We start from the raw sequence: 894805 nt of genomic DNA on the forward strand, positions 1-894805 counted from the left end.
CGATGTCCAGCAGGACCCCACGCGTGATGATCCCGTTCGCCGCCGCCGTGACGGCCGCCCACGCCGATCCCGTTGCGGCGTCGACCAACGAGTGCGACCGCCCGTTGTACATCGTGCCGTCCCAGAAAATGTGGCACGGCGAGTCGACGTGGGTGAGGGTGTTGCCGTGGAACGTGATGCCGAGCCGCTCGGACGAAAAGCCCCAGCGCCGGTCGTTGCGGAACCCGGGCGCCGGCATGCTCTCGGCGCCCGGCATGTCGGCGGCGCACGGGCAGGTCGTCGTCGACCGCTCCATGTCTTCCGGTACGGCAACCTCCCACGCGCACGACACGCTCCTGCCGTGGCGCACCGCCCGCGCCGCCGCCAGCCGGACGTCGTCGGTGATGTGGTTCAGCGTGCCGAGCTCGTCGTCGTCGCCCCACCGTCCCCAGTTCGACAGTGTGCTGAAGTACCCGAGCACGTCGTCCTGTGTGGGCATCGGCCGCCCTGCCGTCATCCCAGCATCGACTCCTCCGGTCACGTGGTTCGAGGCACCAAGGTCGGCTGAACTGGCATGAGATCAGATCAGCGGGCCGAGCCAGGATACAGATAAGTCGGCTCTGCGCGTGTCTGATCTGGTGAGTTTCTTGGAGCAGGTGTCGGTGGCGCCGAGAGCGAGGAAGTGGGCTTTGCGTTCGTAGCGGTGCTTGCCGAGTGTTTCGCCGCCACAGTCCGGCCTCGGTCCACTCGGTGAACATTCTAGATCTTCCACTGTGCGAATCGCAGCGGTTACCCGGAACGTTTGAGGCGATGCGGCGGGGTGCGGTGGATCCGTATCGGGCGTCGAAGGTGGCCGACCAGACCTCGGTCCTCACCGACGACCAGGCCCGGGAGGTGGATGCCCTGGTGGCAGGGAAGATCGCCACGCGGGATGCCACGTCGGTGCGCCGTCTGGTGAACAGGACCGTCGCCCGCGTCGATCCGGACGGGTATGCGCGGCGCTGTGAGGAGCGGAGGCGGGGGCGCAGTGTTCAGCTGTGCCATGAGGACGACGGGATGGCCACGCTGTACGCCTACCTCCCCGCCGGGATCGCCGCCACGATCTACACCCGGGTCGATCGTGTCGCCCGGCGGCTGCGCAGCAGGGGCGAGGAGCGCACGCTGGACGAACTGCGGGCGGACGTGTTCTCCGACCTGTGCCTTGGTGTCGCGCGGCCGGTGGAGCCGCCGCGGGCGGAAGTGTTCGTGTATCTGGATTTCCTGACCTGGACCGGGCTGCGTAACGAATCCGCCGAACTGGCCGGACACGGACCCATCCCCGCAGACCTGGCACGGGAGATCGCCGCGAATGCCACGATCCGGAGGGTCATCACCGACCCCATGACCGGCACCCCGATCGACGTCGGGCGCCACCGCTATCGGCCGTCTGCCGCCACCAAAGACCTGGTCCAGGTAGGCGACCGGGAATGCCGGGTGCCGGGGTGTCACCGGCCGGTCCAGGCCTGCGACCTCGACCACGTCGACCCCTGGGCCCAGGGCGGCGGCACGGACAGCGGAAATCTCTGCGGCCTGTGCCGGAGAGACCATCGGCTCAAGGACGAACCCGGCTGGCATCATCGCATGAGCGAAACCGGCGTTCTGGAGATCACCACCCCGGCCGGTCGCACCTACCGCAGCCAACCCGAACCCCTCACCACCGCCGCCTGAGCCTCTCCGGTCACCCCGGGCCGAAGCCGGTCATGTTCACTCGCCCAACGAGACATGTTCTGAATCGCGGCCTGAATCCGCGTCCACACATGCGGGAACATTCCACATCGATCACGACCCCTCGTCCAGATAGGACATGAACGGTGGCCGATCGCGCTCGCGTCCGCCGTGCGCCTACCGCTTCCGGACGGCGTAGGTCAGGTGCGTCACCCTCGGGGAGGGCTCGGCGCGGACGGGTTCCAGGACCATGCGGCCCGCATCCACGCCCTCGAACAGGCGGATTCCGGTGCCGAACAGCACGGGCGACAGCGCGATCGAGAACTCGTCGATCAGGCCGGCGTTCACGTACTCCAGGATCGTCGCGCCGCCACCCGAGATGCGGACGTCGCGGTCGCCGGCGGCCTCGCGGGCCTGGTCGAGCGCGGACTCGATGCCGTCGTTGACGAAGTGGAAGGTGGTCCCACCCGGCCGCTCCCAGGGATCGCGCTTCTCGTGCGTCAGCACGAAGACCGGCGTGTGGAACGGCGCCTCCTCCGGCCACGCCTGCTCGCCGAGGTCGAACATGCGCTTGCCCATCACGCTCGCGCCGGTGCGCTCGAACGTCTCCCGCACGATGTCGTTGTCGCGCCCCTCCTCGCCGCCCTCGCCGAGCTTCAGGTTCTCCCGGAAGTACCGCTGCGGGAAGATCCACTGCTGCAGTTCCATCCACTGCGCCCTCCAGCGCTGCGAGTCCGGGTCGTCCGTACGCTCCTCGGGCGCGATGAACCCGTCCAGCGACATCGACACGCTGAAGAACACCTTTCCGGCCATCAGCCTTCCGCTCCCTTCCGAACGATCTCGATGACGTAGGAAGCCAGGTTGTTCAGGGTCTGCTGGCCGCCCTCGATCGCGTGGTACTTCTCGGCCGCCTCGTCGCGCAGTTCCTTGGTGGGGAACACCGTGCGCATCTCGATCCGGGTCGCCGCACCGTCGGGCTCGAACGTCAGGACCGACTCGAAGGCGTTCGGGTCGCCGTGGGACTCACCGTGCAGCAGCGCGATCCGCTCCGGCGGGGCGATCTCGGTCCAGGAGATCCACTCGCTGTAGTCCGTCCCGTCCGGTCCGTGCATCACGAAGTCCCATTCCCCGCCGACGCGGAACTCGAACGACTGCGTGGTCGTGGTGAACCCGTCCGGCCCCCACCATCGCGCCAGGTGCCGGACCTCGGTGAACGCCTCGAACACCAGCTCCCTCGGGGCGTCGATGACCCGGGTGATGACGATCTCCCGGTCGGCCGTCGCGGACTGTGCCGCTGCTCCTGGTCTCGTCGCTTTCATCAGCTACTCCTCCTGCCTTGCCTGCTTGAGGTCCTGCACGTATGCGTCCAGCCGGTCGAAGCTCTCGTTCCAGAACCGCTCGAACCCGCCGGTCCACTCGTGGACCGCGCGCAATCCGCGGGCGTCAAGGCCGTACAGCCGCTGCTTGCCCGCCTTGCGGTCCCGCACCAACCCGACCTCCCGGAGCACCCGCAGGTGTTTGGACGCCCGCGGCTGGGCCATCCCGAGCTCCTGGGCCAACTCGGTCACCGGCCACTCGCCCGCCCGCAACAGCACCAGGATCTCCCGGCGCTGCGGCTCGGCGATCGCGTTGAAGACGTCCGATGTCGTCGCTGCTCGTGCCACGACCGCCATCATATGCCCATATCGGCATGCGTCAACCCGGCGGGGGCCATCCGCCGTCTTCTTTGGACGATCGCAAATGTGTCGAGGGCCGCGGGGTCGATCGTGCGCCGATGAGTTCGGGCGGCGCGCGAGGTCTACCTGACGTCTGATCGGGAAGGAGAGGCTTGTGCCGGTGAGTGAGCGCATGGTCGTGATCAACGGAGCGCAGAGTTGCGTGGAGGTGCGGGGCAGGGTGGACGATCCGAGCGTGCTGCTCGTCGGGTCGTCGATGTTGAGCTGGCCCGACGAGTTGTGCGAGCGGCTGGTGGCCGGAGGGCGACGGGTGATCCGTTACGACGTCCGCGACACCGGCCGCTCGGAGTCGTATCCGCCCGGCAAGCCTGGTTACTCCCTCGCGGACCTCGTTGACGACGCGGTCGGCGTGCTCGATGTGACCGCGACCGGGCGTGCGCACGTCGCGGGGATGTCGACCGGCGGCTGGATCGCCCAGTTGCTCGCCCTCGGCCATCCCGAGCGGGTCGCCACACTCACGCTGTTCGCCAGCCGGCCGAACGCGCCCGGCCCGGTCGACGACGACCTGCCCGGACACCACGACGCGGTCATGGAGGTGATCAGGAACACCCCGGAACCAGACTGGTCGGACAGGCGAGCCGTGGTCGATCGCCTCGTGCTGCAGGCCAGGACGTTCGCCGGGGCGGGCGCGTTCGACGAGGCTTGCGCTCGTGCGTACGCCGAGGCCGTTTTCGCCCGCACCACCAACGTCAAGTGTGCGACGAGCAACATCGCCTTCGCCGACCATGGCCCGCGCTGGCGCGAGCGGCTCGGCGAGATCACCGCGCCGACACTGGTGCTGCACGGCGAGGACGACCCGTTCTTCCCGATCGGCAACGGTGAGGCGCTCGCCGCCGAGATCCCCAACGCTCGTCTCGTCCGGCTTGATCGTGTCGGGCACGGGCTCCCGGCCCACGCCGTCACGGCCGTCGCGGAGGACCTGCTCGCGCACACAGCGAGCTGATCCGGCTTCCGGTCCGGCGGGCGGCCAGAGCGGATCGCAGGTATCGATCCGTCCGTCCGTGGCGGGCAGGTGTGGGGTCCCCGGGTGTTCGGACTTTGTGGTGAACCCCGGCTCGAACCGGTGTGGGAAGCGCTAGCCGACACCGAACTGGCGGCGCGCCTGTGGGCCGCCAGCGTCGATCTCACCGGCGTCAACCCCTTCGCATCGGCACGAGGCTGACTTCGCGGACTCCTGTCTGGTGGGTCGCTTCCATGCTGGGTGCAGGCGCTGCCCGCGCGGGGTAGGGAGCCTCAAGTAGGGTTCGGTGACGTGGACGACGGATGGGATTTCGACGAAGCCGCGGACTGGGAGTACGAAGACCAGGTTGGCCCGTCGAACCCAGTCGCACAGGTTCATCGACGATCTGGAGACCAACGCGCAGCGCATAATCTACGCCGCCGCGACTGTGTCCGAGATCGACCAGGCAAACGCCGACGGGTTCGACCGCGAACTCTCCGCGCCATCGGCGCCGGGCTCGTCATCGCTGCCGTCGCAGGCTATTTCGGCGTCACAGCCTTCTGGGACCACCACTTTCACAAGGGTGCGGCGACCGACCGCTGCGTATCCACCATCCGCACCGACCTTCAGTCGGAACTGGGCATCGCCGGGCTACCCGCACCACGCGACGCCGATATCGCCGCGCAGGCCGACTTCACCGGGGTCGATGCGCACAAGACGATCATCACCGAAGAGGCGGCCGGTGCGCTGCTGCGCAAGGGCACCTCGGCCGCGGCCGTGCTGGCCGTGTGGGAGGTCACCGGAAACGTGACCCTCGCGAATCTCCCCGCACGATCCGGCCTCGTCGGCAGTGACAACACGTTCGGCTGCACCGCAATGGTTTTCACGGACGGTTCGGTTGTGACGCTGGGTGATTCGGTGCGGGACCGGACCCGCGGCCCGTAGCGTCCGGCCGGAACCATTCGCACGTGCACTCAGTCCATCTGTGGAGGACGAACCTCAGTCGGTGGGCGTGAAGGCGACGGCGCGCAGCCTGATCACGGCGTCGCGGGCGGACGGGTCGGCCGGATCGAGGGGGATGCCCATCATCGGTGCCAGGTGCCGCCAGGCGCGGGGGTGCCGGTCGCGGTAGCCGCGCAGGATGCGCACCGTTTCGTCGAGTTCGAGGAGGCGGTGGCCGGGGTGTGCCCAGCGTTGCCGCCCGAGCCTGAGTTCGAGGGCGGGAGTGGCGGTGATGTTGCGGTACCAGTCGCTGCTTTCGCCCCAGGCGGAGACGACCACCGCTTCCGGCCGCACTGGGTCGTAGGCGACGACTTCCAGGACGGTTTCGCGCCGCAGTCCGGATTTGCGTCCTTTGTGGACGAGGTAGAGCAGCCGGTGCCCGAACAGGGCGCCGAGTCCGTTCCGGTAGAGCGCGATGGGGGCGCGGAAGAAGGCGCGGAGGAGCCCGCGGGGCGCGTGGTCGACGAGTCTCATCCTTGCTCCTGGCCGCGGAGCGCGGTGAGGATCGACTGGTGGGTGATCCAGCCGGTGAGGGTGCGGGTTTCGGGGTCGAGGACGGGGAGGCCGGTGCCTTGGGCGCCGGTGAGGGCGTCGAGTGCTTCGTTGACGGTTGATTCGCCAGTGAGCAGGGGTGGGAGCTCGGCGAGGTCGCCGACGGTGCGCGCGTCCGCTTGGTCGTTGCTGAGGGTTTCGGCCACGGCTTGGGCGGTGACGCAGCCCTGGTAGTCGCCGCCGGGGCCGAGGACGGGGAGGATGCCGTGGCCGGACAGGGCCAGGGCGCGGGCGGCGGTTTCGAGGCCGGTGTCGTGGCCGAGGGGCTGGGGGAGCGGTTCGAGGGCGGCTGCGGCGGGCAGGCGGGCGGCTCGGCGGGCTTGCGGGTGCTGGGTGAGGTCGACGCCGCGGCGGGTGAGTTTGAGGGTGTAGATGGTGTCGCGGGAGAGGGCCTTCCCGGTGAGGGTGGCGACCACGATCGCGGTGAGCATCGGCAGGATGATGGTGTACTGGCCGGTGAGTTCGAACAGGATGACCACGGCGGTGATGGGGGCGCGGGCGGCGCTGGCGAAGGCGGCGCCCATGCCGATCAGTCCGTACACGCCCGGGGACGCGGTCAGGCCGGGCAGGGCGGTGTGCGCGGCGATGCCGAAGGCGGTGCCGCCCATGGCGCCGATGAACAGCGAGGGCGCGAACACGCCGCCGGAGCCGCCGATGCCGATGGTCAGGCTGGTGGCGAGGATCTTCCCGGCGAGCAGGAGGAGCAGGAAGCCGAGGACGTAGCGGCCCTGGACGGCGTTCTGCAGGACGGGGTAGCCGACGCCGTACATCTCGGGCAGCAGCAGGAGGAGTCCGCCGAGGAGGAGCCCGCCGGCGGCGGGGCGCAGCCACTCGGGCCCGCGCCAGAGCCAGTCGCAGGCGTCCTCGACGAGGTAGAGCACGCGGGTGAACAGCACGCCGCAGGAACCGACGACGATGCCGAGCGCGACGAAGAGCAGGTATTCGACGGGATTGCGCAGCGCGAACGGGGGCAGGCTGAGGAAGGCGGCGTTGCCGAACACCGCCCGTCCGACCACGCTGGCGGTGACGCTGGAGAGCACCACCGCGCCGAAGGATTCGGCGGCGAAGTCCCGCAGGATCAGTTCCATCGCGAAGAACGGCCCGGCCAGCGGGGCGTTGAAGGTGGCCGCGATGCCCCCGGCAGCGCCGCAGGCGACCAGGACGCGCAACCGCCACTCGGGCAGCCGGGCGAGCCGCCCGAGGGTGGAGCCGAGTGCGGAGCCGATCTGCACGATCGGTCCTTCACGCCCCACCGAGCCGCCCGAGCCGATGGTCATCGCCGAGGCGAGCGCCTTGACCACGGTGACCTGGGCGGGGATGCGGCCACCCCGTTCGGCCACCGCGTACATCACCTCCGGCACCCCGTGGCCCCGGGCCTCCGGGGCGAAGCGATGCACCAGCGGGCCGTAGACGAGCCCGGCCAGTACCGGCGTGATCAGCAGGAACCACGGGCCGAGCGCGGGCAGCCAGGGGTGGGCCTGCCCGCCCGCGGCCGCGTAGTCGGCGTGCCCGGAGAACAGGCGGGTGAACGCCGTGATCAACCAGCGGAACGCGACCGCGCCCAGCCCCGAACCCGCCCCGATCGCCACCGAGAGCACCAGCAGACCGGTCGGGCTTTCCCGCAGCCACCGGGCCAGTGGCTGGTGCCGGGGTACGGGGACGGAGGCGGTTGCGGCGGGCTGGGTGCGGTTCTGGGCCACAGTCACTATTGCAGTATGCAACACTTGCGCACAGCACATGTTCCGGGATGGGGTAAAACAGTGCTATGTCCCCACGTCGTCCACCGCGTACCGTTGTGACCTCCGGCCCGGCCACGTCGTCCACCGCCGAGCCTGCCCCGGACGACGTGGATGTCATGACCGACGCCGTGCTCACCGCCTCACGGCTGCTGGTCGCGGTGTCGGCCCGCTCGATCGCGTCGGTGGACGAGTCGATCACGATCCCGCAGTTCCGGCTGCTGGTCGTGCTGGAAAGCCGGGGGCCGCTGAAGCTGACCACGCTGGCCGAGTACCTCGCGGTCAACCCCTCCACTGCCACGCGCATGGTCGACCGGCTCGTGGCCGCCGACCTGGTCAGCCGGGAGGCCAACCCCGCCTCGCGACGTGAACTCGTCGTGTCGCTCACCGAAACCGGGGCGGCCGTCGTGGCCGAGGTGACCCAGCGGCGGCGCGCGGAGATCACCCGCATCGTCGCCCGCATGCCCGTGAGCACCCGCCGTGGGCTGGTGCGCGCGCTCACCGCGTTCACCGAGGCCGGGGACGAGCCCTCCCTCCGCGACGGCACCGACACCCTGTGGGTGTGATCCGAATGACGCTCGTCGACCGGCTGTCCGAGGCCGGTGGCGTCCAGGCCGGAGTTCGGCTTCGCGGAAAGGCCGTCAGCGGGGGCGTCCGGGCTCCTTTCCCGCGTGGTGGATCCCGGTGTGGCCGGACTCCGCGCCGTGCGAGAAGGTGGCGGATTCGGTGCCGTGCTGGGGTTTGTCCTGGCCCCGTAGCCGGGGCAAGGCACGGCGGAGGTCGTCGAGCAGCAGGTCGGCCATGTCGTGGGTGAAGCCGTTGCGCACGACGATCCGCAGCACGGCGAGGTCTTCGCGGTGGCGGGGGAAGGTGTAGGCGGGCACGAGCCAACCGTGTTCGCGCAGGGCCGCGGAGACGTCGAAGACGGAGTAGCCGGTCTCGCCCTCGGCGAGGGTGAAGGCGAAAACCGGGAGTTGCCTGCCGTCGGTGAGCAGCCGGAAGGCGCCGAGTCCGGCGATGCGGTCGGCCAGTTCCGAGGCCACCTCGCGGCAGTACCGCTGCACGCGCCGGTACCCGTCGTGCCCCAGGCGGATGAAGTTGAAGTACTGGGCGGCGACCTGGGCGCCGGGGCGGGAGAAGTTGAGGGCGAAGGTGGGCATCTCGCCGCCGAGGTAGTTGACGTGGAACACGAGGTCGTCGGGCAGTGCGTCGCCGTCGCGCCACACCACCCAGCCGACACCGGGATACACGAGCCCGTACTTGTGCCCGGAGGTGTTGATGGAGGCCACGCGGGGCAGCCGGAAGTCCCACTCCAGGTCTGGGTCGCAGAAGGGGGCGATCATGCCGCCCGAGGCGCCGTCGACGTGGACGGGGATGTTCCAGCCGCGTTCGGCCTGCAACCGGTCAAGCGCGGCGCAGATGTCGGCCACCGGTTCGTAACTGCCGTCGAAGGTGGATCCGAGCACGGCGACCACGCCGATGGTGTTCTCGTCGCAGTACTTCACCGCTTCCTCGGCGGTGAGGTGGAAGCGGTCGCCGTCCATCGGCACCAGCCGGGCCTCGACGTCCCAGTAGTTGGCGAACTTTTCCCAGCACACCTGCACGTTGATGCCCATGACGAGATTCGGCCGGGCCCCGTTCCGCCCCTCCTCGGGGCGGCTGTGCTGCCAGCGCCGCTTGAGAGCCAGACCGGCCAGCATGCACGCCTCGCTCGAACCGGTGGTCGAGCAGCCGGTGGGGTGGTCGGGGTCGGTGGCGTGCCACAGGTCGGCGAGCATCCGCACGCACCGCTGCTCGAGCTCGGCGGTACGCGGGTACTCGTCCTTGTCGATCATGTTCTTGTCGAAGCACTCGGCCATCAGGGTCCGTGCCTCTTCCGACATCCAGGTTGTGACGAAGGTGGCGAGGTTGAGCCGGGCGTTGCCGTCGAGCATCAGTTCGTCGTGCACGATCTGGTAGGCGGTCGCCGCATCCAGTTCACCCTCCGGGAGCCGGTCGCGGGGGATGCGCACGGGTTCGCGGGTGAAGACGGGGTTGACCCCGAGCTCCTTGCGGCCGGTGCGCTCCGGGCCGGACGAGTGGGCCAGTGGCATGGCGGCGCTCCTTTTCGGCAGTGGTCGTGGCGGGTCATTGGCCGGATTGCGACGCCTTCGCGTGGGCCCCGAGATCGTCGAGGGTGAGCTGGTGGCGGGGTGGCTGGTCGAGGATCATCCGGTGGGTGAGGGTCAGGTCCGGTCCGACGTGCAGCAGTTCGCCGGAGCGCAGGTTGTGCCAGCCGGGGTCTTCGTCCATCCGCTCGCTCGCCACCACGGCGGCGGGGTGCCGGGCCAGTGCGCCGGAACGAGCGCGGATGCGCCCGGCGGGGCTGGCGTGGTCGAGGTGGCGGTCGCCGTGGGTGCCACCGGCGGTGCGCTGGAGCACGAACAGGTCGTGTGTTGCGGGGTAGCGCAGGGCCCAGAGCTCGGTGGGCGTGGTCAGGACGAGGTTGATGGCGTAAAGGGGCAGGTGTCCGGCGACCCAGCGGCCGGCGGTGGTGATGCCGGCGGTGATGTCGCCGTCGTGCCGGTCGATGTGGCGGGTGATGAGGGCGAAGAACCGCTCCGAATCGGTGTCGCCGCACACCAGGTCCCGGTACTCGCCGAGTTCACTGTCCAATGTGGTCAGATCACCGATGACTCCGTTGTGTGCGAAGATCCGGCCGTGCTGGGTGAACGGGTGGGTGTTGCGCGGGTCCAGTCCGCCGGTGGAGGCGTAGCGGACGTGTGCGACGAACGTGGCGGATTCCCGTTCTTTGGCCTCTTCGGCGAAGCTTCGGTCCTGGTAGGCGGCCAGCGGTTGTTTCTCCACCAGTGCGGTCCCGTCCGCGCGGAAGGTGCCGAGCCCGGTGCCGTCCGGTTCGCGGCGGCTTTGCCGCGCGAGGCTGTCCGGCGCCTCCAGCAGCCAGAACGTCGCACTCACGCGCTCTGGACTTGCGGACAAACCGAACAAGCGGCACATCGCCGACCTCCTGGCTTCGGGGGGAACTCCCACTCCACCTACCACGGCCGGACGGGACCAAACGAGTTGGCGAAAAGACTCGCGGTGGTTTCACGAGGAGTCACACCGGACACCCGGGAGACATGAGCATGAGGGGTTTCATCCGCGAGTTCCCGACGGTCCACCTCGTGATCGGCGTGGCTGGTAACGTCATCTTCTTCGTCGGGAGCGTTCTGTTCCTGTGGTCGTGGGCCGAGCAGTCCGCGATCTGGCTGTTCATCATCGGCTCGTTCGGCATGATGCTGGGCGCGATCGGCCAGGCGGTCTACATCCACGAACGCCACCGCCTGAACGGGGCGCCGGGGGAGTGGCGCGCCCGGGAGACGGTGCCGCAATGAGGAAACCCCTGGCTGTTCGCCGTGTTGCCGCTATCCGGATGTCGCGACGCCGCGGGGCCTCGGCAACGCCCTGCACCTGCCGAGGCGGACGGTTCACCAGATGGTTCGTCTACTGTGGATACTGCCGGCCGGCCGACGGCAGCGCACAAGCTACGGTGCCGTCGGGTCAGCCGCTCTCGCCGCTTGCTCGTGCAGCCGGGCAAGCACCTGCTCCTGTCGGGGGCCGACCGGTTGTTCCGCGATCTCGTCGAGGCGCCGCACGATTCGCTCCAGCCCGGGGCAATCGTGCACGCCCCTGCCCTTGAGTCCGGCACCGTCGATCCGGTTCGGGAACGGGGCCAGTGCGGGATGGTCGCTGGTGAGCGGTTCGCCGGCGCGGCGCGGAAGGATCGCCTGCCCGAGAGGGTCGGGCATGCAGGGTTCGAGCAGGATCACGGTGTCGTCGGTGCGCCCTTGGGCGACCAGTTCGGCGAGTTCGCTGGACAGCGCGGGCGTCAGCTCGTCGGCCCAGACGACAATCTGGCCGGCGGCCGCGATCAGCGTGCACACGGTCTGGAACCACGTCGCGCCTGGCAGGTAGAGCCGGTTGCTCGCGACGAACTTGCCGGCGTACCGGTCGACCTCCAGGTGACCGGCGGTGGTGCTGGCAACCTGGATCAGCGGCACCATGGTGTCGAGATCGGCGAGCACGGACTCCGCATCCCGGTAACTGATCACCGTCGTGTGATCGGCTGGGTCCTCGTCCAGCATGAACTCGGCCGAGGTGATGCCGGATCGCTCGGTCATCTCGAAGTTCCGCAGCAAAAGCACGTATGGTTGGCCTGCGCACACCCAGGATCGCAGAGTCCCGGCCGATCGCGTGTGCACGCGACGGGCCTGTTCCACGATCACGTCCTCCGTGCGGCTGTCCGGGTACCAGTAGCGCTCTCGTCGCAGGTAGCCCAGCTGGAATTCGGGCTCGGCGAACGCGATTCGGTCCAGGACGCGGTCGGCGTACCGTGCGATCGCCACCCAGCGGTCCAGATCCTCATCCAGTCCGGGCGGTGTGTCGCCGAGCCTTTCGACAGTCTCGGCGAACGCGCGCCGGGCCGCGGGCTCGTCGCCGAACTGGAGGGCGAGCAGCGCCGAGTTGACGAGCGCCTGGGCGACGCGGCTCTGCAACTCCGGGTCCGTGGTTCGCTGCCAGCGCTGCGCGATCTCGGCCCATATCTCGTCGACGTGGGCTCGGCGGGTGTCCCAGGGTGTGCCCGCCGCGCCGCGCAGCAGCGCGATCTGCACGAGCGCCCGGCAGACCGCCCTCTCGAGCTCGACGGATGCGCTCGTACCGGCGCGGTCGACAGCCTCCCGCAGCACCCGCTGGGCGGCGGAGCTGTGTTCCGGGCTGTCGACCGCAAGGTGCACGCAGTCATCGGTCAAGCCCATGATCACCCGCCAGGCGAGGCGGGGGTCGGAGTGGCCGGCGTAGTGCTGCGCGAGCCAGCCGAGCACGAGGAACGCGTCGTCGAACAGGCCTCGGAGGCCGATCCCCATCCCGATCTCGAACAGGGCGAACGAGTGGTCGTTGTCGCTGCTCTCCGCCGCGACCTCGCCGAACAGCCACGCTCGGAACAAGCGGTCGCCCTCGTCCGCCGATACGCCACGCCGGAACTCCTGCCAGTGAGCGAGTACGCCGTCGATCACCGCGTCCCGGCTGAACCCCGCAGCCGCCCAAGGATCCCCCATGGCATCGACTGTGCCACGGGGCCAAGGGCAGGCACAACGGCGTTGCTGGACCACCTCGGTCACCTTGTCGAGGCTGTCCTGCACATCGGACAGCCGTGCAGCAGTGCCGGAATCAGCCTGGCGGGCCGGAAACACCGATCAGGGAACAGATCCCGGGATCAGTGGTTTTATGGCTGCGAGCGGGAGGAACGCATTGGCGGCTGCTGCTTCCACTGTTTGCCAGTCGTCGTCGTTGAGCAGTTGAGTGATGACCAAGGGCGGCAGGGCGGGGTGGCCCGCAGCGTGTGGCCTTGCCCGTTTGTCGGATAGGCAAGCGAGCAGTGCTGAGGCGGTCGCGTTGGGGTGTCGGGCGATTGCGCGGAAAGCTTTTCGTGCCGCTGGCTCGTGCCGGACCAGATCGTGCAGTAGTGCCGGCGAGGCATCCGGGTTCATGGCCACGGCGGCGAGGACCTTTACTCCGTGCCTTTCGATCATGGTGCGCAGATGGGCTTCGTGCAGGCCCGGGTGCGGCGCGATGGACTTGGCTACTTTGGCGTCGGGGTCGGCGGCAAGCGTTTCCCTGACCTTCGCCGGGAGGTCACGCCGTTGGGCCAGGAGCATCCGTATCACCGGATTTGGTGAGGCGGCCAGTTCCTGGACTTCGACGGGGGAGGCGGCGGCGATCCGCGGAAGCAGGGTCGGGCCGATTTTGGTGGTGCGGGCCAGGTCGTTGAGTACGTCGAGCGGGACGTTCGGATTGTGGGCGAGTCTGCGCTGGACGTCATGGCCCTGGTCGTGGGCCAGCACGCGGATCAGGGTGTCGTCGATCGCGGGGTTCTCGGCGAGTTCGCTGCGGACACCGGGGATCGGATCCTCGGCGAGTCGCCGGTGGATTGCCGGTGGCAGGTCGAGCCGGGCGGCGAGTTGTTGGCGCAGCAACATCGAGGGATGGTCGGCGAAGGCGATTACGGCCGCTGCGGGCGAAGCCGGATTTCGCAGGGCTCGGTGGTGCATTTCCGTGACGGTGGATTCGTGGGAACCGTGACAGGCGGCACCCGGCCGCAGAGTACAGTCGGTACGCGGGCAGTGCGGATCGTGCACGAACGGGATTTCCTCGCGGTCGCAGACCAGGCACCTGGTCGCAGCCAGAAGTCCTTCGCCCGTGAGCAGTGCAGCCAGCACGGCTGGGGGCGTCGCCTCGTTGAGAGCCGCCGCGCTGCGCACCTCGGCATGCGGATGCTCGGCAAGCCGCGCGGCAATTACTGCCGATGTCGTCCACAACGCGAGTTCCGCGACAACCCGAGGGTCGGGGTCGGCAGCGAGCACGTCCACCACATCGGCGGCAAGACCAGGACAGCCGGCCAGCGTCAGCCTGTGCTCGACGACGGCATCCGTCGCGAGCTCGCGTGCCCACGCAGGGTTACCAGCTCCCTTCGCGAGCAGGGCAAGCGCAGCGCGCGGCTGTTTCGCAGGATCAACCACGTCCGTGGTGAGCAGCCCAGCGACGACAAGCCGCGCCACGGTCGCCGGGCGCCGGGCGGCGAGCGCGACAGCCTGCGTCACGCTCAGATCCACGCGATCCGCGAGTGCGATGGCCATCTCCTCATCCGCGATCTCGATCAGCCGATCGACCAGCTCTGACGGCAGGGCCGGATTGGCGGCGATCCCGTACAGGACATGGTTCACGCGAACACCCTGGCTATGACCCTTCGGGACTGTTGTCGTGGAGAGTTCGTGGTTTGCACGACCACCGGCGCGAGAAAGGCGTATAACGATGTATTCAACGGCTCACGCTGCCGCGCAATGGAATCCCCGGGCAGGGCAGTACAGGGTTGTCGCCGAACAGGCGACCAGCGCGCCGGCCGCTCGCCGCAACCCAGCAGCACGTTTTGACTGGACCTTCGCCCCTGCTCGGCGTCCCGTTTGATGCAGAGAGACTTGTCAGGTCAACTGGTCTACCTCCGCTGATTCGGGTCTGTCGTCGAGAAGAGTCGCGAGACGATCGCGCAGCGCGGTGATCTCGATCAGGTGCCGTTCGAGGGTGGCGAGCCGGGCGCGGGTGGTGGCGATGGCGGTGGCGCAGCGTGGGGAGGCAGGGCCGTTGCCGGCGAGCCGATCGGGCACTGGTTCGTCGAGCAGCGTGACGAAGGTGGCCAGGTCGGTCAGGGTGAAACCGGTCGCCTGCAACAGTTGGATACTGCGTATGCGGTGCAGTTCCCGCTGGCCGTAGTCGCGATACCCGGCTGTGGTGCGGGGCGGGTCGAGCAGGCCATGCTGTTCATACCAGCGCAGCGCGCGAGCGGTGGTCCCGGTGGCCCGGGCGGCTTCAGTGATCCGCATTGTCCAAGTGCACCACAACGGTGCCGCGGGTGCGTCCGGCGAACAAGTCCAAGAGGGCACCGACAGCGGCGTCCAAGCCGTCGACGCGGTGCTCGGCCGGCACGATCTGCCCATCGGCCAGCCAGTTCGCGAGCTGAGTGGGCCAGGCCGCGACCAGGTCGGGATGGTCTGCCGGGGTGAACCCGGCCAGGGTCAGGCGCTTGCCGATCACGCTCATGAGGTCCAGTTCCACGCCGCCGTGCCCGTCGCCGAACTGGGAGGCGAGTGCGCCGCAGAGCGCGAAGCGGGCCCGCGGGCGGGCAATGCTGATCGCCGCCTGGAGTTGCGTACCGCCCACGGTGTCGAAGACTACGTCCAGCCCGTCCGGCGCGGCCGCGCTCAGCGCGGCAGGGAGGCCGGGGTCGCGGTAGTCGAGCACCTGGTCGTAGCCGAGGGTGCGCTCGGCCCACGCCGCCTTCTCCGGGGAGCCGGCGGTGCCGATCACCCGGGCGGCACCCAGCAGGCGGGCGATCTGCCCGGCCAGTGACCCCACCGAGCCGGCGGCGCCGGTGACCAGCACCGTGTCGCCTGCCCGGACACCGCCGACCGCCGCCAGCCCGACGTAGGCCACCGGACCTGGCAGCAGGTGCGCCACGGGATCGGACAGCACCGTTTCGTCGATCGGGGTGAATCCGGATGCGGGCCCCCAGGACAGGTCCCGCCAGCCGGCCTGGTGCCGCACCCGCTGCCCGGGCCGCAGGGCGGGGCTGGCCGAGTCGATCACTTCGCCGACCGCCGGTCCGAACAGCGCGGCGTCGACCGGATAGGGCGGCAGTGGGGCGCTCGTGCCCAGGATCAGGCCGCGCATCACCGCGCCCAGCCCGAGATGGGTGTTACGCACCAGCACCTCGCCCTCAGCCAGTTCCGGAACTGGCACGGACGCAACGGTGAAGTCGGCCGGGGCCGGGTCGGTGGCGGGGCGACGGGTCAAGTGAACCTGGCGAGACAGGGAAGGAAGAGGCACGAGACGAGACGTTAAGGGCTGACGTGCCCGTCAAGGTCAAGCCCTTCAGACGTTTTGTCGCGGCGTATCCGAGATGCCGATGCAATCTGCCCGTGCCGCTGTTGGCGGGAACGAGACGCTAGGCCGCGGAGTTCGAGCAGCGCCGCTGAATACGCAGCAGCCACTGATGAAAGCTCATCGACAGTCCGCTGCTGAACAGACGGCTGAAGGTTCGTTTGCTCGAGCCGGTTCCGCGCCCCAAGCTCCGCCCCTGCGTTGACCATCGGGGGCGAGCTGACCAGGATAGTTCGCTGGATGCTGTCCGGATCGCCGGACGACAACCCGAGCAGGGTCGCCGCGGAGTGGGCCGGTGATCCGCGCGGGCCTGGTCGACGAGATCGTCGTGCACACCGCGCCCGTGCTGCTGGGCAAGGCCGACTGGCGGTGGACGAGCGAGTCGAACTGGAGCCCGTACACCTCGGCAGTACTGGGCCGATGGCCGACCTGCACTACCGCGTAATGAGGGACCTGCAGGTCGGCTGAGGAAAGCGCTTTTCCAACGGCGGCGGACGTGTCACCATCGATGGCCGGTACCGGTGACACCGGCAGGAGGCGACGATGCCCGTCCGATCCCGATCGGCCCGCCTGGTCCTGGGCGTGGCGCTGGCCACGCTCGTGACCGGTTCGGTCCCCGCGTACGGCACAACCGCCACCACGAGCGCGCCACGCGTATTCCGGGTGGGGACCTGGAACGGGATCGCTGGTGACCAGCCGAGCATCGAGGCCGCGGTCGCCGCAGCCGGACCGGGGGACTGGATTCTCGTCGGCCCCGGCGACTACCACCCGCGGATGGACTACGCCGACCCCCAGCGGAGCCCGAACGCCCCGGCCGGCGTGCTGATCACCACGCCGGGCCTGCACCTGCGGGGCATGGACCGCACCGGCGTGGTGATCGACGGAACCAGACCGGGGGCGGCTCCCTGTTCGCCGGACCCCGCAGACCAGGACTACGGGATTCCGGACGCCGCGGGCAAACCGAGCGGCCGCAACGGAGTCGAAGCCCTGCTGACCAGCGGCGTCACCTTCGACAACTTCACCGTCTGCAACTTCCTCTCGGGCAGCGCGGACAGCGGGAACGAGATCTGGTGGAACGGCGGGGACGACTCCGGCAGGATCGGCCTTGGCGCCTGGTGGGGCAGCTTCCTCTCCGCGACGTCGACGTTCTACGACCCCGGGCACCCGGAAAGCGCCGCCCAGTACGGCCTCTTCGTGTCCAATTCGGACGGCCCGGGTTCGATGACCGATACCTACGCCAGCAACTTCAGCGACTCCGGTTACTACATCGGCGCGTGCGGCGACTGCAACGCCGTGATCGACCGGGGACACGCGGAGTTCAACGCGCTGGGCTACTCGGGCACGAATTCCGGCGGGCATCTGCTCGTGCAGAACTCCGAGTTCGACGACAACAAGGATGGGTTCGACACCAACAGCCAGAACAGCGCGGACCCGCCGAGCCCGCAGGACGGCACCTGCCCGAACGGGGAAACCGGGCCCACCGGAACCCGTTCCTGCTGGGTGTTCCGGAACAACTACGTGCACGACAACAACAATCCCGACGTGCCGGGCGTGGGCGTCGCCGGTTCCGGGCCCGTCGGCACCGGGATCTCCCTGGCGGGCGCGCGCAACGACACGGTGGTGCACAACCGGTTCGTCAACAACGGTTCGTGGGCGGTGCTGACCACGGTGTTTCCGGACACCGCGCCCGCTTCCGCGAGCAACGTGCCGGACTGCCACGGCGGCGTGTTGGGCGGCAGCGCGTTCGGTGTCACCGTCCCGTGCCTGTACGACGTGTGGGGCAACGAGATCGCGGACAACACCTTCACCGGCAACGGCGGGTTCGGCAACCCCACCAACGGCGACCTCGCCGATCTCTCCCTGCCGCCCGCCGAGTCGCCCGGCGCGCCGGGCGACTGCTTCCACGGCAACACCGGAACCAATGGCGTGCCCGCGACGAGTTGGCCGCTGACGCTGCAGATCACGCAGGGCACCTGCGGCTGGCCGGTGTATCCGGACCCGGGGTCGGACGCGGTGCTCGCCGCCGAGGTCGGCTGCGCCACGCAGGCGTTGTTCCCCTGCCCGCCTAACCTGCCCGCGGCCGCCTACCCGCGGCGCGGCACGGTGGTCATGCCCGCGCTGCCTCGTCAGCCGACGATGGCGGACCCCTGCGCCGGGGTGCCCGTGAGCAACCCGTGGTGCCCGGACGCGCTCCCGGCCGCTTCGGCAGCCGGGAGCCCGCGCGGGATCGCGGACCGGTATCCGGCCGCGGTGTTCATCGCCGCAGGTCCCAACCCCAGAGGCGCCAGCCGTCGCCGCCGCGGCAGGGGTGGACCCCGGTGACCAGGCCGAGGTCTACGGCTTCTGGTCGCGAAACCGGCTGATCGGGGCCGACCGCGCGGTTCAGCGCCGGCGGCACAGAATATCGAGGGTCGTACCGAAGGTCGCGTTGAAACCGTCGTTGTAATCCCTGTTGTATTCGTTCTCCCTGGAACGGTGCCGTCGCGGAGGGTATCGATGCCTGTTGAGGCAGCCGGCCTGTCGGGCCGCCCTTACGGCTTCTTGCCTGCCTGCGACAGAGCCGTCTCGATAACCTTGTGTGCGCGGTCCTGGCGCGCCCCGGCGGCTGCAGATAGGCGGCCGTCACCACGGAATGTTGATCCGCCGCCACTGTCTGGGGGGCCGCCGCCGGTGCGAGCGACAGGGCCGCCGCCACGGCGAGCGGACCGGTGAGCAGTGTCATACCTCGTTTCGTGCGCATAACTGCACCTTTTCCAACCGGCGGTCACGGACACTCGGGCAGGCGGCACGGCGACGCGTCGTAGGGCACGGTTCGGACAGGTCTCGAGTTCGTCGTGGATACCTATTGCCGCCGGGTTCGTCTCCGCCGAGAGCGCAGTTTCTGCCAGGCGATGCCGAGGCCGATCGCGAGCAGGCCGGCGGGCGCGGCGAGCCATGGCCAGAGGGTGGTGCTGCCCGCGGGGGGAGCGGACGCGGCCGATGGCTGGGACAGCGGTGGTGCCGGGGCGGGTGCAGCGGTGGCCGTCGCGGAATCGTCGCGGGGAAGCAGGGGATTGGTGGTGTCGGTGGGAGGTGGTGCGTTCAGGGCGGCGACCGGGTTGATGGTGCCGTAGCCGAGTCGGTCGTCGATCCTGCTGCCGCCGCTGGAGGCGGTGGTGATCATGGTGCGGATGACCTGGCCGGCGGTCCAGCCGGGGTGGATGCTGAGGAGCAGGGCGGCTTCGGCGGCGGTCAGCGGTGCGCTGAAGGAGGTGCCGGACAGGGTCAGTTCGGGCGGGTTGGAGTAGACCAGCGGGATGTCGACCGCGGGGGCGGCGACGGTGATGTGCGGTCCCGATTCGGAGCCGGGCCAGGCCTGGCCGTGCTGGTCGCTACCGGCCACGGCGACGACTCCCGGGCAGCCGGCCGGAAACTTCCGTTCACTGGCGCCACTTCCCGAATTGCCCGCGCTGGCCACGACGATCACCTGGTGGTCCTGCGCGTAGCGAACCGCGTCGAGCAGACCGGCGGGCTCGTCGCGGTAAGCGAGGGAGATGCTGACCACGCGGGCCCCGTGGTCGACTGCGTAACGCAGTGAGTCGGGTAGGTACGAGGCGGTCTGCAGGTGCAGTCCGAGGATCTTGGCGTCCGGCGCGAGGCCCTGCTCGCCCTGGGCGCCACCGCCGTGACCGGCGATCAACAGGGCCGCCCAGGTGGCGTGGAACTGGCCCTGCGATCCGCCGTCCGGACGCAGGGTGGTGGAGTCGAGGTCGGCGTACCCGCTGTCGACGACCGAGCCCGCCAACTCGGGCCGGCCGGGGTCGAGCCCGGTCTCGTCGATGACGGCAACCGTGACGCCCGTGCCGGTGGAGTGGGTCCACGCCCCGGTCGCGTCCAAGTGGGCCGCGTCCAGGAACCACTCCCGGCCGGGCAGCGGGTCCGCCCACCCCGGCACCGGCGCGTGGATCGACGCCGTGAGCAGGAATGCCGCGAGCACAGCGGTCACCCGCCATACCCGTCTGCCAGGACGATGGTCGCTGCCGCCGGCCGGCGAAGAAGTGGTCATGGCGGTTGGATGCCCGACACGGCGGTCGCGTTCCGGCGCCGGCCTCTCTTCCTGGTGTCCGCCGGTTTTCAGACGTGTAGTGGCACGGCGGGGTAGACGGTGCGATCGAGGAGGCCGAACTCTTCCAGGCGCCGCAACGTCTGGGTCAGCACTTTCGGGCTGATTCCTTGCAGGTGCCGTTGGAGCTCACCGAAACGCTGGGGGCCGTCTTCGGTCAGGCATACGGTAGTCATGACAAGCCCCTCACCTGGATGCTTCCCGTTGGGAAGTTCTAGCCCTTGCGGGTAACTATATCCCTGGAGATACGTTTCGCGTGTCACGGGGAAGACAGTTCCGGTCTTTCCGGGCAGCTGAATCCAGGGAGAGAAACCAGTGTCCGACACAACGATGCGCGCCGTCCTGCAACACAGCATCGGCGGCCCCGACGTGCTGTCGGTGGAGCAAGTACCGCGCCCCGAACCGCTGCCGACCGAAGTCCGGGTCAAGGTGCACGCGGCCGGTATCAACCCGGTGGACTGGAAGACCCGGGCCGGGGCCGGAATGGCGGGCGTGCTCGGCGAGCCACCGTTCATCCCCCAGGCCCACACCCGCGGCGAATCCAACCACACCCACGGCAAACTCGTCCTCCACGTCGCCTCCTGAACCCCAGCCGCAAGAAGTATCAAGGAGTATCAGATGTTCTACGAAATCCGCCGCTACCAGATCCAGCCGGGGCGCCGCGATGAATGGGTCCGCTACATGGAGGACACCGTCATCCCGTTCCAGGTGGAAAAGGGAATGTCGGTCACGGCGTCGTTCGTGGACGAAGAGGACCCGGACGGCTACGTGTGGATCCGCCGGTTCGAGGACGAACAGGAGCGGACCGCGCTTTATGCCAACGTCTACCAGAGCGACCGCTGGCGGGACGAGTTGGACCCCAAGGTGAAGAGCTTCGTGCTCGCCGACCAGATCAAGGTGACCAGGGTCGTACCCACATCGAAGTCCGCACTGCGATGAGTTCCGCGAAGTTGACCGAGAGAGGGAAAATGTCATTGACCGAGCACACCCCGGCGAAAACGCACAACGCGCCATCGATCAGCCGCGCCGCCGCCGTCGCGCTGATCGAGGCCGTGCGCAAGGAAGCCACCGAGGCCGGCATCGACGTCGCCACGGCGATCACCGACGCCGGTGGTCATCTGGTGGCTTTCGAACGCGCCGACCGGACCCCGTTCCTCGCCGCCGAGGTCGCGGTCGACAAGGCGTGGACCGCGGCATCATTCCGGCTCTCGACGCACACCTGGAACTCCCTCGTCGCCGATCCGCACGTGGCACCGTTGGCCCAGCACCCGCGACTGATGGCGGTGGGCGGCGGATTCCCGCTGTTCGACAACGGCGTGTGCGTGGGAGGTCTGGGCATCTCCGGCGGGACCGCCGAGCAGGATGAGAACGTGGCACGCGCGGCCTTGAAGGCAGAGGGATTCCGCATTCCCGATTGAGGGAACAGCTCGCGGCTGCCGCTCTGTGGAGCGCGGGCTCTGGTGGAGCGGCACGGTGACATTGCTGCCGAGTTTTCGAAGTGGGGCAGCCGAGGTCGACTCCGTGGAAGCGGCGACCTGAGGCGTCGCGCTTGCTGGAGGTGCTCAAGGTGCCCGGCCGGGGTTACGAGGCGGTGGTGGGGGAGCCGCAGTGGGCGTTGAACGGCAACCGTCCGCTCGGCCACGGCGGCGCAGGCCAAGGTCGAGGGGGCTATCTCGGCGGCCGACCTCCCTGCGGCTACCGGCTTGCTGATGTCGGGCCGCATCCGATCGCACTCCACCAGGCCCCGGCGAGCATCGGCGTTCATGTGGGCTCCGGAGGTCTTCCCCGACGAGCAGGAGATCGCCGACCGGCGGTGGGCTGGGTGACGACCAGGGTGCCGGGTGGGTGCCGGTCTCACAGCCAAGCGGGATCGCATTGCACGGTGGTGGGGTCGAGGGTGGCGAGCAGGTCGAGCTGGGGCTGGGTGCGGGGGAGTTCGTATCGGTAGAAGTAGCGCGCGGTGTGTCGCTTGCCCTGCCGTAGGTGGTCTTCGCCGGTGCCGGCCGCCAGGAACTGCTCGAGCCAGATCCAGGCCAGCACGATGTGACCGGTTGCCTCGAGGTAGAGCGAGGCGTTCGCCAGTCTCAGGGTCGCGTCCGGTTCCGTGTTGACCTGCCGGGTGACTTCCATCAGTCGGTGCAGGTGGACGTCCAGTTGGTGGCCGAGGTCGGCCGCTTCACCGTCTGCTGCGGCCGCCTTGTCCACGGTGGACCGGATCAGCGATTCGAGTTCCCGGAGCGCGGCGCCGCCTGCGATCGTGGTCTTGCGGCCGAGCAGGTCGATGCCCTGGATGCCGTGGGTTCCTTCGTGGATCGGGTTGAGGCGGTTGTCGCGGTAGTGCTGCTCGACGTCGTACTCGCGGGTGTAGCCGTAGCCGCCGTGGATCTGGATGGCGAGGTCGTTCGCCTGCAGACACCACTGTGCCGGCCAGCTCTTCGCGATCGGGGTGAGGAGGTCCAGGAGCAGGGTGAGCCGGTCGCGCTCCTCGGCGGTTGCCGCGGTGCGCTGCTCGTCGATCATTTTGCCGCAGAAGAGGATCAGCGCGAGTGAACCCTCTACAGAGGACTTTTGCGCGAGCAGCATCCGGCGCACGTCCGCGTGCTCGGCCAACGGCACCTGCGGCGACTCCGGATCCTTCGCACTCGGTGCCCTGCCCTGAGTCCTGGTGCGGGCGTAGTCGAGTGACTTCAGGTATCCGGTGTACCCCAGTGCGGTCGCGCCCGCCCCTACGCCGACTCGGGCCTCGTTCATCATGCGGAACATGTAGGTGAGCCCTCGGTGCGGCTCGCCGACGAGGTAGCCCACGGCTCCCGCGCGCCCGCCGGGCAGGTGCATTCCCTCGCCGAAGTTCAGGACCGTGTTGGTGGTGCCCCGGTAGCCCATCTTGTGGTTGAGCCCGGCGAGGACGACATCGTTGCGGTCGCCTGCCGTGCCGTTGTCCTCGACCAGGTACTTGGGCACCACGAACAGGGAGATGCCCTTGACCCCGGCCGGGCCGCCAGGGATCTTTGCCAGCACGAGGTGGACGATGTTCTCGCCGAGGTCATGCTCGCCCGCCGAGATCCACATCTTGTTGCCGAAGATCCGGTAGGTCCCGTCCGCCTGCGGTTCCGCCCGCGTGGTGATGTCGGCCAGTGAGGAGCCGGCCTGGGGCTCGGAGAGGCACATCGTGCCGTGGAAACGGCCCTCGAACATCGGGCGCACGAACTTGTCGACCTGTTCCGGCGAGCCGTGCTCGAGCAGGAGCCCGGCATTGGCGATCGTGAGCATCGCGTAGCTCCAGGTCGCGATGTTCGCCGCGGCGAACCAGGCGGCACAGGCGGATTGCACCACCTGGGGCAGTTGGAGACCGCCGACCTCGGCATCGGCGGTGGCCGCCAGGACCCCGGTCTCGGCGAGGGCGTCGAGCGCCACCTTGACCTCGGGGTTGAGCCGGACCCTCCCGTCGACGAGCACGGGTTCGTGCGTGTCGTTCTTCTTGTTGTGCGGTGCGAACAGCTTCTCGGCAAGGTCGGCGCACACGTCGAGGACCGCGTCGAACGTCTCCCGGGAGTGGTCCGCGAAGCGCGGGCGGGAGGTCAGCGCCTGCACGTCGAGCCAGTCGTAGAGCAGGAAGTCGATGTCGTTGCGGGACAGCAGCAAGGATTGCGGGGACATGGGTGCTCCTGGGGATCGAGACGGTGAGGGCCTGGTCAGAGGGGCAGACCGAAGCGGGCCCCGGTCACCACCACGCTGCGTGCGGTGAAGTCGAAGGTGAGGTTCCCGGTCATGAGCACTCCCTGGGGTTACTGACTGATTAGTAAGTATCAGGCCTCCTCGTCCGCGAGCAAGGGGTGGTGGTGAAATGGAGACCCGGAGCACGGCGAGGGACGGGGCGTATGACGATCGAGACCGAGGTGGCGCGAGCCGCGGAGGCCGGCCAGGAGATCCTCCGCGCCCAGGATTCCTGGACCGATCTTCCGCCCACCGCACGCTCGATCGTCCGCTCGGCCCTGGATTCCTTCGCGGACCGCGGCTTCAACGCGACGACTCTTAAACACATCGCCGCGGGAACCGGTCTGAGCACCGCCGCGCTCTACGTCCACTTCGGCTCGAAGGACGAGTTGTTCTTCGAGATCAGCCGACGAGGACACGAAAGCGCGTTCGCGATCGTCGAAGCCGCTTCGATGCTGAGCCCAGCGCAACACGCCTTCCGGACGCTGGTGTACACATTCGCCCGCTGGCATGCCGAGCAGCGGACGACGGCCCGTGTCGTCCAGTACGAACTGCACGCGCTCTCCGGCAAGCACGCGGAGACCGTCGCCGGAATCCGCCGGGCCACCGAGCAGGTGGTTCGTGACGTCATCACCAGGGCGTCCGGGCCGGGCGCGCCGGAGGACCCCGAGTTGCGCGGGGTCAGCGCGGCGATCCTCTCCCTGGGAATCGATGTCGCGCGCTGGTTCGTTCCCGGAGCGCCTTACACCCCGGACGAGATCGGGCGGCTCTATTGCAGACTGGCGACCCGGCTGTTGCGGCCTGACGTGTTCTGAGCCAGGGGGAAGCGGGTGCGTGCGGGATCCGTGCTCTTGGGGCGCGGTGGTCGGCCTCGTCCTGAGTGGAGCACCCGAGTCATGGTGACCCACTCTCGCATGACGAGCGGATTTGGCCGTACCGGAAACGCGGCACGGCCAAATCCACGTCTGTAGACCGAAAAACGCACGTCAACCACCACCGTGGCTTGAACAGCTCAGCCGTGCAGGCGGCGACTGAGGAAGTTGTGCCAGGTCTGCTCGAACGAACGGGCCAGGGCCGACTTGGCCGCGAAGCGGTCCCAGGCGTGGAACGCGCGGGCGTAGAGGTGCAGGTCGACCGGGACGCCGGCGGCGGTCAGCCGTCGGGCGAAGTCGATGCCCTCGTCCCGTAGCAGATCGAGCTGGGCGACGGCGACGAAGGTGTCCGGCAGATCGGTGAGGTCGGTGGCCCGGCCGGGGGCGGAGTACGGGTGCACGTCCTCCGCGCCGAGCCGGTCGCCCAGGACCGCGGCCCAGGCGAGCCGGATGTCTGGGCGGGCGAAGACGACCTCGGCGACGGTCTCGAAACTCGATGGCGTCTCGAGGCGGTCGTCGAGCATCGGGTAAAGCAGGGACAGCGAGCACGGTCGTGGTGCGTGCCGGTCGCGCACCATGAGCGCGGTGGCCGCGGCAGGAGCTCCGCCGCCACTGGCGCCGGCTAGTCCGATCCGATTGGGATCGATCCGATACTCGGCGGCGTGCTCGGCGAGGTGGGTGTAGGCGAGGTAGCCGTCCTCGGCGGCGCCGGGAGCCGGGGTCTCCGGAGCGAGCCGGTAGACCACGGCGGCCAGGGCGCAGTCGAGGTCCAGGGCGAGTGCGGTGTGGTACGCGTCGTCGTCGCGGGCGTTGTCGCCGAGGACCTGGGCGCCGGCGTGGAACCAGACCAGGGCCGGGAGGGTTTGCTCGGCGCCGACCGGGCGGTACAGGACCACTTCGAGTTCGGTCCGGTCGTCCCGGGGGATGCGCAGGGTCTCGATCGTGACCCGGGGGTCCGACGGGGTCGCGGGCAGGTGGGCACGTGCCGCGCGCAGTTGCGCGCGCAGGCCCGGGATGTCGGAGAGTTCGAGCAGGGTGCCGTTCGCGGCCTTGGGCATCGCGGCGAACGCGGCGGCGAGTTCAGGGTCGAGCGCGTCGGTGGTTCCAGGCATTGTAAGTCCTTTCAGAACAGGGAGGGCTGGCCGCTGCCGGCGGTGATGCCGCCGTCGACGGGCAGGATGGTGCCGGTGATGAAACGGGCGTCGTCTGAGGCCAGGAAGCTGACCGCGGCGGCGACATCAGCCGGGGTGCTGAAACCGGGGAGCGCCCGGCGCCGGTTGAAGCGTTCGATCATGTCGGCGTACTTCGTCGCCAGTTCTTCGGGCCCGGTCAGTGACGGGGCGACAGCGTTCACCCGGATGCCGAACTGGCCGAGATCGAAGGCGAGCCCGCGGGTGAAGTTCACGACCGCGCCCTTGGCCGCGTTGTAGGCGGTGAGCCGGCGGTCGCCGCCGAGGCCGGAGGCCGAGGCGATCTGGACGATGCTGCCGCGACTCTCCTTCAAGTACGGCAGCGCCGCCTGCGCGCCAAAGAAGCAACTGTCGACGTCGGTGCCCATGACCAGCCGCCAGTCCGCCAGCGTGGTCTCCGCGAACTCCCTGCCCAAGCCGACACCGGCGTTGGACACCAGGACATCGATGCCGCCGAACCGGGCCACGCCGGCGTCGATCATCGCCTGTACGTCGTCCTGGCTGGTGACGTCGGTGGCGACCGGGAGCGCGCGGTGGGGACCGATCTCCGCCGCGAGGGCCTCCAGCCGGTCCTTGCGCCGCGCGGCGAGGACGAGGTTGGCCCCTTCGGCGGCGAACCGCCGGGCGATGCCGTCGCCGATGCCGGAACTGGCGCCGGTGACCACGACCGTCTTGCCGGTGAAACGCTGTTCCATGATGGCCTTCTTTGTGTCAGTATCTGACACTCATTTGTGTCATAAACTGACAGTACGACAAGTCAGTGGCTGACGCAAAGCGGTGTCAGTTGCTGACACTTGTGATAGGGTCAAGGCCGTGCCACGAAACCGGGACGAAGTGCGGCTGCGGCTGCAGGAGGCCGCGCTTGAGCTGTATCTGGAGCGTGGCTACGACAAGACCACGACCGGGGACATCGCCGCCCGCGCCGGCGTCACCGAACGGACCTTCTTCCGTCACTTCGCCGACAAGCGTGAGGTCTTCTTCGACGGCGAGGCCGAGCTGCGCGAGCTGCTGACCGGCGCGGTCGCGGCGGTGCCGGCCGGTACCAAGCCGCTGCCCACGCTGCGGGCCGCGTTCCACGAGACCGTGCCGCTGATCGAACGCAACCTCCCGGTCACGCAGCGGCGGGCGCCGGTCATCGTCGCCACGCCGGCTCTGAAGGAGCGGGCGCTGGCCAAGAGCGCAGCACTGGTCGCCGCGCTCACCGACGCTCTGCGGGCCCGGGGCGTCGCCGAGCCGCTCGCGGCCCTGTGTGCCCAGGTGGGCATGGACACCTACTCGATCGCCATCCGCCGGTGGGGCGCCGATCGTAGCGAAGACCTGCGCACCCACCTCGACCGCGCCTTCACCGATCTGCGGCTCGCCGCGAACGCCTTGAAGTGACCGGCGAAGAGATCAGTTCTGTATGAGCGGCGTCTCGGCGCTGACGGTGATCCCTAAAACAGATCATCAAGGTGCGTGATCGGCAATGAGCAACCTCCGGCTACAGCCAGGGGTCTGGGCCTGCTCTCGGACACTGACGAGTTGCTTAAGCAGGGGCTATTCGTCCCCGATCCGGCGCACCACGACCTCGTTGCGGGCTAACGCGAACGGCGTCGGGTACCACGAGACCTGTCGTTCGGAGACTAGGCACCGCGGATCTTCGAGCAGCGGTTATCGGAGACCAGTGGCAGGTTTCTGGCGTATTCCCTTGTGGAGATGGTTCACCGGTTCGCGGCCGGCTCGAGCTTTGCCGGTGGCCGCGCGGTCAGTCGACGAGTAGCCACGGCGACGCCTGTCAGGCACAGCAAACCGCCGACCAGCGCGAGCGGCGCGGGAATTTCACCGAGCAGCACCCAGGACAGCAGCACGACGAGCGCGGGGACCGCGTAGGTGGCCGCGGCGAGCCGGCCGACGGTCGTTCGGGATAGGGCGTATCCCCACGTCAGGAACGCCACCGCGGTCGGGAAGACCCCGAGGTAGGCGGTTCCGGCGATCGCCGGTCCGGTCGCGGTGGCAAGTTCGGTGATCAGCGACGGCAGAAACGGCAGCAGTGCGACTGTCCCGGCAACGGTGCCGAGCCAGGTGACGGTCAGCGCGTCGACTCTGGCCAGCAGCCGCTTCTGCGCGACGGCAGCACTGGCGTAGAGCAGCGCGGCAAGCAGGCCGAGCAGCACACCGGAAAGGTCCGCGCCGCCGCCGGCCGCGGTGGTCGTCGCAATGAGCACGACGCCGGCGAACGCGATCGCCATCCCGGCCAGCAACCTGGCTGGGAAGCCCTCTCCGAGCAGCAGCCCGGCCAGCACGGCGACCACCACTGGCGCCACGTTCACCAACATCGCGGCGGTGCCGGCGTCGAGATGCCTCTCGGCGGCGTTGAGCGACAGGTTGTAGAGCCCGAACCAGGCCACACCCCACAGCGCGATCGCTCCGAGTATTCGGCCCCGTGGCAACGGCGCCGTGGCGGGGCCGCGCCGGGCCCGCGCGACCAGCACAATCACGGTCAGGGTCAGCGACCCGACCAGCATCCTGCCCAGTGCCAGCGGGCCGGGCGACAGGTCGTGTCCGACGGCCCGGATACCGATGAACGCCGAAGCCCAGAGAACGACGGTCGTCGATGCGGCCGCTAGCGGCAGGAGCTGCCGGGAGATCGTCATGATGCCAGGCTGCGCCACACAATCGTTCAGCACCAGCGATTTTTACTACTGCACGATTCAGTCAAGCTGTATGGTCTTCTGGTGCTCGACGTTCACCGCCTGCGTGTCTTCCGCTCGGTCGTCGCCAGTCAATCGGTGCAGGCGGCCGCGGCGAACCTGGGCTATACCCCGTCCGCGGTGAGCCAGCACATCACCGCGCTGCAACGCGAGACCGGGCTGGTGCTGTTCGAGCGGGCCGGCCGCGGGCTGCGCGCGACCGCGGCCGGGCTGGTGCTGGCCGAGCAGGCCGACGGAATCCTGAACCGGCTCGGTGAGGCCGAGGTCGTCGTCGCGGACTTGCGGGCTGGGCGGACCGGGTCGCTGTCACTGTCCTACTTCGCCTCGGCTGGCGGCGCATGGCTGCCCCGGGTCGTCCGCCGGCTCACTGGCGAGTTCCCCAGGGTCCGGCTGGACCTCGCGCTGCGCGAATGGCTGCCCGACGACCCGGCTGAGCGGTCCGACCTGCAAATCGCCGTTGAACGCCCGGACTACGAGGCCTGGCCCGGGTTCACTGCGCACCACTTACTCGACGACCCCTACGTTGCGGTGCTCCCGGAGAACCATCCGCTGGCCGCGCGGGACGAGATCGAACTGGCCGAGCTCAGCTCCGAACGGTGGGTGGACAACGACTTCGCCCGCGGCTGGTGCCGGCGCAACCTGCTCGAGGCGTGCACAGCGGCGGGATTCCGGCCGCCGTTCCACGTCGAGGCGCACGACTACCCGACCGCGCTCGCGTTTGTCGCCGCGGGGATCGGGATCACCGTGCTGCCGCAGCTCGGGACCACCCACCTCCCCGCCGGGACACGCGTTGTGCCCCTCGTCCGGCCGGTGCCGGTGCGGTCGATCCTGGCCGTGGTGCGCGACGCCGTCGCGCACACGCCGCCCGCCCTCGCCGCGCTGGAGGAAATGCGGGCGATCGCCAGTGGAAACACATCCGGCGAAGGTCCGGACAACCACGCATTCACCGTCGGGCGCCCGAGACGCTAGCGTTGAAGTACGAAGAGCACCTGCACGGTGTCGCTCTGCTTGACGCCGGCATTCCCGGAATCACCCTCCCAGACGCCATCCCCGCGGATCCCGACCGGGCCTGGAAGACCTGGCACTTCGCGTTCCACCTGGTGCCCGATCTTCCCGAGAAACTGCTCGCTGGTCGCGAGCGTGACTACGTCGACTGGTTCCTGAAGGTCAAAGCGCTGTCCCCGAACACGTTCGACAGTGCCGAGATCGACCATTACGCCGCCGCTGTCGCGGCCGAGGGTGGTCTCCGGGCGTCTCTCGCCTACTACCGCGATGCCGCGGAATCGGCGCGTACGAATCATGACGCTCTTGGACGACAGCACTTGACCGTCCCGGTCCTGGGAATCTCCAGTTCCCATGGCTCGATCCCCGACATGGCCGCTTCAATCCGCCCCTGGGCAGACAACGCGACAGGCGTTGTCATCCCTCATGCCGGACACTTCATTCCTGAAGAGCAGCCCGACGCAGTTGTAAACGCGCTGACCGTGTTCATCGATCACGGCCGTTGGTGACCGTCGAAGTCGGTGGGCCTGTGCCTGCACCGGGTGGTTCTGCACGCACCTTCCCTCGCGGGGAGATCGGCTCGGCGAGCGAGTGCGCGAAATGAGCCAGTGCGTGGTGGAAACGCGGATCCCGCCGCCCGCGACTCGGCGGCCAGCGATTCCTCGCATTCCGCGGACAACGTGTGCCGACGGTACCGGATCCGATCTTCGCCGGCCTTCGGCGAGGAGGAACAACCGGCCGCAGGCGCGGCCGAACGCGCGGAACGCGAACTACTTCGTCGTCCATCGCTCCGGAGATGTGCGCGCCGATGCGGGCGCGGAATTCGAAGCGGGTCGGAGGCCGTCCATGAGGAGGTTCAGCAGGCGGCCGGCCTTGGCTTCCTGCTCGGGCCGGGGGGCCACGGTGAAGATGCCGATGAGGGAGGCGGCGATGTCTTCGGCGGTGACGTCGGAGCGGAGGTCGCCCGCCGCGCGGCCGGCGTCGAGAATCGTGGTGATGGCCGCCAGTAGCTCTTTCCGGGTCTGTGCATGGGCGATCTCGCCCGACTCGATCATCGCGAGCAGCGTGTCGAGCATGCCGTTCTTGGTCGCGATCCAGTCCCCGAACAAGTCCATCCAGCGCCGCATCGCCGCGGCCGGGGGCAGCCCGCCGAGCAGTTCACGGGCGCCGGTCGTCAGCCGCACGACCTGGTCCCGGTAGACCGCATCGACCAGCGACTCGCGGGTCGGGAAGTGCCGGTAGAGCGTGGCGATGCCGACCCCGGCCTCGCGGGCGATGGCCCGCATCGACGGCTCGGCGTCAGCCGACACGAACATGCGAGTCGCCACCGCGAGCAACTGGTCGCGGTTACGGGTTGCGTCCGCCCGTGGCGCGCGCATCTCCACTTCAGTCAAAACGGATCACGCTCCGGTTGTGTTAGGGTCGTCCCTGTAAACGGAGCATAGTCCGTTTCGCCGCGTTCCCTCAGCCAAGGAGACAGGCGTACATGCAGCAACAGAGCGATCACCCGTCGACGGGCCGGAGCAGGTCGGTCCGGCTCGATTCGTTCGGCGGCCCCGAAAACCTGGACCTCCGTGAGATTCCCGCTCCGCAAGCAGGCCCGGGACAGGTCCGTGTACGGGTCACCGCGGCCGGTCTGAACCCGATGGACTGGATCATGACCGCCGACGCGGACACCGCTGCCCGGTTCGGCTTGAGCCTCCCGGCCGGGTTCGGGACCGACTACGCGGGAGTGGTCGACCAGGTCGGTGCCGGGGTGTCCGGCTTCGCCCCTGGCGACCGGGTGTTCGGAGGCGCCCTGTCCCGCGCGGTCGCCGACTTCGTGGTGATCGACGCGGCCGGGGGGATCGCGGCGAACGAGGCCCATCACACCCCCGACGGCGTCGACGACCGCACCGCCGCCACCCTCGCGATCGCCGGCCGCACGGCATCCGCCGCCCTCGCCGTGGTCGCCCCCGGCCCGGACGACACGGTGCTGATCGGCGGCGCGGCGGGCGGGGTCGGGGTGTTCGCTGTTCAGCTGGCCGGGATCGCGGGAGCGCGCGTGATCGGGACGGGATCGGCGGGATCGGCCGATTTCCTGCGCGATCTCGGAGCCGAGCCGGTCGTCTACGGCGACGGCCTGGCCGACCGGGTCCGAGCCCTCGCTCCCGGTGGTGTGACCGCCGCCATCGACCTGCACGGGACGGAGACAGTGCACACCGCACGGGAACTCGGCGTCCCGGACGGCCGCATCTGCACCATCGCCGCGCAAGTTGACGGAGTGTCGGCGGCCAATGGCGCGAACGCCGCTGTCGGCGCCCTGGACGAGATCGCCCGCCTGGTCGCGGCGGGCCGGCTTCGGGTGCCTATCGCGGCAAGTTTCCCGGTCGAGCAGATCCGCCGCGCGGCCGAGCTCCAGGCCGGCCGGCACGTGCACGGCAAGGTCGTCATCGACCTCTAGAGCAAGGCCGTCGCGACGAGGAAGGCGATGTCGCCGGCACCGATCTGGCGGGGACGGCCTCTCCCCAACCGAGGAGTTGATCTACGCTGCAGCGCGCTGCGCCCGCGCCCGGGAGAGCGCTCCGACGATCTCGTCGACCTTGGTCTTGGCGTCGCCGAAGAGCATCTGGGAGTTGTCCCGGAAGAAGAGCGGGTTCTGCACGCCGGCGTAGCCGGTGGCCATGGAGCGTTTGAAGACGACAACGTCCTTGGCTTCCCACACCCGGAGCACCGGCATGCCGGCGATGGGGCTGCCGGGGTCTTCGGCCGCGGCTGGGTTGACGGTGTCGTTGGCGCCGATGACCAGGACGACGTCGGTTTCGGCCAGTTCGTCGTTGATCTCGTCCATCTCCAGCACGATGTCGTACGGCACCTTCGCTTCGGCCAGCAGCACGTTCATATGCCCGGGGAGGCGCCCGGCGACGGGGTGGATTCCGAAGCGGACGTCGGCACCGCGCTCGCGTAGGAGGCGGGTGAGTTCGGCGACCGGGTACTGCGCCTGGGCGACGGCCATGCCGTAGCCCGGCGTGATGACCACGCGTGACGCGGAGGCCAGCAGTTCGGCGGTCTCCTCGGCCGAGATCTCGCGGTGCTCACCGTGCTCGGTGTCGTCGGTGGTCTTGGCCTCGATGCCGAAGCCCCCGGCGATGACCGAGGCGAAGGACCGGTTCATCGCTTTGCACATGATGTAGGACAGGTAGGCGCCCGAGGAGCCGACCAGCGCGCCCGTGACGATCAGCAGGTCGTTGTCGAGCAGGAAGCCCGAGGCCGCCGCGGCCCAGCCGGAGTAGCTGTTGAGCATCGAGACCACGACCGGCATGTCGCCGCCGCCGATGGAGGCGACCAGGTGCCAGCCCAGCGCCAGGGCGACCAGCGTGATCAGGGCGAGGACGATCGTGCCCGTGCTGTCGGTCCTGTCGTGGGAGACGACGATGTAGACCACGCTCAGCACGGCGAAGACGACGAGCGCGCCGACGTTGATGAGGTTCTTGCCCGGCAGCATGAGCGGGGCGCTCTTGATCTTCGCCGACAGCTTGAGGTTGGCCACGATCGAGCCGGTGAAGGTGACCGCGCCGATGAAGATGCCGATGGCGATCTCGGCGTTGTGGATGTTCCACAGCGAGCTCGGCGACTCGGCTGGCTCGCCGGCCAGCAGGCTTTCGCGGTGGCCGACCCAGCCGATCAGCACGGCGGCCAGGCCGACGAAGGAGTGCAGCAGGGCGATCAGTTCGGGCATGCCGGTCATCTGGACGATCCGGGCACGCCACAGGCCGATCGCACCACCGACCGTGACGGCGACGAACATCAGGACGATGCCCGGCGTGCTGTTGCCGCCGGCCCGGTCGTGGCCGGTGCCGATGACGTAGACGATCGTGGCGAGAAGGGCGACGCCCATGCCGGCGACGCCGTAGGTCCAGCCGTGTCTGGCACTTTCGTGCCTGGACAGTCCGGCGAGGCTGAGGATGAAGAGCAGCGCGGCGATGACGTACGCCGCGGTGGCCATGGCGGAGACGGTCATGTCGTCAGTTCCCTCTGCTGAACATGGCAAGCATGCGGCGTGTCACCGCGAAGCCACCGAAGATGTTGATGGAGGCGAGCAGGACGGCGACGGCGCCGAGCGACTGCATGAGGTGGTCGGGGTGCCACACCTTCAGCAGCGCACCCACGACGACGACGCCGGAAATGGCGTTGGTGACGCTCATCAGCGGGGTGTGCAGGGCGTGGTGGACCTTGCCGATCACGTAGTAGCCGATGACGATCGCGAGCATCAGCACGGTGAAGTGCTGCGGCAGCGGGGCCGGGGCGAAGGCGACGACCAGGCCGAAGGCGAGGATGCCGACCAGACTCAGGCCGAGCTTGGTGACGGCGCTCATGGGCGACTTCTCCGCCTTGGCGGGTACGTCGGCTGCCGGCCCCGTTTTGCCGGCGGCGGGCGCCGCCGAGACCTGCACGGGCGGCGGTGGCCACAGCTTCTCACCGTCCCTGACCACGGTGATGCCGCGCTGTACGACGTCGTCGAGGTCGAGGACGAACTTCCCGTCCTTGCCCGGGGTGAGCAGCTTCATCAGGTTGACCAGGTTGGTCCCGTACAGCTGCGACGCCTGGGTGGGCAGGCGGCCGGCGAGGTCGGTGTAACCGAGGATGATCACGCCGTTGCCGGTGACGATCCGCTGCCCGGGGACGCTGCCCTCGACGTTGCCGCCCGTGCCGGCGGCCATGTCGACGATCACCGAGCCCGGCTTCATGCTCGCCACGTCGGCGGCCGTGAACAGCCGCGGCGCCGGGCGCCCCGGGATCAGCGCGGTGGTGATGACGATGTCGACGTCCGCGGCCTGGCCGGAGTAGAGCTTCGCGGCGGCCTCGTTGTAGAGGTCCGAGGTGGCCTTCGCGTAGCCGTCGGACGACTGCTGGGTCTCCTCCTGGACCACCACCGGGAGGTACTCGCCGCCCAGCGACTTCACCTGGTCGGCCACCTCCGGGCGCGGGTCGGTCGCGCGCACGATCGCACCCAGCGACGAGGCCGCACCGATCGCGGCCAGGCCGGCCACACCCGCCCCCGCGACGAGCACCTTCGCCGGCGGTACCTTGCCCGCGGCGGTCACCTGGCCGGTGAAGAAGCGGCCGAACTCGTGGGCCGCCTCGACCACCGCGCGGTAGCCGGCGATGTTGGCCATGGACGAGAGCACGTCGAGCGACTGGGCGCGGCTGATGCGCGGCACGGCGTCCATCGCCAGCACCGTGATCGGCCGCGCCGCGAGTGCGTCGACCAGCTGGGGGTTGAGGGCCGGCGCGAGTGTGGAGACCAGTGTGGCGCCGTCCTTCGGCTTGCCCACCTCGCCCGGTGACGGGCCGTTGACCCGGAAGACGATGTCGGCGCCCCACGCCTCCTCGCCCGTGCCGATCCGTGCCCCGGCCTCCACGTACGACTCATCGGCGAAGGCGGAGAGCGTCCCGGCCCCTGCCTCGATCACCACGTCGTACCCGAGCCCTGTCAGCTGCTTGACGGTCGCCGGTGTCGCGGCGACGCGCGTTTCCCCTGCGGGCTCGCAAGGGACTCCAATGCGCATGGGAGTACTCCAATTTCGTTTCGGATGCGCCTCCGAGCCGGGAGCGGTGTGGCAATCGGCTCGGAGGCGCCGGTGGGTTTCCGGAGAGGAGGCCCGCCGTCAGACCCGCGTGTTACGAGGCAGCCGGCGTTGCCGGGGCCTTGGCGAGGTGCCGGGCGAGGTAGTTGTTCCAGGCGTGCCGTAAGCTCTCCGCGAGCTGGGACTGCGGGGCGAACAGGTCGAAGGCGTGGTAGGCGCCGGGGTAGAGGTGCAGCTCGACGGGGACGCCGTGGGTACGCAGGCGCGCGGCGTAGTCGAGGTTCTCGTCGCGGAAGACGTCGAGTTCACCGACGCCGATGAAGGTCGGAGGCAGGCCGGCGAGGTCGGCCGCCCGGGAGGCGGCGCAGTAGGGCGTGACGTCCTCGGTGCCGACGCGGTCGCCGAGGATCGCCTGCCAGGCAAGGAGGTTGGTCGCGCGGTCCCAGATGCCGATGTCGGTGATCTCCCGGCTCGAGTCGGTCGTGTTGCGGTCGTCGAGCATCGGGTACATCAGCAGCTGGAACAGGGGGGTCACTGCGCCGCGGTCGCGGATCAGAAGGGCGGTGGCGGCGGCGATGCCTCCGCCTCCGCTCTGGCCGGCCAGGCCGATCCGGGTGGAGTCCAGGCCGAGATCGGTGGCGTGGTCGCTGATCCACCGGTAGGCGGTGTATCCGTCCTCGGCGGCGCCGGGCGCGGGGGTTTCCGGGGCTAGGCGGTAGTCGACGGCGGCGACGGCGCAGCCGAGTACCGCGGACAGCTGCTTGAGCCAGGGGGCGTCCTGGGCGGCGGAGCCGAGCACCTGCCCACCGCCGTGGAACCACATGATGACCGGCAGCGCCCCGGGCGCGTTCTGCGGACGCAGCAGGAGGACCGGGACCTCGGGGGCTCCGTCGCGCGGCACGTGGATCTCGTGGGCGGTGACGGTGGGCTCGTCGGGGATGGTGTCGGCGATGGATTCGGCGAGCGCGTTGACGGCTTGGCGGGTGGCGGGGACGTCGGTCAGGTCGAAGAGGCCGTTCGGGCCGATCGGCATGGCCTGGAGTGCTGTGGCGAGCTCGCTGTCGATCGCGGGACGGGGGCGGGGCATGGTTCTTCCTTACTGGGATGGGGTTTTGGTGACCAGCCGGGCAGCGCCTGGGTGTGGCGCTCAGAGTTGGGGGCGGGCTCAGTGTGTGGTGGCCGGGGCGCCGAAGTAGTGGCCTTGGGCGAGGTCGTCGAGGAGGCCGGGCTGGAAGGGCTTCCAACCGAGGAGGCTCTGGGTCAGCGTGCTCGAGGACGGGTTGTCGGCCGTGACGTGGCCGCTGAGGAAGCCGAAATGGGCTTCGGCCTGCGTCGCCGGAATGCTGACCACGGGCAGGTTCAGCCCGCGGCCGATGCCCTCGGCGATCTGGCGGAAGGTGATTCCCCCGTCGTCGACGGCGTGCAGCCGTGACCCGGCCGGCGCGGATTCCAGCGCCAGCCGGTACAGGCGTGCCGCGTCGAGCGTGTGCACGGCGGGCCAGCGGTTGGCCCCGTCGCCGACATAAGCGGAGACGCCCTTCGAGCGGGCGATGGAGATCAGGGTCGGGATGAAGCCGTTGTGGTCCAGCGTGCTGTGCACGGTCGGAGCAAGCCGGACGACGGACGAGCGGATGCCGCGTTCCGCGAGTGCGACCACCGCGTTCTCGGCGTCGATCCGCGGTCCTGCGTCGATCACGTCGGCTTCCGTGGCGGCGTCTTCCAGCCCCGCGGAGGCGAACAGCATGGTTCCCGACGTGGTCACCAAAGGCTTGCCGGTGCCGGCGAGCGCGTTGCCGAGCGTGTCGATGGCGCGCAGGTCCGCTGTGACCGCGCTGTCGAAGTCGCCGGCGAACATGGCGTCGTGCTTGAAGGCCAGATGGATGACGCCGTCGGCTGCGGCGGCGGCCGCGGCGAGGCTGCCGAGATCGTCGAGGTCGCCTCGGTGCACCTCGGCACCGGCAGCCGTCAATGCGGCGGCGGACTTGTCCGAGCGGGCCAGCCCGACGACCTGGTGTCCCGCTTCGAGGAGTTCGGGAACGACGGCGGAGCCGACGTGGCCAGAGGCTCCGGTGACGAATACGCGCATGGTGTGTTCCTTCTGCTGCGGGCTTCCCGCCGGGGGCGAGAAGCTTGATGTCAGTTCGTGACATCACCGTAGCACTCATGTCGGTCTCTGTCATCACTCTGATGTCAGATTCTGTCATCGCGGCTGGGGATGAGCTACTGGACACCGAGACCCGGAATCCTTCGGCCGCTCGCCGAAGGGGCCAGCCATCGTCCACGGCACAACGGGCCAGGCGCTGCCGGCCGGAGTCGGCGAGGCGTTGTGGTGTGCCGTGAGGACCTCCGTGGCGTGGTGCAGATTGTGGTGATCCACACCAAACCCGGAGGTCCTCCCTTAAACCGAGATCATCCGACTGCGCGTCGCCACTCAGGTCGCTACGGCTAGATCGCCGTTCGTCCTCCGTCGACCGCGACCACCGCGCCCGTCATGTAGCTCGCCTGGTCGCTCGCGACGAAGGCGATCACCTCCGCGACCTCGGTGGGGTCGGAGACTCGACCCAATGCGGTGGTCCTGCCCATGCCGCCCACTTCCGGACCCAGGGCGGCAACCGTCTTGGCTGTCGTCATCGGCCCCGGCGCCACCGCGTTGACGCGGATCCCGGCGGGTGCCCATTCCGCGGCCCAATTGCGAGTCAGCGACTCCAGTGTGAATGAACTTCACAGGCAAGACGGCGCTCGTCACCGGGTCCGGTTCCGTCGGAGGACTCGGCCACGTCACGGCCGGGCTGATCGCGGCCAGGGGCGGAAACCTGGTGCTCACGGGACGCGACGCGCGGGCGGGGGAATCAGCGCTGCGGGAGATCGTGGACGCAACGTACATGAAGTTGATGTCATCATGTGACATCAACTATCGTGAGGTGGTGAGCCGCTGGGAACCCGACGCGTCCGGTCGCATGGTCGCCGCCGCCCTGGACCTCTATGAGACACAGGGGTACGAATCGACGACCATCGCGGACATCGCGGCGCGTGCCGGCGTCACGGAGAGGACCTTCTTCCGGCACTTCTCGGACAAGCGCGAAGTGCTTTTCGCGGGCGCCGAAGACCTCGGAACGCGTGTCCTCGACGAGATCGCCGTCATGGACGAAGCGCCTCCGCTGGACATGGCGACGGCCGCGTACGTGAGAGCCGCGATCCGGTTCGAATCACGCCGCGACTTTCTCTCGCGGCGCGCGCGGGTGATCGCCGGAAATCCGAACCTTCGTGAGCGCGAGCTGCTGAAGATGTCCTCGCTCAGCGCGGCGCTGAGCAGCGGAATGGTGGCTCGCGGTGTGCCGGCGAACACTGCGGCCATCGCGGCGGAGTGTGCCACCGTCGCGTTCGTGATCGCGTTCGATCGGTGGCTGACCGACCCGGGCGACACGGGACTGGCCCAGCTGATCGTGGGCGTGGCGACGGAACTCAAGTCCGTCGCTGCGAACTCGAGTCCAGAGCACGCAGCCCGGAACTCGAACCCCGGCTCCGCCGAGCAGGAGTCGGCTGCTGCGGCCCACTGAGCCGGCGGCGCTCGTTCGTGCGCCGGAGCCCCGCTCGAACCCCTCGGGAAATACTGTGGGCGCCCGATTTCGTGGTGAAGCGGGCGGCGTCGTCCACGGCGGAGGTCACTGCCGCCGGGGACCCGTCCGCCGCCGTAACCGCCTTGGCCGGGGGCCGGAACTCGCGGACAACACCCATGAGAAAAGTGGTTTTTGCTGTAACGGCAAAGAAAATAGGCTGTTGCCCGATTCTTTTCGTACATTACGGGCGTGACCGACGATCAAGCGAACGGGAATGAGCTCATGGGCCTGCTGACGCCGATGACGGCGGCGAACACCCCCGTTCACGACGTCGCCAACCGGTTCGTGCAGACGTACAGCCTGACGCAAGTCGACCCCGGATTCGACGAGTTGTTCGCCGAGACCGTGGAGGTCTGGCACAGTTTCGACCCCGAGACGATGTCGCTGCCCGGTGGCGAGCTCGCGGGCGCGATGCTGCGGATGCTACGCGCGACCAAGGAAATGGTCCGTGGCCACTCCGACCGGATCTGGTCCCTCAGGGTCGACCGGGACGGTTTCGCGATGGCAGCAACCGCCTCGGGCGACTTGGAGGACGGCACCCCGGTGCACATCTCCCGTTGCCTGCTGGTGACTGTGCACGATGGCCACATCACCCGCATCGACGAGTTCGGTGACCAGCGGCAGCGCACGGCGCTCGACAAGGCCCTCCGCGCGGCCGGCAGATTCCGCAGCTAGACCACCAACCCGAACACACCCCGGCAAGGACTCAAAATGGACGTTTTCCTCACCGGCGCGAGCGGCTATATCGGCGGAGCCGTCGCCAAGCGCCTTATCCGCGAAGGGCACACCGTGCGCGGGTTGACCCGCACCCCCGGAGTTGTCGATGCCCTCGCCGCCGCCGGCATCGAACCGGTCGTCGGCGACCTCGACGACGCCGCCCTACTCGAGCGAGAAGCAAGGCGGGCGGACGCGGTCATCAACACCGCACACAGTGATCACCGCGGCGCCGTTGACACCTTCATCGGTGCGCTGCGCGGCTCGGGCAAGATCCTGGTCCACACCAGCGGAACCAGCGTCATCGGCGATGACGCCCAGGGGCAAAGCGCCTCAACGACTGTCTTCGACGACGCCGTGCCCTTCAGTCCGGGGAACCACGAGATCCGGCGGGCCCGGCACGCCATCGATACCACTGTCGTCGATGCTGGTGGGCGCGGGCTGCGCACGGTCGTGCTGTGCAACTCGCTGATCTACGGCAACGGCACGGGCCCCCGCCCGCAGACCGTGCTCATCCCACCGTTGGTCACCCAGGCCCTCAGCAGTGGAACCGTCCGCGTGGTCGGACGCGGCCTCAACCGGTGGTCGACCGTGCATCTCGACGACATGGCCGACCTTTACCACCTGGCTCTCACCATGCCCGCGGCCACAGGGTTCTACTTCGTGGAGGGTGGTGAGGACATCTCGTTCGCCGAGATCGGGCAGGCGATCGCCCGGCGGCTGGGGCTCGGGCCAGCCGAACCGTGGGATCTGGACGCCGCCGCGGCCGTGTGGGGGGAAGGATTCGCCCGCTACGCGCTCGGCGCCAACAGCCGCGTGTATGCCACCCGGGCACGTGCACTCGGCTGGCGCCCCTCGCGTCCCTCCGTCACCAACTGGATCGAGCACGACATGCCCTTGCCGTGATCCAGGGAAAAGCGAGTGCGTCGGATCCGATGTGGACAAAAGCACCGGCCTGGTCTCGATCATCTGGTTCTGCGGCATTTCCGGAGGGCACGGAAGGCGCCGCGCATCCGCGCTGTGACACCAGTCTGAACTGGGTGAAACCCCGGACCGGGCACCTTCGGTATCGTCGCCTTCGGGAGACCGAGGGCAGGGGTGCCGCAGGATGGGGTTGTTCGGACGCGAAACCGAACTGAAGCGCCTGACCGAGCTCGTGGACGGGCCGGGGGAGTGCAGCGGGATCCTCCTGACCGGGGAACCGGGCATCGGGAAGTCCGCGCTCGTCACCGCGGCCGTGTCCGCGGCCTCGCTCGCCGGACTGCGCGTCCTGACCATCACCGGTGTGGAAGCCGAGCAGAACCTCGCCTACGCCGGGCTGCACCAGCTGCTCTACCCCGTCCGGGCCGGCGTGGACGCGCTGCCGGCGCCGCAGCGGGCCGCCTTGCGGACCGCGCTCGGCCTCGCCGACGGCGACGAGCCGAGCACCTACCTCGTCGGCCTGGCGGCCCTGACCCTGCTCACCGAGGAGGCCGCGGACAGGCCGCTGCTGCTCGTCGTGGAGGACGCGCAGTGGCTGGACCGGGCGAGCGTGGACGTGCTGGCGTTCGTGGCCCGCCGGATCGAGTCCGAGCCCGTCGCGCTGATCGCGACCCTTCGCGACGGCGAACGCTGTTCGCTGCGGGACGCCGGGTTGTTGCCGATGCCCGTCGGGCGGCTGTCCGATGAGGATGCCGCCGGCCTGCTGGACTCGGTCGCCCCGGGTCTGGCCGCACCTGCGCGCGAGCGGGTGCTCGCGGAGGCGGCGGGCAACCCGCTCGCGCTGGCCGAACTACCCGCCGCCGTGGCCGATCTGGCGGTGCTCGACCCGGTACTGCCGCTGAGTCACCGGCTCGAACGCGCTTTCACCGCCCGGGTCGCCGGCCTGCCGTCCGCGACCCGCGCCGCGCTGCTGGTCGCGGCGCTCAACCAGAGCGACTCGCTCGCCGAAACCCTGTCCGCCACCGGTTGGGTCCGGCAGGACCCGGTCGATGTGGAGGTCCTGGCGCCGGCCGTGTCGGCCGGGCTGGCCGAGGTGTCCGCGGGAGCGGTGACCTTCCGGCACCCGCTCATGCGCTCGGCGATCCCGGCGGCGTCCACACCCACCGAGCGCAGGCGCGCGCACCTGGCGCTCGCCGCGACACTGGCCGGGCACCCGGACCGGCGCGCCTGGCACCAGGCCGCCGCGACCACGACCGCCGACGAGGCCGTGGCCGAGGAACTGGACCGGGTTGCCGAACGGGCCCGGCGCAAAGGTGCCGCCCCCGCGGCGGTCGCCGCCCTGGAGCAGGCGGCCCGGCTCAGCGAACTGCCGGAGCGGCGCGGGCTGCGCCTGCTGCGCGCCGCCGAGCTGGCCACCGACTGCGGCCGCCGCGACACCGTGGAACGCCTGGTTCGCGAGGCGCAGGCCCTCGACCTGACCTCCCGCCAGCGCGCCGCCGCGGCGTGGCTGCTCAGCACGTTCGAAGACGGGGTCCGCGAGGACACCACGCGCGTCGCGGAGCTGGGCGAGCTGGCCGAGTGGGTAGCCCGTGACGGGCACACCGAGGTGGCGGCGCGGATCCTGTGGAGCACCGCCATGCGCTGCTTCTGGTCCGAACCCGGTCCGGAGACCCGCCGCGCGCTGCTGGCCGTGTCCGACCGGCTGCCACTGCCCGACGACGACCCGCGCAAGGTCGCGATCGCCGCGTACGTCGTCCCGTTCGAGCGCGGCGAGACCGTCCTCGCCGGGTTGCGCGCCCTGGCTCGTACCGCGGGGACGGACTCCGCGGTCGACCGCTACCTGGGCAGCGCGGCCATGCAGGTCGGTGCGTTCGACCTGGCTGCCCGGTTCGCGGCCGCGGCCGTGCCCGGTCTGCGCGCACAGGGCCTGCTCGGGTTGCTGCCCCGGGCACTGGCCGTGCAGGCGTGGAGCGTGACCCGGCTCGGGGACCTGCCCACCGCGGTGCCGATCGCGGCCGAGGCCGCCAAGCTCGCCCAGGAGACGCATCAGCCGTTCATGTTCGGCCTCGCCAAGGCCGTCCAGGCGGAGATCGCGGCACTGCGCGGCGACCACGAGCAGGCCACGGCGCTGGCGGACGAGGCGGAGCGGGCCGGGCTCGCGGCGGGCGCCCGGCCCGTCCTGGCCACCGTCCAGCTCACCCGCGGGCTCACCGCGCTGAGCGAAGGCCGCTTCGACGACGCGTTCGCCGAACTGCGACGGATCCTCGATCCGGCCGACCCTGCCTACCAGCTGGCCCTGCGCGCCTACTGCCTCGCCGAACTGACCGAAGCGGCGGTGCGATCCGGGCACACCGAGACGATGCGGAAGATCCTGGCGGACATGGAGCCGCTGGGGACTACGTCCCCGTCCCCGGCGCTCCACATCGGACTGCGCTACGCCCGCGCCGCGCTCGCGTCCACCGAGGACGCCGAAGAGCTGTTCCTCGAGGCGCTGCGGGCGGATTTGACCGGCTGGCCCGCCGAACGCGGGCGGGTACACCTGGCGTTCGGTGAATGGCTGCGGCGGCAGCGGCGGGTCGTGGAGTCGCGGACGCACCTGCGCACCGCGCGGGAGACGTTCGACGCGCTCGGCATGACGTCCTGGGGGGAGCGGGCGCGGCGCGAGCTGCGCAGCGCGGGGGAGTCGAGCCCCAACCGGGGCCCGGACGCGCGGGCGAAGCTGACCCCGCACGAGCTGAGCATCGCCCAGCTCGCGGCTGAGGGACTGACCAACCGGGAAATCGGGCAGCGGCTGTACTTGTCGCACCGCACGGTCGGCACGCACCTGCACCGGATCTTCCCGAAACTGGGCGTCAGCTCCCGCGCCGACCTGGCCGGGATGCTCGCGAACCTGGAGTGACGTACACCGGCAGCGTCATCCGACGGGCGCGGAAACCCGCGCGAGGTACCTAGCGTCAGCGACGTCAACCGGGTACCTCGCACGGGAGTGTTTCAGATGATTAGCAGGAGATTGTTCGGGCAGACGATCGCGGCGGGTGTGGCGGCGACGTCGCTGGCCGCCTGTTCGCCGAAGCCGGGCGCGGAACCGGTCGTGACGGCCCCGACCGGTGCGGACCTGCGCGCGGGCTCCGGCAAGAACACCTCGCTCGGGCAGGTCAAGCAAATCACCGCCGGGGTGGTCGACATGGGCTACTTCGAGTTCGGGCCCGCGACCGGTCAGCCGGTGGTGCTGCTGCACGGCTGGCCCTACGACCCGTACAGCTACGCCGACGTCGCGCCGCTGCTGGCCGCCCAGGGATACCGGGTGATCGTGCCGTTCCTGCGTGGGTACGGCAGCACCACGTTCCGGTCCCCGCAGACTGTGCGCAACGGGCAGCAGTCGGCCATCGCGCTCGACGTGATCGCGCTCCTGGATGCGCTCAAGATCGACAAGGCCGTCTTCGGCGGGTACGACTGGGGTTCGCGCACCGCCGCCATCATCGCCGTGCTGTGGCCGGAGCGGGTGAAGGCGCTGGTCGCGGTGAGCGGCTACCTGATCGTCAACCTGACCGCGAACCAGCAGCCGCTGGCCCCCGCGGCCGAGCTGGGCTGGTGGTACCAGTACTACTTCGCGACCGAGCGGGGTGTGCTGGGCTACACGCGCAACCGCCACGACTTCACCAAGCTGATCTGGAAGAACGCCTCGCCCGCGTGGAACTTCGACGATGCCACCTTCGACCGCAGCGCAGCGGCGTTCGACAACCCCGACCACGTGGCGATCGTGGTGCACAACTACCGGTGGCGGCTGAGCCTCGCGCCGGGCGAGCCGCAGTACGACTCCTACGAGCAGAAGCTGCAGGCCGCGCCGCCCATCGCGGTCCCCGCGATCACGATCGGCAGCGACTTCGACGGCGCGGCGGCCAATGGCGTGGCCTACCGCGGCAAGTTCACCGGCAAGTACGCGCACCGGGTGTTCACCGGCATCGGTCACAACGTGCCGCAGGAGGCGCCGGTACCCTTCACACAGGCGATCGTGGACGTCGACCACTTCTGAGCCGTGCGCGGCGGAGGGCGCCCGGCAGAAGAACACGGCGGACAGCTGAACGGTTCGGTGGCCGCATCTTTCGTTGAAGAAGGTTATTGCCCCCTATTCAGAGCGTGTCTCACGTGGCGCTGTGAAGGTGCTGCTCCTTGCGCCGTGTCTCACGGTGCGTCGCTATGCTCGCCGCGTGGGCGAGATCGTGGTGGTGCGTGATGGCTTTGGGCCCGAGGTCCTGCTTGTGCATGGCGGTGCTGGCCCGCGGACGACGTGGGGCGCTTTGGCTCCGCTGGCCGATCGGTGGACGCTGGCATATGTCCATCGCCGTGGCTATCCGCCGAGTCCACCACCGCAGGAGTGTCAGGACTTCGAGGTGGACGCCCTGGACTTGGCGCCGCTGCTCGTCGGCCGCCCGCACGTTGTCGCCCACTCCTACGGCGCCCTCGGGGCGTTGATCGCGGCCGCCGCCGCGCCAGGCAGCGTGCGCTCGCTTACCCTGATCGAGCCGCCGCTCCACTACCTTGTCCCTGACGATCCCGAGGTGGCGCGGCTCGAGCGCATCGGCGATGCGGTCCTCACCCACGGGATGGACATGGACCCGGCCGAGTTGCGCGAGTTCCTCCATCTCGCGGGCGCGCCCGTCGGTGACGGCCCGCTCCCCGAGAACGTGGTCGCCGGCGTTCGGCGGGCGCAGGGTGGTCGGCCGACCAGGGAGGCGCACCCACAGCTCGACGCGATCCGTGGCGCCGGCGTCCCAGTGCTCGTCGCGTCCGGAGACCACGCGGCCGCGCTCGAGCGGATCTGCGACGCTCTGGCGGATGTGCTCGGTGGCGAGCGCAGCGTGCATCCGGGCGCTGGTCACTTCGTCGCCGCAGCACCGGGCTTCGCCGAACAGCTTGAGGCCTTCCTACGCAAGAGCGTCACGTGGCAAGCTTCTTCCAGCAGGTGAGCGTGGCGGCGAGGGTGAGGAACGCGGCGAACAGGTTGGCCGAGCGTTCGTAGCGGACGGTGAGCCGGCGGTAGCCGAAGATCCAGGCGATCGTGCGCTCGATCTTCCAACGGTGCCGGCCGAGCCGCTCGCTGGATTCGATGCCGCGGCGCGCGATGCGCGGCGTGACACCGCGGCGGCGCAGCCAGGCGCGCAGTTCAGCCGAGTCGTATCCCTTGTCCGCGCGGGCCTTGTACGGTCGGCGGCGGCGCGGTCCGCGCCGGGAGCGGATCAGCGGCAAGGCCATGAACAAAGGCTTGAACGCCTCGATGTCGGCGGTGTTGGCCGCCGAGACACCGACCACTAGCGGCAGCCCGGCGGCGTCGGACAGCACGTGGAGTTTGCTGCCTCTCTTGGCCCGATCGACCGGATTGGGGCGGCCGGTCAGCGATCCCCCTTTTTTTCGCCCGGACGGCGGCGGCGTCCACGATCGCCGCAGCCCAGTCGATCTGCCCCTTGGCTCCGAGCTCGTCCAGCACTGCCCGGTGCAGCCGGGGCCACAGCCCGGCCCGGATCCAGGCGGTGAACCGGCGATGCGCCGTGGCCGGTGAGACACCGAACTCGGCCGGCAGGTGCCGCCAGGCACACCCGCTGGTCAGCACGTACACGATCGCGGTGAACACCGCCCGATCCTCGACCGGCCTGGTCCCGCCACCCTGGCGGCGCGGGGTGAACTGCGGAATCAACGAGGCGGTCAGTTCCCACAACTCGTCCGGAACCAACCTCAACGCCAGATCTCAGGTCGCGGGTCTGTGTCTCAACCCTTCCGGATGCCCGATCGATACGATCGCGACCGTGGAGCTGATCGCGAAATCAAGGTCGTAGCCTCCGACCCGGCTTGGCCGCAGAGATTCGCCGATGAGTGCCCGCTGATCGGCGCAGCGCTTGGCGTCAAGGCAGTACGCGTCGACGATGTCAGTTCGACCTCGATCCCGGAAGCCGGTGCAGAATTCGAGCGGGTTAGCGGCCGAACAGTGACTTCAACTGCTCGGGAACGCGCCCGTCCTGGATATGAATTTGGGCCGCGTGTGACAGCGTGAGTCGGGGCACCAGGCAAGGGTGGCTCTCACAGTACCTGTATCACCAGGGTCTCCCAGACGTCCAAAACGCCTGTCAACCTGGTCGAGTAGGCGCCCGAACGAAAGCGCCGACAACACTCCATGGGCACGCACTGCAGCTTTACCCCCATCAGTTCAATTCGGCTGCCCCGAATGCGCGACCGTGTCGGCGCGTTCTTCCACGACAGAAGGGACGGAGACCAATGGCGGACAACCAATTCACCACTCATGCAGAACTTTTCGATCTGAGTGGGAAGTATGCCCTTGTCACCGGCGGCACCAGGGGCATTGGGATGATGATAGCGCGCGGCCTTCTGCAGGCGGGCGCCCGCGTCGTCATCAGTTCACGCACAGCAGACACGTGCGCGGAGGCACAGCATCTACTGTCCGAATTCGGCGACGTTCAAGCAATCCCCGCCGACCTGTCCAGGCACGACGAGTGTCAGCGCCTCGCTGATCTTGTCAAGGTGGACTCGGACCGCCTGGACATCCTCGTCAACAACGCGGGGGCGATGTGGCGCGAGCCGCTAGAGACGTTCCCGGACGAGGCCTGGGACGCAGTGATCGACCTCAACCTCAAGTCGCCGTTCTGGCTGGTGCAGGCGCTGCTGCCCGCACTTCGCAGGGCGGGCACCGCCGATGATCCCGCGCGGATCATCAACATCGGCAGTATCGCCGCCATCCACGTCGCCCAGGCGCCCAACTACTCGTACGCCAGCAGTAAAGCGGCACTCCATCAGCTCACCAGAGTGCTCGCCAGAGAACTGGGCCCACAGCACGTCACGGTGAACGCGGTAGCACCGGGACCGTTCCCGTCGCAGATGATGGCGTCCACGCTCGATGCCATCGGCGACACGATCGCCGAGAAGGCCCCTCTGCGCCGGCTCGGCCGCGGCGACGACATGGCAGGCATCGCCGTGTTCCTCGCTAGCCGGGCCGGAGCCTACCTCACGGGCACCATCATCGCGGTAGACGGCGGCATCGCGACGACCGCATCGGGTACCCCCTAGGCGTCGGCGCGAGGCTTTGCCGGCGGCCGACGGTCCCTCGTGAACACCTCCAAGTCGGGTCCCCAATGCGGTCGTCGGGGTACCCGCAGTACCTCCCTTGGACTGCGGGACGGGCTTACCGTGAGGGCATGGCCACGATGGATCTACGCGCCGACATCCGGGAGTTTCTCAGCTCGCGTCGCGCCCGCATCGCGCCCGAGCAAGCGGGCCTGCCCGCTTACGGCGGCAATCGTCGGGTCAAAGGCCTGCGTCGCGAGGAGGTAGCGCTACTGGCGGGGGTATCGGTCGACTACTACGTGCGCATGGAGCGCGGCAGCCTCGCCGGTGCCTCCGACGGCGTGCTCGACGCGTTGGCCTCTGCCTTGCAACTCGACGAGGCCGAGCGCGACCACCTGTTCCACCTCGCGCGCCAATCCGGGGCTCCCAGCGGTCCACGCCGGCGCAGGCCTGCCGTGAAGGTGCGCTCGACACTGCGGCAGGTGCTCGACGCCATCTCCGACGCGCCGGCCTGGATCTGCAACGGACGTTACGACGTGCTCGCCATGAATGAACTCGCCCGCGCGCTGTTCTCACCGGTGCTGGCCGACCCGCGACGGCCCGCGAACACAGCGCGGTTCGTCTATCTGGCTCCCGAGGCGGCCAGGGACTTCTTCGTCGACTACGACCAGGTCGCCGGTGACGTGGCCGCGAAGCTGCGCATGGAAGCCGGCCGCAACCCGCACGACGAGGAGCTGATCGCCCTGGTCGGCGAGCTGTCGACGCGCAGTGAGCTGTTCCGGCAACGGTGGGCATCTCAGGACGTGCGGCTGCACCGGTCCGGACGCAAGCGCATGCACCATCCGATCGTGGGCCGGCTCGACCTGGACGTCGAGACCCTGGGACTGCCCGCCGAACCCGGCCTGCACCTGACCGTCTACACCGCACCCGCGGGCACGCCGACCGCGGACAACCTGGCGCTCCTGGCGTCGTGGGCGGCCACCCAGCAGACGCTGCCGACCGAGTTCGACGCACGCAACGGGTAGTCCACCCCCGTCAACTGCGCTGGTCAGCGGACCATGGCGTGAGGCGGTGTCATGTACAAGACCGTGAGCAGGACGATGCGCCGGGCGCGACAGTTACCGCGCCGGCTCCTTGTACCGACAACGGCGCGACGTGTCGTAACAGCGACCCTATGGCACGTCAGGCCACACGCGATCTCAACAAGTTCTGACAGCCGGGATTACCAATACCGGACAGCGTGGCCGAAACCCCGTCCACGACCTGCAGGTAGGTCGGCAGGTAGACCAGCAAGCCGAACATCGCGACGTTGGCGATGAACCCGATGAGCGAGGCGATCACGACGGTCCGCGAGGTGAGCGTCAACAGTGGCAGCACCGGCGCCGCGACTCGCCGTTCGACAGGGATCACCAGTGCGATCAGCACCAGGCGGTGGGCAACGAGCTGTTCGCTCCGCCGATCTCGTCGCTGCACCTGATCACCAGTTGTGCTCGGCCAGCCGGGCGGCCCGCAGGTTCAGGTAGCGCTGCTGTGGGATGCTGCTGGTGCGCTGTGCGGCGGTCTGGTAGCACTCGCGCGCGGCCACGCGGTCACCGGTCAGTTCCAGCAGGTGCGCCCGGGCCGCGTGCCATCGGTGGTCTGCCGCGATCCGCCCGTCGCCGGCCAGCGTGCCGAGCAGGTCCAGCCCGGCATCGGGTCCTTTGACCATGGCCACCGCGACCGCGTGGTTGAGGGCGACCACCGGGTTGTCCGACATCCGCAGCAGCACCTCGTAGAGCGCGACGATCTGCGGCCAGTCCGTCTCGTCGGCACTGGGCGCCTCGTCGTGGATCGCGGCGATGGCCGCCTGGAGTTGGTAGGGCCCGGTCGTGCCATGGGGCAGCGCGTGGGTGATCAGCCCGATACCCTCGGCGATCTGCCCAGTGTGCCAGCGGCTCCGGTCCTGTTCGGCCATCGGGATCAGCACGCCGTCCTTGCCGATGCGCGCCGGGCGCCGCGCGTCGGTGAGCAGCATCAGCGCCAGCAGCCCGGTCACCTCGCTGTCCTCCGGCAGCAACCGGTGCATCAGCCGGGTCAGCCGGATCGCCTCGGTGGACAGTTCCACCCGCACCAGGTTCGCGCCGGAGGTGCTGGCGTAGCCCTCGTTGAAGATCAGATACAACACGTGCAGCACGGCGGCCAGCCGGCCGGCCCGTTCGGCCTCGGCGGGCATGCGGAACGGTATGCCGCTGGCCTTGATCCGCTGTTTGGCGCGGCTGATCCGCCGGGTCATGGTGGCTTCGGGCACCAGGAACGCGCGGGCCACCTCGGCGGTGGTCAGACCGCCGACCACGCGCAGGGTGAGCGCGATCTGCGACGCGGGCGACAGCGCGGGATGACAGCACAGGAACAGCAAGATCAGCGTGTCGTCCGAGTCGGTGGCCGGCCGGTCGGCGGGCGGTGCGAACCAGTCGGACGGCAGTGTCCAAGTGGCTACCGTGTCCTCCCGCCGCTGCCGGGCCTGCTCGTTGCGCAGAAGGTCGACCAGACGCCGGGACGCGACCGTAATCAGCCAGCCGCGCGGATTGGCCGGCGTGCTCTCGCCGGTCCACTGGGTCGCGGCCGCGAGCAGCGCCTCCTGCACCGCGTCCTCGGCCAGGTCGAAATGCCCGTAACGGCGGACGATCGAGCCGAGGACCTGCGGCGCCAGCTCACGCAACAGGTCCTCGACCTCGGTGCCGGACATGGACCGATCACGGTTCCAGGTCGGCGCGCGACTCGGCAATCGGCCGGACGTCCGCGTAGGCCCGCGCGGCCACGTGCGCCGGACCGGGTGTGCGGCTGAGCCGGGAGGCGATCTCGGTTGCCCGGTCGAAGCTCTCACACTCGACGATCCAGTACCCGGCCAGGACCTCCTGGGTCTCCGCGTACGGCCCGTCGGTCACCACCGGCTCCCCGTCCGGCCCATTGCTGATCCGCCTGGTGTGCACCGGCGCGTCCAGGGCCCGGGTTTCCACCAGCTCACCGGACTCGACCAGTTCCTGGTTGAACTTCTCCATGAACTCGCCCATCGCCGCGAAGTCCTCGGCCGTCCAGGCCGGGCCGCCGGTGGCCTTGCCGGCCATGGCGTCGTAGTCCTGCTGGGAGCCGTAAGCCAGGATCATGTACTTCATGGTGGTCTCCTTGTCCGTGCGGACACCGCCGTGGTGTCCGTGCACCAGAGATGTCGAAGCCGCAGGCTCGGACCGGACACGACCTGAGCATAGTCGGCTGTCTCTCATGGTCGTGGCCGTTGGCGTCGTCGTCTCGGTGTCATCGCTTGCGCGGGCCGGGGTCGGCGTGCTTGCCGTTTGAGGCCGCGACCAGCAGCATCTGGCACTTCGAGGGCGCCACCGTGGCGAAGGATGCTTCCGGTTTTCGTCCGTGATGGGCCGTGCGATGTGCGCTTGTGTGCCTTCAGGACGGCGGAAACAGGAGTCCTGTGATCATGTCCTGGAAGAGCGTGGCGATCTCGTCGTCGGAGATCACTCCGGGATCGGTGAGGATCATCCGGCCGAAATGCTCGGCGGAGGCGAGCACCATGTGCGCGATCCAGCGGTGCCGTTCGGCCGTTTTGACGCCAATCTCGTGCCCGCCGCCCATGAACCGGGCCATGGCGCCGCGAATCGCCTGGCGGCCCTGCTCGATCCGTTCGAGTACCTCCGTCGGCGTCTGCGGGCCGGCAAGCAGGACGGGCGCCCAGATCCGGGGGTTTTCGCGTACCGCCTGCGCCCATCCGCGGGCGATGTCGGCGATGATCTGCGGTGAGTTCAGGCGCCCGGGGTCTGCCGGGAAGGCCGCGAGGATCTGTGTGAGGGCCTCGGCCTGGGTGTGGTCGATGAGCGCGGTCAGGAGGTCGGCGAGGTTGGCGTACACGCCGTAGACGACGGGCTTGGTGACTCCGGCCTCGGCGGCGATCGCCTCGATGGTGAGACCGGCGTAGCCGTCACGCCCAATCAGCGCGAGAGCCGCGTCGAGCAGTTGCTGCCGGCGTTGCTCGACGGGCATCCGGGCTGCGTACGTCCGCCTCTGCCGTCCCTTCCCTTGCGCCACGGGCACAGCGTAGCCGGACCACTTGACAATTACTACGTCACCGTAGCAATTTACTACGTGGCGGTAGTAAATAGGTTCACCGCCGCGGCTCAAGCTCGTTCCCGGCACGCGCGCGCTTTGGAGGCACTGAGATCATGAAGCCGAAAGCATGGTGGCCCGGGCTCCCCGTCATCACACTCGCGCTGAGCGCGATGGTGCCGGTCGCGGGATCCGCCGCCCCTGCACAGGCCGCGTCCCCGCCCGCAGCCGGTACGACGACGTGGAAGCCGAGGCCCGAACAGTGGCACAAGACGGTGACCGTCAAGGATCTGGCGATCCCGATGAGCGACGGGACCATCCTGCGCGGCGACCTCACGTTCCCGGCGACCGCGGACGGCAAGGCGGTGACGCAGAAGCTGCCCGTGCTGGTGACGATCACGCCGTACAACAAGTCGCTGCCGATCGGCACCAACGGCGGCACCCTCCTGGGCGCCGACGTGCCTGCCGACTACTTCGTGGACCGGGGCTACGCGGAGCTCTGGGTCGATGCGCGGGGCACGGGCAGTTCCGAGGGCCGATGGTCCGCGTTCAGCGAGCGGGAGAGCCGGGACGCCGGTGAGGTCGTGGCCTGGGCGCACAGGCAGCCGTGGAGCGACGGCGACGTGGGCATGCAGGGTGGTTCATACCTCGGTATCGAGCAGCTGTTCGCCGCCGAGCAGCAGCCGCCCGGACTGAAGGCGATCTTCCCGACGGTGCCGAGCGCCGACCCCTACCGCGATGTCGCCGCCGCAGGTGGGGAACTGGACGCAGCTTTCCTGCCCCAGTGGTTCCTGCTCGTCTCCGGGACCGGGGCGATCCCGCCCGCGTTCAGCCTCAGGGAGCCGCAGTCGGCTTTGACGATGGCCGTCGACCACCTCGCCGCCGGCGTCGGCGGCACCCTGCCGGAAGTCCTGTCGGGAGCGCTGGGCGGTGATGTGGCGTACGACGGGCCGTACTGGGCGGAGCGCAAGCCGATCACGCACATCGACAAGGTGAGGGTGCCGACGTTCATCGTCGGCGGCGAGTACGACATCTTCCAGCGCGGCGAGCCCCTGCTGTTCGAAGGGATCCAGCGCGCCGGGACACCGGTGAAGTTCATCGACGGACCGTGGGACCACCTGCAGGCCGGGTCGGGCAAGGAGATCGGCGGCGCTGGTTACGGGTCGCTGGCCGAGCTCGAACTGCGCTGGTTCGACCACTGGATCAAGGGGATGGACACCGGCCTGGACCAGATCGCGCCGGTGACCTACTACGAGCAGGGCACCGGCCGGTGGGTGCGGACGGACCAGTGGATCGCGAGCGACCTGTCCGCGCAGTCCTTCCAGCTCTCCGGTTCCTCGGCCACCGCGGTCAAGTCCGGTGGCCTGACCGCGGGCGCCGCGGCCGCGGGGAAGTCGATACTTCAGCCGCTCCCGGCCAGCGGCCTGTGCACGCGCTCGACCGACCAGTGGACCGGCGGCCTGCCGTCCGTGGTGCTCAAGGATTTGCCGTGCTGGAACGACAATCGGCTGAACGACGCCAGCGGGCTCGCCTTCGACTCCGCACCCGTCACCAGGACGCTGCGGTTCCAGGGGCCGATCAACGCACGCCTGTACGTCTCGACCACCTCAGGCGACGGCCTGCTGTCCTTGGCACTCGAGGACGTCGCGCCCGACGGCAGTGTTCACCGGATCACCGGTGGCTGGCAGAGCGTTTCTCAGCGGGCACTGGACAAGGCGAAGTCGCGGTACCTGGACGGGAAGCTGATCCAGCCCTGGCACCCGTTCCTGAAATCGACGAAGGAGGCCCTGCCGCCGGGCACGATCGCGCCGGTGGACGTGGAGATCTTCCCGACGGGTGCGGCCATCCAGCCCGGTCATCGGCTGCGCCTGGCCGTCGAGGGCTTCGACATACCTCACCTGGCCCCGCTGCCGGACGCCGGTGTACAGGCGCTCGGGCCGATGATGATCTACACCGGCGGCGACTACCCGTCGTCGGTGACGATGCCTGTGCGCTGAGCCGCGGCGGCCAAGCGCCGGATGTGCCGCGCAGCGAAATCGTCGCCCTGCCGGAAACCTTCGTTGCCGAAACACGAAGAGAGGCTTGTCATCTCCAAATCGCGCCGATTCTTCGCAACGTGCCACCGAGCCCGGTGGCCCCGAATGGGGGCAGCTAACACCCGGGACTACCCGCCTTTCCGTAAGCAAGCAGTTCGGCGAACGCCGTGGCCATCGGCAATCCGGTTTCCGTCTCCAGCCAGCCCCATTGCCCGTTCGGGTTCAGCTCCAGCCAGTGCGGTTCGCCGTTCTGGTCGAGAGCAAGGTCGAAGGAACCGGAAACGAGGCCGAAGTGACCGAGATAGTCCCGCAATGTCTGGCTGAGGCGGTCCGGCAGGTCCACCACGCGGTAGGAGAGCGCCGAGTAGTCTTTGCGCCAGTCCAGGAGGCCGGATTCGATCCGCACCGCGAAGACCTGCTCTCCCACGATCAGCACCCTGAGGTCAGCGGTTTTGTCCACCCGGGCCTGGAACAGGTGAGGTGCTGCGCCGACGGTCTCGTCCAGGTCGTCGACTGTCACCGGCTCGGCCCACGTCGTCATCCTGACTCCGTCCCGTTCGTAGGGGGTCCAGCGGAGCGTCTTGAAGATCACCTCTCGGTGGGCGGTGATGAACTCCCTCGCCTCGTTCAGGTCGTTGGTCACCAAAGTCGGGGGCACACGGAGTCCGAGACGTGCCGCCGCAGCGAGTTGAGCCACCTTGTAGTCGGCGGCGGCGATGCGCGAGGGATGGTTCACCCACAGCGGGCCGTCAAGGGCATACAGCGTGCCGCCCAAGCCGTGGCGCACCTGTGCCGCTGCGAACCGTGCATCGGCGTCGTCGAGGTGCGTGAACTCGGGCCAGCGAGGGCGGCGCCAGTACACCGAGCGCACCGCACCGAGTTCGGAGGTTCTGGACGGGGTGCGCAGGTGCCCGGTTAGCTGGGGCAGGAGGTCGCCGAACCGGGCCGTCACCGTCAGGCCGTTGCCGATGTCGGCGGGGTCGAACCTGGTCACCGGGCAGCCGATCCGGTTGAGTTCGGAGATCACCATGTCTGCGGTGACGTCGGCTGCCTCGGTGGCCACCAGTACCGATCGCTCCTGCGCCCTGGGCATCAGTCGGAGTACTCGTCCGAATTGAAATCGCTGTTGGAATCGCTGTCGCCGGAGTCGTCGCTGTCGCTGGAGTCGACCATGCCGGTGGACGTGGACGTGTACGTGGATGTGGATGTCGACGTGGAGTCACTCGTGGGCTGCCGGGTACGCTGCATGTTCACTATCCGCCCCGACGCGTCGCGGAACACGCCAAGTTGTGTGGCCGGGTCGATGTCCACCGCGGTGAACGGCACCTGCACCGTGAGCGGGTAGGGGCCCATCCTGGTGGCTCCCCACGGACGGCCAGGCATTCCGGTAGCTCCGTTGTCCATCTCGTCTTGCTCCTTTTCAGTGAGCATGAGTGGTGTACCTTCGATGATGGCCCAGAAGTTCTCGGGCCGAAAGAGCGCCTGTAGGTAGGCCGCGGAAGCGCGTTGTTGCGGATGCTCTGCCTAGCTGATCACTGATGCGTCGGCGAGAGTTGTCGATGAGCGGCATACCGGGGCTGTGCCGAGCTGGCCGGCGGCGACCGTCGACCGGCGCTACCGCTCGTCGAGGACTTGGTGGAGCCGGAAGCGGGTGTCAGCGTCCTCGATGGTGGGCTTCGCTTCTGGCAGGAGTCCGGGGGAGCGACCGGGACCGGCCCTTCACCGTCGGCGCCGCAGGCGTCCTTCCACGCGATGGCCGGGCCCGGGTTCTCGCCCGTCACCAACCAAAGACGTGGCGCCATGCGGAATCCCGGCGGCCCGCAACTGGTGTGTGTCTTGCGTTGCTGAACATTATGCGGGGAACCATCCCGGGAGCATCAACCGAGATCTCGTCGCGGCCGATGGGCGGATCGACCGCGACGTCGCGACGAAACTGGCGCGGCAATTCCAGGAGGAGGTCCCTGCACGTGGGTGGCTACCACCGGGTTGTGCCCTATGACGGCTCGCTGGCCGCGTGCCCGGCACGTGGCCTTGCCTCACCGGCCGCTCGCCCGGCTGAGCGCCTGGTATTGACGACGCCGCCACATCATGGACCAGGCCACTTACGGGCGGCCGCCCGGGGCGTAGGACGGTGCCGCACGCGTTCCCGGGTCAGGTGGATTCCGGCATGTTGTCGTGCTGGGCCGGCAGCGTCACCACGAACCGCGCGCCGGGCTCGGCGTTCTGGTAGGTCATCGTCCCGCCGTGCGCCTTGACCAGTTCCCCCACGATCCACAGGCCCAGCCCGACGGAACCGGTGGAACGGTGCGTGTCGCCCCCGGGAAAGCGCTGGAACAGTTCGGGGACCAGCTCCGGCGGCACGCTGGAACCGAAGTCGCGGACCTCGATCCGCACGTCCGGCCCGGCGGGTTCCGCGGTGATGTGCACCGGCGGCCCGGCGTGCTGCAACGAGTTCGCCGCCAGGTTGAACACGATCTGCTCGAACCGTTCGGGGTCCACTTCGGCGGTCAGTTCCGGGTCGGCGTAGAGCACGATGTGACCTTCGGCGAGGTCGGCCACCGCGTTCTCGATCTCGGTTCGCAGCCGGACCTTCCTGAGATCCAGCCTGAGACCGCCCTTGCTGTCGATGCGGTCCATGTCGAGCAGGCCCGTGGCGAGCTGCTTGATCCGGTGTACCTGGCGCTGCGCGGTGATACCCACCGTGCGGCGCTGGTCGCTGGGCGTGTCCTCGTCGATGAGCAGTTCCAGTGCCACCTCCAGTGCGCTGAGCGGAGAGCGCACGTCGTGGGCCAGTGTCGCGGCGAGCGTGGCCCGCCACGCGTTGGAGCGGCGCAGCATCGACTGCACCCGCTCGATGTGGGACACCTGCTGTCCGACGAGCAGAGCCACCGCGACCAGCACGGGGATCATCACGAACACGCTCTGCACTACGACGCTGGGCCGGTGGGCCACGATCAGCGGGGCGACATAGGCCGCGGTGGCCAGCGGCGTGAGGGCCCAGGTCGCCCACGCCGGGAAGTGCAGGCCCAGCCACACGAAACCGAGCAACAGGAACGGCACGGTCGACCCGACGTAGCTGCCCATCGCCCAGGTTGCCAGTCCCATCATGGCGAACGCGGGAAGCGCGAGCGCCACCGGCGCGCACGGAGGCCATCGCCGCCAGGGCAGGAACCAGGCCAGCGGACCGAAGGCCAGGTCGACGAGAGCCACGATCAGCATTGCCTGGGCACTGGTGGCGAACAGCGGAATGGCGAGCAGCGCGCCCAGCCCGGAGAAGACGAACAGCACAGCGGCCTGGCGGGCGGCCGAGATCACCCCGGCGCCCCAGAGCTGGGGATCGTAACGTCTCCGCGTCTTTTCGATCGTGTTGCCGGACAATCCCCCTCCTCCGTTAATCCGATGTGGACGAGGCGTCCCATGCGGGCACGGTGACCGCGAACAAAGCTCCGTCCCTATGAGCTTCATAGTGCACCTCATCCCGTGTCCCCGCGTCGTGCCTTGACATCGGACGGGCAACGGGCAACTATGGAAACTATGGAAACCAATTCAGTTTCCTCAGTGTCTGACCAGCGGCGGGCCGATCTGATCCTCGATGCGGCCGGCCAGCTGTTTCTCGCGCCCGGTCCGGGGCGGGTGAGCATGGACGATCTGGCCCGTGACCTGGGGATGGCCAAGAAGACGATCTACCGGCACTTCCCTGACAAGCACAGTCTGATGACGGCCGTGCTCGACCGGCAGTTCGGCGCGATCGAGCGCACCTTGGTCGCGGCGGCCGAGAAAGCCCGCGACAAGCCGTTCGGTGAGCAGGTACGACAGTTCCTGATCGCGGCGTGCGCTGAACTCGGGCGGATCGGCGCGGCCCAACTCGCGAGCGGGCGCGGTGACGCGGTCCTGCGCCGGCACGTGGAACAACGCATCGACGCCGTGGTCTACCAGCGGCTCGACGCCCTGTTCCGGGACGGGCACCGGCGCGGCCTGCTGTCCGCGCCGCCCGAACTGCTCGGCGAGATCACTCGCGGCGCCGTGGAGCGACTGCTCAACTCGCAACTGCCGCGCGAACTCAACTGCACCGCGGCCGATCTTCTCCGCGCGACCGTCGACACCGTCCTCTACGGGGCGATCCGCCCCGGAAGTGCCACACCCCAGGAGCCCGGTGACGTCGGCATTGAGGGTGGCGAGAAGCCCGAGAAGCCACAGTGAGCAGAAGTCGAGCAGGGAGATGCGCTGCTATGGATGTCTATGAGGCCGTCACGAGCCGACGGGCGGTGCGCGGATTCACCGACCAGCAGGTTCCGAGAGAGGTGCTGGAGCGTGTGCTGTCCGCCGCGGCATGGTCGCCGTCCGGATCGAACCTCCAGCCATGGCATGCCTACGTGCTGACCGGCGAGCCGCTGGCCGAGCTCAAGAAGCGGGCCAGTGAGCGCGCGGCCGCCGGTGACCCCTGGGACGAGCCGGAATACCAGATGTACCCGTCGGAGCTGAAGTCGCCGTACCGCGAACGCCGTTCCGATTTCGGCGAGAAGCGCTACGGCTCACTGGGTATTTCGCGTGACGACTGGGACGCGCGGCGCAGGGCCGCCACCGAGAATTGGGCATGTTTCGGCGCGCCCGCCGCCCTGTTCTGCTACATCGACCGTGAAATGGGCCGGCCCCAATGGTCCGACGTCGGCATGTATCTGCAAACCGTCATGCTGCTGCTGCGGGCCGAAGGGCTGCACAGTTGCGCGCAGATGGCGTGGTCTGTCTATCGCAGAACCGTCGCGGAGGTCCTGTCCCCGCCGGACGGGCTCGTTCTCTACTGCGGCATGGCGATCGGGTACGAGGACGTCACGGTCGGCTACGCCCGCACGGGCCGGGTACCACTGGATGAAACGGTCACGTTCGTCGAGGGGTGGCACGGCACTCGCACACCCTGTCGCCCCGGTCATCAGGGCGTCGAACCGAACAACAACAACAACCAGAGGGACATCTCATGAGAATCTCCGTCATCGGTACCGGACTCATCGGCTCCCAGGTGATCCAGCGGCTCACCGCGGCCGGACACGACGCGACCGGGCACTCTCGCGCGACCGGCCTCGACCTGATCACCGGCGACGGGCTCGACGACGCCGTCCGCGGCACCGAGGTCGTCGTGAACGTGACCAACTCGCCGACGTTCGACGACGCCTCCGTCGACTTCTTCCGCACCACCGTGACCAACTTGCTGGCCGCCGCGCAGACGGCGGACGTCGGGCACATCGTGACGCTGTCGATCGTCGGCGTCGACCAGGTGCCCGATCTTGCCTACTACCGGGCCAAGACCCTGCAGGAGGATCTGGTCAAGGCCGGGCCGATCCCGTACTCGATCGTGCGAGCCACCCAGTTCATGGAGTTCATCGCGCCGACCATGGACTGGACCACCGACGGCGATGTCGTGCGCCTGCCCGCCACTCCGATCCAGCCGATCAGCTCCGCCGAGGTCGCCGCCGAGGTCGCCGAGGTCGCCGCCGGCACTCCGCTTCGGGGCGTCCGCAACATCGGCGGCCCCGACGTCTTCACGCTCGACGAACTGGGCCGGATCACCCTCGAGGCCACTGGCGACCACCGTCACGTCGTCACCGACAACACGGCGGGCCTGTTCGCCGCGGTCAAGGGCGATGAGCTGATCGCACCCGACGGCGCCCGCCTGGCCGGCACCCACTACCGCGACTGGCTGCGCTCGCACTGACCCGCCGTCAGCGGCGATATCCCGCTCGGCGACCGGATCACGCCGACCAGGCCAGGAACACCGCCGACCGGACCCGTCGCGCGGACGCGGAGCGGCTGGCCGAGCAGTAGTCCCAGGCGATGCGCGACGCGCAGGACGCCAAGCAGGCGCAGGGACGAGGAGGGGGCGTGCACCGGACGTACCGGCGTGGCGGGTCGGGTCACGGGCGGGTGGCCCGGTAGCAGGCCAGGTAGCGAATCTTGCGGAACTCCTCCCGAGCGCCTTTCGTGCTGTAGCCCCACATGTGGGCGTCCGCGTGTACGCCGAGGTGCCGGAACTGGTCCACCGCCTCGTCGCCCCGGCCGAGTTCGACCAGTGCCCTGGCCGCGTAGGCCCGGGCGGTCCTGGTTCCCGGGTGGTTATGGCCTGCGCCGTCGAGCCAGGGCAGCAGCCGGTCCAGCGCGCGGACGACCCGCTCCTCCCGCCACACCGACTCCCCGGCACCGGCGAACTCCGCCTCGTGCGCGGCGATCAGTGGCAGCACGGCCAGCTTCGGGTGTTTCGGCGCGGCTTCCTCGGCGAAGGCCCACATCAGCTCGTGCGAGCCGAACCACTTCTTGCACCAGTACTGCAAGGCAGAGGTATGCGCCGTGTGGTTCAGTGGGTCGCGGGTGAGTACTTGCTCCCACACGTCTCGGAAGGCCTCGTTGTCGAACTGCCGGCCGCGAGCAACGGTCAACATCGTCACCCACGGCGTCGGGTCTGCGGGGGCCAGTTCGGCGGCGGCGAGGGCGGCGGGCCGGGCATCGCCGAGCACGCGGAAAAACCCGTCGAACTGCTCCCGGCTGACGTTCTCCGCCTGCAGGCCGCTACGGATTTGCCAGGCCAGGCGGACGAGACTCTCGGCGTGGACGATTGCCGGATCCGGGTCGCCGGGCCGGGTCGCCTGCCAGGCGCGCAGACCCGAGTCGTCGTTCGCGGCGGCATCACCGAGCACGCCGACGACGTAGGCGCGGCGGTCCCAGTCGGTGCCGACCGCGGCGAGCAGTTGCGCTGCCGGCCGGCTGTCACCGGCCGCGAACGCGTCGCGGGCGTCGACGACCTCGGGCTCGGGGACGTAGTCCGCGGAGGTGACCTCCTCGTCCGATGGCAGGCCGAAGAGCGCCACGTCCGGCATCTCGATCTTCGACTTCTCCAGCTGGCGCTTCTTCTTTTTTGTCGGTGGCAGATAGTGCCCGATTTGTTCGGGCGTCAGCGTCTTGACGTAGTCCTCAATGCTCATCCCGCGCTCCCTGGCTGCCCTGGCCAGCGCGATGGCGCCGTTGCGGCGCTTGGAGTCGAAGAGTAATCCCAGAATTCCCATGACGAGTTCTCCTGCTCAGGAACGGACCGGAACGGGGTCGGTGGGCCGGTAGCCGGGGGCGATGCCGGCGTGCGCGAACAGGTCGCGAAGCGGCTTGGTGTCCGGCCGCCCGGCGGTGGCGGCGTCGAGTGCCGAGCCCAGCGCGTTGTGGTACGGCTCCTCCAGCACGAACTCCGCCGGGCCGGACCAGGACAGCAGCCAGCGCGCCACGCCGGCGTCGGCGAATGCCACTCTGGCCACAATGGATAGTCGCGTGCGGACGGACCCGGCAAGGAGCTCCCGCCGAGCGCGTGGGCCGGCGCCTGGCGGGAACGTCAGGTCGGGGTCGGCCAATGGCTCGAACTGCGCGGCGTCGAGCAACGCCAGCGCCTCGCCCACGGTGCGGCCGCCAAGAATCTTTGCCGCGGCCTCGGCGACGTCGTGCCGGGAACCTAGATACACCAGAGTCTGCCAGTCCGTGCGCCGCTTCATTTGGGCCTGGTCGGACAGGCCGGTGAGCAGCGCCGCGTCGAGCGTCTCGAAGGAGTGGCGCAGGATCTCGCTCGCCGGCCGCTCGCCGCCCGGCCGCGGGGGTGCGACGGGAGCGGACTCGAGGAGCCTGATCCGCTCGAGCGTCGCCGGGTGCGAGTCGTAGCGCGACGTCTTGCCGTCGGGCGGGTTGCGGCGCACCTCGTCGATCTCCATCGACCGTATCGGATCGGCCAGAAGCGCCCGGTAGCCTTCGGCGAGGCGCGCCGGCAGATACCCGGCCGCCCAGCCGATCATGGCGTAGGTGTTCAGGAAAAACCGCCACGCGACGTCGAGTGCCTCGATCTCGCGCAGCGCGCCGACGGCCGCGGCGGTGCCCCCGACGCGCGCGGCGGCCGCGTCCGCGGCCAGTTCCTGGGTGCGGCAGACGCGCATGGACACGGTGAAGTACAACTTGGCGTAGCCCTGGAACCCGCCGCGCAGGATCCTGGCGAACGTGTTCCCGTCTGCGAGGCCGGTCACCACGTGGGCGATCGCCTGACGGCCGCGGTAGGTCGCGCCGGAGAACCGGGTGTCGCGGTTGCTGTAGTGTGCGAACTCGTGGCCGAGCACGGCGCACAACTGGTCCTGGCGCAGCCCCGCGAACAGTTGCGCACCGATGTACAGCCGGCGTCGGGACACGCGCAGGCCGAGCCAGCGGGTGCGCTCGTGTACGGCCGCGTTGACCTGGGGGATGATCCGGATCTCGTCCGGTGGCCGGGTGCCGACTTCGTCGGCGATCTTTCGGACGAGAGCCCACAGTTCGGGCTGGTCCTCGGGTGTCAACGCCAGGCCCGGATCCGCGTCACCACGGCTCTGTTCGATGGTGAGCAGCGCTCTTATCAGGACGACGAGAGCTGGAACGGCGACGATGCCGACCCGCAGCGCCGCCACCGGCCCTTCCCGAAGCGCATACAGTTCGATGGCGACGATGGCGGCGATGACAAGCAAGACCAGTAAAGGGAATCCGGCGAGCAGCGCGACCGCGAGCCACGCACGGAACGAGTTGTTCATGGAACTACTGAAACCTCCAGTGAGCGCCCGTGGGGGCCGAACGCACATCGTGCCGTATATCGGTACGGAGCAAGATATCGATTGAGTCACGCCATGGGCGTGTCGTAGCAGTCGGCTGGGACGTCCGCGTGACTCAGAACGACTCCGATGCTGACGCCGAGCTGGCGGCGGCCCGCCGACTGGCCGAGGCGCGGACCCCTCGGTGATCGATGCGCTGCTGGCCGATACGAAGGCCACGAAACCCCGATCGACGGCGCCGGGGATTGCTGCGGGGAGGTGCGGTGGTCGTCGCCGGGTGTCGAATGTGAGATCGGCAAGCGATCGGCGGCGTGACCGCAGGCACGGTGTGGCACTTCACGATTCCGCGGCCGAGCGTTAGGGCAGACGACGTGGCGCGCTTCGCCGACAACTACAGGTCAAGGGCGATACGGATCGAACGGGTCGGAGGTGGCGGTCACCGCCGCGGTGGCCAGCTTCGTAAGGAACTCCTCAAAGCTTTCCGCGATCTTTCGCAGGCCCGTCGCCATCGGAGATTCCGGGATATACGTGCCGTTGTCCAACGCGGTCGGCGGCATCACGTACATGCCTGGCTCCGCGGTCCAGTCAGCGGGCCCGATGAAGTAGCCGTTCCACAGGTCAGGCAGGGATATCTGCTCGACCGCGCGGAAGAACGCGAGCACCTCTCCGGGCACCCGGTTGCCGAACTCCTCGGTCAATCGGGCCAGGCCGTGCCCATTCGTCCTGATTTGTCGCATCGATCCTATCCGCGCAGGCAGATGATGAAGGGCACCTACATTGCCCATCCTGTCACCGGGCGCGGTTGAGTGCGGCCATGACAGACGTGTCGAGACTCTGTCACCCGGTCGGGTATGGTTTCAACCAAATCAGTGCAACGTTTGTGATTGTGTTGCACCGATGCCACAGATATCGATACGGTGCACGGCGTGGCGGATGTGGAAGGCGGCGCAACGAAGCTCGCCCGGGAACTGGGCGGTACGGACTCGACGGAGAAGCCAGGACCGCTGACCGCGTTCGCGCTCGCCCGCCGGCTGGTGCTGACCGGCCAGCGGGTGGACATGAAGAACCTGGCCGCCGAACTCGGGGTCGACCGGGCGACGTTGTTCCGCTGGGTCGGCAACCGCGACCAGCTTCTCGTCGAAATCCTCTGGTCCACGGCGGAACCCACGTGGCGGCACGCGGTGCACCGCGCGGACGGTACCAACGCCGCACGCGTGGTCGCGGCCATCGACGGGTTCGTGCGGGATGTCATCAACGCGGAATTCTTCGTCGTGCTCCTGCGGCGCGAACCCGAACGGACACTGCGGTTGCTCACCACCAAGGCGGGGGAGTTCCAGCGGCGGCTTTGTGCACGCATCGCCCGGTTGCTGACCGACGAGCAGGAAACCAACGGCCTGACTCTGCCGTTGCCCGTGCGCGACATGGCGTATCTGCTGGTGCGGATCGCGGAGTCGTTCATCTATTCGGATCTGATCATCGGTGAGACCCCGGACGCGGCGCGTGCCAAGGCCGCGGTGGGCGTCCTGCTCGGTGTACCGCAACCCGGATCGTCCTGATCCGCCCCGAAAGTCCCAACGAAGCACGGACTCGTACTCCGTTTAAGAATTCGAGAAGGGGAGCAACGATGCGCCTTTCACCTGCCCTGGCCGCTGTGGCGGCCTTGATCGTCGCGTGCGCGTCGAGTGTGGCCGCGGCTCCCGCCGCCACCGCGGCCACGACGCCGGCCGCGCTGGCCTTCGCGCCGATCGACCGGCCGGGGCCGGCGCTGTCGGTGCCCGCCGAACAGTTGGCCAAGAGCGTTACCTGCACGGCCAGTGCAAGGAACGCCACCCGCGAAGTCGTGTTGTTCGTGCCCGGCACCACGGTCACGCCACGAGAGGACTTCGGGTGGAGCTGGTTTCCGGCGTTGGACAAGCTGAACTGGCCGTATTGCTCCGTGACCGAGCCGGACAACGCGATGAGTGACGCCCAGATCTCCGCCGAGTATGTGGTCCACGCCATCCGGTACGTTCACCAGCTCAGCGGACGCAAGGTCGACATCATCGGCCACAGCCAGGGTGGCACGGAACCCCGTTTCGCGTTGCGGTTCTGGCCCGATCTGCGGTCCATCGTGGACGACTACATCGCGTTGGGCGCCACCAACCACGGCAGTGTCGTCGTGGACGCGATGTGTCCGCCCGTGGCCGGTTGCGCGCCGGCGCTGTGGCAGCAAACCTACAACTCGCACTACATCCAGGCGATGAACTCGGTCCAGGAAACCTTTCCCGGGATTTCCTACACCGACATCTACACCCGCACCGACGAGTTCGTGCAGCCCAACCTCGACGATCACGGTACGACCAGCCTCCACGGTGGCGGCGGTGCCATCACCAACGTCGCGATCCAGGATGTGTGCCCACTCGACCTCGCCAGTGAACACCTCGCCGTCGGTATCTACGACCCGACCGCCTACGCCATCGCCATGGACGCGCTGACGCATGCCGGACCGGCCGACCCGGCCCGGGTCTCCCGCGCCGCCTGTGCGCAACTGTTCATGACCGGCGTCGATCCGGTCACCTTCGCCACCGACTACGCCTCCTCGGCCGCCGTGGTGGCGAAAGAGCTCGCCCTCCACCCGCACGTGGCCGCCGAACCGCCGTTGGCCTCCTACGTGTACGCCGACAACAGCTGAAGCCGCCGGGTGCCCGGCGAAGCCGCCCTCCGGGTTGCTTCGCCGGAAGCGCCGTTCCTTATCCTGCGATGCGGAGATCCGGAAAGTGTTGTGCTCGACCAACGCGATCGAATCCCTGAATGCTCGGTACCGGCGAGCGGTCCGCGCGCGAGGGTATTTCCCCATCGAGCAGGCCGCCCTCAAATGCCTGTACCTTGTGACCCACAGCCTGGACCCGGCCGGGGCCGGGCGTACCCGATGGACGATGCGCTGGAAGCCCGTCTGAACGCGCTCGCTGTGTACCGGTGCATCCGTGACCGGCTGCTGGACGACTTCGAAGTCGAACCTGGGGAAGAGCTGCGGCGAACGCGGATGGCGATTCTGGCCGGCGACACCGGGTACCTCGGCTTCGGTTGACAGCGGGTCGTGCGGCGTGCCCGCGACGGCCGCGCGCCGGAGCGCGGGCGGGACAGTGGTCGTCGTGTCGGGTTGGTTCCGACCACGGCGCTGTCGTCACTGAGACGACGTGCGGCATTGTCTTCACGGTGGCGGCGAGTCGTTGCGCTGCTTGGTCGTTGACATCGTCGAGAAGAACCACCGTCAGCCGCACGGGACCCGAGGACGCCGGCGTCGGGCTCACGAAACCATCGGGACTGTGCTGTGAGGTCAGGACCACGATCGTGGTGGCCACTGCGATCACCACGGCGATCGCGCCACCGATCAACCATGGCAGCGTGGAACGTCGGGCCGGTGGTGGCCGGTGGCCGTGATACTGCGCAGGAATCGAGGGGGTGGTCCGCACCGCCGGTGACGGATTGGGGGGTGGCGCTGTGGGTGGCCAGGCTTCGCGCGCGGGCGGCGTGTACTCGGTCGTCTCACGCTCGGAGGAGCCTCGATGGTCAACCATGATCGCGAAGCCTGGCGACCCAACGATGAAGATTTCATGACACCGGCACTGGCGAGGCCGATCGCCACACCAGTCACCCGACGACTCATCACCGGTAGCTCCTCGGCTATCCCGTGATCAGGCGGCGAACTCAGCGGCGGCTGGCGACCACGGTGTGGAACACCGGAGGTTGCGGCAGCTGGTATCTCGACGGCGGCCGCAACACCAACAACTGGCCCGGGTCCATGCTCGAATACCGGTTGAGCACCCTGCGGTTCCGGCACCAGGACTACCTGACCAGACCTGCCGCCGGAAACCGCTCCGCGGTCCGGCCGGTCCCGTGAGGGACTCCCTCCTGATGACCCGGGTGCAGGACGATCACCTCGCCGTTCTGGTGGGTGGCACGCAGGTCTGGCCCGCGCAGGGCTGGCATGACCGGTTCGGCCTGTCGCTTGATGCCACCGACACCGGTTTCGGGCACAGCGCCGGGCAGGTGGCCACGGTGCGGGCGCCGGCGCGGCTGCTCACCGCCGAGCTGGTCGCCGCGGCAAGTCGGCTGCTGGAGCGGCTGGACGACGAGGAAGCGCTTTCCCTGCGCGGTGTCGCGCGCGAGGCGGGTATCGCGCCACAGAGCGTCTACCTGCACTTCGACGACCGGAAAGCCTTGCTGGACGCGGTGTTCGAAGCCCGGTTCGCCGACCTGCTCGCCGAACTGGAGGCGGCGGCAGAGCCGGAGACGGAGCCGCGCGCCCGCCTCCGCGCGCTGTGTCACGCCTACTGCCGGTACGGCCTGGCTCATCCCGGTCACTACCGCGTGCCGTTCCGCACCCCGGGCAGACTGGCCTGGGAGCCGCACGAACTGAAGGGCATGCCCACGCTGCGGCTGCTCGCCGATGCCGTGGAGGCGTGCCGGCCCGGCGAGGACCCTTTCCCCGTCACGGTCTGCCTGTGGGCATCACTGCACGGCCTGGTCACGCTCCGCCAGGACAGGTCCGGTTTCCCCTGGCCCGCCCTCGACGACCTGCTCGAGACGGTCGTCGCCGCCTACTGTGCCGGTGGATACCAAACCGGCCGAAAGTAAGCAGCTTGTGCAGGTCATCGTGCGTATCGCGGTCGGCTGGTATACGGGGCTGCCCGGCGTCACCTCGCCGCACGCGGATAGATGAGGATCTTCTCGCCGCCGGCGGTGTAGGTGCCGAAGACCGCGACGGCCCTGCCCAGCCGGTCGGGAATCCGGGTGTTCGCGGGTAGGGCCGCCGGTTCACCGCTGGGCAGGGACACCGCCGCCGGTGCCTGGTCGCGCCCTGCCTGTCCGTAGGCGGTGCCGTCGTCCTCGACCGTGGAAAAGTGGATCTGCTTGCGGGAAGCGGTTTCCTGGAAGCAGAACCCCTGTTTGCGGTCCAGGTCGAAGCCGGTGAGGTCGGCGGTCAGGAAGCGGCCGCCGGGCGAGGAGACCGGTTCGACGTCCACCGGGTCGTCGGCCTCGTGCCACTGGCAGGTCACCGCCGCGACCACCTGCCCGGTCCGTCCATCGTGCAGCGCCCAGACGCGAGCGGCCGAGGTGCCATCCTTGACCGGCCACGCGGCGAGGACCAGATCACCGGTGATCGCGACGACCTCGGCCGTGTCGTGACCCTCCTGGGCCGACGCCCCGGGAGGCACGACGTCGCCGCTGAACCAGCCGCCGGTGATCCAGAACGCGGAGTATCCCTGGACGAGCGGCCCTGCCGAGGTGAGGCCTTCGACAGTGTTCCGCTTGTTGCAGGTGCCCACGAGAAGGACGCACGGTCTCGGCGCGTCGAGCGCGGGATCGGCCACCGGATACCGGGTCTCCTGGCCGTCGGAGACATCCACCACCGTCACCGTGTTGCCGCTGGCGGCGAGCAGCACGCCGTTGTCCTGCACGGTGAACTTCGCCTTGCCGCCCGGGAAGGTGAGAATGTGCAGGGGAGTGACCTCACTACCCGCCGAGGCGGTGTCGAACACGAAGGCGCGGGAGACGGTGGTGGCCTTGTCCACACCGTTGCCGCCTTCGGTCGCCATCGCGGTGAGGATCGCGTACTCCTTGCCGTCCTTGCGGGTCAGCGACAGCGAGCCGAAACCTTCCTCGATGCCGACCGGCGCCGAGGCCCAGGCGATCCGGCCCGTGCGCGCGTCACGGGCCTCGACGTGAGAGGACTTCGTGGTGCTGGCACGGAACAGCACCAGCCGGGAATCCGCGGTGACGACAGGGGAGTCGTAGCCGCTGTCACCTTCTCGCACCAGCCAGCCGGCGGTGTTGTCGAACGCGGCGGGCAGCGGCTCCCGTGGCGCGGTCTCCACTCCCTCGGCGGCCGGCCGCCCCGGCTGCGAAGGCGACTGCGGCGTGGCCCCCTGCCCGCTGCAGCCGGTGAGTGCCACGGCCAGCGTCGTGGCCACGGCGATTCCCAGTGACTTCCGCACAGTACGCTCCTGTTGATCGTTTCCGGCTAGGTGAGACTCCCGGGAGCGCCGAACGGTTCCCACGGCCTTGCGGCGGCCGAGTGATCCAGGTCGCTCTGGTTCCCCGTAGACTCCGCACGTTTCGAGCAGCCCGGACCTGAGGAGTCGACGTAGTGGGTGTGCCTGCCGTCGAGTTGATCGCCGGTGAAGGCCGGTCCGGGGTCGCGCCTCGCCGCCGGCGGGGACCCCGGCCCAGTACGCCGCGCTCGGCACCCTCACCGGCGGTCGGCCGGCTCATGCGGACGGCGAGATCGGCGCGATCGCCTACTTCTGCGACTGCGCCGTCGTGGACAGCTTCTCCGACCGCGCGGAACTCCTGCCTACCATCGACACCATCATCGGCCAGGCCGACCCGGCCGGACGCGCGCTGCTGAAACTCAACTACCACTTCCTGGACCGCGGCGCCCGGGCGCGACCGCGACTGAAACCCGTGCCGGGCAGTTCCGCCTGCAGCAGTTTCGGTGACGCCGTGAAACCGTGCCGTTCAGGCGGTGAACCTCCGCACGAACTCGTCGCGCCCGGCGGCGGGCAGGCCATCGCGTTCGGCCACCCATCGCCACCGCAGGCCGGCGACGGGTTCGAACTCGGCAGGACAGGCGGGGCGGACCTCGATTCCTGGCATGGAGGCAAGATAGGGCCGGAGTGGCACTTCTGGGCCCAGAGCGGTCACGCGGCGAGGACCGTGCGAGTGCCGACGACGCCGGGGACGCGACGAGAGCGACTTGAAGGGATTGGGCGACCTGGCCGAGGTTGTAGCCGTGCCGCGGGACACGGCGCCGTACGAGACGGAGTCACTTCAGAGGTCGGTTGCGGTTCTGCGTGACACGTGTTCGAGGTGATGCGACGTGGCCATGGCAACCCACTTGGGCACTGACCCGGCGGTTCGCCCGCCGCGGCGCCGGCACCGCATGAACTCGTGATCTCCCCACGAGTAATCCGGCCCCGCGAAATCGTCCCGCTCGACAAGCTCCTCGGCCAGATCCGCGAAAAGCTCGGCCGGTACGTCACCTGTCTCCAGCCTGCGCCGCAAGATCACAATTTTTTGCGGAACCGTGTAACAGAGGAATGGGAAGGGACTGCGGCCTCCCTTCCCGGCGATTGGCGGCTTGGGATGTGTTACTCCGTAGTCGCCGTAGCGGATTTCAGGCGTGCTGTGGCGCACTTCGCGCCACAAGGAGACCTCCGTACGGTTGTGCTCGATTGTGGTGTAGGTGGTTCGAATCGCCGGGATCGATCCGGCCAGCAGCGTGGTCGACCCAGGGCCGAGCAGACCCGACAGAACCGCGGCTGATCTTGTTACGGCACGGACATGGTGGGTGTGTACGGCTTCGACGAATCCGGCGTCGAGTATCGCGTGGACCTGCCCGGTCTGGGCACTGGTCAGCCGCATGATGCGCCGGGTGTGCTCTGCCAGGTCTTGTTCCGGCATCCATGGGCTGTGTACCCGGATCGCCACGTCCCGGCTCTTGTGCTCCAGCAGGAGTCGTACGCGGCGCAGATCGTCGTCGGACGCGGTGACCGGGACGACGGGTATCAGGCCAGGCAGTTCGGACGCGAAGAGCCCGTGTGCCTCCAGGAGCGCGGACTCGATGATGGTGTCCAGGTACTCGAACACTCCTCCAGGTCGCTGGGCGAGTGGGCTGGCAGGTGTCAGCCAAGTCGTGTCAAGCCACAATGTTCGCCCGAACTCCGCGAGGCGCACCGCGGCCCGGGCGAGGGCGGGGAGAAGCTTTCCTGCGGGTTTGACCGAATCGAGCAGTTCGATCATCAGTCTCACTTGCGCGTCACTGCCCGAGCGGAGATTACAGAGAGCGCCAAGCTCTCCGAGTTTGCACTTCAGCACCACCAGTGGTCGAACGGAGTGCATCCCGCCTTCCTCCCCATGGACGGCGACCTCGGCCCACGATCCCAGTGTCGGGCACGGCCGAGCCGTGCGCTGCCCGCCGGACAGGTGGTGGACACCGTTGCAGCTGAGCCTTTGGTGTCACTCAAGGTGATTTTGTTCGGCCTGGCGTACTTCCGGGGCCGTGATGGTGCCGAGTCGGACCTCATCGCGGAAGATCGCCGGCCTGAGTGACGGGCGGTCCTCGAGAGCAAAGCGGCCAGCACGCCGGTCAGCCGGAGATCAAATCAAGAATGGCGTCAGTGTAGCGTCCGCGTCATTGTTTCCCTGGTGCCGCGCGCAGCGCCCGCCACCGGTCGCGACTGCGCATCGCTTCCCGCTCTTCTGAATGACACCGCATTGCATTTCGGGGTTGTGCACATGGCATAGCCCCGATGGGCCGGCATCGACGGCGCATTGCCCGCCGGCGCGAGTAGTGGCCCGGCAACGCTGCCGTGCGGGAGCATTGCCTCCGATGGGCGGGGTTGGCCGGTGCACGGGCGTGGTTTCCCCCATCGCCAGGCGTGCTTCGCGGCAGCCGCGGGCGGCCAGCCGGTCCGCTCGCTCGTTTTCCGGGTGTCCGGCATGTCCTTTCACCCAATGCCATTCGACTTGGTGAGGCGCTATGGCGCTGTCGAGCCGCTGCCACAGGTCGACGTTCTTGACCGGCTTCTTGGCACTGGTTTGCCAGCCATTCCTCTTCCACTGCGACAGCCACGATGTGACACCGTTCTTCACGTAAATGCTGTCGGTGTAGACCTGTACGGCCGAGGGACGCTTCAGGCTTTCCAGCGCCCGGATAGGAGCCATGAGTTCCATCCGGTTGTTGGTTGTCATTTCGGGCTCGCTGCCGTACAGGTCCTTCTCGTGCCGGCCGTATCTCAGTACGGCACCCCAGCCGCCCGGTCCGGGGTTCGGCTCACAGGCGCCATCGGTGTAGATCTCCACGACTGGTCCGGTTGTCACAGGCTGAACATATCCTGGCGTCACCTGTCGCCGGCGCGAAGTGCTGTTCACGGGTGCCGCGTATTGCTGGTTAGCACTACAGCGGCCGCGTCACCGGCGACCCAGCTCCGCCCTCATCGAGCGTATCCCAGCGGAGAAGGACGTCGACGGGCTGACGAGGTCCAGCGCGGGGCTGCTCGCGCGCGGCGAGCCGGAGCATGGCCCGTGCGCCTGCCATTGAGCAGCGAAGGGAAATCTCAGGCCAGTGCCGCCGAGGCATTCGGTGACCCGGATGAGTAGAGCGACAGGTGTTTGCCGAGAATGTCGGCCAGTTGCTGGACCTGGCGGACCCGGTCCTCCCGATAGGTGATGACGGTGTCCCAGTACAGGCACAGCGTGCCGCACCGGGTGTCGCCGGCGCGCACCGGCATGCCCATCCAGCCGTGGAATCCCTCGGAGACAACGAGATCGGTCACCGACCGGAACAGCGGATCGGTCTGGGCGTCGGCGACGAAGACGTGCTGGTTGTGCTTGACGATGTTGGGCAGCACGACCCCCTCGACCTGGCCCTTGGCGCTGATTTCCTCGACATAGCGCGAAGACAGACCCCGCCAGCGCATCATCGACGGCCGCGGGGACGGTACCGGGTCGTCGGGCCACACTTCGCCCGTGGCCAGGTGGACCCGGTCGGAGCCCAGTGACGCGGTGGCCACATCGCAGGCGAGGTCAAGCAGTCCGGACAGCCCCTTGGCCTTCGACGCCTGCTCGTCGAACTGCTCGAAGTGGTCCTGCAGGGTAGCGGCGCCATGGGTGATCGTCTCGACGACATGCGTTGAGAGCGACTCCTGGATCCCGGCCCCCTGCTCGATGTGGCGGACGTAGAACTCGAGGGCGTCGCTGTCGGACACGGACGACGCGTGGACGATCAGTTCGTAGGCGCTGGTGGTCAGGTGCACCTCGTCCACCTCGGGCATCGACGCCAATCGGTCGGCGACGACGAACTGCTGCCCCGACTCGACCCGCACCAGCGAGGCAGCCAGGATGTCCGTCCCGCGGTGCTCGCCAACATGGCGACGGCCCTCGACATCATTTACGTCCGGCCCTCCGCCGCCGCCTTCACGGCGGCGGGAACGGCCTCGCGCCGAGATCAGCCCGACTTCAGCGATGCCGGTCGAACTCGACGACCTGCTGGAAGGTCGGCCGGTTCTGCCAGTCGATGTCCGGCTGCCCGACGATGCCGATCCCGCGGAAGGCGATGGCGTCGTACTGCGGCATCGTCTGCTTGGCGGCCACCGTGTCCGGCGTGCTGGTCCAACTCGCGGCGTCGGTGGACCCGCCGTTGGCGGAGACGAGCGTGCGGTAGGTGTCCGCCAGGGCCCGGTCGATCGCCGCGGGGCAGTCCGCCGGGCCGGAGCCGCAGATCCTCGACAGCACGCCGGAGCCGAACGGCGTGCCGACCGGGGCGTTGCGAAGCTGCCGCAGCACCTTGACGAGGTAGCTCTCGTAGCCGCCGTCGTAGGCGCTGCCCAGGTGCGCACCGCCACTGTTGGGCGTGTTCACCCACTGCATGGGCAGCACCGAGTAGCCGGCGGCCGAGGCTCCGCCGGTGGAGCCGACTCCCGTGACGCCGCCCGCGGCGAGGAGGGGATCGAACAGCGCGCGAATCAACTTCGTCTGCAGCACGTCCATGATGGCGACGGCAGCGTGGTCGGCGTACTGGGTGTCTCCCGGCGCGGCCTTGCGGCGATGGTCGCCGGTGGCGTTCCAGCCGGCGAGCACGTCGAGCATCTGCCGCACGCCGGCCGGCTCGGCGTGCCCGGCAAGGTAGGGCAGCAGCTCCGGCAGGGTGGTCAGGCCGTCGAGATCCTGGCTGGCGGCGGTTTCCATGGCCTGGACCAGGTTCGTGCGGGTGAGAAGGCCGGCGTGGGCGTCGAGCTGGGCCTGGATCTGGGCGTCGAGCATCCGCACCCGGTAGACGGGCCCGTAGCCGTACTGGCTGTCGGCGGCCGAGAACTGCGGTGCAGGCTTGTTGTTCCAGCTGGTGAGGACACCCGATGGCGGGTCGATGGCGTGCGGGTGCTGGGCGGCCGGGAGGAAGCCCTGCCATTCGGCGTCGCCGGTGCCCCAGGTGGGCAGGTCGGGGTCCGCACCGGCGTGCCGGACCGGGTCGAGTCCCGAGTTGTAGTAGGCGATGTCGCGGCTGTCGGCGTAGAACCAGTTGAACGTGTAGCCGATCTGGGCCGCCCCGGTCATCCACGACTGCGCGTCGTGGGTGAGGGCGGGTTCGCCCCAGCGGAGGAAACCGACCACCGAGTCGACCTCGTGGCCGTAGGTGGAGCGCTGGTCGACCACGGCGACGGGTGCACCGCCGTCCGCGGTGGTCCAGCCCTGCACGATGCCGTGCCCGGTGAGGTAGATGTCGTGGGTGATCACGGCGGGCGCGCCGACGCCACCCGGTTTGGGCACGGCGGTCTCGGTGAACGTCTCGTGGGTCATGGGCAGGCACTGGCCGTTGAACTCGTAGTACTTCCCGGTCGGCGCGGGGGCCGCGCCGGTCGGGTCGCAGATGCGTTCGAGCCTCTGGTCGGTCAGGTCCGATCCGGCTGAGGTCGCCGACCAGGCGAAGTCCTGGCCCCGGCCGAGTTCCACCAGACCGGTCCCGGGGAACGAGGCTCCTTCGGCGTCGTAGTCCGGCGAGTGCAGGTCCTCCTGCACGAGGATGCCCGGCGCGAAGTAGGACACCTGCGGGCCGAACACGGCGATGGGATGCCCGTCCCCGGAGTGCTGAGCGGAGACCAGCAGCGCGTTGCTCATGTGCTGCGGCATGGCGAGCAGGTTCGCCACGACAGCGGTGGCGGCCTGGCTGGCGGTGACGAGGTCGCAGCCGGGGGTGGTGCCGGTCGGGCCGCCGGTCAGCGGTTTCCCGGCGTCGTCGGGCATCGCGGTCAGCGCCGGGGCGAGCGGGCCGGGAATCTCGTACGGGAACGCGGTGTCCACAGTGGTCGGGGCGTCGGCATCGTTGCGCTGCCTGAGGTCGGTGAACGCCTGCCTGCCCGGCGCGGGGCCGAGCTGCCCCTGCAAGTACTGGAGCAACGCGGCGTTGTGCACCTCGGACCCGCCACCGTCGCCGAAGATGCCGCCGATCAGAGAGGTGACGTAGACCACGTCCGCGACCGACCAGGGTCGCGGCGGTTGCAGGGCCGCGGCGTAGTCGGCAGGGAGCGCACCCGGGTCGGTCGCCGTCCGTGCCACGTAGGCGTTGACGCCGTCCACATAGGAGTACATCATCTGCCGGGCGAGGGTGCCCTGGGCGCCGAACTCCGCGGGCAGAGCGTCCACCTGGGCCTGGGCCTGTGCGGGCGTGTAGGGCGCGAGCAGCAGCTGGTCGTGGTCCATCTGCTCGTCGGCGCAAGACGGGCCGAGGAACTCCGAGAGCCTGCCCTCGCCGTAGTGCCGCAGCACGTCCATCAGGAACAGCCGGTCCTCGGCCTGCGCGTAGCCCGCGCCGAAGGCCAATGCCCCGTCGTTGTCGCCGTAGATGTGCGGGATGTCGCGCGTGTCGCGGTAGATCACGACCGGTTGCCCGGGGGAGGGGTGCTCGGTGCGGGTGATGGAGCCGGGCGCGATCCCGAACGACTCGTCGCCGTAGTACGCCCCAAGGCCCGCATCGGTGAGTGAGGGCGCGCCGTACAGCAGCCCGGCATACGGTCCGAGCTGATCGTTGCTGTGGGGCGGGCGCTGCCCGGTCAGTTCGAACTGCGCGAGCTGCGTGAGATTGACCAGACCGTTCTCGCCAGGAGGGTCGATGCTCATGACCCGGCCGTCGGCGTAGTCGTGGGCCCGGTAGGTGGGCGGTGTGGCGGTGGCGGCGGCGGGCGCGGCGGAGGCCACCAGCACCAGGGCGGTCGACGCGAGGATCGACGAGGGGCGTTTGAAGACAGCGCTTACGCAATTCATGCGGGTGTCCTAGCTGTCGGTGCGGCACAGCGGGATGGGAGACCCGGCACCCAGGATGTCCTTCGCTGGACCACTCGTCACGGCCGAACGCGAACCCGAGTCGGGTTCTTTCTGTTTGTACCTCGGTGCCGCGGCAGGGGCAAGGGATGCGGTGGAAGAAGCGGGTCCCGGGGGCCGCGGAGTGCCCGTTCAGCGGATCGCCCGAAATCATTCTGGCGTTGGGTACGCCGGTCCTGGTTGCTCGCCTTCTCATCTGTCACGGTCGACTCAGCCCCCGAAGCGTCAGCACATCGGCCTCCAGGTGTCGGGTCAGTTCGGGTAACCCGCGGGGGTGCCGCCGGTCTGCACGGCGTAACGGGTGGCACTGCCGGAACCGCCGAGCGATGGGCTGTCCATGGTGTAGGCGATGTGGGCGAACCCGTGATGCCGCCATCGCAGATGACTCCCTGGTGTACCGGCACAATCTGGCTGGTCGACCAGCCACTCGAGCCGCCCTGCCCCGTCTGAGCAAAGTAGACAGACCAGGTGCGCGTGTCGGTGGTGCCGGGCTGCACCGTGTCCGATGTGCCGTAGTAGACCAGGTCGACCCCGTTGCTGGTGGCCATCAGCAACGGCATCACGGCGGCCTTGGTGACACTCACCGGGCCGGAGCAGTCCCAGCTGTCCCCGTGGTCGGCGGTCACAAGGTGGCGCGGTGACGGACGAGAGTGTGCGCGGGCGAGAGCTTCGCCGAGGACAAGTGGGGCGACCCGGACGAGGACCAGTACGACAGCGACCATCCACGGACTGCTGCTCGACCTGCTTGCCTCCGGTGATCGGGAACGGGTCCAGGCCGCGGCGGAAAACTTCCCTGATCAGCGGGTGCAGAGGAAGCTCGAGGCGCTGTTCGGATCGCCGGCGCGATAGCGAGGCCAGTCCGGATATTCGCAGAGCGGACGAGTGCGGTCGTGGTTCGCGTCGGCCACGATCGGGTTCGCGGGTGGCTGTCCTTTTTCGACCCAGCGCTCGAGTGCGGTGAGCGAGTCCCAGCTGGCAGCGAACGCCGGCGTGCCGAAGTTCGCGTGGTTCGACCCAGGCACGACGTAGTAACGCAGGAACGCACGGGTCGGCCCGGGGCCCAACACGTCGCGCACTCGTTGGTAGTAATCGCTCGTCGAGCGGGGAGAAACCAGCTCGTCCGCGGCGCCGTGGAGCAGGATCAGTTTGCCGCCGGCGCGGGCGAACGGGCCGAGATCCGCGTTGTTGCGATCCTCGATCGTGGACAAGTAACTGATCCGGCCGAGCCATTGCCCGGGATCCAGGGGATTTACCTCGAGAGAGTTGTACCGGGGGTCGTGGGTCAGGAAGTACTTGACCCATTGATCCCAGTACTGCATCCCGTAGCCGCTCGTCACCGGCATGGGATCGGCCGGCGCGGAGCTGCCGAATCCGAGGAACGGGGTCCTCATGTCCGCGCCCGAGAGGAACGGGAAGCCGGGGTATCCGGTCTCGCCGCTGGCGATCCGGTACGGCCACCGGAACGCGGAGGACATGGCGGTCACGGCCGTGATCTGAGGGTCCGACAGACAGGCCGGACCGGCATCGGCACCGCCGGGGCAGCGAAGCGTGTGAGGATCGAAGTGACAGCCACCCGGGTTCGAGATGACCTTGTCCCTGAGGCCGTCCACGCCGTCGCATGCGTCCATGACGCTGTTGTAGAGGAGTGTCTGCTTTTCGGCTCCGGGGAAAGCGTCGGGGCGGGACAGGACGTGCGCCAGGTACCCCAGGTCGAGGATTTCGCTGAGGTTGTTCCAGGCGGGATAGGCGGAGATCACGCCATCGAACGCGGTGGGCCATCGTTGGGCGACGTCAAGGGCTTCGCGGCCGCCTGTGGAGCCTCCGGCGAAGTAGACCTCGGCCGGTTTCGTTCCGTAGGCGTGCCGGATGAGGAACAGGCTCGCGTCGCGCGTCTTCTTGAGTGCGTCACCGGCTGCGAAGTTGTTCAGTGCCTCGTCGTTCAGCCCGAATGAGCCGTCCAACGACGGAGGGGCGGCCGGGCTCTGCTGGTGGCCGGAGTCGCTGGCGAACGTCGCGTATCGCCGGGCCAACGGCGCCGGTTGGCCGGTGGGGCCGAACGGCACATTCTCCGTCAGGTCGGGAATGGTGCCGTTGTAGCCGCCGCCCCCGAACATCATCGCCTTGCGATTCCAGTCGTAAGGCAGGTCCACGCGCATCCTGATGTCGGGCGCGGCGGGATCGACGGGAAAGATGTCGGCGTCGACCTGGCAGTACCGGATCGTCTCACCACTGACGAGGCTGGTCATGACCGCGGTCGACTCGACGCGGCCGCCGGTTGTCGGCAGGCTCATGACGGATGCCGGGATCTCCAGGCGATCCAGCCCGGCGCACCCCGGCACCCTCGCCGAGTAGTCGGCCTCGGTCGTGGCCGTCGCGATGGCGGAATCGGGTGCGAGGAATCGGGTCGTGCCTGTCACCAGAACCATGGCCGCCAGCACGGCGAGCCGACGAGCCCTTGTGCCCCTTGCCGGTGTTCTGCTCACGCTGGCCTCTTTTCTGAGTCGCGTCGGCATGAAATGGCGCTCGGCAACGACCTCTCAGCGGTAGAGGTGCGTACCCGGAACGGCGTGCGGTTCGTCGCGGACCTTTGCGGGGTTCGTCTCGGGCAGGAACCAGGCGCTGACGACGGTGATCAGCCCCATGACCATGATGTAGGCGGCGACCGGCATGGTGCTCCCGGTCTTCGCGATGAGTGCCGTCATGAGGAACGGCGTGCCGCCGCTGACGATGATCGCGGAGAGCTGGTAGGCCAGCGAAGCGCCCGAGTAGCGAACGCTGGGGGCGAAGAGTTCGCCGAGGAAGCTCGCGATCGGGCCATAGGTGAGGCATTGGCACACGAAACCCACCACCACCGCGACGAAGATCAGCGGCAGCGACGCGGTGTTGACGAGCCCGAAGTAGGGGAAGGCCCAGACGGCGACGCCAAGGCCACCGATGAGGATCAGCGGCCGGCGGCCCACCTTGTCCGACAGGTGGCCGGACCAAGGGATGGTCACGAGCATCGCCACGGAACTGATCAGCACGACCGCGAGCAGCGAGTTGCGATTCAGTCCGAGAGAACCGGTGCCATAGCTCAAGAGTCCGGAGATGCTGACGTAGAAAAGGCTGTTGGTGGCCGAGAGGAGGCCGCAGCCGAGAAGGATGGTTCCCCACTTGTCGCGCACGACCTGGGCGAGCGGAGCCCGGACGACCCTGCTCTCCGACCGCGACGCCTCCCGCTGCAGCTCGCGGAATTCCGGTGTGTCCTCCACTTTGGCCTGGATGTAGACGACCACCGCGAACATCACGACGCTGACCAGGAAGGGGATCCGCCAGCCCCAGCTGAGGAAGGCGTCGTTCGGCATCAGGCCACTGGCGGCCACGAAGATCAGGTTCGAGATGATCACGGCGACGGGGACGCTGGTCTGTCCGAAGGTTCCGGCGAAGCCGCGCCGCTTCGGGCCGGCGGACTCGGTGAGCAGGAGCACGATCCCGCCCCACTGGCCCCCGGCCGCGAGCCCCTGTACGAAGCGCAGCGTCACCAGCAGTGCCGGGGCCAGTGCGCCGACGGCCGCCGCGCTGGGCAGGCAGCCGATCAGGAAGGTCGCGGCCCCCATGAGCGCCAAGCAGCTGACGACGACCGGTTTGCGTCCGTATTTGTCACCGAGGTGTCCGGCGAGCACCCCGCCGATCGGACGTGCCACGAAGCCCGCCCAGAACGTGCTGAAGGCAAGGAGGGTTCCCGTCAGAGCCGAGGCGTGCGGAAAGAACACATGGGGGAACACCAGCGCGGCCGCCGTGCCGTAAAGGAAGAAGTCATACCACTCGATCGAACTTCCGATGAGCCCCGCGGCCAGCAGCTTGCGGAAGGCTCGGCGTCGAATTGCGGACAGGCCGGCGTCAACCTGGTCGGAGTGCCCTTCGGGTTGGGTGAGCGATGTCGCCATACATGCCGCCTTCATCGATAGCGCGGGCAAGTGATGACGGTCATGTTATGGCGCGGTTACGCTGGGGCTGAGGTGTGGACCATCCACACCTCCCAGCGATCCGGTGGGTTCTTCTCCCACCCGATGCCGAGGAGGGATGGCACTGTGGCCAGCGACCCCGGTGGCGAGGTGGAGTCGTACTCGCTGGTGCGCCGACAGCGCGAACTGGCGTCGTTGTACGCGACTGCCAAGTCGCTCACCGCGCTGGGTGAGCTCGACGAGGTACTGCAGTCGATCGTCCACCACGCCCACGATCTGATCGGTACGGACTTCACCTACCTCTCGCTCGTCGGCCCGGACGGGAGACTGTCGGCAAGAGCGTCCGAGGGAACGATCTCCGCCTCTTTCCTCGCGGCGGCGATACCGGCAGGAGTGGGGCTCGGTGGCAAGGTGCTGGCCTCCCGGAGCCCGCACTGGGTGCGCAACTACGCCGCCGCGACCCGTATCGAACACGATCCGGACTTCGACCGCCTGGTCACTACCGAGGCCCTGGTCGCGCTTCTCGGTGTGCCACTGGTCATACGCGGTGAAGCGGTGGGCGCCTTGTTCGCCGCCGACCGCTCCGAGCGATCCTTCCGGGCCGACGAGATCGCGCTGCTCACCGCGTTCGCCGATCACGCGGCGATCGCCCTCGACAATGCCCGTCTCTACGAGGCGAGCCGGAATGCCTTGCAGGAGCTGCGGATCGCCTACCGGAGGATCGAGGAACACATGGCGGTCATGGAGCGAGCGCAAGCGATCCACGAGGCACTGACCGGTGCGGTACTGGGGGGCGGGACACCGGGCGATGTGGCGCAACTTCTCGCCGACCAACTGGGCGGAAGCTTCACCATCCTCGACCGGACCGATGGCGCTCTCGTCCGCCGAGACTCGGCGTCGAGCCCGTGCCACAGTCCAGCGGAGATCGACCTGGCCGGTGCCGTCAAGAGTGCGCGCCGCTCGGGCCGCTGCACGACCTCGGTCGACAGTGCCGGCGTCGCCCGCACTGTGGCTTCGATCCAGGCAGGCGACAGTTACCTCGGGGCACTGGTGTGGAGTCGAAAGGCGGTCGCCGAGCACGGTGCCCCCGACGACATGGATTTGCGCACCGTCGAGCGGGCCACCCACATCCTGGGGCTGCTCATCCTCAAGGAGCGGGCCGTCGCCGAGGCGGGCGAGCGATTGAGCGGAGAGCTCCTGACCGAGCTCATGGTCGGCAGCCCGGGGATCAGCCCCGCGCACCGCGCCCGCACCCGGGCCCGCAACATCGACGCCGACCGCCTGGATCTGGTCCTGGTCGCGGATTCCCCCACGGTGTCGTCGACCGACCTCACGCGCCACCTGCACGACATCGCCCGAGACTGCTCGGGACTGGCCGGCGAACACCTGGGCAGTGCCACCATGATCCTCCACAGCGTCGACGTCGACCGGACCGTCGAGGAGATCCACCACCGACTGCGCCGCATGCTGGGCGGCCCCGTCGTCGTCGTCGGAGAGCGGGCGGTCAAGCACGACTGGTCACGTGCCTTTTCTCTGGCCAGCCGCTGCGGCGCGGTGATGCGAGCGATCGGACACACCGATCTGGGCGCCACGACCGCCCGGTACGCCCTCTACGCCATGATCTTCGATACCGAACGCGCCGGCGAGCTCGACCGTTTCATCGCCGGCTCCATCGGCTCACTACTCGACTACGACCAGCGACGTGGCACCAACCTTGTTGACACCCTCGGTGCCTACTACCTCCATCACGGCAACGTGGCGGCGACGGCCCGGGCGTTGCACGTGCACGTCAACACACTGCTCAAACGACTGGACCGCGCCGCCAACGTCCTCGGCCTCGACTGGCGCCGCGAGAACGACCTGGAACTTCAACTCGGCCTTCGGCTTCACCAGCTCAGAGCGAGCGTTACCGCCCTTTCGTGAGGCACCGCGCCGAGCGTTTCTCTCTTGTCTGGGACCGGCGAATGGAATTCGGCTCACGCACCACGCGTCGAGGCCCGCAGGCGCTCTTCGACAGCTTGCCGGTGGGCCCTATCCGGAGCGGACGGCTCGCCCGGATCCGGATGTGCTGTGAGCGGTTACCGGCCGTCCGATCCCGATCGGCTCGCCTGGTCCTGGGGGTATCGCCGGTGAGGGCTTGCGGCACGTGGCGCCGCCGAAGGTCTGGTGGTGAAGTACGAGGGTGACAACGGACCGGTCGTCCTTGGTCGAAACCTGTCGTCGCTGGAGATCTCCGAACCCGAACGCTTCCGCGAGATCCAGACAAAACCCCGCCACGCATTAGACACGCGTAGGTGTCTGGACCAGAGGCCATGCTCGCTTCCACGTTGGATCTGGCCGCCCTGGTGGTGTCAGCGACCTGGCTGGTGCGCTCCTATCGTGGTGGAGGTCGGGGTGCGGCCGCGACAACTGGTCGGCCATCGCGATGACCTGGACCGACCACAGCGCTTCGGGCCCGGTAAGAACAAGAAACTCGCCGGGGCCGAGGTCTCTCCCGCTGATACCGCTGAGTGGACACCGGCCCGCCCGACTCAATTGGCGCGGTCTCGGACGCGGCGTTGAGCGACCGGCTTGGGAGGATCGTGGTGAATTTTTCGATGTCGGGTAATCATGGTCGATTCCGTGGGAAGCGTCGGCCGGAGGCTGACGTCGCGCGGTCAGGAAGGAATGGGGATGGATCTCCGATCGTTTATAGCGGGGCTGCCCAAGGCGGAGTTGCACATGCACCTGGAGGGCTCCGTGGAGCCTGACATGATGTTCGAGTTGGCTAAGCGCAATGGCATCGACCTACCGTGGCAGTCACCCGAGCAGTTGCGCGCCGCATACGAGTTCGACGATTTGCGGTCCTTTTTGAACCTCTATTACCAGGGCTGCGGGGTCTTACAACATGAGCGGGACTTCTACGACGTCACGTCCGCCTATCTCAGGCGGGCACGGGCCGAAAACGTGGTGCACGCCGAGGTATTCCTGGGGCCGCAGACCTTCGTCGAGCGCGGTGTTGCTGTGGCGGAGGTCTTGAACGGGATCCTGTCGGCGATCGATGAGGCTCGCAGTGATCTCGACATGACCGCCGGGCTGCTCGTGAGTGCACAACGTCATCGCACCCAGCGTGACGCCTTCGAGCTCCTGGACGCCGTGCAGCCGTGGGCCGAACGGATTCTGGGCTTCGGGCTCGGCGGCGCGGAGGTCGGCAACCCGCCCGTGAAATTCGCCGCGTTCTTCGCCGAGTGCCGGCGGCAGGGATTTCACGTGACCGCGCACGCCGGTGAGGAAGGGCCCGCGGCGTATGTCCGCGAGGCGCTGCAGACCCTCGGTGTCGAACGGATCGACCACGGCACGGCATCTGTCGATGATCCGACCCTGATGGCCGAACTCGCCACGCAGCAAACCCCACTGACTGTGTGCCCGATCTCGAACCTGAAGCTGAAGGTCGTACCGTCGCTGGCGGCGCACCCGTTGTCGGAAATGTTGCAGGCCGGACTCCGGGTGACGGTCAATTCGGACGACCCATCCTATTTCGGAAGTTATGTCAACGAGAACTTCTGGCGCTGCCACGACGAGATGGGACTGACGAAAAATGACCTGGTGACCATGGCGCGGAGCAGCTTTCTTGGTTCGTTCCTGCCGGCCGACGAAGCGATCCGCCATGTGCAGTCGGTGGATACCTACGCCGCAGCCGCCGGGTAAGCATCCACCGACCAGTGCCGACTTCACCAGCGTCGCTGCCGATCCCGCCGGGCAGGTGGCACCCGCGTGTCGCGATGGCCGGCTGCGGGTTCCGGCAGCCGGGAAACCCGCGCTTCGCGCCATGCCGCTGATCAGGATGTAGAAGGTGGCGTTGACGACGAAGAACGCGCCTGCGGCCTGGAGGATCTCCCGCCAGTAGTGGCGGATGGCCCGAAGCAGAGGAGCCTTGCGCAGACCGGCCTCGCGCTTCGACTGCACGGACTGCTGCCGTAGCTCAGGGAACACGGGGGTGTCTTCGATCTTGAGCTGCACGTAGCCGCCGATCAGGACGAGGATCAGGCCGGCTAGGAAGGGGATGCGCCAGCCCCGGCTGGTGAACTGCTCCCCGCTCGGACGGGGGCGGGGCCAACACGAACGGCGGTGACTGTGATGCGCTGCTGGTGGTGTTCGGCCGGTCAGGAGGGCCGGTCGATGAGGGGCACTGCTGTTTTCCGAGGTGTGCCGAACCAGCCGGAAAGCGCTTCTCGCAGCGCGGGCGCGGCAGTGTCGGCGGGTTCGCCGGTGGTTGCGGCCCAGGCTATGTGGGCGTCCGGGCGGATCAGGAGTGCGTCGGCTGGTCGATGATCGGTTTCGGCGATGTGGATGTCGATGCGATGCTGCCAGTGGCGGGCGGTCTCGCGGAGGTCCGGGCGACTGGCGAGGTCGAGGAGGATGGGCCGTGCGGCGCGCATGAGTTCCGCGACGGTAGTGGTGCCCTGGTCGGTGCGCAGGGTGAGGTCGGGTGCGAAGACGCCGGTCAGGGCGTGGTGGTTGGGGTTGGGTAACGGGTAGCGGATGTCGGTGCCGGCGATCAGGGCTGCCATGCGGCGCAATGGCTGCTCGTCGGCGAGCAGTTCCAGGAAGAGTTCCCGGAGCGCTTCGGCGGCTGGGTCGTGTCCGCGCCGCAGTGCCACCTGAGCTTGAGTCTGGACCATTGCACGCTCGCCTGCGAAGTGGCGTTCGTTGTGATAGGTGTCGAGCAGGCCGGTCGGCGCCCAGCCGTGGATGGCTGCGGCCAGCTTCCAGGCGAGGTTGACCGCGTCGAGCATGCCGGCGTTGATGCCGATGCCCGTGGCGGGAAACTGGTGAGCCGCGTCGCCGGCCAGCAGGATCCGCCCATCGCGGTACCGCTGCGCCTGCCGAGCCTGAAACTGGTAGCGCGACAGCCGAATCGGTTCTCCCAAGGGGAGATTCACGCCGAGCACGCGGCGGATGCTGTCCTGCAGCTCGGTCAGGCTCATCGGCGCGTCATCATCGACGTCGGCGGGCCCGTCTTCGGTTGTTTGAATGAGCAGAACCCCGGAGGTGAGCCGTCCGAGCGCGAACACACCGCGGTCTGTCCGGGTGAAACCCCCACGGATCCTACCCAGCCCGGGGACGTCGAGATCGCCGTCGCCGAGCACGGTCACCGAGTCGGGCACGGTGACCTGGCCCAGCCGGTTGACCTCTGGACAGGTGGTACCAGGGAACGGGATGCCGGCCATGTCGCGGACCCGGCTGCGCCCGCCGTCGCATCCCACCAGGTATTGGGCGGTCATCTGGTACGGCCCGTCCGGGCCGCGCATGTCAGCGGTCACCGTGGTGTCGTCCTGGTTCACCCCGAGCACCTCTTGTCCGCGGCGGATGTCGGCGCCGAGCTCGCCGGCGCGTTCGTCGAGCAGGCGTTCCAGCAGCGGTTGCGCGAGCCCCAGCGCCCGCAACGGCGGGTCTGCCAGGTGTGTGAGGTCCACATGTAGACCGCCGAACGGGAACCCGGGAGCGGGGTGGCTGCGGCCGGTGCTGGCCGCCTCCAACCGGTCCAGCAGGCCCCGGTAGCGCAGCAGTTCCAGGATCTGCCCGGAAAAGCCGTTGGCCTTCGGGGTCTCTCGCAGCCGCGGCTGCCGCTCCAGCACCAGCGGCCGCGCTCCAGCGAGACGTAGTTCACCGGCCAGCATCAGGCCGGTCGGACCGGCGCCCACGACGATCACGTCGACGTCCATCACCGGCCGGTCCCCACGTGGTCTTCCGCCTCGTTTCCGGTCGATCCGGCCGGCGATGACAACACACGCACTTCGCTACTCCCAATTCCGCAGTTCCTGGACACGGCCGAGGATTCTCCGGCACGCCCTGGGCCTTGCCGCAAGCCCCCCAGCGTGCTATATGTTCAAAATGGAAGGAAGTAGGTACTCCTTCCCCATTATCGTCCACTGTGGGCGGACCACCCCCTCGCGAAGCGGCGGCGCGCCGCGTACAGCGGTACCGTCGCCCCAAGGGGATCTCCCATAAGCCTGCGGACGCGGCCGCGGAACGAGAAGTTCTCCACCCTCTTCAGCAAGCCTGGCTCGAACGTCCGCTCATACTTGAGCGGCAATTCAGAGCAACGCCCGCTCGGGGGATTTCCGCATGTTCGCCGACATTCAGGAACTGCGGTGGGTCTGCTTCGTCCTTGGCAAGGCTGCGACCGGCGCCGAGGCCGCCGGTGAGAGAGCATCGCATCGCCTGCCCACGTGGCCAGATCACTCGGCCCTGGACCTGGACCGCCTTCCGACGGCGAGGAGCTGCTGGGAGCTTCGGCATATCGCCAGGGACAGGGATGTTCTGGTTGTCAAGGGTTGGGAGGAACTCCCGTTTCCTCCGAGCCCCCTGTTGAGCGGCGTTGGATCGGACGCCGAACGGACAGTCAGCGGAACAGGCGGAAGAACCCGCGTACCTGCTTGACCAGCGACTCCGGCTGCTCCAGCGCGGCGAAGTGGCCACCATGCGGCAGTTCCTCGAACCAGCGCAGGTCGGTGAACCGCAACTCGGCCTCCCGCCGCGACGGGCGGGTTATGTCGCGCGGGTAGACCGACAGCCCGGATGGCGCGGTCACCTTGTCTCGGAAGCTGGTGAAGCTCTCCCAGTACAGGCGCGCCGACGACGTGGCCGACGCGGTGAACCAATAGACCGAGATCTCGTCGAGGATCGTCTGCCGCGACAACGCGTCCTCGGGATGGCCGTCGTTGTCCGTCCACGCCCAGAACTTCTCGGCGATCCAGGCGGCCTGCCCCGCCGGGGAGTCGGTGAGGCCGTAGCCGAGCGTCTGCGGCCGGGTCGCCTGGATCGCCGAGTACCCCCGGCCGGTGCGCTGCATCTGCTTCTCGGCTTCGAGGTTCGCCAGTTCCGCGGGCGTCGGGTCGTCGAACGTGCCCGCCGCCACGGACCCCATGTTCAGGTGCACGCCGGCGACCCGCTCGGGTGCCACCTCGCCCAGCGCGCCGGACACCGCCGAACCCCAGTCACCGCCCTGCGCGCCGTACCGTTCGTAACCCAGCGAAACCATCAAGGTGTCCCAGGCGCGCGCGGTGCGAGTGATGCCCCACCCGGTCGTCGACGGCTTGTCGCTCCAGCCGTACCCGGGCAACGACGGCGCGACCACGTGGAACGCGTCCGCCGGGTCACCACCGTGCGCGCGCGGGTCGGTCAGCGGGCCGAGGACCTCCAGGAACTCAAGCACCGAACCCGGCCACCCGTGCGTGAGCACCAGCGGGAACGCATCCGGCTCCGGTGAACGGACGTGCAGGAAGTGGATGCCCAGCCCGTCGATCGTGTCGCGGTACTGCGGGAACACGTTCAGCCGCTCGGCGAACCCGAAGTCGTAGTCCTCGGCCCAGCTGCGGCAAAGCTCCTGCGCATACGCCAGCGGCAAACCCTGTGACCAGTCGTCCACCGGCTCGCGCTCGGGCCACCGTGTCCGTCGCAATCGTTCACGCAGGTCCGCGATCTCGGCTTCGGTGACGCTGACCTCGAATGGCTCGGCGGTCATGGCAAGGCTCCTTACTGGTCAAGGCGTTATCGGATCAGATGCAGGTGGACCGTCACCGCGGGCTCCCACGCGTGGCGTCGGGTTCGGGGCGGCGGTCGGTGGTAGGGCGCCGGGTCAGGCTGAGGACGAGTCCGGCCAGGGGGAGTGCCGCGAGCACGGCGAGGGCCACCGGCACCGGCACGATGCCGGACAGACCCGCGACAGTGGCCGGACCGATCCCGCCACCCAGGGCGTTCATGAAGTTGAGCAGGCCCTGTGCGCTGTCGCGGTCGTCCGCGGCGACCAGGTCCGGCGCGAGGCTCACCAGTACGGCTTGGGCGCCGGCGAACCCGCACACGGTCAACGCCGTGCCGACGACAATTGGGATCGGCCCGGTGAAGATCGCGACCACGAGAACGCCGACGACGGTGAGTGCCGCAAGCCCGGCTGACACCTGCCAGCCGGTGAACCGGTCGGTCAGGGTGCCGACCAGCCGCCCGGCCACCACCGAGCAGGCGGCAGCCGGGACCAAGAGCACGCCGGCCTCCAGGGGGCCACCGCCCGTGGCCTGCTCGATCAGGGACGGGGCGCGGAACAGCACCCCGTAGTAGCCGGCGAAGACGGTCCCGCCGATGAGCCCGGCCGCCAGGAAGCCGCGGGATGCGATCACCCGCCGAGGCACGAACCCGTCGGGCGTGCTTCGCACGCGCCACCACAGTCCCACGGCGGCGAGCGCCCCGGCGGCAGCCACGACGAGCGTGACCGGAGCGGGCAGGCCGACCGAGTGTGCCTGCAGCAACGTGATCAAGGAGCCGGCGAGTACCGACAGCACGGCCGCGCCGACGATATCGAGTCGCCCGGTCGAGCCGTTTCGCTCGCCGCTACCGCTTCGCGTCAGCGCACGCCTGCTCGGTAATGCGGCCAGCAGGAGGGGCAGCGCGAGGACGGGGATCGCGAGCACGGCACGCCACCCGAGCCATGCGGTCACCGCCCCGCCCAACAGTGTCCCGCACCCCGACGCCGTCGCGCTGGCGGCCGCGATGATTCCCAGGGCGCGGATCCGTTGCCGCACGGGAAGGGCGGTGGCAGCGGCAAAGACGGCGATCACGGTCGCGCCCGCCCCGGCGCCGCCGATCAGTCGGCCGACGATCACGCCGGACAGTGTCGGCCCGGCTCCGGCGAGCGCGGAGCCCGCGGCGAGCGCCACGACCCCGGCGACGAGGACCTGGAAGGGGCTCCAGCGGACCAGCAGCCGACCTGCGACCGGCATCGCGAGCGCGGAGGTCAGCGACCACGCGGCGAGAATCCATGCGGTGGCCCCGAACGGCACCGCGAGTGCGTGGCCGATGGCCGACAGGGCCACTGACGGGGCTCCCAGTGCCACGTACATCGGCAGCACCAGCATCCCCAAAGTCAGCCCCAGCCGACGCCCGTCCGGGGCGTGGTTCGATCCGCCGCCGAGGGCCCCTCTGGACGGGATCGTCCGCGGCATCGTCGTCTCCTCCCCAGTATGTTGTGACACGTGAAAGCTACTATGGATGTCACATTAAGGAACGGTGGGGAGACACGTCAAATGCTTGATGCGTGTTACACCGCGTCGGCGGTCCAGACGGCCGTCGATCTCGCCAACACCTTGAGGCCGATCAAGGGAGAGGACGCGCTCGAGACTGTGGCGCAGCTCCGGGACTTCCTTGACGACCATTGCCCGGCCGGACCGGCCGAGCTTCCGGGTTCGGCCGCGGATCAAGAGACCGGTCCACGGCGGCGTCTCACCCGCGCCGACCTGGCGGAGGTCCGCACGTTGCGCGAGACGGTGCGTGCCGTGTTCGAACAAGCGAACACCGACGCGGTCGGAGCTGCGGCCCTGATCAATGGCGGTCTGCGTGACAGCCGCGCCACCCCGGTGCTGTGCCACGATCACGAGCGCTGGTGGACCGAGGTCACCTCCGACACCGACCGCTGCTCGGCGCACCTGGCCGCGACGACGCTCAGCGCACTGGCCTCCGTGATCGCCACGCTCGGTCCGGCTCGTCTCGGCGTATGTGCCGGGCCGAACTGCCGGGCGACTTACGTGGACCTCTCGCGCAACGGCTCGAAGCAGTACTGCACCCGAACCTGCGCACACCGGGCCAGCGTCGCGGCCTACCGGAGCCGGCACAGCCCGCGCTGAGTGTCGGCGCATGACCCTGTCAGGTCGGCTCCGGGGTTTCGTCCGAGCCGGTGATCGGAGGCCGGGCGTGCGGATCGCAGCGGATCTCGGCCAGGCAGGGCCAGCCGCTGTCGCAGACCGAGGTCAGCCAAGACGCAACGTTCCGCGTATTGGAACGTGACGGACCGGCGTACCCGATTTGCTGGCAGCGTCAGTTCTCGGCCCACGCTGCCCCGTGGTCAGGACCAGAACGCGATGCCGCCCAACTCGTCAAAGACGGCCTGGCTGCGTGATCGAACCCGAAGCCGACGAGAAAGGTGAGGCCGACGACGACCATGATCACCGTTACGGCCTGAACGAGGGCAGCCCCGTCCAAAACCTGATTGCGTCGCCATAGCTGCGCGTTGTGTCATCGAGTACTACCTGCTTCGCTGCGTGGGCGTCCGTGGGTGTCTCGGGCGGGGATTCCGTGTTCGCGGAGCTTGTTGAGCACGGTGGTGTGGTTGACGTTGAGGTGGTCGCCGACTCGCGCCAGCGACCAGCCGAGGTTGTAGAGGTGGATGGCGTGGTCGACCTGGTCGGGTGAGAGGCCGCGGCGGTGCATCGGCACGCCGTGCCGGTAGAGGATGTTGCTGACGGTGCGCCGTTCGATGCCGAACCCAGGCCCTGGTCGACGGGCTGGGCAGCATCCCCAGCTTGGTCTACGCCGTCGACCTGCGCCTTCCCTGGTACTCCAGCCGGAGAACGAGATCTTGATGCCTGGTTCGCAGGAGCCTTCTGGAGTGCGTGTTTGGACGGCGCAGCGGAAGCCGGCGTCGCGCTTGCCGCTTTCAGCGGATGCCGTTGGCCGGTGTCGAACGAGTGTCTGTGCCTTGTCTGATCAGGAGGACGAGTCGCTCCGCTTGAGAGGCGTCCGCGGCGGTCAGTGCGATCCCGTTGGCCAGGGCGAGTAGTTCCGATGCGCTGAGGTCGGCGCGGACAGCACCGGCGCTTTGCGCCCGGGTCAGCAGTGCGGACGCGGCTGTGTGCATCGAGTGGTGCCAGCGGTCGAACAGTGCGGAGCGCTGACCTGTGCGGTCATCGGTGATCGACAACGCCAGTTCCCGCTTGGCCGCCACGTGTGCGATGAAATCCTGAAGCCAGCCGAAGAGGGCGTCGCCTGGAAGGTCCTCGGCCAGCAGGGACTGGCTCCGGGAGCAGAGTTCGGCCACTTCCTCGGAGTAGACGGCGATGATCAGTTCGCGGCGCGTCGGGAAGTGCCGGTACATCGTGGCGTTGCCGACGCCGGCCCGGCGGGCGATGTCGTCGAGCGGGGCGTCGACGCCGTGGTCGTGGAAGACGTCCCTGGCCGCGGAGACGAGCAGGTCGTAGTTGCGCTGAGCGTCCGCGCGGCGACGACGCTGGGGTTGCGGACGCGGCGCAGGTCCGGCGCTCTGCGACGGCATGACCCTCCCTTGTTAATCGGGGACTTCCCCGGTTACGGTAGCCGAACACGACAACCGGGGAGCCCCCCACTTCCGGCTCACCCATCCCACCAGAGGAGATTCCGCATGCCGCAGGGAGCAGAAGACACCGCGCACCCAGGACCGGGAGAGATTCACCGGCGCGTCGTCGAGAGCTACGCGCAGATCCTGGAAGGACAGCTCGAAGACGCCCTGGAACTGATCGACCCCGAGGTCGTCGACCACCGGGGAGGCAGCCAAGGCGATCACCGGGGGCGCGACGCCTGGCGACAGAAGTGGGAAAGGATGAGTGCGGGCAGCACGTTCCACGACGTCTCGGTGACGATCGAGCAGAACGTCGTCTCCGGCGACACCTCCGTCAACCGCTACACCAGCCGGGGCACCCACACCGACTCGGGCCGACGCTACGAGGTCTTGAGCATGGACATGGTCCGCGTCCGCAACGGCCGGATCATCGAGCACTGGGCCCTGCGTGACGCCGACGCGATGCGCGACCAGTTGGGCCTGTGAAGGAACCTCTCGCGTCCGGCGTCGGAAGGGCGTGGAGACGGTCGGCGTCCAGCGCCAGTACCCGATCTCGGGGTGAACGCGGAGACGTTGCGGACCTGGATCCGGATCAATGATGGACGGCGGGCCGGGCCGGGTACCGAACCCGGCGCAGCCCCCGTGGCAGCGCCGGCGTCCGGCACGCTGGAGAGCAGAATGCCGCGCTGCGTAAGCGGGTCCGTGAGTTGGAGGAGGAACACGAGATCTTGCGCAAGGCGGCCAAGTATTTCGCCGGGGAGACGCGCTGGTGAACCGCTTCCAGTTCGTCGCTGACCACCAGTGCCGGTACGGCGTGAAGCGGTTGTGTCAGGTTATCGGCCTCGCCCGGTCCAGCTTCTACCACTGGAAAGCCACCGCAGCCGAGCGAGAAGCCCGCCGTTGTGCCGGCGATCGGCTGGCGGCCCGCATTCGGGTGGTGCACCGGAAATCGAGCGGCACCTACGGCGTCGTGCGCATCACCGCCGAACTGGGCGAGGCCGGGCACCTGGTCAACCACAAGCGGGTCGCCCGCATCATGCGCGGCATCGGGCTGTCCGGGCTGCGGCGGCGACGCCGACACCGCACCACGATCGACGACCCCGCCGCGGCCGAGGCCCCGGATCTGATCGGTCGGGACTTCACCGCCTAGGTACCGAACACCCGCTATGCCGGCGACATCACCTACCTGCCGATCGCCGACGGCACGTTCCATCCGCCGTGCCCTATCCGACGCGATCCAGGTCGGCGACCGGTGGCACATCTGGCACAACCTCGGCGAAGCCGCCACGACCGGCCGGCGATCTCCCCACGGCGCCTGGCCCGTTACCTTCTCACACGCCCAGACCGGCTCAAAGACCACCAGCGGGAACGGCTCGACGCCGCGGTGGCCGCGTGCCCGAGATGACAGCGCTGGCTGACCTCGTCAGCGACTTCGCCGCCCTGCTCACCCCCGCCGCCGGCAACGATATACACCTCACCGGCTGGATCGACCAGGCCCGGGCCGAGGATCTGCACCATCTGCACGCGTTCACTCGCGGGCTCGAACTCGACCGCCACGCCGTGGATGCCGCCCTCACTTACCCATTCCACAATGGACGAACCGAAGGTGTAAACACCAAGACGAAGCTCCTTAAGCGGCAGATGTACGGACGCGCAGCTTTCACCCTCCTACGCCACCGCATCCTGCTCGGCTGAACTACACGGCGTCACCACCGGAAGCGGGCCAGAGCCGTTACCGCGACAGTTCCCTCATGAGGCCTCCCGCTCACCAGGCCAGGAAACCAACGTCATCGCTGGGCTGACGATGCCGATCTCGTTCCCGTCCTTGCTACTGCAGACCGCCGTCGCGGGGGAGCGGCCTCCCGGTGAGCGGGATCGGGTGAGGCAGCGCTCGGGATCGCCGACCACATCGCGGTGCTCGACGTCGGCCGCGTCGTGCTGTCCGCGCGCGCCGCTGAGGTCGAGGACCTGGATGCGGTGCGGGAAGCCTATTTCGGCCGCATCGACGGTGTGGCGGCGACGCCGGATTGAGGCGTGCGGTTCGCGTCCGTTGCGGGTTGCCGTGAAGGGTCCCTTCACAGTCGTATTGGCTGTGAAGGGGCCCTTCACGGATGTGTGTGGCATCGTCCACTGTGGATAGCCGGAGCGGCCGCGAATTGCCTCTAGCTAACCAAGCAAGTGCTTGGTAGTGTCCTGCCTTGTGACGAGAGACTTGGGCTTGGACGGTGCCGTGGTCCTGGTGACCGGAGGCGTGCGCGGAGTGGGCGCCGGGATCACCCGGACATTCCTCGACCACGGCGCCGTGGTGGTCACCTGTGCCCGACACGAGCCGGAGGCCGACGTCACCGCGAGCGGTCGCACGGCCGGGTTCCTGTCGTGCGACGTGCGCGACCCGGACCAGGTGGCCGCGCTGATGGACCGTGTCGTGGCCGAGTACGGGCGGCTGGCGTCGTGGTGAACAATGCCGGCGGCAGCCCCTACGTCCCGGCGGCGGAGGGGTCGCCACGGTTTCACGAGAAGATCCTGAACCTGAACCTGCTGGCGCCGCTGCTCGTCGCCCAGCACGCCAACGCCGTGATGCAGCGGCAGGACGGCGGCGGGGCGATCGTGATGGTGTCCAGTGTCAGTGCCACCCGCCCGTCACCCGGCACGGCCGCCTGCGGGGCGGCGAAGGCCGGTCTGAACAACCTCACCGCGTCCCTCGCGGTGGAGTGGGCCCCGAAGGTCCGGGTCAACGCGCTCACCGTGGGCCTTGGTCCGAACCGAACAGGCAAACCTGCACTACGGCAGCGAGGCGGCGGTGGCCGCGGTCGGCAGGACCGTGCGACTGGGCCGGCTGGCCGAGCCGGAGGAGGTCGGGCACTGTGCCACGTTTCTCGCCTCGGGACTGGCGTCCTGCGTGTCGGGGGCCACGCTGCTCGTGCACGGCGGTGGTGAAATCCCCGCCTTCCTAAGTGTGGCCGATGTGAATCAGAAGGAGAATTCGTGACCGGACTGTGCAAGGACCGGGTCGTGATCGTCACCGGCGCCGGCCGGGGAATCGGGCGCAGCCACGCGCTCGCGTTCGCGGCGGAGGGCGCCCGGGTGGTGGTCAACGACGTCGGCGTCGCGCTTGACGGCTCGGCAACCGGGGAAGGGCCGGCCGCCCAGGTGGTGGCCGAGATCGAAAAGCGTGGGGGCGTCGCCGTCGCGAACACCGACGACGTCGCGGACTTCGGGGGCGCTCACAACCTCGTGAGCACCGCGCTGGAGTCTTTCGGCCGCCTGGACGTGCTGGTGAACAACGCGGGTTTCGTGCGGGACCGGATGCTGGTGAACCTCGGCGAGGACGAGTGGGACGCGGTGATCCGCGTGCACCTCAAGGGACATTTCGCCCCGCTGCGGTCGGCGGCCGAGTACTGGCGTGCCGAAGCCAAGGCGGGACGGGTGCCGAGCGCGCGGGTGATCAACACCAGCTCGGGCGCGGGCCTGCTGGGCAGCGTGGGGCAGGGCAACTACTCGGCGGCCAAGGCCGGGATAGCGGGGCTGACGCTCGTGGCGGCCGCGGAACTGGGCCGGTACGGGGTCACGGTGAACGCGATCGCCCCGTCCGCGCGGACCCGGATGACCGAGGAGGTGTTCGCGGAGTCGATGGCGAGACCGGACTCGGGGTTCGACGCGATGGCTCCGGAGAACATCTCGCCACTCGTGGTCTGGCTCGGCAGCACCGAGTCGGCCGGGGTGACCGGGCGGGTGTTCGAAGTGGAGGGAGGCAAGGTGTCGCTGGCGCAGGGATGGCGGCATGGGCCGCCGGTGGACAAGGGCGCGCGGTGGGAGCCGGGCGAGCTGGGGCCGGTCGTGGAGAAGCTGATCGCCGGGGCCGTCGAGCCCGAACCCGTGTACGGAGCGAACTGATGCCGATCACAGTGAAGCGCGCCGAGGACCATATCGAGGTAGTCACCGTCGACTTCCCGCCGGTGAACGCCCTGCCGGTGCAGGGCTGGTTCGACCTCGCCACCGCGATCCGGCGGGCCGGTGAGGACCCTGACGTGCACGTGGTGGTGTTGCGCGCGGAGGGTCGCGGTTTCAACGCCGGTGTCGACATCAAGGAGATTCAGCGCGACAGCGGGTATGCCGCGCTGGTCGGCGCGAACCGGGGCTGCCACGCGGCGTTCGGGGCGGTCTACGACTGCGCGGTGCCCGTGGTGACGGCGGTGCACGGGTTCTGCCTCGGCGGTGGCATCGGGCTCGTGGGCAACTCCGACGTCGTGATCGCCTCGGCGGACGCGACGTTCGGGGTGCCCGAGGTGGAGCGCGGCGCGCTGGGCGCGGCGACCCACCTGGCCCGCCTGGTGCCGCAGCACCTGATGCGCACCCTGTACTTCACCGCGCGCACCATCACCGCCGCCGAACTGCACACCTACGGCTCGGTCTACCAGGTGGTGCCGCGCGAGGAACTCGACGAGGCCGCGCTGGAGGTGGCGCGGGACATCGCGGCGAAGGACACCCGGGTGATCCGCGCCGCCAAGGAAGCACTCAACGGCATCGACACCCAGCACGTGCACCGCAGCTACCGGTTCGAGCAGGGTTTCACCTTCGAACTCAACCTCCTCGGCGCCTCGGACGAGGCCCGCGAGGCATTCCTGAGGGACAAAGAAAAAGGCGATGATTGACAAGCGGATGACCGCCGACGAGGTGGCGGCCGAGATCAGCGACGGGATGACGATCGGGATCGGGGGGGGGGCTCGCGGCGCAAGCCGATGGCCGTGGTCCGTGCCCTGCTTCGGAGCCCGGTGAAGGACCTGACGGTGGTGTCCTACGGCGGCCCGGACGTCGGGCTGCTGTGCGCGGCCGGGAAGGTCCGCCGGGTCGTGTTCGGGTTCGTGACCCTCGACTCGATCGCTTTCGACCCCTGGTTCGGGCGGGCCAGGGAGACCGGGGCGATCGAGGTGACCGAGTATGACGAAGGCATGTTCTGTGTCGCGCTGCGGGCGGCGGCGGAGCGCCTGCCGTTCCGGCCGATACGCGCCGCCGGTCTCGGTTCCGATGTGCCCCGGCTCAACCCGCAACTGCGGACGGTGCGCTCACCCTATGACGACGGCGAAGACCTGCTCGCGGTTCCCGCCCTGAATTTGGACGTGGCGCTGGTGTACCTCAACCGCGCCGATGCCCGGGCAACGCCCAGTACCTGGGGCCCGATCCGTACTTCGACGACCTGTACTGCCTGGCCGCCAAGAAGCGGTTCGTCTCGGTGGAGAAGATCGTCGGCACCGGCGAGCTCACCGAGAGCGGCCCTCTCCAGTCGCTGTTGCTGAACCGCTCGATGGTGGAGGGTGTGGTGGAAGCGCCACGCGACGCGCACTTCACCAGCGCGGTGCCCGACTACGGCCGGGACGAGCGGTTCCAGCGCCACTATGCGGCCTGCGCCAAGGATCTAAGACGCCACCCCGCCACGGACGCCGAGGGCAGGTTCCTGCCTCCGGGCAAGGACTTCATCGCCGAAGGACACCTCGCGGTGACCGGTTCCCTGCCGACCAACACCCACGGCGGTCAGATCGGTGAGGCCTACCTCCACGGCAGGCGCAGACCCGGCGGCGGGCTGACGCTCAGCGCAACATCGACGCCTTGATCGAGGCCGCGCGGACGGTCTTCGATACCGCCGAACCAGCCCGAGAACGTCCGCAACGTCCTCGTGACAGCCGGAGTCGGGGTTCCGACCAGTGCCCTGATCCTCGCCTCGGAGGTCTGAAAACGGGTGCCATTGCCAAGCTGAAGAACGTTCCAAGGTGGAATGTTTCCGGCCGGTCTCACCCGGCGGGCTGGCCGAGGTGCCGCACGAGCCGGACGCCTTCCGCGATGCCGTTGGTGGGTCGATGCCCCAGCGAAACAGATCACCGACCTGGCCGGTGTCGGTGTCGGCACCCTGTACCGGCACTTCCCGCAACGCTCGGACCTGGTCAAGGCCGTCGTACAGTCGGGAATCGACGCGGTCGCCGGCGCCGGAACCAGGTTGAGCGAAACTCGCGGGAGCGCGTCGGGCCGGCGAGGTACTCGGCCTTCGGCGTCGATGTCCGGGCAAGCTGGAGTCGCTTCGACTCGAATCCCGCTGCGGCCAGGTGGGCGAGCTGGCGCATCTGGAGAACGCGGCGAACTCGTGGTCGGCGATCGTTCTTCTCATCCTGCCCTACCGTCTACGCGGCACGAGTCCGGCCTCGAAGGCGATGATCGCCAGGTGGACGCGGTCCCGAGCCTCGAGCTTGGCGAACAGGCGCGCGACATGAGTCTTCGCCGTCGCCGCGCTGATCACCAACCGCTCGGCTATCTCAGTGTTCGACAGGCCCTGTCCGACCAGTGCCAGCACCTCGCGCTCCCGGTCGGTGATCTCCGCGATGAGACCTGAGTCCGCGGCGGGCTCGGTGTCCGGTTCGGGGGCCGCGGGGCCGGAGGTTCCGGCGAAGTCCGCGATCAGCCGTCGGGTCACGCTCGGTGCGATCAACGCGTCGCCGGCCGCCACCACGCGGATCGCGTCCAGGATCGCGTTCAGGGCCATGCTCTTGAGCAGGAATCCGCTGGCCCCGGCGCGCAGTGCGCCGTAGACGTACTCGTCGTCGTCGAAGGTCGTCAGCACCAGCACCTTGGGCGGGTCCGGCTCGGCGGTCGCCTGCCGGGTCGCCTCGATCCCGTCCATGCCCGGCATCCGGATGTCCATCACCACCACGTCCGGCCGCAGCTCACGCACCAGACGCATCGCCTCGCGGCCGTCGCCGGCCTCGCCGACCACCTCCAGATCGTCGGTGTCGCCGATCAGGATCGCGAGCCCGACCAGCATCAGCGGCTGGTCGTCGACCAGCAGCACCCGCACGCTCATGCCGGGAGCCTCGCTGCCACCCGGAATCCGCCCTCCGGACGTCGGCCGGCGCTGAACTGGCCGGACAGCAACGTCACCCGCTCGCGCATGCCGAGCAGGCCGAAGCCGCTCCCGCCGGGCGCCGTCGAGCGCTTGGGACGGCCCGGCCCGCCGAGACCGTCGTCCCCGTCGTCCACCACCTCGATCGTCACTCCCTCCGGCTCGTATCCGATCGCGACCCGGCACGTCCGCGCCCCGGAATGCCGCACCACGTTCGTCAGCGACTCCTGGATGATCCGGAACGCCGACAGTTCGATCTCCGGCGGCAGTGGACACCGCTCGCCCTGCCAGGTCACGTGGACCCGCACCCCGGCGTCGGCCGTGCGTTCGGCGAGTTGCGGGACGTCGGCCAGGCTGCTGGCCGGCGCCAGCGGAGCGGCCTGCGGCATGGCGTCGTCCGGTTCGGCGTGGCGGAGCGCCCCGAGCATGCGCTGCAGCTCGAGCAGCGTCTGGCGGCTGGTGGTCTCGATGCCGGTCAGCGCCTGCCGCGCCTGCTGGGGCTTGGTGTCCACGACCCGCGCCGCCGCTCCCGACAGCACCGTGATGATCCCGATGCTGTGCGCGACGCTGTCGTGCAGTTCGCGGGCGATCCGCAGCCGCTCGGTGATGACGGTGCGGGCCGCGGTCTGCTCGTGCAGGGCTTCGAGGTATTCACGGCGTTTGCGATACACCCCCCCGAAGACCCACGCGACCGCGAACCACAACGCGTACTGCCCGGCCCACTGGGCCGCGTCGCCGACGTTCTCCCCGGGGTAGACGTCGATGTTGTTGACGAACGCGGCCGCGACGGCCGCGACGGAGCCGACGGCGGCAGCCTTCGGCCGCCGGACGGCGAGGTGCCCGCCCAAGACGACGAGCACGACGAACACGACCTCGGACCGCACGCCGAAGATGTAGCCGAGGACCGATTCGCCCAGGATCGCCGCGAAGACCACCGCCGGCAGACGGCGCATCAGCAGAACCGGAAGGGCGAGCACGACGCACAGACCTATCGTCTGGACGGGCCCGAGGCTGGGAAACCGGAACAGGCCGTCGTGGTCCGGAACCCGAGCGATCGTCCAGCAAAGCATCACCGCGTAGAAGCAGGCGGTGGCCAACACCATGGCCTGTGACATCAGCCAGGTCACGCGCTTCGATGTCGAGAGACGCTGGAGAAGCTCTTCCATATGGAGATCGTATTCAGTGGCGCCGGCTCCGCGCGTCGCCCCGGGGATGTACGCGCCGGTACACCCCCGGGCCGACGGCCTGGGGAACGGTGACATCCACCGGCCGACGCGACGGAGAGCATTCTGTTCGTAGGTTCGTGACCATGACGAACGCACCGATGATCGATCTTCGCGACACGACGAAGAAATGCGACGGCGGCCCGCCCGCGCTGGCCGGTGTGGCCTTGTCCACGACGATGCGGATGATCCTGGGCCCGGACGCGCCCGATTCCGGCGCCCCTTTCGCCGATGGACGCCCCCGAACCAGGCTTTGCGACCCGCTCAAGCAGGTCTGGGCGCCAGTGGATGCCACCGCAACGAACCCGTCGCTCGGGCGCCCCGCACCTCACGTCCTGGCCGCAAGTAGCCTGGCATCACTGCGCTCTGGACCAGCGAGGTGCTGGCCGCTTCTGGCCTGTCCGGCATCGTGCGCCGCCATGTTGGCGGGTTCTCCCCGGGCATGAAGCAGGGCCCGGAAAGCGGCGCTGACCACGTGCGCTGGTCGGCGGTGCCGGACAGACCCGGTATCCGTAGCCCGCGACGTCTCGGCAGGGCCTTCGCCACCGCGGGCCTGATTATGATCCCGTGGGTTCTCTATCTGTCGATGTCCTTGCCGATGAAGGCGATGGATAGTCACTGGGCCCTGGGCTGGGTCGGTCTGGACAGTTGCGAGGCACTGACCTTGTTCGCCACCGGTCGATTCCTGAAGCGGGCGGATAACCGCTGCACGCTAACCGCCACAGCGGCCGCTGCGCTTCTCCTGACAGACGCCTGGTTCGACGTTACCGCGGCGGCACCCGGGGGCGCGCTGACTATCGCGATCGTGATGGCAGCTTGCGTGGAAATTCCCATCGCCATCGTGTGCACCGTCTTGGCCTTGCGACTGATCCGCCACCCATTCCCACAGTTCGAAACCGCTGAACAGGAATCACTGTGAACGCCAATATCAGTCGGATGCCGAACCGTATCTACCCAACACGCGACACCAAGATCGCGGCGGCGGTGCGCCCACAACTCATCCGGCACCACAGCCGCCCGTTTCCCCGGGCACCGCTCATTGTCAGCGGACCGTGCCGAACCGTACGGTAGGGCCTTGTTGATCATTCTGGGGAGGAGCGCCCGATGACTGCGCGATGGAACCGCCGCTCGATCCTGCGCGGCGTCGCCGGGGCGGCCGGGCTGGCGGCGACGGGCGGGCTGGCACCGTCCGCCGCCGCGGCGGTGAACCTGTCCCCGTTGCTGTTCCATTCGCCGCAGGTGCGGCCGTTCCGCGATCCACTGCCGCCGCTGCCGGTGTGGTCCGGCTCGTCGTTCACGCTCGACGCGGCCGTGGGCACCCACCGCTTCCACAGCGAACTCGACCCCTCGCCGGCCTTCGGCTACGGCGGGCGCGGCTACCTCGGCCCCGTGCTGGAAACGCACAGCGGCACCGAAACCACGGTCACCTTCCGAAACACGCTCTCCCGCCACGTGTTCGCCAAGGACATCGACACCACCCTGCACGGCGTCTCGGCGGCGGACGCGACCGCCCCGCGCGGTGTGCTGCACCTGCACGGCGGTGTCACCCCGCCCGCCTTCGACGGGCACCCGGAGGCGACGATCCGCCCCGGCGAACAGGTCACGTACCGGTTCCCGGGCGGGCAGGAGGCCACCGCGCTGTGGTACCACGACCACGCCATGGGCATCACCCGGCTCAACGTCTATGCCGGGCTCGCCTCCCTGTACCTGCTGCGGGACCGCTGGGACACCGGTGAGCCCGGCAACCCGCTCGGCCTGCCCGCGGGGGAGTTCGAGATTCCCTTGGTGCTGCAGGAAAAGGTCTTCACCGCCGACGGCGCGCAAAGCGTGCGCACCACTCCTCTGGTGCCGGAGGGCAGCTGGGAGGGCGGCGGAGTCGGCGACACCGGCCTGGTGAACGGCGTGGTGTGGCCGGAGGTGGCGGTGGCGCGCGGGCTGTACCGCCTCCGGGTGCTCAACGCCTCGTCGTTCAGTGTGGCGAACCTGTTCTTCGCCAACCGCATGCGGTTCTGGGTGATCGGCACCGACGGCGGGCTGCTCGACGCGCCGGTCGCCACCACGGCGATCCGGCTCGCCCCGGCCGAACGGGCCGACCTGCTGGTGGACTTCGGGGCGCTCGCCCCGGGCGAGACGGTGGTGCTGTGCAACGACGAACCGGTGCCCGGCCAGGCAGCGATCCTCGGCGAGGTGACCATGCCCTACTTCTGCCGGTTCCGCGCGGGCAGCGCCCCGGGTTTCCAGGGCGCCGTGCCGTCCACGCTGCGCGGAGGGCCGGGGCAGCCGCCGCGCCTGCCGCCGCTGCCGGTGCCGGACCACGTCCGCGACGTCACCATCAGCCAGCCGTTCGAGCTCCGCTTCCCGCCTTCGGTGATGACATTGAACAACCTGATGTTCGACAGCGGGGACCTGGAACTGCCGCGGCAGGGGACGGTCGAGCAGTGGAACCTCATCGACGTCACCCCCGATCCGCACCCGATCCACCTCCACCTGGTGAACTTCCGGGTGCTGGGCCGCCAGTCCTTCGACCGCACCGCTTACCGGTTGCGCTATCCGCAGCCTCCGGTGGGCACTAAGTGGGCGCCGTCCGCGGACGCCTTCGTCACCGGGCCGATGCGGCCGGCCGAGCCGTGGGAGGCGGGCTGGAAGGACACCGTGCGGACCGACGGCGGCACCGTCACCCGGATCCTCGTCCGGTTCCCGACGGCGGGCGAACTGGGGTTCGACCCCGACGCGATCTTCACCGCGCCCTCGGGTGCGGAGCTGCGGGGCTATGTGTGGCACTGCCATCTGCTCGACCACGAGGACCACGACATGATGCTCCGCTTCCGTACCCCGGCCTGACGGTTGCCGCCGTCCTTCCGGAGGGGAGGCGACCGTCGGTTCCTGGCCCACCGGGCCGATTCCTCAGCCCGCACGGATGCCGGAGAGGAACGTTTCGCAGAAGACGTCGGCGATCTCGGAGGGCGGCAGCGGGCCGTCCTTGCGCAGCCAGACGTAGGAGTAGTTGAACATGCCCATGATTCCCTTGAGCACCACCGGTTCCGGCACCGGTTTGAACACCCCGGAGGCCACGCCCGCGGTGAGCGTGCGCCACCAGACCCGCTCGTAGCTGTGTCTCAGCTCGAGCATCTCCCGCCTGCGCTCGCCGGTGAGCGCGGTGAAGTCGCGGTAGTGCACCGTCCACTCCAGAACGTGCTCCGCGACGTTGTCCAGCAGGGTCCGGGCGAGTTCCCGAAAACGCTCTTCCGGCCCGGCCACCCGCTCCTCGATGGCCTGGGCCGCCTCGACCATCAGCCGCAGCGGGGCGGTGCTGATCTCGAACAGCACCGCCTCCTTGCTGCCGATGTGGTGGTACAGCGCGCCGCGCCGCAGCCCGACCGCCTCCTCCAGTTGCGCGATGCCGGTTCCGTGATATCCGTGCTCGGCGAACAACTCCGCGGCCGCGCGCAGGATGCGGGCCTTCCAGGCGGACTCGCGCACCTAACCGGCCCGCCCGGTGAACCCGCGTTCGGCCAGCCAGGTGGTGATCACCCCGGTCGCCTCGGCGAGTTTCGGCCGCTGGCCTGGCCCGGCGTAGTAGTGCGTCGCGCCGTGCACCACGTACATCGTCTTGTCCGGATGGCCCACCGCCTCGAACAGCCGCTCGGTGTGGCTCGGCGTGCACGCGTCGTCCGCGCTGTTGCCGATGACCAGCGCGGGGACCTCGAGATCGGCCGCGCACCGCACGCCGTCGCCGTTGGCGTCGTCGTAGCTCCACTGGGAAAGCCAGCTGCGCAGGGTGGTGAACCGGGCAAGGCCGACCGGCCCGTTGTTGACCACTCGCGGGTCTCCCAGGTAGCACCGGCCGGGTGCGCGGTCGTTCGGGTCGACCGCCGGGTCGAGCCACCGCGGGTCGGCCATCGTGCCGTGCACGACGAACCCCCGTTCCTCCTGCTCCCGGCCCGAGGCACGCAGATCGGCCAGCCGCTGCCTGACGGTCGCGGTGATCCGCCGGTTCCGCGCGATCTGCGCGGCGCGGTAGCGGGCGAGGAACTCCTCGGTGTAGGGCGGCTGGTTCGGGTTCTTCGGGTCGTACAGGTCCAGTTCCGGATCGCGCACGTCCGGGTCCGACTCGTCCAGCACGGCCGCGTCCAGCCACTCGGTCATCGTGCCGTGCCTGCTGACGTGCGCGGCCAGCAGCATCACCGCGTCCGCCGGGATCAGCCCGCACCGGGTCAGATCCGGCGGGTCGCCTGCGGGGGTCGCGGTGATCGTCGGATGCTGCGCCTGCTGCTGGTAGAACAGTGACAGCGCGCCGCCGCCGCTCCAGCCGCCCAGGACCACCTTCCGGTAGCCGAGCCGGTCCCGGGCGTCGGCCACGCAGGCGCCCAGATCCTGCACCACCTTCTCCATGATCAGCGCGCTGTCCACGCCCCGGTAGCGGCTCCCGCAGTAGATGACGTGATGCCCGGCGCGCGCCAGGCCGGTCATCATCGGCAGATAGGCACCGCCGCCGATGGGATGCATGAACACCAGCACGGTGTCCGATTCGACGTCGCGGGGACGCAGCAGATAGCTTTCCAGCGCGACGGTTTCGCCTACCCCGCCGTAGGTGTCGCGATAGGACGAATCGTCCTCGAACACCACGAGGTAGGGGATCCGGTCGTAGGGATGGTTCACGCCTGGACCCCCGCCGCGGCCAGCACCGCGGCGCTGGGCAGCAGCCTGCGCCGGGTGTCGATGGCGATGACCTTCCAGTCCATCCGGTCGAACCGGTCGAACAGTTCCCGCGCCCGCTCCCGGGCCCGTTCCGGCGCGCCGTGGTGGACCCCCTGCGGCGCGTGCGAGAGCAGTCCCCGCGGCAGGTCGGCGCCGAACAGGCTCCCGCCGTGGAAGAAGGCGATTTCGTCGTAGTCGACGTTGCGGTGGTACCAGGGCACCCGTTCCGTGCCCGGCACGCTTTCCGCGGGCCGTGGCAGGAAGTGCATCACGGCGACGCCCGCCGCCTGCAGGAACAGGTGCACCGTCGGCGGCAGGTGCGTGCTCGCCGAGGTGTGCACGTCATAGTCGTCGAGGTTGAAGGTGAACGGGAAGTTGTCCCCGCGCCACCCTTCCACGTCGCACGGATCGTGCGGGTAGAAGATCGAGGTGTGCCCGCCGGAATACCGCAGGCGGACCTCGTACTCCTCCCGGCCGTCGCCTTCGACGACCGAGGGTTCGGGAACGACCACGAGCGCGCTGTCGAACGGGAAATGGCGGCCGTTGACCCCGGGTTCGGGCACCCGGAACTCCTCCACCGCCTCGGTGATCAGCACATGCGTGTCCGGGCCGTCCGGAATCTGGCGGTAGGTGGTGGCTTTCGGCAGGTACACGTAGTCGCCGGGCCGGTAGGCGAGCGGGCCGAACTCGGTGACGAAGGTGCCGGTGCCGCGGTGCACGAAATGCAGTTCGTCGTGGTCGATGTTGCGCACGTAGTGCGGCGGGGCGGCGGCGCGCATGCTCAGCGAGATGCGGCAGTCCGCGTTGTGGAACAACAGCAGCGGCTCGCCCGACGGATCGTCGCGGTCGGGCGGGGTGAGCGCGGTGGTGGCCAGGTTCAACCCGGCCAGCGGGCCCTGCCCGCGGAACCGGGTGGGGTCGTGGCGGTGGTAGAGGTAGCTGGTCCGGCCGGTGAACCCGGCACGGCCGAGTTCGTCCTCTTTCAGGCCGTCGAGATCGGCGTGACCACGCCGGGGCGTGGTCCCTTTGCGCAGTTGGACGAAGGATTCCATCGCGTCTCCCGTACTGGGCGGCGGTGCCCGGGATCGGTGAGCGGAAAAAGCCGGGAAGGGCTGGGAAGCCCGAGAAACCGGGATCGTTGTACCGTTCGGTCGGTACGATGCAAGCACAGCGGGACCGTCCCTGTACAGCCTGAATCGATACCCATGCGCGGGCGGACCCTGGCCACGGCTTCCGTCCCGGCCGCCGGACCGGCCCGGTCGAGGGTCGCGGTGGCGCGACGAAAACGCAAGCCGGACAAGCAGAAAGAGGACACGCATCCTGCTCGCCGCCTTCCGTCACGCGCTCGCCGGGTGGGCCGCGTCCACGGCGCAGCCGAGCAAAGCGGCGCTCGCGGCCCGGGTCGGTGACGCCATCGACGCGATTCCGGGCGCCCTCACGTTGACCACGACGGCGCGGGCCTAGGCGGGAGCGGGAATGGTGAAGCGGGCCAAGAACAGCTCCTGCGACGCTGAGCCCGCCGTCGGTGCTGTGCTGGCCGGGCGCGGCGCGCGCTGGCCGGCCGGATGGCGGAGCTGGGACGGCGGGGCCTGCTCCACGTCACCGACCCGGAGGTGTCGGCGCAGCATTTCATGGCGCTGATCACCGGCGGCACCGTGTCGCGTGCGGAGTTCAGCGCGAAGGCGCTGGAGACCGAGATCGACCGGTTCGCGCGCGCACCGGGGTCCACGCTTTCCTGTACGGCTACCTGCCGCGGCGCGGGTAAGCGCCTGGAGATGCGTTCCGGTTACTTGGATTCGATCCGCCCGAGCGCTTCGGCCTGTGCGTCCAGGGTCTTTCGTGCTGCCCGCCAGCTGGAATCCTCAATGCCGAGGGCGTGGCGGAGGTAGGCCCAGCTGAGGTGCTGGATCAGGGCGACCCGTTCCGGATGCTCGTCGGTGGTCTCGGTGACTTGGTGGCCGGAGATCCCGCCGAGGAAGTGTTCGGCGCCGAAGAGGGTGAGCAGGGATTTGGGGCCGGGGCTCAGGAAATACGGATCCGTCATCCAGTCCGGTCCCCGCAGGGTCAGCGGGGACCGGTCCCGGTCTCCGGCGACCACGAGGGCCGGTGTGGTCATGGTGGCGAAGCTCGGGTTGCGCAGCCAGGGCAGGTTTTCGGCCGCGAACGGCGTCAGGTCGGCTCCGCCGCTTCCAGCGGTTGCCAGCAGCACGCCCGCCTTGATTCGCGGGTCGGACAGGTCTTCCGCCTGCCCGGTTTCCGGGTCGGAGACGCGCAGGCCCAGCAGCACGCCCGCGGTCTGGCCGCCGAAGGAGTGGCCCGCGGTGGCGATGCGGCTCCGGTCGGGGCGTCCGGCCAGGCCTGGCACGGCGGCTTCCAGGACATCGAGTTGATCGAGGATGCGCTTGGCGTCCTCGACGCGGAAACGCCAGAGCCGCGGTGCGCGGGGATCGTCCTTGGCCAGGCTGGTCGTCTTGGAGTCCAGGTGGGTGGGCTGAACGACCACGAACCCGTGGGCCGCCCAGAAGTCGGCCAGCGGGGCGTAGGCGTCCATGGACGAGCCGAAGCCGTGGGAGAACACGATGATCGGCAGGCCGTGTCCGGTCACCGGTGCGGAAACCTTCACCTGCAGGTCTTCGCCACGGCCGGGTGCGGGGAGCGCGATCGGCTTCACCGAAAGGATCCGGGTCGGTGCGGGCATGGCGAATCCGGTCATGGCGAGTGGGGCTCCCTTGTGCGAGGTGGCTGTCCGGCGCCGGATGTGGCACCCTGAAGAACCGGGACGTTGTCCCGTTTGACGATACGGGACAACGTCCCGGTTAGCCAGTGAAGGGGGAGGTGCGGTGAACGGCGGCGATCCGGATGCGGCAGGTGTAGCACAGCCCAAGCGGGCGGATGCGCGACGCAACGAAGAGGCGCTGCTCGGTGCGGCGGCCGCGGTCTTCGTCTCCTCGGGGGTGGAAGCGCCGATTCGCGAGATCGCGGCGAAGGCGGGTGTGGGGACGGCGACGATCTACCGTCACTTCCCGACCCGCGCGGACCTGATCGTCGCCGTTTACCGGCACCAGGTCGAAGAACTCGCCGCGGCGGGCCCCGAGTTGCTGGCGGCCGGTCCCACTCCCTACGCGGCACTGGAGCGGTGGTTCGACCTCTTCGTCGGCTTCGTGGTCACCAAACAGGGACTGGCCGCCGTACTGCAGTCGGACGACCCCTGCTACGACCCCCTCCACGCCTACTTCCTGGACCGGCTGGAGCCGGTCTGCGCCCGCCTGCTCGAAGCGGCCGCCGGCTCGGGCGAGATCCACTCCGGTCAGGATCCCTACGAGCTCATGCGCGGCGTCGGCGGCCTCTGCGCCGGCGCACGCACCGGCCGCCGCTACGACGCGCGGCGACTCGTCCGGCTCCTCGTCGCGGGACTGCGCCGGCCGAGGTGAGCGTCAGGCGAGCCGCGAAACTTGGGTTTCAGTACGATCCGGCCGAAGGCCTCGCCCGCGTCCATCGTCCGGTGCGCCCGCACGGCCTGGTCCAAGGGCAGCACTTCGTGAACCACCGGCCGTAGCTCGCCGCGAGCCGGCATTCTCCCAAAGGCGTGGTCGGGGAGGGGACCACCGTGATTCCACCTCCGCCACGCGGGAACCGTCAACGCTGCCCCATTCCCCGAACCCTTTCTTATTTTCGGTCAGAACGAAAATAAGCCGGTTCCCGGCGCGGCCGGATGGTGGGAACCGGGTCCACCTGCTCTGCGCGGTCCCGTGCGGTGGGGCGGCTGGTCAGATTGCGGCCAGGGGTGGGGAAGCGGCTCGGCCAGCCGCACCAGGGGCGTGCCATCGAAGCGGTAGCCGACTCCCCGCACCGTGGCGACCGAGTCCGCGAGCACGGGAAGTTTGAGCCGCAGCTTGCGGATGTGGACATCGGTGGTCCGGGCGGGCCCTGACGGCGGAAGATCGCACACGCGCCGCATCAGCGTCGACCGGTCACAGGTTCGCCCGGCGTTGCGGCACAGGAAGACGGAGAGCCACCGCGTCATCGCAACTCCAAATTGGACCAGGATGGGAAAGGGGCTGGGGGCTCAGGGTACGGCGGTGCGTCGAAGAGGGGAACGGCGTCTCAGCATGTGACGGCGGCTCCCGCCGCGCCCAGGAAGACGTCCAGGGCCGTTTCGACACAGCGCTGGGCAGGCCTGCTCTCGGCGATGAGGAGGTTCCCGGTGACCGTGACCTCCGGAGCCACCGGGATGGCATGCACCCGGGCGGAGAGCGCTCGGGGGATCAGGTCCGCGGGCAGGATGGACCAGCTGCGTGGATCGGTGCCGAGTTCGATGAGGGTGTTCTCGATCGTGCCCGTGGGCCTGCCGAACCGGGGCCGCAACCCGGCCTCGTGGAGCGCGGTGATCACCGCGTCGTGGAGCGGGGCGTCACAGTCGCGGGAGGGGATGCGCAGCGGGCAGGCTTCCAGCTCGGCGAGGCCGATCACGTCGCGGGTGGCGGCCGGGTGGTGGGCGGACAGCAGGACGCGCAGTGGTTCGGACCAGGCGGGCACGATCCGCAGGCCCGCGGCCGAGACCTGACCGCGGGCGAGGGCCAGGTCGAGTTCACCGTTGCGCAGTGCCTCGATGCGCGCACCGACAGGGAGTTCGACGAGCACCACCTCGAACGAGGGGTTGTGCTCACGCAAGGCGTCGATACCGCGTTCCAGCCGGTGGCCGAGGCCCGGGGTGGTGCCGATCCGCACCCGGTGCCCTGGCTTGTTCGCGGCGGTACGGACCCGTTCCGCCGCGGCGAGGGCTTCGCGGGCCGAGCCCAGCACGCGGCGCCCGGCCTCGGTGAGGCGGACGGTGCGCGGGGACCGGTCCAGCAGCCGCACTCCCAGTTCCCGTTCGAGCCGGGCGATCTGCTGGCTGACCGCGGGCTGCACGATGCCGAGCCGTTCGGCGGCGCGCCCGAAATGCAGTTCCTCGGCGACTGTGACGAAGTACCGAAGCGCGCGCAGCTCCATGGGCTCATCCTTCCACCTGCGGCGATCACCCGATCTTATGGCAGCGCGGGGAAGGTGGATCTGGTTGCCGGAGCTTTGCCGCGGTGAGCTTGCGGCATGCGCATCGGAACTCACCTCATCGCCGCGGGCGATGTCCGCCAGATCGAGACGGACGCGGCGGCCACGGCCGCCCGCGGCCTGGACAGCGTCTGGACCAGCCAGCAGCCCGGCGGCTGGGACCCTTTGGCCGTGCTGACCGGCATCGGCGACGGGCCCGGCGAACTCGGCACCGCGGTAGTTCCCACCTATCCGCGTCATCCGGTGGCGCTGGCGACCCAAGCGCTGACGGTGCAGGCCATGACCGGCGGCAGGCTCACCCTCGGGATCGGGCCGAGCCACGCCGTCGCCATCACCGCGCAGTTCGGCATTCCCTACCGCTCACCGGCCCGCCACACGCGGGAATACCTCGAAGTCCTGCGCCCGCTTCTGAGGGGCGAGTACGTGCAGTACTCGGGTGACTTCTTCACCGTGGACACCCAGCTGGAGGTCAACGCCCCGGAACCGCCCGTGCTGATCTCCGCGCTGCGACCGCGCATGCTGGAGGTGGCACGAGACCTGGCCGACGGCACCATCGCCATCTGGATCCGGCCCGAAACCGTGTCCGGCTACCTCGTTCCCCGCCTGCGCGAGGGCCAGCGGGTGGCCGTGATGGTGAAGGTGGCGATCACCACCGACCCGGCCGCGGCGCGTGAGACCGTCGCCAGGGACTTCGCGATGGTCGGTGACTTGCCCGCCTACCGCGCCCTGCTCGACCGCGGTGGGCTGTCGGGGCCCGCCGACACCCTTATCGCGGGCAGCGAAACCACCGTGGCCCGGGAATTGGAACGGTTCGCCGACGCCGGGGTGACCGACCTCATCGTCAATCCCTTCGGCACACCGCGCGACCGCGCCCGGGTCCTCGTCCTCCTCGCCGAGATTCGTACTTGAGCGCTTCCCGACGCCGTCCACCCAGAGCCACGGCGGTTCGGTTGCCTTGATGCAGCGGTCGCGGGTTGACCATCGGAGGCATTTCCACCACGTGTGTGTCCCCACGGCGCTTCTGGGGCGGAGTTTAGAGTGTCGGGTCCCGGCGATTCGGCCGCGGCACCTGGTACACGTGCCGTGTTGGTGATGGCCTGACGATTCTGCCCTTGACGTCATCCCCCGACGAGTCCAGCCAGTTCGACAGGCCACCGAGCCCCTGGAAGGCGGCTTCCGCGCCGTGGCCCTGCCACCCGGACTGTTCCCTCGACACTGCCTGCCCGATCGTGCCGGTCAGCTCTTTGAAAAGGTTGCCCAGGTCATTGACGACCTGGCCCCTGTTCATCGACGTCTTCGGCGCTGGCCCCGTCATGAACCTGCCTTCGGTGGTGTCGAACCAGGTCAGCGACCCCACCTCGGCCTCCCGGCCCGGCCGGGTGCGGGTGCCGGGCTCGTGGATCGAGCAGGTGATGAGCCCGGCCCGCACGACCGGTGCGGCGAAGAATCGCTCGGCGGCGCGGGGGCCGTTCGACGGCGCGTGCGGGGGTGCGTCGATGCCACCGAAGAACTCCCCGTCCGGGTCCGGCGCCGGGCGGTGGCGCGCGGAGTTGCCGCCTTCGACGTAGGTCACGGGTGGGCCGTAGAGGGGTTCCCAGTGCGGGAGAAAGCGCACCATCTCGTCGATCACCTGGGTCGGGCGTAGCTCTTCGAAGGACAGCAGGGTGCCCTCTTGGTTGGTGAGAACCCCGGTCCGGCCGCGCCAGCCGCCGCGATACAGGAACTGGCCGCCACCCTCGACGACGTTCGCGACCTGGGTGAGCACGACCTCGGGGTTGGCCCAGACGTGCAGCAGGTCCTCGAGGTCCGCGCGCAGGCTGCCGCTGCGGGAAAGCCACCCGTCCCGCCGGAGCCGCGCAAGGACGTTGTCGCGTTGCGCGGCACGTTCGGCGTCGCTCCCGCTTGTGTACGGGATCTCGTAGGGGTGGATCGGGCGGCCCAGCCCGAGATCCTCACACAGGATGTCCAACTCGGTCAGATCAGCGCGCTGCGCGACGGTGTGGTCGAACTGGCCGGGGAACGCATGCACGCACACCTCGACGGCGCCCGGCGCGCGATGCTCGCCACCCTGGTGGACGACTCATGAGCGCGTCTTCCGTCGCCGCACGACGCAAGAGGAGACCGTAACGTAGACTCGAATCCACTGACTGGCCCGACGTTACGGGAGGCACCAACCTTGGCGCAGCGAGCCGATGACAGGGGCGGAAAGCGGGTGCGTTCCGCTCGTGATGCCGGGCTGCCGTCGCGTCGCGAGCAGCGCAAGAACGAGACGCGTGACCGCCTGCTCTCGTCGGCGCGTCAGTTGTTCGTGAGCAAAGGCTACGACGAAACAAGCTACGACGAGATCGCGCGAACCGCCGGTGTCGCTCGGCAGACCGCGTTCAACCACTTCCCCCGCAAGGAGGATTTCGTCGCGGCCTGGGTGGCGCAGCGCCGGATCGAACTGCACGAGGCCATGGGCCCCTCCGGTGAGGCGGGCGGCGCTGGCGAGTCGTCGGCTTCGTCCCGGCTGCTCGTTGTCATGCGCGTCATGGCCGACATCTACGAGCGGCGCCGGGAAGAGGGTCGCGTCTTCATGAACGCGTGGGTGCGACTCGGCGGCCCCATCCTGGACGAGCCCGTCGCCGCGCACATGTTTGCGGCCGTCATCAGTAGCGGGCAGCGGGCGGGCGAGTTCGTCGCCGATGTCGATGCGGAAGCTGCCGGTGAAGTGATTCGTGCGATCTACTTCGACGCGCTCTGGCGCTGGGCCGACCCCGCGCATGAGCCGACAAAGAACGCTCTGTTCGAGAACCTGTTGACACGCATGCAACTCGTGCTGACCGGTCTGTGCACCGACGGAGACCGCCGGCACGTTCGCGACGCCGTCAACCTCGTGCGTTCTCTCGAAGTGGTGCGGGGGCAGGGGGCGGTGTCGTGAGCCGACGGTCGTAGAACTGGTCCCAGTACGCGAGTTGGGTGTGCTCGGGGATGTCGTCGAGACCGCACCCGTCTGCCCGCAAGATCATCGCCGAGGGGTGTGCGCTGTCGAACTCGGGCCATGCCGGCAGGTCGGCAGCATCGGGGCGCCCGTGCCGGGCGAAATACGCCCAGGCGGATCTGACCGTGGCTCCCAGTCGTACGTCGCTCGAAGTCCAGTTCCAGTGACCGGGATCGGCCGCGCCGCCGAAGGTGGAGAACAGTGAGGCACCGTGGAACGCGCCCAGGGGCCTGGGCAGTATCTGTTCGTGGTAGTGGCCGGGCGGGACGGGCGGAGGCTGCGCGAAACGGTAGTAGTAGACCGGGTGACCGGCACCATGGTGCAGGTTGGCCCATCGCCAATTCTGCCAGGTGAACAGCCGGTGGCCGGCGGACCGCAGTCCTGCTGCGACGGCTTGTTCGTCGGTTTCCGCGGGGTAGAGGTCCAAAAACGCGGCGCTCGACGCAAAATGTTCGGCTTTGGCCTGGCTGCGGAAGGTCGCCAAGTCTCTCGGGTAGTTGAATACCGCGAGGTCCTCGTCGACGGCCGAGCCGACAAGCAGCGGAACCGGGGCTTGTGCGCCGGCCGCGAACACCGTGTGCGGGGCCGCGGTGAGCAGCGTCCCGTCGATGATGGGTCGCGCCGCATCGAAGATCCCTGTGGTCGCACCGGGACGAGGCAGGCTGGCGGCACGTAGGGCCTGCGCGTTCATCCGACGAAGCTCATCCAGGCGCGCCGTTCCGGCCGCCGACGACCATGCACGGCCACTGTCGACCGCTGATGCGAGGTCCTGCCACGCGTCGCCCACGCCCGTGGTGGCCGCGACCGGGCCGAACGCGCCACCGCTCTCGGCGATGGCGCGGTGGAACAGACCGCGGGCGGCGGGAGCCGCCATCAGCAGCGCGACGCTCGACGCTCCGGACGAGACGCCACAGATCGTGACGCAGCGGGGATCTCCGCCGAAGCCGGTGATGTTGTCGCGCACCCAGCGCAGCGCGGCGATCTGGTCGTGCAGCCCGTAGTTGCCAGCCGTTCCCGCGCCCTCATCGGTCAACTCCGGATGCGCGAGAAAACCCGTCCTGGACAGTCGGTGGTTGAGCGTGACCAGGACGACGCCCTCCTGCGCCCATCGCCGGCCGTCGAACAGTGGTGACGACCCGGATCCGAACTGGTAGGCGCCGAGGTGGAACCAGACCATGACAGGCCGGGCGGGGGCGTCCGTGTCCAGCGGAGCCCACACGTTGAGGTACAGGCAGTCCTCACTCTGCCGCTGCCCTCCATCGGCGAACAGCGAGGTGTCAGCCGGTGGGTTCTGTATCGCGATCGGTCCGAACTCGGAGGCGTCGCGCACGCTGGCCCACGCCGCGGGCGGCTCCGGCGGGCGCCATCGCAGATCCCCAATCGGGGGCGCGGCATAAGGGATCCCTCGGAAGATGCGCACACCTTCGCCGGAATCGATCTCACCGCGTACCGCGCCGTACGTGGTTTCGACTACCGCGGCCACGTTCGCCTCCTGAAATCGAGGTGCAGCCGAGTCATGTGGTCAGATAGCAGGCGCGGGCCGTCCCGCCGAGCACAGCCTCGCGCTCGGCGAGAGTGAGGCCGGACAACGCTTCCAGGGTCGCGGCGAACGTGTCGTGGTAGCCGGCCGCGACGAGAGCCACGGGCCAGTTGCTCGCGTACATCGTTCGCGCCGGACCGAAAGTCGCGAAGACGTGCTCCGCGTACCTGGCGACGTCCGCCGCCTCGGCACGCCGGACGACCGTGCCCCAGCCGGAGAACTTGACGAACACGCCCGGCAGAGCGGCCAGCCGCGTCATGGCGAGGCGCCACAGACGCTGGGCAGTGGCGTCCTGGTCGATCGGCGGACGACCCAGGTGGTTGATCACGTAGCGACCGTTCGGCACAGCCTCGATGAGCGGTGGCAGAAGCGGCAACTCGGTATGGTCATTGACGAACAGGTCGATCGTCAGCCCTCGGTCGGCGAGCACGCGGAAGGAACCGGCCACCCCCGGATCGGCCAGAATCTCGCCGTCCGGCCGCCATCGGTGGAGTGTGCGCACGCCCACCAGTTTGCCGCCGTTGATCGACGCAAGGTCCTTCTCGGTCGCACCCGGTGAGCTCATGCCGACCCACCCGACGACTCCGATGATCGACTGCTGGCTCTCGGCCAGCTCCAGGAGCAGCCGCGTCTCCTCCGTGTCGGTTCCGGCCTGCACGAGTACCAGTTCGGCGACGCCCGCGTCGTCCAGTTCGGCACGAAGACGAGACCAGCCGAAATCGTCCCGCACGGAGTCCCAGGACACGGGTCGCTCGGCCAGCCACGCCATCCAGGGCTGGTGCCGGTACCACACGTGGACATGGGTATCGACGATGAGGGGCCGCGAGGTCAGGTCGGGCGGAGGCCCGCCGCGGCATCGGCTGGCCCCGGTCGGCGACCGCTCCGCATCGTTGCCCGGCGTCATCTCCCGCACCTCCTAGCGAACTTGTTTATGTACTGTAGTACATCATCGATCGGATGGCGCGGGCAGCTTCGTAACCTTTCTGCCTCGGGGGAAGGCGTTGACACCTGGCTCACGCAAGCTACTGTCCTACTAACTGGACTGAAGTACATGTTCAACGATCGAGTCGCCGAGTAAGCCATCCGAACGACAAAGAGGTCGAGATCGATGAAAGCAGCCCCCGGCTCCCAGGCCACCCCGGAGAGTCAGGACAGTGCGGACACCCGGGAATGGTCACAGCCCGGTCGCCAGGAGTTGCGGCGCCATTGGCCGTTGCTGCTGGCGGCGCTACTCGGCATTTCCGTCGGCGTAGCGGCGATCCCAGGAAACGGCCTGGCTATCTTCCTCCGGGCGATGCAACAGGACCTCGGCTGGTCGCGCGCCCAGATCTCCCTGGGAGGCACCATCGTCCTGCTTGTCGTCGCGGGAGTCTCCCCGCTGCTGGGCTGGGTGAGTGACCGGATCCGCATGATCTGGATCGTCGTAGGCGGTCTGGCGGGACTGTCGGTTTCACTCCTGCTCTTCAGCCGGCTGAGCAGCAACGTCGGCGTCTACTACGCCGGGTGCGCGCTGCTGGGCATCGCGGCGTCGGGATCGGCGACCGTCGCCTACGCACGAGCGGTGAGCGCTGCCTTCGTACGCACTCGGGGGTTCGCCCTCGGTCTCTCCACCATCGGGACAGGTATAGCCGCGTTCGTGCTCCCCGAGGTACTGGCGCCCTACGCGGCAAGGACCGGATGGCGTACCGGATTCGTCGTACTGGGAATCACGGTCGCGGTCGGGGCGGTGATCGTCGCGGCGCTGTTGTCCCGGTCGCCGGTGGCGACCCGTCCGCCGCGCACCATCCGGCTCGCCGAGGTTACCGATTCCCGGTCCGGCCTTACCCTGCGGGAGGCGTTGCTGGGCCGCACCTTCTGGACACTGGCGGTGTGCTTCTTCATGGTGCTGTTCGCCATGGCCGGCCTGCAGCTGCACCTCCTGTCCTATCTCCAGGACGCCAAAGTCGGTGTGGCGAGTGCAGGGAAGATCGCAAGCCTGGCAGGTATCGGAGTGATCGTCTTCCGCCCGCTCGGCGGCTGGTTCTTCGACCGCTTCCACGCCCCGCGCACCGCTTCCCTGATCCTGGTGATCGCCACGGCCTGTGTCCTCGCTGTCGTCGTGTTCGGGGCCGGTGCCGCCCCGCTCGCAGCGCTCGCGATCGGGCTGGCTACCGGTGCCGAGTTCGACCTCATCGGCTACCTCTCAGCCCGGTACTTCGGCCAACGTGCTTACGGCCGCATCTATGGCTTGTTCTACTTGGTGGCCACCGTCGGCGCGGCCCTTTCGGGCGTCTTCTACGGCGCGGTCCAAGATGCGGCGGGCTCCTACCTACCCGCGTTGTGCACCACGGCGGGTCTCCTCCTCATGACGGCACTTCTGTTGCTGACGCTTCCTCGCTATCCGTCCGACTGGAGTTGATGGTGCGTCTTGTTACCTACATCCCGACCTCGTCCGCGCGCTCCGAAGCCCGCCTTGGTGTGTTGACGGGTTCGACGGTAATCGACCCGATGCGGGTGCTGCATGCCGAGAAGTACTTGAATTCCGGAGAAGCAGCGCTCGTTCGCGCGCCCGAGGTGCCGACCGAAATGGTGGCATTCTTCGAGGGCGGCGCCGCGGTCCGGGGGCTGGCCGAGCGAGCCTCGGAAGTGGCCGCGCGGGCAGCCGAGCACGGTGACGTGCTGATCGACGCGGACGGGCGCCGGGCGGTCTTCGACCTGCACGAGGTCGAACTACTCGCGCCGGTGCCGCGGCCGCGTCGGATCCGCGACTACCTCACCTACTCCGACCACGCAACGGGTTCCGGACTGAGCGTCCCAGCTGCTTTCCGGGCCATGCCCATCTGCTACCAGTGCAACGTCGAAACCGTCATCGGGCCGGAGGAACCGTTGCTCTGGCCCTCCTACACCGCTCAACTCGACTTCGAGCTCGAACTCGGCTTCTTCACATCAGGCGGCGGACGCGACTTGACGCCGGCAGAGGCCGCGAATCGGATCGCGGGTGTGACGATCTTCAACGACGTCAGCGCCCGCGACATCCAGTTCTATGAGATGACCATGGGCATCGGGCCCTCCAAGGGGAAGGACTTCTGCAACGTGATGGGCCCGTGCGTGCTGACCATGGACGAAGTGGACGAGTGGTCCGTGGAGATGACAGCGAGCGTCAACGGTGAGCTCTGGAGCTCAGGCACGACCCGCCACCGTCAGTTCTCCTTCGCTGAAGTACTGGCCTGGGCTTCGCTCGACGAGACGGTCCACCCCGGCGAGTTCTTCGCTGTCGGGACGGTGGGCGGAGGCTGCGGCCTGGAACTCGACCGATGGATTCAACCCGGCGACGTCGTCTCGCTCGAGGCCAGCGGTATCGGAATCCTGCGCAACCCGGTCGCTCCTCGCGCGAACCCTCCCGCCGGGTCGGGCCTGTCCACCTATCGAGGCGCTCCGGAGGTTCATCGCCGCCATGACAGTTGAGACCACCGCCGCACTTGTCGCCGCCGCGCCGACGGGGGCAATCTTCTCGGTCTTCGAGGAGAACGACCGTGTTGTCCGCATCACCTACGGCGAGCAACTCGCCCGGCTACGTGCCACCGCGGCGGCACTCGCGGACCTTGGCGTTCGCCGCGGCGACCGGGTGCACGTCAGCCTCGCCAACGGCCAGGAGTTCCTGGATGTCTGGTTCGCGACTGCCTACTTGGGAGCCGTTCTGGTGCCCACGAACCCACGTTCGTCGGTGGTGGAGTTCCGCCACGTGCTGGCCGACGCGGCTCCGGCGGTCACGATCGCGAGTGAGGACAACGCCGACGTCCTGCATGCGGCCGGCGCGTCCGACCCGGTCATCGTCGGTGCCGGGCACCATGCTCGAAATCTCGCGGCAGGCGGCGGCTCCGTACCCGAGGCCCCGGTCTCCCTCAGCGACCCGGCCGCCATCTTGTACACCTCCGGTACCACCAGCCGCCCCAAAGGCGTCATCGTCACTCACGCCAACTATCTCGCCGTCGGCCGCGCGGTCGCCAAGCACCTCTCCATCACGGCGGACGACCGCTGGTTCATCGCGCTGCCGCTGTTCCACGCCAACGCGCAGTACTACTGCACCATGTCAGCGCTGGTCCGAGGCGCTTCGGTAGCGGTGGCCGAACGATTCTCCGCATCACGATGGGGAATCCAGGCCGCACATCTCGGCGCGACCTTGGGCAGCCTCTTCGCCGCACCGATCCGCATGATCCTGTCTCGGCCCGCAGCCGCGGGCGAGGCCGGGCTGCGCGCCGTCCTCTTCGCCCAGAATCTCTCCAGCACGGCGGCCGCCGAATTCGAGAACCGGTTCAGCACAAGGCTCGTGCAACTCTATGGGATGACCGAGACCGTCCTGCCGCCGACCATCAACCCCGACTCGTCCGAGCGCAGGTGGGACAGCATCGGCCCGGTGCAAGCCGACGTCGACCTCGTTCTCGCGGACGGCGACGGAAACCCGGTTCCGGACGGCCAGATCGGCGAGATCATGGTCCGCGGCACGCTCGGCGGGACCATTGCGGCCGGGTACTGGCGTAATCCGCAGGCGACAGCGGAGACGTTCGATGACGGCGTGCTGCGCACCGGTGATCTGGCCTGGCGGGCCGTGGATGGGTTCCTCTACTTCGCTGATCGCGCCAAGGACATGATCAAACGATCGGGCGAGAACATCTCGGCGAGTGAGGTGGAGGGCGTCGCGGCGACCCACCCGGCAGTTGCGGAATGTGCGGTGGTGGGCATTCCGGATCCGGTCTACGACGAGGCCGTAATGCTCGCCGTGGTGCTCCGAGCGGGATTCGCAGCGGGCGTCGAGGAAGAGATCCGGAGGTGGTGCCGCGAACGGTTGGCGACCTACAAGGTCCCCACGGTGGTCAAGTTCGTGGACGACCTCCCGCGAACGAGCGTGGGGAAGATCCGAAAGGCGGAGTTACGGACGATGTACGAGGCTGATCAGCAGGGTTAGCAGTGGGTCGCCGGGAGGTTCAAGGGAGCAGCGCTCCCCGGAGGCTTTCTGCCACACGCGCTCGCGATCGATCTTCGGTGGAGGTACCGCCTTGTTTCGCTGGCTCGGGAAGCCGCCGTGGAGGTGTTCGGCGCTGCCCGAACGCCGGGGCGGCGGGTGCTCGTGCGCGTGAACGACATCGCCACGGAGACCGGGCGCGGCGACGTGTTCGCGCTGAGCTCACGAAAGATCGAGGCTAGATGTATCACCGGTAGGCCGGTGGCGACATCGTCGTTCTTCCCGCCGATTTTCCGAAATCGGCGGGCAGGATAACGCTGTCGCCACCGGCCGCCAACGGTTCTGGCGTTTGGCCGGCAGATGCGCCGGTGCGCCAGGAGATGTCGCACTTTCGCGATACCTCACCGGCGCACCCGTGGATCATTGAACTCGCCCCGGCGTCCGGCGGTCAGCCGGTCGAGGTTGCCGGGAGGCTGCGCCAATCGCCGTGATCGTCGCCGTACACCACGTTGAGCGTGTCGCGTACGTCGCCCTTGAAGTTCTGCGGATCGAGCTCGCGATAGACCAGACTGATGTTCTGGTAGGTGCGCGAGAGGTGCGGCCAGTCGCCCCAGCGGCTGAGGTCTAACTCGCGGTAGGCCTCCCGCGGTGACTTACCCTGCTGATATGCCGTCTTCGCGTAGTCGAGGACGAACGCCAGGTAATCGCGGATCGGGACAATCCCTTCTGGGCCGATGATCGGTCCGTGGCCAGGCACGATCGTGCGCGGTTCGAGCCCGAGGATGCGATCGCAGGCCTGGACACAGCGGGAGAGGGGACCGCCCCACATGATGGGTGTGGATGCGGTGAACAACAGGTCTCCGCTGTAGAGCACGCCGGCGCCGGGCACCCAGACGATGGTGTCTCCGGAGGTGTGAGCAGGCCCGAATTCGCGCAGCTCTACTGAGATCTTGCCGACATCCAACGGCAACTGCCCGGTGTAGGTCTGGTTCGGATGGACCGGCCGCCATCCGTCGTAGGCGAAGACGGCCAATCGCCAGCGCATGAATTCGGCGAAAGCACTGTCGCCCTGGGCGTAGGCGTCGATCTTCGACGGGTCGAGCCAGTGGCCACGAATGTCCGCCAGTGTCGCCTCCGACGCGATGATGGTCGCACCGTCGAACAACTGGTTGCCGTTCCAGTGATCCCCGTCCCCGTGGGTGTTGACCACAACGTCGACGCTCGGCGCCCCCGACATCGACTGGATCGCGCTGTGGAAAGCACTGGCCATCGGCATGTCGTTCTGCGTGTCGACGACGAGACCCTGGCCTCCGTCAACGATCAGGCCGGAGTTGGCGAAGCCCCAGCAACCTGGCGGCTGGAGCCAGGCATAGCACCCACCACCGAGATCCTGCAGGTGCCGGCCGGCGGCGCCGGCCGTCATCGGGGAGCCCCGGCGAAGCAAGCGCGAAGTTCGGCGATGAACAGATCGGGTACTTCCAACATGGCGAAATGACCACCCCGTGGGAGAGCGTTCCAATGGCGCAGGTCCACGAACCGTGCGGCTGTCCATGCCCTGGGCAACTTCATCAGGTCGTGCGGGAACACCGAAACCCCGGCCGGCACCGTGACAGGTGTCGTCATGTCCATTCGCCCGTGACTTTCCCAGTACAGCCGGGCTGACGACGTTGCGGTCGCGGTGAACCAATACACCGAGACGGTGTCGAGCAGACGGTGGAGTGGCACCGCGCTCTCCAGTCCGCCTTCGTTGTCGGTGAATTCGTAGTACTTTTCCGCTATCCAGGCCAGTTGCCCGACTGGTGAATCCGTCAGGCCGTAGCCCAGTGTCTGGGGCTTCGTCGCCTGTTCGAGAGCGTATCCGGTTCCTTTGGCGACGAATTTCTCGCGCTGGGCGATCCAGTCTCGCTCGAGACCGGTCAACTCGCTGTCGGGAAATCCGTCCGGACGAGGAGCCCACGGCACGGTCGTGTGCATCATGGCGACCCGTTCCGGATGCCGGAGGGCCAGGGTCGTCGTTATCTGAGCTCCCCAGTCCCCGCCTTGGGCGAGGAATCGCTGGTAACCGAGCCGGCTCATCAACTCCGCCCACGCATCGGCGATCCGCTCGAGGTTCCAGCCGGGCTCGGTGGGCTTACCCGAGAAGCCGTATCCTGGCAGCGAGGGAATCACCAGGTGAAAGGCCGGTTGGTCGGCCGGTGGGTTGCTCAAGCCGTCGACGACGTCGAGAGCTTCCACTACCGAGCCCGGCCAGCCGTGGGTGATCAGTAGCGGTCGCGCGTCGGGACGCGGCGAGTGGACGTGGAGGAAATGAATGCCGACGCCGTCGATGCGGGTGATCCACTGGCCCCGGTCGTTCAGTTCGGACTCGACGGTCCGCCAGTCGTATTTCTCTGCCCAAATCTGGCGGAGGCGCGTGGTTTCCTCCAAGGGTATGCCTTGCGACCAGTCGTCGACCACCTCTTTCTCCGGCATCCTGGCACGAGCGAGGCGCTCTTTCAGGTCCTGGATGGCCTCATCGGAGATGTGCAGATGGAACGGCCTGATCTCGGTTTCCGCTTGGTTTTCGGTGTAGTCGGTTGTCATGTGGTACCTCAGCCCGTGACCGGTCGGATCGGCAGGAGCGTGCCCGAAAGGTGTTGCGCGGCGTTGCTGCACAGGAACGCCACGAATGCCACGATGTCTTCCGGTTGGCCGATGCGGCCGCCGGGGTAGGCGGACGCGACTCGCTCGATGTACTCATCGCTCGCGATTGCCCGCATTCCGGGCGTGTCGGTGAGTCCGGGCGCTAATGCGACAGTGCGGATACCTTTGTCCGCCAGTTCCCGGTGGACGACGTTCGACAGGAGGGTCAGCCCCGCCTTGCTTGTGCCGTAGGCCGCCTGCCCGGGGTTGGCCTGCACGCCGATCATGCTGCTGATGTAGACGATCCGGCCGCCGCCGTCGCGGATCATCAGGGGTGCGAAGTGCTTGGTGGTCAGGAAGCAGCCGATCAGATTGACGTCGATCACCCGCCGGAACAGTTCCACGTCCAGATCGACCACCGGTGTCATCGCGGGCATGATGGCCGCATTGTTGACGAGCCCGTCAACCTGGCCCCACTGCTGGTCGACCGCGGTCGCAGCGTCCCGCACCTGATTCTCGTCGGATACGTCGACGCACAAAGTGAGAACGCGTTCGGGTGCGGTGATCGACCGCAATGCCGCGTCGGCCTCGTCAGCTTCGTCCTTGTCCGAGGTCAGCACCGCGACGCGCGCACCCTCGCGCGCGAGCCCGAGCGCCAGTGCCCGGCCGAGACCTCGGCCGGCGCCGGTGACGACGATGACCTTGTCTCCAATGTCGTACTCCATGAGCTGCCTTCCTGTGGCTGCGATGCGCCAGGTTGCCATCAGTTTGTGTGACGACTATATTTCTGTACTGGAGTCTAGTCAAATAGAGTGGAGAACCGATGACGATCAACGAGTCCGTCCTGCAGCGCGTCGCTGACGAGCTCGCCATCCGTCGTACGCTCGCGCGCCTTTCGCGGGCCCAGGACAACGGGGACCGCGAGGCCTACAAGACTTGCTTTACAGGCCGGGTGCTTCTCACCAAGTCGGTCGTCATCCCCGACTGGCAGCCGCGCGAACTCCCCATCGACGAGCTCGCCGACCTCTACTTCGCTCAGGTGGGCAAGTTCAAGTTCGCGCACCACCTGGTGTCGAACCACGTGATCGACATCGACGGCGATGAGGCTACCTGTCTTGCCGACCTGTATTGCGTGTTCGCCGAAGGCGACGGTGAGGGGCTGCGCTCGTCCAGTCTCGGTGGGCGGTACGACCTCAAGCTGCGCCGGGTTGACGGGGAATGGCTGATCAGCGAGCGCTCGATCGTGGAGTTGTACGCGATCGATTCCGGAGATGTCGCCCGGACGCTGGTTTGACCCGAGGTCCGCGCGAGGCGCCGACGGCCCGGGGCTCTCCGGGCCGTCGGGGTTCGTCGGTGAATCCGCGAGTCAGGCGGCTTCCGCCAGCCACTCCTTGGCATCAGTGGTGATCGCCGTCGCCTGGGGGGAGTCGAGCGTGCTCGGCATTGGGTCCGGCGCGGAACGAGCGGCGAACTGCGGATATACGAGGTGCCGTGCGCTGGTCGGACACTTGGCGGGTAGGTCGTCACGCAGTTCGAGCTTGGCGTCGCGGCGCACGGGATCGAATCGATCCTGGATGTAGCGGGGGAGGCGATCGAGTACACGCCAGCTTCCGTCTTCCAGCACGATCCGGTCGAGGTACTGGACCAAGTCGGAGGCGTCGACTTCGACGTCGTGCAGCGTTGTGCGGAGCATGAGAACACTTTGGGTTTCAACGAGAGCGCGGGCTCCGTTGAGCCGAATCCGGCTGGGGCCGGTGAAGTGGTTCGAGAGGCGGCCCTGACGGCGGCAGTTCCTTAATGAAGTTGAGGAACTCGTCGGCGGTGAACCCCGCGTAGTTCGTCGTCTTCCGGCCGTCGGCGGCGAACATCGCGCGCAGCGTCGCCGATTCGCCGTTGCCCCGGCTGAACACCCAGTCGTCGAGAAGCCGCTGAATCTCCAGGCGGACGGGCACAAACCTCATCGGCAGGAAATTTGTCCATCGGTTCTCCGATAACTATACTTGAATCCAGGTAAGATGCAAGCTGCCGATGCCCAGTGGGAACGTTCAAGCGGGACTGTAAGACGAGCGGCTCTGGCCCAGGCGAACTGTCGGCCTACCGCGACGCGAAAGAAGCGGTCAACGCAGCGCTGGAGAAACGGAAGCCGGTTTACCGTGGCGACTGACAGCGATGGCCTTCGCTCCTTCGGCCTGGAGTCCACCCACCTGCAGGCGCTGCACGCGTTGCTGAGCGAACTCAGTGTCACCGCGGCGGCGGCGCGTCTGGGACGCACCCAGCCGACGTTGTCGAAATCGTTGCGGCGACTGCGCCGGCACTTCGGCGACCCGTTGCTGGAACGGGCAGGCAACTCCTACCGGCTGACCGCGTTCGCGGAGCGGTTGCGTCCCCTGGCCGAGGCCGCGGCCGCCGCCGTCGACCGGACCTTCGCCGCGGAAACGAGCTTTTCGCCGGAAACATCGACCCGGACTTTCACCATCGTTTCGTCCGATCACGGGATCGCCACGGCGGGGACCGGGTTCTTCCTCCGGGTCCGCCGCCTCGCGCCGGGCGTGCGCCTTCGCTTCATTCCGGTCACCGCCGAACTGCTGGAGCACGAGGACGCGTACCTGCGGACCGTCGACGGTGTCCTGCTGCCGCATGGCTACCTCGGCCTCGCGTCCTCTATGGACGTCCACACGGACCGGTGGGTTTGCGTGGTCTCCGCGGACAACCAGCTCGTGGGCGACAGGCTGACCAGAGGAGATCTGGAACGGCTGCCCTGGATCGCCACCTTCGCGGACCAGGCCAGCCGCCCACCCGCCTGGCGGCAGCTGGAGTTGCTCGGCATCGTCCCGCGGGTGGTCGCGGTCGCGGAGTCCTTCCTCGTCGTGCCCCGGCTCGTTCGCGGCTCGGACGCGATCGGGGTCGTGCCCGGCCGGGTCGCGGCGGCCGAAGGCGCCGGGATCCGGGTGCTGGAGTTCCCCTTCGAGATGGTGCCGCTGACAGAGGCGTTCTGGTGGCATCCGGTGCACGACGACGACCCGGGGCATCGGTGGCTGCGCGGCGTTCTGGGCGAGCAGCGGGTATAGCTCCGGGGAATGTGGCCCATGCGCGATATGCCGTACCTTCCTGGCCGGAGGCAGTGCAGTGTGGAGGGTGCAGCCTTCCCGCTACTCCCGAATGGAGCGCCCTCTCGTGGATCAGCCGCTGCTGGTCGACGTCGATCGCCGGACGGCCGCGATGACGGACGCCAGGGTCGACGTTCAGGTCGTCTCCGCCACCCCCACCCAGTACCACCACTGGGTCACCGATCCAGGGGCGGCCCGCGAGCTTGCCCGCCTCACCCACGAAGCCGTCGCCGGACACTGCGGCCGTCGCCCTGACCGGCTTACCGGCCTCGGGGTGGTGCCCCAGCAATTTCCGTCGCTGGGCGGCGAAACGCGTGACGGCAAGTCCCTGGCCCGCGGACTGGCCCGAGGCTGGGCGATCGCGATGGTGCTGTACGGGGTGGTCGCCCTGTCGGTCTTCCGTGCCGTGCCGTGGTATGCCGTGCACCCGCTGGTGGCCGGCGGACACCAGGACGCGGCGTCGATCCCGGCCATCGTCGCGGTGCTGGCGCCACGCGCGCTGACCATCGTGTTCGACCTGTTCGTGGTCGTGGTGGCCGGCAAGACCGTGGCGCCGCTGATGGTCGACTGCTCGCGCATCATGTACGCCTGGAGCGAGGACCGCCTGTTGCCCGCCGCGTGTGGCCGCACCAGTACCCGCCAGGTGCCGATCATCCCGGTCCTGGTCACGTCTGGGCTCGCGCTGGTGTTCCTCGTCGAGGAAGCCACGGCTGGGTTCCAGGTCGGCGTCGCCCTACGGTCGCTGACCTTCATGCTCGTCATCGGCATCGTCGGCCTGGGCTGGCTGGGGTTGCGCCTGCGCCGCCCGCACCGCGTGCCGGACTGGGCCCGCGACCTCGTCCAGCGGCGGGAGCTACTGTTCGCAGCCCCGGCCGCGGTGGTGGTCGCTGTCGTCCTGACGGTCACCGGCTTCGTCCAGACCGGCACGCCGCTGCTGCTGCAGCCCGGCAGCCAGGCGCTGATCACGCTCGTCGTCGTGGCGCTGCTGTGGGGACTGGCCCAGCGCCGCGTCCGCGATACCGGCGCGGCGCTGGGCCCGGGGGACGACCAGGCCACCACCGGCGAGGCACGCCTTGAAGCCACACTGACCGTCCGCGAAGAACGGAGCTGACCTTCGATGCCCCCACAGGCCCGCGTTGTGACCGTTTTCGCCGCCGGACCGGGCGGCGGCAATCCCGCGCCGATCGTGCTCGACGCGGCACGACTGTCCGATGTCGACATGCAGGCCGTCGCCCGTGCGCACGGCCACGAAAGCGGTTTCGTGTCACCGGCACCCGCCGGTTCGGGATGTGCCTACACTTTCCGTTTCTGGGTGCCCAACCACGAAATGTCCATGTGCGGGCACGCGACCGTCGGTGCGGTGTGGTTGCTCGACCGGCTCGGCCGGATTTCCGGTGACGAGGTGTCGATCTGGACGCGTAGCGGCGTCGTGGACGCGCGGCTGACGGGCACGGGGGAGGACCGGAGGGTGGAGATCTCGCAGCCGCCGGGCCAGGTGGTTCCCGTCTGCGCCGACGCCATGCCCGCGGTGCTCGACGCACTCGGGATCACCAGTGCGGACCTTGCGCCATTGCCCGTGCAGAACGCCCGCACGAGCCGGATCAAGACACTCGTGCCCGTCGCGGGCGTGGCGGTACTCGACCGGCTGACGCCGCGCTTCGACCGCGTGGCGGAACTTAAGAGAGAGTGGGGGCGAATCCGAATGAGTGCCGGTCCGCCGCCACTGTTCGGCAGTAACGGAGCCGGTCTCTTCCAGGCGTTTGGTGATGGTCTCCAGACGATCGAGAAGCGACTCGACAAACTCGCAGGGTGCTGGTGGTTCTGGCATGTTGTCGCATCGACAGCGGCTGAGTTCTGTGAGTTCGGCGGGCAGTGGGCAAGGCGGATGCGGGGGCACCCGAAGGTCCAATCCGCTGATCAGCTGACTGCCTCGAGGTGTTCGGGGGCGCCCTCCGTCCAGGGCCGGGCCGAGATCGATGCTGGCACGATCAGCGCGAGCGAGACGACGAGGCAGAGCCCGAGCAGAGCGCTGCCCGCCGTCAACGCCGCGCTGACGCGTTCGGCGAGTCGTAGTGCCGTATCGCGAGTGCCATCCGCCGCCGAGCTCGCCACGGCGACCAGGATGCCCAGGCCGAGTGACATGCCGAGTTGGTGGAAGGTGTTGACCAGGCCGGACGCCGCCCCGGCGTCCTTGGCGGTGGCGCCTGCGATACCGGCGGAAGTGAGCGGGGCAAAGGCCAGTCCCTGCCCGGCCCCGACCAGCGCCATGGGTAGGGCGACGGCCGTGAGGTAGGAACTGTCGGCGGTGACGCGACTCAACCAGGTCATGCCCGCGAGAGTCAGGGCTATGCCGACGCAGAGGGATGCGGTGTTGCCGAGACGGCGGGTAACGCGCGGGATGGCCGTGGCGACGACGAAGTTCACCACGGTCATCGGGAAGAACGCGACACCGGCCTGCAGCGGGTTGAAGCCGAGTACTCCTTGGAGGAACTGGGTGGTGAAGTAGAAGAATCCGATCATCGCGCCCACGTAGAGCAGGCGCGCCAGGTAGGCGCCGGTCCGCATGCGGCTGGCGAACAGCCGTGGTGGCATGATCGGTTGCTCGGCGCGCCACTCGTTGGCGGCCAGTCCTACCAGGAAGACGATGCCGATGATCAGTGAGGTGATGGTCACCGGGGATTCCCATCCGGCACTGGCCGAGTCCACGGTACCGAAGACGAGCGCGCCGACCCCGAGGGTCGCGGCGACAGCGCCGATCAGGTCGAACCGTCCCCGTGCGTATTCGGTCTCGGGGACGAATCGTGGCGCCAGTGCGATCATCGCGATGCCGATCGGGACGTTGAGGTAGAACCCGGCGCGCCAGGAGATCCAGTGGGCGAGAGCGCCGCCGATCACCAGGCCGAGGCTGGCACCGATACCGGCGGTGGCGCCGTACCACGAGACGGCTCGGGTCCGTTCGCGTCCTTCCGGGAAGCTCGCGGTCAGGAGGGACAGCGACGACGGTGCGACGATGGCGGCGCCGATGCCCTGGACGGCGCGGGTCGTGATCAGCCACCACCCGGTGGGCGCAAGTCCGATGAGCAGCGACGCGGCGCAGAAGACAGACAGGCCGAAAACGAAGACGCGGCGGCGGCCGAGGATGTCGCCCGCACGCGCACCGAGCAGAAGCAGGCCGCCGAACACGAGGGTGTAGGCGTCCTGCACCCAGGCCAGTTCCGTGGTGGACAGATGGAGGTCGCTCTGCAGGCTCGGCAGCGCGGTGAAGATGACCGAGTTGTCAAGCAGGATCATGAAGTAGCTGACGAGGATGATCGCCAGGATCGCCGTCGGACGTGCCACGGGCTTGGCGGGTGTCTGGATCACGTGTCCCCTTGATCGGTGACGGGACGGACGCCGGGGGTGGATCGGCACCCCCGGCGCGTCTGCTAAGGACGGACGAGGACTTTCAGCGCTTCGCGCTGGTCCATCGCCCGGTAGCCGTCGGGCACTTCGTCGAGCCCGACCGTGCGGTCGAAGACCTTGCCCGGCTCGACTGTGCCGTCGAGCACGGCGGGCAACAGTTCCTCGATGTAGGCGCGGACCGGGGCGGGGCCTCCAGTGAGGGTGATGTTCGGTCCGAACAGGCTGCCGAACCCGACGGCCGCTTCCTCGTACTGGGGCACTCCGACGCGGCTGATCACGCCGCCCGGGCGAACGATGCCGACCGCCTGCTCGTACGCGGGCATGTGCCCGACCGCCTCGAGGACCTTCGGCACACCGTGCCCGCCGGTGAGCTCGCGCACCCTGGCGATGCCTTCGTCGCCGCGTTCGGGCACCACGTCGGTCGCACCGAATTCGACGCCGAGGTTGGTGCGCACCTTGTGGCGTCCCATGAGAATGATCCGCTCGGCGCCCAGTTGCTTTGCCGACAGCACGGCGAGCAGGCCGACGGCGCCGTCGCCGATCACCGCGACGGTGTCGCCTGCCGTGACGTTCGCCCGCTTCGCGGCGTGGTAGCCGGTTCCGTACACATCGGACAGGGTCAGTAATGATGGCAGCAGGGCGGAGTCCTCCGTGGCTGGTGCCTTCACCAGTGTGCCGTCGGCCAGCGGTACCCGGATCGCCTCGGCCTGACCACCGCCGATCCCGCCCGCGGCCCAGAAACCGCCGTGCAGGCACGAAGTCTGCAGGCCTTCCCGGCAGAACTCGCAGGTGCCGTCCGACCATGCGAACGGGGCGATGACGAAGTCGCCCGTGCGGATTGTCGCGACGCTGGTGCCGATGTCCTCGACGACGCCGATGAACTCATGGCCCATCGGAGTGCCCCCTGGGGTGTCCGGCAAGTTGTGGTAGGGGTGCAGGTCGGAGCCGCAGATGCAGGACCGCACGATCCGCACGAGTGCGTCGGTCGGCTCCCGCAGCACGGGGTCGGGGATTTGTTCGATCCGCACGTCGCCGGCCCCGAACATGAACGCTGCGCGCATGAAATCCGTGTCTCCTTCGTTCTTGCGGATGGAATCATCGGGCGCACTGCGCTGTGTCCCACGTCCAGAGAACCGGATTCGCGGTGGGCGCGGGAGTGCCTGTCGTTCGGGGCACTGGCAGTACCTCCCACGGCCATGCCTGGAGGTGTGTGAGCCCAGCCGGGGCTGCTGCGGGGTCGCCGGGGTGTCAGACTGGAGACATGACCGCTGACCAGCGCGGCAGCGCCGGTGGCGCGGAACTCGGCTGTTTCCTGCGGGCGCGCCGTGCTGCCGTGACCCCGGACCGTGCCGGGATCGCCGTGGGGCCGGGTCTGCGCCGCACCCCGGGCTTGCGCCGCGAGGAACTGGCCGCCCTGGCCGGAGTGAGTATCGATTACTACATCCGGCTGGAACGTGGCAAGGAGGTGCACCCCAGCCCGGCCGTCGTCGAGTCACTCGGCCGTGCCCTGCAACTCGACGAGCATGAGCAGGCACATTTGCGTGAGCTCGCGGCCCGTGCCGCGCGCCCTGTCGCGGGAGGGCAGCCCGCGCCCACCCGCACCGTGCCGCCGGGGGCGCAGTCGATGCTGGAGAGCCTGCGGCCGAACCCGGCGTACGTGCTCAGCCGGGCCAGTGACCTGTTGGCCGCCAACCCCAGTGGCCTTCGCCTGCTCAACGGGATGGCCGACTGGCCGGCCGGCAGGCGCAACACCATCCGGCATCTGTTCCTCCATCCGGCCGCGCGTGGCCTGTACCGGGACTGGAACGAGCTGACCTCTGGCTGCGTCGCTCGCCTGCGTACGCTGGCCGGGATCGAGCCGGACGCGCCCGACGTCACGGGACTGATCGAGGAGCTTCTGGGCGAGAGCAAGGAGTTCGCCCATCTCTGGGACCGATACGAGGTTCGGGGTACGACTCACGGCCACAAGGCCTTCCGGCACCCCGAGGTCGGCGACCTCACCCTGGGCTACCAGTCGATGCGCCTGGACGGCACCCCCGGCCAGCGGCTGATCAGCTACTTCGCCGAACCTGGCACGCGGGACCATGACGCGGTGGTCCTGCTGGACGTGACCGCCGCCGAGCACGCGGCCACCGCCGCCGACCGGCTCGGCTGACACCCCGTGACATCCTGCTGCCAGATTGATTCGGCACCTGTCGACCAGTTCGCTGGGTTTGGACGGGGAAGAATGACGGCGGAAGCCGCGGCGCGCGGTAACTTGCCTACGCGGGCAGCAGGCCGAGAACCCTGACCTGGTGTCTGGCTTTCTTGCCTTGATATCCGTATACTCCGCGCGCAGTGCGGCCGTCTCCCCGTCGTCAGTAACCTGATTTCGAGCCGTAGTAGGTGGGTTTGCGGGGGGTGTAGTGCTCCTCGAGCGCAGCGACCTCCTTATCGGTCAGGTCGACGTCGAGCGCGGCGGCCGCATCGGTGAGGTGGCGGGGTTTCGTCGCGCCGACGATCGGAGCCGCCACGACGGGATTGCGCAGTACCCACGCCAGCGCGACCTGCGCCATGGGGATGCCTCGGTCCTTCGCGATGCGCTCCACCGTGTCCACGGTGCCCTGGTCGCTATCGAGGTACAGCGGAGTGCCGGACGCGTCGGTGGTCGGGTTGAGATGTCCTCGTGTGGTGCTCTTGTCGCCCCACGGCCGGGTTACGAGCCCGGCGGCCAGCGGTGACCAGGGGATGCTGGACACGCCCTGGTCCGACAGGAGTGGGAACATCTCCCGCTCCTCCTCACGCGCTACGAGGTTGTATTGATCCTGCATCGAGATGAATTTCGTCCAGCCGTGCAGTTCCGCGGTGTACTGCATCTTGGAGAACTGCCAGGCCCACATCGAGGAAGCACCGAGATAGCGGACTTTCCCGGACTTCACCACGTCGTGCAGAGCTTCCATCGTCTCCTCGACCGGAGTGTCCGGATCGAAGCGGTGAATCTGGTAGAGGTCGATCCAGTCGGTGTCGAGCCTGCGAAGCGAGGCGTCGACCTGTTCGAACACCGCGCGCCGCGACAGGCCCTTCCCGCCTGGACCGGGCCCCATCGGCGCGAACAGCTTGGTCGCGAGAACGACTTGGTCGCGGCGCGTGTATCGGTTCACGGCCTGACCCGTGATCTCCTCCGACGTGCCACGGCCGTAGATGTTGGCCGTGTCCCAGAAGGTGATGCCGAGTTCCACGGCTTGGCGAAAGATCGGCTCCGCCGCGTCGGCGTCGAGTGCCCAGCCGCGCCCGTCGCCCGCCTTTCCGAAGCTCATTGCATCCCAGAACGATCCGGCTGACTTCGAGACCAGATGTGCCAAGTCGTGTGTAGTCCATATCCGAATTCAACGCTTCGTTCCGGGTTGCTGGGAGGGTCTGTGACAACCCCTTTCCGGGGGCGTTCCCACGTCGCTGCTCGGCCGGTAAGGGGGCTCTGGCATTACCCCGAACGATGGGCCCTCCCATCGTGCGCGCGGCGAAGGTTTCCTCGAAGGTGAGAGACGAGGAGGAAGACCCATGCGAGCGACCGTGATGTACGCCGCGGGCGACGTCCAGGTAAAGGACGTGCCCGACCCGGTGCTGCGCGAGCCGACGGATGTCCTCGTGCGCGTGGTGCGGGCCAGCATCTGCGGGAACGGTGTGTGGCCCTACGCCTCCATGTCGCGTTCGGAGCAGGGACGGCGCATGGGGCACGAGTTCCCGGGGGTGGTCGGGGAGACCGGCGCCGACGTGGCCGGTGTGACGGCCGGAGATCCGGTGATCGCGCCGTTCCTGTGGGCCGACAACACCGGTCAGTTCTGCCGGGAAGGCCCGCAGAGCGCGGTGACGGTCGTCGGCGGCGGGACGGTCGGGCTGTTGGCGGTGCTGGCCGCCCAGCGGTTCGGTGCCAAGCGCATCCGCTGAAAGGCCGAGGCCAGCCCGGCCGGGTATTCGACCGCATCGTCGGGCTGGATGAGATGCCCGATGGCTACCGCGCCACGGCCGGACGCACCGCGCTAAAGATCCTAGTCCGTCCTTGATTGGAGAACGCTGTGCAACACGTCAAACTCGGCGACCTCGAGGTGTCCCGGATCGGTCTGGGCACCATGGGCATGTCCTTCGCCTACACCGGGGCCGGCTCTGACGAGGCCGAGTCCATCCGTACCATCCACCGTGCGCTGGATCTCGGGGTCACGTTCCTGGACACAGCCGAGGTCTACGGGCCATATGCCAACGAGGAGTTGGTCGGCAGGGCGCTCCGGGGCCGCCGGGACCAGGTGGTGGTGGCGACCAAGTTCGGCATGATCTCGCACACCGGCCGCGGTCAGGGGGAGCTGGACTCCAGTCCCGCCAACATTCGCCTGGCCGTGGAGGGCTCGCTGCGGCGGCTGGGCACCGACCACATCGACCTGTACTACCAGCACCGGGTCGATCCTGGCACGCCGATCGAAGACACCGTCGGGGCGCTGGCCGAGCTGGTCCGGCAGGGCAAGATCCGCCACCTCGGCCTCTCCGAGGCGTGGGTGAGCACCATCCGCCGCGCCCACGCGGTGCACCCGATCAGCGCCTTGCAGTCGGAGTACTCGCTGTGGACCCGGGACCCCGAGGACGAGGTGCTGCCGCTGCTGCGGGAGCTCGGCATCGGATTCGTGCCCTACTCCCCGCTGGGTCACGGGTTCCTGACGGGCACGGTCCGCTCGAACGACTGGTTCGACGCGAGCGACTTCCGTGCCACCAACCCCCGGTTCACCGGGGAGAACTTCGAGCGCAACCTGCGCCTGGCCGACGAGGTGGCGGCCGTGGCCGCCGAAGCCGGTGTCACGCCCGCTCAGGTCGCGCTCGCGTGGCTGCTCACCAAGGGCGACAACATCGCGCCCATTCCCGGCACGAGACGGGTCGCACGGGTCGAGGAGAACGTCGCCGCCGACGCGGTGGAACTCACTGTGGAGCAGATCCAGCGGCTCGACAATCTTCCGCCGGCCGCGGGATATCACCACAACGAGGTTCAGACACGGATGCTCGAGCGCAAGTAGGGCGCGGACTGTCCAAAGACGATCAAAAGAACGGCGAGGAGAATCGTGGAAAAACTGCGCAAGCAGCCGAGCACAAAGGGCCCGGCGGAGCTGTTCACCGGAGACGTCTGGTTCGACGTCATCTGCCGTGGCGAGGAGCCGTCCCGGATGCGGGTCAACACGGTGCGGTTCGCACCGTGCGCGCGTACGGCATGGCATGCGCACGCGGTCGGGCAGACGCTGCACGTCACCGAGGGTGTCGGGCTGGTGCAGTCGCGTGGTGGGCAGATCGTGGTCATGCGGCCCGGCGATACCGTTCACACACCGCCGGGGGAGTGGCACTGGCACGGGGCGGCGCCCGACCATTTCATGACCCACCTCGCGATGTGGGAGGGACCGGGCGAAGGTAGCGAGACCGAATGGGGCGAGCACGTCACCGACGAGGAATATCTCGCTTCGAAGAGCCTGCTGGACTGAGCACGAGGAGGCGCATCATGGCCACGTGGAGCACCGGCGAACTCGCCGGCATCGACCGCGCGTACCAAATCGAGATCACCTCGCTCCGGCGGGACGGCAGTCTGCGTTCCTTCCGGATCATCTGGGGTGTGTGCGTTGACGGGGACTACTATGTCCGCTCGGTCAACGGACCCACCGCCGCGTGGTATCGCGGAACTCGTACCCGGCACGAAGGCCGTATCCTCGCCGATGGGGCGGAGAAGGACGTTTCGTTTGTGGACATCGACGACGACGCCCTCAACGATCGCATCGACGAGGCGTATGCCCTGAAGTACGGCCGTGGCACGGAGCCGGTCAGGCGCATCACCAGCGCCGCGGCGCGGGCGACGACGATGCGGGTCGTGCCGCGCTGACTGGACCTCAGGCGCGCCGGCTCAGCCGGCTGTGGCGGCGTGCCTGAAGATCACGCTGGTGAGCTGTGCCGTTTGGTCACGAGTTTCTCCTGGCTGGCAGCCCAGGAGGCAAGCAGTTTGAGGCCGTCCGCGGTCGGACTGTCCGCGGGGGCGGTGTAGATGTTGAGCTGCAGTCCGGGCTCCGAGGGGAGTTCCATGGCCTCGAAGTCGAGGTCGAGCTGGCCGACCGCGGGGTGGCGAAGTCGCTTCCGGCCGGACCGGTGGAAGCGGACGTCCTGGGAGGCCCACCGTTGCCGGAACAACTCCGAGCGGGTGGACAGCTCGCCGACGAGCGCGATCAGCTCTTGGTCGTGCGGGTTGCGGCCCGCCTCCAGTCGCAGCATCGCGGCCGCGTCCCGGGCGATCTGGTCATAGTCGATGAAGAACTCCTCGGCCGGCCCGGGGTGGAGGTAGACGAACCGGGTGGTGTTCGCCGGCCGCCGTGGGTCGGCGAACACCGGTGAGTAGAGCGCGCGGGCGAGTTGGTTCATCGCGAGCATGTCGTGGCGTCCGTTGCGGATCCATGCGGGGGCGTCGGTGATCGCGTCGAGGACCTGCTGCAGCACGGGACGGACGGTCGAGGGTGCATTCCGCCTGCGACGGCTGCCACGCGCTCCCGATTCGCGGGCGAGGGCGAAGAGGTGGTCGCGCTCGGCCTCGTCCAGTTGCAACGCCGAAGCCAGTGCGTCCAGCACACCCTCGGACGCTCCGGCCAGACTGCCCCGCTCCATGCGGACGTAGTAGTCCACGGAGACGCCGGCGAGCATCGCCACTTCCTCCCGCCGCAGCCCCTTGACCCGGCGCTTGCCGCCGTAGGCGGGCAGCCCTGCCTGTTCCGGTGCGATGCGCGCCCGCCGCGAGCTGAGGAACTCGCGGATCTCGCTGCGCAGGTCCATCGTGCCCATACCTCCACGGTAGACACGCCGAGATCGGGGTGGGAGGCACTGCCGGTACCCCGAACTTTGTCCGGTGTCTGCCGACCGGGGATGGGGATGACGGGCGGCCTTGGCAAGAGACTGCCGGAGGCGAACCGCGCCGCGGAGGACGGTGCGCCGCCGCCAGGATCGGGTACTCTCTGGGCAGCGCAATCGGCGGCCTGATCCTCACCGCGGGCACCGGCCCCGGCCACCTCTTCCCCGACGACGGCGCCTACACCACCGCGGCGCTGGTCGGCATCGGCGCCATGGCGATCACGACGCTGACAAGCCTTGCTCTCGCCCGCCGACGCCCGTCCGAGTCCAACCTGTAAGTCAGATGCACTCATCCCGACACTGGAGGTTCCATGCCCAAGGGCTACTGGGTCAGCGTCTACCGCACCATTTCAGACCCTGAGAAGCTGGCTGCTTACAACAAGTTGGCCGGTCCGGCCGTCCGGGCTGCGGGCGGGCGGACCCTCGTCCGTGGCGGTCGGGTCGTGGCGCATGACGCCGGGATCGCCGAGCGCACCGTCCTGGTCGAGTTCGACAGCTTCGAGCAGGCCGTCGCGGCGCACGAGAGTGCGGCCTACCAGGAGGCGCTGGTCGCCCTCTCCGACGGCGTCGAGCGCGACTTCCGCATCGTCGAAGGCATCGACTGACCGAGGCCAGCCGGATCTGGCCGTTGAGGAACGTTGGTCAGCAGCAAGGCCACTACGGTCGTGGAGTTACCACATTCTCCGGGGACGCCCGGCCTGAACCGGCAGGGGGCGTGACATCGGGCGCTGCCGAGGTCGGGTATCCCCGTGAGCGGGCATGGCGCTCAGTTCCCGATGGCCGGTTCGAAGTCCGCCAGCGACTTGCGGAAGTCCTCCGGTCCGTACAGGTAGACGCCCGGGCCTGTCTCGGTGTCCGCCCCGCTGAGCCAGTCGAATGCCTCCCATACCGCCTCGTCCTCGACCAAGCCCGCCTCCTCGCCTGATCCACGGCGTGGCCCAGTCCGAAGCCTGACCAGGGGTCGGCTTTCCGCTGGCGAGGCCGGCCAGAACTCCGCGGACCTCCTCGTGGGTCGGCTCCGGACGGTCCCCTTCATCGATCGTCATGCGTCAATCCTGTTCCCCTCGGCGTCGCGCCACCACTTGCCCGTGTAGTTTCCGTCAGCGTCGAAGGTGTAGTGCACCTTGGGGCCTCCGTTGGGATTGTGGGGGCGCACCTGCCGGATGCGGCCGTCGTGGTCGAGCGTCTCCTGCCACATGCGGCTCCGTCCGGGGTTGCGGGTCTGCGCCAGGCCAACGAACAGGTGGATGAAGGTCACGGCTGGACCGTCCACCTCGCCACCGACGACTGTAACGGCACCGCCAAGCGTGCTGTCACCGCCGGGGGCACGGTCCTCGAAGCTCCGCACGAGGTCGGAGACCTCGGGCACGCAGTCCTCGCGGTGGATCCCGTTGGCGCGCGGTTCGGGCTCTGGCAGGCGCGGGCGCACCCGGGCTGCCGACTGGTGAACGAGCCCGGCACGCTGGTACGCAACGACCTCGTGACGGCGGGGGCGAGTTCCGCGCGGGCCTTCTACACCGCCGTCTTCGACTTCACCTTGGACGGCAACGAGGACCTTCCTGGTAGGGATTTCACCTTCCTGCGTCGGCCGGACGGCCACGAAATCGGGGGGATCCTCGGCTTGGCCGACGCGCCCGTCTCCGCTTGGGCGACCACCTTCGAAGTAGCCGACACCGACGCGACCGTGGCACGGGTCAGGGGCGCTGGTGGCACCTTCTCCACCCCGGAGGAAACTCCGTACGGCCGGTTGGCCACCGTCACCGACCCGTTCGGAACGAAGTTCTCCGTGATCGCACGCCCCTGATTCGCGGTAGGACCGCGGCTTGCCGGTGCGAGCCTTCGGGGACGTAGCTGAACGCGCCCGCGAGCGGGCCGGTGGACAGCAACACGAGCCCGGTGACGATCAGAGCAGCATGGTTTCGAGGTGAGTGACGGCGGTGATGGCGCCGTAGCCGAGCAGGTGCAGCAGGCAGTGGTCGGGGTACCCGTTGGCGCGCCAGAGGGTGACGTCCTCGTTGGTGATCTGGCTCGGCGCGAGCGCGGCCAGAATCGCCAGGGCGGCGGCGGGCCGGTCGTCGGGGTCGAGCGGAGCGAGGGATTCCGCCAGCCAGGCGCGGTCGTCGAGCAGGCCTCGGTGCTGGGTGATCGTGTCGCGGACGACCTTGCCGGCGGGCTCGGACAGCAGTCCCTGGCTCCGGCTTGCCGCGGTCCGCAGCGCCACGTACGCGGGGCCGACCGGGCTGTCGCCCGCCCATGCCGGGATTCCCTCGCAGGGGAGCGGGTCGAGGAGGCGGAGGCTGTCGCCGGGGGTGCGTTGCCGGCGTATGGCGCGGGCGATCGGGGCACCGTCGAAGGTGGCTGGTTCGCCCTCCTGCATGCTGCCCGGCAGCAGGTCACCGTTCAGCAGCGCGAGCACGATCCGGTTGATGAAGTGCAGTGCGAGCGCGGTCCCGACGTACTCGGGCGCCTCTGTTGCGGGAAAGGGGGGTGTACCGCCGGATCGCGCCCACCGGGCGAGCGCGGCGAGTTCCGGTTCGGCCGGCGTGGCTCCGCGTTCGAGCGCGTCGGCGAGATGCCCGCCGCCGGCCAACCGCAGGAACACGAGGTGCCCGGCGGTGTCGTAGGCGCACCGGTTGGTTTGGGAGACGGAGACGGTCACGATTTCCTTACGCCATCGTGGAACCGTGCCGGCCACGAGGGACTCGCGCAGCAGCGCCCAACCGGAGACGAGCAGTTCGGGTGCGGGCGAGAGCATCATGACCGCCGGGCCGATGGTGCTGAACTCGGTGTTGACCTGGTCGTAGACGGCGGCCACCTGCCCGGTGGCGTCCTCGGGCCGGACGGGTGTGACGTGCTGGAACAGCGGGGGCATTCGGAAAGTTCCTTTCGGCCGGGGGGAGTGGCGGTCATCGCGCATGTTCTTCGGCGAATACCGCGTGGCATCCCTTGCTGCAGAAGGGAATTCGCGTGCCGTTGTGCTCCACGGTCGCGGCGGCGTGCTCGAAGGGCACGGTCATGCCGCACACCGGGTCCAGTCCGGAGCCGGGCGGCAGATCGGCGGCCGGGCGCGGCGATTCCCGGTGCGGTTTGGTGATGATCTTGAGTAGATCGGTCGCGGTCAGCGCCTGCCCCATCGATCCGATGGCGCCGTCGGGCAGACCGGTCACGTGGATCCACGAGACAGGTTGCTCGTAGAGCCGTGCGGGGTTCTCGTCGATGTCGGCGAGCACCTTCGTGAATGCCGTGACAAGGTGGGAAGCCATCTCCTCCCGCCAGCTCTCCGGCACGGCGACGCGGATGAGGTAGGGCGGCAGGGCGTCCTCCTGGAGCGGCTGCCCGGCCACGTACCAGTCGTCGGCTTCGCGGAACAGCACGTGGCACAGGGACCGTCCGGCATCGATCACCGCCTCGGGGGCCTCGCTGTCCCCGGCCCGCATCACGTCGGTCACCAGTCGCGTGCCGAGCACCCGTCGCTGGGCTCCGGTCAGCTTGCCCTTCGGGGTGAACACCTCGATGATCATCATGCGCAGTCATCCCCTCTGTCTTGTGTGGAATCTTCTTGCGTGATCCTGACCGGTGCGGGGCACGCGGCGCGTCGGACGAGCGGAGACATTTCGGCTACTTCGCCGGCGGTAGGCCGGCTACTCCCGAGGGAGAACGTGCTGGTCGCCACCGGCGGCCAGGGTTCGGGCATGGGGATGGACCGGGCGCTCTGACGGCGGACTATCGATTGCGGGTGACGGCGATGGTGCATACGAGCGCGATGGCGACCAAACTGCCGGAGAGGGCCAGGGTCGGGAAGTTCGTGGCAGCGACGACGAGACCTGAAGCCATTCCGCCGACGGCGCCGGCGACCGCGATGGCGACGTCGACCAGGCCCTGGGTTTTGGCCCGGGTGGCCAGTGGGACGGCGTCGGTGATGATCGCGCTGCCGCTGATGAGGCCGAAGTTCCAGCCCAGACCCAGCAACGCGAGGGCCACCGAGAGCGGGACGACGGAGTCGGCGGGGGCGATCGCGGCGACGATTCCGGCCGCCAGCAGGACCAGTCCGGAGGCGGTGGCGATCGTGAGGCGGCCACAGCGGTCGACGAGCCGGCCGGTCAGGGGCGAGGGCAGGTACATCGCACCGATGTGGATGGCGATGACGAGACCGGAAGCCGCGGTACCGTGGCCGTGGTCGTGCATGTGAACGGGCGTCATCGTCATGATCGCGACCATGACCAACTGGGTGAGCACCATGACCAGCGCACCGGTCAGGACGCCGCCGCGGCGCACGCGCGGCTGGTCGCCGGCACCGCCCGGTTGCGTGGCCGCCGCGGCGGTGCGGTCGGCTTCCATGACGCGAGCCAGTAGCAGTGGATCGGGGCGCAGCCAGATGGTCAGGACCAGGGCGGCGGTCGCATAGGCCACGCCGGCAAGCAGGAACGGCCCGGCGAGGTAGGGGATTCCCAGGGTGCGGGCGAGGCCGCCGGTGGGTGCGGCGAGGTTGGGCCCGACCACACCCCCCAGGGTGGTGGCGACCAGAACGGTGGATACCGCACGGGCGCGGTGCACGGGGGCGGCCAGGTCGGCTCCGGCGTAGCGGGCTTGCAGGTTGGTGGCCGTGCCGGCGCCGTAGACGAACAGCGCGAGGAAGAGCAGGACGGGGTTGCCGACGACAGCGGCGGCGATGACGCCGACGCTGCCGACGGCACCGGTCAGGTACCCGGCGGCAAGGCCGGGCCTGCGGCCCCGGTTTTGCGACACGCGGCCGACGACGACGGCCGCCACCGCGGAACCGGCAGTGCCCAGGGCGCTGGGGAGGCCGGCGAGGCTGGTGGAGCTGAGCATGTCCCGCGCCAGCAGGGCGCCGACCGCGACCCCGGCCGCCAGGCCGGCGCCGCTGAGGACCTGGGCGGCGACCAGGACGGCCAGGGTGCGGCGCTGCACCTGGGAGCGCGTGGGGTGCCCCGTCGGGGCGGGCACGGAAGTCGTCACGGGAGCTCTTTCGGTAGGTGGGACCTGGGCGGAAGCAACCGGCCGGTTCGCCTCAGCCCAGGTCCAGGCGGTCGGCCAGCCCCGCGGCGGTGAACGCCGCCACCAGGTCGGCACGGCCTTCGGTGAAATGGGCCCAGCCGTCGCAGTGGACGGGAACCACCCGGCGAGCGCCGAGGATCGCGGCGGCCTCGGCCGCCTGGGCACTGTCCAGGACGATGAGCTCGCCGTCGAAGAGACCCGGGAAACGGGGAGCCCCGGCGAACAGGACGGCGGTGTCCACCGGGCCGAAGCGCTCGGCGATCTCCTCGACCACGTCGAGCGAGGCGTTGTCGCCGCTGACGTAGACCGTGGGCAGGCCCTCGCCGGTCAGGACGAATCCGACGACCTGTCCGGTGACCGGTTCGACCTCCTCGCGCGTACCTGGTCCGTGGATGGCGGGCACGCCCGTCACGGTGATGGTGCCGCCGCCGGGGCGGTCCAGCTCGATCGACTCCCAGTCGGCCATCCCTCTGGCCCCGCTGCCCAGCCGCCGCCCGCCCCCCGGTGTGGTGAGGGTGAGTGGGACGTGGGCGAGCAGAGCACGGCCCGAGTCGTCGAGGTTGTCGGGGTGCTCGTCGTGGGACAGCAGGACCACGTCGACGAGGCCGAGGTTGGCGGGTGCGACAGAGGAGTGCGCGGTCTTGGTCAGGATCGGAGGACCCGATCGCTGGTGGTCGTCAGGGGCGTAGTAGTCGCCCGGAGCGTCAAAGGTCGGGTCGGTGAGAAATCTCAGCCCACCGTATTCGAAGAGCACAGTCGGACCGCCGAGGACGCGGACGGGAAACCACTCGTCGGTTGTGTCGGCAGAAGCCACGAAGAATCTCCTCACGGATGAGTCCATAGTTATCCGTGAAGTGACGCTACAGGCTCCTCATGGATAGGCACAAGCCGTACCATGAGAACGATGAGCGAGACCACGACCGGCGAGTCCGTGCTGCCGCCCGCGCCAGGGGCGGAGCAGTACCTTGCCCTCGCCTTCGTCAACACCACCATCGCGCTGCCGGGTGGGCAGTTCGTCGATCTCATCGGCACCCCTGCGGCGACGGGTCGGTGGCTCGTGGAACACGGCCTCGCGCCGGCCGGGGTCGACGTGCAGGAGATGTGCGCGGCGCGCCTGCGCTCGCTGCGCGAACACGTCAGGGCGTTGCTCTCCGCCCGCGTCGCCGGGCTCCCCGCCTCGCCCGTGGCGCTGTCCGCCGTCAACGACGCCCTGAGCGGAGTGCCCGCCACCGCGCTGCTGTACTGGGACGAGAGGGACGGCCCCTATCGCGTGGTCCCGTGCCCCACCAACGAGATTCTCGAACACGCTCTGGCGATCCTCGCGGTCAACGCGGCCGACCTCCTCACCGGTCCTGACGCCGAACGCCTCATTAGTTGTGAATCCACTCCTTGCAACCGTTACCTGCTGCGCCACGGCCGCCGCCACTGGTGCTCCACCCGCTGCGGCGATCGAGCCCGTGCCGCTCGCGCCTACACCCGCCGCACCCACCCCGGGACCTCCGGCTGACAGGGGTGCCCGCGGTGTCGGGCGAGAGCACCGTCCAACAGTTCTGGCTCAACACGCTGCTCGCGGGGTAGCAGTACGGTGATCGGCGTGACGGGGCGCGAGCACGATCAGGACGTGGACGGTGAGGGCCGACAGGCTTGCGAGACACAGCCATCGGACGGTGGGGCGCCAAAGGTGCGGATCGACTGGAGGCTGGATCGCCGGGACATCGATGACGGCGGCATCGACGGGCCGCCTCTGACGTACCAGGGCGTGCCGTTTACCGGCGAGGTGGTGGAGGCCATCGGTGATCAGTTGCTCTGGCAGGACTTCTATGTCGACGGCTACCAGCACGGACTGGCCCGACAGTGGTGGGCCGACGGGCCGTTGATGGCCGAGGGCCTCATGGTCTGGGGTCATTGCCGCGGTGTGTTCCGGTCCTGGAACCACGATGGCACCCTGGCCAAGGAACAGGTCTTCGACGATGCGGAAGAGCTGATCGAAGTGCGTGAGGATTTCGGCCCGGCCCGTCCCGACGCACTGCCCAGGTCCTGCCCGCAGTGCGGGCTGGACCTGGTGCAGGAGATCACTCGTCATGCGGCCCACGGGGGCCAAGAAGGCACCGACGAATGGTGGAGGTGCCCCGGTTGCGGGTTCCTGGGACGTCCTGATCTCGGGGGTCGCCCGATCCTGCACCCCTTCGTGCGCCCGACCGGCGAAGACGGGGATTGCGTTTTCTGCGGCGGGGAGGAGTGCAACCGGGCGAGCGAGACGTTCGTCCGGGACGGGTGGCTGTGCGGGTGGGTCGTCTGCATGGCCTGCGGCCGGGAGAACGTACGCCGGATCAAGCGCGTCCGGTAAACGACTCTCAGCGTCATCGGCCGTCACCGATCTCATGACACGGACTGGCCAAGGATCTCGGTGACCGCTCACGCGGCGAGCCGCGCTGTGGGATGCCGTATGGGCGTGAGGATCCACTTTCGAACAGGTCATAGCGGCCTCTGACCCAGTTTGGGGTAGTAGGTCAGCTGGTACGGCGACAGCTCGGAGACGGCCAGCTGACCCGCGCCCCGGCAGATGGGGCAGACGTGTTTCCCGCCGCATTGGAGGCAGTTGCCGCGCCCGTGGGGCTCGCTGGGCACCCAGCCGCGTCCGCCGCACTCGTGGCAGGCGCCGAGGCCGTCGCACTCATAGCAGAGCACGAAGCCGGACGTCAGGGTCTCGGGCGTTCGGACCGGCTCCGGCCACTGGAACTCCTCCAGTTCGCGCAGGGCCAGGGCGGGGGTCGACCCGGTGTAGAGCACGGACGAACTGCGGTCGCTCGTGCGGATTTCGATGCGAGTACCGCTGGAATGCCGGGCGGTGAGGACGTACGTGCGCTTCGTGCCGTCGATCTCCTCTTCCGGCCCGGCGATGTTCCAGCCGGCCGGGTCGAACAGGCTGGCTGCCCTGGAGGCGACGTGGGCGGCGCCGACCCCTTCGGGGCGATCCCCACGGAACACGGCCGAGTAGCTGTAGCGCAAAGGCTCGTGCCAGTCGGCGACGCCCGGCCAGTCGAGGAAGAGGAGGCCGAGGTCGGCACCCGGGGTCAGGTCGTTGATCAGCTCGACGAGCTGCGCACGCAGGGAACGCCCGAGCCGGTCCAACTCCTCACGCGCCCCAGGTATTTCTCCCACGGGAGGCCCCCTTCTCTCGCCTGATTACCGGCATCCTATGCGAGTGAGAACGGTGGAAACGCAGGCAGCCGCACGTACTCAGCTGCTACGGCACTTCACGGAGACGCTCTGTGCGCTGCCCCCGGAAGTGTCGCTGGCGCTACGGCACCCGGACCTGCCCCACGCGGTCCTGCACGGCGGGGTTGTCCTGTCCGGGGACCTGAACCATCCCGACGGGTGGGCCACCTTCGACATCAGGTACTGGATACTGGGAACCACGCCGAACACATGCGACCGGTACTTCGACCTGGTGACAGGGGCGTGGCGCGAGTGGGGCTGGGCGAGCAGGGACGAAGGGGATGCCCGTATACGCATGGGTTGGGCCGACACCCCCGCCGGGTACGGCTTCGCCCTCACGCGGAGTGTGAACGGCTACCTGAGCATGGCCGGCTCGACACCGCTGTTCCTGCGGGACTCGGTCGTAGGGGAACCGATGCCGACGCGGATTGCTTGGCGGAACGGGGAGGCGGTGTCCTCTTTGTAGTCGGGCTCGCGGAGTGAGTGGTGCGCATCGTGAAGTGGCGGGTCACGAACCTGGTGCGCGTCGGTGTCGGCATGCTCGCGCTGGTTATGGGTGAATGAACCGCCCCGGTTGAACGAACCGCTGTAAGCCCAGTGCCGGGCTCGGGGAAGTCGACGTGAAACCGGCCCAGCCCGCTCGTCAGAACGTTGCGGCGGTGAGCGCGGATACCGCGCCCACCGCCGCAACGCCGGTCTTCGCCGCACCATCGTGCGCCGGTGAACGCAGTGCGGCAGAAGATGACCCGTCAAGGGCGGGCCGGATCTGCCGGTGCCGTTCGCATCGAGCGGTTGAGCAGGCCTCCCGCGCAGAGCGCGGCCAGCGCGAACGCCACGGCTTCGTAGGCCATCGCGTGCCACAGCGCGTCTCCGGCGTTCCCGGCGGGCACGGAGTAGGCCATCCCCGCGAACGTGACGCCCAGCGTCCCGCCCAGTTGCTGTGCGGTCGGGAGCAGTCCCGAGACCGAGGTGGCGGCCTCGGGGCGTGCCCTGGCGAGGACCTGGGTGAACGCCGAAGCGGTGAACACCCCGAAACCGATTCCGCCCAGGCACAGGGCGAGCCACAACACCCAGGGCGGGTTCTGCCCGCTGAGGGCCGCCGCGACGGCGAGGGACACCAATCCCATCGTGACGGCCGACCCGGCGAGGGCGCAGGTGCTCCAACTCCTGCGGAGGCTGTTCGCGATGCCGCTGCCGGCCAGGGCACCCACGGCGTACGGGGTGATCGTCAATCCTGTCCGGAGTGGACTCCAGCCCTGTGCGCCCTGCAGATGCATCGACAGCAGCAGGGTGAAGGACGGTACTCCGGCGTTGAAGACGAGGACCGTCGCAAGGCCCCACCTCGTCGCCGGATCGGCCAGAGTGGACGGATGCACGAGTGGGTCGGCCACCCTGTTCTGGGAAACCATGAACCCGGCGAGCAGCGCCAGTGCCACGGCCATGCTCACCCACGTCCACATCGGCCAGCCGGCGTCCCGCCCCGCCGTCAGGGGCAGCACCAGCAGGGCCAAGCCCAGCAGGCTCAGGCTCGCGCCGACCGGGTCGACGCGCTTTGCCGCACGTCGCGCCCGGTGGGACGGCAGCAACGGCGACAGCAGGAGGGCGGCGACCCCGACGGGTACGGTCAGCAGCATCGCGGCCCGCCAGCCCAGCCCCAGCGGGTTGAGCTGGATCAGCACCCCACCGAGCACCGGGCCGGCCAGCGAGGCCGCCGCCATGGTCGCCCCGTAGGCACTCAGCGCGGCGGGCTGGCGGCTCGCGGGCAGCGCCGTCTGAATGATCGACAGGATCTGCGGTGCCATGAGGCCGCTGCCGATGCCTTGCACCAGGCGGCCCGCGACCAGAAGCCAGGCTTCGGGTGCCGCGGCCGCGAGGATCGAGGCGATGGTGAACAGGGCCATCCCGGCCACGAACATCCGCCGGTAGCCGTACCGGTCGCCCAGCCGGGCCGAGACGATCAGCGAGCAGGCGTAGGTGAGGGTGTACCCGGCGAGGACGAGCTGGCTCGCGCCTGCCCCGGCGCCGAGATCCCGCCGCACGTCGACCACGGCCACCTGCATGACCGTCACGCTGAACAGCTGGACGAAGGTGCCGGACAGAATGATCGGCAGGAGGAGCCTGGAAGCCGGAGAACGCGGGGGTGTCATCGGACCGGTCGCTGCAACGACACCGTGGCCAGCAGCGTCGCGAGCTCCTCGGGCCGGGTCGCGAAGGGCGAGTGGCCGCCGCGCAGGGAACGGACCTGGAACGGCAGGTCCGGTGTCAGCCGGTCGGCCTCGGAGATCATCAGGTCCTGGGTGACGAGGGGTAGCGCCAGGTCGTCGGTCAGCCGGATGAACGTGCGGGCGATCCGCCCCCAGCGTTCGGGCGAGAGCGGCACCGGCGTGGTGAAGCTCGAGAACGGGTGATCCGGGTGCAGGAACTGGCGCCAGGAATCGGAAGCAGCCGGGGGGAGGTCGTTCAGGAAGGCCCGGCGGATGAGGTCGATGTCGGCCTGGTCGGGCGAGAGCGGGTTGATCCGGAAGGCGCCCAGCTCGGCCGGGTCGCCGAGGGGCGGGACCTGTACCGCACCGGCGTTCTCCTCCGCGTCGATGTAGTCGGAGAACCGGGGGCGGCCTGCCGGGACGAACGACGACAGGTACACGAGGTGGTCGAGCAGCTCGGGCGCCCGCTCGGCGGCCACCGAGGCCGGGGCGCCTCCGGCGCTGTGGGCGACCAGAACCACGTTGCGGTACCGGGTGCGGGCCGCCACGAGCGCGTCCAGCACGACATCGGTGAGGTGGTCCATCGTGATCTCGCTCAGTGCCGACTTCTCACTCGCGAGCCCAGGCTGTCCGGTGCGGAAATAACCGGTCGGATGCGGTGCGCCGAACCCGGCCCCGGGGAGGTCGATCGCGATGGTGGCGAGACCGTGGCGCGCCAGGGCGCGTTGCGTGGCCGCCCAGTGCAGCGCGGAATGCCAGGCGCCGTGGACGAGCAGGACGACGGTTTCGGGTGCGGACGGACGGGTCATGTCGGGGCCCTTCTGCCAGTGGTGATCGGTGGACCACTCCAGATCACCCTGGTCGCCCCGTTTCATCCAGGGAAATATCTCACGGGCACTCCCGCGATATCCTGGACGTATCGTTGGGCTCATGGAAGCCCGTCACCTTCGCTACGCGCTCGCCCTCGCCGAGCACCAGCATTTCGGCCGCGCGGCCACGTCGCTGGGCATCGCCCAGCCGCCGTTGTCGACCCAGATCGCCGCACTCGAGCGGGAAGTCGGCGAGCGGTTGTTCGACCGCACTTCGCGGGGCGTTTTCCCGACGGCGGCCGGTGAGGCCTTTCTCGCCCGGGCGCGCACCGCGCTCGCCGAGATGAACCGTGCCCGGATCGACGCGGGCCGGGCGGCGCGCGGGGAGACTGGGCGGCTGCGGCTCGGGTTCATCGGATCCGCGCTGCTCGACCCCTTGCCGGGGGTGATCGGCCGGTTCCGCCGGACCCATCCCGAAGTCCGGCTTTCCCTGCAGGAACTGGACAGTTCGGCAGCGTCGGCTGCCCTCCTCGCCGGTGAGCTCGACGTCGCAGTCGGCCGGGGCAGCCCCCGTGGTGCCGGCGTCGAGGACCTGGTCAGCGTGCCGATCGGGGAGGATCATCTGGTGGCGGTGGTCTCCGTGGTCCATCCCTTTGCCGGGCGCCCGTCCGTCGCCGCCGCGCAGCTGGCCGGTGAGCCGCTCGTGGTCAGCCCGGACGCGGCGAACTCCTACCTGAGACGGTTGTTCGGCGCGGACCCGGCCGTCCTCGACGGGGCCGCGTTGGCGCGCGACATCCACACGATCGCCGGGCTGGCGGCGTGTTGCGCCGGGGTCGGCCTCGGCCCGAACCGGATGCGGATGATCGCTCGCAAGGACATCTGGTTCTGCGACGTCGAACCCCGGTTCCGGCTGCCGGACCTGCAGATGTCTTTCCGGGTGACCGATTCCTCGCCGGTTCTCACGGCGTTTCTTTCGGTGGTGCGCCGGAACTGCGCGAGCGTCGGCACCCGGCTCGACGCACTGCTCGCCCGGCACCCGGCTGCCACTGAGCGGCAACCGGGGCTTGGCGCGTCGTGAGCGGTGCGTCCACTGTGGTTCGTGAATGCCGGAAATCCAAGGGAGAAACATGTTTTCAGGCAGACGTGAGTCGGTGAGTCTTGACGACGTCGAGCTGGCTTACCGCGTGGTCGGTGAAGGGCCGGAACTGGTCGTCCTCCTCCACGGCTGGCCCCAGACGGGCGAGTGCTGGCGCCGTGTCGTGGAGCCGCTCAGCCGCGGCCGCACCGTCGTGGCCCCCGATCTGCGGGGCTACGGCGTCTCCGGCCTGGCGCGGTCGGGGGCCTACGACAAACGCTCCACCGCGTCCGACCTCGGCGGCCTGATCCCGGCACCGGGGGTTCGAGTCGGCGGTGGTGATCGGTCACGACCGTGGCGCGCGCGTCGCGCACCGCTGGGCGCTCGACCGCCCCTGGGAGGTCGATGCGCTGGTGCTGCTCGACATCCTGCCGACCAGGGTGGTCATGAACTCGTTCGACCGCGACTCGGCGAGTGCGATGTGGCACTGGTTCTTCCACCGCAATCCGGAACTGGCGGAGAAACTGGTCTCCGGAAACGTCGAGTCCTACCTCGGTCACTTCTTCGCGCGCGTGCGCGAATCCGGCGCCGTCGACCAGAAAACCTTCCGGCACTACGTCGCCGCGTTCAGCGATCCGGACCGCCTGCGGGCGTCCTTTGAGGACTATCGGACCGGTTTCTCGGTGGATCTCGACCTCGATGAGGCGGATCACGCCCGGGGGCTACGGGTGCGGTCGCCGCTGCTCGTGCTGTGGGGTGCCGAGGGGGGACTGGCCGGGAGCGACGTCGTGCGCGTCTGGCAAGAGCACCACGCCGGTCCCGCCGCCGTGAGCGGTCACGCCGTCCCCGGTGGGCATTACGTTCCCGAAGAAGCACCCGGGGAAGTCGTGCGCGCCGTCGAGTCGTTTCTCGACCAGGCACGAGGAGCGGGTCGAGGGCCTTCCCCGCACTCGGCCTCACGGCGGAGGAACTGCTGACCACGACCCACATGCCCCACGCCGCGCCGCCGCAGCACGACTTGCGAGCGGGAACGCCCGCGCGGCATTGCCGGCACCGCCGCGGCCGGGCGCCGCGCTGGTGACGCCCAGCTCCGTCCTGCGGAGTCACGGCTGAAACAAGCACGTGGGATTGGCCGGTGCGGTACGGCGCCGGGTGGCCCCTCACGCGTGGCGGCCATGGCCGGGTGCGCTCGGTCGATCGCGGCGCCGTTCAGTACGCCTACCCTGCGGGCGACGATGCGGCGCCGGAGTTGTATAAGGTGGTCCCGCTCCGCGTGCGGACCGATGATCAGCCGGAGCCGTAAGAACGAGGCCAAGGGGCCGGGCTGGAGAGCCACGAACTCAGCGCACGTCGTCGCGCCCCGGAATGATCACCTCGAGAGGCGGGTTGACCGTCGTGGGCGTGACGGACGCCCGATGAACGATCGACCCACCCTGCGGGGAGTTAGCGATGTCCGACTACCTGGTGCACATCGATGTCTCCGGCATCTACGCGTTGCCTGAACCCGAGCGCCACGAACTCGTCGCGAGGGAGCGGGCGGCCGGACGGAAACTGATCGACGCTGGCACACTGGTCAAGCTCTGGTCCGTGCCGGGCAAGAAAGGCAACTTCGGCATCTGGTCGGCCGACACTCCCGATGAGCTCCACGAGGCGCTCCAGAGCCTGCCCATCTACCCGTACGCGACGTTCGAGGTCCACCCGCTGGCCACCCACCCGCTCTTCGCCTAGCTGTTGTGGGTCATGGCGTTGTCGACCAGCCGGATCACGTCGAGACCGGCGAGGTTGTCGGCCACGCCGGGGCCATTCCTCTTCCATGTCAAGTCCTGCTGTGTTGCCTGGGTGCCCGGGACTCGTCGAGGTCGGGTCGGATCCGCGAACCTGGGCGATGCTGCGCGGGTCAGGTCGATCAGGTCCGTGCGATCCCGCTCGAACCGGCGATAACGGTTACCGGCAGCGCGATCGTTCCGGCCGACCTGCCCACCCGATCTGCCACGGCTCATGTGGCCGCGTTCCGCGACGCCGACGCCGGCCTGAACCACCGACGGACACCATCGGAATCCGTATCCGATTTCGCTTCGGACTGAAATAAAATGAACGAGGCAGTGAGCCGCCGGAAAGCGCGATATCAGGTGAAGAAATTGCCTGTTTCACCAGGTGGTCGCTCTGTGAGAGCGCTGGAAAACGCCGGTTCCTTCAATTAGTGTCGCCTCGTGCCCCCGATGGTCCCCTTCTTCAGCAGGCGCTACCTGGACCTGTGCCGGATGTCCGGCTCCCTCTGTCACTGAGCCCGACAACCCCTGACGACCGCGCCGGAAGCGGTCGTCGCGCCTACATTCCTTCCTTTTTCCGCCGCGAATTGCGCTGCGGACACCCCGTGCTGCCTGGCAAATCCCGTCAGGTCTGTCCCGTTTTCGGTTCTGTCACCGAAAGGTTCGGCCCACCATCATGACCGCAGAAGCATCCATCCCGGAGAGCGGCTCCGCCGTTCTCGACGCACCCGGGGGCGAACTGCCCGCCGGTGCCGTATCCGGTCTCGGCGTCTTCGCCCAGGGCCTGGCCGCCGCGGCGCCCAGCGTGGCGATCGCGGGCGTGCCGGGCTCACTGTTCCTCGTCGCGGGCAAGGGCGCTCTCTGGGCGGCCATCGTCGGCGGCGTCCTCGTGTACCTCGTCGCCACGGTGATCGCGCTGCAGGCGCGGCGTACGGTTTCGTCCGGTTCCCTCGGCACGTACGCGGGCAACGGCCTCGGCCCGGTGGCGGCCTTCGTCACCGGGTGGGCGCTGATCATCGGCTACATCGGGTTCGCCGCCGGCGGGGTGCTCGGCGCCGTACTGTACTTCAATTCCTTCCTGCAGGAGATCGGGCTGCACACCGATCACCTGGTGGTCAAGATCGCGCTTTTGGTGCTGGCCACCGCGGCCGCGCTGTACATCCCCTTCCGCGGCGTGAGCGTCTCGGTGAAGCTGGGCCTCGGATTCGAAGTGGTGTCCCTGCTCGCGATCGGGATCATCCTGGTCGCCTCGTATGTGACCTACGGCGCGCGTATCGACGGCGGCCAGTTCACGCTGAGCCACCTGGGCAGCAGCACCACCCTGATCGCCGCGGTGACCGCTGTCGGTTCTTACGCCGGATTCGAAAGCGCCGCCTCACTCGGGCACGAGGCCCGCGACGCGCACCGCAACGTGCCGCGCGCGATCCTGCGGCTGGTGATCGGGCTGGGCGTGCTGTACCTGCTCGCGACCTACCCCGAGGTGCTCGGTTTCCAGGGCCCGGAGCAGCTCGGCACCGACAGCACCCCGTTGCCGGTCGTCGCGCGGAACGCCGGCGTCAGCTGGGTGACCTATGTGGTGGATCTGACGCTGGGCACGGCGATGATCGTGTTCTCCTCGGCGGTCATCAACTCCGGGGCCCGCAGCCTGTTCACCCTCGCCAGGGAACACGCGCTCCCGAGCTCGCTCGGCCGCGTGCACACACGCTTCCGGACGCCTCACGTGGCGATTGCCTTCGTAGGGTTGGTCGGGTTCGTCATCGGGCTGATCGGCACGGTGAACACCGTCGGCCGGTTCCAGTGGGACGTCTACGTCGGGATCGTGTCAAGTTACGCGTACCTGTTCGCCTACCTGCTCGTGGCCATCGCGACACCGTTGTGGCTGCGCCGGATCAAAGCGCTCTCGGCGGGCAGTCTCGTCGTCTCGGTGCTGGCGGTCGCCGGAATTCTTTACGTCATCTACAAAAACCTGATCCCGGTCCCGGAAGGCGCCTACCGGTACCTGCCCTACGTCTTCCTGGCGCTGCTGCTCGTCGGGCTGGGCCGCTTCCTGCGGTTGCGGATCACCCGGCCGGACGTCGCGGCGAGGGTCGGCTCGATCCAGACCTTGTCCCAGGCCGAGCAGGACCGGCTCGCCGAACTCGGCATCCTCGACGCGGTACGCCGACAGCCGGTCCACTGAGGACAAGGAGGAGATACCATGCCATTCTTCGACAGTCCCGACGCGCGCCTGTACTACCGCGCCTGGGAGGTCGACCGGCCCGTCGCCGGATTCGTGTTCCTGCACGGCGGAGGGGAGCACTCGGGCCAGTACAGCCGTCTGGCCTCCCGCCTCAACGCCGCGCACATCGACGTCTGGGCCATCGACCACCAGGGCCACGGTATCTCTGGTGGCGCGCGCGGGGTGGTGCGTTCTCTCGACGTGCTGGCCCGCGATGCCCGGCCCCTGGTCGACATCGTGCGCGAACGCCGCCCAGGGGTGCCGCTGGTCATCGGCGGCCATTCTCTCGGGGGATGGACGACGGCGCTGGTGGTCGCCAAGAACCCGTCGCCGTTCTCGGGCGCGGTGCTGACCGGTGCCAGCCTGCGCGGGCGCACCTCGCTCGAGGAAACGTCCCATGGCGGCGATTTCCGGTTCGACATCTCCCTGCTGGCAGCGGACCCGGACTATCGTGAGGAACTGGAGAAGGACCCGCTGGTGCAACTCGTGCTGCCGGAGCCCCGGGTGACCGCCGCCGCGCTCGCCTCGGCCGCCAGGGATCTCGAGACGGCGTTCGCCACGGCAACCCTGCCGGTGCTACTGGTCAACGGCACCAGGGACGCGCTCGCGTCCATCGAGGACGCTCGGCACTGGCATGCCACGCTGGCACAAGCGCGGCTTGTCGAAATCCGCGACGGTCTGCACAACGTGCTCAACGACGTCGATCACGTCGAAGCCGTCGACGCTATCCGCGACTTCGTTCTCGAGAGCGTTTGAGTATGTCCGGCAGGAACGGAGTGAAAGTATGACGGGCAACCAGAAATTCGAGATCCGGGCGCTGACCGCCGCCGAGGAGGTCAACGCCGGTTTCCAGGTGTTCCTCCGTGCCATGGTGGGCCTGCCCTTCCGCGAGGTGGACGCCACCGAGATCACCGAACCGGGACGCTACCTCGGCGCTCTGGACGGTACGGAAGTCGTCGGCGGGGCGGACTCCTACGGCAGCTGGCTGGTCGTGCCGGGCGGCGCCCGTGTACCGCACGCGGCGGTGACCCACGTCGGAGTGCTGCCGACCCATCGGCGCCGGGGCATCGTCAGCGCTCTCGTCGCCCGGCAACTGCGGGACTTCGCGCAGCGGGGCGAGGTGGTCGCGTCCCTGCGGGCGTCGGAAGCGGTCATCTACGAGCGTTTCGGTTATGGAGTCGCGAGCTCCGCGCAAGCGGTGCGGGTGAACCTGCGCCGCGCGCTGCTTCGTCCCGAAGTACCCGCAGGTGGGACGGTGCGGCTCGTCGACAGCGCGGTCACCACCGCGCTGCTGGCCGGCATCTACGAGCAGGCCCAGTGGACCGGCGCGATCGGGCGCCCGGCGGGGTGGTGGCGGCTGCGGGAGAAACTCCGCGACTCCGACCCGGCGGCGCAGTACGTCGTGGTCCACAGCAGCGGCGGTGTGGATGACGGGTACGCGATCTACCGCCCGGCGGACACCACTGGCTGGTTCACCAGCAGGGAAAAGACCGTCACGGTGACCGACTTCGTCGCACTCACCGATTCCGCGCGGGCCGGGCTGTGGCGGCACCTGCTGTCACTGGATCTGCTCGACGTGGTTTCGTTCGACTCACTCGCGCTCGACGACCCGCTGCCGCTCGCCGTCGTCGACCGCCGAGCGGTGGAACTCGGCTCCGCGCACGACGAGACCTGGCTTCGCCTGGTCGATGTGGAGGCGGCATTGCGAGCGCGAACCTGGGGCGATGGAGATCCTGTCGTGCTGCGCGTGCACGACGCGCTTCTGCCCGCCAACAACGGAACCTTCGAGGTCGGCCCGAAATCCGTGGTGCGCACGGAGGCCGCTCCTGAGCTGAGCGTCGATGTCACGACCTTGGCCGCCGCGTACCTCGGCGGCACCCGCTGGCGCCATCTCGCGGCCGCGGGCCGGGTCGGCGTCCACGACCCGGACGCTCTCCGCCGCGCGGACGGCCTGTTCGCCGTGGCTTCGCTGCCGTTCTCCGGCACCCTGTTCTGAACCGTCAGGAGATCACCCATGACCGACGGCTGCATCTGCTGCTTCTGGGCAATCCGCGATTCGGCAGCGCGTGGCGCTATCCCGGGGTGGACAACGAGCCCACCGCCGTGTTGCGCATTCGGCCTGACGTGTGTCCTCATCGGACACAACCTGGCGATCATCGAGTCCCTGTGCGACCGCGTCGGCGTGCTGCGGCAGGGCTCGCTGGTGGAGATCTTCGCGGCGGACGAGTTGTTTTCGCCCGAACGACATCCCGACACCCGGGCACTGCTGGACGCCGTGCTCCCGATCCACTCACGCCGAGACAGAGAGGCATCATGACCACGACCGACGAAAAGACCGCACTGACCTACCTGCGTCCCGCCACCGCGACCGACGCGGGGCTTTCCGCCCGCTTCCAGCCGGTGTTCGACCGGATCGCCGAGGGCAATGTGCCTCGCGAGAAGGACCGTGTCTTCCCGTACGAGCAGGTGAGCTGGCTCAAGGAGGCGGGTTTCGGCCGGGTGCGGATCCCAGCCGAACACGGCGGCTTCGGAGCTTCCTTGGCGCAGACCTTCGCACTGCTCGCCGATCTTGCCGAAGCCGACGCCAACGTCGCGCACGTCTGGCGCAACCACCTGGCATTCGTCGAAGACCGGCTCAACGCGGCGCCCTCGGCCGCCAACGACCGGTGGATCCGGCGGTTCCTCGACGGCGAGTTCGTCGGCGGCGGATGGACGGAGGCCAACAACGGCACCTTCGCCAACCTCAAGACCACGGTCCGCAAGGACGGTGACCGGTGGCTGGTGAACGGCGCCAAGTTCTACGCCACCGGCAGTCTCTACGCCGACTGGCTCGACGTCCTCGGGAAGGGCGACGGGGACAGCGTGCTGACGGCGCTGGTGCGCCGCGAACACCCGGGCGTCGAACTGGTCGACGACTGGACCGGTTTCGGGCAGCGCACGACGGCGAGCGGCAGCGCGAACTACCGTGACGTGCCCGCAGAGGAAGGCGATGTCTTCCCGGCCGGGGAGCGCTTCGTCTACCAGGGCCAGTTCTACCAGACGGCCATGCTTTCCGTACTGGCCGGAATCACGCGTGCGGCGCTGCGGGACGGAATCGCCGCGCTCAAGGCCCGCGGCCGCAACTACCCGCAAGGCCTGGATCCCGAACCCGCCGCCGACGCGCAACTGCTGCAGGTGATCGGCCAGGTCTCGGCGCACGCCTTCGCCGCGCGAGCGGCATTGCGCGCGTCGGCGGGCAGCCTCGACCTGGTGGCCGCGGCACACGCCGCGGGCGACCAGGTGATTCGCGAACAGCGCGTGCTCGAAGCCGAAGTGGTCACAGCGCAGGCGCAGCTGGCGGTCATCGACGCCGCGCTCCAGGCGACGACCACCGTCTTCGACGCGCTCGGAGCCTCAGGCGTGTCGGAGAACAGGCTTTTGGACCGGCACTGGCGCAATGCGCGCACGCTGGCCTCGCACAACCCCCGCGTCTACAAGGCACGCATCCTGGGGGACTGGCTGGTCAACGGAAAAGACCCGGTGCCCAACCTGGCGGCGCTCGGTCGCGGTGGTCAGGGTGACTGACGACCAGGGGCCCGGATCTCCGCACACTGCTCCGGAAAGGACACAGATGACGGCTCCGTATCTCGCGCTCGGCCTTGCCGGGGGACACCTCGTGGAGCTGACGGGCGACCCGAAGTTGCTCGCCCGGTGGGACGCGCTGCCGGCGGCGTTCACCGTGCTCGGCATCGACCGCGTCGACGGCAGCGCACCGGACGAGCACACCTTGGACAGCAGCGCCGTCGGCGCCGCCCTGGCCGGGCGCACGGCCGGCGGCCGGTTCCTGATCGTGGCGAGCCCGCAGCGTGACCACCCGTACAACCTGGCCCGGCGGGTCGTGTCCCTCGGGCATCTTTCGCGCGGCCGCAGCGGCCTGCTCATCGGGGTCCGGGACGGTTACGCGGCCCCGGCCGGGACCACGGTGGCCAGGGCCCGCGATGCCGTCGGCGCGGTCCGGGCTCTGGAGCAGAGCTGGCCGTACGATTCGGTCATCGGCGACCGCGAGACCGGCATCCTGGTGCGGTCGAACGAGATCACGCACGTCGATCTGAGTGGCGAATTCCTGATCACGGGACCGCTCAACGCGCCGGAACCGCCCACTGGCGCGTCGGTGATCGCATGGTACGGGGACGTCGCCGGGCCCTCGCAGGCCGATCTCGTACTCGGAGGCGATTCCGTGGCCGTTACCCCGCTCGGCGAGCAGCCGCCGTCCGGCGTGACCGGCGTGCTGTTGCGCCCGGCGCCGGAGCAGTCCGTCGCCGAGCTGATCACCGGGGCGGAAAGCCTGCTGTCCCAGGGGTTCCGGCCCATCGCCCCCGGGGGATCACTGCGCTCGGCACTCGGGCTCGCGGTACCGCCCCGCAGGCCCGGCGGGCGTCCCGCGTTTCCCGTCCCTCAACCCCATCCGTCCCTGTGAACCGCATCCGGAGGAGCAAACCATGACCGAGCGCCGCACGGGCCACGTGATCCTCGGAATCAACGTGCTCGTCCTGGGGTACCTGCCCGCCGCCTGGCAGTCGCCGCTGCTGCGCAAGGATTCCTTCGTGGACCCCGGCTACTGGGCTGCCATCGGCCGGACCGCCGAACGGGGCACCCTGGACGCGATCTTCCTCGCGGACGGCCCGGCGCTGGCCGATCCGGCGCACGACGCGAACCCGGTCCGCCTCGAACCCAGTGTGAACTGGGGCTATGTCGCGAGTGTCACCGAGCGGATCGGGATGGTGGCGACCGCGTCCACCACGTTCAACGACCCGTTCGAACTCGCCGAGCGCCTGCTGTCGTGGGATCACCTTTCCGGTGGCCGCGCGGGATGGAACATCGTGACCACGCGCGGAGCGGCCGCGGCGAGGAACTTCGGCCTGCCCGACGTGCCGCCGCGCGACGACCGGTACGATCGCGCCTCGGAGTTCGTCGACGTGGTGCGGGCGCTCTGGGATTCGGCGGCCACCGGCCGGGAGGTCCATCACCACAAGGAATTCTTCGACATCGACGGACGTCTCCGGGTGCCGCCCTCACGGCACGGGAGCCCGGTGCTCCTGCAGGCCGGTGGCTCGCCGAAGGGCAGGGCGCTGGCCGGCCGCGTGGCCGAAGGGGTGTTCGCCGCCGAACTCACCAAGAGCCAGGCGATCGAGCACTACCGTCTGGTGAAACGGCTCGCGCGGGACAACGGCCGCTCGCCCGGCGAGGTCAAGATCCTGCCCGGACTGCTGTTGAGCCTGGGCAGCACCGAGGAGGAGGCACGGCGGCGCAGCGACGAACTCCACGACGCCGGTCCCGCGGTGTATTCGGTGCAGTGGCTGTCGCAGTCGATCGGTTTCGACGCGACGAAACTCGACCTCGACGAGCCGTTCCCGGAGGAGGTGCTGGCCGCTCCGGCGGATCCCCAGACCTTCCAGGGCAGCATGGGTTTTCGAGAGTCGATCGTCGCGCAGATCCGGCGTACCAACCCCACGGTCCGCGAATACCTGAGGCAGACTCGTTACACCGGCTCCGGCCATGCGGGTTTTGTGGGCACCCCGGAGCAGTTGGCCGATCACATCGAGGATTGGTTCCACTCCGGGGCGATCGACGGATTCAACCTCCAGCCCGATGTCCTGATCGACGGGCTGGAGGTGATCGTTGACGAACTCGTGCCGATCCTGCGTAAACGAGGGCTGTTCCGGCACGAATACGAAACCGACACACTGCGAGGCCATTTCCACGCCGCCTCGGCGCCTCCTGGCTTCTCCTGACCGAGCTCAGCAGCTCGCCCCGGGCAGGTCGGCCGAGGCGCCGCTGGCGAGGCCGGCTTCGATCCGGCGGGCGAGTGCGACGAACGTGGCCTGTTCGTCGGTCGTCAGGGTCTTGACCGTCTCACGTTCGAGGGCGCTCCAGGCTTCCTCGACGCGCTTCTCGAGCCTGCGGCCTCTGTCGGTGAGATGCACGAGTGTGACGCGCCGGTCTTGGGGGGACCGGGTGCGGGTGACCAGCCCGGCGTCCTCCAGCCGGCGGACCGATTTGGCGACCGTCGAGTGGTCGATGCCCAGGGTGCGGCCGAGGCTGGTCTGAGACTGGCCGTCGCTGTCCCACAGTTGAAGGAGCATGATCTCCTGGCCGGGGAACAGACCCAGCTCGCGGAGCAGGTGCGCGGCGAGGGCTCGGTGCGTGCGGGCGACCGCGAACACCGCGAAGCTGACCGGGAACCGGGCGGCTGCGCCCGGCACCTGCTCGCGCGGCTGGCTGGCCATTGTTACCTCCTGATGAGCACGGGGTAGTCGGTGTACCCCTCGTTACCGCCACCGTAGAAGGTCGCCGGGTCGGCCTCGTTGAGCGGCGCTCCTTCCTGCAGGCGCTGGACCAGGTCGGGGTTCGCCAGCGCCCACCGCCCGAGGGGGACGATGTCGGCGATCCCGGCGTCCAGGTCGCCGGCAAGCTCCTCACGGCGCCGGTCGATCCGGTTGACCAGTAGCGCGGTGGGCCAGAGTGCGCGGATCTCGTGCAGCAGGGCCTCGTCGGTGCCCTGCATCACGTGCAGGTAGACCAGGTCCAGCTTGGCGAGTTCGGTGATCAGCGCGTGATACGTGGCGGCACGCTCGGGGCCTTCGTCGATGCCGTTGAGGGTCGAGCCGGGGGAGATGCGGAAGCCGGTGCGCTCCGGGCCGATCTCCTCGGCGACGGCCTGCGCGACCTCCACGGCGAACCGGATCCGGCCCTCCACGGAACCGCCGTAGGCGTCGGTGCGTGTGTTCGCGTTGGGCGCGAGGAACTGCTGGATAAGGTAACCGTTGGCGCCGTGGATCTCGACGCCGTCGGCACCCGCCTCGATGGCTCGCGCCGCCGCGGTCCGGAAATCGTCCACAGTGGCCGCGATCTCGTCGATGCCGAGCGCGCGGGGCCGCGGGATGTCCTGCATGCCGGACAGGGTGAACATCGGCGCCTCCGGTGCGATCGCGGAGGGGGCGACGGCCTGGCGGCCGTGCGGGGTGTTGTCCGGGTGGCTGATGCGCCCGGTGTGCATGAGCTGGATGAACAGGTGCCCGCCGGCGTCGTGCACGGCGTCGGTGACCTTGCGCCAGCCGGTCATCTGGGCGTCGGTGTGAATGCCGGGGGTCGCCAGGTAGCCCTGACCGTCCTCGCTGGGCTGCGTGCCCTCGCTGATCAGCAGGCCGAGCGAGGCACGCTGGGCGTAGTACTCGGGTGCCAGTGGTGATGGTGTGCCCTCGGGTAGTGCGCGGCTGCGCGTCATCGGAGCCATGGCCAGCCGGTGCTCCAGCTCGATCCGTCCGAGCTTGAACGGGGTCCACAGGGTGCTCATCGTTGTTCTCCTCAATTTACGTTGCCGACCACCTTTATAGCGAAAGGTGGTCGGCAACGTAAACGTGAGCGTGGCGACAGGGGCTGATCCGGGGGGCTTGTTCGGGTAGCTGCAGAGCGCGCCGCCGGCTGCCGGACGGCGAGATCGTCTGGCGGCTCGAAGTCGATCACCGCGTGATCGCCGTCGAAGTCGACGGCTCGATGCTTTATGTCGCGGTGAACTTCGGCACACTCCTCGGTGTGAATGTCGACTGCGGGGAATTGCGATGGCGGCAGGAGCTCAGCGTTCGCGCACGCCGGTACCTCGAACTTGCGCACCACGTGGCGGTGGTCGGCGACGCAGTCTCCCTGTTCATGGCACCCCCCGACACGGACCCTGCCGCGTTGCGCGCAGCGGACTCGCTGCTCGTGCTTCCGAGTGACCCGACGGCGGCCACCGAAGAAATCCTGCGACGACGTGAGGAGGGCGGCTTCTGGCTGCCGGTTACTGGAGTGGTCTCGACCACCGTTCGCGGGGCGATCCCACCGAATTTCGGACCGAGTCGCACCACCGGGTTCCCGAGGCGGTCCCGGCCATCGGTTCCCAGACCGAACCCGGCCACTGGATCCCGGGTTGGTTCCGGCCACCGGTCCCCGGGGTGGCCTCACCACCAGGCCCGAGCCGACCCCCACCACCGGATCCCGAGGTGGCCGCGACCGAAGCCGCCACCACCCCGCGCCGTGATCGGCCGGGCCGGTCACCAGGTCCGGGCCGGTCACCCGGCCGTGCGCCTCCGGATTGGGCGCACGGCCGCGGCGTAGAACTCCGCCGGGTCCTGGGCGAGGCCGGCCTTCGTGGTCCGGCTCCACTCGTCCGCGAGGACCTCGACGGCGCCGTCGGCCAGGCCGTCGAGCGCGGCCCCGATGACCTCGCTCGGCTTGAGTTTGGGCCCGTCGTAGTCGCGCGTCATGTCGGTGGCGGCGGAGCCGAGGTGCACGCCCAGCACCTGCGTGCCCTGCCCGGCGAGTTCCACGCGCGTGCCGGCGGTCAGGCTCCACTCCGCCGCCTTCGCGGCCGAGTACGACGTGGCCCCGTCCCAGGAGAACCAGGACAGTACCGACAGGACGTTGATGATGGCCCCGCCACCGTTGCCGCCGAGGATGTCGGCGAAGGCGCGGGTGACCGTCAGCGTGCCGAAGAAGTGGACTTCCATCTCCCGGCGGACCTGCGCCAGGTCGCCGCGGATGAGGTTCTGGCCGGTCGCGATCCCGGCGTTGTTGACGAGCAGGGTCACGTCCCCCGCCTGCTGGGCGGCCCGCTCGATGCTCTCCGGGTCGAGCACGTCCAGTGCCACGGGCACCACGCCCGGCGTCGTGATGGTGCTGGTGTCGCGCGCGGCGGCGTACACCTTCTTGGCGCCCCGCTCCCTGAGCTGCTCGACGAATTCCCGGCCGAGGCCGCGATTGGCCCCAGTGACCAAAGCGACCGATCCCGCGATCTCCACGATGGTGTCCTTTCCTGTTGTGGTTCCGATCGCAGGGTAGAATCTGACACGGATGTCAGGTTCAACGAGAAGTGGCGGAGGTTACAGTGAGCGAGGCAGACCAGCGGATGCGCATCGGCGAGCTGTCCGCCCGCACCGGCGTCAGCATCCGCTCGCTCCGGTACTACGAGCAGCGGGGCCTGCTGACCTCCACCCGGACGACGGGAGCGCAGCGGCTCTACCCGGAAGACGCGGTCGACCGCGTGCGCATGCTGCGCCGGCTGTTCGACGCCGGCCTGTCGAGCGAGACGATCGCCGCGCTGCTGCCGTGCGTCGACACCCCCTCGGACGACATCACCGTGGAGACGCTGGACGTGATGCGACGCGAGCGGGAGCGGATCGACGCGCAGATCTCCGCCCTGCTCACCACGCGCGACCACCTCGACGCACTGATGGCCGTGGCGGCGGGCCACCTCGCTCGGCAGCGTGACGACGCACTCGCCGCCACGGCCTGAGCGAGCGGCCGTTCCACCACCCTGCGGCGGTGGAACGGGGAGATGCTCGAACCGGCCGCCGGGTCCTGAGCACCTCCCCGGGCTTCTGGCCAGCGCGCCCTGAAGGAGGTCCGCGACCCGCTGCCGACCTTCGACACGTGGTTGCAGACCAAGCAAGCCGACCTGGCCCCGGCGATCGCACAGGAGGCCGGCCGGTGGGCGCGGCACCTAGTCCTCGGAGGCCGTTTGCGGTGGAGACCAAGTGCGGGTCACTTGTCCGACTATCGCCATGTCTCCCGGGAAGTACACGCCCGAAGGATCGAGGGCCCGGGATTCGGGGAAGAGTAGGTTGGAGACCGCGAACATCGACATCCCCCGCAACTCGATCTTCATGTCAGAGAATTTCTTCTCGAGTTCGCTCTTGGCGTTTGCCACGACCTCTTTTTTCATCTGAGCCAGGATTTCCATCCCAAAAATCTTGTGGATGGGGTACTTTATGTCCACTTCTGGCGATATGGTCATGTCGCCGAAGGTCACGTTGAACGTTTTCGGATCGATCCGGGCTGTACTTTGTGCACTGAAAGAGCACGAGAGGGTCACGTCATCCCAGTCCACGCTGAGGCGCACGTCGGCGTCACCCGCACTGATCACCGGGTGACGGCCCTGGTACGGGAACGACTCGGTCCAGGTGTGCTCGTAGTTCAGCGACAATGCGGTGAGATCGAAGGTGAGTTGGAGCGGCTGGTAGTCGAAGGTGACCTTGGCGTGCGGATAGACCGAAGTCGTCTTTCCGTTTTCCCAACCTTTCTCGAGTTTCACCGGCTGGTCGCTGACAACCTTCTGACCGGTGAAAGCCCCGGAATACTGGTGGGTGTTGGGATCGACCCTCACCGTCGCGTCGGCGACCTTGTGCAGCGCCGGAAGCACCTCCTTGTTCCAGAGCAGGTCGGCGGAGAAGTAGACCGCGGCGTCGAAGTCGGCGCTGACCGGCCATGCGGCATCCGGCCAGGACTGGCGCATTCCGTGCACCGGCGGCACACTCGTGGAGGTGAGGACGTAGATTCCGAGAATCGACGGCCAGTCGTTGCGGTGGCTCGGCGGAGGGGTGAAGGTACGGAAAGCGAAGTTCCGCGGCTGTAGGTACTCCTGATCCGACTCGAATCGCAGTGAGCCCAGCAGCCAGGGCTGAAGTTCCTGTTTTTTGAAATACTCGACGATCTCGTTGCAGAAGGCCGTGTCGACCTGCGGATCAAGAACGATGTTCTCGAACGCGAACACGCCCCGCGCAGGATCGATGTGCACGGCGTGGAACTTGTCGACATCGCCGGGCAACTTCTGCAGCTCGGCTTTGGTCCGAACCATGACCGGCTGGGAACTCGTGCTTTCTATGCCCTTCGTGTCCTCGCCGATCGGCGTGTCATTCCGGTAGGTGGTCGTGGTCAGGGTGCCCTCGAGCAGCGGAATGCCGACCTCGGCCGATTGTTCGGCGTCGGCCATGAACTTCAAGGACGGCGGACCGGCCTTGGCTTCGAGACGGTACCGCACGCTGATCTTTCCGGGCAGGACCTGGGTGTGGCTGATATCGATGTTCTGGACGAACATCCGGTCGCCGTGGAAGGCGGCGTCCGTCTCGGCCCGCCAGCGTTGATTCCAGAGATCGTTGATCCGGTCGACGGACACGAAGCTGGCCACATCCCAACCGTCCGTGAGTGAGCAGCCCTTCAGCAGCCCGAGGAAGTGGGACGGGTCCGGACCGGCTGCTGCGAACGACGGTGCGGCATACATGGCACGCATCCGCCCGGCGGGTGGGGCGGAGTACATCGCCTCGACATGGAATCTCAGGATCACCGCGGTGGTCGGGGACTCGAAGGACGCGCCCGCGTTCTCCGGTGTCCTGGGCAGCAGGACGCGCCAGTGCTGGAATGGCGTCGGCTTGGTGAAATACCCACCCCACTCCTTCGCGGGTTCCGTTCCGATGATCGTCCGATCGCTCGCGATGTCGTAGACTACGTGCCAATCGCGGGAGATCATCCGGTACGTGAGAATCTCGCGCCGCAGACCGCGGTCGTTCATGGGCGCGCCGGTGGACACCAGTTGGACGTGGCACTGCCCCTTGGCGGTCGAAACGCCTTCGATCCGGACGTCCACCGCGTTGATACGGACGCGAGCCAGTGCGTTGAGGAGGTCGCCATGAGTCGGTGAGATGGCGATCTGCGCTCCAACTCCGGACATCAGGTCCTCGACCGGCACGTTGTCCACCCTGATCTCCACGGGTTCCCGGAGATCCGTCGGCGGATACGGATAGGTCCCCAGCGCCTCGACGGCGCTCAGTGCCTGGGCGGCGAGGTTCTCCTTGATTTCCGCGATGTCGAACCGCCTGATCAAGGAGGGACCGCTCAGGTAGTGGTAGGTCATCGAGTCGTCCATCAGTGCCGCGATTTCGACGATCCGGTTCAGCGCTCTGTTCTGCGACAGCTGCAGCATGGCCGTCAATTGGCCGAGGTCGGCGAGGTGGGCATGGCCAGGAAGGCCCGACGGCTTGTCCAGGCCGAGTTTGAGCGCGCGCAGCCTCTCCGCCTGGCGCTGTGAAACGGCGCGGGCGGTGGACTCGGTGAAATTGTTGAACTGCAGTCTTACCTTCTGCTCCTCGACCGCGTTGAGCGACTTGGCGATCGCCACCAGGTTGCGGACGGAGGCGACGAACCGCTCCACCTCCGGCCTGATCAATTCCTCCGCCGGGCGCACCTTGGCCTCGGCGTCGTTCATGAAGACTTCCCAATCCGTGTCGTTCGGCGGCTCGGCGACGGTGCTCGGCGTCGAGTTGTCCAGTTTGACCACTTGTTCGATGCTGTCGGCCAGTTTTGTACCAGACTCGATCAGCTTGTTCGCGGTTTCCGCAAGTTTCAGGAAGGACTCCCACTTTTTGAGGGTCTTCTCCATGCCCTCGGCAGCCCCCGCCACCTTGAAGCCGTAGAGGCCGGTCATCAGTCCGCCGAACACCTCGACCAGGCCGCCGACGAACTCGAAGACCATTTTGGTCTCTTGTTTCCGGGATTCCTCGGCGATGGCGTCGCTCATCGCCTTTTGCGCCTCCTGCAGCTTCTTCAGGAACGCCTGGTACTGCGTGCGCAACTGTCCTTCACGTTGGCTGAGAACCAGCATGGCCTCGTTGTTCTTGTTGATGACAGCGTTGTGGGCGTCGACCAGGTCGTCCTCTTTCTTCGCCAGTGCTTCGTTCTGCGTGACCATGAACTTGGCCGTCTCACGGAGCAATGCATCTCTCTTCTCGTCGCTAAACTCCCGCTCCCGGGCCAGGCCGAAGTCGACCAGCATTTCGTTGGCCCGACGGAGTTGCGTCGCGTAGGTGTCCGCGACGTCGAGGAGTTTGTTGACTGCGTCCTGGAAAGCCGTGAAACGCAGCGACGGCACCTGCGGCACCACCTGCTCGGTTGGCTTACGCGGATCCGGCGCCGAGCGGGCCAGCGTGGTGGCGAGGCCGTAGAGCGAGACCACGCGGTCCGGTGGCACCTTGCCCGCCGTGGTGAAACTGTCCGTGATCTGCCGAAAATAGCCGATGAGCCATTGCAGAGACTGCCAGGACTCGACCGCGGTCTGCTTCAACCCGGGCGACAGGATCGCCTGCGGACGCAGTGCCGCTGCCGAAGTCAGCAGCAGCGTCTCAAGACCGGTCTCGATCGTGTCCCTGCGCCACCGCGCATCCGCCGCCGCTGAGGCGCCGGTGAAGAGCTCGACCGGGTACTTTCCGCCGAAGAAGCTGTCGAATGCCACCTGCTTGTCGTCTGGCCTCAGGGAGACGGCGTCGTCGGCGAACACTACTCGCCGTGAGGCCGGATCTTCGGCCGCTTCGAAGGCGCACGTCCCGCTCATTGAGCCGCAGTACAACTGCAGCGGATCCCAGGCGCTTGCCGAAAGCCTCACAGTCGGGACCGTTCCGTCCTGCGTTCCGACGATCAGCAGCCGGCAGGTCAGGGTGACTGTGCTGAGCGAGGAGAGGTCGATCGAGTTCCGCAACTCGATGACGTCGGCCACGACAGTGAGATGCCGCACGGCTGATCGGTCGGTCTTGGCCGTGTTCCAGAAGTCGTCGAGCTTTACATAGGGCTGCGTCAAGCTGACGTACGGGGACCAGAGGGCGCAAGCGGGAGTGGCCGTGGTGAACGCCTCGTACAGGCTGGCATAGGAAACCGAAACATCACTGGGCACCGCCGAGGTGCCGCTGCCCTCGGACCCGAAGCGGGCGATGGCGGCCTGGGTGGTGACCGCGTCGACCAATTCGCCGACCGGAGTGGGAACAGGCGGCCGCGGGGCTTGAACCCCCATGGCCGACACGTCGGCCATGGAAACGAGATGTGCCCCCGTGCAGGTCAGACTGCTGATGGCGGTGCTTTTCCGCACGGCTTCGTCGTTCAGCAGAAGACTGAAGACTGATTCCTTGACTCCATAGACCTGGTCGCCGAGAAGCGGCTGCAGAGCCGAGAAGGACGGGTCGCCGGAGGCCAGCCTCGGCGCGGTTGCGTACAGCAGGAAGTTCTTTGACGTGAAGTACCGGAAACTGAGTGCGTGCGCGTCCTCCCAGCCGCTCCTGTCCATGGCGGCACAGATGAGCTCGAACTGCTTCCTGGTGTAGACGAAGATCTGGAACGCCTCGTCGCCAACTGAAAGGCTCTCGACGAGGTGGGAGCCGAGAGTGTTCTCCACCGTGTCAAGGATGTTCCGGACCGCGTCCGGGGAGAACGAGTCCCCGTTGAGCGCAGGCTTCAACCGTCCTCGGACTTCGTTCATCTCATCACGGCACCGCGCGAGGACGGAATCCCACATCTGCCGAGTCTGCGGACCCGAGAGGTTGATCTCATTGTTCTGCACCTTCCGCGGGACGCGGACCAGAACGAAACTGCGATCGGCGTTGTCGTCCGCGTCCTCCACCCGGACCCCGAACTTCTCCGCAAGTTGTTGGCGGATCGTCGCGGACTGACGGCTGTGCTTCTGCATGACCGCAGCTCCGGCGAAGGACGTGGGGCGACCGTGGAAGGTGAACGGTGCGAAGAACTTCTCGACCAGTTCGGTCCAGGTTCGGCACGGTGCCAGAATGGGGAATGGCCCGAAGGAACACTCCTCCGGGTGCCCGCCGGCGATCACCCGGTCGACGGGCCCTCGGAATCCGTCCGTCAGAGGCTCGTTGAAAACGGCAGTACTACCGTCGGACGCGATCCCGGCGAGCGCGTTGAGTTGCTGCCCAGGAAAGAGACTGGCCTTGTAGGCGAAGGTTTCCATCATCGACTCGTTCTTTAAAGCAAGACGGGAAGAGAGTTCATGTGAGGCGTTCTTCGACCATGCGGTCCGCAAGGTCGCAAGCGTCCATACCTCGAACTCTATCGTGGGATCTTCCGGGCCGGAAGCAGTCGAAAGTCCTTTTGATCTGTCGCCGTTCAGTTGAATCATCCTCGTATTAGTGGAATTAACGCTGAGTGACTATTGAGGGGCTGCCGGCGGTGGCGCGGTCCGATGTCGGGCTTCGTGGCTTCGAGTTGACCGGCGTCGAAGCCGGGCTTTCGGGGATGAGTCGGACGCGGCGGGGTGTCAGTCGAGCGGTCCGCGCGCGGGGGCATTTCCCCACCGGGCAGGCCGCGATGAAGTGCCTGTACCTTGTGACCCGCAGCCTGGACCCGACCGGGGCCGGGCGCACCCGATGGACGATGCGCTGGAAGCCCGTGCTGAACGCGCTCGCCATCACCTTCGGTGACCGCTGGCCGGCCGCCGAAACCTAGTAATCAACAACGCTGGAAACACCGTTGCTGAGACGGACCCCATCTTCCTGTGGCGGCCGGCCGCCGCGGTCAAGGAATCGATCGTCCAGCCGCAGCGTCGTTCCGTTCTGCCCGCGCCGCCAGCGCGCGGAAACGACCGGGAGGCATGCCGCGCACTCGAGTGAACGCACGGTTGAATGCGTATTCGCTGGTATAGCCGACCGCCCGGGAGATGGGACCGACAGGCTCGTCGGTGAACGTCAGCCGGCGGGCCGCCACTTCCATTCGCCAGTTCGTCAAGTACTCAAATGGTGTCTGGCCGACAAGGGCGCTGAAGCGGCGGGCCAAGGTCGCGCGGGAAACGGTGAGACGCGTGGCAAGATCCGTGAGAGTCCAGTTGCGGGCGATGTCGCTGTGAAGTGCGGCGAGCGCCTCACTGATCAGTGGGTCACGCAGCGCCGTGAGCCAGGACGGGGGCAGAGATTCGGTCTCGGTGGTCGTGAGCCACGCCCTGACGATATGCACGAGCAGCACGTCCAGCAGCCGGTCGCGGATGGTGTCGGTACCGCTTCGCGCACCGCTGATCTCGTATGCCAACAGGTGTAGCACGTGATCCGTCGGTCTGTTCGGATCCGCGTGCAGGTGGATTACCGGCGGCAACAGAGTCAGCAGTTGGGCGTTGAGTGCGGCGTCCTGATGGAAGGAGCCGCACAGGATACGGGTGTGGGGCTCTCCGTGTCCGATCGTGAGCCTGCCGCCGGCCGTCAATCCCTGGCGGGCAGCCAGGCGAACAAACGGTTCCGTCGCTGTCCCCGGGTCGCTCAGCAACTGGTGGCGCTGCCCCCTGGGCAGGACGAGCAGATCGCCTGGCAGGAGACGACGCCGCGGATGTCCGTCCATCGCCAGCCATGCGACGCCGTGGATCATCGCGTGAAACGTGGCCCAGGGCACGTCGTCGACATCCACGCCCCACCGGTCGCCGGCGTCGAGCGTAGCAGCAACCGCGCCCCGCACCCGAGTAAGGCTCAGTACTTCAGACAAGGGATCCACCAAGTCAGAATACCGATCAGCTCAGATCTGAGACGCTGAGACAAAACCCTGAGCATGTCGATCATCGCTCTGGTGGTGGTCCGCCTCTATCGTCGATCGCGGTCGGGCTTTGCGTTGAACACATCGATAAGGGAGATGACAATGGATCGTCGTGCCGTGCTGAGGTCAGGTGGAGCTGTCGCGCTTGGCGTCCTGGCCCTGACCGCTGTCGAGTCGGGTACCACTCCGGCGCTGGCCGCGGGGGTCGATCCGTCGGGAGCGTGGGTACCGCTACCCGATCCGGCGGATGGCGGAGTGGTGAGTCCTCCATACCCGAAGCATCTGACCGCCGAAGAACGAGCGCATCTGGAAACGTTCGACGAGTTGGACTTCGTCGTATTCTCCCATGCCGAGTGGTCCCGACTCGGCGAGAGCCACGCCACTCACATTCGTGTGCACTGGCCTGACGGGCACTACACGGACGGTATCGACCAGCACATCGCCGACCTGGCGGCAATGTTCGTCTGGGCGCCGGACACACGTATCAACGTCCATCCGCTGAGGGTGGCCAAGGACAACCTGACGGCGGTCACGGGTGTCATGCGAGGCACCTTCACCAAGCCGATGCCCGACGGCAAGGGCGGTTTCGTCGCCCCCACTGGGAAGTCCTACGCGATCAACATGTGCACCGTCGGCATATGGAACAGGCAGGGCACGATGGACGAGGAATTCCTGTTCTGGGACAACCAGACCTTCTACAGCCAGATCGGTCTCGCCTGAGAACCCGGCGCTTCGCAAGGCGGGGTTGTCCTGTCCCGAGACCGCCGAGCGCACGGGCGACTCGCGCGGTGTCGGGTTCACGATGCACGAGCAATCGGCCGAGGACGGAGGGGCCAACGTTTCCGGACCGAGCACCCGGATCCGACCTTCCTGAATCGGCGTCCGGGCCGCGAGAATTCCCGGACGGCGAATGCGCGCGTGTACCGCTTGACGCGGACGCGACGCGCACCGCCGGCGAGACGGCCCGGACGGTCGCTACGCCGAGGGACAACGACCGGCAACAACGGCTCAATCCGCGCCCACAGCGCGTCAGACACGATCCACGGCGGCTGCTGCCCCTTCCTCACGGACCTGATCGACAACCCCGATGATCAACCTATTCCAAGATCAATATTGTTAGGAGTTCCAACGACCTTCTCGCCCCGCATGGTGGTCAACTCGCTTCCTCGCAGTTCCGCCCGTAGCGCATGCTTCGTAAGCTGAGGGACTCGTAGTTCGCCGGCCCGTCCTCGGCGATCGGCAACCGGCATCCCGCGCAGTGCTGAAGGCCGGTGGCGAGTCTCGCGCAGATCGTGCCCAAATTGACGTCGCTGAGTTCGTCGGTGATTTCCCGCCCCACGAGGACCGTTCGGCGATCCGGGACCCGTTCACCCGCGCTGACTTCGGGCACCGCGTCGATCGCCATTCGGCGGGCGTGCAGCACGCTCAGCACCTCCTGCGGTATGTCGTCCGGCATAGCGACCTGGCTCGGATCGTCGCCGGCTTCCATCGCGATGGCCATACTGATGAGGTGCAAGAGGCTTTACGACATCGGTTCCTCGCGTACTCCTTTCGATCCCGCTCGCCGGACCCGCGCCATCTGGCAGTACTGGCACATCCCGGCTTTGTCAGGGCTGCTCCCAGCCTCCCCGGCATCTCCCGGATCAGCCTGCCCTCAGCTCCTGCCGGGCAGCTGCGACGACCCGACGGTGGCGGTCTCTCACCTCCACTCAAACCACAGCGCCTCGCGGCGCACGAAATCCGTGCTGAACGCGCTCGCCACCACCTTCGGCGACCGCTGGCCGACCGCCGAAACCTACTGATCAACAACGCTGGAAACACCGTTGCTGAGACCGGCCCGGCCTTGAGGGAAGCTCACCCATCGCACTACTGACGGCCGGAAGACTGGTCTCCTTTCGTTGGCACTGATCAGGGTCGGGTGTCCAGGACACGGTAGATGGCCGTGGCGTAGGCGGCGGCGCGGGGCGAGCCGAGGATGTCGTCCCCCATGTTGTTCATCACGTAGCTGATCGTGACGTGCCGGTCGAGATCCATGATCGCCATCGATCCGCCCCAGCCGCCCCAGAACGCGATGCGCCCCTGCGGGATCCACGGGAGGCTCCGCCGATCGGCCAGCGCGTACCCGATGCCCCACCTCACGTGCAGTCCGTTGACCAGGTCCGTGCCGTTGGTCTGCTCGTCGAAGATGAGTCCGATGGTGCGGGGTTTGAGGAGCTGCCCGGCGGCGGAGGCGCCGGAACGGGCGATGGGCGCCAGGATTTCGTTCAGGGACAAGGCGTTGCCGTGCCCGTTGGCCGCCCCCAGTTCGGCCGCACGCCATGAGGCGGTGTTGGCGGCGGCCGCGCTGAACGCGGGACCGGTGAAAGTCCTGTACGCGACCGCGTCCGGATCCAGCGTCGACGGCGCAAAATCGATCGCGGGCACGAGGACGTCGGCCACCCGGTCGGCATCCGCCTCACGCAGTCCGATGTGGAAATCGGCGCCCAGGGGTGCCGCGATGTGCCGGTGCACGAATTCCCGCAGCGACAGACCGGTCAGGCGGTGCACGAGTTCGCCGACCAGATGCCCGTAGTTGAGTACCTGATAACCGGACGCGGAGCCGGGGCGCCACCAGGGCGCCTGGGCGGCCATCCGCGCGGCCGCGGCGCGCACGTCGTACAGATCCTCGAGCCGAGCGGGGTGGTCCAAACCGGACACGCCCGAGCTGTGTGACGACAGGTGCCGCACCTACACCTGATCCTTGCCGCGCGCGGCGAATTCCGGCCAGTAGCGGGCGACCGGCGCGTGCACGTCCAGTTCACCGGCATCGACGAGGAACAGCGCGGCCAGACTGGTCACGGTCTTCGTGATCGACCAGACATTTGTGATCGTGTCGCGGCGCCAAGTCCGGGTGCGTGCCGCATCGCGATCCGGCAGGACGGTTGCCGTCGACACCGGCACCAATCAGGAGAAGATCCTGCTGGAGTGGCAGAACAAGCTGCGAGCCGAAGGCAAGAACCTCGAGGTCCGCAACTTCGCGAACAAGAACAGCACCTACCTCGCGCTGGCGTCCGGCCGGATCGACGCCTACTTCTCGCCCAACCCCGGCATCGCGTACCACGTCACACAAACGGCGAAAACCCCGAACCCGACCCGAAAGGCCGGAGCGTACTCCGGCGCCGGTGCCACCCTGCAGGGCCTGATCGCCGCGACCACCAAGAAGGACGACGGAGTGGTCCAGCCGCTCACGGACGCCATCAACTACCTCATCCACCACGGCCAGTACACCCAGTGGCTGGCGGCATGGAACCTCAGCGAGGAAGCGGTACAGACCTCTCTGGTCAACCCGCCCGGTCTCCCGGCGAACAACTCCTGACAGTCAGTACAGTATGGATTCCGCGCGGGTGGGCACCCGGACGGTGGCGAATGCCGTTCGTTCCCGCAGCCGGAAACCCAGCGACTCGTAGAGCCGGATCGCGTTGGTGTTGGCCGCCGCGGCATGCAGGAACGGGACCTCGCCCCGCTCCCGGATCCCGGCCGCGACGGCCAGCACCAGCCGCGACGCCAGCCCCTGACCACGGAACGCCGCGTCGGTGCACACCGCGCTGATCTCGGTCCAGCCCGGCGGGTGCAGCCGCTCCCCGGCCATCGCGATCAGCACACCGCCGCGGCGGATCCCCAGGTATGTGCCCATCTCGACGGTGCGCGGCCGGAACGGGCCCGGCCTGGTCCGCTCGACCAGCGAGAGCATCTCCGGCACATCGGCCGCGGTCAACCGGACCGCTTCCGGATCGGACGCCGCGACAACCCCGGCACCGACCATCTGCACACCGGGAATCCGGTCCACCAACTCCCAGCCCGGGGGCGGGGTGAGACCGCGCGCCACCGGAACCGTCGCCCCAGGACCGGCGAGCGCGGCGATGTCCGCCCACACCCGCTCGTCCGCGTCCGGCGACACCGCAAGGAAGGGCGACACATCCACCGGGTAGCGCGCCGCCTGGCCCCGGCGTTCGGCGAAGTGCGCGTGCGGCCCGGTCAGGGCCGCCCAAGCCGGATTGTCCAACACAGACACGGTCATGCCTTCCACTCCGGACCGGGAATGTCCCACCTCAGCACGGGCGCGACGTCGCCCTGGAACAGTTCGAGGGCTTCGCGATGCTGCCTTTCGGTCAGCCCGTCGCCGTCGGCGTGCAGGTGCAGCACCTGGTGCCCGAACCGTTCGTGGTAGCGGTGCACCTTGTCGATGATCTGCTGCGGGCTACCGATCAACGCCGAACTGCGCTCGACGAAATCCTCGAACGTGGGGAAGACGACCTCCAACCCGAGCGAACGCTGCAACGCCAGCCGCCCCTCGAAGATCGGCCGGTACACCTCCAGGGCCTCCTGTGAGGTCTTGGCGGCGTAGAACCCGGCCGTACCCGCGCCCACGATCGCCGTGGCCGGGTCACGCCCGTAGAATTCCCACCGCTGCCGGTAGTAGCGGATCAACTCGGCATACGGGTCGATCGGGTTCGTCACGTTCGCCGAGAACAGCGGATCACCCCATTTCGCGGCCAGATCCACTGATTCGCGGCTGGTCGCGCTGCCGTGCCACACCCGGATCGGCTGCTGCAATGGTCGCGGCCACGTCTCGGCTTCGGTCAGCGACGGCCGGAACCTACCGGACCAGGTGACCTTGTCCTCGCGCCACAGCCGCCGGAACAACTCGTACGCCTCGATATTGCGCGCCCACTGGTTCTCGGGCGTGACGTGGAACAACTCGCGCTGCGCGGCCCCGTTGCCCTTGCCGATGATCAGCTCCAGCCGCCCGCCCGAGAGGTGATCCAACGTCGCGTAGTCCTCGAACGCCCGCACCGGATCCAGCAGGCTCAAGGTCGTCACCGCGGTAAACAACCGGATCCTCGACGTACGGGCCGCGATATGACTCAACACCACCGGTGGCGAGGAGGACAGGAACGGACGTTCGTGCCGCTCCCCAACCCCGTACCCGTCGAACCCGAGTTCCTCGGCGAGCACGGCGTTGTCCACCACCTGCCGGAACCGCTCGGTCGTTGACGGGCGGACCCTGGTCACGGGATCAGGGGCGTGCGTGATCAGTGTGATGAGCAGGAACTTCACCATTGCCTCCCTCGGCTCGTGTTGATCAACGTCCCGGCCGTCGCCGCGATTTCACCTCCCAGCTTGTGAGAAAAGCCAGCCGGGCAGACGACAACGGTGAGGCGCTCGGGGTGGCCTTGAGGGCAAGATCATGTAGTTAGGGGGCGGGTGGGGTTGTCAAGTGGTGTGGTGGGGGCTGTGTCGCGCTTGAGATAGGACAGCGGAGTTCCGGTAGAAAGGCTTGTCTTCCACAACCAGCCTTGACTTGCGCTGTTTCCGGTTCCGAAGAGCTCCACGTAGGTGTGTGCCTCCTCGGCGGTGCTCATCGCGGCCAGAGGGTAGGACCTCTAAGGCAGATGGCAGATTGTCCGACTATGAGTTCAGCACCCGCCGTCGTGTCCGCACTCTGGCGCGATGGTCGGTGTCGGTGTCGGTGTCGGTGTCGGTGTCGGTGTCGGTGTCGGTGGCGTCACCCATGGCGGCGAGGCGCGGTTGCTGGTCACCATGAATCTGCCAGCATCCGACGTCCGGGAGGCGGACGGCCGAACCGGCCCGGTATTACCGCGCTGAGCAAAGCCTTGGTCGAGGCGATCGAGGCCTTGATCGACTGGTATGCGGGCAGGATCGGATTCGGTCGACGTTGCTTACGCACCGTTCCTGTTCACCGGAATGCTGGTTTGTTTGGGTGGTTTTCGGCTCTTCTGGTGCCGGTGGTGGTGCCTGGTGCGGTCTCGTTGCGTTGGCGAGCGCGCGGGAGGAGATTCCGGTGGCGGGGTTGAGTGGTGTGGACTTTGCGGCGGCGGTTGCTGATCGGCGTCGTGGCTCTCGATCGGGATCGCGTACGGGGGCTGCTGGTAGGTTGCGGTTTGCGTTTTATGGGCGGATGTCGACGAGTGAGTTTCAGGACGTGGCCACGTCGCGGGCTTGGCAGCGGGCGGTGTCGGAGGAGTTGGTCGAGACCACGGGGACCATCGTGATGGGTTCTTTGACGATGGCTGCTCTCGGCGGTGGTCATGGCGGGACAGGCCTGCTGCCTCGGCCCTGTTGGCGGCGGCGAAGCAGTCGAACCGTGGGTTCGATGCGGTGGTGGTCGGGGAGTACGAGCGGGCGTTCTCTGGGGATCAGTTCGCTGAGACTTAGTCCATGGTCCATTGCGGGAGGTGTTTCTGCGACTTTTGGAAGCGTTGCTCTTCAGGGTGTCGACCTGTCCAGCTCATTGCTGTAGAATATGAGTGCGCAGAATGCAATATTCTCAGGTGCAACCTTGGCTGGGGCTACCCTTCCCAGGGCAAATTTAAACGACGCCGATTTGCGCGGGGCGATCTTCTATATTGAAAACATTGACGATCGTATCCCAATTAAAGTTTCCTTCGAGCTGACCAAGGAGCAAATTGAATCTGCGCTTATTGACGACTGCGCGATACTTCCGCCCGAACTTGACAAGGTCGTGAGTTATTGATAGAGGTCGAATAATTTCCAATGGTCCTTGATTTGGTTTTCCTGCGCAAACTGGATGGGACTGCGAAAAGGTCTATTCTGGCGTGAGTTCGAGCTGTGCTTCAATGGCTGTGCCGCTCATCGGTGGACAACACGTAGGTTCCTTTGGATCGCACCGTTCGGACCAGCCCGCGCAGCTCCAGTAGGTCCCTGGCGTGTCGAGCCGTGCCGCGCGAGACGCCATACTCGCTCGCGCGGAAGCGGGCGCGAGGACCTGGCGGTCGCCGATTCTTCGGTCGCTCGTGTCGACGCAGACGCTGCGTACGAGACGCAGCAACAGCCCGACGTCTCCCGCCATGGCTGTCACCGCACTGATCGTGCGTGAAACGGCTACAGCGGCGCCGCGCGTGGTTGCGTTCCGCCTCGACGGGCTCCGAGCCGGGGCACCGGTTTCCTGGGTCAGTGGGCTGATGACCGCTCGTCGTACTCGTGTTGCGCGGCGATGACCTCGCCGCTGTGCTCGATCGTCCACCTGTGCAGGCAGATGAACGGTCCGCGGAAAGACTCGCCCAAGGGCGTGAGGGAATACTCGACGCCGATCGGCGAGGTCTCGAGCACCCGGCGCCGGATCAGGCCGTTGCGTTCCAGCCGACGCAGCGTCTGGGTCAGTACCCGCTGCGTCACGCCGTCCAGTTGCCGCTTGATCTCGTTGAACCGGGTCGGCTCTTCCAGAACCTGCATCGCCATCATCGACCACTTGTCAGCGACCTGATCGAGGATCGGGCGACTCGGGCAGTCGGCGCTGAACCGCGGAGCCTCGGCGGGTGGGGTGGTGTCCATCAGGATCCTTAGTGCTCGGAAAGTGCGTTATTGATTCATTCGAGGCGCGTGGACCAGGGTAGGTATACATCGCAAACCTACCAGCTCGTCGACAACCTAGGGGAACCGTGAACCTCGACACGTACACGGCACTTGATGTCAATATCGACGCAGGGGTGGCATGGATCACCCTGAACAACCCGCCCGTCAACGTCCTCAGCGGGACCTTGATCCGCGAACTGCACGAGGTGCTCGACACGTTGCGCGACGACCGCTCGGTCCGCGTCATCGTCTTCTCAAGCGCCAACCCGGAGTTTTTCCTCGCTCACGTCGATATCCACATCCTCGACCAGATGGATGAACTACGCGAGATCGCCGACCGGAACCCGGACGCCAACCTGTTCCAAGGGGTCGGCGAGCTACTGCGCCACCAACCTCAGGTCACGATCGTCAAGCTCGACGGCAAGGCTCGTGCCGGCGGCGCCGAGTTGGTCGCGGCGGTCGACCTGACCTTCGCCGCGAGGGAAACCGCAGGTCTCGGCCAGACCGAGGTGCTGATGGGCATTGTTCCAGGTGGCGGGGGAACGCAGTACCTGCGCGAACGGGTCGGGCGCAACCGCGCTCTCGAACTGCTGCTCACCGCTGACCTGGTGGACGCCGATACCGCCGCCGCTTATGGCTGGATCAACCGCGCCGTTCCCGCGGCCGAGCTCGACGCGGTCGTCCGTGAGGTGGCGCAGAAGATCGCCGCGCTCTCGCCGGAACTCATCGCCGCAGCGAAAAGGCTGGTCCCCCCGGCGGATCTGGCCGACGGTTTGAAGGCGGAGCACGCCGCATGGGCCGAATTGGTGAGCGGGAGCCTGCCCGCGCAGCTCATGTCGCTGGCCTTGGAGCACGGCGTGCAGACACCGGAGGGTGAGCGCGACCTGGAGTCGGTCATGCGCGACGTCGCAGCCACTCTCTAGCGCCAGGTCTGCAAACCCGGCGCCCACATCAGAACCATTTGGAGAATACGGACGATGAAGGCAGCTTTCTTCAACGCAAACGGCCCCGCGAAGACCGTGCTGCAGGTGCTCGATGTCGCGCGACCGGAACCCGGCCCCGGCCAGGTGCGCGTTCGCGTCGCGCTTTCCGCGATCAACCCCGGTGACATGTGGATGAGGACGAACTCATCACCAGAGGACTTCGGGCCTGTCGGGGAGCGCAATGGCCGCATCCCGCATCAGGACGGCACAGGCGTGATCGATGCGGTCGGCGCGGGTGTCGACGCGAGCCGGCTCGGCGAACGCGTGTGGATCTGGATGGCCGGTTCCGGCACGCCGTGGGGGACCGCCGCCCAATGGACCGTGGTGCCTTCCGAACAAGCGGTCCGGCTGCCGGAAGGGACGTCCGACGAACTGGGCGCCAGTTTGGGCATTCCGGCGATGACCGCGCATTGGTGCCTGTACGCCGACGGCTCGCCGAAGGGCCGCACGGTGCTCGTCGCGGCCGGAGCGGGCGCCGTCGGCCACTACGCGATCGAACTCGGCAAGATCGCCGGCGCGCGGATCGTGACCACCGTCAGCGGACCGGAGAAGGCGGCGCTCGCCCGCGCCGCCGGTGCGGACCTCGTCGTGAACTACCGCGACGCCGACGCCGCGCGGCAGATTCTCGACGCGACCGGTCCCGTCGACCGGATCATCGAGGTCGCGCTGACCGACAACCTGGAGCTTGACCTGGCAGTCGCCGCTGCAGGGGCGACGATCGTGACTTACGCGGCACAACCGGTGGACCCAACGCTGCCGGTGTTCCGGCTGATGTGGCCGAACCTTGTACTGAGGTTCGCGCTGTTCCTCACCGAACCGCGGGACGCACTCCTGCACGCGGCTACGGAAATCACCTCGGCGCTGGAGCGGAACCTGCTCTCTCCTCTGCCGGTCCACTCCTTCGGCCTGGACGACGTGGCGGCCGCGCACGAAGCAGTCGAGAACGGTATCACCGGCAAGGTCGTACTCGACTTGCGCTGACGAATACGCCTGCGTATCCAGACGCCCGAGTGCAGTCCGCGGCCGCTCCGCTGCCGGGCATCCGGTGTCGTGGTCGGTCGGTCGCCCATGGTTCCAGTGTGAGTCCGGCCGCCGGAGACAGAGACACCGCAGCGGATCAAGGCGGCCAGAGCGTATCGCGCACCACCTGAAGCCCCGTCTCTCTTCGGAGAGGCGGGGCCTCAGTCGTCAGATGATGACAACGCCGCCGGGAATCGCTGCCACCGCTCCTCGATCGCATCGCGGATCTTCATCTTCTGCCCCAGCCGCGCGCGACATCGTTTGTCCCGTGCCGAAGAGCCGCTGGAACGCGCGCCCGCGGCAAACAGCCCCTCAGCACGTCGAGTGTCCGGCACGGCAAGCCGGAGTCGCACAGGGAGTCAGCCCACCCGCAAGCTCAGCGCGGCCGGCCACGCCGTGCAGGTGGCGAACACGCGCGGACCGGCGAGTATGAGCGAGCTGGCGGCTGAGTCGGGTGCCGTCGCGGTCACCCTCGACGAGGTCGCCCGCGACGTCGACGCGCTCATCACGTCCATTCCGTTCAGCCGCGTGCCGGACCTTCGGCCGATCATCGGTCATCTCGCCGACGACATCCCGGTGGCCGACACGTCCAACTACTATCCACACCGCGATGGCCGTATCCGCGAAATCGATGACGGCAAACCCGAAGGTGCCTGGGTCGAGCAGAAGCTCGGCCGCCCGGTCGTCCGCGCCTGGAACTCACTTGTCGAGACAACTCTGGCCGGCCAGGGCCGGCCGAAGGGTGCTGCGGGGCGGCTCGCTGTACCCGTCACCGGCAGCCGTGCCGCCGACAAGCAGCTTGTGATGGGACTGGTCGACGACACCGGGTTCGATCTTGTCGACGCGGGCAGCGCCGAGGACAGCTGGCGCATCCAGATGGCGACGCCGGCCTGCTGCACCATGTTGAACGCCGAACAGCTTCGCGCGGCGCTGGCGATCGCCGAGCACGACGCGGCGAGGGTGCGGCGCGAGGCGATCCTGGCTATTGTCGGCACCTGGGAGCCGGACGAGGCATTCCTGCCGGATGTCGTGGCGCTCAACCGCGCCGTGGCGAGACTGCACCGGCTTTCGACCGGCCCGGGTAACCCGGCTTGAGAGGGTGCCGCTTCAGCGCCGGTCGGTGAGTACCGACCGGCAGGGGACGGCGTCCAGCAACGCCTGGGTGTACTCGTGCGGGGCGATGCGTGGCGCCGAGAGCACGGTCCTGCGGCGCGGCGTCGTCCGCTCATCGGCTACCTGTTGAATGGCGGTACGACCGATGCCGGGCCAGGCTTGGCCGAGTTGTTCGGCGGGTGGTGCTCTCAGCCGCTGCCCACCACGTTCTCGGGTGTGGCTCTTCCCTGGCGTGCCCCCGTCGAACACCGCGACGGGGTATGGCTCAAGTGCTGGCAGGAGGACGAATGCAACAGGAACCAGCCCACGACGGACTCCGCCAGAGTGATGCCGGATCCTCCCACTGCCGTGCCCGACGCTGTCTACCCAGAGCCATGGCGGTTCGGTTGCCTTGATGCAGCGGTCGCGGGTTGACCCATCGGAGGCATTTCCACCACGCTGGGCTTGGTGCTGGCCGCGAACCGGGTGCCGATCGCGGTGCTGGTGCTTTTCGGTGGGGCGCTGGGGGACCGCCGGGATCGCCGGGCGGTGATGGTGGGCACGGATGTGCTGCGCTTGCTGGTCCAGGCCGCCACGGGCGTGCTGCTGGTCACCGGGCACGCCGGGCTGGTGTCGCTGCTGGTGCTGCAAGCGCTTGCCGGGGCGGGAACCGCCCTTTTCGTGCCCGCCGCGGCCGGGCTGGTGCCCTTGGGCCGGATGATGACCAGGACGCCGGGGTAGGTGCCGGTAACCACCTCACCGATGACCTGCTCAGTCAGGGAACCGGTGGAGGTGAGGAAACCCGGTGCGCCGCTGTAGGTGGCGGCGACGGAGTGGCTGCCCGGGGTGGTGTATGTGGCGGTACAGGCCGCCGTACCCGCAGACGTCAACGACACCCCACCCCCCTCTCGTCTCGTGGGGTGCAGGTGAGGGAAGTGCCGCTGAGGTCGGCGCCAGTGAAGTCGGCGCCGGTGAGGTCGGCGCCAGTGAAATGGGCGCCAGTGAGATTGGCGCCGTTGAAGAAGGCAGCGAGGAGGTGGGCGCCGTTGAAGTAGGCATTACGGAGGTCGTCGCCAGTGAAGTCGGCGACCATGAGGTCAGCGCCACTGAAATAGGCGCCAGCGAGATTGGCGCCCTTAAAGAAGGCATTACGGAGGTCGGCGTCGTTGAGGACGGCGCCGGTGAGGTCGGCGCCTCGGAAGCTGGCACCGCGGAGGCCGCCGCCTGGGAGGTAGGCGCCGCGGAGGTCGGCGTTGTCGAAGCTGGTGGCCTCGAGGTTGGCCTCGCCGAGGTAGGCGCCGCGGAGGTCGGCACCGGCGAGGTAGGCGTCTGGGAGGTGGGCGCGTTTGAGGTCGACCTGCGCCAAGCAGACGTTACTCAAGTCGATGCGGGGATCGTTGTCTCGCGGGTTTCGGTGGGTGACAACAGTGAGTGCGGCCTGCACATCGGCGGTGGGCGGTTGGTTCGGGCACCTGCCCTGTGGGTCACGCTTGGTTGTTTCGCGCACGAAGGCGGTCAGCACGTTGACCATGGCGGGCTGATCGTCGGGGGAATCGCGGGCGATGCGTTCCAGTGCGTAGATGCCGCCGAGGCGGACGTCGAGATTGTCCCGTGTGCCAAGCTGCTCGATGGCTTTACTGAACCGTTCGGTGAGCTGCTGCTGCCGAAGGTTCTCGGCTTGCGCCTCGGTGGCCTTCAGCGTGGCTTCCGCGTTTTTGGCCTGCGGAATGGCGAAGACCAAACTGACCAGCACCGCCCCGAGCGTGAGGACCTGAGTGAGGTCAAAACGGTGCCGGGGTGAGGCTGCTGTCCCAGACGCCGAGGAAGTCGCAGCGGCCCGAGGGCGGGTCCTGGTTCGCGTTCGGTGTCGGATACGGCCGAGCCCGGCAGGCACCTTTCGGCCAGTGGTGGGGCCAGCCGGGCGGCGGATTCCCCGCATGCTTGGTCGCGAATACTGTCCAACGCGTCGGCGCCCACCGTTATGACGACCACCATTCATGATTCCCACGGTGCCATAGTCGGCACCTCTCGTGGCCCGATTCCGGAACAGTGAACCAACGTGGGCTGGCTCCGCCCGCGCACGAGGGGGATGACGCCCGAGGGCCGTGGCCCAGCGCACGGGAGGGTGTCGGACCTTTCCTGCGCCCGTGGACATCGGCGAACACGCCCGCACGCCCCGTCGACACCACCACGTCGCGAGCCACAGTTCCTGGGCCGCGGAACAGTGGACCAGATCATCGCGTGAACAACCATCCCCGTTCGAGGACCAGCACCGTGAACCAGTGACCTCGCCATCGGTCGCCGGCCCTGCACAGACGGATCGCTCATCCAGTCCCCCGGCACGGGCTGCGGTCGTGTCGAGGGGGTGGGTGTCACCCACCCGCTCTTCGCCTAAGGGCTGTATGAGGCCATGGCGTTGTTGACCAGTCGGGTCACGCAGCGGCGACTGGGCCACCTACGCCGCCGAGATCAGCCGCCGCAACCTTGTCCAGGAGTGCTGAATGGCATCCCACCGCCACCTCACCCACGCTGCCGCGATCCTGCTGGTCCACGGCGGGCTGTGGGGCGACATGAATGCCGACCAATTCTGGGCGTCGCCCGGGATCACTCGGGGCTTGCGTCAGGCAGGCTTCAACGTGCTGGCGCCCGACCGCATCCAGCGGCCGCCACGCTGGTCTGCCGAGGCCGAGCACCTGGCCGCTGCAGGGCCCGAACAATCGGTCACTGTGGCGGCCGGGTCGAACGGCTGCTCGGCCGCCGTCCGCTTGGCGCTGGCCTTCCCGCACCTCGTCGAGAAATTGTTGCTGGCCTGGCCTGCCACTGCCGGAGACCCAGCCGTGGACTCCCGCACTAGAGGCAGCCTGGCCGCTTATGGCGCCTCGGACCAGATCATCTGCGCGCTGCTGGACGGCCGCACGCTGCGAGGCGAGCCTGTGGCCGCGCCGGTGGTCCCGTCAGGGAAGAGCCCTGGGAGTGAGGCAGCGGTGAGGGCCGCCCACTGTGCATCGGTTCCGTATCCGGTGACGAAGTCGTGGTAGTCGGCACTGGTCAAGCGTGCGAAATCGGTGTAGTCCACGGCTATGGGGATCAGGTCCCAGTCTGGATGGCCCCGCGAGACGTGGTCGAGATCGAGCAGGATCGGCGGGCAGGACTCCGGGACGGCGACGTTGCCCTGCCAAGCATCTCCATGGATCACCCGCTCCGTCGCATCCCGCGGCAGGTTGTGGAGCTGGGCACGCAGATCGCTCGCGTGGTGCGTGAGCCAGGACCGGTCCTCATCGGGCAGGTGATGGGCTGCACTGATGCGCTCGTCCAGTCCGGCGAAGGGATCGAACTCGGGCAACTCCGGCCGTACCGGCGGTGTCAGCGTGTGCAGCAACCGCAGCACCCCGCCCAGTTCCCTGGGCGTGGCGGGCCGATGGGGCGGCAGCAACTCCCACCAGGTCACTGGCCGATCCTCGACCATGGTCGGCTGCGGCACTCCTGACAGCGCTCTGACCACGGGAATACCCTGCGACGAGAGCCATTGAGCCACCTCGACCTGCCGCACCGCCGAGGCGCGGCTGCCGTCGGGGCCGATCCGGGCGACGATCCCGCCCGTTAGCCGGTACATGACGTTGGCCCCATCGCGGATCAATTCCGCACCCTCGGCATCGACCCCCGCCACACCGGCTGCGACGGTAAAACCTCATCGGCTTGCCGGTGGGGTGTCGTCACGGTGCTGATCGTGTCAGATCGTCGCGAACCGCAGGTCGGCCTCGGTGCGGGCCTTTGCGGCGGTGTGCCGGCGGGACTTAACGGACGGTGGTGTCCCAGCCGAGCAGGTCGAAGGTGCTGCCTTTGCGGTAGCCGTGGAGGCCGGCGGCAGGGTATTCGATCAGGTTGTCGGGTAGTTCGTCGAGGGGGAACCAGGCCAGGCCGGAGCATTTGTCGGGCTCGCGGTTGAGGGGTTCGCCTTCCCAGTGGCGGGTTTCGAAGAACAGTCCGAGTCGTGGTTCGGGGCCGGAGCCGTTGACGTGCAGGGTGTGGACGTGCCGCAGGGCGGCGGGGGCGATGAGCACGCCGACTTCTTCCTCGGCTTCTCGTGCCGCGGCGTCGAGGACGGATTCTCCGGCGTCGAGTTTGCCTGAGGGCAGGTGCCATAGTCCGTCGAAGCGGGGGTTGGGGTCGCGTCTGCGGGTGAGCAGTACCTGCTCGTCGCGGGTGAGGATGACGTGGACGTCGATCAGGTGGCGGTCGGCCATCAGCGCTGCCCCTCGCAAGCACGATCGGCGGGAAGTGTCCCGGTGGTCTGGACTCGCGGGACTCTACGCCGCCCGTCATTGTGGCGGTGGGAGGGCCGCGAGCTGGGCGATTCGGCTGGTCAGCAATGTAACCACCTGGTCGGTCGGGGTGTGGGTGGTGTCGAGGGAGAGCACGGGGTAGCCGTGGTCGGTGAGTCGGGCGATGGTGTCGCGGTAGAGATCGGCTTCCCGTCGAGAGGTCCGCGGTCCGGCTTCAAAGCGGCTGTGCGCACCTCGTCGTGCGATGCGGGTGGCGGCCACTTGTAACTGTCCGAATAAAGTTGTGCTCTGCGTTCGCGCTGCGGATCACGACCGGTTGCCAGTGAGCAGCGAAGCCTTCCGGCCGATGGCCTCGGTCGGAAGGCTTCGCTGCGTGGGGTGGAGTTTGTATCTTGTCCGGTGTCCTGCCTTCCGTAGTGGGGGAGAGGCCTGAACGCCATCAGTTTCTGGTGTGCTGCTGGTGGGTTTGATCGGGTAATGCGAGTGGATGGGGTTCTGCGGTGAGGGTGGCGAGTGCGGTGGCGACTTCTTGGACGGTGGCGCGGATGTAGGTGGTCGTGGTTCCGGCGTCACTGTGACGGAGGCGCGGCAGCACGCCGACGACGCCAGGGCTTCCGCCGACCAGGCCGACCTGGCCGCTTCGCGGGCGGCCCAGTCGGCCGAGACCGCCAAGTGGGCCGCGTCGAACGCGCAGGCGGCGGCGCAGGCCGCGCAGCGGTCGTCGGCACAGGCGTCGCAGTCGGCCGCACTGGCCAACGAGTACGCCGCGCAGGCCCGTGCGGCGGCTGTTCAGGCGCAAGCCGCCGCCGACGCGGCGGGCAAGGACGTGGCCGAGGCCAGCCAGGCGGCCGCCAACGCCTACAACGCGGTCAACGTCAAGCAGGCCGAGGAGAACGCCAAGCAGCAGGTCCTGGACATGCGCGGCACCGTCCAGCAGGTCCGGGACGCGGTCGCGCAAGCCATCGCGGACCACCCGGAGCTGCAGGCCCTCAAGGACGCCGCCGACCAGTTGCTGGCGATGATCGACACCATGGCCGGCGCCACGCTCGACTACGTGCGCGACCACGCGGGCGAGTTGATGGCGCTGATCCAGCATCTGGCCGAGACCGCGGGGGGAGTCGGCGCCGCGCTCGGTGGCGCCGCGATCTCCGGGGGCGCGATCACGGCCTGCGCCGCGGAGGTCGGCGGGGGTGCGGCGGTCGGTGCCGGCGGCGGCGCGCTCTTCCTCGGTATCGGTGCGGTGCCCGGCGGCATCGGCGGCGCGATCGTCGGTGCCATCGCGTGCGTGTTCACCTCGGGGCCCGCAGTCTACGCAGGCATCACCGAGATGATCGGCGGCCTGGCCATGGCCCAGCAGGGCATGCAGGGCATGGCCGACGACATCAACAAACTCTCCGAGAACGCCGGGAACAAACTCGGTGACGAGAGGGAACAGAAGGTCGCGGACCTGGTGGGCGGCAGGCGCACCAAGGAGCTCACCAACAACGGTCAGGACTTTAGGATTAAAATGCCGGGCGTTAACAGTACCGGTGTGGACGTGTTCGGGCCGAACGGCGAATACATCGCGGTCGGCGGGCCCGGCAAGGCACTGGATTCAAGCGATCTGGGCACTCGGATGAAGATTCTCAAGTATGGCGCCGACCGGGACGGCGTGCGGGCCCTCGCGTACTTTGAGGAGGGCACTCCGCAGTCGGCGCTCGACTTGGCCAAGAAGTGGCTGGGTGACGACAGTGTGTTTCTCTTTCCGAAGTAGGTAATTATGTCATACGGGTTTGTGCGGTTGTATCGGCGGGACTGGTCGATGGAGCAGGTGCTGCGGCGGGTGGATTCGCTGGCGGCGAGCGGGATGGTGCTGGGTTATCCGCCTACTGGCCGGATTACCGCGCTCAGCAGGGAGTGGGAGACCGCCGGTGAGCAGATCGAGATGACCCGGGACGGTCTGCTTGCGGCTATGGCCGGGTTGGGGAAGGAGCCGTTCAGCTTCCAGTACTGGCTGACCGACACCGAGGATGAGGCCAGCGTTATCTGCCTGCTGAGCCAGGTCGGCGCTGATGTGGTTGTCGAGGACTACAGTCTGGATGGTTTCGGTGGCCCGGTTTACAGGCTTGGACAGAACACGGTGATCCGCCGGATATTGGCCGAGTTCCGGGCGACGCCGTCCGCAGTCGGCCTGATCGTCGACCGGTGGGGGGAGTCGAAGGAGACCGACCTGGATGACATCGTGACCGGCGGGCCCACACCGGTCACCATCGTGCCTGAATTGCTGGTGTTGCGGCCTGAGGTTGCCCGCCTGCACCCGGAGTTGCCGGCACTGGTTCCCTTCGACGGTTTCCTCGCCTGCGATACCGACGGAATCCTCGCCCTGGCAGGGTGACCGACTGCCATCGGAACTCGTGCTCGGCCCCGAACCGACAGCCCGTGCTTCCTTTGGCGCTTGACCTCGCCAGAAGCGGCTTGGCGACGGCAATGTTGTTCTCTTTCCGAAGTAGGTAGGGATGACAGACGGGTTTGTGCGGTTGTATCGGCGGGAGTGGACGCCGGAGCAGGTGTTGCGGCGGGTGGATTCGCTGGCGGCGAGCGGGATGGTGCTGGGCTATCCCCCTACTGGTCGGATCACGGCGATCAGCGGGGAGTGGGAGACCATGGGCGAGCAGGTCGAGATGACCCGAGAGGGCGTGCTCGCTGCCATGGCTGGGTTGGGGGAGAAGCAGTTCACCTTCCAGTACTGGCTCACTGACACCGAGGAGGAGGCCAGCGTCATCTGCACTCTGAGCCGAGTCGGTGCTGACGTGGTTGTCAAGGACTACAGTCTGGATGGTTTTGGTGGCCCGGTTTACCGGCTTGGGCAGAACACGGTGATTCGGCGGATATTGGCCGAGTTCCGGGCGACCGGGCAGGCGGCGGTCGGCCTGGTCGTCGGCCGGTGGGGGCCGTCGAAGGACACCGATCTGGATGACATCGTGACCGGCGGGCCCACACCGGTGACCATTGTGCCGGAACTGCTGGTGCTGCGGCCCGAGATTGCCCGCCGCCATCCGGAACTGCGGCCACTGGTCCCCTTCGGCGGTTTCCTCGCCTACGATACCGACGAAATCCTCGCGCTGGCACCGTGACCGACCGCCATCGGAACTCGTTCTCGGCCTGAACCGGGTAGCCGGTACTGGGCGGGATGCTCCTGGCACAGGGCGAGCGTGTCCTCCCGGCCGTGTGGGTGGTGTCAGCGCCACACGGACCTTCTGCGCCGCTGAAGTTCTCCGGGCCGATCCGGGCAACAATGCCGGACGCCTGCCGGGGAGATGACGTTGGCTCCGTCAATGATCATTGCCGCGCCCTTGGCATCGACCCCGCCACACTGTGCCTGCGATGGCTCGGACGTCATCGTTGTGCCGGTGAGGTGTCGGCACGGCGCTGATCGTTTCAGATCGTCGCAAACCGCAGGGGGCAGGCTGCCGATACGCTCCAAGGCTGTAGGGAGCCCGAAAGGTTCAAGAGTTGGCCCGCTGTTACCGAGAACCCCATTGGTTCGACGTCGAGGGATCCTGCCCCAGGCACTGACGCAAGAAGCATGCCTGAGCGACACGCAGCGACCTTTGCAGGGAAGGCTGCGCAATAGGATCGAGAACGAGGCGAGGGCCTGCCTCGGTCGATCTTAACCGATGATCGGTTCGTGTCCCTAGGGACTTGAACCCCCACTGTGTCCGAGGGGGGACTTGCACACTAACCACACGGCTGCGCTTGACGTGACCGGTCCCGAGCTTTTTGCCCGGGACCGGTCGGTTGGTATCAGCTATAGATGACCTGGGTGGTGTTGTTGCTGGCGTTCCAGGTTATGTAGCCGTGTTGGAAGTCGTTGCGGCGGCCGCCGGTGATGGCGTATTCGTCGCTGGTGGGGTAGCCGAGGCCGCTTTTCTCCCACCCGAGGTTGGCCCAGGTGTCGCGGATGGTGCCGACGACGGCGTGGGCTCCGGTGTTGGGTGTCCAGTAGATGGAGGCGTTGTTGGTGAAGTGGTTGTAGCGGCCGGTGCCGTCGGGTGTGGTGGTTTCGTCGGTGGTGGGGTAACCGAGTCCGGTTTCCCAGCCGAGCGCGGCCCATTTGTCGTGGATGAGGCCATTGATTCCGTGGGCTCCGGTGTTGGGTGTCCAGTAGATGGAGGCGTTGTTGGTGAAGTGGTTGTAGCGGCCTATCCCGTCGGGGGTTGTGGATTCGTCGGTGGTGGGGTAGCCGAGTCCGGTTTCCCAGCCGAGGCTGGCCCATTTGTCGCGGATGGCGCCGAGGATGGTGTGGGCTCCGGTGTTGGGGTCCAGTAGATGGAGGCGCCGGAGGACCAGTTGAAGTGGTTGTAGCGGCCGATGCCGTCGGGGGTGGTTTGCTGGTCGGTGGTGGGGAAGCCGATCGCGGTGGGGCCGCCGATTTGCTGGTAGTGGGTGAGGATGTCGCCCAGCAGGTAGTGGGCTCCGGTGCTGGTGGAGTAGTAGATCGCGCCGTGTTCGTAGTTCTGCGCCGAACCACCGGTCACCGTGGTTTCGGCGCCGACGGGGGTGCCGAGCAGGGAGGCTGCGCCGCCCATGTCGAGGTAGCGCGCTTCGATCGCGGAGGTGGTCTGCTGGATGAGCCAGTCGTGGAGGTCGTCGGTGCGGGTTTCGGTGGCGCCGGTGCGGGTTTCGGTTTCGCCGAGGCAGCCGGTTTGCCAGGAGGTGTGGTTGAGGGCCACGAGTTCGGGTTTGCCTGCGTTGTTGTGGAGGGCGGGGCCGCCGGCGTCGCCTTTGCAGGTGGTGGGGCCGCCGGTGCTCGCAACAGCGAGGGTGGTGGCGGTGAGGGAGTCGATGGTGACGGTGGTGGTGTGGAGTTGGTCGGGGACCCAGTCGGTGGCGGTGCGGCCGAACCCGGCCAGCCGGAGGGTGTCCCCGGCCTGGGGGGCGGTGGTGGCCAGCGCGAGGGGGGTGACGTCGGTGACCGGGGTGGCGAGCCTAATGAGGGCGAGGTTGCGGTCGGGCCGGGGAATGATCGAGTCCGCTTGCACGGTGTGGCCGGTGGTGGTGGTGAGGTCGGTCCTGCCGACGGTCACGGTGGCGGGGTGGGCGGGTGCGCCGGGTTGGGTGGTGTCGGGGAAACAGGTGCTGGTGGTCAGGACCCAGCGGGGGTCAATGAGGACCCCGCTGCAGGCGCTGGTGCCGGTGGAGATTTTCGCAACGAACCCGTAAGAGCTGTCGGTGACGGCGCTGCCCCCGGTGACCGCATCGGCGGTCGTAGCGCTCAGCAACGCCACACCGAACGGCACGGCGCCCAGCGCGGCGAAAGTGACGGCACGTCTGAGACGATTCGAAGTGCTGTGCATGCTGGTGTTACTCCAGAGTCAGGTATGGAAAGGCTGGCCGGTCGACCTAACGGGTATCTGGTACGGACCATGGATGAGGGCGATTGTTTCCAGGCCGCTCGGCGCCGCTGTAGGCGAAGTCGGCCACGTGTGCGCGCTTTTCCGCGGGTCGCCCTTATGCCAGCTCGAGCAAGTGCCCTGTTCGGGTGACGTCGGCTCAGACTGCAACCGAATCCCTTCAAGTAGCGATGGAAAAGGAACCATGCCCAAGATCGAGTTCCCGGCGAAGTTCGGAAATCGGATGTTCCAGGTCTGGCGTTTCGAGGTCGGCCACAGCGTGCTGCTGCTGCGGAGCACGCTGACGAAGGAGCAACCAACCAGGATCGACATCATGTTCCGGGCTGTCGGCGAAATGCGGCTGCGCAAGCGGCTTGACGAATTGACTGTCGACCTGATCACCGGTGACGATCCTCGGTTCCAAGACGTTGCCATCGAGCAGGGGAAGTTCCTATTCGCAGTGTCAGCGCGTGATTTCCCGCACGGTTATGTCGTGGCAGGCAGCATGTTCACCGCCGAGGACGACCTGCACTACGACGATCCGTCCGTCTTGGGTAATAAGGAGCTGGAGGGGCACCTGCTGCGGCAAGGCTACTTCCAGCCGTGAAGTCACATCCTTGGCGCGACCTCTCCACGCCGAGGGATGAGCTCGAGACCGGGAAGACCAGAGTCTGCGGTAACAGTGTTTCCAGCGTGACGCGCCGGTGAAGGTCCGGCGGGATGGACTTGTCCCGCGCTGCGCGCGGCGGGGGACGAGGCTGAGTTTCCCGTGTGGCATTTCGTGGTGCTGGTCGTCTGCGCGGCAGCGATCTACTTTTCGTGCGAGTGGTTCGTCAACGCCGTGGAATGGCTCGGCCAGCGTTTGAACGTCGGCCGGATGGCGGTCGGCACCATCCTGGCCGCGTTCGCCACCTATGCCCTGTACTTCTGGCGCGAGATCCGCAGCGGCGGCGGTGAGTCCGGCGAGAACGAGCTGCTGGCGCCGTTGAAGTTCCAGCCCCGCCGCACCTCACCCGCGACCTGGGCCGTGGTGGCCCAGACGCTGGCCACCCTGGCCGTCATCTTCGCGGCCTCGCAACTGTTCGTGCACCAACTCGACGCGATCGGCCCGATGCTGGGCCTGTCCGGTGCGGTGACCGCGCTGCTGCTCTCCCCCATCGCCACCGAACTGCCCGAGATCATGAACGCGATCATCTGGGTCCGCCAGGGCAAGACCAGCCTCGCACTGGCCAACATCTCCGGCGCCATGATGATCCAGGCCACCGTGCCCAGCGGACTCGGCCTGCTGTTCACCCCGTGGCGCTTCAACGGTGCCCTGCTCTGGGCCGGGATCGTCACCATGATCGCCATCGCCTACCTGCTGGCCACCCTGCGCGCCCACAAACTCACCCCCGCCCGCCTGGCCCTCGCCGCCGGCCTGTACCTCGTGTTCGCCGCCGGCCTGGTACCCATACTCACCCAACACAAGCGCAGCCCCCTCCGGCGGCGGAGCCTCTTCACCCGCAGCCAAGATGCTGTCGTTCGCGCCGGACGTGTCGCTTCTGATCTCGCCCGAGCATGCCGGGTCAGTGATCACCTGCGACGACGGCCGTCTATACCTCGCGGGCGGTGTAGGGCAGCAGCCCGTACTCGGCCACCGGGGTCGTCCCAGCACTAAACGGCGCGTCGAACACCAATCCGATCAGCGAGGGGACTGCGGGCGGCCCACCGACCAGCGTCAGCGAGTCCTTGGTACGTAGCGCCGGGACCATTCACCGGCGTCAGCACGGGGCCAAGAGTGTCGTATTCCAACTGCAAACGGCGGCGTGTCCGGCGAAACGGAGGCCAGGCCCTGCCCGTGCCCTCAGATGTCTTCGAGTTCCGAGGAGGTCGCACCTTCTGCGGTGCAGAATCCGACATAATCGGCAGACCGCAGGGTGATCCTCACCCATGGGTTCGTGTCGCTAGGGACTTGAACCCCCACAGTGTCCGAGGGGGGACTTGCACACTAACCACCCGTCTCTACCTGGAGAACAGCGGTGTGGGAGGCTGTGGGGTAAGAGAGTGTCCGAACCGAGCAGACCCAGATCCCCAACCTCGTATACGCCGCTGACCTGCAGCTCAGCTGAGGAAAATGCGCGTACGTGCCCCGGCCGCGCCCTATCGCCGCTGGCCGGTACGGGGCAGGCGTAGCCGGAGTCGGAATCCGCCGTCGGCGGTCGGGGTGGTCATGATGGTTCCGCCCAGTAGCGCGGCTCGTTCTTGGAGGCCGATGAGGCCGTGGCGGGCGCTGGGCAGCTGCAGTGTCGGACGGCCGGGGCGGGTGTTGGTGACGGTCACGGTGAGATCTGTGTCGTCGTAGGCGATGTCGACGGTGGCGGTGCTGCCGGGGGCGTGTTTGCGGACGTTGGTGAGCGCTTCCTGGATGGTGCGGTAGATGGTGCGCTGCGCGGCGGTGTCGACGTCCTGGGGTGCGGAGCCGGTGAGGTGGGTCTCGATCCCGCTGCCGGAGACCAGGCGGTCAAGATCGGACAGTGTCGGCTGGGGCGTCAGTTCGGTGGCCTGGCTGCCGGAGGCCCGGAGCAGGTTGACCATGTGCCGGAGTTCGTCGAGGGTGTCGACGGAGAGTGTGCGGATGTTGTCGGCGGCGGTCTTCACGGCGGTGTCGGTGGTGGAGACACCGAGGGCGCCGGCCTGCACGGCGATCAGGCTGACCTGGTGGGAGACGACGTCGTGCATCTCGCGGGCGAGTTGGTTGCGTTCCTTGGCCAGGATCGCCTGGGCGTCCAGTTCGCGCTCGTGCTCGCGTGCTTGCCGGATGTCCTCCAGACGCAGCGCGAGTTCACGCTGGGCGTGCACGAGCCGGCCGAAGAAGATCGGCGCGGCCGCGGTCATCGTGGCGTAGATGACGGTGAGCACCATGTCGGAGCGCGGGAACTGGTAGTCGAGGCCGGGGAAGAGGTAGCCGATGGCGGCGAGCAGCCCGCCGCCGGTGAGCAGGTAACGGTTCGAGTACCGCACGGCGACGGCGTAGAGCGCGACGAGCGTGGCGATCCCTGAGCCCACCAGGGCGAGCGCGGGCAGGGTGAGCAGGAACACCGGCATGGGCCAGCGTCGCCGGAAGAGCAGGGCAGCGACGGCCAGGATCGCGACGCCGACGGTAACGGGCCCAGTGAGGTGGTTGAGCGCGGCGTCGACGGCGGCGAGGGCGATCAGCCCGGCGTCGGCGAGATGGGTCTGCGTCCTTGTCATGACGACGCCTCGTCATTGCCGAGCAGCCCCGCGCGCTGCGCCACGAGCGCGGCCTGCACGCGGCTGCCGACCTGAAGCTTGCTGAGGATGGCGGACACGTGGTCCTTGACCGTGCCGATGCTGAGGTGGATGCGGCCGGCGATGTCGGCATTGGACAGTCCCTCGGCGATAAGGACGAGCACGGCGCGTTCCCGCTCGGAGAGCTTGTCCACCTGGGACGCGGCGAGTGTGCCGGCACCCGAGCCGAGGTAGCCGTTGACGACTGTGCGGGTGACCTTCGGCGAGAGCACCACACCGCCGGCGGCCAGGGTGCGGACGATCTGGGCGAGCTGGTCGGGTGCGGTGTCCTTGAGGATGAACCCGGCCGCGCCGGAGCGTAGTGCCGCCGCGATGTACTCGTCGGAATCGAACGTCGTGAGCATGGCCACGATGGGCGGGTTGGGCAGGCCCAGCACTTGGCGCAGGATCGTCAGGCCGTCGACGTCGGGCATCCGGATGTCCAGCAACACGACGTCGGGCCGGTGCAGACCGATCTCCTTGACCGCCTGCGCCCCGGTCAGTGTCGCCACGACCTCGATGTCGCCCGCCGCGTTCAGAATGAGGCGGAAGCCGGAGCGTACCAGCTCCTCGTCGTCGACAACGATTACTCGAACCATGTGACCAGTCTCGCCGCAAGCGGGTCCGCCCTGCCATCCGGGGCTTGGGGGCCGGTGCACCGCCGGTCGGCTGGACGTCGTTAGCCGGCCGACGGACCGTTCGGGCCGGGTAACCGGTGTCCGCGGGCGTGGCGCGGGCCGAGGATGAGTCGTGACGAAAGGAGTTGCCGTGGACAACAACGACCGCGAGCTGATCCTGGGCCTGGCCAACCGGCTTCGGCAGGCCCACCCGGTGGCCAAGGACCATGAGGTCGCCGAGGTGATCGGACAGTACATCGCCTCACAGCCGGACGCGCTCTACCTACTGGTGCAGGCGGTCCTCGTGCAGGAGGACGCGTTGCGCACTGCGCAGGCCCAGATCGCTGAACTCCAGGCGGCCCGGCCGGGCTACGGGGCCGCTGAGGCACCGGGCTACGGGGTGCCTGCCTACACACAGCCGCCCGTTCAGCCCAACGGTGGCGGGTTCATGTCCCGGATGTTCGGGCAGAGCCGGGAGGCGGGGCCGATGGACGCGCCGCAGGGTCGCTCCGGTGGAGGGTTCCTGAAGACAGCGGCGGCCGCGGCGGCTGGTGTCGCCGGGGGGGCGTTGCTGTTCCAGGGGTTGAACGAGGTGTTCGGCGGGCAAGAGGCTTCGGCGAGCGAGGCGCACGGCGCCATGGAGGAGTCCGGCGGCTGGGACGAGGACGAGCAGTGGTGAGCCGGAACCGGCGATGAGTGTTGCGGGCCCTTGGCGGCCGCCTCCCGAGGGAGGCGGCCGCCAAACTCGTGAATCGTGCTCACGTGCGTCGCCTTGGCCATGTTGCCCGGCAAGGCTCCCTGTACCCACCGCCGATCCCATCGGCAGAGGTTTCGGTCACCCGGTCCGAGGCGCCTGGCAGGTACGGCCCGTGTAGTTCCTGCCTCGTAAGGCCACGAAACCGGTTCTGCGCCTGTGCAGGAAAGGCAGATCCGCACCATTGGACCACCGATCCTCCTCGAGGACTCGCACGACGACACCTTGAAGGCTGGACGACGGCGAGGTTCCGTGACGGACCGGCACGTGGTTCCGCTACGGACCTCCCGCTACCAAGGTGTGTCCTGCCGAGCACCGGATTCCTCGATGAGCAGTTGGGTGGCGGCGAACTCGGCGTACAACGGATCACTCACTACCAGGTCGTCGTGAGTGCCGATCGCGCGAACAGTCCCGTTGTCGAGCACCACGATCCGGTCCGCTTCGAGCACAGTCGAAAGCCGATGCGCCACCACCAGTACGGTCATGGTCTTCGCCACGGTCGTGACCACGTCCCGGATCGCCATCTCGTTCACGGCGTCCAACTGCGAGGTGATCTCGTCGAGCAGCAGCAGGCGAGGACCGCGGATGAGGGCGCGAGCGAGCGCGACCCGCTGCCGCTCACCGCCGGACAGCAGGCTGCCACGGTGTCCGACAACGGTGTCCAGGCCATCCGGCAAGCGGTCGACGAGCATGTCGAGCCGGGTCCGTGCCACCGCGTCGCGGATCTCATGCCCGGTGGCCTGCGGACGTGCGTAGACGAGGTTGTCGCGCAAGGTCCCCGACAACAGCGGGGAGTCCTGCTCCACATACCCGATGGACCCGCGCAGACCAGCCAGATCCCAGTCGGCGAGGTCCCGGCCGTCCATCAGGATCCGGCCGCTCGACGGATCGTGGAACCGCTCGATCAGCGCGAACAGCGTGGACTTCCCGGCGCCGGACGGACCGACGAACGCGGTCATGCCCCGGGCAGGGATATCGAAGCTTACGCCGCGCAGCACCTCCGGCAGGTCCGGACCGTACCGGAACCGGACATCCTCGAAGACAAGGCGGGTTGCGCCCCGCCCCACTGCGGTCGGCGCGACGCCATTGGCGGGAGCCGGTTCGGTCGGCATCTGTTCGACCTCGCCGAGCCGGCGTACCGCCGCCAACCCGATCTGCAGCTTGCTGCCCGCCTCGAGCAGCCGTCCGATCGGCTCCTCCAGATAGAACAGGTACAACAGGAAAGCCACCAAAGTGGACAGTTGAATGGCCCCGGTCGCGACGCGCGCACCGCCGATGCCGAGCACGGCGAGGAAGGACGCCTGGATCGCGAGGGCGCCCGAACCGTGCACCAGCGACTCCCACCGCGCTGAGCGGACACCGGCGCGCCACGCGCGTTTGGCTCCGTCCTCGATCGCAGCGATCTCCCTGGCTTCCGCGCCGGCGGCCTTGACGGTCCGGAAGGCGCCGAGCACACGTTCCATCTGTGCCCCCGTCTCGCCGACCGCACTCTGGGCGGCGCGGGTGGCGCGTTCGATCATCGGCATGCCCGCGGCGGCCAGCAGACCGATGAGCAGCAGTACAACTACGGTGCCACCGAGCAGGACAAGATCCATCGCACCCATCATCACGACCATCACCATGGTCGTCACGCCACCGGTGACCAGCCCGACGAGCGCGTGGGTGCCCACCTCGCGCAACAAAGTCGAATCGCTGGTGAACCGGGACAACAGGTCCCCGGGCTCGGCCCTTTGCACAGCCGGCGCCCGCAGCGACAGTATCCGCCTGGCCAACCGTTTCCGGGCCACCAGCACGACCGACTCCGCGGCGCGTTCGAGCAGGTAGTCACCGACCGTCGCGATCGCGGCGCCGGCGAGGGCCAGACCAACCAGCAGCACCAGCACGCCGGTGATCACGCCGCCGGTTCCGAGCCGGTCCACCAGTGCCTTCGCCGCGAGCGGCTGTACCGCCGCGGCGAGGCCGCCCAGCAGGACGAGGGTCCCTCCGAACAGGATGGTGCGCCACTGGGGCTTGACATACCCCGCGAGCATCCGCCAGGTCGTGCGGTCGATCGAGGTGCGCACAGTGAAACAACTCCGTGGTCGATGATTGTCGTCTGTAGCGATCCTCGGCCGACGGCGTGACCCGCGGTATCGGTGAACCGGCCGGACGGCCCAGCCGGACGGCTGGTCGCGAGCCGTCACCTGGAGCTAACGCTGCTTCGGAACTCGCTGTGTGGTCCGACAGCGTGGGCAGCTGGGTGGATGGGCGCAACCAGCCGGGCGGCCGATCGATCCGGCTGCCGGTCCGATGTGGCCCCACCAGCGTTTTCCCTACGGTGACGAGGGATTTCACGTTCCAAGTAACTGAAGGAGAACGTCGTGCGCCTTGTTGTCGTGTCCTTGATCGTGGCGAGCGGGCTGGCCCTGACGGGCTGCGCCGGCCAGTCCACCAACTCGCAGCCGAGCACCACCGCGAAGAGCAGCAGCGCCGCGCGACAGGTGATGGCCTTCGGTGAGGAGCGGGCTGGTAAGCGTGGTGTCATCACCGTGGGGCGGCCGACCGTCCACGAGCTGCCCTCGGACCCTGTCCGGGCCAAGGACCTGACTCGTGGCCTGCGATTTGACGTCGTTGTCAAGAACACCTCGAACCAGGCGATACAGGCGTCGTCGTTCACCTTCGCCGCGACCTCGAACGGTGCCCCGGCGACCCTTGTCACGGACCCGGCGCAGAACATCGGTGACAAGCTTTCCTCCGATGTGCTGCCGGGCACCGAACGCAGACTCGGCCTGGTACTGGCGTTGCCCGCCAAACCCTCGGAGATCACGGTGAAGGTGACGTTCGAGCGGACCAACCCGCTGTACTGGACCGGTACCATCTGACCGAGGTGGTAACAGGTTCACCCCGTGCCTTTGGTGCTTACCCGAGTAGTACGGCCGTCTGCGGCGGTGCGGTCGATCGGGTGACAGCGGGAGCGCGGCACGGTCGAACGGCACGCGAAGCCCCCGGTGGGAGGACTGATCATGGTCGACAGTCCTCCTACCGGGGGCTTCGTGCCGCCGTCACACCGACCGCGCTCATGGTCTTTGGCTGACACGGCCTGCGGGTTCACGGCCCGGCGCCGTGAGCGAACACTTGGTCGGCGAAGACCAGGAGGTGCGGCAGGGTCGCGCGAGCGGTGTGCCAGGTGTGGTTGAAGCCTTGTTCGATGTGGACGGTAGCGGCCTGTCCGCGATCGTGGAGGGCGTCTGCGATGCGGGTGGCGGTGGCGATGTCCGTCCGTGCCCCGGTGCCGGCGGTGAGCAGCACCGCGACGTGGTGCGGGAAAGTCATGGTGCGCAGATAGTCCCGTGGTGTGTTGGCCGCCAACAGCGCGGGGTTCCCGCCGAGCAGGCGGTCGCCGTCACCCAGGGCATCGTAAGGCAGGGTGAGCAGGAGGGCGGTGAACTCGTCGAGGTGGTGCAGGCCGATGTTGAGCGCGGCGAAGGCGCCGCCGGACATACCGCCGAGTGCCCGGTGGCGCCGGTCGGCGAGGGTGCGGAAGCGGTGGTCGATGGTAGTGACGACCGTTTGCGACAGATACGTTTCCAGCCGCGGTCCGCTGGGCACGTCGAGGCCTTCCCAGTCGCGGCTGCTCTGACCGGCGGTGAGGTCGACGTTGACCATGATCATCGGCGCGAGTGCGTGGTACTGGTAGAGCAGTTGAAGCGTGCCGGGGGCGTCGCCGGCGGCCAGCCAGTCTTCTGGACTGCCGTAGGGGTACCCGTGGACGAGGTAGACGACGGGGTAGCGCCGGTTCGCGTTGGCCGGGTCGGTGTAGCCAGGGGGCAGCAGCACGTAGGTTCGTCCGGACGGTACGGCGTTGGCGGGGTCCGCGATGTCGAGGCGCTCGATGATCGGGGCGGTGGGGCCGGTCGGCAGTGGCCGTGGAGCCGCGGGCGTGTCCTCGGGGCCACCGAGCGCGAGGCCGAGTGCGCGCAGCGGTGGCCCGCCGCGTTGAAGGAGCCGGGCGAGGTCGGGGAGGGTGCGGACGTAGCCGGCGTAGCTGTTGATCCCGGTGACCGCGGCGAGCAGCGCGCAGCACATGGCGGCGATGACGGCGCGGCGGCGGGGGCGGACGCGGATCGCGACCACCATCAACGCGAGGGCCAGCGCGATACACGTGATCCAGATCCAGTGCGATTCCAGCGGACCCGTCTTCCTGGCGTGCCGCAGAACTTCGTCGGGGATCGACGGGATCGGGACGTTCACCATCTCGAGCGCGCGTCCGGCCAGGGGGAGAGGCGTGTTTCGCGGGCCGCGATCCCGAACGCCGTGGCGGGGATCGTCACCGTGGTGAGCCTGGTGGGGGACACGGCTACATCAGGCGGCGCAACGGCGTGGGCGGCGGTGAGGCCGGACGGCACCGGCGCGAGAAGCCGTTTCATCACAGTGCTTTCGGCCGGGTGAAGGGGAACAGCACGGTCTGGCGGATGGACGCGCCGGTGAGCATCATCAGCAGCCGGTCGACGCCGAGGCCGAGTCCGCCGGTCGGGGGCATGCCGTGTTCGAGTGCGAGCAGGAAGTCCTCGTCGACTTCCATCGCTTCCGGATCACCACCGGCGGCACGCAGCGACTGGTCGTGCAGCCGGGCCCGTTGCTCGATGGGGTCGGCGAGTTCGGTGTAGGCGGTGCCGATCTCGGCGCCGAATGCGACCAGGTCCCACCGTTCGGCGAGGCGTGCGTCCTCGCGGTGCGGCCGGGTCAGCGGCGACACCGCCGCCGGGAAATCGATGTAGAAGGTCGGGCCGGTGGTGGCGGGTTCGACCAGGTGCTCGTAGGCGGCGAGCACGAGGTCCGCGGCCTCGGCGTCGCCAGGCGCCTCGACACCGGCTTGCGTGCATAGGTGACGAAGCCGCGCAACGGGTGTATCCGGGGCGATCGGGTCGCCCAGCGCGTCCGATACTGCGTGGTATACGGGCACGACCGGCCAGTCGCCGGACAGGTCGTGTTCGCCGTCCGGGCGCAGCGCCACCGGCGCGTCAAAGGCGGCGCGGGCGGCGGCGAGCACCAGGTCGCGGGTGAGGGCACGCATGGCGTGGTAGTCGGTGTAGGCCTGGTACGCCTCCAACATCGTGAACTCGGGGTTGTGGGTGGCGTCGGCGCCCTCGTTGCGGAAGTTGCGGTTGAGCTCGAAGACCCGCTCGACCCCGGCGACACAGAGCCGTTTGAGATACAGCTCGGGCGCGATTCTCAGGTAGAGGCGGGTGTCGTAGGCATTGCTGTGGGTGATGAACGGGCGTGCGTTCGCGCCGCCGTGCACCGGTTGCAGCATCGGGGTTTCGACCTCGAGGAAGTCCCCGCCGTGCAGCCGTTCCCGCAGCGCTCGCACGACCTGGCTGCGCAGCCGGAGCATCGCCGAGGCTTCCGGGTTGACGGCGAGGTCGAGGTAGCGGCGCCGAGCCCGGATTTCCGGATCGGTGAGGCCCTTTCGTTTGTCCGGCAGGGGATGCAGGCACTTCGCCGTAACTGTCCACTGTGCCACGCGTACCGACAGCTCGCCCGTCTTCGAGGTCACGATCTCGCCGGTCGCACCGACGTGGTCGCCGAGGTCCACCCCGGCCCGCCATGCGTCCACATCGCACTCGCGGGCGTCGAGCATGAGCTGCAGCCGGCCGGTGAAGCTCTGGATGACGGCGAAGTACAGGCCACCGTGATCGCGGATGGCGACCACCCGGCCGGCGACCGTGGCGTGGTGGCCGCTCTGTGAATCCGGGTTCAGCCAGGCGTACTTGGCGACGATGTCGGCGAGGTCGTCACGCCGGTCGAAGGCGGCCGGATACGGGTCGAGGCCGGCGGCGCGCAGCCGCGCCAGTTTCGCCAGCCGTACCCGCACCTGTTCGGGTCTGCGCCGGTCCGCCACGGGCCGCCGCACCGCGTCCTGCTCGATCCGCCGGACCGCGGCGGTGAACTCCTCATCCAGGCTGCGGTCAGCCCGGGAGCGGCGAGCCGCCCCGGCGGGGAGGAACCCTTCCAACGCGCCGGCCATGATCCCGACGCGCGTGAGCGCGCGTGGAGAGGCATAGCACAGGAACCGTGGCCGCCATCGGGGCCCGTACTTCACGTTGGACCGGTACAGCGATTCGAGTTGGAGATAGCGGGACGCGAACGTGAGCACGCGGTGCCAGGCGCGCAGGACCGGGCCGGCACCGATCCGGTCGCCGGTGGCGAACACCGCGCGGAACATCGCGAAGTTGAGCGAGATCCGCCGGACGCCGAGCCTGGGGCCGGCCGCGACGAGTTCCGCGATCAGGTACTCGTTGAGCCCGTTGTCCGCGCCGGGGTCGCGCCGCATCAGGTCCAATGACAGTCCACGCTGCCCCCAGGGGACGAACGACAGCAGGCCGCGTAGTTCACCTTGCGCGTCAAGCGCTTCGACCATGACGCAGCGGGCATCCGTGGGATCGCCGAGCCGCTCCAGCGCCATCGAGAAGCCGCGTTCGATCTGCCCGTCGCGCCAGAGGCGGGCCCGTGCGCGCAGTCGCGCCATCTCCTCGTCCGGAATCTCGCCGTGGTGGCGGATCCGGACGGTGTAGCCGGCGCGTTTGACTCTGGTGACCGCCTGGCGGACGGCGCGCCGTCCGGGGCCGGTCAGCTGGAAGTCGTCGACGTGGAGAATGGCCTCGTCGCCCAGTTCCCATGCGCGAAGCCCGGCGGCGGCGTACACTTTGGCGCCGCGTTCACTCGCGCCCAGCACCCCCGGGACCCAGCCGTAGTCGCGCGCTTCGGCCAGCCAGGCCCGGACGGCGTCGGGCCAGGCCGCGGGATCGCCGATCGGATCGCCGCTGGCGACGCTGGTCCCGGCGAGCACCCGGTAGGCGACCGCCGCGCGCCCGGACGGGGCGAACACCACGCTCTTGTCCCGCCGGGTCGCGAAGTAGCCGAGCGAGTCGTCCTCACCGTGTTCGGCCAGCAGCGCGCGTAGCCGCAGCTCCTCGTCGTCCGTCGCGAGACGGCGGCCGCGCACTCCGCGGAAGAAGATCACGACGGCGGCGAGGCCGGTCGCCGCGGCGAGCGCGTCCAGCAGCACGTCCACCCAGGCCGGTCCAGTGCCGACACCCAGCCGGCGCAGCTGGAAGAACGCCCCGGTCGCGTGGTTGGTAACCCAGGCGAACCGCTCCCACAGACCGAACAGCCCGCCGGGAAAGACGGTGGTCAGGGCCATTCCGAGGGCCACGACGGAGATCAGTCCGGCCGACAGCGCCACCAGTGCACGCCACCATGCTCCGGGCGCCAGTCGAGCGGGGAACGCCGGGCGCAGGCGCCACAAGAACACGGCCAGCCCGGCCGAGACGGCGGCGGAACCGAGTGCCGGCCACAGCACACCGGTAACGTCGTCGCCGGGCGCCAGCAGCTCGGCGGGCGCCACCCGCACGGCGACCGCCCACGCGAGGTCCAGGGCGAGACCTGTCACCTGCAACACCACGAGCGTGAGGAGCGCGGCGCGTTTGCGCCGACGCAGCGCGGCGCCCAGCACGGCCAGAAGCACCGCTCGCACGAGCGAGCCGTCGACTGGGAGGTTGAGCCACGAGAACACGTCGATGACCATCTCGCCGGCATTGCTGCCCCGATCGAAGAGCAGCAGTGCCAGTGACGTGACGGCACTGAGCTCGGCCGCGGCGGCGACCACCCAGGCTGCGCGGTTTCGCCGACTCATGGCCGGCTCACCAGGTGCCGTCGTGGTCATTCCAGCCGCTTTCGCTTTGCTTCCCGGCCCAGGTGCCGGGGTGGGCCAGGCGTAATCGCTCGGCCAGTCCGAGGATCACCTGCCGGTCGTCGGTCTCCATGGGCGCACTCCATTCTTCGACCCCAATGGTCGGCGCTGGCGGAACGCCCGGACACCGGCTACTGGCCTGAAAGCCGCGCCGACCGGCTGGTCACAACCCGCCGGTGGGCGGGTTGGGTTGTGAGCGGGCGTTCCCTTCGGGAGGGTGGCGCGCGGTGGGATGTTCTGTTGCCGTCGGAGTCTCCCGTGCTGACACCTCAAGCGGCGGAAGCGCTATTGCGGCTTCTGCGCAGGGCGGGTCGCTGTGCTGACACCTGCGCCGTCATCGAGTTGTCTCGGGAGCGGGATGAGCGGAGGGCGGCGTGAGGAAGCGTTTCGCGTTCTATGGCCGAGTGTCGACGGAGGATCAGCAGGATCCGGAGGCGTCGCGGAATTGGCAGCGGGCTCGGGCGAGGGCGTTGACGGACCGGCACGGCGAGATCGTGGCCGAGTTTTTCGATGTGGGGCAGTCGCGGTCGATTCCGTGGAAACGCCGGCCGCAGGCGGCCCGGTTGCTGGAGGTGATGCGGGATCCGGGCCGTGGTTTCGAGGCGGTGGTGATCGGGGAGCCGCAGCGCGCGTTCTACGGTAACCAGTACGGGCTGACGTTCCCGGTGTTCACACACTATGGGGTCGAGTTGTGGGTGCCGGAGGTCGGGGGAGCGGTCGATCCTGACTCCGAGGCCCATGATCTGGTCATGTCAGTGTTCGGCGGGATGAGCAAGGGGGAGCGCAACCGCATCAAGATCCGTGTGCGCTCGGCCATGGCCGCGCAAGCGTCGGTGGAGGGCCGGTTCCTGGGAGGCCGCCCACCGTATGGCTACCGGCTGGCGGACGCGGGCCCGCACCCGAACCCGGCCAAGGCCGCCGACGGTAAACGACTGCACCGCCTGGAACCCGACCCCGTGACTGCACCGATCGTGCGGCGGATCTTCACCGAGTACCTGAATGGCCGGGGGATCTTCGCGATGGCCGAGGCCCTCACCCGAGATGGGATCCCCTCGCCGTCGGCTTCCGATCCAGCGAGGAACCGGCATCGGTCGGGGATCGCCTGGTCCAAGGGAGCGATCCGGACCATCCTGTCTAACCCTCGCTACACCGGCCGCCAGGTGTGGAACAAGCAACGCAAGGACGAGGTGCTCATCGACGTCGAGGATGTCGCGCTGGGGCATGAGGCGAAGATGCGGTGGAACCCCCGGGACAAGTGGGTCGTCTCCGAGGCGATCGTGCACGACCCGCTGATCGACACCGACACGTTCGAACGCGCCCAAGAGGTGATGGCGGCGAAGGGTGCGGGGCGTAACACGAGGGAGCGTCACCGCACCCGCGACCGGTATGTGTTGCGCGGGCTGGTGCACTGTGGGTTGTGCGGGCGGCGGATGCAGGGGCAGCAAAGCCGCGAGCAGTTGTTCTACCGCTGCCGCTTCCCCAACGAGTACGGCCTGGCGAACAAGGTGCGGCACCCCCGCAACGTGTATCTGGCCGAACGAGACCTCCTGGGCCCGTTGGACGACTGGCTCAGCACCTGCTTCGCACCCCACCGGCTGCGCGACACCATCGACGCCCTGCACCAAGCCCAGGCCGACGTCGAGGCCGACCCCGCGGTGCTGGCCGCTACCCGCACCGTGGAGGAGTGTGACCGCACCCTGGCGCGTCACCGCGCCGCGCTGGAAGCCGGAGTGGACCCACAACTGGTAGCGGGCTGGATGGCCGAGACCCAGGCACGCCGAGCCGAAGCCCTGTCGCGCTCCACATCAGGCACTGCCCGGCGGAAGATGTCCCGGGAGGAGATCCAGGCCCTGGTCGACGGGCTGGGCAGCATCCGGCAGGTCCTGGCCACGGCGGACCCCGACGACAAGGCGGAGGTCTACCGCAGGCTCAACCTGCAGGTGACCTATCATCCCGGAAAACGAACTGTGCGGGTCGAGACGAATCTCGACCCGCACAGTTGGGGTTATGGTTTGTGTCCGAGGGGGGACTTGAACCCCCACGCCCGTTAAGGGCACTAGCACCTCAAGCTAGCGCGTCTGCCATTCCGCCACTCGGACTTGATGTGGAATAGATTAGCCGACGTTCCGAGGCCCCGACACAGGGGGGTCATAACAGTCCGTCGATGGGGTTGCGATATAAGTTGTTGTTGGCCACTGACCGTGACCGGTTCGAGGTGGGCCAGGTTGGGCCCTGGTCGCTGTGCGTAGGCGAGTGGGCAGTGCCATGGGGCCTTTGACGAACGGCGGACGACACGAGGGGAGCCCCGGCGGACCGGGACTCCCCTGAGCGGGCCGGAGGTCAGAGGCGCTCGACGATGGTGGCGTTGGCCAGGCCGCCGGCCTCGCACATGGTCTGCAGCCCGTAACGGCCGCCGGTTTGTTCGAGTACGGACAGCAGGGTCGTCATCAGGCGGGCTCCGCTGGCGCCGAGCGGGTGGCCGATGGCGGTGGCGCCGCCGTGGACGTTGACCTTCGCGGGGTCCGCGCCCGTTTCGGCGAGCCAGGCCAGCACGACGCTGGCGAAGGCCTCGTTGACCTCGAACGCGTCGATGTCGGCCAGGGACAGTCCGGCGCGGTCGAGCACCTTGCGCGTGGCCGGGATGATGCCGGTGAGCATGAACAGCGGGTCGTCCCCGACCACCGTCATGGTGTGCAGCCGGGCCTTCGGGCGCAGGCCGAGGCGGGCGGCGGTGTCGCTGCTGGTGATCAGCACGGCGGCGGATCCGTCGTTGACGGGGGAGGAGTTGCCCGCGGTGACCTTCCAGTCGAGGTGGGGGAAGCGCTGCTCCCAGATGTCGGCCCGGAACGAGGGTTTCAGGCCGGCCAGGATCTCCACCGAAGTGCCGGGACGGATGGTCTCGTCGCGTTCCAGTTGTGCCAGTGTGCCGTCCGCGCCCGGGGCCTTCGGGAACGAGACCTCGCCCGCGAAGCGGCCTTCGGCCCACGCGGTGGCCGCGCGGCGGTGGCTTTCGGCGGCGAACTCGTCCAGCTGGGTGCGGGAGAGGTGCCACCGGTCCGCGATCAGTTCCGCGCTCACCCCCTGCGGCACCAGGCCCTCCGGGTAGCGGGCGGCCGCCCCGCTGCCGATGAAGTCCTTGCCCGCGGTCTGGCTGCCGATCGGCACGCGGCTCATCGACTCCACGCCGGAGGCGATCACGACGTCGTACGCGCCGCTGATCACGCCCTGCGCGGCGAACGAGATCGCCTGCTGGCTGCTGCCGCACTGCCGGTCCACGGTGACCGCGGGAACCGATTCCGGCAGGCCCGCCGCCAGCGCCGCCCACCGTGCCGTGTTGGCGCTCTGCTCGCCGATCTGCCCGACCGTCCCGCTGATCACGTCGTCCACGGACGCCGGGTCGATCCCGGTCCGTTCGACGAGTGCGCGAAGGGCGTGCGCGTGCAGATCGACCGGGTGGATACCGGACAGCGCGCCGCCGGGCTTGCCCTTGCCGACCGGTGTCCGTACCGCGTCGACGATGACCGCGTCCCGCATGGGTCTCGACCTCCTTGGAGAGATGATCTACTCCTCAGTAACGCTAACCAGCTAAGTTGGATTTCACAACTTGCTGGAGACGTGGGTCACCCACCGACGGCAAAGGGCCGTGAGGGGGTCCCTCACGGCCCTTTTCACGCCGGGTCAGAGATCGGCGGGAGTGGTGCCGGTCGCGGTGAGCGGCAGCCCGAGCTGGGCGCGTTCGGTGAGCCAGCGGGTCGGGCGGTACCGGGGATCGCCGGTCGAGGCGTGGAGGGCCCGTTGCAGGGCGAGCATCCGGTCCGCTCCCACCTTTTCGCCCCATGCCAGCGGCCCGGCCGGATAGCCGAGACCCGCGGTGACCCCGAGATCGATGTCGGCGGGCGAGGCGATGCCGCGTTCGGCGATGGACGCCGCCACGGACACGATCGACGCGAGCAGTCGCTGAGCGACGCCCCCGGCGGTGTCCCTCACCACCGAAACCCGCTTTCCACCCAGCGCGAGGATCGCGGCCGCGTCCCGGGCGGCCGCGGGGTCCGCCGCGGGAGTGATCGCGAGGACGTGCCGGGGCGTGGGCAGTGACAGCGGGTCGACGCCGAAGGTCCGCTCCGCGGGCAGGCCGCGTTCCGCGACGGCGGAGGCGACGGTGGTGCCCCAGGTCGGCACGAGGACCACCGCGGCTTCTTCCGGGCGCTCCACCAGCGTCGCGCCGGGCAGTTCCACGCCGGTACCGGCGATCCACACCGGACGGCTCGCGTCCCCTTCCGGCAGCGGCTCCGCGGGCGGTTCCGCCCCGGGCCGGTAGTCGAACCACCCTCGCCCGGTCTTGCGGCCGTGCAGCCCCGCGGCCACCCGGTTCGGGGTCAGAAACGACGCGCGCAGCCGGTCGGAGTAGCGGAAGCCCTGCCAGATCGACTCGATCACGGCGGCCGTGACGTCCAGTCCCGTCAGGTCCATCAGCTCGAACGGGCCCATGCGCAGGCCCAGCACGTCCCGCGCGATCCGGTCGATCACGGCGGGTTCGGCCACGTCCTCCTCCAGCAGCGCGAGTGCCTCGGTCACCAGGCCCCGCCCCGCGTGGTTGATCAGGAAGCCGGGGGTGTCGGCGACCACGACCGCCCGGTGCCCCGTCTCGCGCACGAAAGCGGTGAGGGCGCCGACCACGTCCGGCCGGGTCCCCGCGCCGGGGATGACTTCGACGATCTTCATCAGCGGGACCGGGTTGAAGAAGTGCAGCCCGCACAGCCGTCCGGGATCGGGCAGGGTCGCCGCGATCTGGGTGATCGGCAGCGACGAGGTGTTCGTGGCGAAGAGCGTGCGTTCCGGCAGCACCCTGCTCAGCTCGGAAAACAGCGCTGCCTTGGTGTCGAGGTCCTCCCGGACCGCCTCGACGACCAGATCCACCTCGCCCGCGGCGACCGGCGAGTCCAACGGGACGAGCCTGGCGGCGATCTCGGCGGCCTCCGCTTCGGTGCTGCGGCCCTTGGCCACCGCCCGGTCCAGCATCGATCGGATGAACCCGACCGCCTCGCCCACCGACTCCCGCCGCGCGTCGCCCAGTTCGACGGTGTGGCCGGCGGTGGCCGCCCACTGGGCGATCCCGCGTCCCATCACCCCGGTGCCGACGATCCTGATGCGCATCTGTCCTCGCTTTCCGGCGCTTCCCGGCCCTCCGACGGGCCCCGCCCACCCTGGCAGCTTCATTGATTACTGTCCAATACCGAGTTCGGGTCGGATCGAGACGGATGGAGAATCAATCGTGGAGCTGCGGCATCTGACCTCGTTCCTGGCCGTCGCCGAAGAACTGCACTTCGGCCGCGCGGCCCGGCGCCTCGGCATGGCCCAGCCCCCGTTGAGCCAGCAGATCCGGAACCTGGAGAAGGAGCTCGGGGTCCGGCTGTTCGAGCGCAACACCCGTTCGGTCCGGCTCACCAGCGCCGGTGAAGCGTTCGTCGAACCGGTCCGCCGGGTCTTCGACGAGCTGGATACCGCCCAGCGCACGGCCCGTGCCGCCGGACAGGGGGAAGCCGGGCGGGTCACGGTCGGGTTCGCCGGCGCCTCCAGCCACGAGAGCCTGCCCCTGCTCACCCGGGCGGTGCGGGCCGCGCACCCTGGCCTCGAACTGGTGATGAAGGGGCAGACCTACGCCAACGTGGCGCTGGCCGGGGTCGCCGACGGCTCGCTGGACCTCGGGTTCGTGCGGCTGCCGGTTTTGTCGCCGGGGGTGCGTCACCGCGTGATCGACGAGGAGGAGATGCTGTGCGCCCTGCCCGCCGATCACCGGCTCGCCCGGTGTGAGCGGGTGCCGCTGGAGGAGCTGGCCGGGGAACCGTTCGTGACCTTTCCGGCGAACGCGGGTTCCACTCTGCGGGACGCGAGCGTCCGGGCCTGCCAGCGGGCGGGCTTCCACCCGAAGGTGGTCCAGGAGGCGCCCGACTCGTACACGATCCTGGCACTCGTGGCGGCCGGGGTGGGCGTGACGCTGACCCTCACGTCGTGCCGCCATATCCAGCAGACCGGCCTGGTGTACCGGCCGCTCGCCGGGCCGGCGATCCGGTTGCGCGCCGCGCTCGCGTGGCGCGAGGACAACCCGTCGCGGGCCCTGCGCACCGTGCTGGCCATCGCGGAAGAGGCACTGCCGACGCCGCGCTGACGACACCGGAGGGCGGTGTCATCGGCCCGTCGACGCGAAGAACCTCTCCAGGTCCGCGGCGAGTTCCCCAGGGGACTCGAGCGCCACGAAATGGCCGCCGGTGCGGCCTTCCGGCCAATGGACGATGTCGTTGTCCCGTTCGGCCAGCCGGCGGATCCCCGGAGGTCCACTGTAGACACCGGTGGGCGCCACGCGCTGGCCCGGAGGCCAGGCGAACGCCTTGGTGTCGTACATGAACCACGACGAGGTGCCCGAGGTGCCGGTGAACCAGTACAGGCTCGCGTTGGTGAGGAGCCAGTCGCGGGAGATGGCCAGATCGGGGGTTTCGGTGAAGGTGAAGTCGCCGAACTTGTGGATCAGCCACGCCAGCTGACCTGCGGGGGAGTCGTGCCAGGCGTGGTTGAAGGTCTGCGGAGCCGCGCGGAGCAGGCGATGATGGTCCACACCGGAATCCGCCCAGCCCTGCATCTGGTGGTAGAAGGCGGCTTCTTCCGAGGACAGCTCGGGCAGGTCGGCTTCGGTGGGCATTCCCAGTCCACTGTTGACGTACACGCCGGTCACGCGACCCGGTGCGGCCTTCGCGGTTTCCGGGGCGATGTAGGCGCCGAGGTCGCCGCCCTGCACTCCGTACCGGTGGTAGCCGAGCCGGTCCATGAGGGCCGCCCAGATCCGGCCGACCTCGGCGACGCCGAACCCGGTCGCGACGGGGGCGCCGGAGAACCCGAAGCCGGGGATCGACGGGATCACCAGGTGGAACGAACTGTTCAGCGGCTCGATCACCTCGGTGAATTCGGCGAAGGTGGACGGCCAGCCGTGGGTCAGCAGCAGCGGCCGCGCCTGGGGATTCGCGCTGCGGACGTGGAGGAAGTGGAGGGTCAGGCCGTCGATCACGGTGGTGTACTGGGGGAAGGTGTTGAGCCGCGCTTCCTGGGCGCGCCAGTCGTAGCCGGTGGCCCAGTACTCGGCCAGTTCGCGCAGGTAGGCCACGGGAACGCCGCGGCGCCACCCTTCGCCGGGTAGTTGCGGCGCCCAGCGGGTGGCGGTGAGCCGGGCCTTCAAGTCGTGGAGCCTGGCCTGCGGGACGGCGATGCGGAACGGTTGGATTTCGGTCACGGCGATCAAACTAGGGGCCGGAGAGGTCAGGTTCCGGCCGTAATCCGGACGCCTTTCGCGCCCCGCCGGAAGCTGCTACCGTACGAAACGGTTTCGTTTCGATCGGGGAGATGGGATGACGGAACGCGGGGCGGCCCGGGAGGAAGCGATCCTCGGCGCGACACTGGCGCTGCTGGCCGAGGTCGGCTACGACCGGATGACGATGGACGCGGTGGCCGCGCGCGCCCGGGCGAGCAAGGCCACCATCTACCGGCGGTGGCCCGGGAAGGCGGACCTGGTCGTGGCCGCGGTCCGGCGTCGCTCCGGGCCTCCGGCCGCGGATCCGCCGGACACCGGAACGCTGCGCGGAGACCTGATCGCCGTGCTGGACTTGATGCGCACCACGCTCGACGGCCAGGATTCGGCGCTGCTGTTCGGCCTACTGCTCGCCATGCGCCGGGATCCCGAACTCGCCCGCGCGGTGCGCGATCAGGTGGTCGGCGACAAGGGTGTCGTGTTCGGCGAGGTGTTTCGGCGCGCCGTCGCGCGCGGGGAACTGCCGCCGGGCCTCGATGCCGGGGCGTTCGCCGAGATCGGTTCGGCGATGCTGTTCCACCGCCTGTTCGTCACCGGTGAGCCGCTCGACGAGGCGTTCGCCGCCCACCTCACCGACGACATCCTGCTTCCCCTGCTGAAGCACGAATCCCGGCAGTGAAAGGAAAATCCACTACTGGGCCGGGCCGGAGCAGCACCCGGCACTCGCGTTCGGGTCCGTCAGTCTCGGCGTGCTCCTCATCGGACTCTTCCACGCCGGTCCCGGCGCCTTCGGGCGCAGGGAAGGCGAAACGGACCGCGCGCTTACCTCTCCTGTATGAACGTGCGGAGCAGAGCGAGCAGCGTCGCGCGGAGTTCGCCGGGGGACAGGGTGAGCGCGCCCGCACCGGCGAGGTGGTCGAAGACGATGCCGTCCACGCAGGCGACCAGCACCGGTGCCTGTCCCGGCGGATCCGGCGCGCCGGCGGCGGCGAGCAGGTCTTCGGCCAGGCGCCGCACCTGTCCTCCCGCCTCGACGAGGACGGCGCGCAGTTCGGGCCGCCGCGTGGATTCGAGGGCGAGTTCGTAGCGAGCCAACATGCGGGTTTTCCCGGCGGTCACCCAGTGCTCGATCAGTTCGGCCGCCGCGTCGGCGAGTTCGCTGATGTCCGGCCGATCGCGCGGCAACCCGCGGGCGGCCATCTCGGCACTGTCCATTTCGGCCAGCCGGTCCACTGCCGCCCGCAACAGCGCCTGCCGGGTGCGGAAATAGTAGGAGCAGGAGCCTTCGGGCACGCCCGCGGCCTGGTCCACGGCGCGGTGCGTCAGCCCGCGCATCCCCGCCGAGGCGAGCGTGGCGATCGCCGCGTCGGCGAGTTGCTCGCGCCGGTTCGTCGCTTCGGCCACGGCTGCGCCTCCCCTTGTTCGCGTCCTCTACGAGTGTAGAGTACCGTCGTCACTACACCTGTAGAGGAGTGGTCATGAACGGAACGGACTGCCGCGGGACGGCGGTCGTGGTGGGCGCCGGGATCGGCGGCCTGGCCACCGCGGTGGCGCTGACCGCGCGCGGCTGGCGGGTCAGGGTGCTCGAACGGGCCGCGGAGTTCGGCGAAGTGGGCGCCGGACTGTCGTTGTGGCCCAACGGGATTCGCGCGCTGGACGCGCTGGGGCTCGGCGACCGCGTGCGGGAACGCGGGCTGGCGGACATCCAGGCCGGAATCCGCGACCCGTCCGGCCGCTGGCTGTCCCGCCTCGACACTGCCGAGTTCGCACGCCGCTACGGGCTGCCGGTGATGATCCACCGGGCCCGGCTGGCCGAGGTGCTGCTGTCGGCGGTGCCGCGGTCGTCGCTGGTGCCCGGTACTTCGGTCCGGCAGGTCCGTCCTCGCGGTTCCCACGTGGAGGTCGTGCACGACGGCGGCATGGAGCGGGCCGATCTGCTGGTGGGAGCCGACGGCATCGGCAGCACGGTCCGCCGCGCCATCTGGCCCAGTGCACCAGAACCGCGCTACGCCGGCTACACCGCCTGGCGGGTGATAGCCGACCCCGGGGCGCCGTTACGGGAGGGGGGAGAGACCTTCGGGCGCGGGCAGCGGATCGGATTCGCGCCGCTGCCCGACGGCAGGGTCTACCTGTTCGCCGCGGCGAACGCTCCCGAGCGGGGGTGTGGCGCGGGAGACCAGCTCACCGAGTTGCGCCGCCGCTTCGGCGGCTGGCACGACCCGATACCCCGGCTGCTCGCGGCGGCGGAGGGTGCCGCGGTGCTCCGGCACGACATCCGCGAACTCCCGCCACTGGCGTCCTATGTGGAGGGACGGGTCGCACTGGTGGGCGACGCGGCCCATGCCATGACGCCGAATCTGGGGCAGGGGGCCAACCTGGCGCTCGAGGACGCGGTGACGCTCGCCGCGCTGCTGGACACCGTTCCGGCCGTGCCCGAAGCGCTGGCCGCCTACGACCGGAACCGGCGGCCACGCGCCCGTGGGATCGCCGCGCGCTCGCACCGGCTCGGAAAGGTGGCGCAGTGGCGCTTCCCACCCGCGGTGGCCCTGCGCGACCGGGCCCTGCGGCTGGCGCCGCAGCGGTCGCTGTTACGCTCTCTCGCGCCGGTCCTGTCCTGGCGGCCACCGGAGGTTCCGCTCCGGTGAGGCCCGGCATCGCCGATCCCCTTCGAGAGGGCGTCAGTGCTGTCCGGCGGCGCGGGCCAGCGTCGGGCGGTCGGTGCTGTCCCAGCTGGCGGGCGTGCCGGAGGCGACCAGGTGGGCGAACCCGCCGGGCATCGCCCCCGCGTCCTCGGCCATGATCGTGACCGCGTAGAGCCGCTCGGTCGCCGAGGTGTTTTCGATGCGGTGCACCGAACCCGGTGGTAGCACCAGCACGTCGCCCGCCTCGATCGGCACGTCGTGCTCGTCGCTGTGCGCGAGGCCCTGTCCGGACAGCACCACGAAGATCTCGGTGGATTCGGGGTGGGAGTTGTCCGGCTGCGCCCCGCCGGGTTCCCACACTTCGAAGAACACGCTCGCCGGGCTGCCGTCCGACGGTCCGGCCAGCAGCGCCAGCTTGACGGTGTCCCGCGGTGAAATGAGGAACGGCGTGAGGTCGTCGAAGCGGCGGACGATCGGGGGCGTGCTCATGCTTCCTCCTCGGCCAGGGCCGCCAGCAGATCCGTGGCCTTCGTGCTGAACCCGTAGCACTGGCGGGTGTTGTACAGGGTCGCGTCGTGGCAGTACGCGGGGGAGGTGGTCGCGCTGGCCTCGTCCACCAGCACCACGTCGTAGCCGAGGCAGGCGGCGTCGGCGAGCGTGGCGTACACGCACTGGTCGGAGTTCACCCCCGTGAAGAACAGCGTGTCCACCCGCAGGTTGCGCAGGATCGAGTCCAGTGGCGTGTCCCAGAACCCGCTCATCCGGTACTTGTCCACGTGCACGTCGCCGGGTTCGGCGGTCAGTCCGTCCACCAGTGCCGCGCCCCAACTGCCCTTGGTCAGGACCTTCGAACCGCGGGGCAGGGTGGCGCCGATGCCCTCGCCGCGCCCGGACGGGTCGTACACGCGGGCCACGCCCGGCGGCAGGTTCGCCTGGTCGTCGCGGTTGCCCCAGTTGACCCACACGATGGGCAGCCCGGCGGCCCGCGCCGCCGGAACCAGTGCCCGCAGGGAGTCGATCGCGGGCGCGAGCACCGAGACGTCCACACCGATCCCGGCGAGCCAGCCGCCTTCGGTACAGAAGTCGTTCTGCATGTCGACGACGAGCAGAGCGCTGCGCGTCAGGTCGGCGGTCAGCCGCGTGGGTTCGGCGGGCAGGGACAGCGGGCGCGGTTCCAGGATGGGGCGGCGCAGGTCGATCTCGCCGTCGCGGTGGTGCCACCGGTTGCGGTGCGGCAGGGGAGCGAGGGTCATCCGCGGGTCTCCAGAACCTTTCCGGCGAGGGCGAGCAGGTCGAGATCGGTGCCGGGGGAGGTGACCAGGCACAGCCCCGACGGGCCGTCGAGCAGTGGGAGGGACACTGCGGGGGCGCCCGCCAACCCGGCCAGACAGGTCATCCGCAGCGTGCCCGCCCGTTCGGCTTCCACCTCTTCGGCGCTCGCGTCCCGTCGTGGTGCGGGACCGGCGGAGGCGGGCAGTACCAGCACCGCTCCGGCCAGGAGTTCCCGCAGGGTCTCGCGGGCCTCGGCGACCACTTCGGACGCTTGCTGCGCGTCGGTTTCGGTGACCCGCGACGCGGTTTCGAAGCGTCCGGCGACATCGGGGCCGAGCGAGTCAGGATGCGCGCTGATCCACTCGCCGTGCGCGAGCCACGCTTCCCGCGCCTGCACCGTGCGGAAAGCGTGAAACCAGCGTTCCAAGGTCTCGGGCGCGAGGTCGCCGCGTTCGATCGGCGGCAGTACGCCCTCCCCGGCCAGCCTCGCGGCCGCGGCTTCGACCGCCTCGGCGACTCTGGACCGGGCATGTCTGTCGACAGTGGACAGACGCAGGGTCCGGGTGGGCGTGAGCGGTACGCGGGCCGCCGCCGGGAGCAGCACCTCGGCGGCCCGGGCCGAGGTCGCGACGTCCCGGGTGAGCCAGCCGACGGTGTCGAACGAGGGGGCGAGCGGCAGCAACCCCGTGCGGTCGACCGCCCCGTGCGTGGTGCGCAGGCCGACCAGCCCCTGGTAGGAGGCGGGCACCCGGATCGAGCCCGCGGTGTCGGTGCCCAGGCCGATCTCGGCCTGCCGCAAGGACACCGCGCTCGCCGGTCCGCTGGTGGACCCGCCGCTGACCGCCCCCGGCGCGGCCGGGTTCGGCGGGCTGCCGTAGTGGGCGTTGGCGCCCGCGAGGCTGTAGGCGAACTCGTCGGTGCGGGCGATCCCGGCGAGGTCGGCCCCTGCCGCGAGCAGCGCCGACACCACGGGCGCGGACTCCGGTTCGGGCTTCCGCCCGGCCAGCCAGGTGGGATTGCCCGCACCCAGCGGATGCCCCGCCACCGCGAACAGGTCCTTCACCGCCACGCGCGATCCGCGCAGTGGCCCGTCGGGAGCGCCGGAGAGCAGGGGATCCCCGGCCACCCGCCACACGCTCGTGTCCAGCGCCGGGCCCGGTGCCTGTGGCAGCGTGACGTGCGCCGCGATCACCTGCCAGCCCGCGGGGCCGCGCCGCCACACCTGGGTCTGCAGCCCGGTGGCGCCGTTCGACGGCTCGCGGGTGCTCGCCAGGCACAGCGCGGTGTCCGGACCGAGCACGCGCACATGCAGCACGGCGACCCGCCGCGTCGGGATCTTCGTCCGGGCCGAGCGGAAGCCCGCGATCGCCGCGTGCCCGGCGAGCAGGGTCTTCCCGTCACCCCGCACCGTGTCGGGCCCCGGGGCGAACAACGCGTTCAGCGCCTCGGTGTCGTTGCCGCGCAGCGCGGTTTCGTACGCTCGGAACGCGTCGAGCAGGCCGTCCGGCACCGGTTCGGGCGCCACGAGTTCGTACTGGTCCGTACCAGGTCCGGTCACTGGTGCACCTCCGTGAAATCGGCGAGCCGGATCCGCGCGTGCGCACCCTTGACCTGGTCCACCACCTGCGAGATCTCGAAGTCCGTCGCCGCCGAGAGGTAGGCGTAGGCAAGTTCGGGATCCATGCCGAACAACGCGGTCAGCAGCGTGACCGCGTTCTGCCCGCATTCGGCCACGGCGAGGTCGAGATCGGCGTTCATCCCGGTGGGCACGAGGAACTCCGGTGTGCGGGCGAACGGCCCGGTGAGCCTTCCGTAGCGTTCGACGGCCTTGCCGTGGGGGATCACGTCGACGGTGAGGGTGGCCCGCAGTGGAGCTTCCAGTGCGGTGAGGGCGATTTCGCCGTTCCCCTGCGCGAAATGCGGGTCCCCGACGTAGAGGCCGGCGCCCCTCACCTGCACCGGCAGGTAGAGCGTGGTGCCCTCGACGAGCATGTTGATGTCGATGTTGCCGCCATGCCGTCCCGGCGGGACCGAGTGCAACCGGACCTTACCCGGAGTGGCCACGCCGATCACGCCGAGGAACGGGGCGATCGGGAAGCGGACCGGCCTCGCCGGTGAAGAAGGCCGCAGCGGCAAGGTCGCCCGCGCCGCCCCGACGCCGTCTTCGAGCCCCTCGACACGGCAGAACACGCTGGTGTTCGGGCCTTCCACCGGAAAGCGGCCGGGCAGCAGCCCGCGCCCGTGGCGGCTGGAGATCACGCCGTAGAACGCGCGCGGCTCCAGGCGATCGATGCGGACTTCGAGCAGATCACCCGGCTCCGCACCGGTGATCACGACCGGGCCGGTCACCACGTGCGGCCCCGCACCGGGTTCGCGCGAGCCGTGCGCGGCGATGGTGATCGCGTCGCCGAGGACGTCGGCGGCCTCGATGCCGTGCGCACCGAAGAACGCCACGGGGTCACGGCCCTGGTCTTCGAGAATGCCCTCATGGCTGACGGTGTCGAAGGTGACGGTCTCGCCGGGGGACACCGCGAGCACCGGGGCGTCCGCTTCGCACGGCAGGAAGCCCCACCGGGTCGTGGCGAGGGTGGCGGGGACATAGCGTTCCGGGGCGGATTCCGGCGCGAGCGCCTGGCGAACCGGGGAAGCGGGCACGGTCGTCATCGCCGCACCTCGTCGAATCCGTCGCGGGTCAGGGCGGCCACCTCGGCCAGGTGCCGGGTCATCGCGTCGCGTGCCCCGGCGGCCTCGCCGCGGGCCACGGCGGCGAGGATCGCGCGGTGGCCCCGAAAGGAGACTTCCCTCGCGTGGCGCGTGGTGTGGGAGAGCACCCGGGTCGCCGAAGTCCAGGACGAGGTCAGCGTGTTGAGCGCGGACATCAGCGGGTTCTGCGCGGCGGCCGCGAGCAGGAGGTGGAATTCCAGGTCCAGGCGCAGGGATTCCTCCGGCGCCAGCTCCGCGACCGGTTGCCGCAGGACGTTCTCCAGTTCGACGAGATTGGCGGCGGTGGCCCGGCCCGCGGCGAGTTCGGCCAGCTTCGGTTCGACCGTCGCCCGCAACTCGGCGATGTCGCGCAACTGGTGCTCGGCGTCGGAAATGCGCTCGTAGAGCCTGGTCACGTGCTCCGGCGCGGGCAGCACGCTGGTGCCGCGCCCGGGCCGGCGCTCGATGAGGTGCTTGGCTTCCAGTTCGTGCATCGCCTCGCGCAGCGAAGCACGGGACACCCCGAGCACGGTGGCGAGTTCGCGCTCGGCGGGCAACCGGTCCCCGGGGCGTAATTCGCCGACGGCGATGAGTTTCTCCAGGTGGGCGGAGATTTCGGAGCTCACCGTGCGCTGCGGGTTTTCGCCGGGAAACCGGGCGAAACCGGGCGGCCGCAACGGCGGCACGGTCCCGACGGTGTTGTCCACGCGGTGTCCTTCCGTCCGGATGGGGGAGCCGGGATTGGTCTGACCAACCGGACCCTACGTCCGCCGGGCGGTGCCGGGACAGGGTCTTCCAGTGCGCGAAACAGGATGTTCACACCGGTCACGGTGTCCGAAACCCGGCCCACAGTGATCTCCCGCAAGCCGGGGGAGGTGGCGTATGGTTGCTGAGACAGACCTGTCCGTAACCACACGATCGCCGGTCCCCCGCCCTCGCTGCCGTCGCCGCGCCGTCGGGCCCGGTCGGCCGGCGATGCTGGTCAGCGGCAAACGGAGGTGGTCGGTGGTGACGTTGCTCGACGAAACGGCGCCGCTGTTCGATTTCGCCCTTCGCGAGCACCTCGTGGTCGACGCGGTGCCGGAGTTGACCTACCAGGCGATGAACCGCCAGCTCGAAGAGTCGAGACCCCGGCTGATCCCCGATTTCGCCCGCCCGCTGCGGCCTCGTCGCGGTGTGCCCGGTTTCGACGAGATCCTCGCGGGCGCACGGTGGGTCGAGCTCGGCCGCCGTCCCGGCGCGGAAATCCTGCTCGGCGCCGCGGGCCGGTTCTGGACTCCTTACATGGAGTGGCAATCCGTTACGCTCAGCGAATTCCGCACGTTCTCGCGGCCACGGCGGGCCCGGCTCGCCGTGTCGTTGAGTGTGTGTTCCTACGGGGTGGGCCAGAGCCTGCTGACCTTCGAAGCCCGCGCACTCACCACCGACCGCGTGGCCTACCACTGGGCCGACTGGTACTGGCACATCATCAAGCCCACCGCCCGGGTCGTGGTGCGGGGCCTGTTGCGCCGGATCCGCCACGCCGCCGCCCCCGTGCCGGTGTCGCCCTGACGGCCCGCCCGGGCTTCCCGGGCCTCAGACGGTCAGGACGGCGCGGACAGATACCGCGGGTTCGCGACGAGTAGCCGGTCGGTGACCCCGGCCCGCACCGCCGCCAGTACGGCCGGATCATCCGGAGCGAGCCGGCCCTGCCGCAACGCGGCGGCCAGTTCGGCCTGGTTCGCCACTCCCAGCGCGGCCAGGCGTTCGGCGTGCCGGCGTTCCTGGTCCGCACCCAGGGTGAGCTCCCGCTCGACGATGGAGAGCACGTTCGCGGCCACCCGCGTGTGGAAGTTCAGGTGCCCTTCGGTGGCCGGAAGCAGTTCGGTGCGCAGGAACTCGGCCACGGCCGTGACGAGTTCGACCGCCGATGGGTGCCCGTGCAGGTCGGAGGCGGGCGCGGCCGGGGAATGCTCGGGTACCCGCGGCGCCGGTGCGTCCAGCAGGAGCAGCAGGTCGTGCTCGGGTTCGCAGACGCGGCGGCCCACCGCGGCCAGCTCCACCGACCGCGTCTGCCCGCTCAGGTGGCGCTCCGCCTGTGACCGGCACAGCACCGCCCAGGTCGCGGTGCCGTAGACCTCCCACCAGTGCACCGCTTCCGGATCCGGTGCCCGGCCCGCCACCTGGGCGTACCCGGCGAACAACTCCTCCCGGGTGCCGAAGCCCCCGACCGGCAGCGCCGAACCGAACCGCCACGCCTTGACGCACAACCAGCCGAGGTCCTCCATCGGATCCCCGCGGTGCACCAGTTCCCAGTCCAGCACCGCGGCCAGCCCGTCCGGGCGCACCATCAGGTTGCCGTTGCGGAAATCGCCGTGCACCACCGTGTCCCCGGCAGGCGCGGGCCGGTGCGCCCGCAGCCAGTGCAGCGCGATTTCGAGCGCGGGCAACGGCTCGTTCAGCGCGTCGTAGGCGGTGACCAGCCGCTCGAGCGGGTCTTCGGCGGGCAGGCCGGGCACCAGTGGCATCCGGTGGATGCGGGCCAGCACGCGGCCGAGTTCGGCGGCCAGCCTGCCGCGGACCTCGGCGAACTCCTCGTCCCGCAGCAGGCGGCGGGGTAGTGTCTCGCCTTCGACATGTTCGGTCAGCAGGTACGGGCTGCCCAGTACCGACGGGTCGAGACCGTGGTCCACGAGGCGGGGCACCGGGACCTCCCGTGCCGCCTCCAGCACCGCCGCTTCGCGGGCCATCGACTCCGGACGGCCCTCACCGGGCGGGTCGCGCCGCAGCACCAGGCGCCACTGGGCTCCGTCGGCGGTCCGGGCCAGGAACGCCCAGGTCTCCCGGCTCGCGCCCCCGGACAGCCGCCGCAGCCCGTGGATGTCCACTTCGGACCCCCACAGCGCGGCCAGCCGCCGCTTCAGCGCCTCCGCCAGCCCGGTCATGCCCGCCTCCCGGCCAGATCGAGTGCCAGTTCCTGGTAACGACGCGCGACCTGGTCCCGCGACAGGCGGCCGTGCGGTTTGTACCAGCCCGCCACCCCGGTGCACATCACCACGATCGCGCGGGCCGCTTCGCGGGGGAACGGGCTGTGGAACACGCCACGACGCACGCCCTCGGCCACCGTGTCGTCGAAAATGCGTTGCTGCTGCTGCCTTTTCGCCAGGTGTTCGCCGCGGAAGGGTTCTTCGAGCGCGCGCAGCTCGCTGGTGCCCAGCAGGGTGCCGCGCTGGTCCTGGAGGTGGAACCGCGCATGGGCGTCCACAATGGAACGCAGTCGGCCGACGGGGTCGGCGGCGGCGTCGCGCGCGGCGCGGGTCCGGCGCAGCAACTCCTCGATACCGCGATCCATGATCGTGGCCAGCAGATCCTGTTTGGAGGCGAAGTGGTGGTACAGCGCGGCGGGGCTGAGCCCGGCGCGTTCCGCGATGTCCCGCACCGAGGTTCCGTGGTAGCCCTGCTCGGCCATCGCGGCGATGCCCGCATCGAGGATCGCGTCGATCCCCGGCGGACCGAGTGTCCCGTCCGCGGGCCGGCGCCCTCCCCGCGCGGTGCCGGTCACCGCGCGGCCTTGTCCCTGCCCGGACCGGCGAAGCCGAACAGGTAGGCGGCCACCTTGCGCATCTGGATCTCCTCGGAGCCTTCGGTGATCCGGTACCGCCGGTGGTGGCGGTAGATGTGCTCGAACGGGGTGTGCCGCGTGTAGCCGAGCCCGCCGTGGACCTGCATGGCCCGGTCGGCGGCGTCGCACACCAGCCGGTTGGCCCGGTAGTTGCACATGGACACCCGGTCGCTGATCTCCGCGTGGTCGACCCGGTCCATCTCCCAGGCCGTCTTGCGCACCAGTGTGCGGACGAGTTCCGCCTCGGTCTGCAGTTCCACCAGCGGCCACTGGATCGCCTGCCGTGCCGCGAGCGGCTGTCCGAAGGAGATCCGTTCCCTGGCGTAGGCCACGCTGCGGTCGATGCAGTACTGGGCGGCTCCCACCCCGGAGGCGGCCTGCCGGATCCGGTTCTCGTGCACGAAGATCTGCGCGAGCCGGAGTCCTTCGCCGACCTCGCCCAACACCGCCAAGCCTGGAACGCGCACGTCGCGCAGCGAAACCTCGGCGTGATCGGTGGGCATGTTGAAGGTCCACCAGTGGAAGTCCACGGAGAAGCCCGCCGCATCGGTGGGGACGAGGAAAGCGGTGATACCCCGCGCCTGTCCCGGGTTTCCCGAGGTACGCGCGAAGATCACGTCATGGGTGGCGGAATGCAGCCCCGAGTTGAACCGCTTGGCGCCGTTGATGATCCAATCGCCGCCGTCGGGCACCGCGCTGGTCTCCAGCCAGGTGGCGTCGCTGCCGTGATCGGGTTCGGTCAGTCCGAACGCGACACGCTTGCGGCGCGTGATGATGTCCTCGATGAACTCTTCGCGCTGCTGGGAGGTTCCGGCGGCGAGGAACATGTGCACGACCGGAAAATTCCCCACCACCGACGACTCGTTCTGCAGGTCGTTGTGGAGCCCGAGGCCCTTGGCCGCCAGATGTTCCCGGATGACCGCCATGTCCAGGTTGCTTCCGCCGCGCCCGCCGACCTCCTCCGGCAGCCCGTAGCGGAGCCAGCCCGCGCGGTCGGCGCGGGTGAGCATTTCGTCCAGCAGCGCCTCCCACTCCGGGCGCGGGGTGCCGCCGGCCTCGAAGTCGGTGCGCGCGAACTCCCTGCGGTGATCGAAGAAACGCTGGTTGTCGTCCTGCTCCTGGAGCGGGCGGATCTCCTCGTCGACGAACGCGTCGAGTTCGGCGAGACGCTCCCGCAACGCCGCGGGTAGAGCGAAATCCATGGTGCCCCCTTAACAAGCGTTCAGTTACGATGGAAACACGACTCGACGGCGAGGACAAGAGGAGATGCGGTGGAGCCACGCGTCAGCTGCACGATCAGCGAAGGCATAGCGGATGTCCGGCTCGACCGCCCCGACAAGCTCAACGCGCTCGACCCGCCCATGTTCACCGCACTGGCCGAGACCGGGCTGCGCCTGCGCGACGATCATTCGGTGCGCGCGGTGGTGCTCTCCGGCGCGGGCCGCGCCTTCTGCGCCGGTCTCGACTTCGGCTCCTTCCGCGCGATGGACGGGCAGGGCCACGAACCCGCGGCGTACGAGGGTGACGGCCCGGCCAGGTCACTCGGGCAGAAGGCCGCTTACGTGTGGACCGAGCTGCCGGTACCGGTGATCGCCGCGGTGCACGGTGTGGCCTTCGGCGGCGGCCTGCAGATCGCGCTCGGTGCCGACATCCGCCTGGTCGCCCCGGACGCCCGGCTGTCGGTGATGGAGATCCGGTGGGGCCTGGTCCCGGACATGACGGGGACGCAGCTGCTGCCCGGGCTGGTCGGCCGTGACGTGGCGAAGGAACTCACCTTCACCGGCCGGATCGTGGCCGGGGAGGAGGCGGTGCGGATCGGGCTGGCGACCCGCGCCGAAGCCGATCCCCACGCCGCCGCGATGGCACTCGCGGCCGAGATCGCGGGCAAGAGCCCGCACGCGATCCGCCGCGCGAAGCAGTTGCTCGAACTCGGTGGCCGGGTCGGGCTGGGGGAGGGTTTCGCCGCCGAGCAACGCGCGATCCGCGAGCTGATCGGCAGTCCCAACCAGGTCGAAGCGGTGCGCGCCAACCTGGACGGCCGCGCCCCGGAGTTCCGCGACACCACCCCCGAAGACCACTGAGGCACAAGGAGATTCCCTATGAACCCCTTCGATCTCACCGGGCACGTCTCGGTGGTCACCGGCGGCAACTCCGGTATCGGCCTGGCGATGGCCGACGCGCTCGCCGCGGCCGGTGCCGACGTCTGTCTCTGGGGCACCAACGCCGAACGCAACGAGAAGGCCGCCGCGGAACTGGCGCGCCACGGCCGGAAGGTCCTGGCGCTGCGGTGTGACGTTTCGGACGAGGAACAGGTCGAGAGCGCCATGGCCCGCACCGTGGCGGAGCTCGGCAGGCTCGATTCGTGCTTCGCCAACGCGGGTGTCGGTTCGGCGGGCACCCGCTTCACCGAAACCACGCTGACCGAGTTCCGCCGGGTGACCAGCGTCAATCTGGACGGGGCGTTCCTGACGCTTCGCGCCGCCGCGCGGGTGCTGATCGAGCAGGGGGAGGGCGGCAGCCTCATTGGGACCTCCAGTCTCGCCGCCCGCCAGGGGCCGCCGCGCGGGCAGGCGTATGCGGCCAGCAAGGGCGGGCTGATCTCGATGATCACCGCGATCGCGATCGAACTGGCCCGCCACCACATCCGCGCGAACGCGATCCTGCCCGGCTGGGTCAGCACCCCGCTCGCCGACCCGATGCTGGAGTCGGAAGGCTTCCAGCGCAAGGTGCTGCCGCGGATGCCGGTCGGCCGCTGGGGCAAGCCGGGGGACTTCGGCGCCCTCGCCGTCTACCTGGCCAGCCCGGCCAGCGCCTTCCACACGGCCGACGCCATCACCGTCGACGGCGGCTACTTGGCCTTCTGAAGCGATCAGGGCAGGGCGAGCACAGCGCGGCGGCCGCGGTGGCGGCCCACTGGTAACTGTATAACGTCCTATACAGCGCTGGCCTCGGCGGCGCGGTCACCCGTCGGCGAGGCGCTGGATCGTGGTGCTGAGCCATTCCTGAAGTTCGGCCGGGTCGTCGAGTTCGGAACGCAGCACCCGGCGGCGGGTCGAGACGCCGAGCACGAAGGCGTCGATGGCGGCGGCCCGGCTGCGGGCGGTCGCGTCGTCCAGGCCGCTGTCGCGCAGATAGCGGTGCAGCGGCTCCAGTGAGCTCCTGTCGAGGAAGGCTGCCAACGCCTCCGCTGCCTCGGGCCGCTCTCCGGAGGCGCGTTGCAGCACGAGCAGCGGGTCTTCGCCGGGCGCGCCGAACCAGCGTTTCACGATGCTCGCGGCGAGACGCGAGCCGAGCGAGGACCGGTCGCCGTCGAAGGAGTGCTCGACCGGGATCTCCACGCGGGTCGCCGCCAGGAAAAGACCGTCCTTGCCGCCGAAGTAGCGCGTGATCAGGTTGGGTGAGACGCCCGCGGCGTCGGCCACGCCTTTGACCGCGACCCGCGCGTACCCGTGCCGGGCGAACTGGCGTTGCGCGTGTTCCAGGATCCGCTGCCGGGTGGCGGCCGCATCGCGAGCTGTCATGTGTATGAGCATACACTTGCACGTGTATGCTGATACACATGATGGAGGAACTGCGAGAACGGCTCGGGCGGACGCGACGGGTCACAATTCCGTGGAGCGATGACGGGACGCGGGGCGTCACCGGTGCTTTCCTCGACGAGCTGCTCGACCACTGGGCGAACGGGTACGACTGGGGCGTACACGAGCGCCGGATCGGCGAGCTTCCCTGGGTGGCGGTGGCGGCGGGTGACACCGACCTGCGCGTGATCCACCAGCGGGCCGAGGATCCCGGCGCCCCGGTGGTCGTGCTACTGCACGGCTGGCCCGATTCGGTGCTGCGCTTCGAACGCGTCCTTCCCCTGCTCGCGGACCTGCACGTGGTGGTGCCCGCGTTGCCGGGCTTTCCGTTCGCGGCCCCGCTCACCACACCGGGCATGTCGGTCAACCGGATCGCCGGGATCGTCGCGGCCGCTCTCGATGAGCTCGGCTACGCGAGATACACGGTTTCCGGCGGCGACGTGGGTGGCACCGTCGCGGAGATTCTCGCGGGCGAACACCCGGACAGAGTGGCCGCCTTGCACCTGACGGACATTTCCCCGCGGCGCGCGCTCACGGCGGACCCGGCGAAGCTCGCGCCCGACGCGGCGGCCTACCTCGGTCAGGCGGCGCAGTGGTTCCGGACCGAAGGCGGGTACATCGCGCAGCAGTCGACGCGGCCGAACACGCTCGCCGTCGCCCTCGGCGACTCACCAGCCGGCCTCGCGGCGTGGATCGTCGAGAAGCTGGAGGCCTGGTCCGGCGAGTCGGCCTTCACGCCGGACGAGCTTCTCACCTGGGTCACCGCCTACTGGGTCACCGGCACGATCGGTACCTCGTTCGCCACCTACACCGAACCGGCCACCATCCCCGACCGGGTCGAAGCGCCGACCGTGTTCTCCGCGTTCCCGCACGACATCAAACCGGCTCCGCGCAGCTACGCCGAGGCGTTCCTGAACATCCGCGACTATGTGGAACACCGTGCGGGCGGCCACTTCGCAGCCTGGGAACAGCCCCGAACTTATGCCGGCGACCTGCGCCGCGCGGTCAGGCTGGGGGAGGGTCAGCTGCGTTCGTAGGGGAGCTTTTCCCCGGCTTCGACGGCGAAGGGCAGCCGGTTTTCGGCGGGCGGAAGGGGGCAGGTGGCGAAGTCGGTGTAGGCGCAGGGGAGATTGGTGGCCCGGTTGAAGTCCAGCGTCACCGTGCCGTCGGGGGCCGGTGCGTCGAGCGCCAGGGACCGGTTCGCCGGATAGGTCGTCACGCCCGAGGTGCGGTCGGTGAAGAGCACGAACAGGCTGCCGGGGGTGTGGCCGTTGAAGGCGGTCAGCCGGTGCGTCCGGCCGCCGAACTCGAACTCGATCTCGCCCGGTGCCTGGTAGACGTGCTGCAGTCCTTCGGCCACCGCGCCGACCGTCACGGCGCGCGGGGTGTCGTAGGCGAGGAACCGGCCCGGGAGTGCCCAGGCGGGATCGGGTGTGTAGGCGGGAACCCCGTGGAACCGGGTGCGCAGTGCGTGATCGGGATGCCGGGGCCGGAGGATGTGATGGCCGCCCCGTTTGGCGACCTCGGCCACCGCGTCGCCGAATCCGGCGAACACCCCGCCGCGCTCGGGGATGACGCCGAACTCGTGCCGCCCGTGCACCACGACGCCGTCCACCACCAGTTCCTCGCCCTCGTCCAGGACGACGGTCACGCCGTCGCGGCCGGCCGACCAGGTCCCGGGCGCGTCTTCGAAGCGTTCAGGGGTTTCGGTGAGCCACCGGATGCTGGTGATCGCGAGGAAGCCGTGCGGGTCGGCGAGCCGTTTCTCGTGGTCGGCGTGCCACTGCCGCCACTGCCCGGCGAAGGCCACTCGGTCGATTTCCCGTGTCGTCATCACAAGCTCCCCTACGAGGTCGGGTGTCGTCTCCGAGCCTAACCCCGCCGCCGGTGCCGTACCGGATCCTGGGACGGTGGCGCGATTCGTTTCGCGCCGAAAGAAAGTAATGCCGTTCTTCCCGTTCACTGGGACGCCGTATCTTCCTCCCGGTGAACTGCGATGATGCGAAAAGGAACCGATACGGAAAACAGGGTTATCCATGACTTCGACCATTGTGGACATCGATCTCCACCCCCGACTCGAAACGCGCGGCGCGCGGGAACTCCTCGATTCCCGGCGTCCTCAGTGGACAGCGGGTGAGCTCCGCGCCCTGACCGCCGCGCTGGCCGGCGACCTCGCCGCCGGGCTGCCGGAACTGGTGCGGTACGTGCCCGGGCAGCGCTGGTGGACGCGGCTGGCGCTCACCCCGGGCGTCGAGGTGTGGCTGCTGTCCTGGCTGCCCGGTCAGGGAACCCGCCCGCACGACCACGGCGGCGCCTCGGGCGCGTTCACGGTCCTCACCGGCAGGCTCACCGAGACCTACCGCTACCCGTCGCGCCGCATCCGCGTCGCCGAGCGCGAAACCGGGGCGAGTATCGGTTTCGGTCCCGGCCGCGCCCACATCGTCCACAACACCTTCGACACCCCGGCCGCCAGCGTGCACGCCTACTCGCCGCCACTCCTGCCGACCAGGGAGTACGCGAGCCTGGGCGACCTGCCCGACGCCGCCTGACCCCGCCACCCTTTCCCCGCCGTTCGCTTGGAGGCCAGCATGTCCAGAATCGTCGCGCTCAGTGGAAGCCCCTCGCCCACCTCCCGCACGGAGGCGGTCGTCGAGCACCTGGCCTCGCGCCTGCGGGGGCAGGGACACCGGGTGGCCGTGGCCCCGGTGCGGGACCTGCCGCCCGCCGCGCTGGTGGCCGGGGACGCGCAGCAGGCGGACATCGCCGCGCTCGCTGCCGCGATCGACGGCGCCGACGGTGTGATCGTGGCTTCGCCGGTCTACAAGGCGGCCTACAGCGGGCTGCTGAAGACCCTGCTCGACCTGCTGCCGCAGTTCGCCCTCGCGGGCAAGGTGGTACTGCCGCTGGCCACCGGGGGCAGTCTCGCCCATGTGCTGGCGATCGACTACGCGTTCCGCCCGATGCTGCACTCGCTGGGTGCCGACCAGGTCGTGCCGGGCTATTTCCTGCTGGACCAGTGGATCACCGTCGCCGACCGCGGGGTGACGCTGGCCGAGCAGGCCGAACGTCCCCTGCTGACCGTAGTCGACGGCTTTTCCGAGGCGCTGCACTCTCGCGCGCGGCTGGCCGCGGCGTCATGACCACGATCGGAACCCGGCTCCGGCTCAGGACCTGGGACGCCGCCGACCCGGCGGCCCCTCGCGGGACCGTCGCCGTGTTCCCCGGCCGCGGGGAGCACACGGGTGTCTACGCGCGGCTGGCCGCGCGATTGTCGGCCGAGGGGTACCGGATTCAGGTCGTCGAGCCGGGCAGTGATGGCCACGACGACGAAATCCGTGACTGGCTGTCGGACCTGCGGGGCCCGCTGTTCCTGCTCGGGACCGATACCGGCGCCCTGTCCGCGGCCCGGCACGCCGAAGGCGCGGCCGCCGTGGTGCTGGCCGGTGTGCCGGGCGAGCCCGACTGGGAGCCGCCCGCGAATTTCGGGTGGCGCGACGAGATCGCGCTCCGGGCCGCCGACCCGGCGCGCCGCGCGGCGCTGCGGTCGGATCCGCTGATGCGGCCCGGTGAGCTGCTGCATCCGGTGTCCGAGCCGCTCGACCCGCCGTCGTGGGTGCCCACGCTCGTCCTCCACGGCGAGGCCGACCTCCTTTCGCCTTCGCTCCCGTTGCGGCAGCGCGTGGTGGGCAGGCCGAGGCTGCGGTTCGTGACGGTGGCGGCGAGCGGGCACGACGTCCTGCACGACACCCACGAACGCAGTGTCGCCGCCGAGATCCTCCAGTTCCTGGAACGGTTCCGGGCCGGGGGAGAGGCGGTGTTGCGGCCCTCGATCCGCTCGACCCTCTGACTCGTCCCATGTGGACGGTGCACTGTTTCTTTCCGAAAAATAAGAAGTCCCGCGCGAGGGGTCGTCGCGCGGGACTTCTTCGTGTTCCGCGAAAGAAAATGTTCACCTGATGGGAAACGGGGGATGGCCGCCGAAATCCGTTTACCGTGTCCGCGTGTCTTCCAGATCCCCGCTCAAACTCCTTTCCCTCGGCGTGGCCGCGAGCCTGGCGCTCGCCGCCTGCTCCTCCGGGTCGGCTACCTCCGGCTCCGGGCAGCCCGCCCCCGGCGGCACGCTGACCCTCGCGATCGGATCGAACCCCGACTGCGTCGATCCGCAGCAGCCCGGTACGAACGCCAGCCTCAACGTGGGGCGTCAGCTGGTCGACTCCCTGACCGACCAGGACCCCGCCACCGGTGAGATCAAACCGTGGCTGGCCGACCGCTGGGAGGTCAACGCCGCTTCCACCGGCTTCACCTTCCACCTGCGTTCCGGCGCGACCTTCTCCGACGGGACCCCGGTGGACGCGGCCGCGGTGAAGACCAGTTTCGACGGCATCAAGGCGCTCGGTGCCCGGGCGCAACTCGGTTCCGGCTACCTCGCCGCCTACACCTCGGCCACCGTCGTCGATCCGCAGACCGTCCGGCTGGACTTTTCCGCGCCGAGCGCACAGTTCCTGCAGGCCTCGTCCACCATGTCGCTGGGAGTGCTCGCCCCCGCCGCGTACCGGAAGACGGCGGACCAGCGCTGCCACGGCGACGGGCTGATCGGCTCCGGGCCCTTCGTCTTCGAAAGCTTCAAACAGAACGCCGATATCGTGCTGGCCAAGCGCAAGGGCTACAACTGGGGCTCACCGCTGTTCAAACACCGGGGCGAGGCCTACCTCGACAGGATCGACTACAAGATCGTGCCGGAACCGGGCGTGCGTACCGGAAGCCTGCTGTCCGGACAGCTCGGTGCCACCACCGAGGTGCAACCGGTCGACGAGGCCCAGTTCCAGGGCAACGGGTTCACCGAGCAGACCCGGCCGAACCCGGGCATCGTGTTCAACCTGCACGCCAACGTGACCAAGGGGGTGCTGACCGACGAGAAGGTGCGCCAGGCGGTCGGCAAGGCGGTCGACCGCAAGGAGGTCGCCGACACCGTCCTCAGCCCGAACTACAAGCCCGCCACCAGTATTCTCGCCACCACCACGCCGCTGTACACCGACCTTTCCGCCGAGCTCGCCTTCGACCCGGCCGGCGCGGCGCGGTTGCTGGACGCCGGCGGCTGGGTGCCCGGCCCGGACGGCATCCGGGTCAAGGACGGTGTCCGGCTGAGCGCGAGCGTCGTCTTCGCCGCGGTGTTCAACCAGAACCAGAGTGTCCTGGAACTCCTTCAGCAGCAACTGCGCAGGATCGGTTTCGACCTGCGGCTCGAACTGCACACCACGGCCGAGACGCTGCAGATCCAGCAGGCGGGCGACTACGAGTTCCTCTGGTACAACGTGACCCGCGCCGATCCGGACATCCTGCGCAACATCTTCTCCACCAAGGCGGGTAACCGCAGCAAACTGCCCGCGGGCAACCCGCTCGATGCCGCGCTCGACGAGCAGGCGGCCACCGCGGACCCGGCGGTCCGCAAGCCCGCCGCCGAGCAGGCGCAGCGCCTGATCGTGGAGCACGCCTACGCGATTCCCGTGTTCGAGCTGACTCAGGTGGTCGCCTCGGGCCCGAACGCGCACGAGGTCGGTTTCGAAGCCTCCTCGCGCCTGCAACTGTTCGACACCTGGGTGTCCGGCGCATGAGCGGCTACCTGCTGCGCCGCCTCGGGCAGGCCGTGATCGTGCTGTGGGCGGCGTTCACGCTGTCGTTCGTCATTCTCTACCTGCTGCCGGGCGATGCGGTGCTCGCGAAGCTCGGCGGGGGCGACGGCGCGCTCACGGTCACGCAGGACCAGCTCGCGCAGGCCCGTGCCGAGTACGGCCTGTCCGACCCGTGGCCGGTGCAGTACGGAAAGCGCCTCCTGGCGGCGCTGCACGGCGACTTCGGCCGGTCGGTCATCACCGGGGACACCGCGACGCACATGGTGCTCACCGCGTTCCCGGCCACCGCCGCGGTCGCCGGGCTGGGCCTGTTGCTGGCCGTCGTCCTCGGCGGCGGTGCGGCGCTCGCGGCCACCTACACCCGGCACCGCTGGCTGGGGACCCTGCTGTCGTCCCTGCCGCCGCTGGGCACGTCACTGCCGGTGTTCTGGGTGGGCCTGGTACTGGTGCAGATCTTCTCGTTCCAGCTCAGGATCCTTCCCGCGCTGGGAAACCACGGGCCGCAGTCGCTGGTGCTGCCCGCGGTGACGCTGGCGCTGCCGACGGGCGCGGTTATCGGGCAGGTGCTGGAAAAGAGCCTGCGCACCCAGTTGGACCAGCCCTACGTCGAAACGGCGAAGGCCAGGGGCGCGAGCCGCGCGAGGGTCCACTGGCGACACGCCCTGCGCAACGCCGCGATGCCCGCGCTGACCATGATCGGCGTGATCACCGGCCAGTTGCTGGCCGGTTCGGTGGTGACCGAAACGGTGTTCTCCCGGGACGGCGTCGGCCGGGTCACCACCACCGCGGTCAACACGCAGGACGTTCCCGTGGTGCAGGCGGTGATCGTGCTCGCGGCGTTCTTCTTCGTGGTCGTGAACCTTCTGGTCGACCTGGTGTACCCGCTGCTGGATCCCCGCGTGCGTCGTGACGTCCCCGGCCGGGTACGGAAGGAGCTCGTGCATGGCTGACCTCGTGGCGCTGCGCGGCCGCGCCGCCTTCGTGCTGCGGCGGCCCGGGCTCGTGCTCGCCGGGCTCGTGCTGATCCTGGCGGCGGGCTGGGCACTGGCCCCCGGCCTGTTCACCGGGCAGGACCCGCTGGCGGGCGTGCCCAGGGAGAAGCTGCGGCCGCCGTCGGCCGCGCACCTGTTCGGCACGGACGAGACCGGGCGCGACGTGTTCGCCCGCGTGGTGCACGGCGCCGCGCTGTCCCTCGGCGCGACCGTGCTGGCGGTGCTGATCGCGCTGGTGGCCGGTTCGCTGCTGGGACTGGCCGCGGGCGTGCGCGGCGGGTGGCTCGACGCCACGCTGATGCGGATCACGGACGTTTTGCTGGCCGTGCCGCCGATCCTGCTGTCCCTGGCACTGGTCACGGCGCTGGGGTTCGGCACCACGAAGGTCGCGGTCGCGGTCGGCGTGGCGAATGTGGCGAACTTCGCGCGCCTGATGCGGGCGGAGGTGTTGCGCGTCCGCACCGCGGCCTACGTGGAGGCGGCCCGGGCCGGCGGGGTGCGCTGGTTCGGGGTGCTGGCGCGGCACATCGTGCCGAACGCGGCGGGCCCGGTGACCGCGCTGTCGGTGCTGACGCTCGGTACGGCCGTTTTGGAGATTTCGGCGCTGAGCTTTCTCGGCTACGGCGCCACCCCGCCGACCCCGGAATGGGGCTCGATCGTGGCGGGTGGCCGCGCCTACCTGGCGAGCGCCTGGTGGATGACCACCTTGCCCGGGCTGGTGATCGCCGCGGTGGTGCTGTCGGCGAACCGGCTTTCCCGTGCGCTGGAAGAGAGGACGTCATGAGTGAGCTGTTGGTGGTCGACGGTCTCGACGTGTCGTACCGGACGCGCTCCGGTCCGGTGGCGGCCGTCGCGGGCGTCAGCCTGACTGTCCGCAGTGGACAAAAGCTCGCCCTCGTCGGCGAGTCCGGATCGGGCAAGAGCACCACGGCGCACGCCGTGCTCGGCCTGCTGCCGCGTGGCGGGCGGATCGAAGGCGGCTCGATCACCTTCGGCGGGCGGGAGCTGACCACGCTGTCCGAGCGAGGGTGGCGCCGGATCCGGGGCCGCGACATCGCCCTGGTCCCGCAGGACCCGGCGATGTCGCTCAACCCGGTGCGCCGGATCGGCGATCAGGTCGCGGAAACCCTGTTCATCCACGGTCTGGCCACCCGCAGGACCGCCCCGGGTGAGGCGGTGGAACTGCTCGCGCGCGCCGGTGTCCCGGAACCGGCGCTGCGGGCGCGGCAGTATCCGCACGAACTGTCCGGCGGGCTGCGCCAGCGCGCCCTGATCGCCGCCGCGCTGGCCGGGCGGCCGAAGCTGATCATCGCCGACGAGCCGACCAGCGCGCTCGACGTCACCGTCCAGCGCCGCATCCTCGACCACCTCGACGAACTGGCGGCCGAGGACGGCCTCGCGCTGCTGCTGATCACCCATGATCTCGGGGTGGCCGCCGACCGCGCCGACGAGATCGTCGTGCTCTCGGCCGGGAGCGTCGTGGAACGCGGACCGGCCGGTGCGCTGCTCGCCGCCCCGGCGCACGCCTACACGCGGCGGTTGCTGGCCGCCGCACCCAGCCTGTCCGACCGGCCCCGGCGCCCGCGGAAGGCGGCAGGCCCACCGCTGGTCACCGCGACGGGACTGCGCAAGGACTTCGGATCGTTCCGTGCCGTCGACGACGTGTCGCTGGAGCTGTTCCGCGGCGAAACCCTGGCACTGGTCGGGGAATCCGGCTCGGGCAAGTCGACGACGGCACGGCTGCTGCTGCGCCTGGAGACACCGGGCGCGGGCACCATCACCTTCGACGGGCAGGAGATCACCGGTCTCGCCGGGGAAGAACTGCGTCGGCTGCGCAGGCGGATGCAGTTGATCTACCAGAATCCCTACGCTTCGCTCGATCCGCGCCTGACCGTCGCCGACATCGTGTCGGAGCCGCTGCGCGCGTTCCGGGCCGGGGGCCGGGCCGAGGCGGCCGGCCTGCTCGACCAGGTGGCGTTGCCGCGCACCATGCTGGCACGCAAGCCCGCCGAACTTTCGGGCGGGCAGCGGCAACGCGTCGCGATCGCGCGCGCGCTCGCGCTGAGGCCCGACCTCGTGGTGTGCGACGAACCGGTCTCGGCGCTGGACGTCTCGATCCAGGCGCAGATCCTTGACCTGCTGGCGGCACTGCAGGACGAACTGGGGCTGGCCTACCTGTTCATCTCGCACGACCTCGCCGTGGTGCGGCAGGTGGCCGACCGGGTCGGCGTGATGCGCGCCGGACGGCTCGTCGAGTACGGCCCCGCCGACGACGTGCTGACGCGGCCCCGGCACGAGTACACGAAGGAACTACTGGCCGCGATCCCGGGCCGGGCCCGCTCGAAAGCCGCCTGACCCCGTTTCCGCAGCGGGGGCTCTTTGCTGCGAATCATCCGTAGCAAAGAGCCCCCGCTACCGACACACCCCCGGGTCAGCGGGTGGCCCATTCTTCGGCCAGCAGTTCGTAGGAGCGGACGCGGTCGCGGTGGTCGTGGGTGATGGTGGTGACCAGCAGTTCGTCGGCGCCGGTCGCCTCCTGGAGCTGTTCGAGCCGGTCCGCGACCTGCCGGGCCGAGCCGGCGAACTGGGTCTCCACCCGGTCGGCCACCAGCCGCCGGTCGTCCTGGGTCCACTGGTGACGGCGGGCCTCTTCCGGGCTGGGGAAGGGGATGGCGCCTTCGGCCGAACGGATGCTGCGCACCCACAACGGGTAGCCCGTCGCCAGTTCCCGCGCGGTCGCCTCGTCCTCGGCCACCACCACGTCGGCGGACACCGACAGGTACGGGCGCGCCAGCTCGGCCGAGGGTTTGAACGCCGCCCGGTAGGCCTGCACCGCCTCCAGCACTCCGGAGGGCGCGACGTGGTAGTTGCCGCCGAAGCGCAATCCGTTCGCCCCGGCGACGTTCGCGCTCTCGCCGCCGCTGCTGCCCAGGATCCAGACCTGCACGTCCGCGCGCTCACCGGGCACGACGTGCGCCTCCACCCCCTCCGCGTTGCGGTAGGTCCCGGCCAGCAGGGACAGGATGTCGTCGATCTGGGCCGCGTAGTCGGGGGTCTTCGCCCCCGGCTGCTGCAGGAGTTGCTGGCGCAGTTGGAACAGCGGCGCATCGAGCAGGTGCGCGGGGGAGAACTTCGGTGGGATGCGGAGTCCGTTCGGCGCGTGCCCTCGAACGTCCTCTGTGGACGGAGAGGACGGTGTGGACGGTGTGGGGGGCCTGCCTCCGGACCGGCCCAGCCCGAGGTCGAGCCTGCCCGGGTGCAGGGCATCGATCAGTCCGAACTCCTCCACCACCGACAGCGGCGTCCGGTGACCGAGCTGAACCGCCCCGGCGCCGATCCGGATCTTGGACGTGGCGGCCGCGGTGAGCGCGAGCACGACGGCGGGGGAAGAGCCCGCCACGCCCGGGTTGAGGTGGTGCTCGGCGAACCAGTAGCGCGCGTAGCCGAATTCTTCCGCCCGGCGTGCCAGATCGATGCTGTTGCGCAGGGCTTCGGGCACCGTCGAGCCGGACGAGACGGGTACCAGGTCGAGAATGCCGAGGGGGACGCGGGACATGGTGTTTCTTCCTTCTCGGGAGCGGTGTCAGCGGGCGAGGCCGAGGTGTTCGCGCAGCGTGGTGCCCTCGTAGTCGGCACGGAACACCCCGCGTTCCTGCAGCAGCGGCACCACCGTGTCGGCGAACGGGTCCAGGCCGCCGGGAGTGAGGTGCGGGACGAGGATGAACCCGTCCGCGGCGTCGTCCTGCACGAACCGGTTGATCTCCTCGGCGACCGACGCGGGGGTGCCCACGAACGACTGCCGTGCGGTGACCTCCACGACCAGTTCGCGGAGGGACAGGTTGTCCGCCTCGGCGCGGGCGCGCCACTCCTGGGCCGTCGCGAGCCGGTCACCGAACATCCGCACCGCGGCCCGCCCTCGCGTGACCGTGTGCTCACCCGGATCCGGGTCGATCTCCGGCAACGGGCCGTCGGGGTCGTAGGCGGACAGGTCGCGGTTCCAGACCTGCTCCAGGAAGTTGATCGCGGTCGGCCCGCTGACCTGCTGGAAGCGCACCTCACGGGCAAGCTCCGCGGCTTCGGCGTCGGTGTCGCCGAGGACGAACGTGGCGGCGGGCATGATCAGCAGATCCTGGTGGCGGCGCCCGTGCCGGGCCAGCCGTCCCTTGACGTCGGCGTAGAACGCGCGTCCCGCTTCGTAGGTGCTGTGGCGGCTGAAGATGGCGTCGGCGGTGGCGGCGGCGAATTCGCGGCCCTGGCCGGAATCGCCCGCCTGCAGGATCGCGGGCCTGCCCTGGGGGCTGCGCGGCACGGTGAACCGGCCGCCGATGGTGAAATGCGCCTCGTGGTGTTTGAACCGGCCCGCCTGGGCATCGGCGAGGAACACCCCGCCGTCCTTGTCTGCGACGATCTCGTCGCCCCGCCACGAGTCGAACAGTTCGAGGGCGGTGTCGAGGAACGCGCGGGCCCGCTCGTAGCGGTCCTCTTCGGCGAGGAACCCGCCGCGCCGGAAGTTCTCGCCGGTGAAGGCATCCCAGGAGGTCACCACGTTCCACGCGGCGCGGCCGCCGGAAAGGTGGTCGAGGCTGGCGAACTGGCGCGCCACCTCGTAGGGCTCGTTGAAGGTGGAGTTGATGGTGCCCGCCAGGCCGAGCCGGTCGGTAACCGCCGCGAGCGCGGCGAGAACGGTGAAGGTGTCCGGCCTGCCCACCACGTCCAGGTCGTGGATCTTGCCCTTCTGCTCGCGCAGCCGCAGCCCCTCCGCGAGGAAGAAGAAGTCGAACTTCGCCCGCTCGGCCGTCTGTGCCAAGTGGACGAAGGAGGCGAACTCGATATGGCTGCCGGAGCGGGGATCGCTCCACACGGTCGTGTTGTTCACACCGGGGAAGTGTGCGGCGAGGTGGATCTGCTTCACGGGCTTGCTCATCGTGGCTCCTGGAGGGGGAGTGGTCAGGCGGCGTAGCGGTTGGCGGGGCGTGACAGGCCCAGCAGCCCGCGCAGGGTCGCCGCCTCGTAGGCGGAGCGGAAGGCGTTGCGGCGCTGCAGTTCCGGTACGAGGTGCCGGGTGATCTGCTCGAGGTCGTGGGGGATCGTCGCGGGGCGCAGGCGGAATCCGCTCAGGCCCGAGCAGTGCCAGTCCAGCAGGAGATCGGCCAGACCCTCCGGGGTTCCGGTGTAGACGGCCGCATCACTGGTGTACGGGGCGCCGGCGCGTTCGTCGAGCCGCTCGCGGCGGGCGGTGGCGGCCGCCTCGCTGGCGTCCAGGAACACCACCAGATCGGCGAAGACGTGCACGGTTTCCGCCGACCTCCCGGCCCGCTCCTGTTCGGCCTGGATATCCGCGACGATCCGTCGCGCCTCGGCGGCGTCGTGCGGGGTGACGAAACCGAGATCGGCGGAGCGGCCGACGAGCCGGTACGGGATCTCCTGGTGGGCCAGCGCGGCCACCAGCGGCTGGCCCTGGGGCGGACGGGGCGTGATCGACGGGCCGCGTACCCGGAAGAACCGTCCCTCGAAGTCGATGTAGTGCAGCTTGTCGCGATCGATGAACCGGCCGGTCGCGCGATCGCGGATCTCGGCGTCGTCCTCCCAGCTGTCCCACAGCCGCCGCAGCACCTCGACGTAGTCCGCCGCCTCGGCGAACAGGTCCTCGATGCTTTCCTCGTGCACGGCCCGGCGGCCGAAATGCGCGGCTTCGTGCGCGGAGGGCGAAACCTTGACCCGGATACCCGCCCGGCCGGTGCTGACGTAGTCCAGCGTCGCGATCGCCTTCGACAGGTGGAACGGCTCGGTGTGGGTCACGATCGCGGTCGGCACGAGGCCGATGCTGCGGGTCAGCGGCGCGACCCGGGCCGCGACGAGCACCGCGTCGAGCCGGCCGCGCACCTGATCCGTGCGTTCGTCGGGCACCCACGGGTCCGCCGACTGCGGCGCAAGCGAATCCTCGATGGTGACGAAGTCCAGCAGGCCCCGCTCGGCCTCCCGGACCTGGTCCGCCCAGTACGCGGCGGTGAACAACTCGCGGGGGCGAGCCCGGAGCTCACGCCACGCCGCCGGATGCCATCCCGCCCCGTCGAGGGCGACGGCGAGACGGACAAGGGGATGGGACATGCTCTTCTCCCAGCGAATTCGGAAGGGGACCCGGAGGACGGCCGGTTCCGATTCGATCCCTGGCGGAGGAAAGCGTCAACGCCATCTCATTCTTCGAACAACAAGGAATTCTTTTCTCTCAGCACGAAAATTGTGGCGACGTCCAGTCTGCTCGGGGTGCTCTCAACGCACCGCGTTTCGCCGGGGAGCCTGACCCTCTTTGCTGTGAGGGGGCCCCTCACGGCAGCCTTGGCAGACGCTCCTCGGCTGAGGAGCGCTTGCCCTCAAGGCGACCTTGAGAGCCTTTATGACCCTCAAGGCGACCTTCAGGGCACGCAACCCCGCACGAGCGTGGAACGCCCGGAGGGCGGGTGGGTCAGGCGTCGGTGCTGGCCAGTGCCGGGGCGGTGGTGCGGATCAGGTGGTCGAAGGCGCTCAGCGCGGCCGTCGAACCGGAGCCCATCGCGGTGACGATCTGCTTGTAGGGGCTGGTGGTGCAGTCTCCGGCCGCGAACACCCCGGGAACGGAGGTCGCGCCGCGCTCGTCGACCACGATCTCCCCGCGGTTGGTGAGCGCGACGGTCCCTTCGAGCCACTCCGTGTTCGGCAGCAGGCCGATCTGTACGAACACCCCTTCGAGCGCGAGTGTGTGGTGCTCACCGGAGGTGCGGTCCTCGTAGACCAGTCCCGTCACCTTGGCGCCGTCGCCGGTCACCTCGGTCGTCCGCGCGCTCACCAGCACGTCCACATTGGACAAGCTGTGCAGCTTGCGCTGCAGCACCTCGTCGGCGCGGAGCGTGCCGTCGAACTCCAGCAGCGTCACGTGCGCGACGATGCCGGCGAGGTCGATCGCGGCCTCCACACCGGAGTTGCCGCCGCCGATCACCGCGACGCGCTTGCCCTTGAACAAGGGGCCGTCGCAGTGCGGGCAGTAGGTGACGCCCTTGTTCCGGTACTCCTGCTCGCCCGGGACCCCCATGTGCCGCCAGCGCGCCCCGGTGGCCAGGACCACCGTGCGGCCGCTCAGCACGGCACCGCTTTCCAGTTCGACCCGGTGCGGATCGCCGGGCTCCGCGGCGGGCACGAGCCGGGCGGCCCGCTGCAGTTCCATGATGTCGACGTCGTAGGCCTGGGCGTGCTGCTCCAGCGCCGACGCGAGCTTCGGGCCCTCGGTGTAGGGGACCGAAATGAGGTTTTCGATCGCCATGGTGTCGAGTACTTGGCCGCCGATGCGCTCGGCGACGAGCCCGGTGGCGATCCCCTTGCGCGCCGCGTAGACCGCCGACGAGACCCCGGCGGGACCGGCACCCACGACGAGCACGTCGAAGGGTTCCTTGTCGTCGAGGGCCGCGGCCGCCCTCTCCCCGGCTCCGGTGTCCAGTTTGGACACGATCTGCTCGAGGGTCATGCGGCCCTGGTCGAACACCTCGCCGTTGAGGAACACGGTGGGCACCGCGAGCACGCCGCGGGCCTCGACCTCCTCGCGGAACAGCGCGCCGTCGACCGCGACGTGGGTGATCTTCGGGTTCAGCACGCTCATCAGGTTGAGCGCCTGCACCACCTCGGGGCAGTTCTGGCAGGACAGCGACAGGTAGGTGACGAAGTGGTACTCGCCGTCCAGCCCCTGGATCTGCTCGATGAGCTCGGAGGCCGTGGTCGAGGGGTGGCCTCCGACCTGCAGCAGGGCGAGCACGAAGGAAGTGAGCTCGTGGCCGAGCGGGATCGCCGCGAAGCGCACCGAAACGTCCGTTCCGGCCCGCACGATGGCGAAGGACGGCCGTCGCTCGTCGTCGTCGGCGCGCACCACGGTGACCTTGTCGGAGAGCGCCGCGACCTCGTTGAGCAGCTCCAGCAGCTGCTTCGACTTGGCGCCGTCGTCGAGCGAGGCGACGAGCTCGACCGGCTGCCGGAGAAGCTTGAGGTGCTGGGCGAGCTGCTGGGACAGTGCCTTGTCGAGCACGGAGACCTCCAGGGGCGTCAGGGAGCGGGGGCCCGGCGCGGACGCCCGATGGGGCGTGGTCCGCACCGGGCCGGGACGGTCGGCGGGGTGGGTCAGATCTTGCCCACGAGGTCCAGCGACGGGGCGAGGGTCTCGTCGCCCTCTTCCCACTTCGCCGGGCAGACCTCGTTCGGGTGCTCGCGGACGTACTGAGCGGCCTTGACCTTGCGCAGCAGCTCGGCGGCGTTGCGCCCGACACCCTCGGAGGTGATCTCCATGAGCTGGATCACGCCGTCGGGGTCGATCACGAAGGTCGCGCGGTCGGCGAGGCCCTGGCCCTCCCGCATCGCGTCGAAGTTGCGGGTGATCTCGCCCGAGGGGTCGCCGATCATCGGGAACTGGATCTTGGCGATGGTGTCGGAGGTCTCGTGCCACGCCTTGTGCGTGAAGTGGGTGTCGGTGGACACCGAGTAGATCTCGACGCCGAGACGGGTGAAGTCCTCGTAGTGGTCCGCCAGGTCGCCCAGTTCGGTCGGGCACACGAAGGTGAAGTCGGCGGGGTAGAAGAAGACGATCGACCACTTGCCGCGCAGGTTCTGGTCGCTCACCTCGACGAACGAACCGTTGTGGAACGCGGTGGCGGTGAACGGCTTCACTTCCGTGTTGATCAGTGCCATCGGTAGCAATCCTCCATGCCTGTTTTCTGGAACCATACCAATCTTGGTGGCCTGGAACGCGCCGGGTCGACCGGTCTCACACAACCCTCCGACCTGGACAATCCACCGGTGGGGAACGGAAATCCGGGTCTGGGGGCGCTCATCGGCCCGCGCGGCGCTTTCCTTGCGAGGGCGGTGATCATCCTCACAATGGTAAGGCTATCCACAGTGGACGGACGAGGGTTTGCGCGCCGGTTTCGGGCGTGCGGCGCCACGGTAACAGCGCCGCGGAGCCGGTCACCGCGGAGTACCCCCACGGGTAACATGAGGGAAACCCGCCGGTGCCCGGCGGCGAGGCCGGGGTGACCGGAACCACTGGTGTTACTCGTCGGTAGGATCGGTGCTCACGCCGACCCGGCTCACAAAGGAGTGCCCATGCCCACGCTGGAGCGCCACGACGAGGTCTTCGTCCTCGACCTCGGGGACACCGAGAACCGTTTCCACCCCGACTGGCTCGCCGAGGTCGGCGGCCTGCTCGACGAGGTGGAGCGGGCGGAGGGGCCCAGGGCCCTGGTCACCGCGGCGACCGGCAAGTTCTTCTCCAACGGTCTCGACCTCGACTGGCTGTCCGCCCACGGTGATCGCGCCTCGGAGTACGTGGTGAGCGTGCACGAGTTGTTCGCGCGGGTCCTGTCGCTGCCGCTGATCACCGTGGCGGCCCTGCAGGGGCACACCTTCGCCGCCGGGGCCATGCTGTCGCTGGCCCACGACTTCCGTGTGATGCGTGCCGACCGCGGCTTCTGGTGCCTGCCCGAGGCCGATATCAACATCCCGTTCACCCCCGGGATGTCCGCGCTCATCCAGGCCCGCCTGGCCCCGCAGACCGCGCACGAGTCCATGACCACGGCGCGGCGCTACGGCGGCCAGGACGCCCTCGCGGCGGGGATCGTCGACCGCGCGGTCGGTGAGGAAGCGGTGCGGGAGACGGCGCTGGAGATCGCCCGCTCACTGGCCGCCAAGGCGGGCCCGACCCTGGGCACCATCAAGTCCCGGATGTACGTCCCGGCCCTGAACGCCCTGCGGGACAAGGACAACCCCTTCGGCTGAGCCGCGAAGGGGCGCCCCATTCGGCTCGTTCACGGCCGCTGGGACCCGAGGAAGGGGAGCAGGAGCGACAGCAGGGCTTCGGGCCGGTCGAGCGGGATGATGTGACCGCAGTCGTCGATGATCCGCCCGTCGAGGTGGTCGGTGATGGGGCGCAGTTGCCGTTCGAGGGCGGCGCCGACCGGGTGGGAGCCGATGACGAGGGTGGGCACCGTGAGGTGCCGTCCGGCCACGGCGTCCGCGATCTGCCGTGCGCACGCGGGCAGTGCCCGGTAGTACGAGAAGGCGCACCGCAGGGCCTCGGGGCGGGAGTAGGCATCGGCGAACGCGTCCCGGATCCCGGCCGGGACGCCGCGGCCATGCGTGCCGCTGGCGAGGAAGAAGTCGATGTACTCCGCCTCGTGGCCCCGCAGTACCGTCTCGGCCAGCCCCGGCACCGCGTGGAACCCGAACCACCACGGCGGGCCCGCGGCCAGGAACTCCCCGGCGCCCGGCAGGGTGCCCAGGAGTGACTCCATCAGCACGAGTCTGCTCACGCGCTCCGGACGCCGCAGGGCGAAGAGGAACGCCGGGGGTGTGCCGGCGTCGATGCCGACGACCGCCGCCGTGGTCTCGCCGAGCGCGCGGGCCCTTCCCCGGCGACTGCGACGGAGAGCTCGACGCCGTTCGTGGTGATCCGGCGCAGGTCGGCGCGCGGTTCGGCTACGGGGGTGCTCATGGACGTTATTTCTCCTGGTCAAAGCTGTTACGAGTGGTGACCACAAGAACCTGTGTAACTGGCTTCGTGCGGGCAAGATCGCACTTTGACGACAGGTGGTGAGCCCGAGGTGACCTCCTCCCGGGGCGGTAGGGGTGATCTGTTCGATCCCGCATGCCCGACCCGCGGGCTGCTGGACCGCATCGGCACCAAGTGGACCTCCATGGCGGTCAGGGTGCTCGCCGAAGCGGCGCCTGAGGAGGTGCGGTTCGCCGAACTGCAGCGGCGGATGGCGGGTGTGTCGCAGAAGATGCTGTCGGTGACCCTGCGGAACCTGGTCCACGACGGCCTCGCCGAACGCCGGGTCGAGCCGGCGGTGCCGCCTCGCGTGCACTACCGGCTCACCGAACTCGGCCTGTCGCTGGAGGGGCCGCTCGCGGCGGTCCGGGAATGGGCCGAGGCGCATATGGCGGAGATCGACCGCGCCAATGCGCGGGCGGAAAAGGAACAGCGCCGTCGGCCCGGATAGCCCATGGGGCTTACAACCGTCCGGTTGTGCAAATGAGTGGTTGTGGATAGGGTCGCTGCATGGCAGTCGCGGAAGACGAGCTGACCCTGGTGTTCTCGGCGCTGGCCGACCCCACCCGGCGCGCCATCGTCGAGCGCCTGGCCCGGGGCGAGGCCACGGTCGGTGAACTCGCGGAACCGTTCGCGATGACCCAGCAGGCGATCTCCAAACACCTCAAGGTGCTCGAGCGCGCCCGCCTCGTCTCCCGGACCAGGAGCGGGCAGTCCCGGCCGTGCGTGCTGGAAACGGCCCGGCTCGAAGAGGCGGCAGGCTGGATCGAGCACCACCGGCAGGTGTGGGCCGGCCGCCACGACCGCCTCGAGGCCCATCTGGCCGCGCTGCGCGCGGACGATCCCGACGGAGGAAAGGCGAAATGACCGAGACCGGGGAATTCACCTACCGGCGGGTGCACCGCGCCACGCCGGAGTTGCTCTTCGACTGCATGACCACGCCGGAACACCTCGCCCGTTTCTGGGGCCCGGCCGGGACCACGACACCGGTCGGGAACATCGTGGTCGACCTGCGGCCCGGCGGGGCGTTCGAGACCACGATGGTCAACGACGCCGACGGCAGCACGTACACGATGCGCGCGATCTACGTCGAGATCCGCCGTCCGGAGCGTCTGGTGTGGATCGAGCCGGACGTCGAGGGCGGCATGAAGACCACCATCACCTTCGTCGACCTCCACGACGGCCGTACCGAGGTCGTCACGCACCAGACCAACGTCCCTGCCGCGTACGCCAGTGCCGAGGCGAGGGCCGGGCTCAGCACCAGCTTCGACCGGTTCGACGCCTACCTGGCCACGCTCGTCCCGCCGGAACGGGAAGGAGCCTGACATGCCCGCGGTCACTTCCGCCGACGGCACCACGATCGCCTACGAGCGCCGGGGCCGAGGCCCCGCTCTCGTGCTCGTCGACGGCGCCCTGTGCTGTCGCGGCGCAGGCCCGCTGGGGCCGCTGGCCGCGCTGCTGAGCGAGAGGTTCACCGTCCACACCTATGACCGTCGAGGCCGGGGAGAAAGCGCCGACACCCCGCCCTACGCCGTCGCCCGGGAGATCGAGGACCTGACCGCAGTGATCGGCGAGGCCGGCGGGAACGCCTACGTCTACGGCATTTCCTCGGGCGCGGCGCTCGCGCTGGCCGCCGCCGCGAACGGTTCCGGCATCATCGGGCTCGCCCTGTACGAGCCGCCCTTCGTGGCCGAGGTCGAGGACGTCCCCGGGGCGGCGGACTACCGCCGACGGCTGCGTGAGCTGCTGGCCGCCGGGCACGGCGGGGACGCCGTCGCGCTGTTCATGGCGCAGGTCGGGGTGCCCGCCCCGCTCATCGAGGGGATGCGCGCCCAGCCGGGCTGGGCGGCGCTGGAGGCCATCGCGCGGACCCTCGCCTACGACGACGAGATCCTCGGCGACGGGCACCTGCCCCGCGACCTCGCGGCCGCGGTGGCCGTGCCCACGCTGGTCCTGGCCGGGGGAGCCAGTCCCGCCCGTCTGCGGGGCGCGGCGAAGGCGGTGGCGGAGGCGATCCCGGCCGCCCGTCACCGCGTTCTGGAGGGCCAGACGCACGACGTCGCCGCCGAGGCACTTGCCCCGGTGCTCGCCGAATTCTTCTCGTGACACCGGAAACGGGCCCGCGCGCCCCGACCGCGCGCGGACCCGCATTCCGTCAGCGGCCCGGTACCTGGCCCAGGCCGTTCACCACCGTGCTGGTCATCGAGGACCAGCCGGTCACGGTGCCTTGGGGCACCCCGTTGCTGCTTTCGAGCGCCAGGCCCCGTTCCCCGATGAACGCCCCCGTCACCGGGTCGATGATCAGATCCCACCGGGCCTTGCCGTCGGAGATGCCGTAGGCGACGCCCTGCTTCCCGTCCAGATTGGCGACCTTGTCGGTGATCTCCAGGCCCGGCAGGTAGCCGAGCGCCCGGTACAGCGCCGAACGCAGATCGGCGGGAACCAATCCGGTTTGGAGGGCGTCGGCCGCGTAGACCAGGATCTCGCCGTCTCCGAGGCTGTTGTGCGGGGCGTCCGCCCGCAGCCTGCGGTAGAGCTCCTGCGGGTCCCTGGGCAGCGAAGCGAGCCAGGACGGCGTCGGCGACTGCCAGTTGCCCGGCCGTGGGCAGAGGGGCTGCCGGTGCTCCGTGTCGGCGTAGAAGTCGCCGCAGGGTGCCTTCCGCACCCCGTCCGTCCAAGCCGGCTTGTCGCTCACCGCCCCCGCCGCGCGGGCTTCGGCTTCGGTGCCCACCAGCCACTGCCGGTTGCCGGTGGTGGTCCGCCGCTCCATCCACTCCCGGGTCTGGTCGGCGGGTACCCAGGTCTCCCGCACCTCTTCCTGGAGATAGACGAAGTCGCGGCCGTTCTGGGGAGTCGTCGTGGTTACGCCCCAGGCGTGCGTGACGAGGTAGCGGTACTGCCCGGGGCCGACCGCCGGATCACCGGATCCCACATGGTCGGCGGCGGCGCCGAGGGAAGCGGCGGAGGCGTTGGGCGTGAGCCCCGTGCCCCCACCCCCGGTCGCCTGCCAGACGAGCACACCCGCCGTCATCGCCACCACCGCGGCCGCCGCGGCGAAGAGGCCGCGGCGGGGGCGGCGCCGCCGCAGCGCGACCGGGGCCTCCTCCGGCGCCGCTCCGGCCTCGGCCATCAGCCGTGCCCGGACGGTGGCCAGGACATCGCCGTCGCCGGACGCGTCAGCGTGAAGCGCGTTCAGCGCGAGGTCGAGCTGCGACTCCGACCACACCTCGTGCACGTTGTTCCCGTTAGTCATGGCTTTCCTCCTTGCTCGACGCGGTGGGGGCGGTGGCCCGCAGCCGGGTGCGCACGCGGTGCAGCCGCGACCGCACCGTGCCCACCGGGATGCCGAGGGTCTCGGCGACCTGGGCGCTGTCCATCTCCGCCCACGACGACAGCAGCAGCACGTCACGGTCCCCTTCGGACAGTTCCGCGAGCGCCGCGGCGAGACGGCCCGCGAGCGCCGCGGCGTCCACCCGGTCGGCGACACGCCCGTCGTGCCCCGGATGCGGCTGGGGCAGCTGTCCGGCGGCCCGGGCCGTCGCCCGCAACGAGCGGACCTCGTCCCGGACATGCCGCCGGAGCAGATTGGTCGCGATCCCGTACAGCCAGGACCGCACCGCGCCCTGCGCCGGGTCGTAGGACCGTCTTTGCCGCAGTGCGATCAGGAAGGTCTCGCTGACCAGGTCGTCGGCCGTCTCCGTGCCCACTCGCCGGGCCAGGTAGCGGTGCAGGGGCCGGGCGTATCTGTCGAACAGCCGCCCGAACTCCGCCGCCGGATCGGCACCGCCCAGTCGCGGCCGGTCCTCGTCGGGTGGTCCTTCACCCTCGTCCACGCGTTCGGTCATCATCCTCACGTCAGGTGTTGTCCGATGACGGCCGGGACGTTCACGGCCGGTGAGGGGTGAGGATCGCCGTCGGCGCTATGGGAGAGTGTGGCTTCGCCCGGGACGGCTTTCGGTGGCGGGGTCCGCGGGTTCGGCTGGGCGGGCGAAACACTCGCACCTTCGCGCGAGGTGGTCGTACACCGAGCACACGACGGCCCGGTGCCTCGGCGGCTCGCACCGCCCACCGGTAGCGCGCGTCCCCTGTTCGTCGCTCATGAGCGCCAGCGTGGCGCGAAGGAGCGGCCGGAGCTTGCCACCCAGGCAACCACCCGAACGGCCTACGTGCTGTATGGAAGTGGTTTGCGTGGCGGTGGCTCCAGTGCCGTGAGGGGGCCCCTCACGGGAAATGCCTTGACACCAAGCGTCTAGACCGGCAGACCGGCCCGGAAGGCGAGACCCCGCAGTTCGCGGCCCACCGCGTCGCGCTTCGCCTTGGCGACCAGCTCTTCGAGCAGCGACACCGTGAACGGGTGGCGGCGCACGTGGTCCGGGGAGAGCCGCTCGGCGCGGCGCAGCATCACCACCGCGGCATCGCGCTGACGCGGCAGCCTCGCCACCGACCGGGCCCGGTCGCGCCAGTACACCGCCCGGCGGGCCCGCACCGTCAGCGCCTCCGGATCGATCTCCGTGGCGATTTTCGCGGCCTCGGCGTGCTCCCCGGCTTCCAGCGCGCACTGCATCCGCCACACGCCGACGTTGGAAGGCCCGAACCCGAAGCCCATCACGTTCGTTTCCCCGGTGCGCCCGGCGAGTTCGGCCGCGTGCGCGAGCGCGGCGGTCCGTGCCGCCGTGTCCCGGCGTGCCGCCGAAACCAGCGAGGAGACCAGGGAGAGCGATCCGGCCAGTTGCAGCTCGTCGACCGTCGCCGTCGGCAGCGCCACGGTGTGGAGGGTGCGGGCGGCCAGATCGAGCGCGCCGGCCGACAGCAGTGCCAGCGCGCTGCCGTAGGCGGCGATCCCGAGCGGAACCGGCTCGTCGAGCGCCTCGGCGGCTGAGCGCGCGAGCGTCGCCGCCTGCCAGGTCAGATCGTTCGGGGCGCCCGCCATCGCCAGCCACGCCTCGGTGCCCTGCATGTGCGCCAGTGCCAGCAGGCGCAGGATCTCCCGCTCGTGGCGGCCGGCCGCGAGGGTGGTGTGCAGGTCCCGGATCAGGGACGGAAGCCGTGCCCCGGTGACGTCGCCGCGGGCGTCGTTGACCGCGGTCAGCAGCGCGCCGACGCGGGCGCGGAGCCGCTCCACCGGCTGCACCTCGCCGTCCGGTTCGCCCATGGCCACGGCCAGCATCGCCATCCGCACCTCGACCAGTGCCTGGTCGGCGCCCGGCTCTCCGGCCAGGCCGAGGGGGACGCCGGTCAGTTCGCTCGGCGCGACCTCGAGCGCGTCCGCCAGCGCGACGATGAGGGAGCGCCGGTCGAGCGCCCGTTCGCCCGCCTCCAGGCGCGACAGGTAGGACGGCGAGATCCCGGCCCGTCCCGCCACCACCGCCAGCGACTTGCCGCGGGCGTGCCTGAGCAGGCGCAGCCGGGCCCCGATCGCGGAAGAGATCCCTGGCGACACGGCATCCCCCTTCGCGGAACGGGTTGCGGTGCTGCACACAGCGTAACCAAGAACACCACCGCAGACCAGCGCTGTCTGAGAGCGCTTTCCGGATCTGGGGGATAATGCCCGGGTCTTGTCGGTTGAGGTGGGGGTGGCTTGTGGATCCGGTGACGATCATCGTCGAGGCGCTCGCGGCGGGCGCCGGCTCCGCCGCGAAGGACGTGGGCTCGTCGGCGGTGAAGGACGCCTACGAGGCGCTGCGTTCAGCCGTACGGCGGTTGTTCTCCGGGAAGCGTGCCGCCGAAGATGCCTTGAGCGGGCACGAGATCGAGCCCGCCCAGTGGCGTGAGCGCCTCGCCGAGGCCCTGCGCGAAGCCGCGGCCGGAGCCGACCCGGAGTTGCTGGACGCCGCCCGCGAGGTGCTGCGACGGGCCGATCCCGAAGGATCGGCGGCCGGGAAGTACACAGTGGACGCTCGTGAGGGCAAGGGTGTCCAGATCGGCGACGGCAACGTCCAGCACAACACGTTTTCCTGAAAGCGATGGGAGAACCGGTGCCGTCGCCAGTGGACGCCCGCCATGCGCAGGGCGTGCAGGTCGGCGACGGCAACGTCCAGCACAACCACTACCACCAGGCGCGGGAGCCGGTGCGGTGGCCGCACCGGCTGGGTGTGCCGCCCGTCGCGGCGGAGGGTTTCCTCGACCGTGAACCCGGCCCCGGAGATGCGGCGACACTGGTACTGACCGGACTGGGCGGGGCGGGGAAGAGCCAGTTGGCGGCAGCGTACGCGCGCCGGGCGTGGGAGACCGGGGAAGCGGAACTGCTGGTGTGGGTGCCCGCGGCGAGCCGGGCCGCGATCGTGGCGGCCTACGCCGAGGCCGCCGGTGACCTCGCCCCTGGCGATTCCGCCGACGCGGACCGGGCCGCCGGGAGGTTCCTGGCGTGGCTCGAGTCCACCGCACGGCGCTGGCTGGTGGTCCTTGATGACGTGGCGGACCCGGGGGACCTCCGCGGACTGTGGCCCCGGACCGGGCGGACGGGCCGGGTGATCGTCACGACGCGCCGCCGCGATGCCGTGCTGTCCGGAAGCGGACGGCGACTGAAGGAGGTGGGGGTGTTCAGCCCAGCCGAGGCCCGCGATTACCTGGAGCGCCGGTTCGACGGCGATCCCGATCGGCTGGCGGAGGCCGATCTGCTGGCGGCCGAACTGGGGTTCCTGCCGCTGGCGCTGGCGCAGGCCGCCGCCTACATGCTGGACCGCGATCTGGACTGCGCGGCCTACCGAGCGCGGCTGGCCGACCGGCGCCGCAGGCTGGCCGACGTGCTGCCCGAGGACGGGGCACTGCCCGACGAGCAACGGGAAACCGTGGCGGCCACCTGGTCGCTGTCGGTCGAGCTGGCCGACCGCCTCAAGCCCGTCGGCCTGGCCAGGCCGGTGCTCCGGCTGGCCTCCGTGTTCGATCCCGCCGGTTTCCCGGCCGCGGTGTTCACCACGGCGGCCGGGCTGGCGTTCCTCGGGCAGGGCCGGTCCGGGCCGCCGGTGACCGGCGAAGAAGCCACCGACGCCGTGCGCTGCCTGCAGCGATTGAGCCTCGCCGGACAGGAAGACGGAACCGTGCGGGTGCACGCCCTCGTCCAGCGAGCGACACGGGAGGAACTGGACGCGGAGCGCTTCGCCGAACTCGCCCGGGCGGCCGCCGCGGCACTGCTTCAGGTCTGGCCCGGGATCGAACGCGAACCCGGCGAGGGCGTGGCATTGCGGGCCAACGCCGCCGCGCTCGCCTCGCACGCGGGTGAGGTGCTCTGGACCGCGGGCGGGTACGAGGTCCTGTTCCGGGAAGCGCACAGCCTGGGCGATTCCGGCCTGCTGGGGGCGGCGGTGGCCCGGTGGCAGGCGCTTTCCGCCGAGGCCGCCCGGCGGCTGGGACCGGATCACGAGCACACCCTGCTGGCGCGGCAGTTCCTCGCCGGGTGGCGCGGCGTCACGGGTGACATTGCGGGGGCCGCCGCGGAGTTCGACGCGCTGTCCAGCGACTACCGGCGGGTGCTCGGCCCCGATCACCTCTCGACCCTGATGGCGCGCAGCAATCTCGCCCACCAGCGGGGCATGGCCGGTGACGCGACCGCGGCGGTCGCCGCGCTGGAGGAGGTGGTCGCCGACTACCGGCGCGTGGCGGGGGAGGACCACCAGAAAACCCTGCTGGCGCGGCAGTTCCTCGCCGGCTGGCGCAGCGCGGAAGGGGACGCGGCAGGCGCGGCCGCCGAATTCGAGGCGTTGCTGGGCGACTACCGGCGAGTGCTGGGGCCGGATCACCCGGACACGCTGTCGGTCCGGGGAAATCTCGCCCACCAGCGAGGCCTGCTGGGCGATCCCTCGGCAGCCGTGCGGGACTTCGAGGCGCTTGCCGCCGACTGCGCCCGCGTGCTCGGGCCGGAATACCCGCAGACCCTGTCCACGCGGGCCCGGCTCGCCGGCTGGCGGGGCCCGGCGGGCGACGCGGCCGGGGCCGCCGATGCCTTCGCCGCACTGCTCGCGGACTACCTGCGGATTGTTGGGCCGGACCACCCCGGCACCCGCCAGGCCCGCACCAATCTCGAGTACTGGCGGGGGCAGGGTTAGTCCCGCGGCACGGGACAAGGCGGACAGCGGCACCCAGGTTCGGCAAATCTCCTGCCGTTACCGCGAGGTAACGGCTGACAAGACCTCCGGCTGCCGATATAACGTGTTCCACTTTCTTGCCTAGTGGAGAGGGCAGCCATGCGCGACCGCAATGCCACAGGACAACGGAGAACGCGGCGATACGGCGGCTTCGGCCGTCGCGGATTCCTGATCGGAACAGCTTCTACTTTGGGCGCGCTCGCGTTGCCCTCGTGGACCGCGAGGGCGGCGAGTCCGTCACAGGTCCTCGCCACCGGGGACCACGTGCCCGTGCTGATCGTCGGCAGCGGTTACGGCGGATCGGTCGCCGCCCTGCGCCTCACCCAGGCCGGGATCCCCACCGTCATCGTGGAGATGGGGCAGAGCTGGACCACGCCCGGCTCCGACGGCAAGATCTTCTGCAGCATGCTCAATCCGGACCAGCGGTCCTACTGGTTCCGCACCGAAACCGACCAGCCCGTCGGTTACTTCCTCGGCTTCCCCGCCAACAAGAGCATCCCTTCCTTCGCGGGCGCACTGGATTCGGAGCAGTTCGCCACGACCAGGGTGTACCAGGGGCGCGGGGTCGGCGGCGGCTCGCTGGTCAACGGGGGCATGGCCGTCACCCCGAAGCAGAGCTACTTCGAGGAGATCCTGCCCTCGGTCGACGCGGCCGAGATGTACGGAACCTACTTCCCGCGCGCGAACGCGCAGCTGGGGGTCAACTCGATCGACCCGGCCTGGTTCGAATCGTGCGACTGCTACCAGTACGCCCGGGTCAGCCGCAAGACCGCCAACGACGCCGGGTTCGGCACGGTGTTCGTGCCGAACGTCTACGACTTCGGCTACATGGAACAGGAGGATGCCAACCAGGTGCCGCGCTCGGCGCTGGCGAGCGAGGTCATCTACGGCAACAACCACGGCAAGAAATCACTCGACAAGACCTACCTCGCCGCGGCGGCCGCGACCGGCAGGCTGTCCATTTCGCCCCTGCACACCGTCACCGACGTCGCGCCCGCGAGCGGCGGCGGTTACACCGTCGGCATGACCCAGATCGACACCGCCGGGAACGTCGTGGCCACCAAGACCGTCACCGCGGACCGGGTGGTCTTCGCGGCGGGCAGCGTCGGCACCAGCAAGCTGCTCGTCTCCCTCAAGGCCAAGGGCAGGCTGCCGGATCTGCCGGACGCGGTGGGCACCGCATGGGGGAACAACGGCAACGTCATGGTGGCCAGGGCCGGTCTGGACCTCACCGGCTCGGTCCAGTCGGGGATGCCGACGATGGGCATCGACAACTGGGCCGACCCCAACGGCCCGGTGTTCGCCGAAATCGCGCCGTTCCCCGCCGGGACCGAGACGTGGATCAACCTGTACCTGGCGATCACGAAGAACCCCAACCGGGGCACCTTCGTGTTCGACTCCTCGACCGGCAAGGTCGGCCTGAACTGGGACGCGAGCTGGACCCAGCCGTCGATCGACGCGGCGAAGCGGGTGTTCGACGCCATCAACAGCAAGGCGGGCACGGTCTACCGCAGCGACCTGTTCGGCGTGAACAAGATCTGGGGCGACGATTTCGTGTACCACCCGCTCGGCGGCTGCGTGCTGAACCAGGCGACCGACAACTACGGCAGGCTGCCCGGCCATCCCGGGCTCTACGTGATGGACGGTTCGCTGATCCCGGGAAGCACCGGGGTGAACCCGTTCGTCACCATCACCGCACTCGCGGAACGCAACATCGAGAAGATCCTCGCCACCGATTTCGCCTAGCGGCGGCTGAGAGGGGTCCCCTCACGGCAAGCCGTGAGGGGACCCCTCGTGCGCTCAGTCGGTGAGGATGGCCGGGTCGCTGGTGGCGGCGCGGCCGGTCTCGACGTGCCCGGCCAGGCGGCGCAGGAAGGCCGCATCGCCGTCGGATCGCACCGAGAGGTCGTACCAGCCGTGGGTGCGCTCGGTCCGGACCGTGGCGGTGACCCGCGTCCCGGGCCGGAGCACGCGGGTCTCCGGGCGCTCGTTGCCGTAGGCGTCGGTCACGGTGAGCCGCACCGTGGTGGCGCCGTTGTTGACCAGCACCAGCCGCACCTGACCGCTTTCACCGTCATGGCGGGCGGTCACCTCGGGCCCGGCGCCGAGGGGGGAACCGGTGAACTGCCGGACGAAACCGTTGGGGCCGTGCACCGAGTAGTCGTAGGCGCCGGAGCCCGGCGCCAGATCGCCGGACAGGTCGCGGCCCGCGCCGACGGTGTAGGTCCACGGCCCTGTAGTGTCCGAAGTGGACGTCACGTGGAAGGTGGCACCCGCCTTGCCGTGGTTGGCGAAGGACAGTTTCACCTTCCCGCCCGCGACCGCGGCGTCGGCCGCGAGGTCGTAGGGGAGCGGGCGTGCCGGGCGAAGGCCCCGCTCCTGCTTCGGCAGCGCCGGATGGGCGGGTACCGCGGGCACGTAGTCGGGGTGGCGGTCGCGGTCCGGCGGGAGGTATCCGGCGGTGTCCGGCAGCACCGGGACCGCGCTGTCGGTGCGCGCGAAGTCGAACGCCGAAGTGAGGTCGCCGCAGACGGACCGGCGCCACGGCGAGATGTTCGGCTCGGCCACCCCGAACCGCTGCTCGATGAACCGGATGACCGAGGTGTGGTCGAAGGTTTCCGAGCACACCCAGCCACCCTTGCTCCACGGCGACACCACCAGCATTGGCACGCGCTGGCCGAGACCGTAGGGGCCCGCCGGGTGCGAGGCCGAGCCCGCGAAGAGTTCACCGGTGGTGTCCACAGTGGAGGCGCCCTTGGCTGCGGACAGCGGCGGGTACGGCGGCACCACGTGGTCGAAGAACCCGTCGTTCTCGTCGTAGGTGATCAGCAGCGCGGTCTTGCTCCACACGGCGGGGTCGGCGGTGAGGGCGTCGAGCACCTGCGCGATGTACCAGGCGCCGTAGTTGGCCGGGAAGTTCGGGTGCTCGCAGAAGGCCTCGGGCGCGACGATCCAGGACACCTGGGGCAGCCGCCCGGCCTTCACGTCCGCCCGCAGGATGTCGAAGAAGTCCTGCCCCTGCTTGGCGTTGGTGCCGGTGCGGGCCTTGTCGTAGAGCGGGTCGCCGGGCTTGGCGCCGCGGTAGGCGTCGAAGTAGAGCAGCGAGTTGTCGCCGTAGTTGCCGCGGTAGGCGTCGGGGATCCAGCCCCAGGACCCGGCCGCGTCCAGACCGTCGCCGATGTCCTGGTACACCTTCCAGGAAACACCGGCCTTCTCCAGCCGCTCAGGATAGGTGGTCCAGGAGTAGCCGGCCTCGTCGTTGCCGAGGACGGGGCCGCCGCCCTTGCCGTCGTTGCCGGTGTACCCGGTCCACAGGTAGTACCGGTTGGGGTCGGTCGAGCCCATGAACGAGCAGTGGTAGGCGTCGCAGATGGTGAAAGCGTCCGCCAGCGCGTAGTGGAACGGGATGTCCTCACGGGTGAGGTGCGCCATCGTGGTGGCGGACTTGGCGGGCACCCAGCGGTCGTAGTGGCCCTGGTTCCACGCGGCGTGCGTGTCGTTCCAGCCGTGGGGGAGGTCCTGGATGAACTTCAGCCCGAGGTTGTCGGCGTCGGGACGGAACGGCAGGATGTCGCGGGTCCCGTCGGACTGGTACCAGACCGGCTTCCCGCTGGGCAGGGTGACCGGGCGCGGGTCGCCGAAGCCCCGCACCCCGCGCAGGGTGCCGAAGTAGTGGTCGAACGAGCGGTTCTCCTGCATGAGCACCACGATGTGTTCGACGTCCCGCAGGGTTCCGGTGCGGCGGGAGGCCGGGATTTCCGCTGCACGGGCGATGCTGGCGGTCAGCAGGGAGGTCGCAGCCGTGCCGCCGGCCAGTTGCAGGAAGCGCCTGCGGTTGACATGGGTCATGGAGAGTCGCCTCGGGATCGTTCGGGGTCGGGACGAAGTGCCCGGACAGTATGTGCGGGCGACGGCGAACTTCCCGCCCTTTCAGGGGAAATTCCGGGGAAAAGCCCAGTGAACGGCGTGGCGCTTGATCGTCCCGCCTGCACAGCGACGGCGCGCCGTGAGGGGTCCCCTCGCAGCCCTATCGACCACCCCCCGGCAAAGTCCGGTCGGCTCGGGTCCGCCGGGTGAGTCCCACCCTGGTGCCGGGGCGGGTGCCCTGAAGGTGGCCTTCAGGGTCATCAACGCCCTCAAGGCCACCTTGAGGGCACGCCTGTCGAAGGACTGCTGTGAGGGGACCCCTCACGGCCGCAGCTGTCGCTCCAGAGGCCCTTCAGCGCGAGCCGATGGTGAAGATGGCGGTGATGATCCGGCCCCAGCGTGCGGTGAGCTGGGCGGGGGTCTCCTCCGGATGGTCGATCGCCCAGCCGACGACGGCATCGACGATCGCGGTCCAGGTCCTGGCGAGGGCGTCGATGTCGAGCGGGTCGCGGTCGCCGAGGGCGCCGAGGAACTCGGTCACCCCGGCGGCGGAGAACTCGGTGAGGCGCCGCCGGTAGCGGCCGACGGCCTCGCCGGTCTCACCGGTGGTGGGGGCGGTCGGATCGTAGAAGACGCGCCAGGCGGACCGATGCTCACCGAGGGTCTCGAAGATGCCGTTGAGGACGTTGAGGGGCACGGAGAAGGGCGGCACCCCGCTGGTCATCTCGGTTTCGATCCGCGCGATGAGCGGTTCGGCGATGCCGGTGAAGCACGCGAGGTAGAGCTGCTCCTTCGAGGTGAAGTGCTGGTACACCAATGCCTTCGAGATGCCCGCCCGCGCCGCGATCGAGGCCATCGAACAGCCGGCGAAGCCGCGCTCGGCGAACTCCCGCACCGCCGCCGCCATGATCTCCTGGCGGCGATCGGCGTACGCCATTCCCTTGGTGCCCAGACCCCCGGCCGTTGACATGGGGTCGAACCTACCCTACGGTCGTTTCCAACGAAGTGACCGTGCGGTCATATCGATGTGAGCAGGAGTGGCAGCGATGACGCTGTGGGATCAGATCAACGAACCCGTGACCTATGCGATTCCGTTCTTCCTCGTCGCGCTCGTCGTCGAAGTGATCTCCCTGCGCGACCACGACGCCAAGGGGCGCAAGGGTTACGAAAAGACCGATGCCCGCAACAGTCTCGTGATGGGCGTGGTGTCGCTGTTCTTTTCCGGGGCCGGGCGCGTACTGGCCCTGTTCGGCTACTCCGTGCTGTACGTGCTCTCGCCGTTCAAGCTCGACCCGCACAGCCCGCTGGTGTGGATCGGGGTGGTGTTCGGCGTCGATTTCCTCTGGTACGTCTACCATCGCGTGTCGCACCGGGTCCGGCTGGTGTGGGCCGCGCACCAGGTGCACCACAACAGCCAGTACTTCAACTACGCCACTGCGTTGCGGCAGAAGTGGAACCCCTGGTTCGAACTGCTCGCGTGGACTCCGCTGCCCGCGCTCGGCGTGCCGCCGTGGATGGTGTTCACCGGATTCTCGGTGAACCTGATCTACCAGTTCTGGGTGCACACCGAGACGATAGGGAAACTGCCACGCTGGTTCGAGTTCGTGTTCAACACCCCGTCGCACCACCGCGTGCACCACGCCAGCGACAAGGAGTACCTCGACAAGAACTTCGGCGGCATCCTCATCCTGTGGGACCGTCTGTTCGGCACGTTCCGTGAAGAGAGCTTCCGGCCCACCTACGGGCTGACCAAGAACATCGACAGCACCAACGTGCTGACCCTGCAGTACCACGAATTCGCCGCGCTCTGGCGGGATGTGCGTTCTGCGCGCACCTTGCGCGACAGGCTGGGTTATCTCTTCGGCCCGCCCGGCTGGCAGCCCCCGGCCCCGGTCGCCGTTCCCGAGCACTAGGGCGCCCTGCCTTTCAAGGGGCTCTTAGTACTCGAAAGTCTTCCACTCCTGCCGGGGGATGCTGCCCTCTGTCGTGTCCCAGCAACTATCGGCCCATGCTCCGGCCACCATTACCGGGCGGCTCAGTACGAGGTCGCCGGCCCGCTGGACCCGAAGCACCAGGCCAAGTGCTATCCCGTCCAGGGTCACCTGGGGGCCGCGCAGCGCGTTGACCGCAATGCCCGCCAGGCCGATCGACTGGTCGTAGTACACGGTTACCGCCGGTCCCGAGAACCTCGCATGAGGTCGCTGCTCCAGCCAGAAGTCGGCCCGGGTCTCGGCCCCGGCGGAACCCTCCCGTAGAGCGGTCCGCAGGACGCCGTCAAGTGCCGCCTGCGTCTGCTCATGCGTCATCCCGAACTCCAGTGGTCCGACGCGTTCGAAGGGCGTGAACGTCCACGATCATCCTCCAGCCCTGTGTTTCTACAGCTAGCGCGTGGCGGGGCTCAGGGGTGCAGGAGGATCTTCCCGGTCGGCGTGGCCGGATCGCCGAGCAGGTCGAGCGCCTCGCCGGCGGCTTCGAGCGGGAACTCGTGGGTGACCAGCGGAGCCGGATCGAGCAGCCCTCGGGCGAACGCCCGCACCGCGTGCGACCAGGCCCAGGACGGGGCACCGAACACGGTGTGCACGGTCACCGCCGCGGCCACCAGTTCCGACGGGATCAGCGGGTGCGTCTCCGTCCCGGCGAGCCCGGTCAGCACGATCCGTCCGCCGCGCCGGGCGAGCCGGACCGCCTGGGCGGCGGCGCCCGGGGCCCCGGCCGCCTCGATCACCACGTCGAAACCGCCGTCCGCCTCCCCGGGGGCGTGCCAGGCCGTGGCCCCGCAGCGCAGGGCGAGTTCCTCCCGTTCCGGGCGCGGGTCGATCACGACCAGTTCGCCGGGACCGGAGGCCGCCACCAACTGGGCGGCCAGCATGCCGAGTGTGCCGCCCCCGGCCACCGCGACCCGTTCACCCGGCACCACGGCCGCCTTGAGCGCGGCCGCCGCCATGCACGCGGCGGGTTCGGCCAGCGCGGCGGCCCGCAGGTCCGCGCCCTCGGGCAGGGGGTGCAGGAGCCGGGCGGGCAGGAGGAGTTCGTCGGCCCAGGCACCGGGCCGGGTGAAGCCGGTCTCGTCGTACGCGGCGGTGCAGAGGGTGGTATCGGCGCGGCGGCAGGGCGCGCAGTGCCCGCAGTTGCGAAACCCCTCGCCCACCACGGGTCTGCCGAGCAGCGCGGGGTCGGTCCCAGGACCGAGCGCGGTGACGGTGCCGGACCATTCGTGCCCCGGCACCACCGGATAGCGGAAGTAGCCGGGGGTTCGCGTGCCCTGGAACAACTCCCGGTCGGAGCCGCAGATCCCGGACCAGGCCACCCGCACCACGGCCTCGCCGTGCCCCGGCTCGCGCTCCGGTACGGGCACGATCCGCAGCGAGCCCGGTTCCTCGATCAGGACCGCTCTGCCCATGTGCTCCTCCTCGATGCTCCCGATCGCGCTCAGAACGGGGCGGCGCCGCTGCGCCTTGCCGCGGCGGCGATCTCCGCGGCCCGCGCAGGCCCGGGATCGCCGTCCAGGACGGTGATGGTGTAGTGGAACGCCAGGCTTTCGCCGGGCTCGATGGTCCGCACGGTGTCGAAGAACGGGGCGGGACAGACACCGGCGAAGCCGGTGGACCGCACGAACCAGCGGACGGGCTGCCCGTCCGGTGGGGTGCTGTGATCGACGAACACGAGGGTCGAGCTGCCGTCGGTCTCGTCGTGGTCGCCGGAAAAGGCGAGCCACCGGCCGCGCTCACCCATCAGCTCGTCGCCGCCGGTGCGTTCCTCCAGGTACACGCGGCCGCCGGTGAACGACCGCGGGCCGCGCCAGAGCAACCCGCCGTAGCCCGCGTTGGGCCTGCCTTCGGTGGTGGGGCTGCCGATCGGCACGCTCGCGCCCGAGATGTTGGTGAACTCGGTGGCGTAGCCCAGGGTCCAGCCCCCGGCGCCGGGCTCGAGCCGCGCCCCGAAGGCCCGTCGCTCGGTGAACCAGGTCTTGCCGGTGCTCGCCACCCACACCAGGGACTCGTCCACGCGCAGCACGTTGTCGTCCAGCCTGATGCGGTCGAACGAGCGGTGCGCGATCGAGCCGTTGTTGTCGGCCTGGACGTAGCCGCGGTCGCGCAGGTAGGTGGGGCCGCCCCAGAAGTTCTGGGTGCCCACATTGGGCAGTGACCAGGCGATTCCCTTGTGCCACACGTGATCCCAGGGCCGGAGGACCGTGACCAGGCGGCCGCCGAGGGTGTGCACGGGATGGAAGTAGGGACGCGGGGACTCGAGCTGCCGGTCGGTGGGGCCGTAGACGTAGCGGAAGAGGGTCACCTCGCCCGCGGACAGGCTGAGGCTGCGGCCGTGTTCTTCCAGGAGGCTGAGGGGCATTCGAGGTTTCCCTTCGCGAGGCGAGGGTACGGTAAGCGCTTTCCCAAAGCGGGTCAAGGGCTGTTCACAGCCAGGCGGCGGGGTCGGCGAGGACGCCGGACAGCTCGCGGAAGGCCGCCCCCGTTGCGCCGGGGGCGGGCGGTGAGGTTGCGGCCTCGATGCGCGGTGGCACCCAGCGTGCGGAGAGCACCCGGGTCCGCAACTGCTGTTCCACTTCCGGGCGCAGCAGATCCGCCAGCTGCGCCAGGTGGCCGCCGAGGACGACCGTCGGGATGTCGAGCACGTTGATCACCCCGGCGAGCGCGACGGCGAGGGCGCGCGCGGTGACGGAAAGGGCCTCGCGGGCACGGGCGTCGCCACTGCCCGCGAGTTCGGCCAGCTCAGCCAGGGTCGAGGCGGGGGTGAGCCCGGCGGCGGCCAGCATCGCGTCCCGTCCGGCGTAGGTCTCCAGGCAACCGGTGGATCCGCAGCGGCACGACGGGCCCGCGGGATCGACGCAGACGTGCCCGATCTCGCCGGCCCAGCCGTGGCGCCCGGTCATCACCTGGCCGCCGAGCACGGCGGCCCCGCCGATCCCGATCTCCCCGGAGAGATAGACGAAATCGCCGAAGGCGCCGGGACGTCCCGGCGCCGCCTCGGCGGCGGTGCGGGCGGCGAGGTTCGCCTCGTTGTCGATGTGCAGGGGCAGCCCGGCGGGCGTTGCGGTGCCGAGCAGCGCCGCGGGCTCCACATCGGACCAGCCGAGATTCGGTGCCCGCAGCAGCAGATCCCCCTCCGCCGCCACGATCCCGGGCAGGGCGAGGCCGGCACCGACGAGCCGGACCCCGGGCGGCAGCCCGCCGAGTACCCGTGTGGACAGTGCGGCCAGCCGCCCGAACACCGCGGCCGGATCGCTGCCCACGAAATCGCCGTACTCCAGCGCTTCGGCCACCACCCGTCCCCGCAGGTCGATCACCCGTACGGCGAGGAAACCGGCGTTGATCTGCAGTCCCGCCGCGGCCAGGCCCGAACCGGGCACCAGTGGGGTGGCGGGGCGGCCCCGGCGCGCGGCCGCCCCGCCACCGCGCTCGATCTCGCCGAGCACCCCGCCCGCGACCAGTTCGTCGACCAGCCGGGAGGCGGTCGCCCTGGTCATCGAGGTCGCGGCGGCGATGTCCGCCCGCGACAGCGGCCGGGCCGAGGCGCAGACCGTGCGGACCACCAGCGCGAGGTTGCTGGCACGCAGGGTCGACTGGCGGGCGCCGGTGGCGGGGGCAGGGGCGGGCATTCCCCGATCATAACCACCCGCCCCATTATGTATCACCGCTAAACAAACCCTTAGCCGATGAGGTGTTCCAGGGCGAGCTGCTGCAGCCGCACGAACCCGTAGTCGCGCTCGGCCGCCTTCTCCGGGTCGAAGTCCTCGTCGGCGGCGAGGAAGTCGGCCACGGACTCGCCGGGGGCGAGCGTGGGCTCGGCGAGCTCGTGGACACCGGAGTAGGCCATGGCCTCCTGCACCCGGGGGTCGGCGCGGAAGGCGGCCGCCTTCTCCGCCAGCATCAGGTACGTCGCCATGCACGCCTTGGCCGACTCCCAGACCCCGTCGAGGTGTTCGGTGCGCGAGGGCTTGTAGTCGAAATGGCGGGGACCGGTGTAGCGCGGACCGTCGGGGTAGCCGGGGAACCCGTTTTCGAGCAGGTCGACGGTGAAGAACGCGGAGATCAGATCACCGTGGCCGAACACCAGGTCCTGGTCGTACTTCAGGCCGCGCTGGCCGTTGAGGTCGATGTGGAACAGCTTCCCGCTCCACAGGGCCTGGGCGAGCCCGTGGGTGTAGTTGAGGTTGGCCATCTGCTCGTGGCCGGTCTCCGGGTTGAGGCCGACGATGTCGCCGTGCTCGAGCTGGGCGATCAACGCGAGCGCGTGGCCGGCGGTGGGCAGGAAGATGTCGCCGCGCGGTTCGTTGGGCTTGGGCTCCAAGCCGATCCGCAGGTCGTAGCCCTGGGACTTGATGTAGCCGGCGACGGTGTCGAGGCCCTCCTTGTACCGTTCCAGCGCCGCGTACAGATCCTTGGAACCGTCGTACTCCGCGCCTTCGCGCCCACCCCACATGACGAAGGTGGTGGCGCCCATTTCGGCGGCGATGTCCACGGTCCGCAGCACCTTGCGCAGGCCGAAGCGGCGCACGGAGCGGTCGTTGGAGGTCAGGCCGCCATCCTTGAACACCGGGTGGCTGAAGGTGTTCGTGGTGACCATCTCGACGACCAGGCCCGCCTTGTCGGCCGCGTCCTTCAGCTTGGCGCACCGGTCGCGCCGGGTGGCGGCGTCGGCGTCGAAGGGGAAGACGTCGTTGTCGTGGAAGGTGATGCCCCACGCGCCGAGTTCGGCGAGCTTTTCGGCGTACTCCCAGGGGTCGAGGGCGGGGCGGCTCGGGCCGCCGAACGGGTCGGTACCGGTCCACCCGACGGTCCAGAGACCGAACGAGAACTTGTCCTCGGGCCTGGGCTGGCGCACCATCGCTGCCTCCTTCACGATTTTGTTTCGCCGCTCAACTTAAAGTGCCACGTGCATCCGCGTCAAGCAGGCGGCTCGCGCGCTGGGGTCGGGGCGGGGTGCCCTGAAGGTCGCCTTCAGGGTCATAAACGCCCTCAAGGTCACCTTGAGGGCACGCCTCTGGTTCCGGGAGTGCCGTTCCCCTGTCCTTGGGACGGGTTCGGGTCAGGACAGGGACTTTTCGAAGTTGTGGTGGTTGTGGGGGTCGTCGCCGTAGGGTTCGATCTCGCGGTATCCCGCGCCTCGGTACAGCCCGATGGCCTCGGTCAGCGCGCGATGGGTTCCGAGCCTGAGCCGTTTCCAGCCGTGCCGCACCGCTTCGGCTTCCAGTGCGGCCAGCAGGCGGCGTCCGAGCCCGATGCCCCTCGCCGTGGACGCGATCCAGAGATGCCGCAGTTCGCCGACACCCGGCTCGAGTTCTCGGAGCCCGCCGCAGCCGATCGCGATCCCCGCTTCGCGGGCGAGGAGGAACACGCCCCGCTCCCCGCGAAGTGCGTCTCCCGGCAGCAGTTCCCCGGCCTGGTAACCCTCGGGGAAACGCCGGTCGATCTCCTCGGCGTAGGCCCGCAGTGCCCCGCGTGCCTCGGGCGAACCGGGATCGGCGGGCCGGATGTCCACGGCGGATAGCCGGATCAACTCCTCGGCCGTGCGCAGCGCGGCGGTCAGCTGTTCACGCTGCCGGGCATCGAGCCCGCCGAGCAAGCCGGCGGCCGCCTCGTCGGCCCGCCGGTTCTGCTCCGCGACCTCCCGTCGTCCCCGCTCGGTCAGCCGCACCAGCCGCACGCGCCGGTCGTCCGCATCGGACCGCGTCTCGAGCAGTCCGTCCTGCTGGAGCTTCTTCACGACTCGGCTGAGGTATCCGGCGTCGAGGGCAAGGCGCTCCCGCAGTTCGCGCAGCGAGGTGCCCTGGTCCAGTTCGTAGAGGATGCGCGCCTCGCCGAGCGGACGGTCCTGGTGCAGGTAGCGGTCGTCGAGCACGCCCACCCGCCGGGTGAACTCGCGGCTGAAGCGGCGGAAGGTGGCGATGTCGTCGGTCGGAGCGTCCATCGCCCCATCATGGCCGAGTTCTTTGACCAAGGTCAAGGATATGGCGGGGTGGTCAGGATTCGGTGAGGAAGTCGATGCAGGAGGACAGGGTGGCCAGGCGGGGGTAGTCGTCCTCGTCGATCCGGCGCCCGGTGGCCGCGGCCAGGCGATCCACAAAGGACAGGAAGTCGATCGAGTCGAGTTCCAGCGCCTCACGCAGGTTCTCTTCCGGGCCGAGGGAGTTCAGCTCGCCTTCGGAGGCGAATCCGCGCAGCGCCTCGTGGACCGCGGCGCGGGCGAGGTCACGGGCGGCGTGGGTGGTCATAGCTCCTCCGGTCGTTGCAGCAGGCCGTCGATCGTGTTGAGCAGGCGGGCACCGGTGGCGCCGTCGCTCGCCCGGTGGTCGCCGGCCAGGGTCGCGGTGACCACCGGGCGGACGCCGAGCATCCCGCCGGACGCCCAGGGCCGCTCCACGACCGCGCCGAACCCGATCAGCCCCACCTGCGGCGGGTAGATCACACCCTGCACCGACTCCACCCCGAGATCGCCCAGGTTGGTCACGGTGAGGGTGGCGCTGGTCAGCTCCGAGGACCGCAGGCGTCCGTCACGGGCACGGGAGACCAGATCGCGCAGGCGTGCCATCAGCTCCGGGACGGCGAGGGTGTCGGCGGCACCGAGGGCGGGCGCGATGAGACCGCCGCCCCGCAGGGAGATCGCCACACCCAGGTTGACTTCGCCCGCGGGCTGGAAGGCGCCGTCGTTCCAGTGCCCGTTGAGCTCAGGCACCGCCCTAGCCGCCAGCGCGGAAGCCTTGAGCAGCAGTGCGGCGGGCACGAGACGGCCGGCGACCGGGGCGCGGCGGTTGTGCTCGTGCAGCCAGGCGGTGGCGGCGGCGAGATCGATGGTGGTGGACAGGTAGTAGTGCGGGATCTCGCGCTTGGACCGGGCCATCAGCGCGCCGATCGCCTGGCGCATCGCGCTGTCGTCCCGTTTCCCGGCGGGCGGGCGCGCCTCCTGCCGCGCCGCGGCCTGGACATCCCGGGCATGGACGGTATCGCCGCCGACCCCGGCGAGGTCGACGCCGAGTTCGGCGGCGAGCCGCCGTGCGTAGGGGCTCACCCGGCGGCGGTGCGGCGTCTCCCGTGCGCGGTCGACGTCGGCGTGGGTGATCGCGCCGTCCCGGCCCGTGCCGTGCACGGCGGCGAGGTCCACCCCGGCGTGCGCGGCGTAGGCGCGGACCGGGGGAGTGGCCGGGGGCCGGTGCGGCGGTTTCGGGCGCGGGGGCGGGGGCGGAGCCACCGGTGCGGGCGCCACGGCCGCGGCGGGCTTGGGGGCCTCGGGTCCGGCGGCCGCCTCGGGGGTCTCGGCGCCCGCCGGGATGATCATCGCGAGCGGGGTGCCGACCGGAACCTTCTCGCCGGGCGGAACGAGGATTTCGCTGATCGTGCCGCTGGTGAAGCATTCCACGTCGACCGCTGCCTTCGCGGTGTCCACCACGGCGACGAGATCGCCCTTGCGGACCTGGTCACCGGGGTGGACCAGCCATTCCAGCACGGTGCCCTCGGTCATGTCGGCGCCGAGCGAGGGCATCACGAACCGCGCCATTCACCTCACCGCCTCGAGCGCGGCGGCCACGACCCGCCCGGGCTGGGGGAGGGCGGCCTGCTCGAGGTGCCGCGCATAGGGCATCGGCACCTCGGCGCTGCAGACCCGCCGGACCGGAGCGTCCAGCTCGTAGAACGCGTTCTCGGTGACCCGGGCGGCGATCTCGGCGGACAGGCTTCCGCTGCGCCAGCCCTCGTCGACGACCACGAGGCGGTGCGTGCGGCTCACTGAGGAAAGGACGGTGTCCTCGTCGAGCGGGCGCAGCGTCCGCAGGTCCACCACCTCGGCCTCGACGTCGTGCGAGGCGAGTTCTTCCGCGGCGGAGAGCGCGGTGGAAAGGGTGCCGCCGTAGGCGACGAGCGTGACGTCCCTGCCCGGCCGCCGGAGGGCGGCCCGGTCGAGGTCGACGGGCCCGGCGTGCTCGTCGAGCTCTCCGGAATAGTTGTAGAGCGAGCCGTGCTCGAACAGCAGTACCGGGTCGGGATCGGCGAGCGCGGTGGCGAGCATGCCGCGCGCGTCTTCGAGGGTGGCGGGCGCGACCACGCGCAGGCCGGGGATGTGCGCGTACCAGCCCTCCAGGCTGTGCGAATGCTGCGCGCCCAGCTGGCGGCCCGCCCCGGTGGTCATCCTGATCACCAGGGGCACGTTGAGCTGGCCGCCGGACATGTGCAGCAGCGTGGCCGCGTTGTTGAGGATCTGGTCCAGCGCCAGCAGGCTGAAGTTGACCGTCATGATCTCCACGATCGGCCGCATGCCGCCGAGGGCGCAGCCGATGCCCGCGCCGACGAACGCCGACTCCGAAAGCGGTGTGTCGCGGACGCGCTCCGGCCCGAACTCCTCCAGCAGGCCGAGGCTGACCCCGAAACAGCCGCCGTAGGCGCCCACGTCCTCACCCATCAGGAAGACCCGCTCGTCCTCGCGCAGCGCCTCCCGGATCGCCTCGCGCAGGGCTTCCCGGTAGGTGATCGTGGTCATGACCGCTCCGAGTAGACGAACCGGGTCAGTTCCTCCACCGGTTCGAGCTCGCCGTTCTCGGCGGCCGCGATGGCCGCCTCGATCTCGGCGTCCACTTCGGACTCGATGGCCGCGGTCTCGGCCGGGTCGAAACCGTCCTCGGCGGCCATGATCCGGGCCAGGAACGGGATCGGGTCGCGCTCCTTCCATCGGTCCACTTCGGACCGATCACGATAGCGGTCGGAGTCGTACATCGAATGCGCGCGGAAGCGGTAGGTGTGCAGTTCGAGGAAGTGCGGTCCCGCTCCGCCGCGGATGGACTCCACCGCCTTGTCCACGGCCTCGCACACGGCGAGCACGTCCATGCCGTCCACCGGCCAGGCGGGCATGCCGTAGGAGGCCGCGTGCAGGGCGAGGTCGGTCTGCGACTGGGCCCGGTGCAGTGCGGTGCCCATCGCGTAGAGGTTGTTCTCGCAGCAGAACAGTACCGGCAGCCGCCACAGCGCGGCGAGGTTGAGCGACTCATGGAACTCGCCCTCGGACACCGCGCCGTCACCGAACAGGCAGACGGTGACCAGCGGACGGTGGTTCATCGCGGTGGCCAGGCCGAGGCCGACCGCGAGCGGCAGCCCGCCGCCGACGATCGCGTTGCCGCCGTAGAACCGGCGCCCCGCGTCGAACAGGTGCATCGAGCCGCCACGGCCGCGGCTGCATCCGTTGAGCCTGCCGTACATCTCGGCCATCACCGAGTCCATCGGCAGGCCGCGGGCGAGCGCGTGCCCGTGTTCGCGATAGGTGGAGACCACCTGGTCCTCGGGGCCGATGCCCTGCATGACGCCCGCCGCGATGGCCTCCTCGCCGGTGTAGAGATGGAGGAACCCGCGGATGGCGGTGGCACTGTAGAGCTCGACGCACCGTTCTTCGAAACGGCGGATCCGGATCATCTGGCGCAGCAGTTCCAGCCGCTTCTTCGCGCGGGCGGTACGGGCGGTCACGGCACACTCTCCAATGTGGATAGATCTCCCTCGGGAAGGCCCAGTTCCCTGGCCCGGAGCAGGCGCCGCATCACCTTGCCGCTGCGGGTGTGCGGGAGGTGCTGGTCGAAGGCGATCTCCTTGGGGGCGACCGCGCCGAGCGCGCGGCGGCCGAAGGCCAGCAGGTCCAGCCGCAGCTCCTCGGTGGGCGGATAGCCCTCGTGCAGGGTGACGAAGGCCTTCACCAGCTCGCCCGCCACCGGGTCGGGCTTGCCCACCACCCCGGCCTCGGCCACGGCCGGATGGGCCATCAGTGCGCTTTCCACTTCGAAGGGGCCCACCAGGTGCCCGGCGGACTTGATCACGTCGTCGGCGCGCCCCACGAACCAGTAGTAGCCGTCGGCGTCGCGGCGGGCGATGTCGCCGGTCAGGTACCAGCCATCCGAAAAGGACTTTTCGTACCGTTCGCGGTCCCCCCAGTAGTCCCGGAACATCGAGGGCCACCCCGGGCGCAGCGCGAGCTCGCCCTCCTCACCGGCACCGGTCAGCTCCCGCACCCGTCCGTCCGTCACCAGTGCGCGCCCGTCGGGGCCACGCTGGAGCAGACCCGCCTCGATCCCCGGCAGTGGGCGTCCCATCGAACCGGGACGGACCTCCTCGGCGGCGAAGTTGGCGATCATGATCGCGCCGGTTTCGGTCTGCCACCAGTTGTCGTGCACCGGGCGGCCCAGCACCTCCTGGCCCCACACCACGGCCTCCGGGTTGAGCGGCTCGCCGACGCTGGCGATGAACCGCAACGCCGTCAGGTCGTATCCCGAGGCCGTGTCCGCGCCGTGGCGCATGAGCATCCGCAGCGCGGTGGGCGCGGTGTACCACACCGACACCCGCTGCGCGGCCAGGACCGAGTACCAGCGGCGGGCGTCGAACTCGCCCTCGTCGCTGACCAGCGTGGCGCCGTGCGCGAGCGGCGCGATCACCCCGTAGGAGGTGCCGGTCACCCAGCCGGGGTCCGCTGTGCACCAGAACACGTCGGTGGGCCGCAGGTCCAGGGCGTGACGGGCGGTCACGTAGTGGGCGAGCACGGCCTCGTGCACGTGGAGCGCGCCCTTGGGGGTGCCGGTGGTCCCGCTGGTGAAGTGCAGCAGTGCGGGATCTTCCGGAGCAGTGGGCCCGATCTCGAAGTCGGGTGAGGCGGCCGCGAGCGCCGGGGACAGCGCGGACGTCCCGGGCCCGTCCTCGTCGCCGGTCACCAGGACGTGCCGCAGCGACGGCACCGAGTCCCGGATCCCGGCGACCTTGCGCCGGTGCAGTTCGGGTGTGGTCACCAGCAGGGCCGCCCCGCCGAGGTTCAGCCGCTGCCGGACCGGTTCCGGCCCGAACGCCGAGAACAGGGGTGAGACCACGCAGCCGGCCTTGAGCGCCCCGAGCACCACGACGTAGAGCTCGGGGACCCGGCCGAGCAGGGTGAACACCCGATCCCCGCGCCGCACGCCCAACTGCCCCAGCAGCGAGGCGAACCGGCCGCTGCGTTCGGCCAGCTCGCGGTAGGTGTACTCGGTGACCCGGTCGTGGCGGTCCACCCAGCGCAGCGCGACGTGATCACGGCGCGGGCCCCGGGCATGGCGGTCGACCGCCTCGTAGGCGATGTTGAGGCCGTGCCCGCCGGGCAGCCCGGACAGGCCGCGCCGCTCGGCCTCCCAGCTGAAGTCGCGCCGGGCGGCGGCGTAGTCGGTGAGGTTGGCGTTCTCGCGGACCGGGGCGGGCTTGCCGATCGGCGTCCAGGACATGGCAGGCACCTCACCTCGCTCGCTCGCCCCGGTGCTGGTGACCCCACTCTGCGCGCGGCGCCGGGTACCGGGCAGGGCTGGAGGTAACCGGCTCGTGCGGCCCAAAGTCCCGACGTGGTCCGTTCGCCCCCCGGATTCGGGACGTTCGCCTCTCTTGGCCCCCTCCTGCGGCGGCCACGGTGAAGGTGAGCATCCGAACGACTCCTGTCCAGGAGGTGTCATGACCAGCGAGTACCTCTCGCCCAGCCAACGACGTGCCGTCGCGGAGGAGGCGCTGGCGCAGCTCGGTGCCGACCGGCGCAAGCACGTGGTGCTGCGGGTGCGCTGCGGCCGCAGCCACCATGTCGCCTCGGTGTACGACACCGGGGCCGGGCGGGTGGTCGCCACCCAGACCGGGACGCGCGCGCACGGTTCACGGGACTTCGTCGACGTCGCCCACCACGGGACCCGGGCTCCGGACTACGTCGACCTCCTCGAAGCGGACACCTTCAGCGAGGACCTGCTGCCGGCCGGCTGCGAGTGCGGCAGCATGTCGCTCTCCCGTGAGGAGCTGCGCCGCAGCATCGAATCGGAGCAGCGCGTGCTGCAGGTCCCCTAGCGGGCGCAGGACGAGACCCCCTCGTGACTCCACGAGGGGGTCTCTTCACGGAGCGGGCCGTGGCGTCGCCGGGGTGGCGGCCGGTCGAACCGTGGCCTGCCGTTTCACTCGGCGTGCAGCCGCTCGCGGCGCGCACGGCCGGAAACGAACGCGACCGCCGTGCCGCCGAGCGCGAGCAGCGCGCCGCCGAAGGCGGCCAGCGGTGCCAGCTCCGAGCTGGGACCGGTGATGGCGAGCTGGTGCGGCGGGGCGGGCGGGGCGACCTGGGCGGGGGGCGGAGGAGCCTGCGGCGGGGCGGGCGGGGCGGGCGGGGCGACCTCTTCGGGCTTCTCGCCGGGCTTACCGGGCTTACCGTGCTCACCGGGCTTGCCGTGCTCACCGGGCTTGCCGTGTCCGGGCTTGCCGTGTTCGCCGTGCTCACCGGGCTTGTGCGGCTTCGGCTTGTGGCCGCAGTACTCACAGTCGTCCGGCTTGCCCGGCTTTTCCCCGAAGCCGGGGAGGTCCGGCTTGCCGTGGTCTCCGCCCGGGTCGCCGTGTTCCCCGATGATGGGATCGTGCAGGCCGGGCAGGCCCTGGGCCTGGAGCTGTGCCTGCGCGCCGTCCTGCGGGCCTGGGGCTGCCTGGGCCGGCAGCACGCCCGTCAGCAGGGCGGCGCCGGCCGCGACACCGAGCCCGCCGAGCGCCGTCCAGGCCGCACGGCGGTGCTTGGCGCCGGTTTTGGTCTTGGTGGTATCACGGTCCATTTTTGCTTGGCCTTCCGTCGATCACTGGGTCGAGGTCGGCAGGGTCTGGGCCGGAAGATCCGGAACGGATCGGTCTGTGCGGTGTTGCGCCGGTCGGGCCCACGGGTCCGCCGGAAAAGGCTTACCGGACGGGGCCACTCGCCGACGCTAACTCCCCACGCTCCCCGTTCGCCACAACGGTCCGCGAGTTTCACTCGCCCGGTGAGTCGGTGACGGCCTGATGTTTTCCGGTCCATACCAATGGATCGGTGTGCGAATTTCGCCGCCGTTGTCCGTTTCGGACAAAATTCGCGCCGGGCCCGCGAAGGTGCCCGGCGCTGTGCCGTGTGTGTGCCCCCGGAAGCGGCCTTGGCGGCGGCTCACCGCGCGGGGGCGAGGGCGCACGGACGGGTGGCCGTCCCCCCGAGACGGCCACCCGGCGCGCGTCCGGTGCGGGATCCGCCGTTACTGGCCGACCTTGACGCCCGGCTCGCCCATCTCGAACTGGATCGGCACCCGCGGTGCCCGTCCGGCGGGCCGTGCCGGCGGCTCGCGCCGCCGCCGCCCGCCCATCGGCAGGATCGTCCGCTGGTAGGTCGTCTCCAGCACCATGGCGCTGCCGGTGTACCAGGCGATGACGGCCGAGGCGATCAGGAAGTACGCCCCGAGGAGCAGGACGATCCCGACGGCCGCGGTGAGGCCGATCGCCAGCAGTGTCGAACCCACGGCCAGGGTCAGCAGCACCAGGGTCAGCGCCACGTTCTCGACCGCCGCGGCGAAGGTGGCCGTCCAGGTGACCGCGGCCAGCCCGATGAACCAGAACCCGAAGGCTACCGCCGCGGCCCGGCTGGTGACCGGGCTGGGCAGCCCGCCGAGGCCCACGAACAGCATGTAGATCCCGTAGGCGATCCAGAACGATCCCCACGCGCCGTGCACGGCGGACGCGAGGGCGTCGCGGGCCCGGTAGGACCACATGGCCGCGAGGGTTTGCGCGACACCACCGAAGGCGAACGCCAGCGGCGCCAGGATGAGCGGCGTCGCGAGGTTGCCGTACCAGCCCGCCAGGTTCGCGGCGACCATGAAGGTCGAAACGGCGAAACCGAAGAGCCCGAGGATCGACGGTGCCGCCACCGGGGTCAGGTTGATGTGGGTGTGTTCGCGCCAGAAGGTGTAGTCGCCGTCGCCTGCCCGAGGCCGGCCGGTGGACGCCGTCATGTCGTGCGTCATTGCTGTTCCTCCTTCTCTGCTCCCGTCGCTGGCCACCGCGCTCGGGGACCCCGCGCCGGACGAAGCAGGAATTCACCGGCCAGGGGGAGTGGAAACCCTCGATCGCCGCGGCTCACCTCGTGCGGAGGCGGGCGAGGCGGGTCTGGCGCGAATTCACCCGCTCCAGGTGAGCCGCCGGGCCCGGGGCCCGGGATTCGTGCCCGGGGCAAACCTTGTCCAGGGCAGGTGTTTTCCGGTCCGAGTGCCGGGTAGGCGATGCCGGAGGAAGGGGAAGCCGATGCGGATCGACGAGATCGAAGCCCATGCCTTCACCGTCCCGACCGACGGGCCCGGCGGCCGGGAACAGGACGGCACGCTCGCCTGGGAGGCCACCACACTCGTGCTGGTGGTGGCCCGCGGCGGGGGACTGGCCGGAGTGGGCTACACCTACGCCGACCTCTCGGCCGCGACCCTGGTGCAATCCAAGCTGGCCGCCGTCGTGGTCGGGCAGGACGCGCTGGCCCCGGCCGCGGCGACGCACCGGATGCTGGCCGCGATCCGCAACGTCGGCAGACCGGGTGCGGGCGCGATGGCGGTCTCCGCGGTGGACATCGCGTTGTGGGATCTCAAGGCGCGCCTGCTCGGCCGGTCCCTGGTCACCGTGCTGCCCGCGGTCCACGACCGGGTGCCGGTGTACGGCAGCGGCGGGTTCACCAACTACTCCGGCGACCGGCTGGCCGGGCAACTGGCGGGCTGGGTGGCCCAGGGCATCCCGCGGGTCAAGATCAAGACGGGCCGGGATCCCAGAGCCGACCCCGGTCGCCTCGCCGTGGCGCGCAAGGCGATCGGCGATGCGGTCGAGTTGTTCACCGACGCCAACGGCGCGCTCTCGGTGGGCCAGGCGCGCTACTGGGCCGGGCGGCTGGCCGACGAGTGGGGCGTGAGCTGGTTCGAAGAGCCGGTCAGCTCCGCCGATCTCGAGGGCCTGCGGCACGTGCGGGAGCGCGCCCCGGGCGGGCTGGACATCGCGGCGGGCGAGTACGCCTACGTGCCGAGGGATTTCCTCAACCTCCTGCAGCCGCCCGCGGTCGACTGCCTGCAGGCGGACGTGACCCGCTGCGGCGGGATCACCGGCGTGCTCGGCGTCTCCGGGCTGTCCTCGGCGCACCAGGTCGATCTTTCCGCGCACTGCGCCCCGGCCGTGTCGGCACACGCGTTCTGCGCGGTGGAACGACTGCGGCACCTGGAGTACTTCCACGACCACACCCGGATCGAGGCGCTCGCCTTCGACGGGGTTCTCGAACCGGCGGAAGGGGCGCTGGTACCCGACCCCGGCCGCCCCGGCCTCGGCCTGACCGTGAAGTGGCCGGATCTGGAGCCTTACCGCGTGCGGGTGCCGTAGGCCGGGGCAGTCACTTCGATGCCCGTCGTATGGGGTGTGCGAATGCCCGGCCGGGGGTAGCCACCGGCGGTGACGATGCCGGGGGTGCGAGAAGGGTGACGATACGGTGGCACTCAGCGTACTGCTGGCGGTTCTGGCGGCGGCGGCGAACGCGACCGCGTCCGTGCTGCAACGCAAGGGGGCGCGCGAGGCTCCTTCGGAGGGAGCCTTTTCATTCGGTCTGCTGTGGACGCTCGCGAAACAGCCTGCTTGGATCGGCGGGATCACCGCGATCGCCGTCGGTTTCGGCCTGCAGGCCGCGGCGCTGGCCACCGGGCCGATCCTGTTGATCCAGCCGATCCTCGTGGTGGAACTGGGTTTCACCCTGGTGCTGTCGAGCGTGGTGTTCCATTCACGGCTGCACGCCCGCGAGTGGAGCGCGGTCCTGGGCATGAGCGCGGGCGTCGCCTTGCTGCTCGTCGCGTTCTCACCGAGCGGGGGAGACCCCCATGGTGCCGGTGCGCTGGCGTGGGCGGTGGGCTGCGCGGCGACCGTCGCGGTGACCGGGACGCTGGTGGTGCTCGGACGCCGCAGCCACCACGCCCGGCGGGCGGCCTTCCTCGGGGTGGCGACGGGCGTCTGGTTCGGGTTCACCGCGGCCCTGGTGGCGGGCATGACCTCGGCCGCCAACGCCGGGGTGGCCGAAGCACTGGGCGCGTGGCAGACCTACTCGCTGCTCGTCGCCGGACCGCTCGGGTTCCTGCTGCTGCAGGAGGCGTTGCGGGCGGGGCGGCTGGTCGCTTCGCAACCGGGGCTGACGCTGTCGAATCCGCTGGCCTCGGTCGGGTGGGGAGTGGGCGTGTTCGGGGAGACCGTCCGGAGCGGGCCGTGGATCGTGGCCGAGATCGCGGGCGCGGCACTGATCGCGGCGTGCACGGTGCTGCTGGCACGGTCTCCGCTGCTGCAGGGGGCGCAGGGGGAAAGCGAGCAGCCGGGGGCGGAGCCCGAATGCGTCCGCGATGTATAACGCCCTATACGGCGCGGGATTGGTCGTGCGGACGCCCGGCCACGGCGGCCGTGGCCGACCTCAAGAACGCCAGGACCGCGGGACGGTCTTCGCGGCTGGCGAGTCCTGCGAGCCGCAGTGAGAGTTCCTCGTAGATGCCGGTCAGCATCCCCGCCGCGGCCGGGGTGAGGCGCAGCAGCCGCTTGCGGCGGTCGGCCGGGTGCGGAAGGCGCTCGACATGTCCGTCCCGGGCCAGGCGATCGGCGAGCTCGGTGGTGGAGGCGGGGGTGATGGCCAGGAGCCGGGCCAGGGCGGTGATCGTCTGCGGGCCTTCCACGTGGAGAATGCCCAGCGCGATCATTTCGGTCGGGGAGACGCCGAGGCGGGTTCGGGCCTGCTGGGTGCGAAACTGCTCGGTCGCCACCACCAGGGCCCGCACGGCGAGCGCCAGCTCGAGGTCACCGTCCACTTCCTGAGGTTACCATTCATTCAGGTTGCCTTAGGAACTGTCGTGGTTGAGGGCAGTGCCGCCCGGGAAGGAGACGTGCATGCCGAGCAATCTGGACCTGGTGGCCGGCGGCTACGAAGCCTTCGCCCACGGCGACCCGTCGGCGGTGTTCGAGCTCTTCGACGAGGCGATGGAGTGGTACACCCCGGACGAGCTGCCCTGGGGCGGTGCCTTCCACGGCCGCGAGGACGTGATCCGGTTCTTCCAGGAACTGCCTCGGCACTACGAGGAGCTGTCCGTCCAACCGAGACGGTTCCTCGACGCCGGGGACGCGGTGGTGGTCGAAGGCCGTTACGCGGGACGTGTGAACGGCCGGGACTTCAAGGTCGCCTTCGCGCACGTCTGGACGTTCCGGGAGGGCAGGGCGGTCCGCGGCCGCGAGTACCTGGATTCGGGCAAGCTCCTGCGGCGGATGACGGAGCACGGCACCGCCACCGCCTGAGCCACTGTGCCCGCGCTCCGGAGTGTTTCGAGCGGGGCCTGTTTGCTTCGAATGATTCGAAGCAAACAGGCCCCGCTGCACAACCGCGAGGGGCCGAGGACACCGGCGAGGAGGGGGCCGAGGCCGAGGCCCGCCATGTTCGCCGCGGCGGCGACCAGGCTCGCCCGTCCCCGGCTGCCGGGTGGGGCGACGTCGACGAGGGTGGCGGTGGCGGTGCCCGTGAAGATGCCTGCCGACAGCCCGGAGAGGATGCGCCCCACGGCAAGCCATGGCGTCGAGTCCGCCAGGACGAACACCACGGCGGCCAGTGCGGACAGGGCCAGGCCCGCCCGCAGCATCGGGCGGCGGCCGAGCCGGTCCGACCAGCCCCCGGTCAGCAGCAGCGCGGCCATGACGCCGAAGGCGTAGACGGCGAACACCACCGTGGTCGTCAGCTCCCCGAACCCGAACGCCCGCTGATAGAGCGGATAGAGCGGAGTGGGCAGGGTGGTGCCGATCATCGCGGTGGTGAAGGCGAGCGAGATCAGCGCGACCGCGGCCCGGCCGGGCACACTCGGCCTGCGGGCACGGGGAAGCACTTGGGCCGCCATCACCCCTCGGGTACCCGCCGCACCGCCCGTTCATCCCTGGCCCGCGAAGACCGCAGAAGCGACCATTGTGGACGGTGGCATCGTCTGGTCAATAGATCACGGAAAACCGCCGGTTTCCGGAGACCTTTTTTTGTTCGCGCCAGCGGTTTTGCCATTTCAGGGGACGGGTAGCTCGATCAGGTAGTGCCCTTGAGGGTGCCCGTCTCGAACTCACCGCCGTCAGCGGCGGGAAGGAGAAGATCATGAAGGTAGGCGGACTGGCACTGGGTGTGGGGGCGGGTTACCTGCTCGGGCGTACCCGGAAGATGCGGTTGGCGTTGATGATCGCGACCGGCACGCTCGGCGGCTCGGCACGGCATCTGGTCCGGCGCGGGCTGAGCGAACTCGGCGCCACGGAGGAACTGGGCAAGCTGACGGACCTGGCGCGCGACGAGTTGGTGAAGGCGGTCAAGATCGCGGCCGTCACCGCGGCCAGCGGCCGGATCGACGCGCTCAACGACCGGTTGCAGCAGCGGACGCTCGGTGACGGGCACACCAAGGGCAAGGGCCCTGAGGAAGGTGCCAGCAAGGGCGCGCCCGAGGAAACGGAAGAGCGACCGGCCGAAGCCGCCAAGGAGGGCCGGGAAGAGCCGGTGTCCGGAGGCGAACAGACCGGGGAAGGCCCCGAAGAGGAAAGGGAACCCGTCCGGCAGCCCGCGGCACGGCGCCGTGACGAGTCCGGTGGGGACGAGGGGGTGCCGCGCCAGCGCGCGACACGGTCCCGGACCGCCGCGCGGGCGACGGTTCGCCGCGTCAGGAGGTGAGCCGCATGGTCACCAACCAGCTCAAGAACGTCGCCGGCAAGGTCGAAGAGGTCGGAGGCAAGGTCGCAGAGAAGGCCACCGGCAAGGTGGGGGAAGTGGTGGGCAGTGTCGCGCCGTCCAACCCGCTCGGGGATTCCCTGCGGGGACTGGCCGAGACGGTCACCGCGCAGGCCGCGAACGCGATGGCCCGGAAGATCTCCTCCACCGCCGGGCGGCTGACCGAATACGCCGCGGGCGGCGCGGGCAGCGGGCTCGGCGGGCTGCTGGGCGCTCTCGTCGGGGAAGGGACCGGGGTGAAGCGGAAGGCCGTGCTCGGTGCACTGAAAGGCGGCCTCGGCGGCATCGCGGACAACGTCAAGGAAGCCGTCAAGGGGGCGTTCGGCATGGGTGGGCGCGGAAGCAAGAACAAGATCAAGCTCACCAACATCGTCGAACAGATCGACATCGGTGCCCCGGTCGACCTGGTCTACGACCAGTGGACCCTCTTCACCGACTTCCCGACCTTCATGAAGAAGGTGGAACACGTCGAGCAGGTCAGCGACGAGAAGCTGGTGTGGAAGGCGCAGGTGTTCTGGTCGCACCGCACCTGGGATTCGACCATCCTGGAACAGGTTCCCGGTGAACGCATCATCTGGCGCTCGGAGGGGAAGAAGGGCTACGTCGACGGCGCGGTCACCTTCCACGAACTGACGCCGGACCTGACACGCGTCGTGCTCGTGCTCGAGTACCACCCGCAGGGACTGTTCGAGCGCACCGGAAACCTGTGGCGGGCACAGGGACGGCGGGTCCGCCTGGAACTCAAGCACTTCCAGCGGCATGTGATGGCCCATGTGCTGTTGCACCCCGAAGAAGTCGAAGGCTGGCCGGGAGAGATCCACGACGGTCACGTGGTCCGGGAACGGGAGTCCGAAGAGGACCGCGGTGGCGCGGCCGAGGAAGGCCGTCGAGAAGAAGAACCGGAAAAAGAGCCCGAGGAGGAGCCGGTGCCCAAGGCGCGCACCGGTGAGACCGAGAGCAGGGAGCGAGCGAAGAGCCGATGACCACAGCCATTCAACCCAGCGGCGGGGGAGGCGGGGGACTGGGCCGTCCCAACGCTTCGGGTCTCGCTGACGTGATCGACACGATTCTCGACAAGGGCCTGGTGATCGACGCCTACGTCCGGCTGTCACTGGTGGGGATTGAACTGATCACCATCGACGCCCGCGTGGTGGTCGCCAGCGTGGACACCTACCTGAGGTTCGCCGACGCGGTCAACCGTCTCGAGATCTCCGAGACCGAGAAGAAGGGACTGCCCGACCTGATCGAGGGCGTCACCTCGGGGGCCGCGAAATCCAAGACGAAAGGGGTTATCGAAGCGGCGGGCGAGAAGCTTCAGGACTTCCTCGGCGAGGCCCAGCGTGAACGCGAGCGCGCCGCCCGGGGCAGGAGGGGCGATTGAGATGACGGGCACGACGACTCGGGAGACCGCGCCGGAGCAGACCGCACGACCTGAACCGTCCGAACAGGACACCGTCGTTTACGTCTACGGGATCGTGCCCGCCGACGTCGAAGCCGAACCGGACGCGCGCGGCGTGCACGACAGCGAAGTCCGGGTGGTCCGGTACGACGACATCGCGGCACTGGTGAGCAAGGTTCCCCGCGACGAGGCGCTGGGCCGTCCCGCGGACCTGACCGCGCACGCCGCGGTGCTCGACGGGACCGCGGCCGCCGCACCCGTGCTGCCGATGCGCTTCGGCGCGGTGGTCGCCAGCGAGGAGGCCGTGACCGGCGAACTGCTCACCGAGCACTACGACGAGTTCGCCGCGGCCCTGACCGAACTGGAGGGCAAGGCCCAGTACGTGATCCGGGGGCGTTACCAGGAGAACGTGGTGCTGAGGGAGATCCTCGAGGAAAACCCCCAGTTGGCCCAGCTGCGGGAGTCGCTCCGGGGCAAGCCGGAGGACGCGACCCGCAACGAGCGCATCGCGCTGGGAGAGCACATCAACAACGCCATCACGGCCAAGCGCGAGGCCGACACGGCCACCATGACCGAGGCGATCGCCTCCGTGCTCGATGCCCCCGTGAACGTCCGCGAGCCCACCCACGAGGAGGACGCCGTCTACCTCGCGGTGCTGGTGGAACTGGCGCGGCAGTCCGATTTGGAGGAACTGGTCGACCGGGTGGCCGAACAGTGGCGTGACCGGGTGGACGTCGAGCTGCGAGGGCCGCTCGCCCCGTACGACTTCGTCGTCACCCAGCAAGGCCAGGGGTAGTGAGGCGATGGGCCTGATCACCGGCATTCTCGGCCTCCCGTTCGCCCCGGTCCGCGCGGTGATCGCGCTGGCCGAGGTGATCGAGCGGCGGGTGCAGGAGGAGTTGCACGACCCCGCCACGGCGCGGCGTGAACTCGAAGAAGCCGAACGAGCCCGCGCGGCGGGTGAGATCACGGCGGAGGAAGAGGCCGAGATCCAGCAGGCGGTGCTCGACCGGATGGCGCGCGCCCCGGGCGCGAAGGAGAGGTGACGGGCATGGCGGTCACACCGCCGGAGAGCGGGGAGAAGGAGCTGACGGCCGCCACAGCCGGGCTGCTGGCCTTGGAGCACGTCCGCGAGCTGACCATGAAGACCCCCGTCGGGGTCACCATGGTCGAACCGGCCGAGGACGGGTGGGTCGCCGAGGTCGAAGTCGTCGAGGAGCGGCGGATTCCCTCCTCGGCGGACATGCTCGCGCTCTACGAGGTGGAGCTGGACCTCGACGGGAACCTGCTGGCCTACCGGCGCACCAGGCGCTACGGGCGCGGGCACACCGATCCCGGGATGGGCGGGCGATGAGCGTCGGACCAAGGCCCACCACGACCGTTTCGCCGCAGAGCAGTGTGAGCACTGTCGGCGGTGGGCAGTCCTCGACCAATCTCGGCGACATCCTCGAACGGGTCCTGGACAAGGGCCTGGTCATCGCCGGGGACATCCGCGTCAACCTGCTCGACATCGAGCTGCTGACGATCAAGCTTCGGCTGGTGATCGCCTCACTGGAGACGGCGAAGGAGGTCGGCATCGACTGGTGGGAGCACGATCCGTGGCTTAGGGGCCAGGACTCGAAACTGGAACTGGAAAACCAGCGGCTGCGGGCCAGGATCGCCGAACTTGAGGAAGGCGCACCGCCGCAGCAGGCGGTCGGCGAGCGGGAACCGCAGCGCGTGCTGGAGGACAACGCCGGTGAGTGAGCAGGAGGACCAGCGGGGAAGCTGGCTGTACGCGGTCACGACGGAACTGGATCCCGGTGTGCTCACCGCGCTGACCGGTGTGTCGGGGGAGCGGCCACGGGCGGTCGAGGGCGCCGGGCTCACCGCTGTGGCCGGCACCGTGCCGCTCGAGTCGTTCGGCGAGGAGGCGTTACGCCGCAACCTGGAGGACCTCGACTGGCTGGCCGCGGTGGCGCGTGCCCACGACGCGGTGGTCGACGCCGTGGTCCGGGCCCGCCCGGCGGTACCGTTGCGGCTCGCCACCGTCTACCACGACGACGACCGCGTCCGGGCGGTACTGGCCGAACGGGAGGGCGACTTCCGTCGCCTGCTCGACCTGGTGAGCGGGCGCACCGAGTGGGGCGTGAAGGCCTTCCTGGACCCTTCCCGCCTCCGCGAGCCGGAACCCGCGGCCAGCGGGGCGTCCGGGCCGGGTGCCGGTGCGGCGTACCTCCGGCGCAAGCGCAGCCAGCACCTCGCCAAGGAACGCGCGGAGCAGATCGCCGCCGAGCAGGCTCGCGCCATCCACGAGGCGCTCGCGGCCCTGTCCGCCGAGGCGCGCACGCATCGGCCGCAGGCCCGGCAGCTGGCGGGCAACGACCTGCCGATGATCCTCAACGGCGCCTATCTGGTGGACGATTCCGCGTCGTCGGCGTTCGCGGAGGCGGTGGCCGCCCAGGACCGGGCGCACGAGGCGATCCAGTTGCGGCTGACCGGCCCATGGCCGCCCTACTCGTTCTCTGCGTTGGAGGAGGAGCCGTGACCGAACCGGCACCGCTGCCCGGCACCGACCGGCAGATCGCGCTGGTCGACCTCCTCGACCGGGTGCTGGCAGGCGGGGTGGTGATCACCGGCGAGCTGACACTGTCCATTTCGGACGTCGATCTGGTGCGGGTGTCCCTGCGCGCGCTGCTGGCCTCGGTCGGCTCACTCGAGGCGGTCGAGCCGTCATGAGCGAAGCACCCAGGGCGCGGCTCAACACCGACCCGGAGACCGCCCGGCGCGGGCTGGCCGGACTGGTCCTCACCATCGTGGAACTGCTGCGCCAGCTGATGGAAAAGCAGGCGATCCGCCGGGTCGACCGCGGTGACCTCACCGACGAGCAGGTCGAGTCCATCGGCCTCACCCTGATGCGGCTCGACGAGGCCATGCAGGAGCTGTGCGACCACTTCGGCCTGACCCCCGACGATCTCAACATCGACCTCGGCCCGCTGGGCCCCCTGCTGCCCCGCGACTGAAGGGGGCCCTCACGGCACGCTGCGTCAGTCACGGGGCATGTCGGCGCCGCACTCGTGGACGAAAGGCCCTGTGCGGCGGGGCCGGGGCGGCGGAGGCTGGCCGGTGGACAACACGTGCGCGAGCAAGGAGCGTGACATGGCGGACTGGCCGGACGACACCGACGACGTGGTGTTCGAGCAGCTCGAAGGGCAGGACACCCTCGACTACGAACACCCGGAGGACCCGCTGGACGAGGGGTACTCGGCCGCCGAAGCGCCGTGGGGGGCGACGGACTGGGGCACCACCGGCCGCGAGGCGGCCGCGGGGGAACACCTGGCCACCCGTCTCGGGCGGGAGGTCCGGGAGGCGGGGGCGGCGCCCGAGGGCGACGGTCTCGGGGACACGAGCGACACCGAGGGCGAGCTGCTCGACAGGGAGGTCGGGAACCTGCGGGCGGGCAGGCTCACCGCGGCCGAGGGCGGAGACACCGAGCTGTTCGCCACCGACGTCGGTGTCGACGGCGCCGGTGCTTCGGCCGAGGAGGCGGCGGTGCGGATCGTGGACGAGGACAGCGTGACCGGCCTCGACTAGGACCTTGCCCGGTCGGCCGGGAACGGGGCCGTGAAGGGCCCCTTCACGGCCGTATCGACTGTGAAGGGGCCCTTCATGGCAACGGCTCTTCGGCTTCAGGAGGACTTCGGGGTGCTGCCGCGGCGGTGGGCGGGGCCGTTGCCGGTCCCGAGGTTGTGCGCGGTGTTGATCAGCGCCACGTGGGAGAACGCCTGCGGGATGTTCCCGACCAGCCGCCGGTCCGTTGGCGCGTACTCCTCCGACAGCAGCCCGACGTCGTTGCGCAGGTCCAGCAGGCGTTCGAACAGTTTGCGGCCCTCGTCCGCCCGGCCCTGCAGGATGTAGTTGTCGGCGAGCCAGAACGTGCAGGCCAGGAAGGCGCCCTCGCCGGGTGGGAGGCCGTCGAGATCGCGGGTCTGCTCGTTCATGGTGTAGCGCTGCACGAAACCCTCCCGCAGCAGGTGCTTCTCGACCGCCTCCACGGTGCCCTTCATCCGGGGATCGTTGGCGGGCAGGAAACCGACGGCGGGGATCAGCAGGAGCGCGGCGTCGAGGCTGTCGCTGCCGTAGTACTGGGTGAAGGTGTTGCGTTTGCGGTCGAAGCCCTTCTCGCACACTTCGTCGAAGATCTCCTGCCGAAGCGCCTTCCACCGGTCCAACGGCCCGTCGAGGCCGAAGCGTTCCACGCCCTGCACGGCCCGGTCCATGGCGCACCAGGCCATCACTTTCGAATGGGTGAAATGGCGCCGCTGCCCGCGGACCTCCCACACCCCGTTGTCCGGATCGGTCCAGTGCGATTCCAGGTAGTCCATGAGGGCCCGCTGCAGCTCCCACGCGTCGGCTATCGGCGGGATGCCGTGCGTGCGGGCCTGGTGCAGGGCGTCCATCAGTTCGCCGTACACGTCGAGCTGGAACTGCTCGGAGGCGGCGTTGCCGATCCGGACCGGACGGGAGTTGGCGTAGCCGGGCAGCCACGGCAGTTCGCTCTCGGTGAGCCGGCGCTCACCTTCGACGCCGTAGGAGATCTGCATCTGCTCCGGCGCCCCGGCCATCGCCCGCAGCAGCCATTCCCGCCAGTCACGGGCTTCCTGCTCGTAGCCGCCCTCGAGCAGGGCCATCAGCGTGAACGTGGCGTCGCGGATCCAGCAGAAGCGGTAGTCCCAGTTGCGGACCCCGCCCAGTTGCTCGGGCAGGGAGGTGGTGGCCGCCGCGGCGATACCGCCGCTCGGGCTGAAGGCCAGTGCCTTGAGCGCCAGCAACGACCGCACCACCGCCTCGCGGTACTCGCCCTGGTAGCGGCAGCGCCCCACCCACCGGCGCCACCACTGCTCGGTCTGCCGCACGGTCTTGGCCATGTCGACCGGGGGCGGGTCGGGCTGCCGGGGCCCGCGCCATGCCAGGCGCAGGCCCACCTCGTCGCCCTCCGCCACGGTGAACCCGGCCACGCAGGTCTCGTTCTCGACGTGGTGGGGGACATCGCCGTCCAGGACCACGACGTTGGGGCCCGCGATCGCCTGGATCCGCTTGCCCTCGCACCGGATCCAGGGCCGGTCATGGCCGTACTCGAAGCGCACCACGGCCTCGCTGCGCACCCTGACCTTGCCCTGCAGGCCGCGCACCAGCCGGATCACGCGGGGGTGCTCGTGCCGGATCGGCATGCAGTCCACGATCCGGATCACGCCGTCGTCGGTGGCCAGGTCGGTTTCGAGGATCATCGTGTCCTCGCGGTAGCCCCGCCGGAGGGTGCGGGCCGGGCCTTCCGGCCGGATGACCCAGCGGCCGTGCTCCGGGGTGCCCAGCAGCGCGGCGAAACACGCTCCGGAGTCCAGCCGGGGAAGGCACAGCCAGTCCAGGGATCCGTCGTAGCCGACCAGACCGGCGGTCTGGGTGTCGCCGATCAGGGCGTAGTCCTCCAGGCGCAGCGCCATCGATCCTTCCTTTCCGCCTGTCTCCGCCGGGTCAGTGCCGCGCGGGTCAGTGCCGCCGGGCGAGCGCGACGGCCGCGCCGGCGAGGCCGGCGGCCCCGGTGGCCACGGCGCCGAGCAGGCCGTGATGCTGGGAGGCCCACAGTTGCGGGCTGCTGGCCTTGGCCGAGCGGTCGAACCGGCCGTGCGCGCCGAAGTCCTGCCCCGTCCGGTCGTCGGCGGGCTCCCACAGGTTGACCGCCTCGCCGGGATCGCGCTTTCGCTTCGTCTGCTGGGAGGAGTAGCCGGTACGGGCCAGGTAGCGGTCGAGCAGGCCCGGTGCGATCTTGTTCGCCAGCAGAGTGCCCACCGTCGAACCGCCGACCCAGTACTCGCGGCGGCGCGGATGGCCGGCGGCGTAGGCGATCGCCTTCGCCGCGATCTCCGGCTGGTAGACCGGTGCCACCGGGCGCGGTTTGCGGGACAGCCGGTTGAGCACCCAGTCGAACTGCGGCGTGTTGACGCCGGGCATCTGGACCATGGTCACGTGCACGCCCGACCGGTCGTGCAGCAGTTCGCAGCGCAACGCCTCGTGGAATCCCTGGATCGCGTGTTTCGCACCGCAGTACGCGCTCTGCAGCGGGATCCCTCGATAGGCCAGTGCGGAGCCGACCTGCACGATCGTCCCGCGATCGCGGGGCAGCATGCGGTCGAGCGCGGCGCGTGTCCCGTGGACGTAGCCGAGGTAGGTCACCTCGGTGACCCGCCGGAACTCCTCCGGCTCGATCTCGGTGAACGGGGCGAACACGCTGGTGAAGGCGTCGTTGACCCAGACGTCGATCGGCCCGAGTTCGGTTTCGGCGTGCGCGGCCGCCCGGTCCACGGCCGCATGGTCGGCGGTGTCCACGGAGATGGGCAGGGCACGCCCGCCTGCCGCCTCCACGTCCCTGGTGGCGGCCTCGAGCCCCTCTTCACCGCGGGCCAGCAGGGCCACCCGGTCCCCGCGGGCCCCGAACTCGCGGGCGGCCGCCCGGCCGATCCCGCCGCTGGCCCCGGTCACCACGACCACGCGCGCCTCGGTCACCGTCGCGCCCCTTTCCCGCCCGTGCACGCGGGCGAACTTTTGGTGTAGGCAACGTTCGTGGTGGTACCCGGGAGGACGGCGTTCTATGCGGCGCCGCAGAGAAGGTCCGAAGTGGACACCACCGAAGAGGGGGAGTGGGGATGCGCGCACTCACCGTGCTGCCCGGACAGGCCGGCTCCCTGGCGGTCGCCGAGGTCCCCGACCCCGGAACGGGGGAGGAAGATCTGCTGGTCGAAGGGCTCGCGATGGGCATCTGCGGCACCGACCGCGAGATTGCCGCGGGTCGCTACGGCTGGGCCTCGCCGGGGCGGGACCGTCTGGTGATCGGCCACGAGTCGCTGGGCCGCGTGCGCCGGGCGCCCCGGGGGAGCGGGTTCTCCGAGGGGGACTACGTGGTCGGGGTGGTGCGCAGGCCGGACCCGGTGCCCTGCGGCGCCTGTGCGCGCGGGAAGTTCGACATGTGCCGCAACGGGCGTTACACCGAGCGCGGGATCAAGGAGCTGGACGGCTACGGCAGCGAGCTCTGGCGGGTGGATCCCGCCTACGCCGTCCGCCTGGACCCGAACCTGGCCGAGACCGGCGTGCTCATGGAGCCGGCCAGCGTCGTCGCCAAGGCCTGGGACGAGATCGAGCGCATCGGCGGGCGGTCCTGGTTCGAGCCGCGGTCGGTGCTGGTCACCGGCGCCGGTCCGATCGGCCTGCTCGCCGCGCTGCTCGGCGTCGAGCGCGGGCTCGACGTCCACGTCCTGGACCGCGTCACCGGCGGTCCGAAGCCGCGGCTGGTCCGCGAGCTCGGCGCCACCTACCACGACGAAGACGTCGCCGGGCTGGCCGGGAAGCTCCGTCCGGACATCGTGATCGAGGCGACCGGTGCGGCCCCGGTCGTCCTGGCCGCGATGACCGCCACCGGGCCCTACGGCATCGTGTGCCTGACCGGGGTGTCGAGTGCGGGGCGGCGGCTGAGCTTCGACACCGGTGCGGCGAACCGGGAGATCGTGCTGGAAAACGACGTGGTGTTCGGCTCGGTCAACGCCAACCTCCACCACTACCGCCTGGCCGCGGACGCACTCACCAAGGCGCCTACCGGCTGGCTGTCCGGGCTGATTTCGCGGCGCGTGCCACTGGAGGACTTCCCCGACGCGTTCGAACGCCGGGACGACGACGTGAAGGTCGTGCTCACCCTCGGCGAAACCCGCTGAAGTCAGTGCTGGGGCGTGCCGTGAAGGGTCCCTTCACAGTCGATTCGACTGTGAAGGGACCCTTCACGGCAAACGCCTGGTCCTTAGCGCCGGCGATGGCGGCCGAGGGCGAAACCGACCAGCAGGCCGACGATGCCGACCGCGGCCAGCGCCGCCCACAGCGGGCCGCTGACCGTCGGGAAGAACAGTTTGATCTGCACGGTCTGCCGGTTCTGCAGGATGAACACCAGCGCGATCACGGTGAGCACCACCGCGACGATCAGCCTGGTGTTGGCCCGGACCCGGTCCGAGGTGGACGATGGGGAACGCTGTGTCATGGCCGGACTCCTCACGGGTGCACGGGCCGGTGCCCGGTACGGACCGCGGCCCGGTGGGACCGCTGGCGCAGCTGGATGCCACGCCCGGTGGTGAGCGCGCCGTAGACCAGCAGCTCGATGCCCAGTACCAGCACCAGGATCAGGACACTGACGGCCGAGAAGGCGAGGACGAAGATGCCGGCGATGATACTGATCACGCCGGCCGCCAGCGCCCAGCCGCGGCCGGGCATGTCGTGCGCCCCGGCCGCGTGCACGGTCTCGAGGATGCCCGCCACGATCCAGAACAGACCGAGCAGCAGCACCAGGACCGCGACCGTCTGGAAGGGATGGCGCAGGCACAGGATGCCGACGAGGATCGACACGATGCCCAGCAGGGCGAGCAGGACACGGCCACCGCCGCGGATCTCGTTCGCGCTGAAGGCGGCGATGATCCGGAAGATCCCGGCGACGATGATCTGCAGGGCGAAGACGAACGCCACGGCGACGACGGTCGCGCCGGGCCAGGCGAGGATGAGCACCCCGGCGATCAGCGCGGTCACCCCGAGCACGATGACCCCGGTGGCGGACCGGGCCAGTTCCCCGGCCTGGTGGCCGGGACCCCAGCCGCCCGTGTTCTCGGACATCACTACCTCCTCGGCAGCAGGCACTTGAAGGACACTTCGACCTTCCTCACCGGGGCCGACCAGCGGCGAGAGCCGAAAGGCCCCAAAAGGGGCTGACTTTCCGACGCCGGATGCCGCCGGGCCGGGGTTCCGGCCTGACAGTTCGCTGTGCTGTCCTGTCGGACTGGTGAGGACTGCTACGACCGAGGGAGCGGGCGAGACCATGACCACCCGAGAGGATCCGGGACTGAGCGCGATCATGCGCGAGCGGCGGCAGCTGATCAATCTCGCGTACCGGCTTCTCGGCTCCCTTGCCGAAGCCGAGGATGTCGTGCAGGAGACCTACGTCCGCTGGTATGCGTTGTCCCCGCGGCAGCGTGAGGACATCAAGTCCCCCGGTGCCTGGCTGACCACGGTCGCCGGCCGGATCTGCCTCAACGTGCTCGGCTCGGCGCGGGTCCGGCGGGAAACCTATGTGGGCGAATGGATTCCCGAGCCGCTGCCCGAACCGGGGGAGTGGGCCGGCGACCGACAGGGCGCCACCGCCGACCCGGCCGACCGGATCACCCTCGACGAGTCGGTCAACATGGCCTTCCTCGTGGTGCTCGACTCGATGACCCCGGCCGAGCGTGTCGCGTTCGTCCTCCACGACGTCTTCCGCTACTCCTTCGCCGAAGTGGCCGAGATCGTCGGCCGCACGCCCGCGGCCTGCCGCCAGTTGGCCTCCTCGGCCCGCCGCCGCATCCGCGCGTCGCAGCCTCCGGCGACTCCGGCGGCCCAGCAGGCCCGCCTGGTCAGGAGCTTCAAACAGGCATGGGAAGCCAAGGACATCAACGCCCTCATCGGCGTGCTCGACCCGGACGCCACCGCGACCGCCGACGGCGGCGGCCTTGTCGACGCCGCACTCCGCCCGATCGACGGCGGCGAGCGGATCGCGCACGCCTGCCTCGACATCGCGAACCTGGTGCCCGGCATGACGCTGCTGGAGCGCACCGTCAACGGCCAGCCCGGCCTGGTCGCCCAGGTCGACGGCGTCACCGTGACGGTGTTCGCGTTCGCCGTCGCGGGCGGGCGGATCACGCGGATCTGGACGGTCCGCAACCCCGAAAAACTGCGGCCCTGGACGGCGAACTGACGGGCCCGTTTCTGTCGGTGCCCCGCGGAGAGGGTGCGGGGCCCGTCAGCGCGCGATGGCGTTTCCCACGATCTTCTTCGGTGCACGAGGGGATCCGCTGTGCGCCGAACTACGCGAGGCCTGCCCCGTCCTGGGCTGAGGACGATCGCGCGGGCGGGCGGCGGCGTACGGCCACGGCGCGGGGATCGATCCACTGCCCTTGAGGGGGCTGGTCCGCCAGCGGGTCCGTCCACCGGACGCGAAGCCGGTCCGGGTGCGCTTCCTGGACCCGGGCTTCGCGCCACCGGCCGGGTGCCTCCTCGACCCACCACGGCTCGGTCAGGGAGGCGAGTCCTTCGGTCCGCACGAGGTTTTCGGCGTCGTCCCGGGAAGCGGGTTCGCCGAGTTCGCCGCCGAACACGGTCAGCGGCCGCCAGTGGTCCGGTGCACGTTCCAGTGCGCGTGCCAGATAGCCCAGGAGTTCCCCGTCCTCGTCGCGGCGGACCGGAACCGGCTCGGGCCGGGGGAGGACGGCGGCCATGGCGGCCACCACACGCTCGGTCTGCTCGCGCAGGGTCCGCAGGCCTTCGGTCTCGTCGGGGGAGTCCACATAGGAACGTGTATCGACCGGGATCCCCTCCTTCCACACCGCCCGGATTTCCTGGCTGTCCCGGATGTGCAGGTCGGGCCGCCCGGCCACGAGCACGAGATCGGCACGCAGGCCGGGCCGCACCCGGCCCCGGTCGGTGAGCCCGAACACCGTCGCCGTGCGCGCGGTCGCCGACGTGAGCGCTTCGGCCGGGGCGAGTCCCGCCGCGGCGAGGCGCTCCAGTTCCCGATGCAGGCTCGCGCCGTGGGCGAGTCCGGGATTGGGGGCGTCGGTACCGGCGAGCACGGGGACGCCGGCACGGTGCAGTGTGCGCACGTTGTCGCCGGCCACGGCGAAGTCGGGCAGATGCGGCGGCATCCACCGCCGGCCCTGCCGTTCGATCACCCCTGACCAGCGTGGCCCGAGCCGTCCGGCGAGTGCGGGACGGCTCAGCAGCGGCATGGTGCCACCGTCCGGGAAACCATCCGCAATGGACAGTGTCGAGATCACCGCCACGCTCGCCGCGGCGATGGCGCGCACCTGGTCGCCGGTGAGGGGATCAAAGGGTGCGTGGGCGAGCACGTCCACCCCGGTGGGGAGGAGGTCCAGCGCGGCCTGGCCGGTGGACACGTGCGCGGCGACGAGCAGACCGGCCCGGTGCGCCGCTTCGACGAGCGCGGACACGGTCCGCACGTCGAGGGAAGGTGCCGCCAACGGCCCCCCGGCCGTGCCCGGCTCGTAGAAGACCTTGAGATACCGGGCGCCTTCGGCGATCCGGGCGGCGACGAACCGGTCCGCGTCCCCGGGACCGGTCACGACCGGGAACTGCCCGTACATCAGGGAAGGATGCCCGCCGGGTGCGGTCGCGCCGACCCCGGAGGAGAAGACGTCGGCGTGCTCGGGGTGCGTGCTCGCGTCGAGGGCACTGCGCAGGAGGTCCGGCAGGGAGAACATGTCGAGGACGGTGGTCACCCCGAAGGTGAGCGCCTGGCGCGAAGCGCCCGGCAGCAGGTGGACGTGCGCGTCGATCAGGCCGGGCAGCAGGGTGCAGCCCGTCCCGTCGACGTGGTGGTCGCCGTCGCGGAGCAGTTCGGGTCCGCCGACGGCGTCGATGAGTCCTCCGGAGAGCCGCACCGCGGTGTCCGCCGTCAGGCGCTCCCCGTCGAACAGGCGGATGCCCGTGATGGTCGTCGTCATGCCGGGCACGGTAGAAGTTGACGTAGTGTGAAGGTCAACTCTTCCCGGAGGACAGGTCGGGCGTGCGGTATTCCATCAGCGAGGTCGCCAGGATCTCCGGCGTCTCGGCGCGGACCCTGCGCCACTACGACCAGCTCGGCCTGCTCCCGCCCGCGGAGGTCGGCCGCAACGGCTACCGCTGGTACGGGCGCGGGGAACTGTTGCGCCTGCAGCGGATCCTCCTGTTGCGGCGCCTCGGCCTCGGCCTCGAACGCATCGGTGAGGTGCTGCGGCAGGGCACCGGCGAGGCGGAAGCCCTGCACGAGCAACTGGTCCGGTTGCGGGCGGAGCGGGAGCGTCTTGACCGCGTGATCGGTGCGGTCGAGGCGACGATCGACGACCTCGGCGCGGCGAAGATTTCCGATCCAGCACGGTTTTTCGAGGGATTGCGGCAGGAGAAGGACGCCATGCGAGACACGCTCGGCGCCGGCTTCGGGCCCGTCGCGGCCGCTGCCTTCGAGGACGGGCAGCGCGCGCAGGAGGCGTTCAGCGCGGGCGACTACGAACACGCCGCCGCGCAGGGGAGGGCCCTGTTCCGGCGGCTTTCCGAGGTGATGCGCGGTGGCGTCGCACCGGACGCTCCGGCTGCGCTCGACGCGGTGGCCGAGCACTATGCGGCGGTGAGCCGGTACTGGCGGCCGACGGCCGCGGCCTACGCGGCGATGGGCGGCCTCTATGCCACTGATCCTCGTCAGCAGGCGATGGCCGCGGAGGCCGATCCGGCCCTGCCGGTATGGCTCGCCGCGGCCATCGAGGCGTACGCACACCAGCGGCTTCGATGACCATTCAAGTGTATAACGACCTATACAGCACCGGGTTTGGCGGCCGTTCCGGCCGCCACTGTTCCCACTTGCTATCGCACTAAAACCAGCTTCAGAGGATGGTGGGGTGGCAGTTGCTCAGCGCAGGACGGTCGCCAGCAGGTCTGTGCCCAGCGCCGTCATTTCGGGCAGGTTGAGGGTGTAGTGGACGTAGCGCCCCTGCCGCCGGGTTGTGAGCAGGCCCGCGCGACGCAGGACGGCGAGGTGGCGGGAGACCTCCGGGGGCGAGAGTTCCCAGGCGTGGGCCAGTTCACCGGTGGTGTGCGGGCCGCGGGCCAGGGTGCGCAGCAGCCGCAGCCGTACCGGATGTGCGAGTGCCTCCAGCCGGAGGGTGACCGTTTTCAGCGGCACCGGCTCTGGCTGATTCGGCTCGGCCACGGGGTACTGCACCACCGGCTGCCATCCCGGCGCGTGGATCACCACCAGGTGCGGGTGGCCGAAGACAGTGGGAATGAAGGTGACCCCGCTGCCGTGGGCGGCGGTCGCGTTGTCCTGCAGCTTGTCCACGACGATGCGGTCACCGTCCGGTGCCAGGGTGACCGCGCCGGAGACGGAGGTGAGGGCCGCCCCGATGCCCCGGCGATTCAGCAGGTCGTTCTTCAGGCGCAGGTCGGTGGCCAGTTGCACGGCGACGCCCGTCCAGGCGGCGTCGAAGAACGCCTCGGCACACTGTTCGAGGGTGTGGCGCACCCGTGCCCGCACTGCGGCCGGGTCCGCGAGCAGCCGCTCCGCGAAGGCCTCTTGGAGTGCGCCGCGGGCCTGGGCCAGGTCCAGGGCACGCTCGCGCGCGGTCGTGTCGGCGAGCGGGGACGGCGCGGCGAAGTGGACCCGATTGCTGCCGCACGTGGTGGTGAGCGCGGCGGTCACATAGGTCTCGTCGTCGATCCGGTCCACATCGTCCAATTCCTCGGCGAGGGTCTGCCGAGGCCGGGCGGGGACCAGGAAATCGGCTCGGGAGGAACGCCAGAGGAATTCCGCCTCCCGCAACCGTTCGGCGAGCTCCGGTGGCATCCCGGACCAGACGTCCCCGGCCCAGCCGGCCAGCCGCGGGTGATGTCCGGGTTCGGCCAGGACGTGCAGCATCGCGGTCAGCTCGGCCAGTGGGGAGGCGGTGAACCGCAGCCGCTCGGCCGGTAGCCCGGTGATGTCGATGCGCAGCGTCATCCCGCCATCATCGCGGGTTGGGCGGCCGGCGACGGCATCGGTTGACGGTGTCCGTCAACCGACGTGGCAGGCCCGGCGGCCGAACGCAGCGTTGATGCCATGGCAACCCCCACCAAGATCCAGCCCCGCGCCCTTGTCCGGGCTTCCGGAGGCCCCCGCTACGCCGTCGCCCTGGCGGTGGACGCGCTCGGCACCGGCCTGCTGCGGCCCTTTCTGCTGCTCTACGGGGTGACGGTGCTCGGGCTGTCCGCGCCGGTCACCGGCACCGCCATGACAGCCGGCGCCGTCGCGGGTCTCGTGTGCATGCCCGGGGTGGGCCGATGGCTGGACCGGGGCGCACGCAGCACGGTCGTGGCGGCGTCGATGCTGGTGCGGGTGCTGGGCGTGGCGCTGCTGCTGGCCACCCCGACGGGGAACGTCTGGCTGTTCGCGACAGCGGCGCTCTTCCTCGGCATCGGCAACCAGGCGTGGCCGGCCGCCCACGCCGCCCTCGTGGCCACGGTCGCCCGCGGCCAGGAACGTGACGCCGCCCTCGCCGGGGCCCGCGCCCTGCGCAACGCAGGCCTGGGCGCGGGCGCCCTCCTCGCCACCGCATGCCTGGCGGGCGGCACCACCGCAGTGCAGGTGCTGGCAGCCGTCACCGGGCTCGCCTACCTCGCCGCGGCGGCCTTGGCGTGGTCGGTCCACGTGCACGCTCATCCGGCCGCTGCCGCACCCGCTGCCAAGGAATCGAACAGGGCCGAGGACAGGGACGACGAGCCCGCACCCCGGATGCGCGCGCTGCTAGCCGCCAACGTGATCTACGTCTTCTGCCTCAACCTCACCGAAATCGCGCTCCCTCTGGTTCTGGTGACGCAGATGCACGCCTCCCCGGTGTGGTCGGCGGCCATCTTCGTGGCCAACACGGTGCTGGTGGTCACCCTGCAGGTTCCGGTCACCGTCCTGCTGTCCCGCTTTCCCCGCCGGTTCGTGCTGGCTCTCGCCGGCGTGGTGCTCGCCGCGTCCTACCTCGGCTTCCTGGCGGCCACCTCCTTGGGGCACGGCTGGGGTGCCCCGGCCGTCGCCGTGGTGTCCGTGGTCTGCACCCTCGGCGAGATCATCTACGCAGGCAGCGCCACCGCGCTCGTCACCGCCCTCGCCCCGGCGCAGGTCCTGGGACGCGCCCTCTCCCGTTTCCAGCTCTCCACGGGCTTCGGCCTCGCCGTCTCCCCGGCGGTCATCACCGCTCTCGCGTCCCGCGGCCCGGCCGCCCTCTGGGGCGGTCTCGCCGCCGCGACGCTCCTCGCCGCCTCCGCCGTCGCCCGCTGAGCGTGCTGATCGCCGTCGCTCCCGGGCTCCGGCGAAGAGGGCCGCGAGGGGAGGTCCCTCGCGGCCCTGCTTGGCGTGCTGGATCAGAACAGGCCCAGCAGGCCGCCCACCAGGCCGAGGACGGTGTTGAGCAGGCCGCTGACGATGTCCATGGGAATCTCCTTGGGTTCGCGAGTGGGTACCGTCGCCGGGTTTTCGGGAGGTTTCGCCCGCAAGGGCGGTACCGGCGACGGGTGCGATCAAATCGGGCGCGGATGTCCGCTCGGTTAACGGTGTTTTCCGCAGGATTTCACGGTGCACCGCCGCCGCCGGGCGGTTCCTGTCGCCGCAGGTGAGTGCCTCGGCATGAGGTGGATCACGGTCGGATTTTGCCTGGGCCTTCACCCGAGGGGGAGAGTCACGCCTTGGGTTCGGCGGCCTCGGCGTGGCGTGCGATCGTGCGGAGGGTGGCGGTCTGGATGGCGCGGATGAACGGGGAGACCGTCGTCCAGTACACCCAGAACTTCGCGCGGCTCCAGCCGTCCCCGAGGATGACCCGCACGTCGTAGGTGAGCAGCGTGTGGGTTCCACCGTAGGGTGCCGCGGACAGTGAGAGCACGATCTTGCCGAATCCCGGTTCGGCGAAGTCGATGAACCGGTCGGGTTCGACGCGGCGCCACACCACCACCGGCTTCCAGAACTGGCCTGCCACGCCGAGCACGATCTCCGAGCCGGGCCGTTCGCCCAGTATCGCCCATTCCGAGCCGGTGACCAGGTCGTCGAAGGTCAGCCGGGTGGGTACGCGCGGCATCCTGTGGTGCCGGTTCTTCCAGCGTTCGGGCAGGCCGCGGGCCCAGAACGCGAGGTTGACCAGGCCGCCGCCGATCTCGGTGAAATCGAGGCTGCGCAGGGCGGAATAGGCTCGCTCGGCGGGTGCCTCCACCAGGAGATGCCGTGCCTGCAGCACGTCGTAGCGGGGTGCGAACCGGTCGGCGAGCAGGTCGGGCCGCGCCTGTGTGCTGGTCATCGCCTACGACTCCCCTCCGGTGGCGGCTGTCTTCGGTCAGGGTGCGGCCAGGGGCGGGAAGGCGCATAGGGCCGAAGGTCCATCCCCGGCCCGCCGGTGGCGCAGGCGGTGACTTTCGGCCCCAGACAGGGGGCCGGGGCCGGGCGCAGACTCGAATCGTCTTCTTGTCGCCGCGCCCGCGGAGAGACTCATGCTTTTCAGTGATCGGACGGAAGCGGGGCGCCGGCTGGCCGAGCGCCTGCGGGACTACCAGGGGCAGGACATCGTCGTGCTCGGGCTGCCGCGTGGCGGGGTTCCGGTGGCCTACGAGGTGGCGCGCGCGCTGGGGGCGCCGCTCGACGTGATCCTGGTGCGCAAGCTGGGGGTGCCGTACCAGCCGGAGCTTGCGGCGGGGGCGATCGGTGAGGGTGGGGTGCGGGTGCTCAACCGTGAGGTGGTGCGGCACACCCAGCTCACGGCCGACGAGCTCACCGCGGTGGAGCGCGTCGAGCGGGAGGAGTTGCGGCGCCGGACCATGCGGTACCGAGGTGACGAGGCGCCGTCGACCCTGGTGGGCCGGACGGCGATCATCGTGGACGACGGGGTGGCCACGGGGTCGACGGCGCGGGCGGCCTGCCAGGTGGCCCGCGCGCACGGGGCGCGGCGGATCGTGCTCGCGGTGCCGGTCGGGGCGCCGGACGCGATCCAGGCGCTGTCCGAGGACGCCGACGAGGTGGTCTGCCTGGAGACGCCGTCCTGGTTCCGTGCCATCGGCCAGTGGTACACCGATTTTTCCCAGACCTCGGACGACGAGGTGATCCGGTTGCTGCGGCAGGACACCGTGGGGGCCTGGGACGGTGGGGACGCCGGGAGCCGTGAAGGTGGGGAACGCGGCTTTGTGCCCGCCGCGCGGGACGAGGAGGTCGAGGTGTTCGCCGGCGGGGTGCCGCTGGCGGGGCGGCTCACGATTCCGGAGGATGTGCGCGGCATGGTCGTGTTCGTGCACGGCAGCGGGAGCAGCAGGCACAGTCCGCGCAACCAGTACGTCGCGCGGATGCTGAACGAGGCCGGGCTGGGGACGTTGCTGTTCGATCTGCTGACGCACCGCGAGGAACGGGATCGCGGGTACGTGTTCGACATCGAGTTGCTGGCGGACCGGCTGGTCGAGGTGACGGCGTGGGTCCGGGAGCAGGTGGACGGGGTGCGCATCGGGTTCTTCGGTGCGAGCACCGGGGCCGGGGCGGCGCTGTGGGCGGCGGCGAATCCGGGGGTGCCGGTGGCCGCGGTGGTGTCGCGCGGTGGGCGTCCGGATCTCGCGGCGCCGCGGTTGGCGCGGGTGAGTGCGCCGACGCTGTTCATCGTCGGCGGGCGGGACGAGATCGTGCTGGAGCTCAACCAGCAGGCGCAGGCGGCGATGACGGCTCAGACGCGGCTTTCGGTGGTGGCCGGGGCGACGCATCTGTTCGAGGAGCCGGGTGCGCTGGATCAGGCGGGTGCGCTGGCGCGTGAGTGGTTCCTGAAGCATCTGGCGCCGGTGGCGGCTTTCGGTTCCTCCGTCGGGGCCGAAGGTCACTAGTCAGGCGTCTCCCGGCGGCCGAGGGTGGAGACGGTCATCCATTGGAGCATCCATTGTGGACGGGAGAACGGCTGTGAACGACACCGAAAGCCGGAAGGCGGCTCAGGAGGCGAGGGAGGACGCTGCGGCCCGTGCCGCGTCGCGGCACCACACGGCGACCGAGCTGGCCGAGCGGGAGATCAGGATGTGGCAGGCGCGGCAGGAACGGCGGCACGGCGAGGAAAAGCCCGAAGACCGGGAGGGGAAATGAGTCTGTCCCGTCGGATCGCGGATCTGTTCAGGATGAAGGTGGGCAAGGCGCTCGACCGTGCCGAGGATCCTCGCGAGGTGCTGGACTATTCCTACGAGAAGCAGCTCGAGATGCTGACGAAGGTCAACCGGGGGCTGGCGGACGTGGCCACCAGCCGTAAGCGGCTGGAGCTGCAGCTGGGGCAGTTGAACCGGTCGGCGGAGACGCTGACCGGGCAGGCGCGGCAGGCGCTGGCCCTGGGGCAGGAGGACATCGCGCGGGAGGCGTTGACGCGCCGGGCGGCGGTGACCGCGCAGATCACGGAGTTGCAGGTGCAGCAGCAGTCGGTGCGGGCCGACGAGGAGAAGCTGAAGGCCGCGTCGGAGCGGTTGCGGGCGAAGGTGGAGGCGTTCCGGACGCGGAAGGAGACCATCAAGGCGACCTACACGGCGGCGGAGGCGCAGACGCGGATCGGTGAGGCGGTGAGTGGCATCTCCGAGGAGATGGGGGATGTCGGGATGGCGATGCAGCGGGCGGAGGACAAGACCGCGCAGCTGCAGGCCAGGGCGGGGGCGATCGACGAGCTGCTGGCTTCCGGTGCGCTCGACGATGCCACGCGTCCTGCCGGGCGGGACGACATCCAGGCCCAGCTGGACCGGATTTCCGCGCAGGGTCAGATCGAGGGTGAGCTTTCGCAGTTGCGGGCGCAGTTGCCCGCCGGTCGTGGGAAGGATGAGTCGTGATCGCGCGCATTCTCGGTGAGGGGCAGCTGGAGCTGCCTGCCGAGCGTCTCGATGAGCTCAACAAGCTGGACGAGGCGCTGGCGGCGGCGATGGAGGCCGGTGAGGAAAGCGCTTTCATCATCGCGCTGGATTCGTTGCTCGAGGCCGCGCGCCGGTACGGCACCGCGGTGCCGGATGACAGTCTGGTTCCCTCCGACCTGGTCCTTCCCGCCGCGGACAGCAGCCTGGCGCAGGTGCGGGCGCTGCTCGGCGACGAGGGCCTGATTCCCGGGTGAAGGCGTGCGCACTCGTTTTCCGCCGGACCGCGGGCTGACCGCTCGGATGCTGCTGACCACGTTCCTGCTGGGACTGTTGTACGCGGTGTTCGTGGCGGTGCTGCTGGTCCTGCTCAAGTCGGTTTTCGTGGTGGTGGTGATCGCCGGGGGGCTGCTGGCCGCGCAGTACTTCTTCTCGGACCGGATCGCGCTGGCGTCGATGGGGGCGCAGGTGGTGGGTCCGGAGCAGGAGCCGCGGTTGCATGCGGTGCTGGACCGGTTGTGCGCGGCGGCGGACATGCCGAAGCCCCGGGTGGCGGTGGCCGACACGGATCTGCCGAACGCGTTCGCGACCGGCCGCAACACGCGGCGCGCGGTGGTGTGCGTGACGACGGGTCTGCTGCGGCGGCTGGACAACACGGAGCTGGAGGGGGTGTTGTCGCACGAGTTGTCGCACATCGCGCACCGGGATGTGGTGGTGATGACCATCGCGTCGTTCCTCGGTGTGCTGGCCGGTCTGGTGGCGCGGTTCTCGCTGTACTCGGGGATGATGGGCCAGGGCAGGCGCAACGGTGACCAGGTGGTGCTGGTCGTGCTGCTGGTGACCGCGGTGTCGGTGGTGGTGTATGGGATCAGTTTCCTGCTGGTGCGGGCGTTGTCGCGGTACCGGGAGCTGGCGGCGGACACCGCGGGGGCGATGGTGACGGGTCGTCCGTCGGCGCTGGCTTCGGCGTTGACGAAGGTCAGTGGGGAGTTGTCGCGGATTCCGACGCGGGATCTGCGGTCGGTGGAGGCGTTCAACGCGTTCTTCTTCGCTCCGGCGCTGGGTTCGCGGGTGATGTCGTTGCTGTCGACGCATCCGAGCCTTGAGGTGCGGCTGGATCGGCTGGCGAAGCTGTCCACGGATCTGGGGGAGCCGGCGCGATGAGGTTTCTGGATGTGCTGCTGGGCCGGACGAAGCCGGTGCGGCCGAACCTGGACGTGTTGTTCGGGATTCCGGCGGCCGCGACGGCGCTGGAGGCGGGGCTGGGGTTGAAGGCGACGGGGGCGGGTGCGGTGTGTTTCCGGACCGCGGAGGGGGTGATGGCGGAGCGGGCGCAGGCCGAGGCGATGGAGTTGCTGGGGGCGGACCGGGGTGGCGAGGTGGAGGTCAGCCGGGACGAGTACGCCTACACGTGGGCGACCTACCGTCGGGCGGATGCGGATCTGGCGGCGCTGGTGACGGGGTTGCACGCGGTCAACACGACCTTGGTGGAGGCGGGTTTCGGGACGGGGCTGCTGTGCACGGTGGTGGGGTTCGCGCGGGGGGACGGGCGGACGGTGGGGCTGGTGTACCTGTTCAAGCGGGGCACGGTGTATCCGTTCGCGCCGATCGGTGGCACGCGCCGTGACAACGGGCTGGAGTTGCAGATCCGGGCGCAGTTGGAGGGTGAGCTGCCGGTGGAGCCGGACCTGGGCCGCTGGTTCCCGCTGTGGTCGGCTCCGCCACTGGCCGGCCGGTAGCCCCGCCCCTCACGGCCATCGTCTGCCGCGCCTTGGGCAGGGTTACGCGCTGTCCCTGGCGGGATCGCACTGGCTACATCCGGGTCCGTGCGTAGGCTTGCAGCGCGTCGCGGACGAAGGCGGCCCCCGCGGCGTCGTCGTACATGCCGGTGAAGCGGGGGTCCTCGACGTACATGGCGGCCAGGCCTTGCACCATCTCGATGGAGCGCTCCCGGTCGCCCTCGGCGGTGGGGGTGCCCGGAATCTGGCTGAGCCACTGGACGTGCCGGGCGGCCAGTGACTGGGCGTGCTCTGATATCGGAGAAACACCGGCCTTCGCTGCGGCGACCCATGCGGCGACGAGGTCTTCGGTGTCCTGCTTCCAGGCGCGCTGCTGGTCAAGGGTCTTGCCGTGCCACCAGTCGTTGCTCGCCTGGAATGCGGGCTCTCCCCAGCGTGAGATCACCTCGTCCTTGTAGCGGTCGTTGAACCCGGCCAGCATGACGTCCATCCGCGGTTCCGCCCCTGCCTGCAGGGCTTCGAGCGTGTGACGCACGGACCGGATCTGCCGTTCGATGCGGTCCCGTTCGGCTTCGAGTGTGGCGATGTGGGCGCGCAGACCGTCGCAGGTGTCCACCTCGTCGGCCAGGACCTCGGCGATGGCGGACAGGCCCATGCCGAGTTGCCGCATGAGCAGGATCCGCTGTAGCCGGGCGACCGCGGTGGGGTTGTAGTAGCGGTACCCGTTCGCGCCGACCCGGGACGGGGCCAAGAGACCGACGCGGTCGTAGTGGCGCAGGGTGCGGCTGGTGATGCCGGCCCTCGCCGCGAGTTCCTGGATCGTCCACTCCATCGTTGCGCTGTTACCGGCGGCGGAGCGTGGTTGCGATGACTTCGGCGCTGTGGGCGTGCAGGGCCTGCGCCGCGGTCTGCCCGGTCGCCGCCAGGTAGGTGTCGACCAGCCGGTTGCCCGCGGCGTACCCGGCGCCCATGGGCAGTCCCACCGGGGTGAGGCCGAAGTGCTCGGCGCTGGGGTCGCCGTGCACCCAGGCCGTGAAGTTCTGCATGCCTGTCACGTCGAGCCCGGTGAGTACCTTGTCGAAAATCTCGTCGTCGTGCAGGTGCGGCACGCCGATGCGGGTGTAGCCGAGTTCGTCGCCGTAGAGCTGTCGGGCGAAGGCGTCGGCCAGGCCCTCGGAGACGATGTGATCGCCGACCGTGACGGTTGTCGGGTCCCACACGACTCCGCCCGGGCCGAACCGCAGGTTGTGGTGGAGTTCGTGCACGGCGGTGGCCTGAAGCCGCGCCACGTTCTCGGGGAAGGGCCAGAGTGTGATCACGATGTGGCCCGGGATGCCGCCGAACCCGGTCACTCCCTGGCAAGGACCCATGAAGTGCTCGTCGCCGGGATCGCCGAGCACGAACAGCACGGTGATGTCCGGGGCCGTCAGCCCGGGCGTGGCCTCCAGCAGTACGGTGAGCGCGTTGTCGAGCGCGCGTTGCATCCGCTCCCAGGCTCCGGCTGCCGCCAGGGTTTCGAGCGCGTCGAGGCAACGCCGCTCGTCGTGGTCGATGGGGAACCCGGACGCCTGGAGGTGCAGGGCCACCAGGTCGACCTCGCCGGGGTGGTAGCGGTACATGCCCCTGGTGGGCTCCAGCATCGAACGCAGCAGGTCGACGCGGTCGGCGACCGGGGCCAGCAGGATTCGCCTCATGGCGGAGTAGGTGTCCAGCACAGTGATCGACATGGCATCGATGCTAGAAGTTGACGCAGCGTCAAGGTCAAATCAGCGGTGCCCGTGTCACAGGTCATGCCTTCACGATGGCTACAGCTGGTAGCTGGCGATGAGTTCGACGAGGTCGAGGGTGCGGTGGGCGTAGCCCCATTCGTTGTCGTACCAGCCGAAGATCTTGACCAGGTCGTCTTCCGCTCTGGTGAGGCTCGCGTCGAACACGCAGGAGGCGGGGTTGCCGATGATGTCGCGGGAGACGATGGGGTCTTCGGTGTAGCGGAGGACGGGTTTGAGGCAGCCGGCGGCGGCGTCGGCGAAGGCGCGGTTGACCTGTCCGCTGGTGACGGGCATGTCGAGGGTGGCGGAGAGGTCGGTGAGCGAGCCGTCCTCGAGGGGGACGCGCACGGCGATGCCGTCGAGTTTCCCGGCCAGTTCCGGGATGACCTCGCCGAGGGTGCGGGCGGCGCCGGTGCCGGTGGGGATGAGGTTGACCGCCGCGGAGCGGGCCCGCCGCAGGTCCTGGTGGGGGCCGTCGAGCAGGGACTGGTCGTTGGTGTAGCTGTGCATGGTGGTGACGAGGCCGCGGCGGAGGCCGAAGGCGCGGTGCAGTACGGAGACCATCGGGGCCAGGCAGTGGGTGGTGCAGGAGGCGTTGGAGACGATGTGGTGGTTCTCCGGGTCGTAGACGTCGTCGTTGATGCCCATGACGATGGTGGCGTCGGCGTTCTTGGCGGGGGCGGTGATGACGACCTTGCCCGCTCCGGCGTCGAGGTGGGCGGCGGCGGCTTCGCGGGTGCGGAACCGGCCGGTGGCTTCGATGACGATGTCGGCGTTGAGTGCCGCCCAGGGGATCCGGGCGGGGTCTGCGATCTTGGTGACGTGGATGAGGTGGGGTCCGGCCGCGATGGTGGCTGCGCTCTCGCCCTTGCCCTCGTGGACGCGGACCGGGAGGTCCAGCGGGCCGTGGGTGGAGTCGTAGCGCAGGAGGTGGGCGAGGGTCGCGGTGGGGGCCAGGTCGTTGACGGCGACCACTTCGACCTTGCTGCCCGCCTGGTCGAGTGCGCAGCGCAGGACGTGGCGCCCGATCCTGCCCAAGCCGTTGATTCCCACGCGTACCGGCATTGTCGGCTCCTCACTGGCGTTTCCCCGTCGATGGTGGTGGCCGGGGCGGGGCGGGCGTAGGGGACTTCGGGGTTGGCGGTAGTGACTTCCGGCCTCGATCTTGGTCGGGGTGGGTTCAGGTGAGCCGGATGGTGGCTTCGGCGATTCCCTCGGCGATGGTGGTGTGCCCGTGGACCTCGTCGAGGAGGTCGGCGACGGCGCGGTTGTCGGCGAGGTAGACGGCGGTGAACAGGGTGAAGCCGCGGGCGAGTGCGGCTTCGGCGAGCATCCGGATCAGGGCGCTGCCGAGCCCGGCGCGCCGCCATTGGGGTTCGACGGCGAGGGCGACTTCGGCGACGCCGGGTTCGCCGGTGGCTTCGTAGCGGGCGAGGGCGACGCCGTGGCCGTCGGGGTCGCTGGCGACGAGGGCGAACCGGTTGACGTAGTCGAGTTCGGTCAGGTGGCGCAGGAGTTCCGGGGTGACGTGCGGGGGTGCGCCGCAGAAGCGTGCGTGGAGGGTTTGCGGGTCGGCGTCGCGCAGCGCTTCGGCGAGGCGGCCGGTGTCGTCGGGGGTGAGCGGTGCGATGGTGACGTCGCGGCCGTCGCGCAGGTGGAGTGTGCGGCGGAATTCCTCGGGAGGGACACCTGGTTCGCCCATTTCGCTTCCGTTCCCGCGTGGCGCACGGGATCAGCCACCGGCAGGGGTGGACAGGGCCGCGTCGCGGAGGAGGCCGAGCACGTCGGCGTCGCAGACGGGTGGGAAGTCCTGGTAGCAGCGGCCGATCGAAGGGAGCCGTTTCACGATCTCCAGCACGACGATCTGGTCGGCGAGACCGGTGAGGGTGGCCAGCGCGGGTTCGGCGGCGACGGGGGCGGCGACGAGGATGCGGGCGGCGCCGCGCGCGTGCAGGACCCGGATGGCGGCGCGCATGGTGGCGCCGGTGGCGATTCCGTCGTCGACGAGTACGGCGGTGCGTCGTGCGACGGGCTGGGCCCGGCGGGCGGGCCGGTAGAGCGCGGCGCGCCGGGCGAGGCCGGCGCGGGCGGTTTCCAGTGCCCGTTCGAAGGTTGCCGGGCTGGGTTGGGCGTGCCGCATCACTTCGGGGTTGCCGACCACGACGGCGCCTTCCCCGATCGCGCCGAGCGCCAGTTCGTCGTGGCCGGGCACGCTGATCTTGCGGACCAGCAGGACGTCGAGCGGTGCCTGCAGGGTTTCGGCGATCGCGGACGCGACCACGACGCCGCCCCGGGGCAGGCCCAGCACGACGGGGTGGGCTTCCTGCAGGAAGGCCAGGCGTGCGGCGAGGGCCTGCCCCGCGCTCGTGCGGTCCACCAGCACCATCGTTTCGCTCCCTCACCGTTTTCCGGGGTGCCTCAAGGCCACCATGACTGGTGGCGTGGGGTGCCGGGCAGGGCCGAAGGTCACCGGTGCCGGTCAGGTGCGGGCGGGCTGGGGCGGGACTCCGGCGAGGAAGGCGACGCGTTTGGCGAGGGACACCGCATGGTCGCCGAACCGTTGGTAGTAGCGCCCGAGCAGGGCCAGGTCCATGGCGGTGTCCAGGTTGGGGCGGGGGACGCCGTGGGTGACCTGGCGGCGCAGCATGGCCTCCAGATGGTCCATTTCGTCGTCGTCGTGTTCTATCCGGGTGAGGGCGGTGGCGTCTCCGGCCGCCATCGCCTGCCGTGCCCTGGCGGCCATGCGGCGGGCGACCTCGCCCATGGTGGCGACGGTCGGTTGCAGTGTTTCGGGGACCACCTGGTCCGGGTGCCGCAGTTCGACGAGTTCGGCGACGTGGCGGGCCATCGCGCCCATCCGGTCCAGGTCCGAGCTCATCCGCAGTCCGGCCACGATGGTGCGGAGCTCGCCGGCGACCGGTTGCTGGCGGGCGAGCAGGGTGACGGCTTCGGCGTCGAGCAGGTGGTGCAGTTTGGTGATGGCGCCTTCGTCCGCGGTCACCTTGCGGGCCAGCGAAAGGTCGTTGTCCAGCAGTGCACTGGTCGCCTGTCCCAGTGCCGTTTCGGCGAGCCGGGCCAGGTCGCCGAGGCGGGCGCCGAACCGGGCCAGTTCTTCGTGATAGGCCGTGCGCATGTTCTTCTCCTCGCTCGAAGGGCCGGCCGCTCAGGGCAGGGGTGCCGCCGGTTCGAGCAGCTGCGCCGACTGCTTGCGGCCGAAGCGCAGGTAGGCCAGCGGGCCGAAGAAGTTGATCCCGATGACGAAGGCCCACACCGCTTTGGAGCCGCGGACGGCGTCTGCCGGGCGGCGCGAGAGGTCCCACCAGGCGGTCCCGGCGAGGCCGAACTGCAGCGCGGCGGCAGCGGCCAGCGCGGTGCGCTGGGGGCGGCTGAGCTCGGACCACTTCTTCTTGCAGGCCATGGCCTTCCTTTCCTCGTTGATCTCCTCCAGCCTGGCATCGGGGGCGGTGCTTGCCGAAGGGCCCAAGGTCGCACCCGGTGGGGACGTGCTGCCCTGTCCGCTGGTGGGGGTGGGGCCGACGATCGGCCTATGACCAGGACCGATTGGCGCCGGAGCCTGTTGCGCACCGGGCAGCCGGCGCGCAGGCGGCCCGGGTTGGCGGTGGTGACGGCGCTGATCGCGGTGCTGGCCTACGGTGGGGCGGTCGGGCTGATCAGTGGGATGCTCGATCTCGGGGACGAGATCGAGGCGCGGCTTCCGTTCCGCAGCCCGGTGTTCGGGGGTGCGGCGCTGGCGGTGGTGGTCGGTGTGCCGATGACGGTGGCGGCGTGGCTGGCCGCCAGGCGCGATACGCGTTCCAGTATCGCGGCGGTGATCGCGGGCAGTCTGCTGGTCGGGTGGATCGCGGTGGAGATCGGGTTCGTGCAGAGCTACAGCTGGATCCAGCCGGTGTTCGCCTTCGCGGGGCTGGGCGTCGCCTATGCCGGTATGCGGGATTTCGGGAGTGCGTGATGCGGCGCCTGCTGGTGCGGGACGTGATGACCACCGATGTGCGGTCGGTGCGTCGCGGCACCCCGTTCAAGGACATCGCGGTGATGCTGGCGGAGCGGCGGATCGGTGCCGTGCCGGTGGTGGACGACGAGCGCACGGTGGTCGGGGTGGTTTCCGAGGCGGATCTGCTGGATCGGGAACTGGTGCCGCATCGGTGGTGGGAATGGCGGCGCCGCCGGGTTCGTGATGGTGGGGTGGCGGGGGAGCTGATGACGCAGCCGCCGGTCACGATCGGGGCGGAGGATTCCCTTGTGGAGGGTGCGCGGCGGATGGCGCGCGAACACGTCAAGCAGTTGCCGGTGGTGGACCGCTACGGCAAGCTCGTCGGCATCGTCAGCCGCTCGGATCTGTTGCGCATCTTCGTCCGCACCGACGAGGAGTTACGTGAGGAGGTCGTGCACGACGTGTTCGGGCGGGTGCTGTGGCTTCCCGAGGAGCGGGCCAGGCCGTTGGTGGCGGTGGCGGACGGGGTGGTCACGCTGACCGGTGAGCTGGAGCGCGCGAGCCTGGTGCCGATCGCGGTGGCGCTGACCCGCCGGGTGCCCGGGGTGATCGACGTGGTCGACCGGCTGACCTTCGCCACCGACGACACCGCGCCGTGACGGGCCGGCGCGCGAGTCCCACACTGGGACCGGGGTGGGATGCCCTGAAGGTGGCCTTCAGGGTCATAAACGCCCTCAAGGCCACCTTCAGGGCACGTAGTTCCGGGTCAGCTGGCGCGGGCCTGTGTGGGGATGTAGACGCGGGTTTCGGCGTCGGATTCGATGTCGGCGGCGACGGCCTCGAGCAGTTCCTCGGTCAGGTCGGAGAAGGCGCGGGCGATCGCCAGTTCCGCGGCGATGCCGGGCAGGTGTACTCCGCGGGCGCCGCCGCGGACGAGGCCTATTCCGACGAAGGAGCCGCCCTCGATGCCGAGCTGTACCCGGGCGCGGGTTGTGCCGTTGTTCTCGTCGAGTGCGATGTCCACTGTCCACTTCGCCGGTTGTGCCATGAGCTCAGACTCCCTTATTTCGCTCTGCGGCACCCAGTTTCCCCCGTTTGGGGTCTGGTGCCCTAGAGCCGAAGGGCCTTCGTCAGTGGGACGAATTCCGTTTCGGAACGACCGTTTTCTTCTTCTTGGTGCGGGCGGTCCTGGACAGGGTGGTGAGGTCGCGTTCGATCGCGGCGGACATCAGGCCCGGTTCCGGGGCGGTGCCGGCGTCGGCGGTGATGCCGAAGGACATCCGGTCCCGGTAGGTCAGCACCGCCACGCCGGTTCGCAGGCGCATCGCGATGGGCACGTACGGGTAGAGGTCGGTGACCTCCCGGCCGAGGACGGACAGGGTGTGCCGGGGGCCGGGCACGTTGGTCGCCACCGACACCACGTTGCGGTGCGGGAGGCGGGCCGCCGCGCGGATCGTCCAGGCGAGGGGGGCGTAGGGCCCGTACCGGGCCGAGGTCGTCACGGCGACGCCGGCTTCGGCCTCGCGGTGCCCCTTCAGTTCCGCCAGGCGCCGGTGCACCGTGACCAGCCGCAGCGCGGGGTCGGCGACATCGACCGGCAGCAGTGGCAGCATCAGCGACACCTGGTTGTCCATCCGGCCGATTTCCACCTCACGGCGGACCGAGACCGGCACCAGGGTGCGCACGCTGTCGGCGGCCGGTTCTTCACCCCGGCTCAGCAGCAGTTCCCGGTAGGCGGCGGTGATCGCGGCGAGTACCACGTCGTTCACCGTGACGTCGAACGCCTTGGCGATGGCCACCACCTTGGGCAGCGAAGCGTGCGCGAGTTCGTAGCGCCGCATGCGGCCGATCGGGCCGGACAGCGACGACGGGCTCACCGGGATCACCGCCCGCATCAGCGCTTCCAGCCCCTGGGACGCCTCGGTCACCCGCCCGGCCAGTGCGCGGGGTTTGGTGAGCGCACCGAACGCGGCCCTCAGCGTCGTCAGCGGGCCGACGACCATGTCGCGCAGAGCGGCCGCGAGCAGCGGCATCCTGCCCGGGGACGGTTCGGCCGGGCGCAGCGGAGGCGGGGGCCGGTCCTGCTCGCGGAAGAACACCTCGTGCAGTGTGTTGCCCGAGACCCCGTCGGCCAGGCAGTGGTGCACCTTGGACAGGATGGCCCACCGGCCCCCGGTCAGGCCCTCGATCACCCAGCACTCCCACAGCGGGCGGTCGCGGTCGAGCCGCTGGGCCATCAGCATCCCCACCAGTTCGCACAACCCGGCCTCGTCGCCGGGCTCGGGCACCGCCACCCGGTGGAACTGCCGTGCCGGATCGAAGTCCGGGTCGTCCACCCACGACGGCGTCCCTAGATCCAGCGGTACCCGGTGGATCTTCTGCCGGTAGCGCGGGATGAGGGGCAGCCGGGCGGTGAACTCGGCGACGAGTTCCTGCTGCGAGGGGGCCGGCCCTTCCGCCACGGCCACCGAAGCGATGGCCAGCACGACGGCGGGGTCGGCGTCTTCGATCTCCAGGAAGGCCGCATCGAGAGGATTCAACGGTTCCACGACGTCTCCTCGTCCCCGCCTCGACGCTCAGGCGGTGGGGTTTCCCGGCGAGTCCGCCACCAGCACGGCCGGCGCGCCCCGGCGGACACCCAGCGCGGGCGTCTCGTGCCGCAATGCCTCCAGCACCGCGCCGCCGTCGACGGTCTCGTGTTCCATCAGCTGTCCGGCCAGCCATTCCAGTGCGTCCCGGTGGTCCCGCAGCAGCCGCACCGCGCGCGCCTCGGCTTCCCGCAGCAGCCGGGCCACTTCCTGGTCCACGATCCGCTGGGTTTCCTCCGAGTAGCGGTGCATCGCTTCCTTCGGCGCGCCCGGGAGGTACACCGCGTCGCCCGCGGGGTAGCCGATCGGCCCCAGCTCGGGGGAAAGCCCGAACTCGGTGACCATCTTGGTGGCCAGGTCCGTGGCGCCCGACAGGTCGTTGGACGCCCCGGTGGACCCCTGCTCGAACACCACCAGTTCGGCCGCCCGCCCGCCGAGACGCACCGCGAGCAGGTCGTTGAGGTAGGCCTCGCTGTAGAGGTGCCGTTCGGCCTCGGGCAGCTGTTCGGTCGCGCCGAGCGCCATGCCCGCGGGCAGGATGGTCACCTTCGCCACCGGATCGGCGTGCTCGCACAGCGCGGCGACCAGGGCGTGCCCGGACTCGTGCACGGCCACCGAGTGCCGTTCCTCCGGCAGCAGCGCGTTGGAGGTATCCCGGCGGCCGAGCAGTACCCGGTCCCGGGCCGCGCCCAGGTCGGCCGCGGTGATCGTGGTCCGGCCCGCGCGCACCGCGTTGATCGCGCCCTCGTTGACCAGGTTGGCCAGGTCCGCACCGGAGAAGCCCGGGGTGCCGCGGGCGATCACGTCCACGTCCACGTCCGGGGCGAGGTGCTTGTTCGCCACGTGCACGCCGAGGATCGCGGCGCGCTCGGCCTGGTTGGGCAGCGGCACGGTGACCTGGCGGTCGAACCGTCCCGGCCGCAGCAGCGCCGCGTCCAGCGTCTCGGGGCGGTTCGTGGCGGCCAGCACCACGATCCCGCTGCTCTGGTCGAAGCCGTCCATTTCGGACAGGAGCTGGTTGAGGGTCTGCTCCCGCTCGTCGTGGCCGCCGATCCCGCCGATCCCGCGGCGGCTGCCCACCGCGTCGATCTCGTCGATGAAGATGATCGACGGGGCCCGGTCGCGGGCCTCGGTGAACAGGTCCCGCACCCGCGAGGCTCCGACACCGACGAACATCTCCACGAACGCCGATCCCGTCACCGACAGGAACGGCACGCTCGCCTCCCCGGCCACCGCGCGGGCCAGCAGTGTCTTGCCGGTCCCCGGCGGGCCCACCATGATCACCCCGCGGGGGCCCTTGGCACCGGCCGCGGCGTAGCGGGCCGGGTCGCGCAGGAAGTCCACGATCTCGCTGACCTCCTGTTTGACCCCTTCGTAGCCCGCCACGTCGGCGAAGCGGGTGGTCGGCCGCTCCGCTTCGATGATCTTCGCCTTCGAGCGCCCGAAGCCGCCGAGGCCGCCCGCGAGCGACCGCTGCGCGGCCCGGCCGGTCCAGGCGAAGAAGGCGATGATGAGCACCAGCGGCAGCAGGCTGAACAGCACGGTCAGCCACCCCGAACTCGACGAGCTGACCTTGCCGGTGATCTGCACGTCCTTGGTCTGCAACTGCTGTTCCAGTTGGTTGTTGCCCAGTGCGGTGGGAATCTGGGTGGTGAACTGCGTGCCGTCCTTGAGCGTGCCGGACAGCGAGCCCTTGTCGTCCACGTCGACCGTCTTCACCTGGCCGGCATCCACTTTGGACAGGAAGTCGGTGTAGGAGTAGGACTGGGTGGTCGTCGAGCCGGTCAGGATGCTCGGCAGGAACAGCAGCACCATGGTGATCAGCAGGCCGAGCGGGAGCAGCCAGCTCCGCCAGGCCGGCGGCCGGGGCGGCTCCGGCTTCTTGATCGGATCCGGTGGCGGGCCCGACTTCGCCGCACGAGACATGTTCCGTTCCTTTCCCACACCTGTTTCGCCCGTCCAGCAAACCGTGTGCGCCGCCCATCCGGGGAGCGTCGAAAGTCCTCACCAGCGGTGTCCGAAGGCCCTGCGCAAGGCGCAGATCGGCTCCTAGCGTCGAGGTGCACCGGTACGGGGCCGCGCGCGTTTCGAGGAGCAGGACCATGGACGCAAGGGAAATCATGACCAGGCCGGTGGTGGCGGTGACGACCACGGCCACCGTACGGGAGGCGATCGCCCTGCTCGTCCAGCACGGCTTCGCCGCGCTTCCGGTGGTGGACGAGGAAGACCGGGTCGTGGGCATCTTCACCGAAGCCGACGCGCTCCGCGCCGACATCGGCGGGACGAACGGCAACCCCACCGTCGGCTCCGTGATGACCGCTCCGGTCGAGGTCGCCACCATGGACACCGACATCAGCCAGATCGCCCGGCACATGCTCAGCGACCGCCTCCGGTGCGTCCCCGTGGTCGACGACGGAGTGCTGGTCGGCGTGGTCAGCAGGCGTGACCTGCTGCGCCCGCTGGTCCGCCACGACGACGCGATCGCCGCGCAACTGCGCGCCCTGCTCACCGACTACGCGGGCCACCGCAGCCGCTGGTCGGTGGAGGTCGCCGGGGGAGTGGCCCACATCAGCGGCGACTTCTCCGACGAGGCCGAACGCCGCGTGGTCAACGCGCTGGCCAAGACCGTCCCCGGCGTCCACCACGCCGAAATCGGCTGACCCGCGAGGGCCAGGGGGCCGGGGCGGGATGCCCTCAAGGTCGCCTTCAGAGTCATCAACGCCCTCAAGGCCACCTTGAGGGCACCACCCTGGTCCCAGCAGAGGGGTCCCCTCACGGTCGTATTTGCTGTGAGGGGACCCCTCACGGCCCCGCCGAAGCGACAGGTCAGCGCTGGGGGTGGGCCGGTTCCTGCAGTGGTGCCAGCACCTCGGCCAGGTCCCGGCGCGGCGTGGCCGGTAGCGGGTCGGCGTTGACCGGCGCCCACCCGATCCGCAGCACCATCTGCGGGAAGTTGCCGTCGGTGACCTTCTCGCGCACCTCTTCCCGCGTGTCCTGGATTTCCAGCGCCTCGGTGAGCGGGCACGAGGCCAGCCCCAGCGCGGTCGCGGTGAGCAGCGCCGCGCTCGTCGCCTCGCCCGCCCGCAGCTGCGACATGCGGTCGTCGGAAGTGGTGGCCAGCACCAGCAGCACCGTCTCGTCGTCCTCACCCGCCGTATCCGGCGGTTGGGGCAGGCGGGGATCGGCGAACGGCCGGTCGGGCAGCGCGCCCGGCGTCGTGTCGGGGGCGGGCACGTTCGCGCTGGGCACCCCGTCCGGCGCGGCATCGCGGCCGCTCCACGCCGCCAGTTCCACCTGGTAGGCCGGATCGTGCGCATGCCGCCCCGCGGCCTCGCGGATCGCGCGCGCCAGGTGGTAGCGAGCCTGCCCCTCGGCGGCCCGCAGGATGATCCCCTCGGCGGCGGCCCGCTGCGCCATCAGCTCGACATCGCCCTCGGGCACCGGCCACGAGCTGTGCCGCCGCCGGTCCGTCCGCCGCCGCGGGATCGCCGCCGCCAGCGTGATGTCCTCCTGTGTGGGCTCGTGCCTGTGCAACTCCACGGCGGCGAGGTGGTTTTCGTCGTCGGGATTGGGCAGGCGGTGCACCTCGGTCCGCCAGCCCAGTGCGGCGAACCCGATCCGCAGGTGATGCAGTGCCGCGCCGCAGCTGAGGATCAGATCCCGGCCCCGGGGATCGGTTTCGGCCAGCCGCCGCTCCGGGTCGGCGTACAGGTGCACGGTGCGGCCACCGACGCGGAACAGCCACGGCTGCGTGTTGTGCACCGAAGGTGCGCGCACCGCCAGTTCGACCGCCGCGTGGACGGTGTACTCGTCGGGAAGTCCCCGTTCCATCGCAAAACCTGCCTCACCAGTCGTTTCCGGAACTCACCGCGGACGCCGGGCCCGCAGGGGAGCGCGATCGCCCGCGCCACCGAATCTGGCACCGGCTCACTCGGGCCGGGCAGGGCCGGAATGCCCCAGCACCGGGGACCTTCGTGCCTGGCCACCGGCCCCGGGCACCGCGCACGGTCGAATCACCCGGGCGCATCCGCCGGGTCACGTGGAGTTCGCCGGAAGGAGGCGGTCGAGGTGGGTTCCCCCGCGCCCTACCCAGTCCGGGTCGAGGCGTCCTTGGACCCGGCGGTGTCACGCTGGCTGTGGCTGGTGAAATGGCTTCTCGCCATCCCGCACTACTTCCTGCTGGCCTGGCTGTGGGTGGCGTTCTTCGTGCTCAGCATCGGGGCGTTCTTCGCGATCCTGGTCACCGGCCGGTATCCCCGGGGGATCTTCGACTTCAACGTCGGGGTGCTGCGATGGACCTGGCGGGTGCAGTACTACGCCTACTTCGCGCTCGGGACCGACCGCTATCCGCCCTTCACCCTGGCCGACGTCGCGGACTATCCCGCCCACCTGGACGTGACCTACCCCGAGCGGCTCTCCCGCGGGCTGGTGCTGGTCAAGTGGTGGCTGCTGGCCATCCCGCACTACATCGTCGCCGCGGTGTTCGTCGGCGGCGGCAGCTGGTTCACCTGGCAATACGGCAACACCGGCTTCGAGTGGGCCGCGGGCGGGCTGGTCGGCATCCTCGTCCTGGTCGCCGCGATCGTGTTGCTGTTCACCGGTTCCTATCCGAAGAGCATCTTCGACTTCGTTCTCGGCATGGACCGGTGGGTGTTCCGGGTCGCCGGATACGCGGGCCTGATGACCGACGCCTACCCGCCCTTCCGCTTGGACATGGGCGGCCAGGACCCGGCGGGCCCCCTCGCCCCCACCCAACCCCCGGCGCCACCAGGCACCGCGCACACCCCGCGGCCGCAGCACGGCTGGACCGGGGGGCGGGTCGCCTCGGTGATCGTCGGTGCCGTGCTGGCACTGGTGTCGGTCGGCCTGCTCACCGGCGGCTCCACCCTGCTGTGGGCCGACCGGGCCGGACGTGACGCGGACGGCTACCTCACCGTCTCCGACACCCTGATGGCCTCCGGTTACGCGGTGACCACGCAGCCGGTCGCGCTGCTGAACTGGACCCCCGGTGCCGGGGCCGGTGTCGGTGACGTGCGGGTGCGGGTCACCTCCGCCGATCCCGGCCGCGCGATCTTCGTCGGCATCGCACCCACCGGAGCCGTCGACCGCTATCTCGGCGGAGTGGACTACGCGGTGCTGCGGGACTCCTCGTCCGGGCACCTGACACTTCACCACGGCGGGCCCCCGGCCACACCTCCCGGCGGCGCCGGTATCTGGGTGGCCGCCGCCGGTGGAACCGGCACCCAGACCGTCACCGTGCCGCTGCGGGCCGGTGACTGGACCGTGGTCGTAATGAACGCCGACGCCGCCCCCGGCATCGACGCCCGCGCCGACGTCGGCGCCACCGCACCCGCGCTCGGCTGGATTTCCGCCGGGATCATCGCGCTCGGAGTGGTGCTGCTCGCCGGGGGCGTGGCGCTCATCGCGGTGCCCGTGCACCGGGTCTCGCGGGAGCCGCGGTCAGCAGGCCCGGCGCAGGTATAGGTCGCGCAGCAGCGCGATCTCCGCGCCGTGGTGCATGACCTCCCGGTTGACGTGCATGACCAGAGCCGCCATCGGGCGCTGCGCCAGCGGCCCCTCCACGGGGCCGCACGGCCGCGCCAGCCCGTCCTCGCCGAGTCTTCGCACACCTTCCAGCCAGCCGGCGTAGGCCTCGTCCAGCTGGGCCAGTGCGGTGGCGGCGTTGCCGGCGTAGGCGAACCCGCGGTAGTCCACCGGAGGGCCCCCGAAGTGGAGGGCCACCCGCATCCCGAGCACCCCGACCACAAGATGCGCGATCCGCCAGGCGATCGTGGTCACCGGCGGCGGGACCGGCGCCGGGTAGGCGAAGTCCACCACGAACTCGCCCGAGCCCAGCGCCAGTGGCGCGGTGCTCTCGTCCCGCGGCCGCACGTTCCAGCAGCCGGGAGAGGGTTCCCAGAAATACTCGTCGTCACCCAGACCCGTCAGCCGCGGCCGCAGTTGGTTCGTCCAATGCCAATCGAGCTGGTCGATGAGCTCGTCGTTCCACTCGACGGCCAATTCGCGCTCTCCGGCGCAGGTGGCGTTCACCCGCAAAATGTTAGGGCCTTACGGGTGAAAGAGGCGAGTCGCGCGAAGCGGTGACGTTCGGCTCTCACTCCGTCGAAGGAGTCACGCGCAGCGTGGAACGGTGAAACCGCGAATTCGAGGAGTCAGCAGATGCGCGCTGTCGTGATCTATGAGTCAATGTTCGGCGGGAGCGAGCGGATCGCCCGCGCGATGGGCGCGGGGCTCGCCCCGCACGCCGAGGTCGACGTGGTCAATGTGGACGATGCGCCGTCCCGGCTCGACGGGGTGGACCTGGTCGTCGTCGGCGGTCCCACGCACGCGTGGGGCATGAGCCGGGCCAGTACCCGCCAGAGTGCGCAGCGGCAGACGACACAGGAGATCCGTTCCCGCAACGGCATCCGGGACTGGCTGCGGTCACTTTCCGGGGCCCCCGCCGGTATCCGGGCGGTCGTCTTCGACACCCGGCTGGACAAACCGCGCTGGCTGACCGGTTCGGCCGCCCGTGGCGCCGCGAAACTGCTGCGCAGGCACGGATTCCCGTTGCTCGCCCCGCCGGAGAGTTTCTTCGCCACCCAGACCCCGGGTGAACTCCGCGCCGGAGAAGAGGACCGGGCCCGCAACTGGGCCGCCGTACTGGCCGCCAAGGCCACCGCGAGCGCCGGACGGCGCTGAACGGGCCGAAACCGGGGACAGTTGTGAAGCGGCGGAGCCGCTTGCGGTGGGCTGTCAGCTTGCACCGCCGCGGGTTCTCAGGCGGTTCCCGGGCAACCTGTCATGCTCAGTGCGCCAGTAGGAGCCAGGCGAACACCAGACCACCGGAATTGGTGGCCAGGTGGATCATCATCGGTGCCGCCAGGCCCCGCCCGGTGTGCCGCCACCAGTACAGGAACACCCCGGCCCCGGCCGCGGCGAGCATCGCCAGCAACGAAACCAACGCCAGTGGCAGCCCGCCGAAGGTCGCGTGCACCGCCGCGTTCTGCTCCAGGGCCAGCGACGGCAGCAGATGCCACAGGCCGAACAGCCCGGCCGCGCCCAGCACCGGGCCCCACCGCCACCGTTCGCCCGCGCCGAGCAACGCGGGCAGCACACCGCGGAAGGCGACCTCTTCCAGCAGTACGGTGCCCAGCGGGATCCGGATCAGCGCCAGCCACAGCAGCTGGCCGAACCCCGGAGAGCCGATCCGCCCGTCGTGGAAGAGGGTGCGCAGGGACGGCACCGCCATCGCGACACCGAAACCGAGCAGCACCACGGCGAACCCGGCCAGACCGAACAGGGCGGCCCGCCGGAAGTTGTCGCGGTCCAGCCCGATCGCGGCCGGGGAAAGCCCGGCTCCGCGCGCGAGCACGATCAGTGTCACCGCCGTCACCGCACCCGTGACGGGATAGGCCCAGCCGGGCAGGAAGCGGTTGGTCAGCACGGTGGACACCGCCAGCAGCAGAACGGCGGTGAGGACAACGGGAATTCGGCGACGCAAAGTGAGGACTTCCGGCCGTCGCGCGGGGGTGACTACAGCAGACATCGTGATTCCATTGTGCACCCCAGAAAGGACTGCGGCGATGAACACGAGCGGTCACGCCGCGCGGGAACCGTATGTGGACTTCCTCCGGGCGATCAGCCTCGTCGTCGTGGTCCTGTGGCACTGGGCGTTCACGATCCTTCGCTGGACACCGGAGGGGCCCCAGCCCACCAGTCCGCTCGGTTTCTTCTCCGGGCTCTGGGTGCTGACCTGGTTGTTGCAGGTCCTGCCGGTTTTCTTCTACGTCGGCGGCTACGTGCACATGGTCTCGTGGGAGCACGCGGAGGCCCGGGGCGAACGCATCGTTCCCTATCTGTGGCACCATCTGCGGCAACTCCTCGTGCCCGCGCTGGTACTCGTGGCGACCTGGGCGGTCCTCGGCACCATCCTCGGCGTCACCCTGGACCTGCACTGGATCCGCGGCGCTGTGATGCTCATCATCAGTCCGCTGTGGTTCCTCGGCGTGTACGTCGGGCTGATGCTGTTGCTGCCGGTGAGCCTGTGGCTGCACCGCAAATTCGACGTGCTCGTCCTGGTGTGGCTCGCCGGTATCGCGATGCTGGTGGACGTGCTGCGCCTGCGGTACGGGTACGACTGGGCGGGCTGGATCAACATGGCCGCCGTGTGGGGACTGGCCTACCAGTCCGGGTTCTTCTACCACCGCATCGTCGACGCCGCGCGCCGGGTCGACCTGGCGTTGCTGTGGGCCGGTCTGTTCGGCCTGATGGGGCTGGTGTTTTCCGGGGCGTATCCCGGTTCGATGGTCGGGGTGCCCGGGGACCGGTTGTCGAACATGGCACCTCCGACGTTCGTCATCGTGGCGCTGCTCGTCTTCCAGATCGGCTTCGCCGAGGTGTTTCGCCCGGTGATGGAACGCAAACTGGCGAAACCCCGGTGGCAGCAGGTCAACGGCCTGCTCAACCGCTACGCGTTGCCGCTGTTTCTCTTTCACACCACCGGAATGGCGCTCTTCCGCGCGATCGGCTACCTGGCGTTCGACCGGCGGATGACCTCCGACCGCGCCCCCGATCTCATCTGGTGGGCGGAACGGCCGCTGGCCGTGCTCGGGCCACTGCTGTTCACCATTCCGCTCATCGCACTGTTCGGGCGAAAAAAGCGGCCCCGCGACGGGGAAAGGGAAACGAAACCCGAAGTGGAGGGCGGAAAACGGGAACCGGAAGTGCGAACCGGGTCCTTCGGCGCGCCTCAGGTGACCATAGACCCTTCGGCCGCGGGCCGGAAAAAGCGACATTGATTACAGCGGAGGAACAGCGGAGGAGGTCCCGCCATGATCGCGCGATCGAACTGGCTGGTACGCCAGTTGCGCTGGATCCATCCGGGGCGCAACCCGCTCGTGCGGCCCTGGGACCGCATCGAAGCCGCGCTCGTACTCCTGGTACTCGTGCTCGCCGTCGCGGCCATCCCGTTCGCGGCGCTGCTCGGTGCCGAGCAACGGGAGCACGCGCTGGCCGATTCCGCCGAACAGCAGGCGACCCGCGTGCACACCGACGCGACCCTGCTCACCGCCGCACCCGACCCGGGTAACAGCGACGTCATCCCCGCCACCTCCCAGAAGGTGGTCGCCACCTGGCGGCTGGCCGACGGCAGTGTGCGCGTCGGCACCGTCGACGCCGCGCCAGGCACCCCAGCGGGCACCCCCGTTTCCGTCTGGCTCGACAGCACCGGCAACCTCACCGCACCCCCCACCACCGCCGGTAACGCCTTGAGTCTCGGCGTCGGCCTCGGCCTGCTGGTCTGGGCGGGCGCGGTCGCCGGGCTGTGCCTGCTGCTGGGACTGGCCCGCGGCCTCCTCAACCGGTTGCGCGCCGCGGCGTGGACCCGGGAATGGGCCCGCGTGGGCCGGGACCTCAACAGATTCTGACGCGAATTCCCGTCTCGTCGATGTGGAGCTTGTGATGATGTCCGATTCCGGCAGTCCCGTCGTCGTGGGGGTGGATGGTTCCGGTTCCGCGCTGGAGGCGGCCCGCTGGGCCGCCCGCGAGGCCACCCGGCTGGCGGTCCCGGTCCGCCTGGTGCACTCCTACACCGGCATCGGCCACCCGGGGCGGCAACTGACCCACGACCAGTTGCGGGAACACGGTGAGCTGCGCCTGCGCGCGGCCTGCACCGCCGTCCGCGAGTCGGCCCCGGGCGTCACGGTGGAAAAGGTGCTGCGGGAAGGCGACCCGCGCGTCGTGCTGCTCGACGAATCCCGCCGCGCGGCACTGGTCGTGCTCGGCTCCCGCGGGCTCAGCGGCGTCAGCAGGCTGATCATGGGCTCGGCGGGGCTGACCCTGGCCGTGCACGCGCGCTGCCCCGTCGTCGTGGTTCGCAGCCCCGGATACGACCGCGGCCCGGTCGTCGTCGGTGTCGACGGCTGGCCGGCCTGTGCCGCCGCCGTCCGCTTCGCCTTCACCGAGGCCGCCCGCTTCGGTGCCGGGCTGACCGCCGTGCGCACCTGGCACAACCCGGGGGTGGCCGGGCCGATGGCCGTCCACGAGGAGGAGCGCGCCCAGCTGATCCGGCAGCTTTCCCCGCTGGCACGGGAGTTTCCGCAGGTCCCGGTCGAGCACGTGGTGCTGCGCGGCCGTCCCGGCCGTACCCTGCTCGAGTTCGGGCGGCACGCGCGGATGCTGGTCGTCGGCACCCGCGGCCGCACCGGATTCGCGGGCCTGCTGCTGGGCTCCACCAGCCAGGCCGTGGTGCAGCAGGGAACCTGCCCGGTCGCCGTCGTCCGCTCCGAGGACTCCGACGACCGCACGGAACCCGCCGCCACCACCCCCGCCGGTGCCGCCGCCCCTGTCTGAGTCCCGCCTGCCGCGCCCCGGGTTCTCCCAACAAGACCAGGCCCTCCCCGGTGTTGCCGTAGCGGGGTTGATGACCTCTACGAGTTCGGATCCTGCGCAGGTGTGGCGTCGAGGATCGCGGGCAGGAGGCCGGGGAATCGTTTCTGTAGGTCGTCGACACGGAGACGACTTGGCCGGGTTCTTCCGGCGACCCGAGTCGTGACCACGCCCGCTTCCCGTAGAGCGTGGAGGTGGTGGGACACAGTCGATGCGTTGACTGGGACGTCCAGTGCCGCACAGGTGGACTCGCCGACCCGATTCAGTTCCCGCACGATCGTTAGACGGACGGGATCGGCGAGCGCGGCCAGGACTGCGCTCACCTCGATGTTCGCGAGGTTCGGCTGAGGCAGGAAGCTCATCTGGTCGTCCATGCGCCCATCATACGACAGTCATTGAATAGTGTGATATCGGTTGTATAGTTCGACTGTGATCGCAACTAAGAACTGGGTCGGGGTCTGGCTGTTGGCTCTTGGGACCTTCGTCGTTGGCACTGACGCGCATTCGGTTGCCGGGCTCCTTCCGGACATGGCTGCTTCCTTGCGGAGCTCGGTGTCTGTCGTGGGGCAGTCGGTGACGGTGTTCGCGATCGCCTATGCCGTGTCGTCTCCGACATTGACGGTGATGCTGTCCACGCGCGGGCCGCACACCGTCTTGACCACCGCTCTGATCCTGTTCGCCGTCGGCAACATCGCCACGGCAGTCTCGCTTGGTGTGCCGTCGTTGTTGATCGGCAGGGTCGTCGCCGCCGCTGGCGCGGCGCTGTTCACCCCAACCGCAGGCGCTGTGGCCGTCGGGCTCGTCGGCACGGCGCGACGCGGCACGGCGCTTGCCATCGTCACCGCAGGCGCATCCAGCGCGCTCGTTCTGGGCGCTCCCGCCGGGGCAGCTCTTGCGGCCGTCACGAGCTGGAGAGTGACACTGCTCGTCATCGCTGTGCTCGGCGTGCTCGTTCTTCCCGTGCTCCGATTCGTGCCGACAGAGCACCACACCGGTCAACCCTTGGCGCAGCGATTCTCGGTCCTGCGCACACCCCAGGTTCGGACCACGCTCGGCGTCTCCCTGCTGGCATTCGCTGGTGTGTTCGTCCCGTACACCTACATGAGCCAGGCATACAGCCCTCTGATCGCGGTCGTGCCCGGCGGGATCAGCATCGTGCTGTTGATGTTCGGACTGACCTCGGTCGTAGGCGCACTGTCCTCGGGCCCACTCGCCGACCGAGTGTCAGCGCGGTGGATGGTCGTCGCAGCAACCGGCGCCCTCGCGGTCGTCGATGCGGCAGCAGTCGCTGGCCGAGGGGCGCCCGCCCTCCTCGCGGTGACGTTGCTGCTGGCCGGCTACCTGTCGTGGTCGATCCTCGCCCCGCAACAGCAGCAGCTCGTGACACTCGCACCGGATCACGCGGCGGTGTTGATCTCGTTCAATGCCGCCGCCGGATACCTTGGGATCAGCCTCTCGGGCGTCGTCGGAGGAGTTGCGCTCGGGGCCATCGGGCCTGCTCGATTCACGCTGGTGGCGTGTGTCCTCCTCGCGTCAGCCGCACTCTGGCGGTCCCTCCCCGTCGAGCGAACCCACAAGGCGACGACCAGGAGACCAACGCGATGAGCCAGGCCGCGTCGACGTAAATCTCCGCGTCAGACGCGCCGGAGGTTATTCGAGGTAGGCGAGGGCTTGGGCGAGGGAGTCCTGGACGGTGCCCGCGGTGAAGATGGTGTGCGCGTCGGGCCAGGGGTGCAGGTTGGCCGCCATGTGCCGCGCCACCTCCGGCGTCGCGTCCGAAATCGACGACGTGCGCTTCGCGAGCCGGTTGGCCGTGGTCACTTCCGGCGCCCAGCACCGCAGCGGCACCAGCCTGCTGTGCGTCGCGGTCGCGGTCCTGGAGATCTCCAGGCGCCGTTCCGCCGAGGACCACGACGCGTCGAGCACGACGCTTTCCCCGAGGGACAGCAGTTCCTGTGCGCGCCGGTTGAGCTCGGCGTAGGTCTGCTCGGTGTGCGCCGGGTCGTACAAACCCTGTTCGTACTCGGCGGCGGCGCTCTGCTCCGGGTCGATGCCCGCCAACTCCTTGCGGATCCGGTCGGACCGCAGCACGGCCGCACCGAGCCGGTCGGCGATCTCCCCCGCCAGCGTGGACTTGCCGGAGGCGGGCAGGCCGCCGACCAGGACCAGTTTCACCTGCCCGGCCCGCAGGTGCCGCAGAGCCAGATCCGCGTACTTGCGGGCGAGCGCGGCGGCGGGCTCGTCGCCCTGGCCGTAGCGCAGGCACGCCACCTTGGCCCGGACGAAGGCCCGGTAGGCGACGTAATGGTGTCGCAGGGCCGGGGGCGCCGGGTCGCCGGAAAATTCGATGTAGCGGTCGAACAGCAACTCGGCGAGTTCGGGTGCGCCGAGCCGTTCCAGGTCCATGGCGAGGAAGGCGATGTCGTCGAGCCCGTCGACCGAGCGGAGGCGGGGATCGAATTCGAGGCAGTCGAGCACGCGGGGACCGTCGTCGAGGCAGAACACGTCGTCGGCGAGCAGGTCGCCGTGGCCGTCGACGATCCGGCCGGTGGTCATCCGGCGCCGGAACAGGGCTTCCCGGCCCGCGAGGAACTCCTCGGTGAGCCGTTCGATTTCGGCGGCCTGACAGGGGTCGAGCACCGCGCCGTGGAACGGGCGCACCTGGGCGAAGCTGTCCCGCCAGCGGTCGCGGATCGCGTCGCGGGAACCCTGCACGGTGATCTCGTCGCCGCGCCCGGCCCCGGAGTGGAAGTGGGCCATCAGCCGGGCCAGGTCGTGGATCGTTTCGTGCAACGGGGCGTCCTGGCGGACCAGGGTGGACAGGCGGCGGCATTCGGGCATGCGCCGCATCACCACCAGGTGGTCGCAGGGCTCGCCGTCCGGGCCGGTGACGTCCGCGACGCCGAGGTAGACATCCGGGGCCAGGCGGCGGTTGAGGGCCACCTCCTCGTGGCAGAAGTGTTCCCGCTGCTGCCGGGTGGTGAAGTCGAGGAAGCCGAAGTCGACCGGTTTCTTCAGCTTGTAGGCCCGGTCACCGACCAGGAAGACCGCGCCGATGTGGGTTTCGCGAACGCTCGTCCATTCCTGCTGTCCGGAGAGGGTGGGCAGGTCCGTGACCGTCTCGGTTCGCCGCATGGGGCCATCATCGTGACGGCCCGCGAAGGGCAAAAAGGGCCGTAGGTCACCGGGGCAGGGCCTCTAGGCCTCTCACCCCGGGCCCCGCCGCGGGAGCACGCTGCGAAACGGGCCCCCAGGGAGGAAGGTGCGCCATGAAGGTACTCGTCGCCGTCGCCAGCAGACACGGGGGCACCCGGGAGATCGCCGAGGAGATAGGCCGGGAAATGCGCTGGAGTCTCGGCGAACACAGCGACGTCGCCGTCCATCCGGTGACCGAGGTGGGCGGGGTGTCCGGCTACGACGCGGTGGTGCTGGGCAGTGCCGTCTACATGGGACACTGGCTGACCGCGGCCACGGATTTCGTGCACCGCAACCGGGAAGAACTGACCATGGTGCCGGTGTGGCTGTTCTCCAGCGGCCCGGTCGGCTCGCCGCCGCGGCCCGAGCAGGACCCGCTGGAACTGGGTGCGCTGCGCCGCCTGATCCGGGCACGGGAACACCGCCTGTTCGCCGGGCGGATCGACCGGCACCGGCTGGGACTGGCCGAGCGTGCCCTGCTCGCCGCGCTGCACGTGGCCGACGGCGACTACCGCGACTGGCAGGACATCCGCTCCTGGGCACGGCGCATCGCCGCGATGCTGCCGGCCGGGGCCGAACGGGTCGGGGAACCGTCCTGAGCACCCCGGCCGCCGGGGTCAGGACTCCTGGTTGCGGGCGGCGCGGTTTTCGCGCATCTTCGTGGCCAGCACCGCGGCCTGGGTGCGCCGTTCGAGGCCGAGCTTGGTCAGCAGGCGGGAGACGTAGTTCTTGACGGTCTTTTCGGCCAGGAACATCCGTTCGGAGATCTGCCGGTTGGTCAGGCCCTCGCCGATCAGGTCGAGCAGCGTGCGCTCCCGTTCGCTCAACCCGGACAGCGGGCCGGTGTCGGTGGCGTCGGCCCGCAGCTTCGCCATCAGGGTCGCGGCGGCGCGGTTGTCCAGCAGCGACCGGCCCGAGCCGACCTCGCGCACCGCCGACACCAGTTGCAGCCCCTGGATGTCCTTGATCACATAGCCGCCCGCGCCGGCGAGGATGGCGTTGAGCATGGCTTCTTCGTCGGTGTAGGAGGTGAACATCAGGACGTTGAGATCGGGCAGCTTCGACCGCAGGTCCCGGCACAGCTCGATCCCGTTGCCGTCGGGCAGCCGGACGTCCAGCAGCGCCACGTCCGGGCGCAGGGCGGGGATGCGGGCCAGCGCCTGTGCGGCGGTCGGGGCTTCACCGACGACGGTCAGCTCCGGATCGGCTTCCAGCAGATCGGCCACGCCACGCCGGACCACCTCGTGGTCGTCGACCAGAAACACCTTGATCAAGGTTCTCACCTTCCGCGAATCGAATAGGTCCAGGCTAGATCGTGATCGGCCGTGGCGGTGCGCCGACGGTCCCCGATCGTAGGGACCAAGGTCCACAATCGATCAAGGCACCAGCACCGCGGCCCCGTTGACCCGGTCCGCGGCGAGGTCGGCCAGTGCGGCGTCCGCGCTCTCCAGCGGGTAGGGCGTGGTCACCACCTGCAGGTGGTGTTCCGCCGCGAAGTCCAGGAAATCGCGCGCGTCGGCGCGGGTGTTGGCGGTGACGCTGCGCAGCTGTCGTTCCTGGAACAGATGTGCCTGGTAGTTCAGTGCCGGGATGTCGGTGAGGTGGATACCGGCGACGGCGAGGGTGCCGCCCCGGTCGAGTGCGGCCAGCGCGGGGGGCACCAGGTCGCCGACGGGGGCGAACAGGATCGCCGAGTCCAGCGGTTCCGGCGGTGCGTCGGCGGCGTCCCCGGCCGAGGCGGCACCGAGTTCGAGTGCCAGCCGCCGGGCCTGTTCGCTGCGGGTCATCACGTGCACGGTGGCGCCCTGCGCGAGCGCGACCTGCGCGGCGAGATGCGCGCTGGCGCCGAAGCCGTAGATGCCCAGGCGGCCGTGGGCGGGCAGCCAAGCCCGGCGCAGGGCCCGGAACCCGATGATCCCGGCGCACAGCAGCGGTGCCAGTTCCGTGTCGGGATAGCCCGGCGGCAGGCGGTGGGCGTAGGCGGCGGGCACGGTGGTGAAGTCGGCGTACCCGCCGTCGGCGTCCCAGCCGGTGTAGGTGGAGTACGGGCAGAGGTTTTCCGCGCCGCGTCTGCAGTAGGCGCACTTCCCGCAGGTGCCGCGCAGCCACGCGATCCCCACGCGGTCGCCCTCGGCGTACCCGGTGGTCCCGGCGCCGAGCGCGGCCACCTCCCCGACCACTTCGTGGCCGGGCACCACCCCGGGCCGGTGTACCGGCAGGTCGCCCTCGACCACGTGCAGGTCGGTTCGGCACACCCCGCAGGCCAGCACCCGCACCAGCAGTTCCCCGGGGCCCGGTGCGGGCACCGGTTCCTCACGGCGGGTGAACTTGCGCACGCCGGGTTCCCCGGGCAGGTCCACTCGCCAGGCACGCATCAGGCCACCTCCCGCATCGCCTCGCGAGGAGAGCCTGCCCCACCCGGCGGGGGAAGAGAAGAGCACAACGGCCCACCGGCTGGGGACCGGGGGCCTTGTCCGGCGCGGGTGCCGCCGGGGACAGTGTGTTCATGACGGACACGGCAGCACACCACCAGATCATTGTCGGGGTGGACGGCTCGGTCTCGGCGCTGCACGCGGTGCGCTGGGCGGCGCGGGAAGCCGCGCGACGCCATCTGCCGCTGCGGCTCTACCACGCGTGCGTGCTGCCGCCGGCGGCGCCGCACGTGGCGAAGGAGAGCCGCGATGGGGTCGTCGAGGGCCTGATCGAGCAGGGGCACGAGTGGTTGCGCGCGGCCGAATGGGAGGCCCGTGACCTCGCACCGGCGATCGAGGTACACCGGGAACTGCGGGTCGGCACCGCCTCGGCGCTGCTGATCGACCAGTCGCGGCACGCGCGCCTGGTCGTGCTGGGCTCGCGCGGGCTGGGCGGTTTCGAAGGGATGCTGGTGGGCTCGGTGTCGGTCGCGCTGGCCGCGCACGGGCACTGCCCGGTGGTGGTGGTCCGCGGGCACACCCCGCAGGACCCGCCGCCGGAGGGCGGGCCGGTCCTGGTCGGCGTGGACGGCTCGCCGGTCAGCGACGCCGCGGTCGCGTTCGCCTTCGAGGAGGCCTCCCTGCGGGAGGTGGGGCTGGTGGCCGTGCACACCTGGACGGACATGTCGGTGGGGGAGACGTGGTCGGTGCTGCCGTTCGACATCGACTACGACGCGGTCGCCGAGGACGAACGGCGCCTGCTCGCGGAGCGGATGACGGGCTGGCGGGAGAAGTACCCGGATGTGTCGGTGCGGGAAGTGGTGCTGCGGGACCGGCCGGTGCGCGGCCTGCTCAAGGAGGCCGAGAGCGCGCAGCTGATCGTGGTGGGTTCCCGCGGCCGCGGCGCGATGACCGGCATGGGACTCGGGTCGACCAGCCAGGCCCTGCTGCATCACAGCGTCTGCCCGGTCGCGGTCGTGCGCCCGGCGGTGCGGTGATGGCCGACAGACTGCCCCGCAAGGTCTACGAGCAGGAACTGGCCCGGTTGCAGGCGGAACTGGTAGTGCTGCAGGAGTGGGTGCGGGCCGAGCGGAAACGGCTGATCGTGGTCTTCGAGGGCCGGGATGCGGCGGGCAAGGGCAGCACGATCAAACGGGTCGCCGAATACCTCAACCCGCGGGTGGCGCGGATCGTCGCGCTGCCCCGCCCCGGCGACCGGGAGCGGACCCAGTGGTACTTCCAGCGTTACGTCGAACAGCTGCCCGCGGCCGGGGAGATCGTGCTGATGGACCGCAGCTGGTACAACCGCGCCGGGGTGGAGTGGGTGATGGGGTTCTGCACCGCGGACGAGCACCGACGGTTCCTGCACCAGTGCCCCATCTTCGAACGGTTGCTGGTGGAGGACGGGATCCTGCTGCGCAAGTACTGGTTCTCCGTCAGCCCGGACGAACAGCAGCGCCGGTTCCAGGCGCGGCTCGAAGATCCGATGCGCCGCTGGAAGCTGTCCACAATCGACCTCGAGTCCATCTCGCGGTGGGACGACTACTCACGGGCCAAGGACGAGATGATCCTCTACACCGACATCCCGGAGGCACCGTGGTCCATTGTGGACAGCGATGACAAGCGGCGCGCGCGGATCAACATGATGGCGCACCTGCTGTCGTCCATCCCGTACCGGGAGGTTCCGCTGCCGAGGCTGCAGGTACCGGAGCGGCCGGAAGGCACCGGGTACCGGCGGCCGGAAAAGAACCCGGGCAACTACGTGCCCGACCACGCGGCCACGCTGTTGCCCTGAAGGCGCGGGCGGGGTCCTGGCCTACTTTCCTTGAGCCTCTGGAGGACTTGAGGGCGCTTCGCTCCGGGCGAGTGCGCCCCAGCCGTGTTCGAGGAGGTCGAAGGCCCGGGTGATGGCCTGGCGGGGGTCGTCGTGGCCGTAGGCCGCGCGGGGGGCTTCGAGGGCGAAGTGGGCCATGGCGGTGCACGCGGGGTCGCCCGCGTCGAGGCCGCTCTCCTCGGCGATGGCCTGGGCGAGTGCGGTGGCGTGGCGCAGCCACATGTTCTGGGCGTACTCGCGCAGTGCGGGGGTGCGGGCCACCAGGCTGGTGAAGGCGGCGAAGCGGGCGTCGCCTTCGGCGGTGGCCAGCCGGGTGGTCAGGGCGTGTTCCCGTAGTGCGGCGGGGAGGGACTGGCCATCGGGCCGCTCGCGGACGGCGGCGAGCAGGCGGGCCTCCTGGTCGGCGTCCTCGTCGAAGACGAGGGCTTCCTTGACCGGGAAGTGCTTGAACAGCGTGGTGGTGGACACGTCGGCGGCGTCCGCGATCTCGCGAATGCCGACCTCGTCGTATCCGCGCTCCAGGAACAAGCGCAGCGCGGCGTCGGCGATGGCCTGCCGGGTCGCGGCCTTCTTGCGCTCGCGGCGCCCCATCCTCGCAGGACCCGTCGTGGTGTCGGTCGTGGTGCTCGGCATGCCGACACTCTACCCCTTTGGTTGACCAGGTTAAAAAGTTGAGCTGTTGCACTTATTAGACGAGTGTGGTTTTTTGGATAGTGGCCGCGGCACCGCGGCGCAGAACGAACGGAGCACCACCATGAACACCACCGCCGCACCCCGCATCGCCATCATCGGCGCCGGCCCCGGCGGCCTGACCTGCGCTCGCATCCTCCAGCGGCACGGCATCGCCGCCGCCGTCTACGACCGCGAGACCGGCCCCGACGCCCGCAACCAGGGCGGCACTCTCGACCTGCACGCCGACAACGGCCAGATCGCCCTGCGTGAAGCCGGTCTCTTGGAGGAGTTCTTCCGGCTGGCCCGCCCCGAGGGCCAGGAAATGCGCCAGCTGGACCCGGCAGGCGCGATCCTCTTCCACCACGTCCCCGAGGACGGTGAGCGGTTCAAGCCGGAAATCGATCGCGGCCAGTTGCGCGACCTGCTGCTCGATTCGCTTCAGCCCGGCACCGTGCGCTGGGGCCATGCCCTGCGGGCCATCAGTGGCCCCGAGGAAGGGCCCCGGCGGCTGCACTTCGCCGACGGCTCCACCGTCGAAGCGGACCTCGTCGTCGGCGCTGACGGTGCCTGGTCCAAGGTCCGCCGCGTCCTTTCCCCGGCCGTCCCCGAGTACAGCGGCGTGAGCTTCCTGGAGGCCTGGTTCCACCGCGTCGAGGACCAGCACCCCGAGATCGCCGAACTGGTCGGCCAGGGCGGCGCCGCGGCGGCCGACGGCGACCGCGGCCTGTTCGCCCAGCGCAACAGCGGCGACCACATCCGCGCCTACCTCATCCAGCGCGTCCCGATCGACTGGATCACCGCCGCCGGGCTCACCCCCCAGGACACCGGCGGTATCCGTGCCCTCCTCCTGGAGCGCTACCGCGACTGGTCACCGCGCCTGCGCCGGCTGATCACCGACAACGACGGCCCCTACGTCGACCGCCCGATCTTCGCCCTGCCCGTCCCGCACACCTGGGGGCACAACCCCACGGTGACCCTCCTCGGTGACGCCGCCCACCTCATGCCCCCGCTCGGTGTCGGCGTCAACCTAGCCATGCTGGATGCCTGCGAACTCGCTCTCGGCCTCGCCCGCCACGACACCGTCGACGACGCCGTCCACGCCTACGAGCAGACCATGCTGCCCCGCTCCACGGAGATGGCCCGGCTCCTCGACGGTGCGGCCGAACATCTGCTGTCCACCCGGTTACCCGACTTCGCTGCCGACGGCACCCACTGAGCGCCCCCGGCCCGGTCAGGCGGGCACGTTGTGGTCCTGACCGCGCAGCGCGGCCAGTTCCAGTGCCCTGGCGAGGTCCTCGGAGCTGATCGTGCCGGCGAGCCTGCCCTGTTCGACCACCAGCAGCAGATCGGTCCCCGGGCGGAGCGAGACCTTGGTCAGCAGATCGGCCACCCGCTCGCCGGCGTCGACCAGTTGCGGCGGACGGCAGACGTCGGAGAGCCGGGTGACCAGCCGCTGGTCGGGGCTCATCCTGGCCAGCTCGGCCAGGCTCACCACGCCGATCGGCCTGCCGTCGAACGACAGCACCGGGAACAGCCGGTGCCGGACCGTGCCCGCGGTCTGGTCGAGGAAGCCCTGCACGGTGAACCAGCCCGCGGCGGGCACCGGGTGCGGGTCCATGATCGCGCGGGCGCGAAGGTCGCCGAGCCGCCGCCGGGCCAGTCCGCCGGTCAGCTCCGCCTGCGCGGCACCCATCAGGAACCAGCCCAGGAAGGCCAGCCACAGGCCGGTCCACTGGCCCAGCAGGAAGGTCTCGGCCAGGCCGAGCGCGATGAACAGCACGCCGAGGACCTGGCCCACCTTCGCGGCGATGGCCGCGGCGCGGGCCCGATCACCCGTGAAGTGCCACACCGCGGCGCGCAGCACCCGTCCGCCGTCGAGCGGGGCGCCGGGCAGCAGGTTGAACACACCCAGGATGAGGTTGGTGAGGCCGAGCCAGCCCAGACCCGACAGCGCCAGCGGGGGGAGCACGGCGGCGGCCAGGTAGGCGCCGCCGAGGAAGAGCCCCCCGAGCAGCAGGCTGATCGCCGGACCGGACGCGGCGATCAGCAGATCGGCCTTGGCGCTGGGCGGCTCGCCCTCCAGTTCGGCCACGCCCCCGAGCATCCACAACGTGATCCGCTTGACCCCCATGCCGTGGTGCCGGGCCAGCACGGCATGGGTGAGCTCGTGCGCCAGCAGGGAGACCAGGAAGAACACCGCGGTCAGTGCCCCGGTGATCCAGTACCAGCTCCCGGCATAGCCGGGAGCCGCGGCCGGCAGGACGGAGGCCCCGAGCAGCCAGGAGATCAGGGCGAGCACGATGACCACCGACCAGTGCGCCCCCACCGCGACACCGGCGTAGCGGCCCAGCGGGATCGTTGTGCGGAACATGACACGATCGTGCGCCCGGCGGCCCGGTCGTCCGTAGGGCCGAAGTTCCTCACCCGGCGGGTCCAACTCCGCCGAAGTTCCCCGCCACGCAGGGCCGACGGGGCCCGCGGTTCGGGGACTTTCTGCCCTTCTACCGCACCGGGGCCGCCCGCAAGGTGGGTAAGGGAGAACGGAGGCCCAACCATGCAGGAAAAGCAGTGGAAGATCGAAGTCTTCATCGACGAACACGAGAACCGCACCCGCGCCAGGGCCCGCCTGCACAATCCGGACGAGACCGGGCTGGTCGGGGTCGGCACGGCCCGGCTGAACCCGGCCGACGCGAACGTGCCGGAGATCGGTGACGAACTGGCGGTGGCCCGTGCCCTGTCCGACCTCGCGCACCGCCTGCTCGACGCCACGGCCGACGACATCGAGGCGATCACCCACGAAAAGGCCCACCTCACTCGTTGACCGGGGCGCGTGACGGCGAGGAGGTCCAGACCGGGGACTTTGTACCCTAGGCGCGGCCGGGGCCCGCGGCGATGATGTCGGCCGTGTTGTCGAACTTTCCCCGGGCGGTGCGCGGATGACGCCCCGCCGGTTCCAGGAGCTCAGCCGCGAAGAATCCCTCCGGCGCCTGGGCAGCGTGCGGGTCGGCCGGATCGTGTTCAGCCACCAGGCGCTGCCGGCGATCCGGCCGGTCAACCACCTGGTCGACGACGGCCAGGTGATCATCCGCAGTCACGCCGGTGCCGCGCTCATGTCGGCACTGGACACCGTGGTCGCCTACGAGGCCGATTTCGTCGCCGAGGGAGACCGGATCGGCTGGAGCGTGATCGTGACCGGGGTCGCCCGCCGGCTGAAGGCGCCCGAGGCCATCGCCCGCTACGAACGGCTCCTGCAACCGTGGGTGCCTGATGAGATGGCTCACGTCATCCGCATCCAGCCGGAACTGGTCACCGGGTTTTCCCTGGAAGAGTGCGAACAGGGTGAACCGGGCGCAGCCTGACGCACACTCTGGGTGGATTTGCCCGGTTCTCCTCCAAGAATCCTCCCAGATTCCCACGGCACTCTGTGTCGTGTCTCGATCACCGAACTGGGAGCTTCGATGCCTTTCCTGATTTCCGGGGTGCCATTGCACGTGCTGGCCGTGCACGCCGTCGTCGTGCTGGTGCCGCTGGCCGTCCTCGCCACGGTGATCATTGCCGTCTGGCCCGCGGCACGTCGTCGCTTCGGCTGGCTCGTGGCGGGCCTGACCCTGCTGGCCACGGCCTCCATCCCGGTCGCCACGGAAAGCGGTGAGGACCTGCGTGACCGCCTAGCCACCACCGACCTGATCCGCGCGCACGCCCACCTCGGCGACCAGCTACTGGTGTTCGTCGCCGGTCTGCTCGTGGTCACCGTCGCCCTGATGTGGTTCGACCGCCGCAACACCAAGGCCCCGGCAGGCGACATCGAAAACGGCACCGGCGGCACCGGGGGCACCGGCGGCGGCACCGCCACGGCGACGGCCACGGCGACGGCGGCCACGGCGACCAAGCCGATCAAGGCGCTCGTCCCGGTGCTCAGCGTGCTCGTGGTCGCACTGGCCGTGGTCTCGGCGGTGCAGGTGGTCCGCATCGGCGACTCCGGCGCCAAGGCGGCCTGGTCGGGCACCCAGTACACCGCGCCGCAGCACCACGGCGGCCCGGGCGAGGGCGACGGCGACGGCGACTGACGCCCCTCAGGAGACGGGGGCGGCCCAGAACACCCGGCAGCCCCCGCCTTCCGGCTTCTCCACCACGAACTTCCCGCCCACCTCATCGGCCCGCTCGGCGAGGTTGTGCAGACCACTGCGCGCGACCGCCTCGGGCAGTCCCACCCCGTTGTCGGTGACGTCGATGCTCAGGTCGTCGTCCACCGACACCGTCACCATCACCTTGCTCGCCTTCGCGTGCCGGACCGCGTTGCTCAGCGCCTCCCGCACCACCGCCTCGGCGTGGTCGGCGAGTTCGGGGGAGACCACCCCGACCGGCCCCGACACCCGCACCGTGGTCTGCAGGCCAGCCTCGCCGGTGATCTCGGCGATCACCTCGTGCAGCCGCTTGCGCAACTGCGTGGTGCCCTCCAGCCCGCCGTGCAGGTCGAAGATCGCCGTGCGGATCTCCGCGATCACGCTCTGCACGTCGTCGATCATGTCGGCCAGCCGCCGCTGCGTGTCGGGCGAACGGCTGCGCAGATGCGTGCTCTGCAGGGCAAGGCCGTGCGCGAACAGCCGCTGGATGACGTGGTCGTGCAGATCCCTGGCGATGCGGTCGCGGTCGGACAGCACCTCCAGTTCGAACAGCCGCCGCTGGTCGTCGGCCAGTTGCAGGGCGAGCGCGGCCTGGTCGGCGAAGGACGCGGCCAGCGGCAGCTGCCCCGGGTCGAAGGGCTCGGCGCCCGCGCGCCGCAACGCCACCAGCACACCGGACACGGTGTCCGCCGAGGCGCGCAGCGGCAGGAGCAGCACCGGCCCGAACTCCTCGTCCAGCCCCGCGGCCAGGTCGTACCGCAGGCTGTCCGCCTGCCGGGGAACCGCGTCGCGGAACGCCTCGCCACAGCTGGACCCCTCGACCGGGATCTCCCGGCCGGTGAGGACGTCCGCGTTCAGTCCCGCGCACACGGTCACCACGAGGGTGTCCACGATGTCCGACGGCAGTTCCGGGTCGTCGGGCTGGGCCAGGAAGGCGTAGTCGGCGCCGGTGAGCGCGAGCGCGCGGTTGGCGATCAGGTGCAGCACGTCGACCGGATCCGCGGCGCCGAGCAGCTCCGCGCGGATCTCGCTGGTCGCTTCCTGCCAGCGCTGGCGGCGCTTGGTCTCCTCGTACAGGCGGGCGTTCTCCACGGCGATACCGGCCGCCGCGGCCAGCGCCTGCACCACCACCTCGTCGTCCTCGGTGAACGGCTGCCCGCCGGCCTTCTCGGTCAGGTACAGGTTGCCGAACACCTCGCCCCGCACCAGTACCGGCACACCCAGGAACGAGTTCATCGGCGGGTGGTTGGGCGGGAAGCCGGCCGAGGCGGGGTGCCGGGCGAGATCCGGCAGGCGCAGCGGCTTCGGTTCCTTGATCAGCAGGCCGAGCAGCCCATGGCCCTCCGGCAGGTGCCCGATCTCCGCGCGGGCCTGCTCGTCGATGCCCTCGTAGACGAACTCGGCGAGCCCCTCGCCGTGCGCGTTGAGCACACCGAGCGCCCCGTAGCGGCAGTCGACCAGCTCGATCGCGGCGTGCACGATGCGCCGCAGCGTGGCGTCCAGTTCCAGTCCCGCGGCGACCGCGAGCATCGCCTCCAGCAGGCCGTCCATCTGGTCCCGCGCGCTGACCAGCTGTTCCACGCGGTCCTGCACCTCGCTGAGCAGTTCGCGAAGGCGCAACTGCGACAGCGTGCCGCGCAACGAGGGTTGATCGACGTCGTCTTGTGAAGACATGCCGCCAGCTTCGCATCGGCACGGGGTGACACGCCAGGTCGAAGTAGGCGACCCCACGTTTGACGAGGACCGGACCCCGGCGGAGCGAAGAGCACAAAGACCCGGGAAGTCGGGACACCGGCCCCTGCCCGGTCGCGGGTGGCCTGGCGAGGCTGAACACCAGGAACTTGACCGTGGGAGCACCGATGACCACCTACCCGCTCGCCGGGGACCCGATCGCGCTGGCCCTGGAGGCCGCCGTGAGAGCCCCCTCACCCCACAACACGCAGCCCTGGCGTTTCGAGATCGCCGCAGACCGCATCGACGTGCTGCTCGATCCCGACCGGGTGCTGCCGGTGGCGGACCCCGACGGCCGGGAGGCGCGGTTGTCCTGCGGGGCGGCGATCCTCGACATCCGGCTGGCGCTGCGGGCGGCCGGGAGGACCACACAGGTGCACCTGCTGCCGGACCGGGACCGCCCCGACCACGTGGCCACGGTGATCCTGGGTGCCGCCCACCGGCCCACCTCCGAGGACCGGGCGCTGGCCCGCGCGATCGCCTTCCGCCGCAGCAACCGCCGCCCGTTCACCGACCGCGCCGTGCCCCAGTGGATCCGCCAGGCCCTCGTCGGGGCCGCGGCCGAAGAGGGAGCGGAACTGGTGCTGCTGGAACGTCCGGCCGATCTCGACGCCCTGGCCGCGCTGCTGCGCCACGCCGAGTACCTGCAGAGCGAGGACCCCGGCTTCCAGGCCGAACTGCACCGCTGGACCGCCGGTGACGCGCTGCGGGAGGACGGTGTGCCCGCGGCGGCGGGCGGTCCCCGACCCGCGCCCGGCAGCCTGCTGACGCTGCGGCACTACACCGTCGCGGACTCCGCTCCCGAACGCCGGTACGAACGGGACCCGCTGGTGGCGGTGCTCGGCTCCTACACCGACACCCCACTGGCACAGCTCCGCACCGGGCAGGCCATGCAGCGGGTGCTGCTGACCGGCACCACGGCCGGGGTCAGCGCGTCGTTCCTGTCCCAGCCGGTGGAGATCGCCACCACCCGAACCTCGCTGGGCCGCCTGGTGGGTGACCGGACACGGCCGCAGGTGGTGCTGCGGTTCGGCTACGGCTTCACCGCCCCGGCCACGCCCCGCCGTCGTCCCGAGGCGATCACCCAGCCGAAGAACCAGACCGAGGAGGTCGCGCCATGACCTGGTCCAGCACCGAGGTCGGTGTGCTCGCGCGCGCGGTGAGCCGTGCGCCATCGGTGCACAACACCCAGCCGTGGACGCTGGAGGCCCGCGCGGACGCGGCCGACCTCTACGAACGGTTCGAAGTGACACTGCCGCGGCACGACCCGACCGGCCGGGACCGGGTGATCTCCTGCGGCGCGGCGCTGGCCAACCTCGAACTGGCCATCCGGACGCTGGGCTGGGACGTGGCGGTTTCGCTGTTCCCCGACCAGCGGCGGCCCGATCTGGTCGCCCGGATGACCGCGATCGGGCGCAAGGAGGCGACCGGCCGCGAAGTCGACCAGTACTCGGCGATCTTCCGCCGCGAAAGCTACCGGGCGCCCTTCAGCCTCCACCAGATCCCGCCGCACAGCCTCCGGGAACTGGCCGAGTCGGGCGGCACTCCCGGCACCGAGGCGCGCCCCATCGACCGGCGTGGCGAGTCGGGCGCACTGGCCGAACTGCTGGGCTACGCGGGCGAGGTGCTGCACGACGACCGGGCCTACCAGCGAGAGCTCGCCGCCTGGTCGGCGCAGTTCCCCGAGCCGTTCCGCGACGTGTCCACACTGCCGTGGACCGGTCTGGTGCGCGACGCCACGCATCTGCCGGACACCATCACGCTCACCGAGCGGCTGATGGCCGAGGGCCTGCTGGTGGTCCTGACCAAGGACGACACCCGCCGCGACCACCTCAGCGCCGGCATCGCCATGGAGCGGATCTGGCTGACCGCGATCACCCACGGCCTGGTCGGTTCGGTGCTGACCCAGCCCCTGCACCTGCCCGAGGTGCGCTCGGGCCTGATCGAGCGGCTCGGCCTGCCCGGTTATCCGCAACTCATCCTGCGTCTCGGCTACCCGGTCACCGCCACGCCGGCGGCCGCACCCGCCGCGATCGCGGCCCGTCCCGAGGAGTCCTGAACGTGGGCCACGACGAAACGGTCCTGGTGGGGGTGGACGGTTCGCCGTCGTCACTGGACGCCGTGCGCTGGGCGGCGGCCGAGGCCGCCCGACGCGGCGCGGCACTGACCCTGCTCTACGCCTGCGCCGTACCGTCTCCCGAGCCGTACACGCCGGTCAAACTGCCCCGCAGTTACGGTGACGCGCTGCTGGACCAGGGCCGGGAGCGGCTCGAGGAGGCCAAGAAGGCCGCCGAGCACACCGCCGCCGTGCCGGTGCGCACCGACCTGAGGACCGGGCAGCCCGTCGCCGAACTGGTGCGCGCTTCGGAGACGGCGGACCTGGCCGTGCTCGGCTCACGCGGGCTGGGCGGGATCACCGGACTGCTGCTCGGCTCGGTGGCCGTCGGGCTGGCCACGCACGGGCACTGCCCCGTCGTCGTGGTGCGGGGCGCGGTCCCCGAGGACGGCCCGATCGTGGCCGGAGTGGACGGTTCCCCGCTCAGCGACGCCGTTCTCGGCTTCGCCTTCGCCACGGCCGCCGCGCGCGGTGTCCGGCTGATCGCGGTCCAGGCACTGGCTTCCGCCGACGACGAAGAGGACCTGACGCCCCGGCTCCAGCCGTGGAAGGCGAAGTACCCGCGGGTCGAGGTGTCCCAGCGGCTGGTCGAAGACCGCCCGGTGCGTGCGCTGCTGCACGCTGCGGAAGGCGCCCAGCTGATCGTGGTCGGCTCCCGCGGGCGCGGCGGGTTCGCCGGGACCGGCCTGGGCTCCACCAGTCACGGCGTGCTGCACCACGCCGAATGCCCGGTGGCCGTGCTGCGGCCGGAGACCGTGCCCGGACGAACCTGAGCGAAGGTTCCGAAGTGGAACGTTCTGACGACTACTGTCGGTGAACGGGTGGCGGTTTGACGAGGACCAGATGGGGTACTCCGGCGCCTGGAGGGTTGCGTCATGCTGCAGACCGCGGGACTGGACCTGCTGATCGCCTGGTCGATCTTCTTCGCCCTGCTCGGCGTTCTGGCGTTTCTGCTCCTGCGGCACGTCTCGCACCCGCTCGACGACGTACTGTTCCACGAGAAGGACCGCAGGAAGCGGGACGACGGGAAATGAGCCCGCCGCCCGCCCGCGGCCCCGCTCTCGCCGCGCTGCTCGCCGTCACCCTCGGCGGCTGCGCCGGGCCCACCGTGACCACGGACCAGTATCGCGGCAAGGTGGTCCAGACCGCCAAGGCGATGAGCAGCATCATCGTCACCGCACAGCGCGCGGCGCGCCTGGACCTGCAGGGCAGGATGCTGCACACCGTCACCGACACGGTGGTCAGCGATTCCGAACAGGACGCGAGCTCGGTCCAGACCACCATCGAAAGCCGCCAGCCGCCGCAGGACGAGTCCGCCGATGCGCTGTGGCGCCGGATCGACGCACCGGTCCGCGACACCACCCGCCTGCTCACCGAACTGCGCATCGCGGTCCGGCGGAACGACCGCACCGCCCAGCAGGCCGCGGCCGACGCGCTGTCCGCTCCGCTCGACGCGTTCCGCCCGCTGTCCCAGGTGGACTGATGAAGGGCTTGTTCAACCTGGCCCTGGGCGTGATGACCGCGATCGGCGGGTTCGTCGACATCGGCAACATCGTCACCAGCGGGATCACCGGGGCCCGCTTCGGCATGACGCTGGCCTGGGCGGTGGTGCTCGGCACCGTGATCATGGTGCTGTACGGGGAAATGGCGGGCCGGGTCGCCGCCGTGGGGCACCGTGCGCTGTTCGACGTGGTGCGCGAACGTCTCGGCGTCCGGTTCGCACTGGTCAACCTCGCCGCGTCCACCGTGTTGTCCCTGCTCACCCTCGCCGCCGAAATCGGCGGTGTGGCACTGGTGCTGCAGTTGTTCACCGGCGTGAACTACGTGATCTGGGTGCCGCTGGCCGGGGCGGCGGTGTGGCTGGCGATCTGGCGCCTGCCCTTTCCGGTACTGGAAACGGTGTTCGGCCTGCTCGGCCTGGCCCTGCTGGTGTTCGCCGCGGCACTGGTCCTGCTCCCCACGGACTGGTCCCGGCTGGGGAGCGAGATGATCCATCCCGCCGTGCCCTCCGGCGAGGCGTGGCCGACCTGGCTGTTCTACGCGATCTCCCTGCTGGGCGCCTGCATCGTGCCCTACCAGGTGGTCTTCTTCTCTTCCGGCGGCAGGGAGGAAGGCTGGTCGGTGGCGGACATGCGTCGCGCCCGCGCCAACACGCTGATCGGGTTCCCCCTGGGCGGCGTGCTCAGCCTGGCGATCATGGCCGCGATGGTGCCGGTGCTGCGGCCGGACTCCGTCGACGTCAAGCACCTGGGGCAGGTGGCGCTGCCCGTCGCCCAGGCATTCGGGGTGCTCGGCCTGATCCTGACCTTCATCGGCTTCGCCGCCTGCACCTTCGCCGCGGGTGCCGAATCCGCGCTCTCCCTCGGCTACAGCGTGTCACAGTACTTCGGCTGGTCCTGGGGCAAGTGGCGCCGCCCGGCCGACGCGCCCCGCTTCCACCTGGTCTGCCTGACCGGCACGATCGCGGCGACCGCGTTCATGCTCACCACCATCGACCCGATCACCGTCACCATCGTGTCGGTGGTGCTGGGCGCGGCCGCGATCCCGCTGACCTACCTGCCGCTGCTGGTGGTCGCCAACGACCGTGAATACATGGGCCGCTACGTGAACAAACGGTGGCAGAACGGTCTGGCGATGCTCGCGCTGCTGGTGATGGTCGTCGTCTCGGTCGTGACCCTGCCCCTGATCTTCGCCACGAAGGCGGGCCAGTAAGGAGCGGACATGCAGCGTGAGACCGACATCGTCACCGCCAACGAGATGGTGTGGGACCGGCAGATCTTCGACCGCGACGGCCGCGAGGTCGGCAAGGTCGACGACATCGAGCTGGACGTGCCCGCCGACGGGGGCCCGCCCGTGGTGACCGCCCTGCTGTGCGGCCCGACCGCGCTCGGACCCCGCATGGGAGCCCGGATCGGAACCTGGTGGAGCGCCGTCGGACGCCGCATGCGCCCCGGCGACGACCCGTATCCGGCACGCATCCCCATCGAGAAGGTGGCGAAGTTCGACCGGCGCCGCGTGCGGCTGCGGGTCGCCGCGTCGGAACTGCCCGTCGACCACATGCGGGAGTGGACCAGGCGGCACATCATCGAGCGCATCCCCGGGGGACGGCGATGAGGGGGGCCGAACTGATCGGCTGCCGGGTGCTCGACCCGCGGGGCCGCGATGTGGGGCGGGTGCACGACCTGGTGTTCCGGCACGAGCACCCCGGAGACGAAGACGACGCCCCGCGGTTCGAGCTGGCCGGGCTCGAATGCGGCAAGGCCGGTATCGGCGACCGCCTCGGCTACACCCGTGACGCGATGGCCGGGCCGTGGCCGCTGACCGCGCTGTTCCGCTGGCTGGGCCGCCGCTCCCTGTTCGTGCCATGGACAGAAGTGTCCACAGTGGATCGTCCCCGCATCCGCATCCGCTGCGCACGCGAACAACTGCGGCCCTTCGTCGAGGTGGAGGACTCGTAGGTCCTACCGCGGCCAGGTTTCGCGGCGCCAGGCCATCTCCCAGAACGCCAGTTCGTAGCGGCTGCTGGCGAGGAAGATCTCGCGCAGCCGCGCCTCGGCCGAGGGTGGCAGCCCTTCGCCGATCCGGTCGGTGAGGTCGCGCAACCACTCGACCAGCGCGGTGAATTCCGCCGAGGAGTACATCGCGATCCAGCGGGCGTAGGCAGACCGCGCGGGTGCGGCCCGCCCCGCCAGGCTCAGCCCGATCTCGTTGAACCCCCACATGCACGGCAGCAGCGCGGCGAGCAGGTCCGCGAAATCACCGACGGCCGCGCTGCGCAGCAGGAAGTCGGTGTAGCCGCGCGTGGTGGGGGAGGGCACCTCACCGGCGAGTTCGTCCGGGGTGATGCCGAACTCGGCGGCATAGGCGCGGTGCAGGTCCATCTCCTCGTGCAGCGTTTCGTACCCCAGATCGGCGAAACGGGTCATCGTGGCCAGGTCGGGAGAGCGCGCGGCGGCCAGGGCCAGCAGCCGCGCGTACTCGACGAGGAACACGTAGTCCTGCCGGAGCCAGCACCGGAACCGCTCCTCGCCGAGCGTCCCGTCCCCGATGCCCAGCACGAACGGATGTTCGTGCTGGGCCTGCCAGATCTTCGCCGCCGCGGCCCGCAACCGCTCACTCAGGCCCGGCATTCACAGACCTTCCGCGAGCGCGTCCCAGAAGGACAGCTCGAAGGACTGCAGCAACCGGGTCGCGCGGCGCGCGAGGACCGGGGAATCCCCCTCCGCGAGCCCCTGCTCGATCACCGCCAGCGCGTGGTCTTCGAATCCTTTCGCGGGTGCGGCGAAGAACTCGAAGAATCCCACCGCTTCCTCGCTTGCGCCGTAGGTTTCGCGCAGTGCGGCGGCCACCGTGCCGCAGTTGCTGCCCCACGCGGCGAGATTCGCGACGAACGCCAGTGCGACCGCCGACCGCGAACCGTTGAGGGCGAGCCACGCGACGTAGGCCGGATAGGCCTGCGCGCCGGGATGGGGCTCATGGGCGCGAAGATCCTCCTCGCCCAGGCCGAGCCACGCGGCCAGCGTGCCCAGCCTGCCCAGCGCGATCCCTTCCCCCTCGGCGAGACCGAGGAAGAAGTCCCCCGCGGGGCCTGCCGGGAACCGTGTGGCGAGCTGCGCGAAACTGCGCCGGTCGCTGTACACGATGCCGTACTGCTCGGCGGCCAGCGCCCGCAGCCGCTCGTGGGGCACGGCACCCGTGGCCAGCAGGGTGAGAAAGCGATGATCGCTGATCGCGTTGGCGGTCGCCTTGAGCTCCCGCCGGGTCTGTGCCACCAGATCCGCCGCGCGCATTGCCTGGCCCCCCGTTTCCCTTGCCACGACCTAGTTTTCGGCCTTGATCGTGAACGCACCGGTCAGGCCGGTGAGTTCGAGGATGCGGTGGGCGTACCGGTTCACGTTCTCCAGCACGATCGCCGTTTCGTGCTCCTCCGCCCGGGCTCGCGCCCGCACCAAAGCGCTGAGGCACGCCGAATCGAAGAAGGACAGCTCGGCGAAGTCCACCACCAGCCGGTCCACCCCCTTGTCCAGCAGTTCCAGGACCGCCTCGTCGAGCCGTCCCGCTTCGGCGTGGTCGATCTCGCCGAACAGCCTGATCCGGCCCACCTCCGTTCCGTCGTCCGTCTCGACCCGGGTGATCGTGGTGCCGGCGCCGCGTCCGATCGTCCCGTCGTTTTCCATACCTTTCCCTCCCGTGCCCTTGACCGGGCCCCCTGCGGTTGTCCTCCGGCGCCCGGTGCCCTAGCTTGGCCGCGAAGCGGAAAACACATCCGGCGGACCACACCGGGCCGCGGCGCTGGAAGCATGGGAGCAATGACCGCAACCTCAGACCGGGAGACCACTGCCATTGTCGGTGACTTTCTCGGACGGCGCAGAGAAAGCATCGTCACCGAATGGTCCGGTGTTCCCTTCTTCCAGATCGGCGGCGCCGACTACGAGCAGGCCGTTCTCGACGGCGGCGAGGTGCTGACCGGACTGCGGCGCGCCGTGCTGGCCGGCGACGCGGGCAATCCGGCGGGTGAAGGCTTCAGCGATCTGCGCACTCTGCTCGAAGCCCTTGCGGCGCAACAGGATCACGATTCGACGCTGATCACGCAGACCGCCAGGCAGATGGCCGCACTGAAGGACCCGCTGCTGCGGATGTGGTCCGAGGAAAACCTCGGACCCGACGAGCGGACCGAGGGTGCAGTGCTGCTGAGCAGCGCAGTGGACACCCTCGGTCTCATCCTGCTCGACGCGGCGCTGACCGCGGGCCGCGACACCATCGCCAGCCAGCGTGAGCAACTGGCCGAGCTGTCCACCCCGGTGATCAAGCTGTGGGAGGGCGTCCTGGCCATCCCGCTCATCGGCACCCTCGACAGCATGCGCAGCCAGGTCGCCACCGAAAGCCTGCTGCAGGCGATCCTCGACCAGCAGGCCCGGGTCGCGATCCTGGACATCACCGGGGTGGCGACCGTGGACACCATGGTCGCCCAGCACCTGCTGAAGACGGCGCTGGCCGCGCGGCTGATGGGCGCCGAGTGCGTGATCAGCGGTATCCGGCCCCAGATCGCGCACACCATGGTGCAGCTCGGCATCGATCTCGACGAGGTGGCGACCCGCGCCCGCCTGGCCGACGCGTTCCACTACGCGCTGACCCGGCTCGGCCTGTCCGTCGTCAGCTCGGGACCCGGCGTCGTCTGATGTCCGGCGTCCCCGTCATCAACCTGCACGGCGTGCTGCTGGTCACCATCCAGGACGAGCTGCTGGACTATTCGGTCACCGAACTGCAGCAGCAGATCACCGAGCAGGTCGTGGAGCACCAGGCCCGCGGGGTGCTGATCGACATCTCCGTCCTCGACGTGGTCGACTCGTTCCTGGCCAAGACACTGCACGACATCGCCGCCGCCACCTCGCTGCTGGCCGCCAAGACCGTCGTGGTCGGGATGCGCCCCGCCGTGGCGATCACCCTGGTCGAGCTCGGGCTCATGCTGCCGGGACTGCGCACCGCACTGTCCGTGGAGGCCGGGCTCGCGCTGCTTCCCCACGACGACCCGGCCAGGACGGAACTGCGGTGACACGCGTTTCGCCCACGAACATCGTGGCGATCAAGACCGAACCCGACATCGTGCTCGTGCGCCAGGCCGCGCGGGAAGCCGCCGTGACCGCGGGCTTCAGCCTGGTGCAGCAGACCAAACTGGTCACCGCCGCCAGCGAACTGGCCCGCAACGCGCTGGTCTACGGCGGTGGTGGGCAGGCCGAGATCGTGGTCGAGGAGACCGGATCGACCAGCACGGTCCGGCTGACCTTCGTCGACTCCGGTCCCGGCATCCCGGATATCGAGCTCGCCCTCACCGACGGCTACACCACCGGCTCCGGCCTCGGCCTCGGCCTCGGCGGGGCGCGACGGCTGGCGGACCGGTTCCGCATCGAGTCCGTACCCGGCAAGGGCACCCGCATCGAGCTGTCCCTGTCGACCCGCCGCAAGCCATGATCCGGGCCGATCTGGTCGTCTCCGAGGACAGCCACGTGGGCCGGGCGCGGCGGCTGGCCGCGGCGGCCGCCCAGCGGGCCGGGCTGCCCAGCGCGCAGGTGCATCGCGTCGCCCTCGCCGCCACGGAACTGGCCACGAACCTGATCAAGCACGCCACCCGGGGCGTGTTCACCGCCGTGATCGCGCCGGACCGCCTTGACCTGCTGGCCGCCGACCGCGGTCCCGGTATCGGCCGCATCGACCAGAGCATGCGGGACGGGTTCTCCACCACCGGCACGCTCGGCACCGGGCTCGGCGCCATCCGGCGCGCCGCCGACGACTTCGACATCTACTCGATGACCGGGCGCGGCACCGTGCTGCTCGCCCGCTGGCGCACCGGGCGTCCGCCCCCGCCGGGGCTCCGCATCGGGGCGGCACGCCTGACCGCGCCGGGGGAGACCGCCTGCGGGGACATGTGGGCCGTCGCCACCGGTGACGGCACGGTGACGGTCGGGCTGAGCGACGGTCTCGGCCACGGCGAAGCGGCGGCGACGGCCAGCCAACTGGCCGTCGACACCCTCGCTTCCCATGCGGGGCTGCGCCCGGCCCGTATTCTTGGGGCGATGCAAACCGCCCTGACCCGCACCCGTGGCGCAACGGTCGCCGTCGCGCAGTTCGCCACCGGGGAGGGCCGCCTACGGTTCTGCGGCATCGGCAACATCTCCGCCCGCGGCTACGCCCGCCCCGGCGCCCCGGCGCAGCGCCTGCTGTCGCGGCCCGGGATCGTCGGCGCGGCCAACGCGGGCAGCCCGCCGGACACCGTGGACTCCTGGTCCGCGCGCAGCTGGCTGCTCCTGCACACTGATGGCGTGTCGGACCGATGGAGCATCGAGGAATCGCCCGGGCTGCTCAGTCGTGATCCCGCCGTCGTCGCCGCCTGGATCCTCGGGCAGTACGGCCGCGGCCGGGACGACGCGTGCGTGCTGGCGGTCACCGGGGACGGTGCCCGATGAGCGACTGCCGGGAGCACGACGGGGCGATCCAGGAACTGCGGAAGGTCATCGAGCGGCAGCGGCGGGAACTCGAAATGCACCGGTCGGAACTCGCCCAGACCAATGCGGGGCTGCTCGCCCTGCACACGGAGGTGGAGCGCCAGCGGCAGCGGTCGGCGTTCCTCGACGAGGTCAGCCGGACCGTCTCGGCCTCCCTGCTCGGCAGGGAGGTGGCGGAGGCGCTCGTCCGGCTCGTCCAGCGTGAAGGCGTGGCCTCCTCCGCGGCGGTCTGGATCCTCGGTGACGACCACCGGCTGACCCGGGAACCGCGTAACGGCACCGTGCCCGGCCAGGACGTCAAACGCGTGCTGACCACCCGCCGGCCGGTGACCGCCCCCGGCCGGCTACTGGTCCCGCTCGCCGTCGGGCCGAACCTGCTCGGTGTGCTCGAACTCCGCCGCGGCGAGCCCGGATTCGCCGAGGACGACCTCGCCTTCGCCTCCGCGGTCGCCGCCCGCGCCGCCGTCGGCCTGCGCAACGCCAACGAGTACGAGCGGGAACGGGAACTGGCCGAACGCCTCCAGATGGCCATGCTGCCCACCCTCGAGCACCCCGAGGACCTGCGGCTGTCCGCCCGGTACCTGCCCGCCGCCCGTGGCGTCAACGTCGGCGGCGACTGGTACGACGCCTTCACCCGCGCCGACGGCAGCACGGTGCTGACCGTCGGGGACGTCACCGGGCACGGGCTCGACGCCGCGGTGATCATGGGAAAACTGCAGAACGCACTGCGGGCCTACGCCGCCGAAGGGCACGGCCCCGCGGAAACCCTGCGGCTGACCCACCACCTGCTGCGCGGCTGGCGGAGCCCGCTGCTGGCCACCGCGGTGGTGATCGACCTGGACGTGCGCACCGGGCGGGTTCGCTGGGCCAACGCGGGGCACCTGCCCGTGCTCGTCGCCGGCCACGAAGGCGCCGTGCGGCCCCTCGACGAACCCAGCGCCCCACTGATGGGCGTGCCGTTCGACTTCGAAATCCGGGAGTACGACACGCTCCTGCGTCCGGGCGAGACCATCCTGCTGTACACCGACGGCCTGGTCGAACGCCGCGGGCTGTCCATCGACACCGGCCTGGACCGGCTGTCCGGCGTGTTCCGCGCCGCCGCCACCCTGGGCCCGGACGAGGCCGGTGACCGCATTCTCGGTGAGATGCTGGGCGCCGACGAGCACGACGACGATGTCTGCCTTCTGCTGTGCCGGTGGGCCACCCCGGCCTGAACCCCCGCTCCCGCTCAGGCGTCCAGCCGGAACTCCGCCCACACCCACTTGCCGACGGCGCGAGGGTAGTGACCCCACGCCGCGCTCAGCGCATCGATCAGCGCCATCCCACGGCCCCGCGGCGACCGGGCGTCGGGCTTGCGTAGCACCGGCCGTTCGGTGGCGTGATCACCGACCCTGAGCCGGATGCGCGAGCCTTCCCGTTCCAGCTCCACCGACACCTCGCCACGGCCGTGCTCCACCGCGTTGGTCACCAGCTCGGACGCGGCGAGCAGGATGTCTCCCGCCGCCGCGGCGGGCACCCGCCAGCCGCGCAGTGCGTCCGACACGAACGCGCGCGCGTCCCGCGCCGCGTGGACCGTCGGCAGAAGGCTGATGCCGAGCCTGGGCGCCCCGTCAGGACCGAGGACCCCGGTATCGCCGGTCACAGCGCCTCACGCACCGCTCTGCGCCTCCCTGGCTTCGGATAGTCACATGGTCGGATACCTCGCGGGCCCGCACTCAACCCACTCGGCTCGTTGAAAAATGATCACCTGATCCGGTCGCATCGGCCAGATTAGTCACAACACCGGTGCCGCGCAGCGCGGACGGTTTGGGGGCGGGGACGCCGGGAACGTTAGGAGCTGGAACGCCCGACGAAGGAGGTACGCGATCATGGCACAGACGGTCCGCGAGATCATGACGACTCCGGCGGTGAGCATGCCGCCCGACGCCTCGGTGAAGGAGGCCGCACAGCGCATGCGCGACGAGGGGATCGGCGACGTCCTGGTCACCGAGGGCGAGCAGTTGAAGGGCATCGTGACCGACCGCGACATCGTGGTACGGGGCCTGGCGGAACGGGACGACCTGTCGAACCTGCACCTGTCCGACGTGTGCAGCAGCGAAATAGTGACCGCCGAGCCGAACGAGACGGCCGACGAGGTGATTTCCCGGATGCGGCAGCGCTCGGTGCGCCGCATTCCGGTGGTGGAAAAGGGCAAACCGGTCGGCATTCTGTCCCTCGGGGACGCCGCGGTGGAGAAGGACCCGCATTCGGCGCTGGGCGACATCAGCGCCGCGCGCGACAACACCTGACCATCGGCACCGCGGAAAAGGGGCACCCTTGCCGGGTGTCCCTTTTTGCGTCGCGCGAGCAGCCCGGTCACCTCGCCGTCCGGGCAGTTGCGCCTGCACATCCGCCTTCACCGAGGCAGGCGCGTTCACCCACGAGTCCTGCTGCGCACGGCGGTGACCGACATGCGCCAGATCAAGATCCGCCGGAAGAGCCGCAGGCCCTGAGTCCGCCACTGCCGGGTCTGCGGCTTTTCGCCGGCGGGTCAGCCAGTCACTGCGCCAGGAGTGCCAAGCCGCTCTTCCTGCGCCGGTAGTACGCGACGGTCGTGGCCACCAGGAGGGGTGGCCAGACCAGCAGTGGGGCGTAGCAGACCACGAGTACCACCTGCTGGGCCGTGGTCTGGGCGACACGCCCGATCAGGCTTGCCGCCTGGCTGAAGGCGAACCAGCCGACAATGGCGCCCAGCATCGCCGCCCCGAGCAGTGCCGGTATCACCGCCGCGAGCGTAGGCACCCGCCGTCCCCCGATGAGCGGGAGCCAGCGGGGTGCGATCTCGCCCCATGGCCGCACCAATCCGAGTGTGAGCAGGGCGAGGCCTTCGGTGACCAAGGTCAGCGCGACGGCCACCACCACCTCACGGCCGGTCCGGCCCAGCTGCTCGGCCACCGGGAACCCGGCGACCTGGGCGATTCGCCACAGGCCGGAGGGCAGGGTGACGAGGGGCACGATGTGGGCGGCGAGGACAGCCCAACGGGGAACGTTGGGCAGCGCGTTGATCTTCGACACGGTTCCAGCGTGCTTGCGCCGCAACGCCCGCGCAAGCGACTGGTCGCCCGGCCTTGCACTTCTCACTCAACGCGGCCGCCGCGACAGGCCGTTGGGTCGCGGCCATCAGGGCGGCGCGGAACCGCTCCCGGTCGATGTACGGGTCGGGTCCCTCAGGGCTACCGGCGCCGGCCGGATAACCGGTGGGCACGGACGTGGACGCCAGCAGGGAACTGCGGATACGGCGAGCCAGCGGGTTTCGGGAAATACCGCGGCGGGAAGCACACCTAGCGACCCGAGCAGGCGCATGATGGAGGCAAAGCGCCGCGTGGCCGAGGGAGCCGTTCCATGATGCCCTTGCTGGATCTGCAGCCACTGCTCTGGCCGTTGTTCGTGCTGCTGTGGGTGGTCCTGTCGATGTACTCGCGGGCGGCACTGCACCGCCGGTGGCACGCGCACTCGCGTTCGGCACCGAACCGCCCGCCGTTCCCAGCCTCCGCCCCGACTTCGCCGCCACCCCGGAAGTCCTTGCAGGACCGCTGGAACGAGGCTCGCGCTCGCTACGGCGAGATCGCCGGCGAGTACGGTGCGTACGAGTCCGATCCGCTGCAGGTGCTGCGGCTGCCCGCGCTCGCGGACCCGGAGGTCCCGTCGACCGGCCGGTTCATCGACGCCTTCCACGAGGCCATGGCCCTGCACACCGACACCTTCCCGCCGGAAGCCATGGCGAAGCAGTTCATCGCGGCCACCGACGCGGCCGCGAAGGCGTGGGCCGCGGCCCGGGAGGCGGCGGAGAAGCTGCGGGCGTCCCGGTTCACCGCCGACGAACGCGCGTTGATCGCCCAGGGCATCAAACTGCTCGAACTCGCCCAGGGCGGCGCGACCGCCGCCGAACAGGAGGCGGCGCTGTCGGCCGCCCGGCACGTGCTGGCGAAACTGGAACGCAGCGTCGGCGCCCGGCTCGACTGGCGCGTCCCCCTGCCCGCCCGGCGCTCCATCGAACGCCACACCCCGCCACCGCTGACCGCCTGACCCGGCACGCGAGTCCCACGATCACCGGACTGACCGCCCCGGCGCGCTCCGCGGCCGGGGCGGTGGTTGCCTATCTGCCGCGGGACTTGGCTGTTTCGCGGGTGTTGGCCCGCTGGATTGCCTTCACCAGCTCGGACTTGCTCATCGAGGAGCGGCCCTTGATGTCCAGCCGCTGGGCCAGTTCGTACAGGTGTTCCTTGCTGGCGGCGGCGTCGACGCCGCCAGCGGTCTGCTTGCCGCGCCGCCCGGCGCCGCCCTTCGCCTGTGCGTCCGACGGGCCCTTGTGGCCCTTCTCTTCCCAGTGGTCCCCGACCTTCTCGTAACTGTGCTTGAGCGCCGCGTACGCGGTCTGGTGGGCACGGCGGCCGTCGCCGTAGCTTTCGGCGGCCGAGTCGTGCGCCTTGATCCAGGTCTCCTGGGCCTTCTTCGGCGAGCGACGCAACGTACTGGGCAGTACTTCACGTCCAGGCATGGGAGTCGCACCTCCAAGGTCTGTTCCCGTGTCACCGGAGTTCCCGTGATCGTGACCGAGCAAACGGATCAGGGGCGGCGCACGTGGAGCGACTGCTGCTCCGCCCCGCCCGCCGGATGCTCGAAACGTTCCTGATCGGCGGCGCCGGGGGAGCCCGGCGACGGGGTGAACTGGCCGCCCGATTCCTCGCTGTCCGGTTCCCGGGCGTAGTCCGGATCCTCCGCCCGCCAGGGCACCGGATCCTCCAGCGGTTCGGGTTCCGGTGCCAGTTCGAGGTTTTCCTGCTGCTCGGATCGTTCCTGGTCCATCACACACCCCTGTTCAGCCGGGCAGGGTCTCGCCGCCGAGCGCGGCGAGCACCTCTCCCGTGTAGTACGAGGAAAGCCGGTCGGCGGCGAAGAACACATAGGACGGTGCCAGTTCGTCCGGTTGCGCGGCACGGCCCAGGGGGACGTGCTGCCCGAACTTCTCCACGTGCTGCTCGGACATCGTCGACGGGATCAGCGGCGTCCACACCGGACCCGGCGCGACACAGTTGACGCGGATGCCACGCGGCGCCAGTGCCTGCGCCATCGCATACGTCCATGCGATGACCGCGCCCTTCGTGGCCGAGTAGTCGATGAGCTTCTTGTTGCCCCGCAACCCGTTCACCGAGGCCGTGTTGATGATCGCGCTGTCCTCGCCCAACATCGGCAGCGCCGCCCGGGTCACCCGGAAGTAGCTGTGGATGTTCACGTCGAAGGTGTGCAGCCAGTGCTCGTCGGTGAGGTCGTCCGGCGAGTCCAGTTCCTCTTGGGTGGCAACGTTGTTCACCAAAAGGTCGAGGCCGCCCAGCGAGCGCCCGGTCTCGGCCACCACCTCGGCGCAGTGCTCGGCGCGGGCGAGATCCCCCGGCAGAAGCACGCATTCGCGGCCCTGCTCCCGCACCAGTTTCGCGGTTTCCTCCGCGTCGGAATGCTCTTCCAGGTAGGCGATCGCGACGTCGGCCCCCTCCTTCGCGAAGGCCACCGCGACCGCCCGCCCGATCCCCGAGTCGCCCCCGGTGACCAGTGCACGCCGGTCCCGCAGCAGGTCGCGACCCAGGTAGCCCGCCATGCTGTCGCGCGGCTGCGGCCGCATCGCCCCGGTACTGCCCGGCGGCTCCTGCTGTTGCCGCGGTGTGCTCATACTGCCCGCCTCTCCAGAGTCGTTCCCCGTCGTCGTCGTGTTGCCCGGTGCGGCCGAAGCCAAACCGTGATTGGGCCGGTGCCGAACGGGTAGCCGGTCGCCATGGCTGATGGGCTGCGGATCGTCGTCACGGGGGCCAGCGGAAACGTCGGGACGAGCGTGGTGGAGGCGCTGGCGGCCGATTCCGCGGTCTCCTCGATCGTCGGGATCGCCCGCCGCCGCCCCGCCTGGTCCCGCCCGAAACTGCGCTGGGAAGTGGCCGACGTGGCCACCGGCGAGATGGACCGGTTGCTGCGCGGGGCGGACGTGGTGATCCATCTGGCGTGGCTGTTCCAGCCCACGCACGACCCCGTGACCACCTGGCGGGCCAACGTGCTCGGCAGCATCAACGTGTTCGAGGCCGTCGCCCGCACCGGGGTGAAGGCCCTTGTGCACGCCTCGTCGGTAGGGGCCTATTCGCCGGGCCCGAAGGACCGCGCCGTCAGCGAAGGCTGGCCGACCCACGGCTGGCCCGAGGCCGCCTACCCGCGCGAGAAGGCTTATCTGGAGCGCTGTCTCGATGCCTGGGAGCCGCGCAATCCGGCCGTGCGCGTGGTGCGGATGCGCCCGGCCTTCCTTTTCAAGCGGGAGTCCGCCTCCGAACAGCGCCGCCTGTTCGCCGGGCCGCTGGTCCCGGGCAGCCTCCTGCGCCCGTCGCTGCTGCCCCTGGTGCCGGACGTGCCGGGGCTGCGCGTGCAGGCACTGCACACCGACGACGCGGCGGAGGCGTACCGGCTCGCGGCGCTGACGGACGTCAGGGGCGCGTTCAACCTCGCCGCCGACCCGGTGATCGACGCGCGGGTGCTGGCAGACCTGCTGGGCGCCCGCCGGGTTCCGGTGCCCGCCCGGCTGGTGCGCACCGCGCTGTCCGCCGCCTGGCGCCTGCACGCGGTGCCCGCGACACCGGGCCTGTTCGCCACCGTGCTGCGGCTCCCGCTGATGGACACCGGCCGCGCGCGCACGGAACTGGGCTGGACGCCCCGGCATTCCGCGACCGACGCCCTTGCGGAGTTCCTGCGCGGCTTGCGGGAGGGCGCCGGCCTGGAAACACCGCCGCTGGCACCGCACAGCCCGGCCGGTCGTCTGCGCGAGTTCGCCACCGGGGCCGGAAGCCGAGCCTGAAAGGACCGCTGTGCGCCTGACACCCCGCGACACCCGTTTCTTCGACCTGCTCACCGGCGCCGCGGGCAACCTCGTCACCGGTGCCGGGCTGCTCGCGGAACTGATCAGCGTGCCGCAGGCCGAGCGGCCCAGGGTGGCGCAGCTGATGCACGACACCGAACACCTCGGCGACGACGCCACCCAGGAAATCATGATGCAGCTCAACACCTCGTTCATCACCCCGTTCGACCGCCAGGACATCCAGGCGCTCGCGGCCGGGATCGACGACGTGCTCGACGACATGGACGAGGCGGCCGACCTGGCCGTGCTCTACCGGATCGAGGACTTCCCCGACGGGGTGGCCACCCTGGTCGAACTGCTGGCCAGGGCCGCCGCGCTGACCGCGGAGGCGATGCCCGGACTGCGGAAGGTCGCGGATCTGCGCGCCTACTGGGAGGAGATCAACGAGCTGGAGGACCAGGCCGACGGCGTGTACCGGCGCCTGCTGGCGGTGCTGTTCAACGGGGAGGGCGAAGACGGCCGGAACGTCCGCGACCCCTTGACGGTGATGAAGACCAAGGAGGTCGTCGACCGGCTCGAATCGGCCGCCGACTCGTTCGAACACGTCGCCGACGTCATCCAGACCATCGCGGTCAAGGAGTCCTGATGGGGACCGCGGCCGCGGTGGCGGGCGTGGTCCTGCTGACTCTGTTCTTCGACTACACCAACGGTTTCCACGACGCTTCGAACGCCATCGCGAGCGCGGTCTCGACCCGCGCGTTGTCGTTGCGCGGCGCGCTGATCCTGGCCGGTGTGATGAACCTGCTCGGCGCGCTGCTGAGCACCGGGGTGGCGGTGACGGTGGCGAAGGGCCTGATCGATCCGCCCAAGGGCACCGCGGCACTGTCGGTGGTGTTCGCCGCGGTGCTCGGCGCGGTGGTGTGGAACCTGATCACCTGGTACTTCGGCCTGCCGTCCTCCTCCTCGCACGCCCTCGTCGGCGGGCTCGTCGGCGCCGCGCTGGCCTCGGCGGGGACCGTGCACTGGGGCGGGGTGGTGGCGAAGGTGCTGGTGCCGATGGTGCTGTCGCCGGTGGTGGGGCTGGTTCTCGGCTACGCGGCGATGGTGTCGGTGCTGTGGGCGTTGCGGCGCCGGAACCAGCACCGCGTGGGGCACACGTTCCGGCGGCTGCAGGTCGTTTCGGCGGCGAGCCTCGCCCTCGGGCACGGGCTCCAGGACGCGCAGAAGGGGATGGGCATCATCGTGCTCGCCCTCGTCGCCAGCGGCTACCAGCAGCTGTACACGGTGCCGATCTGGGTCACGCTGCTGTGCGCCGCGGCGCTCGGGCTCGGCACCTACTCCGGCGGCCTGCGCATCATGCGCACGCTCGGGCGGCGGGTCTTCCCGCTCGACCCGCCGCACGGGTTCGTGGCCGAGGCCGTGGGCTCGTCGGTGCTGTACCTGACCGCGTTCGTGTTCGCCGCGCCGGTGTCGACCACGCACGTGATCACTTCGGCGGTGATGGGGGTGGGCGCGACGCGGCGGCTGTCGGCCGTGCGGTGGGGCGTGGCGCGGGACATCGTGCTCGGCTGGCTGCTCACCTTCCCTGCGGCGGGCGTGGTCGCGGCACTGGCCTATGGGATCACACGGCTGGCGGGCGCCTGATGATGATAGGAATGCCGGGTGAGCGAACCCAACCTGATCGAGACAGCGGCAGACGAAGCGGTCACGCTGACCAGCGAACTGATCCGCATCGACACCACGAACACCGGCGACCCGGCCACCCTGGTCGGTGAGCGGGAGGCCGCCGAGTACGTGGCGGAGAAGCTCACCGAGGTCGGCTACGAGATCACCTACGTCGAGTCGGGCGGCAAGAACCGGCACAACGTGATCGCGAGGCTGCCCGGCGCCGACCCGAGCCGCGGCGCGCTGCTGGTCCACGGCCATCTCGACGTCGTCCCGGCCGATGCGGCCGAGTGGTCGGTGCACCCGTTCTCCGGTGCCATCCAGGACGGCTACGTCTGGGGCCGCGGCGCGGTGGACATGAAGGACATGGTCGGCATGACGCTGGCACTGGCCCGGCACTACAAGCGGCACGGCATCGTGCCGCCGCGCGACATCATCTTCGCCTTCCTCGCCGACGAGGAGGCGGGCGGCAAGTTCGGTGCCCAGTGGCTGGTGGACAATCGGCCCGAACTGTTCGAGGGCGCCACGGAGGCGATCAGCGAAGTCGGCGGCTTTTCGATCACCCTGCGCGACGACGTGCGCGCCTACCTAATCGAAACAGCGGAGAAGGGCATCCGCTGGATGACGCTGCGCGTGCGCGGCACCGCCGGGCACGGCTCGATGATCCACCGCGACAACGCCGTGACGAAGCTGGCCGAAGCGGTCGCGAAGCTCGGCAACCACCGGTTCCCGCTGGTGCTCACCGATTCGGTGCGGGAATTTTTGGCCGGGGTCACCGAAATCACCGGCTGGGACTTCCCGGAGGACGACCTCGAAGGCGCGGTGGCGAAGCTGGGCAACGTCTCCCGCATGATCGGGGCGACGCTGCGGGACACCGCGAACCCGACCATGCTCACCGCGGGCTACAAGGCGAACGTGATCCCGTCCGTGGCCGAGGCGTCGGTGGACTGCCGGATCCTGCCCGGGCGGATCGAGGCGTTCGACCGGGAACTGGACGAACTGCTCGGCCCGGACATCGAAAAGGAATGGATGGAACTCCCGCCGGTCGAGACCTCCTTCGACGGCGCGGTGGTCGACGCGATGACCGCGGCCGTGCTGGCCGAAGACCCAGGCGCCCGTACGCTGCCGTACATGCTCTCGGCGGGCACCGACGCGAAGGCCTTCCAGTCACTGGGCATCCGGAACTTCGGTTTCGCCCCACTGAAGCTGCCGGCCGATCTGGACTTCTCGGCGTTGTTCCACGGCGTCGACGAACGCGTCCCGGTCGACGCCCTGCGTTTCGGCACCCGCGTACTCGACCGCTTCTTCCGCACCGCCTGACCGAGTCACCTTGCCGTGAGGGTATGAGGCGAGCCGTGAAAGGTCCCTTCACGGTCGAATCGACTGTGAAGGGACCCTTCACTGCCAACGCCACGCGGGTTCCGCTGGTGGCGTAACCGGTTCCCGGTACCCGGCCGCGGACCTACCGTGGCCGCCATGACCTCACCTCTCACGGGCACGGCGGCCGGAGTGCCGTTCACCGCCCTGCCACCGGCCCACGACGGCCCCGCGCCGCTGATCGTCACCTGGCACATGCTGGACGCGCCGAGGTCGGACGCCGCGTTCGCCGCCGCGTTGCCCATGAACGACCTGTCCGCGTGGCGGGTGCACCTGGGCATGCCGATGTGCGGGGCGCGCATGGTCGACGGCAGCATGGACGCCGGGTTGGCGTTGCTCCGCGAAGACGTCCTGATGGCCGCTCTGTACCCGTTCGTCCGGCAGGCGACCGAGGAGTTCCCGGCCGCGCTGGCGTCGATCCGTGCGCAGCTTCCGGTCGGCGACGGCCCGATCGGCGTGCTCGGCGGCTCGCTGGGCGGGGCTGTCGCGTTGCGGATCCTTGCCGACACCGAGACCCCGGTCTTCGCCGGCGCCGTGGTGAACGCCGCCATCCGGATGCGTTCCGTCGTCGACCTGTTCCCGGGTGACTACCCGTACGACGCCGAGTCCGAGGAGGCCGTCGACAGCCTGGACTTCGTCGCCAGGGCGGGCGCGATCGCCGGGCGCGCGCCGCTACTGGTCGTGAGCGGCGAACTGGATGATCCCGCGCTGCGGGCCGACGCGTTTCACCTCGTCGACGCTTTGGGGAGCCCGTCGGAACTGCTGTCGATCCCCGGACTGGCGCATCCGCTCGCCGACGAGCCCGGCATCGAGCCCGCACCGCAGTCGCCGCTCGCGCGCGAGGTGGACGCGGGCCTGACCAGGTGGTTCCGACGCCACCTCCCGAAGCTACGGCCAGAGGGGAAGTAGGGGCGTTTCAGCTGGCGGGCCTGGCCGGGACCTGGGGTGCCGGCAAGGATCGTGTCACCAGCCGCAAACGATGGATCGGTACTGATCCGCGGCTGTCTGTTCCTCGCTACGGCTGATTCGCATCACGATCCAACGGTGGGGGCCATCGCCACTGGCGTTTCCCGGCCCGCCTGGTGCAGGTCTGAATTTTCCGCGGAACACGACGAATGCCGCTGCGACGGGGCAGCGCGGCATTCGTGTCCCGGAAGGCGGAGTCAAGCCCGCCAGGACTGTTTTGCAACCTCGGAGAGCTTGTCCAGAACGCCGTCGTAGATGCGCTTCAAGCCCGCCGGAGCGAACGTTTTCTCGAAGAATCTCCCGATGCCACCGGCGCCTCGCCAACTGGTCTCGATGCGGACCAGCGAGCCGTCACCGGCTTCCTGGACCGTCCACGTCGTCACCGTGCTGGAGTTCGCGTCGGTTTCGACGAGCTTGCCCGGTTCTGGCTCGGTGACATAGGCCCGGACATCGCGAGCCCTCTTGGAGGTGGCCTGGAGCTTCCAATGCGCGACCGCCTTTGAAACAGCGATGCCCTGCCCGATCGCGCACAACGGCCCTCGCTCCACCGCGCCCTTGCTCTTGACAGGAGGAGCATCGACCTCGGCGCTGCCCCGTGATCCGGTAGGGTCCACCCATGTCCTACATCTTCGTCCGGGTCCGGACCGCCTAAGACACATGCCGCCGAGTCGCTCATCGACCGGCGCCAGTTGAGGAACCCGCAGGAGACCATCGCGGTCTCATGGCATTGCCCTGCGGGTATCGCTCAGCCCTGACCGTCGACGCGCACCGTCGCTGGTGGGTGCTTCCACGCTATGTGCTGCCCGTGAGGGGAAGGCACACGCTGGTTCGCCGCTTCCACCAGCCTGTGCGCCCGGCCACTGAACTGCGACGCACCTGGTGACAGGTGCGTGCGTTCCTCCTCCAGCTCGGCGGCTCACCGTGCTGGCATCGCCCCAACAGGCATGCCTGCCGTGCCGCCCACCGGACATTGGACTGACCCCTATGACATCCGTCTCCAGCAACTTCTCCCGCCCGCGGCCTGCTCGCGATGCGAGTACCACCTTCGTTCTCGTGCACGGCTCTGGCGCCAGCTCGTTCATGTGGGCCCCTGTCCAGCGCGAACTGGCACTGCTCGGCCATCGCAGTTTCGCCGTCGACCTGCCCGGACACGGCTTCGACGCCCAGTACCCAGCCGCCTACCAGGCCCCACAGAACCTCGACGCATGGGCGGCCGAGCCGTCGACACTGGCCAAAGTCACCCTGCAGGACAACATCGACATGGTCGTCGACGTCGTCCGACGAGTAGCCGAGCACGGGCCGGTCGTACTGGTGGGCGCCAGCCTCGGCGGGACCACCATCACCGGGGTGGGCAACACGGTCCCTGACCTGGTGAACCGACTCGTCTACATCTCTGCATGGTCGTGCGTGCAACGGTCGAACCCCATCGAGTACATGCAGGAGCCCGAGTTCGGTGAAAACCTCCTGGCCCCACTGGCCCCACTGAACGTTGGCAACCCAGCTGAACTGGGCGTCGGCCGGGCCAACTACCGCACCGCCGACCCGGTCATGCTCGCCGCCCTCAAGGCGGCCATCATGGCCGACGGCACCGACGAACAGTTCCGGGCCTTCCTCAACATCCTGCAGCCTGACGAGTCCCTGGCGGTGATGATGTCCGAGGCCCGAGGCCATGCCGAGACCTGGGGCACTATCGCCCGCACCTACATCCGTCTCACCGACGACCGGTCGCTTCCCATAGCTATGCAGGACCGTCTGATCGCCGAGTGTGACGCGCTGACACCCGACAATCCGTACGACGTGCACACCCTGGCCACCAGCCACGTCGGGTTTCTACTCAAACCGGCGAAGCTGGTCAGCATCCTCGATCAACTGACCGTCTGACCCCACAAGGCACAAATCGTCTGTTCGAGCGTTGAGGGGGCAGCCAGCCCGCTGCCCCCTCAACGAAATGGCCGCCGACATCACACACCCGTCCTTTACTCGGTCCACGCCAACCTTCTGGAAGCACGACACCGGCCGGGCCTGGTTCAGGTGGCCTGGCCGAGGCCCCCTTCGTCCAATAGCTGCCTTGACGCGTATCTCGGTCACACCCCAACTTGAGCAACAGGCTGAGGCCCAGGCACCCGGACCTCTCCGGACAGCTCAGAGCCCGCCGTTGGCGCCGATTCCCCGGAGCAGCGTGTCGACCACGAGCGTGGCGAGCGCGTCCGTGTCCGCCGGCTCGGACTGCTGGGTCGCTTCGTGAATGAGCGCGTAGTAGACGCGGCGGGCCCAGTCCAGATCGACGTCGGTTCGGATCACCCCGGCGTCGCGCGCCCTGAGGAAGAGGCGGTCGCACTGTTCGCGTACTCCGGCGTGCACCCCGGCGACCTGGGGATCGGCTGAGAAGATACGGCTCATCGCGAACCCCCAGCCGATCTTGACGTCCAGCACGTTCGCGGTCACCTGGTACAGCGCGACCAGAGGTGGTGCGGTCTCCGGGCGAGCGTGATGCACCGCTTCGGCGAACCGTTGGGCGGCCCAGCCGGTCAGCTCGTCGATCAGCGCGTCGCGCGTGGCGAACCGTCGATGGACGGTGGTCCTGGCCACGCCGGCCGCCGCGGCGATCTGCTCCATGGACGCCGTGGGATCGGCGCTCAGTACACGTTCGGCAGCCTCGAGAATCGCCTGCACCGTGCGCTCGGCGTCCGCCCGGCGCGCGCGTCCGGCCGGACGTGCTTGCTCCTGCTGTGTCACCACTACCTCCTCGTCACGAAAAAACACTACAGGAGAGTCCCTTGCGTACCATTAGTTGCAACACTACTGTTCCAACTAGGAAGTAAGTGACATCTTCTGTGATGCGATTGGGAGGGTTCAAGAGATGGACGTTCAACTGGCTGGCAAGACTGCCCTGGTGACCGGTGCCAGCCGTGGCATCGGCTTGGCCGTCGTCACCGCGCTGCTCGAAGAGGGCATGCGAGTGGTCGCCGGCTCGCGCACCGCCCCGCCGGAGCTGGCCGCATCCGACGCGATCGCGGTGCAGGTCGACCTCGCCACCGCCGAGGGCCCCGCCCAGCTCGTCGAGCGGGCACTGACCGAGCTGGGGGATATCGACCTGCTGGTCAACAACGTCGGTGGCGGCGACAGCGACGGCGGCCAGACCGGCGGCTTCGCCACCTTCGACGACGAACAATGGCACCGGACGTTCGAGTTGAACTTCTTCAGCGCCGTCCGCACCACTCGTGCCGCACTGCCCAGCCTGTTGCGGAGGAAGGGCGCGATCGTGAACATCTCGTCCAACGGAGCCCGGATGCCGCACGCCGGGCCGATGCCGTACACCACCGCGAAGGCCGCCCTGACCGCGTTCGGCAAGGCGCTCACCGAGGAAGTCAGCCCGCTGGGCGTACGAGTGAACACCGTCTCCCCAGGCCCCGTGCGCACCTCCATGTGGGAGTCCCCGGACGGCTACGGCGCGGAGCTCGCGCGCTCGATGGGCGTGCCGCACGCGCAACTCCTGGTCCAGCTGCCGGCCGGGATGGGAGTCACCACCGGCCGGTTCGTGGAGCCCGCCGAAGTCGCCGCCCTGGTCGCCTACCTGGCCTCACCCCTGTCCGGCAGCATCACCGGTGCGGATCACGTCATCGACGGCGGTGCGATCAAGACGGCCTGACGGCCGCACAAGCACCTCCACGCGAGGCGGCGGCATTGGGGTCCGCGGTCAATTCGAACTAGGGACTTTCAGCCATATGCATGACGGCGAGTTTTGGCGCACACTCGATGGCACGTGCAGGTGTTCGGGGCATCAGCATGATCCGGGTGGATGTCGATCGGGGACTCACCACCCGGGATGAGGAGCGTCTGTGACGGCCGGTCGGGGCCATACTGTCCGCCCGGAGGCTCCTGGGACGGGGCGGCTCGGGGCCGCCCCGTCCCCTTTTTCTCCGGGGTTGATGCTTTTCTGGGTTTCGTGTTTTTCCGGGGAAGAGGAAACCGGCGATGGCGGACGAGATCGTGGTCGGGGTGAGCGCGTCCGCGACGGCGTTGGTGGCGGTGCGGTGGGCGGCGCGGCTGGCCCGGGAGCGGCATCTGCCGGTGATGCTGGTGCATGCGGGGCAGGATGCCGGTGCGCTCGCGCGGGCGGTGTCCGTCGCGGAGGGCGAAGGCGTGGGGGTGCGGGCGGAGAGCAGTGAACAGTCGGTGGTGCCGCTGCTGCTCGAGTGGTCGAGGGTGGCGCGGATGCTCGTGCTGGGGGCCTCGGGCAGGAGCAGTGCGGTCGCCCGGCACACACGGTCACCGGCGCTGACGGTGGCGGCGCGGGCCGGGTGCCCGGTGGTGGTCGTGCGGGGCGGATGCCGCCCGGGCCCGGTGGTGGTCGGGGTGGACGGTTCCGAGGCGGGGGAACGGGCGGTGGGGCTGGCGTTCGACGAGGCGGCGCGCCGGGATGTGCCGCTGGTGGCCCTGCATGCGTCGAGTGACGCCGAGTACCGGACGGCGACGGCGCCGGCGATGCGGCCGGTGGAGTGGGAGCCGCGGCGTGAGGACGACCGGCGTCCGCTGTCGGAACGGCTGGCCGGGTGGCGGGAGCGGTACCCGGAGGTGGTTCTCGAGCGGATCGTGGTGCGGGACCGGCCGCGGCATCATCTGCTGCGGTGGAGTGAGCGGGCGCACCTGGTGGTGGTGGGGACGCGGGGGCGGGCCGGTCTGCCGGGGATGGTGCTGGGGTCGACGAGCCGGACGCTGGCGCAGCGGGCGGGGTGCCCGGTGATGGTGGTGCCGCCGCGCTGACCGGGACCGGATCAGGCCAGGAGGTGTTTGAGGCGGGATCCGGTGCCCGTGGTGAGGAAGCGGCCGAGCGTGCCGGTCAGTTCGTGGCGGGCTTCGTGCTGCCGCCGGACGAATCCGGCGAGCAGTTCCCCCATGGCGAGCAGGGTGGCGGCCGGGGGCGGGCTGGTTTCGAGCATTTCCTGGGCGTAGCGGCGAAGGTGCTCGCTCTGGACTTCGCCGTCCTGGAAGGCGCCGAGGACGTCCTGGAGGCGTTTGAGGTCCTTGAGGACCTTGCGGTAGCTGGCGGGGTGGCACAGGGGTTGGACGACTTCCAGGGTGTAGCGCAGTTCTTTGGCGCGTTTGCGCAACCCGTGGACTTCTTCGGCGGGGGTGGCCGGGGTGATGGCGCGGGCCTTGCGGAGGACGCGCCGGGTGACGGTGCGGAGGCGGTCCGCCGCCCACCGGCGGGTGGTCAGGGATGAAACGCCGGTTTCGGCGAGGGGTTCCAAAGCGGTGCGCCAGTCGTTCAGGAGCCGGCGGAAACGGGCCGAGCGCAGGCCGCGGACGAGCCGGCCGCGTTCGGCGCGCCGGCAGCGGCGGAGGTGCTCGCGGAAGGGGGCGAGGTCGGTGGGGGCACCGACGGTGAGGCCGTGGGCGAGTTCGTCGAGTTCGAGGAGGTGGACGTCGAGGTCGCGGGTGGGGGTGGTGAGGTCGCCAAGGGCCTTGAAGCCGGATGCGTAGCGGTCGGCGAGTCCTTCGGGGAGGACGTCCGCGGCGATCTTGAGCAGGGACCGGGTGCGGCGGACGGCGACGCGGAACTCGTGGAGGTATTCGGGGTCGATGTCGTCGATGGTGCCGTCGATGGTGGCTTCCATCGCGGCGAGGCAGTCGAGCAGGGCGGCGGCGATGGCGCTGTCGGCGGGCTGGTCCGGCGTGATCTCGGGCCGTTCGCGGGTCTCGGGGAGGTCGCAGGTGCCGAGGAGTTCGTCGTAAAGGGTCGCCGCGGTGGGGGTGAACGCCCCGGTGGCGAGGAGGGTGCGGGCCACGCGGGTGGTGTGGCGGGAATCCTCCCGGACGGGGCGGAGCGTGAGGCGGATCAGCGGCGGGGTCCTGCGGGGGTGGATGGCGGTGGCTTCGGTCCATTCCAGGAGCAGAACGGTGCTGCCGTCGGCCTTGCGGACGGCGATCTCGCGGGTGACGGTGCGGCAGCGGAGTGTGGGTGCCACGGCGCGGACGCTGATGGCACCGGCGATGCCGTCGCGGATCGGTCCCGGAGCGAGTTGTTCGGCGCGGGCGGGCCACGACGGGGGTTCGGTGAGCCGGGCGGTGACCGGTTCCTCCCCGCCGTGGAGGACGAGTGAGCCTGGTCCGGTGACGACCTCGTGGCTGAGGACGAGGCCGTTGCGGCGGATGCGCCAGTCCGCGGTGTCGAGGTAGGTGCGGGTGCGGGCGCGACGCGTGTCGAGGCGCAGCCGGTAGCGCTCGGTGAGCGGGGTGAGGGCGTCGAGGATCGCGGCGGGCGCGCATCGGGTCGGCGGCCCGTACCAGCGCAAGGTCACCGAGGTCGGCACTGGGTACTTCCGGGGGTGCGTGGGCGGGTCGTTGATCAGTCTAGTTCATCCGGTTTCCGCCCGGTGTTTTCCTGTTGTTCACCCTGATCCGCGGTTCAGGGCCGCCGGGTCGGGGAGCGCCGGACCGTGGCACCCGCGCGGCGGCCGGAGCGGGACAGGGCGAGGGTGACGCCGGTGGGCATGTGCCGGTTGACCAACTCGCCGAGGCGTCGGCCGAGTTCGGTGTAGGCGGTGAACTTGCCGTCGTCGAAGAACTGGTCGCCGGTGCTGTCGTGGGGGAATTCGGGGTGGTGCGCCGCGTAGGACAGCAGCGGATAGGGCAGGTCGCGCCACAGCAGGGCCTTGGCCACGACGAGACGCCCCGTGCGCTGGGCGGCGGGCAGGCCGCTTTCGGCCGGGTAGTGGATGGTGCCGGTGATGATGGGGCTGTGCACCAGGCGCGAGTTGAGCACGGAGGGCGCTTCGGGCGTGTCGAGGGGTTTGCCGGTACCGGGTTCGGCGTGCCACGGGTCGTGCAGTTCGACGCGGACGCCGAGTTCCTGCTCGGCGAGGGTGAGCGCGTCGGCCAGTGTGGTGGCGGTCGGCGGTGCGTCGGCACCCGCGTCGACGCAGTAGATGAGGCCGCAGCGGCGGCGCAGGAGTTCGACGAGCCCGAGGTTGTCGTAATGGCCGCCGTCGGTGACGTGCAGCAGGCGGTCGCGGTGGGAGTGGAGGCCGAACACCTCGCGCCACAGGTAGGGCAGGCGGCGGGCGTGGGGCAGGCCGGGGTAGGCCCAGCGGTCGGGCCGGTGGGGGCCGGGGGCGGCGAGCACGAAGTCCGGGTTGGGCAGCCAGGCGCCGAGGCGGGCGCCGGAGACCGCGAGCAGCACCTGGAACCAGCGGGCGGCGCGTCCCATGGCGGAGGCGAACGCGGCGCCGCTGACGGCGACCGCACCCTGGACGGTCAGGTCGCGGCGGAACCGGGGCGGGACGAGGTGTTCGAGTGCGCCGGTGCGCACCCAGCCGACGTCGGGGCCGCCGATCCAGTCGGCGCTGAGGGTGTAGGACACCCCGTTGAGGCCGGGCGGGGTGCGGCCCTCGCCGGTGAGGTTGGCGGTGGCGGCGAAGATGACCTGGGGGAAGCGGGTGCCGGTGCGGCCGTAGCGGGAAAGGCTGGTGCGTTCGGTGCTGGGGTAGGGCACGGCGAGGTCGGTGCCGTCCCGGCGGACACGGCGAACGGCGAAGGCACCGGCGATCCGTTCCCGGTAGAAGGGGTGCAGGCTCAGCGAGGTTTCGTCGAAGATCCCGCCGACGACGAGCAGCACCACGGCGAAGCCGAGCGCGGTCCACAGGGCCGCGGGGTCGCCGCCGGTGCCAGCGGTGACGACGAACAGTAGGAGCCAGGCCAGCGCGAGCAGTGCGGTGGTGACGATGACGAGGAGGCGTTGCAGGAAACTGCCGGGCACGGCGGCGAGGATGCCGGTGCCGGTGGCGGATCCGAGCGTGGCGCGCTTGCGCCACAGGATCGACGCGAGGGTGGAGGCGTAGGTCAGCAGGACCGCGACGACGGGGCTGCCGACGCGAACGCCGGGGTCGGTGGTGGGCAGGCGGTAGGCGAGCCAGACCAGGACCGGGATCGCGATCGTCACGGCGGCCACGATCGCGGCGAGCAGGGCGAGGCGCGTGGCGGTGCGGCGCAGGACCAGCCGGAGTTCCCGGTTCCGCGGGGCGGTGCCGCGGCCGAACAGGGACACGCCCAGCGCGCCGAGGACGAGCACGGCGAGGGCGATCAGGGCCCCGGTGCGGATCGCGGGGAAAGGGGCGGGGGCGGCGGGCAGTGCGGTGACCGGGACGACCCGGTACAGCCAGCCCGCGGCGACGCCGAGGACGACGGCCGGGGCGAACAGCGCGAACAGCGACAGCAGGAGGCCACGGGCGAGCACGCCGAACGCGGTGAGCGTTTCCGTGGTGGTGTTGGCGAGGTAGCTGGCGTGGCGCCGGACGTGGTCCTCTTCGACGCTGCCGTGTGCGTAGGCCTGTTCGGGGTCGCGAACGACCTCACCGGCGGGCCGGTCCTCGATCGCTTCGGTAAGCGCTTGCTGCAGCGCGCCCGCGGTGAAACCGCCGCCGGAGACGGAGACGAGGTACCGGGCCTGCAGCAACCGCTGGCGCATGCTCTGGAGGAAGCCGAGCGAGACGCTGGCGGAGCGGATTCCCCCGCCGGACAGGCAGAATCCGGTGGCGCCGGGCTCGGCGCCGGGGACCTGGTAGCCCCGTTGCCACCGGTCCCGTGCGGTCGGTTCGGTGCCACCTGGCAGTGGGAAATCGCTTTCTTCCAGTGGGGCCGCGGCCTGGCCGTCCTCCTGGGCGACGCGCAGGCGGTCGAGCCTGCGATCGGTGTTGGCCCAGCAGCGGCGCAGAGTGATCGCGATGCCGTAGCAGGCCGCGAGCCCGGCGGGCAGCAGCGCGCAGAACTCGAGCACGGCGGCGGCGGAGGCGCACAGCATCAGTGCCGGGGCAACGGCGGGGTCGGGGACGGCGACCAGCGTCAGGACGTCGGCGGCCACCGCGGCGAAGAAGGTGAGCAGGGCCGAAAAGCGGGCGAAGCGGGCGATGGTCTGGGCGCGCGGTGTCCAGGAGGTCCAGATCGCCGCGGTCGTGCCGAGCAGGCCACCCGCGCCGCAGCCGAGGACGAGGACGAGGTGCCACCACACCGCGGCGGCGGTCCCGGGCGGCAGCGGCCGCGGCGCGCCGGTCCCGGCGAGCTGGAGACCGGTGATCCCGGGGCGGGACGCGCCCGCCAGGTACACGCCGATCGCGAGGGCGGGCAACAGGACCGCGATGACCGCGACGGTCAGTGCCGAAGAGCGTCGCGGGCGGTGTTCGGCCGGGCGGAGCAACTCGCGGAAAGCGGGCATCGGAACCTCCCCAGTTCTCCGGGCTCGCGCGAGGGAAACGGGCGTGCCCGGGCCGCTTCAGAGCGTACCGGGACCGGGGTCAGTGGCAGGTGCCTTTGGCGGTCAGCACGCGGTCGAGTGCCTCGTGCACCCGCGTGGCGGGGAGTTCGCCGTCGGCCGCGGCGCGTTCGAGGCGGTCGAGGACGGGGGCGAGGTCGCCGCCGCCGGACCACAGTGCCTGGTCGGCGCCGGCCGCCAGGGCGTGGACGACCGCGTCCGGAAGCCGGTACAGGTCGGTGACCGCGGCCATCGCGCCCAGATCGTCGGTGATCACCGGGCCGGTGAAGCCGTAGCCGGTGCGCAGCAGCCGGTAGGCCTCCGGGGACAGTGAGGCGGGCAGGCCCGCGGTGAGCCCGGGAACGGTGAGGTGCCCGACCATCACCGCCGCCGGGCCGTAGTCGGCGATCCTCTCGTACGGCACGAGATCGTTGTGCCGTAAGGAATCCAGTGGCGGCGTGCGCACCGTGCCGTCATGGGAGTCGCCGCTGGCGTGCCCGTGTCCGGGGAAGTGCTTGAGCACCGGTGTCACGCCGCCTTCCCGCAGGCCGGTGGCGAACGCGAGTGCGTAGGCGCGCGCCGTGGCGGGGTCGGCGCTGAAGGACCGGTCGCCGATGGGGCCGCCGTCGGGTTCGGCGCTGACGTCGGCGTCGGGGGCGAAATCCACCGTGACCCCGCGGGCCCGCAGTTCACGCCCGCGGGCGGCGGCCGCGGCGCGGACCTGTTCGACGGTCATGGTGCGGGCCATCGTGCGGGCGCTGGGCAGCGAGCCGTCGAGCTGGTCGATGCGCTGGACACGGCCGCCTTCCTCGTCCACCGCCACCGACAGGCCCCAGCGGGCGGCGGCGCGCACCGCGGTCAGCGCGTCGTGGGTGAGCAGGCTGGTGGCGTCTCCGCCGATGAAGATGCCGCCGACCTGCTCGTCACGGACGAGGTTCGCGGCCGCGGCGGGATCGGTGGGGTCGACGCCGAGGACGACCAGCTGGGCCAGCCGCTGCCGCGGGGTCATCTGCCCGATCACCGGGTCGCACGGGTCCGCCGAGGGGGAAGGCGAAGGCTGAGTGGGAGGCGCCGGGGGCTGGGAAACCGCGGCGGGGGGACGGCAGCCGGTGAGCAGTGCGGTCGCGAGGAGCACGGCGGTCGCGGTGGCGGTGCGGTACTTCATCGGCTCCCTGGGGTCGTGCCGGGACGGGCACGGCCAGCGTAGCCGCGGTCACCGCCGCCCGCCGGTCCGGTGCGGCGGTGGCGGGGCGTCACCAGGACACTCCCGATACGCTCAGGGCATGTCGAGCCGATCACCACAGCACCCGTCCCCTGCTCCCGCCACCCTGCGTGCCCGGCTGGACCGGGCGCGGAAGGCCGCGGCCGGCGCCGAGACCGACGCCCTGCTGATCGCGCCGGGATCGGATCTGCGGTACCTGCTCGGCGAGTCCGGCGGGTCGTTCGAACGGCTGACCACCCTGGTGGTGCCCGCTGGTGAGGGAGCGCCCGCGCTCGTGGTGCCGAAGCTGGAGGCCCCGGGCTATGCGCACGTGCCCGCCGGTGAGCTCGGGATCGAGATCGTGACGTGGGTCGACGGTGAGGACCCGTACCGCATGGTGGCCGCGCGGCTGGGGAAGCCGGGCCGCGTCGCGGTGAGCGACAACACCGCCGCGCTGCACGTGCTGGCGTTCCGTGAGGCGCTGGGCGCGGCGGAGCAGACCCTGGCCGGGCCGGTCGTGCGGGAGCTGCGGATGCGCAAGGACGCCGCGGAGGTCGAGGCGCTGCGCCGGGCCGGGGCGGCGATCGACCGGGTGCACGCGAGGATGGGCGAGTGGCTGCGTCCGGGCCGGACCGAGGCCGAGGTGGGCGCCGACATCGAGGCCGCGATCCTGGCCGAGGGGCACACGCGGGCGGACTTCGTCATCGTGGGTTCGGGCCCGAACGGCGCGAGCCCGCACCACGACGTGTCCGGGCGGGTGATCGAGCGCGGGGATGTGGTGGTGATCGACATCGGGGGCCCGGTCGCGGAGGGCTACAACTCCGACTCGACCCGCACCTACGCCGTCGGTGAGCCGAGGGATGCCGATGTCGCCGAGACCTACGAGGTGCTGCGGCGGGCGCAGCGGGCCGCGGTGGAGGCCGTGCGGCCGGGGGTCACCGCGGAGGCGGTCGACGCCGCGGCCCGTGACCTGATCACGGCGGCGGGCTTCGGCGAGTTCTTCATCCACCGCACCGGCCACGGGATCGGGCTGGACGTGCACGAGGATCCCTACATCGTGGCGGGCAACGCGTTGCCGCTGGAGCCGGGCATGGCGTTCAGCGTCGAGCCGGGCATCTACCTGCCGGGCCGGTGGGGCGCCCGGATCGAGGACATCGTGGTGGTCACCGAGGACGGTGCCGAATCGCTCAACACCCGCCCGCACGAGCTCGTCGTGCTCGACGTATGACGGCCGCGGGCGGGCTGGAGCCCCTGGACCAGGCGATCGCGCGGGAGCTGGCCTCCGACGGCCGGTGCAGTTTCACCGATCTGGCCGAGCGGGTGGGTCTGTCGGTCTCGGCCGTGCACCAGCGGGTGCGCAGGCTGGAGCAGCGCGGCGTGATCCGCGGTTACGCCGCGCAGCTCGACGGCGAGCTGATCGGGCTGCCGCTGACCGCGCTGATCTCGCTCACGCCGAACGATCCGGCGGCGCCGGACGACTATCCGCAGCGGCTGGAGCACATCACCGAGATCGAGTCCTGTTATTCGGTCGCGGGGGACGAGTCCTACATCCTGCTGGTGCGGGTGCCCTCGCCGCGCGGGCTGGAGGATCTGCTACGCCGGATCCGGGAGGCGGCGAAGGTGTCCACGCGCACCACGGTGGTGCTGTCGACGCCATTCGAAGGGCGGCCGCCGACCCTTTAGCAGATCCCGGTCCAAGGGTCCGGTGTGTAGTACTGGCAGGGCCAGCTACGCCCTTGGTGATCGACTGGGTGAAGAGCAGACTCAGGGCATGGGCGACAACGACCTGGGCGACTTCCTGCGGGCCCGCCGTGCCGGACTCACGCCGGATGAGATCGGTCTGCCGGTCGAGTTCGGCTCCGGTCGCCGGGTCGCCGGTCTGCGGCGCGCTGAGGTCGCGCGGCTGGCCGGGGTGAGTACCGAGTACTACACCCGTCTGGAACAGGGCCGCGCCCGGCAGCCGTCCGAACAGGTACTGCACGCCCTCTGCGACGCGCTGCGGTTCGATGACATCGAGCGGCGGCATCTGTTCGCCCTCGCGGGCACCCCCGCCGGGCACAAGGACCGGGCCGAGCACTCGTCCCGGCTACGGCCGGCGCTGCGGCAGGTGCTGGAGTCGATGGATCTGGCTTCTGCCTTCGTCAGCGACCGGAACCTCACTGTCGTCGGCGGGAACACGTTGTGGGCATTGCTGTTTCCCGATGTGGCCGGGCTGCCGCGCTGGGAGCGCAGCATGGCGCGCTGGACGCTGCTGGATCCGCGTGCTCGCCTGGTGTGGTGCGATTGGGAACGCGTCGCCCGCGACTACGTGCACGGGTTGCGGCTGGCCGCCGCCGCACAGCCGCGAAACCAGCGCATCGCCAACCTGATCGGCGAGCTGATGATGCGCTCACCCGAGTTCCCGGCGTGGTGGTCGGAACACCGCGTCCAGGAACGCAGCACCGGCCTCAAACGCCTCCACCACCCTGTCGCCGGTGACCTGGAACTGCAGTACGAGATCTTCACTTCGGTCGCCGACCCGGGCCAATCGCTCGTCGTCTACTGCGCGCCGTCCGGCTCGCCATCCGAGGAGCGCCTGCGACTGCTGGCCAGCTGGGGCAGCGAACCCGCCACCGCGACCACCCGGGACACCGCCGCCGAATCCTGACCACCGCCCAAACCGCGCGATCCAGCACCAACACCACCCGGACACGACCCCGCCCTACCCGCGGGGTCCATGCCGCCGTGCCTACGCACGCCGACACTCATCCACGAAAGGAAACCCCGTAGTGAGCAAGACATTCCTGATCACCGGCGTCAGCACCGGCCTCGGACTGGCCATCGCCCGGCGAGCCCTGGCCGCCGGGCACCGGGTCGCGGGCACCGTGCGCACCGAGCAGCACGCGGCCGCCTTCCAGGCGCTGGACCCCGACCGCGCCCGGGCCTTCATCCTCGACCTGTCCGACGCGGACCGGATCGACCCCACGGTGCGGGCCGCCGAAGCGGAACTGGGCCCGATCGAAGTGCTCGTGGCCAACGCCGGCTACGGGCTCGAAGGCACCTTCGAAGAGTCGTCGATGGCCGATCTGCGCCGCCAGTTCGAGGTCAACGTGTTCGGCACGGTAGCGACCGTGAAAGCGGTCCTACCCGGCATGCGGGAACGGCGCGGCGGCCACATCTTCGTCATCACCTCGATGGGCGGGCACACCACCTTCCCCGGACTGGCGTTCTACGAAGGCAGCAAACACGCCCTGGAAGGCATCACCGACACCCTCGCCCAAGAGGTCACCCAGTTCGGCGTGCGGGTCACCGCCGTGGCTCCCGGCGCGTTCAAAACCGACTGGGCAGGTAGGTCACTGGTCCGCGTACCACGCAGCGTCGCCGACTACGACGCACTGTTCGACCCGATCCGGACCCGCCGCCAGGCCCTCGCGGGTCAGGGCATCGGTGATCCCGATCGCGCGGGCGACGCCATCCTCACCCTCCTGGACGCGGAGAAGCCTCCCGTGCATGTCCTGCTCGGCTCGGACGCGCTACGCCTGGTCGCCGCCGGGCGCCAACGCGTCCAGGACGACTTCGACGCCTGGGAGGAACTCAGCCGCTCCACCGACTCCACCGAAGGCGGAGTAACAGTCGCCTGACCGGGCGGCGCCGCCAGGCCGAATACCGGTGGCGCCTGGCCTTGGGTGTCGGCGTGGACCGGCTGAACCTCGGAGTCGTTGTGCGGCAAGCTAATGTGCGCGCATGGGGGAAATCGATCAGGACACCGTCTGGTTCGACTGGCATTCGATGGTCTACCGGGACTTCGACTTCGACCTCGACGCCCCGGGAGACCGCAGCAGTGCGGCGCTTGAGGCACTGGAAGCCGACTTGGGCGTGTCCGACGACGTGGAAATCGACTTCCTGGGCGGCGGCGAGTGGGGGCAGCGGCTGGCCAACGTGATCGGCATGGGGCTGTCCGCGCTGCTGGAGCGGCTCAGCCACCCGGACGTGGCGGTGCGCCGGATCATGCCCGTGGTGCTGGCCTACGCGGACGCGCAGCCCGACGCAGTGGTGCCGACGCTGCTCCACCGCAGCGAGCGGGACCCGGACGCGCCGGTCCGGCTCGGGCTGCTGCTGGCTTCGGGCCGACACGCGAACGACCCCCGGGTGAGCGACCACCTGCGGCGCCGTATGCGGGAGGGCGGCCCGGCCGAGGCGCTGGGGGCGGCCCTCGGCCTGGCCCTGCCGCCGTTCCCGGCCACCGACGACGAGGTGGTCGAAGCGCTCACCCTGTGCGCCGACGAACAGGCCGGTGCGGCACTGGCGGAACTGGCCTGGGGCGACCCGCAGTGGAACGGCGAACCGCCGCCGCGTGGCGCCGTGGACCGGATCGGCGGCTGGCTGTTTGACACCCCTGACGTGCGCAGCCGCTGGCTGTCGCGCATGCTGCCCCGGCTGTGGGACGGGCGGCTCGACCCCTCGGCCGCGCCAGTGCTGATCGAGGCGGCAGACCGGCTGTTCGAGAAGGACCGTTGCTACGCCGATCACGCGGCGGCCGTCGCGGACCTACTCGGGCACCCCGACTCCGAGGTGCGGCGGGCGGCCATTCGCACCCACCACCTCTTCGCCCACGACGGCTACGCCGACGCCCTGCTGGGCGTCCTGGACGACCCGGACCTGTCCGCCCGGGCATTGACCTTGCTGCTCTGGCGCAAGGACCCCCGGTGCCTGCCGCGCCTGCGGGAGAGGATGCGACATGGCACCCTCGACTGCCATGTGCTGCGCTACGCGGGAAACTTCGCCGAGGAATTGTGGCCCGCCATCGGGGCGCGGGTCGCGGACGAAGACACTCCGGCCGCCGAGCTCGCCGCGTTGCTGACCCAGGTCCACGGCTGGCACGCGAGCGGGGACCCGATCGCCTTGCCGGTCGCCGTCGCGCTGGAGCGGCTGAACGCCCGGATCGAAGCCGCCGGGAACCCCGAATCCGACGATCACGCCGCGGCGCGCGAGGCCGCCCGGTTCCTGCGTGACTGGCGCGCTCGGGCGGCCGACGAGCAGAGCCTGGAGGGCAGGCTCGCGCGCATGCGTCACATCCTGGCGCTCTCCCATCCGAAGGACCACGACGTCGTACGCAGTGAGCTGGACGCCCTGACGCGGCGACACGAGCCGGACCACACCCCGCACCCGGACGATCCGCGCCGCGACATCACGTCCTGCGAGTGGATCGCCGCATTTCCGCACGCGGCCCAGCCCGCCGTTCCCATCCTGCGACGGCTGCGGGACACCGCGGCGGTGCCGGGCGCGGTGCGGGCCGCCGCCGCCCACGCGCTGTGGAAGATCACCGGCGACGCGGACGGAGCCCTACCCGTCCTGGTCGAACAGATTCGCCAGGCCCCCCTGCTCGTGCTGGACTATCTCGGGTTCATGGGGGCGGCGGCCCGGCCCGCGCTGCCCGCGCTGCGCCTGTGCGACGACGGCGACAGCGACTTCGCCCTCCTCGCCCGCCGCGCGGTCCGGAAGATCGAAGGGGTCTCCCAGGACCGGCCGAGCGTGCGGCACAAGCTTCGCGGGTGAGGGCTAGCGCTTGGCGCGTGTTTTCTCAGCGGTGGAGCCGCTTGCGGTGGGCCGTCGGCTTGCACCGCTACGGGTTCTGACCTGGTTCCTCGCAAGAACAGCACTGCCGGCGACTCCTCTGATTGGCATTCATGAGGAGGAGATCCCACAGCGAGGGACCACGTCAGGTTCCGCTACCCGCACCGCCACGCAAACCACTGCCAAAACAGGCTTTACCGGTCGCTCGCGAAGCGGATGAACAGCACCAGCGAGACGGCGATGATGCCGATCGATCCGGCGGTCCACAGCAGCTCCCGCCCGGGGGCGCCGGTGAGCAGTTCCTGGGCGAAGCGCACGGCCAGCACCAGCACCAGCACGTTGGCGACCTTGATCTCCAGCTTGGTGAGCACCCCGGTGCGGATGAGTTCGCCGTGGTCCGCCGTGTCGGTCTGGGGGCTGGAGAACACCTCGTACAGGCCGAAGCCGAGCACCAGCAGCACCGTGGCGATCAGGTAGGTGTCGATGGCGCCGAGCAGATCGGCCAGCAACTCCGTGTCCGCGGCACCGCGCAGCGCCTCGGTGACGAACTTGCCCGCCTTGGCGGTGGCCCAGATGATCGTGGCGACGCTGGTGAGGATCAGCACCGCACTGGGCACCAGCATGAGCCAGCGGATCCGGGCCAGCCAGGCGTAGACGAACTGGCTGCCCCTGGGGTCGCTGGTCTTCGGCACCGCAGCATCATGACGCCACCGCCCGCTCCCCGCACGGCGGCGTGCGGCTGTCAACTGCCGGGGACGCTCAACAGCCGCAGCGTGCCATGGTCGTCGCCCCTGGCGGCCAGGGTGCGGCCGTCCGGGCTGAACGCCAGCGCGGCGCCGGTGCCGGGCGTGCCGACGCCGATCTGCCTGCCGGTGTCGGTGTTCCACAACCCCAGAGCGCCTCCCACCGCGGCCAGGGTGTGACCGTCCGGGCTGAGCGCCACCGTGGCGACGGTGTAGGGGATGGTGATGGGCTGGCGTGCCTGGTTGTGGCTGGAGGCATCCCACAGCCGCACCGTCGTCGTGTCGGAGTACCCCGAGCTCGCGGTCACGAGCAACCGGCCGTCCGGGCTGAACACGTAATCTTCCAGATCCTCACCGGCGGGCAGGGTGATCATGTCGCCCATCCGCTGCTGGCCGGCCACATCCCACAGCGTCAGGTGGGTGCCCTCGACCGGGTCGGCCGCGATGGTGACGACGATGCGGCCGTCCGGGCTGAGCCTGACGCCCGGGTCCTTGTCCGAGGTGAGGCCGGCCGAGCCGAGGTGACGGCCGCCGGCGACATCCCACAACTGCACGCTGGGGTAGGTGGAGTGCTCGGACTCGCCTTGGTCGGGCGTGACGGCCAGGACGCGGCCATCCGCGCTGAGCGCCGCCTTCTCGATGGGGCCGCGCCACTTGCCGTCCACGGTCAGGTCGACGTCGAGCCGGCCGGTCTGGTGGCCGGTGGCCGCGTCCCACGACTGCACGGCGCAGTCCCCGTTCTCCACCCTCGTCGTGGTCAGGGTGCGGCCGTCCGCGCTGAGCGCCACGTCGGCGCCCCAGCTGTACCGCCCGAAAGGTCCGAGGAGTTGGCCGATCTGCCGTCGTGCGCCCACATCCCACACCTGCACGGTCTGGTCGTCGTAGACGGTGGCCAGGGTGCGGCCGTCCGCACTGAAGGCGACTTTCTCCACGTAGTAGGTCGTCACGGGACCGGTCAGGACACCGATCTGGGCGATCGACGGCGGCGCCGGGGCCAGCGGTGCGGGCCACAGCGCCCACGCCAGCAGAGCCCCGGCCAGCGCCACGGCGTCGACGGCGACGACGGTGGGGCGCCCCGGGTGTCGCGGCCCGGGTTGGCGCCGTGCCCTCCTGGCCGCCCAGACCCGGCCCGCCGTGAGGAGGACCGCGACGACCAGCACGGTGAAGAGCACGACAGGTGCGCCCTGTTTGCTGCCGATGGCGAACCGGACGTCCCTGCCCGGGACCCGCTTGACTTCTCCGAGGGCGGCCAGGGCGGCGAGAAGGGTGAGGGCGGTGGCGCAGGCGCCGAGCAGGAATGCGAGGGCGCCGACGATCCGGCCCGCGCGCGCCGGCACGAGCCGGCTGGTGGCGGCGAACAGCGCGCCGACGAGCACGGCGTCGAGGGCGATCCCGCCTTGGAGGCCGAATCCGAGGGTGCGCAAGACGGCGACCCCGTCACCCCTGATGAAGCGGATGAGGCCGCTGATGAGGAGCGCGACGAACACGGCGGCCAGCGCCGTCACGGCGACGACGGCGTGCCGTCCCGTCGGCCGGTGCGGGCTGGTGGCGTGGTCGAGGACCGCGGTCTCGCGTCTGGTCGGGGCGTGGCCGCCGGACGACTCCCGCTTGGCGGACAGGGGCGCGGTCAGTGCCATGGTGGGGGGTTGCCCGTCCAGCAGTGCTGTGGCCTGTTCGGCGGTCCACCGCACGTCGGGGTCTTTGGTTGTGAGGCCCTGGATGAGGGGTGTGAGCGGCCCGGCGTTGACGGGTTCGGGCAGGTCGTCGAGCAGGACCGCCGCGAGGGTGGCCATCCCCGACCCCCGGTCGAACGGGGAGGCCCCCTCCACGGCGTGGTAGAGGGTCACCCCCAGTGAGAACAGGTCCGAGGCCGCCGTCGCGTCCTGCCCTTTGGCGCGTTCGGGCGCGATGTAGGCGACCGAGCCGACCACCATGCCTTCCTCGGTCATGTTCGCCTGCCCGGTGGCCTTGGCGATGCCGAAATCGGTGAGCATCGGCGTACCGTCCTCGGCCAGCATGATGTTGTGCGGCTTGACATCCCGGTGGATGACACCCGCTTCGTGACACGCCGACAACGCGGACAGCATCGCCGCCGCCACCTGCCGGGCCACCGGGACGGGAACCGGCCCGTTCACCTCGATTTCGTCGGCCAGCGACCGGCCGGGCACGTACTGCATGACCGTCCACGGTGTGCCACGCTCGACGAGCACGTCGTGCACGGTGACGATGTTCGGATGGTCCCGCAACCGCGCGGCGTGACGGGCCTCCAGCGTGGCACGCTCGATCACCTCGGCGGTCATCGCCGCGGTGCTCCCGGGCGGGACGGCCACCTCCTTGACAGCCACCTCGACCCCCAGAACACAGTCCTGGGCCAGCCAAACCCGGCCGTAGCCGCCCCGCCCCAACTGTCTGAGCAGCCGGTAACGGCCATCAGCCAGGGTCAGGCCGGGCGCGGCCCCGGTCGGCGGGACGTTCGAGGCGGACGACGACGGCACCACGTTCTCCAATGTCAGACGGGGGGTTCATGCGAGATTCCGGCGGCGCGGAGCGTCGAGCCGCATCTGATGGTCCCGGGCGCGTCTGGAGATCCTCACAGAGCCGACCCGGACCGCGTTGGCGTCCCCCATCCGGTGATCATCCCGGAACCCGCTTCCGGACTCAACGCCGACACCCGGTTTGCGCGCTGCCTGATGATCGTCGTGTGTTCGACGGACGTCGGGACGGGGAAACGTCCACTGAGGATTCCCGGGTCAGCGCACGCCGGCGAGGGTGGCGGCGGGGTGCAGATCACCGCCGGCACCGGGCAGGCAGGCCGCCGAGGGCATTTCGGTGGCCAGGAACTCGGTGAGGCAGCGGCCGATCTGGGCGTGGCCGTTGGCGTTGGGGTGGAAGGACTCCTGCAACGCGTGCGAGGCACGGTCGGCGTAGTTGAGGTCGCCGAGGCGCAGCACCAGCCTGCTGAACCATTCGGTGCTCGGGTCGGCCCCGCCGCTGCAGGCCTCGTGTCCGCGCCCGGCCCGGGACAGGTCGAGGAAGCGGGCACCGGCCTGTGCCGCGGCTCTGGCCAGCCCGGCCGACAGCTTCAGCACCCCGTCGTCCTGCACCCACCGCAGATCCTCGGTGCGAAAAGGACAGCCGTTGAGGCTCTGGAGATCCGCGGGAAGATCGGGGCCGATCGGTGCGGCGTAGGACTGCAGCACCAACTGGTAGTCCTCGGGCTGGTAGCCGGCCTGGGCGAGGACCTTCTTCACGTCGCCGAGTGCGGTGACGACCTTCGGCACCATCGCGTTGACGCGGTCGTCCCAGGTGGCGCTGATCGGCCCGCTGCACGGACCGTTGCCCGACATCAGCCAGGACTGGAAGCACTGGGAGATCAGCTGGGAGAAGTGCGGGTCGTCATTGGCGCCCACGGCGACGACGACCGCCGCCACACGGTGGTTCTTGACCAGCTGCGCCAGTTGCCCGGCCTGGGAAGGTTCGGTCCACTGCCGAGCGTCGCCCAGCGCCACCTGTGCTGCCGGGGCGCCCGAGCAGGCGAGGTTGACCTTCGCCTCGATGCCGGGGAGAGCGGTTTCGAACACCGTGGCCTCGGGTGAGCGATGACACCAGTCGCCGTTGGCGCCGTTGGTGTCGGGGGTGTAGTTCCCGGTGCCCTCACCGGAAAGGGTGCTGTCACCGAGGGTCACGATGGTCAGGGGCCCGGTGCCGGGCGGGCCCTGCCGCCGCGGGGGAGCGGGCGGGTTGCCGGGACCGGAGAAGACGAAGATGCCGACCAGCACAGCCACGAAGAGGAGCACACCCGCACTGATCCACCACCGGTACCGACGCATCACCGCGTAGTCTACGGGCCCGGGAGCACCGCGATCACGCCGCCGACAGCACGCCGTCGGCCAGCCGCACCCGCCGGTCGGCGATCGCGTGCACCTCCTCGTCGTGGGTCGCCACGATCACCGCGGTGCCTTCGTCGGCGCAGCGGCGCAGCAGCCGCAGCACGGCCGGGGTGCTGCCGCCGTCCAGATGCGAGGTCGGTTCGTCGGTGAGCAGGACCTTCGGGCGTGCGCTCACCGCGCGCGCCAGCGCGACCCGCTGCTGCTGCCCGAAGGACACCTCCCCGGGGTAACGCTCGGCCAGCGCCGCCACGCCGAGCCCTTCGAGCAACTCGGTCACCCGCGCGCCGATTTCGCTCTCCGCCCGGGAGCCGCCGGGATTCAGCCGCAGCGGCAGCGCGACGTTCTCGGTCACGGTCAGCTCGGTGGCCAGGCCCAGCGCCTGGGGCAGTACGGCGCAGGTGTGCCACGGCGGGGCGTCCTCGAGGGGCTGCCCGGCGAGCAGGACCCGCCCCGAGTCCGGCGAGTCGAAACCGCCCAGCAGGGCCAGCAGGGCGCTTTTGCCCGAACCCGACCGCCCTGCGACGGTCACCAGTTCCCCGGCGTGCACCGACAGTTCCAGCCCGCGCAGCACCTCCACGTCGCCGCTGGGGTGGGTGAAGCGGCGCCGCAGGTCCAGCGCGTGCAGGGCGGGAGTGGGGGCGTTCATCGTTCGATCCCTTCCAGGCGCCCGTCGCGCAGCCGCGCCACCCGGCTGCCCAGCTCGATCACGCGGTCGTCGTGCGAGGCCACGAGCACCGCGAACTCCTCTTCGGCCAGGGAACGCAGCGTCTGGATCACCAGATCCGCCGATGCCTCGTCCAGCTGTGAGGTCGGCTCGTCGGCCAGGATCACCGACGAACCGCGGGCCAGTGCGCACCCGAACGCCAGCCGCTGCTGCTGGCCGCCCGACAGGGCGGAGATCCGCCAGTCGCCGGTGCCGGCGAGGCCGAGCCGGTCGAGAATCGCCTCGGGATCGCACGGTCGGCGCGCCGACTGGGCGGCCGCGCGGAGGTTGTCCGCGACCGACAGGAAGTCCAGCAGGTTCTCCGGTGGGTTCTGGAACACCAGCCCGAGATGCCGCCGCCGCAACGCGCGTCGTGCGGCGTGCGACAGCGCGCCGGTGTCGGTGCCGCCGAAGCGCAGCGTGCCGCGCGCGGGTCGTTCGAACAATCCCAGCACGCGCAGCAGCGTCGATTTGCCCGAACCGGACGGCCCGGCGAACACGGTGATCCCGGAGCGCGGCACGGTGAGGGTCACCTCCTGCAGGCCGCGCACGGTCCCCGCGGGTGTGCTGTAGTCCACCCCGATCCCGGTCAGTTCGAACACGGTGTCCACCGTGGTGTCCACGGCCGGTTCAGCCACGCAGCAGCTCCGCGGTCCGGGCGGTGCGCACCGAGCGCACCGCGAGCCAGCCCGCCAGGAGCACCACCGCGAGCCCGGTGGCCACCACGGCGAGCACGAAACCGGTCTGGTCGGGCAGCGCCGGACGCGGCGCCAGCCACCGGACCGGGTCGAAACCGGGCACGGCGAGGGTGGCGACGGTGAGCCCGCACCCGACCCCGGCCAGTGCGGCCAGCCCGGCCAGCGCACCCAGTTCGATGAGGTGGCTGCCGAACAGGGACCGCAGCCCCATGCCCATGCGCAGCACCAGCGCCCCGGCCAGCGCGTTCTGCCGCCGCCGCACCTCGACGGCCACCAGCAGCCCCAGCACCGCCACCACGCCGAGCACCCCGCCGAGGAGGCTGACGAAGGAGAAGCTCCACTCCACCACGTAGAACGGCAACGCGTCGAGGGCGCCGCCCTGGCTGACGCGGTTGGCCTGGCTCAGCCCGGCGGCGGCCAGCGCGCTCGAAACCTGGTCGGCCGGGGCGGTCGACAGCAGTGTCCAGTTGGTCAGCGCGGTGATCTGGGCTGGGGTGAGCGCGTCGCGGGACACCACGTATCCGGGGCTGCCGCCCAGCAGGGGGAACCACGGGAGGTCGGCCACGGTCACCGCCGGGGGCAGGCCGGGCAGATCCGCCGACTGGGACGCGGTGTGACCGATCCGCAGCGCCGGCAGCCCGCCCGGTGCCGGTGCCCGCAGGGCGGGCAGCAGAGCGCGGACCCGGTCACGCAGGTCGCCGAGGTAGGCGTCGTCGGCGAAGGTGGCCGGGTCGACCACGAGGACGAGACTGCCCGTGCCGCTGGTCTGGCCGACGAGCGTGCTGGTGCTCCGCAGGCTCTCCGGCAGGGCGGCCGCACCGGCGAGGCCGACCTTGGTTTCCACGTCCACCCGGGTGACGGCGCCGACGAGCGCCCCGGACTTGCTGTCGAGCGCGCCGTGCTGCCCGGCCGCGATCCCGTTGCCCGCGGCCAGGGTGCCGATCGCGAGTACCCCGATGACCAGTACTCCGGTGACCGGGGCACGGGCGCCGGCCAGCCGCCGGATCGCCAGTTGCAGTGAAGGTCTGGACCAGATCCGCAGCCGGTGCGAGACGCGCAGCAGCAGCCAGGCCACGCGCGCCGACAACAGTCCGGCCGTGAGCACGACGAACACCGGGTAGGTCAGCGCGAGCGGGTCGATCTGGGGTAGCGGGCTGCCCATCCTCGAGGACGCCCCGTACCCGGACAACCTGGTCCAGCCCAGCACGGCGACCCCCGCGGTGACCAGTTCCCAGGGCACCACGGCGAGCAGCCGCCAGCGGCGGGCCTTGCCGGGAACGCGGCCCACCTGGAACTCGCGATGGGTGCGCAGCGCGACGACCACCGCCAGCAACGCGAGCGCGATCAGCAGCACCGCACCGGCGAGGCCCGCGGCCACCAGCTGCGGGCTCGCGTCCAGATGCGCGGGTGGGGCGTACAGCGGCAGGGAGAAGCGGGCCAGCGCGATGCCCGCCAGCCCGCCTGCCAGGATCGGCAGGCCCAGTTCGGCCACGGCGAACCCGCCCAGCGCCCAGGGCCCGGCGCCGCGGGCCGCGAGCAGGCGGACCTGCGGATAGCGCCGCTGGTACCACTGCAGCGCCACGGTCACGATCCCGCCGAGGCCCACCAGGACGCTGATACCGGCCAGCGGCAGGATCGACACGAGCACGTTCGACCCGGCCTGCTCGGCGATCTGCGTGGAGCGCTCGAACGGGCGCGTCATCGCCACCACGTCGCCCAGGCCCTGCCGTTCCAGATCGGCCCGGACCGCCTCGATGAGGACCGTGGAACGGTTGAGGTAGTCGCGCGCCTGCGCCGGGGTACGAGGCGGGTCCAGGTAGAAGGAGATGTGGAGCGTGGTGCCGCGAAGCTTCATCGCCGCGAGCGTGTCCAGGTAGGTCTTCTCGTCACTGGCGAAGACGATCGTGCTCAGCGGGTCGTCGGCGTAGACGTAGACGGTGGCGTTGTTCTGCTGCGAGCACCACCAGCGTGGCGGGGGCACGCTGAGCGCGCGGTACACCCCGGCCACCGGGGCCACGTCCGTACCCCGCAGCTGGGCGGGGTCACCGGGCTTGACCGGGGAGAACCGGGTGAGGTCGTCGCCGATCCACAGGCCCGGCGCGCCGTTGCCCGCCAGTTGCTGCAGGTGTTCCAGCCCCTGGTCGCGGTAACCGAGCATGACCTTGCGTCCGGTCGCGGGCCCGAAGGAGGAGCGGGTGAGGATCCCGACGAACATCGACGCGACCGGCTGCGGGAAGCCGTGGGCCGCCGCCTGGCGGCGAACCGTGTCGGTGACCGCGGCGGCCGTCTCCGGGGTGAGGGCCGCCCGGGAGAACACCGGGCCGTAGGCGTCGGGACAGGTGATCCCGCTCTCGTAGTCGGTGGCCGCGGCACCGGCGGAGGAGGAGATGAGTACCGCGGAGGCGGCCAGGAAGCAGGCGAGCAGCGCGGTCGCGGCCGCCACGAGGACCGTGAGCGGGCTGGCCAGCGCGGCCACGGGCGCACGGCGCCACGGTAGGGACATCCCCCATAGAGACATGCGGGAAAAAATACCCCAAAAGTGTGATCTCGCGAAGAAATCACGTCAGATTGTTGCTGTTCGTAGCGGCTTGGCGGGAGGTTTGCCTTGCCGAGGCGGTGGAATCCGGTCGGTCTGCGTGACCGCCAGGCCGCCAGAGAGTAGGACGTGACGATGACCAACGACCACGTCGACGCCCGGCTGGCACCGTGCCGGTTCTGCGGGCGCCGTCCCCTCCCCGGCCAGTACCGGGCTCCCGGCCCGCACGGGCCGATCTGCCCCGACTGCCTGGAGGCCGGGCTGCTGCTGGTCCGCGACCGGCAACCGCGCCGCAGCCTCGGTGGCAGCGCGCTGCGGTTCTCCAGCGATCCGCAGGAGAAGGCATGCGAGTTCTGCGGCCGCCGGGAACGACGCACCTTCCTTGGCTTCCACCGGCCGCTGCGCCGTATGAACACCACCGAGGGCGACGCGGTGATCTGTGCGGACTGCCTCGACCGCAGCGGCGAACTGATCAACCAGGCCGTGCGGCGGCGTTCGTCCCACTGACGGCCCCCGGCGAGCCCCTCCCGGCGGCGTTTTGTGGCGGCAGTGGTGACGGTGGCGTGGGTAGGGTCGGCCACGGAAAGAGGCGCGAAGTCACCCCGGACGGGGAGGAAGACATGGGGTCGTCGGCCGGAACCTGGCTGGTACTGGCGGTTCCCGCCGCGGTGGCCGGGGCGGCGGCGATGGGGCTGGCCAGCGCCGCCCAGGCCCGCGCCACCAAGGAGGTCGAGGTCACCCGGATCCTCGACCCCGGCCTGCTGCGCGGCCTGGCCCGCCGCCCGCTGTGGCTGATCGGCATGGTGGCCACCGGGGCCGGGCTGGCACTGCAACTGGTGGCACTGGCGTTCGCGCCGCTGCTGGTCGTGCAGCCGTTGCTGATCACCTCGCTGATGTTCGCCTCGGTGTTCTCGGCACGCCTGGAACGCCATCCGGCCGACACCGTGATGGTGGCCGGGTCGCTGATCTGCGCCGCGGGACTGGCCGCCTTCCTGGTGATCGCCCGTCCGAGCGGCAACGCCGGGGCGATCCGGCCGGGCACCCACCCGCTGCCGCTGGCGATCGCACTGGCCACGCTGACCGTGGTGGCACTGGTGGTCTCCACCCTGACCCGCTCCGCCTCGGTCCGGGTGCTGGGCCTGGCCGTGGCGACCGGTGTCCTCTACGGGGTGACCGCGGGCCTGATGAAGGTGGTGGCGGGCCAGGCCCGCGACGACCTGGCCGAACCGTTCCGGAACTGGACGCTGTACCTGGTGTGCCTGGTCGGGCCCCTGGGCTTCCTGCTGAGCCAGAACACCTTCCAGCAAGGCCGGTTCCTGGCGCCCGCACTCGCCGTGATCACCGCGCTGGACCCACTGGTCGGGGTGGCGATCGGGGTGTGGTGGATGGGGGAGAAGGCCAATGACGCGCCACTCGCGCTGGCCGGGGAGGCCGTGGCGGGCGCGGTGGTCATCGTGGGCATCGTGCTGCTGTCCACCCGGGCCTCCCGGCTGGCCCGCGCACAGTCCACTGAGGACGACGAAGATCTGTTCGGTGCTTCGGAAGGGGCGGTATGAAGAGAGTGCTGATCGTCTCCGCGACCATGGGGGAGGGGCACAACGCGACGGGGCGGGCGCTCGAAGAGGCGGTGCGCCGCCAATGGCCGGAGGCCGAGGTGGCGTGGCGGGACACGCTCGACGTGATGGGCACCGGCGTCGGTCCGCTGTTCCGCTGGATCTACGTCTCCAACGTGCGGAGCACTCCTTGGCTGTACGAGTACTTCTACCGTTCGCTGTGGCGCCACCGCTGGTTCGCCACCGCGTCCAAGCGGTTCGTCGGCCTGTGGTGCGGGCCCCGGCTGGGCCGTGAGATCGCGCGGTACCGGCCGGATCTGGTGCTCTCGACCTACCCGCTGGGCACCGCGGGCCTGGCCTGGCTGCGCCGCCACCACCGGCTGCCCGTGCCCGCCGGGGCCTGGATCTCCGATTTCGCGCCGCACCCGTTCTGGGTCTACGGCGAGATCGATCTCAACCTCGTCATGCACGAGTGCGCGGTCCCGCCCGCGCTCGCCTGTGTCCCCGGCGCGAAGGTCGCGGTGTCCGCACCCCCGGTGCGCGCCGGGTTCCGGCCCGGTGACGCCACCGCCGCCCGGCACCGTCTCGGCCTGCCGCCCGAGGCGTTCATCGCGCTGGTCTCTTGCGGCTCACTGGGATTCGGCGACGTCGAAGACGCGGCCAAGGAACTGCTGGCCGCGCACCCGGACGTCGTGCCGGTCGTGGTGTGTGGCCGCAACGAGGCGCTGCGGCGGCGGCTGCGGCCACTGGCCGCGCGGGAACCGCGGCTGCGGCTGCTGGGCTGGACCGACGAGATGCCCGGCTACACCGTCGCCTCCGACGTGGTCGTCACCAACGCGGGGGGCGCGACCGGGCTGGAGGCGCTGGCCTGCGGGCGCCCCGTGCTGATGCACCGGCCCATCGCCGCACACGGACGGGCCAACGCCGAGTTGATGGAGCGGGCCGGTCTGGCCGTGGTCTGTGCCCGCGACGGTGAACTGGCGCAGGCCGTGCGCACCCTGATCACGCAGCCCGACCGGTGGAAGGCGATGGCCGAGGCCGCGCAGCAACACTGCGACCGCACGGGCACCCTCGCCGACGGCCTCCTGGCACTGGCCGGGGGCAGCACCTCCGCGACGCGCTTTTCCGGAGAAGTGCGCCGTCCTCGGGGTTAGGTCCGGATTCGTTTGATACCTGATCGCCCCCTCAAACCGACGCAGGCGAGGCGCCTTGCTCCTGCAGGGTGCTGCTTCGTTTGCTCGTCCCGAAGAGCCGGTCGATCTGGTGATCCAGCAGGGCTACCGCCTCATCCGGCGTGCGCTGCCCGAGCAGCATCGACGCCTGCAGCCCCTCCGCTCCCGCGAGGAGGAAAACAGCTTCGGCGCGCGCGTCGATGTCCGGTCGCGCTCGGCCGAGTTCCTGGCCCTGCCGGATGAGATCGGCGACGAGATCTTCGAGGGCGCGCGGGCCGTCACGGACGGCCGACGCGAGGCTTTCGTCGGCCAGCAAGCGCACGAAAAACGCTACGTGCACCAGGTAACGACTGCGTCGCTCGTCGTCCAACGGCAACATTTCCAGCAGCACACCACGCACGATGGCGTGCATGTCACCGGTCCCGTCGAGGTACATCAGGCGCTCGCGGGCGCGCCGCTCGGCGTCGGCGTTGAGGATCTCCAGCGCACCGAGCAGCAGTTGGTCCCGCGTGCCGAAGTAGTACTGCAGCAGGCGGGCGGAGACCCCGGCTTCGGCGGCAACCTGCCGCAGGCTGACGTCCTCCAGCCCGCCTCGCGCGGCTAGCCGCCACACCGCTTCCGCGATCTGGCGGCGGCGCGCTTCGTGGTCCACCTGTCGAGGCATCGACCCCTCCCGTCCCCGCACCTTTATGGTTCGATCGTACCAAGACGTGTTATGGTTCGTTCGCACCACAAAAGAGGAAGTAGCGATATGAAGTACGTGTGGCTGGTTTCCGGGATGATTCTGCTGGCCTTCGGTGTGCAGGGAGTGATCCGCCTGGTGCTCGACCACAGGTGGACCGGTGTGCTCGGCTGGCTGCCGGGCGGGTTCGCCGGGCAGCTCATCGGGCATCTCGTGCTCACCGTCCTCGGGCTGGTGCTGGCGGGCCGGTCACGCCGACTGCCGGAACCGACCAGGGCGCGCCCCGGTCGCGGTCAGGACAGCGGGCCGCGGGCGAAGTAGGTCGTGCACACCCCGTGGTCGTAGTCGGCCGCGATCTCCAGCACCGTGCCGCCACCGTCCACGGGAAGCAGCGCCGAACTGTAGTTGGGGCAGAAGTTGTCGTAGGCGTCCGGCACCGGCACCGGGGCGGGCAGTTCGGACCAGGCGCCCGCACCGAACTCGTCGTTGACCAGCAGCACTCGCCCGTTGGACGGCAGGGGCGTTCCGTGGTGGTCGGTGTAGATCTGGCCGACCATCACCAGCCGGGTGCCGTGCGCCCCGCCGGGGAACAGCGTCACCGTCTGGGCGTGCTGGAAGTAGTTGCCGCCCGGGGTGCCCGCCCGGCGGCCGGGATCGGCAGGATCGCCGAAGTCCGCGCCGTCGGGCGAGATCTTGTAGTACGGGTCGCAGAACTGGTCGCCGTAGTTGCAGATCTCGTAGGCGAAGTAGAAACGGCCGTCGGGCAGCGCCCGCACGAGCGGCATCCCCGGCCTGGCGCGCTCCGGTTGCAGCGCCAGCGTGTGGCGCGGTGCGCTCCAGACGAGCCCGTCATCCGAACCAGTGCGGGCGAGGAGCTGGGAAAACCGCGGAGACTCGGATTCGTCGGCGTAGTGCACCCACAGCGTGCCGGCGGCGTCCACACTCAGCTCCGGCTCCCACAGCCCGCCCCCGTTTGGCGAGCGGAAGGGTTCGGACAGGAACGACCAGTGGCGGCCGCCGTCGCGGCTGGCCCAGATCCGGATCGCCACGCGCCGTTGCGAGCCGCCGCCCTGGCCGTAGCTGGCCGCCCACAGCAGCGTGCCGGCCCGCAGATTGCCGACCCGGCGGGGGAGTTCGTAGAGCGAACCGCAGCATTCACCCCGGGCGCCCTCGGGGTCGCGCACCTCGCCGATGCGGTGGAAGCTGCGGCCCTCGTCGGTGCTTTCGAAGATCGGCGCATACGGGCCGCGGGCATCCCAGCTGTTCACCGCGGCGACGATGCGCCCCTGGTAGACGCTGTGCTGCAGGCGCACCAGCCGCGGGGAGGACCCGGTCGCCAGCCGCTGCCGCCCCGAACCCGCCGCCTCCGCCGCGGTCAGCAGGGCCGTCACCAGCAGCAACGACATCAGCAACGTGAAACCGGCCCCCAGGCGACGCATCCGGCTCTCCCCTCGACACGGTGTGTGCCGGAATTACACCACAGAGTGACCGCGAAAGTTGCCGGGGGCATTGTTGACCGGTACGCGTCGCCAACAAGCGGCTCCCAGCCGGGCGAGGTCCGGGCTTCTACCCTGAAACCATGGCTCGACCCAACGACGAGGTTGAGGCTCTGCTGCAGGAGTACGCCGACCTGCTGGCGATCACCGGCGGCGACGCGTTCAAGGCCCGGGCCTACGAGAAGGCCGCCCGGGCCGTCGCGGGCTGCCACGACGACGTCTCCCGGATGGAAATCAAGCAACTGCGAGAGATCCCGGGCGTGGGCAAGTCCATCGCCGACAAGATCTGGGAGTACTTCGAACACGGCAGCGTGCAGGCCATCGAGGAGGTCCGGGCGAAGATCCCCGCCGGGGTGCGGCAGCTGATCACCATCCCCACCCTCGGGCCGAAGAAGGCCGCCGTCCTCTACCACGACCTGGGCATAGCCTCGATCGAGGAACTCCTCGACGCGATCCACCAGGAACGGCTGCGGGACATCAAGGGGTTCGGGCCCAAGACCGAGCAGAACATCCTGCACGGCGTCGAACTCATGCAGCAGTCCCGCGGCCGGGTCCTGCTCGACGTCGCGATGGGCGTGGCCGAGGAGATCGTCGCGGCGCTGTCCGCGGTGACCGGCTGCCGTCGCTGCACCTACGCCGGATCCCTGCGGCGCTTCAAGGAAACCGTCGGCGACGTCGACGTCCTGGCCGCCGCCGAGGATTCCGGCCCGATCATGGCGGCCTTCCGCGAACTGCCCTTCGTGGCCGAGGTGATCGCCTCCGGCGAGACGAAGACCTCCCTCCGCACCACCAAGGGCCTGCAGGTCGACCTGCGCGTGGTGCGGCCCGCCGCGTGGGGCGCCGCGCTGCAGTACTTCACGGGCGCCAAGGCGCACAACATCCGCACCCGCGAGATCGCGGTGCACGCCAGGCTCAAACTGTCCGAATACGGCCTGTTCGACGTCGAGACCGGCGAGCTGGTGGTGTCCGAAACCGAGGAGGACGTCTACCGGCGCCTCGGCCTGCCGTGGATCCCGCCGCCCCTGCGGGAGGACCGCGGCGAGATCGAAGCCGCCCTCGCCGGGGAACTACCCGAGCTGGTACGGGAAAGCGACCTGCGCGGCGACCTGCACACCCACACCGACCTCACCGACGGCGTGGCGCCGCTGGAGGAGATGGTGGAAGCCGCCGCTGCCCGCGGCTACGCCTACTACGCGATCACCGACCACGCGCCGAACCTGTACATGCAGCGCATGTCCGACGACAAGATGCTCGCTCAGCGCGAGCAGGTCCGCGCGCTGGACCGGGCCCACCGCGGGATGCGGCTGCTGCACGGCACGGAACTCAACATCGACGCCGATGGCAAGGTCGACTGGCCCGAGGAGTTCCTCGCCGGGTTCGACCTGTGCGTGGCCTCGGTGCACTCGCTGTTCAACCAGAGCCGCGACGAGGTGACCCGCAGGCTCGTCCGCGCCTGCGAAAACCCCTACGTCAACATCATCGGCCACCCGAGCGCCCGCCTGATCGGCCGCCGCCCGCCGCTGGAGGCCGATTACGACGAGGTGTTCCGCGCCTGCGCCCGCACCGGGACCGCACTGGAGATCAACTCGTTCCCCGACCGCATCGACCTGCGGGACGAGCACATCCTGTGGGCCAAGCGGTACGGCGTGAAGTTCGCCATCGACAGCGACTCCCATGCCGTGCCGCACCTGGCGGCCATCCGCTTCGGCGTGGGCACCGCGCAGCGCGGCTGGCTCACGGCCGAGGACGTGATCAACACCTGGCCGCTGACGCGTTTGCGGACCTTCCTGCGCAAGGGCCGCAAACGCTGACGGGTCAGGCGAGCGTCTCGCGCGCCTCGCCCAGCGCGAAGCCGAGCAGGTTCAGCCCGGGCCAGCACGCCGGGTCCACCGCACGCGGATCGTCGGCGGCCACGCCGATGCCCCAGACCCGGTCCAACGGGCTGGCCTCCACCAGCACCCGGTCACCGGTGGCGAGCAGGAACCGGCGGAGTTCGGTGTTCTGGCCGAACTTCGCCACGCTGCCTTCCAGCACGATCTGGTAGCGGCAGGCCTCCCACACCCGCTGGTCGAAACCCCGCACGGAACGGCCCAGTTCCTTGGCCTGCTGGGGGTGGCCCACGGCCAGGATCCGTTCGGCGGTCTCGGCGTCGCCGAACAGGATCGCCTTGCGCCACATCATGTAGTGCTCGGCCGTGGCGAAGGTGTGTCCGTCCACGGTGAACGGCGACGGCCACCACTGGCTCAGGCAGCCGCGGCCGGTGCTGCCGTCCCGCTCGGGCCGGTGGCCCCAGAAGAACAGGAACTTCCCGCGTTCGGCCACGGGCAGGGCGGCCAAAGTGGCCACATCACGGACGGTGCTCGGCATGGCGGGCAGTATCCCCGGCTCACCGAGCGTCTCGCGAGCGGTTTTCCCGGCCACCCGAAGGGGGCGGGGAACTTGTCAACACCCGGGGCGGGGCCCATGCTGTGCCCGGGAGGTCTCCAACGCCGGAGGTGCTTGTCCACGATGTCCAGTGGTCCCACGCTCATCGGTTCGGTGCAACGCGCGCTTCACCTGCTGGACGCCGTAGGCTCGGCCGAACGGCCGGTGCCCGCCAAGCAGCTCGCCCACAGCGTGGGCCTGCCCCTGCCGACGGCCTACCACCTGCTGCGCACCCTCGTGCACGAGGGTTATCTGCGCAAACTGGAAGACGGCTACGTGCTGGGCACTCGCGTCGACACGCTCTGCCGCCGCGACAGCGGCCAGGCGCGGCTCCGCCGGGCGCGCCCGGTCCTTCGGGCACTGCGCGACGAACTGCGCGGCGCGGCCTATCTGGCGCTCTATCGCGACGGCGAAATCGAGCTGATCGACATCGTCGACGGGCCGGACACCCAGCGGGTGGACCTGTGGGTCGGGGTGCACGAGGCCGGGCACGCCACCGCATTCGGCCAGTGCATCCTGTCCGAACTGGACCGGGCCGCCCGCGAGGACTACCTGTCCCGGCACCGGCTGGCGGACCTCACCCCGAACACCGTGACCGATCTCCGCGTGCTCGAACAGCGGCTGCGGCGGGGTGAGGCGCTGACTGGCGAGCGTGAGGAGTACCTGCTCGGCACGGCCTGCGTCGCCGCGCCGGTGCACGCGCCCGGCCTGGTCGGCGCGGTCGCGATCTCGATGCCGGTGCGGCGCTACGCCACCGCGCTGGCGGAAACGACGGCGATGCGCCGGGCGGCGGGCCGCGTCTCGCGCGCTATCACCATCTGAAATCCCGCCCGTTGCCGCACCCCGCCACGACTTGAAGAGTGATCACATGGAACCGCAAACGAGGCTGGCGCTGTACCGGACGATGGTGCTCTGCCGCACCTTCGAGGAAGCGATCCTGCGTGAATACCACGCGGACAAGAAACCCGCGTTCGACATCGGTGCCGGTGCGATTCCCGGCGAGATGCACCTGTCCGCCGGGCAGGAACCGGTCGCGGCGGGGGTGTGCGCCCACCTGACCACCGACGACGCCGTCACCGCCACCCACCGCCCGCACCACTTCGCCCTCGCCCACGGCGTGGACCTGCGGAAGATGACCGCGGAAATCTTCGGCCGCGTCGACGGGCTGGGCAAGGGCCGCGGCGGCCACATGCACCTGTTCGACCCGGCAACGCACTTCTCCTGCTCGGGCATCATCGCCGAGGGCTACCCCCCGGCACTCGGGCAGGCGCTGGCGTTCCAGCGCCGCGGTACCGACCGCATCGCGGTGGCCGTGACCGGCGAAGGCGCCGCCAACCAGGGAGCCTTCCACGAGTCGCTGAACCTCGCCTCGCTGTGGAAGCTGCCCGTGGTGTTCATCGTGGAGGACAACGACTGGGGGATTTCGGTGCCCCGCAGCGCCTCCACCTGCGTCACCTCCAACGCCCTCCGCGCCGCCGGCTACGACATGCCCGGCGAGCGCGTCGAAGACAACTCGGTGGAGGCGGTGTACGAGGCGGCGGCCCGGGCCGTCGCGCGGGCACGGGCGGGGGAGGGACCGAGCCTGATCGAGGTGCACACGCTCCGGTTGTGGGGCCATTTCGAGGGCGACGCGCAGGCCTACCGCGCCGATCTGGAGGGCGTGCCCGGCCGCGACCCCATTCCCACCTATGAACAGAGACTGCGGTCGGAAGGGCTGCTCGACGACGACGCCGTGCAGGACGTGGCCGAGCAGGCACGACAGCGGGTCGAGGACGCGATCGCCTTCGCCAAGGCCAGTCCCGAACCCGCACCCGAATCCGCCCTCGACTTCGTTTTCGCTTAGGGCGTGTTTCCAAGCGGCGGAGCCGCTTGCGGTGGGCCGTCAAACGGCACCGCCGCGGGTTCTGACGTGGTTCCTCGCCAGAACAGCACTGCCGGCGACTCCTCTGATTGGCATTCATGAGGAGGAGATCCCACAGCGAGGGACCACGTCAGGTTCCGCTACCCGCACCGCCACGCAAACCACTTCGATACAGGTCTTAGGAGAAGCAATGACGCTTACCGAATCGACCCCGCCGGTGGCGACCCGGCGGCTGACCACCGCGAAGGCGATGGTCGAAGGGATCGCGCAGGAGATGGAGCGCGACCCGAACGTGTTCGTGCTCGGCGAGGACGTCGGCGCCTACGGCGGCATCTTCAGCTCCACCACCGGTTTGCTGGACCGTTTCGGACCGAAGCGCGTGATGGACACCCCGATCTCGGAAACCGCTTTCATCGGCACCGCGATCGGGGCGGCCGTGGAGGGCATGCGCCCGGTCGTCGAGCTGATGTTCGTCGACTTCTTCGGCGTGTGCATGGACCAGATCTACAACCACATGGCCAAGATCCACTTCGAGTCCGGTGGCAACGTCAAGGTTCCGATGGTGCTGACCACAGCGGTCGGGGGCGGCTATTCGGACGGGGCGCAGCACTCCCAGTGCCTGTGGGGCACCTTCGCGCACCTGCCCGGCATGAAGGTCGTCGTCCCCAGCACCCCCGCCGACGCCAAGGGCCTGATGATCTCCGCGATCCGCGACGACAACCCCGTGGTCTACCTGTTCCACAAGGGTGTGATGGGCCTGCCGTGGATGGCGAAGAACCGGCGCTCCCTCGGCCCGGTGCCGGAAGAGGCCTACGAGGTGCCGATCGGCAAGGCGAACATCGTCCGCCCCGGCCGCGACGTCACCATCGTGACCCTCTCGCTGTCGGTGCACCACGCACTCGACGTCGCCGACGAACTGGCCGGTCAAGGCGTGGACTGCGAGGTGATCGACCTGCGCAGCCTGGTGCCGCTGGACACCGGAACGATCCTGGAGTCGGTGGGCCGCACTGGACGCCTGGTCGTGGTGGACGAGGACTACCTGTCCTTTGGCCTGTCGGGCGAGGTGATCGCCACCATCGCCGAGCACGATCCAGGTCTGTTGCGCGCCCCCGCCCGCCGGGTGGCCGTGCCGGACGTGCCCATCCCGTATGCCCGCTCGCTGGAATACGCGGTACTGCCCACCCCGGACCGGATCCGCGGTGCCGTGCTCGAGGCGGTCGGCGCGTGATCGACGTACCGTTCCCGCAGGTGTCCGAAAAGGACCCCGACGCCGAAGGTGTGCTCGCCACCTGGTTCGTGGTGGACGGCCAGCAGGTCCGGGAAGGCGATCTGCTGGCCGAGGTGGCCGTGGACAAGGTCGACGTCGAACTGCAGGCCCCGTCCTCCGGCATCGTGCGCCTGCTGGTCAAGGAGGGCGACGTGGTCGGCCAGGGTGCCGTGGTGGCCAGGATCGAAACCTGATCCGTCGCCGGTGGTCGTGCCGCCTCGTCCACGCGAGGGGTGGTTGCCTCCGGAGAGGCGGCACGATAACCTGCTGAACGTGTTCAGTGAACATGTTCAGTCACGGGCGGCGAGGCGGGAGGCGACGCGGCAGAAGGTGCTGGCCGCGGCCGAGCGGCTGTTCCGCGACCAGGGGTTCGGGGCCACCACGGTCCGGCAGATAGCCGCCGACGCGGGAGTCAGTGCCGGGACGGTCATGTCGGTCGGCGACAAGGACGCACTTCTCGTCGCGATCTTCGACGGGTGGATCGACGCCGTGCACCGTGCGCGAACAGCCGACCACGGCGCGGCGCCCGTCCCGATGTCCCCGGGTGCCGCAGTGGACGCGGTCATGGCCCTGTTCGAGCCCTTCATCCGCTACTTCACGCTCGACGAGGAACTCTCGCGCGAGTACGCGGCGATCATCGTGCGGGGAGCACACGAGTCGGCGATCTTCCAGAACCTCGCGCTGTCCCTGATCGCCGAGATCGCCGGGGTGCTCGCGCGGGCGGGTCTGGACGGCGTCGGCTCCGGCCGCGGCGCGCGGGTCGTCTATTTCTCCTACCTCGGCATTCTCATGACCATCTCCCACGGCACGATCCGCCAGCCCGACGCAGTCCACCAGCTGCGCGAGGTGATCGGATTCGTGATCGGCCACGAAGGAGGAGAGGAATGATCGGCGTGCCCCACATCTGGTGGCTGACCGCACTGCTGGCGCTCGTACTGTTCGGCGACGCCGTAATGTCGCTGAGGCCGCCGGAGTTCATCCAACGGTGTCTGGACGGGGTCCGGCTGCCGCGCGACTGGTGGTGGATCCTCGTCGTGATCAAGCTTCTGGCGGCGATCGGGCTGGCGGTCGGCATCAAGTACCCCGGTGTCGCGTTCACCACGAACGTCGCCGTCATCGGCTACTTCGTGTGCGCGTCGTACGCGCACTACCGGGCACGGTTCCTCAAGCAGGAGTTCTGGCTCAACTGCTTGGGCATGCTGGCGCTGTCGGTATCCGTGCTCGTTTTCTCCTACGCGGTGTAAGCGCTCGACAGCGGCCACAGCCTGTAGCGGTGGCCGATGTCGGCATGCTTGGCGTGCTACTCGCTCCAGCTCCTCGACCCCGGAGCCCGTGTGAGGCTCACGATGCCGTGGGGAACTGGGACGGCAGGCCGTCCAGCAACTGGCTCAGCAGCGGGTATCCGCCGTCGACGCGGATCACCTGGCCGGTGACCGTGGCGAAGGCGCCGTCCACGAGCGCGGCGATCGGGCGAGCCAGGTCCTGCGGCCGCAGCATCGTGCCGGTCACCGATCGGTCTCCGAAGTAGCGCCGGATGCCTTCGGTGAACACCGCGGCGGTGGCATCGGTACCGACCGCGCCCGGGGCGACGGCGTTGACGGTGATGCCGTCCCGTGCGGCCTCGCCGGCGACCTGCTGGGTGAAGGCGTTCACGGCGGCCTTGGCCGTGGAGTGGGCGGCGCTGCCGATGATCATCTCGGCGGCGGTGGCGGAGACGTAGACGATCCGGCCGGACCGCCGTTGGCGCATGACCGGCAGCACCCGCCGGGTCAGGTGGTAGATGCCGGCCAGTTCACCGCTCACCTTGGCCGCGAACGCCTCCCACGGCACGTGCTCCAGCGGGCCGAAGGGCGGTGCCGCGGTGTGGGCGTTGCCCACCAGCACCTCGATCCGCCCGTGCTCGCCGACCACCCGGTCCACCAGCGCGGTGACCTGGGCCTCGTCAGTGATGTCGGCTTGGATCGCCTGCGCGGCGCCGATCTGTTCGACCACCGCTTCCGCGGATTCCGCGTCGCGTAGATAGTTGACGATCACGTGGTAGCCGAGCCGACCCAACTCGCGTGCGGTGGCGGCTCCGATTCCCCGGCCGGCCCCGCTGACAAGGGCCACCTGCTTGCTGTTCATCCGTTTCTCCTGACTCGTCGTAGGAAGACGCCGGAGACGTTAAAGTTTGGAGCTGGCAATTTGTAAGTACGTACCAAAAGGTAAGCCCTAGAGTGAGCGGTAGGCGAGCACGTGGATGAGAGCGACGCCCGGTGGATCAGTGACACGTTTCACAGCGACTGCCCGGGGCGGGAGGTGATGGAACATGTCACCGGACGGTGGGTGCCGCTGATCCTGGCCGCCCTCACGCCTGGACCGATGCGCTTCTTCGAGCTGCGCGAGCGCATCGAGGGCATCAGCGAGAAGATGCTCTCCGCCAAACTGCGGACCCTGGTCCGCGACGGGCTGGTAGCGCGCACCGTGGAGCCGACCGTCCCGCCCCAGGTCAGCTATGAGCTCACCGAGTTGGGCCTGGGCCTGTCCCGCCCGTTCGCCCAACTGGTCCGCTGGATTTCGGCGCACACCCCCGAAGTCATCGCGGCCCAGCAGCGCTATGACCACAGCGCGAATCCTGCGGGTCAGGAGACCGCGGCCCCGTAAGGCAGATCGCGACGATCCGGCAGTCAAGAGGAAAGCAGCGACGAAAACTTCGGTTGCCGGTTGGCCGGAGCGGTCGGGCGCTTCTTCACATCGGGAGCGGAACTCACGCCCGAACGGCGCTGGGACTGGTCGCGGCCCCTGGGAAGCTGCTGCCAGAGGCCCTACCCCGGGAGGGGCGCGGGTCGGCGGAGGCCATCTGGGCAGCACGCAGTTCGGCGTGCATTTCCCAGGGCGCGTTCGGCAGGACCCGTCCGGTCTCCAACAGTGATTTGAGGTTGGCGCACACGGCAGGCCACCCGGCCGAGACCGCCTCGAAGGCGTCTCCACCGGCCAGGTTCTCGTGGGTGACCGTGAGCCGGACGATCTCGTGGTAGGGCTCGATGTCGAAGGTCACCTTCGACGGACCCTCCGGCGACACCTCGTCAGGGGCGTCGAACGTCATGGCGAGCCGCCGGGGCGGCACCGCCTCCAGCACGGTGCCGACCACGTCAGCGATGCCCGAACCGTCGATTCGGCGATGTTCCCAACGGGAGCCGGGCCGCCAGTCGGAGACATTGCTGTGTCCCCAGAACCCGGCGGTTAACTCCGGGTCGGTCAGTGCTTCCCACACCCGCTCCGGCGAACTCCCGATGTAGGTGACGTACACATAACTCGGCCGGTCGTCCATGATCTCCTCCTCTGCCCGGTGCTTGACGGCGCTCAGCGCATGCAGCCGGGGGTGTTCGAACTTGTCGATCCAACGTTCGGTGATGGCCCAGAGCGGGACCGGATTGAGGTAGTGCAGCTTCTCCCGGCCCCGGCGCACAGTGGTGATGAGGTTCGCGGACTCCAGCACGCCCAGGTGCTGGGTGGCCGACTGCCGTGCCATCGCAAGCGGCTCGCACAGCTCCCCGAGAGTCTGGCCGTTGCGCTCACGGAGCCGGTCCAGTAACGCCCGCCGGGTCGGGTCGGCCAGCGCCTTGAACACCACATCGTCCTCGCCCACAGCCCCATCGTGCAGGTAATTGCCTGCACGATGCAAGCCGGGAAGAACAAGTCGGCAAGCAATCGGGGTGGAGGATGTCAAGACGACGGCGGCGGCTCCGACCAACCGGGTGGAGGGCCCAGCCGGGGCTCGCCAACCACGAGGAGTAGAACATGAAGTTCCTGATCGGGCTGCACATCAACCCGGCCGTGCTGGACGCGCTGACCGACGAGGAGAAGGCGGCGATCGGCAACGGCCACGCCGGGTTCATCGAGGCCCTGAAGGAGTCCGGCGAGCTGATCGCCACGCAGGCGCTGGCCGACCCGTCGCAGGCCGCCGTGGTGTCGGTGCGCAACGGCCAGCCGGTGGTGACCGACGGGCCTTTCCTGGAAGCCAAGGAGTATCTGGGCGGTTTCTACCTGATCGACTGCGAGAACAAGGAGCGGGCGATCGAGCTGGCGGCGCGGATCCCGGATGCCGCGATCGAGGGCCTGGGGGTCGAGGTGCGACAGGTGATGTTCGCCGACGGACACTGCGACGCATGACGACACCGGCCGTCGAGGACCTGCTGCGTGAGCTCACGCCGCAGGTCCTCGGCGCACTCGTACGCCGGTACGGCCACTTCGACGGGTGTGAGGACGCCGTGCAGGAGGCCGCTCTCGCCGCCACCCTGCAATGGGCTGACGGGGGAGTGCCGGACAACCCGCGCGCCTGGCTGAGCACTGTCGCGTCCCGGCGGCTGATCGACCGGATGCGCAGCGACCACGCGCGCCGTGAGCGGGAGTCGGCGACGGCCACCGAGATCGCGCCCGACGACGTGCCGGACACCGACGACACGCTCGTCCTGCTGTTCCTGTGTTGCCATCCGACGCTGACCGCGGCCTCCCAGACCGCACTGACCCTGCGCGCGGTCGGCGGCCTGACCACCGCCCAGATCGCCCGCGCGTTCCTGGTTCCGGAAGCCACGATGGCCGCCAGGATCAGCCGCGCCAAGCAGTGCATCAAGGCCGCGGGCAGCTCGTTCACCCTGCCGGACGGCGCGGAGCTCGAGGAGCGGTCACGGGTCGTCCTGCACGTGCTCTACCTGATCTTCAACGAGGGCTACACCGCCTCCTCGGGCAGCGAATTGCACCGCCCGGACCTCGCGTGCGAGGCGATCCGGCTGGCCAGGATGGTGCACGCGCAGCTGCCCGGGGACGGCGAGGTGACCGGGTTGCTCGCGTTGATGCTGCTGACCCACGCCCGCCGGGAGGCACGGACCACGGCGACTGGGGACCTGGTGCCGCTGGACGAACAGGACCGCACGAAATGGGACCGCGCGCTGATCGACGAGGGCATCGCGCTGGTCAAGGCGTCGCTGGCCGGCCCGGCGCTGGGGCCCTACCAGCTGCAGGCCGCGATCGCCGCCACGCACGCCGACGCGGCCACGGCCGGGGAGACCGACTGGGCGCAGGTGCATGCCCTTTACCTGATCCTGGAACGGATCGCGCCCAACCCGATGGTCACCCTCAACCGGGCGATCGCGCTCGCCGAGACCGTGGGCCCGCGGGCCGGACTGGCCTTGCTGTCCACATTGGACAAAGACAGGCGGATGGCCGGGCATCACCGGCTGCTGTCGGTACGGGCGCATCTGCTGGAGAAGACCGGCGACGAGGCCGGGGCGTACGAGCACTACCGGCGTGCGGCGAAGGCCACCGCGAGCATCGCCGAGCAACGCTACCTGGAATCCCGCGCCGGCCGGCTGAGGAGCGGGCCGCGCCGACCGTGATGTCGCTACCCGTCACGGCTCTGCGGCCGCGGGCAAGGGTTCGCCCTGAGCCAGGGTCCGGACGCCCCGGTTGGCCAGGGCGGCGGCGGTGACGATGACGACGAGTGCGGCGCCGAGGCACAACGTGACCGGAACACCCAGGGCGGCGGCCACGGTTCCGGCCATCGTTTCGCCGACCGGGACCGCGACCAGCGAACCGATCACGTCGTACGAGTACACCTTCGCCAGCCTGTCCTCCGGAACGTGGTGCTGAAGCGAGACGTCCCACGCGATGGCGAACTGTTCCATCGCGACACCCGTGACGAACATCGCGGCGATCAACAGGCCCGCCTCGCGGATCCCGGCCATCGCGCTCAACGGCAACGCCTCGACCACGGTGGCCGCGACACCGAAACACAGCGCACGCCGGGGCTGCCATCTCGACGCGAGCACACCACCGAGGAACGCCCCCAGCGTCTCCGCGGCGAGCACGAAACCCCAGGCTGTGCGGCCGAAGGAAACATCGGCGATGCCCGGCCCGAGGACCTGGACGCATCCCGTCACGACCGCGTTGACGACCATGAACTGCAGTACCACGACCCACAGCCAGGAACGGCTGGTGAACTCCCGCCAACCCTCCCGGAGGTCGGCCAGGGGACCGGCAGGCCGCGGACCGGATCCGGACGCACGGTTTCGCAGCCGCATGCGGTGATAGCACAGGGCGGCCAGCGCGAACGCGGCGCTCGCGGACGCGAGCGCCCAGCCAGGGCCCGCCAGCGCGGCGAGCAGCCCGCCGAGCGGCGCCCCGGCGACCATACCGGTGTTCGACCCCATCCTGGCCACCGCGTTCGCCTGCCGGAGCAGGCCGGACGGCACGGTCTGCGGAGTCAGTGCGAGAGCGGCGGGCAGCGAAGCGGCCGCCACCGCCCCGTTGACCACGTTCAACGCGACCAGCAACGGCACCGAGGCGAACCCGGAGAGCACGGACACCGCGATGGCGGCCTGGCTCACCGCGGCGGTCGCACCCGCGCCCTGCAGGATCACCGGCCGGGGCAGCCGGTCGGCGAGCACCCCACCGAACAACGTCAGCACCACCATCGCGGCGGAGCGGGCGCCGATCACGATGCCGAGATCGACCAGCGAACCGGTGAGATCGAGCACCGCGAACGCGAGTCCGACGGGCGCGACGGCGTTGCCCAGGTAGGTCGCCACGCGCCCGGCCGCCAGCCACCGGAATTCCCGATGGCGCAGGGGCGCCGCCAGGCCGGTTCGAGGGGGCGGCCGCCTGGTGTCCGCGCTCACCGCCGGGAATCCGCCGGGAACAGCGCGATCGTGGCGCTCATGGCCGCCCGATCACCCGCGGGCCGCGCGGCCGCTCATGGTCGTCGATCGTCACGGCGGCGAGTCTGTGGGGAAGTCGCTGCGGACGTCAAACGTGTTTCCGGGCATGGGTGCCTGGGCCCGGGACGGCCGTGTCCCGGGCCCAGGCGAGGAGAAGATCAGGAGGCGGTCTGTTCCCGCCACCAGCGCTTGCCCGCCTCGGGAAGAGTGGAGATCGGGTCGTAGTAGGGGTAGCGGCGGCTCAGCGCCTCGGGGTCGTCGTGCTCGATCCCGGTGCGGTAGTTCTTGGTCCAGTAGGAGATCCCGCGTTCACGGTCGTAGTCGGCGAGCTGGTGCACCCAGCGCTTGCCCACGTACGGCACGTCGCAGACGATGCGCGGCGTGGCGTAGCCGGGCAGGTAGCCCATGATCGCGTGCTGCAGCTCCTGCGCCTGGTGCACCGCCACCCGCCAGTGCTCGGCGTTCGGGATCATGTCGCACATGTAGAAGTAGTAGGGGAGGATGTTCGCCTCGCCCTGCAACGCGAAGCACAGGTCGAGCAGCGCTTCGGAGGTCGCGTTCACCCCCCGCATCAGCACCCCCTGGTTGCGCACGTCCCGCACGCCGACCGCGAGCGCGGTCCGTGCCGCCTCGGCGACCAGCGGGGTGACCGACTGGGCGTGGTTGACGTGGGTGTGGATGGCCAGGTTCACCCCCCGCCGCGCCGCGGTCACCGCCACCCGCTCCAGCCCCTCCACGACCTTCGGCTGCAGCCAGTGCTGGGGCAGCCCGGCCAGCGCCTTGGTCGCCAGGCGCACGTCCCGCACCGTTTCGATGGCGAGCAGGTTCATCAGGAACGACTCCAGCTGGTGCCATGGCACGTTGGCCACGTCCCCGCCGGAGACCACCACGTCCCGCACCCCGGGCGTGCGGCGCAGGTAGTCCAGCATGGCCTGCTGCCGGTCCACCGGCTTGAGCGCCAGCTTGTGCTTGGCGACCTGTTCGGTGGAGTTGCCCACCAGGTCCATCCGGGTGCAGTGCCCGCAGTACTGGGGGCAGGTCGACAGCAGTTCGGCGAGCACCTTGGTGGGGTAGCGGTGGGTCAGGCCCTCCACCACCCACATCTCGGCCTCGTGCAACGAATCCCGCGCCGAATGGGGGTGGCTCGCCCATTCCGGGTCCCGGTCGCTGCGCACGGGCAGCATGTAGCGGCGGATCGGGTCGGCGTAGAACGCCTCGGTCAAGTCGTCCGCCCCGTCGGGCACCATCGTGTTGAGCATCTGCGGCGGCAGCAGCATCGACATCGTCGCCATGTCCCGCTGGTCGGCGGCCAGGTCCTGGTAGAACCGCTCGCCGACCAGATCACCGAGCACCGCGCGCAGCTGGTCGATGTTGCGCAGGCAGTGCACCCGCTGCCACTGCGCGTCCCGCCACTGGCTTTCGGTCACCTCGCGCCACCCCGGAAAACGCCGCCAGTCCGGTTCCACGAGTTCCCGGCGGACGTACTGGTAGGGCTGGCCGAGCACCTCGGCCGGCGAGACAGCTTCCTGGATCGCAGTCATCTGTACTCCTAGGCGGCGGATCATCTTGAAAATCTCCCGTCGGACAGACCTTACGACGGAAATATTTCCGTCGCACGTCATCAGGCAGACTCGACACCGTGAACGAGACAACGCTTTTGGTCGGCGGCCGGATCCACACCCCGAACTCGCCCGACGCGACCGCGATGGCGGTCACCGGGGACACCGTGGTCTGGGTGGGCCAGGACGGCCCCGGCCGCGCCCTGCATCCCGACGCCCAGGTGGTCGACCTCGGCGGCGCCTTCGTCGCGCCCGCCTTCGTCGACGCCCACGTCCACGCCACCGCCACCGGCCTGCACCTGACCGGACTCGACCTCACCACCGTCCGCGACGCCGGGGAACTCCTCGCCGCGGTACGCCGGGCCGCCCGGCCGGGTGAAGTGCTGCTCGCCCACGGCTGGGACCAGAGCTCCTGGACCGACCCGCGCCTGCCCAGCCGGGCCGAACTCGACGAAGCCGCGGGCAGCAGCCCGGTCTACCTCAGCCGCGTCGACGTCCACTCCGCCCTGGTGTCCAGCGCCCTGATCGCACTGGCCCCCGAAACCCGCGACGCCGAAGGCTGGTCCCCGGACGGGCCGCTGACCACCGACGCCCACCACCGGGCCCGCGCAGCCGCGCAACGCGCCATCACCGCCCAACAGCGGCACGCCGCCCAGGACGCGTTCCTCCGCGAGGCCGCCCGCCGCGGCATCGTCAGCGTCCACGAATGCGCCGGGCCCGACATCTCCGGCGAAGACGACCTCACCGCCCTGCTCACCCTCGCCGCCGAGCCCGGACGCCCCGAGGTCGTCGCCTACTGGGGCGCCCGCGACGCCGTCGACTTCGCCCGGCGCCACGGGCTGCGCGGCCTCGCCGGAGACCTCTTCGTCGACGGCGCCCTCGGCTCCCACACCGCCGCCCTGCACAGCCCCTACACCGACCGCCCCGACAGCGCCGGCGTGCGCTACCTCGAGGCCGAAGCCATCGCCGAACACCTTCTCACCTGCACCGAAGCCGGACTGCAGGCCGGATTCCACGTCATCGGCGACGCCGGGGTCGCCGAGGTCGTCCGCGGGTTCGAACTCGCCGAGGTCCAGGTGGGCCAGCGCGCGCTGGCCGCCCGCACCCACCGCCTCGAACACCTCGAGATGGTCGACGCCGACCAGGCCGCCCGGCTCGCCCGCTGGGCCGTCGCCGCCTCCATGCAACCCCAGTTCGACGCCCTGTGGGGCGGCACGGACGGCATGTACGCCACCCGCCTCGGCGACCGCGCGCCCGCGCTGAACCCGTTCGCGACCCTCGCCGCGAACGGCATCGTGCTCGCCTTCGGCTCCGACAGCCCGGTCACCCCGCTCGACCCGTGGGCGAGCGTGCGCGCCGGCGTCCACCACCGCACGCCCAACGCGGGACTGTCCGCGCGCGCCGCCTTCAACGCCCACACCAGGGGAGGACACCGCGCCGCCGGCGTGAACGACGGCCTCACCGGCACCCTCGTGCCCGGAGCCCGCGCCCACTACGCCGTCTGGGACGCCGGTGAACTGGTCGTTTCCGCACCCGACACCCGCGTCCAGCGCTGGTCCACCGACCCCCGCTCCCAGGTTCCGGCGCTCCCGCGCCTCGACCCCGGCGCCCCCCTCCCGGTCTGCCTGCGCACCGTTCGAGCCGGACAAGTGATCCACGACGAGCTGTGACCGGCGTGGAGAACCCCGGCGAACGCAAGCCTCATCCGGCGCCGCCTAGGGTTACCGACGTGGCCGTGACCGCGCCGGACACCCCGGCGACCCAGACCGTGGACCAACCCCGCCGCCGCTGGCGGGCCCCGCTGCTGCGGCTGGCGCTGGCGGCCGCGTCCGGTTTCGTCTGCTACCTCAGCTTCGCTCCCCGCGACCTGTGGTGGCTGATGCCGATCGGGTTCGCCGGCTTCGGCCTGGTCCTGCACGGGCGCCGCCTGTGGGGCGGCCTCGGCTACGGCTTCGTGTTCGGCCTCGCGCTCTTCCTGCCCCTGCTCACCTGGCTGGAAGACTTCCTCGGCGCCCAGTTCGGGCCCTGGCCGTGGCTCGCGCTCTCCGCCGCACTCGCCGCCTACCTCGGGGTGGGCGGCGCCCTGTGCACCCTCGTCGCGCGGCTGCCCGGCGCGCCGGTCTGGATGGCGGCGGTGATCATCGCCACCGAGACGCCGCGCACCTGGTGGCCGCTCGGCGGGTTCCCGTGGGGGCGGGTCGCGTTCAGCCAGCCCAAGGGCGCCTTCCTCCCGCTCGCCTCGGTCGGCGGTGCCCCGCTGGTCGGCTTCGCCGTGGTCCTCACCGGGTTCGGCCTGGCCACACTGGTCCTCCGCCTCCGCCGCGACCGGTCCTGGCGCACCCTGCCGTCCCCGGCCGCCGCGGTGGTCCTGCCCGTCGCCGCCGGGCTCGCCCTCTGGCCCACCATCGGCACCGGAGCCGACAGTGGCAGCCTCACCGTCGCCACCGTGCAGGGCAATGCCCCCAACGTCGGGCTCGGCCTGCTCAACGAGGCCGGCACCCTGCGCGCCAACCACCTCCTGCAGAACCAGCAACTCGCCGAGGAGATCCGCAGCGGCGCCATCCCCAAACCCGACCTCGTCGTCTGGCCCGAAACCGCCACCCGTGTCCGCGGCACCGACCCCGTGATCGACAACGCCGTCGCCGAACTGGGCACACCCGCCCTCATCGGCGCCATCTACTGGCCGCCCGGCGGCGGCCGCATCCAGAACAGCGAGATCGTGTGGGACCCGCGTACCGGGGCGGGGGAGCGGTACTCCAAACAGGAGCTGGTGCCCTTCGCCGAATACGTGCCCGCCCGTGCCATCGCCAGCTGGGTCACTCCCTTCGTCGACGACACCAGTGACATGGCCCCCGGCACGAGCACCGCGGTCCTCGACATCGCGGGCACCCGCGTCGCGACCCCGATCTGCTACGAAATCGCCTACGACTACGTCTCCCGCGACGCGGTCGACGCCGGCGCGAAGCTGCTCGTACTGCCCACGAACAACGCCTGGTTCGGCAAGAGCGAGATGAGCTACCAGCAGCTGGCCATGGCCCGCCTGCGTGCCGTCGAGCACAGCCGCGCCGCGGTGGTGTCCTCCACCAGTGGGGTCAGCGCGTTCGTCGAGCCGGATGGCACGGTCACCCGATCGACCGAGGAATTCACCGCCGCCTCCCTGGTGGGGCGCGTTCCGCTCAGGGACACGACTACGCTGTCGGATCGACTCGGTGCGTCCGTCGAATACGGCCTGATCGGGATCGCGCTGGTGGCGGTGGCGATCGGCGTGGCACGGACCCGGCGCACCCGGCGCACACGCGCCGAAGACCGGCGAACGACCGTGGCGGGGTGAGCGACACCTCCGCCGAGGAAGGACAGGGATGGCGCAGGCGCCACGGGCTACCCAGCCGATCGACCCGGTGCTGGTGGTGATCCCGACCTACAACGAGCGGGACAACCTCGGGCCGATCCTGCGCAGACTCCACGCGAGCCTGCCCGCCGTGCACGCACTCGTCGTCGACGACGGCAGCCCCGACGGCACCGGCGAGCTCGCCGACCGGCTGGCCGCCGAAGACGACCGCATCCACGTGCTGCACCGCGCCGAGAAGGCGGGCCTCGGTGCCGCCTACGTCGCCGGTTTCCGCTGGGGCCTGGCCCGCGACTACCACACCATCGTCGAGATGGACGCCGATGGCTCCCACGCGCCGGAAGACCTGCCCCGCATCCTCGACGCGCTCGGCGACGCCGACCTCGTGCTCGGCTCCCGCTACGTCCCCGGAGGCAGCGTCGTCAACTGGCCCAAACGCCGCGAGATCCTCTCCCGCGGGGCGGGCCTGTACTCCCGCCTCTCCCTCGGCGTGAAGATCAGGGACATCACCGCCGGATTCCGCGCCTACCGGCGCGCCGTGCTGGAAAAGCTCCCGCTCGACGAGATCGCCTCGCACGGCTACTGCTTCCAGATCGACCTGGCCTGGCGCGCCCTGCGCGCCGGGTTCGAGGTGGTCGAGGTGCCCATCACCTTCACCGAACGCGAGATCGGCGTGTCCAAGATGAGCGGCTCGATCATCGTCGAGGCCATGTTGCGGGTCGGTCTGTGGGGCGCCCAGCACCGCTACACCCAGCTGCGCAAGCTCCTGCACCGGGGCTCTGCGAAGCCAAGGCCGTGAGGGGCCCCTCACAAAGTCCGGTCGGGCGTTGGCCGTGAAGAGGCCCTTCACCGCTCGCCCCGGGGCGGGGTGAGCGGCAGCGCACAGAAAGGCCCCCGCGAATACCGCGGGGGCCTTCTGCGTTGTTGCCGCAGTGGGTCAGTCAGCTACGCCGACCGCGTCGTACGCCGGCCCTTCAGCTCGGCGAGACGCTCGTTCAGCAGATCCTCGAGCTCAGGGATCGAACGCCGCTCAAGCAGCATGTCCCAGTGCGTGCGCGGGGGCTTGACCTTCTTCTGCTCGGGCTGCCCGCCATCGACGATCTCCGACTCACTGCCGTGCAGCCGACACTCCCACACCGAGGGAATCTCGGCGTCATCGGAGAACGGCACCTCGAACTCGTGGTTCTTCGGGCACGCGTAGCGCACGGTCCTTCGTGGGGCGAGATCGTGATTGCGGTCGGTCTCGTAGCTGACCGCTCCCAGCCGGCTTCCACGGAGTACACGGTCAGCCATGATGACGTCCTTTCGATCGGCTCTGCAGGTTTAGAGCCAGGGTGGTGCTCACCCTATGCAACGATGGACAGTGCCCGTCAAATTCCCCGGCGCACATGTCGTTGCTCACGATGAGCTGGATCACCCCTCGGCAACAGCTTCCACCACTGGGACAGGTTTCGCGCCGCTACGTGACGCGCTTTAGCCCTTCTTCTTGGGATTATCCCCCAGTCGGGCTATCGGCAGCCGCCATTCGCGAAACCGAACAACGTTCAAGTGAGCCGGAGCTGACCTCGCCTCAGCGTCGCCGGGCCAAGATCACCAAGCCGGAAATGGCGTCGGCACAATACCTGATAACGCAAAGTAGTGATATCGGGTTCCGCGAGTGATGAACTTGCATGTTCAACGATCGGCCCCGGCGCCGTGTCGGCCACGACCACGGTGTCGCCTTCGCGAAGAACCTCACCGTCGCGAACCCGGGCGTTGAACCGGCCCGGCGCGCCGCACCAGCACAGCACCTCCACCTGTACCGGCTGCAGTTCGTCGGCAAGCTCGAACAACCGCCGCGCCCCGGGGAACAACCGGCTCTGGAAATCGGTCGCGATGCCGAAGCAGTAGACGTCGATCCGCACCTCGTCGGCCAGCTCGGCCAGCTGCTCGACCTGGGCGGGAGACAGGAACTGCGCCTCGTCGACGATCAGGTAGTCCACGTGCCTGCCCGCCACCCACTGGCCGCGCAGGAGCTGCCGCAGATCGGTGTCCGCACCGATCTCGGTGGCCTCCCTGGTGATGCCGATCCGGCTGGTGATCTGCGGGGCTCCCGAGCGGTCGTGGCGCACCAGCAACATCCCGCGCCGGCCCTGCCGGGCGTGGTTGTGGTTGATCTGCAGGGCGAGCGTGGACTTCCCGCAGTCCATCGGCCCGTAGCAGAACCGCAGCATGCCCCGTACCGGGGCCCGGCGGCCGCCCGCCCCGGGGGCGGCGGACAAGGCGTCGGTCGGGTCGGGGCCGTCTTCGGGAACCAAGGTCACGACGGCTGACCCTATCTCCCTTGATCGGGTGAATTGAGTCGAGACCGGTTCCGGCCGATCACCAGTCAGGGGAGCGGCACGCCAGGGGAGTGTTCCAGCCCGCTGAACGGGCGTTTTGGAATCGGGGGCCGTGTCGCTCCCCGCTGTGACTGCTGTGGCAGCTGATGCTGCTGTGTTTCCTGTGACTGTTGTGGCTGATGATCTGCCTGCCTACGGTGCAGCGCATGATCGAAGTCCCGCACAGATCCGCGGCCCGGGCGGCCACGAGACTCCTGCTGCCGCTTGTCGTGGCACTGGTCACGACCCTGCTCGGCACCGGCACGGCGAGTGCGGATCCGGCACCCCGAACCTGGGCCAAGCTCCGCATGTGCGAGTCCAGCGACCGCTACTTCCTCGACACCGGCAACGGCTACTACGGCGCCTACCAGTTCGACCTGCCCACCTGGCGCAGCGTCGGCGGACAGGGGAAGCCCAACCTCGCCGACCGTCAGGAACAGGACTTCCGCGCCCTCTACCTGTACCAGATGCGCGGCTGGCAGCCCTGGGAGTGCGCCGGCATGCTGGGCCTGCGCGACGACGCCGACGCCCGCAGCAAACGGATCCCGGTCGCACCGTCGCCGGTCGCACCCACGCCGCCGGTCACCGCGCCCCCGCCCTGGCCCGGCGTCGTCTACGCCTACGGTGACTGCGCCCCGGCCCTGCGCACCTTCCAGTTGCGGATGAACGCCTTCGGTTACGGCTTCGACGGCACCGGCTGCTACTACGACAAGACCCGCCAGGCCGTGCTCGACCTCCAGCGCGCGAACGGCATCAACGACTCCGGCAGGCTCGGCCCCAAGACCTGGCACGCGGCCTGGGAAGGCACGGCACCACGGTGAACGGCACCCGTGTCACGCCTGCCAGGCGCCCCGTTCGATCAGTTCCGCCCGCAGCAGGTCCGGCCGGTCGGTGACGATCCCGTGCACGCCCAGGTCCAGCAGGCGGGCCATCTCGGCCCGCTCGTTGATCGTCCAGGTGTGCACCTCGACCCCGGCCCGCGCCGCCGTGCGCAGGAATGCCCGGTCCACCACGGTCAGCCCGCCCTGCCGCACCGGCACCTGAGCCATCGCACCCCGGCACAGGAAGCCCAGCCGCAGCCACGGCGCCCAGCCGTTGGCCCACAGCACCGCCGCCGACCTCGGCCCCATCGACGTCAGCAGCTTCGGCCCGGCCAGCTTCCGGAGCCTCGCCAGCCGCGCGTCGGAGAACGCGGCGGCCGCGACGCGCTCGTGGGCGCCGACACGCTCGATCACGCGCAGGAACGGCTCCACCGCGCGGTCGCTTTTGACGTCGATGTTGAACCGTGCCTCCGGAAGCTCTTCGAGCAGGTCTTCCAGGCGTGCGATCGGCTCCCGCCCGCGAACCTTCACCCGCCGCACCGCAGACCAGGTCTGCGCGGCGATCGGGCCGTACCCGTCGGTGGTGCGGTCCAGCCGGGCGTCGTGGTGCACCACGACCACTCCGTCCTTGGTCGCGTGCACATCGGTTTCCAGGTACCGGAAGCCCTCGCTCACCGCCCGGCGGAAGGACGACAGCGAGTTCTCCATGCCTTCGAGATCATCCAGATGCCATCCGCGGTGAACGAAGGCTCGGGGAAGGGCACTGTCCAGATACGGGTGGTTGCGCTGCACCACACCAGTGTGCGGCATCGGCGTGGCCCCGGCATGAGCGTTCGGTGTCCGGTTAGGGTCGTGGCCGTGACCGAAGGGACGGAGAGCTGTCAGGCAACGTCACGTGACGTGTTGGCGGGCATACCGCGGAACGTCGCACCCCGGCACTGCGGCTGGTGCGGCAGTCGATTGGAGCAGTCGTCCGCGAGAGGACGCAGACGGCGCTATTGCGGGCAGTCGTGCCGTCAGCGGGCCTACGAACGCCGGGCCGCGGTCCAGCGAAGCGGCCTGCCCGAGGATGCCGTCGTGTTGTCCGACACCGAACTCGCCGCGCTGCAGGACCGGCTGTTCCAGCTGCGCTGCGCCGCCGAAGACGTGGTCACCGCAGCCGACGACGGCGCCGGGTCCGACGAGTTGCGCCGGATGGCCCTCGAACTCGCGCTCACCGCCCGCGGTCTCGAACGGCTTCGGTGAACGGTTCACTAAGATCGCCGCCCATGGACTACGAGTACGCGATGTCGATGCTCGCGCTGGTCGCCGTCATGCTGCTGTTCTCCACCACGTCCGCCGGACGCAGGCAGCAGCGCGCCGAGCGGAAGCTGGACGAGCTGAACCGCAAGCTCGACACCGTAATGGCTCATCTCGGGGTCTCCCTGCCCGAACCGCAGTTCCCGGAGATCGAGGAACTTCTCCGGCAGGGCAAGAAGATCGAAGCGATCAAGGTGTACCGCGAACGCACCGGCGCGGACCTCAAGGAGGCGAAGGACGCGGTCGACCGCATGTCCGGCACCCACTGAACTCTCGATCTCCGGGAATTCGGTCTCAGTGAGTGGGCGTGGTGGTTATGATCAACTCGAATCGGACTCCGGCGGAGAGGCGAGACGGTGAAGACCACGCTGAGCAAGACCCTGGTCTTCGAGCCGGCAGGCCGCGCGGATCGCGAGACCGTCGCCGCATACGAGACTCACGCTGCCGCCTATGCACAGTCGTGGGAATCGCAACCCGCCGACGACGAGTTGCACGAACTACTCGAAGAGTTCCTGCTCCTGGGCACCGTGGCAGAAATCGGATGCGGATCCGGGCGCGACGCGGCATGGCTCGCTGCCCATGGCTGGCAGGTAACCGGTTACGACGCGTCATCCGCACTGATCGGGGAGGCTCGACGGCTTCACCCCGAAGTAACGTTCGAAAACGCCACACTCCCAGCACTTGACGGATTGCCGACATTCGACAACGTCTACTGCGAGACCGTGATCATGCACCTCGAACTCGCCGCGGCGATGGAGAGTGTCCGTCGACTCGGCGGGTTGATTCGCCCGGGTGGGCGCCTATACCTCAGCTGGCGTAATGACGGCAACTCGGACTGGCGAGATGAGCGGGGCCGGCTGTACACGAAGATCACGGTGGACCAGGTGCTGGGTGAACTCGAAGGCTTCGCTGTGCTGTACCGCTCCGAGACGACCAGCGCTTCGTCGGGCAAACGCGTCTGCCGGATCGTCGTTCAACGCCCGTAGCGGACCCGAAGAAGCTGTCTGACCAGGGAAAAGACTCCTGCCAGCCAGCGCCGATAATGTACATTATGTTAAGTAGTGGCACTGGGCCGCTGCCCCGCTCCGTACTCCTCCGCCGCTGCGATCACCGTTGCCACCGTCCTGGCGTCGGCAAGCCCCCGAAGTTCGGGACGTTGATCGAGAAACGCATTCCGTCGAAAGTCTGAACAGGGAGCAGTTCCGCGACGCGAACCGTGCGGCGAGCGTGGACAACAGCCGCTTCAATATGGTCGAAGGCGTTCCGCACGCCATCTTCGACATCGTGGACGGCGACGGGGACAACACCATCAGCAAGTCGGAGTTCAAGCAGTTGCTCGACGTGTGGGGTGTCAGTGCGCCGGACGCGATGGCCACGTTCATGCGGCTCGACACCGACGGCGACGGCGTCATCAGCCGCCACGAGTACATCCGCGCGATCAGGGAGTTCTTCTACTCTCCGGACACCTGGACTGCGCGGGCAGTGTGTTCTTCGGGCCCCTGTCTGCCTGACGCCCGGGTCACTGCCGGGACGGCGAAACTCCTGGCCGGCGTGCACCCAGCGTCCGGCCAGGAGCCATGGGTGGTGACTTCGAGCCAGCGGACCCCAGCGAAGTCCCGCCATCCGCCGTCCTGCTGGAAACGCACCGTCAGCGCATGTGGTCGGCTCCGGCGATGTGGTCCACGATCCCGTAGGCCAGCGCCTCCTCGGCGTCGAACCAGCGGTCGCGGTCGGCGTCGGCGGTGATGCGTTCCACCGACTGGCCGGTCTGGCGCGCGGTAAGTTCCGCGATGCGTCGCTTCATCTTCCCGAACACCTCGGCCTGGATCGCGATGTCGCTCGCCGCCCCCGAGATCCCCGCCGAGGGCTGGTGCATCACCACCCGCGCGTTGGGCAGCAGGTAGCGCTTGCCCGGCGTGCCCGACGACAGCAGGAACTGCCCCATCGACGCCACGAACCCCAGCCCCCACGTGGCCACGTCCGGCTTGATCAGCTGCATCGTGTCGTAGATCGCCATACCCGCCGTCACCGATCCCCCGGGCGAGTTGATGTAGAAGGTGATGTCGCGCTCGGCGTCGTCGGCCGCCAGCAACAGCAGTTGTGCGGTGATGCGGTTCGCCACCTCGTCGTTCACCTCGGAGCCCAGGAACACGATCCGGTCCCGCAACAGCTGCTCGTACACCGATTCGCTCGCCTGCGGCCCGCCCGTGTGGAGCTGCGGAACCACCGTCATCACCGTCATCGTCGCCTCCTGGCTGTCTCGTGATCTTGACAGCACCGAACATAGGGGCCACGCCGCCCGTGCGGGGGCCCGTTCGCTCACGGCGTGCGTCGGTTCGCTCCCGGCGATCAACGGCTCGGTGAGGATACCCGTGAGGGGTCCCCTCACGGCCGTATCGGCCAGGGTTCCGGCAAAGTCGTGTTAGGGGAGGTGGAGGAGGGTGAGTGGTCGGTTGTGGTTGCGGGCGGTGTGGCGTAGTGCGGCGGCGATGTTGGTGGCGCCGTTGAGGCGGTGTGTGCTGATGGCGAGGTTGCGCAGGCTGGCCATGACGCGGGGTGCGGTGCCGGTGCGGATGCGGGAGGTGTCTTCGCCGTAGGTGACGTCGCGGACCCAGTGCAGTCTGTTTTCGATGCCCCAGTGATCGCGGATGTGGGTGGCTAGTTGGGTTGGTGTGTCGGTCAGGCTGGTGATGCCCAGGACTGTTTCGGTGTGGGTGCGGCCGTTGGTGTGGGTGGTGTGGCGGTGTAGGCGCCAGACTTGGCGGGCGTGGGGGAAGCGGATGCCTTCTGGGGTGGGTAGGACCTGGATGGTGCGGCGTTCGTGGCGGCCGTGCCCGGTGCAGGTGTCTGTGTGTGCGGGGGTGGTGGTCCAGGGCAGGGGGATGAGTTTGTCCAGCAGGTAGCGGCGGTTGCCTTTGACGGGGAAGAGGTAGTCGGCGCCGCGTTCGGTGAGGTAGCGGGCGTGGTGGGCGGTGGTGTGCAGGGCGTCGGCGGTGATGATGGCGCCTGTGAGGTCGATGCGGTCCAGTAGTGGGGCGAACCAGGCGACTTCGCTGTCTTTGCCGGGTAGCTGGGCTTGGGCCAGCACGGTGCCGCTGTCGCGGTCGAAGGCGGCCAGAAGATGCACCGGGCGGCCGTCATGGCGGCGGCCGCCGCGCACGGTTTTGCCGTCCACCGCGATCGCGGGGCGCTTGTTCTGGGGCTGGGGTTGCTGGGCCAGGCGTTCCTGCAGCCAGGCGCCGATCGCGGCGTCCACTGCCTCGCCGTCGACTTGTTGCAGGGTGCGCCGCAGGGTGGCCTCGTCCGGTGCCACCAGTCGGTTGGCTTTGCGGTCGTGGCGGGCTCCCAGCCGCGCCAGGTCCGCTTGCGCGGCGTCGGCGGCCCATTCGCCGATCGCGGTAAAGGAACGGCATCCCGCGCACACTGCCGCTGCGGCGATCAGCAGGATCGAGCGCAGCGTATGGCGCACACCGCGGGGTTTGCGCGGGTCCGGCACCACATCCAGGTGATCAGCCAGATCCCACACCTGCACAGGCTCTGGAACAGACCCGTCAGGGGTCAGACGATCAAAACCAGCAACGGTGGGGCATGATGCAACGGCAGGCACGGCTCTCTCGCATGATCAAGGGTCTTCGACAAACCACATGATCAACTAGAGACCGTGCCTGCCCTGCAACCAGGCCCAACACGACTTTGCCGGGACCCTGGCCGTATCGGCTGTGAAGGGACCCCTCACGGTCGCGTTGGGAGTTCGGCGAGGGCGAACATTCAGGGCACGGGCATCATCACCACGCGTAGGCTTCGGGTGCAGGCTTGATGCCGTTGGGCGCGGGCGCCGGGAAGAGTTCGTCCAGCCTGGTCAGCGTGTCCTCGTCGAGCTTGATCTCCAGGGCCCGCAGTGAGCCGTCGAGTTGCCCGACAGTGCGCGGGCCGGTGATCGGGCCGGTCACCCCGTCCTGTGCGAGCAGCCACGCCAGTCCGACGTGGGCCGGGTCCTCGCCAAGGTCGGCGCACAGTTTCTCGTACGCCTCGATGGTGCCGCGGTGCTTGGCGAGCGCCTCGGTCGACCGTTCCGAGTTGCCACGGGCGGCGCCACCTTCCCGCTGCTTGCGCAGGACACCGCCGAGCACGCCGCCGTGCAGCGGGTACCACGGGATGAGACCGAGCCCGTAGGCCCGCGCCGCGGGCAGCACCTCCAGTTCGACCCAGCGGGTCATCAGGTTGTAGATCGACTGCTCGGACACCAGTCCGAGGAAGTGCCGGGACCGTGCTGCCTCCTGCGCCTGCGCGATATGCCACCCGGCGAAGTTGGACGAGCCGAAGTAGAGCACTTTCCCTTGCTGGCGAAGGACGTTGAACGCCTCCCAGATCTCCTCCCACGGCGTGGCCCGGTCGATGTGGTGCATCTGGTAGAGGTCGATGTGGTCGGTCTGCAGCCGCTTGAGCGAGGCGTCGCAGGCGCGCCGGATGTTCAACGCGGACAGGTGCGACTCGTTGGGCCACTCCCCCATCGGCAGGTAGACCTTGGTGGCGAGCACGGTCTTCTCGCGACGGCCGCCGCCTTGGGCGAACCACCGGCCGAGGATCTGCTCGGTGAAGCCTTCGCCCGGCTTCCTGCCGTAGACGTTGGCGGTGTCGAAGAAGTTGATACCGTGTTCGTGCGCGCGGTCCATGATCGCGTGACTGTCCTCTTCGGAGGTTTCCGCACCGAAGTTCATGGTGCCGAGGACGAGGCGGGACACGGAAAGGCCGCTGCGGCCGAGGTGGGTGTACTCCACGTGGGTCAATCCTTCAGACGGTGGTGTGGGGTCGAACGGGACCGATATCGAAACTAACCGTACAGTATCGGTATGGGTAGTGTCAGGGGTATGGACGACATCGCGCCCGAGCAGGGCAAGCCCGGCAGGCCACGGAGTGAGCGAGCGCGACAGGCCGTCCTCGCGGCGGCCCGCGAGTTGCTCACCGACAAGGGCCTGCCCGGGCTGACGGTGGACGACATCGCCGCGCACGCCGGGGTCAGCAAGGCCACCATCTACCGGTGGTGGCCGGGCAAGGGCGCGGTCCTGATGGACGCCTTCATCGACGCGGTCAGCACGAAGATGGAGTTCCCGGCCGACGGGGACCCGCTCACGCGGCTGCGCATCCAGCTCGCCCGGGTGGCGCGGCTGATGAACGAACCCCGCGCGCGACGCCCCTTCGTGGCCCTCGTCGCGGCCGGTCAGCACGATCCCGAACTCGCCGCGGCGCTGCGGGACCGGTTCATCGCCAGCCGCCGCGATTCTGCGCGGCAACTGATCACCGACGCCGTCGAGGCCGGACAGCTCTCCCCCGGCCTCGACGCCGACGCCCTCATCGACATGCTCTACGGCGCGCTCTACTACCGGCTCCTGATCAGCGGCGCACCCCTGACCGACGACTACGTGAGCCACCTGATCGAGATCATCGCGCCTGCCGCCCGTCCTCCCCGCCCGGCCTGACGGTCATGTGCGGGTCAACCGCCCTCGCAGCCGGGGATGCGGGCCCCTCCGAGAGGGTGCGTCAGTGGGTGTCGTGGCCGGCGGCGTAGGCCGCGGGAACCGGGATTTCGACGGTGTGGTACTTGACCTTGGTACCGAAGTTCCACGCCTCGACCCGGACGCGGTCGCGGTGGATGTACACCCGAAGACCGGACGGGATGTGCTCGACCGAGTCGCTCTCGACGTCGCCGTTGATGTTGCCGGCGCCGGTGTATTCGTTGCAGTGGGCGCCCGTGTTGAACATCGGGATGCCGCGCGCGTTGACCTCGCGCGCCCGCGGGTCGTCCGCCGGGAGCAGCCCGTGGTCGACGGCCGCCCAGTCGTCGAGGTGCAGGCCCCAATGGGTGTGCGAGGTGAACATGACGACGTTCGGGTTCGCGGCGAGCAGCCGCCGGAGGGCGTAGCCGCTTTCCCGGTCCATCTCGCCGCAGTAGTTGCGGAGGTAGGTGCCCGAGACGGTGAACGACAACGGCTGGTGCATGAAGAACAGCACCGGCGTGTTGCGGGCGCGCCAGTAGTCGAACCGCTGCTCGAGCCAGGACAACTGCTGGGCGGAGAAGAGCCGGACCAGGCGGCGGCCGTCGGGCTGGTGGTTGACGCCCTGGTAGACGTGTTCGTCGGAGAGGAGCAGCAGCGGGATCTTGCCGTTGAGCAGGTACTCCAGTTGCGGCGTGGTGCGTCCTGCGTAGTGCAGGAAACGCTTCAGCAGCGCGGCTTCGTCGATGCCGTTGGGCAGGTCCATCGCGCCGTACTCGTGGTTTCCCGCGTTCCACAGCGTGTCGCCGGGGTGGCCGCCGCCCGCCGCAAAGGCGGCGTTGAACGTTTCGTACTCCGAGATCGTTCCGTTGCGGACGATGTCGCCGTTGATGACCAGCGCCTGGGCGGGGTCCGGCAGTGAGGACAGGAAGGGCAGGGTGAGGTTCTGCATGCGGTTGTTGCCGTCGGTGCCCTGGACGTCGCTGAAGATGTCGAGGATCGCGACGGGCTTGCCCGGCGCCGGCAGGGCGGAGGTGACCTCGACGTTGTCGATGGCCCAGAAGTATTCGTCGCCGAGCCAGTAGCCCTTCTTGACCTGCTGCTGGTATGCCCAGGTGAAGCGGACGGTACGGGCACCGGCGGGCACGGTGAAGGTGAGGATTTCGCGCTTGCTCACGACGTTGCCACCAGCGTTCGCGTCGGTCGCTTTGGTCGAGTACGTCAGAAGCGTCTGCGCGTCCCCGCGATCGAACTGCGCGGTGACCACCGCGTGCTGGGGGTCCGGCGCCTGCACGTAGTGGGAGTCGAAGCCGAGTTCGAGGGTCTGCCCGGAGGGCACGGAGATCTCCGGGGAGGTCAACGCCGCCGAGAACGGCGCGTTGCCGTCGGGCTGCCCTCGGCGGGCGCTGTCGATCACGGCGATGCGGCTGTTGCAGCACCGGGCGAAGCCGTAGCGCGCCCCGCCGAAGTTGATGAACTCCGCATAGCCGGGGAACGACCAGCCGCGCCAGTCCGGATCGAAGTCATCCATGTTTTCCCGGTTCGCCGACCAACCGGGAGGCGGGGTGGTGCGCTCACCATCCTCAAAGGACTCCCAGTAGTAGCGGACCTTGGTGAACGAGCGATCCACCGTCTTGGGGCCGTGCCCCTGGGGGTCCGGATCGGCTGCCGCCTGCCGCGTTCCGACCGGAAGGAGCCCACCCGCGACGGTGGCCGCGGCCACTGCGGGAACCGATCCCACCAGGCGGCGTCTGCTGATCTCCGTCATCGGCGCGCCCCGCGTCTGATCCTCATGGAACGTCCTCTCCTCGCAGGAAGCCGGCGGGCCGCGCAGCGACCCGCCGTGCTGTCCGGTTCCACTCGATCGTGATCACCGGCTTCTGGTGAGCCTGCGGTCCGGTGTCCGGACGCGTCAACGCCTGTCGATCGTTGATCACCTGATGTTCAGGAGCTTCGACCGGTGTTCAGCCGTCCTTCCGGTTATGTGGGCACCAGCCCCATCACGCCTGCCGTCCGTCCTCCCCGCCCGGCATGACGCCGCACATCAGTGCCAGTCGCTGATCTGCACGTCACGCGGCTCGGGGGCACCTTCGCCGGTTTCGAGAAGTTGCTTGAGGCTGAGCAGAAACGTGCCCCACTTCGTGCTGCAGTGGTGCATGAACTCGACCGGCTCACGCCAGCCCTCGTGCTTGAACAGCACGATCGTGTAGTCGCCATCCTGACGCAGGTCCCACCGCACACCGGTGCCGATCCACTCCTGCGGCCCGTCCACGACTTCCCAACGGACGAGCCGGCCGGGGTCGAGCTCGGCGACCTTCATGTCCATACCACCCGGCCCGAACCGGAACTCGATCACGCCGCCGAGGGCGGTCTCTCCCGCGGTTTTCTCGGTCCACCAACCGGACAAGCCGTGCAGTGTGGTGAGTGCGTCGTAGACCTGCTCGGGCGAGGACCGCTGGACCCCGATGCGGTGCAGGATGTCTGCCATCTCCGTGTTCCTCTCTGCTACTTCTTCTCGGTCTCGTTGTTCGTGTCCTTGTTGCGCTGGATCGTCTCGGCGATGCGCTTGATGCGCTGGAGACGGGCATCCCAGGCGGCGCCGACCTCGGCGAGCTGGGCGACTGCACGGGCGAGCTGGGCCCGGTCGACGCGGAACTGCTTTTCGCGGCCGACGGTGGTGGCGTGCACCAGGCCGACCCGATCAAGGACGACGAGGTGCTTGGCCACTGCCTGCCGGGTCACCGGCAGGCATTCGCTCAGGCTGGTCGCCGTTCCACCGCCCTCGCTCAGCAGCAGGTCGAGCATGCGGCGCCTGGTCGGGTCACCGATCGCCGACCAGAGGTCGTCGTCCACCTTCACGCTTGTGCGCCCGCTTCGACCTTCGCGGCGTACACCCGCAGACGCGGCAGGTAGAAGTCCCAGCCGGTGACGTGTTCCGCGTACTCGGCGGCAATCTTCGCCTCGTCCCAGCCGCGCTCGCGGAAGCCACTCTCGGTCATCCGCAGGAGCGTGCCCGTCCCGGCCGGCTCGAGTTCGAAGACGACCAGGTTCGAGTTGCCCGGCGCGGCGGTTTCCCCCTCCTCATGGGTCCAGCGGAAGGAGAAGAGCCGCGGCGGTACGGCATCGACGACGGTGAACTGCACCCAGGTGCCGCCCTGGGCACAGTTCCCGAAGCCGATCCGCCCCGCTCCCCCAGGCACAGGCGGGAATTCCGCCTCGTCCGGCCACCACTCGCGCAGATGTTCGGGACTGCTCACCACGTCGAAGACGACCTCGGGTGAGGCGTCGATGTGGATCTCCCGCTCGATCGTTCCGAATTCCATGTCTGCCACCTTTCGCAACGTTTGGTTGCGAATGAGCCTAGGTGACCCGCGAGTGATGTGCAACCATTAGTTGCGTTAGGAGTGGGCAGCGGCGCCGGCAGCGCGGGCGTCTGATCGCGAGCTGTCCCCGGTTGTGTGGCCTTGGTCATTGTCTTTGAGTTGTCGGGTGGCGCTTCTTGCGCTGCCGGGTGGGTCGGCCGCCGCGCGGAACGGGCGGGGTATGCACCGGTCGGGTCGGCGTTTGCGGTGCGCCGGTTGCCGGGGTTTCGGTGTACCAAAGGCCCGTTTTCTCCCCTGCCGACCAGGATTTTCGCCTGTTCGTGATCTTGAGTGACGGTTGTGCCAACCCGTTCCGGGGTGCTGTAGTGGGGGTGTTCCGGAGGGGAGTAGCCCCGCGCTGCCCGCTGATCGACATGCTGAACGCCCCAGTACCAGGGGGTTCCGGTCGTGGGGCCCGTTTGATGGCGGGTGGGCGAGACCTTCGGTCCCGAACCGATGGCTTGATGGACTTGTCGCCGTCGCGTGGGATCGAGGTTGCCCCCTTGTCCCGCGCTGCGCGCGGCGGGGGGATGAGGACGAGTTTTCCGTGTGGCATTTCGTGTTGCTGGTCGTCTGCGCGGCAGCGATCTACTTTTCGTGTGAGTGGTTCGTCAACGCCGTGGAGTGGCTCGGCCAGCGCCTGAACGCCGGCCGGATGGCGGTCGGCACGATCCTGGCCGCGTTCGGCACCGCGCTTCCCGAGTCGGTGGTCACCCTGGTCGCGGTCACCACCGGCGGCACCGAACAGGCCCGCGACATCGGGGTGGGTGCCGCGATGGGCGGACCACTCGCGCTGGCCACGGTCGCCTACGGCGTCACCGGCGTCGTGCTGCTGGTCCGGCGCCGCAAGGCCGCGGCGCTGGCCCTGGTCGCCCCCGGTGGCAGCGGCGAACGTGAAGTCGCGCGGCGCGGCGAGGTGCTGACCGAGCCGGAGGAGGCGCGCCGGCTGGTGAAGGACCAGCGGTGGTTCTTCGCGGTGTTCGTGGTCAAGGTCGCACTCGGTCTGGTCGCCTTCACCATCAAACCGTGGCTGGGGCTGCTGTTCTTCGCCACCTACGCGGTGTACTTCTGGCGCGAGATCCGCAGCGGCGGCGGTGAGTCCGGCGAGAACGAGCTGCTGGCGCCGTTGAAGTTCCAGCCCCGCCGCACCTCACCCGCGACCTGGGCCGTGGTGGCCCAGACACTGGCCACCCTGGCCGTCATCTTCGCGGCCTCGCAACTGTTCGTGCACCAACTCGACGCGATCGGCCCGATGCTGGGCCTGTCCGGTGCGGTGACCGCGCTGCTGCTCTCCCCCATCGCCACCGAACTGCCCGAGATCATGAACGCGATCATCTGGGTCCGCCAGGGCAAGACCAGCCTCGCACTGGCCAACATCTCCGGCGCCATGATGATCCAGGCCACCGTGCCCAGCGGACTCGGCCTGCTGTTCACCCCGTGGCGCTTCAACGGTGCCCTGCTCTGGGCCGGGATCGTCACCATGATCGCCATCGCCTACCTGCTGGCCACCCTGCGCGCCCACAAACTCACCCCCGCCCGCCTGGCCCTCGCCGCCGGCCTGTACCTCGTGTTCGCCGCCGGCCTGATACCCATACTCACCTGAATAACCGCGCCGGGGCAGGGCGCTCGAAACTGCTACAGCGCCGCGGGCTGGTGGTGTTCGGCGGCGGCGGTCCCGCCGGGGTGAGCGTGGATGAGGGCTTGGGTCAGGCGGGGCAGGGCGTGGATGAGGCGGCGTTCGGCGTCGTGGGCGATGGTGTGGGCTTGCACCAGGGTGAGGGTGGGGTCGACGTCGAGTTCGGATTCGGCGACGAGGTTGTGGCCGACCCAGCGCAGGCGGATCGTGTCGACGCCGCGCACGCCGGGGGTGGCGGCAAGGGTTTGCTCGGCCGTGTCCACAAGCGCCGGGTCGACCGCGTCGAGCATGCGGGAGAACACCTCTTTTGCCGCGCCCCAGAGCACGGACAGGATCGCGACGGTGATCAGCAGTCCGACGATGGGATCGGCCCAGCGCCAGCCGATCCAGGAGCCGCCGGCGGCCAGTAGCACCGCCAGGCTGGTGAACCCGTCGGTGCGGGCGTGCAGGCCGTCCGCGACGAGTGCGGCGGAGCCGATCTGCCTGCCGACGGTGATGCGGTAACGGGCGACGATCTCGTTGCCGAGGAATCCCACGAGACCGGCGGCGGCGACCCAGCCGAGGGCGGTCATGTCCCGGGGGTGGAGCAACCGGTCGATCGCCGTCCACGCGGCCAGGACCGCGGAGGCGAACATGACCAGCAGGATTACCAGCCCGGCGAGGTCTTCGCTGCGCCCGAGCCCGTAGGTGAAACGCCTCGTAGCGGCCCGCCGCCCGAGCAGGAACGCGATCGCCAGCGGGACGGCGGTCAGCGCGTCGGCGAAGTTGTGCAGCGTGTCGCCCAGCAGCGCCACCGAAGCGCTCAGGAACACGACAACCAGTTGAGCGACCGCGGTGACCGTCAAACCGACGAAGGAGATCCACAGCGCCCGCATGCCTCGCGCGCTGGCCTCCAGGGTCGAGTCCACGATCTCCATGCTGTCGTGGCTGTGCGGAGTCACCGCGTGCTTGACCTGCTCCCACAACCGCCCCAACGGGCCACCGCCGTGGCCGTGGCCATGCCCGTGGCCGTGCGTGTGGCCATGTCCGCGTTGCTCGGCGTGGTGATGTTGATCGGTCATGGCGAAGGGTTCCACCTGGTGCTCGTGTCGAGGTTGGTGCGACGGGGCTCTTGCCCACCGACGATAGCAGCGTATCTGCACGACTGCGCAGGTACGCACTTAGCGGGGCGGCTGGGTACGCTGACTGTCATGCACACGACCCAGCCGGCCTTCGACATGCCCGCCGACGAACAGGTTCACCTCGCCGCCGAGTCGTTCCGGATGCTGGCCGACCCCACCCGCATCAAGGTGCTGTGGGCCCTGTTGCAGGGTGAGTCCTCCGTGGCATGCCTGGCCGAACTGGCGGGCGCCACGCCGACGGCCGTCAGCCAGCACCTGGCGAAGCTCCGGCTGGCCGGGCTGGTCGCCGGCCGTCGTGAAGGCACCTTCGTGTACTACTCCGCCGCGAACGACCACGTGCGGCGCCTGCTGTCACAGGCGTTGTTCCACGCCGACCACGTCGACCGCGACATTCCCGCCGACTCCGCCGCGCCACACACCCACATAGCCCCGCCGGCGGGCCGCGCCGACTGATTACGCCGGAGGATCGGAACAGCGCACCGTGCCACGATTCGACGGCCCCCATTGGTCGCCGTCGGTGAAAGTCCCGGCGAAGTCGGGCAGACTGCCGACGTGCCGAACAGCGAAGAGGACACCCGCCGACGGCTGCTGCGGCACGGGTTCCTGCTGGAATACGTCACCCTCGGCTGGAACGTGGTCGGCATCGTGGTCCTCGCCATCACCGCGGCCACCGCGCGGTCGGTCGCGCTGGCCGGTTTCGGGCTGGACTCGCTGATCGAGATCGGCGCCTCCACCGTGGTGATCTGGGAGCTCTCGGGCACCGGCGAGGCCCGGCAACGGCGGGCGTTGCGGCTGATCGGTGGCGCGTTCGCGCTGCTGGCCGTCTACCTGGCGGCGCAGTCCACGCTCGTGCTGGTCACCGGCCACCACCCGCGGCACAGCACCGGTGGGATCGTGTGGACCGCGATCACGGCGGTGGCGATGTTCGCGCTCGCGACGGGAAAGGCCCGCACGGGGGCCGCGCTGGACAACCCGGTGCTGCGCACCGAGGGCCGGGTCACGCTGATCGACGGGTTGCTCGCGGTCGCCGTGCTGACCGGCTTGGTCCTCAACGCCGCGGCCGGTTGGTGGTGGGCCGACCCGGTGGCCGGATACGTGCTGCTGGCCTACGCGGCCCGTGAGGTGTACGCGATCTTCGTCGCCGGCGATCACTGACCCGGCTCCGCGGGAAACACGCGCCGGGTTCGCCGGTCGGCAGCAACAGGGCGACTCTGTACCTATTAGTATGTACACTGGCGGCGTGAGTTCGCAGGAACGTCTCGTCGAGAGCGCGCGTGCGCTGCTGTGGGAACGCGGTTACGTGGGCACCAGCCCGAAGTCCATCCAGGAGCGGGCCGGTGCCGGTCAGGGCAGCATGTACCACCACTTCGCGGGTAAGCACGAGCTGGCACTGGCCGCGATCCGCCGCACCGCCGAGGAAATGCGGGCCGCGGCCGAGGCGCAGTTGTCGGCTCCCGGCACGGCCTTGGAACGCATCACCGCGTATCTGCGCCGCGAACGCGACGTGCTGAAGGGCTGCCCGATCGGCAGGCTGACCCAGGACCCGGACGTGATGGCCGATCCCGCCCTGCGCGCGCCGGTCGAGGAGACCTTCGCGTGGCTGCGTGACCGTCTGACGCGGGTGCTCGATGCGGGGCGTGACGCGGGCGAACTGGATCGGGCACTCGACCCCGCGGCCACGGCCGCGACCATCGTCGCGGTCCTGCAGGGCGGCTACGTGCTCGCCCGCGCATCCGGCACGACGGACTCGTTCGGCCAGGCGGTTTCGGGTGTACTCGCCCTGCTGGCCGGGCACGCCGTGGCACCCGCCGAGTGATCCGAGCACGCATCCAACCAGGAAAGGACGAAGGCAGATGCACGTTTCGCGGACACCGGCCACCAGTGCCGCCCCGGTCCAGTGGTTCACCGGGCAGGCGTGGATCGACCCGATCGCGACACCCGAAGGCGCGTCGCGATCCCGGATCGACAACGTCCACTTCGCGCCGGGCGCCCGCACCGCCTGGCACCGCCACCCGATGGGCCAGGTCCTCGTCGTCACGCAAGGCACCGGGCTGGTGCAGCGGTGCGGTGGCCCCGTCGAGACGATCCGGACCGGCGACAGAGTGCGCATCGAACCCGGCGAGTGGCACTGGCACGGCGCCACCGCCACCTCGTTCCTGACTCACCTGGCGATCGAGGAGATCCCCGAGGACGGCGCCGAGCCGGAACTCGACCGGCCGGTCACCGACGCCGAATACCAGGGCGGCCCGCAGGGCACCCCCGCCACGGACACGCCGCCGATCACCCGCACCGTCGTGCTCGACCAGCCGCTGCCCGCACCGTTTCCCACCCATCGGGTCGAGGTCCGGCGCATCCGCATCGCCGCCGGCCAGCCTGCCGGGATGCACGTCCACAACGGCCCGGTGTTCGGCAGCATCGAGGCCGGTTCCGTGGTGTACCAGATCGACGGGGAGCCGGAGTCCCTGCTCACCCCAGGCGACACGTTCTACGAACCGGAAGGCGCCCGCATCGCCCGCTTCGACGCGCAGGAAGCCGGTGTGACGTTCCTGGCGTACTTCCCGCTCAAGGAAGGACAGGCCGCCGAGCTGGAGTTCCTCGACGCCTGATCCCGATCACGACTCGTTCACCACGGAGACCCGGTTACCCGCTAGCTTGCCGTGATGAGTGATTGGCTGTCCGACACCCGGCTGTCCTATGACACCGTGGCCTCCAGTTACGCGGATCGGATGCGGGGCGCGCTGGCGGGGAAGCCGCTTCTGCGCGGTGTCCTCGCGATGTTCGCCGAAGCCGTTCTCGCCCGTGGCGGCCCGGTCGCCGACCTGGGGTGCGGGCCGGGGCACATCACCGCACATCTGCGCGACAAGGGATTGGATGCCTTCGGGATCGACCTGTCCCCGGCGATGATCGAGATCGCCCGGCGTGACCATCCGGGGTTGCGGTTCGGGGTCGGTTCGATGACCGACCTCGTCCTTCCCGACCGTTCCGTGGGCGGCGTGGTGGCGTTCTTCTCGCTCATCCACGTTCCCGACGAGGAGGTCCCGGTGGCGCTGGCGCAGTTCCACCGCGTGCTGCGGCCCGGCGGCGTGGTGTTGCTGGGGTTCCACGTCGGCGACGAGTACCGGCTCAAGACCGAAGGCTACGGCGGGCATCCGATGAAGGTGCGGGTGCACTGGCGTCCGGTCGACCGGATGGCGGCCTGGGTCCGCGACGCCGGTCTCGTCGTCGACGCCCGGGTCGTCCTCGAACCGGACGCCCCGGTACCCGCGGGGATACTCCTGGCACACCGCCCGTAGTGCGTGGCTCCACCCCGGCCCGGCTCTGAAGGGTTCCCTCCAGTGGTCGGGCTCGCCCTACCCCGTTTTCTCCGGCCTGGCCCAGTGCCTCGCGAAGCGCCCGGCTGGGAGGTTGGCGGGGACCGAAAGGGCCGAGATGAACAAATCCTTCTTCGCCGTCGCGGCGGGCGGAGCGAGCTCCGCGTTCCTGTTCTACTTCGGCACCGGGCTCGCTCCCGTTGCCGCGCTGACCTGGCTCGCGCCGCTGCCGGTGCTGCTGCTCGCACCACGCGTGCGGCGGGGAACCGCGCTCGTCGTCGCGTTCTGCGCTTATCTGCTCGGCACGGCCAACAGTTGGGCATTCCATCTGCGTTCCCACGACGAGCCGATGGTCCCGGTCGGCCTGGTGATCATCCTTGGTACGTCGCTGACGTTCGTGCTCACCGTCTGGCTCTTCCGCGCGCTCGTGGCCCAGGGACGCGCGCTTCCGGCCGCCTTCTGCCCGGCGGCGGCATGGACGGCCGTGTGGTTCATCGTTTCGGCCACCAGCCCGATGGGACTGGTGGGCACGTTCGCCAATGATCAGGGCGACGCGCCGTTGGTGCTGCAGAGCGCCGCTGTGGGCGGGATGTGGACGGTCGAGTTCCTGGTGATGTTCACGCCGTGCGCGATCGCGGCGCTGCTCTCGCCCGGCTTGACGGCAGGCGCCCGGCGGCGCGCCGCGGCGGTGGCCGTGGTGGTGTTCGCTTCAGCGCTGGGCTTCGGCGCCCTGCGCCTGGCCGGCACCGGTGGCGCACCGCAGCGGGTCGCGGCCATCGCGCCCAACCAGTTCGCGTGGGCACCTCCAGTCAGCGACAATCGCGTGGCCGGCTATGTCCACGAGATCGAGCACCTGCCGGCTGGCGTCCGGACCGTGGTGCTGCCGGAGGGTGCCTTCGGCTCCGACCAAGCCGACCCCGCCGACCCCACCGCCCTCGTGCTGCCGATGCGCCGGGCCGCTCAGGTTCGCGGCGTCGACATCGTGCTCGGCTTCGTCCGGACCAAGGGCGCCGACCACGGCAACTTCGCACTGGTCTTCCCCGCGGACGGCGGGAATCCCGTGCGGTACCTCAAACAGCATGACCTTGTCAGCCCGCGCGGACATGATCTGGTGTTCTCGCCGGGGACCGGGACGGGGGTCGAGATCTGTGCCGATCTGAACTTCGCGCGGCCCAGCCGCGACTACGGCGCGGAGGGCGCCACCCTGTTCGCGGTCCCCGCCGCGGACAACAACGAAAACGGCTGGCAGCACAGCCGCACGGCGATGCTGCGGGGCGTGGAGAACGGGATACCCGTGGTCTGGTCGGGCCAGAACGGCACGCTCGTGATCTCCGACGGCTGGGGCCGGGTGCTCGCTCAGGCACACACCGGCGGGCCGGGACCGTTCACCACGATCGCCGCCGAAGTGCGGGGTCCGGGCGGGACGGTCTACGGCCGCCTCGGCGACTGGTTTGCCTGGCTCTGTCTCGTCGTTGCGCTCGGAGGCCTGATCGCGGCCTTGCCTTTCAGGCTTCGGAGGAGGGACCGCCTCCCGGCATCACGCCATATAGTAGGTTCCGACTATTAGGAGCCTACTGGAGCGAGATGGCGAAGCGGAAGATCTCCAACACGTTGGCGCTGGCCGTACTGGGCCTGCTGCAGGAACAGCCGATGCACCCCTACGAGATGGCCTCCGTCCTGCGAGAACGGCACAAGGACAGCAGCTTCAAGGTCAACTCCGGCTCGCTGTACGACACGGTCGAAGCGCTGGTCCGGCACGGCTGGATCGAACCGGTCGAGACGGCGCGCGAGGGCAGGCGGCCGGAGCGGACCGTGTACGCGCCCACCGAACTCGGCCGGGCCGAATTCGTCGGCTGGATCGACGAGCTGATCCGCACTCCCGTCGCCGAGTACCCCAAGTTCATGGCCGCGGTGTCCTATCTCGGCGCGCTCGGGCCGGACGGTGCGGCGGACGCGCTGGCCGAACGAGCGGAACAACTCGGCGGGCGGATCGAGGAGACCAGGGCGGTACTGGCCGACACCGTCGGCTCCGGCCGGGTCCCCCGCCTGTTCATGATCGAAGTCGAGTGCTCGTTGCACGCCTGGGAGGCCGAACTGGACTGGACGCGGCGGACCATCGCCGAGATCCGGGACGGCAGCCTGCCCTGGCCGCGGCTCGAACGAACCGACCAAGGGTGGAGCTGGTCCGCTCCCCCGGGCACGAAAGGAAATCCGTGATCGACAAGGCCGAGGTCCTGATCGTCGGCGCCGGCCCGGCGGGGCTCCTCCTCGCCGGCGAACTCCGGCGCGCCGGGGTCGAGACGGTCGTACTCGAACGGCATCCCCGGCGCCCCGGCTTCTGCCGGGGCTTCAACCTCAACGCCCGCGCCCTGGACCTGCTCGCGCGGCGCGGGCTTGCCGACCGGTTCGTCGCCGAGGGATGGCCGGTCCCGCATGTGGCGTTCACCGGTCTGCCGGTGACGCTCGGCCTCGCCGAAGCACACACCGACCACCCGTATTCGCTGGGAATTCCCCAAACACGGGTCGAGGAAGTCCTCGAAGCGCACGCCCTCGATCTCGGCGCCGAGATCCGGCGCGGACACGAACTGCGCACCCTGGAACAGGATTCCGAGTCCGTCATCGCCACCGTCACCACCAGCGACCGCGAATACCGGGTCCGGGCCGCATATCTGGTCGGTTGCGACGGAGGTCGCAGTACCGTCCGCAAACAGGCCGGCATCGACTTTCCCGGCACCGAAGCGACCCGCTTCTCCTTGCTGGGAGACGTCGAACTCGCCGATCCCGGCTCGTTGCCTTTCGGCTTCACCACGGGGCCCGGTGGGGCCGTGTTCGTCATTCCCCGCCCCGGCCACGTCCGGATCATCACCGAAGACGCACAGCCCCCCGCGGACAAGGACACCCCGGTCACCCTGGACCTGCTGCAAGCCGCCGTGGACAACGCGCTCGGACGGCACGTCGAACTGTGCGCGGCGCGCTGGCTGACCCGGTTCGGCGACGCGGCCCGGCAGGCGGCCGAGTACGTCCGGGGCCGGGTCGTCCTGGCCGGGGATGCGGCGCACATCCATCCGCCTGCCGGGGCCATCGGCGTCAACGTCGCCCTGGACGATGCCTTCAACCTCGGCTGGAAACTCGCCGCCACAGTCCGCGGGACCGCGCCCGCGCATCTGCTCGGCAGCTACCACACCGAACGCCACGCGGCGGGTGAGCACCTGCTGGCCAACACCCGCGCACAGGTGGTTCTCGGCGAAGCCGATGACCGGCTCGCACCACTGATCGATCTGCTCACCCGCGTCGCACGCCACCCCGCGGGCAACCGGGCCTTCGCCGAAACCATCACCGGCCTGGACACCCGCTACGCGATGCACCCCGACGTCGAACACCCGTGGATCGGGCGCCTGGCACCCAACCTCCCGCTGGCCATCGGCACCGGCGAGACCGACCTGGCCACGCTGCTGACCCCCGGCCGTGCGGTCCTGCTGGACCTGGACGACGGAAACGATCTGCGCGATGCGGCCGCGGGCTGGGTTGACCGCGTCACTTTCGTCGAGGCGAGTTGCCCCGCCCGGCCGGAACTCCGGGCAGTCCTCGTGCGGCCGGACGGGCACACCGCCTGGGTGCGCACCGGAGATCACGACCACCTGGACGGGCTGGGTCAGGCACTACTGCACTGGCACGGCCCCGCCGCCGGGTAGGAGTTGGTCGTCTTCGAGGCGCACGGTCGTGAACCGCAGGAAGAACTGGACCAACGGGCCCATCACGAGAGCGATCAGCACCGTGCCGAATCCGGCGATTCCGCCCAGAAGCCAGCCTGCGGTCACCACGACCAGCTCGATCGCGGTGCGCACCATCCATATCGGCTTACCGGATACGCGGACGGCGCCGGTCATCAGCCCGTCCCGGGGACCGGAGCCGAACCGCGCGCCGAGGTACACGGCGTCGAAGAAGGTCAGCATGAGCAAGCCCGCCCCGTAGCAGGCGATCCGGCCGGGCAAGGAGTCCGGTGTGGACACGAAGTGCGCCGACAGGTCGGCGCACGCGCCGACGAGGAGGACGTTCAGAAAGGTTCCCAGGCCGGGAAGTTCACGGAGTGGAATCCAGAAGAACAGGACGGCCACGGCCGTCAGGTTGGTCGCCCAGCCGAAGGTCAGTCCGGTGTGGAGGGAGATCCCTTCGGAAAGGACGTTCCAGCTCGATGCCCCCAGGGAGGAGTCGACCAGCAGGGTGACCGCGACGCCGTATCCCAGCAGCCCCACGACCAGTTGCGGGAGCCGCCGGAGTTTCTTCCCGGCGCGAAGCTGTTCACGAGCGGTCATCCGCCGTGCCACGAACTGAGGGCTGTTTCCCGGTTGCCGTAACGATGTCACGGCTGCGATCGTGCCCAGCGCCCGGCCTTCGGGAAAGGTCCACATCGGAAAGACTGGCCCGATGTGCGTCGACGACGAGGCCGGGGGTGGGGCGGACCAGTGCGTTCGGCGTTCGTCGCGATCCGGTACAGCCAGGTCCGCACGGACGCGCGGGTGCTGTCGTCCCCGCGCAACTGGACACCACGGTCGCGGCCGTCAACAGCGCTTTGCAACGGGCCCGCGCCGCCCTCGCCCACCTGGGCGACGCGAGCGAGGTCACCGAGCCGGACGATCCCGAGGTCCGCGCGGTGATCCAGCGGTACGTTCGGGCGTTCGAGGCGGCCGACGTTCCCGCACTCGTCCGGTTGCTCACCGCGGATGCGGCTCTGGAGATGCCACCGGTGCCGCTGTGGTACCGGGGCAGCCGCGACTACGGATTGTTCCTGAGCCGAGTGTTCGGCATGCGTGGGACGGGCTGGATCACGAGGCAGCTCACCGCCAACGGACAGCCCACGCTCGCCGCGTACGCACCGCAGCCCGGCGGCGGGCACCGGCTGCAGTCATCACCGGCAGCCTCGGCGTCGTGCACACGCTGATGGCCAAGGACCTGATCGACGAGTACCGGCTGCTGACCTTCCCCACGATCCTCGGCGCCGGCGAGCGGCTCTTTCCCGCCGACGGCCCGCACGCGTACCTGGAATGCCTGTCAACCGAGCACGTCGGCGCCGCCGTCCTCAACTCGGTACGCGAGGGCCGCACGATGACCGTTCGCTTCCTGGCCCTGTACAAGGCGCCGGCCGACCCCGAGGCGTTCGACCGGCACTACCGCGAGGTCCACATTCCCCTCGCGCGACGGCTGCCGGGGCTGCGCCGTTACCGGGTCGGCCGTGATGCCGCGCCGGTACGCGGCGACTCACCGTATTACCTGATCGCCGAGCTGGACTGGGACACGATGGACGACCTGCGCACCGCGTTCGCCTCCCCCGAGGGCCGCGCCACCGCCGCCGACGCGGCACATCTCCAGGAGCTCACCCCGGTGCGCAGCATGATCTTCACCGTCGAGCAGCAGGCGTGATCCGGTCACGGGTCCCGGTGCTGAACAGCTCGGGCTCAACGGAACGTACGCGGTCACGCCGGGATGCGGGCCCGGACGACGAAGCCGCCCTCTTCCCGGTTCTCCGCGCTGAACTCACCGCCGAGCACGCCGACCCGTTCGCGGAGTCCGGCGAGGCCGCGGCCGCTCCCACCGGGTGATCCGGTACCCGAGCCCGAGCCGTCGGTGCTGACTTCCACCGTGATCTCCTTCGTGCTGTGGTGCACCTGGACCGCGGTGCGACTGCCGTGGGCGTGCTTGAGGGCGTTCGTCAGAGCCTCCTGCACCACCCGGTAGGCCACGAACTCGGCACTGCCGGCCGTCTCCGCAGGACGTCCCTGCTCGGTGAACTCCACTGGTTGGCCCGCCCGCCTGGTCTGTTCCACGAGGGCGTGGAGCTCACCGGCGGCCGGTGTTCGCGGCTCGGCGTCGTGGTCGGGGTTGAGCAGGTCGAGCAGGTGCCGAAGGTCCGTGATGGCCCGGCGGCCGGTGTCGGTGACGGAGCTCAGGGTCTGCTCGAGGCGTTCGGGGGCGGCGGTCAGGTAGCGCGCCGCCTCGGCCTGCACGACCATCGCCGTCACGTGGTGGGTCACGACGTCGTGGAGTTCGCGGGCGATGCGGGCGCGTTCGGCGGTGCGGGTGGTCTCGGCGATGTGGCGGCGGCGTTCCGCCTCGGCGGCCCGGGACAGCCGCAGCCGGACCCCGATGCCCCACGCGATGGCCAGCACCAGGTAGAACGTGGCGAAGCCGGCCACCCCCTCGGTCGATCCGTACCGGTCGAGGGCGACCGACAACGCCACGTACGCCGCGGAGGCCAGGACGACCGTGGTGCGGCGGTGATGTGCCGAATGGATTGCCGTGCTCAGCAGTGCGATCGGCAGCGCGATGCCCGCGACCGTGTGATACCGGCGGAGCTGGTCGACGGCGAAACCGAGCGACACCAATGCGAGACAGACGTTCGGCAACCGCCGGCGCACGGTCAGCGGGAGGCATTCGAGGGCGACCGCCGCGATGGCCAGTGCGTCCAGGGGACGTCCCGGCAGGTCGCCGAGCTGCGTGCCTTGACCGTGGAGTACCAGTACCAGGGACGCAACCGCGAGCAGCAGCGCGAACGGGAGATCGCGGACCGTGACATCGCATCGCCGCCACCGCTCCACCGCCCGACGCAGGTCGATCATCGGGAGAGCGCAGCGGTGGCGTCGGTCCGGGCGGCGCGCCGGCCCGCGGCGGCGACCGCCGAGACGATCACGAGCTGCTTCACCAGACGCATGACGACTCCTTGCGAGATGTTCCGCGACCAGAGCGTCGCGGCTATGCCGAACGCTAGGGATTCGACGGCCCAAAAACATCACCGCACAGTGGACGCCTGTGTGTGGCTCGCACGGGGGACGGCTTCCTTCCGTTTCCCCCGAATGCCGTGGCGGTCGCGCGTCCTGGTGTCGAACCAGGCTCCCCGGAGATATGAGTTCCGGGTGGCCACCGGGCCCCGCGCGGGGGTGACCGACCGGACTCGCACCGGCTAGTGCCCGGATCCACAGTCCGGGGCCTCGTCTGCTTCGGCTTCGGTCACCGTCGTCCCACCGGGATTCGAACCCGGACCTCCCGTCGTGCGGACGGGCGCTGTCGGCCACTCCAGCTCTGGGACGTCTCGCCGCCGTGGCGGCGTTCGCTGCCCGTCGAGGGTTCGAACCTCGGTCTCCGCGTTCAGAGCGCGGTGTCCATGCCAATCTGGACCAACGGGCATCGGGGGCGTGCATGAGGCTCCCGGTCCAGGACTCGAACCTGGGCGTGCGGATCCAAAGTCCGCTGTGCTGCCGGACTACACCAACCGGGAAAGGCGTTTTCCAGTGGGGAAAGAGAAAGCCGCCCGGATCGGAGTTCCCGATCCGGGCGGCTTCACCGGTGGACGTAGCGTCCGCTATGCCGGGAAGCCGGAAAACTCCTGGTGCCGCAGGGAAAAGCGCTGTCGATGGCCGTACCGCGGGCATGCGGCGGCCTGGTTGCGGCGCTGCCTTCCGCACATTCGCATGTCCACTCCCTCGGCTGATCGACTGAATCCATTTTCGCGGTAGGAGGCGGCGGGGGCAAACGTATTTTCGCGGTGTGCCAGGGTGCCGAAGATCGCCTGGGGTGAGCCGACCGTTTTCCCGCGGCGGCGGCTATTCGTACCAGATCCCGGCGATCGGGCCGCGTCGCGTCTCGGCGGGGATCGACGGCGGGATCAGGCCCGGCTCCAGGTCGCCGTGGATGTGCAGGTACAGGTCGGGCCGGGACAGCCCGGTCGTCTGGATCCAGCCCCTGCCGTGCACGTGACCGGCCTCGATCAACTCGTCCGCCTGGCCGTGCGGCGCCCTGCCGCGCTGGTAGTTCTGGATGAGCGTCTCTCCCGTGTCGGCGAAGGCGTATCTGGCCGCGTAGGCGTAGCCGTGGTGCAGCCAGACGTAGAGGACGACGGGTTTGCGCAGGACGGTCCGGAACCAGTCCGCCGTCTGGGCGCCCAGTTCCCGCGGATCGCCGGAGGCGGTCAGTGCCCAGCCGGAGGGATGGTCGGGCAGCGAGAAGAGCTGACTGTGCAGCCGGTCGCCCCGCACGCGCCCTTCGCCGAGGTGCACGCCGAAGTGGATCAGGTGGTGGTGGGACACCGGATCGGCGAGGCTCAGCGCGGCGATCAGGGAACCGTCGGCGTCGGGCAGGAGGAGGTCGTCGACGTCCTCCGAGGCCCAGGATGCCGTCCGCTCGCGCAGCACCGTGGCGAACGTGAGGGCATCTCCGGCGAGTTCTTCGGGGTCTTCGCACGATCCGATGTCGAACCACTGGTAGCCGGACACCGCAAGACCCTACCGATCGGCGGCAGTGCCGTCGGTTTCGGTCAGCGCGGTGGCGCAGGCGGCGAGGTCGTCGCGGAGGCGGCGCTGAGCGCTCGGGGACAGCGCGGCGAGCATCCGCCGTTCGACGGCGCGCACGGCGACGCTCGCCTCGTGCAGCCGCTGCCGTCCTGCCGGGGTGAGTTCGGTGGGCAGCGCGCGTCCGTACGCGGCGGTGGCGGGGCGGCTGACCAGGCCGCGGTCCTGAAGTCCTCTAAGGACCCCGTTCATCGACTGCCGGGTGACGAAGGCACCTCGGGCGAGTTCGGCGTTGGACAGGCCGGGATGCTGCCCGAGCAGTTCCAGGCAGGCGTACTGCGGCACGGTGAGCTCCAGCGGCCGCAACGCGGCGTCCATTCCGGCGCGGAGCGCGGAGGCGGCCTGTTTGAGGACGTATCCCACCGCCTCCGCGAGCGGCCCCACGGTCTCGTGTTGCGACATGTCAGGATTATGACATAAGCTTGATGTCAAGATCCTGACATCAACGCTGGGAGTTGCACGATGACCGTCACCGGACCCGATTTCCTCGCCCTACAAGTCCGTGACCTCGAACAGGCCGCGAAGTTCTACGAAACGCGGCTGGGGCTGCGCCGCCTGCCGACCGCGCCGCCCCACGCGGTCGTCTTCGACACCGCTCCGATCCCGTTCGCGGTCAGGGAACCCCTGCCCGGGGTGGACCTCGACGCGGCACGGCCGTACCCCGGCCTGGGAGTGGCACTGTGGCTGCACGCCGAGAACGCCCAGGAGCTGCATGACGCACTGAGCGCCGCGGGCGTGCGGATCATCGCCGCCCCGTTCGACGGCCCGTTCGGCCGGACCTTCACCTTCGCCGACCCCGACGGCTACGCCGTCACCATCCACGACAAGGCATGAAACGACGGTCGTTCTAGGCTTGACCGCCGGTGAAGGCGCGGGCGTTGCGCTCACACCAGGCGCGGAACGTCACCGGAGCCCGGCCCAGCAGCCGGGCGACGGTGTCCGTCCGCACTCCGTTCGTATCGGCCCGTGCGCGCGTCAGGGATTCCAAGAGTGCCTCCGCCAGCGCCGGGGAAGCCCCCTGTGCATAGCGGGAGCGCACGATCTCCTCGGGAGTGCCGGCTTCCCGGACCTCGATCGTGCGGCCGAGCACGGTGCCGAGGATTTGGACCTGTTCGGCGACGGTGAGAGCTTCACCACCGGTCAGCAGGTATTCCTGCCCGTCGTGACCGTCCTCGGTGAGGGCGCGGGCGGCGACAGCGGCGATGTCCGCGGGATCGATCGGCGCATGCCGGCCCGGCCCGATCGGATCGAGCACGTATCCCCCGTCCCGCAGGGTCGGCACCCATTCCAGGGCGTTGGTCATGAACCCGGCGGGACGCAGGATCGTCGCGGGGATCGCGCTGGCGCGGACCATTTCCTCCCGTTCGTGGTGCCAGTGCCCCATCGCGGGCATCGGGTCGCCGAGCACGTTGATCGACGACAGGAGCACGATGCGGCGCACACCGGCGGCCCGCGCCGCGGCGATCGCGTGTTCGGTGTAGTCGGTGCCCAGTCCCGGGTTCAGCAGGAACAGAGCCTGGATGCCGTCGAACGCACGGGCCAGGCTTGACGGGTCGCCGAGGTCCCCCACCACCCTCTCCGCCCGCTCGGGCAAGGCGGCCGCCCTCGCCGGATCGCGGACGAGAACCCGCAGCCCGGTTTCCTGCCCGGCGAGCTGTCCGACCAGTTCACGGCCGATGTTGCCGGTGGCACCGGTGATCAGCAACATGTCTTCCCCATTTCGTTTGCCGTCTAACGAGTTTGCGGGAGACACGGTATCCGGTAGATCATTAGCCGTCAAACGAGTCCGCGGAGGATGTCATGCCCGAGTTTCTCGACCTGCACGGCAGGACCAACAAGCTGCTCCGCGCACTGGCCGACGCCGGCATGCGACGGCACGGACTGCACCTCGGGCAGAACCACCTGCTCGCCGCGCTGTGGGACCACGACGGCAGCACCCCCGGCGAGATCGCGGCCACGCTGAACGTCACCACCCCCACCGTGGTCAAGATGGCCACCAGGATGGCCGCGGCGGGTCTGCTCACCCGGCGTCGCGACGAGCGGGACCAGCGGCTGGTCCGGCTCTGGCTCACCGATGCCGGGCGCGCGCTCCGGGAACCCGTCGAGGCCGAACGGCAGACACTCGAGGAGCAGGTCACCGCGGACCTGAGCGAAACCGAGCGCAAGTACCTGTTGCGCGCGCTGGCGAAGGTCCACAAGACGGCGGCAGACCTCCTCGGCGGGCCCCCGGCCGAGGACCTCTGACGAAAAGCGGTCGCCGCGACCGGCCCGCCCCGACATGATGCGCTCATGAATCCGGACAGCCCGCAGGTGCGGGAAATCCCGCTGACCGGCGACACCGCCGGTCCCTACGGCATCACGACCGGCCCGGACGGGGCACTGTGGCTCACCTTCGTCCACGGTGGCCGGATCGGCCGGCTGACCACCGACGGTGCGCTCACCACCTACGCGCTCGATCCGGCGGACTGCCAGCCGATGATCATCACACCCGGCCCGGACCAGGCCCTGTGGTTCACCCGCGCCCACGACCACCGCATCGGCCGCATCACCACCGGCGGCACCGTGGACACCTACGCCCTGCCCGACGGCAGCGGCCCCTACGGCATCACCGCCGGGCCGGACGGAGCGCTCTGGTTCACCCAGATGCACACCGACCGGATCGGCCGCATCGGCCTCGACGGCACGGTGACCCAGTTCGACCTGCCGGTGGAGAAAGCGTTCCCCTCGGCGATCGTCACCGGCCCGGACGGAGCGCTCTGGTTCACCCTCAACCAGGCCAACGCGGTCGGCCGGATGACCGTCGAAGGCGAGGTCGCCGTGCATCCGCTGCCCACGCCCGCCGCGGGCCCGGTGGGGATCGCCAGCGACGGCGAGGCACTGTGGTTCGTGGAAATCACGGCCGGGCAGGTCGGCCGGATCTCGGTGGACGGCGTCGTCGAGGAGTTCCCCCTTCCCGACCGTGCCGCCCGGCCCCACGCCATTGCCGCTGTCGCCACTGGGGACTGCTGGTTCACCGAATGGGGAGCCAACCGGATCGGGCACCTCACCGCCGACGGCAGGATCGAGGAGTTCGACCTGCCGTCACCGGCCTCCGAGCCCCACGGCCTCACCCTGGGTCCCGACGGTGCGCTCTGGACGGCACTGGAAACCGGTGCCGTCGCCCGATGGGAACGACGACCTAACTGAAATCGCCGAGGTGGTCCTGGACCCAGGACCGGAAGGTCCGGGCCGGACGGCCGAGCAGGCGCGGCACCGTGTCCGTGACCCGCTCCGGGGTTTCCACAAAGGACTTCCACGCGGCGAGCCTGGCGGCGGCGAAACCCGGGTTGCCCCACGCCGCGGCGAGTTCGGCGTAGGCCTGCCCGGGATCCTGCTCCTCCCACCGCACCGGGCGTCCGATCACCTCACCGATGATCCCGGCGAGTTCGGCGTGCGTCAGCGCTTCCGGGCCGGTCAGCACATAACGGGCACCGTCGTGCCCGCCGATGGTGAGCACGGTCGCGGCGGCCTCGGCGATGTCGCGCTCGTGGATCAGCGACCGGGCGGCGCGCGCGTACGGCCAGCGCACCACCCCCTGCCGCACCTGCCCGCTCCAGGCGAGCATGTTCGCGGCGAAATCGATGGGCCGCAGGAAGGTCCACCGCACCCCGGAGTCGCGGATCAGCCGCTCGATCTCCTGGTGGAAACTCGTGGCCGGTTCCCCGTCGGCGAGATCGGCCACATCGGTCGAGAGGTACACCACCTGCCGTACTCCGGTGATGATCGCCTTCACCGTCCGCGGCTCGACCGCGATCCCCGGCCAGATCAGGAAAACAGCGTCCACACCGTGCACGGCCCGCGCCACGGAGTCCGGATCGGACAGATCACCCCGGACGACCTCCACCGCGGCGGGCAGTGCCGCGCGGGCCGGGTCGCGCACCACCGCCCGCACCGGGTATCCCGCGTCCGCCAGCAAAGAAACCAGATTTCCGCCCACCTTGCCGGTCGCGCCGGTCACCAGGATCTTCCCCACACCACCACCGTAGAACCTCCACCAAGAGCGAGGTCAACTCCGCTGATTTGCCCTGACGCCGACGTCAACGTCTAGTGTCGCGGCCCGGACCGGAACGGAAGGACCACGATGAAGTTCGGCATCAACTACGCCCCCGCGCACCACGGTACGGACCCGCGGCGGCTGCTCACCTACGCGCGCCTCGCCGAGGAACACGGCTTCGAGTCGCTGTACCTGCCCGAGCACATCGTGCTGCACCCCGGCGCCGCGATCGGGCCCATGCCCCTTCCCACGGCGACCCCGTATTTCGATCCGCTCGACGCGTTGAGCTTCGTCGCCGCGGCCACGGAACGGATCCTGCTCGGCACGGCCGTCCTGCTGCTGCCGTACCACCACCCGGTACTTCTCGCGAAGCGACTGGCCACCATCGACGTGCTGTCGGGCGGGCGGATGCGGCTGCTGACGGTGGGCCTGGGCAGCCTGCCGGGGCAGGCGCAGGCGGTGGACGTGGACTTCGCGAGCCGCGGGCGGCGCGCCGACGAGGCCATCGACGCGCTGCGGCTGCTGTGGGAGGGCGGCGAGGACGGCGTCGATTTCGACGGCGAGTTCTTCCGCTTCGAGAGGCTCAGCAGTTTCCCGAAACCGCTGGCTGCCCGGCACCTGCCGATCCACGTCGGCGGATCGACGCGCGCGGCCGCCCGCCGGGCGGGCCGTCGCGGCGACGGCTACTTCCCCGGTGGCGCGCTCAGTCCCGACGAGCGCGCCACCCAACTGGAACTCGCGCGCGAGGCCGCGCGGGAAGCGGGCCGCGACCCCGGCGCGCTCGAATACACCCGCTGGGGTTCGATCGACCTGTCCGTGGAACGGGCCGAGGCGCTCGCGGCGGAGGGCGTCACCCGCGTTGTCGTCAACGCGAGCACCGCCGAGCCGGAGCTTTTGCGCGAGGAGCTCGGGGCCTTCGCCTGGCGCTTCGGGCTCACCCGGTAGCCCGAAGGCGCAAGGTCGTCTCGCGGCCGTTCACCCTTTTGCGTCAATGCCTGGAACGCGATGCCGTTGGTAGTGGCGGGCGGCACGAGCCCGGTTCCCGCAACCCGCGGAGCACCACTCGCGCCGGGGGTGATCTTTGACGAAGTACAGGACACAGCCGGGGGCCAGGCAGGCCCGTAGGCGCTGCCGATCAGGATGGGTGAACAGCCGGATGGCCTCCTCTGCGATGGCCGAGACCGCAGCGGCGGCCACCTGACCGCTGGTACCGGTGCCCCTGGAGGGTGTTTCGCCGGCCGTCCAGGTCAGCACCGACCACCGTGGTACCGCGGCGGCGGCCTGGTTGACCTCGGCGACAGCGCTGTCGAGTTCGCTCACCGGGGAAGCTGCCGCAGGTCGCGGGTCCCCGGTGGCTTCGGCGGCGAGCCGCCGCAAGGCATCGCGCAGCCGGTGCAGTCTTTCCCCGATGAGGTCGACCTCTGCCGCGACCAAGGCGTCGAGATCGGCGGCGGCTATCAGTTCGATGCGCGGAGCGACGGCATGCAGCCATGCTTTGGTGCCGTCCTGCTCAGCGAGGGCGTCGTGTACGCCGTCGCGGTCCGCCCAGATCGTGTTCATCAGCTCCACAGGCAGCGGCTCGTCGAGGAGTGGCGCACTGGTCTGCATGTCTCGACTCTACCGCGCTTCTAACGGTTGCAACTAGTCCATTCCGTTGACAGGCGGTGTCGACCATGAGAGTCTTCTAACGGTTACAAGCTCGAGTAACCGTTTGAACCATGAAGGAGAGAACATCGTGACCGCATTCGCCCCCGTCGACCCCGCCACCACAACGGGCCAGGCCGCCGAGCTGCTGGTTCAGGTGGAGAAGACGCTGGGACTCATCCCGAACATGACCAAGGTGATGGCCAACAGCCCCGCGCTCCTCAGGGGCTACTTGGCCCTCTCGGGCGCGCTCGCCGGCGGCGTGCTGCCCGGCGGCGTCCGTGAGCAGTTGGCGATCGCCACCGCCGAGTACAACGGCTGCGAGTACTGCCTCTCGGCCCACACCTACATCGGCGCCAACATCGCCAAGGTCGATGCCGGCGAACTGGACAAGGCGCGGCATGCGCAGGCGTCCGACCCGCACACCGCGGCACTGCTGGCCCTGTCCGACGCCATCGCCCGGGGCCACGGCGCCGTCGCAGACGACACGGTGCAGGCCGCTCGGGACGCTGGTGTCACCGACGCCGAGATCGGCGAGGTCGTCGGCCACCTCGCGCTGAACGTGCTGACCAACTACTTCAACATCGTTGCCAAGGTCGACAACGACTGGCCCGTCGTCACCCCGCACACACGCACGGCCTGACGGCATTGGAGTAACAGAGCATGTCCACGCCGCCCTCCCCGCAGGGTGAGCTGTCCGCCGTGGGATTCCACGGCGGCGAGCTCGCCGTCCAGCGCCGCGCGGGCGTCACCGCGCTCGCGGCCCGGCTGTCCGGCATGCTGGCGCCGGCCGAGTTACGTGGCGGCATCGTCCGCTTCCTCGCCGACCGGACCTTCGCCGCCGTGACCGCCCGGGACCGGGCTGGGCGGCTGTGGATCTCTCCGCTGGCCGGTCCGCCGGGCTTCCTGTCCGCAGCAGACCCGACCACGCTGCGCATCCACGCCCTCCCGGCCACCGGAGACCCGCTCCATGACCTCGCCGCAAACCAACCGATCGGGCTGCTGGTGATCGACTTCGCCGTCCGCCGCCGCATCCGTATCAACGGCCATCTCAGCGCCGTCGACCGCACTGGACTGTCCGTGGCGGTCGAGCAGGCGTACGGCAACTGCCCGCAATACATCCAGCAGCGACGACTCGTGCCCGCCCACCCAGGCGGGCACCCCGCCGAGCCGGTACGGCAGGCAACGGTCCTCACCGCCGACGACTGGGACCTGATCCGCCGCGCTGACACCCTGCTAGTCGGAACCACCCACCCCACCCGCGGCAACGACGCCTCCCACCGCGGAGGCCCACCCGGCTTCGTCCGCGTCGAACACGACCACATCTGGTGGCCCGACTACCCCGGCAACAACCTGTTCAACAGCCTCGGCAACCTCGCCATCGACGCCACTGCCGCATTGCTGTTCGCCGACTACGGCACCGGTCGCACCCTCCACCTGTCCGGAACCGCCGCCGTGGACTGGACCGACACCACAACGCCCGCTGACGAAGGCGGCACCGGGCGCCGCATCCGATTCACCAGCCGATACCTCGCGGCCGGACATCTCCTACCGCTACGCCCGTCCTGACCGCGCTTGTGAGGGCAACGTGACCGCTGCCGACGAGACGAGCTACCGGGGGCGCTCGGCGATCACGTCCATGGCATCGGCGTCGACCCGCAGCAGGCACGGAACCAATTCGGAGCCCGTGTCCGGCGAGGTGAGCACGGCTTCCCTGATCTCCTCGGCGCGACCCGAACCCTCGCCCGCGATGAAGAGGTGATCCGGGCTGACGAGCCCCACGATCAGCCGGTCCGCGCCGACCAGACCGGCGGCTTGCTCGTGGAAGTCGGGCAGCATGATCGCCGACCCCGCGCACGGACCGTTCCGCTCCATCACGGCCAGGTTCCCGTGCTCCTCATCCGGAAGCATCCTGATGCTGAGCCCCCGCTTCAGGTTGTCGCACGCTTCTCCGGCGAGCTCCAGATACTCCTCGTCGCTCATGGCCTCGAGGCTGCTCCGTAGCAGATGGGACATGCCGATCCGGCCTTGGGGCGTGATCGTGACCTTGGCGAATCCCACGTACAGCTTGCCCTCGACCAGCGGCAGGGAGGCGGAAAGCGGTAACGGGGCGGAGGTGCTGTGGAGGATGGGCAGCCACTCACCGTCCCGCTCGGCCCGCACGATCCTCTCCCGTCCTCCTTCTTCCCGCTCGACGCCGTCGACCTCCGCCATCACCTTCCGCGCGTGCTCGAGGGCATCGGTCCAGTCGTCACCCTCGGGGCGGTCGAAGACGTAGGTGTGCTCGGCCTCGGTGAACGTTTCGGCCAGGAAGGCGTAATCCGCGTGGGAGGGTTGCCAGGTGCTGTGCACCCTGGTCACGTCGGAGGGCTGGACCGGCCGCTCCTGCCGAGCCTGGCGCCACGCCTGCCGGAGGGAGTCCTGGGCCTGGGCGGGCGCCGCCGCGATCAGGAGGTCGTTGTCGTCGCCGTTCAGTTGGAAGACGACCATGTCCATGGTCACATCAAGATCCACGGGACCGTGACTCTACACAGGAGCCCGCGGTCGTGAAGGGCCCTTTCACGGGACCAGCGGGGCCAGGCCGTCGAGTACGCGGTCGAGGCCGTACTCGAATTCCTCGTCGCGGTGCCGGCGGGGGTCCTGGTCACCCTGCTCGCCGCCCTGCTCGGCGTAGAGCGTGCGCAGGCGCGGGTAGGGCTCGGCGGCGCGCTGGGCGACCGGCCACATCCGGCGCATCCATTCGGCCTCGTCCCGCCCGGTGCGGGTCAGCATGGTCAGCCACGCCGCCTCGGTGCTGGTCATGCCGATGACGTAGGCGAAGGCGATGGTCATCGCGCGGTTGGCTTCGGGCAGGCTCAGGCCCGCGCCCTCGAACAGCGCCAGCATGTCCTCGCTGAACCGCATCATGTTGGGCCCGAGGTAGGCGGTGCCCGCCCCGCCGAGCAGGGTGACGATCCACGGATGCCGCAGCAGCACCGCCCTGATGTCCCGGGCGCACTCGTGCACCGCGGCCCGCCAGTCCGGCCCTGGCGGCGGAACCCGCAGTTCGCCGACGACCTCGTCCACCACCAGTTCGAGCAGCTCGTCCTTGTTCGCCACGTGACGGTAGAGCGAGGTCGCCGCGGCGCCCAGCCGGGTGCCGAGCTTGCGCATGCTCAGCGCGTCGATGCCCTCCTCGTCGAGGAGCCGCACGGCCTCGGCCACGATCTGCGACCGGCCCAGGACGGGCTGCTCGCGCCTGCACCGCGGTTCGCGAGCCCAGACCGAGGGAATCGGCTGCTCATCGGTGGTCATCGGGTCTCCCTTCCTACCCGGCCAGCGTAGCGCACACCGTCCTCCGTTGCGTACGACGTGCGACTGTGCGTACATTGTTCGCAGCGATGCGAACGCTGTACGCATACTTCGCCGAAACCCCGTCTCCCCGAGAAAGGGACCGACCATGACCACCGAACGTCTCGGCGCCACCGCCTACCAGGCGGCCGAGCGGCTCCTGCGCCACAACCGCGCGAAGCTCGTCCACGGCGGCCGGATCCGCCCATGCTGGCTGCCTGGCGGCGACCGCTTCTGGTACACAGTGGACACCGCGGAGGGCGCCCGGTTCGTGTTCGCCGACCCCGCCGCGGGAATCCGCGAACCCGCCTTCGACCACGACCGCCTCGCCGCCGCACTCGCGCAAGCCTCCGGGCAGCCGGTGGCGGCGGCCGTCCTGCCCTTCACCGCGATCGACCTCACCGGTGACGCGGTCGAATTCGACGCCTTCGACGCGCATTGGCGGTGCTCGCTGGACACCTACCGGTGCGAGAAGGCGGAATCCGCCGCCGGCACGACCTTCCTCGACATCGTCTCGCCCGACGGCAAGCACGCGGTGTTCCGCCGCGGTCATGATCTGTGGATCCGTTCCCTGCCGGACGGGGCGGAACGGCCGCTCACCACCGACGGTGCACCCGATCACGACTACGGCACCAGCGCGTTCACGCCGGACGTGCTGCTCGCCAAGATCGGCATTCCCCACCTGCCGCCCGCCGTCGCCTGGTCTCCCGACTCCGCCCGCCTGCTGACCCACCGGCTCGACCAGCGCGCCGTCCGCACCACCCACCTCGTCGAAGCCCTGCCCGGCGACGGCGGCGCACCACGCCTGAAGCCCCAGCGCTTCGCCTACCCCGGCGACGAGAACCTCCCACTGGCCGAGTTCGTCGTGCTCGACACCACCGGCGAAGCCGTCCCGGCGCGCAGCGCGCCGCTGCCCGCGCCGCTCCTGTCGCCCATCACGGCGAAATGGGCCTGGTGGGCCGAGGACGGTTCGGCCGTGTACTACCTGAGCCAGTCCCGCGATATGCACACACTGAGCCTCCACCGCCTCGACGCGGGGACCGGCGAGGTCCGCACCGTCCACAGTGAAACCGGGGCCACCCGGGTCGAACCGGCCCAGCAGCAGAGCCAGGGCCCGATGGTCCGGTTGCTGGCGGGCGGGCGCGAACTGCTCTGGTACTCGCAGCGCGACGGATGGGGCCACCTGTACCGGTACGACCTGGCCACGGGCGAGCTGCTGGCGCAGGTGACCTCGGGCGCGTGGGCGGTGCAGGAGATCCTGCGCGTCGACGAGGACCGCGGGCTGGTGTACTTCGTCGCCGCCGGGCTCGTCGGGGCCGATCCGTACCGGCGCTCGGTGTGCCGGACCGGACTCGACGGCGCCGGGTTCACCCGGTTGACCGACGACGATCTGGACCACGTCATCACGGTGGCCCCCGGTGGCCGGTACTTTCTCGACTCGGCCTCCACCATCGCCATCCCGCCCGTCATCCGCGCCCGGGACTGGGACGGCGGGGTGCTCGTCGAGCTCGAGCGGGCCGACATCAGCCGCCTGATCGCGGCGGGCTGGACCGCGCCGGAACGGTTCCGCGTCAAGGCCGCCGACGGGGAAACCGACATCTACGGCGTGCTCCACCTTCCGCGCGACTTCGATCCGGCCCGCCGCTATCCGGTCATCGACCACCCGTATCCCGGTCCGCACATGCGGCGCGTGCCTCCGTCCTTCGACCCGGGAATGTTCGGCTGCGACGCCGAAGCCACCGCCGCGCTCGGCTTCGCGGTGATCGCCGTCGACGGCCGGGGCACACCCGGGCGCGACAAGGCCTTCCACGATGCTTCGTTCGGTGATCTCGGCAGCGCCGGCGGCCTCGACGACCACGTCGCCGCGCTGCGGCAACTGGCGCGGACGCGGCCCTGGCTGGATCTGGACCGGGTGGGCATCTTCGGTCTGTCCGGCGGCGGGTACGCCACCGTGCGGGCGCTGTGCCAGTACCCCGAGGTGTACAAGGCCGGGGTCGCCGAAGCGGGCAACCACGAAAACCGGAACTACCACCTGTGGTGGAGCGAAACCTACGACGGGACCGACCCCGGCGCCTGGCTCCGATCGTCCAATGTGGAGCTTGCCGGACGCCTTGAGGGGAAGCTGATGCTGGTCCACGGCGGCATGGACGACAACGTCCACCCGCACCAGACCCTGCGGCTGGCCGAACGGCTCATCGCAGCGGACAAGGATTTCGACCTGGTGATCGTGCCCGGGGCCGAGCACACTTTCTTCGGCTACGAGCACTACGTCACCCGGCGTCGCTGGGACTTCCTGGTCCGGCACCTGATGGGCGTCGAACCCCCCGAGGGCTACCGGCTCGCCCCGGCCCCGTTCGATCTGAACCTGATCGCCGACATCTTCGGCTGACCGGGCCGGTTTCCTGGCAGAAGGTGTCAGTGAACCCTCGATAGCTTTCCCGGCAAGCGCCTTACAGGCGGGACAACGACATCGCGAGGGTGAAGAAACACCATGCCTTACTTCGATGCGGCCGACGGCACGCGCCTGTTCTACCGGGACTGGGGCGGCGGGCGTCCCGTGCTCCTGCTCGCCAGCTGGGGTTTCGACTCAGCCATGTGGCAGCACCAGATGATCCACCTCGCCGACGCCGGATTCCGGTGCCTCGCCCTCGACCGGCGCGGGCACGGCCGCTCCGACGACCCGGGCAGCGGCTACGAGTTCGACACACTCGCCGACGACGTGGCCGCCCTGCTCGGCCGGTTGGAGCTGAGTGAGGTGACCCTGGTCGGGCATTCGATGGGCGCGGCCGAGATCGTCCGCTACCTGACCCGGCACGGCACCGGCCGGGTCAACAGGATCGCGCTGGTCGCCGCGGCACTGCCCTTCCTGCTGAAGACCGCCGACAACCCGCAGGGTGTCGATGGCACCGTCGCCGAGGAGGTGCGGCGTGGCTGGCGGGCCGACCTCACCCGGTGGTTGACCCACAACGCGCCGCCCTTCTTCGGCGCGGGCCTGCCGGGCTGTGAGGTCTCTCCGGGACAGCAGGAGTGGCTGCTCGGCATGATGACGGAAGCGTCGTTGAAAGCGTTGATCGACTGCAACAAGGCGCTTACGGAAACCGACTTCCGCGCCGAGGCGGCCGCGATCACCGTGCCGACGCTGATCGTCCACGGCGATCACGACGCGTCCGCGCCGCTCGAACGGACCGGGAGCCGTCTCGCGGACCTGGTTCCCCACGCGCGGTTCGTCGTGTACGAGAACGCTCCCCACGGCCTGTTCCTGACCCACCGGGAACAGCTCAACGAGGACCTTCTCGCCTTCGCCAAGGGCTGAGGACTGAGGGCGATCCCCTCGTACCCAGCGCGGCCACGGACGAACGCGCGGGGAGGGCGCTCACCGCGGCCCGAGCCGGTGCTCGGTGCCCTCGGCGATGGCCCGCAGTTTGTCCGGGTTGGCGACGTTGTGGATGGCGGTGATGCGGCCGTCGGCGTCGAAATCGAAGGTGAGGGTGGCGATCACGCGATCCGGCGCGCTGAACACGATGCCCGGTCCGCCGTTGATCTCGGCGAGTCCGGCGTGCCTGTCGGCGGGCTCGATGCCCTGGTAGGCGACCGTGCCGATGGCCGCGAACCAGTCGGCCACGGTGGCCGCGCCCACGACGGGGCGCGTGGCCTGGCGGACCTTGCCGCCACCGTCGGTCCACAGTGTCACGTCCGGGGACAGCAACTCCATCAGGGCGTTGACGTCACCACTGGTCGTGGCGGCGAAGAACCGCTCGGTGACCTCGCGCTGCCGCGACCGGTCCACGGTGAAGCGCGGCCGCCGGGCCCGCACATGTTCCCGGGCGCGGTGCGCCGCCTGGCGCACCGCGGCCTCGGAACGCTCCACGGCCTCGGCGATTTCGGCATGGCTGAAGCCGAAGACCTCCTTCAGTACGAACACGGCGCGCTCCAGCGGGCTCAGCGTTTCCAGCACCACCAGCATCGCCATCGACACCGACTCGGCGTCCACAACGGACTCGGCGCTGTCGGCACTGGTGAGGATGGGCTCCGGAAGCCACGGCCCCACATAGGTTTCCCGCTTGTGCCGGGTGGAGCGCAGCCGCTCCAGGGCGAGGTTCGACACGATCCGCGTCAGGTACGCCTTCGGGTCGGCCACCTGCGAGCGGTCGGCGGCGGACCACTTGATCCAGGCGTCCTGGACCGCGTCCTCGGCATCGGCCGCGGTGCCGAGGACGCGGTAAGCCACCGAAAACAGCAGGGGGCGATGCCGGTGGAACACCTGCTGGTCCTTCTCGGCGGACACGGGGGTCATCGTGCGTTCCGGACCCGGGTGAAGCGGCCGCCGCGGGGCCAGAACGCACCGGACGCGGGCAGCTTCTTCATCCGGCCATAGGTCGGCCACGGTGAGGCGGTCACCGTCTCCTTGTACCGCACCGCCCAACGGCCCGTCAGCCGGATTCGCCGCGGGCTGTCATCGGGGCGGGTGAACTGCACGACCGCGTCGTGCCGTCCCAGACTCACCGGCGTGTGGTAGTAGCCGAAGCGGAACGGCTTGGGCTGCTTGCCCTTCAGCGCGCGGACGATCGACAGCGCGGCGTGCACGCCGGTCGGCATGCCGCCCTGGCAGGTGCCGTGCATGACGCCGTAGCCCTGGCGGATCGCGGCCGCGTCACCCACCGCGTACACGTCCGGATGCGACACCGAGCGCAGTGCGGCGTCGGTGACGATGCGGCCGCGCCCGTCGACGGTCAGCCCCGCGGCGGCCGCCAGCGGCGGCACCCGCGTACCGCTGGTCCACAGCACCACGTCGGCGGCGATGCTCTCCCCGCCCACCAGTGCCACCGCATCGGGCAGCACCTTCGCCACCTCGACTCCGCCGCGCACCCGCACGCCCAGCCGGTCGAGCGCGGCCCGCAGATACGCCAGGGCCTTCCGGTGCAGGGCCGCACCGGGTTCCTGCCTGCCCAGCAGCACGACGTCGAGTTCCGGGTGCCGCTCGGCGATTTCCGCGGCCGACTCGATGCCGGTCAGCCCGCTGCCCGCGACCACCACCGTGCCGCTGCCGAGCCGCGCCAGCCGGGCGGCCAGCACCCCGGCGTCCTTGGCGCTGTTCAAGGTGTACGCGTGGTCCTCGACGCCCGGCACCGTCGCCGTGTCGGCCACACTGCCCAACCCGTACACCAGCGTGTCGTAGGGCAGGACCCGGTCGTCGTCGATTCGCACGGTCTTCGCGTCCGCGTCCACCGCCGTCACCCAGCCGCGCAGGAACCGCGCGCCCGTCCCCTCCAGCAACTCCGGGATGCTCAGCTCCGCGAGTTGCTGCCCGGTGGCCGTCATGTGCAGCCTCAGCCGCTCGGTGAACCGCTCCTGCGCGTTCACCAGGGTCACCTGTACGTCCTCACGCCGCTTGACCCGCGCCGCGAGCTGGATCGCCGCGGCCATGCCCGCGTAACCCGCACCCAGGACCACCACGCGGTGCGGGGCCGCCGTGCCGGTTTCCTGCCGTGTGCCCATCGTTGCGTCCTCCTTGGTTCGCCTGACGATGCCCACGGGATGGGAGCAGGCGATCCGGACGTGACATGGGGTGACGCGCGACACAGTCCCGGTGCACGACCTAACTGTCGCGGACGGTGGTGAGCGCCTGGTCGTAGAGCCGTTCGAGGTCCTCGATCCCGCCCTTGCCGCCGCGGTCGAGCCAGACGGCGGTGGCCGCGTCGAGGCACGCGAGCACGGTGGCCACGACCGCTTGACCGCGCAGGCCCGGCGGGGCGTCCCCATCGCCGAGACGCCGTTCGACCTCGGGTGCGAGTTGTTCCTGCCACCGCAGGTGCTTCTCCAAGTGGGCGGCCCGCAGGCCAGGGCTGGTGGCGACGAGCCGGGCGATCGCGAGGCCGCGCTGCGGGGCGACCTGGGTGTTCAGCACGGCGAACGCGTGCCGCAGCGCCTCCCACACAGGTTCGTCGTCCGGGCGCGCTTCCAGCGCCGCCAGGATCACCGGACCCTGCTCGGCGAGATCGCCGAAGACGATGTCCTCCTTCGTGCCGAAGTAGCGGAAGAACGACCGCCGGGAGATCCCGGCCGCGGCGACGACCTGGTCGACCGTGGTGTTCTCGAATCCCTGCTCCAGGAACAGCGCCAGCGCGACGTCCGTGATCTCCTCGCGGACACGCCGGCGGGTTCGCTCCCACATCGGGCCCGTGGCCGCCTCCGACCGGTCATGGCGCGTCGTCATGACCGTCAGCCTATCCTACGCGATGCCCACCCGACCCTGTATGCCTGTGTTGCATCAAGTGCTAGCTTGGCACTCGATGCCAACACGCTGAGGAGATGACATGCCACTCGATCACCGCGGCGCACTGACGCTCGTGACCGGCGCCAGTTCCGGAATCGGGGCGGAGTTCGCCCGCCAGTTCGCCCGCCGGGGCTCGGACCTCGTCCTCGTCGCGCGCCGGGAGGACCGGCTCACGGCTCTGGCCACCGAACTGGCGGCCGAGCACGGCGTCGCCGTCACCGTGCTCGCCTGCGACCTCGCCGAACCGGGCGCCGCCGCGCACCTGGCCGCCCAGCTGAGCGACCGTGGCCTGCGGCTGACCGGACTGGTCAACAACGCAGGCTTCGGCACCCACGGGCTGTTCGTCGAGGAGGAGGCCGAGCGGCTCCGCGAGGAGATCGCTCTCAACGTGCACGCCGTCGTCGACCTGACCAGGACCTTCATCGACGACCTTCGTGCCTCCGGGCGCGGCGTCCTGATCAACGTCGCGAGCATGGCCGCCTACACCCCGATACCGCGAATGGCCGTCTACGGGGCCACGAAGGCCTTCGTGCTCAGCTTCACCGAGGCGCTGTGGTACGAACACCGCGGCACCGGCCTGCGGGTACTCGCCCTGTCACCGGGCGCCACCCGCACCGAGTTCTTCGATACCGCCGGCCCGGCGGCGGCCGGCGGCCAGCGGCTGCAGGCGCCGCAACAGGTTGTCGAGACCGCGCTGCGCACGCTGGACCGGCGCAACCCCCCACCCAGCATCGCCGTCGGCGCGATGAACAGACTGGCCGCGACGCTGAGCCGCCTGGCCAGCCGCAGGCAGTCGCTCACCATGATGGGGAGGCTGACCGCCCGCGCCGCCACGACGGCGACGGCAAACGCCCGATGAGCGGTGCTCGGCGCCGCCGGACCGGTCCGGGCCCTAACCGAGTTCGTGGCCGGTGGTCGCGTCCACGTAGTCCGGGATCTCGTCGTGGCGGTCGCCGACGGTGAGCGTGCCGGTGGGTTCGAACATCAGCATCGCCGCGCCCTCCGCCGAGGACGGCTTGTGTTCGGTGCCGCGCGGCACGGTGAACACCGCCCCCTTGGGCAGGTGGACGGTGCGCTCGACGCCCGCTTCGCGCAGTGAGATGTCGAGTTCACCGTCCAGCACGAGGAAGAACTCGTCGGTGTCGTCGTGGACATGCCACAGGTACTCGCCCCTGACCTTGGCGATCCGGACGTCGTAGTCGTTGACCCGCGTGACGATCCTCGGGCTCCACAGCACGTCGAAGGAAGCCAGTGCTTCGGCGAGGACGATCGGTTCTTTGCTCATGCCGTCATCCTGGCGGGCCGGGGTCACCGGGGGTGAGTGGTAGGAATTGCATATGTCGCAAGGATCCTCGCAGGCAGGTCCGCCACGGGTGGTGGCGATCGTGGACGAGAACTCGAACCCCTTCGAGCTCAGTTGCGCGATCGAGATCTTCGGGCTGCCCCGGCCCGAACTCGGCCGGGACCTCTACGACTTCCGGCTGTGCTCGCCCCGGCCGCGCACGTTGATGCGCAACGGGTTCTTCACGCTCACCGGGGTGGCGGAGCTGGACGCGGCCGACGAAGCCGACACCCTGATCGTGCCGAACCGTCCCGATGTCGAGGTCCCGCGCCGTCCCGCGGTGCTGGCGGCGATCAGGCGCGCCCACGCGCGCGGAGCGCGCCTGATCGGGTTCTGCAGCGGTGCGTTCACCCTGGCCGAAGCGGGAGTCCTCGACGGACGCCGCGCCACCGCGCACTGGCAGTGGGCCGAGGGGTTCCGGGAGCGCTTTCCGGCCGTGCACCTCGAACCGGACGTGCTGTTCGTCGACGACGGCGACATCCTGACCGCCGCGGGCAGTGCCGCCGCCCTCGACCTCGGGCTGCACGTGGTCCGCCGCGACTACGGGGCGGAGATCGCCAACGCGGTCAGCCGCAGGCTGGTCTTCGCCGCGAACCGCGACGGCGGGCAGCGGCAGTTCGTGGAGCGGCCGGTGCCCGAATCCCGTGACGAATCACTGGGCCCGGTGCTCACCTGGGCGCAGGAACGGCTCGGCGAACCGCTCACCGTGGCCGATCTCGCCGTCCGGGCCGCGGTCAGCCCGGCGACCCTGCACCGGCGGTTCCGCGCCCAACTGGGCACCACCCCGCTGGCCTGGCTGACGCGGGAACGGGTCGCGCTGGCCTGCAGGCTGATCGAGCACGGGGAGCCCCGGCTGGACGTGGTCGCACGGGCCAGCGGACTCGGCACGGCAGCGAACCTGCGCGCGCTGATGCGCCGCGAGACGGGGCTCACCCCCTCCGACTACCGGCGCCGGTTCGGCCCCGCGGTTTCAGTCCAGTGAGGCCGCCGAGTCGAGCATGATCTTCAGCAACTCGCCGGGAGCGTCCCGCATCACGTTGTGCCTGCTGTCCAGCGGGTGCACGTTCCACAATGGATCGTTTTCCAGTCGACGGCGGGTCGGCGCGAACGGGGACTCCCCCTCCCAGCGGGCCGCGTAGACGTAGTCACGGCGGCGGAAGCCGCTCAGATCGCCGGTGAGGCGGATCTTCTGGAGGAGGGAGGCGAGCGGATGCGGCGTCGCCCGCTCGTCGAAGAACGGCAGTGGAGGCACGCTGTAGCCGTCCACCCCCACATTCAGGTACCACTCGCGCTGTTCGTCCGAAGTCATCGTCCAGCACGAATCCCCGTCGCGCGGGACGAAGGCGTCGACGTACACCAGTGAGCCCACCCGCTCCGGGGCCCGTTCGGCCACGCCGGAAAGCACCATCCCGCCGTAGCTGTGGCCCACCAGCACCGCGTTCCCGATCCGTTCCGCCTCCACAAAGGACAGTACGTCCTGGATGTGCGTGTCCAGGTTCACCGTCGAGCTCAGCTGGTGGCGCCGCTCGGCGAGCCCGGTGAGGGTCAGTGTGTGGACCCGGTGGCCGTGCTGCCGCAGGCGTTCGTCCAGCGGTTCGTAGCACCAGCCGCCGTGGCAGGCACCGGGGACGAGGACGAAGGTGGCCATGTCATGCTCCTTGCGCCGTGGTGCGGCGACGGTAGGTTTCGGTGATCCTGGCAAGTTCCCGCGGCGACCGCGTGCCACCGGTGCGCTGCATCTCCCGGTTGGCGGCGATCACCTCTGCCGTCGCGTCCCGGCGGATGCCTTCGTATCGGGCCAGCCCGGCGGGACTCCCCCCGCTCAGCTCGGTGGCGAGGACGCGGGCGTCGACGACCGCCTGGGACGCGCCGTTCGCGCCCACCGGATACATCGGATGGGCGGCGTCCCCCAGCAGGGTCACGCGGCCGTGCCCCCAGTGCGGCAACGGATCGCGGTCGACCATCGGGTACTCCAGCAGCACCTCGCTGCGCGTGATGAGCTCGGCGACGTCGAGCCAGCCCAGGTTCCAGTCGAACAGCGGCAGCAGATCCTCCGCCCGGCCGGGACGGTTCCAGTGCGCGTCACCGGGCAGCGGCCCCGGCTCGCCGACCGGCACCAGCGCCACCCAGTTGACCGAGGCGGGGCCGATCGGGTAGGCGATGAGCTCGGCGTCCCCATCACCGCTTCCCCGCACGATCACCATGGTGCGGCCGTCGAAGAACGGATTCATCCTGGTGACACCGCGCCACATGCGCACCCCGGACCACAGCAGCGGCCCTTCGCCGGGATGGAGCTGGGCGCGCACCACGGAGTGCACCCCGTCCGCCCCCACCAGTAGGTCCGCCTCGATCGGCCGCTCCCGGCCGGAGATCCCTACCCGCACCGAATCGGCATCCTGGTCGAAACCCTCCACTCGCATGCCGGTGCGGACGGCATCCTCGCCAAGACGAGCGCGGACCGCGGAGAGCAGCATCGTCTGCAGCCGTCCGCGATGCACCGAGTACTGCGGATGCTGGTACCCTCCGGCCAGCCCGCGCGGTTCGCTGAACAACCGGGCACCGGAGGAATCGCAGTAGAGGTTTTCCCGGGTGGCGATGCCAAGGCGGGCGAGTTCGCCGTCGAGACCGAGCCTGGTCAGCTCACCGACCGCGTGCGGGAGCAGGTTGATGCCCACCCCGAGGGGGCGGATCTCCCGGGCGCTCTCCAGTACGACGGCCTCGACGCCCACTGCGTGCAGGGCCAGGGCGGCGGTGAGCCCGCCGATCCCCGCCCCGGCGATGAGAACCCGCATCCCTCAGCCCCGATCCTCGGGCCGGTCGATGATGCGCACCCAGCCGCCGTGCGGCTCCCGGCGCAGCACCTGCACCCGGCCACCGGTGTCGTCGGAGGAACGCGTGGAGGTCAGGGCGAGGTCGCCGTAGCGGATCGTGGGCAGGGGCTCCTCGTACGAGAAGCGGGGAGCGTGTTCGAGCATCCGCTCGAACACCTTCCTGATCGCCTCGCGCCCCACGGTCTCGCTGCCCGGCGGATAGGCCAGGACCGCGTCCTCGGCGTACAGCTCGACCAGTCCGTCGAGGTCGCCGGCGTTGACGCGTTCGACGAACAGGCGGGTGACATCTTCGGGTTCCAAGGCGTGTTCGTTGTTCATGAATCCAGGATCGAACAGAACTAGCCAGAAGTCCAAGAGCTGGTTGTGCTGCGAACTAGAATCAACGGTTATGGAACTGCGGCAGCTCGAATACTTCGTCACCGTGGCCGAGGAAGGCAACTTCACCCGCGCGGCGGAACGCGTGCACGTGGCCCAGCCGGGCGTGAGCGCGCAGATCCGGCGCCTGGAACGCGAACTCGGGCAGGAACTGCTGGACCGCTCGGCCCGCACGGTGCGGCTCACCGCGGCGGGAGCGGCGGTCCTGCCCTACGCCCGCGCGGCCCTCGCCGCCGTGGCCGGGGCACGCCTGGCCGTGGACGAACTGACCGGGCTGATCCGCGGGCACGTCGCCGTGGGCATGGTGACCTCCCACAACGTCGACCTGCCCGGCCTGCTCGCCGATTACCACCGCGACCACCCCGGCGTGGAAATCACGCTCACCGAAGGAAATTCGGGCGACCTGGTCGACGCACTGCGCAACGGCGGTCTCGACGCCGCGATCATCGCCCTCGGCGCGACCCCGCCGCCCGGTCTGGAACTGCACGTCGTCACCGAGGACGCGATCGCGGCCGCGGTCTCCCGCGAAGACGAACTCGCCACCCGCGAGACCATTCCGCTGAGCGGGTTGCGCGGGCGGCCGCTGATCAGCCTTCCGCCGGGCACCGGCATCCGCTCCCGGCTCGACGAGGCCTGCGCCGCGGCCGGGTTCGCCCCGCACATCGCGTTCGAGGCCAGCGCTCCCGGCATGCTCGCCGAACTCGCGGCACGCGGGCTCGGCGTGGCGATCCTGCCCGCGCAGGTCGCGCGGTCCCATGCGGACCTGCACCCGCTGACGATCGTGCGGCCCGCGCTCCGCGGCGGACTGGCCTTCGCCTGGCGCCGCGAGGGCCCGGTCAGTCCCGCCGCCCGCGCGCTCATCGACCGCGCCCGCCTTCACCTCCGGTGAACAGGGCACTGCCGGGTGGGGTGGTCAGCGGGATTCCCAGACCATCGGCCGGGCCTTGTAGATCGCCGCGCCGGCCCGGCTGCGCTTGCCGACGTAGGAGCCGTCCTGCCGGTACAGCCAGACGTTGCCGTTTCCCCAGGTGCCGTCGGCGTTGGCGTGTTTGACCTGGGTCGTGATGACGAGGCCGCCCGGCTGGTTGCCGATGCTTTTGATGCTGCGGTTGTCGATGTACCCCGGCGCCCGGACAGAGGTGCCGCGGTTGATGTCGTACCGGTAGACGTGGCGGGTGGTGCTGAACCACAGCTGGGTGGTGGTTCCGTTCACCGGCGCCAGGTCGTGGGCGCCGGACGGGACGTCCACACACGACTTCCCGGTCAGCGTGGGCGCGGTGGACGTGCCGCGAACGGCGTAGCTGCACAGCTTGGAGCCGCCCAGTGCCCAGAGCCGTTGGGTGGCGGCGTTCCACAGCACGGCGTGCGCGTCGGGGAACGGATAGGTGCGGCCGGTGTGGCCGCCCTTTCCGTAGACGGTGAGCCGGCTTCCGGTGGACGAGGCGACCACGATCGCGCCGCTGGGTAACAACTCCATGGCGTGCGGGTTGCCGCCGACGTACTGCGACCAGGTCACCCGGCGCGTGGCGTAGTCGACGGTCGCGGCCATGCCGCCGGACGCGGTGACCAGGACCGTGTTGCGGCCGCCGTAGGTGCGGAACTTGACGTCGGAGGGGTTCTGCCAGCCGTTGCCGGACGGGTGGAACTGCCACCGCGGCGAGCCGTTCCAGGTGCCGTCGGCGAGGTCGAAGATCAGGATGCCGTGGCGTTGGTCGACCACGGCGACCCGGCCGCTCGCGGCGTAAGCGGGTGTCACCGAGGCGACCATGATGCCGGCCAGGACACTGGCGACGACCGCCAGCCCAACCAGTACCCGACGGCTCATCTCTCGTAGCGATCTCACGGGCCCATCTCCCCCTTGTGCGCCTGAACCCTCCGAAAGCCGCCGCCGAGTGACGACGAACGACCCCCATTGTGACCTACCTGACATCGCCACGAAACGGCTTTTCGGGGTAATAACGGGCGACAGCGGAAGCTCCGGACCCTCTGTCCTTTTCGGACAGCCGACCGCTACCTCGACCCGCGCCCGGGACTCGCGTCGGCGAACCACTCACGTCCCAGAAGCAGCGCGAACACCCCGACCGGGAGCCGCACCAGCAGCCGCAGCACCGGGGCGACCCGGCCGGTCCCGGCCACCTGCGACCGGTGTGCGGCGAGCGCGCCCTGCTTCTGCCTGGCAAAGCCGCGCACGTCGAAGCTGTGCGTGATCGCGCATCGCGGACTGTAGGCGGTGTCCAGCGCCTCGGCGTCGTACCGGAACGGGATCCGCAGCAGCCGGATCACCCGCACCAGCCGCACGATCACTTCCCGGGGAAGGGTCGCCTCCAGGACCCGCCCGACCCCGGCCAGCTCGGCCGCCCGGCGGCCGACCTCGTGCACCTTGACGTGGTCGCGATGTCCGTACCCACCGTTGGCGTCGTAGCTGAGCAGCACGTCGGCCCGTTCCTCGCGCAGCAACGCGGCGAGGCGCGCGGCGGCCTCTTCGGTGTCGGCACGGGCGAACCGCTGCCGGTCCGGCGGATCCGGGTAGAGCACCGGTCCGTGCCCGCTGTCGGCGTAACCGAGGTGTTCGACGCGGTGCACACCCAGGATTTCGGCGCTGGCCCTAAGCTCCGCCAGCCTGTCGGGCACGGACCCGTCCGGGACGGGAGACATCGTGTCGGTGGCCACCACGATCACCACCCGGTGCCCGTCCGCGGCGGCACGGGCGAGGGTGCCGCCGGTTAGCAGTACTTCGTCGTCGGGATGGGCGTGAAACGCCACGATGCTCGCCATCGCGCCATTCTGGCGACCCCGCATCCCGGGCCCGCGCGGGGTTTGTCCGCCCGGTCTGGTGGTAGCCCGGCCGCAGAACGGCCGTCCACCGGAGGGAGCCGCAGTGGCGGAACAGAAGGACCCGCGGGCGCGACGCGACGCAGGGTTGCCGGGCTCGAAGGAACTGGCCGACTCCCGGCGCCACCTGGACGAGGCGAAAGCGGCCGCGCGCGAAGTGGCACGCACGAACCCGGTCGAGGGGCAGGAGGAACAGCCCGCACGCGAAACCGGCTACTCCCCGTCCTGATCGAACGAGGAGGGGAGGTCGTGAAGGTCCGGGATTCGGTCGTCGTGATCACGGGGGCGTCCAGCGGAATCGGTCGCGCGACGGCGCTGGCCTGCGCCGCGCAGGGCGCGGCCGTGGTGCTGGCGGCACGGCGACGCCACGCCCTGCTGGAGGTCGCCCGTCACTGCGAGGCCGCGGGCGGGCGGGCACTGGCCGTGCCGACCGACGTGACCGACAGCGGTGCGGTGCAGGCGCTCGCCCGGCGTGCGGTCGGGCGGTTCGGGCGCATCGACGCCTGGGTGAACTGCGCGGCGGTGACCGCCTTTTCCCGTTTCCTGGACCTTCCGCTCGGCGACCTGCGCCGCATCGTCGAGGTCAACGTGATGGGTTACGTCCACGGGGCCCGCGCCGCCCTGCCCTACCTGCGCGACCAGGGCAAGGGCGTGCTGGTCAACGTGTCCTCGATCGTTTCGGCCGTCCCCCAGCCCTACACCCAGACGTACTGCCTGTCCAAGGCCGCCGTGCGGGCGCTGGGCACGAGTCTGCGCCAGGAGTTGCGGCTCGACGGGTTGAAGGACGTCAAGGTCTGCACCGTGCTGCCCGCCACCGTCGACACACCGTTCTTCGAGCACGCCGCCAACTACACGGGCCGCAAGGCGAAGGCGATGCCGCCGGTGTACTCGGCGGAGCGGGTGGCCCGCACCATCGTCAACCTCCTGCGCCTGCCGCGGCGCGAGGTCGTGGTCGGGACGACCGGCCGCAGCCTGATACTGCAGTCGAAACTCTTCCCCGGGTTCGCCGAGCGGCTGATGGAACAGCAGGTGGACAAGACCCACCTCTACCTCACCGTGCCCGCGCGCAGCGGTCCCGGGAACCTGTTCGAACCCGCACCGGGGACCGGTTCGGTGTCCGGCGGGTGGCACGGCAGGCGCCAGACCACCGTGCGCCGCATCGCCTCGCTCGGCGCCCTGCTCGCGGGCGGACTGGTGGCCGCCCGGCGGTGGTGGCGGCCCGACACCACCGCCGATCGGCCCCGGAACCGCTTCGGGACGTAGACGTAACAGCACAAGGTCGCCTTCGGCTCCTTGGTCTTCGCCCGCCCACCGCGCCCGATTGGTATGAACCAGTGCCCGGCGGAATCAGTGTGCGACGGTGACCACGATCTTGCCGATCTGCGCGTTCGACTCCAGATACCGGTGCGCCTCCACGATCTCGTCCAGCTCGAAGGTGCGGTCCACCACCGGCCGGAAGGCGCCCGAGCGCAACCCCGACGCCACGAAGGCGTGCGCCCGCCGCAGCCGCTCGGGCCGACGGGTCGTCTCGTGCAGCGTGTAGGTGCGCATGGTGAGGGCGGGCATGCCGAGATCCACGGCCGGATACGGGGTCGGTTCGCCGCTCAGCGCGCCGTACACCAGGATCATGCCCTCGTCGGCGACCACCTTGCCCAGTTCCCGCACGCCCGGTCCGGCGACGGCGTCGAACACGAACTCGGCGCCCCGCCCGCCGGTCGCCTCGAGCACCCGCTCGACGACGTCTTCCGATTCGGTCACGATGACGTCGGCGGCGCCCGCCTTCAGCAGCGCGTCCTTCTTGGCCGCGGTGCGGGTGAGCGCGAGGGGCGTGGCGCCGATCCGGTCGGCGACCTGGATGGCGGCCAGTCCCACGCTGCTGGACGCCGCGGTGAGCACGACCGTGTCTCCCGGCCGCATTCCGCCGACCTCGACCAGCGCGCCGTAGGCCGTCACGTACGGCATCCACACCGCCGCGCCCTCGACCGCGCCGACCCCCTCGGGGCGGGGCAGCACGGCCCTCGCGGGCACGATCGCCTGCTCGGCGTAAACGCCGTAGTCGTTCTGGGAAAAGGCGGGGACCGTGCTGACGGCCTGCCCCACTCGCAGACCGGTGACGCCTTCGCCGATCGCCTCGATCACACCGGCGGCCTCGGTGCCCAGCCGCGCGGGAAACTTCCGCACCTGCTCGATGTAATGGCCGCTGCGAAAGAGGATTTCGGCCCTGTTCAAGCCGATCGCGTCCACCCGGATCCGCACCTCGCCCGGCCCCGGCTCGCCGACCTCGGCATCCTCCAGGCGGAGCACCTCGGGGCCGCCGAGTTCGCGGAACAGTACCGTTCTGGCCATCGAGTTCATCCTTTCCACTGGGTGAAGACACTCCACTTTCAACGCGAAGTACGATGACTGTCGAACTTCGACGTTTGTCGTACCATACCGGTACCAGCCGCGTCCGCAATCGACCGCCCCGGTGAGAGCCGTGGGCCCGGACGAACGAAACGGCCGCCGATCCCGTTTGGACCGTGCCAGGCCGGAAAAGAAACACGCCGAGGATTCGCACCGGATTCACGGGACGGACACAGACCATGGCGACCACCGCGCGTGAGGCCAGTACCGTCGCTCCCCCGGCGAGCCTGAGGCTGCCGGGAATCGTGCTGGGCGTGGGACTCGGCGAATTCGTCGACGGCATCCTGCTGCACCAGTTCATGCGGTGGCACTCCCTGCTCGACAGCAACGGCCCGGACCTGCAGTACGCCCACCCGGACACGGTCACCGGCCTGCGGATGAACTCCGTGTGGGATGGCGTGTTCCACGCCATGTGCTGGCTCTCCCTCCTGACGGGACTGGGCCTCCTCCACGCCCGCGTCACCCGCAACCGCCGCCGGATATGGGCCGCACGGGCGCTGTGGGGCTGGATCCTGGCGGGCTGGGGCCTGTTCAACCTGGTCGACGGCATCGTGGATCACCACATCCTGGGTATCCACCACATCCACGCCGGTCCCCGCCAGCTCTGGTGGGACATCGGTTACCTGGTCCTCAGCGCGCTGATGGTCGCGGGCGGCTACCTGCTCCAGCGGAGCGCACGACCGGCGGGCAGGGCGATCTGATGGACCCCGACCAGGCAACGGAGGGTGTTCTCCCGGTACTGCTGCCCGCGCTGGCCCTGCTGATGCTCGCCACCGCGTACCTCCTGCTGGCCCGGCGGGCGCGCCGCCGCAACCCGGCCAAGGGCTGGAACCGGTGGCGTACCGCGGGTTTCCTCACCGGCCTCGCCCTGCTGGGCCTGGCACTTCTGCCGCCACTCGCGGAACTCGCGCACGCCGACTTCCGGGGCTCCATGGCCCAGCACATGCTCCTCGGGATGTACGCGCCGCTCGGCCTCATGCTCGGCGCGCCGGCCACCCTGCTCCTGAGGACCCTGCCGACCGCGCGAGCCCGGCAACTCACCACCTTCCTGCACAGCCGGTACGTCCGGTTCATAAGCCGTCCCGCGACCGCACTGGTGCTGTCCAGCGGCAGCCTTTTCGTGCTCTACTTCACCCCGCTCTACGAAGCCACCGCCACGCATCCGGTGGTGCACTGGCTGATCCACCTCCATTCCATCGCGGCGGGCTGTCTGTTCACCTACGTCATCGCGGGCCCCGATCCGGCCCCCGACCGGCCCGGGGTGCCCGTCCGGCTGGCCTACCTGGGGGCCACCATCGCACTGCATGCCGCCCTCGCACAGTTGATCTACGGGGGGCACGGGACACGAATCCAGGCGCCCGTCGAGCAGGTCCAGGGCGGGGCCGAGATCCTGTACTACAGCGGGGACATCGCCGAACTCCTCCTCGCCATCGCCCTGATCGCCACCTGGCGCTCCGAACGGCGCCTCCGCCCGGCCCGGGTGGATCACCTGCCCGACGCCGCGAGGTGACCGCTTGGTTTTCCGGGCCGGTTCCCCGTGCCGCCGTACAATTTCGGCCATGGCCGGCCGGCGTCCGCTGTCCCGACGCTCCGTGCTGCGTACCGCGGGGGCGCTCGCCGCCGGCGAAGCGGTGGTGGCACCGGGAACGGCGCGGGCCGAAGCCCGCCGGACGCACGGCGCGACCCTGCACCTGCTCGGCACCGCGGGCGGTCCGCCCCCGGTGGTCGGGCGCCGGGGAATCAGCTCGGCCCTGGTGGTCAACGGCAGGACCTATCTGGTCGACCTCGGCTACGGCAGTTACGAACAGTTCCATCTCGCGGGCCTCGCCGGGCCCAGTCTCGCCGGTGTGTTCGTCACCCACCTGCATTCCGATCACATCGCGGACCTGTTCCAGCTGTTCTGGCTGCGCGGAGGCGGTCCGAAGCCGCTCGCCGCGGGCGTTCCCGTGTGGGGCCCCGGCCCGGCGGGCGCGCTGCCACCGGTGAACCGTGACGTTCCGGTCATCAGCCCCGGAGCACCCGCACCGGGGCTCGCCGCCTTCGTCGACCACAACATCAGGGCCGCGGCCTACGATCTGAACGTCAGGATCCGGGACGAGGGCTTCCCCGACATCCACCGGATCCTGCTACCTCGCGAAATCGCGATACCGCCGGTCGGCGCGTCCGCCACCGCGCGGCGCTGTCCCCCGATGGAACCCTTCCTGGTGATGGAAAACGGGGACTGCCGGGTCAGCGCCACACTGGTCGACCACCCGCCCGTCTTCCCTTCCTTCGCTTACCGCTTCGACACCGACCACGGGTCCGTGGTGTTCAGCGGCGACACCACCGTCAACGACAACCTCGTCCGCCTCGCCCGCAACGCGGACATCCTGGTGCACGAAGTCATCAGCCTCGAATGGATGGCACGCCAAGGTTTCCCGGAAGCCCTGCGCGCGCACCTGAAGCAGAGTCACACGGACGCGAACCTGGTGGGCGCCGTGGCCGAACGGGCGGACGCTCGGCGGCTCGTCCTCAGCCACCTCGTGCCCGGAGAACCGGCCGTGGTCGGCGACCAGGAATGGCGTCTCCGCGCGGCTCACGGCTATTCGGGCGAAGTCGTGGTCGGCAGGGACCTCATGGTCCTACCCCTGGGGTGAGGTGCCCTGCTTCGACCGTCGGAACCGGCTCGCGTGTGCGCGTCAACTCTGCCTGTGGTGGTGGGGCAACCAGATCTCCTCGGCGCGTTTGCTGGCCTCCGGAGTGAAGTAGTCGCCGGTCTTGAGGTCCTCGAGCAAGGTCGCGTGCTCCGGCGTCCAGCCCAGCAACGTCTGCGTGTGCTCGCTGGAGACGGGCACGTCGAGGGAGAAGAACCTGGCCAGGAACGGGTTGCCGAGATGCTCGGAGGCCCGCTCGACGGTCAGCGAGGTGGTGGGGATGTCGAGCACCCTCGCGACCTGCTCCGCGATGCTCCTGATCGTGACGGCGCTTTCGCCGACGCCGTGCAGCACGCTGCCGGCGGGAGCCTTCTCCAACGCCAACCGGAACAGGCGAGCGGCGTCGAAGCGGTGGATTGCCGGCCAGCGGTTGGCGCCGTCCCCGATGTAGGCCGAGACACCCGCCCTGCGCGCGGCCGCGATGAGAGCCGGAACGAACCCGTAATCGCCCGGGCCGTGCACGGTCGGTGCGAGTCGTACGACGCTGGACCGGACCCCCAGATCGGCGAAGCCCAGACACGCCTGCTCGCCGGGGATGCGAAAGGCGGCGACCGAATCGGGATCCGGCGCGTCCTGCTCGGTGCTGACCCGGCCCGCCCGCGTCACCAACGTGCCCGACGTGCTGACGAACGGCTTCCCGGAGCCGGCCAGTGCCTGGCCGAGCGCTTCTATCGCCGCGCAGTCGCGGCGGATGAGGTCGTTCGGATCGGCGTAGTCACCCCCGAAGGCCAGGTGCAGGACGCCGTCGGCGGATTCGGCGCCGCGGCGCAGGCTGTCGAGGTCGTCCAGGGAGCCGCGGTGTGGTGTCGCGCCCAGCGATTCCAGCCGACCGGCGGCGGCGTCCGAGCGCGCCAGGCCGGTGACGGTGTGGCCGGCCGCGATGAGTTCGGCGACGACGGCGGGGCCGGTTTGGCCGGAACCACCGGTGACGAAGACATGCATGAAGGAATCTCCCAGTTAACGTCAGTGACTGGCGCTAAGTAGCGCCAGTCACTGACGCTACACGGAGTGTCAGTGACTGGCGCAACGTGACGCCAGTCACTGGCGGATTGCGGTAGGTTCGGGGAGTGCCACGGAGCGGAGCAGACGCGCGTCGCCGCCTCAAGCAGGCGGCACTGGAGCTGTATCGGGAACGAGGGTTCGACCGGACCACCACGGCGCAGATCGCCGCCCGCGCCGGCGTCAACGAGCGCACGTTCTTCCGGCACTTCCCAGACAAGCGCGAGGTCCTCTTCGACGGCGAAGCCGACCTGCGGGACGAGCTGATGCGGTCGGTGGCCGAAGCCCCCGATGGTCTGCAGCCGTTCGAGATCCTCTTCCACGCCTTCCAGAAAGCCGCACGGATCCTGGAAGACAACCGCCCGTATGCCGAACCGCGACTGGACATCATCGCCGCGACACCGGCGCTGCGCGAACGCGAACTGGCCAAAAACGCCTCACTCACCGAAGCCGTCGCGGAGGCGCTGCGACAGCGCGGTATCGCCGATCGGCTCGCGGGCCTGGCCGCCGAGACCGGCTGGGCCGCGTTCCACCACGCGCTCCAAGCCTGGATCGACGACCCTGCGCTGAGTGTGTACGCACACCTCTCCCAAGCCTTCGACGATCTGCGCGCCCTCTCCGCGTCAGCCCTGGCGACGAAGGAATCCCCCGAAGTTCTCGCCAAAGATTCCTCGGGAGCTGCGCAGCCGTCTCAGAGGTCCTAACAGTTGATCTTGCCGGTAAGCGTCTGGGCGATCGGAAGGCGTTGTGCGGCATCCTTTCGTGCTGTACAGGGGCATTCCCTGGGAGTTCCTGCCGCAGGAGATGGGCTACGGCTCGGGCATGACCTGCTGGCGTCGGCCGCGGGATTGGCAGGAAGCCGGGGTCTGGCAGCGGCTGCAAGGGTTGCTGTTGGCCAGGCTCAACGCCGCGGAGTTGATCGACTGATGCGGGCGGCGGTGGACGGGTCGCCTGTGCGGGCGGTGAAGGGCGGCCCAGCGTCCCGGTGGCGGTCATCCGGTGTTCGACGCGGTCGAGGTCGCAGGCCTGGACCGGCCGGTGGCAGCCAGGCACCCGACATTCCCGGTCCCGCACCTGCACCAGTTCTTTCGTGGCGGCGGAAGGCCGGTAGCGGTGGCGCCCGACGTCGATCGGGGTGCCGGTCATCGGGTCGGTGATGACCCGCCGAATCGTGGCGTTCTGAGCGATGTCCCGCGCCAGTTGGGCGGGGATGGGTCCGTGTCCGGCCAGTTCGGCGGGTGGTGATCTACACGGCCGAACCCGGCTCGCCGTCGGAAGAAGCGCTACGGCTGCTGTCGGTGATCGGCACTCAGCGCATGGACGTCCCGGGGTGAGGTCTTTCCGAAGGGCGGGAGCCCCGGTTCCCCGACGTCAGGACGGCGTTGCGGGGAAGTGCGGGTTCTCGATGAGCCCCACCAGGCTCCCGTCCGGGGCCGTGACGGCCGCCGTCCGAATCCCGCCGCCGTAGTCGGTGACCGCGGCGTGCTCGCGGGCGCCCGCCGCCAGCAGCGCCGCGACCGCCGCGTCCACGTCGTCCACACCCCAGTACGTCACCGGACCCGTTCCGCTCTCCGCGACCCCGTTGGGGTCCAGCGCGAGTTCGTAGCCGTTGACGCTGAAGCCGACGTAGTAGGGCTCGTCGAAGTAGGGCGGCACGCCGAGGACGCGGGACCACCACGCCTTCGCGGCCGCAAGGTTGTCGACCGGGTACACGACGGTCCGGAGCCCTTGGAACACCCGGCCATCCTGCCAGGCATCCACCCGGCTTGGCGGCGTTTTCTCAGGAACCGCTTTCCAGACCGACACCGGCCAGAGGCCGGTCATGCTCGTGCCATTCCTCCGTCACTTCGCCAGGGCCGTGCGGAGGAACTGGAGGATTTCCGACTGGGCGGCCCCGGCCTGAGGTTCTACGCCGGGCAGGGTGAGGAACGCGTGCTTCGCGCCCGGGTATTCGGAGAGCTGGACGGGCGTGCCGGCCGCGCGCAGCCGCTCGGCGAAGCGGCGGCCGTGGTCGGCGACCGCGTCCTGAGTGGGCACCACCACGAGCGCGGGGGCGAGCCCGCTCAGGTCGTCCGCGTACAGCGGCGAGACCGCGCGGGCGTCGTATCCCGGCGGGACGGCGAGCCGCCGGAAGAACCGCAGCAGCGGCATGGCCGGGCTCGGACTGTGGGCGTACTGGGTCATCGAGGGGTAGTCGGCCATCGACTCGGTCACGTCGGATACGGGGTTGACCAGGACCTGCGCCGTGAGCTCCAGACCGGCCTCCCGGGCCCGGATGGCCGTCAAAGCGCTGATCAGCGCGCCGCAGCTCTCACCGAACACGGCCGTACGCTCCGGATCGACACCCCATCGCGCAGCGTGCCGCACCACGTGGTCGAGTACGTCCCAGCCGTCCTCGGCGGCGTTCGCGAGCGGGCTGCCGGGGGCGAGGAGGCGGTGCTCGACCGAGACGACGAGCGCAGGCAGTCGGGCGGCGAGGTGGGTGTTGGTCCAGTCGCATTGCGCCGCCGTGCCCACGAACCCGCCTCCGTGGACATGGACCACGAGTGGCAGGCCGGTCCGGGCCGTGGCCTCCCCGTCTCCCGTCGGCGCCGGCCGGTAAACCCGGACCGGCAGGTCGCGGCCGGGCAGCGCGATCTCCTGCCAGTCGATCACGGCGCCGGGGTGCGGCTCTCCGAGGATGGCCCGCGCCGCGCCGGAGGCCCGGAAGCGGTTCTCCGCGTCGCGGTAGACGAGCAGTTCCTCATCAGTGATCGCGTCGAAGTCCGGCTCCGGCGGCCGTTTCGCGGTGGTGGTCTCGATCATGTCTTCCTCTCCCCTCCCGGTCAGGCGCCGGGTGCGTTCTCGTAGTGGAAAGCGCGTCGCCCTCATTATGCACGCACCGCGTGCATCAGCAAGTGCATAGGTTAGACTCAAGCCTGACGAGAGGGGCGAGATGACTGGCCGACGGCGATGGTCGACCGAGGAGATCCTGGACACGGCGGCGGAACTGCTGCGTACGGACGACGCCGAGTCGTTCAGCGTGCGCAAGCTCGCCGCGACGCTCGGTACCGACTCCTCCAGCCTCTACCGGCACTTCCGCAACAAGACCGAACTGCTGCGAGCGGTCGCCGACCGGATCCTGCTGGCCACCATGGACGGCTACCACCCCGAGGGCGACTGGAAGCAGCGCGTCACCGCCCTGGCCCTGCGCCTGCGCGAGGCATTCGGTGAGCAGCTCCAACTCGCCGCGGTGTGGGGACGCTACGGGTCCGGTGGCACCGGTTCCCGTTTGGTCATGGAGGAGTTGCTGCAGGCCTTGCGCGCGTCGGGCCTGCCCGACGAGGAGGTCCCGGCGCGCTACCACCGCATCGTGATCCTCCTCGCCGCGCTGATCTCATCCGAAGCCAGGATCGGCACCATCACGCCCAAGGAGTACGAACAGGCCATGGAGCAGTTCCGTGTCGCGGTGCTCGGCGCCGACCCCGAGCGGTTCCCCGCCCTGGCCCACTTCGCTCGCGACATCCGCCCCCTCGGGGAAGACCGCCGCGCCGCGTTCGAGGAGATCCTCGCCGCCCACCTCGCCCACATCGAGGCCCAGATCCCCTGACGTACCGGATCACAAGTGTGACGCGGCTGCCGGCCCGGCTGATCCTGCCGTTCTGCCGTGCGCGTTGGACACGACGGCTCACAGCCGCCGGATGATCCGTGCCGGATTGCCCGCGGCGAACACGTGATCCGGTATGTCCCGGATGACGACACTGCCCGCGCCGATGACCGTGTTCTCACCGATGGTCACGCCCGGGCAGACGATCACACCGCCACCGAGCCAGGTGTTGTCGCCGATCGTGATGGGGGCGGTGCGCTCCCATCCGGCGCGACGTCGGTCATGCTCTTCCATCGGGTGCAGAGCCGTGAGCAGTTGCGCTCGTGGGCCGATCCGGACGTCGTCGCCGATGGTGATCACGGCGTCGTCCATGAAAAGGGCGTCGTTGTTGACGAAGCTGTTCGCACCGATGCCGATCTGCGCACCATAGCTGCACTGGAAACGCGGAAGAACGGAGGCGCCGGGGCCGAACTCGGCGAGCAGTTCTTCCAGGATCCGGCGGCGCTCAGCGTCGCCGTCCGCTGCGGTCGCGTTGAACCTGTCGAGCATTCGCCGGCAGCGCCGTCGTTCCCCGACCAGCTCGGGTGCATCGAGGTACCAGTCGCCCCGCAGCATTCGGTCTTTCTGTTCGCTCATGCGGCCATTTTTCGGCGGACTCGCTGCCCGGCACCATGGTCAAGAGAACACGGGAAATCGTTGTCCGACGCGGCTTCGGCGGCGGACGGGTCGGAGCGTTGATCCGCATCCTGGACGCGGACCTTCGTCGCCGACCCTCCGCCGCCGAGGCAACCAACGCCGCACGGGCGCGGGGAACGCCAGGCCGGTTCAGCGGGCCGGTGCCGGAAGGTGGAGGCGTCCGTCGTGGACTTCGGCGATCTCGTCGACGGCGGAGAGGTGGCTGCGGTCGTGGGTGACCAGGACGGTGGCGGTGGCCTGCTCGCGGGTGAGGCGGGTGATCAACTCGATGACGGCGGCGCCGCGTTCGTGGTCGAGTGCGCTGGTCGGCTCGTCGGCCAGGAGGACGGTGGGGCCGTTCATCAGGGCGCGGGCGATGTTGACACGCTGGCGCTGGCCGCCCGAAAGTTCGTGGGGGCGGCGTCCGGCCTGGGCGGCGAGGCCGACGGCGTCGAGCAGTTCCATGGCCCGGCCGCGGGCCCTGGCGGCGGAGCGGCCGTCGATCCGGGCCATGACCTGGAGTTGTTCGGCGGCGGTGAGGGAGGGCAGCAGGTTGGGCTGCTGGAAGACGATGCCGATCTTCCGGCGGCGCAGGTCGGCGAGTTCGCCCCCGGTCATGCCGGTGGTCGTGGTGCCGTCGATGGTGACGGTGCCGTCATCCGGAGTGACGAGGGTGGCGGCGACGGCCAGCAGGCTGGATTTGCCGGACCCCGAGGGGCCCACGACGGCGGTCAGCCTGCCCTTGGGGACATCCAGGGTGACGTGGTCGAGGGCGGTCAGGCGGGAGTCGCCGTCGGGATAGGTGAGGGTGATGCCGGTCAGGGTCAAGCTCATCGGGCGCTCCCCAGTGCGGTCAGCGGGTCGACGGAGGTGATGCGACGGATGGACAGGGCGGCGCCGAGCGCGCCGAGCAGGATCATCACCGCGGCCGGGACGACGACGGTGGAGGGCGTGAGCAGGAACGGCACGGCGCTGCCGATGAGGGCGCCGAGGCCGGCGGCGATGCCACTACCGACGAGGGTGCCTCCGGCGAGCAGGACGACGGCCTGGCCGAGGGCGTCCTTCAGCAGGTGGGCGGTGGAGGCACCGAGGGCCTTCAGCACGGCGATGTCGCCGCTGCGCTGGATCGTCCAGACGGTGAAGAAGGCACCGATCACCAGGGCGGAGATGGCGAACAGGAAGCCGCGCATGAGCTGCAGCGAGCCGTTTTCCGAGGTGTAGGAGCCGATCGCGGACAGGGAATCGTCCTTGGTGACGGTACTGGTGCCCGCGGCCCGGTCGGCGGCGGGCACGTCGGCGCCGGAGGTGGTGTCGAGGGCGATGACGCTCGCGATCGGGCCGTCGCGGTCGCCCGTGCGGGGTGCGGCCTTCTGCCAGACATCGAGCGCGGTCCAGATGACCGGGGTGTGGCTGAAGGACGCGTCGCCCTGCACGGCGGACACCGTCAGCGTCTGCCCGGCTGCGCTGAACGTGTCGCCGGGTTTCAGGCCGAGGTCGTCGGCGGCCGTGGTGGACAGGACCGCCGAATGCTCGTCGATCCTGCCGCCGTCCGGGGCGAGGTGGGAGCCGGGCCGGACACCGAAGACGGAGACCCCGGTGCTCCGGTCACCGGCGGTGGCCCTGGTGATCGCGATGCCCAGCGGCTCGGCGGCGGTGACACCGGCGGTCCCGGCCCACTGCCGCCACTGCTTTTCGGTGATGGTGGAACTGGCGTACGACAGGGACTGCCCGCCGCCGGGTGCGGCGAAGGCGATCCTGTCCGCGGGCAGGCCGGTGATCGCGGACACGTTCTGCCGGCCCAGCCCGGCCGTCAGCCCGGAGAGCAGGCCGACCAGCAGGGTGATCAGCACGATGACGGCGCCCATCAGGGCGAACCGCCCCTTGGCGAACTTCAGGTCTCTCCAGGCGACGAACACGGCCTCGGCCTGCCCTTTCTTGCGGTGGAAACGGTATGCCCCCAGGTTCGCCGCCGACCGCCTCCGCGGGCATCCGGCGGGCGACGGCAGTTCGCGCGCCGGAGGGTGGAACGCCGGTTCCAACTTTCGATGGAGGTCGCCCGCGGGCCGCCTGTTTATGGTGGAAGGACCGTGAACCCCACCGTCCCCACCCTCACCCCGACCACCCGTGCCCTGGCCTGGTGCCTGCACCTGCTGATCGTCGCCCTGCTCGCCCTGCCCGCCGCCCGGGCCGTGGCCGACGGGCGTCCGCATGCCGGGTGGGTCGTCGCCGTGGCGGCGGTGTGCGGGCTGCTGTACACGGCCGGGCCGCTCCTGCCACGCATCCACCTCTCCCGGCGGGCAGCCGCGTGGTGGCTGGCCGCCGTGGGCGCACTGTGGCTGGTACTGCTGGCTCTGTCCGCGGACGGCGTGTGGGTAGCCTTCCCGCTGTACTTCCTCCAGCTCCACCTGCTGTCCCGCCGCGCCGGACTGTCCGCCGTGGCCGCGACGGCGCTCGCCGCGATCACCGGCTTCGCCGTGCACCAGGGCTCCTTCAGCCCGGCGATGGCCATCGGCCCGGCGCTCGGCGCCGCCGTCGCCGTGGCGGTGGTGTGGGGCTACCAGGCCCTGTACCGGGAGAGCGAACAACGCAGGCGCCTGATCGAGGAGCTCACCGCCACCCGCGCCGGTCTGGCGCGGGCGCAGCACACGGCCGGGGTGCTGGCCGAGCGCGAGCGTCTGGCCCGGGAGATCCACGACACCCTCGCCCAGGGGCTCTCCAGCATCCAGCTGCTGCTGCGCGCCGCCGAACGGGCCCTCCCCGACCGGCCCGGCGCCGCCGCGCAGTACGTGGACCAGGCCCGCCAGGCCGCCGTGGACAACCTCGCCGAGGCCCGCCGGTTCGTCGCCGCTCTCACGCCCCCTTCCCTGGAAGGGACCACCCTTTCCGGCGCGCTGGAACGTCTGTGCACCACCAATTCCCGGCACGGGATCACCGCACGCTTCCACCTCACCGGAGAGCCGGCACCACTGCCGACCGCACACGAGGTCGCCCTGCTGCGCATCGCACAGTCGGCCCTCGCGAACACCGTCCGCCACGCCCGCGCCACCACCGCCGAAGTCACCCTCGCCTACCTCGGCGGCCACGTCGCCCTCGAGGTCGTCGACGACGGCAGCGGCTTCGACCCCGGTCGACTGCCCGTCCCCGACCCCGAAAGCGGCGGTTTCGGGCTGGCGGCCATGCGCGCCCGCATGCACGCACTCGGCGGTACCCTGACCGTCGAATCCGCACCCGGCCACGGCACCGCCCTGGCCGCCCGGATGCCCCTCCCCCAGCCCGCACGGACCGACCACGAGGCCCGCCCGTGACCGACACCCCCATCCGGCTCCTGCTGGCCGACGACCACCCCGTGGTGCGAGCCGGGCTGCGGGCCGTGCTGGAGACCGAACCCGGCCTCGCCGTGGTGGCCGAAGCCGCCACCGCCGAGGCCGCCGTCGCCCGCGCCGCCGAGGGCGACATCGACGTCGTGCTGATGGACCTGCAGTTCGGCAAGGGGATGAGCGGCGCCGAGGCCACCGCCGCGATCACCACCCGCACGGGCGCACCCCGTGTTCTGATCGTCACCACCTACGACTCCGACGCCGACGTGCTGCCCGCCATCGAGGCTGGGGCCACCGGTTACCTCCTCAAGGACGCCCCTCCCGAGGACCTGGCCGCCGCCGTGCGCACGGCCGCCGCGGGCCGCACCACCCTGGCTCCCGCGGTCGCCGACCGGCTCATGAACCGGCTGCGCACGCCCGGCACGGCTCTGACCCGGCGCGAAACCGAAGTCCTCGCGCTGGTGGCCGACGGCCTGTCCAACCAGGCCATCGGCCACCGCCTCCACCTCACCGAAGCGACCGTCAAATCCCACCTCTCCCGCATCTACACCAAGCTCGACGTCGACTCGCGCACCGCCGCCGTCGCCACCGCGACCGACCTCGGCTTCATCCGCCGCTGACCGGCCCGGCCCCGCTCGGCTCGCGCATGCCAGGACCGGTCGCGGGTCCCTAAGCTGTGGCCATGAACGACCCGACCGCGCGGATCGGCAGGCTGGCCGTCGAATCGCTGGACCTGCTCATCGAGGCCGTGGCGCGGACTCCGCCGGAGAGCTGGGACCGGCCGTCCATTCTGGACGGCTGGAGCGTGCGTGACCTCGTCGGTCACGCCACCGGGAGCGCGGCGAAGATCGTGGCGCTCCTCGAGGATGGGGAGATCTGGGGCCGCTCCGAGCCCGCCGACTGGGTGTGCGAGAACCCGGCGGCACGGCTTCGCGAACTGGCCGACCGATTGCGGGACGCCCTGCCGGGCGCCGACCTCGACGCGCCGCGAACGTCGCCGCAGGGTGAGGTCCCGTTGCACCGGGCGCTGACCTATCCCGTTTCGGACCTGGCCATCCACAGCTGGGACCTGCACCGCTCCCAGGGCAGGCTGCTCGAACTGCCGGAGGACCTCCTGGCGTTCTGCCGCGAGCTGGTGGAGTCGGTGCCGGAGGACGCGCTGAGGCGGCCGGGCGCGTTCGGGCCTGCCCAGCCCGCGCCCGAAGACTCGACGCCCACCACTCGGCTCATGGCCTACCTCGGACGCGCGATCGACGACCGGGGCTGAGTGGCGGCACCGGACACCCGCGCGGCGTGGGGTGGCTGCGTGTCATAGGTCGTGTCAGTGGTCGTGTCAGTGCGGTGGCGGCCCGGTGTCAGTGCGGCCCTCGATCGTGGACTCCATCAGTTCACCGGGGCCCACCTCAGCCGGGCCCCCAGCGAAGGAGGGCACGCCATGCCGACGTTCAACACCCCCGAGCCGATCTCCGCCATCGTGGACATCCCCGCGGGCCACGTCCGGTTCCTCGCCACCGACCAGGCCGACACCACCGTCGAGATCCGGCCCGCGGACACCTCCAAGGGCCGCGACGTGAAGATGGCCGAGCAGACCAAGGTCGAATACGGCGACGGAACCCTGCGCATCCAAGCCCCGGCGAAGAACCAGTACTTCGGCCCCTCCGGCTACCTCCAGGTGACGATCGGGCTGCCCGCCGGCTCCCGGATCGAGGTGAAGGCGGCCAGCGTCGACCTCCAGGCCGACGGACGGTTCGGCGACGTCACCGTCGACAGCGAGCACGGCTCGATCCACGTCGAGGAGACCGCCAGCGCCCGCCTCACCACTGCCGCGGGCGACATCTCCGTCGACCACCTCGACGGAGATGCGCAGATCCGCACCAGCAAGGGCGACATCCGCATCACCGAGGCCGTGCGCGGCACCGTCGTGCTGCGCACCGAGGCCGGCGAGGTGGAAATCGGCGCCGCCACCGGAGTCTCGGCCTCCCTCGACGCCGGTACCTCCCACGGCCGCATCCACAACTCGCTGAACAACACCGAAGGCGCCGCCGCCCAGCTCACCATCCACGCGACCACCACCGTCGGCGACATCGTCGCCCGCGGCCGCTGAAGAGAACCGATATCACCGCACGACAGGGGAAGTGGCGCAGCGCTGTACCGCCATCGCGTCCTGCGCCACCGAAGCCGTCGCGCTGCCCAGGAGCCGCAGTGCCGCCTCCGACGGCGAGCCGGGCTCGGCCGTGTAGGCGATCAGGTGCTGGCCTGAGGTGCCGGGGAGGACGAGGTTTTCGAAACTCAGTTCCATTGCACCGACCAGGGGGTGACGCAGGTGCTTCAGCCCGGAGGTGCAAGTGCGCACCGGGTGCCGTGCCCAGAGCGAGGCGAACTCGTCACTGTTCATGGTGAGGTGGCCGACAAGCTCGGCCAGGGAGCGGTCGTCGGGGTGGCGACCGGCGACCAGGCGCAACGAGGCCACGGCGAGCTGTGCCTGGTCGTGCCAGTTCGCGTACAACTCCCGGTACTGCTCGTCCAGGAACAGCATCCGGGTCAGGTTGGGGCGGGTGGCGGGGGTGTCCGGGCCAGCGGCCGGCAGGTGACCGGCGAGCAGCGCGTGGCCCAGTCGGTTCCAGGCGAGGACGTCGTTGCGCCGGTCCAGGACGAGGGCCGGGACGTCGGTCATGGCCGCCAGAAGCTGCCGGGCCGAACCGCTGGCGTGCGCCACCCGGGGCGGAGCGGGGCGGGACGACGCCGCGGCGGGGCGGGCGAGGTCTTTCAGGTGGACCGTCTCGTCTTCGGTGAGGCGGAGGGTGCGCGCGATCGCCTCCAGCAAGCCGTCGGAGACGCTGACGGCGCGGCCCTGTTCGAGGCGGGTGTAGTGGGTGATGCTGACGTTGGCGAGCATCGCCAGTTCCTCGCGGCGCAGCCCGGTGACGCGGCGACGGGTCGGGTGCGGGGTGATGCCGACTTCCTCGGGGCGCAGCGCGGCGCGGCGCGACTTGAGGAACTCTCCCAACTCGGACGAGGCGTCCATTCCTGCCTCCAGGTCGGCGGGCTGCTACAGACCGTGGTCACTGACCTCACCATGATGCCCGCCGGTTCCGAAGGCCGGAAGCCGTAAGGGTGGTCAGGTAATGACTACCCTCGCGCTGGCTGCGCACGGCAGGGTTCTGGCTGGGAATCCGGGCGCCGACGAGCCTTTTCCGGTAACCACACGCGAGCGAGCGCGCCGCGTGTCAGGAACCATGAGGAAAGGGACTCGACGTCATGTCTGTCACCGATACGGAGGTCGCCGGTGCCGCGCCCGGCCCTGCCGTCGGCACGCCACCAACCGTGCTCACCCCCCGGCTCCGGCTGGTGCTGGTACTGCTGCTCACAACGCAGTTCATGCTGGCCGTGGACTTCGCCATCCTGAACGTGGCGCTGCCGGTGATCGGTGAGGGCCTGGGCTTCCCGCTGGCGCACCTGCAGTGGATCGGCACGGCGTTCGCGCTGTGCGCGGCGGGCTTCACCCTGCTCTTCGGCCGGGTCGCGGACCTGTTCGGCCGCCGCCGGCTGTTCCTCGCCGGCCTGGTGGTCCTGGGCGCGGCCTCGCTCATGGGCGGGCTGGCGCGGAACCCGGAAATGCTGATCACGGCCCGCGTCTTCCAGGGGCTGGCCACCGCCGCCGTGACCCCCGCCGCGCTGTCGCTGATGACCACCTCGTTCCCGGAAGGCCCCCTGCGTCAGAAGGCGCTCGGCCTCAACGGGGCACTGATGTCCAGCGGATTCACCACCGGCGCCATCCTCGGCGGCGTACTGACCGACCTGCTGTCGTGGCGATGGGCGTTCTTCATCAACGTGCCCGTCGCGATCGCCGTGCTGCTCATCGCCCCCAGGGTCATCAAGGAATCCCGACCCGACGAGCGCCCCAAGCTGGACGTGCCCGGCGCCGTCAGCGTCACGCTCGGCCTGCTGGCCGTCATCTTCGGGCTCACCCAGGCCGGCGAGAAGGGCTGGGGCTCGGCAAGCGCCCTGTTGTCGCTGGCGGCGGGCGTGGTGCTGCTGCTGGTGTTCTACGCCATCGAACGCAAGGTGTCCCGGCCGCTGGTGCCGCTCGGCATGCTCGGCAAGCGGTCGGTGGCCTGGGGCAACTTCGCCGGTCTGATCGCGTTCCTCACCTTCACCTCGCTGGTCTTCCCGCTGACCCTCTACCTCCAGGAAGTACTCGGCTTCTCCGCGCTCGCCGCCGGGCTGTCCTTCGGTGTTCTCGGCATGGGAACGGTCCTGGGCGGCGTCACGGCCTCGAAGGTCATCGGCAGGATCGGCACCAAGCAGACGCTGATCGTGGGCGGCCTTCTGCAGACCGTGTTCACCGCGGCCCTGGTCGGCCTCGGCGACGACCGCTCGTGGCTGTGGCTGATGCTGGTCGCCAGCTTCCTCGGCGGGGTCGGCAACATGCTCGCCATCGTGGGCTTCATGGTCACCGCCACCTCGGGGCACGCGGACCACGAACAGGGTCTGGCCACCGGCCTCGCCACCATGACCCAGCAGGTCGGCATCACGATGGGCACGCCGATCATGAGCGCCGTCGCCACCGCCGCCATGGTCGGCACCGGAGCCTCGGCCGTCCTCGGCGGCCTGAAGGTCGCGATCGCGGTGAACGCCGCCATCGTGCTCTTCGGCGTCCTCGCCAGCATCCTGTTCCTGCGCAACGAACGGCCGGCTGTGCGGTAGCGGCGGGCCGGACGAGTCGTGACCGGCCGCCATGCCCGCACCGCCCCGACCGGCCGGTACCGCCCGATTGGCCCGGTACCGCCGCGATCGGGGCGGTTGCCGAAACCGCTTACCGGCTGCTGCCGGCCTGACGGCCCGGCATCACTTCAGATGCCGGGCGAAGAACCGGTTCCCGTTGTCCCCTGCGAACCGCGGGACGCCGGTGTGCCCGCCCATGTTGGCCTGCAGCGTCTTCTCCTCGGAGCCGAAGGCGTCGAACAGGTCCAGGGCCAGCTGCCGGTCGTTTCCTTCGTCGTCCCACTGCAGCAGGACGTGCAGTGGAATGGTGACCTGCCGGGCCTCCTCGACCATGGAGCGGGGCAGGTAACTCCCGGCGAACAGAAGGGCGGCCGAGATGCGCGGCTCGACCACCGCCAGCCGGATGCCGATGCCGATCACCCCTCCCGCATACCCGACCGGGCCGCCGATCTCGGGCAGCGCAAGGAAGGCGTCCAGGGCGGCCCGCCATTCCGGAACCGACTTTTCGACCAGCGGGAGGATGAGCCGGGCGGCGATCTCGTCGTCGACCGGCTTGCCGGCCTCCAGCGCCCGGTGCAGGTCGGCGCGGGCCTCGTCGGCGGCGGCGGAACGGGGCCGGTCACCGCTCCCGGGGAGCTCGATGGTGGCCGCGGCGAAGCCCTCCGCCGCGGAGTGCCGGGCCCGGGCCACCAGCCGGGGATACATCTTGTGCAATCCGCCGGGGTGGCCGAGGAGGATCAGCGGGGCCGGTGCGGATGCGGAGGCGGATCCGGGCGTCCACAGGATGCCGGGGATCTCGCCGAGGGTGAATTCGCGCTCGAGGACGCCGTCGTCGAGGCGCTGTTCGGAAGTGAATCGCATGGTCGTGCCTTTCGGGAGTGCTCTTGAACGGCGCTCCCGGACGACCTATCGCCCGACCGTGACCCCAGAGGGGAGCACCCATGTCGATACGTTCACGGGTACCACCTCCTCGGTCTCTCGCACGGCCTCGGGAAGAGTAGCAGCGGTCGCCGTGGTCCGATCAACGGGTTTTTGGTGGAAGTATCCGCTGGTCCGCCCTGCGATCCCGCTAGCTCAAGTGATGTTGTGCCCAATCGGAGATGCGGCTCAGCCGGGCGGCGGCTTTGGCCGGGTCACCGGTTCGGGTCGGCTGGTCCACCTCGAAATCGTGCCCGGTCAGACCGCTTTCCTCCTCGACGATGCGAGCGATGCGATAGGCCAGTTCCATCACTTCCAACGCCGCCGGACCCGAGTAGCGGTAAGTTTCGCTCCTCGGCGACGGAATTTCGCGTTCGTGGTGTGTTCGACCCAGTAGGTGGGTGGGTGTTTTTTCCATGGGCGCAGCGGTGCGGTCAAACGCCCTCATCGATGACTGCGGTGGGCGGTCTCCGGGCCGACGAGACGGAGGAGTTCGAGAGCCTCGCCGCTCCTGGAGTCGGGCGGCGGCGTCAAGAGGCGCAGCCGCTGGTCCGCGGCCTGCGTCTGCAGTATCTCGTAGTCGAATTCGATGGGCCCGATGGACGGATGCGTGACGTGCAGGCGGCTCGCGTGGCGCACGGCGACTTCGTGCCGCTGCCAAAGGTCGGCGAACTCCTCGCTCGCGGCCGCCAGCCGGTCGATCAGGGAGCTCGAGGGGCGGTCGTAGCCGCGACGGGTCACGGCGGCACGCAGGTCTGCGACGTGCAAGCGGCTGAGGCGTTCGTGTTCCCCGGCGGGGTACGGCTCGCGCACGAACGGATCGGTGAACCAGCGCCACACGATGTTCCGGTTGGGTTCCTCGATCGTGCACACGCACCCGAACAAGGCCTCGGCCAAGGCGTTCTGTGCGAGCAGATCCCCAAGATCGGTCAGGAGCTGGGCCGGCGTACCGCCCAGCCGGCCAAGAAGGTAGAGCAGGCCGGGACGGACGTGATCCCCGGCGCGCGCTCCTTCGGGCGGACGGTGGCCCGCCAGCAGGTAAAGGTGGTCCCTTTCGTCCTCGGTCAACCGCAATGCCCGCGCGAGCGCGGTCAAGAGCTGGGCCGACGGCTGGGAGCTCCGCGCCTGCTCGAGCCGCATCACGTAGTCGGCCGACACCCCGGCCAGCTGGGCCACTTCTTCGCGGCGCAGACCGGGCGTGCGGCGTCGCGGTCCGGCGGCCAGGCCGGCCTCTTCCGGCCGGAGGCGCTCCCGGGAACGGCGGAGGAAGTCCGCCAGCTTGGCACGGTCCATCTTCATGTCGTCCATTTTCCCTGCCCCGGCTCACCTTTCGTGCCGCGCACGCTAGGAGAGCCGATCCTAGGGAAGGCGCTCCGCTCCTCATCTCCACACGCTCCGGGCAATGTCTCGAGTGTCCGGCGATGAGAAGGGAAATGGACATGAGGGAAGTCACTGTGGACGCCGCGCGGGTGCCGTACCGGGTGCTGGGCGAGGGCCGCCCGCTCCTACTGGTGCACGGAACCAATGCGGGCTCGAAGTCATGGGATCGCGTGGCCGGCGCGTTCACCGGCACCAGCAAGGTGGTGCTGCCCGATCTCTCGGGCAGCGACGCGGCGCGGGACGAAGGGCGTGAACTCACGGTCGAACTGCTCACCGGGCAGCTCGCCGCCGTGATCTCCGATCTCGGGGAGGGGCCCGTCGACGTGGTCGGGCATTCCATGGCCGCTCCGGTGGTCGCCGCGCTCGCCGCGGACAGGCCCGACTTGGTTCGCAACCTCGTGCTGGTGGCGGGCTTTGCCGGGCAGGGCGACGAATACTTCCGCAACGCGCTGACCCTGTGGCGCGATCTCGCCGGTGACGCAGGCGCTTTCGCCCGGTACGCGATGCTGCTGGCCTTCAGCCGTGCACATCTGGCTTCCCTCGGCCGGGCGGCCGTGGAGGAGCTTGCCGCGGCCTACCAGCCCAACGCGGGCAGGCTCCGGCAACTCGATCTCGACCTCCGGCTGGACGTCCGCGACCTGCTCCCGCGGGTCCAGGCGCCGACACTGGTGATCGGATGCACCCGGGACGTGCTGGCCCCCGTGGAGAGCTCCCATGAGCTGGCCGCCGCCATTCCCGGTGCCTCTTATGCGGAATTGGACTGCGGGCACATCGTGATGGCCGAGCGGCCGAAGGAGTTCGTGAAGCTCGTCCGCGACTTCATCAACTGAGCGGTTCCGGCGCGGCGGATCTTCTGCGGCCTCCCGTCGGCCGGGTTCGGCCAGATCAACCGGGACAGATGCCCGACGATCAATGCCATATCAATAATCGAGCTTATCCATATGATCTACACCTTTCCCATCCTCCCCGGTAGTTCGAGTTTCATAACCAGAACTCGACCTTTGAGTTCAAGATCAGAAACCTGCTAGGGTGCTGGTGTGACTGAAGTGGTCCAGGAGATGACGGAAGACGGGGTCGAACCGACCGCGAGTGCGAAGCCGCTCCCGCCGGTCCGCCGTGGCAGCCGGGAGGAGCGCCGGGAAGCCTCGCTCCAGTCCTTCGGCGCGGGAAAGGAGGCGCGGTGCGCCTACTGCGGCCGGACGCTGCCGCCGATCCCGCCGCGGGGCGGCAGGCCCACCCCCTACTGCCCCGCCGATCCGGAGCGCTACGGACGCTGGGGGGCCAAGGTCATCACGTGCGCACTACTCGACGAATGCCGTGAAATCTGGGTGCACACCTACGGTGCCGACCAGCCGATGACGCGGGTGGACCTGCGAACGCTGGATGAGCGGGCGGCAACCGTGCTCGACGCCCTCGAACCGGTCCGTGAGGAGATCGCCGCGCTGCGCACCCGCGTGAGCGACGAGGCGGCGGCCGCACTGGAGGAAAAGTCAGCCGCGGAAGTCGTGCGGGACGCGGCGATCGAGCGGGCTCGGGAAGCCGAGGCGGAACGAGCGAAGGCCGCCGAGGAAGCCGAGCAGGCCAGGCGACAGGCCGAGGAGGATCGGACCAGAGCGGTCGAAGCACAGGAACGGTCGGCACTGGCGGTGCGGGAGAAGGACGAGGCACTCGCCCGGCAGCAGGCGGCGGAAAGGGAGAAGACCAAGGCGATCGTGGATCGCGAACGGGCACTGGATCAGGTCACCGCCGCGCACGAGAAGATCGCCGAACTGCAGACCGCCCTCACCGGGGAACGCGCCACCGCCCTGGAACGCCTCGACCAGGTACGCCACGAGGAGGCCCGGGCGCGCCAGAACCTCACCGAGGAATACGAGCAGCGGCTACGCGCCCGCACCGAGGAGTTCAACGGGCAAGCCCGCTCCCTCCAGGCCGCGGCCGACCAGCGCGTCGCCGAACTGACCACCCGGCTCGCGCAGGCCACCCAGGCCTACGCCGACGCGCTCGCCCCGCTGCACGAACAGGTCGGGAAGCTCCGCGCCGACCTCACGACACAGACCACGCACGCCGCCGACCTGGGGCGCCGGCTGGAAGACCTGCGCTCCGCCCTCGCCAAGGCCCTGGACGAGACCACCGAAGAGGAATCCCTGCGCGGCCGACTGGCCGCCGTACTCGGACGGCAGAGTGTCGAGCCCGGTGGTGAGGGCACCGGCGTCAAGTAGCGGTCTTGGCCGGGCCGGTCAGTGGCCTTGGTGGGTGTTGAGCCGGGCGGCCTGGCGGGTCAGGTGGTCGCGTTCGGCGAGATCGGGTGCCTGGTGGGCTGCCTCGGCGTACAGCCGTGCTGCCGTTGCCAGGTCGCCGGCGCGTTCGTGGAGGTACGCCGCCGCCGCGGTGTGGCGGGGCAGTGCGTCGTCCACCGCCGCGAGTGCGGCAAGCCCGGCGCGCGGTCCGTCGGCCTCGCCGACGGCCACCGCGCGGTTGAGCCGGACGACCGGGCTGTCGGTCAGGCGCGCGAGCTCGTCGTACCACTCGACGATCTGCGGCCAGTCGGTCTCCTCGGCGGTTTGCGCGTCGGCGTGCAGCGCGGCGATGGCGGCCTGGGCCTGGAACTCACCCAGCCGGTCGCGGGCCAGGGCCGCCTGCAGGATCTCCACGCCCTCGGCGATCAACCCGGTGTCCCACCGGCCTCGGTCCTGCTCCGCGAGCGGAACCAGGCTGCCGTCCGGCGCGGTCCGGCTGGCGCGCCGGGCGTGGTGCAGCAGCATAAGGGCGAGCAGCCCCGCCACCTCGGGGTGGTCGATCGCGGCCGCCAGCTGCCGGGTGAGCCGGATGGCCTCCGCGGCGAGGTCGACGTCGCCGGAGTAGCCCTCGTTGAAGACCAGGTAGAGAACGCGCAGCACGGTGGCAACGTCGCCGGGCTGGTCGAACCGCACGCCGGAAACGGTGCGCTTGGCCCGGCTGATGCGCTGCGCCATGGTCGCCTCGGGCACCAGGTATGCCTGGGCGATCTGGCGGGTGGTCAGCCCGCCGACGGCGCGCAGCGTGAGCGCGACGGCGGACGAGGGCGTCAGCGACGGGTGGGCACACCGGAAGTAGAGCTGGAGCGTGTCGTCCGCCGCGAGCGCGGGCCCTGGCCGCGGCTCCTCCTCGACGAGGTCCTCACGGCGGCGGCGGGCGGCGTCCGCCCGGGCCGCGTCCAGAAACTTTCGCCAGGCCACGGTGACCAGCCAGCCCTTGGGGTCCCGCGGCGGGTCGGCCCGCCATACGCGGAGCGCCTCGATCAGCGCGTCCTGCACGGCGTCCTCGGCCGCCGCGAAGTCGGCTCCGCGGCGGACGAGGATCCCGAGCACCTTCGGGGTGAGGCTCCGGAGCAGGGCCTCACCCATCGGCGGGGTCATTCCGTGATCGTGGGGTGGCAGCCCAGGAACGGACGCACCTCAAGCCACTCGTGGATCGGCTTCCCGCCCGCGCCGGGGGCGGCCGACAGCTCCCCGGCCAGTTCGATGGCGCGCTCGTAGCTGTCGACGTCGATCACCATCCAGCCGGCGATGAGGTCCTTGGTCTCGGCGAACGGGCCGTCGGTGACCGGCGGCCGCCCCTCGCCGTCGTACCGGACGAACTTCCCCTCGGGGGCGAGTGCCTGGCTGTCGACGAACTCGCCGGTCTTCTCGAGCCGGGCCGCGAAGTCCTGCATGTACCGCACGTGCGCCAAGATCTCCTCCGGCGTCCACTGGTCCATGGGCACGTCGTTCACCGAGGCCGGCGCGCCACGGTAGTGCTTGAGCAGCAGGTACTTGGCCATCGTGTTCTCCTGGAAGCCGGTGCGACCCATTGTGGCCGCATTCACCGCGGGGACGGAGCCGGCCACGCGTTCTCGACATCCCCGTCCGGGTGAATCGGCTGGCTCTCAAGCGGACACGCGCCGCCCGTGCTCCGGCACCTACCCGGCAGCGGCCCGAGAGGTTCAGACCAGGTTTTCCGGGGTGTCGAGCACGAGGTCCAGCAGTCCGGGGAAGCACGAGTCCAGGTCGTCCCGGCGCAGCGACAGGATCCGCTCCGCCCCGCGGACGCGCACCAGGAGGATCCCGGCTTCGCGGAGCACCTTCTGGTGATGCGAGAACGTGGACCTGCTGATCTGGAGCCCGGCGTCCTGTTGCAACCGGGTACACGGGGATTCGCCCTTCTGCGCCAGAGCCCGGACGGTCGCCAGGCGCCCGGGGTCGGCCAACGCGGCGAGAACCTTCGACAACCGTAGGTCGGTCACGGGCGGGTGGGGTTGCTCCAGCACGACGCTCATGCCTTCCATCCTAGGCCAATGTCGAATCTCATGATACTGTTCGATGAACTTCGACGTTCGATGATTTTCGACATGGGGAGTGGGATGAGCACCACCAACGACCGGCGATGGCTGATGCTGCCGGTGATCCTGGCCGCCTTCTTCATGTACGGCTTCGACGGCAACGTCGTGAACGTGGCCATCCCGTCGCTCCAGGCGGACCTCGGCGCCGGGGAGGCGGCGCTGGAGCTGGTCGTCGGCGCCTACGTCTTCACCTACGCGGCCGGACTCGTGCTCGGCGGGCGCCTGGGCGACCTGTTCGGCTTCCGGCGCATGTTCCTGCTGGGGATGACGAGCTTCACCGTCGCCTCCGTGCTGTGCGGCCTCGCGCAGAACTCGACGGAGCTGGTGATCTTCCGGATGCTGCAGGGTCTGACCGCGGCCGCCATGGTGCCGCAGGTGCTCGCTCTGATCATGGCCGCGTTCACGCCCGAGCAGCGCCCGCGCGCCCTCCTCTGGTTCGGCGTGACCGGCGGCCTGAGCGGCATCTGCGGCCAGGTCCTGGGCGGCCTGATGCTGGTGTCCAACCTGTTCGGCCTCGGCTGGCGGGTGATCTTCTTCGTCAACGTCCCGGTCGGCTTCACCGTCCTCGCCTTCGCGTTGCGCCTGCTGCCCGCCACCTCGTCGGAACGGCGGCCGAGCCTGGACGGCATCGGTGTCCTCGGCATTTCCGGTTCTCTCGCGCTGGCGCTGGTGCCGCTGGTCCTGGGCCGCCAGACGGGCTGGCCGGTGTGGGCGTGGGTCCTGCTGGTGGCCTCGGTCCCGGCGATGACCGCCGCACTGCTGTGGGAGCGCCGGGTGGCGCGCACCGGCGGCCAGCCGCTGCTGGACCTGACCCTGTTCCGCAGCAAGGTCTTCAACACCGGGCTGGCCATCAACGCGGCGTTCATGGCCTTCTTCACCAGCTACCTGTTCTGCCTCAGTCTGCTGCTACAGTCCGGGCTCCGGTTCAGCGCGCTGGACGCGGGCCTGACCTTCGCTCCCACCGCTGTGCTCGCGATGGCCGCCTCGCTGTCCGGAAAAGGCCTGGTCGCCAAGTACGGTCTGCGGGTGTTGACCTTCGGCTCGCTGATCACCGCCGTCAGCGTCCTGATCGCCGCGGTCGGCCTGCAGGTCCAGGGCGGTGAGATCGCCCAGGCCGTGCTGCTGGTCTCCACCGCGCTGATGGGCATCGGCAACGGCCTCATCCTGCCGTCGCTGATCGGCGCCCCGTTGGCCGCTGTCAAGCCCGCCCAGGCCGGTATCGCCTCGGGCATGCTCTCCACCACGCAGCAGTTCGCCAGCGTGACCGGCGTCGCCGTCGTGGGCGCCCTCTTCTTCGCCAAGCTCGGCGACCACCCGGGCCGAGCGGCCTACGCCTCCGCCGCCGAGCTGGCCGCCTGGATAGCGCTCGGCATCATCCTGGTGATGGCGGTCCTCGCCACGGTGCTGATCCGGGCCACGGCGGCACCCGCAGCCGCGGTGGAACGCGAAACGCCCGCCGCCGACATGGTTCCCGCGAAGGCGTGAGCACGGGCGAGGACTCGTCAACGACCGCCAAGGCACCAGGTAGCCGGAGCTCTTCTCCCGCTCAGCCGGTGTGAAGGATCCGAAGGCGATCGGGTTCGGCCGGATCTCGGTCAACGACCTGGACCGGCGCCCAAGCCCACTGCCAAACGTCGATGCCTGGTCTGCGGGAGAACCGGATCTCCCCGCGAGTGCCTTCGACGGCAACGTGCGGCCAGGACTCGGCGATGCGCGCCCGGTCCGCGCCGTGAGAACGCAGCACATCGGCGAGGACTGCGACCGTGTCGTAGCCCTCGAAGGCGACGAAGGAAGGCGCTTCGGCCAGCCGCTCACGGAGGGCCGTCTCGACTCGTGCACCGAGTGGGCTGAGACGTTCGGGCAGGTAACGCAGGAACGGGATCGCGACACTGTCCTCGCCCAGCAACGCCGCCCATTCGGCGAACTCCGGTTGCCCGGCGGGAGCACCGATCATGACCTCGTCGAGGCGCCGGTCGCGGCGGACGGACTTCACGATCGACACTGCCGGTTCCGGGTGACCGACCAGAAGAAGGAGGGCTGTCGCATGATTGTCGGCGAGCGCGTCGCACACGGCGGTGGGGGTGAGCCCACGCATGTCGAGTTCGATGACGGTGCCGCCGTGCGGAGCGAGGTAGTCCCGCAGAATGCGGGCCCCGGATGCCCAATAGACACTCGGCTCGGCTGCCACGGCGATTCGACTGTGGCCCGCGCCGAGGAGGAAGTCCGCATAGATCCGCCAACCGTGGGATTGCGCCGGGGCGAGGCGCGCGACCCACTCCGTCGGCTGTTCGGTGAGCGCGTCGAGAACCGCCGACGAACAGAGGAACGGCAAGCCGAGGGCGTCGGCCCTGGCGGCGACGGCGCGAGCGACGACGCTGTGATACTCCCCCGCCAAGGCAGCCACGCCCAGGCGAGCCAACTCATCCACGGCCGCAGTGGCCCTCTGTGGATCGGCTGCGGCGGTGTCACGGACCATCAGTTCGAGTGGTCTTCCGACGATCCCGCCGGCGTCATTGACTTCGCGAACGGCCAACTCGAGTCCGGCGAGCAGGTGTTGGCCTGCCTCGGCCCAGCCGGGCCGGCTCAGCGGAACGAGAGCGCCGATCCGGACGGATGATCCGGCAGTCCGCGCTCCGGAAGGCGATGGTGGCGTCTTCATGTCCTGGCGTCTCCCCTGCGACGATCCGGTTCAGTGGTTCGACAACCCCGGAAACACCGTTTTCCGGGACTCCGCTCGGGCCGCCTACCCGCGTCCCCTCCGGCCGATCATGTCGAGCAGAAGTTTCGCGGCCAGTTCCGCCCCGTCGGTACGGACCGTCTCGGCCACGGCGGCGGCGCGGGCGCCGGTCTCGGGGGCCAGCGCGGTCTCGAGTGCGGCCGACAGGGACCCGGCGGTCGGCGTCGGACCGTGGTGTCCCGTGCCGATGCCCAGCTCGGTGACCCGGTCCGCCCAATACGGCTGGTCCGCGACCTGGGGCACGATCACCTGCGGCGCCCCGGCGCGGGCCGCCGTCGTCGTGGTGCCCGCGCCGCCGTGGTGCACGACCGCGGCCACCCGGCGGAACAGCACCTGCTGGTTGACCTCGCCGACGACGAAGCAGTCGTCCCGGTCGTCGGTCGTCAGGCCGGCCCAGCCGCTCCCGAGCAGGACGCGACGCCCCTGCGTCCGGACCGCCTCGATGACGGCCCGGGAGACCTCCTGCGTGTTCGCGCCTCGCATCGGCATGCTGCCGAAGCCCACGTACACCGGCTCCGCACCGGCGGCCAGGAACGCCTCCAGGTCGGCCGGGAGCGGGCGCTCGTCCGGCCGGATCCATGCGCCGGTCTGTGCCACGGCGAGCTCCGGCGTCTCCTGCCACGGGCCCAGTACCGGGTCGGCCGCCAGGAACGGGTGACCGGTGAAGACATGGTCGCGGATGTGGTCCACCGGCGGCAGGCCGATCGAGGCCCGGTGGGTGTTGACCGTCTCACCGAACATCGTGTTCATGTGCTCGGCGTGGAGGTCCCACAGCTCCCGGTTGCCGGTCATCTCGGCGGGGATCACCTGGCCCGGCCAGGGGCGGGGCGGGTGGTGCGGCGACGGCAGGTAGCACGGGGACATGGACGTGAACACGTACGGCACGCCCAGCTTCTCGGCCGCCGCCCGCGCTCCGGCCAGGGCCGGGAGCGACCCGGTGGCCACCACCGCGGCGCAGCCCTCGGCCACCCCGGCGACCGCCTCGTAGGCCATGGCGGTCAGTTCGGCGGCGATGCCGGACAGGCCCGCCTGCGCCTTGCCGGGGACCGCCCCTGTCGCCAACGCGCGGATCGGCCAGCCGACGGGACTCAGCGGCAGGTCGACACTGTCGAGCAGCTTCGCGAAGTCCGGCGGTGCGCACATCCGCACCTCGGCGCCGAGGGCCGCCAGCCGCAGCGCCAGCCCCGTCATCGGCTCGACGTCCCCGCGCGACCCGTAGGTCACCAGCACCACGCGCATTCCGCAGCCCCCCATTTTCCGTACGTTCCGGCGTCGAAGGCGAATTGTGGGGTATGACCGGGGTCTTGTGGCAAGGCCCGGTACCCGCTATATGTTGGTAGTGGCAAGGAGTAATGATCACCCCTTGCCTTTTTTGCTGCTCCACACCGGCACCGAACACCAGCTCCCAGTCCTGCTTGTTGAAGTGCAGAGGCCGCATGGATCCGCAGGTGGTGCTGTTCGTCGTGCGCGGATGGCCATCTTGTAGGCGCGTGGTTCTCCCTGATGCCGGGACAGCGGGATCAGTACGCGGCCGTCCTTTTTGGTGGGCTGTTGCGGGCGCCTTCGTCGGTCTGTCCATCGGCGGCCGCATCTCCGATCAGCGCCCGCACCTTGCGCTCCTTACCGGCGCATCGGCGATCGTGATCTTGTCGGTCGTCATGGTCATCGCGATCCGGGAGGCTTGGGTGGTGGTGCCGACGATGTTCCTGATCGGTGTCGCCGCGTTCGTGCTCAACCCCGCACGTGCCCGCTAGGCGAACTGTTCGAGCAGGCCCTGGAGGGCGTTGTCACCGAACATCAGCGCCAAATTGGCGGCGGACTCGGCGGCGGACGCTTCACCTCGAGGGAAAAGTGCCTGCTCGTAGACGTCCAATGCGGACTCGGTGTCGCCGGGGTTGGCGGCGATCGCTTGGCCGAGCTCGGCGGCGTCGAGCAGGGCGAGGTTGGCGCCCTCTCCGGCGAAGGGGGACATCAGGTGCGCGGCGTCGCCCAGGAGGGTCACACCGGGGACCCGGTCCCAGCGGTGCCCGACGGGCAAGGCGTGGATCCGGCGCGGCACCAGGGGGCCGTCGGCGTCGGCGACCAGCGCGCGCAGGGACTCGCCCCAGCCCTCGAACTGTGTGAGGACAGCCTTCTTCGCCCTTTCCGGATCGGTGAAGTCGATGCTGTCGAGCCAGCCGTCGTCGGCCTTGAGCGCGGTGTAGACGTGGAGGCTGCCGTCGGTTTCGCGGTGCGCGAGGAAGCCCTTGTGGTTGCCGAGGCAGATGAAGAAGCCCTCGCCGACCAGGGCAGCGCTCGCCGCATGACGCGTGTCCGCCGCCAGCAGGTCGGTCTCGACGAACGAGATGCCGGTGTAGGCGGGGACGGCGCCGGAGACCAGGGGACGGATGCGTGACCACGCACCGTCCGCGCCGACCAGCAGGTCGGTGGTGATCGTCGTGCCGTCGGCGAAGATCACCTCGTGATGGCGGCCGCCCAGCGCCCGGACGCCGGTCGCCTTCCTGCCCCAGCGGACACTGCTCGCCGGCAACGAGTTCAGCAGCAGGTCGCGCAGTTGCCCGCGGTCCACCTCGGGACGCCCGCCGGTGCCGTCGTCTTCCGCCGCCAGGCGGATCCTGCCCTGCTGGTCGGCGATGCGCATCGCCTCACCGCCGGGATGGACCAGCGCACGGAACTGCTCGTACAGGCCGGCTGCGCGCAGCGCGACCTGGCCGGAGTCCTCGTGGATGTCGAGCATGCCGCCCTGCACGCGGGCTTCGGGAGACGCCTCAAGGTCGAACACGGTGGCTTCGAGGCCGTTGACGTGCAGCACCCTGGCCAGGGTGAGGCCGCCGAGTCCGGCGCCGACGATCGCGATCGGACAGTGGGAAGTGGGGCTGATCATGGTGCTCCTTTGTGGTGGCGTGCCGCGGTGGGGTCAGCAGCCGGTGACGGGGGTGCGTGCCATGCCGTTGATCAGCATCTGGAAGCACCAGGTCAGGCGGGCCTGCGGGGAGCCGGCCAGCAGGCTTCCCGCCAGGGCGTGCACGTGGGGATGGGTGTTCTCGGACGCCCCGTGCAAGGCGCGGGTCAGGGCATCCCACTCTGCCTCGGCGTCGGCCGACTGCCCGCAGGTGGAGTGCTCGGCCGCGGTGGCCGTGGCGAACTGCAGGAGCACGTCGACACCCCAGGCAGCCTGCACCGGCGGCACGCCGCCCTTGTCCAGCAGGGCCAGCAGGCTCTCCAGCAGCCGCAGGTAGTGCTCACCGCTGGGGCGTGCGGTCAGCGCCGAGCGCGCAAGCCCCGGATGCTCGAAGAGCACCTTGGTGTAGGAGGTGAGCACTTCCACCAGTCGTTCGCGCCAGTCTCCCCCGCGCTCGGCCGGGTCCAGGTCGACCTCGCCGAGCAGCTCGTCCAACACCGCCGCGTGCAACTCGGCCGTGTTGGACACGTACACGTAAAGCGAGGCCGGACCGGTGTCCAGCTCCTGTGCCAGGCGCCGCATCGTCACCTTCTCCAGCCCCTCGGCACGCATCACCGCGACCGCTGTCGCGACGATCCCCTCGCGAGTCAGAGCCGGTTTCGCCGGGCGCTCGCGGCGACTGATCGGGTTTCCGGGCTGCGCTGTCATACCCAGAGCATAACGAACGTGTTCGTTACGAACAAGTTCGTATGCACGCTACTGCTTCCGGCACCTGGGTCAGTGGCCGTGGGGCGCGTACATGATGACGGCCATACCGGCGAGGCAGACCAGGGCGCCGATGACGTCGGACCGGTCGGGCCGGTAGCCGTCGGCGACCACGCCCCGGGCGATCGACCCGGCCATCTGACGGGCAGTGGGAGCGAACGAGAGGCGACGGGCTGTTCAGACGACTGACCCGAAGAGCTCGGTGAGCAAGGCTGCCCCGTCGGAGGGGGCACGCACCTGAAGGTGCAGTACGGATCCGTCGAGGTGGAGACGGAAGTCGAAGAACGGACAGCACTGCTGTTCGGCGACGGCCAGTGCCGCGATGGCCCCGGCCCGGTCCGCGGGCAGGGTGAGATGAACGCCCTCGCCGGTCTCCCGCCCTACGGCGCCGTCGACCAACCGCCGCCACTGGGCGGTGCGCTCGGCGAGGCCGTCGCCGTCCAGGGAGCAGGCCACCGGGGCGCTCCGCCATCGCTCGGTTTCCCGTTCGGCGGCCCGGCGGCCGGGCAGCACAGCCACGTCGACCGGCCGGGCGGGAGCAGCGGAAGTGGGGAAACCGCATTCCGGATCGCAGCGGCCGGACCGATCGGGCAGGGCGTCCAGGTGTTCCAGGGCCCTGTGCAGGGTGACGGTGAACGCCGACAGTTCCGCGGCCCGCGCTTCGGCATCCGCGATTCGAGCGGCGATGCGCGGTCGCAGGTCGGCCTTCACCTCCGCGCAGGCGCCGGACTCCCACACGGCCAGCAGTTCCGAGACTTCCTCCAAGGGCAGCCCGAGGTGTTTGGCCGCGCCGATGAACGCCAGGCGTTCGATGGCATCCTCCCCGTAGAGGCGGTAGCCGGATGGAGACCGGTCGGCGGGCAACAGCCCAGCAGCCTCGTAAAACCGCAGCGTGGTGGCCGGAACGCCGGAGCGTTCGGCGAGCTGGGAGATCCGCATGGTGCTCACTCACCGACGGTAAACCCTCGACTCGACTGGAAGGTCAAGGCGGAGCGACCCGGGTCCTGCGTGAACACGACGAGCACACAATGGCGATGGAAACCACCAGCTGACCCGCGGCCCAGCCCTTGATGCTGACTCCACGCGATGAGTGGTCACCTCGTGCCCGTCCTCACCAGGGAATCCGCCCGTCCTCGGCCAAAAAGGCGCCCGTCGGGCCGTCCTCGCCCGCCGTCGCCAGGTCAACCGCCGCGGCCGCGCCCTCCTCCGCCGTGCGTATCCCGGCATGGCGGTTGAGGTCGGTCGCGCAGTAGCCGGGACTCACCGCGTTGACCAGGATCCCTTCGGCGCGCAGTTCCTTGGCGTAGAGCACGGTGATCGCGTTCAGCGCGCTCTTCGAGGTGCAGTAAGGGAGGAGGACCGAGGAGTAGGCGGACCACGGGCTGCCCGGGTCGGCCAGGTGGGTGAGGGAGCCGAGTTCGCTGGACATGTTGACGATGCGTGCGGCGGCGGAGCGGCGAAGCAGGGGGAGCATGGCGTGGGTCACCGCGATGACGCCGAACACGTTGGTCTCGTATACCTGCCGGACGGTGGCGGCTGGGGTTTCACTCGGTTTTTGCGGTCCGGCGGCGATCGCGGCGTTGTTGACGAGGATGTCGAGGCGGCCGAACATGGCGTCGATGTGCTGGGCGGCGGCCTGGACCGAGATCTCGTCGGTGACGTCCAGCGGAACGAACCGTACGTCGGCGCCGTCGGCGCGAAGCTCATCGGCCGCTGCCTCGCCACGCTCGGCGTTGCGGGCGCCGATCAGCACGGTGATGCCGAGGGCTGCGAGCCTGCGCGCCGTTTCCCTGCCGATGCCCTTGTTCGCGCCGGTGATCAGAGCAGTCTTCTGCGAAGTCGTCATGGCACTCAGCCTCCCCTCACCCACGGGCGGCAGGGAAAGACCAAAAGACTCTGGATCTAGAGTCCGCAGATATGAGTGAGCTAGAGGTGCGGGAGCTGAGGTACTTCATCGCGGTCGCCGAGGAACTGAACTTCAGCCGGGCCGCGCAACGCCTGGGGATGGCGCAGCCCCCGCTGTCGAAGGCGATCGCTCAGCTGGAGTCCCGGCTCGGGGTACGCCTGCTGGAGCGCACCACCCGGCAGGTGAGGCTGACCAACGCCGGTCAGGTGCTGCTCGACCAGGCCCGGATCGCGGTCGACGCGGTGCACGCGGCGGCCCGGCGAGCACGCCGGGCCGGTCAGCCGACACCCCAGCTCGTCGTGGCGGTCAAACCGGGAGGCGATGCCGGGCTGCTGCGGGAGATCCTCGCCGCCTACCGGGGAAAGGGTTCGCATCTGCCGCCGCCTGAAGTCGTCGTCGGCGGCAGCGGAGAGCCGATCGCCATGCTGCGGGACGGCCGTGCCGACGTAGCGCTGCTGCGCAGCCCGTTCGACGGTCAGGGGCTGGATTCCCAGACACTCGTGGTCGAGCCGCGACTGGCCGTCCTCCCCGCCGCGCACCGCCTGGCCGGACGCCGGCGACTGCGGCTGACCGACCTCAAGGGCGAACCGATCCCGCGCTGGAAGGGGGCCGCCCCCTCCACCATCGCCTACTACACCGGATACGACGGCGCGGAAGCAGGCGATGGCCACACAGGCTTGGCGCCGGCCGACACTCTTGAGGGGCCGCTCGTGGCCAGCGTCGAGCAACTCCTGGAGGTGGTCGCGCTGGGGCAGGCGGTGGCGTTCCTGGCACGCTCCACCACCGAGCGGCACCAGCGCCCGGACATCGCTTACCGGCCGGTCACCGGCCTCAGCCCCAGCGCGGTCATGGTCGCCTGGCCGGAGACCTCGCGATCCGCAGCCGTCGCCACCTTCGTCCAAGCCGCCCACGACGTCGCCACCCACCACCCTGACCACATGACCGCACTGGCCTGACCGGCGTACTCAGCCCCTGGTCGCGCCGACCACGCGCTTCTTTGCTCGCCCCGATAGCCGCGAAGGGCTCCGCAGCGAGGGGCTCGTACCGCATTCGAGGAGTTCTGCCGCTGCCTCGCCGACGAAGGTCGGGCCTGTCAGGGATTCGGAGGCGGCATGACGTCATCCGGTAGTCATCGCTGTCCGGTGATGAACACTTCGGGCGAACGCTGACCCGACTCGATCTGGCGCCGAAGAGCGAGGTCGTACGGGCTCGTCACGCGATCCGCGAAATCCCCGATGAAGACGGCGAACACGCGGCCCGCCGGGTCCTCGGCCCAGTCACGTGCGATCTCCCGCCACGAGGCCAGGTTGGGGTGGTTGTACATCAGGGCCGCCTCGGCCGGAGCCAGCAGCGCCACAGCGGCCTCGAGTTCGGACCGTGCCAGTTCGTAGGTGCCCGATCCGCCCCGGCGCCCGGTCAACAGGGCCAAGACGAGCGACGGCAACTCGTGGACCGGCACGTTGACCACTGGGAAGTGCACATCGGCGGGGTCCGTACTCGACCCGGGCACGAGGGTGACCCCGTAGGCCGCCGGTGTTTCCCAGCCGGGCATCCGGTCGATCAGCCGTCGCTTCGCCGCCATTATCGCCTCGACGGTGTCCCAGTGCTCGCGCGTCATGACGGGCAGTCTGGTCGATGCGCCTGCCCGTCCGCACCCGATTTCGGTTCCGGTTCAGCTTTTCGGCCTGGCCCAACCGGCAGCCTGGGGCGAGTGTCCGGCGCAGTGGTCGGCGGGGTTGTCCGGAAGCAGGACATAACCGCACTCCTGGCACATCCCCCAACGGCCGTTCCACTGGCCGGTGCGCCGGAGCCGTCGCGTGGCTGACAACCAGGCGGCCCAGTCGGCCTCATCGATGTCACCTCGGTCGTCGATGGGGCAGCCCGGTTGCGTCCCGGCCAGAAAGCCGGTGATGAAATAGCGGGTCTCGTCGGGCATCGCCCCGATGGATCACCTGGTCGAAGCGGAACTCGCTGACGGACCACATCCGGCCGGTCATGGCATGGGAACCCAGCCCCAACGAGATCTTCCACGCCTGCGCTCACCCGCCAGATCCATACCTCGATGCGACGGTCACGGCGGTGAAAGGATGGGAAGGTGGATTACCCGCGCGCTCTCGATGCTCTGGCGGAATGGGGATCGAGCCGTCCTGAGGTGCGGGCGCTCGTGCTGACGGGATCGGCCGCCGCAGGCACCGGCACCGCGCACCCGCTCTCCGACCGGGACATCGAGGTGTTCACCACCGAAGTCCCGGCGCTGCTGGCCGACGAATCCTGGTGGTCCGGACTCGGGGAGGTGCTGGTCGTCGAGCGCCTGGAGGACGGCGACGGCAATCCGACCCGCCTGATCTACTACGCGGGCGGCAAGATCGACTTCACCCTGCTCCCCGCGCAGCGGCTTCACGGCCGCGTGTACTCGCAGCCGTTCGAGTTGCTGCTGGACAAGGACGGAGCAGCCACCACGGCATCGTTCACCGAGCACTCTGTGAAGCCACCCTCGGCCGAGGAGTTCGACGAGTCGGTCAACTGGGCATGGGCGGCGGCCTTGATGCAGGCCAAGGCGATCGTGCGCGACGAACCGTGGTCGGCCAAGGTGCGGGATCAGGACCTCAAGGCCGAACTGCTGCGGATGATCGAGTGGGACCACCGCACCCGGCACGGGCCGGACTTCGACACCCGCTACCAGGGAGCGAGAATGCGGCGCTGGATGGACGCCGACACCCAGCACGCACTTGAACAGTGCTGGGCCGGTCTCGCCACCAGGGAAGCGACGCGGGCGCTCCTCGCGACGACGCGGCTGTATCGCACTCTCGCCGAGCGCACCGCGACCGCCCTTGGTTTCCCCGCCTTCGCTCACGAACGTGCCCACAGCGAACTGCGCACGATCCTCAGCCTCGACACCGCAAGCTGAGCACGCCCAGCCTGTGTCCATGGTTCAGCGCATCACGGCGCCGGAGCGAAAAACCATTAGAAACTTAAATAAGTCTCTGATATACCTGAGGGCGTGCCCCAGCCTTCGCCCGACGCGGAACTGAGCGTCGCCGAGTTGACCGCCGTGATGGAGAACTTCACGCGGATGTCCATCCGCCTGCCGTCCGTACGGAGGCTGAGCTTCACCACGCTGTCGGTGCTCCACACACTGGCCGGGCAAGGCCCCAAGCGCCTTGGTGACCTGACCGCCAGCGAACAGGTCACCCAGTCGGCGATCACGCAACTGGTGACCAAACTGGAGCGTGAGGGACTGGTGGAGCGCAGGCCGGACCCATCGGACGGCCGCGCCGTGCTCGTGCGCATCACCCCGGCCGGGGCCGCGATCGTCGACGGGCGGCGGGCCGAGCGGACGGCACATCTCGCGGAACTCACCGCCAGGCTCACCCCGGCCGAACGGTCCGCCATCGCGGCGGCCCTGCCCGCACTGGCCCGTGTGGTCGAACTCCACCGGGAGCAACCCCGTGAGCAGCACGACTGACCTGTAGTGGAAGTGGTTTCCGTGCCGGCGCGCTGACGGCCCGCCGCTTTGGAAACACAACCTGGACAAGGAAGACAGCACATGCCCCCGACGCCACGGCCGTTCCCGTTGGAACCAGCGCCGATCCACGTGCGCGAAGACGTACTCGACGACCTGCGGCAGCGGCTGGCGCTGACGCGCTGGCCCGACGACGCGGGCAACGAGGACTCCTACTACGGCGTGAACCGCACCTACCTGCAGGAACTCGTCGAGTACTGGCGCGCCTCCTACGACTGGCGCAGGGCCGAGGCCGCGATCAACGCCTACGAGCACTACCGGGTCGAGGTCGACGGCGTCCCCGTGCACTTCCTGCGCAAACCCGGCACCGGTCCGGCCGCGGTGCCCCTCATCCTCACCCACGGCTGGCCGTGGACCTTCTGGCACTGGTCCAAAGTGATCGATCCGCTGGCCGACCCCGCCGCCTTCGGCGGCGATCCCGCCGACGCCTTCGACGTGATCGTCCCGTCCTTTCCCGGGTTCGGTTTCTCGTCGCCACTTCCCCACCGCCCGGACATGAACTTCTGGAAGGTCGCCGATCTCTGGCACTCGCTGATGACCGAGACCCTCGGCTACGACAGGTACGCGGCCGCCGGATGCGACGTCGGCGCGCTGGTCACCGGTCAGCTCGGGCACAAGTACGCCGATGAGCTGTATGCGATCCACATCGGTTCGGGCCAGAAGCTCACCCTGTTCCACGGCGAGCGGGCCTGGGACGTCAGTGGCGGCAGGCCCATTCCCGCCGGTCTTCCCGAGGAAGTCCGCGCTCGCATCGTCGAGTTGGAGAAGCGTTTCGCCGTCCACCTGGCCGCGCACGTGCTGGAGCCGAGCACGCTCGCCTTCGGACTGTCCGACTCACCCGCCGGGATGCTCGCCTGGATACTGCAGCGTTGGATCGCCTGGAGCGACCACGGCGGCGACATCGAAAGCGTTTTCACGAAGGACGATCTACTCACCCACGCGATGATCTTCTGGGTGACGAACTCGATCGGCACCTCGATCCGCACCTACGCCAACAACAACCGGTACCCGTGGACCCCCTCCCACGACCGGTGGCCGGTCGTCGAAGCCCCCACGGGCATCACCTTCGTCGGCCACGAAAACCCGCCCGGGGTCAGCACCGACGGGCGAGTGCGCAATTTCCTCGAAAGTGACCGCGCCGAGTGGTACAACCACGTCAACCTCACCGCACACGACGAGGGCGGGCACTTCATCCCGTGGGAGATCCCGGACCGGTGGGTCGAGGACCTGCGGCGCACCTTCCGAGGCAGGCGCTAGACCTGTACCGAAGTGGTTTGCGGGGCGGTGCGGGCAGGCCGCCGTGCCCTGAAACGGAAGCCGCCACCCGGCCTCCTGCGGCCGGTTTTCCTTGCCCGCCGCCGATCGACGGCGGGCGCCGGCCAGGTCGACGGCCGACACCAGCAGGGCGAGGGCGACGAAAACGGCCGAACCGCCGAGGCTTTCGCGGGTGGCACGCGCGAAATCGCCGCCGGAAGCCACCGTGCCGAAGAACAACGCCCCGGTGACGGCGAGGCCGATCGCCGACCCGAGACGTTGCCCCGTCTGCAGGACGGCCCCCGCGGTGCTGCCCTCGGACAGCGGGACCGACCGGAGCGCGAGGGTGAGGTTCGGGCCGATCACCGCCCCGCTGCCCGCCCCGGCGAGCAGCAGCGGCCCGAGCACGAACAGCCACCGGTGCGGGCCGCCCTCCTGGACCGCCGCGGCCGCGCCGGCGATCCCGGCCCCGGCGGCGGCCGTGCCCGCCAGGACCAGCAGGCGGCCGAACCGGTGGACGGCGCGCCCGGACAGCGCCGCACTGATCGCCGATCCGGCGGCGAAGGGTATTCCCGCGGCCCCGGCAGCCGCCGCAGACCAGCCGAGACCCTGCTGGAAGTACAGCGAGACCACGAACGGGATGCCCGAGTAGCCGGCGAAGTACGGTAACGCGACGAGCGCGCCGAACGCGTAGGAGCGCCGCCGGAACAGGCCGAGATCGACCAGGGGCCGGGGGTGGTGCCGTTCCCGGGCCACGAACGCGGCGAGCAGCGCCGCCCCGGCCGCGAGCAGATACCACCGTCCCGATCCGCCGGGCCGTCCGGCGTCGCCCAGCGGCAGGATGATCGCGGCGATGCCCGCACCCAGCAGGACCACTCCGGCCAGGTCGACGCGGGGTGCCGGGCCCCGCGGCCGGTCCCGGGGAAGCACCCACGAGCCGAGGACGAGCGCCACGGCGCCGAGGGGCAGGTTGACGAAGAACACCCAGCGCCAGCCCCCGGGATTCCCCGCCGCCTGGATCAGCAGACCGCCCAGCACGGGGCCGATCGCCGTGGCCGCCGCGACCATCGCGGCGTACCCGCCGGAGGCGGTGCCGCGTTCGCGGCCGCGGAACAACTGCTGCATCAGCCCGACCACCTGTGGGGTCAGCACCCCGCCCGCCAGGCCCTGCACCAGCCGGGCGGCGAGCAGCGAGGCGGAGGAGCCCGCGAACCCGCACGCGGCACTCGCCGCGGTGAACACCGCCAAGCCGAACAGGAACAGGCGGCGACGCCCGAAACCGTCCCCCAGCCTGCCCGCGGGGATCAGCGCCAGCCCGAAGGCGAGGGTGTAGCCCGCGACCACCCAGGACAGCGCGGACGGGGACATGCCAAGACCGGACCGCAGGGACGGCAGCGCCACATTGACGATGCTGACGTCGAGCAGGGTCATGAACCCGGCCAGCAGACAAACGGAAAACGCTCTCCAACGACCCTGATTCGCTTCGCCACCAGGGTTTTCTTCCCTTTTCACGTTCCCCAGTGGACCGTTGGCGCGTAGGGGTGATCAAGAACCGATCCGGCGCTGGAACAATCTCCGGACGGAATCGGAGGAGGTGGTGGCGTGGAGGTCCGCCAGTTGAGCTACTTCGTCACGGTCGCCGAGCTGGGGCATTTCGGCCGGGCGGCCGAGCGCCTGCACATCGTCCAGTCGGCCGTGAGCAAACAGATCGCGAGCCTGGAACGGGAACTGGGGCTCACCCTGTTCGACCGGTCGCACCGGCAGGCCAGGCTCACCCCCGAGGGCGAAGCCTTCCTTCCGCACGCACGCCGCGCGCTGCGCGAGATGGACCGGGCCGCGGAGGCGGCGGCCGATCTCGCCGCGGGCACCGCGGGGGTGCTCCGGCTCGGCAGCAGTCCCGGCCTCGGCAAGCGCCTCGAGGACATCCTCACCGAGTTCCGGGCCCGCCGTCCCGGAGCGGTCGTGCGGCTGACGACGACCCGGTCGGCGCCGGACAAGCTGGCCGCCGTCCTCGCCGGCGATCTCGACGCGTCGTTCGTGTCGGCCCCACCGGAGCATCCCCGCCTGGCCGTCCACCGCCTCTGGGACGATCCGATGCTGCTGGCGGTGCCCGCCGAGCGGGCGGGCACCGCGGACGATCTCGTTTCGCTCGCGAGCCTCCCGCTGGCGCGGCCCGCCCGTGACGAAAACCCGGAAGCCTTCGACCTGGTCACCGCCGCCTGCAAGGCGGCCGGGTTCGTGCCGCGCCCGGGCCCCACCGTGGTCAACGCCCAGGACGTGCTGCTCGGGCCGGTGGCCGCCGGACACTGCTGGACGCTGCTGCCTGCTCACATCGCCCGCACCGGCTCGGACGCCGTCGCCTTCGTGCCGCCGCGGCGCCCGATCCTCCTGCCCACGGCGCTGGTTCTGCTCCGTGCCGCACCGCGCTCGACGGTGGTGGACCTGCTCAGCGCGACGCTGAAGGTCGCGCGGACGCCCACTCGGCCATGATCGCCCGTCCTTCCGGGACGGCGAGGTCGAGCAGGCCGGGGAACCGGGCGTCGAGATCGCCCCGCCGCAGCGAGTTCAAGCGGCGGGTTCCCTCGTCGCGCTGCCGGATCACGCCCGCTTCGCGCAGCACCCGGAAGTGCCCGCTCTGCGTGGACTTGCTGACGGGGAGCGCGAAGGTCGTGCAGGCCAGCTGACCGTCGCCTTCGGCGTCCGCGAGCCGCGCGACGATCGCCAGCCGGACCGGGTCGCCGAACGCGGCCATCACGGCGGTGAAGCGGATGTCGTCGCGGTCCGGGTGCACCAGGTCGGTTGCGGTACGGCTTGCCATACCCCCAGGATACCCAAACATGTTCAACTTCCCCGAACATCTGCTATGTTCGGAAAAGTCGAACATGAACGAGAGGGGGCTCCATGCCCGATCGAAGAACCACCGCACCCCGCGCCCGCCTGCGGTTCTGGGGCACCGCCTACGCACTGTTGATCCTGCTGACCGGCACCAATCTGCCGACGCCGCTGTACCGGGGCTACGCCACGAAGTTCGGGTTCCCGCCGGTGGTCGTCACCCTGGTCTTCGCCGTGTACGTGGCGGTGCTGATCCCCTCGCTCCTGGTGGCGGGTCCCCTGTCGGACGCGATCGGCCGCCGCCGGGTCGTGCTGCCGGCGATGGCGCTCGCCGCGCTGGGATCGCTGCTGTTCGCCCTGGCCACGAGCACCGGGTGGCTTTTCGCCGCGCGTATCCTCCAGGGCCTCGCACTCGGCGCGGCTTCGGGACCGCTGACGGCGGCGCTGACCGAACTCGAACCGGCGGGCAACCGCCGCCGGGCCGCACTGGTGTCCACTGTGGCCTCCGTCGGCGGCCTCGGCCTCGGCCCGGCGCTCGGCGGCCTGCTCGCGCAGTACGCTCCCGAGCCCTATGTCCTGCCCTTCGTGGCGGAGATCGCGCTGCTGGTCCCGGCCGCCGCGGTGATCAGCACGCTGCCGGAGACACGGGTCAGGACCCGCTGGCGTCCCCGTCGCCCGGAAATCCCCGACGGGATGGGCCCGGTCTTCGCGACCAGCGGAACGACCGGATTCCTCGCGTTCGCGGTGGTCGGGCTGTTCCTGACCCTCATCCCGACCTACGTCGCCACCCTGTCCGGAAGCCGGAACCTGTTCCTCGCCGGGGCGCTGGTCGCCCTGATGCTCGCGTGCTCCGCGCTCGCACAACTCGCGGGCTACGGCCGACCGGCCCGTCAACTGGAACTCGCCGGGCTTCCCCTGCTCGCCACCGGGCTCGCGCTCCTGGCCATCGCGGGCGGCGTCTCGTCGCTCACGCTGCTCATCGTGGCGATCGTGATCGCGGGTACCGGCCAGGGACTGGCCTTCCTCGGCGGGCTCACCGCGACCAACCAGGCCGCCCCGGCGAACCGGCACGCCGAGGTGGTGTCCAGCTTCTACGTGGTGCTCTACCTCGGGGTCGGCGTGCCCGTCATCGGGGTCGGCTTCCTCGCCACCACCGCCGGACTCCTCACCGCGGTGCAGTACTTCGCGGTCGCCGTCGCCGCGCTCTGCCTGCTGATGCTCCTCCTGCTGACCCGGGCCCACCGGCACACCGCGGCCGCCGCCCACCACTGAACACCTGGGAGACAAACCGTGGAAACCACCGAACTCGAATCCGCCTACCGCAGGCTGTTCGCCGCCGCCGAGGCCCTCGGCGACACCGGCGCGCTCCCTGCCGACACCCGGGCGTCGGTCGACTGGACCGTCGGCCACATCGCCCTCAGCGACCGGATCCTCGCCGGGGCGGCCCGCGATCTGCTGCTCGGCCTGCCCGCCGTCGTCGACAACCGCGAGGCCATGGACGCGCGGAACCTCGGCGCGCTGATCGCCTCGACCACGCCCGCCGAGCGCAGGGAACTCCTGCGCCGCAACGGGGACGACTTCGTCGCCGCGGTCAGGACGATTCCCGGGCACGCCGTCGGCGAGCCCGTGGAACTCCGCCTCGTCGACCGCGAGGGCCGGCCCGCACCCGGCACGAAGCTGCCCTGGCGGGAACTGGTCCGGCTGCGCGCCGCCGAACACCTTCCCGGGCACGCCGCCCGCTTGGAGGCCGCGCGGGCCCGGGGGTAACCGGGGCCCGCCTCGCCGGAAGCCACCCGACCCGCTAAGAAAGAGCGGCGACACGGTGGAAAGGAGCCCGCGTGACCCTGGCCCTGGTGCCCTCGGCGGACGGCACGGGAAAGAGCGGACAGGAACGGCTTGCCGAATTCCTGCGGATCTACACCTCGCTGAACACCCGCGTCGCCTACGCCACCGACCTGGGGATCCCGCTGGAGTGGGTGCCCGGCTACGTCCCGCCGGATCCCACCCGCCGCCGGGGCCGCCGCCGGGCGCAGCCCACGGGACTGGAGTGGTTCCCCTGGTGCCTGGCCAACGGGTTCGGCTCGTTCGCCGAAATCCGCGTGGAGCACGTCGAACGATGGCTGGACGAGCTGGCGCGCGCCGGGTACAGCGACGCCACGCGCGGCCGGATGCTGTCCGCGGTCTCCGCCTTCTACCGGAAGTACCTGATCCGGGAGGGGCTCGCGGAGCAGAACCCGGCCGCGCTGGTGGACCGCCGGACCCAGCATCTCAACCGCGCTTCCGGCACCCCGTCGGCCACGGCCCGCTGGTCGTTCGAGGCCTGCCGGGCGCTGTTGCTGGCGGCCCACCTGCTGGCCGAGCACCGGCGGGACGGACGGCGGGACCGGGCGATGGTGGAGATCCTGATCGGCACCGGCGTCCGCGCCGAGGAACTGGTCGGCACCCACCTGACGGACTACCGCAGGCCGGTGCCGGGCGCCATCGGGATCCTGCGGGTCCACGGCAAGGGCGCGAAGGACCGCGAAGTGGCACTCGCCGCTCCCGTCGCCGACGCCCTCGACGCCTACCTGGAGCAGCGCCTCCCCCCGGCCGTGCCGGCGCTGCGCGGACAGGTCGGGCCCGCCCCCGCCGAACCCCTGTTCGTCACCAGCACCGGGCGGCGCGTGCACGTCTCGCACGTCACCGCGGTGCTGCGCCGCCTGTGTGCCACGTTCGCGCCCGCCCCAGGTACGCCCGCCCCGCGGCAGGCCTGGCTGCGAGAGCTCCTGACGAGTTCGCAGGCCGCGTTCATCGCCACCCACCTGGCCCCGCTGTCCGGCCGTATCCATCCGCACTCGGCGCGTCACTCCTACGCCACACACGCCATCGAACGGGGTGTCCCGCCCCGCCAGGTCCAGCGGGACCTGGGGCACGCGGCGTTGTCCACCACCGAGGGATACCTGCACGACGAGGACAACATCCGCAACTCCGCCGCGCACGAACTCTCCGTGGGCCTGCACCGCGGCTGGTTGTGACTCACCCCGAAAGGGTGAAGCTGGATAGTGGGGCGAAAGGACGCTCGATTACGGAGCTGATAGCAGTTTTCTGTGATTTCCTTTACACTATCGAGTAGCGGTTCAGCCGAGTAGCCGTCGTCGATGTACAGAACGTGTCACCCATGACGAGTCGGCGGGCCTCTTTCGCGCCAGCGTTTCTCGTCGTCCCGTCTCCGGTGGCAGATGGAGGCAACCGTGACGGCTGCAGAACCGTTTTCCCACCCCCTCACCGAATTCGCCTTTCCCCGGCCCCGTACCGCCACGGAGGCCCGGCCGGAGGTCGTCTCCCCGCCGATGCGGGTCCGCGTCCGGCGGCCACGACCCGGGTTGGCGATCGTGGTGATCGGCGGCGAAGTGGATCGGCTCAGCGCCCCACGCCTCGAGGAACTGCTCACCTCGCGGCTCCGCGGAACCCTCCGCGCACTCGTGGTCGACCTGTCCGGAGTGGACTTCCTCGGCACGGCGGGCCTGTCCGCACTGGTGCGGGCGGATCTGCTGGCACGGCAGCGGGGAATTTCGCTGCGCATCCTCAGCGGGGACAACCGGGGAGTGGTTCGCGCGCTGCGGTTGACGGATCTGCCCCTGTCCGGCGGAAAAGGGACCAAAGTCCCGACGAAAGCAAATACCGCTCACCTTTCCCACCGATAACGGCCGCGTGGATGTTGGCCGTGAAGGGACCCTTCACGGCTCGGCGCGATCAACCGATCAACCGGCGAGGGATTCGCTCACCCAGGCCGACCATCGCGGCCAGACAAGGTCCGCGAGGACGGCGTAACCGGTGTCGGCGGGATGGGCGCCGTCGCCGGCCTCCACGTCGCGCCTCCACGCCGCACTGGCCAACAGGGGCTCGAAAACGTCCACATAGGACACTTCCCGGACCGCGCAGACGTGCCGGAAGGTCTCGTTGAGGTCCGCGGTCCGCTGGTTGTGGGCCTCGTCCGCGACCGGGACCGGGCCGATGACCAGCACCGGCCCGGTCGCGGAGGACATCTCACCGAGCAGGGTGGCGAGGTTGGCCGCGGAGCGGTCGGCGGGGACCCGCCGCCCGCCGTTTTCGACCATGGTGTCGTTGACCCCGAAGGAAAGCGCGATCGCGCCCGTGCAGCCGTCCGGGAACCGGGGCAGGCATTCCGCACGCCAGCGACCGAGCACGTCGTCGCTGGTGTTGCGGCGGATCCCGAGGTTGTAGGTGGTCAGCGGCCGCCCGGAGCGATGGGTGCGGGCGGCGACCCGGCCCGTCCAGCCGAGATGATCGGGGTCCCCCACGCCCGCGACGAACGAGTCGCCGACGAAACACACGCGAAGATCGGAAAGCATTCGGTCATTCTCCCCGTCACGCGGCCGGTGCGGCGATCGCGCCCGTCTGCAGTTCGTGCCAGTCCGGTACGCGGGGCGTGACCCGCAACCGCATACCGGCCTCCTCCGGCAGCCGGTCGGCCTTCCGGGCATTGCAACTGCGGGCGCTGCCCCCGCAGGCGGCCACCGTGTTCAGCCACGAAGCCCGTTCACCGCCCCGGGACACCGGGACGATGTGGTCGACCGTGTCGGCCCGGTGCCCGCAGTAGGCGCACCGGTACCCGTCGCGCAGGAGCACCCCTCGCCGCGACCACCGGGGAGGATGGGTGTACCGCCACTTCATCACGACATAGCGGACGAGGCGCACGATCTTCGGGCGCGGGAACAGGCCGAACGGGCGGCCGTCCTCGGCCTCCTGGATCTCCGCCACCTTCCGCACGAGCATCCGTATCGCGTGCGGGACGGAGACGACGTGCAGTGGCTCGTAGGACGCGTTGAGCACGAGGACACCCACGATCACGCACCTCCCTTCACTGTTGTCGTACCAAGGGCACACGGCCATGGTCCGCCGTTCCGCGCGGGAAGGCGAACGTCTGGCGCCGCTGTCGGGTGCCCGCGAGTCGAACGCGGTGTCTCCTGATCCCAAATCAGGTGGGTTCCCGTCTCCCTCGCACCCGTTTACCGAACTGCGCACCGAACCGGAGAAACGATTTTTCCCCTCGTTCCCGTCCGGCGCGAAAAAGAAAGCCGCCCTGACCGGTCTCCCGGAGGGCGGCTCCTCGATCGAAGGAATCCCCTGGTCAGACCGGTTGCAGCCGACGCATCAGCCGCTCCTGCCCGCGGCGGAAACCGCCGACGGCAGGGCGCGGCGAAATGGCTTCGGCGCGCTCACGCTGATGCTTCATGCCGTCTCCCATCGGATCTTGTGCACCCATCATTGTGGACCACGGGAAAGGGGTCAAACGCATTTCCGGTGCGGGCTCGGGGATGGGGATCAGCCCCAGAACTCCGCCAGGGCCGCCGCCTCCCGCCGCCCCTGTTCGTACCCGGCCCCGGCCGAGGCCGCGCGGACGGCGGGATCGAGCAGGTTCGGTCCGATGGCCTCCCTCGAGGCCTCGTCGGGCCGTACCACCAGCACCCGTGAACCCCGCTCGCGCAGCAACGCGACCTGCTCGTCGAGGTCGGTGCTGCCCGGCAGTTCCATCACCTGGAAGACCACCACGCGGTCGCATCCGGCGGCGAGGTCGGCGTTCTCGGCCGAGCGCACCCCGCCGTCGACGTAGCGCCGGTCGCCGACGGTGTGCGGCGGCCAGGTCCCGGGCACCGCGCAACTCGCCGCGACCGCGTCGACGAGGTTCACTCCGGAACGGCGGTCGAAGACGCGAGTCTCGCCGGAATGGGCGTCCACCGCGACGATCTCGAGATCGCGCTCGGGCCATTCGTGGCCGGGCAGCCGCGCTTCGATGACGGCACGGCGTTCGGCTTCGGGCACCGTCGGCGCGGCCAGCGCCATGGCGCCGAGCCGTCGGCGCAGATCCTCCGGGCCCTCCGCGGCCTCGTAGGCCTGGCCCCACAGGGCCATCACGGCCTCCGGGTCCAGCGCGGCGGGCAGCTCCGGCACCTGCAGGGCCGGATCGATCTGCCGCCGGTACAGTTCGGACAGGCTCAGGGGCCCGGTGATCTGGGCGGCGACGGTGGCACCCGCCGACGTGCCGACGAACTTCTCCGCCGCGAGCAGCGATACGCCCGCCTCGGCCAAACCAAGCAGAATTCCCGTCTCCCAGGCGATTCCTGCGACACCGCCACCGCCGAGCACCACACCTCGTCTTGTCATGATCACCATTCTGCTCGGAGTCCCGGTCCGCGCCGGCACCCACCGGCGACCGAGCCTCTATCATGATCATCGCTATCTCCACATCCCCATCAGTCTCCGCACCGGGGGGCGTTTTGCCTTTCATGACCACGACCGAGGCCCTCCACGCGTGGATCCACGGCTGGGCCGTTTCACGCGGCGCGGCCGACCCCGTCCCCGCTCCCTGGGGCTTCACCGTCGACGTCGGCCTCCCCGGGCACGTCCTGCGGCACGTACTGTCCGCCGCCGACGAAACGGCCGCCCGCAAGATCACCGAGAGCACGACCGCCCCCGGTGTATGGCTGAAAGCGCCCGTACCGCCGGAAATGCTCGAACCCTGGCTCGCGCCCGGCTGGTCCCTGGCCGGCGGGCCCGGCTTCCTGATGGCCGCCCCACCGACCGCCGCCAAGGCCGGGGCTCCACCGGCACCTGCGGACGGCTACCGGCTGGACACCTGGACCCGGGCCGGCGTCGCGCGCGCCCTGGTCCGCACCGAGGACGGTGCTTTCGCCGCGCGAGGCCAGGCCGCCATCACCGGCCCGGCCTTCGTCGTGGACCAGGTCGAGACCAGTCCCGCTCATCAACGCCGCGGCCTGGGACGCCTGGTGATGCGCACGCTCGCCGACCTCGCCGCCGGACAGGGGGCCACGGCAGGTGTGCTGGTCGCGACCCCGGAAGGCCGGGCCCTGTACGAGACGATGGGATGGCGCGTGCTGGCCCCGCTGACCGGCGCCGTGCGCAGCTGAGGCCCGCTCGACAGCTGACCGGGTTCAGCCGTATCCGCCCGATTCTCGGCGCCCCCTGCTGCCCGCCCCGGCGGGTGCGAGGTGGATCACCCCGGCTGTCCGCCTACAGTGAGGGACATGAGCAAGCGCTTAGTGTCCCTCGGCGATTCCTTCACCGAGGGAGTCGGCGACGAAGATCCCACCCGTCCGAACGGCGTGCGCGGATGGGCCGACCGGGTCGCCGAACAACTCGCCCTCCGTGAGCCGGAGTTCTCCTACGCCAACCTCGCGATCCGGGGGCGTCTGCTGGGACAGGTGCTGGCCGAACAGCTCGAACCGGCCCTCGCGCTCGAACCCGACCTGATCACCCTCTACGCCGGCGGCAACGATCTGATGCGCCCCAAGGTCGACATCGACACGCTCGCCGACGAATACGACCGCGCGGTGGGCCGCCTGGCCGCGACCGGGGCCACCGTCGTGCTGTTCACCGGCGTCGACGGCGTTGAAGACCCGCTGTTCCGCCGGATGCGCGGCCGCACCGCCATCTACAACGAGCACACCCGCGTCATCGCCGCCCGGCACGGCGCGCTCGTGGTGGACATGTGGGCCATGCGCGCGCTGCGCGACCGGCGGCTGTGGTCGGCCGACCGGCTGCACCTGAACGCCCTGGGCCACAACGAGATCGCCATCGCCGTGCTCGATCTGCTCGGCGTGCCGCACGAGCTTTCGCCTGCCGCGCTGGGGCCGCGGCCCGCCGTGCCGCCGCGTCAGCAGCGCGCCGAAAACCTGCGGTGGGCGAAGGAACACGCCCTGCCGTGGATCAAGCGGCGCCTGCGCGGGGAATCCTCCGGCGACACCCTCTCCCCGAAACGTCCCGCGCTCGCCCCGGTGGAAAACCGGGCCTGAGCGCTCACCGCGGCGACGGCCGCAGCCCGTCGAACACGATCTCCAGCATGCGCTGTCGCAGCGCCGGGTCACCGCCAAGGTGCTCGGCGCCGCGGGAGGTGCCGACCATCAACGCGATCAGCTCGGTGACGCCGACATCGGACCGCACGGTGCCGGCGTCCTGGGCGCGCGTGAGCAGGGTGCGCAACGCGCCGACGACCTCGTCCCGCACCCCGGCGGCCTCCGGCGCCCGGGTGCCCGCGGCCGCCAGCGCGTCGGTGTAGGCGTTCTTGGTCGCCGCCATCTCCACCCATTGCTTCAGGAAGGCGAAGAAGGCGTTGCCCGGGTCGTCCACCCCGGCCCACCGGACGGCCTCCGCGGCGAACCGGCGCAGGTGCTCCTGGAGCACCGCCTCCAGAAGCGCCTCCTTGGTCGGGAAATGCCGGAAGAGGGTGCCCACGCCCACCCCGGCCGCCTTCGCGACCTCCTCGGTCGGGGCGCTCATCCCCTTGGCGGTGAACACCGCTTCCGCCGCGGCCAGCACCTTGGCCCTGTTCCGCCGGGCATCGGCCCGCAGTGGTTTCTCTTCCAGCACCCCGCCGATGGTAGGGAAATCATTTCCCGCCCTCCCTGGACATCACCCGATCCGTGAACGAAGGTTATGAGAAAGGTGACGGCAGTCACAGGAGGCGTGGCACATGGTTCTTGGACGCAACGAAGCGAACAAGGTCATCCAGGCAGGAAAGACCGAACAACGGACACAGGTGCGGCGGGCGGCGGTGGCCAGCGCCATCGGCACCACCATCGAGTGGTACGACTTCTTCCTCTACAACACGGCCGCGGCGCTGATCTTCCCGCACCTGTTCTTCCCCGCGTCGAGCAGTTACGCGGGGGCCATGCAGTCCTTCGCCACCTACGCGGTCGGGTTCGCGGCCCGGCCCGTCGGTGCGGCGATCTTCGGATACTGGGGCGACCGGGTGGGCCGCAAGGTCACCCTGGTGATCACCCTGCTGCTGATGGGGATCGCCTCCGGCCTGGTCGGCGTGCTCCCCGGCGCGAACACCCTCGGCATCGCCGCGCCGCTGATCCTGGTCGCGCTGCGGCTCATCCAGGGGGTGGCCATCGGCGGTGAGTGGAGCGGTTCGGTGCTGCTCGCGATGGAATGGGGCGACCAGCGCAAACGCGGCCTCCTCGGCAGTTTCGCGCAGATCGGGGTGCCCGTCGGCCTGGTGCTGGGCACCGGCGGGATGACGCTGCTGTCCTTCGTGCTCTCCGACGCGGCGTTCACCTCGTGGGGCTGGCGGATTCCGTTCCTGCTCAGCCTGGTGCTGGTCGGGATCGGCCTGGTGATCCGGCTGCGCATCCTCGAAACACCGATGTTCGCCGCGGTCGTGGCGCAGCGGCGCACCTCGCGGCAGCCGGTGGTGGACGCGGTGCGGCATCACTGGCGCGAGATCCTGCTCTCGGCGGGGCTGCGGTTCAGCGAGCAGATGCCGTTCTACCTGTTCACCAGCTATGTGCTGGTCTATGTGGTGGCCGAACACCACTATTCGAAGACGTTCGTGCTCAACGCCGTGCTCGTCGCGGCCGCGCTCGAACTGGTCACCATCCCGTTCTTCTCGCAATTGTCCGACCGCATCGGCCGCAAACGCGTGTACCTCACCGGCGCGGTGCTGACCGGGCTGCTGGCGTTCCCGTACTTCGCGGTGCTCAAAGGCGGCGGATACGTGCCGATCTTCCTCGCGGTGGTCGTGTCGATGATCCCGCACGCCATGCAGTACGGGCCGCAGGCCGCCTTCATCGGCGAAAGCTTCCCGACGCACCTGCGCTACGGCGGCGCGGGCCTGGGTTACCAGCTCGCGTCGGTGTTCGCCGGTGGTCCGGCTCCGCTGCTGGCGACCTGGCTGCTGCACGCGACGGGCACGCCGTACTCGATCTCGGTCTACATCGTGCTCGCCTCGGTGGTGACAGTGCTGTGCGGCGCGGCCATCGCCGACCGGTCCCGGGCCGACATCACCGACGACGCCACATATCTGCGCGCCTGACACGGAAAAGACGGCGAGTGCCGCCCCCTTTGTGCTGGGGGCGGCACTCGCCGTCTTCGTGCCTACCGCCTTTGCTACCGCGGAAGCGGCCCCGGTCCCTGCGGCGGCTGTGGCCCTTGTGGACCCTGCGGGCCGTGGGGTCCCTGCTGGGGAGGCTGGGGCGGGGTCTGCGGCTGCTGACTCGGATACGGGCTGATCGGCGGGGTCGTGTAGTGCTGTCCGGGCTGCCGCAGCGGCAGACCGGCCTGCGGCCCGGTGGCCGGGCCGCCGCTCTGCGGCCGTGACGGCGGGACCGGCGGGGTCGGCGGTGCCGACGGGGCCGCGGGCGGCGGGGTGCTCGACGCCTGAGGCGGCGCGGGCGGGCTCGGCGGTTCCTGCGCCTCGTCCGGCGCGGACGGCGGTTCCGGCGTGCCACGCAGGATGTCGGCCGCCTTCGGGACGGACGGGGTGGTCGTGCCGAGCGGGCCCGGCACCTCCTGGCGTGCCACCTTCTCGGCCTCCCGCACCGCTTCCGCGATGCGGGGGTCCGTGGAGGTGTCGAACCAGCTCGCCACCTCTTCGTCGTCGAACGACGGCGGCTCGACCGCTTCCCCGCTCGGCTGCTCGTAGCGGAACACGCCGTCCTCGCCCTGCTTGCCGAACGCCCGCGCGAAGCCCTCCAGCGCGCGACCGTAGTCGCTGGGGACCAGCCAGACCTTGTTCGCGTCGCCCTGCGCCATCTGCGGCAGCGTCTGCAGGTACTGGTAGGCCAGCACCTCCGGCGTCGGACGCCCGGCCTTGACCGCGGCGAACACCTTCTCGATGGCCTTCGCCTGACCCTGTGCCTGCAGGTAGCGGGCGGCGCGTTCACCCTGGGCACGGAGGATGCGGGACTGCCGGTCCGCCTCCGCGGCCATGATCGTCGCCTGCTTCTGCCCTTCGGCCGCCAGGATCTGCGACTGCTTCTGCCCCTCCGCCGTCTTGATCGCGGCCTCCCGCTGGCCTTCGGCATTGAGGATCATCGCGCGCTTCTCCCGGTCGGCGCGCATCTGCTTTTCCATCGAGTCCTGGATCGACGGCGGCGGGTCGATCGCCTTGAGCTCGACCCGCGCCACCCGGATACCCCAGCGTCCGGTGGCTTCGTCGAGCACCCCGCGCAACTGGCTGTTGATCTGGTCGCGCGAGGTCAGCGCCTGCTCCAGCGTCATGCCACCGACCACGTTCCGCAGCGTGGTGGTGGTCAACTGCTCGACACCGACGATGTAGTTCGAGATCTCGTAGACAGCGGCCCGCGAGTCGGTGACCTGGAAGTAGACCACCGTGTCGATGGAGACGGTCAGGTTGTCCTCGGTGATCACCGGTTGCGGCGGGAAGGACACGACCTGCTCCCGCAGGTCGATCCGGGCGCGCACCTTGTCGAGGAACGGCACGAGGAAGTTCAGTCCCGGCGAGGCGACCGTGCGGAATCTGCCCAGCCGTTCGATCACCGCCGACTGCGCCTGCGGGACCACCATGATCGCCTTCGCGATGGTGATGATCACGAACAGGGCGATGACCGCGACAACTATGATCGCTGCGGTTCCCAAGATCTCTCCCGTCGTCCAGAGTGGTTACGGCTCCGGGGACACCACGGCCGTGGCGCCCGCTATCTCTACCACGGTCACCTTCGTGCCGGGCTCGATCCGCTGACCTTCGATGAAGCTGCGAGCTGACCAGACGTCCCCGTCGAGCTTGATCCGGCCGCCCTCGTTGTCCACGGCGGACAGGACCACCCCGTGCTTGCCGACCAGCGCCTCGATCCCGGTCCGGACCACCGGAGTGTGCAGGAACCGGCGCTTGAGCGCGGGCCGGGCCAGCCACAGCAGGCCCGCCGAGGCCACCGCGAACACGATCACGTCGATCACGGCGTTGCCGGTGAGTGCCGCCGAACCGGCCGCCACCAGCGCCCCGACACCGAGCATCAGCAACACCAGGTCGCCGGAGATCACCTCGGCGGCCATCAGCACGACTCCCGCGATCAGCCAGATCAGTGCCGGTGTCATGGGCTCATCGTGGCAGAAAGTGACCGGTCGGAGCCACCGAAGCGCCCGATCTGATCTCCACCCGGCCTTCGGTCAGGCTTCCGTGACGGTCACGAAGTCGATCAGACGCTCGACCGCGCCGATCAGCGGCGTCTCCAGGTCGCGGAAGCTGCTCACCGCGCCGAGCACCCGCTGCCACCCTTCGTAGGGTTCGCCCCAGCCCAGTGCGGCGCAGACCCCTTCCTTCCACGGCATCCCGCGCGGCACCTCCGGCCACCCCCCGATGCCGACGGCGGAGGGCTTCACCGCCTGCCAGATGTCGATGTACGGGTGCCCGGTGACCAGCACGTGCTCGTCGTGGATCGCCGCCACCAGCCGCGACTCCTTGCTGCCGGGCACGAGGTGGTCGACCAGGACACCGAGCCTGCGTCCCTGGCCGGTGCCGAACTCCGCGATCCGCCCGGCCAGCACGTCGACACCGTCGAGCGGTTCGACGACCACGCCCTCGACGCGCAGGTCGTGCCCCCACACGCGCTCGACGAGTTCGGCGTCGTGCTTGCCTTCGACCCAGATGCGCGAGTCGCGGGCGGTCCGGGCCCGCAGGCCCGCCACCCGTACCGAACCCGAGGCCGACCGCGCCGGCGCGGGCCGGGCGGCCGCCCTGGGCGGCACCAGGGTCACCGGCTTGCCTTCCAGCAGGAAACCGGCGGGGGCCAGCGGGAACACCCGCTGCGCACCCCGCCGGTCTTCGAGCACCACGTTGCCGTGTTCGAGCCTGATCACCGCCCCGCAGAATCCGCTTCCCGGCTCTTCGACGACGAGCCCCGGCTCGGCCGCGATCTCGGGAATCCGGCGTTTCTTCCGGCCGGACAGGACGTCGTGATAGCTGTGGGAGTGCACGAGCGGGCACGGTAGCGCCGCACTCAGGCCTCCGTCTCGGCGCCACGCCGAGTGGCGAAGGTGACCGCGGCCAGCACACCCGCGGCGGCCACCAGGCCCAGGGCGACCCCGAAGTTCAGGCGGTAACCGGCGGTCAGCGCGACCGCCCGCGGCACACCCGAGGCCGCAAGCCCGTCGGTGCGGGTGGCGGCGAGCACCGCCAGCACCGACAGCCCCAGCGCTCCCCCGACCTGCTGGGTGGTGTTGAACAGGCCGGACGCGAGCCCGGTGTCCTCGGGGCGGGCGTCGCGCATGCCCAGCGTCATCAACGCCGGCATGGCGAAGCCGAAGCCGATGCCCAGCGCGAGCAGCGCGGGCAGCACGTCGGCCACGTAGCTGCCGTCCGCCCGGATCACGGCCAGCAGTGCCACACCAGCGGCGATCAGCACGAGGCCGCCCAGCAGCACCGGTCGCTCGCCGAACCTGGCGGTCACGCGAGCCGAGGCGACCAGGGAGATCACCGCGATCGACGCGGCCGCCGGCAGCATCGCCAGCCCGGTGCCCTGGGCGGACAGGCCCAGCACCTGCCGCAGATACAGCACGATGTGGTACTGGAACGCGAACATCGCCGCGATCAGCAGCATGAGCACCAGGTTGGCGCCGCTGAGCGTGCGGGACCGGAAGATCCGCAGCGGCAGCAGGGGGTGTTCCGCGCGGGCCTGCCGCACCAGGAACGCGACGACCAGGACGATCGCGACGGCGCCGAAGCCGAGGGTGTGCGCGGAAGTCCAGCCGTGCCCGTCGACCTCGACGATGGTGTAGACCAGGAGCATGAGCCCCGCGGTGATGAGCACGCCGCCCGGCACGTCGGCACCCGCCGCCAGTCCCACGCCGCGGTCGGCCGCCAGCACCCGCAGTGCCACCGCGACGGCCGCCACGCCGATCGGCAGGTTGATCAGGAAGATCCAGTGCCAGCTGACCGCCTGTGTCAGCACCCCGCCGACGACGGTGCCGATCGACCCGCCCGCCGCCTGGACGAAGCTGAACGCGCCGATCGCCTTGGCCCGCTCCCCGGGTTCGGGGAACAGCGCCACCACCATGCCCAGCGCCACCGCGGAGGAGGCGGCGCCGCCGATGCCCTGGACGAACCGGGCGACCACCAGGACTTCGGCGTTCCAGGCCACGCCGCACAGCAGCGAGGCCGCGGTGAACACGATCATGCCGAGCAGGAACACCCGGCGGCGGCCGATGAGATCACCCAGCCTGCCGGTCAGCAGGAGCAGCCCGCCGAAGGCGATCCCGTAGGCGTTGATCACCCACGCCAGGCTCGACGGGCTGAACCCGAGGTCCTGCTGGATGGAGGGCAATGCGACGTTCACGATCGTCTGGTCCAGCACGATCATGAGGGTCTGGGCGCACAGCACCGCCAGCGCGAGCAGGCGGGAGCGGGCGAGCGTGGATACGGCCTGGGACACCTCTGACCTCCAAAGGAGCACGATTTGTAACAGTGCCCATGATCTGTTCCTGTCGAGGTGAGCGGAAGAAGGCACTTCCGTGTCCCAGTGGCACACGGAGGTAACCGTCCAGGTCCGGGTCTCGCCACCGCGCCGCACGTGACCTGGACGACTCCGGCTGGGGCCGGGGATGGCCGACCCCTGCGCCGTGAGGGGTCAGGGGAAACGGTTTGTAACAGGGGGTCCTGGCCGTAACATAGGGGCCCGGACCAAGGAGGCGAGCATGTCGGAATGCGGAACGCCGAACGCGGAGATCACCGAAGCCTGCCCCATCATGGAGGTGCTGGACCATGTCGCGGGCAAGTGGAGCATCGGCATCCTGGTGGCCGCGGCCCACGGGCCGGTGCGCTTCACCGAACTGGAGCGGGCCGTCGAAGGGATCAGCCGTCGCATGCTGACCCTCAACCTGCGCAAACTCGAACGTGACGGGCTGCTGATCCGCACCGTGTACCCGACCGTCCCGCCGCGGGTCGAGTACACGCTCACCGACATGGCCCGCGAGCTCTACGCCTCGCTCACCGGTCTGCTCGACTGGGCCGAACGGCACCGCGGTTCCATCGCACAGGCGCGCACCGCCTACGACTCCACCAACGACAAGGTCGCCGTCTGAGTCCCACGGTCAGAACAGGGGCCAGGGGATGGCGCGCCAGTCGTCGCCGGGCTCGGGGAAGACCCCGGCCGCCAGCAGCCGCTCGGCCCGATGGGCGATCGCGCGGATCTCCGGCCCCGTCAGATGCGCGGAGAGCTCCTCGCCTAGCGCGCCGCTGAGCTTCTCCGGCAGGGCACGAAGCTTGTCCACCGCGTCCTCCGGCAGCGGGTCACCGATCCAGCCCCACAGCACCGTGCGCAGTTTCGGCTCGGCGTGCAGGCAGATCCCGTGGTCCACCCCGTACACCTGCCCGTCCGCCCCGCACAGCACGTGACCGCCCTTGCGGTCGGTGTTGTTGGCAATGATGTCCAGTATCGCGAGGTCCCGGATGCCGGGGTGGTCGGCGTGGGTGAGCACGGCGGGCTCCCCGAGCCGGTCATGGGCGTGCAGCACGATCCGCCAGCCCTCGGGCACCTCGGCGGGGGGCCGCACGTCGATCAGCTCCTCGTCGGAGGTCTCGACCCACAGTTGCACCATGCCCTCGCCGAACGGTCCCTCCCGCAGCACGGTGGGTGGGATGCTGCCGATCCCCGAAGCCGCCGACAACAGGTACGTCGCCACTTCGCGCCCGGCGAGGGTCCCGTCGGGGAAGTCCCACAGGGGACGTTCACCGGAGACCGGCTTGTAGACCGCGTTCGCGCGAACACCGTCGAGCTCGATCGAGCAGAACAGCGTCACGTTCGACGCGTCCACGAGCCGGCCCTCGACCTCGAGCCGCCCCCGCTCGATGAGCTGTCTGGCGGCCGGATCGGTGGGGTGGAGATCTTCGGCCACGGATGCCTATTCCTCGGTCAGGTCGGTTTCACGCCGATACCCATTCTGCCTCGGGCAGATGTGGCCGGCGGGGTCCAGTGGCTCGCCGCACAGCGGGCAGGGCTTGCGACCGGCGTTGACGACCCGTTCCGCGCGCTCGACGAAGGCGCGGGCGGCGGCCGGGGTGAGGAACACGCGGACGGCGTCCGGCCCCTCCTCGGTGTCGTCGAGCACGACCGTCTCGTCGACCTCGCCTTCGGTGATGGCGAGCAGTTCGATGACCACGGCCTTGCTTTCGGCGTCCCAGCCCAGGCCCATCGTGCCGACGCGGAACTCCTCCTCGACCGGCACCCGGAGCGGGTCTACGTCGACGAGTTCGCCGGGCACGATTTCGGGCACATCGGCGCCGAACCGGCTGGCGATCTCCTCGAGCAGTGCACCGAGACGTTCGGCAAGCACCGCGACCTGCTGCTTCTCGATGGTCACGCTGATGGTGCGGACGTCCTCGGACGCCTGCAGGTAGAAAGTGCGATCGCCGGGTTCCCCGACGGTTCCTGCGATGAACCGGTCGGGTTGGCGGAAGACGTGGATTACGCGAGCCATGGCACCCTCGACCCTAGGCCACCGTTCCATGATCGGCACCCGCCGCCCCTGATGTTGCTCCCGTGGAGCCCGTCACGTAGCGGTCCGAGACGGCTAGAGTGCGGTGTGTGCCCGAAATTCTGCCGTACGGAACCTGGACCTCACCGATCGCCGCCGCGGACGTGGCGGCGGCGGGAGGCGGTGCGCAGTGGCTGGACGTCGTCGACGGCGAAGTGTGGTGGGCCGAGGCCCGGCCCGCCGAAGGCGGCCGCCTGACCCTGCTGCGCAACGGCGAGGAGATGCTGCCCGCGCCGTGGAACGCGCGCAACCGGGTGCACGAGTACGGCGGGCGCCCCTGGGTGGTGGCCGGGGGCGCGCTGTATTTCACCAACTGGGACGATCAGCGCGTCTACCGCCGCGATCCGGCCAGCGGTGACATCGCGCCGGTCACGCCGGAACCCTCGGCGCCCCAGGGGGTGCGCTACGGCGATCTGCGTCCGGGGCGCGGCGGCACGGTGTGGGCGGTGCGGGAAACCAGCATCGGCCCCCGCCGCGTGGACATCCGCCGCGACCTGGTCGAACTGACCGGGGAGCAGCCGAAGCCGCTCGCGGCCAGCCACCATTTCCTGACCGCGCCGCAACTGTCTCCCGACGGGCGGCACGCGGCGTGGCTCGGCTGGAACCATCCCGCGATGCCTTGGGACGAAACCGAACTCTGCGTCGCCGAGGTGGGCGCCGACGGCGCGTTCGGCCCGCACCGGGTGCTGGCCGGAGGTGCCGGTGTGTCGGTCTGCCAGCTCGAATGGGAGTCCTCCGGCTCGCTGCTCGCCCTGCTGGACCCGCGGGGCTGGTGGAACCTGCACCGGATCACGCTCGACGGGCAGGTGACGGAGCTGGCACCGGCGGAACGCGAACTCGGCGGTGCGCTGTGGAAGATCGGCTCGCGCTGGTTCGCACCGCTGGGCGAAGGCCGCTACGCCGTGCTGGACTCGGGACGCCTCGCCGTCCTGGACGAGAACGCGCGCACCATCGCCGGTCTCGCCCCGGAACTGACCGAGTGGGCCGCCGCCCTCGCCGTGCACGACGGTGACGTGGTGGGCATCGCCGCGGGGCCCGATCGGGAAGGCGCCGTGGTCCGGGTGGATCCGCGGTCCGGCACCGTCACACCGCTCACCGAGGCCCCCGAAGTGCCCGTGGCCTACCTCCCGGTGCCGGTGGAGCGCGTGTTCACCGGCACCGGCGGAGAGCGGATCCCCGCCTACCTCTACCCGCCGGCCAACCCCGATCACGCCGCCCCGGAAGGGGAACTGCCGCCGTATCTGGTGCACGTCCACGGGGGACCGACCGGACGGAACTTCCCCGTGGCCGACCTGGACTTCGCCTACTTCACCAGCAGGGGTATCGGAGTTGTGGCGGTGAACTACGGTGGCTCCACCGGGTACGGCCGCGAGTACCGCGAACGGCTGCGCGAGCAGTGGGGCGTGGTCGACGTGCGGGACTGCGTGACGGTCGCCGAAGCGCTCGTCGCCGAGGGCATCGCCGACCCGGCGCGCCTGGCGATCCGCGGCGGGAGCGCGGGCGGGTTCACCTCGGCCGCCGCGATGACCACGGAACGGGTGTTCCGCGCCGGGACGGTCAAGTACCCGATCCTCGACCTGGCGGGCTGGACCGGGGACGGCGGGGAGACCCACGACTTCGAATCGCGCTACCTCGACGGCCTGGTCGGCCCGCTGCCCGAGGCACGGGAGCGCTACGTCGCGCGTTCGCCGCTCACCCACGCGCAGGACCTCACCGGGCCGGTGCTGTTCCTGCAGGGCCTCGACGACCAGATCTGCCCGCCGGACCAGGCCGACCGGTTCGTGAAATCCTTGCGGGGCAAGGGAATTCCATACGCATACCTGACCTTCGATGGCGAGCAGCACGGCTTCCGCAAGGCGAGCACGATGATCGCGGCGCTGGAGGCGGAGCTGTCCTTCTACGGCCAGGTGTTCGGTTTCGCGACACCGGGTGTGCCGCGGCTGGACCTGCACCGGTGAGGCGGCTCGAACCGGGCGACACGGTCGCACTGGTCACCCCCGCCGGGCCGGTGCCGTCCGAGGTGCTCGACCGGGCGGTCGCGGCGCTGGAAGCCTGGGGGCTGGTCGTGCGGAGGCCGCCGACTCCCGGCACCGGCACCGGCACCGTGCCGCCGTATCTCGCCGACGGTGACGAGCGCCGGGCCGCGGACTTCCAGGCCGCCTGGCTGGATCCCGGCGTCGCGGCGGTGATCGCCGCCCGGGGCGGCTACGGCACGCAGCGCATGCTCGACCTGGTGGACTGGTCCGCGCTGCGGGCGGCCGGCCCGAAACCGTTCGCCGGGTCCAGCGACATCACCGCTCTGCACCAGGCGATCGCCACGCACCTGAGCTGGCCGACCCTGTTCTCCCCCATGCCCGCCGGGACCTTCTGGGACGAAGAGGCGAGCGAAGGGCTGCGGCGGATGTTGTTCGGCCCCGCCACCCCGGTCGTGCTGCCCGCAGCCGAGGCGCTCTCGCCGGGCATCGCCCGCGGCCCGCTCACCGGCGGGAACCTCAGCCTGCTCGCCGCCGGGCTCGGCACGCCGGAGCAGCGCGGGGCGGCGGGCGCGATCGTTGTGCTGGAAGACGTCGAGGAACAGCCGTACCGGCTCGACCGGATGCTGACCCAGTTGCTGCGGGCAGGCTGGTTCGACGGCGTGGCCGGGATCGCGCTCGGCTCGTGGACCGGCTGTGGCGAGCCGGAGGCGGTGCGCGCCGTCATGCTGGACCGGCTCTGCCCGCTCGGTGTGCCGATCCTGTGGGACCTGCGCTTCGGCCACCTACCGGGCGCCGCCACCCTTCCGCTCGGCGGCGAGGCCGTCCTCGACGCCACCACCCTGCACCTCACCGTCACACCGAAGTGAGCACGCGGTGCCTGTGAGGGGTCCTCTCACAGCCGTATCGGCGGCCGTATCGACCGTGAGAGGACCCCTCACGGCAGCGCCCGGCAGGGTCGGCAGGGCCTAACGAGGTGTCCGGAAGCCGCCGATCCTCTGCTCGAGCAGTTCGGCCAGCCTCAGCGGGGTGCGATCCTCGAACATCGGACCGATGAGCTGCACTCCCACCGGCAGGCCCTCGGGTGACCGGCCCGTGGGTACGGCGGTGGCGGGCAGGCCGGGCATGGTGGCCAGACCGGCCCAGACAAGCTGGTCGAAGTACGGGTACTCGACGCCGTCGATGTCGATGCGCCGCTCCAACGGATTGGGGTTGTGGTCGTGCGGGAACGCGGGGGTGGGCGTGATCGGGCACACCACGGCATCGAACTCGGCGAACAGTTGCCGCCAGCCGTGGCGGTGGGCCTCGCGACGGTTGTTCGCCTCCATCCAGTCTCGGTGGCTGAACACCATGGCGCGCAGCCGCGTAGCGTCGAGACTCTGGTCGTCCGCGCTCATTCCGGCGACGCGGGTCCGCAGTTGCTCGAGCGATTCGATGGGAAAACGCGCAACGGAGCCCGAAATCAGCAACTGCATGTAGAGCCGCGCCGCTTCGGTGAGATCCGGCAGCAGTGGACTGTGCCGTTCGACCCGTGCGCCGCCGTCGACGAGCGCGTCGGCGACCCGGTTCACGCCCGCCCTCACGGCGGATCCGGTCGGAATGAGCGGATGCTCGTCGAGGACCAGGACCCGGAAGTCGCCGAGCCGCTCATGGCGAGCGGGCGGCAGTGCCAAACGGTGCGCCACACCGAAAGTCAGCGGATCCGGCCCGGCCATCACGTCGAGCAGGAGCGTGAGGTCGCGGGCGCTGCGCGCCATCGGCCCGACCACGGCGAGGTCCAGGTCGACCGGCAACGCCGGCTGGGACGGCGGGACCATACCGCGGTTCGCCGCCAGCCCGAGTGTCGGCTTGTGTGCGTAAACGCCGCAGAAATGCGCGGGGGTGCGCAGCGAGCCGGCGAGGTCGGAGCCGATGGACAGCGCGCCGAATCCGCACGCCAGCGCCGCCGCCGACCCGCCGGAGGACCCGCCCGAGGTGCGACTGTGATTCCAGGGGTTGTTGGTGGTGCCGTAGATTTCGTTGAAGCTCTGGATGTCTTGCAGCCCCAACGGCACATTGGTCTTACCGAGCACCACCGAGCCCGCGGCCTTGAGCCGCGAAACCTGGACCGCGTCCTCGGCCGGCACAGAGTTCCGGTGCGGCGGCATGCCCCAGGTCGTGGGCAGCCCCGCGATGTTGTAGGACTCCTTGACCGTCACCGGAATACCGAGCAGCGGCCGGTCCTCGCCGCGGGCGCGTGCCTGGTCGGCACGGCGTGCGGCGGCCCGCGCACGGTCGAAGTCCGGCACGCAGATCGCGTTGACCGCCTTGTCGTACCGCTCGATACGAGCGATTGCCTCGTCGGTCAGTTCCACCGAGCTCACCTCACCGCCACGCAAGGCAGCTGCAAGCTCTTCGGCCGTCCGAAAACTCCATTCCATAAATACGACCGTACCGGGCCCATTATTCCGTGACAGGAGGAGAAAACGATGAATTCTGAGGTATCCGTCTCGTTGCACGAAGCGGTATTTCATGGCCTTTCTCGCGTTATCGTAAATTGATTGACGCCAAGCAGGGCGCTGTGCCCGTCGTCCGTTCCCGCACGATCAGGAACAGGACCAGGAAGGGGTCGCCGCCCGGCAACCCGCGGCTCTAACCTGCGGGCATGGAGTTTCCGGAGGCGGAGGCCCGCGCACGGTTCGCGGCGGCGCGGGTGGCGCGGCTGGCCACCGCGGGCACGGACGGTGTGCCGCACCTGGTGCCGGTCACCTTCGCGGTGCACGACGGCGCGGTCGTGTTCGCCGTCGACCACAAGCCCAAACGCCACGGTGATCTGCGCCGGTTGCGCAACATCCGGGCCAATCCGGCGGTCGCCTTCCTGGTGGACTTCTTCGACGAGGACTGGACGCACCTGTGGTGGGTCCGGGCCGACGGGCAGGCGTCGATCCTGACCGAACCCGCCGGGCGCGCCGGACCGCTGGACGCACTGTGCGCGAAGTACCCCCAGTACCGGGATCGCATACCGCAAGGACCGGTGGTCCGCACCGAGGTGTACCGGTGGCGGAGCTGGTCCGCGTCCTGACGGGTCCTTCGGTCGCCGGTCGTGCCGTCGCTGCTCCCGTTCTCCGATCGCGGCCTACTGTTCCTGGGCGCACTGGCATCTCCGTACTCCCGCTGGCACGTTCGCGTCCGGCCGTGGATTCACACCACCGTCAGTGGCCGGAGGAACTCGGCGACGTCCGCGTGGTGGAGGTGCTCGGCCCAGCCCAGTGGTGTGTCGCCGAACCGGGCGTCGCGGATGTTCGGGTCGGCGCCCAGACCGACCAGCAGGCGGACGCCGGGCAGGTCGTCAGCCGCCGCAGCCTGGTGCAGCGCGGTCTGCCATTCCTGTTCCAGCGGGACGTCGGCACGGCCCAGCGCGTTGACGTCGAATCCGAGTTCCACCAGCAGCGGGACAGCGTGCCAGGCACGGCGGGCGGCTGCCCACACGATCAGCCCGGGCCGCTGCCGGCGTGCCCCAGCGGCGTTCTCCCGCAGCCGGTCCACGGTGGCGTGGTTGCCGGCCAGGGCAGCCGCGACGAGCCCGTCGGCCCCCTCGGCCGGCGGGGAGGAAGCGCCGTGCGCGGCCAGGTACGCCAGCACCTGTGTGCTGCCGCATACCGCGGCCAGCCGTGCTGGTGTGGTGCCGTGCCAGGCCCGCAGGTACACCGGGCGGTCGTCGGGGAATCGGAACGGAGCACGTGGGTCTGCGCCGTGCTCGGCGAGCAGCCGTACCCGGCCGGTCAGGTCGTGGGTGATCGCCCACCACAACTGGTCGGCGATCAGCTCGGCGGGCGACGGGATCGCGCTGCCCAGCCGGGCCCGCCACGGACCGCCGTCGCCATGGCCAAGGCCGTGGTCGAGCAGCAGGACCAGGTGGTGGTCGGCGGGGTCGGACTGCCGGTTGTACAGCGCCTGGGCGTCGTTGGGGTCGGCGCCCGCGGCCAGCAGCGTGCGGGCCAACGCGTCGGCCTGCGGGTGGGCGGGCTGCCCGCCGTCGCCGCCGCCCAGGGCACCGGTCAGGGCGGTGAAGGGCGAGGGCAGGCCGTGCCAGAGATAGCCGGCGTTCGGGTCGGCGCCGTGGTCGAGCAACACGCGAGCGGCCCGGACGATCGCGTCCGCGCCGATGTCGGGATGGTGCCGGGCGTACGCGAGATACAGGATCGGCTCCCACCCGAACGGCCCGCCTTCGGTCGCGGCCAGCGTCGGATCCGCGGCCAGCAGGGCGGCGAGCGCGTCGGTGTCGGCCGCGGCCGCCGCCGCGTGGACCGAGGCGTTGGTGAGTTCGGGGTGCGCGGCGAGCAGTTCGGCGGCTCGGTGCCAGCGGGCCGGATTGTCGTCGTGACCGTAGCGCAGGCAGGCCAGCAACGGGAACTGATCGGCGGGCGAACCCGCTGTGCCGACCTGATCGGGGACACGGCGGTAGCGCTGGATGGTCTCGACGTGTCGCTTGAGCGTGGCCCACGACGAGAACCCGTGACGGCGGGCCACGACCAGTTGCGCGCCGGCCAGTGACGGCGGGTGCGGCCCATCCGGGTGATGGGTGCCCACGAGGCCCAGCGCCTCCGACGCGCCGGCCCTGGCCTGGTCGCGTAGGTCCTTCGCCTGCTTGCGCAGCTGTTCGAGGCTGGGGTCCTCGGGAAGAGGATCGGTCGCCATGGCGACCTCCTTCCATGGCCCGCGGTCCGCTACGCCGGGCTGAAAGGAGGTACAGGGCCATACCGATGCCGCGCACGCAACCGGGTGGGCTCAGCCCTGTCCGCGGACCGGTGGCGTCCCGGGACGCCACCCGCAGTCTAGCCAGTGGCCTCACCGCCGCACCATTATCGCTGGTCGGCCAAAGCCGATGGGTGTGGCACCGGGGCGGCGAGCCTGCAGCTGGTGGGCGGAGTGTCGCTGCTGAGGCCGGAGGAGCAGGTGTTCGCGGCGATGCCGGCGCGTTCGCCAATCAGCAGCTGGCCCGCAACCTGGCCTGTCCGGGCGTTCTCCCACTACGTCAGCGCTTTCCTGGCCACCCCGCCTACGAGTGGACCGCCACGTGCGAGGAGCGGTTCGGCACGCACCCGATCCAGGTCGTGCATGAGTGGAACACCGCCGAGCACGTCCAGGTCATCGAGGCCGACCCGTGGCGCGCATCCGCGCGTTCGGCCACAAGGCCTGGCTGCCGGCGTTCCGAGACACGACGCTGTTCAAGACCGCCTACGCCTTCGGGTTGCGGCGCAACGAAACCAGGATGTTGGACGCGGCCGACTTCGCCCGCAACGTCGCGGGGCCGGAGTTCGGCGTCAGGTCAGCAGGGGATCCCGAGGGTCTTGCCCAGATCGGTCCACTCGTGGGTTCCGGCGGCGTTGACGATCACCAGACGGTCCACGAGGCTGGTCCTGTTGGGGCCGCAGAGATTCTGGCGGGCTTGCTGGCTCTTCTTGCCTTTGAGGAATGCCTCCACGGCGGGACGGATGCCCCCATACATCATTGCCGGCCCGACGGAGGGCTCCAGCTCGATCACCAGGACGCGCTCGAAACCCGGCGGGCAGTTCTCGTCGGATCCTGTTTTCTGGCCGTTGAGCTGCTGGGCCCCATCGCGCACGTTGGACCCCAGGCTGCCCAGGCTCTTCAGGGCCTTGACCTGGACGCAGCGCTTGACCGGCTTGCCGTCTTGGGTGCTGGTATAGATCGCATCGGCGTGGTACTGCTTGCCGTCGTCGGCGGTGTAGTTCCCGTCGTACCAGACTCGTGCGGTCGGGTCGGTTTGGAGAAGGTGCACGAGGTGCTCCAACTGGCGGCGTTTGCCGAGTTGGCCGGGCGCTCCGGCATCGCTGACCCGCCTGCGCAGATCGCCGGGGTTCTGCAGCCTGCCGGAGTCGACGATCTTCTCCCACAGCGGCAACTGGCCGCTCCGGTTCGCGCTGTTGAGGGCCTTCAACGCGGAGGCGTTGACCTTCTCGGCGTCCGAGCCCGACGTCGGCGTGTCTTTGGTCATCGCATCCAGCAGGCGGGTGGCCGCGGGCCGCAGCGGTACGTCGATACTGCTCAGCTCGGATTGCTTGTCGGGCTGCAGGCCCCGGGCCCGCAGCCGCTCGGCGACGTCGGGGTCGGGGCCATACAGCGCCGAGGAGTACACCCACACGTTCACTGTGTAGTTCACCGTCCCGCCCGTCGCCGGCGCCAGGTTGGCGTGAGAGAAGGTCACCTGCTTGGACTGGCCCGGCGCGAGGGTGCCCAGCGGCGACGGCGCGCCAGGGTCGCCGGGGTCGTTGGTATAGAGGGTCGCGTCGGCCGCCTGCGCGCCGGAGTTGGTGACCTCGATGGTGTGCGTGCAGGTCGGGCTGGTGCACAACGACGGGGTCAGCTCGTTGATCTCGAACTCCGGCCCACTTGATGCCCGCTGGCCCCCTAGCCGGCCGGCTCCGTCGTCGGTCACGGCCTCGGCGGAGGCGGAGGCGACCGCAGAACGTGTGGCGTCGGCCTTGTCCTGCGTGGCCTGCCGAGGCGCCATCGACACGTAGGGTCCGGTGTCGTTGCCGTCCGGGTCGTCGGCCTGCAACGGCCGGTAGACCGCGGGGCCCGCCACCATCGGCCCGGCCGGGCGCCAGGCGGCGGGGCGGACCGGGCCGTCGCTCGCGTGCGGGTTCCCGCCCAAGGCCAGCACGGCGTGCGGTGCCTCGTCGCCGATCAGCACTGTCCACCCGCGTGCCGTGTATGCCGTGGCCGGGTGCCCGTCCGGGGTCTGCCAGGGCCCGTCCCGCTGCACGTCCGGGGCGGAGGTGACCTGACGCACCAGCTCGGCCAGCGCCTTGGGGGTGATCGTGCCCGCGTCCACCCCGAAGCTGTCCAACATGTAGTAGCCCGAGCGTTTCTCCGGCTTCACCCATCGGCCGGCGGAGGTCAGGACGTCGGCGTACTGCGGATCCTGCTGCGCCCAGAACTCGGGATCGCCCTGCAGGTACAACTGCCCCCCGGACCAGGCGGCGTCCGCCGACCCGGCCTCCGGCTCCCGCAGCGTCCCCGCGGCCTGTCCGTCCGCGGTGACCGTCAGGTCGGCCTCGGTCACCGGCGGGTCCTGCTCGCCGTAAACGCCAGGCTGGTAGGACACCGTCAGCTGTACCGCCGGCCACGCCTGCAGCGCGTCCGCCGCTGCCGCCCCGACCTCGGCCGGCGGCGCACCTGAAGCGGACGCCGCAGCACCGGCGGGGTCCGCGGAGCCATTCGGCAGCGACACCCAGACGATCAGCCCGGCCACCAGCGCCACCACCAGCCCGGCGCCGCCCAGCAACACCGCCTTCCGACGCCGCCATGCTGGGCGCGCGGCCCCCCCGACATTGGGTGGGGCCTGCGCGAACGGCTGCTGCTGCCGCCACTCCGGTCCGGTCACGATTGCCCCAATCCAACCTAGGAAGCACCGACGACACATCGGCACACGCAAAGTAGCGGTCGTTGATGAAATCTTGATGACACCGCATGACGTATGTCCCCGGTGATCACTCACGGCCACGACCAGCAAGAACCCGCGACAGTTGAATACGCGAATTCGCCAGGCGGTGATCCCTGCCCGCCGGGAAGCTAACCGCTCGGTCAGAACGCTGACCGGCCGGTTAGAGTGGGGTCATGGAACGGACCACCTGTTGTGTCGTGGGCGGCGGGCCCGCCGGAATGATGCTCGGCCTGCTGCTGGCCAGGGCCGGGATCGCGGTCACCGTCCTGGAGAAGCACGGCGACTTCCTCCGGGACTTCCGGGGCGACACCGTGCACCCCTCGACCCTCCGCCTGCTCGACGAACTCGGTCTCGCCGACCGGTTCGCGGTGCTCCCGGCTCGCCGGCTCGAGGAGATGCGCATGCTGATCGGGGATACGACGGTCGTAGCGGCCGACTTCCGGCGCATCCCGGGCAAGTACCGCTACATCGCGATGGTTCCGCAGTGGGACTTCCTCACGCTGCTCGCCGACGCGGCCGCCGAAGAGTCGCTGTTCACGTTGCGGATGAACACCGCGGTGACCGGCCTGCTCACGTCGGGCGGCCGGGTCACCGGCGTGCGGTACGTGGACGAACACGGTGCCGACGGCGAGCTCACCGCCGACCTCGTCGTCGCCTGCGACGGCCGCGACTCCCTGGTCCGGCGGGAGGCCGGGCTCGCGTTCACCGAGTTCGACGTGCCGATGGACGTCTGGCAGGCCCGTGTCCCGGCACGGCGCGACGCACTCAAGGACGGGCGGGTGTTCGCCCGGTTCACGGCAGGCCAGGCGGCGGTGACCATGGACCGGGGCGACTACTTCCAGACCTCCTACCTGATCGGGAAGGGAGTGGACGGGCAACTCCGCGCCCGGGACATCGGCTGGTTCCGCGAACGCCTCGGCGAACTGTTCGACTGGGACGAAACGGTCACCGCCGCCATCACGTCCTGGGCGGACGTGAAGCTCCTCGAAGTGCGGATGGGGCGCATGCCGCGCTGGTACACCGAAGGCCTCCTGTGCCTCGGCGACGCGGCCCACACCATGTCTCCCGTGGGCGGGGTGGGCGTCAACCTGGCGGTGCAGGACGCGGTCGCCGCCGCCCGGATCCTCGCGCGGCCGCTGCGGAACGGCACCGTCACCGCCGCGGACCTGGCACGGGTGCAGAAGCGGCGGTGGCTGCCCATGGTGGTCACCCAGCGGTCCCAGCGTGGCGAGCACGAGATGCTGCTGCGGCCCGCGTTGGAGGGCACGCTGCGCGGTGATCGCCTGCCGGTGCCGCTTCGGCTGGTGCGGCGGATGCCGTTCCTGCGCGGCGTGACCGCCTACCTGGGCGGGATCGGCGTCCGCCCGGAACACGCCCCCGGCTTCGCCCGCCGCTGAGTCCTCACCGGTCGATCGCGCGGCGGGTGAACTCCTCCAGCTCGTCGGCCGCGCGGTCCAGGTCGAGGTCGGGATGGACGAGCCAGTGCGAGACGACGTTGTCGATGGCGCCGCCGATGGCCAGTGCCACGACCTGCGGGTCGAACTCGCGGAACTGCCCGGCCCGCTGCCCGGCCACGAGCAGTTCCGCCAGCGTCTGCCAGCGCCGCCCGACGTCGTGCTGCCCCGGCGTCTTCAGCTGGGTGCCGCCCTTGTCGTCGAGCAGCATTTCCGTGATCACTCGGACGTGGCTGCGGTTGTCCCGCTGGTACTCGATCATGCCGCGCATCGAGGCGAGCACGGCCGCGCGCGGGTCCGGGGCGTTGTCCACCCGCTCGCGGACGAAGCGGGTGAAGCGGTCCAGCACGTACGTGAGCGCGGCCTGGGTGAGCTCGTCCTTGGACGAGAAGTGGTAGAGCACCGCCGCCTTGGAGATCCCGGCGTCCTCGGCGATGGCCGCTAGCGAGGTCGCCGGGTATCCGCGTGTCGAGATCAGCCCGATGGTGCTGTCGATGAGCTGTTGCCGGCGGGCGCGCTCCGTGAAGGTCGGCGTGTCCCGGTCCCGGCGAGGCGTCATCGCGCGGGGACCTGCCCACCCTCGGCCACCGTGCCCGTGGAGGCGGCCGCGCTGCCCGCCCGCTGCCGCTGCCACGCGCCGACCAGGCCCAGCGGATCCGGGCGCAGCAGGGACGCGGCCGCGTACAGGCCGAACGCGATGGTCACCGCGACGAACCACCAGTCGTAGAGCGCCTGCTCTCCGGTCGGGTAGTACGCCATCACCAGGAAGATCGCCACGGCGACCACGATCGCCAGGTGGCGCCGCCGCCACGGGAAGGCGGCGGCCACGACGAAGCCCCAGGTCAGGTACCAGGGCAGGGTCGGCGGAGCGAGGATCGCGGTGGCCAGCAGGGTCATCGCCATCCGGAAGATCGCCTCGTTGCCGCCGAAGCGGGCCTTCCACCACTGGCGCACGAAGAACACCGCGAGTGCCAGCCACGAGAACAGGCGGGCGACGGTGACGAACGGCGACTCCGGCACGTTCACCACGAGGTGCACCACGGTGTAGACGATCTGGCCGATCCCGGTCGACGGGTTGAGCCAGTTCGTCACCAGCTGAGGCGCCTTCAGACCGGTGACCCAGCCCAGGTTCACCGAGCCGAGCGAAACCCAGGTGCCCGCCACGAACACCACGGCGAAGATGCCGAGCGAGGCCGCCCCGGCCTTGACCAGGTTGCGCATCCGGTTGTCACCGGGCAGGTGGTTGACCCACACCCAGACCAGGAACGGCAGCGCGATCGCCGCGGTCGGCTTGATCAGCATGCCGACGGTGACCAGCGCGACCGCGAGCACGTGCTTGCGCTCCAGCGCCGCGAGCACACCGACGGTGAGAGCACCGATCATCAGCAGGTCGTTGTGCGGGCCGCCGACCAGGTGGATCACCGTCATCGGGCTGGCCACCGCCAGCCACATCGCGATCGGCACCTTGCCGCCGAGATGGCGCACCAGGCGCGGCAGCGCCCAGACCATCGCGCCGAGGCCGACCAGCAGCACCAGGCGGGTGACGATCACGCCGGCGATCACGTTGTCCCCGGTCACCGCCACGATTCCCTTGGCGACCAGCAGGAACAGCGGACCGTAGGGGGCGGGCGTGGTCTGCCACACCGGGTGCACGTTCTGCACCACGTTCGGCAGGATCGTCAGCTCGGCGGGGCCGTGCGCGTACGGGTTGAGCCCGTGCAGCAACTGGGCGCCCTGGCCGAGGTAGGAGAACACGTCGCGAGTGAACAGCGGCGGCGAGATGATCAGCGGGCCCATCCAGCACGCGGCCGCGACCAGGATGGGTTTGCTGCCGATCCGGCCGGCCAGCATGTACCGGCCCAGCCGCACCCAGGCCCACACGACGAGCGCGAACCCGCCGTAGAGCACGGCGTTCGCCAGCATCCGGCCGTGCCCGTAGCGCAGCCAGGACAGCGGTCCGGCGCCGATGACCGGGTCGCGGATCAGGATCCCGGCGGCACCCAGCGCGCCGAGAAGCAGCAGCAGACTGCCGATGGTCCCCATCGCGATGGTGCGGTAGGGAAACGGGGAACCGCCGCGGACGCCGTCCACCGCCGGAGACGCCTCGGCGGGCGTTCCGGGGTCCTGGCCCAGTGAGGGGGCGTCCGGCGCGGGATCAGTAGTGGTCGCCATTTCGATCTGGAAGATTACACACCGCGCTGAGACGGTTTCTCGGTGGCGGCTGTTTTCCTTGACTCAGTTCGTGGAGGACGGTATGTGGGCCCTGCTCACCCCGCCCGGGAGCGCGGCGAGCAGTGACTTCGTGTAGTCGTGTCGCGGGTCGAGCAGTACTTCCTCGACCGTACCCACCTCGACCAGTTCGCCGCGATACATCACGGCGACGCGGTCGGCGATGTTCCAGGCCAGGCCGAGGTCGTGGGTGATGACCAGCCCGGCGAGCCCGAGTTCACGGCGCAGCCGCAGCAGCAGGCCGAGGATCTCGCCGCGCACCGAGGCGTCCAGCGAGGCCACCGGTTCGTCGGCGACCACGACGCTGGGGCGCAGCGCGAGCGCGCCCGCGATCACCACGCGCTGCCGCTGGCCGCCCGAGAGCTCGTGCGGGAGCCGGGTCAGGAAATCCTCGGCCGGGCGCAGTTCGGCGGCCTCCAGCGCGGCCGTCACGATTTCCCGCTCGTCCCCGGGCAGCCGGTGGATGCGCGGGCCCTCGGCGACCGCCTCGTACACCGTGTGCCGGGGGTTCAGCGCGCTGGTCGGGTCCTGCAGCACCAGCTGCACCTGCCGCCGGTACGCCCGTAGGCCCGCCCCGGAGGACGGCACCGGCTCGCCGTTGAACCGCACCGAACCCGAAGTCGGTTTCTGCAGGCCGAGCAGGGTGCGGGCGAGCGTGGTCTTGCCGGAGCCGGACTGCCCGACCAGCGCCACGATCTCGTTGCGCCGGACCTCGAGGTCGACCCCGGCCACGGCCTGGATCTTCGCGCCCTTGCGGTCGGTGAAGGCGACCCGGAGATCGTGTGCGGACAGCAGCACGTCCTTCTCGGCGGGGGCCTCCGGTTCCGGCGGCAACGGGGTGCTGGTCGCGGGGGCGAACCGGGACACCGGGTCGCCGACCGTGGGGAAGGCCGCGGCCAGTGCCCGGGTGTGGTCGTGCCGCGGTTCGGCCATCACGTTCGCGCTGGGGCCGTGCTCGACGAGTTCGCCCCGGTACATCACGGCGATGCGGGAGCAGGTCGAGGCGAGCACCGACAGGTCATGGCTGATCATGATCAGGCCGAGGTGCTGTTCGGCGACCAGCTTGCGCATCAGGTCGAGCACCTGGGCCTGCACGATCACGTCGAGCGCGGTGGTCGGCTCGTCGGCGATGATCAGCCGGGGGCGGCAGGCCAGCGCCATCGCGATCATCACGCGCTGCTTCTGCCCGCCGGAAAGCTCGTGCGGGTACGCCGCGGCCCTGGCGGGTGGGAGGTCGACCTGGTCGAGCAGTTCGGCGACCCTGGCGTCGACCTCGGCGTCGCCGAGGCTCTTGCCCGCGTGCAGCCGGATCGGTTCGGCGATCTGCATCCCGATCTTGCGCACCGGGTTCAGCGCGTGCATGGCCCCCTGGAACACCACGGACGCCTCCGCCCACCGCACCGCCCGCAGCCTGCCCCAGCGCATGGCGGCGACGTCCTCGCCGTCGAGCAGGATCTCGCCGCTGACGCGGGCCGACTTCGGCAGCAGCCGCAGCACGCTCATCGCGACGGTGGACTTGCCCGAGCCCGACTCCCCCGCCACGCCGAGCGTCTCGCCCGGCTCCAGGCGCAGGTTGACGTCCCGGACCGCGGCCACCTCACCGCTTCCGGTGCGGTAGGTGACGCCCAGGTTCTTCAGTTCGAGCAACGCGGTCACGATTCTCCCCTGGTGTCTTGCGGGACACCCGCACCCGGTCGGCGTCGATGGCTGGCTGCGCGATTGTCACCCATCACGCCTCCTTAGCCGCGGGTTGAGCACCGTCTCCAGCGCCCGGCCGACGAGGGTGAAGCACAGCACGATCACCACGATCGCCAGCCCCGGCGGCAGCAGGTACCACCAGGCACCCGAGGTCACCGCACCCGAACCGAGCGCGCGCTGCAACATGGACCCCCACGACACCTGGCTGGGGTCGCCGAGGCCGAGGAACGACAGCGTGGACTCCGCGATGATCGAGTTGCCGACCACCAGCGTGGTGTTGGCCAGCACGATCGGCAGCACCCCCGGCAGCACGTGCTTTCCGATGACGTGCGCGTGCCCGCCGCCGAGCGCCTTCGCGCGCTCGATGTAGGGCCTGCTTTCGATGGTCAGGGTCTGGGCCCGCACGAGGCGGGCGGTGGTGGGCCACGAGGTCACGCCCACCGCGAGGATGATCGTGGCCACGCCCTGCGGCAGGACCGCGGACAGCGCGATCGCGAGCACCAGCGAGGGCAGGACCAGGAAGAAGTCGGTGAACCGCAGCAGCACCGCCGCCACCCAGCGGCCGAAGTGCCCGGCGGCGAGCCCGACGAGCGTGCCGATGAACACGGACAGGATCGTCGCGGCGAACCCGACCAGCAGCGACACGCGGGCGCCCCACAGGGTCAGCAGCAGCACCGAGCGGCCGTCCACGTCGGTGCCCAGCAGGAACTGCCCGCTCGGCGGCTGCAGGGGCCTCCCCGGCGCGTTGACCACGTCCAGGCCTGCCGGATCGGTGATCACCGGGGCCAGCACGGCCAGCACGACGATCACCGCCAGCACGCCGAGACCGGCCAGCCCGCCCCGGTTGGCGGCGAACTCCCGCCACACACGGCCCGCCGCCGCGCGGCGGCGCTGCCAGGCGATCGCGGTGCTCATTGCGCCCGCACCCGGGGGTCGAGCACGCGGTAGAGCAGTTCCGCGATCAGGTTCATCACGATGACCGAGCCGGCCAGCACCACGAAGACTCCTTGCAGCAAGGGAAGATCCGGCACGTTCAGCGCCTGGTAGGTGAGCAGGCCCAGCCCCGGCCATGAAAACACCGTTTCGACCGTGACGGTGCCCGAAACCACCATGCCGAACTGCAGGAACACCAGCGTCACCGTGGGCAGCAGCGCGTTCGGGACCGCGTGGTGGCGGCGCACCAGGTCGTCGCGCAGGCCCTTGGCCCTTGCCGTGGTCAGGTATTCGGCGTCCATCTCGCCGAGCAGCGACGACCGCATGACCAGCATGTACTGGGCGTAGAGCACGGCGAGCAGGGTCAGGCACGGCAGGACGAGGTGGTAGGCCACGTCCAGCGTCTGGCCGAGGAAACCGGTCCCGGCGTTCGGGGAACGCATCCCCCCGCTCGGGAACAGCCCGTGCGTGGCGATGAGCAGCAGCAGCCCGAGCCAGAACTGTGGCACCGACCACAGGGTCAGCGCGATCCCGGTCTGGGTGCGGTCGAACAGGCTGTCCCGGCGCCAGGCCGCGCGCACGCCCAGCCACATCCCGATCGCCACGGCCAGGACCGTGGCCGTGCCGACCAGGAGCAGCGTGGGCCAGAACCGTTCCGCGATGAGATCGGCCACCGGCCGGTTGTAGGCGTAGGAGCTGCCGAGATCACCGCGGAACAGGCCGCCCAGGTAGTCCAGGAACTGCTGGATGACCGGTTTGTCCACGCCGAGCCGTTCCCTCAGCTGCGCGAGCTGTTCGGGCTTGGTCGGGCGGTCCCGGGTGAGCGTGGCGACGGGGTCGCCGGGGATCGTGCGGAACAGCACGAACCCCAGCGTCACCACGAGGAACAGGCTGGCCACCGCTCCGCCGAGCTTGCCGAGCAGGAACCGGGCCGTGCCGGTGCCCGCCCGCCGTTCGTCGGGGTCGGCGCCTCCGGCGGGCCCGGCGAGCCCGGCACCGGCGAGTGCTTCCGTCACGCTCACTCCTGGTCGTCGGCGGACTTCTTCCGCCGTGCCACCGCGGTCCCGGCCACTGCCAGCACGATCACCGCACCCGCGCCGATCCCGAGCCAGGCGCCGGCGGACAGGCCACCGCCCCCGGCGGAGGACTCACCGGCCGGAACGGCGCCGTAGTAGGACCAGTAGCCGCTCTGCTCCATGATCGTGCCGGTGTTCGCGGGCTGCTTCGGGAAGCTCGCCCAGCGGTCGGAGCGGTAGGCCTCCAGCGGGTTGTCGTACTCCAGGACGAAACTGGGCACCTGGCTGTAGTAGCGGGCCTGGGCCTGCTTCACCAGTTCGGCGCGCTTGGCCTGGTCCAGTTCGGTGCTCTCCTGCTGGTAGAGGCTGTCGAACTGCGGGTCGCAGAAGAACGCGCTGCTGCTGCTACTGCCTGCCGTGGCGGGCAGCGCCGAGCAGGTCTGCTTGCCCAGCACGTAGTCGGGGTCGGGGCTGGTGCCCCAGCCGGAGAAGGCCAGGTCGTAGTTGCCGCGGTTGGTCCGGTCGGAGACCTCGTTGTCCGACACGAGCTGCTTGGTGGCCTTGATGCCGACCGCGCCCAGCCAGCTCACCACGTAGTCCGAAGCACGCTGGGAGAAGTCCTCGCTGGCCTTGCCCAGCAGCCTCAGGGTCAACGGGCGCATGCCGTCCGGCCCCTTCGGGTAGCCGGCCGCGTCGAGTGCGGCGTTGGCGGCCGCCGGGTCGTACTTGAGCCGCTCGCCGTCACTGGGGTCCCAGTGGTAGGCGGGGAAGGATGCCGGGACGATGCCGCCGCCGAGCTGCGCGTTGCCGCCCATGACCTTGTCGATGAGCACCTGCGGGTCGAGGGCGCGGGCGATGGCCTGGCGGACGCGGACGTCCTTGAGCGCCGGGTTGCCGTCGCCGATCGGCTGGTGCGCGGCGTTCTGCGCGCCGGGGTTGATCAGCAGGTCGCGGTAGCGGCGGCCGTTGGCCTTGCTGGTGGTGATCCCGGACTGGCCCTGCAGGGCGTTGAACTGGGTGGCGGTGAGCCGGTTGACCAGGTCGACCTCGTTGTTCTTGAGGGCGTTGACCGCGGCGTCGGCGTTCTTGTAGCTGATGAACTGCAGCTCGTCGACCTTGGAGCGGCCGCGCCAGTAGTCCGGGTTGGCCTTGAGCCGCACCAGCTCGTTCGGGCGGTATTCGCTGATCAGGAAGGGCCCGTCGCCGACGCCCACGACGGGCACGGTGTCGGTCTTCGGGTCGTTCATGTCGCCGATCGGGGACCAGACGTGCTCGGGCACGATGGGCACGTCGAGGGCGTTCATGCTCGCTTGCGGCGCCTTGGTCCTGATCACCAGGGTCGCGTCGTCGGGCGCGGTGACGGAGGCGAAGTTCTCGACGTAGGTGCCGTTGGCCTCCTGCGCCTTCGGGTCGCTCATGATGCGGTTGAAGGTGTAGGCGGCGTCCTTGGCGGTGACCGGCTGCCCGTCGGACCACTTCATCCCCTGCCGGATGGTGTAGGTCCAGGTCAGCTTGTCGTCGGAGGCCTTCCACGAGGTGGCCAGGCCGGGGCTCGGCGTGTTGTCCTCGGCCGAGGGCAGGGTGAGGAACTCCCAGGCCATGCGGCCGATCATGGTGCTCGAGGCGAAGGAGGCGAGGAACGGGTTGAGGTGGTCGACCTCCTGCACGAGCGCCACCCGCAGCACCTTGCCGCCGCCGGTCTGCGCCTGTGCCTGGGGTGCGAAGGGACCCACCGCCAGAACCGCGGCCAGCACGGCGGCGGCAGGCCGCCACCGTCTCGGGGAACTGATCGCCACTTGCGTCCACCTCTCTGAAAGCTCTCGAAGCGGAAAAGTAACCACCTTGGCGCCCGTCAAGTCAACGACCATCTTCGTTAGTTTCCGAGCCGTAACGTAAGGTCTGGACCATGCGCATCCTGATCTCGGCGGACATGGAGGGCGCCACCGGCGTCACCTGGACCGACGACGTGGTGCCGGGAACGGAGCAGTGGCAGCGCTTCCGCCGCCTGTTCACCGGCGACGTCAACGCCGCCATCGCTGGCCTGCACTCCGGCGGCGCCACGGACGTCCTGGTGAACGAGGCCCACTCCTCGCAGCGCAATCTGCTGCTGGAGGACCTCGACGTGCGGGCGCGCCTGCTGACGGGCAGGCACAAGCCGCTGTCGATGATGCAGGGCATCGACTCGGGCGTGGACGGGGTCGTCTTCCTCGGCTACCACGCCGGGGCCGGGTTCGACGGGGTGCTCTCGCACACCTACCTGGAAAACCAGGTCACCGGGGTGTGGCTGGACGGGGTGGCCGCGAGCGAGGGCAGGCTCAACGCGGCGCTCGCCGCGGAGTACGGCGTGCCGGTACTGTTGGTCACCGGTGACGACGAAACCTGCGACGACGCCGCCGAATACGCGCCCGACGCGGTGCGTGTGGCGGTGAAGGAGTGCGTGAGCCGGTACGCGGCGATCTGCACCCCGCCGGAGCGCACCGCGATCGCGATCCGGGAAGCGGCCGAGCGAGGCATGGAACGGGCGTTGCGGGCCGCGCCGGTGACCGCCCCGCACCGGATCGAGGTCGAGTTCGACGCGAGCCATCTCGCGCAGGCCACGGCGGTGGTCCCCACCGTCGAACAGATCGGGGTCCGCCGGGTCGGTTTCACCGCACCCGACATGACCGAGGCGATGAAGGCGTTCAAGGTGGTCACGGCGATCGCCGCGGGCGCGGTACAGGGGATCTATGGCTGAGGGCACCACCGGGCCGGACGTGGTCGAACTGTGTGCCGCGCTGCTTCGGTTCGACACCACCAACACCGGTGATCCGGACACCTCGGCGGGTGAGCGTGACGCGGCGGAGTACGTCGCCACGGTGCTCTCCGCCGCCGGGATCGAGGCGAAGATCCTCGAATCCGCCCACCGCAGGGCCAACGTCCTGGCCCGCATCCCGGGCCGGGACCCGTCGCTGCCCGCGCTGCTCGTGCAGGGCCACCTCGACGTGGTGCCCGCGGACGCGGCGGACTGGTCGGTGCCGCCCTTCGCCGGGGAGATCCGCGACGGGTTCCTGTGGGGCCGCGGTGCGGTGGACATGAAGGACTTCTGCGCGATGGTGCTCGCCGCGGTGGCCGCCGGGCTGCGCCCGCGCCGCGACCTCGTGCTCGCCTTCGTCGCCGACGAGGAGGACCGCGGGATCTTCGGGGCGCACTGGCTGGCCACCGAGCACCGCGCGGAGTTCGACGGCTGCGCCGCGGCGATCAGCGAGTCCGGCGGGTACACCTACCACGTGCCCGCGGCGGACGGGCGGACCGTGCGGCTCTACCCGGTGGGCACGGCCGAACGGGGCACGGCCCATCTCCGGCTGACTGCCCGGGGCCGTGCCGGGCACGGTTCACGGCGCAACGACGAGAACGCCGTGGTGCGGCTGGTCGCCGCGCTGAACCGGATCGCCACCCACCGCTGGCCCGTCCACCTGACACCGACCGTCGAGGCCTTCCTCGTCCGGACCGGGAAGGCCCTCGGCGTCCCCATCGATCTGTCCGATGTGGATGGATCGCTGGCGCACCTCGGCCCGGCCGCCTCGCTGGCCGAGAACACCGTCCGCAACAGCACCACGCCGACCATGCTCGAAGCCGGGTACAAGGTGAACGTGATCCCGAGCGTGGCGCGCGCACAGGTGGACACGCGGGTCCTGCCCGGCACCGAGGACGCGCTGTTCGCCGAGCTCGACCGGCTCCTCGGGCCCGGCGTGGAGCGGGAGTTCGTCGCGCACCAGCCACCGGTGCAGGCGCCGGTGGATTCGCCGTGGTTCACCGCGATGGAGCAGGCGCTGCTCGCGGAGGATCCTCAGGCCGTGGTCGTCCCGTACTGCCTCGGCGGCGGCACCGACGCGAAGGCCTTCACCCCGCTGGGGATCGACTGCTACGGTTTCGCCCCGCTGTGGCTGCCGGAGGGCTTCCCGTACCGCGCCATGGCGCACGGGGTGGACGAGCGGGTCCCGCTGGACGGCCTGCGCTTCGGCACCCGGGTGCTGCACCACTTCCTCACCCACTGCTGAAGTACCTGACACAGCCCGGACCGGCAACCTCTTCCGCGGACAGCGGATCTTGGTTGAGCACCGACCGCTGTCCCCACTGCGGCCCCGGATTTCCGCATGGCTGCGGGCCGCCACCGTGTTCGTCCTGCGGATCGCGACACCCGAACACGACGATGCGGTGCAGCGGCTGCGAGTCCCCCGAACTGAGGAGATCGCGCGGCCCGCGTGAGGAACAGCACCCCTCCCCGAGTCCAGGAAGCACCGGGTGTTCCTACATCCGGTCCGGCATACGCCGGTCCGTAGCGCCCTGCACTGGTTTCCGGACCGAGCGAGGGCCACCTCACCAAGGAGTGCAATGTCCCCAAGACAAGAAAAGCTCCCGGCGCGCGGGGGGAGACGCTTCCGGGCCGCCCGCCGGACCGCTGCTGTCGTCACGGCGGGCGCGGCGGTCGCGGTCGGCGCTGGATTTCCACTGGCCGGTGCCTCTCCTGGCACTCCTGGCACGCCCCAAGCCCCCAGCACGATCTACCTGGAGGATTTCCAGAACGTCGCCTCACCCGCCCCCATCCTCCGGCTCAACCAGTACACCGGCGCGAACGGTCAAAGCTACTTCGCGGATCCGGCTTGGCTGAGCAACTGCAACGGCTTGGTCACGTCCTTCGGCCAGGATCCCAACGCCCCCGGCCCGACGTCGATGTCGGACTGCGGTCCCTTGACCTGGAATGGCTCACAACAGATCGCGTACGCGCTGGGTGGCAGTTCGGCGAACCCAGCCGGAAACTACGCGATCACGGCCGCCACGGGACATGACGGTGTGGCTGTTGATCCAGGTGCCCCCAAAGTCGAGTTCCAGACCGGTTTCCAAGCGGGGCAGAACATCGCGCTGCCGGGGAAGAATCGTTTTCTCCTGCTGAGCTATGACGTCGCGGTCGAGGGCTGCCAGGCCGCACATCCGTTCTTGTACTGGAACCTACTGGACACTGCCGGCACGCCATCGCCTCTGGGCGTACAGATCGATCCCTGTGGTAGCCCGGTTCTGCACCCGGTCACAGTCCCTGGAATCGGCCTCGCTCCCGGCCCCGGCGACATCGACGTCGGCACCTTCTACGCGGGCGCGACCCTGTACGCCGGTGACTCCGCCGGTCTCCAGCTGGTCAACAACCAGCCCTCCGGTGGCGGCAACGACCACGCCTTCGACAACGTCAAGCTCATGGATGCCACACCACAGCTGGACAAGTCCTTCGACCTGAGCAGGGCCCAGCCCGGTCAGGCAGTGCCGCTGACCTTCACGATCACCAACACCAGCGAACTGGCGGCCAAGAACGGCTGGTCCTTCACCGACACCTTGCCTTTGGGAATGGTCGTCGCGGGCGCAGCCGGCACGAACTGCCCAAGCGGTGTGGTCACCGCACCGAACGGCAGCTCGTCGATCTCGGTGACGGGCAACCTCGACCTTGGTATGGCCTCCTGCACCGTCACCCTGAACGTCACGGCGGCCCATGACGGCAACTACACCAACGGTCCCGGCAACATCACCGTGGTCGGGCTCAACCCCCCGGCTGACACAACTGTCCAGGTCGTGCCCATGATGTCCTGGCCTGTCGGACTCGCGGCAGCGGTGCTCGGCTCCGGCGCCTGGCTGCTCGGACGACGCAAGGAAGTCGTGACCACCAGCTAGTTCAGTCGTCGTTGCGCGACTCGCCTGCACAGGAATCGTGGGGCACGATCGTGTCCGCCCCGTGCACCATGTCCGGGGCGGGTGTCTCCCGGTGCCAGGTCCGGCGCCGGGAGACACCCACCCGAGGATGAAGTGGCAGAACGCCCGGCACCGCCCCGGCGATGCCGGGCGATGGAGTACGTGCAGGTGGCCCGGCCCCGGCAAGTGACCACGAGCAATGGTCACCGCTGTTGTCGGCGTCGTCGAGCGTTGTCCGGTTTCGGTCAGGATCAAGCGGAATCCTTGACGGTGGTGGCGATCACGGGTTGAGCTTCGCTGCATGGTCCGAACCAACGGAGTGTCGGTGCTGCTGTCCGCCGTCGTGCTGGCGGCGGGTTTGCTGGCCGCACCGTCGGCGAACGCCGCCGAAACGAGTTTCTCCTCTTCCTTCGAAACGACCGATCCGCCGCCCAGCTGGGTGGACACCGTGGAGACCGGCCCGGACGGGCAGCCGAAGACCTCCGGGGTCAACGGCGCCAACGGTTCGGCCATCCCCGGCGACATCCGGGGCAAGGTCACCGACGTGACCGCCAGCGACGAGAACACCGGCGCCGGCGAAGTCGCGCTCAACCTCATCGACGGCAAGCCCGAAACGAAGTGGCTGGCCTTCTCCCCCACCGGCTGGGTGCAGTTCGCCCTGACCGAACCGACCGCGATCACGCATTACGCGGTCACGTCGGCCAACGACGCCCCCACCCGCGACCCGAAGGACTGGACCCTGCAGGGTTCGGCCGACGGCCAGACCTGGACCACGATCGACCAGCAAAGCGGGCAGTCCTTCCCGAACCGGTTCCAGACCCTGAACTTCCGGCTGGCGGCACCGGCGACCTACCGGTACTACCGGATGAACATCACCGCCAACAGCGGGGCGCCCCTGCTGCAGTTCTCGGAACTGCTGCTGGCCAACGACGAACCGGCACCACCGCCGCTGCCGAACATGCGCAGCTATCCCGACAGCGGGCCGGTGGGCGGCTACACCAACAAGTCCCGGGCCGGTTACACCGGCCTGCGCGCCCTGCACTACGGCGGCACCCAGACCGCGCAGGGCCACGGATACTCCTACAACAAGATCTACGACGTGCGGCTGCCGGTGACCGAGCGCACCGAGCTGTCCTACAAGATCTTCCCCGAGTTCGTCACCGGCGACCTGAGCTACCCGAGCACGAACGTCGCGGTGGACCTGGCCTTCACCGACGGCACCTACCTCAGCGAGCTCGGCGCCACCGACCAGTACGGGTTCACGCTCTCGCCGCAGGGCCAGGGGGCGGGCAAGGCGCTCTACACCAACCAGTGGAACCTGATCCGCTCGGAGATCGGCCGCGTGGCCAAGGGCAAGACCATCGCGAGGATCCTGCTCGGCTACGACAACCCGGCGGGTCCGGCCACCTTCAACGGCTGGGTCGACGACATCGGCATCGCCCCCGCCACCGCGTCGCCCGCGCCGCACCTGGCCGACCGGGTGCTGACCACGCGCGGCACCAACGCCAACGGCACGTTCTCCCGGGGCAACAACTTCCCCGCGACCGCGGTGCCGCACGGCTTCAACTTCTGGACCCCGGTCACCGACGCCGGCTCGGACAGCTGGCTCTACCGCTACCAGGAGGCGAACAACGCGCAGAACCTGCCGACGCTGCAGGCGTTCGGGCTCAGTCACGAGCCGAGCCCGTGGATGGGTGACCGGCAGACCTTCCAGATCATGCCCTCGGCCGCCGCGGGGGTGCCCGACGGCAACCGCGCCGCGCGGGCGCTGGCGTTCCGGCACGAGGACGAGACCGCCCGCCCGTACTACTACGGGGTTCGGTTCACCAACGGCGTCACCGGGGAGATCGCGCCCACCGACCACGCGGCGATGTTCCGGTTCGGCTTCCCCGGCCAGGACGCGAGCCTGGTCTTCGACAACGTGAACAACAACGGCGGGCTCACGCTGGATCCCGCGACGAACTCGATCAGCGGGTACTCCGACGTCAAGAGCGGGCTGTCCGCGGGCGCGGGACGGCTGTACGTGTACGCCACGTTCGACCAGCCCGTTCGCGCTGGGAGCATGCTGCCGGGTGAGGGCCGGGACAACGTGCGCGGCTACCTCAGGTTCGACAGCAGGACCGTCACCATGCGCATCGCGACCTCGCTGATCAGCCTCGACCAGGCCAAGAAGAACCTCGCGCTGGAGATCGCGCCGGACAAGACCTTCGAGTCGGTGCGCGACGCCGCACGCGCCGCCTGGGACCGCACCCTCGGCGTGATCGAGGTGGAAGGCGCCAGCCGGGACCAGCTGACCACGCTGTACTCGAACCTGTACCGCCTGTTCCTCTACCCGAACTCCGGTTCGGAGAACGTCGGTACCGCGCGGCAGCCGAAGTACGCCTACTTCAGCCCGTTCACCCAGCAGGTCGTGGACGGCCAGTTGTACGTGAACAACGGGTTCTGGGACACCTATCGCACCACGTGGCCCGCCTACACCCTGCTCTCGCCGGACATGGCGGGGAAGATGATCGACGGGTTCGTCCAGCAGTACCGCGACGGCGGCTGGATCTCCCGCTGGTCCTCGCCCGGCTACGCCAATCTGATGACCGGCACGAGTTCGGACGTCGCGTTCGCCGACGCCTACCTCAAGGGCGTGCGGAACTTCGACATCCGCTCGGCCTACGACGCGGCGATCAAGAACGCGACCGTGACCCCGCCGAACGACAGCGTCGGCCGCAAGGGCCTGGACACCTCGATCTTCCTCGGCTACACCCCGACCACCACCGGCGAGGGCATGTCGTGGGCGATGGAGGGCTACGTCAACGACTTCGGCATCGCGAACCTGTCGAAGAAGCTCGCCGAGGAGGCCGCACCGAACGATCCGCGCAAACAGGAGTACGAGGACAACTACACCTATTTCCTCAACCGCGCCCAGAACTACGTGAAGATGTTCGACCCGGGCGTCGGCTTCTTCCAGGGCCGCAACCCCGACGGCAGCTTCCGCCTGCCCGCCTCGAAGTACGACCCGCGCGTGTGGGGCGGCGACTACACGGAGACCGACGGCTGGAACATGGCCTTCACCGTGCCGCAGGACGGGCAGGGCCTGGCCGATCTCTACGGCGGCAAGCAGCAGCTGGCGAACAAGCTCGACCAGTTCTTCGCCACCCCGGAGACGGCGAACTTCCCCGGCTCCTACGGCGGGGCCATCCACGAGATGCGCGAGGCCCGGGACGTGCGGATGGGCCAGTACGGGCATTCCAACCAGCCCTCGCACCACATCCTGTACATGTACGACTATGCGGGGCAGCCGTCGAAGACGCAGGCCAAGGTGCGCGAAGCGCTTTCCCGGCTCTACGTCGGCAGCGAACTCGGCCAGGGCTACCCCGGTGACGAGGACAACGGCGAGATGTCGGCGTGGTACATCTTCAGCGCGCTCGGCTTCTACCCGTTGCAGATGGGCAGCCCGGACTACGCGATCGGCTCGCCGCTGTTCACGAAGGCGACCGTGCACCTCGGCAACGGCCGTGACCTGGTGATCAACGCGCCGAAGAACAGCGCCAGGAACGTGTACGTGCAGGGACTGCGGGTCAACGGCAGGCCGTGGACCTCGACCTCGCTGCCGCACGATCTGCTCGCCCGCGGCGGACGGCTGGACTTCGACCTGGGGCCGAACCCGTCGAACTGGGGCACCGGCACGGGCGACGCCCCGAAGTCGATCACCCAGGGCGACGCGGTGCCGACGCCGCTGACCGACGTCACCGGTCCGGGCAAGGGCACCGCCAGCGACGCGGCGCTGTTCGACAACACCACGGCCACCGAGGCGACGGCGTCGGCGGTGCAGTACCAGCTCAGCGCCGCGGCGGATCCGGTCACCTACTACACGCTCACCTCGGGCAAGGGCACCGGCTCCGACCCCACGGGCTGGGTGCTCAAGGGCTCGAACGACGGGGTGAACTGGACGGTGCTGGACGCTCGCCAGAACCAGGGTTTCACCTGGCGTGACCAGACCCGGCCGTTCCGCGTGGCGCAGCCCGGCCACTACACCACCTACCGCCTGGAGTTCACCGGCGGTCCGGCCACCCTCTCGGAGGTGGAATTCCTGGCGAACTGACCCCGCCGGGCGAGTCCCACGCCCGTGCGCGTGTTGGGTGCTGTGAGGGGGTCCCCCCACGGTCGTATCGGCCGTGAGGGGACCCCTCACGGGAAAGAAGGCCACGGCCTCGGCAAAGTCGCGGCCGTTGTTCGCGCTCAGGCGAGCCCGTCACGGTTACGGTGGGAGGGTGAGCGGCGACCGGTTCTTCTCCTCCTTCGAAGAGGGGGATCCGTTACCGGGCGGTGACGTCGGGATCGGCACCGGGCCCGTCCGCTCGCCCACCGCCCGCACCGGTGCCGGATTCACCGGGCTGCGGGCCCTGCGCTACACGAAACCAGGGGTCCACCGGCTGTTCGAGGTGGATATCCCGGTGACCGAGCACACCGAACTGTCCTATGTGGTCTTTCCCGAGTCGGACGAGGAACCCACCTACCGCAGCACCCTCGTCGCGCTCGATGTCGAGTTCGACGACGGTGGCGGGTTGACCGGCCCGCCCGATCCCAGGTCGCTCTACCTCGACCAGTGGAACCTGGTGCGGCGGCCGCTGCCCGCCGGGCGCCTGGTCCGCGCGATCCTGCTCGTGGTGTCCGGCGAGGGTACCGGCTGGGTCGACGACGTGCGTGTCGCGGAGCGGCCGCCGCGGCGCCGGGAGCCGGTGGACCACGTGCGCACCACCAGGGGGACGCACTCCAGCGCGGAGTTCTCGCGAGGCAACACCTTCCCGGCGACCGCGGTGCCGAACGGGTTCAACTTCTGGACCCCGGTCACCGACGCGGCCTCGACGAACTGGCTGTACGAGTACCACCGCCGCAACAACGCGGCGAACCGGCCCGAACTGGCCGCCTTCGCGGTCAGCCACCAGCCGAGCCCCTGGATGGGCGACCGGCACAGCTGGCAGGTGATGCCCGGTGACGGGCGGGCGCTGGCCTTCGGGCACGAGCACGAGATCGACCGGCCCCATCACTACGGGGTGCGCTTCGACTGCGGGATCAGGGTGGATCTGGCGCCGACCGACCACGGCGCCCTGTTCGAGTTCGGGTTCCCGGGCGCGGCCGAGGTGCGGTTCGGCTGCCGCCGCGGCGGGGTCCGGCTCGACCCGCGTCACGGGATCGTCACCGGACACAGCAGCGTGGCCAGCCGCCTGTCGGTGGGGGCCCGCCGGATGTTCGTGTACGGAACCTTCGACGAACCCGGGCGCCGCCGGGGCCGCGGTCTGCGGTTCCCGGGGTCCACCGTGCGGTTACGGATCGCCACCTCGCTGATCAGTCTCGCGCAGGCCCGCCGCAACCTCGAGGAGGAGATCCCGGCGGGCACGACCTTCGACCAGGTCGCGGACCGGGCCCGCGCCGCCTGGCAGGACCTGCTCGGGCGGGTCGAGCTGACCGGGGCCACCGAGGACCAGCTCACCACCTTCTACTCGGGCCTGTACCGGCTGTTCCTCTACCCGAACTCCGCGCACGAAGAGACCCCCGGCGGCCGTCGCCACGCCAGCCCGGTCGTCCGGCGGCTGCGGCTCAGCACCCGTACCCGCACCGGGGCGAAGGTCACTGGCGGGCCGATGTCGGTCAACCACGGGTTCTGGGACACCTACCGCACGGTCTGGCCCGCCTACGCGCTGCTGGCGCCGTCCCGCTGCGGGGAGCTGATCGAAGGGTTCGTGCAGCAGTTCCGCGAGGGTGGCTGGATCTCCCGCTGGTCCTCTCCCGGCTACGCGGACCTGATGACCGGCACGAGTTCCGACGTCGCGTTCGCCGACGCCTATCTCAAGGGCGTGCGGAACTTCGACGCCGGGACCGCCTACCGGGCGGCGCTGCGCAACGCGACGGTCGCCCCGCCGAACCGCGCCGTGGGCCGCAAGGGCCTGCACGAGTCGATCTTCCTCGGCTACACCCCGCTGTCCACCCCGGAGGGCCTGTCGTGGGCGCTGGAGTCGTGCGTCAACGACTTCGGCCTCGCCGGGTTGGCCGACGCACTCGGGCATCCGGACGAGGCCCGCTACCTCCGGGACCGGGCGCTGCGCTACGTGCACCATTTCGACCGGCGCATCGGCTTCTTCCAGGGGCGGCACGCCGACGGCCGGTGGCGCTGGGACCCCTCGGCCTACGACCCGGCGGTCTGGGGATACGACTACACCGAAACCAACGGCTGGAACACCGCGTTCGCCGTCCCGCACGACGGCGCGGGCCTGGCCGCCCTGCACGGCGGCCCGGCCGCCCTGGAGTCCCTGTTGGACACGTTTTTCGCCACCCCGGAAACGGGCCGCCGTCCGGGCTCCTACGGGGGCATCATCCACGAGATGACGGAGGCGCGCGACATGCGGATGGGCCAGTACGGCCATTCCAACCAGCCTTCGCACCACATCCCGTTCCTCTACCTCCACGCCGGTGCCCCGGCGAAGGCGCAGGCCGTGGTGCGGGAGGTGCTGACCCGCTGCTACCTGGGCAGCGAGATCGGCCAGGGCTATCCGGGCGACGAGGACAACGGTGAAATGTCCGCCTGGTACGTCTTCGCTTCGCTGGGGCTGTACCCGCTCGCCCTCGGCAGCGCGAGCCCCGGCTACGTACTCGGCGCGCCGCTGTTCGGCCAGGCGCGGATCCGGCTGGAGAACGGGAGGCACGTGATCATCACCACCACCGGGGACGGTCCCTACGTCGAGGACCTGCGGGTCGACGGAGTACCGCACGAGCAGGCCTGGATCGCCCACCACAGGCTGACCGCGGGCGCGACGCTGGAGTTCCACCTGTCGGAAACCCCGTCCCGATGGGGCACGGAACCGCCGTCGCTCACCGCGGACGGGCGACCCCCGCGTCCGCTGACCGACCTGGTCCCGGCCCAGGCCCGCTCCTCCGACGGCACCGCGGTGACGGCACTGTTCGACGACACGAGCCGCACCCAGGTCACCTTCCGCACCGCGACCCCGGTCGTGGAGTACACGGCCGAGGGTCCGCCGAGGCCGGTGGAGATCTACACCCTCACCTCCGGCACCGGCGGCGCACCGAGTTCCTGGACACTGGAAGGCTCCACCGACGGCCACCGCTGGGAAGTACTGGACGAGCGCGACGGCGAGGTCTTCCCGTGGCGGCGCCAGACCCGCCCGTTCGCGCTCGCCCGCCCCGCCGCCTTCGCCCACTACCGGTTGCGGGTCGGTTCGGCGGCGGGCAGGCGCGCCTGCCTCGCCCAGTGGGAACTGCTGGCCGGAGAGCGATGATGGAGCGTCTCCTGCTGATGTGGGACCGGCTGCGCGACCGGCTGGTGGCCGCCGACCCCGGCCTGCTGCGGTTGCGCCGCGCCCTGCTGGCGGTGTTCGGCATCGGCCTGTCGATCGTCGTCCTGCTCGCCGCGGGCAGGACGATCCCGACGATCATGGTCGCCGCGGTCGCGGCCATGCAGGCGGCCTTCACGGTCAACGACCGGGCACCTCGGGCACAGGTGGTGACCCTGGTGCTGGCGTTCTGCTCGGGGGCGCTGTCGATGACCTGCGCCGCGTTCGGCCAGGCGGCGCCGCCCCTGGACAACCTGCTGTTCATCGTGCTGATCTTCCTGGCGGTCTACGCACAGCGCTTCGCCCCGCGCGGCAACGCCCTCGGCGCGCTGGCCTTCTTCATGTTCTTCTTCGCCATGTTCCTGCGGATCCAGCCCGCCCAGCTGCCCGGATACCTGCTCGCGCTCCTCATCGGCCTCTGCGCGAACGGTTTCGTCCGGTTCGGGGTGCTGCGCCACGATCCGGATCGCGAGCTGCTGCGGATCCGCAAGGCCTTCCGCGCCCGGCTCTCCGCGGTGGCCAGGGCCGCGGCGGCGTACCTTGCCGGTGGCGGCACCGAATGGCGGCGGCAGCAGCTGCTGCGCGCCGACTCCCGGTTGCACGAGGCGGTCCTGATGATCGAGGACGCGATCGGCGAGGTCCTCGACCCGCCCGCGTCCGACCTGCTGCGCCGCCGCGCGATCGAGGTCGAACTGGCCGCGAAGTGGCTGTCCATCACCACGCGCCGCACCAGTACCGAAGAACTGCCCGACGAGGTCCGCGACGAACTGATCGGCAGGCTGCTGCGCTTCGAATCGCTCATCGAGCACGACCCGCAGGAGCTGCCGGTGATCAGCGACACCGACGAGTTCAGCAGGATGCTCGTCTCCGGCAGCCGACTCGACCGGCGCGGCCCTGGCGACGACCTGCGGCGCGCCATCGCCGAACTCGCGCTGGCCGACGTCAACGCCCAGCGGATCGCCGTGCACGACTACTCCGCGGAGGCCCAGATCCCGGAGCCCGAACCGCCCGCGAAGAAGCGGCTCGTCGCCTACGACAACCAGACCCGCAGCGCCATCCAGGCGATGATCGGCGGCGGCCTGGCCATGCTCGGCGGTGAGCTGGTTTCGCCGCAGCGCTGGTACTGGGCCGTGCTGACGGTGTTCGTGGTGTTCCTCAACACCTCCACCGCGGGCGCCACCCTGGTGAAGGGCATGCGGCGGGTCTCGGGCACCCTCGTCGGGATCTTCGGCGGGATGCTGCTCGCGCTGCTGGTCACCGGCAACGTCACCGCCACCGTGCTGCTGATCCTGGCCTGCGTGTTCTGCGTGGTCTACACCGCGCGCGTCTCCCAGGTGGTGGTGTCCTTCTTCGTCACCTGCATGCTCGGCCTGCTCTACAGCCTGCTGGGCGCGTTCACCCTGGAGGTGCTGTGGCTGCGGGTGGCCGAGACCGCGATCGGCGCCATCGCGGGCATCCTGGCCGCGATCGCGGTGGTGCCGGTGCGCACGCGCACGGTGCTGCGCTCGGACCTGGAGTCGGTGCTGGCGGACCTGCGAGACTTCCTCGAGGCGGCCGAGTCGCTGCTGACCGGCCGGGAGAACGTGAACGTGATCGAACTCTCGCGTGAGCTCGACCGCTCCGTCGAACAGGTCCGGACCACGGTGGAGCCGCTGACGCATCCGATGAGCGTGAACAGCCGTCGCGACTACGGCTCCTACGTACTCACCACTTTGGACCGGATCTCCTTCCGGGCCCGCCATGTGGCCGCCCGCGCCGAGCCCGGCCTGCTGTCGGCCGACGACCGGCTCACCACTCTCACCGGCCGCCTGATCAGCAATATCGGGATCCTGCTGGAGGCGGTCGGAAACGGCACGCAGCGCCGCCTCGACCGCGGTGGCGAAACCTCGGTGACCACCCGGGAGGACAGCGCGCAGGCCCGGTCCGTCCTGTTGAGCCTGAGTAGGCTGGACGAGGCCGTCATCGCACTGGGGCGGGTGTTCGGCGTCCGGTCCACGGAATCGGTTCAGGCGAACGTGAGGCGACGCACCCGGTCGGTTTCGGCGGGGACGGATAGCATCACGAACACAAGCGACGCCGAGCTTGCCGCCCCCCGCCGGGCCGAGGCAGGTGAGGGCTCGCGCACAACGGAACCCGTCCGCAGGAGTACGCAATGACCCAAGCCCCCGTCAACGTCACCGTCACCGGCGCCGCCGGCCAGATCGGCTACGCGCTGCTGTTCCGCATCGCGTCCGGTCAGCTGCTCGGCCCGGACACCCCGGTGAAGCTGCGGTTGCTGGAGATCCCGCAGGCGGTCAAGGCGGCCGAGGGCACCGCGATGGAACTGGAAGACGGGGCGTTCCCGCTGCTGGCCGGCACCGACATCTTCGACAACCCGAAGCAGGCCTTCGAGGGTGCGAACGTCGCGCTGCTGGTGGGCGCCCGTCCGCGCACGAAGGGCATGGAGCGCGGTGACCTGCTCGAGGCCAACGGCGGCATCTTCAAGCCGCAGGGCGAGGCGATCAACGCCGGTGCGGCCGACGACATCAAGGTGCTGGTGGTGGGCAACCCGGCCAACACCAACGCGCTCATCGCCCAGCAGCACGCGCCCGACGTGCCCGCCGAGCGGTTCACCGCGATGACCCGCCTCGACCACAACCGCGCGCTCGCGCAGCTGGCCAAGAAGCTCGGCGTCTCCGTCGCCGACATCAAGAAGATGACCATCTGGGGCAACCACTCGGCCACCCAGTACCCGGACGTCTTCCACGCGGAGGTCGCGGGCAAGAACGCCGCCGAGGCCGTCAACGACGAGACCTGGCTCGCCGAGGACTTCATCCCCACCGTCGCCAAGCGCGGCGCCGCGATCATCGAGGCCCGGGGCGCGTCCTCGGCCGCGTCGGCCGCCTCCGCCGCGATCGACCACGTCCACACCTGGGTCAACGGCACCGCCGAGGGTGACTGGACCTCCATGGCCGTGCCGTCCGACGGCTCCTACGGCGTGCCGGAGGGCTTGATCTCTTCGTTCCCGGTCACCACCAAGAACGGCAAGTACGAGATCGTGCAGGGCCTGGAGCTCAACGAGTTCTCCCGCACCCGCATCGACGCCTCGGTCGCCGAGCTCTCCGAGGAGCGCGACGCGGTCCGGAGCCTCGGCCTGATCTGATCCGGTGCCGTGAAGGGTCCCTTCACGGTCGATTCGACTGTGAAGGGACCCTTCACGGCCACGCCGGCGGGCCGCGGGGAGCCGGTGGGGCCGCCGGTCAGGCGCCGGTGAGGCCCCGGCGTGCCAGGAGCGGGCCGATCTCGGGGTCGCGGCCGCGGAACTCGCGGAAGGCCGTCATCGAGTCGACGCTCCCGCCGCGGCCGAGCAGCGTGCGCCGGAAGTGGTCGCCGTTGGCGCGCCGGAGCCCGCCGTTCTCCCGGAACCATTCCACGGTGTCGGCGTCGAGCACCTCGCTCCAGATGTAGGAGTAGTAGCCCGCCGAGTAGCCGCCGCTGAAGATGTGCGCGAAGTAGGTGCTGCGGTAGCGCGGCGGCACTTCGCGCAGCGCCACTCCCGCGCGCTCCAGCGCGGCCGACTCGAAGCTCGCCACATCCCCGATCCCGGTGCCCGGGGCGAGGCCGTGCCACGCCTGGTCGAGCAGCGCGGCCGCCAGATACTCCGTCGTGGAGTACCCCTGTCCGTAGCGCGCGGCCTCCTGGAGCCGGTCCACCAGCCGCGACGGCAGCGGCTCACCCGTCTCGTGGTGTTTGGCGTAGTTCGCCAGCACCTCGGGCCACAGCATCCACATCTCGTTGACCTGCGACGGGTACTCCACGAAGTCACGAGGCACGTTCGTGCCCGCGAACGTGGGGTGGCGCACGGCGGACAGCAGCGCGTGCAGGGCGTGCCCGAACTCGTGGAAGGCCGTCACCACCTCGTCGAAGGTGAGCAGCGTCGGCTCGCCCTCCGGCGGACGGACGATGTTGAGGTTGTTCACCACCACCGGCCGTTCGCCCAGCAGTTCCGACTGGTCCACGAAGGTGTTCATCCACGCACCGCCGCGCTTGGAGTCGCGCGTGTAGTAGTCGCCGAGGAACAGCCCCAACGGGCCGCCGTCGGCGTCGAACACCTCGAACACGCGCACCTCGGGGTGGTACTTGGGCAGGTCGTGGCGTTCGGTGAAGGTGAGCCCGTAGAGCTGGTTCGCCGCGAAGAACACGCCGTCACGGAGGACGCGGCCGAGTTCGAAGTACGGCCGCAGGGTGGCCTCGTCGATGTCGTAGCGGGCCTTGCGAACCCGCTCGCCGTAGAAGGCCCAGTCCCACGGCTCCAGCGTGGCGCCCGGGAAGTCCTGTTCGAGATAGCGCTGCAGCTCCTCGGCGTCGCGGCGGGCGTTGGCCACCGCGGCCGGGGCGAGCCGTTCCAGCAGGCCGAGCGCGGCTTCGGAGGTGCGGGCGGTCTCGTCCGCGATGACGTAGGCGGCGTGGTTCGCGTACCCGAGCAGCGCGGCCCGTTCGGCCCGGAGGGTGGCGATGCGGGACAGCAGTTCCCGGTTGTCGTACTCGTTGCCCCGCGCGCCCCGCGATTCCGAAGCGCGGAACAGCCGTTCCCGCAGACCCCGGTTCTCCAGCGAGGCCAGCAACGGCTGGCTGGTGGGCAGGCTCAGCGTCAGCAGGTACTTGCCGGTCTCGCCGCGGGAGGCGGCCGCTTCGCCCGCGGCGGCGATCGCGTCCTCCGACAGCCCGGCCAGTTCGGCGCGGTCGTCGACGAGCACGGCCAGTTCGTTCGTGTCGTTGAGCAGGTTCTCCTGGAAGCGGGTGCTCAAGGTGGACAGTTCCTCGTTGAGCACCCGCAGCCGGCGCTGGTCCGCCTCCGGCAGCCCGGCGCCCGCCCGCTGGAAGTCGGTGTGCACCCGCTCCAGCAGCCAGGCCGACTCCGGATCGAGGCCGAGTTCCTCCCGCCGCCGGAACAGCTCCTCCACGCGGGCGAACAGCTTCGGGTTCAGGTGGATCGCGTCGCGGTGGGCGGCCAGCTTCGGCGCCATCTTCGCCTGCAGCTCCTGCCGGTAGGGGCTGGTGTCCGAAGAGGTCAGGTTGAAAAACACCGCCGACACGCGGCCCAGCAGCCTGCCGGACCGCTCCATGGCCACGATCGTGTTGTCGAACGACGGTGGTTCCGGGTTGGTGGCGATCGACTCGATCTCCGCCGCGTGCTCGGCCAGTCCCACCTCGAACGCCGGCTCGAAGTGCTCGTCGGCGATGCGGTCGAACGGCGGCAGCGCGTAGGGCAGCTCGCTCGGTGCGGCGAACGGATTGTCCGGTGTCAACTGGGTGGTCACAGGCGGCCCTTCTGTCCGGTCGAACCCCCGACCTGCGCGTCGGAGGATGCCTTCTTCCTACCGCGCTTGGGCTTTTCCGGCACGATTCCGGAGAAGTCGTCGCCGTGGTCGTTGAGGCGGAGCACGAACGGGCGGGTCTCGGTGTAGCGGATCACCGAAACCGAGGCCGGATCGACCACGATCCGCTGGAAGGAGTCGAGGTGCTGGCCGAGCGCGTCGGACAGGATCGCCTTGAGCACGTCGCCGTGACTGCACAGCAGCCACACCGCGTGGTCGCCGTGCTCGGCGGTGATCCGGGCGTCGTGCTCGCGGACGGCCGCCACCGCACGGGCCTGCATCGCGGCCAGGCCCTCACCGCCGGGGAACACCGCCGCCGACGGGTGCGCCTGCACCACCCGCCACAGCGGTTCCTTCACCAGCGTCCTGAGTTCACGGCCGGTCCAGTCGCCGTAGTCCACTTCGGACAGCCGCGGTTCGATCGCGCGGCCGAGGCCGAGCTCGTCCAGCAGTGGCGCCACTGTCTGCTTGCAGCGCAGCATCGGCGACACGACCGCCTCGGCCAGCGGCACGCCGGCCAGCCGTGCGGGCAGGGCCTTGGCCTGGGTACGTCCGGTGTCGTCGAGTCCCACCTTGGGGGACCGGCCGGCCAGCACACCCGACCCGTTGGCGGTCGAGCGGCCGTGCCGGAGAAGGATCACGGTAGCCACGCCCCGAGGGTAGCCGCGCGCCGGTCCCGGCCGGGGACCGGCGCGCGGCCACGCCGCCACGCAGCGGCCCGTCAGCGGCCCGTCAGAGGTCGGGACCCGCGTTCGGATCGAGCGTTCCGGTGGCGATGAGCGCGAACAGCAGCCCGCCCAGCGCGAGCCGGTAGATCACGAACGGCAGGAAGCTGTTCGTCTTGATGTAGCGCATGAGCCACGAGATGACCAGGTAGCCCACGCCGAAGGACACCAGCGTGGCCAGGATCGTCGGCCCCCACTCGGGGCCGGTGCCCTCGCCGATCTTGCTCACCTCGTACAGGCCGGAGCCGAACACCGCGGGCATCGCCAGCAGGAACGAGTACTCGGCGGCGTCGGCGCGCGTGTAACCGAGCAGCAGGCCCGCGCTCACGGTGCCGCCCGAACGCGACACACCCGGGACCAGGGCGAGGGCCTGGGCCAGGCCGAAGCCGATGCCGTGCGGCACGGTCAGGTGCTCGAGGGTGCGCTTCTTCGCACCGATCCGGTCGGCCAGCAGCAGGATCAGCCCGAACACGATCAGCACGGTCGCGGTGAGCCGCAGGTCGCGGAAGGTGTGGTGGATGGCGTCCTGGAACAGCAGTCCCAGCACCACGATGGGCACCGAACCGATGATCACCAGCCAGCCCATCCTGGCGTCCGGGTCCTGCCGCCACTCCCGCCGGTAAAGCGAGAAGAACCAGGCGCGCAGAATGTGGCCGATCTTGCGCCCGAAGTAGAGGATCACCGCGAGCTCGGTGCCGATCTGGATGACCGCGGTGAAGGCGGCACCGGGATCCCCCCACCCCGCGAGCGCCGCCGTGATGCGCAGGTGCGCGCTGGAGGAGATCGGCAGGAACTCGGTCAGGCCCTGCACCAGGCCCAGGACGATGGCTTCGAACCAGCCCATGATCACCGGGCCCTGTCGTGTCCCGGCACCGCCGGGTTCTGTCGGATTTGCACGATCCGAGAGGGTATCGATGACGTCGATGGCCCCTCGGGCGCCCCTGCGCACCGGCCCTGAAACGGCCCCGAGGGCGGCACAGTTACTCTCTGTCCCCATGGAGAAGCGACAGCTCGGCAGCTCGGGACTCCGCGTCTCCAGGATGGCGCTGGGCACCATGAGCTGGGGCAGCGAGACCGACGCCGACGAGGCGGCGAGCCAGCTGGTCGCGTTCGTGGACGCCGGCGGCACCCTGGTCGACACCGCCGACATCTACGCCGACGGCGACGGGGAGCGCATCCTCGGTTCCCTGCTCGGCGACGTCATCCCGCGCGAAGAGGTGGTCATCGCGACCAAGGCCGTGGCGCGGCGCAACGACGGCCCGTTCGGGGGCGGCGCCTCGCGGGGCGCGCTGCTATCGGCGCTGGACGGCTCGCTGCGGCGCCTCGGGGTGGACCACATCGACCTGTGGCAGCTGCACGCGTGGGACGACAGCGTCCCGCTGGCGGAGACGCTGTCCGCCCTGGACTACGCGGTGCGCTCGGGCAAGGTCCGCTACACCGGGGTCTCCAACTACTCGGGCTGGCAACTCGCGACCGCGGCCGCCGGGACCTCCCTGGTGTCCACCCAGGTCGAATACTCGCTGGTCGAACGCGGGGTGGAGCGGGAGGTGCTGCCCGCCGCCCGGCATCACGGCATCGGCATCCTGCCCTGGGCCCCGCTGGGACGCGGGGTGCTCACGGGCAAGTACCGCACCGGCACGCCCGCCGACTCGCGCGGCGCGTCACCGGCCTACGCGGGCTACGTCGAACAGCACCGCACCGACCGGGCCGCCCGCATCGTCGAGGCCGTGACGACCGCGGCCGACGGTCTCGGCACCTCTCCGCTCGCCGTGGCACTGGCCTGGGTGCGCGACCGGCCCGGGGTGGTGGCGCCGGTGGTCGGCGCCCGCGACACCGGGCAGCTGACCGGCTCGCTCGCCGCGGAGGACATCACCCTCCCCGACGCCATCAAGGCCGCACTCGACGACGTCAGTGCGATCCAGTTCGGTTACCCGGAGCGGTGGCCCAAATGACAAGCAGGTGACAGCAAGGTGACGTGGCGGGCATTGTGGAGGATGCTGGGGCTCAACGACAGGTCCGGAGGTCGTGTGCGGAGGTCCGCCGTGTGGGTCACGATGCCACTGGCGTGTGCGCTACTGGCTTCCGGCTGCACGTCCGACACCGGCAAGGGCGGTGACGAACTGCAGATCGTGGCCAACCCGGTGGCGGCCGCAGCCGCCGTCTCCCCGGTGCCCGCCACCCCTCCGGCAGGCACGGTGGTGGCGGCCTCCCCGGTGACCGCGATGGCCACCGACGCGGCGAGCCGCACCCTTGCCGTAGCCGTGGACCAGCCCGCTTCGGTGCTGCTCTACCGCCTGGACGACCTCACCGCGTCCCCGGCCCGGGTGCCCGTCTCCGGCACCGTCGAACGGCTGAGCTTCGCCGCCGGCCAGGTACTCGCGGCCATCCCCGGCAAGGGCGTCGTCGACCGGATCGGCCCGGACGGGCACGCGGCCGAAGTCGCCGTGCCCGGCCAGCCCGCCGACGCGGTCGCCACCGACGGCGACACGCTCGTGGCCGTCCGCGACCGCAAGGCCGTCGACGTCGTCCACGGCGACACGGTGACCAAGACGATCAGCGGCGGGCTCTACAGTGCCGATCAGGTGGTGCGCTCCGGGACGGACACGCTCGTGCTCGACCGGCTGCGCACGGCCGTGTTCTCGCTGGACGTGGCGAACGGGCAGGTCGGTTCCGGGCTGCGCGCCGGTGACGGCGCCACCAACGCCGTGGCCGACTCGTTCGGGCGCGTGCTGGTGACCGACACCCGGGGCGGCGCGCTGCTCGCCTTCTCCACCAGCCCGCTGCTGCTGCGCCAGCTCTACCCGGTTCCCGGCGGGATCTACGGCATCGCCTACGACCCCTCACGCGCGCTGGCCTGGGTCACCCTGACCGAGCGCAACGAGGTCGTGGGCTTCGACGTGCGGGGCGGCGAGCCGGTCGAGAAGTACCGTTTCCCCACCGTGCGTCAACCGAACTCGGTGACCGTCGACGAGCGGACCTCCCGGGTGCTCGTCGGCTCGGCAACGGGAGAAGGGATCCAGGTGATCCAGCCATGAAGCCACAGGAGGCGGTGGTCGACGAAGACTGGGAGTACCGACGGCTGCAGCTACCACCGGGTCTGTCCCGCCGTGCGGCCGCCACCCAGTTGTCCATCCACGCCGAGTTCGCCGGGTGGGAGCTGTCCACCGTCAGGCTCTACGCCGACGGCTCCCGCCGCGTCTGGCTCCGCCGGAAGCGCCAGCCCGCCGCCACCGCCGGCTACCTGGCTTCCTGACCGCTTTCCCCCGCTCCGGAGCGTGTGAGCGGGGCCTGTTTGCTTCGAATCATTCGAAGCAAACAGGCCCCGCTGCGCACACCGAGGGCTGATCAGCCCAGCGAGACCAGGCGTGCGCCCCCGTCGGCTTCGATGACGGTGCCGGTCGTGCCCCCGTTCGTCGCCGCCAGCACCACCACCTCGGCGATGTCCTCGGCCGTGGCCACCCGCCGCGCGGGCAGAGCCTGCGCGGCCTGGGCGAAGTACTCCCGGCGCGCGTCCTCGGGCATGCCGCTCCACCACGGGGTGTCGACCAGCCCGGGCGACACCCCGTTGACGCGGATCGGCGCGAGTTCCACCGCCAGCGGCTTCACCAGTGCCTCGACCGCGCCGTTGATCGCGGCGATACCGGCGGTCCCCGGCATGCCCGCCCGTGCCGTGACGGCCCCGACCAGCGTGATCGAACCCGCCGGGGCGAGGTGCGGCAGCGCCGCCTGGATGGTGGTCAGATGTGCCCAGAACTTGGCGTCGAAGGCACGGCGGAGCATGCCGAGGTCCAGCTCCGCGATCGGGCCGACGCCTTCGCTCCCGCTGAGCGTGACGACGAGCCAGTCGATGGTGCCGATGCGCTCGGCGAGGGCCGTGATCGCCGCAGGATCGCCGCCGTCGGCCTGATGTCCGATCAGGCCCGGGTCGGTGGCGGCCAGGCCGTCGAGCCGTTCCTTGCCGCGCCCCGCGATGTGCACGGTGGCGCCCCGCTCCTGCAGGCGGCGCGCGGTGGCCAGCCCGATCCCCGAAGTACCCCCGACGATCAGGGCGGTCTTCTCGCTCATGGTGTTGCCTCTCCCAGGAAGTAATTCGAACCGAGACGTCTCGGTTCGCTTTACGCTAGCATGGGTCCCGATGAGCGACCAACCAGTTCCCGCGCGCCCCGGGCGCCACCGCAGCGAAGCAAGCCGCATGGCCATCCTCACCGCCGCCTACGAACTCACCGCCGAACTCGGCTACGCGGGCCTGACCATCGAAGGCATCGCCGCCCGCTCCGGCGCGGGAAAGCAGACGATCTACCGCTGGTGGCCGTCGAAGGCCGACGTACTCCTCGACGCGCTGGCGACCAAGGCGGACCTCTACGTCCCCATCCCCGACACCGGCGTCTACCGCCAGGACCTGCACGACTTCCTCGAAGCGAGCCTGGCCCTCGGCCGCAGACAGCCGGTGATCCACGCCCTGCGCGCCCTGATGGCACAGGCGCAACTCGACGAGGACTTCGGGCGACGCTTCCGCGAGAAGTTCCTCCAACGGCGCCGCGACGCGCTGGCGGTGCTCGTCGAACGCGCCCGCGACCGCGGCGACCTGCCACCCAGCCCCCCGGCGAAGGCCATCCCGGAAATCGTCTTCGGCATGACCTGGTATCGGCTCCTCGCCACGCGGGAACCCCTCGATTCCCACCTCATCGACACCCTCCTCGGCCTGCTCGCCCCGACAGGCCCCGACGAACGGAGCACCCCATGACGATCTTCATCACCGGCGCCACCGACGGCCTCGGCCGCGCGCTCGCCGAACGACTCGCCACCCAAGGCACACCCCTGATCCTGCACGGCCGCGATCCCGGGAAACTCGACGCGACCGCCGACGCCCTCCAGCACGCCACCGGTGAGCGGCCGCAAACCGCCGTCGGCGATCTCGCCGACCTGAACCAGGTACGACAGCTCGCCGCGCAGATCCGCGACCTGACCGACCGGCTCGACGTGTTCGTCAGCAACGCCGGCATCGGGTCCGGCCTCCCGGAGAGCCGGACCCGCCAGACCAGCGCCGACGGCCACGAACTCCGGTTCGCGGTCAACTACCTCGCCGGATTCCTGCTGACCCTCGAACTGCTGCCACTGCTGCGCCGCTCGGCCCCGGCCCGCATCGTCAACGTCGCCTCCATCGGACAACATCCGCTCGACTTCACCGACCTGATGATCGAGCGCGACTACAGCGGCACCCGCGCCTACGGCCAGAGCAAACTCGCACAGATCATGTCCGGCTTCGAACTCGCCGGACGCCTGCCCGCCGGCGAAGTCACCGTCAACAGCCTCCACCCCGCGACCTTCATGCCCACCAAGATCGTCCTCTCCGAAATCGGGTACACAATGGACAGTCTCGACGAGGGCGTGGCCGCCACCCACCGGCTCGTCACCGACGAAACGCTCACCGGCACCACCGGCCGGTTCTTCGACCGCAAGCGCGAAACCAGGGCCAACGCCCAGGCCTACGACCCCGCCGCCCGCCAGGAACTCTGGCGACGCAGCCTCGACCTCCTCGGCCACGAAGACCTCGTGCTCTGAAGGCCCGGGGCGTCGATCTCAGTCCTCGTCGGTCCGCGCCAGCACCAGGTCGAGCCCGTTCCCCCGCACGGCGACCACCAGATCGAAGGTCGCGCGGGTGACCGGGTTCCAGCCGCGCAACTGGCGCCCGTGCAAGGCAGACTGCTCATAGTCGCCGCTGGCGCACCACAGCGCGTCCGGTCCGAGCGCGTCGATCACCTCTTCTTCGAGGGCCCGAAGATCCGGATCGGCGAGCGGGTCGGCGCGGGATGGGTAGGCGAGCCCGGCACCGAGGATGCCGGCGACCCATCCGGTGGCCTGAGCCGAGTGGAACCGCACGGTGAGGCATTGGGCCAATTCGTCGGCATCCGAGACCACCAAGCGGCACACCGGGTTCAGGACGTCCCAGCACACCTCCGCCAGTGAGCGGTCCCCGTCCGCCGGTCGCAGCGCCGCGGTCACCACACCGACATCCCGCGCGGTCTGGTGCCGGGCCAGCCGGTTCTTCAGCGAAGCGCGCTTCTTGGCCACGCGCCACCCTATCCATCGGCCGAGCCGTCAACGATCTTCCCCGCACCGCGCGGAAGACAGGGTCCGGTCGAGAAGACGCAGCAGGCGGTCCCAATGGCGCTGCAATGCCGAAGCGTTGAAAGCGTCGGTGTCGGACATGGTGTAGCCGTGGATCGTGCCGGGATAGACCTCGGTGGTGTAGCGCACGCCCGCGGCATCCAGAGCCTGGTTGAGCTCGACGACGGCCTCCGGCCGCATATCGTTTTCGGAGAGGCCGAGATGGACTTCGGCGGTCAGCTCGGAGACGAGGCGATGCGGACTGTCCGGCGCACCGGTGACCAGGAAACCAGGGTGGAACCCGGCGACGGCGGCCACCAGGCCGGGGTGGGCCGCCGCGGTGCGCAGCGCCAACGCGGCGCCGAGGCAATAGCCGATCACAGCGACCGGTCCCGCACCGACCTCGGACCGGGCGGTGAGAAACCTGAGGTAGGCATCGGCGTCGCGCAGGATGTGTTCGGTGGTGTGCGCCTCGATCAAGGGCATCAACTCGGCGATGACCACGGGCCGGATCGCTTCCCCGATGTGCTCGGGAAGCTCGATCACCGGCGCCGGGCCTTGCCGGTAGTAGAGGTTGGGGACGAGCACGTAATACCCGTGCGCGGCCAGTTCGCGGGCCCTCCCCTCCAGCTCGGGCCGCAGGCCGAACGCGTCCGCATACAGCAGCACTCCCGGATGCCGCGCCCCATCGCCGGGAAACGCGGCAAAAGCGTCGGCCTCGCCGTCCGCGGTGGGAATCCGCAGGGTCTTGGTGGGCATGAATCCTCCTGTCGTGGTTGATGTGTAAGCGTGTGATCAACACGACGGAGGTGGAGCCCGCGCGGCAGCGCAGGATCCTCGATCGAACAGCGGGCCCGCACCGGCCCGTACGGCGCTCAGAAGAGCACCGGGTCACCGATCCGTGTGTGGCGCAATGCCGTCCCGGTAGTCATCGCCGTACAACCTAGCCCACCCGGGAACCGTTACGCCACCATCGGAACCAGCGCCCACGTCCGAAGTCCTTGTGCGCCAACCACTTCACGTCGCGAAACGCGTCACCCCGGCGAGCGGAGGTACGCTGTCACGCATGGTTCTCCGCGCTGGAGCGGCGCCTGGACGGTCCCCGGCGAGCACACCTGGCCTGCTGCTGCTCGACGTCGACGGCCCGCTGAGCCCCTACGCGGGCACCGACGCGGCCAAACAGGCGGCCGGATACCGCCAGTACCCGGTGAACCCGCTGTCCGGGAACGGACCGGAACCGCTCTGGCTGCACCAGGACCACGGGCCCCGGCTGCTGCGGCTCGCGAAGACCACCGGACTCGAAGTGGTGTGGTGCACCACCTGGGAGGACGACGCGAACCAGTGGATCGGACCACGGATCGGACTGCCGGAACTACCGGTGATCCACTTCCGGAACGTCACCTCGTGGAAGTTCGGAGCGGTCGCGCAGTACGCGCGAGGACGCCCGCTGGCCTGGTTCGACGACGACTTCGACCTGTTCCCCCACCAACTGGCCGAGTTCCAAGCGGCCCGACACGGTGTGCCGACCCTCCTGCACACCGTGTCGCCGTCCGAGGGCCTGCGCGAGGAAGACTTCGACGCCGTGGCCGAATGGGCCGCGACGCTCGCCGCCTGACCCCCGTCCGGGGTTCAGCGGCGCAGCATGACCTCGCGCCGCAAACGCGACAGCTTCTGCGGATTGCGCACCGAGTAGATCCCGGTGATGAGGCCGTCATCGACGCGCACCGCCAGCACGGTGTCAACCTCGCCACCGAACCGCAGGATCAGCGCCGGGTAGCCGTTGACCTGCGCCGTCTGCAGCGACCCCGCGGCGAGGTTCGCCAACCCGCTGGCGAGCAGACCGGCCACCGCATCGGCCCCGGCCACGGGCGCCAGCGCGGCCCGCGCGAGACCCCCACCATCACCCAGGAACACCACATCCGGGGCGAGGACGTCGAGCAGATCCCGCAAATCGCCGGTTTCGACCGCCCGCCGGAAAGCCGCGAGCGCGTCCCGGGTCTCGTCCGCGGAAACCACCCCGCGCGGCCGTCGCGCGGCCACGTGCGCCCGCGCCCGGTACGCCAGCTGGCGGACCGCGGCAGGGCTTTTCCCGACCGCCTCGGCGATCTCCTCATAACCCAGATCGAAGACCTCCCGCAGCACGAACACCGCACGCTCGACCGGCGCGAGGGTTTCCAGAACCAGCAGCATCGCCAGCGAAACGTGCTCGGCCAGCTCCACATCGGCGGCCACGTCGGGTGCCGTCAACAGGGGTTCCGGCAGCCACGGACCGACGTAGGACTCCTTGCGGCGGCCGAGTGCGCGCAGCCGGTCCAGCGCCTGACGGGTGGTGATCCGGACCAGGTACGCGCGCTGATCCCGCACGCCGGCCAGGTCCACACCGGTCCACCGCAACCAGGTTTCCTGCAGGACGTCCTCGGCATCGGCGGCCGAGCCGAGCATCTCGTAAGCAACGGTGAACAGCAGATTGCGATGGGCGACGAACGCCTCCGTGGCGGGGTCCGGCCGACCACCGCGATCGCCGGAAGTCATCCGCGCCGTGCCGTCCATGGGTAGCTCCTGTTTCCTCTCGGCTGCTTCCCCCACCTGACGCCGGAACCCGCCGCCGCATAACACGCAACGGTAGCGGCGTACGTCACAACGGGCCGGTGTTACGCGATCAAGGGCGCCGTCGTCTTGTGGTCGCTCAACCGAGCACCACGAGAAAGGACGAGTCATGGAACCCCGTTTCAACCTCAACGCCAACGAGCTCGGCGCCAAGATCGGCAAGCGGTTCGCCACCACCAGCGCGGCGATCATGCAGTCGTCGCTGCCGAAGTCGGTGATCGAGATGGTCGAGCTGCGCGCCAGCCAGATCAACGGCTGCGGCTTCTGCGTCGACGCCCACACCAAGGAACTGGCGGCCGCCGGTGAGCCCGCGGTGCGCGTCAACCTGGTCGCCGCCTGGCGCGAGTCCACTGTGTTCACCGAGGCCGAGCAGGCCGCGCTGGCGCTCGCCGAGGAGGGCACCCGGCTCGCCGACGCCCACCACGGTGTGTCCGACGAGACCTGGGCCGAGGTGTGCAAGCACTACGACGACGACCAGATCGCCGCACTCGTCTACCTGGTCGCCATGATCAACGCCGCCAACCGCCTCCTGGTGATCACCCGGACCAAGGGCGGTTCCTACCAGGCAGGCACGTTCGACCAGGCGGCGAGCTGACCCGCACGCCCATCCCGGCGCCAGCCGTGAGGGGTCCCCTCACAGTCACTTTCGACCGTGAGGGGACCCCTCACGGCGCACCGCGGCCGTCATGGCCTCGGTTCCGCCGTTGCCGCGGCCCGGATCTCGGCCGGACTGGCGTTGCCACCCGTGCACATCAGCACCACCTTCCGCCCCGCGAACCGGTCCCGGTACCCGTCGAGCGCAGCGAGCGGCGCGGCCCCGGCACCTTCCGCGAGGACGTGGGCCTCCCGCAACAGCCTCGCCTGCGCCCGGGCGATCTCCTCGTCGGACACGAGCAGGAAATCGGCCAGCCGGTCCCGCAGCAGTTCCTGGGTCAGGGCGAATCCCGAACCGGTCGCCAGACCCTCCACCACCGTCTCGTTCGGACGGTGCACCGGAGTCCCGGCACGCCACGAATCGTGAGCCGCGGGCGAGGCCGACGACTGCACCGCGAAGATCTCGCACCCGGGCGCGACCGCCGCCGCCACCAGGCAGGCCGCCGCCGCACCCGATCCGCCGCCCACCGGAACCACGATCGCCTCGACGTCCGGATCCGCCTCGAAGACCTCCAGGTACGCCGTCGCCACGCCCGCGATGAGCGCCGGTTCGTCGGCCGCACTCACCAGCCGCAGACCGCGGTCCTTCGCGAGGCGCTGGGCATGCTCCCGCGCGTCGTCGAACGTCGCTCCGTACTCGACCAGTTCCGCGCCGAGTGCCCGCACCGCCGCCGCCTTGGCCGGGTTCGGACGCTCCGGCATCACGATCGTGCAGGGCATTCCGTACCGCGCGGCGGCATGGGCGAGCGACTGCGCGTGGTTGCCGGTCGAGTAGCCGACCACGCCCGGTCCGTCGAGCCCGGCGAGCAGGTTGAGACCGCCGCGCACCTTGAACGCGCCGGTCGGGTGCAGATTCTCGTGCTTGATCAGCACACCGGGACCGAGCGCGGGACAGGCCCGCAGCGGCGTGGGCGTCAGTTCGGTGGCGAGCAATCGCCGTGCCCGCAGCACGTCGGTCATCGTGGGGAGGGAAAGCATGCTCCCAGGCTCACACGCTCCGATTCATCAGTCCAATGCCGGTATTCGAAGATTCCATCGAATCCGTCTATGCTTCGCGCCGTGGATCTGAACCGGCTCCGCGTGCTGGTGGCGGTGGCCCGCACCGGCTCGGTCACGGCCGCGGCCGAAGCGCTGCACTACGCCCAGCCCTCGGTCAGCCATCACCTCGCCCGGCTCGAAGCCGAGGCCGGCCTGCCCCTGCTCCAGCGCGCCGGACGGGGCATTCGCCTGACCGAGGCCGGGCGTCTGCTCGCCACCCGTGCCGAGGAGATCCTCGGCCAGGTCGAATCGGTCCACGCGGAACTGGCCGCACACGCCGGTCTGCGCGCGGGACGCGTGCGGCTTGCCGCCTTCCCCTCGGCACTGGCCACCGTCGTGCCGCCCGCGGCGGCCCGCCTGGCGACCGACCACCCCGGCATCGAACTGGCCCTCACCGAGGCCGAGCCACCGGAAGCCCTCACCGCCCTGCGCAACGGCGACGTCGACCTCGCCCTGATCTTCGAGCACGGTGTAACCCCGGCCGCGGACCGGCGCGCCATCCGGACGACCACCCTGCTGACCGAACCCCGGTACCTCGTGACACCGCGCGAGCGGAACTGGGACGGCCCCCGCGAGGCGCTGGCCACCTACGCCGGGGAACGATGGATCGCCGGCTGCCCCCGCTGCCGCACCCATCTGCTCGACGCCTGCCGCCAAGCCGGGTTCACGCCCGAGATCGCTTTCGAGACCGACGACTACGTCGCGGTCCAGTCCCTGGTCGCGGCGGGACTCGGCGTCAGCACCCTGCCCGGACTTGCCCTCCTGGCCAGCCGGGACCCGCGGATCCGGCTGGACCGGTTGCCCGGCGACGAACGCCAGGTCCTGGCCGCCACCTACGGAAACTCGGCCCCTTCGCTTCCGGTGCAGGCTCTTTTGATGGCCTTCGGCCAGACCTGCCACGGGCAGGTCTGGCCGTAACAACCCGCGCTGTATAGGTCGTTATACACCTTTCTGCCGACGGTCACGCCAGGTCTTCGAGCAGGTGATGCCGTCCATCAGCAGGTCGAGCAACCGCTCCGCTTGCTCGCGCTGAGGGACGGCTCCGGTTACGAGAGTGACGCCCGCCAGAGCCGCAAGGATGTCGCTGGAGGGCACGTCCTGCCGGATCACCCCCTGGGTGATCCCGGCGAGACGGAACTCCTCGACCGCACCGGTCAGCTGCTCGCGCGTCTGCGAGCTCAGCTGCGCGTCGCTGCGCAGGAGCGACTTGAGCGTGTCGGCCATGCCGTGCTTGGCGACAAGGTAGTCCAGCACCTCGGACATCCATGACCTGAGAGCCCGGTCGGCGGGCAGCTCACCGAGCAGCGCCGAAGCCCGGCCGGCGAGACGGGAGGTCTCGTAGCGGTAGGTGGCGTCGACCAGCTGCTCCCGCGTCGGGAAGCGCCGGTACAGGGTGCCGATCCCGACCCCCGCGTCCTTGGCGATCTGCTTCAGGGTCGCGGCCGCGCCGTCCCGGGCGAAAGCCTGGGCGGCCGCCGCGAGCAGCTTGTCCTCGTTGGCTCGCGCGTCGGCCCGCGTGGGCCGGACGGACGGATCGGTCATGTGCGCCTTCCTTGCCACTTGCTATCCGGAGTCGGCTCCGTCTATCGTTACGGCACCAAGCGGAGCCGACTCCGCTAATCGGGACGATAGCAGGTGACCCACCGGCCGTTTCCGTCCCGCCGCCACGTCCGCAGAAGGGCCGTCCACACCATGCAGTACCGCACGCTGGGAAGTACCGGAGTCCAGATCAGCTCGCTGTGCCTGGGCTCGATGATGTTCGGCAGGTGGGGGAACCCCGACCACGACGAGGCGACCGCCATCATCCGCACCGCACTCGACGCGGGCGTCAACATCATCGACACGGCCGACGTGTACTCGGACGGCGAGTCCGAGGTCATCGTCGGGAAGGCCATCGCCGGACGGCGCGACGAAGTCGTCCTGGCCACCAAGGTGTCCAGTCCGATGGGCCCCGGTCGCAACGAACGCGGCGCCTCACGGCGCTGGATCGTCCGGGCCTGCGAGGAGAGCCTGCGCCGCCTGGACACCGACCACATCGACCTCTACCAGGTGCACCGGCCTGATCCGGCCACCGACCTCGACGAGACCCTGGGCGCGCTGACCGACCTCGTCCGCGCGGGAAAGATCCGCTACGCGGGATCCTCGACGTTCTCCCCCTCGACGATCGTGCAGGCGCAGTGGACCGCCGAGCGACGGCAGCGTGAACGCTTCGTCTGCGAACAGCCTCCGTACTCCCTGCTGGCCCGGGGCGTCGAGGCCGACGTGCTGCCCACGTGCGAGACATACCGGATGGGAGTGCTCGCCTGGAGCCCGCTGGCCGGGGGCTGGCTGTCCGGCCGCTGGCGGCGGGACGCGGCCAGCCTGTCCAGCCACCGCACCCGGACGATGTCCTTCTCGACCACGTTGGCCCACTACGACCTGGACATCCCGGGCAACAAGGCCAAGCTCGACGCCGCCACCGAACTCGCCGGAATCGCCAAGGAAGCCGGCCTGACGCTGATCCAGCTGGCGCTGGCGTTCGTCACCACCCACCCCGCGGTCTCCGCGGCGGTCATCGGCCCCCGCACCGCCGAGCACCTGCGGGGAGCGCTGAGTGCCGCGGACATCACCCTGGAGCCCGCGGTACTCGACCGCATCGACAGCGTCGTGGCACCCGGCATCGACATCAATCCCGAGGACACGGGCTACGGCGCGGCCGTCCTCGCCGATCCGAAGCGGCGACGCCGTGCCGCATGAGGGCCCGGCCGAGTCCGGCTAGCGCGAGTTCGAGATGCCGAAGAGCAGCTTCCACGGCAGCACCGCGGACTCCAGCTGCACGCCCAGGCTCATCTTCGACTCACCTTCGGTTCGCTCGTCGAAGCGGATCGGGATCTCCGCGATCCGCGTTCCGCAGCGCACCGCGCGGTAGTTCATCTCCACCTGGAAGGCGTACCCGCTGCTCTGGATCGCCGAGAGGTCGATCTTGCGCAGGGTTTCGGCCCGCCAGGCCTTGAAACCCGCGGTCGCGTCCTTCACCCGCAGCCGCAGGATCGTGTTGACGTAGAGGTTCGCCCACGCCGACAGGGCACGCCGGTGCCAGGGCCACTCCCCCGCCACCGAGCCACCGGGCACATACCGGGACCCGAGCACGACCCCCGCGTCCGAGGTGGACAGTTCGGCGACCATGCGCGGGATCGCCTCGGCCGGGTGCGAGAGGTCGGCGTCCATCTGGATGACGATGTCGGCCCCCTCCTCCAGCGCCCGGGTGATACCGGCGACGTAGGCCCGGCCGAGACCGTCCTTTTCGGTCCGGTGCAGCACGCCGAAGGTCTCCGGCGAATCGGCCGCCAGCTTGTCGGCCACCTCGCCGGTGCCGTCCGGCGAGTTGTCGTCCACGACGAGCACGTGCAGATCGGGCACCTCGAGCGCGGCCAGCATGCCGGCGAGCCGGGGCAGGTTGTCCCGCTCGTTGTAGGTCGGGACGACGACCGTCACCTTTGGGATGCGCTCCCCCATGATCATTCCTCTAGCTCGCCTGCACGGACGGGGTTACCGTATCGGACCGCCTGGCGGCGGCCCTGAGCGGCGCCGTATAGGTCGTTATACACTGGCCTCGGCCGCGGGGTAGAGGCGCCCCATCAGCTCCAGGACCTCGGCGATCATCCTCCGTGCCCGGACCCGCGTCGGCGCGATGGCCACCTCGCGGCCCGCTTCGGTGGCCATCGCCGTCAGGCACAGCACCAGCACCTCGCTCAGCGGCCGCGAAGGACCGTTGAGCAGCACCGAGTTGGCCTGCAACCAGTCGCGGAACCGCTGGCGCGTCAGCACCCCGAACCCCGCGGGCCCGCCCCCGGACAGAAACACCTTCGCCAGGTCCCGCTCCTCCCAGCAGCCCTCGAGATAGGCCCCGGTCCCGACGACGAACAGGCGAAGGGCGTCGCCCTCCCCCTTCGCCAGCGCGGCCTTCACCGCGCGGGCGGAGCGGTGCTGCTGCCGCCGCTGATACTCCTGGTAAAGGGTGATGTACAGATCGGACTTGGCGGCGAAGTGGTGGTACAGACTGCCGATGCTGGCCCCCGCCCGCTCGGCGATGTCGAGCATGGTGGCGTCGTCGTATCCCGAGGCCGTGAACACCTCGCGTGCCGCCTCCAGCAGCGCCGCACGCGTGATCTGCGCCCGCCTGCTCCCCACCACGTCACCCATACCCCGATTCTGCCCGATGTGAGGAACCGCGACGGACAGGGCCGCTTCCGGTGCGTGGGGGCGGGCACCGCACCGCGGCCGCCCGCCCCCACGTCGTTCACGCCCCCGGGATCCCGTTGGCGGGCGCCGTGGGCTGGACCACCGAGTACGGCACCACCGCGGAGTCCCCGTCATCCGTCGTCAGCGCACTGCCCTGCGCCACCTGCCGTCCACCTTGGACGATCGCGATCTGGCCGCCGGTGAAACCCGCGTGCGAGGAAGCGCTATACCGGAAGGGCACCAGACCGGGTCCGGTGAACCCGCCCTTGTTCAGCGCGTCGATCAGGCTCTGCCGCGTCGGCGTCTTACCGGCCGCCTGCAACGCCTGCACGAAGGTGTAGGCATAGGACATCGCGTAGACCACGTTGCCGTCGAAGGGGATGTCCGGGATGTACTGGTCGTGGATCTTCTTGAACAGCGCGGTCCACGAGTTGCCCACATCGTCGGTGGCGGGCAGGTAGGCACTGGTGACCAGGCCCTCGATGAGGTCGGACCCGCGCACCGCGCTCCCCGCCTTCTTGGCGAAGCTTTCCAGCAGTCCCGACACCGTCGTCGGATCGGCCCCCACGCTCGAGGCCACCAGTTTCGGGTTGTAGCCCAGCTTCAGCGCGCCGAGCTTGAACAGCGCGGTGTAGGCCGGGATGCTCTCCAGCACCACCACGTCCGCGCCCGAACGCGCGATCGCCGCCACCTGGGGGCCGATGTCGGTGTTACCCGGCTGGTACGGCTGCCGCGACACCACCTGGGACTGGTCGACGAACTTGTCCAGACCCTTCATGCCGTCGTGCCCGAAGTCGTCGTCCTGGTAGAAGTAGGCAATCTTCTTCCCGGCGAAGGTCTTCTTCACGTAGTCACCGAGGATCTTGCCCTCCACCGTGTAGTCCGGCTGCCAGCCGTAGGTGTAGGGATGCTGCTGCGGCGAGTCCCAGCAGGTGCAGCCCGAGGCCACGAACAGGTCGGGCACGCGGGAGCTGTTGAGGAAGTCCACCACCTTCGTGTGCGTCGGCGTGCCCAGCGAGCCGAGCATCGCGAACACGTTGTCCTGCAACACCAGTTGCTTGGTCAGCGTCACCGTCTGCGCCGGGTTGTACCCGTCGTCGACGTACTTGAAGGTGATCTTGCGACCGTTGATCCCACCCGCGGCGTTGACGTAGTCGAAGAACGCCTTCGCGGCCGGGCCCTGTTCGCTGTACCCCGGTGCGGCGGGACCGGTCAGCGGCAGTGTCCCGCCGACGGTGACCGTCGTGTCGGTCACCCCCGGTGTGTTCCCGCCCCCGCTGCCGGCGCACCCACCTGCCGTCAGTGCGATCGCCGCGGCCAGCGCGACCGTCACGCGCGTCCGTCTCCAAGCGGCCAATTTTCTCTCCTCACAGTGATTCATCGTCGAACAGCGGTACGGAGAAGGCGGCCCACCCGGCGGACGCCGGACTGGATGCCGCCGGGGAACAGCACGATCACCACCATCAGCACCACGCCGTAGAGCACCAGCGGCACGTTGGCGTAGATCTCCCTCGGCAGGTTCGCCGCCTGCGCGAGTTCGGTGGACCAGTTGGGCAGCAGGGTCACGATCACCGCGCCGTACACCGCACCGGCGAGGCTGCCCAGCCCGCCGAGCACCGCCGCGGTAAGCAGCGACAGCGACAGGGTCAGCGTGAACGCCCCGGGCGCGGCCAGGTTGTTGACCAGCGCGAACAGCCCGCCCGCCAGTCCGGCGCAGCCCGCGCTCACCGAAAAGGCCAGGATCTGCGTCCGTGCCACCGAAACCCCCGACAGGGCCGCGGCGTCCTCGTCCTCACGGACGTAGCGCATGGCCCGCCCCAGCGGGCTGCGGATCAGGTTCGCCAGCAGGAACAGGGTCACCACCAGGCACAACCCGGCAATCCAGGACTGCCACCGCTCCACCGGGAAGGACTCCCCCAGCGCCGCCGGCGGGGGCGGTGACGTGACGATCAGGCCGTTCGCGCCACCGAGCACCGCCCGCAGGCCGTGGTAGTCGGCCAGCGCGGGCAACCCGACGGCGAGCGCGAGCGTGGCCCCCGCCAGGTAGGGCCCGCGCAACCGCGCGGCGGCCACCCCGACCAGTGCGCCCAGCGCCGCGGTCACCACGACCGCCGCGACGAGCACCACGGCCGTCGGCCACTGCTGGTGCTGCAGCAGGAGCGCCGAGGTGTAGGCGCCCACCGCGACGAACGCGCCGTGCCCCAGCGAGATCTGTCCACTGAGGCCGGACAGCACGGTCAGTCCCGCGGTCGCGATCGCCAGGTAGGCGATCTGCGCCAGCTGGAGGTTCGCGAAGGCGTCCAGCGAAACCGAAAGCACGTAGTAGCCGAGCAGCCCCAGCAGGGACCAGACCAGGTGACGGACCAAAGTGGACTCCCGCCACAGCCGTGCCACCGCGTTGCCCTGCCGGGCCCCGCCGGGCCGTTCGATCGCCGCGGTCATACCCGCCTCCGCACGCCGTGACCGAACAAACCGTTGGGGCGCACCATGAGTACGACGATCAACACGACCAGAGCTCCCAGAGTGACGATGTCCGAACCGAAATAACCCGACACGTAGCCGAGCACCAGGCCGAGGAACAGCCCGCCGATCACCGCGCCCGGCGGGCTGTCCAGCCCGCCGATCACCGCGGCCGTGAACCCGAAGACGAGGGTCGCGTCGAAGGCCGTCGGGCTGACGAAGGTGCTCGGCGCGATCAGCACGCCCGCCACCGCGCCCACCACCGCCGCCAGCGCCCAGCCCACGGTCAGCATGCGGCCCACCCGCACCCCCAGCAGGCGCGCCACCTCCGGGGCGAACGCCGCCGCGCGCATCTTCAGCCCCAGCGACGTGTGCCGGAACACCAGCGCCAGCGCCGCCATGATCCCCAGTACCACCAGGATCACCCACACATCGTTGGGAGAGAACAACAACTGGTGCCCGGCGACGCGGAACCCCGCGATGGAGAACGCCGGCGGGTAGGACCGGGGCGTGCCCCCGAACAGCATGCCCGCCAGGCCCTGCAGCAGCACGAGCAGACCGAAGGTCACCACCACCGCGTCCAGCGGCGAGCGCTTCTCGACCGGCCGAACGAGCACCCGTTCCACCACCGCGCCCAGCACCAGCCCGCCCGCGACCGCCACCGCCAGCGCGAGCCAGTACGAACCGCCGTGGCCGAGGACGGTGCCGGCCAGGGACGTGGTGACCATCAGCATCCCGCCCTGGGCGAAGTTGACGATCCGGGTGGACCGCCAGATCAGCACCAGTGCCAGCGCCACGGCGGCGTAGACCGCACCACTGGTCAGCCCCGACAGCGTCAAATCCAGGAATCGGCCCATCACATCTCCAGGTAGGCGCGTCGTACACGGTCGTCGGCCGCCAGGCTCGCGGCCGTGTCGTCGGCCACCTTCCGGCCGAGATTGAGCACCACCGCCCGGTCCGCCACCGACAGTGCGGTCCCGGCGTTCTGCTCGACCAGCAGCAGGGTCAGGCCCGTTTCGGCACGCAGGGATTCCAGCGTCGCCACGATCTGCGCCGCCGTGCGCGGGGCGAGGCCGAGCGACGGCTCGTCGAGCAGCAGCAGCCGGGGGCGGCTCATCAGCGCACGCCCGATGGCGAGCATCTGGCGTTCCCCGCCGGACAGCGTTTCCGCCCGCCGCCGTCGCCGCTGTTCGAGCGCCGGGAACAGCGAGAACATCCGCGCCACCCCGGTTTTCAGCCACTGGCGGTCGCGAAGCCACAGACCGCCGAGTTTCAGGTTCTCCTCGACGGTCAGTTCGACGATCACGCCGCGCCCCTCGGGCACGTGCGCGATCCCCTGGCGGACCAGGTCTTCGGGAGCGGCGCGCGTGATGTCGCGCCCGGCCAGCCGTACCGTGCCCGCCTTCGCCGCCACCAGGCCGCTGATCGTGCGCAACAGGGTGGTCTTGCCCGCGCCGTTGACCCCCAGCACCGCGGTGATCGATCCTTCCGCCACGGTCAGGTCGACCCCGTCCAGCGCGCGCACCGGACCGTATCCGGCGACCAGGCCACTGACCTCAAGCACCGGCCACCTCCACCGGCTCGCCGAGGTAGGCGCGCTGGACCGCGGGATCGGCCCGGATCTGTTCCGGGGTCCCCCGCGCGATCACCTGCCCGAAGTCCAGTACCACCAGCTGATCGCACAGCCGCATCACGAAATCCATGTGGTGCTCCACCAGCATGATCGTGGTGTCGCCGCGCAGGCCCAGCACCAGTTCGGCCAGCTCCGCGGTCTCCCCCGCGGACAGCCCGGCCGCGGGCTCGTCCAGCATCAGCAGCTTCGGCGCGCTCACCAGTGCCCGCGCGAGTGCCACTCTTTTCCTTGTCCCATAAGGAAGACCACCACAGATCCGGTCCGCCTCGGCGGCGATGCCCAGCCGCTCGAGCATGGTCATCGCCTCCGCGCGCAGGCGCCGGTCGTGCCGCTGCGCCCACGGCGCGGCGAGCAGCGCACCGGCCACCCCGCCGCGAGCGCGATGCGACGCGCCCGCGATCACGTTGTCCAGCACGCTCAGGCCGGGGAACAGGCCGAGGCCCTGCAGCGTGCGCGCGATCCCCAGCCGGGTCAGGCGGTGCGGGCCGATCCCGCGCAGCGAGTGACCGTCGAAGGTGAGGGAACCGGCGCCGGGCCGGACGAAACCGCAGATCGTGTTGAACAGAGTGGTCTTCCCGGCCCCGTTCGGGCCGATCACCCCGAGCACGGCACCGCGTGGCACGGCCACCGAAACCCGGTCGAGCACCCGAAGTCCGCCGAACGAAACGCTCAGCTCCTCCGCGCGCAGCAAGGGAGAACCATCGGCCATTCCTGACACCACCGCCTCGTTGCAGTGCGGGCCACGCGGACCCGTTGTCCGAATCTGATTCGGTTTGCGGCGAAGAGTACAGCGCGAATCTCCCCTTGCCCAGACTCAAAAATCCGGCCAAGGATCTCGGTTCGGCATCCAACCGCCGGGCGAGGCTGGCGCCAGTCCTAGAACCGGGTTCTACTGTGGGCGTGACACGAACCGGAGCGCCGCCATGCGGGGTCCTGCCCGGGCCTGGGAGAGCCGTGAAGGGTCTTCACGGTCAAATCGACTGTGAAGGGACCCTTCACGGCAAGTCCCGAACCGGGACACGGGCGCGAAAAACAGGGGCGCGGCGTCCGGGAGGACGCCGCGCCCCTGTCGAAGAGAAAGCCGGCCAAGGCCGGCGGGGTCACTGCTGCTGGGCCAGCTCTCGCCGCACCTCGTCCATGTCGACCTCACGGGCCTTGCCGATGAGCTCCTCCAGGGCCGGTTCCGGCAGCGCGCCGGGCTGGGCGTAGAGCACCACGCCGTCCCGCACGATCATCAGCGTCGGAATCGAGGAGATGCCGAACGCACCGGCGAGTTCCTGCTGCGCCTCGGTGTCCACCTTCCCGAACGTGAGGTCCGGGTGCCGCTCGGAGGCACCCTCGAACACAGGGGCGAACATGCGACAGGGGCCGCACCAGGAGGCCCAGAAGTCCACCAGCACCATGCCGGAGGTGCCGACCTTCTCGTCGAAGTTCTCCTTCGTCAGCTCCACCGTCGCCATTTCAGCCCTCCTGATAGGTACCTGCCGGGGTATTCTGCCCCTGTCAACGCCGGTGGGACCGATTTGATTCCCGCCGAACCGCGGGCGCTCCCCGGCGGGAGAGCCGGTCAGGCCGACTGGATCGGCAGCTTCCCCGCGTCCCGGTCCGCGCGAAGCTGCGTCTTCAGCACCTTACCGCTGGGATTGCGGGGCAGCGCGGGCACGATCGCGATGCGGCGCGGGCGCTTGTAGCGGGCCAGGCGTTCGGTGCACCAGGCCTCCAGATCCGCCGCCGTCGGCGGATCGCCCGCCTCGCGGGGGCTGATCACCGCCAGCGGCGTCTCCCCCCACTTCTCGTCCGGCATCGCGATCAGCGCCACCTCGCCGATCTTGGGATGCGCGGCGAGCACGTTCTCGACCTCGGCGCAGTAGATGTTCTCCCCACCCGAGATGATCATGTCCTTCTTGCGGTCGACCACGTAGTAGTAGCCGTCCTCGTCCTGGCGCACCAGGTCGCCCGAGTGGAACCAGCCGCCCCGGAACGCCTCGGCGGTCTCCGCGGGCTTGTTCCAGTACTCCTTCATCACCATCGGACTGCGGTAGACGATCTCCCCGACCTCACCGGGCTTCACGTCGTTCATGTCGTCGTCGACCACGCGGACCTCGACGTTGAGCAGCGGCGTGCCGACCGAGCCGATCTTGCGGATCGAGTCCTCGCCGCGCAGCAGCGTCGTGATGGGGCTGCACTCGGTCTGGCCGAACGCGGTGGTGACCTCGGCCTGGGGGAAGCTCGCGATCAGGGTGCGCAGCAGGGTGGTCGAGGCCGGGGCGGCGCCCCAGGAGATCCGCCGCAGGGCCGACAGGTCCCGCCGGCCGATACCCGGCACCGCGCAGATCGCCTGCCACTGCGCCGGGACCAGGAAGCACGAGGACACCCGTTCCCGTTCCAGCAGGTCCAGCACCGCCACCGGATCGAACTGCCCCGACGGCAGCAGCACGGTCCGGCCGCCGACCAGGAGGTTGGGCAGCAGGCCGGACAGTCCGGCGATGTGGAACAGCGGTGCCGCGGCGAGCCAGACCTTGTCCTCCGGCCCGGCACCGAGATGCGCCATGTTGCTGAACGCGTGCATCAGCAGGTTGTGGTGGGTGAGCACGGCCCCCTTCGGGCGCCCGGTGGTGCCCGAGGTGTACATGATGAACGCGGGGTCCTGCTCGTCCACCGTCAGCTCGTCGAACTCCGGCGATGCCGCGGCGAGGGCGGCCTCGTAGTCTTCCGCACCGTCCTCGGCGCCCTCGTGTTCGCGGCCGAACACCAGCCAGGGCCCGGTGTGCCCGGCCTTCTCGCGCGCCTTCGCCATCAGCGCGGCGAGCGGGCCGTGCACGACGATCGCGCTCGCGCCGCTGTCTTCGAGCACGTAGGCCACTTCGTCGGCGACGAGCCGGAAGTTCACCGGGACGCAGATCGCGCCGAGCCGGGTCGACGCGAAGTAGGTCTCGAGCACTTCCAGGGTGTTCAGCCCGAGCACCACGACGCGGTCGCCGTAGCCCACCCCGCGTTCGCGCAGCGCGTTGGCGAGCCTGCTGACCCGCCCGTCGAACTCCCGGTAGCTGCGGCGGAGCTCGCCGAAGGTGAAGGCCGCCTGCTCCGGAGAGGTCCGCGCGTGCCGGGCGAGCTGGTCCCCCATGGTCATCCCCCGGCCGAGCAGGCGCGGGATCTCGGTTGGTGCTGGCATCGGCCACCTCGACGCTGGTGTGACGGCGATTACTTGCGTCAACTTAGAGCCGTACCGTAGAAACAGTCAACGTTGACTGTAAAAGTCTTCGGCACCTGTGGGCTCAACGAGGAGGACGGATGGACATCGCAGGCGGGGTCGCACTGATCACCGGCGGGGCGTCGGGACTGGGACTCGCCACCGCACGGCGGCTGCTCGGTGCGGGCGCCACCGTGGTGCTGCTGGATCTGCCGTCCTCCGCGGGCGAGCGCGTGGCCAAGGAACTGGGCGACGGCGCGCATTTCGCCCCCGCCGACGTGACCAGCGAGGAGCAGGTCGCCGGGGCGCTCGACGTCGCCGACGCGGCCGGTCCGCTGCGGGCGGTGGTCAACTGCGCGGGCACCGGCAACGCGCAGCGCGTGGTCGGCAAGAAGGGCCCGTTCCCGCTCCCCGACTTCACGCGGATCGTGAACATCAACCTGATCGGCACCTTCAACGTGATCCGGCTGGCCGCGGAACGGATGCTGCGGCACGAGCCGGTCGGCGAAGAGCGCGGCGTCATCGTCAACACCGCCTCGGTCGCCGCGTTCGACGGCCAGATCGGGCAGGCCGCCTATTCCGCGTCCAAGGGCGGTGTCGTGGGCATGACCCTGCCGATCGCCCGTGACCTCGCCGGCCACCTCATCCGCGTGGTCACCATCGCGCCGGGACTGTTCGACACGCCCCTGCTCGCGGGCGCGCCGGAGGAGGTCAAGAAGTCGCTCGGCGAGCAGGTGCCGCACCCGAAGCGGCTCGGCGACCCCGACGAGTTCGGTGCGCTGGCCGCGCACATCGTGGCCAACCCGATGCTCAACGGCGAGGTGATCCGCCTCGACGGCGCCATCCGGATGGCCCCCCGCTGACGCGCCGGTCAGCCGTAGAACGCGCGTTCCGGTCCCTGGCCGTAGAGCAGGTGGTGGGCGAGGGACTTCCAGAGGGCGACATGGGGGTCGGTGGCCGGGGGGCGGTCTTCGAACGCGTAGGGCATCGCGGCGCCGCGCATGCTGGTGAACAGCACCTCCCGCAGCTGGGGGAAGCGCGGGTGGGCGCACACCACGGGGCCCCAGATCCGGTCGGTCACCTCGCGGATCGACTCCCGCAGCGCCCGCTCCGCCGGCCGCAGCGCCGCGGCCAGTGCGGGGTTGGTGCGGGCCGCGGTCCACAGTTCGATGGCGGCCCAGAAATGCGGCTCACCGAAGGTGCTCCACAGCAGTTCGATGCACCGGTCGACGCGGCGCGGGCCGTCGGGCTCGCCCGCCAGCGCCTCGGCGAGGCGCTGCTCGGTCTGGCGGAGCCGGACGCTGGCCAGATGCTGGACGGCCGCCACGAGCAGGCCGTCCCGCGACGGGAAGTGGTGCAGCAGGCGTCCGCGCGAAACGCCCGCCTTGGCCTGGATGGCCAGTGTCGAGGCGCCGGAGTAGCCGAGTTCGACCAGGCAGTCGACGGCGGCGTCGAGGATCAGGGCACGGCTGTCCGCCGTGCGCTCCTCACGCCGACGCGGCGCCGTCTCGGTTCCGGTCACCGCGTCAGCGTAACGCCGCGACGGCAAAACAGTCGGTGTTGACTGTTCCGGGTGTGACTTGCCACGCTCGAAGCCGACCGAAGGGTTCAAGGAGGAGCCGCATGTATCCGGGTACTTACGCCGACACCGATCCGGACCGCCCCGCGCTGATCATGGCGGGCACCGGGGACCGGCTCACCTATCGTGACCTCGACGAACGCTCCACGCGCCTGGCCAACGCGCTCACCGCCGCCGGGCTGGGCCGGGGCGAGGTGATCGCGTTGCTGACCGACAACTCGCCGCGCGCCTACGAGGTGTACTGGGCCGCCGTCCGCTCCGGCCGTTACCTCGCCGCGGTCAACAGCCACCTGTCCGCGGCGGAGGTCGCCTACATCGTCGCCGACTCCGGGGCGAAGGTGCTCGTGGTCTCCGCCGTGCTGGACGAGCTCGCCCGCGAGGTCGCTGGGCTGGTGCCGGACGTGCAACTCCTTCTCGCCTACGGCGGTCCCGTCGAGGGCTACCAGGATTTCGACTCTGTGCTCGCCGCGGCCTCGCCGGAGCGGCCCGCGGACCAGCCCGCCGGCGCGGACCTGCTGTACTCCTCCGGCACCACGGGGCGCCCCAAGGGAATCAAGGTCGAACTGGAGGATCGCCAGGTCGACGAGCCGGGCGACACGCTCAGCCCGATCCTCAAGATGCTCTACGGGTTCGGCGAGGACACCGTCTACCTCTCCCCCGCCCCGGTCTACCACGCGGCACCGCTGCGGTTCGGCGCCTCCGTGCACCGGCTCGGCGGCACCCTGGTGATGATGGAGCGGTTCGACCCGGAAGCCGCGCTGCGCGCGATCGAGCGTTACCGGGTCACGCACAGCCAGTGGGTGCCGACGATGTTCGTCCGGATGCTCAAACTTCCCGAAGCGGCACGCACCCGCTACGACCTGTCGAGCCATCGCGTCGCGGTGCACGCCGCCGCGCCCTGCCCGGTCGAGGTGAAGCGCGCGATGATCGACTGGTGGGGCCCGGTGCTGTTCGAGTACTACAGCTCCACCGAGGGCAACGGGATGACCTTCATCGGGCCCCAGGACTGGCTGGCCCACCCGGGCTCGGTCGGCCGCGCCGCGCTGGGCGTGCTGCGCATCTGCGACGACGAAGGCAACGAACTGCCCGCAGGCCAGGTCGGGACCGTCTACTTCGAACGCGAGGAGACGCCGTTCAGCTACCTCGGCGACCCCGACAAGACGCGCGAGGCGCAGCACCCCCGGCATCCGTCCTGGACCACCACCGGCGACCTCGGCTATCTCGACGAGGAGGGCTACCTCTACCTCACCGACCGCAAGGCGTTCATGATCATCTCCGGCGGGGTGAACATCTACCCGCAGGAGGTCGAGGACGCGCTCGCCCTGCACCCGGCGGTGCTCGACGTGGCCGTGATCGGGGTCCCCGACCCCGAGATGGGCGAGGCGGTCAAGGCGGTCGTGCAGCCCGCGCCCGGCGTCGCCGCCGGAGCGGAGTTGGCGGCCGAACTCCTGGACTACGTGCGCGGGCGGATCGCGCACTACAAGGCGCCGCGCAGCATCGACTTCGTGGACGAACTTCCCCGCACCCCCACCGGGAAACTGGTGAAGCGGCGATTGATCGAACGGTACGCGGCCCCGGTCGCGTGAAGAGATTTCCAACCACTGAGGAGGAACCGTGCGAGACGCGGTCATCGTGGCGGCGGTGCGCAGCCCCGTCGGCAAACGCAACGGAGGGCTGTCCGGGATCCATCCGGCCGAGCTGTCCGCCCAGGTACTGACCGGGCTCGTCGAGCGCACCGGCATCGACCCCGCCGTGATCGACGACGTGATCTGGGGCTGTGTCGGCCAGGCCGGTGAGCAGACCGGGGACATCGCGCGCACCGCGGTACTCGCCGCGGGGTGGCCGGAATCGGTGACCGGGGTGACCATCGACCGGCAGTGCGGCTCCTCGCAGCAGTCGGTGCACTTCGCCGCCGCCGGGCTGATCGCCGGGCAGTACGACGTGGTGGTCGCCGGCGGGGTGGAGTCGATGAGCCGCGTGCCGATGGGCTTTTCCTCGCAGGGCGCGAATCCGCTCGGCGAGCGGTACCTCGCCCGCTACGGCGGGGTGCGGCCCAACCAGGGCATCGGGGCGGAGATGATCGTCGAGCGCTGGGGCTTCACCCGCAACCAGGTGGACGAGTTCAGCCTCGCCTCCCACGAAAAGGCCGCCGCAGCCCAGGATTCCGGCGCCTTCGACGAGGAGATCGTGCCGGTGACGACCCCCGAGGGCACCGTCGTCTCGGCCGACGAGGGCGTGCGGCGCGGCGGCACCCTGGACAAGCTCGCGGCGCTGAAACCGGCGTTCCGCGAAGACGGCGTGATCACCGCGGGCAACAGCTCGCAGATCAGCGACGGCAGCGCGGCGCTGCTGATGACGACCAGCGAGAAGGCCGCCGAGCTCGGCCTGCGGCCGCTGGCCAGGGTCCACACCGCCGTGCTGGCCGGTGACGATCCGGTCATCATGCTCACCGCCCCGATCCCGGCCACCCGCAAGGCACTCCAGCGCAGCGGACTGTCTATTTCGGACATCGGACTGTTCGAGGTGAACGAGGCCTTCGCTCCGGTGCCGATGGCGTGGCTCGCCGAGACCGGTGCCGATCCCAAATCGCTCAACCGCAACGGCGGGGCGATCGCGCTCGGGCATCCGCTCGGCGGCAGCGGGGCCCGGCTGATGACCACGCTCGTGCACCAGATGCGCGCTTCGGGCATCCGCTACGGGCTGCAGACCATGTGTGAAGGCGGCGGTCAGGCCAACGCGACCATCCTGGAGTCACTGTGACCAACGGCGAAGAACCCTCGTTCCGCACCCGCGTGCGCGACTGGCTCGCGGCGAACGTGCCGGAGACCGACCCGCAGGCCCCGGTGCCGGAAATGCTCAAGACGGCCAAGCGGTTCCAGGCCGCCCTCTACGACGCGGGGTTCGCCGGCATCACCTGGCCCGCCGAGTACGGCGGAGGAGGGCTCACCGCGGCCGAACAGCAGATCTTCCACGAGGAGGCCGCGGCCTACGATCTGCCCACCGGTGTGTTCATGATCAGCATGGGCATGTGCGGCCCCACCCTCGTCGACCTCGGCACCCACGAACAGAAGGCGCGGTACGTGCCCCCCCTGCTCAGGGGCGAGGAGGTCTGGTGCCAGCTGTTCTCCGAGCCGGGCGCCGGATCGGACGTGGCGAGCCTGCAGACCCGCGCCGAACGCGACGGCGAAGGCTGGGTGATCAACGGGCAGAAGGTCTGGACCTCCGGCGCGCAGCACGCCGACTACGGCGCCCTGCTCGCCCGGACCGACCCGGACCAGCCCAAGCACAAGGGCCTGACCATGTTCATCGTGGACATGCACGCGCCCGGGGTCACCGTGCGCCCGCTGCGGGACATGACCGGGCGGGCGCCGTTCAACGAGGTCTACTTCGACGGGGTGCGCCTGCCCGCGGACGCGGTGCTCGGCGGTGTCGGCGGCGGCTGGGCGGCCGCGGTGACCATGCTCGGGCACGAGCGCGTGTCCATCGGCGGGTCGGTGCGGCGCCGCTACGACCCGCTGGCCTACCGCAACCTCGTCGCGCTGGCCCGCGAACTCGGGCGCCTCGACGATCCCCTCGTGCGGGCCGAACTCGCCGCGCTCTACGCCGCCGAGCGGGCCCTTTCGCTGTTCAACGCGCGGCTGCGGCAGGAGGCCGACGCCGGTTCGCCGCCCGGGGCCCGCGGCTCGGTGGCGAAACTGTCCGGTGCCGAACTGCTGTGGCGCGCCACGCGGGTCGCCGGGCTCATCGCCGGAATGCACGCCGCCGCCTGGGATCCCGCCTCCACGGCGGGAGAGGAACTCGCGGTGGCGATCAACGCCACGCCGTCGTCGAGCATCGCGGGCGGCACCAACCAGATCCAGCGGAACATCATCGGGGACCGGATCCTCGGCCTGCCGAGGGAGCCCGCGGCCGACCGCGACATCCCGTTCCGTCACCTGCGCGTCGGCACGCAGGGCTGAGAAGGGAGACGCGACATGCGGCTGGTGCTGGACGACGAACAGCGGCAACTCCGCGCCACGGTGCGGAAACTCCTGGCGGACCACGCCGGGAGCGCCCGGGTCCGCGAGATCATGGACAGCCCGCAGGGCTACGACCGCGAGCTGTGGCAGCGCATCACCGGCGAACTCGGCCTCGCCGGGCTGGTGGTGCCGGAGGAACACGGTGGCGCGGGCGCGGGGCACGCCGAGCGGGCGATCGTGCTCGAAGAACTGGGCCGGACGCTGGCGCCGGTGCCGTTCTTCGCTTCGGCCGTGCTCGCGGTCGACGCGGCGCAGGCGGCAGGCGACCACGAACTGGTGTCCCGGCTCGCCTCCGGGGAAACCATCGGCACGGTGGCGGTGTCCGAAACCTGGGGGCCCGTGCCCGCCACGGCGCGCGAAACCGGCGGTGGCTGGGTGCTCGACGGCCACGCCCCACTGGTGATCTCCGGCGACATCGCGGACGTGGTGCTGGTCTACACCGGTGCCTGGTTCGCCGTCACCGAGGGATTCACGCGCACGACGCTGCGCACGCTCGACCCGACCCGCCGGATCGCGCGGCTCGAGTTCTCCGCCACGCCCGCCCGCAGGCTCGCGGATGCGCCCGCGATCCTCGACCGGGTGCGGGACCTCGCGGCGGTCGCGCTCGCCGCCGAGCAGGTCGGCGGCATGGGGCGGGTGCTGGAGATGACGAACGAGTACGCGAAGGTGCGGGTGCAGTTCGGCCGCGCCATCGGGTCCTACCAGGGCGTCAAGCACCGGCTCGCGGACCTGTACTGCGCGTGTGAACAGGCGGAATCCCTGCTGCGGCACGCCGTCTGGACCGCCGACCACGATCCCGAGGGGCTGCCGCTGGCGGCCGCCACCACCCAGGCCTACGCCGGGCCCGCGTACTTCCAGGCCGCCGCGGACGGCGTCCAGTTGCACGGCGGCATCGGCTACACCTGGGAACACGACGCACACCTGTACTACAAGCGCGCCAAGACCAGCGAACTGCTGCTGGGCACGGCGGACCGGCAGCTGGCCCGGCTCGCCCGCCTCCTCGACCTGGAGCCGGCATGACCGGCACGGTGCTGGTCTCGGCCGACGGCGCGGTCGCGACGATCACGCTGAACCGGCCGCACCGCAAGAACGCGCTCGACGCGGAGACCTGGGCCGGGCTGCACGAGGCGATCCGGGCCGTGGGCGGCGATCCGGAGGTGCGGGTCGTCGTGGTCACCGGGGCCGGCGGCGACTTCTGCGCGGGGGCGGATCTGAGCGGTGACCGCGAGGGGCAGCATCCCCTGGCCAGGATGCGGTGGATCAACGAGATCGCGCTCAGCCTGCACGAACTGGACAAACCGACGATCGCGAAGGTCGACGGGGTCGCCGTCGGCGCGGGCTGGAACCTCGCGCTCGGCTGCGACCTCGTGGTGGCCACCCCGAGTGCCCGGTTCAGCCAGATCTTCGCCCAGCGCGGTCTTTCCCTCGATTTCGGCGGCTCCTGGCTGCTGCCGAAACTCGTCGGGATGCAGCAGGCGAAACGGCTGGCGCTGCTCGCCGAGTTCCTCGACGCCGAGGAGGCGGCCCGCCTCGGCCTCGTTACCTGGGTGAAGCCCGAGTCCGAACTGGACACCTTCGTCGCTGGGCTGGCGAGGCGGCTCGCCGCACTGCCCCCGGTCGCGCTCGCCCAGTCGAAATCCCTGCTGCACCAGGGCGCGGACTCGACCCTGCGTGAGGCGCTCGAGAACGAAGCCCGGGCGCAGGCGGTCAACTTCGCCACGGAGGACGCCCCGGCGGCGTTCCGCGCCTTCCTCACCAAGTCCGACGCCGTCTACACCGGACGGTGGGCCGTGAAATGAGTCCGATGACGGAATACGAAGAGATCCTCTACGCCGTCGAGGACGGTGTCGCGACGATCACCTTGCACCGCCCGGACCGGCTCAACGCGTTCACCGCCCGCATGGCGAAGGAACTGGCGGACGCGTTCGACGCGGCGGACGGCGACGACGGCGTCCGGGTGGTGATCGTGACCGGCGCGGGCCGGGCCTTCTGCGCCGGCGCCGATCTCGGCCGCGGCGCGGGCACGTTCGACCACGGCGAGGCGGTCGACGAGGCGCGCGCGAGCTTCGGCGAGATCGACGGCGTCCCGCGCGACGGCGGCGGCACCGTGTCGCTGCGCATCGCGGCGGCCCGCAAACCGGTGATCGGGGCGATCAACGGCGCCGCCGTGGGGGTCGGTGTCACGATGACGCTGCCGATGGACATCCGGATCGCGGCCGAATCCGCCCGGTTCGGATTCGTCTTCGCGCGGCGCGGCATCGTGCCCGAGGCGGCCTCCTCGTGGTTCCTGCCGCGCGTCGTGGGCATCTCCCAGGCGATGGAGTGGGTCGCCACCGGCCGGGTGTTCGGGGCCGCCGAAGCCAGGGCGGGAGGGCTGGTCTCCCGGGTCGTCCCCGACGCGGAACTCCTGCCCGCCGCGCGGGCGATCGCGCGGGAGATCGCGGACAACACCTCGGGGGTGTCGGTCGCGGTCGCACGGCAGCTGATGTGGGGGATGCTCGGTTCCCCCACGCCGTGGGAAGCACACCGGCTGGATTCGAAGGCGATGTACGAGCTCGGCGCGGGCGGTGACGCCGCTGAGGGCGTCACCGCCTTCCTGGAGAAGCGGCAGGCGAAGTTCCCGCTGCGGGTCAGCCGCGACTACCCGGCCGCCCTCCCGCCCTGGCCCCGGCCCTGAGGTTCCGCGCGCCCCACGGCGCGTGGGCCTCACGGCGCGGGCGACGGCCCTACGAGTACGAAACGGCTGTCGGCACGAAGCATCGCCGCCATGCCGTCGGGGGCCTTCTCCGGTGAACCGGCGTCGAAGGGCGGCTGCGGGTCGTACTCGGTGCCGAGCTGGATCAGCTGGGCCACCTTCTCGCCCGCGATCCGGGCGGCCAGGCGCAGTGCCATGTCGATGCCCGACGAGACCCCGGCGGCGGTGACGTACTTGCCGTCGAACACGACCCGCTCCCTCGCCGGCTCGACGCCCCATCCCGGTAGCTGGTCCAGCGCGAGCCAGTGCGACGTGGCCCGCCGTCCCCGGAGCAGCCCGGCGGCGGCGAGGATGAGCGAGCCGGTGCACACCGACGTCGTCCACGTGCTGGTTTCGTCGACGGCGCGCAGCCACCGGGACAGGGGGCCGCCGGTCATCTGCGCGGTCGGCCTGGGGCTGCCCGGGACCAGCACGATGTCCGGTCTGGGCACGTCGGCCAGGGCGGCATCCGCAGTGAGGGCCAGGGAGCCGATGTCGTTGCGGACGGGGCCGGTCCGCTCAGCGACGAACACCACCTCCGCCCCCGGCAGCGGTGCCAGCATTTCGTAGGGGCCGACCGCGTCCAGCGCGGTCATCTGGTCGTACAGCACGATCGCGATCTGCATGGTTCTCCCTGTCGTCTTCCGTTTCGTTCCGGCGCGTTCCGAGGGGCGGACCGGGCTGGAACCGCCGCCGGTACTCGAGCGGGCCCACGCCGAGCGTCCGCAGGAAGGCCCGCCGCAGGGCCTCGGGTGTGCCGTATCCGCAGGCACGCGCCGTCTCCTCCACGCTGTCCCTGCTGTCCTCGAGGCGGCGCCGCGCCGCCTCGAGCCGCACCCGGTCGACGTAGCGGCCCGGCGTCATCCCCACTTCGGCGGCGAAGGCCCGGGCGAACTGCCGGGGCGAAAGGCGGGCGCGCCGGGCCAGGGCCTCGACGGACAGATCCGCCCCGGGGTGCTCCGAGATCCACTGCTGCACTTCGCGCAGCGGCGCCCGCCGGGCGACCTGGGTGGCCAGCTGGACGCTGAACTGCGCCTGCCCGCCCGGCCGCCGCAGGAACACCACCAGATGCCGGGCGATCGCCAGTGCCGCGTCGCGGCCCAGATCGTCCTCCACCAGTGCGAGGGCGAGATCGAGCCCGGCGGTGACCCCGGCGGAGGTCGAGACGTTCCCGTCGCGGACGAAGATCGGCTCGCTGTCGACGTCCACCTCCGGGAACCGCCGGGCCAGGGTCTCCGAGTGCGCCCAGTGCGTGGTCACCCGCCGTCCGGCCAGCAGCCCGGCCTCGGCCAGGAGGAACGCCCCGGTGCACACCGAGACGAGTGTTCGCGCCGTCGGCGCGAACCGGCCGAGCCAGGCGACGAGGCCGGGGTCCGGAGCCAGGCTGCCGGGCCCGCCCGGCACGAGCACGAGATCGGCCTCGCCCGCCGCGGCGAGGTCGATCTCGGGGCTGATCAGCAGGCCACTGGAGGTGCGGACCGGTCCCCCGCCGAGGCTGCCGGTGACCACCCGGTACGCCGGGGGGCGCCCGTGTGCCGCCTGCCAGGTGTTGGCGCCGGTGAACACCTCCATCGGTCCGGTCACGTCCAGGCTCTGCACCTGGTCGAACAGGACGACGAGCACGCTGGTCGTGGGCACGCCCCCATCGTCACCGGCTCAGCCGGGTGACCACAATGCCGAACTTCCCACCTTTCCTGCCACGGTGACCACGGCGTGCACGATGCGTTCGAGCAGCCGCTCGTCGTAGGGCAGCCACGGCAGCGGGACCGCGGTTTCACCCTCCTGCGGCTCCACCGCGACGGGCTCACCGTCACGGGTCACCCGCGCGGTGGCCAGGTGTACCGCGAACGGTCCGATGTGGACATGGCGCGGGCCGAACGACACGGGCAGCCCGGTGAGAACACGTTCCAGCGCAGCTCGCCGCAGGCGCGCCCCTTCGCGCAACGGCCGCTCGGCGAGCGCGGTCAGCTGTTCCCATCGCCGCCGGTCGCGGCGCAGCCCGGGGTCGTCTTCGAGACCGAAGGCCGCCACGCCGACCAGGAGGTCCACGGCACGCAGCCCCTCGGAGACCAGCACCCCCGGGGCCTCGGTGAACGCCGCTGGCCGCAGGCCGTACGGTTCCCGGTGCCGTAGCCGCACGGGGCCGACGTCGCCGAACCCGTCCGCTCCGGGGATCAGGGGCCCGCCCACCGCCAGCACCAGTTGCCACGAACCGAACTCCCGGGTGAGCTCGCCGTCGAGCCGGTCCACCCGCCATCCCTCGCGCACGGCCAGGCCCAGCAGCGGCCGGAGCGCGACCACGTGCCCGGCGAACAGCTCGCCGTCGCCGGCCTGGTAGTGCTCGCGGAACACCTGCCGGAACGGCTGTTCCAGCCGCAGGGCGACGATGCGGTCCCGCCACGCTTCGAGTTCTCGCCCCGGCACCTCGCACGGATGCCACAACCGCACCGCCGTTTCCCCTGACGGAACCGGCACGGACTCACCGTCCACAGTGGTCAATGTGCCGTCCGGCCCCGGAAGCACGCTCAGCCATTGCCCAGGTGCCGCTTCGATGTCCCAGACCAGCCGCCGCAGCAACGGCCCCACCGGCCCCGCGACCAGCCCGGCCCATTCGTCGTAGCGGTACCGGGTGCCCAGCACGTAGCCGCCTTCGAGTGCCCGGGCCACGGTGTTCAGCTGCGCGCGGGTGGGCGTGCCGGGGCCGGGCAGCCGCAGGGCGAGTGAGGGGCGGCCCGCCAGGTTCTTCCCCGCGGCGCGCACCAGCCGGTCGAGCTTCTTCGCGAGCCCGGCATGACGCACCACGCGTTTCGCCTGCCGCAACGCGGCGACCGCTTCGGGGGTCGGCCAGGTCTCCACCGCCCGCGCCAGCGCCAGGCACGCCGACTGGGAAGGCACCGTCTTCGCCGCCGTGGGCGCCACCGCGACCCCCGGCAGCAGGCGCATCAGCAGTTTCCCGGACCATGGTTCGTCCCGGAACAGCGCGACCGTCGCGGCACGCCACACCACATCGGCCTCTTCGCCGGTGAACGCCTTCTCCGGCCGGTAGGGCACCCGCCCGGCCTGGATTCCGGCCACCCGGGCGTCGGCAGCCTCGAGGGCGGTACGGGAAAAGGCGGCGTACTCCCCGATCGCCGCGAGCCGGTCGGCGCGGTCGGGCAACGGCGCCAGCTCCGGGGACACGGCGAAGCGGTGCCCCTCGGCGGCCAGTGCGCATTCGCGGGCACTCAGACCGGCCAGGACTTCGAGTTCGGCGAGCACCAGTGACGCCTCGGCGAACCGGTCACGCAGCGCCGCCATCACCTCTCGCTCGACCTGCTCCCCGGCCAGCTTAGCCAGCGCCGCCTGGGCCAGAGGGGAATTTCCGGGTTCGCGCGCCAGGACCGCGGCGGGAGCGGCAAGGCCGGGCAGGTCCGGCTCGGCGCAGCGCAGGAACGCCCACGCCGCCAGTTGCTGCCGTCGCCGCGGCTCTTCGTCCGCCGCGAGGGCCACGAACAGCTCCGTGCAGGCCGATGCGGACAACACCGGGGATCGTTCCCGGACCGCGAAGGAAATCTCCATGGCGAGGGTGGCCGCCGGTCCCGGACCCTGCCGCCCCGGGCGCGTCCGGCGAGCCAGCGCCAGCAGCGCACCCAACTCCTCGTCCCCCACCTGCCGCAGGTCCACCGGTTCCCCGGTGAACCGGGAATCGTCCGGCGCCGGACCGGTGAGCATCAGCGCCAGCCGCCGCGCGAGTTCGGTCATGCCGCGGGATCGTACGGGCAGGCAACGACAATTCACGTGACTGTCCCCGCGGGCAAGTCGTTGCCGGAGCACCTCGGAAAGATCCGGCGCTTGCGCTGCCAGCACATCGATGCCCTCGTGCAGGTACCGATAGCACGTCGAGATCCCGATCCCACTATCGCGGGCCAGGCGCGCGACCGGCGTGGACTCGCGGAACCATCGCAGCACCAGCACCGCGTGGCTGAACACACCCAGCACCCGGCGACCGCGCCGCGTGCCCAACGCAACCCGCTCGAGCAGCAGCAACCGGGCCAGGTACTGGGCCAACGCGCGTGGCACATCGAGCGTGGCAGAATAGGTGATCACGTAGAGCCTCTGGTTCGTGTACTTGATCTTCGCAAATCCAGTCCGGTGTCGGGTCGTCGCTGTACCAGGAGTTCGTTGCTATCTTGCCGCATCACCTCCGCCGGAATGTGTTGGGCGGGTTGCGCGATCGGCTGCTGCGGTGATCGACTCAGCGCCGCCGCTGTGTCCGCAACTACGAACGACTACCCGAACATCACGCTCTCGGACAGGTCAAACGATCAGCTTCGGTTCGGGCAGATCTACGAATAATCGTTCGAAATATCACTGATCGTGTGACACTGTTGGCGTTGTGTCGCCGATAGGATTGTGAGGTGACCGAGAACTGGGGGTTTTCCGGGCCCGATCCTGAATTGTACGACCGCATCGCCGACCTCGACCGGGATGATGTGTTGTCGCTGATCACGGCGGCCGAGGTGTGTTCGAATGCGTGTCAGGCGGTGAAACTGGCTGCGGTGGCGGCGTTGGGTGATTCCGATTCGGTGGCGAAGGAGGTCGCTCTCGAATTGCATTACGGTGCGCGTCAGGCGGAGGGACAGGTGTCACTGGCCCGGGACCTGGCGCAGCGGTTGCCCGCGACTTTTGAGGCGATGCGGCGGGGTGCGGTGGATCCGTATCGGGCGTCGAAGATGGCCGACCAGACCTCGGTCCTCACCGACGAGCAGGCGAGGGAGGTGGATGCCCTGGTGGCAGGGAAGATCGCTACCCGGGATGCCACGTCGGTGCGCCGTCTGGTGAACAGGACCGTCGCCCGTATCGATCCGGACGGGTATGCGCGGCGCTGTGAGGAGCGGAGGCGGGGGCGCAAGGTTCAGTTGTGCCATGAGGACGAGGGGATGGCCACCCTGTACGCCTATCTCCCCGCCGGGATCGCCGCCACCATCTATACCCGAGCCGATCGCGTGGCGCGGGGGCTACGGAGCCGGGGTGAGGAACGCACCCTGGATGAGTTGCGGGCGGACGTGTTCTCCGACCTGTGCCTTGGTGTCGCGCGGCCGGTGGAGCCGCCGCGGGCGGAAGTGTTCGTGTATCTGGATTTCCTGACCTGGACCGGGCTGCGTAACGAACCCGCCGAACTGGCCGGACACGGACCCATCCCCGCCCAACTGGCCCGCCAGATCGCCGCGAATGCCACGATCCGGAGGGTCATCACCGACCCCATGACCGGCACCCCGATCGACGTCGGGCGCCACCGCTACCGGCCGTCCGCCGCCACCAAAGACCTGGTCCAGGTACGCGACCGGGAATGCCGCGTACCCGGCTGTCACCGGCCGGTCCAGGCCTGCGACCTCGACCACGTCGACCCCTGGGCCCAGGGCGGCGACACCCACAGCGGCAACCTCTGCGGCCTATGCAGAGACCACCGCCTCAAGGACGAACCCGGCTGGCACCATCGCATGACCGAAACCGGCGTTCTGGAGATCACCACCCCGGCCGGTCGCACCTACCGCAGCCAACCCGAACCCCTCACCACCGCCGCCTGAGTCAAGTGCGGAGTGATTTCACGCGTAATCACGCCGCAGCCGCGTGACCAGTTTCTGTGGCCGATGCCCGCGCCCTGACCCGCCACGCAGACTGCTCCCGCACCGCCAGGCGGCGGGTGGTCCGTAAAGAGTTCAGGGGCGCAAGCCGGACAGGGGCAGGCGGCGGAAGGTGATGGTTTCGTAGGGGCTCGCCGTGCCGGTCTCGTAGAGCAGGCCGATCGTGTTCGCGTCGGCCTGCACGAGGTCGGAGTAGGCGGCGGGCAGGCCGGACACCGCATGGACGGCGGTCCAGGTGACGCCGTCGTCCACGCTCGCGCGAATCGTCATCGCGGCCCGCGCCGACGGATCAGCCGGTCCCGCGTAGAGCAGCGGCGCGTGTCGCTCGCCGGGCTGGAGCACGCTGCCCGCCACCACCGGTCCGGCGAGGGTGTCCTGCGGCGCGAACGGCGCGTCCAGCGTGGTGCCGCCGTCGCTGGAGTAGGCATCCGCGCGGTTGCCGGGGGCGGTGCCGTTCTGGTCCCGCGCGTTGAAGTACAGCCTGCCGTCTTCCAGTTGCGCCACCGTCGTCTCGTTGACGTTGACGTACCCGTCGGGATTGTCGTCGACGTATCCGATGTGCCAGGTCACTCCGTGATCGTCGCTGTAGATGTCATGGCCGCCGTAGTATTTCGCTTCGGTGCCCAGATCGGCCGAACCGGCGGGCGGGGCGATCGAATGATTGGCGGGCACCACGATCCGCCCGGCGTGCGGCCCGGCGTGCGGCCCGGCGTGCGGCCCGCCGTGCAGCACCACTGGCCGCATCGTGGCGTACCAGCGCCAACCGTCCAGTTTGGTCTCCGCGGTGATCTCGCGCGGCGCACCGAAGGTCCCGCCGTTGTCGTCACTGGTCTGCACGAACACACGGCGCGACTGCTCCGGCGTCACCGTGCCCTGCATGATCTGCTTCTCGGTGGCCGCCCCCGAGTTGTACGAGGTGACCAGCACGATCCGCCCGGTCACCGGGTCCAGCGCGGGCGCCGGGTTGCCCCGGGTGTTCCCGTCTCCGTCGGCGACCACCTGCACCGGCGACCAGGTGCAGCCGCCGTCGGCGGACCTCCGGAGGACCACGTCGATGTCACCGGAGTCGGCGGTGCCGCCGTGGCGGCCCTCGGCGAAGGCGAGCACCGAACCGTCGGCCGCCTTGATCACCGCGGGGATCCGGTAGCTGGCGTAGCCGCCGGTGCCCGCGGTGTAGGGCACCGAAACCGTGCAGCGGCCGGGAGTGCTGGACGCCACGGGCGCGGTGAGCACACTCAGCGCGCAGACCGCGACCGCGGTGAAGGCCGTTTTCATTCGTCGTTCCCTTCCTGGCCGGGCAGAATCCGGTCGAACGGCAGCCGCAGCACCTCACCGGCCCGGACATCGTCGTTGGCGGTGCGGACCCGGTCCAGCTCGCCGGTGCCGAGCGCCCGCGAATACAGGCGCACCTCGTCCAGCGAGCCGTCGAGGTGGTAGGCGCCGTCGAGCCGCTCGCCCAGCTGGATCTGGAACGAGACGGTCTGGCTGACCGATCCGGCGGGCGACGCTCCCGAGGCGGCGGGCACGCCGTCCACCCACATCGCCAGCCGCCCGGCCGACCGTTCCAGTGCCACGTGGTGCCACGCCTGGTCGTCGTACGCCCCGGCCGTGGTGATCGACGCCGTGCCCTGCGGTGTGGTGAGGCTGGCGATCAGGCGGTTGTTGGCGGGTTCGCCCCGCAGCCACGCCTGGGGCGCGGTGGTGCCCATGCCGCCGAGCCAGATCAGCACCTGGTTGCCCTTCGTGGCGCCGTAACGGAACCAGGCACTCCAGGTGAAGTCGCCGTCGCCGGGCGGCTGGGCGCTGTCGTAGGGCACCCGGACGAAGTCGTCGGCACCGTCGAGGTCCAGTGCGGACCCGAACCGCCCTTCGGTGAGCACGGCACCGCCGAGCACGCGCCCGTCGGAATGCCGCCCGGACACGTCCGGGGTGCGCGGACCGGCGGAGTTCCGCCACCCCAGGTACTGCTCGTCGAACCGGGCGAACCGGATCTCGTCCCGCGCGTCGACCGCGCCGCCCTCGTAGAGCAGCCCGATCTCGGCGTCCTGTGTGGACGGATCGGACAGCTGCACCAGGTCGGAGTAGCCCGACCAGTCCGAGGTGATCCTCGTGCCCTGCTCGGCGTCCTCCCAGGTGCGGCCGCCGTCGTAGGAGGACCGGATGCTCATCCAGCGCCGCCGGTCGGTGTCCGCGGGCGAGGAGAACAGGATCCGGTCGCCGCGCCCTTCCCGGTGCAGCCTCAGCACCGAGCCCTGCACCATCGGCGTCACCAGGTCGGGAATGGTGGTGAACGGGGTGCTGAAACTCTCCCCGCCGTCCCGGCTGATCGCGTAGTCGCGGTTGCCGAGATCGGTGCCGCTCTGCTCGCGCCCGGCCGCGTAGATCGACCCGTCGGCCAGTTCGGTCAGGCTCAGCTCGGACGGCTTCTGCGTGAACGTCCCGCCCGCCGGGAACGGGAAGGTGTCCACGGCGCCGATGTGCCAGCTCGCCCCGTGATCGTCGCTGTAGACCAGCGCGCCGTGGTTGGCGATCGGCTGGGTCCCGTTGCTGGTTTCCGCGTTGACGCCGAACACGAGGCGACCGGCGTGCGGGCCATGGGTCAGTTGGAGGGCATGGCCCGGGCCGGAGGCATACCAGTAGTCCCACGAGGGCAGCGACGCCTCGGCGCTGAGGTCCCGCGGCGCCGACCAGGTGAGGCCGTCGTCGTCGCTGTACTGCTCGTGCGGCGTGCGCGGGCAGGGCGCGGCGCAGCCCTTGTTGTCGGTCCGCCCGGCGTTGTAGGTGGTGATCAGCAGGATGCGCCCGGTGGCCCGGTCCACGATCGGGACGGGGTTGCCATGGGTGTCGCCGTCGCCGGCGTTGACCACGCTCATCGGCGTCCACGTCTTCCCGCCGTCCACCGACCGCTTCAACACGACGTCGATGTCCCCGGCGTCACCGCAGTTGTCCACGCGGCCCTCGGCGAAGGCGAGCAGCGTGCCGCGGGTGGTGCGCGTGATCGCCGGGATCCGGAAGCAGCTGTAGCCGGGGTCCTGGCTCGCCTTGAACAGCACGGTCTGGTCGAGGTGCCCCGCGGTGGCGGCCGTGGTGGCGCTCGCCCCCGCGGACAGCGGGACCATCGCGGCGGCCGTCGTCACCAGCGCCAGCGCCAGCCTCAGCGGGGTGCGCATCGAACGGTTCACGCCAGCTCCTCCTCCCCGATCCCGGCCTCGGCGAGCTTCTCGCCGATCCGTGCGAGTTCGTCCTCCGACAGCGGCAGCTGCGGGGGCGCCAGCACGGCGTTCGCGATAACCCCGCGCATCTTCATGGCCGCCTTGAACGCACCGAGCGCCGCCGAGCCGCGCCCCATCCGGTTCGGCGGGGCGACGTCGACGATGGTGAACAGCTTCAGCAGGCGCTCCTGCTCCGCCCTGGCGGCGGCGAGATCTCCCGACCGGACGTGCCGGTGGATGGCGACATACCCTTCGGGGTCCACATTGGCCAGTCCGGGGACCGCACCGTCGGCACCGAGTTCCAGTGCCCAGTCGACGAGCAGTTCCGAGCCGGTGAACACGGCGAAGGAGCCGAGGCCGCGCTCCCGCCTGCCCTGCAGGACATACCGGAACCCCGCCTCGTCCCCGCTGGAGTCCTTGAGCCCGGCGATCACCTCCTCCTCGGCCAGGCGCAGCACCAGCTCGCGGTCCAGGTGCGAGTGCACGGCCACCGGGATGTCGTAGGCGAGGATCGGCAGACCGGTGCGTTCCCGCAGCAACCGGTAGTGGCGCTCGATCTCGGCGACGTGGGTCCGCGTGTAGTAGGGGGCGGTCACCACGACCGCGTCGGCGCCCGCCTTTTCGGCCACCCTGACGTGCTCGGCCACCCGGAGGGTGGTCATGTCGATGCACCCGGCCAGCACCGGGACGCGGCCGTCCACATGCGACACCGTGGTTTCGATGACCGTCCGGCGCTGCGCGTCGGGCAGGAAGGCCACCTCGCTGGAGGACCCGAGGATGAACAGGCCGTGCACGCCCGCCTCGAGCTGGAAGTCGATGGCGCGGCGCAGGGAATCGGTGTCGATGCCGAAGTCGTCGCGGAAGGGGGTGCACAGCGGCGGGATGATGCCGGACAACGGCGTTGCGGTCATGAAACGGTCACTCCGGTTTCCTCGCTTTCGGTGGTGCCGCCCGCCGCGCCGCCCGTGCCCGGGGTCTCCGGGTGGTAGCAGCGGTAGCCGTGGCGGCCTGATTCGTCCACTGCCTCGTCGGCAATGGACAGTGGGGGTGGTTCCAGTGCGCAGTCCGCATCCGCCCTGGGGCACCGGGTGCGGAACGCGCAGCCGCTGGGCGGAGCGGTGGCCGAGGGCACGGGACCGGTCAGCACGATGGGCTCGGCGGGGTGCAGCAGGCTCGGCGTGGCGGAGAACAGTGCCCTGGTGTAGGGGTGGCGGGGCCCGGCGGCGAGCGCCGCGGCCGGTGCCTGTTCCACGATCCGCCCCAGGTACATGGTGACGATCCGGTCGCTCATGGCGCGCACGGTCTGGATGTCGTGGGACACGAACACCATGGCCAGGCCGAGTTCCCGGCGCAGACGGCCGAGGAGGTCGAGGATCTGCGCCCGCACCGACACGTCGAGCGCGGAGGTCGGTTCGTCGGCGATGAGCAGGGAAGGCCGCAGCGCCAGCGCCCGCGCGATGGCCACGCGCTGGCGCTGCCCGCCGGACAACTGCCCCGGGACCGCGTCGGCGGCCGCGCCCGGCAACCCCACCAGTGCCATCAGCTCCCGGACCCGGGCTCGGCGCTGCGCGGGGGTGCCCACCCGGTGCACGTCGAGCGGGTCGGCGATGATCCGGGCCACCGGCAGGCGGCGGTTGAGCGCCGTCGCCGGATCCTGGAACACCATGCCCACCTGCGCACCGAACTCGCGCGCCCGGCGCTCCGCGGTCATCTCCCACAGCGGCGTCCCGCGGTAGCGCAAGGTTCCGCGCGTGGGACGCTGCAACCCGACCAGTACCTTGGCCAAAGTGGACTTTCCGCAGCCCGATTCCCCGACCACGCCCACGGTCTCCCCGGGGGCCACGGCGAGCGAGGCGTCGGTGAGCGCGTAGACGTTGTCGTGTCCGAACAGGCCGCGGGAACGCACCCGGTGCACGACGTGCACGCCGTCCAGTTCGATGAGCTTCTCCGTCATGCCGGCACCCCTTCCCCGGCCTTCGCACCGAGATCCGCGGCCCGCACCGGGAAGTGGCAGCGCACCAGGTGCCCGGTGGCCTCGCCCTCGGGGGCGGGCGGCTCGGTGCGGCAGACCGGGCGCGCCGCCGGGCAGCGGTCGGAGAACCGGCAGCCGGGCGGGAAGTCCGCGGGCGCCCCCACCGTGCCCTTGATGCGCGCCAGGGTCGCGTCGTTCTCCTCCAGCGACAGCACGGCGCCGAGCAGGCCCCGGGTGTAGTGGTGCGACGGCGAGCCGATCACCTGTGCGGCCGTGCCCGCCTCCGCGACCTGCCCGCCGTAGAGCACCACGACCCGGTCCGCCACCTCCGACACCAGCGCCAGATCGTGCGAAACGAGGATCAGCGCGAAGCCCAGTTCGTCCTTCAGCCGCGAGAGCAGGGCCATGACCTGGGCCTGCACGGTCACGTCGAGCGCCGTGGTCGGCTCGTCGGCCACGATCAGCTTCGGGTCGCGCGAGAGCGCCATCGCGATCAGGACCCGCTGGCGCTGCCCGCCGGACAGTTCGTGCGGGTAGGCGCGCAGGGTCCGGTCCGGATCGAGGTTGACCAGTTCCAGCAGTTCGGCCGGGGTGCGGGTGCCGCCGCGCCGGGTGAACTGCCGGAGCTGGGCACGGATCGTCATGGCCGGGTTGAGCGAGCTCAGCGCGTCCTGGTAGATCATCGCGAGGTCGCGCCCGAGATGCCGCCTGAGCTGCCGCGGCCGCATCGCCAGCAGGTCTTCGCCGCCGAACCGGATCGCCCCGGACACCCTCGCGGTCGCCGGCTGCAGGCCCAGCACCGACAGCGCGGTCAGCGACTTGCCGCAGCCCGATTCGCCGATCAGCCCGAGCACCTCACCGGCCCGGACGGTGAACGACACGTCGTCGACGACGTCGACCCCGTGGTGGCGATCGGGGAAGGAGATCGCCAGCCGGTCCACTTCGAGCACCGTGGGCGCGTCGTCGAGTTCGCGGGCCCGGCGCGCCAGCCGCTCGCCCGTCCGAAGCAGTCCGGGCAGCGGCACGACCGTTTCGTGTTCCTCGGCCGGTGCCGCGGCCTCCTCGGCGGGCAGCGCTTCTTCGGCCTTCGCGGCCGTGCCGCGTCCCGAAGGCGCGGCGAGCGCGTCGGAAATCCCTTCCGCCAGCACGTTGAGCGCGAGCACGGTGATCAGGATCAGCAGGCCGGGGAACAGGGTGGCCCACCAGCCGCCGGTCAGCACCAGGTCCTTGCCGTCGGCCAGCACCGATCCCCACGAGGGGTTCGGCGGCTGGATCCCCGCGCCGATGAAGGACAGCGAGGCCTCGAACACGATCGCGTCGGCCACCATGACGGTGCAGAACACCAGGATCGGCGCGGCGCAGTTGACGGCCACGTGGCGGCCGAGGATGAACCACCGTTTCGCGCCGATGATCCGCTCGGCCGCGACGTAGTCCTCGCTGTACTGGGCGAGCACGTTGGCGCGCACCACCCGGGCGATCGCCGGGATGTTGACGAACCCGATGGCCAGGATCAGCACCGGGACGGCGTGGCCGAACACCGCGACCAGTACCGCGGCCAGCGCGATGCCGGGGAAGGCCATCACCACGTCGAGCACGCGCATCACCACCTCGTCCACCCAGCGGCGGGTGGTCGCGGCGAGCGAGCCGATCAGTGCACCGCAGACCAGGGCGAAGGCGACCGCGCCGAGGCCGATCGCCAGCGACCACCGCGTGCCGTACACCAGCCGCGAGAAGATGTCGCGGCCGCTGGAGTCGGTGCCGAACCAGTGCGCGCCGCCGGGACCCGAGGTGTCGGTGCTCAGCGCGTCCGGATCGTGGGTGGCCACCAGCCTGCCCAGGACCGCGGCCAGCACCAGGACCACCAGGACGCCGAGCGCGATCCGCGAAGCCGGGGTCAGCCTCCGGAAGGAGATGCCCGGCCTGCTCAGCCTCTCCACGAGGCGGCGGCGCCTCACGACCGGCTCCTCAGCCGGGGGTTCGCGACCAGGTACAGCACGTCCACGATCAGGTTCACCAGGACGAACCCCACCGCGATCGTGATCACGAAGCCCTGCACCTTCGAGGCGTCCCCGTCCTTGACCGCCTCGATCAGGTTCCGGCCCATCCCGGGCAGCGCGAAGATCGTTTCGATGACCACCGCGCCGCCCAGGAGGTAGCCGACCCGCAGGCCGAGCACCGTCAGCGGGTTGATCAGCGCGTTGCGCAGCACGTTGCGCCCGACCACCACGAGCGGCGGCAGCCCGCCGCCGCGCGCCGTGCGCACGTAGTCCCGGTCCAGCTCCTCCACCATCGAGGTGCGCACGATCCGGGTGAGCTGCGCGGCGACCGGCAGCGACAACGAGATCGCGGGCAGGGCCAGCGACTGCAGCCAGCCGCCGAAGGAATCGTTCATGTTCACGTATCCGCTCGTGGGGAACAGGCCGCCGCCCACGGCCAGCCATTCGATCAGCAGCAGCGCGACCCAGAACGCCGGTGCGGCGACGCCGCCGAGCGAGACCAGGCGGATCAGGTGATCCGGCCAGCGGTCGCGGAACAGCGCGGCGGTCAGGCCGAAGACCAGCGCCAGCACGATCGCGATGAACAGGCCGAGCAGGGTCAGCTGCACGGTGAGCGGCAGGGCGGTGGCGATGCTGTCGGACACCGGCTGCTTGGTGATGACACTGGTGCCGAAGTCGCCGTGCAGCAGCCGCCAGACGAAACGGCCGTACTGCACGGGCAACGGGTCGTCGAGCCCGTTGTCCTGGCGGAACTTCTCCAGCTGCGCCTGCGTCGCGTTGCCGCCGTCGAAGGCGGCCATCGCCGGGTCCGTCGGGGAGAACCGCATGACGACGAAGACGAACAGCACGACACCGAGCAGCAGCGGGATCAGGGACAGGACGCGGCGCACCAGCATGCGCACGACGACGATCACGCGGAAAGTCCTCTCCGGAAAGGGGCTGGGCTCAGGGGTGCTTCTAAGCGGCGGAGCCGCTTGCGGTGGGCTGTCAGCTGGCACCGCCGCGGGTTCTGACGTGGTTCCTCGCAGAAACGACACTGCCAGCTCCGACAGCGTTCAACACAGCGAATTGGCATTCGTGAGGAGGAGATCCCAAGCGAGGGACCACGTCAGGTTCCGCCACCCGCACCGCCACACAAACCATTTCCAAAACAGCCTCTACGCCGGTTTGGCCGTGTTGAGGTTGATGCCTGGGTAGCCCTGTGCGCGCACGCCGGAGATCTTCCGCGGATTCCAGGCGGTGCCCAGCTGGGTGAAGGCCACGGGGAAGATCACCGCCTGGTCCGCGATCATCTCCAGCACCTGCCGGGTGAGCGCGGCGCGTTTCGTCTCGTCCTGTTCCCTGGCGGCCTGGTCCTGCAGGGCGTAAAGCGCGTCGGCCTCCGGCCCCTGCCATCGCGCGTAGGTGGTGGCGAGGATCGACGATGAGTCGTAGTAGTAGCGGGTGAGCAGGTCGGGGTCGTTGCCGAACTGCATCGGGTTGTTCGTCGTGGCGATCACCGGGAAGTCGGCGCCACCGTCCAGTTTGGAGAACAGCGCCTTGGTGTCCTGCTGCTGCAGCGTGGTGGCCACGCCGATGGCGTCCCAGCCCTCCTTGATCACCGTCACGCAGCTGGTGACCAGCGAGGTGTTCGTCGTCCACAGCTCGATCGACAGGTTCGTCACCCCGGCCTGGCGCAGCAGATCCCTGGCCTTGCCGGGGTCGTAGGCGAAGCTGCCGGTGGCGGCGGCCCCGGAGTCCAGTTTCGGGTTGATGAACGAGGTTCCCGGCGTGCCGGCGCCCTTGAGCCCGATCTGCACCAGCTTCTGCCGGTCGATCGCGTAGTGCAGCGCCTGCCGCACCAGTTTGTCGCCGAACGGCGCGTGCCGGGTGTTGAACAGCAGGAACAGGTTGTTGCCACCCTCGGCGAACTCGACCGTCCGGCCGTCGGCCCGCAGCTGATCGGCGTTGGCGGGCGGGATGTTCTCCACGATCTGCGCGTCGGGACTGGCACCGGAGATCTCCGCCACCCGCGGTGCGGCATCCACAATGGACTTCCACAGCATGGTCTGGTACGCGGCGGGCCGCGGGCCGTTGTAGGCGTCGAACCGGGCGAACGACGTGTGGCTCAGCGGTGCCTGTTCGGTGACCCGGTAGGGCCCGGAGCCGACGACGGTGCCGTTCTTGGCCAGATCCCACTTCCCGTCGAACACGTGCTTCGGCACGATCTTGCAGGTCTGGATCCGTTGCAGCGCATAGGGGAACGGGAACTTCAGCCGGAACTCCACGCTGTGCTCGCCCGTCTTCCGCACGCTGTCCAGCCACAGGGAGAAGAAGCTGCGGATGAGCACGTTCTCCTTCGGGTCCAGCGCGCGCTGGTAGGTGAAGACCACGTCGTCGGCAGTGACGGGCTGCCCGTCGTGCCACTGGGCACCGTCGCGGAGTTCGAAGGCCAGCGTCGTGCTCTTCAGGTCGGCGGGCAACGCCTTGGCGAGACCGGGATACGGCTCGCGCGTGATCGGATCGCCCTCCACGAGGGACTCGTAGCAGTGCAGGATGGCCGCCATGGAGAAGGCGGAGGCCGTCTGGAGCGGGTCCCAGGTCTGGTTGTTGCCGTAGCCGATCACGGCGGTGAGCGATCCCTTGGTGTTGCCGCTGTTGGTGGAACTGGGCCCGCCGCAGGCCGCGAGCGCCGAGGAGAGCCCGGCGGCCGCACCCAGCAGGCCGGTGTAGCGCAGCAGGTCGCGGCGGTTGAGCGTCAGGCCGGATCGCTTCGGGCTGGCTGACATCGCGTCTCCTGACTCGGTCTTCGTCGACCGAACAGTGCTGGAAGTACGACGTAGGACGTCCTACGCCCTGGCGTAGGCTAGATCCCGTCGCGCCCCCGGTCAAGGGATCTTTCGCCGGACACCGGAAGAGGAATAACGTGGGATGTCCGGATCCGCGATCGCACGATAACGTTCCGAGGAGGCCATCCCGTGGCGCCAGAGCACGAAGCCGGGCGCGGCACCGCCGCCGCACCGGCCCCGCTGACCAGCACCGATCCCGGTGCCGGACGGCGCGCCCCGCGCGCGGACGCCCCTTCGGACGCGCCCGCGCTCTCCCTCGACGGGACATGGCGTTTCCACCTGGCGGACCGGCCCGGCCACGCGACCCCCGGGTTCGCGGAACCCGGTTTCGACGACGGGGGCTGGTCCCGGCTGGAGGTACCCGGGCACTGGCAGCTGCAAGGACACGGCAGCCCGGCCTACACCAACGTCCGCTACCCCTTCCCGCTCGACCCGCCGTTCGTCCCGGACGAGAACCCCACCGGCGAATACCGCCGCCGGTTCGACCTTCCCCCCGGCTGGCCGGAGGGCGAGGCGGTACTCCGGTTCCGCGGCGTGGATTCCGCGTTCACGGTGTGGCTCAACGGAACCGAACTCGGCTGGTCCACCGGCAGCAGGCTCACCACCGAATTCGACGCCGGCCCGCTGCTGCGCCCGCACGGCAACGTGCTCGCCGTGCGGGTCCACCAGTTCTCCCCCGCCAGTTACCTGGAAGACCAGGACATGTGGTGGTTGTCCGGGATCTTCCGCGACGTCACCCTCATCGCCCGGCCACCCGGCTCCGTCGGCGACTTCTTCGTGCACGCGGACTACGACCACACCACCGGCGGCGGCACGCTCCGCGTCGAAACCGACGTTCCGGCAACGCTGTCGGTCCCGGAGCTGGGGCTGTCCGGAGTGCCCGCCGGACAGCCCTGCCGGATCCCTTCCGTCCACCCGTGGTCGGCCGAGCTCCCCCGGCTCTACCACGGCACCCTGAGCACCGCGGGTGAGCGGATTCCGCTGCGCATCGGCTTTCGCACGGTGGCCGTGCGCGACGGCCTGCTCACCGTCAACGGCAGGCGGATCCTGCTGCGCGGGGTCAACCGGCACGAATGGAACCCCGGCCGCGGCCGCGCGGTCACCGCGGACGACATGCTGGCCGACGTGCTGATGATGAAGCGGCACAACGTCAACGCGGTCCGCACCAGCCACTACCCGCCGCATCCGGATTTCCTGGACCTGTGCGACGAATACGGCCTGTACGTCCTCGCCGAATGCGATCTGGAAACCCACGGCTTCACGGTCGCGGGCTGGCGCCGCAATCCCAGCGACGATCCGCGGTGGCGCCCGGCGATGCTGGACCGGATGTGCCGCACGGTGGAACGCGACAAGAACCACCCGTCGGTCGTCCTCTGGTCGCTGGGCAACGAAGCCGGCACCGGCGGCAACCTCGCCGCCATGGCGGGCTGGGTGCACGAGCGCGATCCGGGCCGCCCGGTGCACTACGAGGGCGACGGGGACTCCCGGCACGTGGACGTCTACAGCAGGATGTACGCCACGCACGCCGAGGTCGAGGCGATCGGGCGGTACGAAGAGCCGCCCACCGCCGACCCGTCCGCCGACGCGCACCGCCGCGGACTGCCGTTCCTGCTCTGCGAATACGCGCACGCGATGGGCAACGGCCCCGGCGGGCTGCTGGAGTACCAGCGGCTGTTCGAACGGTATCCCCGCTGCCAGGGCGGGTTCGTGTGGGAGTGGATCGACCACGGCATCCGGCGGCACACCCCCGACGGGCGCGAGTTCTTCGCCTACGGCGGGGATTTCGGCGAGCCGCTGCACGACGGGAACTTCGTCCTGGACGGGCTGGTGTTCCCCGACCGTACCCCCTCCCCCGGCCTGACCGAACTCAAGGCGGTGTTCGCCCCAGTCCGGCTGGCGGTGGAGGGCACCCGCCTGACGGTGACCAACCTCCACGACTTCACCGGCACCGCTCACCTGCGTTTCCGGTGGTCTCTGGAAACCGAAGGCGAGCCGGTGGCCGAGGGGGTACTGCGGGCGGAAGACGTGCCGCCCCAGGGGTCGGTGGCGGTGGAGTTGCCCGTCCTGCCCCCGGTGGCCGGGGAAAGCTGGCTGACGGTGCGGGCGGAACTGGCCGGGGACACCGCGTGGGCGGCCGCCGGGCACGAGGTCGCGTTCACCCAGCACCGGGTCGCCGCGCGCCGGACCGAGCCGCGCAGGCCCGCCCCGCTGGACCGGGACGACTTCGACGATTCCGGCACCCTGGTCCGGCTGGGCGGGCTGCGGGTCCGCGGTCCCCGGCTGGACGTGTGGCGGGCACCCACCGACAACGACCGCACCACCAACGCCGACGCGGTGGAGTCCCGCTGGCGGGCACTCGGCCTGCACCGCGTGACGCACCGGGTCATCGGGCAGGAGTGGTCGGACGGCGGGCTCGTGGTCCGGACGCGGGTCGCCCCGGCCGCCACCGACCTGGGCCTGTTCGCCACCTACCACTGGGCGGGGGACGGTCCGGCCCTGCTCCTCCGGGTCGAGGTCCGCCCGGACGGCGAATGGACGGCGCCGCTGCCCCGGATGGGGCTGCGGATGGCGGTCCCGGCCGGTCTCGGCGAGGTCGAGTGGTTCGGCGGCGGCCCCGGCGAGGCCTACGCCGACAGCTGCCAGGCGATGCGCATCGGGCGTTACCGCCGCACCGTCGAGGAGTGGCAGACGCCCTACCCGATGCCGCAGGAGAACGGCAACCGCAGGCAGGTGCGCTGGGCCGAACTGCGTGGCGGGGACGGCGGGCTGCGGATCGAGGGCGCGCCGGTGTTCGACCTGACCGTCCGCCGCTGGACGAGCGAGGACCTCGACGCCGCCCGGCATCCCACCGATCTCGTCCCCGGCGCCGTGATCTGGGTCAACCTCGATCTCGCCCAGCACGGGCTCGGCACCGCCTCGTGCGGCCCCGGCGTGCTGCCGGAGTACACCCTCACCGCGGCACCGGCCTCCTGGACGGTCCGGTTCCTCCCCCTGTAGCGCGGAAAGTTCCGGAACGCCACGGTCGATCCGGACCGTCCATTTCGGACGTTATCGTCCGGGATCACCGAGTTGACCATGGCGGGGCGATCATGGAAAGGTGCGGGCCGCAGCCAAGATCGACACACTCCAGGAATGAGTTCATGCGCAGGATTCCGTCCCTCGCGGCGCTCGGCGCCCTGACGGCCACCCTCACGCTGACCGGGTGCGGAGGCGGCTCCGCACCCACCCCGGCCTCCGCCACCGGTGCCACCGGCACCGCCGCGGCCACCCCGGCCTCCGCCACCGGATCCTCGTCCGCGGCCGCCGCTTCCAGCGCCGGCCCGGCCGCCTCCGGCGGCAAGATCGCGGTCAACGGCACCCTGGACGACCCGGTGCTGGGCGACCACGTGGTGGCCCAGGCCGTGGTCCGGGACTTCCCGTTCCCGGCGAGCATGTCCGGCGCCTCCAGCGGCGAGCTCGTCCTGGTCCAGCTCAGCGCGACCGCGGGCACCAAGTACTACGCCGGTTTCCAGACCACCTCGCTGGAACTGGTCACGGCCGACGGCACCGAGAACACCGTGAGCGACGGCGACGACCTGGACAAGGCGATGGCGGCCGCGGGCTACACCCCGTTTCCCGGCAGCGGCGCCCTCGACACCGGCAAGTCCGGCAGCGGCTGGGTGGCCTTCGACGACTACCAGAAGGACAGCCCGAAGCTGACGCTGCGCCTCAAACGGCCCGCATTGTCCACTTCGGACGGGCAGAACATCCCGGCCGCGAACTTCGACGTGCCGCTGGTCAAGTAGCGGCGCGGGCGTGGCGGTGGCGAAGGGACCACCGCCACAGCTCGTCGAGCCCCCACACGACGACCGGGAACGGCAGCAGGATCAGCAGTTGCTGCCACGAGGGCACCGCCGTGCCGAACACGTACTGCAGGGGCGGCACGGTCACCACCAGCGCGGCGAAGGCCAGCTCGAACGCGATCCCCCACAGCAACAGCCGGTTGCTGAACGGGCCGATCGCCCGCAGCGACGCCAGTTGCGTCCGCGAGGCGAAGGCGGTGCCGATCTGGCACGCCACGATCCCGAGGAAGGTCATCGTGGTGGCCTGCACCCAAACGTGGTGCAGGGCGGCCCCGTCCTCCACCGGGGCACCCAGCCGCCACCCGCCGGAGAGCAGGGTGAAGAAGAACCCGCCGAGCACGAGCACGGCCGAGGTGACACCGAGCAGGCCCCAGGCCCGGCCCAGCATTCCCGCGTCGATCACGTTCTCCCCTCGGCGCCGCGGCGGGCGGTCCATCAGGCCGGGTTCGGCCGGTTCCCGCCCGAGTGCCAGCGCGGGCAGCGTCTCGGTGCCGAGGTCGATGGCGAGGATCTGCAGCACGGTCAGCGGCAGCGGAATCTTCCCGCCGGAGATCGCGAACAGCAGGAACGGGATCACCTCTGGCATGGCGTGCGCGAAGATGTAGACGATGAACTTGCGCACGTTGTCGAAGACCTGACGGCCCGCCTGGACCGCCGTGACGATGGTGGCGAAGTTGTCGTCCGTGAGCACCATCGTCGACGCCTCGCGCGCCACGTCCGTACCCGCCACCCCCATCGCCACCCCGATGTCGGCGCGGCGGAGCGCGGGCGCGTCGTTGACCCCGTCGCCCGTCATGGCCACCACGTTGCCTTCTGCCCGCAGCGCGTCGGCGATCCGCAGCTTCACCTCGGGCGAGCTCCGCGCGAAGATCAGCTCGCGGTGGGCGCGCAAGAGCCGGTCCAGTTCGGCCTCGCTCAGCTTCTCCAGCTGCTCGCCGGTGAGCACCGTGGTGTCCTCCCTGGCGATCCCGACCTGCCGCGCGATCTCGGTCGCGGTCAGCGGGTGGTCGCCGGTCACCACGATCAGCCGGATCCCCGCGGTGTGGCAGCGGGCCACCGCGCCGGCCACCTCCGGCCGGGGCGGGTCGAACATCGCGACGACGCCGTAGAGCACCAGGTCCCGTTCGGCGTCCTCCCGCCGCGCCGGAACGGGCTCGCCGTCACCGAGTTCCCGGCCCGCGATGGCGAGCAGTCGCAGGCCCCGCGCCGCGTAGCCGCGGGTGATCCCGATGAAGTCGGCCCTGTCCTGCTCGGTCAGGGCACGGCTGCGCCCTTCCGGGGTGAGGATCCGGGTGGCGCGGGACAGCACCACCTCGGGGCCGCCCTTGGCGTTCACCACCCGGCGGTCCCCTTCGGTGTCGACGGTGGACATCAGGCGCAGCGCCGGGTCGAAGTGGAACTGCCGCAGCCGGTGCCGCTCACGCTCCCGCGGCGTCACCACCACCCCCAGCGTCCCCGACGCGCGCATCAGCGCGACCTCGGTCGGATCGCCGGAATCGAGGTCGGCGTTGTTGCACTCCGCCATCGCGGCGGCCAGCCGCGTGACGGCCGGGATCGCGGCGGGCTGATCCAGCGCGACCGGCCCCGCGCAGGTCCAGGCGTCGGTGACCCGCATGCGGTTCTGGGTGAGGGTGCCGGTCTTGTCCGTGCAGATGACGGCGGTGCTGCCGAGGGTCTCGACCGCGGACAGGCGTTTGACCACCGCCCCGCCCCGCGCCAGTACCCGCACCCCGACGGCGAGCGCCAGGGTGATCGTCGGGAGCAGGCCCTCGGGCACGTTCGCCACCAGCAGGCCGATCGCGAAGTTGAACGCGTCGGCCAGCGGCAGCCCCGCCACCAGCGCGCCGATCGGCAGGAAGGCCACGCCCGCCCCCACCGCCACCGCGGCGATCAGCCACGCCACCCGCTTGACCTGCCGCTCCAGCGGGCTTTCTTCGCGGCCGACGCGCTGGGACAGCGCCGCGATCCGGCCGAGTTCGGTGTGCATGCCAGTGGCGAACACCACCGCTCGCGCCTCACCGGCCGTGCAGCTCGTGCCGCTGAACAGCAGGTCCCGCGCCTGCAGCAGCGGCCCGGTCCCGTCGAGGAGGTCCGCGGCCCGGTAGGCGGGCATCGATTCCCCGGTCAGCGTGGACAGGTCCACCTCGACGCCCCCGCTGATCAGCCGCGCATCGGCCGGGACGCGGTCCCCTTCTTCGAGGAGCAGCACGTCCCCCGGCACCAGCTCCCGCGCCTCGACGAGCACACGGGTCCCGTCACGCAGGACCTTCGACTTGGCCGCCAGGTAGACCGCGAGCGCCTCCACCGCGCGTTCCGCCTGCCGTTCCTGCACGAAGGCGAAGATCGCGTTGAGCACGATCACCGCGACGATCGCCAACCCGAGCGCGAGGGAACCGGACACCGCGGCGAGCACCGCGGCCAGCCACAGCAGCAGCGCCAGCGGATGGGTGAACTGGCCCAGCAGTTCCCGTCCCCAGCCCCCGCCGCGCCTGCGGGTCAGCTCGTTCGGCCCGTAGACGAGCAGCCGCCGCGCGGCTTCCCGCGCGGTCAGCCCTTCCCGCCGCGTGCGCAGGTCCCGGAACACGCGGTCGAGCGGCTCCTGGGGATTTTCCAGTTCCACCTCGTCCCGAACCGTCATTCCGCCAGCATGTTCGAGACGGCGGCAAGCCCGGCAGGGACGAAAGCCCCTCACCCCCGGGGCGAAGGCCCCGCCCCGGGAGTGCGGGGAACCGGTGTCAGCCCAGTGCCTTGAGCAGTTCGGCGGCCAGCGGCGCGGACGAGGCCGGGTTCTGGCCGGTGTAGAGGTTGCGGTCGACGACCACGTTGGGCGCCCACGGCTGCCCTTCGTCGAACTCGGCGCCGAGCGCGACCAGCCGGTCCTGCAGCAGCCACGGGGCCTTGTCCGCCAGCCCCGCCTGCCGCTCCTCGTCATTGGTGAACCCGGTCAGGCGGTAGCCCGCGAAGGGCGACCCGCCCTCGCCTTCGGTGGCGAGCAGCGCCGCCGGGCCGTGGCAGACCACGCCGAGCGGCCTGCCGGATCGCAGGACCTCGGTCAGTACCCGGGCGGAGTCCGCGTTGACGGCCAGGTCCTCCATCGGACCGTGCCCGCCGGGGTAGTACACCGCGTCGAAGCCCGTGAGGTCGGCGTCCTCGAGTTTGACGGGATGGTGCAGCGGGGCCGCCGAGTCCAGCAGCCCGGCGATCTCGGCGGCGCCTTCCGGCCCGCCGTTCACCTCGGGCGCGAGGCTGCCGCGGTCGACGACCGGCTCGACACCGCCCGGGGTGGCGACGACGACCTCGTGCCCCGCCTCGGTGAAGGCCCGGTACGGCACGGCGAACTCCTCGGCCCAGAAGCCGGTGGGGTGGCGCGTGCCATCGTTCAGGGTCCAGTGATCGGCCCCGGTCATCACGAACAGAATCCTTGCCATGGCTCCCACGCTAGGCGCGTTCCCATACGCTGACCAATAGGATCGGCGCTATGCCCCATAAGAATAGTGATGGGAGTGGTGCGCTGGACCTGATGCTGCTGCGCACCTTCCTCGCGGTCCACCGCGCCGGTTCGTTCACCGCGGCGGCCCGGCTGCTCGGCCTGTCCCAGCCCGCCGTCACCGGGCAGATCCGCGCACTGGAGGAGCAGCTCGGGCGGCCCCTGTTCGAACGGCTGCCTCGGGGGGTGGCGGCGACCACGGTGGCGGACGAGCTGGCCGCCGAGATCGCGGTGCCACTCGACCGGCTCGCCGCCGTCGCCGGGCGGGGCCGGGCGGCGGACGGTCCGGCGGACGACGACGTGCTGCCCGAGCCGGTACACCTCGGCGGGCCGGCCGAACTGCTCGGCGTGCGCGTCCTGCCCGCGCTCGCCCCACTCGTGGCCGGGGGGCTGCGCCTGCGCGTCACCCCGGGCCTGGCCGACGACCTGCTCGAGGGCCTGCGTGCCGGGCAGTTCGATCTCGTCGTGTCCGCGATCCGGCCCCGGGGCCGCAGCATCCTCGCCACCCCGCTGATGGACGAGGAGTTCGTGCTGGTGGCCGCGCCCGCGTGGGCGGCGCGCCTCGGCGCGCTCTCCGCGCGCGATCCCGGGCCGCTCCGGACGGTCCCGTTGATCACCTACGCCGAGGACCTGCCGATCGCGCGGCGGTACTGGCGGCACGTCTTCGGCACTCGGCTGGACACCCAGGCCGCCGTGGTGGTGCCGGACCTCCGTGCGGTGCGGGCGGCCGTGGCCGCGGGCGCCGGATTCAGCGTCCTGCCCCGGTACCTGTGCGACGACGACCTGGTCTCCGGCACACTCGTGACCCTGCTGGAACCGGAGGACCCGCCCCTCAACACCGGTTTTCTCGCCCAGCGCGCGGGAGCGCGGGCGAGCGCCCAGGTGCTGCTGGTCCGGGACCATCTCCTCCAGCAGGCCAAATCCTGGTAGCTGCTCAGGGCCTGCGGCGCACCGCCGCGGCAGTGCCGTGAAGGGCCCCTGAGAATGCCGGGCCCGGCCCCGAACCGGACCCGGCACCGTTCACCGCCGGGTGGCGGTTTCGGGGAGCAGCAGCCAGGCGCCGTACCCGCCCAGCAGGTCCGACACGTCGGCCAGCCCCTGGTGGCGGAGCAGGCTCGCCCCGATGGAGGACCGCAGGCCGCCCGCGCAGTGCACGACCACGGGCCGGTCCGCGGGGATCTCGCCGATCCGGTCGCGCAGCTCGGCCAGGGGGATGTGCACCGAACCCTCGATGCGGCCCTCCTCGCGCTCGGCGGCGCTCCGCACGTCGACCACCGCGGGCGGCCGCTCGCCGTCGAGCTCGGCGCGGAGCCGGTCCGCGGTGACCCGGCTGGCCGGCGTCATCTCGTCCGCCAGTCCGGGCAGGGCCGCCTCCGCGTCGCGCAGGTAGCCCGCGACACGGTCGAACCCGATGCGCGCCAAACGCGTGACCAGCTCCTCTTCCCGTCCCGCGGGGGCGATCACGACGACCTCCTCGCCGGGCCGCACCACGGTGCCCGCCTGCTCGGCGAACCGCCCGTCCGCGGGCACGTTGACCGAGCCGCGCAGGTGCCCGGCGGCGAACTCCTGCGGGTCGCGGCCGTCCACGACGACGGCACCGGCGGCCCGCCGGTCGAGCAGCTCGCCGGGGGTCAGCGGGCCCGCCGCGGCCGCCGGGTCGAACAGTTCGTGCTCCTTGCGGTTGAGCGTCGCGTCGTAGACGAAGTAACCCGGTGCCACGGGCTGCCCCGCGGTCACCACCGCGACGAACTCGTCCTCGCTCATCGGCGCGCACGCGTAGTTGGTCAGCCGCTGCATGCCGATGGTGGACTGCCGCTCGGTGGACAGGTTCTTGCCGCAGGCGGAACCCGCGCCGTGCGCGGGGAAGACCCGCACGTCGTCGGGCAGGGCCATCAGCTTGTGCTGCACGCTGTCGTAGAGCATGCGGCCCAGTTCGTCGGCGGTGACCCCGACCGAGGCGAGCAGGTCGGGCCTGCCGACGTCGCCGATGAACAGCGCGTCCCCGGTGAGCACCCCGTAGGCCACCTCGTCGCCGGCGTGCTCGTAGACCAGGATGCTGATGGACTCGGGGGTGTGCCCGGGGGTCTCCATGATCTGCAGCGTCACGTCGCCGAGGCTGATGCGCTCGCCGTCGGCGAGTTTGCGGATCGGGTACTCGGCGTCGGCCCGCTGCCCGTAGCCGATCCAGGCGCCGGTCCGCGCGGCCAGTTCTAGGTGCCCGGCGAGGAAGTCGGCGTGGAAGTGGGTGTTGATGACGGCCTCGATGGTGAAGCCCCGCTCCTCGGCCTCGGCGAGGTACTCCGAGACGTCGCGGCGCGGGTCGACGACCACGGCCCTGCCCGTGGTCTCGTCGGCGACGAGGTAGGACGCCTGGGACAGGCAGTCCAGGTAGTACTGGGCGAAGAACACGGATCCTCCCGGTCGATGCGTCTCATACCCCTAGGGGTACCTCCGACACCCAGGTAACCAGAATCCGCTCGATTCGTCAAATACCCTCCGGGGTATTGCCGCGCGGCGTCAGGCGAGTTCGGTGGCGTGCCGGTCCAGCCGGTATCGGCTCTGGAACAGCCACGCCACCACCATCAGCACCGCCGGAACCGCGGTAAAGCCGACGAGCACCGCCGTCAGCGCCGCCGGGGACTGGCCCGCGCCCTGCCCGCCGGTCGTGGACACGAAACCGCCGAACGCGAGCACCGCGGAGTACAGGTAGGGACCGATCGCCGTCCCGGTGGCTTCGGTCGCCGTCCACACCCCGGTGTAGGCACCGGCCGCCGCGCTCCCGCGTCCGCGGGCCGCCGCCACCGCGTCCGGCACCATCGAGAAGGCCAGCAACTGCAGCCCGGCGAACGCGACCCCCAGCACCACCACGACACCGGCGGTGAACCCCGCCCCGAGCCGGTCCCCGGCGAGCAGGGCGAGGCACCCGGCCACGAACACGGCCTGCGCGGCCAGGAGAGCGCGCTGCTTGCCGATCCGGCGCGACAACCACCGCCACGCCGGGCCCGCGACGAGCGCCGGGGCGAGGAAACCCGCCATGAACCCCGCGGTCGACCGGCCGTCGTGCCGCACGTATTCGGCGTAGAAGGGCAGCGCCGCGAGGAAGAGGTGCGTGGTGGTCACCGTGCACAGGTACGACAGCACCAGCGCCCGGAAGTCGCGGTCCCGCCAGGCGGACCGGATACCGGCCAGACCGGAATGGCCGAGGCTGGGAGGCCGGAAACCGCAGCGCACGGTGAGCCCGCGCACCCCGCCGAGGGCGATCAGGCCCGAGAACACCATGACCACCGCCAGCAGCACCGCCATCCGGGTGTACCCGGCCCGGCCGCCCGACGCCACCAGGGCCGGGGCGACCACCCCCGCGCCGAGCAGCCCGGCCGTCAGCACCAGCATCCGCACCAGGAACACGCGCGTGCGTTCGTGGTAGCCGATCCGCAGGTCCGCCGGGGTGGCCAGGTACGGCACCTGGAACGAGGCGAACAGCAGGTTCCCGGCGACGAACCAGGCAGCCACCCACAGCGCGGCGGTGAATCCGGTCAGCGGCGCGGGCACCGAGAACATCGCGACGAGCGCGACCGGGAGCAGCAGGCCCCAGCGGAGCAGGCCCCGGCGGTGCCCGGCGGCCCGCGCCTGCCGGTCCGACAACGCCCCGAGGAGGGGGTGGGCGACCGCGTCGGCGATCTTCGGCACGAGCAGGGTCAGCCCGGCCAGGAAGGGGGAAACGCCGAGGGTGTGCGTCAGGAAGTAGAGCAGGAGCAGGCCGGGGACGGTGACCCACACCCCCATCCCCAGCGAACCGGTGGCGTAGGCGGCGAGATCCCGGGCACCGGCGCGCACCGGGGCGGAGTGCTCCGCCGTCAGAGGACCGGGCATGCGATCACGCGTCCGCATGCGGCACGGAGTGGCGGGCCACGACGCCGGAAGCCAGGTCGGCCCCGGCGAAAGCACCCGAACGGGCCCGTTGCGCGAGGGTGCGCGCGATGATCCGGTCCGTCACCCCCGGCAGGTGCCGCGCGAGGAAGAACTCGACGGCGCCGCGACGGGTCGTCGTCAGGTCCCGCCGCGCCCGGCGGCGCAGCACGGCCGCGAGCACCGTGTCCACCACTCCCTCCAGCGGTTCGTACCGGCTCATGCCTTCCAGGGACAGCCCGGCCGCGGCGGTCGAGTCGTGGATCGGGCTACGCACGGCGGAGGGGTAGACGCAGGTGACGCTCACGTGCGTGCCGACCTCGACCCGCAGCGCGTCGGCGTAGGCGACGAGGGCCCGCTTCGACGCGCCGTAGGCGGCCGCCAGGGGCAACTGCATCACCGCCATGCGCGAAGCGAGCATGACGACCCGGCCCCGCGAGGCGATCAGGTCACCGAGGCAGGCGGCGGTGACCCGCCACGCCCCGAGCAGGTTGATGTCCATCTGGCGGCGCACCTCCGCCCCCGGGGGCAGTTCGGCGGGCGCCGGACCGCCGATCCCGGCGTTGTTGATCAGCACGTCGAGACCGCCGAGCGAGGCGATCGCCCGCGCCACGACCGCGGGGACCGCCTCGTCGTCGGTGATGTCGCAGGCCAGGACCTCCACCGGATCCTCAGGAGACGGGGCGAGGTCGATCCCGGCGACGTGCGCGCCGAGCGCGGCCAGGCGCGCGCAGATCGCCCGGCCGAAGGTGCCGGAGGCGCCGGTGACGAGCACGCGGAGACCGCGGGGATCGCGGTGACCGCCCAGCAGCGCGGAAAGGGGGGACTTGGCGGGGCTCATGCGGTGGTCCGTTCGTGGCGAGTCGGGGTGAAGGGCCGGGAGGTGCCGCGCGCGAGCCGGGCCCGCCCGGCCTTGATCTCGCGAGGCAGATCGGCGACGTAGGCGTCGAAGTCGATGCGCATCATCGGGCGCCGGTCCCCCCAGCGGGCGGTGGCGGCGCGCAGCGCCGCGGTGACGGCCCGCCGCTGCTCCGGCCCGTCCGGCAGGCCGTAGGCGCCGGACAGGTAGGCGGCGGCGAGCTTCGCCTGCGCCTCGACGACGGGCAAGGCGGCCCCCGTGGACTGCATCAGCCCGAGGAAGAGCAGGCTCGGGTCCTGAAGGTGGAAAACCCGTTTGTACAGCGGCAACCGCTCCGGGTCCCCGCCCGTCCAGCGCTCGTCGAGGAACGGGACGACCACCCGGTAACCGGTGGCCCACACGATCAGGTCGACCTCGTCGGCCGTGCCGTCGGTGAACACCACGCGCGAGCCGTCGAAACGCGCGATCCCCGGCCGCGCGGCGATCTCGCCGTGGGTGAGCCGGTGGAGGATGGTGTCGCTGATCGTCGGGTGGTTCTGGAACAGCCCGCCCGCGGGCGCGGGCAGGCCGTACCGCTCCGGCCTGCCCACGGCCAGGCGCAGCAGCGTCTCGGCGACGCGCTGGCGCACCCGCCACGGCAGCGCCGCCAGTGCGCCCCCGGTCGCGTCGGAGGGACGGCCGAACAGGTATTTCGGCACGATGTGGACGCCGTGCCGGGCCGACAGCAGGACCGGGCCCCGCGCCGGATGGGAGGCGTCCACCGCGATGTCCATGGCGGAGTTGCCCATGCCCACGACGAGCACCCGCCGGTCGCGGAAGATCTCCGCCGAGGCGTAGTCGTGGGCGTGCATCTGGGTTCCGGTGAACGTGCCCGGGTAGGCGGGTTCGGGCAGGCGGGGATCCCAGTTGTGGCCGTTCGCGACGAGGACGGCGTCGAACGTCTCGCTCTCCCCCGCCGCGGTCCGCACCGTCCACGCCCGCCCGGCGTCCTCCCGCTCCACCGACGTCACCGTCCGCCCGAACCGGAGGTGCGGTGTCAGGCCGAACGTGTCCGCGTAGGCGGCGAGATACCCGGCGACGAGATCCGCCGACGGGTAGTCCGGCCAGTGGGCGGGCATCGGGTAGTCGGCGAATTCGGTGCGGCCGCGGCTGGTGTTCAGGTGCAGCGAGGCGTAGGCCGGGGACTTCCCGCCGGTGTGGTCGCGCACCCACAGCCCGCCGGGCCGGTCCCCCTTCTCGTAGGTGACGACCTCGACGCCCGCGTCGAGCAGGGCTTTGGTCGCGGTGAGGCCGGCGGGCCCGGCGCCGATCACGGCGGCACGGCAGGCGGGTGGCATGGGCTTTCCCTCGGGACGGGACGGCGCGCGTGCCGGTCGTTGCTCCGGCTTCGTCGCCGCGACGGTCGTTGTGGTAGCTGCCAACGGTAGGGGCATTTCTCCCCCGGACCTCTGTCCCGGATCACGCGAATGCCCCACCCGGTTGTGGCGAGATACAAGGCGCCGGGCAGCATCGCCGCGTGGACGCATGGCGCAGGGTGGTCGACCTCATCGAGCGGGTGGTCGGCGAAGAGGATCTGCTGGCGGTGTCGGTGGCCGGTGTGCGGACGCTGGTGCCCGAGGTGGCGGTGCTCACCCCCGCCGACATCGCCGGGCACACCCGCGCGCTGCTCGCCGCGGCCGCCCGGGCGCTGGCGGCCCGGCGCGGCCCCACCGGGGCGGAACTGTCGTTCGTGGAGGATCTCGCCGTCACCCGGGCACACCAGGGAGTGCCCATCGAGGCGGTGCTGCGGGCGATCCACGTCGCCGAGCGCGCGATCTGGTCGCGGGCCCGCGAAGCGGCCGCGGCGGACGGGGTCGGCCCGGAACTCCTGCTCGACGCGCGGGAGCTCTACGACGACTGGGCCGAGGCGGTGCGCGGCAGGCTCATCGCGGCCCATCGCGCGGCGAACGCGGACCAGGCCCCGGCCAGGGACCGCGACGTGGCACTGCTGCGGCGGCTCCTCGACGGCGGTTCGGCCGCCGCGCTCGCCGCCGCCGAGGCGGGACTGCCGGTCACCGGCGGGCTCTGGGTCGCCGTCGCCCGCCCGGGCGGAGCCGCGGCGGTGCGCCGCGCACTGGCCGAACGCCACCGCCCGTCGCCCTCCGCCGTCGTCGACGGCCTGCTGGTCGCCGTGCTCGGGCAGGCACCGTCACCGCGGTCCGTCCCGGACGGAACCCTCGTCGGGCTGGCGGGCCCCGCCGAGCCGGAGGAGCTCACCGGCACCCGCCGCCTCGCCCTGGCCGCGCTCACCGCCGCGGAAGCGACCGCGCGGGCCGGTCTCGTGCACATCGCGGAGGTGCCCGTGCTCGCCGCGATCGTGGACCGGGCTGATCTGGCCGCGGCACTGCTCGAGAAGCACCGGCAGGCGTGGGCCACCCTCGGCGCGAACGCCGAACCGGTGGCCCGCGCGGTGTGCGCCTGGGTGGAGGCGGGCGGCGACACCAACCGGGCCGCCGAACGGCAGTTCGTCCACCCCAACACCGTGCGCAACCGGGTCCTGCGGTTCGCCGGGATCACCGGCATCGACCCCGGCACCGCCTTCGGCGCCGTCGACGCCTGGTGGCTGTGCCGGGCCTGGCTCGCCCGCCCCTGACCGTTTCCGCCTCCGGTGCCCGGTTCGGCCCACTGCTCCCGTCGCAGGCGATGATCCCCTGCCCGCGGGCCGGGCACCCGACCCGCCACAATGGACAGACCACTCCCGCCGGACACCCGGAAAACCGACAAAAGCCGGAAAACCCCCGCATCGCCCGGGTATCGGATGGGGAGAGGCGGGTGTGTCTTCCTTTTCCCGTGGGCACATCCGGAAACACACGCAACGTCGAGGCCCCCGGACACGTCTGAACCAGCGTGCCGGCACAGAAGAAGAGGAACCGCATGCCCGTCCGACCGACCGTGACCCGTCAGCGCCCGTGGGGTGTGGCCGTAGTGGCCGCGCTGGCTTCGGTGACGTTACTGGCCGGCGCCTGCTCGTCATCCCCCGACAGCGCCTCCCCGCCCAGTATCGCGACCGGCACGGCCGCCGCCGCTGCCGCCGCGCAGGTGAGCATCGACGGCGCGGGGAGCACCGACTTCAACCCCAAGACGCCGATCACGGTGAAGGTGAACGGCGGCAAGCTCACCACGGTCACCGTGACCAACGCCGCCAAGGGCAACGCGGTCAAGGGCGCGCTCGCCGCGGACGGCTCGACTTGGAGCTCCAGCGAACCGCTCGGGTACGCAACGGCCTACACCGTGGTGGCCGAGGCCACGGGCGCCGACGGCAAACCGGTCGAACAGAAGGCCACGGTCAAGACCCTGACCCCGGCCGCGCAGACCTATCCCGCGGTCATCCCCGCACCCCCGTCCGCGGGCCTGACCTTCGGCGTGGGCCAGATCATCGGGGTGTCCTTCGACCACGCCATCACCAACCGGGCGGCCGCCGAGAAGGCGCTGACCGTCACCTCGACGCCGCCGCAGCAGGGCGCGTGGCACTGGATCGACAACAAGACCGTGCACTACCGGCCGCAGAGCTACTGGCAGGCCGGAACGACCGTCAAGCTCGACGTGAACCTCTACGGAGTCGACCTCGGCGGCGGGGTGTACGGCAAGACCGACCGCTCGGTCACCTACCAGATCCACGATTCCTGGATCGCCAAGGCCGACGGGAACACCGACCAGATGCAGTTGCTGCACAACGGAGCCGTGGTCGGGACGATGCCGATCAGCCTCGGCAAGGACGCCACGCCCACCCACGTCGGCCCGCACGTGATCTCCGACAAGCAGCAGCAGGTGATCATGGACTCCTGCACCTACGGCGTGTGCCCGCCCGCGCCCGGCGCCTACCGTTCCACCGAGTACTGGGCGGAACGCATCTCCAACGACGGCGAGTTCGTGCACGAGAACCCCAACACCGTGAACCAGCAGGGCAGTTCGAACGTCTCGCACGGCTGCATCAACCTCAGCCCGCAGAACGCGCAGGCGTTCTTCAACCAGTTCGGGCTGGGCGACGTGGTCGAGGTGACCAACTCCGGCGGCCCGGCCCTGCCGCTCTGGGACACCTACGGCGACTGGGAGCTCAGCTGGGCCGACTGGCAGGCGGGCAGTGCCGTGCACAACTGAGGCGCACCCCGCGCCGACGGCGGCCGCCCAGTAAGGTCGGCGCCGTCGGCTCCGCCGGCGCGGGAAAGGGGGCGGGATGAGCACACTGCAGACGCTGGACCGGGGGCTGCGGGCCCTCGACGTCATCTCGCACGCCTCCGAGGGCATCTCGATCGCGGATCTGGCCCGCGAACTCGACGTCCACCGCGCCATCTGCTACCGCATCGTGTCCACGCTGGAGTCGCACCTGCTGGTGGCGCGCACGGAGGACGGCCGGGTCCGGCTCGCCGTGGGGGTCGCCGTGCTGGCATCGCGGTTCGAACCGCAGTTCAGCCGCGACGTGCGGCCGATCCTGCACGCCCTCGCCAACGAGACGCACGCGACCGCGTTCCTGTCCGCCGCCGAGGGTGAGGAAGCCGTGGTGATGATGGTGAGCGAGCCCGACGACAGCGTCCTCACCGTCGGGTACCGCGTCGGCAGCCGCCACCCCCTCTCCCTCGGCGCGGCGGGGATCGCCATCCTCGCCACCCGTGCGGAGCGGCCCGACGACCCCGAACCGGTCCGGCAGGCCCGCCGCGACGGCTACAGCCTCACCCGCGGCCAGCTGGAGCGCGGAGCGGTCGGGGTGTCCGCCGGGTTGAGGCTGCCCGCCGGGTTGTCCCCCGCCGTGGAACGCAGCGTCGGGGTCGTCGCGATCGACGGCCTGGACACCTCTGCCGCCGCCGAAGCCGTCACGCGCACCGCCCGGCAACTCGAACGCCTCCTCTGACGCCCGGCCGAGTCCTGCCCTCGGGTGCCGGGCGCTGGCCGTGAAGGGTCCCTTCACAGCCGAATCGACCGTGAAGGGGCCCTTCACGGCTCGCCCAGCCCCCGGTCAGCCGTACGCACCGGGCCGCGCGCTCTCCTAACGTCCTGGCATCGACCTCTTGACGCCCTCGGGGCCTCCACCTAACCTCACCGCTGTTCGCTAACAGAGACAGCATGTGCGTTATTAGTAAAATCACAGGTGGAGGCGGTGGAGAGATGAGCACAGGGTCGTGCCCGATCGATCATTCGGGAGCGGCGGCGGCCGCATGCCCGATGACGGCGCCGGTCTCGGGGGCGGCCGCGTTCGATCCGTTCGGCGAGGCCTACCAGGCCGACCCGGCCGGTTCACTGCGCTGGTCCCGTGACGGCGAACCGGTGTTCTACAGCCCGGAACTCGGCTACTGGGTGGTCACGCGGTACGAAGACGTCAAGGCCGTCTTCCGGGACAATGTGCTGTTCTCCCCCTCGATCGCCCTGGAGAAGATCACCCCGGTCTGCGAAGAGGCCACCGAAACCCTCGCGCGATACGGCTACGCGATGGACCGCACCCTCGTGAACGAGGACGAGCCCGCCCACATGGCCCGCCGCCGCGCGCTCATCGACCCGTTCACCCCGGCCCGGCTCGCCCACCACGAGCCGATGGTCCGGCGGCTGGCGCGCGAATACGTCGACTCGTTCGCCGACGCGGGAAAGGCGGACCTGGTCGACGACATGTTCTGGGAGGTCACCCTCACCGTCGCGCTGCACTTCCTCGGCGTGCCGGAGGAGGACATGGCCACCCTGCGGAAGTATTCGATCGCGCACACGGTCAACACCTGGGGCCGGCCCTCACGCGACGAGCAGGTCGCGGTGGCCGAGGCGGTCGGGAAGTTCTGGCAGTTCGCGGGCACCGTGCTGGACAAGATCCGCCGCGACCCCTCCGGCCCGGGCTGGATGCCCTACAGCATCCGCCTGCAGCGGGAGATGCCCGAGGTGATCACCGACTCCTACCTGCACTCGATGATGATGGCCGGCATCGTCGCCGCGCACGAGACCACCGCCAACGCCGCCGCCAACGCGGTGAAGGTCCTCCTGGAGAACCGGACGGTGTGGGAGGAGATCTGCGCCGACCCGTCCCTGATCCCGTACGCGGTCGAGGAATGCCTGCGCCACAACGGTTCCGTCGCGGCCTGGCGGCGCCTGGCCACCGCCGACACCGAGGTTGGCGGCGTGCCGATCCCCCGGGGCGCGAAGCTGCTGATCGTCAACGCCTCGGCCAACCACGACGAACGGCACTTCGAGCACGCCGACGAGTTCGACCTGCACCGGGACAACGCCGCCGACCACCTGACCTTCGGCTACGGCAGCCACCAGTGCATGGGAAAGAACCTGGCCCGCATGGAACTCCAGATCTTCCTCGAAGAGCTGACCCGGCGGCTCCCGCACCTGGAACTGGTTCCGGACCAGCAGATCACCTACCTGCCTAACACCTCCTTCCGTGGTCCGGACCACCTGTGGGTCCGGTGGGATCCCGCCGCCAACCCGGAACGCACGGACCCGGCGGTGCTGCTCCGGCGGCGTCCGGTGCGGATCGGCGAGCCGCCAAAACGGGCCCTCCCCCGCCGGGTCGTCGTCGAAGGGATCACCCGCGAAGCCGAAGGGGTGGTCCGCCTCCGGCTGGCCGATCCGGCGGGGCGGCCGCTGCCGCAGTGGTCTCCCGGAGCGCACGTCGACCTCGAAGTGGGCGGCCTGTCCCGCCAGTACTCGCTGTGCGGCGATCCCGGCGACAGCGCCTACGAGGTCGCCGTGCTCCGGGAAGGCGCGGGCCGCGGCGGCTCGCGCTACATCCACGACGAACTCGCACCGGGCGACACGCTGAACCTGCGCGGCCCGCGCAACCACTTCCGGCTCGATCCCGGCGCGCGGCGCTACGTGTTCGTCGCCGGAGGCATCGGGATCACGCCCATCGCGGCCATGGCCGACCACGTCCGTGCCGCGGGCGGGGACTACGAAATCCACTACTGCGGCCGGGATCGCACCGCCATGGCCCTGCTGGCGCGACTGGAGCGCACGCACGGAGACCGGCTGGTCCCGCACATCGGTTCGGAAGGGACCCGGCTGGACGTCGAACGCCTGCTCGCCACCCCGGTGCCCGGCACCCTGGTCTACGCGTGCGGTCCCGAACGCCTGCTGTCCGCTTTGGACACCGCAACCCGGCACTGGCCGGAGGACAGCCTGCGCGTCGAGCACTTCACGGCGGCGACGGGCCCGCTGGACCCCGACGGGGAGCACGAGTTCGACGTGGAACTCGCCGATTCCGGCCGGACGATCCGGGTGCCCGCGGGAAACACGGTGCTCGGCGCGCTGCGCGAGGCGGGCGTCGAGATCGCCAGCGACTGCGAGGAAGGACTGTGCGGTTCGTGCCAGGTGACGGTGCTCGCCGGAGAGGTCGACCACCGCGACCGCGTGCTCACCAAGGCGGAACGGGCCGTTCACAACCGCATGATGACCTGCTGTTCCCGGGCCACCGGTGACCGGCTGACCCTCGGCCTCTGAGAAAAACACAGAAAGGACCTGACAATGGCGTCAACGGTGGACCGAGTGGTGCCCTCCGGCACCCGGGCCACGGCCCCGGCCGGCTTCAAACGCGTGCTGGCCGGCAGCATGGCCGGAGCCGTCCTCGAATGGTACGACTTCGCGATCTACGGCATCCTCGCCGCGACCGTGCTCGGCCCGCTGTTCTTCCCCGGCAGCAACGGCGTCGCGAAACTGCTCCTCGCGCTGGCGACACAGGGTCTCGGCTTCGTCGCCCGGCCGCTCGGCGGCATCGTGTTCGGGCATCTCGGCGACCGCTTCGGCCGCAAGCCGATGCTCGTGGTGACCTTCACACTGCTCGGCACGGCGACCGCGGCGATCGGCCTGCTGCCGACCTACCACCAGATCGGCATCGGGGCCACCGTGGCGCTGGTGGTGTTGCGGATGGTCCAGGGCTTTGCCCTCGGCGGGGAGTTCGGCGCCGCCGTGCTGATGGTCAGTGAATACGGCGAACCCCGGCGCCGCGGGTTCTGGGCGTCGTGGCCGCAGGCGGGCGCCCCGCTCGGCACCGTGCTCGCCACCGTCCTGGTGACGGTGCTGACCTCGGCGTTTCCCGGCAAGGCCTTCGACACCTGGGGCTGGCGGGTCGCCTTCCTGTTCGCCGTTCCCCTGCTGCTGGTCGGCTTCTGGCTGCGCCGCAGCGTCGAGGAGTCCCCGGTGTTCCGCGCGGCCCAGGAACACGCCGAACAGCGGGCCCGGGGCAGCGAGCGCTCCCCCATCCTCGCCGCCCTCGCCAAGCCGCGCGCCGTGCTGCACGGCCTGGGGATGCGGCTCGGCGAGAACGTGGCGTTCTACGTCTACACGGTGTTCGTCATCGCCTACGCCAGCCGCGGCTTCGGCTACACCCGCGGAGACGTCGTGCTGGCGGTGACCTTCGCTTCGGTGTTCCAGTTCGCCGGCATGATCCTCGGCGGTGCCTGGTCGGACCGCGTCGGCCGCAAGCCGGCGATGCTGGTGCCCGCCGTGGTGCTGATCGCGTGGGCACCGGCGTTCTTCGCCCTGGTGCACACCGGCACCCTGCCACTGCTCTGGATCGGCGTCGGCGTGGGCGCCTTCTTCCACGGGATGCTGGCGGGCACCGAGGCCGCGTGGATCACCGAGCTGTTCCCGACCAAGCACCGCTACGCCGGTTCGTCGCTGGTGTTCCAGGGCTCGTCGATCATCGCCGGGGCGCCGGCCCCGCTGATCGCGGTGTGGCTCATCGACCGGTTCGGGGTGGGCACCGTCATCGCCTACCTGATGATCACCATGGCGGTCACCGTGCTGGCCGTGGTGACCAGCCGGGAGACGAAGGGCCGCGACTTCGGCGCGGCCGACTGAGCCGAAACCCGGCGGGGCACCGTGTTTTCGCGCGAGAGCGGGAAAACACGGTGCCTTTCCCCACAGGGCCGGCTTCCCCTGGCTCAGCGGTGGCAGAGAATCCGGAGTGTCGAGTCGTAGGTGTTGCGGTAACCGTCCTGGTAGCCCCTGTCGTACTCGGTTTCTCTCCAGCTGGGACCGCGGCCATAGCGCCCCGAACCCCTGCCCAGGCAATTGGCGTCCCGGGCCGCCTCCACCGCTTCCCGCCTGCCGTCGCGCGCGCCGGCTTCGTAGCCCCGTGAGTAATCGGTCCAGCGCGGTGGCCCCGGATATCCGGCGGCCACGGTGGAAACGTGGTCCGCCGCCCTGGCCTCGGGTATCGCCGCAGGGGCGAGCGACAGCATTCCGGCCACGGCCAGCGAACCGGCGAACAATGCCATGGACCGTTTCGCGCGCATTACAACACACCCTTTCCCAAACAGATGATTCGAACTCGAGGGAGAATTCGGCGATTTCACAATTTCCTTCGTGAAACCGGCTCGATGCGCCGAAAGCAGGCCGGTATCACACGTCAAGCATCCGACCGGGTGAACATCAAGTCAACCCCTCGGCCGTTCACTCACACGGACCGCATTACGATAACCCTGGGTATTTTGGCAAGGGTTCAATTGGCGTGACCGAGTTCCCTCGTAATCAACCATCCGGCGCCGGACCCGAATAGCATGAAGAAATGCGGTCGTCAGGACCCGGCCGCGTAGCGCCAGAAGTCCCGCATCATCTCCGGCGGGGTGGGCCCGCTCATCTGCCGCTGGGTCAGCAGAACGGTGACCGTGCCGGTGGCGGGCACGACGTGCGCGGCCGTCCCCGATCCGCCGACCCAGCCGTACCGGCCGGGCACGGTCCACGGGTCGCTGGCCGCGATGTCCACCGACCCGCCGAAACCCCAGCCCTGGCCTTCCAGGAACAGGGTGCTCGCCGCGCGCTGGGCCGCGGTGAGGTGATCGGTGGTCATCAGGCGCACCGACTCGGCCGACAGCAGCCTGCGGCCCCGGAAAGTGCCGCCGCCCAGCAGCATCCGGCCGAAGGCGAACCAGTCTTCGGCGGTGGACACCAGACCACCAGCCCCCGAGGCGAAGGCCGGCGGTGAGCTCCACTGCCCGTCCGGGGTGTCGAGCAGATCCAGCCCACCATCGGGGCCGGGGGCGTAGGAGCTGGTGAGGCGATCGCGACGGTCCTCCGGCACCCAGAAACCGGTGTCGGCCATGCCGAGCGGCTCGAACAGGCGCTCGGCCAGAAACTCCGGCAAGGGCTGCCCCGACACCCGTTCGATCAGCACGCCCAACAGGTCCGAACAGGTGTTGTACAGCCACGCCTCGCCCGGCTGGTGCAGCAGGGGAATGGCCGCCAGCCGCGCGAGCCAGCCGTCCGTGGCCGGTATCCGCTGCGGCCGGAGGTTCTGTTCCTGGACCAGCGCCAGCAGCGGCTGGACCGCGGGCAGCGAGAAGTTCGCGGGAAAGCCGTACCCCGCGCGGAAGGTGAGCAGATCGCCCACCGTGATCGGCCGGACCGCCGGTACCACGTCGTCGACCGGGCTCGAGGGCGTGCGCACGACGACCGGGGAGGCCAGTTCCGGCAGCCATCGTGCGATCTCCTCGTCCACCGCCACCCGGCCCTCGTCGATCAGCATCATCACCGCCGCGGCCGTGATGGGCTTCGTGATCGAGGCGATGCGAAAGATCGAGTCCCGTCGCATCGGCGGCGCGTCCCCGGTGCCCGCCGCACCGGCCGCGGCCACCTCGACCCGGTCCCCATGCGCCACCAGAGCCACCGCGCCCGGCACGGTGCCGTCGTCGACGTAACCCTGCAGAAGGTCGTACAGCCTGCCCATCGTCCACCTCTCCTAGTCGGTACTGACGGAAGGTAGACCCCGGGTACGACGAAAACTCGTCGGCGGACGGGTTCTCCACGATCGGTGGACACGACGGCCCGTCGCGGCCCCGGCACGGCGGTAGCGTCGGACCATGGACGCACATTCCGCGAGGGGCCTGGCGTTCGCCGCCGGTCCGACGCTCGCCGCCGCCGCGATCGGCTCGCTGGCCGCACGCCGGGCCCCGGAGATCTACCGGCGGCTGGCCAAACCGGCCTGGGCGCCGCCCCCGGGGGTCTTCGGTCCGGTGTGGACAGTGCTCTACACGGCGATCGGGGTGGCGGGCTGGCGGTTGTGGACCCGGCGCGCCGGCCGGAAGGCGCTGGGCCTGCATCTCGCGCAGCTCGCCCTCAACGCGGCCTGGACACCCGCCTTCTTCGCCGCGCGCGACCGCACCGCGGCGCTCGCCGTGGTGGCCGCCCTCGACGGCGCCCTCGCCGCGGAGATCGCCGTCGTGGCACGCCGTGATCGCGCGGCCGCCGCCCTGCTCGCGCCCTACCTGGGCTGGTCGGTGTTCGCCACGGCGCTCACCGCCTCGGTCGGCGATCCCGCCGGTCCGGCCGGTCGCGCCACCCGCCGGTAGCCCACCTCGGCGGGGTCCCGGTGGCCGTGGCGGCGGGTGCCGAACTCGGTCACGAACGAACGGTCCGGCGGCACGAGCCGCACCGGGGTAAGCCGGAAGTAGGTCCGGGCGGCGGCGTGGGTCGCCGCGGCCACCACCGGCGACGGTTCCGCGAGGCCGTGCACGCGCCGCAGGTCCGGTGTGCACAGCGACGAGAAGACCTGGGGCCCCAGTGGACGCAGCGCGGGCGGGAACCAGCGCCGGGCGAAGTCCTCCACCAGCGCTCCGGTGACCGCGCGCCCGCCTTCGCTCGGCGCGTAGCGGCTCGCCTCGTACCCGGTCATCCAGGTCCGCAGGACGGCCCGGCTCTCCGGGATGCCGGTGATGCCCTGGGCCCGCGCCACCGCCGACCAGAACCGCCAGTGGCCTTCCCGTTCGGCTTCGGAGAACGGTGAGGTACCGACCAGGGCCGCCAACCGCTGCGGTTCCAGGGCCAGGGTGGCCAGCGTGTAGAGGGATTCGTCGTTGGCAATCGGGAAGTGCGCGTGGATCGCGTTCATCCGCTCGATCCACCGGCGGGCGTCGGCCGAGGCGAGGTCCCATTCCAGGAACTGGCCGAAGAACACGATCGTGTCGTCATTGCGCCGGGCGGTGTCGACGATGATGTCGCCCTTGCCCCGCCGCCACAGCACCCGGGCGATCGACGGGATCGCCACCTGCCGCGCGAACGCCACCGAGAACAGGGCGTGCACCAGCATCGGCTGCCCATGCAGGATCTGCAGGCTGAGCCTGGCCACCTCCTGGGCCTCCCGTACCGGGTCCAGCCCGCCGATCCGGCGCCGGATCGTCATCCCCAGCCTGCGACTCCGCATGACCACCTCCGTTTTGGACAACATACGCTGTCCAAAGTCGCGCTGACAAGCCCGCGAGGGTGCCGTCACAGTCGGCTGCGGCGATCGGCGTGAGTCCCGTTTCGCTTGCCAGAAGCGGCGGAGCCGCTTGCGGCGGGTCGTCAGCTGGCACCGCCGCGGGTTTTGACGTGGTTCCTCGCAAGAACAGCACTGCCAGCGCTTCGTGAATTGGCATTCATGAGGAGGCGATCCCACAGCGAAGGACCGCGTCAGGTTCCGCCACCCGCACCGCCACGCTTCGATACAGGCCTTAGCGGGCAGAATGGGGCCATGCGTACCCCGGCGAAGCAGGACTGGAAGGGCGTCTCGGCCGCCGAACGGCGCGAGCAGCGCCGGACCAGGCTGCTCGACGCCGCCGCCGAACTCCTCGGCACCGAGGGCGTGACCGCGGTCACCGTCCGCGCCACCTGCCGGACGGCGAAGCTGACCGAGCGCTACTTCTACGAGGAGTTCGAGGGCCGGGACGCGCTGCTGACCGCCACCTACGACCGCAGCGCCGTCCGGGTCATCGCCGCACTACGCGAAGCGATCCCGGCCGGCATCAGCGGCCTGCGCGCGCGGGCCCGCGCCGGCGTGTCCGGGTTGCTGGACTACTTCGCCCACCACCCGGCCGACGCGCGCATCCTGGTGATCGAGGCGGTACGGGAGCCGGTCCTGACGCGGCGCGGCACCGAGGCCACCATCCTGCTGATGAGCCTGGTGACGGACGAGAAGGCCGACCCCGTGGACGAGATCCTCACCGGCACGGTGCTCGGCGCGGGCCTCGGCGTGCTCTTCGCCGCCTGGCTCGACGGCCAGTTGCCGGTGGACCGCGAACGGTTCGTCGAGCACGCCACGCGCCTCATCGAGCACACGGTGCGTGTCTCCAGTCACTCCGAGGACCAGACCACAGAGGGATAGGTCACACGGAACTCCTTGCTGGGCGGGGAAAACCGTCGTCCTCCGCTAGCACAATCCGCGGCCGCAGGGCAAATTCCAGCCGTCTCGGTCCGCCCTGTGAAACGAGATGCCCCGGACCGCGCACGTGCTGCAGGATGACCGGGCCGCCGCGATCCGCGTGGCCGTCATCTCCTTCGGTCCCCCTGAGAGGTCTCATGTCTTCGCCCAACACCCCTGATCCGGAAGCGGCGCTGCCCGAAAAGCCGGGCCGCGGCAAGGGGTTCTTCCTCGGCATCGCCGCCGTGGTGATCGTCGCCGTGCTCGCGGTGGTGCTCGTCGTGGTCAACTCCGGCGGCGGGTCCGCCGACACCGCGGGCCGGACGACCGTCCGCATTGGAGTGACCGACGCAAGCGCCGACTACTGGAAGAGCTTCACGGAACTGGCCGCCGGCGAGGGCATCGACGTGAAGCTGGTCAACTTCAGCGACTACACGCAGGCCAACCCCGCGCTGTCGCAGGGCCAGCTCGACCTCAACCTGTTCCAGCACATCCTGTTCCTCGCCAACTACAACGTGTCCAAAGGCGACACCCTGACCCCCATCGGCTCGACCTACGTGGTGCCGCTGAGCCTGTATTCGCGCAGGCACGCGGCCCTCGCCGAGATCCCGGCCGGGGGCAGGGTCGCGATCCCCAACGACCCCACCAACCAGGCGCGGGCCCTGCTCGTGCTGCAGTCGGCCGGGCTGATCAGCCTGCGCGGCGGCGGCACCGTGCTGTCCACCCCGGCCGAGATCGATCCCGCCGCCTCGAAGGTGGCGGTGACCCCGGTGGACGCCTCCCAGACGGTGGCCGCGCTGCCCTCGGTGGACGCCGCGATCGTCAACAACAACTTCGCCCTGGACGCCGGTCTCGACCCGTCGAAGGCGCTGTTCAACGACGACCCGAAGAACCCCTCGGCGGAGCCCTACATCAACGCGTTCGTCAGCCGCGCCCAGGACAAGGACAACCCGGTCTACCTCAAGCTCGCCGCGCTCTACCGCGATCCGCGCGTGAGCGACAAGGTCGAGGCTCAGTCCAAGAACACCGCCGTGCTGGTGGACCGCTCCCAGGCCGAGCTGGCGAAGATCCTTTCCCGCCTGGAAGACACCGTCCGGGCCGCCAAGAAATGACCGGGGCGCCGCTCATCGAGTTCCAGCACGTCACCAAGACGTTCACCGGCGGCGGGCGGACCGTCACCGCCGTCGACGACGTCGACCTTCGCATCGAGGCGGGCCAGATCTTCGGGATCATCGGGTACTCGGGTGCGGGCAAGAGCACCCTGGTGCGGCTGATCAACGCGCTCGAGCCGGTGACCTCCGGCCGGGTGCTGATCGACGGGGTCGACCTCGGCACGCTCAAGGAGCGGCAGCTGCGGCAGGTGCGGGCCGGGATCGGCATGGTCTTCCAGCAGTTCAACCTGCTGGCGTCCCGCACCGTGTTCGGCAACGTCGCCTACCCGCTCAAGATCGCCGGGTGGAAGCGCGAGCAGCGCCGGAGCCGCGTGGCGGAACTGCTCGGCTTCGTCGGCATCGCGGACAAGGCGTGGAACTATCCCGACCAGCTCTCCGGCGGGCAGAAGCAGCGGGTGGGCATCGCCCGCGCGCTGGCTACCAACCCGAAGATCCTGCTGGCCGACGAGGCGACCAGCGCGCTGGATCCCGACACCACGGGCGAGGTGCTGCGCCTGCTCAAACGGGTCAACACCGAACTCGGGGTGACCATCGTGGTCATCACGCACGAGATGGACGTGGTGCGGGAGATCGCCGACCACGTGGCCGTGCTCGACGGCGGCAAGGTGGTCGAGCACGGCAGCACCTACGACGTGTTCTCCGCGCCGAAGACCGGGACCGCGCAACGGTTCGCCGGCACCCTCGTGCGGGAAGCCCCGCGGGGCGATGATCTCGGCCGCATCCGCGCGCGGCACGGCGGACGGCTGGTTTCGGCGCGCGTCCAGGACGGCGGAGGCCTCGGCGCCGTGCTCTCCGACGCGCTCGGACGCCACGGAGTCCGGTTCGAAATCGTCTACGGCGGCATCACGGCCCTGTCCGGCCGGTCCTTCGGCGGGCTCACCCTCGAGCTGATCGGGGAACCGTCCGCTGTGGACGCCCTGATCGCGGAACTGCGCGACACCACCGAAATCGAGGAGATCCCGGCATGAGCATCGACTGGTCCACGCTGGGCCCGGTGTTCCTCGACGCGATCGGCCAGACCCTGTGGATGGCGATCGCGACGCTGATCATCGGCGGCTTCCTCGGGCTGCTGCTGGGCGTGCTGCTGTACACCACTCGGCCCGGCGGGATCCTGGCCAACCGGTTCGTGTTCACCGCGCTCAACCTCGCGGTGAACATCATCCGGCCGATCCCGTTCATCATCTTCATCACCGCGATCGGGCCGCTGACCATCGCAGTGGTGGGCACCCAGCTCGGCACCGGTGCGGCCACGTTCGCGCTCGTCGTGGCGGCCACCTTCGGCATTTCCCGCATCGTGGAGCAGAACCTGGTGACCATCGATCCCGGGGTGATCGAGGCGGCCCGCGCGATGGGGGCGGGCCCGTGGCGGATCATCGGGACCCTGCTGGTGCCGGAGGCACTGGGGCCGCTGATCCTGGGCTACACGTTCGTGTTCGTCGCCGTCGTCGACATGACGGCGGTGGCCGGCGCGGTCGGGGGCGGCGGACTGGGCGACTTCGCCATCACCTACGGCTACCACCGGTTCAACTGGGCGGTGACCTGGCTCGCGGTGATCACCATCATCGTGCTGGTCCAGGCTGCGCAGTTCCTCGGCAACCGGCTGGCCCGCAAGGCCTTGCGCCACTGAGCACGGTGCCGTGCCGTGAAGGGGCCCTTCACAGTCGTATCGGCCGTGAAGGGCCCCTTCACGGCCGTCGCTGGGCCAGGGCGCCCTGCCCTGCTCAGGCGGGCAGGGCGCGCCAGGCTTCCCGGCGGTGGGCCTGCAGGGCCGGATCGGCGACCGGCGCCGCGGCGATGAGCCGTTGTGTGTAGGGCTCGCGCGGATTGCCGAGCACGCTCGCGACGCCGCCCTGTTCGACGATCCTTCCCTGGTGCAGCACCGCGACCCGGTCGGCGATCCGCTCGACGACCGCCAGGTCGTGGCTGACGAACAGGCAGGCGAAGGACAGTTCGCGCTGCAGTTCGCCGAGCAGGTCCAGCACGGCGGCCTGCACCGAGACGTCCAGCGCGCTGGTGGGCTCGTCGGCGACGAGCAACCGCGGTTTCAGCGCCAGCGCCCGGGCGATGCCGACGCGCTGGCGCTGCCCGCCGGACAGCTCGTGCGGATACCGGAGCGCCCAGGACGGGTCGAGCCTGACCGCGTCCAGCAGTTCCGCCACCCTGGCCCGCCGGTCACCCGGGTACCCGTGCAGCTCCAGGGGTTCGGCGATGCTCGCCCCGATACTCGCCCGCGGGTTCAGCGCGGAACCAGGGTTTTGGAACACCACCCCGATCCCGCGCCGCACCCGAAGGCGGGCCCGTTTCGCCGCGGTCGCCAGATCGACGCCGTCCACGGTCACCACTCCCCCGGAGATCGGGGCCAGGCCGAGCAACGCGGCGGAGATCGTGCTCTTGCCCGAACCGGACTCGCCGACCAGGCCCAGCACCTCACCCGGCGCGATGTCCAGGCTCACCCCGTCCACCGCCCGCACCGGCGGGCGGCCCCGGTAGGTCACCCGCAGGTCCCGCACCGACACCAGCGGCTCCCGCGCGGGAGGGGTGCCACTGCCGGCCGCGGTACCGCTTCCCAGTGACAGCACAGAATCCATCAGCTGCCGCGTGTACTCCGCCGCCGGCGCCGCGAACAGGCGGTCCACCGCGCCGTGCTCCACCACCTCGCCGTTCCGGAGCACGACCACGCGGTCGGCGAGATCCGCCACCACCCCCATGTCGTGCGTCACCAGCAGGATAGCGGTGCCCAGCCGGTCACGCAGCCGCCGCAGCAGGTCGAGGACGGCCGCCTGGACGGTCACGTCGAGCGCGGTCGTCGGCTCGTCGGCGACCAGCAGCGCGGGATCACCGGCCAGTGCCATCGCGATCACCACCCGCTGCAGCTGACCGCCGGAAAGCTCGTGCGGATAGGCACGCAGCGTCCGGCCCGGCTCGAGTTCCACGAGCCCGAGCAGTTCCCGCGCCCGCTCCCGGGCCTTCGCCCTGGTCACCTTCCGGTGCGCCCTGACCGCGTCGACGAGCTGGGTGCCGACCCGCAGGACCGGGTTGAGCGCGCTCATCGGTTCCTGGAACACCATGCCGATCTCGCCGCCCCGCACCGCCCGCAGCTCCTCCGGTGCGAGCTTGTACAGGTTCCGTCCTTTCAGGACGGCCGATCCGGTGACGGTCACCGTGCCCGGCAGCAGGCCCAGCAGCGACATCACGGTCACCGACTTGCCCGACCCGGACTCGCCGACCAGCGCCACCACCTCCCCCGGCGCCACGTCGAAACCAACGTTCCGCACGACCTGGACGCCGGAGAAGGCGAGGGAAACCCCGGTCAGGGACAGCAACGGCTCCGGCATGGGCTACTTCGCCAACCCGATCCGGAGGTAGTTCGGGTAGGCGGGGAACTCCCCGATGGTGAAATCGCCGACCTTCGAACCGTGCAGGAACGAGTTGCGAGTGTAGATGAGCGGCACCACCGGCGAGTCCTGCAGGATCCGGCGGTCGGCCTGCGCCCACAGTTTCCCGGCGGCGGCCTGGTCCAGCGTCCCCTGCGCCTGGGCGATCAGCGCGTCCACCTCGGGCGCCGAGTACCGGGACAGGTTGTAGCCTCCGTTACCGATCTCCGAGGAGCCGAACAGCGGCTGGATGTTGGCGTTGGCGCTGGGGAAGTCCGGCTGCCACGAACCGAGCGTGAGGTCGTAGGACCCGTCGTTGCCGGTGACCACCGCCTCCCAGGCATCCTCGTCCAGCGGCCGCAGGGTGGTGTGGATCCCGGCGCGCACCAGCGCCGCCTGGATCGCCTGCGCCTTGTCCGCCATGTTGTTCGATGTGGACACCGGGAAGTCCAAATTGTCCAGACCGTTGGGATAGCCCGCGGCCGCCAGCAGTTCCTTCGCCTTGGCCACGTCCCCGGTGGGCGGTGCCGGGTAGAGGTCGAACACCTCGCGTCCGGCGATGCCCTCGGTGATCAGGGTGGTCGCGACGGGGCCCGCGAGGTCTGCGCTGCCCGCGGTCGCGATCTGGTAGGCCTGCTTGTCCACCGCGTACTGGAAGGCCTGCCGCACCCGGGGGTTCGCCAGCGGGCCGCGGCGGGTGTTGAGCGCCAGGTAGGCGAGCGCGCCGGACTTCGAGGTGACCACCCGCGGCTTCACCGCCGGGTTGCCCTGGAGCTGCGCGAGCTGGGCCGGGGCGACGAAGGCCGAGCCGAAGGCGTAGGCGTCGTTGCCGGAGTCGGCGATCAGCCGCTGGGAAATCACCGAGGCGTCCTGGCCGAGCTGGAACACGATCTCCTCCGGCAGGCCGGTGCGCGCCACGTCGGTTTTGGGGTCCCAGTGCGGATTGCGGCCCAGGCGGACCTCGACGCCCTTGGCGTACTTCGTGACCTGGTACGGGCCGGAGGCCACCGGCTGGGTGTCGTAGGTGGCGTCGGTCCCCTTGCCGCGGGGCACGGGCGCGAAGGCGGGCATGCTCGCCAGCCACGGCCAGTCCCCGTAGGACCGGTTGAGGTGGAACACGATCGTCTTGTCGTCGGGCGTCTCGATCGAGGCGAGGTCCCCGCCCTCGAACGGGCCGCGGTAGGACTCGGCACCGGCCAGCAGCGCCTTGTGGTAGCCGAGGCCGCCGGAGAACGCCGGGGCGAACGACCGCTCGATGCCGTACTTGATGTCGGCCGCGACGATCGGCGTGCCGTCCGCGTAGGCCAGCCCGTCCTTGAGGGTGTAGGTCCACGTCTTGCCGTCGGCGCTGGCGCGCCCGGTGTCGGTGGCGAGGTCCGGCACCACGGTGGCCGGCCCGTCCGGAGAGGTCTGCCACGCGGTGAGCCTGCGGAACAGCAGGCCCAGCGAGGTGATCGCCAAGCCCTGGCTCTTCGCCGGGTCCAGGTGCAAGGAGGTGGTGTCGGAAAGCACGTACAGCGTGCCGCCCGCCGCTACCACGGCCTGCTGCCCGCCGCCCGCCCGTTCGTTGGCGTTGCAGGCGGCCAGCAGCGAGCCCGCGCCCGTCATCGCGGCGGTGGCCCCGATCATCCGGAAGAAGCCTCTGCGGTCCATCGAGTTCCCTTTCTCAGGTGAGCCGGGCGCGCGGATCGAGCAGCCCGTACAGCACATCCACGGCGAAGTTGGCCAGGACGACGAAGAAGGCGGCGAACAGGCTGACGCCCATCAGCAGCGGCAGGTCGATCTGGTGCACCGCGTCGACCATCAGCCCGCCCAGCCCCGGCAGCGCGAACACCCGCTCGGTGATCACCGCCCCGCCGAGCAGTCCGCCGAGGTCCACCGCGAACACGGTGACCACCGGCAGCAGCACCGGACGCAGGGCGTAGCGCCCGATCACGGTGCGCTCCGGCAGGCCGACCGCGCGGGCGGTGCGGATGAAGTCCTCACCGAGCGTCTCCAGCATCTGGCCACGGGCGAGGCGGGCGTAGATCGCGGCGTTGATGAACGCCAGCACCAGCCAGGGCAGCACCAGGTGCCACGCCCAGTCCACCGGGCTGACCGCCAGCGGCACGTATCCGCCCACCGGCACGACGTCGAGCGTGAACCCGAACAGCAGGATGCCGAGCAGGCCCACCAGATACGCGGGTGCGGACACCCCGGCCAGGGTGATGGTCATCGCGAGACGGTCGAGGAAGCTGCCCCGCTTGAGCGCCGAAAGCACCCCGATGGCCACTCCAGACACCAGCCACAGCACCGCCGCGCCCAGCGCGAGCGAGGCCGTCACCGGCAGCCGGTCCCCGATCAGGGCCAGCACCGGTTCGTTCTGCTGGAAGGAATAGCCGAAACAGGGCGCCGAGCAGACGATCGCGGTCGTCCCGGTGCCGAAGGTGCGGCCGGTGAAGATCCCGCCGAGGAAGTCGAGGTACTGCTGGATCCAGGGTTTGTCGAAGCCCATGAACGAGCGGGCGATCGCGAGGTTGTCGGGGGTGCACGGCTTTCCGCAGGACATGCGCGCGGGATCGGTCGGCAGCAGGTAGAACACCGCGAAGGTGCCCAGGCTGATCAGCAGCAGCACCGCGAGCATGCCGAGCAGGCGCGCACCGGTGAACCGGAGCAGGCGCATCAGCGGCGCACCCCCGTCTTCGGGTCGAGGACGTCGCGCAGCCCGTCGCCGAGCAGGTTGAACGCCAGGGTGGCCACGAACAGCGCGGCCCCGGGGAAGATCAGGAACATCGGATCGGTCTTCACCCAGCCGATCGCGTCGCTGATCGACCGTCCCCAGCTCGGGGTGGGCGGGGCGATGCCGACGCCGAGGAAGGACAGCGCGGCCTCCATGCCGATCTTCTCCGGGATGCTGACCGTGGCGAGCACGATGACCGGTGCCCACAGGTTCGGCAGGAGTTCGCGCCGGAACACGTGGCCGGGGCCCGCGCCGAGTGCCTTGGCGGCCCTGACGAAGTCGCGGTCGCGCAGGCTCAGCGTCTGCGCCCGGATCACGCGGGCCACGCGGGGCCACCCGAACAGTCCGATCACCACGATCAGCAGCACGGGCCGGGGAATCGCGGCGGGCGCCACGGCGCCCAGCGAAATCATGAAGATCAGCTGCGGGAAGCCGAGCAGGACGTCGGTCGCCCGGCTCACCACCGTGTCCCAGCGCCCGCCGAGGTAGCCTGCCGCCGCGCCGAGCAGCACCCCGATCACGGCCGAGACCAGCGTGGCCGCCAGGCCGATCAGGAACGAGGTCCGCGCGCCGTGGACGACGATCGCGAACAGGTCGCGGCCGGTGAGCGGTTCCACCCCGAACCAGTGGTCCCCGGAGATCCCGCCGAGCACCCCGGCCCCGGTTCCGTTCGCGCGGTCGAGCAGTTCGGTGTGGTAGGTGTAGGGATCCTGGCCCTCCAGCGCCGACAGCAGCGGCGCGGCGACCGCGGCGAGCGCGAAGAGCACGATCACGGCGGCGCTGGCCTGCGCCCAGCGGTCGCGGCGCAGGCCGCGCAGCAGGGCGCGCAGGCCGGACGCCGCGGCTGGCGCGGGCACGGCGTTCACCGGCAGGCTGGCGGACAAGGGTTCCCCAAGGTGGTCGTGTGACGGGCCAAGGGGACTCTAGGTTAACGCGAAGGAAATTCACCACTGTCCCACATGGTGGACGGGTGAGGGTTTTCACCCTCTCCTCCCGCAGAGGTCCAGGCCACCTTCCCGTGCGGCCCGCCACCGGTGAATTCGCCCAGCAGTGCGCACATCCGCGCCGACAGCACCTCGTCCGCCGGTTCCGCACCGTGTTCCGCCAGGCGGATCGGGCGTATCACCGGACACGCTGTGTGTGCCCGCGGTAATCCGGTTGATCGCCGGACGGTCCCCACAGGATGCTGGTGCCCGCAGACGAAGAAGGGACGAAAAGATGTTCACCGCGGTAGAAGGTGCCCGCGTACCGATCCGGATGTGGGCGGACCCGGCTTCGGTGGAGGACGCCGCGCTGCGCCAGCTGCACAACGTGGCGAACCTGCCGTGGGTGCACGGGCTGGCGGTGATGCCGGACGTGCACTACGGCAAGGGTGCCACCGTGGGCAGCGTGATCGCGATGCGCGACGCCGTCTCGCCCGCCGCCGTCGGCGTGGACATCGGGTGCGGCATGAGCGCGGTGCGCACCTCGCTGACCGCCGAGGATCTTCCCGACGATCTCGGGCCGCTGCGGCGCCGGATCGAGTCGGCGGTGCCGGTCGGGTTCGCGATGCACCGCAACCCGGTCGCCCCGGCCCGGGTGCCGGGCCTCGGTGGCTGGGACGGGTTCTGGTCGGCGTTCACCGGTCTGCACGACGGGGTGCAGAAGCTGCGCGAGCGGGCCAGGGCGCAGCTCGGCACCCTCGGCGGCGGCAACCACTTCATCGAGGTCTGCCTCGAACAGAGCGGTCCCGACACCGGCCGGGTCTGGCTCATGCTGCACTCCGGCTCCCGGGGCATCGGCAACGAACTGGCCAAGCGGCACATCGACCTCGCGCGGCGCCTGCCGCACAACGCCGACCTGCCCGACCGCGATCTCGCCGTGTTCCTGGCGGGCACGCCCGAGATGGAGGCCTACCGGCGGGACCTGTTCTGGGCGCAGGACTACGCCGCGCGCAACCGCGCCACGATGCTCGCACTGGTGCGCCACGCGGTGGCCGAGACCATTCCGGGGACGCGGTTCGACGAGCCGATCTCCTGCCACCACAACTACGTCGCCGAGGAGACCTACGACGGTGTGGACGTGCTGGTGACCCGCAAGGGCGCGATCCGGGCGGGCCGGGGCGACCTCGGCATCATCCCGGGCAGCATGGGGACCGGTTCCTACATCGTGCGCGGGCTCGGCAGCGAACACTCGTTCCACTCGGCCTCGCACGGCGCCGGGCGGCGGATGTCGCGGACGAAGGCCCGCAAGACCTTCACCGCGGCGGATCTGGCGGCGCAGACCAGCGGGGTGGAGTGCCGCAAGGACGAGGCCGTGGTGGACGAGATCCCGGCCGCCTACAAGGACATCGAGTCGGTGATCGCCGCGCAGACCGACCTGGTCGAGGTGGTGGCCCAGCTCAAGCAGGTGGTGTGCGTCAAGGGCTGATTGTCCGGAGACGCCCGGAAACTGCCCGGAAACTGCCCGGAAACGGTGGGGGAACGGGGAAACCGGCCGGGGTGCCGTTGCGTCGAAACGCGCGTATCAACAGATGAAAGGCACCCCGATGACCTATCCCCCGCAGCCGGGACAGCCGGGTTCCGGCCCCCACTGGGGCGGCTTCCCGCAGCAACCCATGCCTCCCGGAGCCCCCGGCCAGGGGCCGTACTACGGCCCCCAGTCCGGCCCCCAATCCGGCCCACAGCCGCCGGCCGGCGGCAGGAAGGGACTGTGGATCGGGCTTTCGGTCGCGCTCGTCGTGGTGCTGGCGGCCCTCGGGATCACCGGCTTCTGGCAACCGGGCTTCTTTCTCGGCGGCAGCTCGGGCGGCGGGGCGCAGGCGGCGGCCACTTCGCCGTCGCCCGCGCCGTCGCGGTCTTCGGGAGCACCTTCGGCGACGCGCACCCCGTCGTCCCGTTCCGGCGGCGCTCCGTCCAAGGACGTCGTCGTCGCCGAGGTCCAGGCGTTCATCGACAAGCTCGACACCGGCGACAACGCCGGGGCGATGGCAATGGTGTGCGAGGGGGGAGAAAGAGCACAGTCACGAGCGGAGACCGAGTCGTACGTGAAAACGGCGGCAGTGCAGGGCACCCAGCTCACCGTCAAGACCGTGCGCGCGGCCGAAGGGGTCGGTTCGGCGGAACTGGACGGCACTGTGGCCGGAAAGAAGCTCAAGGACAGCGCCTACGTGTTCACTCAGCCGCTCAACGGTCAGGAATGCGTCTCCGACTTCCTCTACTGAGCGCGGGAACTCACCTTGCCGCCGGGCAGAGCCCGGCGGCAAGGTGCTCCACGGCGGCGTGCGCCTCGGCCAGCGACCGGTCCCGGTACTCGCGGAACGAAGCCAGTTCCGGCACGTCGTCGGCCCGGGTCATCTCCGCCCGCACGAGGTGCAGGTTCTCCCCGGCCACGCCGAGCCTGCCGAAGTACGCACGCAGGTACGGGGTCTGGAAGTCGTACCCCTCGCGCGGGGTTCCCGGCCCGTAGGCGCCGCCCTGGGCCATCACCACGACGATCTTCGTGTCCCTCAGCAGGCTCTCTCCGGTCCCGGGGTCGGTGTACATCCCCGGAAAGGAGACGCGGTCGATCCACGCCTTGAACGCGGCGGGCACCGTGAGGTTGTACATCGGCACGCCGAGCAGGACCGTGCCCGCGGTCCGCAGGTCGGTGACCAGCGGCAGGGTCAGTGCCCACTCCCGCCGCTCGCGCTCGCTCTGCGCCATCCCGGCCACCCGTTCGGGCGGCAGCGGCATCGCACCGTGCCGCTCGACGCGCTGTCCGAGGGAGACGTAGGCGGCCCCCAGGAGGGGCACCGGGTCCGCGGCCAGGTCGCGGTACCGGTATCCGCCCGCTCCTGTCCGTTCCCGCCAGATCCGGGCGAACAGCCCGGTCAGCTGCCTCGACACCGAGTCGGTGCGGGCGCTGGCGGCGCAGTCGAGGTGCAGCAGGCCGCCGTCGAGGTCGATCATGGTCGTACTCCCGGTCACTTCGGTGGGTTCCCGTCCGTCGAACAGGGTGACGGAGCACGACGAGGAAAGGTGACCGATGGACGAGCACGACGGGCCCGCGGTGCGGTTCGAGGCGGAACGCCCGCGCCTGCGGGCCGTCGCCTACCGGATGCTCGGCTCGCCGGCCGAGGCCGAGGACGCGGTGCAGGAGACCTGGCTGCGCCTGCAGCGCACCGACGTCGGCGACGTCGAGAACCTCACCGGCTGGCTCACTACGGTGATCTCCCGCATCTGCCTCGACCTGCTCCGGGCCCGCAAGGCCCGCCCCGAGGACCCGGTTCCCGAGCTGCCCGAACCGGATTTCCCGGGCGGGGGCGGCGCCGATCCCGAGCAGTAGGCGCTGATGGCCGAGTCCGTGGGCAGGGCCCTGCTCGTCGTGCTCGGCACGCTGGCGCCCGCCGAACGGGTCGCGTTCGTGCTGCACGACCTGTTCTCCGTGCCCTTCGACCGGATCGCCCGCATCGTCGACCGCACCGAGGTCGCGGCCAAGAAGCTCGCCAGCCGCGCCCGGCATCGCGTCCGCGGCACGCCCGCCGTCCCGGCGGTGGAGCTGGCGCGGCACCGCGCCGTGGTGGACGCCTTCCTCACCGCCTCCCGGGGCGGCGACCTCGGCGCCCTGCTCGCGGTGCTGGCCCCCGATGTGGTGCGCCGTGCCGACGCGGCCGCACTGCCCCCCGGGGCGGCGGTGGAAAGCCGGGGCGCCCGGGTGGTCGCGGAAGAGACCCTCGTGTTCGGCAAGCGGGCCCGCTTCGCCGAAGCGGCGCTGGTGAACGGCTCGGTCGGCATCGTGGTGGCTCCCCACGGCAGGTTGCGGCTCGCCCTCACCGTCGCCGTCGAGGGCGACCGGATCGCGGCCTACGAGGTGATCGCCGATCCGGCCCGGCTCGCGGCGCTGGACCTGGCCGTCCTCCCCGCCTGACGCCCGGCCCGCCGGGCCGGATCTGTCTTCCGCCGAGGACCGCTGTCACCGGAAGGGTCAGCACGCCTGGCTCTGGTGCGTGGGCCGCCCAGGCAGGCTCAGCCCGCGGGGCGGGGCGAGCGGGCCGGTGGCCACCGTCCGGTCCTGGCGCATCCCGGCGAGCAGTTCCTCCAGCGCCGCCGCCGCGTCGTGGCGCGGGGACCAGCCCAGTTCCTCGCGCGCCCGCGCGGTGTCCAGCAGCGGAACGCGGTCGGCGAGCACCAGCCAGGCCGGATGCAGCGGGGTCAGACCGAGCCGCCAGCCCAGCCAGGCGGCCGGCGTCAGCACGCCCAGCGGCACCGGGAGCCGGAGGCCGCCGAGGATCTCGCCGAGCTCCTTCGCGCCGAGGACCGGCTCGGCCGCCAGGTTGAACGCGCCGGCGGCCTCGTGCCGGAGGATCAGCGAAATCGCGGTGGCGACGTCCTCGGCGTGCACGATCTGCACCCGGAATCCCGGCCAGAGCGGGACCGGCAGCCAGCGGCTGCCGATCAGGAACCGGGGAAGCCAGGGGCCCAGCATCATGCCCGAGAACTCGGCACCGGCGTCGCCGTAGGCGATCCCGCATGGCCTGATGCGGGCCACTCTCGTCTCCGGGTGGTGGGCGGCGAACGCGTCGAGCTGGGCTTCGAGCGTGGACTTCCCCGCGCTGTAGGCGCTCCCCGGCACTCCCGTGCGCGGCCAGTCCTCTCGCACCCGCTCCCAGCGGTGCGCGGGTGCGTAGGCGGCGACCGACGAAGCGCACACCAGCCGCGGCACCCCCGCGGCGGCCACGGCCCGCAGGACGTGCGCCGTGCCCAGCACGTTCGTCCGGTGCATCGGCGGATCGCCGGAGCGGGGATGGATGGCCCACGCCAGGTGCACCACCGCGTCGGCACCGGTGAAGGCCGCGGTCAGCGTCTTCACCGCGTCCTCGGTCCCGATGTCGCAGGAGATCCACCGGGCCGACGAGAACGGTGGCCGGTCCGTGGCGGGACGCCGCCGGGCCACTCCGGTCACCGTCCAGCGCCTGCCGTGCAGGGCCCTGAGCAGGGCCGTGCCCACGTTCCCCGTCGCCCCCGTGACCACGATCTTCATGTCTGCTCCAGTTCCTGGAACGCCAGCTCACCCGAGAGCACCGCACCCTCCATAGTGGACAGCCAGCGCTGACGGGTGTAGTCGCCGGCGAGCACCAGTCCCCGCACCGGGGTGTGCTGGGACGGGCGGTCGGCGAGGTGCCCGGGTTCGAGCGACAGGAAGTCGTGCGGGTACCGGACCACGCGGTGCCTCAACAGGTGGCGGTCGAGGTCGAGCCCGATCCGCGCCGCGTCCGCGATCACCGTTTTCGCGATCTCGTCTTCGGACGCGGCCAGGAACCGCTCCGGCTCCTCCAGTATCACCGACAGCCTGCCCTCGGCGTGCGGGAAGGTGGTGCGCGACTGCTCGCTGAAGGCGGCGAGCACAGTGCCCGGCCCGAAAGTGGTGCGGTCCACCGGAAGGGCGGGGCGGTCCAGCTCGAACTGGACGGTGACCGCGGGGGTGGTGGGCGCGGACAGCAACCGCCGGAACCACGGGTGCCGCGCCAGCGGCGCCAGCAGGCGCTGGGCGTTGCCCGGATCGGTCGCGACCACCACGTGCCGCGCGCCGACCGTCCCGGCCGCGGTGTCCACCCCGGTCACCTCGGGGGCCGCCGCGCCCAGATCCATCCGCACGCCGAGCACCTCCGTCCCGGTGCGCACCTCGCCGCCCCGGGCGCGGATCGCCGCGACCAGCGGGTCGGCCAGCACCTCGGTCATCCCGCCCCGGAAGGCACCGACCCGGGTGCGGTGGATGCCGGGCAGCGCGGGCACGAGCAGGCCGAAGAAGTTCGCCGCCGAGTACCGGCTGGGCGGCAGGAAGAACACCCCGGCCGAGGCCGGCACCAGCAGGTTCCCCACGGCGGTGTCGGTGACCCGCCACCGGCGGGCGAACGCGGACAGGGAGAACCGGTCCAGCCCGTCCGGGTCGGCGAGGTACCGGGCGACACCGGCGGTGAGGAACGGCACCAGCGAGGCGAGATCCCACGGGGCGAGCAGGTCCCACGAGACGAGCGGCCCGAGCAGCGTCCTCAACGGGTTGTACAGCGGCGAGGCCCCCAGCACCGCCCTGGTCCCGCCCGGGGTGCGGAACTCCAGCTCGTCCTCCCAGTACACCACCTCGTCCAGGCTCATCCCTGCCCGGCGCAGCAACCGCGGCAGTTCGGTGCCGCAACCGAGCACGCGGTGCAGACCGGAATCCACCGGCATCCCCCGCTCCTCCCAGGACGACGTCCGCCCGCCCGCCACGTCCCGGGCCTCCAGCAGCAGCACCTCCCTCCGGTGGCCGGCCAGTTGCAGCGCGCAGGTCAGCCCGGCCAGCCCGGCGCCGACCACCACCGTCTCCACCTCGCTCATGCCGCCGGGGTACCCGGAGCGCCCCACCCGACACGGCGGCACCGATCGCCGGGAAGAATGACGCCGTGCGGATCATCCCCGAATCCCGGCTCGCCGCCTTGCTCTCCGGTCACCCCGGGGTGCCGCGCGTGGTGGCGGGCGGCAACTTCGCGACCCCGGCGCGTGCCCTGGCGATCCTCGACGGCGCGCTCGCCGAGTACCGCCTGTTCATGCTCAACGCGCAGCCGGGGATACCGGACCGCGAAGGAGTGGTCCTCGAGACACCGTTCGTCGGGGCCGGGATGCGGGGCAGGCCCACCCTGCGGTACTTCCCGTCACGGCTGTCACTGGTGCCTCAGCTCCTGCGCGGGGCGCTGCCGCCCGACATCGTGCTGGTCCACACCTCCCCCGTGGTGGACGGCACGGTTTCGCTCGGCACCGAGGTCAACATCCTGCCCGCCGCAATCGAGGCGGCGCGGGCCCGGGGCGGCCTCGTCGTCGCCCAGCTCAACCCGCGCATGCCCTTCACCTACGGCGACGCCGTGCTGTCCTCGCACGAGATCGACTACGCGATCGAGGTGGACGAGCCGCTGCCCAGCCCTGTGCTGCGCCCGTCCGGCGAGGTGTCCCGGGCCATCGGGGCGCGGGTGGCCGAGCTGGTGCCCGACGGGGCCGGTCTGCAGCTGGGCATCGGGGCGGTGCCCGACGCGACCCTGGCCGCGCTCACCGGACGGCGCGGGCTGGCGATCTGGTCGGAGATGTTCAGCGACGGGGTGCTGGCGCTGGAAAAGGCGGGGGCGCTCGACCCCGGCCTCCCGGTGACCGCCTCGTTCGTCTTCGGCAGCCCCGAGCTCTACGACTGGGTGGACCGCAACCAGCGGGTCCGCCTGCTGCGCACCGAAAAGACCAACGACCCCGGCCTGATCGCCCGGCAGCCCAGCCTGGTCTCGGTCAACGCGGCGCTGCAGGTCGACCTGTTCGCGCAGGCCAACGCCAGCCGCGTACACGGCGCGATCTACTCCGGTTTCGGCGGGCAGACCGATTTCGTGGTCGGCGCGCTGCACTCCCCCGGCGGCCGCGCGGTGATCGCGCTGCCGTCCTGGCATCCGAAGGCCGGGGTGTCCACCGTGGTCGGACGGCTGGACGGCCCGGTCACCTCCTTCCAGCACAGCTTCATCGTGAGCGAGCAGGGCACCGCGACGATCTGGGGACAGGACTCGGCCGCCCAGGCCCAGGAGATCGTCGACCACGTGGCCCATCCCGACGCGCGCGACGCCTTGCGCGAGGAGGGCCGCGCACTCGGTATCCCGCTGCGCTGAGCCCTTCGGATGAACGACCGTGGAGAGTTCCGTGAAGGATTCGCGGAACTCCCCACCAGGTGCGGCGGCCGGTGAGAAGCTGCGACGGCAGTGATCGCTTCAGCGAAGGGGCCGCCATGATCCGTGCCAGGAGAAGACTGTCCGCCGCCGCGGGCACCGTGCTGGGTGTCGCCGCGCTGCTGTCCGCCGGGTCCGCCCCGGCCGCGGGCAGCACCGCCGCCGACGTCCCGTTCGCGTCCGCGGTGTTCGCCGCGACGCACAACAGCTACTCCGGGAACGTCGACGGCGCCAAGGGCCCGGTGACCTACCAGCTCGATCACGGCGTGCGCTTTCTCGAGTTCGACATCCACGACAACGACTACGGCACCCGGCACGACTACGGAATCGGCCACAGCTCCCCCGGTGATCTCGTCGACCACACGGGAAACCCGGCGTCGAACGCCCTGCGCGACTGGCTGGGCACCGTGCACGCCTGGTCCGGCGCGCATCCGGGGCACGCGCCGATCGTCGTCATGCTCGACATCAAGGACGACCTCACGGACAACTCCTCGTACGCGGCGGGCAACCTCGCCGCGCTCGACGATGAACTGGAAAGCGCATTCGGCGCGAACCTGGTCCCCGCCACCGACCATCCGGACGGCCTTCCCACGACCGGTTCCCTGCGGGGCCGGGTGCTGACCCTGCTCTCGGGCGACGCCACCAGCCGCGCGGCCTACCGCCGTGACACCGGCTACCACCCCGCGATCGCGGTGAACAGCCGAGGCCAGGTCGTCGAAGTGCACGACTCCGGCCACGGCACCCTCTGGTACTGGACCGGACGGCTGGGCACGGACGGGAAGATCACCTGGCTGCGCCACGGCCGCTACGACACCGGGCAGACCCCGGCGGTGGCGCTCAATGACAACGGCGATCTGGTCGAGGTGCACCAGTCCGAAAGCGCCGCCACGCTGTGGTACCACACCGGGCGGCTGGGAGCGGACGGCGAGATCACCTTCTCGGCCAGTCACCAGTACGACAACGGGGTGCTGCCGACGGTCGCCTTCACCGATCCGGCCGGGACGAGCCTGCGTCAGATCCACCGCAGCCAGAGCAACGACCAGAACTGGCAGTGGCAGGGGCGGCTGGACACCGCCGCGGGAACGGTGACCTGGACCGGGAACGCGAAGACCACCGACAGCCGCTACGACAAGGCGAGTTCGGGAGGCGTCTCGGTGTGGACCGGCGCGGACGGGGCCGCGCCCGCCGAGACGTTGCGGTACTCCACCGCCGCCGTGGCCGGGGACCGGATCCGCTACCGGCAGACGGCGTTCGACGAGTACCAGGACGGCGACAGCGCCGAACTGCGCGAAGGCGCCCTTTTCTACGCCGCCCCGGCCAGCCACGGCTCGTTCATCACCACCGCGCGCCAGGAAGGGCACGTGGTGCGCGGCTGGGACTTCGACTCGGCGGGCCTCGCCACCACCCCGCTCGCGAACTACCCGGCCACCAACCACCCGTGGGACGCCTGGTACCAGTCCCTCCTGACCCAGTCCGGCGCCCTGGAATAGCCCCGGAGTGGGTGAGCGGGGCCTGTTTGCTCCGAATGATTCGGAGCAAACAGGCCCCGCTGCACGGCCGCCCCGGCAGCTCCCGTCAGGCGTGGGCGAACTGGGCCGCGTAGAGGCGGTGGTAGGCGCCCCGTGCCTCGAGCAGTTCGTCGTGCGTGCCCTGTTCGACGATGCGGCCCGCCTCCATCACCAGGATCAGATCGGCATCCCGGATGGTGGACAGCCGGTGCGCGATGACGAAGCTGGTGCGGGCCGTGCGCAGCGCGGCCATCGCCCGCTGCACCAGGGCTTCGGTGCGGGTGTCGACCGAGCTGGTCGCCTCGTCGAGGATCAGCAGCGACGGTTCGGCCAGGAACGCCCGCGCGATCGTCAGCAGCTGCTTCTCGCCGGCGCTGACGTTGCTGCCCTCCTCGTCGATCACCGTGTCGTAACCGTCGGGCAAGGTGCGCACGAACCGGTCCACGAAGGCCGCCTTCGCCGCCGCGACGACCTCTTCGTCCGTCGCTCCCGGCTTGCCGTAGGCGATGTTGTCGCGGATCGTGCCGCCGAACAGCCAGGTGTCCTGCAGCACCATGCCGATCCGCGACCGCAGGTCCTCGCGCCGCATCCGGGTGATGTCCACCCCGTCCAGGGTGATCCGGCCCGCGTCCAGCTCGTAGAACCGCATGAGCAGGTTGACCAGGGTGGTCTTCCCGGCACCGGTGGGCCCGACGATCGCGACCGTCCGCCCCGGCTCCGCCACCAGCGACAGGTGCTGGATCAGCGGCTGCTCCGGCCGGTACGAGAAGCTCACGTCCTCGAACTCGACCCGGCCGCGGGACTCGCCGCCGGCGGGCCGCTCGCTGACCTCGACGCCGGGTTCCTCCTCCTCGGCGTCCAGCAGTTCGAAGACCCGTTCGGCCGAGGCGACCCCGGACTGCATCAGGTTCGCCATCGAAGCCACCTGGGTCAGCGGCTGGGTGAACTGGCGCGAGTACTGGATGAACGCCTGCACCTCGCCCAGGCTCATCCCGCCCGAGGTGATGCGCAGCCCGCCGACCACCGCGACCACGACGTAGCTGATGTTCGACAGGAACATCATCGCCGGCATGATCAACCCGGAGACGAACTGGGCGCCCAGCGCGGCACCGAACAGGTCGTCGTTACGGCGCCGGAACTCCTCCTCCGACTCGCGCTGCCGCCCGAACACCTTCACCAGCTGATGCCCGGTGAAGGACTCCTCGATCTGCGCGTTCAGCGCACCGGTGTGCTTCCACTGCGCCACGAACAGTTTCTGCGAGCGCTTCCCGACCTGTCCGGTCACCAGCACCGACAGCGGGATCACCGCCAGCGCGATCAGCGACAGCAACGGTGAAATGGTCAGCATCATCGCCAGCACACCGATCACACTCAGCAGGGAGGTGAGCAGCTGGCTCAGCGTCTGCTGCACGGTGGTGGAGATGTTGTCGATGTCGTTGGTGACCCGGGAAAGCAGCTCACCGCGAGGCTGTCCGTCGAAGTAGCGCAACGGAAGCCGGTGCAGTTTCTCCTCCACTTCGGCCCGCAACCGGAACACCACCCGCTGCACCACACCGTTGAGCAGCATTCCCTGCAGCCAGCCGAACAGCGACGCCACCACGTACAGGCCGATCGCCCAGCCGAGCACCGTGGCCAGCGCGCCGAAATCGATCCCCGCGCCCTGGGGGTGCCGCATCCGGCCGAGCACACCGGTGAAGATGATGTCGGTGACCTGCCCGAGCAGTTTCGGGCCCGCGACCGTGCAGGCGACACTGAGCACGCCCAGCGCGACCACCGCCGCGAACTTGGCGCGTTCCGGCCGCAGCCGCGCCGCCAGCCGCTTCGCAGACGGCTTGAAGGTCTTCGCCTTGCCCACCGGCATGCCCATTCCCGGCATGCCGCGCCCCAGCGGCGACGCCTGCGGCCGCTGGGCCGTCGTCGTCGTACTCACGCGGCCTCCTGTGTCTTGCGGGACACCCGCACCCGGTCGGCCCACGCGAGCCGGCTTCGCCGATTGTCGCTCACGCGGCCTCCTGTGTCTTGCGGGACACCCGCACCCGGTCGGCCCACGCGAGCCGGCTTCGCCGATTGTCGCTCACGCGGCCTCCTGAATGGACATCTGCGATTCCACAATTTCTCTGTAAGTAGGGCATTCGGCCAGCAACGACGTATGCGTGCCGATGCCGGTGACGGCACCGTCGTCCAGCACGATGATCTGGTCGGCGTCGACGATCGTGGACACCCGCTGGGCGACCACGATCACCGCCGCGTCCCGCGTGTGCGGCCGCAGCGCGGCCCGCAGCGCCGCGTCGGTGGCCAGGTCGAGCGCGGAAAACGAGTCGTCGAACAGGTAGATCTCCGGCCGCCGCACCAAGGCCCGCGCGATCGAAAGCCGCTGCCGCTGCCCGCCCGAAACGTTCGTGCCGCCCTGCACGATCGGCGCCTCGAGCCCGCCCGGCATCTCTTCCACGAAGTCCCGGGCCTGCGCGACCTCCAGCGCCCGCCACAGCTCTTCGTCGGTGGCGTCCGGATTCCCGTAACGCAGATTGCTCGCCACGGTTCCGGTGAACAGGTAGGGCCGCTGCGGCACCAGGCCGATCCGGCTCCACAGCAGGTCCGGGTCGAGCTCGCGCACGTCGACGCCGTCGACGAGCACGCTGCCTTCGGTCACGTCGATGAGCCGGGGGATCAGCGACAGCAGAGTGCTCTTGCCCGAACCGGTGCTCCCGATGATCGCGGTGGTCCGGCCCGCCCCGGCGCGGAAGGAAATGCCCTGCAGCACCGGGTCAGCCGCACCCGGGTAGCGGAACCCGACGTCCCGGAACTCCAGTTCGGCCTGCGCACGCAACTCCCGCACCGGGGTGACGGGCGGTTTCACCGACGACTCGGTGTCGAGCACCTCCTTGATCCGCTCCGCGCAGACCGCCGCACGCGGGATCATGATCGAGATGAAGGTGGCCATCATCACCGACATCAGGATCTGCAACAGGTAGTTCAGAAAGGCGGTCAGCGCGCCGATCTGCATCTGCCCCGCGTCCACCCGCTTCGCGCCGAACCACAGCACGGCGACGCTGGAGGCGTTCAGGATGAACAGCACGGTCGGGAAGATCAGGGCCTGCCACCGGCCCACCCGGAACGCCGCATCGGTCAGCGACCCGTTGGCTTCGGCGAACCGCCGCGTCTCCGCGGGCTCGCGGACGAAGGCGCGGACCACCCGGATCCCCGACAGCTGCTCCCGCAGCACGCGGTTGACCTGGTCGATCCTTTCCTGCATCCGCCGGAACTGCGGCACCATCCGCGACACGATCGCGCCGATCGCGATCAGCAGCGCCGGCACGCAGACCAGCAGCAGCCAGGACAGGCCGACGTCCTCCTTCAGCGCCAGGATGATGCCCGCCACGCACATGATCGGTGCGGCGACGAGCATGGTGCAGACCATTACCACCAGCAGCTGCACCTGCTGCACGTCGTTGGTGGTGCGCGTGATCAGCGACGGAGCGCCGAACCGGCCGACCTCGCGGGCGGAGAAGTCGCCCACGCGGTGGAAGACGGCGGCCCGCACGTCCCGGCCGAACCCCATCGCGGCCCGGGCGCCGAAGTAGACGGCACCGACCGAACACACGATCTGCAGCAGGGTGACGGCGAGCATCCAGCCGCCGGTGGAGAGGATGTAACCGGTGTCCCCGCGCACGACACCGAGGTCGATGATGTCGGCGTTGAGGCTCGGCAGGTACAGCGAAGCGACCGTACCGATGAGCTGCAGCACCACCACGGCGGTCAGCTCGCCCCGGTACGGGCGCAGATGGGTCATCAGCAGACGGCTGAGCAAGAAGCCCCCCAGACAGTAAGGAAACGGTAAGTTAAGAAACGGTCCGTATCTACGGAGGATACGCTAGACTCCTCCGATAAGAAACGCAACGTCTTTTAAGGAGCCGGGTGACCGAGACCAGGTCCCGCCGCCGGGGCGCCGAGCTCGAACAGGCCATTCTCGACGCGGCCTGGGCGGAACTGCGCGAAACCGGCTACAACGCGCTCACCATCGAGGCCGTCGCCGCCCGCGCGGGCACCAGCAAGTCGGTGCTCTACCGCCGCTGGGCCAGCCGCGCGGAACTCGTCCTGGCCGCCTGGAGCCGCCAGATGCCGGTGCAGCAGGGTGTGCCGGACACCGGCGAGCTCCGCGGCGACCTGATCGCGCTGTTCGGCCGGATCGCGCGCCGGGTGGACACCATGATGAGCGAGATGATCGCCGGGGTGATGGGCGAGACCTTCCGGCATCCCGAGATCCTCGCCGTACTCCAGGAGCAGATGAAGAACTCCCCCGTACGGAAGGCGATGGACACCATCGTCGCGCGCGCGGCCGCCCGCGGGGAACTGCCGCCGTTGCGGCTCACGCCGCGCATCGCCCTGCTCCCCCTCGACCTGGTCCGGCAGGAAGCGTTCCAGTGCCGCTCCCCCGTTTCCCGGGAAATCGCCGCCGAACTCGTCGACGAGGTGTACCTGCCCCTGCTCCGCGGCCTGAGCCTGGACCGATCCGGTGCCGCTTGACCCGGCGGGAAATCACTGCCGTGAGGGCTTGGCAGAATGGGGACATGCCGGCGATCCGCACCGTGACCGAAGCCGATCTGCCCAGCCTGGTCGCCCTCACCGAGGACCGGGGCTGGTTCTACCCGGAACACCGGTGGACGTTCCTGCTGGGCGCGGGTGAAGTGTTCGGAGTGGACGGTGAGCGCGGGGACCTGGCCGGAGTGGTGCTGCTGACCCGGTACGGACCCGGACTCGCCGCGATCGGCACCATGCTGGTGCACTCGCGGTACGGGCGGCAGGGCCTGGGCACCGCCCTGATGCGGCATGCGCTGCACCAGGCCGGCGACGCGACGGTGTTCCTGTACGCGACCCCGTACGGCCGGCCCCTTTACGCCAGGCTCGGCTTCCGCACCACCGGCACCTTGTACACCTACACGGGCCCGTTCGCGCCGGAGAACGTGCCGGAAGGGAGCAGGGTGGCCGGACCCGGCGACCGCGACGGCATCCTGCGGCTGGACGCCGAGGTGTTCGGCGCCGACCGGGAAAGCCTGCTCGCCCAGGTGGACAAGTACGCCCACCAGGTGCGGGTGATCGACCGGGACGGGCGGATCACCGGCTACGCCGCCGCCCTGCCCGCCCGCGACGGCATCGCGATCGGCCCGCTCGCCGCCGCCTCCGACGAAGACGCCCGCGCGCTCATCACCGATCTCGCCCGCGAGACCGGCACGACCGTCCGCCTTGATCTCGCCGAGTCCCGCACGGCACTGCGGTCGTGGGCGGCCGCACGCGGCCTCCGCCCCAACGACGGCAACGCGATGATGGTCCTCGGCGACCGCCTCCTCCCTGGCGACCGGGACCGCCTCTACCTGCCCGTGATGACCGCCCTCGGCTGACCGGCCGCATCCCCGGATCGCGCCGGGGCCCCACACGGCGTTGGCCGTGAAGGGTCCCTTCACAGTCGAATCGACCGCGAAGGGACCCTTCACGGCTCGCCCCATACCCCTATGCCGTATGAGGCTGCCGTTCCGGGTTCCACCACAGTCCGCGTCGAAGCAGGTCGGGGAAACTTCACGATCACTCTTGTTACCCCCTACCCCCATTGGGTATAAATGAGCCGTACGGCAGACGGCCGTGGAATCGAGGAGGGACCACAGATGACGGAAGCCACCTACACGGTCAAGGGCATGACGTGCGGCCACTGCGTCGCGTCGGTGACCGAAGAGGTCGGTGAGCTCCCCGGCGTGCAGAACGTCGATGTCGACCTCGCCAGCGGACGGGTGACCATCACCAGCGCCGAACCCGTCCCCGCGGAGAAGGTCGCCGCGGCGGTGACCGAGGCCGGCTACCAGCTCGTCGCCTGACCCCGGCCGCCCGGCACGGCCACCGTGCCGGGCGGCCCCGTTTTCTCACCCCCACAAGGAAAGAGGCACCCCATGAGTCCGGTGACCCAGCAGGCCCGCGGTGAGACCGCGCAACAGGTGGAGCTGTCGATCGGGGGCATGACCTGCGCCTCCTGTGCCGCGCGGATCGAGCGCAAGCTCAACAAGGTCGACGGCGTGAGAGCGACCGTCAACTTCGCCACCGAGAAGGCCAAGGTCAGCTACCCGGACGGCACCACGCCCGAACAGCTCGTCAAGGTGGTCGAGGCGGCGGGCTACACGGCCGAGCTGCCCGCGCCTCCCCGGCAGGAAAGTTCCCCCGCCGAGCCGGAGGATCCGACGCGCTCGCTGCGGCAGCGGCTGATCACCTCGGTGGCGCTGGCCGTGCCCGTGATCGCACTGGCGATGATCCCGGCCTGGCAGTTCACCAACTGGCAGTGGCTCTCCCTCACCCTCGCCGCCCCGGTCGTGGTGTGGGGTGCGTGGCCGTTCCACAAGGCCGCCTGGACCAACCTGCGGCACGGCAGCGCCACCATGGACACGCTGATCTCGCTCGGCGTGGGTGCGGCGTTCGGCTGGTCGGTCTACGCGCTGTTCTTCGGCATGGCGGGCATGCCCGGGATGCGCCACGGGTTCGAGCTGATCGCGGCGCGCGGCAGCAGCGGCTCGGCGATCTACCTGGAGGTCGCCACCGGGGTGACCGCGGCGATCCTCGCGGGCCGCTACTTCGAAGCCCGCTCCAAGCGCCGGGCGGGTGCCGCCCTGCGGGCTTTGCTGGAGCTGGGTGCCAAGGATGTCGCCGTCCTGCGGGACGGCCGTGAAGTGCGCGTACCGGTGGAGACCCTGCGCGTGGACGACGAGTTCGTCGTGCGTCCCGGGGAGAAGGTCGCCACCGACGGGATCGTGGTCGACGGCAGTTCCGCGGTCGACGCGAGCATGCTCACCGGCGAGTCCGTGCCGGTCGAGGTGCGCCCCGGCGACACCGTGGTGGGCGCGACGGTCAACGCCGGGGGCCGCCTGGTCGTGCGGGCCACCCGAGTCGGCGCCGACACCCAGCTCGCGCAGATGGCCAGGCTGGTCGAGGACGCGCAGAACGGGAAAGCCGCCGTGCAGCGCCTGGCCGACCGCGTGTCGGCGGTGTTCGTCCCGATCGTGATCGTGCTGGCCCTGGGCACACTGGTGGCCTGGCTCGCCGCGGGCGCGGGCACCGCCGCCGCCTTCACCGCAGCCGTGGCCGTGCTGATCATCGCCTGCCCGTGTGCGCTCGGGCTCGCCACACCGACCGCGCTGCTGGTCGGGACCGGCCGGGGGGCGCAGCTGGGCATCCTGATCAAGGGCCCGGAGGTGCTCGAATCCACCCGGGGCATCGACACCGTCGTCCTGGACAAGACCGGGACCGTCACCACCGGCAGGATGAGCCTGGTCGCGGTGCACACCGCCGAAGGCGAGGACGAAGCCGAGGTGCTGCGCCTGGCCGGTGCCCTGGAGAGCGCCTCCGAGCATCCGATCGCCAGGGCCATCGCCACCGCGGCCGGCCGGACCGGCGCACTTCCCGCCGTCGCCGAGTTCCGCAACAGCGAAGGACTCGGGGTGCAGGGCCTCGTCGAAGGCAGGGCCGTGCTGGTGGGCCGCCTCGCCCTGCTGGAACAGTGGAGCGTCCACCCCGGCGAAGCGCTCGTCGCGGCGAAGAACGAGGCCGAAAGCCTCGGCCGGACCGCGGTGCTCGTGGCCTGGGACGGGCGGGCGCGGGGGGTGCTCGTCGTGGCCGACACGCTCAAGCCGACCTCGGCGCAGGCGGTACGGGACCTGCGGGCCCTGGGGCTGACGCCGATCCTGCTCACCGGGGACAACGAGGCCGCCGCGCGGGCGGTCGCCGCGGAGGCGGGCATCGAGGAGGTCATCGCCGAAGTCCTGCCCAAGGACAAGGTGGACGTGGTCACCCGGCTGCAACGGGAGGGCCGCCGGGTCGCGATGGTCGGCGACGGCGTGAACGACGCCGCCGCGCTCGCCCAGGCCGACCTCGGCCTGGCCATGGGCACCGGGACCGACGTCGCGATCGAAGCCAGCGATCTGACCCTGGTCCGGGGCGACCTGCGGGCCGCGGCCGACGCGATCCGGCTGTCCCGGCGCACGCTGGCGACGATCAAGGGCAACCTGTTCTGGGCCTTCGCCTACAACGTCGCCGCCCTTCCGCTCGCCGCGCTGGGCCTGCTCAACCCGATGATCGCCGGCATCGCGATGGCGTTCTCGTCGGTGTTCGTGGTGTCCAACAGCCTCCGGCTGCGCCGGTTCCGCAGCGGCATCACCGACGGCAGCCACCCCGCCCAGGGCTAGAACCTGTGTCGACGTGGTTTGCGTGGCGGTGCCGGTTGACGGCCCACCGCAATCGGCTCCGCCGCTTAGGCACAACGCCCTAGCGGTGAGCAGCCGAACGAGTGGACGGCCGGGGCACCTCGCCCCGGCCGCCCACTTCGTAGTTAGTACCTGGTAGTTACTACCTGCTAACCTGGCCGTCATGAAGATCAGCGGGGCCGCCCGGATGTCGGGGCAGCAGCGGCGGGAGCAGCTGCTGGAGCTGGCGGCGGAGGAGTTCGCGCGAGCCGGGTTGCACGGGACGTCGACCGAGACGCTGGCGCGGCGCGCGGGAATCACGCAGACCTACGTGTTCCGGTTGTTCGGCTCGAAGAAGGCGTTGTTCCTGCAGGTCGTGCGGCAGGCGTTCGGGCGGCTGGTCGAGGGCATGGACCAGGCCGCGGAGCAGGACACGGAAAATCCCCTCGCCGCGATGGGCCTGTTCTACGACCGCGCGCTGGCCGACCGGACCGGGCTTCTGGTGCAGTTGCAGGCCTTCGCCGCCTGCGGGGACCCCGAGGTCCGCACGGTCGTGCGCGAGCAGATGGCCCGGATGTGGGCGGTCACGGCCGAGCGCAGCGCGCTGCCCCCGGTGGCGGTCAAGACCTTCCTGGCCTACGGCATGTTGCTCAACACCGCGGCCGCGCTGGAGGTCGACGAGGTGGACGCGGAGTGGGCGCGCGGCATCCGCACCCGCATCCAGGCCGGACTGTTCGACCACCTGACCGAGGAGAACAACCGATGACCTCCTCCCCGGCGCCCGGATCCGGCCAGGCCGCCGGGGGTGTCCACGGCACCCGCCTGGTGGCGGCCCTGGTGTTCATCGCGCTGGTCGTCGCCGTCATCGGCAGCCTGGGCGCACCGCTGATCACCGCCGTGGCCCAGGACTACGGGTTGTCGCTGACGGCCGCGCAGTGGACCCTGACGATCGCGCTGCTGTCCGGGGCGGTGGCCACCCCGCTGCTGGGCAGGCTGGGTTCGGCCCGGCGACGGCGGGAGGTGGTCCTGGCCACGCTCGCCACGGTGACGGCGGGCAGCGTGGCGACGGTGGTGCCCGCGCCGTTCGCGGTGCTGCTGGCCGGGCGGGCCGCGCAGGGCGCCGGGCTGGGGCTGACCGCGTTGATGATGGCCACCGCCCGCCGTCATCTCGGTGAACGTGCCCCTGCCACGATCGCGATGCTGTCGGTGGCCTCCACGGCGGGCATCGGCGTGGGCTACCCGGTCGCCGGGTTGCTGGCGCAGGTGGGCGGTGTGCGGGCCGCTTACCTGCTCGGTGTGGTGATCACCGCCGCGGCGCTGGTCACGGCCATCGCCGCCCTGCCCCGCGACAGCGCCGACGCGCCGGTCGGGGAAACCGTGGACTGGTTCGGCGCCCTCCTGCTTTCGCTCGGACTGGTGGCCGTGCTGGTGGTCACCAGCCAGAGCGGCCTGTGGACCGGCAGGCCGCTGCTGGCCGGGCTGATCCTGGCCGCGGGCCTCGCCCTGCTGGCCTGCTGGGTCGTGGTGGAGCTGCGGGTGCCCCGGCCGCTGGTCGATCCGGCGGCGTTGCGGCACCCTGCGGTGGCCGCCGCGAACCTCGTCATGGGGGTGTCCGGCATTGCCATGTACCTGCTGTTCACGCTGATCACCCGCTACGTGCAGACCCCGCCCCAGTCCGGTTACGGGTACGGGCTCACCGAGGTCGAAGCCGGGCTGGTGCTGGTGCCGTTCTCCGTCCTGGGCTTCGCCGCCGGGCGCGTGGTCCCGCGGCTGCGGCAGCGGGTGGGCCCCTTCGCGCTGCTCGCCGCGGGCGGGGTCGTGGTGGTCGCCGCCTGCGTCCTGTTCGCCATTACCAGGACCTCCGGCGTGGCCTGGCCCATCGTGGCCATGGGGGTGCTCGGTTTCGGCGTCGGCTGCTTCTCCGCGGCCATGCCCCAGGCGATCCTCGCCGTCACCCCGGCCGAAGAGACCGCCGCCGCGATGAGCGTCAACCAGGTGGTCCGCTCGATGGGTTTCTCCCTCGGCAGTGCACTCGGCGGCCTGGTCCTCGCCGCCTACACCGTGCCGGGGCACTTCGTTCCCACCGGCTCTGGCTACACCACCGCGGCCTGGACGGCCGCCGCCTTGGGCGTCGCCGGCATCGCACTGGCCGCGGGCACCGCCCCGGCCCGGCGACGGCGCACCTCGCCCGCTGCTCCCGAGGGGGCCTCGCCCTCGCCGTCGGCCACCCGGCACCGATGAGGCACTTGACGCCGTGGTGACGCCCCCGCGGCAGGGTCGCGGGCACGACCACACCGCCGCGCCACGGAACGGGGAGTGCGATGAGGGTGCGCCGCCCGCTGGCCCTGGCTCTGTTCGCCGTGACCGTCGGCGGCTGCGGGAACGTCACCGGCCCGCACCGGAATCCGGCTCTGCCCGGGGGCCTGCCCTCGCCGCCCAGCCAGGTGGCCACCGGCGGCCAGGCTTGGGCCGAGCAGGCGGAAAACGCCTGTCAGAGCGCGTTCTCTCGGAAAGGGCGGTCGCCGGTGGCGCAGTCGGGCGATTCGGACGACCAGGCGGCACTGGACGGCGAGTGGGCCGCCGGGGTGCAGAACGCCACGGTGACCGTGCTGGCCGCGCTTCCCGGCGCGCCCGCCGAGGGGGCCGCCCTCGTGCGGAACCTGCGGCAGATCGCGGCGCTCAACACCGAACTGGCCGGGCTGCACGGCCGGCACGTGCTCTTCGACAACCGGGCCGACCAGGCGACCACCGACCTGATCCGGCTCCAGGCCGAGATCGCCGGGTTCGTCCAGAATCTCGGCACCCCGTCGTGCAAGGCGATCGCGGACCTGTAGGACGACTCTGGTCCCCGCCGGAGGGGACCGCGGGCCCTTGCCCGCCCGGACGGCGCCGTCCGACCGTGGAGGCATGGGCACAGCCGACGACCGCATGCTCATCGAGTCCGCGGTCCCGACCTTCGACGCGATGATCGCCGAACACGCGGTGGTGTACGCGGACCGGGCCACCACCTTCGAAGCGGCACGGAACCTGGACTTCCTCACCGTGCGCACTCCCCTGCTCACCGCCGCCTTCTGGGTCCGGGACCTGCCGTCCCGCCTGTCGGGCGGGGCCGCACCGGACCCGCCGGAACTCGTCCTGTCCGAGGGCATCGGCCTGCGCGGCTGGCTGCTCCTCGGCGAGCGGGAAGGCCAGGAGATCGCCTTCGGCGCGGTGGGGAAGTTCTGGCGGCCCGCCATCGTCTGGCGCGACGTGCCGCGCGAGGAGTTCGCCGGGTTTTCCGAGCCCGGCTGGGGCAAGATGGCGGCCAATTTCTCGGTGCAGTCCTACGGCAACGACGCCACGCTGCTGAGCTACCAGTGCCGCACGGTGACCACGGATCTCGCGTCACGGCGGCGGTTCCTCCGCTACTGGCGGCTGGTCCGGCCGCTCGCCCGGCACGTGCTGCGCGCCACACTGCGAACGATCCAGCTCAACGCCGAGGCGGCCGCGGTCCGCCCGCCGGAACCGGAAGGCGAGTGAGCGGGCCCACCGGCGGACACATAACCTGATCGGGTGACCCAGCCACGGACAGATCAGGCACCGGCCGCGCCGGAGGAAGCAGCGGACTCGGTACTCGCCGGCCGGTACCGGCTGCAGCACCGCCTCGGCGCGGGGGCGATGGGCGTGGTGTGGCTGGCCGACGACGAGCGCCTGCAGCGCCCCGTGGCGGTCAAGCAGTTGTGGCCGTCCACACCGGATCCCGCCCAGGACCGCGAAACCCGCGCGCGGGCGCTGCGCGAGGGCCGTATCGCCGCGCGGCTGCGGCACCCGCACGTGGTCACCGTGCACGACGTCACCGAGCACAACGGGCAGCCCATGCTGGTCATGGAGTACGTGCCGTCCCGCAGCCTCGCCACGGTGCTGGCCGAGCAGGGCGCGCTGTCGCCGCGCACGGTCGCCCGGCTGGGCACGCAGGCGGCCTCCGCGCTGGCCGCGGCGCACGCGGCCGGGATCGTGCACCGCGACGTCAAACCGGGCAACATCCTGGTCGGCGACGACGGCACGATCAAGATCGCCGACTTCGGCATCTCCCAGGCCCCGGGCGACGTCACGATCTCGCGCTCCGGGGTCGTCGCGGGCACGCCCGCCTACCTCGCGCCGGAAATCGCGCGCGGCCACCAGCCCAGCCCCGAATCGGACATCTTCTCGCTCGGCTCGACGCTCTACACCGCGGTCGAAGGTGTGCCCGCCTTCGGTGAGGACGGCGAGGAACCGCTGACGGTGCTGCGCCGGGTCGCGGCCGCGGACTTCGAGCCGCCCCGGCAGGCCGGACCGCTGAGACCGGTGCTGATCGCGATGATGCGCCCCGATCCCGAGGCGCGCCCGACGGCGGGCCAGCTCACCGTCGCGCTGTCGGCGGTCGCCGACGGGCGCCCGCTCGATCCCGCGACCCTCGACCCCGCCAGCGGGCGCACGCAGCCGGTGCTGCCGCCGGCCGCCGAGAGCACCGCGACCGGACCGGTGCCCGAAATCCAGACCGCCGGGGGCGGCACACGCCTGGACGCCCGGGCCGTCTCCGCGGAAACCGCTCCCGGCTCCGGCCTGCCGGTCTGGTGGGAACGCTACCGCCGCTACCTCGTGCCCGGCGGCGCCGTGCTCGCGGCGGGCCTGGCGGTCGCCATCCTGGCGGGCCAGCTCAGCGCCCCGTCCTCATCCGCCCCGTCCGGAACCGCCACGGCGGCACCCACCACGGGGCCGACGGCGGCGGACTCCGCGCTGACGCGGATCGTCTCGGCCTACTACGAACTGCTGCCCAGCGAACCCGACGCCGCCTGGACCTACCTCGGCCCGGCACTGCAGGCGCAGGGCAAGGACGCCTACCGGAGCTACTGGGCGGGCATCGACACCCTCACCCTCACTTCGCCTCCGCAGGCCGCCGGGGCCACCACCGTCACCGTCGGCCTCGAACTGCGCACACCCGACGGCAGGATCATCGACGAGACCCACCAGCTGACCCTGAGCACCACCGGGACCACCCCGCTGATCGTCTCCGACACCCTGCTCACCAGCACCACGACCACCGCACCGCCGACCAGTTCTTCGTCGGCCACGGCGGCGGCGCCCCCTCCGGGGCCCGCCCCGGTCTCCAACCCCCCGGCGCCGGTTCCCCCTCCTCCCGGGAAGGGCCGCGGCGGCCACAAGCACGGCGGCTGAGCGGCGGCCGGGAAACGCGGACGGCACGGCCGCTGCCGTACCGTGGAGCCGATCTCGAGAAGGGTGAGACCGTGATCCTGGCGGAAGAGCGCGTCGCGGTGTGCGAGTACGCGCGCCGGATGAGTGCCGACAGGCTGGTGGTGGGCACGTCGGGCAACATCTCCGCGCGTTCGGGGGAACTGGTGGCGGTGACCCCGACCGGGGTGGACTACGCCTGCCTGCGTCCGCAGGACATCCCCGTGGTGGCCCTCGACGGGTCCACTGTGGACGGAGAGCTGCTGCCGACCAGCGAACTCCCGATGCACCTCGCCGTCTACGGCCGCGCCGAGGACCCGGACGGCGCGCCGGTGCGCGCGGTGGTGCACACGCATTCCGTGCACGCGACCGCGGTGTCCACCGTGGTCGACGAGGTACCGCCGATCCATTACCTCCTGGCCGTCGTCGGCCCCAGCGTGCGGACCGCGCGATACGCCACCTATGGCACCACCGAACTCGCCGAATCCATGCTCGCCGCGCTCGAGGGGCGCCGCGGCTGCCTGCTCGCCAACCACGGCACGATCACCTACGGCGACACGCTCGGCTCGGCGTACCACCGGGCGGAACAGCTGGAGTGGGTGTGCCACCTCTGGCTGCTCGCCCGGTCGGCGGACACGCCGCGCCTGCTCCCGGCCGCCGAGATCGAGCACGTGGTCGGCAAGCTCCGCGGCTACGGGCAGCGCTGACGCCGGATCAGGCCTCGGCCGGTTCCTCGACCGGCTTCTCCGTCTCCTTCTGCGGCTTCGGCAGGGCCTTGCCGATGGCCACGAAGAGGAAGGCGAGGCCGACGGTCAGCCCGATGTGGCCGAGACCGGCGATCCCGGCGATCGCCGCGCCGGACTCCTTGCCCAGCACCGTCAGCGTGCCGTGGACCAGCATCATCGCCACCGTCAGCGCGAGACCGGCGTTGTAGGTCCAGAAGAACACCTTGAAGGCCGGAGCCTGCGAGATCTTGAGGGTGACGTCGAGCGCCAGCACGATCAGGAACAGCAGCATGCCCAGGGCCAGCAGGTGGGTGTGCACCACGGAGAGCTGGGTCTCGCCGGTGAAGTTGTGGGCCTTGGTCAGCTCCCGGTAGTAGAAACCGCCCGCCAGGCCGAGCACCAGGTAGACCAGGGCGGCCCAGTAGCTCTTCTTCATGCGCTTTCCTTTTCCCGGGCCCGCCGCCAGCCGGCTCGGCCCGCACCTACTTGGCGACAGGTCTGTCTCTAAGATGACGGCAACGTAGCAAACCAAGCCCGTTCCCGGCGGGGCGCCCCCGCCGGGAGCCTGTCACGAGGAACCGATGCCGAAGATCACCGCGGGAAGTGTGCGCGAACAGCGCGAGCAGCGGCTCGGCCAGCTCATCGCCGCGGCCGAAGCGATCCTCGCCGAAGACGGTGTCGCGGCACTCACCGCGGGTGCGGTGGCCCGTCGCGCCGGGCTCGCCCGCAACAGCATCTACCGGTACTTCTCCTCCATCGACGAACTCGTCGAGCTCATCGTGACCCGCGAGTTCCCGGCCTGGATCGAGGCCGTCACCCGCGCCGTGGAAGCACAGCGCGATCCCGTGGCGCGGGCCGTCGCCTATGTGGTGGCCAACCTCGACCAGGCGGCGAAGGGCACGCACGGCCACCGGGTCGCCCTCGCGCGGGGCGCGCTGTCGGCTTCGGGACTGGATCGCGTCCGGGAGCTGCACACCTCGCTGGCCAGCCTGCTCGACGGCATCGTGTCCGAACTGGACCCCGGGCAGCCCCGGCTGGTGCAGGCGGTGCTGCAGTCCCTTGTGGACGCCTGTGTACGGCGGATCGACGCCGGTGACGAGCACACGGCTGTGCTGGCCTACGCGCGCAGGGCCACCACCGCCCTCCTGCAAAGCTCCTGAGAACCCGCGGCGAGCCGTGAGGGGACCCCTCACGGCAGCAGCGAGGCGTGGGAAGCGTCTTACGGAGTGGTGCGGTTGAGTGTGCTCGCACGGTGGTGGTCCGGGCGGTGCAGGCCCCCGGTGAGCCACGCACCCGAGGCGCCGAGCACCAGCGTCGCGGCGACCGCGGCCACGAGCAGCGTCGCCGGCAGCGTGACGGCCCGCGAAACGCGGCCCGGGATACGGAGGCGGGTTTTCCCCGCGCCGAAGGTGAGCCGCACGGCGGGAACGATCCGGGCGAGCGTGTGCAGTCCGGTCACCACCGCCCAGACCAGGAATGTCGCCTGGTGCAGGCGCACCGCGTCGACGCGCTGCCCGAGCACGGCCAGCAGCGGCGTGCGGCTCGCGTCCGGGCCGAGGAAGACGAGGGCGAGCCCGGTCCCGAGCACGGCCAGCGTGAACAGCACGACCAGCGGCCCCAGCAACCGCAACGGCATGGGAGGGGGCCCGGCCTGGCGGTAGGCGCGATCACCGGTGTAGTAGCGCACGATGCGCCAGCCGGTGGAGGCGGTCTTGAGCAGGGCCGGGGGCACCAGCAGCACGCCGACCACGACATGCCAGCTCAGGAAACGCCCGACGCTGAGCAGGGTGCCGAGTTCGACGGCGAACAGCACCAGCAGCACGAGACCGGTCCACGCGGTCAGCCGGGCGTTGCCTGCGGGCCCGCCGGTGCCCGATCGCACGGGGTCGTCCCGGTGCTCCCGCCCGAGGGCCTCCGCCAAGGTCCGCTCGGACCACTGCCGCACCACCACGTGCGCATCCTCCTTCACGCCACCAGCCTGCCCGGTGCGCTCAGTCTCGCGCGAGGTTCTTGGGGGAATCTTGGGGCCGGGAAGGCGGACGTGCGGCAGTGGGTGCTTCCTGGCGCGGGATCGGCGCGCCGTCGCGGATCGGGTCGGTGGAGGCGGCCAGCCAGGACGCCAGCGCGGCGGGAGGCCTGCGGTGCGGCAGCCGTCCGGCCAGTTCCTGGTGGAGGGAAAGCGCGTGACTGCAGTGTTCGTGCCACGTGCTCGCGAGCGCTTCCCTGGTCGCCTTCGGGCGCAGCAGGTCGGCGCGCAGGCGGAACTGGGCGTGCAGGGAATGCCGGAAGGCCGCGGCGGTTTCGTCCGGCAGCCCGGCCAGTGCGGCGGGGGTGCGGCCGTCGCAGACGGGGCATTCACAGCGCCACAGGTGGTCGGACTCCGGCAAGGCGCCGATGGCCTCGTCGAGCGTGTCCAGTGCGTGGTAGGCCAGCAGCGGGGTCACGAAGGCGGCGCCCCGGGGTACCCGGCCCCCCTGTCCCCGTATCACCGGATATAGGTGGCGCAATGCGCTGACCGTGCCGATCGCCGCCGCGAGCGCGCCGTGGCACAGCGCGCCAAGGGCGCCGACGTCCGAGCGCAACAGCACCACCGGAACCGGGGATTCGCGCAGCAGGTGCAGGAAGTTCCGGACGACGTACTGGACGGCGAACGGGTCCCCCCGGCTCTCGATGGCCACCGCCACCGGGACGCCGTGCACGCCGATCTCCCGGACCAGCGCCCCGACGACGGCCGTGGTGGCGAACCATCGAGCGGCCAGAGGCAGCATCGCCAGGACGGGCGGCGGCTGGCGTGCCGCGGCGCGCAGGATCGTCCGCAGGCCCTGCAGGTCGCGGGCCTCCAGATACCCGGAGTCGGTGAGCGCCACCAGTCCCAGGTCCTGCTGACGGCGACACCAGCCGGGCCGGATCCCGCGGGAGGCGTTCCTCCGGCCGGGGCCGGAGTACCGGTCCGCGTCGCACAGCACCGGCCCGGTGAATCCCGCCCTCCGCAGGCCGCGTACCGCCGGTTCCGGCTCCTTCCCGGTGAGCACCAGACCCGCGTCGTACGCGGCCGCGACCTCGGCCGCGATCCCGGCCTGGGCGGGGCGGCACTGGATCAGCAACCAGCCCGCCAGTGCGCCGAGGGCTCCGTGCTCCCCCGGCACGTCGGTCGCCACCATGGGTCCACGATGTGCGCCGGGGGCGGGCGCTGTCAGCACCGGTCACACGGATGCCCGGCAACAGCCCGCCGATGGCCCAACCCAGGCCACGCTCCGCGCACGGCGTGCTCAGGTCAGGGTGCCCACCGGTCCTTTCCGGTGCCCGTTGCGGCGCACCACCCGCTCGGGCACGGCCACCCCGGCGGGCCGGTGCCGGTCCGCGGGCAGCACCCGCGGGGAAGTGCTGCGGTCGGCCACGCGCAGCGATTGCGCCGAAGTGATCCACTCCTCGGCGGGTTCGGCGATCTCCAGCAGCAGGGTTTCGAATTCCGAGCGGGTGGTTTCCAGGATGTGCGGGGCCGCCAGCCACCGCAGCACCGCGCGCCCGGTGACCGCCATGCGCTGCCGCGGGGAGGTGACCAGCCGCTCGTCGAAGTAGCGGATCAGCACCTCGTCCACGGTGTCCCACGCGTTCGTGGCGCCGAACAGGTCGAGCACATCCTCCGCGCCGAGGATCTGGAAGGCCTCGGTCAGCAACTGCATGACCTCGACCCGCAGCACGTTGAGGTGGCCGTAGGAGGTGAACTTCAGGTTGTTGCGGAGGTCCAGACCACTGCGGCGGACCACGGCGACACTGCCGAAGCTCGGGTCGTAGGCCCGCTCGCGGATCACGTCGGAGATCCGCTTGTCGCGCCAGAACAGCGCCACCTGATTGGTGAACTGCACGAACAGCTGGTGGAAATCGGTATTGGGGCGAGCGTTCGCGGAGCCGAGACCACGCCCGTAGCCGAGTACCCTGCGGTAGGCGCTGATCCGGTCCCGGCGGGTGTAGCGCAGCACATCGCGCCGGTCGAAACGGTAGAGACCGAACGCCCCGGGCCCGTCGGACAGCCGGATCGCCCCGCGCTGGAACAGTTCCTGCAGTTTCTGCACCACGCGGAACACGCCGATCCGCTCGTGCTGGTACAGGTAGTACAGGTCGCCGACCGCGATCACCCGTTCCGAGGCGACGGTTTCGTCGTAGACGTCGACCCCTGGTGGCATGCGGGTCTGGCCGAGTTCCCTGGCCGCACCGTCCCCGATGCCGACGAGTTGCCCGAGCCCGCCGTCCGCGGGGGCAGGACTGGTGCGCTGCTCGGTCTCCACGGCGAAGAGCATGTCGTCGAGCTGTTTGAGGACCGCGTCCCCGAGGCGTGGATCGCTGCCCAGTTCGTTCGACAGCTTGCCCGCGACCTCGCGGCGCAGCGCGGCGACGCGGTCGAACAGTTCCCGGTATTCCTTTTCGGTGGCCATCTGCGTCTCTCCCCTACTTCGCCGTCGAAGGGTCGGCCCCGCCCGGCCGCTTGCGCGGCGCCCGGGCCCGCGCCGGGGGGTCGTCGGTGCGCTGCGGCGGGCCTTGGGCCAGGACCTCCTCCGCCGCCGGGCTTCCTTCCTCCCGCAGCGCCGACACCGGTGGCACGGTGGGCGTCCCACGCGGGGCCGGGGCGGACGTCACCGGCGCCGCGGGAACCGGCGGGACGATGACCGGCGGGACAGGGGCGGGCCTGCCGGTGACCGGCGCCGTGGGATAGCCGGGGCCGGGGTCCTGCCGGATCGGCCGGGCGATCCGCACCACCTCCTGCAGGAGATCGTCCAGTTCGTCGACGGCTCGCTGCACGCGGAAGCTGAAGAACCCGGGCGGCAGGGTCGCGCGGTAGTTGCCGGGCACGTCGGCGGCGTCCCCGGCGGGCCGCGGCAGGTTCCCGACGCACTGCTGCAACCGCTCGGCCACCTGGAGGAAGGCCGTGCTCACCCCTTCCTTGCCCGCCGATTCGATCAGCTGGCGGCCCTCGGTGGCCGCGAACTCCCCCACCCACCGGAGCAGTCCGCCGAGCGACATCGACCCGCCTGCCGGGACCGGCACCCGCAGCACCTCCAGTTCCTGCCTGCCGACCCCCACCGAAGCCAGTTCCGCGACGACCTCATCGGTCTGCGCGGCCGCCGCGGACAGCAGTTGCGACAGGGCCACCACCGCGGGGCCGAAGAACGGCGAGCGCCCGCCGGTGGGCTGGGCGAACGGGTCGATCCGGTCACGGGCGTCGAGCCAGCCCCGGTACAGCGACACCACCCAGTCCACCAGCGTGATGAACGAGGTCTGGACGCGTTCCTCTTCGAGGGTGTTGACCTGCCCCCCGGTCAGGCCGAACTCGTCGCGCAGGCCCCCGAGGTGCCCGCCGACGGTGTCGGGATCGGTGCCGGTCCCGGCACCACCGGCGACCGAGGCCGGGTGCGCGTTCGTGCCCAGCAGCAGGGCGAACAGCTGGTCGACCCGCGGCACCCGCACCATCGGGCTCTCCAGTTCCGCCCTGATCTGTTCCAGCTCGTGGCGGACGAGGGCGCGGAACCCTTCGGCGTTGTCGGGGTCCGCCGTGGTCCGCAGTGCCCGCAGCGAGTCGAGCAGCGCCACCGCGTCCTTCACCGCGCTGCGGGCACGCGCCGCCAGCGAGGCCTGCCCGCCGGTGACCGCGCCGAGATCGGCCTGGATCGCGTACCCGCGCGGGGTCCAGGTCGCCTCGGTGTGTCCCTGTACCTCGGCGAGGGTGAAGCTGCCCGCCAGCGCCGCCTGGAAACCCTTGGTGTCCCCGTCGCGCCACTTCCAGCCCAGCACGTCGCTGATCGCCTGCGCGGCCCGCTGCCCCGGATCGGCCGGTGCGGACGGCGCCGCCCCGGTGGTGACCAGCGGGTAGGCGGTGTCGATGTCCTGGGGCCGCGGCAGTGCCGCGCCCCGGTCGTCGTTGTTCGTCATCGGGATGCCCCACACTTGTCGAGTTCGGCCAGTTCCACTGCTTCCCGCCAGCACCGCAGCATCGCGTCCTCGGCGCCGCACTGGGATTCCGCGCACCGGTCCGCGCCGCGGGAGACGCTGCGGGCCCACCCGCGCCACTGGTGGTCGCACCCCCGCACCGACCGCACCAGTGCGCTCATCGCGAGGTGCGACCGGAAGTCGTCCTCGATGCGGCGCCGCGAACGCAGCAGCGCCGCCGCGGTGGTGTGCAGGGATCGCGCGGTGCACCGCCGCCCCACCACCTCCACCGCGGGGGCCAGGTCGGCGACGCCCTCGGTGACCGCCTCGGCCAGCCGGTCCGACACCGCCAGTCCGTCCCCGGGCGGGCGGTCCTCCACCACGCTGACCTCGAGCGCCCGCCAGGCGCGGGCCAGTTCACGGATTTCGGTGCCCAGCACCTCGAACTCGTCCCGGAGCGTCATCGCGACCTCCTTCCCAGTTCTTCCCGGAAGTAGCGCGCCAGCCGTTCGGGCGGGGCCATGCGCCGTTCCAGTGCGAAGCGGACGGCGCCGATGAGAAACCGTTCGGGAACCACCCCGGGGGCCACGCCGCGGGCGAGCCGTTCCGCGGCCTCTTCGATCATCGCCTGTTCCTTCGGTTCGAACCGCAGGACGCGGGCCAGCGCCCGGTGCCCCAGCGACGGGAACGAGGTGAAGCACATGGCGTCCACGACGAGCGGGATCGCGGTGCCCGCGGTGGCGGCGAGCGCGGGTGGGGCGCCCGCGAGATCCGCACGGGGGTACAGCCTGCGCCAGAGGTCGGCGTAGGCGCGGGTGTGCTCGGAAAAACCCATACGGCGCAACAGTTCCAGTGACAGCTTGGCCCGCAGGTACGGTACCGGGTGCACCGCGCCGGGCGAGAAGGCCGTCGACTCCCGGGCGGTCCGCCCGATCACGTCGAACAGCGATCCGACCACCTGCGGCCCGCCCAGCAGCAGCCCCGCGAGGTCGGCGAAGGTCTCCCGGTTCCACCGCACCCAGACCGACACCACCCGACGCGGCAGGCCCGCCTCGGTCAGCCGCGCCGCGACCTGCAGGGGGACGGCCCGGGCCAGGCCGAGGTCGTTCTGCAGGTTGTGGCTGACCTCGTGCAGCACCGCGCCCAGCGTCCAGGGGTTGACCAGCCGGTGATAGGGCAACTGGATCAGCGGGAACGGGTTGATCCGGTTGGCCAGGCGCCGCAACGGGATGCCACGGCGTGAGGTGGCGGGCCCGGCTCCGGTGTCCAGATAGCAGAACGGCGGCGGGGTGGGCACCGGCCGCCAGCGCCCGAGGCCGAGGTAGGCGTACTGGTAGCAGTCCAGCGCGATGCGGTCGCAGGCGACCAGCCATGGCGCGAACGCCCCCTGGCGCTGGTTGAACAGTTCCAGGTAGAAGTCCCACACCCGTTCGGTGGCCCGCACCCAGTGCTGTGCCCGGGTCTTGGCCGCCAGCATCGCCTCCAGCCGCTGGGGTGCCGGCCGCTCGGCGGCGGCCTCCGCCGTCGCCCGGACCTGCCTGGTCGCGGCGAGCAGCGGACGTCGCAGGGTGGCCATGGTCTCGTTGACCGCGATCAGGTGTGCCCGGCTCGGCCCGGTTGCCGGATCCCCGAACTCCGACCAGCGGAACGGCCGCAACGCCGCCAGGTGACGCTCCACATTGGTCGCCTGGCTCAGCAGCCAGGTGCGCAGCTGGCCTTCGGCGGTGGGCAGTACCAGCGGCGCACCGCCGGTGAGGGTGGACCGCGCCCGCCGGGCTCCGGGCCGTCCGGGCCGTCCGGACGCGGCCGCGGGCCCGGCGGAGCGGTCAGCGACGGCGGGCACGGCCACGGCCGCGCTTGCGCTGCGGTGCCCGGCGGGCGTGCCGTGCCCTGGTCACCCTCGTGCCGCCCCGGCGCGACCGTGTCCCGCGGCGGGCGGAGCGCACGGACGGGCGGCGGGCCTGCTGGGCCGAGCGGCGGCGGGAGCGCGCGTGATCGGCGGCGTTCACCGTATGCCCGACGAGGGTGCGGGAGATGACGCGGCTGTTGATCGGCTTTCCCGCCGCGTACCGGTGGCCGAGGGTGCGCAGGGTGCGGCCGAGGATCTTCGGCACCTGGCGGACCACCCGCCGCGTGGCAGGGCTGCGCCAGAGCCGTTTGCCGAGGTTGACCGCGCCCCGGATGATCTTCGGCGCATACCGGCGGGCGAGCGGCACGGCCGCGCGCAGCACCAGCGGGGCCAGCGCGCCGAGGAAGGCCTCGGCCTCCTCCTCGGTTTCGGCGCTCTCCGCCTCGAAGGCCAGCTTCGCCATCAGCTCGGCATCCGGATAAACGCGGCGCACCGGATCGGCGAAATCCTCGTCCTCGTCCTCCGTTTCGAATTCGAACTCGGCCTCCAGTTCCCGCACGAGATCTTCGAATTCGTCCTCGAGCTCGCCCTCGTCTTCATATTCGTCTTCGAACTCGTCCTCGAGTTCGTCCTCCAGTTCCCCGGCGAGGCCGGACAACTGGGCCTCCAGCTCGTCCTCGTGCAAATCCTCGTCCTCGAACTCGTCCTCCAGCTCGCCGGCACGCCCGGGCAGCCGGGCCTCCAGCTCGTCTTCGAGTTCGTCCTCGAGTTCCCGGGTCAGCTCATCCTCCAGCTCGCCCTCCACGGCTGGGTAGCGACGGCTCATGACGTTCCTCCTGCGTGAATTCGTCGAAGCTCAGTGGGGTGAGCTCCCGGCGCCGCGCGTCGGTGAGCACTTCGCCCGACAGTCCACTCCACGGCCGCGGACGCCGGTAGTCACACGTCCGGCCGAGACACGGAAGGGGTAGACAGCGTCGATGTCACTCAAATCGACGATGCGCAACGCACGGTTTGTCGGTTTGCTGGACAGGTCTCACTGAGCAACTGGGGAGGTCGTGAGATGGCCACTGCGGCCGAAACACAGGCGAGGTCGGCACTGCCGGAGCTTTCCGCGCCCACAGCGGGCATACGGCACTCCACGGCGCGGCGGCGCGGCATACCGCGACCGCGCCCGCCGGAAACCGCGGACGAACCGTTCGCCGACGAGGTCGTACAGAACCTGGTGCGCGCGCTCGTGCGGCGGGTGTCCGAACTGGTCGGCCCGGACCGCGACGGCCGCCGTCCCTTGCTGGACTGCCGCGAACTGGGTCTGCGGTGCCTGCTGGTGCCGGTGGCCGCGCCGGCCCATGAGGCCCTCAGCCCGCGGGAGAACGAGATCGCCCGGATGGTGGGCCTGGGCTATACCAACCGGGCGATCGCGAGCGTGCTCGACATCAGTCTGTACACGGTTTCCGCCCATATGCGGCGGATCTTCACCAAACTCGGGGTGGGCACGCGCGCGGCCATGGTCGCGGTGCTGTCCGAGAATCCCGATCTCTGTCTGGTCCCGGAGGGGGACCGTCCGGGCCCGCGTGACACGGCGGCCCACTCACCGGTTTCGGCCTGAGCCGCCGGGAAACGGGAGCCCGGACACCACGCGGATGTCCGGGCTCCCGGGCGGGATCATCCGGCGCGGTTTTTGAGTTCCGCGACGTCGGCGGCGAGTTTTTCCACCACGGCCTTGAGCTCGTTGACGTTCTGTTCGGTGATGGTCACCCTGGCCACGGTGTCCATCGTCGCGTCGTTGAGACAGGTTTTGCCGGTGTCGCCCGGAATACGCGACTGCTGCTTCGGATCGAACAGGGCACTGTAGATCTCGTTGACGCGGAAATCGAGCCAGGCCATGAAGTCGTCGACCCGCAGATCCTGGCCGTACCTGGTCTTGAACACGCTGTCGAAGGCCATGTCCTCGAATCCTCCTGGTGCCGAGGGGCTTCCGCCCGCGAAATGGTTGTCGGTATAGGACTCGTTCAGATCGACGCCCTCGGCGACGATTCCCGGCACCCGGCCGTCACTGGCGAACTGGTGCACGTCGTAGCGGCCCGCGGCCGGATCCGGCCTGGCCCCGTAGCGGGCCAGCCAGATCGCCAGGCCGGTGATGCCCCAGCGGTCGGGCCGCAGCGCCTTGGCGAAGGCGTTGTTCAGGTAGACGCCGGGCCGGAGCCCGAGTTGTTCGACCCGGCGGCAGAACCGGAGGGCGAACTCCTTCGCCGCCGCGTCCGGGACGAAGGGTGCTTCAAGATCCAGCATCGGCACCAGATCGGTGGCACCGAGCCTGCGGACCTCGCCGAGGAAGATTTCGGCCTGACGCTCCGGCGAGGGGGCCTTCTGCGCGTAGTGGTAACCGCCGACCGGAATACCGGCCGCCTTCGCGCCGGCGACCTCGGCGTCGCCGGGATTGCGGCCGCCGCCGGGCAGTCCGCCGCCGTCGGTGAGCTTGACCCAGACGAACCGCACACCGTGCGCACGCACGGCGTGCCAGTCCCGCACATCCTGATACCGGTTGTAGACATCGATTCCCAGGGCCATCATCGCCTCCCCGATCGTGGAACCGGATGAGACCAGCCAACCGGACCGGGGAAACGCCCACAAGACACGTTCTATCTACAAACACAAGAAAAGGGGCCACGGGAATTTTCCCGCGGCCCCTCTTCGCGAACCGTCAGAGCGTGGTGGGATCGGGGTGGGTCTCCCGCCACTTCTCGTCGGACTTGTTCCAGGCCTCCTCGGCCCGGCTCTGGATGTCGGTCAGCTGCTTGTCGACGTTGACGATGTCCTTGCTGATCCAGCCGATCCAGTTCTTGCTGCTCTTCGCGTCGGCCAGCCCCTTGACCACCGGGTAGAGGTCGGGCTCGTGCTTCTTGACCCAGGTGTCCACGAACTTCGCCTTGTCGGTCGTCTCCTTGCCGAAGGTGTCCTTGAGCCACTGCTCGTGCTTCTTCAAGACGGAGACGTCGTAGTCCTTCAGTCCCGACTTCGGGTCGGGCTTCGGCTGAGCCTCCCCCTGGTGACCGTCACCCGCGTTGTCCCCGTGGTGACCATTACCCGCGTTGTCACCCTGGTGGCCATTACCGGCGTTGTCCCCGTGGTGACCATTACCTGCGTTGTCACCTTCGTGGCCGTTACCCGCGTTGTCGCCCTGGTGACCGTTACCGGCGTTGTCGCCCTGGTGACCGTTACCGGCGTTGTCGCCCTGGTGCGAGCCATCGTTGGTGGACGGGTTGTCGGCAGGGTGCTGCGAGCCTCCGCCGTTGTCGGGGGTGTGCTGGTTCCCCGGATTCTCACCGTTGGGATGCGGCTGAGCCGTCGGGGAGTCGCCGGGATGCGTCACCGATGGGGTGTCGTGCGACGCCGCCCCGGAGCCGTTGAAGTGGTTGTCCGCGGCGAGCCACGTCTGGAAGGGGTCCTCCTCGTCCGGCCTCGTGGAGTTGCCGGAACTGCCGCCGCCCTCGTCGTTCGGACGAGCCGGAGGCGGATTGTCCGACGGATGCTGATTACCCGACTCGTTATCCGCCGGGTGCTGATTACCCGACTCGTTATCCGACGGATGCTGATTACCCGACTCGTTATCCGACGGATGCTGATTACCCGACTCGTTATCCGACGGATGCTGATTACCCGACTCGTTATCCGACGGATGCTGATTACCCGACTCGTTATCCGCCGGATGCTGATTACCCGAATGGTTGTCGCCGGGGCGGGTCGTCGTCACGTCGTCGCCGGCGTGCGTGTTCGTGGTGGGTCCGCCGTGGGTGCTCGCTCCCCCGCCCTCGGGATGCCGCACCGAGTTCAGGCTGATCGCGTCGTCCTCCTTGCCCATGGTCGCGAGCTGCTTGAGGCGGCCGGCGACCCGGCTGGCGAAGGCACCGACCTTCGCCAGTTTGGCCGATAGCGAGGCGGTTTGGACGGTGCTCTCGACCACCACCTTCGTCGTCCCGACCGCCACCGAGGCACCGAAGGTGGGCACCGCGAGTGCCAGCGCCATGAGCATGGTCGAGATGATGTCGCCGAGCAGGGTGGTGATGATGTCACGGAACAGGTTCCGCACCGCCGAGATCAGCGCCATGGTGGTCTCGACCACGTAGCCCGAGATGTCGACCGACTTGGCCCGGGCGTCGATGTGCGCCTTGTGGCCGTCCATTTCGCCGCGGAAGCTCTCGTAGCCCGCCCCCTGCCACTGGGTGATCATCGAGCCCAGTGCGGTGTCGAGATCGGCGCCCGTGTTCCGCAGGTCCTCGGCGATGCTGTGCAGGCGGTCGGAGATGACCTTGATCTGGTCGGGGTTGCCCGCGATCTGGTCCAGTGGCCAGCGCAGGAACGACACGTGTTCGATCAGCCAGCCGAGACCGGCGGCGATGAGCTTGGCCAGCGGGTCCATCACGAAGGCGATCGTGTCGAGGACGCCACTGGCGACGCCCACCCCGATTTCCACGGCCAGCGCTGCCCGGTCCCCACCGTGGGCGGTCTTGATCTCTTCGCACGCCTTCGCGACGCTGTTCCAGCTGTCGACGACGCCGGCGCCGCTGGTCGCGTTCGAGGACGTCACATCGAGCACGGCCATCAGTTCAGACCTCCGCCTTGAAGGTGCCCAGATCGGCGGCGACGTTCTGGTCGTGCTGGGTGTAGGTGTCGGCGGCCGTCTGCGTGCGGTCGGCCGCGTCGGTCATCTCCTTCGACAGCTTCGACAGCTGGTCGCCGACCACCCCCATCGCAATCCGGGCGGGGACCGCCAGCAGTTGCGCGGCGAAGATGCCGAAGGCACTGTTGTCGAAGCCGTTGGCGTCGTGCACTCCGCTCGACGCCTGCTCCACAGCGGGGGCGGTGGTGCCCTTCAGGTAGCCGGCGAACTTGCCCAGCTCCTGCGGGTCGACCTGGTAACCGTTCTGGGCCACCGGATTCCTCTCTGCTACCAGGGATTGGTGAAGTCGTCGTCCTCGTCCAAGGGCGGACGCGTGGTGGGACGGCGCGGCGGCCGCGGGGGTTCCTGCGGCGCGGCGGGCGGGGGCGGCGGGGCGACCGGCCGCGGAGCGGGGGCGGGGCGAACGTCCTCGGGCGCGGTCGGCCGGGCGAAGGAAGCCGCTTCGGAGTCGGTGCCGTCGTCACCGTCTTCGGGATCGCGCGGCAGAAACTCCTCCAGGACCTCCATCGCGGCCGAATTCTCGCCGACCAGGCCACCGAAGGCCCCCGAAACCTGGGTGGCGACCTGCTTCTGCGCGGCGCCGAGCGTTTGCATCACCAGGCCGGAAAGCGCTTCCGGCGGCCGCTGGTAGGCGCGGGGCCCGAAGGCGATGTTCGTCAGCGCTCCGGTCGCGCCCACGGTCACCGTCACCGCGCCGTCCGGGGACCGCACGGTCGCCGACGCGGTCCGGACGAGCTCCTGTACCTCTTCGGCCTTGGCCTTGATCTGTTCCAGCTCGGCGGTGAACTCGGCGATCGGGTCCGCGCCGCCGGGCTGATCGATTTGTGTCAATGTCTGCCTTGTCCCCAGGGAAAGATGACTGGTGCGCGTGAGTACAGCACCGGCTGTTGAACGCCAGGGGACAGCAGCGCCTCACCCAGGTGAACGACACGGGCCAAGATCAAGATCGTCCGGAAGTCCCTCGAAAGCTGCCCGAGCGAACCTCGTCTCATTCAGTGGGGGCACCGGCCCGGCCGGTCTAGTTTGATCACCATGGCGAGCGCGACGGAGCGGCGGCCGTGCTGCGAGGAGTTTCCGGCGCGGGCGGCGGGTGCGGGTTTCACCCTGGACGAAGCCCAGACCGCCGCCGCCGCAAGGCTCGCCGCCCTGGCCGCGGACCTGGCCGGGCGCAGCCCCCAAGGGGACGCGGGGACTGTTCCTGTGGGGACCGGTGGGCCGGGGTAAGACCTGGCTGCTCGACACGTTCTTCGCCGCCGTCCCCGGGCCCGCGAAGAAACGCGTGCACTTCCACGACTTCTTCCGCTCGCTGCATCTCGCCGTCCGGCGGCACCGGGACGAGCACGACGCGATCGCCCACGCGGTGTCGGACCTGCTCGCGGGCTGCCGCCTGCTGTGCTTCGACGAGTTCCACGTGCACGACGTCGGCGACGCCATGCACGCCACCCACCTGCTCCGGGACCTGTTCGCCCGCGGCGTGGTACTGGTCTGCACCTCGAACTACCCACCGTCCGGGCTCCTGCCCGATCCGCTGTTCCACGACCGATTCCTGCCGGGTATCCAGTTGCTCGAGACTCATCTGGACGTCTTCGAGGTGGCCGGTCCCCGGGACTACCGCCGTTCCGGTGGTGCCGGGAAAGCGGGTTTCGCCGCCGGGATGTTCGCCTCTCCCGGCGACGACCGGCACCTCGCCGGGCTCGGCCTGGTGCCCCCAGCGGAGGCCGAAGCGACGCTGGTGCCGCTGCGCTCGCACGCGATCGCCGCCCGGGACGCGCCAGCGGTTCGTCAATCTGATCGACATCCTGTGCGACCGGGAGCTGCCGCTGGTGCTGGCCGGACCGGTCCCGCTCGGCGAGGTGCTCGCGGGCCCGGATCTCGCCCGCGACATCGCCCGCACCGCCAGCCGGCTTTCCCTGCTCCGCCAGGTCGCCGCCGCCCCGCACCAACCGTCCCGGCGTTTGCCCGAAAATGCCCTCATCGACGGTCCGGTCGGACATTCTTTCCGCTCTGTGCCCAACACCACGGCGCCTCGGGCGCACCCCCAGGTGGCCCGCACCCGCCGCGGGGCGGGATAGTGATCCTGTCCGCGGCCCGCATCCGCGCGCGGACCCGATCAGTCCTTTTCGGACACCGTGACCGGAAGGCCCCGCAGGCGCTCCGGGTAGCAGGAAGGTAACCTCTCCGCCGATGGCGAATCGGTTCGACTTCACACTGGACACCGTCGAGGCCAGCATCCTCGGCCGCGCGATGGATGTCGACGTCCGCCAGTTCCCCCTCCGCATCGGCAACACCACGCTGGATCCGGTGCGGTACGCCAGGCTTGGCAAGCAGGTGTACCTGGCGATGGAGGAGCGGGGGCTGTCCGTCTCCGGCGAGCTGCACAGCCAGGTCAGACTCGCCTTCGAACTACTGGGACGGCACCATCTCTCGGTCGCCGTCAGCGGCACGGACAAGCGCACCGGCGACATCGCGCTGCTGGCCGTCACCGACGGCGCCCAGGCACTGCTCATCGCGCAACTGGACGAGGAGAACGTCCTGCGCTGGGTGCTGTTCCCCGACGACGAACTGGTGGACGTCCTCGTCAGCGCCCTGCCCCAAACCCCGGCCGCCCCGGGCGGGCCGCTCACCGTGCGTCAGGAGGCGACCCGGGAGTTGTCCGCCATGGCGGCCCGCCGTCAGGCCGAGGAGGAGTTCGACGAGGAGGAGACCGAGGCGTTCGGTTCCCTGCAGGTCGGGGAACTCGTCGAGCCCGGAACCGCCCCGCGCGGCTTCAGGGCCAACGACGAGGAACTGCTGACCGAGGTCCTTTCCGCGCCCCGCCTCGGCGGAGGCTACTTCGTGGCCACCGGCCGCACCCGCCACGGGGAGCGCCGGACGGGCACTCCGCTCACCTGGCTCGACACCGAAGACGGGCGTTATCTGGTCGAGACCAGTACCGATCAGAGCGGTACGATGACCGCTCGCTACAGCCCGGCGACCAGCGCCCAGACGGCCGGCGCCGTGCAACGGCTGATCTCCGAGGTCTACTGAGCAAGCCCAGAAAATCGGCAGTGAAGGAAAGGGGGGCGCGATGTCGTTCACGGTGGTACCCGACGAACTACGCGCGCATGCCAGCCATCTCGACGGTCTGGTGGACCGGCTCGACACCGCGGTCGCGGCGGCGAATCAGGTGGCGATGGACGACGAGGCCTACGGTGTGCTGTGCGCATTCCTGCCGCCCATCGTGCGGGCCATCACGCAGGACAACGCCACCGACGCGCTCAAGGCCGCGGTGGACGGCATGAAGACCACCGCGGACAACGTCCGGACGGCGGCGGGCAGCTACGACGAACAGGACCAGACCAACGCCGCTCCCTTCGAAGCGCAGCTGCGGGAAGACGACACCACGCCGTCGACGCCGACCAGGAACCCGCACTTCCGGATCGGCGTGCTCGCCCGGGAGACGGAAGCATGACGGCAGGAGGACTCGACGGCCTGATGCGCGACCCGGAGCAGGCTGCGGCGAGCATCGACGCCTGGGCGGAGGGACTGGCGGCCAAGGCCGACCGCTACCGCGCCGCGCAGGAGCGCACCGAGGAGATCCGGCTGTCCTCGGCCAACAGTGACGGCTCGGTGCGGGTCACGGTACGCGCGGACGGCAGCATCACCGATCTGGTGCTCACCGGGCGTGCCCGGAGCATGCCGCTGGACGAGTTGTCCGCGCAGATCCTCACCACCATGCGGCGGGCGCAGGCCAGGATCGCCGACCGGGTCGGCGAGGTGCTGACCGAGGAAATCGGCGACGAGGACCCGCAGACGCACGCGATGATGGTGGACAACCTCCGCGTCCGGTTCCCCGACCTCGAGACGGACGAGGAACCGGACGAAGGCGAGGACGAGCCCCCGGCCACGGGGAAGGCGGCGCCGGCGCCCGAAGAGGACGACGACAACAACCCCTGGTGAGGTCCCGAAGTCCGGCTTCCCGGGTCAGGGAAGGCGGACTTCGGGCACGGCCCGCACCGGGAAGTTCACCGAATTCGCCACGAAGCAGGTTTCGTGCGCGTCGTGGTGCAGTGCCGTCGCCTTGTCCACCATCGCGGCCTCGGTCACCGTCACCACCGGCGCCAGCACCACCTCGGTGAAATGCCCGCTGTGGCCGGCGGTTTCGCGCATCGTGCCCCGCGCGGTGTCCCGGTAACCGGTGACCACCACACCGTTGCGGGCGCACAGGGCGAGGTAGGTCAGCATGTGGCACTGGGACAGCGAGGCGACCAGCAGGTCCTCAGGGTTCCACCGTCGCGGGTCGCCGTCGAAGGCCGGATCGGAGCTGGCCTCGATGACGGGCTTGTCGCCGGTCCGGACGTCGTGGTCCCGGCGGTAGGCGCGATAGGACGAGGTGCCGCTGCCGGTGTCGCCGGTCCACGTCACCGTGACCTCATACTGGTGTTCCTTGTTCACGGTGCTTCCCCTTCGTTCGGGCCGAGCACGGCACGGGCCGTGGCGGCGATGTGGTCGCGAGCGCTCGCGGCGGCTGCTTGCGGACGGCCCTCGGTGATGGCGGCGATCAGGGCGCGGTGTTCGCCGTCCGCCCTGCCCGGCCCCTCGGGCTCGGTCAGTACCGCACGCGTGGACACGATGATCTGGTCCCACACCCGGTCGAGCAGATCCAGCGCGAGCGGGTTGCCTGCCAGCAGCGCGATCGCCCGGTGGAAGGCGCGATTGTGCCGGATCCCCTCGCTGAGGTCACCGGCCTTGCTCGCCTGGTCCGCCCGGTCGGCGCAGGCCACGAGACGGGTCAGCTCGGCAGGGGGCAACTCCCCCGCCCGCTGACGGGCCGCGGCCAGTTCCGCGGTCAGGCCCTCCAGGGAAGCCCGGACCTGATAGGCGTCGCGCAGCGCCTTCCGGTCCAGTTCCACCACAGTCACCCCGCGCCGCGCACCCCGCACCAGGCCGTCGCTTTCCAGCCTCCGCAGAGCCTCCCGCACCGGCGTCCGGCTGACTTCGAGCCGTTCCGACAGGTCCTGCTCGAGGACCGGCCTGCCCGGCGGGTACACGCCGGAAACGATCAGCTCACGCACCCGGTCGTACACCGTCGCTACTTGCATGCTCTGGATACTATGTATACAAACTCTCCTCGTCCAGCCCACCGGAGGAACACCTCAGAGAGTGACCACGTCGACGACGAGACTCGCGATCACCGCCAGAGCGCGCGTCTGGCGGTAGCGCGGGGCGTCAGCAGGGACGCGAAGGTCGGCGTAAACGGAGAGGAAAAGGTAGGTCATCACCGGAGCGAGCCAGTCCGCGGCGGAAAAACCCGGCAGGCCGTCGCTGTTGAGTTCGGGCATGTTCGCCGAAATCCGCCACAGGAACACCGAGGCTCCCGCGAGGACGCCGACGGCCACCCGGTCTGCCCACGCCCCCCGTGGCAGGCGCCACAGCGCCGCGGCGAACGCGACGACTCCGGTGACAACCGCCGTTACGGCGATCTGCCCAGGGGTGAAACTCCCCGCTGTCACCAGGGTTTCGGTACCCATCCCCGGAGCATAATCGGGCGGAGCCCCCTTTTCCGGCTTGAATAGCACCGGATACAGCACTGGAAGTAACAGTTGCTACATTCAGCCGTGTGACCGACGGGAAACATGACCGGTGGCTGGTGCTGGTGGTGCGGGTGCCCGCCGAACCCTCGCGGCATCGGGTGGCGGTGTGGCGGGAACTGCGCCGCGTCGGCGCGCTGTCGCTGGGCCAGGGCATCTGGGCCGTGCCGGACGTGCCCGGATTCACCGCCGGGGTGGCGCGGGTGACCGAACTGGCCCAGCGCGGCTCGGGCGAAGTGGTCGTGCTGGACGCGGCCGGTCGCGACGACAGGGATGCCACCCGGCTGGAGCAGTTGTTCACCGCGGAGCGGCAGGAGGAGTGGACGGAGTTCCTGGCCGACTGCGGCAAGTTCGAGGCCGAGATCGACAAGGAAATCCGCACCGCCAAGTTCACTCTGGCCGAACTCGAGGAAGAGGAACAGAGCCTCGAACGGCTGCGCCGGTGGCACCGCGACCTGAAGGCGCGTGACGTGTTCGGCGCGCCGTCGGCGGCCGAAGCGGAGCAGTGGCTCGAGCGCTGCGCGCAGCGGCTGGCCGGCTACACCGAGCAGGTTTTCCAAGCCCTGCACCAGATGTGACCTCCCCTGCGGCCGAACCCCTGGACCGGAAATGAACCTCGACACACGCCTGTTCCTGACCGTCAACGACTTCGCCAAGGCGACCGCCTGGCTGCACGGGGCCGTTTTCGGTTACGCCACGTACGGGATCGCACTGTTCGCGGCGCTGCTGCTGGCCGGATGGTGGTCGGCGCGGCGGCAGGCGGACCCGGCGCGGATGGCGGCGGCGCTCTGGGCCCCGCTGGGGATGCTCCTCGCGCTCGGGCTCAACCAGCCGCTTTCGGCCGCGGTGGGCGAACCGCGCCCGTACTCCGCCCTGAGCGGCATCCTCGTCCTGGCCCATCCCAACATCGATCCGTCCTTCCCGAGCGATCACGCGGTGATGGCCGGGGCGGTGACCGCGGGAGGGTTCCTGGTGAACCGGACGCTCGGCTGGATCGGCACGGTGGCCGCGCTCCTGATGGCCTTCTCGCGCGTCTACATCGCCGCGCACTATCCGCAGGACGTGCTCGCCGGGCTGCTGCTGGGCGCGGCCGTGGTGCTGCTCGGTTTCCTCCTCCTGCGGCGCACGCTGGTGGGGCTGGTCGACCGCGCCGAACACACCCCGCTGCGGCCGGTGCTCACCGCCGCCGGGGACAGGGCATCGGCGGCGGACTGATGGAAACGCAGCGGACGGTGTGGCCGCTGTACGCGGCGGGGTTCGTCACCGCGTTCGGCGCGCACAGCATCGCGGCCAGCCTGGGCGCCTACACCCGCGAGGAGCACGCCTCCCTGCTCACGCTGGGCGTGCTGCTCGCGGTGTACGACGGGGCCGAGGTGGTGCTGAAACCGGTGTTCGGCTCGCTGGCCGATCGGATCGGCCCGCGGCCGCTGCTGCTGGGCGGCCTGTTCGCCTTCGCGCTCGCCTCGGCGGCGTTCGTGCTGGCGGGAAATCCCGCCTTGGTGGGACTGGCCCGGCTCGGACAGGGTGCGGCGGCCGCGGCGTTCTCCCCCGCGGCCGGAGCACTCGTCGCCCGGCTTTCCCCGCCGAAACGGCACGGCCGCGCCTTCGGCGGGTACGGGGCGTGGAAGAGCATCGGCTACACGCTGGGTCCGCTGCTCGGCGGGGCCCTGGTCACGGCGGGCGGGTTTCCCCTGTTGTTCGGCACCCTCGCCGCGCTGGCCCTGGCCGTCACCCCCTGGGCCCTGCTCGCCGTCCCCGCCGCGCCGCCGCTGCCCCGCACCCGCCAGACCGTGCTCGACCTCGTCCGGCGCCTGGGCCGTCCCGGGTTCCTGCGCCCCACCGTCACCCTGGCCGCGACCACCGCGGCGCTCGCCGTGGGGGTCGGCTTCCTGCCCGTCGCCGGGGCGGCGGCCGGGCTCAACGCGGTCGTCACCGGAGCCGCGGTGTCGGTGCTCGCCCTGTGTTCCGCCCTCGTGCAGCCCTGGGCGGGACGTGCCCTGGACCGCGCGCATCTGACCGCGGCCGCGGGCATGACCGGCGGCCTCGTGCTCGCCGCGGGCGGGCTGGTTACGGCCGCCTTCATCCCCGGTGTAGTGGGGATTCTCGCGGCAGCGGTCCTCCTCGGCGCCGGAGTCGGCCTGGCCACGCCGGTCGCCTTCGCCCACCTCGCCGCGTCCACCCCGCCCGAACGGCTCGGACAGACGATGGGCGCGGCCGAAGTCGGCCGTGAACTCGGCGACGCGGGCGGCCCGCTGGTGACCGGCGCGCTCGCGGCGAGCCTCTCCCCGGAGGCCGGGTTCCTCGGTCTGGCCGCCCTGCTGCTCGTCGCCGGGCTGGCCACGCTCGGCCCGCGTGGGCCGGAACCCACCCCGTGACCGTCAGCGCCGGGTGAACTCCATGATCCAGTTGGTGGTCCAGGTGAGCCCGCCGTCGGTGGAAAACGCCTGTTCCCACCGTGCGGTGCGCGCGGTGATCCCCGACCACACGAAGCGGGCCCGAACGGGCCGCCCGGCATGGGTGTCGTCCCCGTAGAACTCTCCACGCTCCCCCTCGAACCGGCCCACTACGGGCGGAAACAGGGTGCCGGTGCGCCTGCTGGCCCAGTACAGGGACCACTCGTCGCGGGCCGGGTCGTACAGGCGCAGTGTCAGGCCGGCGAATCCCTTAGTGGGGAACTCGATTTCGTCGAAGCTCGCCGCACCGTCGAAGTGCCGCGTACCGCGGCTCACGGCCGGGAACTCCTCCCAGCCGCTCGTCTCGTCGAGGAAATCGGTCAGCCAGCGGTTGCGCACATCCCAGGTGCCGGCGAGGAAGTCGAACGCGCTCGCCTGTGTGCCAGTGCTCGTCATGCCCGGAGCGTAGGCCCGATCCACTGACACCCTCCGTCAGTGGATCTCGGCGTCCTAACAGGACAGAACAGACATCGAACGCCAAAGCGGGACGGTGGAGGCGCCCGGTGTCGGTTGCTGTTCATCCCGCGCTGGTGGGGCTGTTCACGTGCGGGGCTGAGGATCTGCAGACCATGACAGCTTCCGATGGATCCCCGGCCCTCAGCAGGCGCGGTCTGTTCACCGCCGGTGTCGGCGGCGCCGTCCTGCTGGGCACGCCCGGGGCGGCCGCCGCGTCACCCCTGCTGTGGCAGCGGCCCGGCACCCTGGGCGCCCCGCCCGTGGCCGGCCTGCACCTCCAGTTCGGTTCGGACGCCTCCCGCGAGGTCGTGGTCTCCTGGCACACGACCGAAGCGGTGTCCCGGCCGCGCGTGCTGCTCGGCAGCATCGACGGCGGGTTCGGCCACAGCGTGGACGCGGACACCACCACCTACCGCGACGCCAAGTCCGGCACCGAGGTGCGGGTGCACCACGCCCGGCTGGCGAACCTGCGCCCGGACACCGACTACGTCTACGCCGCACAGCACGGCGGGGCCGCCCCCGAACTGGGCACGGTCCGCACCGCACCGCGCGGCCGTGCGCCGTTCCGGTTCACCAGCTTCGGCGACCAGGGCACTCCGACGCTGGGCAAGCTGTCGGGCACCACCTACGTCAACGACAACCTCGGTTCGCCGTTCGCGGGCGACGTGACGGCGGCGGTGGAAGCGGCGGCGCCGCTGTTCAACCTCGTCAACGGCGACCTGTGCTACGCCAACCTGTCCACCGACCGGATCCGGACCTGGTCGGACTGGTTCACCAACAACACCCGCTCCGCCCGGTACCGGCCGTGGATGCCCGCCGCGGGCAACCACGAGAACGAACTGGGCAACGGCCCGATCGGCTACGGGGCCTACCAGACCTACTTCTCCGTGCCCGATTCCGGTGCCGACGCCGAACTCAAGGGACTCTGGTACGCCTTCACCGCCGGCGCGGTGCGCGTGATCAGCCTGAACAACGACGACATCGCCTACCAGGACGGCGGGAACTCCTACGTGCACGGCTATTCCGGGGGCGCGCAGCAGCGCTGGCTGGAGGCCGAACTCGCGCGGTCACGGTCCAATCCGGACATCGACTGGATCGTGGTGTGCATGCACCAGGTCGCGATTTCCACGGTGGACAAGTTCAACGGTGCCGATCTCGGCATCCGGGAGAGCTGGATCCCCCTGTTCGACCGGTACGGCGTCGACCTGGTGGTGTGCGGGCACGAGCACCACTACGAGCGCTCGCACCCGATCCGCGGCCAGTTGCCGACCGACACCCGCACGCCCAACCCGGTGGACACGCGCACGGACGTGGTCGACACCAGCCGCGGCACGGTGCACATGGTGATCGGCGGCGGTGGCACCTCCGCGCCGTCGAACCGGTTGTTCTTCTCCCCCGCCCAGTGCCGGGTGATCACCGGCGTCGGCAAGGCGGATGCCACGACCGGCAAGCGCCCGCCGATCTACGTGCTGGAGGACGCGCCCTGGTCGGCCTTCCGGGACCCGGACCACTCCTACGGTTTCGCCTCCTTCGACGTCGATCCCGGCCGTCCCGGCGGGAACACGACCATGACGGTGACCTATCACGCGGTGACCGGGCCGTACGGCACCACCACTCCGATCGACCAGTTCACCCTCACCCGGCCTCGGCGGGGCTGAGGAGCGGCGCCGTTTCCGCGGCCCGGCCCTTCACGGAGACCACGGCGGCACCCGCGAGTGCCGCCGTGGCCACCACGGCGGCGAACACCGTGGTGCCGGTGGGCAGCCCGGCGGCGTCGCTGAGGAAACCCGCCGCCAGCGGGAGGACCGCGGCAGGGAGGTAGCCGCCGATGTTCTGCGCGGCGTTGGCCTCGGCCAGCCGCGTGGAGGGCACGCTCGCGCTGATCAGGGTCAGCCCGCCGAACTGGCCCATCCCCTGCCCGCTTCCGGCGAGCACCGCGGCCACCGCGAGCAAGGGCACCGACGCGAGCCGCACCGACAGCACCAGCATGACCATTCCGGCCACAGTGGACAGTGCACCGACCGTCAGGATGGCGCGGACCCCCAGGCGCCGGACCGCGAACTGCACACCGGTGGCGGCGAGGAACATCACGAAGGCCAGCGTTCCGGCGACGATCCGGTTGCCGGCGCCCAGCAGTTGCGCCAGCACCGAAGGCCCCAGTGCCAGCACGAACGAGGTCGAGGTGATCCCCGGAGCGAACACCGCGATGCCCAGCAGTACCGCCGTGCGCCCGCGTGGGTCCACCGACGGGATCCTGAGCCACACCCTGGGGCCGGAGCCGGTGGCGGGCCGGGCGAGCGGCAACCGCGCGACGACGGCGAAGGCCGAGGCGAGCAGGACGGCGTCCACGGCGAAGGGGACGACCGTGGGCCCGGGCAGAGTCTGGGACAGCACCCCGGCCAGCAACGGCCCCGAGCCCGCGCCCAGCACCATCGCCGCGGAGGAAGCCAGCGCCGCGGTCCTCTTCCGCTCCGGACCGGCGACGTCGGTCACCGCCGCCATCCCGGCGGAGACCGTGGCTCCGACGGCGATCCCGGCGAGCAGCCGGGCCAGGGCGAGCACGATCACCGAGGCCGCGGTCGCGAAGAGCACGCAGGCGAGCATCGCCAGCGCGATGGCCGGCAGCAACACGGGCTTGCGGCCGATCCGGTCCGAGACCACTCCGGCGACGAGGAGCGCCCCGAGCAGTCCCGCGATGTAGCAGGCGAAAACGGCCGTGAGCACACCGGAGGAGAAGCCCAGGGACCGTTGCCAGAGGACATACAGCGGGGTGGGCGCGTTGGACAGGACGAACACCGCCATCACCGGCCAGGCGGCGAGCCACACCTTCATGAGACCCCCTAGTTCGACTTTTCTCGTACTGCTACGACAATAGTCGAACCAAGCCCGTAGTACGATCGGACTCGTACTACGGAGTGTGTGATCTCGGGAGGCTTTCGATGACCCCGGCCGTTCGGGCGGCACGGCCCGCCCCGCTCGCCGAGCCCGCAAGGGAGGACCTCCGGCTCGAGGTGGTGCTCGGGGCGCTGAGCGACCCGCTGCGCCTGGGCATCGTCCGCAAGCTCCTGCTGGAATCACCGGAGACGGACCGCCCCTGCGGCTGGTTCGGCATCGACCGGCCCAAGTCCACCTTGACGCACCACTTCAAGCTCCTGCGCGAGGCGGGCGTCACGCGGCAGCGGCAGTACGGACTCGAACGGCGCAGCGAGGTCCGGACCGAGGACCTCGACGCGCGCTTTCCCGGCCTGCTCGACCTCGTCCGGGCCTGGACGCCGGGCAGCCGGCTGGGCTGACCCTCCACAAAGGAGCGTCAGCCCAGCAGGCCCTGCCCGATCCAGCCGCCCTCCTGGCAACCGGGCGGGATGGCGAACACGGCCGAACCGATCGGGGTGGTCCACGCGTTGAGCGCGTCCAGCTCGGCCAGCCGCCGCTGGATGGGAAGGAACTGGCTGTCGAACCGCGCCTGGTAGGCGGCGAACAGCAGGCCGCAGTCGGCCTGCCCGGTGGCATCCACCCCGTCGTCGTAGCTGTAGCCACGGCGCAGGATCCGGCCGCTGCCGGGCCCGTTGGCCTGCTCGCTCGCGCGGCGCACATGCGCGTCGGCGGGAATCACCAGCTTGCCGTGGTGATCCCGCACCGCGTAGTCCGGCGTGTCCCGCTCGGCCCCACCCGACAGGGGGGCACCGTCCGACAGCCGCCGCCCGATCGCCCGCTCCTGGCTCTCCGGCGCCACCCGGTCCCAGGTGTCCAGATCCATCCGGATCCGCCGCAGGATCATCGTGGTGCCCCCGGCCAGCCAGCCGTCGGCCGACCAGACCACCTCGTCGAGCCCGTTCTCCGGCGCCGGGTTGGCGGTCCCGTCCACCTGGCCCATGAGATTGCGCGGCGTGGCGCCCGGGGCGACCCCGGCGTGCGGCAGGAAACCGGACTGCTGCCACCGCACGGACGCGAACGGGCGCGCGCCGACCACCAGCACCCGGACCGCGTGCGCGACCGCGAGGCTGTCATCGGCACAGACCTGCACCAGCAGATCGCCCCCGGTCCAACGGGCGTCGAGCCGGTCGATGGTGAACTCCGGCGCGGGCACGAACCCGGCGGGCACCGCCTCCGGCCTGCCGATCGCGGTGAACAGGCCGGGGCCGAAGCCGAAGGTGACGGTCAGCCCGGCCGGACGCTCCGCGAGCGCGGGCGCCGGATCGGCGGTGGCCGCCCTGCCCGCGGTCAGCGCGGCCGCGTCCTGCGTCCACAACCGCATCAGCCTGCCCACCGCCGCCGCGTCGATCCCCTGGCGCAGCCCGAACCCGACGAACACGGCGCGGGCCTGGGCGGGCGTGGTCACGCCCGCCTGATGCGCGCCGTGGAAGGCGACGGTGCGGCGGCCCACCGCGTCCGCCGGCGGTTCCCCGCCGAGCGCGGTGGCGGCCGAGACCGCCCCCGCCCCGGCGAGCGCGCCGCCGACACCGGCCGCCGTGTAACCGAACAGCCGCCTCCGGCTGAGCCGGGTGGACTGGTGCGACTCAGTTTCCGGAGGGAGTGGCATGGTTGTGGTAGCTCTCGTTGGCCCCGGTGAACGGCTTCACCGGCGCGGTGACGGTGAGCGGATCGCCGTGGTCGAACGTGAGGGTGAGCTTCACCTCGTCCCCGGCGGCCAGGGTCCGCTTCAGGCCCATCAGCATGATGTGGTCACCGCCGGGCTTGAGCGTCACCGAAGCACCGGCGGGGATCGGCAGGCCGCCCTGCTTGGGCTGCATCGCCATCCCGGACGGCGAGTTCACCGTTTCATGGATCTCCACCTTGTCCGCGACGTCGGTGGTGGCGGAGATCACGGTCACCGCGGAGCCGCCGCTGTTGCGGAGATTCATGAAGGCACCGGTCATCGACGCGGTGGTGCCGTCGGTTCCGGTGGCCTTGACCCACGCGTCGGTCGCGGCGACCGGGGAGGTGCCCGCCGCGGGCGCGGCCGAATCCGATGATCCGCAGGCGGTGACTCCGGCGAGCAGGCCGAGCGACACCACGGTGGCGCCCAGCCGCGAGGCGAACGAGAATTTCTTACGCACGGCGCGACAGTACGCCCTTGCCCCAAACGGTGTTTTTGTCAGGTTTGCCTAATCCACCGTCCACTCCGGGACCGGAAAATCCTTGTCCCGCAAGCGATTGAGCGCGCAACAACGAACGGGCCCCGGCCGCCGCGCGGCCGGGGCCCGTCTTCCCCGGTCCCCTGAGGTTCACCTACGGTGCGGTGAGGCCGCCCCGATCAGGTCAGTGGTTCACCTTGAACCAGGGCTGCGCCCAGCCCAGGTAGGTCTGCCCCCACTTGCTCTTGATCTCGGCGATGGTGGTCTGCGTGTAGGTCCCCGCGCCGTGGATGTCGTTCGACAGGAACTGGCCGCCGCCAAGGGAGATCATGGTGTGACCGGCCCCTCCGTTGCTGAAGAAGGCCAGCCCGCCCGCGGGCACCTCGGTGTCGCCCGGATGCTTGTACGCGGACGGGATCTGGGTCCAGTGCACGTAGGCGGTGGTGGAGCCGCTGGCGCTGAAACCGTAGGCCCAGGCGTTGATGCGATCGCAGTAGTCGTAGTAGTCCGCGTCGTAGGTGGTGTGCACATGCGCCTTCGCCCACGTCACCGCCTCCGCGCAGGTGTGCGGATCCCCGGTGCCCGCGGTGGAGCACGACTGCGTGGTGCCCGCGCAGTCCGGCGCCACCCGGCCGTCCGAGCCGGTGTAGACGTAGGTGTCGCTGACGTAGCCGTTGCTCGCCGGGAGGTAGTCCCAGATGTCGCTGGTGCCGTACTTCCCGGTGACGGTCTCGCCGTTGGCCTGGCAGCCGATGGTGACCGCCGTCCCGTTCGCCACACTGCCCACGGCCGAAGCCGAGGTGCTCGGCTTCGCCCGCACGGTCAGCGGGAGCCCGGAATCGGTGTGCACGGTGCCGGCGGCCGCCAGCGCCGGCGCGGCCCCGGCCAGCACGGCGGCGGCCGTCATCGCGATCGCCGCCGCCACGCGCTTGAGGGTCCTCGACCGCATCGCCATGTCCGTCCTCCATGATCAAGAGCACTTGGGGCGGACAGCTTGACCGGCGGCCGTACAAGCCACGTACAAATCCCTGCGCACAGCGGTGCGACGCGCCATGCTGGAGGCAGGACAGGAGACCGGAGGGAGCGATGAGCGGGAAGATCGGGTATCACCGGGTGTACGACGAGGCACCCTCCGACGGCGCGAGGGTACTGGTCGACCGGGTGTGGCCGCGCGGACTGCGCAAGGAAGACGCCCACCTCGAGGAGTGGCTGCGAGACGTCGCGCCCTCGACCGAACTGCGCCGCTGGTACGGCCACGAACCGGAACGGTTCGCCGAGTTCCGCCGCCGCTACCTCGCCGAGTTGCGCGAACCGGACCGGCAGCGGGCGGCACGGCATCTGCTCGAGATCGCGCGCGAGCGCGACCTGACCCTGCTCACCGCCACCCGCGACGTCGACCACAGCCAGGCGGCCGTGCTGAGCGAATGGCTGCGGGAGCGGCGGCGATCCGGCAGGGACACGGTCGAGAATCCACAATAGACTGTCTATTATGGACGAACAGCGGCCGGTGCCCGGTTCGCAACCGAATCGCTACCGGGGCGCCGTTTACCGTCGGCGAAGGAACGGGTACCCGCCGGGCATGTGGCTCGCGCTCGGTTTCCCGCTTCTGCTGATGCTGCTCCTGCTCGCGATGGAGCGCTTCGAGGCGCGGATGCGGAGGCTCGAACGCCGGATACGGCGCGGCCGCACGCCCTAACCGGCGTCCGTCTCCGCGACCACCATCGGCGCCCGCCGGTCACCCGTGCCGAGGGGCCGCACCAGCGCCATCCGGCGCCCGGTGAGGTGCTCGATGTCGATCGTCAGGAGCAACCGCTCGGCCGCGGGCGCCCAGGGCCGCTCCCCCGCGGGCGGAAACCCCTGCAGCGACGCGGGATCGGTCACCAGCCGCGCCCGGCCCACCACGACCACGCTCCAGCCCTCACGGGTGGCCTGATCGATGTCCTCGACCTCGAAGGCCACCACGGTGCCGTCCAGCTTCGCCCCCCACGAAGCCCCGCCCGCCGGGATGACCACCTCGCCGTCCGGCGCCACGAAGGTCACCGGACGGACGGCGGGCAGGGCGGATTCGGTGAACACCACACGGCCGAGGGAGACGGTCCGCAGCAGGCGCAGGCATTCCTTCGGCTCGAGGGCGGCATCACGGTCGACGGCGTTCATGCGGGGGCCTCACAGAAAAGCTTTCGAATCGGGGTAGGTCCACACTGCCCGTTACCGGCTCCGGGCAGCAGGGCACAAGGTCACAACGTCACCGGCGCCCGGTGATGCCCACCCGGCCGGTGGACCCACGATCGCGCGCACACCGGGCACACTCCCACGGGGAATCCCCAGGCCCAGCCCCTCACAGGCCACACCCCGCGCCGTGGCGGCACCGGGGGCAACTCCCGCACCGGGACAGGTGTTTCATCCCACAGCCCGGCCGCCGCCACCTCGTACCGCCGCACCCCGGTCACTCAGCGCGACAGCGCTTGGGGTAGAGTTTCCCCGTCCTGACCGCACCGACCTGGGAGGTGAGCCCCATTACCGCAAGTGCGAACCGGGCGCTCTCACCTCGTCGCGGAACGGCGTAGGTTTTTCGAGCGGAGCGCCCGTCGGATCGACGAAAGGCGCTCGATGTCAGCTTCCGTTTCCCCCGATACCGAATCCGTTGTGGTGCGCAGGCTCCGCGCCGCGGGCTGTGTCTTCGCCGAAGACGAGGCAAGGCTGCTGCTGTCCGAAGCCCGCGATGCCGGCGAGCTCGCCGCGATGGTGGCCCGCCGGGTGGCGGGCGACCCCCTCGAACACGTGCTGGGCTGGGCCGGTTTCTGTGGTCTGCGCATCGCGGTGGAACCCGGCGTGTTCGTGCCGCGGCAGCGCAGCGAACTCCTCGTCCGCGAGGCGGCGGCCCTCGCCGCTCCCGGGGCCGTCGTGGTCGACCTGTGCTGCGGCTCGGGGGCCCTCGGCGTGGCCGTCGCCTCCCTGCTGGGCGAGGCCGAACTCCACGCCGCGGACCTCGAACCCGCCGCCGTGCGGTGCGCGAGCCGCAACGTCGCCCCCTTCGGCGGGCACGCCCACCAGGGCGACCTGTTCGAAGCGTTGCCACCCCGGCTCCGGGGGCGGATCGGCATCCTGCTGTCGAACGTGCCGTACGTGCCCACGGAGGAAATCGCACTCATGCCCCCGGAAGCGCGCGACCACGAACCCCGGCTCGCGCTCGACGGCGGTACCGACGGGCTCGCCGTACTGCGCCGGGTCGCCGCCGCGGCACCGGGCTGGCTCGCGCCGGGCGGCCACCTGCTGGTGGAAACGAGCCGCCGTCAGGCTCCGGGGGCCGTCGAAACCCTCGCCGGGGCCGGGCTCCTCGCCCGTGTGGTCACCTCCGCCGAGCTCGACGCCACCGCCGTGATCGGCACCCGGCAGTCCTGAGGAAACCACTCACGGCTTTATCACCCCGGGCTGGGATGTGGCCCCTACAGCCTCAGACGCGGCCGAGGTCGCCGTCGCCCTCGGGCAGCGCGGCGAGGGTCTGCACCGACAGCGGCTTGCTCAGCAGGCCGTCGAGTGCCGCGCCGAGTTCGCGCAGCGCGGCCCCCTTGCCGTGCACGCCGAGCGCCTCGGCCGAGGCCCACTTCTCGATCATCACGAAGGTACCCGGCGAACGGAGGTCCCGGTGCAGGGCGTATTTGAGGCAGCCGGGTTCGGCGTGGACGGCGGGGATCGCGGCGCGGATCGCCTGTTCCACCTTGTCCTCGCTGCCTTCGGCGGCCTGGATCGTGGCCACCACGACGACGGCGTCGTTCGAAGTCATGTCGCTCCTTGCAGTTCTTCCGTTCGGGCGGACCCCGATCATGCATGGTGGCCACCGCGGGCTCAAGCAGTTCCCCGCCACACCGTATAGGTCGTTATACATTCGCACCGTCCGGCGCGGCCCCGCGGCCACGACGTTGGTAACGTTGCGTATCAACAGCCCTTCGACTCGCGAACCTGGAGACCGGACCCCGAGATGCTCGACCGCGCCGTCATCGACAGTCTGTTCCCCGCGGACCTGCCCGGTCCCGAACACTGGGAAGAGCGCTACCCTCCGCGGTCCCTCCCGGAGGGCGCCGTGGTCACCCGGTTCGGCCCCTCCCCCACCGGTTCGATGCACATCGGCGGTGTCTACGTCGCGATGATCGACCGGGACCTCGCCCAGCGCTCCGGCGGCAGGTACCTGGTGCGGGTCGAGGACACCGACCAGGCCCGCGAGGTCGAGGGCGCCCTGGAGCAGTTCCACCGCGCGTTCACCTACTTCGGCCTCTCCCCCGACGAGGACTCCCGCACCGGTGGCGGCTACGGGCCCTACCACCAGTCCGAGCGCGAGCGGATCTACCTCACCTACGTGCGCGAACTGCTCTACCAGGACCGCGCGTACCTCTGCTTCGCCACCAAGGAAGAGCTCGACGAGATCACCGCGCGCCAGCGCGCCACCAAACTCCCGACCGGTTACTACGGCCGGTGGGCGATCTGGCGCGACGCCGACCCCGCCGACGTGGAGGCCAAACTCAACGAGCAGGCGCCGTACGTGGTGCGCTTCCGCGCGCCCGAGGTCACCACGCAGCGCGCCCGGTTCACCGACGCGATCCGCGGCAAGCTCGAGCACGAGACCAACCGCAACGACGTCGTCATCCTGAAGAGCTCGGAGCAGAGCCCCCGCCTGCCCACCTACCACTTCGCGCACGCCGTCGACGACCACCTGATGCGGATCAACCTGGTCGTCCGCGGGGACGAGTGGATCTCGTCGGTGCCGATCCACCAGCAGTTGTTCGACGCGCTGGGCTTCGAGCCCGTCACCTACGCCCACATCGCCCCGCTGATGAAGCAGGAGGGCGGCAGCAAGCGCAAGCTGTCCAAGCGCAAGGACCCGGAGGCCGGGGTCGACTACTACATCGACGCCGGCTATCCCGCGCAGGCGGTGCTCTACTACCTGCGCGGACTGGCCAACGGCCGGCTCGCCGAACTGCCCCTGGCCGAAGCGCTCGAGGAGCCGATCCGGCTGTCCGAGTTCGGCGTGGCGGGGCCGCTGGTCGACCTGGTCAAGCTCGACGACATCAGCGCCGACCACATCGCGACGCTGTCCGGGCAGCAGATCCTGGACGCGGTGCGTGCCTGGGCCGCCGAGCACGATCCGGAGCTGGCCGGGGTCCTCGATGCCGAACACGACCTCGCGCTGCGGGCGCTCGCGGTCGAGCGCGAGGGCGTGGAGAACCCGCGCAAGGACCTCAAGAAGTGGTCCGACTTCCGGACGGTCTACGGGTTCTTCTTCCCGCAGCTGTTCCACCCGCTGCACGGGGCGACCGACGACCGGATCGCCGAGCTGGGCCTCGCTCCCGAGCTGGCCCGCACCTTCGCCGCGGACTTCGTCCGGGGCTACCGGCACGAGGCGGACGGCCAGGAGTGGTTCGGCCAGATCCGCGACCTGGCCGCCCAGCACGGCTTCGCGCGCAACGCCAAGGAGTTCAAGAAGAACCCGGAGGCCTACCCCGGCTCGATCCGTGAGGCCTCCCAGCTGATCCGCATCGCGGTGACCGGCTCCACCCGCAGCCCCGACCTGCACGCGATCGCGCAGGCGCTGGGCGAGACGGAGCTGCTCGCCCGCGTCTCGGCCGTCACGAAGTAGCCGGCCCGGCCGCACCGTCCACTGCGGACGGTGCGGCCACCGTCCTGTTCCCCTCGCCCGGTCTGTGGCAGAGTCCAGGGATGATCCTGGCCCACAGCAGTGACCTCCACCTCGACGGCGAACCGCACGTCACGGAGCGGGCGGAGCGCGTGCTCGCCTTCCTCGACCGGCTGCGCCGGCCGGTGGACGCGATCCTGCTCACCGGCGACATCACCGACCACGCCGCAGACTCCTCACTGCCCCAACCACTCCTTCCCGTTCCGGCGTCCGGGACGAGCCGGGCGGGAGGACGTTACCGGCCTGGCTGTCGGCCACGCCCATTCCGCCGCGGCCGGTACCTTCGCGGGCCTGCCCCTGCTGGTCGCACCCGGCGTCGTGTCCACCCTCCGCCTGCCGTGGGAGACCGGCACCGACCTCGACCGCGGGCAGCCCCCCGCCCTCGCCTTCCACGTCCTGGGCGCCGGCGGCACGATCACCACCCACTATCGCCTCGTGGTGTGAACCGCCGGTTTGGGTTGGCGGCCCGCTCCGCGGCGGGCCGACACTGGCTCCATGAACCAGCGGGTCCGGGTGGCGGTGCGCGTCGAGGGCATCGTCCAGGGCGTGGGCTTCCGGCCCTTCGTGCACGGCCTGGCCCGCAGCCTGGGCCTGTCGGGACACGTCGGCAACGACACGGCGGGCGTGTTCGCCGAAGTCGAAGGCGAACGGGATGCGGTCGAGGTGTTCCTCACCGCGACGCGGTCGCAGTGCCCGCCCCTCGCCGTGATCGAATCCCTCACGGCAACGGAACTACCGCCTCTCGACGGTACTTCCGACGACGAGTTCGTCATCCTGCCCTCGCCGCCGGGGGGTGAGGCGAACACGCTGGTCTCGGCGGACAGCGCCCCCTGCCACGCCTGCCTGGCCGAACTGGCCGACCCCGCCGACCGCCGGTACCGGTACCCGTTCGTCAACTGCACCCACTGCGGCCCGCGCTTCACCATCGTGCGCGGAGTGCCCTACGACCGGCCGCGGACCACGATGGCCCCGTTCCCGATGTGCGGCGACTGCGCTCGCGAGTATCACGACCCGGCGAACCGGCGGTTTCACGCACAGCCCGTGTGCTGCCCGGCCTGCGGCCCCTCGCTGCGGCTGATCGGCACCTCGCCGGCCGCGGACCCGTTGTCCGCCACGGTGGACCTCCTGCGACGGGGGCGGATCGTCGCAATCAAGGGACTCGGTGGTTACCACCTCGCCTGCGATGCCGCGGACGAGGCGGCCACCTCGGCACTGCGGGACCGCAAACACCGGGAGGACAAGCCGTTCGCGGTGATGGTGTCCGGAGTGGACGATGCACGGAAACTGTGCGAAGTGGACAGTTGCGCGGCGGATCTGCTGACCGGCAGGAGAAGGCCCATCGTGCTGCTCCCCCGCCGCCCCGGCGCACCGGTCGCCGCGGCGGTCGCGCCGGGGAACCGGCAGCTCGGGGTGATGCTGCCCTACACGCCCCTGCACCACCTCCTGCTCGCGGACTTCGGCCGCGCAATCGTCCTGACCAGCGGGAACATCTCCGACGAGCCGATCGTCCACCTCGACACCGAGGCGCTGACGCGGCTTTCCGGGATCGCCGACGCGTTCCTCACCCACGACCGCGCCATCCACGTGCGGACCGACGATTCGGTGGTCCGCACGTTCGGGGGGCGCGAGCAGCTCGTTCGCCGCTCGCGCGGCTACGTACCGGAGCCGATCACGGTGCGCACGCCGTTCCCGCGGCCCGTGCTCGCCTGCGGGGCCGAGCTGAAGAACACCTTCTGCCTGGCCAAGAACCGGCACGCGTTCGTCTCCCACCATATCGGCGACCTGGAGAACTACGAGACGCTGCGGTCCTACACCGAAGGGATCGAACACTTCCGGCGGTTGTTCGACATCACCCCCCGGGTGGTGGCGCACGACCTGCACCCCGAATACCTGTCCACGAAGTACGCACTCGACCGGACCGGGGCCGAACTGGTCGGCGTGCAGCACCACCACGCGCACATCGCGTCCTGCCTGGCGGACAACGGCGAGGCGGGACCGGTGCTGGGAGTGGCGTTCGACGGCCTCGGGTACGGCACCGACGGCACGCTGTGGGGCGGGGAGATCCTGCTCGCCGATTTCACCGGTTTCCGGCGCCTGGCGCATCTTGAGCCCGTGCCGATGCCCGGCGGGACGGCCGCGATCCGCCGCCCCTGGCGGATGGCCGCGGCCTACCTGACCGCCGCGGGCGTTTCCGCACCCGCCCTGCGCGAGCGGCACGCGGCCGAGTGGCAGGCGGTGGTTTCGCTGGCGCGGGGCGGCACGCAAGCGCCGTTGACCTCCAGTGCCGGGCGGCTGTTCGACGCGGTCGCCGCGATCCTCGGGGTACGCGACGAGATCGGCTACGAGGGACAGGCGGCGATCGAGCTCGAACAGCTGGCCGATCCGCTCGAGCGCGGCACCTATCCCGTGCGCCTGCACGGCGAGGACCCGATCCTGCTGTCCGGCGCGGACCTCGTCCGGTCCGTTGTGGACGATCAGGCCGCCGGTGTCCCGGCACCGCTGGTCGCGGCCCGCTTCCACCGCAGCGTCGTGCGCCTGATCACCGAGGCGTGCAAGGCGCTGCGGGAGGCCACGGGGGTGGGCACGGTGGCGCTGTCCGGCGGGGTGTTCCAGAACCTGCTGCTCCTGCGGGGCAGCGTCGAGGCGCTGACCGAAGCCGGTTTCCGGGTACTGACCCACTCCCGCGTGCCGTGCAACGACGGCGGCCTGAGCCTCGGGCAGGCGGTCATCGCCGCCCACGAGCCCCGCGCCTGAGGGGTGGAGGCCCTGAAGGTCGCTTTGAGGGTCATAAACGCCCTCACGGCCACCTTGAGGGCACCAGATCCGCGCGAATGGCGCCAACGGCGTCAGCCGCCCTGGTCGCCGCTGGGCAGGTCCGGCCCCTCGGTGGCCTTGCCCTCCTCGCCCACTCCGGTGTCGCTTTCGGTGCGGCCGTAGGGGCGTTGCGCCGGGCCCTTGGTTCCCTCGGTGCCCTTCTCACCGCCCCGGTCCTCCGGGCGCCGCGTGACGCTTTCCCCGGCACCGGCGGGTGAGCCCGGCTCGGTCTCGGCCGAACCCACTCCGCGGCGTTCCTCTTCGGACACCTCCCTGCCCTCGCCCTTTTCCTCCGAGGGGGTGTCCATCGCCTTGCGCCGGGCTTCCTGGGCGTCTTCGCTTCCGTGACCGACGTCGGGTGCCCAGCCGTGGTGCTTTTCTTCCTTGTCGTTCATGGTGTTCCCTCCACTTCAGCGGTCAGGTGCCGGGAAGGGGCCCGGTGGCCGCGCAGCCACTGGAACCAGGCGGGCAGGCCGGTACCCCGGGTCGCGGACAGGGACAGGATCTCCACGCGCGGATTGATCGACCGCACGTCGTGTTCGAAGGCTTCGAACCGGAAATCCACATGCGGCAGCAGGTCGATCTTGTTGACCACGACCAGATCCGCGCCGGTGAACATGTGCGGGTACTTGAGCGGTTTGTCCTGGCCCTCGGTGACCGACAGCAGGACGACCCGGTAGTGCTCGCCGAGGTCGAACAGGGCGGGGCAGACCAGGTTGCCGACGTTCTCGACGAACAGTACCGCGCCCGCGGGTGGGTCGAGGGTGTCGAGCGCGCGGCGCAGCATGGCGGCGTCGAGGTGGCAGCCCGCCCCGGTGTTGACCTGGACGACGGGCGCGCCCGCCGAACGGACGCGGTCGGCGTCGAGCCGGGTCTCCTGGTCGCCCTCCACCACGCACACCGGGCCCTCCGCGGCGAGGGTGCGCACCGTGCGTTCGAGCAGCGTGGTCTTGCCCGCGCCCGGTGCGCTCATCAGGTTGACCGCCAGCACGTCCTGCTCGTGCAGCCACGACCGGTTGCGCCGCGCGAACAGATCGTTCTTGGCCAGCACGTCCTGCTCCAGCAGCACGGTGCGGCTCTCGTGACCGTGACCGTGCCCGTGGGGGTGCTCGTGCTCGTGATCACCACCGTGTTCGTGGGCGTGGGGCTGGGCCAGCCCGTCGATCCGCACCCCGGCCTCGTCGGAACATCCACATGTGGCACACATTCAGACCACCTCCACGGACTTGATGCGCAACTGCCGTCCCCCGACGATCTCCACATCCGCCGAACCGCACGGGCACAGCGGGATCGGGTCGGGCATCCCGAACTCCTCGCCGCAGGCCCGGCACCTCGCCCGGCCTTCCGGCTCGACGATGTCGAGCCGCGCCCCTTCCAGACGGGTGCCGGCGCACACCACGTCGAAGCAGAACCGCACCGCGTCCGGGACCACCCCGGACAGTCGCCCGATCTCCAGGCACACCGCGGTGACCTCGGCCTCGCCCATCCGCTCGGCGATGGCCTCCACGACGCTCTGGGTGATCGACAGCTCGTGCATGGTCAGCAGATCCTGGGCAGCGGATCGCCGACGAGCAGGTCGACGATGCGGGTTCCGCCGAAGACGGTGTTGAGCAGCACCAGCCCGGGGGGTTCCGCGGCGATGCGGCCGATGATCGCCGCACCGGCGCCCAGCGGGTGCGCCCGCAGCACGGAGAGCGCTTCGCCGGCCTGTTCGCCGTCGACGACGACCACGGCGCGGCCCTCGCACGCGACGTAGAGCGGGTCGATGCCGAGCAGTTCGGCCGCACCCCGGACCGGGTCGCTCACCGGCACCGCCGCTTCGTCCACCACCACCGACACCTCGGCGGCCTTGGCCACCTCGTTGAGGATCGTGGCCACTCCGCCGCGGGTGGCGTCGCGCAGCGCCCGCACCCCGGGCACGACGGCCAGCAGGTCGGAGACGAGCCCGTTGAGCGGCGCGGTGTCGGAGGAAAGATCGGCGTCGAGGTCCAGTTCGCCGCGGGCGAGCATGACGGTGACCCCGTGCTCGCCGATCGGCCCGGTCACCAGGACGGCGTCCCCGGGCCGGACGGTGGCCACACCCAGCCTGCCGGGATGTTCGAGCACCCCCACCCCGGCGGTGTTGACATAGCAGCCGTCGGCCTTCCCGCGCTGGACGACCTTCGTGTCCCCGGTGACCACCTGGACTCCGGCGCGGGCCGCGGCGGTGGCCATGGCCCGCACGATCCGGTTCAGGTCGGCGACCGGGAATCCCTCTTCGAGGATGAATCCCGCGGTCAGGTAGAGCGGGCGTGCCCCGGCGACGGCCAGGTCGTTCACCGTGCCGTTGACCGCGAGGTCGCCGATGTTCCCGCCCGGGAAGAACAGGGGCGACACCACGAACGAATCGGTGGTCAGCGCGAGCCTCGCGCCCTCGACGGTGAAGCGTGTGGCGTCCTCCAGCGGTTCCAGCAAGGGGTTGCGGAACGCGTCGAGGAAGACCGCGTCGATCAGTGTCTGGGTCGCCTTCCCGCCGGCGCCGTGGGACAGGGTGATGCGTTCCTCCCGCACCTTCGGCCGGCGGCGGCGCGCCTGGTCGATGCGGTCCAGCACCCGCTGTTCCCGCTCGGCGAGGGTTCCGGTGTCTTCCCCCGTGCTCATGCCCGGCTCGCCTCCCGGACCCGCTGACGGCTGAACCGGCCGAAGTTGTAGTACGCCGCACAGGCCCCCTCGGGCGAGACCATGCAGGTGCCGATGGGGGTCTCGGGGGTGCACGCGGTGCCGAACACCTTGCACTCCCACGGTTTCAGCACGCCCTTGAGCACCTCGCCGCACTGGCAGGCCTTCGGGTCGGCGACCCGCACCCCGGGGATGTCGAAGATCCGCTCGGCGTCGAAGGCCGCGTAGGTCTCCCGCATCCGCATCGCCGAATGCGAGATGAAACCCAGGCCCCGCCATTCGAAATACGGCCGCAGCTCCATCACCTCGCCGATCGCGCGCAGCGCGACCGCGTTGCCCTGCCAGGGCACCACGCGCTTGTACTGGTTTTCCACCTCGGCGCGGCCCTCGTGCAACTGCAGCATCAGCTGGTGGATCGACTGCAGGATGTCCAGCGGTTCGAAACCGGCCACGACCACCGGCTTGCCGTAGTCGCGGGCGATGAACTCGTACGGGCGGCAGCCGATCACGGTGGAGACGTGGCCGGGACCGAGGAAGCCGTCGAGCCGCAGATCCGGCGAGTCGAGGATCGCCTTGATGGCGGGCACGATCGTGACGTGGTTGCAGAACACCGAGAAGTTCGGCACCTTCTCGGCCGCCGCCCGCAACACCGTCATCGCCGTCGACGGGGCCGTGGTCTCGAATCCGATGGCCATGAACACCACGTGCAGTTCCGGGTTCTGCCGGGCGATCTTGAGCGCGTCGAGCGGCGAGTAGACCATGCGGATCGAGGTGCCCTCGGCGTTGGAGTCGAAGAAGTTCCCGCCACTGCCGGGTACCCGCATCATGTCCCCGAACGAGGTCATCAGCACCCCGCTCTGGCGCGCGATGTGGATCGCGTCGTCCACGCGGCCCATCGGGATCACGCACACCGGGCAACCGGGTCCGTGCACGAGGGTGATGCATTCCGGGAGGTAGTCCTCCAGGCCGTGCTTGTAGATGGTGTGCGTGTGCCCGCCGCACACCTCCATGAACTTGTACTGCCGCCCCGGCTCGCACAGGGCGGCGATCTTCGCGGACAGGGCCCGCGCCGTCTGCGAGTCGCGGAACTCGTCGACGAATTTCATTCGGCCTCCTGGAGCCTGTTTCGAGGGTCGCTTGGGTGGGCGGGGTCGACGGGGACCGGCTAGCCGATCCGGGAGTCCTTGAGGGCGGCCAGCTCGTCTTCGTAGGCCTGCCCGATGCTTTCCAGGAACTCCAGTGCCGATCTGGCCTCTTCTTCGTCTATTTTGGACAGAGCGAAGCCGACGTGGATGAGGATCCAGTCGCCCGGCCCGGGCGGATCGTCGGCGAGCAGGCCGATGTTGATCAGCCGCTTGACGCCGCTCACCGCCACCTTCGCCAGGTCCGGGCGGTCCTGGTCGAGCTCGATGATCTCCCCGGGGATGCCAAGGCACATGGCCGCGCCTCACATCCGCCGCATCCGCAGGTAGCGCCGGACATCCGGGCCGATGTTCTTGACCACCAGCCCGGCCAGCGCCGCCAGCACGGCGATCACCACGATGCGCTTGACCATCTCATACCTCCGATTCCACGGGTTTGGGGTCTTCAACCTCGCCCCCGGCCAGCAGGCCGGTGACCAGTTCGATCGCGCGGGGCACGGCCTGGGCCACGGCGGGGCTGAGCCCGACGCCCTCGGCGACGGTGGCCGGCTCGCAACCGACCACCAGGACCGGAAAGCCGTCACCGCCGAGCATGCGGCGCAGCCGCAGCACCGCCTCCGGCGCCATGCCATGGGCGTCCACGGCCCCGGCCGGGGCGTCGAGACCGTCCTCGGCCGCCTCGATCACGTAGAGAGTGCCGGGTTCACCACCGCGCTTCACGGCATCGACGAGGATCACGCGGTCGTAGCCGTACAGCAGTTCGTAGGCCAGGTGCAGGCCCCGGATCCCGTAGTCGGCCACGCGAACGCCCGGGGGCAGGTGCTGTCCCGCCTCGCGCGCCAGCCGCTGCGCGACCTCCACGCCGAAACCGTCGTCGCCGAGGAAGATGTTGCCGACCCCGGCCACCAGCACGCGCTCCTGCCCGCTCATGCGCTCCCCTCCCGCTCGGGCAGGGGCTCCAGTTCCTCGGGAGCGAAATAGCGGTACCGGCCCTGGGCGTGCTGCATCTCGGCCGCCGGATCGTCGTCCACGGTGACCGCGACGTGCGTCGTACCGTCCACGTCGGACAGCACCGCGCGGACGGTGGCCGTGCGGCCGTCGAGGAACATGTCCTGGGCGTCGGCGCGGCGCGTTCCGGGCCGCAGTCGGACGCGGGCCCCCACCGGAACGACCGTCCCGCCCACCAGCACGGTCCGGGATTCCGGTGCCGCGGCGGGCTCCTCCCCGGTGACCGACCGCAGGTAGCGCACCGTGCCGTGCAGCCGCTCCAGCAGTTCCGGCGGCATCGCGTCGATCCGGTCGACGAGGGTGCGCACCCGCTCGTCGGTGGCCCGCACCTCCCGCTTCTCCTCGTCGGTCAGCGTCATGGTGCGCAGGGTGAGGATCTCGTCGATCTCCGTGCCGTCGTAGAGCTCCCCCTGGCTCTCCGCGGCGACGGCCGGGTAGTCGTAGAGGATGATCGGCGAGGCGAGCATCGCGTCGTCACGGCCCGGCTCACCGAGCAGGACCGGCCAGAGCCGCTCGTTGCGGCACGCCTTGGCGGCAGGCGCGGCCCATTCCGGCGGATCCAGCAGCGACAGGAAACGCCCGCTGCTGACGGCGACCACCAGGTGTGCGGCGAGCAGCGCCCGGCGCAGCGCGTCCTGACGGCACGGTTCCTCGGTGTGCCACCGGCCGGTGTTGACCACCTCCACCCGCAGCCGGACACCCCCGTAGGGACCGCCGAGCGGTTCGGCGCGGGCCCGCAGCAGCCCCGTGACGGGGCGGGTGCGGCGCACGAGGCGTCCACCCGGCACCTCGTCGGCCTTCTCCGTGCCCTCCACCGAAACCGGGACCTCGACCGGGCCCGCCAGCAGTTCCGACACCGGAAGCACGGCGTCCACCTCGCGCTCCACGGCCTCGTCCCAACTGGTGAAGGTCGTCGCGCCCACGGCCAGCGACGGCACCGGCCGGTAGCGGCCGTCGTCCTGCCGCTGGTACACGGCCCGTTCCTGGACCTGCAGGAAGCGCAACCGGATGTGCACGGCGGCGCCCTTGCCGGGCTCCAGCAGCATTTCCGTGCACGCTTGCGCGTGCTCGCCGCGATCCGGCGACGCGTAGGCCGGTGGCATGAGGACGCCGAACTGCCAGCGCACCCGGTTCTTGGCCGCCGACGCGCGGTACGGGTAGAGCAGGTAGCCCTCGTACAGCACGGCATCGCCGATCGCCTTCGCCTGGTCGAACACGCTGGTCACGATGCCTCCGGTGGCTTGTTCGACACGCCCACCCGCACCCGGTCCGTGCTCGCGGCCGGGACTTCACCGGTTTCGGCCGCCGGTACCGCGGCGAGCAGCCGCTCCATCGCCGCGTCCCAGGTGGGAATCGCGTTCCGGGACTTGAAGCGCAGCAGGGCGTCCACGGTGTCGCGGTGCAGGCGGACCCAGGCCGACCCCGGGAAGTACTGCTCCATCAGCTCCCGCCACACCGGCACCGGCATCCGGTGCCGGGCTTCGTGGTGCCAGGGCACCTGCTCGACCCACAGGCCCCGTTCCCCCTTGCCGAACACGGTCCCGGAGAACAACAGCACGAGCGGCACCTCGCCGCCGCGCAGCGCGTGGAAGTACTTGCCCGCCGCGACCTCCAGGTCGTAGGTGCACGGCACCGGCAGGTCCACCTCGCAGCTGCCGGTGAACCCGGGCACCAGCACCGAGGCGGTGGCGAACTGCATCGGCTTGAGCGTCTCCCCCCAGCGTGAGCGTTCGCCGAACAGACCGGTCAGCAGTTCCGCCTCTTCCGGCGCGTATCCGCGCCGCTGCGGTTCGATGCGGAGCTGGCAGCGCAGCGCGATCGCGTGGACCGGCGTGCACGTGGGATCCGTGACGCGCAGACGGAACACCAGTGTGGGCGCCGCGGCGTGACGCAGGGGCGTCACCCGCAGGCAGTCGAAGGACAGTTCAGCCATCGTCGGCCTCCCCGGATCTGCTGCGCTGACGCAGCTTGTCGAAGAACCCGTCGATCGCCTGCCACGCCTCGGCTCCGCCGTCGAATCCGCGCCAGTGCAGCTTGGCCAGCCCCACCAGCTCGTAGCAGGCGTCGATCGGCACCAGAAACGCTTCGAACCCCTCCCCGGCCCGGTTGACCAGTACCGCCTCCACATCGGGTTCGGGGCTGCCGAGGACGGCGGTGGCCCCGGCCAGCAGGTGATCTCCCTCCTCGATCGGCAACAGCGACTCCGCCGCCCCGGCCGGGCCCGGATAGAAGGCGGTGGTCCGGCCCAGACGAGAGTTGGTGAAGAAGAACGCCATCCGCACCGGGATGGCCACCGCCTCCCACAGCCGCTCCCCGGCGGGGAACGAGGGGAGGTGCCGGTAGCGCCCGGGTACCGTCCGGAACCGGCCGCCGCCGGCCCCCGGCCTGGTGAACAGCAGGGCGCAACCGCGGCAGGCGCACTTGATCGTCCGCGATTCCAGATCGATCACGTGCCCGTGCCCGGGGCCCGCGGGCTCGGCGCAGAGCTCGCACTGCCGCCCCGGCACAGGCCGCGGCCTGCGCCGGAACCGCAGCAGCGGGCTGCTCACGACGCTTCCCGCGGAACCGGGCAGTCGAGCGTGACCACCGGGAGCAGCCTTCGCCCGGCGGCGGCCCCGGCGGGCACCATGCCCTCCACCTCGATCGCGCCGATCTCGGGTGCGGCGGCCCGGATCGCACGCTCGATCGCCTGTTTCACCGTTTCCGCCGACGACGGGCATCCGTCGCAGGTACCGGTGAGCCGGAGGCGGGCCACGCCCTCTCCTTCGCCGCCGGTCTCGATGCCGAGGAGTTCGACGTCCCCGGCGTGCGATCCCAGGTACGGCCGTACGTGCTCGAGGGCGGCCGTCACCCGCTCGTCCACCTCGACCGGGTGCAGGCCGTGCAGCACCAGCAGCCCGCCCACCAGTTCGTCGGAGGCCAGCGCCGCGAGCACTTCACCGGAGTCCGCCAAGAGTTCCGTCATGCGGGCCAGCGCCGCACCGTGGAACTCGAGCAGGGTGCGCACCAGTTCGCCGGCGCGCTCGCGGACCCCGGGATCGGCCGAGCTGTCCAGTTCGGACAGTATTCCTTCGATCCGCTCACCGGCCTCGTGGACGTCCATGGCTCAGCCCGCGGGGGTGAACGCGTGCGGGGTGTGGATGCGCTGCAGCGTCCGGCCGCCGCCGGTGTACATGTGCACACCGCAGGGCAGGCACGGATCGAAGCTGCGGACCGTGCGCATGATGTCGATCCCCTTGAAGTTCTCCTGCGTGTTCTCCTCGAAGATCGGCGTGTTCTGCACCGCGTCCTCGTACGGGCCCGGGGTGCCGTAGCTGTCCCGGACACTGGCGTTCCACGGCGTCGGCGGGTACGGGTGGTAGTTGGCGATCTTGCCGCCCTTGATCACCATGTGGTGGGACAGCACCCCGCGCACCGCCTCGGTGAACCCGCAGCTCACGCCCTCCTCGGGCACGGTGAACGGCTCCCAGGTCTTGGTGTGGCCGGCGCGGATCTCGGCCAGCGCCTTCTCGCAGAAGTGCAGCGCCATCGCCGCGCAGTAGGCCTGGAAGTAGGTGCGGGCGCGGTTGCGCTCCAGCGCGTTGCTCCACTGGGGGATCTTCCACTCGAAGGTCGTCTCGGGCTTGGTGACCGTGCGCGGCAGGTTGATCTGCACGCTGTGCCCGGTCGCTTTGACGTACCCGGTGTCGACCAGCCCGGACAGCGCGGTGGACCACAGCCGGGCCAGCGGCCCGCCGCCGGTGTCCAGCGGCAGGTGGTCGGTGCCGTCGAACCAGCGCGGCGACATCACCCAGGAGTACTTGTCGTCGAAGTCCCGCTTCTGCGGCTGCGGAATGGTGTGCTGGTTCCACGGATGCCGCGGATCCACCGGGTTGCCCAGCGGATCATGCGTGACGAACGGTTCCTCGCTGGTCCAGTCCTGGTAGTAGGAGCTGCCGAGCAGGATCCGGATGCCCAGGTTGATGTCGAGCAGGCTGTTGGTGACCAGACGCCCGTCCACCACGATCCCCGGCGTGACGAACATCTTGCGGCCCCAGTCCGCCATGTTCTCGTAGGTGAAGTCGCAGTGGTCGGGATCGTTGAGGGTGCCCCAGCAGCCGAGCAGGATCCGGCGCCTGCCGACCTCCTCGTAGCCGGGCAGGGCCTGGTAGAAGAAGTCGAACAGGTCGTCGTGCATCGGCACGACCCGCTTCATGAACTCGACGTACTTCATCAGCCGGGTCAGGTAGTCGGTGAACAGCTGCACGGTGGCCACCGTGCCCACGCCACCGGGGTACAAAGTGGACGGATGCACGTGGCGGCCCTCCATCAGGCAGAACATCTCCCGGGTCAGGCGCGAGACCTGCAGTGCCTCCCGGTAGAACTCGCCCTCCAGCGGGTTGAGCGAGCGCATGATGTCGCCGATGGTGCGGTAGCCGTGCTGTTCCGCGTGCGGCGCCTCGGTGCGGTTGGCCTGTTCGAGCACGCCGGGGTTGGTCTCGCCGACCATCTTCTCGCAGTAGTCCACCCCGACCAGGTTCTCCTGGAAGATGTTGTGGTCGAACATGTACTCGGCGGCCTCGCCGAGGTTGATGATCCATTCGCCGAGGTGCGGCGGGCGGACGCCGTAGGCCATGTTCTGGGTGTAGACCGAGCAGGTGGCGTGGTTGTCGCCGCAGATCCCGCAGATCCGGCTGGTGATGAAATGCGCGTCCCGCGGATCCTTGCCCTTCATGAAGATGCTGTAGCCGCGGAAGACCGAAGACGTGCTGTGGCACTCGACGACCCGTTTCTGGGCCCAGTCGATCTTGGTGTAGATGCCGAGGCTGCCCACGATCCTGGTGATCGGGTCCCAGGCCATCTCCACCAGGTCCGTCTTGGTGGTGCCGCCGCTCTTGCGTTGTGCCGCAGTAACCATCGCTGGAATACCTTTCGCTACGGTCCGGGCGCGGCGCTCACCACGGGGCGCGGTAGCCGGTCAGCAGCTTCCGCCCCTTGGTGCGCCACTTGGGTTCGGTGTCGGTGGTCTTCTCGGTGTAGGTCCGCAGCCGCCGGATCACCGATCCGTAGGCCCTGCTCATCGCCGAGGACAGGTGCGCCCCGGGCGGCTCGTCCATGAACGGCATGAACTTGTCGGGGAATCCGGGCATCGTGCAGCCGATGCAGATTCCACCCACGTTCGGGCAGCCGCCGATGCCGTTGATCCAGCCCCGTTTGGGCACGTTGCACTTGACCACCGGACCCCAGCACCCGATCTTGACCAGGCACTGCGGCGAGCCGTACTCCTCGGCGAACTGGCCCTGCTCGTAGTAGCCCGCGCGGTCGCAGTTCTCGTGCACGGTCGCGCCGAAGAGCCACGTCGGCCGCAGGTGTTCGTCGAGCGGGATCATCGGTGCCTGCCCCGCCGCCTGGTACAGCAGGTAAAGCAGGGTCTCGGAGAAGTTGTCCGGCAGGATCGGGCAGCCCGGCACGCAGATGATCGGGATGCCCGCGCTGGACTTCCAGTCCCAGCCCAGGTAGTCGGGCACGCCCATGGCGCCGGTCGCATTGCCCTCCATGGCGTGGATACCGCCGTAGGTGGCGCAGGTGCCCGCGGCCATCACGGCCAGTGCCTTGGGCGCCAGGCGGTCCAGCCACTCGCTGGTGGTTCGCGGCTGCCCGGTCTCGGGATCGTTGCCGAACCCGGACCAGTACCCTTCCTTCTTGATCGCCTCGTTCGGGATCGAGCCCTCGATCACCAGCACGAACGGATCCAGCTCACCGCGGTCGGCCTTGTACCACCATTCGATGAAGGTGTCGGCGCCCTTGTCCGGCCCGCATTCGAAGTCGATCAGCGGCCAGTGCACCGCCACCTTCGGCAGGCCCGGCAGGGCACCGAGCACGATTTCCTCGATGCTCGGCTGGGTGGCGGCGGTGAGCGCCACCGAATCCCCGTCACAGGACAGGCCCGCGTTGATCCACAGGATGTGGATCGGCTTTTCTTCTCCGCCCGGCACCGGTTGCCGGGATTCGGTTGCCGTTGTCATGCCTGATCACCTTCGCAAGGGTCGTCCGCCCGCGTCAGCCTGGCCCGCTTCCTGGGCCGCCAGCGCGCCGAGGGTCAGTTCCCACAGCGCGTGATAAATCGTGGTTTGCGCCTCCTGGATCCGGTGCACGGACGGCGAAGGCACCACGAACAGGTAATCGATGGAGTCCAGCTCGGCCATCTTTCCCCCGGCATAGCCGGAGATCCCGATGGTGAGCAGGCCGCGGCGGCTGGCCTCGGAGAACGCCCGCAGGAGGTTCTCGGAGTTGCCGCTGGTGGAAAGCCCGACCGCGATGTCCCCGGCACGGCCGAAGGCCCCGATCTGCCGGGCGAACACCACGTCGAATCCGACGTCGTTGGACAGCGCGGTGACCACCGCGATGTCGTTGGTCAGCCCGAAGGCGGGCAGGGGCCGGGCCTGCGGGTGCGGCGGGCCGAGGAACAGGCCCGCCAGGTCCTGGGCGTCGGTCGAACTGCCGCCGTTGCCGAAGGCCAGGAGCCTGCCGCCCGCGGAGAACGCGACGGCCATGCGCTGTGCGCACGCGGCGAGCCGCTCGCCATCGCGCTCCAGCACGTCGCGGCGCAGCTCGGTGATCTCCCTCGCCTTGTCCACTGTGGATGAACGCACCTCGTCGAGCACCTTGTCGAGGTTCGTGCTGTCGGCGTAGAGGAACGGGTAGAGCGCGGTCATGTCGGCGCCGGGCCCGGCCTGGCGGTTGGTCATGACGCCGCCCCTGCGGCCCCCGGGGCGGAGTCCCGGTCACCCACGAGCGCGATCGCCTCGCCGGCGTGCACCAGGACGGTGTCCCCGACGTGGGCGCGGACCAGGGCGACGCTCACCTCTTCGTGACCGGACCCGGTGTCGACCAGGGCGAGCCCGTCCGGCCGGAGTTCGAGCACCGTGACCTCGACCGCGGCGTCCGAACAGGTGATGCAGACCTCGTCGTGGCACTCCGGGACGTCCATCACGCCACCACGCCCGGACCGAGCAGCCCCGGTTGCTCGAAGAACACGTGTACCAGCTCCCAAAGGATGTGATAGGTGGTGACGTGGACTTCCTTCACCACGAGCGGATCGGCCGAGCGCGCCACGAGCACGTGCCCCAGTCCCGGCTCGCGGCCGATGCGCCCGCCGTCGCCGCCGGTCAGCGCGATCGTGGCCATGCCCAGTTCGCGGGCGGCGCGCAGGCCGCGCACCACGTTTTCACACTCACCATCGGTGGAGATGCCGAGCGCGATGTCGGGCGGTTCGGCGAGGAACCGGATCTGGTGGGCGAAGACCTCCTCCAGGCCGGCGCGGTTGGCGACGCCGGTCAGCGTCGCCACGTCGGAGGTGAGCGAGATCGCCGGCAGCGCCCGTTTGCCCACGATCACCGGGTGCACGAACTCCACCGCGACGTGCTGGGCGTCGGTGCTGGGGCCGCCGTTGCCGAACACCACCAGCTTGCCGCCGCGATGGAACCGCAGGGCCATCGTGTGGCAGGCCGCGGCCACGTCGCCCGCCTGCCCGGCCAGCCCGGCCACCGGTCCCACCCGGCGCTCGAAGACCGCGTCCACAGTGTCCGGTGGATCCGAAAACCGCGTCATCGCAGTCACTTCCTCGCGTGGTGGGAAAGGTCGGAATTCCTTCACCGTAAACGGTCCCGCTCGCAGGCCACAACCGGAAGCGGACGCCCGAACGGGCGGCCCTGCACGCTCAGCCGGTGCGGGTGATCCCCGACCCCGCCGCGGCGGGCAACACTTGCCGGGCAAGGGTTTTCCTGCCCTACCGGCGAGTACTCCGAACCCCGGCGACAGCATCGGAAAACCGTCTACAGTGGACTAATCCCGATGGGAAGGCCACGCCTTCAGCGCGAGTTCCGCAGTCGCCGCCAGCTCCGCGGGCGGGGCACCGTCCCTGGCCCGTTGCGACATCCCCTGGATGACGGCGGCGAAGTACGCGGCGAGCACCGCCGGATCGGCGTCACCGGGCAACTCCCCCGCACGCCGCGCCGCCCGGAGACGCGCCTCGAACACGGCGAGGTTGCTGTTGCGGATTTCCCGGAGTAAGGCTTCGACCTCGGCATCCTGGGCGGCGACGTTCGTGGCGGCGCTGATGGTCAGGCAGCCCGCCGGATGCGCCGGGTCCGCGTAGTTGCGCGCCGCTTCGCCCAGGATGCGGGCGAAGGCGCGATAGGCGGTCGCCTCCTCCTCCAGCGCCACGCCGATGAACGCACCGACGGGTGAACGGCCGTAGGCGCGCACCACCTCTTCGAACAGCGACCGCTTGTCCTTGAAGGTCGCATACAGGCTGCCCGGTTTGATGCCCATCGCCCCGGTCAGCTCGCTGACCGAGGTGGCCTCGTAGCCGCGCTCCCAGAACAGCCTGGTCGCCGCGGCCAGCGCGGCTTCACGGTCGAACCCCCTCGGCCGTCCCCGCCCCGCACGCGTCTCGCCCATGCCCCACATTCTAGAGCGCTCACTCAAGAAGTCGTGCTAGCCTATTTCTTGAGTTATCGCTCAAAAAATAGGAAGGTGGTCGACGACCATGGGCAGGAACTCCCTCGACGGCAGGATCGCGCTGGTCACCGGGGCCAGCCGGGGCATCGGGAGGGCGATCGCGGAACGGCTCGGCGCCGACGGCGCCCTCGTCGCCATCGGCTACGCCCGCGAGCGAGCCGCCGCCGACGAGGTCGTCGCGCGGATCCGCAAGGACGGCGGGCGCGCGTTCGCCCTGCACGCCCCACTCGGTCACCACGGCGACGCCGCGGCACTGTGGTCCGCGTTCGACGCGGCGGTGACCGAGCACGCGCCGGAAGGCGGGGTCGACATCATCGTGAACAACGCCGGGATCGGGCGGAGCTCGGACCTGGCCTCGCTCACCGAAGACGGGTTCGACGAGGTTTTCGCGGTGAACGTGCGCGCCCCGTTCTTCGTCGTGCAGCACGGCCTGAAGCGGTTGCGCGATGGCGGGCGCATCATCAACATCTCCAGCGGCGCGGCCCGCCTCGCGATGCCCGAAATCATCGCCTACGGGGCCACGAAGGGCGCCTTGGACACCTTCACGCTCAACCTCGCGAAGGAACTGGGACCGCGCGGTATCACCGCGAACTCCGTCGCCCCGGGCATCATCGACACCGACGTCAACGCCGGATGGCTGCGGGGCAATCCGGAGGCCGAACGCCATGCCGCCTCCCTCGCCGCGCTCGGGCGCGTCGGGCAGCCGGAGGACGTCGCCGCCGTCGTAGCCTTCCTCGCTTCCGAGGACGCCCGCTGGGTCACCGGCCGCGTCCTCGACGCCACCGGCGGCGCGGGCCTGTAGTCCTCACGAGAAAAGCGTGCCGGGCCCCGCCCTGGGCGGGGCCCGGCACCGCGCGGCTCAGACCGCCGCGTCCGCTGCGACAAGCCGGGACCGCGTCCGCCGCCACGCGATCACCAGGAACGCCACCAGTGCGATCAGCGGCAGGATGCTGATCGACCAGCTCAGCGCCATCGGCGGGCCGGGCTGGCCGAGCACCGTGAGGCCGCGCAGTTCGCCGGTACCACTGCCCTGCGGGCCGTCGATCCGGAACCGGAAGGTCCACTCGCCCGCGGACTTCAGCGAGCGCACGTCCAGGCCCCACACGTCGCGCTTGCGCGGATGGCGGGCCAGCGGCTGCATCCTCGTCATCCCGCCCACGGGGCTGATCTGGGCGAGCGTGCCCGTCTTGCCGTCGATCCCGCCGTCCGGGATGAAGGTGAAGTCCAGCGACTGCATCGCCCGCAGGGGCCACACGCTGAACCCGACCGTCATCCCGTACGGACCCACCTGCACCCGTTCGGTGTGCACGATGTTCACCGGCTCGTAGGCCGACGCCTCGGGGGCCGCCGTCGCGGTCAGCCCGAGCACCGCGAACAGCACCAGGATTCTCTTGAGCATGCTCACCGTCCTTCCGCCGGGGAGAGCAGCCGGAGCATCCGGCCGAAGCGGTGGCCGAGGAACCCGGCCAGCAGGCCGAGCACGGCACCAGCCACCGCGGTGGCGAGGACCGGCGTCGCTTCCGGAAGGTGCCTGCCGGTCACCCAGGCGGACTGGAACGGGGCGCAGACCGCGACGATCAGCGCCCCGGCCCCGCCCGCGAGCACCGCCGCCCACCGCATCGCCGGTGGGCGGGACCGGACCCACCACAGCAGACCCTCGACCACCGCGGCCACCACGAGCAGGCACATCGGCATCAGGGACGGCATTTCCGGTATCTCCCGGACGTAGTCGCGCACCGGCAGCCCGACCGCTCCCGCGTAGGCGCGCGCGGCCCACGGCGAAAACCACCAGAACACCGCCTGGATCACGGCGAGACCGAACGCGGTGACGAGCGCTCCCCCGGGCCTGCCGAGGAACCCGGCAGCGATCAGCACGATCAGCACCGACAGGAACCCGGTGCCCGCGTCGATCCAGCTCACCACTCCGTTGAGGTCCTGCAGGCCGAGCACGGTCACGGTGCTGAAGGCGAGCAGCACCGACAGCGCGGCCAGCGTGCCGGCCCGGCCCCAGCGCCACTGCCGCGCGGCGGCGAACACCATCACGGTCCCGACCATGGTGATCGAGATCGACAGCAGCAGGCCGATGTGGGGCGGGGAGTTGATCACCGCGTCGAATCCGTAGAGCCCGTGCCACCACTGGTCCCACAGCCCGTACAGGAGGAACGAGGCGGCCCCTGTCCCGGACACCAGATAGCCGAGCGGCGCGGCGAAGATCCCGAGCGTGCGCACCGCCCGCCCGCCGATCGCCGGGTCCGGGGTACTCCCGCGGCGCTGGGCCGCGGTGGCGGCGAGCACCATGACCAGGCTGGCGATCCCGGAGATCGCGCTGCCCGAGTACAGGAACAGGTGCGGCACGGTGAAGAACGTGTCCGGGCCGACATCGCTGTGCCACTGCACGTCCCAGGTGAGCCCGATCAGTGAAATCACCGTGCCACCGAGCACGGTCAGTGCCGAGGGCATCCCTCTCGCCCGGGCGGCTCCGGTGCGGGCCACCCGGTCCACGGTCAGATCCATCCTCCTCCTATCCCTTGACCAGTAACGGAATCACGAGTTGTTCCGTCCCGAGTGGACCTTCCAGCACGAGCGTGAGCTCCCACTGACCGGACATCGGGAGGGTCGCCTCGGCCCGGTAGCTGCCGGGGCCGGACACGGTCGCCGGCACCGGCGCGAGGGCGTGTCCCATCTGCGGCATCACCGGTTCCACCCGGACTTCCTCCACTGAGGACGGTGTGACTTCGAGGCTCAGCGCGTTCACGCCCACGCGCGGATCTTCCACGCTCAGCCGCACCTGGTAGATCCGTCCGGCGGCCTGTTGCACCACGGTCCCGGCATCGGCGGAGGGCAGGCACAGCCAGACCACGATCGCGGCGGCCAGCACCAGCGGGGCCAGGACGAACATTCGGCGACGGGTCATCCCCCGGCTCCCTTCATGGGCACGTCGATGGTCACCGGCACCGTCCGCACCGAGAAACCGCGCTCGGCCTGGATCCACAGCCGGTACCGGCCGGGCAGCGGGAAGGTGTACGTGAACGACAGGTCCGGCCCGTAGGCCGCGACCGTCTCGTCGGGCGGGCCGCCGGCCGGACCGGGCAACGGCGGGAGCATCGCGTGGGCGTGCCCCCAGACCGGTGCCGACAGCGCGGCGGCGCTCACCGGGGCGCCCTCGGGCAGCGGGCCGACGACGATCAGATGACCGAGCATGCCCAGCCACGGCTGGAGGTCGCCCGCTTCGGCCAGGCGCGCGGTGATCGTGCTCGGGCTCCCCGCGCCTTCCACCACGGTCCGGACCGTGGCCGCGGTGGTCTCCGGAGACGGCGCCGGGACCCCCGCCCGGACCTCGAGGGCGGACCGGACGAGCTGGACTCCCCCGCCGCGCCGGGCCACCTCGGCCGCCAGGGCGTATTCACCGGGTTCGGGCGGGCGCAGGCGAACCCGGTAGCCGCCGGCCGCGACGCGGTACGGATGCAGGTGCCACAGCTGTCCGGACGGACCGACGACGACCAGGTGGACGAGCGCGTCGTCCCGCACCAGCAGATCGTCCACCGGCCGTCCGGTCGCCGCGTCCGAGAACGCGAGGTCCAGATCGACCGCCCGGCCCGCGGCGGCGTCACCTGCGACGGACAGCGTCACCGGCGGCCGCGAGAAGTCCGTTGTGGACAGTACGCGGTAGGGGTCGGTCACGGTGTCGACGGTGGGATCGAGCTGACTGCCGGGCTGCGGCGGCTGGGGCGTGCCCGCCGACAGGAGGGCGGCCGTGACCGCGACCGAGAGTGCGGCCACCATCGCCGCGCCGGGCACCAGTGCGATCCATGAGCGCCGTGCGCGCACCGCGGCCGCCAAGGCGACGAGCAGCAGCGCCCCGGCGGCCACGAATCCGCCGTAGGCCGCCCTCTCCCAGGGGGCGACCACCCGGGCGGGCACGAGGAACGGGATGCGCGCGACCTCCTGGCCGTCGTCGACGGACAGCTCCCACGGCCCGGGCTGGTCCACGCCGAGGGTGGCGGCATAGGAACCCGGCACCCCGCCCAGTGTGAGCGAAGCGCTGCTGCTCCCCTTGCCCTGCGTCGCGGTCGCGCGCAGGTTCAGCACCCCGGGTGCGCCCCCGGCGTGCGAGACGACTTCGACCCGCAGCGGACCGGGCACCGGTTCGGCGCGCCGGATCACCACGGTCAACTCCCGGTCGCCGAGCGTCTGCGCGACGGACAGATCGCTCCCGCTCGGCGCCCCGTCGGCGAAGGCGGGCACCGCGCCGCACACGCTCAGTACGAGCGCGCCGGCCAGCGCCACCAGCGCCCCGCGAAAACCCCGGATCCCCATCGGCACGGACGTTAACCGGGTCCGCCGCCCGCCCGCGTCACCGCGAAGAGGGAACCGCCATCCCCCACGAGAGGGAGGCATCCCCTAGGGACCTACGAGCTCCTGCCGGACGCCGCGGTGAGGGGACCCTCACGGGCAAGAAGGCAGGACGGCGCGGATCGGCACCACCGACCGACGATGGCAGATGCTGTCGTCATCTAGGATCGGTCCATGGGTCGATGGGAACCGAACGCGCGCGGCAGGCTCCAGCAGGCGGCGCTGGAGCTCTACGGCGAACGCGGGTTCGACCAGACCACGGTGGCCGAGATCGCCCAGCGGGCCGGGCTCACCGAACGCACGTTCTTCCGGCACTTCTCCGACAAGCGGGAGGTGCTGTTCACGGGCACGGAAGCCCTGCGGGAACTTCTTGTGCGCGCCATCGCCGAAGCGCCCGATTCCGCGGCCCCGATCGAGGCGGCGGCCGCGGCGCTGACCGCGATCGGCGGCGCCATCCCGGACCGCGAATTCTCGCGGCAGCGGCAGGCCGTCATCGAGGCCAACGCGGAACTGCGTGAGCGGGAACTGATCAAGCTCGCCTCCCTCGGTTCGGCGTTCGCCGGGGCCCTGCGCGAGCGCGGAGTAGCCGATCTCACCGCGAGCCTGACCGCCGAAGCGGGAATGGCGGTCTTCCGGGTGGCGTTCGAGCGCTGGCTCACCAGCGACGGCCGGAACGACCTGACGGGACACATCCAGGAGTCACTCGACGAGCTCAGGGCCGTGACCGCGGGCCGGTGAGTCAGGGCCGGACGAGGCCGTGCCGGTAGGCGTAGGCGACCGCGTGCACCCGGTCGCGAAGGCCGAGCTTCGCCAGCACCCGTGAAACGTGCGTTTTGACCGTCTCCTCGCCGACCCGCAGTTCCGCGGCGATTTCCGCGTTGCTGAACGCGTTCGCGACCAGCAGCAGCACCTCGCGCTCACGCGAGGTCAGCCTGCTCACCTCGGGCGGCTCCTCCGGCGGCTCGATGCCGGCCGCGAACCGGGCCACGAGCCTGCGCGTCACCGACGGGTCGATGAGCGCACCACCGCGCGCCGCGACCCGCACCGCGGAAAGCATTTCCTCCGGGGGCAGGCTCTTGAGCAGGAAACCACTCGCCCCGGCCCGCAGCGCGCGGTAGACGTAGTCGTCCGAATCGTAGGTGGTCAGCACCAGCACCTTGGTCCGGTTGCCCGGCTGAGCGAGGATCGCCTCCGTCGCCGCGAGGCCGTCGAGCTTGGGCATCCGCACGTCGAGCACGGCCACATCCGGACGCAGCCTGCCCGCCTCGCTCACCGCGGCCCGCCCGTCGGCCACCTCCGCCACGCACGTGAGATCCGCCTGGGTGTCCAGCACCGCGCGCAGGCCCGAGCGGAACAGCGCGTGGTCATCGGCGAGAAGAACGGTCAGCCCGGCTTCGGCAGTATCGTTCACGCGGCCTTCAGTGATCTGCGGGACACCCGCACCCGGTCGGCCCACGCGAACAGGGCTTCGCCAGTATCGTTCACGCGGCCTCCAGTGATCTGCCGGACACCCGCACCCGGTCGGCCCACGCGAACAGGGCTTCGCCAGTATCGTTCACGCGGCCTCCAGTGATCTGCGGGACACCCGCACCCGGTCGGCCCACGCGAACAGGGCTTCGCCAGTATCGTTCACGCGGCCTCCAGTGATCTGCAGGACACCCGCACCCGGTCGGCCCACGCGAACAGGGCTTCGCCAGTAGCGTTCACGCGGCCTCCAGTGGGACGGGAAACGCCGCGCTCAGTCGCCACAGCGGCCCATCGGGGCCGTAGCTGAGGCGGCCACCGTAGAGGGCGACGCGTTTGAAAATGCCCGCGAGACCGTGGTGCGGCTCGCCGGTCCGCCTGCCGTGCTGCCTCACCGCGTTCGTGACGGTGAGCACGACTTCGGCCTCCCGGTAGACGAGTTCGACCTCGACGGTACCGCCGTCACCGTGGCGCAGGGCGTTGGTCAGCGCTTCCTGCGCCACCCGGTACAGCGCGATGTCCATCGAGCCGGGCAGATCCCGCCGCTTCCCCTCGACCGTCAGCCGCGCGGGCAACCCGTCGAGCAGCGCACCGAGGTTTTCCAGTCCGGGCTGGCGGCGCGCGTCCGCGTCCTGCCCGTGCAGCAGGTCCAGCAGGCGGCGCAGATCGGCCATGGCCGCCCTCGTCGCGGACTCGACGGCGGAAAGCGACCGCCACACCGGGGTGTCCCGTTCGGCCAGGCCGAGCCGCGCGGCCCCCGCGTGCACCCCGATCGCGCTGACGTGGTGGGAGATCACGTCATGGAGATCGCGCGCGATGGCGCTGCGTTCCTCGGCGACCGCGCGCCGGACCGCCTCGGCCTCACGCCGTTCCACGTCGGCGATGTAACCGCGCCGCGCCGTGGTGTACCGGCCGACCAGCCACGGCAGCAGACCGCTGGTGAGCGCGTTCAGCACCAGCAGCCGCCAGTCCGGCACGTTCCCGGCGATCAGGTGGCAGGCCACGAGCGCCGAGACCAGTGCCGCGACCGCCACCGCGGCCTGCCCCGGGCGCAGCCACGCGCCCGCCCGGTACCCGGCTATCAGCACACCCGCGTTGTCCATGTTGCGCCTGGTGTGGCCCCCGGGAAGCAGCAGCGGGCCCAGGATCAGGACCACCGCGTGCGCGAGGGCGACCCACCCGGACAAGCGCGCCGGACCGGCCAGTGCGGCGTCGACGAACACGGTGGCGGCGAACACCGTCCACACGCGCCAGTCGTCCAGCGGCGGTCCCGCGATCAGGAAGATCCCGGCGTCTGCCGCCACGCACACACCCGCCACCAGCGCCGCCTGCCACGCCAGTGCCCCCTTCACGTCCCGCACGCCCCAACCTTGCCATGGCGGCGCCCGCCGGTGCGGGCACCTGCCCGCATGGCTACCGGTCCAGGCAGGGGCGTTTCGGATCGAAGGTCCAGTCCGGCACCAGGCGGCGCATGGCGACCGTGTCGTCGCGCGCCCCGAGCCCGTGCCGCAGGTAACGCTCGTGCGCGAGTTCGACCCGGTCCGGGTCCAGGTCGACGCCGAGGCCGGGCCGCCGGGGCAGCGCGATCTCGCCACCGCGGATCTGAAGCGGCCGCTTCGTCAGGCGCTGCCCGTCCTGCCAGATCCAGTGGGTGTCGATCGCGGTGATCTCGCCGGGTGCCGCGGCGGCGGCGTGGGTGAACATGGCGAGCGAGACGTCGAAGTGGTTGTTGGAGTGCGAACCCCAGGTCAGGCCCCACGCCGCGCAGAGCTGGGCCACCCGCACCGCACCGTGGAGCGTCCAGAAGTGCGGGTCGGCGAGCGGGATGTCGACCGCCTGGGCGCGCACGGCGTGCCCGAGTTCCCGCCAGTCCGTGGCGATCATGTTGGTGGCGGTGGGCAGGCCGGTGGCCCGCCGGAACTCCGCCATGGTCTCCCGGCCCGAGTAGCCGCCCTCCGGACCGCACGGATCCTCCGCGTAGGCCAGCACCTCCCGCAGCGAGCGGCCGATCCGCACCGCCTCCGCCAGCGGCCAGCAACCGTTGGGGTCGAGCGTGATGCGGGCGCCCGGGAAACGCCGGGCGAGGGCACGCACCGCTTCGGCCTCCTGCCCGGCGGGCAGCACACCGCCCTTGAGCTTGAAGTCGCGGAACCCGTATTTCGCTTCGGCGGCTTCAGCCAGGCGGACCACGGCTTCGGGGGTGAGCGCCTCCTCGCCGCGGACGCGGAACCACTCGTCCGCACTGCCGCTTTCGTCGCGGTAGGGCAGGCCGGTGCGCGTGCGATCACCGAGATAGAACAGGTATCCCAGCACCGGGACCCGGTCACGCTGCCTGCCGTCGCCGAGCAGGTCCGCGACCGGCACTTCCAGGTACTGCCCGAGCAGGTCGAGCAGGGCGGCCTCGATCGCGGTCACCGCGTGGACGGTGATCCGCAGGTCGAAGGTCTGCCCGCCCCGGCCGCCGGCGTCCCGGTCGGCGAACCGCGACCGGACCGAGCCGAGCACGGCGTGGAAGGCGCTCACCGGACGGCCGAGCACCAGTTCCCTGGCTTCTTCGAGGGTGCCGCGGATGCGCTCGCCACCGGGGACCTCGCCCACTCCGGTGCGCCCGTCGGAATCGGTGAGGATCACCAGGTTCCGGGTGAAGAAGGGTCCGTGGGCTCCGCTGAGGTTGAGCAGCATGCTGTCCTCGCCGGCGACGGGGACGACACGCATCGCGGTGACTCGGGGGGTACCGGGCATGGACCTTCCTCCGCGCGTCGGGCCCGGCACTCGGCGGCGCGGGCGGTGCCGACGCTAGGGCAGCCGCGCGACGCACGTCCAACACCGATCGCGCATCGGCCGATACCCCCGGCGCACGGCGGTGACGCCCGCGCGCCCCGGCGCGGCCGTCACCGCCGTGCCATCAGGGCCGCTCGTCGGTGAGCGACGCGATGACGGTCTTGATGTCCGTCCGCGGACCGCGGTTGTAGGGGAGCTTGGACAGCATCATGCCCATGGCACAGGTGTTGCTGACCGCCGCGAAGACGAGCCCGGCACCGACCGCGGTACCGATCAGGTGCGCGCCCGGGACGACCAGGCCGACCAGCCCGGTGACCAGCACCAGGGAACCGGCCACGAGCCGCACCTGGCGTTCGAGGTCCCAGCGGGGCTTGCCGCGCACGACACTCAGGCCCGCCGCCTCCCAGGCGAGGATTCCGCCCTCGAGAACGCGCAGGTTCTCCAGCCCGGCTTCGGCCAGGGCCTTCCGTGCCTGTGCGGCGCGGTTGCCGGAGCGGCAGATGAGCACGACCTCGTGGTCCAGGTGGTGCAGCAGTTCGGCGCGGTGCTCGCGCAGCGTGTCGAGCGGCACGTTGTACGAGCCGGGGATGTGGACGGTCTGGAACTCGCCCGGGGATCGCACGTCCAGCAGCCGCGGAGCGTTCTCGCCCCGCATCAGCTCACCGAGGCCCGCGGGCCCGAGGTTTTCCGTACGTCGCGCGGAAGAGTCGATGGTAGTGATGATGGCCTCGCAAAAAGTGGGGACGGGTACTCGCGGACACCCCGCCGGGCGGCGGGTCGCACTCGCTCCGGGCTCTATACCTATGGGGGTATCCGTCCGCCAGGGTAGCCAAGCCTTGGACAGTGGTCAAACGCCTCCCGGCCCCGCCCGCCCTCCCCGGCCGGCACTACCTGGGACCTGGGGCGTGCCCCCAAGGTGGCCTTGAGGGCGTTGATGACCCTGAAGGCGACCTCCAGGGCATCCCGCCCCGGCCCGAGCGTGGGACTCACCCGGCGAACCCGAGCCGACCGGACTTTGCCGAGGCCCTGGCCCTATCGACCGTGCGGGGCCCCTCACGGCGACGCGTACCATGCGTCACGGAACCGGATCCGGATCGTCAGGCGAGGAGGTCATGATCGGCACCGCGACCGGCAGGACCACCCGGGCGGAGCGGGTCAGCGCCACCCGGGACGCCATCCTCACCACCGCCGAACGGCTCTTCGCCGAGCACGGCCTGTTCGCCGTCTCCAATCGCCAGATCAGCGAGGCGGCGGGCCAGGGCAACAACACCGCCGTCGGCTATCACTTCGGCACCAAGGCCGATCTCGTCCGCGCCATCGTGCGGCGGCACGCCGAACCGATCGAGCGGCTGCGCCAGGAGATGGTCGCCCGGTGCGCCGGGTCCACCGACATCCGCGACTGGGTCGGCTGCCTGATCCGCCCCTTCACCGAACACCTCGCCGCGCTGGGCAATCCCACCTGGTACGCCCGCTTCGGCGCACAGGTGATGACCGATCCGGGGTTCCGCCGGATCATGACCGAGGAGTCGCTCGGCTCCCCCTCGCTCCACGAGGTCGTCGCCGGGCTCGACCGCTGCCTGCCCGACCTGCCGTCCGAGGTCCGCGCCGAGCGCGGTGACATGGCCCGTCAGCTGATGGTCCACATGTGCGCCGAACGTGAGCGGGCCCTCGCCGAGGGCACGCCCACGCCGCGCGCCACCTGGCGGGATGCCAGCAGCGGCCTCGTCGACGCCATCACCGGTCTCTGGCTCGCCCCGGTCACCGGGGCGAACTAACCAGCCCAGGGTGTGCCGTGAAGGCCCCCTTCACGGTCGAATCGGCTGTGAAGGGACCCTTCACGGCCACAGTCCCAGCACTTAAATCAATCGCTTGACTTAGGGTCTCGGGCCCGGTTAGCTGGTCACAGAATCAGGACCTAGTTCGAGGAGGATGTGCGGTGAGCCACGACGAGGGCGCGCACAAGCTCGCCTACCCGATTCCCAGCCCCGGCGCGCTGGAGCCGCCCGCGGAGTGGGCCGAACTGCGGCAGCGATACCCGGTCGCGACGGTGACGCTTCCCAGCGGGGACGAGGCGACGCTGCTCACGCGGTACGACGACGTCCGGCAGGTCCTCTCCGATCCGCGGTTCACCCGGAGCTCCCCGGATGCCGCCCGCATCTCCGCGAACAAGTCCGGCGGGGTGTTCAACAGCGAGATGGCCACCGCGCTGCCGCAGTCCGGCGAGGAGCACCTCCGGTGGCGGCGGCGGATCTCCCGGTGGTTCACGGCCAAGCGGATGGCCGCCCTGCGCCCCGGCATCGAAGCCATGGCCGATCAGCTGATCGACGAGATGCTGGCGCAGGGCGCTCCCGCGAACCTGAAGGCCGCGCTGGGCTTTCCGCTCCCGGTCTGGGTGATCTGCACGATGCTCGGTGTTCCCGAGTCCGACCGGAACCGGTTCGCCCACTGGTCGGACACGCTGCTCAACCTGACCCGCTACACCGACGAAGAGGTGCAGCAGGCCCAGTCGGAGTTCGTCGCGTACATGTCGGCCCTCGTCGCGGAGAAGCGTGCCGAACCGGGCGACGACCTGCTCAGCGAGCTGGCCCACGGCGAGGATCCGATGTCCGAAACCGAACTGGTGGCCACCGGCCAGGCCCTGCTGGTGGCCGGGCACGAGACGACCGCGAACATGATCGGCAAGATGGTCGCCCTGCTGCTGGCCGACCGGCGTCGCTGGGAAAGCCTGGTCGAGGACCGGTCGCTGGTGCGCAGCGCGGTGGAGGAGGCGCTGCGTTTCGACGCGAACGCCGGGTTCGGCATGCCGCGCTACATCCCCGAGGAAGCCGAGGTGGCCGGTACTCGATTCGCCGGGGGCACGACGCTGGTGTGCAGCATGGGGTCCGCCAACCGGGACGAACGCGCCTTCGACGGTGCCGGCGAGATGAACCTCGCCCGCACCCCGAATCCCCATCTCGCCTTCGGGGCGGGCGCGCACTCGTGCCTCGGCCAGGCGCTGGCCCGCACCGAACTCCAAGCCGTGCTCGACGTGCTGCTGCGCAGGCTCCCCTCGCTCGAACTGGCTGTCGGCGTCGAGGAGCTGCACCGGCTCGAGGGACTGGCCGTCGGAGGGCTCCGCGAGGTCCCGGTGCGGTGGTGACCGCGCGGGCCGAGCGCGGCGCGACGACCCGCGAGCTCATCCTCACCACGGCGGAACGGCTGTTCGCCGAACGCGGGGTGTACGCGGTGTCGAACCGCCAGATCAGCGAAGCGGCGGGGCAGGGCAACACCGCGGCCGTCGGCTACCACTTCGGCGGCAGGACCGACCTGGTCCGCGCGATCGTGCGCGGGCACAGCCGGGAGATCGACCGGATCCGGGAGCGGATGATCGCCCAGGTGCGGGGTTCCCGCCGGATCCGGGACTGGGTGGCCTGCCTGGTGCGCCCGACCGCCGAGCACCTGGACGCCCTCGGCACCCCCAGCTGGTTCGCGCGGTTTTCGGCACAGGTGATGACCGATCCCGTGCTGCGCGCGGTCATGGCCGAGGAGTCGCTCGGCTCGCCGTCGCTCGTGCACGCCGTCGAAGGGCTCAGGCCCTGCCTGCCCGACCTGCCACCCGAGGTGCGGGCCGAGCGCAACGACATGGCACGCCAGTTGATGGTGCACGTGCCCGCCGAACGCGAACGGGCGCTGGCCGACGGCGCCCCCACGGCCCGGGCCGGCTGGCACGACGCGGCCACCGGCCTGATCGACGCGATCACCGGCCTGTGGCTCGCCCCGGTCACGGAGGGTCCGTGACCGTTTCCCTGGGAGGACCGACGATGAAAGTGACCGTGGACGAAGAGAAATGCTGCGGCGCCGGGCAGTGCGTGCTGCTCGCGCCCGAGGTCTTCGACCAGCGCGACGAGGACGGGATCGTGATCCTGCTCGACGCCGGACCGGCGCCCGCACTGCACCCCGCGGTGCGCGAGGCCGCCAGTGTCTGCCCCGCCGCCGCCATCGCGTTGAGCGAGGATGCGTGAGCACTACCGAAGGCGTCCTCGTGGTGGGCGCCTCCGCGGCCGGGCTGACCACGGTGGAAGCCTTGCGCCGCAAGGGCTACTCGGGCCGGGTGACGGTGCTGGGCGAGGAGCCGCACCAGCCCTACGACCGGCCGCCACTGTCCAAAGAGGTCCTTTCCGGCACCTGGGAGCCGGAACGCGCCCGGCTGCGCACGGCCGACGCTCTGTCCGTTTTGGACGCCGAGTTCGTTCTCGGCGACCCCGCCACCTCGCTCGACGCGGCGTCCCGCACCGTGACCACCGCGTCCGGGCGGGTCCTGTCCGCCGAGACGGTCGTGGTGGCCACCGGCCTGCGGCCCCGGCGGCTGCCCGGTCAGGCCGGGCTGGCCGGGGTGCACGTGCTGCGCACGCTCGACGACGCGCTCGCCCTGCGGGCCGCCCTGACGGCGTCCTCGCGGCTCGTGGTCGTCGGGGAAGGCGTGCTCGGCAGCGAAATCGCCGCCACCGCCCGCACCCTGGGTCTGGACGTCACCATGACCGGGCCCCAGCGGGCGCCGCTGGCGGGCCAGGTCGGGCCGCTCGTGTCGGACCTGCTCGCCGAACTGCACCGCGAGCAGGGGGTCCGGCTGCGGCTCGGCAGCGGGGTCACCGGCCTGACCTCGGGCGACGGACGGGTCACCGGCGTCCGGCTCGACACCGGCGAGGTGCTGCCCGCCGACTTGGTCGTGGTGGCCATCGGCGCCACCCCGGCCACCGAATGGCTCGAAGACAGCGGACTGCGGCTGGACGACGGCGTGGTGTGCGACTCCCGATGCCGTGCGGCGGAAGGAATCTACGCCGCCGGGGACATCGCCCGCTGGTACCACGAGCGGCTCGGCACGCTGCTGCGGCTGGAAAACCGCACGAACGCCACGGAGCAGGCCATCGCGGTCGCGGGCGCCATCCTCGGCGAGGACCGGCCCTACACACCCGTGCCCTACTTCTGGACCGACCAGTTCGATGCCAGGATCCAGGTACACGGCGTGCTTCCCGCCGGGGCCGAAACAACCATTGTGGACGGTGACCCGGCACGGCGCCGGTTCGTCGCGCGGTACCACCGCGACGGGGTGGTCACCGGCGTCCTCGGCTGGAAGATGCCGAAACAGGCCCGCCAGCGCCGCGGGGAGATCGGCGGCGCACCGCCCCTGCCCACGCAAACCCCTTGACCACGAGGAGGAACCGATGACCAGCACCCTCGATCCCACCGGACTCCCGGACTTCCCGATGGCCCGGGCGGCAGGCTGCCCCTTCGACCCGCCGCCGGAGGGCCTGGCGAAGCTGCGGGAGGGACCGCTCACCCGGGTCCGCCTGTGGGACGGCAGCACCCCCTGGCTGGTGACCCGCTACGCCGAAGGCCGCGCCCTGCTGTCCGATCCCCGGGTCAGCGCCGACGTCCACCGGCCCGGCTACCCGTCGCCGGTGCCGGTGCGGCCGGGCGGACCGGGCATCAGCTTCATCCTGATGGACGATCCGGGGCACGCCCGCCTGCGGCGCATGGTGACCGCTCCCTTCACGATCAAACGAGTCCAGAACCTGCGCCCGGCCGTGCAGAAGATCGTCGACGAGCGCATCGAAGCCCTGCTCGCCGGGCCGAAACCGGCCGACCTGGTCGAAGAGTTCGCGCTGCCGGTGCCCTCGCTGGTGATCTGCGCGCTGCTCGGGGTGCCCTATGCCGACCACGATTTCTTCCAGCGCAACAGCAAGATCATCATCAAGCGCGGCGCAACGCCGGAACAGCGGATGGCCGCCTCCGTCGCGCTGACCGAATACCTCGACCGTCTCCTGGGCGAGAAACTCGCCGACCCCGGCGAGGACCTGCTGTCCGGACTCGCCGGTCGCATCAGGGCCGGGGAACTGACCCGGCAGGACGCGGCACAGATGGGTGTGCTGTTGCTCATCGCCGGTCACGAGACCACCGCGAACATGATCGCGCTGGGCACTTTGGCCCTGCTCGAACACCCCGGCCAGCTGGCGCTGCTCCGCGACAGCGACGACCCCAGGGTGGTCACCTCCGCCGTGGAGGAACTGCTGCGCTACCTGACGATCACGCACAATGGCAGGCGCCGCGTCGCCCGGGAGGACATCGACGTCGCCGGGCAGACCATCCGGGCGGGCGAGGGGATCATCGTGGCCGCCGACCTCGGCAACCGCGACCCGGAAGCCTTCCCCGACCCCGGCCGTCTCGATCTCACGCGCGACGCCCGCCACCACGTCGCGTTCGGTTTCGGCGTGCACCAATGCCTCGGCCAGCCGCTGGCCCGGCTCGAACTGCACGTCGTCTACAGCACGCTCTACCGGCGCATCCCCACGCTGCGCCTCGCCACGGACGTCGAGCGGATCCCGTTCAAGCACGACGGATCCGTCTACGGCGTCTACGAACTCCCCGTCACCTGGTGACGTCCACCGCTTCCCGGAAAGGTTCCCATGAAGGTCACCATCGATCAGGACAAGTGCGTCGCCTCCGGCCAGTGCGTGGTCGCCGCCGCCGAGGTGTTCGACCAGCGCGAGGAGGACGGCATCGTCGTGCTGCTGAACACCAATCCGCCCGTCGGGCAGGCGGAGGACGTCCGCCACGCGGCCACCGTCTGCCCCGCACTGGCCATCACCCTCGAGGAGTAGGCCCGGTGCCCCTCGCGGCTGCCTTGCCGTGAGGGGCCCCCTCACGGCCAATACGGCCAGTGCCCCGGCAAAGTCCGGTCGGCTCGGGTCCGCCGGCGAGTCCCACGCTCGGGGCCGGGGCGGGATGCCCTGAAGGTCGCCTTCAGGGGCATCAACGCCCTCAAGCCCACCTTGAGGGCACGCCCCCGGTCCCAGCAGTGCCGTTCCCCTGTCCTAACGACTGCCGTGAGGGGACCCCTCACAGCCTCGTCCCCACGCTTCCCAGCACCGGCGTGGCATGTGTCCACAGTGGAATGAGACGGGCGTTTCGGGGGAATTGTGAAGATAGTTCATGATTCGTGCCCGCGTCGGCCGCCGTTCAGCTCGCGTTAGCCCGGACAGTGCCCGGTGGACCTACCGTCTGGCGGTCGGTCCACCACACGGAAGGTACAGTCCATGTCCGATCTGTCCCGAAGAGGTTTCCTCGGCGCCGCGGCGGCGGTGACCGGCGCCGCGGTGGGCGCCGCACTGCCCGGCGCCGACGCCCAGGCCTCCCCCGAGCAGGAGCGCAGGCACGAGCGTCACGGGGATCTCCGCGACATCAGGCACGTGGTGATCCTGATGCAGGAAAACCGCAGTTTCGACCACTATTTCGGCTCCCTCAGGGGCGTTCGCGGTTTCGCCGACCGGTCGACCATCACGCTGCCCGGCGGACTGTCGGTGTTCCAGCAGCCCACCTCCGCGCCCGGCACGCCGGTCACGGGCACGCAGTACCCCTGGCGCCTGAGCGACGCCCCGGCCACGGCCTACCCCGCCGGGCACCAGCCGCCGAGCGCGGAAACCGGGGCCCAGGGCTACGGCGGCACCGCGCACAGCTGGGACGACCAGCACGGCGCCTGGTACGGCGGCCTGATGAACGGCTGGGTGTTCGCCAAGCACGGACCGACGACGCTGGGCTACCTCAACCGCGACGACATCCCGTTCCACTACGCCCTCGCCGACGCCTACACCGTCGGCGACGCCTACCACTGCTCGGTGCTCAGCGCCACCGGTCCGAACCGGACCTACCTGTGGAGCGGCACGATCGACGCGCAGAAGAAGTACAGCGACTTCGTGGCCTACAGCGGTGGCGACGAGATCGGCCGGAACCTGCTCTGGGAGTCCTACGCCGAGACCCTGCAGAAGGCCGGTGTCTCCTGGCGGGTCTACCAGGGTTCCGACAACTACGGCGACAACGGCCTGGAGTACTTCGCCTCCTTCGCCAAGTACGACCCGGAGCAGGGCGGCACGCCGGCCCCGGGCAACGTGCTCTACGACAACGGCGTGGCCACCGTCCCCGAGCCGGTCACCGGGATCACCGGCAACGCCGACAACCTGGCCAACGCCATCAGGGCGGACGTGCTCGCGGGCCGGCTCCCCCAGGTGTCGTGGGTGGTCACCAACCAGGCCTTCTCCGAGCACCCGGACGGCGCACCGAACGACGGCGCCTACTTCGTCAACGGCGTACTGCAGGCGCTCAACGCCGATCCCGAGGTGTTCAACTCCACCCTGGTGGTCATCAACTACGACGAGAACGACGGGCAGTTCGACCACGTGCCGCCGCCCGTGCCCGCCCCGGGGACCAAGGACGAGTTCTACTACGAGGCCTCGGGAACCCTCACCAGCTACGGCGTCAAGGAGCCCATGCCGGTCGGCCTCGGCTTCCGTGTGCCGCTGCTGCTGATCTCGCCGTGGACGCGCGGCGGCTGGGTCACCTCCGAGGTCTCCGACCACACCTCGGTGATCCAGTTCCTCGAGAAGTGGACCGAGGCGCTGGGCACCCCGGCGGTCTGCCCCAACATCAGTGCCTGGCGGCGCGGCGTCTGCGGCGACCTGACCGGCGCCTTCGACTTCGACTCCCCCGTGTACGGCCTGCCGGAACTCCCGGCGACCACGGTGCTCGGCGACCCGCAGGGCGGCTCCTACCACCCGCCGGCGACGAGCAACCAGATGCCGAGGCAGGAGCCGGGCGCCCGGCCTGCCCGCGCGCTGCCCTACCAGCCCAACGCGAACCTCGACGGGTTCACCTTCGGGGCGGACGGATCGGTGCGGGCGAACCTGTCCTTCGGCAACGCCGGACCGCATGTCCGCAAGGCCAGCCACTTCTCCGTCTACGACAACGCCGCGCCCGCCCCGTCGCTGGCCGACTACCCGGCCAAGTTCCCGGGGCAGTACACGGTCGAGCCGTCGCGGGAGGCCGTGCCCGGTTCGGTCGCGATCACCTCCGGTGCCTACGACCTCACCGTGGTGGGCCCGAACCGCTTCCTGCGGCACTTCACCGGTGACCTCACCGCCGCCGGGAAGACGGCGCAGGTGAAGGCGGAGTACTACCGGGGCGGGTTCGGCCCGAGGCCGCGGCTGATGCTCGAACTGGTCAACGACGGCACGGAACCGGTGACGTTCACCGTCGCGCCGAACAACTACTCGAGCGAACGCGCCCGGACCTACCGCGTGCCCCCGCGCGGCCGCTCGACGCACGTGGTGGACCCGCTCGCGACCGCCCACGGGTGGTACGACCTGTCGGTCACCCTCGCCGGGGACCGCTCCTGGTCCCGCCGCTATGTCGGCCACCTCGAAGACGGCCGGGACAGCGTCTCCGGCTGACGCACGGTACGTCTGGGGCGCCCTCAAGGTTGGCCTTGAGGGCGCCCCAGACGACCGAAAGGGGCAACTCACTCGCCTAGGACCTGTATCGAAGTGGTTTGCGTGGCGGTGCGGGTGGCGGAACCTGACGTGGTCCCTCGCTGTGGGATCTCCTCCTCATGAATGCCAATTCACCACGTCGGAGCTTTCCTCGCGAGGAACCACGTCAGAACCCGCGGTGGTGCCAGCTGACAGCCCACGGCAAGCGGCTCCGCCGCTTTGAAACGCACCCCAAGCGTGGGACACAAGTGCCGGAGGGTGGGACACAAGGCGCGGACTCAGGCCGCCGCGGCGGCCAGCAGTTTCTCGGTGCGACGGACCGCGGCCGCCCGTTCCTTCTCGTTGGCCGCCAGCGCCCGCACCACCGGATCGTCCGGGCCGCGCCGGGCCCGCAGTTCCGCCATCCGCTTCGTGAACGAGACCGGCTCGCCGTCCGGGCTGGTCGTCATGTCGCAGTACCACAACGCGTCCCGTACGGCGGTGTGCTCGTCGGCGTATCCGGCGAGCCGCCCGGACAGGCCGATCAGGTCCGCCACGGCGGACGCCCCGGCGTGGTGGGCCACCAGCGCGCAGATCCGCCGCGGTATCCCCTGCCGCAGCAGGAAAGCGGCCCCATCCAGCTGGTGCATCCCGGTTTCGGCCAGTTCGGCGGCGTAGCCGATGTCGTGCAGCCACGCCGAAGCCACCAGCACCGGCCGGTCCCGCGGCGGCAGCGCCGGGGCGACCGCGGCGGCCTGGCGTGCCACCCCTTGCGTGTGCGCCCACCTCCGCGACAGTTCGGTGGCCAGCAGGCGTTGCGCGGTCTCGCGGGCCCAGGCCACCAGGTCCACCTCGCCCTGGGTGGCCCGCAGCCGCCGCCGCACCTCGCGCTCGATCAGCACCGGTACGAAGTCGGTGACGGCGGCTCCGTCGAACTTCGACCGGGCCTGTTCGACCCAGTCGTGCAGGACCTCGGGTCCCACCAGATCCTGCCCGCCCGCGAGCCTGGCCTCAAGCCGCCGCATCCGCCGGTCCAATCGCGACAGACGGTCCTGCGGCGAGGCCAGAGTTGTCGTCATCACTCCCCGATTCCCCTTCATGCCGCGACTCGACGCGGCGAACCAAGTCTGGTGTCCCGCGGTGGCGTCCACAAGCGCCGTCCCCACCGCAGGGGATTCCCCGTTCCCTCCCGCCACGGTAATAGCGGCCGCCGAACCGGATGCGGCGGCGGTGAAGGAACTCACAGCCCTTCGGTTCGGGCAAGCGCTTTCCCATCCACCCCGCACTGGCCGAAACAGCCGGGGCACAGCAACTCCTCACCCGCGCTGCCGAGCAAGGCGCATTCCTGGTGCCGGTCACAGCGCGGGCAGCGGAATTCGGTCAGCTCCGCGAGGCTGTGCAAGCGCAGCGCGGCGGAGACGAAATACGTGGAGACCACGGCCACCGCTCGCCCGTCCACGAGCACCACGACCGGATGGTTCCCGGCGGGAGGGCGGGACCGGCGCCGGGCCGGCGGTCTGTCCCACGCTCTGTCCCACGCGTAGACCACCGGCACCCTCCCACCCCGGACACCCGGCGAAACCGCCGGCCGTCCGCCTCGAGAATCCGAAGAACCAGTCCGTGAAGAGTCCACCCCATCGGCGGGCCGGGGTGCCAGGGCCGAAGGACCCCACCTGCCGTTGGCGGCGTGCCGAAAGGTCAGGGCGCGGGATCCGCGGGTTCGGGCGGCCAGGCGGCCGGGTCCAGCACGCCCGCGACGTAGGCCCGGGCGACCAGCGCCGGTTTGCCGGTCACCCCCCAGCGCCGGGAAAGTCGCCCGAAATGGTAATTGACACCGTCGACGGTCAGGCCGAGGGCGGAAGCGATCTGGGCGGTGGTGGACCCGCCCGCGGCCAGGGCCAGGATGCGCGCTTCCCGCTCGTTCACGCCGGTCCGGCCGCCCTCGGGCGCGGGTGCGGGCCCGGGTTCGTCCAGGACACGCAGCAGAAGCAGGAGGTGCAGCGGGGCGCCCGGGGTGTCGCTGACCACGTCGACCGTCATCTCCCCGTGGCGTTCGGCACCGGAACCGCCGGTCCAGGAAACCTCGACGGGATAGCGGGACCTGCGGCGCAACCGCACGGCTTCGGCGATGGGGTGCAGTCCGGTGGTGGGGTGGAACAACTCGAGGACGGAGCGCCCCTCGAGCCTGCCGGGCAGCACGCCCCATTCGGCGGCCATGGCGGAGTTCGCGGACAGGATCGTGCCGTGGGCGTCGCAGAACGCGACGGGCATGGGCATCCGGTCGAACAGGGCGACCGTCCGGTTGCGCCAGAAGACCGCCTCGTCTTCCGGGCGCCGTCCGTTCCCCGCCATGGGCTCTTCCTCTTCCCGGATTTCGCGGCCCTACCGCATCGGGTGTGAGGGCACAAGTCCGAAGCCGAGGTGAACGCTACACGTTCCTGTAGTGGCGCTGCCGGTGCGGCCCCCGGCGCGGCGGAAGGGTGGAGGAAACCCGCCGCCACGGCGACGGTCCCAACACCACCTACTCCCCAGGGAGAATTCCGATGACCGAAACGCTCGTTTCGCCCCATGGCGAGACTCGCGACGGCATCCCCGTCATCGACATCTCCGAGCTCCCCCCGGCGGGCGCACCCGTCCTGCGGCTGATGGAACAAGCCCGCCTGCTCGGGCCCGCCTTCGTGCAACGCCGCCACGGCCACGAGATCCTCTTCGTCAGCGGCCTGGACCTGGTCACCGAACTGGCCGACGAACAGCGGTTCACCAAGGCCATCACCCCGGCGCTGCACAACGTCCGCGAATTCGCCGGCGACGGGCTGTTCACCGCCCTCAACGACGAACCGAACTGGGCCAAGGCCCACGACATCCTCATGCCGGCCTTCGCCCTCGGTTCGATGCGCACCTACCACCCGGTGATGCTGCGCGTGGCCCGGCGGCTGATCGCCGCGTGGGACCGCCACGCGGCGGACGGGACGCCGGTGGACGTGCCCGGCGACATGACCCGCATGACCCTGGACACCATCGGCCTGGCCGGGTTCGGGTTCGACTTCGGCTCCTTCGAAGGCGACGCACCGCATCCCTTCGTCGAGGCCATGGTGCGCTGCCTCGACTGGGCCATGCACCGGCTCTTCCGCGTACCCGGCGTCGACTACGGCGAAGTCGACGAAGCCTTCCGCGCCGACGCCGCGTTCCTGAACTCCGTCGTGGACGAGGTCATCACGGCGCGCACGGCGGGCGGGGCCCGCTCCGGCGGCCCGGCCGAAGACCTCCTCGGGCTGATGCTCGAAGCCGTCCACCCCGCCGACGGCACGACGCTGGACCGGGAGAACATCCGCAACCAGGTGATCACCTTCCTGATCGCCGGGCACGAGACGACCTCCGGCACCCTGGCCTTCGCCCTGCACCACCTCACCCAGCACCCGGCCGTCCTGCAGCAGGTGCGGGCGGAGGTCGACGCGCTGTGGGGCGACACCGCCGACCCGGAACCGTCGTACGAGGACGTCGGCCGCCTCCGCTACACGCGGCAGGTGCTCAACGAAACGCTGCGCCTGTGGCCCGCCGCCCCCGGCTTCGGCCGCGAAGCGCGCCAGGACACGCTGCTCGGCGGGCGCATCCCGGTGCGGGCCGGGCAGTCCGTCAGCGTGATCACCCCGATGCTGCACCGCGACCCGGTGTGGGGCGACAACCCCGAACTGTTCGACCCCGCCCGGTTCACCCCGGAAGCGGAGGCGGCGCGCTCACCCCACGCCTTCAAGCCCTTCGGCACCGGCGAACGGGCCTGCATCGGGCGGCAATTCGCGCTGCACGAGGCGACGATGCTGCTCGGGATGCTGGTGCACCGCTACCGGCTGGTCGATCACGCCGATTACCGCCTGCACGTCAAGCAGTCCCTGACCATCAAGCCGGATGGCTTCACCCTCGGGCTCGTCCGGCGCACCGCCGCCGACCGCACCGTCTCCCCGGCCACCACCGCACCGTCGGCCACGGCACCCGAACCGGACAGCGGCCTGCCCACCCGCGTCCGCCAGGGCACGGGCGTGCTGCTGCTGCACGGCTCGAACTACGGCACCTGCCGCGACTTCTCGCAGCGGCTCGCCGACGCCGCGGAGGAACTCGGCTGCGAAACCACCGTCGCGCCGCTCGACGACCACCTCGGCGCCCTGCCCACCGACTGTCCGGTCGTCATCACCGCCGCCTCCTACAACGGGCAGCCCACCGATGACGCGGCCGCCTTCGTGCGATGGCTCGGCGAGGCCGAGCCGGGCGCGGCCGACGGAGTCACCTACGCCGTGCTGGGCGTCGGGGACCGGAACTGGTCGGCCACCTACCAGCGCATTCCCACCCTCATCGACGAGCGGCTCGCCGCCCTCGGCGGCACGCGCCTGCTCGATCGCGCCGAGGGGGACGCCTCCGGTGACCTGACCGGGGCGGTCGGCTCCTTCACCGAGCGGCTGCGCACCGCACTGCTGGAGCACGCCGGTGATCCCGCCACCGCGGGAGCGGCCCCCGAGCCGCGGGACGACGCCGCGTACACCGTCACCGAGATCACCGGGGGCCCGCTCGACGCGGCGGCCGCCCGCCACGGAATGGTCCCGATGACCGTCACCGAGGTGGCGAGCCTGACCGACCCGGCCTATCCGCGGGTCAAGCGCTTCGTCCGGCTGGCCCTGCCCGACGGCGTCACCTACCGCACCGCGGACCACCTCACCGTGCTCCCGGCCAACGATCCCGCTCTCGTCGAGCGGGCGGCCCGTGTGCTGGGCGTCGATCCCGGCACCGTCCTCGGCATCGTCCCCACCCGCGCCCGCCGTGACGGTCTCGCCGTCGACCGGCCGGTGACGGTGCGGGAGTTGTTCACCCGGCACGTCGATCTGCAGGACCGGCCCACCGCCGGGCAGTTGCGCACCCTCGCCGGGCTCAACCCCTGCCCGCCCGAGCGCGAAGCGTTGCGGGCGCTGGCGGAGCGGCCGGACGAACGCACCCTGCTCGACGTCGTCGAGGACCATCCCGCCCTGCGCGAGGCCCTCACCTGGCCCGTCCTGCTGGACCTGCTGCCCCCGATTCGGCCGCGGCACTACTCGATCTCCTCCTCGCCCGCGGCCGGGCCCCGGCACGCCGACCTGATGGTGTCGCTGCTGCGGGCGCCCGCCCGGTCGGGACGCGGCACCTTCCGCGGCACGGGCTCGGGGTATCTCAACGCGGTGCGGCCCGGTGACACGGTGCTCGCCCGGGTCCAGCCGTGCCGCGAGGCCTTCCGCATCGCGCACGACGAGCACACCCCGGTGATCATGATCGCCGCCGGGACCGGTCTGGCCCCCTTCCGCGGCGCCATCGCCGACCGTCGCGCGCTCGTGGAAAACGGTGCCCGGCTCGCCCCGGCCCTGTGCTACTTCGGCTGCGACGCGCCGGAGGCCGACTTCCTCCACGCGGAGGAACTACACGAGGCCGAACGAGCCGGCGCGGTCTCGCTCCGTCCCGCCTTCAGCGAGTCCCCGGTGAACGGCCGCCGCTTCGTGCAGGACCGCATCGCCGCCGAGGCCGCCGAAGTGTGGCAGTTGCTGACCGCGGGTGCGAAGGTCTACGTGTGCGGCGATGGCCGGTACATGGCGCCCGGAGTGCGCGCGGCGTTCCAGGCGATCCGCGCCGCGCACGGCCCGAACGGCCCCAGCGCCGACGCCTGGCTGGACGAGATGATCACGAGCGGCCGCTACGTCGAAGACGTCTACGCCGCTTGACCCTTCCCGACTCCCACTCCCGAAACCGACACCGAAACGAGGTTCACCACAGAATGTCCACCATGCTCGCCGGACGCCTCCACTACGACACCGGAACCTTCGCCGTGGAAGAGGTGCCGATCCCGGAACCGGGCCCCGGGGAGGTCCTGATCGAGGTCAAGGCGGCCGGGGTGTGCCTGTCCGACGTCCACCTGATCGACGGCACGATCAAGCCGTTCCGCCCGCGCGAGGCGGTCACCCTCGGGCACGAGGTCTCCGGGGTCGTCCACACCGCCGGCCCCGGCCTCGCCGGGGAGTGGGCACCCGGCACGCGCGTCGCGCTGCAGGCCGGGCAGGCCTGCGGGACCTGCGAAGACTGCGTGCGGCGGCGCCCGTGCCGCCAGCCGCTCACCCGCGGGGTGGACTACGACGGCGGCTGGGCCCAGTACGCGATCGCCCGCGAGGACACCCTCGCGCGGATTCCCGACGCGCTGCCCTTCGACCAGGCCGCGATCATCCCGGACGCGGTGTCCACCCCCTACGCCGCCGTGGTCGAGACCGGCGGGGTCCGGCCGGCGCAGTCGGTCGGCGTGTGGGGAGCCGGTGGCCTGGGCGTGCACGGCATCCGGCTCGCCCGCCTGGCCGGGGCGGAACCCGTGATCGCCATCGACCCGCTGGCCACCGCCCGTGACCGCGCCCTCGCCGCCGGGGCCGACCTGGCCCTCGATCCCACCGACGCGGGCTTCGCCGAAGCCGTCGCCCGGGCCACCTCCGGGCGCGGGCTCGACGTGGCCTTCGACTTCGCGGGCGTCCCGGCGGTGCGCGAGCAGGCGGCCGCCGCGCTCGGCCGCGACGGCGTGCTCGTGCTCGCCGGGCTCACCCCGCATCCGCTCACCATCACCGGCGGCACGCGGTTCAGCTACCTGCGCAACCAGGTGCGCGGGCACTACGGATCCCGGCCGGAGCACGTCGAACAGCTGATCCGCCTGACCGCGGCGGGCAGGCTCGACCTGGCCCCGTCGATCACCGCGCACCTCCCCCTGGCCGAGGCGGCCGAGGCCGTCACCCGCCTGGAGAAGAAGATCGGCGACCCGATCCGGCTGGTGCTCGTGCCGTGACGGCACCGCCGGAGACGGCCTGGCGCGTCCACAGTGGACGCAAGCCGTCTCCGGCGCCCGGCGCGGGCCGGTGGGGGACAATGCCGGGCATGTCCCCGCACCCCACGCCCGGCGATCTCGTCGATCTCGTCGACGCCCTGCTCGCCCGGCCCGCGCCCGCCCCCATCGTCACCGCGGGGGATCCCGTGCTCCGCACCCCCGCGATCCCCTACGACGGTCAGCTCGACGGCGAGCGGTTCCACGGGCTGATCCGGTTGATGCGCGCGACGATGAACCAGGCACCCGGGGTCGGGCTCGCCGCACCCCAGATCGGTGTGCCCCTCCGGCTCGCGGTCATGGAGGACCCGGCCCGGGTCCGGCCCGGCACCACGGAGGAAGCCCTGCGTGCCAGGGAACGCGGCCCGCAACCGTTCCGGGTGCTGGTCAATCCCCGCTACGAAGCCATGGGCGCACGTCTCGCCGCGTTCTACGAAGGCTGCCTGAGCGTGCCCGGCTGGCAGGCCGTCACCGCCCGCCACCACACGGTCCGGCTCACCGGCCAGGACGAGACGGGACGGGAGCTCGACGAGGAGGTGCGGGGCTGGCCCGCCCGCATCGTGCAGCACGAAACCGACCACCTCGGCGGGACGCTCTACCTCGACCGGGCGGAAATCCGGTCGCTGGCGGCCGACCGGCACGTCCTCGAACGCTGGTCCGCCCCCGTGCCCGGGCCGGCGGCGGACGCGCTGGGCTTCCCGCTCCCCGGCCGCTGACCGCGCGGCGGCCGCCGGACCACAAGGGACGGTCGGGAGATTGGTTAAGCTGGCGCCGGAACCGGCAGGCGAGAGGCGGCAAGGTGACCATCTGGACCGATGTGACCAATTACGTGCGGGTGCGCTGGGAGGTGCTCGAGGAGTCCGACGGCTGGCTGCGGTTCCTGCTCGGCACCGAAGGCGGGCGCAGCCAGCAGGTCACCGTGCACTACCTGCCCGACCTCGACGGGGCCGCCTGCGTGGAGATCTCGTCCCCGGTCGGCTGGGCCGACCGGATCGACCTGCGGAGGCTGCTCGAACTCGCCGGCGGCGACACGGTCGGCGGCGCGGCCGTGGTGGACGGGGTGGCGCTGATCAAACACGTCGTGCCGCTGCACGACGTGAACCTCCGGGAGGAGTTCGAGCGTCCCCTCCTGTCCGTCGCCGCCCGGGCCGATGCCCTGGAACGGGATCTCGCGAAGACCGACGAGTTCTGACGAGAGCGCTTTCCGGATACCTGACGAAAGTCGGAAGTTCACGTTCCGCGGGTTGTCCCCGTGAACGACTGTCCTCCACGATGGCGGGGTCCTGATCCCGATTCGCGGAGGTTCGCCCGTGTTGCGGAAGTTCCTGTCGGTCCTCGCCCTGGTGTTCGCGCTCGGCACCACGGTCCTGGTCACCCCGGCCCAGGCCGCGGTCTACAACAGCTGTTCGGTGTCCGGCTGTTCGGCGGCGATGACCGCCTACGACGGCTGGAGCGAACTCGGCTTCCCGCGCTCGTCGGGCTGGTACGCCTGGCCCTACGGGGAGTACAACTACACCGGCGGCCGGTTCTACAACCGTGAGGGCCAGTTGCCCTCCGGGGACACCTTCTACGAGTACGACGTCAACCCGCGGCCGAAGGGGGCCTCACGGGACGCCGAGCGGATCGTGCGCGACGTGACCACCGGCGTGGTCTGGTACACCCCCGACCACTACGCCAACTTCTACCGCATCGTCTGACCCACCGGGCCGGGCCGGGACGGGCGCCCGTCCCGGCCCGGCCGTTCCCGCGGCCGCGAAACGACCGCGACACCTGCACGGAATCTTCACAATCCGGGAAAAAGATCTCCATCGAACCTGCCTAGAGTGGCGTTCGTGCTGGAAGAACGACGCAGGGTGCTGGTCGTGGAGGACGAACCGACGATCGCCGAGTCGGTGGCCGCGCGGCTGCGGATGGAGGGCTTTCTCGTCGAACTGGCCCACGACGGCCCGTCCGCGGTGGCGGCGGCCGAGGCGCGCGACCCGGATCTGGTGGTCCTCGACGTCATGCTGCCCGGGTTCGACGGCCTCGAAGTGTGCCGCCGGATCCAGGCGCGCCGCCCGGTGCCGGTGCTGATGCTGACCGCCCGTGACGACGAGAACGACCTCTTGGTCGGGCTCGCGGTGGGCGCGGACGACTACCTGACGAAACCGTTTTCCCTTCGCGAACTGGCGGCCAGGGTGCACGCGCTCCTGCGCCGGGTCAGCCGCGCCGCGCAGGCGAGGGACGAGGAGTCGGCCTCGCGGATCGTGCTCGGCGACCTGGAGATCGACCTGGCCGAACACCGCGTCCACCGCGCGGGCACCGAGGCGCACCTGACGCCGACCGAGTTCGAACTGCTGGTGTACCTGGCAGGGCGGCCCCGCGCGGTCCAGCCCCGCGAGCGGCTGCTGGCCGAGGTGTGGCAGTGGCCCGACCAGGCGGGCGCCCGCACCGTGGACAGCCACGTGCGTGCGCTGCGGCACAAGCTGGGTGCCGATCTCATCCGCACGGTGCACGGCGTCGGCTACGCGCTGGAGGTGCCGAAATGACCGTGCGGGCGGTGCTGGACCTGCTGCCGCGGCCCCTGGACCCGGTGCGCTCGATCAAGCTGAAGATCGGCATCCTGGTGGTCGCCTCCGGGACGGCCGGGCTCGCCTTCTTCTGGTGGCAGATCGGCTGGCTGCCGCCGCGGACCTCGCTCACCGCGATCATCGTCGCGCTGCTGTCCTCGCAGGTGCTCGCCCACGGCATGACCCGGCCGCTGCGGGAGATGACGGTGGCCGCGCAGTCGATGGCCAGGGGCGACTACGAACGCCGCGTCCGCGCGACCGCCCGCGACGAGGTCGGCATGCTCGCCGCGGCCTTCAACCAGATGGCGGCCGATCTGGCCGCGGCCGACCGGCAGCGCCGGGAACTGGTGGCGAACGTGTCCCACGAACTGCGGACCCCGATCACCGCCCTGCGCGCGGTGCTGGAGAACGTAGTGGACGGGGTCGCCGAGCCCGATCCGGCGACCCTGCAGACCGCGCTCACGCAGACCGAGCGGCTCGGCAGGCTGGTCACCGAACTACTGGACCTGTCCCGGATCGACGCGGGCGTGCTGCCCCTGCGGCGCGCCTGGTTCCCGCTGGCGCCGCTGCTGGCCGAGGCGGTCGCCGAGGCCGAGGTGGCCTCGGCGGCCGGCGGCCGCGCCGTCACCTTCGACGTCTCCGTCACGCCGCCCGGCGCGAAGGTCTTCGCCGATCAGGAGCGCCTGCACCAGGTGGTGGTCAACCTGGTCGACAACGCCGTCCGGCACGGACCGGCGGACGGGCTGGTCCGGGCTGGTCCTCGAAGTCCACGACCAGGGCCCCGGGATCGCCCCCGCCGACCGTGAACGTGTGTTCGAGCGGTTCGGCCGCGGCCGCCGGGCCGCGGGTGAAGGCGGCACGGACGGCGGCACCGGCCTGGGACTGGCCATCGCCCGCTGGGTGGTCGACCTGCACGGCGGCACCATCGCCGTGGTCGATCCCCCGCCCGGCGCGCCGGGCTCGCGCATCCGCGTGAGCCTGCCCGCCTCCGCCTGACCCACCTTCCCCTCCCCCGCCCGCGGCGACCGCCGCCGGGTGCCGCTGACGCACGCCCTGGGAGCGTTCCATGAGCGAAACCCTCACCGGACCGGCCACACCGGACCTTGCTTCAAGGCCCACCGAACTCGCGCGAAGGCGCGCGGCCGCGCCTCCCGTGATCCTCGCGGCGGGCGCCCTCGCCGGTCTGTTCGCCGCCGCGACCGCCCCGCTGGACCGGCCCGGCCTCGGCTGGCTGCTCACCGGCGCGGGCATCGCGGGCGGGGTCGCCGTCGCGGCTCGCAGCGGTGACCGCGGGGACAGGCCGGGACCACTGCGCACCCGGCGCAGGGCCGGTACCGGCTGGACCCTGCTGGCGCTGGCCCTGCTCGCGGTGGGCACCCTGCGCGCCGCGAACTGGCTTTTCGTCCTTTGTGTACTCGGGGCCTGCGTGGCCGGATCGCTCGCGGTGACCGGCGGACGGTCCGCGGGCCGGGTGCTGCGCGACGCGATCGCGGTGCCGCGCACCGTGCTCGCCGACCTGCCGTGGCTGGCGCGGGGGACCGCCGCCCTGCGCGGGCGGGCCGGGGGCGTGCCCGCGCGGCTGTTCCTCTCCGTGGTGGCCGGGCTGGTGCTGGTCGCGCTGTTCGGGGCGCTGTTCGCGGACGCCGACCCGACCTTCGCCGGCCTGCTGTCTCACGCGATGCCCACCGTCGACGGTCCGTCGGTGTTCGGCTGGGTGTTCCTGTTCGCCGTGGCCGGCACCGGCACGGCGGCGGCCGCGCACCTGCTGGTCGCCCCTCCCCCCGCACCCCCCGCCGCGAAGACGAAACCCAGGCTTCGCTTGCTGGAATGGGCGGTGCCGCTCGCCCTGCTCGTGCTGCTGTTCGCCGCGTTCGTGGTCAACCAGCTCGCCGTGCTGTTCGGCGGGGCCGACACCGTGCTCCGCACCGCCGGCCTGACCTACGCCCAGTACGCGCGCAGCGGCTTCTGGCAGCTGCTGATGGTGACCGCGCTGACCCTGCTGGTCATCGCGGTGGTCGTGGTGGAGGCGGATCACGCCGAGCGGGCCTGCCGCCTCTGGATGCGCGTGCTGCTCGGTTCGCTGTCCGTGCTCACGCTGGTCGTCGTGGCATCGGCGCTGACGAGGATGTGGTCCTACCAGCGGGCGTACGGCTTCACCGTGCTGCGGCTGGGTGTCGAGACCGCCGAACTGTGGCTGGGCGTGGTGTACCTGCTGGTGATCGCGGCCGGGGTGCGGATGAAGTGGGACTGGCTGCCCCGCGCGATCCCCGCCACCTGCCTCGCCGCGGTTCTCGGTCTCGCGCTGGCCGACCCGGAAGGCATCATCGCGAAGGAGAACGTCGCGCGCTGGCAGCAGACCGGGCTCGTCGACCTGGGCTACCTGTCCGGGTTGTCCGAGGACGTCGTCCCCGCGCTCGACGGGCTCCCCGGGACACTGCGCTGCCCTGTGCTGTGGGAGATGAGCAGGCGGCTCGACCCCGGCACCGACGGCTGGCTGGGCTTCAACGCCGCCCGCGCCGCCGCCCGGCGGGCACTGGCCGATGCCCGTCCGGGTTGCTGAGCGGCAGCGGCCCGGAACGGGGCCGTGATCAACGGGCGCCGGAGGGTGCCGGGTCCTTACCGTGAGATCCATGGCCGAGGACGCGTGGTACGAGGTGTTCGCCGAAATCATCGAGGACGCGAACCTGACGACGGCGGGTGAACTGGTGGGGGTCCTCGCTTCCGCGTGCTCCCGCGTCGGCCTGGACGTCACTCTCTACCTGGCCGACATCCAGCAACATGTGCTGCGCCCGGTGACCGGCGGCGAGGAGCTCGACGTGGACGGCAGCCTGGCCGGGCGGGCGTTCCGGTTCTCCCAGCTCGTCGCCTCTCCGCAGGAGCACGGCGGCGCGGTGCTGTGGGTGCCGGTGATCGACGGGACGGAGCGCCTCGGCGCCGCCCGGTTCCGCCTGCCCGCCGGGGCCGATCCGGAGGACCCGGACCTGCGGGCGCGGTGCCGGATCCTGGGCATGCTGACCGGGCACCTGATCGCGGGCAAACTCGCCTCCGGCGACCTGTTCCACCGGGTGCGCCGGACGGCACCCTACAGCGTGTCCAGCGAACTGCTCTGGCAGTTGCTGCCGCCGAGGACCTTCGCCCACCCCGGCCTGGTCATCTCGGTGGTCATGGAGCCCTACGACCAGGTGGGCGGGGACGGCTACGACTACGCTGTGGACGATCACCTCGCCTACCTCGCGGTGTTCGATTCGACCGGCCACGACCTGCACGCGGGGCTGCTCACCACCACCGCGCTCGCCGCCACCCGCAATGCCCGGCGCGGCGGTGCCGGGCTGGAGGCCATCACCGACGCGGCCGACGCGGCGCTGGCCGGGCATGCCCCGCTCAAGGGGTTCACCACTGCGGTGCTGGCCACCCTCGACCTGGCCACCGGCACCCTGCACTACCTGCTGGCGGGTCACCCGCCTCCGGTCCTGCTCCGCAGCGGGAGCGCGGTCAAGGTCGCCCACCCGGCGCCGCGGCCGCCCCTGGGCGTGCCCCGCCGGTCGCCGGCCACCGGGCTGGGCACGATGCACCTGGAGCCCGGCGACCGGCTGCTGCTCTACAGCGACGGGATCACCGAAGCCCGGAGTCCGGACCGGCGGTTCTTCGGCCTCGACCGCCTTGTCGACCTCACCGAACGTCACGAGGCCGCCGGGCTCACCGCGCCCGAGACGGTCCGCCGCATCATCCACGCCGTGCTCGAACACCAGCACGGGCAGTTGCAGGACGACGCCACGCTCCTGCTGCTGGAGTGGTCCACCTCCCGGCCCACCGGCCTGCTGCCCTCGCATTGATCTTGCATTAGTCATGTCTTAACTAGTAAGGTCATGACTATGAAAGCACCACGGCGTTCCATCCTGGGCCTGCTCCTGCTGGGCATGCTCGCCGAGGAGCCGATGCACGCCTATGGCCTGCAGAAGACACTGCTCCGGCACGGCAAGGACCGGGTGGTCAACATCCGGCAGCGGGCCAGCGTCTACCAGGCCATCGACCGGTTGCTCCGGGCGGAGCTCATCCGGGTCCGGGACACCGAGCGCGCGGAACGGCGGCCCGAGCGGACCGTCTACGAGATCACCGATCAGGGCCGGGAGACGGTCGCGGTATGGCTCGGTGAAGCCCTCCGCGCGACCGAGGAATTCCCGGAGTTCGTCGCCGCGATCTCGGTGCTCGCCCAGCTCTCCCCGGAGCAGGCCCGCACCCACCTCCAGGCACGGACGGAGCTGATCCGCGGCAGGCTCGCCGACGTGGAAGCCACGCTGGCCACCGCGTGGGCGGACCTCACCGGATCCCCGGGAACGGCCACCGAACCCCGCCTCGCGCGTCTGTTCCTGCTCGAGGAGGAATACCGGCAGGCCGTGCTCACCGCCGAACTGACCTGGCTGAACGGTGTCGTGGACGACCTGCGCACCGGACGCCTGACCTGGACCCACACCGAGCTGCGTGCGTTCGCGGCCACCTTCGAGGAGAACCCTGATGACGACGAATGAAGAACGAGTACCGGTCCTGATCGTGGGCGGCGGTTACGCGGGACTCGCGGCCTCGCTGTTCCTCGCCCACCACGGTGTGCGGTCCCTGCTCGTGGACCGCCACCCCGGTCCGCCCATGCAGGGCAGGGCCCGCGGGATCAACGTCCGGACCCTGGAGATCTACCGGGCGCTGGGCCTGGACGGCGAGGTGACACGGGCGGGTGAGCCGTTCGAGCAGGACAACGGGGTGGCGATGTGCGGGACGCTCGCCGACCAGGACTGGCAGTGGCTGTTCGACAAGGAGGCACCCAAGTCCTACCCCGAGCACAGCGCCGGGCAGTTGGTGATGGCCGACCAGAACGCGGTCGAGCCGATCCTGGCCTCCGCCGCCGTCGCCAAGGGCGCAGACCAGCGCTTTGGCACCTCCCTGGTGTCCTTCGAAGCCGATTCCGACGGCGTCAGCGCCGTCGTCGAGGACCACGCCAGCGGTACCCGGCGGAGCTTGCGCGCCGACTACCTCATCGCCGCGGACGGCAACCGGAGCGCCATCAGGGAGCGGCTGGGCATCGCCCGTCCTGGCTACCGCGTGACGCAGCCCCTGCTGAGCATCCTCTTCGAGGCCGACCTTTCCGCCGTCGTCCGGCAGCGCGCGCTGTTCTGGATCATCCGCAATCCGGAGATCGGCTTCGGCGGGTTCGTCTCCACCGCGGTTCCCGGCCGGTGGTGCCTCGCCCTCGCGCACGACCCCGAGGCCGAACCCGTCGATTCCGTCACCGTCGAACGCTGTGAGCGGGCGGTCAGGGCGGCGGCCGGGATCCCCGACCTGCCCGTGCGGATCGTCGACGTCGGCGGCTGGCAGGAGGCGGTGGGCGTGGCGGAAACCTACCGGCAGGGCCGGGTCTTCCTGGTGGGCGACGCCGCCCACGTCTGGCCTCCGGCGGGGGCGATGGGAGCCAATTCGGCCGTGCAGGACGCGCACAACCTCGCGTGGAAACTCGCCGCGGTGCTGCGGGGTCAGGCGGGGCCCGCCCTGCTGGACAGCTACGAGGCGGAGCGCCGCCCCGTGGCACTGGCGCTGGCGGACCTGACGCTGCGGCGACAGGAGGCGCGGTTCGGCGGCGGGCGTGAGCTCGCCGACGTCGACGACGAGATCTGCATCCTCGGCCAGCGCTACCGGTCTTCGGCGGTGCTCGGCGCCCCGCACGACACCGTGTTCGGGGAAACCCTGGACACCGCCGCCCTGCCCGGCATGCGGGCGCCGCACCTGTGGGTGGAGCGCGACGGCGAACGTCTCGCCCTGCACGACCTGCTCGACACGTCGTTCGTCCTGCTCACCGGCGCGTCCGGAGACGCATGGCACGCGGCCGCCGCCGCCGGGTCCGTGCCGATGACGGCGTACCGGATGGGCGTGGAGCTGACCGACGTCGACGGGAAATGGCCGGTCAGGTCCGGACTGCCCGCGGACGGTGCACTCCTGGTGCGGCCCGATGGCTATGTGGCCTGGCGGGCGGAAGGCGTCACCGCTGATCCACAAGAGACACTCGCGACCGCGCTGCGCGGCATTCTCGGTACCGCGTGAGCCGAGCCTTCGCCGCGGCGGTGCAAGCGTCGTAAGCGGTGCAAGCGGCCGACGCCGCTTGCACCGCTACGCAAACCACTGCGAAACAGTCTCTAGCGGCAGGTGGCGCAGCCGCCGCGGTGAAGGCGCATGTCGACGATCAACTGCTCGTGATCGGTCAGTTTGTCGCCGGCCAGCCAGCGCCACAGGACGGCCTCGACCCGATCACGCATCGCCTTGGCGTCGGGTGCCGGGGACTTCAACCCGTCGCTCATCATCAACTCCCTTTCCGGCCCTCTTCGCCGGGCCGCTCCGGCATATTCTGCGCCGGGCGTGACCGAATCGTTTCCTTTTATGGGCAACCTCACGACGGAAACCGCGCACGGTGTTTCCCGGGACACGAAGCGGAGTCCGGAGGAAGTGATGGAGCGGGATGTCCTTTGTGGACAGGCTTCACTCTCCCGTCGCCGTGGATCCGGTTTCCGGTGACCGGTTCTTCCGCCTGCGGAACAGGATCGAGGCCAGCGCACGGGGCACGATCCAGGCCACATAGGCCCATCCGGTGACGAACGACAACGGGATCGAGATCCCGAACGCGGCCGCCATCATGCCCGCGCCCCTGGCCGGACGGGAAAGTGCCTCCGGCGGGGTGCCTTCGCGATATAGCCGGGACCGGCGAATCTCCCGCACCATCAGCACGAACATCACGAACGCCGCCGCTTCCACCAGTGCGTAGAAACCGAACCGGAACTGGAAGCCCCCGTCGCCGGTGATGACCTTGGTCGCGAAGGGCGTGATCACCTGCAGGAACAGCCAGCCCAGGGTCAGCCCGGTCAGCCGGGGGCTGACGACCGCGACGTGCCGGAAGGTCTGGTGGTGACTGCGCCACTGCACGCTGATCACCAGGAAGCTGATGACGAAGGCCAGGTACTCCTGACGATGCTCGTAGGCGGAATGCAGCAGGTCGGCGTTGGTGGCGCCGGACGGGACGGGCAGTTCCAGCGCCAGCAGCGTCACGGCGATGGCGATGACGGCGTCGGCGAAGAACGTCAACCGTTCCGCCGCGGCCGCCCGGACCTCCGGGGTCTCCCCGGGCTCAGCGGTGATCATGGCACAGCAGCGTGCCACAGCGGGGAGCGTGACCGTTCACCCCAGCCAGTGCACCCAGCCGCCGTGCAGTTCGCTGAACGCCACCGGCTCACCCGAGACCGCGAGCACGGACAACGCCCGGCCCGCGGGCGGCTCCACCGGCAGCTTTTCGTCGATCCCCGGGAACACCCCAGTGCCCTCCTGCGAGATCCACACACCGTCCAGTTCCCGGGCCTTGCGGTGGAAACGGTCCCTGTCCTGCGCGGGCAGGTAGCACAGCACCGAGGTGTGGAACAGCACGAGCGTGGCCCCGGTCGGCGCCTGGGCCAGCAACCCGTCCAGGTCTTCGCGCAGGTCCCCGGCCACCAGCAATGGCGGCTCCTCCCGCGCGATCTCCGCCACCGCGTCCAAGCGCTCCCGGCGATCACACTGTTCCGGCCACACCAGCGCCCTCAGCCAGTTCAGGTCCTCTTCGCGCCGCACGTCCAGCGGGTTGGTGTCCAGACCGGCTCGCCAGATGACCTCCGGCACACGCTTCGGCGACGGAACCGGTCCCTCGACCCGGCACCGCAACCGCACCGGACTGCCCTCCGGCCCGATCTCGTGACCGCCGAAGTCGTAGCGGAACCGGTCGGGGTAAAGGCAAAGACCGGCCGAAGCCCCGGCCTCGACCAGCGCGATCGGGCCTTCGATGGCCGCGAGGACGGGGAGCATCGCCGCGACCCGTGCCGCCTCGTTGGTCTGCGTCGCCCTGGTCCGGACCACTTCGAGCACCCGCTCCGGGTCGTCGAGCACCCATTCCCGGAACTGCGCGTAGTCCCGGGCGACACCGTGGCGCAACCGGACCGCCGCCAGCAGCAGGTTGGGCTGCCGTTTCGGCGGGGGCAGGGTGTCCAGCAGCGCGATCAGCTCCGGATCCGCCGCCACCCCCTCGGCCAGCCGCTGGTACAACGGCGAACGGCCCACCGCCTCGAACCGGGCGAACCGGGCATAACGATGCGCCGTGGAGGTTTCGTCGGCCATGCCCACAACCTACCGAGCCGGGACCGCCCGAGTAATCCACCGGACGGTGGGGAACTCCAGGGTCGGCAGGCACGACGAGGAGGTCGCCATGGATCGCCAGGATGACGCGGCGAGCACGCCGCTGGCGGACCTGTCGTGGTTGCAGTGGCCGGACGGGCTGAAGGACATCGCGCTCGAGGTGCTCGCCCGGTGGCAGGCCGGACATCCCGGAGAGGCGGTCGACCTGATCGACGAGATGCTCGCCGACCTCGCCTCGCGTCGGGAATTCCTCGGCGAGAGCGCCAACCGCCTCTACGAACCGTCTACCGACGACCGCAACCTGTGACCGCGCCGGTGACAGGGTTCCGGGCTTCTGCCGGGCTCTGCCGTTCTTTCCCGTGAGGGGACCCCTCACAGTCGTGTCGGCCGGGGCTCCGGCGGTGTTCACGGGTGGGTCAGCCGGTGGACCGCCAGGTTCAGCTCGAGCACGCCGACCGCGGGTTCGCCGAGCACGCCCAGCGCCCGGCCGCGCACCCGCTCGTCGACGATCCGGCGGACCTGCTGCTCGGTCAGGCCGTTCACCCTGGCCACCCGCGGCACCTGAAGGTAGGCGTAGGCGGGGCTGATGTCCGGGTCCAGCCCGGAGGCCGAAGCCGTCACCGCGTCCGCGGGCACCCGGTCCGGCGAGACTCCTTCCCTGGCCGCGATCGCGGCCTTCCGCTCCCGCACCAGTCCGGCCAGCTTGGGGTTGTCCGCGGCGAGGTTGGACCCGCCCGAGATGGACGGGTCGCCGGGCCCGAGCGGATCGGCGGCCAGCGCCGAGGGGCGGGTGTGGAACCACGGGTCGCGAGCGGGGTCGGAGGCGGTGAGGTCGACCCCGATCTCGGGCGATCCGACGGCCCGCCCGTCCACGGACACGATCGAGCCTTCGGCCGCCTCGTGCAGCCCGGGCAGCCGGGACACCCCCCAGACGGCCAGCGGGTAGACGACACCGGTGAGCACGGTCAGCACCAGCAGGAGGCGCAGCCCGGCCCCAGCCTGCCGCAGTGCGGCGGAGAACCACTTCATGGCGGTCACCCGATTCCTGGGACGAGACGGACGACGAGGTCGATGAGCCAGATCCCGGCGAAGGGCACCACGACGCCGCCGAGGCCGTAGACCAGCAGATTCCGGCGCAACAGCCCGCGGGCGCCGGTGGGCCGGTACCGCACGCCGCGCAGGGCGAGCGGGATCAGCGCGACGATGACCAGGGCGTTGAAGATCACCGCGGACAGGATCGCCGACTGCGGCGAGTGCAGGCGCATGATGTCGAGCGCACCGAGTTGCGGATGGATGGCCACGAACATCGCCGGCAGGATCGCGAAGTACTTCGCGAGGTCGTTGGCGAGGGAGAAGGTGGTCAGCGCACCGCGGGTGATCAGCAACTGCTTGCCGATCTCGACGATCTCGATCAGCTTGGTGGGATCGGAGTCGAGGTCGACCATGTTGCCCGCCTCCTTGGCCGCCATCGTGCCGGTGTTCATCGCGACCCCGACGTCGGCCTGGGCGAGCGCGGGGGCGTCGTTGGTGCCGTCCCCGGTCATCGCGACCAGCTTGCCGCCCTCCTGCTCGGCCCGGATCAGGGCCATCTTGTCCTCGGGCCGGGCTTCGGCCAGGAAATCGTCCACCCCGGCCTGCGCCGCGATCGCCCTGGCGGTCAACGGGTTGTCCCCGGTGATCATCACCGTGCGGATGCCCATCGACCGGAGTTCGGCGAACCGCTCCCGCATGCCCTTCTTCACCACGTCGGACAGCTCGATCACGCCGTGCACGACCGCGACGCCGCCGGAGACCTCGGCGACCACCAGCGGAGTGCCGCCCCGCTGCCCGATCTCGTCGGCGACGCGGCCGACTTCGGGCGGGATCGTGCCGCCCAGCCCGGTGACCCAGTCCCGGACCGCGCCGGACGCCCCCTTGCGGATCCGGCGGCCGTCGAGGTCGACCCCGCTCATCCGGGTCTGCGCGGTGAAGGGCACGAACTCCGCGCCCTTTTCGTGCGCACCGCTCCCGCCGTCCGGCCCGTGCTCCCGGGTGCAGAGCTCGACGATGCTGCGCCCTTCCGGGGTGCCGTCGGCGAGGCTGGACAGGCGCGCGGCCGCGGCCAGCTCCCCCGTCGTCGAGGGAGCGACCGGGTGCAGCCGGGTGGCCTGGCGGTTTCCGTAGGTGATGGTGCCCGTCTTGTCCAGCAGCAGGGTGTCCACGTCCCCGGCCGCCTCCACCGCCCGGCCCGACATGGCCAGCACGTTGCGCTGCACCAGCCGGTCCATCCCGGCGATGCCGATCGCCGACAGCAGCGCCCCGATGGTGGTCGGGATCAGGCAGACCAGCAACGCGGTCAGCACGATCACCGACTGCGTGGCACCCGAATAGCCCGCCATCGGCTGCAGCGCCACCACCGCGAACAGGAAGATCACGGTCAGCACCGCGAGCAGGATGTTCAACGCGATCTCGTTGGGCGTCTTCTGCCGGTCCGCGCCCTCCACGAGCGCGATCATCCGGTCCACAAAGGACTCTCCCGGCCTGGTGCCGATGCGGACCACGATCCGGTCCGACAACACAGTGGTCCCCCCGGTCACCGCGGAGCGGTCTCCGCCGGATTCGCGGATCACCGGCGCGGATTCGCCGGTGATGGCCGATTCGTCCACGGTGGCGATGCCCTCGGCCACGTCGCCGTCGCCCGGGATCACCTCCCCCGCTTCGACCACGACATGGTCCCCGACACGCAGGTCCGCTCCGGACACCCGCTCCTCGGTGCCGTCCCGCCGCAGGCGCCGCGCGACGGTTTCGGTCCGGGTACGGCGCAACGTCTCAGCCTGGGCCTTGCCGCGGCCTTCGGCCACGGCCTCGGCGAGGTTCGCGAACAGCACGGTGAACCACAGCCAGGCCGCCACCGCGATGGTGAACACGCTCGGGCCGGTGAACGCGAACACCGTGGTGAGCAGCGACCCCGCCCACACCACGAACATGACCGGGTTGCGCACCTGGTGCCGCGGGTTCAGCTTGCGCAGCGCGTCCGGCAGCGCGACCAGCAGTTGCCGGGGGCTGAAGACCCCGGCGGCGACCCTGCCGGTGTTCGAGGCATGTCTTTCCCGCTGCTCGCCGACGGTCCGGTCGAGGCGATCCTGATCCTGGGTGGTGGTCATGCCAGCGCCTCCGCGATGGGGCCGAGGGCCAGAGCCGGGACGAAGGTGAGCGCGGCGACCAGGATGACCGTGCCGCCGAGCATCGACGCGAACAGCGGGCCGGTGGTGGGCAGGGTGCCCGCGGTGACCGGGATCTTCTTCTGCCGCACCAGCGCACCGGCAAGGCCGAGCGTGGCCAGGATGGGGACGAACCGGCCCAGCAGCATCGCCGCACCCAAAGTGGACTGGTAGAAGTCGCTGGTGGCGGTCAGCCCGCCGAAGGCGCTGCCGTTGTTGTTCGAGGCCGAGGTGTAGGCGTAGAGCACTTCGGACAGTCCGTGCGCGCCGGAGTTGCCGAACGCCCCGCCGGTGACCGAGGGCAGGGCCAGCGCGAGCCCGGTCCCCGCCAGTACCAGCACCGGCATGGTCAGCATCGCGAGCGCGGCGAAGGTGACCTCACGCCGCCCCAGTTTCTTGCCCAGGTATTCGGGGGTGCGCCCGACCATCAGCCCGGCCAGGAACACCGCGATGATCGCCATCACGAGGATGCCGTAGAGGCCCGTCCCCACCCCGCCCGGCGAAATCTCGCCGAGCATCATCTGGAACAGCGGGCCCGCGCCGCCCAGCCCGGTGTAGCTGTCGTGCATCGAGTTCACCGCGCCGGTGGAGGTGCCGGTGGTACTCGTGGCGAACAGGCTCGAACCCGGAATCCCGAAGCGGGTCTCCTTGCCTTCGGTGGCGCCGCCCGCCAGCAGCGAGGCGGGACCGTTCGGATGCGCCTCGGCCCACCAGGTCACGGCGAGCACCCCGGTCCACAGCACGGCCATCACCGACAGCAGGACGTGACCCTGCCGCCTGCTGCCCACCATGAGCCCGAAGGCGCGGGTCAGCGAGACCGGGATGAGCAGGATCAGGAACATCTCGATCAGGTTCGACCACGCGCCGGGGTTCTCGAACGGATGCGCCGAGTTGGCGTTGAAGATCCCGCCGCCGTTGGTGCCCAGCTCCTTGATGGCCTCCTGGCTCGCCGCCGGTGCCACCGCGATCGAATGCCGGGTGCCGTCCAGTGCGGTCACCGGAACGTTTTCGCGCAGGCTCATCGTGACGCCCAGTGCGACCAGCACGATCGCGGACACGAAGGCGACGGGCAGCAGGATCCGCACGGTGGCGCGGGTCAGGTCGACCCAGAAGTTGCCCAGCCGGTCGGTCTGGTCGCGCACGAACGCCCGGATCAGCGCGATCGCCACCGCGAGGCCCATCCCCGCCGACACGAAGTTCTGCACCGTCAGGCCCAGCATCTGCACCGCGTGCCCCATCACCGACTCGGGCACATAGGACTGCCAGTCGGTGTTGGTGGCGAAGCTGGCCGCGGTGTTGAACGCCATGCCGGGCGGGATGGTGCGCCCGAAGTCGAAGGGCAGCAGCGGCTGGATCCGCTGCAGCAGGTACAGCAGCAGTGCCGAGACCAGACCGAAGGACAGCGTGCCCACCGCATAGGTGGTCCACCGCTGCTGCGATCCGGGGTCCACTCGCACCAGCCGGTACACGGCCCGTTCGACGCGCCAGTGCTTCTCACTGGTGAACGTGTGGGCCAGACAGGCGCCGAACGGCCGGTGAACGACCGCCAGTGCCGCGACCAGGATGGCGGCCTGCAGCAGGCCTGCCCAGGTATCGCCCATCAGAATCGCTCCGGCCGGATCAGGGCGTAGAACAGGTAGCCGATCAGCAGCAGCGCGACCACGCCGCCGACGGCGTTCGCGACGACACCGGTACCGCTCACAACCGTTCCAATCCGCGCAGAATCAGCGCCAGTACCCCGAAAAGGCCGATCAGGAGCACCACGTACAGCACATCTGGCATGGATGCGCCGCCTCCGTTTTCTTCCCCGGCGGCCGCCCCGCTGGCGGCCACGCCGGTCGAGCATGCGCGCGCGGCTCACCCGATCGGGGGTCCCCGACGTTTTCTTGACACCCACCCCGGCCGTCTTGACGAACCGCTGACGCCGGGACGCCCCGACCAGCCCAACTGGACCACTTTCGTGTCCAAACCACTTCAGAGGGTCACGCAGTGGGGTGGTTCCGGTGCCGGGAGCGGCCCGCCGGGATGCGGAAAGCGGCTTCGTTGCCTTGACTCGGTCACGAGGCGCAGGCTCCGACACCGCCCGCCTCCGCGGGGCCGGAAATGCACGTTCCGGCCCCGCCTTCCCCGGACACCGGGCGCAGGTGCCCCCGGCAGCCACCTGCGCCCGGTGTCCCTCGTGTCCCCCGGGCGAGTCCTACGCTGGGGCCGGGGCGGGCACGCCCTGGCCCCAGGAGTGCCGTTCCCCTGCCGAACGACTGCCGTGAGGGGTCCCCTCACAGCACGCCTTCAGGAGAGGTCGTCGTTCAGCCGGAGGGTCTCGGCCCGCTCGCGCAGCACGCGGCGCTGGATCTTCCCGGTGGCGTTGCGCGGCAGGGCGGGACAGAAGGTGAAATAGCGGGGGATCTTGTACTTCGCGAGGCGGTGCCGCAGGTGCGTGCGGATCTCCTCCTCGCCGAGGCGGCGGGCGGGCCGGGTGACCACGAACGCCATGCCGGTCTCGCCCCACTGGGCATCGGGGACGGCGACGACGGCGCAGTCCTCCACCGCGTCGAGTTCCCGGATGGCCGCCTCGACTTCGGCGGGGTAGACGTTTTCACCGCCGGAGATGATCAGGTCCTTGACCCGGTCGACGATCTGCGCCCATCCGTCCTCACCGAGGCGCACCACGTCGCCGGTGCGGAACCAGCCGTCGACGAACGCGTCGGCCGTGGCCTCCGGCCGGTTCCAGTAGCCGGAGAACACGTTGGGCCCCTTCACCAGCAGCTCACCCTGCCCCGGCCCGGTCACGATCCGCCCGTCCGGCATCAGAAGCGCGACCTCGACGAAGAAGTGCGGCACGCCGGCCGAGGTGGGCCTCTCCCGCGCGCCGCGCCCCAGCGCCATGAACACGCCCGGGGCCGCCTCGGTCATGCCATACCCTTGCAGCGCCTGGATTCCCCGGTCCAGCCAGCTCTTCGCGACCCGTTCCAGCACCGGGGAACCGCCGAAGACGACCAGCCGGACCGAAGCGAGATCCGTTTTCTCCCACGCCGGGTGATCGCACAGCATCTGCAGCATGGTGGGCGCCAGCGGGAACGCCGTGGCCCGCTCCCGCTCGATGGTGGCGAGGAAGTCGCCGGGGTCGAACTTGGCGATGACCACCACCGTCCCGCCCGCGTACAGGGTGGGCAGGGTGATCTGACCGAGCCCCAGCACGTGGAACAGCGGTGCCGAACACAGCGCCACGTCGTCGTGGCCGAGGGCGAAGTGCGCGAACTGGTTGAGCGTGTTCCAGGTGATGTTGCCGTGCGTCAGCACGGCGCCCTTGGGCCTGCCGGTGGTTCCCGACGTGTAGAGGATCAGCGCCGGATCGTCCAGGGCGACCTCCACCGGCGGAGGTTTCCGGCCCGCCTGCTCGTCGACGAGGCGCTCGTACTCCGCGGCCAGCCGCACGACCCGGGGCCGAGTGGTGCTCGCTTCCACCGCGGCGAGTCCCTCGGCCTCCGTTTCCGGGGCGAGAAAGAGCACGCGCGCCCCGGAATCGTCCAGCAGAAAGGAAAGTTCGGGTGCGGTGAGCCGCGCGTTGAGCGCGACGTGGATCGCACCGAGGCTGGTGGTGGCGAAGAAGGCTTCGAAGGTGGCGATGGCGTTCGGCCCGAGATAGGCGACCCGATCGCCCTTGCGCACGCCCAGCCCGGACAGGGCGGCGGCCAGCGCCGCCGTACGCCGGGCCAGACCGCCATAGGTGATCCTGCGGTCGCCCTGGACGAGGGCGACGGCGCCGGGGTCCATGCGGGCGCGCCGCCGTGGCCACGAACCGACTCCGATGTCGGTCATGTCGCCAGCCCAAGTGCCCGGATGGCGTTCTCGCGCAGGATGAGCGGGCGCACCTCGTCCTTGATGTCGAGCCCGGCGAAGTCCTTCAGCCACCGATCGGGGGTGATCAGGGGGAAGTCCGATCCGAACAGCACCTTGTGCTTGAGGAGGGTGTTGGCGTAGCGGACCAGCTGGGGCGGGAAGTACTTCGGCGACCAGCCGGACAGATCGATGTAGACGTTGGGCTTGTGCGTCGCGACCGCGAGCGCCTCGTCCTGCCAGGGAAAGGACGGGTGCGCGATGATGATGGTCAGGTCCGGGAAGTCGGCGGCCACGTCGTCGAGGTGCATCGGGTTGGAGTACTTCAGCCGGATGCCCCCGCCACCCGGCAGCCCCGCACCGATTCCCGTCTGTCCGGAGTGGAACAGCGCGGGGACCCCGAGTTCGCTGATCGCCTCGTAAAGTGGGTAGGCGGCGCGGTCGTCCGGGAAGAACGCCTGGACGTTCGGGTGGAACTTGAACCCGCGCACCCCGTGCTCGGTGACCAGGCGGCGCGCTTCGGCCACCCCGGCCCTGCCCTTGGCGGGATCGATGCTGCCGAACGGGATGAGCACGTCGGAGTGCTCCGCGGCGGCCGCCGCGATGTCCTCGTTGCGCAGGCGCGGGTGGCCCAGCGCCGCTTCGGCGTCGACGGTGAACACCACCGCCGCCATCCGGCGCTGCCGGTAGTGGTCGGCCAGCTGGTGCAGGTCGGGCGGTCCGCCCTGGGTGCCGAAGTAGGCCCCGGCGGCGGCCCTGAACTCGTCGGGCAGCGCGTAGTGGCCGCATCCGTCGGTCTCGGCGTGGGTGTGCACGTCGATGGCGACGATCGTGTCGAGGTCGAGACTCATGCCGGCTCCTTCTCCGTGAGCGGGAGTTCGAGGAGGGTGGGAACGGCGACCGGAAAAGAGGGGAAACCTGACGGGCACCACTCTCCATGAACGACAGGTTTCCTGTCAATGTCGTAGGTTGTCTTGATGGCCGCACCGAAACCGAAACCCACCGGGAGACGGCAGTTGTCCCGGCACCCGGCCTCCCTGCTCTACGCGATCAAGCGGCTGGAACTCGTCGTCCGCGCACACCTGGAAGAGCTGCTCAAGCCCGCGGGCATCACCGCGCTCCAGTACACCGCGCTGACCGTGCTCGAACAGCACGACGGCGTCCCCGCCGCACAGCTGGCCCGCAACTCGTTCGTCACCGCACAGTCGATGGCCGACATGGTGCGGGGACTTCAGGACCGCGGGCTGGTCTACCGCGAGCGCAACCCGGCCAACCGTCGCGAACTGCTCATCCACCTCAGCGACGCCGGACGGAAGCTGCTGGCGGACTACGCCCGGGCCATCGCGGATCTGGAGCGGCAGCTGGTCGCCCCGCTCACCACACAGCAGGAGGCCCAGTTCCGGTCCGCACTGACCGAGACCTGGCGCGCCTTGGCCTGAACCCGGCCTGAACCCGGCTTCAGCGAGCGCGGACCACGCGCTCGCGGGAGTGCGCCGTCAACTCGGCCCACAACCACTCCATCAGAACCCCCGGCGGCTCCGGCTCCGCTTCCGCCACCCAGTGGGCGAGGACGCCGACCATCGCGCCGGCCAGGAAAGCGGACAACCGGAGCCCGTCGGTCCCGGCCCTCTCCGCTCCAGGAGAGGCCGCCAGCGCGGCGACGACCGCGTCGGCGCAGCCTCCCAGCACCCGCAGCACCGCCGTCGAGCTGCCCTGCTCCCCCAGCGCCCAGCGATACAGCGCGCGATGGCTCTCGACGTGTTCGAGGTAGGACAGCAACGACTGGCGGGCCAGTTCGGCGAAGCGCTCCCCAGGCTGGCCCGCCAGGTCGGCACGCCAGTGGACGACGGCCCGCCCGGCGAGATCCTCCAGCGTGTCGGCCAGCAGATCGTCGACATCGGTGTAGTGCAGGTAGAAGGTCGTGCGGTTCAACCCGGCCCGGGTGCACACCTTCGTGACGCTCACCCGCTCCTGTTCGCCGGCGGCGAGACTCAGCAGCGCCGCCCGGAACGCCTGCTGCGAGCGCGCCACCCGGGGGTCGACGTAGGTCACCGGCCCATCCTGCCCGATATCTCCGGGTTTTCTCAACACTCGTCCAGTTATCGACAGTTGTTGTATTGTCGCCGTGTTCCGGAGAGCGTTCCCGCGAGAGCACCGCCGATCGAACGGAGAGCCCCATGGCCACCAGGCGCAGGAAGGTGTTCCTCACCGGAGCGACCGGGAACTGGGGACGCGAGGCGCTGCGCGAGTTCGTCGCACGGTCGGACCGGTTCGAGGTGGTGGCGCTGGTGCTGCCCACCGAAAGCGGACATCCGGTCGTCGCCGAATTCGGCGGCCGGGCCACTTTCGTGTTCGGCGACCTCACCGACTACGAGCCGGTGGAGCGCTGCGTCCGGGACGCGGACTACGTGGTGCACGTCGGCGCCGTCGTCTCCCCGTTCGCCGACGACCATCCCGGACTCACCCGCGCGGTCAACGTCGGCGGTGCGCGCAACATCCTCCGCGCGGTAAGCGCCAGGCCCGATCCGGACGCGGTCGGGGTCGTCATGATCGGGTCGATCGCCGAGACCGGCGATCGCAATCCGCCGCACCACTGGGGGCGGATCGGCGATCCCGTCAAGGCTTCGGAGTTCGACGTCTACGCGCAGAGCAAGATCGAAGCCGAGCGGGCGCTCGTCGACTCCGGGCTGCGCCGCTGGGCGTGGCTGCGGCAGACCGGCATCTTCCACCCCGGCCTGCTCGGGATCCGCGACCCGATCATGACGCACACCCCGCTGGCGGGGGTCATGGAATGGGCGTCGGTGGGCGATTCGGCCCGGCTGCTGGTCAACGCGTGCGAGGACGGGGTGCCGGAGCAGTTCTGGGGCGGCGTCTACAACATCGGCGGCGGCGAGGAGTGGCGCCTGACCAACTGGGAATTCCAGGTGCGCCTGCTGGGTGCGCTGGGCGTACGGGACGTGCGCCGGTTCTTCGCCCGCGACTGGTTCGCCACCAGGAACTTCCACGGCCAGTGGTACACCGATTCCGACCGGCTCGAAGAGCTCGTCCCCTTCCGCTCCGACACCTTCGGCGAAGCGCTCGCCCGGGCGGCGGCCGAGGCGCCGGGGAGCCTGCGGCTGGCGGGCCGGGTTCCGGCGTGGCTGGTGAAACGGTTCGTCATGGCGCCGCTCGTGCGCAGGCCGCGCGGCACGATGAGCTGGATCGAAACGGACGACGAGGCGCATATCCGCGCGTTCTTCGGCTCACGGGAGGAATGGGCGGTCATCGGGGACTGGTCCACCTTCTCCCCGCCCCGGCCCTCGAAGACACCGTCCTTTCTGGACCACGGCTACGACGAGGCCAAGGACCCGGCGTCCTGGACGCTCGACGACCTGGCCGCCGCGGCGGACTTCCGCGGCGGTGCCCTGGTCTCCGCCGCACTGCCCCCCGAGCCCTACACCACTCCCCTGGACTGGAAGTGCGCGGACGGCCACGCCTTCCGCGGCAGCCCGCGCCTGATCCTCACCGCGGGCCACTGGTGCCCGGTGTGCGTCGCCGAGCCCGCGGACTACCCCCGGCAGGCGGAGGCGAACAAGTTCCTGGCCCAGGTGGTGTGAGCCGGATGCCGGGGCCGCACTTCGCCGTCGGAGTGCGGCCCCGGGCGGGGTCAGTCGGTACCGGTGACGAACGCTTCCCGCTCGGCGACGGGCCGTTCCCGCAGGGCGAGCACCGCGGCCAGGGTCACCAGGCACGCCAGCAGCATGTACGCCGACACCGACAGCGCGGTACCGGTCACCCCGATCAGCCAAGTGGCCACCATCGGCGCGAACCCGCCACCGAGGATGGCCCCGAAGGCGTAGGCGAAGGAGACGCCGCTGTAGCGGACGGCCGCCGGGAACAACTCCGCGTAGGTCGCCGCCTGCGGCCCGTAGGTCAGGCCGAGGCCGAAGGACAGCACGAGCACGGCGACCAGCAGCAGCGGCACCGAACGCGTGTCGAAGAGCAGGAAGAACGGGAACGTCCACGCCGCCATGGCCAGGACGCCGACCAGGTAGGTGCGGCGGCGGCCCCACCGGTCGCACCAGACACCGGCGAGCAGGGTGAACACGCCCCAGCCCACCGCGCCGACCATGCCGACGAACAGCATGGTGGCGCTCGACAGCTTCAGCGTGCGGGTGCCGTAGGAGTTGATGAAGGCGATCAGGATGTAGCCGACCATGTTGTTGGCGATGAACAGTCCGATCGCGACCACGAGTTCGCGCCGGCTGGTGCGCATCAGCTGCGCCAGCGGGGCGCTGTGCTGGGCCCGGCGGCGGCGCAGTTCGCTGAACACGGGGCTCTCCCCGACACGGGACCGCACGAAGAACCCGACCGCGATCAGGACGACGCTGAGCAGGAACGGGATCCGCCAGCCCCAGGCGGCGAACTGCTCGCTGGTGGTGAACGACGAGACGGTGAAGAACACCAGGTTGGCCAGCAGGAGCCCGATCGGGACGCCGATCTGCGGGAACGAGCCGAAGAAACCGCGGCGTCCGGCGGGCGCGTGCTCGACCGACATCAGGGCCGCGCCGCCCCATTCGCCGCCCGCGGACAGGCCCTGCAGCAGACGCAGCACCACCAGCAGCGCGGGCGCGGCGACGCCGATGGACTTGTAGCCCGGCAGCAGGCCCACTCCGATCGTCGAAATGCCCATCAGCAGCAGGGTGGCGACCAGGACGGCCTTGCGCCCCAGCCGGTCGCCGAGGTGCCCGGCGATGATGCCGCCGAGCGGGCGGGCGACGAAGCTGACGCCGAGCGTGGCGAACGAGGCGAGCAGGGCCGCGGTCCCGTCCAGCGTCGGGAAGAAGAACTTGCCGAACACCAGCCCGGCGGCGGAGGCGTAAATGAAAAAGTCGTACCACTCGATCGTCGTGCCGACGAGGCTCGCGCCGATCACGCGGCGCAGCTGTGCGGGGCTCGTGCCCGCGGCGGGCGCCGGGGCCGTCGTGCCCGGCGGCGATCCGGCTTCAGGGGTTTGCGTCATCGAAAATCCCTTCCCGTCTTTGGGAGTTCGCGGTCGGATCGCCACCGGACGGCAACGATCCAAGGTTTCACTAGTGCGGACACGGTAGACGGAGAGCGACGGGAACACCAGAAATAATCAAAGGTTGTATCGTCTAACCTTAGTGAGCTGCGTCACAGCGATCGCCTCGGCCGGAGTCCGCCGGCAGGCGCCATCGCCCCTGTCCGAATGCCTACTGAGCGTGGACCCAGGCGACGAAGTCGTCTGGGAGGCCGGGCGGGTTGGCCGCTTCGGTTTGAGCCGCGATGGTGTCGTAGTGGACGAGTACCGGTATCGGGCGGCCGAAGCTGTTCCGGATGTGACCATCGGTGTGCAGGTGCCTGGCCGTGTGGACACAGGTGTCCACGAAGCGCCGGCTGATCTCGTTCCCCGCATCGCGAAGCCGAACACTGGTCACGGTCGGGGGGCGGGGATCGTCGAGTTCGTCATAGACCAGCATGGACACCGCATAGACGTCGTGCGCCTGATGGACCGGGCTCGCGGCGAGCGCCTCTGCTGATTTCGGCGCGTTGCCCGTGCCAAGGGTTGTAGCATCGCGTGGTGGCCTCTGGGGAAGCGTGCTGAGCGAGGAACGCCTGGCATTTCCCCCACCACCGGCCTCTACAAGCCGCGGCGGTGAGTGATTAGCCTCGATGAGACGGGGAATTCCCCTGCTCGACCCGCCCGGACGGGGAGGCAAGGATGCTCACTCCCGGGGAACGACGCGAACTCGACATGCTGGAGCGCAGCCTCGCCCAGAGCGATCCCGCGCTCGCGGCCAGCCTCGGCCGGGGCGAGCCGCGGCGCCGGTTCAACACGGCGGCGCTGCGGCTGGCGCTCGCCGTCGCGGGTCTCGCACTGGTGGCCACGGGTGCCGCACTGCTCGACTTCCCGTTGCTGTTTTTGGCCTGCAACCTGCTGTGCCTCGCGCTCACCCTGCACGCCTCGCGGAAAACGGGTGGGCACCGGCCGATCCCGCGCCTGAAGTGAGGGCCGGGTGCGCCGCCGGAAGGGTGACGCACCCGGCACGGCTCACTGGTACAGCGCGCCCTGGATCTTCGGATCGTTGATGTTGCTCTTGTCGTACCAGTAGAAGGCGGTGTCGATGCGCTTGGGCAGTTGCTCGCCCTTGATCGCCTTCAACGCCGCGTCGACGAGCTGGCGGCCCATGTCGACCGGGTCCTGCGTGACCGCACCGGACTCCACTCCGCCGTTGATCGCGTCGATCTGCGCCTTGCCCGAGTCGAAACCGGCGATGGTGATGCCGCTCCGGCCGCTTTCCTGCACACCCTTGATGACCCCGATCGCCGAACCCTCGTTCGACGCGTAGATGCCCTTGAGATCGGGATTCGCCTGCAGGATCGACTTGGTGATGTTGGCCGACTCCAGCTGGTCGCCGCCACCGTACTGCGGGGGCAGGACGGTAATGCCCGGCGCGTTCCGGCGCATCCAGTCCAGGAATCCGTCCCGCCGGTCCTTGCCGGACAGGCTGGTCTGGTCGTGCACCACCATGGCCACCTTGCCCTGACCGCCGAGCTGCTGGGCCACGTGCTTGGCGGCCTCCGCGGCCGCCGCCTTGTTGTCGGTGGCCACGGTGGTGACCGGCACGTCACTGTCCACACCGGAGTCGAAGGCGACGACCGGGATCTTCTGCGCCTTCGCCTGCTGCAGCAGCGGGGCGGCCGACTTGGAGTCCAGCGCGGCGAACCCCAGTGCCTGCGGCGATTTCGCCAGTTCGTTGGTCAGCATGTTGACCTGCTGCTCGACGTCCTTTTCCGTGGCCGGGCCGACGAAAGTGACCCGGGCGCCCTTGGCGGCGGCCTCGTCCTCGGCACCCTTCTTCACCGCTTGCCAGAACTGGTGCTGGAAGCCCTTCGAGACGATCGCGATGAGCGGGTTGCCCGCGGCGGAACCGGAACCGGCGCCGCCGCCCTGCCCGCAGGCGGTCAGCACCACTGCCATCGCGGCCCCGGTGACCGCCGCGGCGATCTTGCGCATCTTCATTACCAGATCTCCTTTGTTCTGGTTCACGCTTCCTTTTTCCGGATGCGGTCCATGTAGACGGCCACCAGGATCACGCAGCCCAGGATGACGTTCTGCCATTCCTGGGGAATCGACATGATCTGCAGGCCGTTGTTGAGCACCGAGATGATCAGCGCGCCGATCAGGGTGCCGATGATGGAGCCCTTGCCCCCGGACAGCGAGGTCCCGCCGATCACCACGGCGGCGATCGCCTGCAACTCGTATCCCATGCCGGTGGCCGGCTGCGCCGAGCCCAGCCGGGCCGAGATCAGCACCCCGGCGAGCCCGGTGAACAGCCCGGCGAACGCGTAGACGGCGATCTTCCACTTGCGGACGTCGATGCCCGACAGCGCCGTCGCTTCCTCGTTGCTGCCGATGGAATAGGTGTAGCGGCCCAGAACGCTCTTGGTCAGCAGCACACCCGCGATGATCGCGACCACCAGCAGGATCAGCACCGCGTTCGGCACGTTCGGGATCAGGTTGCCGATCGAGAGGTCGGTGTAGCCCGCCACATCGTTGAAGTAGATCGGGGTGCTGTGCGAGAGCACCAGCGCGAGCCCCTCGGCGACCAGCATCATCGCCAGCGTCGCGATGAACGGCGGGATCCGCAGCACCGCGATGGTGATCCCGTTGACCAGCCCCATGAAACCGCCGAACAGGATCGCCAGCGGCACGCCGAGCGCCAGCGGCAGGTGGATGTTCACCAGGAACACCCCGGACATCACCGCGCACAGCGCCATCCCCGTCCCGATGGACAGGTCGATGCCCGATGTGATGATGACGAAGGTGGTGCCGATCGCCAGCGTCCCGATGACCACCGTGGAGAACAGGATGGCCATGAAGTTGCCGTAGGAGAAGAAGAACGGGCTCGCGAACGAGAAGAACGCGTAGATCACGATCAGGCTCGCGAAGGCCAGCAGTTGCTGCAGCCTGCCCTTGATCGCCGCCGTCCAGCCCGCCTCCTGCCGACGCTGCCCCGCCGTGGTCTTCACCGCTGTCATGGCCGTCCCGCCTTCTGTTCCTGGTCCTCGCCGTCACCGGGAAGCTCGTCCGGCCGCACGGTGGCGTAGTGCATGATCGTTTCCTGGGTCGCTTCCGCGGCCGGGAGCACGCGGGTGACCCTGCCCTCGCTCATCACCACGACCCGGTGCGACATCCGCAGGATCTCCGGCAGTTCCGAGGAGATCATGATGATCGACTTGCCCTGGGCGGCCAGTTCGCCCAGCAGCTGGTAGATCTCCTCCTTCGCACCGACGTCGATCCCGCGGGTCGGTTCGTCGAAGATGAGGACGTCGCAGTCCTTGGCCAGCCACTTGGCGATGACCACCTTCTGCTGGTTGCCCCCGGACAGGTTCTTGGCGGTCTGGTCCACCGAGGGAGTCTTGATGCGCAGGGTGCCGACGTAGCGCTCGGCGGTGGCCCGCAGTGCACGGTCGGCGACGAAACCGGCCCTGGTGAAGGAATCCCGCAGCGCGGACAGCACGATGTTGGCCTTCACGTCCTGCTCCAGCAGCAGGCCGTACCGCTTGCGGTCCTCCGAGAGGTAGCCGATGCCGAGCTTCGCCGCGTCCGCCGGATTGCCGATGCGCACCGGCCTGCCGTGCAGGGTGAGGCTGCCCCCGGTGGCACGGTCGGCGCCGACCAGCGCCCTCGCCACCTCCGTGCGGCCCGCCCCCATCAGCCCGGCGAAGCCGAGGATCTCCCCGTGCCGCAGGTCGAACGACACGTCCTTGAGCAGCGTCTTGGTGCTCAGTCCTTGCACACTCAGTACGACTTCGCGGTCGGCTCGCACGTCCTGAGGCCGGGCCTCGGTGTCGATCGCCCTGCCCACCATGAGCGCGATGATCTCCGGCGTGCTCACCCCGGCCATCTCCCGCGTGCCGATGTACTCACCGTCGCGGATCACGGTGACCCGGTCGGCGATCCGCTTGATCTCCTCCATCCGGTGCGAGATGTAGATGACCCCGGTGCCCGGGCCGGTGAACCGCCGGATCAGCTCGTGCAGGGTGGCGACCTCGACGTCGTTGAGCGCGGCGGTCGGCTCGTCCATGATCAGCACCCGGGGCCGGTGGGACAGCGCCTTGGCGATCTCGACCATCTGCTGGTGGGCGACGCTGAGCTCCCCGGCCACCGCGCGCGGGTCCAGCGGCAGGTGCAACCGGTCCAGCAGCTCGCCGGCGTCGGCGTTGAGCCTGCGCTCGTCGAGCAGCACCCGGGCGCGCCGCGGTTCCCGGCCGATGAAGATGTTCTGGGCCACGGTCAGATGCGGCACCAGGTTGAACTCCTGGTGGATGATGCTGATCCCGGTTTCCAGTGCGTGGCGCGGACCGGACGGCTCGTACGGCCGACCGCCGAGCCGGAAACTGCCCGAGTCGGGGGTGTGGATGCCCGACAGCAGCTTCATCAGCGTGGACTTGCCCGCGCCGTTCTCGCCCACCAGCGCCAGCACTTCGCCCGAGCGCAGTTCGAGCCGCATGTCGTGCAGGGCCCGCACCCCGGGGAAGCTCTTGTTCACCCCTTCGACTTCGAGCAGCACCTCGCCGCCCGTCCCGGCCCCGGTCACCGCACACGCTCCGGGGCCGGCGAAGCCACGCCGTAGACCGCGCTCGCGGTACCGGACAGGACGCGGGCCCGCTCGGCCCCGGACAGCTCGCCGAGAAGGCGCGACAGGACCGACCACGCCTGCCCGTAACCACCGAAGGGCTCGGTCATCGGCCAGTCCCCGCCGTACATCAGGCGCTGGGGCCCGAAGAGCTCGAACGCCGTCTCCACCGCGGGCCGCACGGCGTCCACAGTGAACGGTTCACCCCGAACCTGCAGGCCCGAAAGCTTCGCCACGGTGTTGGGCCGCTCCGCCACCGTGCGCAGCGTTTCCCGCCAGGCGGCGAAGGAATCCCGGTCGCGGGGCGGTTTCCCGAGATGGTCCACCACGATCGTCAGGCCGGGCAGCGCGGCGGCCAGCCCGGCGACGCCCGCCAGGTGACGCGGCCACGCGTCCGGCACGTCGAAGGGCAGGCCGGCCTCCGCCAGCAGGGCCAGCGACCGGCGGACCCCGGGCAGGGCGAGGAACTCGTCCCGCGGATCGTCGTGCACCAGGTGCCGTACGCCGCACAACGCGGTCGTGCCCTCCCGCCAGCGGTCGAGTTGCCGTTCCGCGGTGGTGGGATCCTCCAAGCGCGCCCAGCCGACGACACCGGCGATCCAGTCGTGCCGCCGGGCCTGGCCCAGCATGAACTCGGTGTCGGCCTCGGAATCCTCGGCCTGCACCAGGATCGCCGCGGCGACACCCGCCGCGTCCAGCTCCGCCCGCGCCCGCTCCGCGGTGAACGTGGTGTGCAACGGGCCGCCGGGCGGCAGCCAGGAATAGTCGCTCACCGACAGGTCCCACAGGTGGAGGTGGGCGTCCACCACCCGCTCCGTCTGCTCCGTCTGCTCCGTCTGCTCCGTCGTCATTGCCGGATCAGTCCCTTTTCTCGCAGTGTCGTCCACAGTTCGCCCGGTACCGGGCGGTCCAGCCGCCTCGCGTTCTGTCGCACCTCCTCCGGGTTGGCGGCACCAGCGACCACCGTGGCCACCACCGCCTCCCGCAGCGGGTAGTGCAGGGCCGCGGTGGGCAGGTCGACGGCGAACTCCGCGCAGACGGCGGCGATCTCGCGAGCCCGGACGAGGATCCCGGGCGGCACCGCGCCGTACTCGTAGCGCGCCGTTTCCGACGGGGACGGGGTGGCCAGCAGGCCCGAGTTGAACACGCCCGCGGCGGCCACGTCCAGCCCGCGGGCGCGGCATTCGGGGAGCATCTCGTCGAGCGCTTCCTGATCGAGCAGGGTGAACCGGCCCGCGACCATCAGCACGTCGAGCAGGCCGCTGCGGGCCCCGGCGGCCAGTGCGGGCGCCGATTTCGAGCCGATCCCGATCGCGGACACGACACCGGCGTCCCGCAGCCCGGCCAGGGCCGGAAGCCCTTCCTCCAGCGCCTTGCCGAGGTCGTACTCCTCGGGATCGTGCAGGTAGAGGAGGTCGACCCGGTCGAGTCCCAGGTTGGCCAGCGAGGCGTCGAGGCTGCGCCGCACCCCGTCGGCGGAGAAGTCCCAGACCCGCCGGTGCGCGGCGGGCACGTGGAACAGGTGCGCCAGGTCCAGTCCGGCGGCGCCGGCGGGATCGGGCACGAGCAGCCTTCCGGCCTTGGTGGACACGACGAACTCGTCCCGCGGTTTCGTCGACAGGAACGTCCCGAGCCGCCGTTCGGACAACCCGAGCCCGTAGTGCGGTGCGGTGTCGAAGTAGCGGACCCCGGCCTCCCAGGCGGCTTCCAGCACCGCGTGCGCCTGCTCGTCGCTCATCGGCGCGTAGAGGTTGCCGAGGTTCGCGGTGCCGAGGGCGAACCGTCCCGGTAACAGGTCAGACATGCGTGTACTCCGCGATGGACGCCGCGTGCATCTCGGTGCCCGCGCCCGGCGCCTCCGGCGGGAAGTACCGTCCCTTGTGGACCTCCACCGGGGTCACGAAGTGCTCATGAAGGTGGTCGACGTACTCGATCATGCGGTTGTCGGTGCTGCCCGACACCGCCACGTAGTCGAACATCGACAGGTGCTGCACGGCCTCGCACAGCCCGACTCCCCCGGCGTGCGGGCACACCGGCACCCCGAACTTGGCCGCCAGCAACAGGATCGCGATGTTCTCGTTGACCCCGGCCACCCGCGTCGCGTCCAACTGGAGCACCGACAGCGCACCGGCCTGCAGGAACTGCTTGAACAGCACGCGGTTCGCGGCGTGCTCCCCGGTGGCGACCGGGATCGGCGCGACGGCCCTGGCGATCGCGGCGTGCCCGAGCACGTCGTCCGGGCTGGTGGGCTCCTCGATCCAGGCGATGCCGAACGGGCGTAGGGCCTCCATCCACCGGATCGCCTCGCCGACATCCCAGCGCTGGTTGGCGTCCACGGCGATGCGGATGTCCGGCCCGCACACCTCCCGCGCGATGCCGAGCCTGCGGATGTCGGCCTCCAGATCGGCTCCGACCTTCAGCTTGATCTGCGTGAACCCGTCGGCGACCGCCTCCCGGCACAGGCGGGCGAGCTTGCCGTCGTCGTAGCCGAGCCAGCCGGGCGTGGTGGTGTAGGCGGGAAAACCCCGCGCCAGCAACTGTTCCTCGCGCTCGGCCCGTCCCGGTTGCGCGGCGCGGAGGATCTCCAGCGCCTCGTCGCGGGTGAGCGCGTCGGTGAGGTACCGGAAGTCCACCAGATCGACGATCTCCTCCGGTGTCAGCGACGCCAGCAGCCGCCACAGCGGTTTGCCCTCGCGCTTGGCGCGCAGATCCCATAGCGCGGTAATCGCCGCGCCGATGGCCATGTGCATGATCCCCTTCTCGGGGCCGAGCCAGCGCAGCTGGGAATCGTGCACCAGTTCGCGCCACATCCCGCCGAGATCGGCCAGCGTCCGCTCGACGTCACGGCCGACGAGGTGGCCTTCCAGCGCCCGCAGCGCGGCGACCTGGACGTCGTTGCCGCGGCCGATGGTGAAGACGAAGCCGTGTCCCTCCAGGCCGTCGCCCGCGTCGGTGACCAGGCGGAGATAGGCGGCCGAGTAGTCCGGGTCCGGGTTCATGGCGTCGGAGCCGTCCAACGTCCTCGAGGTGGGAAAACGCACGTCGTGCGTCTGCAGGGCGATGATGCGGGCCACGAACACTCTCCCTTTTCCGGTCTGTGCCAGAGGGACGATAGACATCCGATGTATGCCCGTCAAGGCTCGCATCCTGGTGCACTTTTGCCTAGCATTCCGAGTCAGACACCCGATCACTTGCGTGAGGAGACAGCAGTGAAGCTCGCCCGGCTGGGACCCGCCGGCCAGGAACGTCCCGTCGTCGTCCACGACGGCAAGACCTACGACCTTTCCGGACTGGCCGCCGACATCGACGGCGACTTCCTCGCCTCCGGCGGCATCGCCACCGCGCGTGCCGCGCTCGAAGCGGGCGGACTGCCGGAGGTGGCCGACGCGGCTTCCCTGCGCGCCGGATCGCCGATCGCCCGGCCCGGCGCCCTGCTGTGCATCGGGATGAACTACGCCGAACACGCCGCGGAATCCGGTTCCGCCCCGCCCGAAGTGCCGATCCTGTTCCTCAAGACCCCCAACACCGCCGGTGGCCCCGGCGATCCGGTGACGATCCCGCCGGGCAGCGAGCGGACGGACTGGGAGGTCGAACTCGGGGTCGTGATCGGCAGGCGGGCACTGTACCTGGAGTCCACTTCGGACAGTCTTGCGCACGTGGCGGGTTTCGTCGTCGCCAACGACGTCTCCGAACGGCAGTTCCAGCTCGCCGATTCCGGCGGCCAGTGGAGCAAGGGCAAGTGCTCACCCGGGTTCAGCCCGCTGGGCCCGTGGCTGGTCACGCCCGACGAGGTGGACCACACCCGTCTCCGGCTGCGGAGCTGGGTCAACGGCGAACCCCGCCAGGACTCCACCACCGCGGACATGATCTTCGGCGTCGAGTACCTGGTGTGGCATCTCAGCCAGTACCTCGCGCTCGAACCCGGCGACGTGATCCTGACCGGCACCCCGCAGGGCGTGGCCCTGTCCGGGAAGTACCCCTACCTCAGGCCGGGGGACGTGGTGGAGCTGGAAATCGAAGGCCTGGGCAGGCAGCGTCAGGAGTTCGTCAAGGCGGGAGTGCGGTGATGGCAGAATTCGACGGGCTGGTGGCCGCGGTGACCGGCGGGGCTTCGGGCATCGGGGCGGCCGTGGTGGCGGCGCTGCGGGAGCGGGGCGCCCGTGTCGCGGCGCTCGACCTGCAACCGGTCCCCGAGACCGAGGGTGTGCTCGGAGTCCGGGCCGACGTCACGGACGACGCGTCGGTCCGGCAGGCCATCGACACAGTCATCGGACGTTTCGGCGGACTCGACATCCTGGTGAACAACGCGGGCATCGGCGCACAGGGCACGGTCGCCGACAACGACGACGCCGAGTGGCTGCGGGTGCTCGACGTCAACCTGCTCGGCGTGGTGCGCACGAGCCGGGCGGCGCTGCCGCACCTGCGGCGGTCGCGGGCCGCGGCGATCGTCAACATCGGGTCGATCGCCGCGACCGCGGGGCTGCCTCAGCGAGCGCTCTACAGCGCGTCGAAGGGCGGTGTGCTCGCCTTGCCTCGGGCGATGGCCGCGGACCACCTGCGCGAGGGCATCCGTGTCAACTGCGTGAACCCGGGAACCGCCGACACCCCGTGGATCGGCAGGCTGCTCGAACGGGCCGAGGACCCCGCGGCCGAACGCGCCGCGCTGGAAGCCCGGCAGCCCCACGGGAGGCTCGTGTCCCCCGGGGAGATCGCGCACGCCGTCGTCTACCTCGCGAGCCCGCTCGCCACGTCCACCTCGGGCGTCGGGATCGCGGTGGACGGCGGCATGCAGGACCTCCGCCTGCGACCTCCCGGCCAGTGACCGGCGACGGCACCGGGCGCGGGCACCTTTCCGGCCTGCCCCGGTGCCGGGCACCGGGCTGCGAGCTGTGAGGGGTCCCCTCACAGCCGATACGACTCTGAGGGGACCCCTCACGGCAGCCGCTCGACAGGGGAACGGCACTCCCGGGACCGGGGGCGTGCCCTCAAGGTGGCCTTGAGGGCGTTGATGCCCCTGAAGGCGACCTTCAGGGCATCCCGCCCCGGCCCCAGCGTGGGACTCGCCCGGCGGACCCGAGCCGACCGGACTTTGCCGGGGCCCTTCAACCGGGATGTCAGGTGCGTTCGACGAGGGTCTGGCGAAGCCATTGCTCGACGCCGACGATGTGGACGGTCGCCCACGCCCGCGCGACGTCGGGCTGGCGCGCCGCCAGCGCCTGCTGGATTGCGCGATGCTCGGTCAGCGTCCGCTCCACCACGCCTTCCTGCGTGATGCCCCGCCAGGTCCGTGCCCGCTGCGTCCGGCCGGACACGCTCTCCACCAGCGACGACAGCACCGGATTTCCGGATCCGGCGGCGATCCTGCGGTGGAACTCGAGGTCGTTTTGCACCAGTTCGTCGACCGTGGGCCGCTCGCCCAGCGAGTCGAGCAGTTCCGCGAGCCCCTCGATGTCCTCTGTGGACATCCGCTGCGCGGCCAGTTCGACGGCGGCGGGCTCGAGCACGCGCCGTGCTTCGAGGAACTGGAGCACGGTGTCGTCACGGTGGAAGTCCACGACGAAGCCCATCGCGTCCATCAGCAGCGACGGTTCCAGGCTCGTCACGTAGGTGCCGTCGCCGCGGCGGACGTCCAGCACCTGGATCAGTGACAGCGCGCGCACGGCCTCGCGCAGGGAATTACGCGACAGGCCGAGCCGTTCGGCGAGGTCGGGCTCACGCGGCAGGCGGTCGCCCGGCTTCAGCTCGCCGTCCACGATCATCTGCTTGATCGCCTCGATGGCGTCGTCGGTCACCGACACGGCGGTCAGTCCCCTTTCCGGGCGAGCTGGCCGGACAGGCTCCAGACGAAGCGGAGGCCGTCGTCGGTGCCCGAATAGTCGTCGGGGGTGGCGTGCAGCGGCCCCACCGTCGCCTGCCAGCGCACGTTGGCGGGATGCTCGCGCAGCGCGTGGCGCATCGCGGCGTAGTCCTCGACGTCGACGAGGTGGAACAGGTGCGTGCCGTCACGCCAGATGCGCCAGTCCCGGACGCCGCTGCCGGCGAGCGCGGCCGCCACGTCGGCGGGGATACTCTCGTGCACCGCCTCGTAGTCGAGTTCGGCGCCGGGCTTCAACTCCGTGTGCAGCGCGATCTCCGGCATGCCGTTCCTTCCCTCATCCTGAAGGCAGAATACATCGGATCTTTCTCGGCATCCTGTCGCACCCAAGGACCGAATCTCGAGGTTCACGGCGAGAAGATCCGATGATTTGACTTGAAGCGCTTCAAGTATCCGAGACTGGACCCATGACAGACGCGCTGACGATCCACGAGGTGTCCAGGCGCAGCGGCCTGCCGGAACCGACCCTGCGCTACTACGAAAAGATCGGCCTCATCGACCCGGTGGGCCGCGACGAAAGCAGCGGCCACCGGCGCTACCCGCCAGCCGCCGTGGAGCGGATCGAGGCACTGGGCTGCCTGCGTTCCAGCGGGATGAGCGTGCGGGACCTGCGCGACTACCTCCGGCACCTTCAAGGACCCGACGCGCCGAGCTTGCACGAGCTGTTCCGTCGCAACGCCGAACGGCTCGACGGGGAGATCGAACGCATGCGGACGCGCAGACGCTACCTGGAACTCAAGGCAGACCTCTGGGAAGCCCGCGAACGCGGGGACGCCGGGGCCGAGCACCGCACCCTCACCGAGATCCGGTCGCTGTTGACCGAGATGAACTGAAAAACCCCGCCTGGAAGGAAAGCATGAGCTCCACAATGGACAGCGTACTGGTCACCGGCGGCAGTGGTTACCTCGGTTCCCACCTGGTTCAGCGGCTGTTGCGCGCAGGATACCGGGTCCGCACCACCGTCCGCTCCCCGGCTCGCAGGGCGACCGTCCGTGCGCTGGCGGCCGCCACCGGCCACGACGACCGGCTGGATGTCGTGACCGCCGAGCTGTCCGCCGACGCGGGCTGGGCCGAGGCGGTCTCCGGCTGCGCCCTGGTCCTCCACGTCGCCTCGCCGTTCCCGCCCGCCCAGCCCGAACGCGACGACGACCTGATCGTCCCCGCCCGGGACGGCGCGATCCGGGTCCTGCGGGCCGCCCGCGACCACGGTGCGCGGCGGGTGGTGCTGACCTCCTCGTTCGCCGCCGTGGGCTACCGCAGGAAGCCCGGCGGCGAATACGACGAGTCGGACTGGACCGACCCCGCCGACGAAGGCAACACGCCCTACGTCCGGTCGAAGACCATCGCGGAACGAGCCGCCTGGGACTTCGTGGAGCATGCGGGCCGGGGACTGGAGCTGACCGTGATCAACCCGACCGGCATCTTCGGCCCCTTGCTCGGGCCACCCGTGTCGACCTCCCCCGGCCTGGTGAAGGCGATGCTGGAAGGTGCCATGCCCGCGGTGCCTCCGCTGCATTTCGGCGTGGTGGACGTGCGTGACGTGGCCGACCTGCACATCCGGGCGATGACCCACCCCGCGGCGGCCGGGCACCGCTTCCTCGCCGACAGCGGCGAGACCTTCAGCTTCCTGCGGATCGCGCGGGTCCTGGCGGCCAAGCTCGGCGACGCCGCGGCGAAGGTGCCCACCCGGGAACTGACCGCGGACGAGGTGCGTGCGGCGGCCCGCGATAATCCCGCCCTGCGGGAAGCGGCAGGCAGGCTGGGCCTGATTCCCGTAGTGCGCACCGAACGGGCCCGAACGGTCCTGGGCTGGATGCCGCGCGATCCGGAGACGACCATCGTCGAGACGGCCGAGAGCCTGATCCGCCTGGGCCTGGTGGACGCCTGAGCGCAACCCGGCGTTTCGCGGTACGGAACCACCCGGGCGGTTGACTCACCTTCCCCGCGCCTGCCGCCGGTCCCTACGTTCGGTGGTGTTTCCCAGCGACCGAGGGAGGCCGCGATGGCGCACTCCGTTTCCCCCGCACCGCCGGTCGAAGGTCACTGCGACGCCCGGTTCGCCCCGGTGCGGGCGGCCTTCGAAGCCAACTTCTCCGACCGCGGCGAACTCGGCGCGGCGGTGGCGGTGCGGGCGGACGGGAAGACCGTGGTGGATCTGTGGGGCGGCTGGGCCGATCCCGGCCGGACCCGGCGGTGGGAACGGGACACCGTGGTCACCGTGTGGTCGACCACCAAGGGAGTGACCGCGCTGTGCGCGCACCTCCTCGCCGACCGCGGCCTGCTCGACTTCGACGCCCCGGTCGCGCGGTACTGGCCGGAGTTCGCCGCAGGTGGCAAGGAAAGGCTCCCCGTGCGGTTCGTGCTCTCCCACCGGGCGGGCCTCGCCGGCCTGCGCGAGCCGCAGAGTGTCGCCGACCTCTACGACTGGGAGCTGACCACGGCCCGGCTCGCCGCCATGGAGCCCTGGTGGGAACCCGGTACGCGGCAGGGGTATCACGCCCTGACCTTCGGTTTCCTGGTCGGCGAGCTCGTGCGGCGGATCACCGGGCGGCCGCTGGAGGAGTTCCTGCGCCGCGAGGTCACCGGGCCGCTGGATCTCGACTTCGGCATCGGACTGCCCGAAGCGGAGGCGGGCCGGGCGGCCAGGCTGATCCACGCGGAGGGCACGGCGGGCAGTTCGGCCTTGCTGACCGAGCTTCCCCCGGTCGCCGTCGCCGCGCTGGCCAATCCCGTGGTGCGCGCGGCCGAAGCCAACAGCCCGCGGTGGCGCGCCGCCCGGCTCCCTGCCGCCAACGGCCACGGCACGGCGCGCGCGATCGCCGCGCTGTACGGGATCTTCGCCGGCAACGGCCGGTGCGACGGACGGCGCATCCTTTCCCCCGAAGCCACCGAACGGGTCCGCGAGGGGCAGGGTGCCTGCCGCGACCTCATCCTCGGGGCCGGTTTCCCGCACAAGACCGAACTCGGCCTGGGACTCTGGCTCAGCGGTGAAAACCGTTCCTACGGCCCCAATCCACGCGCCGTCGGGCACGACGGCTTCGGCGGTTCCTGCGGCCTGGCCGACCCGGAGGCGCAGGTCTGCCTCGGCTACGTGATGAACAGGATGGGCCCCCACATCGCCGACGATCCCAGGAAGACCGCCCTGGTCGAGGCCCTCTACGCCTCCCTGTAGACCTGTTCGGCGGGGCGGGGCGTGCTCAGTGGAGGTGGTCCTGCCAGTCGGCTGGCACCCGCCCCGCGGGCCCGGGCACCGGCTGGTCCACCGGGCGGTGCTGCGGGGGCGCGAGGGCCGGGCCTTCGTACATCTCCTGGGTGACGTAGCTGTAGAACCAGTCCTCCCCCGGTTCGAAGCTCCGGATGAGCGGATGCCCGGTGGCTTCGGCGTGGGCGCTCGCGTGCTGCGAGGGCGACGTGTCGCAGCAGCCGATGTGGCCGCACTGCGCGCACCGCCGCAGGTGCACCCACCATCCGTCCGAGGCCAGGCATTCCGCGCACCCGGTGCCGCTCGGGGGCGCGGTGACGTCGATTCCGGTGTCTTCGGCCATCTGCTCTCTCCTCGTTCCCCCGGCGTGCCTTGGCCGGTCCGCACAGTCTTGCCCACCCGATCGCGGGACGCATCAGCCGGGCGACCGGTCGCGTGCGCGGAATAGACCGGGGGGCGCCCTGGTTCCAACAGGCAGATGACACGTCAACCAAATTGGAGGCGGTACCGGTGAGCACCACACAGCTACGCCCGCAGGTGGACATCCGCCGGGCGGCCGAGCGCAAGGGCACCCGGATCGACTGGCTCGATTCGAAGCATTCGTTCTCCTTCGGCGGCCACCACGACCCGGACAACACCCACCACGGACTGCTCCTGGTCAACAACGACGACATCGTGCAGCCGGGGACCGGGTTCGAGACCCATCCGCACCGCGACATGGAGATCGTCACCTGGGTGCTGCAGGGATCGCTGGTGCACCAGGACTCCGAGGGGCATTCCGGCGTGATCTACCCCGGCCTGGCCCAGCGGATGAGTGCCGGCACCGGGATCCTGCACTCGGAGAAGAACGACTCGTGGCGGCTGGCGGGCGACCGGCACAGCGATCCCGTCCACTTCGTCCAGATGTGGGTCGTGCCCGACGAGGCGGGGATCGAGCCGGGTTACGACCAGCAGGAGATCGACCACGAACTGCTCGCCGGCGAGCTGGTGCCGGTCGCCTCGGGCCTGCCCGCGCACGAGGGCATCGCCGCGATCCGCATCCGCAACCGGTACGCCGGGCTGCACGCCGCACGCCTGGAGCCCGGGCAGCACGTCCAACTGCCCGACGCGCCGCTGCTGCACCTGTTCGTACCCCGGGGCAGTGTGGAACTGGAAGGCGCCGGGGTGCTCGCCACGGGCGACGCCGTGCGCTTCAGCGCGACCGGCGGGCACCGGGTGACGGCGGTCGAACCCGCCGAGATCCTGGTCTGGGAAATGCACGCCACCCTCGGCTGAGAGGACGAGACCATGACCACCCCCGATCTCACCGCACTCGCCGGGAACCGCAGGCGGATCCGGGACGCGCATCTGCGCCCGGCAGCCGAGCGGCCCCGCTCCAGCGCGCGCGGACTCCACCACACGGCCCTGATCTCGGGCGACGTCGAGCGGACCATCCGGTTCTACCAGGACCTGCTGGAGTTCCCGCTCACCGAGCTCATCGAGAACCGCGACTACCCCGGGTCGTCGCACTTCTTCTTCGACATCGGCAACGGCAACCTGCTCGCCTTCTTCGACTTCCCCGGCCTGGACATCGGTCCCTACGCGGAAGTGCTGGGCGGTCTCCGCCACGTGGCGATCTCGGTGGAGCCCGCCCGCTGGCGAAGGCTGAAGGACAAACTCGGCCAGGCCGGCGTCGAGCACGTGGTGCACAGCGAGGTGTCGGTGTACTTCCGCGACCCCGACGGCGCCCGGATCGAGCTGATCTCCGACCCCCTCGGCGAGATGTACGGCGAAACGGTGTTGTGAGGCGCCTGGTGCGTCCGCGGGCCCCCTCCCCCACACTGGTGGTGGGCGGCGGCCGGACCCTCCGGCCGATCGCGAGAGGGGGCGTCGTGCGAACACCTGGGGGCGAACCCCCGTTCGTCGTCCTGGACCCGGCGGCGGCCCGGCTGGCCAGGGCGACGGCCGATCCGCCCCAGCTCCACCAGCTCGGCGCGGACGACGCCCGCGCCGCGCTGCGGGAATGGCAGGAGGACGGGGCGCCGGAGGACACCGCGGAGTTCCGGGTGATCCCGGCCGCCCGCTCGGGACTGGCCGGGTTCCGGATCCACCGGCCGCCGGGGGTGCGGCAGCCCGCTCCGGCGGTGCTCTACCTCCACGGCGGGCGCTGGATGCTCGGCGACGCGGTGACCCACGCCCGGCTCGTCCGTGACCTCGCCGCCGTCAGCGGCGCGGTTTTCCTGGTGCCGGAATACAGCCGCACACCGGAAGCGCGGTACCCGGTGGCGCTGGAAGAGGCCTACGCCGTGCTGACGTGGGCCGCGGCCCATGCCCAGGAGCTGGGCATCGCCCCGGAACGGCTCGCCGTCGCCGGTGACTGCGCCGGGGCGAACCTGGCCGCGGCGCTGGCCCTCCTCGCGCACCGGCGCGGCTCGCCCTCCCTCGGCGCGCAGGTGCTGTACTACCCGTTCACCGATGCCCGGTGCGACACCGTGTCCCACCACCGGTTCGCCAACGGCTATCTGCTCACGCACGGCGCGGCGGAGTGGCATTGGCGCCAGTACGCCGATCCACGGGACTGGGACGAACCGACCGTTTCACCGTTGAGAACACCGCGGACCGAGCTCGCGCACCTCCCGCCCACCCTGGTGATCACGGCCGAGGCCGATGTCACCCGCGACGAAGGCGAGGCCTACGCGCGGCGGCTGGAAGCCGCGGGCGCCGACGTCACCTGCACCCGTTATCTCGGCACCGTGCACGACTTCGTCTCCCTCGCCGCACTGCGGGACACCGCCACGGCCCGCGCCGCGATCCGCCAGGGCGGGGCCTTCCTGCGGCACGCCATGGCGGATCGCACCGCACCAGTCGACCGACCGATGACACGACGGCCCCGGCCCGCCGAGACTGGCCGTGTCGGCTCGTCATCCCGTGCGAAGGAGCGTTCCGTGCCCGAAGCGATCCCGGTCCTGGAAGAGGCCGCCCAGGCCTTCGCGGAGGCCACCGCGAAACCCCCGTTCCTCTACGACCTCGGCCCGGCCGAGGGCCGCAAGACCGTCGACGAGGTGCAGTCCGGCGACGTCGAGGTGCCCGACGCCGAGGTCGAGGACCTCACCCTCCCCGGCGGCCCGTCCGGTTCGGTGTCGGTGCGGATCTTCCGGCCCGTCGGCGTCCCGGGGCCGCTGCCGGTGCTCCTCTACACCCACGGCGCGGGCTGGGTCTTCGGCAACGCGCACACCCACAACCGGCTGGTCCGGGAACTGACCGTGCGGGCCCGGGCCGCCACGGTGTTCGTCGACTACAGCCTCTCCCCCGAGGCCAAATACCCCACGGCCATCGAAGAGATCTACGCGGCGCTGGAGTGGATCGCCTCCGCCGGGGCCGGGCACGGGCTCGACGGCACCCGCATCGCGGTGGCCGGGGACTCCGTCGGCGGCAACATGACCGCGGCGATCACGCTCATGGCCAAGCGGCGCAAGGGACCCGCCCTGGCCGCGCAGGTGCTGTTCTACCCGGTGACCGACGCCCATTTCGACACCGCTTCCTACGAGCAGTTCGCCACCGGGTACTTCCTCGGCCGCGACGGGATGAAGTGGTTCTGGGACCAGTACACCACCGACCCGGCCCAGCGGGCCGAGATCACCGCGTCGCCGCTGCGCGCCGGACTGGACGACCTGGCGGGACTGCCGGAGGCGCTGGTCATCGTGGGTGAGGCCGACGTGCTCCGCGACGAGGGCGAAGCCTACGCGGCCAAGCTGCGCGCGGCGGGTGTGCCGGTCACCGCGGTGCGGTACCAGGGGATCATCCACGACTTCGTGATGCTCAACGCCCTGCGGGACACGCACGCCGCCGTCGCGGCCACCCGGCAGGCCGGGGAATTCCTGCGCGACGCGCTGCACCCGGACCTGCCCGCGCGATAGACGAAGCCGTCCTGGCTCAGCCGGGACCCTGGCGCTCTTTCCCGTGCGGGGACCCCTCACGGCAACGTCCGGCAGCCCACCGGTGACCCCTGTGTCCATTTAGGACAGTGTCAGATCCCCGCCGGGCCCGGCGGGGAAGGTATGGCGCCGGGAAAGCGTTACTCGGCTCGGAGCGCCGGCGTCGCCGTTCCCCCCTCCCGCAAACCCTTGTCCGGAAAGGACTTCCATGTCCGCTCCCACCGAGCCCGGTACCACCGGCACGCCCTCGGCGCGATCCGCCTCCGGCCTGCCGGGCTGGCTCGTCGCCCTCCTCGCCGTCACCGCCGGCCTGACCGTCGCGAACCTCTACTACGCCCAGCCCCTGCTCGCTTCGATCGGCGCCCTGTTCGGCCTGGGCACCGCGGCCGCCGGCACGCTGATCACCCTCACCCAGATCGGCTATGTGCTGGGCATGCTGTTCCTGGTGCCGCTCGGCGACCGGCTCGAAAAGCGCGGCCTGATCATCGCGCTGCTCGCGGTCACCACGGTCGCGCTCGTCGTGGCGGGCACGGCGACGGCGTTCCCCGTGCTGCTCGCCGCCTCACTGGTCAGCGGGGCGACGTCGGTGGTCGCGCAGATCGTGGTCCCGCTGGCCGCGAGCCTGGCGGACGACCAGGCCAGGGGGCGGATCGTCGGGCGGGTGATGAGCGGGCTGCTCACCGGGATCCTGCTGTCCCGCACGATCAGCGCGTTCGTCTCCGACCTCGCCGGATGGCGCGTGGTCTACCTCGGCTCGGCCGGGCTGACCGTGCTCCTCGCCGTGGCGCTGTGGGCGGCCCTGCCCGCGCACGCCGCCACCACCCGCCTGCCCTACCACGCCGTCCTCGCCTCCACGGTGCGCCTGGTGCGCACGCATCCGTCCCTGGTGCGGCGCGGGCTGTACCAGGCCACGATGTTCGGCGCGTTCAGCGCCTTCTGGACGACGGTGTCGTTCGTCCTCACGGGAGAAGGCTTCGGCTACTCGGAGACGGGGGTCGGCCTGTTCGCGCTGGTCGGCGCGGCCGGGGCGGCCGTGGCGCCGCTGGCCGGGCACTGGGCCGACCGGAACCTGACCCGTGGAATCACCGGCGCCGCCTTCGCCGTGGCGGCCGCGGGGGCCGCACTGGCCGGGTTCGGGCAGCACAGCGTCGTCCTGCTGGCCCTGGCCGCGATCCTGATCGACATGGCGGTGCAGACCACGCTGATCCTGGGGCAGCACACCATCTACGGGCTGGATCCCGCCGCGCGGGCGCGGCTCAACAGCGTCTTCATCGCCACCTTCTTCCTCGGCGGAGCGCTCGGCTCGCAGGTGGGGTCGATCGCCTTCCACGCGGCGGGCTGGACCGCGGTGAGCATCCTCGCCGCCATCCTGCCCGTTCTCGGACTGCTCTACTGGACGACCGAGCGGCGGGCCGCCCGCGTGGCCGAAGCGTGATCGCTCACGGCACGCGGGCCCGCTCCAGCAGGTCGCGCAACTGGTGCCGCCCGGTGACGCCGAGTTTGGCGTAGACGTTGTACAGGTGGGAACCGACGGTGCGCGGGGAGAGGTAGAGCTTTTCCGCGATCTCGCGGTTGCGCAGCCCCTGCGCGGCGAGCCGGGCGATGTGCTGCTGCTGTGCCGTCAGCCCGGCCATCGGGTCCTCCGACGGGCGCACCCTGGCCACCCCGCTGGCGCGCAGTTCGGCCCGCGCGTGCTCGGCGAGGCCCGCGGCGCCGATGCGGGTGAAGGTCTCCAGCGCGGTCGCCAGCAGCGGGCGGGCCTCCAGCGGCCTGCGGTTGCGGCGCAGCCATTCGCCGTAGTGCAGGCGGGCCTTCGCGCGGTCGAGCGGCCACTGCTCGCCGGCCGGATTGACCACCGCGAGCAGGAAGTGGTGCTCGGCCTCGCGCGGCTCGCCGACGAGGGCCTCCGCGGTGTGGAGCAGGATCCTGGTGCGCTGGGTCTGCCTGTCTCCCAGGTCCTCGCGTACCAGCGCGATGATCTCGCGCGCCCGGTCGTGCTCGCCGGTCCGCTGGGCGGCGATGGCGAGGTCGGCGACCGCACGGGGCGACAGGAAGTAGTGCAGGAGGCCGGTGCCGCCGCCGAACAACTGCGCCAGGTACCGGTAGGCGTTCTCGTGGTCGCCGGCGGCCGTCGCCGCCGCGCCGCTCGCCAGCAGCAGATAGGCGTGCGACGCGCGGTTTTCGGCGAGGTCCACCGCTGACCACTGTGGACCGTGCAGCGCCGCGGCGTCGACCTGCTCGCCCCGCAGCGCGCGCAGCAGGGCGCGCAGCGCCTCGGTCTGGACCCGGAGGCGGCGGGCTCGGGTCCGGGTGACCACCGTGTCCGCCTCCTCCAGGAAGGCCTCCGCGCGCGACCACAGCCCCGAACCGATCAGGGCGTTGATCATGGTGGGGAACGAGTCGATGAACACCCCGGCGGCACCGGCGTCCTTCAGTTCGGTGAACGCCGTGCCGAGCTGCTCGACGCAGGTCCGCGGATCGTCGGCGAACCAGGCGATGCTCCCGATCGCCAGCCGCGTCATCGGCGGCAGCCCGGCGCGGCGCCGCAACCGGTCGTGGCGGCCGTGCAGGATCTCCCCCGCGGGGCGGCCCGGTTCGAGCACGGCCCGCACGAAATCCGCCAGCGGTTCCGACGCGTCCGCGCCGAGGTACGGCGGCAGTACCGGATCGACCGCGTCCGCGCCCACCCCAGTGCCCATCGCAGGGCCCATCGCGGTGTCCGCCGCGACGTGGTCCATCAGCCGGGCGAGTTCCTTGCGGTGGGACGCCAGACCGGACTCGTGGACGATCGCGGCGCCGAGGGTGGCCACCGGCAGCGCCGACCGGCGGCAGGCCCGCTCACGGCCCAGCAGGGCGGAGACGATCGCGAAGGCGGCACACTGCCGGGTGTCCAGGAACAGCGCGTGGACGGCGGAGTTGCCCGCCACGGCGAGCAACTCCGGGTCGTCGGTCGCCTCCCGCACCTGTGCGTGGAGTTGCTGCGCCCACGCGGGGTCGCCGAGTCCGTTCACCAGCTTCAGCGCGAGCACGAGGCGGCGGGCGCGCTCCGCGGGCGCTTCGCTGCAGTCCGCGGCTCGCTGGAACGCCCGGGCCGCTTCGAAGTACGCCCCCTTCCGCCAGGCCTGATCGGCGGCCTCCTCCAGTGCCTGCGCGGCCGCCGGATCCGGGCCGAGCGCGGCGCCGGTCAGATGCCACGCGCGCCGCCTCGGGTCGTCGGCCGCCTGCAGCGCCAGGTCCAGATGCGCCTGCCGCCGCGCCGTGGCGCTCGCGTGGTGGTAGGCGGCGGCACGGACCAGTGGATGGCGGAAGCTCACCCGCCCACCCACCACGGTCACCAGCCCGGCCTCCTCGGCGGGCACCCAGTCGGCGAGCGTGGCCTTCTCGCCCGCGGCCCCCAGCAGCGCGGTGACCGGCTCGGTCCCCGGTCCGGCGGCGGCGAGGAGCACGAGCCTGCGCGTCAGTTCCGGGAGGCGGCCCAAGCGCGCGGCGAACATCGCCCTGATGCGCTCCGACTGCGGAGTGGCGAAGGTGGACAGCGCCGCCCCGCTCCCTTCCGCGACGGCGCGGCACAGTTCGACGATCGCCAGCGGATTCCCGGCGGCCTCCCGAAGCACGCCGAACCGGTCCGGCCCGGTCGGCGCCGCGGGCTGGGCGTCCAGCACCGCGGCCGCGGCGGCCTCCCGGAGCGGGGTGAGGGTGATCGTGGGGATCGCCGGGCTCAGCCCCGCCGGGGCCACCGGCCCCGAGACGGTCAGCGCCACGGCGATCGCCTCCCCGGTCAGCTGCCGCTGCACGAAGGCGATCACGTCGAAGGAGTCCCGGTCCAGCAGATCGGCGTCGTCCACGGCGAGCAGCACCGGGGCCCGGCGGGACGCGACCCGCAGCAGGTTGAGCACGGCCGTCCGCAGCACGAGTGGGGCGGGCACGGCCCCGGGCGGGCCTTCGCCCAGCGCCACGGCGAGCGCCCGCGCCTCCTCCTGCCGCAGCCGTTCCTGGCACGGCACCACGGGGTGCAGCAGTTCGTGCAGCCCGGCGAAGGGCTGCCCGCACCGGATGCCGGTCCCCCAGGCCGACAGCACCGTCATCCCGGCCCGGCGGGCGCCTTCGGCGCAGTCCGCGAGCAGGGCCGACTTCCCCAGCCCGGCCGCGCCCAGCAGCAGTACCGACCGCGGCTGTCCCGCGGTGCCGCACGCGTATCCGGCCAGCAGCCTTCGCTCGGCGTCGCGGCCGATCAGTCGGTCAGCACCCGGCAACGCACACCCCTTCCGGTCCCGGCCCGGCACCGCCGGGGCCGGGCCCGAGTATGACATCCAGTTCAGCCACGACTTGGTTTCATCGCACCGATGAACGCTGGAGATTAGTGTGTGGTCCATTCCGGACCGACCAAGGGAAACCATGGAACTGCGACAGCTCGAATACGTCGTTTCACTGGCCGAATCGCACAGCTTCACCGAAGCCGCCCGCCGCTGCGGGGTCGTGCAGTCCGCGCTGAGCCACCGGCTCGCGCGGCTCGAAGAGGAACTCGGCGAACGGCTCTTCGAACGCACGACCCGGGCCGTGCGGATCACCCAGGCCGGGGAGGCGCTGCTGCCGATCGCCCGGCGCATCCTGGCCGACGTGCGCCTGGCCAAGGAGGAGGTCGAAGCGATCAGCGGGCTGCACCGGGGCAGGCTCGGCATCGGCGCCACGCAGACCGCGAGCCATCTGCTCGATCTCGTCGGCGTGCTCGGCGCCTACCACCGGCGTTACCCGGAGGTCAAGCTGGTCACGGTCACCGGGCCGGGGCACGAAATGGTGGCCATGGTGGCCGCCGGGGAGCTCGACCTGGCGCTGGCCGCGCGCACCCTGGAACCCTGCCCCGATCACGTCGAATTCCACCCGCTGCTGCCCGCCGAACCCGCCGTCGCCGTGGTCGGCGGGCACCACCCCCTGGCCCGCCGCAAGCGCGCGGGGCTCACCGAACTCGCCGCCTCCGGGCCGTTCATCGAGTTCCGCGCCCGCACCGAGCTGCGCAAGCGGGTGGACGAGGCGTTCCGCATCCAGGGCGTCCAGCGCGAGATCGCCTTCGAACTCGGCCAGATCCCGGAAATGGTGCGGTTCGCCGTGGCCGGTCTCGGCATCGCGATCGTCCCCGGGTCGTTCGCCAGGGATCTCGGTGACGCTACCGCGCTGCGGCTGGCGGAACGGGAACTCTCGCTCACCATCGGCGCCTACGTCCGGGCGGACGGGAGCTCGCCGGCCACCCGGACCCTGGAGGAGCTGCTGCGGTCTTCGCGAAGCCAGGGCTGAAAGAAGGACTTCACCGACAACCGCCTACGGCCGCGGGATGTTGCGCAGGTTGGTGCGGGCGAGCGCGAGCACCTGCCCCAGGCCCCCGTTCAGCACGGTCTTGCCGAGGGACAGGGCGAACCCCTTGGCCTCCGCCACGGTGAGATGGGTGGGCACCTCCAGCGCGTCCGCCGTGGTGACCACGTCCAGCAGGGCGGGCCCCTGGTGGCCGAGCACCGCGGCGGCCGCCGCGGGCAACTCGGCCGGATCGGTGACCCGCCGTGTGTGGAAGCCCGCCGCGGCCGCCAGCGCCGCGTAGTCCACCTCGTCGTGATCGGTTTCGAACGGCGGGTCGCCGGCGACCATCATCTCCAGCCGCACCATGCCGAGACTGGAGTTGTTGAAGGTCACCACCTTCACCGGCAGCCGGTGCGTCTTCACGGTGAGCAGCTCACCGAGCAGCATGGCGAGGCCGCCGTCCCCGGACAAGGAGACGACCTGCCTGCCGGGCTGGGCCACCTGGGCACCGATCGCCATGGGCAGCGCGTTGGCCATCGAGCCGTGCACGAAGGAGCCGAGGATGCGCCGCCTGCCGTTCGGCGTGAGGTAGCGGGCCGCCCAGGTGCAGCACATCCCGGTGTCCACGGTGAACACCGCGTCGTCGTCGGCGAGCTCGTCGACCACCGAGGCGACGTACTCGGGGTGGATCGGCCGCAGCCGGAGCACGTCGTGGCTGTAGGGCTTGACCGTGCGCTCGATGCTTCGCCGGGTTTGCCGCAGCATCTCGTCGAGGAAGGTGCGGTCCGAGCACTGGTCGATTTTGGGCAGTACGGCGCGCAGGGTCAGTGCGACGTCCGCGGCGATGCCCTGGACCAGCGGCGTGCGACGGCCCAACCGGGCCGGGTCGAGGTCGATCTGCACGGTGTCGCGCCCGGGCAGGAACTCGTCGTAGGGGAAGTCGGTGCCCAGCAGCAGAACCAGGTCGGCCTCGTGCAGGGCCCGGTAGCAGGCGCCGTACCCGAGCAGCCCGGTCATGCCGACGTCGTAGGGGTTGTCGTGCTGGAGGACGTCCTTGCCCCGCAGGGTGTGCCCGATCGGGGCGTTGATCCGCTCCGCCAGCGCCAGCACCTCCTCCCGCGCCCCGGCACACCCGATGCCCGCGAAGATGGCGACCGTGCCCGCGGCGTTGATGCGCGCGGCCAGTTCGTCGACCTCGTCCTCGCGGGGCGCCGGGAGCGGGCGGGCGGCGGGGGCCGCGCTGGGCGGCACGGGGCCCGGTGAGTCCGCGGCCAGCAGGTCACCGGGCAGTACGAGCACGCCCGCCCCCGCACGGCCCACGGCGTTCTGGATGGCGAGGCGGGCCACGCGGGTCAGCTGCGCGGGCTGGGAGACGAGTTCGCAGTAGTGGCTGGCCTGCGCGAAGAGGGCTTCGGGCTTGGTCTCCTGGAAGAACCCGGTGCCGATCTGCCTGCTCGCGATGTGCGAGGCCAGCGCCAGCACCGGCGCACCCGACCGGTGCGCGTCCATGACGCCCTGGATGAGGTGTGTGTTGCCGGGCCCGCAACTGCCCGCGCACACCGCCAGCCGCCCGGTCAGCTGCGCCTCCGCGGAGGCGGCGAAGGCGGCGGCTTCCTCGTTGTGCACGTGGACCCAGTCCAGCCCGCCGTTGACGGCGCCCCCGCTGCGCCGGATCGCGTCGCTGAGCGCGTTGAGGCTGTCCCCGACCAGCCCGTACACCCGGCGGACCCCGGCCTGGACCAGCACCGCCACCAAGTCGTCGGCCACGGTTCGCGACATTCGGCACCCTCCTCGTCGGTACGCCCCCGGCGCCGACCATCCTGGGCGCGCCGCCGGGCCGGACGCATCGGTCGGTCGACTGGTCCGCGTCTCTGATACAGTCAAAGCTGCGCAGCCAAGCCTGTACAGTTTGGGCTGCAGAACTGTGAGGTGGGTGGTCATGGAAGAGACGGTGGCCGAGTCGGCCGTGCAGGGCGCACGCGAACTGCGGATCACGGTGGGCAGGCTGCGACGGCGGTTCAAGCGCACCTACGACAACGAGGGATTGACTCCCTCCCAGACCTCCGCGCTGAGCAGGCTGGACAAGGAGGGACCGGCGTCGGCGAGCGAACTCGCGGAGGCGGAAGGGGTGCGGCACCAGTCCATAACGAGCACCCTGAACGCGCTGGACGAGCGAGGGCTGATCCAGCGGCGCGCGGACCCGCAGGACGGCCGCAGGCAACTGGTGTCGGTGAGCGAAGCCGGGCACGCCTTGCTCGAAGACAAGCGCCGCGCGGGCGAGGAGTGGCTGGCCCGCGCGCTGCACGACCGCTACACCGAACGGGAGCGGCAGACCCTGCTGAAGGCGATGGCGCTCCTGGAAAGACTGACCGAGGCATGACGCCGAGCCGAGTCTCCCCCGGGGACGGCTTCGACCGGAAGCTGCTCGCGCCGATGATCGTGGGGTCGATCCTGAACCCGGTCAACTCCTCGATCATCTCGGTGGCGCTGGTGCCGATCGGGGTGGCGTTCGGCGCGCCCCCGTCGCAGACGGCGTGGCTCATTTCGGCGCTGTACCTGGCCACCGCCATCGGGCAGCCGGTCGTGGGCAGGCTGGTCGACCTCTACGGGCCCCGCCGCCTGTTCCTCGCCGGCACCGCGCTGACCGGGCTCGCCGGGATCACCGGGATGCTGGCCCCCGGCCTCGGGGCGCTGATCGCGGCACGCGTGCTGCTCGGATTCGGCACCTGCGCCGGATATCCGTCCGCGATGTACCTCATCCGCAGCGAAGCCCGCCGCACCGGGCGCGACAGCCCCGCCGGGGTACTCACGGCGGTGGCCGTCGCCACCCAGACGATCGCGGTGATCGGGCCCAGCCTCGGTGGGCTCCTCATCGGTTTCGGCGGCTGGCGCGCCACGCTCGCGCTGAACATTCCGCTCGCGGCGCTCGGCCTGGTCCTGGGTGCGCTGCGCCTGCCGAAGGCGCCCGGACCGGCCGGCGAAAGCACTCGCAGTGGTCTGGACCTTGCCGGTATGGCCCTGTTCGCGGCCGCCCTGGTGTCCCTGCTGCTGTTCCTGATGCACGCGGACCCCGCTCACTGGTACCTGCTCGCCGCCATGCCGGCCGCCGGAGCCGGATTCGTGGCGAGGGAACTGCGGGCGGCGTCGCCGTTCATCGATCTGCGGCTGCTCCGGGGGAACCTGCCCCTGGTCCTGACCTACCTGCGTGCGCTGCTCGCCTACGTGGTGGGTTACGCCTTCCTCTACGGCTACACGCAGTGGATGGAGCAGGGTCGCGGCCTTTCCGCCGCCCAGGCCGGGCTCGCGCAACTGCCGTTGTTCGCCGTGGGGATCCTCGTCTCGGTCACCACGGGGCGGCGTGCCCAGGTGCGCGGCAAACTGCTGGTGGGCGCGCTGGGGCAGATCGCCGCCTGCGTCCTGCTGCTCACCCTGGGCCCGGCCAGCCCGTTCTGGCTGCTCCTCGTCGTCGCCGTGGTGTTCGGCGTTCCCCAGGGACTGAACAGCCTCGCCCTGCAGAACTCCGTGTACCACCAAGCGGATCCGGAGCGCATCGGCTCCTCGTCGGGCCTGCTGCGCACCTTCGGCTACCTGGGCGCCATCGTCGCCTCCGCCGCCAACGGCGCGTTGCTCGCCCGCAGGGCCGACACGACGGGGCTGCACCACCTGTCCTGGTTCATGCTCGGCACCGCCGTGCTGTTCCTCCTGGTGACCGCCGCGGATCGGGCGCTCGCCCGGGTGGGCGCCGCGACCGGGGCCGCCACCACTTCCGTCCGGCCGTGACACAACCCTCTGAGAAAGGAATGCCCATGCCCGGCACCGCACTGCTCGTGATGGACGTCCAGCAGGCCATCGTGGCCCGCGTCCAGGACGACGGGTATCCCGCACGGCTCGCCGGGGCGGTCAAGGCCGCCCGCGCGGCCGGGATCCCCGTCGTCCACGTGGTTCTCGGTTTCCGCGCCGGTCATCCCGAATGCGCCCCGCGCAACAAGAACTTCGGGGCACTGCCGCCCGGCGCGTTCGTCGAAGGCGACCCCGGTTCCGCGATCCACCCGGCCGTCGAGCCCCTTCCCGGGGAGACCGTGGTGACGAAGAAGCGGGTGAGCGCCTTCACCGGCAGCGACCTGGAGCTGGTGCTGCGGGCCGCCGACCTCGACCACCTCGTGCTGAGCGGGATCGCCACGGGCGGGGTCGTGCTGTCCACGCTGCGCCAGGCCGCCGACCTCGACTACCGGCTCACGGTGCTGTCCGATGGCTGCTACGACCCGGATCCCGAGGTCCACCGGGTCCTGGTGGACAAGGTGTTCGCCAGGCAGGCCGAGGTGAGCACCGTCGAGGAGTGGTCGGCCACCCTCGCTGGCTGACCCGCCGCGCCGCCCCGCCGCCGAGCGCCGGGGCCGCTTCCCGTGAGGGGTCCCCTCACAGCCGATACGGCCGTGAGGGGACCCCTCACGGCCCTCGGACTCGAAAGCGCGGCGGCGTATAGGTCGTTATACGGCGACGGTGGTGGTGTGGACGGGGGTACCGGTCTTGCCGCGCACCTCGTCGAGGGTGACGCCGGGGGCGAGCCGGACCAGTTCCAGGCCGCCGGGTGTCACGTCGAGGACGGCGAGGTCGGTGATGATGCGGTCGACCACACCCGCCCCGGTCAGCGGCAGCTCGCAGCGTTCGACGATCTTGGGCGAGCCGTCCTTGGCGACGTGGTCGGTGAGCACCACGACGCGGCGGGTGCCCGCCACCAGGTCCATCGCGCCGCCCATGCCCTTGACCAGTTTGCCGGGCACCGTCCAGTTGGCGAGGTCGCCGTTGGCGGCGACCTGCAGCGCGCCGAGGATGGCGATGTCCACGTGCCCGCCGCGGATCATCGCGAACGAGGTGGCCGAGTCGAAGAAGCTCGCGCCGGGCAGCACGGTGACGGTCTGCTTGCCGGCGTTGATGAGGTCGGCGTCCTCCTCCCCTTCGTACGGGAACGGTCCGATGCCCAGCAGGCCGTTCTCGCTCTGCAGGAAGACGTTCACCCCGTCCGGCAGGAAGTTCGCCACCAGGGTGGGGATGCCGATGCCGAGGTTGACGTAGTCGCCGTCCCGGAGTTCCAGCGCGGCGACCGCGGCCATTTCGTTTCGGTTCCAAGCCATGACTCACGCCTCCTGACGCGCGCGGACGGTGCGCTGCTCGATGTCCTTGACCCGCGGGCGGGCGGCCACGAGCCGGTTGACGAAGATGCCCGGGGTCATCACGTCGTCGGGGTCGAGGAACCCGTCGAGGACGTGCTCGGCCTCGGCGACGGTGACCCGCCCGCACATCGCCACGAGGGGGTTGAAGTTGCGGGCCGTGTAGCGGTAGCGCAGATTGCCCTCGCGGTCGGCGGTGTGCGCGTGCACCAGCGCCAGGTCGGCGACGATCCCGCGTTCGAGCAGGTAGGTCTGCCCGTCGAAGACCTCGGTCGGCTTGCCCTCGGCGACCGGCGTGCCCACGCCGGTGCGGGTGTAGAACGCGGCGATCCCGGACCCGCCCGCCCGCAGGCGCTCGGCCAGCGTGCCCTGCGGGGCGAACTCGACCTCGACGTCGCCGTCGAGGTACTGCTGCGCGAAAAGCTTGTTCTCGCCCACGTACGAGGCCACGACTTTGGCCACCTGCTGGTTCTCCAGCAGCAGGCCCAGCCCCTTGCCGTCGACGCCCATGTTGTTCGAAACCACGGTCAGGCCGGTGACCCCCGACTCGGCCACGACCTCGATCAGGTCGGCCGGGATGCCGCACAGGCCGAAGCCGCCGACGGCGATGGTCATGCCGTCGCGCAAGGTCTCGCGCAACGCCTCACGGGCGTCGGGACGAAGCTTGCTCATCCAAGAACTCCTCGTTGTGTCCGGTGCATGGGCAGGCGTGAGGAGTACACGCCGCACCCCGAAACCGCGTCAAGGAAGCGGTGTTGCCGTCTCCGGGATCTCTCGTCAGCTGGACGATCGGACATCGGACGTTCACTGAGTGGGCGCTACGATCGGTACCCGTGAGCGAAGTTCCCCATGTGGTCGGCCGGGTCGGCCGCCTGCTGCGCGCGCTGTCGCAGCAGGCCGTCTCCGGCGCCACCACCACCGCACTCGCGCGCGACACCGGTCTCCCCCGCGCGACCGCCCACCGCCTGCTGGAGTCGCTGGCCCGCGAGGGCTTCGTCGACCGGGACACGCGCTCGGGCCGCTGGTTCCTCGGCCCCGAGTTGTACCTGCTCGGCGCCGCCGCCTCGCCCCGGTACGACCTGACGAACGAGGCCCGCGGCAGCGTCCACCGGCTGGCCCAGGCCACCGGCGAAAGTGCCTTCTTCTCGGCACGGCGCGGGGACGAGACGGTCGTGCTGCTGCGCGAGGACGGCAGCTTCCCGATCCGGTCCTTCGTGCTCTTCGAGGGCGCCCGGTTCCCGCTCGGGGTGGTCTCGGCGGGCATCGCGGTGCTCGCCTATCTCCCCGCCCGCGAGATCGACGCCTACCTCGATGCTCACGACCTGACGGAGCAGTGGGGCCGATCCCACTCCCCCGAGGCCGTCCGCGCCCGGCTGGCCGCCACGCGCGAACACGGCTGGTCGCTCAATCCCGGCCTGATCGTCGAGGGCAGCTGGGGCATGGCGGCCGCGGTCTTCGATTCCGCGGGCTCACCGGCGTGGGCGCTGACCCTGACCGGGATCGAACCGCGGTTCCGCCCCGACCGGCAACCCGAACTCGGCCGCCTCCTGCTGGAGGAGGCCCACCACCTGTCCCGCAAGGCTCCCTGACCGTGCCCCGACCGCTGCCCGCGGGGCCCACGCTTTCGCGCTGCTGGGCCTGCGGCAACCGCACTTCCTGTTGGGCGGCGTAGCGGCCGACCAGCTCCGATCCGCCAGGTGGCCCTCTCCGAGACGATGCCGGACACGTCTTGTTGATCGAATTGCCACGGTAAGCGCCCCTGGAGCTGACGGAAGAGACCTCCGGTTTGCGGCACGTGCCCACGTCGTGCCCTGAGCACCGGAGACTGTCATGGGGCTGGTCAGTGATTTCGCTGTTTTCGGAGGCATTGGGTGCGCTGCGGTCCGCGCGGCCGCCCGGCTGCTCGCTCTCCTGATCGTCCTGCGGGGAACTCGGCCCAGCCAGCGGGCGGAACTCGTCCGCGCGGTCGCGGAACTGTTCCGCCTCGGGCGACGGACCTCGCGGACGGAAGACTCTCGCCCCGGCCGCGGCGATGGTTAGCGCGGGCTGCGGGCGTGCTGGGGCCAGCCCTACCCCCGTCCACCGGTCAGCTTCATGGTGCGGGACCGGTCGCTTCGCCAGGCTCTGTGATGATCAACTCGACACACGGAGGAGTGTGGGATGGCTCGGCGGATTCGGCCGGCAGCGGCGGCGATCGCGGTCATGGCAGCGGCTCTCGCGGTGTTCGCCGCCCCGGCCTCGGCACAGCCGAAGTCCGGGCCGGTGGACACCGCGGTGGCCCACCTGCGAGACGAACTGGCGGCCGCCCACCTGCCGTCGGCCTCCTACGCGGTGGTGTCCGGAAACGGCACCGTGACGACCGGCGCGGTCGGCTCCGGCGTGACGCCGCAGTCGCCGTTCCTGCTGGGCTCGCTGAGCAAGTCGTTCACCGCGATGGCGGTGATGCAGCTCGTCGAAGCCGGCAAGGTCGGCCTGGACGCCCCGATCACCACCTACCTCCCGTGGTTCCGCACCGCGGGATCCCACGACCCGATCACGGTGCGGCAACTGCTCAACCAGACCAGCGGCCTGCCGACCGAGGCGGGCACCGTGGACCTCTACGAGCCGGAGACCACCCTGGAGCAGCGCGTCCGCGCGCTGGCCGGCGTGGTTCCGGTGTCCCGCCCCGGCGAGATCTTCCACTACTGCAACAAGAACTACGCGACGCTGGGGCTGATGGTCAAGCGGGTCTCCGGCCAGGACTACGCCGGCTACGTCAAGGAGCACATCTTCGCCCCGCTCGGGATGACCAGGAGCTTCACCAGCCTCGCCGACGCGCGCCGCGCCGGCCTGGTCGAGGGGTCCTCGGTGCTGTTCGGACTGAACGTGCCGATGGAGACGCCGGAGTTCCGCGGTGCGCTGCCCGACGGCTACCTGGTCTCCACGGCCGAGGACCTCGGCCACTACCTGACGTTCCAGCTGACCGGCGACTACCGGGGCGCCAGGCCGCTGTCCCCGGAGAGCCTGCGGCTGATGCACAGTCCGGCCGTCCCGGTCGGCTCGGACCAGGCGATCGACGGCATCGACCACTATGGATTCGGCTGGGGCACCGGGACCCTGAACGGGCGGCCGGTCGTGCAGCACGACGGCGACCTGACCCGCTACCACGCCAACATGGGCTATCTTCCCGACAGCCGCCTGGGTCTGGTGGTGCTCACCTCGCGCAACCCCGTGCTCCTGGACAACGGCGCGCCCTTCCACAACACCCTCGCAGTCCTCGCGGGCGCGCCCGCTCCGGAGACCGGCAGCACCTTCCTGACGACCTACGGCGTCATCGACTCGGTCGCGCTCCTAGTCCTCGTCGCGATGGCGCTAGCCACCCGCAGGCAGGTTCGCCGCGCGCGGCGGCTGCCGGATCTCCTGCGGGACCGGGGTTTCGGCCGCGTGGCGGTGCGCCCGCTGGTGGGGCACGTGGTGGCGGCTGCCGCGCTGTACGCGGAGGTGTTCGTCGGGGTCGGCATGCTCAGCTACGGCGGCTGGCTGCCGCTGGACGTGGCGTTCCAGACGCTGCCGGACTTCACCCTCGTCGTCGTGGGCGGCATGGCGTTCCTGGTGGTGCGCGGCGTGGCATGGTTCGTGCTGGCGTGCCGTCCGCGAAGCCGTCATTCGTGATCACGGCGCGCGGGTGGCGTTCACCTATGCCCGTTCCGGTGAGCGCGCGGAGGCAGTGGCCGCCGCGGCCGTCGCGGCGGGGGGCATCGCGCACCCGATCCACGCCGACAGCAGGCACGAGCAGGACGTCGAGGCCGCCGTCGCGCAGACCGTCGACCGCTTCGGCAGCCTGGACATCCTGGTCAACAACGCCGCCGTCGGCAGCTTCGGCCCGATCACCGAACTGAAGATGGACGAGATCGACGCGATGCTGACGATCAACGTACGGTCCGCGATCGTCGCCATCCGCGAGGCGCTGGCACACCTGGGCGACGGCGGGCGGATCATCAACATCGGCAGCATCAACGCCGACCGCACACCGTTCCCTGGCCAATCGGTCCACGCACTGACCAAGGGCACGCTGGCGAGCCTGACCCGCGGGCTCGCGCGTGAGCTGGCACCACGCGGAATCACCATCAACAACATCCAGCCCGGCCCGATCGACACCGACGCCAACCCGGCCGGCGGGCCCGATGCGGCGAACATGCTCGGAGTCATGGCAGTGGACCGCCCGAAGCCGCCTACATCACCGGCTCCAGCCTGGACATCGACGGAGCATTCGGCGCGTGATCCCCGAGGGCGCTGGCAAAGCCGCGGGCGCGTGAAGAAGTACCGGGAGCCCGGCAGCGCGGACGAGGTCCGGCCGCGCTGCCGGGGACGAGGAGTGAGCGGCGAAGCCGGTGCTAACTCCCGTTGTCCTCGCCCGAGACTTCCCAGCGCGCGAGTTCGCGTTTGAGGACCTTTCCCGTCGGGTTGCGCGGCAACCGCTCCAGGAACACCACGTCCCGCGGCACCTTGTACCGCGCCAGGTTCGCCTTCACGTAGTCCTTGACGTCGTCCTCGCTGAGGGAGCCCTCCTCCCGCCGCACCACGAAGGCCCGCAGCCGCTGCCCGAAGACCTCGTCCGCCACCCCGATCGCGGAAACCTCCACAATGGACTCGTGCCGGGCGAGCAGTTCCTCCACCTCGTTCGGGAACACGTTCTCCCCGCCGGAGACGATCATCTCGTCGTCCCGGCCGTCGATGAACAGCCTGCCGTGCGCGTCGAAATGGCCGACATCGCCCGACGACATCAGCCCGTCGATCACCTCCTTGGTGCCGCCGCCGGTGTAGCCCTCGAACTGCAGGGTGTTGCCCACGAAGATCCGCCCGGTGCGCCCCGGCGGCAGTTCCCGGCCGCGTTCGTCCAGCACCTTCACCCTGGCCCCGCGCACGACGCCGCCCACGCAACCCGGTTCGGCGGCGAGGTCGTCCGGGGTGGCGATCGTGGCGTAGGCGACTTCGGTGGAACCGTAGAGGTTGTAGAGCACGGGACCGAACCGCGCCATGGCCCGCTCGCACAGCCGGGCCCCCAGCTGCGCCCCCGCCACGAAGATGATCCGCAACGAGGAAAGGTCCTTGCCGCGAAAGGCTTCCTCGTCCAGTTCGAGCATCCGGTGCAGCATCACCGGCACCACGATCAGGGCGGTGGCCCGGTTCCGGTCCAGGCTTTCCAGCGTGGCCGCGGGATCGAACCGGCGCCGGATCACCAGGGTCGAGCCCAGCAGCACGGCCAGCAGCGCGTGGGCGAAGCCGAGCGTGTGGAACATCGGCGCGCAGCATTCGGTCACCTCGCGCGTCCGGAACGGCACCTTCGACAGCAGCGCACCGACCGGGGCCAGCGACTTCGGCTCCGCCCGCGGCGCGCCCTTCGGCTTCCCGGTGGTCCCGCTGGTCAGCAGGATCACCTTGGGCGCCCGGCCCGGATCGGGCGGCGCCTCACGGGAGGCCCCCGCGATCAGCGCGTCGAGAGTGTCCTCGCCGGGACTGTCCGCCCAGGCGCGGAACCGGCCCCTCGGCGGTTCGACACCGGCCAGCATCCCGGCGTACTCCTCGTCGTACACCAGCAGTTCGGTGCCCTCGCGCAGCGCGACCTCCCGGATCTGAGGGCCCGCGAAGTCGGTGTTGAGCAGCACGATCCGGGCCCCGCACTTGGCCGCCGCGAACACCGATTCCAGGAAACCGCGGTGGTTGCGGGCCAGGATCGCCACCCCCTCCCCCGGCCGCAGGCCCCGGGCACGCCAGGCGTTGGCCAGCGCGTTGGTTCTGGCGTCGAGTTCGGCGAAGCTCAGCGTGCCCCGCTCGTCGATCACCGCCGTGCGCTCGGCGTACCGGATCCCGGCGATCACCGGCAGCGCGGCCACCGTGCCGAACCGGCCGAACGCGCCCGCCATCCGCGCGATCCGGCCCGGCGTCTCCAGGCCGAGCAGCCCGCTGCGCGCACACAGCGCCACGTAGGCGGCCTCGTCGGCCGCGCGCCGCGCGAGAAAACCCCACTGCCGTAACATCACCGTCTCCCGTCAGGCGTGGTAGCCGAGCAGCTTGGCGGCCAGATCGCTCATGATCTCGTCGGCGCCCCCGCCGATCCCGAGGATCCGCGCGTCCCGGTAGTGCCGTTCGACCTCGCTCTCCCGCATGTACCCCATTCCGCCGTGGAGTTGCACCGCCTGGTCGACGACGTACTTGCAGGCGGCCACCGCGGCGTTCTTCGCCACGCAGACCTCGGCGAACTGCGGCTGCCCGGAGGCGTGGCGGACGGCGACGGTGCGCACGTACGTCCGCGCCAGCTCGACCCGCTGGTACATCTCCACCAGCCGGTGCCGCACCACCTGGCGGTCGATCAGCGGCTTGCCGAAGGTGCTGCGCTGCCTGGTGTAAGCCACGGTCAGGTCCAGGCAGCGCGAGGCCACGCCGTAGGCGTGCAGGGCGACCCCGATCCGCTCGCTGACGAAGGCCTGCATGATCAGGCCGAACCCGCCGTTTTCCGCGCCGACCAGGTTGCGGGCGGGCACCCGGCAGTCCGTGAAGGACAGTTCGGCGGTGTCCGAGCAGAGCCAGCCCATCTTGTCGAGCCGGCGCGAGACCTCGAAGCCCGGGGTGCCGGTTTCGATCACCAGCAGGCTCACGCCCCCGAAACCGGGGCCGCCGGTGCGCACCGCGGTGGTGACGAAATCGGCGCGGGTGCCGGAGGTGATGAACATCTTCGCCCCGTTGACGACGTAGTCGTCGCCGTCGCGCACCGCGGTGGTGCGGATCGAAGCCACGTCGGACCCGGCGTCGGGTTCGGTGATGCCCAGCGAGCCGATCTTCTCCCCGGCCAGGGTGGGCCGGACGAAACGTTCGATCAGGTCCTCGTTCCCCGCGGCCACCATGTGCGGCAGGGCGATGCCGTGGGTGAACAACGCCGAATGCGCGCCGGAGGAGCCACCCGCCTCGAACCAGGCTTCCCCGGCGACGAGCGCGTCGAGCTCGTTGCCGCCCTGCCCGCCCACCTCCTCGGGGAAGTTCACCCCGAGCAGTCCCGCTTCGGCGGCCTTGCGGTGCAGTTCCCGCGGCAGCGCGCCGTCGCGCTCCCAGTCCGCGAGGTTCCCGGCCACCTCCCGCTCGACGAAGCGGCGCGTGCTTTCGCGCAGTGCCTTGCGTTCCGGGGTGTCGAGCTCGTGCATGCGCTCAGCGTCCTTTCCAGACGGGCGGGCGTTTTTCGGTGAAGGCGAGAACCCCTTCGGTGGCGTCCTCGGACAGCACGGCGGCCGAGGCGATGTCTCCCTGCCGCCGGAAGGCCTCCTCGGTGGTCCAGTCCAATGCCTCGTCGACGATCCGTTTGCTGACGCGGACGCTGACCGGCGCGTTGGCCGCGATCCGCCCGGCGAGGTCGAGCGCGGCGTCGAGCACCTTCCCGGCCGGGGCGAGCGCGTTGACCAGCCCGAGTTCGGCCAGGCGCGCCGCGGGCATCGGATCGCCGGTGAGCGCGAGTTCCATGGCGATGTTGCGCGGCAGGCGTTCCCGCAGCCGCAGCACACCACCGGCCGCCGCCGCCAGCCCGCGCTTGGGCTCGGGGATACCGAACTGCGCGTCCTCGGCCGCCACGATCAGATCGGCCACCAGTGCCAGCTCGCAGCCTCCGGCCAGTGCGTGCCCTTCCACGGCCGCGATCAACGGTTTCACCGGCGGCTTGGCCGTCAGGCCCAGCGGGCCGCGCTTCTCGGTCATCGGGAACTCCCCGCGGGCCGCACCCTTGAGGTCCATGCCCGAGCAGAAGGAACCGCCCGCCCCGGTGAGCACCGCGACCTGGGCGTCCGGATCGGCCTCGAACGCGTCGATGGCCCGTTCCAGCGCCTGGGCCATGGCCAGGTTGACCGCGTTGCGGACCTCCGGCCGGTTGAGCGTGATCACGGTGACCGGGCCGCGGCGCTCCACGAGCACCGGCGCCGGTGGCGGTGCGGGCAGGGACCGCCGGTCCGTTCCGGTGAAGGTGACGGTGCCGTCGGCGGCCACTTCGACCGGCCGCCCCACCGGGTCGTCCGTACCGGTGAGCGCTTCGAGAATTTCGGGCTGGGTGCTGCGCAGGAGCACCCGCGCACCATCGGGGATGAGCACGCTCAGCACCGCGGCTTCCGGCTTCCCGTCGCGGTCGTAGGGAACGGTGTAGGCCTCCAGCACGCCCGGCCCGGCGTGGTCGGTGCGGACCGGGCGGGAGGGCGGGTTCTCGACGATCGGGTGCAGATGCCGGAACGGCCGTTGGGGCGGGGTCGTGGAGTAGACGCCGATCGAGTGTTTCGTGGCGTACCAGCCCAGCGAAGTGGACAGCCCGAACGCGCCCGGCTCGCCGCGCAACCGCTGCACGAGCACGGCGACGGCGTGGCTGCCGTAGTTGTTGCCGGGCCCCCCGGCGAAGGTCAGACCGCCGGTCACCGTCAGCGGCCGCGCCGGATCGTCGGTGGGCAGGCCGAGCTCACGCGCCGCGATCTGCACCGCGGACGGGAAGCACGAATACAGGTCCACCTCCTTGACGTCCTCGATGGACACTCCGGCATGGCCGAGCGCCGCCCGCCCGATGGCCCGGATCGCGGGCGAGGCCGCCAGCGACGCCCGTTCCGAGACGAACCACTCGTCGTGCCCGGAGGCCCCGGCGTGCGGGAAGACCCACCTGTCCTGCGGCACGCCCGCCGCCTCCGCGGCCGCCACGCTGCACAGGATCAACCCGCTGGCCAGATCGACCTGGAGGTTCGCGCACAGCAGTTTCGTGTAGGGCGCCGAAACCATCCGGTTGTCCGCCGAGGGATGGGCGATCGCCTCGGCGGAGAGCGCCGTCGGCTGCCAGGCGTGGCGGTTGGCCGAGGCCACCGAGGAAAACCTCGACCACAGTTCCCCGATCGCCCGCTGGTGCGCGGCCGGATCCCGGTCCAGGCTCGCCCGCACGGCGGATTCGATGAGCGCGTACATGTAGATCGGCGCGCCCAGGCCGACTCCCGCTTCGGCGGGGTTGTTCGCGACCTTGTCGATCCCGAGCACCCGCGTCGGCGCGATGCCTTCGTCCTGGACGGGCCAGTCCAGCCGCACCCCCTGCTTCTGGGCCGCCGCCAGGCTCGCCCCGGCTTCCGCGCCGGTCACCAGCACCACCTCGGCCTCGCCGGAGGCGATGGCTTCGGCCGCGGCGTTGATGAGCAGTTGCGCGCCGTCCCCGCCGAACCTGCTCGACTGCACGGTCTCCTTCGGCCGCGCCCCGACCTCCCGTGCCACCAGGGCGGACTGGTCCCGGTAGGTCCAGGAGGCGCTGGCCACCGAGTACACCGCGTCGGCGGCGGCCAGCAGTCCTTCGCCCGCCCCGCTGTCCTCGGCCGCACGCCGCAGCGCCTTGACCGACAGCGCGACCGGGTCGAGCGTGCCCGGCTCCCGCTGCACGAACTGGCCGGCGCCGACCAGCACCGGCGTGGCCGGGTCGAGCGTCCGGCCCGAAGCGCGGTGCAGCACGGGCTTGCGCCGGGGCCTGGTGTGGGCGTTCCTGCCGAGCACGTCGGCGAGCTTGGTGAGCGAGGCGTCGAGTTCTTCGCTGAGGCTGCGCACGACCGAGGCGCCCATCGGTCCCTTGACCGGCTGGCCGTCGAGGCCCGCGTCGAAGAACACCTCGGCGCCGCCGGAGTGGGGGCGCACGGTGAGCCAGAAGCCGAAGGTGAGCCCCATCGGGCCGGTCCCCCGCAGCTCCAAGCCGTCTTCGCCGGCCTCGGCCACGGTCCAGCGCAGGTCCGCGGGAATGCCCATGATCTTGGCCTGCTGGGTGAAGCGCAGGCCCGCTTCCGCCCGCTCGGGCGGTTCGCCGCGCCAGCCGCTGTGCAGGGTCATCCACTCCGGGAACCGCGCCGGCTCGGTCAGGAACGCGACGGTCTGTTCGACGGTGGCCGGTACGGGCTTGCTCGCCCGCGCGGTGCTGGAGAAGGCGGCGAGCCCGGCGGGCGGGGTGTGGGCCGGCCCGGCTTGCGCGGCCGGTGCCGCGGGGGCGGCCGGTGCGGCAGGCCCGGCACGGTGCAGGAGCCCGCGGATCACCTCTCGCCGCAACTCCGGGTTCGCGGCCACGGTCCGCGCGAGCTGCCCCAGCCCGCGCAGCTGGGCACGAGCGCGCGCGAGCCCGTGTTTCGAGGGTTTCGGGGTGCTCATCCGGACCCACCTTCGCAGTTACCGTCTAATTGGACTGTTTGTTGCGGGCGCAAGCCTGCCGTAAGAAGCAGGCGTTACGCAAGGCCCAGAATTGACCGAAGAACAGTTCACTCGTACGGTATCCGGGTGGCGGAACTGAAGGCACCCCGACGAACGCAGGAGGAGCGCCGGACGGCGACCCGCACCCGCATCCTCGATGCCGCGGTCGAGTCACTGCTGGAGCGCGGCTACGCGGCGACGACGGTCGGCGAGGTCCAGGACCGGGCGGGCGTCGCCCGCGGCACCCTGCTGCACCATTTTCCCACCCGGGTCGACATCATGGTCGCGGCCATCAAGCACATCTCGGACCGGCGGGTCGAGCAGTTCGAGCGCGAACTGAAGCTGATCCCCAGCGACACCGGCCGGCTGGCCGCACTGGTCGACCTGGCCTGGCGCGATCTGAACAGCCCGATGTTCTTCGCGGCACTGGAACTGTGGGTGGCCGCCCGGAGCGAGCCGGAACTGCGGGACGCGCTGGTCCCGGTGGAGCGGGAACTGTTCTCCCGGATCCACGAGAGCATGCTTTCCGTGGTCGGCGCCGAAGCGGTCGATCCGCGCCTGCCCACACTGGTCCAGTTCACCCTGGACATGCTCACCGGGCTGAGCATGTCCACGATCCTGACCAGCAACCTCGGCTCTCGCGAGGTGCTGCTGCGCCGCTGGAAGACCGCCCTGTCCGTCCTCATGGGAGAGCTCGACGCCACACAGCTCGTCGCGCGCTCACGCCGCCCCTGACTTGCCGCACCAGGTACCCCTGGGGGTATACTGGCGATGTTCCCGAAGCTCAACGGAGGTAGAGCGCCATGTGCCAGCGAGTCGAATGCCCCCAGTGCAAGAAGCCGACCTACCAGGGATGCGGGCAGCACGTCGAGCAGGTGCTCGGCGATGTCCCGGTCTCCCAGCGCTGCTCCTGCGGAACGCAGCCGCAGCAGCAGGCGGGCGGCGGTCACCCCTTCGGCCTCCGCTGACCCCTCAGCCGAAAGCGCTCCGTGCCCGTCCAAGGCGCGGAGCGCTTTTTTTGCGCGCGAGCCGTGAAGGGCCCCTTCACGGTCGATCCGACCGTGAAGGGGCCCTTCACAGCACCGCGGTCAGGCCAGGGTGAGGAACAGTTTTTCGAGCTGGGCCCGGTCGGCCGCGGCATCGGGCGAGCCTTCCCGGTCCGCGGAGACGCACTTGTCCAGCCCGGTCGCGATGATCTTGAACCCGGCCCGGTCCAGTGCCCGGCTCGCGGCCGCGAGCTGGGTGATCACATCCTTGCAGTCGCGGCCGGACTCGATCATCTGGATGATCCCGCCGATCTGCCCCTGTGCGCGCCGCAGCCGGACCACCACGTCGGACAGCTCGTCAGCCTCGAGTTTCACGACAACCTCCTCCTGTTACCCCCCAGGGTACGACCACGGTAGCCGAACTTCACACCAGCTGGGTGATGCTCTGCACCGCGCTGTAACCCGCGATCAGCACGAGCATGATCCCGAACGCGGTGGTGAGCCGATCCGGGGAGACGCGGGAAGCGACCCGGTTGCCCAGCAGCACCCCGGCCATCGCCGCGGCGACGAACAGGCCGAGCAGGGGCCAGTTCACCGCCGTGGTCTGAGTGAGCAGCCGCGACGACAGCGCGACGGCGCTGTTCAGCGCGATCACCACCAGCGAGGTGCCCACCGCCGTGGCCCCGTCGAAACCCAGCGCGAGCACCAGCGCGGGGACCACCACGAACCCGCCGCCGACTCCGAAGAACCCGGTCAGCAGGCCCACCACGGTGGCCGCGACCACCACCTTCACCGAACGGGCCACGCCCGCCTTCGGCCGGGTGATCGTGGCGACATCACCGTCGCCACCGACACCGGCGACATCACCGCCGCCACCGGTGGACGGCGTGGGTTCCGGCCGTTTGCGCCGCCGCGCGAGCATCGCGACCGCGGCCAGGACCATCAGGCCGGAGAAGCCGAGCAGCAGGACGGTGGGACTGACCAGCCCGCTGGCCTTGGCACCGGCCACCGAACCCACCGAGCCGAGCAGCCCGAACGCCAGGCCCTGACCGAGCCGGACCCGCCCGGCGCGCCGGTGCGCGAACACGCCGGTGAGCGCGGACACCCCGACGATGACCAGCGACATGGTCGTGGCCGCGTGCGGGTCCTGCCCGAGCAGGTAGACCAGTGCGGGAACGGTGAGGATGGAACCGCCCGCACCGAGCGCACCGAGGCTGAGCCCGATGAGCACGCCCACGGGTAACGCGAGCAGAAGCGTCATGACAGGATCGCCCGTCCCTCGGCCATCGGGAGCCCGACGGAAGAAGCCTCGTCGTAGTCGTCGTCGACGGCCACCACCTGCCGCCCCGCCGCGGCGAGCACCGACGCCGCGATCGAGGCCCGGTACCCGGAATGGCAGTGCACCCACACCTCACCGTCCGGCACCTCGTGCAGGCGCTCGAGCAGCTCGTGCAACGGGATGTGCACCGCGCCCTCGATATGCCGGGTGTGCCATTCCTGGTTGCGGCGCACGTCCAGGACGACCACCGGCCGGTGGTGGCGGACCTGGGCCAGGTCGCCGAAGCGCGCCGTCGGGAACGAGCCGAGCGGACGGCCGCCCGCCCACTCGCGCGGCGATCCGGTGGCGGCCGCCTCGAGGCGGTCGATGCCGATGCGGACCAGCTCACGCTGGGCCTTTCCGACCTGCTCCGCCGTTTCGCCGAGCAGCGTCAGCGGGGTGCCCCACGGGATGAGCCAGCCGAGGTAGGTGGCGAAGGTGAGGTCGAGACCGAAGTTGAGCGAACCGCCCACGTGCCCGGCGGCGAAGGCGGTGCGGTGACGAAGGTCGACCACCCACTCCCCCGCCTCGATGCGGCGCCGGAGCTCGTCGGCCTCCGCGCGCTGCGGCGGCGTCAGGTCGGGCGCGTCCGGTCCCGCCGCATTGGCCGGGCCCATGTGCGCGTAGTAGGCCGGGTAGGCGTCCAGCCCGGACAGCAGCTCGTCCACATAGGACCGCTCGTCCCCGGTGAGCGCCGGGTTGATCCGCTTTTCCCTGCCGATCGTGGATTCCTCGCCCTGCGTGGGGGTGGACGCGCAGAAGCTGCCGAAGCCGTGTGTCGGGTAAATGCGCGTTTCGTCGGGTAGCTCGGCGGCCAGGCGCCGCGCCGAGGCGTACTGGGCGTGCACCAGTTCGCCGGTATGGGCCGGGCCGAGCAGGTCCGGCCTGCCGGTCGAACCGAACAGCAGGGAGCCGCCGGTGAACACGGCCGGTGTCTCGTCCGGCGCCTCGAGCACGTAGGCGAGGTGGGTGAACGTGTGGCCCGGGGTGTCCATCGCACGCACCCGCATCGTGGAGCCCACGGCGACCTCGTCGCCCGGTTCGATCGGCGTGTACTCGAAGGCCACCTGGTCGGCGGCGTTGACGTGGTAGACGGCCCCCACCGCCCGCGCCAGCGCGAGACCGCCGGTCACGTAGTCGTTGTGGACATGGGTTTCGAAGACGTGCTCCAACCGGACCCCCCGGTCCTCGAGCAGGGTCAGCACGCGGTCGATGTCCCGCTGGGGGTCGACCACGAACGCGACCTCACCGTCGTGGACGAGGTAGCTGCGGTCCCCCAGTGAGGGCGTGTCGATCGCCACGATCTCCGGCATTGTGCTCACTCCTTCACGCCGCGTTCCCGTGCGGGCCGTGGACGACCGGCCGCCCGGCCGGCACCCGGGCACCGGTGCCGCCGGCGACCGACCACGCGTCGAGCCCCGCCGCGGCGAGCCACGAGGCCGCCCTCCGGCTCCGGTTACCACTCGGGCAGACGACGTAAATGCGTTCGCCCCGGGGAAGCTCGCGAGTTCGCTCCGGCACGCCGACCTCCTGAACCATCCGACCTCCCATACCCACTGGGGTATCTCCCAGTCCAGGGTAGACAGGGCGTCCGGCCGCACGCAACTACCCCCAGGGGTATGAAAGCTCATACCTCGCTGGGTATCCGGACGACGTCAGAGAGTGCCCGTCACCGCCTGCAATCCCAGGCTCGAAGCGGCCACCGCCACCCACAGCAGCCCACCCAGTACCAACGGTCGCGGCCCCGCCCGCCGCAGATCCGCCGGGCGCAGCGACAAGCCGATCCCCGCCAGCGCCGCGGTGATCAGGAAGGTGCCCAGCCCCGACAGCGCGGGATGCCAGCCGGGCGGGATGAGCCCGGCGCTGTCCAGGCCCGCCGCGACGACGAACCCCACCAGGAACACCGGCACGATGCGGCGCCACGGCATCTCCCGCAGCCGCGCCGGGCCGCCGGCCCGGCGGCGCGCCGAGAGCAGCGCCAGCACCAGCACGATCGGGATGATCATCAGGGTCCTGGTCAGTTTCACCACGATGCCGTAGGCACCGGCGTCGCCGCCGTAGGCGAACGCGGCCGCCACCACCGAAGACGTGTCGTTGATCGCCGTTCCGCTCCACAGGCCGAAGGCGTGCGGGCTCATCCCCAGCAGGTGACCAAGCGGCGGGAACAGCAGCACCGCGGCGATGTTGAAGGTGAAGATGGTGCCGACCGCGTAGGCCACTTCGGTTTCGGCGGCCCCGATCACCGCGGTCGTGGCCGCGATCGCCGACGCGCCGCAGATGCCGGTGCCCACGCCGATCAGGGTTCGCGCGTCGCCCCCGACCCCGAGCAGCCTGCCCAGCGCCCAGGCGCCGAGCAGGGCCACGGCGAGCGTGCCGAGCATCACCGGCAGAGAGCCACCTCCCACCCGGACCACCTCGCGTAGCGACAGCCCGGTACCGAGCACGACGATGGACAGCTGGAGAACGGGTTTGGCCGCCACCTGGTAACCCGGCGCCCAGCAGGCCGCGCGCAGGCCCGGGAGCAGCGCGGCGGCGGCCGTTCCCGCCACGATCCCGAACACCGGTCCGCCGACCAGGGGCACGAGCCGCCCCAGCACGGTCGCGATCCCCGCCACCGTGAACGCCACCGCCAGCCCGGGCAGGACCTGGACCGCCCTGCGGTCCTTCAGTGCCACCCCCGCCGTCCGTACCCCCATCTCGCGTCCCCCTTCACGCCGTCAAATGTCCGGACATTTAACCACCGTAATGTACGGACATCCGGGCGGCCGGGGTACCGGCTACTGTCGCCAGGCGAAGGAGGAAGCATGGCGACACGACCGCTCGACCGGTCCGGTCCCCGGCCCCTGTGGCAGCAGCTGCAGCACCAGTTGCGGGAACGGCTGGAAGCCGGGGAATTCGCCGACCGCTTCCCCGGCGAGCTCGCCCTGGTCGAGGAATACGGCGTGAGCAGGCACACCGTGCGCCAGGCCCTGCGCCAGCTGCGCGAGGAAGGCGTGGTGGTGGCCGAACGGGGGCGCCAGCCCAGGGTGGCCCCCACCACCGAGATCAGCCAGCCGCTCGGCGCGCTCTACAGCCTGTTCGCCTCGGTGGAAGCCTCGGGCCTGAGCCAGCACAGCATCGTGCGCACCCTCGACATCCGGGCCGACGCGGTCATCGCCGACCGGCTGGACCTGGACGGGTCCACCCCGCTGCTCTACCTCGACCGGATCCGGCTGGCCGGGACCCAGCCCCTGGCACTGGACCGCGTGTGGCTCCCCGCCGACTTCGCCGCACCACTGCTCGGCGTCGACTTCACCCACACCGGCCTCTATGCCGAACTCGCCGCCCGCACCGGCATCCGGCCGGAACAGGGCCACGAGGAGATCCACGTCGTCATGCCCACCCCGGCCGAACGCGCGCTGTTGCGCTGCTCCCCGGGCACGGCGGCGTTCTCGATCAACCGGCTGGGCCGGGCGGGCGACCGGCCGGTCGAGTGGCGGCACACCCTGGTCCGCGGCGACCGGTTCACCCTCACCGCCGACTTCTCCACCGAAACCGGCTACCGCCTCCGGTAGGGACCGGGGTTGACCATGAAGGGGCCCTTCACGGCCAGGGGTCCCGGCAAGGTCTCACGGCAAAGAACACCACCCCCAGACCGAGCGGGGGAACTCACCCGCCTGTCAGAGGAGCGGGCCGGGGGTCTCGGCGGCGGCCCGCAGGCCGGTGCCGTGCTCGTGCTTCTCCCCGGCCACCTCGGGCGAGATGATCACCACGGGGCAGGCGGCCCGCCGCAGGCACTGCGCGCTGACCGAGCCGAGCAGCGCACTCAGCAGCCGCCCCCGGCCGTGACTGCCCAGTACCAGCAGCGATGCCTCCGCCGAAGCCTTCACCAGCGCGTCCGCGGGATCGCCCTCGACCAGGTCGGCGCGCACCGGTGCGCCGGGCCGCTCGCCCACGGTCTCCCGGACGAAATCGTCCAGGGCACGCCCGTGCATCGCCGCGACCTCGTCGATCGGCGCCACCACGCCACCGGGATCGACCGCGGGGACGTAGGTCCAGGCCGCCACCGCGCGCACGACGCGTCCCGTGGCGGCCGCCTCGGCGACGGCCCAGCGCAGGGCCGCGGCACTGGTCGCCGACCCGTCCACCCCCACCACGACCGGAGGGCCGCCCTGCACCGGCGCGAAGTCGCTGTCGGTCATGTCTCGTCCTCTCGTCCTGCGGCCGGTGTCCCCGGCCCTTCCCCAGACAAGGCCGCCCGGCGGGAAGACCACAGGGGCGGAAGTCCTCCGGGCAGGCGACCAAATCCCCCGGCCGGGGCGAGGCCGGGCTGGCACCGTCTTCCTCGGCCGGGCCCAAGGCGGGCCGAGGCCGGAACACGGGAGGTTGAAGTGTCCACAGTGGAGTCGGTGCCCCGGATCGTGGTCGGGGTCGACGGATCCCCCTCGTCGAAGCAGGCGCTGCGCTGGGCGGTCCGGCAGGCGGAACTGACCGGCGCGGAGGTGGAGGCGGTGTTCGCCTGGCACTACCCCAGCGCCTACGGCTGGGCCCCGTCGGTCGACGTCGACCTGGAAACGCTGGCTTCGCGGGCGCTGGCCGACACCCTGACCGAGGTGCTCGGCGCCGCGCCCACCGTGACGGTGCACCCGGCGGTCCGCGAGGGCATCACCGCCTCGGTGCTGCTGTCGGCGGCCGAGGGCGCGGATCTGCTGGTGGTGGGCAGCCGCGGGCACGGCGGGTTCGCGGGCGCGCTGCTCGGCTCGGTGGGACAGCACTGCGTGCAGCACGCGCACTGCCCGGTCGTCGTCATCCGCGACCGTGTCCAGGGGAACTCCTCCGAAACGGACGCATGAACGGGGGCAGGGACTTTCGTCGCCCGCGATGGGACTTTCGGCACCTGTCTCCGCGCGGCCACGCTCGGTCACCCTGGATGCCGTGAACGCGATGACGGAGACGGTCCCGCCGTTCCGGCGCCGGTCCGCCCGCCGGAACGGCAGGCGGCTGGGCGTGCTGGCCACGGCGCTGCTCCTGGCCAGCGGACTCGCGCCGGCCGCCCGCGCGGCCGGCGCCCCGCCCGAGACGGCCGCGGTGTTCACCCGCGCCTACGACACCACCGCCAAGGTGGTGACGCTGACCTTCGACGCGGACTGGTGGAGCCCCGGCGACACGAACGCGGTGCTGAACATGCTGCGGGACAACAAGATCACCGCCGGGTTCGCGCTCACCGGGCGGTACGCCGAGAAGTTCCCCGACCAGACCAGGGCGCTGCTCGGCGCCGGGCACAAGCTGATCAACGCGACCTACGACCACCCCTATCTGACGATGCAGGACCAGGCGCAGCGATGGTCCGAAATGGACCGCGCCGAGGCGGTGTTCAACCGGCTCGGCTTCTCCTCGGCGGGCTGGTTCCGCACGCCCTACCGGGACGGCTACCTCGACCCTGGGGTCAACCGCGATCTGGCCCGGCACGGCTACTACGTCAACTACGACTGGACCTTCGACACCACCGGGGACCAGGGCACGAGCATCGACGCGATCCTGGCCAGGGTCCGCCAGTACACCGTCCCCGGCGCCACGATCCGGATGCACCTGAGCGACAACTCCACCGATGTCGCCGCGCTCGGAGCGGTCATCAACACCTTGCGCAGCATGGGCTACGGCTTCGCCGATCCCAGTCTGTCGGTGACTCGCGGGGTCATCGGCCGCAAGTACGCCGACCTGGGCGCCGAGCATTCGCCGGTCGGGACCCCCGGCAGCGCCGAACTGGCCGCCGCCCCGTCCCACGGCGCGGAACAGTGGTACCAGGGCGGGCGGATCTTCTGGCGCGAAGACCTCGGCGCGCACGAGGTGCACGGCGCGATCGGCGCCAAGTACTTCACGCTGGGCGGGCCGGACTCGTTCCTGTCCTATCCGGTGACCGACGAGACCGAGGCCGCCGACGGCGGACGGCTGAACCACTTCGTCGCGGGTTCGATCTACTTCTCCCCCGCCACCGGGGCCCACGAGGTGCACGGCATCATCCGCGACAAGTGGGCCACGCTCGGCTCGGAACGCGGCTTGCTGCACTACCCCACCACCGACGAAACCGCCGCGGAGGGCGGCGGGCGGTTCAACCACTTCCAGGACGGGTCGATCTACTACAGCCCCGCCACGGGAGCCCACGAGGTGCACAACGTCATCCGCAGCAGGTGGGCGGCACTGGGCTGGGAACGGGGCGTGCTGCGCTACCCCACCACGGACGAGACCCCGGCACCGGACGGGGTCGGCCGCTACAACCACTTCCAGGGCGGGTCGATCTACTACACCCCGGCGACCGGGGCCCACGAGGTCCACGGCGCCATCAGGGCCAAGTGGGCCGACCTGAACTGGGAAAAGGGTTTCCTCGGCTATCCCACCACCGACGAGTACGCCGTCACCGGCGGCCGGGCGGGCACCTTCCAGGGCGGGATCGTCTACTTTTCGCCCGCGACCGGGGCGCACGAGATCAACGGCGCGATCCTCGGCCAGTACCTGCAGCTCGGCGGCCCCGACAGCAGGCTCGGCCTGCCCGTGAGCGACGAATACACCGTCCCCGAGGGCAGGCGCAGCGACTTCCAGCACGGCTCGATCCTGTGGAACACCGCGACCCGCACGGCGACCGTACGGCCGTGAAGCAGGCCGTGGACGGGCCGGGCACCCTCGCCACCTCGGGCCTGTCGGCGGCCGAGGCCCAGGAACGCGCCGAACGCGGGCAGGCCAACACCGTCGTCCGCCGCGGCAGCCGCAGCGCCGCGGACATCGTGCGGGCGAACGTGTTCACCCGCTTCAACGCGATCATCGGCACCCTGTTCGCGATCATCCTGGTGATCGGCCCGCCGCAGGACGCGCTCTTCGGCTTCATCATCCTTGTCAACACCGGGATCGGGATCGTGCAGGAACTGCGGGCCAAGCGCACGCTGGACCGGCTGGCGATCCTGGGCGAGGCACGGCCGCGCGTGGTGCGCGACGGCGAGGTCACCGAGGTTCCCGCCGAGCGGATCGTCCTGGACGACGTGCTCGACCTCGGCCCCGGCGATCAGCTCGTGGTGGACGGCGTCGTGCTGGCCGGTTCGGGACTGGCGGTGGACGAATCGCTGCTCAGCGGCGAGCCGGACCCGGTGGCCAGGAAGCCGGGCGAGCCGGTCCGTTCCGGCAGCTTCGTGGTCGCGGGCACCGGACGGTACCGGGCCACGAAGGTGGGCAACGCCGCCTACGCCAACGAACTCGCCGAGCAGGCGAGCCGCTTCGCGCTCACCCGTTCCGAGTTGCGCGCGGGGATCGACCGGATCCTCCGCTGGATCACCTGGCTGTTCGTCCCGGCCGCGGCGGTGACGGTTTACGGGCAGCTGAGGGCCCACCAGGGGCCCGTCGAGACGGTGCGGGGCACGGTGGCCGCGCTGGTTCCGCTGGTGCCCGAGGGGCTGGTGCTGCTGACCAGCATCGCGTTCGCGGCCGGGGTGATCCGGCTGGGCCGCCGCCGGTGCCTGGTGCAGGAGCTTCCCGCGCTGGAGGGGCTGGCACGGGTCGACACGGTCTGCACCGACAAGACCGGCACCCTCACCGAGACCGGGATGCGGGTCGGGCGGGTCTGCGCGGCGGCGCCCGGCACCACCTCCGCGCCCCTGTCCGGGCTCTCGCCGGTGCTGGCCGCGCTCGCCGCCGCGGATCCGCGCCCCAACGCGAGCTTGCGCGCGATCGCCGACGCCTTCCCCCGGGCCCCGGACTGGCCGGTGACGGCCTCGGCGGCCTTCTCGTCGGCGGCCAAGTGGAGCGGCGTGAGCTTCGGCGGCCACGGCGACTGGGTCCTCGGCGCACCCGATGTCCTGCTCGCCCCCGGCGATCCGGCCGTGGCCGAGGCGGACCGCCTTTCCGCCCAGGGCCTGCGCGTCCTCCTGCTGGCCCGTGCCGGGATGCCCGTGGACTCCCCACAAGCGCCGGGCCCGGTGATCCCGGCCGCGCTCGTCGTGCTCGAACAGCGCCTGCGGCCCGATGCCGCGGCCACCCTGGCTTTCTTCGCCGCACAACAGGTTTCGGTCAAGATCCTGTCCGGTGACAGCGCCCGCTCGGCAGGGGCCGTCGCCGGGGCGCTGGGCCTGCCCGGCGCCCCGGACCCCGTCGACGCCCGCGAACTGCCCGTCGAACCGGCCCCGCTGGCCCGGGAACTGTCCCGGGCGAGCGTTTTCGGACGCGTCTCCCCGCACCAGAAACGGGCGATGGTGCACGCGCTCCAGTCGAGCGGCCACACCGTCGCGATGACCGGGGACGGGGTCAACGACGTGCTCGCCCTCAAGGACGCCGACATCGGGGTGGCGATGGGCTCGGGCAGTCCCGCCAGCCGCGCCGTCGCGCAGATCGTGTTGCTGGACAACGCCTTCGCCACCCTGCCCCACGTGGTGGCCGAGGGACGCCGCGTGATCGGCAACATCGAGCGCGTCGCGGGCCTGTTCCTGCTCAAGACGGTGTACTCGCTGCTGCTGGCGCTGGCGGTCGGCGTGGCGCACCTGCCGTTCCCGTTCCTGCCCCGGCACCTGACCCTGATCGGCACGCTCACCATCGGCATCCCGGCGTTCTTCCTCGCACTGGCCCCCAACACCGAGCGCGCGCGGCCCGGGTTCATCCCCCGGGTCCTGCGCCTGGCGGTCCCGGTGGGCACCGTCGCCGCCGTGGCCACCTTCTCCTGCTACGCGGCGGTCCTCGCCGAAGGGCGGGCGAGCGACGTCGTCAACCGCACCGCGGCGACCACGACGCTATTCCTGGTCGCGCTGTGGGCGCTGTTCCTGGTGGCGCGGCCGCTGCGCTGGTGGAAGGCCGTCCTGGTCGCCGCCATGGCCGTGGCCTTCGTCCTCGTGCTGGTGGTGCCCTTCGGCCGGGACTTCTTCGCCCTCGACCCCTTCGACGGCACGGCCATGCTCACCGCCGTCGCCGCCGCCGGGTCCGCCGCCCTGCTGCTGGAGGCCGGCTGGTGGCTCGACCGCCGGTTGCGCCGTCCCCGCCGTTCCCGTCACGGCCCGGCCGAGCATCCGCGGTAGCGGTGCTTCCGTCCGGACCCGCTTGCGGGCCGTCACGGCGAACACGATCCACCCGGCGGCCGCCAGCCCGAGCCAGGTGAACACCCGGTAGAGCACCACGGCGATCGCGGCGGACCCGCTGGGAACCCCGCCCGCGGTCAGCGCGGCGAGCAGGCCCGCCTCGGCGGGACCGGCGCCGGCCGGGGTCAGTTCCAGTCCGATACTGGCCTGGACGGCGAGGTAGCCGAGCGCGACCTGCGGCCACGGGACGTGCTCCCCGGTGGCCGCGACCGAGGTCGCGACCGCCAGGTAGTCCGCGCCCCAGGTGAGCACGGTGACCACGAAGAAGGACCACCATTGCCGGGCGTTCGGCCGGAGCCGGGCGATCCGGTCGGACACCTCCTGGGCCGCGGTGGACTGGCGCGCCACCCAGCTCGCGGTGCGCACGACCGGCAGGTGGCGTGCCACCGCCACGGTGCGGTCGGCGATCCAGTGCAGCGTCCTGGGCCGCTGCACCAGTTCCCACAGCGCCCAGGCCAGCACCGCGACCGCCACCGAGAGCGGCACCGCGGCCGCGAAGGGCATCAGGCCGTCGAACGCCAGCACCAGCGGCCCCGCGAGCACCAGGACCGATGCCGAGAACAGGGCCGCCATCGTGGTGGCCCACAGCGACAGCCCGGTGTCCACGCCCCGGAACCGCAACGCGGCCACCGTGTAGGCGGCACCCGCCGCCGATCCGGCCGAGGGCACGGTCTGGGCCAGGGAATTGCCGATGAAGTTGATCGCCTGGACGGCCGGGACCGACAGGTGCGCGCCCCCCGTCACCAGCATGCGGCGATGCAGCTCGCCGTAGGCCACCAGCGACAGGGTCGCCAGCACCGCCGTGACGGCGACCCAGAACCAGTGCAGCTGGGCGAGGCTGACGCGCAGGTCGGGCGCCGCGGCCAGGGTTGGCGCCAGTTGCCAGCAGGCGATGCCCAGCCCGGCCCCGGCCAGCACCCAGTCGATCACCAGCCGCCAGCGGGGCCGCCGGGCGACGCTGAGCACCTCGCGCAGGATCGGACGAGTCTCGGGCACGATCCCTCCCCTCGCCGCGCGGTCCCCGGCCCTGCCTCCAGGTACCCGCGAAACGCACCCGCGACTCCGGGAGCACCGCGGTGGGCCTCCGGCTCATCTTCGCGGGATGCCCTTGCGCTTGAGGTATTTCGCCCGTCCGCGTCGTCCGATGGCCTCGGCCGGTCCGAGAATCGGCGGGACGAGCCAGGGGAAGGACTGGAGGATCCGGCAAAGGATCGAATCGCTGTAGGGGAGGAAGTGTTCGAGCCTGCGCTTGCGGACCGCGCGCTCGAAGACGTCCGCCACGTCGTCGGGCGTGCTCACCTTTCCGAAGAAGTTGAGCAGGCTGCCGTCGTGGGTCGCTTCATGGAGCAGCATGGGGGTGTCGACGGCGCTGGGGTAGATCCCGCTGACCGCGACGCCGGTCCCGCGCAGTTCGGTGCTCAGCGCCGCGAGGTAGGCGCGCAGGCCCGCCTTGGCCGCGGAGTAGGCCGCCGATCCGGGCAGTGCGAGGATCCCGCCCATCGAGACGGTGGCGATGATGTGCCCCCGTCCGCGCGTCTTCATCGCGCGGGCGGCGGAGGCCGCGATCTCGACGACGGAGCAGAGCATGACGTCGAGCTGCAGCCGCAGTTGCGCCGCCGAGGAGTCGGCCGCGTCGCCGGGGACGATCACCCCGGCGTTGAGGAACACCAGTTCCAGGTCGTCGGCCCACTCGTCTTCGATCCGGGCGCAGAGCGCCGCCACGGACTCGCGGTTGGACAAGTCGCAGGCGACCGGGGCGGTATCCGAGCCGGCCGCGGTGACGGCCTTTTCGGCGAGCGCCTGGTCGCGTTCGACGCACAGCAGGGTGTGGCCGCGGGCGGCGAGCCGGCCGCAGACGACCTCGCCGATTCCACCGGCGGCGCCGGTGACGAGCGCCAGGGAGGAACGGTCAGACATGGCTGGTCTCCTTCGGGGGCTCCACTGCGGCGGGCGAGGATGCCGCGCCGGCGCGCAGGTCGTCGTAGGTGTGGTCGTCGACGTCGTGCCAGCCGAACCGGTCGCGCAACTGCGCGAGGTAGGCCATGTACGTGGAGCGTTCGACGTAGTTGGTGTGGCGGGGGCTGTCGACGTACTTGACGCCGCCGCGCAGGTCGGGGGTGTCGGTGCGCTTGAGCTGCGTGAGTTCGGCCTTCCGGACGCCCGTCTCGCGCGCATTGATGTCGATCAGGATGAGTTGTGCCATTTCTTCGAACCGCTTGTACGCCGCGTCCGCGAATTCGACGAATCCCAGCACGTACAACGAGTCCAGCTCGCGGGAGAAGATGTTGAGATACAGCTGCGGGTGGCCGTGTTTCCACTGCAGCAGTCCCGGGTCGAGGAAGGGCATCCGGTATTCGTAGCCGGTGGCGAGGATGATCTCGTCGACCTCGGCCTCGCTGCCGTCGGCGAACACGACGCCGGTCGCGGTCAGGCGTACGACGTCCGGCTTGGCGACGAGGTCGCCGTGCGCGAGGTGGTGCAGGACCTGGGTGTTCATGATCGGGTGGCTGGCCAGCGCGTCGTGGTCGGGTGCGGGCAGCCCGAGCCGGGTCAGGTCGCCGACGAACGCGTCGAGCATCGCGTTGACGTCACTGGACAGCACGAGTCCCTTCGGCGGGTCGAGCTTGCCGGTGAGCAGGGCGTCGGTCGGCAGCCCGGCGATGTGCTTGGGCACGAACCGGTAGCCGCGCCGGACCGACAGGTACGCCGCGTCCGCGTGCCGCGCGGCGTCGCAGGCGATGTCGACCCCCGAGTTGCCGGCCCCGACGATGAGCACTCGCCTGCCGCGGAATTCCAGGCCGTCGCGGAAGGTGGCCGAGTGCCGGACCGTGCCGGTGAAGGTGTCCTGTCCGGGCAACGCGACCTGGTTGGGGTGCCAGGTGACGCCGGGGCAGCAGATGAGCCCGTCGTATTCGCGGACGGTCCCGTCGGACAGCGTCACCCGCCACCGGTCGCCGTCGACCGGTTCGGCGGAGGTCACCTCCGTGCCGAAGCGAACGTGCCGGTACAGGTCGTACTGGCGGCCGAAGTCCCTGATGTAGTCGCGGATCTCGCGCCAGCCGGGATAGTCCGGAAAGTGCGGCGGCATCGGCGCGCCGTAGAAGCCGCTGGTGTACTTGGAGCTGATGAAGTGGCAGCTCTCGTACATCGGGCTGCCCTCGTGGCCGGGGTCCCAGATCCCGCCGAAATCCGGGTTGCGCTCGTACCAGTCGAAGGGGACGCCCTCACGCAGCAGGGTGCGGGCCATGATCATCCCGGAGGGCCCGGCGCCGACGATGCAGTAGCGCCGGGTGTAGGCCGGCCGTTCGTCCGCACGGCGAAGGTCCGGACGGTGCCGGTTGGTCGTTCCGGCCAGCTGGGTGTAGGCGAGCGGGCGCCGGGCCCGCAACCGCAGCGCGGCGACGACACCGGCGACGGCGGTAACGGCGATGAGCAGCGGGACGGCGTTGACGAGGACGTTGTCCGTGCCCGTCAAGGCCGCGTAGTGCACGGACGCCAGGACGAACGCCGTGCCGAGCCCGAGTGCGCCGACGACCGGGGCGATGACGCCGGAGAACGGCCGCCGGTCACCACGGCCGCGGAGGAACACCATGACCGACAGTGCGGTGAACGCCTGGACGAGCACGATCGACAGCGTCCCCATGCCGACCACCGCCGAGGCGATGACCTCGTAGGGGTCCGCACCGGCGAGGCCCATGACGCCGACGACGCCGACCGTGACCGCGGTGACGAGGGCGCTGGCGACGTGGGGGCTCCGGTGCGCCGGGTGGTAGCGGCCGAGCGGTCGCGGGGCCACCTGCTCCCAGCCAAGCGCGAACAGGTACCGGCTCGCGGCGTTGTGCAACGCGATCCACGAAGCGAGGACGCTGGTGCACAGCAGCACCGCAGACGCGTCGAGCAGTGCGCTCCCGCCGTACTGCTGGGCGAGCGTGAAGACCAGGTTCCCCAGGTCCTTGCGGGCTCGCTCCGGCGCCGCGGTGCCGCCCGCTCCGCCGATGACGATCCACGCGGTGAGCACGTAGAAGACGGCTATCGAGATCACCGAGATGTAGAGCGCGCGCGGAATGCTGCGTGCGGGCTCCTCGGTCTCCTCGCCGTAGAGCGCCGCGGACTCGAAGCCCACGAAACTCGTGAAGGCGAACATCAGCGCGATGCCGAGCGAGCCACCGAACAACTGGCCTGCCGAGAAGGATTCCGGCGGGAACGCGGCGGTGCCTTGGTGCCCGACGACGAGGACATCGAGCACAAAGAGGACCGCGAATTCCAGCGCCATGAGGATGCCGAGGAAACGTGCCGACACGTCCGCGCTGCGATGCCCGAACGCCGCCACGACGACGACACCGATCGCGGTGAACACTCCCCACGGGATGTCCACACCGGACTGTGCGAAGACCAGCGAGGTGAAGTACCCGAACACCGCGGCCATCCCGACCGTGAGCGACAGGTAGCCCAGTGCCGCGACGTAGCCTGTCGCGATGCCGGCCGGTTTGCCGAGCCCGCGGGCGACGAACACGTAGAACGCGCCGTTGTTCACGACGCGCTTGCTCATCGCCGAGTAGCCCGCTGCGAAACACAGCAGAACCACGGCGGCCACGACGTACGCGGCGGGCAGCGAGATTCCGTTGCCGCGAACCATCGCCAGCGGCGCGTTGCCCGCGATGGCCGCCATCGGGGCCGCCGCGGCGATGACGAGGAACACCACCCGGCGAGTGGACAGGACACGGCGCGCCCGGCCCCCTCCTGTCGTTGTCTCCTCGGCGGTGCCGTCGGAGGTATTCCGTTGCCGACCGGTAGCCATAGGCCTCTGCCTTTCTGTCTGGCGTTCGCCCCCGAATGAAGTCCGGCGAGCATACGCGGACATTTGGTCGTTTGACCAGACTCTTTGGTCAAGCGTCCAAATTGCCTGGTCGAATGACCTGTCGACCGGGTTCCTGTGCCAGACTGAGGCCATGAACGCGCAGCCCGTCGAGCCCTTGCCATCGCCGAGCAGGCGGCGCCGTACCCAACGCGCCACCAGTGAGGAGCTCGTCGCGGCGGCCATCCGGGTCATCGGCCGCGAGGGCGTCGCCGCCGCCACCACACGCAAGATCGCCGAGGAGGCCGGGGTTCCGCTCGGCACCGTCCACTACTGGTTCGCCGGCAAGAACGAACTTCTCGAAGACGTCGTCCGCGAGATCGTCACGCGCCTGGAGAAGGCGGTCGCGATGACCGACCGGCCGCAGGGCGGCACCACGGCCGAGGAGCTGCGGGCGGCGCTGGATGCCGCGTGGGCCGAGGTGTCCGGCGACGATCCGGGGATCCAGCTCGGGTACTACGAGCTCACCGCACTCGCTCTGCGCAACCCGTCGATGCGGGAGCTGGCCCGTCTCCAGTACCGCGGCTATCGCGAAATGGCCGCTCGTTCACTCGCCCCCGCCCTCGTCGGAGTCGAACCGCGACGGGCCGCGGCGATCGCCGAATTCGTGGCGGTCACCTTCGACGGCCTCGCGCTGGCCTGGCTCGCCGACCCGGAGCGCACGCATCCGGAGCAGGTGCTCGACCTCCTTGTCGAGGTCGTCCTGCAAGCACGGGAGACGTGAAGAGCGGGCGAGGCCACCGGTTGCGCTGAGGGGCCCGGCAAAGTCCGCCCGCGGTGTACGGCGCGCCCACCGGGCGAGTCCCACCCTCGTGCGCTTGTGTCCCACCTTCAGGCAGGTGAGTCCCACCCTCGTGCAGGTGAGTTGCCCGCTCAGGCGGGGCTGGGTGCCGTGAGGGGCCTCTCACGGTCGATACGGCTGTGAGGGGCCCCCTCACAGCACCGCGCAGCCCTGCGCCCTCGCAAGGGCCGAACGTGGCACTCGGGCTGCCGAACGTGGGACACAAACGCCGGAGGCGTGGGACCCGCCCAGGCAAGGACCGACTTTGAAGGGGCCCTTCACGGCCGAATCGACCGCGAAGGGCCCCTTCACGCCCCTGTCAGGAGTAGTGCCGCTCGATGGTTTCGATGATGCGCGGGCGGAGTTCGGCGGCGCTGACGATGGCGTCCACCGAGCCGACCTGCACGGCACGCTGGATGCTGTGCACGCCGTCGAACTCGGCCGCCACCTCGCTGAGCTTCTCGGCCCGCACCGAGGTGCGCACCTCGGCCAGTTCGGTCACCAGGGCCGCCCGCTCCCCGTCGGGCACCGACCGCAGCCGCGTCTCCAGCTCGGCCACCCGGGGATCGTTCGCGGTGCGGCTGTTGACCTCACCGGCGAAGACCACGGCCGCGGCGGGGGCGCCGCCGATCACCGAGGCGAACGAGCCGTCCACGGCCAGCACGGTCATGTCCGGGTTGAGCGCCTTGGAGAACACCACGAACGCCCCGCCGTGGTACCGGGAGATCACACAGAACACGATCGGGCCGCGGAAGTTCACGATCGCCCTGCCGATCTCCGCGCCGTACTCCAGTTGCAGCTCCCGCATCGATTCCGGCGAACCGTCGAAGCCCGACAGGTTCGCCAGCACCACCAGCGGGCGGTTCCCGCTGGCCGCGTTGATCGCGCGCGCCGCCTTCTTCGAAGAACGCGGGAACAGCGTGCCCGCGGTGTAGGTGTCGGGCCCGTCGGTGGGCGGGAAACCGCGGCGCGGCACCGACCGCGACTCGATCCCGAGCAGGCACACCGGCCAGCCGCCCAGGTGCACGTCCTGCACCACCGCGGTCTCCGCGTCCGCCATGCCCGCCCAGCGTTCCAGGATCGGGTGGTCCTGGTCGGCCACCGCCCGCATCACCGTGCGGATGTCGAAGGCCTTCTTGCGGTCGGGGTTGGTCTCCCGCGCGAAGATCTCGCCGACGGTGGTGAAGTCCGTCCCGGTCACCGCGTGCGGGTAGGGCGAGATGTCGCGGTCGGCCGGGTCGCTGGTCGCGGCCCGGCGCGGCGCCGACTCGCCCGGCGCGATGTAGGTGTGGTCGTAGTGCTGCATCAGCACGTCACGGGCACCGGCGAGGTCGGGCGCCCAGTACTGGGCCTGGCCGTTGGGTCCCATCACCCGGTCGTAGCCGCCGATACCGAAGTTGTCCTCGGCGGACACACCGCCGGAGAAGTCCAGCGACTGCTTGCCGGTGAGCACCATGGCCGAATCGGGCGTCATGACGAGGATGCCCTTGGTGTGCATCAGCATGGTGGCCTCGGCGTTCCAGTACGGCTGGGCACCGACGGTGATCCCGGCGACCACGATGTTGATCTCGCCGCCGTCCTGGGTGAAGTGCACGATGCGCTTGAGCGCGGCGGCCACCCAGTCCATGTTCTCGGTGCCGGAGTCCATCGCGATCCGGGCGCCCGCCGACAGCGCGAACCACTCCAGTGGCACCCGCATCCGCTCGGCCAGATCGAGCGCGGCGATCACCCGGGAGCATTCCGGCTCGGAAAGCGCGCCCAGGGCCTTGGTGGGGTCGCCGAAGAGCACCACGCGGACCACGCCCTCGGGGTGCCGCTCGGTGGGCGTGCGCACGACCCCGGCCACGATGCCCGCCTTGTTCCGTCCCTTCGGCCGGTCGACCGGCACCAGCGCGCCCGTGTCGTCGAGGTCGTGCTCGACGAACGAGCCGTGCGGCCCGGCCAGCATTTCGGTGAGCTCGTAGGGGTAGACGGTGTCGCGGCGGCGGGCGCTGAGCACCTTCTGCCCGTAGTCGTCCAGCGGCTGGATCAGCTCGGTGGTCGGTTCGGTGACCTCGACCCGGACCCCGGCGCCCGCCTGGTAGGAGATCCGCACCGCGACCTCGCGCAGTTCGCCGGTCTCACGGTCACGCTGGCGGCCCAGGAACAGGACCTCCTCCAGCCCGGCGCCCGCCGTGGTGGGCAGCACCCGCTGCGCCACGGTCCTGAGTTCGGACATGGCCAGTTCGCTCGGCGGCCACACGTAGAGGAAGACCCGGTTGCTGTCCAGCCGCTTCTTCGCCGGCCGCTGGGCCTGGACCTTGCGGATCGCGTCGAGACAGGCTTCGAGCGCGCCTTCCACCGCGGGCAGCGCGATCAGCCTTCCTTCGGTGTCGCGCAGCGGGGTGAGGTCGCGGACCTGGGCCATCGCGACGAGCCGTTCGTCGGCCGGGTTCTTCGGCGCCACGCAGCGGAACAGGTAGACGTCCTCGTCGGCCGAAGGCAGCCGGGTGCGGTCGAAGTTGCTCAACCGCTGCAGTTCCAGGCGGCGCGCGATCATCGGGTGCAGGCCGCGGATGAGCACATCCTCGCTGAACCCGTGCTCGCCACGCTCGAAGGTGAAGTGGTGGTGCATGGCGGTGCCGCTGCTGCCGGCGACCGTCGTGGTCACCCGCTTCAGCCGGGCGGGCAGGTCCACCGCGGCCAGCACCTCGCCGAGACGGGCGGCCATCGTCTCGGGCGCGGCGGGCTGGTCGCGCCAGTCGAGGTAGACGTCGGCCACCGCTTCGCCGTCACCGCCGGCCACCGCTTCGCCGTCACCGCCGGCGGCCGCTTCGGCGACCGCGGTCAGCAGCGCGCCCAGTTCGGCGAACCGCCCGGCGGTGGCCAGCAACTGGAAACGCGCGCCGTCGAGGTCGTAGCCGGCGGTGAAGAACGGGCGCTGCCCGGCCTGGAAGCAGCGGGCGCCGACCGAGCCGCGGTTGGCGTAGTAGCGGCGGCTCAGCACCTCCAGCAGCGGGCAGGGATCCGCCCCGGGCCTGCCGATGCGCTGGCCGAGCAGCCGGACCAGCGGTTCGGGGCTGGCCACCATGTCGGCGATGCGCTCGGCGCGGTCTCCGGCGTCCGGGTGCGCGTCGAGGTGGCGCAGGTGCGCACGGACGCGGGCGTAGACCTCGGCGCGGTTGCGCCGCAGCATCGGCTGCGCGAACCAGCGGAACACCACGCTGCGCGCGAGGTCGGCCACCACCGGGAAACGGCGCTGGGTGGCCAGGATCAGGTGTTCCAGCGCGTACCCGGTGACCTCGCGCAGGCTGCTGCCGGGCGGCGGCTCGGTGAGCCAGCGCTGCAGCAGCGCACTGATCACGGTGACGTCGGAGGCCAGCCGCTGCTGGGCGAGGAAGATCCGGAAGACCGCCTCCTCCAGCGCCGGGGTCCGCTCCAGTTCGGTGACCCCGTAGTGCGCGAGCACCCGCGACAGGCGCTGCTGGAAGGTGGCCGTGAGCCCGGCCCGTTCCACGTCCAGGCTCCGCAGGTAGGTGTGGAAGAACTCGCGCGGGCTGTGCACCCGGGTGTCGGCCTTGGACTCCTCGCCCGCGGGCCGGTTGCGGCTCAGCTCGGCCAGGTCGGCGAACACCTGCAGCAGCCCGACCTCCTCCTCCAGCGGGCGGCGGGTGAGCTCGTCGCGGGCGCCGAGGTACCCGGCGAGCGCGCGGCCCTCGTCCCGCGGGTCGACGTCGAACCCGAGCAGGAGGCTGCGCAGGTCCTCCAGACCCCGCGCCAGGCGCTGCTCCGGCTCGCCGTCGGCGGGCGCGGGCGGCAGGGCGAGATCCACCCCGGCCTCGGCGGCCTCCGCCGCCGCGCCGTCGCCGTCTCCGAGCGGCTCCAGCCGCAGCAGCGGCGCGCCGGTCTCCACCTGGCTGCCCACCGAGACCAGGCATTCGCGCAGGCGGGCCTTGAACGGGGCCCGCAGTACGGTCTCCATCTTCATGCTTTCCAGCACCAGCACCGGGGCCCCGGCCTCGACCTCGTCGCCCACGGCGAGCGGGGTGGCCACCACCAGCGCCGGGGCGGGCGAGCGCATCGTGCCGCCCTCGTCCCGGCTGACGCGGTGCGTGACGCCGTCCACCTCGACCAGCTGGATCGGCCCGTGCGCGCCGGACACCAGCCGGAACCGGGTGCCGTTCACGGTGATCTGGCCGGTGTGCGGGCCGAACCGCTCCACGGTGGCGTCGATCTCGTCGAGCCGGTCTCCGGAGGTGATCCCGATCCGGAACCGGCCGGGGCCGGTGCGCGCGACGGTGACGCGGTAGCCCGCGCCCCGCAGCTTCAGTTCGATCGCGCGGCCGACCTCGTGCTGCACCTGCGGGCGGCCACCGTGCGCGGTGGAGAGCAGGCGCTGCCGCTCGACCTCTTCCTCGTCCTCGTAGGCCGCGATCCCGGCGGCGGCCAGCGCGACGCCGGAGTGCCGGGTCTGCACCAGCCTGCCGTCGGCGCGGACGCGGTCGATCCAGCCGGTGTCGGCCTCGCCGCTGATCACCTCGGGCTGGTCGAGCAGGTCGAGCAGGAAGCTCTTGTTGGTGGTGCCACCCTCGATGAGGACGGTGGTCTGGGCCAGCGCGCGGCGGAGCCGGGCGAGCGCCTCGTCCCGGGTGCGGCCGTAGGCGATGATCTTGGCGATCATCGAGTCGAAGTCGGCGGGGATTGTGTCACCCTCGCTGACGCCGGTGTCGACGCGGATACCGGGCCCGGCGGGCAGGTCGAGCAGCACGATGCGGCCCGGGGCCGGGGCGAAGTCCCGGTCCGGGTCTTCGGCGTTGAGCCGCGCCTCGACCGCGTGCCCGTTCTCGGCGGGCGCGGCCCCGGCGAGCGGAGTGCCCGCTGCCACCTGCAACTGGGCCTTGACCAGGTCGAAGTCGGTGGTCTCCTCGGTGATCGGGTGCTCCACCTGGAGCCGGGTGTTGACCTCGAGGAAGGCGAACAGCCGCTCGCCCGGGTGGTACAGGAATTCGACGGTGCCCGCCCCGCGGTAGTCCACGGCCAGCGCGAGCCGTTCGGCGGCGGCCTTGAGCTCGCGCGCCTGCTCGGGCCCCAGCACCGGCGAGGACGACTCCTCGATCACCTTCTGATTGCGGCGCTGCACCGAGCAGTCCCGCACACCGAGCGCCCAGGCGGTGCCCTGCCCGTCGGCGATGATCTGGACCTCCACGTGGCGGGCGCCGGTCACCAGGCGCTCGAGGAAGACCACGCCGCTGCCGAAGGCGCGCTCGGCCTCCAGGCTGGTGCGTTCGAAGGCCTCCCGCAGTTCGTCCTCCGAGCGCACGACGCGGATGCCGCGCCCGCCACCGCCCGCGGTGGCCTTGAGCATCAGCGGGTAGCCGATCTCGCGCGCCGACGCGAGGGCCGCGTCGACGTCGGCCACCGCCCCGCGGCTCCACGGGGCGACCGGGACGCCGACCTCCTCGGCGATCAGCTTCGCGCCGATCTTGTCACCGAGCTTGCGCATCGCCTCGGCGCTGGGCCCGATGAAGGTCACCCCCAGCTTGTCGCACAGTTCGGCGAAGGCGGGGTCCTCGGCGACGAAACCCCAGCCCACCCAGACCGCGTCCGCCTTCGTCTCGGTCAGCGCGCGCTCCAGCACCCCGAGGTCGAGATAGGGCCGGGCGGCGGCGGGACCGAGGCAGTAGGCGTGGTCGGCCTCACGGACGAAGGTGGCGGTGCTGTCGGCGTCGGTGTAGAGCGCGACAGTCTCGATCCGCGGGCCGCCCTCCGCGTTGAGCTCCCCGACGGCATGGATCAGCCGCATGGCGGCTTCACCCCGGTTGACGATGGCGACACGACCGAACACTGGACAGGCCTCACAAGACTCGTACGACACCAAAAAGGCGACTCTCCTGGTCGCGGATCGTCGCCTACCCAGGTCCAACATGCCTCATACCGGCGGGTAACGCTTCGTCGGGCACGCTACGTCCTGGGGCCCCGCTTTTGTCGGGTATCGCCAAAAGCCCGGGCGCGGCAGGGATGGCGTGAAGACCACCGTCCCGGCGGGGGCGCCGCGACGGTGGCCTTCACTACTGAGGAACACCAGAGGATGACCGGTGCGGGGACGACGGGTTCCCCGCACCGGTGTTGCCCGCGGGTGGCACCGGGCTGTGGCGGACCCGGTACCACCCGCGTCGTTCCGGCAGGCGGGCCAACGAACGGTGACCCGCAGGCCGGACCGTTTCACGGAGTGCGGCTCAGCCGAGCAACACACCCAAGGTCGCGGCCAGGCCGAGCGACAGGCTCGCCGCGGCCGGTTGTGCACCCGACACACCGGGCACGTTTGCCGCGGTCGGGAGCGCTGCGGCCGGGACAGTCGCCGCGGTCGGGACACTCGCCGCGCTCGGGACACTCGCCGCGGTCGGCTGGACCGTCTCGGCGGGCTGCAGGCCAGCGCCCGGCACGCCCGGCTGGACCGTTTCGGCGGGCTGCAGGCCGGTACCGGGAAGACCGGGCACGCCCGGCTGGATCACACCACCCGGCACGCCCGGCGCACCTGGCAGGCCCGACGTGCCCGGCAGGCCCGGTACACCTGGCGCGCCCGACGTGCCCGGCAGGCCCGGTACACCTGGCGCGCCCGACGTGCCCGGCAGGCCCGGTACACCTGGCGCGCCCGGCAGGCCCGACGTGCCCGGCAGACCCGGCACACCTGGCAGGCCCGACAGGCCTGGCAGACCCGGCGCCCCCGGCAGACCCGGCACCCCCGACGTGCCCGGCAGACCCGACGCGCCCGGCACGCCCGGCAGACCCGGCACACCTGGCAGGCCCGACAGGCCTGGCAGGCCCGACGGTTGCATCACACCGCCCGGCAGGGCCGACCCGCCCGGCCGAATGGCACCGGGCCGGAGCGCCGAACCGGGCCGGAGCGCCGAGGCAGCCGGTACTCGCACCGCTCCCTGCGCCTGGCCCGCAGACGGCATGGCCTGCGGCATCGACTGGCCGATGGCCGGGTTCTCGTTCGCGAGGGCACCCAGCGGGTGGTTCGGCCGGGCCGCGCCGACGGTGGTGGTCCCGGTGGTCCCGGCGCCGCCACCGGCGATGGTGTCGGCCGCCGCGGGCCAGGCCAGCCCCAGCGTGGCGGCCACCGCAATACCCAGGGTCGCCATTCCCCGCACCGGCGCCCGCTTCCTCCTCGTCCAGGCCACGCACTGGGCCCGGGTACCTGGTTTGTCCATTCTCATCCTTCCCTGAATTGCCAACGGAGCCGCAGCAGCCCCGAAAAACGCAAGCGCAACAAAGACCACACCGTGCACGGCCGCAACGCATCCGGAAACCGAGGCAACGGGGAATGGTCCACTCAGCGGGGTGACGCACGATCGGGGCGCCATCAAAACTACTGTCCTTTGTGGACGTATCGCCTAGAAAACCCTGCTATGAAGCACTTTTGAGTGCGACGCGCAAGATTGTCCTTTAAGGACTTCCAGAAGCGCCGGAAGAGGTGGTTTGAATCGCCTTTCCCGCAAGCCGGAAGGGCTCGCGCGCTCCTCCGGTACGCCGCTCCGCGCACGGGAACCGCCCCGCCGCCGAGGGCGCCGAGGGCGCCTGCCCCCGGCCGGGAGCGATCATCGCCGCGGGTGCGCCGCAGGCGTGACTCCGCCGGGAGCGAAACACCCGTTGCGGGCGAAACCCAGCACTGACCCGACCCCACCTGACCTGCCCCGGTACCGCTGCGCGAGACTTCTCGCCGTGCCGGATCGAGAACAGCCCCTCGCCGGGGGCGACACGGACCGGCCGCGAACGAGGACGCTGACCACGGTGCTGGCCGGCTTCGACGAGGGCCGGGCGGCCCGGTTTCGCGGTCTGGTGCTGGGTGAGCTCGTGCGGTCGATGCAGGCGGCGCGGGATCCCGGGGTGGTGCACCTGTTCCTGCTGCCACCACGCCCCGGCCTCACCCGGTTCACCCTCTACGAGACGACCCAGCCGATCAACCTCGAGGTACCGGTGCCGGAGGCGATCCGCCTGGTGGTCGAGGCGTTGCACGAAGCCGCCCGGGACCCCCGGCAGGTCGCCGGGGCCGACGCGGGCTGGCGGGAAGCCGACCCCGGAGCCGAGGCCTTCTACCTCGGCTCCGGGGCCCGGTTCGCCCACCCCGCCCCGCACGGCTCGACGGTCGCCCGCCTCGTCGACCACACCGCCCTGTCGGTGACCCTGCAGGGCGATCCGCCCCGGCTCGCCCTGCAGGCATCCGCGCCGGTGATCTTCCAGGAACGGACCTACCCGGTCACGCCCGACATCCCGGCCGTCCAGCAGCCGCCGTTCGTGCTGATCGACACCATCGTCCGATTCCTCCGCTAGGTGGCTTCCGCCACCCGGCCTCTCGGGCTGCCTCAGCGCCGCGAGGTCCGGAACCGCTGCTGGTACCCGCGCGGCGACACCCCCACGTGGCGGAGGAAGCTCCGCCGCAGCGATTCGGCGCTGCCGAACCCGCTGCCCTGCGCGGTTTCGGTGACCGAGTGCCCGCTCACCAGCATCGCCTTCGCGGTGTCGAACCGGTCACGGTCCGGGCGGCCCCGGACGCCGCCCCCGCCGCCGTCGCCGCACGTCCCTACCCGCAGACGCTGTTCGGGGAGACCGGCAGCGCCGGATGGCAGAACCTCACCGGCGGGCCGGAGGGGTGGTCCGGATCGGTGGACGTCTCGGCCCTGGCACCGGGACGTCAGCGCCTGCAGGTCCGCGTCTCGGCCCCCGATGGCACCTGGTGGGAGCAGGTCGCGCTGTTCACGGTGCCGGGCACGGCCGCCGACCCGGTGCCGCGCTGGGAATACCGGTTGCCCGGCGCGGTCCAGGGCGGCATCGCACTGCTCGACCCGGAACGCGGCCTCACGGTCGCCGCGGGCACCGGCGGGGAGGTCGTCGCCCTGCGCGCCGACGGCAGGCCCCGGTGGCGTGCCCGCACCGGGCCCGTCTACCGGCGTCCGGCCGTGGACACCGCTCGGGAACTGGTCTTCGTGCCTTCGGCCGATCACCACCTGCGCGCGCTCGACGCCGGGACCGGACGTCCCGTGTGGGACTTCGACGCGGGCGCGCCCGTGCTCAGCGCCCCCGTCGCCGCCGGGGACGCGGTGGTCTTCTCGGCGGGCGGGTCGCTGTTCGCGCTCGGCGCGGCCGACGGGCGCGTGGTGTGGTCCGTGCCCGGGCGCGGGTTCTCCTCCGGTCAGGCCGCCTGGGACGGACAGCGTGTGTACACCACCGCCGACGACGGGTACGCGCGCGCCTATGACGCCCGGACCGGTGCGCCGGTCTGGACGTACCAGATGGCCACCGGCACGCGGCACCGCGTCGCGCTCTACGGCGGCTGGGACACGGTCGTCGCGCTCGGCGCGGGCCCGGTCGTCGTGGCCACCGTGTCCGGCACGACCGCCCTCGACGCCGCCACCGGGGCGGTGAAGTGGACGAGGGCGGGCAGCACGATGTATGCCCCGGCCGTCGTGGTGGGCGACGGGACCCTGCTGCTCACCACCGAATGGGGTGTGCTGAGCCGGGTCGACCTCGCCACCGGCACCGTCGTCTGGCAGGCCGGCCTCGGGGCGCGCGTGTTCAACGCGGGTGTGGTCGTGGACCGGGGGACGGTCTGGGCGCTGTCCGTGGACGGCAAGCTGCTCGGGGTCCGGCTCGCCGACGGCGTGCCGCAGGGCCGCCTGCAGCACAGTCTCGTCTACACCTTCAGCCGTCCCGTGATCGCCGGTGACACCCTGGTGGTCGGCGACCAGAACGGGGTGGTGCGCGGCATCCGCCTGCCCTGATCGCCGGTGCCTTCCCGTACGGTTCGGTCGTTTCCACAGCCTGATCTCAGGCATCTCGGGTTAGCTGGCTATGACCGTGGCGACGAGGAGGAGGGGCCTGGTGCGCATTCCCCGTTGGGGTCTCGTGGTGCTGGTGCTGGCGGTGGTCGCCGGGGGCACGGTCTGGCTCGTGCTGAGCACGCGCCGTCCCCCGGCACCGGGCTGCACGGTGGCGAGCGCGGACAACGCGGACCACTGGGCGCTGGGCCCGGACCAGGCCCAGAACGCGGCCACCATCGCCGGGGTCGGGCTGCGCAGCGGCATGCCCAACCATGCCGTCACGGTCGCGCTCGCCACCGCGTTCCAGGAGTCCAAGCTGCGCAACCTCACCGGCGGCGACCTCGACTCCGCGGGGCTGTTCCAGCAGCGCCCCAGCCAGGGCTGGGGCACCTACGCCCAGGTCACCGACCCGGTCCACGCCTCGGAATCGTTCTTCCGCCGTCTGCGCGCGCAGCCGAACTGGGCGCAGCTGACCGTGACACAGGCGGCCCAGCTCGTGCAGCGGTCCGCCGCCCCCGGGGCCTATGCGCAGTGGGAAGCCGAAGCCCGCGCCCTCGCCGGCGCGCTGACCGGCGAGACCCCCGCCGCGCTCACCTGCCACAACCTGGTGCTGACCCCCTCGGCCACCGACCTGGCCGCCACCGCGGCCGCCGAGCTCGGCACCAGCGCGCTGAGCGGGGCGCACGAGCGCGGTCAGGGCTGGAGCCTGGCCTCGTGGCTGGTGGCGAACGCGGTCCGCTTCGGGATCGACCGGATCGCCTTCGACGGGCAGACCTGGACGGCCGCCACCGGCGCCTGGACCGGCGGCGGCCCGGCCGACGGAACGCTGAGCCTGCACCGGCTCCCCCTCGGCACCTGAGCGGTCACGGCCGCGCACACCACTTCCCCCACCACGCCCTACCCGTGCACCGGGCGGTGGCGGCTCGTGCTGGTCGGGCTGACCGGGGTCGGGCAGTCGGGCAGGCAGGTCGGCGGCGTGGGCCACTGCGGCCAGCTGAACGTCGGGCGTTCCCGGCTCGAGCTCGGCGGCTCCGAGGTCGGCGAGGGCAGGTCACTGGTCGGCTCGGGGGTGTCGCTCGTGGTCGTCGGCGACGGTGTGGTGCTCGGGGCCACCCCGGTGATCAGGGACACCTCGGGAAACTGCGTCACCGGCTTCCCGTTGAGGTAGGCGTCCATGAAGGCCTGCCAGATGTAGCCGGGTTCCTCGCGCCCGTAGACGTCGTAGCCGTGTTCCTTGCCCTTCCCGTTGTGGTAGTTGCCGTAGATCGCCGCGGGTTGTTTCTTGTTGCCGAACCACACGGCGGTGACGATCTGCGGGGTGTAACCCACCATCCACGCTTCGGAGTTGTGCCCGGTGTTGCCCAGCTGCGCCGTGCCCGTCTTCGCCGCGACGGGCCGGTCCCCCGCCAGGCCGTCCCCGGAGGACGATGCGACGTCGCTCAACGACTCGGTCACCGTGCCCGCGATGGCGGCGTTGGTCGCGGGATCGGAGTCGAACGCCGGCCTGGGCGGGGTGGTGAACCCGTAGAGCTGGCCGCCGTCGGCACCGGTCACCCTGGAGACCAGGTGCAGCGGCACGTACTGGCCGCCCGAGGCGAAGGTGGCGTAGCCCTGGGCCTGGTCCAGCGGCCGCACCGGGTACTGGCCGATCGAAATGCCCAGTTCCGTGGTGCCGGTCCCCTTGCCGGTGGTGACGTCGTCGTTCTGCAGTGAGTCGAACGGCACGCCGAGCGCGGGCGTGATCTGGCGCGGGATCCCCGCGTCCCACGCCGCCTGGCGCACCGCCTCGACCCCGACCTGCGCCCCCATCCGGTAGAACACCGTGTTCACCGACTCGGTCATCGCGTCCTTGACCGTGATGTGCGGCGAACCCTCCCCGTCGGAGTTGTGCACCAGCTGCCCGGCGATGACCTGGTTGTCGCTGCCGTCGTAAACGGTGTCCAGGCCGATGTTCTGCGGATCGGCACGCAACCCGGCCGCCAGGACATACGGTTTGAACGACGAACCCGGCTGCTGTGGAGTGGTCGCCAGGTCGTAGGTGGTCGAACCGTCCCCGCCGTAGTAGGCAAGGACCTCCCCGGTCACGGGATCGGCCGAGACCAGCGCCGCCCCCTCGTCCGGATACTCCTTGTCCGCGGCCATGATCTTGCCCACCGAGGCCTCGGCGTCGGCCTGCGCGTCCGGCCGGATCGTGGTGTAGATCTTCGCCCCCGAGGTGGTCAGCTGCTCCTCGTTGTAACCGTGCTGCGCCAGTTCCGCGAACACCTGGGAGACGATGAACTGGCGGTCGGACAGGCTCGATCCGCCGTTCGCCCCGTCCGGGACCGGCGTGGGGAACTGCGCCGAGTCGTGCTCGGCCTGCGTGATCCAGTGATTGGCCAGCAACCGCCCCATCACGTAGGTGAACCGCTTGTGCTGGTACGCCTCGTTGTTCGCCTGGCCCGGCAGCTGCACCAGACCGGCCAGCAGCGCGGACTGCTCGGTGGTCAGCTTGCTGACGTCCTCGTCGAAGTACGCGTGCGCCGCGGCCTGCACCCCGTAGGCGCTTCGCCCGAAATAGACGGTGTTGAGATAGGCGGTGAGGATGTCCTCCTTCGAATAGGTCCGGGTCATCTTGTACGACTCGACCATTTCGACGAACTTGCGCCTCAGCGTCGGCGAATCGTTGCCCGTGGCGTTCTTGACGTATTCCTGCCCGATGGTCGAACCACCCCCGGTACCACCGGTCAGCCGGTTCCACACGGTGCGCGCGATGGCCTTCAGGTCGAACCCCGAGTTCGTCATGAACGTCTCGTCCTCGGCGGCCATCTGCGCGTTCTTCATCGCCTGCGGGATCTGGTCCCAGGTGACGAGCTGGTGGCTCGCCGGGCCGGACCGGGCGTAGAGCATCGAGCCGTCGGCGTAGTACAGGGTCACCGGCTGGTTCTCACTCGCCGCGAGCGCGTTCGGATCGGGCACGCTGACCAGGAAGTAGGTGATGACGAAGGCCACCACCGGGCCGAGCACGGCCAGCCCGGCCAGCACGTACAGCGTGCGCCGCACCCGCCGCCAGATCCGCTTCCGGCGGCGCCGCCGCCCTTCGGCGGAACGGGTCTGGCGGCCGGTTTCGTCCCGGCTGCGTATTTCGCGCTCTTCTCCGTCCGTCACGAATCGAACCTCCGCCCCTGTGCGCGTCCGCCGCGCGGATCCGTCCGGACACCCTAATGCACGACCCGCTTTCGCAGGCACGCGGAAAAGGGCGCAGCCGTGAAGGGTCCTTTCACGGTCGAATCGGCCGTGAAAGGACCCTTCACGGCACCGGCCGGGCGGCCGGGCCTCAGGAGGAGGTGTGCAGCATGTTGTGCGGGTCGAGAACGTACTTCCGGGCGGCCCCCACGTCGAATTCGTGGTATCCGCGCGGCGCCTCCGACAGCGGGATCGGGGTGGCGTTGACGGCCTTCGCGATCTGCACCCGATCGTTGAGAATGGCCATCATGAGGCGGCGGTGATAGCGCATCACCGGGCACTGGCCGGTGGTGAACTCGTGCGATTTCGCCCAGCCGAGGCCGATCCGGATGGACAGCGAACCCACGCGCGCGGCCTCGTCGGCCGCTCCGGGGTCACCGGTGACGTAGAGGCCCGGGATGCCCAGTGCCCCGCCGGCCCGGGTGACGTCCATCAGCGAGTTGAGCACCGTGGCCGGTTTCTCCGTGCCCGCTTCGCGTCCGTGCCCGCGGGCCTCGAAGCCGACCGCGTCCACACCGCAGTCCACCTCGGGCACACCGAGGATCTGTTCGAGCTGGTCCTTGGGGTCGCCCTGCGACACGTCGACGGTCTCGCAGCCGAAACTGCGGGCCTGCGCGAGCCGGTCGCCGTTGAGGTCACCGACGATGACCACGGCCGCGCCGAGCAGCTGGGCCGAAGCCGCCGCGGCCAGGCCCACCGGACCCGCTCCCGCGACGTAGACGGTGGACCCGACGGTGACCCCGGCGGAAACGCAGCCGTGGAACCCGGTGGGGAAGATGTCCGACAGCATCGCCAGGTCCAGGATCTTCTCCATCGCCTGTTCCTTGTCGGGGAACTTCAGCAGGTTCCAGTCCGCGTAGGGCACCATCACGTACTCGGCCTGCCCGCCGACCCAGCCGCCCATGTCGACGTACCCGTACGCCGAGCCCGGCCGGTCCGGGTTGACGTTCAGGCAGATCCCGGTCTTGCCCTCCTTGCAGTTGCGGCACCGCCCGCAGGCGATGTTGAACGGCACCGAGACGAGGTCGCCCTGCTTGATGAACTCGACGTCCCGGCCGACCTCGACCACTTCACCGGTGATCTCGTGTCCCAGGATCAGCCCCTCCGGCGCGGTGGTGCGACCCCGCACCATGTGCTGGTCGCTGCCGCAGATGTTGGTCGCCACGTTCTTGAGGATCACGCCGTGGTGACATTCGCGGCCGACATTGGCCTGGTTCACTCCGGGCCCGTCAGTCAGTTTGAAGGTCGGATAGTCGATGTCCTGTACCTCGACCGAGCCCTTTCCTACGTAGGCCACGGCCTTGTTTCCGGTCATGGATGCAGCCACCTCGTTTCGTCACTGAACCGGGGGCGGCGGCGGACGTGAGTGACGCCCGTCACCACGTATCGCCAGCGTAGGCCGGAACGGCCGTTTCAGCCGGGCGAGCGGCAGGCCGGCACCGGCGCCGAAGAAGGCCACCGCCGACCGCGCCCGTTTGCGCGTCGCCCCGGCCGGGTAGGCGGAGGCCATGACGTCTTCCGAGGACGAGGCGACCGGTGACCGTAGGCGACGCCCGGACGACAGTGAGTCGCCGGAGGAGCAGCGACAGGTGCGGCGCGGCGAACAGGGCACGTCGACCGGCGACCCGCACAACGACGTGGACCCGCAGTCGGGATGAGGGAGATCCTGGTCATGGACGCGATCACGCTGCTGCGTGACGATCACCGGCAGGTACTGGAGATGCTCGACCGGCTCGAGTCGGCTCCCACGGTGGCGGGCGGGGCGAGCGAGGAAGCGTTGCGGGCCCGCAAGAGCCTGGTGACCAGGCTGGTCATCGCGGAGTCCCGGCACGAGGCGATAGAAGAGCAGTACTTCTGGCCGATGGTGCGTGAATCGGTGCCCGGCGGGGCGGAGCTGGCCGCGCGGGCCGAGGACCAGGAGTACGCGGCCAAGCAAGTACTGGACGCGCTCGGCAAGGCCGAACCCGGGCAGTCCGACTTCGACGAGATGGCCGCCCGGATCGTGCGGGACGGGCGCAGGCACATCGCCTTCGAACAGGACGAGGTGTGGCCGAAGGTGGTCGCCGCGGTGGACTCCTCCCGGCTGGAGGAGCTGGGCGAAAAGATGGCCGCAGCGAAGGACAGGGCGCCGACCCGGCCGCATCCGGAAACCCCGTCCAGCGCCCGGGTGCAGAAGACCCTGGGCAGGATGGCGGCCGTCGCGGACCGGCTGCGCGACACGATCACGGGGCGCGGCAAGCGCTGATCACAGGGTGGCGAGGGCGTCTTCGTAGCTGCGGTAGAGCGGCAGTTCGCCCGCCAGCCCGGTCACGGCGAAGGCCCGGTACGCGTCGCGCGAAGGCGCCACGATGCGCAGGAGGCGCCCGGGTTCGAGTTCGCGATGCAGGTTGACCAGTACCGCCAGGCCCGACGAACCCAGGAACCCGACACCGGCGAGATCAACCATGATCACGCGGTCCGGCGAGGACCGCAGCTCGTCCAGGGCGCGAGCGAGTTGCGGCGCGGTGGCCATGTCGAGCTCGCCCGAGACCTCGAGCACGGCCTGGCCGGGGTTCGGCCGCCGCACCCGCAGGCCCAGCGCGCCGGTCGACGGGCGCTGCCCAGGCACCGGACCGGTGGGACGGAACTCTTCGCGGCTCATGGCAGCTGCCCCCTTCTGGGTAAGCCGGCCGGCACGGGAAACGGTACTGCCGAGGGACGGCTGTGGGCTCAACCGCGCAGGTGCAGCCTAATGGTGATCTCACTTCGCGCAACCAGCCCGGGTGGCGGTTCACCCCCCAAAGCGGGGAGTTTTCCAAGCGGTAACCCGGAAACCCCTCGCGCAGGCATTCCGCGCGCGCAAAGGAGTGATCATGGAAACCGTCCGGCCTACCGATTCCGACGTGCTGGAGACCCAGCGTGAAGGCTCCGACGGCGAGTCACTGCCGGAACAACGGCTGTGGGACGACGCCGAATTCGAGCCGACCATCGTGCGAGGGCGCGAATAGGCCCCCCGCCCGGGCAGGCCACGGCGAGCCGTGAGGGGTCCCCTGCACGGTCGTATCGGCTGCCGTTACGACCGTGAGGGGACCCCTCACGGCCAGCGCTTCTCACCCGTTCTTGGTGAAATCGCGACGGTCCGTGGCGACCGGCGGACGGCGACCAGGACGAACAAGGGCCGGCGGGCGGGCATGCTCGCGGAACGTGACCGATGCGACGGAATGCCACCACCCCACTCACCGTTGAACCAGGCAGATCCTCAACGGGGGTGAAAACCATTGTCGAAAGTCACCACTACCGCGCCCTCCCGGCGGGCGCAGCCGCGGACCGGTGAGCCGGACGCCGTGGGCAGCTACCTCAATGCTATCGGCACCATCCCGCTTCTTTCGGCCACCGAAGAGGTCGAGCTCGCCAAGCGCATCGAGGCCGGTGTCTACGCCGCGGAACTGCTGCGGCGGGCCGACGCCGGTGAGCAGGAACCTGCCAGGGACCGGCGCGACCTGGCCGCGGTGGTGCGCGACGGCGAACGGGCACGCAGTCACATGATCCAGGCCAACCTGCGCCTGGTGGTGGCCGCGGCCCGGAAACGGCGCGACCACATGCTGCCGCTGGGCGATTTGATCCAGGAAGGCAACCTCGGCCTGATCCACGCGGTGGAGAAGTTCGACTACACCAAGGGCTACAAGTTCTCGACCTACGCGATGTGGTGGATCCGGCAGGCGATCCAGCGCGGCGTGGCCTTCGGCGGACGCACCATCCGCCTGCCGGAGCACACCAACGACCAGCTGCTCAAGCTCGAGCGGGTGGAGGCCGCCCTGCGGCGGGACCTCGACCACGAGCCGACGGTGGCGGAGCTCGCGGAGGCGGCGTCCCTGCCGGTCGCGCGCGTGACCGAGCTGCGGGACGTCGGCCGGGTCGCGGCGAGCCTGGACACGCCCGTCGGCGACGACGGTGACACCGATCTGGGCGAACTGCTCGGCGACATCGAAGCCGACCCGGTGGGCGAGGCGATCGAGCGGCAGGCCTCGGCGGCACGGCTGGCCGAGGTGCTCGACAGCCTTCCGCCGCTGGCGAAGAAGGTCCTGACCCTGCGCTACGGGCTCTACGACGGCCGCGAGCGCACGCTCAAGGACACCGCCGAGCACGCCGGCGTGACGCGGGCGCAGGCACGGCGGCTGGAGGAAGAAGCGCTGGCCCGGCTTCGCGAACCCGAGCAGCGCCGGTCCCTGCTGGCACTGGCCGGCTGACCCGCCGCCGCGTTTCGCGCGCCGGAAGGAGCCGCCGGCGCTAGGTTCGGTCCATGGCCCAGGATTCCGCGGTGGAGCTCGAGGTCGGCGATCGCACGGTCCGGATCACGCATCCGGACCGGGTCTATTTCCCGGCCCGCGGCGAAACCAAGCTCGACCTCGCGCACTACTACCTGTCGGTCGGCGAGGGCATCGTGCGTGCCCTGCGGGACCGGCCGTGCATGCTGCACCGCTACCCGTCCGGTGTCACCGGGGAAAAGGTGCACCAGAAACGGATCCCGCAGGGTGCTCCGCCGTGGCTGGAGACCGTGCGGGTGCACTTCCCCCGCTACCACCGCCATGCCGACGAGTTGTGCGTGACCGAACTGGCCGCCGTGATCTGGGCGGTGCAGATGTCCACCGTCGAGTTCCACCCCTGGAACTCGCGGCGGGCCGACACGGAACGGCCCGACGAATGGCGCATCGACCTCGATCCGGGTCCCGACTGCGGATTCGACCGGGTACGACGGGTCGCTCAGGTGGCCAGGGAGGTCCTCGGCGAACTGGGCGCGACCGGCTGGCCCAAGACCTCCGGGGGCCGCGGCCTGCACATCTCCGTGCGGATCGAGCCGCGCTGGGGTTTCACGGAGGTGCGGCGGGCCGCGCTCGCCTTCGCGCGCGAGGTCGAACGCCGGGCCCCGCGCGACGTGACCACCACGTGGTGGCGCAAGGACCGCGATCCGGCCCTGGTGTTCGTGGACTTCAACCAGAACACCCGCGACCACACCCTCGCCGCCGCCTATTCGGTGCGCGGCGTGCCGGAGGCGACCGTGTCCACCCCGATCACCTGGGACGAGATCGACGACGTCGAACCCGGCGACTGCACCATCGCCACGGTGCCCGGCCGGTTCGCCCGCCTCTCGGACCTGCAGGCGGGTATCGACGAGGCGGTGTACTCACTGGACACGCTGCTGGAATGGGCCGGGCGCGACGGCCTCGAATAGCGCGGGGACCGTTGCCGCGCGGGTGTGAACCACAAAACGACCGGGCCGCACCGGAATTCGTCGGCGCCTGACAATTTCCGCGCTCATCGATTCCTGATAGCGCTTTCCTCGTTCACCACCATGGCGAACCGTCGTAACATCGACGATCTCCCACGGTGACGAAAGGTGGTCAGGCCCTGGTCCGCAACCGCAACGCCGAACTGCTCGCGTCCGGCCCGCGCTGGCTCTCCGTGGAGCTGCGCCCCCACGCCGGCCGCATCGCGGCCGCGATCATGCACGAGGTGCAGCGCTCCGTCCCCGCCTATTCCCGGCCGCTGACCGGGACCTTCGGCAAGGTCTTCTCGGAGGGTTTCGAGGAGGCAGTGCGCCACGTGATCGACAGCATCGGCAATCCCGGCATCGTGCACAACGAATGGGTGGAGATGTTCCGCACCCGCGGGCGCCTGGAGTACCTCGAAGGCCGCAGCCTCGACTCGCTGCAGGCCGCCGCCCGCATCGGGGCCAGGGTCGCGTGGCAGTACGTGGCCCCCGTCCTGCGGCGAGCGGGCGCCTCGCCGCAGGTGCTGGCCCACTCCGCGGAGATCATCTTCGCCTACGTGGAGGAGCTGTCGGCCACCGCGCTGGAGGGCTACAGCGAAACCCAGGCCCTGGCCGGCGGCACCATCGAGCGGCGCCGCAAGCAGCTGCTCGAACTGCTGCTGTCGGACGCGCCGACCGCACCCGGCGCGCTGGACGGCATGTCGCGGGGCGCGGGCTGGCCCTTGCCGGAGCAGGCCGCGGTGGTCGCGCTGGAAGGCTCCTGCGGCACCGCGGACTTCCCCGTCGAACTGCTCGACGACGACGTGCTCGTCGACCTGGAAAGCAGCACCCCGTGCCTGCTCACCACCCGGCCCCGGGGGCAGTTGCTGCCGTTGTCGGGGCGCTGGAACGGCTGGCGGGCGGCGGTGTCCCCGACCGTCCCCCTCGCCGACATCCCGGCCGCGCACCGCCTGGCACGCCGCGCGCTGTGCCTGCTCCCCCCGCCCGAGTCCGACGCGCCCATCCTGTGGTGTGCCGACCACCTGGCCGAGGTGTGGCTGCTCGGCGAGGAGTTCCTCGCCACCGAGCTGCGCCGCCGCGCGCTGCACCCGCTGGACTCGCTCGGTGACCGGCAGCGGGAGCGGCTCGGCCAGACCCTGCTGGCCTGGCTGGAAACCCGCGGCGGCGCACCGGAGATCGCCCGACGTCTGCGGGTGCACCCCCAGACGGTGCGGGCACGGCTGCACCAGTTGCGGGAACTCCTCGGCGGCCGGCTGGACGACCCCGACGAGCGGTTCGGCATGCTCCTGGCGCTGCGCGCGGAACTACTCGCCGCGGCGGGCGGGACGTGAGAGTTGTCAGGCGGGGACGAAAGCCGGGGCGCAAAGGTGTCACCGCACTGCGGTGCGTTGCGCCGATCGCACGTTCGCCCTGCTCCGAGCCCGCACAAGATCCTTGCCAAGGCGGAGACCAGGTGCCATGTTGTTGCTCCCGGGAAGACCCGGCCAGGAAAAAGTGATCTGCTGCGACGGCAGCGCCGCCCGTTTTCGTTGCGATCAGAGGTAAAGATGGTCACCGATGCCGGTACCGCGCGCCCGGCGCGCAGACCTGTCCCGCGTCCCGACGCCCGACGGGACACGGGTTCCCACCCGAGGCGGTACCCGCCCGAGCCACGGCGGCCGGAAACCGTCCTCGGCGCCCCCATCGGCCGGGCCAGCAGGCTGTGGGCCTCGCTGCCCCGGGAACTCGCTCGCGCGTTCCGGCCGCACGCCGACGCGATGGCCGGGGAGATCCTGCGCGAAGTCCAGCTCGCGGTGCCCGAGTACGCGCGCCCGCTGGAGGGACCGTTCGGCAAGACGATCATGCAGGGGATCCAGCAGGCCGTGCGGCACTGCCTGGACAACCTCGGCAACCCGTCCGCCCCGCAGGAGGGCTGGATGAGCGTCTTCCGCCATCTGGGCAAGGTGGAGTTCTCCGAAGGCCGGTCCCTCAACCAGTTGCAGACGGCCTACCGGGTCGGCGGCCGGGTGGCGTGGCGCTACATCGCCGGGGTGAGCCAGACGCTGGGCCTGTCCACCGAATTCCTGTGCGTCGGCGCGGAGGCGATCTTCTCCTATGTGGACGAGATCTCCGCGCTCTCCCTGCAGGGCTACGCCGCCGCGCAGGCCAGGGCCGCGGGCACCAGGGTGCGGCAGCGGCGGCAGCTGCTCGAACTGGCGCTGGCGGACCCGCCGGCCTCCCCGAAGGCGATCGCCGCGCTGGCCGCCACCACCGGCTGGCGGATCCCGGACCGGATCATCGCGGTGGCCCTGGAACCGCGCGACGACCAGCACCAGCTCGAACCGCCCGAACTGGACAGCGAGATCCTGATGGACCTCGAGGGCAAGCAGCCCTGTCTGCTGGCCGAGGAGAGCCTGCTGCCCGCGGGCTACCTGGAGGCCGCGTTGCGAGGCTGGCGCGCCGCCCTCGGTCCGTCGGTACCGTTCACCGACGCCGCGGTGTCGCTGCACTGGGCCCGGCGGACCATGGAACTGGCTTCCCGCTCGGTGATCGAGGCGGGACCGGTCGTGCGGGCCACCGACCATCTGACCGAGTTGTGGCTGCTCTCCGACGAGTTCCTGATCCGGGAGCTGATCCGCCGCTGCCTGGCGCCGCTGGCCGATCGCACCGAAAAGCAGCGGGAGCGGCTCGGCCGGACCCTGCTGGCCTGGCTCCAGTCCAGCGGTACCGCCCCCGACATGGCCGAACGGCTCGGGGTGCACCCGCAGACCGTGCGGTACCGGATGCGGCAACTGGAGGAGCTGTTCGGCGACCGGCTCAACGATCCGGAAAGCCGGTCGAACCTGGAGATCGCCCTGCGCGCACAACGCCTGCTCACCCCCTGAGCGCCTCACTGCCTTGGCCGTGAGGGATGCCTTCCAGCGGGGGTTGCGTTTCCTGAGTGGCGGAGCCGCTTGCGCCTGCGCCACTCAGCTTGCACCGCCGCGGGTTCTCAGGGGCCTTCTCACGAGGACAGCGCCGACGTGGTGAATCGGCATTCATGAGGAGGCGATCCCGGAGTGAGAAGGCCCCTGAGGTTCCGCCACCCGCACCGCCACGCAAACCACTTCGATAAAGGCTAGGCGGTGTCGAGGTTGCGGCAGTTGGGGGCCTGGGTGAACGCCTGGGCGAGTTCGGGGTTGTCCTTGAGGTCCTTGGTGGGGCCGTCCGTGGTGCCGAGCCGCTGGAAGGCCGTGCTCGCCTCGCGAACCGCCTGCTCGAAGGTGGCCTGGTCGGTCACCGCGGCGGCGGCCAGCTTCGCCTTCGCGGTCTCCACCGAGGACTTGCTGGCGTCGAGGGTGCTCATCGCGCGCTCGAGCGTGGCCTGGCCGTCGTGCACCGGCGGCACGCCCTCGCGCTGGATTCCGCCCGCCAGTTCGGTCAGTGCCTCCGACAGCGAACCCAGGTAGGTCACCAGGCTGTCCTTCGCCCTGGCGGGCGCGGACGGGTCGACGGCGGGCAGTTGCGACAGTTTCACCCCGCCGGCCCGCACCACCTCGCACACGTGATCGGACCAGGTCACCGCGGCGCTGTTGACCCCGGCGGCCCCAGCGGCGGGAGCACCGCCGGAGGCGTCCTGGTGGGACGAGCAGGCGGCGAGGGTGAGCGCGGCGAATCCGGCCAGCGCGGCGGCGAGCGGGCGGGGTCTCATCTTCGGTCTCCTTCGGGGTGTCCGGGGTTGCGGTGGAGTCAGTGGCGTCAGGAGTCAGTGGCGGCAGCCCGCACCGGTGTTGAGCGGGGCCGGTGCGGTGTCCAGTCCGTTGCGGTAGCGGGTGCCCTGGTAGCCGTCGGTGCAGGGCAACGGGTCGAAGAACGTCGTCACCAGGCCGAATCCGGCCTTGTCGCCGCCGATCACGCTCTCGCCGACGGAGACCGCCTGGGGGGCGGCCACGAGGAGCCGCTCCACCCCGTCCCGGCGGGCTAGGAACACCTGCGAGGTGGTGAGCAGGTTCGCCAGCAGCGCGGACAGGTTCGGCCCGGTCTCCCGCAGCAGGGCGTCGATCTGCCCGGCCGCGGCCGGTGCCGACGACAGGATGGTGGACACGTCGCCGTCGGCGGCCTTGAGCGTGGCGGCGATCCGTTTCGCGTCGGCGCCAAAAGAGGCGATGGCCTGGGCGTTGGCGGCCTGGGTGGCCAGCACGGTGTTCGCGTCGTTGATCAGTTGCTTCGTCTGCGGCAGGTGATCGGCCGCCTCGCGCGTAAAGCTCGTGGTGGCGTCGAGCAGCGCCTGCAGGCTCGGACCGGTGTCCCGCGTGGCCTGGTACAGCTCGTCCACCACGGTCCGCAGGTCCTCCCGGGGCACGGAGGAGACCAGCCGGTCCAGGTCCACCACCAGTTGCTCGTTGGGCAGCGGAAGGGCGCTGCGGGCCTGCGCGATCACCGAGCCGCCGGTCAGGTAGGGCGCGCCGGAGCGCCGCGGCCGCAGGTCGAGGTACTGCTCGCCCACGGCGGACCGGTTCGTCACCACGGCGTCGAGATCGGCGGGCACGGGTGGGGCGCCGGCGTCGATCCGCAGCTCCGCTTCGATCCCGCTGCCGGTCAGGTGCAGCGGGCCGACGCGGCCGATCGGCACACCCTGGTAGGTCACCTCCGCATTGGTGAACAGCCCGCCCGCTTCAGCCAGCTCGGCGCGGACCACGTATCCGCCCGCGCCCAGCCAGCGGTCGAGCCCGGCGTAGCGGGCGCCGACGTAGCTGACCCCGGTCAGTGCGATCAGCGCGAACACCACGACCTGGACACGGATCTTCCGGGTGATCATCAGCCACCTCCCAGCGGCAGCGGCGGCCCGGTACGGGCGTGGTAGTCCAGATAGAGGTTGAGGTAGTCGCCCTTGACGGCGTCGAGGGCGGAGTCGGTGAACGGGAAGGTCAGCAGCAGCTCCATCGCCTCCGGCAGCTTCCGCCCGGCGTCGTTGAGCTTGCGCAACGTCGGTTCCAGTGCACGCAGGTCGGCGAGCAGATCGTCCTTGCTGCGCGTGACGGTGTCGGTGGCCACCGAGGACAGCCCGCCCACCGCGTTCACCATGCCGACCAGCTGGTCCCGCTGCCGGGCCAGCACTTCGATCCCCGGGCCTAGGTCGGCCAGCACCCCGGCGATCTCGTCCGAGCGCCCGGCCAGCGATCCGGACAACCGGTCGATGTTCCGCAGCGCCCGGGTGATCTCGTCCCGGTGCTGGTCCAACCCGGCGGTGAAGGTGTCCAATTCGGACAGCAGCGCGCGGACATCGGGCTCGCGCCCGCCGAGCGCGGTGCCGAGTTCGCGGCTGATCTGCTGCAACTGGCCCACCCCGCCCCCGTTGAGGAGCATCGACAGCGCGCCGAGGACCTCTTCGATCTGCGGATTGCGGTTGGTGCGCACCAGCGGGATCCGCGCCCCGTCGCCGAGTGTCCCCTCGGGCTGCTCGTCGCCCGGGGCGGCGAGTTCGACGAACTTCTCCCCCAGCAGGCTGCTCTGGCGCAGTTCGGCGGTCGCGTTCGCGGGCAGCCGCACGTCCCCGTTGACGGTGAGCGTGACCTCGGCGGTGCGGCCGTCGTCCGACAGCCCGATCCGTTCGACCCGCCCGACCGGCACATCGTCGACCTGCACCGCCGACTGGGGCACCAGATCGAGCACGTCGCGGAATTCGGCCGTGACGTGGTAGGGGTGCTCACCCAGCTCCGCCCCGCCGGGCAGCGGCGTGGAATACAGGCCGCCGAAGGAACAGCCCGTGGTGAGGGAACACAGCGCTGCCAGCGACAGTGCCCGGCGGGCGAAACGGCGGCGCATCAGTTGCTCCCCCCGCCCGGCAGCGGCAGGACGGGTGGGCCCATGCTGAACTCGTTGAGGTCGGCGCGGGTGTTGACGGTCGCGACGGCCGGATCGTAGGCGGCCAGCAGGCGGTTCATCGCCACCGGCGCCCTGCTCAGCGCCTCCGACAGCGAATCCCGCTGCCGCGCCAGCGTCTGCGCGGTGCCCAGCAGTTTGTCCACATTGGATTTCACCCGCGCCCGGTTGTCCCGCACGAAACCCTGGATCTGCCCCAGTGCGCCCGCCAGTTCGTCCAGCGCGCCGCCGAAGGTGTCCCGCTCCCCCGCCAGGTAGCCCGAGACCTGCGCCAGCAGGTCGGCGAACCGGCCGATCTGGTCGTCGTGGGCGGCCAGCATGGCCGTGAACCTGCCGATGTTGTCCACGGTGGAGAAGACGTCGCCCTGGGAATCGCGCAGGGTGACCGCGGCCTGCCCGAGTTGCCGGACGGCGTCGCCGAACTGCTGCCCGTTGCCCGTCAGGTCCTTCGCCAGGCTGCCCAGCAGGTCGTTCAGCGCGCCGGCGCGGTTGGCGCCGTCCGGGCCGAGCGCGGTGGTGAGCCGGTCGAGGCTGCGGAACAGCTGGTCGATCTCGACCGGCACGGCGGTGCGCGCCACCGGGATCACCGAACCCCCGGCCAGTTCCGGCCCGCCCGTGTAGGCGGGACTGAGCTGCACATACCGGTCGCTGACCAGGCTGGGGGTGACCACCAGCGCCCCGGCGCCCGCCGGGACCGGCACCTGCGCGTCGACCGACAGCTCCACCCGCACCTGCTGCCCCTGCGGTTCGACCTTGTCCACGCTGCCCACCGGGACCCCGAGGATGCGGACCTCGGAACCGGCGTAGATCCCGACCGCGGTGGTGAAGTAGGCGGTGAAATGGCGGGTGCGTGCCGTGCCGTGCACGACGACCACGGCCGCGGCGGCCAGCAGCACCACGATGGCGGCCAGCGCGGCGAGCCGGGACCGCCGCGGGTGCCGGAGGATCTTCATCAGTGCCCTCCTCCCGGTTTCGGGGGCATGCAGCCCGTCGCGCCGGTGGTGACGAGCCCGCACACGTAGGTGTCGATCCACGCGCCGTTGCCGATGGCGTCACCGACGAGGCGGTAGAACGGCCCCGCCAGGCTCAGGCTGCGGTCGAGCGTGTTCTGGTTGCGCTGCAGCACATCGGTGACCCGGTCCAGCTGTTCCAGTGCCGGGGCGAGCCGCGCGGAGTTGTCGTCGATCAGCCCCTTCACCTGCTGCGCCAGGCTGCGCGTGCCCTCCAGCAGGCTGCCGATCGCCTCGCGGCGGCGCTGGAACTCGCCCAGCAGCACGGTTCCGTCGCTGATCAGCTGCGCCACCTGGTCGGTGCGCTGGGCGAGCACACCGCTCACCTTCGCGGTGCTGGCGAGCAGTTGCTTCAACTGCGTGTCGCGGGACGAGATGGTCCGCGACAGCGACGCGAGTCCGTTCAGCGCACCGCGCACGTCCTCGGGGGTGGTGGCGTCGAAGGTCTGGGACAGGGCGCGGAAGGCGTCGGCGAGCTTGCTCGTGTCCAGCTGGTCGACGGTGGTGGCCAGATCCCCGAACGCGTCGGTGACGTCGTAGGGGGTGACGGTCCGGGCGCGGGGAATCGGCTGGGCCGGGTCCTGGTCGTGGTCGCCGCGCGGATCGAGCGCGAGGTCCTTCGCCCCCAGCACCGTCTTCAGGTGGATGGCGGCCACCGTCTGGTCGCCGACCCACGCGTCGTCGACGCGGAAGCTGACCTCGACGTGGTCGCCCGCCAGCGCCACCCTGGTCACCTTGCCCGCCTTCGTCCCGGCGATGCGGACCTCGTCACCGGCCTTCAATCCGGCCGCCTCGCCGAACTCCGCGGTGTAGGTGGTACCGCCGAGGCCGGGCAGGTCGTCCCAGAACAGCGTGAGCAGGGCGGCGATCAGCAGCAGGACACCGGAGACCAGTCCGATCCGGACCGGGCTGCGGGAACGGAACGACCTCATCGGCGGCACCGCGCATCGGTCAGCGGAACCCCGGCCGGAGCGCCGCCGGGAGCGGGAGCGGCGTCGGAGGACACCGAGCACAGGTAGAAGTTGAGCCACGAGCCGTAGGAGGCGATGCGGCCGATCGCCTCGTACTTGGCGGGCAGGTGGCCGAGGAACTTTTCGAATTCGGGGGTGTTGTCGGCCAGGGTCGCCGACAGAGTGCCCAGTGCGTCGATGTCGGCCCGCAGCGGGGCGCGGCCGTCGCGGAGGAGATCGGCGGTGCTGCCGGTCATCCGGCCGATCCCGTCGATCGCCTCCCCGAGCGGCTTGGCGTTGGCGGCCAGTCCCGAGACCAGTTGCTGGGTGACCTGCAACAGCTGGGAAAGCCTGCCGTCCTGGGCGTCGACCCGGTCGAGGACGGTGTTGAGATTGCCGATCACCTCCCCGATCACCTGGTCCTGGCCCGCCAGTCCGGTGGTCAGGGAGGCGGTGTGCCGGACCAGGTCGTCGACCGTGCCGCCCTCCCCCTGCAGTACTTGCACGATCTCTCCCGCGAGTTGGTTGACGTCGGCCGGGGACAGGGCCTGGAACAGGGGTTTGAACCCGTCGAACACCGCGGTCAGGTCCAGGGCCGGATGCGTGCGCTCGAGGGGGATCAGCCCGCCTTCCGGCAGGATGCCGCCGGAGAGCGGGGCGCGGCCCTGTTCCAGCGCGATGTAGCGCTGGCCGATGAGGTTGCGGTACTTGACGGTGGCCTGGGCGGTGGCGGAGATCCGGCGGCCCCGGTCCACCGTGAAGGTGACCTCGGCCAGGCGCCGGTCCACCAGCCGGATGCGCTCCACCTGCCCGATCCGCACCCCCGCCATCCGGATGTCGTCCCCGGGGTTCAGCGAGGTGACGTCGGTGAAGCGGGCACGGTAGGTGCTGGTCTCGCCGCCGGAGTCGTTGGCGATGGTGAGCCCGAGCACCACCGTCGCGAGCACGGCCACCACCGTGAACGCGAGCCCCTTGAGCAGCGGGCCGGTCAGTCTCCCTCTCATCGCAGCGTCACCTCCGTTCCCCTCAGCACGGGCCCGGCGAGCAGTCCCGCCCAGCCCGGGATCTCCTGCGGCGTCACGCCTTCGGCGCCCGCCAGCAGCTCCGCGATCAGCTGTTGTCCGGCCGGGCTGCCCGCGGGGGCCGGGGACCCGCCGGACGCGCACCGCGGACCGCTTCCGCCGGGCGGGACGGCGGGTCCCTTGGGCGGCTGCCGGACCTTGATCTCCACGTGCAGGCCCGGTTCGGCCGTCCCGGCGCCGAGCACCTTGTCCACTTTGGGCTTCAGCCCGGCCGCGGCCTCGGCCAGGCAGGGGAATTCGGGGGCGTACTCGGCGAACAGGCGCAGCGTGGGCAGGCTCTCCGAGGACAACGCGACCAGGGTGTGGCCGCTGTCGTCGAGGAAACGGGTGGCGTCGTTCGCCGTTGCGGTGACCGAGGCGAACAGGTCCGCGAGGTCGCCGCGCTGCCGGGTGAGCGTGCCCGCCGTGGTGCGCAGGTCGTCCAGGGCGTCCACGATGTCCGGTGCCGCCGCCGTGTAGGCCTGCGCGGTATCGGCCAGTTTCGAAATCGCGCCGCGCAACTGGGGCAGCTCGGGGTTGAGCTGCGCGAGGTAGTCCTTGAGCGTCACCAGTGTCTCGCCGAGCGGCCTTCCCCGCCCGTCGAGCGCCTGCGCGATCGCCCCCAGCGTGCCGGCGAGTTTCTGCGGCTGGACGGCCTGCAGCACCGGCAACAGGTCCCGCAACGCCTGTTCCACCTCCACCGCGGGCCTGCTGTGGTCCTGCCGGATCACCGTGCCCGCGGCGATCGGCCCGCTGGGCCGCTCCGGCAGCACGAGGCTCACATACCGTTGCCCGAACAGGGTTTTCGGCAGCAGACGGGCCGAGACGTTGCCGGGGATCCCGGCCGCCTGGCCCGGATCCAGTGCGAGGCCGACCTCGACCCCGCCCGGCTGGACCTTCACCTCGCGCACCGAACCGACCAGCACCCCGCGCACCTTCACGTCCGCGTTGGCCTTGAGCTGGGTGCCCGCCCGGTCGGCCAGGAGCACCACGGAGACCACCGGGGTGAACCTCTTCTGGTAGCCGGCCACCGCGAGCCAGCCGAGCACCGCCAGCACGACCAGGAACACCAGCCCCAGCGCCTGGTAGCGCCACCGCCTGCCGCGCTCGCTCATCCGGCCACCCGCACGGTCGTGGTGGCACCCCAGATCACCAGGCTGAGGAAGAAGTCGAGGATGCTGACCACGACGATCGAGGTCCGCACCGAACGGCCCACCGCGACCCCGACCCCGGCCGGGCCGCCACTGGCGCGGTAGCCGTAGAAGCAGTGGGTGAGGATGATCGCGACACTGAACACGAACACCTTCACGAACGACCACACGACGTCCCCCGGCGGCAGGAACAGGCTGAAGTAGTGGTCGTAGGTGCCCGGGGACTGGCCGTAGACGAACACCGTGGTGGTGCGGGCGGCGAGGTAGGAGGTGAGCAGCCCGACCACGTACAGCGGCACGATCGCGACGAGCCCGGCGATGATCCGGGTGGTGACCAGGTAGGGCATGCTGCGCACGGCCATCACCTCGAGCGCGTCGATCTCCTCGGAGATCCGCATCGCACCCAGTTGCGCGGTGAACCCGGAGCCCACCGTCGAAGACAGCGCGAGCGCGGCGACCAGCGGTGCGATCTCGCGGGTGTTGAAGTAGGCGGACAGAAAGCCCGCGAACGCCGAGGTGCCGATCTGGTCGAGCGCCGAAAAACCCTGCAGCCCCACCACGGTCCCGGTGAACACGCACAGGCCCACCATCACGCCGATGGTGCCGCCGATGACGGCGAGCGCGCCGCTGCCGAAGGCGACCTCGGCCAGCAGCCGCACCACCTCGCGCGAATAGCGGGTGAGGGTCCTCGGGGTCCAGGCCAGCGCGCGGAGGAAGAACGCGAGCTGGTCGCCCAGCCGCGCCAGGGCGTTCATCGGCCGCTGGGCGTTGAGCAGCCGGTGCTTGCCGCCGACGGTGGTCAACTCAGGCTCCCTTCGCCGGGACGAGCCGCAGGTAGATCACGCTGAACACGAAGTTGACGAAGAACAGCAGCAGGAAGGTGATCACCACGGACTGGTTCACCACGTCGCCGACCCCCTTGGCGCCGCCCTTGGGGTGCAGGCCGCGGTAGGAGGCGACCAGCCCGGCGAGGAAGCCGAACGCGACCGCCTTGATCTCGCCGATCCACAGGTCCGGGAGCTGGGCCAGGGAGGAGAAGCTGGCCAGGAACGCACCCGGCGTACCGCCCTGCACGAGCACGTTGAACACGTAGCCGCCGCTCACCCCGACGAAGCCGACCATCCCGTTGAGCAGCACCGCGACCACGGTCGCGGCGAGCACCCTCGGCACCACCAGCCGGTGCACCGCCGAGACCCCGAGCACCTCCATCGCGTCGATCTCCTCGCGGATGGTGCGGGAGCCGAGTTCGGCGCAGATCGCCGATCCGCCCGCGCCGGCCACGACCAGCGTGGTCACGATGGGGCTGGCCTGCTGGATCACCGCGAGCACGCTGGCCGCGCCGTTGAACGCCTCGGCGCCGAGCTGGCTGGTCAGCGAGCCGAGCTGCAGGGTGATCACCGCGCCGAACGGGATGGACACGAGCGCGGCGGGCAGGATCGACACGCTGGCCACGAACCAGAACTGGCGCACGAACTCGCGCCACTGCACGGGCCGCCGGAACATCGCCACCAGCACGTCGGCACCGAGGGCGCACAACTGGCCGAACTGGGCGGCGGCCCCGCGCCCGAAGGAGATTCCCGCGCCCATCAGCCGATCCCGACCGTGGTGAGCGTGGTCTTCATCGTGTTGCCGGGGCCGGAGATCAGGCCGGTCATCAGCGGGTCCAGGTCCTCGCCGACGCCGCAGCCGGTGAACGGCGGGATGTCGAAAGTGGACTCGATGGTGGACTTCGCCCCTGGGGTCAGCGCGGTCTGCCCGCGCATCGGGATCACCAGCGGCGAACGGGTGCGGCAGTCCGGGCCGACCGCGATGGGCTGCCCGTCCTCGGCGACCTCGCTGAGCACCAGGTACACCCGGACCGTCACGTCGATCTTCGGTGTAAACAGTCCTCCGCTGATGTCGGCGGTGCCGGTGGCCTTCCCGTCCTGCGGCAGCGCGACCCGGCTGGTGACCGGCATGAACCGGAAGGCGAGGAAGTACCCGGGGGTGGCGGGCAGCGAGAGATCCCCTTCGATGCGGATCGTGGTGCCGTCGCCCTGGTACAGGCCGGCGTCGAAGGTGCCCTGCCGCAGCACCAGATCCGAGCCGAGCTTGGCGATCCGGGAGGTCCCGTCGACGAGGAACTTCGCGGTCAGCAACGGCCCGCCGGGCTGGGCCGCGGCGGTGTTCGCGGTGTTGCCGGTCGCGGTGGCCGTGCCCGCCGGTGAGCCGGTGACGGGCGCGGCGTTCGCCGCGGGCAGCACGGCGGCCGCGGTCACCGCACCCACCGCGGCGGCGGTCGCACGCAGGACGCGAAAGGCACCGGACGGCTTCATCAAGTGATTCCCGGCGGGTGAGGGGAAAGCGGACGGCGGCGACGTTACCCACGCCTGTCCGGCCCCGGCAATGCCTTTCCGAGGCGGTCCGGAAATCGGGTTCTTCTTGTCACGGCGATGCGTGAAAAGCGTGCCGCCCACTGTCATCCCGGAATCGGCCCACGCGGATTTTGTCATTCACCTCCGAATTCGGCAGGCGGTTTTCTGTCACCTCGGGACGAGAAAGAGCCGCCGTGAGGCGTTCCTCACCGGAGGGCCGGAGCGGGCCGTGAAGGAACCCTTCACGGCACCACGGCCGGGGCTCAGGGGGTGATGGTGCCGCCCGCGTACCAGCCGCTTTCCAGCAGCACCCGCTTGAGCACCTTGCCGGTCTGGGTGCGCGGCAGGTCCGCCACGAACACCACGTCGCGGGGCACCGCGAACCGCGCGACCCGCCGCCGGACGTGTTCCCGCACCTCGTCGGCGTCGAGCGCGGCACCGGGCCGGGCCACCACGAAGGCGACCAGCCGCTGCCCGTACTCGGTGTCCGGCACGCCCACCACGGCGGAATCCTCCACCTCCGGCAACGAAGCCAGCGCCTCCTCGACCGCTCTCGGGAACACGTTCTCTCCCCCGGAGATGATCATGTCGTCCGCGCGGCCGGAGATGAACAGCCGCCCGTCCGCGTCCAGGTAGCCCCGGTCCCCGGTGTCCATCAGATCGTGCCGCACGTCCCGGCGGCTGCCGTCGGTGTAGCCGTCGAAGAGCATGTCGTTGCCGACGTGGATCCAGCCCACCTCGCCCGGCGGAAGGCGCTCCCCCTCCGGGCCGAGGATCGCCAGCGTGGTGCCCAGCGGCGGGTGGCCCGCGGTGGTGGGCGCGGCACGCAGGTCCGCGGGCGTGGCCACGGCGGCGGCGGAGACCTCGGTCGAGCCGTAGAAGTTGTAGAGGACGTCACCGAAGGCGTCCTGGAAGGCGGTGACCAGCGCACCCGGCAGCGCCGCACCGCTGCTCGCCACAACGCGCAGGCTGGAGGTGTCGTAGCGGGCGCGCACCTCTTCGGGGAGGTTGAGGATGCGCTGCAGCATGACCGGGACCACGAACATCGACGTGCACCGGTGCTCGGCCACCGCCCGCAGGCACGCTTCGGCGTCGAAGCGCCGCTGCAGCACCAGGTTCGCGCGCAGGGGCATGCCCACCTGCAGTGCCGACAGTCCCCACGCGTGGAACAGCGGGGCGGCCACGAGCATCCGCTCCCCGGCCCGCAGCGGAATGCGCGACAGCAGCGAAACGGCCGTGGAGAGCCCCTTCGGGGTGGGTCTGCGCGCGCCCTTCGGCGCCCCCGTGGTCCCCGAGGTGAGAACCACCAGCCTGCCCGGACGGGACGGCGGCGCGAGCCGCACCTGGGGTGCGTCCTCGATGAGGTTGCCCAGCTCATCGGTGCTCACCACGACGGCGTCGGCGGGCAGCGCGCGCAGTACCCCGGCGAACTCGTCGTCGGCGATGAGCACCCTCACCTCGTGCCGGAGCACGGCGTCGATGACCTGCGGTTCGGCGAGACCGGTGTTGAGCAGCACGACATCGGCGCCGATCTTGCCGCAGGCCAGCAGGGTCAGCACGAACCGGGCGTGGTTGCGCGCGAGCAGCGCCACCGGCGCCCCCTCGCCCGCGCCGAGCTTGCCCAGCAGCCCGCCGAGCCGGTCGGCCAGCCGGGACAGTTCCTGGAAGCTCCACCGGGTACCGCCGTCGTCGGTCACGGCCGTCTCGTGCGGGGAGCGGGCGGCGGCCGCGGTGTAGCCGCCGGCCAGCGTGGCGCCCCAGCGGTTGAGCGCGGCCAGTTGCCGGATCAGCCGGTCGGGTCGTCCCGGCGTGATCACCCCGGCGGTGACCAGCGTGTTCGCGATCTGCAGCGTGGTCGGCGGGCGTGGCGACGGCAGCGGTTCGGGCTCACCGGCCAGGTGGCGGCCGAGGCGCTCCAGCCCGTCGCGCGCCCACTGCCGGATTTCGGCCACACTGCGCCGGAAACCGCCGTCGGGGCGGAAGAAGATGCACCGCAGCGCCGTGCCGCCGTTCTCGGCGTCGGCGAGCTGGACCGAGACGCAGCCGGCCGTGTTGGGTTCGCTGTCGAGGACGAACTGCTCGCCGCGGCGGTTGAGCAGGACCCGCAGGGTGTGCTCGGCGGGCGGCCCGCACACGTTCGCCCGCAGGCGGTACCACTGCCCGGTGCCGCCGTCGTCCTTGCGCTCGCAGACGCCCACCCCCCGGAAGAACCGGGGGTAGAGCTCCAAATCGGTGAGCGCTTCCCAGACGGCAGACCTCGGGTGATCGACGACGAGCTCGAGGGTCACGCAGTCAGGCATCCGACGAAGCTACGGAGGTTCCTGGCACGAGGTCAACAACGCTGCGGGTGTTTCGCGCGGAAGAGGGACCATCCCGATGCTCCCGCCAACATTAGCCCCCGCATGCCAATCCGGCCGATACCCGCCCTGTGAACCGGTGACAACTTCCCGCCGCCCCCTCCGGAAAGCCTTGCGGCCGCACTTTTCACAAAGCTACCTTACCCGCCGGTAGGACATTCGATTCCGCCATTTCCTCACGCGGTTCGAAGTATCACCGCAGATACTCCCGGAGGAGCAGAGTGAACAATCGCAAGAGAATGAGAAAAGTGATCGCGGCCGCCAGTTCCTCGGCGGTGGTCGCCGGCACGGCGGTCACCGCCCTGCTGGCGGGGGCCGGGACGGGCGCGGCCGCACCGGCTTCGCTCACGCTCAACTACAGCTGCCCGTTCCCCCTGATCGGGACCCAGACGCTGCAGATCGCCCTCAGCGCCGACATCCCCGCCACCGCGACCGTCGGCCAGCCCACCCCCGCGTTCGACGTCAAGACCGTCTCCACGGTGCCGTCCACCGCCACCCAGGGCCTGTCCCTGGTCGGCGCGGCCACCGTGGAGGGCAGCGCGGCGGCCGCCTCCACGGTCAACGCGCCCGAAGGCACCGTGCCCGTCACCGTGCCCGCGACCATCCCGCCGACCCCGGTGCCCTCCTCGGGCTCGTTCCAGGTCACCGCCACCGGCAGCGCGCCGTCGCTGACCTTCACCAAGGCGGGCACCGCCACGATCACCGTCGGCGACATCAAGCTGACCCTGCACCCGAAGAAGGCCGACGGCACCGACACCGGCCTCGGCACCTTCGACTCGCAGTGCACGCAGGTGGCGGGCCAGAACAACACCCTGGCGACGATCCAGATCGCCGACGCGCCCACCAGCACCCCGCCCACCACCCAGCCACCGACCACCCAGCCCACCACCTCCGAGCCGCCCACCACCCAGCCCACCACGACCGAGCCGCCCACCACCCAGCCACCGACCACCCAGCCCACCACCTCCACCAGCGCGCCCGGTGGCGGCGGAATCCAGTACAGCTACGGCCTTCGCGGATCGTCCACGCTGAAGACGCTCAACGCGAAGGTGCCGCTCTCCGGCGGCATCGCGGCCGACCTCGACCTGGCGACCGGCGCGTTCACCGCCGACCTGAACCTCGACCCGACGCGGATGCGGGCCTCGCTGTTCTGGTTCATCCCGGTCACCGCGAACGTGGCCTTCCAGCAGGAGGGCAAGACCACGGGCACGCTTTCGGGCGGGGTGCTCGCCTCCGACAGCAAGACCACCATCAAGCTGCCGGTGATCAAGCTGTTCGGCTTCCCGATCAGCAAGTCGCCGAACTGCCGCTCCTCCTCGCCCTCCGACATCAAGCTCACCTCGGGCGCCGGTTTCGACCCGCTCAACGGCGGCAAGCTGTCCGGCACCTACGACATCGCCCCGCTCACCGGCTGCGGCCCGCTCAACAACCTGATCAGCGCGCTCGCCACCGGCCCCGGCAACACCATCGACGTCACCCTCTCCCCCAAGTCCTCCTAGCACCGGCATCACCGGAGCCCGCCCCGGCACTTCTGCCGGGGCGGGCTCCCTTGCCTGCCCGGTCGACACCCCAGGCCCGGACCATGCCCAGGAACACCAGCGTCCACACCGCCAGCGCCGCCCACGCCTCGCCCCGGCCGAGCGCGACCAGCCAGCCGGTCGCGGTGGCGTGGCCCAGCTGCCCGGTGGCGACGGCGTGCATCCCGACCGGGAAGACCATGCTCCACAGCTCCCCGTCGTACCGCAGCGGCACCCCGCCGCCCCGATGACGCCACACGCCCAGCGCGACCAGCAGCGGGATCAGCCAGGTGCAGAACGACCACAGCAGCAGCGAAACCCCGGCCACGAGCGCGTGCGGGACCAGGCGGGCGGGTTCGGGGAAGGCCAGCAGCCGTGCGCCGGCGAGCACGCTGATGGCCCCGGCACCCATGAACACCCAGTACGGCGCGGTCAGCTCGGCGGGGGTGACCGGGCGGGTGAGCAGGCGGGCCAGGCCCAGCGCGGCCAGCAGGAGGTACAGCACGAGCCCGATCGCCCAGCACACCAGTGCCCCCGCCGTGAGCGCCGCGGGCGCGCGGGACTCCTCCAGCGCGGCGACGGCGAGCGACTGGACGCCCACCACCCACAGAAACCAGGTGCCGTCGACCAGGTCGAGGCCCCAGCGGCGCCGCCTGCGGCCGGGATCGGCGATCAGGCCCAGCGGGATCCCGTAGCCGAGCACGAGCCAGCCGAGGGCGCCGAGGGCGAGCAGCACCGCCCACACCCCCGCGGCCCCGGCCAGTGCGAACCGGCCGGCCAGGACCGCGGAGGCGGCGACGAAGGTGAGCAGCGCGAACCCGCGCGGACTCACCGCGTCGGCGAGGAAATGGCCCCGCCACCGCGCGAACCGCCAGGCGGAGGCGGCGAGCAGGAGCACATACCCGGCGGACGCGAGCACGAACAGCGCCGCCGACACCACCGTCAGGCGCAGCACGGAGGCGGCGAAGGACACGATGCCGGTCGCCATCACGAAGGCGAACACCCCGGGATCGAGGTCGCGCACCACCCCGGCCGTGGACCGCCCCGTCACGAGATCGGCTCCGGGCGCACGTCGTAGACGAGCAGACCGGTCCGCTCGTCCAGGCGTGCTTCGGGACTGGGCCGGTGCACGTGCACGCTTCCGTCGTGCAGCAGGTGGCGCACCTCGGTGCCGGTGGCCAGTACCAGGAAGTCGGCGATCATCTTGCGGTGGCAGCGCCACCACAGCGACTCCGCACACATCACGGCGGTGGGGCGCTCCGCGGCGCCGGCGAGCAGTTCTCCGATCGCGACCAGGAAATCCGGCGACCTCATGTGCCCGGCATAGCCGAGGAAGGAACGGTGGCGCAAGGCGGTGTCCGGACTGTCCGGCTGCGGCCTGCGCCAGCCGCCGAGCCGCCGGTCCCACCGGTAGCCGAGGCCCGCACCCGGAAGCCACCGCTGCAGCGCCTCCCGCCCGGCGTCCGGATTGCGGCGGCTGCCCGGCACGCTGCGCACGTCCACGACGCACCGGACCCCGGCCCCGGTCAGCAACCGGGCCAGTTCGGCGGCGCCCGCCGTTCCGTGGCCGAAGGTCAGCACCGCGGGCCGGGTGGTCTCCACGCACCAGGTGTTCCCACCCAGCCTCCGCTCACGCCCAGCCCTTAAATGCGGCGCCGTGAGAGGTCCCCTCACGGTCGATACGGCCGTGAGGGGACCCCTCGACACAGGCGCTTGAGGGTGGGACACAGGCGCTTGAGGGTGGGACACGAAGCGCGGAAGGTGGGGCTCACTCAGGCCAGAGGGCGGTGGAGCGGGCGGCGACGAGGGCGGCGAGGGTGGCCAGGACCTCGGTGCCGGGCCGGGCGTCGAGCCTCCGTCCGTCGCGGAGCCGCAGCGCGACCTGGTCCGCCGCGGCTTCCCGCGCGCCGATCACCGCCTGGTACGGCACGAGCCGGGCCGACCGGATCCGGGCGCCGAGGCTGCCCCGCTCCGGTCCGGCGAGCTCCGCCCGGAGCCCGAGCCCGCTCGCCCGCCGCACGAAATCCGCCGCCAGGTCCGACTCGTCGTCGGAGATCGGCAGGACCACCAGCTGGACCGGCGCGAGCCAGGCCGGGAAGGCCCCGCCGTGCTCCTCGATCAGGTGGGCCACCGCGCGTTCCACGCTCCCGACGATGCTGCGGTGCACCATGACCGGGCGGTGCCGCGCGCCGTCCGGCCCGAGGTAGCGCAGATCGAAGCGTTCGGGCTGGTGGAAGTCGATCTGCACGGTGGACAGGGTCGCCTCCCGTCCCGCGCCGTCCGCCACCTGCACGTCGATCTTCGGTCCGTAGAAGGCCGCCTCGCCCGGTGCGGCCTCGTAGTCCACACCGGACGCATCGAGCACCTCGGTGAGCAGCGCGGCCGCACGCGGCCACATTTCCGGTGCCTCGACGTACTTCCCGCCGGGACCTGGCAGTGAAAGCCGGTACCGTGCGGCCCGGATGCCCATCGCGGCGTACGCGCGGCCGATCATCGCCAGCGCCGCGGCGGCCTCGCCCGCCGCCTGCTCCAGGGTGCAGAAGATGTGGGCGTCGTTGAGATGGATCCCGCGTACCCTGCTCAGCCCGCCGAGCACACCGGACAGTTCCGCGCGGTACATTCCGCCCAGTTCCGCCATTCTCAGCGGCAGTTCACGGTAGCTGTGGTCGCGCGAACGGTAGATCAGCGCGTGGTGCGGGCACAGGCTCGGCCGCAGCACGACCTGCTCTCGCCCGAGCTCCATCGGCGGGAACATGTCGTCCCGGTAGTGCGACCAGTGGCCGGAAATCTCGTACAGTTCCCGCTTTCCCAGCACCGGTGAGTACACATGCCGGTAGCCGGCACGGCGTTCCTCTTCGCGGATGTACTCCTCGAGGGTGTGGCGGACGACGGCGCCGTCGGGCAGCCAGTACGGCAGTCCGGCGCCGATCAGCGGATCGCTGCCGAACAGGCCCAGCTCCCGGCCGAGCTTGCGGTGATCGTGCACGGTGGTCTCCTCTCGTTCACGCGAGACGGGTGACCACACGAAAAAGCCCCGGGGCACCCGCCCCGGGGCTTTCGATGACAACGGTCAGCGCGCCGGGACACTCTCCGGCGTCGTAGTGCTGGCGGCACGCTGCATGGCGTCACCGTAGCAGATCACGGCCGTGCAGGGCGGTCAGCGCCACTCCGGCGAAGTAGAGCCCCAAAGTCGCCAGTGGCAACGCTCCCCCGGGGGCGAATCCCCCGATCGCGAGCACGAGCAGCGCCCCCACCGCGAGCGCGACACCGGCGAGAAGCACCGGGGTGAGCCGGGTTTCCCCGACGGGCAAGGGAAAACCGCGCCACCGGGCGAGGTGGGGCCGCAGCAGGCCCAGTGGCACCAGCAGGATAGCCATCACCACCGCCAGGATCGCGAGCCAGGCCGGGCGGGTCCACCACCAGAACGCCGAACCGAGCGGCGGTTGCGGGAACAGCCCCGGCGGGTACACCACCGGCGCGACCAGCACGACCGGAACCATGTGCCACAGGTACAGCGCCATCGCCAGGGTGTTCAGCCGCGCGAGGCCGCCCCGGATCCTCGACCTCCGCAGCCAGGCCGTGACGGCCGGGGCGGCGCCCACCAGGAGACCGGCCTGCGCCAGGCCGAACGCGAGCAGCGCGGGGGTCGGTGGAGAGGTGTTCCGCACGGCCTGCCCCGGCACACCCACCATGCTCAGCGGATACCGGCCGGAGGCGAGCAGTCCGGTGAGGGCCACTGCGCCCGCCCCCGCGAGCCACCACGCCCGGCGCCCGCGCAGTTCCCCGGTGAACCAGGCGATGCCGCACTGGTACACCGCCGCCCAGCCGAACACGAAGTTCGCGGGCGCCACTGCGGGGATCATCGCGGCCACCACCACGGCCGCGGCCAGCGAGCCCGGTACGGCCAGGCCCCAGCGGCGCTGGGCCGCGAGCAGCAGCGGGGAAAGGGCCACCAGGATCAGGTACAGCGGCAGGAACCACAGGTGCAGCGACACCGCGCCCGCGCCGTAGGCGAGTTGCCGGGCGTCCACATGCGACACGACGGCGGCGGCCACCCCGGCCGTCACCACCGCCACGTACAGCGTGGCGGGCCCGAACACGCCGAGGGCCCGGCGCCGCAGCCAGGGCCGCCAGTCGCCGCCCCACCGGGTCAAGGAGGCGGCGCAGGCGTATCCGGCGACCAGGAACAGGATCGGGATGACCTGGAAGAACAGCGTCAGCCAGCGGGCCGGCGGCAGGCCGGCCAGCACCGCGTCGTCGCCGAAACGGCCGTTCCGGAAGGTGATCGAAGCGGCCAGCCAGTGCCCGGCCACCACCACGACCACGGCGAACACGCGGTAGAGGTCGGCGGAAAGCTCACGCGCGGGGCTCGGCGGGATAGTCCTCGTCGGGCTCTTCGGCGGGCTCGGGTTCGAGCAGGTCACCGGGACGGTGGTGGAACGACAGGTCGTCGACCTCCGTGGTGACCCCGTCGACCTCCGCCCACGCCTCGACCACCTCGGCGGCCTGCTCCTCCGATTCGCAGAGCTCACGCTGCACCAGTTCGTCGTCGCGGAAGACCCGCACCTCGATCGTGCGGCCCTGGTCGGCCTCCGGCCGGAATTCCGGCTCGTAGTCCGGGTCGTGGTTCGTCGCCTGATTCATCACCGCCTCCTGTCCCCACCGCCGACGAGTCTGTCCGCCGCCGGGGCCGTCCGCCGAGAGAAGAAGGTCCCGCACCGCGGTGACCCTCGGTCTTCAATCACTGTTTGAATCGTTGCTTGAATCCCGGCGGGAGATGCGCTGTACTCGGGGCATGAGCGAAAGCACGACCGTGGAGGCGGTATCGGAGTCGGAGTCGACCCGGGCACGGCTGCTGACCGTGGCCGAACGCCTCCTGCTCGAATCGGGCTACGACGCCGTGTCCGTCCGGGCGATCAACACCGCGGCCGGGATGAACCCGGCCGCCGTGCACTACCACTTCGGTTCCAAGGACGCGCTGGTGGCGGCCCTGCTGGAGGACCGGCTGGCCCCGATCTGGCAGGACGCGCTGGACCTCCTCGAACGGCGGCGGCGGGACGGCCGGGTGCCCTGCGTGCCCGAACTGGTCGACGTGATCCTCGGCCCGCTGGGCGAACTCGCCGCCGACCCGGTCGGGCGGCTGCGCCTGCACCTGCTGGCCAGGGTCGTGCTCGGCGGCCACCGGCTCGAATGGACCTCGCGGTGGTTCGGCCTGCGTTCCTGGACGGAACTGCTGCGGGCCGCCCGGCCCGGACTGAGCGAGCGGGAAGCCACCGAGCGCTGGAGCCTGGCCTTCCAGTTGGTGCTGCAGTTCTTCGGCGACCCGCTGGCCCGCACCCCGCGCACCAGCCCCCTGCCGCTCGGCACGCTCCGCGGGTTCGTGATCGCCGGGCTGGCCGCCGCATGAGCGCGCCCGACGTCTTCGCCCCGGCGCGGCTCGGGCCGCTCGAACTGCGCAACCGCATCATCAAGGCCGCCACCTTCGAAGGCGCCACCCCGGACGCGCTGGTCACCGACGAGCTGATCGAGTACCACCTGCGCCCGGCGCGCGGCGGGGTCGGCATGACCACCGTCGCCTACTGCGCGGTCGCACCCGAGGGCCGCACCGACCGGCACCAGATCTGGATGCGGCCCGAGGCGGTGCCGGGGTTGCGGCGGCTCACCGACGCGGTGCACGCCGAGGGAGCCGCGGTCAGCGCCCAACTCGGCCACGCGGGCCCGGTCGCCAACGGGGCGTCCAACCGGCTGCCCGCGCTGGCGCCGACGGCGATGCCGAGCCCACTGAGCCTGAGGATGATCAAGGCCGCCACCACCGCCGATCTGGAGCGCATCACCGCCGCGCACGCCGAGGCCGCCCGCACCGCCGCCGAGGCCGGGTTCGACGCCGTGGAACTGCATTTCGGCCACAACTACCTGATCAGCTCATTCCTGAGCCCGAAGCTCAACCGCCGCAAGGACGGCTACGGCGGGAGCCTCGCCAACCGGGCGCGGCTCGCGCTCGGCGTCGCCCGCGCGGTGCGGGACGCGGTGGGCGACCGGATCGCCATCACCGCCAAGCTCAACATGGACGACGGGGTGCCCGGCGGTTTCTGGCTGGACGAGAGCATCCAGGTCGCGCGGTGGCTGGAAGCCGACGGTTCGGTGGACGCACTCGAACTCACCGCGGGCAGCTCGCTGCTCAACCCCCTGTACCTGTTCACCGGGGACGCCCCGGTCCGCGAGTTCGCCGCGCAGTTCCCCCAGCCGCTGCGCCTGGGCATCCGGCTGGCGGGCGGGCGGTTTCTGCGCAGCTACCCTTACCAGGAGGCGTTCCTGCTCGACCGCGCGCTGCAGTTCCGCGCCGCGCTGAAGCTGCCGCTGATCCTGCTCGGCGGGATCACCCGCAAGGAGACCATGGACCTGGCGATGGCCGAGGGTTTCGCCTTCGTCGCCATGGCGCGCGCCCTGCTGCGCGAACCCGACCTGCCGCGGCGTATCCAGGCCGACCCGGCGGCGCGGTCGCTGTGCGTCCACTGCAACAAATGCATGCCCACCATCTACCGCGGCACGCACTGCGTGCTCGCCGAACCCGGGAGGCACTGATGCCCACCATCGCGATCACCGGCTCCGCGTCGGGAATCGGCGCCGCCACCGCCGAAGAGCTGCGGCGCTCCGGCGCCGGGATCATCGGGGTGGACCTTCGCGACGCGGAAGTCATCGCCGACCTCAGCACTCCGGAAGGCCGCGAGCAGGCCGTGGACGGCGTGCTCTCCCGGTGCGACGGGGTGCTCGACGGTTTCGTCGCCTGCGCCGGGCTGGGTCCGCAGGTCGACGATCCCGGCCTGATCGCCGGGGTCAACTACTTCGGCACCGTCGCGCTGCTCGACGGGCTGTTTCCCGCGCTGCGCAGGGGAAAAGACCCCGCCGCCGTGGTGGTGTCCTCGGTCGCCTCGACCCACGTCACCTGGGACGAGAACCCGCTCGCCCCGCTCGTGCAAAGCGGGGACGAGCCCGAAGTGGACGCAGTGGACGCCGCGGTGGCGGCCGCGGGCGAGTACCGGGGCCAGTACGCCTACGCCGCGTCGAAGAACGCGTTGACGGTCGCGGTGCGCCGGCGGGTCCCCGAATGGGGGGCCGCCGGCGTCCGCGTCAACACCGTCGCTCCCGGCTCGGTGGAAACCCCGCTGCTCCGGGCCGGGGAGGCCGATCCCCGGTACGGGCAGGCGATCCGGGAGTTCGTCGCCCCGATCCCGCGGCACGGGCGGCCGGAGGAGGTCGCCTCGCTCATCGCCTACCTGATGAGCCCGCGCGCCGGGTTCGTCCACGGTGCCCAGTTCGTCATCGACGGCGGTGTCGACGCCCTGCTACGCCCCAGCCGGTTCTGACGGTTCCAGCACCCGCCGGGGCACGTGGACGAGCATCGTTTCGATCTGCTTCTCGGTGACGCCGCGCTCCCGCACGTACGGCAGCACGTCGTCACCGATGTGCAGGTAGTGCCACTGCGGGAGCTGCTCCAGCAGGAGCGGGTCGACCCAGTCGATGTAGCACGACGCGTCCTGCGACAGCACCATGCTCTCGGCGTACCCGCGCCGGCACATCTCGACGAGGGTGTCGGCGCGGGCCTCGAAGGTCGTCTCCAGGTTGATGCCGAACCGGTCCATGCCCAGCACGAACCCGGCTTCGGCGAGTTCGGCCAGGTGGTCGCAGTCGGTGGTGTCACCGGAATGCCCGAGCACCACCCGGCGCGGGTCGACGCCCTCTTCGTCGCACAGGACCCGCTTGACCTCCAGGCCCGCCCTCGACCCGGGATGGGTGTGCACCGTGACCGGGATGCCGGTCCGCAGGTGGGCCTGGGCGACCGCGCGCATCACGCGCTCCACGCCGGGCGTCAAGCCGTGGTGGTCGATGGCGCACTTGAGCATCCCGGCCCGCACCCCGGTACCGGCGATGCCCTCGGTGATGTCGCGGACGAACATCTCCGTCATGGGGTCCGGGTGACCGGGCATCGGGGGGCGGTACTCGAAGAAGAACGGGGCGCTGTCGTAGGTGTAGATCCCCGTGGCCACCACGATGTTGAGCTGCGGCACCCGTTCGGCGATCTTGGCGATGCGCGGTATGTAGCGGCCCAGCCCCACCACGGTGGGGTCCACAATGGTCTGGACACCCTGTGCGGCCAGTGCGCTCAGCTTCTCGACGGCGTCGTCGAGGCGCGCCTGCTCGTCGCCCCACTCGTCGGGATAGTTCTGCTGCACGTCCGCGGTGAGGGTGAAGATGTGTTCGTGCATGTAGGTGCGGCCGAGAGCGGCGGCGGCGACCGGGCCGCGGACCGTGGACACTTCGCTCATGAGGTGCGCAGCTCCTTCTTCAGGATCTTGCCGGTCGGGCCCTTGGGCAGTTCGGGAACCAGGCGGATCTCGCGGGGGTACTTGTAGGCCGCCAGCCGTTCCCGGCAGTAGGCGATGATCTCCTCTTCGGCCACCTCGGTCCCGGCCTTCGCGCTGACGACGGCCACGACCTCCTCACCGAACTTCTCGTCGGGCCTGCCGATGACGGCGGCCTCGTCGACGGAGGGGTGGGTGTAGAGCACTTCCTCGATCTCACGCGGATAGACGTTGTAGCCGCCGCGGATGATCAGGTCCTTCTTGCGGTCCACAATGAACAGATAGCCGTCCTCGTCGGCGTAGGCGAGGTCGCCGGTGTGGAACCAGCCTCCCCGGAACGCCTCGGCGGTGGCTTCGGGCCGCTTGTAGTAGCCCTTCATCACGTTGTGGCCGCGGATCACGATCTCGCCGACGTGCTCGGGGCCGGGCGGCAGCGGCCGGTCCTCCTCGTCCACGATCCGGACTTCCACGCCCCACAGGGGTTTGCCGATGGACAGCACCTTGCGCTGCTCGGCACTGATGTTGAAGGTGGTGGTGCTCGCCGTCTCCGAAAGGCCGTAGCCCTCCAGGATCACCACCCCGGGCACGCGTTCTTCGAACTCGCGGATGGTTTCACCCGGAATCGCCGCACCGCCCGAAATGCCCACGCGCAGGGAGGAAAGGTCGCGGTTGGAAAGGTCTTCGCGCAGCAGGCCGAAGTACATGGTGGGCACGCCGGAGAAGATGGTCGCCCGGTGCCGTTCGATCGCGTCGAGGACCGGGCCCGCCTCGAACCGCGGCACGAGCACGAGCGTGCCGCCGTAGCGGATGGCGACGTTGAGCACGCTCGACAGGCCGAAGACGTGGAACAGCGGCAGCACGGCGATGCCGACGTCGGCGGGGTTGAAGCCGAACAGCTCGCCGCCGACCGTGCAGTTCATGTAGAGCTGGAAATGGGTCAGCTCCGCCCCCTTGGGCCGTCCGGTGGTTCCGCTGGTGTAGAGCAGCACCGCGGTGTCGTCGGCGTTGGTGGGTTCGAGGTCGCCGGTGTCCTCGGCCCGGTAGAGCTCGTCGTAGTGGCGGGCACCCTCGGGCACCGCGGTCTCCCCCGGCGGGGTGACCAGATAGGTCGCCACGCCGTCCACTTCGGACGCCGCCTTGAGCGCCTCCTCCGCGAACCCGCTGAAGGTCACCAGCAGGCGGGCGTCGGAATCCTGGAGATGGTAGGAGATTTCCGCGGCGCGCAGCAGCGGGTTGAGCGGCACCATCACCAGTCCGGCCTTGAGGATGCCGAAGTAGGTGAACAGGAACTGCGGCACGTTGGGCAGTTGCACGGCCACCTTGTCGCCGGGTTCGAGCCCGAGCCCGCGCAGGCTCGCCGCTACCCGGCCGGAGATCTCGTCGACCTGCGCGTAACTGAAGGTCAGATCGCCGAAATGGCAGAGCGCCTTGCCGGGATCGCTCAGCCGGGACTGCCTGAGCATGGTGGCGAGATTGAAACTCATCCTTCTCCATTCGGCTCGCTACGTCGAGAACCTGAATGCCTTCCGGCGGTGCGGCCCGGCCACCCCCGCCTGAACAGGGGTTACGCTCTGCCGGGACGGCGGTGAAGCGTGGGTGTTTCATACGTACGAGGCAGTACTTTAGAAGCGAGGGGACCATGAAGCAAGAGGGATCGCTGGCCCGGACCCACGAGCAGGAACCGGGCCTGCCGCGCGGGCGCGCGAGCCTGCCCGCCGACGCCGTCCGCGCCGCCCAGCGGGAACGCCTCATCCGCGCGATCATCGCCGCGTCGGCCGAGAGCGGATACCTGCGCGTCACCGTCGCCGACGTGGTGTCCCGGGCGAAGGTTTCCCGCGCCGCCTTCTACGCCCACTTCGCGGACAAGGACGAATGCCTGCTCGCCGCGACGCGCTACGGCCGCCGCGTGCTCATCGACCGGATCACCGCCGAAACCGGCGCCCTGCCCAGGGAGACCGCGCCCGCCGAGGCGCTGCGGGTGGCCTGCCGGGCGTTCCTGCGGTTCCTCACCGGCGAACCCGAGTTCACGCGCGTGTTCTACCTGGAGTTCCCCAGCGCCGGGCCGCGGGCGCTGGCCCGGCTGGTCGAGGCGCAGCGCCGCTTCGCCCGGCTGAACGAGGTGTGGCACCAGCGCGCACTGGCCGCCGATCCGCGGGTCCCCGCCGTGCCCCAGGAGGCCTACCTCGCCGCGGTGGGTGCCACCACCGAACTGGTCCGCGCCGCGGTACACAGTGGACAAACGCGGCTGACCGACCTCGAGGACACCCTGGTCCGCCTCCACCTGGCCATCCTCGGCGGCCGCCCCTGGGACCACGAAGAAGCCTGACGACGGCTCGCCCCGGCGTTGGCCGTGAAGGGTCCCTTCACAGTCGATTCGGCCATCATGCCCGTGCCCTCCACAGCACCGACCGCGGACACACCTTCACGGCGCGGCTCAGAAGCTGAACGGGACGCGGGTCCAGGTCAGCACCTGCGGCCCGCGCTCCTGCACCGAGACGCGCAGGTAGTTGTTCACTCCCGTGGAGCCGTCCACGGTCACCCGGGAAAGGTTCGGCACCGGGCTGGTGATCCCGTAGAACGACAGCCACTTCGACCCGGCGGCCAGCGGCTGGTCGCTGTTGTAGACGTGGCTGTCGCCGTTGAACAGGTACACGGGGCCGTCGAACCCGGCCGCCTCCCGGGCCAGTGCCGCGACGATCGGCTGGAAGCCGTAGTAGTCGGCGAACGACGGGTTGGTGACGGTCGGGTCGAACATGTCGGCCTGCATGAGCACCGTGACGGCGCGGTCGTGGTGGCGCCGCGCGTCGGCGAAGGTGTCGTGGATTTCCTGGATCACCGCGGACGTGCGGGCCAGCACCTCGGCGGCCTGCTCGGGCGTGGGCGCGGTCTGCCCGGTCCACGGGGCGAGGCTGTCGTTGCTGCCCACCACGTCCACCGCGGCGAACGCGACGTCCGCGCGCTCCCACCGGACGTTCTCCGGAATCCCCTGCGCGGCCTGGGTCTGCACGCGAGCGGCGTGCTGCCCGAGGGTGCGGCCGGGCTGCGGGAAGAACACCTGGCGGATCTTCGCCAGCCGCTCCAGCGGGTTGTAGCCGCCGTTGTTCGGCCGGTGGCAGTCGGTCCACTCGTTGTCGCCGACGGTGTAGACCAGCGGGTCGGCGAACTGGTCGAAATCACCCTTGATCTGCTGGAAGTACTCGTCGCTGCAGACCGTGGACCCGTTCTTGATGTCACCGAGGTGGTCGACCCACTGCACGGCCGGGTCGGCGTTGATCTGCGCGACCACCTTCGGGAAGTTCGCGATCTGGGTCGCGCCGTAGGGGATGTCGCCGATGACCGCGAAGGTGTACCCCTCCGCGGCGGCGGTGGCCGGGGCCGCCGCTCCCAGGCTCGCGGCCACCGCCACGGCCGCCGCCGCGGCCAGGCCGGACCGATGCCGTCTGCGCACTTACTGCTCCTTACCCGTCGAACCGGTGGGGAAATCCGGGCCGGTCGAAGGCCGCTTGGTACCGGTCCGTTCGATGCCCGGCACAGCCTTGTCCCCGTCGGCGAACCACGGGTGAACGGCACCGGTGCGAAACACGGCCGGTGGATGTCATCCCGGCGGAGGCGGCACGGTGTTTCCGCGGGGCCCGATGCGGGCAGTACCTCTGTCGCCGACTACAGCCGGGAGGGTGGAGGCGATGGATCACTGGCAGTACCTGTTCCTGCTCGGCGCCTGCCTCGCCGTGACGCTACCGCTGGAGCTGTCCGGCTCCCGCGTGTACCGCCAGCCGGCCCGGCTGGCACGCGCCGTGCTGCCCGCGGCCGCCGTCTTCGGAGTCTGGGATGTCCTCGCGGTGGTCAATGGCGTCTGGGACTACGACCCGCGCTACCTGCTCGGCGTGCGCCTGCCGTTCGGCCTGCCGCTGGAGGAGGCGCTGTTCTTCCTGGTCATCCCGCTGTGCGGGCTGCTGTCGTTCGAGACGGTCGAACGCCTGCTCGGCAGGGCACGCCGATGACCGAACTCGGTTACACGCTGCCCGCGGTGGCGTCGGTGCCCGTGGTGGTGGCGCTGGAACTGCTGTGGCTGCGCACCGGCCTGTTCCGCCGCCCCGGCTACTGGATCACGATGGTCATCGTCTTCGCCTTCCAGATCGGCGCGGACGGCTGGCTGACGAAGCTGTCCTCCCCCATCGTCCGGTACGACCACGCGGAGCTGACCGGGCTGCGCTTCCCCTTCGACATTCCGGTGGAGGACTACCTGTTCGGCTTCAGCCTGATCACCCTGACGCTGCTGCTGTGGGTGCGGGCGGGCCGCCAGGCGCCAGGCCGGGCCGCATGAGCGTGCCTGCCGCGTTCGACCGCGGCGCGGACAGCTACGACCGGCTGGTCGGGTTCAACCCGGGTTACCACGCGCAACTGCGCCGTTCGGCCGGCGCGATCCCCTTCGGCGCGCGGCGGGTGCTCGACGCGGGCTGCGGCACTGGCGCCTCCACCGCCGCCGTGCTCGCCGCCGCGCCGCGCGCGCGGATCGTCGCGGTGGACGCCTCGGCGGGCATGCTCGCCGAGGCACGCCGCAAGCACTGGCCGGAGAGCGTGCGGTTCGTGCACAGCCGCATCGAGGAGGCCGACCTCGCCGGGGAGGAACCGTTCGACGCGGTGTTCGCCGCCTACCTGGTCCGCAACCTGCCCGAACCGGACGCCGCGCTCGCCGCGTTCCGCGAGCTGCTGCGGCCGGGCGGGGTGCTGGTGGTGCACGACTACAGCCTGTCGGGCGGCCTGGCCGCGCGCCTGACCTGGCACGCGGTGTGCTGGTCGGTGATCATCCCGCTGGGCCGCGTGGTATCGGGCGACGCGGAGTTGTACCGGTACCTGTGGCGCAGCGTGACCGCTTTCGACGGCGCCACGGCCTTCGCCGCCCGGCTGGGGCGGGCCGGATTCGGCGACGTCACCGCCCGCACGATGCCGGGGTGGCAGCGGGGCATCACGCACACGTTCCGGGCGCGGAGGCCGCATGAACGAAACTGGCGAAGCCCCTGTTCGTGCAGGCCGACCGGGTGCGGGTGTCCCGCAGGACACAGGAGCCCCCGCTCGTGAACGGGCTGGGGAGGGACCGGCTGAGGGAGCGGCATCCCGCCCCCGCGGGGCGGCCGCGCGCCGAAGAAGGACGGCGGGTGGCGGTGATCGGCGGCGGTATCGCCGGGCTGTCCGCGGCGACCACGCTGGCCGAACGCGGGGTGGCCGTCGACCTGTTCGAGCGGCGGCCCTACTGGGGTGGCCGGGCCGGGGGCTGGACGGTCACGCTCACCGACGGCGGCACGACCGGGATGAGCCGCGGGTTCCACGCCTTCTTCCGGCAGTACTACACGCTGCGGGCACTGCTGGCCCGCGCGGGCGCCGAACTGCGGCCGCTTCCGGACTACCCGCTGGCCGGCCCGGACGGCCGGGTGGACACCTTTCGCGGCCTGCCGCGCACCCCGCCGTGGAACGCCGCCGGTTTCGTCCTGCGCAGCCCCACGTTCACGGTGACCGACCTGCTGCGGGTCGACCCTCGCGCGGCGCTGCCCCTGCTGGACGTGACCGTGCCCGGCATCTACCGCCTGCTCGACGCGGTCGATGCCGAGGAGTTCCTGGCCCGCGTCCGGTTTCCCGAGGCGGCCCGGCATCTGGCGTTCGACGTGTTCTCGCGCAGTTTCTTCGCCCCGCCGCGCCGGCTCTCGGCGGGCGAACTCGCGCTGATGTTCCACCTGTACTTCCTCGGCTCCGCCGAGGGGCTGCTGTTCGACGTGCCGACCGCGCCGTTCCACCTGCTGTGGGCCCCGCTGGCCGACCGGCTCGCCCGGCTGGGCACCGTCGCGCATCCGGCGACCGCGGTCACCGCCGTGGAGCGCCACGGCAAGGGTTTCGTGGTGCACGCGGACCGGGCCTACCCGGCCGACGGCGTGGTGCTGGCGCTGGATCCCGCGGGCCTGCGCGCCCTGGTCGCCGGCTCGCCGCTCGGCCCGCCCGAATGGCGGGAGCGCATCGCCCGGCAGGAGAACGCACCGCCGTTTTTGGTGCGGAGGCTGTGGCTGGACCGGCCGGTGCGGGAGGACCGGCCCGCCTTCCTCGCCACCGGCGGGATGCCACCGCTGGACAACATCAGTGTGCTCGACCGGTACGACCGGGACGCGGCCGCCTGGGCGCACCGCTCGGGCGGTTCGGTGGTGGAGGTGCACGCCTACGCCGTGAGCGAACCGGACACGACCGGCGACCGGCTGCTGGCACGCCTGCACGAGGTGTACCCGGAGACCCGGCGGGCACGGATCCTGGACGACCGCGCCGAATGGCGGGCCGACTGCCCCCTGTTCGCCCCGGGCACGTTCTTCTGGCGGCCGGAGATCGCCGGACCGGTCCCCGGCCTGGCCCTGGCCGGGGACGGGATCCGGGTCGACCTGCCGGTGGCGCTGATGGAACGCGCCGCGGTCACCGGGCGGCTCGCGGCCAACCACCTGCTCGCCGGGTGGGGCGTCGCCGGGCACGCCCTGACCACGGTGCCCACCCACGGCCGCACCCGCGCCCTGCGCGCCCTCGCCCGGCTGGGCTGACCATGCAGACGTTCCTGCCCTATCCCGATTTCGCGGCCTCGGCGTCGGTGCTCGACCCGCTGCGCCTTGGCAGGCAGCGCGTGGAGGCGCTGCAGATCCTGCGGGCGCTCACGGTGCCCAGTTACGGCTGGCGCCACCATCCGGCGGTGCGCATGTGGGCCGGTTACGAGGAGGCGCTGACGCGGTACGGCCTCATCGTGTGCGAGGTCTGGCGGCGCGAGGGCCGCGCCGACACCTGCGAGGACACCCTGCGGCGCGATTACTCACGGGCCCGCGGCCACAGCCTGATCCGCACCGAACCGGAACTGGCCGAGACCGGGGATCTGCCGAACTGGCTGGGGGATCTCGCGTTCCACCGCAGCCACCAGTCGGCGCTGATGCGCAAGGACCCGGACTACTACGGGCGCTGGTTCCCCGGTGTGCCGCCCGATCTGCCCTACGTGTGGCCCCATTCCGACCGCGACTCCCGCAGCGCGTAGCGGCGTTCGGCGTAGGCGAGGTCGTCGCGCCACAGCCGCGACGCGGCGCGGCGCATCAGGGGCCGCAGCACGGGCGCGGCGCGGCGGGCGAGCGCGAACCCGGTGCGTCCGGAGGTGGCGATGGTGGCCTCCAGCACGGCGGTGCGGGGCCTGCCGTCGGGACCCGGGCCGAGCGGGGTGGCATGGGTTTCGACCACGCTGCCCGCTCCCTCGCCGGAGACGATGCGCATGGTCACCGTCCGCGGATCGGGGCAGCGGAACTCGGCCCGCACGGGCACCCCGAGCCGGGGGCCGACCCGGAAGGTCACGTCCACCACGAACCGGTCGTCTTCGGCGGTGGCATCCATCGCTGGCGCGCTCACCACGTCGAGGCGTGCGAACGAATAGGGGTGGAACCAGGCCCCGTGCCACGGGTCGAGCCGGTTGGCCACGATGTCGCCCGGCTCGCAGACCCCGGTCAGCGTGGTCACCGCGGCCACGCTGCCCGCCGGGGCGGGGCGCGCCCCGAGCACGGGCCGGGGCAGGGGCGTTTCGGTCCCGGGGCCGTCCAACCGCACCCACACCAGCACCCCGTCGTCGTGCCCGGGCAGCGGTTCCCAGCCCGTTCCGCCCGAGGCGTCCACCGCCAGCCCGTGCCAGCGGCAGACCAGCGCGTCGCAGACCACCCGTCCCCGCGCGAGCGGAGCCCCGAGATGCGGGCACTGCCCGGGACCGACCACCAGTCCGCCGCGCCGGTCGCGCCAGGCCACCAGTTCCCGGCCCGCCACCCGGGTACCGAACGGCCGGTCCCGGCGGACATGTGCCGAGGCGGCGAAGGCGAACCAGTTCCCCGACGGGCGAGCCTGCGCGCGTTTCGCGGCGGCCTCGATCAGGGCAGGGGAAGCCTGCCGGTAGGTGGGTTCCTGCGACGCCCACACCGCACGGGACATGGGCTGGATCGGCCATTTCCTCGGCCACCTCGGGCCTCTGCGACGGTCCGTCACTCTTGCCTCTCCCTCCGGCCGGGCGGCCTGGGGAGTATCCGCCCCGGGCGGGGCGAAACCGGCCCGCCGGGTGAAAACACGGCCGCCACGGCAGCGGCGAGGCGCGGATAATCGCCTGGCATGGAGGAGATCTGGCGGCTCGGCCCCGGCGTCACCCGCTCGGTGAGCCCGGAGAACTTCACCGGGGCGAAGGGCGGAGGCGGGCGCGCCACGACCGGCACCGGGGCGCTCGCCGCGCGCGAGCTGGGGCTCGGCTGGAAGGTCTCCCCGTCGATCGACCTGCCCGCCGGTTCCACCGCGACCCTGGCCGATCTCGAGGGTCCGGGCATCATCCGGCACTTCTGGCTCACCACCGACCTGCGCCGACTCCGTGAAATGGTGCTGCGGCTGTACTGGGACGACGACCGCAGACCCGCGGTCGACGTGCCACTGGGTGATTTCTTCTGCAACGGCTGGGGCGAGCTCGCCCTGGTCGACTCCGCGACCGTCGCGGTCCTGCCCGCCGGGGGCTTCAACAGCTACTGGCCGATGCCGTTCCGCCGCCGGGCGCGGGTCACCCTGGCCAACGCCGGGGACACCGTGGTGCCCGTCTACTACCAGGTCACCTACCAGCAGCAGGAGCTTCCGGACGAAGCGGCGTACCTGCACGCGGCCTGGCGCCGCAGCGACCCGGTCGGGGAGAGCGGGGTGCACACCATCCTGGACGGGGTGCGGGGCCGCGGGCACTACGCGGGCACCTACCTCGCCCTGTGCCCCCAGGCGCCGGACTGGTGGGGTGAAGGCGAGATCAAGTTCTATCTCGACGGGGACGGGGAGTTCCCGACGATCTGCGGGACCGGCACCGAGGACTACTTCGGCGGCGCCTGGAACTTCGACCTCGGCGGCCGCTACGGCGCCTACTCCACGCGCTACCTCGGCCTGCCCCAGGTGCAGCCCGCGGAGGCGATCTACCGGCCGCGCCAGCGTTTCGGCCTCTACCGCTGGCATCTGCCCGATCCCATCACCTTCGAACAGGACCTGCGGGTGACCCTCCAGGCCCTCGGCTGGCGCTCGGGGGGCCGCTACCGGGTACTGACCGGCGCGGAACTGGCCACCACCGCCTTCTGGTACCAGCATCCCGGGACGAGGTGACCGCCGGGCGTCACCGCTGGACCGGACGCCACTTCGGGGGCCGGGCCCGGCAGGCCCCCCAAGGCCAAGCGCCATCCACACTCCATTAACCTAGGTTCATAGGTTAATGGGGTTACGGAGACCAAGTGTTCGAGTTCCGGTTCGAGAGCGGATCCGGGGTTCCGCCCTACCTCCAGTTGGTGCACCAGGTGGAGCGGGCCGTGCGGCTCGGCGAACTGCGGGTGGGCGCCCGGCTGCCCACCGTCAAGGAGGTCGCCGAGCGACTGGTGATCAACCCCAACACGGTGCTGAAGGCCTATCGCGAACTCGACCATCGAGGGCTGGCGAAAGGGCGGGCCGGGCAGGGCACGTTCATCATCGGCGAGCGCCGCGCGATGACGAAGTCCGATCAGGCCAAACGGGCCGAGTTGCGCGCCGGGCTCGAAGCGTGGCTCACCGAGGCTCGGCGGGCCGGCCTCGACACCGGCGAAATCGACGCGCTCCTGTCCACCGTGCTCCACGACTTCCGTGAGGAGACTAAGTGAACGAACCGGCGATCGTTGCCCACGACCTGGGCAAGCGCTACGGCCGCACCTGGGGGCTTCGCGACTGCACGTTCGAGATCGGTGCCGGGCGTGTGGTCGGGCTGGTGGGCCCCAACGGAGCGGGAAAGTCCACGCTGATCAACCTGATGGCAGGCTTGCTGCGGCCCACCACCGGCGAGCTGAGGCTGCTCGGCGAACCGGTCGGGCCGCACGTCGCGTCCAGCCGGGTGGCCTATCTGGACCAGCGCCACTCCCTCTACGACACCTTCCGCGTGGCCGACATGCTCGAAGCCGGACGCAGGCTCAACCAGCACTGGTACGCCCATGACGCGCGGGATCGGCTGGACGAGCTCGGTATCCCCCTCGACCGCAGGATCGATGGGCTTTCCGGCGGGCAGCGTGCCCAGGTCGCGCTCGCGCTGGCCCTGGCCACCCGCCCGGAACTGCTGATACTCGACGAACCCGTGGCGAGCCTGGATCCACTGGCGCGCAACGAGGTCATGTCCGCGCTGATGGGCGCCAAGGCCACCCGGGACTGCACCATCGTGCTGTCCTCGCACATCGTCTCCGAACTGGAACGGCTGTGCGACTACCTCGTCGTGCTCAACCGGGGCCAGGTCCGCCTCGCCGGTGATCTCGACGACCTGCTCCACGACCACCGGCTGCTGCAAGGGCCTTCCTCCGGTGTGGTCGACGTCGAGGCCGGCCGCGAGGTGCTGTCCCGGCATGAGGAACACGGCACGGCCCGGCTGTTGTGCCGAGGCCGCGGCCCGCTTCCGGCGGGATGGCGGGAGCGGCCGGCGGGTATCGACCGACTCGTCCGTCACTACCTCGCGGCACCCGCGCAACCAGCCGGGTGGAGGGAGGCAGCGGCATGATCTGGCTGGCGTGGCGGCAGGATCGCCTCAAGCTCCTCGGCATCGGCGCGGTCTTCCTCGTGCTCGCGGGCGGCTACGTCGCCATGGGCATCGGCATGCGCAGCACAGTGCCCACGACCGCTCTCCGGAACTGTTTCTCCGGCACGGGAAGCACGGAGTGTGGTGGCTGGCCACCTCTGGTCTACTTCGCGCGGTATGACGCAGGGATGCTGTTCAGCCTCCTGCCGGCAGTGGCCGGGATGTTCCTCGGCGCCCCCCTGGTCGCGCAGGAACTGGAGCACCACACGTTCCGCTACGCCTGGACGCAGGGCATCACGCGCACGAACTGGCTGGGTGTGAAGCTCCTGGTCGCCGTCGCGTTCGTCCTCGTCTATGGCATCGCTTTCGCCGCGGGCTACGCCTGGTGGTTCGCACCGGCCCTGAAAACGGAAGGGTGGTGGGCCACCTTCGACTTCGGTCTGGTGTCCTTCCCGGCAGGCTGCCTGTTCGCGTTCGCGCTCGGGCTGGCCGGCGGCGCGGTGTTCCGGCGGACCCTGCCGGGGATGGCCGTGGCGCTCGCCGGTTTCCTGCTGGTGCTGGTGACGGTGAAGAACTTCCTGCGGCCCCATTACCTCACTCCATTGCTGGTGGAGCAGACACACAGTGGAGAACTGATCACCGGCAAGAGCTTCTTCCGCGACCGAGCCGGAATCCTGCACGGGTACGAGGAAGGCCTGTCGCTGGCAGGCATCCCCCCGTCACCGGGGCTGAGCCTGGAAGCGCAGCAGGCCTTGCGCGAGGCTGGGCTCACCCGGCTCTTCCAGGTCCAGCCATCCGGCCGGTTCTGGCTGTTCCAGTTGATCGAGGCGGGTGTCTACACGGTGCCGGCGGTCGCGTTCGTGGCACTGGCCTTCTGGTGGGTCCGGCGCAGGCTCACTTGACCCGCGCCCCAGCTCGACACTCGGCAGAAAAAGTCGCTCCCTAGCGGCCGCCCCGCGTGATGAAGTAGGCCCAGGCGTTGACCGCCACGCCCGCGACGAGGGCCACGCACCACAGCAGCCAGTAGCCGAGCGCCGCGTGGCGCAGGGCCAGCCCCACGACGCCGACCGCGAGGATCAGGGTCGTGCCGATCGCGGTGAACAGCGACACCGCACTGGTGGGTGGCCGGTCGCGCACCCGGGCCGGATACCCGGTGCGCGCGGGGCCCACGCACGCCCCTGGTGTGCTTCACTGCTGATGATCATCGACTTCTTGCGGAAAGGGGACCGAGTGACGACCTGGCGTGAACTTCAGACGTTCATCAGGAAGTCCTATCGTGTGGTGCGGGACGAGCCGGAGGAGATCAGAATCCGGGTCCGGTTCCGGGACGACGTGGACGAAGAAGAACGCACCCAGATGGTGGTCATCGCCCGGGAGGTCCTCGACAAACGCGAGGAATGGGTGCAGATCGCCACGCCGTTCGCCAAGGCCGACGACGTGGACCTGCGCACCGTGCTGGCCGAGATCGGGCACACCACGGTGGTCGGCGGGGCCGTGGTGATGGGCGACTACCTGGTGCTGCGGCATTCGCTGCCGCTGGTCAACCTCGACCTCAACGAGTTCACCGATCCGCTGGAGCTGGTCACCGGCTCCGCCGAGCTGCTCGAAGAGCAGTTCACCGGGCGGGACGAGTTCTAGCGGTACGGGCGGATCGGGCATTCCCCGCGGGAGTGCCCGATCCGCGCGGTAGCCTTTCCCCGGAAAGGGGGACGCATGGAACCGTGGGGCCTGTCCGGACCGGCCTTTCTCGGTGTCTACGCCGTTTCCCTCGTCGTCGCGCTCGTGCTCACGGCCCTGCTTCGCAGGCGCAAGCCGTGGCGGCGGGTGCGCGCCGGGCAGCAACCGCTGTCGCTGTGGGAAACCGCTTACCTCATCGGCGGGCCGGAGCGGGTGGTGGACAGCGCCATCGCCTCCCTGATCAGCCAGGAACGGTTGCGAGCGCGATCGTTCGAGTTCCTGCTTCCCATCGGCAGTGCGCTTCCCACCGATCCCGTGGAACGCGCGGTGTTCGAAGTGGTCTCCGCGCAGCAGGGTCTTTCGGTGACCAAGACCCGCACGGAGGCCGGCCGCCGCCGGGAGGTCCGGGCCGCCGAAGCTTCACTCGCCCGGCGCGGCCTCCTCGTGCGCAGCCGTCTCGACGCCCTGTTCACCGCTTCGCCCGTGTTCGCGGTGGCGGCGGTGGGAGTGGCCCGGCTGGTCAACGGAATCCGGCTCCACCGACCGGTCGACTTCCTCGTCATCTTCCTGCTGGTCACCGGGGCCGTGCTCTTCTCCCTGCTTCGCCGGCCGAGCCTGCGGCACACCCGGGCCGGTCTGAAGGCTCGCCAGGCCACTTTCCGGCCCGGCCCGACTCCGGTCCTGCTTCCCGCCCTGTCCGGTGCGGTCGGCCCGGTCGTGCTCAGCGGGCTGGCCGCGTACCCGGACACGGTGATCAAGACGGCGCTGTTTCACCTCCCACCAACCGGTATCGGGGGCACTTCGTCGTCCGGGAGCTCCTCGTCGGACGGAAGCGGCTCTTCCTGCGGTTCCTCCGGCAGCAGTTGCGGTGGTGGTTGCGGCGGCGGTGGCTGTGGCGGCTGAGTCCCGGGAGCTCGGGGTGGGGCTGGGCTGGCGCCCCGAGCTCGACGTGACCGTGGAGCGCCTGCGGCCGGATTTCGTCGAGGTCGTCGCGGAAAACCTCCACCCGGCCCACCTGCCGGAACCCCTGCGGCAGATGGCCGGACGCGTGCCGGTGCTCCCCCATGCCGTGTCGCTGTCCCTGGGCGGCGCGGAACCCGTCGCGCCGCATCGAGTCGGCCATCTCGCCGCGCTGGCCGAGGTGCTGGGCGCCCCGCTGGTGAGCGATCACGTCTGCTTCGTGCGCGCGGGCGACCTGGACTCCGGGCACCTGATGCCGCTCCCCCGCACCAGGGACGCGCTGGACGTTCTGGTGGCCAACGTCAGGGCGGTGCAACAGGATCTGCCGGTCCCGCTGGCCCTGGAGAACATCGCGGCCCTGCTGACCTGGCCGGACGCCGAACTGACCGAGGCGCAGTTCCTCCGGGAGCTGACCGAACAGACCGGCTGCCTGCTGCTGGTGGACGTGGCGAACCTCTACGCCAACGCGCGCAACCTCGGTGGCGATCCGGTGCGGCTGCTCGACGAACTGCCGCTCGACCGCCTCGCCTACGCGCACGTCGCCGGCGGTGTGGAACGCCACGGCGTCTATCACGACACGCACACCCATCCGGTTCCCGCGCCCGTACTGGACCTGCTGCGCGAACTGGCCGCGCGGGCCCACCCGCCCGGCGTACTGCTGGAATGGGACGACGACTACCCGGGCGACAGCGTGTTCGCGGCCGAACTCGCGGCGATCCGTGACGCGGCGGGGAAATCGTGACCGGCCCGCAGCGGGACCGGCTCGCCGCGGCCCAGTCCGCCCTGCTGCGGGCCTTGCTGGCGGACGGCCCCGCCCCGCCCGGTTTCGACCCCGCGCGGCTCGCCCTCGAAACCGCCGCCCTGCGGGCGAAGCGGCGCCGGGTGGTGGCCAAGCTGGAACCGAGGGCCTGCCGCGCGCTCGGCGAGAAGTTCCCCGCGGTGTTCGACGAGTACGCGCGCGAGCATCCGAAAAGGACGGACACCCGCGCCGGGGAGGACGCGCGCGCGTTCGTGGCCTGGGCCCGGACCCGAGGCCATCTCCGCCGCCGACTGCCTTGGCGGTAATTTGACGACCGCGGGCAGAACTGCCACTCGTCGTGCGGTGCGGCCGGGCGCAGGCTGGGGGCGTGCTCCGGAAACTGCTGCCCGCACTCCGCGAATTCCTGGCCACGCAGGCCGAACTCGCCGAACGCCGGGAACTGCTGAACCGGCCCTGGGAGGAGGAGTTCCTCCACTGGGCCTACGACGGTGAGCGCTGGCACCTGCACGGCCACCTCGCCCCGCCCGCCGGGCGGCCCCGCCGGAGCACCACCCGGAACGGCTGGTGTCCCGGCCTCGCCGCCCACCGTCAAAGACAGCGCCGGGACCCCTGAGGGGTGCCCTCAAGGTGGCCTTCAGGGTCATAAACGCCCCCAAGGCCACCTTGAGGGCACCTCGCCAGCCCCGGCACGGGAGCCGTGAGGGGTCCCCTCACAGCTCCCGCTACTCCTGCGGGGTGCGGTACTGGGCGATGTAGCGTTCCAGCGCCAGCCGGTCCTCCTCGGCGTGGGCCTGCCCCCGGATCTTCTTGCCGGTCCCGGCGGGGTAACCGTGCTTCTTGAGCCGGTTCTCCGCGGCCTCCTCCATGTAGACGAACGAGTAGAAGTAGCCGACCAGTGCGGCCATCAGGACCAGGGCCAGGCGCAGCAGAAGCGGCCCGGGCAGCAGCAGCCAGACCGCCATCAGCGGGCCGACGAGGACGGTGCTGCGGGCCGCATGGCGCCAGACCCAGAAGCGGGAGGTGGTGTCGTGCAGCACCCATTCCCGGTACCACTCGGGCAGCCTGCCCCCCAGGGCGTACCAGATCCACTGCAGGGGATTCGGCCGTCGTCGTAGGCTCATGACAGCAGACTAATAGTTAGTGCACTAATTAATCCAGTGGAGGCACCGGTGACCACGGTCGATCTCGGCGAAGATCCGCTCGCGCTGGACCGGCAGGTGTGCTTCGCCCTGTCCGTGGCCTCGCGCAGCGTCATCGCGATCTACCGGCCCCTGCTCAAACCCCACGGCCTGACGCACCCGCAGTACCTTGTCCTGCTGGCGCTGTGGGAGCGGGCGCCGCGCACGGTGAAGGACCTGTGCCAGGCACTGCGCGCCGAGCCCGCCACGCTCTCCCCGCTGCTCAAACGGCTGGAGAGCCTCGGCTACGTCACGAGGACCCGCAACCGGGCCGACGAGCGCGCGTTGAGCGTGGATCTCACCGCCGCCGGGCGCGAGTTGCGCAAGGAGGCCGAGAAGATCCCGTACCAGGTCGTGGCGAAGCTGGGCATGGACGTGGCCGAGCTCGAAGCGCTGCACAAGGTGCTGGGCCGCGTGATCGCGGCGACGGACCGGGCACTCGGCACGGACGTCCCCGGAAGCGCTTCCTGATTCTCAGGGATTCTCAAGATCAACCATCTAGGGTCGGGCTCATGAGCGCGACCCTCGACGGGACGGCCGCGGCGCCGCCCACCCGCCGCAGCCGGGTACCGGCCATCCTCGGCATGACGGGGCTGGCCGCGCTCGCCGCGGGGGCGGCGCTGATCCTGCTGCTGCAGTTCCTGCCGCCGACGAGCCGGCTCAGCGCGATCCGGCTGACCATCAGCGAATACGGACTGACCGCGAACAAGGCGTACTTCGACGTGGCGGTGATCCTGGTGGCCCTCGGCTCGGCGCTGCTCTTCGTCGTCCATCTGCTGCACGGGACACTGCGCGCGCTGTCGGCGGCCACTCTGCTCGCCACCGTGTGGACGGTGAGCCTGCTGGTGATCGTCGCGTTCCCGAAGACGAACTGGGCGATGGGCCCGAGTGCCGGTGGCACGGTGCACCGCATCGCGAGCGTGGCAGGCTTCCTCTGTCTCCCGGTGGCGATCCTCGCCGCCACCGGGCAGGTCTTCCCCCGGGCCGGCGCGTGGCGCCGGACGGCCCGCCTGCTCGGTGCCGCCTCCCTCGCCTGGTTCGGGGTGATCATCGGCGCGGCGGTGCTGACCCCGGCCTCGGCGGGCCCCTGGTGGGCGGTCCTCCCGCTCGGCCTGGTGGAACGGCTGCTGGCCGTCACCGAACTGCTCTCGGTCGCCACGCTGGCGGTGCCACTACTACGCTCACAAGCGTGACATGAGCCACATCGCGCCACAGCGCCGGTCGTTGGCGGTAGCTTTCTAAGCGCTCGCTTAGGAGCGCTCGACTCTGTGCAACTCAATGCCGAGGAGGAACAGCACTGTGACCGAATCCCACTCCCGGGTCGCGATCGTGACCGGCGCCGGCCGGGGCATCGGTGCCGCCGTCGCCCGCAAGCTGGCCGCGGACGGTTTCGCGGTCGGGCTGCTCGACCTGGACGAAACCGGCGTCACCAAGGGCGCCGAGGCGATCGTCGCCGAGGGCGGCAAGGCGATCGGGGTCGGACTGGACGTCAGCAAGACCGATCAGGTCGAGTCCGCGGTCGCGAAGGTCGCCGAGAAGCTCGGCCCGCCGACCGTGCTGGTCAACAACGCCGGGATCACCCGCGACAACCTGATCTTCAAGATGACCGACGAGGACTGGGACTCGGTCCTCAGCGTGCACCTGCGGGGCTCCTTCCTGATGACCCGCGCGGTGCAGCAGCACATGACCGCCCAGAAGTGGGGCCGGATCGTCAACCTGTCCAGCACCTCCGCGCTGGGCAACCGGGGCCAGGTCAACTACTCCGCGGCCAAGGCCGGCATGCAGGGCTTCACCAAGACCCTGGCCATCGAGCTCGGCAGGTTCGGCGTCACCGCCAACGCGATCGCCCCGGGCTTCATCGAGACCGACATGACCGCGGCCACCGCCGAGCGCCTCGGCGTGCCGTTCGAGGACTTCAAGAAGGCCGCCGCCGCGCAGATCCCGGTGAACCGGGTCGGCAAGCCGGAGGACATCGCCAACACGGTGTCGTTCCTGGTGAGCGAGGGCGCCGGGTTCGTGTCCGGCCAGGTCATCTACGTCGCCGGCGGACCGAAGGACTGAGATGCGCGTCTTCAACGGGCTGGAGGAGTTCGCCGGGGCCGTCGGCGAACACCTCGGGTACAGCGAGTGGTACACGGTCACGCAGGAGCAGGTCAACACCTTCGCCGACGCCACCGACGACCACCAGTGGATCCACGTCGACGTGGAAAAGGCCAAGCAGGGCCCGTTCGGCGCGCCGATCGCGCACGGGTTCCTCACCCTGTCACTGATCCCGGCGCTGGCCGCCCGCACCTACCGGGTCGAAAACCTCACCATGGGCATCAACTACGGGCTCAACAAGGTGCGGTTCCCGTCCCCGGTGAAGGTGGGTTCGCGGATCCGGGGCGGCGGGGAGCTGCTGGAGCTGACCGACGTGCCGGGCGGCAAGCAGGCGGTCACCCGCTGGACGATCGAAATCGAAGGCGAGACGAAGCCGGCGTGCATCGCCGAGTTCGTCACCCGCATGCTGGGCTGACCCGGTGAGGGACCGGCGGCCCGCTGCCGCTACCGTGGGACATACCGACTGGTCGGTACTGAGTTGAGGAGGCCTCCGTGAGCCATCAAGACCCGCCGGGCCTGGATCTGGCCCGGCTGCGCGCACACCTGGACGAGCAGGCCCCCGGCCTGGTCAAGGGCCCCCTCACTGGCGACGTGGTGGAGGGCGGCCGGTCCAATCTCACCTACATCGTCAGCGACGGCACCTCGCGGTGGGTGGTCCGCCGCCCGCCGCTGGGGCACGTCCTGCCCACCGCGCACGACATGGTGCGGGAGCACCGCGTGATCAAGGCCCTGCACGGGACGAACGTCCCCGTGCCCGCCACGATCACGCTCTGCCAGGACACCGAGGTGATCGGCGCACCGTTCTACGTGATGGAGTTCGTCACCGGCACCCCGTACCGCAGCGAGGCCGAGCTGACCGCGCTCGGCCCGGAGCGGACCAGGGCGATCGCCGACGCGCTCGTCGACACCCTCGTCGACCTGCACGCGGTGGACCCGGCGGCGGTCGGGCTGGCCGATTTCGGCCGTCCCGAAGGATTCCTGGAACGGCAGGTGCGCCGCTGGAAGAAGCAGCTGGACTCCTCCCGGAGCCGGGACATCGCGGGGATCGACCTGCTGCACGAGGGGCTGACCCGGGCGCTGCCGGAATCCGGCCCGGCCGCGATCGTGCACGGCGACTACCGCCTCGACAACGTGCTGGTCGACGCGAACGACCGCATCACCGCGGTGCTCGACTGGGAGATGTCGACGCTGGGCGACCCGCTCACCGACCTGGCGCTGATGGTCGCCTACGCCGAGCGAAGCCGGATCAACCTCGACGTGGTGTCCAACGTCAGCTCCGCACCCGGGTACCCCGGCACGGACGAGGTAGTGGCGCGCTACGCCGCGCGCTCGGGCCGGGACGTCTCCGCCCTGAACTGGTACGTGGCCTTCGCCTTCTTCAAGCTCGCGGTGATCCTGGAAGGCATCTACTACCGCTTCACGCAGGGCAAGACGGTCGGCGCCGGCTTCGAACAGATCGGGGCCGCGGTCGAACCGCTGGTGCAGCTCGGCAACGAAACCCTGAAAGACCTGGCACCGTAAGGAATCCCCCTACGGCAGTCCGCAGCCCACGAGACAATGGAGTTGAGGATGGACTTCGCCTTCGACGCCAAGACAGAGGAGCTTCGCGCGAAGCTCCTGGAATTCATGGACGAGCACGTCTACCCCGCGGAAGCGGTGTTCGAGGAGCAGCTCGCCGAGCGTGAGAACGAGTGGGCCCCGCCGCCGGTGGTGGAGCAGCTCAAGGCCGAAGCGCGCAAGCGCGGGCTGTGGAACTTCTTCCTGCCCGGGGAGCACGGCGCGGGCCTGACGAACCTGCAGTACGCGCCGCTGGCGGAGATCACCGGCCGCAGCCCGCACCTGGCACCGATCGCGCTGAACTGCGCCGCGCCGGACACGGGCAACATGGAGGTGCTGGCCGAGTTCGGCACCGAGCAGCAGCGCAAGCAGTGGCTGCAGCCGCTGCTGGACGGGGAGATCCGCTCGGCGTTCGCCATGACCGAACCGGACGTGGCCTCTTCCGACGCGAGCAACATCTGCACCAGCATCAAGCGCGACGGCGACTCCTACGTCATCAACGGGCGCAAGTGGTTCATCACCGGCGCGATGGACCCGAACTGCAAGATCTTCATCGTGATGGGCAAGACGGACCCGGACGCCGAGCCGCACCGGCAGCAGAGCCAGATCCTGGTCCCGCGCGACACCCCCGGCCTGACCGTCAAGCGCGGCATGACCGTCTTCGGTTACACCGACGGCTGGCACGGCGGGCACGCCGAGGTCATCTTCGACAACGTGCGCGTCCCGGCGGAAAACCTGCTCGTCGAGGAGGGCGCCGGGTTCGCCATCGCCCAGGCCCGACTCGGCCCGGGCCGCATCCACCACTGCATGCGCCTGATCGGCATGGCCGAGCGCGGCCTGGAACTGCTGTGCCGCCGCGCGCTGAACCGGACCGCCTTCGGCAAGCCGATCGCCGAGCAGGGCGTGGTGCAGGACTGGATCGCCGAATCCCGGGTCAAGCTCGAACAGCTGCGGCTGCTGGTGCTCAAGACCGCCTGGCTGATGGACACCGTCGGCAACCGCGGCGCGCACACCGAGATCCAGGCCATCAAGATCGCCACTCCGTCCACTGTGGAATGGATTCTCGACAAGGCCATCCAGGCACACGGCGCCGGCGGGATCAGCCAGGACTTCCCGCTCGCCGAGCTGTGGGTGGCGGCCCGGACGCTGCGCTTCGCCGACGGCCCGGACGAGGTGCACAAGCGGTCGATGGCCCGCCGTGAGCTGAAGAAGTACAAGGAGGCGCGATGACATCCGCCGAAGAGCTGCGGGGGAAGGTGCGCGAGTTCCTCGCGGCACACGACCCGAAGACCACGGACCGGCTGGAGTTCCTGCGCGCCCGGTTCGACGCGGGGCTGGCCTGGGTGCACTACCCGGCGGGCCTCGGCGGGCTGGACGCTCCCCGGGAACTGCAGCCCGTGGTGGACGCCGAGTTCGAGAAGGCGGGCGCCCCCGACAACAACCCGCGCCGGATCGGCATCGGGCTGGGCATGGCGGCCCCGACCATCCTGCGCTTCGGTACCGAGGAGCAGAAGAAGCGCTACCTCCGTCCACTGTGGACCGGTGAGGAGGTGTGGTGCCAGCTGTTCAGCGAGCCGGGTGCCGGTTCCGACCTGGCGGCGCTGGGCACCCGCGCGGTGCGTGACGGCGACGACTGGATCGTCAACGGGCAGAAGGTGTGGACCTCGGTCGCGCACATCGCCCGCTTCGCCATCCTGGTCACCCGCACCGATCCGGACGTGCCCAAGCACCAGGGCATGACCTACTTCGTGTGCGACATGACCGACCCGGGTGTGGACGTGCGCCCGCTGCGCCAGCTCACCGGTGAGGCCGAGTTCAACGAGGTCTTCCTGTCCGGGGTGCGGATCCCCGACGCCAACCGGCTCGGCGCGGTCGGCGAGGGCTGGAAGGTCGCCCAGACCACGCTCATGAACGAGCGGGTCGCCATCGGCGGCCACGCCATGCCCCGCGAGGGCGGGTTGATCGGGATGGTGGCGAAGACCTGGCGCGAGCGTCCGGAGTTGCGCACCCCCGATCTGCACGACCGGCTGGTCCGCCACTGGGCGGAAGCGGAGGCCATGCGGCTGGCCGCGACGCGCCTGCGCCAGCAGATGGCGGCCGGGCAGCCCGGCCCCGAGGGCTCGGCGATGAAGCTGGCGTTCGCCCGGCTTCAGCAGGCGCTGACCGGGCTCGAGGTCGAACTGGGCGGCGAGGACGGCCTGCGCTACGACGACTGGACGATGCGCAGGCCGGAGAAGGTGGACATGATCGGCCGCGAGGCCGGCTACCGCTACCTGCGGGCCAAGGGCAACTCGATCGAGGGCGGCACTTCCGAGGTGCTGCGCAACATCATCTCCGAGCGCGTGCTCGGCCTGCCCTCCGAACCCCGCGTCGACAAGGACGTTGCCTGGAAGGACCTGCCGCGGTGACCGATCTGCTGTACTCAGAGGTCGAAGAGGACCTTCGCGCCAGTGTGCGCGATCTGTTCGCCGATCAGGCTTCCCCGGCCGCGGTTCTGGCCCGCACCGAAAGCGGCGAGCCCTACGACCTGAAGCTGTGGCGCACCCTCGCCGCGGAACTGGGACTCGCCGGCCTGCTCGTCCCCGAGGAGCTCGGCGGTCAGGGCGCTTCGGCGCGCGAAGTGGCCGTCGTGCTGGAGGAGATCGGCCGCGCCGTGGTGCCGGTGCCGTTCCTCGGCAGCGCGGTGCTCGCCACGTCGGCGCTGCTGGCCTGTGACACGGGTCAGTCCACCGTGGCCGATCTGCTGCGCCGGCTCGCCTCGGGTGAGGCGATCGGTGCCCTCGCGGTGCCGCTGACCACCTGGCCGGGCGCGGAGTTCCCGTCGTCCGTGCGGGCCGAAGACGGCTCGCTCACCGGCACGGTCACCGTCGTCGCGGACGTCACCGCCGCCGACGTGCTGATCGTCCCGGCGACCGGTCCCCAGGGCCCGGGGCTCTACGCCGTGGACGCCTCGGCCGTCACCGTCACCGAGGTGACGCCGCTGGACCTGACCCGCAGGCTCGGCGAGGTCACCCTCGACGGCACGCCGGGGCGGCTGCTGGCCGGCCCGGACCGTGCCGCGGCCGCGCTGGAGCACGCGCTGACGGCCGGTGCCGGGCTGCTGGCCTCCGAACAGCTCGGCGTGGCGCAATGGTGCCTCGACGAGACGGTGGCCTACGTCAAGCAGCGCTACCAGTTCGGCCGCCCGGTCGGGTCGTTTCAGGCGCTCAAGCACCGGCTGGCCGATCTGTACCTGGAGCTGGTCTCGGCCAGAGCAACGGCACGCTACGCCGCCGACACCCTGGCCACCGGTGACGAGGACGTCCCGGTCGCGGTCGCGGTGGCCCAGTCCACCTGCGCGGGGATCGCGGTGCACGCGGCCGAGGAGGCGATCCAGCTGCACGGCGGGATCGGCATGACCTGGGAGCACCCGGCGCACCTGTACCTCAAGCGCGCCAAGAGCGACGAGCTCGCCCTGGGCACGCCGGGAAGGCACCGCGCCGCCCTGGCCACCCTGGTCGACCTGCCCGCCTGATCCGGCACGGACACCGGCCCCTGACCCCCACCGGGTCAGGGGCCGGTTTCGTCGCGGTGTCCCTCGAGGGTTGAGCGTCTCCCGGGCAAACCCGGAAATCGATCACCTCTCGCCGGGTGGCCGGGTACACTCGGCCCCCGATTTCGGGGGGGAGAAAGACCGTGACCGACATTCCGGTTGTCGACTCGTCCAACGCCGATCAGTTCCGCTCCTGGGACGGCGCCGGTGGAGCGTTCTGGGCCGAGCGCGCCGAACGCTTCGACCAGGGCATCGCGGGCTACCACGGTGAGCTGGTGAAGGCAGCCGGGCTCCAGCGGGATTCGGTGGTACTGGACATCGGATGCGGCAGTGGCCAGGTCACTCGCGACGCGGCGCGCATCGCGAGTGAAGGTTCGGCGCTGGGCGTCGACCTGTCGTCGGCAATGCTGGACCTCGCGCGCACACTGGCCGCGAAGGACCAGTTGGCCAACGCGACGTTCGTCCAAGCGGATGCGCAGGTCCACGACTTCGGTGAGTCGCGCTTCGACGTCGCCGTCAGCCGGCACGGCACGATGTTCTTCGGTAACCACCAGGCGGCGTTCGCCAACATCGCGCGCGCCCTGAAGCCGGGCGGCCGGTTCGTGCAGCTGACCTGGCAGCCGCTCGACCGCAATGAAGGCATCGGCACGTTCCGTGCCATCGCCTCCGGCGATCGGGAACTGCCACCGCCACCACCCGGGGCTCCCACGCCGTTCTCGCTGAGCGACCCCGGCCGAGTGCGCCGGTTGCTGGGCGGAGCGGGCTTCGTCGACGTCGAGATGACCAGTCTGACCGTCCCGATGTACTACGGCCGCGATGTCGATGACGCCTTCGACTTCCTCGCCCACCAGTTCGCCTCGGCCTTCGGGCAACTCGACGCCGAATCCCGCGCCCGCGCCCTCGACACCCTCAGGGCCGACATCGCCGGCCACCTGACCGACCGAGGTGTGCTGTACAGCGCGGCACATTGGCTCATCCACGCCCGGCGCGGGTGAACCGATGGACGGCAAGGAGCAGAACACGACTTCCGCCAGGTACGACGGAGACACCTGGGACCTGGCATCCAGCGTCGGCGCGACCGCCACCGCGGCCGCGGCGGCCCGGGCGATAGCGACCCGGGCGGATCGTCCGCTCATCGACGACCCGTTCGCCGAACCGCTCGTCCGGGCGGTCGGCGTCGACCTCCTCACCCGGCTGGCGACCGGCGAAATGCCCCCCGACGGCTTGGTCGAGCAGATATGGGTCGACGTGGCCAAGGTGCGTACCAAGTTCTACGACGAGTTCTTCCTCGATGCGGCGAACGCGGGCATCACGCAGGCCGTGATCCTGGCCTCGGGGCTGGATTCCCGCGCGTACCGGCTGCCCTGGCCCCCCGGGACCGTGGTGTATGAGGTCGACCAGCCGCGAGTCATCGAATTCAAGACCCGCACACTGGCCGGGTTGGGCGCCGCCCCCACCGCCGACCGGAGAGTGGCCGCGGTCGATCTGCGCGACGATTGGCCCGCCGCACTGCGCACCGCCGGATTCGACCCGGCCCTGCCGACCGCGTGGAGCGCCGAAGGGCTGCTGGGCTACCTGCCGCCCGACGCGCAGGACCGCCTGCTGGACACCATCACCGAGCTCAGCGCACCGGGAAGCCGGGTGGCCACCGAAAGCAGGCCCAACCCGCAACCGGGCGACGAGGACAGGACCAAGGAGGGCCTGCACCGCATCTCCGAACGCTGGCGTGCGCACGGTTTCGATCCCGGCATGGCGAGGCTGCGCTATTTCGGCGAGCGCAACGAAGCGGCGCCCTACCTGATCGACCGCGGCTGGGCGGTGAACGGAATCAGCATCGCAGACCTGTTCGCCGCCAACGACCTTCCACCCCTCAAGGACGACGACATGGGCATGGGCGCCATGCGCTACGTCAGCGGCACCCTCGACAAGACCACGAAGTAGCAGCTACCCGGCAGGACTACCGACGAGGCGCCGCATCGTCGTTACCTTTTCAAAGCGATGGAACAGGGCGCACTGGACCGCATAGGGTGGACCGGTGACGTCGATCAAGAAGTTCCAGGTCACCTTCGACTGCGCGGAACCTGAGCGCCTCGCTCGTTTCTGGTGCGAGGTGCTGGGGTACGTCGTGCCTCCGCCACCGGAGGGATTTGCCACTTGGGACGATTACAAGCGCTCGCAGCCACCTGAGCAGCGGGATTCATGGTTCGCCTGCATTGATCCCTCCGGCGTGGGCCCGCGGCTGTACTTCCAGCGCGTCCCTGAAGGCAAGGCCGCCAAGAACCGGGTGCATCTTGACGTGCGGGTCGGCACCGGTCTCGTGGGCGAAGAGCGCCTCGCCGCGCTTGAGGCCGAATGCGCACGACTGATCCCGCTCGGCGCGGTACACGTGCAAACGCTGTATGCGGATGATGGTAATGAGTCGTGCATTCCGATGCTGGACATCGAGGGCAACGAGTTCTGCCTCGACTGAGGGCAACGGGGTTACGACGAGTTCGACGAGACGGAGCCGGTGGTCTGCAACGGACTGCGGGTGTACGCGCGCTACGAACTGTCCTTTTCCTTGTGTCTCTCGCTCTCCTGTGGAGCGGCGAGGGCCAGCCGAATCACCACCTTTCCTTCCCCACGCAGCGCGGTCAGTTCTATCGGCTGCGCTGCGTACTCGCGCAGGATGGCATCGAGTCGGCTTCGGGAGCGCAGGTCACGTCCACAGGCGTCCACCAGGACATCTCCGGCTCTCAGACCGGCGTGGTCGGCGGGCGAGCCCGGCTCGACCGTGCGCACCAGAAGCCCCGGTGCCGGGTCGAGTCCGACAGCCGCCCGTTTGCTGATCGTCTCGTGCGCCGGGGCCAGATTCAGGCCGGCGCGGCTGACGGTGGCGGGTTGGCGCGGTTCGAACTCGACCAGCAGCTTGCGGAGCAGGTCCGTGAGCTGGGCTCGTTCCCCGTCGGACAGCGCCGCGAGCAGCCGGTCCTCGGTAAAGAGGTGGCTGGGTAGGACGCGCTCGAACAGGTCCCGGCCCGCTGGTGTCGGGACGATGAGTGTGCGCCGTTTGGACGTGGGATCCGGGCCCCGTTCCGCCAGCCCGGTCTGCACCAGGCGGTCGATGCGGACACTGACCGTCCCGGGAGTGAGGCCGAGTTCGTCGGCGAGCCGGTGCTGGCCGACGCCGCCCTCCCCACCGATCCGCATCAGGGTGACCAGTGCGGCGAAGTCCGGGGTACGGACACCGTGTGCCCGCAGATTCGCGTCGACCTCGGCCTCGACGATTCCTCGCAGCCGGGCGAGCCGGATCATGACCGCGAACGGCGTGAAGTCGAGGTCGGGACGCAGCGACAGCCAATGCTCCATGACGGTGTCGACGGCGTCACGGGCAGCGTCGCGATCTTCGAAGGATGCACCAGCAGTCACGGCATCGAGCTTACCTCTGCCTTAGAACATTGAAAGCGATGTTTGGCTCCAAAGATTGTGCTACGGTCGGAGTGTCCACCCCCACGACAACGAGGTGAGCGGTATGGCCGGGAAGCTGGACGGCAAGATCGCACTGGTCACAGGCGGGTCGCGGGGCATCGGTCGCGGCATCGCGCTGCGCCTGGCCCAGGAGGGCTGCGCCCTCGTCGCGTTCACCTTCCACTCGGACAGCGCGGCAGCCGAAGAATCGGCCAAGGATGTCGAGGCCGCCGGTGCCACCGCGCTCCCGATCCGCGCCCAACTGGAACGGGCCGAGGAGGCCGGTGCGCTGTTCGAGAAACTGGATCGGGAACTGACCGCGAAGACCGGTGGAACCGGCCTGGACATCCTGGTCAACAATGTCGGCAGCGCGGGATCGGGAACCTTGGCGACGACATCCCCGGAGATGTTCGACGAGATCATCGCCGTGAACACCCGCGCCCCGTTCTTCCTGCTTCAGGCGGCGTCGAGCAGGCTCCGCGACGGCGGCCGGGTGATCAACATATCGTCCGCGTTCGCCGTCCGCCCGGCCCCGGGCGCACCCGTGTATTCCATGGCGAAAGCAGCGGTGAACACGCTGACCACGATCGCGGCTGCCGAATTCGGCGAGCGTGGCATCACGGTCAACGCCGTCTCTCCGGGCTGGACCGCGACGGACGCGAACGCCGAAGCGCGCCGCAATGAGAAACTGATCGCGGGCGTGGTGAGGGACACCGCCGATGGCCGCATCGCCGAGCCTGCCGACGTCGCCGGGGTTGTGGCCATGTTCGCCTCACCTGAAGGCGCCTGGCTGACGGGACAGCACGTCGAAGCCAGTGGTCGTTTCCGCTGGCACTGACAGGCGGCCGCCCGGACGGCCTGGCCAAGGCGAGGCGGCGTCAGCGCGGCCGGTAGGCGGCGAGGAAGACGCGGACTCCGGCCTCGGCGGAGCGGTCAAGTTCCGCCTTCGGGAACGGTTCCGTTAGCCCGGAGAACAACGCCTTGTCCAGCAACCTGCCCAGGATGAGGAACGCGAAGTGTTCGGCGGCGACCGGCGGTTCGTCGACCCTCAGCAGGCCCCGCCCGGCCAGGTGCTCGAAGCAGTCCGCCAGCCCGCGCAGCGTCCGCTCCGGGGCCCGCTCGTAGTAGGCGCGGGCCAGCGCGGGCAGCCGCCCGGCCTCGCTGATGATCAGGCGCCGGAGCTGGACGACCCGCGGCTGCAGCACCGCCGCGACATAGCTGCGGGCCAGTTCGCCCAGGTCCTTCTCCACGTCCTCGGTCTCGGTGAGCGCGCGGATCTCGGCCGCGAACGGCTCGGCGACCGCGGTGAGCGTGCCGAGGATGATGGCGCTGAACAGCCGTTCCTTGTCCGCGAAGTGCTTGTAGACCGTCTGCTTGGACACGGCGGCCGCGGAGGCGATCTCGTCCATGCTCGTGCCCTGATAGCCCTTGTCCAGGAAAAGCGCCGTGGCCGCCTCGACGATCGCCTGGCGTTTGCGGCCCGACCGGCTCGTGTCCTCGGGCACCGGGGCCTCCTTCGTGGTAGTACTAGACGGTCTAGTACTGATGATAGTACTGTCCAGGCCCTGAACAGCTGGAGGGACCATGCACACGGTGACTTCCCGCGATGGCACGGCCATCGCGTATGCCAAGTCGGGCACCGGGCCGGCGGTGATCCTGGTCGACGGAGCGCTGTGCCACCGGGCGTTCGGCCCGAGCGGGCCGCTGGCGGAACAGCTGAAAACCGCCTTCACCGTGTACACCTACGACCGCCGGGGCCGGGGCGAAAGCGGCGATACGCCGCCGTATGCCGTCGAGCGCGAGGTCGAAGACCTCGAAGCCCTGGTCGAGGAGGCCGGCGGCGCGGTTTCGCTGTACGGGACCTCCTCCGGCGCGGGTCTCGCTCTCGAGGCGGCGGCCCGCATCCCGGGCATCACCAGGCTGGCCGTGTACGAACCGCCGTTCATCGTGGACGACAGCCGCCCGCCGGTGCCCGCCGACCACGCCGCCCGGGTCGAAGCGGCGGTCGCCGCGGGACGCCGGGGTGAGGCGGTCAAGCTCTTCATGAAGCAGGTCGGGGCGCCCGCCTTCATGGTCGCGGTGATGTCGCTGTTTCCGGTGTGGTCGAAGCTGAAGGCCGTCGCGCACACCCTCCCGTACGACCTCACGATCATGGCGGAGGGGCAGCGAGGTCACGCGCTGCCGGCCGAGAAGTTCGCCTCGATCAAGGCACCAGCGCTGGCCGCCGTCGGCGGCAAGAGTCCACAGTGGATGCGCAACGCGGTGGAGGCCGTCGCGGCGGCCCTTCCCGATGCCCGGCTTCGTGTCCTGCCGGGCCAGAACCACATGGTGAAACCACGGCCGCTCGCGCCGATCCTGACCGAGTTCTTCCGGGAGAAATCATGAAATTCCGTGCCGAGCTCAGACTGAACGGCAAGACCGCGACGGGGATCCCCGTGCCAGAGGAGGTCGTGGCCTCCCTCGGTTCCCGCCGTCCGGCCGTTCGCGTCACCATCAACGGGCACAGCTACCCCAGCACGGTCGCACCGATGGGCGGTGAGTACATGCTGCCGGTCAGCGCCGAACATCGCGCAGGCGCCGGTATCGCGGCGGGAGACCAGGTCGAGGTCGAGCTGGAACTCGACTCCGAACCGCGCGAAGTGACCGTGCCGGCCGACTTCGCGCAGGCCCTCGACGGGGACGACACGGCCAAGGAATTCTTCGGCAGCTTGTCCTACAGCCAGAAGCGGGCCTACACGCTCTGGGTCGAAGACGCGAAGAAGGCCGAGACGCGGCAGCGGCGGATCGCGCAGGCCATCGGAATGCTGCGGGAAGGCCGCCGCCGCTGACCAGCGCGCTCGCCTGGACCAGGGGCCGGTTTCGTTGCCACGGCCACCGGAATCGGGTTTGCTGTGCGGTATGGCCGAAGTCGAGACCCAGGGGTCGGGTCAGGTCGAGCGGATCGCGGACCGGGCGCTGCTCCGGGTGGTCTACACCGAGCGAGCCAAGGACCGGGCGGGCGCGGTAACCCGCTGTGCCTGGCGCATCGCGTCGTCTCGGTCGGTCAGCTCCCAGGACGGGCCGACGAGGCTCGCGGGCTCGGTGCGCACGAGGTCGGCGGCCAGATCGTCGAGCACGGCGAGGCCGGTGATCCTCGAAAAGTCAGGGACGGAGGGCGTCGAGAAGCAGATCGGCGTAGTGCTCCCCCACCTGCCGCGCGGAAAGACGGCCGCTGCTGCGGTACCACGAACCCAGGTGGTGCACCGAGCCGAAGAAGAAGTCGACCACGATGTCGGCGGGCTTGTCGGTGCGGAACTGCCCTTCCCGCTGCCCCTCCTCGATCAGCGAACGGAACCGTTCGTGGTAGCGGCGCCGCTCGGAACGCACCGCGTTCTGCTTGTCCGGGCTGAGCTGGTGCATTGACTGCAGGAAGATCGTCGTGTCGTCGAGGTTCTCGATCGTGCTGGTGACCACGTCGGTCGCGGCCTGCCGCAGCCGCTCCCGCACCGGCGCCTCGGTCGCGGCCACCTTCTCCAGTTGCTCGGTCTGCAGGCGCAGCACCCGCCCGTAGATCTCCGACAGCAGGTCGTCCTTGGAGCCGAAGTAGTGGTACATCGCCCCCTTGGTCACCCCGGCGGCCGACACGATCTCCTGCACCGAGGTCCGGTCGAAGCCCCGCTGGGCGAACAGCTTCGTGGCCGCCGACAGCAGGCGGCGGGGCACGGAATCCTCGGACGGGTCACGGACCATCGGCCCAGCATAAGCGAGCCCGGCGCTGCTCACGCGCACAGGCAGCGCACACAGGCCTCGGCGAACAGGCGTACCGCGGGGCGCTCGTCGACGGCGCGCCACACGACGGCGAGCCGGCTCGGCGGCAGGCCCCCGACCGGACGACACACCACGTCGTCCCGGCGGTAGATCTCCGCGTTCCCCGCCGCGATGAGCGTGACGCCGAGACCGGCGGCGACCCCTTCCAGCGCTTCCTCGGCCGTTCCGGCCTCCGCGGCGATCCGGGGCGGTGCCTTCCGCTGCGCGGCGGCGAGCCAGAAGTCGCGCATCGGCCCGGCCGAAACGGGCAGCGCGAGGAACGGTTCCGCCTCCAGTTCGCCAAACGGCACCACGTCCCGCTCCGCGAGCCGGTGCCCGCCCGGCAGCGCCACCCAGCGCTCCTCGGTGCTGACCACCTTCCAGGCGTAGGCACCGCCGTCGGGCACGGGCAGCCAGGCGATCGCCACGTCGGTGTCGCCGCCGGCGAGGCCGACCGTGGGATCGTGCCAGGGCACCTGCCGGAACACCAGCCGCCAGTCCGGCAGCGCCTGGCGCATCCGGGTGGTGATGGCCGGGATCAGCCCGCGGCCGATCCTGGTCTGGAACCCCACGGTGAGCGTGGTCCGGCGGCTGGCGGACAGTGCGGCGATCTCCGCCTCGGCACCGCGCCAGGTCCCCACCATCTGCCGGGCACGGGGAAGCAGCACCGCTCCCGCCTCGGTGAGCGCGACGGTGCGCCGGTCCCGGTCGAACAGGCGCGCCCCCAGCGCCGCCTCCAGGCGCCGGATCTGCTTGCTCAGTGCGGGCTGGGACACGAACAGCGCCTCGGCGGCCCTGGTGAAGCTCAGTTCGTCCGCGACCGCCACGAAGTACCGCAGGTCCTGGACCCGGATGTCCATAACCAAAGGTTATAACAACAGGTCTTGGACGGCAGCCCCGGACCGCCCCGAAGATCGCCCACATGGAACTCGGAGTCTTCGGACTGAACGCCAAGGCCCCTCTCGCGCCCGGCCACACCGCCCAGCTGGCGCGGCGCGCTGAGGAATTGGGCTACGACTCGTGGTGGGCGGGCGAGCATGTGGTGCTGCCCAGCCCCAGCACCCCGGACACCCCCATGGACCCCACCGATCCGATCCTCGATCCGCTGGTGCACCTCGCCTACGTGGCCGCGGTGACCGAGCGGATGCTGCTGGGCACCGGGATCGTCATCCTCCCCCAGCGCAACCCCCTCGTGCTGGCGAAGCAGGTGGCCAGCCTGGACGTGCTGTCCGGCGGCCGCGTGCACCTCGGGATCGGCGCGGGCTACCTGGAACCGGAACTCGCCGCGCTCGGCGTGCCGATGAGCGAACGCGGCCGCCGCACCGACGAGCACCTCGACGCGATGGCCTCGCTGTGGCTCGACGAGCGGCCCGCCTTCACCGGGACGCATGTTTCGTTCGCCGGGATCGACGCCCATCCGCGGCCGGTCCGCGACGGCGGGCCCCGCATCGTGGTCGGCGGGCACAGCCCGGCGGCCTACCGGCGAGCCGTGGCACGCGGACACGGCTGGATCGGCAACGGGTCCTCCCCCGCGGACGCGCAGGCCGCGCTCGACGGCCTGGCCAAGGCGGCGTCCGAAGTGGAGCGCCCGGCGCGGCTGGGCAGGCTCGAGGTGACCTTCATGCCGATGTCGTCCACTGTGGACCACGCGGCTGCCCGCTCCTACGCCGCACTCGGCGTCGACCGCCTGCTGATCTACCCGCTGCCGCTGGAAGACCCCGCCGAAATCGCCCGCCATCTCGAAGCACACGCGGATCTCCCGCGCTGAAAAGGGAAAGAACCCTTGACCAGAAACGCAGGCGACCGGGTCGCGCTGGCGGTGCTGACCGGCTCGCTCGGCCTCGACATCGGCGGTCTCAACGTGATGAACGCGGCGCTGCCCGCGATCGGAACGCGCTTTTCCCTCGACGGCACCGCACTGCAGTGGGTGATGACCTCCTACGCCCTCGGCTTCGCCGGATTCCTGCTCTTCGGCGGCCGGGCCGCCGACGTGTTCGGACGGAAACCGGTGTTCCTGGCCGGAATCGGCCTGTTCGCCGCCGCCGCGCTCGCCGGGGCGCTCGCCCCGGCGCAAGAGGTCCTCATCGCCGCACGGGCGCTGCAGGGGCTCGGTGCCGCCCTGTCGGGCCCCTCGGCGCTGGCGCTGATCGCCGAGGTGTTCCCGGCGGGACCGGCCAGGGCGCGCGCCTTCGGCGCCTACGCGGCGGTGGGCGCGGCGGCGGGCAGCGGCGGGTTCGTGCTCGGCGGTGTGCTGACCCAGGCGCTCGGCTGGCGCTCGGTCCTGCTGCTGCTGGCCGCCTCGGGCGCGGTCCTCGCCGCCCTCTCGCCCTCGGCGCTGCCGCCGGGCGTCCGTGTGCGGCAACCGCTCGATCTCCTCGGTGCCGCGGCGGTGACCGGCGCGCTGGTGCTCGCCGTGTTCGGGGTGACCCGCGCCGGGCAGGCCGGGTGGCACGACCCGGCTGCGATCGCGCCGTCGGCGGTGGCCCTGCCGCTGTTCGCGTTCTTCGTCCGGCGGGAACGCCGCGTGCGCCATCCCCTGCTGCCCCTGGCGCTGTTCCGGTCCGCTGCGGTGCGGGCCGGCGGGATCGCCGCCTTCCTCAACCACACCACCGCGGTCGGCCTGCAATTCTTCGCTCCGCTGTACTTCCAGTCGGTGCTGGGCTATTCCCCGGTGGCCTCCGGGTTCGCCGTGCTTCCCCTGTCGGCGACGATCTTCCTCGTCACCACGTTCCTCACCGGGCGCCTGCTCGCGCGGACCGGGCCGTGGCCGCTCCTGATCGCCGGGCTCGCCCTGCTCGGCGCGGGCATCGCACTGTGGGCCGCGACCGGCCCGCGGAGTGGGTACGCCACGGCGATGCTGCCGGGACTGGTGGTGATGGGGCTCGGTACGGGGCTCGTCTTTCCCGCCATGACCGCCGCCGCCCTCACCGGCGTCGAGCCCGCGCGGCACGGGATCGCCGGGGCCGTCAACGTGACCGCGCAGCAGATCGGCGCGAGCGTCGGTGTGGCCGTGCTGGTGGCGGTGAGCGCCACCAGCACGGCCGTCCTGCCCGGCTACCACCGGGCCTACCTCACCGCCGCGGGTGCCTGCCTGCTGGCGGCGGTGGGGCTGGGGCTGTCGCGGATCAGCGGCCGCTCAGCGGCCCGACCGGCAGCACCGTCTTCTTGAAGGTGCCGTTGAGCACCCCGGCGAAGGAGGCGTACCAGGCCAGCACCGCGGTGGCCAGGCCCAGCCAGCCACCGAGCTTGCCCACCCCGGCCGCACCGGAGAATTCGCCCGCCGTGAGGCACACGAACGTCAGCAGCAGCACGGAGAACACCGCGACCAGCGCCACCGAGGTGCGCAGCGAGGCGATCGTCATGTAGGCGGTGAACACGGTGAACACCAGCAGGAACATCCCGGTGGCGGTCGCCGCCTGCGCGGCCGGGATCTTCCCGGCGAACTGCCAGACGTAGAAGGCGAAGGCGAGCCAGAACGACCCGTAGGCGGTGAACGCGGTGGCCCCGAAGGTGTTGTTCTTGCGGAACTCCCACATCCCGGCGAGCAACTGCGCGAACCCGCCGAAGAACAGTGCCAGCGGCAGCACCACCGGCTCGATCGCCTTCGGCACCACCCCCGCATTGATCGAGCTCAGCACGAACGTGGTGGCCGCGAACCCGGCCAGGCCCAGCGGCCCCGGGTCCGCGATGTGCGCGCCAGGGTCGGCGACGGCCGCCGCCGGAACGCTCACGGTCTCCCGGATTTCTTCCACTGCGGTCATTATTTTCGCTCCCATACTTCGTTGTCGGGATGGACGGATTCGGTTTCGGTTGGGGGTCAGTCTTCGGTTTTGCCGGTTTTGAGGCCTTGGGAGATGAGGTCCATGACGGCGCTGTCGGCGAGGGTGGTGACGTCGCCGATCTGGCGGTTTTCGGCGACGTCGCGCAGGAGGCGGCGCATGATCTTGCCGGAGCGGGTTTTGGGGAGTTCGGGCACGATCATGATCTGGCGGGGTTTGGCGATGGGCCCGATTTCCTTGGCCACGTGGTTGCGCAGTTCCTGCACGGCCTGCTCACCGGTTTCGGCGGCGTTGCCGCGCAGGATGACGAACGCGACGATGCCCTGCCCGGTGGTGGGATCGGTCGCGCCGACCACGGCGGCCTCGGCCACGGTGGGGTGGGACACCAGCGCGGATTCCACCTCGGTGGTGGAGATGCGGTGCCCGGACACGTTCATCACGTCGTCCACCCGCCCCAAAAGCCAGATGTCGCCATCGGCGTCGTACTTGGCGCCGTCCCCGGCGAAGTAGTAGCCCTGCTCGGCGAAGCGGGACCAGTAGGTTTCGCGGTAGCGCTGTTCGTCGCCCCAGATACCGCGCAGCATGGCGGGCCAGGGCTTGTCCAGCACGAGGTAGCCCCCGCCACCGGGGCCGACCTCGGTACCGGTGTCGTCGACGACCTTGGCCGAGATCCCGGGCAGGGGTTTCTGCGCGGAACCGGGTTTGGTGGCGGTCACCCCGGGCAGCGGGGAAATCATGATCGCCCCGGTCTCGGTCTGCCACCAGGTGTCCACGATCGGGGTCTTCCCGGCCCCGATGTGCTCGCGGTACCACATCCACGCCTCCGGGTTGATCGGCTCACCCACCGACCCCAGCACCCGCAGACTCGACAGGTCGTACCCGGCGGGGATCTGCTCACCCCACTTCATGAACGTGCGGATCAGCGTCGGCGCCGTGTAGTAGATCGACACCTTGTAGTTCTGGATGATCTCCCAGTGCCGCCCCTCGTGCGGGGTGTTCGGCGTGCCCTCGTACACCACCTGCGTGGCCCGGTTGGCCAACGGCCCGTACACGATGTAGGAGTGCCCGGTCACCCACCCGATATCCGCGGTGCACCAGTACACGTCCTGCCCGGGCTTGTGGTCGAACACCACATGATGGGTGTAGGCCACCTGCGTCAGATACCCACCCGAGGTGTGCAGGATCCCCTTCGGCTTCCCCGTCGTCCCACTGGTGTAGAGGATGAACAACGGATGCTCGGCATCAAACGCCTCCGGCGTGTGCTGCACCGGCTGGCCCTCGACCAGCTCGTGCCACCACACATCCCGCGCCGGATCCATCGGCACCTCATCACCGGTACGCCGCACCACCACCACCGTGCGCACCGACTCCGCACCCGCCAGCGCCTCATCCACATTCGCCTTCATCGGCGCGGCCTTACCCCGCCGGAACTGCCCATCCGAGGTGATCACCACCCGCGCCTGGGCATCATCGACCCGCGACCGCAACGCCGCCGGGGAAAACCCACCGAACACCACACTGTGCAACGCCCCGATCCGCGCACACGCCAGCATCGCCACGATCGCTTCCGGGATCATCGGCAACTGGATCGCCACCCGATCCCCCGACCCCACCCCCAACGACACCAACGCGTTCGCCGCCCGGCACACCTCATCCTTCAACTGCCCATACGTGATATCCCGCGTATCACCCGGCTCCCCCACCCAGTGGATCGCCACCTGATCACCGTGCCCGGCCTCCACATGCCGATCCACACAGTTGTAAGCCACATTCAACTTCCCGCCCACGAACCACTTCGCAAACGGCGCACCCGACCAATCCACCACCCGCGAGAAATCCGTCTCCCACGACAACCGCCGCGCCTGCTCCCCCCAGAACGCATCCCGATCCGCCTCCGCCCGCGAATACCACCCCGCATCCGCATTCGCCCCCGCCGCGAACACCTCACTCGGCGGGAAGGACCGGTCTTCGGACAGCAGGTTCGACAGTCCGTTCGACTCCGGATTCGACTGTGCCTCGTTGCTCATGCCGCTCCTGTTCACTCGTCGCGGGTCGGGACGATAGGGGCCGGATGTGCCCCGGGTCACCGTCCGCACGACGGGTGGTAGCAATCCCGGGACGAGTGGTCGACGAACGTCGACCTACAATTCCGAACCATCCTTTCCGTCGACGGTGATGGGGTTGTGCATGCTGCAGGCCAGACCGGACCCGGCGGGTACGCTCGCGGCGGCCCGGCGGCTGGCTTCCGACGTCCGGCCCGGTATCGGCTCCCCCGCCGCCCGCCGGGCCCTGCGCCGGATCCGCCGCCTGCTCGGCGCCGACGCGGCCGGGTTCGCCGACCTCGGCGGTGCCGTGACGTGGTCCGGTTCCCCTGCCCCGGGCCCGGAGGCCGCCTCCCTCGTGCAGGACGTGTTGCGAACCGAGGCACCGCAGGGGAAACCTCCGCTGCTCGCACTGCCCCTGCCGGTCCGGGACGAGCTCGCCGGAGTGCTGCTGGTGGCCGGGCCGGTGCGAACGGCAGCGGCGCGGGAGGTCGCGGCCCTCGTGGCGGACGCGTTGGAACGCGGCAAGCTGGAGGCCTCGGCCGACCACGCGGCCCAGGCGGAACTGCGGGCGCTGTCGGCGGAAATGTCCCCGCACTTCGTCTACAACGCGCTCACCGTCATCGCCTCGCTGGTGACCTCCGAACCGGACCGCGCCCGGGAACTGATGCTGGACTTCGCCGACTACACCCGGCACAGCCTCGCCCGCCACAGCGAGTACACGATGCTGGCGGAGGAGTTCCACGCGATCGAGACCTATCTGGCCCTGCAGAAGGCGGTGCTCGGCCGCCGGCTGCAGGTGCAGGTGCGGGTCGCCCCCGAGGTGCTCGCGGTCGCGGTGCCGTACCTGGTGCTGGAACCGCTGGTGGAGAACGCGATCCGGCACGGCATCGAACCGCGGTCGGGTACCGGGACCGTGCTGGTGCGCGGGGAAGCCGAAGGAAACGACTGCGTGATCACGGTCGAGGACGACGGGGTGGGCATGGACCCGGAACACGCCGCCGCGATCCTCGCCGGGCGGGGCAGCCCCGGCAGCGTCGGACTGGCCAATGTGGACCGTCGGCTGCGAACCGTGTACGGACCGTGGTTCGGCCTCGTGGTGGAGACGGCCATGGGCGCGGGCACGAAGGTCGTCGTGCGGGTGCCCCGGTTCCAGCCGGGAGTGATGCCGTGAGCGGCCTGCGCGTACTCGCCGTGGACGACGTCCCGCCCGCCCTCGACGAGCTGACCCGGATGCTGTCCGCCGCGCCGGAGGTCGCCGAGGTGACCGCGGTCGGGGATCCGCTCGGCGCGGTCAGGAGCCTGCAGGCGGGCCGGTTCGACGCGGCCTTCCTGGACATCGCGATGCCGGGGCTGGACGGGCTGGAACTGGCCTCGCTGCTGTCCAAACTGGCCACTCCCCCGGTGATCGTGTTCGTCACCGCCTACGATCGGCACGCGGTCACCGCCTTCGGCCTCGGCGCCGTCGACTACGTGCTCAAACCGATCAGGGCGGAGCGGCTCGCCGCCGCGCTGACCAAGGTGAACCGGATGGTGCAGGCCCTGCGCGCGGAGACCTCGGGAGTCCTCCCCGCCGCACCCGCGCCCCCGGTGGACAGCCTGCCCGCACTGGCGGTGGACGGAGGCGGCCGCACGCGGTACGTCCGCCGCGACGACGTCCAGTTCGTCGAGGCGCGCGGCGACTACGTGCGGCTGCACACGCTCGGCGGGACCCACGAGGTGCGGATGCCGATGGCACGGCTGGAGCAGTACTGGGAGCCCAGCGGATTCGTCCGGGTCCACCGGGGATTCCTGGTCGCCCTGCACGCGGTGCGGGAACTGCGCAGCGACTCGGTGGGCGGGGTGCTCGCCCACACCGGCGCCGGGGACGTCCCGGTGAGCCGGCGGCACGCCCGCGAGCTGCGGGAACGACTGCTGCGCGCGGCGCAGCGCGGCGAGCTGGGCCGGTGAGCAGGCCCCGGAGGGTGGCCGTCACCAGCCCGCAGACGCGTCTGGCCCACCTGCACCGCCGCTCCGGGCGGCCCTGGCGGGCGCGGCGGCTCGACGCGGCGGAGACGAGCCGCGCCCTGGAGCTCTACCGGCGTCAGCGGGTTCTCGCCGCGGTCACGCTGGCGGCACTGACCGCGCTGCTGCTCGGGCTCCCGGTGGCCTTCACCCTGTGGCCCGGTCTCGACCGGATGCGCCTGCTGGGCCTGCCGGTGTCCTGGGTACTGCTCGGCGTCGCGCCGTTCCCGGCCATGGTTTCGCTGGGCTGGTGGCAGTTGCGCCGCGCGGAGCGGATCGAGGACCGGCGGTGATCGCCGCGCTCGCGGTCCTGCCGGTGGTGCTGGCGACCCTGCTCATCGGGGTGCGCGGGGTGGCGGCGCTGCGCACCACCTCGGACTTCCTGGTGGCCTCCCGCCGGATCTCCCCTGTGCTCAACTCCGCGGCCGTGTCCGGCGAATACCTTTCGGCCGCGTCGTTCCTCGGCGTGGCGGGGATGGTGGTCAAGGACGGCGTGGGCGCGCTCTGGTACACGGTCGGGTTCACCGCCGGGTACCTGGCGATGCTCGCCCTCGTCGCGGCCCCGATGCGCCGTTCCGGGGCGCTCACCGTGCCCGACTTCGCCGAGGCGCGGCTGGCTTCACCCGCGCTGCGGCGGCTCACCGCGATCACCGTGCTGGTGATCGGGGTGCTCTACCTCGTCCCGCAGTTCCGCACCGCGGGCCTGGTGCTCAGCATGGTCAGCGGCACCCCGTACTGGGTGGGGGTGGTGATCGCGGGCACCGCGGTCAGCGTGACCCTCGCGCTCGGCGGGATGCGGGCGGCGACCTACGTGCAGGCCTTCCAGTTCCTGCTGAAACTGGTGCTGCTCGTGGTGCCGGTGGTGTGGCTGGTGCTGCAGGTCGGCCCCGCGGTCCGGTACGAAGCGGTGCACCCCGTGGAGTTCTCCCACTTCCCGAAGGACACCGAGGTCACCTTCGAAGTGAACGTCACCCTCCGGCTGTCGGAGCCCACCCCGGTGCGGGACGGCGACGGCACCGTCCACGTCCTGCCGCCGGGCGAGCGGGAAATGGGTTCCGGGCAGCATGTGCTGTTCCTCGCGGGGGCACCGGTGCCGCAGGCGAACGGCGGCCGCCTGCCGGGCGCGCCCGGCTGGGAGCGGCCCCTGCTGGACGCGGGCGGCAGCGGCCATCCGCTGCTGGGCACACTGTCCGTGCTCGCCGCGACCGTGCTCGGCACGATGGGGCTGCCGCATGTGATCATGCGGTTCCACACCAGCCCGGACGGCCGGGCCGCGCGGCGCACCGCGGCGATCACCATCGGCCTGCTGAGCGTGTTCTACCTGGTACCGGGCGTCTACGGGCTGCTGGGCAAGGTGCTGGTGCCGCAGCTGTACCTGACCGGCGCCACCGACACCGCCGTGGTGGCGCTGCCGAGCCAAGTGGACTCCGGCTGGGTGGGTTCGGCGTTCACCGCGCTGCTCACCGCGGGCGCGTTCTCCGCCTTCCTGGCCACCTCGCTGGGCCTGCTGCTGGTGGTGTCCGGCGCGTTCGCGCACGACCTGGGCTCCGGCGGTCTGCGCACCCTGCGGACCAGCGTGCTGCTGGCCGCAGCCGGGGTGGTGCTGCTCGCGCTGCCCGCCGCCCGCCTGGACGCCGACGTGCTGGTGACCTCGGCCTTCACCGTGGCCGCGGCCACCTTCTGCCCGCTGCTGGTGCTGGGCATCTGGTGGCCGCGGCTGACCGCGCCCGGGGCGATCGCCGGGGTGCTGACCGGGCTGGTGGCCGTGTCCGGGTCGATCCTGCTGGCCCTGTCCGGTCCCGTTCCCGGCGGCTGGGCCGGGGTGCTGGTGGCGCGCCCGGCCCTGTGGGCGGTGCCGCTGGCGTTCGCGGTGATGGTGGCGGTATCCGCCTCGGGCCGTCCGCCGTCGTGGTCGCGGCTGGCGATGCTGCGCCTGCACCTCGACGACGACCCGGCCCCCGCCCCCGCGACCCGCGCAGTGCCGTGAGGGCCTGAGGGCGGCCGTGAAGGTCCCTTCACAGTCGATACGACTGTGAAGGGACCCTTCACGGCAGTCGAGCGAACCGGCTCACTGCGCGGGGAGCTGCTCGACCTTCTGCTGCAGTTTGTTCATGCCGCCGAGCCACCGGTCGGTGTCGGTGGCCCTGGTCGCGTAGAAACCGGCGACCTCGGGGTGCGGCAGGATCAGGAAGCGCCCGTCCTCGAACGCCTTCATCACCTCGTCGGCCACCTGCCCGGGTTCGATCGCCGACGGACCCATGATCAGCTGACCGCCGGGGCCGCTTTCGGCGAGCATGGCGGTCCGCACGCCCTGCGGGCAGACCGCCTGCACGGTGATCCCGCGGTGCCGGTAGGTGGCCGACAGCCATTCGGCGAACGCGAGCGCACCGTGTTTGGTCACCGCGTACGGCGCCGAGCCGAGGCTGGTGAGCAGGCCCGCCGCGGACACGGTGGCGAGGAAGTGCCCGCGCCCGGCCTCGAGCCAGTCCGGCAGCAGCAGCCGGGCCGCCCGCACGTGCGCCATGACGTTGATGTCCCACGCGCGCGCCCAGGTCTCCTCCGGGGCCTCCGGCCCGCCGGACGGCGCGATTCCGGCGTTGGCGCAGAACAGGTCGATCGCGCCGAGCTCGGCCTTCGCGGCCGCGATCAGCCGCTCGACGCCCTCCTCGGAGGCGGCATCCCCGGCGACGGGCACGCCGCCGACCTCGGCGGCCACCCTGGCCGCCGCGTCCCCGTCGAGGTCGGCGACGACCAGCCGGGCTCCCGCGGCGGCGAAGCGCCGCGCGAGCGCCCCGCCGATCCCGCCGCCACCGCCGGTGATCACGACCCCGGCACCGTCGAGGTTCACAGGCCACCGCCGAGGGTGACGCCGCCGTCGAGCACGATCGTCTGCCCGGTCACCCAGCCCGCGTCGTCGGACAGCAGGAAGGCGACCGCGCCGGCGATGTCCTCGGGCATCCCGAGCCGCTTGAGCGGGTAGGCCGCGGCGACCTGCTCCTCACGGCCTTCGTAGAGCGCGGTGGCGAACTTGGTCTTGACCACGGCGGGGGCGACCGCGTTGACCCGGATCTTCGGCCCGAGGTCGACGGCGAGCTCCTGGGTCAGGCGGATCAGGGCCGCCTTGCTCACGCCGTACATGCCGATGCCCGGCGAGGCCCGCAGCCCGGCGATCGAGGCGACGTTGACCACGGAACCGCCGTGTTCGCCCATCCAGGCGTCGCGCGCCCGCTTGGTCCACGCCAGCGGAGCCAGCACGTTCACGGCGAGGATCTTGGCGGCGGCCTCGGGGTCGATGTCGAGGGTGGGGCCGTAGACGGGGTTGATGCCGGTGTTGTTGACCAGCATGTCCAGGCGCCCGAACGCCTCGATGGTCTTGGCGACGGCCTCGTCCTGGTGGGCGGGGTCGTCGGCCTTGCCCGGCACGGCGATGGCCACACCGGGGCCGCCCAGCTCGTTCACGGCCTCGGCCAGGGGCTCCGGCTTGCGGGCGGTGATGCACACCTTCGCCCCGCGCTGCACCAGTTCGCGGGCGATGCCGAGACCGATGCCACGGCTGGCCCCGGTCACGATCGCCACGCGGTCTTTGAACGAGTTCACTCTGCTCTCTCCTGTCCGATCCGTTGGGTTACCCGGCTGCCGTCCCGGCAGTCGTGAAGACTCGGCCCGCGCCGGAGGACCACAGTGCTAAGCGCCCGCTTACACTGTGGGCAGCCGGACCGCCGTGTCAAGTCCGCCACGAAGCGGCCCGATCCTGGGAGGATCTCGCGATGACCACCTCGCTGTCCGCCGAACTCTGGCCGAACGTGCAGCCGGACGCGGCCCGCCGGCTGATGCTGGCCGCCGTCGAGTCCTTCGCCGACCGCGGCTACCACGCGACCACGACCCGCGACATCGCGGCCGCCGCGGGGATGAGTCCCGCGGCGCTGTACGTCCACTTCCCGTCCAAGGCGGCCCTGCTGTTCGCGATCAGTCACAGCGGGCACGAGCAGACGCTCAAACTCGTAGAGAGCGTCGCCACCGGAGGTGGCGGCGCCAAGGAGCGCATGCGCGGCATCGTCGAGGACTTCGTCGCCTGGCACGCGCGGCGGCACACCGTGGCCCGCGTGGTGCAGTACGAGCTGCAGGCGCTGCCGGAGAAGGAGTACGCCGAGGTCGCCGACCTGCGCCGCCGCATCGAGCACCTGGTGCGCGACGTGATCGCCGACGGCGTCGAGGAGGGCGTGTTCACCGTGACCGACCTGCGCACGGCGGCGCGCGCGGTGCTCTCGCTCGGGGTGGACGTGGCGCGCTGGTACAGCAGCCGCACCGGCAAGACGCCCAAGGTGCTGGGCCGCGAGTACGGCGACCTGGTGCTGCGCATGCTCGGCGCCACCGTCTGACGTTCCGCACAGCGTCCTTGCCACGACGGACACGCTACCCCACATACTAAGCGGTCGGTAACCTCCTCCCCCCGGAAAAGTGCCGCGATTGAGGACGGTTTCCGGCCGCAGGCGGCCCTACGGTCGGTTCATGAGCCTGATCGCACCCTTCCGCGTCGACATCCCGCAGTCCCAGCTGGACGATCTGCACGCCCGGCTGGACCTGACGCGCTGGCCCGACCAGCTGCCGGGGACCGGCTGGGACTACGGCGTCCCGCTGGGGTACCTGCGGGACCTGACCGAGTACTGGCAGCACTCCTACGACTGGCGCCGCCACGAACGGCGGTTGAACACGTTTCCGCAGTTCACCACCCGGATCGACGGGCAGGAGATCCACTTCCTGCACGTCCGTTCCGCCCGCGAGGACGCCCTGCCGCTGATCATCACGCACGGCTGGCCGGGCTCGGTGGCCGAGTTCCTCGAACTGATCGAGCCGCTGTCGCGGGACTTCCACCTGGTGCTCCCGTCGATCCCGGGCTACGGCTTTTCCGGGCCCACCACCGAGACCGGCTGGAACGTCGAGCGCATCGCCCGGGCCTGGGCCGAGCTGATGCGCCGGCTCGGCTACCGCCGCTACGGCGCCCAGGGCGGCGACTGGGGCTCGCTGATCTCCCTCGAACTCGGCCGCGCCGCACCCGAGGAGGTCGCCGGGGTGCACGTCAACATGCTGTCCACCGTCCCCAGCGGGGACCCGGCCGAGGTGGCGGACCTGAGCGAGCGGGACCGGCAGCGGCTGGGCGGCCGCGAACGGTACCTGCGTGAGCTGTCCGGGTACATGAAGATCCAGTCCACCCGCCCGCAGACCCTGGCCTACGCGCTGCACGACTCGCCGGTGGGACAGCTGGCGTGGATCGTGGACTGCTTCCAGCGCTGGACCGACACCCCGGAACTGCCCGAGGGCGCGGTGGACCGCGACCAGCTGCTGACCAACGTGATGATCTACTGGCTGACCGGCACCGCGGGCTCCTCCGCCCGCCTGTACAAGGAACCGACGATGGTGTGGGTCCGCCAGGAACCCCTGCCGGTGCCGCTGGGGGTGGCGGTGTTCCCCAAGGAGATCTCGCCGCCCATCCGGTCCCTCGCCGAGCGGCGCTTCCCGCTCGTGCACTGGACGGAGTTCGACCGCGGCGGCCACTTCGCGGCCATGGAGGAGCCCGACCTCCTAGCCGAAGACGTCCGCACGTTCTTCCACCACCTGCCCGCTTAGACCCGAGCGCTGTCCCACCCTGGGGCCGGGGCGGGATGCCCTGAAGGTCGCCTTCAGGGTCATAAACGCCCTCAAGGCCACCTTGAGGGCACACCCCCGGTCCCAGGAGTGCCGTTCCCCTCACGGAAAGTGCCCGCGGGAGGCGAGGTCAGCCGGCCTGCTGCCCGGCGGAGTCGAGATCGCGGGCCAGCAGTGCCGCGATCTCGGTCACCGCTTCCTCCGCGCCTTCGCCTTCCGCCGTCAGCAGCACCTCTTCGCCGCCGCGGACGCCGAGTGCCATCACCGCCAGAATGCTGGCGGCGTCCACCAGCCCCTCCTCGCTCCGGCCGATCTTCACCGGTACCGGCTGGCGCCCCGCGAGGTCCGCGAGCAGCTTCGCCGGCCGGGCGTGCAGCCCGACGGGCGAGCCGATCACCACTTTCCTACTGGACATCGAGAAATTCCCCTCTCGCGAAAACGCGCGGCTGGTGTCGTGATTTTGTGAAATGCGATTCCGGGCGGCCTTACGGAACGGCCGCGCGATTTCTAATCGGCCGGAAACTCCTCCGCGATCTTCCGCGCCGTCGGCGCGTCGGGCGCGGACAGCACTTCGCGGGCCAGGATCGCGCACTGCCCGGCCGTGTAGTCCTTCAGCGCGGCGCGCACCGCGGGGACGGCGGACACCGACATCGACAGGCTGCCGATCCCCAGGCCGGCGAACACCGGCGCCAGGCCGGGGTCGCTGGCCGCCTCGCCGCAGATGCCGGCGTTCTTGCCGGCGTCGCGCGCCGCCGCGGCGACGTTCGCCACGAGCGCCAGCAACGCCGGCTGCCAGGGATCCAGCAGCTCCCCCAGCTCGCCCAGCAGCCGGTCCGCGGCGTAGGTGTACTGCGAGAGGTCGTTGGTGCCGATGCTGACGAAGTCGGCCTCCGCCAGGATGTCCGCGGCCCGGATGGCCGCCGCGGGTACCTCGATCATCACGCCTGCCGAACCGATCCCGTACGACCGGGCGAGCTCGCAGAACGCCGCGGCCTCCGCCGGCGTCGCGATCATCGGGGCCATCACCCGCACGTCCGCGTCGTGGTCGGCGGCCGCCAGGCTGATGGCCTCCAGCTGCGCGGTGAGCAGCTCCGGATTGCGCACGCCGACGCGGTAGCCGCGGACGCCGAGCGCCGGGTTCGGCTCGTCGCCGGTGTTCGCGAACGGCACGAACTTGTCGGCACCGGCGTCCAGCGTGCGGATCACGACGGGACGGCCGGCGAAGCCGCGCAGCACGGCCCCGTAGGCGGCCCGCTGCTCCTTGATCGTCGGGGCTTCCGTCCGGTCCAGGAACAGGAACTCGGTGCGGAACAGCCCGACCCCTTCGGCGTCGGCCGCGGCGGCCGCGGCCGCCCCGCCCGCGCCGCCGACGTTGAGCAGCAGCTTGACCGGATGGCCGTCCGCGGTGGCGCCGGGGCCGCGGTGCCGGGCGAGTTTTTCGCTCAGCGCGGCGGAATCCGCCGCGATCCGGCGGACGTGGTCCTCGCTCGGGTCGACGATCACCGTGCCGCGGGTGCCGTCGAGGGCGACCGTCTGCCCGTCCGCCAGGCCCGCGGCACCAGCGCAGCCGACCACGGCGGGGATGCCCAGCGCCCGGGCGACGATCGCCGTGTGACTGGTCGGCCCGCCCTTCTCCGTGACGATGCCGACCACCTTCGCCGGGTCGAGCAGCACCGTGTCGGCCGGGGCGATGTCCTGGCCGACCAGCACGAACGCCCCGTCCACCGCGGGGATGCCCGGCGGGGCGAGGCCCAGTGCGGCGGCGATCGCCCGGTCCCGGATGTCGATCAGGTCGGCCGCCCGGTCCCCGAGGTAGCCGCCGAGGCTCTCCAGTGCCGCGATGTGCCTGCCGAACGCGTCGTGGATCGCCCACGCCGCCGGCCTGCCGTTGTGCACCGCCGCCCGGATCCCCGTCCGCAGGGAAGGATCCCGTGCCATGGCGATCTGGGTGTCCATGATGGACTTCGACTCGCCGGTCACCGAAGCGGCGCGCTGTTCCAGGTCCGCCACCGCCGTGTCGAGCGCTTCGGACGCGGCCGCCAGCTCCTCTTCCGGTGCCGCCGGGACGTCCCAGGCCTCCGGCAGCACGGGAGGAGGGGTCAGCCGCACCACCGGCCCGGCGGCCGTGCCGGGGCTCGCCGGGTTTCCGCGCAGTTCGTCAGCCACCTCTGGTCACCTCCTCGTCCGGGTCCCTCGCTCAGGCGGCGCCGGTCGCACCCGGCTCGATGGTCACCTTGATCGCTTCGCCACTGCTGACGATGTCGATCGCGCGCAGCACCTCCGGCAGCGGCAGGTGGTGGGTGATCAGGTCCTCGACCCGGACCTTGCCCGTCGAGATCAGCTCGAGCGCCTGGCGGTTGTGCTCCGGACTGGACCCGTTCGCGCCGTAGATGGTCAGCTCACGGTAGTGCACCAGGTTGGAATCGCACGCGATGATCGGGTTGTCCTTCGGCAGGCCGCCGAAGAAGCTGATCCGGCCGCGGCGCGCGGTCATCTTCAGCGCGTCCTCCTGCGCCTTGCCCGCCGCCGCGGCCGTGATGACCACGTCGGCGCCGTCGCCACCGGTGAGCTCGAGGATCGCGGCCACCGGGTCGACCTCGGCGCCGCAGATCGCGGCGTCCGGCTTGACCAGGCCGGCCGCCATGTCGAGGCGGCGCCGGTTCAGCTCGACCAGGTAGACCGCGGAGGCACCCCTGGCCCGCGCCAGCCGCACGTGCAGGCAGCCGATCGGGCCCGCCCCGACGACCACGACGACGTCGCCGTCGCCGACCTGGGCGAAGGTCTGTCCATTGAGGACGCACGCGAGCGGCTCGGCGACCGAGGCCTCCGCGTAGCTGACCCCGTCCGGGATCCGGTTGACCCCGTCGACGCGCAGCACCCGGTGCGGGACGATCATGTACTCCGCGAACCCGCCGTCGAAGTGGTAGCCCATCGAAAGCTGGTTGGGGCAGATCGTCGGGAAGCCGCGGCGGCACTGGCGGCACTCGCCGCACGGGATCGCGGCGATGACCTGGACCCGGTCGCCCGGCACCCATCCGGAGACGTCCGAACCCGCTTCGACGACCTCACCGGCGATCTCGTGGCCGATCACGCGCGGCGGGTCGATGTGGTGGTGCCCGTGCCGGAAGATCTTCAGGTCCGTGCCGCACGTCGACGTGTTGTGCACCCGGATCTTGATCTCGTCCGGGCCCGGCGCCGGTTCGTCGGCGTCTTCGACCCGCAGGTCGCCCGGCGCGTAGAAACGTGCCACCTTCATGAGGGGAACTCCTCGTCCATTTCGTTCAACACTCGCAGGATCGTGTCGGCGTCCGGTGCTTCACGCAGCTGCCGGGCCCGCTCGCCGTCCATCAGGATCCGGGCCAGCGACGAGAGGATCCCGACCTGCTCCGATCCCTTGGCCGCGATGCCGACACAGAGCCGGACATCGTTGCCGTCCCAGTCGACCCCGTCCGGGAACTGGAGGACCGCCAGTGCGGTCCGCTTCACGAACCGGCGGGACTCGTCGGTACCGTGCGGAATCGCGACCCCTTCGCCGACGTAGGTCGAGACGGAGCGCTCACGTTCGTGCATCGCGTCCAGGTACTCCGGCTCCACCGCCCCCAGCGCGAGGAGTTTGCGGCCGACCTGGGTGATCGCGTCCTCCCGGTCGGGGGCGGTACAGCCGATGAGCACCGATCCGGCGCTGAGGATGGCGGCGTCAGTCGGCAAGGGAACCGCCGTCCCGGATCGCCTGCTCGACCCGGTCGAACACCGGGTCGCCGAGGAAACTCTGGAAGCCCAGGATCACGGCCGAGGAGTTGGCCTTGCGGGCCCGGCTCACCAGTGTGCTCTGGCACAGCACGACCTGGGCGTCGGCCGGAATCTCGTTGACCGGCGTGTGCTCCACCTTGACGGAGTAGGGCTTCAGCCGCTTGGCCAGCTGGGACGCCACCATCACGCTGCTGCCCATGCCGGCGTCGCAGGCGATGATGACCTTCCTGACTTCGGTGCCTTCGATGCTGCTCATTCCCGTGTTCCCTTCCTTCGATCGGCGATGATCGTCATGCCACCGGGCCACCGGCCGCGACGGCCGCGGCGCGTTCTTCCCGCCGGGCGTCCCGGCCGAACTTGAGCAGTGCCGCCGCGACGATGAACGCGACCGCGGCCGCTACGACGACACCGGCGACGACGCCGAAATAGCCGCCCTTCGGCGTCACCGCGAGGACCGCGATGATGCTGCCCGGCGAGGGCGTCGCCGTCAGTCCCGCGCCGGTCAGGCTGAACACGGCGACACCGGAGGCGCCACCGGCGATCGCGGCGAGGATCAGGCGCGGGGTCGCCAGGATGTACGGGAAGTAGATCTCGTGGATGCCGCCGAGGAACTGGATGACGATGGCGCCCGGCGCGGTGGCGCGCGCGGTGCGGGCGCCGAAGAACGTCAGAGCCAGCAGGATGCCGAGGCCGGGCCCCGGGTTCGGCTCGATGAGGAACTCGATCGCCTTGCCGTCGTGGAGGGCGGCGGCCACCCCCAGCGGGCTGAGCACGCCGTGGTTGATCGCGTTGTTGAGGAAAAGCACCTTGGCCGGCTCGACCAGGATCGAGACCAGCGGCAGCAGGTGGGCGTCGATCAGGGCCTGCACACCGCTGCCGAGCGCCTTGGTGATGCCCTGCACCACCGGGCCGATGCCCAGGTTGCCCAGCACGGCCATGAGGCCGCCGATGATGCCGGCGCTGAAGTTGTCGACGAGCATCTTGAAGCCCGGCGCGGTCCGGCTGCCGACCTTCTCGTCCCACAGTTTGATCAGGAAGCCGCCCAGCGGACCGACGATCATCGCGCCGAGGAACATCGGGATCGACGCACCGACGGCGATGCCGACCGTGGCCACCGCGCCCACGACCGCACCGCGCTGGCCGTGGACCATCCGGCCACCGGTGTAGCCGATCAGGACCGGCAGCAGGAAGTTGATGATCGGGTCGACCAGCACGGCCACGTGCGCGTTGGGCGTCCAGCCGCTGGGGATGAACAGCGCGGTGATCAGGCCCCAGGCGATGAACGCACCGATGTTCGGCATGACCATACCGGCGAGCTGGCCGCCGAACCGCTGGATCGCGACCCGCGCGCGTTCCGCCCTCGAGGGCGTGGCTTCCTCTTCGCGCTCCGTAGTGGTAGTCATCGTTGGCTTCCTTTTCTGGAGGGGGTGGTGAGGGGATCGCCATCAGCCGATGGCGGTGAGCGGGCCGATGCGGCTCGCCTTGCGCCGCAACGCTATTCGCGGACCTTCTCAGTCCACTTCGGACGCGGGTCCACCCGGACCCGCCGGGCCCCCACGTCTTCGGGACCCGGCATCGTGCTCCCGGGGAGCGACACCGCGGCCGCACCCCAGGCGACGGCGGTGGCCAGCGCCTGCGGACCACTCCCCCCTGCCGCCAGGAAACCGGCGAGCATCGCGTCGCCGGCGCCGACCGAACTGCGCGGCTCGGCCGAGGCGGTGGCGTGCCAGACACCCGCATCCTCCACCAGTACGGCCCCCTTGCCGCCCAGACTGGCGAGAACGGTTCCCGCGCCGAGCGCGCGGACTTCCTGTGCGGCGTCGACGACGTCCCGGACGGTGTCGAGCGGACGGCCGACCGCTTCCTCGAGTTCGTCGAGGTTCGGCTTGACCAGCGCGGGCCCGGCCTTCACCGAGGTCCGGAAGGCCGGGCCGCTGGTGTCGACGGCGACCTTGACGCCGGTCGGGGCCAGCCGCGCGATCAGCTCCGCGTAGAAGTCCTCGCCGGCGCCCGGCGGCAGACTTCCCGCCGCCACCACCCATTCCGCGTCGTCCACATGGGACAACAGGGCGTCGCAGAGTGCCTCCAGCTCCCGGCCGGACAGGTGCGGGCCGCTCTCGTTCACCTTCGTCACGGTCGCGTCCGGTTCGACGAGGCTGACGTTGCTGCGCACCGGCTCCGCGGTCCGGACCCGGACCACGTCGATGTTGTAGTCCCGCAGCAGGGTGATCAGCTGGTCGCCCTCGGGTCCTCCGGCGGGGACCACGGCGCGGGCCTTGAACCCGTTGCGCACCAGTGCGCGCGCGACGTTGATGCCCTTGCCGCCCGGCTGGACGCGCGCGCCCGTGGCCCGGTGAAGGCCGCCCCGGATGATCCGGTCGACCTCGACCGTCCGGTCGACGCTCGGGTTCGCCGTCAGGGTCACGAACACGTTCCGCACACCTCCGCCGAGGACCACTTTGGTTTGAGTGATATTGCCTGCGTTCGCCTGCGTTTACAAGTCTCACTTTGGTCACGTGAGCACCCTCCGCCCCCATCAAGCCCCAGGTTTGCCGCCGTAGCAGGCAGAACTACTGGCACCCCCGAAGCCGAAGAACCAACACAAAGCCATATCGCAGAACACGTACCAGGCGCGGCGGTCGAGACCGGACGACCACCCTGCGTTGCCTTCCGCAGGTGATCCCACATAAACTGACATCACCAGCAACACAGAACGACATGGGCGGGGTTCGCGATGTACGCGGAAGAGCGTCAGCAGCTGATCCTCGAGCGGGCCCGCTCGCGCGGCCGGGTGGACGTGGCCGAACTCGCGGGCGAGTTCGCGGTGACCACCGAAACCATCCGCCGCGACCTCACCACCCTGGAGCGCCACGGATCGCTCCGCCGCGTGCACGGCGGGGCGATCCCCATCGAACGGCTGGGTTTCGAACCGGCGTTCACCACCCGCGAAAGCGTCATGACGGCGGAGAAGAAGCGCATCGGCAAGGCCGCGCTCGCCGAACTGCCGTCGGAAGGCGCGATCCTGCTCGACGCCGGGACGACCACCGCGCACCTGGCCGAGGCCCTGCCGATCGACTGCGACCTCACGGTCGTCACGAACTCGGTGAACATCGCCCTGACCCTGTCCAAGCGCCCCAGCCTCACGGTGATGCTGGTCGGCGGCAGGCTGCGGGCCCGCACGCTCGCGTCGGTCGACTCCTGGGCCCTGCACGCGCTGAGCGAGACCTTCGTCGAGGTGGCCTTCATGGCGACCAACGGCCTCTCCGTCGAGCGCGGTCTCACCACCCCGGACCCGGCGGAGGCGATGGTCAAGCGCGCCTCGATCGCCGGTGCCCGCCGCGTGGTCCTGCTCGCCGACCACACCAAGGTGGGCAACGACCATTTCGCCCGGTTCGCCGAACTGTCCGTTGTGGACACCTTCATCACCGACAGCGGGATCGACCCGGCGGTGGCCGCCGAGATCGAACGGGAAGGCGTCACCGTCCTGACCGCGTGACCTCGGGCGTTATGCCGTGAAGGCCCTTCACAGTCGTATCGACTGTGAAGGGACCCTTCACGGCTCCGGGAGCACGGCCCGGTGGGGTCAGGCCGTGTGCTGGTAGGCGGGGTAGGTGAGATAGCCCGCGTCGCCGCCCTGGTAGTAGGTGGTCTCGTCGACGGGGGCGAGCGGGTGCCCGGCCCGCAGGCGCTCGACGAGATCGGGGTTGGCGATGAAGGCGCGCCCGAAGCTGATGAGGTCCGCTCCGAGCCCCAGCCAGTGGTCGGCCCCGGCCCGGTCGGCCTGCTTCGGCCCCATCGGCAGCACCGGGTTCATGATCAGCGTGCCCGGCCACGCCCGGCGCAGGCCGAGCAGCACGTCCTCGTCGGCGGTGGCTTCGAGGTGCACGTAGGCGAGGTCCAGACGGGCCAGTTCGCCCAGCAGCGCGGCGTACAGCTCGGGGACGTCGTTTTCCTCGACGCCCCAGAACGTCCCGCCCGGGGAGAGGCGGATACCGGTCCTGGCCCCGCCGACCGCGCCGGCGGTCGCGGCAACCGCCTCGACGGCGAACCGGATGCGGTTGGCCACCGAACCCCCGTAGCGGTCCGTGCGCAGGTTGGCGTTCGAGGACAGGAACTGCGAGATCAGGTAGCCGTTGGCGCCGTGCAGTTCCACGCCGTCGAAACCGGCGTCGATGGCGCGCCGGGCGGCCTCGGCGTAGGACTGGACATGCTCGGGCACCTCGGCGGTGTCCAGGGCACGCGGGACCGGCGCGGGCTGCGGTCCGGCCGGGGTGAACACGTCGCCGGCGGCCGCGACGGCCGATGGCCCCACCGGCTGCAGGCCGGTGGTGGCGGGATGCGAGACCCGCCCGCCGTGCATGATCTGGGCGAAGATCCGCCCGCCGTTGACGTGCACGGCGTCGGTCACCGGACGCCACGAGGCGACCTGCTCGTCGGTGTGCAGGCCCGGCGTCCCCGGGTTCGACTGCCCGATCAGGCTCGGCTGCACGCCCTCCGACACGATCAGCCCGGCGGTCGCCCGCTGGGCGTAGTAGGCCGCCATCGAGGGCGTCGCCAGACCGCCGGCGGCCGCCCGGACCCGCGTCATCGGGGCCATCACCACGCGGTTGGGCAGCGCGAGGCCGCCGAGCCGGTATCCGGCGAAAAGGCTTGTCACGTCAAAACTCCTTCGCAATCCGCCCACCAGGTTCCTGGGCACGCTGCTACGCTAAAACCTGACATTGACGTCAGAGGCAAGGTTTGATGGCGCGGGTCACAGCCGGAGGACGGATGCGCATCGGGGAACTCGCCGCACGGGCCGGGGTCAGTGTCCGCTCGGTGCGGTACTACGAAGAGCAGGGGTTGCTGTCCAGTGTCCGCAGCGCGAGCGGGCAGCGGCAGTACACCGACTACGCGGTCGAGCGGGTGGCGTTCATCCAGCGGCTGTACGCCGCGGGCCTGTCCAGCCGCACCATTGCCGACCTTCTGCCGTGCGTCGACGCGCCGAGCACCGAGACCGCCGACGCCGCTCTGGAGCGGATGGCGGCCGAGCGCGACCGGCTCTCCCGGCACATCGCCGACCTCGTCCGCACTCGCGACGCACTCGACGGCCTCATGGCCACGGCGCGAGCACATCGGGAAGCCCTGAACACGTCACGCTGAGACACTGGGACACCGGGGGTGAGCGGGTTAGGGTGGGGCGATGGGAACCTTCGACCCCAGTCACCTGCTCGACGTCGCCCGCGCCGAAGCACTGGCGGGCCGCGCGGAGGGCGGGGTCCCGATCGGAGCAGCGCTGTTCACAGTGGACGGTGAACTGCTCGGGCGCGGGCACAACCGCCGGGTGCAGGACGACGACCCGTCGATGCACGCCGAAACCGCGGCCTTCCGCAACGCGGGCCGCCGCAGGCACTACCGCGACACCGTGATGGTGACCACGCTCTCCCCCTGCTGGTACTGCAGTGGACTGGTCCGGCAGTTCGGCATCTCCCACGTGGTCATCGGCGAGGCCAGGACCTTCTCCGGCGGCCACGACTGGCTCGCCGAGCACGGCACCCGGATCACCGTCCTCGACGACCCCGCGTGCATCGCGCTCATGACGGAGTTCATCGCCCGGCACCCGGACCTCTGGTTCGAAGACATCGGCGCCGACACTCCCTAGCTCGCCTGCGGCGTGCCGTGAACGGCTAACCCCAGCCCTGGTCAGGGGTGTGTCCCACCTTCAGCGGCTCGAGGTCTCCCTTCGGGCTGGGTGAGCGCCCGGCCAGGGCCGGGCACCAGCGTGGGACACAAGCGCACGAGGATGGGACTCAGCCTCGCACCGGCCGGACCTTGCCAGCCCCTCAGGGCGAGGCCGGGCGGGTGGCTTCGGCTCCCGCGAGGCGTACGGGCATCGGCCCGGGTTCCGGCAGCGCGTCCCCCAGCACGCGCGCCCACTGACGCACGATGTTGCGCCGACGCCGGGTGTCGTCGGTGAGCAGGTTGGCCAGCCCCAGCCCCCGTGCGAGGTCCAAGGTGGCCTGGACGAGTTCCCGCACCCCCGGGTGGGATTCGCGCACGCCGAGCAGTTCCAGTGCGAGGCGGTGCGCCTCCCGGCCGACGCGGGCCTCCAGCGGCACGAGCACCGACTTCAGGGCCTCGTCCGTGGAGGCCGCGACCCACAGGTGCAGCGCGGCGCGGAACATCGGCCCGGCGTAGAGGTTGAGCAGCATGTCGACGACGGGTTCGATGCGGGATCCCCCCGCGGGAAGGGTGTCCGCGTAGTCGCGCAGGAGGCTCATCTGCACCTCGCTCAGGTACTCGACGGCCGCCGTCACCAGATCCTCCCTGGTGCGGAAGTGGTGCTGGGCCGCGCCGCGGGAAACCCCGGCCCGCTGCGCGACCACCGCCACCGTCGTTCCACTCCAGCCGAGATCGCCGAGACACTCGACGGCGGCTTCGATCAGCCGCCGCCGGGTGGTCCGGCTGCGTTCCTGCTGCGGTTCTCGCGCTGGCGTGGTCAAAGCACTCCTAGCTAGGGGTTGCGCTCCTCCCCGAATGCCCTGCTCCTAATAGGACTTCGGGAGGCCGAGGCTGTGCTGTGCGACGAAGTTCAGCACCATCTCCCGGCTCACCGGGGCGATCCGGCCGACCCGGACCGCCGCGAGCAGCGTACCCAGGCCGTACTCCGAAGCCAGACCGTTACCCCCGTGAACCTGGACCGCGGTGTCCACGGCCTTGATCGCCACCTCGGCCGCGGCGTACTTGGCCATGTTCGCCGCCTCGCCCGCGCCGAAGTCGTCACCGGAGTCGTAGAGGGCGGCGGCCTTCTGCGTCATCAGCTTCGCCAGTTCCAGTTCGATCTTCACCTGGGCCAGCGGGTGCGCCAGGCCCTGGTGGCTGCCGATCGGCGCACCCCACACGCTGCGCTGCCGGGCGTAGTCCACCCCCTTGTCCAGCGCGTAGCGCGCGACGCCGAGGGAGAAGGACGCGCCCATGATCCGCTCCGGGTTCAACCCGGCGAACAGCTGTGCCAGCGCCGCGTCCTCCGAGCCGACCAGGGCGTCGGCGGGCAGCCGCACGTCGTCCAGGAACAGCCCGAACTGCTTGTCGGCCGAGACCAGATCCATTTCGATCTGCCGGTACTCGAAGCCGGGCGCGTCGGTGGGCACGATGAACAGGGCCGGCTTCAGCTTTCCGGTCCTGGCGTCCTCGGTGCGGCCGACCACGAGCACCGCCTCGGCTTCGTCCACCCCGGAGATGAACACCTTGCGCCCGTTGAGGATCCAGTCGCCGCCGTCGCGGTGGGCGGTGGTGGTGATCCGGTGCGAGTTCGACCCGGCGTCGGGTTCGGTGATGGCGAAGGACATCCGCACCTCGCCGGTGGCGAACCGGGGCAGCCAGCGGCTCTTCTGCTCGTCGGTGCCGTAGCGCGCGATCACCGTCGCGCAGATGGCCGGAGACACCACCATCAGCAGCATCGGTGTGCCCGCGGCGCAGAACTCCTCGCACACCGCGGCGAGGTCGCCGATCCCCGCACCGCCGCCGCCGTACTCCTCCGGCACCGCGACACCGAGGTAGCCCAGCCGCCCAGCCTCGTTCCACAGATCAGTCGTGTGCCCGCCGGAGCGGGCGAGCTTGAGGTAGTACTCGTGGCCGTAGCTGCGGGCCAGTTCGCCGACGGCCTTGCGCAGCGCCAGCCGCTCTTCGGATTCGGTGAAGCTCATGCGGTCTCCTTTGCCGACGTGGTGACGACCGCGAGCACGGCCCCCACTTCCACCTGCTGCCCCACGGACACCGGAAGCTGGTCGACCACGCCGTCGGCCGGTGCGCTGATCCGGTGTTCCATCTTCATTGCTTCCAGCCACAGCAAGGGATCCCCTGCCGCGACCGTGTCCCCCGCCTGCACCGCGACCCGCAACACCGTGCCGGGCATCGGGGCCACCAGTGAGCCTGCCGCGAGCGCGGCGCCCGGTTCGGTGAACCGCGGCAGCGGGGTCAGGCTGACCGGGCCGACGCACACCAGGCCCGGGTAGCGGCCGACGTCGAAGGCGCGGCGCACGCCGCCGACGTCGAGCACCACGTGGTCCGGGGTGGCGTGCACGAGGGCGACGTCGGTGCCGTCCACCCCGCCGACCACCCGGGCCCCGTCCCGCCCGAAGGAGTAGGCGATTTCGTACTCGGCCTCGCCCACGGCGTAACGCTTGCGTTGCGGCGCCGACGGCAGATTGCGCCAGCCGCTGGGCAGGCGATGCCCGGTGCGGTTGGCTGCCGCGTCGGCGAAGGCCGCGGCGGCCGCGGCGAGCCGCTCGTCACCGAGCGGGCGGGCCAGCACGTCCAGTCCGTGCCGGTCGAAGAAGGCAGTGTCGATGTCCCCGGCGAGGAACGCGTCGTGGCGCAGCACGTTGACCAGCAGATCGCGGTTGGTGCGCACGCCGTGGATGCGCGCACCGGCGAGCGCGGTGGCCAGCTTGCGCGCCGCCCCGGCGCGGTCCGGTGCCCAGGCGATGACCTTCGCCAGCATCGGGTCGTAGGCGACGCCGATCACCGACCCGGCGGCCACCCCGGTGTCGACCCGCACGTCGCCGGGCACCTCGAACCGGTGCAGCGTGCCGGTCTGCGGTTGCCACCCGGCGGCCGGGTCCTCCGCGTAGAGCCGCGCTTCGATCGCATGACCGGTCCACTGTGGAGGATCGGCGGGCAGCGGATGCCCCTCCGCGACGCGGATCTGCTCGGCCACCAGGTCGAGCCCGGTGACCAGCTCGGTGACCGGGTGCTCGACCTGCAGGCGCGTGTTCATCTCGAGGAAGAAGAACTCACCGCCGGAGGTCGCCAGGAACTCGACGGTACCGGCGCCGACGTACCCGATCGCCTTGGCGGCCTTGCGCGCCGCGTCGAACAGCTCTTCGCGCATCGCGTCGTCCACCAGCGGCGAGGGCGCCTCCTCCAGGACCTTCTGGTGCCGTCGCTGGATCGAGCACTCCCGCTCCCCGACCGCCCAGACCGTGCCGTGCTCGTCGGCGAGCACCTGCACCTCGATATGCCTGCCGGTTTCCAGGTACCGCTCGCAGAACACGGTCGGATCGCCGAAGGCCGAGGCGGCCTCGGCCGAGGCGCTGCGCACGGCGCCGGCCAGCTCGCCGAGTTCGCGGACCACGCGCATGCCCCGGCCGCCGCCCCCGGCCGAGGCCTTCACCAGCACCGGGAGATCGGCCTCGGTGACCTTCGCCGGGTCCAGTTCGGCCAGCACCGGCACCCCGGCACCGGCCATCAGCCGTTTGGCCTCCACTTTGGACCCCATCGCCTCGATGGCCTCGGGCGGCGGGCCGATCCAGGTCAGTCCCGCGTCGAGCACCGCGCGGGCGAAGGCGGCGTTTTCGGATAGGAAGCCGTAACCAGGATGCACCGCGTCGGCCCCGGTCGCCCGCGCCGCCGCGACCAGCAGGTCCGCGCGCAGGTAGGTGTCGGAGGGCGCGGTGCCCGGCAGGCGGACCGCGGCGTCCGCCCCGGCCACGTGCGGCGCATCCGCGTCGGCGTCGGAGAACACCGCGGCCCGCGCGATGCCCAGTTCGGCACAGGTGCGGAACACCCGCAGTGCGATCTCGCCCCGGTTGGCGACCAGCAGATTCTTGATCACGTCCATCACATCCGGAAGACGCCGAAGCCCTCGGCGCCCCTGATCGGTCCATTGTGGATCGCGGAAAGGCTCATCCCCAGCACGGTCCTGGTGTCCCGCGGATCGATGATGCCGTCGTCGTAGAGCATGCCGGACAGGAACATCGGCATCGACTCCGCCTCGATCTGCTGTTCCACCATCGCCCGCATCGCCTTGTCGGCCTCCTCGTCGTAGGGCTGTCCGCGGCCCGCCGCCGAGGCGCGGGCGACGATCGAGAGCACACCGGCGAGCTGCTGCGGGCCCATCACCGCGGACTTCGCGCTCGGCCAGGCGTAGAGGAACCGGGGACCGTAGGCCCGGCCGCACATACCGTAGTGCCCGGCGCCGTAGGAGGCGCCCATGAGCACCGAGATGTGCGGCACCTTGGAGTTCGACACCGCATTGATCATCATCGAACCGTGCTTGATGATGCCCGCCTGCTCGTATTCCTTGCCCACCATGTAGCCGGTGGTGTTGTGCAGGAAGATCAGCGGGGTGTCGGTCTGGTTGGCCAGCTGGATGAACTGGGTGGCCTTCTGCGACTCCTCGCTGAACAGCACGCCCTGCGCGTTGGCGAGGATGCCGACCGGGTAACCGTGCAGGTCGGCCCAGCCGGTGACCAGGCTGGTCCCGTACAGCGGTTTGAACTCGTCGAAATCGGAACCGTCGACGATCCTGGCGATCACCTCGCGCGGGTCGAACGGGATCTTCAGATCGCCCGGCACGATGCCGAGCAGCTCTTCGGCGTCGTAGCGCGGTTCCTCGTACTCGGGTTTCGGCGAGGGCCCCAGTTTGCGCCAGTTCAGCCGTTTCACGATGGCGCGGCCGAGCCGGATCGCGTCCTGTTCGTCCACGGCGAGGTAGTCGGCCAGGCCGGAGCGGCGGGCGTGCATCTCGGCGCCGCCCAGTGACTCGTCGTCGGATTCCTCTCCCGTGGCCATCTTCACCAGCGGCGGGCCGCCGAGGAACACCTTCGCCCGTTCCCTGACCATCACCACGTAGTCGGACATGCCTGGCAGGTAGGCGCCTCCGGCCGTGGAGTTGCCGAACACCAGCGCGACCGTGGGCCTGCGCTCGGCCGAGGCCGCGGTGAGGTTGCGGAAGGTCCGCCCGCCCGGGATGAAGATCTCCTTCTGGGTGGGGAGGTCGGCTCCGCCGGACTCGACGAGGTTGATCGTGGGGAGCCGGTTTTCGGCCGCGATCTCCGCCGCGCGCAGGCCCTTCTTGAGGCTGGAGGGGTTGCTCGCGCCTCCCTTCACCGTCGGGTCGTTCGCGACGATCATGCATTCGACGCCCTCGACCACCCCGATGCCGGTGATCACGCTGCCGCCGACGTGGTAGTTCGTCCCCCAGGCGGCCAGCGGCGACAGTTCGAGGAACGGGGAATCCTCGTCGAGCAGCAGTTCGATGCGCTCGCGGGCGAGCAGCTTGCCGCGTTTGCGGTGCCGCTCGACGTACTTCTCCCCGCCCCCGGCGACCGCCTTGGCGTGCTCCGCCTCCAGTTCGGCGAGCTTGGCCAGCATAGCCTCCCGGTTGGCCGCGAACTCCGCGCCCGCGGCGTCCACTCCGGACCTGATGACACTCAAGCCGTGTACCCCAATCGTTTCGCCGCGAGACCGGTGAGGATCTCGTTCGTGCCCCCGCCGATGCCGAGGATGCGGACATCCCGGTAGTGACGCTCCACTTCGGACTCCCGCAGGTACCCGAGGCCGCCGTGCAGTTGTACCGCCTCGTTCACCACCCACTCGGCGGTCTCCACCGCGGAGTTCTTGGCGAAGCAGGCCTCGGCGACGCAGTCGTCCCCGGCCACGTACCGCTGCGCGACGTGCCGGGTGTAGACCCGGGCCACGTCGATCCGGCGGGCCATGTCGGTGAGCTTGTGCTGCACCAGTTGCCTGCTGATCAGCGGACGGCCGAAGGTCTCGCGCAACCGGCACCAGCCGAGCGTGAGGTCCAGCGCCCGCTGCGCGGTCGCGTAGGCCTGGACGGCCAGCGAAAGCCGCTCGGTGACGAACTGGGTCGCGATCTGGGCGAACCCGCCGTTCTCCGGCCCGACGAGGTTCGCCACCGGCACCCGGACATCCACATAGGACAGCTCGGCGGTGTCCGAGCAGTGCCAGCCCATCTTCTCCAGCCTGCGGGTCACGGTGAAACCTGGCGTGCCCCGCTCGATGACCAGCAGCGACAGCCCGTGCGCGCCGGGCCCGCCCGTGCGCACCGCGGTGGTGACGAAGTCGGCACGGCAGCCGGAGGTGATGAAGATCTTGGCGCCGTTGACCACGTAGTGCTCGCCCTCGCGGCGGGCGGTGGTACGGATCGACGCGACGTCGGAACCGCCGTCGGGCTCGGTGACGGCCAGCGCGCCGATCAGCTCGCCCGCCAGCGTGGGCCGCACCCACCGCTCGATCTGCTCCGGGTCCCCGGCGGCGACCAGGTGCGGCAGCGCGATCCCGCAGGTGAGCAGGGAAGCGATCAGGCCGCCGGAACCGCCCGCGTAGAGGATCTCCTCGGCGACGGTGAGCGCGTCGAGGAAGTCCCCGCCGCCCCCTCCGGCGCCTTCCGGGAAGGACACTCCGAGCAGTCCGATCGCACCGGCCTTGGCGTGCAGTGCGCGGGGCAGTTCCCCCGCCCGCTCCCAGTCGTCGAGATGCGGCAGCACCTCGGCTTCGACGAACCGGCGCACGGTTTCCCGCAGCGCGGCGCGTTCCGGAGTTTCCGTCATGCCGTGCCCTCCGGGATGTCCGCGTACCGCGCGCGCAACCATTCGCCGAGCGCCTTGGCCTGCGGGTCGAACCTGGCCTGCGAGGCCACTCCCTCGCCCAGCAGGCCACTCACCACGAAGTTGACCGAACGCAGGTTGGGCAGCAGATGGCGGCGCACCGGCAGCCCGGCCGTTTCCGGAAGCAGGCGGCGGAACTCCTCGACGGTCAGCCGGTGGGCCAGCCACCGCCAGGCCTCGTCGTCGCGAGCCCAGACACCAAGGTTGGCGTCGCCGCCCTTGTCCCCGCTGCGGGCGCCGAACAGCTCACCCAGGGGCGCATGCCGCACCGGGCCGCGATAGGGCTCCGGCAGCGGCGGTTCCTCCACTTCGGACAGTTCGGCGGTCTCGGGGGCGGGCGCGATCTCCACCTTCGTCCCGTCGGGCAGTACCGCGATGTGCGGCACCTCGTGGGCGTCCACGAAGGATGCCGTGTACACGCCGTAGGGCGAGGCATCCGACGGCGGGGCCGTCACGTGGAAGCCGGGGTAGCTGGCGAGGGCGAGTTCCACGGCCGCGCCGCTGAACGCCCGGCCCGCGACCTTCGGATCGGCGTCCTTGACCGCGCAGTGCAGCAGCGCGCTCGCGCGCTGCTCGGTGTCGGCGTCCTCGTGGTCGGTGCGGGCCAGCCTCCAGCGGATCTCGGCGGGCCGGTGCTCGCCCAGCGCCCGTTCGAGCTGCTCCCGGACCAGCGCCGCCTTGGCCTCGATGTCCAGCCCGGTGAGCACGAAGGTGGTTTCGTTCCGGAACCCGCCCAGGGCGTTGAGGCAGACCTTCAGCGACGGCGGGGGTGGTTCCCCCTTCGTCCCGCTGATCCGCACCCGGTCGCGCCCCGCCTGTGCCAGGTGGACGGTGTCGAAGCGGGTGGTCACATCGGGCCCGGCGTAGCGGGCGCCGCCGATCTCGTACAGCAACTGGGCGGTGACCGTGCCGGTGGTGACGGCGCCACCGGTGCCCTCGTGCTTGGTGATCACGCTCGACCCGTCGGCCTCGATCTCCGCGATCGGGAAACCGGGGTGGCCCAGCTCGTGCTCGGTGAAGAACGCGTAGTTGCCGCCGGTCGCCTGGGCGCCGCACTCCAGCACGTGCCCGGCGACCACGGCGCCCGCCAGTACGTCGTAGTCGTCACGGCCCCAGCCGAAGTGCGCCGCGGCCGGCCCCACCACCAGCGAGGCGTCGGTGACCCGGCCGGTCACCACCACGTCGGCCCCGGCGCGGAGGCAGTCCGCGATGCCCCAGGCACCGAGGTAGGCGTTGGCGGTCAGCGGCCTGCCCAGGCCCAGTTCGGCGGCCCTGGGCAGCAGGTCGTCGCCTTCGACATGGGCCACGGCCACGTCGAGGCCGAGCTTGCCCGCCAGTGCGCGGACGGCGTCGGCGAGCCCGGCGGGGTTGAGCCCGCCCGCGTTCGTGACGATCCTGACGCCCCGGTCCTTGGCCAGACCGAGGTTTTCTTCCAGCTGGCGCAGGAAGGTCTTGGCGTAGCCCCGGGCCGGGTCCTTGAGCCGGTCGCGGCCGAGGATCAGCATGGTCAGCTCGGCCAGGTAGTCGCCGGTCAGCACGTCCAGCGGGCCGCCGGTGAGCATTTCCCGCATCGCGGCGAAGCGGTCGCCGTAGAAGCCGGAGGCGTTGCCGATGCGCAGGATTCCCGGGGTGCTCACGCGAACTGCCCCGCCTTCCGCCCGCCGCCGGGCGGGCCGGCGAAGGCCTGGGCGATCTCCAGCCATTTCGCCACGTCCTCGCCCACGGCCACCAGATCGGTGTCGGCCGGGTGGCGACGCTGCGTGACGACCAGGCAGAAGTCGAGCGCGCTGCCGGTCAACCGCTGCGCGGCGTCCTCAGGGCCGAAGGCCCACACCTCACCCTCGGGTGAGCGCAGTTCCACCCGGAACTCCTCGGCGGGCGGGGCGAGCGAGTGCAGGGAAAAGGCGAAGTCGCGGGTGCGCACCCCGAACCGCGTGATATGGCGGATGCGGCCGGTCGGCTCGCGGGTGAGGCCCAGCGCGTCCACCACGTCCTGCGCGTGGGCCCAGGTCTCCATCAGGCGGGCGGTCACCATCGAGGCCGCGCTCATCGGCGGGCCGTACCAGGGAAACTTCGCGCCCTCCGGCGCCTTGGCCAGCGCATCGGCCAGCTCCGCCCGGCCCGTGCGCCACTGGGCGAGCAGCTCCTCGCGCGGCCTGCGCGCCTCTTCCTCGGCTCCCCTGGCCACGTAGTCGTCACCGGCGGCCAGCGCCTGGCGCACCTCGCGGTCGAACTCACCGGGGGTGCGCACGGCGATCAGCGCCTTCGCGTCCGTCCAGGCCAGATGCCCGATCTGGTGCGCGATCGTCCACCCCTTGGCCGGTGTCGGCCGGGACCAGTCCGTGTCCGGGGCCGCGACCAACTCGTCCAGGGACTGGCTTTCGGCCGCCAGATCCCCCAAGATCGGTCCAAGATCCACCACAGCAGTCGCCTCCTCGCGCGCTTGCAAGCGAGGGTGGCACCGCCGTGAAGAAAAATCAAGCGCGCTTGATTGTTTTTTTTGGGACGAACGCAGCAACCACAGGACAAGGAGCAGGAGTGGCCGAGTACGCCGAGATCACCTACACCGTCGAAGACCGGATCGCGACGATCACCCTCAACCGGCCGCAGGCCCGCAACGGCTACACGGTGCGCATGTCGGACGAGCTCGCCGACGCGTTCGGCCGCGCCGACTCCGACGAGGAGGTCCGCGTCGTGGTGTTCACCGGCGCCGGGGACCACTTCTGCGTCGGCGCGGACCTGTCACAGGGCGGCTTCGACTTCGACGGCGAGCCGGACGGGCCGTGGCAGGAACCCGCGGGCCGGTGCGCGAAGCGGATCTTCCTGATGAACAAGCCCGTCATCGCCGCGCTCCGGGGCGCCGCCGTGGGCGCGGGCATCACCATCACGCTCTCCGCCGACTACCGGCTCGCCGCCACCGACGCCAGGTTCGGGTTCGTGTTCACCCGCCGCGGCATCTTCCCCGAAGGTGCTTCGGCCTGGTTCCTGCCCCGGCTGGTCGGGATGGGCACCGCACTAGACTGGATGATCAGCGGACGTCTGTTCGGCGCCGAGGAGGCCAAGGCCGCCGGGCTGGTGCAGCGCGTGTACGAACCGGACGAACTGCTCGGCAAGGCCTACGAGTTGGCCCGCGAGATCGTCACCAGCACCGCGCCGGTGTCGGTCGCCGTCACCCGGCAACTGCTGTACCGGATGTCCGGACTCGACTCCCCGCTCCCGGTGCACGAACTGGACTCGAAGCTCATCGCGGGCCTGCCCGCGCACGCCGACTCCGTCGAGGGTGTCGTGTCGTTCTTCGAGAAGCGGCCACCGAAGTTCACCCTCGAGGTCGGCAAGGACCTGCCCGCCTACCTCCCCTGGCTCGATTCCTGACCCGCACACCGTGAGAAGACCCCGGCACCGGTCGGCGTTGGCCGCGGGTGTGCTCACCGGCCTGCGCGGCAACAGTCGATTCGACTGTGAAGGGACCCTTCACGGCTCGATGTCCGCCCGCACGGGGAGAGTGCGACCGCGCTGCGGATCGGCATCCCGTGGGAACTTCCCGCCGACCTGCTGTCCGAGGCGCTGCTCGACCTGGCCGTGGCCCATCCCGGGACTCGGGTCCAGGCACGGCACCTGTCCACCACCGAACAGGTCGCGGCTCTGCGCCGAAGACCTCGACCTGGGGCTGATCCGGGAACGCCCCCTCGGGCAGGAGTTCGACGCGATGCTGGTCGTCGAAGAGCCCCTGGATGTCCTGCTCGCGGCAGAGCGCGCCGAGGGACTGGCCGGATCCGGCGGCATCCGGCCGGAGGCGTTGAACGAACTCGACCGGGTCGGCTTCCCCCGCTCCGGCAGCCCCGCCTGGTACGACGAACCGTGTGGAACGCGGGCTCGCACCGCCGCGACCTCGGCCACCTGGTAGCCGCACTCGACCAGCCCACCACCACGAGCTGATCCAGCCTTGATTACCCATAGGCTGCTGTCGCCTTCCACCGCCTTCCACGCTGTCACCGCCCCGACCGAACCGCTGTTGGACATGGCCCGGGTGGCTGCTGTCAAGACCGGGAGGACCGCACGGTGCGGAGCACCCCGGCGACCACCACGAGGCCCCACACGACGGCCAGTGCGATGAGAAGGCCGGGCAGCACGTTCCGGTCGTGCAGGCCGGGTTGTGACGGGGCCCCGAACGCCCGCCACAGCAGCGGCACCGCCAGCAGAGCGAGGATCGCGCTGACGACGAGCCCGATCGTCAGCGGCGCGCGCCAGTGCCGTGGCGCCAGGCGCGCCACGGCCAGGCCGACCAGCCCGCAGACCGGCGCGATCACCGCGTCGTGCAGAACAGGACCGCCGATCAACCACCCGGCCGCCACGAGCGCCTGGTCCGGCTGTGGAATGGCCCACTGGATCAGCAGGACCGCGCCCCAGGCAAGGCCTGCCAGCCCGGCCGCCAGCAGGATCACCCTCGCGAGCTTCATCGCACCTCCAGCCGCGACACCCACTTGGTCTGCAACACGCCGGGGCGGTTGGGCGCGATGAGCCGGCACGGGTAGCCGTGGTCCAGATCGAGTACCTGGCCGTCGAGCCGCAACGCGAGCAGGGTGAGCGGATCCGTCGTGTGCGTTGCGGGCAGTTCGCTCGCCGCGTAGATCCCGTTCTTCTCCAACGAGGTCACCGCGACCACCGAGCCCGGTTCGGCGCCCACCG

General features: G+C 70.5%; 881 protein-coding genes, 4 tRNA genes and 21 pseudogenes (2 of these 906 running past the window's edge). 443 read left to right on the forward strand and 463 right to left on the reverse strand.

Going from position 1 to position 894805, the window contains the following annotated elements; translation table 11 throughout:
* Window positions 1–496, reverse strand: the 5' portion of a protein-coding gene (locus tag ORV05_RS13120; protein WP_268758763.1) for a cyclase family protein. Its footprint begins 461 nt before the window's first position; 496 of the gene's 957 nt are visible here — the first part of the coding sequence; the start codon lies at window positions 494–496; its stop codon lies beyond the left edge, outside the window.
* A 308-nt stretch (window positions 497–804) separates the two neighbouring features.
* On the opposite strand from ORV05_RS13120, the gene ORV05_RS13125 reads away from it, so the two are divergent.
* Entirely contained in the window at window positions 805–1686 is an 882-nt protein-coding gene (locus tag ORV05_RS13125) for an HNH endonuclease signature motif containing protein (protein ID WP_268758764.1), read from the forward strand.
* 174 nt (window positions 1687–1860) lie between these two features.
* On the opposite strand, the gene ORV05_RS13130 is transcribed toward ORV05_RS13125, so the two are convergent.
* Genes ORV05_RS13130 through ORV05_RS13140 form a run of 3 tightly spaced genes read right to left on the reverse strand, consistent with a single transcriptional unit; the run spans window position 1861 to window position 3347 of the window.
* The gene (locus ORV05_RS13130) at window positions 1861–2496 is read right to left on the reverse strand and encodes a dihydrofolate reductase family protein (protein ID WP_268758765.1); all 636 of its coding nucleotides are present in this window, start codon (window positions 2494–2496) and stop codon (window positions 1861–1863) included.
* The gene (locus tag ORV05_RS13135) at window positions 2496–3002 is read right to left on the reverse strand and encodes an SRPBCC family protein (RefSeq protein WP_268758766.1); all 507 of its coding nucleotides are present in this window, start codon (window positions 3000–3002) and stop codon (window positions 2496–2498) included. The genes ORV05_RS13130 and ORV05_RS13135 overlap by 1 nt, the downstream gene beginning before the upstream one ends.
* A 3-nt stretch (window positions 3003–3005) precedes the next feature.
* Window positions 3006–3347 (reverse strand): ArsR/SmtB family transcription factor, encoded by a 342-nt coding sequence (locus ORV05_RS13140; protein ID WP_268758767.1) that lies wholly within the window; start codon window positions 3345–3347, stop codon window positions 3006–3008.
* Between the two features lie 172 nt (window positions 3348–3519).
* Between ORV05_RS13140 and ORV05_RS13145 the strand changes: the two genes are divergently transcribed.
* Window positions 3520–4362 (forward strand): alpha/beta fold hydrolase, encoded by an 843-nt coding sequence (locus tag ORV05_RS13145; RefSeq protein WP_268758768.1) that lies wholly within the window; start codon window positions 3520–3522, stop codon window positions 4360–4362.
* 309 nt (window positions 4363–4671) lie between these two features.
* A complete protein-coding gene (locus ORV05_RS13150; protein ID WP_268758769.1) occupies window positions 4672–5304 on the forward strand; it encodes a hypothetical protein in 633 nt (210 codons plus the stop codon).
* 54 nt (window positions 5305–5358) lie between these two features.
* On the opposite strand, the gene ORV05_RS13155 is transcribed toward ORV05_RS13150, so the two are convergent.
* Both ORV05_RS13155 and ORV05_RS13160 read right to left on the reverse strand, forming a co-directional pair.
* Window positions 5359–5835 carry a nitroreductase family deazaflavin-dependent oxidoreductase gene (locus ORV05_RS13155; RefSeq protein WP_268758770.1) on the reverse strand — a complete coding sequence of 159 codons (477 nt, stop codon included), beginning with the start codon at window positions 5833–5835 and terminating at the stop codon, window positions 5359–5361.
* Entirely contained in the window at window positions 5832–7619 is a 1788-nt protein-coding gene (locus tag ORV05_RS13160) for a chloride channel protein (RefSeq protein WP_268758771.1), read from the reverse strand. Before ORV05_RS13160 ends, ORV05_RS13155 begins: the two co-directional genes overlap by 4 nt.
* Before the next feature lie 149 nt (window positions 7620–7768).
* Between ORV05_RS13160 and ORV05_RS13165 the strand changes: the two genes are divergently transcribed.
* Complete coding sequence (locus ORV05_RS13165; RefSeq protein ID WP_268758772.1) at window positions 7769–8215, forward strand: MarR family winged helix-turn-helix transcriptional regulator; 447 nt, start codon at window positions 7769–7771, stop codon at window positions 8213–8215.
* A 75-nt stretch (window positions 8216–8290) separates the two neighbouring features.
* On the opposite strand, the gene ORV05_RS13170 is transcribed toward ORV05_RS13165, so the two are convergent.
* Complete coding sequence (locus ORV05_RS13170) at window positions 8291–9742, reverse strand: glutamate decarboxylase (RefSeq protein ID WP_268758773.1); 1452 nt, start codon at window positions 9740–9742, stop codon at window positions 8291–8293.
* 34 nt (window positions 9743–9776) lie between these two features.
* Entirely contained in the window at window positions 9777–10607 is an 831-nt protein-coding gene (locus tag ORV05_RS13175) for a class II glutamine amidotransferase (protein ID WP_268758774.1), read from the reverse strand.
* Window positions 10608–10774: 167 nt separating this feature from the next.
* Between ORV05_RS13175 and ORV05_RS13180 the strand changes: the two genes are divergently transcribed.
* Entirely contained in the window at window positions 10775–11023 is a 249-nt protein-coding gene (locus tag ORV05_RS13180) for a YrhK family protein (RefSeq protein ID WP_268758775.1), read from the forward strand.
* Between the two features lie 150 nt (window positions 11024–11173).
* Here the strand turns inward: ORV05_RS13180 and ORV05_RS13185 are convergent, their stop codons facing one another.
* The 4 genes from ORV05_RS13185 to ORV05_RS13200 form a co-directional block, all read right to left on the reverse strand.
* Window positions 11174–12745: a hypothetical protein gene (locus ORV05_RS13185; protein ID WP_268758776.1), complete on the reverse strand. Its 1572-nt coding sequence runs from the start codon at window positions 12743–12745 to the stop codon at window positions 11174–11176.
* 138 nt (window positions 12746–12883) lie between these two features.
* Window positions 12884–14410 carry a hypothetical protein gene (locus ORV05_RS13190; protein ID WP_268758777.1) on the reverse strand — a complete coding sequence of 509 codons (1527 nt, stop codon included), beginning with the start codon at window positions 14408–14410 and terminating at the stop codon, window positions 12884–12886.
* 255 nt (window positions 14411–14665) lie between these two features.
* Window positions 14666–15064, reverse strand: a complete 399-nt coding sequence (locus ORV05_RS13195) for a MerR family transcriptional regulator (protein WP_268758778.1) — start codon at window positions 15062–15064, stop codon at window positions 14666–14668.
* Entirely contained in the window at window positions 15051–16067 is a 1017-nt protein-coding gene (locus ORV05_RS13200; protein ID WP_268758779.1) for an MDR family NADP-dependent oxidoreductase, read from the reverse strand. The genes ORV05_RS13195 and ORV05_RS13200 overlap by 14 nt, the downstream gene beginning before the upstream one ends.
* 349 nt (window positions 16068–16416) lie before the next feature.
* Between ORV05_RS13200 and ORV05_RS13205 the strand changes: the two genes are divergently transcribed.
* Both ORV05_RS13205 and ORV05_RS13210 read left to right on the forward strand, forming a co-directional pair.
* Window positions 16417–16566 carry a hypothetical protein gene (locus ORV05_RS13205; protein ID WP_268758780.1) on the forward strand — a complete coding sequence of 50 codons (150 nt, stop codon included), beginning with the start codon at window positions 16417–16419 and terminating at the stop codon, window positions 16564–16566.
* A gap of 98 nt (window positions 16567–16664) precedes the next feature.
* Complete coding sequence (locus ORV05_RS13210) at window positions 16665–18443, forward strand: right-handed parallel beta-helix repeat-containing protein (protein WP_268758781.1); 1779 nt, start codon at window positions 16665–16667, stop codon at window positions 18441–18443.
* A gap of 520 nt (window positions 18444–18963) precedes the next feature.
* On the opposite strand, the gene ORV05_RS13215 is transcribed toward ORV05_RS13210, so the two are convergent.
* Window positions 18964–20106 (reverse strand): S8 family serine peptidase, encoded by a 1143-nt coding sequence (locus ORV05_RS13215; protein ID WP_268758782.1) that lies wholly within the window; start codon window positions 20104–20106, stop codon window positions 18964–18966.
* Between the two features lie 128 nt (window positions 20107–20234).
* Window positions 20235–20399 carry a winged helix-turn-helix transcriptional regulator gene (locus tag ORV05_RS13220; protein WP_268758783.1) on the reverse strand — a complete coding sequence of 55 codons (165 nt, stop codon included), beginning with the start codon at window positions 20397–20399 and terminating at the stop codon, window positions 20235–20237.
* Between the two features lie 139 nt (window positions 20400–20538).
* Here ORV05_RS13220 and ORV05_RS13225 point away from each other — a divergent pair, with 139 nt between their 5' ends.
* Genes ORV05_RS13225 through ORV05_RS13235 form a run of 3 tightly spaced genes read left to right on the forward strand, consistent with a single transcriptional unit; the run spans window position 20539 to window position 21641 of the window.
* Window positions 20539–20808, forward strand: coding sequence for an MDR/zinc-dependent alcohol dehydrogenase-like family protein (locus ORV05_RS13225; RefSeq protein ID WP_268758784.1), 270 nt, complete (start codon window positions 20539–20541; stop codon window positions 20806–20808).
* Between the two features lie 33 nt (window positions 20809–20841).
* Entirely contained in the window at window positions 20842–21162 is a 321-nt protein-coding gene (locus ORV05_RS13230) for an NIPSNAP family protein (RefSeq protein ID WP_268758785.1), read from the forward strand.
* A 29-nt stretch (window positions 21163–21191) separates the two neighbouring features.
* Entirely contained in the window at window positions 21192–21641 is a 450-nt protein-coding gene (locus tag ORV05_RS13235) for a GlcG/HbpS family heme-binding protein (RefSeq protein ID WP_268758786.1), read from the forward strand.
* A 436-nt stretch (window positions 21642–22077) separates the two neighbouring features.
* Here the strand turns inward: ORV05_RS13235 and ORV05_RS13240 are convergent, their stop codons facing one another.
* Entirely contained in the window at window positions 22078–23880 is a 1803-nt protein-coding gene (locus ORV05_RS13240; protein ID WP_268758787.1) for an acyl-CoA dehydrogenase, read from the reverse strand.
* Window positions 23881–24101: 221 nt separating this feature from the next.
* On the opposite strand from ORV05_RS13240, the gene ORV05_RS13245 reads away from it, so the two are divergent.
* Entirely contained in the window at window positions 24102–24752 is a 651-nt protein-coding gene (locus ORV05_RS13245) for a TetR/AcrR family transcriptional regulator (RefSeq protein ID WP_268758788.1), read from the forward strand.
* Between the two features lie 197 nt (window positions 24753–24949).
* On the opposite strand, the gene ORV05_RS13250 is transcribed toward ORV05_RS13245, so the two are convergent.
* Window positions 24950–25921 carry an alpha/beta hydrolase fold domain-containing protein gene (locus tag ORV05_RS13250; RefSeq protein WP_268758789.1) on the reverse strand — a complete coding sequence of 324 codons (972 nt, stop codon included), beginning with the start codon at window positions 25919–25921 and terminating at the stop codon, window positions 24950–24952.
* A gap of 11 nt (window positions 25922–25932) precedes the next feature.
* Complete coding sequence (locus tag ORV05_RS13255) at window positions 25933–26694, reverse strand: SDR family NAD(P)-dependent oxidoreductase (protein ID WP_268758790.1); 762 nt, start codon at window positions 26692–26694, stop codon at window positions 25933–25935.
* Between the two features lie 118 nt (window positions 26695–26812).
* Between ORV05_RS13255 and ORV05_RS13260 the strand changes: the two genes are divergently transcribed.
* A complete protein-coding gene (locus ORV05_RS13260) occupies window positions 26813–27379 on the forward strand; it encodes a TetR/AcrR family transcriptional regulator (protein WP_268758791.1) in 567 nt (188 codons plus the stop codon).
* Between the two features lie 320 nt (window positions 27380–27699).
* Here ORV05_RS13260 and ORV05_RS13265 read toward each other — a convergent pair whose 3' ends face one another.
* Window positions 27700–28632, reverse strand: coding sequence for a DMT family transporter (locus tag ORV05_RS13265; RefSeq protein WP_268758792.1), 933 nt, complete (start codon window positions 28630–28632; stop codon window positions 27700–27702).
* A gap of 81 nt (window positions 28633–28713) precedes the next feature.
* Here ORV05_RS13265 and ORV05_RS13270 point away from each other — a divergent pair, with 81 nt between their 5' ends.
* Both ORV05_RS13270 and ORV05_RS13275 read left to right on the forward strand, forming a co-directional pair.
* Window positions 28714–29658, forward strand: coding sequence for a LysR substrate-binding domain-containing protein (locus ORV05_RS13270; RefSeq protein WP_268758793.1), 945 nt, complete (start codon window positions 28714–28716; stop codon window positions 29656–29658).
* 2 nt (window positions 29659–29660) lie between these two features.
* A complete protein-coding gene (locus tag ORV05_RS13275; protein ID WP_268758794.1) occupies window positions 29661–30200 on the forward strand; it encodes an alpha/beta fold hydrolase in 540 nt (179 codons plus the stop codon).
* A gap of 261 nt (window positions 30201–30461) precedes the next feature.
* On the opposite strand, the gene ORV05_RS13280 is transcribed toward ORV05_RS13275, so the two are convergent.
* Window positions 30462–31085 (reverse strand): TetR/AcrR family transcriptional regulator, encoded by a 624-nt coding sequence (locus ORV05_RS13280; RefSeq protein WP_268758795.1) that lies wholly within the window; start codon window positions 31083–31085, stop codon window positions 30462–30464.
* 92 nt (window positions 31086–31177) lie between these two features.
* Here ORV05_RS13280 and ORV05_RS13285 point away from each other — a divergent pair, with 92 nt between their 5' ends.
* Window positions 31178–32134, forward strand: coding sequence for an NADP-dependent oxidoreductase (locus tag ORV05_RS13285; protein WP_268758796.1), 957 nt, complete (start codon window positions 31178–31180; stop codon window positions 32132–32134).
* A gap of 81 nt (window positions 32135–32215) precedes the next feature.
* Here the strand turns inward: ORV05_RS13285 and pntB are convergent, their stop codons facing one another.
* From pntB to ORV05_RS13310, 5 genes are all read right to left on the reverse strand, one after another.
* Entirely contained in the window at window positions 32216–33691 is a 1476-nt protein-coding gene (gene pntB / locus ORV05_RS13290) for a Re/Si-specific NAD(P)(+) transhydrogenase subunit beta (RefSeq protein ID WP_268758797.1), read from the reverse strand.
* Between the two features lie 4 nt (window positions 33692–33695).
* The gene (locus ORV05_RS13295; protein ID WP_268758798.1) at window positions 33696–35240 is read right to left on the reverse strand and encodes a Re/Si-specific NAD(P)(+) transhydrogenase subunit alpha; all 1545 of its coding nucleotides are present in this window, start codon (window positions 35238–35240) and stop codon (window positions 33696–33698) included.
* Between the two features lie 112 nt (window positions 35241–35352).
* Entirely contained in the window at window positions 35353–36345 is a 993-nt protein-coding gene (locus ORV05_RS13300) for an alpha/beta hydrolase (RefSeq protein WP_268758799.1), read from the reverse strand.
* Window positions 36346–36423: 78 nt separating this feature from the next.
* A complete protein-coding gene (locus tag ORV05_RS13305) occupies window positions 36424–37344 on the reverse strand; it encodes an SDR family oxidoreductase (RefSeq protein WP_268758800.1) in 921 nt (306 codons plus the stop codon).
* Window positions 37345–37703: 359 nt separating this feature from the next.
* Window positions 37704–37967, reverse strand: coding sequence for an SDR family NAD(P)-dependent oxidoreductase (locus ORV05_RS13310; protein ID WP_326938151.1), 264 nt, complete (start codon window positions 37965–37967; stop codon window positions 37704–37706).
* A 107-nt stretch (window positions 37968–38074) separates the two neighbouring features.
* On the opposite strand from ORV05_RS13310, the gene ORV05_RS13315 reads away from it, so the two are divergent.
* From ORV05_RS13315 to ORV05_RS13340, 6 genes are all read left to right on the forward strand, one after another.
* Window positions 38075–38815 carry a TetR/AcrR family transcriptional regulator gene (locus ORV05_RS13315; protein WP_268758801.1) on the forward strand — a complete coding sequence of 247 codons (741 nt, stop codon included), beginning with the start codon at window positions 38075–38077 and terminating at the stop codon, window positions 38813–38815.
* A gap of 249 nt (window positions 38816–39064) precedes the next feature.
* Window positions 39065–39550: a nuclear transport factor 2-like protein gene (locus tag ORV05_RS13320; RefSeq protein WP_268758802.1), complete on the forward strand. Its 486-nt coding sequence runs from the start codon at window positions 39065–39067 to the stop codon at window positions 39548–39550.
* A 36-nt stretch (window positions 39551–39586) separates the two neighbouring features.
* The gene (locus ORV05_RS13325) at window positions 39587–40495 is read left to right on the forward strand and encodes an NAD-dependent epimerase/dehydratase family protein (protein WP_268758803.1); all 909 of its coding nucleotides are present in this window, start codon (window positions 39587–39589) and stop codon (window positions 40493–40495) included.
* Window positions 40496–40697: 202 nt separating this feature from the next.
* Window positions 40698–43409, forward strand: coding sequence for a helix-turn-helix transcriptional regulator (locus ORV05_RS13330; protein ID WP_268758804.1), 2712 nt, complete (start codon window positions 40698–40700; stop codon window positions 43407–43409).
* A 96-nt stretch (window positions 43410–43505) separates the two neighbouring features.
* Window positions 43506–44543 carry an alpha/beta hydrolase gene (locus ORV05_RS13335; RefSeq protein WP_268758805.1) on the forward strand — a complete coding sequence of 346 codons (1038 nt, stop codon included), beginning with the start codon at window positions 43506–43508 and terminating at the stop codon, window positions 44541–44543.
* 175 nt (window positions 44544–44718) lie between these two features.
* A complete protein-coding gene (locus ORV05_RS13340; protein ID WP_268758806.1) occupies window positions 44719–45477 on the forward strand; it encodes an alpha/beta fold hydrolase in 759 nt (252 codons plus the stop codon).
* On the opposite strand, the gene ORV05_RS13345 is transcribed toward ORV05_RS13340, so the two are convergent.
* Window positions 45449–46250 (reverse strand): IS5 family transposase gene (locus tag ORV05_RS13345; RefSeq protein ID WP_268759773.1). Its coding sequence is split into 2 segments (ribosomal slippage): window positions 45449–45919 and window positions 45921–46250, totalling 801 coding nucleotides; the frame shifts between segments, so codons are not numbered across the junction. The two genes, ORV05_RS13340 and ORV05_RS13345, sit on opposite strands and share 29 nt — an antisense overlap.
* Window positions 46251–46777: 527 nt before the next feature.
* On the opposite strand from ORV05_RS13345, the gene ORV05_RS13350 reads away from it, so the two are divergent.
* Both ORV05_RS13350 and ORV05_RS13355 read left to right on the forward strand, forming a co-directional pair.
* Window positions 46778–47584: an SDR family oxidoreductase gene (locus ORV05_RS13350; RefSeq protein WP_268758807.1), complete on the forward strand. Its 807-nt coding sequence runs from the start codon at window positions 46778–46780 to the stop codon at window positions 47582–47584.
* Window positions 47585–47712: 128 nt separating this feature from the next.
* A complete protein-coding gene (locus tag ORV05_RS13355) occupies window positions 47713–48606 on the forward strand; it encodes a helix-turn-helix transcriptional regulator (protein ID WP_268758808.1) in 894 nt (297 codons plus the stop codon).
* Window positions 48607–48763: 157 nt separating this feature from the next.
* On the opposite strand, the gene ORV05_RS13360 is transcribed toward ORV05_RS13355, so the two are convergent.
* The 4 genes from ORV05_RS13360 to ORV05_RS13375 form a co-directional block, all read right to left on the reverse strand.
* Complete coding sequence (locus ORV05_RS13360; protein WP_268758809.1) at window positions 48764–49006, reverse strand: hypothetical protein; 243 nt, start codon at window positions 49004–49006, stop codon at window positions 48764–48766.
* A 52-nt stretch (window positions 49007–49058) separates the two neighbouring features.
* Window positions 49059–50306 carry an RNA polymerase sigma factor gene (locus ORV05_RS13365; RefSeq protein WP_268758810.1) on the reverse strand — a complete coding sequence of 416 codons (1248 nt, stop codon included), beginning with the start codon at window positions 50304–50306 and terminating at the stop codon, window positions 49059–49061.
* Between the two features lie 7 nt (window positions 50307–50313).
* Entirely contained in the window at window positions 50314–50733 is a 420-nt protein-coding gene (locus ORV05_RS13370; RefSeq protein WP_268758811.1) for a YciI family protein, read from the reverse strand.
* A 283-nt stretch (window positions 50734–51016) separates the two neighbouring features.
* Window positions 51017–51607 carry a TetR/AcrR family transcriptional regulator gene (locus ORV05_RS13375; protein WP_268758812.1) on the reverse strand — a complete coding sequence of 197 codons (591 nt, stop codon included), beginning with the start codon at window positions 51605–51607 and terminating at the stop codon, window positions 51017–51019.
* A gap of 179 nt (window positions 51608–51786) precedes the next feature.
* Here ORV05_RS13375 and ORV05_RS13380 point away from each other — a divergent pair, with 179 nt between their 5' ends.
* Complete coding sequence (locus ORV05_RS13380) at window positions 51787–53667, forward strand: CocE/NonD family hydrolase (RefSeq protein ID WP_268758813.1); 1881 nt, start codon at window positions 51787–51789, stop codon at window positions 53665–53667.
* A 154-nt stretch (window positions 53668–53821) separates the two neighbouring features.
* On the opposite strand, the gene tgmB is transcribed toward ORV05_RS13380, so the two are convergent.
* From tgmB to ORV05_RS13395, 3 genes are all read right to left on the reverse strand, one after another.
* Window positions 53822–54799 (reverse strand): ATP-grasp ribosomal peptide maturase, encoded by a 978-nt coding sequence (gene tgmB / locus ORV05_RS13385; RefSeq protein WP_268758814.1) that lies wholly within the window; start codon window positions 54797–54799, stop codon window positions 53822–53824.
* A complete protein-coding gene (gene tgmA / locus ORV05_RS13390) occupies window positions 54799–55110 on the reverse strand; it encodes a putative ATP-grasp-modified RiPP (protein ID WP_268758815.1) in 312 nt (103 codons plus the stop codon). Before tgmA ends, tgmB begins: the two co-directional genes overlap by 1 nt.
* A gap of 747 nt (window positions 55111–55857) precedes the next feature.
* A complete protein-coding gene (locus ORV05_RS13395; protein WP_268758816.1) occupies window positions 55858–57084 on the reverse strand; it encodes a sensor histidine kinase in 1227 nt (408 codons plus the stop codon).
* A 180-nt stretch (window positions 57085–57264) separates the two neighbouring features.
* On the opposite strand from ORV05_RS13395, the gene ORV05_RS13400 reads away from it, so the two are divergent.
* The 3 genes from ORV05_RS13400 to ORV05_RS13410 are packed head-to-tail and all read left to right on the forward strand — an operon-like array spanning window position 57265 to window position 59413.
* Window positions 57265–57906: a TetR/AcrR family transcriptional regulator gene (locus ORV05_RS13400; protein WP_268758817.1), complete on the forward strand. Its 642-nt coding sequence runs from the start codon at window positions 57265–57267 to the stop codon at window positions 57904–57906.
* 29 nt (window positions 57907–57935) lie between these two features.
* Window positions 57936–58682: a nitroreductase gene (locus tag ORV05_RS13405; protein ID WP_268758818.1), complete on the forward strand. Its 747-nt coding sequence runs from the start codon at window positions 57936–57938 to the stop codon at window positions 58680–58682.
* Window positions 58679–59413 (forward strand): SDR family oxidoreductase, encoded by a 735-nt coding sequence (locus ORV05_RS13410; protein WP_268758819.1) that lies wholly within the window; start codon window positions 58679–58681, stop codon window positions 59411–59413. Before ORV05_RS13405 ends, ORV05_RS13410 begins: the two co-directional genes overlap by 4 nt.
* Before the next feature lie 199 nt (window positions 59414–59612).
* Here the strand turns inward: ORV05_RS13410 and ORV05_RS13415 are convergent, their stop codons facing one another.
* From ORV05_RS13415 to ORV05_RS13425, 3 genes are all read right to left on the reverse strand, one after another.
* The gene (locus ORV05_RS13415) at window positions 59613–60755 is read right to left on the reverse strand and encodes a DUF4034 domain-containing protein (protein ID WP_268758820.1); all 1143 of its coding nucleotides are present in this window, start codon (window positions 60753–60755) and stop codon (window positions 59613–59615) included.
* Between the two features lie 15 nt (window positions 60756–60770).
* A complete protein-coding gene (locus ORV05_RS13420; RefSeq protein ID WP_268758821.1) occupies window positions 60771–62276 on the reverse strand; it encodes a M48 family metalloprotease in 1506 nt (501 codons plus the stop codon).
* Between the two features lie 416 nt (window positions 62277–62692).
* The gene (locus ORV05_RS13425; RefSeq protein WP_268758822.1) at window positions 62693–62992 is read right to left on the reverse strand and encodes a hypothetical protein; all 300 of its coding nucleotides are present in this window, start codon (window positions 62990–62992) and stop codon (window positions 62693–62695) included.
* A 228-nt stretch (window positions 62993–63220) separates the two neighbouring features.
* Here ORV05_RS13425 and ORV05_RS13430 point away from each other — a divergent pair, with 228 nt between their 5' ends.
* The 6 genes and pseudogenes from ORV05_RS13430 to ORV05_RS13455 all read left to right on the forward strand — a co-directional run bounded on the left by ORV05_RS13430 (window position 63221) and on the right by ORV05_RS13455 (window position 66911).
* Window positions 63221–63850 carry a QsdR family transcriptional regulator gene (locus ORV05_RS13430; protein WP_268758823.1) on the forward strand — a complete coding sequence of 210 codons (630 nt, stop codon included), beginning with the start codon at window positions 63221–63223 and terminating at the stop codon, window positions 63848–63850.
* Window positions 63851–63918: 68 nt separating this feature from the next.
* Complete coding sequence (locus ORV05_RS13435) at window positions 63919–64965, forward strand: esterase/lipase family protein (protein ID WP_268758824.1); 1047 nt, start codon at window positions 63919–63921, stop codon at window positions 64963–64965.
* Between the two features lie 58 nt (window positions 64966–65023).
* A pseudogene (locus ORV05_RS13440) lies at window positions 65024–65230 on the forward strand (transposase); the annotation flags it as partial.
* Complete coding sequence (locus ORV05_RS13445) at window positions 65203–65361, forward strand: BTAD domain-containing putative transcriptional regulator (RefSeq protein WP_407652751.1); 159 nt, start codon at window positions 65203–65205, stop codon at window positions 65359–65361. The pseudogene ORV05_RS13440 and the gene ORV05_RS13445, both read left to right, overlap by 28 nt.
* Before the next feature lie 603 nt (window positions 65362–65964).
* Complete coding sequence (locus ORV05_RS13450) at window positions 65965–66174, forward strand: hypothetical protein (RefSeq protein ID WP_268758825.1); 210 nt, start codon at window positions 65965–65967, stop codon at window positions 66172–66174.
* Between the two features lie 14 nt (window positions 66175–66188).
* Complete coding sequence (locus ORV05_RS13455) at window positions 66189–66911, forward strand: TetR/AcrR family transcriptional regulator (protein ID WP_268758826.1); 723 nt, start codon at window positions 66189–66191, stop codon at window positions 66909–66911.
* A gap of 59 nt (window positions 66912–66970) precedes the next feature.
* Here the strand turns inward: ORV05_RS13455 and ORV05_RS13460 are convergent, their stop codons facing one another.
* The 8 genes and pseudogenes from ORV05_RS13460 to ORV05_RS13495 form a co-directional block, all read right to left on the reverse strand.
* Window positions 66971–68272: a hypothetical protein gene (locus tag ORV05_RS13460; protein ID WP_268758827.1), complete on the reverse strand. Its 1302-nt coding sequence runs from the start codon at window positions 68270–68272 to the stop codon at window positions 66971–66973.
* Window positions 68273–68795: 523 nt separating this feature from the next.
* Entirely contained in the window at window positions 68796–68933 is a 138-nt protein-coding gene (locus ORV05_RS13465) for a hypothetical protein (RefSeq protein ID WP_268758828.1), read from the reverse strand.
* A 174-nt stretch (window positions 68934–69107) separates the two neighbouring features.
* Window positions 69108–70178, reverse strand: a complete 1071-nt coding sequence (locus ORV05_RS13470; RefSeq protein WP_268758829.1) for a beta family protein — start codon at window positions 70176–70178, stop codon at window positions 69108–69110.
* 537 nt (window positions 70179–70715) lie between these two features.
* Window positions 70716–71159 (reverse strand): annotated as a pseudogene (gene rnhA / locus ORV05_RS13475) (ribonuclease HI); the annotation flags it as partial.
* Window positions 71160–71395: 236 nt separating this feature from the next.
* On the reverse strand, window positions 71396–72163 hold the full coding sequence (locus ORV05_RS13480) for a GAF domain-containing protein (protein ID WP_268758830.1): 768 nt from the start codon (window positions 72161–72163) through the stop codon (window positions 71396–71398).
* A 133-nt stretch (window positions 72164–72296) separates the two neighbouring features.
* Entirely contained in the window at window positions 72297–75095 is a 2799-nt protein-coding gene (locus ORV05_RS13485) for a penicillin acylase family protein (RefSeq protein ID WP_268758831.1), read from the reverse strand.
* A gap of 854 nt (window positions 75096–75949) precedes the next feature.
* On the reverse strand, window positions 75950–77578 hold the full coding sequence (locus tag ORV05_RS13490; protein ID WP_407652783.1) for a tannase/feruloyl esterase family alpha/beta hydrolase: 1629 nt from the start codon (window positions 77576–77578) through the stop codon (window positions 75950–75952).
* Between the two features lie 111 nt (window positions 77579–77689).
* Window positions 77690–79108 carry an MFS transporter gene (locus ORV05_RS13495; protein ID WP_268758833.1) on the reverse strand — a complete coding sequence of 473 codons (1419 nt, stop codon included), beginning with the start codon at window positions 79106–79108 and terminating at the stop codon, window positions 77690–77692.
* A 114-nt stretch (window positions 79109–79222) separates the two neighbouring features.
* On the opposite strand from ORV05_RS13495, the gene ORV05_RS13500 reads away from it, so the two are divergent.
* Both ORV05_RS13500 and ORV05_RS13505 read left to right on the forward strand, forming a co-directional pair.
* Window positions 79223–81019 carry a helix-turn-helix domain-containing protein gene (locus tag ORV05_RS13500; protein ID WP_268758834.1) on the forward strand — a complete coding sequence of 599 codons (1797 nt, stop codon included), beginning with the start codon at window positions 79223–79225 and terminating at the stop codon, window positions 81017–81019.
* Between the two features lie 750 nt (window positions 81020–81769).
* Window positions 81770–82783 carry an adenosine deaminase gene (locus ORV05_RS13505; RefSeq protein ID WP_407652752.1) on the forward strand — a complete coding sequence of 338 codons (1014 nt, stop codon included), beginning with the start codon at window positions 81770–81772 and terminating at the stop codon, window positions 82781–82783.
* A gap of 455 nt (window positions 82784–83238) precedes the next feature.
* Here ORV05_RS13505 and ORV05_RS13510 read toward each other — a convergent pair whose 3' ends face one another.
* From ORV05_RS13510 to ORV05_RS13520, 3 genes are all read right to left on the reverse strand, one after another.
* Window positions 83239–84801, reverse strand: a complete 1563-nt coding sequence (locus ORV05_RS13510) for an FAD-dependent monooxygenase (protein WP_268759776.1) — start codon at window positions 84799–84801, stop codon at window positions 83239–83241.
* Window positions 84802–85481: 680 nt separating this feature from the next.
* Window positions 85482–86603 carry an epoxide hydrolase family protein gene (locus tag ORV05_RS13515; RefSeq protein ID WP_268758835.1) on the reverse strand — a complete coding sequence of 374 codons (1122 nt, stop codon included), beginning with the start codon at window positions 86601–86603 and terminating at the stop codon, window positions 85482–85484.
* Between the two features lie 52 nt (window positions 86604–86655).
* Window positions 86656–88074 (reverse strand): MFS transporter, encoded by a 1419-nt coding sequence (locus ORV05_RS13520; protein WP_268758836.1) that lies wholly within the window; start codon window positions 88072–88074, stop codon window positions 86656–86658.
* A gap of 81 nt (window positions 88075–88155) precedes the next feature.
* Between ORV05_RS13520 and ORV05_RS13525 the strand changes: the two genes are divergently transcribed.
* Window positions 88156–88752, forward strand: coding sequence for a CGNR zinc finger domain-containing protein (locus tag ORV05_RS13525; RefSeq protein ID WP_268758837.1), 597 nt, complete (start codon window positions 88156–88158; stop codon window positions 88750–88752).
* Window positions 88753–89140: 388 nt separating this feature from the next.
* Here the strand turns inward: ORV05_RS13525 and ORV05_RS13530 are convergent.
* Both ORV05_RS13530 and ORV05_RS13535 read right to left on the reverse strand, forming a co-directional pair.
* A pseudogene (locus ORV05_RS13530) lies at window positions 89141–89398 on the reverse strand (helix-turn-helix domain containing protein); the annotation flags it as partial.
* 163 nt (window positions 89399–89561) lie between these two features.
* Complete coding sequence (locus ORV05_RS13535; protein WP_268758839.1) at window positions 89562–90176, reverse strand: TetR/AcrR family transcriptional regulator; 615 nt, start codon at window positions 90174–90176, stop codon at window positions 89562–89564.
* Between the two features lie 105 nt (window positions 90177–90281).
* Between ORV05_RS13535 and ORV05_RS13540 the strand changes: the two genes are divergently transcribed.
* The 7 genes and pseudogenes from ORV05_RS13540 to ORV05_RS13570 all read left to right on the forward strand — a co-directional run.
* Window positions 90282–90704: an ester cyclase gene (locus tag ORV05_RS13540; protein WP_268758840.1), complete on the forward strand. Its 423-nt coding sequence runs from the start codon at window positions 90282–90284 to the stop codon at window positions 90702–90704.
* Window positions 90705–90987: 283 nt separating this feature from the next.
* On the forward strand, window positions 90988–91368 hold the full coding sequence (locus ORV05_RS13545; RefSeq protein WP_268758841.1) for an IS3 family transposase: 381 nt from the start codon (window positions 90988–90990) through the stop codon (window positions 91366–91368).
* A 126-nt stretch (window positions 91369–91494) separates the two neighbouring features.
* Window positions 91495–91913 (forward strand): annotated as a pseudogene (locus ORV05_RS13550) (transposase); the annotation flags it as partial.
* Window positions 91914–92418: 505 nt separating this feature from the next.
* Window positions 92419–93207, forward strand: a pseudogene (locus ORV05_RS13555) (SDR family oxidoreductase).
* A complete protein-coding gene (locus ORV05_RS13560) occupies window positions 93204–94112 on the forward strand; it encodes an SDR family oxidoreductase (RefSeq protein ID WP_268758842.1) in 909 nt (302 codons plus the stop codon). The pseudogene ORV05_RS13555 and the gene ORV05_RS13560 overlap by 4 nt, the downstream one beginning before the upstream one ends.
* Window positions 94112–94870, forward strand: coding sequence for an enoyl-CoA hydratase family protein (locus tag ORV05_RS13565; protein ID WP_268758843.1), 759 nt, complete (start codon window positions 94112–94114; stop codon window positions 94868–94870). The genes ORV05_RS13560 and ORV05_RS13565 overlap by 1 nt, the downstream gene beginning before the upstream one ends.
* Window positions 94863–95646: pseudogene (locus ORV05_RS13570) on the forward strand (CoA transferase subunit A); the annotation flags it as partial. The gene ORV05_RS13565 and the pseudogene ORV05_RS13570, both read left to right, overlap by 8 nt.
* Window positions 95647–96381: 735 nt before the next feature.
* Here the strand turns inward: ORV05_RS13570 and ORV05_RS13580 are convergent.
* Together ORV05_RS13580 and ORV05_RS13585 are read right to left on the reverse strand one after the other, a co-directional pair.
* Entirely contained in the window at window positions 96382–97065 is a 684-nt protein-coding gene (locus ORV05_RS13580; protein WP_268758844.1) for a response regulator, read from the reverse strand.
* Window positions 97062–98270, reverse strand: coding sequence for a sensor histidine kinase (locus ORV05_RS13585; RefSeq protein WP_268758845.1), 1209 nt, complete (start codon window positions 98268–98270; stop codon window positions 97062–97064). The genes ORV05_RS13580 and ORV05_RS13585 overlap by 4 nt, the downstream gene beginning before the upstream one ends.
* A gap of 436 nt (window positions 98271–98706) precedes the next feature.
* On the opposite strand from ORV05_RS13585, the gene ORV05_RS13590 reads away from it, so the two are divergent.
* Together ORV05_RS13590 and ORV05_RS13595 are read left to right on the forward strand one after the other, a co-directional pair.
* On the forward strand, window positions 98707–99246 hold the full coding sequence (locus ORV05_RS13590; protein WP_268758846.1) for a hypothetical protein: 540 nt from the start codon (window positions 98707–98709) through the stop codon (window positions 99244–99246).
* 185 nt (window positions 99247–99431) lie between these two features.
* Window positions 99432–101168, forward strand: a complete 1737-nt coding sequence (locus ORV05_RS13595; RefSeq protein ID WP_268758847.1) for a multicopper oxidase family protein — start codon at window positions 99432–99434, stop codon at window positions 101166–101168.
* Between the two features lie 63 nt (window positions 101169–101231).
* Here the strand turns inward: ORV05_RS13595 and ORV05_RS13600 are convergent, their stop codons facing one another.
* The 3 genes from ORV05_RS13600 to ORV05_RS13615 are packed head-to-tail and all read right to left on the reverse strand — an operon-like array spanning window position 101232 to window position 104077.
* Window positions 101232–101807, reverse strand: a complete 576-nt coding sequence (locus ORV05_RS13600; RefSeq protein ID WP_326938139.1) for a TetR/AcrR family transcriptional regulator — start codon at window positions 101805–101807, stop codon at window positions 101232–101234.
* Entirely contained in the window at window positions 101808–102986 is a 1179-nt protein-coding gene (locus ORV05_RS13610) for an alpha/beta hydrolase (protein WP_268758848.1), read from the reverse strand.
* A complete protein-coding gene (locus tag ORV05_RS13615) occupies window positions 102983–104077 on the reverse strand; it encodes a homogentisate 1,2-dioxygenase (RefSeq protein WP_268758849.1) in 1095 nt (364 codons plus the stop codon). The genes ORV05_RS13610 and ORV05_RS13615 overlap by 4 nt, the downstream gene beginning before the upstream one ends.
* Window positions 104078–104590: 513 nt before the next feature.
* Here ORV05_RS13615 and ORV05_RS13620 point away from each other — a divergent pair.
* On the forward strand, window positions 104591–104914 hold the full coding sequence (locus ORV05_RS13620) for a TetR/AcrR family transcriptional regulator C-terminal domain-containing protein (protein WP_268758850.1): 324 nt from the start codon (window positions 104591–104593) through the stop codon (window positions 104912–104914).
* Here ORV05_RS13620 and ORV05_RS13625 read toward each other — a convergent pair.
* Window positions 104812–105738, reverse strand: coding sequence for an alpha/beta hydrolase family protein (locus ORV05_RS13625; protein ID WP_268758851.1), 927 nt, complete (start codon window positions 105736–105738; stop codon window positions 104812–104814). The two genes, ORV05_RS13620 and ORV05_RS13625, sit on opposite strands and share 103 nt — an antisense overlap.
* A gap of 127 nt (window positions 105739–105865) precedes the next feature.
* Between ORV05_RS13625 and ORV05_RS13630 the strand changes: the two genes are divergently transcribed.
* Window positions 105866–106456 (forward strand): TetR/AcrR family transcriptional regulator, encoded by a 591-nt coding sequence (locus ORV05_RS13630; RefSeq protein ID WP_268758852.1) that lies wholly within the window; start codon window positions 105866–105868, stop codon window positions 106454–106456.
* Here ORV05_RS13630 and ORV05_RS13635 read toward each other — a convergent pair.
* The 3 genes from ORV05_RS13635 to ORV05_RS13645 all read right to left on the reverse strand — a co-directional run bounded on the left by ORV05_RS13635 (window position 106399) and on the right by ORV05_RS13645 (window position 108017).
* Window positions 106399–106599, reverse strand: coding sequence for a zinc-binding dehydrogenase (locus ORV05_RS13635; protein WP_407652753.1), 201 nt, complete (start codon window positions 106597–106599; stop codon window positions 106399–106401). The genes ORV05_RS13630 and ORV05_RS13635 overlap by 58 nt on opposite strands.
* 102 nt (window positions 106600–106701) lie before the next feature.
* The gene (locus ORV05_RS13640) at window positions 106702–107049 is read right to left on the reverse strand and encodes a winged helix-turn-helix domain-containing protein (RefSeq protein ID WP_268758853.1); all 348 of its coding nucleotides are present in this window, start codon (window positions 107047–107049) and stop codon (window positions 106702–106704) included.
* Between the two features lie 80 nt (window positions 107050–107129).
* Window positions 107130–108017 (reverse strand): LysR family transcriptional regulator, encoded by an 888-nt coding sequence (locus ORV05_RS13645; RefSeq protein WP_268758854.1) that lies wholly within the window; start codon window positions 108015–108017, stop codon window positions 107130–107132.
* A gap of 96 nt (window positions 108018–108113) precedes the next feature.
* Here ORV05_RS13645 and ORV05_RS13650 point away from each other — a divergent pair, with 96 nt between their 5' ends.
* Window positions 108114–108983: a TIGR03564 family F420-dependent LLM class oxidoreductase gene (locus ORV05_RS13650; RefSeq protein ID WP_268758855.1), complete on the forward strand. Its 870-nt coding sequence runs from the start codon at window positions 108114–108116 to the stop codon at window positions 108981–108983.
* 124 nt (window positions 108984–109107) lie between these two features.
* On the opposite strand, the gene ORV05_RS13655 is transcribed toward ORV05_RS13650, so the two are convergent.
* Window positions 109108–110103: an ESX secretion-associated protein EspG gene (locus ORV05_RS13655; protein ID WP_268758856.1), complete on the reverse strand. Its 996-nt coding sequence runs from the start codon at window positions 110101–110103 to the stop codon at window positions 109108–109110.
* Between the two features lie 183 nt (window positions 110104–110286).
* Here ORV05_RS13655 and ORV05_RS13660 point away from each other — a divergent pair, with 183 nt between their 5' ends.
* Window positions 110287–110994 carry a TetR/AcrR family transcriptional regulator gene (locus ORV05_RS13660; RefSeq protein ID WP_268758857.1) on the forward strand — a complete coding sequence of 236 codons (708 nt, stop codon included), beginning with the start codon at window positions 110287–110289 and terminating at the stop codon, window positions 110992–110994.
* Here ORV05_RS13660 and ORV05_RS13665 read toward each other — a convergent pair.
* On the reverse strand, window positions 110942–112537 hold the full coding sequence (locus tag ORV05_RS13665; protein ID WP_268758858.1) for a carboxylesterase/lipase family protein: 1596 nt from the start codon (window positions 112535–112537) through the stop codon (window positions 110942–110944). The genes ORV05_RS13660 and ORV05_RS13665 overlap by 53 nt on opposite strands.
* Before the next feature lie 31 nt (window positions 112538–112568).
* Window positions 112569–113498 carry an amidohydrolase family protein gene (locus tag ORV05_RS13670; RefSeq protein ID WP_268758859.1) on the reverse strand — a complete coding sequence of 310 codons (930 nt, stop codon included), beginning with the start codon at window positions 113496–113498 and terminating at the stop codon, window positions 112569–112571.
* Between the two features lie 204 nt (window positions 113499–113702).
* On the opposite strand from ORV05_RS13670, the gene ORV05_RS13675 reads away from it, so the two are divergent.
* From ORV05_RS13675 to ORV05_RS13685, 3 genes are read left to right on the forward strand one after another with little or no spacing between them, the layout of a single operon-like run.
* A complete protein-coding gene (locus tag ORV05_RS13675) occupies window positions 113703–114992 on the forward strand; it encodes an MFS transporter (RefSeq protein ID WP_268758860.1) in 1290 nt (429 codons plus the stop codon).
* Complete coding sequence (locus tag ORV05_RS13680; protein ID WP_268758861.1) at window positions 114992–116038, forward strand: fumarylacetoacetate hydrolase family protein; 1047 nt, start codon at window positions 114992–114994, stop codon at window positions 116036–116038. Before ORV05_RS13675 ends, ORV05_RS13680 begins: the two co-directional genes overlap by 1 nt.
* Window positions 116028–117536, forward strand: a complete 1509-nt coding sequence (locus ORV05_RS13685; RefSeq protein ID WP_268758862.1) for a class I adenylate-forming enzyme family protein — start codon at window positions 116028–116030, stop codon at window positions 117534–117536. The genes ORV05_RS13680 and ORV05_RS13685 overlap by 11 nt, the downstream gene beginning before the upstream one ends.
* Before the next feature lie 445 nt (window positions 117537–117981).
* On the opposite strand, the gene ORV05_RS13690 is transcribed toward ORV05_RS13685, so the two are convergent.
* Genes ORV05_RS13690 through ORV05_RS13700 form a run of 3 tightly spaced genes read right to left on the reverse strand, consistent with a single transcriptional unit; the run spans window position 117982 to window position 120880 of the window.
* Window positions 117982–118956 (reverse strand): MBL fold metallo-hydrolase, encoded by a 975-nt coding sequence (locus tag ORV05_RS13690; RefSeq protein WP_268758863.1) that lies wholly within the window; start codon window positions 118954–118956, stop codon window positions 117982–117984.
* Window positions 118953–120116, reverse strand: a complete 1164-nt coding sequence (locus ORV05_RS13695) for an epoxide hydrolase family protein (protein ID WP_268758864.1) — start codon at window positions 120114–120116, stop codon at window positions 118953–118955. Before ORV05_RS13695 ends, ORV05_RS13690 begins: the two co-directional genes overlap by 4 nt.
* An 8-nt stretch (window positions 120117–120124) precedes the next feature.
* The gene (locus ORV05_RS13700; protein WP_268758865.1) at window positions 120125–120880 is read right to left on the reverse strand and encodes an SDR family NAD(P)-dependent oxidoreductase; all 756 of its coding nucleotides are present in this window, start codon (window positions 120878–120880) and stop codon (window positions 120125–120127) included.
* Window positions 120881–120978: 98 nt separating this feature from the next.
* Between ORV05_RS13700 and ORV05_RS13705 the strand changes: the two genes are divergently transcribed.
* Window positions 120979–121449, forward strand: coding sequence for a nuclear transport factor 2 family protein (locus tag ORV05_RS13705; protein ID WP_268758866.1), 471 nt, complete (start codon window positions 120979–120981; stop codon window positions 121447–121449).
* A 72-nt stretch (window positions 121450–121521) separates the two neighbouring features.
* On the opposite strand, the gene ORV05_RS36355 is transcribed toward ORV05_RS13705, so the two are convergent.
* Entirely contained in the window at window positions 121522–122109 is a 588-nt protein-coding gene (locus ORV05_RS36355) for a nuclear transport factor 2 family protein (RefSeq protein WP_326938140.1), read from the reverse strand.
* 199 nt (window positions 122110–122308) lie between these two features.
* Between ORV05_RS36355 and ORV05_RS13720 the strand changes: the two genes are divergently transcribed.
* The 3 genes and pseudogenes from ORV05_RS13720 to ORV05_RS36480 form a co-directional block, all read left to right on the forward strand.
* The gene (locus tag ORV05_RS13720) at window positions 122309–123223 is read left to right on the forward strand and encodes a LysR family transcriptional regulator (RefSeq protein ID WP_268758869.1); all 915 of its coding nucleotides are present in this window, start codon (window positions 122309–122311) and stop codon (window positions 123221–123223) included.
* 106 nt (window positions 123224–123329) lie between these two features.
* Window positions 123330–124373: an amino acid permease gene (locus ORV05_RS13725; protein ID WP_268758870.1), complete on the forward strand. Its 1044-nt coding sequence runs from the start codon at window positions 123330–123332 to the stop codon at window positions 124371–124373.
* Between the two features lie 6 nt (window positions 124374–124379).
* Window positions 124380–124886 (forward strand): annotated as a pseudogene (locus ORV05_RS36480) (PhzF family phenazine biosynthesis protein); the annotation flags it as partial.
* A 293-nt stretch (window positions 124887–125179) separates the two neighbouring features.
* Here the strand turns inward: ORV05_RS36480 and ORV05_RS13735 are convergent.
* Both ORV05_RS13735 and ORV05_RS13740 read right to left on the reverse strand, forming a co-directional pair.
* Window positions 125180–126625, reverse strand: a complete 1446-nt coding sequence (locus tag ORV05_RS13735; RefSeq protein WP_268758872.1) for an MFS transporter — start codon at window positions 126623–126625, stop codon at window positions 125180–125182.
* A gap of 62 nt (window positions 126626–126687) precedes the next feature.
* The gene (locus ORV05_RS13740; protein WP_268758873.1) at window positions 126688–127725 is read right to left on the reverse strand and encodes a zinc-binding dehydrogenase; all 1038 of its coding nucleotides are present in this window, start codon (window positions 127723–127725) and stop codon (window positions 126688–126690) included.
* A 200-nt stretch (window positions 127726–127925) separates the two neighbouring features.
* Here ORV05_RS13740 and ORV05_RS13745 point away from each other — a divergent pair, with 200 nt between their 5' ends.
* Complete coding sequence (locus tag ORV05_RS13745; RefSeq protein WP_268758874.1) at window positions 127926–128819, forward strand: helix-turn-helix transcriptional regulator; 894 nt, start codon at window positions 127926–127928, stop codon at window positions 128817–128819.
* 202 nt (window positions 128820–129021) lie between these two features.
* Here the strand turns inward: ORV05_RS13745 and ORV05_RS13750 are convergent, their stop codons facing one another.
* On the reverse strand, window positions 129022–130005 hold the full coding sequence (locus tag ORV05_RS13750; protein WP_268758875.1) for an aldo/keto reductase: 984 nt from the start codon (window positions 130003–130005) through the stop codon (window positions 129022–129024).
* A 196-nt stretch (window positions 130006–130201) separates the two neighbouring features.
* Here ORV05_RS13750 and ORV05_RS13755 point away from each other — a divergent pair, with 196 nt between their 5' ends.
* The 4 genes from ORV05_RS13755 (at window position 130202) to ORV05_RS13770 (ending at window position 132545) form a co-directional block, all read left to right on the forward strand.
* Window positions 130202–130588, forward strand: a complete 387-nt coding sequence (locus ORV05_RS13755; protein WP_407652754.1) for an alcohol dehydrogenase catalytic domain-containing protein — start codon at window positions 130202–130204, stop codon at window positions 130586–130588.
* 128 nt (window positions 130589–130716) lie between these two features.
* Window positions 130717–131697: an aldo/keto reductase gene (locus ORV05_RS13760; protein WP_268758876.1), complete on the forward strand. Its 981-nt coding sequence runs from the start codon at window positions 130717–130719 to the stop codon at window positions 131695–131697.
* A 45-nt stretch (window positions 131698–131742) separates the two neighbouring features.
* Entirely contained in the window at window positions 131743–132153 is a 411-nt protein-coding gene (locus ORV05_RS13765) for a (R)-mandelonitrile lyase (protein WP_268758877.1), read from the forward strand.
* Between the two features lie 17 nt (window positions 132154–132170).
* Window positions 132171–132545 carry a DUF2255 family protein gene (locus tag ORV05_RS13770; RefSeq protein ID WP_268758878.1) on the forward strand — a complete coding sequence of 125 codons (375 nt, stop codon included), beginning with the start codon at window positions 132171–132173 and terminating at the stop codon, window positions 132543–132545.
* Window positions 132546–132595: 50 nt separating this feature from the next.
* Here ORV05_RS13770 and ORV05_RS13775 read toward each other — a convergent pair whose 3' ends face one another.
* Window positions 132596–133489 (reverse strand): helix-turn-helix transcriptional regulator, encoded by an 894-nt coding sequence (locus ORV05_RS13775; protein ID WP_268758879.1) that lies wholly within the window; start codon window positions 133487–133489, stop codon window positions 132596–132598.
* A gap of 377 nt (window positions 133490–133866) precedes the next feature.
* Here ORV05_RS13775 and ORV05_RS13780 point away from each other — a divergent pair, with 377 nt between their 5' ends.
* Window positions 133867–134160: a DUF1330 domain-containing protein gene (locus ORV05_RS13780; RefSeq protein WP_268758880.1), complete on the forward strand. Its 294-nt coding sequence runs from the start codon at window positions 133867–133869 to the stop codon at window positions 134158–134160.
* Between the two features lie 161 nt (window positions 134161–134321).
* On the opposite strand, the gene ORV05_RS13785 is transcribed toward ORV05_RS13780, so the two are convergent.
* On the reverse strand, window positions 134322–134462 hold the full coding sequence (locus ORV05_RS13785) for a hypothetical protein (RefSeq protein WP_268758881.1): 141 nt from the start codon (window positions 134460–134462) through the stop codon (window positions 134322–134324).
* A 135-nt stretch (window positions 134463–134597) separates the two neighbouring features.
* Window positions 134598–134924: a hypothetical protein gene (locus tag ORV05_RS13790; RefSeq protein ID WP_268758882.1), complete on the reverse strand. Its 327-nt coding sequence runs from the start codon at window positions 134922–134924 to the stop codon at window positions 134598–134600.
* 12 nt (window positions 134925–134936) lie between these two features.
* Between ORV05_RS13790 and ORV05_RS13795 the strand changes: the two genes are divergently transcribed.
* A complete protein-coding gene (locus tag ORV05_RS13795) occupies window positions 134937–135359 on the forward strand; it encodes a VOC family protein (protein WP_268758883.1) in 423 nt (140 codons plus the stop codon).
* Between the two features lie 99 nt (window positions 135360–135458).
* Here the strand turns inward: ORV05_RS13795 and ORV05_RS13800 are convergent, their stop codons facing one another.
* The 4 genes from ORV05_RS13800 to ORV05_RS13815 all read right to left on the reverse strand — a co-directional run bounded on the left by ORV05_RS13800 (window position 135459) and on the right by ORV05_RS13815 (window position 139385).
* Window positions 135459–136427 (reverse strand): carboxymuconolactone decarboxylase family protein, encoded by a 969-nt coding sequence (locus tag ORV05_RS13800; protein ID WP_268758884.1) that lies wholly within the window; start codon window positions 136425–136427, stop codon window positions 135459–135461.
* A 34-nt stretch (window positions 136428–136461) separates the two neighbouring features.
* Window positions 136462–137079 carry a hypothetical protein gene (locus ORV05_RS13805; RefSeq protein WP_268758885.1) on the reverse strand — a complete coding sequence of 206 codons (618 nt, stop codon included), beginning with the start codon at window positions 137077–137079 and terminating at the stop codon, window positions 136462–136464.
* A gap of 199 nt (window positions 137080–137278) precedes the next feature.
* On the reverse strand, window positions 137279–138532 hold the full coding sequence (locus tag ORV05_RS13810) for an MFS transporter (RefSeq protein ID WP_268758886.1): 1254 nt from the start codon (window positions 138530–138532) through the stop codon (window positions 137279–137281).
* 52 nt (window positions 138533–138584) lie between these two features.
* Entirely contained in the window at window positions 138585–139385 is an 801-nt protein-coding gene (locus ORV05_RS13815) for an MBL fold metallo-hydrolase (protein WP_268758887.1), read from the reverse strand.
* A gap of 90 nt (window positions 139386–139475) precedes the next feature.
* On the opposite strand from ORV05_RS13815, the gene ORV05_RS13820 reads away from it, so the two are divergent.
* Both ORV05_RS13820 and ORV05_RS13825 read left to right on the forward strand, forming a co-directional pair.
* Window positions 139476–140078, forward strand: a complete 603-nt coding sequence (locus ORV05_RS13820) for a CGNR zinc finger domain-containing protein (RefSeq protein ID WP_268758888.1) — start codon at window positions 139476–139478, stop codon at window positions 140076–140078.
* An 87-nt stretch (window positions 140079–140165) separates the two neighbouring features.
* Entirely contained in the window at window positions 140166–140918 is a 753-nt protein-coding gene (locus tag ORV05_RS13825; protein ID WP_268758889.1) for a toxin-antitoxin system YwqK family antitoxin, read from the forward strand.
* Window positions 140919–141046: 128 nt separating this feature from the next.
* On the opposite strand, the gene ORV05_RS13830 is transcribed toward ORV05_RS13825, so the two are convergent.
* On the reverse strand, window positions 141047–141733 hold the full coding sequence (locus ORV05_RS13830) for a hypothetical protein (RefSeq protein WP_268758890.1): 687 nt from the start codon (window positions 141731–141733) through the stop codon (window positions 141047–141049).
* Window positions 141734–141776: 43 nt separating this feature from the next.
* On the opposite strand from ORV05_RS13830, the gene ORV05_RS13835 reads away from it, so the two are divergent.
* Window positions 141777–142256 carry a hypothetical protein gene (locus ORV05_RS13835; RefSeq protein ID WP_268758891.1) on the forward strand — a complete coding sequence of 160 codons (480 nt, stop codon included), beginning with the start codon at window positions 141777–141779 and terminating at the stop codon, window positions 142254–142256.
* A gap of 283 nt (window positions 142257–142539) precedes the next feature.
* Here ORV05_RS13835 and ORV05_RS13840 read toward each other — a convergent pair whose 3' ends face one another.
* Both ORV05_RS13840 and ORV05_RS13845 read right to left on the reverse strand, forming a co-directional pair.
* Window positions 142540–143937 (reverse strand): MFS transporter, encoded by a 1398-nt coding sequence (locus tag ORV05_RS13840; protein ID WP_268758892.1) that lies wholly within the window; start codon window positions 143935–143937, stop codon window positions 142540–142542.
* Window positions 143934–144869 (reverse strand): alpha/beta hydrolase, encoded by a 936-nt coding sequence (locus ORV05_RS13845; RefSeq protein ID WP_268758893.1) that lies wholly within the window; start codon window positions 144867–144869, stop codon window positions 143934–143936. The genes ORV05_RS13840 and ORV05_RS13845 overlap by 4 nt, the downstream gene beginning before the upstream one ends.
* Window positions 144870–144924: 55 nt before the next feature.
* Here ORV05_RS13845 and ORV05_RS13850 point away from each other — a divergent pair, with 55 nt between their 5' ends.
* The 4 genes and pseudogenes from ORV05_RS13850 (at window position 144925) to ORV05_RS13865 (ending at window position 147606) form a co-directional block, all read left to right on the forward strand.
* Window positions 144925–145881, forward strand: coding sequence for a LysR family transcriptional regulator (locus ORV05_RS13850; RefSeq protein ID WP_268758894.1), 957 nt, complete (start codon window positions 144925–144927; stop codon window positions 145879–145881).
* 49 nt (window positions 145882–145930) lie between these two features.
* Window positions 145931–146110, forward strand: a pseudogene (locus ORV05_RS13855) (alpha/beta fold hydrolase); the annotation flags it as partial.
* A 106-nt stretch (window positions 146111–146216) separates the two neighbouring features.
* Window positions 146217–146855, forward strand: a complete 639-nt coding sequence (locus ORV05_RS13860; protein WP_268758895.1) for an alpha/beta fold hydrolase — start codon at window positions 146217–146219, stop codon at window positions 146853–146855.
* Window positions 146856–147327: 472 nt separating this feature from the next.
* The gene (locus tag ORV05_RS13865) at window positions 147328–147606 is read left to right on the forward strand and encodes a muconolactone Delta-isomerase (protein ID WP_268758896.1); all 279 of its coding nucleotides are present in this window, start codon (window positions 147328–147330) and stop codon (window positions 147604–147606) included.
* Here ORV05_RS13865 and ORV05_RS13870 read toward each other — a convergent pair.
* Window positions 147603–147917 carry a hypothetical protein gene (locus tag ORV05_RS13870; RefSeq protein ID WP_268758897.1) on the reverse strand — a complete coding sequence of 105 codons (315 nt, stop codon included), beginning with the start codon at window positions 147915–147917 and terminating at the stop codon, window positions 147603–147605. The two genes, ORV05_RS13865 and ORV05_RS13870, sit on opposite strands and share 4 nt — an antisense overlap.
* 406 nt (window positions 147918–148323) lie before the next feature.
* Between ORV05_RS13870 and ORV05_RS13875 the strand changes: the two genes are divergently transcribed.
* Genes ORV05_RS13875 through ORV05_RS13905 form a run of 7 tightly spaced genes read left to right on the forward strand, consistent with a single transcriptional unit; the run spans window position 148324 to window position 155636 of the window.
* Window positions 148324–149826, forward strand: a complete 1503-nt coding sequence (locus ORV05_RS13875) for an APC family permease (RefSeq protein ID WP_268758898.1) — start codon at window positions 148324–148326, stop codon at window positions 149824–149826.
* 18 nt (window positions 149827–149844) lie between these two features.
* Window positions 149845–150621 carry an alpha/beta fold hydrolase gene (locus ORV05_RS13880; RefSeq protein WP_268758899.1) on the forward strand — a complete coding sequence of 259 codons (777 nt, stop codon included), beginning with the start codon at window positions 149845–149847 and terminating at the stop codon, window positions 150619–150621.
* Window positions 150622–150649: 28 nt separating this feature from the next.
* Window positions 150650–151861, forward strand: a complete 1212-nt coding sequence (locus ORV05_RS13885; protein ID WP_268758900.1) for a GNAT family N-acetyltransferase — start codon at window positions 150650–150652, stop codon at window positions 151859–151861.
* An 18-nt stretch (window positions 151862–151879) separates the two neighbouring features.
* Window positions 151880–152182, forward strand: a complete 303-nt coding sequence (locus tag ORV05_RS13890; RefSeq protein ID WP_268758901.1) for a hypothetical protein — start codon at window positions 151880–151882, stop codon at window positions 152180–152182.
* Complete coding sequence (locus ORV05_RS13895) at window positions 152179–153429, forward strand: acyl-CoA dehydrogenase family protein (protein WP_268758902.1); 1251 nt, start codon at window positions 152179–152181, stop codon at window positions 153427–153429. Before ORV05_RS13890 ends, ORV05_RS13895 begins: the two co-directional genes overlap by 4 nt.
* A 46-nt stretch (window positions 153430–153475) precedes the next feature.
* Window positions 153476–154321, forward strand: coding sequence for an LLM class flavin-dependent oxidoreductase (locus ORV05_RS13900; protein WP_268758903.1), 846 nt, complete (start codon window positions 153476–153478; stop codon window positions 154319–154321).
* A 22-nt stretch (window positions 154322–154343) separates the two neighbouring features.
* The gene (locus ORV05_RS13905) at window positions 154344–155636 is read left to right on the forward strand and encodes an NtaA/DmoA family FMN-dependent monooxygenase (protein ID WP_268758904.1); all 1293 of its coding nucleotides are present in this window, start codon (window positions 154344–154346) and stop codon (window positions 155634–155636) included.
* A gap of 6 nt (window positions 155637–155642) precedes the next feature.
* Here ORV05_RS13905 and ORV05_RS13910 read toward each other — a convergent pair whose 3' ends face one another.
* From ORV05_RS13910 to ORV05_RS13920, 3 genes are all read right to left on the reverse strand, one after another.
* Window positions 155643–156131 carry a MarR family winged helix-turn-helix transcriptional regulator gene (locus ORV05_RS13910; protein ID WP_268758905.1) on the reverse strand — a complete coding sequence of 163 codons (489 nt, stop codon included), beginning with the start codon at window positions 156129–156131 and terminating at the stop codon, window positions 155643–155645.
* 2 nt (window positions 156132–156133) lie between these two features.
* Entirely contained in the window at window positions 156134–157198 is a 1065-nt protein-coding gene (locus tag ORV05_RS13915; protein WP_268758906.1) for an alkene reductase, read from the reverse strand.
* A 754-nt stretch (window positions 157199–157952) separates the two neighbouring features.
* Window positions 157953–158681, reverse strand: coding sequence for an SDR family oxidoreductase (locus ORV05_RS13920; protein ID WP_144590607.1), 729 nt, complete (start codon window positions 158679–158681; stop codon window positions 157953–157955).
* An 86-nt stretch (window positions 158682–158767) separates the two neighbouring features.
* Here ORV05_RS13920 and ORV05_RS13925 point away from each other — a divergent pair, with 86 nt between their 5' ends.
* Complete coding sequence (locus tag ORV05_RS13925) at window positions 158768–159175, forward strand: MerR family transcriptional regulator (RefSeq protein WP_326938141.1); 408 nt, start codon at window positions 158768–158770, stop codon at window positions 159173–159175.
* A gap of 207 nt (window positions 159176–159382) precedes the next feature.
* Here the strand turns inward: ORV05_RS13925 and ORV05_RS13930 are convergent, their stop codons facing one another.
* The gene (locus ORV05_RS13930; RefSeq protein WP_268758907.1) at window positions 159383–164614 is read right to left on the reverse strand and encodes a hypothetical protein; all 5232 of its coding nucleotides are present in this window, start codon (window positions 164612–164614) and stop codon (window positions 159383–159385) included.
* 143 nt (window positions 164615–164757) lie between these two features.
* Between ORV05_RS13930 and ORV05_RS13935 the strand changes: the two are divergent.
* Window positions 164758–164940, forward strand: a pseudogene (locus ORV05_RS13935) (IS256 family transposase); the annotation flags it as partial.
* Window positions 164941–165009: 69 nt separating this feature from the next.
* Here ORV05_RS13935 and ORV05_RS13940 read toward each other — a convergent pair.
* On the reverse strand, window positions 165010–165969 hold the full coding sequence (locus tag ORV05_RS13940; RefSeq protein WP_268758908.1) for an AraC family transcriptional regulator: 960 nt from the start codon (window positions 165967–165969) through the stop codon (window positions 165010–165012).
* A gap of 54 nt (window positions 165970–166023) precedes the next feature.
* On the opposite strand from ORV05_RS13940, the gene ORV05_RS13945 reads away from it, so the two are divergent.
* On the forward strand, window positions 166024–166728 hold the full coding sequence (locus tag ORV05_RS13945; RefSeq protein WP_268758909.1) for an ester cyclase: 705 nt from the start codon (window positions 166024–166026) through the stop codon (window positions 166726–166728).
* 433 nt (window positions 166729–167161) lie between these two features.
* On the opposite strand, the gene ORV05_RS13950 is transcribed toward ORV05_RS13945, so the two are convergent.
* Both ORV05_RS13950 and ORV05_RS13955 read right to left on the reverse strand, forming a co-directional pair.
* Window positions 167162–167509, reverse strand: a complete 348-nt coding sequence (locus ORV05_RS13950; protein ID WP_268758910.1) for a hypothetical protein — start codon at window positions 167507–167509, stop codon at window positions 167162–167164.
* A gap of 407 nt (window positions 167510–167916) precedes the next feature.
* Window positions 167917–168948, reverse strand: a pseudogene (locus ORV05_RS13955) (serine hydrolase domain-containing protein).
* On the opposite strand from ORV05_RS13955, the gene ORV05_RS13960 reads away from it, so the two are divergent.
* Entirely contained in the window at window positions 168878–169363 is a 486-nt protein-coding gene (locus ORV05_RS13960) for a type 2 periplasmic-binding domain-containing protein (protein WP_268758911.1), read from the forward strand. The pseudogene ORV05_RS13955 and the gene ORV05_RS13960 sit on opposite strands and share 71 nt — an antisense overlap.
* Before the next feature lie 3 nt (window positions 169364–169366).
* On the opposite strand, the gene ORV05_RS13965 is transcribed toward ORV05_RS13960, so the two are convergent.
* Together ORV05_RS13965 and ORV05_RS13970 are read right to left on the reverse strand one after the other, a co-directional pair.
* Window positions 169367–170065, reverse strand: coding sequence for a GNAT family N-acetyltransferase (locus ORV05_RS13965; RefSeq protein WP_268758912.1), 699 nt, complete (start codon window positions 170063–170065; stop codon window positions 169367–169369).
* A complete protein-coding gene (locus tag ORV05_RS13970; protein WP_407652756.1) occupies window positions 170062–171105 on the reverse strand; it encodes an LLM class flavin-dependent oxidoreductase in 1044 nt (347 codons plus the stop codon). The genes ORV05_RS13965 and ORV05_RS13970 overlap by 4 nt, the downstream gene beginning before the upstream one ends.
* A 393-nt stretch (window positions 171106–171498) precedes the next feature.
* Here ORV05_RS13970 and ORV05_RS13975 point away from each other — a divergent pair, with 393 nt between their 5' ends.
* Window positions 171499–171654, forward strand: coding sequence for a hypothetical protein (locus tag ORV05_RS13975; RefSeq protein WP_268758914.1), 156 nt, complete (start codon window positions 171499–171501; stop codon window positions 171652–171654).
* Between the two features lie 658 nt (window positions 171655–172312).
* Window positions 172313–172543, forward strand: a complete 231-nt coding sequence (locus tag ORV05_RS13980) for a pentapeptide repeat-containing protein (protein ID WP_268758915.1) — start codon at window positions 172313–172315, stop codon at window positions 172541–172543.
* Window positions 172544–172980: 437 nt separating this feature from the next.
* Here ORV05_RS13980 and ORV05_RS13990 read toward each other — a convergent pair whose 3' ends face one another.
* Window positions 172981–173361 carry a winged helix-turn-helix transcriptional regulator gene (locus ORV05_RS13990; protein ID WP_268758916.1) on the reverse strand — a complete coding sequence of 127 codons (381 nt, stop codon included), beginning with the start codon at window positions 173359–173361 and terminating at the stop codon, window positions 172981–172983.
* 107 nt (window positions 173362–173468) lie between these two features.
* Here ORV05_RS13990 and ORV05_RS13995 point away from each other — a divergent pair, with 107 nt between their 5' ends.
* The 4 genes from ORV05_RS13995 to ORV05_RS14010 all read left to right on the forward strand — a co-directional run bounded on the left by ORV05_RS13995 (window position 173469) and on the right by ORV05_RS14010 (window position 177218).
* A complete protein-coding gene (locus ORV05_RS13995) occupies window positions 173469–174305 on the forward strand; it encodes an enoyl-CoA hydratase/isomerase family protein (protein ID WP_268758917.1) in 837 nt (278 codons plus the stop codon).
* 54 nt (window positions 174306–174359) lie between these two features.
* Complete coding sequence (locus ORV05_RS14000) at window positions 174360–175346, forward strand: NADPH:quinone reductase (protein ID WP_268758918.1); 987 nt, start codon at window positions 174360–174362, stop codon at window positions 175344–175346.
* Between the two features lie 363 nt (window positions 175347–175709).
* Window positions 175710–176480: an NADPH-dependent F420 reductase gene (locus ORV05_RS14005; RefSeq protein ID WP_268758919.1), complete on the forward strand. Its 771-nt coding sequence runs from the start codon at window positions 175710–175712 to the stop codon at window positions 176478–176480.
* 465 nt (window positions 176481–176945) lie between these two features.
* Window positions 176946–177218 carry an MFS transporter gene (locus ORV05_RS14010; protein ID WP_268758920.1) on the forward strand — a complete coding sequence of 91 codons (273 nt, stop codon included), beginning with the start codon at window positions 176946–176948 and terminating at the stop codon, window positions 177216–177218.
* 145 nt (window positions 177219–177363) lie between these two features.
* Here ORV05_RS14010 and ORV05_RS14015 read toward each other — a convergent pair whose 3' ends face one another.
* The 3 genes from ORV05_RS14015 to ORV05_RS14025 all read right to left on the reverse strand — a co-directional run bounded on the left by ORV05_RS14015 (window position 177364) and on the right by ORV05_RS14025 (window position 180721).
* Window positions 177364–178230, reverse strand: coding sequence for a pentapeptide repeat-containing protein (locus ORV05_RS14015; protein ID WP_268758921.1), 867 nt, complete (start codon window positions 178228–178230; stop codon window positions 177364–177366).
* Between the two features lie 1116 nt (window positions 178231–179346).
* Window positions 179347–180144, reverse strand: coding sequence for a phosphotransferase family protein (locus tag ORV05_RS14020; RefSeq protein WP_268758922.1), 798 nt, complete (start codon window positions 180142–180144; stop codon window positions 179347–179349).
* 127 nt (window positions 180145–180271) lie between these two features.
* Window positions 180272–180721: an NUDIX hydrolase gene (locus ORV05_RS14025; RefSeq protein ID WP_268758923.1), complete on the reverse strand. Its 450-nt coding sequence runs from the start codon at window positions 180719–180721 to the stop codon at window positions 180272–180274.
* A gap of 613 nt (window positions 180722–181334) precedes the next feature.
* On the opposite strand from ORV05_RS14025, the gene ORV05_RS14030 reads away from it, so the two are divergent.
* The 3 genes from ORV05_RS14030 (at window position 181335) to ORV05_RS14040 (ending at window position 183873) form a co-directional block, all read left to right on the forward strand.
* Entirely contained in the window at window positions 181335–182513 is a 1179-nt protein-coding gene (locus ORV05_RS14030) for a hypothetical protein (RefSeq protein ID WP_268758924.1), read from the forward strand.
* 48 nt (window positions 182514–182561) lie between these two features.
* On the forward strand, window positions 182562–183134 hold the full coding sequence (locus ORV05_RS14035; RefSeq protein WP_268758925.1) for a hypothetical protein: 573 nt from the start codon (window positions 182562–182564) through the stop codon (window positions 183132–183134).
* Between the two features lie 121 nt (window positions 183135–183255).
* Window positions 183256–183873: a hypothetical protein gene (locus tag ORV05_RS14040; RefSeq protein ID WP_268758926.1), complete on the forward strand. Its 618-nt coding sequence runs from the start codon at window positions 183256–183258 to the stop codon at window positions 183871–183873.
* 670 nt (window positions 183874–184543) lie between these two features.
* Here ORV05_RS14040 and ORV05_RS14045 read toward each other — a convergent pair.
* Window positions 184544–185038 (reverse strand): LGFP repeat-containing protein, encoded by a 495-nt coding sequence (locus ORV05_RS14045; RefSeq protein ID WP_326938152.1) that lies wholly within the window; start codon window positions 185036–185038, stop codon window positions 184544–184546.
* A 9-nt stretch (window positions 185039–185047) separates the two neighbouring features.
* Window positions 185048–186096: pseudogene (locus ORV05_RS36360) on the reverse strand (trypsin-like serine protease); the annotation flags it as partial.
* A gap of 241 nt (window positions 186097–186337) precedes the next feature.
* Here ORV05_RS36360 and ORV05_RS14055 point away from each other — a divergent pair.
* Window positions 186338–186739: a hypothetical protein gene (locus tag ORV05_RS14055; protein ID WP_268758927.1), complete on the forward strand. Its 402-nt coding sequence runs from the start codon at window positions 186338–186340 to the stop codon at window positions 186737–186739.
* 162 nt (window positions 186740–186901) lie between these two features.
* Window positions 186902–187789 carry a sodium:calcium antiporter gene (locus tag ORV05_RS14060; RefSeq protein WP_268758928.1) on the forward strand — a complete coding sequence of 296 codons (888 nt, stop codon included), beginning with the start codon at window positions 186902–186904 and terminating at the stop codon, window positions 187787–187789.
* Window positions 187790–188271: 482 nt separating this feature from the next.
* Here ORV05_RS14060 and ORV05_RS14065 read toward each other — a convergent pair whose 3' ends face one another.
* On the reverse strand, window positions 188272–189363 hold the full coding sequence (locus ORV05_RS14065) for a sensor histidine kinase (RefSeq protein WP_268758929.1): 1092 nt from the start codon (window positions 189361–189363) through the stop codon (window positions 188272–188274).
* Window positions 189360–190019 (reverse strand): response regulator, encoded by a 660-nt coding sequence (locus tag ORV05_RS14070; protein ID WP_268758930.1) that lies wholly within the window; start codon window positions 190017–190019, stop codon window positions 189360–189362. Before ORV05_RS14070 ends, ORV05_RS14065 begins: the two co-directional genes overlap by 4 nt.
* 151 nt (window positions 190020–190170) lie before the next feature.
* Here ORV05_RS14070 and ORV05_RS14075 point away from each other — a divergent pair, with 151 nt between their 5' ends.
* On the forward strand, window positions 190171–190716 hold the full coding sequence (locus ORV05_RS14075; RefSeq protein ID WP_268758931.1) for a DUF2076 domain-containing protein: 546 nt from the start codon (window positions 190171–190173) through the stop codon (window positions 190714–190716).
* Window positions 190717–191081: 365 nt separating this feature from the next.
* Here the strand turns inward: ORV05_RS14075 and ORV05_RS14080 are convergent, their stop codons facing one another.
* Window positions 191082–192854, reverse strand: a complete 1773-nt coding sequence (locus ORV05_RS14080) for an ABC transporter ATP-binding protein (protein ID WP_268758932.1) — start codon at window positions 192852–192854, stop codon at window positions 191082–191084.
* Between the two features lie 297 nt (window positions 192855–193151).
* Between ORV05_RS14080 and ORV05_RS14085 the strand changes: the two genes are divergently transcribed.
* Window positions 193152–193652, forward strand: coding sequence for a hypothetical protein (locus ORV05_RS14085; protein ID WP_268758933.1), 501 nt, complete (start codon window positions 193152–193154; stop codon window positions 193650–193652).
* Between the two features lie 226 nt (window positions 193653–193878).
* On the opposite strand, the gene ORV05_RS14090 is transcribed toward ORV05_RS14085, so the two are convergent.
* The 3 genes from ORV05_RS14090 to ORV05_RS14100 all read right to left on the reverse strand — a co-directional run bounded on the left by ORV05_RS14090 (window position 193879) and on the right by ORV05_RS14100 (window position 198596).
* A complete protein-coding gene (locus tag ORV05_RS14090) occupies window positions 193879–195024 on the reverse strand; it encodes an alpha/beta hydrolase (protein ID WP_268758934.1) in 1146 nt (381 codons plus the stop codon).
* Window positions 195025–195196: 172 nt separating this feature from the next.
* A complete protein-coding gene (lysX, locus tag ORV05_RS14095) occupies window positions 195197–198466 on the reverse strand; it encodes a bifunctional lysylphosphatidylglycerol synthetase/lysine--tRNA ligase LysX (protein WP_268758935.1) in 3270 nt (1089 codons plus the stop codon).
* A gap of 7 nt (window positions 198467–198473) precedes the next feature.
* Window positions 198474–198596, reverse strand: a complete 123-nt coding sequence (locus tag ORV05_RS14100; RefSeq protein ID WP_268758936.1) for a hypothetical protein — start codon at window positions 198594–198596, stop codon at window positions 198474–198476.
* A gap of 331 nt (window positions 198597–198927) precedes the next feature.
* Between ORV05_RS14100 and ORV05_RS14105 the strand changes: the two genes are divergently transcribed.
* Window positions 198928–200574, forward strand: coding sequence for a recombinase family protein (locus ORV05_RS14105; protein ID WP_268758937.1), 1647 nt, complete (start codon window positions 198928–198930; stop codon window positions 200572–200574).
* Here the strand turns inward: ORV05_RS14105 and ORV05_RS14110 are convergent.
* The 3 genes from ORV05_RS14110 to ORV05_RS14120 all read right to left on the reverse strand — a co-directional run bounded on the left by ORV05_RS14110 (window position 200539) and on the right by ORV05_RS14120 (window position 203677).
* A tRNA-Leu gene (locus ORV05_RS14110) sits at window positions 200539–200622 on the reverse strand. The genes ORV05_RS14105 and ORV05_RS14110 overlap by 36 nt on opposite strands.
* A 241-nt stretch (window positions 200623–200863) precedes the next feature.
* A complete protein-coding gene (locus tag ORV05_RS14115; protein ID WP_268758938.1) occupies window positions 200864–202057 on the reverse strand; it encodes a thiolase family protein in 1194 nt (397 codons plus the stop codon).
* 144 nt (window positions 202058–202201) lie between these two features.
* Window positions 202202–203677 carry a 3-hydroxyacyl-CoA dehydrogenase gene (locus ORV05_RS14120; RefSeq protein ID WP_268758939.1) on the reverse strand — a complete coding sequence of 492 codons (1476 nt, stop codon included), beginning with the start codon at window positions 203675–203677 and terminating at the stop codon, window positions 202202–202204.
* A 118-nt stretch (window positions 203678–203795) separates the two neighbouring features.
* Here ORV05_RS14120 and ORV05_RS14125 point away from each other — a divergent pair, with 118 nt between their 5' ends.
* Complete coding sequence (locus ORV05_RS14125; RefSeq protein WP_268758940.1) at window positions 203796–204689, forward strand: LysR family transcriptional regulator; 894 nt, start codon at window positions 203796–203798, stop codon at window positions 204687–204689.
* An 18-nt stretch (window positions 204690–204707) separates the two neighbouring features.
* Here ORV05_RS14125 and ORV05_RS14130 read toward each other — a convergent pair whose 3' ends face one another.
* Entirely contained in the window at window positions 204708–205802 is a 1095-nt protein-coding gene (locus ORV05_RS14130; RefSeq protein ID WP_326938143.1) for an epoxide hydrolase family protein, read from the reverse strand.
* A gap of 115 nt (window positions 205803–205917) precedes the next feature.
* Here ORV05_RS14130 and ORV05_RS14135 point away from each other — a divergent pair, with 115 nt between their 5' ends.
* Window positions 205918–206496, forward strand: coding sequence for a TetR/AcrR family transcriptional regulator (locus ORV05_RS14135; protein ID WP_268758942.1), 579 nt, complete (start codon window positions 205918–205920; stop codon window positions 206494–206496).
* 143 nt (window positions 206497–206639) lie between these two features.
* Here ORV05_RS14135 and ORV05_RS14140 read toward each other — a convergent pair whose 3' ends face one another.
* A complete protein-coding gene (locus tag ORV05_RS14140; RefSeq protein WP_268758943.1) occupies window positions 206640–207221 on the reverse strand; it encodes a TetR/AcrR family transcriptional regulator in 582 nt (193 codons plus the stop codon).
* Window positions 207222–207295: 74 nt separating this feature from the next.
* On the opposite strand from ORV05_RS14140, the gene ORV05_RS14145 reads away from it, so the two are divergent.
* Window positions 207296–208462, forward strand: coding sequence for an FAD-dependent monooxygenase (locus tag ORV05_RS14145; protein WP_268758944.1), 1167 nt, complete (start codon window positions 207296–207298; stop codon window positions 208460–208462).
* Between the two features lie 33 nt (window positions 208463–208495).
* Here ORV05_RS14145 and ORV05_RS14150 read toward each other — a convergent pair whose 3' ends face one another.
* Genes ORV05_RS14150 through ORV05_RS14170 form a run of 5 tightly spaced genes read right to left on the reverse strand, consistent with a single transcriptional unit; the run spans window position 208496 to window position 213141 of the window.
* Window positions 208496–208948 carry a cupin domain-containing protein gene (locus ORV05_RS14150; RefSeq protein ID WP_268758945.1) on the reverse strand — a complete coding sequence of 151 codons (453 nt, stop codon included), beginning with the start codon at window positions 208946–208948 and terminating at the stop codon, window positions 208496–208498.
* Window positions 208945–209712, reverse strand: a complete 768-nt coding sequence (locus ORV05_RS14155; protein ID WP_268758946.1) for a cysteine hydrolase family protein — start codon at window positions 209710–209712, stop codon at window positions 208945–208947. The genes ORV05_RS14150 and ORV05_RS14155 overlap by 4 nt, the downstream gene beginning before the upstream one ends.
* Window positions 209709–211289 carry an amidase gene (locus tag ORV05_RS14160; protein WP_268758947.1) on the reverse strand — a complete coding sequence of 527 codons (1581 nt, stop codon included), beginning with the start codon at window positions 211287–211289 and terminating at the stop codon, window positions 209709–209711. The genes ORV05_RS14155 and ORV05_RS14160 overlap by 4 nt, the downstream gene beginning before the upstream one ends.
* The gene (locus ORV05_RS14165; protein WP_268758948.1) at window positions 211286–212395 is read right to left on the reverse strand and encodes an acetamidase/formamidase family protein; all 1110 of its coding nucleotides are present in this window, start codon (window positions 212393–212395) and stop codon (window positions 211286–211288) included. The genes ORV05_RS14160 and ORV05_RS14165 overlap by 4 nt, the downstream gene beginning before the upstream one ends.
* Window positions 212392–213141: a FadR/GntR family transcriptional regulator gene (locus ORV05_RS14170; RefSeq protein ID WP_268758949.1), complete on the reverse strand. Its 750-nt coding sequence runs from the start codon at window positions 213139–213141 to the stop codon at window positions 212392–212394. Before ORV05_RS14170 ends, ORV05_RS14165 begins: the two co-directional genes overlap by 4 nt.
* Window positions 213142–213442: 301 nt before the next feature.
* Between ORV05_RS14170 and ORV05_RS14175 the strand changes: the two genes are divergently transcribed.
* Window positions 213443–213985 carry a hypothetical protein gene (locus tag ORV05_RS14175; protein WP_268758950.1) on the forward strand — a complete coding sequence of 181 codons (543 nt, stop codon included), beginning with the start codon at window positions 213443–213445 and terminating at the stop codon, window positions 213983–213985.
* Between the two features lie 32 nt (window positions 213986–214017).
* On the opposite strand, the gene ORV05_RS14180 is transcribed toward ORV05_RS14175, so the two are convergent.
* The 3 genes from ORV05_RS14180 to ORV05_RS14190 are packed head-to-tail and all read right to left on the reverse strand — an operon-like array spanning window position 214018 to window position 217237.
* Complete coding sequence (locus ORV05_RS14180; protein WP_268758951.1) at window positions 214018–215358, reverse strand: phosphotransferase family protein; 1341 nt, start codon at window positions 215356–215358, stop codon at window positions 214018–214020.
* Window positions 215355–215975, reverse strand: a complete 621-nt coding sequence (locus ORV05_RS14185) for a TetR/AcrR family transcriptional regulator (protein WP_268758952.1) — start codon at window positions 215973–215975, stop codon at window positions 215355–215357. The genes ORV05_RS14180 and ORV05_RS14185 overlap by 4 nt, the downstream gene beginning before the upstream one ends.
* The gene (locus tag ORV05_RS14190; RefSeq protein WP_268758953.1) at window positions 215972–217237 is read right to left on the reverse strand and encodes an acyl-CoA dehydrogenase family protein; all 1266 of its coding nucleotides are present in this window, start codon (window positions 217235–217237) and stop codon (window positions 215972–215974) included. Before ORV05_RS14190 ends, ORV05_RS14185 begins: the two co-directional genes overlap by 4 nt.
* Window positions 217238–217306: 69 nt before the next feature.
* Between ORV05_RS14190 and ORV05_RS14195 the strand changes: the two genes are divergently transcribed.
* Complete coding sequence (locus ORV05_RS14195; protein WP_268758954.1) at window positions 217307–218116, forward strand: crotonase/enoyl-CoA hydratase family protein; 810 nt, start codon at window positions 217307–217309, stop codon at window positions 218114–218116.
* 18 nt (window positions 218117–218134) lie between these two features.
* Window positions 218135–218899, forward strand: coding sequence for an SDR family NAD(P)-dependent oxidoreductase (locus ORV05_RS14200; RefSeq protein ID WP_268758955.1), 765 nt, complete (start codon window positions 218135–218137; stop codon window positions 218897–218899).
* Between the two features lie 96 nt (window positions 218900–218995).
* Here the strand turns inward: ORV05_RS14200 and ORV05_RS14205 are convergent, their stop codons facing one another.
* The gene (locus ORV05_RS14205) at window positions 218996–219556 is read right to left on the reverse strand and encodes a TetR/AcrR family transcriptional regulator (RefSeq protein WP_268758956.1); all 561 of its coding nucleotides are present in this window, start codon (window positions 219554–219556) and stop codon (window positions 218996–218998) included.
* A 38-nt stretch (window positions 219557–219594) separates the two neighbouring features.
* Between ORV05_RS14205 and ORV05_RS14210 the strand changes: the two genes are divergently transcribed.
* A complete protein-coding gene (locus ORV05_RS14210; protein ID WP_268758957.1) occupies window positions 219595–220650 on the forward strand; it encodes an epoxide hydrolase family protein in 1056 nt (351 codons plus the stop codon).
* On the opposite strand, the gene ORV05_RS14215 is transcribed toward ORV05_RS14210, so the two are convergent.
* The gene (locus ORV05_RS14215) at window positions 220635–221447 is read right to left on the reverse strand and encodes a DUF1684 domain-containing protein (protein ID WP_268758958.1); all 813 of its coding nucleotides are present in this window, start codon (window positions 221445–221447) and stop codon (window positions 220635–220637) included. The two genes, ORV05_RS14210 and ORV05_RS14215, sit on opposite strands and share 16 nt — an antisense overlap.
* Before the next feature lie 202 nt (window positions 221448–221649).
* Between ORV05_RS14215 and ORV05_RS14220 the strand changes: the two genes are divergently transcribed.
* The 7 genes from ORV05_RS14220 (at window position 221650) to ORV05_RS14250 (ending at window position 228590) form a co-directional block, all read left to right on the forward strand.
* Window positions 221650–222162 (forward strand): cysteine dioxygenase, encoded by a 513-nt coding sequence (locus ORV05_RS14220; RefSeq protein WP_268758959.1) that lies wholly within the window; start codon window positions 221650–221652, stop codon window positions 222160–222162.
* 39 nt (window positions 222163–222201) lie between these two features.
* On the forward strand, window positions 222202–222753 hold the full coding sequence (gene ssuE / locus ORV05_RS14225; protein WP_268758960.1) for an NADPH-dependent FMN reductase: 552 nt from the start codon (window positions 222202–222204) through the stop codon (window positions 222751–222753).
* Window positions 222750–223460, forward strand: coding sequence for an alpha/beta hydrolase (locus tag ORV05_RS14230; protein WP_268758961.1), 711 nt, complete (start codon window positions 222750–222752; stop codon window positions 223458–223460). The genes ssuE and ORV05_RS14230 overlap by 4 nt, the downstream gene beginning before the upstream one ends.
* A gap of 154 nt (window positions 223461–223614) precedes the next feature.
* Entirely contained in the window at window positions 223615–225225 is a 1611-nt protein-coding gene (locus ORV05_RS14235) for an ABC transporter substrate-binding protein (protein WP_268758962.1), read from the forward strand.
* Entirely contained in the window at window positions 225222–226193 is a 972-nt protein-coding gene (locus ORV05_RS14240; protein ID WP_268758963.1) for an ABC transporter permease, read from the forward strand. Before ORV05_RS14235 ends, ORV05_RS14240 begins: the two co-directional genes overlap by 4 nt.
* Window positions 226186–227019: an ABC transporter permease gene (locus ORV05_RS14245; protein WP_268758964.1), complete on the forward strand. Its 834-nt coding sequence runs from the start codon at window positions 226186–226188 to the stop codon at window positions 227017–227019. Before ORV05_RS14240 ends, ORV05_RS14245 begins: the two co-directional genes overlap by 8 nt.
* Window positions 227016–228590 (forward strand): dipeptide ABC transporter ATP-binding protein, encoded by a 1575-nt coding sequence (locus tag ORV05_RS14250; protein ID WP_268758965.1) that lies wholly within the window; start codon window positions 227016–227018, stop codon window positions 228588–228590. Before ORV05_RS14245 ends, ORV05_RS14250 begins: the two co-directional genes overlap by 4 nt.
* A 76-nt stretch (window positions 228591–228666) precedes the next feature.
* On the opposite strand, the gene ORV05_RS14255 is transcribed toward ORV05_RS14250, so the two are convergent.
* The 5 genes from ORV05_RS14255 to ahpC form a co-directional block, all read right to left on the reverse strand.
* On the reverse strand, window positions 228667–229791 hold the full coding sequence (locus tag ORV05_RS14255) for an LLM class flavin-dependent oxidoreductase (RefSeq protein ID WP_268758966.1): 1125 nt from the start codon (window positions 229789–229791) through the stop codon (window positions 228667–228669).
* A gap of 27 nt (window positions 229792–229818) precedes the next feature.
* Window positions 229819–231159, reverse strand: a complete 1341-nt coding sequence (locus ORV05_RS14260; protein ID WP_268758967.1) for an NtaA/DmoA family FMN-dependent monooxygenase — start codon at window positions 231157–231159, stop codon at window positions 229819–229821.
* Window positions 231160–231182: 23 nt separating this feature from the next.
* Window positions 231183–232343, reverse strand: a complete 1161-nt coding sequence (locus tag ORV05_RS14265; protein ID WP_268758968.1) for an LLM class flavin-dependent oxidoreductase — start codon at window positions 232341–232343, stop codon at window positions 231183–231185.
* A gap of 355 nt (window positions 232344–232698) precedes the next feature.
* Window positions 232699–234282 carry an alkyl hydroperoxide reductase subunit F gene (ahpF, locus tag ORV05_RS14270; protein WP_268758969.1) on the reverse strand — a complete coding sequence of 528 codons (1584 nt, stop codon included), beginning with the start codon at window positions 234280–234282 and terminating at the stop codon, window positions 232699–232701.
* A 92-nt stretch (window positions 234283–234374) separates the two neighbouring features.
* Window positions 234375–234938, reverse strand: a complete 564-nt coding sequence (ahpC, locus tag ORV05_RS14275) for an alkyl hydroperoxide reductase subunit C (RefSeq protein WP_268758970.1) — start codon at window positions 234936–234938, stop codon at window positions 234375–234377.
* Window positions 234939–235352: 414 nt separating this feature from the next.
* Between ahpC and ORV05_RS14280 the strand changes: the two genes are divergently transcribed.
* A complete protein-coding gene (locus tag ORV05_RS14280) occupies window positions 235353–236024 on the forward strand; it encodes an enoyl-CoA hydratase-related protein (RefSeq protein WP_268758971.1) in 672 nt (223 codons plus the stop codon).
* A 29-nt stretch (window positions 236025–236053) separates the two neighbouring features.
* Here ORV05_RS14280 and ORV05_RS14285 read toward each other — a convergent pair whose 3' ends face one another.
* Window positions 236054–236539 (reverse strand): alpha/beta fold hydrolase, encoded by a 486-nt coding sequence (locus ORV05_RS14285; RefSeq protein ID WP_326938144.1) that lies wholly within the window; start codon window positions 236537–236539, stop codon window positions 236054–236056.
* Window positions 236540–236553: 14 nt separating this feature from the next.
* The gene (locus tag ORV05_RS14290) at window positions 236554–236739 is read right to left on the reverse strand and encodes a hypothetical protein (protein ID WP_268760097.1); all 186 of its coding nucleotides are present in this window, start codon (window positions 236737–236739) and stop codon (window positions 236554–236556) included.
* Window positions 236740–236824: 85 nt separating this feature from the next.
* Between ORV05_RS14290 and ORV05_RS14295 the strand changes: the two genes are divergently transcribed.
* From ORV05_RS14295 to ORV05_RS14310, 4 genes are read left to right on the forward strand one after another with little or no spacing between them, the layout of a single operon-like run.
* Window positions 236825–237247 carry a winged helix-turn-helix transcriptional regulator gene (locus ORV05_RS14295; protein ID WP_268758972.1) on the forward strand — a complete coding sequence of 141 codons (423 nt, stop codon included), beginning with the start codon at window positions 236825–236827 and terminating at the stop codon, window positions 237245–237247.
* Window positions 237248–237306: 59 nt separating this feature from the next.
* Window positions 237307–237663 carry an ArsR/SmtB family transcription factor gene (locus tag ORV05_RS14300; RefSeq protein WP_268758973.1) on the forward strand — a complete coding sequence of 119 codons (357 nt, stop codon included), beginning with the start codon at window positions 237307–237309 and terminating at the stop codon, window positions 237661–237663.
* The gene (locus ORV05_RS14305) at window positions 237660–238121 is read left to right on the forward strand and encodes an SRPBCC family protein (RefSeq protein ID WP_268758974.1); all 462 of its coding nucleotides are present in this window, start codon (window positions 237660–237662) and stop codon (window positions 238119–238121) included. The genes ORV05_RS14300 and ORV05_RS14305 overlap by 4 nt, the downstream gene beginning before the upstream one ends.
* A 1-nt stretch (window position 238122) precedes the next feature.
* The gene (locus ORV05_RS14310) at window positions 238123–238902 is read left to right on the forward strand and encodes an alpha/beta fold hydrolase (RefSeq protein WP_268758975.1); all 780 of its coding nucleotides are present in this window, start codon (window positions 238123–238125) and stop codon (window positions 238900–238902) included.
* 49 nt (window positions 238903–238951) lie between these two features.
* Here the strand turns inward: ORV05_RS14310 and ORV05_RS14315 are convergent, their stop codons facing one another.
* From ORV05_RS14315 to ORV05_RS14325, 3 genes are all read right to left on the reverse strand, one after another.
* Window positions 238952–240049, reverse strand: a complete 1098-nt coding sequence (locus tag ORV05_RS14315) for a CU044_5270 family protein (RefSeq protein ID WP_268758976.1) — start codon at window positions 240047–240049, stop codon at window positions 238952–238954.
* Window positions 240042–240641: an RNA polymerase sigma factor gene (locus tag ORV05_RS14320; protein ID WP_268758977.1), complete on the reverse strand. Its 600-nt coding sequence runs from the start codon at window positions 240639–240641 to the stop codon at window positions 240042–240044. The genes ORV05_RS14315 and ORV05_RS14320 overlap by 8 nt, the downstream gene beginning before the upstream one ends.
* Before the next feature lie 404 nt (window positions 240642–241045).
* Window positions 241046–242236, reverse strand: a complete 1191-nt coding sequence (locus tag ORV05_RS14325) for a helix-turn-helix domain-containing protein (protein WP_268758978.1) — start codon at window positions 242234–242236, stop codon at window positions 241046–241048.
* A gap of 149 nt (window positions 242237–242385) precedes the next feature.
* Between ORV05_RS14325 and ORV05_RS14330 the strand changes: the two genes are divergently transcribed.
* The 3 genes from ORV05_RS14330 to ORV05_RS14340 all read left to right on the forward strand — a co-directional run bounded on the left by ORV05_RS14330 (window position 242386) and on the right by ORV05_RS14340 (window position 246623).
* Entirely contained in the window at window positions 242386–242754 is a 369-nt protein-coding gene (locus ORV05_RS14330) for a hypothetical protein (RefSeq protein WP_268758979.1), read from the forward strand.
* A gap of 17 nt (window positions 242755–242771) precedes the next feature.
* Entirely contained in the window at window positions 242772–244838 is a 2067-nt protein-coding gene (locus ORV05_RS14335) for a tetratricopeptide repeat protein (protein ID WP_268758980.1), read from the forward strand.
* A 138-nt stretch (window positions 244839–244976) separates the two neighbouring features.
* Complete coding sequence (locus tag ORV05_RS14340; protein WP_268758981.1) at window positions 244977–246623, forward strand: GMC oxidoreductase; 1647 nt, start codon at window positions 244977–244979, stop codon at window positions 246621–246623.
* A 54-nt stretch (window positions 246624–246677) separates the two neighbouring features.
* Here the strand turns inward: ORV05_RS14340 and ORV05_RS14345 are convergent, their stop codons facing one another.
* Together ORV05_RS14345 and ORV05_RS14350 are read right to left on the reverse strand one after the other, a co-directional pair.
* Window positions 246678–248726, reverse strand: coding sequence for a phosphocholine-specific phospholipase C (locus tag ORV05_RS14345; protein ID WP_268758982.1), 2049 nt, complete (start codon window positions 248724–248726; stop codon window positions 246678–246680).
* A gap of 370 nt (window positions 248727–249096) precedes the next feature.
* Window positions 249097–249714, reverse strand: coding sequence for a TetR/AcrR family transcriptional regulator (locus ORV05_RS14350; RefSeq protein ID WP_268758983.1), 618 nt, complete (start codon window positions 249712–249714; stop codon window positions 249097–249099).
* A gap of 76 nt (window positions 249715–249790) precedes the next feature.
* On the opposite strand from ORV05_RS14350, the gene ORV05_RS14355 reads away from it, so the two are divergent.
* The gene (locus ORV05_RS14355; RefSeq protein WP_268758984.1) at window positions 249791–250657 is read left to right on the forward strand and encodes a sterol desaturase family protein; all 867 of its coding nucleotides are present in this window, start codon (window positions 249791–249793) and stop codon (window positions 250655–250657) included.
* 24 nt (window positions 250658–250681) lie between these two features.
* On the opposite strand, the gene ORV05_RS14360 is transcribed toward ORV05_RS14355, so the two are convergent.
* The 11 genes from ORV05_RS14360 to acsA form a co-directional block, all read right to left on the reverse strand.
* The gene (locus ORV05_RS14360) at window positions 250682–251050 is read right to left on the reverse strand and encodes a hypothetical protein (RefSeq protein ID WP_268758985.1); all 369 of its coding nucleotides are present in this window, start codon (window positions 251048–251050) and stop codon (window positions 250682–250684) included.
* Window positions 251051–251142: 92 nt separating this feature from the next.
* A complete protein-coding gene (locus ORV05_RS14365; RefSeq protein ID WP_268758986.1) occupies window positions 251143–252144 on the reverse strand; it encodes a zinc-dependent alcohol dehydrogenase in 1002 nt (333 codons plus the stop codon).
* A 29-nt stretch (window positions 252145–252173) separates the two neighbouring features.
* A complete protein-coding gene (locus ORV05_RS14370; protein WP_268758987.1) occupies window positions 252174–253094 on the reverse strand; it encodes a DUF6807 domain-containing protein in 921 nt (306 codons plus the stop codon).
* 64 nt (window positions 253095–253158) lie between these two features.
* The gene (locus tag ORV05_RS14375) at window positions 253159–254361 is read right to left on the reverse strand and encodes an ROK family transcriptional regulator (RefSeq protein ID WP_268758988.1); all 1203 of its coding nucleotides are present in this window, start codon (window positions 254359–254361) and stop codon (window positions 253159–253161) included.
* Window positions 254362–254411: 50 nt separating this feature from the next.
* Window positions 254412–255590, reverse strand: a complete 1179-nt coding sequence (xylA, locus tag ORV05_RS14380; RefSeq protein ID WP_268758989.1) for a xylose isomerase — start codon at window positions 255588–255590, stop codon at window positions 254412–254414.
* Between the two features lie 201 nt (window positions 255591–255791).
* Complete coding sequence (locus tag ORV05_RS14385; RefSeq protein ID WP_268758990.1) at window positions 255792–256673, reverse strand: bifunctional helix-turn-helix transcriptional regulator/GNAT family N-acetyltransferase; 882 nt, start codon at window positions 256671–256673, stop codon at window positions 255792–255794.
* A gap of 52 nt (window positions 256674–256725) precedes the next feature.
* Window positions 256726–256977: an acyl carrier protein gene (locus ORV05_RS14390; RefSeq protein WP_268758991.1), complete on the reverse strand. Its 252-nt coding sequence runs from the start codon at window positions 256975–256977 to the stop codon at window positions 256726–256728.
* Window positions 256974–258257 (reverse strand): dihydrolipoamide acetyltransferase family protein, encoded by a 1284-nt coding sequence (locus tag ORV05_RS14395; RefSeq protein WP_268758992.1) that lies wholly within the window; start codon window positions 258255–258257, stop codon window positions 256974–256976. The genes ORV05_RS14390 and ORV05_RS14395 overlap by 4 nt, the downstream gene beginning before the upstream one ends.
* On the reverse strand, window positions 258258–259232 hold the full coding sequence (locus tag ORV05_RS14400; RefSeq protein WP_268758993.1) for an alpha-ketoacid dehydrogenase subunit beta: 975 nt from the start codon (window positions 259230–259232) through the stop codon (window positions 258258–258260).
* Window positions 259229–260206, reverse strand: coding sequence for a pyruvate dehydrogenase (acetyl-transferring) E1 component subunit alpha (pdhA, locus tag ORV05_RS14405; RefSeq protein WP_268758994.1), 978 nt, complete (start codon window positions 260204–260206; stop codon window positions 259229–259231). Before pdhA ends, ORV05_RS14400 begins: the two co-directional genes overlap by 4 nt.
* Complete coding sequence (acsA, locus tag ORV05_RS14410; protein WP_268758995.1) at window positions 260203–261972, reverse strand: acetate--CoA ligase; 1770 nt, start codon at window positions 261970–261972, stop codon at window positions 260203–260205. The genes pdhA and acsA overlap by 4 nt, the downstream gene beginning before the upstream one ends.
* Window positions 261973–262192: 220 nt before the next feature.
* Between acsA and ORV05_RS14415 the strand changes: the two genes are divergently transcribed.
* On the forward strand, window positions 262193–262570 hold the full coding sequence (locus tag ORV05_RS14415) for a hypothetical protein (protein ID WP_268758996.1): 378 nt from the start codon (window positions 262193–262195) through the stop codon (window positions 262568–262570).
* A 104-nt stretch (window positions 262571–262674) separates the two neighbouring features.
* On the opposite strand, the gene ORV05_RS14420 is transcribed toward ORV05_RS14415, so the two are convergent.
* Both ORV05_RS14420 and ORV05_RS14425 read right to left on the reverse strand, forming a co-directional pair.
* Complete coding sequence (locus ORV05_RS14420; protein ID WP_268758997.1) at window positions 262675–263313, reverse strand: hypothetical protein; 639 nt, start codon at window positions 263311–263313, stop codon at window positions 262675–262677.
* Window positions 263314–263757: 444 nt separating this feature from the next.
* Window positions 263758–264519 (reverse strand): acetate uptake transporter, encoded by a 762-nt coding sequence (locus ORV05_RS14425; protein WP_268758998.1) that lies wholly within the window; start codon window positions 264517–264519, stop codon window positions 263758–263760.
* 277 nt (window positions 264520–264796) lie between these two features.
* Here ORV05_RS14425 and ORV05_RS14430 point away from each other — a divergent pair, with 277 nt between their 5' ends.
* Window positions 264797–265900 carry an enolase C-terminal domain-like protein gene (locus tag ORV05_RS14430; RefSeq protein WP_268758999.1) on the forward strand — a complete coding sequence of 368 codons (1104 nt, stop codon included), beginning with the start codon at window positions 264797–264799 and terminating at the stop codon, window positions 265898–265900.
* Between the two features lie 106 nt (window positions 265901–266006).
* Entirely contained in the window at window positions 266007–266906 is a 900-nt protein-coding gene (locus ORV05_RS14435; RefSeq protein WP_268759000.1) for a DMT family transporter, read from the forward strand.
* A 4-nt stretch (window positions 266907–266910) separates the two neighbouring features.
* Here the strand turns inward: ORV05_RS14435 and ORV05_RS14440 are convergent, their stop codons facing one another.
* Window positions 266911–267354 carry a MarR family transcriptional regulator gene (locus tag ORV05_RS14440; RefSeq protein WP_268759001.1) on the reverse strand — a complete coding sequence of 148 codons (444 nt, stop codon included), beginning with the start codon at window positions 267352–267354 and terminating at the stop codon, window positions 266911–266913.
* Window positions 267355–267433: 79 nt separating this feature from the next.
* Here ORV05_RS14440 and ORV05_RS14445 point away from each other — a divergent pair, with 79 nt between their 5' ends.
* Entirely contained in the window at window positions 267434–267835 is a 402-nt protein-coding gene (locus ORV05_RS14445; protein WP_268759002.1) for a nuclear transport factor 2 family protein, read from the forward strand.
* Window positions 267836–267987: 152 nt separating this feature from the next.
* Here the strand turns inward: ORV05_RS14445 and ORV05_RS14450 are convergent.
* Window positions 267988–268425: pseudogene (locus ORV05_RS14450) on the reverse strand (MFS transporter); the annotation flags it as partial.
* A gap of 242 nt (window positions 268426–268667) precedes the next feature.
* Here ORV05_RS14450 and ORV05_RS14455 point away from each other — a divergent pair.
* The 11 genes from ORV05_RS14455 (at window position 268668) to ORV05_RS14505 (ending at window position 274257) form a co-directional block, all read left to right on the forward strand.
* Entirely contained in the window at window positions 268668–269228 is a 561-nt protein-coding gene (locus ORV05_RS14455) for a hypothetical protein (RefSeq protein WP_268759003.1), read from the forward strand.
* A 5-nt stretch (window positions 269229–269233) separates the two neighbouring features.
* Window positions 269234–270268 carry an SRPBCC family protein gene (locus ORV05_RS14460; protein WP_268759004.1) on the forward strand — a complete coding sequence of 345 codons (1035 nt, stop codon included), beginning with the start codon at window positions 269234–269236 and terminating at the stop codon, window positions 270266–270268.
* Window positions 270265–270666, forward strand: coding sequence for a gas vesicle protein GvpJ (gvpJ, locus tag ORV05_RS14465; RefSeq protein ID WP_268759005.1), 402 nt, complete (start codon window positions 270265–270267; stop codon window positions 270664–270666). The genes ORV05_RS14460 and gvpJ overlap by 4 nt, the downstream gene beginning before the upstream one ends.
* A 1-nt stretch (window position 270667) precedes the next feature.
* The gene (locus tag ORV05_RS14470) at window positions 270668–271480 is read left to right on the forward strand and encodes a GvpL/GvpF family gas vesicle protein (RefSeq protein ID WP_268759006.1); all 813 of its coding nucleotides are present in this window, start codon (window positions 270668–270670) and stop codon (window positions 271478–271480) included.
* A 7-nt stretch (window positions 271481–271487) separates the two neighbouring features.
* A complete protein-coding gene (locus tag ORV05_RS14475) occupies window positions 271488–271730 on the forward strand; it encodes a gas vesicle protein GvpG (protein WP_144592997.1) in 243 nt (80 codons plus the stop codon).
* A gap of 5 nt (window positions 271731–271735) precedes the next feature.
* The gene (gene gvpO, locus ORV05_RS14480; RefSeq protein ID WP_268759007.1) at window positions 271736–272038 is read left to right on the forward strand and encodes a gas vesicle protein GvpO; all 303 of its coding nucleotides are present in this window, start codon (window positions 271736–271738) and stop codon (window positions 272036–272038) included.
* Entirely contained in the window at window positions 272035–272430 is a 396-nt protein-coding gene (locus tag ORV05_RS14485) for a gas vesicle protein (protein WP_268759008.1), read from the forward strand. The genes gvpO and ORV05_RS14485 overlap by 4 nt, the downstream gene beginning before the upstream one ends.
* Window positions 272423–273211 carry a GvpL/GvpF family gas vesicle protein gene (locus ORV05_RS14490; protein ID WP_268759009.1) on the forward strand — a complete coding sequence of 263 codons (789 nt, stop codon included), beginning with the start codon at window positions 272423–272425 and terminating at the stop codon, window positions 273209–273211. Before ORV05_RS14485 ends, ORV05_RS14490 begins: the two co-directional genes overlap by 8 nt.
* A complete protein-coding gene (locus ORV05_RS14495) occupies window positions 273208–273402 on the forward strand; it encodes a gas vesicle protein (RefSeq protein WP_246128115.1) in 195 nt (64 codons plus the stop codon). Before ORV05_RS14490 ends, ORV05_RS14495 begins: the two co-directional genes overlap by 4 nt.
* Window positions 273399–273686 carry a gas vesicle protein K gene (locus tag ORV05_RS14500; RefSeq protein ID WP_144592994.1) on the forward strand — a complete coding sequence of 96 codons (288 nt, stop codon included), beginning with the start codon at window positions 273399–273401 and terminating at the stop codon, window positions 273684–273686. Before ORV05_RS14495 ends, ORV05_RS14500 begins: the two co-directional genes overlap by 4 nt.
* Window positions 273687–273822: 136 nt before the next feature.
* Window positions 273823–274257, forward strand: a complete 435-nt coding sequence (locus ORV05_RS14505; RefSeq protein WP_268759011.1) for a DUF5709 domain-containing protein — start codon at window positions 273823–273825, stop codon at window positions 274255–274257.
* Between the two features lie 95 nt (window positions 274258–274352).
* Here ORV05_RS14505 and ORV05_RS14510 read toward each other — a convergent pair whose 3' ends face one another.
* Together ORV05_RS14510 and ORV05_RS14515 are read right to left on the reverse strand one after the other, a co-directional pair.
* The gene (locus tag ORV05_RS14510) at window positions 274353–276164 is read right to left on the reverse strand and encodes a glycoside hydrolase family 15 protein (protein WP_268759012.1); all 1812 of its coding nucleotides are present in this window, start codon (window positions 276162–276164) and stop codon (window positions 274353–274355) included.
* Between the two features lie 46 nt (window positions 276165–276210).
* On the reverse strand, window positions 276211–277224 hold the full coding sequence (locus tag ORV05_RS14515; RefSeq protein ID WP_268759013.1) for an SDR family oxidoreductase: 1014 nt from the start codon (window positions 277222–277224) through the stop codon (window positions 276211–276213).
* A gap of 140 nt (window positions 277225–277364) precedes the next feature.
* Between ORV05_RS14515 and ORV05_RS14520 the strand changes: the two genes are divergently transcribed.
* Window positions 277365–278423 carry a glucose 1-dehydrogenase gene (locus ORV05_RS14520; RefSeq protein ID WP_268759014.1) on the forward strand — a complete coding sequence of 353 codons (1059 nt, stop codon included), beginning with the start codon at window positions 277365–277367 and terminating at the stop codon, window positions 278421–278423.
* Window positions 278424–278506: 83 nt separating this feature from the next.
* Here the strand turns inward: ORV05_RS14520 and ORV05_RS14525 are convergent, their stop codons facing one another.
* Together ORV05_RS14525 and ORV05_RS14530 are read right to left on the reverse strand one after the other, a co-directional pair.
* Window positions 278507–278740: a LapA family protein gene (locus tag ORV05_RS14525; RefSeq protein ID WP_268759015.1), complete on the reverse strand. Its 234-nt coding sequence runs from the start codon at window positions 278738–278740 to the stop codon at window positions 278507–278509.
* An 11-nt stretch (window positions 278741–278751) separates the two neighbouring features.
* A complete protein-coding gene (locus ORV05_RS14530) occupies window positions 278752–279363 on the reverse strand; it encodes an HdeD family acid-resistance protein (RefSeq protein WP_268759016.1) in 612 nt (203 codons plus the stop codon).
* Between the two features lie 202 nt (window positions 279364–279565).
* Here ORV05_RS14530 and sigJ point away from each other — a divergent pair, with 202 nt between their 5' ends.
* On the forward strand, window positions 279566–280477 hold the full coding sequence (gene sigJ / locus ORV05_RS14535; RefSeq protein WP_268759017.1) for an RNA polymerase sigma factor SigJ: 912 nt from the start codon (window positions 279566–279568) through the stop codon (window positions 280475–280477).
* Window positions 280478–280586: 109 nt separating this feature from the next.
* On the opposite strand, the gene ORV05_RS14540 is transcribed toward sigJ, so the two are convergent.
* Window positions 280587–282242 carry an amidohydrolase family protein gene (locus ORV05_RS14540; protein WP_268759018.1) on the reverse strand — a complete coding sequence of 552 codons (1656 nt, stop codon included), beginning with the start codon at window positions 282240–282242 and terminating at the stop codon, window positions 280587–280589.
* Between the two features lie 62 nt (window positions 282243–282304).
* On the opposite strand from ORV05_RS14540, the gene ORV05_RS14545 reads away from it, so the two are divergent.
* The gene (locus tag ORV05_RS14545; RefSeq protein ID WP_268759019.1) at window positions 282305–283063 is read left to right on the forward strand and encodes a MerR family transcriptional regulator; all 759 of its coding nucleotides are present in this window, start codon (window positions 282305–282307) and stop codon (window positions 283061–283063) included.
* Window positions 283064–283180: 117 nt separating this feature from the next.
* Here ORV05_RS14545 and ORV05_RS14550 read toward each other — a convergent pair whose 3' ends face one another.
* The gene (locus ORV05_RS14550; RefSeq protein WP_268759020.1) at window positions 283181–284266 is read right to left on the reverse strand and encodes a DUF5937 family protein; all 1086 of its coding nucleotides are present in this window, start codon (window positions 284264–284266) and stop codon (window positions 283181–283183) included.
* A 99-nt stretch (window positions 284267–284365) separates the two neighbouring features.
* On the opposite strand from ORV05_RS14550, the gene ORV05_RS14555 reads away from it, so the two are divergent.
* The gene (locus ORV05_RS14555) at window positions 284366–285574 is read left to right on the forward strand and encodes an MFS transporter (protein WP_268759021.1); all 1209 of its coding nucleotides are present in this window, start codon (window positions 284366–284368) and stop codon (window positions 285572–285574) included.
* A gap of 83 nt (window positions 285575–285657) precedes the next feature.
* On the opposite strand, the gene ORV05_RS14560 is transcribed toward ORV05_RS14555, so the two are convergent.
* Together ORV05_RS14560 and ORV05_RS14565 are read right to left on the reverse strand one after the other, a co-directional pair.
* Entirely contained in the window at window positions 285658–285789 is a 132-nt protein-coding gene (locus ORV05_RS14560) for a hypothetical protein (protein ID WP_268759022.1), read from the reverse strand.
* Window positions 285790–285971: 182 nt separating this feature from the next.
* Window positions 285972–286580 carry a hypothetical protein gene (locus tag ORV05_RS14565; RefSeq protein WP_268759023.1) on the reverse strand — a complete coding sequence of 203 codons (609 nt, stop codon included), beginning with the start codon at window positions 286578–286580 and terminating at the stop codon, window positions 285972–285974.
* A 190-nt stretch (window positions 286581–286770) separates the two neighbouring features.
* Here ORV05_RS14565 and ORV05_RS14570 point away from each other — a divergent pair, with 190 nt between their 5' ends.
* The 6 genes from ORV05_RS14570 to pspAB all read left to right on the forward strand — a co-directional run bounded on the left by ORV05_RS14570 (window position 286771) and on the right by pspAB (window position 290864).
* Window positions 286771–288135: an alpha/beta family hydrolase gene (locus tag ORV05_RS14570; RefSeq protein ID WP_268759024.1), complete on the forward strand. Its 1365-nt coding sequence runs from the start codon at window positions 286771–286773 to the stop codon at window positions 288133–288135.
* 73 nt (window positions 288136–288208) lie between these two features.
* Window positions 288209–288385, forward strand: a complete 177-nt coding sequence (locus tag ORV05_RS14575) for a hypothetical protein (RefSeq protein ID WP_268759025.1) — start codon at window positions 288209–288211, stop codon at window positions 288383–288385.
* Window positions 288382–289107 carry a PspA/IM30 family protein gene (locus ORV05_RS14580; RefSeq protein WP_268759026.1) on the forward strand — a complete coding sequence of 242 codons (726 nt, stop codon included), beginning with the start codon at window positions 288382–288384 and terminating at the stop codon, window positions 289105–289107. The genes ORV05_RS14575 and ORV05_RS14580 overlap by 4 nt, the downstream gene beginning before the upstream one ends.
* Window positions 289104–289382 carry a PspA-associated protein PspAA gene (gene pspAA / locus ORV05_RS14585; RefSeq protein ID WP_268759027.1) on the forward strand — a complete coding sequence of 93 codons (279 nt, stop codon included), beginning with the start codon at window positions 289104–289106 and terminating at the stop codon, window positions 289380–289382. The genes ORV05_RS14580 and pspAA overlap by 4 nt, the downstream gene beginning before the upstream one ends.
* A gap of 4 nt (window positions 289383–289386) precedes the next feature.
* Window positions 289387–290289: a zinc metalloprotease HtpX gene (gene htpX / locus ORV05_RS14590; protein WP_268759028.1), complete on the forward strand. Its 903-nt coding sequence runs from the start codon at window positions 289387–289389 to the stop codon at window positions 290287–290289.
* Window positions 290286–290864, forward strand: a complete 579-nt coding sequence (gene pspAB / locus ORV05_RS14595; protein ID WP_268759029.1) for a PspA-associated protein PspAB — start codon at window positions 290286–290288, stop codon at window positions 290862–290864. Before htpX ends, pspAB begins: the two co-directional genes overlap by 4 nt.
* A gap of 73 nt (window positions 290865–290937) precedes the next feature.
* Here pspAB and ORV05_RS14600 read toward each other — a convergent pair whose 3' ends face one another.
* The 7 genes from ORV05_RS14600 to ORV05_RS14630 form a co-directional block, all read right to left on the reverse strand.
* A complete protein-coding gene (locus tag ORV05_RS14600; protein WP_268759030.1) occupies window positions 290938–291696 on the reverse strand; it encodes a MerR family transcriptional regulator in 759 nt (252 codons plus the stop codon).
* Window positions 291697–291706: 10 nt separating this feature from the next.
* Window positions 291707–292591, reverse strand: coding sequence for a DUF2268 domain-containing protein (locus ORV05_RS14605; protein ID WP_268759031.1), 885 nt, complete (start codon window positions 292589–292591; stop codon window positions 291707–291709).
* Between the two features lie 78 nt (window positions 292592–292669).
* Complete coding sequence (gap, locus tag ORV05_RS14610; RefSeq protein ID WP_268759032.1) at window positions 292670–293698, reverse strand: type I glyceraldehyde-3-phosphate dehydrogenase; 1029 nt, start codon at window positions 293696–293698, stop codon at window positions 292670–292672.
* 115 nt (window positions 293699–293813) lie between these two features.
* Window positions 293814–294335, reverse strand: coding sequence for a GNAT family N-acetyltransferase (locus ORV05_RS14615; protein WP_268759033.1), 522 nt, complete (start codon window positions 294333–294335; stop codon window positions 293814–293816).
* Between the two features lie 30 nt (window positions 294336–294365).
* On the reverse strand, window positions 294366–295019 hold the full coding sequence (locus tag ORV05_RS14620; protein WP_268759034.1) for a phosphoribosyltransferase: 654 nt from the start codon (window positions 295017–295019) through the stop codon (window positions 294366–294368).
* A gap of 93 nt (window positions 295020–295112) precedes the next feature.
* Window positions 295113–295766 carry a phosphate signaling complex protein PhoU gene (gene phoU, locus ORV05_RS14625; protein ID WP_268759035.1) on the reverse strand — a complete coding sequence of 218 codons (654 nt, stop codon included), beginning with the start codon at window positions 295764–295766 and terminating at the stop codon, window positions 295113–295115.
* 30 nt (window positions 295767–295796) lie between these two features.
* Window positions 295797–296117, reverse strand: coding sequence for a PLD nuclease N-terminal domain-containing protein (locus tag ORV05_RS14630; RefSeq protein WP_268759036.1), 321 nt, complete (start codon window positions 296115–296117; stop codon window positions 295797–295799).
* 63 nt (window positions 296118–296180) lie between these two features.
* Between ORV05_RS14630 and ORV05_RS14635 the strand changes: the two genes are divergently transcribed.
* Entirely contained in the window at window positions 296181–296603 is a 423-nt protein-coding gene (locus ORV05_RS14635) for a hypothetical protein (protein ID WP_268759037.1), read from the forward strand.
* Entirely contained in the window at window positions 296603–297244 is a 642-nt protein-coding gene (locus ORV05_RS14640; RefSeq protein ID WP_268759038.1) for a CBS domain-containing protein, read from the forward strand. Before ORV05_RS14635 ends, ORV05_RS14640 begins: the two co-directional genes overlap by 1 nt.
* Window positions 297245–297351: 107 nt before the next feature.
* On the opposite strand, the gene ORV05_RS14645 is transcribed toward ORV05_RS14640, so the two are convergent.
* The 3 genes from ORV05_RS14645 to ftsH form a co-directional block, all read right to left on the reverse strand.
* Entirely contained in the window at window positions 297352–297633 is a 282-nt protein-coding gene (locus ORV05_RS14645; protein WP_268759039.1) for a dsRBD fold-containing protein, read from the reverse strand.
* An 82-nt stretch (window positions 297634–297715) separates the two neighbouring features.
* Window positions 297716–299134: a wax ester/triacylglycerol synthase family O-acyltransferase gene (locus tag ORV05_RS14650; RefSeq protein ID WP_268759040.1), complete on the reverse strand. Its 1419-nt coding sequence runs from the start codon at window positions 299132–299134 to the stop codon at window positions 297716–297718.
* A 27-nt stretch (window positions 299135–299161) separates the two neighbouring features.
* A complete protein-coding gene (gene ftsH / locus ORV05_RS14655) occupies window positions 299162–301099 on the reverse strand; it encodes an ATP-dependent zinc metalloprotease FtsH (RefSeq protein WP_268759041.1) in 1938 nt (645 codons plus the stop codon).
* A gap of 176 nt (window positions 301100–301275) precedes the next feature.
* Here ftsH and ORV05_RS14660 point away from each other — a divergent pair, with 176 nt between their 5' ends.
* Window positions 301276–301833, forward strand: a complete 558-nt coding sequence (locus ORV05_RS14660) for a CBS domain-containing protein (protein ID WP_268759042.1) — start codon at window positions 301276–301278, stop codon at window positions 301831–301833.
* 166 nt (window positions 301834–301999) lie between these two features.
* On the opposite strand, the gene ORV05_RS14665 is transcribed toward ORV05_RS14660, so the two are convergent.
* Window positions 302000–303004 (reverse strand): Acg family FMN-binding oxidoreductase, encoded by a 1005-nt coding sequence (locus ORV05_RS14665; protein ID WP_268759043.1) that lies wholly within the window; start codon window positions 303002–303004, stop codon window positions 302000–302002.
* A 237-nt stretch (window positions 303005–303241) separates the two neighbouring features.
* On the opposite strand from ORV05_RS14665, the gene ORV05_RS14670 reads away from it, so the two are divergent.
* Window positions 303242–304657 (forward strand): DUF4389 domain-containing protein, encoded by a 1416-nt coding sequence (locus ORV05_RS14670; protein ID WP_268759044.1) that lies wholly within the window; start codon window positions 303242–303244, stop codon window positions 304655–304657.
* Here the strand turns inward: ORV05_RS14670 and ORV05_RS14675 are convergent.
* Complete coding sequence (locus ORV05_RS14675; RefSeq protein ID WP_268759045.1) at window positions 304634–305224, reverse strand: DinB family protein; 591 nt, start codon at window positions 305222–305224, stop codon at window positions 304634–304636. The genes ORV05_RS14670 and ORV05_RS14675 overlap by 24 nt on opposite strands.
* 129 nt (window positions 305225–305353) lie before the next feature.
* On the opposite strand from ORV05_RS14675, the gene ORV05_RS14680 reads away from it, so the two are divergent.
* A complete protein-coding gene (locus ORV05_RS14680; protein ID WP_268759046.1) occupies window positions 305354–305875 on the forward strand; it encodes a flavodoxin family protein in 522 nt (173 codons plus the stop codon).
* 106 nt (window positions 305876–305981) lie between these two features.
* Here the strand turns inward: ORV05_RS14680 and ORV05_RS14685 are convergent, their stop codons facing one another.
* Window positions 305982–306722 carry a CPBP family glutamic-type intramembrane protease gene (locus tag ORV05_RS14685; RefSeq protein ID WP_268759047.1) on the reverse strand — a complete coding sequence of 247 codons (741 nt, stop codon included), beginning with the start codon at window positions 306720–306722 and terminating at the stop codon, window positions 305982–305984.
* A 37-nt stretch (window positions 306723–306759) separates the two neighbouring features.
* Here ORV05_RS14685 and ORV05_RS14690 point away from each other — a divergent pair, with 37 nt between their 5' ends.
* The 3 genes from ORV05_RS14690 to ORV05_RS14700 are packed head-to-tail and all read left to right on the forward strand — an operon-like array spanning window position 306760 to window position 309526.
* Window positions 306760–307974, forward strand: coding sequence for an acyltransferase family protein (locus ORV05_RS14690; protein WP_268759048.1), 1215 nt, complete (start codon window positions 306760–306762; stop codon window positions 307972–307974).
* A gap of 33 nt (window positions 307975–308007) precedes the next feature.
* Window positions 308008–308601, forward strand: coding sequence for an Rv1733c family protein (locus ORV05_RS14695; RefSeq protein ID WP_268759049.1), 594 nt, complete (start codon window positions 308008–308010; stop codon window positions 308599–308601).
* 34 nt (window positions 308602–308635) lie between these two features.
* On the forward strand, window positions 308636–309526 hold the full coding sequence (locus ORV05_RS14700) for a universal stress protein (RefSeq protein ID WP_268759050.1): 891 nt from the start codon (window positions 308636–308638) through the stop codon (window positions 309524–309526).
* A gap of 77 nt (window positions 309527–309603) precedes the next feature.
* Here ORV05_RS14700 and ORV05_RS14705 read toward each other — a convergent pair whose 3' ends face one another.
* On the reverse strand, window positions 309604–309936 hold the full coding sequence (locus tag ORV05_RS14705) for an ArsR/SmtB family transcription factor (RefSeq protein WP_268759051.1): 333 nt from the start codon (window positions 309934–309936) through the stop codon (window positions 309604–309606).
* Window positions 309937–309991: 55 nt separating this feature from the next.
* Between ORV05_RS14705 and ORV05_RS14710 the strand changes: the two genes are divergently transcribed.
* Complete coding sequence (locus ORV05_RS14710; RefSeq protein WP_268759052.1) at window positions 309992–311167, forward strand: MFS transporter; 1176 nt, start codon at window positions 309992–309994, stop codon at window positions 311165–311167.
* Window positions 311168–311212: 45 nt separating this feature from the next.
* Here ORV05_RS14710 and ORV05_RS14715 read toward each other — a convergent pair whose 3' ends face one another.
* The gene (locus ORV05_RS14715; RefSeq protein WP_268759053.1) at window positions 311213–312697 is read right to left on the reverse strand and encodes a bifunctional aminoglycoside phosphotransferase/ATP-binding protein; all 1485 of its coding nucleotides are present in this window, start codon (window positions 312695–312697) and stop codon (window positions 311213–311215) included.
* Window positions 312698–312831: 134 nt separating this feature from the next.
* Here ORV05_RS14715 and ORV05_RS14720 point away from each other — a divergent pair, with 134 nt between their 5' ends.
* Window positions 312832–313356 (forward strand): flavodoxin domain-containing protein, encoded by a 525-nt coding sequence (locus ORV05_RS14720; protein WP_268759054.1) that lies wholly within the window; start codon window positions 312832–312834, stop codon window positions 313354–313356.
* Between the two features lie 18 nt (window positions 313357–313374).
* On the opposite strand, the gene ORV05_RS14725 is transcribed toward ORV05_RS14720, so the two are convergent.
* Both ORV05_RS14725 and ORV05_RS14730 read right to left on the reverse strand, forming a co-directional pair.
* On the reverse strand, window positions 313375–314031 hold the full coding sequence (locus tag ORV05_RS14725; RefSeq protein ID WP_144588581.1) for a response regulator: 657 nt from the start codon (window positions 314029–314031) through the stop codon (window positions 313375–313377).
* A 102-nt stretch (window positions 314032–314133) separates the two neighbouring features.
* A complete protein-coding gene (locus ORV05_RS14730; protein ID WP_268759055.1) occupies window positions 314134–315132 on the reverse strand; it encodes a zinc-binding alcohol dehydrogenase family protein in 999 nt (332 codons plus the stop codon).
* Between the two features lie 131 nt (window positions 315133–315263).
* Between ORV05_RS14730 and ORV05_RS14735 the strand changes: the two genes are divergently transcribed.
* Window positions 315264–316166 (forward strand): universal stress protein, encoded by a 903-nt coding sequence (locus tag ORV05_RS14735; RefSeq protein WP_268759056.1) that lies wholly within the window; start codon window positions 315264–315266, stop codon window positions 316164–316166.
* Window positions 316166–316963 (forward strand): polyphosphate kinase 2, encoded by a 798-nt coding sequence (ppk2, locus tag ORV05_RS14740; RefSeq protein ID WP_268759057.1) that lies wholly within the window; start codon window positions 316166–316168, stop codon window positions 316961–316963. Before ORV05_RS14735 ends, ppk2 begins: the two co-directional genes overlap by 1 nt.
* Window positions 316964–316984: 21 nt before the next feature.
* Here ppk2 and ORV05_RS14745 read toward each other — a convergent pair whose 3' ends face one another.
* Window positions 316985–317635, reverse strand: a complete 651-nt coding sequence (locus ORV05_RS14745) for a TetR/AcrR family transcriptional regulator (protein WP_268759058.1) — start codon at window positions 317633–317635, stop codon at window positions 316985–316987.
* Window positions 317636–317756: 121 nt separating this feature from the next.
* Between ORV05_RS14745 and ORV05_RS14750 the strand changes: the two genes are divergently transcribed.
* Window positions 317757–318890 (forward strand): FAD-dependent oxidoreductase, encoded by a 1134-nt coding sequence (locus tag ORV05_RS14750; protein ID WP_268759059.1) that lies wholly within the window; start codon window positions 317757–317759, stop codon window positions 318888–318890.
* Window positions 318891–318905: 15 nt separating this feature from the next.
* Here the strand turns inward: ORV05_RS14750 and ORV05_RS14755 are convergent, their stop codons facing one another.
* On the reverse strand, window positions 318906–320045 hold the full coding sequence (locus ORV05_RS14755; protein WP_268759060.1) for a site-2 protease family protein: 1140 nt from the start codon (window positions 320043–320045) through the stop codon (window positions 318906–318908).
* 183 nt (window positions 320046–320228) lie between these two features.
* Here ORV05_RS14755 and ORV05_RS14760 point away from each other — a divergent pair, with 183 nt between their 5' ends.
* From ORV05_RS14760 to ORV05_RS14770, 3 genes are all read left to right on the forward strand, one after another.
* Window positions 320229–320495 (forward strand): DUF1876 domain-containing protein, encoded by a 267-nt coding sequence (locus tag ORV05_RS14760; protein ID WP_268759061.1) that lies wholly within the window; start codon window positions 320229–320231, stop codon window positions 320493–320495.
* 115 nt (window positions 320496–320610) lie between these two features.
* Window positions 320611–321033 (forward strand): pyridoxamine 5'-phosphate oxidase family protein, encoded by a 423-nt coding sequence (locus ORV05_RS14765; protein ID WP_268759062.1) that lies wholly within the window; start codon window positions 320611–320613, stop codon window positions 321031–321033.
* A 99-nt stretch (window positions 321034–321132) separates the two neighbouring features.
* Window positions 321133–321741: a DUF2231 domain-containing protein gene (locus tag ORV05_RS14770; RefSeq protein ID WP_268759063.1), complete on the forward strand. Its 609-nt coding sequence runs from the start codon at window positions 321133–321135 to the stop codon at window positions 321739–321741.
* Window positions 321742–321747: 6 nt separating this feature from the next.
* Here ORV05_RS14770 and ORV05_RS14775 read toward each other — a convergent pair whose 3' ends face one another.
* A complete protein-coding gene (locus tag ORV05_RS14775; RefSeq protein WP_268759064.1) occupies window positions 321748–323472 on the reverse strand; it encodes a sensor histidine kinase in 1725 nt (574 codons plus the stop codon).
* Between the two features lie 185 nt (window positions 323473–323657).
* Here ORV05_RS14775 and ORV05_RS14780 point away from each other — a divergent pair, with 185 nt between their 5' ends.
* The 8 genes from ORV05_RS14780 to ORV05_RS14815 all read left to right on the forward strand — a co-directional run bounded on the left by ORV05_RS14780 (window position 323658) and on the right by ORV05_RS14815 (window position 329103).
* Window positions 323658–324650 (forward strand): Acg family FMN-binding oxidoreductase, encoded by a 993-nt coding sequence (locus tag ORV05_RS14780; RefSeq protein ID WP_268759065.1) that lies wholly within the window; start codon window positions 323658–323660, stop codon window positions 324648–324650.
* Entirely contained in the window at window positions 324647–325588 is a 942-nt protein-coding gene (locus ORV05_RS14785) for an Acg family FMN-binding oxidoreductase (protein ID WP_268759066.1), read from the forward strand. The genes ORV05_RS14780 and ORV05_RS14785 overlap by 4 nt, the downstream gene beginning before the upstream one ends.
* Before the next feature lie 2 nt (window positions 325589–325590).
* A complete protein-coding gene (locus ORV05_RS14790; protein ID WP_268759067.1) occupies window positions 325591–326418 on the forward strand; it encodes a universal stress protein in 828 nt (275 codons plus the stop codon).
* A 102-nt stretch (window positions 326419–326520) separates the two neighbouring features.
* The gene (locus ORV05_RS14795) at window positions 326521–326679 is read left to right on the forward strand and encodes a hypothetical protein (protein ID WP_268759068.1); all 159 of its coding nucleotides are present in this window, start codon (window positions 326521–326523) and stop codon (window positions 326677–326679) included.
* A complete protein-coding gene (locus tag ORV05_RS14800; RefSeq protein WP_268759069.1) occupies window positions 326676–327128 on the forward strand; it encodes a hypothetical protein in 453 nt (150 codons plus the stop codon). The genes ORV05_RS14795 and ORV05_RS14800 overlap by 4 nt, the downstream gene beginning before the upstream one ends.
* Window positions 327128–328357 (forward strand): NRAMP family divalent metal transporter, encoded by a 1230-nt coding sequence (locus ORV05_RS14805; RefSeq protein ID WP_268759070.1) that lies wholly within the window; start codon window positions 327128–327130, stop codon window positions 328355–328357. The genes ORV05_RS14800 and ORV05_RS14805 overlap by 1 nt, the downstream gene beginning before the upstream one ends.
* Window positions 328358–328366: 9 nt before the next feature.
* Window positions 328367–328759, forward strand: a complete 393-nt coding sequence (locus ORV05_RS14810) for a hypothetical protein (RefSeq protein ID WP_268759071.1) — start codon at window positions 328367–328369, stop codon at window positions 328757–328759.
* Window positions 328756–329103, forward strand: a complete 348-nt coding sequence (locus ORV05_RS14815; RefSeq protein ID WP_268759072.1) for a hypothetical protein — start codon at window positions 328756–328758, stop codon at window positions 329101–329103. The genes ORV05_RS14810 and ORV05_RS14815 overlap by 4 nt, the downstream gene beginning before the upstream one ends.
* Before the next feature lie 3 nt (window positions 329104–329106).
* On the opposite strand, the gene tenA is transcribed toward ORV05_RS14815, so the two are convergent.
* From tenA to ORV05_RS14830, 3 genes are read right to left on the reverse strand one after another with little or no spacing between them, the layout of a single operon-like run.
* Window positions 329107–329775: a thiaminase II gene (gene tenA, locus ORV05_RS14820; protein WP_268759073.1), complete on the reverse strand. Its 669-nt coding sequence runs from the start codon at window positions 329773–329775 to the stop codon at window positions 329107–329109.
* The gene (locus ORV05_RS14825) at window positions 329776–330435 is read right to left on the reverse strand and encodes a thiaminase II/PqqC family protein (RefSeq protein WP_268759074.1); all 660 of its coding nucleotides are present in this window, start codon (window positions 330433–330435) and stop codon (window positions 329776–329778) included.
* Between the two features lie 30 nt (window positions 330436–330465).
* Complete coding sequence (locus ORV05_RS14830) at window positions 330466–330822, reverse strand: STAS domain-containing protein (RefSeq protein WP_268759075.1); 357 nt, start codon at window positions 330820–330822, stop codon at window positions 330466–330468.
* 132 nt (window positions 330823–330954) lie between these two features.
* On the opposite strand from ORV05_RS14830, the gene ORV05_RS14835 reads away from it, so the two are divergent.
* From ORV05_RS14835 to ORV05_RS14855, 5 genes are read left to right on the forward strand one after another with little or no spacing between them, the layout of a single operon-like run.
* A complete protein-coding gene (locus ORV05_RS14835; protein WP_268759076.1) occupies window positions 330955–331824 on the forward strand; it encodes an STAS domain-containing protein in 870 nt (289 codons plus the stop codon).
* Window positions 331824–332198: an STAS domain-containing protein gene (locus ORV05_RS14840; RefSeq protein ID WP_268759077.1), complete on the forward strand. Its 375-nt coding sequence runs from the start codon at window positions 331824–331826 to the stop codon at window positions 332196–332198. The genes ORV05_RS14835 and ORV05_RS14840 overlap by 1 nt, the downstream gene beginning before the upstream one ends.
* Window positions 332195–332614, forward strand: coding sequence for an anti-sigma regulatory factor (locus ORV05_RS14845; protein WP_268759078.1), 420 nt, complete (start codon window positions 332195–332197; stop codon window positions 332612–332614). The genes ORV05_RS14840 and ORV05_RS14845 overlap by 4 nt, the downstream gene beginning before the upstream one ends.
* Window positions 332611–333606: an ATP-binding protein gene (locus ORV05_RS14850; protein WP_268759079.1), complete on the forward strand. Its 996-nt coding sequence runs from the start codon at window positions 332611–332613 to the stop codon at window positions 333604–333606. Before ORV05_RS14845 ends, ORV05_RS14850 begins: the two co-directional genes overlap by 4 nt.
* A complete protein-coding gene (locus ORV05_RS14855; protein WP_268759080.1) occupies window positions 333603–334859 on the forward strand; it encodes a PP2C family protein-serine/threonine phosphatase in 1257 nt (418 codons plus the stop codon). The genes ORV05_RS14850 and ORV05_RS14855 overlap by 4 nt, the downstream gene beginning before the upstream one ends.
* A 14-nt stretch (window positions 334860–334873) precedes the next feature.
* On the opposite strand, the gene ORV05_RS14860 is transcribed toward ORV05_RS14855, so the two are convergent.
* On the reverse strand, window positions 334874–335287 hold the full coding sequence (locus ORV05_RS14860; protein WP_268759081.1) for an ATP-binding protein: 414 nt from the start codon (window positions 335285–335287) through the stop codon (window positions 334874–334876).
* A 226-nt stretch (window positions 335288–335513) separates the two neighbouring features.
* Here ORV05_RS14860 and ORV05_RS14865 point away from each other — a divergent pair, with 226 nt between their 5' ends.
* Window positions 335514–335933 carry a CBS domain-containing protein gene (locus tag ORV05_RS14865; protein WP_268759082.1) on the forward strand — a complete coding sequence of 140 codons (420 nt, stop codon included), beginning with the start codon at window positions 335514–335516 and terminating at the stop codon, window positions 335931–335933.
* 250 nt (window positions 335934–336183) lie between these two features.
* On the opposite strand, the gene ORV05_RS14870 is transcribed toward ORV05_RS14865, so the two are convergent.
* Window positions 336184–336699 carry a hypothetical protein gene (locus tag ORV05_RS14870; RefSeq protein ID WP_268759083.1) on the reverse strand — a complete coding sequence of 172 codons (516 nt, stop codon included), beginning with the start codon at window positions 336697–336699 and terminating at the stop codon, window positions 336184–336186.
* Between the two features lie 327 nt (window positions 336700–337026).
* Here ORV05_RS14870 and ORV05_RS14875 point away from each other — a divergent pair, with 327 nt between their 5' ends.
* A complete protein-coding gene (locus ORV05_RS14875; RefSeq protein ID WP_268759084.1) occupies window positions 337027–337710 on the forward strand; it encodes a hypothetical protein in 684 nt (227 codons plus the stop codon).
* A 70-nt stretch (window positions 337711–337780) separates the two neighbouring features.
* On the opposite strand, the gene ORV05_RS14880 is transcribed toward ORV05_RS14875, so the two are convergent.
* The 3 genes from ORV05_RS14880 to ORV05_RS14890 form a co-directional block, all read right to left on the reverse strand.
* Complete coding sequence (locus tag ORV05_RS14880) at window positions 337781–338182, reverse strand: ChaB family protein (protein WP_268759085.1); 402 nt, start codon at window positions 338180–338182, stop codon at window positions 337781–337783.
* A gap of 68 nt (window positions 338183–338250) precedes the next feature.
* On the reverse strand, window positions 338251–338490 hold the full coding sequence (locus tag ORV05_RS14885; RefSeq protein ID WP_268759086.1) for a hypothetical protein: 240 nt from the start codon (window positions 338488–338490) through the stop codon (window positions 338251–338253).
* Window positions 338491–338503: 13 nt separating this feature from the next.
* On the reverse strand, window positions 338504–339349 hold the full coding sequence (locus ORV05_RS14890; protein ID WP_268759087.1) for an SDR family oxidoreductase: 846 nt from the start codon (window positions 339347–339349) through the stop codon (window positions 338504–338506).
* Window positions 339350–339451: 102 nt separating this feature from the next.
* On the opposite strand from ORV05_RS14890, the gene ORV05_RS14895 reads away from it, so the two are divergent.
* From ORV05_RS14895 to ORV05_RS14915, 5 genes are all read left to right on the forward strand, one after another.
* The gene (locus ORV05_RS14895) at window positions 339452–340510 is read left to right on the forward strand and encodes an NAD-dependent epimerase/dehydratase family protein (RefSeq protein WP_268759088.1); all 1059 of its coding nucleotides are present in this window, start codon (window positions 339452–339454) and stop codon (window positions 340508–340510) included.
* 10 nt (window positions 340511–340520) lie between these two features.
* Complete coding sequence (locus tag ORV05_RS14900) at window positions 340521–341156, forward strand: DUF47 domain-containing protein (protein ID WP_268759089.1); 636 nt, start codon at window positions 340521–340523, stop codon at window positions 341154–341156.
* The gene (locus tag ORV05_RS14905) at window positions 341156–342154 is read left to right on the forward strand and encodes an inorganic phosphate transporter (protein WP_268759090.1); all 999 of its coding nucleotides are present in this window, start codon (window positions 341156–341158) and stop codon (window positions 342152–342154) included. Before ORV05_RS14900 ends, ORV05_RS14905 begins: the two co-directional genes overlap by 1 nt.
* A gap of 18 nt (window positions 342155–342172) precedes the next feature.
* Window positions 342173–343495, forward strand: a complete 1323-nt coding sequence (locus ORV05_RS14910; RefSeq protein WP_268759091.1) for a M20/M25/M40 family metallo-hydrolase — start codon at window positions 342173–342175, stop codon at window positions 343493–343495.
* Between the two features lie 156 nt (window positions 343496–343651).
* The gene (locus tag ORV05_RS14915; RefSeq protein WP_268759092.1) at window positions 343652–344461 is read left to right on the forward strand and encodes an alpha/beta hydrolase family protein; all 810 of its coding nucleotides are present in this window, start codon (window positions 343652–343654) and stop codon (window positions 344459–344461) included.
* A 254-nt stretch (window positions 344462–344715) separates the two neighbouring features.
* Here the strand turns inward: ORV05_RS14915 and ORV05_RS14920 are convergent, their stop codons facing one another.
* The gene (locus ORV05_RS14920) at window positions 344716–345132 is read right to left on the reverse strand and encodes an SRPBCC family protein (protein WP_268759093.1); all 417 of its coding nucleotides are present in this window, start codon (window positions 345130–345132) and stop codon (window positions 344716–344718) included.
* 439 nt (window positions 345133–345571) lie between these two features.
* Between ORV05_RS14920 and ORV05_RS14925 the strand changes: the two genes are divergently transcribed.
* Window positions 345572–346399, forward strand: coding sequence for an alpha/beta hydrolase (locus ORV05_RS14925; RefSeq protein WP_268759094.1), 828 nt, complete (start codon window positions 345572–345574; stop codon window positions 346397–346399).
* 261 nt (window positions 346400–346660) lie between these two features.
* Here the strand turns inward: ORV05_RS14925 and ORV05_RS14930 are convergent, their stop codons facing one another.
* The gene (locus tag ORV05_RS14930) at window positions 346661–347254 is read right to left on the reverse strand and encodes a TetR/AcrR family transcriptional regulator (RefSeq protein ID WP_268759095.1); all 594 of its coding nucleotides are present in this window, start codon (window positions 347252–347254) and stop codon (window positions 346661–346663) included.
* 124 nt (window positions 347255–347378) lie between these two features.
* On the opposite strand from ORV05_RS14930, the gene ORV05_RS14935 reads away from it, so the two are divergent.
* A complete protein-coding gene (locus ORV05_RS14935) occupies window positions 347379–348167 on the forward strand; it encodes an oxidoreductase (RefSeq protein WP_268759096.1) in 789 nt (262 codons plus the stop codon).
* 326 nt (window positions 348168–348493) lie between these two features.
* Window positions 348494–349282, forward strand: coding sequence for a universal stress protein (locus ORV05_RS14940; RefSeq protein ID WP_268759097.1), 789 nt, complete (start codon window positions 348494–348496; stop codon window positions 349280–349282).
* A gap of 11 nt (window positions 349283–349293) precedes the next feature.
* Here the strand turns inward: ORV05_RS14940 and ORV05_RS14945 are convergent, their stop codons facing one another.
* The 3 genes from ORV05_RS14945 to ORV05_RS14955 all read right to left on the reverse strand — a co-directional run bounded on the left by ORV05_RS14945 (window position 349294) and on the right by ORV05_RS14955 (window position 354930).
* Window positions 349294–350832: a CHAD domain-containing protein gene (locus tag ORV05_RS14945; protein WP_268759098.1), complete on the reverse strand. Its 1539-nt coding sequence runs from the start codon at window positions 350830–350832 to the stop codon at window positions 349294–349296.
* 95 nt (window positions 350833–350927) lie between these two features.
* A complete protein-coding gene (locus tag ORV05_RS14950; protein WP_268759099.1) occupies window positions 350928–353729 on the reverse strand; it encodes a patatin-like phospholipase domain-containing protein in 2802 nt (933 codons plus the stop codon).
* 79 nt (window positions 353730–353808) lie between these two features.
* A complete protein-coding gene (locus ORV05_RS14955) occupies window positions 353809–354930 on the reverse strand; it encodes a glycoside hydrolase family 3 N-terminal domain-containing protein (RefSeq protein WP_268759100.1) in 1122 nt (373 codons plus the stop codon).
* 118 nt (window positions 354931–355048) lie between these two features.
* Here ORV05_RS14955 and ORV05_RS14960 point away from each other — a divergent pair, with 118 nt between their 5' ends.
* From ORV05_RS14960 to ORV05_RS14980, 5 genes are all read left to right on the forward strand, one after another.
* Window positions 355049–356194, forward strand: a complete 1146-nt coding sequence (locus tag ORV05_RS14960) for a M24 family metallopeptidase (protein ID WP_268759101.1) — start codon at window positions 355049–355051, stop codon at window positions 356192–356194.
* Complete coding sequence (locus ORV05_RS14965; RefSeq protein ID WP_144588893.1) at window positions 356191–356649, forward strand: Lrp/AsnC family transcriptional regulator; 459 nt, start codon at window positions 356191–356193, stop codon at window positions 356647–356649. The genes ORV05_RS14960 and ORV05_RS14965 overlap by 4 nt, the downstream gene beginning before the upstream one ends.
* Before the next feature lie 88 nt (window positions 356650–356737).
* Complete coding sequence (locus tag ORV05_RS14970; RefSeq protein WP_268759102.1) at window positions 356738–357613, forward strand: helix-turn-helix transcriptional regulator; 876 nt, start codon at window positions 356738–356740, stop codon at window positions 357611–357613.
* A gap of 121 nt (window positions 357614–357734) precedes the next feature.
* Window positions 357735–358586 (forward strand): oxidoreductase, encoded by an 852-nt coding sequence (locus tag ORV05_RS14975; RefSeq protein ID WP_268759103.1) that lies wholly within the window; start codon window positions 357735–357737, stop codon window positions 358584–358586.
* Between the two features lie 103 nt (window positions 358587–358689).
* Window positions 358690–360501 carry a HEAT repeat domain-containing protein gene (locus ORV05_RS14980; RefSeq protein ID WP_268759104.1) on the forward strand — a complete coding sequence of 604 codons (1812 nt, stop codon included), beginning with the start codon at window positions 358690–358692 and terminating at the stop codon, window positions 360499–360501.
* Window positions 360502–360713: 212 nt separating this feature from the next.
* On the opposite strand, the gene ORV05_RS14985 is transcribed toward ORV05_RS14980, so the two are convergent.
* From ORV05_RS14985 to ORV05_RS15010, 6 genes are all read right to left on the reverse strand, one after another.
* Window positions 360714–361211, reverse strand: a complete 498-nt coding sequence (locus tag ORV05_RS14985; protein ID WP_268759105.1) for a YqhA family protein — start codon at window positions 361209–361211, stop codon at window positions 360714–360716.
* 50 nt (window positions 361212–361261) lie between these two features.
* Window positions 361262–363757 (reverse strand): WD40 repeat domain-containing serine/threonine protein kinase, encoded by a 2496-nt coding sequence (locus tag ORV05_RS14990; protein WP_268759106.1) that lies wholly within the window; start codon window positions 363755–363757, stop codon window positions 361262–361264.
* 255 nt (window positions 363758–364012) lie between these two features.
* Complete coding sequence (locus tag ORV05_RS14995; RefSeq protein ID WP_268759107.1) at window positions 364013–365092, reverse strand: GDSL-type esterase/lipase family protein; 1080 nt, start codon at window positions 365090–365092, stop codon at window positions 364013–364015.
* Window positions 365093–365126: 34 nt separating this feature from the next.
* Entirely contained in the window at window positions 365127–365798 is a 672-nt protein-coding gene (locus ORV05_RS15000; protein ID WP_268759108.1) for an ABC transporter ATP-binding protein, read from the reverse strand.
* On the reverse strand, window positions 365795–366493 hold the full coding sequence (locus ORV05_RS15005) for an ABC transporter ATP-binding protein (protein WP_268759109.1): 699 nt from the start codon (window positions 366491–366493) through the stop codon (window positions 365795–365797). Before ORV05_RS15005 ends, ORV05_RS15000 begins: the two co-directional genes overlap by 4 nt.
* On the reverse strand, window positions 366486–369071 hold the full coding sequence (locus ORV05_RS15010) for an FtsX-like permease family protein (protein WP_268759110.1): 2586 nt from the start codon (window positions 369069–369071) through the stop codon (window positions 366486–366488). The genes ORV05_RS15005 and ORV05_RS15010 overlap by 8 nt, the downstream gene beginning before the upstream one ends.
* Before the next feature lie 153 nt (window positions 369072–369224).
* On the opposite strand from ORV05_RS15010, the gene ORV05_RS15015 reads away from it, so the two are divergent.
* The 3 genes from ORV05_RS15015 (at window position 369225) to ORV05_RS15025 (ending at window position 371796) form a co-directional block, all read left to right on the forward strand.
* Window positions 369225–369596 (forward strand): hypothetical protein, encoded by a 372-nt coding sequence (locus ORV05_RS15015; protein WP_268759779.1) that lies wholly within the window; start codon window positions 369225–369227, stop codon window positions 369594–369596.
* Between the two features lie 113 nt (window positions 369597–369709).
* Entirely contained in the window at window positions 369710–370645 is a 936-nt protein-coding gene (locus ORV05_RS15020; protein ID WP_268759111.1) for a DMT family transporter, read from the forward strand.
* Window positions 370642–371796 (forward strand): MGDG synthase family glycosyltransferase, encoded by a 1155-nt coding sequence (locus ORV05_RS15025; RefSeq protein ID WP_268759112.1) that lies wholly within the window; start codon window positions 370642–370644, stop codon window positions 371794–371796. The genes ORV05_RS15020 and ORV05_RS15025 overlap by 4 nt, the downstream gene beginning before the upstream one ends.
* Before the next feature lie 31 nt (window positions 371797–371827).
* Here ORV05_RS15025 and ORV05_RS15030 read toward each other — a convergent pair whose 3' ends face one another.
* Entirely contained in the window at window positions 371828–372478 is a 651-nt protein-coding gene (locus ORV05_RS15030; protein ID WP_268759113.1) for a TetR/AcrR family transcriptional regulator, read from the reverse strand.
* A gap of 87 nt (window positions 372479–372565) precedes the next feature.
* Here ORV05_RS15030 and ORV05_RS15035 point away from each other — a divergent pair, with 87 nt between their 5' ends.
* Window positions 372566–372817: a hypothetical protein gene (locus ORV05_RS15035; protein ID WP_268759114.1), complete on the forward strand. Its 252-nt coding sequence runs from the start codon at window positions 372566–372568 to the stop codon at window positions 372815–372817.
* On the opposite strand, the gene ORV05_RS15040 is transcribed toward ORV05_RS15035, so the two are convergent.
* A complete protein-coding gene (locus ORV05_RS15040) occupies window positions 372790–373935 on the reverse strand; it encodes a sialidase family protein (RefSeq protein ID WP_268759115.1) in 1146 nt (381 codons plus the stop codon). The two genes, ORV05_RS15035 and ORV05_RS15040, sit on opposite strands and share 28 nt — an antisense overlap.
* Before the next feature lie 140 nt (window positions 373936–374075).
* Here ORV05_RS15040 and polX point away from each other — a divergent pair, with 140 nt between their 5' ends.
* Window positions 374076–375803 carry a DNA polymerase/3'-5' exonuclease PolX gene (polX, locus tag ORV05_RS15045; protein ID WP_268759116.1) on the forward strand — a complete coding sequence of 576 codons (1728 nt, stop codon included), beginning with the start codon at window positions 374076–374078 and terminating at the stop codon, window positions 375801–375803.
* A gap of 4 nt (window positions 375804–375807) precedes the next feature.
* Here the strand turns inward: polX and ORV05_RS15050 are convergent, their stop codons facing one another.
* Window positions 375808–376359, reverse strand: coding sequence for an NADAR family protein (locus ORV05_RS15050; RefSeq protein ID WP_268759117.1), 552 nt, complete (start codon window positions 376357–376359; stop codon window positions 375808–375810).
* A 141-nt stretch (window positions 376360–376500) separates the two neighbouring features.
* Here ORV05_RS15050 and ORV05_RS15055 point away from each other — a divergent pair, with 141 nt between their 5' ends.
* From ORV05_RS15055 to ORV05_RS15080, 6 genes are all read left to right on the forward strand, one after another.
* The gene (locus ORV05_RS15055) at window positions 376501–377238 is read left to right on the forward strand and encodes an IclR family transcriptional regulator (RefSeq protein WP_268759118.1); all 738 of its coding nucleotides are present in this window, start codon (window positions 376501–376503) and stop codon (window positions 377236–377238) included.
* Between the two features lie 46 nt (window positions 377239–377284).
* On the forward strand, window positions 377285–378259 hold the full coding sequence (locus tag ORV05_RS15060; RefSeq protein WP_268759119.1) for a thiamine pyrophosphate-dependent dehydrogenase E1 component subunit alpha: 975 nt from the start codon (window positions 377285–377287) through the stop codon (window positions 378257–378259).
* A gap of 208 nt (window positions 378260–378467) precedes the next feature.
* Window positions 378468–379505, forward strand: coding sequence for an alpha-ketoacid dehydrogenase subunit beta (locus ORV05_RS15065; protein ID WP_268759120.1), 1038 nt, complete (start codon window positions 378468–378470; stop codon window positions 379503–379505).
* Window positions 379502–379738, forward strand: coding sequence for a biotin/lipoyl-containing protein (locus ORV05_RS15070; RefSeq protein WP_268759121.1), 237 nt, complete (start codon window positions 379502–379504; stop codon window positions 379736–379738). Before ORV05_RS15065 ends, ORV05_RS15070 begins: the two co-directional genes overlap by 4 nt.
* A 79-nt stretch (window positions 379739–379817) precedes the next feature.
* A complete protein-coding gene (locus ORV05_RS15075; protein WP_268759122.1) occupies window positions 379818–380432 on the forward strand; it encodes a TetR/AcrR family transcriptional regulator in 615 nt (204 codons plus the stop codon).
* A complete protein-coding gene (locus ORV05_RS15080) occupies window positions 380429–380788 on the forward strand; it encodes a DoxX family protein (RefSeq protein ID WP_268759123.1) in 360 nt (119 codons plus the stop codon). The genes ORV05_RS15075 and ORV05_RS15080 overlap by 4 nt, the downstream gene beginning before the upstream one ends.
* Window positions 380789–380885: 97 nt before the next feature.
* On the opposite strand, the gene ORV05_RS15085 is transcribed toward ORV05_RS15080, so the two are convergent.
* Complete coding sequence (locus tag ORV05_RS15085; RefSeq protein ID WP_268759124.1) at window positions 380886–381668, reverse strand: SDR family NAD(P)-dependent oxidoreductase; 783 nt, start codon at window positions 381666–381668, stop codon at window positions 380886–380888.
* A gap of 177 nt (window positions 381669–381845) precedes the next feature.
* On the opposite strand from ORV05_RS15085, the gene ORV05_RS15090 reads away from it, so the two are divergent.
* Window positions 381846–382187, forward strand: coding sequence for a winged helix-turn-helix transcriptional regulator (locus tag ORV05_RS15090; RefSeq protein WP_268759125.1), 342 nt, complete (start codon window positions 381846–381848; stop codon window positions 382185–382187).
* Between the two features lie 103 nt (window positions 382188–382290).
* Here ORV05_RS15090 and ORV05_RS15095 read toward each other — a convergent pair whose 3' ends face one another.
* Window positions 382291–383172, reverse strand: coding sequence for an ArsR/SmtB family transcription factor (locus tag ORV05_RS15095; RefSeq protein WP_268759126.1), 882 nt, complete (start codon window positions 383170–383172; stop codon window positions 382291–382293).
* Window positions 383173–383324: 152 nt separating this feature from the next.
* Between ORV05_RS15095 and ORV05_RS15100 the strand changes: the two genes are divergently transcribed.
* Window positions 383325–383696, forward strand: coding sequence for a YciI family protein (locus tag ORV05_RS15100; RefSeq protein WP_268759127.1), 372 nt, complete (start codon window positions 383325–383327; stop codon window positions 383694–383696).
* Window positions 383693–384919 (forward strand): RNA polymerase sigma factor, encoded by a 1227-nt coding sequence (locus ORV05_RS15105; RefSeq protein ID WP_268759128.1) that lies wholly within the window; start codon window positions 383693–383695, stop codon window positions 384917–384919. Before ORV05_RS15100 ends, ORV05_RS15105 begins: the two co-directional genes overlap by 4 nt.
* A 12-nt stretch (window positions 384920–384931) precedes the next feature.
* Here ORV05_RS15105 and ORV05_RS15110 read toward each other — a convergent pair whose 3' ends face one another.
* Together ORV05_RS15110 and ORV05_RS15115 are read right to left on the reverse strand one after the other, a co-directional pair.
* Window positions 384932–386200: an MFS transporter gene (locus ORV05_RS15110; RefSeq protein ID WP_268759129.1), complete on the reverse strand. Its 1269-nt coding sequence runs from the start codon at window positions 386198–386200 to the stop codon at window positions 384932–384934.
* A 197-nt stretch (window positions 386201–386397) separates the two neighbouring features.
* Window positions 386398–387780, reverse strand: coding sequence for a KamA family radical SAM protein (locus ORV05_RS15115; protein WP_268759130.1), 1383 nt, complete (start codon window positions 387778–387780; stop codon window positions 386398–386400).
* A gap of 98 nt (window positions 387781–387878) precedes the next feature.
* Here ORV05_RS15115 and ORV05_RS15120 point away from each other — a divergent pair, with 98 nt between their 5' ends.
* The 3 genes from ORV05_RS15120 (at window position 387879) to ORV05_RS15130 (ending at window position 391943) form a co-directional block, all read left to right on the forward strand.
* Complete coding sequence (locus tag ORV05_RS15120) at window positions 387879–389468, forward strand: amidohydrolase (protein ID WP_268759131.1); 1590 nt, start codon at window positions 387879–387881, stop codon at window positions 389466–389468.
* 65 nt (window positions 389469–389533) lie between these two features.
* The gene (gene lnt / locus ORV05_RS15125) at window positions 389534–391129 is read left to right on the forward strand and encodes an apolipoprotein N-acyltransferase (protein WP_268759780.1); all 1596 of its coding nucleotides are present in this window, start codon (window positions 389534–389536) and stop codon (window positions 391127–391129) included.
* A gap of 28 nt (window positions 391130–391157) precedes the next feature.
* Window positions 391158–391943: a polyprenol monophosphomannose synthase gene (locus ORV05_RS15130; protein ID WP_268759132.1), complete on the forward strand. Its 786-nt coding sequence runs from the start codon at window positions 391158–391160 to the stop codon at window positions 391941–391943.
* Between the two features lie 146 nt (window positions 391944–392089).
* On the opposite strand, the gene ORV05_RS15135 is transcribed toward ORV05_RS15130, so the two are convergent.
* Together ORV05_RS15135 and ORV05_RS15140 are read right to left on the reverse strand one after the other, a co-directional pair.
* The gene (locus ORV05_RS15135) at window positions 392090–392437 is read right to left on the reverse strand and encodes an RNA polymerase-binding protein RbpA (protein ID WP_005151365.1); all 348 of its coding nucleotides are present in this window, start codon (window positions 392435–392437) and stop codon (window positions 392090–392092) included.
* Between the two features lie 251 nt (window positions 392438–392688).
* A complete protein-coding gene (locus ORV05_RS15140; protein ID WP_268759133.1) occupies window positions 392689–393447 on the reverse strand; it encodes a thymidine kinase in 759 nt (252 codons plus the stop codon).
* A 224-nt stretch (window positions 393448–393671) separates the two neighbouring features.
* Here ORV05_RS15140 and ORV05_RS15145 point away from each other — a divergent pair, with 224 nt between their 5' ends.
* A complete protein-coding gene (locus tag ORV05_RS15145; RefSeq protein ID WP_268759134.1) occupies window positions 393672–394325 on the forward strand; it encodes a transglycosylase family protein in 654 nt (217 codons plus the stop codon).
* A gap of 12 nt (window positions 394326–394337) precedes the next feature.
* Here ORV05_RS15145 and ORV05_RS15150 read toward each other — a convergent pair whose 3' ends face one another.
* A complete protein-coding gene (locus ORV05_RS15150; RefSeq protein WP_268759135.1) occupies window positions 394338–395117 on the reverse strand; it encodes a glycerophosphodiester phosphodiesterase family protein in 780 nt (259 codons plus the stop codon).
* Window positions 395118–395183: 66 nt separating this feature from the next.
* Here ORV05_RS15150 and ORV05_RS15155 point away from each other — a divergent pair, with 66 nt between their 5' ends.
* The 4 genes from ORV05_RS15155 (at window position 395184) to ORV05_RS36485 (ending at window position 397370) form a co-directional block, all read left to right on the forward strand.
* Window positions 395184–395570 carry a hypothetical protein gene (locus ORV05_RS15155; RefSeq protein WP_407652758.1) on the forward strand — a complete coding sequence of 129 codons (387 nt, stop codon included), beginning with the start codon at window positions 395184–395186 and terminating at the stop codon, window positions 395568–395570.
* Window positions 395571–395593: 23 nt separating this feature from the next.
* Entirely contained in the window at window positions 395594–395893 is a 300-nt protein-coding gene (locus ORV05_RS15160) for a ribosomal protein L7/L12 (protein ID WP_268759136.1), read from the forward strand.
* An 87-nt stretch (window positions 395894–395980) separates the two neighbouring features.
* Window positions 395981–396610, forward strand: a complete 630-nt coding sequence (locus ORV05_RS15165) for a class I SAM-dependent methyltransferase (protein ID WP_268759137.1) — start codon at window positions 395981–395983, stop codon at window positions 396608–396610.
* 262 nt (window positions 396611–396872) lie between these two features.
* Complete coding sequence (locus ORV05_RS36485) at window positions 396873–397370, forward strand: EF-hand domain-containing protein (RefSeq protein WP_407652784.1); 498 nt, start codon at window positions 396873–396875, stop codon at window positions 397368–397370.
* Here the strand turns inward: ORV05_RS36485 and ORV05_RS15175 are convergent.
* From ORV05_RS15175 to ORV05_RS15185, 3 genes are all read right to left on the reverse strand, one after another.
* Window positions 397273–397866 (reverse strand): ClpP family protease, encoded by a 594-nt coding sequence (locus ORV05_RS15175; protein WP_407652759.1) that lies wholly within the window; start codon window positions 397864–397866, stop codon window positions 397273–397275. The genes ORV05_RS36485 and ORV05_RS15175 overlap by 98 nt on opposite strands.
* A 180-nt stretch (window positions 397867–398046) precedes the next feature.
* Window positions 398047–399150: an ISAs1 family transposase gene (locus tag ORV05_RS15180; protein ID WP_268754146.1), complete on the reverse strand. Its 1104-nt coding sequence runs from the start codon at window positions 399148–399150 to the stop codon at window positions 398047–398049.
* A gap of 259 nt (window positions 399151–399409) precedes the next feature.
* A complete protein-coding gene (locus tag ORV05_RS15185) occupies window positions 399410–400402 on the reverse strand; it encodes an aldo/keto reductase (protein WP_268759139.1) in 993 nt (330 codons plus the stop codon).
* Window positions 400403–400474: 72 nt separating this feature from the next.
* On the opposite strand from ORV05_RS15185, the gene ORV05_RS15190 reads away from it, so the two are divergent.
* Window positions 400475–401101 carry a TetR/AcrR family transcriptional regulator gene (locus ORV05_RS15190; protein ID WP_268759140.1) on the forward strand — a complete coding sequence of 209 codons (627 nt, stop codon included), beginning with the start codon at window positions 400475–400477 and terminating at the stop codon, window positions 401099–401101.
* Between the two features lie 61 nt (window positions 401102–401162).
* On the opposite strand, the gene ORV05_RS15195 is transcribed toward ORV05_RS15190, so the two are convergent.
* The 4 genes from ORV05_RS15195 to ORV05_RS15210 all read right to left on the reverse strand — a co-directional run bounded on the left by ORV05_RS15195 (window position 401163) and on the right by ORV05_RS15210 (window position 404439).
* The gene (locus ORV05_RS15195) at window positions 401163–402884 is read right to left on the reverse strand and encodes a metallophosphoesterase family protein (protein WP_268759141.1); all 1722 of its coding nucleotides are present in this window, start codon (window positions 402882–402884) and stop codon (window positions 401163–401165) included.
* 276 nt (window positions 402885–403160) lie between these two features.
* Entirely contained in the window at window positions 403161–403604 is a 444-nt protein-coding gene (locus ORV05_RS15200; RefSeq protein WP_268759142.1) for an SRPBCC family protein, read from the reverse strand.
* A 17-nt stretch (window positions 403605–403621) separates the two neighbouring features.
* Window positions 403622–403969, reverse strand: a complete 348-nt coding sequence (locus ORV05_RS15205; protein WP_268759143.1) for an ArsR/SmtB family transcription factor — start codon at window positions 403967–403969, stop codon at window positions 403622–403624.
* A gap of 2 nt (window positions 403970–403971) precedes the next feature.
* A complete protein-coding gene (locus ORV05_RS15210) occupies window positions 403972–404439 on the reverse strand; it encodes an SRPBCC domain-containing protein (protein WP_268759144.1) in 468 nt (155 codons plus the stop codon).
* Between the two features lie 586 nt (window positions 404440–405025).
* Between ORV05_RS15210 and ORV05_RS15215 the strand changes: the two genes are divergently transcribed.
* Window positions 405026–406081 (forward strand): sodium:calcium antiporter, encoded by a 1056-nt coding sequence (locus tag ORV05_RS15215; RefSeq protein ID WP_268759145.1) that lies wholly within the window; start codon window positions 405026–405028, stop codon window positions 406079–406081.
* Between the two features lie 32 nt (window positions 406082–406113).
* On the opposite strand, the gene ORV05_RS15220 is transcribed toward ORV05_RS15215, so the two are convergent.
* A complete protein-coding gene (locus tag ORV05_RS15220; protein WP_268759146.1) occupies window positions 406114–407175 on the reverse strand; it encodes a cation diffusion facilitator family transporter in 1062 nt (353 codons plus the stop codon).
* 129 nt (window positions 407176–407304) lie between these two features.
* On the opposite strand from ORV05_RS15220, the gene ORV05_RS15225 reads away from it, so the two are divergent.
* From ORV05_RS15225 to ORV05_RS15260, 8 genes are all read left to right on the forward strand, one after another.
* Window positions 407305–407688 (forward strand): ArsR/SmtB family transcription factor, encoded by a 384-nt coding sequence (locus ORV05_RS15225; protein ID WP_268759147.1) that lies wholly within the window; start codon window positions 407305–407307, stop codon window positions 407686–407688.
* A 99-nt stretch (window positions 407689–407787) separates the two neighbouring features.
* Window positions 407788–408390 carry a cation transporter gene (locus tag ORV05_RS15230; protein ID WP_268759148.1) on the forward strand — a complete coding sequence of 201 codons (603 nt, stop codon included), beginning with the start codon at window positions 407788–407790 and terminating at the stop codon, window positions 408388–408390.
* Window positions 408391–408460: 70 nt separating this feature from the next.
* Window positions 408461–409051, forward strand: coding sequence for a TetR/AcrR family transcriptional regulator (locus ORV05_RS15235; protein WP_407652760.1), 591 nt, complete (start codon window positions 408461–408463; stop codon window positions 409049–409051).
* A gap of 37 nt (window positions 409052–409088) precedes the next feature.
* Window positions 409089–409841, forward strand: coding sequence for a (R)-mandelonitrile lyase (locus ORV05_RS15240; protein WP_268759150.1), 753 nt, complete (start codon window positions 409089–409091; stop codon window positions 409839–409841).
* 54 nt (window positions 409842–409895) lie between these two features.
* A complete protein-coding gene (locus ORV05_RS15245; RefSeq protein ID WP_268759151.1) occupies window positions 409896–410528 on the forward strand; it encodes a class I SAM-dependent DNA methyltransferase in 633 nt (210 codons plus the stop codon).
* A gap of 136 nt (window positions 410529–410664) precedes the next feature.
* On the forward strand, window positions 410665–412113 hold the full coding sequence (locus ORV05_RS15250) for a nitrilase-related carbon-nitrogen hydrolase (RefSeq protein ID WP_268759152.1): 1449 nt from the start codon (window positions 410665–410667) through the stop codon (window positions 412111–412113).
* A gap of 17 nt (window positions 412114–412130) precedes the next feature.
* Window positions 412131–412763 (forward strand): PadR family transcriptional regulator, encoded by a 633-nt coding sequence (locus ORV05_RS15255; RefSeq protein WP_268759153.1) that lies wholly within the window; start codon window positions 412131–412133, stop codon window positions 412761–412763.
* Window positions 412760–414238 (forward strand): FAD-dependent monooxygenase, encoded by a 1479-nt coding sequence (locus tag ORV05_RS15260; RefSeq protein ID WP_268759154.1) that lies wholly within the window; start codon window positions 412760–412762, stop codon window positions 414236–414238. The genes ORV05_RS15255 and ORV05_RS15260 overlap by 4 nt, the downstream gene beginning before the upstream one ends.
* Here the strand turns inward: ORV05_RS15260 and yczE are convergent.
* Window positions 414206–414859 (reverse strand): membrane protein YczE, encoded by a 654-nt coding sequence (gene yczE / locus ORV05_RS15265; protein WP_268759155.1) that lies wholly within the window; start codon window positions 414857–414859, stop codon window positions 414206–414208. The genes ORV05_RS15260 and yczE overlap by 33 nt on opposite strands.
* Before the next feature lie 137 nt (window positions 414860–414996).
* Between yczE and ORV05_RS15270 the strand changes: the two genes are divergently transcribed.
* A complete protein-coding gene (locus ORV05_RS15270; protein ID WP_326938145.1) occupies window positions 414997–415485 on the forward strand; it encodes a sigma-70 family RNA polymerase sigma factor family protein in 489 nt (162 codons plus the stop codon).
* Window positions 415473–415964, forward strand: coding sequence for an EthD family reductase (locus tag ORV05_RS15275; RefSeq protein ID WP_268759156.1), 492 nt, complete (start codon window positions 415473–415475; stop codon window positions 415962–415964). Before ORV05_RS15270 ends, ORV05_RS15275 begins: the two co-directional genes overlap by 13 nt.
* A gap of 53 nt (window positions 415965–416017) precedes the next feature.
* On the opposite strand, the gene ORV05_RS15280 is transcribed toward ORV05_RS15275, so the two are convergent.
* The 6 genes from ORV05_RS15280 to ORV05_RS15305 all read right to left on the reverse strand — a co-directional run bounded on the left by ORV05_RS15280 (window position 416018) and on the right by ORV05_RS15305 (window position 419287).
* On the reverse strand, window positions 416018–417160 hold the full coding sequence (locus ORV05_RS15280; RefSeq protein WP_268759157.1) for a sensor histidine kinase: 1143 nt from the start codon (window positions 417158–417160) through the stop codon (window positions 416018–416020).
* A 394-nt stretch (window positions 417161–417554) separates the two neighbouring features.
* Window positions 417555–417628: transfer RNA gene (locus tag ORV05_RS15285), tRNA-Cys, on the reverse strand.
* A gap of 23 nt (window positions 417629–417651) precedes the next feature.
* Window positions 417652–417725: transfer RNA gene (locus tag ORV05_RS15290), tRNA-Gln, on the reverse strand.
* 18 nt (window positions 417726–417743) lie between these two features.
* A tRNA-Gln gene (locus ORV05_RS15295) sits at window positions 417744–417816 on the reverse strand.
* Window positions 417817–418141: 325 nt separating this feature from the next.
* Window positions 418142–418810, reverse strand: a complete 669-nt coding sequence (locus tag ORV05_RS15300) for a hypothetical protein (RefSeq protein ID WP_268759158.1) — start codon at window positions 418808–418810, stop codon at window positions 418142–418144.
* A 9-nt stretch (window positions 418811–418819) separates the two neighbouring features.
* Window positions 418820–419287 (reverse strand): MarR family winged helix-turn-helix transcriptional regulator, encoded by a 468-nt coding sequence (locus ORV05_RS15305; protein WP_268759159.1) that lies wholly within the window; start codon window positions 419285–419287, stop codon window positions 418820–418822.
* 60 nt (window positions 419288–419347) lie between these two features.
* Between ORV05_RS15305 and ORV05_RS15310 the strand changes: the two genes are divergently transcribed.
* Window positions 419348–419719 carry a VOC family protein gene (locus tag ORV05_RS15310; protein ID WP_268759160.1) on the forward strand — a complete coding sequence of 124 codons (372 nt, stop codon included), beginning with the start codon at window positions 419348–419350 and terminating at the stop codon, window positions 419717–419719.
* Window positions 419720–419732: 13 nt separating this feature from the next.
* Here ORV05_RS15310 and ORV05_RS15315 read toward each other — a convergent pair whose 3' ends face one another.
* A complete protein-coding gene (locus ORV05_RS15315) occupies window positions 419733–420593 on the reverse strand; it encodes an NAD(P)H-binding protein (protein ID WP_268759161.1) in 861 nt (286 codons plus the stop codon).
* 92 nt (window positions 420594–420685) lie between these two features.
* On the opposite strand from ORV05_RS15315, the gene ORV05_RS15320 reads away from it, so the two are divergent.
* Together ORV05_RS15320 and ORV05_RS15325 are read left to right on the forward strand one after the other, a co-directional pair.
* Window positions 420686–421129, forward strand: a complete 444-nt coding sequence (locus tag ORV05_RS15320; protein ID WP_268759162.1) for a MarR family winged helix-turn-helix transcriptional regulator — start codon at window positions 420686–420688, stop codon at window positions 421127–421129.
* Between the two features lie 45 nt (window positions 421130–421174).
* Window positions 421175–422071 carry a Vgb family protein gene (locus ORV05_RS15325; RefSeq protein WP_268759163.1) on the forward strand — a complete coding sequence of 299 codons (897 nt, stop codon included), beginning with the start codon at window positions 421175–421177 and terminating at the stop codon, window positions 422069–422071.
* Here ORV05_RS15325 and ORV05_RS15330 read toward each other — a convergent pair.
* Entirely contained in the window at window positions 422064–422897 is an 834-nt protein-coding gene (locus ORV05_RS15330; RefSeq protein ID WP_268759164.1) for an NmrA family NAD(P)-binding protein, read from the reverse strand. The genes ORV05_RS15325 and ORV05_RS15330 overlap by 8 nt on opposite strands.
* A 108-nt stretch (window positions 422898–423005) precedes the next feature.
* Here ORV05_RS15330 and ORV05_RS15335 point away from each other — a divergent pair, with 108 nt between their 5' ends.
* A complete protein-coding gene (locus ORV05_RS15335) occupies window positions 423006–423863 on the forward strand; it encodes a TIGR03619 family F420-dependent LLM class oxidoreductase (protein ID WP_268759165.1) in 858 nt (285 codons plus the stop codon).
* Window positions 423864–423893: 30 nt separating this feature from the next.
* On the opposite strand, the gene ORV05_RS15340 is transcribed toward ORV05_RS15335, so the two are convergent.
* Window positions 423894–424526: a CGNR zinc finger domain-containing protein gene (locus ORV05_RS15340; protein WP_268759166.1), complete on the reverse strand. Its 633-nt coding sequence runs from the start codon at window positions 424524–424526 to the stop codon at window positions 423894–423896.
* 127 nt (window positions 424527–424653) lie between these two features.
* Here ORV05_RS15340 and ORV05_RS15345 point away from each other — a divergent pair, with 127 nt between their 5' ends.
* A complete protein-coding gene (locus ORV05_RS15345) occupies window positions 424654–425205 on the forward strand; it encodes a carboxymuconolactone decarboxylase family protein (protein ID WP_268759167.1) in 552 nt (183 codons plus the stop codon).
* Window positions 425206–425225: 20 nt separating this feature from the next.
* Window positions 425226–426131, forward strand: coding sequence for a pyridoxamine 5'-phosphate oxidase family protein (locus ORV05_RS15350; protein ID WP_268759168.1), 906 nt, complete (start codon window positions 425226–425228; stop codon window positions 426129–426131).
* A 42-nt stretch (window positions 426132–426173) separates the two neighbouring features.
* Here the strand turns inward: ORV05_RS15350 and ORV05_RS15355 are convergent, their stop codons facing one another.
* Together ORV05_RS15355 and ORV05_RS15360 are read right to left on the reverse strand one after the other, a co-directional pair.
* On the reverse strand, window positions 426174–427076 hold the full coding sequence (locus tag ORV05_RS15355) for a hypothetical protein (RefSeq protein WP_268759169.1): 903 nt from the start codon (window positions 427074–427076) through the stop codon (window positions 426174–426176).
* A 45-nt stretch (window positions 427077–427121) separates the two neighbouring features.
* Complete coding sequence (locus ORV05_RS15360; RefSeq protein WP_268759170.1) at window positions 427122–427856, reverse strand: TetR/AcrR family transcriptional regulator; 735 nt, start codon at window positions 427854–427856, stop codon at window positions 427122–427124.
* 145 nt (window positions 427857–428001) lie between these two features.
* Between ORV05_RS15360 and ORV05_RS15365 the strand changes: the two genes are divergently transcribed.
* Both ORV05_RS15365 and ORV05_RS15370 read left to right on the forward strand, forming a co-directional pair.
* A complete protein-coding gene (locus ORV05_RS15365) occupies window positions 428002–430281 on the forward strand; it encodes a S9 family peptidase (protein ID WP_268759171.1) in 2280 nt (759 codons plus the stop codon).
* Between the two features lie 102 nt (window positions 430282–430383).
* Window positions 430384–431205: an alpha/beta fold hydrolase gene (locus ORV05_RS15370; RefSeq protein ID WP_268759172.1), complete on the forward strand. Its 822-nt coding sequence runs from the start codon at window positions 430384–430386 to the stop codon at window positions 431203–431205.
* A 60-nt stretch (window positions 431206–431265) separates the two neighbouring features.
* Here ORV05_RS15370 and ORV05_RS15375 read toward each other — a convergent pair whose 3' ends face one another.
* From ORV05_RS15375 to ORV05_RS15385, 3 genes are all read right to left on the reverse strand, one after another.
* Entirely contained in the window at window positions 431266–432186 is a 921-nt protein-coding gene (locus tag ORV05_RS15375; RefSeq protein WP_407652761.1) for an RNA polymerase sigma-70 factor, read from the reverse strand.
* Window positions 432183–433388 (reverse strand): NAD(P)/FAD-dependent oxidoreductase, encoded by a 1206-nt coding sequence (locus tag ORV05_RS15380; RefSeq protein ID WP_268759174.1) that lies wholly within the window; start codon window positions 433386–433388, stop codon window positions 432183–432185. Before ORV05_RS15380 ends, ORV05_RS15375 begins: the two co-directional genes overlap by 4 nt.
* Window positions 433389–433488: 100 nt before the next feature.
* On the reverse strand, window positions 433489–434106 hold the full coding sequence (locus ORV05_RS15385) for a TetR/AcrR family transcriptional regulator (RefSeq protein ID WP_268759175.1): 618 nt from the start codon (window positions 434104–434106) through the stop codon (window positions 433489–433491).
* Between the two features lie 100 nt (window positions 434107–434206).
* Between ORV05_RS15385 and ORV05_RS15390 the strand changes: the two genes are divergently transcribed.
* The gene (locus ORV05_RS15390; RefSeq protein WP_268759176.1) at window positions 434207–435025 is read left to right on the forward strand and encodes an SDR family NAD(P)-dependent oxidoreductase; all 819 of its coding nucleotides are present in this window, start codon (window positions 434207–434209) and stop codon (window positions 435023–435025) included.
* Window positions 435026–435058: 33 nt separating this feature from the next.
* On the opposite strand, the gene ORV05_RS15395 is transcribed toward ORV05_RS15390, so the two are convergent.
* Complete coding sequence (locus tag ORV05_RS15395; protein ID WP_268759177.1) at window positions 435059–435451, reverse strand: cupin domain-containing protein; 393 nt, start codon at window positions 435449–435451, stop codon at window positions 435059–435061.
* A 52-nt stretch (window positions 435452–435503) separates the two neighbouring features.
* Between ORV05_RS15395 and ORV05_RS15400 the strand changes: the two genes are divergently transcribed.
* Entirely contained in the window at window positions 435504–436490 is a 987-nt protein-coding gene (locus tag ORV05_RS15400) for a GlxA family transcriptional regulator (protein ID WP_268759178.1), read from the forward strand.
* On the opposite strand, the gene ORV05_RS15405 is transcribed toward ORV05_RS15400, so the two are convergent.
* From ORV05_RS15405 to ORV05_RS15415, 3 genes are read right to left on the reverse strand one after another with little or no spacing between them, the layout of a single operon-like run.
* Window positions 436479–437156, reverse strand: coding sequence for an alpha/beta fold hydrolase (locus tag ORV05_RS15405; protein ID WP_268759179.1), 678 nt, complete (start codon window positions 437154–437156; stop codon window positions 436479–436481). The two genes, ORV05_RS15400 and ORV05_RS15405, sit on opposite strands and share 12 nt — an antisense overlap.
* Window position 437157: 1 nt before the next feature.
* A complete protein-coding gene (locus ORV05_RS15410) occupies window positions 437158–438300 on the reverse strand; it encodes a flavin-dependent oxidoreductase (RefSeq protein ID WP_268759180.1) in 1143 nt (380 codons plus the stop codon).
* Between the two features lie 3 nt (window positions 438301–438303).
* Complete coding sequence (locus tag ORV05_RS15415) at window positions 438304–438657, reverse strand: YybH family protein (RefSeq protein WP_268759181.1); 354 nt, start codon at window positions 438655–438657, stop codon at window positions 438304–438306.
* Window positions 438658–438727: 70 nt separating this feature from the next.
* On the opposite strand from ORV05_RS15415, the gene ORV05_RS15420 reads away from it, so the two are divergent.
* Entirely contained in the window at window positions 438728–439603 is an 876-nt protein-coding gene (locus tag ORV05_RS15420; protein WP_268759182.1) for a LysR family transcriptional regulator, read from the forward strand.
* Window positions 439604–439627: 24 nt separating this feature from the next.
* Here the strand turns inward: ORV05_RS15420 and ORV05_RS15425 are convergent, their stop codons facing one another.
* Window positions 439628–440557, reverse strand: coding sequence for a DUF6528 family protein (locus tag ORV05_RS15425; RefSeq protein ID WP_268759183.1), 930 nt, complete (start codon window positions 440555–440557; stop codon window positions 439628–439630).
* Window positions 440558–440724: 167 nt separating this feature from the next.
* Window positions 440725–441489, reverse strand: a complete 765-nt coding sequence (locus ORV05_RS15430; RefSeq protein WP_268759184.1) for a PIG-L deacetylase family protein — start codon at window positions 441487–441489, stop codon at window positions 440725–440727.
* 103 nt (window positions 441490–441592) lie between these two features.
* On the opposite strand from ORV05_RS15430, the gene ORV05_RS15435 reads away from it, so the two are divergent.
* Together ORV05_RS15435 and ORV05_RS15440 are read left to right on the forward strand one after the other, a co-directional pair.
* Window positions 441593–441775, forward strand: coding sequence for a hypothetical protein (locus tag ORV05_RS15435; protein WP_268759185.1), 183 nt, complete (start codon window positions 441593–441595; stop codon window positions 441773–441775).
* 20 nt (window positions 441776–441795) lie between these two features.
* Window positions 441796–442809: an SDR family oxidoreductase gene (locus tag ORV05_RS15440; RefSeq protein ID WP_268759186.1), complete on the forward strand. Its 1014-nt coding sequence runs from the start codon at window positions 441796–441798 to the stop codon at window positions 442807–442809.
* A gap of 84 nt (window positions 442810–442893) precedes the next feature.
* Here the strand turns inward: ORV05_RS15440 and ORV05_RS15445 are convergent, their stop codons facing one another.
* Window positions 442894–443892, reverse strand: coding sequence for a zinc-dependent alcohol dehydrogenase family protein (locus ORV05_RS15445; protein ID WP_268759187.1), 999 nt, complete (start codon window positions 443890–443892; stop codon window positions 442894–442896).
* Window positions 443893–444128: 236 nt separating this feature from the next.
* Here ORV05_RS15445 and ORV05_RS15450 point away from each other — a divergent pair, with 236 nt between their 5' ends.
* From ORV05_RS15450 to ORV05_RS15460, 3 genes are read left to right on the forward strand one after another with little or no spacing between them, the layout of a single operon-like run.
* Entirely contained in the window at window positions 444129–444650 is a 522-nt protein-coding gene (locus ORV05_RS15450) for a DUF2243 domain-containing protein (RefSeq protein WP_268759188.1), read from the forward strand.
* Complete coding sequence (locus ORV05_RS15455) at window positions 444650–445459, forward strand: cytochrome c oxidase assembly protein (protein ID WP_268759189.1); 810 nt, start codon at window positions 444650–444652, stop codon at window positions 445457–445459. Before ORV05_RS15450 ends, ORV05_RS15455 begins: the two co-directional genes overlap by 1 nt.
* Window positions 445460–445508: 49 nt before the next feature.
* Entirely contained in the window at window positions 445509–446585 is a 1077-nt protein-coding gene (locus tag ORV05_RS15460) for an MBL fold metallo-hydrolase (protein WP_268759190.1), read from the forward strand.
* A gap of 42 nt (window positions 446586–446627) precedes the next feature.
* On the opposite strand, the gene ORV05_RS15465 is transcribed toward ORV05_RS15460, so the two are convergent.
* Window positions 446628–447584, reverse strand: coding sequence for an SDR family oxidoreductase (locus ORV05_RS15465; RefSeq protein ID WP_268759191.1), 957 nt, complete (start codon window positions 447582–447584; stop codon window positions 446628–446630).
* 125 nt (window positions 447585–447709) lie between these two features.
* Between ORV05_RS15465 and ORV05_RS15470 the strand changes: the two genes are divergently transcribed.
* Together ORV05_RS15470 and ORV05_RS15475 are read left to right on the forward strand one after the other, a co-directional pair.
* On the forward strand, window positions 447710–448345 hold the full coding sequence (locus tag ORV05_RS15470) for a TetR family transcriptional regulator (protein WP_268759192.1): 636 nt from the start codon (window positions 447710–447712) through the stop codon (window positions 448343–448345).
* A 55-nt stretch (window positions 448346–448400) separates the two neighbouring features.
* A pseudogene (locus tag ORV05_RS15475) lies at window positions 448401–448615 on the forward strand (transposase); the annotation flags it as partial.
* A 151-nt stretch (window positions 448616–448766) separates the two neighbouring features.
* Here the strand turns inward: ORV05_RS15475 and ORV05_RS36490 are convergent.
* From ORV05_RS36490 to ORV05_RS15490, 3 genes and pseudogenes are all read right to left on the reverse strand, one after another.
* Window positions 448767–448871 (reverse strand): annotated as a pseudogene (locus tag ORV05_RS36490) (HNH endonuclease); the annotation flags it as partial.
* A gap of 141 nt (window positions 448872–449012) precedes the next feature.
* Window positions 449013–449378, reverse strand: coding sequence for a VOC family protein (locus tag ORV05_RS15485; RefSeq protein ID WP_268759193.1), 366 nt, complete (start codon window positions 449376–449378; stop codon window positions 449013–449015).
* Between the two features lie 105 nt (window positions 449379–449483).
* Complete coding sequence (locus ORV05_RS15490) at window positions 449484–450446, reverse strand: alpha/beta hydrolase (RefSeq protein WP_268759194.1); 963 nt, start codon at window positions 450444–450446, stop codon at window positions 449484–449486.
* A 130-nt stretch (window positions 450447–450576) separates the two neighbouring features.
* On the opposite strand from ORV05_RS15490, the gene ORV05_RS15495 reads away from it, so the two are divergent.
* Window positions 450577–451230, forward strand: coding sequence for a TetR/AcrR family transcriptional regulator (locus ORV05_RS15495; RefSeq protein WP_268759195.1), 654 nt, complete (start codon window positions 450577–450579; stop codon window positions 451228–451230).
* Between the two features lie 78 nt (window positions 451231–451308).
* Here ORV05_RS15495 and ORV05_RS15500 read toward each other — a convergent pair whose 3' ends face one another.
* The 3 genes from ORV05_RS15500 to ORV05_RS15510 all read right to left on the reverse strand — a co-directional run bounded on the left by ORV05_RS15500 (window position 451309) and on the right by ORV05_RS15510 (window position 453818).
* Entirely contained in the window at window positions 451309–451863 is a 555-nt protein-coding gene (locus tag ORV05_RS15500) for a sugar O-acetyltransferase (RefSeq protein WP_268759196.1), read from the reverse strand.
* Window positions 451864–452052: 189 nt separating this feature from the next.
* Window positions 452053–452736, reverse strand: coding sequence for an ABC transporter ATP-binding protein (locus tag ORV05_RS15505; RefSeq protein WP_268759197.1), 684 nt, complete (start codon window positions 452734–452736; stop codon window positions 452053–452055).
* Window positions 452733–453818, reverse strand: coding sequence for an ABC transporter permease (locus tag ORV05_RS15510; protein WP_268759783.1), 1086 nt, complete (start codon window positions 453816–453818; stop codon window positions 452733–452735). The genes ORV05_RS15505 and ORV05_RS15510 overlap by 4 nt, the downstream gene beginning before the upstream one ends.
* Window positions 453819–453989: 171 nt before the next feature.
* Between ORV05_RS15510 and ORV05_RS15515 the strand changes: the two genes are divergently transcribed.
* The 4 genes from ORV05_RS15515 to ORV05_RS15530 all read left to right on the forward strand — a co-directional run bounded on the left by ORV05_RS15515 (window position 453990) and on the right by ORV05_RS15530 (window position 457323).
* Window positions 453990–455207: a sensor histidine kinase gene (locus ORV05_RS15515; protein WP_268759198.1), complete on the forward strand. Its 1218-nt coding sequence runs from the start codon at window positions 453990–453992 to the stop codon at window positions 455205–455207.
* Window positions 455204–455839, forward strand: coding sequence for a response regulator (locus tag ORV05_RS15520; protein WP_268759199.1), 636 nt, complete (start codon window positions 455204–455206; stop codon window positions 455837–455839). Before ORV05_RS15515 ends, ORV05_RS15520 begins: the two co-directional genes overlap by 4 nt.
* A gap of 62 nt (window positions 455840–455901) precedes the next feature.
* A complete protein-coding gene (locus tag ORV05_RS15525) occupies window positions 455902–456486 on the forward strand; it encodes a TIGR03086 family metal-binding protein (RefSeq protein ID WP_268759200.1) in 585 nt (194 codons plus the stop codon).
* 168 nt (window positions 456487–456654) lie between these two features.
* The gene (locus ORV05_RS15530) at window positions 456655–457323 is read left to right on the forward strand and encodes a DUF4097 family beta strand repeat-containing protein (RefSeq protein ID WP_268759201.1); all 669 of its coding nucleotides are present in this window, start codon (window positions 456655–456657) and stop codon (window positions 457321–457323) included.
* A gap of 12 nt (window positions 457324–457335) precedes the next feature.
* Here the strand turns inward: ORV05_RS15530 and ORV05_RS15535 are convergent, their stop codons facing one another.
* A complete protein-coding gene (locus tag ORV05_RS15535) occupies window positions 457336–458244 on the reverse strand; it encodes a helix-turn-helix transcriptional regulator (protein ID WP_268759202.1) in 909 nt (302 codons plus the stop codon).
* 233 nt (window positions 458245–458477) lie between these two features.
* Here ORV05_RS15535 and ORV05_RS15540 point away from each other — a divergent pair, with 233 nt between their 5' ends.
* Entirely contained in the window at window positions 458478–459926 is a 1449-nt protein-coding gene (locus ORV05_RS15540) for an MFS transporter (RefSeq protein WP_268759203.1), read from the forward strand.
* 141 nt (window positions 459927–460067) lie between these two features.
* Here the strand turns inward: ORV05_RS15540 and ORV05_RS15545 are convergent, their stop codons facing one another.
* From ORV05_RS15545 to ORV05_RS15555, 3 genes are all read right to left on the reverse strand, one after another.
* Window positions 460068–460805, reverse strand: a complete 738-nt coding sequence (locus tag ORV05_RS15545) for an alpha/beta hydrolase (protein WP_268759204.1) — start codon at window positions 460803–460805, stop codon at window positions 460068–460070.
* Between the two features lie 208 nt (window positions 460806–461013).
* Window positions 461014–461310 (reverse strand): hypothetical protein, encoded by a 297-nt coding sequence (locus ORV05_RS15550; RefSeq protein WP_268759205.1) that lies wholly within the window; start codon window positions 461308–461310, stop codon window positions 461014–461016.
* On the reverse strand, window positions 461307–462161 hold the full coding sequence (locus ORV05_RS15555) for a helix-turn-helix transcriptional regulator (protein ID WP_326938146.1): 855 nt from the start codon (window positions 462159–462161) through the stop codon (window positions 461307–461309). Before ORV05_RS15555 ends, ORV05_RS15550 begins: the two co-directional genes overlap by 4 nt.
* Window positions 462162–462301: 140 nt before the next feature.
* Between ORV05_RS15555 and ORV05_RS15560 the strand changes: the two genes are divergently transcribed.
* The gene (locus ORV05_RS15560) at window positions 462302–463072 is read left to right on the forward strand and encodes an alpha/beta fold hydrolase (protein WP_268759206.1); all 771 of its coding nucleotides are present in this window, start codon (window positions 462302–462304) and stop codon (window positions 463070–463072) included.
* 207 nt (window positions 463073–463279) lie between these two features.
* Window positions 463280–464461: a coiled-coil domain-containing protein gene (locus ORV05_RS15565; RefSeq protein WP_268759207.1), complete on the forward strand. Its 1182-nt coding sequence runs from the start codon at window positions 463280–463282 to the stop codon at window positions 464459–464461.
* An 18-nt stretch (window positions 464462–464479) separates the two neighbouring features.
* On the opposite strand, the gene ORV05_RS15570 is transcribed toward ORV05_RS15565, so the two are convergent.
* The 3 genes from ORV05_RS15570 to ORV05_RS15580 form a co-directional block, all read right to left on the reverse strand.
* Window positions 464480–465625 carry an RNA polymerase sigma factor gene (locus ORV05_RS15570; protein WP_268759785.1) on the reverse strand — a complete coding sequence of 382 codons (1146 nt, stop codon included), beginning with the start codon at window positions 465623–465625 and terminating at the stop codon, window positions 464480–464482.
* A gap of 8 nt (window positions 465626–465633) precedes the next feature.
* Window positions 465634–466041 carry a YciI family protein gene (locus ORV05_RS15575; RefSeq protein ID WP_268759208.1) on the reverse strand — a complete coding sequence of 136 codons (408 nt, stop codon included), beginning with the start codon at window positions 466039–466041 and terminating at the stop codon, window positions 465634–465636.
* Between the two features lie 162 nt (window positions 466042–466203).
* The gene (locus tag ORV05_RS15580; RefSeq protein WP_268759209.1) at window positions 466204–466536 is read right to left on the reverse strand and encodes an ArsR/SmtB family transcription factor; all 333 of its coding nucleotides are present in this window, start codon (window positions 466534–466536) and stop codon (window positions 466204–466206) included.
* A gap of 84 nt (window positions 466537–466620) precedes the next feature.
* Between ORV05_RS15580 and ORV05_RS15585 the strand changes: the two genes are divergently transcribed.
* Window positions 466621–468084, forward strand: a complete 1464-nt coding sequence (locus ORV05_RS15585) for an MFS transporter (RefSeq protein ID WP_268759210.1) — start codon at window positions 466621–466623, stop codon at window positions 468082–468084.
* Window positions 468085–468145: 61 nt separating this feature from the next.
* Here ORV05_RS15585 and ORV05_RS15590 read toward each other — a convergent pair whose 3' ends face one another.
* Both ORV05_RS15590 and ORV05_RS15595 read right to left on the reverse strand, forming a co-directional pair.
* Window positions 468146–469258, reverse strand: a complete 1113-nt coding sequence (locus ORV05_RS15590) for an ABC transporter substrate-binding protein (protein ID WP_268759211.1) — start codon at window positions 469256–469258, stop codon at window positions 468146–468148.
* Window positions 469259–469342: 84 nt separating this feature from the next.
* The gene (locus ORV05_RS15595; protein ID WP_268759786.1) at window positions 469343–470575 is read right to left on the reverse strand and encodes a glycosyltransferase; all 1233 of its coding nucleotides are present in this window, start codon (window positions 470573–470575) and stop codon (window positions 469343–469345) included.
* A 197-nt stretch (window positions 470576–470772) separates the two neighbouring features.
* Here ORV05_RS15595 and ORV05_RS15600 point away from each other — a divergent pair, with 197 nt between their 5' ends.
* The gene (locus ORV05_RS15600) at window positions 470773–471090 is read left to right on the forward strand and encodes a hypothetical protein (protein WP_268759212.1); all 318 of its coding nucleotides are present in this window, start codon (window positions 470773–470775) and stop codon (window positions 471088–471090) included.
* Here ORV05_RS15600 and ORV05_RS15605 read toward each other — a convergent pair.
* The 5 genes and pseudogenes from ORV05_RS15605 to ORV05_RS15625 all read right to left on the reverse strand — a co-directional run bounded on the left by ORV05_RS15605 (window position 471087) and on the right by ORV05_RS15625 (window position 474849).
* Window positions 471087–472220: an FAD-dependent oxidoreductase gene (locus ORV05_RS15605; protein WP_268759213.1), complete on the reverse strand. Its 1134-nt coding sequence runs from the start codon at window positions 472218–472220 to the stop codon at window positions 471087–471089. The genes ORV05_RS15600 and ORV05_RS15605 overlap by 4 nt on opposite strands.
* Before the next feature lie 33 nt (window positions 472221–472253).
* Window positions 472254–472946 carry a TetR/AcrR family transcriptional regulator gene (locus ORV05_RS15610; RefSeq protein ID WP_268759214.1) on the reverse strand — a complete coding sequence of 231 codons (693 nt, stop codon included), beginning with the start codon at window positions 472944–472946 and terminating at the stop codon, window positions 472254–472256.
* A gap of 69 nt (window positions 472947–473015) precedes the next feature.
* Window positions 473016–473141 (reverse strand): annotated as a pseudogene (locus tag ORV05_RS15615) (YnfA family protein); the annotation flags it as partial.
* Between the two features lie 39 nt (window positions 473142–473180).
* On the reverse strand, window positions 473181–473942 hold the full coding sequence (locus tag ORV05_RS15620; RefSeq protein ID WP_268759787.1) for a MerR family transcriptional regulator: 762 nt from the start codon (window positions 473940–473942) through the stop codon (window positions 473181–473183).
* 172 nt (window positions 473943–474114) lie between these two features.
* Window positions 474115–474849: an SDR family oxidoreductase gene (locus ORV05_RS15625; RefSeq protein WP_268759215.1), complete on the reverse strand. Its 735-nt coding sequence runs from the start codon at window positions 474847–474849 to the stop codon at window positions 474115–474117.
* Window positions 474850–474920: 71 nt separating this feature from the next.
* On the opposite strand from ORV05_RS15625, the gene ORV05_RS15630 reads away from it, so the two are divergent.
* A complete protein-coding gene (locus ORV05_RS15630; RefSeq protein WP_268759216.1) occupies window positions 474921–475865 on the forward strand; it encodes a LysR family transcriptional regulator in 945 nt (314 codons plus the stop codon).
* Window positions 475866–476038: 173 nt separating this feature from the next.
* Here the strand turns inward: ORV05_RS15630 and ORV05_RS15635 are convergent, their stop codons facing one another.
* Together ORV05_RS15635 and ORV05_RS15640 are read right to left on the reverse strand one after the other, a co-directional pair.
* Window positions 476039–476527, reverse strand: coding sequence for a hypothetical protein (locus ORV05_RS15635; protein ID WP_268759217.1), 489 nt, complete (start codon window positions 476525–476527; stop codon window positions 476039–476041).
* Window positions 476528–476581: 54 nt separating this feature from the next.
* Window positions 476582–476845 carry a hypothetical protein gene (locus tag ORV05_RS15640; RefSeq protein ID WP_268759218.1) on the reverse strand — a complete coding sequence of 88 codons (264 nt, stop codon included), beginning with the start codon at window positions 476843–476845 and terminating at the stop codon, window positions 476582–476584.
* A gap of 159 nt (window positions 476846–477004) precedes the next feature.
* Between ORV05_RS15640 and ORV05_RS15645 the strand changes: the two genes are divergently transcribed.
* The 3 genes from ORV05_RS15645 to ORV05_RS15655 all read left to right on the forward strand — a co-directional run bounded on the left by ORV05_RS15645 (window position 477005) and on the right by ORV05_RS15655 (window position 479689).
* Window positions 477005–477817, forward strand: a complete 813-nt coding sequence (locus ORV05_RS15645) for an aminoglycoside 6-adenylyltransferase (RefSeq protein WP_268759219.1) — start codon at window positions 477005–477007, stop codon at window positions 477815–477817.
* Window positions 477818–477910: 93 nt separating this feature from the next.
* Entirely contained in the window at window positions 477911–478375 is a 465-nt protein-coding gene (locus tag ORV05_RS15650) for a MarR family winged helix-turn-helix transcriptional regulator (protein ID WP_268759220.1), read from the forward strand.
* Between the two features lie 81 nt (window positions 478376–478456).
* A complete protein-coding gene (locus ORV05_RS15655) occupies window positions 478457–479689 on the forward strand; it encodes an epoxide hydrolase family protein (RefSeq protein ID WP_268759221.1) in 1233 nt (410 codons plus the stop codon).
* Window positions 479690–480004: 315 nt separating this feature from the next.
* On the opposite strand, the pseudogene ORV05_RS15660 reads toward ORV05_RS15655, so the two are convergent.
* Window positions 480005–481117 (reverse strand): annotated as a pseudogene (locus tag ORV05_RS15660) (MFS transporter); the annotation flags it as partial.
* Between the two features lie 171 nt (window positions 481118–481288).
* On the opposite strand from ORV05_RS15660, the gene ORV05_RS15665 reads away from it, so the two are divergent.
* Entirely contained in the window at window positions 481289–482176 is an 888-nt protein-coding gene (locus ORV05_RS15665) for a LysR family transcriptional regulator (RefSeq protein WP_268759222.1), read from the forward strand.
* Here the strand turns inward: ORV05_RS15665 and ORV05_RS15670 are convergent.
* Window positions 482133–482504, reverse strand: a complete 372-nt coding sequence (locus ORV05_RS15670) for an ArsR/SmtB family transcription factor (protein WP_268759223.1) — start codon at window positions 482502–482504, stop codon at window positions 482133–482135. The two genes, ORV05_RS15665 and ORV05_RS15670, sit on opposite strands and share 44 nt — an antisense overlap.
* A gap of 83 nt (window positions 482505–482587) precedes the next feature.
* Between ORV05_RS15670 and ORV05_RS15675 the strand changes: the two genes are divergently transcribed.
* The 4 genes from ORV05_RS15675 (at window position 482588) to ORV05_RS15690 (ending at window position 486201) form a co-directional block, all read left to right on the forward strand.
* A complete protein-coding gene (locus tag ORV05_RS15675; protein ID WP_268759224.1) occupies window positions 482588–483790 on the forward strand; it encodes an MFS transporter in 1203 nt (400 codons plus the stop codon).
* 18 nt (window positions 483791–483808) lie between these two features.
* Window positions 483809–484285, forward strand: a complete 477-nt coding sequence (locus ORV05_RS15680) for a hypothetical protein (protein WP_268759225.1) — start codon at window positions 483809–483811, stop codon at window positions 484283–484285.
* Between the two features lie 71 nt (window positions 484286–484356).
* Window positions 484357–485532: a tyrosine-type recombinase/integrase gene (locus tag ORV05_RS15685; protein WP_268759226.1), complete on the forward strand. Its 1176-nt coding sequence runs from the start codon at window positions 484357–484359 to the stop codon at window positions 485530–485532.
* 216 nt (window positions 485533–485748) lie between these two features.
* Entirely contained in the window at window positions 485749–486201 is a 453-nt protein-coding gene (locus ORV05_RS15690; protein ID WP_268759227.1) for an STAS domain-containing protein, read from the forward strand.
* Window positions 486202–486258: 57 nt separating this feature from the next.
* Here the strand turns inward: ORV05_RS15690 and ORV05_RS15695 are convergent, their stop codons facing one another.
* From ORV05_RS15695 to ORV05_RS15705, 3 genes are all read right to left on the reverse strand, one after another.
* Complete coding sequence (locus tag ORV05_RS15695; protein WP_268759228.1) at window positions 486259–486870, reverse strand: GDSL-type esterase/lipase family protein; 612 nt, start codon at window positions 486868–486870, stop codon at window positions 486259–486261.
* Window positions 486871–486886: 16 nt separating this feature from the next.
* The gene (locus ORV05_RS15700; RefSeq protein ID WP_268759229.1) at window positions 486887–487369 is read right to left on the reverse strand and encodes an HNH endonuclease; all 483 of its coding nucleotides are present in this window, start codon (window positions 487367–487369) and stop codon (window positions 486887–486889) included.
* 474 nt (window positions 487370–487843) lie between these two features.
* Complete coding sequence (locus ORV05_RS15705) at window positions 487844–488683, reverse strand: patatin-like phospholipase family protein (RefSeq protein WP_268759231.1); 840 nt, start codon at window positions 488681–488683, stop codon at window positions 487844–487846.
* A 122-nt stretch (window positions 488684–488805) separates the two neighbouring features.
* On the opposite strand from ORV05_RS15705, the gene ORV05_RS15710 reads away from it, so the two are divergent.
* Window positions 488806–489447, forward strand: coding sequence for a GNAT family N-acetyltransferase (locus ORV05_RS15710; RefSeq protein ID WP_268759232.1), 642 nt, complete (start codon window positions 488806–488808; stop codon window positions 489445–489447).
* Between the two features lie 117 nt (window positions 489448–489564).
* Window positions 489565–490332, forward strand: a complete 768-nt coding sequence (locus ORV05_RS15715; protein WP_268759233.1) for an SGNH/GDSL hydrolase family protein — start codon at window positions 489565–489567, stop codon at window positions 490330–490332.
* Between the two features lie 4 nt (window positions 490333–490336).
* On the opposite strand, the gene ORV05_RS15720 is transcribed toward ORV05_RS15715, so the two are convergent.
* Window positions 490337–490906, reverse strand: coding sequence for a TetR/AcrR family transcriptional regulator (locus ORV05_RS15720; protein ID WP_268759234.1), 570 nt, complete (start codon window positions 490904–490906; stop codon window positions 490337–490339).
* Window positions 490907–491009: 103 nt separating this feature from the next.
* On the opposite strand from ORV05_RS15720, the gene ORV05_RS15725 reads away from it, so the two are divergent.
* The gene (locus tag ORV05_RS15725; protein ID WP_268759235.1) at window positions 491010–492356 is read left to right on the forward strand and encodes an MFS transporter; all 1347 of its coding nucleotides are present in this window, start codon (window positions 491010–491012) and stop codon (window positions 492354–492356) included.
* Window positions 492357–492430: 74 nt separating this feature from the next.
* Here ORV05_RS15725 and ORV05_RS15730 read toward each other — a convergent pair whose 3' ends face one another.
* The 4 genes from ORV05_RS15730 to ORV05_RS15745 all read right to left on the reverse strand — a co-directional run bounded on the left by ORV05_RS15730 (window position 492431) and on the right by ORV05_RS15745 (window position 496710).
* The gene (locus tag ORV05_RS15730) at window positions 492431–493921 is read right to left on the reverse strand and encodes an SPFH domain-containing protein (RefSeq protein WP_268759236.1); all 1491 of its coding nucleotides are present in this window, start codon (window positions 493919–493921) and stop codon (window positions 492431–492433) included.
* A 24-nt stretch (window positions 493922–493945) separates the two neighbouring features.
* Entirely contained in the window at window positions 493946–494377 is a 432-nt protein-coding gene (locus ORV05_RS15735) for an NfeD family protein (protein ID WP_268759237.1), read from the reverse strand.
* Between the two features lie 72 nt (window positions 494378–494449).
* Entirely contained in the window at window positions 494450–495256 is an 807-nt protein-coding gene (locus ORV05_RS15740) for a DUF3097 domain-containing protein (protein WP_268759238.1), read from the reverse strand.
* Window positions 495257–495279: 23 nt separating this feature from the next.
* Complete coding sequence (locus tag ORV05_RS15745; protein ID WP_268759239.1) at window positions 495280–496710, reverse strand: DHA2 family efflux MFS transporter permease subunit; 1431 nt, start codon at window positions 496708–496710, stop codon at window positions 495280–495282.
* A 262-nt stretch (window positions 496711–496972) separates the two neighbouring features.
* Between ORV05_RS15745 and ORV05_RS15750 the strand changes: the two genes are divergently transcribed.
* Window positions 496973–497359 (forward strand): winged helix-turn-helix transcriptional regulator, encoded by a 387-nt coding sequence (locus ORV05_RS15750; RefSeq protein WP_268759240.1) that lies wholly within the window; start codon window positions 496973–496975, stop codon window positions 497357–497359.
* A gap of 9 nt (window positions 497360–497368) precedes the next feature.
* On the opposite strand, the gene ORV05_RS15755 is transcribed toward ORV05_RS15750, so the two are convergent.
* Window positions 497369–498172 (reverse strand): SCO1664 family protein, encoded by an 804-nt coding sequence (locus tag ORV05_RS15755; RefSeq protein ID WP_268759241.1) that lies wholly within the window; start codon window positions 498170–498172, stop codon window positions 497369–497371.
* Window positions 498173–498178: 6 nt separating this feature from the next.
* Entirely contained in the window at window positions 498179–498754 is a 576-nt protein-coding gene (locus ORV05_RS15760; RefSeq protein ID WP_268759242.1) for a DUF3090 domain-containing protein, read from the reverse strand.
* A gap of 107 nt (window positions 498755–498861) precedes the next feature.
* Here ORV05_RS15760 and ORV05_RS15765 point away from each other — a divergent pair, with 107 nt between their 5' ends.
* Together ORV05_RS15765 and ORV05_RS15770 are read left to right on the forward strand one after the other, a co-directional pair.
* Complete coding sequence (locus ORV05_RS15765; RefSeq protein WP_268759243.1) at window positions 498862–500769, forward strand: prolyl oligopeptidase family serine peptidase; 1908 nt, start codon at window positions 498862–498864, stop codon at window positions 500767–500769.
* Window positions 500766–501653, forward strand: a complete 888-nt coding sequence (locus tag ORV05_RS15770) for a S66 peptidase family protein (protein ID WP_268759244.1) — start codon at window positions 500766–500768, stop codon at window positions 501651–501653. The genes ORV05_RS15765 and ORV05_RS15770 overlap by 4 nt, the downstream gene beginning before the upstream one ends.
* A 99-nt stretch (window positions 501654–501752) precedes the next feature.
* On the opposite strand, the gene ORV05_RS15775 is transcribed toward ORV05_RS15770, so the two are convergent.
* Window positions 501753–503204, reverse strand: coding sequence for an amidase (locus ORV05_RS15775; RefSeq protein WP_268759788.1), 1452 nt, complete (start codon window positions 503202–503204; stop codon window positions 501753–501755).
* A gap of 224 nt (window positions 503205–503428) precedes the next feature.
* Here ORV05_RS15775 and ORV05_RS15780 point away from each other — a divergent pair, with 224 nt between their 5' ends.
* Window positions 503429–503845: a TIGR03668 family PPOX class F420-dependent oxidoreductase gene (locus ORV05_RS15780; RefSeq protein WP_268759245.1), complete on the forward strand. Its 417-nt coding sequence runs from the start codon at window positions 503429–503431 to the stop codon at window positions 503843–503845.
* A gap of 119 nt (window positions 503846–503964) precedes the next feature.
* Here ORV05_RS15780 and ORV05_RS15785 read toward each other — a convergent pair whose 3' ends face one another.
* Both ORV05_RS15785 and ORV05_RS15790 read right to left on the reverse strand, forming a co-directional pair.
* A complete protein-coding gene (locus ORV05_RS15785) occupies window positions 503965–505461 on the reverse strand; it encodes an ankyrin repeat domain-containing protein (RefSeq protein ID WP_268759246.1) in 1497 nt (498 codons plus the stop codon).
* Window positions 505462–506092: 631 nt separating this feature from the next.
* Window positions 506093–508174 (reverse strand): COG1361 family protein, encoded by a 2082-nt coding sequence (locus ORV05_RS15790; protein WP_268759247.1) that lies wholly within the window; start codon window positions 508172–508174, stop codon window positions 506093–506095.
* A gap of 233 nt (window positions 508175–508407) precedes the next feature.
* Here ORV05_RS15790 and ORV05_RS15795 point away from each other — a divergent pair, with 233 nt between their 5' ends.
* Window positions 508408–509631 carry an FAD-dependent oxidoreductase gene (locus ORV05_RS15795; protein ID WP_268759248.1) on the forward strand — a complete coding sequence of 408 codons (1224 nt, stop codon included), beginning with the start codon at window positions 508408–508410 and terminating at the stop codon, window positions 509629–509631.
* A gap of 4 nt (window positions 509632–509635) precedes the next feature.
* On the opposite strand, the gene ORV05_RS15800 is transcribed toward ORV05_RS15795, so the two are convergent.
* The 6 genes from ORV05_RS15800 to ORV05_RS15825 all read right to left on the reverse strand — a co-directional run bounded on the left by ORV05_RS15800 (window position 509636) and on the right by ORV05_RS15825 (window position 517360).
* Window positions 509636–510247, reverse strand: coding sequence for a TetR/AcrR family transcriptional regulator (locus ORV05_RS15800; RefSeq protein ID WP_268759249.1), 612 nt, complete (start codon window positions 510245–510247; stop codon window positions 509636–509638).
* Entirely contained in the window at window positions 510244–511860 is a 1617-nt protein-coding gene (mptB, locus tag ORV05_RS15805) for a polyprenol phosphomannose-dependent alpha 1,6 mannosyltransferase MptB (RefSeq protein WP_268759250.1), read from the reverse strand. Before mptB ends, ORV05_RS15800 begins: the two co-directional genes overlap by 4 nt.
* Before the next feature lie 63 nt (window positions 511861–511923).
* The gene (locus ORV05_RS15810) at window positions 511924–513573 is read right to left on the reverse strand and encodes a dipeptide ABC transporter ATP-binding protein (RefSeq protein WP_268759251.1); all 1650 of its coding nucleotides are present in this window, start codon (window positions 513571–513573) and stop codon (window positions 511924–511926) included.
* A gap of 66 nt (window positions 513574–513639) precedes the next feature.
* Complete coding sequence (locus tag ORV05_RS15815) at window positions 513640–514530, reverse strand: ABC transporter permease (protein WP_268759252.1); 891 nt, start codon at window positions 514528–514530, stop codon at window positions 513640–513642.
* Window positions 514527–515564, reverse strand: a complete 1038-nt coding sequence (locus ORV05_RS15820; RefSeq protein ID WP_268759253.1) for an ABC transporter permease — start codon at window positions 515562–515564, stop codon at window positions 514527–514529. Before ORV05_RS15820 ends, ORV05_RS15815 begins: the two co-directional genes overlap by 4 nt.
* A gap of 2 nt (window positions 515565–515566) precedes the next feature.
* On the reverse strand, window positions 515567–517360 hold the full coding sequence (locus ORV05_RS15825; protein ID WP_268759254.1) for an ABC transporter substrate-binding protein: 1794 nt from the start codon (window positions 517358–517360) through the stop codon (window positions 515567–515569).
* Between the two features lie 110 nt (window positions 517361–517470).
* On the opposite strand from ORV05_RS15825, the gene ORV05_RS15830 reads away from it, so the two are divergent.
* The 8 genes from ORV05_RS15830 to ORV05_RS15865 all read left to right on the forward strand — a co-directional run bounded on the left by ORV05_RS15830 (window position 517471) and on the right by ORV05_RS15865 (window position 531755).
* Window positions 517471–518298 (forward strand): M55 family metallopeptidase, encoded by an 828-nt coding sequence (locus tag ORV05_RS15830; RefSeq protein ID WP_268759255.1) that lies wholly within the window; start codon window positions 517471–517473, stop codon window positions 518296–518298.
* Window positions 518291–519601 (forward strand): M20/M25/M40 family metallo-hydrolase, encoded by a 1311-nt coding sequence (locus ORV05_RS15835; RefSeq protein WP_268759256.1) that lies wholly within the window; start codon window positions 518291–518293, stop codon window positions 519599–519601. Before ORV05_RS15830 ends, ORV05_RS15835 begins: the two co-directional genes overlap by 8 nt.
* A gap of 49 nt (window positions 519602–519650) precedes the next feature.
* Window positions 519651–519809: a hypothetical protein gene (locus ORV05_RS15840; RefSeq protein WP_268759257.1), complete on the forward strand. Its 159-nt coding sequence runs from the start codon at window positions 519651–519653 to the stop codon at window positions 519807–519809.
* A 126-nt stretch (window positions 519810–519935) separates the two neighbouring features.
* Window positions 519936–521258, forward strand: a complete 1323-nt coding sequence (locus tag ORV05_RS15845; RefSeq protein ID WP_268759258.1) for a DUF7933 domain-containing protein — start codon at window positions 519936–519938, stop codon at window positions 521256–521258.
* A 319-nt stretch (window positions 521259–521577) separates the two neighbouring features.
* Window positions 521578–525369: a GH92 family glycosyl hydrolase gene (locus ORV05_RS15850; RefSeq protein WP_268759259.1), complete on the forward strand. Its 3792-nt coding sequence runs from the start codon at window positions 521578–521580 to the stop codon at window positions 525367–525369.
* A gap of 169 nt (window positions 525370–525538) precedes the next feature.
* Complete coding sequence (locus ORV05_RS15855) at window positions 525539–528559, forward strand: GH92 family glycosyl hydrolase (protein WP_268759260.1); 3021 nt, start codon at window positions 525539–525541, stop codon at window positions 528557–528559.
* The gene (locus ORV05_RS15860) at window positions 528556–530769 is read left to right on the forward strand and encodes an FUSC family protein (RefSeq protein ID WP_268759261.1); all 2214 of its coding nucleotides are present in this window, start codon (window positions 528556–528558) and stop codon (window positions 530767–530769) included. Before ORV05_RS15855 ends, ORV05_RS15860 begins: the two co-directional genes overlap by 4 nt.
* A complete protein-coding gene (locus ORV05_RS15865) occupies window positions 530766–531755 on the forward strand; it encodes a malate dehydrogenase (RefSeq protein WP_268759262.1) in 990 nt (329 codons plus the stop codon). The genes ORV05_RS15860 and ORV05_RS15865 overlap by 4 nt, the downstream gene beginning before the upstream one ends.
* 97 nt (window positions 531756–531852) lie before the next feature.
* Here the strand turns inward: ORV05_RS15865 and ORV05_RS15870 are convergent, their stop codons facing one another.
* From ORV05_RS15870 to ORV05_RS15880, 3 genes are all read right to left on the reverse strand, one after another.
* Entirely contained in the window at window positions 531853–533913 is a 2061-nt protein-coding gene (locus tag ORV05_RS15870) for a M3 family metallopeptidase (protein ID WP_268759263.1), read from the reverse strand.
* Window positions 533910–534620, reverse strand: a complete 711-nt coding sequence (locus ORV05_RS15875; protein WP_268759264.1) for a histidine phosphatase family protein — start codon at window positions 534618–534620, stop codon at window positions 533910–533912. The genes ORV05_RS15870 and ORV05_RS15875 overlap by 4 nt, the downstream gene beginning before the upstream one ends.
* Window positions 534621–534702: 82 nt before the next feature.
* Window positions 534703–535539, reverse strand: coding sequence for an undecaprenyl-diphosphate phosphatase (locus ORV05_RS15880; RefSeq protein WP_268759265.1), 837 nt, complete (start codon window positions 535537–535539; stop codon window positions 534703–534705).
* Between the two features lie 151 nt (window positions 535540–535690).
* Here ORV05_RS15880 and ORV05_RS15885 point away from each other — a divergent pair, with 151 nt between their 5' ends.
* The 3 genes from ORV05_RS15885 (at window position 535691) to ORV05_RS15895 (ending at window position 537948) form a co-directional block, all read left to right on the forward strand.
* The gene (locus ORV05_RS15885; protein WP_268759266.1) at window positions 535691–536647 is read left to right on the forward strand and encodes an aldo/keto reductase; all 957 of its coding nucleotides are present in this window, start codon (window positions 535691–535693) and stop codon (window positions 536645–536647) included.
* 75 nt (window positions 536648–536722) lie between these two features.
* Entirely contained in the window at window positions 536723–537730 is a 1008-nt protein-coding gene (locus ORV05_RS15890) for a YncE family protein (RefSeq protein ID WP_268759267.1), read from the forward strand.
* A complete protein-coding gene (locus ORV05_RS15895; protein WP_268759268.1) occupies window positions 537727–537948 on the forward strand; it encodes a DUF5703 family protein in 222 nt (73 codons plus the stop codon). Before ORV05_RS15890 ends, ORV05_RS15895 begins: the two co-directional genes overlap by 4 nt.
* Before the next feature lie 92 nt (window positions 537949–538040).
* Here ORV05_RS15895 and ORV05_RS15900 read toward each other — a convergent pair whose 3' ends face one another.
* A complete protein-coding gene (locus ORV05_RS15900; RefSeq protein WP_268759269.1) occupies window positions 538041–538760 on the reverse strand; it encodes an SDR family oxidoreductase in 720 nt (239 codons plus the stop codon).
* A gap of 70 nt (window positions 538761–538830) precedes the next feature.
* Here ORV05_RS15900 and ORV05_RS15905 point away from each other — a divergent pair, with 70 nt between their 5' ends.
* Both ORV05_RS15905 and ORV05_RS15910 read left to right on the forward strand, forming a co-directional pair.
* The gene (locus ORV05_RS15905) at window positions 538831–539439 is read left to right on the forward strand and encodes a TetR/AcrR family transcriptional regulator (RefSeq protein ID WP_268759270.1); all 609 of its coding nucleotides are present in this window, start codon (window positions 538831–538833) and stop codon (window positions 539437–539439) included.
* On the forward strand, window positions 539436–540257 hold the full coding sequence (locus tag ORV05_RS15910) for an SDR family NAD(P)-dependent oxidoreductase (RefSeq protein WP_268759271.1): 822 nt from the start codon (window positions 539436–539438) through the stop codon (window positions 540255–540257). Before ORV05_RS15905 ends, ORV05_RS15910 begins: the two co-directional genes overlap by 4 nt.
* 18 nt (window positions 540258–540275) lie before the next feature.
* Here the strand turns inward: ORV05_RS15910 and ORV05_RS15915 are convergent, their stop codons facing one another.
* Both ORV05_RS15915 and ORV05_RS15920 read right to left on the reverse strand, forming a co-directional pair.
* Window positions 540276–540767, reverse strand: coding sequence for a hypothetical protein (locus tag ORV05_RS15915; RefSeq protein ID WP_268759272.1), 492 nt, complete (start codon window positions 540765–540767; stop codon window positions 540276–540278).
* A 27-nt stretch (window positions 540768–540794) separates the two neighbouring features.
* On the reverse strand, window positions 540795–541562 hold the full coding sequence (locus ORV05_RS15920; RefSeq protein WP_268759273.1) for a dienelactone hydrolase family protein: 768 nt from the start codon (window positions 541560–541562) through the stop codon (window positions 540795–540797).
* 307 nt (window positions 541563–541869) lie between these two features.
* Here ORV05_RS15920 and ORV05_RS15925 point away from each other — a divergent pair, with 307 nt between their 5' ends.
* A complete protein-coding gene (locus ORV05_RS15925; protein ID WP_268759274.1) occupies window positions 541870–542418 on the forward strand; it encodes an HAD domain-containing protein in 549 nt (182 codons plus the stop codon).
* Window positions 542419–542432: 14 nt separating this feature from the next.
* Here ORV05_RS15925 and ORV05_RS15930 read toward each other — a convergent pair whose 3' ends face one another.
* Window positions 542433–543353, reverse strand: coding sequence for an RNA polymerase sigma-70 factor (locus tag ORV05_RS15930; protein ID WP_268759275.1), 921 nt, complete (start codon window positions 543351–543353; stop codon window positions 542433–542435).
* A gap of 166 nt (window positions 543354–543519) precedes the next feature.
* Here ORV05_RS15930 and ORV05_RS15935 point away from each other — a divergent pair, with 166 nt between their 5' ends.
* Window positions 543520–544005, forward strand: coding sequence for a carboxymuconolactone decarboxylase family protein (locus ORV05_RS15935; RefSeq protein WP_268759276.1), 486 nt, complete (start codon window positions 543520–543522; stop codon window positions 544003–544005).
* 89 nt (window positions 544006–544094) lie between these two features.
* On the opposite strand, the gene ORV05_RS15940 is transcribed toward ORV05_RS15935, so the two are convergent.
* Complete coding sequence (locus tag ORV05_RS15940) at window positions 544095–545042, reverse strand: threonine ammonia-lyase (RefSeq protein ID WP_268759277.1); 948 nt, start codon at window positions 545040–545042, stop codon at window positions 544095–544097.
* Window positions 545043–545123: 81 nt separating this feature from the next.
* On the opposite strand from ORV05_RS15940, the gene ORV05_RS15945 reads away from it, so the two are divergent.
* Entirely contained in the window at window positions 545124–546020 is an 897-nt protein-coding gene (locus tag ORV05_RS15945; protein WP_268759278.1) for a LysR family transcriptional regulator, read from the forward strand.
* A 21-nt stretch (window positions 546021–546041) separates the two neighbouring features.
* On the opposite strand, the gene ORV05_RS15950 is transcribed toward ORV05_RS15945, so the two are convergent.
* Window positions 546042–546644, reverse strand: a complete 603-nt coding sequence (locus ORV05_RS15950) for a TetR/AcrR family transcriptional regulator (protein WP_268759279.1) — start codon at window positions 546642–546644, stop codon at window positions 546042–546044.
* Between the two features lie 150 nt (window positions 546645–546794).
* On the opposite strand from ORV05_RS15950, the gene ORV05_RS15955 reads away from it, so the two are divergent.
* Window positions 546795–547838 carry an aldo/keto reductase gene (locus ORV05_RS15955; protein ID WP_268759280.1) on the forward strand — a complete coding sequence of 348 codons (1044 nt, stop codon included), beginning with the start codon at window positions 546795–546797 and terminating at the stop codon, window positions 547836–547838.
* Window positions 547839–547856: 18 nt separating this feature from the next.
* On the opposite strand, the gene ORV05_RS15960 is transcribed toward ORV05_RS15955, so the two are convergent.
* The 9 genes from ORV05_RS15960 to ORV05_RS16000 all read right to left on the reverse strand — a co-directional run bounded on the left by ORV05_RS15960 (window position 547857) and on the right by ORV05_RS16000 (window position 556588).
* Window positions 547857–548597, reverse strand: a complete 741-nt coding sequence (locus ORV05_RS15960; protein ID WP_268759281.1) for a polyprenol monophosphomannose synthase — start codon at window positions 548595–548597, stop codon at window positions 547857–547859.
* A gap of 84 nt (window positions 548598–548681) precedes the next feature.
* Window positions 548682–549284 (reverse strand): TetR/AcrR family transcriptional regulator, encoded by a 603-nt coding sequence (locus tag ORV05_RS15965; RefSeq protein WP_268759282.1) that lies wholly within the window; start codon window positions 549282–549284, stop codon window positions 548682–548684.
* Between the two features lie 97 nt (window positions 549285–549381).
* The gene (locus ORV05_RS15970) at window positions 549382–550680 is read right to left on the reverse strand and encodes an ABC transporter substrate-binding protein (protein ID WP_268759283.1); all 1299 of its coding nucleotides are present in this window, start codon (window positions 550678–550680) and stop codon (window positions 549382–549384) included.
* A gap of 20 nt (window positions 550681–550700) precedes the next feature.
* Complete coding sequence (locus ORV05_RS15975; protein ID WP_268759284.1) at window positions 550701–551765, reverse strand: branched-chain amino acid ABC transporter permease; 1065 nt, start codon at window positions 551763–551765, stop codon at window positions 550701–550703.
* Window positions 551762–552640, reverse strand: a complete 879-nt coding sequence (locus tag ORV05_RS15980) for a branched-chain amino acid ABC transporter permease (protein WP_268759285.1) — start codon at window positions 552638–552640, stop codon at window positions 551762–551764. Before ORV05_RS15980 ends, ORV05_RS15975 begins: the two co-directional genes overlap by 4 nt.
* On the reverse strand, window positions 552640–553347 hold the full coding sequence (locus tag ORV05_RS15985; RefSeq protein WP_268759286.1) for an ABC transporter ATP-binding protein: 708 nt from the start codon (window positions 553345–553347) through the stop codon (window positions 552640–552642). The genes ORV05_RS15980 and ORV05_RS15985 overlap by 1 nt, the downstream gene beginning before the upstream one ends.
* On the reverse strand, window positions 553340–554125 hold the full coding sequence (locus ORV05_RS15990; protein WP_268759287.1) for an ABC transporter ATP-binding protein: 786 nt from the start codon (window positions 554123–554125) through the stop codon (window positions 553340–553342). Before ORV05_RS15990 ends, ORV05_RS15985 begins: the two co-directional genes overlap by 8 nt.
* 391 nt (window positions 554126–554516) lie before the next feature.
* Window positions 554517–554876 (reverse strand): thioredoxin, encoded by a 360-nt coding sequence (gene trxA / locus ORV05_RS15995; protein WP_268759288.1) that lies wholly within the window; start codon window positions 554874–554876, stop codon window positions 554517–554519.
* A 107-nt stretch (window positions 554877–554983) separates the two neighbouring features.
* A complete protein-coding gene (locus ORV05_RS16000; protein WP_268759289.1) occupies window positions 554984–556588 on the reverse strand; it encodes a long-chain-fatty-acid--CoA ligase in 1605 nt (534 codons plus the stop codon).
* Window positions 556589–556707: 119 nt separating this feature from the next.
* Between ORV05_RS16000 and ORV05_RS16005 the strand changes: the two genes are divergently transcribed.
* Window positions 556708–557469, forward strand: a complete 762-nt coding sequence (locus ORV05_RS16005; protein WP_268759290.1) for a 3-hydroxyacyl-CoA dehydrogenase — start codon at window positions 556708–556710, stop codon at window positions 557467–557469.
* A gap of 8 nt (window positions 557470–557477) precedes the next feature.
* On the opposite strand, the gene ORV05_RS16010 is transcribed toward ORV05_RS16005, so the two are convergent.
* A complete protein-coding gene (locus tag ORV05_RS16010) occupies window positions 557478–558128 on the reverse strand; it encodes a TetR/AcrR family transcriptional regulator (RefSeq protein ID WP_268759291.1) in 651 nt (216 codons plus the stop codon).
* A 101-nt stretch (window positions 558129–558229) separates the two neighbouring features.
* On the opposite strand from ORV05_RS16010, the gene ORV05_RS16015 reads away from it, so the two are divergent.
* From ORV05_RS16015 to ORV05_RS16040, 6 genes are read left to right on the forward strand one after another with little or no spacing between them, the layout of a single operon-like run.
* Window positions 558230–559771, forward strand: a complete 1542-nt coding sequence (locus ORV05_RS16015; protein ID WP_268759292.1) for an acyl-CoA synthetase — start codon at window positions 558230–558232, stop codon at window positions 559769–559771.
* Window positions 559772–559799: 28 nt separating this feature from the next.
* Window positions 559800–560945 (forward strand): thiolase family protein, encoded by a 1146-nt coding sequence (locus ORV05_RS16020; RefSeq protein WP_268759293.1) that lies wholly within the window; start codon window positions 559800–559802, stop codon window positions 560943–560945.
* Window positions 560942–562144, forward strand: coding sequence for an acyl-CoA dehydrogenase family protein (locus ORV05_RS16025; RefSeq protein WP_268759294.1), 1203 nt, complete (start codon window positions 560942–560944; stop codon window positions 562142–562144). Before ORV05_RS16020 ends, ORV05_RS16025 begins: the two co-directional genes overlap by 4 nt.
* Window positions 562145–562159: 15 nt before the next feature.
* The gene (locus tag ORV05_RS16030; RefSeq protein ID WP_268759295.1) at window positions 562160–563224 is read left to right on the forward strand and encodes an acyl-CoA dehydrogenase family protein; all 1065 of its coding nucleotides are present in this window, start codon (window positions 562160–562162) and stop codon (window positions 563222–563224) included.
* On the forward strand, window positions 563221–564003 hold the full coding sequence (locus tag ORV05_RS16035) for an enoyl-CoA hydratase/isomerase family protein (protein WP_268759296.1): 783 nt from the start codon (window positions 563221–563223) through the stop codon (window positions 564001–564003). The genes ORV05_RS16030 and ORV05_RS16035 overlap by 4 nt, the downstream gene beginning before the upstream one ends.
* A 5-nt stretch (window positions 564004–564008) precedes the next feature.
* A complete protein-coding gene (locus tag ORV05_RS16040; protein WP_268759297.1) occupies window positions 564009–564881 on the forward strand; it encodes an enoyl-CoA hydratase-related protein in 873 nt (290 codons plus the stop codon).
* Between the two features lie 29 nt (window positions 564882–564910).
* Here the strand turns inward: ORV05_RS16040 and ORV05_RS16045 are convergent, their stop codons facing one another.
* The 3 genes from ORV05_RS16045 to ORV05_RS16055 are packed head-to-tail and all read right to left on the reverse strand — an operon-like array spanning window position 564911 to window position 569024.
* Window positions 564911–565564, reverse strand: coding sequence for a DJ-1/PfpI family protein (locus ORV05_RS16045; RefSeq protein ID WP_268759298.1), 654 nt, complete (start codon window positions 565562–565564; stop codon window positions 564911–564913).
* Complete coding sequence (locus ORV05_RS16050; RefSeq protein ID WP_268759299.1) at window positions 565458–566576, reverse strand: GlxA family transcriptional regulator; 1119 nt, start codon at window positions 566574–566576, stop codon at window positions 565458–565460. The genes ORV05_RS16045 and ORV05_RS16050 overlap by 107 nt, the downstream gene beginning before the upstream one ends.
* An 18-nt stretch (window positions 566577–566594) precedes the next feature.
* Window positions 566595–569024, reverse strand: a complete 2430-nt coding sequence (locus ORV05_RS16055; RefSeq protein WP_268759300.1) for a DUF4132 domain-containing protein — start codon at window positions 569022–569024, stop codon at window positions 566595–566597.
* Between the two features lie 311 nt (window positions 569025–569335).
* Between ORV05_RS16055 and ORV05_RS16060 the strand changes: the two genes are divergently transcribed.
* Window positions 569336–570505: an HNH endonuclease signature motif containing protein gene (locus ORV05_RS16060; protein ID WP_268759301.1), complete on the forward strand. Its 1170-nt coding sequence runs from the start codon at window positions 569336–569338 to the stop codon at window positions 570503–570505.
* 132 nt (window positions 570506–570637) lie between these two features.
* Here ORV05_RS16060 and ORV05_RS16065 read toward each other — a convergent pair whose 3' ends face one another.
* The 7 genes from ORV05_RS16065 to ORV05_RS16095 all read right to left on the reverse strand — a co-directional run bounded on the left by ORV05_RS16065 (window position 570638) and on the right by ORV05_RS16095 (window position 580511).
* A complete protein-coding gene (locus ORV05_RS16065) occupies window positions 570638–571837 on the reverse strand; it encodes a sialidase family protein (protein ID WP_268759302.1) in 1200 nt (399 codons plus the stop codon).
* Window positions 571834–573744, reverse strand: coding sequence for a sialidase family protein (locus ORV05_RS16070; RefSeq protein ID WP_268759303.1), 1911 nt, complete (start codon window positions 573742–573744; stop codon window positions 571834–571836). The genes ORV05_RS16065 and ORV05_RS16070 overlap by 4 nt, the downstream gene beginning before the upstream one ends.
* Window positions 573741–574685, reverse strand: a complete 945-nt coding sequence (locus ORV05_RS16075; RefSeq protein ID WP_268759304.1) for a dihydrodipicolinate synthase family protein — start codon at window positions 574683–574685, stop codon at window positions 573741–573743. The genes ORV05_RS16070 and ORV05_RS16075 overlap by 4 nt, the downstream gene beginning before the upstream one ends.
* The gene (locus ORV05_RS16080; protein ID WP_268759305.1) at window positions 574682–575728 is read right to left on the reverse strand and encodes an oligopeptide/dipeptide ABC transporter ATP-binding protein; all 1047 of its coding nucleotides are present in this window, start codon (window positions 575726–575728) and stop codon (window positions 574682–574684) included. Before ORV05_RS16080 ends, ORV05_RS16075 begins: the two co-directional genes overlap by 4 nt.
* On the reverse strand, window positions 575725–577701 hold the full coding sequence (locus ORV05_RS16085; protein WP_268759306.1) for a dipeptide/oligopeptide/nickel ABC transporter permease/ATP-binding protein: 1977 nt from the start codon (window positions 577699–577701) through the stop codon (window positions 575725–575727). The genes ORV05_RS16080 and ORV05_RS16085 overlap by 4 nt, the downstream gene beginning before the upstream one ends.
* Window positions 577698–578657 (reverse strand): ABC transporter permease, encoded by a 960-nt coding sequence (locus tag ORV05_RS16090; protein WP_268759307.1) that lies wholly within the window; start codon window positions 578655–578657, stop codon window positions 577698–577700. Before ORV05_RS16090 ends, ORV05_RS16085 begins: the two co-directional genes overlap by 4 nt.
* A 243-nt stretch (window positions 578658–578900) precedes the next feature.
* A complete protein-coding gene (locus ORV05_RS16095; protein ID WP_268759308.1) occupies window positions 578901–580511 on the reverse strand; it encodes an ABC transporter substrate-binding protein in 1611 nt (536 codons plus the stop codon).
* A 189-nt stretch (window positions 580512–580700) separates the two neighbouring features.
* On the opposite strand from ORV05_RS16095, the gene ORV05_RS16100 reads away from it, so the two are divergent.
* On the forward strand, window positions 580701–583568 hold the full coding sequence (locus ORV05_RS16100; RefSeq protein ID WP_268759309.1) for a glycoside hydrolase family 2 TIM barrel-domain containing protein: 2868 nt from the start codon (window positions 580701–580703) through the stop codon (window positions 583566–583568).
* Window positions 583569–583711: 143 nt separating this feature from the next.
* The gene (locus ORV05_RS16105; RefSeq protein WP_268759310.1) at window positions 583712–584356 is read left to right on the forward strand and encodes a hypothetical protein; all 645 of its coding nucleotides are present in this window, start codon (window positions 583712–583714) and stop codon (window positions 584354–584356) included.
* Here the strand turns inward: ORV05_RS16105 and ORV05_RS16110 are convergent.
* Together ORV05_RS16110 and ORV05_RS16115 are read right to left on the reverse strand one after the other, a co-directional pair.
* Complete coding sequence (locus ORV05_RS16110; RefSeq protein WP_268759311.1) at window positions 584349–587051, reverse strand: cation-translocating P-type ATPase; 2703 nt, start codon at window positions 587049–587051, stop codon at window positions 584349–584351. The genes ORV05_RS16105 and ORV05_RS16110 overlap by 8 nt on opposite strands.
* A 97-nt stretch (window positions 587052–587148) precedes the next feature.
* Entirely contained in the window at window positions 587149–587841 is a 693-nt protein-coding gene (locus ORV05_RS16115; protein WP_268759312.1) for a type 1 glutamine amidotransferase domain-containing protein, read from the reverse strand.
* Window positions 587842–587891: 50 nt separating this feature from the next.
* On the opposite strand from ORV05_RS16115, the gene ORV05_RS16120 reads away from it, so the two are divergent.
* Window positions 587892–588830, forward strand: a complete 939-nt coding sequence (locus tag ORV05_RS16120; RefSeq protein WP_268759313.1) for a LysR family transcriptional regulator — start codon at window positions 587892–587894, stop codon at window positions 588828–588830.
* A gap of 90 nt (window positions 588831–588920) precedes the next feature.
* Here the strand turns inward: ORV05_RS16120 and ORV05_RS16125 are convergent, their stop codons facing one another.
* The 4 genes from ORV05_RS16125 to ORV05_RS16140 form a co-directional block, all read right to left on the reverse strand.
* Window positions 588921–590309: an MBL fold metallo-hydrolase gene (locus ORV05_RS16125; RefSeq protein ID WP_268759314.1), complete on the reverse strand. Its 1389-nt coding sequence runs from the start codon at window positions 590307–590309 to the stop codon at window positions 588921–588923.
* A 108-nt stretch (window positions 590310–590417) separates the two neighbouring features.
* On the reverse strand, window positions 590418–591770 hold the full coding sequence (locus ORV05_RS16130) for an MFS transporter (RefSeq protein WP_268759315.1): 1353 nt from the start codon (window positions 591768–591770) through the stop codon (window positions 590418–590420).
* 4 nt (window positions 591771–591774) lie between these two features.
* A complete protein-coding gene (locus ORV05_RS16135; RefSeq protein WP_268759316.1) occupies window positions 591775–592647 on the reverse strand; it encodes an SDR family NAD(P)-dependent oxidoreductase in 873 nt (290 codons plus the stop codon).
* On the reverse strand, window positions 592644–594002 hold the full coding sequence (locus tag ORV05_RS16140; RefSeq protein WP_268759317.1) for a flavin-containing monooxygenase: 1359 nt from the start codon (window positions 594000–594002) through the stop codon (window positions 592644–592646). The genes ORV05_RS16135 and ORV05_RS16140 overlap by 4 nt, the downstream gene beginning before the upstream one ends.
* 179 nt (window positions 594003–594181) lie before the next feature.
* Between ORV05_RS16140 and ORV05_RS16145 the strand changes: the two genes are divergently transcribed.
* From ORV05_RS16145 to ORV05_RS16165, 5 genes are all read left to right on the forward strand, one after another.
* A complete protein-coding gene (locus ORV05_RS16145; RefSeq protein ID WP_268759318.1) occupies window positions 594182–595297 on the forward strand; it encodes a PucR family transcriptional regulator in 1116 nt (371 codons plus the stop codon).
* Window positions 595298–595578: 281 nt separating this feature from the next.
* Window positions 595579–596802: a L,D-transpeptidase gene (locus ORV05_RS16150; RefSeq protein ID WP_268759319.1), complete on the forward strand. Its 1224-nt coding sequence runs from the start codon at window positions 595579–595581 to the stop codon at window positions 596800–596802.
* A 76-nt stretch (window positions 596803–596878) separates the two neighbouring features.
* The gene (locus tag ORV05_RS16155; protein WP_268759320.1) at window positions 596879–597550 is read left to right on the forward strand and encodes an IclR family transcriptional regulator; all 672 of its coding nucleotides are present in this window, start codon (window positions 596879–596881) and stop codon (window positions 597548–597550) included.
* Between the two features lie 254 nt (window positions 597551–597804).
* The gene (locus ORV05_RS16160; protein ID WP_407652762.1) at window positions 597805–600123 is read left to right on the forward strand and encodes a cytochrome P450/oxidoreductase; all 2319 of its coding nucleotides are present in this window, start codon (window positions 597805–597807) and stop codon (window positions 600121–600123) included.
* 24 nt (window positions 600124–600147) lie between these two features.
* Window positions 600148–601482 (forward strand): MFS transporter, encoded by a 1335-nt coding sequence (locus ORV05_RS16165; protein WP_268759321.1) that lies wholly within the window; start codon window positions 600148–600150, stop codon window positions 601480–601482.
* Between the two features lie 83 nt (window positions 601483–601565).
* Here the strand turns inward: ORV05_RS16165 and ORV05_RS16170 are convergent, their stop codons facing one another.
* Window positions 601566–601919: a hypothetical protein gene (locus ORV05_RS16170; RefSeq protein ID WP_268759322.1), complete on the reverse strand. Its 354-nt coding sequence runs from the start codon at window positions 601917–601919 to the stop codon at window positions 601566–601568.
* Window positions 601920–602200: 281 nt separating this feature from the next.
* Window positions 602201–603349: a serine hydrolase domain-containing protein gene (locus tag ORV05_RS16175; protein WP_268759323.1), complete on the reverse strand. Its 1149-nt coding sequence runs from the start codon at window positions 603347–603349 to the stop codon at window positions 602201–602203.
* Window positions 603350–603482: 133 nt separating this feature from the next.
* On the opposite strand from ORV05_RS16175, the gene ORV05_RS16180 reads away from it, so the two are divergent.
* Window positions 603483–603971 carry a TspO/MBR family protein gene (locus tag ORV05_RS16180; RefSeq protein ID WP_268759324.1) on the forward strand — a complete coding sequence of 163 codons (489 nt, stop codon included), beginning with the start codon at window positions 603483–603485 and terminating at the stop codon, window positions 603969–603971.
* On the opposite strand, the gene ORV05_RS16185 is transcribed toward ORV05_RS16180, so the two are convergent.
* Complete coding sequence (locus ORV05_RS16185) at window positions 603884–604822, reverse strand: oxygenase MpaB family protein (protein WP_268759325.1); 939 nt, start codon at window positions 604820–604822, stop codon at window positions 603884–603886. The two genes, ORV05_RS16180 and ORV05_RS16185, sit on opposite strands and share 88 nt — an antisense overlap.
* 309 nt (window positions 604823–605131) lie before the next feature.
* Here ORV05_RS16185 and ORV05_RS16190 point away from each other — a divergent pair, with 309 nt between their 5' ends.
* From ORV05_RS16190 to ORV05_RS16205, 4 genes are all read left to right on the forward strand, one after another.
* Complete coding sequence (locus ORV05_RS16190; RefSeq protein WP_268759326.1) at window positions 605132–605761, forward strand: TetR/AcrR family transcriptional regulator; 630 nt, start codon at window positions 605132–605134, stop codon at window positions 605759–605761.
* Between the two features lie 194 nt (window positions 605762–605955).
* Entirely contained in the window at window positions 605956–606909 is a 954-nt protein-coding gene (locus ORV05_RS16195) for a MetQ/NlpA family ABC transporter substrate-binding protein (protein ID WP_268759327.1), read from the forward strand.
* Window positions 606906–607937 (forward strand): methionine ABC transporter ATP-binding protein, encoded by a 1032-nt coding sequence (locus ORV05_RS16200; protein WP_268759328.1) that lies wholly within the window; start codon window positions 606906–606908, stop codon window positions 607935–607937. The genes ORV05_RS16195 and ORV05_RS16200 overlap by 4 nt, the downstream gene beginning before the upstream one ends.
* Complete coding sequence (locus ORV05_RS16205; RefSeq protein WP_268759329.1) at window positions 607934–608596, forward strand: methionine ABC transporter permease; 663 nt, start codon at window positions 607934–607936, stop codon at window positions 608594–608596. The genes ORV05_RS16200 and ORV05_RS16205 overlap by 4 nt, the downstream gene beginning before the upstream one ends.
* A gap of 94 nt (window positions 608597–608690) precedes the next feature.
* Here the strand turns inward: ORV05_RS16205 and ORV05_RS16210 are convergent, their stop codons facing one another.
* The 4 genes from ORV05_RS16210 to ORV05_RS16225 are packed head-to-tail and all read right to left on the reverse strand — an operon-like array spanning window position 608691 to window position 613919.
* Window positions 608691–610304, reverse strand: a complete 1614-nt coding sequence (locus tag ORV05_RS16210) for a dipeptide ABC transporter ATP-binding protein (protein ID WP_268759330.1) — start codon at window positions 610302–610304, stop codon at window positions 608691–608693.
* Window positions 610305–610307: 3 nt separating this feature from the next.
* A complete protein-coding gene (locus ORV05_RS16215) occupies window positions 610308–611996 on the reverse strand; it encodes an ABC transporter substrate-binding protein (protein ID WP_268759331.1) in 1689 nt (562 codons plus the stop codon).
* Window positions 611997–612009: 13 nt separating this feature from the next.
* Window positions 612010–613005 carry an ABC transporter permease gene (locus tag ORV05_RS16220; protein ID WP_268759332.1) on the reverse strand — a complete coding sequence of 332 codons (996 nt, stop codon included), beginning with the start codon at window positions 613003–613005 and terminating at the stop codon, window positions 612010–612012.
* Window positions 613005–613919 (reverse strand): ABC transporter permease, encoded by a 915-nt coding sequence (locus ORV05_RS16225; protein WP_268759333.1) that lies wholly within the window; start codon window positions 613917–613919, stop codon window positions 613005–613007. Before ORV05_RS16225 ends, ORV05_RS16220 begins: the two co-directional genes overlap by 1 nt.
* Before the next feature lie 361 nt (window positions 613920–614280).
* Here ORV05_RS16225 and ORV05_RS16230 point away from each other — a divergent pair, with 361 nt between their 5' ends.
* On the forward strand, window positions 614281–615471 hold the full coding sequence (locus ORV05_RS16230) for an RtcB family protein (protein ID WP_268759334.1): 1191 nt from the start codon (window positions 614281–614283) through the stop codon (window positions 615469–615471).
* A 118-nt stretch (window positions 615472–615589) separates the two neighbouring features.
* Complete coding sequence (locus ORV05_RS16235; RefSeq protein ID WP_268759335.1) at window positions 615590–616264, forward strand: hypothetical protein; 675 nt, start codon at window positions 615590–615592, stop codon at window positions 616262–616264.
* A gap of 10 nt (window positions 616265–616274) precedes the next feature.
* Here ORV05_RS16235 and ORV05_RS16240 read toward each other — a convergent pair whose 3' ends face one another.
* Complete coding sequence (locus tag ORV05_RS16240) at window positions 616275–616991, reverse strand: FMN-dependent NADH-azoreductase (protein ID WP_268759336.1); 717 nt, start codon at window positions 616989–616991, stop codon at window positions 616275–616277.
* Window positions 616992–617067: 76 nt separating this feature from the next.
* Here ORV05_RS16240 and ORV05_RS16245 point away from each other — a divergent pair.
* Window positions 617068–617949, forward strand: a pseudogene (locus ORV05_RS16245) (sigma-70 family RNA polymerase sigma factor).
* 57 nt (window positions 617950–618006) lie between these two features.
* On the opposite strand, the gene ORV05_RS16250 reads toward ORV05_RS16245, so the two are convergent.
* On the reverse strand, window positions 618007–619062 hold the full coding sequence (locus ORV05_RS16250) for an NAD-dependent epimerase/dehydratase family protein (RefSeq protein ID WP_268759337.1): 1056 nt from the start codon (window positions 619060–619062) through the stop codon (window positions 618007–618009).
* A complete protein-coding gene (locus tag ORV05_RS16255; protein WP_268759338.1) occupies window positions 619059–620396 on the reverse strand; it encodes a hydroxysqualene dehydroxylase in 1338 nt (445 codons plus the stop codon). Before ORV05_RS16255 ends, ORV05_RS16250 begins: the two co-directional genes overlap by 4 nt.
* A gap of 65 nt (window positions 620397–620461) precedes the next feature.
* Here ORV05_RS16255 and ORV05_RS16260 point away from each other — a divergent pair, with 65 nt between their 5' ends.
* Window positions 620462–621694: an acetyl-CoA hydrolase/transferase family protein gene (locus tag ORV05_RS16260; protein ID WP_268759339.1), complete on the forward strand. Its 1233-nt coding sequence runs from the start codon at window positions 620462–620464 to the stop codon at window positions 621692–621694.
* A gap of 116 nt (window positions 621695–621810) precedes the next feature.
* Window positions 621811–623241: a PI-PLC domain-containing protein gene (locus ORV05_RS16265; protein ID WP_268759340.1), complete on the forward strand. Its 1431-nt coding sequence runs from the start codon at window positions 621811–621813 to the stop codon at window positions 623239–623241.
* A gap of 85 nt (window positions 623242–623326) precedes the next feature.
* On the opposite strand, the gene ORV05_RS16270 is transcribed toward ORV05_RS16265, so the two are convergent.
* Both ORV05_RS16270 and ORV05_RS16275 read right to left on the reverse strand, forming a co-directional pair.
* Window positions 623327–625135 (reverse strand): ABC transporter ATP-binding protein, encoded by a 1809-nt coding sequence (locus tag ORV05_RS16270; RefSeq protein WP_268759790.1) that lies wholly within the window; start codon window positions 625133–625135, stop codon window positions 623327–623329.
* Between the two features lie 198 nt (window positions 625136–625333).
* Window positions 625334–627067 carry an ABC transporter ATP-binding protein gene (locus ORV05_RS16275; RefSeq protein WP_268759341.1) on the reverse strand — a complete coding sequence of 578 codons (1734 nt, stop codon included), beginning with the start codon at window positions 627065–627067 and terminating at the stop codon, window positions 625334–625336.
* A gap of 107 nt (window positions 627068–627174) precedes the next feature.
* Between ORV05_RS16275 and ORV05_RS16280 the strand changes: the two genes are divergently transcribed.
* The 10 genes from ORV05_RS16280 (at window position 627175) to ORV05_RS16325 (ending at window position 637387) form a co-directional block, all read left to right on the forward strand.
* Window positions 627175–627783 (forward strand): TetR/AcrR family transcriptional regulator, encoded by a 609-nt coding sequence (locus ORV05_RS16280; RefSeq protein WP_268759342.1) that lies wholly within the window; start codon window positions 627175–627177, stop codon window positions 627781–627783.
* Between the two features lie 44 nt (window positions 627784–627827).
* The gene (locus ORV05_RS16285; RefSeq protein WP_268759343.1) at window positions 627828–628655 is read left to right on the forward strand and encodes a GNAT family N-acetyltransferase; all 828 of its coding nucleotides are present in this window, start codon (window positions 627828–627830) and stop codon (window positions 628653–628655) included.
* Between the two features lie 261 nt (window positions 628656–628916).
* Window positions 628917–629123: a heavy-metal-associated domain-containing protein gene (locus ORV05_RS16290; RefSeq protein ID WP_268759344.1), complete on the forward strand. Its 207-nt coding sequence runs from the start codon at window positions 628917–628919 to the stop codon at window positions 629121–629123.
* 72 nt (window positions 629124–629195) lie between these two features.
* Window positions 629196–631475, forward strand: a complete 2280-nt coding sequence (locus ORV05_RS16295) for a heavy metal translocating P-type ATPase (protein WP_268759345.1) — start codon at window positions 629196–629198, stop codon at window positions 631473–631475.
* 181 nt (window positions 631476–631656) lie between these two features.
* A complete protein-coding gene (locus tag ORV05_RS16300; protein ID WP_268759346.1) occupies window positions 631657–632238 on the forward strand; it encodes a TetR/AcrR family transcriptional regulator in 582 nt (193 codons plus the stop codon).
* The gene (locus tag ORV05_RS16305) at window positions 632235–633713 is read left to right on the forward strand and encodes an MFS transporter (RefSeq protein WP_268759347.1); all 1479 of its coding nucleotides are present in this window, start codon (window positions 632235–632237) and stop codon (window positions 633711–633713) included. Before ORV05_RS16300 ends, ORV05_RS16305 begins: the two co-directional genes overlap by 4 nt.
* A gap of 80 nt (window positions 633714–633793) precedes the next feature.
* A complete protein-coding gene (locus ORV05_RS16310; protein ID WP_268759348.1) occupies window positions 633794–634306 on the forward strand; it encodes a hypothetical protein in 513 nt (170 codons plus the stop codon).
* Window positions 634307–634379: 73 nt separating this feature from the next.
* Entirely contained in the window at window positions 634380–634991 is a 612-nt protein-coding gene (locus ORV05_RS16315; RefSeq protein ID WP_268759349.1) for a hypothetical protein, read from the forward strand.
* 33 nt (window positions 634992–635024) lie between these two features.
* Window positions 635025–636665: a serine/threonine-protein kinase gene (locus ORV05_RS16320; RefSeq protein ID WP_268759350.1), complete on the forward strand. Its 1641-nt coding sequence runs from the start codon at window positions 635025–635027 to the stop codon at window positions 636663–636665.
* Between the two features lie 71 nt (window positions 636666–636736).
* Window positions 636737–637387 (forward strand): class II aldolase/adducin family protein, encoded by a 651-nt coding sequence (locus tag ORV05_RS16325; RefSeq protein WP_268759351.1) that lies wholly within the window; start codon window positions 636737–636739, stop codon window positions 637385–637387.
* A gap of 7 nt (window positions 637388–637394) precedes the next feature.
* On the opposite strand, the gene ORV05_RS16330 is transcribed toward ORV05_RS16325, so the two are convergent.
* Window positions 637395–637841 (reverse strand): DUF2871 domain-containing protein, encoded by a 447-nt coding sequence (locus ORV05_RS16330; RefSeq protein ID WP_268759352.1) that lies wholly within the window; start codon window positions 637839–637841, stop codon window positions 637395–637397.
* Between the two features lie 145 nt (window positions 637842–637986).
* Between ORV05_RS16330 and ORV05_RS16335 the strand changes: the two genes are divergently transcribed.
* A complete protein-coding gene (locus ORV05_RS16335; protein WP_268759353.1) occupies window positions 637987–638565 on the forward strand; it encodes a TetR/AcrR family transcriptional regulator in 579 nt (192 codons plus the stop codon).
* 59 nt (window positions 638566–638624) lie between these two features.
* On the opposite strand, the gene ORV05_RS16340 is transcribed toward ORV05_RS16335, so the two are convergent.
* The 7 genes from ORV05_RS16340 to ORV05_RS16370 form a co-directional block, all read right to left on the reverse strand.
* A complete protein-coding gene (locus ORV05_RS16340; protein ID WP_268759354.1) occupies window positions 638625–639374 on the reverse strand; it encodes a hypothetical protein in 750 nt (249 codons plus the stop codon).
* 22 nt (window positions 639375–639396) lie between these two features.
* Window positions 639397–640566 (reverse strand): hypothetical protein, encoded by a 1170-nt coding sequence (locus tag ORV05_RS16345; protein WP_268759355.1) that lies wholly within the window; start codon window positions 640564–640566, stop codon window positions 639397–639399.
* Between the two features lie 108 nt (window positions 640567–640674).
* Window positions 640675–641838 carry a hypothetical protein gene (locus ORV05_RS16350; protein WP_268759356.1) on the reverse strand — a complete coding sequence of 388 codons (1164 nt, stop codon included), beginning with the start codon at window positions 641836–641838 and terminating at the stop codon, window positions 640675–640677.
* Between the two features lie 13 nt (window positions 641839–641851).
* Complete coding sequence (locus ORV05_RS16355; protein ID WP_268759357.1) at window positions 641852–643330, reverse strand: hypothetical protein; 1479 nt, start codon at window positions 643328–643330, stop codon at window positions 641852–641854.
* A complete protein-coding gene (locus ORV05_RS16360; protein WP_268759358.1) occupies window positions 643327–643791 on the reverse strand; it encodes a hypothetical protein in 465 nt (154 codons plus the stop codon). The genes ORV05_RS16355 and ORV05_RS16360 overlap by 4 nt, the downstream gene beginning before the upstream one ends.
* Window positions 643788–645170, reverse strand: a complete 1383-nt coding sequence (locus ORV05_RS16365) for a hypothetical protein (RefSeq protein ID WP_268759359.1) — start codon at window positions 645168–645170, stop codon at window positions 643788–643790. The genes ORV05_RS16360 and ORV05_RS16365 overlap by 4 nt, the downstream gene beginning before the upstream one ends.
* Window positions 645154–646002, reverse strand: coding sequence for a hypothetical protein (locus ORV05_RS16370; protein WP_268759360.1), 849 nt, complete (start codon window positions 646000–646002; stop codon window positions 645154–645156). Before ORV05_RS16370 ends, ORV05_RS16365 begins: the two co-directional genes overlap by 17 nt.
* Window positions 646003–646236: 234 nt before the next feature.
* Between ORV05_RS16370 and ORV05_RS16375 the strand changes: the two genes are divergently transcribed.
* The gene (locus ORV05_RS16375; RefSeq protein ID WP_268759361.1) at window positions 646237–646782 is read left to right on the forward strand and encodes a helix-turn-helix domain-containing protein; all 546 of its coding nucleotides are present in this window, start codon (window positions 646237–646239) and stop codon (window positions 646780–646782) included.
* A gap of 56 nt (window positions 646783–646838) precedes the next feature.
* On the opposite strand, the gene ORV05_RS16380 is transcribed toward ORV05_RS16375, so the two are convergent.
* The 4 genes from ORV05_RS16380 to ORV05_RS16395 form a co-directional block, all read right to left on the reverse strand.
* Entirely contained in the window at window positions 646839–647744 is a 906-nt protein-coding gene (locus ORV05_RS16380; RefSeq protein WP_268759362.1) for a glycoside hydrolase family 25 protein, read from the reverse strand.
* A 133-nt stretch (window positions 647745–647877) separates the two neighbouring features.
* Window positions 647878–649776 (reverse strand): hypothetical protein, encoded by a 1899-nt coding sequence (locus tag ORV05_RS16385; RefSeq protein WP_268759363.1) that lies wholly within the window; start codon window positions 649774–649776, stop codon window positions 647878–647880.
* A 4-nt stretch (window positions 649777–649780) separates the two neighbouring features.
* Window positions 649781–650107 (reverse strand): type VII secretion target, encoded by a 327-nt coding sequence (locus ORV05_RS16390; protein WP_268759364.1) that lies wholly within the window; start codon window positions 650105–650107, stop codon window positions 649781–649783.
* Between the two features lie 14 nt (window positions 650108–650121).
* On the reverse strand, window positions 650122–650685 hold the full coding sequence (locus ORV05_RS16395; RefSeq protein WP_268759365.1) for a YbaB/EbfC family nucleoid-associated protein: 564 nt from the start codon (window positions 650683–650685) through the stop codon (window positions 650122–650124).
* A 201-nt stretch (window positions 650686–650886) separates the two neighbouring features.
* On the opposite strand from ORV05_RS16395, the gene ORV05_RS16400 reads away from it, so the two are divergent.
* The 6 genes and pseudogenes from ORV05_RS16400 to ORV05_RS16420 all read left to right on the forward strand — a co-directional run bounded on the left by ORV05_RS16400 (window position 650887) and on the right by ORV05_RS16420 (window position 653793).
* Complete coding sequence (locus tag ORV05_RS16400; protein WP_268759366.1) at window positions 650887–651078, forward strand: hypothetical protein; 192 nt, start codon at window positions 650887–650889, stop codon at window positions 651076–651078.
* A pseudogene (gene zapE / locus ORV05_RS36495) lies at window positions 651065–651442 on the forward strand (cell division protein ZapE); the annotation flags it as partial. The gene ORV05_RS16400 and the pseudogene zapE, both read left to right, overlap by 14 nt.
* A gap of 235 nt (window positions 651443–651677) precedes the next feature.
* On the forward strand, window positions 651678–651926 hold the full coding sequence (locus ORV05_RS36500; RefSeq protein WP_407652785.1) for a hypothetical protein: 249 nt from the start codon (window positions 651678–651680) through the stop codon (window positions 651924–651926).
* A gap of 112 nt (window positions 651927–652038) precedes the next feature.
* Window positions 652039–652881, forward strand: coding sequence for an ESX secretion-associated protein EspG (locus tag ORV05_RS16410; RefSeq protein WP_268759368.1), 843 nt, complete (start codon window positions 652039–652041; stop codon window positions 652879–652881).
* Between the two features lie 40 nt (window positions 652882–652921).
* The gene (locus tag ORV05_RS16415) at window positions 652922–653305 is read left to right on the forward strand and encodes a type VII secretion target (RefSeq protein ID WP_268759369.1); all 384 of its coding nucleotides are present in this window, start codon (window positions 652922–652924) and stop codon (window positions 653303–653305) included.
* Window positions 653302–653793 (forward strand): YbaB/EbfC family nucleoid-associated protein, encoded by a 492-nt coding sequence (locus ORV05_RS16420; protein ID WP_268759370.1) that lies wholly within the window; start codon window positions 653302–653304, stop codon window positions 653791–653793. The genes ORV05_RS16415 and ORV05_RS16420 overlap by 4 nt, the downstream gene beginning before the upstream one ends.
* Before the next feature lie 24 nt (window positions 653794–653817).
* Here ORV05_RS16420 and ORV05_RS16425 read toward each other — a convergent pair whose 3' ends face one another.
* From ORV05_RS16425 to ORV05_RS16435, 3 genes are read right to left on the reverse strand one after another with little or no spacing between them, the layout of a single operon-like run.
* The gene (locus tag ORV05_RS16425; protein ID WP_268759371.1) at window positions 653818–654288 is read right to left on the reverse strand and encodes an OsmC family protein; all 471 of its coding nucleotides are present in this window, start codon (window positions 654286–654288) and stop codon (window positions 653818–653820) included.
* Window positions 654285–654935, reverse strand: a complete 651-nt coding sequence (locus ORV05_RS16430; protein ID WP_268759372.1) for a GntR family transcriptional regulator — start codon at window positions 654933–654935, stop codon at window positions 654285–654287. The genes ORV05_RS16425 and ORV05_RS16430 overlap by 4 nt, the downstream gene beginning before the upstream one ends.
* Window positions 654936–654989: 54 nt before the next feature.
* A complete protein-coding gene (locus ORV05_RS16435) occupies window positions 654990–655364 on the reverse strand; it encodes a hypothetical protein (protein ID WP_268759373.1) in 375 nt (124 codons plus the stop codon).
* 89 nt (window positions 655365–655453) lie between these two features.
* On the opposite strand from ORV05_RS16435, the gene ORV05_RS16440 reads away from it, so the two are divergent.
* Genes ORV05_RS16440 through ORV05_RS16450 form a run of 3 tightly spaced genes read left to right on the forward strand, consistent with a single transcriptional unit; the run spans window position 655454 to window position 657799 of the window.
* A complete protein-coding gene (locus ORV05_RS16440) occupies window positions 655454–656002 on the forward strand; it encodes a Chromate resistance protein ChrB (RefSeq protein WP_268759374.1) in 549 nt (182 codons plus the stop codon).
* A 31-nt stretch (window positions 656003–656033) separates the two neighbouring features.
* On the forward strand, window positions 656034–656639 hold the full coding sequence (locus ORV05_RS16445; protein ID WP_268759375.1) for a phosphatase PAP2 family protein: 606 nt from the start codon (window positions 656034–656036) through the stop codon (window positions 656637–656639).
* Window positions 656639–657799 carry an MFS transporter gene (locus ORV05_RS16450; RefSeq protein WP_268759376.1) on the forward strand — a complete coding sequence of 387 codons (1161 nt, stop codon included), beginning with the start codon at window positions 656639–656641 and terminating at the stop codon, window positions 657797–657799. The genes ORV05_RS16445 and ORV05_RS16450 overlap by 1 nt, the downstream gene beginning before the upstream one ends.
* Window positions 657800–657802: 3 nt before the next feature.
* On the opposite strand, the gene ORV05_RS16455 is transcribed toward ORV05_RS16450, so the two are convergent.
* A complete protein-coding gene (locus ORV05_RS16455) occupies window positions 657803–658273 on the reverse strand; it encodes a hypothetical protein (RefSeq protein ID WP_268759377.1) in 471 nt (156 codons plus the stop codon).
* Between the two features lie 173 nt (window positions 658274–658446).
* On the opposite strand from ORV05_RS16455, the gene ORV05_RS16460 reads away from it, so the two are divergent.
* Window positions 658447–659991, forward strand: coding sequence for a purple acid phosphatase family protein (locus tag ORV05_RS16460; RefSeq protein WP_268759378.1), 1545 nt, complete (start codon window positions 658447–658449; stop codon window positions 659989–659991).
* Here ORV05_RS16460 and ORV05_RS16465 read toward each other — a convergent pair.
* Entirely contained in the window at window positions 659969–661165 is a 1197-nt protein-coding gene (locus tag ORV05_RS16465) for an MFS transporter (RefSeq protein WP_268759379.1), read from the reverse strand. The two genes, ORV05_RS16460 and ORV05_RS16465, sit on opposite strands and share 23 nt — an antisense overlap.
* A gap of 107 nt (window positions 661166–661272) precedes the next feature.
* Here ORV05_RS16465 and ORV05_RS16470 point away from each other — a divergent pair, with 107 nt between their 5' ends.
* Window positions 661273–661626: an ArsR/SmtB family transcription factor gene (locus ORV05_RS16470; RefSeq protein ID WP_268759380.1), complete on the forward strand. Its 354-nt coding sequence runs from the start codon at window positions 661273–661275 to the stop codon at window positions 661624–661626.
* A gap of 17 nt (window positions 661627–661643) precedes the next feature.
* Here ORV05_RS16470 and ORV05_RS16475 read toward each other — a convergent pair whose 3' ends face one another.
* The 3 genes from ORV05_RS16475 to ORV05_RS16485 all read right to left on the reverse strand — a co-directional run bounded on the left by ORV05_RS16475 (window position 661644) and on the right by ORV05_RS16485 (window position 664363).
* Window positions 661644–662873 carry a Dyp-type peroxidase gene (locus tag ORV05_RS16475; RefSeq protein ID WP_268759381.1) on the reverse strand — a complete coding sequence of 410 codons (1230 nt, stop codon included), beginning with the start codon at window positions 662871–662873 and terminating at the stop codon, window positions 661644–661646.
* Entirely contained in the window at window positions 662851–663390 is a 540-nt protein-coding gene (locus tag ORV05_RS16480) for a copper chaperone PCu(A)C (protein ID WP_268759382.1), read from the reverse strand. Before ORV05_RS16480 ends, ORV05_RS16475 begins: the two co-directional genes overlap by 23 nt.
* A gap of 202 nt (window positions 663391–663592) precedes the next feature.
* Window positions 663593–664363 carry an SH3 domain-containing protein gene (locus ORV05_RS16485; protein WP_268759383.1) on the reverse strand — a complete coding sequence of 257 codons (771 nt, stop codon included), beginning with the start codon at window positions 664361–664363 and terminating at the stop codon, window positions 663593–663595.
* Between the two features lie 131 nt (window positions 664364–664494).
* Here ORV05_RS16485 and ORV05_RS16490 point away from each other — a divergent pair, with 131 nt between their 5' ends.
* Window positions 664495–664887, forward strand: coding sequence for a DUF488 domain-containing protein (locus ORV05_RS16490; protein ID WP_268759384.1), 393 nt, complete (start codon window positions 664495–664497; stop codon window positions 664885–664887).
* 10 nt (window positions 664888–664897) lie between these two features.
* On the forward strand, window positions 664898–665104 hold the full coding sequence (locus ORV05_RS16495; RefSeq protein WP_268759385.1) for a hypothetical protein: 207 nt from the start codon (window positions 664898–664900) through the stop codon (window positions 665102–665104).
* On the opposite strand, the gene ORV05_RS16500 is transcribed toward ORV05_RS16495, so the two are convergent.
* Window positions 665101–665565 (reverse strand): pyridoxamine 5'-phosphate oxidase family protein, encoded by a 465-nt coding sequence (locus tag ORV05_RS16500; RefSeq protein ID WP_268759386.1) that lies wholly within the window; start codon window positions 665563–665565, stop codon window positions 665101–665103. The genes ORV05_RS16495 and ORV05_RS16500 overlap by 4 nt on opposite strands.
* A 453-nt stretch (window positions 665566–666018) precedes the next feature.
* Here ORV05_RS16500 and ORV05_RS16505 point away from each other — a divergent pair, with 453 nt between their 5' ends.
* The gene (locus ORV05_RS16505) at window positions 666019–666810 is read left to right on the forward strand and encodes a putative protein N(5)-glutamine methyltransferase (protein WP_268759387.1); all 792 of its coding nucleotides are present in this window, start codon (window positions 666019–666021) and stop codon (window positions 666808–666810) included.
* A gap of 52 nt (window positions 666811–666862) precedes the next feature.
* Here ORV05_RS16505 and ORV05_RS16510 read toward each other — a convergent pair whose 3' ends face one another.
* Window positions 666863–667192, reverse strand: a complete 330-nt coding sequence (locus ORV05_RS16510) for a putative quinol monooxygenase (RefSeq protein ID WP_268759388.1) — start codon at window positions 667190–667192, stop codon at window positions 666863–666865.
* 195 nt (window positions 667193–667387) lie between these two features.
* Here ORV05_RS16510 and ORV05_RS16515 point away from each other — a divergent pair, with 195 nt between their 5' ends.
* The 3 genes from ORV05_RS16515 (at window position 667388) to hypF (ending at window position 671851) form a co-directional block, all read left to right on the forward strand.
* Window positions 667388–669040, forward strand: coding sequence for a glutamate--tRNA ligase (locus ORV05_RS16515; RefSeq protein ID WP_268759389.1), 1653 nt, complete (start codon window positions 667388–667390; stop codon window positions 669038–669040).
* 375 nt (window positions 669041–669415) lie between these two features.
* Entirely contained in the window at window positions 669416–669541 is a 126-nt protein-coding gene (locus ORV05_RS16520) for a hypothetical protein (RefSeq protein WP_268759390.1), read from the forward strand.
* A gap of 51 nt (window positions 669542–669592) precedes the next feature.
* Window positions 669593–671851 (forward strand): carbamoyltransferase HypF, encoded by a 2259-nt coding sequence (gene hypF, locus ORV05_RS16525; protein ID WP_268759391.1) that lies wholly within the window; start codon window positions 669593–669595, stop codon window positions 671849–671851.
* 92 nt (window positions 671852–671943) lie between these two features.
* On the opposite strand, the gene ORV05_RS16530 is transcribed toward hypF, so the two are convergent.
* The 18 genes from ORV05_RS16530 to ORV05_RS16610 all read right to left on the reverse strand — a co-directional run bounded on the left by ORV05_RS16530 (window position 671944) and on the right by ORV05_RS16610 (window position 685161).
* Entirely contained in the window at window positions 671944–672306 is a 363-nt protein-coding gene (locus tag ORV05_RS16530) for a hypothetical protein (RefSeq protein ID WP_268759393.1), read from the reverse strand.
* The gene (hypB, locus tag ORV05_RS16535; RefSeq protein WP_268759394.1) at window positions 672303–673118 is read right to left on the reverse strand and encodes a hydrogenase nickel incorporation protein HypB; all 816 of its coding nucleotides are present in this window, start codon (window positions 673116–673118) and stop codon (window positions 672303–672305) included. The genes ORV05_RS16530 and hypB overlap by 4 nt, the downstream gene beginning before the upstream one ends.
* On the reverse strand, window positions 673119–673448 hold the full coding sequence (gene hypA, locus ORV05_RS16540; protein WP_268759395.1) for a hydrogenase maturation nickel metallochaperone HypA: 330 nt from the start codon (window positions 673446–673448) through the stop codon (window positions 673119–673121).
* 2 nt (window positions 673449–673450) lie between these two features.
* Window positions 673451–674551, reverse strand: coding sequence for a hydrogenase expression/formation protein HypE (gene hypE / locus ORV05_RS16545; RefSeq protein ID WP_268759396.1), 1101 nt, complete (start codon window positions 674549–674551; stop codon window positions 673451–673453).
* Entirely contained in the window at window positions 674548–675675 is a 1128-nt protein-coding gene (hypD, locus tag ORV05_RS16550) for a hydrogenase formation protein HypD (protein ID WP_268759397.1), read from the reverse strand. Before hypD ends, hypE begins: the two co-directional genes overlap by 4 nt.
* A gap of 59 nt (window positions 675676–675734) precedes the next feature.
* Window positions 675735–676007: a HypC/HybG/HupF family hydrogenase formation chaperone gene (locus tag ORV05_RS16555; RefSeq protein WP_268759398.1), complete on the reverse strand. Its 273-nt coding sequence runs from the start codon at window positions 676005–676007 to the stop codon at window positions 675735–675737.
* Between the two features lie 9 nt (window positions 676008–676016).
* Window positions 676017–676124: a DUF6893 family small protein gene (locus ORV05_RS36505; RefSeq protein WP_407652763.1), complete on the reverse strand. Its 108-nt coding sequence runs from the start codon at window positions 676122–676124 to the stop codon at window positions 676017–676019.
* A 1-nt stretch (window position 676125) separates the two neighbouring features.
* On the reverse strand, window positions 676126–676641 hold the full coding sequence (locus ORV05_RS16560; RefSeq protein ID WP_268759399.1) for a hydrogenase maturation protease: 516 nt from the start codon (window positions 676639–676641) through the stop codon (window positions 676126–676128).
* The gene (locus tag ORV05_RS16565) at window positions 676638–677945 is read right to left on the reverse strand and encodes a hypothetical protein (protein ID WP_268759400.1); all 1308 of its coding nucleotides are present in this window, start codon (window positions 677943–677945) and stop codon (window positions 676638–676640) included. The genes ORV05_RS16560 and ORV05_RS16565 overlap by 4 nt, the downstream gene beginning before the upstream one ends.
* Entirely contained in the window at window positions 677942–678652 is a 711-nt protein-coding gene (locus tag ORV05_RS16570; protein ID WP_268759401.1) for a DUF6084 family protein, read from the reverse strand. Before ORV05_RS16570 ends, ORV05_RS16565 begins: the two co-directional genes overlap by 4 nt.
* Window positions 678645–679268: a DUF5947 family protein gene (locus tag ORV05_RS16575; RefSeq protein ID WP_268759402.1), complete on the reverse strand. Its 624-nt coding sequence runs from the start codon at window positions 679266–679268 to the stop codon at window positions 678645–678647. Before ORV05_RS16575 ends, ORV05_RS16570 begins: the two co-directional genes overlap by 8 nt.
* Window positions 679265–679822, reverse strand: a complete 558-nt coding sequence (locus ORV05_RS16580; protein ID WP_268759403.1) for a NifU family protein — start codon at window positions 679820–679822, stop codon at window positions 679265–679267. Before ORV05_RS16580 ends, ORV05_RS16575 begins: the two co-directional genes overlap by 4 nt.
* 3 nt (window positions 679823–679825) lie before the next feature.
* The gene (locus ORV05_RS16585; protein ID WP_268759404.1) at window positions 679826–681616 is read right to left on the reverse strand and encodes a nickel-dependent hydrogenase large subunit; all 1791 of its coding nucleotides are present in this window, start codon (window positions 681614–681616) and stop codon (window positions 679826–679828) included.
* Between the two features lie 37 nt (window positions 681617–681653).
* Window positions 681654–682724, reverse strand: a complete 1071-nt coding sequence (locus ORV05_RS16590) for an NADH-quinone oxidoreductase subunit B family protein (protein ID WP_268759405.1) — start codon at window positions 682722–682724, stop codon at window positions 681654–681656.
* A gap of 6 nt (window positions 682725–682730) precedes the next feature.
* Complete coding sequence (locus ORV05_RS16595; RefSeq protein WP_268759406.1) at window positions 682731–683447, reverse strand: D-sedoheptulose-7-phosphate isomerase; 717 nt, start codon at window positions 683445–683447, stop codon at window positions 682731–682733.
* Window positions 683444–683689, reverse strand: a complete 246-nt coding sequence (locus ORV05_RS16600) for a HypC/HybG/HupF family hydrogenase formation chaperone (protein WP_268759407.1) — start codon at window positions 683687–683689, stop codon at window positions 683444–683446. The genes ORV05_RS16595 and ORV05_RS16600 overlap by 4 nt, the downstream gene beginning before the upstream one ends.
* A complete protein-coding gene (locus tag ORV05_RS16605) occupies window positions 683689–684309 on the reverse strand; it encodes a D-sedoheptulose-7-phosphate isomerase (protein ID WP_268759408.1) in 621 nt (206 codons plus the stop codon). Before ORV05_RS16605 ends, ORV05_RS16600 begins: the two co-directional genes overlap by 1 nt.
* Window positions 684310–684543: 234 nt before the next feature.
* Window positions 684544–685161: a TetR/AcrR family transcriptional regulator gene (locus ORV05_RS16610; protein WP_268759409.1), complete on the reverse strand. Its 618-nt coding sequence runs from the start codon at window positions 685159–685161 to the stop codon at window positions 684544–684546.
* A gap of 88 nt (window positions 685162–685249) precedes the next feature.
* Here ORV05_RS16610 and ORV05_RS16615 point away from each other — a divergent pair, with 88 nt between their 5' ends.
* Window positions 685250–686023 (forward strand): SDR family oxidoreductase, encoded by a 774-nt coding sequence (locus ORV05_RS16615; RefSeq protein WP_268759410.1) that lies wholly within the window; start codon window positions 685250–685252, stop codon window positions 686021–686023.
* Between the two features lie 57 nt (window positions 686024–686080).
* On the opposite strand, the gene ORV05_RS16620 is transcribed toward ORV05_RS16615, so the two are convergent.
* Genes ORV05_RS16620 through ORV05_RS16635 form a run of 4 tightly spaced genes read right to left on the reverse strand, consistent with a single transcriptional unit; the run spans window position 686081 to window position 689538 of the window.
* A complete protein-coding gene (locus ORV05_RS16620) occupies window positions 686081–686620 on the reverse strand; it encodes a hypothetical protein (RefSeq protein ID WP_268759411.1) in 540 nt (179 codons plus the stop codon).
* 2 nt (window positions 686621–686622) lie between these two features.
* On the reverse strand, window positions 686623–687735 hold the full coding sequence (locus ORV05_RS16625; RefSeq protein ID WP_268759412.1) for a hypothetical protein: 1113 nt from the start codon (window positions 687733–687735) through the stop codon (window positions 686623–686625).
* Window positions 687736–687742: 7 nt separating this feature from the next.
* A complete protein-coding gene (locus ORV05_RS16630) occupies window positions 687743–688135 on the reverse strand; it encodes a FixH family protein (RefSeq protein ID WP_268759413.1) in 393 nt (130 codons plus the stop codon).
* Entirely contained in the window at window positions 688132–689538 is a 1407-nt protein-coding gene (locus ORV05_RS16635) for a hypothetical protein (protein ID WP_268759414.1), read from the reverse strand. The genes ORV05_RS16630 and ORV05_RS16635 overlap by 4 nt, the downstream gene beginning before the upstream one ends.
* Window positions 689539–689748: 210 nt before the next feature.
* On the opposite strand from ORV05_RS16635, the gene ORV05_RS16640 reads away from it, so the two are divergent.
* The gene (locus ORV05_RS16640; protein WP_268759415.1) at window positions 689749–690312 is read left to right on the forward strand and encodes a TetR family transcriptional regulator; all 564 of its coding nucleotides are present in this window, start codon (window positions 689749–689751) and stop codon (window positions 690310–690312) included.
* Between the two features lies 1 nt (window position 690313).
* On the opposite strand, the gene ORV05_RS16645 is transcribed toward ORV05_RS16640, so the two are convergent.
* The 4 genes from ORV05_RS16645 to ORV05_RS16660 form a co-directional block, all read right to left on the reverse strand.
* Window positions 690314–690985: a response regulator gene (locus ORV05_RS16645; protein ID WP_268759416.1), complete on the reverse strand. Its 672-nt coding sequence runs from the start codon at window positions 690983–690985 to the stop codon at window positions 690314–690316.
* Between the two features lie 292 nt (window positions 690986–691277).
* Window positions 691278–692399: a sensor histidine kinase gene (locus tag ORV05_RS16650; protein WP_268759417.1), complete on the reverse strand. Its 1122-nt coding sequence runs from the start codon at window positions 692397–692399 to the stop codon at window positions 691278–691280.
* Window positions 692400–692451: 52 nt separating this feature from the next.
* The gene (locus ORV05_RS16655) at window positions 692452–693780 is read right to left on the reverse strand and encodes an enolase C-terminal domain-like protein (protein ID WP_268759418.1); all 1329 of its coding nucleotides are present in this window, start codon (window positions 693778–693780) and stop codon (window positions 692452–692454) included.
* 163 nt (window positions 693781–693943) lie between these two features.
* Complete coding sequence (locus ORV05_RS16660; RefSeq protein ID WP_268759419.1) at window positions 693944–694474, reverse strand: rhodanese-like domain-containing protein; 531 nt, start codon at window positions 694472–694474, stop codon at window positions 693944–693946.
* A 457-nt stretch (window positions 694475–694931) separates the two neighbouring features.
* Between ORV05_RS16660 and ORV05_RS16665 the strand changes: the two genes are divergently transcribed.
* From ORV05_RS16665 to ORV05_RS16700, 8 genes are all read left to right on the forward strand, one after another.
* Window positions 694932–695594, forward strand: coding sequence for a TetR/AcrR family transcriptional regulator (locus tag ORV05_RS16665; RefSeq protein WP_268759420.1), 663 nt, complete (start codon window positions 694932–694934; stop codon window positions 695592–695594).
* 161 nt (window positions 695595–695755) lie between these two features.
* A complete protein-coding gene (locus ORV05_RS16670) occupies window positions 695756–696958 on the forward strand; it encodes a cytochrome P450 (RefSeq protein WP_268759421.1) in 1203 nt (400 codons plus the stop codon).
* Complete coding sequence (locus ORV05_RS16675; protein ID WP_268759422.1) at window positions 696955–697596, forward strand: TetR/AcrR family transcriptional regulator; 642 nt, start codon at window positions 696955–696957, stop codon at window positions 697594–697596. Before ORV05_RS16670 ends, ORV05_RS16675 begins: the two co-directional genes overlap by 4 nt.
* 23 nt (window positions 697597–697619) lie before the next feature.
* The gene (locus ORV05_RS16680; protein ID WP_268759423.1) at window positions 697620–697820 is read left to right on the forward strand and encodes a ferredoxin; all 201 of its coding nucleotides are present in this window, start codon (window positions 697620–697622) and stop codon (window positions 697818–697820) included.
* The gene (locus ORV05_RS16685) at window positions 697817–699004 is read left to right on the forward strand and encodes an NAD(P)/FAD-dependent oxidoreductase (RefSeq protein WP_268759424.1); all 1188 of its coding nucleotides are present in this window, start codon (window positions 697817–697819) and stop codon (window positions 699002–699004) included. Before ORV05_RS16680 ends, ORV05_RS16685 begins: the two co-directional genes overlap by 4 nt.
* Before the next feature lie 16 nt (window positions 699005–699020).
* Window positions 699021–700235 carry a cytochrome P450 gene (locus ORV05_RS16690; RefSeq protein ID WP_268759425.1) on the forward strand — a complete coding sequence of 405 codons (1215 nt, stop codon included), beginning with the start codon at window positions 699021–699023 and terminating at the stop codon, window positions 700233–700235.
* Between the two features lie 27 nt (window positions 700236–700262).
* On the forward strand, window positions 700263–700457 hold the full coding sequence (locus tag ORV05_RS16695; RefSeq protein ID WP_268759426.1) for a ferredoxin: 195 nt from the start codon (window positions 700263–700265) through the stop codon (window positions 700455–700457).
* A 435-nt stretch (window positions 700458–700892) separates the two neighbouring features.
* Complete coding sequence (locus ORV05_RS16700; protein ID WP_268759427.1) at window positions 700893–703079, forward strand: phosphocholine-specific phospholipase C; 2187 nt, start codon at window positions 700893–700895, stop codon at window positions 703077–703079.
* A gap of 317 nt (window positions 703080–703396) precedes the next feature.
* Here the strand turns inward: ORV05_RS16700 and ORV05_RS16705 are convergent, their stop codons facing one another.
* From ORV05_RS16705 to ORV05_RS16715, 3 genes are all read right to left on the reverse strand, one after another.
* Window positions 703397–704176, reverse strand: a complete 780-nt coding sequence (locus tag ORV05_RS16705; RefSeq protein ID WP_268759428.1) for a three-helix bundle dimerization domain-containing protein — start codon at window positions 704174–704176, stop codon at window positions 703397–703399.
* Window positions 704177–704337: 161 nt separating this feature from the next.
* Entirely contained in the window at window positions 704338–704565 is a 228-nt protein-coding gene (locus ORV05_RS16710; protein ID WP_268759429.1) for a hypothetical protein, read from the reverse strand.
* Between the two features lie 230 nt (window positions 704566–704795).
* Window positions 704796–705449 carry a LuxR family transcriptional regulator gene (locus tag ORV05_RS16715; RefSeq protein ID WP_268759430.1) on the reverse strand — a complete coding sequence of 218 codons (654 nt, stop codon included), beginning with the start codon at window positions 705447–705449 and terminating at the stop codon, window positions 704796–704798.
* Window positions 705450–705640: 191 nt separating this feature from the next.
* Here ORV05_RS16715 and ORV05_RS16720 point away from each other — a divergent pair, with 191 nt between their 5' ends.
* The 11 genes and pseudogenes from ORV05_RS16720 to ORV05_RS16770 all read left to right on the forward strand — a co-directional run bounded on the left by ORV05_RS16720 (window position 705641) and on the right by ORV05_RS16770 (window position 718595).
* Window positions 705641–708829, forward strand: coding sequence for a bifunctional cytochrome P450/NADPH--P450 reductase (locus tag ORV05_RS16720; protein ID WP_268759431.1), 3189 nt, complete (start codon window positions 705641–705643; stop codon window positions 708827–708829).
* A gap of 62 nt (window positions 708830–708891) precedes the next feature.
* On the forward strand, window positions 708892–709926 hold the full coding sequence (locus tag ORV05_RS16725; RefSeq protein WP_268759432.1) for a zinc-binding dehydrogenase: 1035 nt from the start codon (window positions 708892–708894) through the stop codon (window positions 709924–709926).
* Window positions 709927–710015: 89 nt separating this feature from the next.
* Window positions 710016–710678, forward strand: a complete 663-nt coding sequence (locus ORV05_RS16730; RefSeq protein ID WP_268759433.1) for a peptide deformylase — start codon at window positions 710016–710018, stop codon at window positions 710676–710678.
* Window positions 710679–710761: 83 nt separating this feature from the next.
* Window positions 710762–711154, forward strand: coding sequence for a hypothetical protein (locus tag ORV05_RS16735; protein WP_268759434.1), 393 nt, complete (start codon window positions 710762–710764; stop codon window positions 711152–711154).
* A 118-nt stretch (window positions 711155–711272) separates the two neighbouring features.
* Window positions 711273–711659, forward strand: coding sequence for a ribonuclease domain-containing protein (locus ORV05_RS16740; RefSeq protein WP_268759435.1), 387 nt, complete (start codon window positions 711273–711275; stop codon window positions 711657–711659).
* Window positions 711660–711815: 156 nt separating this feature from the next.
* Window positions 711816–712490 (forward strand): response regulator transcription factor, encoded by a 675-nt coding sequence (locus tag ORV05_RS16745; protein WP_268759791.1) that lies wholly within the window; start codon window positions 711816–711818, stop codon window positions 712488–712490.
* Window positions 712487–713507 (forward strand): annotated as a pseudogene (locus tag ORV05_RS16750) (HAMP domain-containing sensor histidine kinase). The gene ORV05_RS16745 and the pseudogene ORV05_RS16750 overlap by 4 nt, the downstream one beginning before the upstream one ends.
* 70 nt (window positions 713508–713577) lie before the next feature.
* A complete protein-coding gene (locus ORV05_RS16755) occupies window positions 713578–715071 on the forward strand; it encodes a DUF4153 domain-containing protein (protein ID WP_268759436.1) in 1494 nt (497 codons plus the stop codon).
* A gap of 70 nt (window positions 715072–715141) precedes the next feature.
* On the forward strand, window positions 715142–716344 hold the full coding sequence (locus tag ORV05_RS16760; RefSeq protein ID WP_268759437.1) for a PP2C family protein-serine/threonine phosphatase: 1203 nt from the start codon (window positions 715142–715144) through the stop codon (window positions 716342–716344).
* Between the two features lie 39 nt (window positions 716345–716383).
* On the forward strand, window positions 716384–717037 hold the full coding sequence (locus ORV05_RS16765; RefSeq protein ID WP_268759438.1) for a PadR family transcriptional regulator: 654 nt from the start codon (window positions 716384–716386) through the stop codon (window positions 717035–717037).
* Window positions 717024–718595 (forward strand): FAD-dependent monooxygenase, encoded by a 1572-nt coding sequence (locus tag ORV05_RS16770; protein WP_268759439.1) that lies wholly within the window; start codon window positions 717024–717026, stop codon window positions 718593–718595. The genes ORV05_RS16765 and ORV05_RS16770 overlap by 14 nt, the downstream gene beginning before the upstream one ends.
* A gap of 92 nt (window positions 718596–718687) precedes the next feature.
* Here the strand turns inward: ORV05_RS16770 and ORV05_RS16775 are convergent, their stop codons facing one another.
* The 3 genes from ORV05_RS16775 to ORV05_RS16785 all read right to left on the reverse strand — a co-directional run bounded on the left by ORV05_RS16775 (window position 718688) and on the right by ORV05_RS16785 (window position 720686).
* Window positions 718688–718849: a hypothetical protein gene (locus tag ORV05_RS16775; RefSeq protein ID WP_186382744.1), complete on the reverse strand. Its 162-nt coding sequence runs from the start codon at window positions 718847–718849 to the stop codon at window positions 718688–718690.
* Between the two features lie 178 nt (window positions 718850–719027).
* A complete protein-coding gene (locus ORV05_RS16780) occupies window positions 719028–719684 on the reverse strand; it encodes a TMEM175 family protein (protein ID WP_268759440.1) in 657 nt (218 codons plus the stop codon).
* A 36-nt stretch (window positions 719685–719720) separates the two neighbouring features.
* Window positions 719721–720686 (reverse strand): DUF2332 domain-containing protein, encoded by a 966-nt coding sequence (locus ORV05_RS16785; RefSeq protein WP_268759441.1) that lies wholly within the window; start codon window positions 720684–720686, stop codon window positions 719721–719723.
* An 88-nt stretch (window positions 720687–720774) separates the two neighbouring features.
* On the opposite strand from ORV05_RS16785, the gene ORV05_RS16790 reads away from it, so the two are divergent.
* Complete coding sequence (locus tag ORV05_RS16790; RefSeq protein ID WP_268759442.1) at window positions 720775–721011, forward strand: hypothetical protein; 237 nt, start codon at window positions 720775–720777, stop codon at window positions 721009–721011.
* A gap of 98 nt (window positions 721012–721109) precedes the next feature.
* Here the strand turns inward: ORV05_RS16790 and kdpC are convergent, their stop codons facing one another.
* The 7 genes from kdpC to ORV05_RS16825 all read right to left on the reverse strand — a co-directional run bounded on the left by kdpC (window position 721110) and on the right by ORV05_RS16825 (window position 728592).
* Window positions 721110–721733 carry a K(+)-transporting ATPase subunit C gene (gene kdpC, locus ORV05_RS16795; protein WP_268759443.1) on the reverse strand — a complete coding sequence of 208 codons (624 nt, stop codon included), beginning with the start codon at window positions 721731–721733 and terminating at the stop codon, window positions 721110–721112.
* A 5-nt stretch (window positions 721734–721738) separates the two neighbouring features.
* Window positions 721739–723847 (reverse strand): potassium-transporting ATPase subunit KdpB, encoded by a 2109-nt coding sequence (gene kdpB, locus ORV05_RS16800; RefSeq protein WP_268759444.1) that lies wholly within the window; start codon window positions 723845–723847, stop codon window positions 721739–721741.
* Window positions 723844–725505, reverse strand: a complete 1662-nt coding sequence (gene kdpA / locus ORV05_RS16805) for a potassium-transporting ATPase subunit KdpA (RefSeq protein WP_268759445.1) — start codon at window positions 725503–725505, stop codon at window positions 723844–723846. The genes kdpB and kdpA overlap by 4 nt, the downstream gene beginning before the upstream one ends.
* Window positions 725505–725606: a K(+)-transporting ATPase subunit F gene (gene kdpF / locus ORV05_RS16810; protein WP_144593498.1), complete on the reverse strand. Its 102-nt coding sequence runs from the start codon at window positions 725604–725606 to the stop codon at window positions 725505–725507. The genes kdpA and kdpF overlap by 1 nt, the downstream gene beginning before the upstream one ends.
* Window positions 725603–725737 (reverse strand): hypothetical protein, encoded by a 135-nt coding sequence (locus ORV05_RS16815; protein WP_268759446.1) that lies wholly within the window; start codon window positions 725735–725737, stop codon window positions 725603–725605. Before ORV05_RS16815 ends, kdpF begins: the two co-directional genes overlap by 4 nt.
* A 456-nt stretch (window positions 725738–726193) precedes the next feature.
* Window positions 726194–727723: an acyl-CoA synthetase gene (locus ORV05_RS16820; RefSeq protein WP_268759447.1), complete on the reverse strand. Its 1530-nt coding sequence runs from the start codon at window positions 727721–727723 to the stop codon at window positions 726194–726196.
* Window positions 727720–728592: an amidohydrolase family protein gene (locus tag ORV05_RS16825; protein WP_268759448.1), complete on the reverse strand. Its 873-nt coding sequence runs from the start codon at window positions 728590–728592 to the stop codon at window positions 727720–727722. The genes ORV05_RS16820 and ORV05_RS16825 overlap by 4 nt, the downstream gene beginning before the upstream one ends.
* 126 nt (window positions 728593–728718) lie before the next feature.
* Here ORV05_RS16825 and ORV05_RS16830 point away from each other — a divergent pair, with 126 nt between their 5' ends.
* Window positions 728719–729180: a MarR family winged helix-turn-helix transcriptional regulator gene (locus ORV05_RS16830; protein ID WP_268759449.1), complete on the forward strand. Its 462-nt coding sequence runs from the start codon at window positions 728719–728721 to the stop codon at window positions 729178–729180.
* A 19-nt stretch (window positions 729181–729199) separates the two neighbouring features.
* Here the strand turns inward: ORV05_RS16830 and ORV05_RS16835 are convergent, their stop codons facing one another.
* On the reverse strand, window positions 729200–729793 hold the full coding sequence (locus ORV05_RS16835; protein WP_268759450.1) for a TetR/AcrR family transcriptional regulator: 594 nt from the start codon (window positions 729791–729793) through the stop codon (window positions 729200–729202).
* A 125-nt stretch (window positions 729794–729918) separates the two neighbouring features.
* Between ORV05_RS16835 and ORV05_RS16840 the strand changes: the two genes are divergently transcribed.
* On the forward strand, window positions 729919–731337 hold the full coding sequence (locus tag ORV05_RS16840; protein ID WP_268759451.1) for an NAD-dependent epimerase/dehydratase family protein: 1419 nt from the start codon (window positions 729919–729921) through the stop codon (window positions 731335–731337).
* 50 nt (window positions 731338–731387) lie between these two features.
* Here the strand turns inward: ORV05_RS16840 and ORV05_RS16845 are convergent, their stop codons facing one another.
* Both ORV05_RS16845 and ORV05_RS16850 read right to left on the reverse strand, forming a co-directional pair.
* Complete coding sequence (locus ORV05_RS16845; RefSeq protein ID WP_268759452.1) at window positions 731388–732743, reverse strand: MFS transporter; 1356 nt, start codon at window positions 732741–732743, stop codon at window positions 731388–731390.
* Between the two features lie 211 nt (window positions 732744–732954).
* Window positions 732955–733221 (reverse strand): hypothetical protein, encoded by a 267-nt coding sequence (locus ORV05_RS16850; protein WP_268759453.1) that lies wholly within the window; start codon window positions 733219–733221, stop codon window positions 732955–732957.
* A 242-nt stretch (window positions 733222–733463) separates the two neighbouring features.
* Between ORV05_RS16850 and ORV05_RS16855 the strand changes: the two genes are divergently transcribed.
* Window positions 733464–733751 (forward strand): DUF3040 domain-containing protein, encoded by a 288-nt coding sequence (locus ORV05_RS16855; protein ID WP_268759454.1) that lies wholly within the window; start codon window positions 733464–733466, stop codon window positions 733749–733751.
* A gap of 42 nt (window positions 733752–733793) precedes the next feature.
* Here the strand turns inward: ORV05_RS16855 and ORV05_RS16860 are convergent, their stop codons facing one another.
* The 6 genes from ORV05_RS16860 to ORV05_RS16885 are packed head-to-tail and all read right to left on the reverse strand — an operon-like array spanning window position 733794 to window position 740459.
* Window positions 733794–734765 carry an ABC transporter substrate-binding protein gene (locus ORV05_RS16860; protein ID WP_268759455.1) on the reverse strand — a complete coding sequence of 324 codons (972 nt, stop codon included), beginning with the start codon at window positions 734763–734765 and terminating at the stop codon, window positions 733794–733796.
* Between the two features lie 23 nt (window positions 734766–734788).
* The gene (locus ORV05_RS16865; RefSeq protein WP_268759456.1) at window positions 734789–735784 is read right to left on the reverse strand and encodes an ABC transporter permease; all 996 of its coding nucleotides are present in this window, start codon (window positions 735782–735784) and stop codon (window positions 734789–734791) included.
* Window positions 735781–737346 carry a sugar ABC transporter ATP-binding protein gene (locus tag ORV05_RS16870; RefSeq protein ID WP_268759457.1) on the reverse strand — a complete coding sequence of 522 codons (1566 nt, stop codon included), beginning with the start codon at window positions 737344–737346 and terminating at the stop codon, window positions 735781–735783. Before ORV05_RS16870 ends, ORV05_RS16865 begins: the two co-directional genes overlap by 4 nt.
* Window positions 737343–738236 (reverse strand): amidohydrolase family protein, encoded by an 894-nt coding sequence (locus tag ORV05_RS16875; RefSeq protein ID WP_268759458.1) that lies wholly within the window; start codon window positions 738234–738236, stop codon window positions 737343–737345. The genes ORV05_RS16870 and ORV05_RS16875 overlap by 4 nt, the downstream gene beginning before the upstream one ends.
* Window positions 738233–739189 carry an aldo/keto reductase gene (locus ORV05_RS16880; protein ID WP_268759459.1) on the reverse strand — a complete coding sequence of 319 codons (957 nt, stop codon included), beginning with the start codon at window positions 739187–739189 and terminating at the stop codon, window positions 738233–738235. The genes ORV05_RS16875 and ORV05_RS16880 overlap by 4 nt, the downstream gene beginning before the upstream one ends.
* Window positions 739182–740459, reverse strand: a complete 1278-nt coding sequence (locus ORV05_RS16885; RefSeq protein ID WP_268759460.1) for an L-fuconate dehydratase — start codon at window positions 740457–740459, stop codon at window positions 739182–739184. Before ORV05_RS16885 ends, ORV05_RS16880 begins: the two co-directional genes overlap by 8 nt.
* A 135-nt stretch (window positions 740460–740594) precedes the next feature.
* On the opposite strand from ORV05_RS16885, the gene ORV05_RS16890 reads away from it, so the two are divergent.
* Together ORV05_RS16890 and ORV05_RS16895 are read left to right on the forward strand one after the other, a co-directional pair.
* The gene (locus tag ORV05_RS16890) at window positions 740595–741452 is read left to right on the forward strand and encodes a fumarylacetoacetate hydrolase family protein (RefSeq protein WP_268759461.1); all 858 of its coding nucleotides are present in this window, start codon (window positions 740595–740597) and stop codon (window positions 741450–741452) included.
* Complete coding sequence (locus tag ORV05_RS16895) at window positions 741452–742207, forward strand: SDR family NAD(P)-dependent oxidoreductase (protein WP_268759462.1); 756 nt, start codon at window positions 741452–741454, stop codon at window positions 742205–742207. Before ORV05_RS16890 ends, ORV05_RS16895 begins: the two co-directional genes overlap by 1 nt.
* A gap of 292 nt (window positions 742208–742499) precedes the next feature.
* Here ORV05_RS16895 and ORV05_RS16900 read toward each other — a convergent pair whose 3' ends face one another.
* A complete protein-coding gene (locus ORV05_RS16900; RefSeq protein ID WP_268759463.1) occupies window positions 742500–743183 on the reverse strand; it encodes a FadR/GntR family transcriptional regulator in 684 nt (227 codons plus the stop codon).
* Window positions 743184–743188: 5 nt separating this feature from the next.
* Window positions 743189–743524, reverse strand: a complete 336-nt coding sequence (locus ORV05_RS16905) for an L-rhamnose mutarotase (protein WP_268759464.1) — start codon at window positions 743522–743524, stop codon at window positions 743189–743191.
* Between the two features lie 143 nt (window positions 743525–743667).
* Between ORV05_RS16905 and ORV05_RS16910 the strand changes: the two genes are divergently transcribed.
* The 3 genes from ORV05_RS16910 (at window position 743668) to ORV05_RS16920 (ending at window position 746432) form a co-directional block, all read left to right on the forward strand.
* Window positions 743668–744093: a MerR family transcriptional regulator gene (locus tag ORV05_RS16910; RefSeq protein ID WP_268759465.1), complete on the forward strand. Its 426-nt coding sequence runs from the start codon at window positions 743668–743670 to the stop codon at window positions 744091–744093.
* A gap of 23 nt (window positions 744094–744116) precedes the next feature.
* On the forward strand, window positions 744117–745148 hold the full coding sequence (locus ORV05_RS16915) for an SDR family oxidoreductase (protein ID WP_268759466.1): 1032 nt from the start codon (window positions 744117–744119) through the stop codon (window positions 745146–745148).
* 114 nt (window positions 745149–745262) lie between these two features.
* Entirely contained in the window at window positions 745263–746432 is a 1170-nt protein-coding gene (locus tag ORV05_RS16920; RefSeq protein WP_268759467.1) for a serine hydrolase domain-containing protein, read from the forward strand.
* A gap of 25 nt (window positions 746433–746457) precedes the next feature.
* Here ORV05_RS16920 and ORV05_RS16925 read toward each other — a convergent pair whose 3' ends face one another.
* The gene (locus tag ORV05_RS16925; protein WP_268759468.1) at window positions 746458–746805 is read right to left on the reverse strand and encodes a UBP-type zinc finger domain-containing protein; all 348 of its coding nucleotides are present in this window, start codon (window positions 746803–746805) and stop codon (window positions 746458–746460) included.
* Between the two features lie 167 nt (window positions 746806–746972).
* Between ORV05_RS16925 and ORV05_RS16930 the strand changes: the two genes are divergently transcribed.
* From ORV05_RS16930 to ORV05_RS16950, 5 genes and pseudogenes are all read left to right on the forward strand, one after another.
* Window positions 746973–747737 carry a pirin family protein gene (locus ORV05_RS16930; protein WP_268759469.1) on the forward strand — a complete coding sequence of 255 codons (765 nt, stop codon included), beginning with the start codon at window positions 746973–746975 and terminating at the stop codon, window positions 747735–747737.
* A 12-nt stretch (window positions 747738–747749) separates the two neighbouring features.
* A complete protein-coding gene (locus tag ORV05_RS16935) occupies window positions 747750–748247 on the forward strand; it encodes a VOC family protein (protein ID WP_268759470.1) in 498 nt (165 codons plus the stop codon).
* A 338-nt stretch (window positions 748248–748585) separates the two neighbouring features.
* Window positions 748586–749149 (forward strand): annotated as a pseudogene (locus ORV05_RS16940) (alpha/beta hydrolase); the annotation flags it as partial.
* Window positions 749150–749386: 237 nt separating this feature from the next.
* The gene (locus tag ORV05_RS16945) at window positions 749387–750358 is read left to right on the forward strand and encodes an alpha/beta hydrolase (protein ID WP_268759792.1); all 972 of its coding nucleotides are present in this window, start codon (window positions 749387–749389) and stop codon (window positions 750356–750358) included.
* 226 nt (window positions 750359–750584) lie between these two features.
* On the forward strand, window positions 750585–751811 hold the full coding sequence (locus tag ORV05_RS16950) for an MFS transporter (RefSeq protein ID WP_268759471.1): 1227 nt from the start codon (window positions 750585–750587) through the stop codon (window positions 751809–751811).
* A gap of 4 nt (window positions 751812–751815) precedes the next feature.
* Here the strand turns inward: ORV05_RS16950 and ORV05_RS16955 are convergent, their stop codons facing one another.
* Complete coding sequence (locus ORV05_RS16955; RefSeq protein ID WP_268759472.1) at window positions 751816–754629, reverse strand: helix-turn-helix transcriptional regulator; 2814 nt, start codon at window positions 754627–754629, stop codon at window positions 751816–751818.
* Window positions 754630–754771: 142 nt separating this feature from the next.
* Here ORV05_RS16955 and ORV05_RS16960 point away from each other — a divergent pair, with 142 nt between their 5' ends.
* A complete protein-coding gene (locus tag ORV05_RS16960; RefSeq protein ID WP_268759473.1) occupies window positions 754772–755665 on the forward strand; it encodes a LysR family transcriptional regulator in 894 nt (297 codons plus the stop codon).
* Between the two features lie 24 nt (window positions 755666–755689).
* On the opposite strand, the gene ORV05_RS16965 is transcribed toward ORV05_RS16960, so the two are convergent.
* Window positions 755690–757441 carry a thiamine pyrophosphate-dependent enzyme gene (locus tag ORV05_RS16965; protein WP_268759474.1) on the reverse strand — a complete coding sequence of 584 codons (1752 nt, stop codon included), beginning with the start codon at window positions 757439–757441 and terminating at the stop codon, window positions 755690–755692.
* 160 nt (window positions 757442–757601) lie between these two features.
* Here ORV05_RS16965 and ORV05_RS16970 point away from each other — a divergent pair, with 160 nt between their 5' ends.
* Genes ORV05_RS16970 through ORV05_RS16980 form a run of 3 tightly spaced genes read left to right on the forward strand, consistent with a single transcriptional unit; the run spans window position 757602 to window position 760023 of the window.
* Window positions 757602–758042 (forward strand): MarR family winged helix-turn-helix transcriptional regulator, encoded by a 441-nt coding sequence (locus ORV05_RS16970; RefSeq protein WP_268759475.1) that lies wholly within the window; start codon window positions 757602–757604, stop codon window positions 758040–758042.
* Window positions 758039–759442 (forward strand): MFS transporter, encoded by a 1404-nt coding sequence (locus ORV05_RS16975; RefSeq protein WP_268759476.1) that lies wholly within the window; start codon window positions 758039–758041, stop codon window positions 759440–759442. The genes ORV05_RS16970 and ORV05_RS16975 overlap by 4 nt, the downstream gene beginning before the upstream one ends.
* A 26-nt stretch (window positions 759443–759468) precedes the next feature.
* A complete protein-coding gene (locus tag ORV05_RS16980; protein WP_268759477.1) occupies window positions 759469–760023 on the forward strand; it encodes a cysteine hydrolase family protein in 555 nt (184 codons plus the stop codon).
* A 126-nt stretch (window positions 760024–760149) separates the two neighbouring features.
* Here ORV05_RS16980 and ORV05_RS16985 read toward each other — a convergent pair whose 3' ends face one another.
* Together ORV05_RS16985 and ORV05_RS16990 are read right to left on the reverse strand one after the other, a co-directional pair.
* Complete coding sequence (locus ORV05_RS16985; protein WP_268759478.1) at window positions 760150–760794, reverse strand: CoA transferase subunit B; 645 nt, start codon at window positions 760792–760794, stop codon at window positions 760150–760152.
* A gap of 3 nt (window positions 760795–760797) precedes the next feature.
* Window positions 760798–761502, reverse strand: coding sequence for a CoA transferase subunit A (locus ORV05_RS16990; protein WP_268759479.1), 705 nt, complete (start codon window positions 761500–761502; stop codon window positions 760798–760800).
* Window positions 761503–761663: 161 nt separating this feature from the next.
* On the opposite strand from ORV05_RS16990, the gene ORV05_RS16995 reads away from it, so the two are divergent.
* The 3 genes from ORV05_RS16995 (at window position 761664) to ORV05_RS17005 (ending at window position 765256) form a co-directional block, all read left to right on the forward strand.
* Window positions 761664–762419 (forward strand): IclR family transcriptional regulator, encoded by a 756-nt coding sequence (locus ORV05_RS16995; protein WP_268759480.1) that lies wholly within the window; start codon window positions 761664–761666, stop codon window positions 762417–762419.
* A gap of 571 nt (window positions 762420–762990) precedes the next feature.
* Window positions 762991–764481, forward strand: coding sequence for a serine hydrolase domain-containing protein (locus ORV05_RS17000; protein ID WP_268759481.1), 1491 nt, complete (start codon window positions 762991–762993; stop codon window positions 764479–764481).
* Window positions 764482–764536: 55 nt separating this feature from the next.
* On the forward strand, window positions 764537–765256 hold the full coding sequence (locus tag ORV05_RS17005) for an SDR family oxidoreductase (RefSeq protein WP_268759482.1): 720 nt from the start codon (window positions 764537–764539) through the stop codon (window positions 765254–765256).
* On the opposite strand, the gene ORV05_RS17010 is transcribed toward ORV05_RS17005, so the two are convergent.
* The 3 genes from ORV05_RS17010 to ORV05_RS17025 are packed head-to-tail and all read right to left on the reverse strand — an operon-like array spanning window position 765204 to window position 770991.
* On the reverse strand, window positions 765204–766847 hold the full coding sequence (locus tag ORV05_RS17010) for an acyl-CoA synthetase (protein ID WP_268759483.1): 1644 nt from the start codon (window positions 766845–766847) through the stop codon (window positions 765204–765206). The two genes, ORV05_RS17005 and ORV05_RS17010, sit on opposite strands and share 53 nt — an antisense overlap.
* A gap of 12 nt (window positions 766848–766859) precedes the next feature.
* Window positions 766860–768005: an acyl-CoA dehydrogenase family protein gene (locus ORV05_RS17015; protein WP_268759484.1), complete on the reverse strand. Its 1146-nt coding sequence runs from the start codon at window positions 768003–768005 to the stop codon at window positions 766860–766862.
* Window positions 768006–768009: 4 nt separating this feature from the next.
* Window positions 768010–770991, reverse strand: a complete 2982-nt coding sequence (locus ORV05_RS17025; protein WP_326938147.1) for a type II toxin-antitoxin system Rv0910 family toxin — start codon at window positions 770989–770991, stop codon at window positions 768010–768012.
* 126 nt (window positions 770992–771117) lie between these two features.
* Here ORV05_RS17025 and ORV05_RS17030 point away from each other — a divergent pair, with 126 nt between their 5' ends.
* Together ORV05_RS17030 and ORV05_RS17035 are read left to right on the forward strand one after the other, a co-directional pair.
* A complete protein-coding gene (locus tag ORV05_RS17030) occupies window positions 771118–771765 on the forward strand; it encodes a TetR/AcrR family transcriptional regulator (RefSeq protein ID WP_268759485.1) in 648 nt (215 codons plus the stop codon).
* 68 nt (window positions 771766–771833) lie between these two features.
* Window positions 771834–771998 carry a hypothetical protein gene (locus tag ORV05_RS17035; protein WP_268759486.1) on the forward strand — a complete coding sequence of 55 codons (165 nt, stop codon included), beginning with the start codon at window positions 771834–771836 and terminating at the stop codon, window positions 771996–771998.
* Between the two features lie 120 nt (window positions 771999–772118).
* Here the strand turns inward: ORV05_RS17035 and ORV05_RS17040 are convergent, their stop codons facing one another.
* The 5 genes from ORV05_RS17040 to ORV05_RS17060 all read right to left on the reverse strand — a co-directional run bounded on the left by ORV05_RS17040 (window position 772119) and on the right by ORV05_RS17060 (window position 776030).
* Entirely contained in the window at window positions 772119–772391 is a 273-nt protein-coding gene (locus ORV05_RS17040; RefSeq protein ID WP_144588613.1) for a metal-sensitive transcriptional regulator, read from the reverse strand.
* A 49-nt stretch (window positions 772392–772440) separates the two neighbouring features.
* Window positions 772441–773277: a sulfite exporter TauE/SafE family protein gene (locus tag ORV05_RS17045; RefSeq protein ID WP_268759487.1), complete on the reverse strand. Its 837-nt coding sequence runs from the start codon at window positions 773275–773277 to the stop codon at window positions 772441–772443.
* Window positions 773274–774647 (reverse strand): MBL fold metallo-hydrolase, encoded by a 1374-nt coding sequence (locus ORV05_RS17050; RefSeq protein WP_268759488.1) that lies wholly within the window; start codon window positions 774645–774647, stop codon window positions 773274–773276. Before ORV05_RS17050 ends, ORV05_RS17045 begins: the two co-directional genes overlap by 4 nt.
* Before the next feature lie 13 nt (window positions 774648–774660).
* On the reverse strand, window positions 774661–774855 hold the full coding sequence (locus tag ORV05_RS17055; protein ID WP_268759489.1) for a rhodanese-like domain-containing protein: 195 nt from the start codon (window positions 774853–774855) through the stop codon (window positions 774661–774663).
* A 134-nt stretch (window positions 774856–774989) separates the two neighbouring features.
* Entirely contained in the window at window positions 774990–776030 is a 1041-nt protein-coding gene (locus ORV05_RS17060) for a YeiH family protein (protein ID WP_268759490.1), read from the reverse strand.
* Window positions 776031–776138: 108 nt separating this feature from the next.
* Here ORV05_RS17060 and ORV05_RS17065 point away from each other — a divergent pair, with 108 nt between their 5' ends.
* The gene (locus tag ORV05_RS17065; protein ID WP_268759491.1) at window positions 776139–776888 is read left to right on the forward strand and encodes a GntR family transcriptional regulator; all 750 of its coding nucleotides are present in this window, start codon (window positions 776139–776141) and stop codon (window positions 776886–776888) included.
* A gap of 105 nt (window positions 776889–776993) precedes the next feature.
* Here ORV05_RS17065 and ORV05_RS17070 read toward each other — a convergent pair whose 3' ends face one another.
* Window positions 776994–777515, reverse strand: coding sequence for a universal stress protein (locus ORV05_RS17070; protein ID WP_268759492.1), 522 nt, complete (start codon window positions 777513–777515; stop codon window positions 776994–776996).
* Window positions 777516–777704: 189 nt separating this feature from the next.
* On the opposite strand from ORV05_RS17070, the gene ORV05_RS17075 reads away from it, so the two are divergent.
* The 3 genes from ORV05_RS17075 to ORV05_RS17085 all read left to right on the forward strand — a co-directional run bounded on the left by ORV05_RS17075 (window position 777705) and on the right by ORV05_RS17085 (window position 782360).
* On the forward strand, window positions 777705–778166 hold the full coding sequence (locus ORV05_RS17075) for a universal stress protein (RefSeq protein WP_268759493.1): 462 nt from the start codon (window positions 777705–777707) through the stop codon (window positions 778164–778166).
* A 91-nt stretch (window positions 778167–778257) separates the two neighbouring features.
* On the forward strand, window positions 778258–779964 hold the full coding sequence (locus ORV05_RS17080; protein WP_268759794.1) for a polysaccharide deacetylase family protein: 1707 nt from the start codon (window positions 778258–778260) through the stop codon (window positions 779962–779964).
* Complete coding sequence (locus ORV05_RS17085) at window positions 779961–782360, forward strand: HAD-IC family P-type ATPase (RefSeq protein ID WP_268759494.1); 2400 nt, start codon at window positions 779961–779963, stop codon at window positions 782358–782360. Before ORV05_RS17080 ends, ORV05_RS17085 begins: the two co-directional genes overlap by 4 nt.
* A 111-nt stretch (window positions 782361–782471) precedes the next feature.
* Here the strand turns inward: ORV05_RS17085 and ORV05_RS17090 are convergent.
* From ORV05_RS17090 to ORV05_RS17100, 3 genes and pseudogenes are all read right to left on the reverse strand, one after another.
* Window positions 782472–783416 (reverse strand): annotated as a pseudogene (locus tag ORV05_RS17090) (lysylphosphatidylglycerol synthase transmembrane domain-containing protein); the annotation flags it as partial.
* Between the two features lie 93 nt (window positions 783417–783509).
* Window positions 783510–784337, reverse strand: coding sequence for an SDR family NAD(P)-dependent oxidoreductase (locus ORV05_RS17095; protein WP_268759495.1), 828 nt, complete (start codon window positions 784335–784337; stop codon window positions 783510–783512).
* On the reverse strand, window positions 784330–787218 hold the full coding sequence (locus ORV05_RS17100) for an amino acid permease (protein ID WP_268759496.1): 2889 nt from the start codon (window positions 787216–787218) through the stop codon (window positions 784330–784332). Before ORV05_RS17100 ends, ORV05_RS17095 begins: the two co-directional genes overlap by 8 nt.
* 151 nt (window positions 787219–787369) lie before the next feature.
* Between ORV05_RS17100 and ORV05_RS17105 the strand changes: the two genes are divergently transcribed.
* A complete protein-coding gene (locus ORV05_RS17105; RefSeq protein ID WP_268759497.1) occupies window positions 787370–787999 on the forward strand; it encodes a TetR/AcrR family transcriptional regulator in 630 nt (209 codons plus the stop codon).
* A 376-nt stretch (window positions 788000–788375) separates the two neighbouring features.
* Here ORV05_RS17105 and ORV05_RS17110 read toward each other — a convergent pair whose 3' ends face one another.
* Entirely contained in the window at window positions 788376–793880 is a 5505-nt protein-coding gene (locus tag ORV05_RS17110; RefSeq protein ID WP_268759498.1) for an ATP-binding protein, read from the reverse strand.
* 391 nt (window positions 793881–794271) lie between these two features.
* Window positions 794272–795249 (reverse strand): collagen-like domain-containing protein, encoded by a 978-nt coding sequence (locus ORV05_RS17115; RefSeq protein ID WP_268759499.1) that lies wholly within the window; start codon window positions 795247–795249, stop codon window positions 794272–794274.
* Between the two features lie 511 nt (window positions 795250–795760).
* Between ORV05_RS17115 and ORV05_RS17120 the strand changes: the two genes are divergently transcribed.
* Window positions 795761–796369: a hypothetical protein gene (locus tag ORV05_RS17120; RefSeq protein ID WP_268759500.1), complete on the forward strand. Its 609-nt coding sequence runs from the start codon at window positions 795761–795763 to the stop codon at window positions 796367–796369.
* A gap of 32 nt (window positions 796370–796401) precedes the next feature.
* On the opposite strand, the gene ORV05_RS17125 is transcribed toward ORV05_RS17120, so the two are convergent.
* Window positions 796402–796539 carry a hypothetical protein gene (locus ORV05_RS17125; protein WP_268759501.1) on the reverse strand — a complete coding sequence of 46 codons (138 nt, stop codon included), beginning with the start codon at window positions 796537–796539 and terminating at the stop codon, window positions 796402–796404.
* Between ORV05_RS17125 and ORV05_RS17130 the strand changes: the two genes are divergently transcribed.
* Both ORV05_RS17130 and ORV05_RS17135 read left to right on the forward strand, forming a co-directional pair.
* Window positions 796528–797817, forward strand: coding sequence for an outer membrane protein assembly factor BamB family protein (locus ORV05_RS17130; protein ID WP_268759502.1), 1290 nt, complete (start codon window positions 796528–796530; stop codon window positions 797815–797817). The two genes, ORV05_RS17125 and ORV05_RS17130, sit on opposite strands and share 12 nt — an antisense overlap.
* A gap of 100 nt (window positions 797818–797917) precedes the next feature.
* Window positions 797918–798715, forward strand: coding sequence for a hypothetical protein (locus ORV05_RS17135; RefSeq protein WP_268759503.1), 798 nt, complete (start codon window positions 797918–797920; stop codon window positions 798713–798715).
* Window positions 798716–798753: 38 nt separating this feature from the next.
* Here the strand turns inward: ORV05_RS17135 and ORV05_RS17140 are convergent, their stop codons facing one another.
* Both ORV05_RS17140 and fdhA read right to left on the reverse strand, forming a co-directional pair.
* Window positions 798754–801003 (reverse strand): transglycosylase domain-containing protein, encoded by a 2250-nt coding sequence (locus ORV05_RS17140; protein ID WP_268759504.1) that lies wholly within the window; start codon window positions 801001–801003, stop codon window positions 798754–798756.
* 169 nt (window positions 801004–801172) lie between these two features.
* The gene (gene fdhA / locus ORV05_RS17145) at window positions 801173–802396 is read right to left on the reverse strand and encodes a formaldehyde dehydrogenase, glutathione-independent (RefSeq protein ID WP_268759505.1); all 1224 of its coding nucleotides are present in this window, start codon (window positions 802394–802396) and stop codon (window positions 801173–801175) included.
* A gap of 193 nt (window positions 802397–802589) precedes the next feature.
* Here fdhA and ORV05_RS17150 point away from each other — a divergent pair, with 193 nt between their 5' ends.
* Both ORV05_RS17150 and ORV05_RS17155 read left to right on the forward strand, forming a co-directional pair.
* Entirely contained in the window at window positions 802590–802739 is a 150-nt protein-coding gene (locus tag ORV05_RS17150) for a hypothetical protein (RefSeq protein WP_268759506.1), read from the forward strand.
* Between the two features lie 14 nt (window positions 802740–802753).
* Window positions 802754–803326, forward strand: a complete 573-nt coding sequence (locus ORV05_RS17155; RefSeq protein ID WP_268759507.1) for a hemerythrin domain-containing protein — start codon at window positions 802754–802756, stop codon at window positions 803324–803326.
* On the opposite strand, the gene ORV05_RS17160 is transcribed toward ORV05_RS17155, so the two are convergent.
* A complete protein-coding gene (locus tag ORV05_RS17160) occupies window positions 803327–803722 on the reverse strand; it encodes an STAS domain-containing protein (RefSeq protein WP_268759508.1) in 396 nt (131 codons plus the stop codon). It abuts the gene before it with no gap.
* Between the two features lie 211 nt (window positions 803723–803933).
* Here ORV05_RS17160 and ORV05_RS17165 point away from each other — a divergent pair, with 211 nt between their 5' ends.
* From ORV05_RS17165 to ORV05_RS17185, 5 genes are all read left to right on the forward strand, one after another.
* Window positions 803934–804068, forward strand: a complete 135-nt coding sequence (locus ORV05_RS17165; protein WP_268759509.1) for a hypothetical protein — start codon at window positions 803934–803936, stop codon at window positions 804066–804068.
* Window positions 804069–804338: 270 nt separating this feature from the next.
* Entirely contained in the window at window positions 804339–805307 is a 969-nt protein-coding gene (locus ORV05_RS17170; protein ID WP_268759510.1) for a sigma-70 family RNA polymerase sigma factor, read from the forward strand.
* 53 nt (window positions 805308–805360) lie between these two features.
* The gene (ligD, locus tag ORV05_RS17175) at window positions 805361–806290 is read left to right on the forward strand and encodes a non-homologous end-joining DNA ligase (protein ID WP_268759511.1); all 930 of its coding nucleotides are present in this window, start codon (window positions 805361–805363) and stop codon (window positions 806288–806290) included.
* A 155-nt stretch (window positions 806291–806445) separates the two neighbouring features.
* A complete protein-coding gene (locus ORV05_RS17180; protein ID WP_268759512.1) occupies window positions 806446–807660 on the forward strand; it encodes a PucR family transcriptional regulator in 1215 nt (404 codons plus the stop codon).
* Between the two features lie 216 nt (window positions 807661–807876).
* The gene (locus ORV05_RS17185) at window positions 807877–809193 is read left to right on the forward strand and encodes a helix-turn-helix domain-containing protein (protein WP_268759513.1); all 1317 of its coding nucleotides are present in this window, start codon (window positions 807877–807879) and stop codon (window positions 809191–809193) included.
* Window positions 809194–809426: 233 nt separating this feature from the next.
* Here the strand turns inward: ORV05_RS17185 and ORV05_RS17190 are convergent, their stop codons facing one another.
* From ORV05_RS17190 to ORV05_RS17240, 11 genes are all read right to left on the reverse strand, one after another.
* Window positions 809427–809999, reverse strand: a complete 573-nt coding sequence (locus ORV05_RS17190) for a hypothetical protein (protein WP_268759514.1) — start codon at window positions 809997–809999, stop codon at window positions 809427–809429.
* A gap of 54 nt (window positions 810000–810053) precedes the next feature.
* Complete coding sequence (locus tag ORV05_RS17195) at window positions 810054–811106, reverse strand: MCE family protein (protein ID WP_268759515.1); 1053 nt, start codon at window positions 811104–811106, stop codon at window positions 810054–810056.
* Entirely contained in the window at window positions 811106–812113 is a 1008-nt protein-coding gene (locus ORV05_RS17200) for an MCE family protein (protein ID WP_268759516.1), read from the reverse strand. The genes ORV05_RS17195 and ORV05_RS17200 overlap by 1 nt, the downstream gene beginning before the upstream one ends.
* On the reverse strand, window positions 812113–813123 hold the full coding sequence (locus tag ORV05_RS17205) for an MCE family protein (RefSeq protein ID WP_268759517.1): 1011 nt from the start codon (window positions 813121–813123) through the stop codon (window positions 812113–812115). The genes ORV05_RS17200 and ORV05_RS17205 overlap by 1 nt, the downstream gene beginning before the upstream one ends.
* Window positions 813123–814112 (reverse strand): MCE family protein, encoded by a 990-nt coding sequence (locus tag ORV05_RS17210; RefSeq protein WP_268759518.1) that lies wholly within the window; start codon window positions 814110–814112, stop codon window positions 813123–813125. Before ORV05_RS17210 ends, ORV05_RS17205 begins: the two co-directional genes overlap by 1 nt.
* Window positions 814109–815134: an MCE family protein gene (locus ORV05_RS17215; protein WP_268759519.1), complete on the reverse strand. Its 1026-nt coding sequence runs from the start codon at window positions 815132–815134 to the stop codon at window positions 814109–814111. The genes ORV05_RS17210 and ORV05_RS17215 overlap by 4 nt, the downstream gene beginning before the upstream one ends.
* Window positions 815131–816306: an MCE family protein gene (locus ORV05_RS17220; RefSeq protein WP_268759520.1), complete on the reverse strand. Its 1176-nt coding sequence runs from the start codon at window positions 816304–816306 to the stop codon at window positions 815131–815133. The genes ORV05_RS17215 and ORV05_RS17220 overlap by 4 nt, the downstream gene beginning before the upstream one ends.
* A complete protein-coding gene (locus ORV05_RS17225) occupies window positions 816303–817097 on the reverse strand; it encodes an MlaE family ABC transporter permease (protein WP_268759795.1) in 795 nt (264 codons plus the stop codon). The genes ORV05_RS17220 and ORV05_RS17225 overlap by 4 nt, the downstream gene beginning before the upstream one ends.
* A gap of 49 nt (window positions 817098–817146) precedes the next feature.
* Window positions 817147–817929 carry an MlaE family ABC transporter permease gene (locus ORV05_RS17230; protein WP_268759521.1) on the reverse strand — a complete coding sequence of 261 codons (783 nt, stop codon included), beginning with the start codon at window positions 817927–817929 and terminating at the stop codon, window positions 817147–817149.
* Window positions 817929–818657, reverse strand: coding sequence for a hypothetical protein (locus tag ORV05_RS17235; protein WP_268759522.1), 729 nt, complete (start codon window positions 818655–818657; stop codon window positions 817929–817931). Before ORV05_RS17235 ends, ORV05_RS17230 begins: the two co-directional genes overlap by 1 nt.
* 302 nt (window positions 818658–818959) lie before the next feature.
* On the reverse strand, window positions 818960–820996 hold the full coding sequence (locus ORV05_RS17240) for an AMP-binding protein (protein ID WP_268759523.1): 2037 nt from the start codon (window positions 820994–820996) through the stop codon (window positions 818960–818962).
* A gap of 305 nt (window positions 820997–821301) precedes the next feature.
* Between ORV05_RS17240 and ORV05_RS17245 the strand changes: the two genes are divergently transcribed.
* Window positions 821302–822552: a DUF6801 domain-containing protein gene (locus ORV05_RS17245; protein ID WP_407652764.1), complete on the forward strand. Its 1251-nt coding sequence runs from the start codon at window positions 821302–821304 to the stop codon at window positions 822550–822552.
* Here ORV05_RS17245 and ORV05_RS17250 read toward each other — a convergent pair.
* From ORV05_RS17250 to ORV05_RS17270, 5 genes are all read right to left on the reverse strand, one after another.
* Entirely contained in the window at window positions 822527–823621 is a 1095-nt protein-coding gene (locus ORV05_RS17250; protein WP_268759525.1) for a tellurite resistance/C4-dicarboxylate transporter family protein, read from the reverse strand. The two genes, ORV05_RS17245 and ORV05_RS17250, sit on opposite strands and share 26 nt — an antisense overlap.
* Window positions 823618–824172 carry a DUF488 domain-containing protein gene (locus tag ORV05_RS17255; protein ID WP_268759526.1) on the reverse strand — a complete coding sequence of 185 codons (555 nt, stop codon included), beginning with the start codon at window positions 824170–824172 and terminating at the stop codon, window positions 823618–823620. The genes ORV05_RS17250 and ORV05_RS17255 overlap by 4 nt, the downstream gene beginning before the upstream one ends.
* A gap of 166 nt (window positions 824173–824338) precedes the next feature.
* Window positions 824339–825556: a threonine--tRNA ligase gene (thrS, locus tag ORV05_RS17260; protein WP_268759527.1), complete on the reverse strand. Its 1218-nt coding sequence runs from the start codon at window positions 825554–825556 to the stop codon at window positions 824339–824341.
* 139 nt (window positions 825557–825695) lie between these two features.
* Window positions 825696–826994: an acyltransferase family protein gene (locus ORV05_RS17265; RefSeq protein WP_268759528.1), complete on the reverse strand. Its 1299-nt coding sequence runs from the start codon at window positions 826992–826994 to the stop codon at window positions 825696–825698.
* A complete protein-coding gene (locus ORV05_RS17270) occupies window positions 826927–827214 on the reverse strand; it encodes a hypothetical protein (protein ID WP_268759529.1) in 288 nt (95 codons plus the stop codon). The genes ORV05_RS17265 and ORV05_RS17270 overlap by 68 nt, the downstream gene beginning before the upstream one ends.
* A gap of 151 nt (window positions 827215–827365) precedes the next feature.
* Here ORV05_RS17270 and ORV05_RS17275 point away from each other — a divergent pair, with 151 nt between their 5' ends.
* Genes ORV05_RS17275 through ORV05_RS17285 form a run of 3 tightly spaced genes read left to right on the forward strand, consistent with a single transcriptional unit; the run spans window position 827366 to window position 829934 of the window.
* Entirely contained in the window at window positions 827366–827977 is a 612-nt protein-coding gene (locus tag ORV05_RS17275) for a TetR/AcrR family transcriptional regulator (RefSeq protein WP_268759530.1), read from the forward strand.
* Window positions 827974–829152, forward strand: coding sequence for an NADH:flavin oxidoreductase (locus ORV05_RS17280; protein WP_268759531.1), 1179 nt, complete (start codon window positions 827974–827976; stop codon window positions 829150–829152). Before ORV05_RS17275 ends, ORV05_RS17280 begins: the two co-directional genes overlap by 4 nt.
* Window positions 829152–829934 (forward strand): SDR family oxidoreductase, encoded by a 783-nt coding sequence (locus tag ORV05_RS17285; RefSeq protein ID WP_268759532.1) that lies wholly within the window; start codon window positions 829152–829154, stop codon window positions 829932–829934. The genes ORV05_RS17280 and ORV05_RS17285 overlap by 1 nt, the downstream gene beginning before the upstream one ends.
* On the opposite strand, the gene ORV05_RS17290 is transcribed toward ORV05_RS17285, so the two are convergent.
* Both ORV05_RS17290 and ORV05_RS17295 read right to left on the reverse strand, forming a co-directional pair.
* Window positions 829914–830894: a phosphotriesterase family protein gene (locus ORV05_RS17290; RefSeq protein ID WP_268759533.1), complete on the reverse strand. Its 981-nt coding sequence runs from the start codon at window positions 830892–830894 to the stop codon at window positions 829914–829916. The genes ORV05_RS17285 and ORV05_RS17290 overlap by 21 nt on opposite strands.
* Complete coding sequence (locus ORV05_RS17295) at window positions 830891–832414, reverse strand: long-chain-fatty-acid--CoA ligase (protein ID WP_268759534.1); 1524 nt, start codon at window positions 832412–832414, stop codon at window positions 830891–830893. Before ORV05_RS17295 ends, ORV05_RS17290 begins: the two co-directional genes overlap by 4 nt.
* Window positions 832415–832569: 155 nt before the next feature.
* Here ORV05_RS17295 and ORV05_RS17300 point away from each other — a divergent pair, with 155 nt between their 5' ends.
* The gene (locus tag ORV05_RS17300) at window positions 832570–833256 is read left to right on the forward strand and encodes a TetR/AcrR family transcriptional regulator (protein WP_268759535.1); all 687 of its coding nucleotides are present in this window, start codon (window positions 832570–832572) and stop codon (window positions 833254–833256) included.
* Between the two features lie 108 nt (window positions 833257–833364).
* On the opposite strand, the gene ORV05_RS17305 is transcribed toward ORV05_RS17300, so the two are convergent.
* Window positions 833365–834378 (reverse strand): hypothetical protein, encoded by a 1014-nt coding sequence (locus ORV05_RS17305; protein WP_268759536.1) that lies wholly within the window; start codon window positions 834376–834378, stop codon window positions 833365–833367.
* Window positions 834379–834613: 235 nt separating this feature from the next.
* Between ORV05_RS17305 and ORV05_RS17310 the strand changes: the two genes are divergently transcribed.
* Genes ORV05_RS17310 through ORV05_RS17330 form a run of 5 tightly spaced genes read left to right on the forward strand, consistent with a single transcriptional unit; the run spans window position 834614 to window position 837978 of the window.
* Window positions 834614–834931 carry a lycopene cyclase domain-containing protein gene (locus tag ORV05_RS17310; protein WP_268759537.1) on the forward strand — a complete coding sequence of 106 codons (318 nt, stop codon included), beginning with the start codon at window positions 834614–834616 and terminating at the stop codon, window positions 834929–834931.
* Window positions 834928–835254 carry a lycopene cyclase domain-containing protein gene (locus tag ORV05_RS17315; protein ID WP_268759538.1) on the forward strand — a complete coding sequence of 109 codons (327 nt, stop codon included), beginning with the start codon at window positions 834928–834930 and terminating at the stop codon, window positions 835252–835254. The genes ORV05_RS17310 and ORV05_RS17315 overlap by 4 nt, the downstream gene beginning before the upstream one ends.
* On the forward strand, window positions 835251–836009 hold the full coding sequence (locus tag ORV05_RS17320) for a class I SAM-dependent methyltransferase (protein ID WP_268759539.1): 759 nt from the start codon (window positions 835251–835253) through the stop codon (window positions 836007–836009). The genes ORV05_RS17315 and ORV05_RS17320 overlap by 4 nt, the downstream gene beginning before the upstream one ends.
* Window positions 836006–837499: an FAD-dependent oxidoreductase gene (locus ORV05_RS17325; protein WP_407652765.1), complete on the forward strand. Its 1494-nt coding sequence runs from the start codon at window positions 836006–836008 to the stop codon at window positions 837497–837499. The genes ORV05_RS17320 and ORV05_RS17325 overlap by 4 nt, the downstream gene beginning before the upstream one ends.
* Before the next feature lie 2 nt (window positions 837500–837501).
* Window positions 837502–837978 (forward strand): MSMEG_6728 family protein, encoded by a 477-nt coding sequence (locus tag ORV05_RS17330; protein WP_268759540.1) that lies wholly within the window; start codon window positions 837502–837504, stop codon window positions 837976–837978.
* On the opposite strand, the gene ORV05_RS17335 is transcribed toward ORV05_RS17330, so the two are convergent.
* Window positions 837936–838907: a DUF5914 domain-containing protein gene (locus ORV05_RS17335; RefSeq protein ID WP_268759541.1), complete on the reverse strand. Its 972-nt coding sequence runs from the start codon at window positions 838905–838907 to the stop codon at window positions 837936–837938. The two genes, ORV05_RS17330 and ORV05_RS17335, sit on opposite strands and share 43 nt — an antisense overlap.
* 174 nt (window positions 838908–839081) lie before the next feature.
* Between ORV05_RS17335 and ORV05_RS17340 the strand changes: the two genes are divergently transcribed.
* The 4 genes from ORV05_RS17340 to ORV05_RS17355 all read left to right on the forward strand — a co-directional run bounded on the left by ORV05_RS17340 (window position 839082) and on the right by ORV05_RS17355 (window position 842414).
* Window positions 839082–840092: a glycoside hydrolase family 172 protein gene (locus ORV05_RS17340; protein ID WP_268759542.1), complete on the forward strand. Its 1011-nt coding sequence runs from the start codon at window positions 839082–839084 to the stop codon at window positions 840090–840092.
* Window positions 840093–840217: 125 nt separating this feature from the next.
* On the forward strand, window positions 840218–840616 hold the full coding sequence (locus tag ORV05_RS17345) for a GntR family transcriptional regulator (protein WP_268759543.1): 399 nt from the start codon (window positions 840218–840220) through the stop codon (window positions 840614–840616).
* Window positions 840613–841494 carry an ABC transporter ATP-binding protein gene (locus ORV05_RS17350; protein ID WP_268759544.1) on the forward strand — a complete coding sequence of 294 codons (882 nt, stop codon included), beginning with the start codon at window positions 840613–840615 and terminating at the stop codon, window positions 841492–841494. Before ORV05_RS17345 ends, ORV05_RS17350 begins: the two co-directional genes overlap by 4 nt.
* Window positions 841491–842414 (forward strand): ABC transporter permease subunit, encoded by a 924-nt coding sequence (locus ORV05_RS17355; protein WP_268759545.1) that lies wholly within the window; start codon window positions 841491–841493, stop codon window positions 842412–842414. Before ORV05_RS17350 ends, ORV05_RS17355 begins: the two co-directional genes overlap by 4 nt.
* 40 nt (window positions 842415–842454) lie before the next feature.
* On the opposite strand, the gene ORV05_RS17360 is transcribed toward ORV05_RS17355, so the two are convergent.
* On the reverse strand, window positions 842455–842682 hold the full coding sequence (locus ORV05_RS17360) for a hypothetical protein (RefSeq protein WP_268759546.1): 228 nt from the start codon (window positions 842680–842682) through the stop codon (window positions 842455–842457).
* A 60-nt stretch (window positions 842683–842742) separates the two neighbouring features.
* Between ORV05_RS17360 and ORV05_RS17365 the strand changes: the two genes are divergently transcribed.
* The 5 genes from ORV05_RS17365 (at window position 842743) to ORV05_RS17385 (ending at window position 845522) form a co-directional block, all read left to right on the forward strand.
* The gene (locus tag ORV05_RS17365; protein ID WP_144592170.1) at window positions 842743–843150 is read left to right on the forward strand and encodes a hypothetical protein; all 408 of its coding nucleotides are present in this window, start codon (window positions 842743–842745) and stop codon (window positions 843148–843150) included.
* Between the two features lie 75 nt (window positions 843151–843225).
* A complete protein-coding gene (locus ORV05_RS17370; RefSeq protein WP_268759547.1) occupies window positions 843226–844092 on the forward strand; it encodes a TIGR04222 domain-containing membrane protein in 867 nt (288 codons plus the stop codon).
* On the forward strand, window positions 844076–844891 hold the full coding sequence (locus ORV05_RS17375) for a DUF692 domain-containing protein (RefSeq protein ID WP_268759548.1): 816 nt from the start codon (window positions 844076–844078) through the stop codon (window positions 844889–844891). The genes ORV05_RS17370 and ORV05_RS17375 overlap by 17 nt, the downstream gene beginning before the upstream one ends.
* Window positions 844888–845214, forward strand: coding sequence for a hypothetical protein (locus ORV05_RS17380; RefSeq protein ID WP_268759549.1), 327 nt, complete (start codon window positions 844888–844890; stop codon window positions 845212–845214). The genes ORV05_RS17375 and ORV05_RS17380 overlap by 4 nt, the downstream gene beginning before the upstream one ends.
* Window positions 845215–845276: 62 nt before the next feature.
* Complete coding sequence (locus ORV05_RS17385) at window positions 845277–845522, forward strand: hypothetical protein (protein WP_268759550.1); 246 nt, start codon at window positions 845277–845279, stop codon at window positions 845520–845522.
* Between the two features lie 109 nt (window positions 845523–845631).
* On the opposite strand, the gene ORV05_RS17390 is transcribed toward ORV05_RS17385, so the two are convergent.
* Window positions 845632–846030: a DUF5313 family protein gene (locus ORV05_RS17390; protein ID WP_268759551.1), complete on the reverse strand. Its 399-nt coding sequence runs from the start codon at window positions 846028–846030 to the stop codon at window positions 845632–845634.
* A gap of 48 nt (window positions 846031–846078) precedes the next feature.
* Between ORV05_RS17390 and ORV05_RS17395 the strand changes: the two genes are divergently transcribed.
* The 11 genes from ORV05_RS17395 to ORV05_RS17445 all read left to right on the forward strand — a co-directional run bounded on the left by ORV05_RS17395 (window position 846079) and on the right by ORV05_RS17445 (window position 855746).
* Window positions 846079–846558 (forward strand): MarR family winged helix-turn-helix transcriptional regulator, encoded by a 480-nt coding sequence (locus ORV05_RS17395; protein ID WP_268759553.1) that lies wholly within the window; start codon window positions 846079–846081, stop codon window positions 846556–846558.
* Between the two features lie 41 nt (window positions 846559–846599).
* Window positions 846600–847280, forward strand: coding sequence for a DUF998 domain-containing protein (locus ORV05_RS17400; protein ID WP_268759554.1), 681 nt, complete (start codon window positions 846600–846602; stop codon window positions 847278–847280).
* Between the two features lie 106 nt (window positions 847281–847386).
* Window positions 847387–848148 (forward strand): 3-oxoacyl-ACP reductase FabG, encoded by a 762-nt coding sequence (fabG, locus tag ORV05_RS17405; RefSeq protein WP_268759556.1) that lies wholly within the window; start codon window positions 847387–847389, stop codon window positions 848146–848148.
* A gap of 1 nt (window position 848149) precedes the next feature.
* The gene (locus ORV05_RS17410) at window positions 848150–848602 is read left to right on the forward strand and encodes a MaoC family dehydratase (protein WP_268759557.1); all 453 of its coding nucleotides are present in this window, start codon (window positions 848150–848152) and stop codon (window positions 848600–848602) included.
* A 77-nt stretch (window positions 848603–848679) separates the two neighbouring features.
* Window positions 848680–849708, forward strand: coding sequence for a phosphotransferase family protein (locus ORV05_RS17415; protein WP_268759558.1), 1029 nt, complete (start codon window positions 848680–848682; stop codon window positions 849706–849708).
* Window positions 849709–849756: 48 nt separating this feature from the next.
* Window positions 849757–850974 (forward strand): acyl-CoA dehydrogenase family protein, encoded by a 1218-nt coding sequence (locus ORV05_RS17420; RefSeq protein ID WP_268759559.1) that lies wholly within the window; start codon window positions 849757–849759, stop codon window positions 850972–850974.
* Window positions 850971–852152 carry an acyl-CoA dehydrogenase family protein gene (locus ORV05_RS17425; protein WP_268759560.1) on the forward strand — a complete coding sequence of 394 codons (1182 nt, stop codon included), beginning with the start codon at window positions 850971–850973 and terminating at the stop codon, window positions 852150–852152. Before ORV05_RS17420 ends, ORV05_RS17425 begins: the two co-directional genes overlap by 4 nt.
* Window positions 852149–853258: an acyl-CoA dehydrogenase family protein gene (locus ORV05_RS17430; RefSeq protein WP_268759561.1), complete on the forward strand. Its 1110-nt coding sequence runs from the start codon at window positions 852149–852151 to the stop codon at window positions 853256–853258. The genes ORV05_RS17425 and ORV05_RS17430 overlap by 4 nt, the downstream gene beginning before the upstream one ends.
* Window positions 853259–853419: 161 nt before the next feature.
* The gene (locus ORV05_RS17435) at window positions 853420–854271 is read left to right on the forward strand and encodes a class I SAM-dependent methyltransferase (protein WP_268759562.1); all 852 of its coding nucleotides are present in this window, start codon (window positions 853420–853422) and stop codon (window positions 854269–854271) included.
* Between the two features lie 4 nt (window positions 854272–854275).
* Window positions 854276–855217 carry a class I SAM-dependent methyltransferase gene (locus ORV05_RS17440; protein WP_268759563.1) on the forward strand — a complete coding sequence of 314 codons (942 nt, stop codon included), beginning with the start codon at window positions 854276–854278 and terminating at the stop codon, window positions 855215–855217.
* 94 nt (window positions 855218–855311) lie between these two features.
* On the forward strand, window positions 855312–855746 hold the full coding sequence (locus ORV05_RS17445; RefSeq protein WP_268759564.1) for a VOC family protein: 435 nt from the start codon (window positions 855312–855314) through the stop codon (window positions 855744–855746).
* Between the two features lie 71 nt (window positions 855747–855817).
* Here the strand turns inward: ORV05_RS17445 and ORV05_RS17450 are convergent, their stop codons facing one another.
* A complete protein-coding gene (locus tag ORV05_RS17450; RefSeq protein WP_268759565.1) occupies window positions 855818–856684 on the reverse strand; it encodes a MarR family transcriptional regulator in 867 nt (288 codons plus the stop codon).
* A gap of 103 nt (window positions 856685–856787) precedes the next feature.
* Here ORV05_RS17450 and ORV05_RS17455 point away from each other — a divergent pair, with 103 nt between their 5' ends.
* The gene (locus tag ORV05_RS17455) at window positions 856788–857561 is read left to right on the forward strand and encodes an SDR family oxidoreductase (RefSeq protein WP_268759566.1); all 774 of its coding nucleotides are present in this window, start codon (window positions 856788–856790) and stop codon (window positions 857559–857561) included.
* Window positions 857562–857601: 40 nt separating this feature from the next.
* Here ORV05_RS17455 and ORV05_RS17460 read toward each other — a convergent pair whose 3' ends face one another.
* Window positions 857602–858228, reverse strand: a complete 627-nt coding sequence (locus ORV05_RS17460; RefSeq protein ID WP_268759567.1) for a TetR/AcrR family transcriptional regulator — start codon at window positions 858226–858228, stop codon at window positions 857602–857604.
* Window positions 858229–858307: 79 nt separating this feature from the next.
* Here ORV05_RS17460 and ORV05_RS17465 point away from each other — a divergent pair, with 79 nt between their 5' ends.
* Together ORV05_RS17465 and ORV05_RS17470 are read left to right on the forward strand one after the other, a co-directional pair.
* Window positions 858308–859108 (forward strand): alpha/beta fold hydrolase, encoded by an 801-nt coding sequence (locus tag ORV05_RS17465; RefSeq protein WP_268759568.1) that lies wholly within the window; start codon window positions 858308–858310, stop codon window positions 859106–859108.
* A complete protein-coding gene (locus ORV05_RS17470; RefSeq protein ID WP_268759569.1) occupies window positions 859105–859551 on the forward strand; it encodes a YdeI/OmpD-associated family protein in 447 nt (148 codons plus the stop codon). The genes ORV05_RS17465 and ORV05_RS17470 overlap by 4 nt, the downstream gene beginning before the upstream one ends.
* Before the next feature lie 141 nt (window positions 859552–859692).
* Here the strand turns inward: ORV05_RS17470 and ORV05_RS17475 are convergent, their stop codons facing one another.
* The 3 genes from ORV05_RS17475 to ORV05_RS17485 are packed head-to-tail and all read right to left on the reverse strand — an operon-like array spanning window position 859693 to window position 861369.
* A complete protein-coding gene (locus ORV05_RS17475) occupies window positions 859693–859839 on the reverse strand; it encodes a hypothetical protein (RefSeq protein ID WP_268759570.1) in 147 nt (48 codons plus the stop codon).
* Between the two features lie 25 nt (window positions 859840–859864).
* Window positions 859865–860452, reverse strand: a complete 588-nt coding sequence (locus ORV05_RS17480) for a TetR/AcrR family transcriptional regulator (RefSeq protein WP_144587655.1) — start codon at window positions 860450–860452, stop codon at window positions 859865–859867.
* 29 nt (window positions 860453–860481) lie between these two features.
* Window positions 860482–861369 carry a LysR family transcriptional regulator gene (locus tag ORV05_RS17485; RefSeq protein ID WP_268759571.1) on the reverse strand — a complete coding sequence of 296 codons (888 nt, stop codon included), beginning with the start codon at window positions 861367–861369 and terminating at the stop codon, window positions 860482–860484.
* A gap of 62 nt (window positions 861370–861431) precedes the next feature.
* On the opposite strand from ORV05_RS17485, the gene ORV05_RS17490 reads away from it, so the two are divergent.
* Together ORV05_RS17490 and ORV05_RS17495 are read left to right on the forward strand one after the other, a co-directional pair.
* Window positions 861432–862277, forward strand: a complete 846-nt coding sequence (locus ORV05_RS17490) for a TIGR03619 family F420-dependent LLM class oxidoreductase (RefSeq protein WP_268759572.1) — start codon at window positions 861432–861434, stop codon at window positions 862275–862277.
* A gap of 15 nt (window positions 862278–862292) precedes the next feature.
* Window positions 862293–863678 carry an MFS transporter gene (locus ORV05_RS17495; RefSeq protein WP_268759573.1) on the forward strand — a complete coding sequence of 462 codons (1386 nt, stop codon included), beginning with the start codon at window positions 862293–862295 and terminating at the stop codon, window positions 863676–863678.
* On the opposite strand, the gene ORV05_RS17500 is transcribed toward ORV05_RS17495, so the two are convergent.
* Window positions 863635–864270, reverse strand: coding sequence for an acetate uptake transporter (locus ORV05_RS17500; RefSeq protein ID WP_268759574.1), 636 nt, complete (start codon window positions 864268–864270; stop codon window positions 863635–863637). The two genes, ORV05_RS17495 and ORV05_RS17500, sit on opposite strands and share 44 nt — an antisense overlap.
* Before the next feature lie 56 nt (window positions 864271–864326).
* Entirely contained in the window at window positions 864327–866315 is a 1989-nt protein-coding gene (gene acs, locus ORV05_RS17505; RefSeq protein WP_268759575.1) for an acetate--CoA ligase, read from the reverse strand.
* A 160-nt stretch (window positions 866316–866475) separates the two neighbouring features.
* Between acs and ORV05_RS17510 the strand changes: the two genes are divergently transcribed.
* Genes ORV05_RS17510 through ORV05_RS17525 form a run of 4 tightly spaced genes read left to right on the forward strand, consistent with a single transcriptional unit; the run spans window position 866476 to window position 870321 of the window.
* Window positions 866476–867504 carry a sensor histidine kinase gene (locus tag ORV05_RS17510; protein ID WP_268759576.1) on the forward strand — a complete coding sequence of 343 codons (1029 nt, stop codon included), beginning with the start codon at window positions 866476–866478 and terminating at the stop codon, window positions 867502–867504.
* Window positions 867501–868280 carry a LytR/AlgR family response regulator transcription factor gene (locus ORV05_RS17515; protein WP_268759577.1) on the forward strand — a complete coding sequence of 260 codons (780 nt, stop codon included), beginning with the start codon at window positions 867501–867503 and terminating at the stop codon, window positions 868278–868280. The genes ORV05_RS17510 and ORV05_RS17515 overlap by 4 nt, the downstream gene beginning before the upstream one ends.
* Window positions 868277–868627 (forward strand): hypothetical protein, encoded by a 351-nt coding sequence (locus ORV05_RS17520; protein ID WP_268759578.1) that lies wholly within the window; start codon window positions 868277–868279, stop codon window positions 868625–868627. The genes ORV05_RS17515 and ORV05_RS17520 overlap by 4 nt, the downstream gene beginning before the upstream one ends.
* Window positions 868624–870321, forward strand: a complete 1698-nt coding sequence (locus ORV05_RS17525; RefSeq protein ID WP_268759579.1) for a sodium/solute symporter — start codon at window positions 868624–868626, stop codon at window positions 870319–870321. The genes ORV05_RS17520 and ORV05_RS17525 overlap by 4 nt, the downstream gene beginning before the upstream one ends.
* Window positions 870322–870402: 81 nt before the next feature.
* Here the strand turns inward: ORV05_RS17525 and ORV05_RS17530 are convergent, their stop codons facing one another.
* Together ORV05_RS17530 and ORV05_RS17535 are read right to left on the reverse strand one after the other, a co-directional pair.
* Window positions 870403–871182 (reverse strand): SDR family oxidoreductase, encoded by a 780-nt coding sequence (locus ORV05_RS17530; RefSeq protein ID WP_268759580.1) that lies wholly within the window; start codon window positions 871180–871182, stop codon window positions 870403–870405.
* Window positions 871179–871931 carry an SDR family oxidoreductase gene (locus tag ORV05_RS17535; RefSeq protein ID WP_144590430.1) on the reverse strand — a complete coding sequence of 251 codons (753 nt, stop codon included), beginning with the start codon at window positions 871929–871931 and terminating at the stop codon, window positions 871179–871181. The genes ORV05_RS17530 and ORV05_RS17535 overlap by 4 nt, the downstream gene beginning before the upstream one ends.
* A gap of 170 nt (window positions 871932–872101) precedes the next feature.
* Between ORV05_RS17535 and ORV05_RS17540 the strand changes: the two genes are divergently transcribed.
* Window positions 872102–872713 carry a TetR/AcrR family transcriptional regulator gene (locus tag ORV05_RS17540; protein WP_268759581.1) on the forward strand — a complete coding sequence of 204 codons (612 nt, stop codon included), beginning with the start codon at window positions 872102–872104 and terminating at the stop codon, window positions 872711–872713.
* A gap of 130 nt (window positions 872714–872843) precedes the next feature.
* Entirely contained in the window at window positions 872844–873959 is a 1116-nt protein-coding gene (locus ORV05_RS17545) for an epoxide hydrolase family protein (RefSeq protein WP_268759582.1), read from the forward strand.
* A 148-nt stretch (window positions 873960–874107) separates the two neighbouring features.
* Here ORV05_RS17545 and ORV05_RS17550 read toward each other — a convergent pair whose 3' ends face one another.
* From ORV05_RS17550 to pfkB, 7 genes are all read right to left on the reverse strand, one after another.
* A complete protein-coding gene (locus ORV05_RS17550) occupies window positions 874108–874392 on the reverse strand; it encodes an HPr family phosphocarrier protein (RefSeq protein WP_268759583.1) in 285 nt (94 codons plus the stop codon).
* A gap of 92 nt (window positions 874393–874484) precedes the next feature.
* Window positions 874485–876143, reverse strand: coding sequence for a phosphoenolpyruvate--protein phosphotransferase (gene ptsP, locus ORV05_RS17555; RefSeq protein ID WP_268759584.1), 1659 nt, complete (start codon window positions 876141–876143; stop codon window positions 874485–874487).
* Between the two features lie 31 nt (window positions 876144–876174).
* A complete protein-coding gene (locus ORV05_RS17560) occupies window positions 876175–877233 on the reverse strand; it encodes a zinc-dependent dehydrogenase (RefSeq protein WP_268759585.1) in 1059 nt (352 codons plus the stop codon).
* Complete coding sequence (locus ORV05_RS17565) at window positions 877230–877685, reverse strand: PTS sugar transporter subunit IIA (protein WP_268759586.1); 456 nt, start codon at window positions 877683–877685, stop codon at window positions 877230–877232. Before ORV05_RS17565 ends, ORV05_RS17560 begins: the two co-directional genes overlap by 4 nt.
* The gene (locus ORV05_RS17570) at window positions 877675–877983 is read right to left on the reverse strand and encodes a PTS lactose transporter subunit IIB (RefSeq protein WP_268759587.1); all 309 of its coding nucleotides are present in this window, start codon (window positions 877981–877983) and stop codon (window positions 877675–877677) included. Before ORV05_RS17570 ends, ORV05_RS17565 begins: the two co-directional genes overlap by 11 nt.
* A 34-nt stretch (window positions 877984–878017) precedes the next feature.
* A complete protein-coding gene (mtlA, locus tag ORV05_RS17575) occupies window positions 878018–879130 on the reverse strand; it encodes a mannitol-specific PTS transporter subunit IIC (RefSeq protein WP_268759588.1) in 1113 nt (370 codons plus the stop codon).
* A 92-nt stretch (window positions 879131–879222) separates the two neighbouring features.
* Window positions 879223–880158 carry a 1-phosphofructokinase gene (gene pfkB, locus ORV05_RS17580; protein WP_268759589.1) on the reverse strand — a complete coding sequence of 312 codons (936 nt, stop codon included), beginning with the start codon at window positions 880156–880158 and terminating at the stop codon, window positions 879223–879225.
* Between the two features lie 303 nt (window positions 880159–880461).
* Here pfkB and ORV05_RS17585 point away from each other — a divergent pair, with 303 nt between their 5' ends.
* Window positions 880462–881223: a DeoR/GlpR family DNA-binding transcription regulator gene (locus tag ORV05_RS17585; RefSeq protein WP_268759590.1), complete on the forward strand. Its 762-nt coding sequence runs from the start codon at window positions 880462–880464 to the stop codon at window positions 881221–881223.
* 87 nt (window positions 881224–881310) lie between these two features.
* On the opposite strand, the gene ORV05_RS17590 is transcribed toward ORV05_RS17585, so the two are convergent.
* A complete protein-coding gene (locus tag ORV05_RS17590) occupies window positions 881311–882384 on the reverse strand; it encodes an alkene reductase (RefSeq protein ID WP_268759591.1) in 1074 nt (357 codons plus the stop codon).
* A gap of 113 nt (window positions 882385–882497) precedes the next feature.
* On the opposite strand from ORV05_RS17590, the gene ORV05_RS17595 reads away from it, so the two are divergent.
* Together ORV05_RS17595 and ORV05_RS17600 are read left to right on the forward strand one after the other, a co-directional pair.
* Window positions 882498–882869 (forward strand): MerR family transcriptional regulator, encoded by a 372-nt coding sequence (locus ORV05_RS17595; RefSeq protein ID WP_268759797.1) that lies wholly within the window; start codon window positions 882498–882500, stop codon window positions 882867–882869.
* 40 nt (window positions 882870–882909) lie between these two features.
* Window positions 882910–883368 (forward strand): nucleoside deaminase, encoded by a 459-nt coding sequence (locus ORV05_RS17600; RefSeq protein ID WP_268759592.1) that lies wholly within the window; start codon window positions 882910–882912, stop codon window positions 883366–883368.
* A gap of 181 nt (window positions 883369–883549) precedes the next feature.
* On the opposite strand, the gene ORV05_RS17605 is transcribed toward ORV05_RS17600, so the two are convergent.
* The 7 genes from ORV05_RS17605 to ORV05_RS17635 all read right to left on the reverse strand — a co-directional run bounded on the left by ORV05_RS17605 (window position 883550) and on the right by ORV05_RS17635 (window position 892541).
* Window positions 883550–884209: a TetR/AcrR family transcriptional regulator gene (locus ORV05_RS17605; RefSeq protein ID WP_268759593.1), complete on the reverse strand. Its 660-nt coding sequence runs from the start codon at window positions 884207–884209 to the stop codon at window positions 883550–883552.
* A 45-nt stretch (window positions 884210–884254) separates the two neighbouring features.
* Complete coding sequence (locus ORV05_RS17610) at window positions 884255–885412, reverse strand: acyl-CoA dehydrogenase family protein (RefSeq protein ID WP_268759594.1); 1158 nt, start codon at window positions 885410–885412, stop codon at window positions 884255–884257.
* A complete protein-coding gene (locus ORV05_RS17615) occupies window positions 885409–887322 on the reverse strand; it encodes an acetyl/propionyl/methylcrotonyl-CoA carboxylase subunit alpha (protein ID WP_326938148.1) in 1914 nt (637 codons plus the stop codon). Before ORV05_RS17615 ends, ORV05_RS17610 begins: the two co-directional genes overlap by 4 nt.
* A gap of 5 nt (window positions 887323–887327) precedes the next feature.
* Window positions 887328–888926, reverse strand: coding sequence for an acyl-CoA carboxylase subunit beta (locus ORV05_RS17620; protein WP_268759596.1), 1599 nt, complete (start codon window positions 888924–888926; stop codon window positions 887328–887330).
* Entirely contained in the window at window positions 888923–890062 is a 1140-nt protein-coding gene (locus ORV05_RS17625; RefSeq protein WP_268759597.1) for an acyl-CoA dehydrogenase family protein, read from the reverse strand. Before ORV05_RS17625 ends, ORV05_RS17620 begins: the two co-directional genes overlap by 4 nt.
* Window positions 890059–891690 (reverse strand): acyclic terpene utilization AtuA family protein, encoded by a 1632-nt coding sequence (locus ORV05_RS17630; RefSeq protein WP_268759798.1) that lies wholly within the window; start codon window positions 891688–891690, stop codon window positions 890059–890061. The genes ORV05_RS17625 and ORV05_RS17630 overlap by 4 nt, the downstream gene beginning before the upstream one ends.
* A gap of 62 nt (window positions 891691–891752) precedes the next feature.
* Complete coding sequence (locus tag ORV05_RS17635) at window positions 891753–892541, reverse strand: TIGR03084 family metal-binding protein (RefSeq protein WP_268759598.1); 789 nt, start codon at window positions 892539–892541, stop codon at window positions 891753–891755.
* Between the two features lie 116 nt (window positions 892542–892657).
* On the opposite strand from ORV05_RS17635, the gene ORV05_RS17640 reads away from it, so the two are divergent.
* Window positions 892658–893491 carry an enoyl-CoA hydratase-related protein gene (locus ORV05_RS17640; protein ID WP_268759599.1) on the forward strand — a complete coding sequence of 278 codons (834 nt, stop codon included), beginning with the start codon at window positions 892658–892660 and terminating at the stop codon, window positions 893489–893491.
* A 99-nt stretch (window positions 893492–893590) separates the two neighbouring features.
* Here ORV05_RS17640 and ORV05_RS17645 read toward each other — a convergent pair whose 3' ends face one another.
* Window positions 893591–893734 carry a hypothetical protein gene (locus ORV05_RS17645; RefSeq protein ID WP_268759600.1) on the reverse strand — a complete coding sequence of 48 codons (144 nt, stop codon included), beginning with the start codon at window positions 893732–893734 and terminating at the stop codon, window positions 893591–893593.
* A gap of 91 nt (window positions 893735–893825) precedes the next feature.
* Between ORV05_RS17645 and ORV05_RS17650 the strand changes: the two genes are divergently transcribed.
* On the forward strand, window positions 893826–894023 hold the full coding sequence (locus tag ORV05_RS17650) for a hypothetical protein (RefSeq protein WP_268759601.1): 198 nt from the start codon (window positions 893826–893828) through the stop codon (window positions 894021–894023).
* 133 nt (window positions 894024–894156) lie between these two features.
* Here ORV05_RS17650 and ORV05_RS17655 read toward each other — a convergent pair whose 3' ends face one another.
* Both ORV05_RS17655 and ORV05_RS17660 read right to left on the reverse strand, forming a co-directional pair.
* On the reverse strand, window positions 894157–894576 hold the full coding sequence (locus ORV05_RS17655) for a hypothetical protein (protein ID WP_268759602.1): 420 nt from the start codon (window positions 894574–894576) through the stop codon (window positions 894157–894159).
* On the reverse strand, window positions 894573–894805 hold the final stretch of the coding sequence (locus ORV05_RS17660) for a molybdopterin-dependent oxidoreductase (RefSeq protein WP_268759603.1). The gene runs 859 nt beyond the window's last position; 233 of the gene's 1092 nt are visible here — the last part of the coding sequence; its start codon lies beyond the right edge, outside the window — the gene reads right to left on this strand; the stop codon is at window positions 894573–894575. Before ORV05_RS17660 ends, ORV05_RS17655 begins: the two co-directional genes overlap by 4 nt.

The organism is Amycolatopsis cynarae, assembly GCF_026802195.1.
Lineage (GTDB): Bacteria > Actinomycetota > Actinomycetes > Mycobacteriales > Pseudonocardiaceae > Amycolatopsis_E > Amycolatopsis_E rhizosphaerae.

What these genes read in the sequence shown, in the direction of transcription:
- ORV05_RS13130 (WP_268758765.1), bottom strand. Translation starts at nt 2,496, where the DNA reads ATGGCCGGAAAGGTGTTCTTCAGCGTGTCGATGTCGCTGGACGGGTTC.
- ORV05_RS13135 (WP_268758766.1), bottom strand. Translation starts at nt 3,002, where the DNA reads ATGAAAGCGACGAGACCAGGAGCAGCGGCACAGTCCGCGACGGCCGAC.
- ORV05_RS13155 (WP_268758770.1), bottom strand. Translation starts at nt 5,835, where the DNA reads ATGAGACTCGTCGACCACGCGCCCCGCGGGCTCCTCCGCGCCTTCTTC.
- ORV05_RS13165 (WP_268758772.1), top strand. Translation starts at nt 7,769, where the DNA reads ATGACCGACGCCGTGCTCACCGCCTCACGGCTGCTGGTCGCGGTGTCG.
- ORV05_RS13170 (WP_268758773.1), bottom strand. Translation starts at nt 9,742, where the DNA reads ATGCCACTGGCCCACTCGTCCGGCCCGGAGCGCACCGGCCGCAAGGAG.
- ORV05_RS13180 (WP_268758775.1), top strand. Translation starts at nt 10,775, where the DNA reads ATGAGGGGTTTCATCCGCGAGTTCCCGACGGTCCACCTCGTGATCGGC.
- ORV05_RS13185 (WP_268758776.1), bottom strand. Translation starts at nt 12,745, where the DNA reads ATGGGGGATCCTTGGGCGGCTGCGGGGTTCAGCCGGGACGCGGTGATC.
- ORV05_RS13195 (WP_268758778.1), bottom strand. Translation starts at nt 15,064, where the DNA reads ATGCGGATCACTGAAGCCGCCCGGGCCACCGGGACCACCGCTCGCGCG.
- ORV05_RS13210 (WP_268758781.1), top strand. Translation starts at nt 16,665, where the DNA reads ATGCCCGTCCGATCCCGATCGGCCCGCCTGGTCCTGGGCGTGGCGCTG.
- ORV05_RS13220 (WP_268758783.1), bottom strand. Translation starts at nt 20,399, where the DNA reads ATGACTACCGTATGCCTGACCGAAGACGGCCCCCAGCGTTTCGGTGAG.
- ORV05_RS13230 (WP_268758785.1), top strand. Translation starts at nt 20,842, where the DNA reads ATGTTCTACGAAATCCGCCGCTACCAGATCCAGCCGGGGCGCCGCGAT.
- ORV05_RS13235 (WP_268758786.1), top strand. Translation starts at nt 21,192, where the DNA reads ATGTCATTGACCGAGCACACCCCGGCGAAAACGCACAACGCGCCATCG.
- ORV05_RS13240 (WP_268758787.1), bottom strand. Translation starts at nt 23,880, where the DNA reads ATGTCCCCGCAATCCTTGCTGCTGTCCCGCAACGACATCGACTTCCTG.
- ORV05_RS13245 (WP_268758788.1), top strand. Translation starts at nt 24,102, where the DNA reads ATGACGATCGAGACCGAGGTGGCGCGAGCCGCGGAGGCCGGCCAGGAG.
- ORV05_RS13250 (WP_268758789.1), bottom strand. Translation starts at nt 25,921, where the DNA reads ATGCCTGGAACCACCGACGCGCTCGACCCTGAACTCGCCGCCGCGTTC.
- ORV05_RS13255 (WP_268758790.1), bottom strand. Translation starts at nt 26,694, where the DNA reads ATGGAACAGCGTTTCACCGGCAAGACGGTCGTGGTCACCGGCGCCAGT.
- ORV05_RS13265 (WP_268758792.1), bottom strand. Translation starts at nt 28,632, where the DNA reads ATGACGATCTCCCGGCAGCTCCTGCCGCTAGCGGCCGCATCGACGACC.
- ORV05_RS13285 (WP_268758796.1), top strand. Translation starts at nt 31,178, where the DNA reads ATGCAGCAACAGAGCGATCACCCGTCGACGGGCCGGAGCAGGTCGGTC.
- pntB (WP_268758797.1), bottom strand. Translation starts at nt 33,691, where the DNA reads ATGACCGTCTCCGCCATGGCCACCGCGGCGTACGTCATCGCCGCGCTG.
- ORV05_RS13295 (WP_268758798.1), bottom strand. Translation starts at nt 35,240, where the DNA reads ATGCGCATTGGAGTCCCTTGCGAGCCCGCAGGGGAAACGCGCGTCGCC.
- ORV05_RS13300 (WP_268758799.1), bottom strand. Translation starts at nt 36,345, where the DNA reads ATGCCCCGCCCCCGTCCCGCGATCGACAGCGAGCTCGCCACAGCACTC.
- ORV05_RS13305 (WP_268758800.1), bottom strand. Translation starts at nt 37,344, where the DNA reads ATGCGCGTATTCGTCACCGGAGCCTCTGGCCACGTCGGCTCCGCCGTC.
- ORV05_RS13325 (WP_268758803.1), top strand. Translation starts at nt 39,587, where the DNA reads ATGGACGTTTTCCTCACCGGCGCGAGCGGCTATATCGGCGGAGCCGTC.
- ORV05_RS13330 (WP_268758804.1), top strand. Translation starts at nt 40,698, where the DNA reads ATGGGGTTGTTCGGACGCGAAACCGAACTGAAGCGCCTGACCGAGCTC.
- ORV05_RS13335 (WP_268758805.1), top strand. Translation starts at nt 43,506, where the DNA reads ATGATTAGCAGGAGATTGTTCGGGCAGACGATCGCGGCGGGTGTGGCG.
- ORV05_RS13350 (WP_268758807.1), top strand. Translation starts at nt 46,778, where the DNA reads ATGGCGGACAACCAATTCACCACTCATGCAGAACTTTTCGATCTGAGT.
- ORV05_RS13355 (WP_268758808.1), top strand. Translation starts at nt 47,713, where the DNA reads ATGGCCACGATGGATCTACGCGCCGACATCCGGGAGTTTCTCAGCTCG.
- ORV05_RS13365 (WP_268758810.1), bottom strand. Translation starts at nt 50,306, where the DNA reads ATGTCCGGCACCGAGGTCGAGGACCTGTTGCGTGAGCTGGCGCCGCAG.
- ORV05_RS13370 (WP_268758811.1), bottom strand. Translation starts at nt 50,733, where the DNA reads ATGAAGTACATGATCCTGGCTTACGGCTCCCAGCAGGACTACGACGCC.
- ORV05_RS13375 (WP_268758812.1), bottom strand. Translation starts at nt 51,607, where the DNA reads ATGCCCGTCGAGCAACGCCGGCAGCAACTGCTCGACGCGGCTCTCGCG.
- ORV05_RS13380 (WP_268758813.1), top strand. Translation starts at nt 51,787, where the DNA reads ATGAAGCCGAAAGCATGGTGGCCCGGGCTCCCCGTCATCACACTCGCG.
- tgmB (WP_268758814.1), bottom strand. Translation starts at nt 54,799, where the DNA reads ATGCCCAGGGCGCAGGAGCGATCGGTACTGGTGGCCACCGAGGCAGCC.
- tgmA (WP_268758815.1), bottom strand. Translation starts at nt 55,110, where the DNA reads ATGGACAACGGAGCTACCGGAATGCCTGGCCGTCCGTGGGGAGCCACC.
- ORV05_RS13405 (WP_268758818.1), top strand. Translation starts at nt 57,936, where the DNA reads ATGGATGTCTATGAGGCCGTCACGAGCCGACGGGCGGTGCGCGGATTC.
- ORV05_RS13410 (WP_268758819.1), top strand. Translation starts at nt 58,679, where the DNA reads ATGAGAATCTCCGTCATCGGTACCGGACTCATCGGCTCCCAGGTGATC.
- ORV05_RS13415 (WP_268758820.1), bottom strand. Translation starts at nt 60,755, where the DNA reads ATGGGAATTCTGGGATTACTCTTCGACTCCAAGCGCCGCAACGGCGCC.
- ORV05_RS13420 (WP_268758821.1), bottom strand. Translation starts at nt 62,276, where the DNA reads ATGAACAACTCGTTCCGTGCGTGGCTCGCGGTCGCGCTGCTCGCCGGA.
- ORV05_RS13435 (WP_268758824.1), top strand. Translation starts at nt 63,919, where the DNA reads ATGCGCCTTTCACCTGCCCTGGCCGCTGTGGCGGCCTTGATCGTCGCG.
- ORV05_RS13445 (WP_407652751.1), top strand. Translation starts at nt 65,203, where the DNA reads ATGGACGATGCGCTGGAAGCCCGTCTGAACGCGCTCGCTGTGTACCGG.
- ORV05_RS13455 (WP_268758826.1), top strand. Translation starts at nt 66,189, where the DNA reads ATGACCCGGGTGCAGGACGATCACCTCGCCGTTCTGGTGGGTGGCACG.
- ORV05_RS13465 (WP_268758828.1), bottom strand. Translation starts at nt 68,933, where the DNA reads ATGCCAGGAATCGAGGTCCGCCCCGCCTGTCCTGCCGAGTTCGAACCC.
- ORV05_RS13470 (WP_268758829.1), bottom strand. Translation starts at nt 70,178, where the DNA reads ATGCACTCCGTTCGACCACTGGTGGTGCTGAAGTGCAAACTCGGAGAG.
- ORV05_RS13485 (WP_268758831.1), bottom strand. Translation starts at nt 75,095, where the DNA reads ATGAATTGCGTAAGCGCTGTCTTCAAACGCCCCTCGTCGATCCTCGCG.
- ORV05_RS13490 (WP_407652783.1), bottom strand. Translation starts at nt 77,578, where the DNA reads ATGGTTCTGGTGACAGGCACGACCCGATTCCTCGCACCCGATTCCGCC.
- ORV05_RS13505 (WP_407652752.1), top strand. Translation starts at nt 81,770, where the DNA reads ATGGATCTCCGATCGTTTATAGCGGGGCTGCCCAAGGCGGAGTTGCAC.
- ORV05_RS13510 (WP_268759776.1), bottom strand. Translation starts at nt 84,801, where the DNA reads ATGGACGTCGACGTGATCGTCGTGGGCGCCGGTCCGACCGGCCTGATG.
- ORV05_RS13515 (WP_268758835.1), bottom strand. Translation starts at nt 86,603, where the DNA reads ATGACCGCCGAGCCATTCGAGGTCAGCGTCACCGAAGCCGAGATCGCG.
- ORV05_RS13520 (WP_268758836.1), bottom strand. Translation starts at nt 88,074, where the DNA reads ATGCCGCGGACGATCCCGTCCAGAGGGGCCCTCGGCGGCGGATCGAAC.
- ORV05_RS13525 (WP_268758837.1), top strand. Translation starts at nt 88,156, where the DNA reads ATGCTTGATGCGTGTTACACCGCGTCGGCGGTCCAGACGGCCGTCGAT.
- ORV05_RS13535 (WP_268758839.1), bottom strand. Translation starts at nt 90,176, where the DNA reads ATGCCGTCGCAGAGCGCCGGACCTGCGCCGCGTCCGCAACCCCAGCGT.
- ORV05_RS13540 (WP_268758840.1), top strand. Translation starts at nt 90,282, where the DNA reads ATGCCGCAGGGAGCAGAAGACACCGCGCACCCAGGACCGGGAGAGATT.
- ORV05_RS13565 (WP_268758843.1), top strand. Translation starts at nt 94,112, where the DNA reads ATGCCGATCACAGTGAAGCGCGCCGAGGACCATATCGAGGTAGTCACC.
- ORV05_RS13580 (WP_268758844.1), bottom strand. Translation starts at nt 97,065, where the DNA reads ATGAGCGTGCGGGTGCTGCTGGTCGACGACCAGCCGCTGATGCTGGTC.
- ORV05_RS13585 (WP_268758845.1), bottom strand. Translation starts at nt 98,270, where the DNA reads ATGGAAGAGCTTCTCCAGCGTCTCTCGACATCGAAGCGCGTGACCTGG.
- ORV05_RS13595 (WP_268758847.1), top strand. Translation starts at nt 99,432, where the DNA reads ATGACTGCGCGATGGAACCGCCGCTCGATCCTGCGCGGCGTCGCCGGG.
- ORV05_RS13615 (WP_268758849.1), bottom strand. Translation starts at nt 104,077, where the DNA reads ATGGAATCCTTCGTCCAACTGCGCAAAGGGACCACGCCCCGGCGTGGT.
- ORV05_RS13620 (WP_268758850.1), top strand. Translation starts at nt 104,591, where the DNA reads ATGGCGGAGCTGGGACGGCGGGGCCTGCTCCACGTCACCGACCCGGAG.
- ORV05_RS13625 (WP_268758851.1), bottom strand. Translation starts at nt 105,738, where the DNA reads ATGACCGGATTCGCCATGCCCGCACCGACCCGGATCCTTTCGGTGAAG.
- ORV05_RS13635 (WP_407652753.1), bottom strand. Translation starts at nt 106,599, where the DNA reads ATGCCGGCTCGCGGCGAGCTACGGCCGGTGGTTCACGAAGTGCTGCCC.
- ORV05_RS13640 (WP_268758853.1), bottom strand. Translation starts at nt 107,049, where the DNA reads ATGACGCGGTGGCTCTCCGTCTTCCTGTGCCGCAACGCCGGGCGAACC.
- ORV05_RS13645 (WP_268758854.1), bottom strand. Translation starts at nt 108,017, where the DNA reads ATGGAGCTGCGCGCGCTTCGGTACTTCGTCACAGTCGCCGAGGAACTG.
- ORV05_RS13650 (WP_268758855.1), top strand. Translation starts at nt 108,114, where the DNA reads ATGCGCATCGGAACTCACCTCATCGCCGCGGGCGATGTCCGCCAGATC.
- ORV05_RS13670 (WP_268758859.1), bottom strand. Translation starts at nt 113,498, where the DNA reads ATGACGCCGGGCAACGATGCGGAGCGGTCGCCGACCGGGGCCAGCCGA.
- ORV05_RS13675 (WP_268758860.1), top strand. Translation starts at nt 113,703, where the DNA reads ATGAAAGCAGCCCCCGGCTCCCAGGCCACCCCGGAGAGTCAGGACAGT.
- ORV05_RS13680 (WP_268758861.1), top strand. Translation starts at nt 114,992, where the DNA reads ATGGTGCGTCTTGTTACCTACATCCCGACCTCGTCCGCGCGCTCCGAA.
- ORV05_RS13685 (WP_268758862.1), top strand. Translation starts at nt 116,028, where the DNA reads ATGACAGTTGAGACCACCGCCGCACTTGTCGCCGCCGCGCCGACGGGG.
- ORV05_RS13690 (WP_268758863.1), bottom strand. Translation starts at nt 118,956, where the DNA reads ATGACGGCCGGCGCCGCCGGCCGGCACCTGCAGGATCTCGGTGGTGGG.
- ORV05_RS13695 (WP_268758864.1), bottom strand. Translation starts at nt 120,116, where the DNA reads ATGACAACCGACTACACCGAAAACCAAGCGGAAACCGAGATCAGGCCG.
- ORV05_RS13700 (WP_268758865.1), bottom strand. Translation starts at nt 120,880, where the DNA reads ATGGAGTACGACATTGGAGACAAGGTCATCGTCGTCACCGGCGCCGGC.
- ORV05_RS13705 (WP_268758866.1), top strand. Translation starts at nt 120,979, where the DNA reads ATGACGATCAACGAGTCCGTCCTGCAGCGCGTCGCTGACGAGCTCGCC.
- ORV05_RS13740 (WP_268758873.1), bottom strand. Translation starts at nt 127,725, where the DNA reads ATGCGCGCAGCGTTCATGTTCGGGGCCGGCGACGTGCGGATCGAACAA.
- ORV05_RS13745 (WP_268758874.1), top strand. Translation starts at nt 127,926, where the DNA reads ATGACCGCTGACCAGCGCGGCAGCGCCGGTGGCGCGGAACTCGGCTGT.
- ORV05_RS13755 (WP_407652754.1), top strand. Translation starts at nt 130,202, where the DNA reads ATGCGAGCGACCGTGATGTACGCCGCGGGCGACGTCCAGGTAAAGGAC.
- ORV05_RS13770 (WP_268758878.1), top strand. Translation starts at nt 132,171, where the DNA reads ATGGCCACGTGGAGCACCGGCGAACTCGCCGGCATCGACCGCGCGTAC.
- ORV05_RS13775 (WP_268758879.1), bottom strand. Translation starts at nt 133,489, where the DNA reads ATGGGCACGATGGACCTGCGCAGCGAGATCCGCGAGTTCCTCAGCTCG.
- ORV05_RS13780 (WP_268758880.1), top strand. Translation starts at nt 133,867, where the DNA reads ATGCCCAAGGGCTACTGGGTCAGCGTCTACCGCACCATTTCAGACCCT.
- ORV05_RS13800 (WP_268758884.1), bottom strand. Translation starts at nt 136,427, where the DNA reads ATGCCCCCGCTGTTCCAGCACGTCACACCCGTCCGGCCCGAGGACGCC.
- ORV05_RS13805 (WP_268758885.1), bottom strand. Translation starts at nt 137,079, where the DNA reads ATGATGATCATCGAGGTGTTCACCCCGAAGGGCAAGCTGACCGGAGCC.
- ORV05_RS13820 (WP_268758888.1), top strand. Translation starts at nt 139,476, where the DNA reads ATGAGCGAGACCACGACCGGCGAGTCCGTGCTGCCGCCCGCGCCAGGG.
- ORV05_RS13840 (WP_268758892.1), bottom strand. Translation starts at nt 143,937, where the DNA reads ATGACACCCCCGCGTTCTCCGGCTTCCAGGCTCCTCCTGCCGATCATT.
- ORV05_RS13845 (WP_268758893.1), bottom strand. Translation starts at nt 144,869, where the DNA reads ATGAAACGGGGCGACCAGGGTGATCTGGAGTGGTCCACCGATCACCAC.
- ORV05_RS13850 (WP_268758894.1), top strand. Translation starts at nt 144,925, where the DNA reads ATGGAAGCCCGTCACCTTCGCTACGCGCTCGCCCTCGCCGAGCACCAG.
- ORV05_RS13865 (WP_268758896.1), top strand. Translation starts at nt 147,328, where the DNA reads ATGTCCGACTACCTGGTGCACATCGATGTCTCCGGCATCTACGCGTTG.
- ORV05_RS13875 (WP_268758898.1), top strand. Translation starts at nt 148,324, where the DNA reads ATGACCGCAGAAGCATCCATCCCGGAGAGCGGCTCCGCCGTTCTCGAC.
- ORV05_RS13880 (WP_268758899.1), top strand. Translation starts at nt 149,845, where the DNA reads ATGCCATTCTTCGACAGTCCCGACGCGCGCCTGTACTACCGCGCCTGG.
- ORV05_RS13885 (WP_268758900.1), top strand. Translation starts at nt 150,650, where the DNA reads ATGACGGGCAACCAGAAATTCGAGATCCGGGCGCTGACCGCCGCCGAG.
- ORV05_RS13890 (WP_268758901.1), top strand. Translation starts at nt 151,880, where the DNA reads ATGACCGACGGCTGCATCTGCTGCTTCTGGGCAATCCGCGATTCGGCA.
- ORV05_RS13895 (WP_268758902.1), top strand. Translation starts at nt 152,179, where the DNA reads ATGACCACGACCGACGAAAAGACCGCACTGACCTACCTGCGTCCCGCC.
- ORV05_RS13900 (WP_268758903.1), top strand. Translation starts at nt 153,476, where the DNA reads ATGACGGCTCCGTATCTCGCGCTCGGCCTTGCCGGGGGACACCTCGTG.
- ORV05_RS13905 (WP_268758904.1), top strand. Translation starts at nt 154,344, where the DNA reads ATGACCGAGCGCCGCACGGGCCACGTGATCCTCGGAATCAACGTGCTC.
- ORV05_RS13910 (WP_268758905.1), bottom strand. Translation starts at nt 156,131, where the DNA reads ATGGCCAGCCAGCCGCGCGAGCAGGTGCCGGGCGCAGCCGCCCGGTTC.
- ORV05_RS13915 (WP_268758906.1), bottom strand. Translation starts at nt 157,198, where the DNA reads ATGAGCACCCTGTGGACCCCGTTCAAGCTCGGACGGATCGAGCTGGAG.
- ORV05_RS13930 (WP_268758907.1), bottom strand. Translation starts at nt 164,614, where the DNA reads ATGATTCAACTGAACGGCGACAGATCAAAAGGACTTTCGACTGCTTCC.
- ORV05_RS13945 (WP_268758909.1), top strand. Translation starts at nt 166,024, where the DNA reads ATGTCGATCATCGCTCTGGTGGTGGTCCGCCTCTATCGTCGATCGCGG.
- ORV05_RS13950 (WP_268758910.1), bottom strand. Translation starts at nt 167,509, where the DNA reads ATGGCCATCGCGATGGAAGCCGGCGACGATCCGAGCCAGGTCGCTATG.
- ORV05_RS13965 (WP_268758912.1), bottom strand. Translation starts at nt 170,065, where the DNA reads ATGACCGTGTCTGTGTTGGACAATCCGGCTTGGGCGGCCCTGACCGGG.
- ORV05_RS13975 (WP_268758914.1), top strand. Translation starts at nt 171,499, where the DNA reads ATGGTCGGTGTCGGTGTCGGTGTCGGTGTCGGTGTCGGTGTCGGTGTC.
- ORV05_RS13980 (WP_268758915.1), top strand. Translation starts at nt 172,313, where the DNA reads ATGAGTGCGCAGAATGCAATATTCTCAGGTGCAACCTTGGCTGGGGCT.
- ORV05_RS13990 (WP_268758916.1), bottom strand. Translation starts at nt 173,361, where the DNA reads ATGGACACCACCCCACCCGCCGAGGCTCCGCGGTTCAGCGCCGACTGC.
- ORV05_RS14000 (WP_268758918.1), top strand. Translation starts at nt 174,360, where the DNA reads ATGAAGGCAGCTTTCTTCAACGCAAACGGCCCCGCGAAGACCGTGCTG.
- ORV05_RS14025 (WP_268758923.1), bottom strand. Translation starts at nt 180,721, where the DNA reads ATGGCCGACCGCCACCTGATCGACGTCCACGTCATCCTCACCCGCGAC.
- ORV05_RS14035 (WP_268758925.1), top strand. Translation starts at nt 182,562, where the DNA reads ATGGAGCAGGTGCTGCGGCGGGTGGATTCGCTGGCGGCGAGCGGGATG.
- ORV05_RS14040 (WP_268758926.1), top strand. Translation starts at nt 183,256, where the DNA reads ATGACAGACGGGTTTGTGCGGTTGTATCGGCGGGAGTGGACGCCGGAG.
- ORV05_RS14055 (WP_268758927.1), top strand. Translation starts at nt 186,338, where the DNA reads ATGCCCAAGATCGAGTTCCCGGCGAAGTTCGGAAATCGGATGTTCCAG.
- ORV05_RS14065 (WP_268758929.1), bottom strand. Translation starts at nt 189,363, where the DNA reads ATGACAAGGACGCAGACCCATCTCGCCGACGCCGGGCTGATCGCCCTC.
- ORV05_RS14070 (WP_268758930.1), bottom strand. Translation starts at nt 190,019, where the DNA reads ATGGTTCGAGTAATCGTTGTCGACGACGAGGAGCTGGTACGCTCCGGC.
- ORV05_RS14090 (WP_268758934.1), bottom strand. Translation starts at nt 195,024, where the DNA reads ATGGTGAACGTCCCGATCCCGTCGATCCCCGACGAAGTTCTGCGGCAC.
- lysX (WP_268758935.1), bottom strand. Translation starts at nt 198,466, where the DNA reads ATGAGTCGGCGAAACCGCGCAGCCTGGGTGGTCGCCGCCGCGGCCGAG.
- ORV05_RS14100 (WP_268758936.1), bottom strand. Translation starts at nt 198,596, where the DNA reads ATGGAGACCGACGACCGGCAGGTGATCCTCGGACTGGCCGAGCGATTA.
- ORV05_RS14115 (WP_268758938.1), bottom strand. Translation starts at nt 202,057, where the DNA reads ATGCGGGACGCGGTCATCGTCGACGCGGTACGGACACCGGTCGGCAAG.
- ORV05_RS14120 (WP_268758939.1), bottom strand. Translation starts at nt 203,677, where the DNA reads ATGCGCATCAGGATCGTCGGCACCGGGGTGATGGGACGCGGGATCGCC.
- ORV05_RS14135 (WP_268758942.1), top strand. Translation starts at nt 205,918, where the DNA reads ATGACGGAACGCGGGGCGGCCCGGGAGGAAGCGATCCTCGGCGCGACA.
- ORV05_RS14145 (WP_268758944.1), top strand. Translation starts at nt 207,296, where the DNA reads ATGAACGGAACGGACTGCCGCGGGACGGCGGTCGTGGTGGGCGCCGGG.
- ORV05_RS14150 (WP_268758945.1), bottom strand. Translation starts at nt 208,948, where the DNA reads ATGAGCACGCCCCCGATCGTCCGCCGCTTCGACGACCTCACGCCGTTC.
- ORV05_RS14155 (WP_268758946.1), bottom strand. Translation starts at nt 209,712, where the DNA reads ATGACCCTCGCTCCCCTGCCGCACCGCAACCGGTGGCACCACCGCGAC.
- ORV05_RS14165 (WP_268758948.1), bottom strand. Translation starts at nt 212,395, where the DNA reads ATGACGACCGTGCCCGCTTCCCCGGTTCGCCAGGCGCTCGCGCCGGAA.
- ORV05_RS14180 (WP_268758951.1), bottom strand. Translation starts at nt 215,358, where the DNA reads ATGACCGGGCTGGCGGAGGCGCTGAAGCGGCGGCTGGCCGCGCTGTGG.
- ORV05_RS14190 (WP_268758953.1), bottom strand. Translation starts at nt 217,237, where the DNA reads ATGGATTTCGCTCTACCCGCGGCGTTGCGGGAGCGTCTCGCCGAACTC.
- ORV05_RS14200 (WP_268758955.1), top strand. Translation starts at nt 218,135, where the DNA reads ATGAACCCCTTCGATCTCACCGGGCACGTCTCGGTGGTCACCGGCGGC.
- ORV05_RS14205 (WP_268758956.1), bottom strand. Translation starts at nt 219,556, where the DNA reads ATGACAGCTCGCGATGCGGCCGCCACCCGGCAGCGGATCCTGGAACAC.
- ORV05_RS14210 (WP_268758957.1), top strand. Translation starts at nt 219,595, where the DNA reads ATGATGGAGGAACTGCGAGAACGGCTCGGGCGGACGCGACGGGTCACA.
- ORV05_RS14215 (WP_268758958.1), bottom strand. Translation starts at nt 221,447, where the DNA reads ATGACGACACGGGAAATCGACCGAGTGGCCTTCGCCGGGCAGTGGCGG.
- ORV05_RS14220 (WP_268758959.1), top strand. Translation starts at nt 221,650, where the DNA reads ATGACTTCGACCATTGTGGACATCGATCTCCACCCCCGACTCGAAACG.
- ssuE (WP_268758960.1), top strand. Translation starts at nt 222,202, where the DNA reads ATGTCCAGAATCGTCGCGCTCAGTGGAAGCCCCTCGCCCACCTCCCGC.
- ORV05_RS14230 (WP_268758961.1), top strand. Translation starts at nt 222,750, where the DNA reads ATGACCACGATCGGAACCCGGCTCCGGCTCAGGACCTGGGACGCCGCC.
- ORV05_RS14240 (WP_268758963.1), top strand. Translation starts at nt 225,222, where the DNA reads ATGAGCGGCTACCTGCTGCGCCGCCTCGGGCAGGCCGTGATCGTGCTG.
- ORV05_RS14245 (WP_268758964.1), top strand. Translation starts at nt 226,186, where the DNA reads ATGGCTGACCTCGTGGCGCTGCGCGGCCGCGCCGCCTTCGTGCTGCGG.
- ORV05_RS14250 (WP_268758965.1), top strand. Translation starts at nt 227,016, where the DNA reads ATGAGTGAGCTGTTGGTGGTCGACGGTCTCGACGTGTCGTACCGGACG.
- ORV05_RS14255 (WP_268758966.1), bottom strand. Translation starts at nt 229,791, where the DNA reads ATGTCCCGCGTCCCCCTCGGCATTCTCGACCTGGTACCCGTCTCGTCC.
- ORV05_RS14260 (WP_268758967.1), bottom strand. Translation starts at nt 231,159, where the DNA reads ATGAGCAAGCCCGTGAAGCAGATCCACCTCGCCGCACACTTCCCCGGT.
- ORV05_RS14265 (WP_268758968.1), bottom strand. Translation starts at nt 232,343, where the DNA reads ATGTCCCATCCCCTTGTCCGTCTCGCCGTCGCCCTCGACGGGGCGGGA.
- ahpC (WP_268758970.1), bottom strand. Translation starts at nt 234,938, where the DNA reads ATGGCACTGATCAACACGGAAGTGAAGCCGTTCACCGCCACCGCGTTC.
- ORV05_RS14280 (WP_268758971.1), top strand. Translation starts at nt 235,353, where the DNA reads ATGCCCACGCTGGAGCGCCACGACGAGGTCTTCGTCCTCGACCTCGGG.
- ORV05_RS14285 (WP_326938144.1), bottom strand. Translation starts at nt 236,539, where the DNA reads ATGGAGTCACTCCTGGGCACCCTGCCGGGCGCCGGGGAGTTCCTGGCC.
- ORV05_RS14290 (WP_268760097.1), bottom strand. Translation starts at nt 236,739, where the DNA reads ATGAGCACCCCCGTAGCCGAACCGCGCGCCGACCTGCGCCGGATCACC.
- ORV05_RS14300 (WP_268758973.1), top strand. Translation starts at nt 237,307, where the DNA reads ATGGCAGTCGCGGAAGACGAGCTGACCCTGGTGTTCTCGGCGCTGGCC.
- ORV05_RS14305 (WP_268758974.1), top strand. Translation starts at nt 237,660, where the DNA reads ATGACCGAGACCGGGGAATTCACCTACCGGCGGGTGCACCGCGCCACG.
- ORV05_RS14310 (WP_268758975.1), top strand. Translation starts at nt 238,123, where the DNA reads ATGCCCGCGGTCACTTCCGCCGACGGCACCACGATCGCCTACGAGCGC.
- ORV05_RS14315 (WP_268758976.1), bottom strand. Translation starts at nt 240,049, where the DNA reads ATGACTAACGGGAACAACGTGCACGAGGTGTGGTCGGAGTCGCAGCTC.
- ORV05_RS14320 (WP_268758977.1), bottom strand. Translation starts at nt 240,641, where the DNA reads ATGACCGAACGCGTGGACGAGGGTGAAGGACCACCCGACGAGGACCGG.
- ORV05_RS14340 (WP_268758981.1), top strand. Translation starts at nt 244,977, where the DNA reads ATGCGCGACCGCAATGCCACAGGACAACGGAGAACGCGGCGATACGGC.
- ORV05_RS14345 (WP_268758982.1), bottom strand. Translation starts at nt 248,726, where the DNA reads ATGACCCATGTCAACCGCAGGCGCTTCCTGCAACTGGCCGGCGGCACG.
- ORV05_RS14350 (WP_268758983.1), bottom strand. Translation starts at nt 249,714, where the DNA reads ATGTCAACGGCCGGGGGTCTGGGCACCAAGGGAATGGCGTACGCCGAT.
- ORV05_RS14355 (WP_268758984.1), top strand. Translation starts at nt 249,791, where the DNA reads ATGACGCTGTGGGATCAGATCAACGAACCCGTGACCTATGCGATTCCG.
- ORV05_RS14360 (WP_268758985.1), bottom strand. Translation starts at nt 251,050, where the DNA reads ATGACGCATGAGCAGACGCAGGCGGCACTTGACGGCGTCCTGCGGACC.
- ORV05_RS14365 (WP_268758986.1), bottom strand. Translation starts at nt 252,144, where the DNA reads ATGGGCAGAGCGGTCCTGATCGAGGAACCGGGCTCGCTGCGGATCGTG.
- ORV05_RS14370 (WP_268758987.1), bottom strand. Translation starts at nt 253,094, where the DNA reads ATGCCCCTCAGCCTCCTGGAAGAACACGGCCGCAGCCTCAGCCTGTCC.
- ORV05_RS14375 (WP_268758988.1), bottom strand. Translation starts at nt 254,361, where the DNA reads ATGCCCGCCCCTGCCCCCGCCACCGGCGCCCGCCAGTCGACCCTGCGT.
- xylA (WP_268758989.1), bottom strand. Translation starts at nt 255,590, where the DNA reads ATGGTGCGCCAGCCCAGGCCCGAGGACAAGTTCTCGTTCGGTCTCTGG.
- ORV05_RS14385 (WP_268758990.1), bottom strand. Translation starts at nt 256,673, where the DNA reads ATGGACGCTCCGACCGACGACATCGCCACCTTCCGCCGCTTCAGCCGC.
- ORV05_RS14390 (WP_268758991.1), bottom strand. Translation starts at nt 256,977, where the DNA reads ATGACCACCCACGCCGCCCGTGACCTCGCCCGCGCCGCGGTCCACGAG.
- ORV05_RS14395 (WP_268758992.1), bottom strand. Translation starts at nt 258,257, where the DNA reads ATGGCGCGGTTCGTGATGCCCTCGCTCGGCGCCGACATGACCGAGGGC.
- ORV05_RS14400 (WP_268758993.1), bottom strand. Translation starts at nt 259,232, where the DNA reads ATGACCACGATCACCTACCGGGAAGCCCTGCGCGAGGCGATCCGGGAG.
- acsA (WP_268758995.1), bottom strand. Translation starts at nt 261,972, where the DNA reads ATGTCCTGGACGCCGATCGGCAAGCCCGCCCCGGTCCGCGAGAACGCC.
- ORV05_RS14415 (WP_268758996.1), top strand. Translation starts at nt 262,193, where the DNA reads ATGACCAGCGAGTACCTCTCGCCCAGCCAACGACGTGCCGTCGCGGAG.
- ORV05_RS14420 (WP_268758997.1), bottom strand. Translation starts at nt 263,313, where the DNA reads ATGGACCGTGATACCACCAAGACCAAAACCGGCGCCAAGCACCGCCGT.
- ORV05_RS14425 (WP_268758998.1), bottom strand. Translation starts at nt 264,519, where the DNA reads ATGACGCACGACATGACGGCGTCCACCGGCCGGCCTCGGGCAGGCGAC.
- ORV05_RS14430 (WP_268758999.1), top strand. Translation starts at nt 264,797, where the DNA reads ATGCGGATCGACGAGATCGAAGCCCATGCCTTCACCGTCCCGACCGAC.
- ORV05_RS14445 (WP_268759002.1), top strand. Translation starts at nt 267,434, where the DNA reads ATGCCGAGCAATCTGGACCTGGTGGCCGGCGGCTACGAAGCCTTCGCC.
- ORV05_RS14455 (WP_268759003.1), top strand. Translation starts at nt 268,668, where the DNA reads ATGAAGGTAGGCGGACTGGCACTGGGTGTGGGGGCGGGTTACCTGCTC.
- ORV05_RS14460 (WP_268759004.1), top strand. Translation starts at nt 269,234, where the DNA reads ATGGTCACCAACCAGCTCAAGAACGTCGCCGGCAAGGTCGAAGAGGTC.
- gvpJ (WP_268759005.1), top strand. Translation starts at nt 270,265, where the DNA reads ATGACCACAGCCATTCAACCCAGCGGCGGGGGAGGCGGGGGACTGGGC.
- ORV05_RS14470 (WP_268759006.1), top strand. Translation starts at nt 270,668, where the DNA reads ATGACGGGCACGACGACTCGGGAGACCGCGCCGGAGCAGACCGCACGA.
- ORV05_RS14475 (WP_144592997.1), top strand. Translation starts at nt 271,488, where the DNA reads ATGGGCCTGATCACCGGCATTCTCGGCCTCCCGTTCGCCCCGGTCCGC.
- gvpO (WP_268759007.1), top strand. Translation starts at nt 271,736, where the DNA reads ATGGCGGTCACACCGCCGGAGAGCGGGGAGAAGGAGCTGACGGCCGCC.
- ORV05_RS14485 (WP_268759008.1), top strand. Translation starts at nt 272,035, where the DNA reads ATGAGCGTCGGACCAAGGCCCACCACGACCGTTTCGCCGCAGAGCAGT.
- ORV05_RS14500 (WP_144592994.1), top strand. Translation starts at nt 273,399, where the DNA reads ATGAGCGAAGCACCCAGGGCGCGGCTCAACACCGACCCGGAGACCGCC.
- ORV05_RS14505 (WP_268759011.1), top strand. Translation starts at nt 273,823, where the DNA reads ATGGCGGACTGGCCGGACGACACCGACGACGTGGTGTTCGAGCAGCTC.
- ORV05_RS14510 (WP_268759012.1), bottom strand. Translation starts at nt 276,164, where the DNA reads ATGGCGCTGCGCCTGGAGGACTACGCCCTGATCGGCGACACCCAGACC.
- ORV05_RS14520 (WP_268759014.1), top strand. Translation starts at nt 277,365, where the DNA reads ATGCGCGCACTCACCGTGCTGCCCGGACAGGCCGGCTCCCTGGCGGTC.
- ORV05_RS14525 (WP_268759015.1), bottom strand. Translation starts at nt 278,740, where the DNA reads ATGACACAGCGTTCCCCATCGTCCACCTCGGACCGGGTCCGGGCCAAC.
- ORV05_RS14530 (WP_268759016.1), bottom strand. Translation starts at nt 279,363, where the DNA reads ATGTCCGAGAACACGGGCGGCTGGGGTCCCGGCCACCAGGCCGGGGAA.
- sigJ (WP_268759017.1), top strand. Translation starts at nt 279,566, where the DNA reads ATGACCACCCGAGAGGATCCGGGACTGAGCGCGATCATGCGCGAGCGG.
- ORV05_RS14540 (WP_268759018.1), bottom strand. Translation starts at nt 282,242, where the DNA reads ATGACGACGACCATCACGGGCATCCGCCTGTTCGACGGGGAGCGCCTG.
- ORV05_RS14550 (WP_268759020.1), bottom strand. Translation starts at nt 284,266, where the DNA reads ATGACGCTGCGCATCGACATCACCGGGCTACCGGCCGAGCGGCTGCGG.
- ORV05_RS14555 (WP_268759021.1), top strand. Translation starts at nt 284,366, where the DNA reads ATGGCAACCCCCACCAAGATCCAGCCCCGCGCCCTTGTCCGGGCTTCC.
- ORV05_RS14565 (WP_268759023.1), bottom strand. Translation starts at nt 286,580, where the DNA reads ATGACCAGCACACAGGCGCGGCCCGACCTGCTCGCCGACCGGTTCGCA.
- ORV05_RS14570 (WP_268759024.1), top strand. Translation starts at nt 286,771, where the DNA reads ATGCTTTTCAGTGATCGGACGGAAGCGGGGCGCCGGCTGGCCGAGCGC.
- ORV05_RS14580 (WP_268759026.1), top strand. Translation starts at nt 288,382, where the DNA reads ATGAGTCTGTCCCGTCGGATCGCGGATCTGTTCAGGATGAAGGTGGGC.
- pspAB (WP_268759029.1), top strand. Translation starts at nt 290,286, where the DNA reads ATGAGGTTTCTGGATGTGCTGCTGGGCCGGACGAAGCCGGTGCGGCCG.
- ORV05_RS14600 (WP_268759030.1), bottom strand. Translation starts at nt 291,696, where the DNA reads ATGGAGTGGACGATCCAGGAACTCGCGGCGAGGGCCGGCATCACCAGC.
- ORV05_RS14605 (WP_268759031.1), bottom strand. Translation starts at nt 292,591, where the DNA reads ATGTCGATCACTGTGCTGGACACCTACTCCGCCATGAGGCGAATCCTG.
- gap (WP_268759032.1), bottom strand. Translation starts at nt 293,698, where the DNA reads ATGCCGGTACGCGTGGGAATCAACGGCTTGGGCAGGATCGGGCGCCAC.
- ORV05_RS14615 (WP_268759033.1), bottom strand. Translation starts at nt 294,335, where the DNA reads ATGGGCGAACCAGGTGTCCCTCCCGAGGAATTCCGCCGCACACTCCAC.
- ORV05_RS14620 (WP_268759034.1), bottom strand. Translation starts at nt 295,019, where the DNA reads ATGGTGCTGGTGGACCGCACGAGCGCGGGGCAGGCCCTCGCCGCACGC.
- phoU (WP_268759035.1), bottom strand. Translation starts at nt 295,766, where the DNA reads ATGCGCACGGCCTATCACGAAGAACTGGCCCGGTTCGGCGCCCGCCTC.
- ORV05_RS14635 (WP_268759037.1), top strand. Translation starts at nt 296,181, where the DNA reads ATGACCAGGACCGATTGGCGCCGGAGCCTGTTGCGCACCGGGCAGCCG.
- ORV05_RS14640 (WP_268759038.1), top strand. Translation starts at nt 296,603, where the DNA reads ATGCGGCGCCTGCTGGTGCGGGACGTGATGACCACCGATGTGCGGTCG.
- ORV05_RS14645 (WP_268759039.1), bottom strand. Translation starts at nt 297,633, where the DNA reads ATGGCACAACCGGCGAAGTGGACAGTGGACATCGCACTCGACGAGAAC.
- ftsH (WP_268759041.1), bottom strand. Translation starts at nt 301,099, where the DNA reads ATGTCTCGTGCGGCGAAGTCGGGCCCGCCACCGGATCCGATCAAGAAG.
- ORV05_RS14660 (WP_268759042.1), top strand. Translation starts at nt 301,276, where the DNA reads ATGGACGCAAGGGAAATCATGACCAGGCCGGTGGTGGCGGTGACGACC.
- ORV05_RS14665 (WP_268759043.1), bottom strand. Translation starts at nt 303,004, where the DNA reads ATGGAACGGGGACTTCCCGACGAGTACACCGTCCACGCGGCGGTCGAA.
- ORV05_RS14680 (WP_268759046.1), top strand. Translation starts at nt 305,354, where the DNA reads ATGCGCGCTGTCGTGATCTATGAGTCAATGTTCGGCGGGAGCGAGCGG.
- ORV05_RS14685 (WP_268759047.1), bottom strand. Translation starts at nt 306,722, where the DNA reads ATGTCTGCTGTAGTCACCCCCGCGCGACGGCCGGAAGTCCTCACTTTG.
- ORV05_RS14690 (WP_268759048.1), top strand. Translation starts at nt 306,760, where the DNA reads ATGAACACGAGCGGTCACGCCGCGCGGGAACCGTATGTGGACTTCCTC.
- ORV05_RS14695 (WP_268759049.1), top strand. Translation starts at nt 308,008, where the DNA reads ATGATCGCGCGATCGAACTGGCTGGTACGCCAGTTGCGCTGGATCCAT.
- ORV05_RS14700 (WP_268759050.1), top strand. Translation starts at nt 308,636, where the DNA reads ATGATGTCCGATTCCGGCAGTCCCGTCGTCGTGGGGGTGGATGGTTCC.
- ORV05_RS14705 (WP_268759051.1), bottom strand. Translation starts at nt 309,936, where the DNA reads ATGGACGACCAGATGAGCTTCCTGCCTCAGCCGAACCTCGCGAACATC.
- ORV05_RS14715 (WP_268759053.1), bottom strand. Translation starts at nt 312,697, where the DNA reads ATGCGGCGAACCGAGACGGTCACGGACCTGCCCACCCTCTCCGGACAG.
- ORV05_RS14720 (WP_268759054.1), top strand. Translation starts at nt 312,832, where the DNA reads ATGAAGGTACTCGTCGCCGTCGCCAGCAGACACGGGGGCACCCGGGAG.
- ORV05_RS14730 (WP_268759055.1), bottom strand. Translation starts at nt 315,132, where the DNA reads ATGCGTGCCTGGCGAGTGGACCTGCCCGGGGAACCCGGCGTGCGCAAG.
- ORV05_RS14735 (WP_268759056.1), top strand. Translation starts at nt 315,264, where the DNA reads ATGACGGACACGGCAGCACACCACCAGATCATTGTCGGGGTGGACGGC.
- ppk2 (WP_268759057.1), top strand. Translation starts at nt 316,166, where the DNA reads ATGGCCGACAGACTGCCCCGCAAGGTCTACGAGCAGGAACTGGCCCGG.
- ORV05_RS14745 (WP_268759058.1), bottom strand. Translation starts at nt 317,635, where the DNA reads ATGCCGAGCACCACGACCGACACCACGACGGGTCCTGCGAGGATGGGG.
- ORV05_RS14750 (WP_268759059.1), top strand. Translation starts at nt 317,757, where the DNA reads ATGAACACCACCGCCGCACCCCGCATCGCCATCATCGGCGCCGGCCCC.
- ORV05_RS14755 (WP_268759060.1), bottom strand. Translation starts at nt 320,045, where the DNA reads ATGTTCCGCACAACGATCCCGCTGGGCCGCTACGCCGGTGTCGCGGTG.
- ORV05_RS14760 (WP_268759061.1), top strand. Translation starts at nt 320,229, where the DNA reads ATGCAGGAAAAGCAGTGGAAGATCGAAGTCTTCATCGACGAACACGAG.
- ORV05_RS14765 (WP_268759062.1), top strand. Translation starts at nt 320,611, where the DNA reads ATGACGCCCCGCCGGTTCCAGGAGCTCAGCCGCGAAGAATCCCTCCGG.
- ORV05_RS14770 (WP_268759063.1), top strand. Translation starts at nt 321,133, where the DNA reads ATGCCTTTCCTGATTTCCGGGGTGCCATTGCACGTGCTGGCCGTGCAC.
- ORV05_RS14775 (WP_268759064.1), bottom strand. Translation starts at nt 323,472, where the DNA reads ATGTCTTCACAAGACGACGTCGATCAACCCTCGTTGCGCGGCACGCTG.
- ORV05_RS14780 (WP_268759065.1), top strand. Translation starts at nt 323,658, where the DNA reads ATGACCACCTACCCGCTCGCCGGGGACCCGATCGCGCTGGCCCTGGAG.
- ORV05_RS14785 (WP_268759066.1), top strand. Translation starts at nt 324,647, where the DNA reads ATGACCTGGTCCAGCACCGAGGTCGGTGTGCTCGCGCGCGCGGTGAGC.
- ORV05_RS14795 (WP_268759068.1), top strand. Translation starts at nt 326,521, where the DNA reads ATGCTGCAGACCGCGGGACTGGACCTGCTGATCGCCTGGTCGATCTTC.
- ORV05_RS14800 (WP_268759069.1), top strand. Translation starts at nt 326,676, where the DNA reads ATGAGCCCGCCGCCCGCCCGCGGCCCCGCTCTCGCCGCGCTGCTCGCC.
- ORV05_RS14805 (WP_268759070.1), top strand. Translation starts at nt 327,128, where the DNA reads ATGAAGGGCTTGTTCAACCTGGCCCTGGGCGTGATGACCGCGATCGGC.
- ORV05_RS14810 (WP_268759071.1), top strand. Translation starts at nt 328,367, where the DNA reads ATGCAGCGTGAGACCGACATCGTCACCGCCAACGAGATGGTGTGGGAC.
- ORV05_RS14815 (WP_268759072.1), top strand. Translation starts at nt 328,756, where the DNA reads ATGAGGGGGGCCGAACTGATCGGCTGCCGGGTGCTCGACCCGCGGGGC.
- tenA (WP_268759073.1), bottom strand. Translation starts at nt 329,775, where the DNA reads ATGCCGGGCCTGAGTGAGCGGTTGCGGGCCGCGGCGGCGAAGATCTGG.
- ORV05_RS14825 (WP_268759074.1), bottom strand. Translation starts at nt 330,435, where the DNA reads ATGCGCGCGGCGGATCTGGTGGCACAGACCCGGCGGGAGCTCAAGGCG.
- ORV05_RS14830 (WP_268759075.1), bottom strand. Translation starts at nt 330,822, where the DNA reads ATGGAAAACGACGGGACGATCGGACGCGGCGCCGGCACCACGATCACC.
- ORV05_RS14835 (WP_268759076.1), top strand. Translation starts at nt 330,955, where the DNA reads ATGACCGCAACCTCAGACCGGGAGACCACTGCCATTGTCGGTGACTTT.
- ORV05_RS14840 (WP_268759077.1), top strand. Translation starts at nt 331,824, where the DNA reads ATGTCCGGCGTCCCCGTCATCAACCTGCACGGCGTGCTGCTGGTCACC.
- ORV05_RS14850 (WP_268759079.1), top strand. Translation starts at nt 332,611, where the DNA reads ATGATCCGGGCCGATCTGGTCGTCTCCGAGGACAGCCACGTGGGCCGG.
- ORV05_RS14855 (WP_268759080.1), top strand. Translation starts at nt 333,603, where the DNA reads ATGAGCGACTGCCGGGAGCACGACGGGGCGATCCAGGAACTGCGGAAG.
- ORV05_RS14865 (WP_268759082.1), top strand. Translation starts at nt 335,514, where the DNA reads ATGGCACAGACGGTCCGCGAGATCATGACGACTCCGGCGGTGAGCATG.
- ORV05_RS14875 (WP_268759084.1), top strand. Translation starts at nt 337,027, where the DNA reads ATGATGCCCTTGCTGGATCTGCAGCCACTGCTCTGGCCGTTGTTCGTG.
- ORV05_RS14880 (WP_268759085.1), bottom strand. Translation starts at nt 338,182, where the DNA reads ATGCCTGGACGTGAAGTACTGCCCAGTACGTTGCGTCGCTCGCCGAAG.
- ORV05_RS14885 (WP_268759086.1), bottom strand. Translation starts at nt 338,490, where the DNA reads ATGGACCAGGAACGATCCGAGCAGCAGGAAAACCTCGAACTGGCACCG.
- ORV05_RS14890 (WP_268759087.1), bottom strand. Translation starts at nt 339,349, where the DNA reads ATGAGCACACCGCGGCAACAGCAGGAGCCGCCGGGCAGTACCGGGGCG.
- ORV05_RS14895 (WP_268759088.1), top strand. Translation starts at nt 339,452, where the DNA reads ATGGCTGATGGGCTGCGGATCGTCGTCACGGGGGCCAGCGGAAACGTC.
- ORV05_RS14905 (WP_268759090.1), top strand. Translation starts at nt 341,156, where the DNA reads ATGGGGACCGCGGCCGCGGTGGCGGGCGTGGTCCTGCTGACTCTGTTC.
- ORV05_RS14915 (WP_268759092.1), top strand. Translation starts at nt 343,652, where the DNA reads ATGACCTCACCTCTCACGGGCACGGCGGCCGGAGTGCCGTTCACCGCC.
- ORV05_RS14935 (WP_268759096.1), top strand. Translation starts at nt 347,379, where the DNA reads ATGGACGTTCAACTGGCTGGCAAGACTGCCCTGGTGACCGGTGCCAGC.
- ORV05_RS14940 (WP_268759097.1), top strand. Translation starts at nt 348,494, where the DNA reads ATGGCGGACGAGATCGTGGTCGGGGTGAGCGCGTCCGCGACGGCGTTG.
- ORV05_RS14950 (WP_268759099.1), bottom strand. Translation starts at nt 353,729, where the DNA reads ATGCCCGCTTTCCGCGAGTTGCTCCGCCCGGCCGAACACCGCCCGCGA.
- ORV05_RS14955 (WP_268759100.1), bottom strand. Translation starts at nt 354,930, where the DNA reads ATGAAGTACCGCACCGCCACCGCGACCGCCGTGCTCCTCGCGACCGCA.
- ORV05_RS14960 (WP_268759101.1), top strand. Translation starts at nt 355,049, where the DNA reads ATGTCGAGCCGATCACCACAGCACCCGTCCCCTGCTCCCGCCACCCTG.
- ORV05_RS14965 (WP_144588893.1), top strand. Translation starts at nt 356,191, where the DNA reads ATGACGGCCGCGGGCGGGCTGGAGCCCCTGGACCAGGCGATCGCGCGG.
- ORV05_RS14970 (WP_268759102.1), top strand. Translation starts at nt 356,738, where the DNA reads ATGGGCGACAACGACCTGGGCGACTTCCTGCGGGCCCGCCGTGCCGGA.
- ORV05_RS14980 (WP_268759104.1), top strand. Translation starts at nt 358,690, where the DNA reads ATGGGGGAAATCGATCAGGACACCGTCTGGTTCGACTGGCATTCGATG.
- ORV05_RS14995 (WP_268759107.1), bottom strand. Translation starts at nt 365,092, where the DNA reads ATGCGTCGGTACCGGTGGTGGATCAGTGCGGGTGTGCTCCTCTTCGTG.
- ORV05_RS15000 (WP_268759108.1), bottom strand. Translation starts at nt 365,798, where the DNA reads ATGAACGCCCCCACTCCCGCCCTGCACGCGCTGGACCTGCGGCGCCGC.
- ORV05_RS15010 (WP_268759110.1), bottom strand. Translation starts at nt 369,071, where the DNA reads ATGTCTCTATGGGGGATGTCCCTACCGTGGCGCCGTGCGCCCGTGGCC.
- ORV05_RS15015 (WP_268759779.1), top strand. Translation starts at nt 369,225, where the DNA reads ATGACCAACGACCACGTCGACGCCCGGCTGGCACCGTGCCGGTTCTGC.
- ORV05_RS15020 (WP_268759111.1), top strand. Translation starts at nt 369,710, where the DNA reads ATGGGGTCGTCGGCCGGAACCTGGCTGGTACTGGCGGTTCCCGCCGCG.
- ORV05_RS15025 (WP_268759112.1), top strand. Translation starts at nt 370,642, where the DNA reads ATGAAGAGAGTGCTGATCGTCTCCGCGACCATGGGGGAGGGGCACAAC.
- ORV05_RS15030 (WP_268759113.1), bottom strand. Translation starts at nt 372,478, where the DNA reads ATGCCTCGACAGGTGGACCACGAAGCGCGCCGCCGCCAGATCGCGGAA.
- ORV05_RS15035 (WP_268759114.1), top strand. Translation starts at nt 372,566, where the DNA reads ATGAAGTACGTGTGGCTGGTTTCCGGGATGATTCTGCTGGCCTTCGGT.
- ORV05_RS15040 (WP_268759115.1), bottom strand. Translation starts at nt 373,935, where the DNA reads ATGCGTCGCCTGGGGGCCGGTTTCACGTTGCTGATGTCGTTGCTGCTG.
- polX (WP_268759116.1), top strand. Translation starts at nt 374,076, where the DNA reads ATGGCTCGACCCAACGACGAGGTTGAGGCTCTGCTGCAGGAGTACGCC.
- ORV05_RS15050 (WP_268759117.1), bottom strand. Translation starts at nt 376,359, where the DNA reads ATGCCGAGCACCGTCCGTGATGTGGCCACTTTGGCCGCCCTGCCCGTG.
- ORV05_RS15055 (WP_268759118.1), top strand. Translation starts at nt 376,501, where the DNA reads ATGTCCAGTGGTCCCACGCTCATCGGTTCGGTGCAACGCGCGCTTCAC.
- ORV05_RS15060 (WP_268759119.1), top strand. Translation starts at nt 377,285, where the DNA reads ATGGAACCGCAAACGAGGCTGGCGCTGTACCGGACGATGGTGCTCTGC.
- ORV05_RS15065 (WP_268759120.1), top strand. Translation starts at nt 378,468, where the DNA reads ATGACGCTTACCGAATCGACCCCGCCGGTGGCGACCCGGCGGCTGACC.
- ORV05_RS15080 (WP_268759123.1), top strand. Translation starts at nt 380,429, where the DNA reads ATGATCGGCGTGCCCCACATCTGGTGGCTGACCGCACTGCTGGCGCTC.
- ORV05_RS15085 (WP_268759124.1), bottom strand. Translation starts at nt 381,668, where the DNA reads ATGAACAGCAAGCAGGTGGCCCTTGTCAGCGGGGCCGGCCGGGGAATC.
- ORV05_RS15090 (WP_268759125.1), top strand. Translation starts at nt 381,846, where the DNA reads ATGGAACATGTCACCGGACGGTGGGTGCCGCTGATCCTGGCCGCCCTC.
- ORV05_RS15100 (WP_268759127.1), top strand. Translation starts at nt 383,325, where the DNA reads ATGAAGTTCCTGATCGGGCTGCACATCAACCCGGCCGTGCTGGACGCG.
- ORV05_RS15105 (WP_268759128.1), top strand. Translation starts at nt 383,693, where the DNA reads ATGACGACACCGGCCGTCGAGGACCTGCTGCGTGAGCTCACGCCGCAG.
- ORV05_RS15115 (WP_268759130.1), bottom strand. Translation starts at nt 387,780, where the DNA reads ATGACTGCGATCCAGGAAGCTGTCTCGCCGGCCGAGGTGCTCGGCCAG.
- ORV05_RS15130 (WP_268759132.1), top strand. Translation starts at nt 391,158, where the DNA reads ATGGCGCAGGCGCCACGGGCTACCCAGCCGATCGACCCGGTGCTGGTG.
- ORV05_RS15135 (WP_005151365.1), bottom strand. Translation starts at nt 392,437, where the DNA reads ATGGCTGACCGTGTACTCCGTGGAAGCCGGCTGGGAGCGGTCAGCTAC.
- ORV05_RS15145 (WP_268759134.1), top strand. Translation starts at nt 393,672, where the DNA reads ATGATCGAAGTCCCGCACAGATCCGCGGCCCGGGCGGCCACGAGACTC.
- ORV05_RS15160 (WP_268759136.1), top strand. Translation starts at nt 395,594, where the DNA reads ATGGACTACGAGTACGCGATGTCGATGCTCGCGCTGGTCGCCGTCATG.
- ORV05_RS36485 (WP_407652784.1), top strand. Translation starts at nt 396,873, where the DNA reads ATGGTCGAAGGCGTTCCGCACGCCATCTTCGACATCGTGGACGGCGAC.
- ORV05_RS15175 (WP_407652759.1), bottom strand. Translation starts at nt 397,866, where the DNA reads ATGACGGTGATGACGGTGGTTCCGCAGCTCCACACGGGCGGGCCGCAG.
- ORV05_RS15190 (WP_268759140.1), top strand. Translation starts at nt 400,475, where the DNA reads ATGGGTAGTGTCAGGGGTATGGACGACATCGCGCCCGAGCAGGGCAAG.
- ORV05_RS15195 (WP_268759141.1), bottom strand. Translation starts at nt 402,884, where the DNA reads ATGACGGAGATCAGCAGACGCCGCCTGGTGGGATCGGTTCCCGCAGTG.
- ORV05_RS15200 (WP_268759142.1), bottom strand. Translation starts at nt 403,604, where the DNA reads ATGGCAGACATCCTGCACCGCATCGGGGTCCAGCGGTCCTCGCCCGAG.
- ORV05_RS15210 (WP_268759144.1), bottom strand. Translation starts at nt 404,439, where the DNA reads ATGGAATTCGGAACGATCGAGCGGGAGATCCACATCGACGCCTCACCC.
- ORV05_RS15220 (WP_268759146.1), bottom strand. Translation starts at nt 407,175, where the DNA reads ATGACCGATCAACATCACCACGCCGAGCAACGCGGACATGGCCACACG.
- ORV05_RS15225 (WP_268759147.1), top strand. Translation starts at nt 407,305, where the DNA reads ATGCACACGACCCAGCCGGCCTTCGACATGCCCGCCGACGAACAGGTT.
- ORV05_RS15235 (WP_407652760.1), top strand. Translation starts at nt 408,461, where the DNA reads ATGTACACTGGCGGCGTGAGTTCGCAGGAACGTCTCGTCGAGAGCGCG.
- ORV05_RS15240 (WP_268759150.1), top strand. Translation starts at nt 409,089, where the DNA reads ATGCACGTTTCGCGGACACCGGCCACCAGTGCCGCCCCGGTCCAGTGG.
- ORV05_RS15245 (WP_268759151.1), top strand. Translation starts at nt 409,896, where the DNA reads ATGAGTGATTGGCTGTCCGACACCCGGCTGTCCTATGACACCGTGGCC.
- ORV05_RS15250 (WP_268759152.1), top strand. Translation starts at nt 410,665, where the DNA reads ATGAACAAATCCTTCTTCGCCGTCGCGGCGGGCGGAGCGAGCTCCGCG.
- ORV05_RS15255 (WP_268759153.1), top strand. Translation starts at nt 412,131, where the DNA reads ATGGCGAAGCGGAAGATCTCCAACACGTTGGCGCTGGCCGTACTGGGC.
- yczE (WP_268759155.1), bottom strand. Translation starts at nt 414,859, where the DNA reads ATGACCGCTCGTGAACAGCTTCGCGCCGGGAAGAAACTCCGGCGGCTC.
- ORV05_RS15280 (WP_268759157.1), bottom strand. Translation starts at nt 417,160, where the DNA reads ATGATCGACCTGCGTCGGGCGGTGGAGCGGTGGCGGCGATGCGATGTC.
- ORV05_RS15305 (WP_268759159.1), bottom strand. Translation starts at nt 419,287, where the DNA reads ATGTCGCAACACGAGACCGTGGGGCCGCTCGCGGAGGCGGTGGGATAC.
- ORV05_RS15310 (WP_268759160.1), top strand. Translation starts at nt 419,348, where the DNA reads ATGACCGTCACCGGACCCGATTTCCTCGCCCTACAAGTCCGTGACCTC.
- ORV05_RS15315 (WP_268759161.1), bottom strand. Translation starts at nt 420,593, where the DNA reads ATGTTGCTGATCACCGGTGCCACCGGCAACATCGGCCGTGAACTGGTC.
- ORV05_RS15320 (WP_268759162.1), top strand. Translation starts at nt 420,686, where the DNA reads ATGCCCGAGTTTCTCGACCTGCACGGCAGGACCAACAAGCTGCTCCGC.
- ORV05_RS15325 (WP_268759163.1), top strand. Translation starts at nt 421,175, where the DNA reads ATGAATCCGGACAGCCCGCAGGTGCGGGAAATCCCGCTGACCGGCGAC.
- ORV05_RS15335 (WP_268759165.1), top strand. Translation starts at nt 423,006, where the DNA reads ATGAAGTTCGGCATCAACTACGCCCCCGCGCACCACGGTACGGACCCG.
- ORV05_RS15340 (WP_268759166.1), bottom strand. Translation starts at nt 424,526, where the DNA reads ATGCAGACCAGTGCGCCACTCCTCGACGAGCCGCTGCCTGTGGAGCTG.
- ORV05_RS15350 (WP_268759168.1), top strand. Translation starts at nt 425,226, where the DNA reads ATGTCCACGCCGCCCTCCCCGCAGGGTGAGCTGTCCGCCGTGGGATTC.
- ORV05_RS15360 (WP_268759170.1), bottom strand. Translation starts at nt 427,856, where the DNA reads ATGACCACCGATGAGCAGCCGATTCCCTCGGTCTGGGCTCGCGAACCG.
- ORV05_RS15365 (WP_268759171.1), top strand. Translation starts at nt 428,002, where the DNA reads ATGACCACCGAACGTCTCGGCGCCACCGCCTACCAGGCGGCCGAGCGG.
- ORV05_RS15370 (WP_268759172.1), top strand. Translation starts at nt 430,384, where the DNA reads ATGCCTTACTTCGATGCGGCCGACGGCACGCGCCTGTTCTACCGGGAC.
- ORV05_RS15375 (WP_407652761.1), bottom strand. Translation starts at nt 432,186, where the DNA reads ATGACCCCCGTGTCCGCCGAGAAGGACCAGCAGGTGTTCCACCGGCAT.
- ORV05_RS15380 (WP_268759174.1), bottom strand. Translation starts at nt 433,388, where the DNA reads ATGGGCACACGGCAGGAAACCGGCACGGCGGCCCCGCACCGCGTGGTG.
- ORV05_RS15385 (WP_268759175.1), bottom strand. Translation starts at nt 434,106, where the DNA reads ATGACGACGCGCCATGACCGGTCGGAGGCGGCCACGGGCCCGATGTGG.
- ORV05_RS15390 (WP_268759176.1), top strand. Translation starts at nt 434,207, where the DNA reads ATGCCACTCGATCACCGCGGCGCACTGACGCTCGTGACCGGCGCCAGT.
- ORV05_RS15395 (WP_268759177.1), bottom strand. Translation starts at nt 435,451, where the DNA reads ATGAGCAAAGAACCGATCGTCCTCGCCGAAGCACTGGCTTCCTTCGAC.
- ORV05_RS15400 (WP_268759178.1), top strand. Translation starts at nt 435,504, where the DNA reads ATGTCGCAAGGATCCTCGCAGGCAGGTCCGCCACGGGTGGTGGCGATC.
- ORV05_RS15405 (WP_268759179.1), bottom strand. Translation starts at nt 437,156, where the DNA reads ATGGCCACCTTCGTCCTCGTCCCCGGTGCCTGCCACGGCGGCTGGTGC.
- ORV05_RS15410 (WP_268759180.1), bottom strand. Translation starts at nt 438,300, where the DNA reads ATGCGGGTTCTCATCGCCGGGGCGGGGATCGGCGGGCTCACCGCCGCC.
- ORV05_RS15415 (WP_268759181.1), bottom strand. Translation starts at nt 438,657, where the DNA reads ATGAACAACGAACACGCCTTGGAACCCGAAGATGTCACCCGCCTGTTC.
- ORV05_RS15420 (WP_268759182.1), top strand. Translation starts at nt 438,728, where the DNA reads ATGGAACTGCGGCAGCTCGAATACTTCGTCACCGTGGCCGAGGAAGGC.
- ORV05_RS15430 (WP_268759184.1), bottom strand. Translation starts at nt 441,489, where the DNA reads ATGGCGAGCATCGTGGCGTTTCACGCCCATCCCGACGACGAAGTACTG.
- ORV05_RS15445 (WP_268759187.1), bottom strand. Translation starts at nt 443,892, where the DNA reads ATGGCCAGAACGGTACTGTTCCGCGAACTCGGCGGCCCCGAGGTGCTC.
- ORV05_RS15450 (WP_268759188.1), top strand. Translation starts at nt 444,129, where the DNA reads ATGGCGACCACCGCGCGTGAGGCCAGTACCGTCGCTCCCCCGGCGAGC.
- ORV05_RS15455 (WP_268759189.1), top strand. Translation starts at nt 444,650, where the DNA reads ATGGACCCCGACCAGGCAACGGAGGGTGTTCTCCCGGTACTGCTGCCC.
- ORV05_RS15460 (WP_268759190.1), top strand. Translation starts at nt 445,509, where the DNA reads ATGGCCGGCCGGCGTCCGCTGTCCCGACGCTCCGTGCTGCGTACCGCG.
- ORV05_RS15465 (WP_268759191.1), bottom strand. Translation starts at nt 447,584, where the DNA reads ATGCATGTCTTCGTCACCGGTGGTTCCGGCCAAACCGGCCCCGCCGTC.
- ORV05_RS15490 (WP_268759194.1), bottom strand. Translation starts at nt 450,446, where the DNA reads ATGATCGAGACCACCACCGCGAAACGGCCGCCGGAGCCGGACTTCGAC.
- ORV05_RS15495 (WP_268759195.1), top strand. Translation starts at nt 450,577, where the DNA reads ATGACTGGCCGACGGCGATGGTCGACCGAGGAGATCCTGGACACGGCG.
- ORV05_RS15500 (WP_268759196.1), bottom strand. Translation starts at nt 451,863, where the DNA reads ATGAGCGAACAGAAAGACCGAATGCTGCGGGGCGACTGGTACCTCGAT.
- ORV05_RS15505 (WP_268759197.1), bottom strand. Translation starts at nt 452,736, where the DNA reads ATGAGCTTGACCCTGACCGGCATCACCCTCACCTATCCCGACGGCGAC.
- ORV05_RS15525 (WP_268759200.1), top strand. Translation starts at nt 455,902, where the DNA reads ATGAACGACCCGACCGCGCGGATCGGCAGGCTGGCCGTCGAATCGCTG.
- ORV05_RS15530 (WP_268759201.1), top strand. Translation starts at nt 456,655, where the DNA reads ATGCCGACGTTCAACACCCCCGAGCCGATCTCCGCCATCGTGGACATC.
- ORV05_RS15535 (WP_268759202.1), bottom strand. Translation starts at nt 458,244, where the DNA reads ATGGACGCCTCGTCCGAGTTGGGAGAGTTCCTCAAGTCGCGCCGCGCC.
- ORV05_RS15540 (WP_268759203.1), top strand. Translation starts at nt 458,478, where the DNA reads ATGTCTGTCACCGATACGGAGGTCGCCGGTGCCGCGCCCGGCCCTGCC.
- ORV05_RS15545 (WP_268759204.1), bottom strand. Translation starts at nt 460,805, where the DNA reads ATGCGATTCACTTCCGAACAGCGCCTCGACGACGGCGTCCTCGAGCGC.
- ORV05_RS15550 (WP_268759205.1), bottom strand. Translation starts at nt 461,310, where the DNA reads ATGAGGGCGTTTGACCGCACCGCTGCGCCCATGGAAAAAACACCCACC.
- ORV05_RS15555 (WP_326938146.1), bottom strand. Translation starts at nt 462,161, where the DNA reads ATGAAGATGGACCGTGCCAAGCTGGCGGACTTCCTCCGCCGTTCCCGG.
- ORV05_RS15560 (WP_268759206.1), top strand. Translation starts at nt 462,302, where the DNA reads ATGAGGGAAGTCACTGTGGACGCCGCGCGGGTGCCGTACCGGGTGCTG.
- ORV05_RS15570 (WP_268759785.1), bottom strand. Translation starts at nt 465,625, where the DNA reads ATGGGTGAGGCCCTGCTCCGGAGCCTCACCCCGAAGGTGCTCGGGATC.
- ORV05_RS15575 (WP_268759208.1), bottom strand. Translation starts at nt 466,041, where the DNA reads ATGGCCAAGTACCTGCTGCTCAAGCACTACCGTGGCGCGCCGGCCTCG.
- ORV05_RS15580 (WP_268759209.1), bottom strand. Translation starts at nt 466,536, where the DNA reads ATGAGCGTCGTGCTGGAGCAACCCCACCCGCCCGTGACCGACCTACGG.
- ORV05_RS15585 (WP_268759210.1), top strand. Translation starts at nt 466,621, where the DNA reads ATGAGCACCACCAACGACCGGCGATGGCTGATGCTGCCGGTGATCCTG.
- ORV05_RS15590 (WP_268759211.1), bottom strand. Translation starts at nt 469,258, where the DNA reads ATGAAGACGCCACCATCGCCTTCCGGAGCGCGGACTGCCGGATCATCC.
- ORV05_RS15595 (WP_268759786.1), bottom strand. Translation starts at nt 470,575, where the DNA reads ATGCGCGTGGTGCTGGTGACCTACGGGTCGCGCGGGGACGTCGAGCCG.
- ORV05_RS15600 (WP_268759212.1), top strand. Translation starts at nt 470,773, where the DNA reads ATGGATCCGCAGGTGGTGCTGTTCGTCGTGCGCGGATGGCCATCTTGT.
- ORV05_RS15605 (WP_268759213.1), bottom strand. Translation starts at nt 472,220, where the DNA reads ATGATCAGCCCCACTTCCCACTGTCCGATCGCGATCGTCGGCGCCGGA.
- ORV05_RS15610 (WP_268759214.1), bottom strand. Translation starts at nt 472,946, where the DNA reads ATGACAGCGCAGCCCGGAAACCCGATCAGTCGCCGCGAGCGCCCGGCG.
- ORV05_RS15620 (WP_268759787.1), bottom strand. Translation starts at nt 473,942, where the DNA reads ATGCGGATCTCCCAGCTCGCCGAACGCTCCGGCGTTCCGGCCACCACG.
- ORV05_RS15625 (WP_268759215.1), bottom strand. Translation starts at nt 474,849, where the DNA reads ATGACGACTTCGCAGAAGACTGCTCTGATCACCGGCGCGAACAAGGGC.
- ORV05_RS15630 (WP_268759216.1), top strand. Translation starts at nt 474,921, where the DNA reads ATGAGTGAGCTAGAGGTGCGGGAGCTGAGGTACTTCATCGCGGTCGCC.
- ORV05_RS15635 (WP_268759217.1), bottom strand. Translation starts at nt 476,527, where the DNA reads ATGACGCGCGAGCACTGGGACACCGTCGAGGCGATAATGGCGGCGAAG.
- ORV05_RS15640 (WP_268759218.1), bottom strand. Translation starts at nt 476,845, where the DNA reads ATGCCCGACGAGACCCGCTATTTCATCACCGGCTTTCTGGCCGGGACG.
- ORV05_RS15655 (WP_268759221.1), top strand. Translation starts at nt 478,457, where the DNA reads ATGCCCCCGACGCCACGGCCGTTCCCGTTGGAACCAGCGCCGATCCAC.
- ORV05_RS15670 (WP_268759223.1), bottom strand. Translation starts at nt 482,504, where the DNA reads ATGGCAAGCCGTACCGCAACCGACCTGGTGCACCCGGACCGCGACGAC.
- ORV05_RS15675 (WP_268759224.1), top strand. Translation starts at nt 482,588, where the DNA reads ATGCCCGATCGAAGAACCACCGCACCCCGCGCCCGCCTGCGGTTCTGG.
- ORV05_RS15695 (WP_268759228.1), bottom strand. Translation starts at nt 486,870, where the DNA reads ATGCTTTCCGATCTTCGCGTGTGTTTCGTCGGCGACTCGTTCGTCGCG.
- ORV05_RS15705 (WP_268759231.1), bottom strand. Translation starts at nt 488,683, where the DNA reads ATGACAAGACGAGGTGTGGTGCTCGGCGGTGGCGGTGTCGCAGGAATC.
- ORV05_RS15710 (WP_268759232.1), top strand. Translation starts at nt 488,806, where the DNA reads ATGACCACGACCGAGGCCCTCCACGCGTGGATCCACGGCTGGGCCGTT.
- ORV05_RS15715 (WP_268759233.1), top strand. Translation starts at nt 489,565, where the DNA reads ATGAGCAAGCGCTTAGTGTCCCTCGGCGATTCCTTCACCGAGGGAGTC.
- ORV05_RS15725 (WP_268759235.1), top strand. Translation starts at nt 491,010, where the DNA reads ATGGTTCTTGGACGCAACGAAGCGAACAAGGTCATCCAGGCAGGAAAG.
- ORV05_RS15735 (WP_268759237.1), bottom strand. Translation starts at nt 494,377, where the DNA reads ATGACACCGGCACTGATCTGGCTGATCGCGGGAGTCGTGCTGATGGCC.
- ORV05_RS15750 (WP_268759240.1), top strand. Translation starts at nt 496,973, where the DNA reads ATGTCGGAATGCGGAACGCCGAACGCGGAGATCACCGAAGCCTGCCCC.
- ORV05_RS15760 (WP_268759242.1), bottom strand. Translation starts at nt 498,754, where the DNA reads ATGGCTCGCGTAATCCACGTCTTCCGCCAACCCGACCGGTTCATCGCA.
- ORV05_RS15775 (WP_268759788.1), bottom strand. Translation starts at nt 503,204, where the DNA reads ATGGAATGGAGTTTTCGGACGGCCGAAGAGCTTGCAGCTGCCTTGCGT.
- ORV05_RS15780 (WP_268759245.1), top strand. Translation starts at nt 503,429, where the DNA reads ATGGAGTTTCCGGAGGCGGAGGCCCGCGCACGGTTCGCGGCGGCGCGG.
- ORV05_RS15785 (WP_268759246.1), bottom strand. Translation starts at nt 505,461, where the DNA reads ATGGCGACCGATCCTCTTCCCGAGGACCCCAGCCTCGAACAGCTGCGC.
- ORV05_RS15795 (WP_268759248.1), top strand. Translation starts at nt 508,408, where the DNA reads ATGGAACGGACCACCTGTTGTGTCGTGGGCGGCGGGCCCGCCGGAATG.
- ORV05_RS15800 (WP_268759249.1), bottom strand. Translation starts at nt 510,247, where the DNA reads ATGACGCCTCGCCGGGACCGGGACACGCCGACCTTCACGGAGCGCGCC.
- mptB (WP_268759250.1), bottom strand. Translation starts at nt 511,860, where the DNA reads ATGGCGACCACTACTGATCCCGCGCCGGACGCCCCCTCACTGGGCCAG.
- ORV05_RS15815 (WP_268759252.1), bottom strand. Translation starts at nt 514,530, where the DNA reads ATGAGCACCGCGATCGCCTGGCAGCGCCGCCGCGCGGCGGCGGGCCGT.
- ORV05_RS15830 (WP_268759255.1), top strand. Translation starts at nt 517,471, where the DNA reads ATGCGCATCCTGATCTCGGCGGACATGGAGGGCGCCACCGGCGTCACC.
- ORV05_RS15835 (WP_268759256.1), top strand. Translation starts at nt 518,291, where the DNA reads ATGGCTGAGGGCACCACCGGGCCGGACGTGGTCGAACTGTGTGCCGCG.
- ORV05_RS15845 (WP_268759258.1), top strand. Translation starts at nt 519,936, where the DNA reads ATGTCCCCAAGACAAGAAAAGCTCCCGGCGCGCGGGGGGAGACGCTTC.
- ORV05_RS15850 (WP_268759259.1), top strand. Translation starts at nt 521,578, where the DNA reads ATGGTCCGAACCAACGGAGTGTCGGTGCTGCTGTCCGCCGTCGTGCTG.
- ORV05_RS15860 (WP_268759261.1), top strand. Translation starts at nt 528,556, where the DNA reads ATGATGGAGCGTCTCCTGCTGATGTGGGACCGGCTGCGCGACCGGCTG.
- ORV05_RS15865 (WP_268759262.1), top strand. Translation starts at nt 530,766, where the DNA reads ATGACCCAAGCCCCCGTCAACGTCACCGTCACCGGCGCCGCCGGCCAG.
- ORV05_RS15880 (WP_268759265.1), bottom strand. Translation starts at nt 535,539, where the DNA reads ATGGGCTGGTTCGAAGCCATCGTCCTGGGCCTGGTGCAGGGCCTGACC.
- ORV05_RS15885 (WP_268759266.1), top strand. Translation starts at nt 535,691, where the DNA reads ATGGAGAAGCGACAGCTCGGCAGCTCGGGACTCCGCGTCTCCAGGATG.
- ORV05_RS15895 (WP_268759268.1), top strand. Translation starts at nt 537,727, where the DNA reads ATGAAGCCACAGGAGGCGGTGGTCGACGAAGACTGGGAGTACCGACGG.
- ORV05_RS15900 (WP_268759269.1), bottom strand. Translation starts at nt 538,760, where the DNA reads ATGAGCGAGAAGACCGCCCTGATCGTCGGGGGTACTTCGGGGATCGGG.
- ORV05_RS15905 (WP_268759270.1), top strand. Translation starts at nt 538,831, where the DNA reads ATGAGCGACCAACCAGTTCCCGCGCGCCCCGGGCGCCACCGCAGCGAA.
- ORV05_RS15910 (WP_268759271.1), top strand. Translation starts at nt 539,436, where the DNA reads ATGACGATCTTCATCACCGGCGCCACCGACGGCCTCGGCCGCGCGCTC.
- ORV05_RS15920 (WP_268759273.1), bottom strand. Translation starts at nt 541,562, where the DNA reads ATGCCCACCAAGACCCTGCGGATTCCCACCGCGGACGGCGAGGCCGAC.
- ORV05_RS15925 (WP_268759274.1), top strand. Translation starts at nt 541,870, where the DNA reads ATGGTTCTCCGCGCTGGAGCGGCGCCTGGACGGTCCCCGGCGAGCACA.
- ORV05_RS15930 (WP_268759275.1), bottom strand. Translation starts at nt 543,353, where the DNA reads ATGGACGGCACGGCGCGGATGACTTCCGGCGATCGCGGTGGTCGGCCG.
- ORV05_RS15935 (WP_268759276.1), top strand. Translation starts at nt 543,520, where the DNA reads ATGGAACCCCGTTTCAACCTCAACGCCAACGAGCTCGGCGCCAAGATC.
- ORV05_RS15940 (WP_268759277.1), bottom strand. Translation starts at nt 545,042, where the DNA reads ATGCTTTCCCTCCCCACGATGACCGACGTGCTGCGGGCACGGCGATTG.
- ORV05_RS15950 (WP_268759279.1), bottom strand. Translation starts at nt 546,644, where the DNA reads ATGACCGATCCGTCCGTCCGGCCCACGCGGGCCGACGCGCGAGCCAAC.
- ORV05_RS15955 (WP_268759280.1), top strand. Translation starts at nt 546,795, where the DNA reads ATGCAGTACCGCACGCTGGGAAGTACCGGAGTCCAGATCAGCTCGCTG.
- ORV05_RS15960 (WP_268759281.1), bottom strand. Translation starts at nt 548,597, where the DNA reads ATGGGGGAGCGCATCCCAAAGGTGACGGTCGTCGTCCCGACCTACAAC.
- ORV05_RS15965 (WP_268759282.1), bottom strand. Translation starts at nt 549,284, where the DNA reads ATGGGTGACGTGGTGGGGAGCAGGCGGGCGCAGATCACGCGTGCGGCG.
- ORV05_RS15975 (WP_268759284.1), bottom strand. Translation starts at nt 551,765, where the DNA reads ATGACCGCGGCGATCGAACGGCCCGGCGGGGCCCGGCAGGGCAACGCG.
- ORV05_RS15980 (WP_268759285.1), bottom strand. Translation starts at nt 552,640, where the DNA reads ATGGGCCGATTCCTGGATTTGACGCTGTCGGGGCTGACCAGTGGTGCG.
- ORV05_RS15990 (WP_268759287.1), bottom strand. Translation starts at nt 554,125, where the DNA reads ATGGCCGATGGTTCTCCCTTGCTGCGCGCGGAGGAGCTGAGCGTTTCG.
- trxA (WP_268759288.1), bottom strand. Translation starts at nt 554,876, where the DNA reads ATGGCGACGGTGGAGCTGACGAAGGAGAACTTCGACGAGAAGGTCGGC.
- ORV05_RS16000 (WP_268759289.1), bottom strand. Translation starts at nt 556,588, where the DNA reads ATGCCAGCACCAACCGAGATCCCGCGCCTGCTCGGCCGGGGGATGACC.
- ORV05_RS16005 (WP_268759290.1), top strand. Translation starts at nt 556,708, where the DNA reads ATGGACATCGCAGGCGGGGTCGCACTGATCACCGGCGGGGCGTCGGGA.
- ORV05_RS16015 (WP_268759292.1), top strand. Translation starts at nt 558,230, where the DNA reads ATGTATCCGGGTACTTACGCCGACACCGATCCGGACCGCCCCGCGCTG.
- ORV05_RS16030 (WP_268759295.1), top strand. Translation starts at nt 562,160, where the DNA reads ATGCGGCTGGTGCTGGACGACGAACAGCGGCAACTCCGCGCCACGGTG.
- ORV05_RS16035 (WP_268759296.1), top strand. Translation starts at nt 563,221, where the DNA reads ATGACCGGCACGGTGCTGGTCTCGGCCGACGGCGCGGTCGCGACGATC.
- ORV05_RS16040 (WP_268759297.1), top strand. Translation starts at nt 564,009, where the DNA reads ATGACGGAATACGAAGAGATCCTCTACGCCGTCGAGGACGGTGTCGCG.
- ORV05_RS16045 (WP_268759298.1), bottom strand. Translation starts at nt 565,564, where the DNA reads ATGCAGATCGCGATCGTGCTGTACGACCAGATGACCGCGCTGGACGCG.
- ORV05_RS16065 (WP_268759302.1), bottom strand. Translation starts at nt 571,837, where the DNA reads ATGAAAACGGCCTTCACCGCGGTCGCGGTCTGCGCGCTGAGTGTGCTC.
- ORV05_RS16075 (WP_268759304.1), bottom strand. Translation starts at nt 574,685, where the DNA reads ATGACCGCAACGCCGTTGTCCGGCATCATCCCGCCGCTGTGCACCCCC.
- ORV05_RS16080 (WP_268759305.1), bottom strand. Translation starts at nt 575,728, where the DNA reads ATGACGGAGAAGCTCATCGAACTGGACGGCGTGCACGTCGTGCACCGG.
- ORV05_RS16095 (WP_268759308.1), bottom strand. Translation starts at nt 580,511, where the DNA reads ATGTCAGCCAGCCCGAAGCGATCCGGCCTGACGCTCAACCGCCGCGAC.
- ORV05_RS16105 (WP_268759310.1), top strand. Translation starts at nt 583,712, where the DNA reads ATGCGCAGGATTCCGTCCCTCGCGGCGCTCGGCGCCCTGACGGCCACC.
- ORV05_RS16110 (WP_268759311.1), bottom strand. Translation starts at nt 587,051, where the DNA reads ATGACGGTTCGGGACGAGGTGGAACTGGAAAATCCCCAGGAGCCGCTC.
- ORV05_RS16115 (WP_268759312.1), bottom strand. Translation starts at nt 587,841, where the DNA reads ATGGCAAGGATTCTGTTCGTGATGACCGGGGCCGATCACTGGACCCTG.
- ORV05_RS16120 (WP_268759313.1), top strand. Translation starts at nt 587,892, where the DNA reads ATGCCCCATAAGAATAGTGATGGGAGTGGTGCGCTGGACCTGATGCTG.
- ORV05_RS16130 (WP_268759315.1), bottom strand. Translation starts at nt 591,770, where the DNA reads ATGCCCGGTCCTCTGACGGCGGAGCACTCCGCCCCGGTGCGCGCCGGT.
- ORV05_RS16135 (WP_268759316.1), bottom strand. Translation starts at nt 592,647, where the DNA reads ATGAGCCCCGCCAAGTCCCCCCTTTCCGCGCTGCTGGGCGGTCACCGC.
- ORV05_RS16140 (WP_268759317.1), bottom strand. Translation starts at nt 594,002, where the DNA reads ATGCCACCCGCCTGCCGTGCCGCCGTGATCGGCGCCGGGCCCGCCGGC.
- ORV05_RS16150 (WP_268759319.1), top strand. Translation starts at nt 595,579, where the DNA reads ATGCCCGTCCGACCGACCGTGACCCGTCAGCGCCCGTGGGGTGTGGCC.
- ORV05_RS16155 (WP_268759320.1), top strand. Translation starts at nt 596,879, where the DNA reads ATGAGCACACTGCAGACGCTGGACCGGGGGCTGCGGGCCCTCGACGTC.
- ORV05_RS16160 (WP_407652762.1), top strand. Translation starts at nt 597,805, where the DNA reads ATGAGCACAGGGTCGTGCCCGATCGATCATTCGGGAGCGGCGGCGGCC.
- ORV05_RS16165 (WP_268759321.1), top strand. Translation starts at nt 600,148, where the DNA reads ATGGCGTCAACGGTGGACCGAGTGGTGCCCTCCGGCACCCGGGCCACG.
- ORV05_RS16170 (WP_268759322.1), bottom strand. Translation starts at nt 601,919, where the DNA reads ATGCGCGCGAAACGGTCCATGGCATTGTTCGCCGGTTCGCTGGCCGTG.
- ORV05_RS16175 (WP_268759323.1), bottom strand. Translation starts at nt 603,349, where the DNA reads ATGGGCAGGCTGTACGACCTTCTGCAGGGTTACGTCGACGACGGCACC.
- ORV05_RS16180 (WP_268759324.1), top strand. Translation starts at nt 603,483, where the DNA reads ATGGACGCACATTCCGCGAGGGGCCTGGCGTTCGCCGCCGGTCCGACG.
- ORV05_RS16185 (WP_268759325.1), bottom strand. Translation starts at nt 604,822, where the DNA reads ATGCGGAGTCGCAGGCTGGGGATGACGATCCGGCGCCGGATCGGCGGG.
- ORV05_RS16190 (WP_268759326.1), top strand. Translation starts at nt 605,132, where the DNA reads ATGCGTACCCCGGCGAAGCAGGACTGGAAGGGCGTCTCGGCCGCCGAA.
- ORV05_RS16195 (WP_268759327.1), top strand. Translation starts at nt 605,956, where the DNA reads ATGTCTTCGCCCAACACCCCTGATCCGGAAGCGGCGCTGCCCGAAAAG.
- ORV05_RS16200 (WP_268759328.1), top strand. Translation starts at nt 606,906, where the DNA reads ATGACCGGGGCGCCGCTCATCGAGTTCCAGCACGTCACCAAGACGTTC.
- ORV05_RS16205 (WP_268759329.1), top strand. Translation starts at nt 607,934, where the DNA reads ATGAGCATCGACTGGTCCACGCTGGGCCCGGTGTTCCTCGACGCGATC.
- ORV05_RS16210 (WP_268759330.1), bottom strand. Translation starts at nt 610,304, where the DNA reads ATGCCGGAGCCGTTGCTGTCCCTGACCGGGGTTTCCCTCGCCTTCTCC.
- ORV05_RS16215 (WP_268759331.1), bottom strand. Translation starts at nt 611,996, where the DNA reads ATGGACCGCAGAGGCTTCTTCCGGATGATCGGGGCCACCGCCGCGATG.
- ORV05_RS16220 (WP_268759332.1), bottom strand. Translation starts at nt 613,005, where the DNA reads ATGCGCCTGCTCCGGTTCACCGGTGCGCGCCTGCTCGGCATGCTCGCG.
- ORV05_RS16230 (WP_268759334.1), top strand. Translation starts at nt 614,281, where the DNA reads ATGTTCACCGCGGTAGAAGGTGCCCGCGTACCGATCCGGATGTGGGCG.
- ORV05_RS16235 (WP_268759335.1), top strand. Translation starts at nt 615,590, where the DNA reads ATGACCTATCCCCCGCAGCCGGGACAGCCGGGTTCCGGCCCCCACTGG.
- ORV05_RS16240 (WP_268759336.1), bottom strand. Translation starts at nt 616,991, where the DNA reads ATGATCGACCTCGACGGCGGCCTGCTGCACCTCGACTGCGCCGCCAGC.
- ORV05_RS16250 (WP_268759337.1), bottom strand. Translation starts at nt 619,062, where the DNA reads ATGAAGATCGTGGTCACGGGGGCGACGGGGAACGTGGGCACGGCCCTG.
- ORV05_RS16255 (WP_268759338.1), bottom strand. Translation starts at nt 620,396, where the DNA reads ATGAGCGAGGTGGAGACGGTGGTGGTCGGCGCCGGGCTGGCCGGGCTG.
- ORV05_RS16265 (WP_268759340.1), top strand. Translation starts at nt 621,811, where the DNA reads ATGATCCGTGCCAGGAGAAGACTGTCCGCCGCCGCGGGCACCGTGCTG.
- ORV05_RS16270 (WP_268759790.1), bottom strand. Translation starts at nt 625,135, where the DNA reads ATGCCGGGAATGGGCATGCCGGTGGGCAAGGCGAAGACCTTCAAGCCG.
- ORV05_RS16285 (WP_268759343.1), top strand. Translation starts at nt 627,828, where the DNA reads ATGCCGGCGATCCGCACCGTGACCGAAGCCGATCTGCCCAGCCTGGTC.
- ORV05_RS16290 (WP_268759344.1), top strand. Translation starts at nt 628,917, where the DNA reads ATGACGGAAGCCACCTACACGGTCAAGGGCATGACGTGCGGCCACTGC.
- ORV05_RS16295 (WP_268759345.1), top strand. Translation starts at nt 629,196, where the DNA reads ATGAGTCCGGTGACCCAGCAGGCCCGCGGTGAGACCGCGCAACAGGTG.
- ORV05_RS16300 (WP_268759346.1), top strand. Translation starts at nt 631,657, where the DNA reads ATGAAGATCAGCGGGGCCGCCCGGATGTCGGGGCAGCAGCGGCGGGAG.
- ORV05_RS16305 (WP_268759347.1), top strand. Translation starts at nt 632,235, where the DNA reads ATGACCTCCTCCCCGGCGCCCGGATCCGGCCAGGCCGCCGGGGGTGTC.
- ORV05_RS16310 (WP_268759348.1), top strand. Translation starts at nt 633,794, where the DNA reads ATGAGGGTGCGCCGCCCGCTGGCCCTGGCTCTGTTCGCCGTGACCGTC.
- ORV05_RS16315 (WP_268759349.1), top strand. Translation starts at nt 634,380, where the DNA reads ATGGGCACAGCCGACGACCGCATGCTCATCGAGTCCGCGGTCCCGACC.
- ORV05_RS16330 (WP_268759352.1), bottom strand. Translation starts at nt 637,841, where the DNA reads ATGAAGAAGAGCTACTGGGCCGCCCTGGTCTACCTGGTGCTCGGCCTG.
- ORV05_RS16335 (WP_268759353.1), top strand. Translation starts at nt 637,987, where the DNA reads ATGCCGAAGATCACCGCGGGAAGTGTGCGCGAACAGCGCGAGCAGCGG.
- ORV05_RS16345 (WP_268759355.1), bottom strand. Translation starts at nt 640,566, where the DNA reads ATGGTGGCGACCGACGTGCCGGGGGAGCACGGAGCCCTCGGCGCACTG.
- ORV05_RS16350 (WP_268759356.1), bottom strand. Translation starts at nt 641,838, where the DNA reads ATGGCCACCGAAAAGGAATACCGGGAACTGTTCGACCGCGTCGCCGCG.
- ORV05_RS16355 (WP_268759357.1), bottom strand. Translation starts at nt 643,330, where the DNA reads ATGACGAACAACGACGACCGGGGCGCGGCACTGCCGCGGCCCCAGGAC.
- ORV05_RS16360 (WP_268759358.1), bottom strand. Translation starts at nt 643,791, where the DNA reads ATGACGCTCCGGGACGAGTTCGAGGTGCTGGGCACCGAAATCCGTGAA.
- ORV05_RS16370 (WP_268759360.1), bottom strand. Translation starts at nt 646,002, where the DNA reads ATGAGCCGTCGCTACCCAGCCGTGGAGGGCGAGCTGGAGGATGAGCTG.
- ORV05_RS16375 (WP_268759361.1), top strand. Translation starts at nt 646,237, where the DNA reads ATGGCCACTGCGGCCGAAACACAGGCGAGGTCGGCACTGCCGGAGCTT.
- ORV05_RS16380 (WP_268759362.1), bottom strand. Translation starts at nt 647,744, where the DNA reads ATGGCCCTGGGAATCGATGTCTACAACCGGTATCAGGATGTGCGGGAC.
- ORV05_RS16385 (WP_268759363.1), bottom strand. Translation starts at nt 649,776, where the DNA reads ATGGCCGTGCTCGATGTGACGTCCTCGAACGCGACCAGCGGCGCCGGC.
- ORV05_RS16400 (WP_268759366.1), top strand. Translation starts at nt 650,887, where the DNA reads ATGGCGAGCGCGACGGAGCGGCGGCCGTGCTGCGAGGAGTTTCCGGCG.
- ORV05_RS16410 (WP_268759368.1), top strand. Translation starts at nt 652,039, where the DNA reads ATGGCGAATCGGTTCGACTTCACACTGGACACCGTCGAGGCCAGCATC.
- ORV05_RS16415 (WP_268759369.1), top strand. Translation starts at nt 652,922, where the DNA reads ATGTCGTTCACGGTGGTACCCGACGAACTACGCGCGCATGCCAGCCAT.
- ORV05_RS16420 (WP_268759370.1), top strand. Translation starts at nt 653,302, where the DNA reads ATGACGGCAGGAGGACTCGACGGCCTGATGCGCGACCCGGAGCAGGCT.
- ORV05_RS16430 (WP_268759372.1), bottom strand. Translation starts at nt 654,935, where the DNA reads ATGCAAGTAGCGACGGTGTACGACCGGGTGCGTGAGCTGATCGTTTCC.
- ORV05_RS16435 (WP_268759373.1), bottom strand. Translation starts at nt 655,364, where the DNA reads ATGGGTACCGAAACCCTGGTGACAGCGGGGAGTTTCACCCCTGGGCAG.
- ORV05_RS16445 (WP_268759375.1), top strand. Translation starts at nt 656,034, where the DNA reads ATGAACCTCGACACACGCCTGTTCCTGACCGTCAACGACTTCGCCAAG.
- ORV05_RS16450 (WP_268759376.1), top strand. Translation starts at nt 656,639, where the DNA reads ATGGAAACGCAGCGGACGGTGTGGCCGCTGTACGCGGCGGGGTTCGTC.
- ORV05_RS16455 (WP_268759377.1), bottom strand. Translation starts at nt 658,273, where the DNA reads ATGACGAGCACTGGCACACAGGCGAGCGCGTTCGACTTCCTCGCCGGC.
- ORV05_RS16460 (WP_268759378.1), top strand. Translation starts at nt 658,447, where the DNA reads ATGACAGCTTCCGATGGATCCCCGGCCCTCAGCAGGCGCGGTCTGTTC.
- ORV05_RS16465 (WP_268759379.1), bottom strand. Translation starts at nt 661,165, where the DNA reads ATGAAGGTGTGGCTCGCCGCCTGGCCGGTGATGGCGGTGTTCGTCCTG.
- ORV05_RS16470 (WP_268759380.1), top strand. Translation starts at nt 661,273, where the DNA reads ATGACCCCGGCCGTTCGGGCGGCACGGCCCGCCCCGCTCGCCGAGCCC.
- ORV05_RS16475 (WP_268759381.1), bottom strand. Translation starts at nt 662,873, where the DNA reads ATGCCACTCCCTCCGGAAACTGAGTCGCACCAGTCCACCCGGCTCAGC.
- ORV05_RS16485 (WP_268759383.1), bottom strand. Translation starts at nt 664,363, where the DNA reads ATGGCGATGCGGTCGAGGACCCTCAAGCGCGTGGCGGCGGCGATCGCG.
- ORV05_RS16490 (WP_268759384.1), top strand. Translation starts at nt 664,495, where the DNA reads ATGAGCGGGAAGATCGGGTATCACCGGGTGTACGACGAGGCACCCTCC.
- ORV05_RS16495 (WP_268759385.1), top strand. Translation starts at nt 664,898, where the DNA reads ATGGACGAACAGCGGCCGGTGCCCGGTTCGCAACCGAATCGCTACCGG.
- ORV05_RS16500 (WP_268759386.1), bottom strand. Translation starts at nt 665,565, where the DNA reads ATGAACGCCGTCGACCGTGATGCCGCCCTCGAGCCGAAGGAATGCCTG.
- ORV05_RS16505 (WP_268759387.1), top strand. Translation starts at nt 666,019, where the DNA reads ATGTCAGCTTCCGTTTCCCCCGATACCGAATCCGTTGTGGTGCGCAGG.
- ORV05_RS16510 (WP_268759388.1), bottom strand. Translation starts at nt 667,192, where the DNA reads ATGACTTCGAACGACGCCGTCGTCGTGGTGGCCACGATCCAGGCCGCC.
- ORV05_RS16515 (WP_268759389.1), top strand. Translation starts at nt 667,388, where the DNA reads ATGCTCGACCGCGCCGTCATCGACAGTCTGTTCCCCGCGGACCTGCCC.
- hypF (WP_268759391.1), top strand. Translation starts at nt 669,593, where the DNA reads ATGAACCAGCGGGTCCGGGTGGCGGTGCGCGTCGAGGGCATCGTCCAG.
- ORV05_RS16530 (WP_268759393.1), bottom strand. Translation starts at nt 672,306, where the DNA reads ATGAACGACAAGGAAGAAAAGCACCACGGCTGGGCACCCGACGTCGGT.
- hypB (WP_268759394.1), bottom strand. Translation starts at nt 673,118, where the DNA reads ATGTGTGCCACATGTGGATGTTCCGACGAGGCCGGGGTGCGGATCGAC.
- hypA (WP_268759395.1), bottom strand. Translation starts at nt 673,448, where the DNA reads ATGCACGAGCTGTCGATCACCCAGAGCGTCGTGGAGGCCATCGCCGAG.
- hypE (WP_268759396.1), bottom strand. Translation starts at nt 674,551, where the DNA reads ATGAGCACGGGGGAAGACACCGGAACCCTCGCCGAGCGGGAACAGCGG.
- hypD (WP_268759397.1), bottom strand. Translation starts at nt 675,675, where the DNA reads ATGAAATTCGTCGACGAGTTCCGCGACTCGCAGACGGCGCGGGCCCTG.
- ORV05_RS16555 (WP_268759398.1), bottom strand. Translation starts at nt 676,007, where the DNA reads ATGTGCCTTGGCATCCCCGGGGAGATCATCGAGCTCGACCAGGACCGC.
- ORV05_RS36505 (WP_407652763.1), bottom strand. Translation starts at nt 676,124, where the DNA reads ATGGTCAAGCGCATCGTGGTGATCGCCGTGCTGGCGGCGCTGGCCGGG.
- ORV05_RS16560 (WP_268759399.1), bottom strand. Translation starts at nt 676,641, where the DNA reads ATGAGCGGGCAGGAGCGCGTGCTGGTGGCCGGGGTCGGCAACATCTTC.
- ORV05_RS16570 (WP_268759401.1), bottom strand. Translation starts at nt 678,652, where the DNA reads ATGGCTGAACTGTCCTTCGACTGCCTGCGGGTGACGCCCCTGCGTCAC.
- ORV05_RS16580 (WP_268759403.1), bottom strand. Translation starts at nt 679,822, where the DNA reads ATGGACGTCCACGAGGCCGGTGAGCGGATCGAAGGAATACTGTCCGAA.
- ORV05_RS16585 (WP_268759404.1), bottom strand. Translation starts at nt 681,616, where the DNA reads ATGGTTACTGCGGCACAACGCAAGAGCGGCGGCACCACCAAGACGGAC.
- ORV05_RS16590 (WP_268759405.1), bottom strand. Translation starts at nt 682,724, where the DNA reads ATGACAACGGCAACCGAATCCCGGCAACCGGTGCCGGGCGGAGAAGAA.
- ORV05_RS16595 (WP_268759406.1), bottom strand. Translation starts at nt 683,447, where the DNA reads ATGACCAACCGCCAGGCCGGGCCCGGCGCCGACATGACCGCGCTCTAC.
- ORV05_RS16600 (WP_268759407.1), bottom strand. Translation starts at nt 683,689, where the DNA reads ATGGACGTCCCGGAGTGCCACGACGAGGTCTGCATCACCTGTTCGGAC.
- ORV05_RS16605 (WP_268759408.1), bottom strand. Translation starts at nt 684,309, where the DNA reads ATGACGCGGTTTTCGGATCCACCGGACACTGTGGACGCGGTCTTCGAG.
- ORV05_RS16610 (WP_268759409.1), bottom strand. Translation starts at nt 685,161, where the DNA reads ATGGGCGAGACGCGTGCGGGGCGGGGACGGCCGAGGGGGTTCGACCGT.
- ORV05_RS16615 (WP_268759410.1), top strand. Translation starts at nt 685,250, where the DNA reads ATGGGCAGGAACTCCCTCGACGGCAGGATCGCGCTGGTCACCGGGGCC.
- ORV05_RS16620 (WP_268759411.1), bottom strand. Translation starts at nt 686,620, where the DNA reads ATGCTCAAGAGAATCCTGGTGCTGTTCGCGGTGCTCGGGCTGACCGCG.
- ORV05_RS16625 (WP_268759412.1), bottom strand. Translation starts at nt 687,735, where the DNA reads ATGGATCTGACCGTGGACCGGGTGGCCCGCACCGGAGCCGCCCGGGCG.
- ORV05_RS16630 (WP_268759413.1), bottom strand. Translation starts at nt 688,135, where the DNA reads ATGACCCGTCGCCGAATGTTCGTCCTGGCCCCGCTGGTGCTGGCCGCC.
- ORV05_RS16635 (WP_268759414.1), bottom strand. Translation starts at nt 689,538, where the DNA reads ATGGGGATCCGGGGTTTTCGCGGGGCGCTGGTGGCGCTGGCCGGCGCG.
- ORV05_RS16640 (WP_268759415.1), top strand. Translation starts at nt 689,749, where the DNA reads ATGGGTCGATGGGAACCGAACGCGCGCGGCAGGCTCCAGCAGGCGGCG.
- ORV05_RS16655 (WP_268759418.1), bottom strand. Translation starts at nt 693,780, where the DNA reads ATGCCCGGTACCCCCCGAGTCACCGCGATGCGTGTCGTCCCCGTCGCC.
- ORV05_RS16660 (WP_268759419.1), bottom strand. Translation starts at nt 694,474, where the DNA reads ATGCGGGGCGAGAACGCTCCGCGGCTGCTGGACGTGCGATCCCCGGGC.
- ORV05_RS16665 (WP_268759420.1), top strand. Translation starts at nt 694,932, where the DNA reads ATGATCGGCACCGCGACCGGCAGGACCACCCGGGCGGAGCGGGTCAGC.
- ORV05_RS16680 (WP_268759423.1), top strand. Translation starts at nt 697,620, where the DNA reads ATGAAAGTGACCGTGGACGAAGAGAAATGCTGCGGCGCCGGGCAGTGC.
- ORV05_RS16690 (WP_268759425.1), top strand. Translation starts at nt 699,021, where the DNA reads ATGACCAGCACCCTCGATCCCACCGGACTCCCGGACTTCCCGATGGCC.
- ORV05_RS16695 (WP_268759426.1), top strand. Translation starts at nt 700,263, where the DNA reads ATGAAGGTCACCATCGATCAGGACAAGTGCGTCGCCTCCGGCCAGTGC.
- ORV05_RS16700 (WP_268759427.1), top strand. Translation starts at nt 700,893, where the DNA reads ATGTCCGATCTGTCCCGAAGAGGTTTCCTCGGCGCCGCGGCGGCGGTG.
- ORV05_RS16705 (WP_268759428.1), bottom strand. Translation starts at nt 704,176, where the DNA reads ATGACGACAACTCTGGCCTCGCCGCAGGACCGTCTGTCGCGATTGGAC.
- ORV05_RS16715 (WP_268759430.1), bottom strand. Translation starts at nt 705,449, where the DNA reads ATGGCGGGGAACGGACGGCGCCCGGAAGACGAGGCGGTCTTCTGGCGC.
- ORV05_RS16720 (WP_268759431.1), top strand. Translation starts at nt 705,641, where the DNA reads ATGACCGAAACGCTCGTTTCGCCCCATGGCGAGACTCGCGACGGCATC.
- ORV05_RS16725 (WP_268759432.1), top strand. Translation starts at nt 708,892, where the DNA reads ATGCTCGCCGGACGCCTCCACTACGACACCGGAACCTTCGCCGTGGAA.
- ORV05_RS16730 (WP_268759433.1), top strand. Translation starts at nt 710,016, where the DNA reads ATGTCCCCGCACCCCACGCCCGGCGATCTCGTCGATCTCGTCGACGCC.
- ORV05_RS16755 (WP_268759436.1), top strand. Translation starts at nt 713,578, where the DNA reads ATGAGCGAAACCCTCACCGGACCGGCCACACCGGACCTTGCTTCAAGG.
- ORV05_RS16760 (WP_268759437.1), top strand. Translation starts at nt 715,142, where the DNA reads ATGGCCGAGGACGCGTGGTACGAGGTGTTCGCCGAAATCATCGAGGAC.
- ORV05_RS16765 (WP_268759438.1), top strand. Translation starts at nt 716,384, where the DNA reads ATGAAAGCACCACGGCGTTCCATCCTGGGCCTGCTCCTGCTGGGCATG.
- ORV05_RS16770 (WP_268759439.1), top strand. Translation starts at nt 717,024, where the DNA reads ATGACGACGAATGAAGAACGAGTACCGGTCCTGATCGTGGGCGGCGGT.
- ORV05_RS16775 (WP_186382744.1), bottom strand. Translation starts at nt 718,849, where the DNA reads ATGAGCGACGGGTTGAAGTCCCCGGCACCCGACGCCAAGGCGATGCGT.
- ORV05_RS16780 (WP_268759440.1), bottom strand. Translation starts at nt 719,684, where the DNA reads ATGATCACCGCTGAGCCCGGGGAGACCCCGGAGGTCCGGGCGGCCGCG.
- ORV05_RS16785 (WP_268759441.1), bottom strand. Translation starts at nt 720,686, where the DNA reads ATGGCCGACGAAACCTCCACGGCGCATCGTTATGCCCGGTTCGCCCGG.
- ORV05_RS16790 (WP_268759442.1), top strand. Translation starts at nt 720,775, where the DNA reads ATGGATCGCCAGGATGACGCGGCGAGCACGCCGCTGGCGGACCTGTCG.
- kdpC (WP_268759443.1), bottom strand. Translation starts at nt 721,733, where the DNA reads ATGAAGTGGTTCTCCGCCGCACTGCGGCAGGCTGGGGCCGGGCTGCGC.
- kdpB (WP_268759444.1), bottom strand. Translation starts at nt 723,847, where the DNA reads ATGACCACCACCCAGGATCAGGATCGCCTCGACCGGACCGTCGGCGAG.
- kdpA (WP_268759445.1), bottom strand. Translation starts at nt 725,505, where the DNA reads ATGGGCGATACCTGGGCAGGCCTGCTGCAGGCCGCCATCCTGGTCGCG.
- ORV05_RS16820 (WP_268759447.1), bottom strand. Translation starts at nt 727,723, where the DNA reads ATGACCGACATCGGAGTCGGTTCGTGGCCACGGCGGCGCGCCCGCATG.
- ORV05_RS16825 (WP_268759448.1), bottom strand. Translation starts at nt 728,592, where the DNA reads ATGAGTCTCGACCTCGACACGATCGTCGCCATCGACGTGCACACCCAC.
- ORV05_RS16830 (WP_268759449.1), top strand. Translation starts at nt 728,719, where the DNA reads ATGGCCGCACCGAAACCGAAACCCACCGGGAGACGGCAGTTGTCCCGG.
- ORV05_RS16840 (WP_268759451.1), top strand. Translation starts at nt 729,919, where the DNA reads ATGGCCACCAGGCGCAGGAAGGTGTTCCTCACCGGAGCGACCGGGAAC.
- ORV05_RS16845 (WP_268759452.1), bottom strand. Translation starts at nt 732,743, where the DNA reads ATGACGCAAACCCCTGAAGCCGGATCGCCGCCGGGCACGACGGCCCCG.
- ORV05_RS16850 (WP_268759453.1), bottom strand. Translation starts at nt 733,221, where the DNA reads ATGCTGGTCTATGACGAACTCGACGATCCCCGCCCCCCGACCGTGACC.
- ORV05_RS16855 (WP_268759454.1), top strand. Translation starts at nt 733,464, where the DNA reads ATGCTCACTCCCGGGGAACGACGCGAACTCGACATGCTGGAGCGCAGC.
- ORV05_RS16860 (WP_268759455.1), bottom strand. Translation starts at nt 734,765, where the DNA reads ATGAAGATGCGCAAGATCGCCGCGGCGGTCACCGGGGCCGCGATGGCA.
- ORV05_RS16865 (WP_268759456.1), bottom strand. Translation starts at nt 735,784, where the DNA reads ATGACAGCGGTGAAGACCACGGCGGGGCAGCGTCGGCAGGAGGCGGGC.
- ORV05_RS16875 (WP_268759458.1), bottom strand. Translation starts at nt 738,236, where the DNA reads ATGACGACGGAGCAGACGGAGCAGACGGAGCAGACGGAGCGGGTGGTG.
- ORV05_RS16880 (WP_268759459.1), bottom strand. Translation starts at nt 739,189, where the DNA reads ATGTCTGACCTGTTACCGGGACGGTTCGCCCTCGGCACCGCGAACCTC.
- ORV05_RS16895 (WP_268759462.1), top strand. Translation starts at nt 741,452, where the DNA reads ATGGCAGAATTCGACGGGCTGGTGGCCGCGGTGACCGGCGGGGCTTCG.
- ORV05_RS16905 (WP_268759464.1), bottom strand. Translation starts at nt 743,524, where the DNA reads ATGCCGGAGATCGCGCTGCACACGGAGTTGAAGCCCGGCGCCGAACTC.
- ORV05_RS16910 (WP_268759465.1), top strand. Translation starts at nt 743,668, where the DNA reads ATGACAGACGCGCTGACGATCCACGAGGTGTCCAGGCGCAGCGGCCTG.
- ORV05_RS16915 (WP_268759466.1), top strand. Translation starts at nt 744,117, where the DNA reads ATGAGCTCCACAATGGACAGCGTACTGGTCACCGGCGGCAGTGGTTAC.
- ORV05_RS16920 (WP_268759467.1), top strand. Translation starts at nt 745,263, where the DNA reads ATGGCGCACTCCGTTTCCCCCGCACCGCCGGTCGAAGGTCACTGCGAC.
- ORV05_RS16925 (WP_268759468.1), bottom strand. Translation starts at nt 746,805, where the DNA reads ATGGCCGAAGACACCGGAATCGACGTCACCGCGCCCCCGAGCGGCACC.
- ORV05_RS16935 (WP_268759470.1), top strand. Translation starts at nt 747,750, where the DNA reads ATGACCACCCCCGATCTCACCGCACTCGCCGGGAACCGCAGGCGGATC.
- ORV05_RS16950 (WP_268759471.1), top strand. Translation starts at nt 750,585, where the DNA reads ATGTCCGCTCCCACCGAGCCCGGTACCACCGGCACGCCCTCGGCGCGA.
- ORV05_RS16960 (WP_268759473.1), top strand. Translation starts at nt 754,772, where the DNA reads ATGGAACTGCGACAGCTCGAATACGTCGTTTCACTGGCCGAATCGCAC.
- ORV05_RS16965 (WP_268759474.1), bottom strand. Translation starts at nt 757,441, where the DNA reads ATGTCGCGAACCGTGGCCGACGACTTGGTGGCGGTGCTGGTCCAGGCC.
- ORV05_RS16970 (WP_268759475.1), top strand. Translation starts at nt 757,602, where the DNA reads ATGGAAGAGACGGTGGCCGAGTCGGCCGTGCAGGGCGCACGCGAACTG.
- ORV05_RS16975 (WP_268759476.1), top strand. Translation starts at nt 758,039, where the DNA reads ATGACGCCGAGCCGAGTCTCCCCCGGGGACGGCTTCGACCGGAAGCTG.
- ORV05_RS16980 (WP_268759477.1), top strand. Translation starts at nt 759,469, where the DNA reads ATGCCCGGCACCGCACTGCTCGTGATGGACGTCCAGCAGGCCATCGTG.
- ORV05_RS16985 (WP_268759478.1), bottom strand. Translation starts at nt 760,794, where the DNA reads ATGGCTTGGAACCGAAACGAAATGGCCGCGGTCGCCGCGCTGGAACTC.
- ORV05_RS16990 (WP_268759479.1), bottom strand. Translation starts at nt 761,502, where the DNA reads ATGAGCAAGCTTCGTCCCGACGCCCGTGAGGCGTTGCGCGAGACCTTG.
- ORV05_RS17000 (WP_268759481.1), top strand. Translation starts at nt 762,991, where the DNA reads ATGGCTCGGCGGATTCGGCCGGCAGCGGCGGCGATCGCGGTCATGGCA.
- ORV05_RS17010 (WP_268759483.1), bottom strand. Translation starts at nt 766,847, where the DNA reads ATGTTACGGCAGTGGGGTTTTCTCGCGCGGCGCGCGGCCGACGAGGCC.
- ORV05_RS17015 (WP_268759484.1), bottom strand. Translation starts at nt 768,005, where the DNA reads ATGCACGAGCTCGACACCCCGGAACGCAAGGCACTGCGCGAAAGCACG.
- ORV05_RS17025 (WP_326938147.1), bottom strand. Translation starts at nt 770,991, where the DNA reads ATGAGCACCCCGAAACCCTCGAAACACGGGCTCGCGCGCGCTCGTGCC.
- ORV05_RS17035 (WP_268759486.1), top strand. Translation starts at nt 771,834, where the DNA reads ATGTGCCAGCGAGTCGAATGCCCCCAGTGCAAGAAGCCGACCTACCAG.
- ORV05_RS17045 (WP_268759487.1), bottom strand. Translation starts at nt 773,277, where the DNA reads ATGACGCTTCTGCTCGCGTTACCCGTGGGCGTGCTCATCGGGCTCAGC.
- ORV05_RS17050 (WP_268759488.1), bottom strand. Translation starts at nt 774,647, where the DNA reads ATGCCGGAGATCGTGGCGATCGACACGCCCTCACTGGGGGACCGCAGC.
- ORV05_RS17060 (WP_268759490.1), bottom strand. Translation starts at nt 776,030, where the DNA reads ATGGGGGTACGGACGGCGGGGGTGGCACTGAAGGACCGCAGGGCGGTC.
- ORV05_RS17065 (WP_268759491.1), top strand. Translation starts at nt 776,139, where the DNA reads ATGGCGACACGACCGCTCGACCGGTCCGGTCCCCGGCCCCTGTGGCAG.
- ORV05_RS17070 (WP_268759492.1), bottom strand. Translation starts at nt 777,515, where the DNA reads ATGACCGACAGCGACTTCGCGCCGGTGCAGGGCGGCCCTCCGGTCGTG.
- ORV05_RS17080 (WP_268759794.1), top strand. Translation starts at nt 778,258, where the DNA reads ATGACGGAGACGGTCCCGCCGTTCCGGCGCCGGTCCGCCCGCCGGAAC.
- ORV05_RS17095 (WP_268759495.1), bottom strand. Translation starts at nt 784,337, where the DNA reads ATGTCTGACCGTTCCTCCCTGGCGCTCGTCACCGGCGCCGCCGGTGGA.
- ORV05_RS17100 (WP_268759496.1), bottom strand. Translation starts at nt 787,218, where the DNA reads ATGGCTACCGGTCGGCAACGGAATACCTCCGACGGCACCGCCGAGGAG.
- ORV05_RS17105 (WP_268759497.1), top strand. Translation starts at nt 787,370, where the DNA reads ATGAACGCGCAGCCCGTCGAGCCCTTGCCATCGCCGAGCAGGCGGCGC.
- ORV05_RS17115 (WP_268759499.1), bottom strand. Translation starts at nt 795,249, where the DNA reads ATGGACAAACCAGGTACCCGGGCCCAGTGCGTGGCCTGGACGAGGAGG.
- fdhA (WP_268759505.1), bottom strand. Translation starts at nt 802,396, where the DNA reads ATGACCGGAAACAAGGCCGTGGCCTACGTAGGAAAGGGCTCGGTCGAG.
- ORV05_RS17150 (WP_268759506.1), top strand. Translation starts at nt 802,590, where the DNA reads ATGACGTCTTCCGAGGACGAGGCGACCGGTGACCGTAGGCGACGCCCG.
- ORV05_RS17155 (WP_268759507.1), top strand. Translation starts at nt 802,754, where the DNA reads ATGGACGCGATCACGCTGCTGCGTGACGATCACCGGCAGGTACTGGAG.
- ORV05_RS17160 (WP_268759508.1), bottom strand. Translation starts at nt 803,722, where the DNA reads ATGAGCCGCGAAGAGTTCCGTCCCACCGGTCCGGTGCCTGGGCAGCGC.
- ORV05_RS17165 (WP_268759509.1), top strand. Translation starts at nt 803,934, where the DNA reads ATGGAAACCGTCCGGCCTACCGATTCCGACGTGCTGGAGACCCAGCGT.
- ligD (WP_268759511.1), top strand. Translation starts at nt 805,361, where the DNA reads ATGGCCCAGGATTCCGCGGTGGAGCTCGAGGTCGGCGATCGCACGGTC.
- ORV05_RS17185 (WP_268759513.1), top strand. Translation starts at nt 807,877, where the DNA reads ATGGTCACCGATGCCGGTACCGCGCGCCCGGCGCGCAGACCTGTCCCG.
- ORV05_RS17190 (WP_268759514.1), bottom strand. Translation starts at nt 809,999, where the DNA reads ATGAGACCCCGCCCGCTCGCCGCCGCGCTGGCCGGATTCGCCGCGCTC.
- ORV05_RS17195 (WP_268759515.1), bottom strand. Translation starts at nt 811,106, where the DNA reads ATGATCACCCGGAAGATCCGTGTCCAGGTCGTGGTGTTCGCGCTGATC.
- ORV05_RS17200 (WP_268759516.1), bottom strand. Translation starts at nt 812,113, where the DNA reads ATGCGCCGCCGTTTCGCCCGCCGGGCACTGTCGCTGGCAGCGCTGTGT.
- ORV05_RS17205 (WP_268759517.1), bottom strand. Translation starts at nt 813,123, where the DNA reads ATGAAGATCCTCCGGCACCCGCGGCGGTCCCGGCTCGCCGCGCTGGCC.
- ORV05_RS17210 (WP_268759518.1), bottom strand. Translation starts at nt 814,112, where the DNA reads ATGAGGTCGTTCCGTTCCCGCAGCCCGGTCCGGATCGGACTGGTCTCC.
- ORV05_RS17215 (WP_268759519.1), bottom strand. Translation starts at nt 815,134, where the DNA reads ATGAGAGGGAGACTGACCGGCCCGCTGCTCAAGGGGCTCGCGTTCACG.
- ORV05_RS17220 (WP_268759520.1), bottom strand. Translation starts at nt 816,306, where the DNA reads ATGAGCGAGCGCGGCAGGCGGTGGCGCTACCAGGCGCTGGGGCTGGTG.
- ORV05_RS17225 (WP_268759795.1), bottom strand. Translation starts at nt 817,097, where the DNA reads ATGAACGCCCTGGCGCGGCTGGGCGACCAGCTCGCGTTCTTCCTCCGC.
- ORV05_RS17230 (WP_268759521.1), bottom strand. Translation starts at nt 817,929, where the DNA reads ATGGGCGCGGGAATCTCCTTCGGGCGCGGGGCCGCCGCCCAGTTCGGC.
- ORV05_RS17235 (WP_268759522.1), bottom strand. Translation starts at nt 818,657, where the DNA reads ATGAAGCCGTCCGGTGCCTTTCGCGTCCTGCGTGCGACCGCCGCCGCG.
- ORV05_RS17240 (WP_268759523.1), bottom strand. Translation starts at nt 820,996, where the DNA reads ATGCCTGACTGCGTGACCCTCGAGCTCGTCGTCGATCACCCGAGGTCT.
- ORV05_RS17270 (WP_268759529.1), bottom strand. Translation starts at nt 827,214, where the DNA reads ATGAATCAGGCGACGAACCACGACCCGGACTACGAGCCGGAATTCCGG.
- ORV05_RS17275 (WP_268759530.1), top strand. Translation starts at nt 827,366, where the DNA reads ATGAGCGAAAGCACGACCGTGGAGGCGGTATCGGAGTCGGAGTCGACC.
- ORV05_RS17280 (WP_268759531.1), top strand. Translation starts at nt 827,974, where the DNA reads ATGAGCGCGCCCGACGTCTTCGCCCCGGCGCGGCTCGGGCCGCTCGAA.
- ORV05_RS17285 (WP_268759532.1), top strand. Translation starts at nt 829,152, where the DNA reads ATGCCCACCATCGCGATCACCGGCTCCGCGTCGGGAATCGGCGCCGCC.
- ORV05_RS17290 (WP_268759533.1), bottom strand. Translation starts at nt 830,894, where the DNA reads ATGAGCGAAGTGTCCACGGTCCGCGGCCCGGTCGCCGCCGCCGCTCTC.
- ORV05_RS17295 (WP_268759534.1), bottom strand. Translation starts at nt 832,414, where the DNA reads ATGAGTTTCAATCTCGCCACCATGCTCAGGCAGTCCCGGCTGAGCGAT.
- ORV05_RS17300 (WP_268759535.1), top strand. Translation starts at nt 832,570, where the DNA reads ATGAAGCAAGAGGGATCGCTGGCCCGGACCCACGAGCAGGAACCGGGC.
- ORV05_RS17310 (WP_268759537.1), top strand. Translation starts at nt 834,614, where the DNA reads ATGGATCACTGGCAGTACCTGTTCCTGCTCGGCGCCTGCCTCGCCGTG.
- ORV05_RS17315 (WP_268759538.1), top strand. Translation starts at nt 834,928, where the DNA reads ATGACCGAACTCGGTTACACGCTGCCCGCGGTGGCGTCGGTGCCCGTG.
- ORV05_RS17320 (WP_268759539.1), top strand. Translation starts at nt 835,251, where the DNA reads ATGAGCGTGCCTGCCGCGTTCGACCGCGGCGCGGACAGCTACGACCGG.
- ORV05_RS17330 (WP_268759540.1), top strand. Translation starts at nt 837,502, where the DNA reads ATGCAGACGTTCCTGCCCTATCCCGATTTCGCGGCCTCGGCGTCGGTG.
- ORV05_RS17335 (WP_268759541.1), bottom strand. Translation starts at nt 838,907, where the DNA reads ATGTCCCGTGCGGTGTGGGCGTCGCAGGAACCCACCTACCGGCAGGCT.
- ORV05_RS17340 (WP_268759542.1), top strand. Translation starts at nt 839,082, where the DNA reads ATGGAGGAGATCTGGCGGCTCGGCCCCGGCGTCACCCGCTCGGTGAGC.
- ORV05_RS17355 (WP_268759545.1), top strand. Translation starts at nt 841,491, where the DNA reads ATGATCTGGCTGGCGTGGCGGCAGGATCGCCTCAAGCTCCTCGGCATC.
- ORV05_RS17370 (WP_268759547.1), top strand. Translation starts at nt 843,226, where the DNA reads ATGGAACCGTGGGGCCTGTCCGGACCGGCCTTTCTCGGTGTCTACGCC.
- ORV05_RS17390 (WP_268759551.1), bottom strand. Translation starts at nt 846,030, where the DNA reads ATGAGCCTACGACGACGGCCGAATCCCCTGCAGTGGATCTGGTACGCC.
- ORV05_RS17400 (WP_268759554.1), top strand. Translation starts at nt 846,600, where the DNA reads ATGAGCGCGACCCTCGACGGGACGGCCGCGGCGCCGCCCACCCGCCGC.
- ORV05_RS17410 (WP_268759557.1), top strand. Translation starts at nt 848,150, where the DNA reads ATGCGCGTCTTCAACGGGCTGGAGGAGTTCGCCGGGGCCGTCGGCGAA.
- ORV05_RS17420 (WP_268759559.1), top strand. Translation starts at nt 849,757, where the DNA reads ATGGACTTCGCCTTCGACGCCAAGACAGAGGAGCTTCGCGCGAAGCTC.
- ORV05_RS17425 (WP_268759560.1), top strand. Translation starts at nt 850,971, where the DNA reads ATGACATCCGCCGAAGAGCTGCGGGGGAAGGTGCGCGAGTTCCTCGCG.
- ORV05_RS17440 (WP_268759563.1), top strand. Translation starts at nt 854,276, where the DNA reads ATGGACGGCAAGGAGCAGAACACGACTTCCGCCAGGTACGACGGAGAC.
- ORV05_RS17455 (WP_268759566.1), top strand. Translation starts at nt 856,788, where the DNA reads ATGGCCGGGAAGCTGGACGGCAAGATCGCACTGGTCACAGGCGGGTCG.
- ORV05_RS17465 (WP_268759568.1), top strand. Translation starts at nt 858,308, where the DNA reads ATGCACACGGTGACTTCCCGCGATGGCACGGCCATCGCGTATGCCAAG.
- ORV05_RS17470 (WP_268759569.1), top strand. Translation starts at nt 859,105, where the DNA reads ATGAAATTCCGTGCCGAGCTCAGACTGAACGGCAAGACCGCGACGGGG.
- ORV05_RS17480 (WP_144587655.1), bottom strand. Translation starts at nt 860,452, where the DNA reads ATGGTCCGTGACCCGTCCGAGGATTCCGTGCCCCGCCGCCTGCTGTCG.
- ORV05_RS17485 (WP_268759571.1), bottom strand. Translation starts at nt 861,369, where the DNA reads ATGGACATCCGGGTCCAGGACCTGCGGTACTTCGTGGCGGTCGCGGAC.
- ORV05_RS17490 (WP_268759572.1), top strand. Translation starts at nt 861,432, where the DNA reads ATGGAACTCGGAGTCTTCGGACTGAACGCCAAGGCCCCTCTCGCGCCC.
- ORV05_RS17500 (WP_268759574.1), bottom strand. Translation starts at nt 864,270, where the DNA reads ATGACCGCAGTGGAAGAAATCCGGGAGACCGTGAGCGTTCCGGCGGCG.
- acs (WP_268759575.1), bottom strand. Translation starts at nt 866,315, where the DNA reads ATGAGCAACGAGGCACAGTCGAATCCGGAGTCGAACGGACTGTCGAAC.
- ORV05_RS17510 (WP_268759576.1), top strand. Translation starts at nt 866,476, where the DNA reads ATGCTGCAGGCCAGACCGGACCCGGCGGGTACGCTCGCGGCGGCCCGG.
- ORV05_RS17540 (WP_268759581.1), top strand. Translation starts at nt 872,102, where the DNA reads ATGACCACCTCGCTGTCCGCCGAACTCTGGCCGAACGTGCAGCCGGAC.
- ORV05_RS17545 (WP_268759582.1), top strand. Translation starts at nt 872,844, where the DNA reads ATGAGCCTGATCGCACCCTTCCGCGTCGACATCCCGCAGTCCCAGCTG.
- ORV05_RS17550 (WP_268759583.1), bottom strand. Translation starts at nt 874,392, where the DNA reads ATGTCCAGTAGGAAAGTGGTGATCGGCTCGCCCGTCGGGCTGCACGCC.
- ORV05_RS17560 (WP_268759585.1), bottom strand. Translation starts at nt 877,233, where the DNA reads ATGAAGGTGGCACGTTTCTACGCGCCGGGCGACCTGCGGGTCGAAGAC.
- ORV05_RS17570 (WP_268759587.1), bottom strand. Translation starts at nt 877,983, where the DNA reads ATGAGCAGCATCGAAGGCACCGAAGTCAGGAAGGTCATCATCGCCTGC.
- mtlA (WP_268759588.1), bottom strand. Translation starts at nt 879,130, where the DNA reads ATGACTACCACTACGGAGCGCGAAGAGGAAGCCACGCCCTCGAGGGCG.
- ORV05_RS17585 (WP_268759590.1), top strand. Translation starts at nt 880,462, where the DNA reads ATGTACGCGGAAGAGCGTCAGCAGCTGATCCTCGAGCGGGCCCGCTCG.
- ORV05_RS17595 (WP_268759797.1), top strand. Translation starts at nt 882,498, where the DNA reads ATGCGCATCGGGGAACTCGCCGCACGGGCCGGGGTCAGTGTCCGCTCG.
- ORV05_RS17600 (WP_268759592.1), top strand. Translation starts at nt 882,910, where the DNA reads ATGGGAACCTTCGACCCCAGTCACCTGCTCGACGTCGCCCGCGCCGAA.
- ORV05_RS17610 (WP_268759594.1), bottom strand. Translation starts at nt 885,412, where the DNA reads ATGAGCTTCACCGAATCCGAAGAGCGGCTGGCGCTGCGCAAGGCCGTC.
- ORV05_RS17625 (WP_268759597.1), bottom strand. Translation starts at nt 890,062, where the DNA reads ATGACGGAAACTCCGGAACGCGCCGCGCTGCGGGAAACCGTGCGCCGG.
- ORV05_RS17630 (WP_268759798.1), bottom strand. Translation starts at nt 891,690, where the DNA reads ATGCGGGAAATGCTCACCGGCGGCCCGCTGGACGTGCTGACCGGCGAC.
- ORV05_RS17650 (WP_268759601.1), top strand. Translation starts at nt 893,826, where the DNA reads ATGCTGGTCGTCGAAGAGCCCCTGGATGTCCTGCTCGCGGCAGAGCGC.
- ORV05_RS17655 (WP_268759602.1), bottom strand. Translation starts at nt 894,576, where the DNA reads ATGAAGCTCGCGAGGGTGATCCTGCTGGCGGCCGGGCTGGCAGGCCTT.